Genomic DNA, 734975 nt, shown 5'->3' with positions numbered 1-734975 from the left:
CCATGTTGGCGTTGAGACCGTTATCCAGCGAGATCCGGGAAACGGAGGCACCGGGTTCCAGGCATTGGGCAACAATCTGGGCTTTGAATTCGCGGGAAAACCGGCGACGGCGTTGGTAGGGCTTGGTTACGCTTACGTTGTTCATGTTAAGTGTCCACTAGAAAATAAGTGGACACTATCCTGACGGCGGCAGCGCCTGGCTCAAGATGGGATCACCGGACGCTTACCAAACAAAGTCAGAAAACTCTGAATTTCGCCAATACTTGTCCGACCAAAGATCTCCGTTACGTTAGACAGGGAGGCAATATCTTTGTGAGCCATGACCTTATTTCGTATGGGCCGATAGATCTCTTCATAGCGCTTTTGGTGTTTGGCGACTTCTCCCCTCAAACGTTGAAAATCTTCTACCTTTGCTTCATAGACTCTGTCCATGTAGCCCTCCAACCAATCAGGCTCTACACCATTTTGGTCGGCTAGCTTACGGTCACGTATATGCCGAGAGTCAAACTGGTCAACGTTTTCAATACAAAACCTGAGAAATGCGTGGACAGAGAAGGCATCGCCATCAATATCGAAAATCCGACCAGTCGTAATAAAAAAGGTTGTCTGCAGGGAGTGCGTGATGACATTCCAAGTTGCCGCGTTTCGGTTTAGACCCTCTCGGACGGCACGGTCGTTAGATCCAATGACGTTTACATGCTTCCATGCATAGAAAGTCCAAGCTGCAGTCGAAACTTCGTCTCGAAATAGCTTGAGCGCTTCCTCTACTTTCTCCACGAATCCCCCCTCAAACGCCTAACGCCTTGAATAAGCCGCCAATTTGGAGCGGCAGCGGAAAATTGGTCGGCTTAATTCACTGGTTATATTCAGTCTTCTAGAACCACCTCAACATGTTGCTCATTGTCACAGTCTTGGCAAATGATTTTTGCATAGGAATCATTATTCTGTAGCTCAATAACGTAGTTCATGCTGGCGCATTCAGAACACTTTAGATCAGTATCAAGCTCTAGATATTTCAGATATAGGTTTTCAAAAATAGAAACAACTGAACATGAAAACAAAAGACAAATTTTTGCCTCAGGAACACTCCGATTCGGGGAATGCACCACCTCAGATGCATACTCCCAGGCCATCTCAGCCATTTCCTTGCAGCGCTTTCTTAATCTCTGGTGGCTTTTCCCTGGCGCATAGATTTTAACAGCAGCTTCCGTTATGCCTTTGAAGTTGCCAGCTTGAAGGTCGTTATTTTCAAGCAGACCTGACTTTTCCTCAGCAATAGACTTACCAAGGTCTATCAAGCATTCACGGCAAACAAGCCCTATCTTCTGAATATCTTCAGGAGCTTGAATGTGGTTTAGATCTACTGATGCTCTATTCAGTCGACGACTAATGGACCTTATTCGATCGATATCGAGCGGCAATTCGTTGACTACATGTTTGAACTCCAAATTTTCTTTTTTATGGAGCCTCTGTGTAATCCCAAGATGGAACGAGTACGCCTCATCGGCAGAAAAATAATACTCATCCTGAGTGTACAAATTCATAGGGGATGCCCCCCCTTCAACGACCCACCATCGACTATCCTCGGCTCTCACATTCCACACATGGATTTCGCCGCCAGTATCATCGAAGGTTTTCTCAACCTGCATATTTTTTATGGGACCGACACCATTGCGGCCAAGATAATCCTCAATTCTCTGCTCTGCGTCTATTCGATACTCTGGTGTCATTAGAAACTCTTAGATCAAAATTTGGTGGAATATAACGCTTTTGTTTAGCGGCGGCCCGACAGGGGCGTCCGGTGGAGGCCGCAGGCCGGAACGAACTACAACTGCTGGTTATGACTAGAACCGGTTACGCTCAAGCCAAGTGACAAAATCCGGAGCATCCTCGGTGAGCCGCTTTGTTTCATGGTCCCACAAAAAGATTGCAGGCGAATCTCCGACTGACCAGCAGAAAAGATCGCCGCACCCATTGCTAGCAAACGCAACATAGGCCCGGCTATCAATGTACCTTTGGTTCTCTACCAGCTCCTGGGGCGAGAGGATTTCAGCACTAAACCTCAGGTCGTTTAAACCGCCCAATCTGACAAAATCACGGTACCAACCTTTAAACTCGGTTTTCAGACCGAGCTCTGCTTGGTTGATCTGACTCTCGGTAGGTACCGAATCATCGAGCCGATATTTTTCGTTTTGGCTCAGGATGCTCTCAATCTGATGCATAGCTTTAGTCATAACGCTGATGGTAACCGGCGCCGGAGCGCAGCGGAGGGAACCAAAAGCGGTACGCTTTTGGCGTCCGGTTGACCGCTTGGTTAGCACTTGTCACTGTGCACACCTTTCAATTTCCAGCGCCAGATCTCGCAGTTTAGTAAACACCTCAATCAACTCACTCAAAGAGTGCGCCTCAGGTCGAGGATACGGAGGTGCTGGCCTTTCTTTGCCAGCAGCCTCTCTAGCGGCTAAACACAGGGTGGCGAAACTGGACACGTGCTCCAATTTCAGACCCCGGACTTCCAAGTGCGTCTCTACCCGTGTCCGGCTTTGTACGATGAACCTCAAAAGAACAGAATCAGGTACATCTTGAACCTCGTAGCAAGTTCCAGCGCCCTTTAACTTTTGAATACCTACTCTTCCATCTGCGGCCTTTAATACTTCCCGCGAGGGCATCTTTTCAACGGGACTACCGACTCTCAATGGGTATTCGCTGCAAAGATCGTAGTATTTGTCGGTGAGCCCGAGTGAATCGATTTTCTGAAGCTGCTCCATGAAGCTCCTTAAGTGCTAACGCTTGCATAAGCGGCGCCCGACTAGGGCGTCCGGTGGAGGCCCGTCGGGCCGGAACAGACTTAATGCACTTGTTACAAGCTCACTCAAAAACTGGCCTCATAAAGCTGCGCTCACAGCTTAGTACACAACGAGTTTCTTCGGCGTATTTGAAGGCGGCTTGGCAATCCGAGTCTTTGAACGAGGCCTCACGGTACTTTTCATAGGCTGCCAGAGACTCGAACGTGAATAGCGCGATGGCGATATTGTTGGCACCCTCGGAAGGCAAGAAATACCCATGGTGCTGACCGCCGAACCTCCGGACCAGAGGTATCCACATCTTGGAATAGCACTCGAACTCGGCGGCTTTGTAGGGATCTATAACGTACTTTAGGTAGCAGGTAACCACTTGAACTCCCTTTCAGTTGGCCTTGTAACGCCGGCCATAAGCGGCGCCCTGTCAAGGGCGTCCGGTGGAGGGCCATCGGCCCGGAACAGACTTAATGGCTTTGTTAAATGCCAATACCCCGTGAATGATTTTGGCACCCAAAACTGAATGCACACTGCCGATACTTTGCACCAGCCTGACCCATGGCGCCAGGAACCAGGCCACCGAATAAGCGGGACTTTTGAAAATCTTGCACCGGATTGCCCCGTGACCTGAACACCAAATTACCGGCCAAAACCGTTGCCAAACTGAGGGCTGTTTTCTGCCTGCCGGCAGCCTGCCAAGCCGCAGCCAAACACTAAACCAAGGAGCCCCGGAGTAAGGCATTTAACGCTTTTGTTCAGCGGCGACCTTTTTGCAGCGAAGCGGAGAAAAGGGCGTCCGGTGGAGGGCCTTCCGGCCCGGAACGAACTGCAACTACTGGTTATGAGTTTTGGTGACTTCACCGACCTTTCTGAGAGCTTCCTGGTACTCAGGACTCTGATCGAGGCCAGAAATGCAGTTGGTGAATTTTACGAACGCTTTCTGTACCTGATTGCATCCACCAAGCTCCGTTTCTGAGAACCAGTATCGCCATGCTCCATGCGTGTTAACTTCTATCGGACTACTAATTTTCTCGGCCTTCGCAAGCTCTTTCTCTTCTCTCAAATAGTCTTTGAATTTAACGGCACCACTGATTCCATCTTCGATTGCCAGATCTATTTCATAGTCCAGAGCTACAGCACACTCTTTCAGAGCCTTTTTGTCCATCTCGATACTCATAACGCTTGCAGCACGCGCGCCCTTGAAATGGAGCCGAAGGCGCAATGAAAAGGGCGTCGCCGTGCCTGCACTGGTTAGAGAATTCTGGCTGACAATAGCCTATCTGCGAAGCCCTAAACTTTGTTTGTTTACCCACCCACCGGTTGTGGAATAGATACTTGGTTCAGGAATGGATACTTTTCGGAGGATACAGGGAAGCTCTTCTGGATTCGATCTTCCACAACATCTGATTCATCAGCTCCGCCCATACGAGCAAAGAATCGTCCCGACTCTTTTTTCTGAACGCTAAAATAGATGTCGCCGATGTAGTTAAAGCTGCCGGGTACAACTCGGACTTCCGTACCTTTCAGATCCAGTGAATAGCCGTACCCCATGTAGTCCACGTCTTCCCACGTATAGGTTCCTGAGCGAACTCGCATCACAACCAGAGGATCATGGTTGGGGAACATTCTAATTTCAGTTGCAGCGCCCAAGCCGCTATGTTCCTCATGTCTCATATGCAGAAAAACTGAACCAGGCACTTCATTCGCGTCCTCTATGGCAATACGAGCAACGAGATAACCGCTATCTTCACCAATTGGATACATATCAATCATCTGCTCATTGCTGATGAAGAAGTCGGTATTCATCGTACTTTGACAGCCAACCGTTAGAGCACACAAAGCCAAGATCATAGACTTTTTAAACATTTCTTTTCCTTTTTAGGACTGTGGACACATGCAAACGCTGTTCAGCGAAGCATACATAGCACCTGTGTGGTGCGAATCTCCAAAAGCAGTTCACGGTCAGGTAGAACACCAGTGCCTCTAAATTTCTTACTACTGGAACCCGGCGGCAGTGAAGCTCTAACGCCGATGATAAGCGGCGCCCGACTAGGGCGTCCGGTGTAGGCCGCAGGCCGGAACGAACTTAATTGACTGGTTAAATGCCGTATTCACGTTCGACCTTCGCCACCCGCACCCGAAAACTGGAGTACCATTCCTTATGACCGAGCAGTTGGGCTTCTCGATGCTCCGCGTTCTTTTTCCAATTGGTGATGGATTCCAGGCTTTCCCAGTACGATACCGTGATACCCAAATCTTCTCTGACAGATTCCATACCCAGAAAACCGGGCTGAGCCGCTGCTAACTCCACCATTCGATCAGCCATTTCCGCGTACCCATTGTCTCCCTCTGTGCGGTGGCTACTGAAAATGACCGCGTAGTATGGTGGCTCAGGGGTTTTGGCTATTTCTGACATAGATTCCTCTAGGCATTTAACGCTCGCCATCACCGGTGGCAAAGCCGCAGCGAAGCGGAGGTTTTGGCATCCGGTGCATGGCCTGGTTATGTGTGTTTAGTCGACGACGAATAGCTTGGCGCCTCGCTCGGTTGATGAGCGGTGACGCTCCGCATTATCTGCGACCTGATAGCTCGAACCGGGACTGAGCACGAACCGCCGGCCGTCTTCCAGTTCAGTATGAAGCTCGCCTTCTAGACAGAGAAGTATGTGCCCCTTGGCACACCAATGATCGGCGACATAGCCTGGGCTGTACTCAACCATCCGCACTCGGATATCGCCGAAGTTCCGAGTTTTCCAGTAAGCCACACCCTCTTCCCCGAAGTGCTCGGTCTTCTCAACCTCCGACCAATCAGTAACCCCAAAAGGCAAATCCGTGATGTTCAAAATTGCTCCTCCTTAAGCACATAACGCTGAACGAAGCGGCGCGTCTCGCGCGTCCGTCTTCCGTGACTTGTTAAATTCATTAGAAAAACCGCCTCTTGTCCCTTCGATAGCACTTGTAAGCGGTTACTAGAAATAGACCAAACACCATAAAAGCCGCTTTATCATATTTTTTGGCGAATTTATGGGCGATAACTTCTTGCAACCCTTTGGCTTGGCTTTGAAGCTCGAAATTAGAAACCATGTGTTCACCAAGCAAATTGATACCAATTAAGAAGCCGAAACCCAGAATGATTGCCCATTGAGTTTTGCGGGAAACAGCTAAGACACTCAAAAATTCTATAAGCCAATTCGGCATGTGCCTTCCTTAGCGATCAAAATTTAACAGCAATTGGACAGAGCACTTCATGATTGCAGAAATTTGACCGCTTCGTTATTACGGCTTCTGAATCACTTGGCGCATCGTCCATAAATTTATAAAACAACAGGTTAGCTCACTACACACAGCCTTTCCATGTAATCATTTGACATCTGTGATCCACGCCACCAATAATACTGTACAAATAAACAGTATTTGCAGGGAGCCAGGACTGATGCAGGGAAAGCAGCCTCGCCTACGGGATCAGGTTTGCGCAGTTATTCGTGTGAATCACTACAGCATCCGTACCGAAAAGACCTACTGGTATTGGATCCGTTACTTCATTCGTTTTCAGCAAATGAAACACCCTCGCGATATGGGACCTCGGGAGGTCAATGAGTTTCTGACCTGGCTTGCGGTACACCGGAACGTCGCCGCGGCTACTCAGGCCCAGGCTTTGAATGCTCTGGTGTTTCTCTATGACAAAGTGCTGGACAAGCCGCTCGGGGAGATCGGCGAAGTCATTCGCTCAAAGAAACCCCGGAAATTACCGGTGGTTCTGACTCATGAAGAAGCCATGCAGATTATCAACCGGCTCGGCAAAACCGACAGGCTGATTGCTTCCCTGCTCTACGGTTCCGGATTACGGGTTACCGAGGCCTGTCGCTTGCGGATCAAGGATCTGGATTTTCAGCAGCAGGTGATTACTGTGCGGGATGGTAAAGGCGCCAAGGACCGCACAACCCTACTGCCAGCAACGCTCCTTGGTCCGCTACAGGATCATGTCGACACCATTCGCAAGGCTTGGAAACAGCGCGATGAGGAATTCCTTCATCCGGGAAGCCGGCATTGGTAAGCGCGCCGGCTGTCACACCTTTCGGCATACCTTTGCCACCGAACTCCTGAAACGGGGAACCGATATCCGCACCGTGCAGGATCTGCTCGGCCACTCGGACCTGCGCACCACCCAGATCTACACCCATGTCCTCGGCCAGGGCTTTGCCGGGGTGCGCAGTCCGCTGGGCTAGGGTCAGTGAGTCCTCACCACTCCAGCTGAGCCCCGGTCTGGTACTCGATCACCCGCGTCTCAAAGAAGTTCTTTTCCTTCCTCAGAGTGGCCTGCTCGTCCAGCCAGGGTGAGACGTTCCTTGCACCTGGGAATGGCTCTTCCAGGCCCACGGTCCGGGCCCGGCGGTTGGCCACGAAGCGGAACTGTTCGCTGTGGTATTCGGCGGAGTAGCCCAGGATCGGGTCGCGCAGGATGTAGTTGGCGTAGTCGGTTTCGGCGGCTTCGGATTCGTCCCACATCTCGCGCACGGCTTTCGGGTCGAAGCGGATGTTTTCCTCCTCCACGATCTGGTTCACCACCTTCAGGCCGAAGGAGAAGTGCATGGCTTCGTCCCGCAGGATGTACTGCAGCTGTTCGCCGGTGCCGCGCATGAGTCCGCGGCGCTGCAGGGCGAAGATAGGGCTGAAGCCGTTGTAGAACCAGGTGCCTTCGAACACTGCGGCAAAGAACAGGTAGGACATGATGAATTCCTGCAGGTCGTCCTTGTTGCGCAGGTTCATATCCGGGCGCATGGCCGCATTCAGCCGGCGGTTGGCGATCTGGATCTTGCCGTTGATGGCGGGCACCACCCGGTAGCGGTTGTAGATCTCGCTCTGGTCCAGGTTCAGGGTTTCGATGCAGTGCTGGTAGGCCCAGGTGTGCATGGCCTCTTCATACACCTGCCGGGCCTGGTAGATCTGCAGTTCCGGCGCGCTCATCTTCTCCATCACCGCCAGGCCGATGTTCCGCATGGCCAGGATGTCGGAGGTGGTGAGGTAGGCCAGCACATTCTCGTACACGTGCTTTTCCGGCGCAGTCAGCCGGTGGTGGTAGTCGTGAACGTCCTGGGCCATGTTCACGTCCAGCGGGGTCCAGTGGTTCTTGTTAGCGTTCATGAAGTATTCCCAGGCCCAGGGGTACTTGAACGGGGCGAGCTGGTTGATGTCGGTCTCGCCGTTGACCACCCGCTTGTCGTCCGCGTTCACGGGGGCCGGGCCGCTGCTTGCGGCCGGTTTGCTTGCAGTTTTCGGTTCGTCGTCCCAATCCAGCATGGTTATGACTCCTGAAGGTATAGTAAGTGGTTACTGACAGGCTTCGCAGTCCGGCTCATCAATACTGCAAACCTGTGGCTGCGGTGCAGAAACCGGCGCGGTTTTCTCGGCCCCGGTGGCACCCAGCGAGCGCAGGTAGTAGGTGGTTTTCAAACCCCGTTCCCAGGCCAGCTGGTACAGAGCATCCAGCTTCTTGCCACTGGGTTCGGCCATGTACAGATTCAGGCTCTGGGCCTGGTCCAGCCATTTCTGTCGGCGGGCGGCGGCTTCCACCAGCCAGCGGGCGTCGATCTCGAAGGCGGTAGCGTAGCGGGCTTTCAGCTCATTCGGAATGCGGTCGATCTGCTGCACAGAACCGTCGAAGTACTTCAGGTCGTTCACCATTACGTTGTCCCACAGGCCTTCGGCCTTGAGATCCCGAACCAGTGAGGGGTTCACCACGGTGAACTCGCCGGAGAGGTTCGATTTCACGAACAGGTTCTGGTACGTCGGCTCGATGGACTGGGACACCCCCACGATGTTGGAGATGGTGGCGGTGGGGGCGATGGCCATCACGTTGCTGTTGCGCATGCCGTGTTGGGCCACCAGCTCGCGCACCGGGGTCCAGTCCAGGCGGGCGCTGGTGTTGATGGAGAGGTCGCCTTCCCTACGTGCCTTTTTGAGCAGGCTGATGGAATCGATGGGCAGGATGCCGTGCTGCCACAGCGAACCTTCGTAGCTCTCATAAGCGCCCCGCTCGCCCGCCAGGGTGGCGGAGGCACGGATGGCGAAATAGCTGAGCTGTTCCATGGCCACGTCGGCGAATTCCACCGCTTCCGGGCTGGTGTACGGCAGGCCCAGCTGGTAGAGCGCGTCCTGGAAACCCATCAGGCCCAGGCCCACCGGGCGATGCTTGAGGTTGGAGTTCTTCGCCTGGGGCACCGCGTAGTAATTGATGTCGATGACGTTATCGAGCATGCGCACGGCGGTGGTCACGGTGCGCTCCAGCCGCTGAACATCCAGTTCGCCATTGGCGATATGGGCGGCCAGGTTCACCGAACCCAGGTTGCACACGGCGATCTCGTCCGCGCTGGTGTTCAGGGTGATTTCAGTACACAGGTTCGAGCTGTGCACTACGCCCTTATGCTGCTGGGGCGAGCGCAGGTTGCAGGGGTCCTTGAAGGTAATCCAGGGGTGGCCGGTTTCGAACAGCACGGTCAGCATCTTGCGCCAGAGCTGTTTGGCGGGGAGTTTCTTGAACAACTTGATCTTGCCCTGCTCCGCCAGCGCCTCGTAGTGCTCAAAACGCGCGCGGAATTCGTTGCCGTAGAGGTCGTGCAGGTCCGGCACGTCGCTGGGGGAAAACAGGGTCCAGTCCCGGTCTTCGCGCATGCGTTCGATCAGCAGGTCCGGGACCCAGTTGGCGGTGTTCATGTCGTGGGTGCGGCGGCGCTCGTCACCGGTGTTCTTGCGCAACTCCAGGAATTCCTCGATGTCCAGGTGCCAGCTTTCCAGATAGGCGCACACCGCGCCCTTGCGCTTGCCGCCCTGGTTCACCGCCACGGCGGTGTCGTTGACCACTTTCAGGAACGGCACCACGCCCTGGCTCTGGCCGTTGGTGCCCTTGATGTGGGCGCCAAGGGAGCGCACCGGGGTCCAGTCGTTGCCCAGGCCACCGGCCCATTTCGAGAGCATGGCGTTGTCGCGAATAGCCCCGTAGATAGCTTCCAGATCATCCCCCACGGTGGTCAGGTAACAGGACGACAGCTGGGAATGCCGGGAACCGCTGTTGAACAGCGTGGGCGTGCTGGCCATGTAATCGAACGAGGACAAAAGATTGTAGAACTCGATGGCACGGGCATTCGGGTCGTCCTCCCGCAGCGCCAGGCCCATGGCCACGCGCATGAAGAACACCTGGGGCAATTCCAGGCGGGCGCCGTTCCAGTGGATGAAATAACGGTCGTACAGGGTCTGCAGGCCGAGGAAGCCAAACTGCCGGTCCCGCTCCGGTTTCAGGGCGTCGCCCAGGCGCTCGAGATCAAAGGCCGCGAGCGCTTCGTCCAGCAGCTCGTACCGGATGCCGGCGGCGATAAAGGCACTCAGGGCCTGTGGATAGATGTCCGCCAGCGACTGCTCTGTGGATAAGTTCAGGGCCGAGGCGTTCTCCAGTCGAAGCTGTTCCAGCAACAGCCGGGCGGTGACGGCGCTGTAGTCCGGCTCCTGTTCGATGCGCCCGCGGGCGGTCATCACCAGCGCCGACAGCACGTCTTCCTCGGCAATGCCGTCGTACAGGTTGGTCAGGGCATCTTCCACCAGGGAGTCGCCGTCGATGCCATCCAGGCCGGTGGCGGCCTGCTCCACCTGCTGTTTCATCCGGCCCAGGTCCAGCGGTGCGATCTCGCCACCGATTTTTTTCACGGTCAGGTGCGGGTGGGCTTCCACCGGATGGTCGTGGGCACGCTGCCGGGCGTGGTCTTCCCGGTAGAGCACATAGGCCCGGGCCACTTTCTGTTCCTCCGCGCGCATCAGCGCCAGTTCCACCTGGTCCTGAATGTCTTCGATGTGCACCTTGCCGCCGGCTTTCAGGCGCCGGCTGATGGCCTGGATAACCTGGTCGGTGACCCGGTGCACGGCGTCGTTGATGCGGGCCGAGCCGGCGGCCTTGTCGCCTTCCACGGCCAGAAACGCCTTGGTCACGGCAACGCTGATCTTGGACGGATTGAAGCCAACGAGGGTGCCGTTGCGTTTGATGACTTGCAGGGATTCGGTGTCGGCGGAGGCTGACGGCTGGGGTTCAGCCAGGGCAGAGGTGGACATGCTGTGTTCTCCTGAATACGCGTTGGGTTCTTTTCACCTTCGCGTACGCAGGGGCGCACCTTGCCCGGGAGACGGGCAGGCACTACCGATCTGCTCACCTTAAGACGCGAAGGTGCAGTTGTATCCCTGGCAGGTCTTCGGACTCAGGAGCATGAATCGTTCGATTCGGCCTTGCGTGGCGACTTCCCGGCTTTCACCAGTGTCTTTATGCCACGCTCGTTCTCCAATACCGCTGCGCGTCAGTTCCGGATTCTCACCGGATTCCCGTTACCGAGATGCTCAAAAAATCAACATCTGGTATGTGACCAAGGATGGAAACACTATATACACGATATTCGGGAGGAACAAGGCGGGGCAACAAAAAAGGCCCCCGAAGGGGCCAAACACGTGACAGACTCGGTATCGGTTGATCAGTGGCTGATCATCCAGGGCCGCATGGAAGGGAACATTTTCTTCCCGTCGGCGGTGTAGAACAGCATCGACTTGCCGGGCTTGGGGGAACCACAACCGCAACTGCGGCTGTGCTCCTGGTCGTTCGCCCGGCGGTCGGCGGTGGAAAACACTGGTTCATGCCGCGATTTCTCGTTCCGGTCCAGAGCCTCTCGCTTTGCCGGGTCCATGGCCGCGATGTGCGGTGGCAACACAATCACCCTGGGCGACAGCACCTTGCAGGTGGGGCATTCCGCCGGCTTGGCAGCGTCGTCCATGGTTGCCAGTGTGTTGAACAGACCGTGCTCGCGGCACTTGTAGTCATACACAGGCATGGCGATTACTCCTTATCTTTCGACAGCGGTACGTCCATACCCCCGCTGACCATCTTCTTCGGCCCGTCGGCAGAAGGATTGATGTCGAAGTCGAAGATGCCGGTTGGCAGCCAGAGTGTGGCGCAGGCGTTCGGGATGTCGACCACACCGCTGATGTGGCCTTCCACCGGCGCACAGCCCAGAATCGCGTAGGCCTGGGCCTTGGTGTAACCGAACTTGGTCATGTATTCGATGGCGTTCAGACAGGCCTGGCGATAGGCCACGTGCACGTCCAGGTAGTGCTGGCCGCCGTCTTCGTCCACGGAAATGCCTTCGAAGATCACGTAATCGTCGTAACGGGGCTTGATCGGGCTGGGCTTGAACACCGGGTTCTTGATGCCGTACTTCTTCACGCCGTCTTTGATCAGGTTCACCCGCAGGTGAATCCAGCCGGCCATTTCGATGGCGCCGCAAAACGTGATTTCTCCGTCGCCCTGGCTGAAGTGCAGGTCGCCAACAGAGAGGCCGGCACCGTCCACGTACACCGGGAAGTACACCTTGGAGCCACGGGAAAGGTCTTTGATGTCACAGTTACCGCCGTGCTCACGGGGCGGCACGGTACGGGCCGCTTGGGCGCCCGCTGCCTTGGCGGCGTCACCGGTCATCTTACCCATATGGGCAGTCGAACCATCCGGCAGGGTGGCCAATTCCGGTACCCGCTCCGGATCCGTCGCGACCAGTCCGGCCTCACGCTTGTTCCAGGTGTCCAGCAGCTCTTTGGACGGCAAACACCCGATCAGGCCCGGGTGAATCAGGCCGGCAAATTCCACGTTGGGGATGTGGCGGGACTTGGTAAACATGCCGTTGAAGTCCCAGATACTTTTCTGGGCTTCCGGGAAGTGTTCGGTCAGGAAGCCACCGCCGTTCTGCTTTGAGAAGAAGCCGTTAAAGCCCCACTGGCTCTCTTCGAAGGTGCCGATATCGAGGATGTCCACTTCCAGCAGGTCGCCGGGCTCCGCGCCTTCCACGCCAATCGGGCCAGACAGGAAGTGCACCTGGCTGAGATCCACGTCGCGCACGTCGTCGGCGTTGTCATCGTTCTTGATCTGTCCGCCCGTCCAGTCGTAGCACTCCACGATGAAATCATCGCCCGGCTTGACGGTCGCCACCAGAGGGATGTCCGGGTGCCAGCGGTTGTGAATTTTGTCGTTCTCGTAGGCCGACTTGTTCAGATCGATCTTGATAATGGTTTCAGCCATAGCGGAGGCTCCTTGGAATTATTGGCTTGCACGTTTAGGTAACAGCTTCACTATCCGAAATCCGGCGCCGGGGAGGTATTCGCGAAATGCCCCCGGTGCCTACGTCATTCGACGTATTGGTGCACGGTCACTTCTCTGTTTTCCAAGCTGGCTTCAAACCGCTGGCAGTCCGGATGCGCCAGCAACGCCCTGGCAACGGCCGGTTCCAGTCGCTGCCGGAACGCCCGCAGCATTTCCCGGGCGCCATAGCGGGCGTCGTAGCCTCGGCACAGTTCTTCTCGCAGCTCCGGCGACAACGACAGCTCCGCGTGCTTTTTGGCCAGCCGGCGGTTAAGGCCCGCCAGCTCGATGTCCAGCAGGGCCTCCAGCCAATTGTCGGTGAGGCGGTTGAAGGTGAGGATCTGGTCAATACGGTTGAGGAATTCCGGATCGAAATGCCGGCGCAGGGCGGTATCCCTTATGGCTTCGGCCTTTCCGGGGGAGAACCCGAGCCAGCGTCGCCAGCCGCTTTGATAAGTCTGTTCGTGCGCCTCGGCATCCAGCGCCCCGGCGTTGCTGGTCATAAAGATCAGGGCGTTGCGAAAGTCGATCTCCCGATTGCCGGAGGGGAACACCAGCCGGCCGGTATCCAGCACATTCAGCAGGGTGCGGACCACTTCCTTGCTGGCTTTCTCAATCTCGTCGAACAGCACAATGCCGGGCTTGCTGAACGAGCCCTGCACCTTGTCCAGATCGAACAGGCTGTGGCCTTCCTTGCTGCCGACATAGCCCGGCGGTGCGCCGGTGAGTGCTGCGGCGTAATGCTCCTGGGCCAGGGTGTTCATGTCGATGCGGCACAGGCCATCGCGGTTGCCGTGGATCGCTTCGGCGATCAGGCGCACGGTTTCAGTTTTACCCACCCCGGTGGGGCCAAGGAACAGGTGCACCGCCAGCGGCCGGTTTTCTTCGCCGATGTCGGCTTTCACCCGCACCAGCATGGATTCCATGGTCGCGAGGGCCTCATTCTGGCCAACGATCTTGTCCCGCAGGCGGGCCATCACGGCCTCGGGCTCGAAGCGGAACCGGGAAGCACGAACCGGGCCTGACGCGGCCCGGTCCTTCTCAATGGATTCCCGGTTGGCTTCCAGCCGTTCGTTGATAAACGGCATGAACGCCTCCCGGGCTTAAGCCCCTGCGGATTTTTCCTTGCCCTCAACGGGCAGGTCGCCCACCGGGCATTCGGCGGTACCCACGGTGGTGCGGGTCATGGCCTCCACATTCTCCTGCGCCCTCTGGGCGTCCATCACCCAGGTGCGGTAGAACTCGAACGGACAGTCAGCCACACCCTTGTCGCCATCACCGGAGGCATGAACACCGGTGTAGCCACGGTGCAACAACTTGAACAAGTGGTTCTGCGACTGATCGTTCTTGCGGGCGTCGCGGATCTGGCTCACCGACAGTTGGGCGTACTGAATGCCCATGTCTTCCTCGCCACATTCGCCGAGGGTACGGCCATCAAAACCGATGATCGCGGAGTGGCCGAAGTAGGAATACACGCCGTCAAAGCCGGAGGCGTTGGCCACTGCCACATAGCAGTTGTTGGCCCAGGCCATGCTTTTGGACATCATCACCTGCTGCTCTTTAGCCGGGTACATATAACCTTGGCAGCGCACGATCAGCTCGGCGCCCTTCATGGCGCAGTCCCGCCAGATTTCCGGGTAGTTGCCGTCGTCGCAGATGATCAGGCTGATCTTCATGCCCTTGGGGCCTTCGGTCACGTAGGTGGTATCACCGGGATACCAGCCTTCAATCGGGCACCAGGGCACACACTTGCGGTACTTTTGAACGATTTCACCCTCGTTGTTGATAAGAATCAGGGTGTTGTACGGCGCCTTGTTGGGATGATCCTCGTGGCGTTCGCCGGTCAGCGAGAAGATGCCCCAGGTTTTGGCCTCGCGGCAGGCGGCGGAGAAGATAGCGGTTTCATCGCCGGGAACCGTGGCGGCGGTTTCCATCATCTCGTCGTTGTCGTACATGATGCCCATGGTGCTGTATTCCGGGAACACCACCAGGTCCATGCCCGGTAAACCCACCTTCATACCCTTGATCATGTCCGCGATATTGCGGGCGTTGTCCAGTACCTCGGCCTTGGTGTGCAGCCTGGGCATCTTGTAATTCACCACCGCCACGCCGACGGTATCGTTACTGCTGGAAATATCACCGTGTCTCATACTGTCTGCTCCTGAGCAGTTATCACAAAGTTTTGGGGAGAGGCGGCGGGCGGGTTCTTTCGGGACCGTATGCGCCAGGGATGGCGCATCCGAGCCTACAGGGACGTATTCACGGCGTGTCCCGAAAGAACCTGCCCGCCGAACCGACCTCCACCGAAGCTAAACGGCCAGATAGCTGGCAATCTTGTCCTGGTCCGCGTCGGCCCGGTTCTCTTCATGCACGATGGCGCCCTTCTCGATCACCAGAATCCGGTCCGCCGCATCCATCACAAAGCTCAGCACCTGCTCCGACACCACAATCGACAGCCCGCGCTCATCGCGAATCTTCCGCAACGTCTTGGCGATCTCCTTGATGATGTTGGGCTGGATGCCTTCGGTGGGTTCGTCCAGCAGCAGCACCTTGGGCCGGGTGGCCAGGGCCCGGGCGATGGCCAGCTGTTGCTGCTGGCCCCCGGACAGGTTGCCGCCGCGCCGGCTCTGCATTTCCTTGAGCACCGGGAACAGCTCGTACAGATCCTCGGGCACCTTCTTCTCGCCCACCGCCGCCAGGGCCGTCTCGATGTTTTCTCGCACCGTCAGGGTGGGAAAAATCATCCGCCCCTGGGGCACAAAACCGATCCCGGCACGCACCCGCTGGAAGCTCTTCAGGTTGGAGATGCTGGTGCCGTCGAGGCTGACTTCTCCGCCCCTGGTCGGCGTCATCCCCACCAGGGACTTCATCAGCGTGGTCTTGCCCATGCCGTTACGGCCCACCACGGCGACAATCTCGTTTTTCTCCACATCGAGGTTCAGGTCCTCGATGATGGTGCTCTGGCCATAGGCCACCGAATGATGTTTGACGCTCAGCATGATCAGTGCCCCAGGTAGACTTCGATGACTTTCGGGTCCGACTTCACATGCTCGATGGACCCTTCCGATAGAACCTTGCCCTGATGCATGACGGTGACCCGGTCGGCGATGTCGCCGACGAACTGCATGTCATGCTCGATCACCAGTACCGTATGGTCCTTGGTGATCACCTTGAGCAGCTCGGCGGTTTTCTTCCGCTCAGTGACCGACATACCGGCCACCGGCTCATCCAGCATCAGCAAATCCGGCTTCTGGATCAGCAGCATGCCGATCTCCAGCCACTGCTTCTGGCCGTGGCTGAGCGAGGCCGCCGGCTCGTTCAGGGCGTCGGTGAGGAAGATGGTTTCCGCCACCTCTTCCACGGCTTCAATGACCACCTTGTCGCGCTTGAAGGCCAGTGCCCCCATCACGCTGTGAGCCTTTGGGTAAGACACTTCGAGGTTTTCGAACACCGTCAGGTCCTCAAACACCGACGGGGTCTGGAATTTACGGCCCACGCCCGAATGAACGATCTGGTGTTCCTTGAGTCTGGTCAGCTCCTTGCCGGCAAACTTGATGGACCCGGCGGTGGCTTTGGTCTTGCCACAGATCAGGTCCAGCACCGTGGTTTTACCGGCGCCGTTGGGGCCAATGATGACCCGGATCTCCTTGGGATCGAGGTAGAAGGACAGGTCATCCACGGCCTTGAAGCCATCGAAGGATACGGTCAGGCCCTCGACCGCCAGCAGGAAATCACCGCTCTTGCTCTTGGCTGCACTCATCACGATTTCTCCGGGCTGTAGGAATCGATCATCGGATCGTAATCATCGGTCTTCTTCGCGACCGGCTTGGTGGCTTCAGGTTCAGCGGCGGCTACGGCTTCAACCTTCTTGCGCTTGAAGATCTTGTCTTCCAGGGGCATCACATAGGTCTGGTAAAGCCCGGCCATGCCATTCGGGAAGGCCAGTACCACGCCGATGAACAGGGCGCCCATGGCGAAGGGCCAGAGTTCCGGGAAGGATTCCGAAAACCCGCTCTTGGCCGCATTGACCAGCAGCGCGCCGTAGACGGCACCGAGGATGGACAACCGGCCGCCCAGGGCACAGAAAATGACCATTTCGATGGAGCCGACGATGCCGATGAACGACGGCGACATGAAGCCAACAATCAGGGTGAACATGGCGCCACCGACACCGGCAAACGCGGCGGCCAGACAGAACACGAAGATCTTGAACGCGGCCACGTCGTAACCGGAGAAACGTACCCGGGTTTCCTGGGCGTTCATGGCCACCAGGATGCGGCCCAGTTTGCTGTTCTGGACAAAGCGCGCCACAAACAGGACCAGGAACAGCATGCCGACGCAGACGAAGTACAGGATGTTCCGGGCTTCGTCGGTTCGAATGTCCCAGCCTTTCAGGGTCTGCAGGTCAGTAATGCCGTTGACGCCACCGGTGAAGCCCTGCTGCCCGATGATCAGGATGGTCAGGACGGCGGCGATGGCCTGGGTGATGATGGCGAAATACACGCCACCGACCCGCCGGGTGAACATGGCGAGTCCGATGACGAAGGCCAGCAACACCGGCACACCGATCACCGCCAATAGGGTGAACGAGAAGCTGTGGAACGGTTCCCAGAACCAGGGCAGCTCGGTGAGCTGGTTCCAGTCCATGAAGTCCGGAATACCGGGGGTGGACTGGATGGCGGTGGCCTCCGGTGTGGAAGCCTCCAGTTTCAGGAACATGGCCATGCAATAGCCACCGAGGCCAAAGAACACACCCTGGCCAAGACTGAGGATGCCGGCCTTACCCCAGCACATCACCAGCCCAATCGCGACGAAGGCGTAGGTCAGGTACTTGCCCACCATGTTCAGGCGGAACGGATCCAGAATCAGCGGCAGTACGATGACCAGCAGCGCCGCCAGTGCCAGGTAATACAGTCCCTCGCGGGAGACAAACCATTTCATTGGGGATGAAGTTTTCATCACAATCTCCTAACGACGGACCTTGAGGGCCATGAGTCCTTCCGGACGCAGCATCAGAATGCCGATGACGACCAGCAGGGTGAGTACCTTGGCCATGGAACCACTGAGGAAGAACTCCATGGTGGACTGGGCCTGGGAGATGCCGAAGGCAGACACGATGGTGCCAATCAGGCTTTGCGCGCCGCCAAACACCACCACCAGGAAGGTATCGACGATGTAGGCCTGGCCGGAGGACGGACCCGTTGACCCGATCATGGTGAACGCAGCGCCCGCGACACCGGCGATGCCACACCCGAGGGCAAAGGTGGCGCGGTCGATACCGGCACTGTTGATACCCACCGCTTCGGCCATGGGCCGGTTCTGCACCACGGCGCGCACGTTTTTGCCGTAGCCCGAGCGGTACATGAGGAGGTAAAGCCCAACGGCAATAGAGAGTGCAATGATCATGACGAACAGGCCGTTAATCGGCAGTTCCACCAGGTCCGTCACCTGGATGGCGCCCAGCATCCACTCCGGCAGTTCGACGCCCACTTCCCGGGCACCGAAGATAGAACGGTAGGCCTGCTGCATGATCAGGCTCAGGCCCCAGGTCGCCAGCAGGGTATCGAGCGGTCGGTGATAGAGGTGTCGTATCATGAGCCACTCAACGAGCGCCCCTAAGGCGGCACAGACCAGAAAGGCCAGGATCATGGCGACAAAGAAGTAGCCGCCAAAAAGCCCCGGCAAATAAGACTGGAAAAAACCCGAAGTCAGGTAGGTTGTGTAGGCGCCGAGGATCATGAACTCCCCGTGAGCCATATTGATCACGCCCATCTGACCAAAAATGATTGTCAGGCCCAGGGCCATCAGTACGAACACTGAAAACAGGGAGAGCCCGGCAAACCCCTGCATGGCAAATATCGACATCAATTCACTGCTGGTGTAGCCATCAAACATGACCCTATCTCCCGTTCAAGCCAACGTACTTCGCGTTGTAACGACAATGGAGGCCGGCGCCCGGAAGCGCCGGCTATCCGGACTTACTGGTAGCCTTCCGGGAAAGGATCAGGCTCCATCAGCTCTTCGGTCTCGAAGACAACCTTGTACTGGCCGTCAGTCTGGGCCTGGCCGATACGGGTCTTGGACCACAGGTGATGGTTCTCGTGGATGCGCACGTAACCTTCGGGTGCTTTCTTGAACTCGATGCCGGCGAACTCTTCGCGGATCTTGTCGATATCGAAGGAGCCGGCCTTTTCAACCGCGGCTTTCCACAACCATGGGCCGAGGTAAGCCGCCTGGGTCACGTCGCCGATGACCATGTCATCGCCGTAGGCTTCTTTAAAGGCCGCAACAAACTCTTGGTTGTTGGCATTTTCGAGGCTCTGGAAGTACTTCATGGACGCGTAGATGCCGTCTACGTTCTCACCACCGATACCGCGGATTTCGTCCTCGGTCACCGAGATGGTCAGCAGCAATGGCTTTTCGTCGGTGAAGTCGATACCGGCCGCTTTCATCTGCTTGTAGAAGGCCACATTGGAGCCGCCGACTACGGAGGCAAAGATCACGTCCGGCTTCTTCAGCTTGATCTTGTTGATCACCGAGTTGAACTGGGTGTGGCCCAGCGGGTAGTACTCCTCACCGGAAACCTTCAGGCCCAGCTTGTCTTCGATGTGCTTGCGGGCAATCTTGTTGGAAGTACGGGGCCAGATGTAGTCCGAACCGAGCAGGTAAAAGCTTTTCGCGCCCTTGGTTTCTGCAGCCCAGTTAAGGCTGGCAAGGATCTGCTGAGTTGCTTCCTGGCCGGTGTAAACCACGTTCGGAGACTGCTCAAGGCCCTCATAGAAGGTCGGGTAGTAGAGCATACCGTTGTACTGCTCCATGACCGGCAGTACCGCTTTACGGGACGCTGAAGTCCAGGCACCGAAAATGGCGGCGACGTTGTCCTGGCGCAGCAGCTTGCGGGATTTTTCCGCAAACGTTGGCCAGTCACTGGCGCCGTCCTCCTGGACAAAATCAATCTGGCGGCCGAGCACGCCACCGGAAGCGTTGATCTGATCAATGGCGAGTTTTTCCGCCTGCACCGAGCCGATCTCACTGATCGCCATGGTGCCGGTGATGGAGTGCAGGATGCCAACTGTGACGGTGTCATCAGTGACTGCCAGCCCTGTGGTGTTGACCTCAGCCGTGCTCGGCGCCGCCGCTTGCGCGGACGTGGCCAGCATGACGGACGCCGCCAGTGTCATCAGGCTCTTTCGAAACCCTAATCCCTTGCTGAACGACCGCCCGCTGGCGGCTATATCTGTCGTATCCATGGTGAATCCTCGCAGTGTTTGAAAGCCGGTACCGCGCTTCCTTCCGAAAGCACAGCGCCCACATCAAACATTCTGCTCGGACCCCTCATGGGTGCCCATTCGGCATTCACCCCAGCGCACTACGTCATTTGACGCATTCCGGTCCCCGGCCACACAGGCTAAAACGCAGGTACACGAAATAAATGTGACCGCATTCCCCGGCGCACCAGGCTATGGCACGGAACTTGATAAGGCTTTCATTTCCGGTGCGCCAAACCATAGAACCGCACCAAAACCGGGCGACGCCCCAGGTGATACAGGCAAGGCAACGATGGCCGCACGACAGAACATTTTCCGGGTTCGGCGCAGTTACAACCAATGGGTCGCCAACCAGACGCTGGAAGACTACGCTCTGCGCTTTACCGCCAAGAGCGCGCGGCGCTGGTCTGCCGCCCGGGTCAGTAACACCGCTCTGGGCGCCATCTCGTTTCTCGCCATGGAGGCCATTGGCGGGTCCATTACCCTGCACTACGGCTTTGATAATGCGGTCGCCGCTATCCTGGCAGTCAGCCTGGTTATCTTTCTGACTGCCATCCCGATCAGCTACTACGCCGCCCGTTATGGTGTCGATATTGATCTACTGACCCGGGGCGCCGGTTTCGGCTACATCGGCTCCACCATCACCTCGCTGATCTATGCCTCGTTTACCTTCATTTTCTTCGCCATTGAGGCGGCGATCATGGCGATGGCCCTGGAGATGCTGTTCGACATACCCCTGGTGCTCGGCTATCTGATCTGCGCGGTGGTGATCATTCCCCTGGTCACCCACGGCATTACCACCATCAGCCGGTTCCAGGTCTGGACCCAGCCGGTGTGGATTCTGCTGCAGCTGGCGCCCTTTGTGTTCATCATCTACGCCGATGCCTCCTCCATCAGTGACTGGACTCAGTTTGACGGTCTGGGTGTGAACGCCGGCCAGGGCCTGAATGTGGTGATGTTTGGTGCCGCCGCCGCGGTGGTGTTCTCGCTGATTGCCCAAATTGGCGAGCAGGTCGATTTTCTGCGTTTTATTCCGGAACCCCAGAACCGGGCGGAAAAGCGCCGGTGGTGGCTGGCCGTCATGTCCGGCGGGCCCGGCTGGATCGTGATTGGCATGCTGAAGATTCTGGCCGGCTCCTTTTTGGCCGTGCTGGCCCTGAATCAGGGCATCTCGGCCGCAGAGGCGGCGGATCCGACCCAGATGTATCTGGTGGCGTTCAGCTACATCACCCACTCCCCGGAAATATCCCTGGCGATGGCCGGCATTTTTGTCATCCTGTGCCAGCTCAAGATCAACGTCACCAACGCCTACGCCGGCTCTATCGCCTGGTCCAACTTCTTCTCGCGTCTGACCCACAGCCACCCCGGGCGCGTGGTCTGGCTGTTCTTCAACGTCGCAATTGCCCTGCTGGTGATGGAACTGGGGGTTTACCGGGCGTTGGAGGAAACCCTTGGTTTTTACGGCATTATTGCCATCGCCTGGGTCGGCGCCCTGGTGGCCGACCTGGTCATCAACAAGCCGCTCGGGCTCAGCCCCAGGCACATCGAGTTCAAACGGGCTCATCTTTACGACATCAACCCGGTAGGCGTTGGTGCCATGCTCGCCGCGTCGGTGGCGGGTATCGTGTGCCACACCGGCGTGCTCGGCGACGTTGCCCAGGCTCTGTCCCACTTTATTGCCCTGGGGGTTGCACTGGTAACGGCGCCGCTGGTTGCCTGGAAGACCGGCGGCAGGTTTTATACCGCCCGGCCCTTCGTTCCCCTGGCGACAGACCATCAACTGGTGCAATGCACGATTTGCGAACACAAATTCGAGCCGGAAGACGTGACCACCTGCCCGGCTTACGACGGCACCATCTGTTCCCTGTGCTGTTCCCTGGATGCCCGGTGCGGCGACGTCTGTAAGCCTGGTGCCGGTTATCAGGAACAGCTGCAGCAGTTTCTGGGCAAGCTGATGCCCCAGTCGGTGCTCAACCGCCTGCACTCCCGCCTTGGCCACTTCCTGACGCTCCTGTTTCTGATCAACGGCTTGTCAGGCCTCCTGCTGTGGCTGATCCACTCCAAGACGCCAGTGGCTTCGGCGCCCGAGGCTCTGCTGCTGTCGGTTACTCTCTGGAAAGTCTTTTTTATCCTTTTGATTATCACCGGGGTGGTCTGCTGGCTGTTTGTGCTGGCTCATGAAAGCCGGGTGGTGGCCGAGGAAGAATCCGGACGACAAACCCGGTTGTTGATGGAAGAGATAGTCGCGCATGAGCGCACTGACCAGGCGCTGCAACAGGCGAAGGAACAGGCGGAAGCGGCCAACGGCGCGAAAAGCCGTTACCTGACCGGAATCAGCCATGAGCTCCGGTCGCCGCTGAACGCCATCCTGGGCTACGCCCAGCTTATGGAAAATGATGAGACGGTGCCCCCCCACCGCAAGGAAGCCCTGGGTGTGATCCGTCGCAGTGGCGAATACCTGGCCGATCTGATCGAGGGGCTGCTGGATATTTCCAAGATCGAAGCCGGCCGGCTGGATCTGCACCGGGACCAGGTGCGTATCGGGTTGCTGATGGAGCAGCTGGTGACCATGTTCCGGTTGCAGGCCGAAGAGAAGGGCCTGGCCTTTGATTACCATTGCCCGAACCCGCTGCCGGAAATGGTGACCACCGACGAGAAGCGCCTGCGCCAGATCCTGATCAATCTGCTCTCCAACGCCATCAAGTACACCGACCGGGGCAGCGTTTCCCTGACTCTGCGTTACCGAAGCCAAGTGGCGGAATTTACCGTGCAGGATTCGGGCGAGGGTATCGCCGAAGAAAATATCGAGCGCATTTTTCGCCCGTTCGAGCGTATCCGTCTGCCGGGCCAGAGCCGTGTCGGCACCGGCCTCGGTCTGACCATCACCCGCCTGCTGACAGAGATCATGGGCGGCGACATCAGCGTAGAAAGCGAGCCTGGCCAGGGCAGTACCTTCAAGGTCAGCCTGATGCTTTCAAGCCTGCACAGTGCCAATCCCCGTTCGATCTCGGCGCCTGCCCGCCGGATCTATGGTTACCAGGGCACCCGGCGAAAAGTCCTGCTGGTGGACGATGACATCTCCCACCGTCAGGTCATCCGCGCCATGCTATCCCCGCTTGGTTTTGAGATTTTCGACATTGGCAATGCCCTCAAGGTACGGGAAACCGTCGAAGCCGAACTCCCGGACCTGGTGCTGCTGGACGTCTCCATGCCCGGATACACCGGCTGGGAAGTTTTGCAGCAGTTACGGGGAGACAAGCATACGATGCCAGTGGTGATGGTGTCCGCCGATGCCAATGAAGGCCACCACTCGGTGGACTCGCCCCGACTGCACGATGGCTATATCATCAAGCCGGTGCGGCTCAACCTGCTGCTGGACACCATTGCCCGGGTGCTTGGGCTGGAGTGGCGATTCGAGAAAAGTGCCGAGCCACTGGCGGCCATTCCGGTATCGGATACCGGCGACCTGCCTCTTCCGACCATGGCGCATCGTCAGGCGCTGGCGGCTCTCGCCCGAATCGGTCACCGCAAGGGATTGCTGGAAGCCCTGCACGACATGAAACACCAGGGCGAGGCGGTTGAGCGTTTTACCGACCAGATGACCCAGCTCACCAATGACTTCCAGTTTGAAAAAATTCTTGAATTACTCGAGGTAGCCGAACATGAAGCTTCATGATGACCAGAAAACCGTTGTGATGGTCGTGGATGACGCAGTCGACTCCATTCGAATGATCAACGACGCCCTGGAAGAGGCTGGCATGACGGTATTGGTAGCGCTTGAAGGCAACCAGGCACTGACCATCAGCCGTAACATTACCCCGGACGTGGTGTTGATGGATGCCCTCATGCCACACATGGACGGCTTCGAAACCTGCCGCCGACTGAAGGAAAACCCGGCCTTTGCCGACATTCCCATCATCTTCATGACCGGTCTGAGCGACACCGAACATGTGGTCATGGGGTTGAGCGCGGGTGGTGTGGATTATGTGAACAAGCCCATCAACACCACGGAGCTGCTCGCACGCATGGACGTGCACCTGACCAATGCCCGGATGACCAAGAGTGCTCGCTGCGCCCTGGATACCGCAGGTCAGAACCTGTTTGCGGTGGACCGGGAAGGCAACCTGCTCTGGGGCACCCCCCAGGTATGCCGGTGCCTGCCAGACACCGGACACCCCGAGTTCTCCGATGTCCGCGCCCGACTGGGAGAATGGCTGGGACACAACCCTGATCCGGGGCACAGTATGCCTGTGGACATCATGGGCACCGCACGATCTGTCGAATTCCTGGCGCTGGTGGATAACCGCGAATACCTTCTTCGGCTGAAAACGCCCCAAAATCAGAACAGTGCAACGGCCGCCCTGCGGCAACGGTTCGAACTGACTCTGAGAGAATCCGACGTGTTATTGTGGATCGCCAATGGCAAAACCAACCGGGAAATCGGCCAGATTCTGGACATGAGCCCGCGGACGGTCAACAAACATCTCGAGCAGGTATTTCGAAAGCTGGGTGTGGAGAATCGCACCGCTGCCGCAGCGAGTGCGATTCGACTGCTGGCCATACAGTAATGGTGTGGGGCACTTTTGAGTCGCACGCCTGTCCATCGGGATAGCCTTTCCCCGGAACAGAGAAACACGATGCGGATGACTGCAAGATTTCTGGTACTGCTGGCACTTTTCAGCCTCTCGGGATCCGTGTTATCTGAACAGGGACCGGCACTCACGCCGTTTTCCGAAATGCAGTCATTGGGCGATGGCTGGGAGCCGCTGAAGTTTCCAAAAATCGACCAGCTCACCCGCTATGAGTTGGTCACGGAGGATGGCCTCCAGGTGGTGAAGGCCACCACAGGGGGCGGCGCTTCAGGTCTGATTGCACGGGTGAATTTGACGCCATCGGACTCGCTGCTTCTGCAATGGCGCTGGAAAGTCTCAAACGTTTTTGAAAAGGGTGATGCCCGGAAAAAGTCCGGGGATGACTACCCCGCCAGAATCTATGTCGCCTTTGAATTTCAGCCTGAGAAGGCGGGCTTTTTCGAACGTATTAAACGCAAAACGGTTGAGGTACTTTTCGGGGAAACCCTACCGGGTAATGCCCTGAACTACATCTGGGCCAACACCTTGCCGGAGGGTGAGTTCCTGCCCAACCCCTACACTGAGAAGACGGTGATGGTCGCCGTCAATTCCGGCTCAAAACAGGTCGGTGAGTGGGTCACGATTGAACGGGATATCATGGCGGATTACCGAAAGGCCTTTGGCGAGGCCCCGCCACCGGTGGTGGGGATTGCTATTATGTCGGACTCGGACAACACCGGCGAAACCGCAACGGCCTGGTACGGTGATATCGTACTGAACCCCTGATCGGGCCGGAGCAAGCCCGTCTAGCGCAGCGCCTCCGGAAACCCCGGAACCACATACCCTCCGGTAATCTCGCGCACCGGCGGCACCTCGCCCTTCTCCACCAGCCGCAGATAGGCATCATCAAATTCCTCCCGCAGCAAGGCGGCACGGGGATTTGCAAGCGAGAAAATCCACGCGGCATTGCGACTGCGCACTTCTGATTCCCGGATGACACTGTCGGAGGGTTCGGTCAGGATTTCCTTGACCGGTTGACGGTAATCCAGAAGATAGTCGCCCCGCTTGCGCTTCAGCATATCAACGGCGGAGCGGTGGTTGGGCGCCTCGGTTACCCGTATGCCCGCTTGCTGCTCCAGCCAGGGCAAAAGACCGCCGTAGGTATAACCTCCAATCACAATCACCTGCTTGCCCTGGAGTTGATCGAAATGGTCAAGGGCCGGGGAGTCTTCACGGTACCAGGCACTGAGCTGCGCAGAAAACGGGCTGACCCAGCTCTCCAGGACTTCGTGCTCCAGGTTTGGAACCTCGGTCACACCGGGCCATACGTCGATCCCGCCATTGCTCAGGTAAAGGTAGGTTCGACTCAGCGGCAAGTAGACAAATTCCGGCTCGTAGCCCGCCTCATTAGCCACCTTGCGGGTGAGTTCGATGAAGCTGCCCGCCGGGGTGCCATCGGCTTTTTGATAGGTAATCGGCGGAAACTCGATGTAGGCCACGCGAAGGGTTTTTGCGGCCGCTTCGGGCTCGGCGGTGGCGTGTTGTGTCGATAACAGAGAGGCTATCAACAGGAGAAGTACCCGGGCGATGGATACGAGCCCGGGTTCACGGTGAGAACACAAGTCGATGGGATGACTGCAGCGCATGGTTTCCAAAAATGTTGGCTCTGTTCAAGCAAAGATTAACAGACCCGGCCAAATCTGCACTGACACTGCCCGCAAAAAATCGGACAGATTGTCAAATATAGTTAATTACCATGTACAGACCGACCCCACCCATAACCAGCGTGTAGGGAAACGCCATGATGACCATCTTGCCATAGGATAAACGCACCAGCGGAGCGATGGCGGATGTCAGCAGGAACAGGAACGCAGCCTGACCATTCGGTGTCGCCACGCTGGGCAGGTTGGTGCCGGTGTTGATGGCTACCGCCAGATCCTGGAAGTGCTCATAACTGATGCTGCCGGCGTCCAGCGCCTGCTTGACCTCGCTGATGTATACCGTGGCGACAAACACGTTGTCACTGATCATCGAGAGAATGCCATTGGCGAGGAAGAACATGCCTGGCTGCTGGCTGACCGGCAACGAGAGCACGTAATCAATAATCGGCTTGAACAGGTGTTGTTCATGAATCACCGCCACGACCGCAAAGAACACCACCAGCAGAGAGGTGAAAGGCAGGGATTCCTGGAACGCCTTACCGATCTGGTGCTCGTCGGTAATGCCGGTGAACGAGGTGATCAGGATGATCACCAACAAGCCGATCAAGCCCACTTCGGCCAGATGAAACGCCAGCCCCACCACCAGGATCAGTGCGGCCAGGGCCTGAACCCACAAGGCCGCCTGGTCGGCCTTGGTGCGTTTGGTGCGCTCATTATCGGCGAACTCCTCCAGTACCCGGCGAACGGGCTTTGGCAGTCGACCGCCGTAACCAAACCAGCGCAGCTTCTCCAGGGCCCAGCAGGTGAACAGGCCCGCCGCCAGAACGGGCAAACTGACCGGCGCCATGTGCATGAAGAAGCTCGCAAAGTCCCAGCCCACCACTTTCGCAATCAGCAGGTTCTGGGGCTCGCCCACCATGGTCGCCACGCCACCCAACGCGGTACCGATGGCACCATGCATCAGCAGGCTGCGCAGGAAAGCCCGGAAGTTTTCCAGGTCTTCCCGGTGCAGTTCAATAACCTCATCATCACTTCCGGCGTTGTGATCAGGGTGTTGATAACCCTTGCCGGAAGCTACCTTGTGATAAACAGCATAGAAACCCACGGCCACTGAGATAATCACGGCGGTTACTGTCAGGGCATCCAGAAACGCCGACAACAACGCGGCCGCACTGCAAAACAGCAGCGACAGCGCCGACTTGGACCGGACCCCGACCAGGATCTGGGTAAAAGTGACCAGCAACAGCTCTTTCATGAAATAGATCCCCGCCACCATGAACATCAGCAACAGGATCACCGGAAAGTTGATCAGCACTTCCTGATACACCGCGTCCGCGGAGGTCAGGCCGATCAGCAGAGCCTCCACCGCCAGCAGGCCGCCGGGCAACAGCGGATAGCACTTCAGGGCCATGGCCAGGGTAAAAATGAACTCGGCAATCAGAAGCCAGCCAGCCACTCCGGGGCCAAGCACATACATCACGATCGGGTTGGCAATCAGAAACAGCAGGATCACCTGCTTGTACCAGACGGGCGCCTTGCCAAGGAAATTGTGGGTAAAGCCGGAGATAACAGTCGTGGGCATTGCGAAAATCTTCTGAGAGAACGGGTTGTTGGTATTGTGTGGCAGAGCGCCGACATCTTCCTTGATATTTATGTACCGGGGTATGGTCCGAAGGTGCATGAATCGACCGCATTTTACCCGATTCCCGGCGCGATGCGGTCGCTCTGCAAAAAAAATAACAAAAGAGCCTCAGAAGAACGCCTGAATCCCGGTCTGGGCCCGGCCCAGAATCAGGGCATGGACATCGTGGGTGCCCTCATAGGTGTTCACCACCTCCAGATTCACCAGATGACGTGCCACACCGTATTCATCACTGATACCGTTGCCACCGAGCATGTCCCGAGCCAGGCGGGCAACATCCAGAGCCTTGCCACAGGAGTTGCGCTTCATGATCGAGGTGATCTCCACGGCGGCGGTGCCTTCATCCTTCATCCGGCCCAGGCGCAGACAACCCTGCAGGGCCAGGGTGATGTCGGTCTGCATATCCGCCAGCTTCTTCTGGATCAGCTGGTTGGCGGCCAGAGGCCGACCGAACTGCTTGCGGTCCAGCACATATTGGCGAGCGGTGTGCCAGCAATCCTCGGCGGCGCCCAGGGCTCCCCAGGAAATACCATAGCGGGCGGAGTTCAGGCAGGTGAATGGCCCCTTCAGGCCTCGCACGTCCGGGAAGGCGTTTTCTTCCGGCACGAACACGCCGTCCATCACGATTTCGCCGGTGATCGAGGCGCGCAGGCCGACCTTGCCGTGAATCGCCGGGGCACTCAAACCTTCCCAGCCCTGCTCCAGCACAAAGCCTCGGATCTGGCCGTCATCGTCCTTGGCCCAGACCACGAATACATCGGCGATCGGGCTGTTGGTGATCCACATCTTGTTGCCGGTGAGACGGTAACCGCCGTCTACCTTGCGGGCCCGGGTAACCATATTGCCCGGGTCAGAGCCGTGGTCCGGTTCGGTCAGACCAAAGCAGCCGATCCACTCGCCCGAAGCCAGTTTCGGCAGGTACTTCTGGCGGGTTTCCTCGTTGCCGAACTCATAGATCGGAACCATCACCAGGGAGGACTGCACACTCATCATGGAACGATAGCCGGAATCCACCCGTTCCACTTCCCGCGCGATCAGGCCGTAGCACACGTAACTCAGGCCGCTGCCGCCATACTGCTCGGGAATGGTAGCGCCCAGCAGGCCCGTTTCCCCCATTTCCCGGAAGATCTCCGGATCCGTCTGTTCATTTCGGAAAGCTTCCAGTACCCGGGGCCGGAGCTTGCTCTCGGCAAACTGGCGGGCACTATCGCGCACCATGCGCTCCTCTTCAGTCAGCTGCTGGTCCAGCAAGAGCGGGTCTTCCCAGTTGAAACTTGCTTGGTTGGCCATGTCGATTGTCTCCGTTCGTTGATCTTGTCTTGATAGTGGACTGTCAGGCCACCTGCTGTGAAGTCTGCCGGGGAGAGCCTCCAGCAGGGCCGGATGAGGGTCACGCCCTACTGCTTTTCAAGCAACATGTTGCTGTACCTCATAACTATCGCCACTAATAGGCGATTTCTTATTCCTACTCTAATAAAGCCACGAGAATTTACCTGTGGTGGTTCTTGCGATTCAAAAATCCTACACCCGAATATTTTTTTAGGCAACATGTTGACATATTATTTTAAGAAGACGTATTTTGAAGATAACAAGGTAACGACCTGCACCCGCAGTCAGGCCGCCAACAACAACAAACCGGACCCAACAGGTGAAATCAGATGGATACAGGCATCACTCTCAATCCGGAACGCCGTGCCGCCATGATCGAAAGCGGCGCCTGGAACGACCAGCTCATTACCAACTACCTCGATCAGGCGGTGGCCAGCACCCCGGACCGGGACGCCATTGTTGGCTACCGGGTCACTGACAATACCCGAACTGCACTGACGTACCGTGAGCTCGACGCCAAGGTCACCCGCATGGCCGCGGGCCTGGCGGCCATGGGCATTGAGAAAGACGACGTAGTGGCCTGCCAGCTGCCGAACTGGTGGCAAACCACCGCCCTGCACTTGGCTTGCATGCGCATCGGCGCGATTCTCAACCCGCTGATGCCGATCTTCCGGGAGCGGGAACTGCGCTTCATGCTTGGCCACGGCGAAGCCAAACTGCTGGTGATTCCCAAGGTGTTCCGCAACTTCGATTACGAAGCCATGGTCGACGGCATTCGCTCCGACCTGCCGAAACTGGAGACCCTGCTGGTGATTGGTGGTGAGGGCGAACGCAGTTTCGAACAGCGCCTCCTGGACACACCCTGGGAGGCGAAGACCGACACCGCATCCCTGTTTGCCGAGCGCCGGCCCGGCCCCGATGAGGTGATCCAGATTCTCTATACCTCCGGCACCACCGGCGAACCCAAAGGGGTTCTGCACTCCTCCAATACCCTGTTCTCCAACGTGCGGCCCTATGCCGACCGGCTGCACCTGACCTCGGAGGACACCATCCTGATGGCCTCCCCCGTGGCTCACCAGACCGGCTTCCTCTACGGCATCATGATGCCGGTTTATCTGGGCAGCACTGCCGTGCTCCAGGACGTCTGGGACGCAGACTTTGTCTGCAAGGTGATTGCCGCCGAGAAGCCGGCCTTCACCATGGCCTCCACACCGTTCCTGGCAGACCTGGTGAAAACCGCCCCCAGGCATGAGGGCGAGCTGGACTCCCTGCGCATTTTTGTTTCCGCCGGCGCGCCGATTCCCAGTGCGGTGGTTGAACAGGCCAGCCAGACCCTGAAAGCCAAAATCGTCTCAGCCTGGGGCATGACCGAGAACGGCGCCGTCACCATGACCTGCCCGGAAGACCCGGCTGAGCGCGCCAGCCAGTCTGATGGCAAGGCGCTGCCTTACATGGACGTCAGGATCGCCGACTTCAAAGGCAACGAACTGCCCGCCGGCGAAGAGGGCAACCTGCTGGTGCGTGGCGCCAGCCTGTTTCTCGGTTACCTCAAGCGCCCGGAGCTCTATGGCGTGGATGACGAAGGCTGGTTCGCCACCGGCGACCTCGCCCGTATGGATGGGGACGGCTACATCCGCATCACTGGCCGTACCAAGGACGTGGTAATCCGCGGTGGTGAAAACATCCCCGTGGTTGAGGTGGAAAACCTGCTCTATAAGTTCCCCGGCATTGCCGATGTGGCTCTGGTGGGCTGCCCCGACGAGCGTCTGGGTGAGCGGCTGTGTGCCTATGTCACCCTCGACGAGAATGCCACCGACCTGACCCTGGACGACCTCAAGGCGTACCTGACCAAACAACAGCTTTCCAAGAGCTACCTGCCGGAATACCTGGAAGTGATCGAGGCCATGCCCCGTACTGCCTCCGGCAAGATCCAGAAGTTCAAACTGCGGGAGCAGGCGAAAGAAGTTCGCCTGGCACCGGCCAACCGCGCCTGACCCGGCCCATTACTCTGAGCAACAGGAGAACAACCAATGAAAGGCCTTAACGGAAAAACAGTCATCGTCACCGGTGGTGGTGGTGGCATCGGCCGCGCGGTATGCCTGCGCTTTGCGGATGAAGGCAGTCTGGTTGCGGTCCTGGATCGTGACGAGACCGCAGCCCGGGCCACCGTGGACCTGATCACCGAAGCCGGTGGCACGGCCAAAGCCTACGCCGCTGACATCACCGATTACGCGGCCATCTCCGAAACGGTAGCGGCCATCGAAAACGATCTGGGCACCCCGACGGTGCTGGTGAACAACGCCGGCTTCGACCGCTTCATGCCGTTCCTGAAGACCGAGCCCAGACTCTGGGACCAGCTGATTGCGGTGAACCTCACCGGTGCCCTGAACATGCACCACGTGGTGCTGCCGAAAATGGTCGCCGCCGGTGGCGGCAAAGTCATTAACGTGGCCTCCGACGCCGCCCGCGTCGGCTCGTCCGGCGAGTCCGTCTACGCTGCCTGCAAGGCCGGCCTGGTGGGCTTCAGCAAGACAGTTGCCCGGGAATTGGCCACCAAGAACATCTGCCTGAATGTGGTCTGCCCCGGACCCACGGACACCGCCCTGCTCAAGGGTGTGGCCGAATCCGCACCCAACCCGGAGAAGCTGCTGGAAGCCTTCCGTAATGCCGTGCCAATGAAGCGCCTGGCCAAGCCGGAAGACTACCCCGGCATCATCGCCCTGCTTGCCAGTGACGACGCCAACTTCATCACCGGCCAGGTGATCAGTGTGTCCGGCGGCCTGACCATGGCCGGCTAAACGCCCCGGTCCAAACATCAAGAGAGCGAACACGGAGAACAGACCATGAATTACGAAGACATCCTGTACGACGAAACCGACGGCGTCGCCACTATCACCATCAACCGTCCCGACCGCTATAACGCCTTCCGGGGCCAGACCTGCATGGAGCTGCTGGACGCCTTCAACCGGGCCGGCTGGAACAAGGACATCGGCGTCATCGTCTTCACCGGCGCCGGCGACAAGGCCTTCTGCACCGGCGGCGACCAAAGCGCCCACGAGGGCCAGTACGACGGCCGCGGCCTGATCGGCCTACCCGTGGAAGAGCTGCAGCGCACGATCCGGGAAGTGCCCAAACCGGTGATCGCCCGGGTGAACGGTTTCGCCATCGGCGGCGGCCATGTGCTGCACGTGATCTGTGACCTGAGCATTGCCTCGGAAACCGCCATCTTCGGTCAGGTCGGGCCCAAGGTCGGCTCCGTCGATCCCGGCTTCGGCACCGCCTACCTGGCGCGGGTTGTGGGTGAAAAGCGCGCGCGGGAGATCTGGTACCTGTGCCGTAAATACTCTGCCAGGCAGGCACTGGACTGGGGCCTGGTCAACGCGGTGGTCCCACCGGAGCAGTTGGACGCGGAAGTTCAGAAGTGGTGCGACGAGATCCTTGAGAAGAGCCCCACCGCACTGACCATCGCCAAGCGGTCGTTCAACGCCGACAGCGACAACATCGGCGGCATCGGCGCCCTCGGCATGCAGGCCCTGAGCCTTTACTACGACACCGAGGAATCCAAAGAGGGCGTGAATGCCTTCAAGGAAAAGCGCAAGCCGGACTTCCGGAAGTTCTACAAATAAGCCGAGAGATCCGGTGGCATCGGCCATCGGGTTACAGACAACGCCCGGAGAACACCATGAATTTCGCATTCAGTGAAGAACAAAACGCGATCCGCGAGGTAGTGGCCCGCTTCAGCGCCGAGGTGCTGGCTCCGGGCTATCGCAAGCGGGATCAGGAAGGGGTTATCGAAAAGGATGTCATCCGCCAGCTGGGCGAGATGGGCCTGCTCGGCGGCGAACTGCCGGAGGAATTCGGCGGCAGTGGCATGGACTGCATCACCAGCGGCCTGATCATCGAGGAAATATCCAAAGGGGATTTCAACGTCGGCTACATTCCGCTACTAACCTCCCTCAACGGCCAGATCATCGCCAGCCACGCCGCGCCCGACCTGGCCAAGGACTGGCTGCACGGCATGACCACCGGCCAGAAGGTGGCCTGCATCGCCCTGACCGAGCCCCACGGCGGTTCCGACGCCGCCAACCTGCGCCTGAAGGCGGAGAGGAAGGGCGACGTTTACGTACTCAACGGTGAGAAGACCTCCATCTCCATGGCCGACCAGGCCGATGTGGCGGTGGTGTTCGCCCGCACCGGCACCGTGGAGCAGCGGGCCTCGGGCATCAGCGCTTTCCTGGTCCCGATGGACAGCCCGGGCATCACCACGACCCGCTTTGAGGACAACGGCCAGCGCGCCATCGGCCGTGGCTCCATCTTCTTCGACAACGTGGAAGTGCCCGCCAGAAACATGATGGGTGACGAGGGAAAAGGCTTCAAACAGGTGATGCAGGGCTTTGACTACAGCCGCGCGCTGATCGGCTTGCAGTGCCTGGCGGTGGCCCAGCAATCCCTGGATGAAACCTGGCAGTGGCTGACCGAGCGCACCGCGTTTGGCCAACACCTGTCGGCTTTCCAGGGCCTGACCCACCCGCTGGCCGAATACCAGACCTACGTTCATGCCGCGCGTATGCAGTGTTACCATGCGCTCTGGCTCAAGGACAACAACCTGCCCCACAATGCCGAAGCCGCCATGAACAAATGGTGGGGGCCCAAGCTGGCTTTCGACGTGGTGAAACAGTGCTTGCTGGCGCACGGCCACACCGGCTGGGGCGAGGACCTGCCCTTTGCCCAGCGGTTGCGGGATGTCCTTGGCCTGCAGATTGGCGACGGTACCGCGCAGATCATGAAAAACATCATCGCACGCGAGTACCTGCCCGGGTGAGGCAGCGTGAAACAGGAGAACAAATGATCGTCAACGAATCCGGAGGCATACCCAACCGCCTGTTTTTCCGTCTGTTCCAGACCGGAAACATCCTGCAGCGCCAGGTTCAGAACGAAATGGGCATCAGCGCCGTGCAATGGGCGGTACTGGGCGCGCTGTCTCGGGAAGGGTTTGAGGAAGGCACCTCGTTCAACCAGCTTAAGGAATACCTGTACGTCAGCCGGCAAAACCTCGACGGCGTGCTCAAGCGCATGGAACGGGATGGCCACGTGATCCGGATTCCCGACCCGCAGGATCGCCGCGCCAGACTGGTGGTTTTGACCGATTCCGGCCGGGAGTTCTGGGGCCGGATGCAAGACACCATTACCGAGTTCTATCGCCAGGCGTTACTGGGCATGAGCTTTGATGATGGCGTCAGCCTGCTGCATCTGCTGAAAAAACTTCAGCATGATATGACGGCGGTTTCTTTGGGTTCCGCGGAGCCCAAAGAAACCGCCTAAAGCGCTCCGAGTGCTATTCCACCGTCACACTTTTTGCCAGATTTCGAGGCTGGTCCACATCGGTGCCCTTGAGCACCGCCACGTGATAGGCCAGCAACTGCAGGGGAACCGTATAAACGATCGGGGCAGTGATCGGATGTACTGAAGGAAGCTGCATCACATGGATGCTCTCTTCCGGCTTCACATCTGCCATTTTATCGGCGAACACAAACAACTCACCGCCCCGGGCGCGGACTTCTTCCAGGTTGGATTTAAGCTTCTCGACCAGGTCGTTGTTCGGCGCTACCGTGACGACTGGCATTTCGCTGTCTACCAGGGCCAGCGGGCCATGCTTGAGCTCACCGGCCGGGTAAGCCTCGGCGTGGATGTAGGAAATTTCCTTCAGTTTCAGCGCACCTTCGAGGGCAACCGGGAACTGGGAACCACGACCCAGGAACAGGCTGTGGTGCTTGTCCATAAACGCCTTGGACATCTCCGCAATCTCGCCATCCAGGGCCAGCACATCACTCACCTGGCCAGGCAGCAAGTGGATTGCCTCCACGATCTCTCTCTCCTGGTCTTCGGGCAGGCCGTTGTGGCGGGCCAGTGCCAGGGTAAAGATCAGCAGGGCAGTCAGCTGGGTGGTGAAGGCCTTGGTCGAGGCCACGCCGATTTCCGGGCCGGCCTGGGTCATGATCACGAGATCCGATTCCCGCACCAGGGAACTGCCGGGGACGTTGCAGATGGCCATGGCAGCGCGGAAACCGGCTTTCTTGGCCTGGCGCAGGGCGGCCAGGGTGTCGGCGGTTTCGCCGGACTGGGAGATACACAGGAACAGGGTGTCCTGCTGGATCACATGCTTGCGGTAGCGGAACTCGGAAGCCACCTCCACCGAGCAGGGCACCCCGGCCAACTCCTCAATCCAGTAGCGGGCCACCATTCCGGCATGGTAGCTGGTGCCACAGGCGATGATCTGAACGTGACGCACGTTTTCCAGCAGGTTGGCCGCATCGGTTCCCAGGGCCTGCTCCAGTACCCGGGTGCTGGTTACCCGGCCTTCCATGGTGGCTTTGATGACTCTGGGCTGCTCGTAGATTTCCTTGAGCATGAAGTGGCGGTATTCACCCTTGTCGGCAGAATCGGTGGCGTGCTCGAACCGGGTAATCTCCCGCTCGACGCTCTTCCCGTCTCGATTGAGGATGGCAATAGCGTCCTTGCGAATATCCGCAACGTCGCCCTCTTCGAGGAACATGAACCGGTCGGTTACTGGCAGGAGGGCCAACTGGTCGGAAGCAATGAAATTCTCGCCGATGCCGACACCAATCACCAGGGGGCTGCCTTCCCGACAGACCACGAGATGATCGGGTTCATCCGCGTGTACCACCGCCAGAGCGTAGGCGCCGCGAAGTCGGGCAATGGCCGCCCGTACCGAGTCATGGAGGTTGCCCAGGGACCGGTAGTTCTTTTCAATCAAGTGCGCGACCACTTCGGTATCTGTTTGCGAGGTGAACTCAAAACCCTCAGCACGTAATTCCTCACGAAGCTCCTGATAGTTCTCGATAATGCCGTTATGAACAATGGCCAGGTGGTCGCCAGACATGTGCGGATGGGCGTTGAGCTGTGACGGCTCGCCATGGGTCGCCCATCGGGTGTGCGCAATGCCGAGGTATCCGGCCTGGGGGTTGGCCTTCATAGCCGCTGCCAGGGAGGCTACCTTGCCCACCTCCCGTGCACGCTGGACGCTATGGTCAGCACCAATAACCGCCATACCAGCAGAGTCGTACCCCCGGTATTCCAGACGGCGCAGGCCCTCAAGAAGGATGCCCTGGACGTCCCTTTCCGAAACCGCGCCTACAATTCCACACATGTCGCTCTACCTGTCAGTTAATCGTTTGAATCAGTTTTTCCTGGGCTTTTCCCAGCCCGAAATATTGCGCTGCCGGCCACGGGCCACAGCCAGTTCGCTGTCGGCGACATCCCGGGTGATGGTCGAACCGGCGCCGATGGTGGCGCCTGCCGCCACAGTTACCGGAGCCACCAGGGAGGTATTGGAGCCCACAAAAACGCCGTCGCCGATCACCGTGCGATACTTGTTCACCCCATCATAATTACAGGTGATGGTTCCTGCACCCACATTCACATTACGGCCCAGAGAGGCATCACCCACGTAGCTGAGGTGGTTGATTTTGCTGCCCTCGCCGACCACGGCCTTTTTGGTTTCAACAAAATTGCCAACCTTGGTATTGGCCGCCAGCTCAGTGCCTGGGCGGATACGCGCAAACGGTCCAATCTGGGCGTTGGCACCGATCGTGGCTCCTTCAATCACGCTGTTCGCCTTGATTTCAGCGCCCTCGGCAATGGTCGCATCCTTGATAACGCAACCGGGCCCAATCGACACATTGCTGCCCAGTGTGACTTTGCCTTCGAACACCACGTTCACGTCAATCCACAGATCGTTGCCGATGGTCAGCTCGCCGCGTACATCAACCCGCGCCGGGTCAGCCAGGGTTGCGCCTTCGGTCATCAACCGCTCCGCCTCCCGACGCTGGAACCAGCGCTCGAGTTCCGCCAACTGCAGGCGGTTGTTCACACCCTGAACCTCGTACGGGTCGTCGGGCTGGGACACCGAAACCCGCATGCCCTGCTCCACCGCCATGGCGATAATGTCGGTCAGGTAGTACTCACCCTGGGCGTTGCCGTTGGACAACGCCGGCAGCCAGGCTTTCAGGTGCTTGGCCGAAACCGCAAGAATACCGGTGTTGACCTCACGGATAGCCAACTGCTCGGGGGTCGCGTCCTTTTGCTCGACGATGGCGACGACATTGCCGTCCGGGTTGCGAACAATACGGCCATACCCGTGTGGGTTGTCCATGGTCACTGTCAGGAGCCCAAGAGTGTTGTCATCCAGGGTACCAACCAGCGCGTTCAGGGTATCGTGACGGGTGAGCGGGACATCGCCATAGAGCACCAGAACTCTGGCCTCATCGGGAAGATCGGGCAACGCCTGGGCAACGGCATGGCCAGTACCGAGCTGTTCATTCTGGGTTACCCAGTTCACCGTGGCCTCGGTGGTGGTTTCGCGAACCTTCTCCGCACCATGCCCGATAACGGCGTGGATCTTCTCGGCGCCCAGCTGTTTGGCCGTGGCAATCACATGGTGAAGCATCGGGCGACCGGCCACCGGGTGGAGAACCTTGGGCAGGGCGGATTTCATTCTGGAACCCTGGCCAGCGGCCAGAATGACAACGTGTAACGGGCTCATGGAATGGTCAGGCTCCCGGTGATTTGAATATCTGAAATCGGAAAATAAAAAAACCGCACTCCTCAGGGCCGGAGGTCCAACGCCGGGCGTTGGTCTTCCAGCCGCTCAGGATGCGGCTTCGGTGTTCGGCAAACCCGAAACGGAAATGCTTAGCGCATTTTGTTACGCAGCTGCCGGATGGTACGAAGCTGGGCAACAGCTTCCGCCAACTCTGCAGCGGCACGGGAGTACTCGAATTCACCGGTCTTGTTGGCAAGTGCTTTCTCGGCCTCTTTCTGTGCCTCGAGTGCGGCTGCTTCGTCCACATCCTTTGCACGAACAGCGGTATCCGCCAATAAAGTCACCAGATTGGGCTGGACCTCCAGATATCCGCCGGACACGTAAAGAATCTCTTCTTCACCGCCCTGCTTGATGATCCGAATAGGACCCGGCTTCAGCTGAGTCAGCAGCGGGGCGTGGCCCGGGGCAATACCCAGGTCACCTTCAGAGCCCGCCGCGATCAGCATTTCTACCAATCCGGAATAGATCTTAGTTTCGGCACTTACCACATCACAATGCACGGTCATACCCATGTCAGTCGCCTTTTTGATCGATCCGGAAACAAACGCAAGGGCTCAGAATCACTTCTTCGCCTTGCTCTTCATTTCCTTCGCTTTCTCGACCGCTTCCTCGATGCCACCGACCATGTAGAACGCCTGCTCAGGCATATCGTCATAGTCGCCGTTGAGGATGCCCTTGAAGCTGCTGATGGTTTCCTTCAGGGAAACGTATTTACCGGGTGAGCCGGTGAATACTTCAGCAACGTGGAACGGCTGGGACAGAAAACGCTCAATCTTACGGGCACGAGCTACCGTCAGTTTATCTTCTTCTGACAGTTCGTCCATACCCAGAATGGCGATGATGTCTTTCAGTTCCTTGTAACGCTGCAGGTTGGTCTGCACGCCACGGGCTATTTCGTAGTGCTCATCACCGATGACCAGTGGATCCAGCTGACGCGAGGTAGAGTCCAGCGGATCGATCGCCGGATAGATACCCTTGGAAGCGATATCACGGCTCAGTACCACGGTCGCATCAAGGTGCGAGAAGGTGGTGGCTGGTGACGGGTCAGTCAAGTCATCCGCCGGTACGTAGACCGCCTGGATCGACGTAATAGAGCCGTCCTTAGTGGAGGTGATACGCTCCTGAAGCTCACCCATTTCCTGGGCCAGCGTCGGCTGATAACCTACCGCAGAAGGCATACGACCCAGCAGTGCAGATACCTCAGTACCGGCCAGGGTGTAACGGTAAATGTTGTCAACGAACAACAGTACGTCACGGCCTTCGTCACGGAACTTCTCAGCCATGGTGAGGCCGGTCAGGGCGACACGCAGACGGTTTCCAGGGGGCTCGTTCATCTGGCCGTAAACCATGGCCACTTTGTCGAGTACGTTGGAATCCTTCATTTCGTAGTAGAAGTCGTTACCTTCACGGGTCCGCTCACCAACACCTGCGAATACGGAGAGACCGGAGTGCTCTTTCGCAATGTTGTTGATCAGCTCCATCATGTTAACGGTCTTGCCTACACCGGCACCACCGAACAGGCCAACCTTACCGCCTTTGGCAAACGGGCAGATCAGGTCGATAACCTTGATGCCGGTTTCCAGCAAGTCGGCAGACGCTGCCTGGTCGGCGTAGCTCGGAGCTTTGCGGTGGATACCCCAACGCTCTTCTTCACCAATCGGTCCCTGTTCGTCGATGGGACGACCCAGAACGTCCATGATACGGCCCAGGGTCTGGGTACCAACCGGTACCGAGATTGCCTTACCGGTGTTTTCCGCTTTCAGGCCTCGCTTAAGGCCGTCAGTGCTGCCCATGGCGATGGTACGAACGATTCCGTCACCCAGCTGCTGCTGGACTTCCAGAGTTGTTTCGCCACCTTCAAGCAGCAGTGCGTCATATATCTTGGGTACGGAGTCACGTGGAAATTCCACGTCGATAACCGCGCCAATGATCTGAACGATTTGTCCGCTACTCATGCTCGGTTCCTCGTTATCTTAAGTAGTCAATAAAACCAGTTGGATTGTGGGCCGGATCAGACTGAAGCCGCGCCGCTCACAATCTCCGAAATCTCTTGGGTGATGGCTGCCTGACGCGCCTTGTTATAAGCCAACTGAAGCTCACCGATAATGTCACCGGCGTTGTCAGTTGCGCTCTTCATGGCGATCATCCGGGCTGCCTGTTCACATGCCAGATTCTCTACCACACCCTGGTATACCTGGGACTCAATAAAACGTGGCAGAAGGCCATCGAGGATCTGCCTGGCATCGGGCTCGTAGAGATATTCCCACTGGTTCTTGATCTCTTCTTCGTCCTCGCTCTCAGGCAGAGGCAAGAGCTGCTCTACCGTCGGGCGCTGGGTCATGGTGTTCACGAACTCGTTGCTGACCAGATAAAGACGGTCAATCTTGCCTTCCGAGAACGCATCCAGCATCACCTTGACGTTGCCGATGAGTTTTTCAGAGCTCGGGTTATCACCCAGATGGGTCAGTGCCGCAACGACGTTCCCGCCGTAGCTCCGGAAAAAGGACGCCCCTTTCTGTCCGATGGCGCACAGATCGATCTCCGCTCCGCTGTCGTTCCACGCTTTCATTTCACGGATAAGCGTTTTGAACAGGTTGCCATTCAGACCACCGCAAAGACCACGATCAGTTGACACCACAATATAGCCCACGCGCTTAACCTCGCGCTCGACCATGAACGGATGTTTGTACTGAGCATTCGCCTTGGCAATGTGCCCGATCACCTGTCGCATCTTTTCGGCATACGGGCGGGTAGCCTGCATGCGTTCCTGAGCTTTACGCATCTTGCTTGCAGCAACCATTTCCATGGCACTGGTTATTTTCTGCGTGCTCTTGATGCTTGTAATCTGATTACGTATTTCTTTGCCGATGGCCATAACTCACTGCCTTCTCAAGTTAGACACTCGTTGCTTCGAAAGCGGCCCGCGACTATCGCCGCGGGCCTGTTTCTTACCAGCTTTGAGTGGTCTTGAATTTCTCAAGTGCAGCTTTAAGGCCGGCAGCGATTTCGTCGTTGTAATCGCCCTTTTCGTCGATCTTGGCGAGCAGGTCTTTCTGTTCGGAGCGCATCCAGTCGAGCATCTGCGCTTCAAACTTCACTACCTTGTCGACATCAACATCGTCCAGGAAGCCTTCGTTGGCTGCGAACAGAACCGTACCCATTTCAGCCACAGACATCGGGCTGTACTGGTTCTGCTTCATGAGTTCTGTAACACGCTGACCGTGCTCAAGCTGCTTACGAGTTGCTTCGTCAAGATCCGAAGCGAACTGGGCGAAAGCGGCAAGTTCGCGATACTGGGCCAGTGCCAGACGGATGTTACCGCCAAGCTTTTTCATGATCTTGGTCTGGGCAGAGCCACCAACCCGGGATACGGATACACCGGCGTTCATTGCCGGACGGATGCCGGAGTTGAACAGGTTGGTTTCCAGGAAGATCTGGCCGTCGGTGATCGAGATTACGTTGGTCGGTACGAATGCGGAAACGTCGCCGGCCTGGGTCTCGATGATTGGCAAAGCGGTCAGAGAACCGGTTTTGCCTTTCACTTCACCGTTGGTGAACTTCTCAACGTAGTCGGCGTTAACGCGGGAAGAGCGCTCCAGCAGACGTGAGTGCAGATAGAAAACGTCACCAGGGTAAGCTTCACGGCCCGGCGGACGACGCAACAGCAGGGAGATCTGGCGATACGCCACAGCCTGCTTGGACAGATCATCATAGATGATCAGGGCGTCTTCACCACGGTCACGGAAATATTCACCCATGGAGGTACCGGAGTACGGAGCCAGGAACTGCATCGCTGCAGGATCGGCGGCGCCGGCGGCAACCACGATGGTGTGATCCATCGCACCGTGCTCTTCCAGCTTGCGCACAACAGCGGCAATGGAAGACTGCTTCTGACCAATGGCCACGTAGATACACTTGATGCCGGTATCTTTCTGGTTGATGATCGCGTCGATAGCGACGGCGGTCTTACCAATCTGACGGTCACCGATGATCAGCTCACGCTGGCCACGGCCGATAGGTACCATGGTATCGATTGCTTTCAGACCGGTCTGTACCGGCTGATCGACGGACTGACGCTCGATAACGCCCGGTGCAACCTTCTCAACCGGAGCGGTGAGATCAGTGCCCAGATCGCCTTTACCATCGATCGGATTACCCAGACCGTCAACCACGCGACCCATAAGTTCAGGGCCGACCGGAACTTCCAGAATACGACCGGTACAACGAACTTTCTGGCCTTCTGCCAGTTCTTCGTAGTCGCCCAGCACAACCGCACCTACGGAATCACGCTCCAGGTTCAGAGCCATGCCGAAAACGCCGTTGGCAAATTCAATCATCTCACCAGACATAACGTCGGCAAGACCGTGGATCAGTACGATACCGTCAGAAACAGACAGGATTGTACCTTCGTTCTTTGCTTCAGAAGAGATATCGAGTTTCTCGATTCTCTTCTTGATGATGTCACTGATCTCGGATGGATTCAGTTGCTGCATGCCAATATCCTCAAACCTTGTGCTGAAATCAGGAGCCCAGAGCGTCGGCCAGCTTGGTCAGCTTTCCGCGTACAGATGCGTCAATCACCATATCGCCAGTGCGGATAATCACACCGCCAATCAGTGATTTGTCCAATGACGCTGCGAGTGACACTTGCCGCTCGAGTTTCTTCGAGAGTGCCTGGGCGAGCTTCTGTTGCTGTTCGTCCGTCAGCTCGAAAGCTGCGGTAATCTCGATATCAACAGTGCGCTCCAGATCAGCCCGGTACGTGTTGAAGAGCGCTGCAATCTCAGGAAGAAGAGTCAGCCGGCGTTTTTCCGCCAGTACAGCGAAAAAGTTCCGGATCTGTTCGGTGACGCCCTCTTCGACGACCTCCAGAATCAGATCAGCCTTCTTCTGCTCTTCGAGACCCGGATTCGCGAGAAGCTGTCGAATGTCTTTGTTCGCGGTGACCTGCCCGGCAACCGTCAGCACCTGTGACCACTCAGCCAGCTGCTTATGCTCCTGAGCGGCACCAAATGCTGCCTTTGCGTAGGGACGGGCCAGCGTTCTCAGTTCTGCCATGATGAACCTCGTCGTTTAAAGTTCTGCCGCCAATTTGTCCAACATCTCGTTGTGCTTGGAGGCATCGACAGAGGTTTCCAGGATCTTCTCAGCACCGGCGACAGCGATGGCGGCAACTTCTGCACGCAGCGCTTCACGAGCCTGATTCCGCTCCTGTTCAATTTCGGCCTTGGCCTGCTCAATCAGCTTCTGGCCTTCCTTGCGGGCGTCATCCTTGGATGCTTCCACAATCTGGGCCGCACGCTTGTTAGCCTGCTCAATCAGGCCGGCAGCTTGCTGCTTGGCTTCACGCAGTTCCTGTGCTGACTTTTCCTGAGCCAGTTCCAGATCGCGCGAAGCGCGGTCTGAGGCAGCCAGTCCGTCAGCGATCTTCTTTTGACGCTCCTGCAGTGCGGCCATAATAGGCGGCCACACGTACTTCATGCAGAAGACGACAAAGATAAAGAACGCGATGGCTTGACCAATCATCGTCAAATTAATGTTCACGTCTTCACCTCTCGCCTGTTTTGTTAAGAATCATCTGACCGGGGTAAAGCCCCCGGCTCTGGCGACTCGATTAACCGGCGATCTGGCCGACAAACGGGTTGGCGAAAGTGAAGAACAGGGCGATACCAACACCGATCATGGTTACGGCGTCCAACAGACCTGCGACGATGAACATTTTAACCTGCAACATCGGGGTCATTTCCGGCTGACGCGCAGCGCCTTCCAGGAACTTGCCACCGAGGATACCAAAGCCAATCGCAGTACCCAGGGCACCCAGACCAATCAGCAGTGCAACGGCAATCGCGGTCATTCCAACTACAGTTTCCATGATAACTCCCAGTTTTCAGTTTAGGTTTTCAGTTTAAGGGTTACGGTTTTAAAACTACGGCTTAATGGTGTCCGATCAGTGACTGTCTTCGTGAGCCATGCTCAGGTACACGATCGTCAACATCATAAAGATGAATGCCTGCAGGGTGATAACCAGAATGTGGAAGATCGCCCAGGGTACAGACAGCGTCCACTGCGCCCAGAACGGCAGCAGTGCGATAAGAATAAAGATCAGCTCACCCGCATAAAGGTTACCGAACAGACGCAAGGCCAGCGAAATCGGCTTCGCGATCAGGCTGACGCCTTCCAGCAGGAAGTTCACCGGTACCAACAGGATTTTCAGAAACAGGTTATCGGATGAGAACGGATGCAGGGTCAACTCGCCCATGAAACCACCGATGCCTTTGACCTTGATGCTGTAAAAGATAATCAGGAAAAATACCGACAGGGACATGCCCAACGTTATGTTGACGTCCGTGGTTGGAACCACCTTCATGTATTCCAGGCCCATCAGGTGGAATACCTGGGGCAGAAAGTCCACCGGCACCAGATCCATCAGGTTCATCAGGAATACCCAGCAGAAGATGGTCAGTGCCAGCGGCGCGATGACCTTGTTCCTGCCGTGGAAGGTTTCCTTAACGCTGTTATCAACAAACTCGATCATGACTTCAACGAAGTTCTGCAGTCCACCGGGCTGACCGGATGTTACGCGCTTGGCCGCCAGGCGGAAAATGAACAGAAAAATCACGCCCAGGGCGACAGACCAGCCAAGGGAATCGACGTGCAGCGCCATGAACCCCATGTCGGAGGCTTCAGCCGCATTGTGGGCCATAGTCCACTGCGCTTCCTGCAGTACCGTGCCATCGGCACGTTCGTAACCCGCGGGCAACTTGCCATACGTCAGGTTCTGGAGGTGATGCTGGATATATTCGGATGCACTTCCTGCCATAACGGTTTCCCAGGTCCAGTTAGCTTCGCTGCGTAGTGCTGCCCGCCAGAAGCGGCGTCAACCAGTTGGTGACCAGCATAATCGCAAATGTTAAAAAAAGTGCCGCTTCATCAAGCGGCTGAATCCATTTAAAGGCCATCGTGAAGAAGATGGCACACAAGATGAGCTTGCCGGCCTCACCCTGGTAAAAAGAACTTATGATCTTCCTGGCAGACCGCGCGCCGGAGTAGCGGAATGCCTTGAGCGCAAAAAAACCGTGGGGCACTAAAAAAATGAGGCCACCAATCAGCGCTGAATACCCGGAAACCTGACCGCGTAGCAGAAAAAACGCCACGCAAACGAAGACCAGTATCACACTTTCTATTACAAACCATCGTGCGATGGGGGGGCGGCCTATGCCGCTCCGAGTTGCCTTCGTCATTATTGTCCCGGAGGTACGGTGCCTTTACCGATTCAGTTTAAAAAATATACAAATACACCGACACGAGCGCCGCAGATTATATGTGTTCAATCTGCACGAATCAACAAAACCCGGCACCACAGAATCCGGTCCAGCCTGCATGCCAAGGGGCATTTGAAAGAATTCGACACAAATAGACAGACATCTATATTAACAACACTACATGTTGTGTGAATGTGAGGATACAAACTTTCGTAGGGGAGACCAAGGAAGTATAAAACCGGGCCAATTTACTTGATATGGCCCAGAATTCCGTCCAGCTCGTCGAGGGAACTGTACTCAATAACCAGTTTACCTTTGCCACGCTGGCCGTGGTCTATGGACACCCTGGCGCCCAGCCTTTCGGCCAGATCGTCCTGCAGGGACCTTATATTTGGATCAAGCGCGCCCTTTTTCCCGGATTTACTGTCTGGCGTTTCCTGCTGGACCCGGCGTACCAGGGCTTCGGTTTGGCGAACAGACAGGGATTTCGCCACCACCTGTTTCGCCACCTGCATCTGCAATTCCGGCGCCAGGGTCAACATGGCACGGCCGTGGCCCATCTCCAGATCGCCATGCTCCAGCATGATACGGACATCTTCCGAAAGGCCGATCAACCGCAGCAAGTTGGTGATGGTGGTTCGGGATTTACCAACCGCTTCCGCAACCTGAGCTTGGGTCAGGCCGAATTCGTCCTGCAGTCGCTGCAGGGCAAAGGCTTCTTCAATGGGATTGAGGTTTTCGCGCTGGATGTTCTCGATCAGCGCCATGGCGATGGCGGCTTCGTCCGGAACATCCCGGATGATGGCGGGGATGTTGTCCAGACCGGCCATCTGGGTGGCACGCCAGCGGCGCTCACCGGCGATCAGTTCATAGCGGCCTTCGGCGATGGGGCGAACCACCACCGGCTGCATCACCCCTTGCTGGCGAATGGAATCAGCCAGTTCCTGCAGGGCAGCCGGATCCATATCCCGCCGGGGCTGGAAACGGCCACGCTGGATCAGGTCGATAGGGACTTGGCGGAGTTCACCGTCGTGGTCTTTCAGCTCCTGGTCGAGATTGACCTTGGAGCCCGCCAGCAGGGCGCCCAGTCCACGTTCACCCAATCCTCGTTTCTTAGCCGCCATGGTGTCAGTCATTCTTCCCGTTGAATATCGTTGTGCTTCAGTGAGTGACAGGGCGGTATGTTACACCGCAACCGGTGCGGATGTCTTTTTTGAACCATGCCGACGAACCATCTCGCCAGCCAGGGCCAGATACGCGATAGCGCCCTTGGAAGCGCGGTCGTACTTCAGGGCCGGCATGCCATAACTTGGCGCTTCGGCCAGACGGACATTACGGGGAATCACCGCACGGTAGACCTTGTCGCCGAAATATTCCGTCAGCTGACCGGACACGTCCAGGGTCAAGCTGTTTCGGGGGTCGTACATGGTCCGCAAAATCCCTTCCATCTCGAGATTCGGGTTCACGGTCTCCTGGATCTGCTCAACCGTGTTCATCAGCGCGGCCAGGCCTTCCAGCGCATAGTACTCACACTGCATGGGGATCAGGACCGCATCCGCAGCGGACAGGGCGTTCACCGTCAACAGACTGAGCGAGGGCGGGCAATCGATCAGGATGTAATCGTAGTTGTCGCGAACGGTATTGAGGGCAAGACGCAGACGGTGCTCGCGGCCGATTTCATTCATCAGTGCCACTTCCGCGGCGGTGAGATCACCATTGGCCGGCAGAATATCGAAGCCGGATGCTTCTGCCGGAATGATGACCTCGGCGGCGCTGGCCCGCTTGGTCAGCATGTCATAACCGGACAGTTCCAGGGCGTTCTTATCCACACCGCTGCCCATGGTGGCATTGCCCTGGGGGTCCATATCCACCAACAGCACCCGTCGTTTGGTCGCAGCCAGGGAGGCGGCAAGGTTGACGCAGGTGGTGGTTTTGCCCACACCGCCTTTCTGATTGGTCACTGCAATCACGCGCGCCATGTCTTGCCTCCTTGTTCGGGGTTACCGGTTCAGAATTTCGAGTGCAGAGCTACCGGGATTGCGCTGCCCGGGCGATCACCAGTAAATGGCGCTCGCCATCCGCGCCGGGGACGTCCAGGGAGTGCCTGGATTTTACCCGCCAGCCAGTTGGAAGAGCAGCCACTTCATCATCCGGAAACTGGCCTTTCATGGCAAGGAACTCGCCCTCATTTGCCAGCAAATCCCCACACCAGCTCACCAGATTCTCCAGAGCGGTGAAAGCCCGGCTGCTGATCTGGGTAAAAGGCTCAGCGGGAGTGCAGGCTTCCGCCCGGCCGTGGATTACCTCAACGTTAGCGAGGCCCAGCTCCAGAACACATTGGTTCAGGAACCGGGTTTTTTTGCCGTTGCTGTCCAGCAGGGTAAACCGCTTTCCGGGCAGGGCAATGGCCAGGGGTATTCCAGGCAGGCCGCCTCCGGCTCCGACATCCAGAAGATGGTCTGTGGTTACCCAGGGCAGGATACTGAGGCTGTCCAGCAGCTGCCGGGACACCATTTCACGCTCATTACGCACCGCTGTGAGATTGTAGGCCCGATTCCATTTGTTGAGCAGGCCAAGAAAAGCCAGCAACCGTTGCTGCTGGCCGTCGTTCAGAGTGAGACCCATTGCCGCCAGTCCGTCCCGGAGCTGACCCTGCCAGAGCGCGTTGGTCATGGGCGCGGATCAGGCTGTCTGTTTGCGCAGCAGGTCGCGCTTTTTCAGGTGCACCAGGATCTGGCTCACCGCCGCCGGGGTCACGCCCTGGATGCGCGACGCCTGGGCCACCGTCTCCGGACGAACGGCCTGGAGTTTCTGCCTGATCTCGTTGGACAAGCCGCCAATCACATCGTAATCCAGATCCACCGGCAAGGCGGTGTTTTCGTTCCGGCGCAACCGTGCGATCTCGTCGGTCTGGCGGGAAATATAGCCCTCATACTTGATCTCGATTTCCACCTGATCCGCCACCACCGGGTCCTCTGTCTGCTCAGCGCCAATCGCAGCGATGTGACTGTAGACGATCTCGGGGCGACGCAGCAGTTCCGCCAGGGACTGGTCCCGGGTCATCGGCTGCTTGAGGAAACCTTTCGCGCGCTCTCCTGCCTCGGTATTCGGATGAATCCGGGTGGACTCCAGACGACTGCGCTCGGTGGCGATGGCCTCGCGCTTGTCGTTAAATTTCTGCCAGCGCTGATCGTTCACCAGGCCCAGCTTGCGACCGGTTTCGGTCAGGCGCAGATCGGCGTTGTCTTCCCGCAGGATCAGCCGGTATTCAGCGCGACTGGTGAACATGCGATAAGGCTCGGAGGTGCCCATGGTGATCAGGTCATCCACCAGTACACCCAGGTAGGCCTCATCACGGCGCGGGTACCACTCGTCCTTATCCTGGGCTTTCAGAGCGGCGTTGATACCGGCCAGCAGGCCCTGGGCGCCGGCTTCTTCGTAACCAGTGGTACCGTTGATCTGGCCGGCAAAGTACAGGCCCTGGATGAACTTGGTTTCCAGGGTATGGCGCAGGTCCTGGGGGTTCAGGTAATCGTATTCGATGGCATAGCCCGGCCGGGTGATGTGGGCATTCTCAAATCCCGGGATGGAGCGCACCGCCGCCAGCTGGATATCGAAAGGCAGGCTGGTGGAGATACCGTTCGGGTACAGCTCGTTGGTGGTCAGGCCTTCCGGCTCCACAAAAATCTGGTGCGAATCCTTGTCGGCAAAACGGTTGACCTTGTCCTCGATGGACGGGCAGTAACGCGGGCCAACGCCTTCGATGCTGCCGGCAAACATGGGCGAACGATCAAATCCGCTGCGAATGATGTCGTGGGTTTCTTCAGTCGTGCGGGTAACGTAACAGCAGACCTGCTCAGGGTGCTGACTACGGCTGCCGATGAAGGACATCACCGGAATGGGGTCATCACCCCACTGTTCCTGCATCACCGAGAAATCCACAGACCGGGAGTCGATGCGCGGCGGCGTACCGGTTTTCAGGCGACCAACATTGAACGGCAGTTCCCGCAGGCGTTGGGCCAGTGCGTTGGCCGGGGCGTCGCCGGCGCGGCCGCCGGCATGGTGTTGCATGCCGATGTGGATAACGCCGCCGAGGAAGGTACCGGTAGTGAGCACAACCGTCTTCGCGTTGAAGCGGATTCCGGTCTGGGTGACGACACCGGTCACCTGGTCGTTTTCCACAATCAGGTCGTCCGCCGCCTGCTGGAACAGAGTCAGATTAGGCTGGCTCTCCAGGGTATGGCGGATGGCCGCCTTGTAAAGGACCCGGTCGGCCTGGGCACGGGTGGCACGGACTGCCGGGCCCTTGCGGCTGTTCAATACCCGGAACTGGATACCGGCCTTGTCGGTCGCCTCGGCCATGGCGCCACCCAGGGCATCGATTTCCTTGACCAGATGGCTCTTGCCAATACCACCGATAGCCGGGTTGCAGGACATCTGGCCCAGGGTTTCAATGTTGTGGGTCAGCAGCAGGGTTTGCGAACCCATGCGCGCAGCCGCCAGCGCGGCCTCGGTACCGGCATGGCCACCACCAATGACAATGACATCGAAACGGGTCGGAAAATCCACAGTTCACCTCGGAAATCGGGCTGAAAAAAAGGTATAGAAACAGGGCGCGGAGTATAACGCCTCACCCAGGAAATTGCAGTCGGAATGTGCAAATTTTAACCAGATCAAAACGCCGTTGAAAGCCGGAAGGGGGTCACAAAAGGTCGGCAGCTGCTTTTTTAACAATTCCAAGGATAGTGGAAAACCGAAATTTTTAGGTTTTCATAGGCTTGGATCGCTCTTCTCAGAAAAGTTTTCAAGAAAGTTATCCACATGAAAGCCTACTTGTTAAACACCTCAAATAACACCTTAACCATTTGTTTTATATGATTTAACTATAAGTAATCCAGAGTCTGTCCTTAGGTTGTCCAACTAATTATCCACAGAATAAGCCGCAGTTTTGCGTCGCAACCGCCAGACCACCACCAGAACCACCCCGTTCAACAATGACAACAGCAGGAAAAAGCCAGGAATGCTCACTTCAAGCAGGCCAAGGACAACCATGCCGCAAAGGGAACTCACCACCATGAACAGGGCATTGATCACATTTAGCGCGGCAATGATCCGAGCACGTTTGGTTCGTGGGGTTTCGTGCTGGATGAAGGCATACAGCGGCACGATGAACAGACCGCCGCATACCCCGATGCCAACCAGGTCCAGCAGAACTCTCAGGTATACCGGGTCAGTCAGCAGGGTCCACCAGGTAGAGGCAATCGGGTCGTCCGGTACCGCGAAGTACAGGTCAATCCCCAACAGACTCAAGCCGAGGGCACCCCAGGGCACAGGCATCAGGGTAATCCGGTGTTTGGTAAGTCGCTCGCACATCATTGAGCCAATCGAAATCCCGATGGTGAACATGGCCAGCAACAGGGTAACAACGGTCTCATCGCCAAGCAGACTGACGCGGGCAAAGTTGGGAAACTGGGTCAGGTAGGCGGCGCCGAGAAACCAGAACCAGGAAATCGCCAGAACCGCCAGCAGCACCGGACGCCGCTCCGCCGCCAGGGCCATCAGATTCCAGGTTTCCAGCACCGGCCGAAAGCGAACCGTGATGCCGGAACCGTCGGGCTCGGTTGCCGGAACCTGACGCGCCGCCAGATACCCGAGCACCGCCATTACCACCACGGCAATCGCCGTCAGCCGGGCGGCCGTCTCAAACCCCATCAGCAGACCCGCAGCGATTGTGCCCAGAAGGATCGCCACAAACGTGCCCATGCCCACCAGGCCATTGCCACCCACCAGCTCATCGTCCGCCAGTACCTGGGGCAGAATGGCGTACTTCACCGGGCCGAAAAACGTGGACTGAGTACCCATCAGGAACAGCAGCACCAGCAAAAGCTCGTACCAGCCAAGCCAGAGTCCCAGGGCCGCAACCGACATGATGACGATTTCCGCCAGTTTCACATTCCGGATGATCCGCGCCTTTTCGTAGCGGTCCGCCATCTGGCCGGCGATGCCCGAGAACAGGAAGAATGGCAGAATGAACAGGAAGGCTGCCATATTGACCACAACATCCACCGACAACCCCATTAGACCGCCAGCGCTGTACGTAATCAGCAGCAACAGGGCATTCTTGAACAGATTGTCGTTGAAGGCGCCGGAGAACTGGGTCAGGTAGAACGGCAGAAACCGGCGCTGACCGAGCAAACGGAACTGACTGTGTGTACCCATGGAGCTCCCCTTTGGTGCATTCGGCCCCGGCCGGTCTCTGACTGACCAGGGCCTTCGCAGTATAAAGGGTTTTTCCGGACTGTCAGCGCCTCAGAACTCGTCAGCACGCTTCTGGGGCGCAGCCGCCAGTCCCGGACCACCGGCCTGGCCTGTCGCCTGGCGTTCCAACTCCTTTTCCACAGCATTGGAGGACTTGGCAAATCGTGCCAGCAGATTATACAGCACCGGGATGATAAACAGCGTCAGGGTGGTCGCAAAGATCAACCCGCCCAGAATCACCATGCCGATGGCCGCCCGGCTTTCGGCCCCGGCACCGGTGGCTATGACCAGAGGAACCGCCCCGAACACCGTGGAAATCGTGGTCATCAGTACCGGCCGGAAACGCAGGCAGGCGCCCTCCAGAATGGCCTCCTTTACCTCATAGCCCTTGTCCCGGAGCTGGTTGGCGAACTCCACGATCAATATGCCGTTCTTGGCCATCAACCCGAGCAACATAATGATCCCTATCTGGCTGTAGATGTTCAGGCTGATGCCGGACCACCAGAGCGCCAGCAGGGCACCAGTGACTGCCAGCGGCACCGACAGCATGATGATCAACGGATGAATCCAGCTCTCGAACTGGGCCGCCAGCACCAGGAAGACAATCACGAACGCCAGGCCAAAGGTGACGTAGATCGCGGCCGAGGACTCCTGGAATTCCCGGGACAGCCCCTTGTAACTCACTCGTGCCTCCGGCGGCAGGTTGTCCACCGCCAGGTTGTTCAGGTAGGTCAGGGCCGAGCCCAGATCGTAACCCTCGGTCAGGGAGGCACTGATCACGACTGCCGGCAGGCGGTCGATGCGGCGAAGGTCCGGGTTGGCGCCGATTTCCTCCACCGATACCAGTGACTGCAGGGGTATGAGAGTACCGCCCTCCCGGGGGCGCAGGAAGATCTGGCCCAGGTCCGACGGCGTTGCCCGGTCTGCGTCCGCAGCCTGGACAATGACATCGTATTCCCGGCCCCGGTCCAGATAGGTGGTCACCTGGCGGGACGCCAGCATGGTCTGCAGCGTGAGCCCGACATCTTCAATGGTGATATCGAGGTCTGCCGCCCGCTCCCGGTCAATGGACACCCGCAATTCCGGCCGGGTCAGTTCAAAATCCGTCTCCAGGTTAAGCAGGTTAGGATTCTGCTTGGCCCGCTCCACGATTTCCTGGCTCCAGGCCTGCACCGATTCATAGTCGGGGCCTGCCACCACAAACTCCACCGGCTGGCTGAAGCCGCGCTGGCCCAGGCCGGGCGGGTTGATGGCCACGGTGCGGATACCGGAAATCTGGCTCAGTTTGCCCCGCAGCTCGGTGGTGATCGCCTGCTGCTTCACCGACCGCTCTTCCCAGGGCACCAGCCCCATGATCATGAACGCGTTGTCCTCCTCCTCCCGGAACCCGACGATGGATAGCAAACGGTTCGCTGAGCCGTCCTCCAGGTAAGGCAACAGAGCCTGCTCGGCCTTGCGCACGTAATGGTCGGTGAACTCAACGGTCGATCCCCGGGGCGCACTGGTGGGCATGATGATCACCCCCCGGTCCTCAGTGGGGGCCAGCTCCTGTGGCAGGCGCGGAAAAATCACTACGGCGACAATCAGGCCCACGATGCCCAAGCCCAGCAGCAGCCCCGGCTGATTGAGGGAAAAACGCAGCATGCGCTCATAGCCGTTGGTCAGGCCATTGAGGACTTTCTCACTGGCGGCCCAAAGGCGATGGCCCTCGGCGGATTCCGGGCTATGCCTCAGCCACTTGGAACACAGCATCGGCGCCAGGGTCAGGGCCACCAGGCTGGAAACCACTACGGCCGCCGCCAGGGTAAAGCCGAACTCGGCAAACAGCCGGCCGACATTGCCGCCCATGAACGAGATTGGCACGAACACCGCCACCAGGGTGAGGGTAGTGGCAATGACCGCGAACGCCACCTGCTTCGCACCCCGGTAGGAGGCCAGCAGCGGCGGCTCGCCCTCATCGATACGGCGCTGGATGTTCTCCAGCATGACGATCGCATCGTCCACTACAAGGCCGATGGCCAGAATCACCGCCAGCAGGGTAAGCACGTTGATGGAAAAGCCCAGGAATCCCAGACCGATAAACGCCCCGATGACCGCCACCGGAATGGTCACCGCCGGTATCAGGGTGGCCCGCCAGGAACGCAGGAAGAGGAAAATCACCAGAATGACCAGGGATACCGCAATCGCAAGGGTGGTGACGACCTCCTTGATGGAGGCGCGGATGAAGATGGATTCGTCGTAGCTTTCGGCGATGGCAACTTCCGGGGGCAGAGTTTCCCGGATCTTTACCAGCTCCGCCCGAACCGCGTCGGACACCGCCACGGTGTTGGCCTTGGACTGTCGGATCACGCCCATGCCGATGGCGGTCTGGCCGTTCGCCCGCAACCGGCTGACGTCAGACTCCACGCCCATTTGCACGTTGGCCACTTCGCCCAGGCGCAGCAGATCGTTGCCATCACGGCGTATCACCAGATCCCGGAACTGTTCGACGTCGGTCAGCCGACCCTCGGCACGGACGGTGAAATTGCGGGTGGAGGAATCCACCGAGCCGGCCGGCAGCTCTACGTTGTTGGCCCGCAGCGCCCGCTCGACTTCAGCAACGGTAATATCCCGGGCGGCCAGACGCTCTCGATCGAGCCAGACCCGAATGGCGTAGCGACGTTCCCCACCAATACGGACATCCGCCACGCCGTCGAGCACCGACAGCCGGTCCGCCAGTACCCGTTCGGCAAAGTCGCTGAGTTCGGCACTGTCCCAGACATCGCTGCGCAGGGTGACCCACATCATCGGTCGGGCGTCGGAATCGGCCTTGCTCACCACCGGCGGATCAGCTTCATCGGGCAACTCGTTGGCAACCCGGGAAACGGCGTCGCGAACGTCGTTGGCGGCAATATCCACATCCCGGGAGGTTGAAAACTCGATACTGGTACGGGACTCGCCCTGCTCGGTTGAGGATTCGATGGAGCGGATACCCTCGATGCCGCTGATAGCGCCTTCAATCACCTGGGTAATCTGGGTATCCACGACTTCCGCGGCCGCGCCGGTGTAATCGGTGGAAATAGACACCACGGGCGGGTCGATATCCGGGTATTCCCGCACTGGCAGGCCCAGCAGGGCCGCGAGGCCAAATACCACAATCAGCAGGCTGAGAACGGTGGCAAAGACCGGGCGCTTGATGGAGATATCGGACAGAATCACCGATCAGGACTCCATGGACTTGGCGAAGCGGTTATCAGGAATGACATTTTCCCCTTTCTTCACGTCAATCCGGTCACCACTGCTGAGCCGGTCCTGGCCGGTAACAATGATCTGATCATCCATGGTCAGACCTTCAACCACCTCGACCCGGCCCGGCATCCGGGAGCCCAAAGTGACGGACATCCGACGGGCAATACCGTCCTCCGCCACAAACACATACTTTTCATCGCCACGGATCATCACCGCCTGCTCGGGAATCACCAGTGCATCGCGCTCCCGCAGGGTCAGGGTGGCGGACATGAACTGGCCTGGTCGCAGCCGGCCCTCCGGGTTGTCAATCAGTGCCCGCACCGGCAGAGTGCGGCTCAGTTCGTTGATTCGGGTACCCAATTCCGCCAGTTTGCCGCTGAACGTCTGATCCGGAAAGGCAGGGGACTGGCCACTAACCGGCTGTTTCAACGCCACCTGGCCCAGAAAGCGCTCGGGAATGGCAAAATTCAGTTCCATTTTATCGGTGCTGTCGAGAGTGGTGACACTGGTGCCTGAGGTCAGAAAGGCACCAATACTGATGTCGCTGAGCCCCACCACGCCGGTAAATGGTGCTTCGATGCGGTGGTTTTCCAGCCGCACCCGTGCTGACTGCCGTTGCGCCTCAGCCACATCCACGACGGTGCGCAGTTCTTCCACCTGGGATTGCGAAATGCTGTTGTTCGAGCGCAGTTGCCGGGCGCGCTCATACTGCCGGCGGGCATCCGCCAACTGTGCTTCGATGACTTCCAGGTCGGCCCGGGCCTGACGATCGTCCAGGCGCAGCAACAGCTGGCCCTTATCAACGCGCCGGCCGGTTTCCAGATTCAGCTCGATGACCCGGCCGCTCACCTCGGTGGTCAGCTCCACGGCATTGAGCGCCTTGAGGCTGCCCACCGCCTTCACCACATCGCGAACGGTGTCACGTTCAGGAACAACCGTGTTGACCACACTGGCCGGGCGCTCCCTGCCATCCTGGGCCGCTGTTTCGCTATCCAGATTCTGAAACACAACGGCGCCACCAACGGCCACGGCCACCAGCACCAGCGCAATCAACCACTGTTTCAACATACTATTTCCAAGCTCTTGTCTGTCTCGGTTTATCGGTTATTCAGGCTATTTTTTCTGGATCACCAGTACCACCTCACCCACATCGATTCCCCATTTGCTCATGGTGGTCTCGTTGATCAGGGTGTCTGGGGTAATCAGGTACATCCAGTCATCCATCCGTACATCCAGAGTATCGTCACCGTAGGGCACACGGAGCACATAATTCATGTGAATAGCGTTACCGCTCCAGCGCATTGTGCCCGGCTCCACCACATCGCCGGCTTTGGCACGATACCCTAGATCCGAAGGCGTCAGAGTCCAGACACGGGTCTGAACCTCACCGTCATTAAAACGGAACGTTTCATCCAGAGTCCCGACGCCTTTGTCATCCCAGGAAGCGCTGATGTCGGCGTCGAAGGTGCGGATGACCTCTCCCGAGAAATTCTTGACCACGCCACGGGCGGAAAGTTCGCCGCTAAAGAACTGCTTCGGGACCAGTTTCGGGGTCCTGTCGGCGTAATCCTCCAGCGATGGACTGGCACAACCACTCAACAACAGTGCAGAGAACACCATCCAGAGTATAGGAGCCGGTAAGCGTTTCGATATCCCGGTTAACAGGCTTTGCATGACTTTTACACTCTTACTGTGGGTTTTTAACAAGGCATTGGCGATGAAGAATACGCCAGCCCGGCCTATAGCGATCATTCGACAACACTGTTGGGGCTGGCTTCGTCATTTCGGCCAATTGTCCGTTCTGACAGTGCCATCAGCGCTTTTCGTCAATGGCAGTGCTTCGGGAATGGCGTAAAACAGCAGGCAAGAGGGCAGTGTTCGCCCCAAGCGATTCCGCGACAGACTCAGAGGAAACCGTTATGCCAGTTTACAAGGCGCCCCTGCGCGACATGAAGTTTCTGCTAAATGAGGTGTTCGACTACCCGGGACATTACGCCACCCTGGCCAGTGGCGAAAACGCCACGCCGGATATCGTGGAGGCGATACTCACGGAGTGTGGGAAATTCTGCGAGGAGGTGCTGGGCCCGCTTTACCTGTCTGGGGATGAGGAAGGCTGCAAGCTTGAGAATGGCGAGGTAACCACACCTGCAGGCTATCGGGAGGCCTACCAGCAATACGTCTCAGGCGGCTGGCAGGGGCTTTCGGCCCCCGAGGAGTTTGGAGGGCAGGGCCTGCCCGCCTCCATGGGTCTGCTGAAACAGGAAATGATGGGTACTGCCAACTGGCCATTTTCCATGTATCCCGGTCTGTCCCTGGGCGCCATGAACACCATTTTCCTGCATGGCTCCGACTACCAGCAGCAAACCTACCTGCCACCACTGACCGAGGGGCGCTGGGGCGGCACCATGTGCCTGACCGAGCCCCAGTGCGGTACCGATCTGGGGCAGGTGAAAACCCGGGCTGAACCCCAGGCCGACGGCAGTTACTGGCTCACCGGGACCAAGATCTTTATCTCGTCCGGCGATCATGATCTGACTGAGAACATCGTGCACATCGTATTGGCCCGCCTGCCGGACGCACCGAAAGGCACCCGCGGAATCAGCCTGTTCATCGTTCCCAAGTTCCTGCCCGACAGCCAGGGCGGCGTGGGTGAACGCAACGCTGTGGTCTGTGGCAGCCTGGAGAAGAAAATGGGCATCAAGGCGTCGGCGACCTGTGCACTGAACTTCGACGGCGCGACCGGCTTTCTGATCGGGCCGGAGAACGAAGGCCTGAACTGCATGTTCACCTTCATGAACACCGCCCGCATTGGCACCGCCATTCAGGGCGTTGGACCCGCAGAACTGTCCTATCAGTGGGCCCTGGCCTACGCCAGGGAGCGCCGTTCCATGCGCGCACTCTCGGGCAAGAAGGAACCGGACCAGGTGGCCGACAGCCTGATCCACCATGCCGATGTTCGCCGGATGCTGCTGACCCAGAAGGCGATCGCCGAGGGCGGCCGGGCCATGCTCTACTACGCCGCCCGCCTGGCGGATCACATGGTAGAAGGCTTTACCGAAGGGGATGACAAAAAGACGGAGAAGTACGACGACAAACTCGGTTTCCTGACCCCAATTCTCAAGGGCTTTCTAACCGAACTCGGTTACGAAGCGGCCAACCTGGGAGTGCAGGTGTTCGGCGGCCACGGCTATATCCGTGAACATGGCATGGAGCAGATTGTCCGGGATACCCGAATTGCCACCCTGTACGAAGGCACTACCGGCATCCAGGCACTGGACCTGCTTGGCCGCAAAGTCTTGCTCATGACCCGGGGCGGCGCCGTGCGGGATTTCACCTTTAAAATTGCCAACTTTGCCCGCAAGCACCTGACCGACAAACGACTTCGGCCCTATGCTCTGGAAATTCTTAAACTGACCGGCCAGTGGAACCTGCTGACCATGCGCATCATGCTGGCGGCCCGCAAAGACCGGGATACAGTGGGCTCAGCGGCCTACGATTTCCTGATGTACAGTGGTTACGTCACCATGGCCTATATCTGGGTGCGCCAGGCTGCCGTGGCTGTGGATAAACTCGATAATGGCGGGGAGGAATCGACTGCCTTCTATCAGGCCAAGCTGGCCACCACCGAGTTCTATTTCAAGCGGTTGTTGCCCCGTGCCCAGAGTCACGCTGCCATTATGCTGAGCCCCAGCAAAAACCTGATGCAACTGGATGCAGAGAATCTGGCCTTTACCGGATAACTTCTCCAGAATCCTTGTTTCCCGGGCTTGGCCCGGGATTTTTTTGCCCCTGAAAAGGCCGGCCGGGCCCCGAAGATTCTTGCCATGGTACGCCAGTTGCTGTTTGGCCAAACAGCAGTTTTTTTCCTTCATCAGTGACCGCCGGGCGATCAGACCAAGGTGCGCCTTTTTCATAGGCAGCAATCACCGCCGGACGTTTTTGCATCGTGCGGAACCAACGCTCAAGGTAGGGAAAGTCGGACAGCGTTTGCTGTTGCCGCTCATGAGCCACGATCCAGGGATAGATGGCAATATCTGCAATGGAGTAATCTCCGGCAACCCAATCCCTACCTCTCAGACGGGTGTCGACTACACCATACAGACGGTTGGTTTCATTGACGTAACGATTGATCGCGTAGGGAATCTGTTCAGGTGCGTACTGCACGAAGTGATGGTTCTGCCCCGCCATCGGCCCCAGCCCCCCCATCTGCCACATCAGCCATTCCACTACCGTTTTTCTTCCGCGCAAATCCACAGGGAGGAGTCGACCGATTTTTTCCGCCAGGTAGAGGAGGATAGCGCCAGACTCGAACACTGTTATCGGTCCATCACCATCGCCTGGATTATGGTCGATGATCGCCGGCATGCGATTGTTGGGTGAGAAGGCAAGAAACTCCGGCTTGAACTGGTCTCCTGCGCTTATATCCACTGGATAGATCCTGTAATCCAGGCCGGTCTCCTCGAGAAAAATGGTGATCTTGTGGCCATTGGGCGTCGGCCAGTAATAGAGATCGATCATCATTCAGCTCCGGTCGTTGATTCCAGAGTCTCAGCCAACAACTCAACCCGGTCCTGACCCCAGAACTGCTCGCCATTCAAGACATAGGCAGGAACACCAAGAACCCCCTGACGGACAGCATCCTCGCTGTTACGGTCGTATTGGTCCGTAATATTCGTTGACCGGGCTGCCTGGATCAACCCGTCGGCGTCCAGCTCAAGAGCGTTCAGGATGTCACGAATCACCGCTTCATCCGCAATGTCCATCTCCTCGGCCCAACAGGCTGCCAGCACCCGCTGCACAAACTCGCGAGGATTGTGGCCGGCCTGCTGCAGTGCAATGACACAACGATCTGCCAAGCCGGGGTCTGTCGGAAAATGCGCAGGTTTGAGGTTGACGGCCAAACCGCGTTTCTTTGCCCATCGTTTGATCTCGAGCAGGCGGTACTCCTGCCGGCATGCCGGGCGTTCAGGTAAGGGTTTCGCGCCGGAGTTGGCAAACACCTTTGCCAGTTTTACTGGCTTGAAGTTGACGTCAGCCTCCGCCTGCCTGGCTGTTTCAAGGAATGCCTGATGCCCAAGGTAGGTGAAAGGTGAAATGCTGGTGAAGTAATAATCAATTCTGGGACTCATCGCTTTCAGCTCCTGGACAATTGCGTTTGGTTTTTACCTGTCCAGTACTCTAGCGGTTATTGAATGATCGCTCAATAAAAAGTTCAGCACGAGTTTTCGGTAACCAGCATCGGATGCGACGTTGTGGTTACTTTCCGATACAGAAACTGCTGAAAATCTTGCCCAACAATTCATCGGGTGTCAGATGCCCGGTAATCTCGCCCAGGGCATCTTGGGCAGCGCGTAAGTCTTCGGCCAGCAATTCACCGGCCCCGAAGCCCTCGAGCTGGCCCTGACCCTGCACCAGCGAGGCCAGGGCCCGTTCCAGGGCGTCCAGGTGCCGTCGGCGGGCCAGGAAACCGCCTTCGGTGGTGCTGGCAAAGCCCATGCACTGCTTCAGATGGTCCCGTAGAACCTCCAGCCCTTCGGCGGATTTTGCTGCCAAACGGATCACCGGTGCGTTCTGATGCGGTTCCGCGCTGATACCAATCGCTTCACCGGAAAGATCCACCTTGTTCCGGATAACCGTTACCGGTGCATTGGCAGGCAATTGGTCAATGAAATCCGGCCAGATCTCATGGGGCTCGGTTTTATCAGTTGTCGTGGCATCGACCATCAGCAGAATTCGGTCCGCCTGGCGGATCTCGTCCCAGGCCCGGGCGATACCGATCTGTTCAACCTCGTCGCCACTTTCCCTCAGGCCCGCGGTGTCTATGATGTGTAGCGGCATGCCATCAATTTGGATATGTTCCCGAAGAACATCCCGGGTGGTGCCTTCAATGGCAGTCACAATCGCCGCCTCTCGGCCGGCCAGGGCATTGAGCAGACTGGACTTGCCCGCGTTTGGCCGCCCGGCAATGACCACTTTCATGCCGTCCCGCAAAATCGTCCCCTGCTGGGCGTCGGCAAGAATTCGCTCGAGTCGCTCAAGCAAAGCCGTCAGGTCCCCGGCCACCTTGCCATCGGCCAGGAAATCGATTTCTTCTTCCGGAAAATCAATGGCTGCCTCTACATAGATTCGCAGATGGGTCACCGCGTCCACCAGATCATCAACCTGTCGGGAAAACACCCCCTGCATGGACCGCACGGCACAGCGGGCTGCCTGTTCCGAACTGCTTTCGATCAGATCGGCAATCGCTTCGGCCTGGGCCAGATCCAGCTTATCGTTGAGGAACGCCCGTTCAGAAAATTCACCCGGGCGCGCCAGTCTCGCGCCGCGGTGGCAAACCTCACGGAGCAGAAGATCCAGGATCACCGTGCCGCCGTGACCCTGTAGCTCGAACACGTCCTCGCCGGTAAAGGACTTCGGATTGGGGAAAAACAGTCCTATGCCTTCATCAATCAGGTCACCTTTGCTGTCCAGGAAGGGACCGTAGTGGGCAAAGCGGGGTCTCGGGCGGAAACCCAACATTTGTCCGGCAATCTCAGAAGCTTTGGGGCCGGATACCCGGACAATGCCAACACCGGCCTGGCCGGGTGCCGTGGCAATGGCGGCAATGGTGTCAGAACTGTAGCTCATGTTAGTTGTTCCTCGGGCCGAAACAACAGAGGCTCCGTGAAGGAGCCTCTGTTTGGGTCTGATCAATTACACAGGTCAGTGCTTCTTGGCTGCCGTTTCTGCTTCAATCTTGCGAGTAATGTACCACTGCTGACTGATGGACAGGATGTTGTTTGTCAGCCAGTACAGTACCAGACCTGCCGGGAACCACAGGAAGAACACGGTAAACACCAGCGGCATCATCTTCATGATCTTGGCCTGCATCGGATCCGGCGGTGTCGGGTTCAGGTGCATCTGCAGGAACATACTTGCACCCATCAGGATCGGCAGGATGAAATATGGATCCATTTGGGACAAGTCATTGATCCAAAGCATGAATGGGGCATGACGCAACTGCACACTTTCGAACAGAACCCAATACAGGGAGATAAACACCGGCATCTGAACCAGGATGGGCAAGCAGCCACCCAGCGGGTTGATCTTTTCCCGCTTGTACAACGCCATCATTTCCTGGGACATGCGCTGGCGGTCATCGCCATAGAGCTCTTTTAGGCGGGTCAGCTGTGGCGCTGCAGCACGCATTTTGGCCATGGATTTGTAGCTGGTCGCGGACAGGTGAAAGAACACTGCTTTCACCAGAACGGTCAGCAGGATAATGGAAACGCCCCAGTTTCCAACCATGCTGTGGAACCAGTCCAGAATGATGAACAGTGGCAGGGAAATAAAGAACAGCCAGCCGAAATCAACGGTGCGATCCAGATTGGGCGCCATATTTTCCAGACGATCAATTACTTTAGGCCCAACGTAGGCGCGGGCACCGATTTCCGTGGTCTGTCCAGGCTCCACAGTAGTCGCAGGGTAGACAAAGCCCATTACATAATTGGGCCCGCGACGGGTTGTCTGGAACTGGGCGGCTTGATCACGTTCGGGAACCCACGCAGAAATGAAGTAGTGCTGCAGGAAAGCCAGCCAGCCGTTGGTGACGGACCGGTTCACTTGGTTTTCCTGAAGATCGTCAAATTGGAATTTCTGGTAGGGGTCGTCCGGCGAACTGATAACCAGGCCCAGGAAGGCCTTGATGCCCATGCTGGCTGAGGAGGTCGGGTCCGGAGACTGGTCACGAACTATTTTTCCGGTGAAGTTAGCCTGCCAGGCTTCATTCGACTGGTTTTCAATCAGGTATTTCACACCGATTTCGTAACTGTTCCGTTCAAACTGATAGCGCTTGATGATCCGGACGCCCTTGTCGGTTGTGAAGCTCAGGTCAACGGTAAGCTGATTATCACCTTCGGCAAGTTCATAGCTTGATGCATCAGTTTGGTAAACCGGGGCGGTCCCGTTTTTACGGCTATCCGGGCCGTCACGGCCAATCAACCCGCTCTCAAGAACATAGAGCCGGTTTTGTGTGTTATTGAGCAGTGTCAGAGGTTCTTTGCTGTTCAGTGACTTATCGAAATCCAGAAGCTGTGTGCGAACAAGATTGCCGCTGACACGATCGATGGTCAGTTCGTAAACATCCGTCCGAACGGTAACGAACTGATTGGTAAGGGTGGTACCAGAGTCGGCCTGGCTGACAACGGCTTCTCCGGTTTCCGGTGTGGCGAACTCTTCAGTGCCCTGCTTGGGTACGGATAAGCCAGTACTGTCTTCCGGCAGCACCATATTTTCTGAATTGCCTGAGCTGGCGTTGGTCTGTGACGGAGCCGATTGAGCAACCTGGGCGGTCTCCGGTTGCTGGTGATAATCCTCATTCCAGGCAAGCACCATCAGATAACTGACAATAGCCAGGCCGGCAAATAATACGATGCGTTGAATATCCATAGAGTTACTGTCTGGTCTGGGTTGTTGTATGGGAATGATCAGCGTGTATGCAGGATGTTCCGGATTCCAGGCCCACGGATTGTTCTGTGCCCGGCACCGGATCATACCCGCCTTGCGCCCAGGGATGACACCTTAACAGACGCCGGATCGCGAGAAATAACCCTTTCAGGGCGCCATGATGAGTAATGGCTTCAACGGCGTATTGGGAGCAGGTGGGGTGGTGACGGCAGTGGCTGGCCATCATGGGACTGATGGCATACTGGTAGAAGCGGATGGGCAGGAGCAAAAGTTTGCGCATTAACCCGTTCCTCGACCGGCAGTCTCCGATGGTGCTGCCTGGAATGGCTGGGATTGTGTGTACTTTTTTCTGAGTCGTCGCCAGAGGTCGTCCATGGATGCGCGAACGGTCGGGTTATCCAGGGAAACGAGGCCCTGTCTGCCCAGTACCACAACGTCAAGCCCGGGGAGGTCCGTCTGATGTCGGAAACTTTCCCTGACCTGGCGCTTGATCCGGTTTCTCTGCACCGAGAGCTTCAGATTTTTTTTAGAGAAAATCAAACCGATCCTGGCGTGACCGAGATTATTCGGTGTTGCCAGGATCAGAAAATTCCTGTGCGGAACCTTCAGCTGCACGTCATCGAAGACTTTACCGTAATCAGCTGGTCGCAGGAGGCGATTTGATTTCGGGAAACCCAAAGCCTTCATTCGGCGAAACAGAGCTTACGCGGACAGACGTGCGCGGCCTTTGGCACGACGACGGGAAATAACCTTGCGGCCGTTGGCAGTTGCCATACGGGCACGGAAACCGTGTACGCGCTTACGCTTCAGGACGCTTGGTTGAAACGTTCTTTTCATGGTGATGATCTCACAATTCGTAAGTTGGAAATTCAGTAACTGGCTGGAAATTGTACAGCCGAAACAGGAGCGGCATTCTATGCAAATAGACGTGGGAATTCAATGTTTATTCCCAGGGTGTTGTGAGGAGTTTTACGCAGAGGGTTATGCCGATGTCCGAAAACCGGAAAAGTCCGTCAGGTAATAAATTCAGTAAGTCTTTTTAGAATTTCTTTAAGGATTAATTATTACTGTTATTAGGGACGCTGTTTTCTGTGGATAAGCATAAATAGGTTCTAAAAAACAATATCCTGTCCGGTTGACAAGGGTATTGACAAAGCGCCCTGAGGCCTGTGGACGACGAAGGGGCGAAATGTGGGTAACACGGTATGGCCCCATCGGATCGAGTTATCCCCTGTTGTGTCCTCTACTTCCTAACAGGGTTCAACCACGGTTGTACACACAGGGCTGTGCATAAATTTTTAAGCGGAATTTTCTGTACACAAGGTTGTAGGTAAGTTTGTAGTGTTTTGAAATATATAGAATTAAATTTCCACAGGCTGTTCATGAAGTGGGTTTAGCACTTTCACTGGGAGGCTCGGCGGGTTAGAATCCGGGGTCATCTCTCTGGACAGGATGACTCTTATCCGTTCGGCGACATTTCAGGGTTATCGGGAGCAGGCGGTCGTGCCAAACAGTATGTGGCATCAATGTCTTGAAGTACTCCGGGACGAGTTCCCCGCACAACAGTTCAATACTTGGCTCAGGCCCCTGCAATCCGATCACCGGGACGGGCAGCTGATGTTGTTTGCGCCCAACCGTTTCGTTATGGATTGGGTCAACGAAAAATATCTTCGACGGATTGAAGAAGTTTTGAAGGATCTGAACGGTGGCCAGGCGCCACGGGTCAACATGAAGGTGGGATCGGCACCCCGGGAAAGTGATCCGGTCAAGCGCTCGGATATGCCTGCCCGGGTGAATGGCGAGGTGCTGGAGGAAACAGGGAGTCGGATCACGGAGGAGGAAAGAGGCGTTGCCGCGATGGTGCCTGGGTCAACGTCTGCCGGAAGGTCTGTGCGACCCAAAAGTCATAATGAGCGTCGGCCGGTTCAGATTGAAGGCGACATCAAGCACCAGAGTTTTCTCAATGAAGGCTTCACGTTTGAAACCTTTGTGGAGGGTAAGTCCAACCAGTTGGCGCGGGCTGCGTCCATGCAGGTGGCCGAAAATCCGGGTGGCGCCTACAATCCGCTTTTTCTTTACGGTGGGGTAGGTTTGGGTAAAACCCACCTCATGCATGCCATCGGGAACGACATTGTCCGGCGCAATCCCAAGGCCAAAGTTGCATACCTGCGATCCGAGCGCTTTGTGGCCGACATGGTCAAGGCGTTACAGCTCAATGCCATTAATGAATTTAAGCGCTATTATCGGTCGGTGGATGCGCTGCTCATTGACGACATACAATTTTTTGCCCGCAAGGAGCGCTCCCAGGAAGAATTTTTCCATACCTTCAATGCGTTGCTGGAGGGCGGCCAGCAGGTCATTGTGACCTGTGATCGTTTCCCGAAGGAAATTGTCGACATGGAAGAACGCCTCAAGTCCCGGTTTGGTTGGGGATTGACGGTCATGGTCGAGCCCCCGGAGCTTGAAACCCGGGTCGCCATATTGATGAAGAAGGCGGAGCAGGCGAACGTCAAGCTAAGCAGCGAAGCGGCGTTTTTTATTGCCCAGAAAATCCGCTCGAATGTTCGAGAGTTAGAAGGAGCGCTTCGCCTGGTGATAGCGAATGCTCACTTCACGGGCTCAGAAATCACGCCCCCATTTATCCGTGAAAGTCTGAAAGACCTGCTGGCACTTCATGAGAAACAGGTGAGTATCGACAATATTCAGCGCACCGTAGCGGAATATTACAAGATCAAGGTGGCGGATCTGCTGTCGAAACGGCGGACTCGTGTGGTGACCCGGCCCAGGCAGGTTGCCATGTCGCTGTCCAAGGAGCTGACCAATCACAGCCTCCCGGAAATTGGTGATGCCTTTGGCGGACGCGATCACACCACTGTGTTGCATGCATGCAAGAAAATCGTGGAGTTGCAGGAGACTGATCCGGGCATCCGCGAGGATTATCAGAATTTTATGAGACTGCTGACAACCTGATGCCGGGCGTTGGCGAACCACATTCACCCTTCCAACATAAAGAAAGCTGAGTGCCATGAAACTGACGATCAGCCGTGAATCCCTGCTCATCCCGCTGCAAAGCATTGCGGGCGTAGTGGAAAAGAAACAGACCATGCCCGTGCTGTCCAATGTACTGCTGGTGGCGGAGGACAATACCCTGACCCTGACCGGGACCAACATGGAGGTGGAGCTGGTTGCCCGGGTAACGCCGGTGCATGTGGATCAGCCTGGCCGTATTACCGTTCCGGCCCGCAAGTTGTCCGACATTTGCCGGGCCTTGGGCGATGAGGCACCGATGGAGCTGTCACTGGAAGGTGACCGATTGCATCTTCGGTGTGGGGCAAGCCATTTCACTCTCTCGACGTTACCGGCCGAGCACTTTCCCAATGTCGAAGACGAGGCGGAGAGTTTCCGGCTGGAACTGCCGCAAAAAGAGTTGGGTAGGATGCTGGATGCTACAGCCTTTGCCATGGCTCAGCAGGACGTTCGTTACTATCTGAACGGGTTGTTACTGGAAGTGGACAAGGATCATGTGCGGACGGTGGCCACCGACGGTCACCGGTTGGCTATGGCTCACCTGGAATTGCCGACCAATTGCCCGGAACTTCGCCAGGTGATTGTGCCCCGAAAGGGCGTGCTGGAGCTGGCCCGGTTGCTTGAAGATGTAGAAACGCCGGTCACCCTGGTGATTGGCGATAATCACCTGCGTGCGACCGTTGGCACCTATACCTTTACCTCAAAGCTGATTGAGGGCAAATTCCCGGACTATAACCGGGTAATCCCTCGCGGCGGTGACAAAGTGGTACTGGCAGATCGCGCAACGCTCAAGAACACACTTCAACGGGCGGGGATTCTGTCTCACGAGAATATTAGGGGTGTGCGGCTGAATCTGGCTCCGAACGAACTCCAGGTATTCGCCAACAATCCGGATCAGGAGCAGGCCGAGGACGCGCTGCCTGTGGAATATCAGGGCGAATCCCTGCAGATCGGTTTTAACGTAGGCTATCTGGTGGATGTGATGAACGCTCTGGATGAGGACCAGGTGAAGATGACCCTGTCCAATCCTAACAGCAGTGCGTTGATCGAAGCGCAGAACGATAGCCGTTGCCTTTACGTGGTTATGCCCATGAGGCTTTAGGAGAATGAGATTGATGAGTGCCGTAACGAATGGAATCAAAGGAGCTTTCCGGATTGGGCAAACTGTGTCGGTACTCGGGCGCACAGGGATCAATTGGGTCCGGGGAGATCGGCCTCCGACACCCAGGCTGCTGAGGCAGACATTTGAATCGCTGGGTGCGACCTATATAAAACTCGGGCAGTTTATCGCCAGTTCGCCAACGTTCTTCCCCAAAGAGTATGTGGAGGAATTCCAGAACTGCCTGGATAAGACCCCTAATCTGCCCTTTGGTGTGATCAGGAAGATCATTGCGGACGAACTCGGGCGTCCTCTGGAGGAAGTCTATGCGGACATTGATCCTGTCGCCCTGGCGTCCGCCTCCATTGCGCAGGTACATGCCGCCAGACTGGTGACTGGCGAAGACGTGGTCATCAAGGTGCAGAAGCCAGGTGTTGAGAACATTCTGCTGACGGATCTGAATTTTCTGTATTTATCTGCTCGGATTCTTGAAACGCTGGCGCCGAAACTGTCCTGGACGTCCATGTCTGGCATTGTCGAAGAAATTCAACGCACCATGATGGAGGAGTGTGACTTCATCAAGGAAGCCAATAACCTGAAGGTGTTCCGGGAATTCCTTCACGACACCCATAACGAAGATGCGGCAGTCCCCCGGGTGTTTGAAAATTGCAGTACCCGTCGAATTCTGACCATGGAGCGTTTTCATGGGGTGCCATTGACGGATCTTGAAAGTATCCGGGGCTATGCCCGGGATCCGGAGCGGACACTGATCACTGCAATGAATACCTGGTTTGCGAGCCTGACTCAGTGTGAGTTTTTCCACGCCGACGTGCATGCCGGAAACCTGATGGTGCTGAAAGACGGGCGAGTCGGGTTTATCGATTTCGGAATCGTTGGCAGGATAAAACCGGATACCTGGCAGGCGGTCAGTGATTTTATTTCTGCGGTGATGGTGGGAAATTTCGAGGGCATGGCGGATGCCATGATCCGCATTGGAATCACCCGTCAGGCTGTCCAGTCGGACGATCTCGCGGCCGATCTTCGAAGGCTCTATCAACAGATGGACAAGATGGTACCGGATGAGGTTCCGTACGAGGCCGATAAGGCCGAAGACGATGTGAATCATATCCTGATGGATATGGTGAAGATCGGGGAAAGTCACGGACTTCACTTCCCCCGGGAATTTGCCTTGTTACTGAAGCAGTTTCTGTATTTTGATCGCTATGTTCACATCCTGGCGCCGGAAATGGATGTTTTCATGGATGAGCGACTGAACATGCTTCATTGACGCGGTCGCCTTCAGGCACCGGCTTTTGTACACTAAGGCAGCGTTACTGGATCCGGTAACGCTGCCTTTTTCGTTGTGCGGATGAATTTTCGGCTCCTTCCTTTCCGCTTTGAGTTCTCTTGTCTATGGCGCTAGTTAAATTCCAGACTGAAAACTTCCGAAATCTGTCCCCGGCGCCTGTGAGCTTTTCCCCTTCCTTTAATCTCCTGTACGGAGAGAACGGCAGTGGCAAAACCAGTGTTCTGGAGGCCATTGGCTATCTGGGTCTGGGGCGGTCGTTTCGGGTAAACCGGCACCAGGCGGTTGTGCGCCACGGTGAACAGCGATTGACAGTGTTTGGCGGCCTCGATCACGGGCTGACGGACGATGTGTCACAAGGTGGTAGCGGCCTGGTGCACCGGTTGGGGATCTCCCGGGATGTGGTTCAGAAAGAAACGGCTTTGCGGGTGGATGGTGAAGGTGTCCGGAGTCTTTCCTCGCTGGCCATGCACTTACCGGTCTCAGTGATCGACCCGGGGGTTTTCGATGTTATTGCCGGTGGCCCGGGAAAACGACGGCAGTTCCTCGATTGGGCAGTGTTCCACGTGGAACCTTCCTTTGCGTCGGTGTGGCAGCAATGCCAGAGAGTGACATCACAGCGGAATCAAACGCTCAGAAATGGTAGACTAGACGAATCCTTATTGCGGGTCTGGGACCGCCAGTACGCTGCCTTGAGTGACCGGGTCAATGAAGCCCGGGTAAATACGTTTGTCCGCTTCAAGGCGGCATTCGAGGCGCTGGTCAGTGAAGTTGAAGTGCAGTGGACCGAAGGACTAAAGCTCGAGTTCTACGCCGGGTGGGATACCACTCAAGCCTTGGTGGATGTGTTGATAAGCCATCGGGAGCAGGAGCGTAAAATGGGGCACACCCTTTATGGGCCCAACCGCGCAGATATCCGGCTGAAGTTTCAGGGGCGACCCGTCTCAGAAACCTTTAGCCGGGGTCAGCAGAAAACCCTGGTGATTTTAATGAAGATTGCCCAAGGCATGGTGTTGAGCGCCATGGGCAAACAGGTGACCTTTTTGCTTGATGACATTAATGCCGAGCTGGATGAAGGGCACAGGGCCATGTTGGCCAGCAGGTTACAGGCACTACGTTGTCAGGTGTTTATTACGTCGATCGAGCGGCCTGTGGTTGGGCAGCTTTGGCCAGACGGGAAGGCACCAGAATACAGAATGTTCCACGTGGAACATGGCACATTGACGGAAGAATAAGACCGGTGCGGAACGCTACGATGCCCCGGCCTATCACGCTTCAGGAGTTACCGAATGAGCGAATCGAACTACAATTCCTCCAGTATCAAAGTCTTGAAGGGACTCGATGCGGTGCGAAAACGGCCCGGCATGTACATCGGTGATACCGATGATGGTACCGGCCTTCACCACATGGTTTTTGAATTGGTGGATAACTCCATCGATGAAGCGCTTGCGGGCCACTGCTCCGAGATCGGCGTGATCATTCATCCCGACGAATCGGTGACAGTAAAGGATAACGGTCGTGGTATCCCGGTGGACCTGCACGAAGGAGAAGGCGTCTCCGCCGCCGAAGTTATCATGACGGTTCTGCACGCCGGTGGTAAATTCGATGATAATTCCTACAAGGTCTCCGGTGGTCTGCACGGGGTCGGGGTATCGGTTGTGAATGCCCTCTCCTCTTCCCTGACACTGACAATCCGGCGTGATGGCAAGGTCTACGAGCAAACCTATACTCACGGTGTCCCCGACGCGCCGCTCGGCCCTGTTGGTGAAACCGAAGCATCCGGTACCAAGGTTCACTTCATTCCGTCACCGGAAACCTTTACCCACATCGAATTCCACTACGATATTCTGGCCAAGCGCCTGCGGGAACTTGCGTTCCTGAACAGTGGCGTGCGCATTCGTCTCACGGACGAGCGCAGCGGCAGAGAAGAGGTGTTTGAGTACGAAGGGGGTCTGCGAGCCTTTGTGGAGCATCTGAACACCAATAAAACCCCGATTAACCGGGTGTTCCATTTTAATCGTGAGCGTGAAGACGGAATTTCCGTGGAAGTGGCGATGCAGTGGAACGATGCGTTTCAGGAAAACCTCTACTGTTTTACCAACAACATCCCCCAGCGGGATGGTGGTACTCATCTGGCCGGTTTCCGTGCCGCCCTGACCCGCTCTCTTAACAATTATATCGAGCACGAAGGCCTGGGTAAGAAAGCCAAGGTCGCTACGTCTGGTGATGATGCCCGGGAAGGCCTGACCGCGATTGTCAGCGTCAAGGTGCCAGATCCGAAGTTTTCTTCCCAGACCAAAGACAAGTTGGTGTCGTCAGAAGTGAAAACGGCGGTGGAGCAGGAGCTGTATCAGAGCTTCGCGGCCTACCTTCAGGAACAGCCGAACGAGGCCCGACTAATCGTCAACAAGATGATTGAAGCGGCCAGGGCCCGTGAGGCGGCGCGCAAGGCGCGGGATATGACCCGTCGCAAGGGCGCCCTGGACATTGCTGGCCTGCCTGGAAAACTGGCGGATTGTCAGGAGAAAGATCCGGCGCTTTCAGAACTGTACATTGTGGAGGGTGACTCGGCCGGCGGCAGCGCCAAACAGGGCCGGGACCGCAAAACCCAGGCGATCCTGCCACTGAAGGGCAAGATTCTGAACGTAGAGAAAGCCCGTTTCGACAAGATGCTGTCTTCTGCGGAAGTGGGTACGCTGATTACTGCCCTGGGCTGCGGAATCGGTCGGGAAGAGTTCAATCCCGATAAGCTCCGTTATCACTCCATCATCATCATGACCGATGCGGATGTCGACGGCTCTCACATCCGTACCTTGCTGCTGACTTTCCTGTTCCGCCAGATGCGCGAAATCATCGAACGTGGCCATGTCTTTATTGCCATGCCGCCCCTGTACAAGGTAAAGCGCGGCAAGCAGGAACAGTACCTGAAGGATGAGAAAGCGAAAGAGGCCTACCTCACCCAGACGGCTCTGGAAGGCGCGCAGCTGTACGTAAACCCTGAAGCGCCGGCGATCAAGGAGTCCGCGCTGGAAACCATGGTGAAGGATTACCAGGCCGTGATGGCCATGATCAATCGACTTCGCCGGGCGTATCCCGCCAAGGTGCTGGAACAGATGCTTCAGAACATCACGCTCAAGGCAGAGCATCTGAAGGATGAGGAAACGGTGGCCCGCTGGGTCGCACGCCTGGGCGACGGCCTGGATCTCGATACCCGTACCGGTACCAAATACACCTTCTCGGTCACCAAAGATGCCGAGCGGGATCTGTACCTGCCCAAGGTCACCATTCACGTTCACGGGATTCCCCATGAGCACGTCTTCAGCCATGAGTTTTTTGAGTCGTCGTCCTACGGCGCTATTGCCCGCATGGGCGAAACCCTGGATGGCCTGATTGAAGAAGGCGCCTATATCCAGCGTGGTGAGCGCAAGCAGCCGGTACTTTCCTTCGAAGGCGCTCTGGACTGGTTGATGAAGGAAGCCCAGCGTGGCCTGAGCCTTCAGCGCTACAAGGGCCTCGGCGAAATGAACCCGGACCAGCTGTGGGAAACCACCATGGATCCGGAAACCCGTCGCATGATGAAAGTGACCATAGAAGATGCCTTTGCGGCCGACCAGATCTTTACCACCCTGATGGGTGATGATGTGGAACCGCGGCGCAACTTTATCCAGACCAACGCGCTGGAAGTAACCAACCTGGACATCTGATTCGTCAGGGTTCTGAAGGCTACAAAAAACGGCGAAGGTGATCAGACCTTCGCCGTTTTTTTTCGTCCCGAGCTTCCCGGTTATCCGCGTTTTCTACTTCCCTGACGTCGAGTCGGCGGACTTTTCCTTTTCTTTTTCAGCAAGATGCGGAGCCATCACCTCTTCCAGGGTAAACCCGGTCAGTCGACGGATGGTGCGCCACAGATAGTAAAAAATGAGCATCATCATCACCATGGAGGGAATGGCAATCATGGGATAGCTGACCAGGGTCATTTGTCCAAGTTCTTCGTTGAACGCCTGGGTGCCCGAAGGGCTGACTACGATCCACTTGGCGAGCACATAATTCATGATCGACGAAAACAGAAAGGTGCCGGCGAAAAAGTAGCTGGCTTTCAGTAACCGTTCCTCAAACTCGGCAACACAATTGTGCTCTTCCAGGGAGCGCTGAATCTTGCCAACATCCAGCACGTTCGGGTTATACAGCAGGGTCCGCACCAGCGGGTACTTCGTTCGTGTCGACACCAGCACGGCCAGCCCGATGATGGCAGGAATCGCTGCTTCCTTGATCGCCAGCCAGCCGGCATCCAGCTCCAGTAGTCCGATGCCTCCGGTAAGGCCGACACTGATCAGACCCAGTACCGCAATAAAGTTCTTCTTGTGGTACCTAACCAGCTCGAACAGCCCCCAGCCCAGGGGAAAGGCGAGTCCGATCAGCAAGGCATTGACGCTGCCCAGGTGCTCATCGCCACTGAATTTCATCAGGATTACCGAAGGAATGATGATACTGACCAGCAGATCGACCCAGGGCCTTGGCTTGTGGTCCGGAACGTTGGAGGAATTCGCAGAGGTCATGGTTTAGCCTGGTTGGTGAAACAGCGGCAGACCGAACGGCACTGCCGGAGAACTCACCGCAGTATACGACGAATCCGAAGGCTTGCGTAGGCGCACAAAAAAGCCGGGCCCTTGAGCCCGGCTTGGATCTTCACAGAAAGTTTGAAGGGTTTTACGCCCCAACTTCCTTCAGGCTCTCTTCCACAATCGCGAGCCCTTCTTCCAGCACATCGTCTTCGATGGTCACCGGCATCAGGAACCGCAAGGTGTTGCCGTACATACCGCAGCTCAGCAGAATCAGGCCCTTTTCTTTTGCCTTCTTGGTAACGGCTGCGGCCAGTTCCGGCTTGGGCGTGTGGCTGGATTTGCTTTCTACCAGCTCAAACGCCGCCATGGGGCCGAGGTTGCGGACGTTATCCACATGCTCAAACTTCTCCTGCCACTGGCTGAAGCGTTTGTTCAGCTTCTCGCCGAGCGCCTGGGCCTTGCCAAGGATATCCTCCTCCTTGAACACATCGAAAACCGCCAGAGCCGCCGCGCAGGCGGTCGGGCTGCCGGTGTAGGTGCCGCCCAGAGAGTTCGGGCCAGAGGCATCCATGTGCTTGTCGGTGCCCACGATCGCGGAAATGGGCATGCCATCGGCCATACTCTTGGCCATGGTTATCAGGTCCGGCTCAATACCACTGTGCTCAATGGCAAACATCTTGCCGGTCCGGCCAAAGCCGCTCTGAACTTCGTCGACAATCATCAGGATGTTGTTTTCATCGCAGATCTTGCGAATTTCCTTCAGGAAACTGGCTGGAGCTGCGTAAAAACCGCCCTCACCCAGGACCGGCTCGATCACGATGGCCGCGGTAATGTTGGCCGGCGAGTCCGCTTTCATGGTCATCTTAAGACCACGAAGTGCTTCGTCTTCGCTGACGCCGTGATACGGCACGGGGTATGGCGCGCGGAAAACCGTACCTGGCATTGGACCGAAATCCGTCTGGTAGGGCGCCGCCTTGCCGTTCATGGCCATGGTGTAAAAAGTCCGGCCGTGATAACCGCCATCAAAGCAGATCACGTTGGTTTTGCCAGTCGCGGCCCGCGCGATCTTCATTGCGTTCTCCAGGGCTTCCGCACCGGAGTTGGCCAGCATGACCTTGGCGTGGCCCTTGACCGGTGCCACTTCGCTGAGCTTCTGTGCCAGTTTTACATAGCCCTCATAGGGCATGACCGTCTGGCAGGTGTGCATCAGCTTGTCCAGCTGCGCCTTGACCGCTTCAACCACTTTCGGGTGGCGATGGCCGATGTTGAGTACACCGATGCCGCCGGCAAAATCGATCATGCGTTTGCCGTCTGCATCCCACAGCTCCGCATTGGTTGCGTGGTCGGCAAACTGTTCATTGGGACTTGCCGCGCCCGCTGCAACGTAGCGTTCTTTGAGTGCCTGCAATTCTTTATTGCTCACTTTGCCATTCTCCCTGGGTTCAGGTTAAAAAGTTTCACCTACCAGTGTAAGTAGTACCGTGGCAGGAAACAAACCGACTATTGTCGCTCTCAGGCGGCGTTCTCCCGGAACTGCAGTTTTGCCAGCCGCTGATAGAGACTATTATGGCTCATTAATTCGTCATGGGTACCCACGGCCAGCAGGCGGCCCTGATCGAGAACGGCGATACGATCAGCGTCTCTGACCGTGGCCAGTCGATGGGCAATCACCAGCGTGGTGCGCCCGGTTGTGAGTGCCGGCATGGCCTGTTGAATGAGATTTTCGCTTTCTGCATCCAGCGCGCTGGTGGCTTCGTCCAGCAGCAGAATCGGGGCGTCTGCCAGCAAGGCCCGGGCGATGGCAAGCCGCTGCTTCTGCCCGCCTGATAACCCGAGGCCGGCATCCCCCAGAGCGGTCTCGTACCCTTTCGGCAGGCTCTGGATAAAGTCATGGGCGTGGGCAATCCGCGCGGCCTGTTCAACATCGGCCTGGCTCGCATCCGGACGGGCATAGCGGATGTTGTCCGCCACCGTGCCATGAAACAGTGCCGGGTTCTGGGGCACCAGGGCAAAACACCGGCGCAAGGAGTCCAGAGACAGCTCACCGGTATCCATCCCGTCAATCAGGATCCGGCCCTGGTCGGGCTGGTAAAAATGCAGCAACAGATCGAACAGGGTGGATTTGCCCGCGCCAGACGGGCCCACCAGTGCCAGGGTTTCCCCGGCTGTCACCGCCAGCGAAAAGTCAGTGAGCGCAGGCTGCTCCGAACGCCCCGGGTAGCTGAAGCCCAGATGCTCAATGCGGATCTCCCCTCTGATGGGCTCCGGAAGGGATTGGCCCGGACTCTCCCGAACAAATTCCGGCTCGGTTTGCAGCAACTCGAACAGCCGCGCCGCCGAGCCCGCGGCTCTCTGAAGCTCACCAATCACCTCACTGATGGCGCCCGCGGCGACCCCCACCAGCAAACTGTAGAACACAAAGGCCGCCAGTTCACCCGGACTGATTCGACCGTGTATAACATCCAGCCCGCCAATCCAGATCACAATGCCGACGGCCCCCATCACCAGCGAAATGGCCAGCGTGGTCAGCCAGGCTCGTTGCCGGATCCGGGCCCGGGCTATGTCGAAGGCCTTCTCTGACACCTCGGCGAAAAACCGGCGGTCATGGGGCTGGTGATTGAACGCCTGGACGGTCTTAATCTGGGTCAGATTTTCACCCACGTAACTGCCGACATCGGCCACTCGGTCCTGGCTCAGCCGAGACAGTTGTCGTACCCGCCGGCCGAAAAACAGGATCGGCGCGATCACCAGGGGAAAACCCAGCAGGATAATGCTGGCCAGCTTGGCGTTGGTGATAAACAACAGCAGTAAGCCCCCTATCAGCATCAGCGCGTTTCGCAGGGCAATGGACACGGTGGAGCCAATCACCGACTGAAGCACCGTGGTATCGGCGGTAAACCGGGACTGGATCTCCAGCGCCCGGTTCTGTTCAAAGAAGCCGGGATGCAGGTCAATCAGGTGGTTGAAGACCTTTTTGCGGATATCCGCCACCACCCGCTCCCCGATCCAGGACACCAGGTAGAACCGGGCGAACGACCCGAACGCCAGCCCAAGTACCAACACAAAAAACAGGCCAATGGCCTTCGCCAGATTCTCGGGAGATTCCGTGGCTAATCCCTGATCCACCAGAATCCGTAATCCCTGGCCAAGACCCAGAGTAATGCCGGCCGTGAAAATCAGCGCCACCAGAGCACCGGCGACGGCGCGGCGGTAGGGGCTGATGAATCCAACAACCAGTTTCAGGGCTTTGCGGTGACGGATGTTAATGGTATGCCTCCTGGATACGCGGTGCTGTAGACTCTGGCATCAATACAGTTTGTACTTGTAACAAGACCTATCATACATCCGGGTAGAGCGCGCGTGGGTGGTTGGGTCTTCCGGGACACGCTGTAAATACGTCCCTGTACGCTCGTCAAAAGCCATCCATGGCTTTTGACGGTCCCGGAAGACCCAACCACCCACGCGCGCTCCCCAACCTTGGAGTTATTCTCAACAGTGAGAGCCTACGCCGATAACGACTATCCCGCTGACCACAAACCAGACTGGAAGCTGATCGCTGGCCTTTGGCCCTATCTCGCCGAATTCAGGGGGCGTGTGCTGCTGGCTTTAGGCTTTCTGATTCTGGCCAAGCTGGCAACAGTCGCCACACCCCTAGCCCTCAAGTACATCGTGGACTATCTGGACCAGACCCGTGCCGAGGACATGCTGTTATGGATTCCGGTAGTGCTAGTGGTGGCCTATGGTTCCCTGCGCTTCGGGGCAACCCTGTTTAACGAGCTGAGGGATGCAGTGTTTGCCCGGGTGGCGGAGCGGGCCATGCGGCGGGTGTCGTTGCGGATTTTTGAGCATCTGCACCAGCGGGAGCTGGGTTTTCACCTGGACCGGAAAACCGGCGGTCTGGCCCGGGATATCGAGCGGGGCACTAACGGCATCAGCTTTTTGCTGCGGTTTACCCTGTTCAATATCGTTCCTACCCTTCTGGAAATCCTGATGGTCGCCGGCATCCTGTTTGTCGCCTTCAACGTGGGGTATGTGGTGGCCATACTGGTGGCTGTGGTGGTTTATGTGGTCTTTTCCATCAAGATCACCGAGTGGCGTACCAAATTCGTGCGGGAAGCCAATGCCCGGGATAACCAGTCCAACTCGCGGGCGATAGACAGTCTGCTTAATTATGAAACCGTAAAATACTTCAACAATGAACGCTATGAAGCGCAGTTATACGACGTCGATCTGGAGGACTGGGAACAGGCCCGCCTGAAAAACCGGTTGTCCCTGGCGGCCCTGAACTCGGGCCAGGCGCTGATAATCGGCCTGGCCATGATCGTGATTATGGCCATGGCGGTCCGGGAAGTGGCCAGTGGTGAAATCACCCTGGGTGACTTCACCATGATCAACGCCTACCTGCTGCAATTGTTCATTCCCCTGAACGCCCTGGGGTTTGTCTACCGGGAAATCCGCCAGGCGCTGGTGAATGTCGAGCGCCTGTTCAAGCTGCTCGGGGACGAGCCGGCCATCCAGGATGCACCAGACGCCAAGGCACTGGCTGTGGATAACGCTGAGGTTCGCTTTGAACACATCCACTTTGCCTATCGCCCGGACCGCCCGATTATTCAGGATGTGAACTTTACCATTCCGGCCGGCCATACGGTGGCGGTGGTGGGCGCCAGTGGTGCCGGCAAATCCACTCTCGCCCGCCTGCTCTTCCGTTTCTACGATGTGGACAGCGGTACGATCTGCATTGATGGTCAGGATATCCGGCAGGTCACCCAGGACAGTCTGCGATCGGCCATTGGCGTGGTGCCCCAGGATACGGTTCTGTTCAATGACACCCTTTACCGAAACCTGGCCTACGGCAAGCCCCAGGCCTCAGAGGAAGAGGTATACCGGGCAGCCCGTCTGGCCCATCTGGAAGATTTCATCCAAAGCCTGCCGGACGGCTATGAAACCAGAGTGGGCGAGCGTGGTTTGAAATTGTCGGGTGGCGAGAAACAACGGGTGGCCATTGCCCGGGTGATTCTCAAGAACCCGCCGTTGCTGATTCTGGATGAGGCCACTTCCTCTCTGGATTCGCTGTCGGAACAGGCGATTCTGGGTGCCCTGAAGGAAGTCAGCCAGCAACGCACGACCCTGGTGATTGCCCACCGCCTGTCCACCGTCCGTGACGCCAACACCATTCTGGTGATGGATGGCGGCCGGATTGTGGAAAGCGGCAGCCATGACCAGTTGCTGGCTGCCGGTGGCCACTACGCCCATCTTTGGGAGCAGCAGCACCGGAGTGGCGAACAGTAAGGGGAGGGCCCCTTCCAAAACACGCTCCTTCGGCACATCCATGTGACGCTCGGGCTCCGCCATCCCTGGCTCCGCACGGTTTTGGAAGGGGCCCTCCCCTTACTGTCGCATCAAGCCTGGGTATTAACGTTCTCCAAGCCGAAGTGCCAGCCCGGAGGCACGCACCACCTGCTGCCCCACGCTGTCTTTCAGCACCTGGGCATCGCCGGTGATCAGGCTGAACCAGTTTTTCGCCCGGGTGATGCCGGTATAGATCAGCTCTTTGGTGAGCACCGGGCTGAGCCGGTCCGGCAGCACCAGGCAAGTGTGGTTGAATTCGGAACCCTGGGATTTGTGCACGGTCATGGCGTACACGGTTTCCAATTGCTGCAGCCGGCTGGGCGAAATCCAGCGGATGCCACCGGTGCTGTCGCCGCTGGGGAAGGCGACTCGAAGAGTTTCCCCGGCCTTACCGGAGTCGGTCCGGTCCCAGGGTACGTTGAAGGTGATGCCGATATCCCCATTCATCAGGCCCAGGTTGTAGTCGTTGCCGGTGACCAGAACCGGCCGGCCGGCGTACCAGCCGTCCGCTCTCGGGATCATCTTTTCCGCCAGCAGCTGCCGGGCTACCCGGTCGTTCAGGCCTTCCACTCCCCAGGGGCCTTTGCGCAGGGCACAGAGAATCTGGAAGTCGTTGAAGGCCTCAAGCACCCGAACCGCCAGGGCATCCCAGTCGTCCCGGGGGCTGGTGTCGGTCAGGTCATGATTCTGCATCTGTTCCAGATAATGGCGATAACCGACTGGCGGTGGCAGTTCCTTGCCATTCACTACCCGCCCCTGCCCGGCGTTACGAAACGCCTGGGGTGAGCCGGTGATGGCGTGGTGGCAGATCTGGGCCAGGGTTGCTTCCGGATCGGGTTTTGGGGTGTGGCCATTGAGCCAGATCACATCCTGGAACTCCGCCTTCTGGATCTGGCGCAACACCGCGCTGTCCAGGGCGCTTGTGTTGACCGCTTCCGACAGCTTGCGAATGCCACTGTCGTCCTGGAACCGATAGCTCTTGCGCAGCATGGCCACCGCCTGGTCCATGGGTTGGCCATTCGGGTCGATGAGGGTGTCCGGAACGGTATCGCCGGTGACGGCCGCCAGCCACCGGGCGGTCTCCGGGGCATAATGCGCCTTCAGAGCGCGCTGGCACAGTTCACCCAGTACCGCACCGGCATCCACGGAGGCCAGCTGGTCCTTGTCACCCAGCAGAATCAGTTGGGCCTTGGCGGGCAGGGCGTTGAACACCGAGGCCATCAGGTCGACATCCACCATCGAGGCTTCATCGATCACCAGAATATCCACCAACAGCGGGTTATCCCGATGGTGGCGGAACCTGCGGGTATCCGGCCGACTGCCGAGCAGGCGGTGCAGGGTAGTGACCCGGGTGGGAATGTCCTCCAGCTGTACCTTGCCCGGCAGTTTATCCAGTGGCAGACGATTGACAGCACTGCCAATGGATTCGTTCAGGCGGGCGGCGGCCTTACCAGTGGGTGCGGCCAGACGAATGCGGTATTTGCGGCCGGCGCGTTCAGGCGATTGCCCCGCAACCGCCTGCAGCGCTGCCAAAAGGTTCACAACCGTGGTGGTCTTGCCAGTGCCGGGGCCGCCGGTGATCACGGCGAAGCGGTTACGGGCAGCGAGGGCGCAGGCCAGTTTCTGGTAATCCACCGGTTCCGGTGACTGGAACAGTTGGCCAAGCGCCTCCGACAGGGTTTGGGCCGCGGCGGACGCCGGGTCCGCCAGGGGTGTTGGCAGGGCCAGGCGTTGCAGGATACCGTCGGCAATGCGCTGTTCATAACGCCAGAAACGGCGCAGGTAGAGCCGGGTCTCCTGCAACACCAGCGGAGTCGTTAGTGAGCCATCACTTACCGCCAAAGATTCGATCAGGGCGCTTTGGCAGTCCGCCAAGGTTACCCGCGCAAGCAAATCACCGGGTTTCAGCTGGCTCAGCTCAGCGGCTTCGGACTCGGTGAGGGTACCGCGAACCGGCTCCTCCGGCGGCAGCGACAGGGTGTCGCCGGCATCGGCCAGCAGGTTGGCCAGATCAATACAGACATGGCCCCGGCCCACCTGATGAGAGGTCAATGCTGCCAGCAGCAGAACCAATGGGCTCGGAGCTTCGCCCTGCTCTTCCGACAGCTGACAAATCAGCCGGGCAAAACCCACATCCAGGGGTCGAATCCATTCCGCCTGTTGCCATTGCTGCAGCAAGGTATCGGTCTGGTCGAGGCTGGCCAGCAAGCCGGATTTATCCACAGCTGCGTATTCGGCTATTGGCGCCGGAGCGGCCGCCGCGTTGTCATCCCCCAAATCCAGCGTGATCTGGTTTTCGGAATTGTGGGTGCGAGTGCGAGTGCGGCTCATGCGATCACCTCCCCTGACACGGTCTCACCATCAAACAGGGCATTGAGTTGTTCCATCAGGGCCTTCGGTGGCTTGTCAGTGAAGGCGCCTCCGCTGGCCGAATTCACCCCGCGCAGGAACAGGTATACCGCGCCGCCGATGTGCTGGTCATAGTCGTAACCGGGCAGCCGGGCTTTGAGCAAGCGATGCAGGGCCAACAGGTAGAGCACATATTGCAGGTCGTAGCGTTTACTCAAAATGGCATCACCCATGGCCTGATCGGTGTAGGCGTTGTCGTTCTCCCCCAGGGTGTTGGACTTGTAGTCGAGCACGTAATACTGCCCGTTGTATTCAAACACCAGATCGATAAAGCCCTTTAACATGCCGTTGAAGCTGTTCTCTTCCACCCCGGGCCGGTCGGCGCCATTCAGCGTGTAGCCGGTCACCAGCTGGTCGAGCTTGCGGGTGCTGACGTTTCGGCTTTCGAACCAGAACTCCAGTTCCGGGCGCAGGGTGGTCAGGTCTGCGAGGCTCACGCTTTCGTTGCCAGAGCGTCTCAGCTGCTGTGGCCGGGTGATCAATGCCAGTAACCACCGTTCCAGCGGTTTCACCCAGTCGCCCCAGCCGCGGGTGCCGCACCGGCGGGTGAGCTGTTCCCGGAGCAGGGCGGGGTTATCCACAACCCGCTGGAAGCCATGCTGGCTGCACCATTCCAGCAGTTCGTGCAGGAAGGTGCCGGGGCCGGCGCCTTTGGGAAAGTTGTGGTGGTTGCGATGGTCCGGAACCGACGGGGGTTCGTCGCCTTCGTCCTGGGCGCTTTCTTCCAGCAAGTTCTGGAGTTGGGCATCCTCGACTTCACCAGTGAAGGCGATGCCGGTGCCTGCCATACCGGTGTACTCGATGGACGAGTAACTGGCAATCCACCAGTCCTCTTTCGCCTCACGGCTGGATTCCAGTGCGGGGCCCAGGGCTTCCGGCGCAGGTTCGTTGTATTGTGTCGTTTCGGCTTCCGGCAACGGGGCTACGATAATTTCCGGTCGGCCTTCGGCCAGGCGGGCCAGGCAGTCGGTGATCCGGCTCTGGGCTGCACCGGCGATCAGATAGCCCAGGCCACTCTGTTGCCAGTTGTCGAGGGCCCCAGCGCCGACCCAGGTGGCAAACCGGGCCCGGGTCAGGGCCACGTAGAGCTTACGAATATCCTCGCCCAGGCGCTCCTGGTCCGCTTTGGCGACGTCTTCAGGGGTTGGATCGAACACGGTGATCAGTTGGCCCTGGTTATCGTGGTAGCGCACAAACGCCTGCTTTTCACTCTGGGCCCGATACGCGGTACCGAAAGGCAGGAACACCAGTGGGTATTCCAGGCCCTTGGATTTGTGCACGGTAATCACTTTCACCAGCCCGGCGTCGCTTTCCAGGCGCAGGGTGCGATGTTCGTCTTCCTCGTCGGCGGCCCGCAGAATCTGGGTGAAGTGGTGCACCAGGGCATGTTCCCCATCCAGTTGCAGGCTGTCCTGCTGAAGCAGTTCGGCAATGTGGAGGACGTCGGTCAGCCGCCGTTCGCCATCAGCCCGTTGCAGTAACCGGCCGGGTACCCCGAAATCCATCAGGAAGCTGCGCAGCATTGGCAGCACACCCTGTTTCTGCCATTGCTGCTGGTACCCCATAAACCGTTCGATTTCCCGCTCCAGGGCGAGCTCGTCGGTGAGCAACTGATCCAGGCCCTGCCAGGACTGGCCCAGCGTGGGCGTGGCCAGAGCCGCGCGAATGTAGGCCAGCTGCCGCGGTTCGGCGAAGGCGCGCAGCCAGCACAGCATTTCCCTGGCTTCCTGTGACATCAGCACCGAATCCCGGTCTGAAAGGTACACACTCTTGATCCGCCGGCGGCCCAGGGCATCCCGCACCGCACCGGCTTCGGTGCGGTTATTGACCAGAATGGCGATGTCTTTGGGGGCGACCGGCTCCAGATCATCCGGCTTGTTCGGCGCGGCGAAGCCGGCCTGTCCCGCCTGTCCCAGGGTCAGCAGCCGGGCAATTTCGCTGGCGCAGGTTTCCGCCACCTCGGCGGTGACGGTGCCTTTGGCCAGGCCTTTCGGGTTGCCATCTTTGCCCTCTTCTCCGGATTCGTGGGTCCAGAACGTCAGGCTCGGCTGCAGTTCCCCGTTCACCGACCAATGGCGTTTGGTACCGTTGGCCGCCACGCCCTGGAAGGGCAGCGGCGAGGTATCGCCTTTGCCGAACAGGAAGGCACCGTCGCGGCTGTGCTGGTCGCTGTGTTCGAACACCCGGTTAACGGCCGCCACCATGGGTTTGGCGGAACGGAAATTCCTGCCCAGGGTCCAGGTGCGTTCTTTCACGCCCTGGCGGGCCTGCAGGTAGGTATGGATGTCCGCACCGCGGAAGCCGTAGATGGCCTGTTTGGGATCGCCGATCATCAGCAGGCAGGTACTCGGGTCGGCATTCGCCACGTTATAGATCCGGTCGAAAATGCGGTACTGCACCGGGTCGGTATCCTGGAATTCGTCGATCAGTGCCACCGGGAACTGGCGGCGGATGGTAGCGGCCAGTTGGTCGCCCCGGGGCCCGTGCAGGGCATCGTCCAGACGGGAGAGCAAGTCGTCAAAGCCCATTTCCGAGCGTTTCTGCTTTTCCGATTCCAGTCGTTTGGCGATCCAGTGGCTGGCGTGGCGCAGGATGTCGGACTTGGCACTGGGCTGACTCTGACCGAAGGCCATGAGTTCTTCGACGGCGTCGAAGGCCGGGTGAAGGGGCGCGGGGTCCTCCCCTTTCAGGATGTTGTCCAGGCCTTCGGGAGTCTGGTTTTTGAAACCGGCGGCACTGTCGAGCTTGTCCGGCAACAGCTCGTCGGATTCGGTCCACGCGATCAGAGCGTCCCAGACCTTGAGCATGGCGTTCTTGCTGCCACCGTGGAGCCGCTTGCCCCTGTTCAGGTCGTTGAGCAGGTCAGACACCTCGCCCTGCCACTGCGCCCAGGGGTGCGCTTTCAGCTCCTGAGCGCGTGTCTGTCGCTGGCTGACCACCCGGTTGATGGCCTGGTGAACACTGTCCGGCGGAGTGCCCAGGCTGTCCGGGTCATCGATCAGGTTGCGCACGGCCTTGCGCAGGGCAGCGGGGGTTTTCCAGTGACTCAGGGCTTCGTCCATCAGTGCCGGGGGCAGCGGGTAAACAAAGGTCCGCCAGTAATCCCGGGCGACGTCGTCCAGCAGTTCCCCCTGGTCGGTTTCCAGGGTGAGCTTGAACAGGCTGCCACTGTCGAAGGCGTGTTCGCTGAGCATGCGGTTGCAGAAACTGTGGATGGTGGACACCGCTGCCTCGTCCATCCATTCGGCGGCCAGCAGCAGCTTCTTGCGGCAGTCTGGCCAGGTGGCCGGGTCCGGGTAGCCGTCATTGCGCAATTGGTAGATGAGCGCGGTTTCCGCCGGTGGCTCGGGCTCGTCAGGGGCATCGGAGAACACCTCGGCGGCCTGGGTCAGCCGGGTGCGGATACGATCCCGAAGTTCCTTGGTGGCGGCCTCGGTAAAGGTCACCACCAACAGGTTGGGTGGCAGCAGGTTCTGCAGCGGACTGTCTTCAGTCTGGCCATGAGCCAGCACCAGGCGCACATACAGGATGGCGATGGTGAAGGTTTTGCCGGTGCCGGCACTGGCCTCGATCAGGGCACTGCCGTTCAGGGGCAGCGCCAACGGGTCCAGGTTGGGGTTAAAATTGGTCATTCCACACTCCCGATCTGCTCTGCCGCAGACTTGCCCTGCTCCGCTTCCCACAGGGGTACATAGAGCTCATGCAACAGAGCTTCGAATTCGCCGCTGGCCATCAGCAGCTCGGCGTTTTCAAAGGCCCCTCGCAGGTATCCGGTATCCCGTTCCAGAGCGGTGCTGTAGGCCTGTTCCGCATCGCTGATGGCCCGCTCGTGGTCGCCCAGGAATTTCTTGCTTTGATAGAAGCTGTAAATCCAGGCAAATCCGGCATCGCAGTGAATAGGCAGTGCCCGGGTGGTGGCGTCCATCCAGCGGTTGAGAATTGCGTCGAGATACTCCCTCGCCGATTCCGGTGCGATCGGCGCAAAGCGGAACTTGCGGCCTTCTTCCTTGCCCAGAATCAGGGTTTCAAACGGCTGGGCGCTGAGCTGCCCGGCCAGGTGAATCACCCAGTCCCGCATCAGGTTGGCATAACGTACTTTCTTGCTGTAACCGGAGCCGGTCAGCAGGCCGGAACTGGCCACCACCAAGCGGCACAGCTGGCCGCCGGGATTGCAGCGCAAGCCGTCGATCAGATCTACCACGTCCACGGCTCCGCTCGCGTTTTCAAGCCGGTAGTCGAAGGGCAAGGGCTCGGCCACGGCTTCCGGCCATTGGGTTAACGCGCTCTGGTAACGCTCAAACAGATCCGGCAAACGTCCCGACAGCTCCGTGCGCAGGCGGTGCTCGGTCACTCCCATGCCCAGGTCGCCCCGGCGGGCCATGCGGTCCAGAGTGGTCTCCAGGCGTTCGTGCAGCTCTTCTTCGGAGCGGGCCTTCAGCAGGCCTTCGTGAATCAATTCGTTATCCAGGCGCCAGCGATCCAGGCCGTTCAGGTCGAAGTTTTCGTTGTCGGTGTCGTCGTCTTCCACATCGTCAAAGCGCACCTGCAGGCGTCGCTGATAAAAGGTGTCGATGGGCTTTTTCAGGAAGCCGGCCAGATCGTTCAGGCTGATGGGCTCCTCCGGCGCCTGGTACGGCAGTGCGTCCTGCACCTGTTCCGCGGTTTCAACGCCATGGGCGCTGCGCCATTCCCGCTCGTAGGTGAACAGGTTGCGGGCCTGCAGCACCTGGGCCAGTGGTCTGGGTGCACTGAGTTCACCATCACCCCCGCCTTCGCCCATGCCATTGGCTCTCGGGAAGTAGTCCCGGCTGAAGGGTTGCAGCGGGTGTTGGGTGGTCAGGGCTTTGGTGACCTTGGCATCCGGTTGGCCGGCCACGGACCACAGACTGTCCAGATGGTCCTGCAGCTGGCTCACCAGCACCGACGGTGGCCGCTCGGAATCGTCCTTGATGCTGCGCCCTACCCAACTGATGTACAACTGTTCCCGGGCCGACAGCAGCGCTTCCAGGAACAGGTAGCGGTCGTCTTCGCGGCGGGAGCGGTCCCCTGGCCGATAATCCTGCGCCATCAGGTCGAAATCCACCGGCGGCCGGGAGCGCGGGTAATCACCATCGTTCATGCCCAACAAACAGACCTTACGGAAAGGAATGGCCCGCATCGGCATCAGGGTGGCGAAGTTCACCTTGCCGGCCAGGAAGCGCTGATTCAGGCCGCCTTCGTCCAGGCCTTCAAGCAGCACATCCTTGACGATGTTCAGGGGCAGGCGTTGAGTGTCCAGACCGGCGGCCATGGCGTCCTCCAGCCACTGCTCCAACTGGCGGCGGAACCGGTTGAGCAGCAACAGATCCCTGCCCTCGACTTTGTGGAAGAACTGCCCGAGCATGTCCGAGAACAGGATGTCCCAGTCGCCAGGGCTTCGGGTGCTTTGCAGTGCCTGCCAGAGGGTTTCCAGCTGGTGTACAAACTCACTCAGGCGCCCGGCCAGACTGGCCTGCAGCCCACCGATTTCGCCATAGGGCTCCACGCCGGCCCAGGGTTCGTCGTCGCCCATGCCGTAACCCAGCAGCATGGCCCGCAGGCCGGACTGCCAGGTATTTCGCTCCAGGTCGGCCGGCAAATCCAGGCTTTCCCGGTGTTGGCCGTGCAGCCCCCAGCGGATGTTGGCGCCCTCCACCCAGCGCCGGGCCAGGGGAATCTCGTCTTCGCGGATGCCAAAGCGGTCCCGGATGCCGGGCACTTCCAGCAGGCTGATGATTTCACTGACGCCGAACCGGCTGCGAGGCAGCGACATCAGGGTTTCCAGGGCAATCAGCACCGGTTCGTGGTGGCGCTGGCCCTGGTCGGAAATGGTAAAGGGAATGTGGCGCTTGCGGCCGGGCTGGTAGCGGCCAAATACCGCCTGAATGTGGGGCGCGTAGACGTTGATGTCCGGCACCATCACGATCACATCCCGGGGCCGAAGATCGGGATCAGAATTGAAAGCGGCCAATAGTTGGTCATGCAGAATTTCCACTTCCCGCTGGGGGCCATGGGCATTGTGGAACACCAGGGAATGGTCGTGGCTCAGATCCAGCTGGCGCTCCTGCTCGCGGACTTCCTGCAACGGCGTCAGGTTGTGGATGTCGTTTTGCAGCTGGTGCAGCAGGCAGGGTTTCTCGCCGGCACCGTGTTCCGAGAAGATGTCGATTTTCTGGTCCGGCGTCCGGAAGCTGTCCCGATACTCTTCGGGGTTGTCGAATTCGTCCAGCAGCCGGATATAGTCGCGGCCCTGCTTGCCCCAGGCCGCCAATAGCGGGTTGGCGTGCTGGTGCAGCTGGTCCGGATCATCAATCTGTGAGAGTACCGGGTGGGCCGCGCCCCGCTTACGCTCGGCCTTCAGCAGTTCCCGGTCGCTGATGATATCGGCCCAGTAGAACTGGCTGGGGTTGTGAACACAGAGCACCACCTGGCTGAACCGGCTCAGAACGTACAAGGCTTCCAGCGCCTGCCGGGGCAGTGATGACACGCCAAACACCACAATGCGTTTGGGCAGCCGGGCCGGATTGGCCGGAGCGCTGATGCGCTGGCCCTGCTCCATGAAACGGGTGTGGATTTGTGAGCGGCTGGTGTCGGCGGCGTCGCCAACGTCGTCCACCAGCTTACGCCAGAGTAACGGTTGCCAGCGGGTTTCCGGGTCCAGGGCCTTTTCTTCGCCCCGGGCGGTGATGATCACATCCTTGCCCTGCTCCCAGGCCGCCAGCCAGTCGGCCCGGAACACCTGGTATTGATCGAACAGATCCGCCACTTTCTCCGCCAGCTGGAAATTACGCAGATCCGGGTCGGAGCCCTCCAGAAACCGCGCCAAGGGAGTGAAGGCGTCGTCCTGCCCCACCAGCTCCGGCAGCAAGCGGTAAAGCCGCCACACCAGCCGGCGCTTATCGAAGGGCGACTGCTCGGGCACTTCCCCGTCCGGCAGCACGGCCCGGTAGGCCTGCCAGATAAATCGGGCCGGGAACAGAAAATCCATGCCGGCGGCAATGCCCAGCCCGCCTTCCATGCCATCCTCCGTGCGCTTCTCCGCCAGTGCCAGTTTCAGCCACTGGGCAATGCCGTTGCTCTGCACCAGAAAGGTCTCGCTCTGCAGCGGTGGCATCGGATTCTGCCGACAGATGTACACGACCGCCCGGCGCAGGTCTTCCAGGTGGTTGGCGTGGATGGCGTGAAAGCCGGGTTCGATGGCGGCGGGCTTATCGATGGACGGAGCGGCCATGGGTTTCCTTGTCTGGTGTGCAGTTCAATCCTGATGCCACAGGTTACCGTATGTGACCATAGATGCGGACAGTCTGAAATGGCTGATTGCAGTAAAGCTCAGCTACAGATTAACGGGTCGTGGCGATTAGCTGAAGCCAATGAAACGAGCGCCTGGAAAATTGCCGGCGTTCGCCTGCTCCCGGCCTGATTCGGTATCTGAGTTGCTCACACCAAGTGGCGGCCGCCATCCAGGGCGATAGTCCGTCCGGTCATGTACGGGTCGGACTCATCGCTTTCGGCCAGCCAGTCCGAGGCGTTGTGGATAATGGCCCTCAGGCGGTCGGTTTTGGTCTTGAGGGTGTCAACAAACGCATCAATCCCGTCATTCGTGGCAAAATTCGCGTGGATGCAATCGGCACCGGCCTTTTGCAGGGCATCGACCGCTGGCTGGTAGCTGCGATAGGTAACGATAACGGGCTGGCCCTGTTCAAGGCAGGCTCTGGCAAAGGCCAGGCCAATGCGCTGGCCTGCGCCGGTGATTAGAATGGGTGCGGTCATGGGGTTCTCCTGTAATCGAACCTGTCGATACGTTTACGCCACCCACCCGGGTCATTGCGGCTGCTTAAATCCCGGGGTTACTTGCGAGAGAACTGAACCAGGCTATGGCATTTCAGAGTCCGATGGACATCAGACCGGGTACGGCAGATCTCGAGAATCCGCTGTATTACCTCGAAAACATGGAGACCGTGGTCGGCTGGGTGTTGAGTCACCACGCCGATTTGCTGACCACGGAAGAGCAGGACCGGCTGAGAGCATTTCAGGCGCTTTCATTGCCGGCACGGGCGCTGCTGACCCGGATGGTGATGCGTACGGGTGAACTGTTTCGTGCCGATAAACTGCGCTACCCGGAACTCGGCGTGCCGGAAAGCGAAGCGCTGGAAGAACTGGTGGCGGGCTGCTGGCTGGATGCGGAACCTTTGCTCACCCTCGACCAGTTGTTTCGTCTGTATACCCTGGGGGAATTGCGCCCGGTGTTCGCAGCGGCGCTGCAGGAAGCGGGATGGCCGAAAACCCTGCCGAAAGGGCAAATGCTGGAGGTATTGCAGCAATCTTTTCCCGACGCGCTGCCGCTGGCGGACTGGCTTGGGATGGACATGCCACCGGTTGTTTGCATCAACCACATGGCGCTGTTTGACCGGGTCCGGCTCATGTTCTTCGGCAACCTGCGCCAGAGCTGGTCCGACTTCGTGCTGGTGGAACTGGGCCATCAGCGTTACGAACCGGTGACCTTCACCCCGGATTCCCGGGCGTTCCAGCATCGGTGGGAGGTGGATCTGTACCTGACGATGCACCAGTGCCGGGCATGGCTGGATGAGGGTGTGCCCGCCCGTGAGGTCTGGCCGGAGGTGCCGGCGCCTTCGGACAACGCCTGGTTGACCGGCCGCCGCGACCGGCTGTTATTGGAGTTGGGCCGGCAGGCGGAACGTCAGGGCGAACGGGAGCTGGCCCTGCAGGCACTGGGCACCAGCGGCCACCGGGAAGCGCGGCTAAAGCAGCTTCGGTTGCTGGAGCGGATGAAACGTCACGGGGAAGCCTGGGCCCTCGCCTCACAGTGGCAAACCCAGCAGCTGAGTGACGCCGAAGCCCAGGGACTGGCCCGCATTCTGAAACGCCTTGCCGCCAAGCTGGGTGAACCCTCTCCGCCCTCTCTCACGCCGCCCTCCATCCGGGAATTCATCCTGACCCTGCCAAAACCGGCGCTGGGCTCGGTGGAATTCGCCGTGCAACACCATCTGTGGCGGGACGAATCGCCGGTGTTCTATGTGGAGAACACCCTGATTAACGGCCTGTTCGGGCTGTTGTGCTGGCCGACCGTCTTTGCGCCCGTGCCGGGTGCCTTTTTCCATCCGTTTCACGTGGCGCCGGCGGACCTGACCCGGGAAGATTTCGTGGCCCGTCGCCAGGCGTCTTTCGATCGGTGTTTCGCCTCGCTGCATGATGGCAGCTACCGAGAGCGGATTCTCGAGACCTATGAGGCCAAACAGGGCATTGCCAACCCCTTCGTAATCTGGCCCGTAGTGACCGAAGAGGTGCTGAATCTGGCGCTGGATTGCATCGCCCCTGCGGACCTCGAGCACATGTTCCGGCGCCTGTTGCTGAACATCCGGGAACACCGCAGCGGTTTTCCGGATTTGATCCGGTTTCACCCTGGCAACACAGGACCTGATCGCCAATACGAAATGATCGAAGTGAAAGGCCCGGGTGACCGGCTGCAGGACCACCAGATCCGCTGGCTTGAGTTTTTCGCCGCTGAGGGCATTCCCGCGAGCGTGTGCTACGTGCGCTGGCAGGAAAATGAGGTGGCGGGATGACGGCCAAGGTTGCCATCCGCACGCTCTGTGAGTTCGCCGCCCGCCAGGGTGATCTGGATTTTCGCTACACGCCGGCACCCAGTGCCCAAGAGGGCATTGCCGGCCACCAGGCCATCCAGTCCCGGCGGGGTTACGGTTATAAAAGCGAGTATTTACTGACTGGTGAATGCTTGGGAATAGAGCTTTCCGGGCGTGCGGATGTCTATAACCCGCACCGTGGACGACTGGAAGAGATCAAGACCCACCGGGGCGACCTGTCCCGTATCCGTGAGCACCAACGGGCGCTCCATCGGGCCCAGTTGCGGGCCTATGGCGCCCTGCTGTGCCGGCAGGAAAACCGGAAAACGCTGGAACTGGTGCTGATCTACTACGATACCGGTAAGGACAAGGAAACACCGGTGGTGGAAAGCGCCGGCGCCGACGAACTCTGGCAGGAGCTGGAAGCTCTGTGTGGCCTTTACAAGGCCTGGGCGGAACAGGAAAACCATCACCGGGAGCAGCGGGATGCCCTGCTTTCCCGTCTGGTGTTTCCTTTTCCGGCATTCCGCCCCAGGCAGCGCCAGTTGGCGGCGACCGTCTACAAGAACTCGCTGAAATCCGACACCTTGTTGCTTGAGGCCCCGACCGGCCTGGGCAAGACGCTCGGCACCCTGTTCCCGGCGTTGATGGCCATGCCGGCGGCACAGCAGGATCGGTTGTTCTACCTGACCTGCCGCAACACCGCCCGCCAGCTTGCCATGGATGCGGTGGCGCGCCTGCGCGCGGCCCAGGCCGCCCCTGCCTGGCCCCTGAGAACCCTGGAGCTGGTATCGAAAGACGACGCCTGTGAACACCCGGACAAAGCTTGCCACGGCGATTCCTGCCCGCTGGCGAAAGGTTTTTTTGACCGGCTGCCCGATGCCCGGGCCGAGGCTGCCCAGACCGAAGGGACACTTGATCAGGTGACTTTGGCGACGATCGCTGCAGGACACGATATCTGCCCCTATTTTCTGGCCCAGGAAATGGCCCGCTGGAGTGATGTGGTGATCGGCGATGTGAATCGGCTGTTCGACCAGTCCGCCCTGCTCCACGGCCTGGTTCGCCAGAATAACTGGAAGGCCAGCGTACTGGTGGATGAAGCCCACAACCTGGTGGACCGGGGCCGGGGCATGTATTCGGTGCGACTGGACCAGCAACGATTGCTGAAGCTGAAAAGGACTGTGCCCAAGCCATTGAAAGCGGCGATTGACCGCACGGCCCGGGCCTGGCAAAGCCTGGTCCGGGATCATCAGAGGGAGGATGACACGCCGGTCTTTCTGGCGTCCCTGCCGGCCCAGTTGCTCGGCGCCCTGCAAGCCATGGTTTCCACTCTTTCCGACTACCTCGCCGACAATCCGCCAGACCTCGCGCTGCAGGAACTGCTGTTTGAAAGCGTGGCCTTCATGAAACTGGCGGACACCTTCGGCGATCACTCCCTGTGTGAGTTCCAGCGCGCCGGCCGGGGCCGGGCCAGTCTGACCCTCCAGAATCTGATACCGGCGGACTTTTTGCGGGAACGGTTTGAGGCGGCGGACTCGGTGCTGCTGTTCTCGGCTACCCTGAGCCCCGGTGTGTACTACCGGGATCTGCTCGGCCTTCCCGAGGATTCGCGTTTCACCTCGCTGCCCAGTCCGTTCAGCGCGGATCAACTGCAGGTGCATTTCACGCCGGGCATCAGTACCCGCCAGAGTCACCGGGAAGCGTCATTCAAGCCGATTGCCGATTTGATCGCTCGCCAGTTCCGGGAACGGCCCGGGCACTACCTGGCGTTCTTCAGCAGCTTCAAGTACGCCAGGCGGGTGAGTGAAACCCTGGCCGATCAGGCCCCCGATGTGCCCCAACGGGCCCAGCAACCGGGGATGTCGCCCCAACAGAGGGCGGCGTTTCTCGCGGGTTTCCGGGAGCCAGGGGGCAGTGTCGCCTTTGCAGTACTCGGTGGCGTGTTCAGCGAAGGCATCGACCTGCCTGGGGATCAGCTCATTGGTGCCTTCGTGGCGACCCTGGGCCTGCCGCCCTTCGATGCCTGGCACGAAATTCTGAAAGCCCGCCTGGAGCAGCGTTTCGGCGCCGGCTATGACTACACCTATCGGATTCCGGGCCTGCAGAAAGTGGCCCAGGCCGCCGGGCGTGTCATTCGCACGCCGGAGGACGAGGGCGTGATCTGGCTGATCGATGATCGGTTTCTGCAGCCGGCGATCCATCGGCTTTTGCCTCGTTGGTGGTTCCCGAAAAGCCAAGCTGGTCCATAACGTGTGTTAGCCATCGAACAGACGCCAAGCGCAGGTAACGCTAACATTAAAAAAGTGCCCGGCCAGTCAACTGCCGAGGCATGGCCCCGCCGGGGTTTAAGGGAGTCGGTGTTGGCAAAATAGGAGAGCAAACTATGGAACGTATAATTCGACTGGTCCCGATGCTGGCAGTGGCGATGCTTGTGGCAATGTTTGTCGGATGTGCCTCGACCGAAACCAGTTCAGGCACTGGTGAGTACATCGACGATACGGTGATCACCGCCAAGGTAAAAGCGGCGATTTTCAATGAACCGACGCTGAAAAGCGCGGAAATCAACGTTGAGACTTACAAAGGTGTGGTCCAGCTGTCTGGCTTCGTAAGCTCGCAGGCTGCCATCGATACCGCCGTTCGGGTGGCCCGTGGTGTGAAAGGCGTGAAATCCGTTGCCAACGAAATGGAACTCAAATAGCAGCTGACGGGAAATTCAGAGGCACTGGGCAGACCTCCGGCCAGGCGCAGCGGCCGGCCCATAGACCTCAGCAACACATGATCCGCCGCTCCCGGTTCGGCGGGATCATGTAGATTGTATTCATACGAACGGGCATGTTCTGCTCCGCTTTATGCACGGGCATTTCGGTATACCGTTGCAGGAGTTCCGGCAGCAGTGTCTTCTGGGTCGGGTCCAGATGCTGCACCACCAGAAATGCCATGCTGGCAACAGAAGGCGTATTGCGGAAAGAGTCTTCCAACGATGCCAGGCTTCCGGCGACGGCGCCAATACCAGCAACACGCATCAGGGCTGCGCGGTGTGAATCGTGGCTTCCTCAGTATCGCCAAAACGCTGTCACCGGAAGCCGCAGCCCTGGTGCGGGTCGCGGGCACTGGACCGCAATCGGTCATAGCTGCCGGCATTCGGGTATTCGTCCGTGTCCTTCATATTTCCCCCAACATATTCCTCCCGAAACTGGCGTCTGGGTTACGTGAATAGAGTCCACTTCATCTTGGGGCACCGGAATTGCTAGTGCTGGGGTTTTTGAAAAAGAGACTTCCGCTGTGTGGGTTAGCGAACAGAAGATGTGCAGGGCAAGGGCTAATGTGTTTGTAACGGAATGTTGCTGAGCGTCGAGGTCAGCGCAATGCCGAGGCATAAGGAGCCTATTATGAATATCGATACCATCCGGTGTGCGTTCAGGCGTATCGGTCTTTCTACTTCTTTGATGTTCGCCACACTGACCCTGGTTGCCTGCGCGTCTGCGCCGCTGCCGCCAACGGAGTCCCTGAATGCTGCCAGAGATGCCATTGCCAGTGCCGAGCAGGCCGAAGCCCGGCAATATGCCGGGGCCGAGCTGGAAGAGGCGAACCGGCACATGGCCGCAGCGATCAAGGCCGCTGAAGCTGAACGCATGGCCGAAGCCGAACGCCTAGCCAAACAGGCGCGAGTTGCCGCCGAGCTGGCGATTGCGAGAACGGAAGCGGCCAAGGCCGCAGCCATCAATCGTGAAATGGGGCGTGGTGCCGAAGCTCTGGATGAAGAAATGCAGCGTCAGGGAGATCAGCAATGAAGATTCCATCGTTTTTGAAACCGGTTCCGGGCGTGAAAACCGGGGCCGTGGTTTTGCTTTCCTCGCTGCTGCTGAGTGCATGCGCCATGTCGCCGACGAGCCCGGAAGGCTCGGAAGATGTGCGCGCCAAGCTGACGCAGCTGCAACAGAATCCGGACATGATGACCCATGCCCGGGTGGAACTGCGCGACGCGGAAGCGGCGGTTGAACTGGCCGAACAGCCGGTGGATGACGACGCGGTGGCCGCTCACCGGATTTACATGGCAGACCGGATGGTCGAAATTGCCCGTGCCAAAGGCAAAGCCGGATCACTGGAAGCTGAGCGGGAGCTGTTGGGCGAACAACGGGATGAGGCCCGACTGGCGGCCCGAACCAGGGAAGCAGACCGGGCCCGCGCCGAGGCCGAGAGTGCTCGTAGCTCGCAAGCACAGGCGGCCGCTATGTCTGCCCGTGAGGCCGAGGAACTGCAGCGTCAGATCGACACCCTTGAGGCCGAGGCGACCGAGCGGGGGCTGGTCCTGACCCTGGGTGATGTGCTGTTTGCCACGGGCAGTGCGGAGATTCAGGGCGGCACAAACCAGAACCTGGAGAAACTGGTGAACTTTCTCAAACAGTACCCCGATCGCCAGGTGTTGATTGAAGGCCATACCGACAACGTCGGCAGTGCCACCTTCAACCAGACCCTGTCCCGCCAACGGGCCGAATCGGTCCGGCGGTTTCTGGTAAACCGTGGCATCGAGAGTAGCAGACTGTCGGTGTCTGGCTATGGCTTCGAACGACCTGTGGCCAGTAACGATACGGCCATGGGGCGCCAGCAGAACCGTCGTGTTGAGGTTGTCATTGAGAACAGGGAATAACGGCATGCAGCGATATAGAGACTTTTTCCCGCTGGCGGCCGCTACGACCGTCAGTGGCGATCTGGGCAAGGGTAATCCGCTGAGTGATGCCCTGCCATTTGCCATCCTGGTGACAGACCAGGATGGCAAATGCCTCTACAGCAATGCCGCTTATCAGAAGCTTTGTGGCTGGTCTGGCGACGAGCTGATTGGATCGCACTGGAGTGCGGTCATTCACCCTTACGATCATGAAAGGGTTGTCCGGGACTGGGATTCGGTGGTGCTGGGGCACAAGTCCTTCGTGGGGGAAGCACGGTTAAAGTCATCAAGTGGCAAGATTGTCTGGACCCGTTGGAACGCGGCGTTGATGACTGACGACATGCCCGGCCACTGCTGCGTACACACTATTGAAGATATCAGCACCTACAAAGCCCATGAGAAGGCACGGAGAAAGGCCGAGAAGCAGCTGTTCGAGGAAAAGGAACGGGTGCGGGTTACCCTGGACTCCATCGGCGATGCGGTGTTGTGCACCGATATCGAGGGCCGGGTCTCCTATATGAACAGAGTGGCAGAAACACTCACCGGTTACAGCCACCAGGAAGCCATCGGCCGGCCCTTGCGGGATGTGTTCCATGTGGTGGATGCGACCACCCGTGAGCCGATGACAGACCCTGCCCGGCGAGCTATTCAGACCGACAGCGTTGTGGCCCTGGAGGCAAACGCACTGCTGGTGGCCAGAGACGGCGTGGAACTTGCCATCGAAGACTCGGCGGCACTGATCCACAACCGATTCGGCGTGGTGACCGGTGCGGTCATCGTATTTCACGATGCCCGCTTTTCCCGGGCAACCACCGACCGTATGGCGCACCTCGCGCAACATGATGAGCTGACCGGACTGCATAATCGCACCGCGTTTTACGAGCGATTTGACCAGTCGCTGGCACTGGCACGGCGCCATGGCAAACAGATGGCCCTACTGTTTATTGATCTCGATAATTTCAAGAATATCAATGACGTTCTTGGCCACGACAATGGCGATGCCATCCTTTCGGCACTGGCTGGCAGACTGAAGAGCTGTGTGCGGGCGGCGGACACTGTTTGTCGCTATGGTGGCGATGAGTTTGTGGTGCTGTTGGGGGAAATTGCCCAGCCGGATCACGGCTACGCCGTTGCCGATAAGATTCGGGAAGCTGCGGCGGTACCTATGGTTATCGGTGGCCACGAGGTGGCGCTTCAGCTCAGTGTCGGGGTGAGCGTGTATCCCGACAATGGCGACACCGCCGACGAGCTTTTAAAAAATGCCGACAAGGCTATGTACCGGGTCAAACTATTGAACCGGCGACCTGTTGCCGACAGTCTGGTATCAACTCCTGAGAGCCCTAGGGGCCAAAACTAAAGCCTGACGTTGCTTGAGGTTAGGCGGTCTGTCTCCCGTCTGACCACGGCGTAACATTCGCAGCAAAGCGCTTCGAGTCTGGGCCGATCCTTCACCGTGATGTGGCCGCGATGGTATTCAATCACCCCGAGCTTCTGCAGTTTGCCAGCGGCATCGGTAACACCCTCGCGTCGGACGCCCAGCATGTTGGCGATCAGTTCCTGGGTCATCGTCAGGTGATTGTCCGGGAGGCGATCCAGAGAGAGCAGCAGCCAGCGACACAGTTGCTGGTCAATCGAGTGGTGGCGGTTACACGCGGCAGTCTGAGACATCTGGGTGATCAGCGCCTGGGTGTAGCGTAGTAACAGGAACCGCGTGTCGGGGTCTTCGTTGAACTCAGCTCGGAGTTCCGGGGAAAGCATCCGGTAAGCCAAACCTTTGCTTTGCACGATCGTCCGGGTGGGGGTACTTTCTCCACCCATGAATACGGCAATGCCGGCCATGCCTTCGTTGCCGACCACGGAAATTTCGGCAGAAGAGCCGTCTAGCATCACGTAAAGCAGCGAAATGATGCAGTTGGTCGGAAAATAAACGAATTCAATGGGTTGCCCGGATTCGTAAATGACGTCACCGAGATTCAGTTCTACCAGTTTGAGCTTTGGAAAAATCCGTTTTTTGGCCCGGTCCGGCAGAGCAGCCAACAAATAATTCTGCTCGGGAGCGGTTGGGGCATCAAGCATAGTCACCTCCCTGATGAAGCTATGTAACTCTGTTGGTTTCGGGTCCTTATGCAGGTTATGGGTGTGAGGCGAAAACACGCCTGCCAAACACTACAAAACGCTAACACAGAATGATCATTCTGACCGCATCATTATTTTTTATTGATTGCCGGAGTTGCGAAGAGCTGCGGGCCTCGCTTTCAGCGTTCGGTTGATGACGACAGTTTTTATCCCCCCCTGCTGGGCAATGGCGGCCCATGCCTGCTCCAGCGTGGCCCTGGCTATGGCTTCATGATTCTGGGGCAGGGAGTTCACCGCAAGCGGTAGAAAGTCCAGCAGGCGATCATCCCCGAACGTCGCCAGGCGAAGGTTGTCCGGCAGTCCGCCCGGTTGTTCCAGCAACACATCCAGAACCCCCTGAAGCAGAGTGTAGGAGGCCGTTACCACGGCGTCCGGCAGGCCATGCTCCCGGAGCATCCGGTTCATCATCGCCGCACCGGAGGCGCGATCGTAGTGGGGACCGCTCATGATGAGAGGGGTGACCCCGGCCTGGCCGGCGGCGGCCAGAAAGCCCTCTCGTCGTTCGCGGGTCATGGCAATCCCGGGCACGGCATCCAGCCAGGCGATCGTGGAGGCATCGCTCTCCAGCACAGACCGGGTCAGGGCCTCGGCGGCGGCCCGGTTGTTGCTGACCACGCAGCGGATCACCTCCGGTGACTGGGCGCGGTCCACGGCAACCACGGGCAGGCCATCCTGCTGGAGGTCCCGGTAAAACGGGTCGTCCCGGGCCAGAGCGCTGGCCACGATCAGGGCATCGCAGCGTCTTGCTCTCAAGGACCGAGCCAGGGATTTCTCGGTCTCCGGGTCGTCGTCAGAGCCGGCGATCAGCAGCTGGTACCCCCGAGCACGGGCGCCTTGCTCAAGCAGCTTGGCCAGCCGGGCGTAGCTGGTGTTCTCCAGATCCGGCAGGATAAACCCCAGGGTCCGGCTGGCTCCGCCCCGCAGCGCCGCCGCCTGGGTGTCCACCTGGAAATTATGATCGCGAGCGACCGCAAGTACCTTCTCGATGGTGTCCGGCTTGATGCGCCGGGCAACCCCCTGGCCATTGATGACATAACTGGCGGTGGTTCTTGAAACGCCGGCAAGCCGGGCAAGTTCCGCAAGGGTCATGGGCGACAGCTCCGATTAAAAGATTGCTTGATTTCTGATCATATCTGTTTCATGATCGATTTTAAGCATGCTGACACGATTCAGCAATGAAAAAAGAGACGTTCTATCAAAACAACAAAGCGAGGCAACGCTCATGCTGACGCTGACCGCCAACGACGTTCGACTGGGTGCCATTGCCACTGACTGGCAAGACGCACTGCAACAGGCGGCCCTGGACCTTGAAACTGCAGGCCGCATCTCCCCCGAGTACCTGGCTGGAATGATGGCCCGTGAACAGCAGTCATCCACGGTGCTGGGTAACGGCATTGCCATTCCCCACGGTACGCCCCAAAGCCGGCAGGCTGTTCTGGAGACGGGTATCCGCATCCTCCAGTTCCCGGAAGGGATCACCTGGCACGATGGTGCCCGGGTTCATCTGCTGGTGGCCATTGCGGCCCAGTCTGATGAGCATCTGGATATTCTCCGCCATCTTACCCGTGTTCTGGACAAGTCCGGATTGGCGGAGCGGCTTGGCCGGGCTACTGACGCCGCCGAACTGGTCGCCTTGCTTTCCAAAGCCCCGCGGGTTGCCAAATGTGACAGCGACACCCTGTGCCTTGGTATCGACGCCTCGACGCCGAATGAGCTGGCTCTGATTGCCGCCGCCCGCCTCCAAAGCTTGCGCTGTGTGGGTACCGATTTTCTGGCGGAAATTATCGGGCAGCCGCCGGTGGCCCTCGGGCAGGGATTCTGGCTGATCCATCATACCGTTGGTGCGAAGCGCCCGACCCTGTCACTGGCAACACCAAAGCGGCCAACGCCGGAACTTCGGGGTGTGTTCTGTCTGGCCGGGCCCGGAGACGAATGTCACGACCTGTTGGACCGTATTGATAATTTCCTGGCGCGCAATGAACCGATTGACGGCCTGAGTGCGGACGCCCTTCTGGCCAGGCTGTCCGGTGAGGCTGCCAATGCCATCACTGCAAGAGTGACCCTGCTCAATACCCACGGACTCCATGCCCGGCCGGCCAAGCATCTGGTCCAGGAGGCACGGCGCCATAATGCCAGCATCCGGATACGCCTGCTGGAAAGTGATGGCAGCGCGGTGTCCGCCACCAGTCTGACGCGCGTCATTGGTTTGGGCGCTCGCCGGGGGCAGATGTTGCTGCTGTCGGCGACCGGAGACGAGGCCGATCAGGCCATCGTGTCGCTGACCAGCGCCATTGAAGACGGTCTGGGCGAGAAGGTCGATCCGCTGCGCTCTGCCGAACAGAAAACCACGGCGCAGGAGGCTCAGCCTGCTGAACCCCTGGCTGACGACCAGCCAATCAAAGCCGTGGCCGCCTCCCCGGGGCTGGCGATGGCGCCGGCGTTCGTGATGCGCCAGCCGGTTCTGGAGTACCCGGAGTCCGCTGCCGACAGTGAACAGCAGATTCAGCGCCTGAACCGGGCCATTGATGAAGCGGGTGGTCAGCTCCGGACCCTGATCCGTCATGCGGAGGGCGGTGAAGCCGCGCCGATTCTCTCGGTGCATGTGGAAATGCTTCAGGATGAGGACCTGTATCAGGCCACGCTGGAAGCGATCAATGACGGTGCCTCCGCCGAAGCGGGTTGGTGGAAAGCCATCGACACCGCAGCCCGGGGCCAGGAAGCGCTGGCTGATCGGCTGCTGGCGGAACGCGCCGCGGATTTGCGGGATGTCGGCCGCCGGGTGCTGGCCAATCTCTGCGGCGCGGCCATGCCGACGCCACCGGACACCCCCTACATTCTGGTGGCCGACGATCTCGGGCCGTCGGATGTCGCCCGACTGGATACCACGCGGGTACGTGGCCTGATCACCGCCCGGGGTGGGGCAACCTCTCACAGCGCCATCCTTGCCCGTGCTCTGGGTCTGCCAGCGGTGGTGGGTGCCGGTGAGCGAATACTTACTATCACCAATGGCTCTGATCTGGTAGTGGATGGCGAACGGGGCTGCCTGGTGCCGAATCCGGGGGCTGAGCGATGCGAGAAAATCCGCCGTCGCCTGGAACAACTGGAAGCGCTGCAGGCGCAGGCCCATGAAAACCGTAATCAGCCGGCCACCACATCGGATGGACACACCATCGAAGTTTGCGCCAACCTGGGCAACACGGCTCACACGCCGGATGCGGTTGATCGGGGCGCCGACGGTGTCGGCCTGCTTCGCACCGAGTTCATTTTCATGGCCCATCCCGAAGCCCCGGACCTCGACACCCAGGTGCGTGAATACCAACATGCGTTCGATGCCCTGAACGGCTTGCCCCTGGTGGCCCGTACCCTGGATGTCGGGGGTGACAAGCCCCTGGATTACTGGCCCTTGCCCCAGGAAGACAACCCGTTTCTGGGCATGCGCGGCATCCGGCTGTCCCTGACCCGACCGGATATTCTCGAAACCCAGGTGCGCGCCCTGCTGACTGCGGCGGGCGACCGGCCCCTGCGCATCATGTTCCCCATGGTCAAGGATCTGGAAGAATTCCGGGCTGCCCGGGCGATCGTGTCCAAAGTGCAGGCCGAAGTACCAGCCGGTGATGTTCAGGTGGGGGTAATGATCGAAGTGCCCTCCTGTGCCCTGCTGGCGTCGACCCTGGCGCCGGAGGTGGATTTCTTCTCCGTCGGCACCAATGACCTGACCCAGTACACCCTGGCCATCGACCGTGGCCACGGCCAGCTGTCGGCCGAGTCGGACGGCCTGCACCCGGCGGTGTTGCGACTGATCCGGATGACGGTAGACGCGGCCCATGCGCACGACCGCTGGGTCGGGGTTTGCGGAGAACTGGCCTCCGACCCCCAGGCCATTCCGGTCTTGTTGGGCCTGGACGTGGACGAGCTCTCGGTTACCAGCCGTCGGGTGCCCCTGGTGAAGGCCTGCATTCGTGGCCTGAGCCTCGAAAACGCCCGCCAGCAGGCCGAAAAGGCCCTGTCCATGGCAACCGCTGCTGAGGTGCGTGATGCCCTGGAGGCCTGGTGATGGCCAACATTCTCACCGTTACCCTGAATCCGGCACTGGATCTGAGTGTCGAAATCGCCGATCTAACCCTTGGCGAAGTCAATCGCACCGGCAACACCCGGCTGGAACCCGCTGGCAAGGGCATCAACGTGGCCCGTGTGCTGGCGCGGCTGGGCCATTCGGTCACCGTGACCGGCTTGCTGGGCGAAGCCAATGTCACCGCTTTTGAGCGGCTGTTCGCGGCTGAAGGGTTGCAGGACAGTTTTGTGCGCGTGCCAGGCCAGAACCGGATCAACGTCAAGGTCGCCGAGCCCGGTGGCCGGGTGACCGACCTGAACGGACCGGGGTTCCGGATGCCGGCAGACGCTCTTCAGCGCCTGGAATTTCGCCTGGCGTCGCTGCTGCCGGACTGCGACGCAGTCGTTATCGGCGGCAGTCTGCCCGAAGGGTTTCCGCCTTCCGGGCTGGCTGAGCTGGTGCAACAGGCTAACCGCGCTGGCAAACCGGTCTGGCTGGATGCCAGTGGTGAGGGTCTTAAAGCCGGGGTGGAGGCAGGGCCTTTTGCGGTCAAGCCCAACACGGATGAGTTGTCTGGCTGGGCGGGTGTGCCCTTGAAGGACATGGCCGCAGTGGAAACCGCAATCGCCCGAATCCGTGCCCGCGGCGTACCTCATGTGGTGGTGTCCATGGGTGCGGGCGGCGTGTTGTGGTCGTCACCGACCGACACGTTGAGATCCTGGGTACCTCCGGTCTCGGTAGTCAGCACCGTGTGCGCCGGCGATACCTTACTGGCGGGCATGCTCCACGGTGTGCTTGCTTGCCAGCCTGATGATGCAGTACTGACGTTCGCCACGGCGTTGTCTGCCGAATGTGTGCAACACATCGGTGTCGGAAATCCCCAGGCACCGGACTTTTCTTCCCTTCTCCAACAAACCCGGGTGCAGCCATGGCCCGGGGAAAACAACACCGGAGAGATGCCGTTATGAAACTGATTATTGTGACTGCCTGCCCCCAGGGCGTGGCAACCCGCTTTCTTGCGGCCCGGGCACTGGAGCGGGCAGCGAACCGTCGCGGCTGGTCGGTAACCACCGACAGCCGGGGACCGGATGGCAAAGCGGAAAGCCAGCCCGATGCTGAAACCATCGAGCAGGCGGACCTGGTTATTGCCGCCGTCGGCGTCGCGGTGGACCTTGAGGCCTACGCCGGCAAACGCCTCTTGGAGATCCCGGTCACTGCCGCGTTGCCTGATCCGGATGCAATTCTGGATAGGGCTCAGGCAGAGGCAGTGCCCTGGGATCCGGCCAGAGCCAGCCAGGCAGCGACAGCCTCTGCCGGGAAGGTATCTGCTGGTAAACGGATTGTTGCCGTAACCGCCTGCCCCACGGGCGTTGCCCATACTTTTATGGCGGCAGAGGCCTTGACTGCTGCGGCAGAATCGGCCGGCCATCAGATCCGGGTGGAAACCCAGGGCTCGGTGGGCGCCCAGAACCCCCTGACTGACGAGGAAATCGCTGCCGCGGATGTGGTTATCCTGGCCTGCGACATCGAAGTGGACCCAAGCCGTTTTGCCGGCAAGCGGGTGTGGCGGACCTCCACCGGCGCCGCCCTGAAAAAACCCACCGATGCCATTCGTGATGCCCTGGCCGAGGCGGTGGTTCTTGATGCCGGACCGCAGAAAGCCGCCAGCAGTGCCGGTAGCGGCGAAAGCCGGGGGCCCTATAAGCACCTGCTCACCGGCGTTTCCTTCATGCTACCGATGGTGGTGGCGGGCGGTTTGCTGATCGCCCTGTCCTTCGTGTTCGGGATTGAGGCATTTCAGCAAGAAGGCACCCTGGCCGCGGCCCTGATGCAGATCGGTGGCGGCACCGCGTTCAAACTGATGATTCCGTTGCTGGCCGGGTACATTGCCTGGTCCATTGCCGACCGGCCCGGCCTGGCGCCCGGCATGATTGGCGGCTATTTGGCCGGTGAACTGGGCGCCGGTTTCCTCGGGGGCATTATCGCCGGCTTCCTGGCCGGCTACGTGGCGCGCTTTATCAGCCAGAAGCTGCCGATGCCGGAAAGCATCGAATCCCTGAAGCCGATCCTGATCATCCCGCTGTTGGCCAGCCTGGTCACGGGTCTGGGGATGATCTACGTGATTGGCGAGCCGATGGCGGCGATTATGGACGGTCTGACCGGTTTCCTGGAGAGCATGGGCACCACCAATGCGATTCTGCTGGGCGGTATCCTTGGCGCCATGATGTGCTTTGATCTGGGCGGCCCGGTCAACAAGGCGGCCTATACCTTCGGGGTGGGCCTGCTCTCTGAGGGCAGCGGGGGTTCCGCGCCCATGGCGGCCATTATGGCGGCGGGTATGGTGCCGGCCATTGGCATGGGCGTGGCCTCGTTTGTGGCCCGCCGCAAGTTTGCCGAGGCGGAGCGCCAGGCGGGCCGGGCCTCGTTTGTGCTGGGTCTGTGCTTTATCTCCGAGGGGGCGATTCCGTTTATGGCCAAGGACCCGCTGCGGGTGATTCCGGTGTGCATGGTTGGTGGGGCGATCACCGGAGCCCTGACGATGCTGTTCACGGTGAAGCTGATGGCGCCCCATGGTGGGCTGTTTGTCTTGGCCATTCCGAATGCGGTCAGTTCGGTGTTGCCTTACCTGATTGCCATTGCGGTGGGGTCACTGGTTATTGGCTTCGGCTATGCCCTGCTGAAAACGGGGAAGGCGGAGGTGGTGGCGACGACCTCCTGATTGCCGATCGCAGATGAAGGAAAATGGCCCTGCAATGAGGGCCATTGCTGTTAACCGAAGTGGAAAAACGCCAGCTTGTTGCCGTCCGGGTCTTTCACGTAAGCCCCGTAGAACTGGTTGGGAATGCGCTGCCCGGGTTCGCCGTCGCAGGTGGCGCCCAGGTCGATGGCCTTGTGGTAATGGGCATCCACCGCCTCTTTTGAACCCGGCTGCAGGGCCACCATGTTGCCGTTGCCCGGATGGTTCGGCTCACCGTTGAATGGCTTGCACACCGCCAGCATGGGTGAGCCCATGTTCTTGCCAATAAAGGCAATGCGGTCCAGGTCCAGAAGCACTTTTGCGTCCAGGTCCCCCAGCAGGTCTGTGTAGAATTTCTTCGCTTTCTCCATATCACTGACGCCAAGGGTGACGTATCCGATCATGGTCGTTCTCCGTTAATGATGGTTTTGGGCCTGGTTATTACGTTGCGCGTGCCGGCAGGATCACTTTCCCGCCCGATTGACGACGATCCGGTTTCTGCCGGCCCGTTTTGCCGCATACAGCGACTGGTCGCAGGCTGAGAGCAGATCCCGGACCGAGGTGGCATTGGCGCCGGCGCCGGACCAGTTAACAACGCCCGCGCTGAAAGTCACGTTAAAGGTTTCGCCGTCGTCGCTGACGAATTCTTCCGCCTCCAGGGCAACCCGCAGGGACTCGGCCACCTGCTCCGCTTCGGCCAGGCCGGTGCTGGGCATGAAGATGATAAATTCTTCACCCCCGGTCCGGGCCACAACATCGGATTTTCGTATTCGCGTTTCAATGATTGTTGCGAACCGCTGCAATACGGCATCACCGGTGGGGTGCCCGTAGGAATCGTTAATGTTCTTGAAGAAATCGACATCCAATGAAACGAGGGAGAAATCATCACCATAGCGTTCACTTTCCGCTACCGATTCTTCCAGTTTCCGGAGCATGTAGCGGCGGTTATTCAAGCCGGTCAGTTCATCGGTAATGGACAGTTGTTCCAGTTCCAGTTCCAGACTTTTCTGCCTGTCGATGTTAGTGACCATGCCGTGCCAGGTAATCGTGCCATTAGGATCCCTTTCAGGTCGAGACACACCTCTTAGCCAAGAGATCTTGCCCCCGATTCTCACTCGGTATTCACAAACCCACTCTTCCATGGTTCGCGCAGAAATGGCGATACTCTCTTGCACGGCGGAGAGATCATCGGGATGAATGCTGTTGAAGATTTCCTCCGGGTCCCGGCGACATTCATCAGGAGACGCCCCATAGAATTCCCAGGTTTTCTCACTCAGGTATGAAAAGTAATAGCGCCCATCCGGTTCGAGAACAAAGGTATAAATAATACCCGGTAACGATTTGGAGAGCTGCTCCATCTGATGCTGGCTCACCATCTCCCGGGTAACATCAAGGTGGGTCCCCATCAGCCAGCGAGTGTCGCGGCCCTGATCGTCCGTCAGCAGCGTTCCGCGGGTGTGGATATACCGCCAGTCTCCGTCTTTGTGAAGCATGCGGACTACACATTCAAACTTTTGGCTTGCTCCGTCGAGATAGCGGGCGAGTGCCTCTCTCGCCTTTACCAGATCGTTGGGATGGCAAAGGCTTTCCCAGGTCTGGAAGGTGACTGGCTCAAGCTCTTCCAGGCTGTAGCCGAGAAGCTGTGCCCAGCGATCATTATAGATAACCTCCTGGGTATCGAGGTTCCACTCCCAGGTGCCAGCGCCCGTGCCTTCAAGAATTGCTTTCAGTCGGGTTTCCGTTGTCAGTTCCATGTGTTCCGTCACTTTTCAGCCTGGAGTCAGGCTCCAGTACGCGCCCTGTTTTCCCAGTTGAAGGTCTGTGCCCAGTCCAGTGCCTGACTCAGGGGCAGCGGTTTGCTATAGAAAAAGCCTTGACCGAGATCGCATCCCAGTTCTATCAGTTTGGCTTCAACGGCGAAACTTTCAATGCCTTCGGCGACCAGGCGCCGTTTGAAGCTCTTCGAGAGGCTGACGATAGCGCTTACGATCATGTCGCTGTCGTTATTGTCGAGCATGTCCATTACGAAGGAACGGTCAATTTTGATTTCCTTGGCAGGCAGACGCCGGAAAAGGTCCAGTGAAGAGTAGCCGGTACCGAAATCATCAAGAGAAATATCAACCCCAAGTTCCCGGCAGGCCCGAAGGTTTTCAAGAACCCTGTCTGTGTCATCCAGTGCTGTTGTTTCAAGAATTTCGAGAATCAGGCGAGAGCGGATCTCCGGGGGACAATCATTTAATGCCAGGGCGAGGTCCTCCCGAAATCCCGGGCCCAGGAAATGGGAAGGACTCAGGTTCACACTGAGGCTGTAGGGCAGTTGCTTCTGGCTGAAGTTCTGCAACTGAGTGACTGCTTCCCGGAGGACAAAATTACCAACGTTACGGGCGTACTCCGTGTACTCAATATGGTCCAGAAAATGGCCGGGTCCCAGCAGTCCTTTTCGTGGATGATTCCATCGGATAAGTGCCTCAAATCCTTCGACGCAGTGCCTGCCAAAGCTGATTTTGGGCTGGTAATAGAGTTCAAGTTCACCCAGTTTGATGGCGTCGTCGATCTGTTCGATCACCCGCACCCTCTCTTTGCGGGAAAAGTGGGAATCCAGATCGAACAAGGTGTAATTATTCTTGCCTGCTTCCTTAGCCCCATACATGGCCTGGTCGGCATGGCGTAACAGCATGTCGGCATCCGAATTGTCATCAGGAAAGACTGTTACACCCATGCTGCCGGACAATTGCAGGACATGATGTTTGTAGCTGATGGGCTGGCGGATGGATTCCAGAAGCCGTGCGTACACTCGCTCGTCGTCTACATCCCGGAGAATCGCTACGAACTCGTCACCTCCAAGCCGGGCTACGACATCGTGAGCCCGCACGCTGGACATCAATCTCTCGGCAACCGATTTCAGCACGGCATCACCGACTGCATGGCCGTGTTCGTCATTGATGTCCTTGAAACCATCCAGATCGATAAAGCAGACCGAAACGACCCCATTCCGCTGGGTTGCTTCAAAGAGTTCCTGCTCAAACAGCTCAGTCAGTCGGCGGCGGTTCGGCAGGCCCGTAAGCGCATCATAGTTGGCAGCCTGCTCCAGGCTTTTCTGATGCTCCCGCTTTTCCTGGTAGAGCCGTTTGCGTTCGATCAGGTTGCCTATTGTTTGCATCAAAGGCTCCAGCTCTTCGGCCATCTTTGCCTTGTAGCCTCCCATTCGGTTCGCAAGGCCGATCAGGCCGATTTCCCGGTCGCCGGAAAACACCGGAATGCCGATGTAGGCACTGATTGGCGGGTGGCCGGCAGGTAGCCCTCCTCGGCGGTGATCTGAAGCCAGGTCGCTGGAGACAATCACTTCGCCGGTTACCATGGGCTGGCCCAGAATGTTGTCCAGACGGTCGAAAACCAGGCCCCGTCGCTCCACTTCCTGATAGAGGGCCTGGGTTTCCGGGCTCCAGGCTATATTGGTAATCGCGCCGATTTTAAGGTATGGAGTCTGGTCCTGCTGCTGAAGTACTTCGCCTATGAAACCGAACTGGCTACCAGTCAGCGACAGCAAATCACTGAGCATCAGCTCGAAGGCCGCCCGCTCATTGTCACTGGTCAGGAAAACGTTCTGGGCCCGGTGAATCGAGCGGCTCAGGTGGGAAACGGGGACATATTCATTGTCGTCAGAGGCAAGGTAAGAGCGTTCCAGCTCATCTTCAACAATACTGGCCAGGCTGCGCAGAACATCCAGGTCAATTTCGCTGAATTGCCTGGGTTTGTCGTCAATAATGCAGAGCGTGCCTATCTTGAAACCGCTGGGTTCACGTACGGGCATGCCAGCATAAAAACGTATGTGGGGTTTGCCGGTAACCAAGGGGTTCTTCTGAAAGCGTGGATCTCTGGTTGCATCTTCCACCAGAAGAATCTTGTCCTGCTGGATGGCGTAGTCACAAAATGCCACGGATCTTGGTGTTTGAGAGGTATCCAGGCCCTGGCGGGACTTGAACCACTGACGCTCCTCATCAAGCACCGAGAAGAGTGCAGTTTTTACGCCGTAATACTGCCGTGCGATTCTTGTCAGTCGTTCAAAGCGTTCTTCTGGTGGGGTATCCAGAATGCCCAAACGATCGAGCGCAGCCAGTCTGCGTTTTTCGATGCTCGGGTTTTCCATGGGCCAGTCTCCGCATGAGGTTCAGCGTCTGTTTGAACCTTATAACCAATTCATGGAGATCGATCGGGATTCACTCCATCTGCCTGACACTATGGGTGGATTTCTCCCCTTTGGCCAGCCACTCGTGTTGTTTCAACATGTTGTGTCAGTGAAGAGTGGGCAAGCTGTTACGCCGACAATGGCCTGGATGAGACTCTGGCAGCATTGGATCACCATGCATATCGAGGTTCGGTTGTTCAATCCGTTCGTGATCCGGATGAACTGGTGCTGAACGATCAGCAGGAGATAAAAAAAGATAAGGAGGCGGGAAAGTGGTCGGCGTGGCAGGATTCGAACCTGCGACCCCTTCGTCCCGAACGAAGTGCGCTACCAAGCTGCGCCACACGCCGATCAACGGCCGGTATTATACGGATTCGCCTTGGTTTTACCAGCCCTCGGCGGATAAAAGGGCATCGGTGAATTTGCTGAGATTGTCGTAGATACTGACATCGGCGCCGGGTATGGGCCTGGCGTCCAGGTGGCGTTCGGTGTCCTGACCGTTGCCGGTTCTCACCAACACCGTCTGGCATCCTGCAGCGTGGCCAGCTTCCAGGTCTTTTCGGCTGTCGCCCACCATGATCGCGCCTTCGAGGGTGTCCAGGTGGAAATGCCGACGAATCTGTTCCAGCAGTCCCGTCAGCGGTTTGCGGCAGTGGCAATGGTCGTTGGGGTGATGGGGGCAGTAAGCAATAAAGTCGATGCAGCCGCCCTCGGCTTCCACCAGGCGCTCCAGCTTTTCATGCATGGCATCCAGTTCGTCGATGCCAAAGTAGCCGCGGGAGATGCCGGACTGGTTGGTGGCAATGGCGATGCGGTGGCCGGCGTTACAGAGCCGGGCCACCGCTTCAACGCTGCCGGGAATGGGGAGCCATTCATCCGCCGAGCAGATGTAATTGCCATCGTACTGGTTGATGACCCCGTCCCGGTCGAGGATGATCAGCATCGTTAGCCGGTGGTGGGCAACAGCGAGATATCCGCTACGCGCAGGAACAGGTTGCGCAGCCTGTTCAGCAGCGCCAGGCGGTTGTTCCGGATGGCCTCGTCGTCGGCCATCACCATCACTTCATCGAAGAAGTTGTCCACCGATTGCCGCAGGCTGGCCAGGGAGCTCAGAGCGCTGGCATAGTCACCTTGCTCGAACAGTGGCAGCACCTTATCCGCCTGCCGGTTGACCTGTTCCGCCAGGTCTTTTTCGGCACTGTCCTGGAGCAGGCTGGCGTCTACGGTTTCACCAATGCTGTCGCCCCCCTGTTTGGTCAGGATGTTGGACACGCGCTTGTTGGCACCGGCCAGGGCTTGCGCTTCCGGTAGCTGACGGAAGGCTTCCACGGCTTTTACCCGGCGGTCGAAGTCCAGCGGCCGGGTTGGCCGGCGGGCATGGACAGCGAGGTAAACCTCGGCACCGATACCCTGCTCGTCGTAGTGGGCCCGGAAACGCTCCAGCATGTAATCCACCACTGTGGTGGCGGTGTTCTTCTCGGTCAGCACCGTGAAGTTCGCTTCCGCCCACTCGCAGCAGGTTTGCAGGTCCAGCGGTAGCTGCCGTTCGATAATGATGCGCAGCACCCCGAGGGAGGCCCGGCGCAGGGCGAACGGGTCACGGGTACCGGAGGGTGGCTGGTTGATGCCGAACAGGCCAACCAGGGAGTCCAGGCGGTCGGCGATGGCAATGGCGCAGCCGGTCAGGGTGGTGGGCAGGTCGTCCCCGGCGAAGCGGGGCATGTATTGCTCGTTCAGCGCTTTGGCCACGTCTTCCGGCTCGCCGTCGTTGGCGGCGTAGTACTGGCCCATGATGCCCTGGAGATCGGTGAACTCCAGCACCATTTCGGTCACCAGGTCGGTCTTCGCCAGCATGGCCGCCCGCTCGGCCAGGGCCGGGTCACTGCCGATGGCGTCGGCAATTTTCCGGGCCAGGGCAGCGACGCGTACGGATTTGTCGTAGATACTGCCGAGCTTTTCCTGGAATACGATGGGCTTGAGGGCGTCAACACGGTCCTCAAGCTTTGTCTTCCGGTCCGTTTCGTAGAAGAAGGCGGCGTCGGACAGGCGGGGACGGATCACCTTCTCGTTACCCGAAATCACCTGCGTCGGGTCCTTGCTCTGGATGTTGGCAACGGTGATGAACAGGGGCAGCATTTCGCCGTCGGCGGCCACCACGTGGAAGTATTTCTGGTGTTCTTTCATGGAGGAAATCAGGGCTTCCGCGGGCACGTCCAGGAAGCGCTCCTCGAATCGGCCCATCAGGGGCACCGGCCATTCGTTCAGGGCTGTCACTTCGTCCAGCAGATCTTCATCGATCACCGCCTTGCCGCCGGCTTCCTTCTCGGCCAGTTCGGTTACGCCAGCGCGGATCTGTTCCCGGCGCTCGGCGAAATCGGCGATCACATAGCCTTCCTGTTTGAGCACCACCTCGTAATCGCCCGGTGTCGGTATGATCAGGGATTTCGGGCAATGGAAACGATGGCCCCGGGTCTTGTTGCCCGGGGTCAGGCCCATGATCGGGGCATCAATCACCTTGTTGCCGAACAGCAGCAGGACCCAATGCACCGGGCGTACAAATTCGGTGCGGTGGGCGCCCCAGCGCATGCGCTTGGGAATGGGCAGGCCGGCCAGAGATTGCTCGACCAGGTCCGGCATCAGCTCCACGGTGGGCTTGCCCTGTTCCACAGTACGGTAAACCACCCAGGCTCCCTTGTCGGTCTCCAAAGTGTCGAGCTGGTCTGGAGTCACACCGAGGGACGTGGCAAAGCCGGTGAGCGCCCGGGTCGGGTTGCCGGCGTCGTCGAAGGCGGCCTTGACTGCGGGGCCGCGTTTTTCAACGGATTTATCCGGCTGGGCATCGGACAGGTTCCGGATGCGGACCGCCAAGCGGCGCGGTGCGGCGAAGGACTCGACCTTGCCGAATTCGATACCGGCCTCTTCCAGACCCCGGGCAATGCCCTGGGTGAAGGCGTCAGACAGTGTCTTTAGGGCCTTGGGGGGCAGCTCTTCGGTGCCCAGTTCGACCAGAAAATCCTGTGTTGCCATGATTATGCGTTCCCCTGTTCCTGCGGTGCCTTCTTCGCTTTCTTGTCGTTCTTGCTCCTGGCCTTGTCATCGGCGGCCTCAGCGGCTGCCAAAACTTCCTTACGCAACGCCTCGGGCGCCAGCGGGAAGCTCAGTGCCCGGCGACTGTCGAAGTAAGCCTGGGCAACCGCCCGGGCCAGGGTTCGAACCCGCAGAATAAAGCGCTGGCGCTCAGTCACGGAAATCGCGTGGCGGGCGTCCAGCAGGTTGAAGGTGTGGGAGGCTTTCAAAACCTGTTCATAGGCTGGCAGCGCCAGGCCGGCTTCGATCAGGCGGGCACTTTCCCGCTCATGGACATCAAAGCTGTGGAACAGGAACTCGGTATCAGCGTGTTCAAAGTTGTAGGTGGACATCTCCACTTCCTGTTGGTGGAACACGTCACCGTAGGTGACCACACCATCAGGGCCTTCAGTCCAGACCAGATCGTAAACGCTGTCGACGCCCTGCAGGTACATGGCGATCCGCTCAAGCCCGTAGGTGAGCTCGCCGGTGACCGGGAAACATTCCAGGCCACCCACCTGCTGGAAATAGGTAAACTGGGTGACTTCCATGCCGTTCAGCCAGATTTCCCAACCCAGGCCCCAGGCACCGAGTGTCGGTGATTCCCAGTTGTCTTCCACAAACCGGATGTCGTGCACCAGCGGGTCCAGGCCCAGGGCTTTAAGGGAATCCAGGTACAATTCCTGAATGTTGTCCGGGGACGGCTTGAGGACCACCTGGAACTGGTAGTAATGCTGCAGACGGTTGGGGTTCTCGCCGTAGCGGCCGTCAGTGGGCCGGCGGCTGGGCTGAACGTAGGCGGCATTCCAGGTTTCCGGTCCGATGGCCCGCAGGAAGGTAGCCGGGTGGAAGGTGCCAGCGCCCACTTCCATATCCAGTGGCTGGAGGATCACGCAGCCATGCTGCGCCCAGAAATTCTGCAGAGCCAGGATCAGGCCCTGGAAGGTCCCGATGTCCGGAGTTGTCTGTGCTGTTACCTTGTCTGTCACGACGGTTGCCTGCTGATCAGTCTGTGTGTGGCGCCCCGGTTGTCCTTCGGGGCACTCCGAAAAAAGGCGCATTATACGCGTGCTGGATGTGTATTTCTAAATCAGAAGAAGGTGAGTCCCACCTGGAACAGTTTTTCCACTTCCCGTATCCGGGTTTTGTCCACCAGGAACAGGATTACGTGGTCATCCGGCTGGATCCGGAGGTGGTCGTGGGCAATCAAAACTTCGCTCCGTCGCACGATGGCACCGATGGTAGTGCCTTCCGGCAGCGCGATCTCGTCCAGCCGCCGGCCGACGACTTTCGACGATCTGTGATCACCATGGGCGATGGCCTCAATGGCCTCGGCAGCACCCCTGCGAAGTGAGTGAACATTCACCACATCGCCTCTGCGAACGTGGGTCAGAAGGCTGCCGATGGTGGTTTGCTGGGGAGAGATGGCGACATCAATGTCGCCGCCCTGAATCAGGTCCACATAATCCGGGTTGTTAATCAGGGTGAGGACCTTTCGGGCGCCCAGGCGCTTGGCCAGCAGTGAGGCCATGATATTCGCCTCATCGTCGTTGGTCACCGCGCAGAACACATCGGTATTCTCGATGTTCTCTTCGAGCAGAATGTCCTTGTTGGCTGCGTTGCCTTCCAGTACCACGGTTTTGCGAAGGTTTTCCGACAGCATCACACAGCGGTCGTGGTTCCGTTCCAGAAGTTTCACCTGGAAACGGTTTTCCAGCGTGTGGGCCAGCCGCTGACCGATGTTGCCGCCACCGCAGATAAAGATGCGTTTGTAGGGTTTTACCAGTGGCTGCAGTTCACTCATAACCGACTTTATATGATCGCCGGCTGCAATAAAGAAGACCTCGTCGCCATCTTCGATGACGGTGTTGCCCTCGGGCATGATGGCCCGGTCTTTCCGGAAAATGGCCGCCACCCGGGTGTCGATCTTGGGCATGTGCGTGCGCAGGTAAGAGAGCTCATGGCCGACTAAAGGGCCACCCCTGGCAGCGCGAATGGCCACCAGTCGGGTCAGGCCTTTGGAGAACTCCAGTACCTGCAGGGCACCGGGATTTTCGATCAGCCGGGTAATGTGCTTGGTCACCAGATGTTCCGGGCTGATCAGAACGTCGATGGGAAAGCCCCGCAGACTGTCGAGATCCTTGGTCTGGTCGCGCTGATAGAAAAGCTCGGATTTTGCCAGGTAGGCACTGGCCCGGACGCGGCAGATGGTGGTGGGGGTCTTGTACAGCAGTTTGGCCACCTGGCAGGCCACCATGTTGGTTTCATCGCTGTTGGTAACGGCGATGAGCATGTCGGCATCTTCGGCTCCCGCCTGTCGCAACGCTGTCGGATAAGACGCCTCGCCCTGGACCGTTCGGATGTCGAGCCGGTCTTGCAGCTCGCGCAACCGGGCACCATCGCTGTCGATAATGGTGATGTCGTTGGCTTCGTTGGCGAGGTTTTCCGCGAGTGTGCCGCCCACCTGGCCTGCACCGAGAATCAGGATTTTCATGGTTCGGGTTTCTCCAGCACGGCATAGAAGAAGCCGTCATGGCTGAACGGATCCGGGAGCAATTGCCGCCCGGCACCCATATCACGCCCCCATTGAGCGTCGGGCTCAATAAGGATGGCATCGGTCTGCTGTTTGCAGAACCGCTGAATTATACGGTGGTTTTCCTGGGGGAACACCGAGCAGGTGGCATACACCAGCCGGCCACCGGGTTTCAGGATAGCCCACATGGCGTCCAGTAGCCCAAGCTGGATAGCAGCCAATGGGACAATATCGGATTCCCGGCGCAGTAACTTGATGTCCGGGTGGCGGCGGATTACGCCGCTGGCACTGCAGGGCACGTCCAGAAGAATCCGATCGAAAGCCCTGCCATCCCACCATTGATCGGTAGCCGCGGCATCGGCCTGGATCAGGGTTGCGTGCAGGTCCAGGCGATCAAGGTTTTCCTGCACCCGGGGCAGGCGGTCGGTGGACTCATCAATGGCGACAACTTCTGAGAGCTCCGAACAACTTTCCAGGATGGCGCAGGTTTTGCCACCGGGAGCGGCACAGGCATCCAGTACCCGCTGGCCTGGAGCCAGATCGAGCAAGGTGGTGCAAAGCTGAGCCGCCTCGTCCTGGACACTGACAGCACCATCGGCGAACCAGGGCAGGCGCTCCACGGGAACGGCGCTGGCCAGCTGAATGCCATGAGGCGCGAAACGGGTCGGGCCGGCCTCAATGCCGGCTTCTTGAAGCAGTGCCAGATACTGGTCCCGGTTAAAGCGCAGGGCGTTTACCCGCAGCGTCATGGGCGCTTGGGCGTTATTGGCCTCCAGAATCTTCTGCCAGTCTTCCGGCCAGTTGTGGCGTAGCTTTTCCACCATCCACACCGGGTGGCTGAAACGGGCCGAATCATTGGCGGGTTCCGGCGCGCCGTCCCGCTCGGCAGCTCGCAGTACACCATTCACCAGGCCGGTCAGGTGGGGTTTGTCGAGGGCGCGGCAGGCTTCCACGGTTTCATTCAGCACGGCGTAGGTGGCCTGCTGGCTGAACCGCAGCTGAAAGAGTGCGACCAGCATCAGGTGATGGATAACGCGGTCCGGTTTGCGAAGTGGCTTTTTCAGCCGGCCATTGAGCTCGCCGTCAAGCCGGTGGAACCAGCGGCACGTGCCGTAACACAGGGCCTGGAGTTCCGGGCGTTCGTTCGGTGGCAGGCGGTTCAGGGCTGGCGGCAGACACTGGGACAGCGACTGGCCGCTCTCCACCGCCAGCATAACGCCGGCGGCAATCGCGCGCATGGGTTGAGGTTGGTCGCCCATGTCAGCGTAACTCCTGTCCGGGCATGAGTAATTCCTTGCCGCCGTTAATCAGGTCGTTAGCGCTCTGGGCCCGGGAGCCTGGCAGCTGCAGCCGGATGATGCGCAGGGTTCCGGTTCCGCAGGCAATGTCGATACCGCCCCGCTCGCGCCGAAGTACCGTACCCACCGGCTTGTTGGCGGTGTCATTCAGGGCTTTGGCTGCGTGAATCCGGATGCGCTGATCGCCCAGATCGGTGTAGGTTCCGGGCCAGGGGTTGAAGGCACGAATCAGTCGTTCAATGTCGATGGCGGCTGCGGACCAGTCGATGTGGCCCTCGTCCTTGCTCAACTTGCGGGCATAGCAGGCGAGGTCGTCGTTCTGGGCTTCGCCACTGAGCTCGCCTTTTTCCAGCAATTCGAGGGCCTTGACGATGGCCTTGCCACCCATCTCCGCCAGCCGGTCATGGAGGCTGCCGCCTGTATCCTGTTCTTCAATGGCGGTCAGGGATTTCAGGAGCATGTTGCCGGTGTCCAGACCCTCGTCCATCTGCATGATGGTGATGCCGGTTTCTTCGTCGCCGGCAGCAATGGCCCGCTGGATAGGCGCGGCACCGCGCCAGCGGGGCAGCAGGGAGGCATGGATGTTCAGGCAACCGTGAGTTGGAATTTCCAGCACGGCTTTCGGCAGGATCAGCCCATAGGCGGCGACGACCATGACGTCTGGCTGCAGGTCCGCCAGCTGTTGCCTGGCTTCCGGGGTTTTGAGGCTCTCGGGTTGGAACACCGGAACGCTGTTTTCCATGGCGACCTGCTTGACCGGGCTTGGTTGCAGCTTCCGGCCACGGCCGGCGGGCCGATCCGGCTGGGAGTAGACGCCCACAATGTTGTGGTGGCTGGCCATCAAGGCCTCAAGAGCGGTAGCAGCGAAATCCGGGGTGCCGGCAAAAACAAGTCGCACGGTGTTTTGATCTCTGTTTCGTTGAATACGAAAAGACCGGGTCGTGACCCGGTCCGGAATAGCCTCTGATTTTGGTGCCCGCCCGAAGGCAGATCAGGCGCTCTTCTTGTGGAGTTTCTCCAGCTTCTTGCGAATGCGGGTGCGCTTCAGGGAGCTGAGGTAATCCACGAACAGCTTGCCGTTCAGGTGATCCATCTCGTGCTGGATGCACACCGCCAGCAGGCCTCTGGCTTCGATCTCGAAGGGTTTGCCATCACGACCCAGCGCCCGGATCTTGCAGTGTTCGATCCGCTCAACGTCTTCATAGAAGCCGGGTACCGACAAGCAGCCTTCCTGCATGGCTTCTCTTTCACCATCGAGTACTTCCACCTGCGGGTTGATAAACACCCGGGGCTCGCTCTTATCGTCCGACAGATCCATAACAATGATCTGCTTGTGAACGTTGACCTGGGTAGCCGCAAGGCCAATGCCGGGCGCATCGTACATGGTCTCGAACATATCGTCGATCAGCTTGCGGTCTGCGTCTGTCACCTCTTCAACCGGCTTGGCGATGGTGCGTAGACGGGGATCCGGGTATTCGAGAATCTCTAGAATCATATGCTCGTACTTTTGGCCTGTATGTCGGGACGCCAGACTGTCTGCCGGCGTCTCTGTTAACTTTTGTAACCTTTGCGCTCTTTGTAACAGTGTGAAACCGATCTCCAAAATGCGACAGCGTACTGCGCAAATTTCCCCCCTGACTTTACTATTATCGGGGCGGGGCCGCAGCTTTCAACGGCTGACGGAATCTCCAAGGTTTGATATCCCATTATCTAACAATTCGGCGATTGAGTACAAACTGATCAGTTAATAGTTAAAATCTTTCACCGGCGGGATAGAATTTACTGGAAGAACAAAAGATAACATCACAATTTGCGAGACTTCTTCTATAGTAACTGGAATAACAACGTAATAAGCTGCATCTAACTGACTGCATCCCAACAGAATGCAAAGAATCAAGGCACGCGATCAAGGACTTACACAATGAGGAAACTGCTGTACGCTCTGGCAGCAACTACGCTGCTGTTAACCTCCTGGGCCCATGCGGCACCGGAGTTGCGGTCCGACCACCCTGAGCGTTACACCGTTGTGAAAGGTGACACCCTCTGGGACATTTCGGCCCGTTTTCTGAATAACCCGTGGTACTGGCCGGAAATCTGGCACGTGAACCCGCAGGTAGCCAACCCTCATCTGATCTACCCCGGCGATCGCCTTGCCCTGGTTTACATTGATGGCAAGCCCCGTATTACCAAGGTATCAACCAGTGATGTAGTCAAGCTGTCGCCGCAGATTCGCTCGGAGCCGATCGATACGCCGATCCCTGCGATTCCCCTGGATGCCATCGGCAGCTTCCTGACTGACACCCGCATCGTAAGCCCGGAAGAGCTCAATGGTGCCCCTTACGTGCTGGAAGGCGAAGACGGCCGGATCATCACCGGCGCTGGCGACCGCATTTATGCCCGGGGTGAAAAGCCGGCAGACAAGGTTGGTATCTTCCGTCGCAGCAAGGAATTCAGGGACCCGGACACCGGCGAATTTCTGGGCCTTGAGGCCCGCAGCATCGCCCGCGGTGACGTGGCCAGAGAAAACGGTGATGTACTGACTGTGAACCTGTCCAGCTCTAGTGAAGAGGTACGGATCGGAGATCGTCTGCTGGTGAGTGAGGATCGTCGACTCACGACCAGCTTTGTGCCCAGTTCGCCGAGTGAGTCCATTGAAGGCCAGATGATCTCTGTAGACGGCGGTGTCAGCCAGATTGGCCAGTACGATGTGGTTGCCATCAACCGCGGTACCCGAGAAGGCCTTGAAGCGGGCAATGTGATGGCGGTGCTGCAGAGCGGTAATCTGGTTCGCGATCCCGTGACCGGCGAGACCATTGAGCTGCCCTCCGAGCGTGCCGGGCTGTTGATGGTTTTCCAGACCTACGAAAAAATGAGCTACGGTCTGGTGCTTCAGGCCACCCGTGCCCTGGCAGTTGGTGACAAGGTCACCAACCCCTGATCGACTGATATCGAATGGCCGGACCAGGAAGGTCCGGCCAATGTTTTCTCAAGGATGATTCTGTGCTTTCCTCCCCTTCAGCCCAGTGGCTGCTTCTTACCTGTTTACCAAAATTCGGCCATGCCCGGCGCCGGGACTTGTTGGCGGAAATCCCTGAACTGACCGATCTGCTCACCATGAACCCGGCGACCCTGCGGGCACTTGGTCTGGCGGCAGAAAGCCTTGCAGCGATCCGGGCGTGGCAGCGGCAGGATGAATCCCATCCGTTGGTGCATGAGGTCCGGACCATTCTGGAAAACTGCCGGCGCCATGGCATTGGCATTCTCACCTGCCAGGATGTCGACTACCCGGAGCAGCTGAAACACATTCACGACGTCCCACTGGTGCTTTATACCCTTGGCGACACAGCGCTTCTGGGTCGGGAGCAGATCGGCATTATCGGCAGCCGCAAGGCCACCCGGGCCGGCCTGGACCATGCCCGTCGGTTTGCGGCCGAGCTCAGCGCCCGAGAGTTGCTGGTCACCAGTGGCCTGGCGCTGGGTGTCGACGGCGCCGCTCACGCCGGCGCCCTCGATGCGGGCTTTCCGACCACGGCTGTGATCGGATGTGGCCTGGACCGTATCTATCCAAACCAGCATCGCCGGCTTGGTGAGCGGGTGATTGCCGACGGGCTGATGATTTCTGAATACCCGCCCGGTACCCCGGCCAAGGCCGCCCACTTTCCCCAGCGTAACCGGATTATCAGTGGCCTGAGCCGCGGCGTTCTGGTGGTGGAAGCCGGTCTGCGCAGTGGTTCTCTGATCACCGCGAGGATGGCCCTGGAACAGGGGCGCGAGGTGTTCGCGATCCCGGGGTCGGTCCACAGCCCGGTCGCCCGGGGATGCCATTATCTGATCAAGCAGGGAGCGCGCCTCGTAGAGACCGTGGACGACATTATCGAGGAGCTGGGGAGCTGGTGGTCCGCGCCATTGCTGGATGAGGCAGACACCATGGCGGAGCCTAAGGGGCAGAACCCGTCCAGCCAGTCTCTGGCTGGTCTGGACAGCCGGGAAATCGCGGTATTTGAGGCTTTAGGGTATGATCCCCAATCAACCGATGCACTGAGTTCAGCCACTGGTCTCCCTGCCGACCAGCTCATGCAATCCCTGTTGCTTCTGGAGTTGCAGGGATTGGTGAGTTCCGCACCGGGAGGGTTCCAGAAAATCGTCTGAGCTCCGTGCGAACATCCACTCTGATTGATTCTGACAAGAGCAGCATGGCCGTCTCCCAACCCCTTTCTGAATGGCAATTGCATTGTGTTCGTCGCACCGTGTTGCATGGCGGAGTGATCGCTTATCCGACCGAAGCGGTCTGGGGCCTGGGCTGTGATCCCTGGGACCGACACGCCGTGGAACGCATACTGGAACTGAAGCACCGACCAATGGGAAAAGGGGTGATTCTGGTGGCCTCTTCGGTGGACCAGATCCGCTTCCTGCTGGACCCCCTGCCCCGGTCGCTTCAGGCCGAGGCCGAACGCCACTGGCCCGGGCCGGTGACCTGTCTGTTGCCGGATGTGGCACAGCAGGTGCCGGAATGGGTACGCGGACAGCATCGATCCATTGCGGTCCGGGTCAGCGAGCACCCGGTGGTGCGGGCCCTGTGTGACACCGCGAGAATGCCGTTGGTGTCCACTTCCTGCAATCCGGCGGGCCGCCAGCCGGCCCGGAATATCTGGCAGGTTCGGCGGTATTTCGGAAACGAGCTTGACTGGATTGTCCCCGGTGCGCTTGGAGGCAATCGCCAACCCAGCCGAATTATTGATATTGTCAGTGGTAAGCAGCTTCGTTAGGAGAGTTCATGTCACAGCAACCCGATAGCCACGCGGTTAAAAAGTACCTGCTGGGGCTGCAGGAAACCATTTGCAGCCGTCTGGAGGCGGTCGACGGCGGCACAGCCTTTGTCCGGGATGCCTGGGATCGTCCGGAAGGTGGTGGCGGAGTAAGCCGGGTGATCACCGCAGGCCGGGTGTTCGAGAAAGGCGGGGTCAACTTCTCCCATGTGATGGGCGATACCATGCCGGCTTCAGCCACGGCCCACCGGCCCCATCTGGCCGGGGCACCCTGGGAAGCCATGGGGGTTTCCCTGGTGATTCATCCGAACAATCCCTATGTGCCCACCTCCCACGCCAACGTCCGCTTTTTCATCGCCAGGCCAGAGAACAGCGACCCGGTTTACTGGTTTGGCGGTGGTTACGACCTCACCCCCTATTACGGTTTCGAGGAAGACTGCGTGCACTGGCACAGGACCGCACGAGCCGCCTGCGAGCCCTTTGGTGAGGGAACCTACCATCGTTTCAAGCACTGGTGCGACGACTATTTCTATCTCAAGCACCGGGATGAACCCCGGGGGGTGGGCGGCCTGTTCTTTGATGACCACAACACCGGAGATTTTGACCAGGATTTCGGCCTGATGAAAGCCGTTGGTGATAGCTATATTGAAGCCTATGAACCCATTGTCAGGCGCCGGATGGACCATCCTTACGGTGACCGTGAACGGGATTTCCAGCTCTATCGGCGCGGGCGTTATGTGGAGTTCAACCTGGTGTATGACCGCGGCACCCTGTTTGGCCTGCAATCCGGCGGCCGGACCGAGTCCATCCTGATGTCCCTGCCACCACTAGTACGCTGGGATTACAACCGAACCGCGGAACCAGGGTCTGACGAGGCCCGGCTCACGGAGTTTTTCCTCACCGGCCGGAACTGGCTGGAGACAAACCATGAATAACGATCTGTACGCCGTTGTTGGCAACCCGATCAGCCACAGCAAGTCGCCGCGCATTCATAGCCTGTTTGCCAGCCAGACAGGCGAAGCCCTGGAATACACCGCCATCCAGGCACCCCTGGAGGATTTTCCAGGCACCGTGAAACAGTTTTTCGAGCGCGGTGGCAAGGGCCTGAATGTCACCGTGCCGTTTAAGGAACAAGCCTGGAAGCTGGCGGACCGCCGGACCGAGCGGGCCGAAAAAGCCGGCGCAGCCAATACCCTTTACCTGGATGCCGCCGGCGTGCTCACGGCCGACAACACCGATGGCTGTGGCATTGTCCGGGATCTTGTCCGCAATCACGGCGTGCGTCTTGAGGGTGCCCGCATTCTGGTGCTGGGTGCCGGAGGGGCGGTTCGTGGTGTCCTGGGCCCGATACTGGCGGAGCGGCCTGCGGCCCTGACGCTCGCCAACCGCACAGTGGCCCGTGCCGAGGCGCTGGTTGAGCTGTTTGCGCCGGTGGCCGGGACCGCCCGGTTATCAGCTTGCGGTTTCGAGCAGCCCACGGAGCCCTATGATCTGATCATCAACGGCACCAGCGCCAGCCTGCAGGGGGATCTGCCGCCGCTGTCACCCCGGGTCATCGGTGCTAAAACGGTGGTCTACGACATGATGTATTCGTTACAGACCACGACCTTCAACCAGTGGGCACTCGAGCAGGGTGCGCAAACCGTTTACGACGGTCTTGGCATGCTGGTGGAACAGGCGGCGGAATCATTCCGGGTCTGGCGCGGTGTCAGCCCGGAAACCGCCCCGGTGATTGAAGAATTGCGCAACGACTGAGCCGCTGGCCCCCGATTGGGCTATGCTCAGGGTCAACATTCCGTAGGGATTTTTGATGGATATTCTTACCCTTGTGGGTCTTGTGGCCGGTGTCCTGATTGTCATTCTGGCAATGTTGGCCAATGCTTCCTTCCTGACATTCCTGAACCTCCCGGGACTCGCCATCGTCCTCGGTGGAACTTTCGCGGTTACCCTGATCAAGTTCCGAATGGCGTCGGTGATGAGTGCCTTCCGCCTGGCCATGTCGGCAGCGTTCACTGACCGGATGGCCCGGCCGGCGGAACTGATCCGGGAAGTGGGTGCTCTGGCCATAGTGGTTCGCAAAGAGGGCATCCTGGGGCTGGAAAATCACCAGACCGACAGCGAATTCCTGCAGAAGGCCATCAACCTCTGTGTCGACGGCCATCCGCCGGAACTGGTGGAAGAGGCGCTGGCCCAGGAAGCCCAGCAGACCGCGGAGCGTTACGAAGTGGCCGAGCGGGTATTCCGGGGCATCGGCGAATCGGCGCCAGCCATTGGCATGCTTGGCACCCTGGTGGGCCTGGTGCAGATGCTCAACACCCTGGACGACCCGTCATCCATTGGTCCGGCCATGGCCATCGCCTTATTGACGACGCTTTACGGTGCCTTTATTGCCCAGCTGATTGCCCTGCCTCTCGCGGATAAACTCCAGCTTAAAGCAGAAGACGAGGCGCGCAATCACATGCTGATTATCACCTCGATCAAGAACATCATGCGCGGTGAGAACCCGAGGGTTATGACCGAGTTGCTGTCCTCGTTCGTCACTCCCGAACACCGGACCGGCCTGGCGCCAGAGCGGGAGGCCTGAGGGTTTGGAACTGGTCCGGAAGAAAAACAGGAAGCGCCTGCAGAATCAGACTCCGGCGTGGATTGTTACCTTTGCCGACCTGGCGACCCTGCTGCTGACCTTTTTCATTCTGCTGCTGTCCTTTGCCGAAATGGATGTTGAGAAATACCGGGCCATGGCCAACTCCATGGCGGTGGCTTTCGGCTCCGACAATGTGCTGGCAGAGAGTGTCGGCGGGTCACCGCTGACTCTGATCGAATCCGAGTCGGTGTCACTGCCGGCGCCGCCCGAGTCCCAGGACCGCGTGCCGGAGTTTATCGACGAGCGAACGGACGGTACCGCACCCACGAGGATACCCGGCGGCGTGATTGATCTGGCCAGCCGGATGGTCCGGGAACTTGAATCGGAAGTGGCCTCCGAGGCTCTGAGCGTCAATTACGACGAAAACAAAGTGGTCATCCGGTTCTCCGAACAGGCCACCTTTCGTTCCGGAGAGGCGGCCATCAAACCGAAGATGATTCCTATCATTGAGCGGGTGGTGAATGTGTTATCTGACTGTTCCGGTGATGTTCTGGTGTCCGGTCACACCGATGACCGCCCCATTTCCAGTGACCGCTATCGCTCCAACTGGGATCTTTCGGCGGCCCGGGCCGTTTCGGTGGTTCACGAGCTGGTGATGACCCGCCAGGTTCCCGCTGAGCGAGTGGTCGCTGCCGGTCGGGCCGAGACCAACCCGCTAGCGCCCAACGACTCCCCTGAAAACCGGGCCCTGAACCGACGGGTTGAGATGGCCATTCGCAACCCCGAGTGCAATGGAGAAGCGACCACTGGTGATCTTCCGGTCGAAATCCTGCGCTGAGCCTTATATCTGGTGCGCAGCTGCTCATGCGTATTCCATATAACTGACGTGCTTTCAGGGCTTTATACTGTGCGCCCTTAGATTTCACTGGCACTGCGGAAAGAGAGAACAGCTATGAGTGGACCGGACAAGCCCAAAGTCATTGGCGAAGAGTGGAGCGATGAGCGGGTCAGGAGTTTTCTGGATCTCCAACCCTGGGACGCTGCCGAAAATGCTGATTTCCATGCCTTGCTGAAAGCCTACCAGGCCATGAGGGCCGAAGATTTTGAGCGTTTTATCGGCTTCTTCGTGGCCGAGGGGCGGGATCTGAATGCCCTCAATGGTGATGGCGAAACCATCCTTGATCTGGTTTCCCGGCATCGTCGGAGCGTGGATTATGCTCGGGCACTGGAGACGGCGGGTGCTAAAAAATCAGCCGCAGCCGAGAGCTGATCTCGGCCACGGCCATTCCGGGCAGTTTGAAGGCGGCGGATTTTACTGCACGTCGACTTCAATCGCCTTGGGTTCTTTCGGCTCGGCCTTCTGGAGACTCAGGGTCAGCACGCCGTCCTTGAAACTGGCTTTTACGCTGTTTTCATCGACATTGTCCGGAAGGGTGAAGCGGCGGAGGAAGCTGCCATAGAAGCGTTCAATCCGGTGATGCTTCTTGTCCTTTGTTTCCTCCTCGCTCTTGCGCTCGCCCTGAATGCTCAGAACGCCCTCTTGCACGGTGACTTTCACGTCTTCTTTGGACATGCCGGGCAATTCGGCTTCAATGGTGAAGGCTTCCGGGGTCTCTTTGATATCGACAGCCGGTGCCCAGTCGCTGCGGCTGAACAAGTCCTTGCCCTCACGCTCCTCACCGGGGCGGGTCAGACCAAACATGCGGTTGTATCGGCTCATCAAGTCTTCAAACTCATTGACCGGATTCCATCGGGTAAGATTGCTCATAAGGATCTCCTTTTTCCTTTTGGGAACGAATCTGAACGAATAGACATCAGCTTCGATCGCGGAACAGCACCACACCGGTAATCCTGACCGGGTTATCCGTGAACCTTTGCCTCTTTCAAATATAGGTGTTTAAGATCGGTTTTCAAGGGCTGGCCTGGCTGAAAATTGACCAGCATCAATCGCGCTCAGAACTCCCCGAAGTGGCGGTGCAGAAAGGGGCGAAACTGGCGCATAGAAGCGCCGGGCGTTTCCGGGTCGGGCCGGGCACCCTGCCGGAAACCGGGCAATTCGCCGGACAGGAACGGCTCGACCAATGCCGCATCGCCGCTGATCACGTGGATCACGACATCGCGGCTTGCGCCTGCCCCCGTGATTAGCGGTGCTGCCTGGTGGTCCCCGAGAATGATCATCAGGGTATTTTCGCCGACATGGCGGGCGGCGAATTCGCCAGCAACCTTCACCGCATAGGCGATGGCCTGTCCATAATGGTCCCGTACACGGTCGGGGTCACGCCAGAGCGAAACTGGCGCTTCTCCGGCGTCCGCCCAGCGCTGAAATACACGACCGTCGCCGATGGCGCTCCAGTTGTCGAGCACGGGGAGTATGGGGACCCAGGGCGCATGGCTGCTGATCAGTGCAAGCTCGGCAAAGAGCGGCCCCTGGTATTGTTCCCGAATAGCCTGAAACCGGTGCCAGGTATACTGATCCGGCATGGTAACCCAGTTGAACGGCGGTCCCTGGTAGCCAAGTTTGTCGTGGTCGTAGATTTGGTCATACCGGAACAATCGGCCTTCGGGCCATGCCTGGGTGATCGCGGGCATGACTGCCACAGCCCGGTGGCCGGTGCTGCGAAAGTCATCGATCAGGGTGGAGTAGCCGCTGCTGAGGAAGGTCTCGTAAGCGAGTTGGTTATGAATCCACTGGCCGCTGAGCACCGAGAGATGGCCAAGCCAGGACTGTCCGCCCTGGATCGGTGATTGCAATCGACCGGTAACCAGGGTCAGCCCGGCAGTCTCCAGCTCCCGGGCCATGGCATCCAGGCTTGGGTCGACGACCTTCCGGTAACGTTCATCGGTGACCGCCGACAGACCATAGGACTCGATAAAACCGAGGATCACATCCTTTTCGGCAAGTTGGGGTAACAGTGTGGGTTGGACGCTGCTTTGAGACTGGGTGCTCAGTTGCGCCGCAAAGGCTTGAGTGGTTTGGTGGGTATGGGCGATCAGGGAGGCCTGATTGGCGACAAAGGCCAGCGCTGGGCTGCCGATCCAGGGAGTTACCGCGCCGGCCGCCGCCAATCCGGCAACCAGCCAGAGCGGCTTGGCCAGGTGTTTCGGTGAATGCTGGGCCAGTCGTTCCAGGCCGTGTCGAACCAGCCAGGTGAAGCCGGCCAGCACACCCACCAGAAGGGCCAGCGCCAGAGCCGCGAGCAGGGCGCCGAGATTGGTGTTCATCAGGTTCCAGGCGGCGTCCAGCAGCCGCACTTCCAGATACAGGTTCAGCCCGCGCCCAAGGCTTGCCCGTACCAGGGTGTCCGCCAGAACCAGGAGCGCCAGCAGTCCACAGAGAATCGCCAGGCCCAGGGTGACGCGGTACCGCCGGTCTGATTCAGGAAGTGCGCACAAGGTCGCCCACACCAACAGAGCTTCGAGCGAGAACCACGGCGTAGCCCCCGGCAGAGCCAGCGACGGCACCAGAAACAGACCATTGAGAAGCAGTAACCAGAGAATCATCGTCAAAGTACGAGCTTCGGCAGCCTTTCAGACCACAGGCTTACCGTTCGTTTAAGTACCCATCCTTGAGCCGGACATAGTTGGCGGCGGTATATTTGAAGAACCCCCGCTCCTGATCGGTCAGCGCGCGGGCCTTTTTACATGGCGAGCCAACGTACAGGTGACCCGATTCCAGGGTTTTGCCCGGCGGCACCAGGCACCCGGCAGCGACAATCACCTCGTCTTCCACCACAGCCCCATCCATGATGATGCAGCCCATGCCCACCAGCACCCGGCTACCAATGGTGCAACCGTGCAGCAAGGCCTTGTGGCCAACGGTCACATCGTCTCCCAGCGTTAAAGGGTAACCCCCTGGGTTATAATCACTGGCGTGGGTGATGTGCAGCACCGAACCGTCCTGAATGCTGCAGCGATCGCCAATGCGGATCTGGTGCATATCGCCACGCACCACGGTCATCGGCCAGATCGAGACATCATCACCGGTCTGGACATCACCGATCACTACGGCACTCGGATCAATCCAGGTGCGTTCCCCAAATTGTGGCGTGATACTCTTGTATGAACGTACATTCGTCATTACATATACCCATATAGCGTTTACCAGAAAATTCGGGGTACCTGTGGGAGAGGCCGTCCCAAAACTGTGCGGAGCCAGGGATGGCGGAGCCCAAGCGTCACAGGGATGTGCCGCAAGGAGCGTGTTTTGGGACGGCCTCTCCCACAGGTGCCTTTCCCGAGGTCTGATTAAACGAAACTACCTGAGATTCTAATTCCTGAGAAGGGGACCTATGAATAACCCGTTACTGACCGACGACCTGTTGCCGAAGTTTGACCATGTCCGCACTGAGCACATGGAAACGGCCATTGACCAGATTCTCAGTGAAAACCGCGTGAAGATTGGGAGCCTTGCCCAGAATGAAGACCCCACCTGGGACACCCTGGCGCAGCCCATGCAGGCGATGGAAGACAAACTGAGCAATGCCTGGTCGGTGATATCGCACCTGAACGGGGTGATGAACAGCGACGACCTGCGCAAGGTCTACAAGAACTGCCTGGAGAAGTTGACCGAGTACAGCACCGAAGTCAGCCAGAACGAGGCATTGTGCAACGCCTACAAGAAAGTGGCGGCGCGAGAGGATTTCAAGGATCTGAGCGAAGCCCAGCGCAAGTCGGTCGAAAACACGCTGCGGGATTTCCATTTGGGCGGTGTCGATCTGCCCGAGGACAAGAAAAAGCAGTATGCTGATTTGTCCCGGGAGCTGGCAGAGCTGTCCAACCGTTTCAGTGACAACGTCCTGGATGCGACCCAGCACTGGTTCAAACACATCACCAAGGCGGATGAGTTGAGCGGTATCCCGGAAACCGCCATTGAAGGCGCCAAGCAGGCCGCCCGGCAAAAGGAGCTGGACGGCTATGTGATTACCCTGGATTTCCCCAGCTTTTTCCCGGTTCTGACTTATTGCGACAACCGCGACCTACGGCGGGAAGTCTATGAAGCCTTTGGCACGCGGGCGTCGGATCAGGGTCCCGATGCCGGTCAGTGGGACAACACGCCGGTCATGGCGGAAATTCTGAAGCGTCGTCACGCTCTCGCCCAGCTGCTTAGTTTTGACAATTATGCCGAGCGCTCGCTGGCCACCAAAATGGCCCGTAACAGCGATGAAGTACTGGAGTTCCTGAACCAGCTGGCGGCCAAGGCTAAGCCCCAGGCGGAGAAGGAATTTGCCGAGCTGAAGGCGTTTGCGCGAGACGAGTTTGGCGTTGATGACCTGCAGGCCTGGGACATTGGCTATTACAGCGAAAAGCTGCGCCAGAAACGTTATGACATTTCCCCGGAAACCCTGCGGCCCTGGTTTCCGGTGAACAATGTGGTACCCGGCCTGTTCAGGGTGGCGGAGAAGTTGTTTGACGTGCAGATTGAAGCCAGACCTGAGGTGGAAACCTGGCACGAAGACGCCACCGCCTACTGCATCAGCCGTGACGGCGAACCCCTGGCCTGGTTCTACCTCGACCTGTTTGCCCGCCAGGGCAAACGTGGCGGCGCCTGGATGGCCGACTGCCGGGTTCGGTGGCGTAACCAGCGTGGTCATCTGCAACTGCCGGTGGCCTTCCTGACCTGTAACTTCACGCCACCGGTGAATGGCAAACCGTCGCTGCTGACCCACGACGAAGTCACTACCCTGTTCCACGAATTCGGCCACGGCCTCCACCACATGCTGACTCAGGTCGACGTGCTGGACGTATCCGGCATCAACGGCGTGGCCTGGGATGCTGTGGAGTTGCCCAGCCAGTTCCTGGAAAACTGGTGCTGGAACCCTGAATCCCTGGGATTGATCGCCACGCACCACGAAACCGGTGAACCACTCCCGGAAGACCTGTTGCAGAAGTTGCTGGCGGCGAAGAACTTCCAGTCCGGCATGGCCATGGTGCGCCAGCTGGAATTCTCCCTGTTCGACTTCCGCCTGCATGCGGAATTCACCAGCGAGGCGCCCACCAACCCGCTGGATATGCATCGCAAGATCCGCAGCGAGATCGCGGTGGTGCAAGCCCCGGAATTCAACCGCTTCCCCAACTCCTTCTCGCACATCTTTGCCGGTGGCTACGCGGCTGGATACTACAGCTACAAGTGGGCGGAAGTGCTGGCGGCCGATGCCTTTTCCCTGTTTGAGGAAAATGGCATCTTCGACCCGGAGACCGGCAAGGCCTTCCTCCATAACATTCTGGAAAAGGGCGGCTCCCAGGAGCCCATGGAACTGTTCAAGGCTTTCCGGGGCCGGGAACCGAAAGTGGATGCCCTGTTGAGACAAACCGGCATCACGGACGAGATTGCCTGACGATAAAGTGTGTCGGATTACGCTTCGCTAATCCGACAGCCAATGCCCACATTTACGGGAGTATTCTCAATGGCGAGTCCAAAACGTTTTATCGCCGGCGCTGTCTGTCCTCGCTGCGCAGAGATGGACAAGATCATGATGTTCACTACCGACGACGATGACCAGGTCCGCGAATGCGTGGCCTGCGGCTTCACCGATGCGGTGTCTGACGTCAAGCAGCCGGCCAATCCGGAGCTGGAAACCCGGGTGAACAAGCGTAAGAACGACGACGATCACACCGTCAAACAGGTGGTGTTCTTCAAGGCCGGGGCTGACGACTGACGTTTCGCCGGCCCCTTTCCTGACTGCAAAACCGGAGGCTTGAAAAGAGACGGCGAAGGCCAGGATCAGAGCACCATGGCCGCCAGCCACCCAAAGCCGAGCAACGGCAGATTGTAGTGCAAAAACGTAGGCACCACGGTATCCCAGATGTGGTTGTGCTGGCCGTCGGCGTTCAGGCCAGCGGTGGGGCCCAGGGTGGAATCTGAGGCCGGGGAGCCGGCGTCACCCAAAGCGCCGGCGGTGCCGACCAGAGCCACGATGGCCAGGGGGCTGAAGCCCATTTCCAGGGCCAGAGGCACGTACAACGCCGCGATGATGGGGATGGTGGAGAACGACGACCCGATGCCCATGGTGATCAGCAGGCCCACCACCAGCATCAGCAGTGCCGCCATGGCCTTGTTATCGCCGATGGTCGCCACGGAGCTCGCGACCAGCGTGGCGATTTCGCCGGTTTCCCGCATCACTTCGGCAAAGCCTGAGGCTGCGATCATGATGAAGCCGATCATCGCCAGCATTTTCATGCCCTCGGTGAACAGGTCGTCTGCTTCTTTCCATTTCACCACCCCCGAGATATTGAACAGCACGAAGCCCGCCAAAGCCCCGAGGATCATGGAGCCCAGCCAGAGCTGCACTACAAAAGCGGTGACGATGGCGACCAGCGCCATGATCAGGGTGCGGGGGCTGTAGCTCACGTCGACCCGTTCAGCGCGGGCGATGGCATTCATGTTGTAGCGGCGCTCGCCGCGATAACTGAAGAACACTGCGATGATAAGGCCGCAGAGCATGCCCAGTGCCGGCAGGGCCATGGCGGACATGACGTTAAGGTCGGAGGCATCAACGCCGCTCGCGTTCACATTTGCCAACAGGATTTCGTTCAGGTAGATGCCACCAAAGCCGACCGGCAAAAACATGTAGGGGGTTATCAGGCCAAAGGTCAGTACGCAGGCGACCAAACGGCGGTCCATGTTCAGTTTCGCCATCACGTACAACAGTGGCGGTACGACCAAGGGGATGAAGGCGATGTGGATCGGCAGGATATTCTGGGACGAAATGGCAATGGCCAGCAACAGGCCGATGATCAGGAAGCGGATGCCGTTGACGGCCTTGCCTTCGTCCTGACGGCCAACCAGGGCCAGGGCTTTGTCTGCCAGGGCGTGGGCCAGGCCGGACTTGCCGATGGCAACGGCAAAAGCCCCCAAGGTAGCGTAGGACAGTGCAACAGTGGCACCACCGCCCAGGCCATTGTTGAAGGCCTCGATGGTGGCGTCCAGGGACAGGCCCGCGATCAGGCCGCCGGAGACGGCCCCGATGATCAGGGCAACAACAACGTGGATGCGGCACAAACTCAGGACGAGCATGATGGCAACCGCAGCAACAACGGCATTCATGGCAAAACTCCGGGTAGGAATTAATGGTTTCCGGCCCCTTGTGGGGGCTGGCATCATGAAAAGCGCGGTAATGTGCAGGAAATGAGCGCGGTAGTCAAAGCGGTTGTGTAACGGTCAGGCCTCGTCCAGCCGGGCGAAGCGGGGCACTTGCTCACCGGCCACTTCCACGGTTTCCCGGAACATGGCCAGGGGGCGTACCCAGAGGCTGTAATCGCCATACAGGCAGCGGTAAACCACCATCTGCTCTTCGGTTTCACTATGCCGGGCGATGCCAAGCACCTCGTAATCGTTGCCCTTGTAGTGGCGGTAGCGGCCGGGGCGTATCTCATTTTTGCGCTCAGTCATTATTGGCCTCATCAAACCAGATTAACCTGGCTTTGCAGGAATGGCGGACGCGGTATGCGTAACCGTTTAAACTGTGGACAACTGTATGGATGCAAAAAGACTCGGTCAGGGACTGAAAGTGTAGAACAACCGGCCAGGCCCGGAAACCGGAAACAGCTATGAAGCGGCACGTCCTCCGCATCCTTTTGATTCTATTATGGCTGGCAGCTCTGGCCGGCGCTACGGCTCGGGCCGCGCCGGTGGCTTTCGAGTGGCTGGAGGCGCCAGCGGATGAGCTGTCGCTGTCGGAAGTCCGTACCTTGCCGCCAGACGCCTGGCAGGCTTTCGGTACCGGTGATGTTTTCAGTCGTGGTTTCAGCGACGGCAGTTTTTGGTTGAAAATCGAGGTACCGCCGGAGCCGGTTAACCGTGTCCTTGAGATCGGCTACCCCCTGCTTGATGAAGTGTCGGTGCACTGGGTTCTCAACGGAGAGTTGATCCAGACTCATCATACCGGCGATACCCTGCCCTTCAGTAGCCGCCCGATCTATCACCGCGATTTCGTTTTTCTGGTGCCTTCAAATACCGAACCGGTGACGGCCTTCGTACGGGTGAAAACCCTGGGGTCGGTGCAAATTCCCGTGGCGGTCACGCCCTCGGCTGATTTTCTGGCCAATGAACAGTTGTCCTATGGGTGGCAAACGGTATTTCTGGGCATCATCATCGCGATGGCGCTGTATAACCTGTTCCTGTTTGTGATTGTCCGGCACTCCACCTACCTCTGGTACGTGCTGACCGTTGTTGCCACTGGACTGGTCCAATTGAACTTCCATGGCCTGCTGTTTCAATGGTTGTGGCCGGGTTTACCCGGTATCAACCGGTACTTCACGGTACCGGCGGTCAGCCTTGCCCTGTTTTTCGCCGTCACATTTACCCTCAGGTTTCTGAATGTCCGCCTTTACAGTCTGGCCAGTTACCGGTTCCTGCAGCTCATCCGCGCGGGCACTGTCTTTTCGTTGCTGTTCGGCCTGTATGGCTCATACCAGGCCGGTATTATGCTGGTGAGCGTCCTGGCTGCGCTGGCAACGCCCGCGGCTTGGCTGGTTGGCATGCTGGTCTGGCGCAAAGGGCAGATCCTGGGTGGTTTCTATGTGCTGGCCTGGACGCCGTTGCTGATTGGCCACCTGATTCTGGCGTTGAGCAAGTTGGGTGTTATGCCCCGCAGTTTCCTGACGGAATTCGTGCCCCAGTTCGGTGTGGCCCTGGAAGTGATCCTGCTTTCCTTTGCCATGGCCTACCGGATCAATCTTGAGCGCCGAAGACGGCAGGAAGCCCAGGAGCAGGCGCTTGTAATTCAGCAACGGGCGAACCAGACCCTGGAAATACGGGTACAGGAGCGCACTGAGGAGCTGGAGCGAGCGAACGAGCAACTCAAGGCGATCAGCCTGACCGATGGTCTGACGCATGTCGCCAACCGACGGCAGTTTGATGAAAAGCTGGAAAACGAGTGGAAGCGAGCCCTTCGCCACGGCCATCCGTTAAGCTTGCTGATGCTGGATATCGATCACTTCAAGCGGGTAAACGATGAACTGGGGCACCTGGTGGGCGATGACTGCCTGACGGAAGTGGCTGCCCTGTGCGCCGCTGAAGTCCAGAGAACGGGGGATCTGCTCGCCCGTTATGGCGGCGAGGAATTCAGTATTCTGTTACCGGCCACGTGCGAAGAAGGCGCAGTTCAGGTTGCCGAGCGGGTTCGCCAGGCCATTGCCCGCTCCCCGGTGCATTCCGGAGAGGGTGTGGCGCCGGTCAGCCTGACCGTCAGTGTGGGTGTCGCCACCGTCGTACCCACTCAGAGCATGCTACCCCACGAGTTGATCCGACAGGCCGATGAGGCGTTGTATGCCGCCAAGGAATCGGGTCGCAACCGGGTAGTGGTTGCCCATGGAATCCGGGAGGTGTCGGTCCCCGGCGCCTGACCAGAGCCGTCAGTTCTTCAGTTTGTAACGCCCCGGCCCTAGAAATATTACGGCCACCGCTGTGAACAGGAAGAACCCCTGGAGTTCCAGCGCCCAGCCTCCATTGCCGCTCAGGGTCAGTAATTGATTGGTATGCACAAGCGCAATCGCGACCAGCATATTGAACACGATCAGCAGGGCGCCGATGCGGGTCTGGTAGCCGAGGATCACCATCAGCGGAGCCAACAGTTCGCCGATGAAAACCCCGTAAGCGAGGACGGTGGGGAGGCCGTGGCTGGCCAGTTCACCCTCAATGAAACCGACACCGCTGAACAGCTTGGCAATGCCGTGGAACAGTATGAGGCCACCCAGGGTCAGGCGGATAATCAGTTTTCCCAGATCTGCATTTTCTAGCAAGGTGCCGGTCTCCATGGTTTGGCTGTTTGGCAGCGGTCCGATCAGTCGCACAGCTTACCCGTTTCCACCTTCCTCTCAAAGGTTCTCTCAAAGGTTGCGAATGTCCGGGTACAGTGGGAGTAGCCGTTTGATCAGCCGGTTCTGGGCACCGGTGGGGGCATCATTTTCCTCCATAGCGAGGATCAGGTTTTCCACCAAGGCGTTGAATTGGGTGTTGGTGATGGCCATATCGGCATGCAGCTCCCGCATTTCCCGGCCGGTATAGGTACAGGGCCCGCCACTCAGTTCGCACAGCTGATCGGTCAGATTGCGGTGGAACTGAGCCACGTCCATGCCCTTGAATTGGTGGTTGATGCGCTCATCCTCCACAATCAGATACAGCAGATCCTCAACGATATTGGCAATGCCCTCACGTTCACCGAGCTGCTGGTACAGACTGGTGTCGGGTTCCGGATTCAGGGCCTGGCAGCCCGCAAGGAAAAGGACTGCCATCATCAAGAGGCATGCGGCTTTAGTTTTGCATTCGAAAGGATTCCTCATCAGAAACTCCCCTGAAGAGACAGGTACAGGCCCTGCTGGTTTTCCAGCGTGGCCACATCACCGAGGTTGACCATGGCGGCTGTAACGGCTAGCCGGCGATCCGGAACCCAGGCCACGAACAAATCGTACCAGTCGTCTTCGGCGGCAAAATCCAGGTTGTCCGGCTTTTGCCGGTATTCGGCACCCACTAGCCACTGCCGGTTAATGAACAGTCCGATGCTGCCCTCGAGCATCCATTCGTAACTGTTATTGTGGTCGCCGCCGAAGCCCAGCAGGCCGCCCTGATTGGCACGGGTGCCTCGGGCTGTCAGGTTGATGAGCAGGTTTCGCTCCATCAGGGTCGCGAAAAACAGCTTGCTGCCACTGAAGTACACGTCGGTGCCGCTGTCATCCCTTGCTCCGACTGCCCCGGGTACTGTGAAATCCTGCAGGCGCTTGTGCTGTATACCGGCGGACCACTGGCCCCACCGGCTGTACAGCACGTCGCCGGCGAGCCGGACCTTGACCCCGAAGATATTCTGGCGCAGCTCGTCCTGCTCAAGCCCGAAGTCGTCCTTGAGGGTGAACACCAGGCTATCCAGATCCAGGGTCTGTTGCGCCACGGTGAGTTCAAGCCGGTTGTTCCAGTTCAGCCCCGCACCGGTCACCGACAGGCTGTAGTCATCGACTTCGGCACGGCTGATGGCCAGGGTGCCGCCCCATTCTTGGTCACTGGCGTAGCTGCCCAGCAGGCCCCAGGGCACCAGGCCGCCGCCGGCACTGCCTTCGATGGTGGTGACGCCACCGGTCGCCCAGATTCGGCTGCCAATATCAGCGACCGCCGCAGGTGCGATCAGGAGAGCCGCCACCAGCGAAGCCACAGGCCATGTTTTCATTCTGAATACTCCGGGTTTGGTTCGGTCAGTTCCTGTTCGCGGGCCGCCAGGGATTGAGCAGTCTCCACCAGGTCATCGGCAGAAACCGGGCGGCTCAGGTAGAAACCCTGGCCCAGGTTGCAGCCCCAGCCTTGCAGCAGCTGCCAGGCCTTCAGGTTTTCGATGCCCTCGGCCACCACTTTCAGTCCGAGGCCATGGGCCATATCAATGGTAGACCGGACAATCAGCTGATCCTGAGGCTCGGAATCCAGCTTCAGGACAAACGACTTGTCGATCTTCAGCTCCTGCACCGGCAACTTACGCAGCTGTGACAACGAGGAGTAGCCGGTGCCGAAATCATCAACTGACAGGGTCACGCCCAGCTCCCGGAGTCTCTCCAGGGTGGCCATGGCTTCCTCGGGGTCCTCCATCAGCGCGCCTTCGGTCACTTCCAGGGTGATGCGCTCCATGCTGTGGTGCCAGTTCCTGAACGTGTCGGCAATATGCCGGGTCAGCGCCGGCCAGGTCAGGTCCATGGCGGACAGGTTAATGGCCACCCCGGCGTCCACACCCTGCTCATGCCACTGGCGGGCATCCCTGGCTACGCGCTGAAGGATGTGGGCGGTCAAGTCATGGATCTGCCCGGACTGTTCGGCGAGAAAAATGAATTCTTCGGGTGAGATAAAGCCTAGCTCCGGATGAATCCAGCGCACCAGGGCTTCGACCTGAACCAGTTCGCCGGTGCGACTGTCCAGTTTGGGCTGGTAGTTCATGTGCAGCCCGTTGTTGAGGATGGCAGTGTGCAGGTCGGTGATCAGTTTCAGTTCTCTGAGGTGGCTCTCGTCCTGCCCCGGCTGGTAGCGGGTAAAGGACTCTGCGCGGGTTTCGGCCTGCTCGAAGGTGAGGTTGAGGCGGCGGCGCAGTTGGTTGGAATTGGCGGCATCCTCCGGTAACTCCAGGCTAACCATGGTAATGCGCAGGGAAAAGGGTGTCTGGTCGATCTGTAGCGGAGATTCGATCAGGTCGTGCAGCTGCTCTGCCCTGCGATCAAGTTCCGCGGGCGTCAAAGCGGGTATCAGGGCGAGAAACTCAGCGCCCCCGGTGCGGGCGATGATCCGGGCGTCTGGCAGTTCCTGCTGCAGACGCCGTGAGGTTCCGCCAAGCACCTTATCCCCGAATTCCAGCCCCAGGGTATCGTTGATGTTAGAGAGATCGTTCAGCCGAATGCCGATCAGCGTGCCTTGACCGTTTTCTTTGAACAGCTCGCTGGCGGCATGCATCAGGGCGTTCCGGTTGCCGAGCCCGGTGACATCGTCGTGGGTTGCGGCATAGCGGATCTCGGCTTCCCGGTCCCGCAACCTCTGCAGCATGTCGCGCAGGGCATCCCGAAGTTGGGTCAGTTCGCCGCCGGCCCGGATAGCCGGGGCGGTGGGGGTGCCGCCCTCACCTATGGCCCTGGCGTAGTTTGCCAGTTGCAGCACCGGGCGCCCCAGATTGCGGGCAATTACCAACGCCAGCAGGATGGCGAAAATTAGAATGGCGGTCACCAGTAAGCCAATTTCCACCGCTCGCTTGTAGTAATTCTGCAGGCTGGCGTCGCGGCTGATCAGCAGAACCGCCTGAAGGGACGCGGGAGCCGACTGGCCAAGATTGATGATTCGGGTGAAATATCCGGCACTTTCTATAAAGTTCTGGTTACCGGGTGCCCGGGTGAGCTCCTGCTGCAGGTTGTCATCAATGCCGGTGGTGGCAGCGAAATTGCTGAATTCGCCGGTATCTTCGGAACGGGTGCGGAAGATGACAGAGGTCCCGCTGAGCCGCGCAATAACCTCAGCCAGGGTTTGGTCCATGGCAAAGCCGGTCACCAGCCAGGCGCGCAGTCCGGGCGCTTCAACCGGAATAACGAGAACCTCGTAGCCCCGGCCGTCAATGGCCAGCAGCGATCTGGCGAAACCGTTACGCCGGGCGCTGGCCAGCTGTTCTGAGGATATGTCCGGGAGTCGGCGCTTTAGAGTCGAGGCCAGGATTTCGCCGTTGCCATTCAGCAGCAGGGCAAAACTGGCACCGACCCGGCCGCTGTGGTTCTCCAGTGTGCTGTCGATGGTTGCCGCATCACCACTGGCCACGGCAGAACGGAAGCCAAAATCCTGAACCAGAACGCTGAGGCGGGAGAGCTCAAGATCGGTGCGCCGCTCAATGACTTCTTTGGTCAGCCGCTCACCGATGGTGAGTTGTTCCAGTGCCCGGTTCTTTTCGTCCTCGAACAGATACACCATCAGCAGGGCAACAATCACCAGGCTGACCAGTGCCACCAGGGAGATCATTGCGGTAATGAGCCGGCCACGGAATCCGAGGCGAGAGGCAACTGCCATTAAAGCTCCCGGAAACGTTGCTGCAGGCGATCCAGCGAACCTTCGGTTGCAGGCTCGGGCTCCAGACTCAGAGTGACGTTCACCGGTTGGCCGGTGCCAACTTCACGGATCACCGGCCGGGTATTGTCCGGTAGTCGAGGATGCCAGACCTGCAATTCCACCTTGCCCTGGCCGCCCTCGGCGTATTTCGGGGCCAGGGCAAGGGTGACCTGGCCCGAGGCATTGGTCTGGCCAACGGCCGCGGTTCCGGTAACGATAATAAACGCCTGCATGTGGTCGTGTATGTTGCAGCCCAGCTCAACGATTCCCGGTTTATCAAAAAGAACAGGAGCCTCCGGCCGGCCGGCATAAAGCTCAATGTTGAAAACCTTGGCAGGCGAGAAGGAATAAACATGGTGCTGGGTGTTGTCGCGGTTGGGAAAATCTACGCTGGAACCGGCGGGGATTACGAGTATGTAGGGGTGGAAAGCGCGGTCCTTCTGGTAGATTTCGGCGGAAACCGGCACCACTTCCCGAGTGGTGGCGACAGAAACCACTGCACCTGCCACGGGCTCGGCACTGCCATTCACGGTTACGGTCACAGACAGCTCGGATGAAGTCGCTGCCAGGGGCACGGCAGCCATGTTCAGTGCCGCCGTCAGTGCAATCGCTGATGGTCTCATCAATCCTCAAAACCTGTCAGGACAGGCCGGAACCGAGGGAGAATCGAATGTGGTTCCTTACCAGCAGATTTTCCCAGTAATGCCGCATCCAGTCCCATGCGACGTTGTTAACCTGTTCGACGAAGGGGTCGAGGTTGAGCTCGTAATAGTCCGGTGTGCCTGCTATCTGCAACAAGGTCACGGTTATTGAATCATCCAGCTCATTGGCAAAAGGTTCGCCAATCAGCTGGTGAGCGAGCAGGTTAGCACGAGTTGCTTCGATATCCACCAGCTCGCTGGCCCGGGTGCACCGGTTGTTCTCATACATTTCTTCCATCAGCCGGTGGCACAGATAGGCACGGATCAGTAGGCCATCGAGACCGTCATAACGAACCAGGAGTGCTGAGGGCTGGGTGAAATATCGGGTGGCGGCACTGACGAACGGTTCGAACAGATCGGCTTTGCCAGCCTCCCGGGCGCAGGCTTCCACGCATTCGATCAGCCTCGGCGCCATTTCAATGTATTCAACTACAAACTGAAACAGGCAGGTGGCTGGCTGGTAGCCCTCGATCGTGACGGCAGAGGGCAACGCGGCAACCTTCTCATGCAACTGCCGGAGAAAGGTGCCGGAACGGGCTTCCTTGCGCCGTGCCTGATCAATGATTTCGAGGACTACCTGTGGTGTCATTTCAGGAGATGCCAATGTTTGAACGAATTGAGGTCGCAAGGCGCCTCCGTTGTTAGCAGCTGTTAGCAACGAATTCCCGGGCAGGAGAGTCGGGCTGGCTACCCCATCGTGCCTGCCTTTTCTGACAAGTGTAGCCGAGATTTGGCCAGCTGCTTTTCCGGCATTGTGAAAATACACAGTCGTAATGTTATAAATTGAGTCGCCGTCACTGGCTCTCGAACCATCGTCCGTTCCGGGTATGAGACCAGCACAGCCACCCCATGCTGAGGGCACGTGCGAGCATCAGGGAAATCAACGAGAACCAGAGCCCGTGATTGCCCCAGCCGGTGGTCAGCCACCAGGCCGGAGCAAACACCCCCAGCACAGAGAACAGCATGGTGTTCTGCATGTCACGGGTCCGAGTCGCGCCGATAAACACGCCGTCAAGAAGAAAGCCCCACACCGCGGCAAACGGCAACAGCCAGAGCCAGGGCAGATATTGCCACGCGGTGGTCCTCACCTCCTCAATGCCTGTGAGCAGCGCGATCAGTAGGTGTCCGCCGGCAACAAACAGGATGGTGAGTAACAGGGCCCCCCAAAGCGACCACCTCAGGGCACTCCGGAAAACCACCCGGAATCGCCCCCGGCTGCCTTTGCCGATAGCTTCACCAATCAGGGCTTCAGCCGCGTTGGCAAAACCGTCCAGGGCATTGGAGATCAGCAGCAGGAAGGTGATCAGCACTGCATTGGCCGCCAGGATGGTGTCGCCCTGGCGTGCACCCTGGGCGGTGAAGAATGCCAGTACCAGCAACAGGGCGATGGTGCGCACCATGATGTAACGGTTCACCCGGAGAATTCTCAGGTAATCCCCGAGCGTACCGAACAGCGCTCGGGTGAGGGTCTGGCCCTCCGGCATCCGGCTCAGTACGATCATAAAGCCAATGGCGGCGGCTCCGTATTCGGCAATGACGGTTGCAATCGCCACGCCCCGGCTGTTCCAGCCAAAAACGGTGACAAACAGAATATCCAGGGCAATGTTGAGGCCGTTGGCGGCAATCAGCATCAGCATCGGGCCCCTGGGAAACTGGGTGCCGATCAGCCAGCCAACGAGGGTGTACTGACACAGCACCGCCGGCGCACTCCAGATACGGATAGCGGCGTACTCGGCCGCCAGTTCCATAACGCCGTCGCTGGGATTCATCAGGGTTAATCCAACCCGGATCAGGGGCTGGTGGAATAAAATCAGCAGCAAACCGATGCCGGTCGCCAGCAGCACTGACCGCAGCAACAAGGCGACCTGGCTGAAGCTGTCCCGTTTGCCCCAGGCCTGGGCTGCAAGCCCGGTGGTGCCCATTCGCATGAAGCCGAAGGTCCAGTAGAGAATGCTGAAGAGGTTGGCACCAACGGCGACCGCGCCCAGGTACTCGGGGCTTTCGAGGTGGCCGAGCACCGCGGTATCTACCAGCCCCAGCAGGGGGACAGTGAGATTGGTGAGCATCAATGGCCAGGCCAGGGCCCAGAGGCGCCGGTCGGTTGCAGGCAGGTTAAATCCCATATTCTTTTTGATTCTTAAAAATAGTTGGTTAGCTCTTTTGGGTTTAGCCGATTTTTTAGTCTTTTCTTGATCTGTGTCTATACTCGGAACTGATGTATCCGTAAGTAGGCTTCCTCTTTGGTTTTTCCGGTGTATGCGAGCGCCAGTCAGGCCAGAGGGATAACGCAAAATCCGACAAGAATAACACCCTGTGGAGACACAGTATGCGCGTGCACGCTCAGCGGGCAGGTGCCCTTTTAGGCGGTCTGATGTTCCCCGCCTGGTCCATGGCGGACTGGACACTGAACATGACCCCGGGGGTGACCGGCACCAGTAACGAGATTTTTGACCTTCACATGACCATACTCTGGATCTGCGTCGTCATTGGCGTCGTGGTATTCGGAGTCATGTTCTGGTCCATCTTCGCCCATCGAAAATCCCAGGGCGCCAAACCTGCCAATTTCCACGAAAACACCGTGGTAGAGATTCTCTGGACCATCATACCCTTTGTCATCTTGGTGGTTATGGCGATTCCTGCCACTGCCACGCTGGTGGACATGTACGACTCCACGGAATCTGAGGTGGATATCAAGGTCACCGGATACCAGTGGAAGTGGCAGTACGAGTATATCAACGAGGACTTTGGGTACTTCTCGAACCTGTCCACCCCTGGAGACCAGATAGCAAACCGTCAGACCAAGGGCGAAAACTATCTTCTGGAAGTCGACAACCCGCTGGTGATTCCGGTGGGCAAGAAGGTTCGCTTCCTGGTGACAGCCAACGATGTAATCCACTCCTGGTGGGTGCCGGACTTTGGTGTGAAGAAAGACGCCATCCCCGGCTTCATCAACGAGACCTGGACCCGAGTGGATGAGCCCGGTACTTACCGTGGCCAGTGCACCGAACTCTGTGGAAAGAACCACGGTTTCATGCCCGTGGTGGTCAAGGCCGTGCCTCAGGAAGAATACGCTGCCTTTGTGGCCGAGCAGAAGGCGGCAGCCGAGAAAGAGCGTGAATTGACCCAGAAAGACTGGACCATGGCCGAGCTGATGGAGCGAGGCGAAAAGGCCTATCAGACTGCTTGCGCCGCTTGTCACCAGGCTGATGGCAGTGGTGCGCCTCCTGCATTTCCGGCGCTTAAAGGCAGCCAGATCGCTACCGGAGATATGGCGGCGCACATTGACATCGTTGTGAATGGTAAATCTGGAACCGCGATGCAGGCCTTTGGCAGTCAATTGAGCGAGGTGGACCTGGCCGCAATCATTACCTATGAGCGGAACGCCTGGGGCAACAGCACCGGCGAGATGGTCACACCAAAACAGATCTTTGATTACAAGAACCAGCAGTAATCAACGCCAGATAACAGATATCACCAGCCACAATAAATGGCGGTAACGGGGGTTTTCATGAGTGCGGTTGCAGATACCCACGCCCAGGATCATCATCACGGCCCGGCAAAAGGCTTCAGCCGATGGCTGTTGACTACAAACCACAAGGATATCGGGACAATGTACCTGATATTCAGTTTCACCATGTTCCTGCTGGGTGGAACCATGGCCATGGTTATCCGGGCGGAACTGTTCCAGCCCGGGCTGCAGATAGTGCAGCCGGAATTCTTCAACCAGATGACCACCATGCACGGACTGATCATGGTGTTTGGCGCGGTCATGCCGGCCTTTGTCGGCCTGGCCAACTGGATGATTCCGCTAATGATCGGCGCACCCGATATGGCCTTGCCACGGATGAATAACTGGAGTTTCTGGCTGCTGCCCTGTGCCTTCCTGATTCTGGTTTCCACCCTGTTCATGCAGGGCGGTGCACCCAACTTTGGATGGACCTTCTACGCACCATTATCAACGACCTACGGGCCGCCCAGCACCACCTTCTTCATCTTTGCCGTCCATATCATGGGGATTTCCTCGATCATGGGCGCCATCAACGTCATTGCCACCATTCTGAATTTGCGGGCACCGGGCATGACCCTGATGAAAATGCCCCTATTCGTATGGACCTGGCTGATCACTGCCTTCCTGTTGATTGCGGTCATGCCGGTACTGGCCGGCGTGGTGACCATGATGTTGATGGATATAAACTTTGGCACCAGCTTCTTTGATGCCTCCGGTGGTGGTGACCCGGTGCTGTTCCAGCATGTGTTCTGGTTCTTCGGCCACCCTGAGGTGTACATCATGATACTGCCAGCGTTCGGGGCGGTGTCCCACATCATTCCGGCGTTTTCCCGTAAACCGCTGTTTGGTTACGCTTCCATGGTGTATGCCGTTGGTGCCATTGCCCTCCTTTCGTTCGTGGTCTGGGCGCACCACATGTTTACCGTAGGCATCCCCATTACCGGTCAACTGTTTTTCATGTACGCCACCATGCTGATCGCCGTCCCCACTGGGGTAAAGGTGTTCAACTGGGTCGCCACCATGTTCCGGGGTTCGCTCAGTTTTGAGGCGCCGATGCTGTTTGCGGTGGCCTTCGTGATCCTGTTCACCATCGGCGGTTTCTCGGGTCTGATGCTCGCCATCGCGCCGGCCGATTTCCAGTACCATGACACCTACTTCGTGGTTGCTCATTTCCACTACGTCCTGGTGCCGGGTGCCATCTTCGGGATCTTTGCCTCTGCCTATTTCTGGCTGCCGAAGTGGACTGGCCACATGTACGATGAAACTCTGGCCAAGACTCATTTCTGGCTCTCCTTCATCGGCATGAACCTGGCGTTTTTCCCCATGCACTTCCTGGGACTGGCAGGCATGCCCAGGCGGATTCCCGATTACGCGCTGCAGTTTGCGGATTTCAACATGGTCTCCAGCATTGGCGCGTTCATGTTCGGCGCCACTCAACTGCTGTTCCTGTTTATCGTGGTCAAGTGCATCAGGGGAGGCGAAAAAGCGTCTGCCAAGCCCTGGGATGGAGCCGAGGGTCTTGAGTGGACCGTGCCGTCACCGGCGCCTTACCACACCTTCGCAACACCGCCGGAAGTGAGGTGAAGCCGTAAGTTTGTATTTGCTACACGACAACAACAATTAATAACGAACAAGCCATCGGAGATTGTCATGGCGGAGAACCAGAGCTATTACGTTCCGGAACAGAGCAAGTGGCCGATCATTGCGACGGTAGGACTTGGAGTGACCCTGTATGGCGCCGCGTCCATCATGGTCAACGCACAACAGGGTGAAAGCACTACCGGTGCCTGGATCATGTTCCTGGTTGGCGCACTGATCATGGCCTATATGCTGTTCGGCTGGTTTGGCAATGTTATCCGGGAAAGCCGGGCGGGGCTTTACAGCCCGCAGATGGATCGGTCATTCCGTTGGGGGATGAGCTGGTTTATTTTTTCCGAAGTCATGTTCTTTGCGGCCTTTTTTGGCGCTCTGTTCTATGTTCGGGTGTTCGCTGTGCCGTGGCTGGGCGGTGAGGGAGACCGGGGCAGCTCAAATATGCTCTGGGAGGGGTTCCAGGCGACCTGGCCGCTGATTCAGACGCCGGATCCCCAAGCCTATCCGCCTCCAGAGGCCATCATCGGACCCTGGGGCCTGCCGCTGATAAACACTATTTTGCTGGTAACCTCTTCGTTCACCATTACCGTTGCCCATCATGCGCTGAAAGCAGGCAACCGTGCCAAGGTCAAGATCTGGATGAGTGCCACGATTCTGCTGGCCATCGGCTTCCTGGTGCTGCAGGCCGAGGAGTACATGCACGCCTATCAGGATCTGAATCTGACCCTGGAGTCAGGCATCTACGGCAGCACCTTCTTTATGTTGACCGGCTTTCACGGTGCCCATGTGACGCTGGGAACGCTGATGCTGTTCATTATGCTGATGCGCGTCAACAAGGGCCATTTCACCGCCGACAGTCATTTCGGTTTCGAGGCTGCGGCGTGGTACTGGCATTTCGTGGATGTGGTGTGGCTGGGCTTGTTCGTATTTGTCTACATCATCTGACATACAGGGTCAGGGAGTCGGATTCAATGTCAGGCTCCCTTGCCAGAGCGCAATAAGAATCACCGCCAGGAGAAGTATGCTCAGCGTGACCCTTACCGCGAGGGAGTTCACCACCCGATTGGTTTTACCCCCGTCCTTGATCAGAAAGAACAGGCCACTGAACAGGCTGACTACCACGGCAAGCATCAATACAACGATAACGGCCTTGAGCATGGGGCTTCCTGTTTTATGGGTCATGTGAATGTACGGTCCGGAATGTTTTCCGGACTCGATGAGGTCACTATAGCAGAGCATGTCTGATTCGCTGCGCCAACGCCGTCACTGGCAATTCGACTGGCGGTTGCTGGTATTCAGTGGGGTCTTCCTGCCGGTGCTGATCAGCCTGGGTATCTGGCAGCTGAACCGGGCAGCGGAGAAACAGCTGCTGCTGGATCAGTGGCAACAGGAGGCTGAAGACCTGGATTGGCCCGACATGGTGGCGCGGGATCTGAGCAATGGCCGGCCCGTGACTCTGACCGGCCTTTACGGAAGCCGGAGCTGGCTTCTGGATAACCGGACCCGGGACGGTGTGCCCGGGTATGAAGCTCTTACCGTGTTTCACCCTCTTGCAGGTCCGCCGGTCGTGGTTAATCGTGGATGGGTGCAAGCGCCCCGGACCCGGGACCAGCTTCCGGAAGTTGACCCACCGGAAGGTGTTTTCACGTTGCAGGGGCGGATCAGCGATTACCCGGTACCGCCGGTACTGGTGGACCAGCCAGCGGCAGATGGTCCCTGGCCCCGGCGGGTGCAAAGTCTTTCCGAAGGGGCGGCCCGGGCCGAAATTCCGGAACTTCCCGGCAGGATTGTCCGACTCTCTGGCGGCCAACAGCCCGGAGCCTACCGGGCCGACTGGGAGCCGGATCTGATGGGACCACAAACCCATTATGGATATGCAACACAATGGTTTGCGCTGGCCGTGGCGCTGACTATATTGACTATAGTGGCGAGTTACCGAAAGACAGGAGCCAATAATGACAATGACAATGGCTAACCGGATATCCGACCAGGAAAAGCACGAAGGACCCACTCCGGAACAGGCCCGTCGCGGCCGCCGGACCGCCTTCCTGCTGTTCGCTCTGGGCTTTGGCCCGATGATTATCGCAACCATCATGTTTTATACCGGCTGGCTGAATCCTGCCGGCCACACCAACAACGGTGTCCTGATCAAGCCGGTGGCGCCGGTGGCGGCCCTGAACCTGGAAGCATCAACCGGAGCCCCTCTGGCGGATCGTTTTGGACCGGCGGTGGCCGACCCGAACTGGATGGTGATGGTCGTTGCCGGTGAGTGCGGCAGGCAGTGTGAGGAGTTGCTCTATCTTGCCCGCCAGGTGAATATTGCCCTGGGCAAAAACGCCCACCGGGTTTCACGGGCGGCGGTACTGGGCAGCGTGCCAGCCGATCTTCAGGCCCGCTGGGCAACGGAATACAGCTCAATGGAGAGGCTTGTTCCCGCTGCCGGCACCCAGCCCGCCTGGCCGTCGGGCGTCGAGCCGGCAAAGGAGCCACGTATTCTGTTGGTGGACCCCTTTGGCAACATGATGATGCATTACGGTTCCGAGCATTCAGGCAAAGACATGCTTGAGGACCTGAAGCAACTGCTCAAACTGTCGCAGATCGGTTAATGCCCGGAACCGGAGGGTCAGCCTTGAATCAGTCACTCCTTTCACCGTCGCCTGCGGCCCGGGTTATGGCCAAATGGGCAACGTTTGCGGTTCTGTTGGCCGTTGTGGTGATCATGCTCGGTGCATGGACCCGACTGGTGCATGCAGGGCTTGGTTGTCCCGACTGGCCGGGGTGTTATGGATTTCTGAGCGTTCCCCAGAGCGAATCCAGTATTGCCATTGCCAACGCGCGTTTCCCGGAAACACCGGTGGATGTTGAAAAAGGCTGGCCGGAAATGATTCACCGTTATGCCGCCGGAACGCTTGGGCTTCTGGTGTTCGGTCTGGCGGCTTATGCGATTCGTCACCGGCGAAGTGGTGTGCCGGTGAAGCTGCCCTTGTTCATTGCCGGTTTCATCATTCTGCAGGGCGCCTTCGGCATGTGGACGGTCACCCTGAAGCTTTGGCCGCAGGTGGTGGCTTTGCACCTGCTGGGTGGCTTTACCACCCTCAGCCTGCTGACCCTGCTCACCCTCCGGCTGAGAAGGCGGGCAAAGCCCGAGCCGACTCGAGAACGACCTCTCGCCGGCGCGTTAGCGGGCTTCCGGCCCTGGCTCTATGGCGGACTTCTGCTGGTCGTCATGCAGATCGCCCTCGGTGCCTGGACAGCTGCCAATTATGCCGCCGTGGCCTGTACGGATCTGCCTACCTGCCAAGGCCAGTGGTGGCCCGAGGGAATGGATTTTCGCCATGGCTTTGATATTACCCAGCATGTCGGTCCGAACTATCTCGGCGGCCAGCTGACGGCCGACGGACGGGTGGCTATTCACGTGACCCACCGGGTAGGCGCGATGGTCGTGCTGGTCTACTTTGCCGGTTTGCTGGGCCTGATGTGGCGCAGGCGGAGGGACACCGGACTGGGTAATGCCATCCGGCTGGTGGCGGCAGTGCTGAGCGCTCAGATCCTGCTTGGGCTGGCCAATGTCCTGTTCCATATTCCCCTGCCTGTTGCCGTCGCCCATAACGCCATGGGTGCCGGACTGCTCCTGTCAGTCATCCATTTAATATGGCAGCATCAGCTGTTACCAAAAACGTGCACGGCAACAGCATCAAACACAACAACAATGAACCAGGAGGTTACGGCATGAGCGAGCAAGTCGAAGCACTGCCGGCCCAGGCAATTGCGAGCGAATCCAGAACAACCATTTCCTGGCGTGACTACCTGGAGCTGACCAAGCCCCGGGTCGTTGCGCTGATGATCCTGACGTCGGTAATCGGCATGTTGCTGGCCGCGCCGGGTGTGCCCGGCTGGGGCGTGCTGCTCTGGGGCAATCTGGGTATTGCACTGCTGGCCGGTGCCGCAGCGGTGGTCAACCATGTGGTGGACCAGAAAATCGATACCGTGATGGCCCGCACCCGCAAACGACCGGTGGCCACGGGCAAGATTTCCCCTCTCGACGCCATTCTGTTTGCAACCGTTCTCGCCTGTGTCGGCATGGCGGTTCTGATGTGGCAGGTAAACCATCTGACCGCCTGGCTGACCCTGGCGTCGTTGGTTGGCTATGCCGGTATCTATACCTTGTTCCTGAAACGGGCAACGCCCCAGAACATCACCATTGGCGGACTGGCGGGCGCCATGCCACCGCTGCTTGGCTGGACGGCGGTCACTGGTCAGGTGGAAGGCCACGCCCTGCTCCTGGTGCTGATCATCTTTGCCTGGACCCCGCCGCATTTCTGGGCCCTGGCGATTCACCGCAAGGAGGAATACGCCAAAGCCGGCATTCCCATGCTGCCGGTTACCCACGGCAACAAGTTCACCGAGCTCCACATCCTGCTTTACACCCTGATGCTGCTGGCTGTCAGCCTGCTACCATTTGTCACAGGCATGTCCGGCTGGATCTACCTGGCTGGCGCCCTGGTCCTTGGGCTGCGCTTCCTGCAGTACGCTGTCCGGCTTTTGAAAGGCGATGATCGACGGGTCGCTTTGAATACCTTCAAGTATTCCATCACTTACCTGATGGCGCTGTTTGTGGTATTGCTTGTGGACCATTTTGTGTTTTTCTGAATTCACGACTCTGCCAGAGCGGGTGGGGACGGCTTTCCGAAACCGTGCGGAGCCATGGATGGCGGAGCCGAGCGTACATGGATGTATTTACAGCGTGTTTCGGAAAGCCGTTCCCACCCGCTACTCCGTAGTTGAACTGGACGTCCCATGAACAGCTCTATTCGCCTTACCCTCTTCAGTCTCCTGTTGGTTGTGCTTCTGATCTTTGGCCTTGTTGTTGGTCGCCAGGTGCTTCTGATTGGTAGCCAGGAACCGGTGCCTGCACCGGAGCTGACAGAGTTGAATACCTATGTGTATGACCAGCCCCGGCAACTGGCCGAGTTCACATTGACGAATGAGAATGGCGAGACGGTGACCCGGGAAAGCCTGAAGGGGCGCTGGACCTTTGCCTTTGTGGGCTACACCAACTGTCCGGACATCTGCCCGGCGGCCATGGCGAACCTGCGCCATACGGAACAGCTGTTGTCAGACGAGCTGCCGCAACCTGAATACCTGCTGGTAAGTGCTGATCCCGAGCATGACACCCCTGCAAAGCTCAGGGAGTACACCGATTTCTTTGGCGAGCATTTTCATGGACTGACCGGGGATCTGGAAACGCTGCGTGCCCTGGCCAAAAGCCTGAGTGCGGTATTCGTGCACCGGGAGGTGGATGGCGAGTTGCTGGTGGACCACAGTGGCCATTTCGCGCTGCTGAATCCGGATGGCGAACTTGCCGCCGTGATGCAGCCACCGCATAATCCCGAACACCTGGCCGAGGCCTTCGAGCGGATCTACCAGTGGGCGAAGACCAATCGCGATCGGGTGAGCTCCTGACGTTGTTGAAGACGTCATCGCCGTTGTAAAACCGAAGCCCGGAACCCCATGCTCCCCATAGATGCCATTCTTCCAGAGCTGAAAAATGCCCTGGAACACACCACTGCTGCTTTGTTGCAGGCACCACCGGGTGCCGGCAAGACCACCCGTGTTCCCCTGGCCCTTCTGGACGCGCCCTGGCGACAGGATGGCAAAATTCTGATGCTGGAGCCCAGGCGCCTGGCCGCACGATCGGCCGCCCGATTTATGGCGGGACAGCTCGGTGAAAAGCCGGGTCAGACCGTCGGTTACCGGACCCGGCTGGATAGCCGCGTCTCCAGTGCAACCCGGATTGAGGTGGTCACCGAGGGCATCCTGACCCGCCTGATCCAGATCGATCCGATGCTGGAAGATTACGCGGTAGTGATTTTTGACGAGTTTCACGAGCGTTCCCTGCAGGCGGATCTTGGTTTGGCCCTGGTGCGGGAATCCCAGCAGGCGCTGCGCGAAGACTTGCGGCTGCTGGTGATGTCGGCAACTCTGGATACCGCCCCGATTGCCAGGGTGCTCGGGGATGTGCCGGTTATCACCAGCGAAGGCCGGGCCTTTCCGGTGGAGGTCGTTTACCGACCGCTGGCCCGCAATGCGCGGGTGGTGGATCAGGTGGTGGCGGTCATTCAGGAGGCACTGGTGGATCAGACCGGGTCTGTGCTGGTGTTTCTGCCGGGCGCCGGGGAGATTCGGCGTGTGGCGCAACAGCTTCGGGGGCAACTGGCGAACAATGTGCTTATCGCACCCCTCTATGGCAACCTGAAATCGGAGCAACAGGACCAGGCTATCTGCCCGGCGCCTGAAGGTCAGCGCAAGGTCGTGCTGGCCACGGCCATCGCAGAAACCAGCCTGACCATCGAAGGTATCAGAGTGGTGATCGACAGCGGCCAGCAGCGCCGTGCGGTGTTTGATCCCAACAGTGGCATGACCCGTCTGGTGACCGGCCGGGTTCCACGGGCCTCTGCGGAACAGCGAAAAGGCCGGGCGGGACGGGTCGAGTCCGGAGTCTGCTACCGGTTATGGAGCGAATCCGAACAGTTTGGCCTGGCGGAGTACACGCCGCCAGAGATTCTAGCGGCAGACCTCGCGTCCCTGGTCCTGGAACTCGCCCAGTGGGGTGCCCGTGAGGCTGCTGGCGTGGCATGGATCGATGAGCCACCAATCGCCCACTGGCAGCAGGCAGTGGCATTGTTACAGTGGTTGGATATGCTGGATGCTGACGGGGCCATTACCGATCATGGCAAGGCCGCTCGGGAACTGGGTATCCACCCTCGCCTTGCCCATATGGTGTTACGCGGAAGAGCGCTTGGTCTGGAGGTGCCTGCTGCGGAACTGGCCGCTTTGCTGGGGGAACGTGATCTGCTTGGCCCCGGCGCCGGGGCGGATATGCACGAGCGTATTCGGGTGCTCCATGGCGAGCGTCGCGATCGCTCGTTGGACCCTGCCCGCCTGCAGGCCGTGCGCCAGGCCGCTAAGCGGCTCTGTGGTACCGCTAACCCCGGTGATCGGCCGATGCCGACGGAGACCGACATCGGCCGTTTGCTGGCCCAGGCCTATCCGGATCGTGTTGCACGCCGGCGACCGGGCACGGCTCCAAGGTATCAGCTCAGCAACGGCAAAGGGGCGGTCCTGAGGGAGGACGATCCTCTCGCCAGGCACGAATGGCTGGTGGCCGCCGAGCTGGATGGCAAGGCCCGGGAAGCGACCATTTATCTGGCTGCGCCGGTGGATTTACCGGATCTGGAGCAGGATCTGGCCAGCCACGTCCGCGATACCGAGGAGGCAATGTGGGATGACGGCCGGGGCACGGTGGTGGCTCGGCGTTTCCGGAAGCTGGGTGAACTGGTGCTGGAGGAAAAACCGTTGGCGCAGGTGGACCCGATTCTGATCCAGCAGGGTCTGCTTAATGCCATCCGGAAGAAGGGTCTGGAAGGCCTGCCCTGGACCCACGACAGCCGCCAGTGGTGCGCCCGTGTCCGGTTGCTGGCCCAGACGTTCCCCGATGACGGTTGGCCGGATACCCGTGATGGGGCCTTGCTGGCAAGTCTGGAGCAGTGGCTGGGGCCGTTTATGGTCGGCATGAGCCGCTGGTCGGATTTGAGCCGGATAGATCTGCTGACAGCCCTTAACAGTGTCCTGGATTACCCGAAACAACAACGGCTCCAGGCGCTTGCTCCGATGGCCTTGACCATCCCCACGGGGCAGCGGGTCAGGCTCGATTATGTGCCGGAGAACGGACCGGTGCTGGCAGCCAAGCTTCAAGCCCTGTTCGGTTGGACTGAAACCCCGAGGGTCGCTGATGGTCGGGTCCCGGTGGTTATTCATTTGCTGTCACCGGCTCAGCGCCCGCTGGCGGTGACCGCCGATCTTGCCAGCTTCTGGAAGAACGTTTACCCCGAGGTACGCAAGGACTCACGGGGCCGTTATCCCAAACACCCCTGGCCGGAAGACCCGTTTACCGCCGAGGCCCAGCAGGGAACGAAAAAACGCCCCGCTCGCTGATTCGCAAGCTGACCAATTGTTGCGGAACCGTTTCAAAATATACGTTGCGCGGGGTTATCCAGTGCCCCTCCGGGGCCTTGAGCTCGCTGGCGGGCATTTCCTCGAGAGTGACCGAATCGTGGCTGGCGTCGCTGTTTCGAAAGCTGTCCGCCAGCACCCAGAATGGTTTGCCGGCAGCCTGTGCCGCCAGTGCAAGGGGCCCTGTGCCGGCTTTGTTCACGAAATAGCCGTCTGTCAGCCAGGTATCACACCCGGTGATGACCACATCCGCGCTGGTGACAAACACGCCCATCTGGGCATCGGTTATCAGGGTGACCGGCACCGCCAGATCATTCAGGGCACGAGCCAGGATATGGCCCTCAAACCCGGGACTGCTCTGGGTACAGATGACAGAGAAGCGTTGGCCGGCGTCAGTCAGCTCCCGAAGCAGCGCGAGCACAACCGAGCTGGCGCTGTGGGTCATTATCACGGGATTGTCAGGTAACTGGCTTCGCGCGTGGCGGGCGATCGCCATGCTGGCGTTTTCGAGTTGTCGAAGGGTGTCGAGTATTGCCTGCCGGGGACGGTCCGGGGCTTCTGCCCAGCGCTCCCGGACCATTCCAAGGGCATTGCCAATCACGATCATGCTCGGACGGGCGGCCCGAAGTTCCGATATCAGGCGAGTCAGGGTTTCGGCGCTGGGTTTGACGTCATCCAGGTAAGAAAGCAGCTGATTGAGCGTGCGACTGGCCAGCCGAGTGGCGCCAGACTGGTAATCCTCCCGCACGCCGGCAAGTAGAGCCTTCGCTTTTGTATCGAGCGCCTGCATTGGGTCTGTCCCGAGCATCATTCAGCCCAAGGGTAGCAGCGGTCAACGCATTTGTCTGATGGTCTACGGATAAAAATACCGCTTGCCAGAACTCGATCGGTGTATAAAATGCGCGCAATCCTTCCCCGAGTGTCGCTGTAACATGCACCTTGTCTCCTTCGATATTTTCCGAACCCTGGGCTTCCCCAACACCACCGTTCTCAAACCGGACCAGTTCCTGCGCCACAAGGAGCTACTGCGGGAGGCGGACTGGGTGCTGTTTCCTGAATACTGGCAACTGAATGCCCTGGTTCATGGCCTGAAATGTCGCGTTTTTCCGAGCATTGCCAGCTATCGCATCGGCCACGACAAAATTGAAATGACCCGTGCTTTTCAGGCTGTGGCGCCCGAGCACACTCCCTGGACCGTAATTGAAGCCAATGGTCCGGTGGAGCGGGAGATGATCTGGGACACCATGGCCCATCCGTTCGTTGCCAAGCTGCCAAAGGCCAGCATGGGTGAAGGCGTGTGGCTGATTGAAACCCGGGCGGACTGGCGCCGGTACTGTGAATGCACCGACGTGCTCTATGCCCAGGAATATCTGCCGCTGGACCGGGATGCCCGGGTTGTGGTGGTTGGAGGCAAAGTACTGACGGCCTACTGGCGCACCCAGGCAGATCAGGGTTTCTACAATAACGTGGCCCGGGGTGGCCGCATTGACCCCAGCCCGGTACCGAAAGTAATGACGGAGCTGGCCCTTCGACTGGCCCGGGAGCTGGAAGTGGATCACGCCGGCTTTGACATCGCTCTGGTGGCGGGCTACCCCTACGTGCTGGAATTCAACCGGCTGTTTGGCAATCAGGGGCTGGATCAGGGAACGAATATGCAGGACGCCATACTCGGCTATCTGCGCCGCCAGACGGAGCCCAGGGATCCCGATGGAACGGTGGACCCGACGCCCTTGTGGCCAGTGGCTGTCTGAGACTTCCCCGGCCAGGTTTCATGCCATAAGTGACTGGTTTATCGTAGATTACTTATGGGTAGATATGCTCATATCCGGGCCGTTAAAAAAGCCCGATGATCGCCAAATCTTACGGGTGCCGCAGCGTTGCTGTGGCACCTTTTTTTATGCCTGTTTGCCCTGTGGAGCGACACACCACCCATGACCGAAGCTGCCAACGCCAATATCGCCGACTACTACGACGCCGAGACTTTCAAACGCATCAAGGACTTTGCCGATGGCAAAGAAACCCCGTTCGTGGTGATTGATACCGCGACGGTTGATCGCCAGTACGAAGAGCTGGTCGAGGGTTTTCCTTACGCCAAGGTTTATTATGCGGTAAAGGCCAATCCGGCCCCGCAGATTCTGACCATGCTGCGTGACAAGGGCGCCTGTTTCGACATTGCGTCGGTGTATGAGCTGGACAAGGTGATGGGCCTGGGTGTGACTGGTGAGCGCATCAGCTACGGCAATACCATCAAGAAGGCGAAGGACATCCGCACCTTCTATGAGAAGGGGGTACGCATGTTTGCGACTGACTCCGAGGCGGACCTTCGCAACATTGCCAAGGCGGCCCCGGGCTCCCGGGTGTATGTGCGTATCCTCACCGAGGGCACGTTGACGGCAGACTGGCCGTTGTCGCGCAAGTTCGGCTGCCAGACCGATATGGCCATGGACCTGTTAATCCTGGCCCGTGACCTGGGCCTGGTGCCCTACGGTGTGTCTTTCCATGTCGGTTCCCAGCAGCGGGAAATTGGCGCCTGGGACGCAGCCCTGAACAAGGTGAAGGTGATATTCGAGCGTCTGAAGGAAGAAGATGGCATCGAGCTGAAGATGATCAACATGGGCGGTGGTTTTCCGGCTAACTACATCACCCGTACCAATGAGCTTAAGGTATACGCGGAGGAGATTGCCCGTTTCCTGCACGAGGATTTCGGTGCCGAGCTGCCGGAGATCATCATTGAGCCGGGTCGTTCACTGATCTCGAACGCGGGTGTGCTGGTGAGTGAGGTGGTGCTGATTTCCCGGAAATCCCGAACGGCGTTGCACCGCTGGGTGTTTACCGACGTGGGCAAGTTCGGGGGCCTGATTGAGACGCTGGACGAAGCGATCAAGTTTCCGATCTGGACGGAGAAGGTAGGTGAAGGCGAAGATTGCGTGATTGCCGGGCCAACCTGTGACAGTGCCGATATCATGTACGAGCACCACAAGTATCCGCTGCCGCTGAACCTGGCCATCGGGGACCGGATGTACTGGCTTTCTACCGGGGCTTATACGACGACTTACAGTGCCATTGAATTTAACGGGTTTCCTCCGTTGAAGGACTATTACATCTGATTGGGAGTCTGGCCTGACTTGGAGTCTGGCCCCACCCCGCGGCCGTTCCGGCCATTGGTGTGGCAGTCGCTTTTTTTAAGGATCAGTCTTCGGGCTGGTCCTTTTTCGTCTCAGGTCCAGGGTAAACGCCAGGGGGAGAACCAGCAGGCTATAGGCGATGATGGTGAGGATGGCGTGTCTGGCGTCGCCGGTCCAGTCGGCCAGGAAGCCGCCAAGCATCGGGACGGAGAAGGCCAGGGTGTAGCCGACCAGGAAGGTGCCGGCGGAGAGGCGGCCGGTTTCTTCGGAGGAGGTGACCAGAGGAGGTACAGCGACCAGCAGGATCAGCAGGATGCCGGCGCTGAGGCTCATGACAGTGGCGCTGGCGATGGACCACCATCCGGTCAGGGAGATGGCGCCAAGGGTGCCAGCGATGCTCAGAGAGGCGGTGATGATGATGGCGGAGCGGCGGCCGACCCAGACTCTGGCCATTTTCAGCATGGTCAGGGAGGCGAAGACCTGGGCGATATTGAACCAGAACAGGGCGTCGGCGAGTTTGTCGAACTGGCCTTGCTGTTCCAGCAGGTTGCCCATGTAGGCGTTGAGGCCAAAGAACATGGAGCCGGAAAGACCCAGAAGCAGACCGATTTTCAGAGTGAGCGGGTTGCTCCAGTCTGGCAGCCAGGCCACTTTGCGAAGTGGGCGGGCCCGGTCACGTTTTGGCAGAAACAGGGCAGCGGCAACCAGTAGTGCCGGCAGTGACCAGACCAGTAGGGTGGCGCGCCAGCTGTTGTCGAGTAGAGGCATGAGCACTGGAAGGGTTATGCCCGCGCCGATGAATTCGCCCATCAGCATGCCGTTCATGTAGATGGCGGAGCCCAGGGCCAGGTGGTGGGGTTCCAGCCATCTCGGCAGCAATGCGGGCAGTGCTGGTTGCATCATGGCAATGCCAAATCCCATGACGGCGCTGGTCAGCATCAGTGTGAGGGTATCGGGAGCCAGGCCTCGGCCTGCGGAACCAATCACCATGATCACCATGGCCAGAGCCAGGGTGTTCCGGGGGCCAAGTCGGGCGATAGCCAGTGAGCCGGGCATGGAGCCGACTGCCAGCATCAGAATGGGCAAGGTGGTCAGGGCGCCGGTAAGGGCCTGGGTCAGCGCCAGCTCATTGCTGATGAACGGTGCCAGAGGGGGGGCAACCAGTACCGGTATGCGCAGATAGGTGCCAGCCAGCCAAAGCAACACCGCCACCGGCAGCAGCCTGGCTGGCGGTGGCGGTGTGTTTGCGGCCTGGTGTTCAGCCACGGATCAGCGAATCAGTCGTCGCTGGTATCCGGTAGGTAGGCGCCGTCTTCGTCGTGTACTTCACTTCCGGTGACCGGCGGGTTGAAGGCACAGATCAGACGCATGTCTTCGGTGCCACCGCGGAGGGTGTGCTGATCATGCTTGTCGAGTGCGTACAGTGTGCCGTCGGAGATCTGGTGGGTCTCGCCGGTGGCCTTGTCGGTAATGGTGCCGTTGCCGGCAACGCAGTAAACCGCTTCCAGATGGTGCTTGTACCAGAGGTTGAGTTCAGCGCCTGCCGGAATAATGGTTTCGTGGAAGGAGAAACCCATGCCGTCTTTCTTCAGCAGCATCCGGCGGCTGGTCCAGCCCGGGCCGTGTACTTCACGCTCGGTACCAATGATGTCTTGCACTCGTACGATTTTCATTCGCATTCCTCATTTTTGATGGAATTGCTTTCAAGTATAAACATTCCTTTCAGGTCCGGTTCAACCTCCAATCGTCGTAGACCTTCATGGATTGCTCAACGGCCTCAGTGAATCTTTCTCGCTGGCGCTGGTCCAGGGGGCGCTGTTTACGGCATTTGTCAAAGGCCCGCTGGATGCACTGGCGGCTGCTTTTATCCAGGCTTTCGAGCCAGTGATGATCCGCAGGTTCCAGATCGAGCAGATCCCGGCCGGCGTGGTTCCGATGACTGATGTGCCACCAGTGATCAATGGCACGCCCTAATACAACATAGCCGAACTGGCTGTCCTGTACAGGTCCGAAGGTGGCTGTTTTCCACCCGTCCCGGAGCACTCCGATGTTCAGAGCCGGCAGGGCGAGCCGGTCGCCGTAAAAATAACTGCCGGCTGCGCCGATCAGGCCGCCGACCAGCGCTCCGGTTCCCAGGGAGGAGCCGAGGGTCAGGGCATCAATGCCTGCTCCACTCACCGCGCCTGCGCCAAAGCCGGCGGTGGCCAGGTAACGCTTGCTGACTGACCAGGCCTTGCGGCTGTCTTCTGAAAACAGATCGTGCTCGCTGTGCCACTCCAGTTCCGCTTCCTGACGGCGGATGTGCTGGTGCTGGTATAGGTGCTCAATTTCCACGCGCAGAGTCTGTTCCCGCTGGCGCTGATGGCGGTACCAGCGCTGGCGCAGCTGGTCGGCCAATGAGCCGTCACTGGTTTCCGCGGCCTGGCTGGCGGTCAGGGTGCGTTTCTCCCGAAACGACATCATGTCCTCGAGCGCCTTGGCTACCAGTGTGGCGGCCTGCCGACGGCGTTGCTGCCGCTGCCCGGACAGGTAGTTGGTGGCCTGTTCAAGAGGCTCTTCCCAGTCGGGCTCCAACTGGCCAAATGCTCGCAAAAGGCTCAAATGTTGGTCAAACGGGGCTCGAACTGCATCGAACCTGCGGACTACCTGAAAGAACTGGCCCAGCGCAGCCTGCCAGGTGCCACTGTAATCGTCAGGGCCTATACTGTTGATCAGAGCGAGGCTCGGGCGGCCGGTCCAGCGCAGGATGGTCATTTCCGCCTCGTGCTCGGCACTGTAGGGCACTGAGCCATCCACCACATAGATAATGCCGGCGCCCTCCAGCAATGGTGTCAGCAGCTCGCATTCATCAACGAACCGACCGTCGCCCTGATGCTGGGTCACGAAAGCTTCCACAGTGCCGGCATGGTCTGAGGCTGACACGCTATGGGCCTCGAGCCATTCCAGTACCCGCCTGGGGCGCTGGAATCCGGGTGTGTCCACCAGCGTGTAAAGGGTTTGTCCGTCCACCTTCAATGGGTAGGCCTGGCGCTTTCTGGTGGTGCCGGGCTCCAGGGCGATGGCGATGGCGTCGTTCTGGGAAAGGGTGGCCACCACGCTGGATTTTCCCTTGTTCGGGTGCCCGACCACGGCGAAGGTGGGTGCCTGCGTCATGATGGTTCCCCGCTGGCGGTGTGAAGGGCCGGCGATGGAAGTGGGGGCAGTGACACCCGCACGAATTCGTTGCCGACACGCTCAGCGAACCGAAGCCAGGGCTGGATCTGATGAGTATCCGGCTCGCGATTGATGTCAGCGGCCAGGGGCAGGAGTGCTACCCGGGTGCCTCTGGGCCAGAGACCACGAGCCGATTCGAGGAAGTCCTGAAGCTCGCCGGTTGGTGGTTCCCAGCAGCGGGTCAGCAGAATCACGTTGTTACCCCCGGTTTTCAGGTGATCAGCTATCTGGTTCAGAGCCTGCTCATCTTCTGTGAGACTGGCTCGGCCACCGGCTGGCACTATCAGCTGCTTGCCGCAGCGCAGGGTCTCGGGCAGTTCCGGTTCTCCGGCGCCAGCCCAGCACAGCAGGGTATCGCTGTCTGGCAGCGGCAGCAGGTTGTCGCGAATCCTGGTATCCGGCAGGTCGTCGGCATCGTTGTGCTCATTGCCGGTGTCCAGGGCCGGTGTTTCCATGCGATACAATAGCGCATGCATTGCCGGATGGCTGGACGTTAGCCGGCGTGCCCGGTTCCGTATCAGCACCGATGTCAGAAGCCACAGAAGAAGCCTCGGCAGCAGCACCCAGGTCGCCCACAGCATGGTGAAAAATGGCCACCATTGGCCCCAGAGGGCAGGATCCAGGCTGGCATTTTCGGCATCGGCCCGGAAAAAACGGGTGGCTTCGATCAGGGCCAGATCCGGCGCTGCCGACGGCCATAGCCAGGCCCAGGGGGCGGCTATGAGCTGTACCAGCTGGTGGTAGTTTGCGGCAGGTGTCTCCAGTGTGGTGCTCCAGCCGAAGGCCAGATCCTGAACCACCACCATGACCAGCAGCGTGACCAGGCCTGAGACCGCAAAGCAAAGGCCGCCGAGATGGGCTGCCCTGGCCATCAGCAAAGGATGCAGCCGGTTGATCGTTCCTTTCCTTGCCTCGCCGGCCTGGAAACGCCGTATAAGCCAGCGCCAGGGTTGCCAGCCGACTATTGACTGCACGCTGGTGAACAGGGCCAGCAGCAACTGGAGCAACACGAAGGCCAGCAAGACGGTGATATTGATACGCTGGCCACCGTCGTAAAACAGCAGCCCGGCCATGGTTAGCACACCGACGACAAGGCCGGCCGCTGCGAAGCCGGTGTTGACCCGGCGCCAGAAAGCCAGCGTCTGGTCTGCTGCCGACGGGGTTGTGCCGGGGCCACTCAGGCGGTCCAGGTGAGCCAGCCAGCGCGCCGCATCCGGGGCAACGCCCTGCTCTTGGCAGACCAGCGCAAACTTGCGGTCACGGCGGTGGAGGAAGGCCGGCGGCTGTGATTTGTCCCGTTGCGCCTGGGCATCAAAACCCAGAAGCAGTCGGAGGGGGCGATCGGTCATTCAGTGTCCCGGGTGATGAATTCGGTCAATCCTGCTTTGATGCTAGGATATAGGGATTCCTGCACCCGATGCCAGACAACGAGCCGCCATGCCCCACCATCTGATGAACCTGCGCCACGTGCCCGATGATGAAGCCGATGAAATCCGGGATCTGTTCGAAACCCATAACGTGGCTTTCTACGAAACACCGCCAAGCCGTTGGGGCATCAGCATGGGTGGGTTCTGGGTGCATGATGACGAGGAGGCAGAACGGGCCCGGGCGTTGCTTGAGGCCTATCACCGGGAGCGGCAGCAAACCCAACGGCGCACCTACGAGGACACTCTGGCGCGGGGCGAGTCCGGCGGTGTCTGGTTTATGCTGCGGCGTCATCCGGTGCGGACCCTGGCCGCCTGTCTGGCCATACTGGTCATTGCTGGCGTGAGTCTGCTGCCATTCATTCGGATCGGATAGCGCAGGCGGGTCAGTCCTTGTTTTGTCGGGCAAGGAAGCCGATGGCGTTGTCGACAGCATCTCCAGCGGTCAGGAAACTGGTGACATGGCCCCTTAAGTGCATTTCATAGAGTTCTGAATGGACCTGGTGTGCTTGGAGTGCGTCCCGGAAGCGTTGTGCCTGGCTGAATGGCACCAGGCTATCCATGCCGCCGTGGAACAGGAAGAACGGTGGCGAGCTGGCGGTAACGTGGGTGATCGGGGAGGCCTTGCGATAAACCGCAGGTATGTCGTTCTGTTCACCACCAAGGAACTGGCGGATCAACCTGCCCGATCCAAAGGCCATCAGGTCTGATGGAAGGCCGCCCGCGACCACGGCACTTAGGGCGGTTTCAGGTCCGCCATAGGGCTGGTTCAGCTCGTTGTCCGAACTTGCCACCAGGGCCAGCAGCGCAATCAGGTGGGCGCCGGAGGAAAAGCCGAATCCGCTCACTGCCGAGGCGTCCAGCCTGTAATGGGTGGCATTTCGGTTCAGCCACTGGCGGGCAATCTGAAGGTCGTGGAGCTGGGCCGGAAAGGTGTACTGAGGTGCAAACCGGTAGTCGATATTCATAACCGCATAGCCGTGGCTGGCCAGTTCCTCCGCGATCCAGGTCATGTCCTCCCGGGATCGGCGTTGCCAGCCGCCCCCATGGACCATCAGGACCACCGGCCGATTCGTTGCGGAAGCTTGCTGCTCCGGTAAGTACAGATCGGCGAAAAGTGCCTCAGGCCAGTCTTCCGGTGAAAACCGCAGGTCCCTTTCGACGCGGAACGGTGACTCTTTCGGGGTGACGGTGGCCGTCGGTGCGTTATGGTGTGTCGCGCAGCCGGCCAGTACCAGCAGGCTGCCCAAAAGCGTGTACAAAACACCCCGTTTTACCCCTGTTCGGTGACCGGACATTTGCCTCCCCCATTCGCTGCAGTCGTAACTCCCTGGATGGTTTTACGACCGCAGCGGGTGGCTGGATGCGATTCACTCAGGACCGGTTCTGGCGGGCTCCTGGTCTGCCCACGAGCAAGCGCAGCCAAGGAATAAATGCTGGCACCTGTCGGCGGTAGTCTTGATAGGCTGGCCCGATAGCTTGGCCCAGGTCCCTCTCCTCGACGGGCGTTATCGCCAGAATGTAGGTCGTTGCCAATGCGGCTATCAGGGCATGGCCAAGCGTCACGTCTGGCGTTGTCCAGAATACGACCAACCAGCCGAGACTGATGGGATGTCGAACCACCCCATAGAGGTATCGGGTTGAAAACGGAGCGTCCCTGGCCGGCCGGTCCCGAATCCGTCGCCAGACCGGACCGAGGCCAAAAAAGTCAAAGTGACTGATATGGAACGTGGCCAGCACCATGATTACCCAGCCTGCGCCGTGCAGCCCGTAGATCAGTCCCCTCAGCCACTCCGGTCCGGCCTGCCACAGCGGCCAGGGCAATGGCTGCCAGAGCGTGATCACCACTGCCAGCGTCAGCCCGGAAATAAGTACGTAGGTGCTTCGCTCCAGTACGGGTGGTATCAAACGCGTCCATCGGGCCTTGAAGGCCGGGCGTGCCATGACCGAATGCAGAGCGAAATACACAGTCAGAAGCAAAGTGTCTGCAAGTATCGCAATCAGTTCGTCGGCAACCGCGCCCCGGTCGATGCCCCAGGGCGCCAGATTGAGCAGGAAGGCCATCAATGCCAGCAATGACGCAAACCCGATGCAGTAGGCCGTGAGCGCATAGAGCCCTAAAAGGTATTTGGTCATGAGCTGCGCCCCTCACCGTTGCGGGCAATGAAGTAAACGTTGAACGGGTCGTGCTCCAGACGCTGGGACGTAATCTGGCGGAAGCCTGCCTGGCGGAGCATCTGTTCGGCCTTTTCTTCACCCCAGAGCGTGCCAAGGCCAGGTCCGCCCTGAGCGAGGGAAACCGGTGTGCAGTGGGCACAGGATATGGTGTAAAGCAACGGCCCGAGGGGATGCTCAAGGTTGTTTTCCAGGAAGCTTGAGCCGGCAATATCCTGCATCAGGTAAATCCCGCCAGGGCGTAGGGCTCCGCAAATGCCTTTCAGCAAGGCGGCCGGATCCGCCTGGTCATGAACCGCATCAAAGGTGGTGATCAGGTCATAGCCCGCCCGCTCCCGGAAATCCCGGAGGTCCCTGGGTTCGAACGTCAGGTTGGACAGCCCGAGTGACTGGGCTCTTTCCCGGGTAGGCGCAAAGGCTTCCTCGCACAGATCAAGACCGGTGAACCGGCTTTTCGGGAAAGCCTGGGCCAGGGCGAGCAGGGCCAGGCCACGTCCGCAACCGGCGTCCAGTACTGAAATGCCCTGGTCGAGGCGCTCACGCAACTCCGGAACCAGCGGCAGGATATGGTCGAAAAGAGCGCTGACCACGGTCTGATGGCTGTCTTCCGCCATCACTTCGTGAAAACAGGGGTAGGCATTGTAGGGTAAGCCCTCACCGGTCCGGAAGCACGCCAGCAGATCCGACTCCATGCTGCTGATCAGCGGAATAAAGCGGGCGGTTACCGCCAGGTTGTTCGGGCTCGCACTGCGTGTCAGGCAGGCGGCGTGGGCCGGATCCAGTGAAAAGGTCTTGTCGGCCGGGTGATAATCGACAATGCCGCCGGTCACCATCACCGACAGCCATTCCCGGACGTACCGCTCGTTCAGGCCGCCAGCTCCGGCAATCTGCTCGCTGGTCGCCGGCGGCAGGCTGGCCAGCGTGTCAAACAGGCCGAGCCGATGACCCAGTGACGCCATGGCCACGATGGCGGCGTGATTCACCATGCTGGCGAATTGCTCTCCGAACAGTTCGGGTGTCCGAGGGGTTGCGGATGCAGAAAGTGGTGCGTTCATGAGTTGTTCTCCCTGTTTCGGTTTGTGGTTGGTGCAGGTCCATGCTGCACCCGCGGCCGTTGGTGCCCTTCAGCGAAATCCGTCAATTACTGGTCGAATCCGCCAGGTGGCCAGGGCGAATTGGAGGTCCTATGATCAGGTTTGAAAGGGAGGGCACCGTGGTGGCAGAGAACAGCGAGGAGATGCTTCGCAGGCCGATTGAGGTGGGCATTCTCGCCGTACCCCAGGCAACAGCGTCGCCAATCTATGGTATGCAGGAGGTTCTTGCCTCAGCCGGGCGTGACTGGGACTTTCTGATGCAGGGCACTCCGGGCGAGGGACTGATCAATGCATCCATCGTGTCAATCGACGGCGAGCCTATGGAGCTGTCGAACGGCGGCTGGGTCAAGCCGGCGAAAACCCTGGACGACCGGTATTGCCCGGATGCGCTCTGCATTCTCGAAGTGGTGTTCGACCCTGTCTCCGGCCCCGGTGATCTGTTTGCACGGGAAACCCGATGGCTGAAAGACTACTGGCGCAAGGGCGGTCTGATCGCCACCGCCTGTACCGGCGCAGTCCTGCTCGGAGAGGCCGGTTTGCTGGCCGGTGAGGATGCCACTACCCACTGGGGGTTCTGTGATTTCATGGCCAGACGTTATCCCGGCGTCCGGATGCATCCGGAGCGGGCCCTGGTGGCTTCCGGTACCGGCCAGCGCCTGATCATGTCGGGCGGGGGTACCTCCTGGATGGATCTTGGCCTGTATCTGATTGCCCGTTTTTGCAGCCAGGCTGAAGCGGTCCGGGTTGCCAAGGTCCATCTGATTGAATGGCACGAGACCGGACAGCAACCGTTTGCTTCGGTCAGCCATCAGCGCCAGTCTGATGACGCAGTCATTGGCCGTTGTCAGCAATGGGTCGCCCATCACTACGACCAGCCCTCTCCGGTGGCCGGTATGATATCGCTCAGCGGTTTGAGCGAACGTTCGTTCCACCGCCGGTTCCGGCAGGCAACCGGTATGACGCCCATTGACTATGTATTGACCCTGAGGCTGGAAGAGGCCAAGCAGATCCTGGAGACCAGCAAGGTCTCTGTCGAGGCGGTGGCGGAAATGGTGGGCTACCAGGACGCCGCCTTTTTCAGTCGCAAGTTCCTGCAACGGGTTGGCCTGACTCCAGCGCATTACCGTCGGAAATTCGGAGGTGTGGGTCGGTTACCCGCGAATGAATAGATCGCTCGCTTACCGGATTGTCCGATTATCCATACGGTGTCCGGGTTTTCGGACAGTGCCGTTAAACGCCCGTTCCAGGCCATCTCTTGGTTAATTCATCCACCGGACTGTCCGGATTCCCGGATTTCTTCCTTCCAGTTTTCTCAAAAATTTAATGTATCCATTTTAAATCAATGAATTGGGTGATTGGCACAGGATCCGCATGGCGTTCTATGGGCCCGGCTTGAGGCCTGGTCTATTCGTTTACAACAACAAACAAGGAACGATCATGAAACGAATAATGCTCTGCGCCCTGATCGGCGCCACGGGGTTTACCCTGACTGCCTGCAAGGAACCCTTTAATGACATCCCTGACTTTGTAAAGGGCGATATTCAACAAACCAGTTACGACGGCATTACCAATGACCTGCTGACCGCGGGCCTGGGCGCCACCGGTCTGGCAAGTACTCCCGCGCCTGCTTTCACAGACGCTCTCAATCCGACGCCCGCCGAGCTCCGGCGCCTCGCCATTTACAACAACTACCGCGCTCTGGTCGATACCGCACCGGGCGGCGGCTATGGCACCTTCTTTGGTCCTCAGGTGGGCAACGGTGGCGAAGGTCGGATTCCCGGTGACGAGTACATCGCCTATATGGCGGTACCGGGAACCGACGTGCCGGTAACGGTCATGGCCCAGGTGCCCGAGAGCTTTGATCCCGAGCAACCCTGCATGGTTACGGCGCCATCCTCCGGCTCCCGTGGCATCTACGGCGCTATCGGTACCGCCGGTGAATGGGGCCTCAAGAAAGGATGTGCCGTGGTGTACACGGACAAGGGCACCGGCACCGGTTCACACAACCTGGCCACCAATACCGCCCAGCGCATTGATGGCACGCTTACTTCACTCGAGGAGCCAGTGCAGTTCCGGGCCGACCTGAGCGATGAGCAGCGCGCAACCTTCGACAGCGCCTGGCCGGATCGGTTTGCCTGGAAGCACGCACACTCCAAAGCCAATCCGGAAGCAGAGTGGGGGCTGCATGTGTTGCAGTCCATTGAGTTCGGCTTTTACGTGCTGAACGAAAAATTTGGCCGGGAGCTGGGCAACGGCGAGGTCCTGAGGACGATTAATCCCAAGAATACGGTGGTGATTGCCTCCAGCGTGTCCAACGGTGGAGGCTCGTCTGTGCGGGCGGCCGAACTGGATACCGAGGGGTTGATTGACGGTGTTGCGGTATCGGAGCCGAACGTGAATCCGGAAGTGGACCGCAGCTTCACCATCCGCCAGGGTGACGGCCCGGTCATTACCGAGCACAGCCGCAGTCTGCTGGATTACACCACCGCCCTGGCGGTTTATCAGGGCTGCGCCAATCAGGCACCGGCAATCCGTGGCACTGCGCCACTCAATGCGGCCTTCAATCCTCCGGCAATCGGCGAAAATATCTGCAACTCCCTCGCCAACAAGGGGCTGGTGAGTGGCGCCACGCTGGATGACCGGGCAACTGACGCACTGCGCATACTGAACGAGGAGTTTGGCATTCAACCGGAGCAGAACTTGCTGGCGCCGGTACACTTTGGGCTGTCCGTGGCCCAGAGTATCTCCATGACCTACGCCAACGCCTATGGCCGGGCCGGTGTTGAGGACCGGGTCTGTGATCTCAGCCTGGCGGCGGTGGATTCCGCCGGAGCAGTGACCCCACTGGCACCCGCTGTTGAGGCCGCCCTGTTCTCCGTCAGCAATGGCATCCCACCATCAGCCGGTGTGGCTATTGTCTATGACGGTGCCGACGGCCAGCCCACCAGCTTGCCCATAAGCGCCTCACCGAGCTCCAACCAGATGGATTACGGCCTGGATGCCCTGCTGTGCCTGCGCAGCCTCGCTCAGGGCCGTGATGTGGTCACCGGTGCAGCCCTTGAAGGTTCCGACGCCGAGCTGGCAGACGCCATAGCCGAAGGAATAGCCGAGGTCCGTGCCTCGGGGAATCTGCAGGGCAGGCCGACGGTCTTTGTCACCGGTCGTGCTGACGCGATTCTGCCCATCAACCATACCTCCCGACCCTATTTTGGCCTCAACCATCGTGTCGAAGGCAAAAAAAGCAATCTGAGGTACTACGAAATCCTGAACGCCCATCACCTGGATGTTCTTAATGGCTTCCCCGGTATCGCGGACCGTTATGTTCCCCTGCACCACTACTATTTCCAGGCGCTGGATCTGGTCTGGGCGCATCTGACGCAGAAGCAGCCCTTGCCACCCAGCCAGGTAGTCCGGACCGTGCCCCGGGGCACTATCACCACAGCACTGACTGAAGCCAATCTGCCGGCAATCACGCTTTCTCCAGAAGATGGGGACCGGATTTTGTTTGTCGATAACCAGCTCCGGATCCCGGAATAACTGGGCCATCTGCCGGCCCGGGCTAATGTCGGGCCGGCTTTGTTTGCCCCCGCTTCGGGGGCCCCATATACTTCGTTGACTGCCTTCGGCCAGATCGGAAGCAGGGGTTTTAACCATGAAAGACATCCAACCCGTTGGTGCACGGTACATGACAGAGTTGTTTACCGATGAAAATAAGAGTGGCCTGACCCGGGACCTGATTGAAGCCCTGTTCCCGATGTTTGAGGAGGCCAGCGCCGGCGCCATCGCCGTGGACCGGGATGCCCGGATTACCTGGATCAACAGCAGTTATTCCCACCTGCTGGGCCTGGGCGATCCGTCGCGGGTGATCGGCAAGCCGGTACGGCAGGTTATTCCCCAGACCCGGATGCCGGAGGTGGTTGAAACCGGCAAGCCGCTGCTGCTCGATATCATGGAGCACAACCAGCAACAGCTGGTGGTTACACGATTGCCTTACTACGACGACGATGGAGCGATCGTAGGCGCGGTTGCCTTTGTCCTGTATGACGATCTGCAACCGCTGACGCCACTGGTTTCAAAGTACCGACGCCTTCATCAGGATCTGGCCGCAGCTCGCAAGGCGCTGGCAAAGAAAGCCCGGGGAACCCGTTACAGCCTGGGCGATTTTGTCGGTGCCAGCCCGGCAGCGCTTGAGGTCAAACGCCGGGCCCGGTTGGCTGCCGGGCGGGAAATGCCGGTGCTGCTGCTCGGCGAAACCGGCACTGGCAAGGAGGTACTGGCCCAGGCCATCCATACTGTGTCTGCCCGGGCAGACAAGCCTTTCGTGGGCGTTAATGTGGCAGCCATTCCGGACAACCTGCTGGAAGCTGAGTTCTTTGGGGTGGCTCCGGGTGCTTACACAGGCGCGGAGCGCCGTACCCGAGAAGGGAAGTTCCAGCTTGCCAATGGCGGCACTCTTTTCCTTGATGAAGTAGGCGATATGCCCCTGCCATTGCAGGCCAAACTGCTTCGGGCGTTGCAGGAAGGGGAGATTGAGCCCCTGGGCTCCAACAAGGTGGTGCCGGTGGATGTGCGGGTGATCGCGGCTACGAGCCGAAACCTGGAAGTGATGATTGCCGAAGGCGACTTCCGCTCCGATCTGTATTATCGCCTGAACGTTCTGGAGATTCCGATCCCGCCGCTGAGGGACCGGCTGGTGGATCTCGGTGTGCTTTGCGAGGCTTTACTGGAAGACATTTGTGAAGGCTTGGAGTTGCGCGGGGAGATTACCGATGCGGGTGTATTAGCCCTCGGCAGTTACGACTGGCCTGGTAATATCCGGGAATTGAGGAACGTTCTGGAGCGCGCCCTGACCATGGGCGAGGATGGTGGCCTGCTGGATGCGGATGCCATTTTCAAGGTATTGCCCCGTAATGGCAGTCGCCCAGTTTCTTCAATGACGGCACAACCGGTCCGGCCTTTATCCCAGGCCCTTGCCGAGGCTGAGGCCCAGGCCATTGAAGAGGCCCTGGTAGCGAGTCGTGGTAATCGCACCCGGGCAGCAAAGTTGCTGGGGATCTCACGGTCGGTGCTTTATGAGAAACTTGCCAGAATGTCCTGAAATCCGGACATGTGTCCTGCGGTCCGTACAATTACCTACGACTGTTGTCTAACTATGTCCGGAATGCCGGACACATCACCCCGCTTCCCGACGAGCTTAAAGCTTCAACTTAATGAAATATATATAAAAAATAATTTTGGCATACTGTCTGCAGGTGACAGGTTGCAGGACGTCAGAACAATGCAGACAACAAGACTGACGCCAAACCGTTGGACCCCCGATTTTTTTCTGTCCGTCTGTCCCTGCATCTTCTGACTATACTCAGACCAGGCCTTTCAGGTTGTAAGCCGCCAGGCCAGATACAATAACAATGCTAGGAGACTTTCCAATGAAACTTCTCAAGGTTCTCACCGGTGTCGCCGGTGCGATTGCCCTTACTACGGGCTCCGCTTTTGCAGACGACCTGCGCTGGAAGATGCCAGTTGCGTTCGCCACTAATCTGCCCGGCCTGGGTTCACCTGCCGCCTGGGTTGCCGATAACCTCACCACTGCCTCCGATGGCAGCATTCAGGTTCGCGTGTACGAGCCGGGTAAGCTGGTGCCGCCGTTCGATATCTTGCAGTCCGTTTCCGATGGCAAGGTTGAAGCCGGTTACACCTGGATCGGTTACGACCAGGGCAAGGTGCCTGCAATTCCCCTGTTCGCAGCCGTACCCTTTGGCATGAAGCCCTGGGCCTACACCGCCTGGTATTACTACGGTGGCGGCCATGAAATGCTGCAGGAAGTCTATGCCAACAAGGGCTTCGACGTGCACGCCCAGCTGTGCGGTATTATCGGGCCTGAGACTGCGGGCTGGTATTCAAAGCCAATCAAAACACTGGAAGACTATGAAGGCCTGAAGATTCGCTTCGCGGGTCTGGGTGGCAAGGTTCTGGAAAAACTGGGCGCCTCCGTCACCATGATGCCCGGTGGTGAGCTATACCAGGCACTGGAAAAAGGCACCATCGATGCCACCGAATTCTCCATGCCTGCCATCGACCAGATCCTGGGCTTCAACCAGGTGGTCAAGTACAACCTGTTCCCGGGCTGGCACCAGCAGTTCACCGCCCAGTACATGCTGATCAACAGGGATCAGTGGAACAAAACCACTGACGCACAGAAAGCGCTGGTCGAGGCCTCCTGTACTGCGGCAACAACTCTTGGCCTGGCCGAGGGCGAATACAAGAATGGTAAGGTGTTGGCCGAGTTCCAGGAAAAAGGTGTTCAGGCTGATCAGATCCCCCGTGACGTTCTGAAACAGTTGCAAGCGGTCACCGAGGAAGTGCTGAAAGAAGAAGCCTCCAAGGATGCCGACTTCAAGCGCGTTTATGAAAGCCAGAACGAGTTCCTGAAAACCTACAAGGTGTGGGATACCCGGGCCTACGTTCCGACGGACCTGTAAGGTCGGGGGCCGATCCCGAGCACCGGGGCAGGTTCCGGTGTTCTCTGACCAATTCTGGATGGCCCTTCGGGGCCATCCTTGTTTCACAGTCGGCTTTTTGAGCGAGGAACTGTTATATGACGGTGCTTGGTAAAGACTCACCGCATAACAAGCAAACGTCGGTGTCTGACGCCGATAAATTTATACATAAACACACGGAGCTGCCAACCACCCGCATCAGTCAGTGGATAGACGGTGGGGTTTCCTTGATTGGCAAAGGCGCCTCCTGGCTTTGGATCGTGGTCACGGGCGTCATTATCTGGGCAGTGGTTGGCCGTTATGCTTTTGGCGAGGGTTCCGTGACGCTGGAAGAGGTGCAGTGGCATCTGGCCGGCATCGGCTGGTTGTTGGGGCTGTCCTATACCCTTGTGGTGGATGATCATGTGAGAGTGGATGTGCTCCATGAGCGCCTGTCCCTGAGAGGCCAGGCCTGGATTGAACTGTTTGGCCTGCTTTTGCTGTTGTTGCCGTTCCTCGGGCTGGCGGTCTATGAGATGTTCCCCTATGCCTATCACTCCTGGCAGCAGGGCGAAACCAGTCAGGCGCCCGCAGGGCTTCCCTATCGCTGGGTGCTCAAGGGCATTCTGGCATTGTCCTTTTCCCTGCTGATTGTGGCGGCGCTGTCCCGCCTGCTGAAAGTAACGGCACTGCTATTCGGCTTTCCGAAGCCAATCCGGGTCGAGTCCGGCAATAACAAGAAAGAGGATGCGTCCTGATGGAGCTTGAAACCCTGTTTGTAATCGGAATGTTCCTGACCTTCGGGGCGTTGTTGATGACCGGTTATCCGGTTGCCTGGGTGCTGGGAGGCACCGCCGTTGTCTGGACCGTGATCGGTGTGGTGGCGGTCGAAGATTTTGGTGCAAACCTCTGGTTTGATTACCCATCTTCCATGGGGCTCGTGCCCGAGCGAATCTGGAGCATTGTCAACAGCGAGACCCTCGTCGCCCTGCCCATGTTCATATTCATGGGCATCATGCTCGATCAGTCAGGCGTCGCTGAAAAACTGATGAACAGTATGGTAAAACTCTTCGGTGCCGTTCGCGGAGGGTATGCTGTCACGGTGGTTGTCATTGGCGTTTTGCTGGCGGCCACCACGGGTATCATCGGTGCGTCCGTGGTGCTTCTGGGCATGCTCTCCTTGCCAGTCATGATGGAAAACAAGTACGACAAGGGCTTTGCCGTGGGTACTGCCTGCGCCACAGGTACCCTCGGGATCCTGATCCCTCCGTCTATCATGCTGGTGCTGATGGCTGACCGGCTGGCGGTTCCGGAGGCGTCCGTGGGCGACCTGTTCATGGGTGCGTTCCTGCCTGGTCTGCTTCTCGGCGCGATGTACGTTGCCTACGTGATGATCCGCCCCTTGTTTCAGCCACACATTGCGCCAGTGCCTGAGGGTACCCAGAAAGTGTCCTGGAGTATTGTCTGGGAAGTGGCCAAGGCCGTGGTGCCCACGGCTGCGCTGATTCTGGGCGTGCTGGGCTCGATCTTTGCCGGCATAGCAACGCCTACCGAAGCGTCCGGTGTCGGTGCCCTTGGCGCCCTGTTGCTGGCCCTGATGGCGGGGCGTCTGAACCTGAAAGTTCTTAACTCCTCGATGCAGCAAACGACACGCACCGCGGCGTTCATTTTTGCCATTTTCCTGGGTGCAACGGCGTTCTCCGTGGTACTGCGGGGTCTGGGCGGCGATCAGGTGATCGAAGATGCGTTGCTGGGGCTGCCCTTCGGGCCCTATGGCGTGATACTGACCATTCTGTTCGCGGTATTCCTGCTCGGCTTCTTCCTGGACTGGGTCGAGATCACCCTGATCATCCTGCCGTTGGTCGCGCCGGTAGTTCAGCATCTCGGCTTCGACCTGGTGTGGTTCACCATCCTGTTTGCCATGTGTCTGCAGACATCGTTCCTGACGCCGCCGGTGGGCTTTGCCCTGTTCTACATCAAGGGCGTGGCGCCGCCGGAAATCAAGGTGACGGATATCTACAAGGGCGTCATACCCTTCATCATTATTCAGCTTGTCGCTCTGGCTATCGTGTTCCTGGTACCGGAAATCGCGACCTGGCTGCCGAGCGTGGCTTACGACTAAGGAGATAGACAATGCGTCTGGAAAACCGGATTGCCCTGATAACCGGCGCTGGCCGCGGCATTGGTCGGGCCATTGCCGAACATTATGGCCGCGAGGGTGCCAGGGTTGCCGTCGCGGACCTGACCCTGGAAAGCGCCCAGGATACCGTGCAAGCCATTGAAGCCGCTGGCGGCACCGCCATGGCCCTGGCTATGGACGTCACCAACGAGAAGGCAGTGGACGATGGCGTTGCCTCCATCGTGAAAAACTGGGGCGGGCTGGACATTGCTGTCGCTAACGCGGGCATCCAGCATATCGACCCTGTACACAAACTGGCGTTTTCAGACTGGCGTAAGGTCATCAGTGTTCATCTGGACGGGGCCTTCCTGGTTACCCGGGCGGCGCTCCGGCAGATGTACGCCAACGGCGGCGGCATCATGCTGTATATGGGCTCAGTGCATTCCCTGGAAGCGTCGCCCCTGAAGTCACCCTATGTTGCCGCAAAACACGGCATGCTCGGCCTTTGCCGTGCCGTGGCCAAAGAGGGCGCGGAGCACGGGGTACGCAGCAACATCATTTGTCCGGGCTTTGTCCGCACGCCGCTGGTGGACAAACAGATTCCCGAACAGGCCAAGGAGCTGGGCATTTCCGAGGAAGAAGTCATCAGCAAAGTGATGCTGAAAAATACGGTGGACGGAGAATTCACAACGCCGGAAGACGTGTCCGAGTTGGCCGTGCATCTGGCGGCTTTCCCTTCCGCAGCGCTCACGGGCCAATCCATTGTGGTCAGCCATGGCTGGCATATGCAGTAACTGACAGGAGAGACGGATGAGTCACACAGAACAATCACCGGTAGTCTGGTCTCCCTCGGAAGACACCCTGAAAAACTCCCGTATGGGCCAGTTCAAGGCCTCGCTGGAACAGCAGGGCTTCGGCCCCTTTGCCGATTATCACGCCCTGCACCAATGGTCTATTGAAGAGCTGGAGACCTTTTGGCAGAAGGTGTGGGATTACTGCGGCCTGGTGTGCGATACCCCGGCCGACCAGGTCCTGGGCAAGCGCGATATGCCCGGTGCCGAATGGTTCCCGGGTATGAAACTGAACTTCGCCGCCAACCTGCTTCGTCTGGCGGAGGGTGAGCACGCCGACCGCGAGGCCGTGGTGGCCTATTGTGAAACCCGGCCAGTGCTGCGTCGCAGCTATGCCCAACTCAAGGCAGACGCCGGCGCCCTGGAGGCTTTCCTGCGCAGCAAGGGAATCCGCCAGGGAGATCGCGTCGCAGGTGTCGTGACCAACGGCTATGAAGCGCTGGTGGGTATGCTGGCCGCCACCAGTCTGGGTGCGGTATGGAGTTCCGCTTCCCCGGATTTCGGCGTCGGTGCCATTCTCGACCGGTTTGGTCAGATTGAACCCGCCGCACTGATCGCGGTGAACGGCTACGGCTATGGTGGCAAGGTCTTTGCCCGCCAGCACGACTTCGCGGAACTGATCGCCGGCCTGCCAACCCTTAAAACGGTGGTCAGTGTCCAGCAGCTGCCGAACGAAGCGCCGATTGCCGGTGACCGGGTTACCACCTGGGACGACGCATTGGCCTTCGGTGCTGGCAACGCGCCCTCGTTTACGCCGCTGCCGCCGGATCATCCCGTTTATATCCTGTATTCCTCCGGTACCACCGGCAAGCCCAAGTGCATCGTCCACGGCAACGCCGGCCTGCTGGTTAACCATGCCAAGGAACTGATGCTGCACGGTGATGTGGGCCCGGACGACCGGTTCCTCTACTTCACCACCTGCGGTTGGATGATGTGGAACTGGCAGGCTTCCGCCCTGCTGACCGGTGCCGCGGTTATCACCGTTGATGGCTCCCCCGGTTATCCGAGCCTCAGTTTCCTGTGGGACACCGTAGCGAAAGAGGAGGTGACTCATTTCGGCACCAGCGCGCGGTTTATCGCCGGCTGCCGCAAGGGCGAATTACAGCCCGCGAAAACCCTGGACCAGAGCAAGCTGCGGGTGGTGTTCTCCACCGGTTCTCCGCTGTTGCCGGAAGATTACGACTGGATGTACACCGATGGCGCCCCGAATGCCCTGCTTGGCTCCATCGCCGGTGGCACCGACATCTGCGGCTGCTTTGTTGGCTCCACGCCGCTGCTGCCGGTGCGCCGCGGTGAAATCCAGTGCCGCTTCCTCGGTGTCGACGCGGTCGCCTATGGCGATGACGGCCAGCCGGTCAGCCAGGGCCGGGGCGAGCTCGTCTGTCGACAGCCCCTGCCGTCCATGCCCGTCTGCTTCTGGGAAGACCCGAACGGCGAACGCTACCGGGACGCCTACTTCAATACCTTCCCCGGGGTCTGGGCCCACGGCGACTTCATCGAATTCACCGAGCACGGCGGCGCCATCATCTATGGCCGCTCCGACGCGACCCTGAACCCCGGCGGCGTCCGCATCGGCACCGCGGAAATCTACCGCCAGGTAGAAACCGTGGCCGAAGTCAAAGACAGTCTCGTGGTTGGCCGCCAGATTGAAGGCGACGTCGAAGTAGTCCTGCTGGTGGTGCCCGCCGACGGCCAGGAAGTCACCGACGAGTTGCGGAAGCAGCTCAGGTCCCGCATCCGCGAGGGCGCCAGCCCCAGGCATGTGCCGAAACACATCGTGCAGGTGAACGACATCCCGTACACCCGCAGTGGCAAGAAAGTGGAGCTGGCCGTGGCCCGCCTGATCAATGGTTCGAAGAAAGCCGACAACCGGGATGCGCTTGGCAACCCGGAGGCGTTGGATCATATCCGGGAGCGGTTTGCTGAGGTTGGGTTGCTGTCCGACTAAGATGTGGAAAGTGGACGGGTTTGTCGGATTACGCCTTCGGCTGATCCGACAAACCCGTCCCGCGTCCCCACCGAAGTAATGTTAGCCGATGTTAGAAAGTTTCGTAAATTCCCGCCATTTCATCGTGTTGTAACGGAAGATCAGGCATTTTTAGACCGTTCTTATACTAAGATCGTAACCAAAAATTACGGAAAAATGGTATCTTAGTAGGTCTATCAAAAGTTCCCAATCAGTCATCGCTCAGGTCGGACGTTCAAAAGACGCCTGACCCCGCCATGACCGTCCTGAACCCACCCATTAGCCTGAGGACGAAAATGACATCATCCAAAGCCAAGATTGTCTACACCCTGACCGACGAGGCACCAGCCCTCGCGACGCGGTCACTTCTTCCTATCCTGGAAACTTTCGCCAAGCCCGCTGGTATTCAATTTGAAACCAGTGATATCTCCCTGGCGGCACGTATTCTGGCGAATTTTCCGGACTACCTCGAAGAAGATCAGCGGGTTCCGGATGCCTTGGCAGAGCTCGGTGATTACACCAAGGATCCCGATGCCAACATCATCAAACTGCCCAACATCTCAGCCTCAATTCCGCAATTGCGGGCGGCTATCAAGGAGCTGAATGACCAGGGTTACAAGTTGCCGGAGTACAAGGAAAACCCGGAGACAGATCAGGAGAAGGAAATCCAGTCCCGTTACAACAAGGTTCTGGGCAGTGCCGTGAACCCGGTCCTGCGTGAAGGTAACTCAGACCGTCGTGCCCCGGCTGCGGTCAAGGCCTTTGCCCGCAAGCATCCGCACACTATGGGTGAGTGGAGCCCGGCATCCCGCACCCACGTGGCGCACATGCGGGGTGGAGACTTCTACTCCAGCGAACAGTCTGTCACTTTGGACAAGGCCACGATCGCCCGCATCGTGTTCGAGAACAAGCAAGGCAAACAGACCGTTCTGAAATCCGAGTTGCCGCTGCAGGAAGGCGAAGTGCTGGACGGCATGTTCATGAGCAAGAAAGCGCTGGTGAAGTTCTTCGAAGACGCCATCGAAGACTGTGAAAAGACCGGTGTCATGTTCTCGCTGCACGTAAAAGCCACGATGATGAAAATCTCCCATCCGATCGTGTTTGGTCACGCGGTGAAGGTTTTCTACAAGGACCTGTTCGACAAGTACGGAGAGCTGTTTGACGAGATCGGTGTCAATCCGAACAACGGGCTCTCCAGCGTAGTGGAGAAAATCAAGCAACTGCCGGAGTCCAAGCAGGAGGAAATCCAGGAAGATCTTCACGCCTGTTACGAGCACCGTCCGGAAATTGCCATGGTGGATTCGGTAAAGGGCATCACCAACCTGCACGTACCGAGCGACGTCATTGTTGATGCCTCCATGCCCGCCATGATCCGCAACTCCGGCAAGATGTGGGCCCGGGACAACAAACTCAAGGACACCAAGGCTGTCATGCCGGAGTCCACCTACGCCACCATCTACCAGGAAGTGATCAACTTCTGCAAAACCCACGGCGCTTTCGATCCGACCACCATGGGTACCGTGCCAAACGTGGGGCTGATGGCGCAGAAGGCCGAGGAATATGGCTCCCATGACAAGACCTACGAAATCAAGGAAGACGGAGTTGTTCGCGTCGTTGCCGATGACGGTACCGTGCTGACCGAGCACAACGTCGAGAAGGGCGACATCTGGCGCGCGTGCCAGACCAAGGACCTGCCGATCCGCGACTGGGTCAAACTGGCGGTCAGCCGCGCTCGTGCCACCGGCATGCCGGCGGTGTTCTGGCTGGATGATGAGCGTGCCCATGATGCTCAGTTGATCAAGAAAGTTGAGACTTACCTCAAGGATCATGACACCGAGGGTCTGGACATTCGCATTATGTCTCCGGTTCGGGCTATTCGCTGGACCATGGAGCGTCTGATTCGCGGTCTGGACACCATCTCTGTAACCGGTAACGTGCTGCGTGACTACCTCACCGACCTGTTCCCGATCCTGGAGCTGGGCACCAGCGCCAAGATGCTGTCCATTGTTCCACTGCTCAATGGCGGTGGCCTGTATGAGACCGGCGCTGGCGGTTCGGCACCGAAGCACGTGCAACAGCTGATCCAGGAGAACCATCTGCGTTGGGATTCGCTTGGCGAGTTTCTGGCGACGGCGGTATCCCTCGATGAACTGGGCGAGAAGCATGGCAACGAACGTGCCCGTCTGCTGGGGCAGACCCTCGACAAAGCCACGGAGCGCCTGCTGGAAAATAACCAGTCTCCCTCCCGTGTTACCGGCGAACTGGACAACCGCGGTTCCCACTTCCACCTCGCCCGGTACTGGGCCGAAGAACTGTCCAAGCAGGATTCCGACAAGGAATTGAAGGAGTTCTTCACCAAGCTGTCGAAACAGCTTGAGGAGAACAAGGACAAGATTCTTGAGGAAATGACGGTTGTTCAGGGCCACCCGGCCGATATCGGTGGGTATTACCATCCGCCGGCAGAAAAAGTCTGCGAGGTAATGCAGCCTAGCGCGACGCTGAACAAGATCCTTGCCGATGCGCGAGCGTCTGTAAAGTAACTAGCCTGATAGATAGCCGGAGCGCCCGGCTATTGGTCCAAAGCCCGTATGACCGTCATGGCCATATGGGCTTTTTTTATTCTGGTCGTCAGTCGTCGTCAGTTTGCTCGTCGTAACCACGGCCGGTTTCTCCCGCTCTATGCAGGTTATACATGGTGGTGGGCGGGCCAATCAGTTCAAAAAAAACCGTGGAACCGATGATCAGCGGAAGAATAAACGAAACTTCCGGAAGCCGGTCGGTTGCCACCAGGGCTAGCCCCATGGCTACACCTGCCTGCGGAAGAAGGCAGGCCCCGTTGCGAAGCCGCACCATCCGCGCCGAGTTTGCGAGCATGCCTCCAATTGCTCCCCCGAGTATGCGACCGGTTATCCGAGCCAGGATATAGGCTATGCCGAGCAAGCCGATCGTGGGCAGTAAGTCCCAATCGAGGCTGAACCCCGCGAGAAAAAAGAACGTTGCCAGGAAAGGTTCGATGATGCCCTCGATCGAACGAAACGGGCGCACATGATGGTGAGCCCGGTTCGCAACAACAATTCCGAGAGTCATACAGGTCAGCAGGTAGGAAAGTTCCAGAGCGCCTGCTATGCCGGCCGCGACGAATACGAAACCGGCCGACTCCAGAAGCATCGGCTCCCCTGGCTTCAGGCGTCCGGTCATCCAGGCCATGGGCAAGCCCAGCACGACGCCGAGAATCATCGCACCGAGAACCTCATAGAAGCCGTATCCGATGGCTTCAAAAACGGCTGTACCATTGCCCGAGAAGAGCTCGGCGAATACCAGCAGTATGCTGAAAAGAATGGCCCCCCAGGCATCGTCAATGGCCACCACCTGAGCCACCACGCGGGTAAGAGGTCCCCGCGATCCTGCTTCTCTCATAACATCCAGGGTGGCTGCGGGGTCGGTCGCAGTTGCGATGGCGGCCAGCAGAAGAGACGCTGGCAGATTTCCCGTCACTGTCCAGGTTGTGAAAAATATAACCAGTGCGGTGACCAGGGTCACGGCAAGGCTCACGATAATCGCCTCGCGTCCGTCTTTCAGGTCGCGTAACGACATGCGCTCGCCAAGAAGAAATCCCACCATTGCCAGCGTCAGTTCGGTTACCAATGGGAAATTGTCACTGACTCTTACCGGGATCAGGTCCAGAACCGACGGGCCTGCAAGAGCTCCCACCAGCAGGAGAAGCGTTACCCGGGGTACGCGCATCCGCTGACCCAGAGTGTGAGCTCCCAGGGCCAATAACATGATGCCTCCGATAAGCAGAAGGTCTATGGCGTGATTCAAAGATTACTCCTGATGGAGGGAGACAAAAACACCGTCAACCAGACGTGCCAGATCCTGGGGTGCCAGCTCGATTTCAAGCCCGCGGCGGCCTGCGCTGACGAAAATGGTCTCGAAGCTCTGGCCGGATTCATCAATGAAGGTTCTGAGTTTTCGTTTCTGGCCCAGGGGACTGACGCCGCCCAGGACGTAACCGGTGCTGCGTTGAACGGCCTGTTTGTCTGCCATGGCGGCTTTTTTGCCGCCGGCTGCCCGGGCGATAAGTTTCATATTCAGCATGGTGGTCACCGGAACGATACCGACGGCGAGCTCCTTTTCATCAATGGCGACAACCAGCGTCTTGAAAATGCGGGCGGGATCAACACCCGTCTTCTCGGCCGCTTCGGTGCCATAGCTTTCACTCGCCGGATCATGGTTATACTCGTGAATGGTATGGGCGACCCTGGCCTTTCGTGCAGCGTTGATGCCCGGCGTCATGTTCAGCTCCTTCAAAGTGATAGCATGGGGGATTAAACCAGTTAAACCACAGAGCAACAACTGCCTGCAGAGTAGCGGGCCGGTGCGGAGTTTGTTGATTTTACGGCTAATAAAATTTGACGCTCGACTTGAGGTCCCGTTATGACTATTTTTCGTACATCATGAACAATCAAGACAAATGGCTGTGTATCCATGGAGCCTTCACCGGCAAAAGATCAGGGAATGAATAATTTGAATGACCATCAGACGCCCCTGCGGCGGGCGGGCTGGGCAACTCTCATCTACCTGATCGCCGGTGTCACCTGGATTGGGTTTTCGGATTCCATTGCCGAGGCCTGGTTTCCGGACCCGAAAACCCTGTCGGTTGTCCAGACCTGGAAGGGCTTCTTGTTTGTCCTCACCACCGGGCTGGTTCTGTTTGTCGGGCTTTTTCGCCAACTCGCCAAGGATCGGGTCCTGCTGACATTGCAGTACAGCCAGCGCCAGGCTTTGCGCGATCGGGAGCGCCAGCTTCAGGTGTTGATGGACAATCTCCCTGGCATGGCTTACCGGTGCCGTTATGACCCCCAATGGACCATGCTGTTTGTCTCCCAGGGTTGTGCCCGCCTGACGGGTTATGAGCCGGAGGAGCTGATTGAAAACCGGGTGACCAGTTATGCCAGCCTGATTGATGATGAGGACGGCGAACGCATCTTCTGCGAAGTGAAGGCGGCACTGGAGAACGACGAATCCTTCTCCTTGGAATACGGCCTGACCTGCAAGGACGGCAGCCGGATCTGGGTCTGGGAACGTGGGCGGGGTGTTGAGGAAGGTGATGGCACAGTGGTCCTTGAGGGGATTGTCCTGGACATATCGGACCGCAAGGAGCTGGAAATCGAGCTCGAAGAGCTGGCGACCCGTGATCCACTGACCGGCCTCTTCAACCGGCGGGAAATGTCGAGGATTCTGGAGGAAGAGCTGGAGCGGGCCAGGCGTTATCAACGCCCGATGGCTTTGCTCTGGATCGATTTTGACCATTTCAAGGACGTTAACGATACCTACGGCCATGCCGCGGGGGATTCGGTGCTCCGCTCCATCAGTCGTCTGCTGCTGGGCAGTGTTCGCAGTGTCGACTCGATTGGTCGGTTCGGGGGCGAAGAATTTGTGATTGTCTTGCCCGAAATGGATCTGGACGAAGCCCGTGATACAGCCGAGCGTTTGCGCCGCAAGGTGGTTGAGGCACCGCAGCCGCTGGGCGATGGAAGTGCCGTGCCATTAACCATTAGTGTGGGCGTCGCGGTATACCCCGAACACGCGCAAAATGCGGCGGCACTGTGTGCGGCCGCCGACAAGGCCATGTATCTGGCGAAGGACCGGGGCCGAAACTGTGTGGCCATGGCGCACCTTCACGACCAGGTCCATAATGAATCGTAAGCTCGTTGCCGGGTGGAAGCGTTGACGCTGGCCCGGTCACCGTCCGGCCAATGCGATTTGCGCCGGCGAAACTGAAGATAGAATAAAAACAATCGTCCTGATAAAGGTTTGACCCGATGAATCGACTTGCCCGCCGCGCGCTTCACATCTGCCAGATTCCCGGGGATCTCGACACCGTGACCTTCCGCGACGCTGCCAGTGAGAATCCGGCAGCCGCCGGTGTCAGTGAAGAGACCGTCGAGGCCATCTGGCGCAGTGTCCAGGGGCTTTACCGAACAGGCGTGCACCCCGGAATCCAGATTTCTGTTCGCCACCGGGGCGAGCAGGTTCTGCACCGCGCCATTGGCCACGCCACCGGCAACGGGCCGCACGATCCTCCGAATGCGGCCCGGGTTCCGATGACCACCGATACACCGATCTGCTATTTTTCGGCCTCCAAGGCAGTAACTGCCCTGCTGATCCATATGCTGGCGGAACAGGGGCTGGTTAACCTGATGGATCCGGTGTCCTACTATTGCCCGGAGTTCGCCAGTGGAGGAAAACGTACCATCACGGTTCATCAGATCCTCTCCCACCGGGGGGGTATTCCGGCGATTCCGAGGGAAACGCCTATTGATGTGCTGTGGGATCGCGATGAGATCTGGCGCCTGCTATGTGCGGCCAAGCCTGTGGAAGTGGACGGTGCCAAGGTGGCCTACCATGCCATTACCGGTGGCTTTGTGTTGCAGAGGGTGTTGGAAAGTGTCACAGGGGACACCATCGAAAACTATCTTGATCGGCATCTGCGCCAGCCAATGGGTATGAAATGGTTTACCTATGGCATTGCACCGGAACACCTGAATGAGCTCGCCAGCAACTACGCAACCGGACCAACGCCGCGCTTTCCCGTTTCCTGGGTGGTAAATCGGGCTTTGGGTGGTGACATCCGGACGGTCGAGCGGGTCACAAACGACCCTCGCTTTCAGGAAGCGGTGATTCCCGCCGGGAACCTGTGCGGAACCGCGGAGGAAATGAGCCGGTTTTTCCAGATGATGCTGAACGGGGGGCTCTGGAATGGTCGACGGATCTGCAGTGAACTCACCATTCGCCGTGCCATTCAGCAGTTTGGCTCGCTCCAGATCGACCGGACCATGATGGTCCCCATGAGGTTCAGCGCCGGCATGATGCTGGGCGGGAATCCAGTGGGTCTGTGGGGCCAGCACAGCCGCTATGCCTTTGGCCATATCGGACTGATCAACAAGCTGTGCTGGGCGGATGCAGCCCGGGATATCTCGGTCAGTCTACTCAATACCGGATTTCCGATTATTGGTCATCACCTGCCGGCACTGGGGAAGTTTGTCTACACCGTCTGCAATCGGTTCCCGCTGATACCAGAGCACAGGCGACCACTGCTTGCCGCCTGAACCGAAGGCTTCACATGGTGCGCAGCTGTGCTTCCAGAATGCCCAGTACGGACGACAGTATGTCGCGGAAATCGGTCAGGGTCTGGGTGCGCTGGATGACGTCTTCACGGTTTTCATCCAGCCGTTCCAGTTTTGGCACAACCCGCCGAATACCTTCCGTGATCACTTCGTAGGGATAGTGGTGATCCTGGATGCTGAGCTTGTTGATCTCAGCCACTTCCTGGCTGAAGATACTAATAATGTCATACAGCATGTCCTTGTGATGAATGCTACTGGCTTCCCAGTAGGCATCATCAAGCAGTTCGAGCAGTGACAGATATTCACGCAGGGTATCCGCCACGGATGTCTGGGTCATGGGAGCTCCTGTCAGGGTGGGAAATGTCGTGTCTACAGGGAACTATAGCAGGGGTTCTGTCGCCTGAATTGAAAGTGGGTCTGCCAGCGCATAATTAAAAATGAAACTCTATTCATTTTTATTGCGCTTGGTTTGACTGTTGTGCAGACTTGCAAAATGGGAAAAGGATCTTTCACGACTCAATGGACGAGAAGCCGAATGGATAAGCCCGCTCTGCCCAGTCACCGGCCAGCCTCCCGCGAGGTTATGCTGGACCATCATGACAGCGTTCGCAATCATGTGCATCAGCAGGTGCGTTCAGAAGTCGATCGGCTTGAACGCCGGATTGAAACGCTTCGTTTGGTTAAAGCCCCCCACGCGGCAATCATGATTTCCACCTATGAGCGGATGATCGACCGAAAAAAGGGCTTCCTGCAAAACTGGGATCTCAAGGATGGCGGCTTCAATTAGCGATCGGTAGTCGCGACCGTTGCCCAGTTGGTGATCGCCTCGGACTCCTCCTGATTGGTGCAGTTGTCCGGATTGGCAATGGTATCCTGTGCATCTGCGGAATCCGGGTCATCAATGCGTGCCGGTTCGCCGTCTGAGGCAAAGATCCTTACCACACTCATATCGTAATCCAACTCCACCCTCAGACAATCCGGGCTATTATCGTCCAGGGAATAACCTGGGTAACGATCCAGTCCCAGCACCTCGACGTCGGCGCTCTTGATGAACAGGGTATCGATGTTGTCCTTGATAAAATCCTGCCGCAACTCAATGCTTCCATAATTGCGGCTCAGGTAGTCCGCGGTTGCAAACTCGGTGGGGCTGTAACCCAGCTCCATGAAGCTGTTGGCATCAAAGCGGCTGCCTGCCAGAACGCTGACCAGCTCCGGCTGCTCCTCTTCGTCAACACTCCGGCTGACATACTGAATTGTGCGGTACACCTTTTCTGTCAGGTTTGAGCCTTCAGGGCCGTCGGGCAGATAGCGCCAGTCCAGTGTTGGGTAGATCCAGATCTGGTCATTCAGTGACAAGTCTGCGAGCACGGCAGACTGGTCCGTAAACCGTATTTGCGCCCCATTTCCCCGCGTGTTGTAGGTGCCCGCCACGCCCTCAGCAATGCGCTGGCCAATGTACCGCTTGCCTTCCTGGAAATTGGTGACTTCTCCGGACGCCAGCACCTGATTCATCAGGTCCAGGGGATTGCGCACACTGTCGTACCCGGTGCCTGTTTCTGCCGGAGTGGTGCGGATAAAGATGTCGATGTGGCTACGGATCTCGCCGACGGTTGCCAGGTCATCGGCGTTGTCCCCGGAGGGCTGGATGCCCCGGTAAAAAGTCCAGAACCGGGTATGCTCAAGGTTATCCGGGGCGGTTTGGGTGTTCTCAAGATCAAAGCTGGAAAACCTCAGGTCGACGTTGGTGGCCGGATTGAAGGCCGAAGGGCCGGTGTCCTCAAGCCCGCAGCCACCCAGGGCCAGAGTGGTGACGGAAACAGCAGCGAACACGCAGGAATGTCTCATTTTAATAGGCCCCGGGATGCGAAAAACGACGTAAACGGCTAAAGTGAATAACCTCGGAGCGATTGCCCCGGTTAGGCTACTGACAATAAAACATAACACCGGAACCTACCCTCGCGGAGATCACATTTTGCGGCAACGGCAAGAATGGGCGCCCCATGCGGCGACAGGTTCGTTGATGGCACTGCTGTTACTGGTCACGGCCATGATGCCGGTGGTAGCCAGTGCGGCGGGGCCCTGCCGTGATGGCGAGATTGTGTTGGGCAGCGGTATCGACAGTATTCGCGATCTTGGCGGTTGCATCTGGTACCTGGAGGATCCGGACCAGACCCTCACACTGGAGCAAGTCCGGAACCGGGAGCCGGGCGCGTTCACCCGTGACGAAGGCGGCGTACTGAACTTCGGCTACACCGAATCCGCCTACTGGGTTCGCCTTGATCTGCGAACAGCCGGTGACCCGGGCCAGACTGACTGGATTCTGGAGCTGGCCCTGCCCCTGGTGGATGAGGTTACCCTGTTCATGGTCCGCGACGGCACGCTGATAGAGCATCGGCGGGCCGGCTATGAGGACAACTGGGCCGAACGGGATCTGGCGGTACCCAATCCCACGTTCCGTCTGTCCCTGGCGCCGGATAACCTGAACCGGGTCTACCTGCGGGTTACCAATACCAATACCTTCCGGTTGCCCATCAGCCTCTGGCACCCGGACAGCTACATTGAAAAAGTATCGGTGGACGAAGCTGTCCGGGGGATCCTGCTGGGAGCCATCCTGGCGATCCTGGCCTACAACCTATTTGTCGCTGTTTCGGTTCGCGAACGCAGCAATATCTATTACGTGCTCTACCTGGTGTCGGCGACCATATTTATTGTCACCGAACAGGTCCATGGCGTCCAGGTTCTGGACAGTCGGCCCGCTCTGTTCGACAAGCAATTGCTGCATTTTCAGATTATTCTGACCTGGTTCTGGGGCCTGCTCATGGCCCGGTCACTGCTGGAAACCCGTGAGCGGTCGGCGGACCTTGATCAGGTTATCCGGCTTTGCCTCTACTCTGTGGTTGCCACCTTTGTGCTCTCCCTGTTCTTGCCGTATCACGTGGCCATGGAATGGATCGTTGTAGGATCGATCCTTTTGAGCCTGATCATGATTGTTGTCAGTTATCTGTCCTGGCGCTACTACAATCCGGCGGCGCGCTCTTACTTCTTCGCCTGGACTCTGGCGCTGGTCGGTTTCGGGGTCTACGCCATGACGGTCATGGGCATACTGCCGCTGAACACTTTCACCACCTACTCGCCGCAGTTCGGTTTAACGGCCCAGATCATACTCTTCTCGTTTGCCCTGGCGGACCGGATCAAGCAGGTTCAGGGCGAGGCCCTTGGCTGGAGTCAGCGGGCCCTCTCGAACCTGCAGCGTTACCAGTCGCTGTTTGATAATGCCATTGAGGGGGTGTTCCAGATGTCCCCGGGCCGTCGTTTTGTTACTGCCAACCCGGCGATGGCCCGATTACTGGGCTACAACAGCAGCCGGGAACTGCTCAGACAAAATCCGGATGTACTGGAAACCTGTATTGCCGATGATCGCCTACGCCGTTTGGTGGTAGAGCAGCTGGAAGCAAGGGGCACAGTGAAAGGTATCGAGGCCAGGTACCTGACCCGGGATGGCGATGAGCGCTGGGCCACCATCTCACTGCATACGGTGTACGACGACGAGGGCGAGCCGACGCATCTGGAGGGAACCTGCATCGATGCCACGGAGAGCCACAACCGGCAGCGTATTGAGCGGGAGCGGGAGCAGGAGCGGCTGGAGAAGGAGTTGGCCCGCAACTCAGCAGAGGCAAAAAGCCAGTTTCTGGCCAACATGAGCCATGAAATCCGAACGCCGCTGGCAGCGATCATCGGCTATGGCGAAACCCTGCTTGATCCGGACCTGAGCGAGCCTGAGAAACGAAGCAGTGCCGAGACAGTGGTGCGCAGCGGGCGGCATCTGCTGGAACTGGTCAACGATATTCTTGATCACTCGAAAATCGACGCCAACAAACTGGACGTGGATATTGTCTCGGTTAACCTGCCGGAACTGCTGGATGAAATCCGGGCCTTTTTTGCGCCCCGGGCCCGGGAGAAGGGGCTCGAATTCAGCATTATCTGTGAATACCCGTTACCCGAGCAGATCCTCACAGACCCAACCCGGTTACGGCAGATCATCATAAATCTGTGTGGAAATGCTCTGAAATTCACCGAAAAAGGCTCGATTTCCCTGGTGATTCGATGTGAACGCGACGAGGAACTACTGGTGGCCCGGGTCGTAGATACCGGTATTGGCATGAAGTCGGAGCAGTTGGGCCGGCTGTTTGATCCTTTTGCCCAGGGCAGCGCCGCGATCTCCAGACAATATGGCGGTACCGGGTTGGGGCTCAGCATCTCCAGGCGCCTGGCGGAAATGCTAGGGGGCAACATCCGGGTTAACAGTACCTATGGCGAGGGCAGTGAGTTCGAGCTTTCGATCCGAACCGGTTCACTGGAGCAGGTGCATTTCCTGCGGGATGCCTCGGAGCTGAGTCAGCGTCGCAGAGCCATACCCATGGTTGTGGCACCGAGACTCTCTGGCCGAATTCTGTGTGCCGAAGACAACGACGTTAACCGGCGCCTGGTGTCCCTGCTGGTGTCCCGCACCGGGGCCGAGCTGGTGCATGTGGGTAATGGCGCCGAAGCGCTGGAGCTGGCCATACGTGAGCCTTTTGACCTGATTCTGATGGATATCCAGATGCCGGTGATGAATGGACGTGATGCGACGGCGGCGCTGCGCGAAGCAGGAGTGAATACGCCGGTCATTGCCCTGACGGCCAATGTGATGTCTGAGGATATTGCCGATTATCGGCTGGCGGGCTGTAATGAGCATCTGGCCAAGCCTATTGATAAACAACGGTTTTTCGAAACCCTGGCCCGGTACCTGGTGGTGAGCCCGGACCACGTCCTGGAGTCCGAGCGGCGTTACCGAGGCAAGGTGCTGGTGGCCGAGGACAACGAGGAAAACCGCCAGCTGGTGGAACGTATGCTGCGCCGTGAGGGGTTGACGGTGGTGGCCGTTACCACCGGAGATGAAGCGGTCAGAACGGCGCTTTCAGATACCATTCACCTGGTCCTGATGGATCGTCATATGCCGGGCATGGATGGCGTTGCCGCGACCACGCTGCTCCGCCAGGCCGGGTTCCGCCGGCCAGTGATTGCCTTTACTGCAGGCGACCAGCAGGAAACGGATGCTTTGCTTGAGGCCGGCTGTGATGGAGTTTTGAGCAAACCCATTGACCAGTCACATCTCCGGTCCTTGCTGGCACGAATGCTGGGTGGCAGCCTGGCCTCCGCCGCCCCGGCCGATGAGGAGGCGGAGATTGCCCATCTGGTCGCCCAGTTTCTTGACGGTTTGGCGAACCGCAGGAAGAGGATTGCGGAGGCGTTGGTCCATGGCGATCGAGAACTCATAAAAACAGAGGCTCATCAGATCAAGGGGACAGCGGGGGCCATGGGCTATCCGCTGATGACCCGCCAGGCGGGCAAACTTGAAGATCTTTTGAAAGCCACTGACCCGGACTGGGATCGGGTTCGCAGCGAGCTGCAGGGACTCGGTGAAATGATAGACCGCGCCCTGAGTGCATCAGAGACCCCGGGCTGATTTGATCTGTGAATAACCAACAGGAACAACGCAATGAGTGAACTGCCGGAACGCCGAGAGCACCATTCCCTCAGTATGATGTACGGGACCTACGCGGACATCCTGTTCGTCCTGTTTCCCTTTCTGATTATTGGTATGCAACGGCTGTGGGAAGGCCGGCTCTATGAAACGTTGCTGCGACCGGATCTGAGTATTGCGGCTACCATTCTGGCGGGCCTTGCCATTGGCAAGTTTGTGCTCGGGCTGGTGACCAACCGGGATCTGGGGCGCTACAAGGAACGCATCGTTTTCTTTATCGCGCTGACCCTGTTTGTGGTGCTTGGCCCGGCAATCATTCTGATATTGAGTATACTGGCAAGTTCCGATGTGCCCGGCTTTGTTACCTTTGTTCAGCCGATTCTGCTGATCATCGCCATCTCCCTGTACACAACGGCGGTGAGCATAAGCAATATCCTGACCCGATTTGGCATGGAGGCGTCATTGACCGGGCTTCAGGATGCATCGGACCGTTCCGATCTCAGGGAGCCCGACCAGCCACGCCCTGCGCCACTGGATCTGCCCCGGCGCACAGGCAATGACCCATCAGCGTGAGAGGAGCAAGTCATGACGGATTTGAGAGTTTTGGTAGTAGAAGACGAGCCTGTGATGAGGGAGCGGCTGGTGGAGATGCTCTACAAGGCCGGGGCAACGCAGGTGGCCGAATGCGTGGATGCGGGCTCAGCCAGGGCGGCTTTTGAAGCCCAGGAATTTCAGATCATTTTACTGGATCTGGGTCTGCCTGATGGTGATGGCCACGAGCTGATGCTGGAGTTCAAGCGCAGCCGGGAGGAGCAGCATATTGTGCTGGTGACGGCGGATGATTCCATTGAAAGTATTCAGCGGGCCATCAGTGCCGGGGCTAACGGTTACGTGGTGAAGCCCTACTCTCAGGAAAAGATTCATGACGTGGTGAACAACTACGCCATGGTCCACGGGGGAGACAGGGCCATGATGCAGGGTCTGAACCGGCGCCACTGACCGATTCAGGGCCTGCATCATGGCGCTTACGCGACCTGCCGTGCAATCCAGGAGTTATAGCGGGTGGCCAGTGCCCTGACATACCGCGCCTCAGCGTCGTTCAGGTTGCCCAGAACCCCCTTGAAGATCCAGCCCCGCTCGTACACACCTAGCACCCGCTGCTCGTCATCCAGGTTAACGCGCTGATTCAGTTTTTTGCAGATAGCATCCAGAAGAGGCAGCTTCTCAGGAGGCTTGATCGGCCCCTGGCGGTTGTTCATGGGCTGGTTCGCTGCTCGTCTTGTCGGATGTTTTTTCATGATGTTCTCCTTGTCGCTTTGCGGCTGCAAAAACAAAACCCCGGTGCTGTGGGCAACCGGGGTTTCGAGGAGAAGCTGACCCGGTCGCTACAAAGGCTCCCGGGACTGACCGAAAGCCGTTAGATGTCTTTCACCATCGCGCGAACAGACTGCCCTGCGTGGCAACCTTCGGCTGTGGAAGCGATGTACTGTGGAATCATTTTGCTCATATCGGCTCTTGTGTTTCGGTTCAGCTACCAGTGTATAGGCTAACCGGCCGTTTGCAATAGCCCGCCATCTTCGGCAAACCCCTACAGACGGCTTTGTAGCTCGTTGGCATAATTTTAATTGTCACGTGTTTTACGTTGTGCAATCCCAATTGCCTGCCGCGCCAGGCAATTGATGGATCTCTCCTTTATACGCAGCCTTTATGGCTGCGTTTTTTTTGCGTAGTGGAAAGCTCGTAGCCACTAATTCGTACAGATTTCCCACCCTGTTCCGGCGATAATTTGCACACTAATATTTCATTTTTTTCGACAGATAGAGGTTGAAACCCAGTAAAATGCCCGAACAAGCCGGATCTGCAAGCAAAAAGTTCCGTTCCCACGTATTTATCGAACTCGCCCTGATCGGTGCACTGGGCCTTTACCTGCTGGCAGCACAGCGCCAGGTGGTGGGCGACGATCTTGTCTTCACGGTGGCCGGTGCCGGTTTGATGGCGTTGGTGACATACTGGACACTCAACACTATGCGTGACGGCCTGGAAGTCATCGCACTGCGAGTCCGTCGCATCAGACACTGAATCCAGTGCAGGCGATCAGGCCTGGCGGCTGTGATCAGCCAGTGGCAGTGTGGAATCTTCTTCCAGGTCGATCCGTTCCCAGGTTTTATGAAGGATCAGGGCGTCATTGGCCGCCCGGTGCACTGGCAAACCGAGTTCGGAGATCACCTCCTGGCGCATGGCGGACCAGCGGCGTAGCTGCCGCGAGTTTAGCAGCGCCGAGACAGATTCGAGCTGAAAAGTGGGTCTGATGCGGGCTGCCCTGAACAATCGGTGCAGCCAGAAACTGTCAAAGGTCCAGGCATCGCAAAACACCTGTTCCGGTAGCAGCTCATTCAGGGCCTGGGCCACCTCACTGGCGGTAACGCCCTCTGCCTCAAGTGTCTGGCGGGAAATACCGTGTATCTGTTCAGCGCTCTCCGACCAGTCGTGCCACAGCACGTGCGGACAGATCAGCCAGCTGTGGAGGATGCCGTCCGGCATACAGATGCCTACCTCAATCGGGTAGCTTGCGATCAGATCAAGACTGGATGCCTCGAAGTCGATAAATGCCGGGCGGATAGTGGTCATGGGATCAGTGTAGATGATGAATTGTTTTTCGATGAGTTTACCCGCCCCGAACCCGGGACGCGAACCCAACCTGTGCCTGCACTGTTACAATATGTCCACTCATTGTAAAAGCCCGATGACAGCAACAGGTAACGGGCCCGACAGTAAACCAGCCGAAGTCGAATCGCACCATAAGGGGAGCCCGAATGACTGACACCGTGGTTGTAATCTATTCCGGAGGCATGGACTCCTTCACGCTGCTGAACCTGGCCAGAAATCGTGGTTACCGGGTCCATGCCTTGTCCTTCAATTACGGGCAGCGGCACGTCCGGGAACTTGAGTACGCCCGTTCAGTGTGTGAAATCCAAGGTATTCCCCACAAGGTGATTGATATCCGTGCCATGAGCGAGGTGATGTCCGGATCGGCGCTGACCTCCGACCTGGATGTGCCCGAAGGGCACTATGAAGAGGATAGTATGAAGGCCACCGTGGTGCCCAACCGCAACATGATCCTGTTGTCGTTGGCGACCGGGTATGCGGTGACAGTGGGCGGCGCCACCGTGTGGTACGGCGCCCACGGTGGCGACCATGCCATCTACCCGGATTGCCGCCCGGAATTCGTGGCAAAGATGGATGCGGTGTGCCGGGTGGCCAACTACGAACCGGTGGGCATTGAAGCGCCCTTCATGACCATGGATAAGAGCCAGATCCTGGCCGAAGGTCTCCGTCTCGGGCTGGACTATTCACAGACCTGGACCTGCTATAACGGTCGCGAGCGCGCCTGTGGCCGCTGTGGCTCCTGTGTGGAGCGGCTTGAGGCGTTTGCCGCCAACGGGGTTACAGATCCTCTCGAGTACGAGGGCAGTCGCTGATGTACCGGGTCAAAGAAGCCTTTTATACCCTGCAGGGCGAAGGGGCCCAGGCCGGTCGTGCCGCCGTCTTCTGCCGATTCAGCAAGTGCAACCTGTGGACCGGTCGGGAGAAAGACCGTGCCAGCGCGGTCTGTAATTTCTGTGACACGGATTTCGTGGGCACTGATGGCCAGAACGGTGGCCGGTTTGAGTCTCCGGAAGCCCTGGCCGGGCATATTCGCAGCCTATGGCCGGATGCGCCCGGCAAGCCCTATGTCGTCTGCACCGGCGGCGAACCCCTGTTGCAGCTCGACACTGCCATGGTAGAGGCGTTCCACCGGGAGGGGTTTGAAGTAGGCGTAGAAACCAACGGCACCCTGCCAGCCCCCGCTGGCATTGACTGGCTGTGCGTCAGCCCAAAGGCCGATGCGCCGGTGGTTATCCAGGCTTGTGATGAAATGAAACTGGTCTACCCGCAGCCCATGGCAATGCCGGAGCGGTTCCTGCACATCCGGGCCAGTTACTATTTTCTTTCCCCGATGGCATCGCCCTCGGCGCCGGAAGGCGGTGTTGATGGCATCAAGCAAAGCAATACCCGCCTTGCGACGGATTACTGTCTGGCCCACCCGCAGTGGCGTCTGACCCTGCAAATGCACAAGATTGTCGGTATCGACTGATTACCCGGCTGCCACTACCTTGCCCGTTGACGCGGCCCCGGGGCCAAATTCCGTCGAAGCGTTTCGGAATTGGCTTGGGCTGGTGTCGGTCCAGCGCTTGAAGGCCCGGGTAAAATTAGCGGCATCGGCGTAACCCAGGGCATCGGCAATCCGGCTCAGATTCATAGTGGTGTTCCGTAGCAGGTCGCCAGCTCGCTCCAGGCGGACCTGATCCACCAGCTGCTGGAAGCTGGCCTCTTCTTCCTGGAGCCGGCGCTTCAGTGTCCGTTCGGAGACAAACAGGGTGCCGGCAACCCGGGCGAGTTTTGGTGGAAAGGGGTGGCTGGTTTCAATAACCCGTCGTACCCGACAGGCGAATCCGGCGTCCCCGGTCAGCCGTCGTAACGCCTCTTCACATTGAGCCCGGGAGGAAGCGGCCAGCTGGTCGTCGGTGAACCGCACCGGCAGGTCCAGCCGGGAGGTGGGGATCACCAGGGCATTTTCGGTGGCATCAAACTCCACCGGCACCGGTATTTGTGAGCGGAACCGCTGAAAATAAGCAGGTTCCGGGCGCAGCCGGAGGATCCGCAAGCCGTCAATGACCGATCCGGTCAGTTGCGCTCCCATGGACACGCAACCGAACAGCATGGCATCCATAATGAAGCCGTTCAGCGGACCAAAATCGATATCACAGGTCACGATGTACCAGGCGAGGTTGGCGTCTTCGCGTTTGCTGATCTGCAGGTGAGGTACCCGCAGGGTGAGGTATCGGGTCATCAGCTCCATGGCGTCGCCCAGAGTGCGACTGCTCATGACTGCGGTTCCCAGAGCTCCATGGAGCGGAAGCTTCAATTCTCGGGCGAGCATGATGCCGAGTCCCGGCTCTCCGCTCTCGATGATGGCCCGGGTGACAAACTCGCTGGCCTGGGTCTGGCTAACCCGGAGTTCGGTGGATCTCAGTCTGGCGGGGTCCAGCCCGACCCGAAACAGAAGGTTCTGCTCATCGACACCAATGGAGTTCAGCAGTTCGGCCAGAAGGTGCAGGTAAATGGCCGGCATACCCAGATCCTGTGCCGTTGATAGTGAGGCGCGCATGGGATTTCCTCGTCTGATTCTGTTCTTGTTATTTCGTGGATCGCGTAGCGTCACCGATTATGGCGATTCCTGATGGTTTCCCCCATGACTTCGCTGACGGATTAAAATGGCCCGAAAGGCCAATTGCCGGCTCCCCCTCAGAGCCTGAGGTCGACAATCACCGGATTGTGGTCGGACGATCGCCAGGGCCCGTGCTGATCGGATTGGGAAATTCCTCGATAGCTGAGCGCTCGGGTCTCGTCGGCATTGATCAGCCAGGTCTGGGCCTGGAGCACCAGTGGTCGGAGGCTTGTGGAGGCCAGGGCATAATCCAGAGCGCCTTTCTCGCCCTTGTAGCGATAGGTGTAGTGGGGGCAGTTCGCACGAGTGCAGGGGTGGAACTGGTGCACCATGCTGGTAAAGCCGGCCCCGGCCAGAACGGAAAGAGGCTGCTCACGAGCATAACTGTTGAGGTCGCCGACAATCAGGGTTCCGGCAGATCGGGTTTCCCGGGAAAAGGCACCGGGCCAGTTGGCCAGAGTTCTGGCTTCGGCAACCCGCCGGCGGGTATAGCAACCCTGCCCGTCGGATTGATCCTGATCGTCGCCCACGGCGCCCCGGCAGGATTTCGATTTCAGATGGGGGACAATAATCCTGACCGTCTGCTCACCAGCGGTGCGCCGGAAATCCTGTGCCAGAGGGGGTCGGCCTCGGGATCGAAAGACACCGTCGGTCAGGCGGACGGGCGAACCGACTGGAGTGATCCGGTCGCGGCGGTATAGCAAGGCGGTACGGATTTCGCCGTCACCGTCGCTACCCGGGGTGCTGACAAACTCCCAGTGATTCCCCAGAAAACGGGCCAGTCCGGCGACTGAACTGGCGGAGCCGTAGCCGTCATTTTCCAGTTCGGCAAGCGCCAGGATGTCCGGATCTGGGGCCTGGAGAGCCTGAATCAGACGCTGTAGCTGCTCACGAAACTCAGCGCTGCTTTCCGCGCCGCGCGGGGTGGGAAAGCCTGCGCCCTGGCCATTTCCGTTGAAGAAGTTTCCAAGATTCAGGGCCATCACCCGCACAGAATCGACCGGCTGACGTGGCGGTGCCTTTTTGCGAGGGTTGCTGGCAAGGAACCGGGGGGCATTCGCCGGCTGGATTCGCCAGGCATCGAAACGGAAATCGAGAATGCCAGCGAGTCGGTCGATCTGGTCACCGGCCCGGACGGTAGTTGATGGTGACAGCCCACTGGGTGGCCAGGGTACTGGCCTGGGACCCCGGACGGACTGGTTGTCGTCGAGCAACAGACGGTTCTGGCGATGGCCGGCAGACAGTCGGTGTGCCTGCTGCCCGGGCGCCAGGTATTCGGTGGGCTGGACCTGATCCGATGCCGCCAATGCCAGTTCGCCGTATTCCGCCAGATTGTAGTTATCCACTACTGTCAGGGGGTAGCGGAAGATCACCCTCATGTTCTCCAGGCTCTCGGGATTCATGGACCAGGGCAGCTCGATGGTGACAGGCTCAGGCTGCGGTTCCAGGCCGCACATTCGGATGCTCCGCACCGCCACCAATTCGGTCAGGCCGTGGTATTCCCTGACCTTGCCGGTTATTCGCAGGCGCATGCCGGGGTGTCCGGTATTCCGACTGGTATAGACGAAAACCGCTTCCGATGTGGCCGGGTCGTTGTCGGTCTGATGATCTGCCTGCTGCAGATAGAAGCCGCCAAACCCGCCTTGTGAACGGGAATCCAGGGTAAGGATGCCCTCCACCGTTACTGTCTGGCCGGTGAGCGGAGAGTCGGGGCCGTTACCCTGGACAGCTGAAATAGCTGTGGCTGGCCCACCACAGGCTGAGGCTGCCGTTGCTGCAACTGGCAGAAACGGCAGAACAAGAAAACTGAGGAAGGATAGAAACCGGCATTTGACGCTCACGCCGGCAGTTTAGCAGAGGCCGGCAACGGCTTTGAGTGCCTGTTCACGTTTGCTGCCGAAACCTAGCTGATCCGGATTGGCCAGCTCAAGTTGCTGTACAAGAGGATCCGGGTGCTGGTTGTCGAAGGTAATCCCCAGGCGCGAAAGTACGTAGGGTGCCAGTGCTGCCCGGGCATCAATCTCCAGCCGGCCGCGTTCCATGCCATAGTCCGCGGCAATAATCTGTTGCTGAGCCTGGGTCAGGCGCTGGTCCGGTGTGATCACCAGAGTAACCTCGCGGTTCCAGTCTTTGTCTTGCTCACGGGTGCGTTTCGCACGTTGCCTAAGGGCATCCGGGGAGGTGCGGAAACGGCTCAGGGCGAAGTCGCGGAACTCCCGGTTTGAATCGCACCAAGCCCTAAGGTGCCAGCTATTGCCGACACAAACCAGGGCGTGGGGTTCAAGGATGCTTTCCACGGCTTCAGGCCGGCTCAGGGATGCATAGCTGGCCCGTAACTGTCGGCCCTGCCGCGTGGCGGCAACCACCGCGCGCATGGTTTCCGGTGCAATCACCCGGTTGGGGCCCTGAACAACGACACTGTCGGGCAGGTCGATGTTCAGCGACTCGAAGGTGTTGCTCAGGTTTTGCTGGCGGTCAAGCAGGTCGAGGTACTCATTCACCAGGCCCCGGGTAACCACCGGGCGAAATTTCGCGGCGGGTACATAGCCTTTCAGGTGACGATCGTACACCAGATTGCCCGGCGCCAGCTCACGCAGGTAAGTATTGATGTCCTTGGATGCTTGCTGACGACCAATGCCAAAGCTGTGACAGATGTGATTGGTCGTCAGGCGACCTTCCCACAGGGCAATGGTTTCAATCAGTCGGTAGCGAAGCAGCAGATCCCAGCGGATGGGCCAGTCCGTTTTTTTCATAACCAGGCGCTCATGATCTTATGAATAGCTTGGTTTCATGTTACCCGCTCCGGTACGCAGGGTCTGTTACGGCACATTAATGTAAAACTCTGTTAAACAGCATTATAGCGGCCTTTACCGGTTTTGTGACGCAGTTAACGGGTTGCGGCAAGTGCTTAGTGGTTTCACCTCAAGCTCCTGATCTAATACGCAGCCGGCAAAGTCCGGTGGTTGCTGCTACTTTCAGTTTCATCATTCCGATAAATACCCCGGAGTTGTTGTAATGACCCGAATGGTCACCTCCCTGTCTGCCCTGATGCTGAGCATCATTCTGCTGGTCAGTGGTAATGCATTCCTGATGACTCTGTTGGGCATCCGTCTCAGCATTGAGGCCATATCGCCGGATATTATCGGCTGGATTCTGGTGTGTTATTCCGTAGGCTTTGTTCTGGGTACGCTCTACGTTCACCGGATTATTGGCCGGGTCGGTCACATCCGTGCCTTTGCGGTGTTTGCCGCTATCGCGGCTGTAACCTCTCTGCTCTATCCGATGGCCATCTCCGAGATTTTCTGGGCCGCACTGCGAGTGCTTTCCGGTTTCAGCATTGCCGGGGTTCTGGTGGTTATCGAGAGCTGGTTTTCGAGCCGGGCAACCAACGCCAACCGGGGCGCCCTGTTTGCCGTTTACCAGATTGTATTTTACCTCTCGGCCGCCGGTGGCCAGCTGATCGTCAATATTGGCGACCCGGCCAACTTCATGCCGTTCTCGATTGCTGCAATTCTGTTGGTTCTGGCCCTGGTGCCGCTGTCGTTGACCAGAATGGAAGCACCGGTGATTGAACAGGTTCAGCGCATTTCCATCTTTACCCTGGCTCGTGAGTCTTTCACTGGCGTCGCCGGTGCTTTGGTCTGTGGCATCATGATTGGCGGCTTTTACGCGCTCGGGCCGGTTTACGCCACGCTGGTGGGGCTGGACGTTGCCAGGACATCCACCTTCATGGCCAGTGCTATCGTGGCCGCAATGATTCTGGCCTGGCCCCTGGGCCGGCTTTGTGATCGGTTTGACCGTCGTCGGGTGATGTTCTGGGTGGCGTTGTCTGCCGCTGTGGCGGCTGGCAGTGTCGGGGTTCTGGGGGCGTCCAACCTCTGGTTACTGACCCTGCTGGTGGGCTTGTTTACGGGCCTGTCTGCCAATCTGTATCCGATTGCAGTCGCCATCACCAATGACCGCATGGAGAGTGCCCGGATTGTTGCGGCCAGCGCCACGCTGCTGCTCAGTTACGGTGTTGGCAGTGTGATCGGACCCGTTGCGATGGCCGAACTGATTAATCTAGTGGGGCCAAAAGGGCTGTTTCTGGGCAATGCCGGCTTCCTGCTGATGCTGGCCGTTATCACCAGCTATCGGATCAGTCATACCGAGGATGTTGCGGTGAAAGATCAGGAACACTTTGTGCCCGCCATGCCGGATACGTCGCCAGTACTTGCCGAGCTTGATCCGCGGAATATCGAGTTCCACCAGTCTCCTGAAGTCGATGAGATGCAGGAGGAGCTGCGTCAGGCCAGCTGACGCAGCTCTCGGTTTTCCCCGATTTTGTTTTTACTTTCATATCTGTTTTTATGTCAATGGTTAGCATACTATTGGTAACTTTCCGATAATGTAATTTACTGGCGGCTTGCCGGTCTTTCCGACGGCTTGATCTTGGTCCTTTTTGAACGGAGTGACGACAGATGAGAGAGCAGTTTCCTTTCGCGGTAGCCCGGGTGACCCGCCGCTGGAGAAAAATGCTGGATGAGCGCCTAAAGGATCTTGGCGTGACCCAGGCCCGGTGGAGCACCATGGTGTATCTGGAAAAGGGCGGCGAAGGCCTGACCCAGCGTGAACTGGCCAGCCTCATGGCGATCGAAAATCCGACCTTGGTTCGGCTGTTGGACAGCCTGGAACAGCAGGGGCTGATTGAACGGCGGCCTTGCCCGAATGATCGCCGGGCTCGCCGCCTGCACCTGACGGACGCAGGCCGCGCCTTTATGGATGATCTTTCGGGACGCGCCGAGGTACTTCGGGAGGAAATGCTCAAGGGCATCAGCGACGAAGAGATCGAGTGTACCGTCAAGGTGTTCCACAAAATTCTGGAAAACGCTGAAAAGCAGAAGTAATCCTTGGCTGATAACTCGGTTGAGGGCCTGAAGGCCCGCTACGGAGATCGCTGGCGCTGGCTGGCACTGGTTACGGTGGTTACAGGTACCATGGCCACTGTTCTCAGCGCCACTGTGGTCAACGTAGCGCTGCACGACATCATGGTGGAGTTCGGTATCCGTCAGGGCCAGGTGCACTGGCTGGCAACCGGGTTCATCGCCGCCATGACCACCACCATGCTCGCCTCTTCCTGGTTGCTGGATCATTTCGGGGTTCGCAAAACCCTGGCCACGGCCATGTCCCTGTTCACGCTGATTTCCCTTGCCGGTGGGTTCGCCAGCTCGCCGGAACAGCTGATTGCTGCCCGGATTGGTCAGGGCGCCATGGCCGGCCTCATGCAGCCCATGGGGATGTACCTGGTGTTCCGCATTTTCCCCCGCAACCGCCGCGGCCAGGCCATGGGCATCTACGGTATGGGCGTGATCCTGGCGCCGGCTCTGGGCCCGGTACTGGGCGGCTTTCTGGTTGATCAGCTGAGCTGGCGATATGTGATGTTTGCCCCGGCTCCGGTCACCCTTGCTGGTGTCCTGATGGCCTGGCGTTTCCTGCCTCTGCCCGTGTCCCGGCCGGCTCCCTACCGTTTTGACCTTCCCGGCCTGGTGTTGCTCGGGGCTACCATTGCCCTGTCACTGGATACACTGAACCGGTTGCAGAAAACGGACGGACAGCAGGCATGGATTGCGGCCGAGGCACTGTTGGCGATGGCAACCCTGGTGCTCTTTATCTTCCGGGAGCGGCGCACCCGGCACCCGTTAGTGAATATCAGCCTGTTGCGCAAGCCAACCTTTCTCTATGCTTGCCTGGGTGCCATGGCACTTGGTTTTGCCCTGTTCGGATCCACCTACCTGATTCCACTGTTTGTTCAGACCGCGCTGGAATTCACGGCGACAGAAGCCGGGTTGTTGATGTTGCCGGCCGGGATTGTCCTGGGCATGATTTTCCCGTTGGCCGGCCGCCTGGCGGACAAGCAGAGCGCCCGCAAGCTGGTGGTCTTTGGCATTGCGATATTTGCCCTTTCGGCCGTGTTGTTTGCCCTTTCGGACCTGGATCTGGCCTTTGGCTGGCTGGTTCTATGGGCAGTGCTGGGCCGGATCGGTATCGGTTTTATGCTTCCGGCACTGTCAACGGGTGCTCTCAATCCGCTCGAACCTCAGGAACTGGGTGCCGGTTCCAGTACCCTGAACTTCATGCGACAGCTTGGCGGTGCTTTCGGTGTCAACCTGGTGGCACTGGTCATTGAGTTCGGTGAGCACAGTGCGGGAATGCCGACGATCAACGCCTTCCATTCGGCCTGGTGGATGGTGGCGGTGTTTGTGGCCGTCGCAGCGGTACCCGTTTGGCGGATGCGGGTCTAGTGTTCCGGCCAGGTTACCCCGGAAACCACGGTGGGGATGCTGCCTGGCAATATACCCGTTATTATGGCGGGGCACTGGTTGAGGGCGCGGTTGTCCCTTGCCACAGCGCGAATTGGTGCAAGTGTTCTGTTTGTTGCGCTTGCTGTTGTCACGGTATGGGCAACCTACGTGAACTCCTGAGGGTACCTGCTGTCAACACGAGGGTGCTCTGATGCTTTCGGAACTTTGTCTATGTGGTTGAGATGGTTGGCGGTATTTTCCCTGGCGCAGTCCCTGATGCTCCCGGTGCTTCAGGCTGCGGAGTCGTTAGAGGGTGTGGCTGCAAAGGGTGGAGATAATGCAGGCGAGACGGAAAGCCCGAAAGCCCCGGACCGAAGCCCCCGCGTTCCCACTTTCCCGGTCCAGGGCGATCTGGCGGGACAGCTGGCCGTTTATGAGAGCAGTTACGAGGACACCTTCGCAGCCATTGGTAATCGTCTGGCCCTGGGTTATCTGGAGCTGGTGAAGGCCAACCCCGGCGTCGACCCTTGGCTGCCCGGGGAAGGCACAACGATCACCCTGCCGAGGCAATACGTACTTCCGGATGCCAGGCGGGAGGGTATTGTCATCAATTTGGCGGAATACCGGCTGTACTACTTCACTGGTGCAGGCGTACAGGTTTATCCAGTCGGGGTGGGCACCTCGGAGAATCCGTCACCGCTGACCGATGCGAAGGTGACCATGCCTCTGGAATCCCCTGCCTGGTACCCGCCGGCGAGCATTCGGGCTGAGTATGAAGCGTCGGGTGATTACCTGCCCCGAATGATTCCCGCCGGTCCGGGGAACCCACTGGGTAGTCATGCCCTGATGCTGAGCAAAGAGGGTTACCTGATCCATGGCACCAACAAACAGTTTGGTGTGGGTATGCCGGTCAGCCATGGCTGTTTTCGAATGTATAACGAAGATATTTCAAGGTTCGTGTACCAGGTCGAGAAGGGCACACCCGTCCAGATAGTGCATGATGCCGTTAAGATTGGTCTGTCTGAGGGTGAGGTCTGGCTGGAAGTGCATCGTCCTCATGAAGAATACCCCCGTGAGGATCGGGATCGTTTGTGGCAGCAGGTTTTCTCGGAGGTTGAGGCCTTCCGCGCCAGCAATCCGGGTGTCGAGGTCAAGCGGGCCACTATTGAGCTTGCGGTGGATCAGGCTGACGGTATTCCCACCATGATCGGCGAACGGGTCACCCAGATGGCTGCGGACGAGACCGTTGACGAAAAGGCGTCCGAGCCGGAGAGCAGGCCAGAGCAGCAGCTTTATTTCTGATACGGTAGCGCCCGGATCTTCTAAACTGATAAGTAGTCAGGGAGGTCTTATGCAGGTACACCGTTTCAAGCAATCACCGGGCACCCTTCGCCTGAAGCTTTGGGCGCTGGCTTTATTGACCGGCACGATGCTTGCGTTGAGTTCTCTGGCGCACCAGGTCTTTGCCCAGCAGACGTCGTCTGGCACCGCCCTGGTGCTTACTGTTGAGGGCGCCATCGGTCCCGCCACCATGGATTATGTCACCCGCGGTATTCGCCAGGCTGAATCTGAAGGTGCGGGAATTGTCATTATTGAAATGGACACACCTGGCGGGCTGATGGACTCCATGCGGGGCATCATCAAAGCCATCCTTGCCTCCGAAGTTCCCGTTGCCACCTATGTTTCTCCCCAGGGCGCCCGTGCAGCCAGTGCCGGAACCTATATTCTGTATGGCAGTCACATCGCCGCCATGGCACCGGCAACCAACCTGGGCTCGGCCACTCCGGTCCAGATGGGGGGGCTGCCTGGCACTCCGGAGCCGTCGAGTGAGCCTGCCTCCAAAGACGCTGATGCCAAGCAGGGCGATGAGTCCGGGGCTGAATCTCTTGCTGCCGAAGAGGGCACCGGGGAAGAGGACAGCAAACGTCGCGGCAGCACTGCCATGGAGCGTAAGGTACTGGAAGATGCCGTCAGTTACATTCGCGGGCTCGCTGAGCGCCATGGCCGGAATGCTGACTGGGCAGAAGAGGCGGTGCGGGAGGCGGTGAATCTTGGTGCTGCTGAAGCGCTTGAGAAGAACGTTATAGACGTGGTTGCTCCGAATGTCCGGGATCTGCTTCAGCAAGTCGACGGCCGCCAGGTTCGCATGGCCTCAGGAGAGATGACGCTGGCAACCACAAATCTTGAAGTTGTCCGCTCCCAACCGGACTGGCGAACCCGTCTGCTGTCCGTGATTACCGATCCGAACGTTGCCTACTTCCTGATGATTATCGGGTTTTACGGCATTATTTTCGAGCTGGCAAACCCTGGCGCGGTGGTGCCCGGCGTGGTTGGTGCCATCTGCCTGATTCTGGCCCTGTTTGCTTTCCAGGTTCTCTCTGTGAACTATGCTGGGTTGGCGCTGATTATGCTCGGTCTTGCCTTTATCGTCGGCGAAGCCTTTGTGCCAAGTTTCGGGATATTGGGTGTTGGGGGAATCGTGGCCTTCGTAACGGGTTCGGTCATCCTGATGGATGGCAGTCACCGGGATATTTCGCTGCCGACGATTGGCGGCACGGCTGCAGTCGCAGCCGGATTTATCCTCTGGACGGTCACAAGGTTCATTGGTCTGCGCCGCAGGCATCCAGTCAGTGGCACGGAACAGTTAACCCATGAGGAGGGGGTGTCGCTGGACGATTTTTCCGCAGAGCACGGCCACTACAGGGGGCATGTCAGGATCAGCGGTGAACGATGGAATGCCATCAGTGATGAGCCGGTCAGCGAGGGTGACCGGGTCAGTATTGCGGCAGTCGAGGGATTAACGGTAAGCGTCAGGGTTATCCCGGAAAACGGCTGACCCCGGCAAGCAGAGACTAACAGCAAAGCAAGGAGGCGGTATGATTGGCGAATTGGTTCCCTATCTTGCACCCATCGTGGTGTTGTTGCTGATTCTTGGTTCGGCCATCAAGATTCTGCCGGAGTATGAACGTGGCGTTGTCTTCTTCCTCGGACGATTCCAGGGGGTGAAAGGTCCAGGCCTGATGATCATAATCCCGGGTATTCAACAGATGGTCCGGGTTGACCTGCGGGTCATTGTACTCGATGTGCCCAGTCAGGACGTGATTTCCAAGGATAACGTCACGGTTCGGGTAAATGCCGTGCTCTATTATCGGGTAGTGGATCCGGAGCGAGCGATCATCCGGGTCGAGGATTTCAACTCGGCCACCAGCCAACTGGCACAAACGACACTGCGTTCGGTGCTGGGCAAGCATGATCTGGATGAAATGCTCTCGGAGCGGGACAAGCTCAATGCCGATATTCAGGAGATTATCGATGCCCAGACGGAGGAGTGGGGCATCAAGGTGGCCAATGTGGAAATCAAGCACGTGGACCTGAACGAATCCATGATCCGGGCCATTGCCCGTCAGGCGGAGGCAGAGCGCGAACGTCGCGCCAAGGTGATACACGCCGAAGGCGAATTGCAGGCGTCAAAGAAGCTGGTGGAAGCGGCAGATGTTATGTCCAGAAACTCGGGATCAATGCAGTTGCGGTACCTTCAGACCCTGGCGGATATGAGTAACACCAATTCCGCCACCATCGTGTTCCCGTTGCCGATGGAACTGATGACGACGTTCCTGAAGGAGAACAAACCGGTGTCTCCGGAAAAACCGGAACCCGAGGCATAAAAAAGGCCGGCAATGCCGGCCTCTCTCACTACGCTTCAGCCTTACTTCTGGCTGGAACGCTCAAGCATGCGCTTGGCACGCTCGTTTGCTTCATCAGCAGCTTTCTGAGCTGCCTTGGCAGCGGCCAGTGCTTCTTCCGCGGTCCGCTGGGCGGTACGGGCAGTGCTGGCAGCGCTGTTAGCGGTGTTCATTGCATTTTCAGCAGTGCTCTCAGCAGAGCTTGCTGTTGCATTTGCTTCGTCGAGGGCACCCTGATCCGTTGTGGCACAACCTGCAGTCAGAGCAGTGGCCAGTGCAAAACCGGCGATCGTCAGTTTACGCATTATAAATCCCCTTATTGGTCGAGTTATTTCCTGTGATCCGGAAGTCAGTATAGACGACTTCCTGTCAACCTGCCTGATAGGTGCAATAGGCGATGACTACCGGAGTCGTTAAACAGTGTAAAACACTGTGAGGCAAAATGTTAACTCAGGATAGGTAAATATTCTTAGGGTATGACAACAACTTAATGCTGTGGTCAGTTTTTTTCAGAGGTGCTTCAGGGATGAATGCTGATCGGAGTGCCGTCGGACACGAGTTGCCAGATTTCGTCGATCTCCTCGTTGGTAACCGCGATGCAGCCGTCGGTCCAGTCGAGACCGCGATAGGCAAACGCCATATCTTCCTCGCCATTTGGCAAGCCGTGAATCATGATGCTGCCACCGGGATCCAGGCCCCAGGCAGACGCCAGCTCCCGATCCCGCTCGCTGGGGTATGAAATGTGGATGGACCTGTAGAAATCGCTTTCAGAGTTGCGCCAGTCCAGTGTGTAGGTGCCTTCAGGGGTGCGTTCGTCACCCTGATACAACTTGTGGCCTTCCGGATTGTCCCCCAGGGAAACGCGATAACTGCGGACCACCCTCTCGTCATTCATAAGGTACAGTCGCCGCTCACTTTTTCGAACCACCACCTTGCTGACATCCTCGATATCTGCGGGGATGTATGTGGTTTCTGTAGGCATCCGGGTGTCGGCTTTGGCCAGCAACTCCGTGGCCATGGCCTGAGGAGTCGTTGCCAGCCAGAACAGGACGAGGGCGGAGAAAGCAGCGCGAGTAATCAGCATATCGTTAACTTACCAATGATTAATCTTTGTACAGACGGTTTATACCATAGCCCGCCTGCGATTTGTTAAGGGGTTTTGTTAACTTTTTTGGCTATCCCGTTTGCTGATCAGCTGTTTTGTGAACTGTCCATCTTGAGTCCGACCTTGGTCACCTGGTCAGCATTGGTGGCCCTGGCGACCAGTGTGACCGGCCCAAGGGTTACGATATCACCAACAACCGGGTGCCCCTTGGTACGCCTGGCAAAGCATTCGGCCAGGGACAGTTCCGGGGGCAGTTCATCGAATTCAATGCCGTAGACCTGTTCCACATCCCCCAGAAGCGCATCGCCATTGAGAACGAAATCACCAAAGAATGCCCGCTCGGCAAGGTATTTGGGTGCGTGGCGGCCACTCAGAGCCTTGCCCAGCTCCGGCAACACGCCGGGCGTGGCGAACATCGCAACCATATCGCCGCTGGCCACTTCCAGATCACCCTTGGGTTGCAGGCAGACCCGGTTTCGGAACACACCAGCCACAGCTGTGTTCTCCGGAAATCGCAGCTGGCTCAGGCGGCGCGGAGTCTCCCAGCTCTCGCCGCGCAAAGGGAAGAGCATCAATTCGTGATCACCCGCCGCAGGGGCATCCAGGGGCAGCCGGCGGTAAGGATCCTCCCCGGCAGGAACCTCCAGCCGCAGTTTGCGGGCCAGGGGCGCCATGGTGGTGCCCTGAACCAGCAGGGAAACAAGGACTATGAAGAAGGCCGCGTGGAACACCAGCTGCGCCTCCGGCAGGTTCGCAATGATCGGGAACAGCGCCAGAACGATCGGAACCGCTCCACGCAGTCCGACCCAGCTGATAAAGCCCAGCTCTCGCCTGTTAAAGGCGAACGGCCAGAGGGTGAGCATAACGGTAAGCGGGCGAATCACGAAAATGAGTGCCAGCGCCAGTATCAGGCCACCACCGGCCAGCGGAACCAGATCGGATGGATTGACCAGCAAACCAAGCATCAGGAACAGGCATAGCTGTGCCAGCCAGGCCAGGCCATCGTGGACCTGAAGGATCATCGGCATCATCCGTACATGGCGGTTGCCGATCACCACACCGGTCAGGTAAATCGCCAGGAAGCCGCTCCCCCCCAGGGCGTTGGTGGCGGAAAATACAGAAATGCCGGCGGCTGCCACCAGCAGCGGATAGAGCGAGGGCGTCAGCCGAATGCGGTTGGCCAGCTCCACGACTGCAAAGCCGCCAAGAATACCTGCGATACCGCCAATTCCGAACTGTTTAACCAGCATCGTCAGCGCTGCCCAGCCGGCCTGATCGCCGGTGTTGCCAATCAGGGTAACCAGCATCAGGGTCAGGAAAATGGCCATCGGATCGTTGCTGCCGGATTCAATTTCCAGAGTGGCACTGACCCGCTCGTTCAGGTGCAGACCCCGGCCCTGAAGCAGTGAGAACACGGCAGCGGCATCGGTGGAGGAAATGATGGCGCCAATCAGCAGCGCTGTCAGCCAGTGCAAATCGAACACCCACCAGGCTACAACTGCCGCACCGCCGGCTGTCATAGCCACACCGAGCGTAGCCAGAACGAGGGCGGGTTTCAGGCCGACACGGAAGGTCTCGGCGCGAGTGCGCATGCCACCATCCAGCAGGATGACCCCCAGCGCCAGATTGGCGATCACGAAGGCCAGTTCAAAATCATCGAATTCGATTCCGCCCGGGCCGTCCTCGCCCATCATCATGCCCACAACCAGAAAGATCAGCAGCACAGGCATGCCCACCCGACTGGAAAGCGGGCTGAGCACTATGCTGATAACCAGCATCAGGGCGCCAATCAGGGTCAGGGTGGGGTCCATTTATGCTCCAGACAGAATGCTTGCCCCGGGGCGGGCAGAGCGCTTATATTGCTCTCGCAGTGATCGTGCCTGCGGGTGTAGTTCAATGGCAGAACGGCAGCTTCCCAAGCTGCATACGAGGGTTCGATTCCCTTCACCCGCTCCATTTCCATCTTCTCATACTCCCCTGCTCCATCCGTAAAATCTTTTGCATCATATGGTTGCACGTTTGCGAGTCCTTTGACTGCTGCGGTTTGCGCAAACCGGGGGCCGTTGCTAGCTTTTAAGACAGATGTTCAACACCACAGCCGTTGGGTTGTCGAGGGGAAAGCATGGCCGAATACTGGGCGACCGGCTTTTTTATTTTTGCCGTACTCGGCCTGTGTGCCTTCATGGTGGGCGCCTCGAGCCTGCTTGGAGGGCGCAGCCACGGGATCAGCAAGTCCCTTCCGTTTGAGTCCGGCATCGTCGGTGCCGGCAGCGCACGCCAGCGTTTTTCGGTGAAGTTCTATCTGGTGGCCATGCTGTTCGTCATCTTTGATATCGAGGCGGTATTTCTGTTTGCCTGGGCCATTGTGATCCGAGATGTTGGCTGGACCGGGTTCTGGGGCGCCGCTGTGTTCATCTTTATCCTGCTGGCAGGTCTTATTTACGACAGCCGCTCCGGTGCTCTTGATTGGGCTCCGGAAACCAGGCCCGCCGGCAAACGCGGTGCATAGCAACGCCTCTCCCGAGTGCCCCGGCCGGATGGTGCGGGGTGTGAGGGGCCTGCGCATCAATGGAGGAATGTCATGGCCTATACCCTGACCCGTGCCGAGGGTCCGACGGGAGACGATGCCCGTTATCCGGTGGACCGCCGGGAAAAAACCGAGGATCCGGTGAAGCAGCAGCTCGAGCGCAATGTCTTCACCGGCAAGTTGAGTGAGGTACTCAACTCGGCAGTGAACTGGGGTCGGAAAAACTCCCTGTGGCCGTATAACTTCGGGCTGTCCTGTTGCTATGTGGAAATGACCACCGCCTTCACCTCGCCCCATGACATCGCCCGTTTTGGTTCGGAAGTGATTCGGGCGTCCCCCAGACAGGCGGATTTCATGGTGATTGCCGGCACCTGTTTCATCAAGATGGCGCCGGTGATCCAGCAGCTGTACGACCAGATGCTGGAGCCCAAATGGGTAATTTCCATGGGTTCCTGCGCCAATTCCGGAGGCATGTACGACATCTATTCCGTGGTTCAGGGCGTGGATAAGTTTCTGCCCGTCGACGTTTACGTGCCAGGGTGCCCGCCCCGTCCCGAGGCCTTCCTGCAAGGCCTGCAACTGTTGCAGGACTCCATCCAGGAAGAACGCCGGCCGTTGTCCTGGGTGGTGGGGGACCAGGGGGTCTACCGGGCCGAGATGCCATCACAGAGAGAAAAATGGCGTGATCAGCGCATTCAGGCCACTGAACTGAGGACGCCTGACAAGCTGTAGAGCCAGGGATTGTCATTCCACAACCGGGTATCAGGAGTCAGACCACGAGCATGGCTATGGAAACCGCCGGTGACGAATTGGTTGAAGCCCTTCAGCGGGACTTCGGCGCCAGTGTGCAGTATTGCCAGCACACGCGTACCGGTATGCCGGTGCTCTGGGTAACGCGGGATTCACTGACCGATATGCTGGGGTACCTCAAGAACCTGAATGCTCCCTTTGATCTGCTCTATGATCTGTCGGCCATCGACGAGCGCTTGCGTGGCCACCGTCACGGCCTGCCGGATTCGGATTTCACGGTGTTCTACCAGCTGATGTCGATTGCCCGGAACAGCGACATCATGCTCAAGGTGGCCCTGAACGAGGAGGATCTGAGCCTGCCCACCGCCACCGGTGTGTTCCCGGCGGCCAACTGGTACGAGCGCGAGGTGTGGGACATGTTCGGGATCGGCTTTTCCGACCATCCCCATCTGCAGCGGCTGCTGATGCCTCCGACCTGGACCGGCCATCCCCTGCGCAAGGACTACCCGGCCCGGGCCACGGAATTTGACCCCTATACTCTGACAGTGGAAGGGCAGGAAAAAGAACAGGAAGCGCTGCAGTTCGTGCCCGAGGCCTGGGGCATGGCCCGGGAAAGGGACGGCGCCGAGTTTATGTTCCTGAATCTGGGGCCCAATCATCCGTCTGCCCACGGTGCCTTTCGCATTGTCCTGCAGCTGGATGGCGAGGAAGTTGTCGACTGCGTGCCGGATATCGGCTACCACCACCGGGGCGCGGAGAAGATGGCGGAGCGCCAGTCCTGGCACAGCTTTATTCCCTACACCGACCGCATTGATTACACCGGCGGGGTGATGAACAACCTGCCTTACGTGCTGGCGGTTGAAAAACTGGCGGGGATTGAGGTGCCGGACCGGGTCAAAACGATCCGAGTGATGATGGCCGAGATGTTCCGGATCACCAGCCATCTGCTGTTCCTGGGCACCTACCTGCAAGATCTGGGCGCAATGACGCCGGTTTTTTTCACTTTCAGCGACCGGCAACGGGGCTACAAGGTGATTGAGGGGATCACCGGCTTCCGCATGCACCCGGCCTGGTATCGCATTGGCGGCGTGATGCAGGATTTACCCCAGGGCTGGGAAAAGCTGGTGCAGGAATTCCTGGACTGGATGCCCCCACGGCTTCGGGAATACGAGCGGGCGATGATGGAGAATGCCCTGGTGCGGGAGCGGACCCGCGGCGTGGCGGCCTTCAACACCGCCGAAGCCTTGGCCTGGGGGGTTACCGGGCCGAATCTGCGGGCCACGGGGTGCAATTTTGATCTGCGCAAGCAGCGGCCCTACTCCGGCTATGACAACTTCGAATTCGAGGTGCCCCTGGGAGAACGTGGCGATGTGTTCGACCGGGGTCAGCTCCGTATCGAGGAAATGCGCCAGAGCCTGCGAATTATCCAGCAGTGCGTGAATCACATGCCATCCGGCGACTTCAAGGCAGATCACCCGCTCACCACCCCGCCGCCCCGGGAGCGGATGCTGGAACACATTGAAACCCTGATTACCCACTTTCTGCAGGTGTCCTGGGGGCCGGTACTCAAGCCCCAGGAATCGATGCAGATGGTGGAGGCCACCAAGGGCATCAACAGTTATTACCTGACCAGTGATGGCAGCACCATGAGTTACCGAACCCGGATACGGACACCGAGTTTCCCGCATCTGCAGCAGATTCCGAGTGTGATGCGGGGAGGCTTCGTGCCGGACCTGATCGCCCATCTGGGCAGCATTGATTTTGTTATGGCTGACGTGGACCGCTGATGATGGAACAGACACCGGCATCAAACCCTCAGGCATCTGGTCATCAAACCCTGGCCACCGACGGCTTCCAGCTGCACCCGGAGGACGAAGCCGCCATGCGCGAAGAGGCGGGTCATTACGAGCAGCCTCAGGCGGCCTGCATCGAGGCGCTGAAGATTGTCCAGCGTCGTCATGGCTGGGTGCCTGACGGGGCCATTGCCGCCATTGCCCGGGTGCTGGGGGTGGGCCCGGCCAGTGTAGAGGGAGTAGCCACCTTCTACAGCCTGATCTTCCGGCAGCCGGTGGGGCGCCATGTGATTCTGGTGTGCGACTCCAGCTCCTGTTTTCTGACCGGTTTTGACCAGCTACGGGATGCCTTGATCGAGCGGTTGGGCATCGGCCTGGGTGAAACTTCCGCCGATGGTCGCTTCACCCTCTTGCCCGTGTGTTGCCTGGGGGCCTGCGATGGCGGCCCGGCGATGATGATCGATGACGACGTCTACGGTCCGGTGGGCGCCGACGATCTTGCCGATGTGTTGGAGGGTTATTCGTGAATACCCAGCGTCAGTCTCCCACCTATCGCAGCCGACTGCTCCAGCCCGCTTCCGAGCGGAAGCCGGAGACCCATCCCCTGACCTGGCGGCTCCGGGATGATGGCCAAGTGGTCGACCTGAAGGACTACGAATCAAAAGACGGCTACCGCTCGGTCCGGCAGGTCCTGAACGAACATGATCCCCAGGCCGTTATCGCCGCCATGAAGGAGGCCAATGTCCGTGGCCGCGGTGGCGCCGGTTTTTCCGCCGGCTTGAAATGGAGCCTCACCATGCAGGGCGGCGACATGCCCCGGGGGTATATCGTCTGCAATGCCGATGAGATGGAACCGGGCACCTTCAAGGACCGCCTGCTTATGGAGCAGCAGCCGCATCTGCTTATTGAAGGCATGATCCTGGCGGCTTTTGCCAATAACGCCCGCTATGGCTACATCTTTCTTCGCGGGGAGTATGTGGAATCCGCCAGGGTTTTGGCCGGTGCACTGGCCGAAGCCCGTGAGGCGGGCTGGCTCGGGCCAGACATTGCCGGCAGCGGCTTCGATTTCGATATTGCAGTGCATACCGGCGCCGGGCGCTATATCTGCGGGGAGGAAACCGCCCTGCTCAACTCCCTGGAGGGAAAGCGGGCGAACCCGCGGGCCAAACCCCCGTTTCCCGGCCAGTCGGGTGCCTGGGGCAAGCCCACGGTGGTGAACAATGTTGAGACCCTGTGCAATGTGCCGGCCGTGATGCTGCGTGGTGCCGACTGGTACCAGGGGCTGTCCGGGGATCGCACCGATGACGGTGGCACCAAGCTTTATGGCGCCTCGGGGCTGGTCAGCCGTCCCGGGCTCTGGGAGTTACCCATCGGAGTCACCGGCCGGGAAATCCTGGACCGTGCCGGTGGCCTGCGCGGCGGCCGGACACTCAAGGCCTGGCTGCCCGGCGGTGCCAGCACCGGCTTTCTGCTGCCGGAGCACCTGGATCTGCCCCTGGATTTCGATACCGTGGGCAAGGAAGGCAGTCGCCTGGGCACGGGGCTGATTACCGTGGTCACAGAAGACCAGAGCATGGTCTCGCTGATGCGCAATCTGGAGGAGTTTTTCGCCCGGGAGTCCTGTGGCTGGTGCACCCCCTGCCGGGACGGCCTGCCCTGGACCGTGAAGTTGCTACTGGCCCTGGAACGGGGCGAGGGCGAGGCAGGCGATGTCGAACTGTTGGATAAGCTGGCCGCCGACTGTGGCCCGGGGCTGACCTTTTGTGCCCACGCCCCGGGGGCGGCGATGCCATTGCAGACTGCCCTCCGGCACTTCCGGCACGAATTCCAGCAGGGCGTCCATTACCCGAGGGGCAAGGCCCATTCGGATCCGATTCCGGTGGGGGAAGTATGAATCAGTCACTGACCGTGAACAGGGAGTAAACCGGCACCATGGCAACCATTCATGTGGACGGCCAGAGCTACGAGGTCAACGGTGCAGACAACCTGCTCCAGGCCTGCCTGTCCCTGGGCCTGGACATTCCCTACTTCTGCTGGCACCCCGCCATGGGCAGTGTCGGTGCCTGCCGCCAGTGTGCCGTGCGCCAGTACAAGGACGAGGACGACGATAAGGGCATGCTGGTGATGTCCTGCATGACGCCGGCTGCGGATCAGACCCGGATTGATATCGAGGACGAGGAGGCCCGGGCCTTCCGTGCCAGTGTGGTGGAGTGGCTGATGATCAACCATCCCCACGACTGCCCGGTGTGCGAGGAAGGCGGCCATTGCCACCTGCAGGACATGACCGTGATGACCGGCCACGACCGGCGCCGCTACCGGTTCCGCAAGCGCACCCGCCGGAACCAGTACCTGGGTCCGTTCATCGCCCATGAGATGAACCGGTGTATTACCTGCTACCGCTGCGTGCGCTTTTACAACGATTACGCCGGAGGCACTGACCTGGGCGCGTTCGGGGCCAAGGACAACATCTACTTCGGGCGCCACGAGGAGGGCACGCTGGAAAGCCGGTTTGCCGGTAATCTGACCGAAGTATGCCCGACTGGCGTGTTTACGGACCAGAGCCATTCCGACCATTACACCCGCAAGTGGGACCTGCAGTTTGCGCCGGGTATCTGCCACCAGTGTGCCATGGGCTGCAACATCAGCCCGGGTGAGCGTTATGGCGATATTCGCCGGATTGAAAACCGCTTTAACGGTGACGTTAACGGCTATTTTCTCTGCGATCTGGGACGGTTTGGCTACGGCTATGTGAACCGCGCCGACCGGCCACGGGTTCCGGAGTGGCATTCCTCCGAAACCGGGCAACCAGAAGAACTCTCGGTGGACGCTGCCCTGGCCCGCATTGGCGATGCCCTGAAGCATGCCCGCCGGGTGATCGGCATTGGTTCCCCGCGGGCCAGCCTGGAGAGTAATTTCCAGCTCCGGGAACTGGTGGGGGCGGCGAACTTTGCCACCGGGATTGAGGCCCGGGAGCAGGCCTGCCTTGATCGAATGAACGAGCTCACCCGAAGCTGCGGATTGAAGGTGCCGACGCTTCGGGAAGTGGAAGAGCATGATGCGGTGCTGGTGCTCGGCGAGGATCCCATGGAAAGCGCCGCTCGTCTGGGGCTGTCGATCCGCCAGGCGGTGATTGCGCCACCGGCGGATCGGGCCGCGAAGCTGGGGATTCCCGACTGGAATGCCGAGGCTATGAAAACCCTGGCCCAGGATCACCGCCAGCCGCTGTTCATTGCCTACCCTGCTGCTACCGAACTCGATGGCATTGCCCGGCCAAGGCTGTCCCTGGCGCCTGACGACATCGCCCGGCTGGGATTTGCGATCGCCCACGCCGTTGATCCCCTGGCACCGGCGGTTCCGGATCTGGACGAGGATCTAAAGCAGCGGGCCGAGTCGATTGCCCGGGCACTGATGGAGGCAGAGCGTCCGCTGGTTGTCAGCGGCGGCTCACTGGCCTGCCCCGCTGTACTGGACGCCGCCGGGAACATTGCCCGGGCACTGGCCCGGCGGGCGTCCAGGGCTGGTCTGATACTGGTACGCCGGGAAGTGAACAGCACGGGGCTGTCCCTGATGGGAGGGCAGACTCTGGACTGGGCGCTGGACCAGCTGTCTGGCGGCGAAGCCGATGCGGTGGTGATTCTGGAAAACGACCTGTACCAGCGCCTGCCGGATAGCCGGGTCAATGCGGCTCTTGAGCGCGCCGAGGTGCGGGTTGTGGTGGATCACCAGCGCACCCGCACCCTGGAACAAGCCACCTTCGTATTGCCGGCCGCCACCTTTGCCGAAGCGGATGGCACACTGGTCAGCCTGGAAGGGCGTGCCCAGCGCTTTTTCCAGGTATTCGAGCCGGCCTACATGCGGCCCGAGGCCCGAATTCACGAGAGCTGGCGCTGGCTGCACGCGCTGTCGGCCGGGCAGCACCAGGCGGATGCCGGGGTTATTACCCTGGATCAGGTCACGGAGGCTTGTGCAAAGGCCTGTCCGGCACTGGCCCCGATTGAAGGCGCCGCACCAGGCGCGAGTTACCGGATTGAAGGGCTGCGGCTGGCCCGGGAGCCGCACCGGTACAGTGGCCGGACCTCCATGCGTGCCGATCAGAATGTCAGTGAACCCCGGACGCCCCAGGATCCGGACACCGCGTTCGCGTTTTCCATGGAGGGTTACAGCGGCTACCAGGAGCCGCGACAGCAGGTGCCTTTTGCCTGGGCGCCGGGCTGGAATTCGCCCCAGGCCTGGAACAAGTTCACCGATGAGGTGGGGGGCCATCTGCGCGGTGGGGATCCCGGGGTCCGGTTGCTGAACCCGCAGCCGGGACAGTATCACTACGCCTCGGCCATTCCCCTGGCGTTCCGGCGGGCCAGCGAGGGCTTTCACGCCATCGTATTGCCCCGACTGTTTGGTGGTGATGAAACCTCGGCGCTGGCGGAACCGATTCGCCAGCGCATGGAACGCCCTGCGTTACTGCTCTCGGAGGCCGATGCCATCAGACTTGGCGCGGAGCTGGGTGGCTTGATTACCGTAGCCGGCGAACAGGCCTGTGTCACACTTCCGGCCTGCGTGCAAACCGACTGGCCCTCTGGCCTGGTGGGCCTGCCGGCGGGCTGTGTTCCTGCGGGGATTGCCAGTGGCCGGGTAACGCTGACTGCCGGGCCAGGGTCGACCCCCGAGGCTGGAGAGGAGGTGCAGCCGTGAGTTGGCTGAGTCCGGAGCTGCAGGCGATTCTTTGGGGCATGTTCCAGGCCCTGGTGATTCTGCTGGGTGCTGTCCTGCTTGGCGCCGCCCTGACCATCGTGGAACGACGTCTGCTCGGGCTATGGCAGGATCGCTACGGCCCAAACCGGGTGGGGCCATTCGGTACCCTGCAGCTGGTCGCCGACATGATCAAGATTTTCTTCAAGGAGGACTGGATCCCGCCGTTCGCCGACAGGCCGTTGTTTGTCCTGGCGCCGGTCATTGCCTTCGCCTCCCTGCTGCTGTCGTTCATCATCATCCCCATCACCCCGGGTTGGGGCATTGCGGATCTGCACATCGGGCTGCTGTTTTTCCTGGCGATGGCCGGGATCAACGTCTACGCGGTGTTACTCGGGGGCTGGGCCAGTGGCAACAAATATGCCCTGCTCGGCGCCATCCGGTCTTCAGCCCAGACCGTCTCCTATGAGGTGTTCATGGGCCTGTCGCTGATGGGAGTGGTGGCCCTGGCCGGCTCGTTCAACATGCGTGAGATTGTCGCGGCTCAGGAAGGGCTTTGGTTTGTCGTGCCCCAGTTCTTTGGCTTCTGTACCTTTCTGATCGCCGGCATTGCCGTGACCCACCGGCATCCGTTTGACCAGCCGGAGGCAGAACAGGAGCTGGCGGACGGCTATCACATTGAATATTCCGGCATGAAGTTCGGACTGTTCTTTATCGGCGAGTACGTGGGCATGGTGCTGGTGTCCGCCCTCATCGTGACCCTGTTCTTCGGCGGCTGGCACGGCCCCTGGTTGCCGCCCATTCTCTGGTTTGCGATCAAGACCGGATTCTTTCTGATGCTGTTCATCCTGCTGCGGGCCTCGTTGCCGCGGCCCCGATATGACCGGGTGATGAGCTTTGGCTGGAAGGTCTGTCTGCCGCTGACCCTGATCAACCTGCTGGCAACCGGCGCCGTCATGCTGCTGGTTGGCCCCTAAGCCTGAGGAGGACCCTGGTATGGAGAAGGAAAAGGTCCCGTTCATCAAATCCGTACTCTGGCTGGTGCCGGCGACCTGGACCCAGCTGCGCACCCTGGGCATGGTGTTCATGCACAGTTTCCGCAAGCGCGAGACGGTGAACTACCCGGAAGAGGCGGTCTACCTGCCGCCTCGTTATCGGGGCCGGATCGTGCTGACCCGGGACCCGGACGGCGAGGAGCGCTGTGTCGCCTGCAACCTTTGCGCGGTGGCCTGCCCGGTGGACTGCATTTCCCTGCAGAAAGGGGAACAGGAGGATGGTCGCTGGTATCCCGAGTTCTTCCGGATCAATTTCTCCCGCTGCATTTTCTGCGGCATGTGCGAGGAAGCCTGTCCCACCTCGGCAATTCAGCTGACACCGGATTTCGAGATGGCCGAATACGACCGGCAGCAACTGGTATATGAGAAGGAAGACCTGCTGATCAATGGTCCGGGCAAGGATCATGATTACCACTTCTACAAGGTGGCGGGCATGGCCATCGGTGGGAAGGATAAGGGCCAGGCACTGAATGAAGAGGAACCGGTGGACGTACGTTCACTGTTGCCATAGATCAGGAGGAGAAGACCCATGGAGCTGGCATTTTATCTGAGTGGTCTGGTGGCAATACTGGCTACGGTGGGTGTGATTACCGGTAGAAACCCGGTCCATGCCGTGGTCTATCTCATCGTGTCGCTCATTGCGGTGGCCCTGGTGTTCTTCGCCCTGGGTGCACCCTTCGCCGGAGCCCTGGAAATCATCGTTTATGCCGGCGCCATCATGGTCCTGTTCGTGTTTGTGGTGATGATTCTCAATCTGGGTGAGGGTGCCGATACCTCTGCAGAGGACTGGCGCCATCCCCGGCACTGGATCGGTCCCGCGCTGCTGGCCCTGGTCTTGCTCGCAGTGCTTGTATACCTGTTAAATAGCGGCGACATGGCGCGGGCCATTAATGGGGAGCTGGTGACCGCACGGGCGGTGGGGCTGATTCTGTTCGGACCCTGGCTCATGGTTGTCGAGTTGGCGGGCCTGCTGTTGCTGGGGGCACTGGTGACGGCGTCCCATGTGGGGCGCCGATCGAACCCATTGCGGCAAAGGAGTGGTTCCTGATGGCGGGTATTCCCATGGAACACGGCCTGATTCTGGCCGCCATTCTGTTTGTGTTGGGTCTGGCGGGCCTGATGGTGCGGCGTAACATGCTGTTCGTGCTGATGAGCCTTGAGGTGATGCTGAACGCGGCGGCGCTGGCCTTTGTGGTCGGCGCCACGGCCTGGAACCAGCCGGATGGCCAGGCGATGTTCCTGCTGGTGATCACCCTGGCTGCTGCCGAAGCGGCGGTGGGACTGGCGCTGATGATCCAGCTTTACCAACGGGTACGGTCCCTGAATCTGGATCTGGTCAGCAGGATGCGCGGATGATGGAGCTTCTGGTTACCTTGTCATTTGCTTTTCCCCTGCTCGGGACCCTGGTGCTGGCGCTCTCCGGCGGTCGTCTGGGACCCCGGGTGGGCACCGCGCTGGGGGTGGCCAGTGTTGGCCTGGCGGCCCTGGCGACGGCCGGGGCGATTGGTCTTAATACGCCCCAAGACGGAACCCTGCGCTTTACCCTCTGGACCTGGATTGACGCCGGGACGTTCAGGCCAACCATTGGCCTGGCTGTCGATGGCCTGGCCCTGGTGATGATGGCGGTCATTACCGGCGTGGGTTTTTTCATTCATCTGTTCGCGGCCTGGTATATGGCGGGAGAGGCGGGAATCACCCGGTTCTACGCCTGGATGAATCTGTTCGTCTTCAGCATGCTGCTGCTGGTGCTCGGGGACAATCTCCTGCTGCTGTTCCTGGGCTGGGAAGGTGTCGGGCTGTGCAGTTACCTGCTGATTGGCTACTACTACCAGAGCAGCGCCAATGGCCGGGCCGCATTCAAGGCCTTTGTGGTGACCCGGATTGGCGATGTGTTTCTGGCGCTGGGTCTGTTCCTGATCTTCCGGGAGCTGGGGACCCTGGATATCCAGCAGGTGATGGCGCGGGCATCCGAACTCTGGTCGCCAGGTGACCCGACTGCCACTCTGGTGGCCTTGCTGGTACTGGGCGGTGCGTTGGGCAAGTCGGCTCAGGTGCCGCTCCATACCTGGTTACCCGACGCGATGGCCGGTCCGACTCCGGTATCGGCCCTGATTCATGCGGCTACCATGGTGACCGCCGGGGTTTACCTGATAGCGCGACTGCACGGGATTTTTCTTCTGGCCCCGGACGTCCTGTGGCTGGTGGGCGTGATTGGTGCGGTCTCGTTGTTGCTCGCAGCGTTTGCCGCTCTGGCCCAGACCGACATCAAGCGGATACTGGCCTATTCCACCATGAGTCAGATCGGGTACATGTTTCTGGCCCTGGGCGTCGGGGCCTTTGATGCCGCCATCTTCCATCTGGTTACCCACGCGTTTTTCAAGGCGCTGCTGTTCCTGTCTGCGGGTGCCGTGATCACCAGTTGCCATCATGAACAGGAGATGGCCAATCTGGGAGGGCTGAGAAAGCGGCTGCCGGTGGCTTACGCCGGCTTCCTGGTGGGCGGTGCCGCTCTGGTGGCTCTGCCGCTGGTAACGGCCGGCTTCTACAGCAAGGATGAGATCCTGTGGCAGGCCATGGCTGCCGGCCAGCCCGGGCTTCTGGTTGCCGGTTTGCTGGGTGCGTTCCTGACCTGCCTGTACACAGTACGGCTGATTCTCGGCACCTTTCACGGCCAATATGGCAGCGACAAGGCTAGGAACGCCGAGCCGGGCACTCACCTGCTGACGCATCACCTGCCCCTGGGAGTGCTGGCGGTATTGTCCACCTTCCTGGGCGCCTGGCTGTACCCGCACCTGGGGAGTCTCTTCCCATCACCGCCCGGGGCCAGTGCGGAGACTGGCCATACCCTGATTCAGGTACTTGCCATCGGTACGGTAATTGCCGGCCTGGCAGTGGCAGGCTGGCTGTTCCTGGCGCGGGCCCAGTGGCTGCGCCGGCAGGCCCGGCAGGGAATCGGCGCCCGGTTGTGGTCGCTATGGCACCGCGGCTGGGATTTTGATGCCCTGTATGACCGGCTTTTGGTCAGGCCCTGGCAATTCCTGGTACGCATGCTGAGGCACGATCTCGTTAATATGACCCTCAACCTGCTGGCCCTGCTGGCAAAAGCCCTCAATGGTGGACTGGCGCGGGCCCAGAATGGCCGAGTTAGCAGTTACGCCACCGGGATGATTCTGGGGGCCACCGTCATCCTGCTGGCGTTGATCCTGTTGCCGGGCGGTGTCTCATGATCCTGGTCTGGCTGATTCTGATTCCGTTCCTGGGTGGCCTGCTGTGCTGGCAGGCCGACCGCTGGGGCGAACAGGCACCGCGCTGGATTGCCCTGGCGACCATGCTGTTTGTGCTGGTGATCAGCCTGTGGCTCTGGCTCACCGGTGACTTTGTCCTGCCCCAGGGGGGGCAGTATCAGTGGCTGCTGGAGTGGCGTGCGCCCTGGATTCCCCGGTTTGGCATCGAGATCCATCTCGCCATGGATGGCCTGTCGCTGATCCTGGTGGCCCTCACGGGTTTTCTCGGCGCCCTCGCGGTCCTGTGTTCCTGGCACGAGATTGGCCATCGCATCGGGTTTTTTCACCTCAACCTGTTGTGGATTCTTGGTGGGGTGGTCGGTGTGTTCCTGGCGCTGGATCTGTTCCTGTTCTTCCTGTTCTGGGAAATGATGCTGGTACCCATGTATTTCCTGATCGCTCTCTGGGGCCACAGCGGTTCCGCCGGCCAGACCCGGATTCGCGCCGCCACCCGCTTCTTCATTTACACTCAGGCCAGTGGCCTGCTGATGCTGGTGGCGATCCTGGCCCTGGTGTTTATCCACTTCGGCAATACGGGCCAACTGTCGTTCAGCTACGACGTGTTGCGCCAGACAGAGGTGCCGGAGGCCATCGCTCCCTGGCTGATGCTCGGGTTCTTTGTAGCGTTTGCGGTCAAACTGCCGGTGGTGCCCCTGCACGGCTGGTTGCCCGATGCTCACGCCCAGGCACCTACCGCCGGCAGTGTAGATCTGGCGGGCATACTCCTGAAAACCGCCGCATACGGCATGCTGCGTTTCGGCCTGCCGCTGTTCCCGGAGGAATCCGTCGCCTTCGCCCCGATTGCCATGACCCTCGGCCTGGTCAGCATCATTTATGGCGCCGTGCTGGCCTGCGGACAGCAGGACATCAAGCGGTTGATCGCCTACACCAGCATTTCCCACATGGGCTTCGTGCTGATTGCCATCTACTCCGGCTCGGAATTGGCGATACAGGGTGCTGTGGTGTTGATGGTGGCCCACGCCTTCTCCTCGGCCGGGCTGTTCATCCTGAGCGGGCAGCTTTACGAACGCATCCATACCCGGGACATGCGGACTATGGGTGGGCTCTGGGGCCGGATACCGGCCCTGCCAGGTTTTACGCTGTTTTTTGTCGCCGCCTCCCTGGGCATGCCGGCCACCGCGAACTTTGTGGGGGAGTTCATGATCCTGTTTGGCACCTTTCCGACCGCCCCGGTGGTGGCTGTGATTGCCAGTGCCGGGCTGGTGCTGGCCGCCATTTATTCCCTGACCCTGATGCAGCGGGTGCACTTCGGGCCAGCGTACCGGGAGGGTGCGCTGCCGGGCCCAGACTGGCGAGAGTATGTCATGATGTTGACCCTGCTGGCCCTGGTGCTTCTGGTCGGACTTTACCCCCAGCCCCTGCTGGACACCACCGCCGGCCTCGCAGCGTCCATTGCTGAGCTATTTGTGGGTAGTGCCGGTGACGGGCTGGTTGAGTTGTCCGGGGAGGTGCGCTGATGCTGACGGCGGCCCACCTTCTCACGTTATTGCCCCTGATCATTGTCGGTTCAACCGCCGTGGTGGCCATGCTCGGGATTGCCTGGCAGCGACATCACGCGGCCACGGCCCTGGTGTCGGCGGCGGGGCTGGTTTTCGCCCTGCTAGTCTTGCCCCTGACTTATCCGGCGGCAAGCTCCCCGCCGCTGATGCAGATGGACGGGCTGGCGATCATGGCCGGCGCGCTGATCCTGTTATCGGCTCTGGTGACGGTCATCCTGAGCCATCACTACCTGACCGGTTATATTGGCCCCCGGGAAGAGTTCTATCTGCTGTTATTGTGCGCCACGGCGGGCGCCCTCGCTCTGGTGGCCAGCAATCATCTGGCAATGCTGTTTATCAGCCTTGAACTGCTGTCCATGCCCCTCTACGGCATGCTGGCCTACAGCTTTCGCGCCGAGCGGTCACTGGAGGCGGGTATTAAATACCTGCTGCTGTCAGCCGCGGCTACCGCCTTCCTGCTGTTTGGTATGGCGCTGATCTACGCCCGCACGGGCAACCTGAATCTGGCCGGCCTGGCCGGCGCACTGATCGGCGCGCCGGATGCCTGGATGCTTGCCGGCGCCGCGCTGATAGTGGTCGGGCTGGGCTTCAAACTCTCGGTGGTGCCCTTTCACCTGTGGACGCCGGACGTCTACCAGGGTGGCCCGGCACCGGCGACCATCTTTCTTGCCACGGTAAGCAAGCTGGCGGTGTTTGTGGTGCTGCTGCGTTTGGTGCATGCGGCGCCTGTATTCAGCAGTGAATGGCTGCAGACACTGGTTACGGTGCTGGCGCTTCTGACCATGCTGGGCGGTAATCTTCTGGCCCTGTTCCAGGCCAATCTCAAGCGTCTGCTGGGTTATTCGTCCATCGCCCATTTCGGGTATCTGCTGGTGGCCATCGTGGCGGGCAACGCTCTGGCGATGGAAACCACCGGGGTCTATCTCATCACCTATCTGGTGACGACCCTGGCGGCTTTCGGCGTGGTTACCCTGGTATCCAGTCCCTTTGGCGGTGAGGATGCGGATGGGCTGCCGCTCTATCGCGGCCTGTTCTGGCGCCGGCCCTACCTGGCGGCCGTGATGACCGTCAGTTTCCTGTCACTTGCGGGCATCCCGCTGACCGCCGGGTTTATCGGCAAGTTCTATGTGATAGCGCTGGGTGTGGCTGACAGTCGGTGGTGGCTGGTGGGTGGCATCGTCACAGGCAGTGCCATCGGCCTTTACTACTACCTCCGGGTGATGGTGACGCTGTACCTGCCGGAGCCTGGCATGCGCCGGCGGGATGTGACCAATGACTGGGGCAGCCGCATTGGCGGGGTGACCCTGATGGCACTGGCTGTGGCGATACTCGTGCTGGGTATTTACCCGGCGCCCATGATCGACTGGGTCCGACAGCTCAGCATCGGTTAGTGCAGCTTGAGTCTGGGGTGCATGGCCCGACTGATCCGGTCCATCAGCCAGATGATGCCGGTCCGCAGCACGCCGTGCAGCGCGACCTGATGCATCCGGTAGAGTGACAGATAGAACAGGCGCGCAACCTTGCCTTCGATATACATGCTGCGGCCGGACAGGTTGCCCATGAGGTTGCCAACGGTGGTGTAGCGGCTGAAGTTGATCAGCGAGCCGTGGTCGTTGTAGACGAACGGTACTGCCTTGCCGCCATCAAGCCGGTTGCAGAGCGTCTTGAATAAGGTGTCGGCTTGCTGGTGCGCCGCCTGGGCTCTGGGCGGTACCGGCCGGTCGGAATCAGGCTGCGGGCAGGCAGCGCAGTCGCCAAGGGCAAAGATATCGGCATCCTGAGTGGTTTGCAGGGTCTGCTCCACGACCAGTTGGTTGCTCCGGTTCACTTCCAGTCCTTCCAGGTCTGCCAGGAAAGCCGGTGCCTTGATGCCTGCGGCCCAGATGGTCATCTCCGAGGGCAGCTCGGTACCATCTTTCATGATGATGCTGGTTTCCCGGACTTCGCTGACCGGTTGGCCGGCAAGTACCCGTACCTTCTGATGCTCGAGCTCTCGGGTGGCCGCCGCCGAGAGCCGTGCGGGCAATGCTGGCAGAATCCGGTCAGCGGCTTCTATCACACTGATCGAGACGTCTGATGCCTGTAGGTGATTCATGCCGTATACGGGCAGTTCCCGGGACGCCAGGCGCAGCTCTGCAGCCAGTTCCACTCCGGTCGCGCCGGCGCCAATAATAGTGATGTTCAGTGTGTGCTCCGTGCCCTGCAAGGCCTCGTGATTCTTGCGCAGAAAGGCGTTGAGCATGAGCTTGTGGAACCGGCGGGCCTGTTTCAGACTGTCCAGGAACAGGCAATTGTCCTGGGCGCCGGGGGTGCCGAAATCGTTGGCGGTGCTGCCCACGGCAATCACAAGAGTGTCGTAGCTGATGTGCCGTTCGGGTACCACCTCTGCGCCGTCCTCGTCGCGAAACGGGGCAATGGTCAGTTTTTTGGCGGCACGATCCAGCCCGCTCATCCGGCCCAGCTGGAATTCGTAATGGTGCTTCCGGGCGTGGGCCCGATAGTTGATCTCGTTGGCATTGGCGTCCAGGGAGCCGGAGGCCACTTCGTGCAGCAGGGGTTTCCAGACATGAGTCAGACCGGAATCCACAAGGGTAATGCGGGCCTTGCGCTTTTTACCCAGCTTGTTGCCCAGGCTGGTGACCAGTTCAAGACCGCCAGCGCCGCCGCCGACGACCACAATATGATGAAGGTTATCCATGACAATCAGACCTGTAAGTGAAGAGAGCCAAGCGCTCTTCCAGGAAAACGTTTGGCTGTCCTCACTGGGAACTGTCAGGAACCACTAAAAAGGTAGGGTGCTAATATTGCCACGCTAGCGGCATAAATAGTAACGCGGGGATGGCGGCCGGCACAATTCTACCTAAGTGCCGCTACCTTCAGCCCCGGCACTCGGGCACCGGGGCGCGGGCGGTTCAGTGGTGGGTGCGAAAGCCGTCCAGAATGGCCGCCATATCGTCACCAAGATCCCGCATGGCTTGCGGATCCAGATTCCGTTCTCCCATGGATCTCAGACCCATGATCTGGGCCTGAAGCAGCCGGGCAAGGCGACTGCAATCCACTGATTGAACCAGCTCGCCCCTGGCTCTGGCCTGTTCCAGCAGATCCGCGATGGACTGCTCAATGGCGGCAAGGATGCTGTTGGCCTGGGCGGCCAGGGCCGGGTGTGTGTTGCTGGATTCCAGCAGCGTTTTCACGATCATACAGGCCCGTGAGGGGGCAACGTTTTCGTCGCCGCAACGGCAGGCGATGCCGCGCAGATAGTCCTGCAATCCGTCAACGACAGAATCGTAGCCTTCCAGGTGTGCGGAGAGTTCACGACCACCTTCTTCTGCGTAAGCGGCAAGGGCTTCCGAAAACAGGCCATCCTTACTGCTGAAGGTGGCGTAGATGCTGCCCGGACGCATGTCGAGGGCCTGCTCAATCTGCTTCATGGAGCTGCCGTGGTAGCCCTTTTCCCAGAATAGCCCCACCGCTTTTTCCAGAGCGGTTTTTCTGTCGTAACGTGCATGTCTGGCCATAACAACGAATCACCAATACCGTGTTTTGAATGACTGCTCAATTATAGCTTGAATAATCGATCAATAACAGTCAGCTGGCGTCGGTTGCCAGAATGTCTTGCTGCCTCACCCGTTTCTTGTTTTCGAGCCGTTTGTCGACGCACTGTTCTTCGTCCTTGAGGATAACGACACACTCGAGGCATTGAATGCACTCGTCATAGTCTATCCGGCCGTCCTTGCGAATGGCGTTGATACCGCACTCATTCTTGCAATGCTGACAGGGATTGCCACACAGCTCGACCCGGTCCAGCCAGCTGAACAGCCGAAACCGGCCAAGCACCGCAAGGCCGGCGCCCAGCGGGCACAGGTAACGGCAATAGAACTTGTGAATGAACATGCCGATGACCAACAGAGCTGCGGCATAGAGCACGAACGGCCAGGAGCGAACGAAGAACAGGGTGATACTGGTTTTGAAAGGCTCCACTTCCGCCAGTTTTTCGGCGATGGTCAGGGAGTAGAAAGCGGTGCCTACCAGACCGACCAGTATGGGGTATTTGAGCAGGATCAGGCGCCGGTGCCATTGCTCGGGCACCCTGATCTGGCGGAATTTCAGTTTTTCACCCAGCCAGGCGGCCATTTCCTGGAGGGCGCCGAACGGGCAGAGCCAGCCGCAGAACAGGCCGCGGCCCCAGATAAACAGCGTAATGAACGTGTAGATCCAGAGAATGAAGAGAACCGGGTCGAGCAGGAAAACATCCAGCGAAAAACCGTCCCAGATCGCCAGGAACAGGGTATAGATGTTGACCACGGAGAGCTGGCCCTGGGCGTAGAAGCCGATAAACAACAGGGTGAAACACAGGAACCCCCATCGGAACCGGTGCACCAGCTTCGGGTTTCGGCTCAGGGTTTTCTGTCTGGCAAAGAAGATCGTCAGCACGGCCAGGCCCAGAACCAGCAGTGAGATCTGCCACCAGCGTTCTTTCCAGAGTCCGATCCAGACCGGCTGCCGGGTGTCCTCCGGTCTGGGGGCAACCTCCACGGTTTCAAACAGCTCTTCATTGAATTGAACCGGGATATCCAGGGATCTCCGGTCTACCACCAAGTGATTGCGGGCCAGCTCGACATTGAGCTTCAGCTTGGCCTCGGCGCCGGGATTGAAGCCGGCATTGCCTCCGATCCGGAACAGATGGCGGGCATCAAACGAGGGCATGCCGGCGGCGCGGAAATCCAGATTCTGATCCAGCAGGTTAAGATCGCGCATTTCCACCGCCAGGTTGTTCTGGGTAAGACCGACACGGTCGGGAGAACTGCCGGGAACAAACTCGCCGGAAACATGGGGAAAGGCGCCGCGGGACATCACAGCCAACACCTGCGCGCCGTCATCGAGGCGTTGCATCAGGTGCTGGTAGCCGTCGTCTCCCAGCAGGTTGCGCCCCACCATGGGCGAATTGATATAGCCGAAGAACAGTTCGGTAAAGGGGGCGCCTTCCGGCGGCTCGATGTCCATGGGGTAGTCGGATAACGGTCGACCCAGTTCGGCCTCCATGGACTCGCTGGCCATCTGCCAGTGTCCGATGTAACCGCGATCGACCATCTGCTGCCAGGACATCGGCTGGTAGAAATCCGGTTTCGCCCTTGTGGGCGCACTCTGGGCAAAGCCCACGAGTTTCTTGCGCGCCACTTTGAGGGCTGAAGACAGTACGGTGTCGTTGATGATCAGGACTGAGACCGTGGCCTTGCTGACACCGTCAAAATGGACCACGTTGCCGTCACTGGTTCGCCCGGAACGGCTGGAATTGGAGGTGCTGACAATAATCTGCTCTCGAAGCGAGTGCCCTTGGTATTGATCTACGAATTCGAACAGGGGCTCTTCGCCGAGGCCATGCAGAAAGACCGGCTCATGATGATTCAGCACCTTCACTCCGGTGAAGCGGCCTTTGGTATCCAGGCCGATAAGCATGCTGATGGGCTTGCCGGCGAAACCCTGGAGACGGCTGTGGTCAACGGTCTCGTAGGCGTAGCCAAGCAGCTCCTGGAGTTGATACACCGGATACACGGGAAAATCGGGCAACTTGTCTTCAATGACCGTTGCCGAGGGGAACAGCTCCTGGATCAGCGCCCGTTTGCTGTTTGACAGCTCGGCCTGAACCTGGGGCAACACGAACAGACAGGCAAGAAGGAGCACAATGCGCCCTGCCATGGGGTACTCCTGTGGTTCTTTTTGTTTGATCTTCCATGCTAGAGTTTTCGGCTTCGGGCTCAATGCGACCTCGGAGCCACCTGACTGCTACTTTGTGAGGAGAAATGCCATGACCGACGCTACCTACACGCCACCGAAAGTCTGGAAATGGGACTCCGAGAGCGGAGGTCGGTTTGCCAGTATTAACCGCCCCATCGCGGGTCCGACCCATGACAAGAAACTGCCGGTTGGCAAGCACCCCCTGCAGCTTTACTCGCTGGCGACGCCCAACGGCGTAAAGGTGACGGTGATGCTCGAGGAGCTGCTGGAGCTGGGGATTAAAGAAGCCGAGTACGATGCCTGGCTTGTCAAGATTACCGACGGCGACCAGTTTGGCAGCGGCTTCGTGGAGGTGAATCCCAACTCCAAGATTCCGGCGATGATGGACCACAGCGTGAATCCATCCATCCGGCTGTTCGAGTCCGGTTCCATCCTGCTCTATCTGGCGGAAAAATTCGGGGCTTTCCTGCCCAAAGACATCGCAGGTCGCACCGAAACCCTGAACTGGCTGTTCTGGCAGATGGGCAGCGCCCCCATGCTCGGTGGCGGCTTCGGTCATTTCTATGCCTACGCGCCGGAGTATTACGAGTACCCGATCAACCGCTACACCATGGAAGTGAAGCGTCAGCTGGATGTGCTCGACCGCCAGCTGGCAAACAACCGCTACATCGCCGGCGATGAGTACACCATTGCCGATATGGCTATCTGGCCCTGGTACGGCGCCCTGGTGAAAAACAAGGTGTACGACGCGGCCGAGTTCCTGGAAGCCCACACCTACACCAACGTCATTCGCTGGGCCGATGAGATTGCCCAGCGCCCGGCGGTCAAACGCGGGCGCATGGTGAACCGTACCTGGGGTGAGCCGGAAAACCAGCTCCACGAGCGCCATGATGCCCGCGATTTTCAGACTCGGACTCAGGACAAGATCGGGGATGGCGAATGAGGATTGCGGTCTATTGCGGCTCCCGGTCGGGCAACGATCCGCTCTACGCGGACAAGGCCCGGGAGCTGGGTGACTATTTCGGTCGCACTGGCATTGAGCTGGTGTTTGGCGGTGGCCATGTCGGACTGATGGGCGTGGTGGCCGATGCAGTACTGGCCGCTGGCGGCCGGGTTCATGGGGTTATCCCCGAGCATCTTCGGGACCGTGAGCTGGCCCACTCCGGCCTGACCGAGCTGCATGTGGTTAAGAACATGCACGAGCGCAAGGCCCTGATGGCTGATCTGGCGGACGGGTTTGTTGCGCTGCCGGGTGGCATCGGCACACTCGAAGAGCTTTTTGAAGCCTGGACCTGGGGGCAACTGGGGCTGCATCGGAAGCCCTGTGCGATCTACAACGTCAACGGGTTTTTCGACCCTCTTCTGGCCATGGCTGAAACCATGGAGCAGGCGGGCTTTCTCAAGCAGAAATACATCGACATGCTAATCCGTGCGGAGCAGCCCGATGAGCTGCTCCGGGCATTTCAGAACTACCAGGCTCCCGGGGAGAAGTGGTTGTGAGCAATGGCAACCCGGTGTATCCGGGTTGCTACTCCTTACTTTCCTTGGCCTTCTGAATGGCTTCCAGTTTTTCGTGCAACAAGGCCTCCAACTTGATCAGTTTCTCCCGGTTCTTCTCATTTGGCCGATTGGTGTACAGATCAACGTAGGTTCTGGTGATCTCGCTCAGCATCGGGTGGAGCTTCTTGTAGTCTTCCTCGCTCATGATATGCCCTCCTTTGGGACTTCCGTGACTTCTCTCCTTCACTATGGTGCATCCCTGACAATGATCAAGGGTCAGGTTAGTTTTGCGGCAACCATCAGGAAAAGCGGCTTACCGGTGCGGCAAAAAAATCACCGAATTTCAGTTCGACAGATCTCGCTTTGACTCAGATTGCATGCAATCTATAAGAATCAGTAGATTTTTCGTGCGAAAAATATGGCAGTAATGAAAAATTGTATGCTATGTTCAGAAATATGCAGACTACAACAAACACCAAATGCACAGAAAGTGCCTCACCTCGAACAGCCGCCTCAGTGGTCGCTGACGGTATCAGACAGAGAGTCCTGAACGGCACTTACAGCCCGCATGAGTATGTGCGAGAGGCAAGTGTTGCTAAAGAGCTGCAGGTAAGCCGGACTCCAGTTCGCGAAGCACTCAGAGAACTTGTCAGTGAAGGTTGGCTGGAAGCGATACCGCATCATGGCTGTCGGGTTGTGTCCTGGACGGAAACTGATGCACGTGAAGTCTTCGATATCCGCCTTGTACTGGAGCCTTTGGCAGTGGGGGCCGCTTGCCGACAGGTTTCTCCGGAACTTCTGAGTCACTTGCGAAGGCTTTGCCGTGAGATGGAGCTGGTGAGCGAGCGGGTTCCGACAGAGCCGGAAGCCCGGAATCGATTGGCAGAACTGAACCATGAGTTCCATCAACAGCTTACCGAGGCCAGCGGAAACCGCCGCCTGGTCGGTCTGCTCGAGAGCCTCGTCCGCAGCTCTGTCATCCGGCGAAATTTTGCCAACTATGAGATGGCACATTTGCGACGCAGTATGGCCCATCACGACGAAATTCTTCAGGCCATCGAGGCTCGCAATGCGCAGTGGGCCGAAAGTGTGATGCGGACGCATCTGCTGGCAGCAAGAAGTCTGCACGTCGGGAGCAGTTCATGACCGGGGATGGTCCGAAATAACGAGTTACACACTTAGACAACCATGGGACCTACAAAAACAATGCCCAGTTCAAATACAACCATGCCATTGCAGGATATTCGTGTACTGGAACTCGGCCAGCTGATTGCCGGGCCATACTGTGGCCAGGTCCTAGCGGACTTTGGCGCCGAAGTCATCAAGATAGAGCCCCCGGGAAAGGGCGATGCCATGCGCCAATGGGGTCAGACCGACGCCAACGGCGACCCGTTGTGGTGGAACGTGATTGGCCGCAATAAAAAGAGCATGACCCTTGATCTTCGGCAACCCGAGGGTCAGGACGTTCTGAGAAAACTGGTCGGCAAGGCGGATATTCTGGTCGAGAATTTCCGGCCCGGCACCATGGAAAAGTGGGGCCTTGGATACGACGTTCTGGCCGCGATCAACCCCGGTCTGATCATGGTTCGGGTAACAGGTTTCGGGCAGGACGGGCCCTATTCCAGCCGGGCCGGGTTCGCCTCCGTTTGCGAAGCGATGGGCGGATTACGGTACCTCAGTGGTTATCCGGACCGTCCTCCGGTGCGGGTCGGCATTTCCCTGGGAGACACGCTGGCCGGACTTCATGGAGCCCTTGGCGCTCTTGTGGCCCTCCAGCACCGGGAGCGGACCGGCAAAGGTCAGATTGTCGACAGTGCGATCTACGAATCAGTGCTCGGCATGATGGAGAGCCTGATCCCGGACTACGCGAGGGCCGGCAAGGTCCGAGAGCGCAGTGGCAGTTTCCTCCCAGGTATTGCACCCTCGAATGCCTACCCTGCCAGAGACGGCCGTGATGTGATTATCGGTGCCAATCAGGACACCGTTTTTGCGAGGTTATGTAAAGTGATGGGGCAGCCCGGCCTTGCTGAGCATCCGGATTACGCGACACACCGTGCACGGGGCGAGCATCAGCAGGCGATAGATGATCTTGTCTCTGCCTGGACCCGGCAGCACGACTCCCAGCACATTGTTGACATGATGGCGAAGGCGGGAGTGCCCGCGGGGCTGGTCTTTGCCGCGCCGGAAATGCTGGATGACCCCCACTTCATTGCCAGAGAGGCCATTGTTGAAGTGCCGGACCGCCATGGCAAGCCACTGCCCATGCAGAACGTGTTTCCAAAACTCTCTTGCACACCTGGCCAGGTTCGGCATGTGGGTGTGTCGTTGGGGGCGCACACCGAGGAAGTGCTGAAAGAGCTTTTGCAGATGGAAGATGCTGCTTTGGCTCCGCTTCGCAAACAGCACATCATCTGAGGGCCGTGCCATGGAATCCATTCTTGTTGTTCTGATCCTGCTTGCCTGCATCGGCCTGGGGCTTCCTATTTTCCTGGCGCTGGGGCTCTCAGGCCTCGCGGGTCTGTATATGGCCAAGGGCTCACTGGCATTTTTCTTCGCGCCAACCTCCCTGTTTGGCCAGCTCAATGCGTTTGAACTGATAGCCCTGCCGTTGTTCATTCTCATGGGTAGCCTCCTGGGGGCCACGCCGGTCGGCGCCAGTCTGTTTCACGCGGCGGTGAGATGGCTCAACTGGTTGCGGGGAAGTCTGGCGATATCCTCTGTGGGTGCCTCCGCCATGTTCGGTGCGGTGTCCGGTGTCAGTCTGGCCGGTGTTGCGGCGGTCGGCTCGATCGCCGTTCCGCAGATGCTGGACAGAGGCTACAGTCGATCGCTGGCCGCCGGCAGTGTGGTCAGTGCCGGCGCCCTGGCCATGCTGATTCCGCCTAGTGTGCCGTTCATCATTTACGGGGCTGTCTCCGGCGTATCAGTGGCAGATCTGTTCATCGGTGGCATAGTACCCGGGATCGTACTGGCCCTGGCGCTGTGCGTTTACATCTATATCCGGGTTCGCCTGAAGCCGGAGGAAGCTCCGGTTGCCACCGAGCGTTTCAGCTGGGGTGAGCGTTTCCGGAGCCTGGGTAACATCTGGCACTCGGCCCTTCTGGTGGTTGCCGTACTGGGCTCCATCTATACCGGCTTTGCAACACCCAGCGAAGCCGCCGGTGTGGGTGCCCTGGGCGCGCTGTCCATTGCTACCCTGATTTTCCGGAGCCTCTCCTGGAAGCACTTCCTCCAGATCATGGCCTCCACGGCCCGGATTAGCGGCGCCATTCTGCTGATCATTGGATGCGCCAAAATCTTTGGTGATTACCTGAATCTGGTCCAAGTGCCACAAATCCTTTCGGAAGCTCTTACGACCTCCGGGTTGCCCGCCTGGGCCATCCTTGTTGTGCTGATGCTAATGTTGGTTGGCCTGGGAATGATCGTGGATGCCGTGTCGCTGATCGTGGTTACCACGCCGGTCCTGCTGCCAGTAATTACCGCACTGGGTTACGACCCTCTCTGGTTCGGGATCATTCTGGTGCTAAACCTTGAAATAGCGGTAGTAACGCCACCGGTGGGCCTCAACCTCTATGCCCTCCGTGGCGTGTGCCCTGAGCTCTCGGTTGAGGAAATTATTCGGGCTGCGCTTCCTTTCGTAGCGGTTCAGTTCCTGGTGCTGATTTTCTTCGTGCTGTTCCCGGAAGTCAGCCTCTGGTTGCCAAATCTCATGAGATTTGGTGGTTGAAGAAACGAGTGACGCAACAAAAACAATTAGGAGACATACCATGTCCGTAACACGTCGAAATCTTTTGAAGTACAGCCTTGGTGCAACGGCTGGCGCAGCCGTTCTCGGAACCGGGTCACTGCTGTCCCCTTCAGCCCGCGCGGCAACTACCCTGACCGGGGTGTATTACATTCCACCCTCCTACAAGGCGATCAGCTACGCGCCAGATGGCTTTGTCCAGCGGCTGCGTGACTATAAGGGCGCCGATATCAAGGTTGATTATTACCCTTCCGGTCAGCTCCTCAAGGCCGATGAACAGCTGCCCGGGCTGCGTTCGCGCAGTGTCGACTTCATGTTCCATACTACTTCGTATATTACCCGTTCAGTCCCGATTCTCGGGATCACAACCCTGCCGGGGATTGTCGGCGTTCTTTATGAACACCCGGAGCGCCTAGCCAAAGGCAGCCCGCTGTTTAATCTGATCAACGAGCAGTTGGCGAAGGACAACCTATACATGCTCAACGCCGGCGGTGGGGTGCTGCAGCCGGAATATATCTGGAGTACCAAGGCCAGTCCCGTGCGTCAACTGGAAGATCTGCGTGGCAAGAAGATCCGGGTGGTCGGTTTTGAGGCCACGATGGCGCTGGAAGAATACGGCGTGGCGGCGGTACGGATTCCGTCCTCCGAGACCTATCTGGCGTTGCAGCGCGGAACCGTGGATGCCGGTGTTTTCAATATCTCAACGGTGGTTGGGCGAAGCCTTCAGGAGCAGTTGGCCTATTGTTACCAGCTGCCCACGACCGGTTATACCGTGGCGCCGTTCATGCTGAGAGATCGCTGGGATTCCTTGGAGCCAGAGTTGAAAACGGCGTTTGAGCAAGCGTCCGAATGGTATGCCGACAACTTTGCACCCTACGCCAACAATGAGGTGTATCCGAATGAGTACTGGCCAAAGGTGAAAGCCGCCGGTGTTGAGATCATTGCGCCCTCCGCCGAGGACATTGCTTCGTTCAATAAGGCCATCCAGCCAGTCTGGGAGCACTGGGTCGAAGAAGTGGGTCAGGAGGTTGGACACAGGGCCATCAAACTCGCTCTCGGCGAGGAGTGAAGGTGAGCTCGGTGTCGATTGTCAAAAACAGCTGGGGTGGCCTTCTGGCCATCCTGCGCTGGACCTCAGTTGCGGTTCTGTTCTTTATGATGGTCTCCGTCTGCTATGACGCGACGATGCGTTATCTGTTCTCGGCGCCCACCAGTTGGAGTCTGGAGATCAATTCATTCCTGTTGGTCTATATAGCGGTGGTTGGTGCTGCCGAAGCCCAGTATCACGACGCTCACATCCGGATTACCTACTTCGTGGACAAGATGCCCGAAACCGCCAGAGCCTGGATTGCCGTCTTTGGGGGACTGGTCGGAGCAGGCTTCTGCGCCATTATGGTGTGGCGGGGCGGGGAGATGGCTTTTGACGCCTTCAAATATGAGGAACGGGTATCCAGTGCCTTTGGCACACCGATGGTGATTGCCTACGGCATGCTTCCGGTTGGCTTTGGTGCACTTGCCCTGCAGTTTCTTATGGATGCGCTCAAGGCCGCACGGCCGGCCCTCGGGCGCGGTAACCATTCGGAGGCACGGGATGCCTGATTCACTGAGTCACAAACTGATTCGCGCCCATCTGGTTTCGGGTTCTCTGAAGCCGGGCACGGAAATCGCGCTGAAAATGGATCAGGCGTTGTTGCAGGATGTCCTTGGAACGCTGGTGATGCTCGAGCTGGAAGCCATGGGCATCGACCGGGTGAAAACCTCACCCAGCGTGCAGTACATTGATCACAGCCTGATCCAGCAGGACAACATCAATGCCGATTCCCATCTGTTCCTGAAAAGCGCCTGTGAGCGGCTGGGGATCTGGTACAGTGGCCCCGGTAACGGCATCAGCCATCCGGTTCATATGGAGCGGTTCGGAGTGCCGGGCGAGAGCCTGATCGGCTGTGACAGCCATACCACGGCCGCCGGCGCCCTGGGCATGCTGGCGATCGGAGCCGGTGGTATTGAAGTGGCCATGGCCATGGCGGGCGAGCCGCTCTATCTGCCGATGCCCCGGGTTATCGGCGTGGAACTGTCTGGTCACCTGCCTGACTGGGTCAGCTCCAAGGACATCATTCTTGAGCTGCTCCGGCGCCATGGGGTTTCCGGCTTCAAGAACTGCATGCTGGAATATTCTGGTGTTGGCCTGGACGGGCTGGATGCCATGGACCGCCACGTACTCGCCAACATGGGTACGGAGATGGGCGCCACCGCCAGCGTTTTCCCGAGTGATGAGGTGACCCGGGCGTTTATGGTCAGCCGCGGTCGCGGGGATCAGTGGCGTGCTCTAAGTGCAGATCCCGGCTGCGGCTATGACGACAGCGTTCAGATCGATCTGTCGGCTCTTGTCCCGTTGATTGCGCTGCCTTCGAGCCCGGATAAGGTGTTGCCGGTGGAGGAGGTCGCAGGACAGCCGATTTACCAGGCATATATCGGCTCATCCGGCAATCCGGGCTACCGGGATTTCTCCGTGGTTGCGGACATCGTCCGGGGCCAGCGAGTTGCCGATGGGGTGTCGCTGGACATCAACCCCTCCACCCGCCAGATCCTGTCTGCGCTGATTGACGAAGGCCACCTGGGCGCCTTGGTGGCGGCCGGCGGCCGTATTCACCAGCCCGGTTGCAATGGCTGCATCGGAATGGGCCAGGCGCCGGCGGCCGGCAGAAACAGTTTACGTACGGTGCCGAGGAATTTTCCGGGCCGGTCCGGTACCCGGGAGGACAGTGTGTTCCTGTGTAGCCCGGAGACCGCGGCGGCATCGGCCCTGGCGGGGGTGATTACCGACCCACGAACCCTGAACCAGCCATACCGGCGGCCAGCCGAGCCTGCCGAGATGGTTCCCGACGACGCCATGTTTGTGCCGCCCTTACCGATTGAGCGTGCCCGGCAGGTGAAGATTCTCGCAACGGATAACACACCGCCGATCACAACACTCGCCCCGCTGCCGGCCACCGTGGATGCGCCCGTGGGGCTGAAGGTTGGCGATAACATTTCCACCGACGACATCATCGCCGCGGGTGCCCGGGTCCTGCCGATCTGGAGCAATATTGCCGCCTCTGCCGACTTCGCTTTCGAATCGGTGGACCCGGCCTATGCCGAACGGGTCAGGACTCTGCCGGGCCATATTATTGTGGCGGGCAACAACTATGGCCAGGGGTCGAGCCGTGAGAATGCGGCGTTGGTGCCGAGATTCCTGGGGCTGCAGGTTGTCATTGCCGGCAGTTTTGCCCGGATCCACTGGCAGAACCTGCCCTGCTTCGGTGTCCTGCCCCTGACATTTGAAAACCCGGGTGATCTTGATGGTCTTCGCGAAACCGACCGGATTGTCATCGACCAGGTGTTCGAGCAGCTCGCCGCCGGAGCGTCGATCAGGGCAACGGTTAATGGCGGTGGCGAGCTGACCCTGCGACACGATCTCAGTGAGCGCCAACAGCAAATCCTCCGTTACGGAGGTGTGATTAACTGGCTGAAGCATAGGGAGGACCTCTCATGACAACTCATCAACCGCGCACCATCGAGCTGGTGGAGGTGGCTCCCCGGGATGGCTTCCAGTCGATCTCCAGCCCGCTGCCCACGGCCGACAAAATCCGGGTCATTCAGGCATTGGTTGACGCCGGATTGCACCGCATCGAGATCGGTTCGTTTGTCAGTCCGAAGGCGGTTCCCCAGATGGCGGATATCGGGGATATTGTCGCCGAGTTTATTGGCCGTGAAGGACTCCGGCTATCGGCACTGGTGCCCAATCTCAGGGGCGCCGAGCTGGCTCTTGCGAAAGGCGTGAGGGAACTGGTCTATGTGGTATCGGTGTCGGAGACTCATAACAGCAAAAATGTCCGGCAATCCGTCAGCCAGTCATTGGACGGGCTGAAGGCAATCGCCGACAAAGTGCGCGAGAGCGACTCCAATGGCTTCCTCCGCCTCGATCTGGGCACCAGCTTTGACTGCCCGTATGAAGGGCGCATTGGTTGGGAACAGGTCTCCCGTGTGCTAGAGCAGGCGATAGAAGTAACCGACGGCCTGCGCCTGGAAGTGGCCTTCTGCGATACCACCGGAAGAGCCAATCCTTATCAGGTACAACAGACCTTCCGGCAAATCCGGCAGCGTATCGGGGGCGATGCCATCACCTGGGCGTTCCATGGCCACAATACCTTTGGCATGGGCGTGGCCAATGCGCTCTTTGCGATCCAGGAAGGCGTGACTGTGCTGGATGCGTCAAGTGCGGGGCTGGGAGGGTGCCCCTTTGCGCCGGGAGCGACCGGTAACACGGCAACGGAAGACCTGCTGTTTGCCCTCAATGAGGGCGGCGTAGAGACCGGCGTGGATATGGCCCGCTTGCTGGAAGCCGCTGATCTGATTGCGGGCCTGCCAGGGGGGCATACAGCCAGTAGTCTTCGGCAGGTGCCCCGGGCCAGAGCTGTGGCCTGATCTCGGCAATGTCACTCCAGGCGGGTGACTTTTGTCATTAACCGCCGCCAGTCAATTGGCAGCTGGGTTTCCAGCTCCGCCAGAATCGGGTCCTTCGGGTGCACCGACTGGAAGTGCTGTTTACTGGCGTAAATAACCGTGTTGTTGCTCTTGCTTTTGAACATCAGAAGCACGACAAAATGTTTCTTAAGTTGCCTGAAATACGGCCCTTCCACATCCGGTGCCCGGTGGTAATTCAGCACCAGCCAGCCATCGCTGCCAAGCACTCGGGCGCATTCATCCACAAAGTGCCGCTGGGCCTGGGCAGGGCTCATGCGGTCGGCGTTGTAGAGATCGGCCAGAATCATGTCGGTGCTGGTATCCGGGAGCTTTTCCAGGGCATCCCGGGCATCGGCAACGGTGACCTCCAGGCGGTCACTGTCTGGCAGATCGAAAAATTCCCTTGCTGTGTCCAATACCGCCTGGCGAAGTTCGACCGCGTGTATCCGGCAATCGGGATACAGATGGTGAAATGCGCCGGCCATGACACCGCCGCCCAGGCCCAGAATCGTCACGTGGCGTGGGTTGGCAAACACCGCCGGCAGCATCATGGCCCGGTTGTACTCGTGCACCGGCAGATAGGGGTAGCGACGGTCGATCTTGCTCTGTTCGAACACCGAATTAAAGGTGAGCACGCGGTGCTTGCGGTAATCGACCACCAGGATGCTGCCCAGGGCATCCCGGGTGTGATGAATAATCTCGCCCTTGTTCAACATGCCGGCTTACCGGCTGTGTTCTTCGAACAGGCGCCGCACGCTGTCGGCTTTTGCCAGCGACAATGCGGTGTTGCCGTTGCTGTCCTTTGCATCACGATCAGCGCCTTTTTCCAGCAGCAGGCGCACCGTTTCCGGATGGCCGTGTTTGCTGGCCAGGATCAGCAGGGTCTCGCCCTCGCTGGTGCGCATGTTCACCGGTACGCCGGCATCAAGCATCACGCTGAGGGGCCCGGCCCCGCCGTTGCGGGCAAGTTCGAAAATACCCTGCGCGAAGGCAACCGCATCCTCGTCTTTCCGGTTTGCGGGCTGTTGCGGCTTGCCGGGCTTCTGTTGGCTCATCGGGGCTCCGTGGTCAGTTCAATCGGTTTTGTGTTAAAAACGTATTATCACAGAATGAGACTGTCCCAGACACAGTCAATGAGCCAAAGGCCAAAACGACAGGAGGCAACGCCGTGAAACTACAGGTTCAAGGCATAGACGAAGGCCAGCCGATTCCCGAGAAATTCGCATTCGGGGTTTACAGCGAAGAGGACCACATGAGCTTCGGTCCCAACCGGAACCCCGAAATTGTCTGGGACGATGCGCCCGAGGGCACCAAGAGCTTCGTGGTGATGATGTTCGATCCGGACGTCCCCAGCGTCGCAGACGACGTGAACCAGGAAGGCAAGACCGTTTCAAAGGACATTCCGCGGGTCGATTTCTTCCACTGGCTGCTGGTGGATGTACCAGCCGGGACCAGCCGGATCCCGGAAGGCGAGGACAGCGATGGCGTGATTCCCAAGGGCAAGGAGCCGGGCCCGGGCCCCATCGGTATCCGGGGCGTGAACAACTACACCCAGTTCCTCGCGGGCAATCCCGACATGAACGGCACCTACGCGGGATACGATGGCCCCTGTCCGCCCTGGAACGATGAAATCATCCATCACTATCACTTCGAGGTGCACGCACTGGATGTGGATACCCTTGCCCTCGAAGGCGAGTTCGATGGCAACGACGTGCGCGAGGCCATGGCCGGGCATGTGTTGGCCAGTGCTCGTGTAACCGGTACCTATACCCTGAATCCGGACCTGCGCTAACGGACGCTAAACAGCGGCCATCGGTGTTCCGGTAACCCGGCGGGTTACCGGATCTTCCCGGCTTCAGCTTCCGAGGTTCCTTCCGGAGCGTCACAGAACTGTCTTCTCGTTGTCACTTCCCCGTCACCGGATCTTGCCAAGGTGTCAGCATCCGGACTGGTTGAAAGACGGGAGACGACATGCGGAGCTATCGGAGTGTTTTCATTTCCGACGTGCACCTGGGCACGGCCGATTGCCAGGCGGAGTACCTGCTGGACTTCCTGAGTCAGGTCCACTGCGAAACCCTCTACCTGGTGGGTGACATCATCGATCTGATCGCGATGCAGCGACGCGTGCACTTCCCGGATTCCCATCAGGCCGTCATTCACAAACTTATTGAGCTGGCGGCCAGCGGAACCCGCGTGGTCTACGTGCCCGGTAATCACGACGATTTCCTGCGCCGGTTCTGCGGGCAGACCATTGCTGGAATTGAGCTTCGATACAAGGCCGTGCATACCACGGCTGACGGCCGTCGGTTCATGGTGTGCCATGGCGACCAGTTTGATCAGGTGGTGCGCTGCAGCCCGCTGATGCTTTTGGTCGGCGACCGTGCCCACGGTATCCTGCTGCGCCTGAACCGCTGGTTCAACGCCTGGCGCCGACTAAAGGGCAAGCCTTACTGGTCGCTGGCAGCCTGGGTAAAGAGTCGCATTGGCAAGGCCCGCACCTTCATCCGCCGCTTCGAGCTGGCAGCCCTGACCGTTGCGGAAAAGGGCAACTACGATGGCTTTATCTGCGGCCACATACACTCCGCCGGCTTCCTGCGCAGCGAAGAAGGACTTTACTGCAACGACGGTGATTGGGTGGAGCACTGCACGGCTCTGGTGGAGCAGGAGAACGGAAAACTGGAACTGCTGCACTGGTCGGAGTCTCCGACAGTGGTGGCGACAGAGCCGGATGCTCCGGATCCGGACGTTTGCGGCGATGCCAGGCCGGGGATCGACAGCTTACCGACCGGGTTTGTGGAGCAGGTTAATCGCCTGGCCAGCTGAGCGTTCGATGCTGGTTGCACGGTTGGGCTTATCGCGCCGCTTCCGGTTTCCGGTATTGTGGGTAGAATAGCGGGATGACCCGTTCGCAGTTGGTTTTCCGCCTTTCCTTTCTCGCCATTGTAGCGCTGCTGATGGCAGTCATCTGGCTGTTGCTGCGGCAATTGGGCATGCCTGCCAGCTTTGCCCCGTCGGTGTTGTCCAACTGGCTGGCCAACCAGGGTGCGCTGGGGCCGGTATTACTGATGCTCCTGATGATCCTGGCCGTGGTGGTCGGGCCGATACCGACGCTGCCGATCAGTGCGGCATCCGGCCTGGTGTATGGCATGGTCAGTGGCACTGCGATTGCGGTGGCTGGCGCCCTGGCCGGTTCGCTCATTGCCTTTTACCTGGCGCGGGTGCTCGGGCGTGATGCCGTCCAGCAGAAGCTGGATACCAATCCGGTATTCTCGGCGCGCGGGTCACAACGCTTCCTGTTTATTGCGGTATTCCTGACCCGGCTTATTCCCCTCTTTTCCTTTGCGTTGATCAGCTATGCAGCCGGTGTGACTGCCATCCGTGTCTGGCACTACACGGTTGCAACCGCGCTGGGAATGCTTCCGATGACCTTCGTGTTTGCCGGCCTGGGTCACACCTTTGAACTCAATCCCGTCCTGACCGTTACGGCGGCCGTCACCGTGTTGTTGGTGATGAGCACATTACCTCTCTACCTCCGGCGACGCCCGCATTCCCGGCTTTCCCAATGGCTGCATCTGGATGGCAGGGTGTGAGTCTGCCCTTTTGGCTATCAACGCCTGGCAATGGTGAGGGCTGCCCGCCGGGGCCGAAGAAGATTCACATGGCCATTATCAGAGTCTTCATAACGCTTCCTGGTCAGCGTCAATCGTACGTATAGCATTGACTCCGGCTTAAAATTGGGCAATCACCCTTTTTGCCGACCTTTTACGAGAATCTCGATATCTGAGAGGATCGCGGCGGCATTGGTTACCCGCGCCAGCCAGCTCAGGGGCACCCCGCGTTCGCCACCGATGCCATGGATCGCTGCCATCGCGGGCCCGATAATCCAGGCTCGTCCGCAGGAATCGCCCCCGCACTGAATATTGGCGCGAACCGCCTCCGTGTAACTCCGGGCATGGCTCAGAATATGAAAGATCACGGGCATGGCTTCGTGCAGGTAGCAGGTGCGACCAAACGTGTCGCCGGCGCCAGGGCCGTCCATCCGGCTGCCCATCCGTGCCTTCTCAAGATTGTCCGGGGCCGGTGCCTCCGGAGTGGCGGTGTCCAGGGCCGATGACAGTGTCTCACCACTGAAAAGCTGATCCAGCAGCCGGGTGGCGCATCTTGCCCAGGCCACAGCGTCGTCGTTGTGGTTGGTCGCCCGCACAGCGGTTTCCATTGCCTCCATCAATGCGTCGCTGCCGTGATAACAGGCTACAAGAGGCGGTAACTTGGAGATCGCAGGTAGCTGCATGTCGTCGGCGCCGCTGGCGGGCAGCAGGTTGCGGTCAATGGTCTGCGCGAGGTGAACGCCGGCTTCCTGAATGTCGGCTTCCTGATAGGTAAGCCCGATGGCCTTGCGAACCGGGTCCGCCAGTTGCTGGCCACTCAGGTGCCGGGTGTAGGGCAGGACTTTCTGCACCAGCAACCGTTTCTGTTTATCGGTCAGTGGCACCTTGGTGGCTGACTGCGCCTGCTCGATGGCGCTCCTTTCGATTGCGTCCAGGTTGTTCAGGGTGATCCTGGTCGGATTGTCGATGTAGCCCTGCCATTGCCCGCCGGGGCCAAAAAAGCCCCGGAATCGGCGCTGATAATCCCGGATGTCCAGCCTGCCTCCGTTGGCCAAAAGGCTTTGGGTCAGCACACCGGTGGCTGCACCATAGTGGCTAATGTCACCTGATCGTTTGCCTTCGTGGGCAAAGTAACCGAAGCCTCCAACAAAGTACTCGGCTTTCGGGGCAAGAAATTCCGGTGACTGGCCACCCACCTCAAGGATGCGCTTGCTGTCGTAGAGCCAGTGCAGACCCAGGCTCGCTGCGTCCGCGACCCAACCACCGGCAAGGGCAGCGATCATTGCGGGATCTCGGTGGTCGGATAGGTTGTCAGTCATTCGAGGTTCCTTCAGTTTTACGTCCAGCCGGATCAATTCGCCCTTTTCATTCCATCGTAGGGCTTTTCCGGAACCGTCACCACCGTCCGTTCACCTTGCGCAATGGAGAGCAGGGATGACAGTACGTTGACGGCCCGGCGGGCGAGTTCTACCTTTAAAGAGCGAGGTTCCGTAGTAATCGTTGTTACCCGCGAATATCACGGACAAAGAGGAGGCATCCCATGAACATGCCAATGAACGCACTGCTCTTCGTGATGGCTCTGGTAACCGGACTTCCCGCAGCCATTGCGGCAGACCCAGCCACGGTTACCCTCGCCGAACAATCCCCCTTCGGCGCCTACCTGGCCGACAGTCAAGGTCGAAGCCTGTACCTGTTTGAAGCGGACGAAGCCGGCAAAAGCACCTGTCATGATGCCTGCGCGAACGCATGGCCGCCGTTCACCACGAACGGGAAACCCCAGGCCGGCGAGGGCATAGATGGCGACGCCCTCGGCACCCTTGAGCGCGTGGATGGCACGAAGCAGGTGACCTATCACGGGTGGCCGCTTTACTACTTCATCAAGGACCAGGCGCCGGGCGATACCAAGGGTCAAGATATCAAAGGCTTCGGGGCGGAATGGTATCTGGTCACGCCGGACGGCGAAAAAGTGCACGCCGAGTGACGGCTCAAGCCGGTCCAAGAAGCAAGCGGAAGGGAAGCCATGAGTCACACACTGGAAATTCAGGATATTAGAGCGGTTACCCACGATGTCAGGCAGATCCGGCTTGAAAAGCCGGAGGGATACACGTTTACGCCGGGACAGGCCACCGAGGTGGCCGTCGATCGCGAGGGCTGGACGGACGAAAAACGGCCATTTACCTTTACCTCGCTCGACACGGATCCTTGGCTGGAGTTTGTCATCAAGATATACCCGGAGCACCGTGGAGTGACCGAGCAAGTCGGACAGCTGAGCACGGGTGATAGCCTGATTATCGGCGACCCGTGGGGCACCATCCAATATAGGGGCGAGGGCGTCTTTCTGGCTGGTGGTGCGGGTGTGACGCCATTTATCGCTATCCTTCGCGATCTGCATCGCAAAGGCGAGATCGGGAATAACCAGTTGCTCTTTTCCAACAAGACCGAGCGGGACATCATCCTGAAGGAGGAGTTCGAAAAAATTCTGGGTGACCAGTTCATTAACGTCATCACCCAGGAGAAACCAACGGGTGATCACATTTTTCTGGATGGCGTTATCGACAAGGCTTTTTTAAAAGCACACATCAAGGATTTCGGTCAGGCCTTCTACGTGTGCGGCCCCGATCCCTTCAACAAGTCCATCATGGCCGCGCTTGAGGAATTGGGAGCCAGCCCGGACGCGCTGATCTTTGAGAAGTAGGTCCCCTCGCAAAATGGCCGTTTCGATCCTGGTCTGTACCGGAAACATCAGGTTGACCAGGGTCTCCGTAATCATCTCACCAGGCTCTCGCTGCGAACTAAATTGCGTGTCTTGAGAGCCTCTGTCACCCGCTGGTCAATCCGATGCGGCCGGGTTTTCAGGCCAGCCCGACTTTCACGCTTGTGAGTGGCATCTATCATCGCCACGCTGCCATCCCGAACGACTTCCTGCGCGCTGTGTATGGACCAGATAGAATTGGCCAGAAGGTATTCTCGCCAATCCCATTAAAGAGAGCCGTGACCAATTTGTTAGATATTCATGAGCAATCGTTGACACAATACCGGTCTGAATGACGTACAACCACTCTATGGATGGAAAACCAGCAAAACCGAAAGGGCGGATGTAAGACTTCCGCGATTGCCGTGTCTTCGCAGTATCACAATCACGGGTAACAAGGGTTCTCACATGACATCGAAAAAATGGATTCTGTTGGCATTGATCGCGGCGGTGGTCATCGGCTTCATCGTCACTGGTGGCAATGACTTGCTGACGCTGCAGAACCTGAAGGATAACCAGCAGCTGCTGGAGAGCTGGATTGGCCAGCACCTGGTAATCGCGGTGCTCGGCTTTGTGTCCGTTTATGTGGTGGTCACAGCGCTGTCACTGCCCGGGGCCACAATCATGACCCTCGCGGGCGGCGCTTTTTTTGGCAATCTGTATGGACTGGCTGCGGTCTCGGTTGCCTCCACGATTGGGGCCTGCCTGGCCTTCCTCGTAGCCCGGTTCCTGATGCGGGATACGCTGCGCAAGCGATACGGGGAGACGGTGGCCAAGATGGACCGGGGTATTGAAAAAGACGGTGCTTTCTACCTGGCAACCCTGCGCCTGGTGCCGGTGTTCCCCTTCTTCCTGATCAACCTGGCCATGGGACTCACGGCCATGAAGTTGCGCACCTATGCTCTGGTGAGCTGGATTGCCATGCTGCCCGGCACATTCGTTTACGTGAACGCTGGTACTCAGTTGGGCCAAATCCAGTCCACCGGCGACATTGTCTCGGCTGATCTCCTGCTGTCCTTTGCCCTGCTGGGTCTGTTCCCGCTTATCGCCAAGTTTGTGGTGGGCTTTATTCGCCGCCGCAAAGTGTATGCCGGATGGCAGAAGCCGGAACATTTCGATTACAACCTGCTGGTCATCGGTGGCGGCTCTGCCGGACTGGTCTCTGCCTATATTGCCGCAGCAGTGAAAGCCAAGGTGGCGCTGATTGAAAAGCACAAGATGGGTGGCGATTGCCTGAATACCGGCTGTGTGCCCTCCAAGGCCCTGATCCGCAGTGCCAAGGCGGCGGATACCCTCCGCCATGCCAACCGTTACGGGCTGGAATCGGTGCCCGTTAAAGGCTCGTTCAAGAACATCATGAACCGGGTCAAAGATGTCATCGCGAAAGTGGAGCCCCACGATTCCCCAGAGCGTTACCGAAAGCTGGGTGTGGACTGTATTGCGGGCGAAGCCAGCTTCGTTTCGCCCTGGGAACTTGAGGTCAGACACAATGATGGCCGCACCGAACGCCTCACCGCCCGGAGTATCGTTGTTGCCACCGGTGGCAAGCCGGCGGTACCCCCGATTCCCGGCTTGAAAGACATGGAGCCGCTGACTTCTGACAACCTGTGGGAATTGCAGGAGCAGCCGAAACGTCTGCTGGTTCTGGGTGGTGGCCCGATTGGCTCCGAACTGGCCCATGCTTTTGCCAGGCTGGGCAGCAAGGTGACCCAGGTGGAAATGGGCGAGCGCCTGCTGGCCAAAGAGGATGTGGATGTCTCCGAACTGGTCCTGAAGCAGTTCCAGGCAGACGGCGTGGATGTCCGGTTGAAACATTCCGCGGTGGAGTTCCGTATAGAAGAGGGAGAGAAGGTTGCCTACTGCGAGCACGAGGGTGAGCGGGTACGCATTCCTTTCGACGAGGTACTCGTGGCGGTTGGCCGTGCGGCCAATACCGCCGGCCTGAACCTGGACCGGATTGGCGTGGACACCCTGCCGAATGGAACCGTACCAGTAGAAGAAGACATGAGCCTGCGTTATCCGAACGTATTTGCCTGCGGCGATGTGGCTGGCCCCTACCAGTTCACCCACGCAGCGGCGCATCAAGCCTGGTACGCAGCGGTAAACGGCCTGTTCGGCCAGTTCAAGCGATTCAAGGTGGACTACCGGGTGATGCCCTGGGTTACCTTTACTTCGCCGGAAGTGGCGCGGGTGGGGCTCAGTGAAGCCGAAGCCAAGGCGCAGGGCGTGGATTATGAGGTCACCCGCTACGGCCTGGACGATCTGGACCGGGCCATTGCCGAGAGTGAGGATCATGGCTTTATCAAGGTGCTGACTCCGCCGGGCAAGGATAAGATTCTGGGCGCCGTTGTGGTTGGCACTCACGCCGGGGAAATCCTGGCCGAGTTCACTCTGGCAATGAAGCATGGCCTGGGCCTGAACAAGATCCTGGGCACCATTCACCCGTACCCGACCTGGAACGAGTCCGCCAAATTCGCCGCCGGCGAATGGAAGCGTGCCCATGCCCCTGAGGGCATTCTGAGGTTGCTGGAAAAGCTGCATGGCTGGCGCCGCGGCAAAGACACCAAAACACCGAGGAGCCTCTATGTCCCTGACTGAAACCCCGACCGCCCGCAGAAAGCGCATCCCGGCCGTGGAAGTCCTGGAACCCCGGGCATTCGACAGCTGGACCCACACCCGCAACGGTGACCCCCGGGGTTATATTGATGCGGACAAGCTAAAAGAGCTGTGGATCCACACCGGCACCGCCTGCAACCTGGCCTGCCCCTTCTGCCTCGAGGGTTCCCATCCCGGCGATGGCCGAATTCCGGGCATGAAACTCAGTGACGTAAAACCGTTTATCCACGAAGCCATCGGCATGGGCGTGGAGCAGTTTTCCTTCACTGGCGGCGAGCCCTTCGTGATCCGGGATTTCGTCAACATCCTGGACTATGCCAGCCAGCACCGGCCCTGTTTCGTTCTCACCAACGCCACCGAGCCGCTGCTGAAGCGTCGGCACCAGGTGCTGCCATTACTGGAGAACCCCTACCCGATCCACTTCCGGGTCAGCCTGGATTTCCCCGGCCGCGCCCGGCACGACAAGGATCGCGGTGACGGCAGCTTCGATGAGGCATTGCAGGGCATCCGCTGGCTGATCGAACAGGGTTTCAAGGTCTCCATTGCGCGCCAGACTGATCCCGAGGAAATCCCTGCGGATGTCGAGGCGGCTTTCCGTGAAATCTTCCGGGAATGGAACATTCCGGAGAACCTGGCGTTTACTGCGTTTCCAGATTTGGGTACACCCGGGTCGGAAGACGGCAGCCCGGAGATCACCGAAACCTGCATGGAGAAGTACCCGACGAAAGAGGCGCGGTCTCACTTTATGTGCACCTACACGCGGATGCTGGTGAAAAAGGGCGAACAGGTTCGGGTGTATGCCTGCACGCTGGTGGACGACGATCCGCAGTATGACCTTGGGGGGTCGTTGGCCGAGAGTATGGATGAGCGGATTATGTTGCGGCATCACCGGTGTTTTTCCTGTTACCGGTTTGGGGCTAGTTGTTCGGCGCCTGCCTGAGCTTCGGTTTGGGGCCTTTCAGGACTGATGGCTGGTGATTGGCGGCCTGGGAGGTAGCGAGAAATTCCCCTTGGAAAAACAACTCGCTTCGCTCAGACATTTTTTCCGGCGGGGAATTTCTCCCCACCACCCAGACCGCGGAAGGCGTTTTGCTATTCGCGGAGAATAAAACAGGAACAAGACAATGAATTTTACAGAAGCCTCCCTATTCTGGGGATTTCTGCTGGTCTACGGCGTTGTGATGTACGTGCTGTCGCCAAAGAGCAAGAACGCCAATTCGTTTTATAAGGGCGCGGATGACCAGGGTAATCCAGTGGGGCAGTGGTCGCTGACGGCGAGTATTTTTATCAGCTGGATCTTTGCCAAGTCGGTCACCAATGCGGCGAATCTTGGCGCCGCCTATGGCGTGACCGGCGGGCTGGCTTATGCCAGTTATTGGTTATCGATTCCCGTGGCCGGTTACATCATCTACCTGATCCGGACCCAGACTGGCGCCCGCAGCCTCCAGGATTTTCTGATCTCCCGGTTCGGGCGGTTTGCGGCGCTGGCGTTTGCGGCGGCGATTCTGATCCGGTTATACAATGAGGTCTGGAGCAACACCGCGGTGGTTGGTGGCTACTTCGGGTTGCCGGGCGAGTGGCAGTATTACACCGCGGCGATGCTGTTCACCGTGTTTACCCTGGCCTACAGCCTGAAGGGTGGTCTGCGGTCGTCGATCTTTACCGATGTGATCCAGGCATTCGTGTTTGTGTTTTTTGTCGGGGCTGTGCTGTTCCTGATCATTCCCGCCAACGACACCAGCGCCCTGCTAAGCAACGGCGAGTTCAGGCTAGATGCCGGCTTTGATCTGCTGCTGGTTGCCTTGCTGCAGATGTTCAGCTATCCCTTCCACGATCCGGTGCTGACCGACCGGGGCTTTGTGAACAAGGAAAAGACCATGCTCAAGAGCTTTGTGGTAGCCGGGCTGCTGGGCTTTGTGGCGGTGTTTATCTTCAGTCTGGTGGGTGTCCATGCTCGCATGAATGGCATTGAGGCCATGGGCAACGCGCCGGCGGCGGTGGGGCAGTCGCTGGGGCTGGCGGCGTTGTTCTTTATGAGTGTGGTGATGATGACGTCGGCAGGCTCGACACTGGATTCCACCTTCACCTCGTTGGCGAAATCCCTGGCGGTTGATCTGCCACGGCTTGCCCGGCGGGCTCAGAATCGCCTTCCCAGCATTCGTGTGGGGGCGGTGGTGATGATTATTTTTGCCTTCGCCGGCAACCTGCCGATGTTTGCCGGCACCGATATCCTCAAGGCCACAACCATCTCGGGCACCATGGTTATGGGCCTGGCGCCGGTGTTCCTGTTCTATGGCTTTACCCGTTGGTCGCCCTGGAGTTTTCATCTGAGTTTCTGGGCGGGCCTGAGTCTGGGTGTGCTGTTGGCCGTGGGCCTGGTACCGGAAAGCTGGGCCATTGGGGAGGGAAAATACGCCATGCTGCTGGGGGTGAATGCCTATGGGTTCCTGATCTGTACCGGAGGCTTCTTCGTGCCCTTGCTGCTCCGTCGACTGGCGGGGCGTTCATTGGCAGCTGGAGAGGCCTGAGGTGTAGCATGACAGAAGGTCGTAGTTGTCCGCTGGCGTATCGATACTCTCCCGCGTCGCTGTGTGAGGAGCCTCGGCAGATCTCCGAGGATGTGCTCTATATCATTGGCGGGCTTTACGGAAACCCCTGGGCGCTCGATGAAATCGAGCAGATGGCGATGGCAGAAGAGCGCCGGGGGCACCGGGTAAAGCTGGTATTCAACGGCGATTTCAACTGGTTTAACGCCAGCGACAGTCTGTTCCGGAGCATCAACAATCGGGTCCTCGACCATACTGTCAGTCTCGGCAATGTGGATTTTGAGTTGGCTAATCCGAGTCCAGGTGCCGGCTGTGGCTGCGCCTATCCGGACTTCGTGGATCAGGGCGTCGTGGAACGGTCCAACCTGATCATGGAACGGTTGCAGGGCCTTGCCGAAGAGCATCCGGATATACAGAAGCGATTGTCCCTGTTACCAAAGCATCGATGCTTGATGTTTGGAGGCCTAAAGATTTTGGTGGTGCACGGGGATCTGGAGTCCCTGGCGGGCTGGGGGCTGTCCTACGAATCGTTCAGGGCCGGTAATGATCATAAGCTGTCGGAATGGTTTCTGGCGTCCGGAGCCGATGTGATTGCTTCAACACACACCTGCCTGCCGGTGCTGTGGTCCGGTTTGGTGGATGGCCACAGCCGTGTCGTCGTTAACAATGGATCTGCAGGCATGGGAAATCTGAACTCGGATCCCCGCGGCCTCATTGCCCGGATCGGTCTTTCCAGTCCCGTCGCTGAGCCCGCAGCAGGTATCGAGCGCCATGGCCTGCATGTTTCCCTGTTGCCGGTAACCTACTCTCTGGCAGCGTGGTTGCCGGAATTTGACCGGCTCTGGCCGGCCGGATCGGCCGCGTCGCTGTCCTATCGCAACCGGATTCTCCGGGGCACATCCCTGAACCCCGAGGATGTCGTTTTCCCTTCCGTTGTTTAACCAATTTGTCACTGGCGAATGGTTCAATTCCGTCTATTCTAAAAAAGTGAGCTGGGGCTCCGTAGGGGCTGGGATTGCGGCCTGACTTGAAATATATTTTGTGGTCTATATAATTCAACACTAACTTTTTGCCACGAACTGATCACGTTATGACATCAGAAGGATCGAATACCCCCGCCATCACGCTTCGCACTCCCGTGAAGGATGATGGCTTCAGGCTCCACCAGCTGGTAGCCGAGTGCCCGCCGCTGGACCCCAACTCGATTTACTGCAACCTATTGCAGTGCAGCCACTTTGCCGAAACCGGCGTGGCGGCGGAGAAGGAAGGCGATCTGGTCGGCTTTATCTCTGGATACATCCCTCCCCAACAGCCCGAGACCGTGTTTGTCTGGCAGGTGGCGGTTCACGAGAAAGGTCGTGGACAGGGCCTCGCCAAGCGGATGCTGAAGGAAATCGTCGGCCGTGATGCGTGTAAAAACGTCACCCACATGGAGACGACCATCACCGAAGACAACGAGGCCTCATGGGCGCTGTTCCGCTCATTCGCCCGTGACATGGGAGCCGAGCTCACCTACCACGAGCACTTCGAGAAAGAGACCCATTTTGGCGGGCAGCATGATTCCGAGTTTCTGCTGCGCATCGGGCCCTTTACGAAGCCAGTCTGAGAGCCCCGGTCCATGATCGGCTCCAAAGTCTTTGGCCTCTAGGCAGTAGTGATCCTGTCGAGAGCCATGGGCTTAACGAAAAGAGCCGTGAACGACTGAATAGCTGTGATTTGGACTAGCCGGCAGACCACTGAGGTAGCTCTGCCACCAGGCTTTAACCAATGCACGGTGGGCCTATTGTGACTGAATCCGCATTATTCTGATAAGCCACCGAGCACCTACCTCGAACCTGACATGCTAAGAGGCAAGACAATGGAAATTTTCAAGTCGACTGAATCCGAAGTACGTGTATATAGCCGTGCGTTTCCGGTCATCTTCAATCGCGCCAAGAATGCGCATCTTTACACCGAAGATGGCAAGGAGTACCTGGACTTTCTGGCCGGTGCCGGCTCTCTGAACTACGGCCACAACAACGACATCCTGAAGAAAGCGCTGCTTGAGTACATTGATGCGGACGGCGTCAGCCAGGGCCTGGACATGTTTACCACGGCCAAGCACGATTTCATCGAATCCTACAAGAAGCACATTCTTGATCCCCGTGGCCTGGATTATAAAATTCAGTTTACCGGCCCCACCGGCACCAACTGTGTGGAAGCGGCGCTGAAACTGGCCCGCAAGGTCAAAGGCCGCAGTGGTATCATTTCTTTCACCAATGGTTTCCACGGTGTCACCATGGGAGCTGTTGCCACCACGGGTAACAAGCATCACCGGGGCGGTGTTGGTACGCCCTTGGGTAACGTAGACTTTATGTTCTATGACGGCTACCTGGGCGATGATGTCGACACCTTGGCGATCATGGACAAGCTGCTCAGCGACGGGTCTTCCGGCTTTGAGCTGCCGGCCGCCGTGATCGTGGAAGCGGTACAGGGTGAAGGTGGTCTGAACGCTTGCCGCGCAGAGTGGCTCAAGGGCTTGTCTGAGCTTTGCAAGAAGCATGACATCCTGCTGATCCTGGACGATATCCAGGCCGGCAATGGCCGCACCGGCGAATTTTTCAGCTTTGAGTTTGCCGGCATCAAACCGGATATTGTCACCGTTTCCAAGTCCCTTAGTGGTTACGGTCTGCCGATGGCGCTGGTGTTGTTCAAACCGGAACTGGACGTCTGGGATCCGGGCGAGCACAACGGCACTTTCCGTGGTAATAACATGGCCTTTATTACGGCCCGCACCGCAGTGGATACTTACTGGAAAGACGATGCTTTCGCCAACGAGGTGAAGGCCAAGACCAAGGTGCTGGGCGACGCCCTGCAGGCGATTTGCGACAAGTACCCCGGTCAGTTCAAAATGAAGGGGCGCGGTTTGATGCGTGGTATTGAAGCAGCCCACGCAGATGTCACAGGCCCGATTACCAAGCGTGCCTTTGAGCACGGCCTGATCATCGAGACCAGCGGTCCGAATGATGAAGTCATCAAGTGCCTGATGCCGCTGACGACCAGTGAGGAAGACCTGAAGAAAGGGGCTGCTTTGCTTGCGAAAAGTGTGGACGAAATCATGCAGGAAGGGCTCAGTGAGGCGTCGTAAGACGTCCCCCACCTCCGGACATTTATGCTGCAGGATAGCGAAGGCAAAACTATGACTAGCCAACTACATACCGTTGAAAAAATTGGCGGTACGTCGATGAGTAACTACGAGGTCGTACGCGATAACATCATTATTGGTAATCGCAGTAAGGACGACCTGTACCAGCGCATTTATGTGGTGTCCGCCTATGGCGGGGTGACCAATGAGCTGCTGGAACACAAGAAAACCGGCGAGCCTGGCGTGTATGCCTTGTTTGCGGATGCCGAGTCGGACTGGGCCTGGGGTGACGATCTCACCAAACTGGTGAAGTTTCTCACCGACATCAACGGCGAGCTGTTCGAAGATCAGATGCTCAAACAACAGGCGGACCAGTTCATCACCGATCGTGTTGAAGGTGTGCGGGGTTGCCTGATCGATCTGCAGCGACTGTGCTCCTATGGCCAGTTCCAACTGGAGGAGCACCTGCTGACGGTGCGTGAGATGCTGGCTGGCATCGGAGAGGCGCACAGTGCCTTCAACACCGCTTTGAAGCTGCAGCAGGAGGGCATTAATGCCCGCTTCGTGGATCTGACCGGGTGGCGCGACAGCGAACTGCTGCCACTGGACGAAAAGCTGAAACAGGCCTTCGACGCCGTGGACCTGACTCGTGAGCTGCCGATTGTGACCGGGTACGCCCAGTGTAAGGAAGGCCTGATGCGTACCTTCGACCGGGGCTATAGCGAGATGACGTTCAGCCGGGTAGCTGTGATCACCGAGGCCCGGGAAGCGATTATCCATAAGGAATACCACCTGAGTTCCGCCGATCCCAACATCGTTGGCGCGGACAAGGTGGTGCCCCTGGGTCGCACCAACTACGACGTGGCCGACCAGCTTGCCAACCTGGGCATGGAGGCTATCCACCCCCGTGCGGCAAAGGGCTTGCGCCAGAACGAGATCCCGCTGCGGGTGATGAACACCTTCGAGCCGGAACACACCGGCACCCTGATCACGGGCGACTACATCAGTGAGAAACCGCAGGTAGAGATCATCGCCGGCGCCAAGGGCGTATTTGCCGTGCAAGTGTTTGATCAGGATATGCAGGGTGAGCCAGGTTCGGATCGACGTATTCTGGACATACTGGGTCGCTTCAAGGTGCGTTTCCTGGCCAAGGACACCAATGCCAATACCATTACCCACTATGTTGGCAGTACGCTGAAGCACGTCAAGCGGGTGGTCAAGGTTCTTAAGGAAGAGTTCCCCAATGCGGAAATCAGCACCCGCAAGGTGGCGGTGGTGTCTGCTATCGGCAGCGATATGAAGGTGCCGGGTATTCTTGCCCGTTCTGTCAAGGCGTTGGCAGACGAAGAGATCAGTGTCCTGGCATTGCATCAGTGTATGCGCCAGGTGGATATCCAGTTTGTGGTGGATGAGGACGATTACAAGAAGACGATCGTGGCCCTGCACGGCGTTCTAATCGAGCCCTACAACCACGAGTACGCCATTGTTGCAGCCTGAGCTGCATTAGCCTCAGTAGCATTACCCACAGGTGAGCCAGTCGGTTCGCCCGTGGGTTTTTACCTCCCCCCTTCAGTAAATCCATCAGTTGTCTGACGTCGTATTCTCTATAAATTCCGACAGGTACCTTGGCCATGCGTAACACCGACAGGCTGGGACCGTCTCCGACAACGCCCAACGATGGTGAAAGGAATTCCCTGGTGGGGCTGTACTTCAGGGATGCGTCCCGGTATGAACTGCTGACTGACGGGGCGGAACGTCGTCTGTCCCGAAAACTGACGCTGTGCTACCGAATCATCAGTACCGAATTGGCTTTGCCGGAGGAAACACCGCAAACCTTTCGGGAAACGATCGGCAGCTTGGGGGACGCCTGTGGCTTTTCGCCTCGATGTCGCCGGGCCTTCCACCTGGCAACGGCATGTCGTCGCAAGCTGATCCAGAGTAATCTCCGCCTGGCGGTTCACATTGCCCGCCGATACGGTCATTACGGCATCCCCATGTCGGACCTGATCCAAGATGCCAACGTGGGCCTGATCAAGGCAGCGGAGCGATTTGACCCAACCAAAGGGTTCAGGTTCTCCACCTACGCCTACTGGTGGATCAGCGAGGAAGTGAAGCGCTGTCTGCAACGCGGCACTCGCCTGGTGCACACGCCTGAAAACGTCGTGGATGAGATACGTCTGCTGCAAAAAGTGTCGCTGCGGATGCATCAGAGTCTTGGTCGCACACCGTCCCAGTCCGAGCTGGCCCGTGAGATGGAAGCCAGTCCGTCACGGATTGGTGAGTTGCGAGCACTGGCTGCGCGCGAGTTGTCGACTGACATGCCCCTGGTGCCAGACGGCTCTGTGACGCTGGGCGACAGCCTGGGTGCGGGTGGCCAGATGGAACCGGATCAGCCGATGTCGGATCGGGACCGCCGCCGGACCCTCGCATCAATGCTTGGTGCGCTAACTGGCCGTGAAAAGGACATCTTATCCCGCCGCTATGGCCTCGGGCTGCCGGAACCAGAGACTCTGCAGGCTATTTCCGATGACCTCGGCATCAGCCGGGAGCGAGTCCGGCAGATAGAGAAGGCGGCGTTGCGGAAGTTGCAGAGCCGGTTCGAGACTCCGGAGGATGCCTTTGGGGCCTGATCAGCGATCAGACCCCGCTAATCGGGCAGAAAACTCAGAAGGTCATTGGGCGGGAAGGAACAAAAACCAGGCCGCTGCCGATAGCTGACACATCACCACCACAGATGTCAGCACCACCCGAAGCCGCAGATACCATGTCGGCCAGTACACCCGCATCCATCGCGCATCCACCAGGTACAGTCCCAGGTAAGCAATAGTATAGAGGAGAATCTGCCCGGAGGTGGGCAATAGCAGTCCAATACCAGCGGCCACAAAGAACACCTGGCTCAGCAGCATGGTCACCAGTGGCGACACCGGGTAGCAGCAATTATCGAGTTGCATGGCGATGGGCCAGTACACGCCTGCCATGAAGGCCAGGATGCCGGCGCTGTAAAGGTAGAAATAACCGATCAGCGCGACACTGTGATGGGGCATGAAAAACAGCCCGGCGACCATCGCAATAAAAGGGATCAGCCCGGCAATGCCAACGAGAATGGCAAGTCTTGCGACAGCAATCATGTTTTCTGCCTCTGTACCCTGATCCGCAAGGGCTCTATTGCCGCAGGCGCCATACCGACCATTTCGTGGTAGGCGGAGGAATGCACGACCTGGGTTTCCCGGACATCGAAAGAGGCGAGGGTATCCTGAATCTGCCAGGCACTTCGGAACAGGCTGGTGGTTCTGTGTTTGTCGGATAACAGAAACAGCTGACCATCCATGCTCAGGCGAGCCATATAGTGCTGGCCTTCGAGCGACAGGATTTCAAGCAGATCGATGACGGCACTCTGCTTGCGTCTGAGTTCGTCGAGAGTGATTCTCAAGGTGAAGCTCCGGGGTTCAAAACACTCCAGAACTTACGACTCCTCAGGTTATTAAGATCATTGACTCAGTAAATAGCATGCCTGATGTTGCGGGCACTGCACCAGGTGGTCATTGATCATGCCGGTAGCCTGCATAAAGGCATAGACAATGGTGGGGCCGACAAAGGTGAAACCGCTCTGCTTCAGGGCTCTGGACATGGCTTTGGATTCCGGGGTTGCGGTGGGCACCTCGGACAGTGAGCGCCAGCGGTTCTGAACCGGCTGGTTTTCGACAAATGACCACAGAAATTCGCTGAAGCCAATCCCTTGTTCCTGCAGATCCAGATAACCCCGGGCGTTCTTGATGATCGACTGAACCTTCAGGCGGTTGCGGATAATGCCCGGATCGGCCAGCAGTTTTGCTATCCGGGCCTCATCGTAGTGCACGATCTTCTCAGGGTCGAAGTCATCGTAAGCGGCCCGGTAACTCTCCTGTTTTCTCAGGATGGTGATCCAGCTCAACCCGGCCTGCTGGCCATCGAGGCAGAGCTTTTCGAACAGTGCGAGGTCGTCGTATTCAGGGCGCCCCCAGACGGTGTCGTGATAGTGCACGTAAAGCGGATCATCGCCGCACCAGGGGCAGCGTTCGGGGTTCTCCATAATAGTGGCCTCGTAAACTCCTGTATTTCTCGGAACACTAACTTTTTGGGCGGATGGTGCGCTGGAACAGCGGTTCCCAGGAAGCCTCAATCGACAGGGCATCCACTAGCGTGAAATCCCCCGGTGGTGGTTCCAGCAGGGTGATATCAGGCCATTGTGGCCGGCTTCCACGGAATACCAGAGTCATCAGGTAGCCTTCAATGTAGCAGCAGGAAGCCTGCCAGTCCTCGTCGGGCTGATCTCCGTAAATTTCGAAATTCTTGCGCACTTCCAAAGACTGCAGGTTGCCGGCAATACCCCGCCCGGTGGCCTTCAGCCAGGCTTCTTTCAGGGTCCAGACTTTGAGGAAGGTGTTGGCATCGTCTTCCCGGAACAGCCATTCCTGTTCAACCGGGGAGAACCAACGCCTGGCCACTTTCTGCCACTGCGGGTGGCGCTGGCAGGGCTCAAGATCCAGGCCAACGGATGAGCCGGCATGGGTTGCGCAGGCAGACAGGCCGTGGCTGTGGCTCAGTGACAACCGCCAGCCTTCGGGGTTCCGGGATGCATTCGGACGCCCATCCACCGGGCGGCATGATTCCGGGGAGCACCGGGCAGACTTGCCAATGGCCTGACGAATCAGCCAGCGGCTGGTCAGATATTCCCGTTCACGAGGACCGCTGAATTTCCCGACCGTCTCCTGTTCGTACTCGGTCAGCCATACCGGAGGGGGCGTCTCGATACCATCCGTTTGATGGCACAACCAGATCGCTGGCCGGGTATCAGGGCTGCAGTCGTTGGATGAACCAGCCATCGCTTTCCCTCACGTATTCAAACCGGTCGTGAAGCCGGCTGGGCCGGCCCTGCCAGAACTCAATGCGCTCGGGAACCACCCGGTAGCCGCCCCAGAAACTGGGCAGGGGCACTTCACCGTCGATGAACTTGCGTTTTATCTCAGCCACTTTCTGTTCAAGCAGACCCCGGGAGGTGATGGCCTTGCTCTGTGCGGAGACCCAGGCGCCAATCTGGCTGCCTCTCGGCCGGGAAGCAAAGTAGCGGAGTGATTCTGATTTGCTGACTTTTTCCACCTGGCCCTGAATCCTGACCTGTCGGTTCAGGCCTAGCCAGGGAAACAGAAGAGCGGCCTGCGGATTTTCATCCATCTCCCTGGCCTTGCGGCTGCCGTAATTGGTGTAGAAAACAAACCCGTGCGCATCAAAGTACTTCAGCAACACAGTGCGGAGGTCTGGCATACCATCCCGTCCCGCTGTTGCCAGTGACATGGCGTTGGGCTCCAGAATACCGGCTTCCCGGGCATCCTCGAACCAGATCTGGAACTGCCTGACCGGATTGTCATCCAGTGCCTCGCGATCAAGACCTTCACTCTCGAAATCACGACGCATATCGCCGATGTCCATAAACCGTCCTCTTGCTCGCCTATTAATGGCACGGGATACATTCGACTGCTGAGCATACTGGGTTCAGGCCCGCCTGTCAGCGCTCCTTGTGTCGTACCCGTTTACATAAATCCAACAATAAAGTGAGACCTCGTTCACATTCGATTCGTATCAATTCGGGCGATACCACAGGCCAGTCGCTCAGAGGTTGCAGAACTGGCCATTTCACACTCATGAAATTAAGAGTTGAGTAAGATGATGACCGAATATGATCTGCCCCTCGTGATTGCATCGTTTTTCGTTGCTGTGCTGGCGGCCTACGCGGCGCTTTACTTCGGCGCCCGGCTGGTCGGTGCCGCTGGCGGCGAGCGTCGTCTCTGGCTGGGTTCCGGTGCGTTGTTGATGGGAACTGGCGTCTGGACCATGCATTTCGTAGGCATGCGGGCAATGCCCATGGACGTGCCCATGTCTTTTGACACCCTGATGACGGTTGTTTCCTGGTTTGCAGCGGTTCTTGCCTCGGGCGTCGCCCTGCATATCATCGGCCGGGAACGGCTGGGCGCGGCCCTGCTCACCGGAGCGACGCTCGCGATGGCCAGTGGTATCGTGGTTATGCATTACCTGGGCATGTACGCCATGCGCATGTCGGCGCCACCGGCGTTCAACACCGGGCTTTTGCTGCTTTCTATTGCGATTGCCGTTATCGCTTCCGGTTCTGCTCTGGCCCTGTGCCGGAAATTGCAGGGCATTGAAGGTTCCAGTGCTGTGGCGGTTCAGCTTGTAGCAGCGCTGGTGATGGCCGCGGCAATCTGTGGCATGCACTACACCGGAATGATGGCGATGACCTTCCCTCAAGGTGCCGTGCCAGCGTCGGATAACGGCTTGCGTGGGGACTGGATGGGGGTTCCGCTGGCTGTCTTCTGCATCGGACTGCTCGCGGTTGCCCTGGTGGTGACCATGCGCGATGTGAGGCATCGCCGTGAGCTGGCCGAACACAAAGTAAAAGAAAATATGCGCGTCGCAGAACTGGCCTTTGTCGATCCGGTTACGGGCTTTCCAAACCGGTCTGCCCTTGAACAACGGTTGCTGGATATCCTGGCTCGCACTGATGCCCGGGAGCATCCCTTTGCGCTGATTTATCTTGATATTGCGAACTACCGGGAGCTCTCAGCGAGCATGGGCGACGAGTCACTGAATTCGGTGGTGACTGAGATCAGCCAGTCGCTCCGCGACCAGTTATCGGAGGACGTATTTCTGGCCAGGTATTCAGGAAGCTCTTTCTTCGCCTTGGTACCGGAGCATGAAGGTGCCCACCATGCTTTTATGTACAAACGGCTCCGACAGATCGATGAACGCATCGGCACCACTGCCATGCCCGTCAGCTGGCGTGTCGGACAGTCCGCGTACCCGGTAACCGGCAATTCGACCCGCAAGCTCATACGGGCCGCCATGGTGTCGAGGGACCTTCAAGAGATTGGCCGTTTTGCAGACATGACGCCTGATCCAGAGCTGATATTGCCTGGCCAGAACCTGGGCAGCTGACAAACAGGCCCCGGGCCGACTATCCTTGTGGACAGGAAGGTGGGCAAGATTGCCCCAGGATTCCGCCGCTTATAAGGAGAGGTCCGTGGCCCAGAGCCGTCAACGCAGTCGTGTTCCCAGGAATTTGTTAATCGGATTCCTGGCCCTTCTGATTCTGTACACCCTCGCAGGGTTCCTGCTCCTACCCTGGTGGCTGGAGCGTTCGATACCCGCACAGCTGGAACAGCGTATGGGGTGGCAGGCGGAAGTAACCGGCATTAGCGCCAATCCCTATACGCTGAGTGTTGAAACGCTCGGGCTTTCGGCCACCGACAGTGACGGCGAGCCGGTGGCTGGTTTCGACCGGCTGCTGGTCGATCTGAATTTCTTTCAGCTGATCCGTGGTATCGCGGGCTTTGAGTCGATTGAGCTGGATGATCCCTTTATCCGGGTTGACCTGCTGAAGGATTACCGCGTCAATTTTGCCCGGGACTGGCAGAATGCCAATCCGGCACCTGCCGGGGCAGGGCAACCGTCTGACGCCGAAGATAGCACTGAGCCACCCCGCATCTATTTCCGGGAGATCGTTGTCAATGGCGGCGAATTGCTCTTCCGGGATTTCAGCAAGCAGCAAATGGCGGAATTCCGAGTAACACCACTGGACCTGTCGCTGACTGACCTGGCCACCTGGCGTCGTGCGGGTGAGGACAGCGACTACTCACTGAGCGCCGCAGTGGGAAGCCAGACGATCGAGTGGGAGGGGGATCTCAGTATCGCGCCTCTGTACTCCAACGGTTCTCTGACGATCTCTTCGGTGGGCTTTGAAACCGTCGCTCACTTTCTTGGCCCCTACTTTCCCTATGACCTGCGTGGCGGGAGCGTCAGCCTCAGTTCGGACTATGAACTGCAGGCCGGTGAGGGCTTCTACCTGGAAACCAGTAACGGCCAGTTGGCCCTCGAGGATCTTGCCATTGCCCTGAGTGCGGATAGTGAGCAGGCCCGGCTGAGTACCGGAACGCTGTCTGTTGATGCTGTCGGGTTTGATCTGAACAGGCGGGAAATCAACGTCGGCCAGGTCTCTTTGGAAAACCTGGATTTGGCGTTGGCCCGGAGTGAGACCGGCGGGATTGACTGGCTGGCACCAATGGCCTCAGATTCACAAACCGGCGAGACGCAGAATAATGGGGGAGGCGCCGAGCAGCCATTCCGGTGGACCGTGGCGGGCGTGACCCTGTCTGAAGGCAGGGTTCTCTGGCAGGACAACCAGCCGGAGAGCTCCGTTGAAATTGTACTGGAGCAGTTATCGGTGTCCACCGGGGCAATCAGTAGTGAGTTGGAAGAGCCGGTGACGTATAAGGTGCAGGGTACTCTGGCCAGCGGCGGGGAGTTGTCACTGACCGGCCAGGTGACCCCCTCGCCATTCACCCTGGAAGCCGCCATTTCAGGGGCCGGGGTAGAGCTGGCTGTCTTTGAACCTTATGTCCAGGAGGGCGCCAATCTCGCCATAGCCAGTGGAAGCCTTGGAGTCGATGGCAACCTGGACCTCGACGGTCAGCAGGATCCACTCACCGGCACCTTCAGCGGTACGGCCGAAGTGGCCGGCTTGAGTGTACGGTTGCCCGACAGTTCCGATCAGCTGGCGTCCTGGCAAACCCTGCGGCTGGCGCCCATTGAATACAATGTTTATCCCGCCCGCCTGGAAATCGGCACAGTCACCCTGGCACAGCCGGTGGTCAATGTGGTGCGTAATGCTGACAGCGTCCATAACGTTGAGCGGATCGTCAGAAGCTCCGCCACTGGCGAGCAGGGGAAGCCGGCTTCCGGCCAGCAGCAAGCGGGCGATTCAGCGCCTGGATTTATCTTCAGGATCGGACAGCTGATGCTTGAGGATGGCGCCCTGGCCTATACGGATCGCACGCTGGAGCCGGCCTTCACGACCTCGTTCGATGAACTGAACGGCAGCGTCACCGGGCTCAGTAATATCTCCCCGCAGGAGGGCAAGGTGTCGATAAGCGGTCGCGTCGGCGGTGGAGCGGATCTGGATTTTGAGGGCACCATCGGCACCCTTGGTACGGAGGATGTCAGCGACCTCAAGCTGATCATGCAGAATCTTTCCCTGCCCACTCTGTCTCCCTATTTCGGTCGTTACCTCGGGTACGGAATAGACAGCGGCAAGCTTGATCTCAACCTCGATTATCAAATATCCGGTACACGGATCGATGCCTCCAATCTGGTGATTATGGACCGGCTTGAACTGGGCTCGTCGGTGCCGAGCGACCAGGCCGTCAATGCGCCGGTCAAGCTTGGCCTGGCCCTGCTGCGGGACCGGAAAGGCATTATTGAAGTGAATCTGCCGATCAGTGGCGACCTCTCCAATCCGGACTTCAGTGTTGGTCAGGTTGTTATGCGGGCATTCGTGAACCTGTTGGCGAAAGCCGCGACCTCTCCCTTCAGCATGTTGGGATCCATTGCCGATCTGGCGGGGTTCAGTGGCGAAGAGCTCGGCAAGGTGGGCTTTGTTCCCGGCAGTATTGAGCTGGCAGAGGGTGAAGCGGACAAATTGTCGGCGCTTGCGGACGCACTGCTGGAACGGCCGAATCTGCTTCTGAACATCCGTGGCAGTGTCGAGCCTCAAGTCGATGGCCTGGCGTTACTGCGTGAAGAGCTGACCGCAGGCGGCCAGAGGGAATTGTCCGAGGCCGCCTGGCAGGCGGCCCGGGAAGCTTACATTGCGGGCGAGCGGACATTGGCGCAGGAGGCCCTGGGTAACCTCGCCTCGGCTCGAGGTGTTGCGCTCCGGAACCTGTTGCAGAATACTCTTGAGGTTCCGGGGGACCAGTTGTTCCTGCTTGATCCCGCCCGTAACGCGCAGGTGGGAGGGGACGGCAACGTGGTCGTCGCGTTTACCCTGGATGTCCGTTAAGTACTCTTTTTTAAGTACTCATGATACCCGTTGAGCACTAAGGCGTTTGGAAACCGGTCAGGAACCCCGCTGGCAACCGCAGCCCCCATTTTTCGACAAGATGTCGGTATTGACCGTTTTCCACCAGTGGTGCCAGCAGCTGCATCATTTTTTCGGCGCTCGCCACACCATTCTGGCGTGCAAGGATGCTGAGCTGGTAGCGCTGGTCCGGTTGGTCCGAAATCAGTAGCTTGTCCCAGTCTTCCGGGTGCTTGGCAAGGTGCATTTGCAGATAGGAATAACTTACGATGGCCACTTCGGCAACCGAGGGCCGGTCGGCCTTGATCAGCTTGAGATTGCGGCTGTGGCTGTCGGAGAATTCGATGTTGAACCGTTGCTGCAAAACGGAATTGTCGGTTTCGAAATTGGCAAAGCCATAGTGATAGCCCGAGATGGCCACGAGGGAGCGTTTGCCAATATCGTCGAAAAATGAAAGGTCCCGCCCGGGTTTCCTGAGGGCTACGTACAGCTCTTCGTCCTCCAGAATAGGACGGCTGATGTCCACTTCTTTATCCGCCCAGCCCCAGTTCGGGCTTTCAAAGAAAATGACATCGTACAGCCCGGCCTCGAAATCCAGGAACCGGCGCTTCGGTGAGGTGTGGACAACCCTGAAAGAGATATCCTCGTGAGTCTGATCAAGTTCGTCCAGCAGATCGCCGAGGAGACCGGTTGGCCGGCCGTCAGGGCCGACGCCGGCGACCGGTGGGAAGTGATATACGCCGATGGTGATCTCGGTTTCGGCTACCGACATCGGGGCCCACGCCAGCATGATGACGGCAGAAAGCATGGCCAGGATATTTTGAATGTACCTGTGAACGGGCACGGTGCTCCCCGGTTGTGTAACAATTGAATGCACATTCAGAATAGCACGGGGATTTTATGCACCTGAAGCAAAAAATAATGAACTTATGCAAAATGGGACTATGACCGATGGGCGATGTTGTCAGCCATTTCTTTGCCTATGTCTCCCGCCTGCGCTGGATCAAGCGCTGGGGGTTGATGCGCAATGCCATTGAAGAAAACGTCGCGACCCATTCCTGGGAAGTAGCCACACTGGCCCATGCCCTGGCCATCATCCGCAACCGGCATTTTGGGGGGAAGGTTAACGCCGACAGAATTGCGGCAGCGGCGCTCTATCATGATGCGACGGAAGTGATTACCGGGGATATGCCGACACCGGTTAAATACCACTCCCGGGTCATGCGGGAAGCGTTCGGGGATATTGAGCATAAAGCGGAAGCGGAATTGCTGGCGTTGCTGCCGGAAGACTTGAGGGAGGAATTCTCGCCCTACGTTCGCGAGTCCCAATTGCCGGCGGAGGACAAGGAGCTGATCAAGGCGGCCGACCGGCTGTCGGCGTGGCTCAAATGCCAGGCTGAAATCCGGGCCGGCAACAAGGAGTTTGAGCCAGCCGCCCGCCAGATTCGCAAGCGGCTGGATGAGGACGGGCTGCCAGAGGTTGTTTACTTTCTTAAGGTGTTTGCCCCCAGCTACGAGCAACCTCTGGACAACCTGCTGGGTTGATGCCTCAGGCGCAGGGTCGCTCAGCTGTTACCGGCAGAGCCGACCAGCCCACCGCGCAGGCCGTCGCGCTGGAGATGCTGGCGAACGGTATCTTCCGGACTGCCCGCCAGCTCACGGAACATGCCCATGGAGCCCAGCAGCGCTGACGATTCATAGGGCACAAACACCCGTTCCCCGTCCTTCGCCATGTTGGGCAGAACCTTGATATAGCTCTGGCCCAACAGGTATCCGATAACGGTCTGTTTGTTGTCTTCGGAATCCCCGATGGCGTTGAGCACCAGCTTGATAGACTCCTGCTCGCCCTGGGCCCGGAGAATGGCGGATTCTTTGTCACCTTGGGCATTGAGGATCGAAGATTCGCGCTGGCCCTGGGCTTTGGCAATGGCCGCTGACTTTTCACCTTCAGCTTCGGTGACCGTGGCCCGGCGCTTGCGCTCCGCGGCCATCTGCAAGCGCATGGCCTCTTCCACTTCTTCCGGCATGCTGATGTCCTGAACTTCCACCCGGGTGAGCTTCACACCCCACTTGGAGGCGGCTTCTTCCATTTCAGCCTGGATGGCATTGTTCACCTCACTACGGGATTCAAACAGCTTGTCCAGCTCCATCTTGCCCACCACCGACCGTAGGGTGGTCTTGGCGAGGACCTCCACCGCCTGGCTCATGTTGGCGACTTCGTATACGGCCCGGCGGGGGTCGATGATCTGATAATACAGGGCACCGTTGATCTTTACGGTTACGTTGTCGGTGGTGACGACCGGCTGGCCCGGAAAGTCCATGACGGTTTCCCGCCGGTCGATCCGGATTTCATCGCTCATAACCGGATGATAGTCCTCGCCCATGCGCACATAGCGGAGCATGCTGATGGCGCGCGGCCGCTCAATGAAGGGAATAATGATATTCACGCCGCTTTCGAGGATCCGGTTGAACGAGCCCAGGCGTTCAATAACCATCACTTCGGACTGGCGTACGATTACCAGGCCTTTGGCGATGATGAAAATACCGATAATGACAACAATCAGGCTGATGATCAGCCCGGGTGAAAGATAAGGTTCCATGCTTACTGCTCCTTCGGCGTGATCGTTTGAACTACGGCAGTGGTGCCGTCGAAATGTCTGAAAATAACCTCGGTTCCCTCCGGGAGGTCGATGGCTCCCGTGTCGCTGACACGCAAGCGGTAAAAATCACCATTTACCTTGATACCGGAGGCCCCGTCGAAATCCCGCTTCAGTGTCTGGTAGCACTGGCCCTGCTCCACCCCGGTGCCCGTGGTGCCGTAAGCGACACCACGGGGGGAGAAACGTGGGCGGATCCAGCGAATGGCAATCGGAACCAGAATGCCAGAGAAAATGCCCATGCCGGCTAGCTGCCACTCGAACGGCACGCCCAGGAATGCCAGTAGCCCGGTCAGTGCTGCTGCGATGCCCAGGGCCAGAAGCAGCAGAACGCCGGACGTTAATTCGGCGAGGCACAGCACCAGCGCGAGAATCAGCCAGAAATGCGTAAGACTCCACTCCATACAGAAAATCCAAAGGGTCGGGGACAGGTGGGCGGGGACTGTGAGCCGCCCGGCTGTGATGGATTGTACCCAAAACCGGGAGCCGCGTCAGAGGGTGGCCGTAATGCCTTGAGGCACAGTTCACTAAAGCCAACTCTCGCCATCAGGCAACTGCTAGAGTATCTGCTTTAATTGCCAGAGCACACAACAAGAGGTCTGTGACCATGAAAAATCTGAATAAAAAAGTGGCTGTCGTGACCGGAGCCGGCTCGGGTATCGGGCGGGCACTGGCCAAATCCCTGGCCGACCGCGGTTGCCGGCTGGCGATTTCGGATGTCAATGCAGCAGGCCTGGCGGAAACCGCGAAAGCACTCGGGAGCGCCGACGTGAAGACCTATCGCCTGGATGTGTCGGATCGGGATGCCATCTATGCCCACGCAGAGGAGGTGGTGAAAGACTTCGGACAGGTCAATCTGGTGATCAATAACGCCGGCGTTGCGCTCTCTGCCTCGGTGCGAGAGATGAGTGACGAAGACTTCAAATGGATCATGGACATTGATTTCTGGGGAGTTGCGCATGGAACCCGGTCGTTTCTTCCCCACCTCATTGCCTCCGGTGATGGCCATGTGGTGAACATCTCAAGCGTGTTTGGCCTGATTGCCGTGCCCAAGCAAAGTGCCTACAACGCTGCCAAATTCGCCGTGCGCGGTTTCACCGAAGCCCTGCGCCAGGAAATGAAACTGGAAAATCAGCCAGTGGCGGTCAGTTGTGTACATCCGGGCGGTATCCGGACCAACATCGCCAATGCTGCCCGCATGGGTAAATCGGAAAATGCTGACGCTCAGCGCAAAGGGTTCGACAAGTTGGCCATGACCACGCCGGAAAAAGCAGCCGAAATTATTATAAAAGGCATTCTAAAGAATGAATCCCGCATTCTGGTGGGCCCCGATGCCTGGGGTATTGATGCCATCAATCGCCTGCTCGGTTCTGCCTATCAGCCCCTGGTGGAACGTTTCTCACGAAAGAATCTGTATCTCTGATGAAAAAGTGAGGCAATTGTGGGCCAGTGAATTTCGCGCCCACTGTATATTTTACAAACAGTTTTTCAGGGCTATACTCGTAGGCTGATCCAAGGAAGAGTCAGCATGAATACGCCTCACCACCCTGACCTGGGGGCCACTCTGGAAGAGAGTCGCTCGGGTTTGCGCGACAATCATCGCCGCTCACTGATGCGGCTCCTGTTTTTTGTTACCGGCTCTGCGCTGGTGGTTTTTGCCTGCCTGCAGGTTCTGAATGGTTACCCATGGGTTGGCGCCGGTGAGCTAATCGCCAGCGCGGTATTGTATTTCGGCGTTTGGCGACTGAAAAACACGCATCTTCTGCAGCAGTGGATTTACGCCTACCTGGTCACTCTGTTCGCGTTCTTTCTGGTAATCATGCTGTTGCCGGAAGCGTCTGTTGCGGCGTTTGTCTGGGTCCTGATGATGCCCGTCCTCGCCTACCTGTTGCTGGGTAAGCGCGAGGGCATAATTCTCAGTGTGCCGTTCATGCTGGCGGGTGGGGTGATCTACTACGTCCATCTGGGCCAGGTGGGCAACCCGGGTGCGTTGATCGACTTGCTCAACATGGTGCTGTGCGGCGCGCTGATGCTGACGTTTATCCACTTGTACGAGGTCCGCCGTGAAGAAGCCGAGCAGCGTCTGGTAGGGATGGCCCAGACTGATGCACTGACCGGCCTGGCCAATCGCAGTAACTTCCACGGTAACCTGAACCGCACCATTGCCGAATGTGAGCGCAGTGGCGCGGGCTTTACGCTGGTGGTGATGGATATTGATCACTTCAAGGTGGTGAATGACACCCTCGGCCATGACGCCGGCGATCATGTGCTGAGAAACATCGGCCGCTGCCTGACCGCGCGTCTTCGTGGCACCGATTTCGTCGGGAGGCTTGGTGGTGAGGAGTTTGGCCTGATCCTCCGGGACGTTAAGTCGGCAGATGCCTTTGAACTGATGGATGAACTGCGCCAGCGCATTGCCGAGCAGGAACTGGCCTATGGTGAGGCCCGCATCCGCGTAACTGCATCTTTCGGCATAGCCCAGTGGCCCGAACATGGCCAACAGGCCGAAACCCTGTTTCGGGTCGCCGACCGCTGCCTATACAGCGGCAAGCGAGCCGGCCGCAACCGAGTTGCCCGGGCCGGGGCTAATCAAAACCCTCGCCAACTGGAGATTCTCGCTGGCGAGGCCGGTTAATTCCGGTATTCTTGGGTGAAACTCATCCCCCATACGGAATGAAACAGCCCCATGTGTGAACTGCTGGCCATGAGCGCCAATACGCCCACAGACCTGTGCTTCAGTTTTACCGGCCTGACCCGTCGAGGCGGTGCAACCGGGCCCCACAAGGACGGTTGGGGCGTGGCCTTCTACGAAGGCAAAGGCGTCCGAGCCTTCCATGATGCCGATGCCAGCGCCAATTCCCGCCTCGCGGAAGTGGTCCAGACCCACCCGATCAAGAGCGAAGTGGCCATCTGCCATATTCGTCAGGCCAACGTCGGCGCAATCTGCCTGGCCAACACCCACCCGTTCATGCGCGAACTCTGGGGCCGTTACTGGGTCTTTGCCCACAACGGCCAGCTTTCCGGGTTCCGGACGGCGCCCGGCTTCTATGAACCGGTGGGCACCACCGACAGCGAAACCCTGTTTTGCGACATCCTCAACCACCTGCGCAGCCACTGCGACCGGAGCACCGAAACCGATGAGATTGTCGATCGCCTGGTCCGCTTATCCTTAGCCTACGCCAGCCAGGGCGTGTTCAACCTCCTGCTGAGCAACGGCGACTGGCTGTTCACCTACTGCACCACCAAAATGGCCAGCATCACCCGCCGGGCCCCGTTTGGTCCGGCCCGTCTTAAAGACGCGGATGTCACGGTGGACTTTGAATCGGAAACCACGCCCAACGACATTGTCAGCGTGATCGTCACAGAACCTCTGACGAGTGATGAGCTGTGGGATGTTTATCAGCCAGGTGAATGGCGGTTATGGCGGAAGGGCGAGGTTATCCGCTCGGGCCGAGCAGATGCCGAAAGTCGAACACTGAGCGAGTAAGCGGGAAGGTCTTGCCAAAATCGTGCGGAGCCATGGATGGCGAAGCCGAGCATACAGGGATGTATTTACAGCGTATTTTGGCAAGACCTTCCCGCTTACTCGCGGAGTTTACCCATTACTGTAGCGTCCGGTGATTTCCCTTCTGATACTGCGGCGCAATATGCGCCTGGATTTCCTCTTTGAAACGGGCAATCAACTCACTGTTGTCATGACCCCAGGGGTGAAAGCCGGGCTTGAAGTATTCCAGCCAGTTCGGAATCAGGTTTGAGAAGGTGCCGTTTTTGCCCCACAGGCGCCAGAGACCTGTGGCGGCTTCTTTCAAAGAGAAGTTCCTACGGTCATTGAGCATCATCCGGCTGGTGAAATAGCTGCTCATCACACCCAGGGCGGCGGTGCTGAACGCGAGATAAAAGGCCCTTTCGGTGTAGGTGCCGCCCGCCGCCTGGAAAACGTCATAGGCAACCGCCTTGTGCTCGGTTTCTTCAATCGCGTGCCAGACCCACAGGGGACGCATGGATTCATGCATGTCCTCGCGCACATCATCGCGCGCCAGCAACAGGTCGGCCATCATGGCGGTCAGGTGTTCCAGGGCGCAGGTGATGGCCAGCTGGTGGCGTTTGGGCAGCTTCTTGGCAATGCCGAGGACCACCTCCAGGTGTTTCTCCAGTTCCTCCACCGGCATGCCCTGGTCACGAACGTGCTGGTTCATGGCGATGTGCTCCAGGGAATGCATGGCCTCCTGGCCAATGAACCCGCGTATCTCCTCTTTCAGTTTGGGATCCGAGATCTGGTCCCGGAACGCTCTTACCGAATCTACGAAGAACTGCTCGCCCTGCGGAAACAGCACCGAGAGCGCATTCATGATGTGGCTTATGGTGTAGCTGTTATCGACCCAGTAACGGGGTACGTCCTCACCGAACTCAAAACCCATGCGCTGGGCTGTGATGGTGACGTTGTCTGGCGTGTTGGAGGCTCTGGTAACCGGAGCCGTCTTCTTTTCTGCGGTTTTGCTGCTCAGCATCTGTGTACTCCTCACACTGACTGTTGTCATGGATCCAGTGTGCGGCAGTCAACGTCGGGCAGGAATGCGCAAAGGGGACGGCCGTCGATCAGGATGGGACACAGGCCGGAAATTGATTGGCCATGCTGACGGCGACCGGGGTGTGCCGGGCCCCACTGTAGCGGCGGGAGGCATCTGATAGAGTCAGTTGAAGTGCTTCAGCCAACTCAATAATAGGGAATGCCAATGAGCGCAACCGGTCCGGGCAAAGAACGGCAGATGCCGGGATTGTTCCTGGTGCCGGGCGCCTACCTGCGGGTTCTGGCCGAGACGGTCCGACAGCTGGGATACAACGACCGGTTACTCTATGAAGGCCTGGGTGTCACCCCGGACGATCTCAAGTCCAATGACAGCCGGGTGTTTGTCACCGATGCCATCATCATGGCCAAGCGGGCCATGAACCTGGCCGGTAAGGACGGTCTCAGCTTTATGCTGGCCCGTGAGTTGCGGTTGACGATTCACGGTACCCTGGGCTTCGCGGCTCTTACCAGCCCCACCTTCGCCGATGCCCTGGATTCTGTGCGCCGTTACTTGCATCTGCGGGTGCCGTTTCTCGGTATGAGCCAGTCCGAAGCGGGCGATAGGGTGCTGGTAAAGCTCTGCACCGAATTCGAAGTGCCCGGCCTCTATCCGTTTCTGGCAGAGACCGTCAGCGCCACGCTGATCCTGCTGACCGAACAGCTATTGGATCGCGAAGATGCCGTCAAACGCGGCTTCGCCCTGGAAGACGGCAAATTGACGGGTGTCACGGTTCGCCTGAGCGCGCCGGAGCCGCCCTGGTACCAGCATTATGCGGACCAACTGCCGGTCCGATTCGAATACGGCCAGCCAGACGAGATGATGGTGTTTCCCCGGGAACTCCTGGAGGTGCGCATGCGCCTGGCCGATGCGGAAGCCTCCCGAATGGCCCGTGACCAGTGCGAGTTCGAGCTGCAGAAGGCTCTGAAGGAGCAGGGTGACATTGTCCTGGCCATCCGCAACATGCTCCGGATGATGCCGGGGCCGCTGCCGTCACTGGAAGCCATGGCCGAGCGTTTCTGCGTCTCGTCCAGAACCCTTAAACGCCGGCTGGCGGTCCGGGACACCAACTACCGTGAAATCGTCGAATCGGTTCTCAAGGATCGGGCGATCCAGCTCCTTCGCTACACCAACCAGTCGGTCAGCGAAATAGCCTGCGAACTCGGCTATGCTGATCTTTCAAACTTCAGCCGGGCGTTCCGGAAGTGGACCGGGAAGTCGGCCAGTGAATTCCGTGAGTATGGTCCGGATCCCGCTCCGGAAGTCGGGCCTTGAATTTTCTGCGAATCCACCACCAAGGTTTAAAGGATTGAAGCGACTATGACCCAAAGACCAAACACCCACAGCAAACTGATCGGCTACCTGCTCTGGATCTTCGGATTCCTGGGCTCGCACCGCTTCTACTACGGCAAACCCATTACCGGAACCATCTGGTTCTTCACCCTGGGGCTGCTGTTTGTCGGCTGGATCATCGATCTGTTCCTGATTCCCGCCATGGACCGGGAGGCGGACCTGCGATTCCGGGAGGGTGAGATCAATTACAGCATCGGCTGGCTGCTGCTGACTTTCCTCGGAGTGTTCGGGCTTCACCGGATGTACATGGGCAAGTGGATTACCGGTATCATTTATCTGCTCACAGGCGGGCTGTTCCTGATCGGTGTGCTCTATGACTTCTGGACTCTGAATGACCAGATCTCGGAGCGGAATCGGGAGCAGCGCTTCGGCTGATCCCCCTTCTGTTTAGAGACCGGCCTGTTCAAAGGCCGGCGGCGGTCTCCAGTTCAACCAGGGCCTCTTCCAGGTGGTCGAGCATTCGCTGCAGGCTCGGCAGGGTGCGGCGGCAGCCGATCAGGCCGAACTCCACCTGATCATTGTAGCTGGTCAGGGTCATGTTCAGGGCCAGGCGGTCCATGGCGATGGAGACCGGGTACATGCCGTCGAGCTTTGCACCGTTCCAGTAACAGGTTTCTCGAGGTCCGGGGATGTTGGAGATCACCACGTTGAAGGTTTGCCACTTGGGGGCCATGCCGGTGAGCAGATGAAACGCCGCCGGTGCCAGGGTCAGGGCTGTGTAGTTAATAATTTCTTCCGCCGACATGTGGGCGTAGCGGTCCTTGGCGGCTTTCACGTCCTGATGGATCTGCATCAGCCGTGTGACCGGGTCGTTCACATCGGTGTGCAGGGAGGCCAGGATGACGCCCACCTGGTTGCCGCCTGAACTCTCATCCTTGCGCAGGGATACCGGCACCATGGCAATCAGGGGTTTCTCCGGCAGGGCGTCCTGGTTCATCAGGTAGGTGCGCAGGGCGCCGGCGCACATGGTCATAACCACATCATTGATAGTGGTTCCGTAGGCTGTGCACACGCCCTTGATACGGTCCAGACCATAAGACTCTGCAGCAAAACGTCGGGAGCCGGTGATCTTCTGGTTCAGGATGCTGCGGGGCGCATGGAAGATGGAGGAATAGGCAGGATCCTTCCGGGCGTCGTTGATTGTTTTAAGCAGTTCCCGGGCAACCGTCGGCACCGTGCCCAACTGTTTTCCGGATTCCCCTAGCAGATGGCCGACGCTCCGCCACAGGGATGGCTGACGGCTATCCGTCTCCCGGGCCGGACGGGGCGGCATGGCCCAGATCGGTGGCATGTCCCGCTCGCCGGTATCCTGGCACAGCATCTTTGTGACCATTCGCATGGCCGATACACCGTCCACCAGGGCATGGTGCACCTTGATGTAAACTGCGAACTGCCGTTCGCCCAAGCCTTCAATCAGATGAAACTCCCACAGCGGCCGCTCCCGGTCCATCAGGTGTGAATGCTCCGCCGATACAAACGACAACAGCTCCCGGACCCGCCCCGGAGTCGGCAGAGCCTCAAAGCGGAAATGATGCTCCAGATCCAGGTGCTCATCCTCCACCCAGACCGGCTGGCCGAAACGGTAATCCAGACGTTGGTTGAATGGAGGAGTAACCCGGGTGTATTGCCGCAGGCGATCAGCCAGCTGCGCCACGTAGTCGTCCGGCGCGCCCTCGGGAAAGGAAAACAGCTGCAGACCACCCACATGCATCGGCTGCTGCCGCTTTTCCAGCCAGAGGAACAGTTGGTCAGTTGGGCTGAGGGGTTTCACAGAAGCATCCTTGTTATTGGCGTTTCCGTTGATCTTACCTCAGCTTTGCCGGCATGTTCAGTTTATGCCGCTATGGATTCCTGTTGTGTGACCGGGACCTCCAGACGGATCCTGTCGCCGTCCAGCAGAACCGGATAGGTTTTGACCCGCACGGAGTCATCCTCGAGGCAAGTGCCGGTGCGCAGACTGAAATGCTGCTTGTACAAGGGCGACGCCACCACCGGCTCACCCTTTAAATCCCCGGTAATCCCCCGGGCCAGCACATTGGCGCCGCTGAACGGGTCACTGTGGCTGATGGCAAACAACGCCGGCAGCCGGTGCGGCAAATAAAACACCGCCACCGGCCCGTCCTCGGTCCAGACGGCTATGCCGGATTCCGGTACTAAATCCTCGACGGTGCAGACGGCATCCCAACGTGTACGTGGTTTCATGGTATTTCTCCTAATCGTTCCGCGTTCATTTCAACTGTTTGTTGCCTGCTCTAACTCCAAACTCGCACGCTACGCCGATTCCAAAGCCGGCCGGCGCTGTCCCCGCTCAACGGTCCACTCCTGAACCGGATCGGTCTGCGACGGCGCATTCACAAACTCCCGGAAGCGCTTCCGCTTCTCTGGATCCTTCACCGCCGTCTTCCATTCGCACTGGTAAGTACCCACCAGACCCTCCATGTGTTGCTCCAGCTCCTCGCCAATCCCAAGTCTGTCCTCCAGCACCACTTGCTTCAGATACTCCAGGCCACCCTCGAGGTTTTCCATCCAGACACTGGTACGCTGCAGCCGGTCGGCGGTGCGCACATAGAACATCACCACTCGGTCAATGGTGCGGATCAGTTCTTCGTCAGACAGGTCAGTGGCAAACAAATCGGCGTGGCGGGGCCGCATCCCGCCGTTGCCGCAGACATACAGGTTCCAGCCGTTTTCCGTGGCAATCACACCAAAGTCCTTGCTCTGGGCCTCGGCGCATTCCCGGGTGCAGCCAGAGACCGCCATCTTCACCTTGTGTGGCGCCCGCAGGCCCTTGTAACGGTCCTCCAGGCGAATTGCCATGCCCACACTGTCCTGAACGCCGTAGCGGCACCAGGTGTTGCCGACGCAGGATTTCACGGTACGCAGGGATTTGCCGTAGGCGTGGCCGGTCTCGAACCCGGCGGTGATCAGTTTTTCCCAGATCTCCGGCAACTGGCTCAGGGTGGCGCCGAACAGGTCCACCCGCTGGCCGCCGGTGATCTTGGTGTACAGATCGTATTCCTTGGCTACCTCACCCAGCACAATCAGCTTGTCCGGGGTGATCTCGCCACCGGGGATACGCGGCACGATGGAATAAGTGCCGTTCTTCTGCATGTTGGCCATGAATGTGTCGTTGGTATCCTGCAGGGGCACGTGGTCGGTGGCCAGAATGTGTTCGTTCCAGCAGGTGGCCAGAATGGAGCCGACCGCCGGTTTGCAGATATCGCAGCCGTGGCCTTTGCCGTGCTGGCTGATCAGGGTGCGGAAGGTGCGAATGCCATTCACCTTCACCAGGTGGAAAAGCTCCTGGCGGCTGTACGGGAAGTGCTCGCAGAGGTCCTTGCTCACTTCCACGCCGCGTTTCTCAAGCTCGTTGTCGACCACGTTCTTCAACAGAGCGGTGCAGCCTCCGCAACCGGTGCTGGCTTTGGTTTCGGCCTTGACGCTGCCCAGGTCCGAGCAGCCGGCGTCGATGGCGCCACAGATATCGCCCTTGGTAACGTTGTGGCAGGAGCATATAGACGCGGTTTCCGGCAGGGCGTCCGGGCCCAGTGCCGGCGCGCCACCCTGGCTTTCCGGCAGAATCAGCGTTTCCGGGTTCTCGGGCAGGGTGATGCCGTTGAGGGCGTATTGCAGCAGGGTATCGTAGTGGCTGTTGTCACCCACCAGGATGGCGCCGAGCAGGGTCTTGCCGTCTTCACTGATCACCATGCGGCGGTAGTGGCCGGCCTGTTCGTCGTTAAAGCGGATGTTGCGAGCGCCGGGTGTCTGGGCATGGGCGTCGCCAATGGAGCCTACGTCGACGCCCAGCAGTTTCAGCTTGGTACTCATGTCAGCCCCGATGAACGCCGCTTCCTGGTCGCTGTTCAGCGATGCAGACAGAGTTCGTGCCATGGTATAGCCAGGGGCCACCAGGCCGAAAATCTTCTGCTCCCAGAGCGCACATTCGCCGATGGCATGGACATGCGGGTCCGAGGTAGTGCAGCGGTTATCGATGACAATGCCGCCACGTTCGCCAATTTCCAGGCCGCTGGCCCGGGCCAGGGCATCCTGGGGACGGATACCGGCGGAGAACACGATCAGGTCCGTCTCCAGGAACGACTCATCATTGAAGTTCATGCGCAGGCGAGCACCCTCACCTTCAACGATGGCCGTGGTCGCCTTTTCGGTATGCACCTGAACCCCGAGCTCTTCAATCTTGCTCCGCAACAGGGCGCCGCCGTCAGCGTCGAGCTGAACTGGCATCAGCCGGGGCGCAAATTCCACCACGTGGGCCGCCAGCCCCAGGCTCTTGAGGGCATTGGCCGCCTCCAGGCCCAGCAGGCCGCCACCAACAACCACACCGGTCCGGGCGCCTTTGGAACTGGCGCGAATGGCGTCCAGGTCGTCCAGGGTACGGTAGACCAGGCAGTGGGGACGGTCATTGCCGGTAATGGGCGGCACGAACGGATACGAGCCGGTGGCCAGAACCAGTTCATCATACTGGTAACTGCCTCTGGGCGTCGCCACAGTGCGGGCCTCGCGATCGATGCCGGTTACTTGCTCGTTCAGGTGCAACTGAATGCCCTGCCCGGTGTACCACTCCAGTGTTCCCATGGCCAGATCCGCATGGCTGGAACCGCCGAAATACTCCGACAGGTGAACCCGGTCGTAGGCCAGCTGTTTTTCCTCGCCGAAGACGATGACGTCATAATCAGCGGCCGCTGGGCTGACCGTGAATTGCTCGAGGAAATGGTGGCCAACCATTCCGTTGCCGATGACGATCAGGGTTTTCTTGCTCATGGGTCTGTCCTCTTTCCTGGCTGATGGCTCTCTGCGGGCTGAGGGCTCATGCCGCCGCCTCGCAGTAGTGCTTGCCGAAGGCAATGTGGTCCCGGTAACGGGAAATGTCGTCCTGCTGCTGGATGCGCTGGCTGTACCAGGGGCCGTCGCGGGTGTCGCCCAGCAGCACGGCACCGGTCAGCCGCTGGTTCTTGATCAGCAGCCGGCAATAGTGATGGTGTTCGTGGTCCTGCCAGATCACCGAGTCGGTGTCCGGGTCCGGGCTGACCTGCCCACAGGAAAAAATCGGGACACCGCTGATTTTCAGCCGTGTTGGTGTGTGCAGGGGCTGGAAGACCGCGTCGGAATCGCTGCCACTGAGCACCCGGGCCAGAACATCCGCCTGCTGGTAGCCCGGCTCAACCAGTCCGAAGGTGGCATCGCCAAGCTGGCAGCATTCCCCCAGGGCGGAAATCGCCGGGTCGCTGGTCCGCATCCGGCTATCCACCCGGATGCCCCGGTCGCAATCCAGACCCGCTTCCCGGGCAAGGCCGGTCGCCGGGGCGATTCCGGCAGCAATGACTACGAGATCGGTGCTGATCAGGGTTTCGTCATCCAGCTGTACCGCCCGAACCTGGTTACGGCCGAGCAGTGCCCGGGGCGAGGTGTCGGTACGGATGGTGAGGCCGCGGTCTTCCATATGCTGTTGCAGCAGTTGACCGCCGAGAGAATCCAGTTGCCGGTTCAGAAGATGGTGGCTGCGGTGCACCAGGGTGACCGCCATACCACGTTGGCGCAGGCCTTCGGCCGCTTCGAGGCCCAGAAATCCACCGCCGATAACCACTGCCCGTCGGTGGCGTCGGGCGATATCAATCATCGTTCGGGTGTCGTTCAGATCGCGGAAGGTCATCACCCCGTTCAGTTGCTCACCGGGCAGACCGGTGCTGGCGGGGCGGGAGCCGGTGGCCAGCACCAGGTGGGTGTAGGACTGAATCCGGCCGGTCACGGTGGTGACCGTGTGGTCCTCTCGGTTGATCGCCACCACGGGCTCGCCGTCACAGACTTCGATTCCGCAGCTCCGGAACCAATCACCGGGTTGTAGCGCCAGCGAGGCTTCATCGGTCTCACCGGCCAGCAAGGCGGACAGCTGAATCCGGTTGTAGGCAGGCGTGGTTTCGCCATTGAACACCACAATGCGGGTAAACGGGCGGGCCGCCTGGCGGCACAGGCTTTCCAGCAGGCGCTGGGAAACCATCCCGTGGCCGCAGATTACCAGTATCGATTCGGTCTGTGTCGTCATGACTTTCATGCCCTTCCGCTTCAGGTTTTGGCAAACAAAAAAAGCCGGAGCATCTATTCCCGAGGGAAGTCGATGGTCCGGCGCCAATGCCAACAACAATGATCTGATGGTCCGGCCAGATCCTTGGCCGGGACGTTCGTCCTTGCAAAGAGTAAAGCGATCTTCGTGCCAGTTTTTTAAGTTCTTTTAATTCAATTGGTTGAGGTTTTCAGGCTTGTCTTTGGCAGGGTTCTGGTCAGAAATCCTGCCCTGTGGCGGGGCGGTTTGCACGGGTTTGGGGCCCGCATGATGGCGCGGTAATTGCTCCGGCCTGTTCAGAGGCGATCTCCTGAGGAGGTCGGACCCGATGTTGATTGTTGCTATTGAGGCTGTTGCCTCCGGAGTTCCCCATGAACACAAAACGCGCCCCTACCCCCAAATCTCCCACTGCCGGGGACTACCTGATTGCCTCCAAGAGCTGCGAGCTGATGAACCTTCAGTATTTCCTGCAGATGGGCAAACTGGTCCAGTGTCTCAGTAACCTGGTGCATGCGCTCCAGTGCGAACGTGGTGCGTCCAACGTGTTTCTGGGTTCATCCGGCGACAAATTTGCCCGGGAGAGACAGGCACTGGTAACGGAGTCCGACCGCCTGCGGGGCGAATTCGAGCAGTCCCTCGCGGAGATCCATCAGGAACTGACCGCCCACCCCGTAAGCAGCCGGCTTCTGAATCAGCTGGCGAGCGCGCTTCATGGCCTGGAGGGATTGCCGGAGCTACGCCGCTGTGTCTCCGGGCAGAAAGTAACCGCTGCCTCAGCCACCGAGGACTACAGCGGCCTGATACATAACCTGATTGCCGTGGTCTTCGAGGCCGCCGATACCGCGGTTGATCCGACAATCGCCGGGCTCCTGGTGGCCATGGTGCACCTGATGAATGGCAAGGAATTCTGCGGCCAGGAACGAGCGGTGGGGTCCGCCGGTTTTTCCAGTGGTCAGTTCGATCGCGCACTGTCACAGCGCATGATGCACCTGATTGAGGCGCAGGAACGCTGTTTTGAGGTATTCACCAGCTTTGCGGACAGAGACTCACTGAAGCTATGGCAGACACTTCGGGGCCACGCCCGGGAAGCCGGCATCGAAAAGCTGCGGCAGCTTGGTACGTCGTCCGTCGGCCGATACAAATCCCTGGACCCATCGCTGGCGGACCGGTGGTTCACCGTGATGTCCGAGCGCATGGACGAACTGAAGCAAGTGGAGGATTCCGTGGAAGGCTGCTTCCATGCCCGCTGCATTGAACGTTTCGCCGACGCCCGCAATTCCCTGGCCCACCAGGAGACCCTGATCGCCTCGCTGGATGCTCCGGAGCCGTCATCCCATCCCATGCTGGTGCTCTGTGACTCCGGCAACGAAAGGAAGGCGGGCGAAACCTGGGCCAGCGACGGTGTAGGCCAGCAGTTTGGCCGCTCCATATTCGACCTGGTTCAGGAGCAGACCTGTCGACTGCAACAGATGACCGATGAACTGCGCAGTGCCCGGGACGCTCTGGAAGACCGTAAAACCCAGGAAAAGGCGGTTCTGCTGTTGATGGATCACCGCAAGATCAGCAATGACGAAGCCCACCGGGTGTTGCGCAAACTGGCGATGGACCAGGGCAAAAAACTTCCCGAGGTGGCCCGGGCCCTGGTCTCGATGGCAGATCTTCTGAAATGACCCTGCTGGTTCAGGCTCTGACGGCCCGGGCGGTGGTTGTCTTCTTTTCAGACGCATCGGGCTCGCCCGCGCGACGGGGCGCGATATGTTCCAGCTTGCGCTGTTTCTCATACAGGAAGCGCAACACCTCCTGCCGGTAATGCACATAATCCGGGTTATCCGCCAGAGTGACCCGGTTCCGTGGGCGGGGCAGGTCGATGTGCAGGTCCTCCCCAACGGTGGCCTCCGGCCCGTTGGTCATCATGATGATCCGGTCAGACAGCAGCACCGCTTCGTCCACATCGTGGGTGATCATGATCACTGTGTTGCTTAGTTCCTGCTGGATCTCCATCAATGAATCCTGCAGATGGGCCCGCGTTAGCGCATCCAGGGCGCCGAACGGCTCGTCCATCAGAAGCACACTGGGCTTCATGGCCAGGGCCCGGGCAATCCCCACCCGCTGCGCCATGCCGCCGGATACCTCGCCCGGTCGCTTGTCGGCGGCGTGGGCCATATTCACCAGCTCGAGATTGTGGTGAATCCAGTCACGGCGTTCCTGCCGGCTCATGGATTTGCGAAACACCTGTTGCACCGCCAGTTCCACATTCTCGTACACCGTCAGCCAGGGCATCAGGGCATGGTTCTGAAACACCACCGCCCGCTCCGGCCCCGGCGAATTCACCTCGTGACCATCCAACACACAGCCGCCCTTGGTGGCCTGAAGCAACCCCGCCACAATGTTCAGAACCGTGGATTTGCCACAACCGGAATGGCCAATAAGCGAAACAAACTCGCCCTTCCGGATTTTCAGGTTAATGTTGTCCAGGGCCACGAACGGCCCCTTGGCGGTATCAAACGCCATCTCGACGCCCGTCAGTTCCAAATGTGTTTTACTCATGGCAATCTCCCATCCAGACAATTATTCGTTCCAGGCAACCTTGCGTTGAATCACAAGCATTACCCGGTCCAGCACAAACCCGATAAAACCGATGGCCAGCACCGCCACCATGATCCGGCTCAGGGACTCACTGCTGCCATTCTGGAATTCATCCCACACGAATTTGCCCAGCCCGGGGCTTTGGGCCAGCATTTCGGCGGCGATCAGCACCATCCAGGCGATCCCCAGTGACACCCGCAACCCGGTGAAAATCATCGGCACCGACGAAGGCAGCACCACCTTGCGGACGTGGGTCCAGAACGACAGCCGCAACACCCGGGACACATTCAGCAGATCGGGATTGACCGCCGCTACACCAACACTGGTATTGATCAACGTGGGCCACAGGCTGCACAAGGTGACCGTGATCATGGAGGTCAGGAACGACTTCTCGAACATCGGGTCGTCGCTTACGTAGGTGGCGGACACCACCATAGTGACCAGCGGCAGCCAGGCCAGTGGCGACACCGGCTTGAAGATCTGGATCAACGGGTTGATCGCGGCCTGGAAGTGCCGGTTCAGGCCCACCAGAATGCCCAGCGGAACCGCGATCAACGTTGCCAGCACAAAGCCGGCAAGAACCGTGAACAGACTGGTCACGACCTGGTCAGGGAAGGTGGGCGCGCCGGGGTAGTCCCGAATCTTCACCTCTGCATCCGGGGTTTCCGCCAGAATTCGGGCATTGCGCTCCTCCTGCATGGTGACGAACTGGTCCGCCCGCTCTCGCTGATTGACGTGCTCCTGCCAGAGCTGGCCGGATTGCTCCCAGACCTGGGCCGGGCCGGGAAAGCTGCCCAGGGACGTATCAACCTGGGGCGCCGCGAGGTGCCAGAAGCCAATAAATACCAGGATGCCCAGCAGTGGCAATAGCAGCTGCCGACCAGAGGTCGCCAGCTGGTCTGGCGCCAGCGCATCCCCCAGGGCCCGCAGTTGCCGGGCCAACCAGCGCGTTGGCTGGCCGTTTGGGTTGGCCGAAGTGATCGTTGTCATGAAAAAACCTCCTTGCAGATCCGGTTACGGGGTCTGCGTGCCTTTCAGACCGATGTCGAAACTGTCGATATAGGCATTGGGTGTTCGGGGAGTGAAGGCCACACCGTCAATCAGCTCGCCCTGATGCGGACGCTGGAAATTCTCGGCGCCGAAATCCGGAAAATCCGAAGCCTTCAAGGTGCCGTCCGCGATCAGTGACTGCGCTGCCTGCTCAAAGATGTCGGCGCGGTAGACCCGGGCGGCGGTTTCCATGTACCAATCGTCTGGTTTGGCCTCGGGAATCTGGCCCCACCGACGCATCTGGCTGAGGTACCAGATGGCATCAGACGGGTACGGGTAGGTGGCGTGGTAACGGAAGAAGACGTTGAAATCCGGTACCTCACGGACATCGCCTTTCTCGTACTCGAAAGTGCCGGTCATGGAGTTGGCGATAACTGCGTCGTCGGCGCCGACGTAGGTGGAGCGAGCCAGGATCTCGACCGCTTCCGCGCGGTTGGCGTTGTCGTTCTCGTCCAGCCAGTGGGCGGCGCGGATCAGGGCCCGCAGCAGGCGCAGGTGGGTATTGGGGTAGTCTTCAGCCCACTGCCGCGTTACGCCGAACACCTTCTCCGGGTTGTTGGGCCAGATCTCATGGTCGGTGATCACCGGCACGCCGATCTCCATGAATACGGCCTGCTGGTTCCAGGGCTCACCCACGCAATAGCCCTGTATGGTGCCGGCTTCCATGGTGGCGGGCATCTGTGGCGGCGGTGTGACCGACAGATGCACGTCAGCGTCCAGGGTGCCGCTGGTGTCGCCGCGTTGCGGGGCATAATATCCGGGGTTCAGACCACCGGCTGCAAGCCAGTACCGAAGCTCATAGTTGTGAGTAGAGACAGGGAATACCATGCCCATGCGGAACCGTTCACCCCGGGCCCGGGACGCCTCCACCACCGGTTTCAGGGCGCTGGCGCTGATCGGGTGGAGCGGATTTCCGTCGGCGTTTTCCGGAATGTGCTGGCTCATGATCTCCCAGACATCGTTGGAGACGGTAATGCCGTTGCCGTTCAGGTCCATGCTGAAGGCGGTAATAATGTCGGCCCGGGTGCCGTAGCCAATGGAGGCGCCGAGGGGTTGGCCGGCCAGCATGTGGGCACCGTCCAGTTCGCCAGTGATCACCCGGTCCAGCAGCACTTTCCAGTTCGCCTGTGCCTCCAATTCCACAAACAGGCCTTCGTCCATAAAGAAGCCCTGCTCCCAGGCAATGGCCAGGGGTGCCATGTCCGTCAGTTTGATAAAGCCGAGCTTGAGGTCCGGTTTTTCGGCCGGCCCGATCCCGGCCTGGGCGAGCATACTGCCCGCCCAGAAGGTGGACAGTACCACCAGTCGGGTGAGCCATTGGGCAGTTCGTTTGCTGAGCGTTTGCATCGGTGTACCTCATTCTGTTTGGCCCAGACAAAAAAAACGCCTGATTCCCGTTGCCGGGAAGCAGGCGCCTGTGCCTGGGGATCGATTTTCTACGGAGTCGTAAACGCGCGTTTCTCTGCTTACTGATCCTGCACACCCTATGCCACTTATAAAAAATACGATAAAACAATTAGATAGCCTTTATCATTGAAGATTTCCGGGATAAGGGAGGGGCATTGAGTCAGGTTTTAGTGCGCAATGATGCGGTTTTGCACCAAATTGATACCACGACCGACGGCCGGGATGGTAATGGACAGCATGTGGTGTGCCTCAGGTCAGTCCAGGGCCTCTGTTCCGGCGCAGTTCCGGCAATACCGGGCTAACGGCAGTTGGGCTGGCCCTGTTATTGCAGTAGTTTGTGAAACGTTTAACGACAACCACATTCCATAGGCAATGAAGCCCGCCCCTGATCGCCCCCGAGGCCATCCGGATGGCGGGCTTTTTTTGTTTCTGACCCGAGAGGATTCGCTGTGATCGCTACTGACAACACACAGGCGACAGTTCGAACGACCTGCCCCTACTGTGGCGTGGGTTGTGGTGTGAAAGCCACGGCATCCGCCACCCGGGGCGATGAGGCTCATCCCGCGAACCTGGGGCGCCTGTGCGTCAAGGGCTCTGCTCTGCATGAGACCCTGGTGGATGGTGGGCGGCTTCTGAAACCGATCGTCAACGGTCAGGAACGCAACTGGCGGCAGGCGATTGGAGCGGTTGCCGGAGCCATCCAGGAATCGGTAGATCGCCATGGGTCCGGTTCGGTGGCGTTCTACCTTTCCGGGCAGTTGCTGACCGAGGATTACTATGTTGCCAACAAACTCGCCAAGGGCTTCATTCGGACGCCTCACGTCGACACCAATTCCCGGCTGTGTATGTCCTCGGCTGTCGCTGCTCATAAAAGGGCGTTCGGTGCCGATCTGGTCCCCGGTTGCTATGAGGATCTGGAGCTGGCGAATCTATTGGTTCTGGCCGGCAGCAATGCGGCCTGGGCCCATCCGGTGCTGTACCAGAGAATGCAGGCCTCGGCCCGGCCCGGTCGGCGGGTAGTGGTGATTGACCCCAGGAAAACCGCCACCAGCGACCTGGCCGATCTGCATCTGGCGTTACGGCCAGGCAGCGACACCCTGCTGTTTAATGGTTTGCTGCGCTGGCTGGCGGACAACGACGGTATTGACCAGAACTATGTGGCCGAGCACTGCAGTGGTTTGGGCCGGGCGCTGGCTGCGGCACAGGTCGAGGCGCCGGATCTTGAGGCGGTGGCCCGGGGCTGTGACCTGCCGATCGGCGATGTGGCTACCTTCTACCAATGGTTCGCCCAGGAGCAGCGGACAGTGACGGCGTTCTCCCAGGGCATTAATCAGTCTTCCGCCGGCACCGACAAGGGCAACGCGATCATCAACTGCCACCTGGCTACCGGGCGGATAGGGAAGCCCGGCGCCGGCCCGTTTTCCCTGACTGGCCAGCCCAATGCCATGGGTGGTCGGGAAGTGGGTGGTCTCGCCAACACTCTGGCCGCGCACATGGATTATGACACCCCGGGCGCCCGGGACCGGGTGGCACGTTTCTGGGATTCGGGGGGGGTGGCAGACGGGCCGGGCATGAAAGCGGTAGACCTGTTTGATGCCGTCGAACGGGGTGAAATCAAGGTGCTTTGGATCATGGCGACCAATCCGGCAGTGAGCCTGCCGGAAACCGGTCGGATCCGTGAGGCCCTGGCCCGATGCCCGATTGTGATCGTCTCCGACTGCGCCCGCACTACGGATACCGCTCGCTACGCCGATATCCTGCTGCCGGCGGCAGGTTGGGGCGAGAAGGATGGCACCGTCACCAACTCCGAGCGTTGCATTTCCCGCCAGCGGCGGTTTCTGCCCCTCGCAGGCGAAGCCCGGCCGGATTGGTGGATCATCAGCGAAGTGGCCAGGGCCCTTGGGCACGGCGCGGGGTTCGGTTATGACGGCCCGGCGGACATCTTTCGGGAGCATGCCCGGCTGTCGGGCTTCGAAAACAACGGTCAACGCGTCTTCAACATTTCCGGGCTGGCCAGCCTCAGCGACGATCAGTACGACGCCCTTGAGCCCCAACAGTGGCCAGTGACAGAGCTGGCGGCTCGCGATTCCCGGCGACTGTTCACCGATGGCCATTTCGCCACCGACGACGGTCGGGCCCAGTTGATTCCGATTGCTTCCCGATCGCCGGCACGGCCGCCGACCGGTGATTTCCCGATGATAGTGAACACCGGGCGAATTCGCGATCAGTGGCACACCATGACCCGTACCGGTTGCTCTGCCCGCTTGCTTGCTCACCGTTCGGAGCCGTTCATCGATGTTCACCCTGAGGATATCCGGTCCCTGGCCCTGAAGTCCGGCGCCCTGGCCATGCTGAAAAGCGCCCACGGGCGATTCGTCGGTCGGGTCCGGCCGGCACAGGAACAGCGCCGGGGTGAGGTGTTCGTGCCCATACACTGGAATGACCAGTTTACCGGACAGGGCCTGGCTACGTCTTTGATCGGCAGCGTGGTAGACCCGGTCTCTGGCCAGCCCGAGGCCAAACTCGGACGCGCCGCCCTGGCCCACTGGCCGGCTCGTTGGTACGCCCGTTTGCTGGTTCGCCGGGACCGGCCGAAACGCTGGCAGGCAGACTACTGGGCGCGCCAGCTATTGCCGGATTGCGAAAGCTGGACCCTGGCGGGACGCTCGTTTGTGGATTGGCCTGCGTCGATCCAGGACTGGCTCGGTGGTCAGCCACAACTGGTGATGGAAGACGCCCGGGAAGGCCGGTTCCGGGCGGCCCGGTTGCGCAATGGTCAACTGGAAGCGGTGTTGATGGTGGATCGGAATCCGGGGTCTCTGCCCGCCACCGACTGGCTGGCAAGTTGTTTCCGCCAGCCGGAGCTCGATGAGTCGACCCGGCGCGGCCTGCTGGCGGCAAAGGCAGTGGATGGGGATGACGCCGGCAACCTGGTTTGCAGTTGTTTTCAGGTTGGTGACCGGCAAATACAGCGGGCGATTGAGCGCGGCGCAGGGAGTGTGGCGGCCCTGGGCGAGGAGTTGCAGTGCGGCACCAACTGCGGTTCCTGTCTGCCAGAGATCCGGGGCCTGCTGGTGTCTGCTACCGAGACGGTGTAAGGCGGTTCAGCATCTGCACCGGCACGCGGTAGCGCACACCTCTTGAGTGGCCGATGCCATCCACAGTACAGGTCTTGCGGTTGACCCGGATGATCTGGCCCTCGAGTTCCCGCTGGCCGGCACCGAAACGTACAGTATCCCCTACCTGCCACCGGGCCAGCTGTTGCCGGGTATCGACCGGCTCAAAACACGCGTCCGGCAACGCCAGCCCCTTTTGCCGTGCCTGGTCTGCAAGTGCGTCACGGGTGGCGTCTGCCGCGCCGCTCTGGTGTAACTCGTCCAGAATTTTGTAGAAGTGCCGGTTGTGCACGGACCCCCGGAACCGCTGCCCGGCACTGTGCTGGAGCAGGTGGGCGAACTCGTGGCAGCAGGTGTGAGCCAGCAGGTTCAGGGTGCTAAGCTCTCCACCAAAGTAACCACGCCGCTGAATTTCCCGCCCCGACAGCCAGCCACTGGCGGATTCCCGCTGGTGCTTGGCAGCAATCATGCGGACGCCGTAGGTGATCTGGTGCTGCTTGTCGCGGGGATCGAAGCGATGATAGGTGGCCTGACCCGAACCCACGCGGCAATGCAGGGAACTGCCAGGGCTTCGCGCCCGGACCCACTGCTCGGCGGGCTGCCAGAGAGAGTCCCGGGTCACGAAACACATCAGTTCGCCAAGTTGAAAGATTTCGTTGTCATCCATTGATCGCACAGTGAAAGGCAAGCCTGATGAGATGATACCCGTTGCCAGGGCTGGGGTAAAAACCAAAAACGGCCGGCGCCAGTTCTAATCGAAGGCAATCACGACCAGCAGCGTCAGTAACATCAAACCGGAAACACCCTGCCAGAAGGCGACTGGGTGTCGCTCAATCAACGGGGGGCGTTGACGGTTGTGCCAGTCCTTGCCTGGGTGGCGGAGGTCATACAGATACTCCGAGAACGCCGGATAGCGTCTGTGGGCCTGGGGATGAACCGATTTTTCGATGGCGTAATCAACCCAGCCGGGCACATCCTCACGGAACAGCCTGGCAGGTCGATAAGTGAGTCGGCGCAGGTGGCTCCGGTTATACAACTTCGGAACCTCAGCGCCGTAGGGTAGTCGGCCCGTGAGCAGCTGGTAGGTGATCACTCCGAGCGAGAACTGGTCGGATGCCGGGCTGCCGGGTTCGCCGAGAAAGCTCTCCGGAGCACTGTACAGGGCGGCGCCCCGAGGGCCGGGCGGCTCATCTTCGGTTTCGGACTCCTGCAGGCCAGCGACTCGGGTGGCGCCGAAATCGATCAGGGTCACGGTGCCGTTGGTATCCACCAGCACATTCTCCGGTTTCAAATCCTGGTGCACCATTTCCAGCCGGTGGAAGGCCCGAAGGCCTCTGGCAATTTGCTCAACCAGCTTGCGAACGGTCTCCAGGTCCGGTGCCGGATTGTCCAGCATCCATTGCCTGAGTGTGCAGCCTTCTCTGAATTCCGTGGCGAGATAGAGACAGCTGGGTTGCCGGTCCGGCGCAAACGGACGCACAACATGAGGGTTGTTGAGCCGCCGGGCAATCCACTGCTCGGTGAAAAACTGCTCAAGGTATACGGGGTCGTGTCGCTGCTCCATGGATGGAAATTTCAGCACGACATTGGCCTGGGTGGATTTGTCCACGGCAAGGTAAACGTGGCTGCGACTGCTGGCATGAATCTGTCGCTGAACGCAGTAGCCATCCAGGGTTTGCCCGGGGTTAAGCTCGGGCGCGAAAGGCAGTCCGGAGAGCTGTTTGAACAGCTCGCTGTTTTCACGCTCCGAGGGTACTGAGTCGACCCGGATGATCTGCGCAGTCAGGTTGTCATCGCTTCCGCGCTCAAGCGCCGTGGCTGACAAAAGCCGGGCCGCGCCATCGAGGTCGCTTCCGGACTCCCGGATGATGGCAGCCATCGTGCGCTCATCGATGTGCTCATAGATGCCGTCCGTCGCCAGCAGGAAGGTGTCGCCCGGCTGAATCGGCAGGCTCTGGTAATCAATGTCCAGCTGATCCCCGATGCCCATGGCACGGGTCAGACAGCTGTTTTCCTGTGCTAGCCAGAGCCGGTGGTCGTTGGTGAGTCGCTCCAGCTGTCCGGGATAAACCCGGTAGATGCGGGCATCACCGACATGAAAGATGTGGGCAGTGGCGGATTTGAGCACCATCACACTCAGGGTGCAGACATAGCCCCGGTCCCGGTCATAGCGGTACTGGCTTTGCCTGGTCTGGGCGTAGAGCCAGGCGTTCGTCGCCCTCAATACCCGTTGGGCAGACTGTTTGACGGACCAGCTGTCCGGCGTTGAAAAATAATCACTGAGAAAGCCGGCGACCGCCGATTCACTGGCGATCTGGCTGACGTTGCTGGAGCTGACACCATCGGCGATGGCCACTGCAATGCCTTTGGTCAACAACTGATGGTTGTCCGGTACCAGCAAGCCGTGGAAATCCTGGTTCACCGGCTTTGGGCCGGCGTCCGAGTGCTGGCCGGCCGAGATGGAAAGAGAGTTTGCCATCGTTACACAGGACTTCCGTCTGAAGGGACGGGCACCTCCCGCTGCTGCCGGAGGTGCCCGAATGCCTGGCTCAGTTGGAGCGGGCCAGAGCTGTGTCGTTGTAAGCGCCCGGAGCATTGCGCTTCGGCGCTGTACGCACGTGGGTGGTGTAAAGGGTCAGGCCAGTGAAGGCAAGACCGCCGACCAGGTTGCCCAGAACCGTCGGAATTTCGTTCCACCAGAGGTAGTCCATGACAGAGAACTCGCCACCCATGATGAGAGCAGACGGGAACAGGAACATGTTGACGATAGAGTGCTCAAAGCCCATGAAGAAGAACAGCATGATTGGCATCCACATGGCCAGAATCTTGCCGCTGACGTTGGTCGAGATCATGGCGCCCACCACACCCATGGAAACCATCCAGTTGCATAGCATGCCGCGAATAAAGATGGTGGCCCAACCGGCAGCGCCGTACTCGGCATAACCCAGGGTGCGGGCCTCACCGACGCTGGCGATTTTGGCGCCAACCGCGCCGGGATCCGTGCTGAAACCGTAGGTGAATATGAACGCCATCATGAAGGCGACGGTCAGCGCACCACCCAGGTTGCCGAGAAACACCCAGCCCCAGTTACGCAGGATACCCTGCACAGTTACCCCGGGTCGTTTGTCGATCAGTGCCAGCGGCGTCAGCATGAATACGCCCGTCAGCAGATCAAATCCCATCAGGTACAGCATGCAGAAGCCAATCGGGAACAGGATGGCACCGATCAGAAATACACCGGTCTGGACCGCGACGGTGATGGCAAAAGCTGCCGCCAGTGCCAGGATAGCGCCGGCCATGAAAGCCCGGATGAGCGTGTCCCGGGTGGACATGTATATTTTTGATTCGCCCGCGTCGACCATTTTGGTGACAAATTCCGAAGGCACAATGTAAGACATAGTGTGTTCCTCTGACCTTGACCTGATAACCAATCCCGTGGACTGGCCACAAAAAAACGGCGCTGCTCGCTGCCTGCAGTCCGCAGGTGCAAGTAGACGCCGTCGTCTGAATGAATCTGTTGCTGTGAACAGAACCGACGTTGGTTCCGTTAAACTGTCTATTGCAGAGACCGTGCCAGAGTACTTTTGGTTCAAGAAATCAGCTTGGATTCAATCACGTAGATATCGTCACTGGGGCTGGGACCGCCCTAACGGTAAGATCGGTTCCGCGATCTGGCGCACCTGATCAGTGCGTGGTCAGCCAGTCATGCTGCAACCTGGCGCAGTGTGCCGGGGTAATGTCAGCGCAGGCGAAAACGAACGGGAAGGACATAGCGAAAACGCTGTCCGGCCATCTCACCGGGAACGTCGGGAAGCGGTGCAGCCTGGACCAGCATGGCAAGTGCGGCCTGATCCAGCAGTTCATGGCCGGAGCCGGTTTTCAGGCTCTGGGCCACCAGTGTTCCGTCCCGCCGAAACTCAAAGACGATCACCGGTGTGCCTTCCTGTCCGAGTCGTCTGGCCCGGTGGGGGTACTCGTAAAATCGGGCAAGGTGGCGGCTGAGCCTGCTCACGTAGCTATCGACCTCAGAGCGCTCGCCCGCGTTTTGCAGCGGAACAGTGACCTGGGCCGCGGTTTTGGTAGTCATGGATTTCGCCGGTTGGGAGGTGGCCATTTCGGCCTGTGTTTCAGGCTGGCTGGGCTCGGTTTGCGAGGGTGTTGGCTCCGGCATTGGTGTCTTCGCCACAGTATATGGCTCTGGCTCTGGCTCTGGCTCTGGCTCTGGCTCTGGCTCTGGCTCTGGCTCTGGCTCTGGCTCTGGCTTCGCGTTGGCTGCCGGCGCAGGTTCAGGGACAGCTTCCGGTTCAGGAAGCCGTTCGCTGGCAAGGTTGATGCGAATGGCCGGTGCAGTGTTGATGGCTGATTCGCCAAGGGTATTGAACTCCACGATTTTTCTCGGCGCGGCCACCATCAGGGCCGCGGTCGTGATTGCACCAGCCAGGATCAGCAGAACAAGCCGTGGAAGGCGGCTCATCCGCCCGGCTCCGTCAGTAGCAGAATATCCGTGTATCCGCCTTGCTCCAGTACCCCGAACAGGGCCTCCAGGTCCGCCATGGCGATATTTTCTGCCGCGGCTATTCTCAGCGGGTGCTCCTGACCGGGCGCCGGCAGACTCGCCATAAGAGATCCTTTGTTGAGAGTCTCTCCGCCGATTAGCCAGTTGCCTTCTGCATCGACCATCAGGTCGGCCTGGGGGGGATGTTTCTCCCGTGCCTGCGAGGTTGCAGGGAGTTTGGGCAACGGCTCGTCCGAAATCTGGCCGGCAACAATGAAAAACATCAGCAGCAGGAACACCAGATTGATCAGCGGCAGAAGCGCGTCTTCCACGCGCTCCATCAGTGACTTGCCGGAAGCAAATGGGGGTGGAACCAGATTGGTCATGGTGTCTTGGCGCTATTTCGCTTCCAGTTAGCATCGATGTCGCTGCCGGCAAGTTCGCTGAGTGTCCGCGTAAATGCCCCGAGGCTGGTATCTGCCCTGGTGCCCAGGTTGACTTCAGTTATGCCGGCAGCGATCAGCTCGGGAAGAAGTTCCCCGAGCGGCAGAGTGAGATCCTGCCACTGTATCTGGCCGTTCGCCGTCACGGTCAGTTTCGGAAGCGGTTCACTGGTGGCCTGGCTTCGGCCGGAAGTGTTGTTGGCCAGCTCCAGGTGGTCCACCGGCAGCAGCCGGCTGGTGAGCATAAAGAACACCAGCAGAATGAACACCACGTCGATCAGGGGCGTGATGCGGATTGGAATCGGGCGACTGGGCCTGGGTTCAACCAGCGACATTAAGGATCGACACCAGTGTGCTGTTGATGATTGTGTGAATCCGGCGTAACCGGAACTCAACCCAGGCTGCCAGCGCGGCAAAGGGAATGGCAACCACCAAGCCGGCCGCGGTGGTTGTCAGAGCTTCAAAAATACCACCACTCAACTGAGTGGCGCTGGCGCGTCCGTCGGTGGCGGCCATGGCGCTGAATGCCTCCATCATCCCCAGCACGGTGCCAAGCAAGCCCAGTAACGGTGCCAGAGCGGCAATCACTTCGATAATTTTCAGGGGTGCTTCAAACGGTTCCAGTGCCTCCTGCGCATCGCGGGTCGCAGTTTCACGAATCTGCCGGTCGTCCTGCCGGTTTTTCAACGCGTCCATGGTATCGGTAACCAGATGCAGCAGCGGGTTTAGCCTGCCCCAACGACCGGCCTCTTTGCGAATGGTCTCCGGCGATACGGCGTCGGAATTCTGTTGCCAGCTGATTACAGTTTTTTTAAGTTTTTCCGGTAATCGGGGCGCGTAGAGTGCTCCCAGGAGCATCAGGTAAACAAAAGCAACGATCCCGAGCAGGGCAATGACCAGCAGCATCACCATCACAGGCCCGCCAATCTCGGTCAGTTGGGCCAGCAGGCCGTTGCCAGAAGGTAAGCTGATGTTGGTCATGATAGGGCACTCGATCCTGTTATCGCTGGATCTAAATCATAATGATTATTATTAGATTTGCAATAGCGTAACCTGACATTGAACTCGCCTCTGGTAGACTTCAGCCAGCAATAAGAACCAAACGCACACCATCAGCATGGAGGTAGAGGTCATTATCGGTCAGTGGGCCCAGACGGGAGTGTGGTTGTTGTGCTGATCAAGCGTTGGTTTGGCAGTCTGGTTAACCGGGCAGTGGCCCTGGTGGTCGGTGGCATCATCCTTTCGGCCTTGCTGGTTACCATTGCCGGTTTCCTGCTCAGCCGGTCCGAGCTTGAGCAACAGGCTCGCAGTCAGGTGGAGACCATTGCTGCATTGGTGGCGGCGGAACTCGATGAAAAGCTGTCGCTACGGCTGAACGCCCTGAATCATGTGGCCCAGAGCCTGACCATGTCTGTCCAGGCGCTGGCTTACCGGGCTCCCATACTGATCCGGCGGCAAACCGCGCTGCAGCACATGTTCGATGCGATCTACCTGATTGACGCCAACGGCGAGGTTCTGGCGGAGAGCCCGGAATCCTTCCAGCAGACCGGGCTGAATGTCAGCGGTCGGGAATACTTCCGGCGAGTTTCCTCCACGCTGACACCGGTGATCAGCGAACCCTACATCTCCAATTATCAGGACAAACCGGCTGTGATGGTGGCCGCACCGGTCTTTGACCACCGCCAGCGTTTTATCGGGGTGATTGGCGGGGCCATCCAGCTGGACGGCGATAATTTTATGGAGAAGTTTATTAACCTGCAGATCGGCAGAACCGGCTACCTCGGTGTCGCTACCCGCAGCGGGGTGACGGTGGCTCATGGCAATGGTGTCGTTGCGATGGCGCCGGTTCGGGTTGCTAACCCGGTACTGCAGGATGCGATGGAAGGTTTTGAGGGCACGCTGCAAACCCGAAATGGCGAGGGTGAGGCTACAATCATGTCGGTGCAGCAAATGACCCAAGTACCCTGGTTCGTGGCGGCGGTCTGGCCGGCCCGGGAGGCTTACGCCCCGATAACCCGCACTGTTGATACCTTCATCTGGATCCTGCTGGCGGTGATCCTGTTGATTGCGCCCCTCGCCCTATGGCGTTTCCGGCGGCTGATGGCGCCATTGAAAGCGCTGGGCGATCAGATTCGTGAACGTCATCTCGGGATGAGGTCGGATCCGGTCGATGTGTCTGGGGGTAACGAGATCCGTCAGGTCGCGGAGATCTTCAATACCGTCATGGATGAACGGGAGGAAGTGCTGATGTCGTTAGCGGAGCGAGAAGCGTTCTTCCGCTCACTCACCCAGAGTGCGCCCATCGGTATTGTGCAGGCCGACGTTCTGGGCCGTATCGAGTTCACCAACCCGGCCTTTGAGACCATTATCGGCCGGCCCTCCGAGGAACTTACTCAAACCTACCTCTCGGCAAGAGTCCACGAGGCAGACCGTGATGTCGTTATTGCCGGCTGGAAGCAAGCGGTCAGTAACCAGAAAGTGTTCCGAAGCCGGGTCCGGTTTGAGACCCGTGTCCCTGGCCGTGTGATCTGGGGTGATGTCATGACCGCAGCCATTCAAACACGGGATAAAGCGTTGGGCACCATTACCGTCGTCAGGGACATTTCCCATGAGCTGGAGGTGGAAGAGGCATTGCGCGATGAACAGCAACGGGCTGAGACCATCCTCGGAGTGCTTCAGGAAGGGGTCCTGATGGCCGACACCGAAGGCGTCATTCGTTACGCCAACGACGCCGCCTTCAGCTTTGTGGGGGCTGAAAGCGAATGCCTGCTTCGAAATTTTTTCCAGTTGGTAACAATCAAGGATGGCGACCGTGAATTGACGCGTCAGGAATTTCTCGCCGGCCAGGACCTGGACAGTCTGTATGTAACGCTGTTGAATCCGGCGGGTGAAACCTTCGATATCGACCTGACCATGCTCCACATCCGCAGGGGCCACGAGGATGAGCGTCTGGTCTTTGTGTTGCGTGACGACCGTGATCGCCGCCGGGAAGAGGAGCGGCTTTCCTGGGAAGCGACCCACGACAGTCTCACCCAGTTGCTTAACCGCCGGGCATTCAATGCCGCGCTGGTTAAATGCCTGGGCGAGGCCGGTCGCCAGGAGGCGCGCTCGGTGCTGATGCTGATAGACCTGGACCACTTCAAACCGGTAAACGATGAGGGTGGGCACCTGCTGGGGGATGACCTGTTGCGCCGGCTCGCGGACCTGTTCAAGGAATCCGTTCGCCAGTCCGATACCGTGGCCCGACTCGGTGGCGATGAATTTGGCATTATTCTGCCAGCCTGTGGATTGCCCAGAGCCAAGGCGCTCGCAGAGAAGATCCGGTCGAATGTTGAAGCACTGCGGATAGAGCATGACGGTCGATTGTTTGGCGTTACCACCTGCATTGGAGTGACCGAACTGACGCCGGATGACAGTGGTCCCAGGGAAGCCATGGCCCGGGCAGACGAGGGCTGCTACATCGCCAAGTCCCGCGGCCGCAATGCGGTTGTGGTGGTGCCGTCACCACCAGCCGGCTGAGACGCTTGCCTGCCACAGCAGGCGAATGGCCAGGGCGGTCAGCACCAGGTTGAAGATCAGGCTGAACCAGCGGTTGCTCAGGGATTTCAGCACATGCAAACCGAGCCAGGTGCCGGCAAACCCGCAGGCAATCATGGTGAGTATGAACGGCAGCCACTCAAGGAACACAAATCCCGCAACGCCGAACACCAGCGCCTTCGGAGCATGCTGTAACGTCATGGCGGTGGCAAAGGTGGCAACCGTTTTAAACCGGTCGGCATGAATCTGCTTGATGAAGGCGGCGACCAGAGGCCCGGTGGCGCCCACGAACAAACTCACGAAGCTGGTCAGTGCCGAGGCCAGAAAAACCCCGGGTGCTCCGAAAGCGCCCTTGGGCAGAGCCGGGCCCCAACAAAGGAAAAGAACGAACAGGGCGATGGTCAGCTGCCAGATATGGGCCGGGAGATTCACCAGCAACCAGGCGCCCAGCGCAGCGCCAACGAGAACGCCTGGTGCGAAGGCTGCAATGATTCGCCAGTCTGTATGGCGCCAGGTCAGTGCGGCCCGACCAAAATTGGAACCCAGCTGAATCATGCCGTGAACGGGAATAATCGCCGCCGGCGGCATCCAGGTGGCCATCAGAACCAATAGCAGCACGCCGCCACCGGCGCCCAGGCTTGCAGTAATCATGGAGGTGATTGTGGAGCTGGCAAGCAGGAAAACCGCGACGGGCAGGTTGAGGCTTTCGGGGATCAGGTAGTCGGGAATAAAAGCTACTTCCATTCACAGAATTCCGTTGGTTTCAGACGCGGCGTGCGGCACAGTGCTTCGGTGGCCAGCTGCACATCGGCGACATAGTAAAGCGAGGCCAGCCCCAGTCTGTCGCGGCCCAGATTGTGGAAGATCAAACCGAATGCAATGTCACCGGCGGTAAAGCGTTCGTGGTTGGCGGCAAAGTACGCTGCAGGCTTAGACAGAACAGGGTCTTCGAGCAAAGCCTGAACCCGCCCGACGCCGCCATGATAAGCCTGTATCAGCAAGAGGCTGAACAGCCGGTTCCGTTTGCTGTCAGGCAGATGGCCGAAACGTTGCTGAAATACCGGTTCAAGATTGCGGGCGTTCTGGTTCATCAGGCGCAGAGCACAGTCAATCTGGGCCAGTCGGTGCCAGGTGTTTTCCGACGCGATCTCGCAGTCACCGAGGGCTGCGGGAGACAATTGCAATATGCCCCGGGCGTCAGCCCGTGAATGGGCCCGGGCCTGCGCGCCGCTCTCGATCAGAATCTGGCCGGCGAGATAGCGGGGCAGGGCTTGTGGCAGAGAGAGGCGGTTCTGGCTGTTCCGGTACTCGGAAACGTAAAGCAGAGCATCGTGAAGCGCGCCTGGCTGGCCACTGGTGGCGAAGGAAAGGTCATCCCAGGCGCCCCAGATCCGGTCGCCGGGAATTGTCCCGAGGTAGCGGGCAACGGCCTCATCGATATTCACGTGTGGCTGGTCACAGGACAAGGCAAATGGATAGCCGGTTTGACCGGCATCGCCCGGCACCCAGGTTTCCACGTGGCCTTTGTCGTGCAGGGACTTACGGGTTTCGTTGAGACGGCGCTGGGTGGCTTCGCGGTCATCTCCGTCACTGATCCAGGCCAGAAACTGGCCACGCATGTCGAAAATGATGTGGCGGTCGGCGCTTGAACAATAGCCGGATTCCTTAAGCACCCAGCGCCGGATGGTCAGAATGTTTTCGAACACTCCCTGACTGACCCAATAGGGCGAGGTCCGCACAATATGGGTCCAGTCATTGTCGTCGGGCAAGGCTTCTTCACCTTCCTGAGCCATGGTTGCTGTTGTTGCAGTCAGGATGAAAATCCAGACCAGCTGGCGTAAGCTCTTGAGAAATCTGATCATAAGCGTTATGTCCGTGACTTTCCTCAGAACACAATAACAAATGGAACCTGCCATGAAGCAATCCGAATACCTTCGTTACGACGCAACGGCTCTGGCTGATCTGATCCGCAGGGGCGAGGTAAGCTTCAGGGAAGTATGCGAGGCGGCCGTGGAACGGGCAACCCGCGTGAACGGAAAGCTCAATGCCATCTGTTATCCCCAGTTTTCCGAGGCACTTGGCCAGAGCATTCCCGAGCAGTCGGTCTTCGCCGGTGTACCCCTGCTGCTCAAGGATCTGGCCCAGGAGCAGTCCGGGCATCCCTGTACTTATGGTAGCCGGGGGCTGAAAAAGAACGTCGCATCCCAGGACTCGGAATTTGTCCGCAGGGCCCGTGATAGTGGATTGGTGTTTCTCGGGCGAACCGCAACCCCCGAGTTCGGTTTAAAAGCGGTGACAGAGTCCGAGCTGTGGGGCCCGACCTGTAATCCCTGGAACACCGAACTGACCCCCGGTGGCTCCAGTGGCGGCTCAGGCGCCGCTGTCGCGGCCGGTATTGTGCCTATGGCCGGTGCCAACGATGGCGGCGGCTCCATCCGGATTCCGGCTGCCTACAACGGCCTGTTCGGCCTGAAACCGTCCCGTGGTCGTATTTCCGCCGGGCCCTTAATGGGGGAAGCCTGGACCGGTGCGTCAATCGATCATGTGGTCACCCGGACGGTGAGAGACAGCGCAGCCATGCTGGACGTGCTCAGTGGACCTGCCCCGGGGGATCCTTTTGAGATCCCTGCGCCGGTCTCAGCCTATGCCGATCTGATGCAGAAGTCACCGGGCAGTCTGAGAATCGGCGTTTTCACGTCCTCCCCCTATAACACCGAGGTGGCGCCCGAGTGTGTCGCGGCGGTGGAGGAAACAGCGCGGATCCTGGAAAACCTTGGCCACAAGGTCGAGTATGCGGCACCGGAATTCGATGGCATGGCCCTGGCGCGCTGTTACCTGGGGCTTTACTTCGGGGAAGTGTCCGCCTTGATGGCCAAAGCCAAAGAGCAGTTCGGCGCCAGTGACAGTGATTTCGAGCTGGATACCCGTCTGATCGGTATGTTGGGTGAAGCCATGCCGCTGTCGGATTACGTCCGTCGTCGCCAGCAGTGGAACGAGTTCGCCCGTGCCCTGGGGGCCTTTTTCGGCAACTATGACCTTTACCTGAGCCCTACCACCGGGCAGCTGCCCGCCGCCATCGGGGAACTGGACACACCGCCGCATCTGAAACTGGCGGCCAGGCTGATGTTGAAACTGCACGCCGGTAAGCTGGTGCATCGCACCGGTCAGGTAGACCAGATGGCCCTGGAAAGTCTGGCTCGCACGCCCTTCACCCAGCTGGCGAACCTCACCGGAACGCCGGCCATGTCAGTTCCCATGCACTGGACCTCCGGAGGTTTGCCGGTTGGTGTCCAGTTCGGTGCGTGTCACGGAGCCGAAGCGGTTTTGCTTCAGCTGGCGGCTCAGCTGGAGGAGGCCAATCCCTGGTTCAGCAACTATGAAAGGCTTGAGGACGCGTTCTGAGTGGTCAGGGGTTGTGATCTGCCTGGTGAAACTCCACGTTTATCTTTGTAGGCGGAACAGGCTATGCTGTTAGTCAGGAAGACCCTTTCTTCCTGTTAGACCCTGATGGCATCGAGGAGGCGAGCGTATTATGAACCAACCGATGGCAATCGACGAACTGGTATCAGTAGCACAGGCCGAGGCCATGGGGGAGCTTGACGCCCCGATGATGGCCATCGTTCTGTCCAGCGAACAAAGCTATGACTTGCCCATCAATTCCCTTGAAACCGATGCCGACAAGGCCCGCTGGGGTTTGATCCTCCGCGCCGCCCGCGAGCATGTTGAAGCGGATGCCGTGGCCGTGCTCTACCCGGCCTGGACTACCATTCGCCATAAGAAACCTGAAGTGGAAGCCGAAGCCGCCTCCGAGGATATCCCGGAAGCGCCTGCTGGCTCAGACGACGCTGACGACTCAGACGGACCCATCGATACCCTGTTCGTGCAGCTGCACACCCGGGATCACGTCTACTGGCGGGGTTTTGAACAGATTCGGGATCCCAAGCACCAGCGCATTATCGGCTTTCGCCGGATCAAGGCGCTGTCCACCGACTACACGCGAGACGAGGCGCCATCGGTCACGTCCTGGCTGAGCACGCTGTTTGAGCCGCTGCCGGAAGAGGGCGAGGAAACCAACGTGGACCGCGAACTGGCGGATCTGCTGGAGGAGCCAGAAGTCAGCGCGGCGCTCTATCCACGACAAATGCGGGCCCTGCACTGAACCGAATCAGTGGGCGCTCAGAGCACGGGCGCCCGTTGAACCACCCAGTACAGGCTGATGGCGCTCACACCCAGCAGGGCTAGCGGAACGAGGCCCCGCTGGTAGACCCGGTTCTGTCCCAGCAGGTACAGAACCGGGAACCCGAGTGCCAGCAATCCCAACTGACCCAGCTCGACGCCAATATTGAAGCCGGCCAGAGCCATGACCAGACCGGAGACGCCGCTGGTCAGATCGCCCAGTACACTGGCGAACCCGAACCCGTGCACCAGCCCGAAACCGAACGCCAGCTTCCAGGTTTTCCGGCCAAGCACCGGCCACGCCACATTCAGGGCAGCTACCGCGATGGACAGCGCAATCACGGTTTCCACCCAGGCAATCGGCAGGGTCACGATGTCCAGCGCGGCCAGGGCCAGCGTTGCGGAATGGGCCACAGTAAAGGCGGTGACAATACCTGTCAGCTCCATCAGCCGGGCGCTGAAATCCGTCGCCGTGCCATGACTGGCCCGGCCTTCGCGAGTTCCAAGGCTCGCCGGTATCACCAGAACCAGCAGAAACAGGATGTGATCCAGCCCCATCAGTAAGTGCACAATACCTTCGTAGATGAAGGTGGTGAACACGCTGAATCGGCTGCCGGCACCGTCGGGTGACAGGTCCAGTACTCGTGCGTCCGGGCTCAGGACGGCCAGCCGTGGCTCATCGTCGGTGCCGATGCTAACCAGCCCTCGGTGCAGGGCGTCACGGTCGAACAGCAGGTTGTATTCCAGCGCCGTCGGCGGTTCGCCATCGGGACAGTGAATGCGGTACCGGGCTGCGGCGTACTTGCCATCGCTATGGCTGCTGATGCCCCACTTCTGACCCTCCAGTGAGCAGTCCCCACTGTTGTTGGACAGGATCAGTGAGGCTTCGACAGCCCGGGTGATATCCGATCGGGCCTGACGTAGCTCCTGCCCGGACACCTGGCGATCGCCGTTGTGATCCAGCGAGACCAGCAGTGCCAGATCGCGCAGTGCCACATCCAGGCGCAGTTCCGTGGGCCCGGTGTTCAGATACAGAAAACTGTCACTGGCCTTGTGTGCCATGGCGGCGCTGGCCGTCAGCGCCAGTGTAACCGCCACAAGCACGAGGCCGATAGGTTTCAGGCCTGCCATTACCTGACCTCCGGGTAGCGGGCATCCCGCTGCCCATTAAGGGTTAACCAGTCCACAACCTTTTGCAGCTGATCGCTGTTGTTGGCCGCCAGGGCGGCCCTGAGTGCCAGCCGGGTATCCAGTGGTTCCCGCTGGCTTTGCCAGTTCTCCATGGCAAACTCGAGGGCGACCCCGGTTCGCTGTTCGACGTCCAGCTGGAACCGGGCAAAATCCCGTTTGTGCAGCATCGTCCCACGCCACCGGGCTTCGGCGAATCGTTGTCGTAATTGCTGGTTCAGTGCGTCGGCGTCCGGGTGTGCCATGCGGTTCATGGCGATGGCCCGGATCACCGCCAGGGTGTCGACGGCGTCGTAGCCCCGGGTGAGTGCCAGAACGGTCTCAAGTTCGCCTTGCTCCAGGTGCCAGTCCACTAACTGGGCGCGGATATAGAGGTCGTCCGGGTTTTCCGCCAGCACGTTACGCCAGTGCAGTGGTGCGCTAGCCAGGCCTGTCTGGGCAGCGATATTGCCCAGGGTGCCCTCGGCCCAGAACCGGCCGGTCGGGTTGGTGGGGCCGGCGGTGGTGGTTTTGTTCACCAGACGCTTCAGAGCCAGGTAGGCCTGCTCCGCGTTCCCGGTTCTGGCGGATACCAGCGCCTGGCAGCTTTCGGCGATCAACCCCGGATACACAGATCGCAACGTCTGGCAGTGTTGCCGGGCCTTTGCATATCGGCCCTGAACCAGCTCCAGATTAGCCAGGGTTAGTCTGGCCTGGGTCTGCTGGCGACGGTCGGCGGCACCGGACAGGACCCGACCCAGGTCCGCGCGGGCGGCGTCGAACTGATGCAAGCTTTGCCGAAGGGTGGCTCGCAAAACCAGGAGCCGCTCGGTCAGCTCATTATCTGGCCATTGCCCGATCAGTGACTGGGCGTAGCCAAGATATCGGGGGTCACCGCTGGTCCTGGCCTGGGTAATCAGGGTCTGCAGCGTGTCAGCAGTGCGCTCCGGGCTGCTCCTTTCCGGCAGCGGCTCTGGTGCGGGCGCCGGCAATTCAGCAAGAATCCGGTCATCCTGAAATTCGGTGTTGATCGGCTCTGGGGCGGCCTGCAACTGCCAGGGCAGCATGAATACCAGTGCGACCGGGCGCCAAAAAGCCCTGCCCCGGAGGGCAGGGACAGAAGACGCCGGCCCCGGACAACGGCGGGACCGGCTCTTGCTCCTCTTACTGAAGCAGGTCATCGAAGGCCTGCGGGTTGTTCTGGTCATTGAAGCTCAGGTCCACATTATTGACGCTTGCCGGAGCAGTGGTGTCGCCGGTGCGATCGAACTGGGCCTTCACGAAAGCGGTGAAGTCCACTGAGGGCTCGGGCTGACTGCCATTGTTGCTGGAGCCGTTGAAACAGCCGCTGAGCAGCAATGTCGCGGCACTGAGTGCTGTGATTTTTGCGATAGCAGACATGGCTGGTTGCTCCTAGTCGTTGGGTGAACCGGCGATGGGTGTGGCCAGGTACGGGAAGGTCTCATAGTCCGCCGGCAAGGTGGTCGGATCGGCCGCCAGCTGGACGCCATCGGTGTATTCCAGATTGCCGTCCGGTGCATCCGCCGGGTCGGCGAGCACGCCCATGGCGACCCGAAGGGCAATATCGACGGTGTCGTCATAGGGCCGGCGGCCATTGGGGAAGCCCGCGTTATCGCCGCCCAGTACACCCAGATCCGCCTGGCTGTCCAGCGGGGTCGGCGCCACTGCCGGGGTCAGGCGCAACATTTCCGATGCCATCACACCTTCGGGCATGTTGACGCCCGGAATGCCAGTCAGGAATGCGGTGACCAGGTCGTTGCGCGGGAAATTATTGGGAGCGGTAACCGGGAACAGGATTTCCAGCAACTCCGGCAGCGTCGGGTGGGTGACGTAGGTGGCGAACTGGCCGTCGTCCCTGGGCTCGCTGGCGTTAAACCGGTCCTTGTCTTTCAGGCCGATCACGACTTCGTTTACCAGCGGCATCCCCAGCCGGGACACCTGGGTGTAGGCACCGCCTTCCACGGTGGCACCCTTGCCGGTAACGGTTGGCGCCGGGTTGATGATGCGGGCCTGGCGGACACTGGCGGTGGTCCAGGCGCCGATCACCGGCTGGCCATTGGAATTCATGGCGGTGCCGGTCAGGCACTCGGTGGGCACTTCCAGGGTGAAGGAGGTCACGTTCTTGTCAGTCAGATCACCGGGGCCTTCGGCGTTCCGGGCCCCGAGCGGGTTGGTGTTCACCAGGTCAAAGATCTCACCCAGGTTCACCGCGAAGGCTTCCTTGCGCTGGCCGACAAACACCCGGCCATTGGTGCCGCAGTTCGGCAGGGCGATCTCGAAAACATGCTGGCTGGCGTAGCTGGCATAGTCGCCGAACGACTTGTTGCCAATATTGTCCAGCGGCTTTTCAAAGGTTTCCGTGCCGGTGGTGGCATTCGTCGCGGTCTGGGCCGTACCGGTGCGACGATCACCCTCAACCACGGTAACGGTGTAGTCCTGTTGCAACTGGATATTGCCATCCACGGTGGCATCGCCGATGTTCTTGAGCGGCACCGACACCATCTGCTGGTTGCCCTCCGGGCCGACTGCCAGCTGGATGTCATTCAGCGTGTCCTCAAACCGGAACTGGAAGGTCAGATCCTCGACCGCATCGCCATCGTTGTCCACGTGGATTTCGTAGAGAGCGTCGTCGTCCAGATCAAAATAGTTCGGCCCGCCGTAGGCGTCCTGCAGTGGCAGGTAGTTGGCAATCAGGGTCACGAAACCGTCACGACCGGCTTCATAACTGCGAAACATGTAGAAGTCAGTGCCGTCGACTTTTGGCACTTCGGTGATAAAGGGGGCTTCCCGGTGGCTGGAGGCGTGGCCCAGGCCGGCGGAGAGGCAGAAGCCGGCGACCGCAATTGCGAGGCCGGAGCGTTTCTGGATGGTATTCATTCCGTTTTCCTCTTCTTGTGTGGGTGTTGCAGAGGAGGTAACGGGTGTCCGGACGCGATAGATGCACTCGAAAACAAAAAAACATACTTTGGCTATGAGTGCATCCCCGGGCGCTGATGCTTCGTAGAGTCTGTTATGGGCATAAAACAGAACAACAGGAGAAGTTATGGTGTCCCGCGATGAGAGTCAGGATGATTTGATGCGTCTGTTATTGTCGGTTGCCCGGAAGGATCGGCAAGCGTTCCAGTTGCTCTATGGGCAGATTGCTGCGCGCATGTTTGGTCTGTGTCTGAAACTTGCGGGCCAGCGTGAGCTGGCAGAGGAAGCGCTGCAGGAAACCTTCATCCAGATCTGGCACCACGCCAGCGAATACCATAGCGACCGGGGCACACCCCTGGGCTGGATGATGACCATTGCCCGCTATCGCACCCTGGATCTGATGCGCTCGAGAAAGGTCCGGCAAGCCGCTGGCGATGAGCAACTGGAGCAATTGGAAGATCACCGTGCTGGCCCCCTTGATCATTCCTTGCGCAATGCCGGCTCGGCACAGTTGACGGGGTGCCTGGAAGAGTTGAGTGAGGTGCAGCGGGACAGCATTCTGCTCTCCTATTACCGGGGATTTACCCACGACGAACTGGCCGAAACCCTGAGCTCTCCGATCGGAACCGTGAAGAGCTGGATCCGTCGGGGTCTGATGGCGTTGAAGAGGTGCCTTGAACGATGAAAAAGACACCGGAACGAATCGAAGCACTGGCCGCCGAATACGTGCTGGGCTCCCTGAAAGGGCCGGCGCGGCGCCGGTTTGAGCGATGGATGATGGAGTCTGGCCGGGTCCGGCAGGAAGTCTGGTTCTGGGAGGAGAAGCTGGGGCAGCTATCCACTGAGGTGCCGCCGGAAACACCGCCACCCGATGTCTGGGCCGCCATCGAGCACAGGCTTTGGCCAGCGACGCAGTCTTCAGATACCCGGCAAAAGCGGGGTTTGCGCTGGTTGTGGCCGGGCTGGAGTCTGACGGCAACGGCCGCCGCCGTGCTGTTTGCGGTTCTGCTGGTGCAGCAGCCGGCCTCTGGTCCCGGCGGCGCTCAGCTCTCCGGGGCCATTGTGCAGGCCAATGTCAGTGACCCGCTCTGGCTGGTCAGCGAGTCGGGCACCGATAGCCTGTTGAAACTGCGGACCGTGGCCGCGAATGCTGCGGGCGCGGGCAAGGACTATGAACTGTGGATTGTGCCGGAGAACGGGCAACCCCTGTCACTTGGCGTGATCCCGGCCGGCAGCGTGCACCAGGTGACGCTGACCGAGAAGGCCCGCCAGGCACTGGCAAGCAGCCGGACCCTGGCGATCAGCCTGGAGCCCCGGGGCGGCTCGCCCACCGGGGCGCCGACCGGCCCGATCCTGCACGTTACCAAGCTCTATGAGCTGTAAGCTCAACGCTGGGGGCTGGCGATCAGGGTGAGGCACAACTGGGCATTCTGGATAAAATGTCCGAAGGCGGTCAGCTGTTCCTTTGACGGCACGTAGGCACCCGCAGCATTATCCGCATAGAACAGTCCCACCAGCCGGCCATTGGCTTTGATCGGGCCGATCAGGGCCGGCACCTTACCGAGCCAACGGTCGTAAGGCACACCCTCTACGGCCAGCTTCGGTTCATAAATGCTGCAGTGGGCGTGGGGCAAGAGCGAGCCCAGTGGCCCGGTTCCATCTTTCTGGACCACCAGATGCTCGCGCCAGGATTCAGTTCCGCGGCCGCCCAGTTTCCGTGGTATCAGCTCATTGCCGGTCCGGTCACTCATCAACAGGGCCACGCGCTGCATCCCGATGGCTCTGTGAATACCCTCGATGACCAGTTGACAGACTTCGTTGATGTCCGGCTTTTCCGCCAGGCACTGGCTCAGTTCCCGCAGGATTTCCAGTTGCAGCTCCGGGTCCATGTCTGGAGCCCTGGCGGCAGTATCGCCGGGCCCCCTGTCGGCGCCCGGCATCATGGCGGTAACCTGCGGAATGCCGAGAGAGACCGCCACCCGGGTGGCCTCGGAGGCGTTCACCTTCAGCTGGTCGCGCACCACAGCGGGACTTTCGCCGATGTCCTTGCCCAGCTTTTCCAGAACCTTGTCCATCTCCGGCCCGCTCCAGCCCTGCTCCGACAGCTTGGCCATGTCCACGGAATTGCGCACCAGGCTGGAGGCCATGGAGTTGGCCTGCCCGGGGGAGACAACATCCCGGATGAACGGCCCCAGAGACCAGGCCTCCACCAGGCCACGGGTAATCTCGGTAAAGGTGGAATGAAGTACCGCTTTCTGGGCCTCCACCGGAGGCTCCTCCAGCCTGAGGCGCTGTTCCAGTTCCGTAGCCTGTTCTGTTTCGCAGGACCAGAATGCCAGCTCGCCGATGTTCATTAGCAGCGCCCCGATGAAGACCTCTTCCAGCGCGGTTTCGTTCCGTTTGGGCATCAGGCACCGGGCCTGGACCGCCGCATGAATCGCGCGCGCCAGACAACGCAGCAGATGGGGGCGGTCATTGCGTTGCAGGAGCGTGTCTACGATCAGTGAGGAAATCGCCATGGATTTCACCGCGTCGAAACCGATCAGGGTAATGGCCCGGCTGACAGTGCTCACCTGGGTTCGGGTCTGGTTGTAAAACACGGTATTGGACAGTCGCAGAACCTGGGACGTGAGCTGGGCATCGTTGAGAATCACGTTGGCCAGTTCGTTGACGGTGCTGTTCCGGCTGTCCGTCAACTCGTCGATGCGCCGCAGGGTATTTGCCAGAACCGGCAGCTCGACTTTGCTGAGATAGGTTACCCATGCCTGGGTGGAATTCATCCGTGAGGGCGTTGATTGTTTTTCGTCGGTCACGTTAGTGAGTCTCTGGGCGGCGCGCCACTGGGAAATGTAAGGTTCTTTTGCGATCCAAGTTTAGTTCAGGCGGGTGTCTCATGTCAGGTAACCGTTTGTGTAGGGACATCTACCCACCCGGCGAATCCGCCCGGAATTCGGGTTTGCCCGCCGTATCGGCTATAATCGCCCGTTTTAACGCTGCACCCACAAGGCGCTGACCGTGATTGTATTTGACCAGGTACAGAAGTCGTATCAGGTAGGCGGCCGGGCGATCCCCGCGCTACACCCCACCGATATGACCGTTGAAACCGGCGAAGTGTTCGGTATCGTTGGCCACTCCGGCGCCGGCAAATCGACGCTGGTGCGACTGATCAACCTGCTGGAACCACCCACCGGTGGCCGCATTCTGATCGACGACGAGAATATCACCGATTATGACGCCGCCGAGTTGCGGGCTTTTCGCCGCAAGGTCGGCATGATTTTCCAGCATTTCAACCTGTTGTCCTCGAAAACCGTGGCGGACAACATTGCCTTTCCCATGAAGCTGGCCGGTATCTACTCAAAATCCGAGATCCGGGATCGAGTCCAGGAGTTGCTGGCGCGGGTGAGCCTGGTCGACCAGGCGAACAAATACCCTTCGCAGCTGTCCGGCGGCCAGAAGCAGCGAGTGGGCATCGCCCGGGCCCTGGCCTGCCGCCCCACTATCCTGCTGTGCGACGAAGCCACCAGCGCCCTGGACCCCCAAACTACCCAGTCGGTGCTGAAACTGCTGGCGGACATCAACCGGGAACTGGGCCTGACCATTGTGCTGATTACCCATGAAATGGACGTGGTGCGCCGGGTCTGCGACCGGGTGGCTGTGATGGACGCCGGCCGGGTAGTGGAAATGGGCCGGGTCAGTGACGTGTTCCTGCACCCGAAGCATCCGACCACCCGGGACTTTGTGTTCGAGAGCGAAAGCATCGACAGCCAGGAATTACAGGAAGACCTGCAGAAGGCAAATGGCCGGATTTTGCGCCTCACCTTCAAGGGGGATTCAACTTACAAACCACTGTTGGGCAGTGTTGCGAGGCAATCCGGCGTCGACTTCAGCATCCTCTCCGGCCGTATTGACCACATCAAGGACACGCCTTACGGCCAGCTGACACTGTCCCTGGTGGGCGGCGACCTGGACATTGCCATGGGAGCGTTTGAGGCGGCCGACGTTCATGTGGAGGTGCTTCGCTGATGGAAGCCCTGTTGAGCAATGTAGACTGGACTGAGATCGGCTGGGCAAGCTGGGACACCCTGGTAATGGTGGGCCTGTCCCTCTTGTTCAGCGTGTTGATAGGCCTGCCGGTTGGCGTGCTGCTGTTCCTTTTTGGCAAACGCCAGCTACTCGAGCAGCCGGTGGCCTACGCGGTGCTGTCGTTCGTGGTAAACGTGCTGCGCTCCGTGCCCTTCATCATCCTGCTGATTGTAATGATTCCGTTCACCGTCATGTTGATCGGGACGTCCCTCGGTGTTGCCGGTGCTATCCCTCCACTGGTAGCCGGTGGTGCTCCATTCTTCGCCCGTTTAGTGGAAACCTCCCTGCGTGAAGTCGATCGGGGCATCATCGAAGCCACCCAGGCCATGGGTGCCAATGTGAGGCAGATCATTCTGGGTGCCTTGTTACCCGAGGCACTTCCCGGCATCATCGCGGGCATCACGGTAACCGCCATTACGCTGGTGTCCTACGCGGCCATGTCTGGCGTTATCGGTGGCGGGGGTCTCGGTGACCTGGCAATCCGCTTCGGTTATCAACGATTCCAGACCGATGTAATGGTCATTACAGTCGCGTTACTGGTCATTTTCGTACAGGTTTTGCAGATGGTCGGCGACCGTCTCGTTCTGTATTTCAGCCGCAAATAAACACAGCCAGATATAGGCACGCGGTCGGAAACCCCTTCCGAAAACGTGGAGCGCCAGGGATGGCGCGACCGAGCCCTACAGGGACGTATTTACGGGCGTTTTTCGGAAGGGGTTTCCGACTGTGGGCCGTACTCCATAGCTGAACTTAAGTCGTTTAAAATGCTTAACAGGAGAATCGATTTATGAATCTGAAGAAAACATTCGTGGCACTTGCCGCCGCAGCCACCTTCTCGGGCGCCGTTGCGGCCGAAGAGCTGTCTGTTGCCGCTACTCCCGTGCCTCATGCAGAGATCCTGGAATTCGTGAAGCCCAAGCTGGCTGAACAGGGCGTTGAGCTGGACGTTAAGGTATTCACCGATTACATCCAGCCGAACATTCAGGTGGACCAGAAGCGGATGGATGCGAACTTCTTCCAGCACAAGCCGTATCTGGACTCGTTCAACGAGGGTCGTGGTACCAATCTGGTCACCGTGACCGGTGTTCATGTTGAGCCGTTTGGTGCTTACTCCAGTAAGATTGACTCCCTGGACGAGCTGGAAGACGGCGCGGTTGTTGCCATTCCGAACGATCCGACCAACGGTGGCCGTGCGCTGCTGCTTCTGCAAAAGGCCGGTCTGATTACCCTGAAGGATGACAGCAAGATTACTGCGACTCCTCGTGACATTGCAGCCAATCCGAAAAACCTGGATTTCAAGGAACTGGAAGCAGCAACGCTGCCGCGGATTCTCAATCAGGTGGATCTGGCGCTGATCAACACCAACTACGCGCTGGAGGCGGGCCTGAACCCGACCAAGGATGCGCTGGTGATTGAAGGTTCCGATTCCCCATACGTGAATATCCTGGTCGCACGCCCGGACAACAAGGACAGCGCCGCCATGAAAAAACTGGCCGACGCGCTGACCTCCGAGGAGGTGAGGGATTTCATCATGAAAAAGTATGAAGGTGCGGTGGTTCCGGCATTCTGATGGCAGGAACTTCCGGGATCAGATGAACGCATTCATCTGATCCCATCTTCACAAAAAAGGCCGGGCAGCGAGAGCTGCCCTCCCTTTTTGCTATTGACCTGAATCTCGGTCGTTGGATCAATCACCGCTCCAATTGGCTTTCGGATCCGGTGTCATCCGCAGGTAAGACTTCACCGCCTTGTAACCCTGCGGGAAGCGTTGCTTGATCTCGTCTTCATCCTGCAGGGACGGAACGATGACCACGTCGCCGCCACGCTCCCAGTTACCCGGGGTCGCGACCTTGTGTTCATCGGTCAGCTGCAGCGAATCGATCACCCGCAGAACTTCATTGAAGTTACGACCGGTGCTGGCCGGGTAGGTAATCATCAGCCGTACTTTCTTGTTCGGATCGATCACGAACAGAGAGCGAACAGTCAGGCTGCTGTCGGCATTGGGGTGAATCATGTCGTACAGCTCGGACACCTTGCGATCCTGGTCCGCAATGATCGGGAAGTTTACTGCGCAGCCCTGGGTTTCGTTGATGTCCTTGATCCACTCCTGATGGGAGTCCACCGGGTCCACACTCAGGGCGATGGCCTTGACGTTGCGCTTGGCAAACTCTTCTTTGAGTTTGGCGGTCAAGCCCAGTTCGGTGGTGCAGACCGGGGTAAAGTCAGCCGGGTGCGAGAACAGGACACCCCAGCTGTCGCCCAGCCAGTCATGAAACGAAATTTTCCCTTCACTGGAATCCTGCTCGAAATCCGGTGCGGTATCTCCGAGACGTAAACTCATCTGTACTCTCCTTTAATGATGGTAGTGACAATTTCGTCTGTTATTCCGGCCCCAAAATCGCCGGATCATTTTTTAAGTGTATACGACAAACTGTGGTGCTGGATGGTGCAATTGCAAGGGGACTCAGCCCCCCAAGGCCTTCTCTTTCTCAAAGTGCTCCCGGGTCAACTTGAACACCACGGGGCTAAGCAACAACAGCGCGATCAGGTTAGGTAGCGCCATCATGGCATTCAGCGTGTCGGCTACCAGCCACACAAAGCCCAGGTTCAGGGTAGCGCCCACCGGGATGGCGAGAATCCAGGCGATCCGGTACGGCACAATAGCCTTTACGCCAAACAGAAACTCAATGCAGCGTTCACCATAGAATGACCAGCCAAGGATGGTGGTGAAGGCGAAGACCGCAAGCGCAATGGCCACAAGGTAGTTGCCAACGCCTGGCAGCGCGTCCTCGAAAGCCATGGAGGTGAGGGCTGCGCCCGATTCCCCGGAAGTCCAGGTGCCTGATGTGATGATGACCAGCCCGGTGATGGTGCAAATGATGATGGTATCGATGAAGGTGCCAAGCATGGCCACCATTCCCTGGTTGATGGGGTTCCGGGTTTGGGCGGCAGCGTGGGCGATGGGCGCGGAGCCCAGACCAGCTTCATTTGAGAAAATTCCACGAGCGACACCGAAGCGGATTGCTGCCCAGACTGCAGCACCAGCAAAACCGCCTTCTGCGGCAATGGGACTGAAGGCATGCTCGAATACCAGGGCAAGCGCTGCGGGAATATCCGCTGCGTTGATGGCTAGCACCACGAGCCCCGCCACCAGGTAGGAAACCGCCATCAGCGGCACCAGGGCACTGGCGACATGGCCAATCCGGCGAATGCCGCCGATAAGCACCATGCCCACCAGAACCATCAGGGTGAGTCCGGTGACCCAGTGTGGCAGGCCGAAGCTGGTTTGCATGACATCGGCCACCGAGTTGGCCTGCACGGTATTGCCGATACCGAATCCGGCAATCGCCGCAAAAATGGCAAACAGCACACCGAGCCAGGCCCATTTGTTGCCCAGCCCATTGCGGATGTAATACATGGGGCCGCCGACATGGTCGCCGCGCTCGTCCACTTCCCGGTAACGGACCGCAAGGACCGCCTCGGAGTATTTCGTGGCCATGCCCACCAGGGCCGTGAGCCACATCCAGAGCAGGGCGCCCGGACCGCCCAGGAATACGGCGGTGGCAACTCCGGCAATGTTGCCGGTGCCAACGGTGGCCGACAGCGCGGTCATCAGGGCCTGGAACGGGGGAATTTCACCCTCCGATTCAGCACCTGTGGCGGTGCGACCTTTCCACATCAGCTTGAAGCCGGCACCGAGTTTCAGTACCGGCATCATCTTTAGACCGAGGCTGAGGAACAGCCCGACACCCAGAATCATGACTAGCATGGGTGCACCCCAGACCAGTCCGTTTATTTCTCCAATAACGTGTTCAATCGCTTCCATGGGGGCTCCCTGTTCGTGCCATGGATTGGTTTCAATATTTGACCCTTAGAGGGTATAACTAATTGAGTTTAGTCAGATATTTCCCTCTGTAAACTGGTAGGGTGGTAAAAGTGGTGGATTCGAGTGTGATTGCCTATGCTCTTAGTGAAGGCGTCCACCCACAAACGAGGGGAATTGTGTCCATGCGTTCGCTAAAAGTTTCAGATGTCATGTGGAATCACATCGAGCCCATCCGGTGTGGTACGCCGCTCACCAAGGTAGTGAAAACCCTGCTGCACAACCACGTGACCGGACTTCCCGTGGTTGATGAGAACCGTAAGGTGCTCGGATTTGTGTCCGAACAGGACTGTATTCATTCTCTGCTGGTGAGCAGTTATCACCATGAGGGCGACCCGATCGTGGACGATGTCATGTTCCGGAAGCCCCTGACGATTTCTCCCGAGATGTCGGTGGTTGATCTGGCCCAGAACCTCGGCGCGGGCAAGCCCAAGGTGTATCCTGTCGTGGATCACGGCAAACTGGTGGGCATCGTCACCCGTACCGCTATTCTCGCAGAGCTGTCCCGGGTAGGCAGTGGGGTTGAGTTGCCCAAGTACGCCAGCGCCGAAGACTGATACACACTCCTTATTAGGAATCGAGGCCACTATGGAACTCTTATCCACGAACGTCAGTTTCGACGGAGAGCATCGCCGCTACCGGCATACCTCGGCCACCCTCGAGTGCGACATGGAGTTCGCGGTTTATCTTCCGCCGGCGGCGGTGGGCTCCCACCCGAAAAAAGTGCCAACGCTATATTGGCTCTCCGGGCTGACCTGTACCGACCAGAACTTCATGCAGAAAGCCGGCGCCCAGAAGCGGGCCGCGAAACTGGGCATGGCGATTGTGTGCCCCGATACCAGCCCGCGCGGGCTGAACCTGCCCGGGGAAGACGACAGCTACGACTTTGGTTCCGGGGCCGGCTTTTACATCAACGCAACCCAGCAGCCCTGGGCGCCCCATTACCGCATGTACGATTACGTGTTGAAGGAATTGCCGCAACTGGTGGAGAGTGAGTTGCCGGTAACGGACATACGGTCCATCAGCGGCCATTCCATGGGCGGCCATGGCGCCCTGATTTGCGCCCTGAAAAACCCCGGCCGCTATGCCTCGGTGTCGGCCTTCGCGCCCATTGCCAACCCCACCGAATGTCCGTGGGGCCAGAAGGCCTTCAAAGGGTATCTTGGTGACGATACCCGCCGCTGGGAGGAATGGGATGCGACCCTGCTGATCCCCACGGCCCGGGAACGCCTTCCGTTATTGGTGGATCAGGGGACGTCCGATGAGTTTCTTGATAGTCAGTTGAACCCTGATGCGCTTGTCGATGCCTGTGAGACGTTCCATCACCACATCAACCTGCGCATGCACCGCGGATACGACCACAGCTACTTCTTTATTGCCTCGTTCATTGATGACCACCTGGATCACCACGCCGAAGCATTGGGGTTATAAAGAGGTTGTGAGAGGGTTATGAGCGGAATCCCCACATTAGACTGAAGTCCATGGACGGCATGACTTCGGGCTCTTCAAGGGCCCGGATGTTGAACTCGAGAATACTGGTGTCCCGCTCAAAGGTGCCGGTGTAACGATTACCCCGGGGTCCGAATATGGCCTTTACGAAGGGTCCTCGGGCCCTTACCGGGCGGCCGGAGACTACCCCAACCTCGTTGTTGTCCAGGCGCACAAGAATACCCGGCGGAAACTCTCCCAGAACCTGCAGCAGGGCTTTCGGTATCGCCGGCCGGAACTTGCCATCGGCCAGATTGGCAATCAGTTTGCGGGCGTCGGCAATGTTCATGCGCTGGCGATAGGCACGTTTGGTGATCATGGCCACATATCGTTCTGCCAGGGCAAGAATCTCCGCCTCCGGGCGTATTTCCGTGCCACTCAGGCCTTTCGGATAGCCGCTACCATCGGCTTGTTCATGATGCTGGGCAATAGTGGTCAGTAGCAGCTTGTTGGTAATACCTGCGGCCTGGAGTGCGTTTATACTGCGCTCTGGATGCTGACGAATCACCCCCCGTTGTTCATTGCTCAGGATCTTGCTTGAAGCGTTCAGCTTGTCTGCAATAGGCACCAGCGCCAGATTGGCGGTGAGCGCGGCGGCCGTCAGCACACCGATTCTTTTTTCTTCCAGACCGAACTGCCGGGCAACGAACTGACACAGGATGGCGTAAAAAAGAATCTGTTCGTGAATGGTCGGACCGATCGAATACAGGTGTACCAGCGCCAGGCTGGCATCGGGCGACTCCGTGCAGGTGCGCTCAATCATCCGCGCGAGGCCGAGTAGACGTTTGGGTGCCGACGGGTCGGAGTCCGTGATGGCCTTCAGTGTTACTTCGAGAGTGTGAAGCAGGTCCGGGTAGTCAGCAAAGGGATTGCGTTCCCGGTTATCCTCGAAGATTTCTTCCTGGGGCCGCTCAATCTTACGGGGCTTGAACCGGCCCCGCTCGAACAGCTGTTCCAGCTGGGAGTTGGTCTGAATCACATAACCCTGACGCAGAAGTACATTGCCATCGGAATCATAGACGTTCCAGGGCAGGGGCCGGCCAATGGTCAATGCGCCGGGGGCGATTCGGACAAGTTCGGTCAAATCAGGTGTCTCGGGTACAGGTTAGCCATGTCGCAAGTGTAACTCCGAACGCCTTGCGTCTCTACTCAGGCGATGGGGCTCGTGGTAGTTGGTTGGCACGGTTTTACCTGATTTAACCAAAGCAGCTCTAAAAACTGAGCATACGTTCATACTTTGTCTATTTTAAAGGACAATATGTAAAGAATCGTTGTCGTGAAACGATCATTCAAGTTGCTTGCGCTATTCTGGAATTTTAAATAATACTTTTTCGGACGATCACTCTCCATGCTCCATCGCCTCAAGACTGATTTTAGATTGTCGATTATTACCTTGCTAGGTGTCAGTGCGATCCTGGGCATTACTCCCTTCGCGGTGATGCGGTATTTTCAGGGGAACCTGCTGGCAGGGCTGGTCGACACGACAATTCTTTTGAGTATCACTGCAGTGCTGGTTTACGCTTGGGTAACCGGAGATACCCGCCGGAGCGGTCTGGTGCTTGCGTTCATTGCCTGCACCGGCGCGGTGGTGGTTGGTGCGGTGGTAGGCGAGCCCGGGCTTTTCTGGCTATATCCGTGCCTTGTGACAACATTCTTCCTGGCCAATCCCCGCATAGCGGTGTTCCTGAACGTCGCTTCGGTCATTGCTCTAATGGTGCATGGCGGTGCCTTCCGGTCTGACATCCAGATGTGGTCTTTTGCCTCAACAGCGTTCGTGGTCAGCGCCTGTGCATACGTGTTTGCCCACCGGAATCGTGACCAGCGGGAACGCCTGGAACATCTGGCAACCATTGATCCGCTGACCGGGATCAAGAACCGGCGCTCAATGGATCAGGAGTTGGACTTGGCGGCGGCAAATGCAGAACGCACCGGGCTGCCTTACGCGCTGGTGCTGCTGGACATCGATTACTTCAAGCGAATCAATGACGAACATGGCCATGGTGTCGGCGATGACGTGCTGATTGAGATGGTTGAGTTGCTGCTGAAAAATACCCGTAAGTCAGACCAGCTATTCCGCTTCGGCGGTGAGGAATTCGTGCTGCTCTTGCCGGGGGTTGATGGCATTGGCCTGAAGGCGGTAATGAACAATCTTCAGCAGGTGCTGCGAAAGTATATGAAGCATCCCGGTGGTTCGGTGACTGCCTCATTTGGCGTGGCGCTGCTCAAGCATGGTGAGAGTGTCGATAGCTGGCTGGCCCGGGCGGATGCCGCGCTCTACGAGGCCAAGGAAACCGGCCGTGACAGGATCGTGTTTGCGGACCCTCAACGGGCGCCGGAACTGGCCGAAGCCACTGCCGGGTCATCGACCGGCGCATAAAGAAAGAGCCGCCAGCCGAGCAGGATACTGGCAGAAATCAGCCCGCCAGTCAGTCCCACCCAGAAACCGGCGGCTCCCATAGCGGGCACCAGCCAGTCTGTGAAGGTGAGCAGATAGCCCAGGGGCAGGCCCACACCCCAGAATGAAAACAGCATGATGAACATCGGGATGCGGGTATCCTTGTAGCCCCGCAAAGCGCTGATGCAGGTGACCTGGATGACATCGGCGATCTGGAAGAGTGCGGCGAACACCAGCAACCTTACGGTAACCGCTTGCACCTCGGTGTCACTGGTATAGAGCGCCGAGATCTCCCGGGAAAATGCAAACAGCAGCACGGCGAACACCAGCGCCGTTGCGGCCGCCAGAATCAGGGAGCTGCGGGCGATCAGGCGGGCGGTATCCGGAGCCCGGGCGCCCATCAGAAAACTGACCCGCAGCGTCAGGGCCATGCCGATACTCAAAGGCAGCATGAACAGCAGCGACACCACGTTCAGGGCAATCTGATGGCCCGCCACCACCACCGGGCCCAGTGGGACCAGAAACAGGGCAATCACCGAAAACATGCTGACCTCGACAAAAATGGTAAAGCCGATTGGCACGCCGATGCCCAGAATGTAACGAATGCCCGCCAGATCCGGTTTCACCCAGTCGGAAATCAGATGGAAATGCCGGTACACACGGCTGCGGTTCAGATAAACCAGCAGCGCAATAGCCGCGACGCCGTTGGAAATCGAGGTGGCCCAGCCACAGCCGATACCACCCATGGCCGGCAGCCCGAGCTTGCCGTAAATGAAGATGTAGTTCATGGGCAGGTTGATCAGCGTACTTAGAACAGAAAACGCCATGATCACCCGGGTATGGCCAAGACCATCCGTGAGCCCGCGAAGTGCCGTGATTAAAAGTAACGCCGGTATGCCCCAGGCAAAGGCGTCCAGATAGCCCTGGGTGATGCGTGCTGTGTTGGCTTCCAGGTTGAGCATTGCCAGCACCGGGTGCACCTGGGTGAGCAGCAGGATCATGATGACGGCCCCCACCGCCGCCAGGTAGAGACCCTGCCAGGTGGCGGGCATGATTTTCTCGACCGCCCGGGCACCGTTGTAGCCGGAAATAATGGGTTGGAGCGCGCCGAGCAGGCCCATGAAAAACAGGAACAGGGGCATCCACAGGCTGCTGCCAATACCCACGGCGGCCAGATCTTCGGCACTGGCGTGGCCGGCCATAACAGTATCAATAACGCCGTTGGCCATCTGGGCCACCTGGGCGATCAGGATGGGCCCGCCCAGAATTGCCAGGGTTCGCCACTCCGTCAGTGTTCGGGCGACCAGTGGCTTACGGGCTTCCGGTAAGGGTTGGTGGATCTCATCCATTGGGCAGTTCGTCCGGTCATTCCTGGTTCGGGATTGCAAATCTGTAGCTCAGCGCCGACTGCGCATGGTACCCGATTGGCCTGTGTTGGGGCATCGGGGTTTGTCCTGTGTTCCGGCGCTGCAAGTTTTTTCCAAAACCGTTAAAGTACGCGCTTTCTTCACAACGGATGGCTGTGGCGATGGGACTTCTGGTTTTTGTTACGGTTCTGTGGGCGTTTTCCTTCAGCCTGATCGGAGAGTTTCTGGCCGGGCAGGTAGACAGCGACTTTGCGGTACTCAGCCGTGTGCTGCTGGGTGCCCTGGTATTTTTGCCGTTTGCCCGCTGGCGGGGTGTGCCCTCCGGTCTGAAACTGGGCATTCTCGTTACCGGGATGTTGCAGTTCGGTATTACCTATCTCTGCCTGTACCGCTCCTTCAGTTACCTGACCGTGCCGGAAGTGTTGCTGTTCACCATTTTCACACCGTTGTACGTGACCCTGCTTGACGACGCCCTGTTCCGCCGCTTTTCACCGGTGGCACTGCTGGCGGCTGCCATTGCCACGTTGGGCGCCGGCATCATTCGCTATGACGGATTGAGTGAAGACTTCATCACCGGTTTTCTGCTGCTCCAGGTGGCAAACTTTACCTTCGCCGCCGGCCAGGTTGGCTATAAGCACGTGATGCAGCATTACCCGACCGGGATTCCTGCTTACCGGACCTTCGGCTATTTCTTCGTTGGTGCGCTGATCATTGCCTTGCCGTCCTTCCTGATTTTCGGCAATGCCGACCGGTTGCCGACCACCTCCGTACAGTGGGGCATTCTGGCCTGGCTGGGGCTCGCGGCTTCCGGTATGGGCCTGTTCCTGTGGAACCGTGGCGCCTGTGTTGTCGATGCCGGCACATTGGCCATTATGAACAATGCCCTGGTGCCTGCGGGGTTGATCGTGAATTTGCTGATCTGGAACCGTGATGCCGATCTGCTGCGCCTTGCACTGGGCGGCGGTGTTATCGCTTTCTCCCTCTGGGTCAATGCCCGGTTCCACGCGCGAGCGCGGCTGGCCGCTGTGGCTTAAGTGCCTGCACGGATTAATGTTCTGCAAACCTCTGCCGTTACATTCCCATACGCAGGGTAGCCATTGACGAATATCAATAATATTCATCAATGGCTACCCTTGTGCGCCTGTTTCTATCCCCCATGGTCAATCCTCAGTCAGAAGGTCCCTTTGTATGCGTAAGAATCTCCCGGTAACCCAGCGTGAAGTCAAAATGCGTAAAGGCGGGCGGTTGATAAGTACCACGGATCTCAAAGGGGTGATTACCTACTGCAATAACGAATTTGAGGAAATCAGCGGTTTTTCCCGGGATGAATTGGTAGGCCAGGCCCATAATATTATCCGCCATCCGGACATGCCCCCGACAGTATTCAAGGATATGTGGGAATATCTGAAGGCCGGTAAGGCCTGGATGGGGGTGGTCAAGAATCGGGCGAAAAACGGTGACCATTACTGGGTCAGTGCCTATGCGACTCCTATTCGTGAAAATGGCCAGATGGTCGGCTATGAATCGGTTCGGGTTGAGCCAACGCGGGAGCAGATTGACCGTGCGGAGAGGCTGTATGGGAAAATCTCCGCTGGCAAGCTGTCTTCCTCCTTCAAAAACCGCGGCCTGTCGATGCTTCGCTCCGGCTGGCCATTCCTCTTGTCGCTGGTGCTCAGTCTTGTGGCGCTGAAAGTTGATCATCCGTGGCTTGCGGTAGGCCTCATTGTTGCTGGTCATGCCCTGGGCTTTGGTCTGGTTTTCAGCTCCCTCTCCGCCCGCCTGCGAAAGTTGCTCGATCTCCGGCCGGATGCCTTCAGTGACCCGATCGTCGCCCGCACCTATAGCGACGAGCGCGGACTGTTCTCTCAGCTCTCCCTGCAGCTGGTCAGTGAGGAGGCCCGGGTTCGTACCGCTCTGGCGCGCATTGATGATCAGGCAGAGCTGCTCTATGAACAGGCGCGGGCGTCTCACGGGTATATCAGCGAAGGGGCGTCTGCCATTGCCCGGCAGCGGGCGGAAACCGACCAGACTGCCTCGGCCATCAATGAGATGACGGCGTCCATCCAGGAGGTTGCCGAATCGGTTACCAGCAATGCTCGGGAGGCCGAGGAGGCCAATCGGCTGGCTGGTGTTGGCAGTGACCGCAGTGCCGAGGCGCTGGTGGCCATTGAAGAGCTGGTTTCCCGTGTCAACGGAATCGGTACAACCATCGGCAAGCTGGGTGAGTCCACCAAGAGTATTGGTGAAGCGGCCAACCTGATTTCCGACATTGCCGATCAGACCAACCTGTTGGCATTGAATGCGGCGATTGAAGCCGCCCGTGCGGGTGAGCAGGGTCGTGGCTTTGCCGTGGTAGCGGATGAGGTGCGCTCTCTGGCCCGTCGCACGAGGGACTCTACGGTCCATATCCAGGATGTAATCGACGACTTCAGGCAACAGGTGGACTCTGCGGTTCAAGCAACCCGCGACGGTGAGGCTGTGGCCGGTCGTGGCCTGGAAAAGGTCAGTGAAGCTGAGATATCCCTGCGGGATATTGTTACTTCCATACAGACCATTTCAGACAGCTTTATCAACATGTCCGCTGCCTTCGAGGAGCAAAGTCAGGTGTCTGATGAAATTAACCGCCAGATTACCAATATTGCCGAACTGGCCGATCACAGTGATGCCCAGGCCATCGCCGCGAAGCAGAGCAGTGACCGGCTCAGCGTGATGTCCCGTGGCCTGAAGGACCTGATTGGCCGGTTTATCAGTAAAAACGGCTAGTTAACTTTCACTTTCCCGCCAGCGGACCGGATTGTTCCGGTCACGCCGGTTGCCAGCACTGGCATCGAAAAGCCAGTGCTGGCAGAATCCCGCCCCAATTGCCCCGGCAGCGCCGTGGCTCTCGCTTTTCAAAGACATTCCTCAGCCAAAAGCACAGGAACACAACATGACTCAGTCCAACTCGGTTACGGGTAACGGTGCAGGGACCGCTCGTGGTCTCTGGTCCTCCCGGTTGGCGTTTATTCTGGCGGCAACCGGTTCTGCCGTTGGTCTCGGTAATATCTGGAAATTCCCCTACGTTACCGGTGAGAACGGTGGCGGTGCTTTCGTACTGGTATATCTGCTGTGTATCGCCGTGATCGGTATCCCCATCATGATGGCGGAGGTATTCATTGGCCGAAACGGCCGGCACAACCCCATCACCAGCATGCGCCTGGTGGCCGAGCGCAATCTCAGCTCCCCGGGCTGGCGAATATCGGCAATTATCGGGATGATCGCCGCGTTCGTTATTCTGTCCTTCTATTCCGTCATTGGCGGTTGGGCAGCGTCCTACGTGGGCCACGCCGCCATGGGGGATTTTACCGGTGGGACTGCTGAGTCCATCGGTGATCTGTTCGGTAATCTGCTGGCCAGCCCGGCCCAGTTGCTGCTGTGGCACACTGTCTTCATGGCGCTCGTGATTCTGGTGGTTTCACGGGGCCTCAAGGGTGGCCTGGAGCGGGCCGTAACCATCCTGATGCCGGCCCTGTTTGTTCTGCTGCTGGTGGCCGTTGGTTATGCCACCACGACTGGCCACTTCGGTGAGGCCGTGAGCTTCCTGTTTACACCAAATTTCGGAGCGCTCTCGATCAATGGGGTTCTGATTGCGCTGGGCCACGCCTTCTTCACCCTCAGTCTGGGTATGGCGATCATGATGGCCTATGGCTCCTACCTCGGTCGGGACATCTCCATTGGCCGCACAGCCGTCAGTGTGGCGCTCATGGATACCGTGGTAGCGCTGCTGGCCGGCCTGGCCATTTTTCCGGTGGTGTTCGCCAATGGTCTGGAAGCCAGCGCCGGCCCCGGCCTGATCTTCCAGACCCTGCCGCTGGCCTTTGGCAACATGCCCATGGGCAGCCTGTTTGGTACGCTGTTTTTCATTCTGCTGCTGTTTGCCGCCTGGACCTCTGGCATCTCCCTGCTGGAGCCGGTGGTTGAGTGGGTGGAAGAGAAGACCAGCCTGGCCCGCTCCGGCAGTGCCATCCTGGTGGGGGTGCTGTGCTGGGCCCTTGGTATTGCCTCGATCCTGTCCCTGAACGTCTGGGCGGATATTGCTCCGCTGGCGATGTTCGAGCGCTTTGAAGGCAAGACCATTTTTGATCTGCTGGACTTCTTCACCGCCAACGTATTACTGCCGCTTTCCGGCCTGCTCACTGCGGTGTTCGTCGGCTGGTTCGTTGCCAGGGAATCGCTGAAAAAGGATCTGGCCCTGAAAGGCGGTGCTTTCAGCCTGTGGTACAACCTGATCCGGTTTGCCACGCCCATCGCGGTTGCGGTTGTGTTTATCTACAACCTGACGGCTTGAAGACCGCCTGAGCCGGTTCGCTGGGCGGCGGTGCAGAGAAAAAAGCCCGGCGCGTTTTGCGGCCGGGCTTTTTCTCTGCGTCAGACTTTGAAGCGGGCTATCTGAGTGCTCAGGCCTTCTGCCAGCCTCGCAAGTTCTTCACTTGCTGCCGAAACCTGCTCTGTGGAAGAAGCGGACTGATCGCCGACATCCCGGATCTGGGTTACGTTCTGGTTGATGTCCTCTGCCACCGAGCTTTGTTCTTCGGCAGCGGTGGCAATCTGGCTGTTGTACTGGCGGATTTCCTCCACTGCAGCCGCCATCTCCTGGATGGTGGTACCCGCCAGCTCTGCCCGTTCCAGGGTCTGCTCTGCAAGCTTGCTGCCTTTCTCCATGCTGGAAACCGATGTTGCCGCACTGGTGACAAGGTTGCTGATCAGGGTTTCAATCTCGGTTGCGGAACTTTGCGTTCGTTGCGCCAGTGACCGGACTTCATCCGCCACTACTGCAAATCCCCGGCCCTGTTCTCCGGCGCGGGCAGCTTCAATGGCCGCATTCAATGCCAGCAGGTTGGTCTGTTCGGCAACCGATTTGATCACGTCCAGCACGGTACCGATGTTGTTGGTTTCCGCCTGCAGGCTGTTGAGTTGCTTTGTCACCTCCGCACTTTGTTTGTTCAGATCAGCAACAAACTCGAGGGTTTCCCTGACAGCCTTTTCGCCATTGCCGGATTTTTCGCTGGCATGGTTGGCGGCCTGGAAAGCAGCTTCAGCGCTCCTGGCCACTTCGTTGACGGTAGCCACCATTTCGTTCATGGCGGTGGCGACCTGATCGGTCTGGCTTTGTTGTTCTGCCACTCCCCTGCTGGTCTGGTTGGTAACCGTGGACAGCTCCTCTGAGGATGAGGCAATGCTGGATGCGCCGGTATCGATCTCGCGCACGAGTTCCCTGAGATTGGTCACCATGGTTCCGAATGCAGCGAGCAGTTGGCCGAATTCATCACCCCGCTGGCTGCGAACGTCGACGGTAAGGTCGCCAGAGGCAACCTTGTTGGCGATCTCCACGGATTCTTTGATCGGGACGGTGATTGCCCGGGTCAGCAGCCAGGCCACGGTGATGGCGATGAGGATGGCAACGACGGTTACGATGATGATTTCAGTGACTGTCGTGTCGTATCGCTGAGCCATCAGAGCCGCTTCCCGCTTTTTCAGTTGCTCGGTCTGGTCAATCGCATTGCGTGCTGTGGTGAGCAATTGCTCTTCGATGGATGAGACGGTTTCAGGCTGTGCCGAAATATTGGCTTCGTATCTTTGCAGAAGCTCCTTGTAGGATCCTATGTCTGTCAAAATTCGTTCTACCAATTTCCGATCTTCAGCTTCTTCAATCATTGCGATAATCGGTTCCAGAGCCCTGGCAGCATCATCGGCAAGCTTAACTGCCTGGTTGATATATTGTGAGTCCTTGCGAATCTGGAAGTTCTTTTCATTTGTTCTGGCGTCGAGGAGCGCAATTTCGGCAGCATTGGCCTGTTCCACGATCAATGCCCGGTGATTGTATTCGTCGAGTGAAAAGATACTGACGGTGGAGATGATCAGTAGAAGCACGAGAAGGATGGTGAAACTTGCTGCGAGTTTTTTGCCCACGGCAAGGTTCCCCAAAAATTTGCGTAAAAGCATTTGACGATTCCTCGGATTTGTAATTCGAAATAAATGTCTTTATTCCTATACATATCTTACGGCACTACACATTTAAACTTAAGCTGACAAGTTGATTTATAAGACCGGCCCGGTGACTTTCCGGCCAGAATGTTTAATCAATGGGGGACAATTGATTCAGCGTGCGGAAGTAATTGGGAAGCCTGTCAAATAACACTTCCGAGTTTAGGTATATATTAAATATCAGTATTTATTATCGGGTATTCATACCAAAGCGCATTATTACTAAAGAACAGGTTGCTCAATAAGCCGGGAAAGGTGTGCGAGAAATGCTCCAATGTAACGTCATTTTCGGTTTTTATTTGTTCAGTTAGGTCGTCAAATTCGGGTTTGATTTGTCCCATGGATTCTAGGTTTCAAAGTGTCTGGAAATTTTTGATCGGAATGGGGGTTGTCTCGGAAGTTTGTGCTGGAGGGGAGGTCTTTTGTTAATCATAAAGGTGCTTCCTGGTCGATGTCATTCTCTGCTTTCTCACTGTTTGCGGGCAGAGCTTGAGTGCCAACGTCGACTGAGTCAGGGGGCCGGGATGCACGTTTTCTAAGCAATTCAGCAAACTCCAGTAGCAGTTTTTGGTCTTCCTCAAGCAGGGAAATGAACACTGCATTGAGGGCCACTTGCCTGGGGTTTAGCTGCTGATTTTCAGCAACGGAAAAAATGTCCGTGATTGAGAACCCCAGTGCTTCCGAGAGGCGATAAAGCAGATCAAGGCTCGGTCTTGCCACACTTCTCTCGATGCGGGAAAGGTTGCCAACATGAGAGTCCGTTTGTTCTGCCAGTTCGGCGAGAGTAAGACCCTGCTTTTTTCGTAACTGTTTTAATGCCTGACCTAAACTCATAACATATCTCTTCGTTCAAGACGATGATATTACAGGCAAAATGTCAGATACACAAAGTTGCAAATATTACATAATAAAACATCTATTAAGCTTTAATGGCACAATATTTCGTCAACTCCTGACGTAAGGTATAGTTGTATGACAGTCTCGTACAAGCTCCATGGAGAGGATTCAACTTGTGAACGAAGCAGCCTACGAATACACAAAGGGAGAGTCTGATATAGCGCTTCGGCCTGTTGTTTCTTCCAGAGAAATTGCCACCCCCCGCTTTGAAGTATTGACCTTTTCTGCCCGGCCTTTGGTCGACAATATCGCCGGCATACTGAATTTCCTTGATGACAGTCTCCCCACGATCTATCGGGGTAAAACCTGTGTTTCTGTCAGTCTCGACGACGGAGAGGTATTCGACAAGTCATTCCCTGAGTATTTTCTGGGAAAAATGCGGTTGCAGAATATCGAACCACCCAGAATAGAGCTGGAAATTTGTGAAAGCGCTGTGCTGAGTGAAACGGCCTGGCAACGGGTCATTCCGGACTTGGCTGGTTGTGGTTTCGGAGTGGTGGTAAAGCGCTATATTGCAGATAATTTGGATTTCGATGTACTCGCCAGCCCTCACATTGCAGCAATCAAGGTTGCCCCGCAGGTGGTTGCTGAAATACCAGGCTCCATGCTGGCTCGTCGGTTTCTGAGAGGTTTGCAGGCGTTAGCCAATGCCATCAACAAACAGCTGATTGTTGATGGCGTGGAAGCTCTTGGTCAGGCGCTTTGGCTGGAGGCGATGGGTTGCGAAATGTTTCAGGGGACCTTTTACGGTCCTGCTATGGACGCCCGGAATGCTCGGCATTTTGTGCATGAAGGACGACAGCTCGTCTCCCCGATCGTTTTCGAACCCGTCACTAATTAATTCTCCGCTCTGAGCTTTTCCAGAAGAGCTGTTTCCGCCATCGGTTTGGCGAAATAGTAGCCCTGTCCCAGCGGGCACCCCAGGGCTTGAAGCATTCGCCATTGATCTTCTGTTTCAATGCCTTCGGCGAGCGCCTGAATGCCCAGGCTTTCGGCCATCTGCCGTATGCTGTTGACCATTTTGACAGCGCTCTGATCATTGGGAGCTCCAAAAAGAAAACTTCGGTCGATTTTCAGGGTGGTTATCGGCAGCGACCGGAGTCGCGCCAGGGACGAGTACCCCGTACCAAAGTCATCAATGGCGACTTCGATATCCGCCCGACGGAACTCCTGAACGATCCCCTCCATGCGCTGCATGTCGCTCATCAGGGAGCCTTCGGTCAGCTCGACCGTGAGCGCCGATGGCGGTATGTCGAGTTGCTTCAGCAAATTGACGATACCTTGAACCAACCCTGGCTGCCACAACTGGCCAATGGCTAAATTAACCGCCATATGCAGATGAGTGAATCCTTGTAAACGCAATCGCTGAAGCGCATTCAAGGCTTCTTTCATTACCCAGGTACCAATGCGAATAATGAGGCTCGTTTCCTCCGCAATAGGTATGAATTCGCCCGGGGAGATGTAGCTTCCGTCTGCCTGCGGCCAGCGTATCAAGGCTTCGACCCCGACTGTCCGGGTTGTGGTCAGGTCAATCAGCGGCTGGAATGCAAGCTGGAATTCACCCGTATCCACGGCGGTGCGGAGTCGGTTTTCGATATCAAGCCGGTGCTGCTGTTTTTTGGACAGTTCACAGGAGAAAAATTGAAAGCTGTTACCACCGAGGTTTTTTGACTGATACATAGCGCTGTCTGCTCTGGTCAGAAGCGTCGAGGCATCGCAGGAGTGGACTGGGCAAAGACTGATACCGATGCTGGCGCCGAGATAGTACTCTCGCCCCTTGACCACAAAGGGCTGCTCAATGGTTTCCAGTACGCGTTGGGCGACGGCTGACATCACACTCATCAGTTCGGGTAAATCGACGGTCGACAAGCAGTCCTGGGCCTCATAGGGTGCGAGAATGATGAATTCGTCACCACCCTGCCGGGCAACCAGATCGGACTCACGAACGGCATGTGTCAGGCGCTGTGCAACCTGTATCAAAACCTCGTCACCGGCATCATGGCCCAGCGCGTCATTGATCAGTTTGAAACCATCGAGATCCAGATACAGCAGTCCGGCAGCCGGTGGAAAAGGGCCGGCCAGCCTGAGATGACGGTCGAGTGCCTCCAGCGCCGCGGTTCGGTTGGCCAGGCCGGTAAGGGCATCCCGATAGGCCATATCGTGGGCTTTTTTTTCGCTTCTCCGCCGTCGGGATTGCTCACGCAAAGCGCGTATGCCGTGAACGATGTTGTCGACCATCCGCTGCAGCAACCTGACTTCCGCTCCGTCGAAGCGATCAGGTTCCACGGAGTAAATGGCGAGGCAGGCTTCTGGCTCCTTGCCGCGGATGGTGAACGGGAAAGCGATAACAGACTGTAAGCGGTGTGATTTTTCCAGATATTCCGGGAGAGCGGGATCCCCGGGATATGTCGAAACAATGGATTGGTGCCGTATACCGGTATGCAGTGCCAAGGCGATGGGGTCCTGGCCCGCAGCGCTTGTCCAGGGGCTGTTTTCAATCTTATCAATATAGCCACTGGCCCCGCCGGCTATCGCCAGAGGCTTTATTCGCCCGCCTCGGTAGGCTTTCGCCTGGCCAACCCAGGCGAGGGCATAGCCACCGTCTTTCACAAGGCTGTCACAGATGCCGGACAGCATTTCTTTTTCGCTGCGGGCATGAATGACGCGCTCATTGCAGGCACTGAATGCCCGAAGGGCCCGGGTTGCGCCCCTTAATGCCGATTGTGTGTTTTCAGTTTCCAGCTTCTGGAACTCCGAGATCCTCCCTAATCGCAAGAGGTTGTGGATTCTCGCCGTCAGCTCAACGCGACGAATCGGCGTACGGATAATATCTTCCGCAAGGTCTCCTAGATAACCGTTGGCTTTTTTCAGTTCGGATTCCGAAGCAGCCAGTAAAACGGGTTTCAGAGCGGGGGCAGCCCGGGATCGGAGCTTGCGTATGTCAGCTTCACATTGCAGGAGTGTGTTCAAGTCAATGATGCACAGGTCAAAGCCGGTCTGGTCAATGGTGCCGGGATGAGGCGCAATACACGGATGTCCAATAGAACGGGTGAGCACCCGGTAATCGGCAGCCTTGCTTAACATAACCGCAACAACTGGTTGCTCTGTCTGCAACTCAGGTGCTGGTATCAGGAGGGGGGGGTTATTCACGGGCATCCCCAATCGTAGTATCAGATTCGGGTTCGGGTTCGGGTTCGCCACGAAGAATACCCCTGAGTCCCTTTAACTCACCACCAACCTTGATGCCACCCGGAGTAATATCAAACTCGCGCAGACTTTTTTCAAAGTCACCGGTGCGCTTTTTCAGTACACCGATGGTTTTACGAATTTCGCCGGCCCTTTCCATGTACCGAAGCAGGATTATGGTGTCCGCAAGATAGCTGACGCCCATTTCGGTCGTTTTCACGTCTCCACCGGTGATAGTCTCAACCTCGTTCAGCAGAATTACCGTCACGCCCATATTGACGAGATAGCGGCACAAAGCGTGGAGCCTTCGGGTAACGCTATCGCCGCCGATGGAGAGTTTATAACCAGCCAGGCTGTCGATCATGATGAGACGGGTGCCGCGTTCCTCGACTTCTTCACAGACCCTGGCTGCGAATTCGTCGGCGGAATAGTGCAAAGGTTCAATGGCCTCAATAGCAAAGGCCCCTGACTCCATGAGTTTCGACAGCGGCATATTGATACCTTCAACTCGGGAAATCAGGGTACTGGTCAATTCCTCGAAGGTATAAACCACCGTTCGTTTACCCTCTTCACAGGCAGTTTTCATAAACTGGATGCCAAGGGACGTTTTACCCACCCCTGTAGGGCCCGAAAGAATGGTGACGGTGCCGCGACTAAGCCCCCCCTTGAGTTGTCGGTCCAGCTCAGGAATGCCTGACGGCATGTCCAGCTGGTCAAACCGGATGCCATGATCACCAGGCTCCAGGCGTGGAAAACAGTACATGCCGCCAGGCCCAAGGCGGATGCTGTGCTGTCCAGAAGCGAAGCCGGAACCCCGGAACTTTGTGATTTCGAGTGAGCGCTTGCTGTCTTTATGTTCCAGCTCGATAACACCATCCGCGAGAAAGCCCAGTTCTTCGCTGTCTTTGCCTGAATTGGCATCTTCTGCGGCGCAAATTACCGTTGCGCCCTGGCCAGTCAGATAGCGCAACAGTGTGATCACCTGTTTTCGGTACTGAAAAGCGTCCGGTGAAAAATAATGCAGGTATGTGAGCGAATCGATAAAGATCCGCTGCGGGCGGATGGCCTCAAAGGCTTTGCGAATTCTTTTCGGTAGCCCGGGGTCCTCAACGTCCTCTGGCGACATGATGCTGTAGGGCTCTGCATCATCAATGCTCACGTCCGAGGGAGAAAAATCAACGATGCTGACTGTGTCGAGCTTGAAGCCCTGTCGGCTGGCATCAACTCGCAACTGTTGCTCATCTTCACCCATGCTGACAAACAGGCTTCGGGTGTCGGAATCCGCGGTCAGAAAGTGAAGCCCAAGGGTGGTTTTCCCGGACCCGGGACCCCCGCGCACGATATAACTGCGTTGTTGCAGAAGGCCGCCATTCAGGACCCGGTCGAGGCCAGCAATCCCACTGGTGAGCCTGTCGTTCTTTGGGTTATTCATGTGCCTGACCCTCGTTAGCTGTGCCTGAACTTTTCGACAGTGCGTTGAAGATCACCACCGAGGCGAGCAAGGTCATTGGATGACATGGCGATCTGGTTGTTGGCCGTTGCAGACTGGTCGGTGACTTCGCGGATATTCACCACGCTCTCGCTGATGTCCTCTGCGACGGAGGTCTGTTCTTCAACGGCAGTTGCGATCTGAAGGTTCATGGCCTGAATAGAGGAAACCGATTCGGCAATACTGGCGAGCGACTCTCCGGCCTTGCGTGTCACTTCCACGGCGGATTCAGCGCTGTCACTGTTATTTCGCATACTTTCTGCGGCCTCATTGGCACCTTGCTGCAGGGTGTTGACCAGGGTTTCGATTTCACCGGTCGAGTCGTGGGTACGTTTTGCAAGTGCCCGAACCTCATCGGCCACCACCGCAAAGCCGCGGCCCTGGTCGCCGGCCCGGGCAGCCTCGATGGCAGCATTCAGGGCAAGCAGATTGGTTTGCTCCGCGATGCTGCGGATAACATCCAGAATGCTGCCAATATTGGTGCTGTCCTCCCGCAATCTGGTGATCAGGTCGGCGCTGCTATCAACGTCTGCGGATAGTGCTTCAATCTGTGTCATGGCCGACGTTACAATTTGATGGCCTTCTTTGGCCTGTTCGTCCGACTCCGAGGCAGAAGTGGCGGCAGATTCCGCATTCCGTGCCACTTCCTGAACGGTAGCGGTCATTTCGTTCATTGCGGTAGCAACCTGGTCCGTTTCGTCACGCTGCTGGATTGCGCCAGTGCTGGTCTGTTCGGTAACGGCAGACAGCTCTTCTGCAGAGCTCGCAATCAGTGAAATACCCTCTGCAACTTCCTTGATGGTATGGCGCAGGTTTTCTGTCATTACCTGCATGGCCATCATCAACCGGCCAAGTTCGTCCGTGCGGTCGGCGCTGATGTTATGGCGGAGATCACCGTCGGCTACCTTGCCGGCATGATCCACCAGTTGGTTCAGTGGCGTTACGATCACGCGGGTAATGACAAGAGCGGCTCCGATCCCGATCACTAATGCCACAACGGTAACGATCAGTAGCACCTGGAACGTTTTGTCCCTTGCCTGAAGCATCAGGGAGTGCTCGCCTTGATAGGCTTCTTCGGCCTGATCCATGACGCTGCGGGCTGTCGCTGTCAAGTTGGACTCAAGGTCGGTCAGGCGCCCGATATTCAAAACCAGGCTATCGAACTGGCTGGCATAGTCGCCGACGGCCTTTTCAATCCCGGTGATATATTCTCGCCCTGCATTTGTTTTAAGTGATGATTTGAGCTCCGAGATACCCTCGTCCAATGCGCGAAGGCGCTCGTTCAGTCTGTCCGTATCCTCCTTGCTTTCTGATATCAGGAAGTTTTTCTCCATGCGTCGGGCATCAAGGATATCCCGGGCCAACTCTCCAGCACGCCGGGCCAGGATAAAGGTTTGTTGTGCGTTGGCTTCTTCACCATTTTCCAATTGTTCCAGCGCCCGGCGTTGCTGGAACTGCTCAAACTCTACAAATAGTATGACCGCTTCCCGGGCTGAGACTTCCATTGATTCCACCGCTTGCCTGGTGGTGGCGCGCTCTTCAATAGTTCTCTGAAATGCCGACTGGTACTTGTCGAGATCTTCCTGGATTAAGCTCATGGCTCTTTGTTGTTCAGGATTCTCCAGAACTTTTTCAGTATCTACAGCCGTCTCTCGGGCTGACGCTATGGCATTCTGTGCGGCCTCTGCATAATCCTGGCGACCTCTCAGGAAATAATTCTTTTCATTAAATCGTGCCTCTTGGACGAGATTGTTTATAGCGGACGATTTCCTGATGTTGGCGTTGCTTTCCATCAAGTTAGCAAACCCGAAGTAGGCTGTAGAAGCCATGAAAACAATAAGTATCAGGACAAGGCCAAAGGCCGAAAATAGCTTTTTCCTGACGGGCATATTAAGCAATGATTTTCTCAATATAAGCACACTTATTTCCTTTGCTTATTCATTCGTTCAAGAGAGCGGCGTTTTGTCTGGATGTCAGCTTTATCGAAGAGGTGATGTTGAAAACAACCAAGGTCGTAAATGTATAAATAGAAGATTAAGGTTATAGATACGGGAAATTTATGTCCAATTTTCAGACAGATTTGGTATTAAATATGCGATGAAAGAAAAATAAATATCAATATATGTTCTGATGGCTTTTTATATTTAAATCTTCAGACAGACTCCGGGGCACTTCTTGTTCAGAGTTTGCAGGGGGATTCAAACTGAAAAGTCAGCCAAATGAGAAATTGTACGTATCAAATATAAAGCGATAAGTATCGGCTAATCTGACAACTTACAACTCATCGACTTGACGATAGGAATGCCGGAATATGTCATCGAAAAGCGAAGAACTCCAAAATCGTAAAGGCCAGAAGCCTGCTTCTATCGGACAAGTTATCCTTTCCGCGGCGAATATTAATTCGGGTACGACCAGACTGTTTCTGCCACGTCTACTTGAAGCTGTTCGCATCCATCTGGGAATGGAGATTGGTTTCATTTCCAGGTTTTCAGGTGGCCGCCGAGAGTTTCTGTATGTAAGCAGTGATGGACGGCAAGAGGCACCAGCCCCGGGCGCCAGCGCTCCCCTTGAAGAGTCGGCCTGTATCCGGGTGGTGAAAAACCAGGCACCTAATCTTGTTCGAGATGCCCAAATGCATCCCTCTTTAAGGGATCTGCCAGCTATCGAAGCCCTGGGGATCAGATCTCATGCGAGCGTTCCTATCCCTTCCGGAAACGATGATACTTTCGGGACCCTGTGCTGCTATTCCTGTGATTACAAAGAGCAGCTGGATGAACGCGATATCGGCTTTATGTCCGCTATGGCCGACTTGATAGGTAACGCATTACAAGAAGAGCAACGAGCTCTTGATGATATCTCTTCCCGCTGTAAACACATCCGTGACGTTCTCACGTCCGGCGGGCTTCAGATGGCTTGGCAGCCCATCGTGGATTCGACCACAGGCGGCCTCGTCGGAGTCGAGTCTCTCGCCCGATTTCAGACCGATCCCTATCGACCGCCCAACGAGTGGTTCGATGAGGCGGCTGAGCTTGGAATCGGAACTGAGTTGGAAAAAAGCGCCTTTGCCAAGGGCATAGCTGTTAAGGAGCATCTGCCCGAGAACCTCTATGTAGGCTGCAACCTTTCAGGTACCACTTTTCTTGAACCGGAATTTCAGGATTTCCTCAGACAGCAGGAACTGAAACAAATCGTGCTGGAGATCACGGAGCACGATGCCATCGCGGATTACGGAGAATTGGCCTCCGCTCTGTCAGAGTTTCGTCATCGAGGTTTGCAGTTGGCGATCGACGATTTTGGTGCGGGCTATGCCAGCTTTCGGCATATTGTGGAGCTGAATCCCGACATTATTAAGCTGGACATATCGCTAGTGCGTAACATCGACCGAAGCCCTACTATTCAATCAGTAGTCAGGGCATTGGTCGGGTTTGCCAACGAGGGGGGCACCAAACTCCTGGCCGAGGGCGTCGAAACCCAGGCCGAGCTCGATATGCTCAGAGCACTCGGCATCAGGCGGGTACAGGGCTATCTTTTTTACAAACCAATGCCCCACACCCAGCTTTTAAATCTTTTCCGTTCCAATTGAGCGCGCTATCAGCGGCCTTTTATGGTGGCATCTGATAGGGTCGAACTCAATGTCTGCAACCGGACCTGGCAACCCGATCAGAAGAACTGATCCGGCAGCCAGGTGGCGATTTCCGGGAAGATCATGATGATGGCAATGGCCAGAATCTCGATCAGGACAAAGGGAATCACCGAGGTGTAAATGTCCTTCATGGTAATGCCGGGTGGCACCACACCCTTGAGGTAGAACAGGTTAAAGCCGAAGGGTGGGGTCTTGTAGCCGATCTCCATGTTGATCACGAACAGGATGCCGAACCAGATGGGGTCGAACCCCAGCGATTCCACGATCGGCATGAACACGGGCAGGGTGATCAGCATGATGCCCACCGGGTCCAGAACCATTGCAAGGAAGAAGATGATGACCATCATGGCAATGATAATGCCCCAGGGTCCCCCGGGGATGTACTGGATCAGGCCCTCGATCAGCGCCTGGGCGCCCATGCTCTGGTAGGCCGCACTGAACGCGTGGGCGGCAAACAGGATCCACATGATCATGCCGGTGAGCTTGAAGGTGCGGATGGCCGCGTCCTGCATGACCGACCACTTCAATTCACCATAGACTGCCGCCGAAATCAGTGCACCGAGTACCCCCATGGCGGCGGCCTCCGTGGGCGTGGTAATACCGCCGATGATGGAGCCCAACACCATCACCACCACCCCGATTGGCAGCAATACGGCCCGCAGGGCGCGCAGCTTTTCCGGCCAGGTGCCCCGGTCTTCTTTCGGCAGCGCCGGAGCCAGGTGCGGCTGGAGATTGGCCCGCACAATAATGTAGATGGATGTCAGCACCATCAACAAGACGCCGGGCATGATGCCGGCAGCGAACATCTGGCCCACGGAGACCCCGGTGATCAGGGCGTACAGGATCATCAGGATGCTGGGCGGAATCAGGATGCCCCAGCCGCCACCGGTGTTGATCACACCAAGAGCCATCTTGCGATCGTAGCCCCGCTCCAGCATGGACGGCAGGGCAATGGTGCCCATGGCCACCACCGCCGCACCGCTGATGCCCACCATGGCGGCAAATACAGCACAGATGGCCAGGGTGCCCAGGGCCAGGCCACCCCGAAGGCCACCAAACCACAGATGCATCATTCGGTAGAGGTCCTTGGCGACACCGGTGCGCTCCAGCACCATGGCCATGAAGACGAAGAGGGGAATGGCCACCAGGGTAAAGCTGGCCATGGTGCCCGAGATCTGCGAGACCACCATGTAGAAGGAATCGAAGCCCCAGGTGAAATACAGGAACACCACCGACACGCCGCCGAGCACAAAGGCCAGGGGCAGTCCCAGCAGCAGGAAGAACAGCAGTGAGCCGAAGAACAGCAGGGTCAGTATTTCAATGCTCACAGGTACTCTCCTTCGGAGTCTTCAGGCTCTTCCCGGGCCGGTTGGTAATAATCCAGGTTGAAGGCGATGGCGATGTCTTCCAGCAGTTTCACCAGACCCTGCAGCACCAGCAGGCCGGTGCCGATCGGGATCGCCAGTTTGACCGGCCAGACTGGTGGGTTCCAGGCGGAATAGGAGGTTTCCCAGCTGGCAATGGATTCGCTGGCGACATCTATGCCGAACCAGAGCAGCGCCAGGGTAAAGATGAAAAAAACCACCGACGTGACGATGTCCATGACGGCGCGTTTTCTGGGTGTGAGATGAGAGTGGAGCAGGTCTACGTTCACGTGGCCCCGATGGGCCATGATGTAGCCGCCAGACATGATGGCATAGACCCCGAACAACATCTGCGAGAGTTCGTTAGTCCAGACCGTGGGCGCGTTGAGCAGGTAGCGGAAACCGACTTCCAGCAGCAGGAAGCCGAACATGGCAAACACCAGCAGCGCAATCCCGCGCCCGATAAAATCATTGAGACGGGTGACCCCTCTCATGAATGTTGTCAGCACACTCATGACACGCTCCGGCAAATCGTTGGTTTTCAGGGGGAAAGAAAGCCGGGGCACGCCCCGGCTTGGTTTTAGCAGCTGACGGCTCTTACAGGTAACCGAGATCAGTCAGGAAGCCTTTCAGCATTTCCAGTGCCTTCTCGGCTTTCTCGCTGCGCTTGCCTTCTTCATCCCACAGTTTCTGGGCGGTCTGGGCCAGCTTTTGCTGAACGTCCTGGGGCAGGGTATTCACCTCAACACCGAATTCCGCCTGGGCTTTCGCCAGTGCCAGCTGTTCCTTGTACTGGTATTCGTTGGTGCGCACCCAGAACTGCTCGGCAAGGGCATCCTTGACGATCTTCTGCATGTCTTCCGGCAGCTTGTCCAGGGCTTTCTGGCTGACAATGATCACGTCGGTACCGGCGATGTTGAGCGCGGGCTGAACATGATACTTGGCCACCTCATAGAGGCCCATGCTGAGCGCGCCCTGTGCAGCGCCCCAGTGGGCACCATCGACAATACCAGAATCCAGCGCGGAATAGAGCTCACTGCCCGGGATGTAGGAGGCGGCGGCACCAGCTTCGGTCAGAAAGGTTTGCAGGGCCCCGGATGAGCGAATTTTCAGGCTGGTGAAGTCTTCCCAGCTTTTGATCGGCTTCTTGACCACCATTTCGGTGGGATAGACCTTGTCGGTTGCCCAGTAGACGCCGTATTGCGCCGCTTCTTCGCGCAGCATGGCTTCAAAGCCCATGTTCTGGTGGAAGTAGGCTGCTTCCCAAACGTTGCGGAAGGCAAACGGCAGGCCCGAGGCAATGCCGGCCAGGGAGACCTTGTCCTGGGCATAGGACGGTGAAATCGTGCCCATTTCCAGAATGCCGCGGCTGACGGCGTTAAATGTGTCTGTTGCCTTGAACAGGGCGCCGGCCTCGAACAGTTGGAGCTTCAGGCGGCCATCGGTGCGCTCTTCCAGTACCCGCTTGAGTCTGCCCAGGCTGTCAGTATAAGAGCTGCTGGAACCGGGCCAGTGCGACTGGACCTTCCAGGTAACGGCATCCTGGGCGGCAGCGGGCGTGGCGACGAGGGCTGCCGACAGGCCAAGGGTCATTGCCGAGGCAAAGACGGTCAGTTTTCTTCGGGCGTTGGTAAACAGAGTCATGGTTGGCCTCATTCGTTGTTGTACTTGTGCATTAATGGCTTTTTGTTTATGACCAATGGGTCTTTCTTTGTTTCACTGTGCAGAACTAATGACTGCATGGTGAATTGGAGTTCTCTGAATCTAACACATGTCTTGTTTTTTGCAATAGCAGGTTGACCGGTCCCTCATTACGGAGTGTTAGTGAAGGATAGCCCAATGGCTGGTACTGGGTAGAATCACGGAGCGACCTGCTCTCCGTAGACTCAGGTTTCGATCCAGTAGGGCGCCCGCAGTTCGCGTTTCAGCACCTTGCCGATGGCGGAACGGGGCAGGGTGGTACGGAATTCGATGGCCGCCAGGCGCTGGGATTTGCCCAGTTGTCCGTTGGCCCACTCCAGTATCCCGGTTTCGGTTTCATCACGACCTGGCTGGAGAACCACCAGACCAAGTGGCGTTTCCCCCCAGTGTTCGCTGGGAATGCCAATGACCGTGGCGTCGGCCACCGCCGGGTGCGTCAGCAGTACTTTTTCCAGATCCACCGGGTAGATGTTAAAACCGCCGGAGATGATCATGTCCTTCCGGCGATCAAGGATGTAGATAAAGCCGTCCTCGTCGATTCGCCCCATGTCACCGCTGCGGTAAAACACCTCGCCTTCCGGGCTCGTCCAGAGCATCTCCCGGGTCTGCTCCGGGCGGTTCACGTAGCCGCGCATCATCGAAATGGCACGGCCCACGATCTCGCCGGTGGCGCCTCTGGGCAGCTCACGGTCATCCTCGCCAATCACCCGCACCTCGGCGCCTTGGGTGGGCACGCCAACCGAGTCCCACTTGTCCGGGTGGGCCGCGCAGTCAAGGCTTGTGGATATGCCACCTTCAGTGAGGCCGTAAACTTCCCGAAGGTTGCCTGGCCAGCGGGCCATGGCATCGGCAATCACTGACGACCGCAGCGGGGCACTGGTACAGAGCTTGAGCTGGAAGCTGGAGAGGTCAAACTGGTCAAAATCCGGCTGCGCCAGAATCCGCTGGTACTGTACCGGTACCAGCATGGCGTGGGTGACCCGGTAGGTTTCGGCCAGCTCCAGGAACCTGCGGGCATCGAATTTCGCCATTAGCACCAGGGTGCCGCCGTGGTAGAGCGTGGGCAGCACCGAAACCAGGGTGGTGTTGGAGTAGAGTGGCGTGGACACAAGGTTGATGGCATCGCCGTCCAGCCCGTACCGGCTCATTCTTACCATCTGCCGTTGGCGGAAACGGTAATCGTGCAGGATGCCTTTGGGCGTGCCCGTGGTGCCGGAGCTATAAATGATATTGAACGGATCGTCCAGGGTGACCGGCTCGGGCCGGGCGGTGATGGCTGATTGCGCAAGCCAGTCCGAAAGACGGTAAGCGGCTCCATCCAGCGGGCCATCAAGGCTGATGGTGTGCTCCTCCGGTACGTTGGTCAGTTGGCCTTGCAAGGCAGAAAGCAGCCCCTGTTGTGTCCCGGACACGAACAGAAAGCGCGCCTGGCAGTCAGCCACCATCATCGCCAGTGCTTCGGTACTGGCCATACCGGAGAGTGGCACCATGCAGCCTCCGGCCACCAGGGTGCCCAGGTACAAGGCGACATCGTCGCGGCTGTTGCCGGACAACGCAGCCACTGACTCTCCCGGCTGCAGCCCCGCCTCACGCAACCGGTTGGCAACGCGGTTAACCTGATCGACAAGGCTTCGCCAGTCCAGGGTGCCCTGATCATCGATCAGTGCCGGGTGGCTGCCACGGGTTTGGGCGTATTGCTGGATGCGATGCCCGATCGCGTCCATGGATTCATTGGGATCGATTGGCGCATAGACCGGCATATCTGGCTTCCCGCTTTCCATTTTTTGCCTCTCAGGTGTTATTGTGTTTTATCTAGTGAAATTAACTTCCGAATATATTGACTCAAAACCGGCAGGCGTGACAAATTAACCAAATAGAAAAACCCCAACACCACCAACAACAATGAGACAGTCCGGGGAGCACGGGTATATGGGACGGTTTGATCAACGGGTAGCCATTGTCACCGGCGCCGCCAGCGGTATTGGCCGGGCGACGGCCCTGCGGCTGGCCCGGGAGGGTGCCTCGGTGATCCTGGCGGATACCTCGGACGCCGGCCTGGTGGAAACCGAAAACCAGCTGCCCGAGGGGGCCGATCGCCTGAGGCGGCGAGTGGACGTGGCCAACGAAGCCCAGGTAAAGGCTTTGGTGAGTGAGACTATGGCCACCTTCGGGCAGATCGACGTGCTGTGCAATATCGCCGGCATTGCCAGTACCGGCCAGGGTCACCCACCGGTGACCGCGAACGACCGCGCCGAGTGGGACCAGGTATTATCGGTGAATCTGATAGGCACCATGTTGCTGATCAAACACGTGGCGCCGCACATGCAGGCCCGCAAGCTCGGCGCCATCGTCAACACTGCATCGGTGGCGGGCATCCGGTCGGGCGCAGGCGGCAATGCCTACAGTGCCTCCAAAGCCGGAGTAATCAACCTGACCATGACCGCGGCCTGTGACCTGGGCAGCGACAACGTGCGGGTGAATGCTGTGTGCCCCGGTCTGGTGGAGACCGGCATGACCCGGGCGGTGTTTGATTACGCCCGGGCCAATGAAAAAGCCCACAAGCTCGGGGCCCGCTGTGAGCTGCGCCGGTATGGCAACCCCGAAGAAATCGCCGCGGCCATCCTGTTTCTTGCCAGCGACGATGCCAGCTACATCACCGGCCAGTCCCTGGCCGTGGATGGTGGTAATACCGCGTCCCTTAACCTGCCAGGAATGAAAGTGTAATGAGTGAACAAGAGCCCCTCTTTACCGATGGCAAAGACCTGCCCGGCTTTCACAGCCTGCTGGGTTACCGCCAGGTGTCCTGGGAGGAGAACGAAGCCGTGCTAGAGCTGGAGCTGCAGCCCCGGCACCTGAACCTGGGCGGAGTGATCCATGGGGGTGTGCTCACCTCGCTGCTGGACATTGTGTTGGCCCAGGCGGGCACCCACTGCCCCTACCCAGGGCGGATGCGCAAGGCCATCACCCTGTCCCTGACCACCACCTTCACCGGGCAGTGTTCCGGCGGAACTATCAAGGTCACTGGCCGAAAGCGCGCCGGAGGCACCCGCATTTTCAACAGCACCGGTGAGGTTCATGACGACAGGGGCAACCTGCTGGCCATCGCCGAGGGTACGTTCCGGATTCGGTCCGGCAGCGACAAACCAGAGGGCGTTCCGATCTGACGGAGCGGTTACCGACTTAATGCCAACAACACCAAGAGGAAGCGGACATGTTTGAACTGTCTGACAAAGCGAAAAAGCTGCAGGCGCAGCTGAACGAGTTCATGGACGCTCACATCTACCCGAATGAGCACAAGCACCATGAGCAGATTGAGCAGGCAGAGAACCGCTGGGCGCCGGTTCCGATTATTGAGGAACTGAAAAAGAAGGCGAAAGCCGCCGGGCTGTGGAATCTGTTCCTGCCGGAAAGCGAATTCGGCGCCGGGCTGACCAACTACGAATACGCCCACCTGTGCGAAGTCATGGGCCGCTCCGCCATGGCACCGGAGGTGTTCAACTGCTCCGCGCCGGATACCGGCAACATGGAAACCATCGCCCGCTATGGCAATAAAGAACAGCAGGATACGTGGCTGAAACCGCTTCTGGCTGGCGAGATCCGTTCGTGTTTCTCGATGACCGAGCCGGACGTGGCGTCGTCGGATGCCACCAACATTGCCTGTGAAATCCGCCGCGACGGCGACCAGTATGTGATCAACGGCAAAAAGTGGTGGTCTTCCGGCGCCATGACCACCACCTCGAAAATCGCCATCGTGATGGGCAAGACCGACCCGGAGGCTGAGAAGCACAAGCAGCAGTCGATGATTCTGGTGCCTCTGGATGCCCCGGGGGTGAAGATGATCCGCTCGCTTACGGTGTTTGGTTACGACCATGCACCCCATGGCCACGCGGAGATTCACTACGAGAACGTGCGGGTGCCGGTGGGCAACATTCTGCTGGGCGAGGGCCGCGGTTTTGAGATTGCCCAGGGTCGCCTGGGACCGGGCCGTATTCACCACTGCATGCGCACCATCGGTGTGGCCGAGCGGGCACTGGAGCTGATGTGCAAGCGTGCCAATGCGCGCGAGGCCTTTGGCAAGCCGCTGTCCAGTTTCGATTCCATCCGCAAGGACATCGCCCGCAGCCGCATCGAGATTGAGCAGGCGCGGTTGCTGACGTTGAAAGCGGCGCACATGATGGACACCGTCGGGAACAAGGTGGCCCGTCAGGAGATCGCGATGATCAAGGTGATTGCGCCGAGTATGGCGCTGAAGGTGCTGGACCGGGCGATTCAGATTCATGGCGGTGCCGGTGTATCCCAGGACACCTTCCTGGCGGAGGCCTGGGCCAAGGTGCGGACACTGCGGCTGGCGGACGGGCCGGATGAGGTGCATCTGGATTCTGTGGCCAAGATTGAGCTTCGCCAGTACCGCTAAACCCATAACCTCTGAATAAGGGGAGAGCGGCCGGGGTGATGTCCTTCCGGGACACGCCGTGAATACGTCCTTGTAGGCTTGGGCAAAACATCCCTGTTTTGCACAGTCCCGGAAGGACATCACCCCGGCCACTTCCATGCTTCAGTGTCTGAGGATCGAATAATGACTAACCCGCTTTTTGATATGACTGGAAAAGTCGCCGTGATAACAGGCTCCACCAAAGGCATCGGCCGCGCCATCGCCGAAGAAATGGCCCGCCTGGGTGCCAAAGTCGTGATCTCCAGCCGCAAGGCCGAGGCCTGTGAGCAGGTGGCCAATGAGCTGAAAGCCCAGGGCTATGAGGCTATCGCCATTCCCTGCCATGTCGGCAGGAAAGAAGACCTGCAGAACCTGGTGGACAAGACCAACGAAGCCTGGGGCGCCATTGATGTGCTGGTGTGCAACGCTGCCACCAACCCGGTGTACGGCACCACCGCAGAGATGACCGACGACGCCTGGGACAAGATCATGGACACCAACGTCAAAGGTACTTTCTGGCTCACCAACATGGTGCTGCCGCAGATGGCGGAAAAGGGTGAAGGCGCGGTTGTGCTGCTGTCCAGCATTGCCAGTCTCCGTGGCAATACCACCATCGGCACTTATGGCGTGTCCAAAGCTGCGGAAGCGGCTCTTGCCCGCAACCTGGCCGTGGAGTGGGGGCCGAAGGGCATCCGCGTTAACAGCATCGCCCCCGGCCTGATCAAGACCGACTTCGCCAAAGCCCTGTGGGAAGACCCCGTGCGCGTGAAACGTGCCGAAGATAGAACGCCGCTGCGCAGAATTGGCGAGCCGGTCGACATCGCCGGCCTGGCGGTGTTTCTGTCCACCAGGGCCAGCGCCTACATCACCGGCCAGGTCATCGTAGCCGATGGCGGCGAAACGATTTGTTAGCAAACCATTTGTTTGGGGTAGCCAAACAAAAGTATGCCGAGGCCGGTGGGTAGGGGTGGTCTTTCTGCAGGAAAAAAGATGTCTGAGCGCAGCGAGTTGCTTTTTTCCGGAAGAAAGACCACCCCTGCCTGCCGGCCGCTGCCCCCCAAAGTGAAGGCAAAACAAAACATGAGCATCACCCCAGAGCTGGTAGAAGTCCTCCCGGCCCACAAATTTGACGAAGCCAGCCTCCTGAGCTGGCTGCAGGAAGCCATACCCGGTTTCGGTACAAGGCTCGATGTCCGGCAGTTCCAGGGTGGCCAGTCCAACCCTACGTTCCTGCTGGACACCGACAGCGGCCGATACGTGCTGCGCAAAAAGCCGCCCGGCAAAACCCTGCCCTCCGCCCACATGGTCGAGCGGGAATACAAGGTCATGCGTGCCCTGTCCGAACACACCAGCGTCCCGGTGCCGAACACCCGGGCCCTGTGTGAAGACAGCAATGTCATCGGTACGCCGTTCTATGTCATGGACTACCTTGAGGGTCGTATCGTCAGCCACTCGGCGCTGCGGGCGCTGGATCGTCACGAACGGTTACCGGCCCATCACTCTGCCATCGATACTCTGGCGCAACTGCACTCGGTGGATGTGAATGCTGTTGGCCTCGGCGATTTTGGCCGCCCGGAAGGCTACGTGGCCCGGCAGGTTTCCCGGTGGAGTAAACAGTACCTGGCGTCAAAAACCGACGAGCTGCCGGCCATGGACAAACTCATGACCTGGCTGCCGGAGAATCTGCCCTCCACGGATGAATGCGCCATCGCCCATGGCGATTACCGGTTTGGCAATCTGATGCTGGCACCGGACAGTCCGGAAGTGATTGCCATTCTGGACTGGGAGCTTTCGACACTGGGCCATCCATTGGCGGATCTGGCCTATTACTGTCTGCCTTATTACCTGCCATCGGATCTGGAAGGTATGCGAGGGCTGTTGGGCGAGGATCTGGAGGCACTGGGTATTCCGGACGAGCAGGAAACCATTGATCGCTATTGCCGACAGACAGGCCGGGATGGCATTGCCGACTGGCACGTGTTCCTGGCGTTTTCGCTGTTTCGACTGGCGTCCATTCTTCAGGGAGTCTATAAGCGGGCGCTGGATGGCAATGCCGCCAATGCCAACGCCCTGGACGTGGGCAGGCGTGCGAGCCTGCTGGCAGATGTGGGCTGGAGAATTGCCAGTGAAGGAGACCGGTCATGACAAGTTCTAGCGCCATGGGCGACGCTATCGTCCGTCGCATCCTGATCACCAACGACGACGGCATCAACGCGCCGGGCCTGAAAGTGCTCGAGCAGATCGCCCGTAATCTGGCAGAGGAAGTCTGGGTCGTGGCGCCGGAGCATGACCGCAGCGGTGCCGGCCAGAGTATCTCCATTCATGACCCGTTACGGGTGTATGAACAGGGTGACAAGCGTTATGCGGTCTCCGGCACACCGGCGGACTGTGTACTGTATTCGCTGGCCCAGTGGTTCGGCGAAACGCCGCCGGATCTGGTGCTGTCCGGGGTGAACTGCGGCGCCAACATCAGCGATTCCGTGCAGTATTCCGGCACCGTTGGGGCGGTGCTCAGTGCCGAGCACATGGGCATACCTGCCATTGCACTGAGCCAGGCTTTCCTGAGTCGCGAAGGTGTGGATTGGTCACCGGTCGCCATCTTTGGGGAAACGGTGGTACGCCAGTTGTGGCAGCCGGGGCAGAGCCGGGCCTGGAACGTGAACTTCCCCGCCTGCGAGGCGGTGGCTATCAGCCAGGCACGGTGGTGCAAGCAGTCCAACGGCTCGATCCAGCGGGCGCGCCTGCTGGCAGGACAGGATGCCCGGAGCCTGCCGTACTGGTGGCTGGGTTTTGATCGCAGCTCCCGCCACATCGTGGCGCCCGATGAGGACGTCAGCGTGTTGCGGGACAACGCCATCGCCATCACACCATTGCGTCACCGGGAAGCTCTGCCCGGCGGCACCGACGTTTTTGATCTGGCCGCGACAGCGGCTCACAGAACCGATTAAGGGGATCACAACAATGACCTTTACCCGCCATTACGCCGTCTGGCCGAGAGAGCTGCCCAAGAGTCTGGCGCTGCCGCGGACCAGCGTGTTTACCAACCTGGAAATTTCCGCGCGGCGTTATCCCGACCGTAACGCCATCATCTTTTACGATGCGCCGATGACCTACAGCCGGCTGTTCCGGGAAGTGGAAGCGATGGCCGGCTACCTGCAGGCACAGGGCGTAGCCAAAGGCGACCGGGTGTTGCTGTACATGCAGAACTCACCTCAGTACGTGATTGCCTATTACGCCATTCTGCGTGCGGATGCGGTGGTGATTCCCATCAACCCGATGAACCGGGCGGCGGAACTGGAGCACTTTGTTGCCGATACCGGTGCCGATGTCTGCCTCGCGGGTCAGGAGCTGGCCGGCTTTATCGCTCCGTTACTGGAAACGACCGATCTCAGCCAGATAGTGGTGGCTTCCTACAGCACGTATATCGCTCCGGACACCGATCTGGCTCTGCCTAAAGAAGTCGCCGCCCCGGCCTGGTCAAAAGAGATGGCCGGTGTGGTTAGCTGGGAGCAGGCGCTGGCGGAGGGTCATACTCCATCTGCCCATACCGCCGGCCCGGAAGATCTCGCCGTGATTCCTTACAGCTCCGGCACCACCGGCGCACCTAAGGGCTGCATGCACACCCACCGCAGCGTGATGGCCACCGCCGTGCACCGGGCATTCTGGAACCTGAGCACCGCCAATACGGTGCAACTGGCGACCCTGCCGTTCTTCCACGTCACCGGCATGACCGGCTCCATGAACAGCCCGATCTACAGCGGTTCCACCACGGTCATCATGACCCGCTGGGACCGCACCACCGCGGCACGGCTGATCGAGAGGTATAAAGTCACCGGCTGGACCAACATTGTCACCATGGCGGTGGATTTTCTCTCCAACCCGGACATCGGCCAGTACGACCTGACCAGTCTCACCACCATCGGCGGTGGCGGGGCGGCCATGCCCGAGGCCGTGGCGGCCAAACTCAAGACCATGACCGGTCTGGACTACATTGAGGGTTATGGCCTGTCGGAAACCATGGCAGCCACCCACATCAACCCCTCGAATCGTCCCAAACCCCAGTGCCTGGGTATCCCGGTGTTTGATGTGGACAGCCGGATCATTGATGTGGACACCCTGCAGGAAAAAGGCCCCGGCGAGACCGGTGAAATCGTTTCTAACGGGCCACAGGTCACCATTGGTTACTGGAACCGTCCTGCCGAAACCGAAGCCGCGTTCGTGGAGATCGATGGCAAGCGGTTTTTCCGCACTGGCGATCTGGGCTACTACGATGAGGAGGGTTATTTCTTCATGGTGGATCGGGTCAAACGGATGATTAACGCATCCGGTTACAAGGTCTGGCCATCAGAAGTCGAGGGCCTGATGTATCGCCATCCCGGGATTCACGAAGTCTGCATTATTTCCTCGCCTGATCCCAAGCGCGGTGAGACCGTCAAGGCCTGTATCGTGCTGACCCCGGAGGCGGAGGGCAAGACCAAGGCTGAGGACATCACCGCCTGGTGCAAGGAACAGATGGCGGCCTACAAGATTCCCACCCTGATCGAGTTTGTCGACCAGTTGCCGAAGTCGCCCACCGGAAAGCTGATGTGGCGAGCGTTGCAGGAAGAGGAGTGGGAGGCCAAGTCCTGAGCGGCTCAGCCCCGCACGTACATGGCGAGATGCTCGGCCACGCAGGCGGGCTTGTCCCCGCCGCGGATTTCCACTGTGGTGCGATAGGTGGCCAGCGTGCGCTGGTCATCTACCCTGGACACATCCAGCAGTTCCATTTTGCTCCGGATCTGCGCCCCGGACTTCACGGCGGCGGGGAAGCGTAGCTTGTTCAGGCCGTAATTGATGCTGGCGCTTTTGCCCTGCACGTTAATGACCTGCTGATTCAGCAATGGAATCAGGGATGCGGTCAGATAACCGTGGGCCACCGTGCTCTTCCAGGGTGACTCACGCCTTGCCCGCTCCACATCCAGATGGATCCATTGATGATCCCCGGTGGCATCGGCGAAGGCCTGGATCATCTCCTGGCTAATGGTTTTCCAGGGGCTGTAGCCAATCACCGAGTTCTTGTAGCGGCCGAGGTCGTCCAGTTCCACTGTCAGCATGTCTGTGCTCCTGGCCGGTCAGTCAGACCGCGTAGCCTGGGTTTTTACTGTCCAGAAGCCGAACCAGGGCCGGCCAGGTCAGGGCGGAGGCACTGCCGAGCGCCTGTGACTGGTCTGCCGTGGTCCGGATGGCGTGTTCCGATGGCATCCAGGTGGGGCCACAACTTTGCGCCTTCACCTGGATCTCACAGGCTTTCATCAGGAAATACAGGTAGGTGAAAGTCTCCGGTACATGCTTGCCGGCGGTCAATACGCCGTGATTGCGCAGCAGCATCATGGACTTGTCGCCCAGGTCCCGGATCAGCCGTTCCCGTTCGTCCAGGTCCAGGGCCACGCCCTCGTAATCGTGGTAGCTCAGGTGATTGAGGCACAGCATGGCGGTCTGGCTCAGGGGCAGCAGACCGTCCCGGTGGGCGGAGACCGCCACACCATCGGGCGCGTGCAGATGCATCACCGCGCCGGCGTCTTCCCGGCCCATGTGCACCGCGCTGTGGATGGTAAAGCCAGCCGGATTGACGCGCCGAAGGCCGCCGGCCTCCACCACCTCGCCGTCCCGGTCCACCTTAACCAGCGACGAGGCGGTAATTTCGTGGAACAGTAGCCCATAGGGATTGATCAGGAAGTGATGATCCGGCCCTGGCACCCGGGCGGACAAGTGGGTGAAGACCAGATCATCCCAGCCAAACAGGGCCACCAGCCGGTAGGCGGCAGCCAGTTCGGTACGAACCTTCCATTCGGCTTTACTCAGATCCTGTTCAGTCGACTGTTCGTTTGTTGTCATTGTGATACCCCCAATCTCCTGAATAATGATCGTTTACCGGTTACTGTAGCAGGGCAGCGTAACGCTCCAGGTGGAAGTCGTCGTCCCCCAGCTGATGGTTGATCGCGATCAGGCGCTTGGCGTAATGGGCGAAGTTGTACTCCCAGGTCATGCCAATGCCGCCATGGGACTGGATGCCCTGCTCGGAAATGAACTGGCCACTGCGGCCGATGACATTCTTGGCGGCGGCCAGGACCCGGCGCCTCTCGTCACTCTGGGGCTCGTCGGCGACACTGGCCGCCAGGATCGCCATGGAGCGGGCTTGCTCCAGCTCTGACATCATGTCCACCATCCGATGCTGAAGCACCTGGAACTTGCCGATGGGTACGCCAAACTGCTTGCGTTGTTTCAGGTAGTCCAGAGTCAGGTCGCAGGCCACTTCCATTGCGCCCACGGCCTCGCCGCATAGAGCGGCGATGGCACGTCCGGTCTGATACTCAATCACCTCGCCTGCCTTGCCTTCTTCGCCCAGAAGGGCCTCGGCGCCCAGTTTGACGTTGTTCAGGAACAGGTCGCAGCCCTTGGTGCCGTCAATGGTCGGATAGGTGCGACGCTCCAGCCCTTCGGCATCGGCGCTGATCAGGAACAGACTGATGCCATCGGTATCCCGGCTGTCGCCGGAAGTGCGGGCAGAAACCACCAGCACATCGGCACAGTGACCGCTGATGACCACAGCCTTGCGACCATTAAGCAGATAGCCGTCACCGGATTTTTCCGCCCGGGTTTCCACATCGTTCAGGTCATAAAAGCTCTGGGGCTCCTGCAGGCCCACGGCCGCGCGCATCTCGCCACTGGCGATGCCACCAAGCCACTGTTCGTGCTGCTGGTCGTTGCCGGCCTGGCTGATCAGCCCGCCGCCAAGGACAATAGATTGCAGGTAGGGTTCGATGCACAGGCCGCGACCCAGCTCGGTCATCACGCTCTGCACTTCAACGCCGGTGCCGCCAAAACCTCCCAGCTCTTCCGGAAAGGGCACGGCCGTTAGGCCCAGCTCGCCCAGCTGTTTCCAGAAATCGGCGCTGAACCCCAGCTCCGATTCGCTGTATTCGAGGCGCTTTTCAAAACTGTATTCACCGCGCACCAGGCGGGCCACGGTGTCCTGCAGCATCTGCTGCTCTTCGTTGAGTCGGAAATCCATGGTCGCCTCCTTAAAGCCCGAGAATCATTTTCGACACGATGTTTTTCTGGATCTCATTGGATCCGCCGAAAATAGACAGCTTGCGATTGTTGAAGTACTGGGCCGCCAGCGGCGCGGCATTCTCGTCAGAGAGGAATTCGCCGTCGTAATCCTGACTCAGCTCTTCTTCTACGAACGGGATGGCGTAGGGGCCAATGGCCCGGCGCGCCAGATCATTGATGGTCTGACGGATTTCGGTGCCGCGGACCTTCAGCATCGAGCTTTCCGCACCCGGCATGCCGCCGCCTTCAACTGAAGCAATGATGCGAAGGTTGCTGATGCCGGCGGCCATCAGGTCTATTTCCACCTGGGCAATGCGTTGGCTGAAGGTGGCATCCTCGATCAGCGGCTTGCCGTTCTTGAGACGACGGGAGGCCAGCTGCTTGAGGTGTGACAGAGCTGCCTTGGACAGGCCAATACCGGCGAGACCGGTGCGCTCATAGGTCAGCAGGTACTTGGCGTAAGTCCAGCCTTTGTCTTCCTCGCCCACCAGGTTTTCGACGGGGACTTTGACGTCCTCGAAGAACACTTCGTTCACCTCGTGCTCGCCATCGAGGGTTATGATCGGCCGCACCGTGATGCCCGGGTCGTTCATGTCCATCAGCAGGAAGGAAATGCCCTCCTGGGCTTTCACCTCGGTATTGGTGCGCACCAGACAGAAAATCATGTTCGCGTGCTGGCCCAGGGTGGTCCAGGTTTTCTGACCATTAACGATGTAATGGTCACCTTCGCGCACAGCCCGGGTTTTCAGAGAGGCGAGGTCGGAACCGGCGCCCGGTTCGGAGTAGCCCTGGCACCACCAGTCTTCCCCGCTCAGGATCCGGGGCAGGTATTTTTGCTTCTGCTCCTCGTTACCGAACTTGATGATCACGGGCGCCACCATGTTCACCCCGAAAGGAACGGACCGCGGTACCCCATACCGGCAGGACTCTTCATCCCAGATGTGCTTCTGGACCGGTGTCCACTTCACGCCGCCATATTCTTCCGGCCAGTGGGTTGCGTACCAGCCCTGTGCGCTCAGGATTTTCTGCCAGCGCTGATGGTCCTCTTTGGACAGGCGGCGGAACCCCTTTACCTTGGCGGCAATATCCGCTGGCAGCTTATTGTCCAGGAAATCGCGGACTTCATCACGGAAGGCGAGTTCCTCGGCGGTGTAGTTCAGGTTCATAAGTGACCTCTTGTTCATTGCAACGAAAAACGGTACCGCATAGCAGAATAATGGAATGGTCTAACAGTTTAGATGTTTTTGTCAATATAAATGCAAAAGATGGTACCGCTCTGCGAAATAAAAAGATTTTGAGCCCAATGTCCAGAGGCTTCGTCAGGCTCTACGCGGCGGGCTGGTTGCAAATCTTTAACCCAGGTGAAGTCTTGCATTGGCCGGAAAAGACTATATGTTTGAAACAGACCGTTCGTTTCATAACGATAGTAGACCTTCCGATGCCGAGTTGCGCCATCAACAGAAGCACTCTTAAGATCAGCCTCCTCGCGTTGCTGATCACCGGCCTGTTGGTATTGTTTGTCAACGGATCTTCCCACCCGGCACTCGATCCCCAGCTTGATGACCACTCTACCCCGACACTGATTTCGGTGGATGGGTCGGGAGATTCCTCGTCGCCGGATGTTTCCGTAGCCATCACGTCGCCCCGTCTGTTCCCGGAAGGCGATTTGCGGGCCGTCTTCTCCACCAGCCTTGATTTCATTCAGCCGCCTTCAAGGTTGCTGAGCTACCCGGTACTTCCCCAAGGGCCTCCTCGCCTCGCCTGACTCTGACAACAATCTCACAAAACGGGATTGCGCCTGCCTGCGCAGGGCGTTCCAACCTGAATTCAGATTCACGAGGTTTATCATGAACAGTGCATTCAATGCATTGCCAGTGCGCGATCTGGCGCGCACCGGTGCGTTACCAACTGCCAAGCCGCTGTCGCACATTGGCAGCGAAGATTCGGCCGTCCACCTGCTCACCGATTTTTCCGAGCACAAGCTTTCGGTGCTCAATTCCGACATGTCCGTATCTGAGGCCAGACTCTGGATGAAGCTCGCCGACACCTCCTTCAAGGTCGTGGAAAACCAGGCGGGTGATTGCCTGGGGATTCTGGCCATTGAGGATGTGAACGGCGAGAAGCCGATGAGTGTGGCCCATCGGCAGGGTGGGACTCTGAAGGACTTGCGGGTGCGAGACATCATGCGCCCCGTCAGCGATTTGCCGGCGATTCACTACCGTGACCTGCGAGCAGCAACGGTCGGGGATCTGGTCAGCACGTTCCGTGAGGTCCATGAGGAGTTTCTGTTGGTGCTGGACGATGACCGGCACCAACCATCCCGTTCCTATCTCAGAGGCCTGATATGTGCCCGCGAGTTGTTGCAGCGGCTTGACCTGGCCATTGATCTGGACCACCGGGCAACCAAGTTCTATGAAATAGTCCACGTGGTAAATGGAGGCTTCTAAATCGGGCAGTGGCTTCGGTGCCCGAGCGGTACCGAAGTCACCTTTCATCGAAAAAAACGATGTTTCTCTCCCAAAAAAGCGTATTGAACCGATGCGGCAATCACGTGACACTCTCTACGACTTTAGTCACCTCTAAGGACGCCCATGCAGGACGCCCATCACAGTTGTCGGATTCAGGTGCGACGCCTCGTTATCATCCTGACATTGGCCCTGGTTTCACTGCCTACCTACTCTGCTGAAAATGCGCCGGCCCCCCTGGCCGGTGAGGCTGCCTCCGGCCTGTTGTTGCCGGACGTAATGGGTGATGGTCCTCAGGAGGGAGAAGTGCCCGGCAGCGATCATCTCCGGGATTCCACTGCGTCGCCCGACTGTGCCCCTTCTGAAATCCGGGGCTTTTCCGGACCGGTGCCCTGCGCCAGTTTTCCGGTGCTGCCACAGGCCCCGCCCCTGGCCTGACGTCCGTCTGCGTTGGCGGCGCTGGTGCCGCTCAAACCGACCTTTCAATTCAAACGACTTCCATCACCTGGAGGATTTTCCATGGCTATTCGGAAGCTGCTGATCGCCAATCGCGGAGAGATTGCGGTCAGGATTGCCCGGGCCTGTAGCGAGCTGGGCATCCGCTCAGTCGCCATTCACTCGGAGGCTGACGAGTATTCCCTGCACGTCAAGAAAGCCGATGAAGCCTATCAGATCAGCAAGGATCCCCTGTCGGGATACCTGAACCCGCACCACATCGTGAACATGGCCGTGGAAACCGGCTGCGATGCCTTGCACCCCGGCTACGGGTTCCTGTCGGAAAATGCCGAGCTTGCCGCCATTTGTGAGCGGCGCGGTATCACTTTCGTGGGGCCCACGGCCGACGCCATTGCCTCGATGGGCGATAAAACCCAGGCACGGCAAACAGCGCTGGCCGCTGGCGTCCCGGTCACACCCGGCTCGGAGGGCAACCTTGAGGGTGTCGAGGATGCCGTTATCCAGGCGGCGGACATTGGCTACCCGGTGATGCTGAAGGCCACCTCCGGTGGCGGTGGGCGCGGCATTCGACGGTGCGATAACGAGAAAGAGCTGCGCCAGAACTACGAGCGGGTGATTTCCGAGGCCACCAAGGCCTTTGGCAGCGCCGAGGTGTTCCTGGAGAAGTGCATTATTGAGCCCCGTCACATTGAGGTTCAAATTCTTGCGGACACGCATGGCAATGTCGTTCATCTCTACGAACGGGACTGCTCGATCCAGCGCCGCAACCAGAAGCTGATCGAGCTGGCACCCTCACCCCAGCTGGAGGAGAGCCAGCGGGAGTATATCGGTGATCTTGCCAAGCGGGTCGCAAAACAGTGTGGCTATATCAATGCCGGCACCGTGGAATTCCTGCTGGATCATGATGGCAGCTTCTACTTCATGGAAATGAACACCCGGGTACAGGTGGAGCATACGATCACCGAGGAAATTACCGGTGTCGATATCATCAAGGCCCAGATCCGTATCGCTGCCGGAGAGCCCCTGGGGCTGAAGCAGGAGGACATCTCCTATCGGGGGTTTGCCGCCCAGTTCCGGATCAACGCCGAGGACCCGAAGAACGGCTTCCTGCCCAGCTTTGGCCGAATCAGTCGTTACTATTCTGCTGGCGGCCCTGGGGTCCGCACCGATGCCAACATGTACACCGGCTACGAGATTCCACCCTACTACGATTCGATGTGCGCCAAGCTGATTGTCTGGGCCATGGACTGGCCGGAGCTGATTGCCCGCTCCCGTCGGGCCTTGGGCGATATGGGTATCTATGGCGTCCAGACCACCATTCCCTATTACAAGCAGATTCTGGAACACCCGGACTTCCAGGCCGCTGAATTCAATACTGGCTTCGTAGAGCGCAATCCCCAGCTGCTTGAGTACAGCACCAAGACCCGCCCAGAATCCATCGCCACAGCCATTGCCGCCGCCATCGCGGCGCAGGCGGGCCTGTAAAAGAACATCGGAGAGATCCCAATGACCAAGCGCAAGATTCATATTACCGACGTTATCCTCAGGGACGCCCACCAGTCTCTGATCGCCACCCGGATGCGCACGGAAGACATGCTTCCGGCCTGTGAGTGGCTGGACCGGGCCGGTTACTGGTCCCTGGAGTGCTGGGGTGGTGCCACGTTCGACGCCTGTGTGCGTTTCCTGAAGGAAGATCCGTGGGAACGCTTGCGCACCCTGCGCCAGGCATTGCCCAATACCCGTCTACAGATGTTGTTGCGGGGCCAGAATCTGCTGGGTTACCGGCATTACGGTGATGACGTGGTGGAGGCCTTTGTTGCCAAGGCCGCCGAAAACGGCATGGACGTGTTCCGCATTTTTGATGCCCTGAACGATGTCCGTAACCTGGAAACCAGCATCAAGGCCGTAAAGAAGGCCGGCAAGCATGCCCAGGGCACCATCTGCTACACCGTGAGCCCGGTGCACAACACCGACACCTATCTCGAGCAGGCCAGGGCCATGGCGGAGATGGGCGCGGACAGCGTTGCCATCAAGGACATGGCCGGTCTGCTAACGCCGGCGGTGACGGCAGACCTGGTGGGTAAACTGAAGAAGAACTTCAACCTGCCGGTGTTCCTGCACTCCCACGCCACCTCCGGTATGGCGCCCATGTGCCAGTGGGCGGCCATGGAAGCCGGTGTCGACCACATTGATACCGCACTGTCCGCCTTTGCCGGCGGTACCAGCCATCCGCCCACAGAATCCCTGGTGGCGGCGCTGCACGATGCCGGGTACGACACCGGTCTGAATCTTGAGCTGCTGGATCAGGCTACCGAGTATTTCCGTGAAGTGCGCAAAAAGTATCATCAGTTCGAGAGTGCCTATAGCGGCGTTGATACCTCGGTACTGTTGTCACAGGTGCCCGGTGGCATGATGTCCAACCTGGCCAACCAGTTGAAGGAGCAGGGCGCCCTGGATCGCATTCAGGACGTGTTCGAGGAGATTCCGAAGGTTCGCAAGGATCTGGGCTATCCGCCGCTGGTAACCCCGACCTCTCAGATCGTGGGTACACAGGCGGTGATCAACGTGCTGTCGGGCAAGCGTTACGAGTCCATCACCAACGAGGTGAAGAAGTACCTGCAGGGCTGGTATGGCAAGGCGCCCGCCGAGGTCGATAAGGAACTCCAGCGCCGGGCCGTGGGTAAGGAAGAGCTGGTGGATGAGCGCCCGGCCAACTTGATTCCCCGCGAACTCGACGAATTGCGGAAACAGGTCGGAGGGCTGGCGACCAGTGAAGAAGATGTGCTCACCTACGCCATGTTCCCGGACCAGGCTAAAGCGTATCTTGAGCAACGCCGGGACGGCATGCTGCAGCCGGAGCCTCTGGAGCCCATCCCCACCGGCCAGTCCGGCGGCGGAGTCTCCACCAAGTTCAAGATCACCGTTCATGGTGAGAGCTATGATATCCACGTTACCGGTGCCAACCCCTCGGGTGAGAACGAACGTCGTTTCTATATGACAGTCGACGGAGTGCCTGAGGAAATCCACCTGGCTTCGCTGGGAGAGGACGGCGAGGGTGCCCGTTCCAGCGGTGGCCGAGCAACCGCCACCAAGGAAGGTCACGTGACCACCAGCATGCCCGGGAATATCGTGGATGTGCTGGTGAAGGAAGGCGACGAGGTTCAGGCCGGCGATCCGGTGCTGATCATCGAAGCAATGAAGATGGAGACCGAAGTAAAGGCGACCACTGCCGGAAAGGTTACGGGCGTCTTCATCACCAAGGGTGACCGGGTGGTCCCGGGCGAAGTATTGATGGAAATTGAATAAGAGCGCGATCGCGTAATGCGAAACAGCCCCTCACAATGAGGGGCTGTTTCGTCTGGGGGCAACGACTCCCTGAGGTATCAGCTGAATGCGGCGATGCCGGTCTGACCACGGCCAAGAATCAGGGCATGGACGTCGTGGGTGCCTTCATAGGTGTTTACCGCCTCCAGATTCATGACGTGACGGATGACATGGTACTCATCGGCAATGCCGTTGCCGCCGTGCATGTCGCGGGCCACCCGGGCGATGTCCAGGGCCTTGCCGCAGTTGTTACGCTTGAGCAGCGAAATGGCATCCGGTGTCACGGTGCCGTCGTCCATCATGCGGCCCAATTGCAGAGCTGCCTGCAGGCCGATGGTGATCTCGGTCTGCATATCCACCAATTTCTTCTGGATCAACTGGTTGGCGGCCAGTGGCTTGCCGAACTGCTTGCGCTCCAGGGTATAGTTGCGGGCCGCGTGCCAGCAGAACTCGGCAGCACCCAGAGAGCCCCAGCTGATGCCAAAGCGGGCCTTGTTCAGGCAACTGAACGGACCTTTCAGGCCTTCGACGTCCAGCTTGTTTTCTTCCGGCACGAACACCTCATCCATAAAGATGGAGCCGGTTTCGGAGGCGCGCAGGGAGAATTTGCCTGGAATCTTGGGAGTGTCGAGGCCTTTGGCGCCGTCACGCTCGATCACGAAGCCGGTGACCGTGCCGTCAAGCTTGCCCCAGACTACGCAGATGTCCGCGATCGGGGAGTTGGTGATCCAGGTTTTCGAGCCGCTCAGCAGGTAGCCGCCGTCGACCTTTTTGGCGCGGGTCTCCATGCCGCCGGGGTCGGAGCCGTGGTTGGGCTCAGTCAGGCCGAAACAGCCCACGTATTCACCGGACGCCAGTTTTGGCAGGATGCGCTTTTTCAGGGCTTCCTTGGCGTAGGAAAATATCGGGTACATGACCAGTGAAGACTGTACGCTCAGTGCTGAACGATACGCCGAGTCCACCCGCTCCACTTCCCGGGCAATCAGACCGTAGCAGACGTGGTTCAGGCCCGGTCCGCCATACTCTTCCGGCAGCGTGGCGCCAAGCATGCCCAGCTCGCCCATCTCGTTGAAAATGTTGCGGTCGAACTTCTCGTGCCGGTTGGCCTCGACGATGCCGGGCATCAGTCGCTGGTCGCAGAAGCTGCGGATGCTGTCGCGGACCTGACGCTCGGTCTCGTCCAGTTGCGTGTCAAAACCCAGCAGGTCATTCCAGGGTGCGGAAGCCATTTGTATTCTCCTGAAAGCGTTTATCGGGAAGCTCGATCATGGGGATTCCCGAGCAACGTGTACTAATTTTGTGTTAACATAGTTTCATCAAGCGAAACGCAGTTTTGTAATTTCGTTCTGAAAGACTAATCCGGGTATTATCGAAATGCAAGCAGTGTTCAAACCTGATCGGTCGGGCCTGTCATGAGCAGCATTCTGCAATGGCTTGTGTCCCTGGCCGTGGTGACAGAGCTGGTGGCCATCTGCCTCGGGCAGCGGGAGCTGAGTGCGCTCGCGGGGACCATGTTTGTCGTCGCTTTCCTGGCGGGTGCCGGGCGCTTGCAGGCTTATGCCCGGATGCTTCTGGTGATTGCTCTGGTGGTGTTGGGCGCCCTTGCCGTGCGGGGAAACCTGGATTCAGCGCTGTTGATGAAGGCGGCGTCCGATGCGGCATTCTATTCCGCCTTCCTGGGTAGCCTGGGGATGATGCAGTGCCTGGTGCGCCGGTTCGAGGTATTGCGCCGGATCCACGATGTGCTGCTGGGCGGAAAACCGTTCCTGCTGTACCCCAAGTACGCGGTGGTCAGTTGTGGCATCGCGACGGTCCTGAGTTTCGGCATGATGAATCTGCTGTGCGGCACGCTCTCGGAGACTCTTCGCGAGCGGGGCATTACCGGTGACTCCCGTTTGCAGTGGCTGCGTAGCGTTCTGATCAGTGCCCTGAGAGGCTTTGCCCTGGTGCCGCTGGTGGCGCCCACCAGCGTTGCCGTGGCTATTCTCACCCGGGAGTTACCGCAGCTGAGCTGGTCCCAGTTGCTGCCGTTCGGATTGATCGCGGCGTTGTTAATGGTGTTGGTTGGCTGGGTGCTGGAGCAGCGCAGATTTCGCAAGGTCAGCAGTGAGCGCGTCGCTGTTGAGGGCTGGTTGCCAGGCACTGGGCGCCTGTTGGGCCTGATTCTTGCCGTGTTCGCGGTGATGGCGGGTCTGGTGGCGACGACCGGATTCAAGGTGTCGGTGGCGGCCATGCTGGCAGTGCCAACCGTGACCCTGCTTTACATGTTCTGGCAGGAACGCGGCTTGATGCCGGTTTTGCAGGAAGGCGCGGGCCAGGTGTGGACCATGCACAATGAAATGGCCATTTTTGCCGCCTCCGCGATTCTCGGGGTGGCCTTGTCCGCCGTGATCCCTGCCGATGCTTTGGCCGGCCTGGTAGCGACTGGTGGGGGCGTTTTCCTGGTGGCAATGCTGGGCATGCTGATGATGCCGATGTTCTCCATGATCGGGGTCATTCCTATCACGGTTCTGAGTGTTCAAGCCGGGTTGCTGCCGCAGCTGGTGGCGGAGGGCATGGACCTGTTGCCGGTCGCCGTGGCCCTGGTGATCGGTTTTTCCCTGGCCATGATGCTCTCGCCTTTCGGTCCCTCGGTGATGCTGCTCTCGCGGTTCGGTCAGATTTCCCGGTGGGTTGTGGCGTTTCGCTGGAACGGCCTGTTCGTTCTGATTGCCCTGCCTCTGCTGATGGTGCTGACAGCGCTGGTGGCATGGCTGGCACCGACCCTGGCCTGATCGGTGCCGCTCTCGACCTTCTTTTTGAGATCAGTAACCCCGATCGGTATCCACGATCCCGCTAATGGGGCGGCCCTGGGCATGATCCCGGATCTTGCCGGTGATCTGTTCCAGGGTGGCATCCCGTAGGGTTCGGGCGGAGATGTGCGGGGTAATAGTGATTTCCTTGCGTTGCCAGAAGGGGTGTCCCTCGGGCAAAGGCTCCTTTCGAAACACGTCGAGGGACGCCCGTAGCAGCTTGCCGTCGTCCAGGGCCCGCAGCAGGTCGTCTTCCACCAGGTGCTCGCCCCGGCCAACGTTGATCAGTACGGCGCCAGGCTGCAACTGGCTCAACAGCTCGTAGTCGATAAGGTTCCGGGTTTCCTCGGTCAGGGGCAGGGTATTGACCAGAACCCGGGTGGCTGTCAGAAACTCGCCGAGTTGGTCTGGACCGGCATAGGCAGTCACACCCTCCAGACTGTGTTGTCCTCTTGCCCAGCCACTCACCCGGTAATCCAGATCGGCCAGGGTCCGGGCCACGCGCTTGCCGATATGTCCGAGCCCCATAACGCCCACCGGCCATTCGCTGCGCTTCATGGGCCGATGGATTTTCCAGACCCCCTGGCGTTGCTGCTCCCGGTAGGTTTCCATCTCACGATTAGCTTCGAGAAGCTGGTGCAACACGTACTCGGCCATCTGAGCCGACATGCCAGCATCTTCCAGCCTTACCACGGTCAGGTCTTTCGGCAGATTGGGGACCTTCAGTAGTCCGTCTATGCCGGCTCCGAGGTTGAACACCGCCTTGAGGTTCTTCTCCCGTTCAAACAGGGCCGCCGGCGGTTGCCAGACGATGGCATAGTCCGCGTTAACGGCAGGGCCGTCGGGATCCCAGACGTAAACCTCCGCCTCCGGAACCATCGCCCTGATGGGGACGGTCCAGCGTTCGGGTTTCGGGTCGCCTGCCACAAAGAGAATCTTCATTTCACCTCCGGGGTCGCCACGGGATTCGTTGGCTGTTAATTTGTTTTGCAATGCAGAATAAAATGTCGAATAAATAAGATAAAGACGGTATCAGGTACCGCTCTGCGAGTCTTGATTTGAAACATAACTAATTAGTGTTTCATATTTGGTATGAATTTTGAAAAGACTTTCTGGTACTTGATTTCTGCAGCGATTAAAATAGCGCATCTTTGGTTATTCATCAGATTAATACCCCGGCACCGGAACAGGCGACGCGGTTGGAGGACGTCCCAATATGGCAAGAACAAAGCAGAGTTCACCGGAACTGAAAGTGGCATCCAGTGACGGTGAGCCCGTGAAGCCTGAAAAGGACCGCAAGTTCGTCGAGGCCCTGTCCCGTGGCCTGGATGTGCTCCGCGCGTTCAGCCAGGGCTCGGTCATCCTGGGCAACCAGGACATTGCCCGCATCACGGGATTGCCCAAGCCGACCGTATCCCGGATGACCTACACCCTCACCAAACTCGGTTACCTGAGCTACAACACCCAGTTGGAAAAATACCAGCTGAGTTCCGGGGTGCTGGCTCTCGGTTATGCCTATGTCTCCAACCTCAAGGTGCGCCAGCTGGCCAAGCCCTACATGGACGAGTTCGCCCGGCAGACCAATATGTCGGTAGGCCTGACCTGCCGGGACCGGTTGCACATGATCTACGTGGAAAACCGGTTGCCGCCAGAAGCCTCCCTGTTGCGCATGGACATCGGCCTCAAACTGCCCATGGCAACCACATCCGCCGGCCGGGCCTACTACTGCGCCATCAGCGACAAGGCGCGCCTGGTGATTGATGATGCGATGGAGGCCAAATACGGCAATGCCTGGCCCGAAAAGAAAGAAGGCCTCGAGCAGGCCATGAAGGACTACAAGGAGCACGGGTTCTGCCTGTCCATCGGCGAGTGGGACCGGAACATCAACTCCGCCGGTGTTCCCATCCACTTGCAGGACGGCACCATCATGGCCCTGACCTGCGCCGCACCGTCCTACCTGGTGCCCGCGGAAAAGCTCCGGGGTTCCATTGCCCACCAGCTGGCGATGCTGGCGGGTGATATCGAATCATTGGGAGTCTGATTTTCGCAACCTTGGGGGAAGAGCTGTCGGGCAGGACATTCCGAAACACGCTGTGAATACGTCCCTGTACGCTCTGCTCCGCCATCCCTGGCTCCGCAAGGTTTCGGAATGCCCTGCCCGACAGCTCCCATAAGTTAGGGGAGCCCCTTACAGACGAGCCCTGAATTAGAAAAACCGCAGAAGAAACCTCTGCGGTTTTTTTATACCTGTAGTTTAATGGGTGGTTGAAACCGTCACCGAACTTGTATTAAATCGTTCGCATGTTTCGCTAGTTAAAACCATATTCCAGAAAGAATGCGAGGAGAACTTATGTCTGAGGTCGTTAGCTATAACCGGGAAGGCACCATTGGCGTGATTACCGTGAACTACCCGCCGGTGAACGCCCTCGGCCAGGCTGTCCGCTCTGGCCTGCTCGCAGCCTTGGAACAGGGTCAGAAAGATGCGGATGCCACAGTGCTGCTGCTGGTCTGTGAAGGGCGCACATTTATTGCCGGCGCCGATATCCGGGAGTTCGGCAAGCCGATGCAGGAGCCGACCCTGCCGACATTGGTGAATACCTTTGAAAACAGCGACAAGCCGCTGGTCGCCGCAATCCACGGCACCGCCCTGGGTGGCGGTCTGGAAACCGCGTTGAGCTGCCATTACCGGGTTGCCGTCAGCAGTGCCAAGGTGGGGTTGCCTGAAGTGAAGCTGGGGCTGCTGCCCGGCGCAGGCGGCACCCAACGGCTGCCCCGCCTGACGGGCGCTCAAAAGGCACTGGAAATGATTACCACCGGTGAATTCGTCGGTGCCAGGGATGCCCTGGCGCTGGGTATTCTGGATGCGGTGGAAGAGGGCAACGATATCCGCGCGGTGGGCCTGGCTTATGCTCAGAAGGTGGCCGATGAGGGTAAGCCGGTGCGCCGGGTTCGGGATCTTACCGACAAGATCGAAGCGGAGAAGGGCAGCAATGTCTTCGACCAGTTCCGCGATGAGCTCAAGAAACGGGCCCGGGGCCTGTTCTCCCCGTTCAAGTGTGTCGATGCCGTGGAAGCGGCATTCAACCTGCCGTTTGACGAGGGCATGAAGCGAGAGCGGGAACTGTTTATGGAGTGCATGGACTCGCCCCAGCGTGCCGGTCTGATTCACTCGTTTTTCGGTGAGCGCGAGGTCTCCAAGGTTAAAGGTCTGCCCAAGGACACCCCGGTCCGTGATGTGAAGAGCGTCGGCATCATCGGTGCCGGCACCATGGGTGGCGGTATTGCCATGAACTTCGTGAACGTTGGCATTCCCGCCACCATCGTGGAAGTAAAGCAGGAGGCGCTGGACAAGGGTCTGGCCATTATCCGCCGCAACTACGAGAACTCCGCGAAGAAGGGCAAGCTGACTCAGGAGCAGGTGGAAGAGCGCATGGCGCTGATAACGCCGAGCCTGAGCTACGATGACTTCCGCGATGTTGATCTGGTCATTGAAGCGGTGTTCGAGAACATGGCCGTCAAGAAAGAGATCTTTGCCAAGCTGGATGATGTCTGCAAGCCCGGCGCGATCCTGGCGTCCAATACCTCCACCCTGGATATCGATGAAATTGCCTCCGCCACCAAGCGTCCGGAAGACGTGGTGGGCATGCACTTCTTCAGCCCTGCCAACGTCATGAAGCTGCTGGAAAATGTGCGTGGCAGCAAGACCTCTGACGAGGTGAAAGCCACCGTGATGGCGGTCGCCAAAAAGATCAAGAAAGTCGGCGTCATGGTGGGTAACTGCTATGGCTTCGTCGGTAACCGGATGCTGCACAAGCGTGGCACCGAGGCCATGGCCCTGGTCGACGAGGGCGCGACCCCGCAGCAGGTGGACAAGGTGCTGACCGATCTCGGTTTCCCCATGGGGCAGTTCGCGATGTCCGATCTGGCCGGTATCGATGTGGGTTACCGGATCCGCGAAGAGCGCCGCAATGCCGGTCAGGATGTGCCTGCCAGCTGGATGGACAAGCTCGCCGAACTGGGCCGGCTTGGCCAGAAGACCCAGGCGGGTGTATACAAGTATGAAGAAGGCAGCCGCAAGCCGGTTCCCGACCCGGAAGTGGAACAGCTGATCGCAGCGTTCCGCAAGGAGCGGGGGATTACGCCACGGGAGATTACCGACCAGGAAATCCTCGAGCGCTGCATGTACGTGATGATCAACGAAGGCGCCAAGATCCTGGAAGAGGGTATTGCCGACCGTCCGTTGGATATCGACATTGTGTGGATCTATGGCTATGGCTTCCCGGCCTACCGCGGTGGCCCCATGTTCTGGGCCGACCAGGAAGGTCTCGATACCATTCTTTCAGCTGTGAAGAAATATCAGAGCGCCGTTGGTGGTGAGCAGTGGGAGCCGGCGGCTTTGCTTGAGAGGCTGGTCAGCGAAGGCAAGAAATTCGGCGACCTTTAAGTCGGCGCTTAGGACCGGTAGGCCGGATTGGGCGAAGTCGTAATCCGACAGTATCGGCAGGGGAATCAATTCGGTGTCGGGTTAGGGCGTTGCCTAACCCGATTTACATCTTTTCAAAATTGAGGACATTGTTATGTCTGATGCAGTCATCGTTTCCACCGCTCGCACCGGTCTGGCGAAATCCTATCGGGGCGCTTTGAACAACACCCACAGCGTCGATATGGCCGGGCACGTAATCAAGCACGCAGTCGATCGTGCCGGGATTGATCCGTCTATTGTTGAAGATGTGATCATGGGTGCTGCATACCAGGAAGGTGCCCAGGGTCGGAATATCGCCCGTCTGTCGGCCATACGCGCGGGTCTTCCGGTAACCACCGCCGGGTTTTCCATTAATCGGTTCTGCAGTTCTGGACTCCAGTCCATCGCCCTTGCCGCCCAGCGGGTTGTATCCGAGAAGGTGCCGGCCATGGTGGCGGGAGGCGTTGAGTCCATCTCCCTGGTGCAGAATGAGAAGATCAACAGCTTTCATGCCACCAACGAGTGGTTGATGAAGAACAAGCCCGAATTGTACCTTTCGATGATCGAGACGGCGGATATCGTGGCCAAGCGGTACAACGTCAGTCGTGAGGCCCAGGATGAATACTCCCTGATTTCCCAGCAACGCACGGCGGCGGCCCAGCAGGCGGGCAAGTTTGACGATGAGATTGTGCCTTTCGACGCCACCATGCTGGTGAAGGACAAGGAAACCGGTGAGGTCAGTGAAAAGCAGGTGACCCTGACCGGCGACGAATGCAACCGCCCGAACACCACTCTCGAGGGACTGGCTGGTCTGGAACCGGTGCGTGGACCGAACCAGTTCATTACCGCAGGCAACGCCAGCCAGCTGTCAGACGGTGCATCTGTGTGCACGGTGATGAACAGCACCTACGCCGAGAAGCACAACATCGAACCGATGGGGATTTTCCGGGGCTTCGCCGTAGCCGGTTGTGAGCCGGATGAGATGGGCATCGGCCCGGTCTTCGCAGTCCCTCGGCTGCTGGAGCGAGCAGGCCTGACCATGGACGACATTGATCTGTGGGAGCTCAACGAGGCCTTTGCGTCCCAGGTGGTTTACTGTCGTGACCGGCTCGGTATTCCGATGGACAAGCTGAACGTAAACGGTGGCTCCATTTCCATCGGACATCCCTTCGGTGTTACCGGCTCCCGCCAGACGGGCCATGCCCTGATCGAAGGCAAGCGCCGCGGTGCCAAATACGTGGTCGTCACCATGTGCATCGGCGGAGGCCAGGGCGCGGCCGGGCTGTTTGAGGTAGTGTGACGTCTGGGTCAGATGAAAGCGTTCGTCTGACCCCATTGAAGAGGCCTCCCAGGCTTTCGAGGGTATGGTGGCAGGGAAGAATGCTCGAGGCGTAACCGTATTTGAGTAAGGTGAAAAGTATGAAAGAACTGAGCAAGAACTATATCAACGGCGAATGGGTCAACTGGAACGGCGAGATGATCGACGTTCATGAAGCTGGTACCGGTGAGATCATTGCCAGGGTGCCCGCCTCTGGCCGGGATGAAATGGAGCAGGCTATTGCCGCGGCCGATGCCGCCTTTGAAAGTTGGTCCGAGAGCACACTGGAACAGCGTATTGAGGTGCTGGAGCAGCTGCAGGCGGGACTGAAAGAGCGGGCACCGGAAATAGCGGAAACCGTTACCCGGGAAGTGGGTATGCCCATCAAGCTGGCCACCCCCATCCAGGCCGGCATGCCTGCCGCCGTGACCAAGACCTACCTGAAGATGCTGCCCGACTTCCCGTTTACCGAACAGTCCGGCAACTCCGAAGTGCAGTACGCGCCTGTGGGTGTGGTTGGCTGCATTACTCCCTGGAACTACCCGTTGCACCAGGTGATTCTGAAGATAGTCCCGGCTATCGCGGCCGGATGCACGGTGGTGCTGAAACCGTCGGAAATCGCTCCGCAAACCGCTTATATCCTTGCTGAGATCCTGGACGGGACCGACTTGCCCAAGGGTGTCTTCAATATGGTGTGTGGCCTCGGCCAGACCGTCGGCGATACCCTGATCAAGCACCCGGATGTCCGCATGGTGTCCTTCACCGGCTCCACTCGCACCGGTCACCTGATTGCCCACGCCGCCGCCGATGATTTCAAGCGTTATGCTCTTGAGATGGGCGGCAAATCTGCGTCGGTGATCCTTCCGGATGCGGACTTGGCCGGCGCCGTCAAAGGCACGATCAACAACTGCCTGCTCAATTCCGGCCAGACCTGCACCGCACTCACCCGTATGCTCGTGCCGGAAGACAGGCACGATGAAGCCTGCGAACTCGCGGCTGCAGCCGTGGCGAAAATGACTCCCGGCAATCCGTTGGAAGAAACCACCCGCCTCGGCCCGCTGGCTTCCGCGCAGCAGCGTGACAAGGTCATCGATTACATCAAACTGGGCATCGAAGAAGGCGCCACGCTGATTGCCGGCGGTCCGGAAGCTCCGGAAGGCTGCGATAAAGGATATTTCGTGAAGGCCACGGTATTCGGTAACGTGAAACCCGATAGCCGCATCGCCCAGGAAGAAATCTTCGGCCCAGTACTGTGCGTGATTCCATACAAGGACGAAGCGGACGCCATCAGAATCGCCAATGGCACCCAATACGGCCTTTCCGGAGCCGTATGGTCCGCAGATGACGCAAAGGCCAAGAAAGTCGCGGGCAAACTGCGCACCGGTCAGGTGTTCGTGAACGGTGGCGCGTTTAACCCCATGGCCCCGTTTGGTGGCTTTGGCCACTCCGGCATTGGTCGCGAGTTCGGCAAGTGGGGACTGGAAGAGTTCCTGGAGGTTCGGTCTCTACAGCTGTAAACGTTGGTCGACTAGCCTGCTGATCGGCGGGCTAGGCTCGCCCTCCTAGTAATATCCGAACCGCCGTACAGGCATCCTCCAGTTCGGCCTCCCGAGGTTCCCGCCCGCCGATAATGTCGCTGTACAGGCAGGATTCCGCCAACCGCACCATGAAGTACGACAGGCTGAAAATGTTCATCGGTGGTTTAATGTGGCCAGCTGCCACCTGATCCTTGAGCATCCGGGTATTGGTTTCGACCGTTCGGGTGTGCAGGACAGACTGGGACGAGGTGAGAATCTTCAGGGCGTATTCCGGGTCCTGATTGATGAACCGCCGGAGCGGCTCGAAGTGCAGAATTGTGGAGTTGGTACGCCGGTAAACGCCAACGATATAGTCCACGCCTGTACCTGGCGTTTCGGCCATCGCCTGCAGTCTAAGGGGGTCGTAGAGAGACCAGAGAATCTCACCGATCAGCAGATCTTTATTGCCGACCCAGCGAAACAGGGTCGCCCTGCCTATTCCGAGGTCGTCAGACAGAGACGCCAGGTGGATGCGCTCACCCTTGAGCCACATGCGCCTTGCCCGCTTGAAAGCGTCGGCGGGTGTCGCCTTTGTTATTGCCTTATCTGTCACTGAAACCTCGCGCCGGAGTTTGAATGCATTCTAACGGCTAATCCCCGCAGCCGCTATGAGGGTCCGGACCAGCCTGCGGTCCGGCAAAGCGGGTGAAGGAAAGGGCCCGTGATGGTTTTGTGAACTTTACGGAATACATTCTTTAACTCTTCGTGATTGTGGCGTAAAGGCCGGGAGCCAAGCTGTTGGTGTGGCCAGCGCTGTTGCTGGCACCCAAAAGACAGCACGGAGAGATGATTATGAAACACTTGAGCCGAATGTTTGCGATTACCACGCTGGGCCTGCTGGCGACCTTCGCCATCGCCGACGATATGAAGCCATCAGACAATATGATGAACGATGACGTGATGGACAAGGGTATGTCTGACCATGGCATGGAAAAAGATGACATGTCCGGAGACATGGGGCAGGGTATCAAGGGTGACGGCACGAAGAATGATGCCATGGAAGCGAGCGGCATGGACGACATGAAGAAAGATGGCATGTCGATGCAGGATAACAGCATGGACGACAAGGACAACATGAAGTAGAGGTGTGGCGGCGCACCTTTCCGGAGCGTGGAACCCATGACCAGAACGGTACTGATTATCGAGGACAACCCCGGCATCGGAGAGCTGGTCCGCATGCAGGTATCGGATCTGGGTATGAAGGCGGTGCTGATGGACCGGGGTGACACCGGTCTGGAACGTTTCCGTGAGGGCGGCATCGATCTGGTGATCCTGGATCTGATGCTGCCCGGACTGGATGGTCTGGCGGTCTGCCGGGAGATCCGGGCTGGGGGTGGCTACGTGCCAGTGCTGATGCTGACCGCCAAAAGCACGGAACTGGATCGTGTTCTGGGGCTTGAAATGGGGGCGGATGACTACCTCACCAAGCCCTTTAGCGTGGCCGAGCTGTCGGCCCGGATCAAGGCGCTCTTTCGGCGCGTGGATGCCCTTTCTTCCCAAACGTCTTCCGACGATGAGGCCAGGGAGATCGAAGTCGAGGGGTTGCGTATCGACCCTGTCCGGAGACGGGTTTTTCTGCAGGCGGCGGAAGTGGAACTCACCGCCCGGGAGTTCGACCTGCTCTGGCACTTTGCCAGCCATCGGGGCCGGGTGTTCAGCCGGGCACAATTGCTGGATGCGGTCTGGGGCTACAACCACGAGGGCTACGAGCATACCGTGAATACCCACATCAACCGTTTGCGCAACAAGATTGAAACCGACCCCGCCGCCCCCCGGTACGTGCAGACCGTCTGGGGCGTTGGTTACCGGTTTATGGATTAGTCATGGCTCTGTCGGTGTTCCGAACGCTCTATGCCCGGCTGGCCATTGGCCTTTTCCTTTTGCTATTGGTGGTAGGGGGGCTATTTACTTTTTTGAGCCTGGCCTCGGTCCGGGAGTATTCAGCGGCGGTGAACCAGCAGCTCAATCGGGATCTGGCACGTAGCCTGGTGTCAGACCGTAACCTGGTTACCGACGGCAAGCTCAACCGGGATGCCCTCAAGCAGTTGTTCGAACTGTACATGACCATCAACCCAAGTATTGAGATTTACCTGTTGGATCGGGAGGGGCGAATCCTTTCCTATTCCGCCGACCCGGACAAGATCAAGCGTAATCGGGTTTCCCTCGGGCCGATCAATACCCTTCTGGAAAATCCTGAGGCCTACCCCTTGCCGGGTGACGATCCCCGCAGCCATGACCAGCGCAAGGTCTTTTCCGTGACGCCTGTGCCGTCCGTCGAGAACCCCACCGGCTACCTGTATGTGGTGCTTCGGGGAGAGGAATACGATCTGGCCGAAAGCATGGTGCACAGCGATCGGTTAATGCAGTTGGGGGCCGGGGCTCTGGCGGTGAGCCTGTTTGTTGGACTGTTGGCGGGCCTGGTGTTTTTCCGCCTGCTGACCCGCCGTCTGTCCCGACTAACTGAGCGGGTGGAGGCCTTTGAGAGCGGTATGCCTCCTGATCGCCTGCCCGCGCCCGACGGTAAAGGCGACGATATTGATTACCTGACCGCCCGATTTAACCAGATGGCGGGGCGCATTGCCGCGCAACTGGACCAGTTGAAAGACAAGGACGCCCAGCGCCGCCAACTGGTGGCCCAGGTGTCTCACGACCTGCGCACTCCTCTGGCGTCGATTCAGGGCTACCTTGAAGCCCTGCGTCTGAAGCAGGACACCCTGAGTGGCGAGGAGCGTGCCCGGTTTCTCGATGTGGCACTGGCGGAGACGCACCGGCTCGGGCGCCTGGTGGAAGAATTGTTTGAGCTGGCGGCTCTGGACGCCCGGGAAAAACAGCCCACGCCCGAGCCGTTCGTGGTTGCCGAACTGCTGCACGATGTGGTGCAGAAACACCGGCCCGAAGCCGAACGCGCTGGCGTGTCCCTGTCCATTGTCGAGGTTGCTCCCGTGCGGGTGCTGGCCGACATCGCCATGACTGAACGGGTTCTTGATAACCTTATCGGAAATGCCGTCAACCATTCGCCCAGGGCCAGCGAGATAACCCTGGGCGTCACCGCCCGGGAGCGCGGCGCCGAGATTACCGTGGCTGATGCCGGCCCCGGCATTGATGCGGCCGATATGGATCACCTGTTTGAACCCTTCTATCAGGCCCCGGGCTCCTCGCGCGTCGGCCACGCCGGGCTCGGCCTGGCCATTGCCCAGCGGATGGTCTCTCTGCAGAAGGGCCGACTCTCGGTCCGCAGTGACACTGGCGCCGTTTTCTCTGTTTGGCTTCCGCTGGCGGATGAGCCAGAAGGTGCCACCGGTCAATAATCCACGATGTTATAGATTCGTAATAACTACCATACGTTTTCGTGAATCCGGGACAGTACGCTGTCAGCATGGAATCACGTAGAGGAGAGTTATCATGAAACGCACGATTACGGGTATGTTGGCCGCTCTGGCGCTGGTTTTCGCTGGTGGGCTCTATACAGCTTACGCGACCGCTGACAAGCACGATCGAAAAGACACAGAGTTCGCACCGGATGATCCCGGGCTGGCGGTGGCAACCTTTGCCGGTGGTTGCTTCTGGTGTGTCGAGGCCGGTTTTGAAAAGATCCCCGGCGTGGTGGAGGCGGTCTCGGGTTACGCCGGCGGCGATGAACAGAATCCGACCTATCAGCAGGTGTCGTCTGGCCGCACTGGCCACACCGAAGCTGTGCAGGTGTATTACGATCCGGAGAAAATGACCTACGAAGGCTTGCTGGCCGGCCTGTGGCGGATGATGAATCCGACCGACATCAAGGGTCAGTTCGTGGACCGCGGCCAGCAGTATCGCCCGGCAATCTTCTACCACAACGACGAGCAGAAACGTCTGGCGGAGGCGGCCAAGCAAGAGCTTGAGGCGTCAGGTATCTACGACAACCCGGTGCTGATCGAAATTGTGCCGCTGAAAAGCTTCTATCCGGCGGAGAAGTACCACCAGGACTATTACAAGAAAAATCCGGTTCGCTATAACTTCTACACTTTCAATTCAGGCCGTTATCAGTTTATCAAGAAGGTGTATGGCGAGGACTACGAACTGGACTTTTCCCGGTTCAAGCCGGCCGCCATGGAAACCGGAGAGGCGAACCCGGGCTTTGATCCCCAGAGCTTTGTGAAGCCCGACCAGAAAACCCTGAAACAGCGGCTGACCGATTTGCAGTATGAGGTGACCCAGGAAGACGGCACAGAACCGGCCTTTAAAAATCAATATTGGGACAACAAGCGGCCGGGTCTGTATGTGGACATTGTCTCAGGTGAACCTCTGTTCTCCTCCCGGGACAAATACAAATCCGGCACCGGCTGGCCCAGCTTTACCCGTCCGATTACTCCCGATGCGGTGGTTGAGCGGGATGACAGTTCATTCTTCATAAGCCGGACGGAAATTCGCAGCCGCTATGCGGACTCGCACCTGGGGCATGTGTTCAACGATGGCCCGGCGCCCACGGGGCTTCGCTATTGCATGAATTCCGCTGCCATGAAGTTTATCTCTCTGGAGGAAATGGAAGCAGCCGGTTACGGTGAGTGGATCGACAAGGTTCGGGAACCGGAGTAGGTCGGATTAGCAAAGCCTAACCCGACAACCGGACTACAGCCAGAGATCCCCAATCGCAGTTTGCGGACTGAAGTGGTGCAAAACCTGGGCCTGCAGCAACTCCGCCGTGGCAATGGCATCAATCAGCGCGTTATGGGCTGCGTAATGGGGCAGGCCATAACGCAGCCGGCTGTCCGCCAACCTGATCGATACCGGACTTTTCCCCATGAATCGCTGCCAGAGGGTAGGTTGGCGGTCCGGGTGTAGGTGGGTCTCAATGGCCATGGTATCGAGAACCGGAAAGCGGATGCCCTCTCCAAGGCGCCATTTCAACGCCACATCCAGGAACGGGCGTTCAATATTCCGGTAATGAACCACAGGAATTCGGCCACTCAGACAGGCAAACAGATCCTCAAGAATCTCTTCCAGATCCGGCGCCTTATCGATGTCGCTGTGGGTGATGCCATGGATCGTGATGGAGGTCTGATGCAGGGGGAGTTTCGGACGGACGATCCAGTGCCTGGCCCCGGCCAGCTGGATGCCATCGAGGGTGAAGGGCACCAGCCCGATACTGACAATCGAGTTCTGGTTTGCATCGAGGCCCGTGGTCTCAAAGTCCATAGCCACCATCGGAACCTCTGACAGCGGCGTCTCGGGTGCTACGCATCCGCTCTCGTAAAAGGCTTTCAGAAGCGGTGACTTGCTCTGGTTGGCCATGGCCTGATATTGCTCCGGCCATGGCAGGCTAGTGACGGAATCTTCAGCCGGCAGGTTATCAGACATTACGGGTCGCCTGGGCGTTATACCGGAACCTCAGAAATTTCTGGGCATTGCTGACTACCTGGAAGGCATCCTTCAGGTGGCTGCGCTCAAAGGGCGATAAGTCCTCCGGCCGGACATTGTTGTCCGGCTCTCGTTCCGCCTCGATGGCCAGGGCCTGGTGTCGTATCCGGACAATCGAGATGAATTCCAGGGCGTCCCGAAGATTGCCGAGATCGTCGTCCAGCAGAAGCTTGGTATTGCCGATTGCTTTCAGGCGCTCGAAGGAATTTTGGGCCCGCGAGCCACACGCCAGTGCATGAACCCGGATCAGATCCGACAGTGGAGCGGTGCCCCGGCGTTTGAGGTTGAAGGTTTTTTGTTGTTTGCCGTCCTCTTCCAGCACAAAGGTGCGGAAAAAGCCGATAGGCGGTGTCCGGTTCAGAGCGTTGCGGGCCAGGAGCGACAGGAACCGCTGGCTGTTGCTGGCCTTGTCGGCCACCAGGGTTTTCAGCTGCTCGGCAAAATCCGTCTGGCCATAGATTCCGTCCAGATCGAAGAAAATGTTGCTGTTGAGCAGGGCCTGGGCCCTCGGGTTGTCAATCCAGTCGGCAAAGTAATCCTTCCACACCCGCAGCGGCTGCCGCCACTTCTGGTTGGTGGCCATAATATCGCCGGTGCAGTAAGTGTAGCCGCATTGGGCCAGACCATCGCTGACAAATTTCGCCAGTGCCAGGAAATACTCATCGTGCTGCTCGGGAACAAAACTGTCATCGAGGATCATGGCGTTGTCCTGGTCCGTCACCACCAGCTGCTCATCACGGGCCATGGATCCCAGGGCCATGAAGCAGTAGGGAACCGGCGGCGGCCCGAGTTGTTCCTCGCCCAGCTCAAGAAGCCTCTGGGTAAAGCTGCGCCCGATGCCCGCCATGGCGCTGCCGATCATGTGGGAGTTGGCGTCCTCGTTCACCATCCGGACGAAACTGTCACGCACATCCCGGCTGATCTTTTTCAGACCTTTGACGTTCTGCTGGTGATAGATATTGCTGACCAGGTAAAGGCTGCTCTGGCTTTCGTACTTGACGATGTCGGATAACGCAACCACACCCCGCACCTCGTCCCGGTCCATCACCGGAAGGTGGTGTACGTTGTTGTGAAGCATGGTGAGCATGGCTTCGAAAATGAACATGCTGGAAGGAATCGTAATCAGCCCTTCCGACATAATGTCGCTGATCGGGGTTTCCGAGGGCAGGGCTTCGCTGAGCGCGCGGGTACGCAGATCGCGGTCGGTGATGATGCCCCTGAGTACCGGTTTTTCCCCTTCCTCCTCCATCAACAGCAGAGCGGAAACGCCGTTATCCGTCATGATCCGGGCGGCTTCCTGAAGTCGGACCGTGCAGGGTGCCGAGATCGGCGCCCGGGATACCAGCCGGATCACCTTGGAGGTCATCAGTTCGTTGGACTTTTCCCGCCGGGAGAGGGCGGAACGCAGGCGGCTTCGATCTTCAATCTCGACAAAATCGGCGAACTCTTCGTCGTTTTCCCACAGATACTGGAAGGTCTCGTCCGGTATTTTGTAGATCAGTGTGTCTTCCAGGGCCTTGGCCGGGAACCGCACCTTCTTGTGCGTCAGCAAGCCGAACTGGCCGAATATCCCCCCCTCGCTGATCCGGTTGTACAGCTCGCCGGAGCGGCGATAGATCTCCACCGCTCCGCTCCGAACATAATAGAGCCAGATGTTTGGGTCGCCAAACTCCAGGATCTGGGTGCCGGCCTTGAAATAGACCACCTCGATGCCGCCCACTACCCTGTCGAGCAACTCCTCGGTCATCTCGTCAAACGGCGGATGCTGCGCCATGTGATTGCGGATGTCGATGAGCTCGGCCTGCATAAAACTCCCTGTTTTCGCGGGGAAAATTGGTTTTCAGATAGTGAATATAGCAGCGTGAAGGGCCTGCGGCCATGTAGACATTTGATAGATCTCATTGACCACTTTGGCCGGTGTTGCTAGCCTTGCCATTCTTTTTTTCAGGTGTCCGTCGCATAGCGCGACGGGTGAAACGGGAAATCGGTAGCCTGGCAACGCCAGGGCCAGTCCGATGCTGCCCCCGCAACGGTAAGCAGGATAACGGCAATCTGAAGCGCCACTGTGTCGTCATGGCATGGGAAGGTGATTGCCCGGGAACTCCGGTTCCGCCTGTCAGCCCGGAGACCGGCCTGGAAAAACACCCGATGTTGCGGTGGGCGACCTGGGTGGGTGATAGTCCGGTTCTGCTTTCCTGCCACCCGATGACCGCCTGCCCCTTCCTGTCCGTTCCGCAGCATAAAAACCTGATTTCCGTGCGGGCGAGCGCGGATTACGGAGCGAAAAAAATGTCTTTGAGACCGTCCTTACCTGTCCTGGTGACCGCTACGTCACTGTTAACCCTGCCTGGCCTGGCACTGAGTCAGAGTGACGATGCCGGTGCGCTGGATCCGATTGTTGTTACCGCCACCCTTGGACCTGAGACCATTGGCGAAGGCCTGTCTTCCGTCGCTGAAATCAGTGAGGAGGAGATTGAGAAGTGGCAACCCCTCGAGTTCCAGGATCTCCTGGCCTCGCAGCCGGGCATTGCCATATCCGGCAACGGCGCTCTGGGCAAGCAGACCACCGTTTTTATTCGGGGCCATGAATCCGATGCTACGGTGCTCCTCGTCAATGGCATTCGGATTCGATCGGCGACAACCGGTTCTCCTGCCTGGCAGTTTTTGCCTCCCCAACTCATCAGTCGGGTGGAGATTGTCCGGGGGAGCAGCAGTAGCCTTTACGGCTCGGATGCCATGGGCGGTGTGGTTCAGGCTTTTACAATTCCAGAAGGTGAAGGCACCCGGGAGTGGGTGGAAGCGAGCGCCGGCAATCTGGATACGCAGAACTACTCGGCGGGTTTCTCTAGCATTGATGAAAACGGTGCCGTGAATGTTGCTGTTAACCGTTTTCGCACCGATGGCACTCCGGTTATCGAAGGTGGCGAGGACAAGGCCTACGACAACAACTCAGGTACATTCAGTGCCAGTCATGAATTCGATAATGGTGTCCGCACCAATGTCACCTATCTCGGTGCGGAGGGGACCGCAGAGTATGAAGGCGGTTATAACGATTTTGTGTTTCAGGTTGCCGGCGTTGGGGTTGACCTTCCGGTAACCGAGAACTGGCGGACGTCACTACAGTTTTCGGACGCCCGCGATGTTCTTGAAGATTACGGTTCTTTCCCTTTCGAGGTGACAACGAAAACGCGCACATCTCGCATCGAAAACTGGCTTACCGCAGGAGTGCATGAGTTTGTCGTGGGTGCCGAAACAATGACTGACCAGGTTAAGGCATCAACCAATTACGTTGAAAACAGCCGTGACAATGATGCTTTTTTTGGCCAGGCCCTACTGAACTTCGGGCCGTCTGACCTCCATTTCAGCGCGCGAAGCGATGACAATGAGGCTTATGGAGCCCATGAAACATGGGGGGCAGCCTATGGCTATCAATTTGATCCCCATCACCGCGTGAGGCTCAGCTCCGGAACAGCTTTCAAGGCGCCGACCTTCAACGACCTCTATTATCCCTTCGGCTTCGGTAACCCAGATCTCGAGCCCGAGGAATCGATTAGCTATGAAGCTGGCATGGAAGGTAATTACCAGAACTGGTTCTGGGATGCAGCCATTTATCAAAGCGAGGTCGACAAACTGATTGTTTATGACAGTCAAGCCGGGAAGCCGCTCAACGTAGAGAAGGCCAGGCTCAGGGGCATGGAGTTTGTTGTGGGATGGCAACGCAACGGCTGGAGCACTAAAGCAGTAGCCAGCCTGGGCGACTTCGAAAACCAGGAGGATGGCTCTCAACTGATTCGTCGTCCCGAGCAGAGCATTCGCGTTGATCTCGACAAGGACTTTGGTCGCTGGTATGCGGGAACAAGTGTCCGCGCTGAGAGCCACCGGTTTGATGAAGTGGTCAGTCGTATCCGGATCCCTGGCTATGCTGTCTGGAACCTGCGGGCAGGTATGAGCTTTGCTGAAGGTTGGCAGGTCTCGGCCTCTATCGATAATGTGCTGGATAATGAGTATGCGCTGGCTCAGTACGACAGCAACCGGAATTACATCAGTGCAGGACGAACGGCATTGCTGTCAGTTCGCTACAATTTTGTTCGCTAGTTGCGTTCCTGAAATCGAGGACACGACCGATAGATGACCATTCGAAACGCTGGAATCGGTCTTATTGCGTTGCTCTTGATGCTATCCGGGGGGGCGTCGGCGGCGCAGGTGTGCGCCCAAGATGCTCTTCAGCACAGTGTTTGTTTGCCGAGCCCTGCCGGCCGGATCGTCTCCCTCTCCCCCGGTGCCACCGAGCTGCTATTCTCTGCCGGCGCCGGCGACAGCGTGGTGGCCGTCAGTGCCTGGAGTGATTTCCCGGCCGAGGCTGCGGCGTTGCCTCAGGTGGGCGACAGCAACCGGCTGGATCTGGAGGCGATCGTCTCGCTGGCACCGGATCTGGTGGTGGCCTGGAGTGATGGCAACTCCCGCAGCCAGTTGGAACGGATCGCGGAGCTTGGTATCCCGGTGTTCTGGCTGGCCCCGCGCACGTTCGAGGATATTGCCCGGGCGGTTGAGGAGCTTGCTCTTTTGACGGGGCAGCCTACTGTGGGGCAAACACGAGCGGAATCTTTCCGCCAGGAAATCTCCAGCCTGGAGTCCGAGTATGCCCGCGCGCAGCCGGTCCGGGTGTTCTATCAGATCTGGGACCAACCACTGATGACCGTGAACCGGGAGGAGCTGATCAGCAAGGCCATCGAACTGTGTGGCGGCGTCAACGTATTCGGCCAGTTGCCGAGGCTGGTGCCCCGGATCAGCCGGGAAGCGGTGCTGGCCGTCAATCCGGAGGTGATTGTTACCGCCGGAGAAGCGGGCAATAGCCAATGGTTGGAGTACTGGAAGCAGTTCCCCAGCCTCACAGCCGTGTCGGCCGGTAACCTGTTCCTGGAACCACCGGATCTGCTGGCCCGGCCCACGCTTCGTATCGTGAAAGGCGCCAGACATCTGTGCCAGACCCTGGAGCAGGCCCGTGCCAATCTCTGACCCCGCTGCAGTCTCCAGCCCATTGAAGCCCCTGCTGATCCTGGTGTTGGCGAGCCTGGCGGCGGGCTTGTTGTCGGTCAGTATTGGCAGCAGCGGCACCGGTATTGACGACACCCTGAGGGTGCTGGCCGGTAGTGGCACTGACCTTCAGCAAATCGTGATCCTCGAGTTGAGGTTGCCACGCACCCTGAGCGCGTTCGCCACCGGCGGCTTGCTCGCGGTAGCTGGTGCACTCATGCAGGTGCTGCTGCGCAACCCGCTGGCGGATCCCTATGTGCTTGGCTTATCCGGCGGCGCGGCGGTTGGCGCCTTGCTGGCCATGCTGGCCGGCGTTGCGGGCTTTCTGGTATCCGGTTCCGCCTTCGCCGGCGCCATGCTGGCGACTCTGCTGGTGTTTGGCCTTGCCCATGGCAGCGGAAGCTGGACCCCCTCTCGCCTGCTGCTGACCGGTGTGGTGGTGGCCGCCGGCTGGGGCGCGGTGATCACACTTATTCTTTCCATGACACCCGCGGCCCGGCTTCCGGGCATGTTGTACTGGTTGATGGGGGATCTCTCCCACGCCGTCACCCCCTGGCCAGGGCTGGTGATTCTGGCTCTGGTCTGTCTGTTGGTGTTTCCGCTGGGGCGAACGCTGAATGTGCTGGCCCGGGGTTCCTTGCAGGCGGCTGCCCTGGGTGTGTCGGTCCGGCCTCTGGAGTGGTTTATCTATCTGATGGCCAGCCTGCTCACGGCGACCGCCGTTACCATGGCCGGAGCGGTCGGCTTTGTCGGCCTGGTGGTGCCGCACATGTTGCGGCTGGTGTTGGGCAATGATCAGCGGTTGATTCTGCCCGCCTGCGCCCTGGCAGGCGGTACCCTGCTGGTGCTGGCCGACACGCTGGCCCGGGTGGCGATCGCGCCGGAACAGCTGCCGGTGGGTGTGATCACCGCACTGATTGGAGTTCCGACTTTCCTGTATCTGCTCTACCGGAGTCGCTGATGACAACCCTGGCCACCGACGAGCTGATTATCGACATTCCCGGACGCACCCCGGGTGTGCCCCTGAACCTGTCCCTGCAGCCGGGCCAGGTCTGGGGCGTTCTGGGCCCGAATGGCGTAGGCAAAACCACGCTGTTGCACACTCTGGCCGGTCTTCGGGAGCCCCGCGGCGGCCGGCTTATATTGGACGGCCTGCCGCTGGCAGATATCCGCCGCAAACGGGTGTCGCAGCAGATGGGCCTGGTGTTCCAGGACCGGCAGGACGGGTTTCCTGCCACGGCATTGGAAACGGCCCTGATTGGCCGCCATCCCTGGTTGTCACCCTGGCAGATGGAAAGTGGTGAGGATCTGGCCATTGCCGAGCACGCCCTGGATGCGTTGGGCGTCATCCATCTGAAGGACCGGTTGGTAAACACACTCTCCGGCGGTGAACGGCAGCGGGTCGCCATCGCCACGCTGATGACCCAGGCGCCGGCAATCTGGCTGCTGGACGAGCCCACCAACCATCTGGATCTTCAACATCAAACCTCGGTGATGAAGCTGTTGCGCAGCCAGGCCACATCCCGGCGGGCAGTCTTCATGTGCCTGCACGACCTGAATCTGGCCGCCCGCTGGTGTGATCAGATCCTGCTGATGTTTCCAGATGGTCAGGCCTGCTGGGGCCCGGCCCGGGATATGCTGGTTGTCTCGGCGCTCGAGAAACTGTTTGGCCAGCGCCTGCTGTCTACTGAGCTGGACGGGTTTCCCGTTTTTGTGCCCGGCTAGCCGGGTGCTATCGCGATGGTCTACTGCTCACCTTTTATTTGGAGCTCTGTATGAGGCATGCTGAAAGACACAGGACAGATCGGATCGGCTGGCTACGGGCGGCGGTTCTTGGTGCAAACGACGGCATTGTATCTACCGCCAGCCTGGTGCTTGGTGTGGCCGCCGCCGGAACGGAAACCAAGGCTGTGTTGGTCGCAGGTGTTGCCGGTCTCGTTGCAGGCGCTATGTCGATGGCAGCGGGTGAGTACGTCTCAGTCAGCTCACAATCTGATACGGAGCAGGCCGATCTTGTCAGAGAGCGCAGAGAACTGGCTGACGCACCTGAACAAGAGCAAGCGGAGCTGGCTGAGATTTACGTCAGGCGCGGGTTGGATCCGGCACTCGCAGCCACGGTAGCAAGCCAACTGATGAAGCACGATGCTCTTGGAGCCCATGCGCGCGATGAACTTGGCATTTCGAAAATCTTAACGGCTCGTCCCATTCAGGCTGCGCTTGCGTCGGCAGGAACATTCTCGGTGGGTGCGGCTCTTCCTCTGCTTGTCGTCCTGTTGTTACCAGCTTCCATGCTTATGTGGGCTGTTCCGGGCAGCGCACTTGTGTTCCTTGCATTACTGGGCTCATTAGCAGCGAAAACAGGCGGCGCTCCAGTTCTTATAGCGGCCTTTCGGGTCACTTTTTGGGGCGCCCTGGCAATGGCTTTGACTGCTGGGGTCGGTGCGTTATTCGGAGTAGCGACTTAATCTTGCACCGCTTTGGAAACCGGGTTATTTGCACGAATTATCGCCGTAATGGCGATAGTGAAAATCTAATTTAATTATAAAATGCAACAATTTTTTCCTATTTCAGGCATAATGGTCTTCAGAAGTTGGCGAATGAGCCAGCGTTCAACCGGGAGAACACCATGAGCAAGAAACTCATAAAAGATACAGTGACTACCGCCACAATTGAGGAGCAAACCGCTGCTTTCTTAAAGTCCGGCGGGGCCATTGAGTATGTAAGCAAGGGTAAAAGCGGGCAAATTCCCTCTGCAGGATCGAAACAGATAAACCTGAAAGCTCGCTGATATGTTCGGCGCCAGGCGCCGAACCCCCAGCATTCACGCCATACGCTTCATGATCCGGTCATCGAGCAGGTACTGATGTGCCAGCGCTGCAGCCACATGCACGCCGATCATCAGCCAGAGCACGTTTGCCAGAACCTCATGGACGTCTTCGCCACTGCTTTCCAGCCATTCCACTTCCGGCCCGTGAGCAAAAACCGTCCATCCGAAGAAAGTGACTGTGTCTCCTTCCCCAAGGGCCGCAGCTAGTCCTGATAGTGGCATCAGAATCATCAGCGCGTACAAGGCGATATGTCCCCACTTTGCCACGCTGGCCCAGCGCACAGGCGGTGCAAGGCGCGACCGGTTCAGCCATCGCCAAAAGCCACGAAACACCACCAGTCCGAGCAGTGTCAGCCCGATACTCTGGTGCCAGGCCATCAACGAGGCCTCCGAGAGGGTATCTTCCAGAGCCTCGAACCACACCTCGCTGCCGAGCATGGCCAGCAGCAGGATTGCCATAATCCAGTGCACACCCCGGGAAACAGCCCCGTAGCGGCTTTCAGCGTCCATCAATGTCATCGTCAATCTCCTTGAGGATGTTGGCGAGCGCCCCTACAGGGCACTCGGCGTTGATTAGGGGATATCAGTTCTGGTGAGAGCCTCGAACCGGTGCGGCGTATTTGTTGAACTCCTGCTCCCGGATCAGGTTCTGTTCAGCGTCCCGTAGTTGCACCAGATAGGTACCGTCCTTTGTTTCATTCACAGTAACTTCCACCCCCGGACCGAATCGGCGTAGCGCCTGGCCATAAGCCATGATGCGCATTTCGTCAGTGCTGTATTGTTTGAGGTTGGCGTTCATGAGCTTGCTGTCAGTGCGGTGCTCATAACGGCTTTTTCCCCGGTCATCGTCGTCCGCGGACACCAAAAGCGGCGCTGCGCCTAGCAAAGCGGCGGCCGACAAAGCTGCAATCGTGGTGGTTTTTTTCATGACAGGACTCCTTGTTGAATAAAACCCATGACGAAATGTCATTGCTGGTTGCGAGCTATTGCACCAGGAAAACGTCGCAGAATTGTCTCGGCTGGTGGTCGAATTTGTCGCAAATTGTCTCAACAGCCTGAATTGGGATGATTTTTGACAACCTCATGCCCATCTGCCGCGATGACTCCCCTATACTCGGGGCAATGAGCATCCAGACGGAGTAACAAGTGAGCACCTCTCCCACGATTCTGGTGGTCGACGACCACCGAGACATTCGCGACCTGGTCGGTCGTTATCTGCAGGAACACGGGTTGCGTGTGTACCTGGCCGATGGTGGGGATGCCATGAAACGCCAGCTGAGAGACCACTCTGTCGACCTGGTTGTGCTGGACATCATGATGCCGGGAGACGATGGCCTGACTCTCTGCCGTTACCTGCGTGAACACACCGAGTTGCCGGTTATTCTGCTGACCGCCATGAGCGAGGAAACGGATCGCATCGTTGGCCTGGAAATGGGCGCCGACGACTACCTGACCAAACCCTTTAACCCGCGGGAGCTTCTGGCCCGCATCAAGGCGGTTCTGCGCCGCACAATCGCGCTACCGCCCCAACGCAGCCCGATGGCCGGGCAATGCCTGTCATTCGAGGGCTGGACCCTGGACGTCGACCGCCATCAACTGATCGATCCTGAAGGCGTCGAAGTGTCCCTCAGCACCGCCGAGTACAAGTTGCTGCTGGCGTTTCTGGAGCACGCCGGTCGGGTGCTGTCCCGGGATCAGCTCATGGATCTGACCCTGGGCCGGGAAGCGGACGCGTTCGATCGCAGTATCGACAACCATGTCAGCCGGCTACGACGGAAAATCGATCCGGACCCCCGCAATCCCAGGCTGATCAAGACCATCTGGGGAGGCGGCTACCAATGGATTGCCAGCGTGGCAGGGGCAGGGCAATGAGGTTGTGGCCCCGGCGTTCCGGAGGACAGCTGGCACTGTTGCTGGTCCTTGTGCTGCTGGTGGCACAGATCATCACCATCGCGATTCTGGCCGGTGAGCGCCAGGGCGCCTTGCGCAGCGCAAGCGTCGAACATGTGCTGCAACGGGTTACCGATGCCTACACCCTGCTCGACACCACAGACCCGGAGCGGCAGGAACGCATATTACGGGCACTTTCGAGCCCCTCCCTGCAGCTTTCCATCGATCCGACTGCTCATCTCACCGACGACAGGACCCCCGCGATGACGGAGCAACTGGCGACGGAGTTGGGTCTGACCCGGGAGCAGGTGCGAACCGCAATGAAAGCCGATGAGCAGGAATGTTTGCCGGGGCACGAATCGGATCAGGATGGGCATGACGAACGCGAAAAACACGACGACCATGACGAAGATGATCGAGACGAGGAACGACATGAGTGCCCGCCCACCCTGAGCGTATCCCTGGCATTGCCCTCGGGGCAGTGGGTCAACGCTCGGGCTCAGCAACCGGCGCCCTCCTGGCTCTGGCTCAAGGCAACTCTTACCAGCGTTGGCATTACTGCCATACTGCTGATTTTCACGCTGCTGCTGGCTATCCGCCACATACTGCGGCCCGTGAACGAACTGAGTAATGCCGCCCATGCCTTCGGGCGTGGAGAAAAGGTCGAGATTCCGGAGCGAGGCCCTGAAGATATCCGCGAAGTAACGCGCGCCTTCAACCAGATGCAGTATCAGGTCAGCCGCGCGCAGGAAGATAGAGGGCGGCTGCTGGCGGCCCTTGCACACGATCTTCGCACCCCCATTACTTCAATGCGGCTGCGGGTGGAAATGCTGCCTGAAGGCGAGGACAGGGATCGCCTGCTCGAGTCCCTGCAGGAGATGCAGCACCTGGCCGAAGCCACCCTTGACTTCATCCGAGGCAGCACCACCGAACAGCACCGCCGTTATGATTTGGCCACCCTGCTGGACAGCCTTTGTGGTGATCTGCAGGACATGGGGCTGGCCGTAGACTACGAGGACAGCCCACGATGCGTCCTTCAAGGACAGCCGGAAGCCGTCAAACGCGCCCTGCGCAACCTGATCGAAAATGCGGTGCACTACGGGCAGCGCGCAGAGGTGAAACTGGGCACTACCGAGAACGAGGCTGTCATTACCGTCACCGATCAGGGCCCGGGTATCCCGGAAGCGGAACGCGAACGGGTATTCGAGCCCTTCTACCGCCTGGAGCAGTCCCGCAGTCGTGAGACTGGTGGTGCTGGCCTGGGGCTGGCCATCGCACGCACCCTGATTCGTGGCATGGGCGGAGATATTCGGCTCGAGTCCGGCCCGGAAGGCCAGGGCTTGCAGGTTTCGGTCACGTTGCCCCATACCGGGCAGGCTTGATCAGAACAGAACTTCCGCACGCGCAAATCCCAGCGCATCCAGCGCCTCAACGGCAGCATCCAGAGTCGCGTAGCTACACACCTGATCATCGTCAGAGATCAGGAAAAAGCTCTTTCCTTCAATCTCCTTAAAGAGCACGACCCATTCGTGTGCATCTGAGGGGGATCGCACGATTTTCACTGAATCAACGCGGCTCTCTTCCCGAAGTGCTTTAATATCTTGTTTTTTCATCGTTTATTTTCTTTTGACGCCATCGGTCGGTCTTTATGCACTGCCAGCTCAGTCTTGCCAACTGCCAGGAGCCGGCGTGGTAAACCGTTTGATCCTGGCGGGCGGTGCGCAACTGGGCTTCATCTGCTCATCACCGAGTAAAAGATAGTTGTCCCGGTGAGCAGTTCCCAAAGGTATAGCGCCCTCTTTTGTAAAGCATTGCAACTCAATTTGATCGGCGACGATGAGGTAGCTGTCTGCGGTTTCCTTCATCCACAGCCAGGCGTTGCGGTTTTCCTGTTCAAGGCCCGTAAAAAAGCTGAAGTGCGTGAAATCGAGCCTGGAGAACAGGATGAACTGTTCCCGGAAATCAATCATGCCGAGTTGCGCATCGGCGGGAACGCTCTGCTCCGCAGCCGCGAGAATGTTGCGAGGCGTTCGCAATGGTTCCAGAACCCGGTAACCCCAGGTTGTGAAAAGCAGCCAGCTGATCATCATGGCCACGAACAGGCGCCCCAGCGCGTTTGAGCGCCAGAACACGGCAAGGCTGATCAGCCATACCAGACCCACGCTGAACACCAGCGTCCCGGCCTCATGCAGCCGTGCCGGGTCCCGACTGTAGTCCGCCACTTTTTCGACCAACCTGGGATGGTCGTTCCAGGCCATAAGGCCAACAACGATCAGAGCGGTGGCCAGCAGCAAATGCAGTGCCGTCAGAACCGCTGGAAACCAGCGGGCTGGTTGCTGAGTGCTCAGTAGCGGCGCAAGACATAGGACGAACATGGGCAATGCCGGCAAAAGATACACCCCACGCTTGCCAGGGCTGATGCTGAAAAACACCACAACCAGGGCTATCCAGATCAGCAGAACGGGAATGACCGGGTTTCGCCGGATGGCGCCCACGAGGGGACTTATCAATGCAAGTAACAGTAGTGGCAGCGGAAACCAGAGGGAGGGAATAGCATCGGTCAGGTAGTAATGCCAGGGCTGGAAATGGCCCCAGGAGTCGGCGTACCGTTCGCCGGTCTGTCTGAACAGAATGTTATTTTGGTAGGCAAGAGCCTCCTCTGTGCCCACACTGTTCACGTAGAGCACCATGGGAATCAGCCAGGCCGCAACGACGGCGATCATGACCAGCGGACCAAGCGCACAGCGCCAGGTAAGTGTGCCGGAAAAAAGCTGACGGTTCCGGAGGCTGAGTACCAGGATCGGGATAAACATGAATGCGGGCAGGAACCCGACACCCTTGGTGATTATGCCAAGGCCCATAAAAGCCCAGGCCACAAAGTACCAGCCCCAGGCCGGCCCGGTGAAAAAATGCCGGATCAGACCGTAACAGGCGACGGTAATCCAGGCTGCGACCATGGCATCAATCTGGGCCTTCTGTGCCTGAATCAGGAACTGCGGCGCCAGTAGTAACAGCAATACGGCGATGGTGCCGGTGCGCTGGTTCCACAGCCGTGTGCCAAGATCGAATACCAGACCCAGGGTTAGCAGGCTGCACAGCGCATTTGGCAACAGGAAGGCGACTTTCAGGTTGCCTGTTAACCAATAGAACAGGGCGATGCTCCACATGAAGACCGGAGGCTTGTCCGGATAGAACTCGCCCCCTCTCATGGGAATCAGCCATTGACCGGAAGCCACCATTTCCCGGGCAACCTCGGCAAAGCGAGGTTCATCGGCGGGCCACGGGGATCGCAGGCCGATACCGGTGAAAATCATCACTGCGGCAAATGCCAGCAGCACGAGCAGTAGCCGGTTCCGCGAAAGGTTGAAAAGGTAATCGGGGAGATGGCGAACGAAAGGTGATGCGGGCATGAATCGGTCTCAGGGATGATCGGAAACGGAATTGGCCAGGTTTCTTGCTCTTTGATTGTGGTAAAGCAACGCGCCAATCATGGAGGCCAGAATGAACAGCGCAACGCTCAGGATCAGCTGGTATTCGTCAGCAGCGCCAATGCCGGCGCCTGCCAGAGCGAATACCAGCATTTGCGGAAGGTATCCGAGCGTGCTGCCGGCCAGGAAGGGCAGGAAACGGATACCGGAGCAGCCGGCAACGAGATTGGTCGCCAGGTTGCTGCCCACGGGCAACAAACGGACCATAAGCACCTTCAGTAGGGTCTGCTCCTGAAACAGATCGTCAAACTGGCGCATGCGCCGGCCGAACCGGCGGGTCAGGGGTACTCGCAACAGCCATCGGGCGGTGAAGAAGCACCCAGTGGCGCCAATAGCCGCTGCCAGCGTTGATACCAGGGTACCGTTGATACCTCCGAGGGCAAAGCCGAGCACAAAGGCCAGCAGCTGTCGGGGCGCACCGATACCGGTGAAGATCGCGCCGGCCAGGGTGATAGCCAGCAGGCCCTCAATTCCATGGCTGTGCAGGTAACTGGCTACCTGGGCCCTGTCCGCAATAAAGTCGAACCAGCCATTCTGGATTGCCAGATAGCCAACCAGCGCCAGCGCGGCAAACGCCACCCAGCGGGACCAGTTGAACATATCAGAACTGCTCCGTTACCGATGCCGGGGTATCGGAATCAACGGGGTTGGCCGTAACAGGGTTGGCAATGACGGGAATACGGGTCCGGTGGAGCAGCCATAGAACGCCGAACAGATCGAGTATGCCGGCCCAGGCCCGGTTCCACGCGTTGTATTTGGAGGTGCCGGCTGTACGGGGGCGGTGGTTGACTTCCACGATCGCAATCTCTCCGCCAATACCTCGCACCAGCGCCGGGATAAACCGGTGTCCATGGTCAAACCAGGGCAGCTTGAGGAATGTGGACCGGGGGAACAACTTGAGGCCACACCCGGTGTCTGGCACGCCGTCGTGCAGCAGGGCGTCGCGCACGCGATTGGCCAGCCGTGACTGGAACCGTTTCCAGGCAGTGTCCTTGCGGTTCTTCCGATAGCCCGCAATACAGAAATCCGATGCCTGGATCGTGTTTGCCTTCTGCAGCAGTGCCGGAATGTCAGCGGGATCATTCTGGCCGTCACCATCCATTGTCACAATAAGACGGCTTCGGGCGTGCCTGATGCCCGTGGCCAGCGCGCCGCTCTGGCCAATGCTCTGTTCATGACGAACCGTGACGAGGCGACCACCAAGGGATCGAGCCGCCCGGATAGCGGTATCCAGGGTCTGGTCCCGGCTGCCATCATCCACCAGAACAACCTCGAAGCCGGGATAATCCCGCATGACACCGAAGGCTTCTGTCAGCAGGTTGGCAATGTTGTCCTGCTCATCCTTGGCCGGAATAACCAGCGACAGGGTTCTTTCCTTGCCCATCTCAAGACGTCCTCGAAAGCTGAACTTTAACGGGGCGGTTCAACATTCCCCGTCAATACGAGTAAATATGGTACGCCTTTAACCTTAATTCAATCTTAAGAGTGGCTGTTTCGAGAGGAAGAACGTGCAGGCAGCCAGATGCTGACGCATAGTCCGGGCTGACCGTCCTCCCTTGCGGCGAGGGTGAGCTGGCCTCGGTGGAGTTCTGCAATGCGGCGGGCGATGGCAAGCCCGAGCCCGGCTCCGCCACCAAGTCGCTGATCAAGCCTGACGAAACGGCTCAGAGCCCGTTCCCGCTCTTCCGTTGGAATGCCAGGGCCCTGATCACAGACGGTTATCTGGTAACCGTCGCCGGAAGGCGCGAGGTGTGTGGTAATAACGGTATGTTCGGGGCTGTACTGAATGGCATTGGCCAGCAGGGAGCGCATCAGGGTATTGATCAGGGCGCTGTGGCAGCACACCAGGGCCTGGCCTGCATCGTCTTCCAGTACCGGCTCAATATTCTTCTTCAGGGCCAGCGGTGCCACATCGGCAATGCTTTGTTCAATAATTGCCGACAGGTTGTGGTGCGCCGGGGCAAAATCGGTCCCTGCATCGATCCGGCTCAGTAACAACATTTGCTCAACCAGGTGCACCATGCGGTCCACCGACTGGATCAGGTCCTGGAACTGCTCCGGTTTGTCTGCACAGGCTTTCTCAAGATTCAGTCGCAACACCGCCAACGGTGTCCGTAGCTCATGTGCGGCATCGGCCGAAAATCGTCGCTCCCGTTCCAGCGCCTGGTTCAGCCTCCGCAGCAGGCCATTCACCGCATGTACCAGCCCTGCGACCTCCCGAGGCGCCTGGCGATCATCCAGGGGGTGGATGTTTTCCGGCGCCATATTGCGAACCGGTCTTTCCAGCTTGCGTAACGGCTGAAAGCCCAGCTGGATGGAGCCCACGACCGCAAGCGCCAGCAGGGGCAGCGCGATAAGGAAGGGCAGCACATTGCCGAGTGCAATTTCCTGACTGAGTTCGTTGCGGACATCCTCCCGCTGGGCGGTCCTTATCCAGTAACCCGTCGCCGGATCTTCCAGGGTGAAAGTACGCCACTGATAGCCGCTGACTTCCTGCCAGCTGAAACCCGGCTCCAGCCCTTGCGCGTCGTCGGCGCGCAGGGTGTCCAGAATGGGATGCTCGTCCGGGGACCACACCTCGAAGGCCAGCTTGCGTTCGTACTTGTGGCCGGCGCCATCCGGGAGAATCTCGTCGTCCTCTTCGTCACCCTGGTAAGCGCTTTCCGGTAGCTGCAGCGTTCTGGAGAGCGTTTGTGAGAGCTGCTCGACCGATTGGGTTCCGGACAGATGCTCTATCAGTCCCTGAACAATCCGTGTGCTCTGGGCGAGTTCGGCATCGAACAGTTCTTCCAGCTGGTGGTCGCTGACATAGTAACCCCAGCCGGCCGCGATCAATGTGATGATAAAAACGGTACTCGTTACCAGCAGGGTGAGCTTGCGCGTCAGGCTCATTCCGATGGCTCCCGGCTGGCTGCCTCACTGTCCAGAAGATAGCCCACGCCCCTGAGCGTGCGGATGGTGGTTTTGCCAATCCTTCGGCGCAGGTGGTGTACATGTACCTCCAGGGCATTGCTTTCGGCACCTGGCTCCCAGCCATACAACTGTTCTTCCAGCCGGCGGCGGGTGGCGACCTGGTCCGGGTGGCGCATCAGGTAATGCAGAATCTGGAATTCGCTGCGGGGCAGTGCCACCTTGTCGCCATTGATCGACAGATTCCCGGTATCCGGATGCAAGGTGAGGCGGCCAACACTTAACCCGGTGGCCGGGCTGTCTGCCCGTCCGCGCCGGGTTACGGCTCTGATCCGGGCCTTGAGTTCGGCCATGGCAAATGGTTTGGTGAGGTAATCGTCGGCACCGGCATCCAGACCCCGCAGTTTCTCGTCCAGGTCCGCCCTGGCGGTCAGGATGATAATCGGCGTCTGGTTGCCCTCTTGTCGGCAGCGCCGGACGATTTCGAGCCCGTCCACCCGGGGCAGGGTCAGATCCAGGATAGCGAGGTCAAAGTGCTCCTCTCCCAGGGCGCTTAGCGCCTGCTGGCCGTCATCCAGCCAGTCCACGGTGTTCTGGTCTTCCCGCAGCATGTCCAGCATGGTTCGGGCAAGCAGGTGGTCGTCTTCTACCAGGAGTATGCGCATCGAACGGAATCCGTTTCGGGAAAAGTGTTTAGGGTGAAAGTGTAAAGGATCTCAGCCGCTTTGCCGCTCTTTCTTCACGGGATCGGATTCGGCGGTGCGGGAGGCGTTCCGAATCAGTCGGAACACAGTGTAGCGCCGGCTGCCATCAATCGCTTCGGCCTGGGCCTGCAAGGTCTGGATCATGGACGTGTTGCGGTTATCGACCGCTAGCAGTAACGGTTTGTCGACTGTGTTCTGGGTGAGACGGAGTGCCAGAGCCTCCTGCGATAGTGAGCGGACATCCCCGTGACTGTAAAAGCGTGCCGAGAAGGGTGCGCTATTCAGGTAAAACAAGTCATCGGGAGCAACGCCGGGCAGCGCATCCACCCGTGCCACCAGTTCCCGCTCGGTTTTCAATTTGCCGGGATTCAGGGCGTACCAGGTGCCGGCTGCTGTCCCGACCACCGGAATGAACAGGGCCATTGTGAGAGCGTATTTGGGCAGGAATCGCACGTCTGTACCGGAAAGCAGGCCGGCTGTCAGTACTGCCAGGAAGGGTAGACCGGGCAGGACATAGGTCCACAGAATGTTACCGGAAAAGGTGAAAAACACCGCCGGAGTCAGGGCCGCGGCCAGGATCAGGCCGGTCAGCCCAGGCTTTTTTGGCTGCCATTGCTGGTAGTCGGTACGGCCTCCCCGCCAGCGAGTCAGCCCCCAGCCAACAAGTGCAATCAGACCCCAGGGGAAGCTGGCCAGCAACAGGTAAAGCCAGATGGTGCCCCGGGTGAAGTCGTGGGCGTCTCCGTAAAGGTCGCCCGGCCAGTCGCTGACAATGAAGCGCTTGATGTGCTCGCCCACGATGAAATAGTCAAGAAATCCGGGTGTCTTCAGTTCTGCCAGGATGTACCAGGGCAATACCAGAGTCAGCATGAGTGCTGTGCCGCGCAGCCACGGCAGGCGTTGCCAGAGTGTTTGCCACTGTCGAGTCAGGGCAGCCCAGACAAAGACTGGCAGGCCGGTCAGGACCAGTGTCAGCGGGCCTTTGGCGAGCAACCCGATGGCAAGGCCGACGAAGAACGCCCAGCCCCAAAGTGTCGAACCTTCCTGCAACCGGATGATCAGGCTGGCGATCACGAGCGTCGTCGCCAGTACCAGAAAGGAATCCGTCATTACGGTCCCCGCGCTGATGAAGCCCAGTGCTGTGGTGCTGTAAATGACTGCAGCCCAGAGCCCGCTTGCCCGGGCCGCATCGGTATCGGCTCTGGTGTGCAGAGCTCTGGTCGTGGCGTACACCAGGTAAACGATGCCCGCATTGGCGAGCCAGGAGGGCAGCCGGCCCGCGAATTCGTTAATGCCGAATAGCTTGAAGGACAATGCCTGGGCCCAGAATGATAGTGGCGGTTTGCCCCAGAATGGCACGCCGTTATCAAACCAGGGCGTGATCCAGTCACCGGTCTCGGCCATGATTCGGGCGATTTCCGCGTACCGCGGTTCGGTGGTGTCGGCAAATGGCAGGATCGCGCCTAGCCCCAGCCTTATCGCCAGAACGGAGCACAACAGCCATAGCAGGGTGTTAATTGTTCTGGTCATTGCCGGCTACCCGCAGGGTCGGTTGATAATCCTGGAGTTGGTTGTCGCTATCCTCGGCGAGGATGAAGACCGGTCGTTGTTTGGTTTCCATATAGATTCGGCCGACGTATTCACCTAGCAGGCCGACGCACAGCAGTTGGATCCCCGAGAGGAAGGTGATCATGGCGATCATGGAGGCGTAGCCAGGGGTGGAAACGCCAAGCACCAATGCCTTCAGCACTTCCCAGGTGCCGAACAGCCCGCCCGCCCCCGCGGCCAGCAGGCCCAGGATCAGGGCAATGCGAAGCGGACGGGTGGAAAACGAGGTGATGCCTTCCATGGCCAGGTGAACCAGCTTCAGGTAGTTCCACTTGGTTTTACCGGCTGCCCGGGGGTCGCGGTCAAATTCCAGGGTTACGGTGGGCATGCCAACCCAGGCAAACATGCCCTTGAGGTAGCGGTTGCGTTCCGGAAGGCGGTTGAGGGCGTCCACGGTGCGCCGGCTCATCAGCCGGAAATCACCGGTGTCCACCGGAATGGGGGCGTCACTGATGCGATTGATCAGCCGGTAGAACACGGAGGCGGTTACCTGCTTGACCCAGCTCTCACCGGTGCGGCAGCGTCGTTTCATAAGCACCACATCGGCCCCTTTGCGCCACTCGTTCACCATGTCGGGAATCAGCTCCGGCGGATCCTGGAGGTCGGCGTCTATCAGGACCACCCCGTCGCCACGGGCGTGATTCAGGCCCGCGGTCACGGCGGCCTCCTTGCCAAAATTTCGCGACAGTTGCAGTACCCGGATATCCGGGTACCGGCGTCGTGCCTGTAACAGCAGTGCGACAGAGTTGTCGCTACTGCCGTCGTCCACGAACAGCAGCTCAGTGGTAATCCCCATCTGGCGGCATACCAAAGTCAGGCGATTCAACAGGGCCGGAATAACGTCGGCCTCATTGTGAACCGGTATGACGATGCTGAGCTTGGCGTCAGGGCGTGTCATTGGTTTGTTCCTCTTGGAATACAAACTTCTCGGCAAGGAAATAGTTGGCCAGAGTCGCGACAGCTGTTGCGGCAATCTGCGAAACCATGGGCAGGCCAGTGCCGGCGTACATGGCGGTAAAGCTTGCCAGGTTCAGGCCCCATCCCAGGCCGGCGCCGGCCAGATAGCGGGAAAATGCCACCCGGTGCGGGAGGCCGGAGCGAAAGGTATAGCGGTACTGAGCAAGGTAATTGATGGCGAGCCCTACTGTGGCGCCGGTCGCTGTGGCCAGAACGGCGTCGGAGCCGGTCCAGATCAGCGCAAACATGACCGACCAGTGCATGAGTGTTGCGAAGCCGCCTCCAGTGAGGAACCGGAGCAGTCTTTTCCATCGGGCTGGCTGGATTACGGCTGATCTCATACAACGCTACTTCCTGATATCCGGAGTCCGGCAACTGCCACGGCACTTTACGCGGGCTTTCTTAAGCGAGCCTTAACCGGGAGGCCGGTAAAACCTTAAGGCCGGCTTAAGAAAACTATGGCTCGGACTTAAGGCTCGATTAAGCCTCGCTCTCTATTCTGGCAGTCATCACCAAAGGGCATCGCGCCCAAATGCTGTTGGCCCCGATGCTGTTGGAGAGAAAGCCCATGACTGACCCGCTAACGATGTCCACCTGTTGCCTACCGGATGGCCGGGATGTGGTTCCGGTCATCCGGTGTGCCGGTCGATGGTTCAGCCTGATTGCTCCGGAGACTGCCGTGGCCGATACCGTTGCCGGCTTTATCCGCCGGCGCTTTTTGCAGGCTTATGGTGCCGATCCTGCCTTGCGGATTCCGAAGCTGCTGGCCTTGACCACTGCGCAGGGCACACTGCTGGCAGCGGTCGGCGTCAGGAATGCCAGCCAGGAGAGACTGTTTCTGGAGGATTACCTGGCTGTTCCGGTGGAAACCGTGATGCCGGTTCCGGGCGTTGAGCGCCAAAAGGTCGCGGAGATTGCCCACCTGGCCGGCGTTGAAGCCGGTGTCAGCCGTTATCTGTTTGCCTCCCTGTCGGTCTGGCTGGACGGTGCCGGTTACGACTGGGTGGTGTGCACCGGCACTGATCAACTGCGCAACAGCTTCCATCGCCTGGGGATTGCCACCCAGGTTCTGGGCGATGCCGACCCTGCCCGGCTTCCGGACGGCGGTGCCGGATGGGGCCGGTATTATGATCACCACCCGGTAGTGATGGCGGTCAAGGTGTCGGATGGGCTTGCCGCTCTTCGCCAGGCGGGCCTTTTACGGTTTGTTCAGCCGGTTGTTGAGGGCACAGATCAGGCTCAGGAGGGCGCTTATGGTCGCCTTGCCTGAACTGCTCCAGCGTCAGGCGCTGGCTCACCCTTCCCGCACGGCCCTGCAGGGGCCGGATTCGGCAGTCAGTTATAGCCAGATGATGCAGGCGGCCGAAGCGCTGGCCGATCAGTTACGTCGCCTGGGAGTCCAACGTGTTGGCCTGTGCGGGGACAATTCCCTGGCCTGGATTCTGGCCGATCTCGCCTGCCTGCTGGCAGAGGTCGTGTGTGTCCCGGTGCCGGTTTTTTTCTCGAAAGCCCAGACGTCGCACTTGACCGAACGGGCCAGCCTGGATTGCCTGCTGTCCGGTGAGCAGGGTTTCGGCAGTGAGCATCTGGGTCATGGTGTCTGGCTTCGGCACCTGCCGGTAACCGGAGCCGGGGCCTGGATGCCGGAAACCACCGCCAAGATCACATTCACCTCCGGCAGTACCGGCACGCCCAAAGGGGTGTGTCTGTCCTCAGCGCAGATGACGTCGACCACACTGGCTCTGAAAGAACGGCTGGAGGGCGTGCCGCTGCAACAGCACCTGTGCATCCTGCCGCTGGCCACGCTGCTGGAGAATATTGCGGGGGTTTACCTGCCTCTGCTGATGGGCGCCACTGTCACCCTGGCTCCGCTCCAAAGCCTGGGGGTGACCGGAAGCAGCGGTTTAAATCTTGGACGCCTGGTGGCGGGCATTAACCAGAGCCAGCCGCAGTCACTGATTCTGGTGCCGGAGCTGGCCATGGCGCTTGTGGCGGCAGCCGAACAGGGACAGCTGGACCATCAGTCGTTCCGGTTCCTTGCCGTTGGCGGTGGCAGGGTGTCTCCGGACCTGCTGGCCCGTGGCCGTGCTGTCGGACTGCCGCTCTACGAGGGCTACGGCTTGTCGGAATGCAGTTCGGTGGTTGCCCTCAACGTACCTGGTGATGAACGCGAAGGCGCCGTTGGCAAGCCGCTCTCCCACGTTGATGTGATGGTGGATTCAGACCACCACATTCTGATCCGTGGCAATACCCATCTGGGCTATCTGGGCGATGAACCCGAAGGGGAGGAGTGGCTGGATACCGGGGATCTGGGGCGTCTCAGTCCAGAAGGATTTCTGACCGTGAATGGTCGTGCCAAGAATCTTCTGATTACCAGTTTTGGCCGCAACTTAAGCCCGGAATGGCTGGAGAGTGAACTGATCCAGGGCCTGGGCGCCCAGCAGGCGGTGGTATTTGGAGACGGCGATCCGAACCCCAGCGCGCTGGTGGTGATCCGGGATGGCCGCTCGCCGGACCAGTTACGATCTGCGCTGACCGCGCTCAATGCCGGGCTGCCCGACTATGCACGGCTGGAGGCACTCTACATTCGCCGGCAGCTCCTGACCCAGGCCGCCGGTCACCTCACCACAAACGGCCGGCCGGTACGCCACAAAATTCAGGCCGACCTGCCGACACTGATTGCAGACAGTTTTCAGATTTTCACGAACTTATCGATTGATTGTTCAGCTTCATCCAACACGCCAGGAGAATCTCACATGGCTTTTTTTGACAGATTGCAGCAGGAAACAGCAGAAGCTCGGGCACACGTCACCGGCGCGCCGGTGGTCAGGGCGATTGCCGAGGGGCGTTTCAGTCTTGAGGCTTACACCTGGTTTCTGACCCAGGCCTTCCACCACGTCAAGCACACGGTTCCCCTGATGATGGCCTGCGGCGCCCGATTGCCGGAGCGGATGGAATTCGTCCGTAAGGCACTGGTTGAGTACATCGACGAGGAATATGGCCACCACGAGTGGATCCTGAATGACCTGGAAGCTTGCGGTGCGGACAAGAAAGCAATTCGCAACGGTAAGCCGGACCTGTCCATCGAGCTCATGGTCTCGTACCTGTACGACCAGATTAACCGGGGCAATCCTGCCACGTTCTTCGGGATGGTTCAGGTGCTTGAAGGCACTTCCATTGAACTGGCGACACCGCTGGGTGAGCAGATTCAGAAGCTGTTGGGTCTTCCCGATGAGGCATTCAGCTATCTGTATTCCCATGGTGCCCTGGACCAGGAACATTTCGAGTTTTTCCGCAACCTGATGAACGACATCACAGACCCGGACGACCAGCAAGCCATTATTGATGCTGCCCGCGTGGTGTACCGGCTCTATGGCGACATGCTGCACAACATACCGCTGCCGGCGAGCCGCAAGGAGCAAAATCATGAGGCTGCATGACCGGGTGTTCCTCCTGCTGGGTGGCACCGGGGGGATTGGCAAGGCCCTGGTGGATCCGCTGGTGCGCGCGGGATCGAGGGTGATTGTGGCTTCCCGGCACCCGGAAAGGCTCGAACACCGCGAAGGTGTGTCGGTGGTACACCTGGATCTGGCGGCCGCCGATCTCGACAAGCAGTTGTTGCGTTTGAGTGAAGCCTACCCGGATATCGACGGGGTGATCCACTGTGCCGGCCAGAATCGCTTTGCCGGGCTCGCCGCCATGGATGTCAGTGAACTGGACGCCCAGCTAACGGTGAACCTTCGCTCTGCCATTCTGGTGGCCAGGCATTTTGCTCCCAGATTCGAGAAGGCCGGGAGTGGTGCTCTGGTGTTTGTCGGGTCCACCTTTGGCAGCATCGGTTTCCCCGGCTATACCGCCTACTGCGCCACAAAGTTCGGTCTGCGCGGTTTCACCGAGGCACTGCGCCGGGAACTGGCGGATACCGCCGTTCAGGTGATTTACGTGGCGCCCCGGGCCACCGCGACAGAAATGAATCCGGAAGAAGTGAACGAGCTTAACCGGGCCCTTGGCAACAGCGTCGACACACCGGCATCGGTGGCATCGGAGATTCTGGAAGCCATGGAGAACGATGACCGCCGCCGGTTCCTTGGCTGGCCGGAGAAGCTGTTCATAGTCATCAACGGCGTACTCCCGCGCATCGTCGATAAAGCCATGCTCAAGCAACTGCCGATCATACGACGGTTTCTCAATTCAGGAGTATTGTCATGAAGTGGATGGTTCTGATGATGGCCTGGGTGGCCGCCATGCCCCTCTGGGCCGCCGATCTTGAAACCGAACTGGCGGACATTCAGCAACGCTGGGCGGAAATTCAATACCAGTTGCCGGAAAACCAGCAGGAGAAGGCCTTCGAGGGCCTTGCGACCGAGGCTGAAGCGTTTGTTGCCCGGTACCCCGATCGTGCCGAGCCCCTGATCTGGCAGGGTATTGTCCTGAGCACCTATGCCGGCGCCAAGGGTGGACTCGGGGCTCTCGGGCTGGTCAAGGATGCCCGCAAGTCACTGGAAGCCGCGTTGGCCATAGATGATGGCTCTCTCGACGGCTCTGCCTATACCTCCCTCGGCAGTCTCTACTATCAGGTGCCCGGCTGGCCTCTGGGCTTCGGCGATGATGACAAAGCCCGGAGTTACCTTCGAAAGGCGCTGGCCATCAACCCCGATGGCATAGATGCCAATTATTTCTTCGGTGATTTTCTGCTGGAGCAGGGAGAGACTGAGCGTGCTAAAACGTACCTCCGAAAAGTCCTGCAAGCGCCTGGCAGACCCGGTCGGGATCTTGCGGATGCCGGTCGCCGTAAAGAAGCCAAAGAGCGTCTGGACGCCCTCTGATCAGGTGGTACCGCCGGGGTAGCTGCTGCTGTCATGCTGGACTACACTTCTCTGACAGGATGAGGTGAATCCTTTATCAGGGAGACATGCAGCCCATGGCGAAAAGGTCCAATAACGGACAGAAGTCCGCCATGTCTGTCGGGTTTTTCCAGAAGTTGGCCTCGGGCACTCCTGGTGTCCTGTTTACCTACTGGCTAAGTGCTGACGGCCAGTCCCACCGCTACCCCTTCGTCAGCAATCAGGTGAAGGTGCTATTTGGTATCGATCCCTCGGTGCTGAATGAAAACGCCGATGAGGTGTTTTCGTTAATCCATCCTGACGATGCCGATGCCATCCTTGAAAGCATTCAGGAATCGGCGCTTACTCTCAACCCCTGGCGTTATCGGGCCCGCCTCAAATTGAAAACAGGCAATTATGAGTGGTTCGAGGCCCATTCAGAACCGGAGCGCCAGCCGGATGGCAGCACCATCTGGTATGGTCAGTTTCACAATATCCAGCATTACAAGGAACTGGAGCAGAGCCTGCGCGAAAGTGAAGCTGAGTTTTCGTTTCAGGCAGGTTTCCAGAAACTCATCGCCCGTCTCTCCACAGAGTTCATCAACCTCGGTTTCGGCACCATCGATCAGTGCATTGATGAACTCCTGACATCCATCGGTGAGTTCTTCGAGGTGGACCGCGCCTACCTGTACAGATTCTCCGAAGATTACGCACGCATGACCAATACCCATGAATGGTGCCGGGAAGGCGTGCCGTCCCTGATCGACACCCAGCAAGAGGTGTCGATCGAGGGTTTTCACTGGTGGCATGAACAGATCGACGGCATGGTGGCCGGGAACCGGGTGGTGTTCATTGAAGATGTCGACCGCCTTCCCCATGAGGCGGCCCCGGAGCGGGCTCTGTTGCAGGAGCAGGGTGTGTCGTCAATGTTTTGTGTACCCATCCGGGTACGGGGCAAGGTAACCGGTTTTTTTGGTGTGGATTCCATGCGTCGCCGAACCTGGCGTGAGGATCAGGCGGATTTGCTGATTATTGTTTCGGGCTTGCTGTCCGGGGCTCTTGAGCGTCACCGGCTGGAGGAGGAGCTGCTCAACCAGTCGATCCGGGACCCGCTGACCGGGTTACATAACCGCCGGTACCTGATGCCAAGGCTGGACGAGATGTTGGGCCGGAGTAATAGGCGCGGTGAAAAATTTGCTCTGGTGATGTTCGATATTGACCACTTCAAGCGGATCAATGATTCCATAGGACACCTCGGAGGCGACTATATCCTCCAGCGGTTTGCCGAGATTCTGATTCGCCAGACCCGATCCATGGATGTTGTATCGCGCTTTGGCGGAGAGGAGTTCATCGTTGTGTTCAGCGCCGTGGAACATGGCGATGTGCCTCAGCTGGTGCTCAGGATCCTCGAAGCTGTGCATGATGAAAGGTTCGTGTTTGATGGTCAGGCCATTGCGGTGACCGTCAGCGCTGGCGTGGCCGGCATCGATGAATTGACGGACAGCCCGGCAAGCCCGGATGCCCTGATTTCACTGGCAGACCACCGGCTGTACCTGGCCAAGCAAGCGGGCAGGGGCTGCCTTGTCGATGCATCAGGGACATTGCGCATATAAGAAAAGATCATTTCACCTCATATTACCAAACAGTATATCCTTAGAATCAAATGTAGATATATCAGGTCCGATAGAGGTGATAGTCATGAGCAACCCGATCGTTCAGCATTTCTTTGATGAACCTACCAACACCTTCAGTTACGTGGTGCGGGATCCGGAAGGCCAGGCCTGCGCGATCCTCGATTCGGTGCTGGACTTTGATTATGCCGCCGGTCGCACCGATGTTCGGTCGGCCGATGAGATTATTGACTTCATCCGCAGCAACAATCTGCAGGTTGAGTGGATCCTGGAAACCCACGTCCATGCCGATCACCTGTCTGCGGCGCCCTACCTGCACGAGAAGCTCGGTGGCAAAACCGGTATTGGCGCGCATATTCGAGACGTTCAGGAGATCTTTGGCAAGGCGTTTAATGCCGGTACCAAATTCCGGCGCGACGGCAGCCAGTTTGACCAGTTGTTCCAGGAGGGGGATACCTTCTTGATCGGTGGCCTTGAAGGGCATGTTTTGCACACGCCGGGCCACACCCCCGCCTGCCTGACTTACGTCATTGGTGATGCTGCCTTTGTCGGAGACACCCTGTTTATGCCGGACTATGGTACGGCACGGTGTGATTTCCCAGGTGGCGATGCCCGTATGCTCTACCATTCGATCCAGAAGGTGCTGTCGTTGCCGCCGGAAACCCGTATTTTTCTCTGCCACGACTACAAGGCTCCCGGCCGGGATGAATATCAGTACATGACCACGGTGGCGGAGCAGCGCAAGGCCAACATTCACGTTCACGAAGGCGTGTCCGAGGAAGAATTTGTGAAAATGCGCACCGAGCGGGACGCGACCCTGGACATGCCCCGGCTGATCGTGCCGTCAGTGCAGGTCAATATGCGTGCCGGACACATGCCGCCCGCCGAGGATAACGGTCAGGTGTACCTGAAAGTTCCGGTTAACCTGTTCTGAGGTTCCCGATGAACTTCAAACGCTATCTGCCTATCCTTGAGTGGGCGCCTCAGTATGGTCGTGGCCAGGCCACCAGTGACCTGGTGGCCGCGGTCATCGTGACTGTGATGCTGATCCCCCAGTCCCTGGCTTACGCGCTGCTGGCGGGTCTGCCTGCCCAGGTTGGCCTGTACGCCAGCATCCTGCCTCTGGTGATCTATGCTGTGTTCGGCACCAGCCGAACGCTGTCTGTCGGTCCGGTGGCGGTGGCTTCCCTGATGACAGCGGCAGCGCTCGCACCGCTTGCCGAAGCAGGTACCCCGGAATACGTTGCTGGTGCGGTTCTACTGGCGGTTATGTCGGGCCTGATGCTGACACTGATGGGCGTTTTCAGGCTCGGCTTCCTGGCCAATTTTCTGAGCCATCCGGTGATTTCCGGGTTTATTACCGCCTCCGGCATTGTGATCGCTGCCAGTCAGATCAAGCATATTTTCGGAATTCAGGCCTCCGGGCATAACCTGCTGGAAATTGGCCAGTCGCTTTTGCGTTCGATTGGCGACACCAATCTGGCCACCCTGGCCGTAGGCGCCGGGGCGCTGTTGTTCCTGGTACTGGCGCGTAAGCGCCTGAAGCCCCTTCTCATAGCGATGGGGCTGGCCCCGAGAGTGGCGGACATCCTGACCAAAACAGCGCCCATCCTGGCGGTTCTGGTGACAACCCTGGTGGCCTGGCAACTTCAGTTGGACAGCCAGGGCGTTCGTTTGGTTGGGGACGTACCCCGAGGATTGCCGGAGCTGGCCCTGCCCACTCTGGACATGGGGCTGTGGCAGCAGCTGGCGGTCAGTGCCCTGCTGATCAGCGTGGTGGGCTTTGTGGAATCGGTGTCTGTGGGCCAGACACTGGCCGCCAAACGCCGCCAGAGGATCGATCCGGATCAGGAGCTGATTGGTCTGGGCACCGCCAACCTTGGTGCCGGTCTGTCCGGTGGCATGCCGGTAACCGGGGGCTTCTCGCGCTCGGTGGTCAATTTTGATGCCGGTGCTGAAACCCCGGCCGCCGGGGCCTATGCGGCAGTGGGTATTGCCCTGGCAACGCTGTTCCTCACCCCGGCCATTGCCTGGCTGCCCCAGGCGACCCTGGCGGCCACCATTATCGTGGCCGTTGCCACCCTGATCGATCTGCCAGCACTGGGCCGAACCTGGCGCTATTCCCGCACCGATTTCGGTGCCATGCTTGCCACCATCGTGCTGACGCTGGTGCACAGTGTCGAGGCGGGCATTATCGCCGGGGTGGCGCTGTCTGTCGGACTGTTCCTGTATCGCACCAGCCGTCCCCACTGCGCGGTGGTTGGCCGGGTACCCGGCACGGAGCATTTTCGCAATGTGCTTCGTCACGAGGTGGAGTTGTGCCCGAAGGTCACCTTCCTTCGAGTGGATGAAAGCCTGTATTTCGCCAATGCCCGCTTCCTGGAGGAAACGGTGATGGATCTGGTGACACGGGAGCCGGAGTTAAAAGATCTGGTATTGGTCTGCCCGGCCGTGAACCTTGTGGATGCCTCCGCACTGGAGAGCCTGGAAGCGATCAATGAACGCCTGCGGGACGCCGGCGTCAGGTTGCATCTTTCCGAGGTGAAAGGCCCTGTGATGGATCGCCTAAAAAGCACGGAGCTGCTGGCCAATCTGGGGGGTGAGGTATTTCTCAGTACCTACGGGGCCTGGCAGAGCCTGACCGATAGGGGGCGGTTCAGACAACAAGTGGCCTGACGTCACAAGGTCCGCTTGCGCCGGGGGTGGGGCGGGCCGTTATCATGGTAGCTCCTCTCCGGTTTCAGCGGGACTGTACCATGGGAATGACCGAAAACCTGCTATCGACCGGCCAGTGGCTCGTTACTCTGCTACTGTTCCTGGTAATTCTGGCCCGGGCACTGCGTTCCATCGACTGGCAGGCGCTTCGTAAAGACAACGCCCTTCAGCACTCGTTTTTCGGCGCAGCAGTGGTGCTTGGTTTTGTCTGGCAATTGCGCGCCGGGATCTCGCCGGGTCTGGCGATTCATGTGTTCGGAATCACCGTGATTACCCTGATGCTGGGCTGGGCTCTGGCAGTCATGGCCGGCCTGCTGGCCCTGGTGATCACGGTTATTACAGGCCGTGAGCCGTTAGTGATGTTTGCCGCCAATGGCCTGGTGACGGTGATGGTGCCGGCTTTGGTCAGCCACTGGATCATGCTGTGGGAACGCCGGAAGAACTTCCGGAACTTCTTCGCCTACATCTTTTTCTGTGGCTTCTTCGGCGCGGGCATTTCGGTGGCGGCCGCCGGCGTCGTCATGTGCCTGATGCTCTGGAGTAGTGGTGTTTACACCTTCGACGAACTGGTGCACGAGTACCTGCGCTACCTGCCCCTGTTCATGATTCCGGAGGGCTTTGTGAACGGCACCTTCGTGACCGGTTTGATGGTGTTTCACCCGGACCGGCTGACAACCCTTGATCAGCGACGTTACCGATAACGCCGTACCCGGTCAGATGCCCTCGCCAGAGGCCAGAACCGGGTTGAGCGCATCGCCACTTTTACCGGTTTCTACCCGTTCCTGCCACTGGCGTGCCCAGCCCAGAACCTCGCTGGCGGGCATCGGACGGGCGATGCCATAGCCTTGCACAAAGTTGCAGCCCATGTGCCTGAGCGCCCGGGCGTGTTCCATGGTTTCAACACCTTCTGCCAATACCGGATGGGCGAACCGCTGGGCCAGGAAGATCACACTTTCCACAATGGCGTGGTCGCTGGCATCCTCAAGCATGTTGCGCACGAAACTCTGGTCGATCTTGATAATGTTCACCGGCAGCGTGCGCAGGTAGGTAAGCGACGAGAAACCGGTGCCGAAGTCATCCAGGGCCACCTGCAGTCCCAGGGTCTGGCACCGGGCCAGGACATTGCTGGCCCGCTTGGTGTCTTCAAGGGCCGTTGACTCCAGCACTTCCAGGGTAATCTGCCCCGGGTTCACCTCCGGATGGCTGTGCAGATAGCTTTCCAGGTAGTCGGCAAAGCTGCGGTCCATCAGATGCGGCGCGCTGATATTGATGCTGACGGCCAGATCCTCGCCCGCTTCCTTCCAGGCGTTCATCTGATAAATGGCCTCTTTCAGCACCCACTGGCCTAGTGGAACTTCCAGATGACTGTTCTCGACGATGGGAAGGAATTCGCCAGGCGAGACAAGGCCCTTTTCAGGATGATTCCAACGGATCAGCGCCTCAAAACCAAACAATTGGCTATCGGTGATCCGGACCTGGGGCTGGAAATATAGCTCGAATTCATCGTTTTCCAGAGCCCGGGTGATATCCACCAGCTGATTCCGGCGATTCCGGCGATGCTCATCAAGGCCTGGGTCGAAGAAGTGATACTGATTACGGCCCTTTTCTTTGGCTGAGTACATGGCCTGGTCAGCATGGCGGATCAGACCTTCGGCGTCTGCCCCGTCTTCCGGATAGCGCGTGATGCCGAGGCTCGCCGTCAGGGTGACGCTCTGGTCTCCTACAGCAACAGGCTTGCCAACGGTGGCAAGAATGCGCTGATAGACTGCGTCGTGGTTGTCGTCGCCCTGGAGCAGCAGAACAAATTCGTCACCGCCAATCCGGGCCACGCTGTCGCCACTGCGCAATGCCCGGGTCAGCCGTTCAGACAGGGTTCGCAGAGTCTGGTCGCCGGCTGCATGGCCCAGCCGGTCATTGATGGCCTTGAAGCCGTCCAGGTCGAGGTAGCAGACCGACAGGCTGCGACGCTGCCGGTCCGCATGATTGCGGGCGGTGCGCAGCCGCTCTTCCAGGAGTTGTCGGTTCGGCAGCCCGGTCAGGTCATCGTAGTTGGCCGCCCGGTCCAGTTCCCTGGCGTGGTTCTTGAGGGCGGTAATATCGGAAAACGCCGCCACGTGGTAGTACTGCCCGGGCTCCTCCAGGTGAACACGGCTGATGGAGAGCAGTTCAATGTATTCCTCGCCGTTCTTCCGGCGGTTCCAGATTTCACCGCGCCAGTGGTCGGTTTTTTCAATCGACTGCCACATGGACCGGTAGTATTCCCTGGAATGCCGACCGGAACTGAGAATGGCCGGGTTGAGTCCCAGCACTTCATCCCGGCTGTAACCGGTAATCCGTGAGAACGCCGGATTTACATCCAGCATCCGGTTTGACTGATCGGAGATCATGATGGCTTCATGGCTGCGGTCAAATACGCTGGCAGCGATGCGCAGGCCGCGTTCACTGTTCTTCCGGTCTGAAATATTGTTCTGGATGGCAATGAAGCCCGGTGCAATCCCCTGCTCACCGCCAATCGGCACACAATAGGTATGTACCCAGTAAGGTGTGCCGCTCTTGGTGTAGTGAAGAATATCCTCTTCGATCACTTCGCCACAGTGCAGCTTCTGGTTAATGCGTTTTACGGTATTGGCGTCTGTGTTTGGTCCATAAAGGACCTCCCTCGGGAAGCGCCCCCGGATTTCAGCCAGCGAATAACCGGTGTGTTGCTCAAAGCTGGGATTGACCCACTCGATACGTCCCGCTTCATTCAGCATGATCAGCAGGTTCGGTGTTGCTGATGCAACCAGGGCAAGGCGATTTGGGTCTATGTCTGAAGGGGGGGATATCTTGGTCGGGGGTTTGGGCATGTGAGTCGTAATCTGTCTTTTCCGGCGGATATATGTGTGAACTCTCCTCCCTGTGAGATCTGTGCCGATGGTACCAGTTGAGCAGAAATTCATTGCTAAATGGTTGAACGGAATTGATGGATGTCAGTTTTTTGCCATATTGTTTTTATGTTTACTGGCGCCAGCGGGAATGCTTCTGCAATTTTCGCTGCAACGTCCGGCGGTGCATGTTCAGGGCCCGGGCGGTCGCTGATACGTTGCCGTCGTTATCACTGAGTATCCGCTGAATGTGTTCCCACTCCATCTCTTCTACCGAGGGGGGCGCCTTCCGGAGGTCTGGCAGACCATCGAGCGGCTCAAACCCCGCAAGCAGCTGATTGACCGTCACCGGCTTGCACAGGTAGTTCACGGCACCCCGGCGCATGGCCTCGACAGCGGTAGCGATGCTGCCGTAACCGGTCAATACGAGGACCTCCAGATCCGGACTCATGTCCAGCAGTTCGGGCAACAGTTGCAGGCCGCTTTCACCCGCGAGGTTCAGATCCAGAACGCACCGGTGAACGTTGCTGGCCACCAGTGCCTCTCTGGCCTCCTGGTGGCTCCGGGCCAGTCGGGATTCAATGCCCTGCCGACTCAGGGAGCGCTGAAGGACCTGCAGGAAGGCGTCGTCGTCATCAATAAGCAGCCAGGCCCGTTGTTCGCTCACGTAATTCCCCCTCGGTGCCTGTTGTTATCCGTTGCGATCGGCAGATCAATAATCATGGTGGTGCCGTCGTTCGTAACCCGGGCTTTCAGCGTGCCCCCGAGTCGCTGAATGGTCGCGTTAGACAGGAACAGACCAACCCCGAGGCCATTTTCTGAACTCACAACCTGTTCGCCAAGAGCCCCCTCAAGGGTAGACTCCAGGCCATCTCCATGGTCCTCAACAATCATTTCCAACCGCCCTCCGGCCCCCTCTCGGGCACTGATGGCAACCCAGGATGGGCTGGCGGTTACCGCGTTGGCCAACAGGTTCAGGACGGCCTGGTCAAGCGTGGCATCCACCGCCACAGGGCAGGCGGGAAACGGTTGTTGCCATTCCATAGCCGCCCCGGGCCACAGCAGAGTGGCGGATTCGCGCAACCGCAGGATCCAGTCCCGGGCTGCCAGGGTTTCCAGTTGTGAGGTCTTGGCCTGCATGGCTGCGGTGGACAGTTGCTGCAGATGCCCGCTGCAGAGCCCCAACTGCTTCTCCATCAGTGCAAGATCGTCTGCAAGAGGGTCTTTTCCTGCCACTTCGGATTTCATCTCTCCCACCAGCAGGGTCATGGTATTCAAAGGTGTACCCAGCCGATGGGCTATGGCGGCAGCAGAAAGCCCCAGGGCGATGATCTGCTCATCCCGCAGCCGTGTTTCCCTAATTTGTGCCAGCTGTGACTGCTGCTGACGGAGGCGGCGGGCCAGCGCCCCAACAACGAGAAGCAGAATGGCTGCGGTAATGGCAAAGGTCACCCACATGCCCACCAGATGCAACTGCGCCAGATTGGCATTGTGGTTCTCGTGGGTAAGCGGCGTGTGCCATAGCACCAGAGAGGTGTAAACCGTGACCCCGACAACGGTTACCGCGATGCTCTGGCTCAGTGGTACCAGGATGATAGCCACGGCAATGGGCAGTAATAGTAAGGAGACCAGAGGGTTGGTGTAACCACCGGTGAGGTACAGCCAGGCGCCGATCAACAGCAAATCGGCAATCAAGACCAGACTGACCGCCCTGGCGGAGTGGGGTGGGCGCCGGGTAAACCAGAGCCAACCGAGTGTCGCCACCACAGCATACGCCAGGCTCAGGATCAGGGCTTCGGCTCGGTGCGCCAGGGTTATCATGGCTTCGGCAACGGCAATCGCGATCAGCTGAAGAGCGACAATAGTCAGCCGCATACCCAGCAGGTAGCGGGCAGCCTGTTGAAAACCAGTCTGTGAGTGGGTCAGCCATTCCATGGGCTGGATTCTATCTCCGCGCCATCGCAAGGGATACCCCCTTGGGGGTGCGGCATTGTGTCTCAAGCCGGCGACCTGGTTTGTCCTTATCATCAACGGCAGTTAATCCGACTTTTCTCGCTCCCGTGATGATTAAGGAAACCTCAGGCATGACCGTAAAGCCCTTGACACGACTTATCGGCCTGATAATGGCCGGGTGTGTCGCTGCACCTGCTTTTTCCCAGGCTCAGGATGACGACCAGTTATTGATTCGTATCACCGAAGGCCAGTCCGTCGAGGCGGCCCGGTTGTCTGAAGCGGCACTGGCATCTGAGCCCGTCACCAGGCTGGACTCGAATCCGGCTGTATCGTTCTCCCGTCTCGGGGGGGGTGGTCTGGACCCGGTGATTCGCGGACAGGGTCAGGAGCGGGTGGATGTCCTGCTCGATGGCATGCGGGTGGAAGGTGCCTGTCCAAACCGGATGGACCCGCCCACCAGTCGGCTGAGTTCCGCACTGCCTCAGGTGCTGGAGGTTCGCACCAGCAACCGCACCCTGCGATGGGGGCCCATTGCCGGCGGTCAGGTGGTGGCCACCACGGCGGCGCCGGAATTTGCTGACGGTAACCGGACGACCGGTCATCTCACCGCTGGCGGCTCCGATAATGGCGACGGCAGGCTGATCAATGGCAGTGCTGCGCTGGGTAACCGCGACAATTATCTGCGCCTTTCCGCAGGTTATGAGGAGGCAGATGATTACGAGGATGGCGATGGCAACGAGGTCCGGAGCGCCTTCGAGAACACCGAGGGGCGCCTGGACAGTGCCTGGACAGCGAGCAATGGTTTCTATGTCAAAGGTTTGGTCAGTCGTCAGCAAGAGCGGGACGTAAAGTATGCGTCGGGGATGGATGCACCGAAGACCGACACCGACATGGTTCGGCTGGAAGTGGGCGCGCCGGTGGCTAACGGCGGCTGGAACCTGATGGCCTGGCAGGCGGATGTGGATCATGTCATGGACAACTTCAGCCTGCGTGAGCCCCCGGTGATGATGGGGGTGCCCATGAAAATGCAGACCCTTTCGGAAACCCGGACCCTGGGCGCCCGCCTGACGCTGGACCAGACCATCAACTACACCAAGGACATTGCAGTGGGTGTGGATGTAGAGAGCAACACCTGGGATGCCACCATGTACAACGGCATGGATCTGACCAATGTCGGCTCATTCCTGTGGCCAGATGTTGAGCGTGACCGTATTGGGTTGTTCTTTGAGGCGTTTCACCGGATCCGCAGCGACATGCGCCTGGGTGCGGGCATTCGTTACGATCGGCTAGAGATGGACGCCAATCGGGCCGATGAGACGTTCATCATGAAGCCCGGCGCGATGCCCATGTCGCCGGCATCGATCTACCAGAATGTCTACGACGTTAACGATACCAACGTGACCGACGACAACGTCAGTGGCTTTATGACCGGCGAGTGGCGTGTCTCCCCAATCAACACGCTGGAGCTGACCGCCTCTCACAGCGTGCGCTCACCGGGTGTTAATGAACGTTATGTGGCCAAGGGGGCCAGCTGGGTCGGTAATCCCGGCCTCGAGACCGAAAAGCATCAGAAGCTGGAGCTCAGCCTTGCAGGGCAGAGTGACGGCTGGCAATGGCGACCCGCCATCTGGGTCGATGAAGTGGATGATTTCGTGTTGCGCTACGAGCCGGCACCGGATGTCATCCGTTACAAAAATGTCGATGCCCGCCTGCTGGGAGTGGAGGGCGAGCTGGGCTGGAGCAATGGCGCCTGGAGTGCCACCGGCAGGCTGGCGAGTGTCCGGGGAACCAACAACGACACGGACCAACCGTTGCCACGGATTCCGCCAGTACAGTACATCCAGACTTTGGGCTGGCACCATATGGGCCACAGCATCGAGGCGCAATGGCTGCTGGCGCGACGGCAGGACCAGATTGATGAAGCATCCGGACTCGATCCGAGTACTTCCCCCGGTTACGGCGTGTTCAGTCTTAATGGCAGTCACCCCCTGATAGACCACCTGACCCTGAGTTGGGCGGTGGACAATGTGTTCGACAAGACCTGGGCACCACACGTCAGCCGGGAAGACTTGTTCACCGGTGAAGCCTATAGGGTCAACGAACCGGGCCGGACTTTCCGGGCGGTACTCACTGCTCGCTGGTAAGTAACAGAATGGCGGTTACCCGCTTCTCATAGCCGGCGGGTGACTTTCTTGCCCCGGGTGGAACCAACTCCTCCACCAGGGGCTTTTTTCTGCCTGCTTGAAATTTGTTCCACCTCAATTCCAGATCTGGCTTCATGAACTATGCTGTTGTCATGCAGACCTGGACTAGCGCGCGCGGCGCCTAAGGACCTGTTCAGCCTCTTGAGGTGCCCGGAGGGGACCTGTCTGCACCATGCGATTAAGGAAGGAGACGCATCGTGACTGAAGACAAAAAGCCGGAAGCAAGTCCCGAAAACCCCGAAAACGATCTTGCCTCGCGGTTCCCTACCGCCTACACCATTCTGTTCTGCCTGATTGTTCTGGTCGCTGCTCTGACCTGGATCATTCCAGCCGGGCAGTATGAGCGGGCCATGAATGAAGAGGTCGGGCGAGAGGTCGCTGTTCCGGGCACCTACGAGACCGTAGACCCCAATCCTCAGGGCTTTATTGACGTGATGCTGGCGCCGACGGCGGGATTCTATGATCCGGACAGTTACGTGGCGAATGCCATCGATGTTGCACTATTTGTGCTGTTTCTTGGCGGCTTTCTGGGCGTGATGAACGCAACAGGTGCCATTGATACCGGCATACGCAGCGCCATGCGCCATCTCGAAGGCCGTGAAATCTGGATGATTCCTATCCTGATGACGCTGTTTGCCCTGGGTGGAACAACCTATGGCATGGCGGAGGAGACCCTGGCCTTTTACGCCATTCTGATCCCCGTGATACTCGCCGCCGGGTACGATGCGGTCACCGGTGTTGCCATCATCCTGATTGGTGCCGGGATTGGCGTTCTGGGTTCCACTATCAACCCGTTTGCTACTGTTATTGCGGCAAATGCCGCCGGTATTCCGTTTACCGACGGTATCGTGCTGCGCTTCATTCTGCTGATCGGCGGCCTGCTGATCTGTATCGGGTATGTCATGCATTACGCCCATCGTGTGAAGGCAGACCCGTCACGGTCTGTGGTGGCAAAACAATGGCCGGCCCACAAGAAATTGTTCCTGAAGGACGGCGGCGAAGAAATCCACAGCGCCAACCTGACGACCACCCAGATTATTGCTCTGATCATCTTCGCGTTGACCTTTGCAGTGATGATCTGGGGTGTCTCTTCCCAAGGCTGGTGGATGGCCCGTATGGGAGCCCTGTTTTTTGGTGCGGCTATCGTGATTGGCATCGTTGCGCGATTGGGTGAGAAGAAACTGACCGGCAGCTTTGTCGATGGCGCCCGGGATCTTCTTGGGGTTGCCCTGGTGGTTGGTCTTGCCCGGGGCATCGTGGTGATCATGGAACAGGGCATGATTGCCGACACCATTCTACACAGCGCGGAAACCTCACTGGGCGGGCTGCCGGAGCTGGCGTTCATCAACCTGATGTTCTGGATTGAGGTGGGCATGAGTTTCTTTGTGCCCTCTTCCTCCGGGCTGGCGGTTCTGTCCATGCCGATTCTGGCGCCGCTGGCGGACTTCGCGAACGTGGGGCGTGACTTGGTGGTGACCGCCTACCAGTCTGCCAACGGTCTGGTAAACCTGATCAATCCCACCTTTGCGGTTGTGGTTGGTGGGCTGGCCATCGGGCGGGTGTCCTACGATCGCTGGCTGGCGTTTATCTGGCCGTTGCTGCTGATTCTGACGGTGTTTATTAGCGTGATCATCAGCGTCGGCACACTGTTGTGAAGCCTGTTGTGAACCCGCTGTGAACACGCGACAAAAGGAGTTTTGTCATGCCAGAACAAACACTTGGAGTGCATTCTGAAACCGGAACCCTGCGCCAGGTCATTGTCTGCCGGCCTGGTCTGGCCCACCGGCGGCTGACACCGTCCAACTGCGATGCCCTGCTGTTTGACGATGTGTTCTGGGTCAAGCAGGCCCAGAAGGATCACGACGTGTTTGCCGCGGTCATGCGGGGCCGCGGTGTCGAGGTTCTCGATGTCAACGAGCTGCTGGCGGAAACGCTGGCGATTCCGGAAGGCCGGGCCTGGATTCTGGACCACCGGATCAACTGGAACCACATTGGCGTCGGCATGGTGTCGGATCTGCGGGCCTGGATGGACGAACTGCCCGAAACAGCGCTGGCGGAGTTCCTGATTGGTGGCCTGGAGGTGGCGGATCTGCCCTTTGATCCGGTGGGTCTGTTTGGCAACCACCTCGGTCACTTCGGATTCGTGCTGCCTCCGTTGCCCAACTTCCTGTTCACCCGGGATAACAGCGCCTGGGTTTATGGCGGGGTTACCCTGAACCCGATGTACTGGGCGGCCCGAAAGCCGGAAACCCTTCTGATGACCGCTATCTACAAGTTCCACCCGGCATTTGCCGGCAAGGTCACGGTGCACTGGGGCGATCCACTGGTCGATCATGGCCTGGCCACCCTGGAGGGCGGCGACATCATGCCCCTGGGTAATCGCACGGTGCTGGTGGGCATGGGCGAACGGTCCTCGCCCCAGGCCATTGGCCAGCTTTCAAAAGCCCTGTTCGATGGCGGTATGGTGGATCGGGTGATTGCCTGCCAGTTGCCCAAATCCCGCTCGGCCATGCACCTGGATACGGTGTTTACCTTCTGCGGGGGCAACGTAGTGACGGCGTTCAAGGAGGTGGCGGATGCCGTAATCTGCTACGACCTGAGGCCCGGCGAAGGCGCCAAAACTCTGGCCTTTAATCAGGACACCCGGCATCTGTTTGAGGTGGTCGCGGAGATTCTCGGCTATCCGGCCCTGGAGGTTGTGCCAACGGGTGGTGACACTCCGGAAGAGCGTGAGCGGGAACAGTGGAACGACGGCAATAATGTGCTGGCGCTGAGTCCCGGCGTGGTTGTCGGTTACGACCGTAACGACGATACCAATGCGGCCTTGGCGGCGGCGGGTATCGAGGTTCTTACAATACCGGGTGCCGAGCTGGGGCGGGGCCGGGGCGGCGGTCGCTGTATGAGCTGCCCAACTATTAGGGATGCTGTCTGACAGCGAAGGAGACGTTCCATGGCTTTTAATCTCAAGAACCGACATTTTTTGACGCTGAGAGACTTTACACAACGGGAAATCAGTTTCCTGCTGAAGCTGTCGGCGGACCTCAAAACGGCCAAGTACGCAGGCACTGAGGTGCCGAAACTCGAGGGCAAGGACATTGCGCTGATCTTCGAGAAAAACTCCACCCGAACCCGGGTCGGGTTCGAAGTCGCCGCCTTCGATCAGGGCGCCCGGGTGACTTATCTGGGGCCGACCGGTACTCACATAGGCCACAAGGAATCGGTGAAGGACACCGCGCGGGTGCTTGGCCGGGTCTACGATGCCATCGAGTATCGGGGGTTCGGGCAGACCGTTGTCGAAGAACTGGCCCAGTACGCGGGCGTGCCGGTCTATAACGGTCTGACCAATGAGTTCCATCCGACCCAGATCCTGGCGGACTTCCTGACCATGCAGGAGCACGTGGAAAAGCCGCTGAGGGAGGTGGCCTATGTGTTTATCGGCGATGCCGCCAACAACATGGGCGACAGCCTGCTGATCGGCGGTGCCAAGATGGGTATGGATGTACGTTTGTGTGCGCCACAGGCCTGCTGGCCGAATCAGGCCGTGCAGGATGAGGCCGCCGCCCTGGCGGCAGAAACCGGTGCCCGGATCACCATCACCGAGGATGTTGATGCCGCGGTGGCCGGTGTCGATTTTGTCTATACCGATGTCTGGGTCTCCATGGGCGAGCCGAAAGAAAAATGGGCCGAACGCATCAAGCTGCTAATGCCGTATCAGGTCAATGCGGCCCTGATGGCGAAAACCGGCAATCCCCGGGTGAGATTCATGCACTGCCTGCCAGCCTTTCACAACACCGAGACGGTGGTCGGGAAGGAGATTCAGGAGACCTATGGCCTTGATGCCATGGAGGTGACTGACGACGTGTTCGAAAGCCCCGCCTCCATTGTTTTCGATCAGGCCGAGAACCGGATGCATACCATCAAGGCCGTCCTCGTGGCGACCCTGGGAGGCTGACATGCTGGTGGTGGCAGCCTTGGGTGGTAACGCCCTTCTGAAACGCGGGGAGCCGCTGACCGCGGAGGTTCAACGCAGCAACGTAAAAACGGCTGCGCTTTCGCTGGCAGGTATTGTCCGTGCCGGCCACGACCTGGTTGTCACTCACGGCAACGGTCCGCAGGTAGGTTTGCTGGCCTTGCAGGGCGCGTCCTACAAGCCGGATGAGGCCTACCCGCTGGATGTCCTGGGTGCGGAAACCGAGGGCATGATCGGCTATATGATCGAGCAGGAACTGGAAAATGCTCTCGGCCATGACCGGCCGGTCGCGACGTTGCTGACACAAGTGGTGGTGGACCCCAAGGACCCTGCGTTCGAAAAACCGACCAAGTTTGTCGGGCCCGTTTATGACCGCGAGGAGGCTGAGCGCCGGGCCGCCGGTGCGAACTGGAGTATTGCGCCGGATGGTGACAAATGGCGCCGGGTGGTGCCTTCTCCGAAACCGCTGGAAATACCGGACATGCGCGTACTGAAGTTACTGCTCGACCAGGGCGTGGTCGTGGTGTGTGCCGGCGGTGGTGGGATCCCGGTGCTGAGACGGGAAGACGGCAGCATGGTCGGCATTGAAGCGGTCATCGACAAGGATGCCGCCAGTGCCTTGCTGGCCCGGCAACTGGGGGCGGACGCATTGCTCCTGTTGACCGATGTCGATGCCGTCTACCGGGATTATGGCACCGATCAGGCGGCACCGGTTTCCGAACTGACGGTGACCAAGGCTCAGGCCCTGGATATGCCCGCCGGCTCCATGGGCCCCAAGCTCCAGGCCGCCTGCGATTTTGCCCAGTCCGGCGGGATCAGCGGCATCGGCCGGCTGCAAGATGCCGTGGCCATTCTTGAAGGATCGGCGGGCACTCGCGTGTCCGCCGGGTAACGGGCCCCTGTTATGAGCCAGAACGAGTCTCTGGACGTTTCTATGGATCCTTCTGCGGATGCCGGCACGGGTACAGTGATTGCCATTCGTGGCGGGGTGGTGAGTGCCCGGTTCCCGGAGCCGGTACCGCGAATCCGCGAGCTGTGTTACGCCGGCAAGATTGCCCTTGAGGTGGCCGCCCTGGAGGACAATGGCGTGGTCCGTTGCATGACATTGGCTCCGGTGAAGGGGCTGGGTCTGGGAATGCCGGTTCGGGCGACCGGTTCGTCGATCACCGTGCCGGTGGGTGATGCCATACTGGGCCGCATGCTGAATGTGTTTGGCGCGCCGGTGGATAACAAGCCGGTACCGGCCACCAGTGAACGTCGTGCTATTCATCAGCTCCCGCCCTTGCTGGAAGACCGTGTGGTCCAAAGCCAGATACTGGAAACCGGTATCAAGGCCATTGATCTGCTGTCGCCCATAGAGCGGGGCGGAAAGACCGGACTGTTCGGCGGGGCCGGTGTCGGAAAAACGGTTCTGATTACCGAGCTGATCAATAACACGGTGCAGCATCACAAGGGGGTCAGCCTGTTTTGCGGCATTGGCGAACGGTCTCGGGAGGCGGAAGAGCTCTACCGGGAAATGGGCGAGGCCGGCGTGCTTGATAAAACGGTCATGTTGTTTGGACAGATGAACGAGGTTCCGGGTGTCCGGTTCCTGATCGGCAAGACCGCGCTGACCATGGCGGAATATTTCCGCGATGAACAGCACCGCGATGTGCTGTTGCTGATCGACAACATTTTCCGCTTTGTCCAGGCGGGCTCCGAAGTATCCGGGCTGCTCGGGCGGATGCCTTCGCGGGTTGGCTATCAGCCGACACTGGCCACGGAGCTGGCGGAACTGGAGGAGCGAATCACCTCCACCCGCAGCGCCGCGATCACGTCGGTTCAGGCCGTTTACGTGCCTGCAGACGATTTCACCGACCCGGCTGCCGCCCATATTTTCTCCCATTTGTCCGGTTCCGTGGTGCTGTCACGGAAGCGCGCCAGCGAAGGTTTGTACCCGGCAATAGATCCGTTGGCATCCTCGTCGGTCATGCTCACGCCGTCGGTTGTTGGACAGCGACATTACGACATCGCCCGGGCGGTGCGCCGCACCCTCGCCGAATACGAAGAGCTGAGGGACATCATCGCCATGCTGGGCATTGAGGAGTTGTCGGCGGCGGATCGGTCCACCGTTGCCCGTGCCCGCCGACTGGAACGATTTCTGACCCAGCCGTTTTTCACCACCGCGGCCTTTACCGGCACCGAAGGCAAGCGCGTGACCATTGCAGAGACCCTCAGTGGCTGTGAAACCATCCTGGAGCAGACTGAATTCGAGCAGAATGAAAGTGAGTACTACATGATTGGCGCACTGCCTGAGGTGGTGACATGACCATGGCTGCGGAGATGGAAGTCTGCCTCCGGCTGCCGACCCGGGTGCTGTATCAGGGCAAGGCCCGCAAGCTGTTCGCCGTCGCGGAAAACGGAGCGTTCGGGATGCTGCCCAATCACATTGATTTTGTTACCTCGCTGGTTCCGTCGGTGCTGATTCTGACCCTGGAACATGGCAGTGAGCAGATCTTCGGCATCGACGAGGGCATTCTGGTGAAAAAAGGCCACCAGGTCGATATCGCGATCCGGCGTGGTGTCCTGGGGGAGGATCTTGACTCGTTGCAGGACTGCGTCCGGAGGAACTTTATCGAGGTGGATGAAGATGAACGCGTTGCCCGATCCGCGCTGTCCAGGCTGGAGGCCGGCATGGTTCGCCGGTTTGCCGACCTGCAACGGCCCAAGCCATGAGCCAGCAGCGTCGATCACCGGAGGACGATATCGGTCGTCGGGCGCAGCGTCTGAAGAAGGCCCGGGAAAATGCTGGTATGAGTCCACTGCGTGGACTGGGCGCCTTCGGCATGATCGGTTGGTCCATTGCGGTTCCGACCGTCGGTGGTGCTTTTCTTGGATTATGGCTGGACCGCACCATGCCCCAGGATTTTCCCTGGGTCATTGCCCTGATTCTGGGTGGTGTGACCCTGGGAGGTTTCATTGCCTGGGCCTGGATCGGCAGGGAAAGCAGGGAAGAGGAGGATCATGATGATCGTTGACTGGCCGGACGCGCTGATGGGCTTTGGTGTCGGTGTGACCGTGAGTATTCTGTATTTTGCAGGTCTGGCAGTGACTGTGCGTTTCGCGCTGGGCTCTTCCCGGCCAACAGCGGTCCTTCTGCCCAGTGCCGTGGTGCGCATCGTATTGCTTCTGGCGGCGGGGTGGCTGGTGACTGACGGGGCCACTCTGGCCTGGGCCTTTGCAGGCTACGGGGTGGCGTTTTTTCTGGTGCGCTCCCTGGCGACTGTACTTGCCCGCATTCCTCGGCCTCGCCCGGAGGATGTCTGATGGAATTGACCCCTGATGAAACAACGCTGTTCGCGGTCTGGGGCGTTAGCATCAATGAGACTGTCGGCTATACCTGGGTTGTCATGATTTTACTGACGGTCGCTTCCATGGTGATTACCCACAACCTGCGGCCGGATGTGCCGCCGAATCGCTGGCGTACGACGCTCGAAGTTATTGTGACGGCCATCCAGAGCCAGATCGAGGAAATCTCACCCCGTGCCTCGCGCCATGTGCTGTATTTTTCCGGAACACTGTTCCTGTTTATTGCATTTTCAAACCTGCTGCTGGTTGTACCGGGCTTTACGCCTCCCACGGCCTCGCTCTCCACGACCGCGGCCCTGGCACTGTCGGTACTGATTGCAGTGCCACTGTTCGGGATTACCCGGCAGGGCATCGGCGGTTATCTGAAAACCTACGTTCAGCCCTCTGTCGTTATGTTGCCGTTCAATATCATCAGCGAATTCTCGCGCGGTATATCCCTGGCCATACGTCTGTATGGCAACGTCATGAGCGGTGCGGTTATCGCCGGTATCCTGCTGAGTGTTGCGCCGTTCTTTTTCCCCGTGGTGATGGACGTACTCGGCTTGCTGACAGGTCTGATCCAGGCCTACATATTCGCCATCCTGGCGACGGTTTATATCTCATCGGCGACAGCCACCGCTGGCAAGCCCTTGAGCAAGGAGAAAGACAAATGACTGACTTTGCGATTATTGCTGCGGTCTCCATTCTGACCGCTGGCCTGTCTGTGGCCTTTGGTGCAATCGGCCCGGCGCTCGGGGAGGGCCGGGCCGCGGCGGCCGCCCTTGCCGCCATTGCCCAGCAGCCGGATTCGGCATCGACACTGTCACGGACCCTGTTTGTCAGCCTGGCGATGATCGAGTCCACTGCAATCTACTGTTTTGTTGTATCGATGATCGTCCTGTTTGCCAATCCATTCTGGGATCAGGCTCTGCAGGCCGCCCAGTCTGCGGCAGGTTAAACCATGTCTATTGACTGGGTCACGGTCGTTGCCCAGATCGGCAATTTTCTGGTGCTGGTCTGGCTGCTCAAACGATTTTTGTACAAGCCCATCCTGAACGGAATTGATGCCCGTGAGGCTGAAATCGCAACACGGATGGGTGAGGCGGAGATTGCCCGGAAAAAGGCTGCCGCCGCCGAAGTGGAGTTTCTGGAACAGAAGCAGCGATTACTGGCTGATAATTCCGCCCATGCGGAGCGGATTCGCGAGCAGGCGGAGGAAGAGAAGGATGCCCTGCTGGCCGCCACCCGCGAGAAGCTGGAGCGTGAAAAACAGGACTGGCAGGCGCATCTTGAGGCCGAACGGAAAGCGTTCATCAGACAATTGCATCTGGCCAGCGCCGACACCCTCTATCAGCTGGTTCGCCGGGCGCTTCGTGATCTGGCGGATGAGGATCTGGAGGAGCACATTGCCCTGAATGTGATCAGCAAGCTGAAACCTTTGGCGGAGGAACTTACCTCTGCGGCTGGCCGTGCGGAACAGGCCATTGCTACGACCCATTCGCCCCTGCCCGAGAACACCCAGGAAAAGATGAGAGCGGCGCTGGAACGTCTGGCCCCCGGACTTTCCTTGAGCTTTAGCACGGATGCTCGTCAGGCTCCGGGCCTGATTCTTCGTATTGGCAGTGTCCAGGTGGCCTGGACAATTGATAGTTACACCGATGAGTTGGTCGGTTTGTTGACAGAACGGCTGGCCGCCGGTGGATCCGGCAGGGTAAACAATCATGGCTGAAGAACCCGGGCTGACTCCGGCGAAGACGTTTATTGGTGCCCTTCTGGACAGCCCGACCCCTTCACTGGCACTGACCGAAGTGGGCACGGTGACGGAGGTGGGTGATGGTATTGCCGTGGTGTCTGGCCTGGCCCGGGCTCTGGCGGACGAGTTGCTGGTTTTTGCCTCGGGGGTCCGGGGTGTGGTGCTTGATCTGGAGCCAGACCGGCTCGGCGTTATCCTGCTTGGGCCCTCGCAGTCGGTCAGTTTTGGCGAGGATGTCTGGCGGACTCACAAGGTGTTCAGCGTGCCGGTCGGGCCAGGCCTGATTGGTCGGGTGGTCGATGCCACCGGAGAGCCCCGGGACGGAAAAGGCGGGGTGGCGGTCACCGCGGAAAGGCCGGTGGAGGCCAGTGCGCCGGGTATACTGAGCCGTGCCCCGGTCACCCGCCCCCTGTCCACGGGTATCAAGGCCATTGATGGCGCGGTACCGGTCGGGCTGGGCCAGCGGGAACTGATTATCGGTGACCGGCAAACCGGCAAAACGTCCATTGCGGTCGATACCATTCTCAACCAGGTCCGCTCGGATGTCCTGAGTATCTATTGCGCCATCGGCCAGCGCGGAGACGCGGTGGCCCGGGTCATTGAAACCCTGCGGCAAAGCGGCCAGATAGAGAACACCATTGTGGTTGCGGCCGGCGATGAGGACACTCCTGGTCTGGCCTACATCGCACCCTATGCGGCGATGACGATGGCTGAATACTTTTCAGACCAGGGCCGGGATGTACTGGTGGTTCTCGACGACCTCACGCACCATGCCCGCTCCTATCGCGAGCTGTCCCTGCTGTTGCGTCGTCCACCAGGGCGGGAAGCCTTCCCGGGGGACATCTTCTATGTACACGCCAGACTGCTCGAACGGGCCGGCCAGTTCACGCCGGAAGCCGGGGGTGGATCCATCACCGCGTTACCCGTGGTAGAGACCCAGGCAGAAAACCTGTCCGCCTACATTCCGACCAATCTCATTTCGATTACCGACGGCCAGATCTACCTGTCGCCGCGGCTGGTGCGTAAAAACCAGTTTCCGGCGGTGGATATCGGGTTATCGGTATCGCGGGTCGGGGGCAAGGCCCAGCATCGGGCATTCCGGGATGTGGCGGGCAATCTGCGCGTCACACTGTCCCAGTTTGAGGAACTGGAGGATTTTGCCCGTTTTGGCACCCGCCTGGATGAAAACACCCGGGCCCGCCTGAGCCGCGGGGTTGCCGTGCGTGCCGCGTTGCGCCAGCCCGAGCGCGACCCGGTTCCGGCCGCCGAGCAGCTTCTGGTACTGATGGCCGCGATGGAGGGGCTGCTCGACGGACTGTCCGAAACCGAGGTGGTCGAGGCCATGGCCAGGATGCGCAAAGGCGTTGGTGATTCGCTTGATGACATTGCCGAGAGCATCGGGCAAAACCGTCCTCTGGACGACGATGAAAAGGCAACGCTCCTGCGGGTGGCTCGAACGGTTCTGAAATTGCCCGAAGGCGATGGCCATGACCCAGACACTTGAAACCCTGTCCCGCCGCACGGCGACGCTGACCAGTATTCGCGGAATTGTTCACACCATGAAAACCATGTCCGCGATCAACGCGGTGCCTTACGAACATGCTGCGGGATCGGTCGAGTCCTATCACCAGACCGTGCTGAGTGGTCTCCGGGCATTTGTAGCCAAAACCGGCCCTATTGCGATGCCCGTCGCCGCAAGCGCTGAGCGGATTCTGGTGGTGTTTGGCTCTGATCACGGCCTGTGTGGCAATTACAACGAAGTGCTTGCCGTGACGGCACGGACCGAGGCGTTCAGGGTGGACGGCGGTACCCGGGTGTTGTGCGTCGGCGCCCGCATGAATGACGCCCTCAGTGATCAGGGGCTCAGCCCGGAAGTCACCCTCCTGCCTCCGGCGTCGGCCGATGGCATCGGACGTCTGGCGAGTGACCTTGTGACCCGGCTGGACGAGATCGGGGGCGGCGATGTGCATAACCGGATTGCCGTGACCCTGGTGTTCACCCGGCGGGCAGGGAAGGGGCAGCGGGAACCGGTAGTAAGCCCGTTGTTGCCATTGGCACCCTCGCTGCTTTCGGATCCCGGCAGGGTTGGCTGGCAGTCCCGATCCCTCCCCGACTATACGATGCGGGCAATGCCGCTGCTTGCGGCCTTGCTGCGTAATCATATCTTTGCCAGCGTTTTCCAGGCATCAGCGGAAGCGATGGTCACCGAAAACGCGGCCAGGCTTGCCTTGATGCAGCAGGCGGAACAGGCGGTCGATGATCGGCTTGAGGAGGTTGGAGGGCAGTTCAGGCTGGTACGACAGGATGAGATTACCAGCGAGCTTATGGACATCATTATCGGGTTTGAGGCATTGAAAAAGAAATCATCGGTGTCGTGAACCACGCCCGCATGTTTTCAGGAGAGGATTGCTGATAATCTTAGCTTATTACCTAATAACCAACGCGTTATCCCGGAGGTGCATAATGGGGCGGATTGCTGCTGCAGGTTTTACTATTGCTCTGGGGCTCTTGGCTTCGGTGGCGCAGGGACAGAGCAATGCCGACGCCGGAGCAGTGACGACGGCGGTCGCAGTGCGCAGCAGCCTTCAGGAAACTGTCCATCTCGATGGTGTTATCGAAGCTGTTCAGAAGAGCACTGTCTCGGCCCAGACCAGTGGTACAGTTCAGAATCTGCCTTTCGATGTTGACGATTCGGTTGCCGCCGGTGACCTGATTGTCCAGCTGGAGGACAGTGAGCAGCGCTCCCGGTTGCGCCAGGCCCAGGCCGGGCTGGAAGAGGCTGAAGCGGCGCTTTCGGATGCGAGGCAACGCTTTGAACGAATCGAGGCGGTTCATGAGCGGGGGTTGGTATCGCGCCAGGAGTTTGATCAGGCCCGCAACAATCTTGCCGCCGCCAGAGCCAGGGTGGAGCGTGCCAGTGCGACGGTTTCCGAGGCACAGGAACAGCTGTCCTATACCCGGGTAGTGGCGCCCTATGGCGGCATCCTCACTGAGCGTCATGTGGCGGTGGGGGAGTCGGTAAATCCCGGCCAGCCCCTGCTCAGCGGACTCTCCCTGGAGCAGCTTCGGGTCGTGGTGGACCTGCCACAGAAATACGCCGAACTGGCGCGCAACGAGCGCCAGGCGCGGGTCACTCTGGCAGATGGGCGGGTGCTGGAAACCGGCGAGATGACGTTCTACCCCTACGCCGACCCCGCCACTCACACTTTCCGGTTGCGGATGCGGCTCAACGAGCCCAACGGCTCCCTGTTTCCCGGCATGCTGGTGAAAGTCGGCGTACCGGTTGCCAGCCGCGAGGCCCTCTGGGTGCCGGCCAGCAGTCTGATCCACCGCAGCGAACTGAGGGCTGTGTTTGTGCTTGATGATCAGGATCGGCCGCGGCTGCGCCAGGTACGCACCGGGGTCAGGGACAACGGCCGGCTTGAGATCCTCGCGGGCCTGAGCGAGGGCGAACGGGTGGTTACCAACCCTTCGGAGTTGGTTGGCAGTGATCGACTGAACCTGGATAGCGAGTTGGGCTCGGAGGCGAAACCGTGAGCCGGGAACTGCCGCCTGTGGGTCCATCCGGCGCCATTGCCCGGGTTTTCCAGAACAATCATCTCACGCCATTGCTGGCCGTTCTGGCTATTATCCTTGGTGTTCTGGCTGTGGTGGTCACCCCGAAAGAGGAAGAGCCCCAGATTGACGTCACTATGGCGGATATCATGGTGGCGTTTCCCGGAGCCAGCACCCGCGAGGTGGAAAGCGCGATCGCTACACCTGCCGAGCAGGTGATGAGCGAGATTCAGGGTGTGAAGCATGTTTACTCGGTGTCGCGGCAGGGCCAGGCGGTAATCACCGTCCAGTTTGAAGTGGGTGTGCCCCGCCAGGAAGCGCTGGTGCGGTTGTACAACCAGGTTTATTCAAACCAGGACTGGTTGCCAACAAACCTGGGCGCGACTCAGCCGGTGATCAAACCAAAGGGCATTGACGATGTTCCGGTAATGACCCTGACCCTCTACGACCCAGTCAATGGACACACGGGCGAGGAACTAACCCGCCTGGCTCATATGCTGGAAGTCGCCCTCAAGCGGGTTCCGGGTACCCGGGATGTCTATACCATCGGTGGTATTCCTGACCGGGTCGATATCCGTTTTGATCCGGCGTTGCTGGCCGGCTTCAATCTGACTATCGACGATTTGCGTAACGCGCTGGCCGCTGCCAACACCAGCAGTCAGGAGGCCAGGGTTACGCGGGATAACCTGTCCATTCCGGTCCAGGCCGGAACTCTGCTGAAATCGGTAGAGGACGTTCGCCGTCTGGTAGTGGGCATGCAAGCTGGCTCAGCGGTTTACCTTGAGGATGTGGCCGACATCAGCCGGGGCGGCACAGTGGCTGACCAGAGCGTGATGACCGGTTTCGGGCCGGCCCATGAGGCCGGGAAAGCGGGGCAGCCTGGCGAAGTATACCCCGCGGTCACCCTTGCTATTGCCAAAAAACCCGGTGAAAACGCTGTCAATATCACCACGGCCATTGAAGATCGACTCGAGCGATTGCGTAATCGCGCATTACCTGAGGGTGTGACAGTACTGGTCACCCGGGACTACGGTGCTACAGCCTCCCAGAAAGCCCGCAAGCTGATCACCGATCTGATCTCCGCCACCCTGTGCGTGGTGCTGCTGGTACTGGCAGCCATGGGCTGGCGCCAGGCCCTGATTGTCGGTCTTGCCGTTCTGATCACCCTGTTGCTGACCCTGGTGTTTTCCTGGGCTTGGGGTTTTACCCTCAACCGGGTATCCCTGTTCGCGTTGATCTTCTCCATCGGCATATTGGTGGATGACGGCATCGTGATCACCGAGAACATCAACCGCCGGATCCAGAACTCCCGGTGGCCGGTGAAGGACATCATTCCGGTGGCGGTAGACGAGGTCGGAACGCCCACCATTATGGCGAGCCTGACCATCATGGCGGCGCTGATTCCGATGGCGTTCGTCAGCGGTCTGATGGGGCCCTACATGAGCCCGATTCCGATCAATGCCTCGGCGGGAATGGTGCTGTCCCAGATCGTGGCCTTTGTAGTCGCGCCCTGGCTGGCCTTCCGGTTACTGAAACACAAGAAGGGTGAATTGGCCGCTGAAGCCGATGAGGCTTCCAGTTCTGCTGACGGCGTCAGCCCGCTGTCCTTGCGCATTTTCCGCACAGTGCTGGGGCCGTTCCTCGGTGATCATCCCTGGCGCCGTCGTTTGCTTGGGCTTGGGGTGGTTTGTCTGACCATTGCAGCCACATCGCTGCCAGTGTTTCAGGCCGTGATTCTGAAAATGCTGCCATTCGACAACAAATCCGAGCTGCAGGTGGTCGTGGACATGCCGGAGCGCACGCCAATGGAGCAGACCCAGCGGGTACTGATGGAAATGGGCAGCTACCTGGAAACCGTCGACGAAGTGGCCAACTGGCAGAGCTATGCCGGCACGGCATCCCCCATCAACTTTAACGGCCTGGTGCGCCAGTACTACCTGCGCAGCGACCCTTACCAGGGCGATATCCAGGTCAACCTCAGTCATGAGGAAAACCGGGATCGCCAGTCCCACAACATCGCCCAGTCCTTGAGAGGACCTCTGACCGAGATCGGTGACAGGTACGATGCCAGCGTGAAAATCGTAGAGGTACCACCGGGTCCGCCGGTGCTGTCCCCGGTGGTGGCCGAAATCTACGCCGTAAATGAATCCCGCCGGGCAGAGCTGGCCCGTAAGGTGGCGGAAGGCATGACGCAGGTGGGCGGCCTGGTGGATATTGATACCACCCTCGAAGCGCCCACCAGGCAGTGGGAAGTCGTGGTGGACCGGGACCGTGCAGCACGGCTGGGAGTCTCCCAGGCCCAGGTAGTTGGTGCCTTGCAGACGGCCCTTGGCGGAACCAGCGTCAGCTTCCTGCATGATGATCATGCCAAGTATCCGGTGCCGATCCGGGTGATTCTGGGCGAAGGGGACAAGGCTCAGCCATCGGTGCTGCTGTCCCTTAATGTTCGAAGCCGCACCGGTAACCTGGTCCCGCTGGCAAGCATTGCCGAGGTTCGGGAAGCGGACTGGATGGGCGCGATCTACCACAAAGATCTGCTGCCGGTGACCTACGTAACAGCGGACATGGCCGGTGAGACCGATTCACCGTTGTACGGTATGTTTGCCATGGTGGACCTTCTGAACCAGCAGGAGGGTGCACCGGAGCAATACTTTATCGGTCAGCCACCGTTGCCGGAGAAAGGCACCCTGAAATGGGATGGCGAGTGGCAGATTACCTATGAAACTTTCCGGGACATGGGCGCCGCCTATAGTGTGGGCATCTTCATGATTTTCGTACTGCTGGTGGCACAGTTCCGGTCCTATATCCTGCCGCTGGTCATCATGGCGCCCATCCCACTGACGCTGATCGGAATCATGCCCGGTCATGCCTTGTTGGGGCGCGAATTCACCGCAACCAGCATGATCGGCATGATCGCGCTGGCCGGGATCATCGTTCGTAATTCCATCCTGCTGGTGGTGTTTATTCAGCAATTGATAGAAGAAGGTGTGGAACTGGATCAGGCCGTGGTCCTGGCCGGGGCGGTGCGCATCAAACCCATTGCCCTGACGGCGATTTCGGCCATGGTTGGCGCTTACTTTATTCTGAACGATCCGATATTCAATGGCCTGGCGATATCGTTGGTTTTCGGCCTGGCCATGTCTACCTTGCTGACCGTTCTGGTGGTGCCCCTGCTTTACTACACGCTGGCCCGCTGCAAATGGGTTTAACGGGTAGGCCAGTAGCGCTGCATTTCGACGAACAGGAAGGATGCGCTCCAGGTGATCAGCACCAGACCGGTCAGGCCCTCGATACCGGTCAGGAATCGGAGTACCCCGAGGGCTTCTATGTCGCCGTAGCCAAGAGTCGTGAAGGTTGTGAAGGAAAAGTAGACACAATCCAGGAAGCTGCCACTGAAATTGCCGGTCAGTTCACCCCAGGCCTCGGCATGGTGCATCAGGTAGTAGGCGCCAGCAAAAATCCAGACTTGCAGGGTGTGGGCGGCAAGGATGCCGAAAACGGCGGCAATCAGACGGAAATGATGGCTCTGGCGCATCTTTGCCAGCAGGCCGCTCAGGCGAATAAGCACCTCATGGTGTATCAGCACAACCACCGCAACAATGAGTGCATTAATGAGAGTCGCATTCAAGAGGCCGACATGCTCTTCTACCGTCAAGTTCGCCTTTCTCCGCTGGTACCGTGGGGCAGATTCCTGCGTAAAAATGACGCACAGGGAAGAAATGCCCGATCCGAAAATGAACCGTGATTGTATAGTAGTCTGAACCTAACAGCCCTACGGGCCTTATTTACCATAGCTGGCCAGCAAGTAATGTCCAAACGACTCCTCCCCGTATTGATTATTGCCGTCGGTATCGCCGGCTTCCTGTTACTCAAGATGACCCGTCCGGAGCCTGCGGAAGTGAGCGCTACTGAACGAAGCTGGCGGGTTCAGGTTCAGGTGGTTGAGCCCGGTTTTCACACCCCTGTTTTACCTTTGTATGGCGAGGTTCTGGCTCCGGAGCAGCTGACTGTTACAGCCACGCTGGCTGGGCGGATTGCTGAGCGACCGGTCACCGAAGGGCAAAGGGTGAACGAGGGTGACCTGCTGGTGGCCCTGGATGATGCCGATATCCGGCCGGAGCTTGCCCAGGCCGAAGCGCAGGTGGCGGATTTGCAGGCCCAGCTCCGCTCGGAACAGGTGCGCTATCGGAATGATCAGTTGGCGTTGACCAGTGAACAGGCGATTCTCGATAATGCCCGCCGACAGCTTGAGCGCACACGGTCGCTGTTAAGCCGTAACCTGGCTTCCCGTGAGGCACTGGAAGCGGCTACTGATGCCTCTGCCCGTGCGGACCTGACCGTGAACACCCGGCAGCGGGCCATTGAAGAGCATCCGGCCCGTCTGCAGAGCCTGGAGGCAAAGCTGGCCCAGGCTGAAGCCAACCTCGACAGCACCCGGCGGGATGCCGCCAGGGCCCGAATGACTGCCCCCTTTGACGGCATTGTGACCAGCATTCAGGTGGCCCGGGGAGACCAGGTCAGCCGGAACGAGCCTCTGCTCTCGCTGTATCCTGTCGAGGGCCTCGAGCTCAGGGCGCGGGTGCCGGAGATGTTTCGTGCCGAATTGCTGGATGCCCTGGAGCGGGGAGAACCCCTGATGGCCTCCAGCGTGAGTGACAAACACTGGTTCCGGCTGGCCCGCTTCGCCGGCACCAGTGACCCATCTGGTACTGAGGCTATTCTGGAACTTGAGGGCGAACCGAAAGGTCTCCGCCCCGGGGCCCTGATGCCGGTGACCCTGGAACGGGCTGCGAGAGCCAACAGCGTCGCGATCCCTTTCAGTGCACTCTACGGTGCCGACAGTATTTATCTGCTGTCATCTGACGGCCGAATGGAAAGAGCGAAGATAGAGCGTATTGGCGAAGCCCGAGGCAATAATGACGAGCGCTGGCTGCTGGTGTCCGGCGAGGCGCTTGTTTCCGGTGCCCGCCTGATTACCACTCATCTGCCAAACGCAGTCACCGGTCTGAAAGTTGATGCCGTTGGCTCCGGAGCATCGGAGCAATGAGACGCAGAAAGGGCGTTATCGGGTTTTTCGTTCACCACCGGGTTGCCGCCAACCTGGTGATGCTGGTGATGCTGCTCGGCGGTGTACTGGCCCTGACCCGGATGAATATCCAGTTTTTCCCCACGTTCGCCCTGGATATAGTCAGCGTTCGTGTGGTCTGGAGTGGTGCTTCTGCCGAGGATGTTGAACAGGGCATTACCAACCCCCTGGAGCAGCGCCTGCGCAGTGTGGATGGTCTGAAAAAGATGACCTCCACGTCGGCCCAGAGTGTTTCCTCTATCACCTTGGAGTTCGAGGAGGGCACCGATCCGATTCTGGCCCTGGATGATGTTCGCCAACAGGTCGACGAATTCACCAACCTCCCCGCCGATGCGGAAGAGCCCCAGGTGACCCGGATAGAACGGTACGAGCCCGTAGCCCGGTTGCTGGTTGTCGGTGACGTGGACCGGAGCGAATTACGGCAGTTGGCTTATCGCTTTGAGGACGAGTTGCTGCAGCGAGGCATTGACCGGGTGTCTATCCGCGGGCTGCCGGAGCAGCAGATCAGTATTGATGTGCCGGTTGAACGGCTTGAGACCCTGGGGCTGTCACTGGACCAGGTTGCCGAGCGGGTTGCCGCCATTTCACGGGATCTGCCAGCCGGTATGATGGCTCAGCAGGATGCGACCCGGGAACTGCGTGCGGTGGAACAGCGCCGGAGCCCCCAGGAGTTCGAGAACATACCGGTACTCAGCGGCGAGCGTATTCAGCTGAACCTCGGCGATATCGCCATAATCCGCCAGGAGGCCCGGGAGAGCCAGGTCACCCTGGAGAAAGACGGCAAGCCGGCGGTTGAGCTTCAGCTGCAGCGATCGGAAAACGGTAACTCACTGGCGGCGGCGAAGGTTCTGGAAACCTGGCTGGCGGACACCCGGCCGGTGCTGCCGCCAACGATCGACCTGGAAGTTTACGACGAAACCTGGCAGTTGCTGGATGATCGTATCTCCCTGCTGGTGAATAACGGCCTGGGCGGTCTGGTACTGGTGGTTTGTCTGCTCTACCTGTTCCTACCGGGCCGCGTTGCCATGTGGGTGGCCATTGGCATCCCGACGGCGTTCCTCGCCGCCATGGCAGTGCTCTGGCTAATCGGTGGCTCCATCAACATGATTTCCCTGTTTGCCCTGATCATGGCGCTGGGGGTGATCGTTGACGATGCCATTGTGGTCGGCGAGGACGCCGACGCCCACGCCCGTATGGGGGAAGAATCGATTTATGCCTCCGAGGGAGCCGCCAAACGGATGGTCTGGCCGGTGCTGGCATCTTCCCTGACTACGGTCGCGGCTTTCATGCCGCTGTTGGTGGTTGGCGGAGTGATCGGCAATATTCTCGGCGATATTCCACTGGTCATGATCTGTGTGCTGGTGGCCTCCTTGCTGGAATGTTTCATCGTTCTGCCGGCACACCTGCGGCACGCCTTTATTCCCCGCCGCAAGAAAAAAGCGGGGGAGGCAGTTTCCGAGCCGAAAAAGCCGGGCCCGGTGGAGCGGTTCCGGCGTGGCTTCGAGCAGCGTTTCGACCGGTTCCGGGAAGGCCGGTTTCGCCGGTTTTCCCGCTATAGCCTGGAGCATCGGGGTGCCACGGTTGCCGGCGCTATTGCTCTGGCCCTTGTGACCGTCGGACTGCTTGCCGGTGGCCGGCTCGGGTTCAACTTCTTTCCGACCCCGGAGCCCTCGGTATTTTACGCCAATGCCAGTTTTGTCGCTGGAACCAATCAGGAAACGGTGGACGACTTCCTCGGCCAGATGCAGCGAACACTCAATGAGACCGAAGACGCCTTGGGTGGGAATTTCATTCTCCACGCGGTCACCACTCAGGGGGCAACCCTGGGTGCTGAAGGCAGTTCCCGCAGCGGTGACGAACTCGGTTCGATGATGATTGAGCTGGAGCCCTCGGACCGGCGCTCGGTACGCAATCCTGAATTCATCAACGAGTGGCGCCGCCGGCTGGAGACACCGGCCGGGCTGGATAACCTGACCATTTCCGAACGCCAGGCTGGGCCGCCAGGCCGGGATGTTAACGTACGCCTGACCGGCGAAAACGCGGAGAACCTGAAACGGGCGGCGGATGAGCTTGGTCAGGCGCTCGCCACCCTGCCCGGGGTGCTGGATGTTGAGGACGACATGCCCTGGGGGCGTGAACAGCTGATCTATCAGGTCAGTCCTTATGGGGAGGCCCTGGGGCTGACCACTGCGGATCTTGGCCGGCAGCTCAGGGCTGCGTTCGATGGCCGGGTTGCCCAGATTTACCAGGATGGCCGGGACGAGGTGGAGGTACGCGTCCAGTTGCCCCGGGGTCAGCGGGAACGTCTGTCGACCCTGTCCCGGATGACGGTGCGGGTTCCGGATGGGCGCTTCGTCCCGCTCAGTCAGATGATGAATCTGGACCACCGCCAGGGATTCCAGGCGTTGCGGCACGCCGATGGCAAGCTGGCGGTTGAAGTGACCTCCGGCCTGAATACCCGGGTCAGCACCACGGATCAGATCCTGACGAGTCTGCAGGCCGAGGCACTACCGGACATCGCCAGCCGCTACAACGTGCGTTACAGCTTTGAGGGCCGGGCCGCGGACCAGCGAGAAACAATGTCTGATATGAAGACGGGGTTGGTGATCGGACTGGCACTGATGTACGTGGTGCTGGCGTGGGTGTTTGCTTCCTGGAGTCTGCCCTTGATCGTCATGGCCATTATCCCGTTTGCCCTGGTGGGTGCGCTGCTGGGGCACTGGCTGATGGGGTTGCAGCTGACCATACTTTCCCTGTTTGGCCTGTTCGGTCTGTCTGGCATTGTGGTGAACAACGCCATTATTCTCGTAGCTTTCTATAACCAGCAGCGGCAGAAGGGGCTGGGGATTACCGATGCACTCAACGAGGCCGCCGTGCAACGGGTAAGAGCGGTGCTGCTTACATCGCTGACAACCATTGGCGGCCTGCTGCCATTGCTGTTTGAAACGTCCCTTCAGGCGCAGTTCCTGATTCCCATGGCCACCTCCATTGCGTTCGGGCTGGGGCTGTCGACGCTGCTGGTACTGGTGGTTGTTCCTGCACTGCTGTCCTGGCTGGAACAGTTCCGTGAGTGGCGGGCCCGCCGGCAGGGTACTGTTGCCGAGCCCCTGGGGGCTTCCGAATAACCCGAGTGGAAAATCATGGTGGAACCTTTGCTCGTGGCCCGAGGCCTGAACAAACAGTTTCGCAGCGGCACACAGTCGGTGTCGGTGCTGAGCGATCTCTCCCTGCAACTGGGGAGGGGCGAGTCACTAGCGCTGACTGGCCGCTCGGGTTCGGGCAAAAGTACCTTGCTCAATATCCTGTGTGGCTTGGAGCAGCCCGACGCAGGCAGGATTCAGGTGCTGGATGAGGCTTTCGACAGCCGAAAACCTGAAGGGAGCAGCCAGCTGGAGGCCCGGTGGGCAAAGCTCCGACGGCAACAGATTGGCGTGGTATTCCAGGAAGCGAACCTGATGCCGGCCCTGTCGCTGCTGGACAATGTCCGTTTGCGGGCCCGGCTCGCGGGGCAAAGTGACGACGACTGCCAGCACTGGCTCGAACGCCTGGGTATCGGCGAACTTGTCGACCGCTACCCGGATCAGGTGTCCGGCGGCCAGCGTCAGAGAGCCGCCCTGGCCATGGTGTTTGCCATGAAACCGGCCTTGATTCTGGCCGACGAACCGACCGGCAGCCTGGATCGCCACACTGCCGAGGCCGTTACCGGACAACTCTTTGACCTTCAGACCCGCCATGGCTGTGGCCTGATTCTCGCCACCCACGACCCCGAACTGGCCACCCGGTGCAGTCACCACCTGGATCTCGGGCACCAGCCCGAAACCTGAGACTCCCATGACCCTGTTGGCCGCCCTGTTCAGCCATTACCGCCGTCACCCGCTGCAGCTGCTGGCACTGGCCTCCATGATTGTGCTGGCCACCATGCTCTGGAGCGGGGTCCATCACCTCACCAGCCAGGCCCGGGCCAGTCTCGCTCAGAGTGAGTCAGCGGTGGCCGAACGCCAACAGGTGACGCGGACCGATGGTGAGCCGGTTTCGGTGCAGGATTTCGTGGCACTCAGGCGGGCCGGTCTGTGCGTGATGCCGTGGCTGGAAGTGGCATCGCCAGGAGCCGGACGTATTGTCGGTGTCGATCCGCTGGCGGCCGCGTGCTTTGACGGTTACGCCCGGGATAACGAACCCTGGCGCGGGGAACTGAACGGTGCCCCCTTTGTGGACATCAGTGAGGCCGCAAAGCTGGCGGGAGAACATAAAGATCAGAAAGAGCTGCAGAGTGAGCTGTCCTTGCTGGTGTCCGGTGCAGACAGCGGTGCAGCCCTGCCCGCGGGTTACCGGCTTGAGTCGTTCACCGTAGGGCCCGACACCGGAGAGCTGGGCAAAAGCTTCCTGCTGAATCTGGACGCGTTGGGCGTGCTGGTCCTGCTGATAGCGGCCTTGCTATTGCGCAGTGTCTACCTGCTGGGGCTGGCCCAGCGTCGTGACGGTTTTGCGCTGCTGCACCGTTTCGGTGTTCCGGAAGGCCGAATCCACCGACTTCTGATCCTTGAGATCATGATGTTGGCGCTGGTGTGCATTGTCCCTGGTCTCTGGCTTGGTCGCTGGCTGGCCACGGGCCTCGGCAGCGGGTTCGGACGGGCCCTGGAGGGACTTTTCGATACGCCCTTGTACGCCGGGCAGGGCGGTGGCTGGCTGGTGCCGGTGGCCACCATGCTGACGGTTGTTCTGGTGGCCTGTCTCGCGGATCTTCTCCGACCTTGGGCTCGCCGGTTGTCCGTGGCCGATCGCGGGCAGGGCGTGCCGCTGGTTCTGTTGTTGCTCGCGGGCGTCGCCCTATCGGTCTGGGCATCCACTCTGGTCTGGCTTTTTGTCGCCGTAGCCATGGTCTTTGTGGCGTCCGGCATTCTGGCCCCGATTTTGATAGCCAGGTTGGCGGACTGGCGGGCCGGGCGCGAGGCAGACCCGCTTTCGCGCTGGCGCCACCGGGAGTTATCCGTGCTGGCCCGTCGTCTGGCTTTGCCTCTGGTGGCCCTGCAGTTTGCCCTGGCCATGGTGCTGGCAGTTCAGGCCCTGGTCACGACCTTCGAAAGTACCTTTGACCGGTGGCTGGCCCAGCGGCTGGAGGCGGACTATTACATTGAAGTTCCTGAAGGGGCAGATGCGAGCCTGGCTGTGGACTGGCTTTCGGAGCAACCGGGACTCGCGTCGTCCGGGCTTTGGCATCAGGTGATTCGGGGCCAGGCCACGATAATGAATGCTGCCGGAGAATCGGGCCCAGTGGTGGATGTGTTGGCCCTGGAGCCCATTGGTCCGCTGGTCACCGGGTGGCAACTGTTTGAATCAAGAACTGCGCCGTGGCAGAAACTGGCGAAGGGGCAGGGCCTGATGGTGAACGAGCAGCTGGCCCGCCGGCAGGGTGTGACGGTTGGCGATGACCTGTCTGTAGAGTTCGGGCCTCGGGTTGTCGAATTTCCGGTTTTGGCAGTTTACCCGGACTATGGTCGGCCCGCCGGAGAGATCCTGGTCAATGCCTCCACGCTTCCGCCCGGGTTTGATACCCGCTTCGAGAGTCTTTCGGTATCACCGGGAACGCTGTCAATCGAGGCGGTTTCTGATCAGCTGAAACAGATCTGGGGTGTGGATCAACTGACGGTTCGGGACAATCGGGCAATCGAAGCCCTGGCGTCTGCGATTTTTGATCAGACCTTCCTGCTCACCCGGGCTATGACGCTTCTGACCCTGATACTGGCTGCCGTTGCCCTGTTGATGATGGGCTGGGTGTTCTTCTCCACCCGGGCCTGGTATTTTCGGCTGCTGGTGGTCTGGGGTCTGCCGCGTCGCCAGGCAGCGGCTCAGCTGACCCGGCTGTCGCTGTCCCTGACCAGCACCATTGCCCTGCTGGCCCTGCCGCTGGGTGTCTGGCTGACCTGGGTGCTGGTGCATCGCATCAACCCGCTGGCCTTCGGCTGGTCCTTGCCCATGGCCGTTTATCCCCGGTTCTGGCTGGAGCTTGCGGGGCTGAGCCTGCTGGTGGGGCTCAGCATAGCTCTGCTGATGCGTATGCAGCTGAACCAACCTGCTTCGGCACCGGAGAGTGCCAGTGCCCTGTCGGGAGGTGAGCGATGAAGCGGAATCTGTGGCTCATTTTGCTGCTTGCGCTGACCGCCTGCACTGAATCCCGTGAGGAGACCGGCTTTGCAGGCCTGGCCGGCGTTGCGGGTTCGGAAGGTAAGGTGCCATTTTTGCAGCCTGGCCCGGGCGACCGGTTGAGCTTCCCGGCGGATTTCGGTCCTCACCCCCAGCACCGCATCGAGTGGTGGTACCTGACCGCCAACCTGGAAACCGCCGAAGGCCATTCTCTAGGCCTGCAGTGGACCCAGTTTCGTCAGGCCATCAAACCAAGACCGGCCGACGCGACACCGCCCGATCCTGGCGACTGGCCTCTGGAAGTGGCCTGGATGGCCCATGCCGCAGTGAGCATTGACGGCCAGCACTATTTTGCCGAAAAGCTGGCCCGGGGTGATGTCGGCCATGCCGGTGCCAACGCCGAACCCCTGACCGTCTGGCTGGACGACTGGCAACTCAGTGCCCCGTCAGGAAACGGGCCATGGCGTTTGCAGGTGTCGGCGGATGACTGGTCCTACGATCTTTCCCTGAGCGTCAACGGTGAACCGGTCGCCCACGGGGATCACGGTTTCAGCGCCAAATCCGCCAGTGGCGAGGGCTCTATGTACTTCAGTCTGGTGGATCTGCAGATTGGCGGCACGGTTACCCTCGATGGCAGGACTCTGACGGTCTCTGGTCAGGGCTGGTTTGACCGGGAGTGGAGTAGCCAGTTTCTCAAGACGGGTCAGCAAGGTTGGGACTGGTTTGCCCTGCACCTGGATTCGGGCGACAAGCTGATGGCGTTCCAATTGAGGGAAGATGGGGGCGCCTTCCGTTCCGGTACCTGGATTCCGGCGCAGGGAGCACCGGTGGCGCTCACCCCCGATCAGCTCCGGATGACGCCCCTTGCCGGGCAGGACGACTACCCGCGCCAGTGGCGATTAGAGGTGCCCGATTACGGCGTTAGCCTGGAGGTGTCTGCACCGGTAGGGGACTATCGCAATACCGGGCTCTACCCATACTGGGAGAGCCCGGTTACGGTGTCCGGGAGTCATTCCGGTGTGGGTTATATGGAGTTGACCGGCTATTGAGAATGAGGGCCACAGCCTTCAGCCGGTGGCAAGCACTGGCGGTTCAAGCTGATTGAACAGCACCTGGATGCCTTCGTGCCATTGCTGCCGGAGTTCATGGAAGTAGTCGCTGTTCTCCTCAACCCGCTCGGTAAAACAAGGCTTGAGGGCATCCCGCTGATAGATGGCGACATCGACGGGCATGCCGACCGAGAGGTTGCTTTTCATTGTGGAATCGAACGAGATCAACGCACATTGATAGGCTCGGTTCAGCGGGGTCTTGTAGCTGATGACCCGGTCCAGAATCGGCTTGCCGTATTTCGATTCCCCGATCTGGAAGAAAGGGGTTTCTTCGGTGGCCTCAATGAAGTTGCCTTCCGGGTAAATATTGAACAGCCGCGGGTCCTCACCGCGAATCTGTCCTCCGAGAATCAGCGAACAGCTGAAATCCACGTGGCCGAGCTTGCCGTCCGGATTGTCCCGGCGGATGACTTCCCGCATGGTCTGGCCAACGATTTCCGCCGTCTCGAACATGGAGCCGGTGCTCAGGACATTGTGCACATCGGTTCCGGCCCGGCGCTCCAGGAGGCTGATCACACTCTGGCTGGTGGCCAGATTGCCGGCGGACAGCAGGACCAGTTCGCGCTCGCCCGGCTTCTCGAACACGTGCATCTTGCGAAAGGTGGAGATCTGGTCAAAGCCGGCGTTGGTTCGGGAGTCCGATGCGAACACCAGGCCGTCGGCCAGCCGCATCGCTACGCAATAGGTCATGAAGCCCTCCTGCAAGGCTTGCTCTGTTGCGCGTAGTCTAATCACATCTCCCGATTAAGTGTGAGTGCTTTATTGTGGCGATTGCGGGCTTTTTGTTACTGACCGCCTGTCGGGTTGGTCACCCAGGCCCGGGTTTCCATATGCTCCATTCCCCCGCCCGCCCGAACGCCACGCACCGGTGCCGCATCCCGGTAGTCCAGTCCCACCGCCAGTTTGATGTGGCTCTCGGCCACGTTCAGGGTGTTCACCACATCGAAGGTTTGCCAGTTCCGGCCAATCCAGGCTTCGGCCCAGGCGTGGGTGGCCACGTGGGCGTCGTTCGAGGAGTGTATGTAACCACTCACGTACCGGGCCGGCACGCCGATGTGCCGGCAACACGCCAGGAACATGTGGGTGTGGTCCTGGCACACTCCCGCCTTCAGTTTGAATGCTTCGCTGGCGGTATGGGTCACGGTGGTGGCGCCGGGCATAAAGGCCACATGCTCCCTCAGGTGCTTCATAAGCCGGATCAGGCCCCGTTTATTGGCAGGGTATTGCGCGGCAAGGGCCTTCAGGGCGTCGTCCGCTTCGGTGAGTGGGGTCTGGCGCAGGAAAACCTCTGGCGGGAACGGGGAGTCGTCCCGGGTCAGTGGTTTTCCGGTCAGGTCGACAGTGCCCTCGGCGGTCAGAACAATCTCGTTGACCGCTTTGTCGAGGGTCATTACCGTCACCAGGTTGCCGAAGCCATCCACCATCTGGCTGGCTTCGCCCGGCGCCTCCAGGTGCCAGTGGTGAATGCGTTGCTGAGGCGTATTGCGGGGTGTCAGCCGGATATACTGGATGCTGTCACTCACCGGTGCTTCGTAGGTGTATCGTGTTTCATGCCGGATATGAAGTCTCATCCCTGCCACCCCATGTAGTCTTTCTGGATCTGGCTGGCAATAAGCTGGATACGGTCCAGAAAGTCCACCAGATAATCGTGAAGGCCGCGTTCGGCAATGTAGTCGCGGTCGCCATGCCGGATATTGGCATAAAGACTGGAGGCCAGGCGCCGCGAACCCCGGGCATCGCCACTCTCCACTTGCTCAAGCAGGCTGGCAATTTCCCGGAGGCAACCGTGCAGGGAGCGGGGTACGTCTGGCTCCAGGATCAGCAGTTCGGCAACGCTCATGGCATCAAGATTATGCCCGTAGGTGTTTTGGTAGGCCTCGAAGGCGGCCAGGGAATGCAGCACGGCTGTCCACTCGAAAAAGGCCTGGGTGGTGTGATATTCCATCGCGTTCACGGCCATGACATGCCGGATATCGAGGACGCGGGCGGTGGTTTCGGCCCGTTCAATAAAGGTGCCCAGCCGCAGGAAGTGAAAGGCATCATCTCTAAGCAGAGTGCCATAGGCTGCGCCCCGGAACATGTGGGACCGCTCCCGAACCCAGTCAAACACCGAACTGGCATTGGATACGGTCACGCCCTTGCGTTGCAGTTCCTGCATCTCCAGCCAGGCCTGGTTAATGCTTTCCCAGACATCCGATGACAGATTGCCGCGAACGTGCAGGGCGTTGTCGCGGGCATTGCGGATGATGTTGAACACGCTGGCGGGGTGCCGGTCGTCCAGCAGCAGGAAGTCGATCAGGTTCTGGGGTGTGATGCTGTTGTAGGAATCGAGGAAAACCTCGCGGGTTCCAGACACCAGCAAAGGCACGGATAACTGCTCGGTGCGGTCTTCCGGCACATCAATCAGGGCCATGGTCAGGCTGACGTCGAGAAGTCTGGCCTGGCTTTCCGCCCGCTCCAGGTAACGGGCCATCCAGAACAGGCTTGAGGCGGCGCGGCTCAGCATGGGTCGTCCTCCAGTACCCAGGTGTCTTTGGTGCCACCACCCTGGGATGAGTTTACCACCAGTGACCCTTCCTTCAGTGCCACCCGGGTGAGACCGCCCGGCACCATCTGGATTTTCTTGCCGGACAACACGAAGGGGCGCAGATCGAGGTGCCTTGGTGCAACCCCCTCATCGACAAAGGTCGGGCAGGTCGAGAGGCTCAGTGTCGGTTGGGCGATGTAGTCCTGAGGCCGTGCCTTGAGCAGGCTGCGGAAGGTCGCCAGTTCTTCCTTGCTGGCCTTCGGGCCGATCAGCATGCCGTAACCCCCGGCGCCCTGGGCTTCCTTCACCACCAGTTCCGGCAGGTGATCCAGTACATACTGAAGGTCTGTGGGCTTGCGACACTGCCAGGTCGGCACGTTTTTCAGGATCGGTTCTTCGTCCAGGTAGAACCGGATCATGTCCGGTACGTAAGGGTAGATGGATTTGTCATCGGCAACCCCGGTGCCCATGGCGTTGGTCAGCACCACGTTGCCGGAGCGATAGGCGGCGTAGAGGCCAGCCACGCCCAGCATGGAATCCGGGTTGCCGGCCAGCGGATCGAGGAAGTCGTCGTCCAGCCGCCGGTAGATCACGTCCACTTGTTGCGGACCTACGGTGGTTTTCATGTACACCTTGTTGTGGGCGACAAACAGATCGGCGCCTTCCACCAGCTCTACACCCATTTGCCGAGCCAGGAACGCGTGCTCGAAGTACGCGCTGTTGAACCGGCCCGGGGTAAGCACCACCACTGTCGGGTCGGGCTTGAGTGACGCCGCTCGCAGGGTTTCCCCCAGCAGGTTGGGGTAGTGTTCCACCGGTGCCACCGCCGAATGAGTGAACAGTTCCGGGAACAGTCGCATCATCATGCGTCGGTTTTCCAGCATGTAGGACACACCGCTGGGGCAGCGGAGGTTGTCTTCCAGCACGTAGAAGTCACCATCGTTGTGGCGGATCAGGTCGATGCCGGCAATATGGCAATACAGGTTGCGGGGCAGCTTCAGGTTCTGCATGCCCGGCTGGTACTGGGGGTTGGCGAAGACCTGCTCGGCGCTGATCACGCCGGCCTTGATGATGTCGTAGTCGTGGTAGATGTCGTGGAGAAAGCGGTTCAGCGCCTGGACCCGCTGGCGCAGACCAGTCTGCAGTGTATGCCAGTCGCTGGCGGAGATGACTCGTGGGATGAGGTCGAAGGGGATCAGGCGATCCGCCCCCTGATCCTCCCCATACACATTGAAGGTGATCCCGAGCCGCTGAAACAGCACATCGGCTTCACGACGTTTCTCAGCAATCAGCTCCTCATTGGAGTCGAGGAGCCAGTTTTCGAGCATCCGGCACTGGGGACGTACCCGGTTGTCTTCATCGAACAGTTCATCGTACAGGCCTTCGCCCGGCGTCTGGATCAGCATGATTCGGTCCATCTCCCTGAATCGCGCCGTTGTGAGCGGCGCATAGTGCCGAAATCACTAGCAAGAGACGGGCCACCGCTTTTATTTGACCGGTTTATTCGTCCGCCGTTGCACCGATTCGGTGAATACTCAGATCCGCGCCATTGAACTCTTCTTCTTCGGTCAGTCGCAGGCCTGAGATCGCATTAATAACACTATAGACGATCAAACCGCCGACAAAGGCGACAATTACGCCGGCCACGGAGCCGATGACCTGGGACATCAGGCTGACGCCACCGAGTCCGCCCAGGGCCTGTTGGCCAAAGATGCCGCAGGCAATGGCGCCCCAGACACCGCAGACGCCGTGCAGGGGCCAGACACCCAGAACATCGTCGAGCCGTTCTATCTTTGCCTGGGCCCACTCAAACAGGTACACGAAGATCGCGCCGGCCACGGCTCCGGTAATCAGTGCACCGACCGGGTGCATCAGATCTGAACCGGCACACACAGCCACCAGGCCGGCCAGAGGACCGTTGTGAATGAAGCCCGGGTCTTTTCGGCCCAGCAGCATCGACACCAGAATGCCGCCCACCATGGCCATCAGGCTGTTCACGGCCACCAGGCCGCTGATGCCATCCAGGGTCTGGGCAGACATCACGTTAAAGCCGAACCAGCCAACGGTGAGAATCCAGGCGCCGAGCGCGAGAAACGGGATGTTGGACGGGGCGAACGCCACTACTTTTCCGTTACGGTACCGGCCTTTGCGAGCGCCGAGTACCAGAACGGCCGCCAACGCGATCCAGCCACCGACGGCATGCACCACAACTGAGCCGGCGAAATCGTGGAACGATGCACCAAACTGGCTCTCAAGCCAGCTCTGAAAACCGTAATTGCCATTCCAGATCAGACCTTCGAAGAAGGGGTACACGAAGGCTACGATCAGGCCAGAGGCAATCAGTAAGGGGTAGAACTTTGCCCGCTCGGCGATGCCGCCGGAAACGATGGCGGGAATCGCCGCAGCAAAGGTCATCAGGAAGAAAAACTTCACCAGGTCATAGCCATTGGCGGCGGTGAGGTCGGCGGCGCTTGTCATAAAATGACTGCCGTAGGCGATGTAATAGCCGATGAAGAAGTACGCCACGGCCGAGACACCGAAGTCAGTCATGATCTTGACCAGTGCATTCACCTGGTTCTTATGGCGAACCGTGCCCACTTCCAGGAAGGCAAAGCCGGCGTGCATGGCCAGCACCATAATGGCACCGATCAGGATGAACAGGGTGTTGGCGCTTTCGGTCAGGGTGTTTACTGCACTCGTGATGTCCACGGGTTTTCGCTCCTGATGTTGTGTGTCCGGCCTCTGTCGAGCCGTTGTACGTGTAAAGGGTCGTTGAGTTATGCCTTGATGAGGTGCAGCTTTAGCAAGAGCTGTTCCAAAATAATGCATTTCAAGAGTGGTGAGGGGGTTGCAGCTATATCGAAAGCGACTGGCGGGGTGTAGCTGGTACTTTTCGCACTATGGTTGTGCGTTTTCAGGGGGTATGCACCAATCTGGCCTGTTTTTTTTACCAGCTGATCTCACCGGAGGAGGGGATGGCAGACTCGATACCGATGATCGCTTCCTGATCCACTGACTCGGACTCAATCAGCTCTCGCAGACGAATTTCCTGTTCCTGCATGGGCTCGGAAAGATCAATGATGATCTCCACCCGGCGGTTTTTTGCGCGGTTCTCGGGGGAGATATTCGATACTCTCGGCTCGGTATCTGCGAGCCCGGTTACGGCGAGTCTGGTGGGCTGCACATAATCCCGGGCCAGCAACACATTGGCCACAGCCGCCGCCCGGGCTGCGGACAGATCCCAGTTGCTGTAGAAGCGTTCTGTGCGGATAGGCACATTATCGGTATGGCCTTTAATGGTCAGGTTACCGGGGATCATGGCCAGAACCTTCGCCATCTCCAGCAGCAGGCCCTCGAACTCGTAGGTCAGCTGAGCGGAACCTGACGGAAACGACCCTTTCTCCTCCACGCGGATCACAATGCTCCGCTGGTTCTGACTGACATTGATGCGTTCGTCGGCAATGGCGGGCTCAAGAACCTGGAGCATCTGATCCATGGTTTCCTGAATCTGGTCGTTAATCGCCGCTTCAACGGCCACGTCGGTGGGACTTTTCGGGGTCTGGAGTTCGGGCTGCTCATCGGTGGTGGTCTGCTTGACCTGATCGATCACCGTGGGCTCCGGTGGGGCAGGTGAGAATTTGTCAAAAATGGGGCTGGTGCCCTGCGGTATTTCCAGGGCGGGGACTTCCCGCTGAACACCGAACGCCTTGGAGAGTTCACCGGCAAGCTGCTTGAACTTCTGGGCGTCAATCTCCGAGAACGAGAGCAGCAATACGAAGAAGCACATTAACAGGGACATGAGGTCCGCAAAGGTAACCACCCAGGCGGGAATTCCCGGCTTTTCTTCCTCCGGTAATTCGTCCATGCCTAAGTTGCCTCGGCTTCAGCGAGCTTTTCCCGCTCCTTGGGCGGAAGGTAGCTGGAGAGCATCTGTTCAATAATCCGGGGATTGGTGCCTTCCTGGATTGCGACGAGCGCGTCTATGTACAGAGACTGCATCCGGGCCTCTTCGGTCATCCGCAGTGACAGCTTGTCGGCAATGGGGGTGGCAATCATGGTGGCAATCATGGCGCCATACAGTGTGGTCAGGAGCGCAACAGCCATGGCCGGGCCGATGGATTTCGGGTCTTCCATATTCGAGAGCATCTGCACCAGACCAATGAGGGTGCCGATCATGCCCATGGCCGGTGCGACATCAGCCATGGCGGTAAAAACCTTGGCACCGGAGCGGTTGTGATCCAGCGTCATTAGCCGCTCCTTGTTAAGCAACTGTTTTATTGTGTTGCCATCCTGACCATCAACCAGCATCTGGATGCCCTGACTCAGGAACGGACTGCTTACCTCGCGCCCTTCAAGACCCAGAACCCCTTCTTTGCGGGCCACGTTGGCGACTTCCACCAACTCGTCGATGCTGGCCTGGGTTTCCGGAAGCTTGAACTTGAACGCTCGCAGGGCGGATTTGAAGGCCCAGAAGAACTGGGCAAAGCTGAACTTCGCCAGCACAACCAGCAGGGTACCACCGACCACGATCAACAAAGATGGGGGGTTGATGAATACGTCTGGAGAGACGCCGAGAATAACGGCAGACGCGATAAGCATGATGGCGCCAACAAGACCAATAAGGGTGGCGAAATCCACAGTTACTCCAGAATAAGGTTGTGTGTCTTGAAAGGGTGGATGAGATTACCTTCAGTTCACAATTTAATCAATTCGTCTCAGGTGCACTTTCCAGCTCTTCCTGGTGCTCTTTCCAGGCGGCGTAACGATGCAGGTCCGATTCCACCAGTTTGAGGCACAGGGCCACCACACCGGCATCATCAAGGAAGCCGATGCCTAGGATCAGGTCTGGAATGACATCTAACGGGTTCATCACATACAGCAATGCACCGGCTATTGCCGCGATGCTTTTCCAGGGTACGTTGCGGTAATTGCCATGCCAGTAATCCCGGATCATCGAGAACATCAGCCGGATGTCGGCACCGAAACGTTTAAGCTTGCCGCTGCCTTTCACTTTTTCTTCGATAGCGCGCTGCCGGTCCAGCAGCTGTTCGAGGTCTGCTTTATGGACCTTGTTGGCTTCAGCACTTAACTGTTTTTCGGTATTTTTTTCGCTAAACAGGGCCATGAACAAGTTTTCCTGCTTGCTTGTGGTGTTGGGCAACCATAATCGCGCAACCCAGAGGGTATTGCCAATGATATGGCGTTACCGTGGTTTGTATTGAGTCGGACAATAGCCCCGGCTGACGCCCTCTGGCGTCAATGGCTTCAAAGGGGGTGTGGTCTTCCCTGGCCATCTCAATAACTCTGGAAACGTCCGATTCTATAAGCTCAGGGCTGCTGATTCACCAGGCTGTGTACAAAAGTTGGCGGGCAGAGAGTCAATACGAGCAAACGGATGAGCGGATCGTTTGAGCAAAAAAAGGGCGCCCAAAGGCGCCCCGGTGAAAGACTGTAGACTCTCGAATATCAGCCCTGTTTACGACGACGCGCAATTAGCAGCCCGGTGATGCCAAGCGCCAGCAAGGCCAGGGTGCCCGGTTCAGGCACGGTCGCGAACGCGTGGTTATCGGTTTCGAAGGCGTACCCGTTGCTGGTCAGCTTTACCTGGTCGAACAACTGGTTACCAAAGAAGAAGTTGAAGTAGCGGTTGCTGGAGTAAGAAACCTGGTCCCCATTCGCGGCACCGGGGATGTAGCTGGCGATTTGAGTGCCGTTGAAGCTGGCGACTTCGTTGCCTTCAAACAGGAACGACAAGGTGTTGTAATTGTCGATGGAGCCCCAGTAGAGGCCAAAATAGTTAGCATTGGTGCCAAGTGTCAGAGAGGCTGAACCGGACTGGTACGGGTTAGGTACTGACAGGTAGGCGCTGTCGATGTTCGCCGGCTGAGCGCTTTGGCCGTTGGAACTGTTGAAGATGGTGAAGTCACCCGTGCAGCTCGCATAGGTGCCGCAGGCGCCGCTGTTAAAGGTTTCGATGGTGGCCCCGGAGAGACTTGTGGTAGTGACACCGCCAGCTTCGGCAGTGATCAGAAGCGCGTGAGCGCTGCCAGTGAATAAAAAAGCCAGGGCGGTAGCGATGAGCTTTGGTGCAAATTTAAACTTCATGGTTGTTACCTCAGTGTTACTGCTTTTCAGTGTCTGAGGTCCCTAAGCAGATGCAGTGCCAGCCTTTAAATAGAACGTTTACTTTCAATGAGGTGCAAGCCTGATTGTCAATCGCCAAATGAGTTAACTGTAAATATAATCGACATATGGTCCCGCCGGCACCCCGCAACCGTAAACAAAGCTGACACTCATTTTTTGTCAGCATTTTTTAGCCGATGAAGATTCGCTTAGCCAGCCCGGCGCCGCGCCAGCCCTGAATCGCCAGGGTGGTGACCAGGCCGCCGATCATGGCACCCACCACACCGCAAGTGAGAATGTCCTGGCCGGTGAGGTATAGCCCGGGAATACCGGTTTTGGGCTTCAGCCAGTCCTGTTCAAACCTTTCCGGATTGTGATCCAGGCCATACAGTTCGCCCCGGCCATAACGGCAGAACCAGGCTGTGGAGAGTGGCGTGGAAGTTTCCACGTAATCCACCTTGCCCCGGAGCTGCGGCAGCTTTTCGTACATCACCTCCAGCAACTGGTCGGTAATCTTCAGCTTCAGGGCTTCATAGTCTTCGCCGCGCTTGCCCCAGATGGTGTCCTTCCAGGGCTCGAACATCTCCCAGGTGGTGGGCGCGACGATCTCGATGGTGGAGGTGCCCGGCCAACGATTCTGGTAATCCGGATCCTTGGCCGCCGGGAAAGAGATGTACACGACCGGGAACTTCGTGTGTTCCGGATCGTTCAGGAACTGTTGAACGTTGCCGTCGTGATCGGCGCCGGGGTAAATCCAGAAATTGGTGCGGGGCAGCCCGAGCTGATCTGGCGTACCCTTTAGTCCAATGTAGAGGCCAATGTGAGGCATGGACGGAGTGATGTGCTGGCGCTTTGCCTGATAGCCGGTTTTTTCAGCGAGCTCGGGTGGCAACAACTTCTCGAAGGTATTGATGACGCCAGCATTGCTGATCACCATCGGCGCCCGGATTTCTTCACCATCGGCCATGCGAACCCCCACGGCCCTGCCTTTTTCGATCAGGATGTCAGTGACATCGGCATAGGTGAACACCTCGCCGCCGGGCTTCTGAATCACCGGAATAATCGTTTTGGCGATTTCCGAGGCACCGCCGACGGGATAAAACCCGCCATACAGGTAATGTTTGGCGATCAGCGCATGGACCATGAAACTCGACTGCTTCGGTGTCACCCCGCAATCGCCCCACTGGCCGGTGATGGCGCCGATCAACTCCTGGTTGTCGGTCAGCTCGCTCAGCACGTCCCAGGTGGTCTTGTTGAAACACTCCGGCAGTGCCAGATCTAGCCCCTTGTGAATCACTGGGCCGAGAATACCTGGGGTCAGTTTGGAAAGGGTGTACCACTGCATGCCGTCGGCTACCTTGCTCAGCAGCTTCAGGTACTGGTCGATGGCGTCCTGTTCCTCGGGGAAAGCGCTGATCAGTGAGTGTCGCAAGCCCTCCTTGCCGGCGCGGAGATTAATCACCTTATCACCCAGGAAGAACCGGTCGTAATTTTCGTCCATGGGTGCCCATGCAAGCTTACCGTCGGTAATGTAATCGAACAGCCTGCGGCCGAGGGTATGGGGTGAGCCCATGTCGCCGATGTAGTGCACACCCACATCCCACTCGTAACCGTTACGGGCATAGCTGTGGGTATAGCCGCCGGCGGTGTAATGCTGTTCCAGCACCAGAACTTTTCTGCCGGCCTTCGCCAGGCAGGCTGCCGTTGTCAAGCCGCCAATGCCGGAGCCGATAACGATGGCATCGTAGGGGCCTTTCAAGCGGGCGGCTCGGTACCGTGTGCCGATACGGATGGTGCTCGGTTTGAGTTTTTCGGAAGACGGACTGTTCACCACCATGCTTTTCCCCACATTTCCGGATTGGCCCAGTTCTCTGGATTGTTCCAGGCCCGTTTGTGGTTGTAAGTATCCAGGTTGTAGGTGTAGAGCGTGAGTGCGCCGTTATCACTTTCCAGCTCGGCATGGCGCCGGAAGCCCAGGCCAATGAAATCAGTAAAGGCCCAGTCTGGCGTTTCACCCACCAGCACGGCGATCTGGTGGGTGCCGTAGTTCCTGAGCTGGCCCAGCAGCAGTGCGCCTTCGCCGTGAGGCAGGTGTTCCAGCGTGTCGCTGATCAGCGCGAGATCCACAACGCGGTCCATTACCAGGCTGGCGTTGGGGTCGCTGGTGTCCAGGGTGTGCAGGTGGGTGCCTTCCCGGTGCTGTTGCCAGAACCTGGAAACCTCGGTGGCCAGAGCCCCGCAGCTTAGCAGTGTGCCCGGCGCCGTGGTGTCGATGATGCGGGCCAGGGTGTCCCGCGCTGTGCTGGTGTTTCCGGAATCCGTCATATCTGTCACGCCTGCCAGGCCTCTGTTACAGCAGAGGCCAGTCTGCTGCATCCACTGTGTGTAATCCCACGGGCTGTTCCGCATCGCCGCCCCAGCGATCCACGAAGGTACCCGTGGGATCGTACTGTTGCGCCTGCTTCTCAAGGTTGAATTGCCTCAGGCCTCGGGGGTCGGCTCCTACGCCAGCGAGATATTGCCAGTTGCCGTAGTTGCTTCCCACATCATAGTCGATTAGCTGCTCCTCAAACCATGCTGCGCCGTAACGCCAGTCCAGGCCCAGTTCGTTGATAAAGCAGCTGGCCACCAGTTGTCGGGCACGGTTGCTCAGGTAGCCGGTTTCCCGCAATTGATTCATGGCAGCGTTCACAATCGGGTACTCGGTGTTGCCCTGGCGCCAGGCCTCGAACCGATGGCCATAGAAGGTGGCGTGGCGGTGCTTGCGCTGCGTGCCATCCCGGCGGAACAGGCTGGTACCTTGCTTGAGGGCGTACCAGTAGAAGTATTCCCGCCAAAGCAACTCGAACCAGAGCCAATAAGTGGACTGGCTCTTGGTTTCACTGACTTCGTATTCGCTGATGGTTTCGGCCGCTTCTCGCACCGACAGGCAGCCATTGGCGAGCCAGGGTGAGAACTTGGAGGAGGCGTCCCAGCCCTCAAGGGCATTGCGGGTTTCCTTGTAGCGGTCAATGCTGTGATTGCCGAACAGAAACTCTCGCAGTCGCGTCAGTCCGGCCGCTTCGCCACCCATAAACTGCAAAGGGTGTATTGGCTCGCGGATGGGCGGGCAGTCGCCCCGGTTATCTTCCGGGAAGCCCGGCGCCGGAGGCAGGGCTGTGAGGGTGCGGATTCTCAGCCGCCCGCAACAGCGCTCACCGGTCTTCTCCACCTGTTTGCGGAATTGTGAAAAGGTATCCGGCAGGTCCTGCAGGGCCATGGGCAGGGAGCCTTCGGTAAAGAGGCTCAGGGTTTCGAATTGCTGGAACAGGATGCCCGGTAATTTGTCCTTGATCGCCCGCCACTGGCTGGCTTCCTGGGTGCCAGGAAGACGGGAACGAACAACCCGGGCAATGTGGTGCGCATGCACCAGTTCGGGAATTACCGTTTCCGGCTCGCCAAAGGCAATGTGCAGTCGCTGCCCCAGGGGGCGCAGGCTTCGTTCCAGCGCCATAAGGCTCTGCCAGAGAAAACGCCAGCGATGATCCCCCATGGCCTTGCTCTGCAGCATTCCCGGGGCAAACCAGCGCGGATCCACCACATACAAGCACAATAAATTGTCGGATTTTGACGCGGCCAGCAGGGCTGCGTTGTCATGCAGGCGAAGATCCCGGGTAAACCAGTAAAGCGTATGCAATATGAAAGCTCCTCAACCTTTTGGTTCTGACTTTAGGATACGTATCAGGCTCAGGAAAGTTTTTTAGGACGTGCCGACGAACAGTGGTCTGCACCGGAACTACGTAGGGCTTTCGTGGTGTGCTGCGGGCGAAGAGTGCTTCACTGGCCGCCCATATAAATCGACATCAAGTGATCGTCATCCCGGATGTCGCTCTGAGTACCCGCAAATTTGCGCTTCCCACCAGCAAAGATATAGACACTGTCGGCGACCGGTAAGGCTTCACGAATATTCTGCTCCACCATGATGATGCCGACCCCTCGCTCCTTCAAGCCGACGACTCGCTCCATGGTTTCATGGACCAGTGCAGGGGAGAGTCCGGCCGACGGCTCGTCCAGCATCACAAACTCAGGGTCTGTTACCAGGGCTCGGGCGATGGCCACCATCATCTGTTCTCCCCCCGACAGTGAGCCGGCCGGGGTGCTCCTGCGGCGCTGAAGGTTGGGATAATCCGCGATCAAAGCTTCAATGCGGTCTTCAACGACCTGCTTATTGTTTAGCGAATAGCCGCCCATCCTGAGGTTTTCCATGACGGTGAAGCGCGGAAAAACGCCCCCGCCCTGTGGCATCATTACGATGCCTTTGCGCACCATGGCGTGTACCGGTAATCCGGTGAGCTCGGTGTTGCCGAGTGAGATCCGTCCGGACCATGCCGGCAAGAGACCGGCTATCGCCTTTATAACCGTGGACTTGCCGCTGCCATTGGGTCCGAAAATGCAGGTTATCTGCCCCGGATGGGCGGAGACGGTAATGTCATGCACTATCTCCTGTTTGCCGTAACCGGTAACCAGATTGTCGACTCTCAGCTCGTTACTCATGTGCGCCCCAGGTAGGCTTGTTGGACATTACTGTCGCTGGCGATGGTTTCGAAGTCGCCTTCCGCAACGACTTTCCCCTGATCCATCACCACCAGCCGGTCGCAGATTTCTTTTACCATTTCCATGTCATGTTCGATGACCAGAAACGTGATGCCGGTTTTCCGTAATCGCTTTATGGCACCCAGAATTATCTGGCGGATGTTCGGATGCACGCCGGCCGTAACTTCATCCAGCAGAATCACTTTCGGATCGCGCATGCAGACCCGTCCGAATTCGACCAGTTTCTGCTGACCGCCTGAAAGCTCGGAGGCCAGGTTATCAACCACGTGGCTGATCTCCAGCATTTCCAGAGTATTTTCCATCCTGTCGCGGGCACGATGCCAATCGCCTTCGACCGCAGCTGCCAACAAGTTATCCCTGACCGTCATGTTGGTGAACAGGGAAGGAATCTGAAAGGTTCTGCTGATTCCGGCGCGGGCGATTTTCCAGGTGGGCCAGCCAGTAACGTCGATTCCCTGCAAGCGTATCTTCCCTGCATCTGGCTTCTGTCCGCCCGCCGCAAGGCTGAACAGCGTCGACTTACCGCTGCCGTTGGGGCCAATGACTCCGACCACTTCACCAGCGTGGGCGGACAGTGAGACGCCATCGACTGCGGTAATCCCACCAAAGTGCTTGGCAACCGACTCTATGGCCAGCGGCGGATACTCTGGCGGCTCGGCGCTGCGGGATGCAGGTGACATCAGAGGCCTTCCTCTAGAATTTTCTGAGAATGTTGGAAATAAGTTCCTTACCTCGTTGGCGCCCCAGGATAAGGCTAATCAACCCGTTGGGCAGGAACAGAACCACTAACGCGATGATAACGCCGAGTATGGGGAGATATATGACGGTGTCCCCGAACGTCGACCAGATATAACGATTGGTGATCCACAGCAATACTGCGCCCAGGGCAGGGCCCCAGACGGTTCCAAGCCCGCCGAGAAGTACCATGACAACCATCTGGTCGGTAATGTCCGGACCCATGACGGAATGTGGGTCGATATAGGTGGTCCAGTAGGCGTAGATGCTTCCGAAAAGCGCGGTGATGGCTGCCGAGAGTGCAAATGACTGGACTTTTACCAGGTTTGTTCGGATGCCCAGCGACTCCGCTGCCGGTTCATCATCCCGCAATGCCTTGATTCTGAATCCGAAGCGTGAGCGTTCGATTAACAGCCAGACTCCGATAAAGCTGGCTGCTGCGGCGATCAACATCGTGTAGTAGAAGAAAAACTCATTGAGGTAGGCGGGCAGCGATAGCCCGGCCGTGCCACCGGTAACGTCCAGCACCGTGGCCAGTTGTAGCAGCATTTCCGCGAATGCCCAGGTGGCAATGGCAAAATAGGCGCCCCGGAGCCGCATGGTTGGCCCGCCAATGGCCACCGCGACGGCCATTGACAGAATGATCGCCGGTAGCAGGGTGACAAAGAACGAGGCGCCAATATCGGACTGCATCAGGATAGCTGTGGTGTAGGCGCCGATGCCGAAGAAGGCCGAGTGCCCGAAGCTGATATACCCGGCGTAACCGCCCACAATGTTCCAGGCACAGGCAAGGCCTGCCCACATAAGTGCACCGGTGGCAACTCTCAGGGTGTAAGGGTCAATAAACGCCGGTAATACCGCAAGGGCGACAGCAACTGCGGAAATCATGAGCGCCCGGACAATGAAAGTTGTGCTTTGAACAGGGTTAGATGCCACGTCCCAGAACTCCTTTGGGTGCAACCAGAAGGGCGAGGTACAGGGTTCCGAAAACAATCAGTAAGGAGTATCGGGCACCAATATAGGTGGCGACATAGGCTTCGAGCAGCCCAAGAGCGAGGCCGGCGACCAGAACACCGCCAACTGATCCTAGGCCGGCGAGCACCGCGACAAAAAATGCAAAGAGCGTATAGCGAATGCCTACAGTCGGGTTGACGGAATAGATGGTCGCGATCAGTACACCGGCGGAGGCGGTTAAACCGGTATATATCCCGTAAACCCAGGCAGAAACCCGCTTCACGTCCACACCCATTAATCCGGCATGGTCACGGTTTTGCGCCAGTGCTCTGACCGCCATGCCAAAACGGCTTCGGTAGAGCAGAATAAACAGCCCAAGGCTGAACAGCATTGCCATGAGAAAGGCTGACAATCGCATCAAGGGAATGGTGATCGGCCCCAGGCTCAGGAACTGGCCTGATAATACCGATTCAACGCTGCGGCTGTTATAGGACCAGAGCCAAAGCGCGCCCCCACGCATGAACAGGAACAGGCCGAAAGTAAAGGCCAATGCCATCAGGTCCGGGCGGGCATAACGGCTGGTTCTGACCCGGTATATCAGAGGGCCGATCCCCCGCCCGATCAGCAGGAAAAGCGCAAACACCAGGAAAATGCTGACAAAGGGGTCAATGCCTGCAAGGGTTACCAGCCAGTAGGCGGTGTAACCCCCAAGCATCGCCCAGCCCCCGACAGCAAAATCGATCACATGGAGCACGCCGAAGGTCAGCTGGAATCCGATCGTGAGGCAAATCAGGATGCCACCGATCAGGATTCCGTTTACAAGTGTCTGCAGGAAAAGGTCCAACTCGGTACTCCTCATCCACCCGTTGTTACCGTCGCCGACAGCCTTCCCGTCAAGCTGGCTGTCGGCGACTGTATATCCGACTTGATATCAGGAGGTGCCGGTGATTGGGTAAACAAGCTCCCCCTTGGCCGCGTTCTCCGGAGCCACTGGCACGACATCGCCGTCCTTGAGCTGGATGACAACCGGTACGGGTTTGATATTGTTGTGGAAATGACTTCCTTCTTTGGCAAATCCCACGGGGCCATAGAAGGTTTCAATGTCGGTGTCTTCAATGGCCTTGGCGAGTTGCACACGGGTTTCCTGATCCCAGGGCGGCGCTTTACCGAGCCGGCGTGCAGCGTCTTGCAGTACAAGGCCACTGGCCGAACAGGCCGCTTCGGTGTAATCCGGCCGTGTCCCCCACCTGGAAAAGGACAGGTCGGAGTAGTCGCTTGCGGTTCCGAACAGATCGTCCTTGTAGGGTAACCCTGCTGTCCACACGGAAACGCCGAGAACGCCTTCTGACTCGCTTCCGGTTTCCTTGATGAAGGCTGCCGATGTGACGCCGTAGTGCATGATGAGGGCCTTGGGCTTGTAGTTCAGCGCCTTCGCCGTGTTCACGAAATTGATAAAGACACTTTCATGCCCTCCGACAGCTACAATATCCGGATCGTCCGCTTTGAGCTTGGAAATGATGGCCGAGAGGTCTGATTCGGCTGGAAACAGCTCGTAACTCAAGAGCTCCAGGCCCGACTCTTCGACACCTTTGCGGAAGCCTTCCGCCGTTTCCTTGGAAAATGGTTCATCCACCCCGATCACAGACGCGGTTTTTGCCCGGTCGCCGAGTGTATCCGCCAAAACCACCATGGATTTATCGGTAGTGAGATCCACCGCAGGAATCATCCCGAAATTGAAGGCCGGCTTTGCCAGCCAAACGTTTGGAGATTCGGCAGATCCAGAAATCATCGGCACCCTGTATTTTTGACTGATGGGTTGCACTGCGAGGGTGACACCAGAAGTATAGGGACCAAACAGGACATCGACCTTGTCCTGGATGATCAGCCGTTCAGCAGCGTCCGCACCTGAAGCAGGTCGTGACTGGGCGTCACCATAAAACATTTCCACGGGGTAACGGTTTCCCGCGATTTCGATGCCTCCACGTTTGTTAATCTCTTCTGCCCATAGATCGTAACCCCTGCGGGTCAGGTTACCACCGAATCGATTTGCGCCTGATAATGAGGTGACGACACCACAACGAATCTTTTGCTCTTGCGCGTTAGCGTTAAGCGCTGGAAAACCAAGGGTCATTGCGCCAGTGCCGAGTATCGAATTCCTTAGAAACTTCCTGCGGGAAAATTTATGACTCATAAGCCTGCTCTCCCCCGATGGGTGCATTCAGGTCCTTGTCGTAAATCTGAAAACTTCCTGCCGAAGCCTGAAAACCAGCCGAAGCAGTTATTCCAGACACATGTTTATGTGTTAGTCCAGATTTCCGAAGTTTTCAAACTGGACTGTGAAATTCGATCAGTTGGTATTGCGCTTTTGGGGCGAAATGGCAGGGGGTGATAGAAAGGAAAAGTCCTGCGGCAGGGAACAACAACGCCGCCCCGAAGGGCGGCGTTGTGACAGGCTCGAAGAACCGCGCAGGTTTTTACAATTCCTGGGCAGTGGGCCGCAGGATAATTTCGTTGATATCGACGTCTGCAGGCTGCTCGATGGCATAGACAATGGCCCGGGCCACGGCGTCGGAATCAATGGCCACCTTGTAAAGTTCGTCCGCCGCCTGCTTGGCGTCCGGATCGGTGATGGTGCTGGTGAGCTCGGTCGCGACGGCACCCGGCGAGATGTTGGTGCTGCGGATCTCGTCACCGGCTTCCATACGCAGCCCTTCAGACAGGGCCCGGACTGCGTATTTGGTGGCGCAGTAGACAGCGGCGCCCGGAAACACCTTGTGGCCGGCAACCGACGACAGGTTGATGACGTGTCCGCTGTGTTGTTCGCGCATCGTGGGCAGTACTGCTGCGATGCCATACATCACGCCTTTGATGTTGACGTCCACCATCTGTTCCCACTCATCAACCTTCAGGGCATCCAGCGGCGCCAGAGGCATCAGGCCGGCGTTGTTGATCAGTACATCGATCCTGCCGAAGGCTTCTTTTGCTGCGGCAGCCAGGGATTCGACCTGGGTACGGTCGGTCACGTCGGTGACCTGCCAGATGGCCTCGGCGCCCCGGGAGTTCAGGTCCTCGGCCAGGGCTTTCAGGCGGTCTTCCCGACGGGCGGCGAGCACCAGCTTGGCGCCCCGGTCGGCCAGGCGGCGGGCAGTGGCTTCACCGAGACCACTGCTGGCGCCGGTAATAATCACGACTTTGCTGTTAATCGGGTCGTTGGTGTTGCTCATGGTTTGTCTCCTTTGGGAATGAAAGCGCTGTTCAGGCGCTTTTTTCGAGTTCTATCAGGGTCGGGTAGTCGGTGTATCCGTGTTCATCACCGCCATAGAAGGTGCTGTCGTCCCAGTCGTTCAGGGGCGCGCCCTGGCGGAATCGCTCCGGCAGATCCGGATTGGCGATAAACGGGCGACCGAAGGTGACCAGATCGCACCGTCCTTCCTTGATACGCGTTCGGGCCTCGTCAGCGGTGTAGGCGCCATTGGCAATGTAGGTGCTCTTGAAGCCGGCGCGGATAGCGTCGATGACTGCCTCCGGACGGCCGTTTGCGTGATTGCCCTGGAAGGAATCTTCCACCACTTCGATGTAGGCAATGCCCAGATCGTTCAGGTGCCGGGCAAAGGTACCGAAGGTTTCGATCGGGTTGTCGTCGTCCATGGCATTGAAACTACCGGTGGGGCTGACGCGGACGCCGACTTTGTCTTTGCCCCAGACGTCGATAACCGCTTTGATGACCATCAACGGCAGGCGCAGACGGTTTTCCACCGAGCCACCGTATTCGTCGGTACGATGGTTACTACCGCTCTTGATGAACTGGTCCAGCAGATAGCCGTTGGCCGCATGGACTTCAACGCCGTCAAAGCCGGCTTCTCTTGCGTTCAGCGCACCCTGACGGTACTGCTCGACGATGTCGGTCATTTCCGCGGTTTCCAGGGCCCGGGGCTCCGGAATATCCACCATGCCGGAGTCGGCACTGATGAAGGTCTTGGCACCTTCGGGTTTGATGGCGGAAGGTGCAACGGGCCTTTCCCCATTCGGCTGCAGGTCCGGATGGGAAATCCGACCCACATGCCAAAGCTGCATGTGGATTCGGCCGCCGGCCATGTGCACCGCCCCGGTTACCTTCTTCCAGCCCTCAATCTGTTCCGCCGAATGAATGCCGGGAGTAAAGGCATAACCCTTGCCCTGTGGCGACACCTGTGTGGCTTCACTGAGAATCAGGCCAGCGCTGGCCCGCTGCTGATAATAGCGGGCGTTCATGTCGTTGGGGATATCCCCGGGCTGGCCAGAGCGGGAACGTGTCAGTGGCGACATCAGAACCCGGTTGGGCAGGGCCAGTTCGCCCAGGTGGTGCGGTTGGAAAAGTGGATCGTTCTGGTTGCTCATGGAGCATCCTCCGTTAGGTTAAATGATTGTAATTAGACCAGTCTACTAGTCGGTAACCGAAAAAAATTTCAGCCGATGTTCAGACACTGTTTGAAGAAAACCCGCACGAACCGCTCCATGGGCTCTGTGGACTTGAGGACCTTCGAGCGAAGGATGGCGCCTTCCCAGCCGGACAGCAAAAAGCTGGCGGCGTCTGCCGGATCGATATCGGCACTGATATCCCCGGCCTGCTGGGCGTCACGAAGGCACTGCTCGAAGCGTTTTTCCCAACTGGCAAACACCGTGTCCAGCCGTTGCCGGAACGCTTCATTCTGCCCCGCCAGCTCCTGGCCCAGGTTGCCGATCAGGCAGCCCCGGGTGTACTCGCAGCTGGTCATGGTTTCAAAGCCGGTGTCGAAGTACGCTCGCAGGCGGTCCACGCAAGGGCGGCTGGTGTCATTGAGAATCCGATCCAGTTTGGCGTCGTATTCCTCCGCAAAGGTATCAATGACCGCCAGGCCGAAATCGTTCTTGCTGCTAAAGTAATGGTAGAACGACCCCTTGGGTACGCCGGCAGCTGTGAGCACCGCATTAATGCCCGTCGCGCCAAAGCCTTTATGGCCGATCAGGTCTGCGCCGGTGTGAATAATATGATTGCGGGTGTCGTTTGATGTCATGTTTGCTATATTAGACCGGTCGTCTAGAGCGCGTCAAACAACCGGGGTCCGCAATAGCCGAGACTCCCAACCGATCCAGAGGAGCCTGCCAGTGATTAAATCCCGTGCCGCGGTGGCGTTTGAAGCCAACAAGCCGCTGGAAATCGTCGAAATTGATGTTGCCCCGCCGCAGGAAGGTGAGGTTCTGGTGCGCATCGTCGCCACCGGTGTATGCCATACCGACGCTTACACGCTGTCTGGCGCTGATCCCGAAGGCCTGTTTCCCACCGTCCTCGGCCACGAAGGTGGTGGTATTGTCGAAGCGGTTGGCCCCGGCGTAACCGGCCTGGAAGTCGGGGACCACGTCATTCCGCTGTATACCGCCGAATGTGGCAAGTGCAAGTTCTGCACGTCGGGCAAGACCAATCTGTGTGGCGCCGTGCGCGAAACCCAGGGCAAGGGCGTGATGCCGGACGGCACCTCCCGTTTCTCTTACAAGGGCGAGCCGCTGTATCACTACATGGGCTGCTCCACCTTCTCTGAGTACACCGTGCTGCCGGAAATCTCGCTGGCCAAGATCCCCAAGGAAGCCCCGCTGGACAAGGTCTGCCTGCTGGGCTGTGGTGTGACCACCGGTATTGGCGCGGTGCTGAACACCGCCAAGGTTGAGGAAGGCGCGACTGTCGCCATCTTCGGCCTGGGTGGCATTGGCCTCGCAGCCATCATCGGCGCCAAGATGGCCAAGGCCGGCCGGATCATTGGCGTCGACATCAACCCGGGCAAGTTCGATATCGCCAAACAGCTGGGTGCCACCGATGTGGTCAATCCCAACGATTACGACAAGCCAATTCAGGAAGTGATCGTCGAGATGACCGACGGCGGTGCCGACTACACCTTCGAATGCGTGGGCAACGTGAAGCTGATGCGTGCCGCACTCGAGGCCTGTCACAAGGGCTGGGGTGAATCCACCATCATCGGGGTCGCCGGCGCCGGAGAGGAAATCAGCACCCGCCCGTTCCAGCTGGTGACCGGCCGGGTCTGGCGTGGTTCAGCCTTCGGTGGCGTAAAGGGCCGTACCGAACTGCCGGGCTATGTGGCGAAAGCCGAGAAGGGTGAGATTCCGCTGGATATGTTCATTACCCACGAAATGCCCCTTGAAGATATCAACAAGGCGTTTGACCTGATGCACGAGGGTAAGAGTATTCGGACGGTTATTCATTTCTGATTGTTCAGGGAGCAGGCCGGCAGACACCGGCTTGGTCCTCCTCCCTCCCTCAGCGTCAGCACACAGCTCGTCCTTGGTCCAAAAAAAGGGGCCCGCAAACGCGGGCCCAATGGAGAAACAACGATAATCGGGTGATCAGCTTCCGGTTGCGCGGAGGTGCTGAACGTTGAACATCTGGGGTGGAGACATCTCAGGATCAACCTGTCCCTTGAACTGGCCGGTGGTGCAGTGGCTGGCCTGAACATCGATCATGCTGAAGCTGTCATCGATGGAGACACCGCTGCCCTTGTTCTTCGGCAGGTGATGATCAGGATGGGCCTGGCCAATGGTAAAGGTCTTCCACAGGCTGCCCTTGCGGTCATAGGACACGGTACGGGGAATGGTGAAGGTCTGGGCATCGATGTAGTGAACCCGCTTGGACAGGGGGTGGCTCTCATCCACCGGCGCCGCTTCAACCTCGTACACCTTGCGTAACTGCCAGGTGATGTCCGGGAAGCAGCCACCCTGGCCACTGAACGCTACAACCTGATAGCCGTCGCTGTCGCTGTGGGTCTCAGCGTCCAGCGTCAGGTCGTTGTGGTTGTAGAAGGGCATCAGCATGTATCGGGTGCCTTTGTAGGCCCAGTTCATGTCCGAGATACGACCGTTGTAGCCCTCGAAATCCTCGATCATCAGGTCAGACCCGAGGAACGCGTCGGTGACCTGGCCGGTGGCAAGGCGGCGGACCCGACGCTGGAAGCCCAGGTAGAGCCAGGAGTTGTCCCGCTTGAGGTCATCTGCTGCACGGTGAATCAGCAGCTGGGTATTGCGCACGTCGGCGGGGTCCAGAACCTGAACATAGATGGCCCGGAACAGATCGGACGGGTTCGGAGTGATTTCCGGTGTCGGGTCCTGGATCACACGGCCCTTGTAGTTCAGGAAGTGGAAGTTGAACTTGATGGTCCGCTCCACTTTGCCGGAATCCATATCCCGGTACTTCCAGTAGAACGGGTAGATGGCGGCACTGTCGCCCCAGTTGTAGCCGTACTTGTAGTTCCATGCGAGTTTTTCGCCAGCCCTCGGGTCGTTGGCATCCGGCTCCTGCGGGAACGGACGGCCTGCCTGCCAGCCACTGATCTCACCGACCTGATCGCCCAAGGAAACGTTACCGAGTCCCTCCCGGGTTGCTTCAACGTAATTTTCGTTCAGATCAAATGACGTCGTTGCGCCAACCTCAATGGATGTCCAGCCATTTTCAATGAAGGTGTAGAACGCCGGGTCGATAACATCCTTGAATTCGGCCACGTTGGACTGGTCAATGGTCATGCCGGCGTTCAGTCCCTCTTCGGTTGGAAGGCTGTTCGCATACGGGTAGAACGAGTCGTTTACGATTTCCTCGCTCGCCTGCACCTGAGCCGTGAGCATGCCAGTGGCAAGGCCGGCAGTCAGGCACCGGGCAAGGAGTGATTGTCTTGTTTTCATCATTATCGTCCTCTCGGATTAGAAGCTGTAACGTGCAGTCAGCTGGATTTCGTCTTCTTTCTGGGCCATGCCGATGGGACCGGACTGGAAGCGTCCGAGCGGCTCATAGCCAGACAGGCCGGCGGACTCACCCGCAGGCTGGCCGGGGTAAACTGCGGTGAACGGATCCCATGGGTTACAGGAGCGGCAGTCATCAAACTTGCGGGCACCATCACCAACTTTGACGTTGGCGCCGGCGGTGAGCTTGAAGTTGTCGTTGACCAGCCATTCGATGCTGGGTGCGATGGCCGTGGCCTGGGCGCGGATATCATGGGCAGCAATGATCTGTGGGCTGAGCCGGCCGTTCATGTAGAAGCCTTTGATCAGCAGAGTCGCGATCCAGTTCTGCTCCCAGTCCGGGATACCGGCTTCGCCCAGCAGGCGTTGTTCACGTTCATGATCGAGAATGTGCTGCCCGAAGATCTGACCGGAGAATAGGAACGCCTGAGATTCGTTCAGCATTGGAATGAAGATGTTTTTGTCAGCACCCACCACATAGCGAACCACATCGGACTCGGAGTAAAGCTTCTCACGGAGGGTATTGGCGAACTCTTCACCGGAGGTATATGCGGTTTCAACCCGGAATACGGTGTCGATACCCTGGGAGTAGTAGTCCAGTGAGCCACCTACCAGGTTGATCCTTGGGAAGTGGATATCGAACGCGATCAGGCTTGGCCAGACGTCGGTTTCGCCGGTGAAGGCATTTTGTGCCGGAATGCCACCATGTAATGAGGGCAGCTGTGACCGATAGGTGAGGGCGTTCAGAGAGAAACCGAGGTCGCCATATACGCCTTCAAGCTTGAGGCCCAGCTGGGTGTTGGACAGGCTCCAGCTTGGCATGTGGGCTTTGCGGATACCGATCTGGCCGGGGCCGAAGTCGGTCGCAATGCTGCCATTGGCGAAGTTGGCAACGGTGCCGCCGTTCTCCCAGAGGTTGTTCATGCCGCGGAAGAAACACCCTGCATCCAGAATCACGTTTGGCTGGCCACACTGGCCAATATCATGGGGGCGGAATTGGTCAAAGTTCCAGACCACCTGGAAGTTCAGGTCGTCAAACGCAAGACCATCGAACACCTCGGTGGGTCCCATGCGATAATCTGATTTCAGGATCCACATGGGAATCCGGATGTCTTCCAGTTCGTCGTAGATATTGTTGCGGGAGAAATCCACCGGGTTGATAACATCCAGCACCCGGAACAGGTCGGTCCGTCCCCAGATTACCTGCTGCTTGCCCAGGCGGGTGCTCAGTACGTTGCCGCTGTCAAAGTTCAGATCGAAATCGACATAGAGCTCGCGGATGAAGTCCGCCCGGTCATTGAACTCCTGGAAACGAAGTTCGTTCAGGTCTTTATCCAGGTAATCGTCAATACAGCCTCGGCTGTCGACATCACAGGGCCGCACCGGTACGCCGAAACCGACGCCGCCATCCTGCGGGTGCAGGTTCTCACCCAGTACGATCATGCTGTCGTTGGGGTTCTGGTTGATATCAAAGCCGAAGTAAGGCGTGGGCGCAATACCGCCGCCGTGAGGAACAAAGGGATCAGGGTTGGGCGCCGGAGCTGTGTCTTCGAGCAGAATGGCACCGCCGGCTGTTCGGCCATATTCATCCTTGTTCAGGTCGTAGACGCCGTCATACGTGCCGCGCAGGGTGCCATTGACAGACACGTTGCTGAAAATGCCAACGTCCCCGAGTTTTTTCTCGCCTTCCAGTTGCAGTGTGTTGCGAAACTTCGACAGACCAACGCTATCGCGTCCGTACGTCGCATTTTCGACGAAGCCGTTGACGCGGGTGTCTTCCGCAGCCACCGTCGTGGTTATTGGAAACAGCGCCAGGCTGGCACTACCCGCAAGGGTGCAGCACCAGAACCTCAGGCCTTTTATTGTTGTTTGCATGGCATGTCCTCGTTACAGGTTTTAGTGGGGCGCGGTACCAGGCTCAGGCCCGGTGCGGCGCTCCCGTCACAAACCCATCGTCCTGTTTTGAGGTCAAAACAGGGGATGGAGCTGATGTGGTTTCCTCGTGATCGGAGTGCAGGATTCCGTCCTCATCGGCGTACACGTCGGTGATGAACCGGGGTCTGAAGGCAAGCACCCAGGAGGGCACGAGCAACATGGCCGCCAGGCCGTTGATGACGATCATCACGCATAGCAGCAGGGCTGCATCGGACTGGAAGCGGAGGTTGGAGAAGATGACCCACATGATGATGCCGGCCATCAGGGTCAGAGCGGTAAAGCTGATGGCCATACCGGTGGTGGAAATAGCCCTCCGGACGGATTCCCGAAGGTCGCCGCACTTGGCCATCTCTTCCCGGATCCGGTCCATCATGTAGATGGAGTAATCGATGCCAACACCAATGCCGACGGCAATAACGGGCACCGTGTTGATGTCAATGCTCAGACCGTTCAGGCCCATATAGGCATAGGTCAGCGTGGTTGCAAACAGCATGGCCATGAGCATCATCAGCCCGGCATTCCAGGAGGTGTAGAACAGCATGACGAAGGCGAAGATAAACAGGAATACGAGGGGCAGAACGATCACGTTGGTCTCAAAGGCCGATTCGTTCATGGCTGCGGCCACGCCCAGCGTGCCTCCGGCCAGCCGAATGGTCAGGCCCTCGATGCTGTCGCCATTCTCGGCAATCCATTCTTTTGCCATGTGGATAGCACGCCGGATGGTTTCTCCCTGACGGTCCTTGTAATAGAACACCAGGTTGGCGATGCGGTCGTCGGTGTCATTGAATTCATCAAGAGCTCCGGGAACCGGGCTGGACGCCATGTAGGTAAACATCAGGCCACCGACATACCCGGCATCGTGGGGAATCTGATACCAGCGTGGGTCGTCGTTATGCATCAGACGATTAACCTGTTTGACCAAATCCGGCAGGCCTTTGCTGCCGCCAACTTCCGGGTCCAGCAACATGTGAGCCTGTAAGTCAGAGAGGGCTTCGAGTACCTCGGGGCGCTTCAGCCCGCCTTTTTCACTGGTCTCAGCAACAATGTAGAGCTCCTCTGACCCCGGGAAACGATCGTTCACAACTCTCGAGGAGATGTTGTAGTCATGATCCGGGTACAGGATTGGAGAGCCGGGCTCTGAATCGCCAATCTCGACATTGGAGGCCGCTAGCAGACCGCCGAGCATGGATACGGCGGCGACCACCAGAATGATGCGGGCGGCACCAGGCCTTGTGACGGTTCGCGAGCAGCTGGCACCGATATGACGCAAGGCGGTTTCCCGGATCTCCGGATTCCTGGGTGTGGGCAGAATGGAAAGCAGGAGCGGCACACCAATGAGCACGGTAAACACTACCGTGATTGCCCACAGGGACGCGTAGATGCCCAGGTGGGTATTCAGGGGAATGGAGCCGATGGCGATCAGAGACAGGCCGATGGCATCGGAAACAACGCCCAGTGACCCGGGCCTGAACAGGCTGTCAAAGGTCGCTTTCGCGGCTTTCGGGCCATTCCCCAGAACCTGGGTTTCGGCATAATAGCGCTCGACCAGCTGGACGCCATGGCTCATGGCCCGCGCTGCAATCAAAAAGGGGATTACCAGACCCAAAGGATCCAGGTTGTAGCCAAGTACACTGATAATCCCAAGCCCCCACACGGTGGAGATGAGAACGCCTCCAAGGGGGATAAGCACACCGTACGCTTTTCGGAAGTGAAAAATGAGCAGGGCCAGCATGGTCAGCACAGTGAAGGTGAAGATCTGGAGAATCTGGTCCATGTAGGTATAGGCCCAGCCCACCAGGACCGGTTGCCCGGTGGCGTAAATCGTCACACCTTCACCGCCTTCTTTGGCGCGTAGTTCCTGAAGCTGGGCAAAGGTTTCCTCGTAATCCAGCTTGCCTTCGATCAGCTGCGCCTTGACCAACGCCATTTTCAGGTCGGGGGAAACCAGGGGGCCGTAAACCCGGGGGTTGGCACCAACATCGGCCCGCATGGCGTTCAGGGCTTGCTGCGAGTAGTCGCCACTGGTGGAGTCGTAATACGGCTCGGAGTTGATGCTGCCGACTTCGGTTAACCAGATTTTCCGGGAGTTCCTGTGGGTTACGCTGGAAACGAGGTTGTGGTTGACGCCGGGCAGGCTGTCGACCGCCTGAGTGATGCGATCAATCCGGGCGAGGTTTTCATTGGTGAAGATATCACCCTCTTCAAACTCAATTCCCACGACGAGAACGTTAGCGCCCCCGAAACTGTCCTTGATGCTGTTGTGCAGCTCAATGTAGGGATGCTGCTGGGGCAGCAGGTCTGCGAAATCGGTGTAGATCTTCAAGCCGGGTATACGCAGGGCAAACAGCAGGGTCAGTATCGCGATGACCGAAAGTACCTTGCGGGGGTTGCTGAATATCCACATTTCCAGCAGATGCAGCAGATGTGTGAAGCGATGCAGTCCGGGCATGATTGATATCCTCAGTCTTTGCTGGCCGCAAGGGCCACGGGGAGTTCAAGATCGAAAAGCAGGCCACGGCCGCCGGCTACCAATAGTTTCCGTTCAGGCAGCAGCAGGCCGGTCCGCAGATAGAGAGGCTGACCGGATTCGGAAATCTTCTTCCAGGCGTTGTCCTGCAACTGAAGCACCGTGGCATTGTCGGCAACCGCATAGAGCGCGGAATCTCCGGGAATGAAACCGAACACAGGTGCATTGGTGTCGGCAGGCATCTGTTCCCAGCTCTGGCCGCCATCGGTGGTGTGGTAAATGAAGCCATTCAGACCGCCGACCCAGCCTTCGTCCATTGAGCGGAAGTAGCTGGTGTGGGCATAGAACTCGTCCGGAAGGTAGCCGGCGTAGTCCCAGTTCTGGCCGCCATCATCACTGCGCAGAACCATGCCGTATTCGCCCGTTGCGATGGCCTGCTCCAGATTGATGAACTGAAGGTTATTGATGATGGCATCTTCGTAGAGGGAGGTTTCGTCCCAGGTCCGACCCTGATCGGAGCTGTACTGGACTGTGGTAAAGCTGCCCGCGGTCCACCAGCTGCCATCAGGCGCACAGGCCGCGGTCATCATTTGCTCCTGGCTGGGAAGGGCGTGTGGTGTCCAGTGATTTGCCTGAGCGTTGCCGTGCCAGATCTGGTTGTTGAAGGTCAGTGCTATGAAGGTGTTATCGGGGCAGACATCCAGGGCCAGAAAGCTTGCGTTTGATTTCAGTGCCTGGCGTTTCCAGGTGATGCCGTTGTCCGAACTGGTCAGCAGCACGCCATCATTGCCGGAAACAACAATGGCATCCTGGTTTTGGGCCATGGCCTGGTAGAAGTCTGTTCGTTTGGACGATTGCTCGGATCCCTGGCGCACGGCCTCAAGGTTAAGAGGCGCCTCGCAACCGGTAAGCAATAGCGATGAGGTGCTGGCTATGGCGATGGCCGAACCGACAGTGCGCCAAGTGCGCAGGGGGGTATTTTGCATTTTCTGTCACCGTCTTTGTTTTTGTGAAAAAGCGACTGACAGGGAGTGAGCAACCGGTATGCCATCTCATGATTAATGATTTCAAATTATTGAAAAATATATCAATAAAAGGTTTTTTGGCGGTCAGGGTCTGGCGGTGTCACGCCGATAGGAAGGCTTGATTTTAATCAAATGATGAAATGTGAAATCTGGTTGCTTATTTCATAAGGCGGGAGGGGAAGCGCGCAACATCCCTGTTGCTGTGATGCCATTTTGCTTATCAGGTTTCAGAAAAAATGCCCGTTTTTTTCAGTCTGTAGGCGAGGGCCGGGCGTGTAAGCCCAAGAATACGGGCTGCTCTGGATACGTTCTGGTCAGCCTGCTCCATGGCTCTGCGCATGAGTGTTTCTTCCACTTCATCAAGACTGATCGCATTTCCAAGAATTTGCTCCGCCCAGCCGCCGGTGCCGGAGGAAGGACGCTCCTGCACCAGATGTCCCTCAACATCCACGAACTCATGGGACTTTTCAGAGCAATTGGCTGGAAAGACCGCAAATAGGGAGTCCTGGCTGATGGATTCGTTGTTGTCTGTAAGGATCACGCCCCGCTCAATCACGTTTTCAAGCTCGCGGATGTTACCCGGCCACTGGTAATTCATGCACAGAGCGAGCGCCTTGTCTGAAAGGCCGAGAGTCCGCTTGTTGTATTCCGCGTGGAACTTCTTGAGGAAGTGTTCCGCCAATAATGGCAGATCTTCCAGGCGCTCCCGCAGGGCTGGAATCTTTACCGGGAAAACGTTCAGACGGTAGTAGAGATCCGCCCGGAACTTGCCGCTTTCAACCGCCTCGGCAAGGCTCTCATTGGTCGCAGCGATCACCCGTACGTTGACTGAGCGCGTGCGATTGTCACCCACCCGTTCCAGTTCGCCTTCCTGCAGGACCCTGAGCAAGGTAGCCTGGGCTCGAGGCGTAAGCTCTACTACCTCGTCCAGGAATATGGTGCCGCCATGGGCGCGTTCAAACCGCCCCGGCCGAGACTGGTTTGCGCCGGTGTAGGCGCCCTTCTCGACGCCAAACAATTCCGCTTCAATGAGATCGGGCGGTATGGCCGCACAATTCACGGCAATAAAAGGTTGTTCCGCCCGATCACTGCGTAAATGAACGCTTCTGGCAATAACCTCTTTGCCCACCCCGGTCTCACCCAGAAGAAGCACCGATACCTTGCCCAGGGCGGCCTTGTCGATCATTTTGCAAACCTTGTTATACGACGCCGACTGGCCAATCCCATAGTACTGCCCCTGCTGCTTCTCAAGACTGCTGCGCAGCGAGCTCACCTGCGACTGCAGATCGTAGAGCTCTTCGATCATCGGGTCTGCTTTGAAGTACTGGGTGAATTCTTCGGCGTCGTCCCACTCTTCCGCTGGCTTGCCGACGATATGGCACTTTTCATCGCCGCAGCCGCGACAGGTAACTTCTCTAAAGATGATCTGACGACCCATGAATGAAGAGGTATAGGCGCAGGCATACCCCAGCAGGGACCAGCAGGCGGGTTCGTCCATCTGGCCAAGCTCGGTTTGGCAGATCTCCACCTCGAACGAATCAATCCAGTCCAGCTCACCGTAAAAGCCCCCCGTTTCCTGATCGATATCGATCTCGATAGGGATCACTTTCACCATACCCTTCAGGGAGTGAAGCTGGGGTCCGGCCAGGAATATATCGAGTTCACTGCAGTGCGGGCGCAGCTTGCGGGCGAGTTCAGCGTCCCGAAGGCCCGACTGATAGCCGAGGCGAAGAAAGAAACCTTTTGCCCGCTCGATACCGATGGTGTTGACCATTTCCCGGCGAAATGCCGCCAGGGCAGAGAGCTGCATCAATAGCATGCGTTGCTCGCCGAACCAGATTTTGCCTTCCGTGCTTTGGAACTGGATCTGCTCCGTAAGATCCTGAAAATCCACATATTGCAGCTGTGGCTTATAGCTGGTTGCCATGTCAGGAGCCCCGGTTTTTGTTGTGTAGGGTAGGGTGCGCCCGGAATGAAATCTCAGGGTGCCGGCAACAAATGTTGCCGCTCTATATAACACCTGATGGAAGTCAAAAATCAATCAAATGGTAAAAAATCGATCCATGGTCTGATGGTCCGGGGACACCTGAGCATTTGCTGAGATGCCCTTCTGAATTTGATCAAATAGTAAAAAATGCTCTGCTCTGGGTGAACTTTTTCTTTCGGATTTCTCCATTTCAGGTTCATGGAAAATAAAATAAAAACTAACAATAACAGATATGTAAAGTTTTCTGTGAGACCTGACTTCCAGTTTGGCACACCCGTTGCTCCTCCCCTCTCAGCCAACAATAAACACAATGGGGCACACCATGACGACCCAGACCGACACCAAGACCTTCGATGAGCTGACCCGATACATCCGGGTGCGTAGTGAGCCAAGTGACAAGTTCGTGGAATTTGACTTTGCTATTGGCTACCCGGAGCTGTTCGTCGAGCTCGTTCTGCCACGAGAAGCTTTCGAAATCTTCTGCAAGCACAACAAGGTTGTCCACATGGACTCCGACATGATCCGTCAGATCGACGAAGACATGGTCAAGTGGCGGTTCGGTGAGCGCGGAGAGCGTTACTAGGCCACACCCATCATCACTCTGATCCACAAAAACAAAACGGAAAGGTTGATATGAGCATTGAAATCAAAACCACTTCGGTGGAGCCCATTCGTCACACCTACAGCCACATTGCTCGCCGTTTCGGTGATAAGCCGGCGACTCGCTATCAGGAAGCAAGCTATGACCTGGAGGCGAAAACCAACTTCCATTATCGCCCCCAGTGGGACTCAAGATACGAACTCAATGATGATCGCCGTACCGCCATCCGCATGGAGGACTGGTACGCGGTGTCTGATCCCCGCCAGTTCTACTACGGCGCCTACGTCGGCAACCGGGCCAAAATGCAGGAGTCAGCCGAGACCAGCTTCGGTTTTTGCGACAAGCGCAACCTGCTGACGCGCCTGCCGGAAGAAACCCAGAAGCAACTGCTGCGCCTGCTGGTGCCACTGCGCCATGTTGAACTGGGCGCCAACATGAACAACAGCAAGATTGCTGGTGAGGCTGTGGCCACCACCGTTTCACAGATGCACATCTACACCGCCATGGATCGCCTGGGCATTGGCCAGTATTTGTCTCGCATTGCTTTGATGATCGACGGCAGTACCGGTAAGGCATTGGACGAGTCCAAAGGCTACTGGATGGATGACGAGTTGTGGCAGCCCATGCGCAAACTGGTTGAGGACACCCTGGTCGTTGATGACTGGTTCGAACTGACCCTGGTTCAGAACATTCTGATCGACGGACTGATGTACACCCTGGTGTACGACAAGATGGATTCCTGGCTTGCGACCCAGGGCGCTGAAGACGTGTCCATGCTCACCGAGTTCATGCGTGACTGGTACAAAGAATCCCTTCGCTGGACCAACGCCATGATCAAAGCGGTCGCAGGTGAGAGCGAAGCCAATTGCGAGCTGCTCCAGACGTGGATCGATCAGTGGGAGCCGCAGGTCTATAGCGCCCTCAAGCCACTGGCGGAAGTCTCTGTTGGTGTTGACGCCCTCGATGAAGCCCGGGCGGAGCTTTCTACCCGCCTGAAGAAATTCGGACTGCAGAGCCAGGGAGTCTCAGCATGAGCCAGCTTGTATTTATTGTGTTTCAGGACAACGACAACGCCCGTTATCTGGCAGAAGCCATCATGGAAGACAACCCGGAGGCCGAGCTGCAGCACCAGCCGGCGATGATCCGGATCCAGGCCGAGAAGCGCCTGGTGATGAATCGGGAAACCATGGAAGAAAAGCTGGGGCGTGACTGGGACGTTCAGGAAATGTTGATCGACGTCATCAGTATTGGCGGAAATGTCGATGAAGACGATGACCACTTCATCCTTGAGTGGAAATAATCGGGAGAACCATCATGGCTGTTCAAAACAAGAAATTGAATCTCAAAGACAAATACCAGTATCTGACCCGCGACATGGGTTGGGAGCCAACCTACCAGGAAAAGAAAGACATTTTTCCGGACGAGGACTTTGAAGGTATCAAGATTGCCGACTGGTCGCAGTGGGAAGATCCGTTCCGTCTGACCATGGATTCTTACTGGAAGTACCAGGCGGAAAAAGAGAAAAAGCTGTACGCCATTTTTGACGCGTTTGCCCAGAATAATGGCCACCAGAACATTTCAGACGCCCGTTATGTCAACGCTCTGAAACTGTTCCTCAGTGGTGTGTCTCCGCTGGAGCACGCGGCCTTCCAGGGTTATGCCAAAGTGGGTCGTCAGTTCAGTGGTGCCGGTGCGCGGGTTGCCTGCCAGATGCAGGCGATTGACGAGCTGCGTCATTCACAGACTCAACAGCACGCCATGAGCCATTACAACAAGCACTTTAATGGCCTGCACGACGCTCCGTATATGCACGATCGGGTGTGGTTCCTGTCCGTGCCGAAATCGTTCTTTGACGACGCCCGTACCGCTGGGCCATTCGAGTTCCTGACCGCGATCTCGTTCTCGTTCGAGTACGTGCTCACCAATCTCTTGTTCGTACCGTTCATGTCTGGCGCAGCCTACAACGGAGATATGGCCACTGTGACCTTCGGGTTCTCTGCCCAGTCAGACGAAGCACGTCATATGACCCTGGGCCTTGAGGTAATCAAGTTCATCCTGGAGCAGCACGAAGACAACGTGCCCATCGTTCAGCGCTGGATCGACAAGTGGTTCTGGCGTGGTTTCCGGCTGCTGAGCCTGGTGAGCATGATGATGGACTATATGCTGCCAAACAAGGTGATGAGCTGGTCCGAAGCCTGGGAGGTTTACTACGAGCAGAACGGTGGCGCCTTGTTCAAGGATCTGGAGCGTTATGGTATTCGCCCGCCCAAGTACCAGGACGTAGCTAACGATGCCAAGCACCACCTGAGCCACCAGCTTTGGACCACCTTTTACCAGTACAGCCAGGCCACCAACTTCCATACCTGGATTCCAGAGAAGGAAGAGATGGACTGGATGTCGGAGAAGTACCCGGACACTTTCGACAAATACTACCGTCCACGTTACGAGCACCTGGCGAAGGAAGCTGCCGCGGGTCGTCGGTTCTATAACAACACCCTGCCGCAACTGTGCCAGGTGTGTCAGGTGCCCACGCTGTTCACCGAAATGGGTGCGCCCACCAAGCTCAGCCATCGTCAGCTGGTGCATGAAGGCGAGCGTTACCATTTCTGTTCCGAAGCCTGCTGCGAAATCTTCGAGCATGAGCCAGAGAAGTATGTGCAGGCTTGGCTGCCGGTACACCAGATCTATCAGGGTAACTGCGGCGGCGCGGATCTCGAGACCGTGGTCCAGAAGTACTACCACATCAATATCGGCGAGGATAATTTCGAGTATCACGGGTCTGCAGATCACAAGCGCTGGCTGGACATCAAAGGTCTGAAGCCGCTTGAGGAAAAAAAGGACGCAGCCTGATCGAAACACGGCAGTCGCCCGGCTGCCATCGGCGCCGGGCGAGTCATCAGAAAAATAACAAGGTGATTACTATGAGTGTTAATGCGTTATACGACTACAAGTTTGAACCGAAAGACAAGGTCGAAAACTTTAATGGTATGCAGTTGCTGTATGTCTACTGGCCTGATCATCTGCTTTTCTGTTCGCCTTTTGCGTTGCTGGTGCAGCCGGACATGACCTTCCGTGCCCTGGTGGACGAAATCCTGAAGCCGGCCACCGCCGCTCACCCGGATTCCGCCAAAGCGGACTTCCTGAAGGGTGAATGGCTGCTGAACGACCAGCCCTTCAGGCCCAAGGCCGATACCAGCCTAAAAGAGCAGGGCATTGACCACAAGAGCATGCTGACGGTTACCACGCCGGGCCTGAATGGCATGGCAAACGCCGGATACTGAGGGCAGCGCTATGAGCCACACCGTTACTATCGAACCAATTGGCGAGCAGATCGAAGTGGAAGATGGCCAGACCATCCTCGCCGCGGCGCTTCGTCAGGGCGTCTGGTTGCCATTTGCCTGCGGCCACGGCACCTGCGCTACCTGCAAGGTGCAGGTGCTTGAGGGCGACGTTGAGATCGGCGACGCCTCACCTTTTGCCCTGATGGACGTGGAGCGGGATGAAGGCAAGGTGCTGGCCTGCTGCGCAACCGTCGAGAGCGATGTCACCATCGAAGCCGACATTGATGTTGATCCGGACTTTGAAGGCTATCCCGTTGAGGATTACGCCGCAACTGTCACCGACATCGTGGACTTGTCGCCGACCATCAAGGGTCTGCACCTGAAGCTGGATCGGCCCATGACCTTCCAGGCTGGCCAGTACATCAACATTGAGCTGCCGGGCGTTGATGGCGCCCGGGCCTTCTCCCTGGCCAACCAGCCCAGCAAGGCTGATGAAGTGGAGCTGCACGTTCGCCTGGTCGAGGGCGGTGCTGCCACCACGTATATCCACGAGCAGCTGAAAGCCGGCGATGAACTGAAGTTGTCCGGCCCCTACGGCCAGTTTTTTGTGCGCAGTTCTCAGCCCGGCGACTTGATTTTCATCGCCGGTGGCTCCGGCCTGTCGAGCCCGCAATCGATGATTCTGGACCTGCTGGAGCAGAACGATGAACGCAAAATCGTGTTGTTCCAGGGTGCCCGCAACCAGGCCGAGCTTTATAACCGCGAGTTGTTCGAAGCCCTCGATCGTGATCACGACAACTTTACCTACGTGCCTGCGCTGAGCCAGTCCGAAGAGGATGCCGGATGGGCTGGTTACCAGGGCTATGTGCACGAAGCCGCCAAGGCATACTTTGACGGGCGATTTGCGGGCAACAAAGCCTACCTGTGTGGACCGCCACCGATGATTGATGCGGCGATCACCGCCTTGATGCAGGGCCGGTTGTTCGAGCGGGACATTTTCATGGAGAAATTTCTGACAGCGGCCGACGGTGCGGAAGAGACCCAGCGTTCGGCCCTGTTCAAGAAGATCTGACCGGGAGGTGGGCCATGGCCGGATTCCAGGTAAGAAACCGGACAACCGGCGATCACTTCCTCTGCCTGGAGGGCCAGAGCGTCCTCAAGGCGATGGAGCAGGCAGGCAAGAAGTGTGTACCGGTCGGGTGCCGCGGCGGTGGCTGCGGTTTCTGCAAGATTCGGATTGTAGAGGGTGATTTCGAGTGCGGAAAGATGAGCAAAGCCCATGTGCCGCCCGAGGCTATCGATAAGGGTGAGGTGCTGGCTTGCAGAATCTACCCGTTGACGGATTTGACCATAGAGTGCGTGCCTCTGCCGGAGGCGGCACTTGAAAAGCAGACAACAACAAAAGCATAGAGGTAATTGTCATGAAAAAAGGTGTGATGCGTCCCGGCCATGTTCAGATTCGAGTTCTTGATCTGGAAGAAGCCGTCAAACACTACACAGACCTGATGGGTCTGATCGAAACCGACCGCGACGACCAGGGCCGTGTCTATCTGAAAGCCTGGACCGAAGTGGACAAATTTTCTGTGGTTCTGGTGGAAGCCGACGAGCCGGGCTGCGACTTCATGGGTTTCAAGGTGGTGGACGAAGCCGCCCTGAAACAGTTGGAAAAAGACCTTGTGGATTACGGTGTTGGGGTTGAGCGGATACCGGCGGAAGAGCTGAAAGACTGCGGTCGCCGCGTTCGATTTACCGTGCCCTCCGGGCATGCCTTTGAGCTTTATGCTGACAAAAAGTACACCGGTAAGTGGGGCGTATCGAGCGTCAACCCGGAAGCCTGGCCCCGTGGCCTGCAGGGCATGAAGGCCGTGCGTTTTGACCACGCCTTGTTCTACGGCCCGGAATTGGCCGCCGTGTACGACATCTTCGTGAACGTGCTGGGCTTCCATCTTGCAGAACAGGTGCTGGACCCAGAAGGCACCCGCGTAGCGCAGTTCCTGACCGTCTCCATGAAGGAGCACGACGTGGCCTTCATCCACCACGAAGAGAAAGGCAAGTTCCATCACGCCTCCTTCTTCCTGGATACCTGGGAAGCCGTGCTGCGGGCGGCAGATCTGATCTCCATGACGGATACCTCTATCGATATCGGCCCGACCCGCCACGGTCTGACCCACGGCCAGACCATCTACTTTTTCGACCCATCCGGCAACCGCAACGAAGTGTTCTGCGGCGGCGACTATCACTACCCGGACCACAAACCCATTACCTGGAAGGCAGAAGACCTCGGTAAGGCGATTTTCTACCACGATCGCGTACTGAACGAACGCTTCCTGACCGTTTTGACCTGATCAGGATCAGGCAGAACAGGATTCTATTTAACAGGACTAGGCAGCCATGAAAGAGATCAAGCACTACATCAATGGCCATTACGTTGGCTCTGCTGACGGAAAGTTGTTCGATAACGTTAACCCGACCACCGGCAAGGTAATTGCCAAAGTACACGAAGGTGGCCGGGATGAAGTAGACGCGGCGGTGAAAGCTGCCCGCGCCGCTTTAAGTGGCCCCTGGGGCAAGATGACACTGGATGAGCGTACACGGATTCTGCGCAAAGTGGCCGATGGCATCAACGCCCGCTTTGATGAGTTTCTGGAAGCGGAATGCCTCGATACCGGCAAGCCAAAATCCATGGCCAGCCACATCGACATTCCCCGGGGCGCGGCCAATTTCAAGGTTTTCGCAGACATGGTGAAAAACGTGCCGGCGGAATCTTTTGAAATGCCCACTCCGGATGGGACCGGTGCACTGAATTACGCCGTGCGTCGTCCCAAAGGTGTGATCGGTGTGATCAGCCCGTGGAACCTGCCATTGCTGCTGATGACCTGGAAAGTTGGTCCTGCCCTGGCCTGTGGTAACACCGTGGTGGTCAAACCTTCCGAAGAAACTCCGACAACCACCGCACTGCTTGGCGAAGTGATGAAAGAAGCCGGCGTGCCGGACGGCGTTTACAACGTGGTGCACGGCTTTGGTGGCGATTCCGCCGGCGCCTTCCTGACCGCGCACCCGGACGTGGATGGCTTCACTTTTACCGGTGAAACCGGCACTGGTGAAGTGATTATGAAAGCGGCCGCCAAAGGCATCCGCGATATCTCCCTGGAACTGGGCGGCAAGAATGCCGGCCTGGTGTTCGCCGACTGCGACATGGACAAGGCCATCGAGGGCACCATGCGTTCCGCCTTCGCCAACTGTGGCCAGGTCTGCCTGGGTACTGAGCGGGTTTACGTTGAGCGTTCCATCTTTGATGAGTTCGTCTCTCGCCTGAAAACCGAAGCGGAAAAGCTGCGCATTGGCCCGCCCGATGACGAGAACGCCAATTTCGGTCCACTGGTCAGCCTGAAGCACCGTGAGAAAGTTCTTTCCTACTATCAGAAAGCCGTTGATGACGGCGCCACGGTCGTGACCGGTGGCGGCGTGCCTGAGATGCCGGAAGAATACGCTGGCGGCGCCTGGGTTCAGCCCACCATCTGGACGGGGTTAGCGGACGACTCTGCCGTGGTCACCGACGAGATCTTCGGCCCCTGCTGCCACATTCGCCCCTTCGATACCGAAGAAGAAGCCGTTGAGCTCGCCAACAGCCTGCCTTACGGCCTGGCGTCCGCCATCTGGACCGAGAACGTCAGCCGCGCACACCGGGTGGCGGGCCAGATCGAAGCCGGCATCATCTGGGTGAACAGCTGGTTCCTGCGGGATCTGCGCACGTCATTTGGTGGCAGCAAGCAGTCCGGCATCGGCCGCGAAGGCGGTGTGCACTCGCTTGAGTTCTACACCGAAATGAAGAACATCTGCATCAAATTGTGAGACAGCCATGAATGCACCTGTAGACAGCCCGGAAATAGGGCGAGAGATCACGGCCGCCGGATACCGAACCAACCTGCATGATCTGGGCGAGGGCTTCCCGGTAATGATGATTCACGGCTCAGGCCCCGGCGTTACTGCCTGGGCAAACTGGCGGCTGGTGATCCCTGAGCTGGCGAAAAAGCGGCGTGTGATCGCCCCGGACATGTTGGGCTTCGGGTACAGCGAACGTCCGCAAGATCAGATCTATAACCGCCAGCGCTGGGTAAAGCATGCCATCGGTGTTCTGGATGAGTTGGGTCTTGATCAGGTGGATCTGGTTGGGAACTCCTTCGGGGGTGGTTTGGCCTTGGCTCTGGCCATCGAACATCCGCAACGGATCCGTCGGCTGGTGCTGATGGGGTCGGTCGGCGTGAGCTTCCCGATCACCAAAGGCCTGGACGAGGTCTGGGGTTACCAAGCGTCACTGGAAAACATGCGGCGGTTGATGGGTGTGTTCGCCTACGACAAGAGCCTGCTCACCGACGAGCTGGCGGAGATGCGCTACCAGGCCAGCGTCCGCCCGGGCTTCCAGGAGTCCTTCTCGTCCATGTTCCCGGCCCCGAGACAGCGTTGGGTCGACAACCTGGCCAGCAGGGAAGAGGACATCCGGGCATTGTCCCATGAAACATTAATTCTGCATGGTCGCGAAGACGAAGTTATTCCGCTGGAAGCCTCGCTGAAACTGGCGGAATTGGTCGACCGTGCCCAGCTTCACGTGTTTGGCCGTTGCGGCCACTGGACCCAGATTGAACATGCCAGCCGGTTTGCACGGTTGGTGAACGATTTCCTCGAAGAGGCCGATCAAGCGGCCGCAGGAGACTCCTGATGGAACAAACAAGAATTCAGGCATTCGGCGATGAACTATACCAGGCCATGCTCACGCGGGAGGCTGTAGAACCACTCACCAGCCGGGGCGAGGACATCAGCATCGACGATGCCTACCACATTTCCCTGCGCATGCTTGAACGCCGGCTGGCCGATGGCGCCGCCGTCATCGGCAAAAAGATCGGTGTCACCAGTAAGGCAGTGCAGAACATGCTGAACGTACACCAGCCGGATTTTGGTTACCTGACCGATGACATGGTGTTCAACAGTGGTGAAGTCATGCCCATCAGCGACCGGCTGATTGCACCTCGGGCGGAGGGCGAAATCGCCTTCATCCTGAAGAAGGATCTGACCGGCCCGGGCATTACCAATGCCGATGTGCTGGCGGCTACCGAGTGCGTGATGCCCTGTTTCGAGATTGTCGATTCCCGCATTCGCGACTGGAAAATCGCCATTCAGGACACGGTGGCCGACAACGCCTCCTGTGGTCTGTTTGTCTTGGGTGATCAGGCGGTCTCGCCTCGCAAGGTAGACCTGGTGACCTGCGGCATGGTGGTGGAGAAAAACGGCAGTGTGCTCAGCGCCGGTGCCGGTGCTGCAGCCTTGGGTTCCCCGGTGAATTGTGTGACCTGGCTGGCCAACACTCTGGGCGAGTTTGGTATTTCGCTGAAAGCGGGTGAGGTGATTCTGTCGGGCTCACTGGTGCCGCTGGAACCGGTCAAGGCCGGGGATTACATGCGGGTTGATATCGGTGGCATCGGCAGCGCCTCAGTGCGCTTTGCCTGACCGGCCTATAAAGAGGAAAGAATGATGAGCAAAAAACTGAAAGCAGCCATCATCGGCTCGGGCAACATCGGCACCGACCTGATGATCAAGATCCTGCGCAACGGCAAGTACATTGAAATGGGTGTGATGGTCGGGATTGATCCCGAGTCCGATGGGTTGGCTCGCGCCAGCCGCATGGGCGTGGCCACCACCCACGAAGGGGTAGATGGCCTGGTGAAGATGCCGGAATTTGCCGACATCGGCATCGTGTTCGATGCCACCTCCGCCAAGGCCCACATGCACAACGAGGTGTTCCTGCGGGGCCACAAGGAAAACATCAAGATCGTCGACCTGACGCCCGCTGCGATAGGCCCCTATTGCGTGCCGGTCGTGAACCTCGAGCAGAATCTGGCGGAAGGCAACGTCAACATGGTCACCTGTGGTGGTCAGGCGACGATTCCCATGGTCGCCGCCGTATCGCGCGTCGCCAAGGTGCACTACGCGGAGATTGTGGCGTCTATTTCCAGTAAGTCCGCGGGCCCCGGCACCCGCGCGAACATCGATGAGTTCACCGAAACCACCTCCAAGGCCATTGAAGTGGTGGGCGGTGCCCAGAAGGGCAAGGCCATCATCATCCTCAACCCGGCCGAGCCGCCCCTGCTGATGCGCGACACTGTCTACGTGCTCTCCGAGGCCGCCGACCAGGCAAAAGTGGAAGCCTCCGTGGAAGAGATGGTCCAGGCGGTCAACAGCTATGTCCCGGGCTACCGCCTCAAGCAGAAAGTGCAGTTTGACGTGATCCCGGAAGACCAGCCCATGAACGTCCCGGGCCTGGGCCGTTTCAGCGGTCTGAAGACCTCCGTGTTCCTGGAAGTGGAAGGTGCTGCCCATTACCTGCCGGCCTACGCCGGCAACCTGGACATCATGACGTCCGCGGCACTCGGCACCGCCGAGCGCATCGCCGAATCGCTGGTCAAGTGAGGAGACTGAATCATGACTTATAACCCCGGCAAGAAACTCTACATCTCCGACGTGACCCTGCGGGACGGCAGTCACGCCGTCCGGCACCAGTATTCCATCAAGAACGTGCAGGACATCGCCCGGGCCCTGGACAAGGCCAAAGTCGACAGCATCGAAGTCGCCCACGGCGACGGCCTGCAGGGCTCCAGTTTCAACTACGGCTTCGGTGCCCACACCGACCTGGAGTGGATCGAAGCGGTGGCCGAAGTCATCGAACACGCCAAGATCGCCACCCTGTTGCTGCCCGGCATCGGCACCGTCCACGACCTGGACAACGCCTACAACGCCGGCGCCCGCATTGTGCGGGTGGCGACCCACTGCACCGAGGCGGATGTCTCCCGGCAGCATATTGAACACGCCCGCAAGTTGGGCATGGACACCGTCGGCTTCCTGATGATGAGCCACATGCAGACCCCTCAAGGCCTCGCTGAGCAGGCCAAGCTGATGGAAGACTACGGCGCCACCTGCCTGTATGTGGTGGATTCCGGCGGTGCCATGAACATGAACGATATCCGTGACCGCTTCCGGGCCCTCAAGGATGTGCTCAAGCCGGACACCGAAACCGGTATGCACGCCCATCACAACCTGAGCCTGGGTGTGGCCAATTCCATCGTGGCGGTGGAAGAAGGTTGTGACCGCATCGACGCCAGCCTGGCCGGCATGGGTGCCGGCGCGGGTAACGCGCCACTGGAAGTGTTTATCGCCGCTGCGGACAAGATGGGCTGGGAACACGGCACCGATGTGTACGCCCTGATGGATGCCGCCGACGACATCGTACGCCCGCTGCAGGACCGCCCGGTGCGGGTGGACCGCGAAACCCTGGCGCTGGGGTATGCCGGTGTTTACTCCAGCTTCCTGCGCCACTCCGAAGTGGCGGCGCAGAAGTATGGGCTGAAGGCCGTGGATATTCTGGTGGAGCTGGGCAAACGCCGCATGGTGGGTGGCCAGGAAGACATGATTGTGGACGTGGCGCTGGATCTGCTGGCGGCGCAAAAGGAGCAAAACGTATGAGCAAGACACTGAGCCGCGAGCAGATGCTGGCCCTGGCCGAGCATGTGGAAAACGCCGAGCTGAAGGCCCATGACATCACCAAGGTCACCAACGATTACCCGGACATGACTTTCGAGGATGCCTACGACGTACAGTGGGAAATTCGACGTCGCAAGGAGGAGCGGGGCAACAAGATTGTTGGCATGAAAATGGGCCTGACCTCCTGGGCCAAGATGGCTCAGATGGGCGTTGAGACGCCCATCTATGGTTTTCTCGCCGACTATTTCAGCGTGCCGGATGGTGGCGTGGTCAACACCAAAGAACTGATCCACCCAAAGATCGAGGCCGAGATAGCCTTCGTTACCAAAGCCCCTCTGAAAGGTCCGGGCTGTCATATTGGCCAGGTGCTGGCGGCGACCGACTTCGTGATTCCAGCCGTGGAAGTCATCGACTCGCGCTATGAGAATTTCAAGTTCGACCTGGTGAGCGTGGTGGCGGATAACGCCTCTTCCACCCGTTTCATTACGGGTGGCCAAATGGCCGACATTGCCGATGTTGACCTGAAAACCCTTGGGGTTGTGGTCGAGAAAAATGGCGAGGTTGTTGATGTGGGGGCTGGTGCGGCCGTGCTTGGCCATCCGGCTTCCAGTGTCGCCATGCTGGCGAACCTGTTGGCCGAGCGTGGTGAGCACATTCCGGCTGGAACGTTCATCATGACCGGTGGTATTACCGCGGCAATAACGGTTGAGCCGGGCGATAACATCACGGTTCGTTACCAGGGCCTGGGAACTGTGTCTGCACGGTTCGAGTAAGGAGGTCTTATGCCTATTGCCCAGTTATATATTATTGAAGGCCGCACGGATGAGCAGAAGGAAACACTGATCCGGGAAGTTACGGAGGCCATGTCCCGATCCCTGGATTCGCCCATGGAGCGTATTCGAGTGATGATCACCGAAATGCCCACGCAGCATTTTGGCATTGCGGGGCAGTCGGCGAAAAAGCTGGGGCGTTAGCGCTTCGACGGTCTCATACAGTATGAACCTCTGCAAGGGAGGCGACGTGACAAAATTGCCAGTGTTGTACATATCGTGCGATACGCAAGCGCTCAAGGCTCCCAGAGGGCAGGCCAGTCTCAGGCGACTGATCCGGGGCAGGGAAGTCTGCAGTGTGGTTTTTATCAGGTTGAGTGCAGGCCTGGATGCCCCGGAAATTCATTGTCCGGCAGGGACGAGCCAAGTTGCGGGCGAACTCCGGTCATTGCTGTCGGCCGGGGATTTCAGTCCGGTGGCAAGCGCCAGCGGGACCGGAGACCTGGAAACGCTTGCCACGACACTGGTTTCACCGGCCTCTGTCGAGGTCGCAGAGCTACGATTGGACGTCGGAATGCCGGGCGATTATTACCGGAGTATCGGCCAGCGCCTGGAAGGGTTCAGGGACCACGGTGTTCTGATCATCTGTTTTGATGAACTCACCGCCACAGAGGTTAATGGCGCCGTGCCTCCGCCGCACGACGCCTATATTCGCAATCTGATCAATCAATGGGAGGATGAGATGCGCTGGGCACGGGCCTTTTCGAAATCAGGGATGGGCAAGGAAGCGGGCGTGGGTCCTGGAGAGCCTTTGAGAAACCCGACCCTGTGCATGCTGAATATTGCCTTCAGTCTTGGGGGGCTCAAGGCACCCCAGCGGGTTTTCAGTAGCGCTCTGAACGAGGGCCGGCAGTCGCTCGCGGGCTACGGCTGGATGCAATAAACTGCGGAAAACCAAAAAGGATTCCGTAAATGCTCAGAATACTGATAGTCGGTGCCGGCGGCATAGGAGGTTACTATGCCGCCCGACTGCTGCACGCCGGACATGAGGTGGTACTCACCGCCCGGGGCGCGCACCTCGCTGCCCTGCAGGAGCAGGGGCTGACCGTTCAGTACGGCGATGAACTGTGGTCCTTCCCGGTGCAGGCCATGGATCATCCGGGCGTGGTTGCCCGGTACCGACCGGATGATTTTGATGTGGTGGTGGTTACCCTCAAATCTACCGCCACCGAAGCGATGCTGAAGGAGCTGGGCCCCTGGCTTCTTCCCGGCAAGGTACCGGTGTTGTCGCTTCAGAACGGTGTGGACAACGAACCGGAGCTGGCGTCAGCGCTCGGAGAGCACCGGGTGCTGGGGGGCCTGGCCGTGCGGATCGGTGGTCACATCGTGCAGCCGGGGGTGGTTGAAGCCGAGGGCCCGGCGCAGATTGTCATGGGTGAGTGGCCTGTCGCGGCGGAACCCGATTCCCGTCACCCCTTGCTGGAGCAGCTACGAGACGATTTCGAGGCGGCCGGTATTCCGACAACCGTTTCCGACAACATCCGCTACGAACTCTGGCGCAAACTGGTGATCAACAACGGGGTAAACCCGCTCTCGGCGCTGACCGGTCTGGATACCAAGACCCTGACGCATCACCCGGAATTCCGGAAAATCGTTCACGGGATGATGGCAGAAACGGTGGCAGCCTCGAAAGCCGATGGCGTGAATCTCGGGCCCGGGGATCTGGCGGAGATGTTCGAACTCATCAGTAACTTCAACGCCATCAAGACGTCGATGCTGGTGGATAAGGAAAAGGGCCGGCCCCTGGAGCTGGATAGTATTGCCGGCGCTGTACTGCGCCGGTGCTCCCAATTGAGCATCGACGCGCCATACACAACAACGGTTAACGCCCTGTTAATCCACTCGCAAACGCCTACCGGTCCGTCAGCTTGAGCTCAATTCGCCGGTTCTTCTGCAGGGCTTCCGGCGAGGTGCCTTCCGCCACCGGGAAGAACTCACCAAAGCCGGCAGCCACCATGCGCCGCTCGGGAACGCCCTGTGCTGCGAGGTAGCGCACCACAGCCACCGCACGGGCAGTGGAAAGCTCCCAGTTGGAAGGGAATTTGGGTGTGTTGATGGGCACAAGGTCGGTATGGCCGTCGATTCGCAGAATCCAGTCCACGTCATCCGGAATCTTTTCGGCGACATCCAGCAACAGCTTTGCCAGCTTGTCCAGTTCTCGCTTTCCCTCCTCACCCAGTTCTGCCGAACCCGAGGCAAACAACAATTCCGAGGGCAGCAGGAAGCGGTCGCCTACCACCCGGATGTTCTCATTGCTGGCCAGGATATTCCGCAGCCGGGCAAAGAATTCGGACTGGTACTGCTCCAGCTGGTTCACGCGCTCAGCCAGTAATGTGTTGAGGCGGCGGCTGACATCGGCCAGTTCACTTTCTTTTTCTGCCGTCATCTCCCTCTGCAGCCGCAGGGCTGCGGTAATCTGACCCAGTTGTGCACGGAGTGATGCGATCTGGTTGGAGAGCCGGAGAATCATGTTTTGCTGGCTGTCGGACAGTTCCTCTTTTTCACCCAGCGCCTGATCCATGCTTTGCAGTCGTTCCGCCTGCGCCTCGGCGTTGGCGGTTTGTTGCATCAACCGCTCGCGGGTATTCTCAAGTCGCGCCAGGCTGGCGCTGTAGGCATCCTGAACGGAGGCCATTTCCTGTTCCAGGGCCCGGGTTTTACTCTGTTCAAGGCCGAGCAATTCGGAAATTTCAGACAGCCGCTGGTTCAGTCGGGCCAGTTCCGAGTTGCGGTCAGATAGGGTCTGGGACAGGTAGAGCTGGCTCACCACATACACCAGCAGCATGAAGATGATCAGCATCAGCAGGGCTGACAGGGCATCCACATAGCCTGGCCAGACGTTGACGGTGCTGCGGGTTCGACGCCGGGAACCGATCATATCAGCTCTTTCTCGGCATCAACCCGGTCGACCAGATTGGTCACGCTGGTCAGCCATTCCTCGAGACCGTCGTAAAAGCGGTTCTGGGCGTGGCCCGCCTGAATGTCCAGAAACCCGAGAATCAGTGAACCGCCCAGCCCCAGCAGGGAGGAGCTGAAGGCGGTGCCCATGCCCTGAAGCGGCGTCAGCAGGCCGGCCTGTAGATCCGCAAACACTTTGCCGAAATCGCTCTGGCTCATGTCCAGGTTGGTGATGACCTCACCAACGGCATTGATGGTACCGAGCAGGCCCCAGAAGGTGCCCAGCAACCCGAGGAAAATCAGCAGACTGATGAAGTAGCGGGTGATTTCCCGCTGCTCGTCCATACGTGAGTGAATGCCATCAAGCACGGTGCGCAATGACAGGGTCGACAGGGTAAATCGGTCTCGCTTGGCGTCTTCACCCAGCTGCCGTGCCAGGGGTTTCAGCAGACGTGGTTCCTGTAGCACCGACAGGCCCGCGTTGCCGGTTCGGAACTGCGAGATCCAGCGCATTTCGGGGAACAACACGAAAACCTGCCGGTAGGTGAGCCCGATGCCGATCAGCAAAACAAAGACAATCAACAGGTTGAATACCCAGTTCGCCATAAAGGCTTCAATCAGCGGCGCGTGAATCAGCACGCCGACAACGACGACCACGCCGAGAAAAAGCGTCATCCAGAAAAGAGTGTGTTTGGGATTGCTCATAGAGATGGCCAGCCTTTTGAGATATTCCTCAAAACGTTAGCACAGATATGAGTTGAAGTTGGGGTCAGATGAAATTTTCATCTGACCCCAACTTCAAACGATCAGCCTTCCTGCAAGGCCTGCAGGACAGCTTTTGCGGCCCCTTCAGAAGAGGCCGGATTCTGGCCGGTGATCAGCTTACCATCCACCACGATGTGCGGGGCCCAATCGTTACCCCGGGTATAGGTGGCGGTGTTTTCCTTTAGCATATCCTCCAGCAGGAAGGGCACAACGCCGCTCAGGCCCACGGCCTCTTCTTCGCTGTTGCTGAAGCCGGTCACGTCGCGGCCACCAACAATGTTCTGGCCGGGCTTCACTTCCACGTTCTTGAACACGGCCGGTGCGTGGCAGACCGCACCAATCACCTTGCCCTGTTCGTAGGCGGTCTTGATCAGGGCGATGGATTTTTCGTCGTTGACCAGATCCCACATGGGTCCATGGCCGCCCGGGTAGAAGATGGCGTCGTACTCGTTCATGTCCACGTCGCTCAGCTTCTTGGTGCTGGCCAGCGCCTCCTTGGCGTGGGCGTCTTCCTGGAAGCGGCGGGTGGTCTCGGTCAACGCTTCTTCCGCCTCGCTGTTGGGATCTACCGGCGGCTGGCCACCTTTTGGTGAGGCAATGGTGATATCCGCGCCGGCATCCCGGAATACATAATAAGGTGCGGTGAACTCTTCGAGCCAGAAGCCGGTCTTATGGCCGGTGTCGCCCATCTGGTCATGGGAGGTGAGAACCATCAGAATCTTCATAGTGTCCGTCCTTTTCGTTGACGAATGAATGGCACTTCTTCACTGGTCTGTGAAAGAACCTTGTGCCGTCGGTATTCAAATTCAACCATCGTTACGTAAAACCGGCCCCAGCAGATCTTGAAACGTCTATACTTCAGACAAATCACCAGACCTGAAAAATGCGAAAAGTACCCAGGCAAGGATTACAGGAATGCGAGTATTCATAGCCGCCCTCTTGATGGCTCTGGCACTTTCCGCTGCGGCCCAACAGGGCACGGAAACGGTAGCAGCCCTGACAGTGACCGTGGGTGCCAATCACGCTCCGCCATACCGGATTATCGAAAATGACGAGAGAACCGGTCTATATGTGGAAATATTCGAAGAAATCGCCGATCGTCTGGGCTGGAAAGTGCGTTATCGGGAGGCGCCTTTTCGCCGTGTGCTGAGGATGGTTCAGGATGGCCAGGTTGATGTCATGCTTGGCCCTGTCGAGACTGACGAGCGTGCCGAGTTGATGGAATTTGTAGCCCCAGCCTTCCCACCGGAACGACGGCTGTTTTTCTACCTGCACAATGAACACCAGGTCGAACGTTATTCGGACCTCTACGGCAGGGCCATTGGTGTTTTGGACGGCGCTTCCTACTTCCATCGGTTCGACAACGATAAAAAACTGCTCAAGGAGCCCGCACCGCGCTATGAAAACCTGATGCTGATGATGCAGAAGGGGCGGGTGGATGTGGTCATCGCGCCAGAGTTGGTTGGGCTCTATGTCATCGATAAGCTGGGAATTGATGCAAAAGTTTCCCCATTTTTCGTGCCGGGTGAGCGCTCCTATATCGCGGTGGCGAAAAACTCACCTGTGCACCAATATGCGGACGATATCCGGGCAGCGCTGAGACTGATTGAAATGGAAGGCATACACGAGGATCTGGTGCTGAAATACCTGGGCAGAGCCACCGAATGATTCCCGGACCCTCCGACCTCTGGTTTGTGCCTTTGGGCGGTACCGGCGAAATAGGCATGAACCTCAACCTCTATGGTCACGATGGCGCCTGGTTGATGGTGGATTGTGGCGTTACCTTTCCCAGGCCGGGCCGCATTGCCGCCGATGGCACTGTGCATCATCGGGGCGAGCCGCCGGTGCAAATGGCGGATCCGGCGTTTATTGCCGATCGCCGTGACCACCTGGCGGGGCTTATCATCACCCACGCCCATGAAGACCACGTCGGGGCTGTGCCCTATCTCTGGCCGCTGCTCCAGTGCCCGATCTACACCAGCCGGTTCACTGCTGAAATTCTGCGTCGCAAGCTGGCGGAGTTTGATTTACTGCACCGGGTGCCGATCATTGTCGTGGAAACGGGCCAGAGCAAGCAGATTGGCCCGTTCAGTGTGCAGTGGCTGGCACTGACTCACTCTATTCCGGATCCGAACGCCCTGATGATTCGCACTGGTGTCGGCAACATCTTCCACAGCGGCGATTGGAAACTGGACGAGCAGCCGCTGGTGGGACATGGCTATTCCCGGAAAACCTTCACCGACCTGGCTGATGAGGGCGTGGATGCCATGGTGTGCGATTCCACCAACGCCACCGTGCCGGGCCATTCTGTCTCCGAAGCCACGTTACATGCCGGACTATTGAAAGCCATCCGCTCGGCCGAGGGGCGTGTGGTCGTTACCTGTTTTGGCAGCAACATTGCGCGTTTGCACACCCTGGCCTCGATTGCCCGTGAGAGCGGGCGCTACATTGGGCTATTGGGCCGTTCACTGATCAATATGAGTGGTGCGGCGAAAGCGGCAGGGCTATGGGATACGGCAGATCAGTTGATTACCCCTTCCCACCTCGGGTATCTGCCCCGGAGTGAGGTACTTGCCGTGGCAACCGGCAGCCAGGGCGAACCGCGAACGGCGTTGCGGCGGCTGGCCGCCGGCAATCACCCGGATGTCGAGCTGGAGTCGGGCGACTCGGTAATCTTCAGTGCCCGGGCCATTCCGGGAAACGAAGAGTCCATAGACGCACTGATCAGCCAGCTCAAGGATATGGGCGTCAGGGTTATCACTGCCGAGAATGCAGATTTACCAATTCATGCATCAGGTCATCCCGCCCAGGAGGAGCTGGAGTTAATGTACCAGTGGGTGAGACCCGCAATTGCCATTCCTGTCCACGGCGAGGCCGAGCACATGGAAACCCATGCGGACATTGCCAAGGCACAGGGAGTCCCCCGGACCATGGTTGGCCGGAATGGCGATCTGTTCATGATCCGGCCGGTGCCGGGAATCCGGCGTCAGATTGCAGAAACCGGCCGCCTGGGCTGGGAAAAAGAGGGACTTGTAAGAGTTGAGTAAAAACCGGAAGGCCTTTCCTCCGATTTGGTAGTTCGCATCCTATCTGTATAAACTGAGCGCTCTGTGTTTCCCTGTTCCAAACAAACAAGAGAGCGGTACCTGTATGGCAATCTGGACCCAAACCCCTAACCTCGAACACCTCGCCAAAGCCGGTGAAAATACGGCGGTCAGTTACATGGGCATCGAATACCTGGAAATCGGCGATGACTATGTGAAAGGCCGCATGCCCGTTGATGAACGTACGGTTCAGCCTTTTGGCATTCTCCACGGCGGCGCTTCGGTATTGCTGGCAGAAACCCTCGGCAGTATGGCTGCCAACTGCTGCCTGAAAGATCCGGCAACTGTCGCTGTGGGGCTGGATATCAACGCTAACCATATTCGCCCGGTTACCAAGGGCTGGGTGTATGGTACGGCGAAGGCCATTCATATCGGCACTGCGACCCAGGTGTGGGAAATTCGGCTGGAAAACGAAGAAGGGAAGACCACCTGCATTTCCCGGCTGACCATGGCGGTGACCAAGCGCCCATAGCCGGACGCAGGCGCTCAGATCAAGCCTGGTCCGAGGTCTCGTGTGGTTTGGTTACGATCAGGCCTTCGTCCACGAAATCCTGCAGGACGATATCATAGGTGCCATCGGGGACTTCGCGGGCAATGCGATTAGCCTCGCCGACGGCATCTGCCGGCGAGGCTTTCAAATCAAGAGTGCGGAAGGGCACAAGCGGGCTCTTGTCGATGTCTCTCACCAGCAGCACCCTGGGTTTAAGTTTGTGGCTCGGGTAGCTCTCGACAACGATACCGACCTCCCCATTCACCATTTCAACAATCGAGCCCGGCGGATACACTCCGATCATCTGGATAAAGGCAGCGGTCAGTTCTTCATCAAACTGGGTGCCACGGTGCCTGTGGATGATTTCCAGTGCCTGCATGGAGGCCCGGCTCTTGTCGTACACCCGGTTACTGGTAATGGCATCGTAGGTGTCTACTAACCCGATAATCTTGGCAAAGTACGGAATCTGTTGTGCCTGAAGGCCCCGGGGATAGCCTGAACCATCCATCCTCTCATGGTGGCTGAACGCCACATCCACTGCGGTGTTCAGGGAGCTGTTGGTACCCATCAGAATGGTGCGCCCGTGAGTCGTGTGCAGGCGCATCACGTCAAACTCCTGGGGTGTGAGAGCCCCCGGCTTGTTGAGGATTTCATCGGGAATCCGGGTTTTGCCCACATCGTGCAGTAAGCCACACAAGGCCAGATTGCGGATTTCCCCTTCGAGCAGACCCAGGTGCTTGCCAAACGCCGCTGCAAGAATGGCGACGTTAATGCAGTGCTCGGCGGTGTATTCGTCCTGGTGCTTGATCTTGGTGAGCATCAAGAGCGCGTTTTCATTGCGAAGCACGCTTTCAACACAGCTGTTGACCACCGTGCGGGCATTGTTCAGGTCCAGCGTGCGGCCCAGCCTGAGGCCGGACATGATCGACTTTGCGGTCTGCTGGGCCTCCTCGAAGCGGATAACCGCCGTTTCCATCTCCTTTCCTGAGTCGACCTTGTTGATGTACGTGACACGCTTTCGCGGTGGCGCGACTCTGGCCTGGGTGCTGGAGGGCTCCGGAACGGTCTTTCGTTTGAACAGGCGCATCAGGCCCGACGGCTTCAGGCGGCTTTTCTCAGGCTTTGGTCGGGGCGCTCCGTCGACCCGTCCTTCAATGACGACAAAATCGCACTGGGCACGCAGGGCATCAATCTCGGACTGATCACGAATCACAAACCCCTGAAGCAGGAAGCTCGTGTCTTCCCAGGGGCGGTCCAGCCGGATGACGTGCATACCGATGGCGAGTTCCGACACATCGATCTGGCTTTCAACAATTTCCTGATGCGGTGCACTCATAAACCAGCCCTGGCTCCCTGAGAATTCATTTTGGTGCAAAATTGCCATTACAGGATGGACCCGATTGCAAAATCTGGTCAAATAATGTTCATTCAGTATGTTAGCGACCGATTTTGTCGGGTTGATCTCCGTTTGGCGGAGATGCTCTGAGGACCTTCTGCCATGGCAGACCATCGTTCATTCCATCTCTGGTGGCTGGCACTTGCCGCCGGGCTCATACCGTTGTTGACCATCCATATCACTTTTGTGGTTTCGGTACTGGAGGGGCATGTGGAACTGTGCATGCCCTACTGGGACAGCTGCGCCAGTATCAGCCGAACAGGCCGTTACGGCACCTCCTATTTCATCTTCAAGGGCACCATGCTACCTGCCGCTTTGCTGGGCGTCCTGTTCTGGTGGCTGAACGGCCGTTGGCTGCGCCAGCTGGGCATTCATACGCCAGGCATAGCCTGGATTTTCTGGTTGGGGCTGGTGGCCAGCATTTCCCTGGGTGCCTATACCCTGGCGCTGGGGCACGCTGGAGAGGGATTCAACCTGATTCGCCGAATCGGCGTGGTTCTGTATTTCTCGCTCACGTTTATCTGTGAGCTACTGGTCAGTGGGGGATTACGCAGTCACCCGCATTGGAAGCATACGGGCTCAAGGCTGATGAATCTCTGCCAGCTGACCCTGGGTATCGGCATCCTCTCGGTGATCCTCAATGGCGTAGCACCGGAGTTATACAGCCGTAAGGACGATGCCTTCGAATGGGTTCTGGCGCTCCTGATCAACGCTCAGGCCCTCTGGCTGGCGTTCCTGTGGCGCAAGAGCCGATTCCGGGTACGCCTGTGGGCGGGTTAACTCTTCAAAGCGAGAGCAGGCCCCGAATCAGGGCTGCAGTCCCGGCGATTGCCGCAATGGCCAGAATCACCGGGCGAAGCCCCTCAAAGGGCATGTGGTTGACCAGTTTTCCGGATAGCCAGAAGCCCAGAAACACCCCCGGGAAAGTGACTGCGAATAGCAAAAGTTCGCGGGTGCCCAAATAGCCTGAGGCAAACAATCCCAGGAGGCTCAGGACACTGGCCGCCAGGAAAAAGGCGGACATATTGGCCCTGACCAGCGGCCCCTTTTCATTCTGGTAGATCAATGCGATCGGCGGCCCACCCACAGCGGTAATCGTGCCCATATAGGTTGAAGCCGCTCCGGCCATCATGCTGTTTCTGGCATTCAGTGCGGGCTTGAGCCCACCGATACTGAGCGCCACCCCTGCGAGAATCAGAACGCCAAAAGTCAGTTCGAAACCCTTGGTAGAGATTACCAGCAACGTAAGCGCCGCCAGGGTTGCGCCCACAGCCCCGCCACCGATGGCGAAGCGCACTTCCCTGACCTGCAACGCGCCACGATTGCGGATCAGCATAAACATCGTAAGCAAGGAGGCGTTCAGGATCAGCGGCCCGGGCACGAACAGCGGGCTGATCAGAAACAGCAGGGGCGCCGCCAGGGTGCCAATGCCATAGCCCGCCACGCCCTGCAGGCAGGCGCCGGCGAGAACCGCCAGGTTGGCCAGAAGAATCTGTAACAGCGAGACATCCGTCAAAACAAACCACCAGAGAGTTGAAGGTGAGCACCGAGCACCGGAGCAGTGCCGGTTTGATACTGATACACTGCCGGTACCCCAGCATAGCCGAAAATTCTGACGCCCAATGACACAACAGCCTGAAAACACCATCTGCCCCTGCGAGCGCGGAAAACCCTACAGCACATGTTGCCAGCCCCTTCATCAGGGTGATGCAGCGACTTCTCCGGAAGCCCTGATGCGCTCCCGGTATGCCGCCTTCGCGCTGAATCTGCCCGATTATCTCCGGGCGACCTGGCACCAAAGCACCCGGCCAGAGACGCTGACACTCGAAGATTCGCCGGACTGGGCCTCACTGCAGATCCTGAACAGCGACCAATCCGGCAACAAGGGAACTGTCCACTTCAGGGCGATTTACCGCCTCGGTAGCGGCTGGGGGTTTCTCGAAGAAAACTCCGAGTTTGCTCAGGAAGACGGTCGCTGGTATTACCTGCGTGGCGACACCATCGAGGGCCAGCTGAAGCCCGGCCGCAACGAACCTTGCCCCTGCGGTAGCGGGAAAAAATACAAGGCCTGTTGCCTTTAATTGACTGTCATTCGAAGGATGGAAATTCCGGCTTGGCCACCGGTTTTCCCGCTTCCTGCCAGGCATCAAAACCACCGGCAATGGACTGCACGTGCATATAGCCCATTTCCTTCAGGGCTTTCGCGCTGAGAGCCGCCCGGCCGGATGTCTTGCAATAACACACGATATTGAGATCCCGGCTTTCAAATGCAGGATCATTGGTGAATTTGAACTCCAGCAGCCCCCGGGAAATGTTCACTGCCCCGGGAATATGCCCGGCCCGGTACTCATCGGCATCGCGCACATCCAGCAGCAGATCCGCCTTTTTGATGGCATCGTCTGCCTGCTCAAGCGGAACTTCCTGAATTTCTTGCTTTGCAGCTTCTACGAGGTCGTGGGCTGTTTTCATGGCAGTGCTCCTGGTGTGTCGGTGGTAATTTACCGAGGTTAAGATATTTCGTGCTTTTCCGCATCTGAGCTGACACCACAATCGATATTACTGACACTTTCGGCAGGGCCGGAATTCCGGTTCTAAACTGGGATCTATGAGACAACCGATCACTGGCTACCACAAAGACGAAGAAAACCACTGGGTCGCCCAGCTGGCGTGCGGCCACAATCAGCATGTGCGCCATACGCCGCCCTGGGTGAACCGCCCTTGGGTGACAACGGCAGAAGGCCGGGCGTCGATGCTCGGTTTTGAGCTCAATTGCCGGAAATGTGAGGAGGGCGCGCCGCCGGATGATCGGCCCTGAGCTATAATGTGTTCAAATACTGATCGCGTTACTGGCAAAGGAGTCTGCCATGGTGAAGCGCCTCGTTATCTGTGCCGATGGCACATGGAACCGCCCCGAAGAAGATCTTCAGAAAGATGTACCCACCAATGTCCTGAGAATGGCCAGGGCGATTCGCCCGCTGGCGGCCGATGGCCAGCCCCAGCATGTCTTCTATGACTGGGGCATTGGGTCCTATTACAACGCCGTGATTGGCGGGGTTACCGGGCAGGGGATTCACAAGAACATCATGGATGCCTACCGTTATATTGTTCAGAACTTCACTCCCGGCACAGACATCTACCTGTTCGGCTTCAGTCGCGGTGCTTATACGGTTCGCTCCCTGTGCGGGCTGATTAACAACTGCGGTATTCTCAAACGGCCCGATGCGCGGCTCATCCATCAGGCGTTTGATCATTACAAGAAAGCTGGCGATGCCTGGAAACCGTCCGGTGCCAAATCCGTGGAATTCCGCAATGCACACAGCCATGAGTCCCAGGAGATCCGGTTCGTGGGTGCCTGGGATACCGTGGGCGCCCTTGGCGTGCCGTTTTCGCTGATGGGCCTGTTTGATCGCAAGGATGAGTTCTACGACACCAAACTGGGAAGCAACGTGCGGATTGCCCGCCATGCCCTGGCCATTGATGAGCGCCGGGAGGATTTTGAGCCAACCCTCTGGGAGCCCCGGGACGGGCTGGACCTGGAACAGCTGTGGTTTTCCGGTTCCCACAGTGACATCGGTGGCGGTTACCCGGCGGATGACCAGGGGCTACTCGCGTCAGACAGCGCCCTGGAATGGATGGTACAGCAGGCCAGGAATGCGGGACTGGATATTGAGGAACACCTGCCCGCTGGTATCAATCCCAGTGCCAGGGCCAGTTTGCACAATTCACGCCGCCATATTTTCCGGTTTTCGACGCCCCTGGTACGCAACCTGAAACCGGACAACGTCCCGACTGAGATTCATCCGTCGGTTGCCGAGCGCTGGCGGTTGGACCCGGATTATCGGCCGCCGAATCTTAAGCAAATTGGGTTTGCCGGCTAGGCGGCCTTGTTATTACCTGTGGCGCACGCGTATTTGTGTTCATAGCGCTTGTCTGCCCAGGATCCATAAATTCGTGAGGCAATCCGGTAGATGCCTGGCCAAAGCAGGGGCTTGAACAGAAAGCCGAAGGGCGTGTGTGACCAGGCGCGAGCGTTGGCTGGCAGGCCGATCACCCATTCTCCGGACCAGGTCATCATGTGCAGCCGCCTGAGCAGGGCTTCGTGGCTGGGGAGGCTGGTGCTGCCATCACGTTGTTCGTGGATATCAGCGAAAATCAGGTTGCCGCGCTGGAGTTTGCGCAGGGTGCGGATCTCCCTGGCACAGAGTGGGCATTGTCCGTCGTAAAAAAGGGTGTCATACCGGGGCTCCATCAAGTCCTCCAAGGGCCAGAATCTGCTTTCGGGCATCCGCTTTGCGATCTTCCAGGGTTTGCATGATGCCGGCGATCGCCGCCGGAACAACCTCCGGTGCCGCTCGCTGAAAATGCCGCAGCAGCTCAATTTGCACATGAACGTCCTGAAAACGGCCATAGAGCAGCTGCCGCGCCTTCAGGGTTTTCAGGTCGTTTTTCCAGGTCTTCGCATCCAGTTCCATTAGGTACCGAATGCGTTTGAGCAGCTTGCGCAAACGGTGGATGTCTTCATCCGGCGAGGTGTGCATCAGCTCCGCGGTGCGCCTGTTGAACTCTTCGATACGACGCTTCACGGACTTTTGGATGTCTTTGGGGCTGAGCAGTCCGGCCAGTTTGTGGAACTTCCGGGAGTCAATCAGGTTTCGCCAGTGGTCCATGCTGTCGTGGTAGCGCTTGCTGCCCAGGCGCTTGACCAGTTTGTTGTGTTTGCTGGCGGCTTCCCGCTCGAACCAGACCTGCAGGGCCACCTGAATGTCACGGTTGTCGCCGCACAGTCCCGGCAGGTCCTGCAGGAAAACATGCAGGTCTCTTAACGGCCCGGTGGCGTTGGCGTGGCGTTTCAGGATTTTGACGGTTTTCGCCAGGGCCTTGTCGCCGGTCACTTCCTGAACCGATTCGGCGACGGCCCTGCTGCGGCGAATGGCAATGCGGTATTGGTGCAGGAATTCGTCATCCAGGCCCAGAATGACCCCCTGTTCCAGCTGCCTAAGGCGTTTCAACTGGTGATGCAGTGCGGTGGGTATGTCTTTTCCGGGATCGTCACCAGAGGTGTTGGCTTTCTTTTTCAGCTTCCGTGAGAAATGGGCGTAGCTGAAGTCCTGCGGGGTCAGCAAGGCCACGAGCTTGCCTTTGCCGCGGTCAAGTTGGTGCCAGTGTTTGATCGGTAGCCGGATGTGGATAAAGCTCGCAGTGGGTAACTGCTCGGGCGGATGTTCCAGCAGCCACTGGGCCAGTTCCAGTAGGGCTGGGTTATGCCCTACGAGCATAATTTTCGATTCATTATCCTGTTGTTGCAACCAGCAGAGCAAGCGCCGGTAGTCGAAGGTGTAGAGGTCGCTGAGGGTGTGGCAGCGTTCTGGTGGGACATAGTTGGGTAACACGCCGTCCAGTGTGGCCAGGGCCCGCGCGGCGCTGCTACTGGCTATCTTGCCGTCGAAGGCGCCGGCAAATCGCAGCGCTTTAGCCAGCGGTGCAAGCTGGCTTTCACCCCGGGCATTCAGCGGGCGATCCCGGTCACGGAGTCCCTCGTCGGCCCAGCTGGACTTGGCATGGCGTACAAGGAACAGGTGCTTCATTGGCCTACCTTCGTAGCGGTTCTTTAGTCTTAGAGTTCCTCAAGACATCCAGGTTACTGCCGATACCTTACGCACCTGAAAATACTATTGCGAATAGCAGTTTAGTCATGGAAACGGGAGCTGTGCCAGGAGCCCCTGACACCTGTCTTAACAAACTGGAACAGATCTGGCTGTAAGGTCTGTGGATAATTCGCCACAAGAACAACCCCCGGGAGTGGGCAACATGAAATTTTTGAGTCAGTTAACAATACGAACGCGCTTACTGGTTGCCGTACTCGTGCCAGTACTGATTACGGCGGCCACCCTGGCGTGGATCACCGCAAAACAGATTCAGGAAAACGGCGAAGAGGAGCTCAAGCGTCTCGAGAGCAGCCTTCTGGAGGCCCGGAAGGCCGGGCTTCAGAACATGATTGATGCCGCCAAAGCGGTGGTCCTGGAAGCCAAGAACGACCCTTCGCTGAGCGAAGAGGAAGCGAAAGAGGCGGCTGCGGCTCGCCTACGTTCAATCCGCTTCGATAAAACCAATTATGTGTTTGCCTACACCCGTGATGTGTACAACCTGGCCTATGCTCCGGACCCGTCCAAGGAGGGGCCGACCAGTAACCCAACGCTGAAGCGACTGGTGGGTTCTCTGTTTGACGCCGCAGAGGATGACGGTTTTTACGGTTATGAGTGGATGAACCCAGCCTCCGGCAACGAAGAGCCGAAGATGTCCTACTCCACCATTATTCCGGATTGGGACTGGATGATCGGTGCCGGCGTTTACATCACGGATATCGAGCGGGAAGTGGCGGCTGCCCGGCAGGAAATTGAGGCGGGTATGTCGGCGACCCTGGGTTTCATTCTGCTGGTCACGGCGGTGGTTGTGGTGATCTCGTTGATCATCGGTGTCTTCGTTGGCCGTACGGTTACCTTGCCGCTGAAGACTGTCAGCAACATGATGCAGGAAATTGCCGATGGCGAGGGTGATCTGCGCCAGCGGCTGCCGGATGAGGGCAAGGATGAGCTGGCTGAGCTGGGCCGACGGTTCAATGCCTTTGTGATCAAGATCCAGAACACCATGCGGGAAGTGGGCGCCACTACCGATCAGGTGGCCTCGGCGGCGGAAGAGCTGAGCCGGGTGGCGAATGAAACCCGGGCATCGGTGCAGGAGCAGGGCTCGGAGACGGATCAGATTGCTTCGGCCATCAATGAAATGGCCGCCACCATTCAACAGATCTCCGGCAATGCCAACGAGGTTGAGAGTGCAGCGTCAGACGCGGACCGTATGGCCCGGGAAGGCGGTGAGACCATCAGCAGCGCCCAGGGTGCGGTCAATCAATTGTCGGAAGAAATTCAGGACACGGCGAAGAGCATTGATGCACTTGCCGAAAAATCTGACGATATCCAGCAGGTGTTGGATGTGATTCACGCTGTGACCGAGCAGACCAACCTGCTGGCTCTGAACGCAGCGATCGAGGCCGCCCGGGCGGGTGAGCATGGTCGTGGCTTCTCGGTGGTGGCTGATGAAGTACGTCAGCTGGCCAAGCGCAGTGCCGAATCTGCCGACCAGATACGCGGGATGATTGACGGTTTTGTAACGGAGTCCAAGGCAGCGGTTGAGCGCATGAACAAATCACGAAGGCGCTCGAGCGAGACAGTGGAGCGGATCAACCACGCAACCGACGCCCTGAAAACGATCGAGGCCTCTGTTGGGCAGATCCACGACCAGGTTACCCAGATTGCGACCGCGTCTGAGCAGCAGAGCCAGGTCGCCGAAGAGATCAACCAGAATGTGGTCCGGATTGTGGATGCGGCACAGCGCAGCGATACCGGCGTGACCCAGACCAACGAGGCCAGCCACGAACTGGCGCGCCTGGGCGAGAGCCTTCGGGAGCTGGTCGGGCAGTTCAAGGTCTGATATCGGCTCACGGTCTTCCGCTGACGGGCGACTGCGCTGATTGGCGGAACACTGTGAGCAGGCTATGATGGACGAGTAGCAGAAATACCTGTTTTCATACCAACAATAACGGAAGCCAATACAATGACAATCCGGAAAACACTGCTTGCGGCCGTCGCTGCCGCAGCGACTGTATTCAGCGTATCCTCGGTTGCCGAGGAAAACTTCACTTTGCGCCTTGCGCAAACCTGGGGGCCAAACTCGCCGATTCTGGGGGAGACTGTTCAGCACATGGCAGACATGGCGGAAACCATGTCGGATGGCCGACTGCAAATCCGCATCGATCCCTCCAACAAGCACAAGGCACCTTTCGGAATTTTCGACCTGGTGCGCAATGGCCAATATGACATGGGCCACACGGCGTCCTATTACTACAAGGGCACCATTCCCAACGCCATGTATTTCACCACGGTACCCTTCGGCATGATTGCTCCGGAACAGTATGCCTGGTTCTACCACGGTGGCGGCATGGAGCTCATGCAGAAAGTCTATGAGCCCTATGGCCTGATGTCGTTTCCGGGCGGAAACACCGGTAACCAGATGGGTGGCTGGTTCCGTGATGAAATCAAATCGCTGGAAGATCTGAAAGGCCTGAAGATGCGCACGCCGGGGTTCGCTGGCGAGGTGATGGCCGAGCTGGGTGTGGCGGTAACCAACATTCCGCCGGGAGAACTTTACAGTTCGCTGGAGCGTGGCACCATCGATGCAGTGGAGTGGGTCGGTCCGGCCCTGGATTTCCAGATGGGGTTCCACCAGATCGCCAAGTACTACTACTCGGGCTGGCAAGAGCCGGGCGCGGAAGTGCAGTTCCTGATCAATCAGGCGTCCTGGGACAAGCTGCCGAAAGATTTGCAGGAGATCCTGCGCATTGCGATGCGCACCGCTGCCTATGACATGTACATCCAGAGCACCCACGAAAGTGGCATCGCCTGGGATCGCATGAAGGAAGATTACCCGGACGTTACCCACAAGACCTTCCCGCCGGAGGTCATTGATGCCCTGCGCACGGCCACCAACAAGCTGTTGGCCGAAGCGGCAGAGAAAGATCCGCTGGCCAAGGAAATCATCAGTTCCCAGCGCGATTACCTCCAGCAGGTTCGCCAGTGGACCAACATCTCTGATAAAGCCTACCTCAACACCGTTGCTGAGTAGAGCCTGAACACAGTGGTGGCCAGCTGAAAGGCCGCTCAACTGAAAAAAGGGGCGCCGGGGTCGGATTACCCCGGCGCCCCTTTTTGTTTGTGTCGCTTTCTGGAAAAATAGGCCGCTCATTCCTTGGGCAGCGCCGATGAAACAGACACTGCTATCCCTGAGCAATCTCTCCAAGCAATTTAGTGGCAAAACCGTTCTGGACGGGCTGGATCTGGAGATCTTCGACGGCGAGTTCATTACTCTTCTGGGGCCGTCCGGCTGTGGCAAAACCACTCTGCTGCGCCTGGTGGCGGGCTTTGAGCATCCGGATCAGGGGACTATTACCTTGACGGGTCAGGACCTTACCCACACAGCGCCGGAGAATCGCCCACTCAATACCGTATTCCAGCACTACGCCCTGTTCCCCCATATGTCGGTGTTCGACAACGTGGCCTATGGCCTGAAAATGGAAAAGCGCCCGAAAGACGAGATTCGTCAGCGGGTTAAGGACGTCCTCGCCATGGTTCAGCTACAGGACTTTGCCCGGCGCAAGCCGCATCAGCTTTCCGGTGGCCAGCAACAGCGGGTTGCCATTGCCCGGGCCGTCGTGAAACGGCCGCGGCTGCTGTTGCTGGATGAGCCGCTCTCGGCCCTGGATTACAAGCTGCGCCGTACCATGCAGGTAGAACTTAAGCGTTTGCAACGGGAACTGGGTATCACCTTCGTGTTCGTCACCCATGACCAGGAAGAAGCGCTGTCCATGTCTGATCGGGTAGTCGTGCTCAAGGATGGACGGGTGCAGCAGCTTGGTACTCCCCGGGAAGTGTACGAGCGACCGGCGAACCTGTTCACCGCCCGTTTCGTGGGTGAAACCAATTTTTTCCCGGGCACGGTGGATGCGGTCCACGATGGCTCCATCACCGTGGACGTATTTGGCCTGAAACGGACTCTGCGCCGCCCGGATTTCCCGGTCAGTGAGGGTCAGACATTGCAGGTGCTGCTGCGCCCGGAAGATATCCGCGTGCTGGATCCGGCGGATGAACATGGGGTTGCCGGAAAGATCGTTGAACGTAATTACAAGGGCAGCACCCTGGATTCCGTGATTCACCTGAGCGACGGCACCGAGGTTCTCGCCAGTGAGTTCTTCGATGAAGACGATCCTGCCTTCGATTATCGGTTGGGCGAACCGGTGAAAGTGAGCTGGGTCGATGGTTGGGAATGGCTGCTTCCGGAGGAAGCGGCTCCGGCAGCGTCGCAAGAGGAATTCCCGGCCGATGCATAGCGTTATGCAGCAGCCGTTCAAAACCGCGGTTCTCATACTGGTCTGGGGCTGGCTTCTTTTCTTGGTGTTTGTGCCCAACCTCCTGGTGGTTGGCGCCAGCGTGATGACCCGGGATCCGGCCACGTTCCTGTCTCTGCCGCTGAATCTGGATGCCTACCGTCAGCTGTTCGACCCGCTGTACCTTGAGGTATTCCTGCATTCGCTCTACATGGCCGCAATGACCACGCTGGTGTGCCTGCTGATCGGGTATCCGTTTGCGTGGGCGTTATCAAAGGTCGGAAAGCCGCGGCAACTGGTGCTGATCTTCCTGCTGATTGTGCCGTTCTGGACCAATTCCCTGGTGCGGACGTATGCGCTCAAGCTGATTCTGGCCACCAACGGCTTGCTCAACAGCGGGCTGATGTCGATCGGTCTTATTGATGAGCCGCTTCAGTTGCTCTACACCGAAGGCGCTGTGATCATCGGGCTTGTGTACCTGTTGCTGCCGTTCATGATCCTGCCGCTGTATTCGGTGTTCGAGGATCTCCGGCAGGAGTTGCTGCTGGCATCCCACGATCTGGGCGCGGGCCGACTGTCCACCTTCATCCACGTGATTGTGCCGCTTACCTTGCCCGGCATTCTGGCCGGCGTCATGCTGGTGTTACTGCCGGCCATGGGGCTGTTCTTCGTGCCGGACATTCTCGGTGGCTCCCGAAACCTGCTGGTGGGCAATGTCATCAAGAACCAGTTTCTTGATGCCCGTAACTGGCCCTTCGGCGCCGCCGCCAGCATTGTTCTGACCCTGACCATGGCCTTTCTCATGTTCGCTCACCGCCTCAGCAAACGGCGCCTGGGTGAGGAGGGCGGCTCATGACCCGCTGGCTACCCCGTGTCTACCTGATGCTGGTTTACCTTCTGCTCTACGTGCCCATCGTGGTGCTGGTGGTGTTTTCGTTTAACGAATCCCGCACCGGGTATTCCTGGGGAGGGCTGGGCCTGCGCTGGTATGAGTCACTATTCAACAACCGGGCGATGGTTGGCGCCATGTGGAATTCCCTCTGGCTGGCGCTTTCGGCGGCAACCGTCTCTACGGTGATTGGCGCGCTCACGGCCCTGGCCCTGCACCGTTACCGGTTTCGGGGTAAAAAACTGCTGAACGGCATGCTTTTTGTAGTGATGATGTCGCCGGAGATCGTACTGGCGATTTCCCTGCTGGCGCTGTTTTTGCTGGTGGGGTTGCAGCTGGGCTACGTATCCCTGTTACTGGCCCACGTTACCTTTTGCCTGCCCTTTGTGGTGATTACCGTGATGGCCCGGCTGAGTGGTTTCGATGAAAGCCTGCCGGAGGCAGCCCGGGATCTCGGTGCCTCCGATTTCACCATGACCCGCACCGTGCTGATTCCCGTAATCATGCCGGCGTTACTGGCAGGCTGGCTGCTGGGGTTTACACTGTCCCTCGATGATGTCGTGGTCAGTACCTTTGTGAGCGGCCCCGGTTATGAAATTCTGCCCCTGCGCATTTACTCCATGGTGCGTGTGGGCTTGAAACCCGAGGTAAATGCCCTGGGCACACTGTTGCTGGTGTTTTCACTGGTTATGCTGATGTTGTCTCAATGGATTCTGATAAGGAGCAAACGATGAAGAAACTGGCACTGGCCGGCTTGCTGGCACTGGGATTGGCGGGTTGCAGTTCCGAGGAACCGCAGGTCCTCAACCTCTATAATTGGTCTGAATACATGCCCCAGGAAGTCCTTGACCGATTCACCGAGGAAACCGGAATACCGGTGGTTTACACCACCTACGACAGCAACGAAGCTATGTATGCCAAGCTGAAATTGCTGGACGACAGTGCTGCCTATGATCTGGCGGTACCCTCGACGTATTACGTCAGCAAGATGCGTCAGGAAGATCTGCTGATGCCCATCGACCGCAGCAAGATCGAGGGCTTCGATAACCTGGATCCGGAACTCACCAACCTGGATATCGACCCGGACAACCAGTACAGCGTTCCCTATCTCTGGGGCACCACGGGTCTGGCAGTTGATACTGCGGATATTGCTGGTGAGCCTGTGATGGCCTGGGAAGACCTCTGGGACGAGCGCTTCGAGGGCCGGGTGATGCTCACCAACGACATGCGCGAAGTGTTCCACGTGGGCCTGCGGGTTCTGGGTTATTCCGGCAACAGCACCGATCCGGAAGAAATCGAGGCCGCCTACGAAAAGCTGTCTGAACTGATGCCGTCGGTTCGTACCTTCAACTCGGATGCGCCCCGCATGCCGTATCTGGAAGGAGAAACCGACGTGGGCATGATCTGGAACGGCGAAGCGGTGATGGGCAAGGACGTTATGCCCAGCCTGGAATACGTCTATCCGAAGGAAGGCATCATCGCCTGGCTGGACAGCTTCGTGATTCCGAAGAACGCGAAGAACCCGGAGGCGGCACACAAGTTCATCAGCTTTGTTTTGCAGCCGGAAATTTCCGCGCTGATCAGCGAGGAAATTGGTTATGCGACGCCGAACCTGGCAGCGCGCGATCTGTTGCCGGACGACGTGGCGAACAACCGGGCCAGCTACCCGACAGCCACGGACATGATCAATGCCGAGTTCCAGACCGACATTGGCGATGAAGCCTTGCAGGTGTACGCCAAATACTGGGAAATGCTGAAATCGGGTCAGTGAGCGGCACTGAGCCGCATTGATTGCAGTGAAACGGAGGCCAAGGCCTCCGTTTTTTTGTTCCGGGTTTCACAAAACTGCAATACATGGTCTATAACTTCCTGATAACAAATGGTTAGCAAACTTTTGAACTTACCATGAGATAAGGAAACGTTATGGCCAGGTCCTCTCGTTCGACACGGAAGCACGCGGTGCTGTTGTCTGCCACTCTCGCCACAGGCGGTTTTGCCAACGCCACCGCGGCGGAAGAATTACGGCTGATCACCTGGGGTGGCTATGCCCCGGATGATGTGGTTGCCCAGTTTGAGGAAGAAACCGGGATTGATGTCCAGGTGACGCTTTCCAACAACGAAGACATGATTTCCAAGCTGCGTGCCACCGGCGGTGCCGGTTTTGATCTGGCGCAGCCAAGCCAGGACCGCATTGTCGGCGTGCAGCGCCAGTTCAATATCTACAAGCCCATCGATTTCAGCCGGATTGATACCGACCAGTTGCAGCCGGCCATGGTCAAAGCCACCCAGGATTCCACCGAGCTGGATGGCAAGTATTACGGCGTGCCGTCAGTCTGGGGCACCAGCGGCCTGATCGTGCATAACTCGGTGGCCGATGTGGTGACCGATTACACCGACCTGTGCGACCCGGCCGTGGCGGGGGAAGTCAGTTACCGGCTCAAGCGACCGACCCTGATCGGTTTCGCCTTTGCCATGGGCATGGATCCGTTTGCGGCTTACGACAATCGGGAAGAATACGAGTCAATCATGGCGAAAGTGCAAGACAAGCTGATCGACTGCAAGAGCAATGTGAAGACCTACTGGACCGGCGGTGATCAGTTGCTGGCGCTGCTGCGCACCGGTGAAGTGACCGCGGCCATGGCCTGGGATGCCGGCGGCTGGAAGCTCAATGCCGAGAACCCCGAGATCCGCTTCGTTGCTCCGGAATCTGGCGCCTTGGGCTGGATTGATACCTTCGCCATTCCCCGCCGCAGCGAGAACGAAGAGGCCGCCTACAAGTGGATCAACTTCGTGATGCAGCCGGAAATTGCCGCCCGGATTACCAACGCCTCCGGCAATTTCACCGCTTCCAAAGGCGCCGATGAATTTGTCAAGGCGGACCTGCGCGATGCCTACCGCGCCAGCTTTGATGAGGCTGCCATCAACAATATCAAATGGTATCCGCCGGTTCCGCCGGGGCTGGAAACCATGGAAGGTCAGGTGCTGGATCGCGTTCAGGCTGCGAACTGATCCCTATGGGAATGGATTCCGACCTGTTCTGCGAGGGATTGGTCCGCCGGTTCGGCAGTAATGCCGCGGTGGACCATATCTCCCTGGACGTGCCTGCGGGCACGTTTTTCTCGATTCTGGGTCCTTCTGGCTGTGGCAAAACCACCTTGTTGCGTTTGTTGGCCGGTTTCGACAAACCCGATGAAGGTGACATCCACATCCGTGGCCAGCGGATGAACGATGTTCCGCCCAACCGCCGGCCGGTGAACATGGTGTTCCAGCATCTGGCCCTGTTCCCGACCATGTCGGTAGGCGACAACATCGGTTATGGCCTGAAACGCCGGAAAGTACCCGTGGCGGAAAGACGCAGGCGCATTGCCCGGGTGCTGGACCAGGTGGGTTTGCCGGGGCTTGAATACCGTGATCCCCAAGAGCTCTCGGGCGGCCAGCGCCAGCGTGTGGCCCTGGCTCGTTGCCTGGTGCTGGAGCCGACGCTCCTGCTGCTGGACGAACCCCTCGGTGCCCTGGACCTGAAACTTCGCGAACAGATGAAGGTGGAGCTCAAACACCTTCAGAAACAGTTCGGCACTACCTTCGTGTACATCACCCACGATCAGTCCGAAGCCATGGTGATGTCTGATCAGGTAGCGGTGATGCGGGATGGTCGATTCGACCAGGTGGCGCCACCGGAAGAGCTTTACCGGGAGCCGGCGACGCCGTTTGTCGCGGGGTTTGTCGGCGACAACAATCGCCTGGCCGGTGAACTGGTGGCCATCCGGGACAATCTGGCCGAGATGCGCCTCGACGATGGCTGTCTGGTGCAGGGCAGGGTCGCATCCGGTGATCTGGAAGCCGGTCAACGGGCGGAATTGTATATTCGGCCTGAATCGCTTGTGCTCTCTGATGACGCTTTGAACGCCGGCTTTTCCGCTGTGCAGGCGCGGGTACGCACCACCCTCTTTGATGGTGCTAACAGCCGGGTAGAAGCGGAGAATGGCGGTCAACCGATCTATGCCCGGTTACCCCAGGACGGCTCGGCACCAAGATTGTCCGCCGATTCGACAATTCGGTTGGCCTGGGATCCGACCCTGGCCAGGGTGTTTGGAGCAGGTAGACCGTGAACTCCTCTGTCAGCCGTTTGTCACTGTGGTTATTGCTGACGCCGTTTTTGCTCTGGATCGTATTGCTCGTACTGTTACCCCACCTGCAGATGCTGCGGGTGTCGTTTCAGGTTCGTGAAAGCTGGGATACCCTCGCCTGGGGGCTACAGCAATATCAGAATTTCTTCACCGAATCCTATTACTGGCGGACCTTTGTGCGTACCGGGGTCATGTCTCTGTTTACCACCTTTCTGACCCTGATTATTGCCTTCCCCATTGCCTGGTACATCGCCCGGCTTGCCCGGGGCCGCGCCAAGGGCATCCTGTTCATGGCGTGCCTGATTCCCTTCTGGGCGAGTGAGTTGGTGCGTACCTACGGCTGGATGATTCTGCTGCGCGAAAGCGGGCTGTTCAGTTCGTGGCTTCAGGGGTTGGGTTGGGTGGATGGGCCGGTGGAAATGCTCTACAACGATGTTGCGGTCATCATTGGCCTGGTCTACAACGGCTTGCTGTTCATGGTAGTACCGCTGGTGACGACACTGGATGGCATGGACGAAAACCTGGTGGAAGCGGGGTACGATCTGGGCGGTGGCCACGGCACAGTGTTGCGAGAAATCGTGGTGCCTTGGGCCATGCCCGGCATTGTTTCTGGCTGCATTGTGGTGTTTATGCTCACCCTCGGAAGCTATTTGACACCGGTGCTGATGGGCGGCAAGGACAGTGCCTGGTTCACGGAGCAGATATTCACCCAGTTCATCACCCGGTTTAACTGGGAGCAGGGAGCGGCGTTGGGGGTCCTGCTGCTGGTGCTGTCGTCGGTCATCGTCTGGCTGGGCCTGAAAATCACCGGCCAGTCGTTACGCAAGGTGATGGGGTGAGGCAATGATTCGTTCCGTCCCCCGGTCCCGGCTGTTTGATGGTTGCTACCTGGCCTATCTCGTCGCGTTTTTTGTTTACCTGGCGCTGCCCCTGCTGGTCACGGCTGTTTTCGCCTTCAACGACGCCCCTTTCCCATCGCTGCCCTGGAAAGGCTTCACTTTGGACTGGTATTTCGCAGATGGCACCTATTCCGCTGATGGCTCTGGCGGTCGCACTGGGCTGTTCCACGATGACGGTCTGCTCAGGGCACTCTGGGTCAGCGCCAAAATTGCCTTCTGGGTTACCCTGGTGAGTGTGGCTCTCGGTTGTGTCAATGCGGTGTTGTTCGAGCGACTGAATTTCCGGGGCAAGGAATTCCTGTATCTGCTCATGTTGCTGCCACTGGTGATTCCCGGCGTGATTCTCGGGGTTTCCATTCTGGTGTTCTACAGCGGAATGGCTAACGACATTTCGGCGGCCTGGGGCATCGAGCTGGATGTATTCCGGCCCGGTATGACTCTGGTAGTGATGGGCCAAGTAACCTTTATTGCGACGTTGAGTACCCTGGTGATTGCCGCCCGTTTGCGCAAGTTTGATCCCCAGCTCGAAGAGGCTGCATTGAATCTGGGAGCTACACCGCTGGTGGCCTGGTTTACCGTCACCCTGCCCTGGTTGCTGCCGTCCATTTTCGGCGCCGCTGCCATGGCCTTTCTGATGTCCTTTGAAAACTTCAACACCACCGTTATGCTGACCGGAAGCGATACACCACTGACGGTGGCACTGTTCAACCGTTTGCGTGAGGGCTCGACACCGGTGCTGAATGCCGTGGCGCTGTTATTGATGGTGGGCTCGGCATTGCTGGCGCTGCTGGTGATGGGCCGTTCCGCACGTTGAGGGGGCCGCAACTCCTGCGGGGATAGGGCGATCGGGGCGGGCAGACAGCAACCGGGAGGTGCCATGAAATTCATGTTTGAGGTGCACGTTCAGGAGGGCCATACCGCCGAGGAATACGCGGACGCCTGGGTTCGGGCCAGTAAAATCATTCAGCAGGCACCGGGTGCCCGGGGCACTGAGTTGCATCGCAAGATTGGCAGCCCCAACACCCTGATCGCAATTGCGTCATGGGAGAGCAAGGAACGGCGGGACGCCATGGAGAGCCAGCATAATCCAGAGGTGGCAGCCATTATTCGCAGCGCTGCGCCCTTTGTGGAGATCAGGCTCCTAGGTGAGTTCGAGGACCCGGAATGGGTCGTGATGCCCCCCGCGGCGGACTCAGGCGAAACCATCCGGGTTTTCTATGATGGCGCCTGCCCCAGCTGTCGGCGAGACCGGCGGCAATACGAGCGCCTGGCCGGCCGTGCCGCGGATCAGGTGGAATGGGTCGACATTACCGGGCGGGATGAGGAATTGAGGGCCAAAGGGATCGACCCGAAAACGGCGCTCAAGGAGCTGCATGTTGAGGACCAGTATGGGGTTATCCACAGTGAGCTGGACGCCTATATCCTCTTAATGTCCCGAGCGCCATTACTCAAACCCCTGGCCTGGCTGGTCAGGCGGCCGCTGATTCGACCGCTGCTGAGCCGGCTTTATCACCGCATGGTGACAAGGCGCCTCGAGCGAACCGGTCGGATGCCCTGACAGGGGCCTCCAGATTGTTCGTGGAGTGGTTTATAATGAGAGTTGACCGCTCAATTACGCAGGTTTGCCTTCCTGATGCCTCTGTTTCGCCTGGCACGCCAAATCATCGTTCTGCTACTGGCCTTCATATTGCCCTCGCTGGCTGTTGCTGCCTCACAGGCCGTGACCGAAGGCTGGGAATACCGCTGGGGCGACTCCCCGTTTACTCCAGAGGGAGTGCCCGAATGGATTCTGAATAATGAACCGGGCCAGTGGCACAGTATCGGCTTTCCTTCCAATCCCCCCGGCCGGCAAGGGGCTGAAAATGTCTGGTTTCGAGTCACTTTGCCTGAGGGGGAGTGGCAGGAGCCGGTGCTCTATATCTTCAGTGTCGATCTGATCGTCCAGGTCTGGGTCGACGGTGAGAAAATCTACCAGTACGGCAACTTTGATGCTCACGGGCGGGGCCGGTTTGAGGGCTGGCCCTGGCACGAGATCGTGCTCCCTGAGGGCTACGAAGGCAAGCCGGTGTATTTTCGGATCTTCTCCAACTACACGGATATTGGTCTTTGGGGTGAAGTCGCCATCATGGACCATCCGGATCTGGTGCTGTATATCCTGAAAAATTCGCTGGAAGCCCTGGTCATTGCGGGCTTTGCGATGCTCATCGCCCTTCTCGCAATGATCTTCTCGTTTTTGCAAACGGAAAAGAAAACCTTTGCGAGCATTTCGCTGTTTACACTGTCTTCCGCTTTGATGCTGGTCTCCGAGAGTCAGGCCAGCCTGTTGATCGCCTACCAGCCATTGATGTGGGACTACCTGGCTGCGGGTTCCTATTACATGTTGCCGGTGGCGATGGCTCTGCTGCTGGAGCAGTGGCTGACTAACCATCGACCCTGGGTGATCAACGTGATCTGGAAGGTGCATCTTGTCTATCTGGTTGGCGCGCTGCTTGGCGCTCTGGCGGGCGTGTTTGACCTTTCCTCCACCTTCCCGCCATTTGATGCGCTGTTTCTGGTGTCCCTGGTGGTCATCTTTGCGGTGGTTGTTCGCCGCATCCGCGGGATGCTCAGAGAGCAGCAGGTTTTGCTGCTGGCGTTCGGTATCTTCTGCGCCCTGCTTATTGTCGATATGGCGGTAGCCCACGGAGTCCTGCCCTGGACCAGAGTGCCTGTGAGCTGGGGCATGCTGGTGTTCTCGTTGGCGGTGGTGCTGATATCCCTCTGGCATTATGCGGGCACCCAGGACGCCCTGACGCGGTTGAACGCCTCCCTTGAGGAAAAGGTGGCCGAGCGTACCGCCAAGGCAGAAGCACTGGCCCGCAGGGAGCAAGCCAGAGTACGAATGCTGACCTTTGAGAATGAGAAGAACCGGATTCTCGGGGACGTGATTGCGCAGCTGCAGGATTGTCTTGGCCTCAAGCAGGCCTTCGCCGTTCTGGCCCGTAGTCTTCCCGATCTCTGCAGCCCCCTTCAGGGGGCTTTTTATCAACGGGGTTCCGGCGAGCGCTTCGACCGGGTTGCCGTCTGGGGCTATGGTCGGCCGGCCCCGTTGCCGGTCGTGCTGGATGCCCGTAAGGGCCTGCCCGTGCCCTCGACATTGGCGGAGCTGAAACAATTGCAGGATTCCGAAGTGGCGAGTGGGGATGCTGGCTATCCGCCCCTTTGTTTCTGGATCAACGTAGAGTCTGCCAGTGCCGGTATTGTGACCGAAGGCATCCTGCTTCTTGACGGAGAGGGTGTTTTCGCAAAAGCGGAGAGTGAATATGGCTCAGCGCGGCTATTTTCAGCTCTTGACCAGTCGATACAGAGAATTGGCATAACCCTTTCGAGCATTGCCCTGCGGGAAGAGCTTCAGAAATTCTCTTACGAGGATGCGCTGACCGGGCTCAAGAATCGCCGTTATTTTGATCAGCTGTTCGAGCATGAGAGCGTTGTGGCCCAGCGCAACGATCTACCTCTTTCTCTTCTAGTCATCGATATCGATCATTTCAAGCACTTCAATGATACCCATGGTCATGAGGCCGGCGACTGCGCTCTGCAGACGGTGGCGAGCATCCTGCAGAGGCAGTTCAGGGAAAGTGACATCGTCTGCCGTTATGGCGGAGAGGAGTTTGTGGTCATCATGCCTGGTGCGACTTCGGAGGCGGCCCATGACAAGGCCAGCCAGCTTTGTCAGGCGGTGAGGGATGTGCCTATCACCTACCACGGCCGGGATCTCGGCGTACTGACGGTCTCTGTGGGTGTTGCTAACTGGCCGGCCGGCAGTGACAAACCTGAACAGATTCTGGGTCGGGCCGACCAGGCGCTTTACCGCGCCAAGGAAGCCGGCCGTAATCGTGTCGTGGTTTTCGGGTGAACTGTTAAACCACCAACACCGGGCACTCGGCGTGAGACGCCACCCGGTGAGACACGCTGCCCAGGAACATACCGTCCTTGTCACTGTTGGTGCCCTTGGAGCCGACTACAATCAGGTCAGCCTCCTTGTCCTTGGCAAACTGGACGATCACTCTGGATGGCTTGCCGGCTTTGACGAAGCCCCTCACATGGGTAGCTCCGCGTTCCTTTGCCAGTTCCTTGGCATGGTTGACCACCCCTTTGGCGTAATCCGATAACACCTTGTCCGGAATATCCATACCTTCCGGCCGCCCGATCGACAGCGATGCCTCAAACAGACTGTGATGTTTGTAGACGCAGAGTAGGAAAATCTCCGCGTCGGTCAGCTTCTGCAGCTCGATGGCCTTGTTCATAGCGTCGAACGACGTCATTGAACCATCGACTGCTACCAGAATCCGTTTGAACATGTGGCTCTCCTATGTATTCACTCTTCAGGGTGGTCAAATCACCTGAAGGCCAGGTCGCGCAGGAACAGGGCAATCTGCGGGAAGGCGATGAGCAACCCCGCGGCGGCCACCAGCATTAAGATAAACGGCGGAGTGCCCCGGATAACGTCAAGGTAGGGCCGCTTGAAGATGGCAATCGCCGTAAAGATGTCACAACCAAAGGGTGGTGTGGCCGACCCTATGGCCACCTGCAATGTAATAAGCACGCCCACCAACACCGGATCCAGCCCCGTCGCTTGAATGGCCGGCGCGAAGATAGGCGTCAACACCAGAATCACGACGATCGGGTCAACGAACATGCAGGCAACGAAGAAGGCAATACAGATGGTGATCATCACACCAACCGGGCCCATGTCGCTGACCCCCACCGAATCAAGAATGGCCTGGGGAATCTGTGCAAAGGAAATAATCCAGGAGAAGCCGGTGCCCACAGCCACCAGGATGAAAACCACAGCAGTAATCAGGCCGGTCGACTTGGCAATGCGGTAGATGTCCGGCAGCTTGAGCGATCGGAATACCGCGAATTCCAGCACGAACGCATAAAGTACGCAGACAGCGGCGGCTTCGGTAGGGCTGAAAATGCCGCCATAGATGCCGCCGACAATAATAACCGGGAAAAACAGCGGCCATAGGGCCTCTCGCATGGCTACGCCTCGTTGACGCCATGTGGATTTTTCCTCGGTTGGCAGGTGGTTGACGTGGGCGTAGATCAGGCAATAGATCGAAAACATGACCAGAATCATCAGCCCCGGGCCGATGCCGGCAATGAAGAGTTCGGCAATAGAGGTCTCGGAGATAACCCCGTAAATAATGAAACCAATACTGGGGGGGATCAGGAAGGCGATGTCACTGGAGTTAATGATCAACGCGAGCGAAAACGAGTCGGAATAACCTGCTTTAAGCAGTTTGGGTCGCAGGGGCGAGCCAACAGCTACAACTGTCGCCTGGGTTGACCCAGACACGGCACCGAACAGGGTGCAGGAGGTGGCTGTACTGATAGCCAGGCCGCCTTTTACGTGGCCGATAAACGCCATCACCATGTTGATCAGCCGGTCTGCGGACTGGCCGCGGGTCATGATGTCTGCTGCCAGGATAAACATCGGAACTGCAATCAGCGATGCCGGGCGAATACCCGCCATCATCTGCTGGATGAAGGTTCCCATCTGTCCGAAACCATCGAACATCATTACAAAGCCAACAAGGGCACCGGCGATCAAAGGCACCATCATCGGGAAACCCAGCAGAAGCAGCCCGATCATGATCACCATCATTATCGTTGCCATGATTTTCTTCCTTTGTTAATGCAGCTTCGGAGGGTCAGACCTCGGACTCGGTATCTGCGTAACCATCCACCACACCGGTGGACAGATAAACATCCTCGCTGGTTAAATTCTTGATAGCAGTCAGGAAATACTGAATGCCGGTAATGGCAAAGCCGACTGGTGCCCAGACGTATATCCACCAGATTTCGAAACCGAGCGCCGGGAGAATTCTGCCTCGGCTGTAGAGGGTTTCGATGTAGCCGTAGGAGTGATAGCACAGGAAAAACATTATCACCGATGTGACCAGGGCAATGAAGATCATGAGTGCTTTTCTGGCCTTGGGGGGAAAAGCATCGTAGATCGCAGACATTCGGATATGCCGGCCGTGGCGGGCTGCATAGCCTATACCTGCGAACGTAATCAGAATGATCAGTATTCGGTTGATCTCACCGGAGAAGAAAAACCCTTCACCAAATACGAAGCGGGCAATGACATTAGAACAGGTGTTAACGGCCATCAGGATCACGCCCATGGCGAGCATGACCGCTTCCAGTTTACTGATGAAGACATCAATGGTTCCCAGAAATCCGGGCAAGCCAGACTCAAAGGAACCTGTGTCGTCTTCAAGATCCGGGGAATTCTCGGACATGGGGTTTGCTCCAGAGCATGTCGCTCCCGGCCGGCAGGAATCCCCGGCGGGGCGGGGTTAGCAAAGCTTCCCGCCGGCATCCGCCGGCGGGAATGGTTCCTACAGGTTCAGTCCTACTGAACTTCTTTCAGATCTTCTTTGAACTGGTTCAGAAGTTCTTTACCGCTCTCACCGGTCATTTCGATAAATTTCTTTTCCACCTGGGGCGCACGGGCCTTGAAGGCTTCAATCTGTTCACCGGTCAAACGGGTAACGGTAACTTCGTCACTGGCTTTCTGGATCTTGGCCAGGGCTTCGTCGGCGAGACCGTCGATGTGCACAATGATTTTCTCAAAGGCGTAATCTGCCGCGTCCTGAACCAGCTTCTTGTCTTCGTCGGAAAGGCCGTCATAGAAGTTCTTGTTGGCCATCATGGCGGTGGTGAACCAGCCGTGGCTCGTGAAGACCAGGTTCGGAGACACTTCATACAGGCCGCCGGACTCGATCCAGAAGATCGGGTTTTCCTGCCCCTGAATCATGTTGGTCTGCAGGGCGCCGTAAACCTCACCCCAGGGGAGCGGGGTCGGGGTTGCACCGAAGGCGGAATAGGTTTCAGAAAGAAGCGGGTTGGTCATGACCCGGATCTTCTTGTTGTTGAAATCCTCAGGCTTGGTGACCGGCTCATCGACAGTCACAACCATTTCACCTTCCGGGTACATCTTCAGTAGCTCCAGACCATTCTGGGCATACAGCTTCGGAAACGCTTCGTTGATCGCCTCACTTTCCCGGAAGAATTTGATGACCGTATCCATGTCGGTGGGCATCAGGTAGGGGATAAAGAAAATCTGGGCTTCGGGGATCAGTGCGCCGGTGAAGCCGGGGGACTGGTTCACGAATTGTAGGATGCCAGCCTGAGTCTGCTCCATGATGTCGTCAGACTCACCCAGCTCGCCAAACCGGTAAACCTGCACAGAGTGGTCAGAATTGTCTTCGACGTATTCCTTGAAATCGTATGCGAATACATCCTGCACGTCGCCTTCATACTCTTCATGTGCATAGCGCCAATTAGCGGCGTTCACAGAGTTTGCTGCGGTCATAGCCGCGAACGCGACTGCTGAAATTCCAGCCAGTTTCTTGAACTTACTCATGCTGCTCATCGTGCTTTCTCCGTTCGTTTTTTTGCTGAAATTTATTGTTACATTATTAAAGACTGGCAAAACAAAGCCGTTTTCGCAAGAAAATGGCCAAAACAATCATTTCAGCAGTGGAGATTTTGCCGGTTTCGCAAGTTCATGAAATCACGGTCGATTCATATCTGAAAGACAGCTTTGAAGGAATTGATGGAACTCACTGACCACCCGATCAACACTATTTTCCAGTCGGTGACCATCGGACAGAACCAGTATGGATAGTCTCTGTTTCCGGGCCAGATCGAGCACGGGCGTAACCGGAACCACGTCGTCATCCCAGCCATGAATGATCTGGCTGTAGCGGGCCCGGATTACCGGGCTGGACTGGGGATATTTGGCCATGGCCAGTGCCGGCGCCAGGAGAAAGCAGCCAAGCACCGGTGTTTCCGAGCTGGTCTGGGCACACACCCAGCCGCCCATACTGGAGCCCGCCAGAATGGTGGTCGCCTGAGTTGCGCCGCTACGGTTCATGGCTTCACGCAGCTGCGCCAGCCGGGTTGCCGGGTCTTTCGTGCTTCGGTGATCGATGGCGTGGGCCTGAACGTTGGGGAAGGTCTCGGCCTCGGCTTTCATGGCCTGAATCTTGGTGCTGCCCGGTCCACTTTCCAGGCCATGGGAGAGGAATACGTGGGTTGTGGCGTTTGTCATTGGGTTGGTGCTCCGGCAGCTATTTTAGCGATTGCCTGGTATCTGCGAGGATATCCAGTGCATGACGGCGCTTTGCAGGGTCGTAAATGTCCACGGTGAACATTAATTCGTCGAATTCAACGGTCGCCAGAATCTTATTCAGTTGTTGCCCGATGGCTTGTGCATCGCCTTGCAGTTGTAACGCAAGGAAATCCTTGACGCTTGCCTTCTCACCCGCATTCCACAGACCATCCATGGAGTCCACTGGTGGCTTCATCCACAGCGGTTGCCCCCTGAACAGCGCAAGAATGCGTTGGTAACTGGTGGTCGCCAAATGTTGCGCCTCTTCCATCGAGTCAGCGGGAACTGCCGGAAGCGCCAGGATGGCGTAAGGCTTGTCGAGCTGTGCGGACGGCTGAAAGTTATCGCGATAGACCTTCAGGGCCTCCCGGTAGAGTCGGGGGGCAAAGTGCCCCGCAAAGGCGTAAGGCAGGCCGCGCATCGCCGCCAGCTGGGCACTGTAAAGGCTTGAGCCCAGTAGCCAGATGGGCACGTTGGTACCAGCGCCGGGTATGGCCTTCACCGGTTGGCCGGGGCGCAGGGGGCCCAGCAGTGACTGCAAGCGGGCCACATCTTCCGGGAACTGCTCTGCGCCCAGTCCATCGCGCCTCAGCGCTCGGGCAGTGACCGGATCGGTGCCAGGCGCACGACCTAATCCAAGATCAATCCGCCCCGGGTAGATGCTTTCCAAAGTGCCAAACTGTTCTGCAATCACCAGCGGTGGGTGGTTTGGCAACATAACACCGCCAGAGCCAACCCGGATACTGTCTGTTTTCCCCGCGATGTGCCCAATCAGAACCGAGGTGGCAGAGCTGCTGATACCTTCCATGTTGTGGTGCTCGGCCAGCCAGAATCGTTTGAATCCAAGCTTCTCCGCCCTTTGGGCGTAGGCAACGCTGTTAGCCAGCGTGATGCCCACCGAGTCGCCTTCACGTACGGAGGCAAGTTCAAGCAGCGAGTATTCAGGACGGTCAGGCATGGAACTCCCGGGATGAAAATGTAATTCGCAGGACTGAAACATGGCGCCAAGAAGCGCCTGTTTCAAGGTTAACCGAGCGTTGATTCATAGATCGACAATTATCGGAGGGTTAGTCGGCCTGAAGCTGCCAGTACAGGTGCTGGCGTTAACGTACAGGCAGTCGCCGATCTGTTGCTGGCCATGGTCCTCGTGAATGTGTCCGAACACATGAAGTTTCGGTGACAGCCTGGCCACCCGTTCTGCCAGATCATCGCAGCCAGGACGAATGGTGCCCGTCGGTGAAACAATCCTGTCCAGAATGCCGGCCGGGGGCCCATGGGTGATCAGCACGTCGGTGTTGTCTGGAATCTGAGCCCAGCGTTCGGCCAGGGCCTCACCACGGCTCAGGTTGAAAGCCCAGTTGAAGAAGACTGGCGTCCAGGGGCTGCCCCAGAACTTGAGCCCTCCAAGCTCCAGCGGGCTGTCCTGCAGGTAATGTGCGTGGCGCACCAGCTCCCGGGCATCGGCCGGTTCGTCCTGAAAACACCAGTCGTGATTGCCGGCAATCAGGATCTTGTTCGGGTGTGGTAGTTCCGAGAACCACTGGTCCAGATCCTCAAGCTCCTCCAGGGTGCCTACGCCCAGGCAATCACCGGCGTGGATTAACAGGTCCCCGTCGGGCACCTCAATCTGGCGGTGCATGCTGTGGGTGTCGGAAATGCAGACAATTCTCATGGTTTGCTGACCGTCGTTGAGTTTCTTTCGGGCATTCATTCCGGTTCCACGATAGCATTTGCAGCCGGTTATAGGTTCACGCTTTTTCAGTGCGACTCCATGCGATCAATTCCCTGGCCGGATGAGCGTCTATTGAACCGCCTGCGCAATATTCACCTAAGATAACAGTAGAGTGTTTCGCAGGGAGAGGATGATGTATCGGTACAGTCTGGGCGTCCAGCAGTGGCAGTTCCGCTCGCTGGCAGAGCTGATGGCAAAGGCGACACCGGCGCGATCGGGAGACCGGCTGGCGGGCATCATGGCGCATACCGCGGAGGAACGGGTGGTTGCGCAGATGGCCCTGGCCGAATTGCCCCTGAAAACCTTCCTGAATGATGCCCTTATTCCCTATGAACAGGATGAGGTTACCCGGCTGATTCTGGACGATCACGATGCGGCAGCGTTTGCGCACGTTTCTCATCTGACTGTCGGGGACTTCCGGAATTGGCTGCTTGGCGACCTGGCCACTCCAGAGATGCTGGCGCGGATCCGGGCCGGGATTACCCCGGAAATGGCAGCCGCTGTCTGCAAGATCATGCGCAACCAGGACCTCATCATGGTGGCCGCCAAGTGCCGGGTGAGAACCGCCTTTCGCAGTACCATCGGCTTGCCGGGGCGCATGTCGACCCGGCTGCAGCCGAACCATCCCACCGACGACATTACAGGTATCGCCGCCAGCATTCTTGACGGCTTGCTCTACGGCAGTGGCGATGCTGTCATTGGCATTAACCCGGCCACGGACAACGTTGCCCAGAGTGTCCGGTTGCTGCACCTGATGGACGAGGTGATCTGCAAGTACGAGATTCCGACCCAGTCCTGTGTGCTGACCCATGTGACCAACACCCTCGAGGCTATTGAACAGAGGGCGCCGGTGGATCTGGTATTCCAGTCCATTGGTGGTACCGAGGCCACCAACGAATGCTTTGGCTTCAATCTGGCAACGCTGGCGGAAGCCCGTGACGCAGCGCTGTCCCTCAAACGGGGTACCGTCGGCAATAACGTGATGTACTTCGAGACGGGACAGGGCAGTTCGCTGTCTGCCGATGCCCATCACGGAGTTGACCAGCAGACCTGCGAAGCCCGGGCCTATGCCGTGGCCCGCAAGTTTGAGCCATTGCTGGTGAACACCGTAGTGGGCTTTATCGGCCCGGAATACCTGTTTGACGGCCGGGAAATCACCCGAGCCGGGCTGGAGGATCATTTCTGCGGCAAGTTATTGGGCGTGCCCATGGGCTGTGATATCTGCTACACCAATCACGCCGAGGCCGACCAGAACGATATGGACAACCTGCTGACCCTGCTGGGCGTGGCCGGTTGCAACTTCATCATGGGCATTCCCGGCTCCGACGACATCATGCTGAATTACCAGACCACCTCGTTTCACGATGCGCTTTATCTGCGCCGGGTTCTGGACAAGCGCCCGGCACCGGAATTCGAGCAGTGGCTGACAAAGATGCGGATTTTCCAGGATGCCGAAGGCAAGGTGCCGGCGGATGACTTACCGGAAGCCTTCCGGGACAGCCTTGCCCGGTTGCCGGAAGGCCACAGCCATGAATGATCGCAAACCCGTTGTTACCGACAACCCCTGGCGCCAACTGTCCGCCTACACCGATGCCCGGATTGGGCTGGGCCGGGCGGGCATCAGTCTGCCGACTCGGGAAATGCTGGCGTTCCAGCTGGCCCATGCCCGGGCCCGGGATGCAGTGCATCAGCCACTGGATACCGAGCGACTCATGGCTGAGTTGGCGGCGCTGGAAAGTCCTGTTCTGAAACATGGTCCGGTTTATCTTGAGAGCCAGGCCGAAGACCGGATGACCTATCTTCAGCGCCCGGATCTGGGGCGCAGGCTCAGTCACCAGTCCGGTGACCGTCTCGACGAGCTAGGGCACTCGGGGGACGCTCCGGTGGATCTGGCACTGGTGGTGGCGGATGGCTTGTCGTCCTCTGGTGTGCAAAAGAACGCCGTACCGCTGCTGAGCGCCCTTCTGAATGAGCTGGAAGCCGACGCTGATCACTGGGAACTGGCGCCAGTTGTGGTTGTCTCTCAGGGCAGGGTGGCGATTGGTGATGACATAGGCCACCGGCTCAACGCCCGGTGCGTAGTGGTGCTGATCGGCGAGCGCCCGGGTCTGAGCTCGCCCGACAGCCTGGGACTCTACCTGACCTGGGGGCCAAGACCCGGACTGACTGATGCCGGCCGTAACTGTATCTCCAACATCCGTCCGGCGGGCCTGACGGCCTCGGCCGCCAGCCAGCGGCTGATGTATCTGCTCAGGGAGTCGCGCCGCCAGCAGATCTCTGGTGTGCCGCTGAAGGATCGATCGGAAGATTCGGTCATTGAGCAGGGAATAGAGAACTTTCTGTTACGCTAGAGCGTAATGAGCGGATAACTATCCGAAGGAGAGCTCCCCGTGCAGCAAAGCGCGTTCTATGAAAACGATACCACTCTTGCCCAGTATCTGGAGTTTCATTTCGGCGAACGGTGGCACGGCGAGGCCAATTTCCCCAAGGCTCTGGCCGATGCGGCCATGGACGCGATGGATGGCCGGCCGCTGAAACGTGCACTGGATATCGGCTGCGCCTGTGGCAGAACGAGCTTTGAATTGGCCCGCTATTTTCAGCACGTGGACGGTATTGATTTCTCCAATGCCTTCGTGGACAAGTGCCAGGAGGTGGCCCGGGAAAAACGGGTGCGCTATGCCCGCCCCGAAGAGGGTGAGCTGGTGACCTACCAGGAGCGGACGCTGGCTTCCCTGGGGCTGGACGAGGCCGCCAGTCGGGTGGCCTTCCATCAGGGTGATGCCTGTGATCTGAAGCCTGAGTTCATCGGTTACGATCTGGTGCTGGCGGGCAACCTGATTGACCGCCTGTATCAGCCTTCACTGTTTTTGACCACCATCCATGAGCGGATTAACGAACTCGGTTTGCTGGTCATTGCCTCGCCCTACACCTGGCTGGAGGCACACACCCCGAAAGAATATTGGGTCGGCGGATTCCAAAAGAACGGTGAGGATTTCTCAACGTTCGATGGCCTGGCCGAGATGCTGGCGCCCCATTTCCGCCTGCTGTATGAGCCCTGGAGCCTGCCGTTCGTTATCCGGGAAACCCGGAACAAGTTCCAGCACAGCTTTTCCGAGCTGACAGTCTGGGAAAAAGTGAGCCAGTGAAAGGGGCAAGCAAAGGAATAAGGAAAGCAGCAAGGTTTTTCTGGCGGCCGCCGAGGCTGTCATCAAACTGTCACCCGGCAAGCGTAGTCTGAGAACTCATCAGGACGACATGCATTATGTTGTGCATCGTGTGAATGCTTTGACCGGGGACTTCCCCGGTTTTTTTATGCCTGAAAAAAGGACTTGGCAAGATGAGGACCATTGCGTTTTACAGTCTCAAGGGCGGCGTGGGAAAAACCGCGGCCGCAGTGAACATCGCCTATCTGGCCAGCCAGGCCGGCTACTCCACCCTGCTTTGGGATCTCGATCCGCAGGGGGCGTCCAGCTGGTACCTGGCGGGTGCCGACGAGGTGAAGGGGCACAAGCTTTCTCATCTGCTCAAGGGCAAAACTCCTATTGCCGAGTTTATCCACGAAAGCGAATACGCGAATCTGGACTTCATTCCATCCCACACCAGCTTCCGTAATCTCGATGTAAAGCTGGATCAGGAGGACGACGGCAATCTGATCAGCCAGTGGCTGGCGCCTCTCTCGGAAGAGACCAGTCTGGTGATTCTCGACTGCCCGCCTTCCCTGTCCAGGCTTTCCGAGCAGGTGCTCAAGGCCGCGGACGAGGTGTTTGTGCCGGTGATTCCCACCTGGCTTTCCCTCAACAGCTGGAAGCAGTTGCAGGAGTTCTCGAAGGCCAAAAAGCTGAAGCCTTCCAAGCTGCACCCGTTCTATTCCATGGCAGATCGACGCAAGGGGCTGCACCGGGAGCTGATCGACGCCCAGGACGAGATTCTGCCCAAGGGCCTGAAAACCATCATCCCGAACGCCAGTGTGGTGGAGAAAATGGGCGAGGAGGGCACGCCGGTGGAGTTGCTGGCGCCCGGGTCGGTGGCGGCAGACGCCTATCGCAGGCTGTGGAAAGAGATCCGCCGCTTGCTCTGAATTCAGGTGCGGGAGAGCTTGTCCCGGCGCAGCGACCGCTCAAGGCGTCGGTGGTTCTCGGTTCTCTCCGAGAGAACTTTCTGCACATATTGAATGTGGGTGCCAGCCAGTTCCCGGGCATCCTCGGCCCGGTTCTCCATGATCGCCTCAAACAGCAGTCGGTGCTGTTCCGCCAGGCCTTGCCGGGTTTCGGCCTCTCTCTGATACATGCCGCCGATGTTGGTCATCACGTTGCTCTTGAGCATGCTGAACAGATTGCGGATGGTGTGCAGGAGAATCACGTTGTGGCTGGCTTCGGCAATGGCCAGATGGAAACGGGCGTCCGCCGCCCCTTCTTCCTTCAGATTCCGGTCCGAGTCTTTTGCGTAGCAGGCCTGCAGAGTATCGTAGGCGGTCCTCAGGTGGGCCTTGTCCACCTCGGTGGCTCGCAGTGCGGCATAGTAGGCGCAGTCCGCTTCCAGCGTTCGCCGGAACTCCAGCAGGTCCCGTTGGGCCTCGGGCCGGTTTTCCAGCAAGGGAATCAATGGGTCGCTGAAGCTGCCGCCCAGGGATTCGGTCACGAAATTGCCGCCACCCTGACGGCTTATGAGAAGCCCCTTTGCTGAGAGTCTCTGAACCGCCTCGCGCAGGGAGGGGCGAGAGACACCGAATTGCTCCGCCAGAACCCGTTCCGGAGGCAGCCGTTCCCCGGGCTGAAGGGTGCCTTCCAGAATCATAGTTTCCAGTTGTTCCACGATGGTATCTGCTAGTCGGCGTGGTGCGATGTGTCCGATGTCCATGGGTAGTTGCCTCATCTTACGGCTTTCATGATTGGTCATACCAATATCACAAACTCGGTCCTGCCACCAAAGAATGACCTGCAAATCCCTCTACTACGACTGATGTCGCAGAACAAATCTTTGACAGCAATGGGGACTCTCAAATACGTTATAAAGGAAGCGTTGTCAATTGGTCTTACCAATTATGGTAGGCCTCAGTCTGGAGTTCTGTAGAGGCGTTTGTTGATGAGTGCACTGTTTTACGATGCGGCGCCGAACGCGACCCGCGTTGCGCCGGAGCGAGAGGCCGATCGGCACTACCCGGAAAAACCGGAGGCGGTCACCCTGTTTGGCACTTGCGTGGTGGACCTGTTCTTCCCGGAGGCAGGCCTGGACGCCATTCGTCTGCTGGAGAGAGAGGGGGTCCGTGTCCGTTTCCCGAAGGAACAGAGCTGTTGCGGCCAACCCGCCTGGACCTCGGGCTACCGGGACGAAGCCCGGTCAGTGGCCCGTGCCCAGCTGAATATTCTGGACCGGTCAGGGCTTCCGGTGGTGGTGGCCTCCGGCTCCTGCGCCGGCATGTTCCGGCATCATTACCGGGCGCTCTTCGTCGATGAGCCAGATACCCTGAAGCGGGTTGAAGCGCTGGCGGAGCGCACCTTCGAGTTGACCGAATTTCTGCTCAAGGTCTGCCGCGTTCAGCTGTCCGATCAGGGCGAGCCGAGTCAAATTGCCCTTCACACCTCCTGCTCCGCGCGTCGGGAGATGAACACGCACCTCCATGCCCGGGAGCTCCTGGGGCAGTTGGGTAAGGTGGAGCGGGTGGACCATGACCATGAGAGCGAATGCTGTGGTTTCGGTGGTACCTTCTCGGTGCGGATGCCGGAAGTCTCTGGTGCCATGGTGAGAGATAAAACCCGGTCGCTGATCGATTCCGGGGCGGTGGAAATGGTCACCGCCGATGGTGGCTGCCTGATGAACATTAACGGCTCCCTGCAGAAACAGCGGGAGGCCTTTCGGGGCCGGCACCTGGCCAGTTTTCTCTGGGAACGGATCAATGGCACCGGCGAAGGGGAGGTCCCATGAGCCAGCGTATTCCGGTCACCGAACTGGCGCCGGATTTCCGGGGCCGTGCCGAAGAGGCGCTTGCGGACGGACAGCTGCGCAACAATTTCCGCGTGGCAATGGACTCGCTGATGCAGAAGCGGGCCAACGCTTTCCCGGACGCTGACGAACGGGAAGGTTTGCGGGAACTGGGTAACCGGATTAAGGCCGGCGCGCTTTCCCGTCTGCCGGATCTGCTGGAGCAGCTGGAACAGAAGCTCACCGAAAACGGCGTGAAAGTTCACTGGGCAGAGACGCTGGAGGAAGCCAACACCCTGGTTCACGGCATCATCGAAGCCCGCAGCGGCCGCCAGGTGGTGAAAGGCAAATCCATGGTCAGTGAAGAAATGGAGATGAACGACTTCCTGGCGGAGCGGGGCATTGAATGCCTGGAATCGGACATGGGGGAATACATCGTTCAGCTCGACGGTGAGAAACCGTCCCACATCATTATGCCCGCCATCCACAAGAACGCCCGCCAGGTATCAAAGCTGTTCCATGACAAGCTCGGCGAGCCGGAAACCGAAGACGTCAATCAGCTGATCCAGGTCGGCCGTCGGACACTGCGGCAGAAATTCCTGGAAGCGGACGTGGGTGTTTCCGGGGTGAACTTTGCCATCGCCGAAACTGGCACTCTGCTATTGGTGGAGAACGAGGGAAACGGACGGATGAGCACCACGGTGCCGCCGGTTCACATTGCAGTGACCGGTATTGAAAAGGTGGTGGCCAACCTCCGGGATGTGGTGCCCCTGGTGTCGCTGCTTACCCGCTCGGCCCTCGGCCAGCCGATCACGACCTATGTGAACCTGATTTCGGGCCCCCGCAAGCCGAACGAACTGGACGGGCCCAAAGAGGTGCATCTGGTGTTGCTGGATAACGGTCGCAGCGGTGCCTTTGCCGATGCCCAGATGCGCCAGACCCTCAACTGTATCCGCTGTGGCGCCTGTATGAACCATTGTCCGGTGTATACCCGGGTGGGCGGGCATACTTATGGAGAGGTCTATCCCGGTCCCATCGGCAAGATCATCACACCGCACATGGCGGGGCTGCATAAAGTGCCGGATCATCCGAGCGCCTCGTCACTGTGCGGTGCTTGCGGCGACGTGTGTCCGGTGAAAATACCGATCCCCGAGTTGCTGCAGCGCCTGCGTCAGGAAAATGTGAAGAACCCCGGAGAGCCGAAGCTGGTGCGGGGGGGCGGCGCCAAGTTTTCCCGAAAGGAACGGTGGATCTGGCGGGGCTGGCAGATGCTCAACACCCGTCCGTGGGCTTACCGGTTATTCCTCTGGGCGGCGACCCGATTACGTTCCCTGGCACCAAAAAATCTTGGCCCCTGGACCGAGAACCACAGTGCCCCGGTTCCGGCCCGCCGCTCCCTGCACGATCTGGCTGCGGCCCATCTCGGCTCAACGGAAGGAGAGTCACCATGAGCGCCCGTGCAAACATTCTTGGCAAATTGCGAAACAGCCTCGAAGGCACCACACCCCGGCCCGACGAATTTGACGAGCATCTGGTGACCGAGCCCTGGCGGTATGCGCCCGAAGACAGGGTTGCGCGCTTGCGCAGCCTCATGGAAGCGGTCCATACCGAAGTGCACCCGTGCAGTTCGGGCAGCTGGCCAGCTCTCGTGGCAGACCTGCTGGCCCGGCGGAATCTCACCAACCTGCTCTGCGCCCCGGGAACAGGCCACGGTCGGGAGCTGCGCCAGCATTTTTTGGCCACCGGGCAGCCGGTCACTCTGCTGGCCTATGATCAGCCGGTGGAGGCCTGGAAGGAGGATTTGTTCTGGAACGTGGGTGCCAGCTTGACCGGCACCCTTGGCGCCATTGCGGCCACCGGTTCCCTGGTGCTGTGGCCCGACCGGCACGAACCGCGGCTGATGAGTCTGGTTCCGCCGGTCCACATCGCCCTGCTCAAGGCCAGTGAGATCCATGACAATTTGTATGACATGATGGTGTCCCAGGACTGGGCGGCGGGCCTACCCACCAACTTATTGTTGGTATCCGGCCCGTCCAAGACCGCGGACATCGAACAAGTGCTGGCTTATGGCGCCCACGGTCCCCGTGAACTCATCGTGCTGGTTCTCGAGGATGAATGAGTTTTTTCGGCGGCCCGGGTTGCCGGACCGCGGGCTGCATCCTGGCGGTTACTTCATCTCGAAGCCGCATTTGCGCAGGAACTCGCGCATGTGCGGCCGCAGTTTGGTGGTGAATAACGGCGCCAGTTCCTTTGACCAGTTGGATTCCTTGTTGCCACCTGTGCGATCCAGGTAGTACCGGTGCATGGCGTCATCAAAGGCGGCGACCTGGGTTTCGTCCTGGCGGTCGTCGTAGAAGTCTTCCTTGAGGATGCTGGCCAGCGGCAGGCGGGGCTTCACCTCCGGATCCTGGTCGGGATACCCCAGACTCATGCCAAACGCCGGGTAGACGTGCGCCGGCAGCTTCAGAATCTCCGCCACTTCGGCCGGGTTGTTCCGGATACCACCTACGTAGCACAGGCCCAGTCCTTCTGACTCCGCAGCAATGGCCACGTTCTGGGCCATCAGAGCCGCATCCACACTGGCCACCACAAGTTGCTCGGTCATGCCGCGGACTACCTCCGCTCCGGCACGCTCTGCCGCCTCGGTGGATCGTTTCATGTCGGCGCAGAACACCAGAAAATCAGAAGCTTCGGCGACATGACCCTGGCCACCGGCCAATTCAGCAATTTTTCGGCGGTTCTCCGGGTTGACCACGTGAATCACCGAGTAGGCCTGCACATGGTTTGATGTGGCGGCGCACTGGCCGGCACTGATCAATTCCTCCAGCAGCTCCCGGGGGATTTTCCGGTCGGTGAACTTGCGGATGGAACGGTGGGATTTCAGAAGTTTGATCGTCGGATTCATGGGGGCTCTCTTCAGTTACTTTCAGTAAGCATGCGGTAAGTGGCCAGTAATGCCAAATACCGGTGGCTTCGCTCAATGACTTTCCTTAGCAAAGATTACATTCCGGGCTTGAATAATTCGAGCGCTCGTTCTATTTTTAGATTCCGGAGGTTGAGATATGAACAATTCCAACAACACGAACCTTGGCAACACAAACTGGTCTCTGCGCGTTGATGGCAAGATTGCACTGGTTACCGGTGCCGCTGGGGGGCTAGGACACAGCTTTACCCGATGCCTGCTTGAGGCCGGTGCAACGGTCATTGTTAGTGGCCGCCGACGCGAGCCACTGGAATCCCTCAAGGGAGAATTTTCCGAGTACGCCGATCGAATCCATGTTGTTACCATGGATGTCACCGACGAGGCCAGCGTTACTGAAGCGTTTGACACCATGGCTGATGGTATCGCCATCCCGGATGTCGTGGTTTCCAATGCCGGCGTGGCAACCAGCAAGAAGGCGCTGGACCTGACCGGTTCGGACTGGGACCGTGTGATTGATACCAATCTCAAGGGCTGTTGGCTGGTCGGCAATGAAGCGGCACGTCGCCTTTCCGCCATGAATCGGGGCGGCAGTATCATCATGATTTCTTCCATTCTTGGCCATCGCGTCGCCGGCAATGTGGCTCCCTATGCCGCTGCCAAGGCCGGCGTTGAGCAGCTGACCCGTGCCCTTGCGTTGGAATGGGCCCGTTACGGCATTCGCGTCAATGCGCTGGCACCGGGTTACATCGAAACTGACCTGAACCGTGATTTCTTCGCCAGTGAGCCCGGCCAGAAAATGATCCGCCGCATTCCCCAGCGTCGTCTGGGGCAAGCTGATGATCTGGGTGGTCCGCTGCTGCTTCTGGCCTCAGGGCTTTCCGACTATATGACCGGCAGCACCCTCGTGGTGGATGGCGGCCATCTTCAATCCTCGCTGTAAGGAGTGGGCTGTGGACTTCAATCTGAACCCCAAGAACGAGTCTTACCGGAAACGCATCCGGGACTTTGTGGAACAGGAGTTGTTGCCGCTGGAGCAGAATCCGGAGGCTTACGACGAGCATGAGAACATTGCGCTCGACCATCTTGAGCGGATGCGTGCCAAGGCCAGGCAGCAGGGTCTGTGGTGTCTGCAGATTCCTGAGTCTCTGGGTGGCCAGGGGCTCGATATCTCCGGTATGGCGGCCTGTTACGAGGAAATGAACCGCTCCATATTCGGACCGGTGGTGTTCAACTCCGCGGCGCCGGACGACGGTAACATGATGGTTCTGGCGAAGGTGGCGACCAAGGCTCAGCAGGAGCGCTGGCTCAGGCCCATCGTTGAGGGCAAAGTCAGTTCATCGTTTGTCATGACGGAACCACCCCCCGGCTGCGGCTCGGACCCCGGCATGATGCAGACCACGGCTACCCGCAAGGGCGACCAGTGGGTCATTCACGGTGACAAGCACTACATTACCGGCGCTGCCGACGCTTCCCACTTCATCCTGATTGCCCGGACGTCTGACGATGTCCGCAAGGGCCTGAGCGCTTTCCTGTTCCACAAGGATGACCCAGGCTGGGAAATTCTCCGGCGGATTCCGATCATGGGACCTGAAGAGCATGGCGGTCATTGTGAGCTCCGGTTCGATGGCCTGGAAATCCCGGACGAGAACCGGCTTATGGAGGTCGGTGACGGCCTCAAGGTCACCCAGATCCGTCTGGGTACGGCCCGTCTTACCCACTGCATGCGCTGGCTGGGCCTGGCCCGCCGCTCCCTGGAGATTGCCACCGAGTATGTCGACACTCGGGAATCATTCGGTCAGACGCTGTCCCAGCGCGAAGGCGTGCAATGGCTGCTGGGCGAGGCCGCGATGGAGATCCAGATTGGTCGGTTACTGACCATGCACGCCGCCTGGAAGCTGGACCAGGGTGATTTCGCCCGGAAGGAAGTTTCCATGGCCAAGGTCGCGGTGGCCGACACTCTGCACAAGGCGGTGGATACGGCCATCCAACTGTGCGGTGCCCGGGGATATTCCAAGGATACTCCGCTGGAGTGGATTTACCGTTACGCCCGCCAGGCGAGACTGGTGGACGGTGCCTCGGAAATACACAAGATGGTGTTCTCGAAAACGCTGCTGGCGGAGCGTGCAGACTTCTGGCATTGGGGAGTGAAGGCCTGATGTCTGCGCTTGCCGACATCTTCAGCACCTTCATTGTCCGGCAATCCGGTGCCCGGAGTGCCCGGGTTATTGATTTCGACAAGCTCTCCGGGGGCGCCATTCAGGACAACTTCGGGCTAAATCTGGAGCTGGAAGGCGGTAGCCGGCCCGGTCGACAGGCATTTGTGGTCCGCCAGGACGCTCCCTCGGGAGTGGCGGAGAGCCTGTCCAGGCCGGAGGAATTCCGGGTTCTCCAGGCGGCATTCAGGGCCGGGGTTACGGCCCCGGAACCGCTCTGGCTGTGCGAGGACCCTGAGGTCAGCGGGCGGGTGTTCTACGTCATGACCCGGGCGGCGGGGAGCGCGTCTCCTCGTAAACTGGTCAAGGCCGACTTCTCGCAGCAGCAGCGTCGGAGCATCGTACGCCGGCTGGGTGCCGAGCTCGCAAGGTTGCACGCAGTCCGGCCACCGCAGGCGTCGCTGGCGTTTCTGGCGCTGCCCGATCCGGACAATCCGGCCCTGAGTCGGATAGCGCTGTATCGCCGCTACCTGAAGGAAATCGGTGAACCCCATCCTCTGCTGGAGTGGGCGCTGAACTGGTTGGAAGACCATGCGCCGGAGCCGGGCCCAACGGTGCTTTGCCACTGTGACTTCCGGACCGGTAATTACATGATGGACGGTGATGAGCTGACCGCCGTCCTGGACTGGGAATTCGCTGCCTGGAGCGACCCCGGTGAGGATCTGGGCTGGCTCTGCTGTCGCAGTTGGCGGTTCGGGAGTGATGACCGGGAAGTGGGTGGCATCGGAGACAAACAGGACCTTCTGGACGGTTACCGTGAAGCGGGCGGCATCAACCTTGACCCGGCGGCGGTGAGTTACTGGGAGGTCATGGCTCTGGTGCGCTGGGCGATGATCGCATTGCAGCAGGCGCGGCGGCACATGTCTGGAGAACAGCGTTCGCTGGAACTGGCGCTGACCGGTCGCATGGTGGCCCAGATGGAACTCGACCTGTTGAACCAGATTCAGGAACTGGAGGATGGGCAATGATTAATCAACCGGAAACCGCTGACCTGCTCACCGAGGCCCGCCGGGTTTTGCTGGATTCGGTGACCCCGGAGCTTTCGGGCGAGCGCAAGTACCAGACACTGATGGTTGCCAATGCCATGGGTATGGCAATCCGGGAGTTTGAACAGAGAGAGCAGGGCGAGCCGGAGCAAACCGACCGGACCGTGAGGGCATTCCTGGCGGAGCGGTCCCTGGGTGACACTGTCGGTGAACCTGAGGCGGAACTTGCCCTGGCAATTCGGGAGCGTCGTCTGGATGGAGCCGATCCGGCCCTGCGAGCGGTGCTCCGGACCCTCACCGAGGCCCGTTTGCGGATTAATAACCCCGGCTTTCTGAAGCGGTGAATCATGGATAAGTACAATAACCTCGACAAGACCGCGGCCAACCATTCTGCGCTGACACCGCTGAACCTGCTTCAGCGCTCGGCGCAGGTCTACCCGGAAAAGCGGGCAGTCATCGACGATGACCGGTCACTGTCCTACCGTGAACTCTACCAGCGCTGTCGCCAGGTCGGCGATGCGCTTCGTCGCCGGGGTATCAACCCCGGCGACACGGTGGCCATTCTGTGCCCGAACAGCCATGAAATGCTGGAGTCCCATTATTCCGTGCCCATGGCCGGGGCCGTACTCAACTCGATCAATATCCGCCTGGATGCCGCAACGCTTTCCTTCATTCTGGCCCATGGTGAAGCCCGAGTGTTGCTTTACGATACCCAGTGGGAAAACGAGGTTCGGGCCGCCATCGCCGAGCTGGAGGTGCCGCCATTGCTGGTCGCCATCGAGCGCAAGGCGGGGGCGAGTGAGGGTCTGTCGGACCTGGATTACGAGAGTCTCCTGAACGAAGGCGATCCGGAGGCCTCCTGGCAACGTCCCTCCGACGAATGGGACGCCATCACCCTGAATTACACTTCTGGCACTACCGGCAATCCCAAAGGCGTGGTCTATCACCACCGCGGCGCCTACCTGGCGGCCATGACCAACGCCATGGTGTTCAATATGACCGCCGAGACCGTCTACCTGTGGACCCTGCCGATGTTCCATTGCAATGGCTGGGCCTATACCTGGGCTATCACCGCCGTGGGTGGCACCCACGTATGCCTGCGGGAGGTGGACGCCATGGCAATCTACCGCCGGATCGAGGATTACGGTGTCACCCACATGTGCGGTGCGCCAATCGTGATGAACATGCTGCTGCAGGACCTGGGTCGCCAGGGCCTGACACTCTCCCGGCCCGCGCAATTCGCCCTGGGTGGCGCAGCGCCCCCCAGCAGTGTAATCCGCAAGGCAGAGGAGATCGGCTTCCAGATTACTCACCTGTATGGCCTGACCGAGACATTCGGGCCTTCGACACTGTGTGTGCCTCAGCCGGAATGGCAACAATTGCCGCTGGAGGAGCGGTCGGTGAAGATGTCCCGTCAGGGCGTTCCCACCCATGGCCTGGACGAGGTCGCGGTGCTGGATATGGTCAGCGGGGAGCCGGTACCTGCTGACGGCAACGCCATGGGTGAGATCTGTATCCGCGGCAATACCGTGATGAAGGGTTACCTGAAGAATGCGGAAGCCACGGAGAAGGCGTTCAGCGACGGCTGGTTCCACACCGGGGACCTGGCCGTTATGCATCCGGATCACTATGTTGAAATCCGGGACCGGGCCAAGGACGTGATCATCTCGGGCGGCGAAAACATTTCCAGCCTGGAAGTGGAAGAGGTCCTTTACCGGCATCCGAAAGTCTCCGAGGCGGCGGTGGTGGCCATGGCTGACGAGAAATGGGGCGAGGTGCCCTGTGCCTTTGTCAATCCGGTCGATGACGGCGAGGAACCCACCCCCGAGGAGATTATTGCTTTTTGTCGGGAGCACATGGCGCACTTCAAGGCGCCACGAAAGGTGGTGCTTGGTGAACTGCCCAAGACCGCCACCGGCAAGATCCGTAAAAACATTCTCCGGGACTCTCTGTCACGATGACTGGGCTGACCATGGTCAGCAGGAGGTTGCGATAACGCGAACAACGGATTTACAACAACGAAAGCCGGCCCTGATGCAAGGGGCCTGAAAGTTCCAGTGACAACAAAGACAAGAACACAGGAGCATTACCATGAAAATAACAAGCATCAAGAAACTGCTGGTTGCGATGACCGCAGCCGCTACGCTGGGTACCGCTGGTACCAGCTATGCTGAGGATCCGATCCGGATCGGGGGTCTCTACATTCTCTCTGGCAGTGCTGCCACCTACGGCGAGTTTGCCCAGAAGGGCATCAACCTGGCGGTGGATGAAATCAATGGCTCCGGGGGCATTCTGGGTCGCCAGGTCGAGATGGTCTATGAGGACAGCCAGGGCAAGGCCTCGGTGGCCATTCAGGCAGCCCGGAAACTGGTTTATTCCGAGGGCGTCGACGCCCTGGTGGGTCTGGACAGCTCGGGTGTTGCCCAGGGTATGGTTCCGACCATGCCAGAGCTGCAGAAGCCACTGATCATCACCCACGCCGCCACGCCGGACGTCACCGGCAATCTGTGTAACGCATTTACCTACCGCATCAGCGTGAACGTGGCCCAGAACATGAAGGCTGCGGCCCTGGTGGCTGCTGAAACCGATGCCACCAACTGGACCACCATCGGCCCGGACTACGCCTTCGGCCACCAGTCCTGGGAGTTCTTCGGCAATTACCTCAAAGAGATCAAGCCGGATGTGAACCTGATGTCGGAGACCAACTTCCCGCGCTTTGGTGCCGAGGATTTCACCCCGTTCATTGACCGGGTTATGGATTCTGATGCCGAGGGTGTGCTGATTTCGGTCTGGGGTGGTGACCTGGTCAACTTTATCCGCCAGGCCAATACCCGTGGGTTCTTCGAAAAGGACATGGAGGTGATGTTTACCGTTGGTGCCGCGACCGAGGTGCTCTCTGCTCTGGGCGAGGAAATGCCAGAGGGTGTGCATCTGTCGACGCGCTATTGGTATGAAGCCTATGACAACCCCGTGAATGATCGCTTCGTAAAAGCGTACATTGACGCCTACGGCACGCCCCCGAGCTACAACGCCGAGGGCGCCTACGCAGCGATCTATGCCTATAAAAAGGCCATGGAAACAGCCGGCACCACCGAAGGTCCTGCCGTCGCCAAGGCGCTTAGCGGTATGAGCCTGGAGGCACCGAACGGTACGGTGACGTTCCGTGAGGGTGATCACCAGGCGATGGTCAGCCCGAACTGGGGTGTTTCCGGCCCAATGCATCCTGAGCACGGCATTCGCACGCTGACGAACCTGCGGATCTTTGACGGTGAAAAAGTAGCCCGCACCATTGAAGAGACCGGTTGCAAGCTTTGATCTGATTGTTGTTTTTACGCTTGCCGTGGCGCCCTCCCGGGCGCCACGAAACCGGCTCCAATCTAATGAGGTAATCCATGTCTGGCATCGGAGCGGCGTTGCTGAATAGTCTCGATATCGGCCTGCTGCTGTTCATTATCGCAGTGGGCCTGAACATCGTGTTCGGTGTGCTGAACATCATCAATTTTGCCCACGGGGCACTTTACATGCTGGGGGCCTACCTGGCCTTCACCCTGATTAACATAGCGGGAATGCCCTTCTGGGCGGCCCTGCTCCTGGCTCCGGTTGGCGTTGCCATTCTGGCGGTAGTCATCGACCGGGTCCTGCTGCGCTTCATCTATTCCCGGGACGTGGCAGACAGCCTGCTACTGACCTTCGCCATTCTGCTGATCATCAACGAGAGTGTGCGAATGATCTGGGGTAGCGGCATCCATGTGGTCCAGCCGCCGCAGCTGCTTTCCGGTTCAGTCGAGCTGCTGGGCAGTTCCGTGGCCACCTACAGCCTGTTCGTGATTGTCATTGGTCTGTTATTGCTGGCCGGGCTCTGGTACCTGTTCAACCGCACCCGCGTCGGCCGCATCATGCGAGCAGCGGCGCTGGACCGGGACATGGCCGAGGCCCTGTGCATCAATACCCGGCTGGTGGTGACCGGCGTGTTTGCCTTTGGTGCCTGGCTGGCCGCCGTCGGTGGTGTGATGGCAGCGCCCATGCGTGCGCTGGACCCGGGAATGGGGGACAAGATCATTATCGAGTCGTTCATTGTGGTGGTGATCGGCGGCCTGGGCAGTTTCCCGGGTGCCTTGCTCGGCGCCATCATTCTGGGCCTGATTCACGGCTTCGGTGGCCGCTACCTGCCGGAAGTGAACCTGCTGTTGCCGTTCGTGGGCATGGCGCTGGTTCTGTTGTTCAAACCAAACGGCATTATGGGCAAGGGGGCGAGCGCATGAAGACCAAGGTTCTGATGGCCATACTGGCCGTGGTGATTGCCGGGCTGATTGCGGTGCCCTGGATTGCTTCTTATTTCTATGTGTTTATCTTTACCGAGATCCTGATCCTGGGCCTGTTCGCCGCCAGCTTCAACCTCATCTTCGGTTATACCGGCATGCTGAGCTTCGGGCATGCGGCCTTCTTCGGTATCGGCTCTTACGCCATGGCCCTGGTGCTGATTCATCTGCAATGGCCCTTCCTGGCCTGCCTGCTGGTTTCCATGGCGGCATCGGCAGCGCTGGCGTTGGTCATTGGCTTCCTGAGCGTTCGGCTCAATGAGGTGTATTTTGCCATGCTCACCCTGGCCTTTGGCATGATGGTCTTTGCGATCGCCTACCAGTGGCGTTCGGTGACCAACGGCAGTGATGGTCTTGCCGGGTTTACCCTCGGCTCATTCGGGCTCGGCCTTGATCTGACGCTGGCTAATCCGTCGGTCTATTACCACGTAGTGCTGGCTATCGTGGCCATTGCCTCGATAGTGCTTTACCTGATCTGCCGCAGCTCTTTCGGCATGATTCTCAGGGCCATCCGCCAGAATCCCGAGCGGGTATCCTTCGCCGGGCTGAACGTGCGGACGTACCGCTTGGTGGCGTTCGTCATTGCCGGCACTTTCGCGGGCCTGGCCGGTGGTCTGATCGCCCCGTTCCTGCGGGTGGCCAGCCCGGAGCTGCTGCACTGGTCCATGTCCGCCGAACCCATACTGATGGCCATCCTCGGTGGTACCGGGTATTTCCTGGGCCCGTTCATCGGTTCTGCGGCGTTTGTATTGCTGGAAACCTGGATCACCACTTACACAGAATCCTGGATGCTGGTTCTGGGCATCATCCTGGCTATGATGGTGATCTTCTTCCGCAAGGGTCTGCTCGGTACCGCCATTGACTGGTGGATGGAGGTGAAGAAATGAGCAACCCGGTTCTTACCATTGCCAACCTGACCAAACGCTTTGGCGGCGTTACGGCGGTTTCCGGGATCAACCTGGAGGTCATGCCCAAGGAAACCATCGCTATTATCGGCCCCAATGGTGCCGGTAAGACCACCTTCTACAACATGGTCTCCGGCCGGATGCAGCCGACTGAAGGCAAGATTATGCTGGCCGGCAAGGACATCACCGGGATGCCGCCCCACAAGATCAGCCGGCTGGGAGTCTCCCGATCCTTCCAGATCAACAACATCTTCCCCGAGATGACAGTGCAGGAGAACGTGGAAGTGGTGCTGTCGGCCTATCACGGCCACAGCCGCAGGCTGTTCAACATCGCGTCTCGCAATACCGCCATCCAGCAGGAGGCGGTTGAGTTTCTGAAGCGTCTGGGCATCGACAGCCTGAGGGCGCAGCGTGCCGAAGTTATCAGCTACGGCGACAAGCGATTGCTGGAGATCGCCATGGTGCTGGCTACTCAGCCCAAACTGGTATTGCTGGACGAACCCACCGCCGGGATGACCCCGGACGAAACCCGGCGCACCACCCGGCTGATCAAGAAGCTTGCGGACAGCGGTGACTACACGTTCATGATCACCGAGCACGATATGGACGTGGTTTTCAACCTGGCGGACCGGATTCTGGTTATGCACCGGGGCGAGAAGCTCTTTGCCGGTACACCGGAGGAAGTGAAGAGCCATCCGGAGGTTCGTGTTGCGTACCTGGGCGAGGAAGACGACGAGGCGGTCGAGGAGGCCAACCCATGATTCTTGATGTTCGCAATATCCAGACGTTCTATGGTGAGAGTCAGGCGCTCCAGGGTGTTACCCTTCAACTCGACGCCGGTGAGACAGTATGCATCCTCGGCCGGAACGGCGCGGGAAAGAGCACCACCCTGAAAAGCATTATGGGGCTGACACCTCCGAGGTCCGGAGAGGTGATCTACGAAGGCAAGCCGGTCCAGGGCTGGCCGGCGCACCGGATTGCCCGCGCAGGCATCGGGTATGTGCCGGAAGATCGCCGGATCTTTCCCGGGTTGACGGTGCGGGACAACCTGGATGTGGCCGCTTATCAACGTAAGGGCAGTGCCGCGCGCTGGACAGTGGATGGTATCCTCAAGAAATACGAGATGCTGGGCGAGCGGGCGGACCAGGACGGCGCCACCCTGTCCGGTGGCCAGCAACAGATGCTGGCGGTGGCGCGGTCCCTGATGATCCAGCCACGACTGTTGTTGCTGGATGAGCCCAATGAAGGCCTGGCCCCGGTCATCGTGCAGCAGATTGGTGAGCTGATCGACGACCTGAGCCAGACCACAACGATCCTGTTCACCGACCAGAGCGTGCGTTTTGCTCTCAAGCATGCTCAGAGGGCCTATATCCTTGAAAAGGGTCAGGTCGTGCATGAGGCAACCAGTAATGAATTGAGGGCTGATCAGGCCACCCAGGACCGGTTCCTGTCAGTAGCCTGATTAGGCTCATAACCCGCCGCAGGAGCAGGTAGTCGTGGCAGATATGATCGAAAATTACGAAACATTCCTTGGTGACCTCAGCATGTCCAAAGAGGATGTGATTCGTGATGTATACCGCCAGAACAAGGAACGAATCAGCATTAAGAAGGAGGCGACGGCGGTCAAAAATCTGACCCGGATCATCGAGTCGACCCTGCGGCTGGCAAACTCCAAGGGCTTTCATGCCATGACGCTGAGGGACCTGTGCGCGGATTCCGGGTTAAGCATGGGCGGGCTCTATGCTTACATTCGCAACAAGGACGACCTGATCCACCTGATTCAGAGCCACGGGTTCATAATCACCCGCCGGACCTTGCTTCATTACACTGGAGGAGTTCGTGATGTGCGTGACCGTTTGTTTGCCGCGATCAAAGCGCACTTATACCTGAGTGAGTTGATGCGGGCGTGGTTCTACTTTTCCTACATGGAAGCCAAGAGCCTGCCGGCTGCGGAAAAGCGGGATGCGGTTGCCATCGAGCTTGAGATTGAGGATATTTTCCTCAGGGTCATTGAAGACGGTATCGAGGCAGAAGTATACCAGCCCAGGAACGCCCGCCTCGTGGCCTCGATGATCAAGGCTCTGTTGCAGGACTGGTACCTGAAACGTAGAAAATACCGGGATCAGAATGTTGCCGTTGACGACTATGCTGCGTTTGTCCGGGATGTGATTGAAAGCTATCTGCTCTGAGGCCATTGACTCCCTCTTCTGAGGGCCGCGAGGACTGTGATGACGATCCGATTGACGAACTCCGAACTTTTGCGCGAAAGCGCCTATATCAACGGGGAATGGGTCCAGGCCCGTTCAGGCAACCGATTCCCGGTGACCAACCCGGCCAATGGCGAGCATCTGGCAGAGGTGCCGGATATGGACGCAGAAGACACCCGGCAGGCCATCCGGGCGGCCGAGGCCGCATGGCCGGAGTGGCGTGCCCGCCCGGCCAAAGAGCGAGCGGGTATCCTGCGCCGGTGGTTCGATCTGGTGATGCAACATCAGGAAGACCTGGCCCGGCTGATGACAGCGGAACAGGGCAAGCCGCTGGCGGAAGCCCGGGGTGAGGTGGGGTACGGCGCCAGCTTTATTGAGTGGTTTGCCGAGGAAGCCAAACGAGCCTATGGCGACGTGATCCCGGGCCATGGCCGGGACAAGCGGATCGTGGTGATCAAACAGCCTATCGGGGTGGTGGCGGCAATCACGCCCTGGAACTTTCCGGTGGCCATGATCACCCGCAAGGTGGCACCGGCCCTGGCGGCCGGGTGTCCGGTGGTGGTTAAGCCGGCAGAGGATACCCCGCTGTGCGCCCTTGCCCTGGCGGTGTTGGCGGAGGAGGCCGGTGTTCCCGCGGGCATCCTCAACATTATCACCTGTGCAAAGGCCCGGGCGCCGGAGGTGGGTGAGGAACTGAGCACCAACCCGGTGGTTCGCAAAGTGTCATTCACCGGTTCTACCCCAGTGGGCAAACTGCTCATGCGCCAGGCCAGCGGCACGGTCAAGAAAGTGAGTCTGGAGCTGGGTGGCAATGCCCCGTTCATCGTGTTTGACGACGCCGATCTTGATGCTGCTGTGACGGGGCTGATGGCCTCCAAGTACCGTAACACCGGTCAGACCTGTGTGTGCGCCAACCGCATCTATGTGCAGTCCGCTGTGTATGACGCATTTGTCGAAAAGCTGAAAGCGGCCGTCGGCAAGATGGTCGTGGGCCCCGGTCTCGACGGCGAGACTCATCAGGGCCCGTTGATTAACCGGGCGGCACTGGATAAGGTCAAACGGCACATCGCCGATGCCACCGGCAAGGGCGCGAAAGTGGTCCTCGGCGGCCAGGTACACGCACTGGGCGGCACCTTCTTCGAGCCGACCATTCTCACCGATGTCACCCAGGACATGCTGGTGGCCAGCGAAGAGACTTTTGGTCCGGTGGCGCCGCTGTTCCGGTTTGATACCGAGGAGCAGGCAATCGCCATGGCCAATGACTCGGAATTCGGTCTGGCCGCCTACTTCTACAGCAATGACATCCGGCGTATCTGGCATGTGGCTGAGGCTCTTGAAACCGGCATGATCGGTATCAACGATGGGATCATTTCCACCGAGACAGCACCCTTTGGTGGCGTCAAGGAAAGCGGCCTTGGCCGGGAAGGCTCCCGGTATGGAATGGACGAGTTCATGGAACTCAAATATCTCTGCCTCGGTGGCATGCGCTAAACGCCCACCTCTAAGGAGAATCGGATGTCAGGCTCTCTGTCTCACCTGCGTGTCCTGGATCTTTCACGGGTCCTGGCGGGTCCTTGGGCGAGTCAGATCCTGGGGGATCTGGGCGCGGAGGTCATCAAGATCGAGCGCCCGGGAACCGGTGACGACACCCGCTCCTGGGGACCGCCCTATCTTAAGGGCGCTGATGGCAGCGCGGAACTCTCCGCCTACTTCCTGAGCGCCAACCGGAACAAGCAGTCCCTGGCGGTTGATATCGCCCATCCGGAGGGGCAGGAGCTGGTCCGCAAGCTGGTGGCGGAATCGGATGTGGTACTGGAAAATTTCAAGGTGGGCGGTCTCAAGCGCTATGGCCTGGATTACGACAGTCTGAAGCGCATCAACCCCAAACTCATTTACTGTTCGATCACCGGGTTTGGCCAGGACGGCCCCTATGCGGACCGCCCCGGCTATGATTTCCTGATCCAGGCCATGGGCGGGTTGATGAGCATCACCGGGCAGCCGGACAGCGAGCCTGGCGCGGGCCCGATGAAGGTGGGTGTGGCCCTGACGGACATCATGACCGGTCTCTACGCCACCATCGGCGTACTCGCCGCTCTCAGCCATCGGGACCGAACCGGGGAAGGCCAGTATGTGGAGGCCGCGCTGCTGGATGTGCAGGTGGCCTGCCTGGCCAACCAGGCCATGAATTACCTGACCACGGGCACGGCACCAGTCAGGATGGGGAATGCCCACCCCAACATCGTTCCTTACCAGGATTTCCCTACGGCCGACGGCAATATGGTGCTGACGATCGGCAACGATCAGCAGTTTGCCCGGCTGTGTGATGTGCTGGAGCATGGGGAGTGGGCGAGCGACGAGCGCTTTGCGACAAACCGCGCCCGGGTGGCCAATCGCAGGGAGCTGATCCCGAAGCTGAGGCAGGCCACCGTAATGCGGTCCACCAGGGAGTGGGTTGAAATTCTGGAGCGGGCCGGGGTGCCCTGCGGGCCAGTGAATACCCTTGATCAGGTATTTGACGATCCCCAGGTTCTGGCCCGGGGGATGAGGCAGACTGTCACCCATCCTGCCCTGGGTGACGTGCCAACGGTTGGCAATCCGATCAAGCTGAAACTGACACCGGTAACCTACCGCACGGCACCGCCTCTATTGGGGGAGCAGTCGGAGCGGGTCCTGCAGCACGTTGCCGGTCTTTCTTCCGGTGAGGTTCAGGCGCTCAGGGAACGGGGTATCATCTCCTGAGTCTCAGTTGTGAGGGGTTACCACGGACGGGCGTCCCCGCTTGTTTACCGGCCCTGGAATTGCGCAGCCCGCTTGGCGAGAAACGCCGACACACCCCGGGCAAAATCCGCAGTCTGCGTCATTTCAAGGAAGGCTGCCCGTTCCGCTTCCAGGTGGGCGGCCAACTGATTGCCATTGGCCCGGTCGGTAAGCTGGCGAAAAGCACCAAACGCACGGGTGGGCCCGTTGGCGACTTTATTGATGATCATGTTCAGCAGACTTTCATACTCGTTGTCCGCGGCAAACTCGGTGATCATGCCCCAGTCTTTCGCTTCCGACGCGGTCAGAGTCCGGCCCAGCAGCATCAGTTCCGCCGCCCGGCCAGCGCCGATCTTGTGCGCCAGAAACCAGCTGCCGCCACAGTCAGGGACGGCGCCGATGCCGTTATAAGCCACCAGAAACCTGGTGTCTTCATGGGCCACAACCAGATCCGCCATGAGTGCCAGGCTGAGCCCAGCGCCGGCGGCGACACCCTTTACCGCTGCGATTACCGGGGCATCCATGCTGCGCAACAGCAGAATGGCGGGATTGACGGCATCCAAAATGGCGCTTATCGCATTGCCGGCCTGTTCCGATGTGCCGGACATGCTGGCGACGTCACCACCTGCCATAAAGGCACGTCCTGCGCCGGTGAGGACTATGCAGCGCACTCCCGAACGATCTTTCAGCTCCCGGACAGCGGAAAGAAAGGCTTCCGCCAGGGGCACATTGATCGCGTTCAGGGCTTCTGGCCGGTTAAAGGTCAGCGTTGCCACACCGGTCTTGGCGTCAAATCCGGTGATTACCAGGCTGTCTGTCATGGTTGCGTGCTCTCCCGTTGCGGCAGGTCTGAATGCGGGTTGCCTGCGTAACTAATTTTGTTATCTGGCAGGCAACAGGATAGAGGGGATTGCCTAAAGTTGCCTGAATGGACTACTTTAAACCGTGATCGGGGCTAACCCCGATGGCCAGGAAAAATAAAAATTACAATCATCTTTAGGCGTGAGTTTGGTATGAGTGAGGCGTGTTCGCGTGCCTGTTCATCCGGCGCCAAGGGTGCCGGGAGGTAAAGTGAGCATCCTCGAGATCAGCAATCTGTCTCTTTCTTTTGGTGGTGTGAAGGCCCTGCAGGATGTGAGTTTCCGGGTGCCCGAGAACACCGTTACCACCATCATTGGCCCAAACGGTGCCGGCAAGACCTCCCTGTTCAACTGCATTTCCGGTTTTTACAGGCCCCAGCAGGGCTCGATCAGTTACGAGGGCCAGCTGCTATCAAGTGGCATCAAGCCGCCGCGCCGGGCCGCGTTGGGTCTGGCCCGAACCTTCCAGAACATCGCCCTGTTCCGGGGTATGACCGTCCTCGACAACATCAAGCTTGGTGCTCACGTGCACATGAAGAGTGGCCTGCTAAGTGCTCTGGCCTATTTCGGCCCTGCCCGCCGGGAGGAGATGGCAGTCCGCAGGGATATTGAAGAACGGATCATTGATTTTCTCGAAATTGACCATATCCGTCGCCAGCCGGTGGCAAGCCTTTCCTACGGGCTGCAGAAGCGGGTGGAGCTGGCCCGGGCACTGGCCATGCAGCCGAAAGTGCTGATGCTGGATGAGCCGGTGGCCGGCATGAACCGGGAAGAAAAAGAGGACATGGCCCGCTTTATCCTGGATATCCGGGAAGAGTGGGGCATCACCGTGCTGATGGTGGAACACGACATGGCTATGGTCATGGATATTTCTGACCACATTGCGGTGCTCAATTTTGGCCAGGTCATTACCGAGGGACTGCCGGCTGATGTACAGAAAAACCCCGAGGTAATCAGGGCCTATCTGGGCAACAGTGACATCGACAGCCTGCGTGTGAAGCTCAACCCGGAAGGGGAGGCTGCCTGATGGATTGGTTGTTCTTCGGCGAAATCAGCCTGGCAGGCCTGGCCATGGGCGGGCTTTACGCCCTGATTGCCCTGGGCTTTGTGATCATCTACAAGGCTACCCGGGTGATCAATTTTGCGATCGGCGAAATCATGATGTTTGCGGCCTATCTGTTCCTGGCCTTTGCTGGTGGCATGGAGCTCTCTGCGTGGATTGCCCTGCCAATGGCGGTAATCGGCGGCAGCATCCTGGGCGGTGTCATTGAAAAGACCATGATCCGGCCAATGCTGGGTGAATCCCCAATCTCGGTGGTGATGGTCACGATCGGTATCGCCAGTATCCTGGTGGGGCTGGTGGAGTTCATCTGGACCGCCAACCCGCAACTGCTTCCCAGCTTCCTGCCCCGGGAACCGGTGTTTATTGGGCCGCTCTATCTTGCCCCCAAAATTGCTTACGGTTTCCTGATTGGTTCCGCCCTGCTGATTATTTACCTGCTCTATTTCCGATTCTCCCGGGGCGGTGTGGCGTTGCGGGCGACCGCCTCGGATCAGGCCGCCGCCTATTCCATGGGCATCAACGTGCGCAGGGTGTTCAACATGGCCTGGGTGTTCGGTTCTCTGGCGGCGTCACTGGCCGGAGTATTGGTGGCAGCGACCGGCGGCCTCAGCCCCCAGTTCGGGATCATCGGGCTGAGCGTGCTGGTGGTGGTTATCGTTGGCGGCCTGGACAGCATTCTCGGTGCCCTGATCGCCGGGGTGTTTATCGGCTGGCTGGAAACCGTGGCCGGCGCCTACCTGGGTGGTGAGTACCGGATGCCGGCGACCTTTCTGGTGCTGGCGGTGATTCTGGTGATACGCCCCTATGGCCTTTTTGGCACCCACGAAATAGAGCGAGTGTAAGATGCGCATCGGTGACGCAAAACAGAGCTACGAGGCCGATGAGGCGATCTGGACCAGCCAGACCCAGAAGCTGTGGCTCGGGCTGCTTCTGGTGGTTCTGCTGCTGTTCCCTTTTATGGCCGATTCGTATCTGCTCTACCTCGGCTGCCTCGTCGGCATTGCCGTAATCAGCACGACCGGCCTGAATATCCTGACTGGCTTTACCGGCCTGATTTCGCTGGGGCAGGCCGGTTTTATGGGCGTGGGCGCCTACACCGTAGCCTGGCTCTCCCTCAATACCGGCCTTCCGTTCCCGGTAACCCTGGTGCTGGCGGGGCTTATGGCCGCCGCAGTAGGGATTTTGGTGGGCCTGCCCTCGCTGCGGGTCAAGGGGCTTTACCTGGCGATCGCCACCCTGGCGGCCAGTGTGTTCCTGCATTTCATCTTCGCCGAGTGGGAATCGGTCACCGGTGGCATGGGCGGCCTGAGCCTGGAGCCGGCGCATCTGTTCGGGGTGACCTTCCAGAGTGATTTCATGATGTATTTCATCATCGTGCCGCTGGCGGTGCTGATGATGTTTGCCGCCCGGAATGTGTTCCGGACCCGCATTGGCCGGGCGTTTATCGCCATCCGGGACCGGGATATTTCCGCTGAGATTCTGGGTATTAACCTGTTGCGCTACAAGCTGATGTCATTTGCGCTCAGCTCCTTCTACGCCGGCGTAGCCGGTGGCCTGTTTGCCTACTTCTTCCGGGTCGTGACGCCGGAGAGCTTCCCTCTGTCGATGTCCATTTTCTATCTGGCGGCGGTGATTGTGGGCGGCATGGGTAATCTCCTGGGGGGCATACTCGGTGCTGCCTTCATGACCCTGGTGCCGGAAGCCCTGAAGTTGCTCACTGCCGCCCTGACTCCGTTCTACCCGGACGCCCCTGTGTTTATGTCGCCGATGCTGGAGATTATCTTCGGCGCCCTGATTGTGGGCTTCCTGATCTTCGAACCCCATGGCCTCGCGGAAATATGGCATCGCATTCGCCGTTTTTTCAGCCTGTGGCCGTTCCGGAATTAACGGTTATCCAACGAGTGTTTCAAATAGAACCCGAGCAACACCAACAACAAGAAGCAGCAAGGAGAAGAAACATGTTCAGAAACATCCTCAAAAAAGGGCGCCGGCTCGCCGGGCTGGGCAGTCTGGTCGCTGCATTATCGGTAGCCGCCCCTGCCGTGGCCCAGGACAAGGAACCCATCGTGTTCGGTGGCTCCATTCCCCTCTCAGGGGTGTTTGCCTTTGCCGGCATTCATATTCATGCCGGTTTAACCGACTACACGGCCTGGATCAACAGCCAGGGCGGCATCAATGGTCACCCGGTCAAGTATGTGATGGAGGACACCGCCTACGAGGTGGACCGTTCAGTGGCGGCCTTCAAGAAGATCTCCGGCAGCAGCTCGCCTGCCACCTATTACGGTGACAGCACTGGTTTCATGAAAACCATCGCCTCGGAGCTGAACAGCCAGGGCACCACGCTGATGAGTGGTGCTTCCTTTGCCACGGCGCTGACCGATAACGAGCAATACCCTTATCAGTTCATCCCCGGCCCCAATTACAGCCAGATGTTCGGCATTATTCTGGAGTACATCGCTGACCAGGGTCAGGGCGGCGACATGCCGACGGTTGCCTTCGTGTACAGCGATACCGAGTTTGGCAAGGACCCGATCGAAAACGGCAAGGCCCGAGCCGCCGAGCTGGGTATTGAAGTGGTCGAGGACATTGTCACCAAGCCCGGCAGTGTGGATGTATCGGCAGAAGTTCTGAAGCTCCGTCGCGTTCGCCCGGACTTCGTGGTGTTCCATGGCTACGTGCTGTCGCCGATCAACGAGTTCATGGTGCAGATGCGCCAAATGGGCCTGGATACCCAGTTCATGGGCACCTTCTGGTCCTCGGACAAGCTGATCATCGACAAAATGGGTGCTGATGCCGATGGCTACATGGGCGTGATGCCCTACAACTATTACGACAGTGAGGAAAGCGGTCCCATGCTGGATGCCCTTCGTGCCCAGGCAGAGAAGAGTGATCCGGAGGCCGGCTACCGACCGACCGGCTACATGCAGGGCTGGTTCAATGCCATGGTGTGGACCGAAGTGGTCAAGCGCACCCTGGATGCTGGCAAGGAACTGACGGCTGACAATATGGCCGCCTCACTGGCTTCCATCGAGGATTGGGACACCGGCGGCATCATCGGTATTCCGGTCACTGTGAAGGATATGTCGTTCCCGGTTGGTCGTATCTGGCGGGTGAATGCCGAGAAAGGCCGTTATGAGCCGGTATCGGACTGGATTCACCTCGACTGAGGGGCTGTATGGAAGCCTTACTGGAAATCGATAACATCGAGGTGGTTTACAACAAGTCGGTGCAGGTCCTGCGGGGCCTGTCACTGCGGGTACCGGAGGGCGCCATTGTGGCGCTCCTCGGTTCCAACGGCGCCGGCAAATCCACCACATTGAAAAGCGTTTCCGGCCTGCTGACCCTGGAAGACGGCGAAGTGACCGCCGGAGAAGTCCGTTTCCAGGGCAAGGATGTAAAGGGAACACCGCCCGAAAAACTGGTGCGTAGCGGGCTGTTCCATGTGATGGAAGGCCGCCGTGTGTTTGAGGACCTGACGGTGGAAGAGAACCTGGTTGCCGCCACCTATGCACTCACCGGCGCCAAGCCATCCCTGAGCGACAGTTATGAGATGGTTTACAACTACTTTCCAGCCCTCAAGGAACGCCGCAAACAGCTGGCGGGGTATCTGTCTGGCGGTGAACAGCAGATGCTGGCTCTGGGCCGGGCACTGATTGCCCAGCCGAGGCTGATCATGCTGGATGAGCCGTCACTGGGTCTGGCGCCGTTACTGGTGGAAGAAATCTTCACTATAGTGGCTCGGATCAATCGGGAGCAGGGTACCGCTATTCTGCTGGTTGAGCAGAATGCTGCGGTTTCTCTGGCGATCGCCTCTTACGGTTACATAATGGAGAACGGCAAGATTGTGATCGATGGCCCGGCGGATAAACTCACCGCCAACGAGGATGTCCGGGAGTTTTACCTGGGGGTGGGCGGCAAGGAAGGCGAAGCCCGCAGTTACCGTGACATCAAGCATTACAAACGCCGTAAACGGTGGCTTTCATGACAACACCTTCCATACCCGATCTTACCCTGACGCAAATGTTGCGGGCCCACGCCAACGATCGGCCTGAATCTCTGGCCCTGCGCCAGAAAGACTTCGGCATCTGGCAGGCCTATTCCTGGCAGGATTACTACGAGCGTGCCCGGCATTTCGGGCTGGGGCTCCGTGCCCTCGGCCTTGAGCAGGGTGGCCATGTGGCCATTATTTCGGAAAACCGGGTCGAGTGGGTGATTGCCCAGATGGGCATTGGTATGGTGCGGGGCATCTGCGTTGGCGTGTATCCAACCAGCCCGTGGAACGAGGTAGCCTACGTCCTCGAGCACAGCGATGCGGAAATTGTGGTGTGCGAGGATCAGGAACAGACTGACAAGGTGCTGGAAGCCTGGCCGGACCTGCCCAAACTCAAACACTGCATCGCCATCGATATGAAGGGCCTGCGGTATTACCCGGAGCCGCCTGCCGCATTCGATGACATCGAAGCCCGCGGACGGGAATTTGAGAAGGAACACCCTGGGCTGGTGGACGAGTTACTCGACGGCCAGCAGATGGACGACACCGCCCTGATGATCTACACCTCCGGCTCCACCGGCCGGCCCAAGGGAGCGATGATTACCTGGGGCAACCTCCATGCTGCAGCACCCGGACTCCTTGAACTACTGAAGGCCGATGAGCATGGCTCCAGCTTGTCTTATCTGCCGCTGTGCCATGTCGCAGAGCAGGCATTTACCAACATTGCGCCGGTCTACGTGGGCAGTGCGGTCAGCTTCGGCGAAAGTCTGCGGACCATTCAGGAAGATTTACGGGAAATTGCGCCAACCTTCTTCCTGGGTGTGCCCAGGATCTGGGAGAAACTGCATTCCTCCATCTACATCAAAATCCAGGAAACCGGCCGGCTCCGGAGAGGGCTGTTCAACTGGGCCATCCGGGTCTGTTCGCCCATGGCCACCAAGACCCGTGCGCAGTGGAGCCTGAAAGAAAAGTGCCTGTACGGCCTCAGTTATGTTCTGGTGCTCCGGGCTTTACAGAATTTTATCGGCCTGCGCCGATGCACCATCGCGCTCACCGGAGCGGCGCCCATTTCCACGGGGATCCTGGAGTTTTTCCGGACTATCGGCATTCCTCTGGTGGAAGTCTATGGCCAGACGGAAAGCACAGGCGTTGCTACCGCCCAGCCGGTGGATGATGTGCATCTGGGGACCGTAGGTGTGGCCCTTTCCGGCGTCGAAGTGAAGCTTGGTGAGCACAACGAAATCATCATGCGCGGCGGCAGCATGTTCAAGGGCTATTACAAGAACGACGAGGCAACCGCCTCTACCCTGATGGACGGCTGGCTGCATACCGGTGATGTCGGCGAATGGCGGGATGGCCAGCTCAAAATTGTCGATCGTCTGAAGGACATCATGATTACGGCCGGCGGCAAGAACCTCTCGCCCACTGAGATCGAGAACACCATCAAGACCAGCCCTTATATCAAGGAATGCATCGTGATTGGTGAGGCCCGCAAGTATGTTTCCGCGCTGATCCAGGTCGATTTCGAAACGGTGGCCAAGTGGGCCGAGCAGGAACGGATTGCCTACACCACCTTCCGAAGCCTGACCGAGCAAGAACCGGTGACCGAGCTGATTCAGGCCCAGGTGAACAAGGGCAATGAACGGCTGCCCCAAGTGGCACAGATTAAACGCTTCCATCTGCTCATCAAGGAACTGGACCACGACGATGACGAAGTGACTGCCACCATGAAAGTGCGCCGGAGCAATATTTACGAGAAGTACACCGACGTCATTGAGTCGCTTTACGCTTGAGGCGGAGACTCAGAAACGGGCGCCTTCTTCCACCCGGGAACGGTCCAGATACTGGGTCAGCGCGGCGTTAAGCGCCGCCAATACCAGGAATAGCAGGATGCCCTTTGGCACCAGGGCATGAATTTCCGGATTGGGGGCGGTACTGGCGGTCACCAGGATCAGCCCCAGGATGTTGCGGGCCAGGCGTACGGTCAGCATGGCGCAGAGGTAGCCGGACTGGAACGCCGATTCGGCAGCCCGCAGGCAACGGCCAAACGCCGGCATCAGGTGCACAGTGTTGAGTAACAGCACGGAAAAAATAACTAATTGAATAATGCTGTAGATGGTCATGGCCAGAGACTACCGAACGACCCTGCTGGTAAAAAAACAGGGCAAAATTATCCCTGATTGAACCGGTTTAATCCAGTTCAAGCCAGCATTTGTTAATAACTGCCGTTCAGGAGATCGTGATAGTCGGCCCGGAACCGCTGGAAACTCAGGTGGTTATTCCTATGGTCCACCAGACCGGCCGAATTGAATGCCTCCACAAAGGCCCGGGACTCTCCGGTGCTGATCTCACCATAGAAACCACCATCCCAGTCCAGCAGCTGCACCATTTCCAGCAGGACCGTCATCGCCAGGGCGCCATTGGCGCGTTCCAGGTATCGGTAGGCCAGGCCGTAATGTTCGAAGCGATACGGAGCGCTTCCTGCGTCCAGTGGCGTTACGTCCCACAGGGGCTCGTAATCATAGTGCTGGTAGGCCGGGGCTACCGGCTCACCGGCAACGACGGTTGCCTGGCCCTCGGCAAACCAGAGGGGCAGAAGACTGTCACTGGCATCGTAACGGCTCAGGTTTTCCTGAACGAAATGGGTCAGCTCGTGACTGACAATCTGGCCAGTCTCGAAAGGCCACTGGCCGTAATAGGGATTAAACGCGACTGCTGCCAGTGAGGCTGAAACAAACTCACCCTGCGGCACGTTTGGGCTCAGGCAGCCAATCACCTGCCGGGGATAGGACACGGCAGCAGTGCGGTCTTCGACAAAATCGGCCCAGCGCAACTGGAACCGGCTCAACACCCCGTCGATTCGGCGTTCAAGCTCAGAGGCTGCGGCCCGAAAACTGGTTTCACTGTAGGCGGGGGAACCATAAACACGCACTCGCCCGCTGCTGGTCTCGAAATACAGGGGGTCGTCCTGGCAGGCCTGGGTGTTGGTGGTCTGCGCCCAGGAGTCGGTGGGGTAGTGCCGCCCGGTATCTCTGGCATCATAGAACAGGCCCGAGATAAAGGGATCTCCGCCGGAATCAAAGTGACCGCCTGTTGTAGTGACCTTGCAGCCGGCTAGCGTCACTGCAAGCAGACCGGTAATCAGTACGCCTTTCCACGTTGCCATAGCGAATTCTCCGATGCGCTCTTGTTATCGGAAATGATCGCAGAGTTGCCGGGACGGCAGTGTCAAGGGGGTGTAAAAATCGGGTAAAGCACAAGGCCGGTCGTCTTGCAGATCCGCGCAGATCAATAAGCGAATGATTGTGGTCATGAAATAGCCATTCCCGCCAACCGGTCCAGGATCATCTTTTCCAGCGCCTGGGCGGAGGGAGAAAGAGAGCGATGGGCCTGTTTGATGATGCCAATCTGGCGCACCAGTTTCGGTTCGCTCAGGGGAATAAAGCAGAGCTTGTCGTTACCCACCGGAAATGCGAGGCGAGGAAGTGTGGTAATGCCACTGCCGGCTTCCAGCATGGCGAGCAGGGAGATCATGTTTGAAATGAAGAAGTCGTTGTTGTCGACCAGGCTGGCGGCGGGGGTGTGTTCTAAAAGCCGGGAGGTGCCGTTGGCAATAAAGCGCTCCTCCGACAGTTCCTGCCATTTCAGACTGTTGCGATTTGCCAGGGGATGATCCCGGCGCATTACCACGCCCACGTTGTCTTCAAAGAGGAGGTGGAAGGCCAGGCTTTCGTCTTGAACCCACATGCTGCTGATTCCCAGATCCACCTCACCACTGGCCACCAGCCGGCAGACAAACTCCGCGTTTTCGTCATGGAGGTTGATGTTGATGTCCGGGTGCTCGGCGACAAAGGCTGCAAGAAACTCAGGCATCAGCCGGCCGGCGACCGAGGGTACCGTAGCGAGAGTTACCCGCCCCTGGTGCCCTTCGGCCATGTGCTGCAATTCATTAGCCAGCCGGTCGTGCTGTTTGATCAGCTCCTGGAACCTGGGCAGGCAATATTCGCCAAAGGGTGTCAGTTGTCCCTTGTGAGCCTTTTCGAACAGCGGTTGCCCGAGCCGCTCCTCCAAATCACGAATCGCCATGGACAGCGCAGGCTGGCTGCGATGAAGCTTCAGGGCAGCGCCGTGAAAGCTGCCCTCTTCCCGCACGGCCAACACATAACGAAGCGGTTGAATCTTCAGTTCGATCGTCATTCAGAAACCCCTGCGAGTGGCTGCCCCTTTCCCTAAAAGTATAAGTAAATCTTATTAAAAATGCGATATTTTTGATTATCCTTATTGCGTCAGGGGGGCTAGGCTTGGGTAATTACTTAAGGAGGACCCCATGCCAAAATCATACGCGCTTTACATCGGTGGAGAATGGGTCGAGGGCGCCCAGCCCGCCCTGCCCAATCACAACCCTTCAGACCTCAGCGAGATTATTGGCCACTATGATCAGGCCAGCCCCGAGCAGGTAAAGCAGGCTATTCAGGCCGCCGGAGCCGGTCAGAAGGTATGGGCCGAGTTGGGGTTGGAGGCGCGTTACAGCGTGTTGATGGCCATTGGCGATGAGCTGATTGCCCGTAAGGATGAACTGGGTGAGCTGTTGTCGAGGGAGGAAGGCAAGCCCCTGGCAGAGGGAAAGGGTGAGGTCTACCGCTCGGGTCAGTTCTTCCATTACTACGCGGCGGAAGTGTTGCGGCAGATTGACGACCGTGTCGCTTCCGTACGCCCGGGCGTTGAAATTGAAACCCGCCGTGACCCCCTTGGGGTTGTCGGTGTGATCAGCCCCTGGAACTTTCCGATGGCCACAGCGGTGTGGAAGATTGCACCGGCGCTGGCCTTTGGCAACGCTGTGATCTTCAAACCTGCGAATCTGGTGCCGGCCAGCGCCTGGGCGCTGACAGAAATTATCAGTCGCCAGAACCTGCCCGCCGGCACCTTCAATCTGGTGACTGGCAGCGGCCGTGAGGCAGGCGAAGCCCTGATAACCAGCCCCGAGGTGCAGGCCATTACCTTTACCGGCTCCCTTGAGGTCGGCCGCCGCGTGGCATCGGCCACGGCCGCCAATCTGGTCAAATGTCAGTTGGAGATGGGGTCGAAGAATGCCCTGATTGTGCTTGATGATGCGGATATTGATCTGGCGGTAGAGGCTGCCTTTGCAGGTGCCTACTCCGGATCCGGCCAGAAATGTACGGCGTCTTCCCGGCTGATTGTGATGGACGCTGTGCACGACGAGTTCGTCGAGAAGCTGACGGCAAAGCTGGCCACCGCAACGGTTGGCCCGGCCCTGTCCGAAAACACGGTGATCGGTCCGATTGCCAGTAAATCTCAGCTTGAGGCCAATCAGCGCTGGGTTGGCGTGGCCCTCGAGGAGGGCGCCACAATGGCGTTTGGCGGGGACCGGATCAACGCCGGAACCGATGGTTACTACATGCAGCCGGTGCTGTTTACGGACACCCGCAATGACATGGCCATTAACCGTGACGAAGTGTTCGGACCCGTGGCCTGTGTGATCCGGGTTCCGGACTACGAAACCGCTCTGGCTACCCTGAACGATACCAATTACGGGCTCACTGCTGGCCTGATTACCCGTTCCCTGCAACGCGCCTCCCACTTCAAGGCCCGGGCCGAGACCGGTTGCGTGATGGTGAATCTGGCCACTGCCGGTACCGATTACCACGTACCGTTCGGCGGACGTAAGGACTCCAGTTTCGGGCCTCGGGAGCAGGGTCAGTATGCCCGGGAGTTCTACACGGTGATCAAAACCTGTTACACCAAGGCCTGAGGTCTGCTGCCATGTCAAAGTCTGTGTTAACTATTGATGGCCTGCAGTATTCCAACTGGTCGCGAGCCATTTTTGAGCAGATGCGCGAGGGGGGGGTTGATGCGGTGCATGCCACGCTCGTGTACCACGAAAATTGTCGTGAAACTCTGTTGCGTTTCGGTGAGTGGCAGCGTCGTTTCGAGGAACATTCTGATCTGATCATGCCGGTGTTTGAAGCCAGCGATATCGAACTGGCCCGGGAGACCAACCGGGTCGGCATTTTCTTCGGCGCCCAGAATTGTTCGCCCATTGAGGACGATATCGACCTGGTGGCCATCATGCGTCGGTTGGGGTTGCTGATCATGCAGCTGACCTACAATAACCAGAGTCTGCTGGCCTGTGGCTGCTACGAAGCTGAAGACAGCGGTATTACCCGGTTCGGCCGGGAGGCGATCCGGGAGATGAACCGGGTCGGGATGCTGATCGATATGTCCCACAGCGCGGAGCGTTCGACGCTGGAGGCAATTGAGCTGTCAGAGCGGCCGGTCATCATCTCCCATGCAAATCCTGCCAGCTTTCATCCTGCAAAGCGCAACAAATCCGATACGGTGTTGCGTGCGATTGCCGAAAGCGGTGGCATTCTCGGCTTTTCAGTATATCCGTTTCACCTGAAGAACGGGCCTGACTGCACGCTGGATGAATTCTGCGGCATGGTGGCCGATACCGCCGAGCTGATGGGGATTGACCACATCGGAATGGGCACGGATCTGTGCCAGGGCCAGCCCGAATCCGTGCTCACCTGGATGCGAAATGGCCGGTGGAGCAAGGCCATGGATTATGGCGAAGGCAGTGCCGTAAATGCCGGATGGCCTGCTCCGCTAGCCTGGTTCAGCGATAACCGGCACTTCCCGAATATCGCCGACGGGCTCCGGCAGAAAGGATTTAATCAGGAAGAAGTAGAGAAGATCATGGGCCGAAACTGGCTCAGGCAATTGACCGAGGGCACGCGGCCGGTTTCTGACACCGCGTTCTGAGTAAACACTGTTCCAAAAACAACAACAGGTAAGCGTCATGACCAACTCAGCCAGCTCCATAGCTATCCCGGCAACGGGTGTAAAACGCTTCGGCGACCCGATTGTCCTGGTTCTGAGCGTAGGTTTTATCCTGCTCTTTCTTGGCCTGTCACTCTACGACATTGAGTGGACGGCCGGGCTGATCAGCAACGGCTTTGCATGGACCGCCAAGTACCTTGGCTCGTATTTCCAGCTTCTGCTGCTGCTCACGTTTCTGATCGGTATGGGCGTGGCCATCTCGCCGGCGGGATCCGCCAAGGTGGGTAACATGGACACGCCGGAGCTGAGCACATTCAAGTGGCTGTCCATCATCATGTGCACGCTCCTGGCGGGCGGCGGCGTCTTCTTTGCGGCCGGTGAGCCCGTCTATCATTTCGTCGTCACGCCGCCGGTCTTTGACACCGAGGCGGGCACGGCCGAGGCGGTTGCTCCTGCCCTGGCCCAATCCTTCATGCACTGGGGCTTTCTGGCCTGGGCAATCCTTGGAACCCTGTCTGCCATTGTGCTGGCCCACGCCCATTATGTGAAAGGGCAGCCCTTGCAGCCGCGGACCCTGCTTTACCCGGTCTTTGGTGACCGTGTGATGAAGGGCGGGTTTGGAGCCTGTGTCGATGCCGCCTGCGTTATCGCCGTTGTGGCGGGAACGGTCGGGCCCATTGGGTTTCTCGCCACCCAGGTCAGTTTTGGCCTGCATGACCTGTTCGGGGTAGCCGAAGGTTATGGCACCCAGTTGATTATCCTGGCGGTGCTCGCCGGAGTTTATGTGACCTCTGCCATGACCGGCATTCACCGGGGTATCCAGCTGTTAAGTCGCTTCAATGTGTTTCTCGCCCTAGCGATCGCGGCTGTCATCTTCGTGTTCGGCCCGACACTGTTCCTGACCAATGCCTACACCCAGGGATTCGGTGAATACATCAGTTCGTTCTTCGCCATGGCCACGGTGACGTCCGGCACTGCCGAAGGCTGGTGGATGCAATGGTGGACCGTGTTCTTCTTTGCCTGGTTCCTCGGCTATGGTCCCCTGATGGCCATCTTTGTTGCCCGGATTTCCCGCGGGCGCACCATTCGCCAGATGATCCTGGCGGTTGGTGTGATGGCGCCGATTGCGACAACCATCTGGTTCACGCTCCTCGGCGGCTCCGGCATTTTCTATCAGCTCACCGGGGTGATCGACCTCGCTGAGGCACTCAACAACTTCCAGTTCGACGTGGCCACGCTCACAATCGCCAAAGCGCTACCGGGCGGCGCCATGATGGCGTTGGCGATCCTGGTACTGACCACTATTTTTGTGGCGACCACCGGCGATTCGATGAGTTACGCCATCGCTGTGGTCAGCGTGGGCCATGACGAACCAGAGCCGATTGTGCGGGCCTTCTGGGGTGTGGCTATGGCGCTGATGGCGGCTGTACTGCTATACATGGGCGCAGGCCAGATCAGTGCGCTGCAGCAGTTTATTGTGATCACCGCGATACCAGTTTCGCTGATTCTTTTGCCATCGCTGTACATTGGCCCCAAATCGGCCTACGCCATGGCCCGGGAGCAGGGCATCGTGCCGCCGATTGGAGAAGTCGCACTGGTTGGTGAAACGACCGGTTCTGCCGATAGGGCAGGAGGCTGAAGCATGGTATCCCAGTTGGACGTCAAGCCTGAGTTGCAACTCCGTCCGGCAGACCGGGTGATGAACCTGGTCCGGCTCGGGAGCCTTCACGCCAGTCGCCTGAGCTTTTCCCGCAGCCTGGTTCGCCAGATGGCCCGTGAGGACTGGACCGTCACCTGGGTACGTTTCGATCTTGATGATCAGGGCCACGGGGTTGCTATCTACCGCTTGAGTACACCGAACCACACCTATCACGGCGTGGTGTTCTCGCAGCATCTGGCCCCGGAGCGCCGATCTGACCGGGTGATCGCCGAAGCCTGGGATGTCACCTTCGCGCTGGTGGAAGGGGAAGTGGAAGACAGCCTGTTGGAACAGATGGCGGCCAACGTGCCCTTGCAGGAGGCTGGCCGCCAGCATCCAAGGCTGCTGGTGCTCTCGCGGGCCAACAAAAGCCTCAGAAACTTCAGCCACTTTGTCGAGGCACTGGCGTCCGGGCGCCAGCCGGACCCCGCCTGGCTGACCCGGGTGGGGTATCTTTACCGGACCACGGCGGTCTATGGAAATGGCAAGTTTGGCATTGCTGATTACGCCCGCCTGCAAAACAACCCGGATTTCAATCGCCCCTTCTCGGCACAGATGTTTGCGGTTTACCTGTTGCGCCACTTTTCGGTTCAACAGGTGGAGCATCTCGCCCAGCGCCGCTCGCCGGACCGGGCAGTGGGCCTGCATCCGTCGCTGCAGCGTTATCTGGGGATCGGGAATTCCACGGGCCTTGGCATGGCCCCCTTTCTGATCAATCATCCGCAACTGATCCAGCAATGGGTGTATTGCCGGGAACGAGCCCTGGCGTATGCCCGTGAACAGTTGCCCGGTGAAGTCAGCCGACAGGAACTTCTGACCCTGCTCAGGCGGGCTCACCGGCACTTTTCGGAAACGGTCACGGAGGATGCCGAGCAGACCCGGCGCAACGAGGCCACGGTGGCGTCCATTGAAGCGGTTGTTGAATGGCTGGAAAGGACCCCGGCCTCACCCGGCCTCTGGAACGATCTACTGGCGTGGGCCGACGAGCAATGTTCGCTGGAGGCACAGGAGCTGATCAATACTCTGCTGATCGAGCTGTATCCGGATCTGATTGATGCGGTGGAAGATGAGCTTGGCTGCGAGGAAATACTGGAGCTGCAGCCGGAAATGCGGGCCGCCACCCTGAAGCAGGAAATAGAAACCCGATTTGCCTGGGCTCTGGACTACGACCCAAAAAATCCGGAGCACCAGTACTGGTTCTGGTACCGGTCCGTGGAAAAGGAAGAACCGAGGCTGGGCATTCGCTCCGCAGAACCCGGGGCTGAGAAAGAGATGCCCCTGGCAATCGGCCCCCGGATTTATCGAACGCACCAGTTGCTGGACGCGTTTCTCGATCGCGCGCCCCGCGGCTCGGTGGTGGAGTTCCTGATGGCCCATCCCCGCCAGAAGGAATGTGTCCGGCGAATCCAGACCATGGCTGAAACCCCTTACGGTGAAATTCAGGCCAATCTCTGGCACCAGGACATGAAACCCATGCACCTGCTGCGCACCAAGCTGTCGTTTTTCGGTGCCAGCCGGTTTGATCCCAAATCGGACCGCTGGGTCCGCGTGACCCTGTTTCAGGGGGCACCTCTGTTTTGCGAACTCTTCAGTGACCACGGCGCCGACAAGTCGCGTCTGGCAGAGCTGGACGACTGGAGTTTTCCCGTGGAACCAGATCTGGAAGCGATATGAAAGTCTCCTTCAATGAACTCCAGGGCATTGGCCGCAAAGCCTTTATCGGGATCGGGTTTGCCGAGGGTGATGCGATCGATGCTGCCGAAATGGTGGCCTGGATGGAAGCCCATGGTCTCGGAGGCGTGGAAGCGCTGAAAAAAGGTCTGCGTTTTCTGCTGGCCGAGGATCAAAACGAGTCGCCGACCCTGATCTATCAGGATGCTGACTTCAGTGTGCTGGATGCCCACAATCACAGCATTCTCGGCAACGCCAGCCTCGCTGTTGAACTGGGCTACGCGCGAGCCCGGGCAAGGGGACTGTCAGTCACCAAAATCCGCCACTGCCACAACCGAATCCTGATCATTGGTTATCTGTCCCGGCTGGCCCGCCGGGGGATGAACGTTACCGCTTTCTGGCGCAATGCCCATGACCCCCTCACCGAACTGGTGGTCGGGTTCAAGGCCGGCCACCCGGTACCCGAGATCTGCTTATACAGCCTGGACAATACACCGGATGATACCGAGAAGAACGACGGCATTACCTTGATCATGGCCAATCATGTTGACCTGCTGCCAAGCCTGCGCTCCGAGTATGCACTGACCAACCTGATGCGTCAGACCGAAGAGGATCTCGAAAGACAGAGAGACCGGGCGCTGGTCGAGGGTATGGATGTAGACGACGAGCTCTGGCACAACCTCAAATCCCTGGCTGATAGGCTGCTTGTGGAAGCAACGGATGCTTCCCGCAGCGGTGCTGGAGCTGCCACCCGAGATAACGACTGAACAGAGAATCAATAATGACCGGACAAACCATGATCACCCCGATAGCAACCGAACTGCCCCGCTCGAAAGCCCCATTGGAATGGGCGGTGAGTGCTAACGGCATCCTCTTCACCGCCCAGATTCCGATTGACGCCAGTGGCCAGGTCGTTACCGGCGGTATCGAAGCCCAGGCCCGGCAGACCATGGAGAACCTGAAACATACCCTCGAGTGCGCCGGAGGCGGGATGTCCAGCCTGGCCCAGGCGCTGATCTATGTGACCGACCGGGACCATCTCGGTGTGGTGAACCACGTCTACGCGGAGTATGTCAAAGCGCCTTATCCCAATCGGGCGGCGATTATTGTCTCGGGCTTTGCGCGGGAAGAAATGCTGGTGGAGATTGTGGCTTATGCTGCTGCCTAACGTTTTCGTAAGCAACCTTCCTTGATGTCGGCCACAGGTTTGTGGAGGATGAGGTCTTAAATTCAATGGATTTGAAAGCGAGGTCGATCATGTCCCTGAAAGACGAACTGATCCGGAAAGCCGAAGCCCAGCTGGAAGCCTGGGAAAAAGAAGCGGATGCTCTGGAGGCTGAAGCAGAAGCCAAGGAGTCTGAAGCGCAGAACCAGAAAGCCAGTGCCGACATTCAGCAGAGTGCCTCTGACACCCTGCGTTCGGTGCAGGACAAAATCTCGGACGGCCGTAAAAAACTCGATGAGATCAAGCAGAGCAGCGAGGACAACGTAGAGTCTGTCCGCTCAAAGCTGGCGGATCTGGTTGGGCCCTCCGATAAGCGTTAGCGCCTGACTATCCATGTACCGGGTTGGTTGTCCCTAAGCCAGACAGATCCGGTAACGGATAACACCCGCATCCTCTTCCCGGATCCACTCAATCCGATGACCGGTAATCTCGCAAAGTGCCTGAAGGTCCCGGCGGCCGCTGGGGTCATCGGCCAGAAAGTCCACCCGGGTGCCGCTTGGCAGCCCATGAGTCCGTTTTTTAAAGCGCAATATGGGAAGAGGGCACACCAGACCGACGGCGTCGATCTGGTGTACCTCCTGGAACGCCTCTGACTGATCAGTCAAGGCGCACACTCTCAGTGCTGGTCTGCTCGGCTGCGGACCAGCCGAACTGGTTCAATGCGACCGGGGCGAGAGCGGCAATCACCAGGGCGGCAACGAATGCGGCAATCATGACCTTCACGATGACTCTCCTTTGCCTTGTTTGGCTTGAACCTCATCCACCCAGAGATCGTGGTGTTGGCGGGCCCATTCCAGATCAACTTGTCCGTTACCCATGGCATCGAACGCGCCTTCCATGCCGACTGTGCCGATGTAGATATGGGCGATGATGGCTACCATCATTACGAACGCCACAATCGAGTGCCAGATGTTGGCGTATTGCATCTCTTCATGGGGAGCAAGTTCCGTCGGGAAACTGGTGCCCAGGACGCTGTTGATCACACCAAAGGTGTCCGCAAACATCGGCATCTGGAACGGGAACAACAGCGACAGGCCTGACAGGGAAACAGAGACGCCCAGGATCATCACCGTCCAGAAAATGATCTTCTGGCCGGCGTTGAATTTTTTGGCCGAAGGGTGACCCTTGGTAAAGATGCCGCCGCCCGCCTTGAGCCACTGCCAGTCCAGCTTGTTGGGGATGTTGTGGGCCACCCACATGACAAACGTCATCACCAGACCCAACATGAAGGCCCAGGCCACATTGTTGTGCAGCCATTTTGAGCCAGCCGCCAGTGTTGCGAACGCTTCGGGACCCATTACGGGGATCAGGAAGCTGCGCCCCATCAGAGTGATCAGTCCGGTCAGTGCCAGGGCGATAAACGACCCGGCCAACAGCCAGTGGCCAAAGCGTTCGATGGCTTTGAAGCGTTCAATTGTGGTGCCCGCTGGACCGCCCTCAATCCTGATTCTGCCACGAATGAAGTAGAACACTGCCAACAGTGCGATGAAGCCGAGAAGCGCAAGGCCGCCGTAGGTGATTACCGGCCCCTCGCGCAGCTTGTACCAGGGCACGCCTCCGTCCTGAATCAGAACTTCCGCGGCAGGCCCCCTGACTTGAGTGGTGGGATCTATCTCGTTGTAGCGAATGGCGCGCCAGGCCTCGGAGTCGGAAACCCCGCCCAGGGTGCCCAGGGGAGCCGAAATCGGCGGGGCATCTTCCGGGTTACCGATATTTTCCGAGCGGAAGCTGTCGTTCACTTCCAGCTGCTGCTGGCGGCGCAGAATATCTTCGAGGGTCTGGGCACCCCCTGTCGACGTTCGATCAACCGTCGGCGTCTCTTGTGCCCAGACAGGGGTAACCAGCAGGGTCGCCAGTGCAAGGACGGCGGCACCCAATATTTTATAATTCATCAGAGCACTCCAGCGGAATGAACAAAAAGAATACGTTGCCTCAATCAATTCCGGGGCCCGAGGGCCCCGGAACAGTTGGCTGGGCTTAAGCGCCCTTCTTCTCGTAAGCTGTGCCCCATCCCCAGGCGCCGGAACCGAAACCACGGTTCACCACGCGCTGGCGATAGATGTCCGCCACCTCGTTGCCGTCACCGGCCAACAGGGCTTTGGTTGAGCACATTTCCGCGCAGATCGGCAGTTTGCCCTCGGCAATACGGTTGCGACCGTACTTCGAAAACTCAGCTGTCGAGTTGTCTTCCTCAGGACCGCCTGCACAGAATGTGCATTTGTCCATCTTGCCCCGGCTGCCGAAGTTGCCCGCTTGCGGGAACTGGGGCGCGCCGAAGGGGCAAGCATAGAAGCAGTACCCACAACCGATGCACAGATCCTTGGAATGCAACACGATGCCGTCTTCGGTCTGGTAGAAGCAGTCCACCGGACAGACGGCCATACAGGGCGCGTCTGAACAGTGCATGCAGGCTACCGAGATCGAACGTTCGCCAGGTTTACCATCTTCGATGGTGACCACGCGCCGACGGTTTATGCCCCAGGGGACCTCGTGTTCGTTCTTACAGGCCGTTACGCAAGCATTACATTCGATGCAGCGTTCGGCGTCGCAAAGGAATTTTGCTCGTGCTTGTCCTTCAAGTGCCATGGTCTACACCTCTTGTTATGCTGGCATAATCGAACACAGGGTGGCTTTGGTCTCTTGCATCTGCGTGACCGAGTCATACCCGTATGTTTGAACAACGTTTGTGGATTCACCCAGGACATAAGGGTCGGAGCCTTTGGGATACTTGTCCCTCAGAGACTTACCCTCCAGGTGCCCGCCGAAGTGGAATGGCATGAAGGCTACGCCTTCTCCGACACGCTCCGTCACCATGGCCTTGACTTTGATGCGCCCGCCTTCCGGGCCGGCAACCCAAACGTCGTTGCCGTCACGGATGTTCAGGTTGTTCGCGTCGCGCGGGTTCACCTCGATGAACATGTCTTGCTGCAGTTCCGCCAGCCAGGGGTTCGAACGGGTCTCGTCACCACCACCTTCGTACTCGACCAGACGGCCTGAGGTCAGAATGATGGGGAAGTCCTTACTGAAGTCCTTCTTCTGAATGGACTCGTACAGGGTCGGGACACGCCAGAAGGTCTTGTCCTCATAGGTCGGATAATCTTTGACCAGGTCGCGACGATTGGTGTAAAGCGGCTCACGATGCAGCGGCACCGGATCCGGGAAGTTCCAGACCACAGTCCGCGCCTTGGCGTTGCCGAAGGGTGCACATTCGTGCTTGATGGCAACACGCTGGATGCCACCGGACAGGTCGGTCTTCCAGTTGGTCTCGGGACCGGCCACCGCGTCAATGCTGGCACGTTCTTCGGCCGTCAGGTCACCATCCCAGCCCAGATCCATCAGCATCTGCATGGTGAACTCGGGGTAGCCGTCCTTGATCTCCGAGTTTTTCGAGTAAACGCCTTCCGCCAACAGGTTTTCACCATTGCGTTCGACACCAAAGCGGGCACGGAAGGTGAGGCCACCTTCGGACACGGGCAACGACATATCATACAGGTTGGGGGTTCCCGGGTGATTCATCTCCGGAGTACCCCAGGATGGCCAGGGGAGGCCATAGATATCGCCGTCGCAGGGGCCACCCACGGCTCGCAGCGTGGTCTTGTCGAAGTGATGCTGGTACTGCATGTGTTTCTTGAGGCGCTCAGGGGACTGACCGGTATAGCCGATGGTCCACATGCCGCGGTTGAATTCGCGGGTAATGTCCTCAATCGATGGCTCATCGCCTTCAATGGCGATGTTGCGGAACATGCGATCGGTGAAGCCGAACTTGTCCGCAAACAGCTTCATGATCTCGTGGTCGACTTTGGAATCGAACAGCGGCTCAACCACCTTTTCACGCCACTGGAGCGACCGGTTCGACGCGGTTACTGAACCATAAGTCTCGAACTGGGTGGTTGTTGGCAGTAGGTAGGCGCCTTCTTTGCGATCGTGCAGCACAGCTGAAACGGTCGGGAAAGGGTCAACTACCACCAGCAGGTCCAGTTTCTCCATGGCCTCTTTCATTTCGAGCATACGGGTCTGGGAGTTGGGCGCGTGGCCCCACAGCACCATGGCCCGTGTGTTGTCCGGCTGCTCGAGGTTTTCCTTGGCTTCCAGCACACCGTCAATCCAGCGGGATACGGGAATGCCCTTCTCGTTCATCATGGCTTTGGACTTGCCATTCTTGTCCCATACGGCAAAGCGGCCCTTGAGCCAATCCAGATCCTCTTCCCAGACGCGTGCCCAGTGGGCCCAGGAGCCAGCCGCCAGACCGTAGTAGCCAGGCAGGGTGTCTGCGAGGACCCCGAGGTCGGTGGCGCCCTGTACGTTATCGTGGCCACGGAAGATGTTGGTGCCGCCGCCGGCAACACCCATGTTGCCCAGCGCGAGCTGCAGGATGCAGTAAGCCCGGGTGTTGTTGTTGCCATTGGTGTGCTGGGTACCACCCATGCACCAGATCACCGTACCCGGACGGTTATTGGCCAGGGTGCGGGCAACGCGCTCAAGCTGGGCGCCCGGTGCACCAGTGACCCGCTCAACCTCTTCCGGATTCCAGCGCTTCACCTCATTACGGATCTCGTCCATTCCCCACACCCGGGTGCGGATAAACTCCTTGTCTTCCCAGCTGTTTTCAAAGATGTGCCAGAGAATGCCCCAGACCAAGGCCACGTCTGAACCCGGCCGGAAGCGTACAAACTCATCGGCATGGGCGGCGGTGCGCGTGAAACGCGGATCGCAAACAATGAGCGGCGCGTTGTTTTCTTCCTTGGCTTTCAGAATGTGTAGCAGCGACACCGGGTGCGCTTCGGCGGGGTTGCCCCCGATCAGGAAGATCGCCTTGGAGTTGTGGATGTCGTTGTACGAGTTGGTCATCGCACCGTAGCCCCAGGTGTTGGCTACGCCGGCGACGGTTGTCGAGTGACAGATCCGGGCCTGATGATCGACGTTGTTGGTACCCCAGTAGGCCGCAAACTTGCGGAACAGGTAGGATTGCTCGTTGTTGAACTTGGCGCTGCCCAGCCAGTACACCGAATCGGGGCCGCTCTCCTCGCGGATCTGCAGCATCTTGTCGCCGATCTCGTTGATCGCCTGATCCCAGGGAATCTTCTGCCACTGACCGTTGACCATTTTCATGGGGGACTTCAGACGACGCTCGCCGTGGGCATGCTCGCGTACGGAGGCGCCTTTGGCGCAGTGTGCACCCATATTGAAGGGGCTGTCCCAGCCGGGCTCCTGGCCGGTCCATACGCCATTCTGGACTTCGGCTTCGACAGTGCAGCCGACCGAGCAGTGTGTGCAGACCGATTTTTTCACCACGACTTCGCCACCACCGGTGGATGGAGTCGCAGCTTCAACCCTGCCTGACGTCAGTGACAACGCCGCCAAACCACCCACTGCGACACCGGAGGTTGTCAGGAACTGACGACGGTCCAGAGTCTTGGCAGCGAGAGATGAAAGCAAAGAACCTGCACGGGGGCCTTTCGCAACCCCGTTGGTTTTCTTCCTTAACATGTCTCATACCTCTCTCATTTTTATTCTCGTTCTACCTGGAGGTGTGGTCATCCAAGAGCGTCACGCAACCTTGAATGATTCACGCTTCCTCAAAAGCGAGCTGATTCGAAATACTTACGTGTATGTTCAGTGTCACGCAGTCCGCGGCTTTTTGGCGCGTCTGGTTTGACGACCTCGGCTGCGGCGTTCGGAGCAACCGCCATTGCAACGGCAGCCGGAGCTGCGGCTGCGGCCATTTGCAAGAAACGGCGGCGGCTGTTATCACGCTTCGGGTTGTCCATAGGACACCTCTTCCTGGGTTAAGGGATCATTCTGATCCCGGTTACTGAATTGCAAAGGCATCAGCCTCTATGGTCATGAAAGCCCGCCCCAGCGAGCCCACAGGTGCATAGAAAATGGCGCTTTGCGCTTCTTCCAAATCGGTAAAAAACAGAGCCGCCCACTTTGCCAAGTGTGCGTCAAAAAAGGCTTTTTGCGAGGGTAGGCCACTGTCACAGGGAAATTCGCCGGTAATGATGCCGGCCATGATTTCACACAGCGTACCGATGTGATCTTCGGGTTCCTTGACGTCGCTACGGGCTTTGATGCCCCGGGTCATCAAATCGGTGCGCAATTCTGCAAGGGGCTTCTCGTTCAGAAAACCGGTGAGGTAATAACTGGCGTAGGGCAGTAGTTCGCCACGGCCGAGACCTACAAACAGGTTGTTGTATTCCCGCTCGGCATCATGGGAGTTGGTGCGTTCGGCAAGGGTTGCCAGATTCTTCGAGGCTGCACCCAGAGGGGTCTCATCACCCTGCAGGGACGCCAGACCTTTCAGTAGCTCAATGGAAGGTGGTCCAGCGAGCAATACCCCTAGCAATTGGTAGATCTGAGCCCGGGCACGATCTTCCTCAGTGATCGAACGCGGGCATTCGATTTCCGCAGTGTTAGCCACTTCGTGTTCCTTTTAATTATTATTTGCGGTCTGTCACATTATTCTAGTACACAAATCAGAATAGTGGCGCAACCGGGCGTGCATTCGCTAATAGCTGAATTGAATTCAGTTAATAGTCAAAACGCATTCTGGGACGGAACCGGGGTGTGTGGTCCTCATTCGATTGTTCTGGTTCGTGTTCAAAACGGCGGGCTACAACGGGGTCTGCTGGATCAGAAGCCGCGTCGGTTTCAGGTAGCTCAACCATTTGTGGGGGGGGTGTCACCTCCGGGGGTCTGACCGTATCCGGAATGCCGGCGCGCTCTGCAGCCTGGCCCTCAATCTGCCCCTGGTCCTTTCTGGTTTTATCAATCAGACCCTGGCCCACCTTGTAGAGGGTCTTTGCCCCTTTTACCGTGGCACCTGCGTCCGTGAAATCTTCGTCGTAGTCATTCAGGCCATCCAGAACCGCCAGAACCGGGTTGGATTTCCAAAGCCCCCGCAGAGCCTTGCGACGCAGGAACTCGGGAATCTCTTTGCGCATGAATCCGGTAATGTCAGTACCCAACTCGATGTTTTCCGGGTCAGGCAAACCGTATTTCGCAAGCAACTCCTGTTCAGGCAATGCCTCATTGATGGCAAGCTCCTGCTCTTCCGATGTCGGTTCCGGGTCAACAATCGGCGGTGGGGACTGCTCTGTTTGTTTGCCGGCTTCGGCTTTTTTGCGCGCCCAGCGCTGCAGACGTGATTCGGCCATCACTGGATTCTCGGCTTTTTGATGTTCGCGGGAGCGCGGAAAACGTCGCTTTGCTGACGTATGCGGGGATCGCCTTTGGCGTCCTCGATACCGTCGACACGGATCTCGTCACGACGGCGTTTCTTGAAAGGCTCTTCGATGTAGTGCTTGTCGATGAACTCTTTGATCCAGGCGGCGAGGGACTCGGGAATGGGAACCGCTTCGACAATGCTCTCGCCACTGTCCAGAGCATCCAGCGCCTCGTGGGCACTGGCGGTAATGGTGCTGACAACCCACCCGGATGGCGACTGGCGGGTTATATCTCTGTCCATGATGATCCAGATGGAGGGAACGGCCATATTCAGAGATACCAGGTAACCTTCAACATCGGCGCGGAACAGCTCCATCGTGACGGTCCCCGCGTGATAGTCGACCACCTCGCCCTCGCGAACCATCTCTCGCCAGAAGGCTTCGGGTGCTCCCGGGATCACGGCAACGGGCTTCCAGATATTCGTCTCCCAGCGAGTTACCCCCGGTGACCGGCGAACGACAGCGCCAACCTTTAACTCCCGTCTCCAATCTTCTGTCCGACTACTCATGGTCACTCTCTTTGTTGTTATAGCTTAAAACTAGCACCGCTCAAACGATTATCCAATTGTCCAAAAGTAAATGGCTGTGGCATGCTCGAAAAGCGATTCAGATTCGTATACGTATAAAAACAACGAAAGAGTCAAACTCCTGATGACGGCATACAAGACCCTACTGTTATGTACCTGTGACAAATCACAGTCTTTCAATCCCGAGGCGCTGAAAAAGGCCGCGGCGGCAGAGCAGGTGATCGCGGTCGATCAGCTGTGCGGCAAGGAAATGAGCATTGCTGCCGAGCATCTGGGCGGCAGTAACGATGTGCTCATTGCCTGCGGTCAGCAATCCGCCCTGTTCGATCGCCTCGCCGAGGACGTATACGCTGAGATTCAGCACTCCGCGCCACTTCAGACCATTGATATCCGGGATCGCGCGGGCTGGAGTGCCCCGAACGCGAAGCCGGAGCGGCTGCACGCCAAACAGGCAGCCCTGATTGCCGCAGCTCAGCTACCGGCGCCAATCGCTCCGGCAAAAACCATCCAGTCCAACGGCGTTTGCTGCATTGTCGGTCCCACCGAGAAGGCGATAGGGATGGCGGAGCTGGTGCAGGACGAGCTGGGCGTCACCTGCATTGTTAATGATGCCGGCCCCATCCAGCTGCCCTCCGCTGCTTACGACGTGGCCAAAGGCCAGCTAACGGGCGCCTACGGCGCGCTTGGCAATTTCAAGCTGGAATTTGCCCACTTGCAACCCCTGCATCCGGCCGGTCGCGGTGAGCTGGGTTATGAGGCAGCAAAGCCCACCGCCCGCAGTGAGTGCGATGTGTTTATCGACCTCCGCGGCGGCGCCCCGGCATTTCCGAGCCATGAGAAGCGCAACGGTTACTTCTGGGCCGACCCGAAGAAGACCGGTGAGCTGGAGCGTATTGCCCTAACCGCCCGGGAGCTGGTTGGTGAGTTCGAGAAAACCGTGTATTTCAGGTTGGAAGAATCCTTGTGTGCCCATTCCCGGGCCAGCCAGACCGGCTGTACCCGGTGTCTCGATGTCTGCCCCACGGAGGCCATTTTTTCCTTCGGGGATCACGTACAGATTGATTCGGATATTTGCGCCGGGTGCGGATCCTGTGCGGCGGTTTGCCCGACGTCAGCCGTGACCATGAACGAAACCCCGTTCGAGGCGCTGACCAAGGCCGTGGAGGTAATGGCCAGAGTCTATCGGGAGCATACGAACGAGTCCCCGCGTCTGGTTTTTCATACATTGAAAGAGGGTGGTGAAGCCATTGCCAACCTGGCCCGCTACGATAATGGTCTCGCGGATGATCTGATTCCGATGGGTCTGGAGCATGTGGACCGGGTCGGACATGCGGAGATCATGGCAGCCTTTGGAGCGGGCTATGCCGAAGTTCTGATTCTGGCAGACAATGAGATCGACCGCCGGGCGGTGACTGCTGAAGTTGAGCTGGCCCAGGCCATGCTCAAAGGCACCCATAACTCGCCGAGCCGGGTTCGGGTTATTTCCGCCATCGAACTGTGCAGTGCTGGTGACAATGCCGGGCGGGTGAGTGAACCGGTGTTGCTGGTCGGCGGGCGCCGGGATATCACACGGGTGACCGTTGCCGCCATGTCAGACAAGATTGAAGCACCCATTCCTCTGCCCGCGGGTGCGCCTTATGGTGCGATAGAAATCGATTCCGATAAATGCACTCTCTGTCTGGCCTGCGTGTCGCTTTGCCCGACCGGCGCGCTCGGTGATCATCCGGATCGACCAGAAGTCCAGTTCACTGAAAACGCCTGCGTCCAGTGCGGGGTCTGCGACAGCACCTGTCCGGAGACCGCCATCACGCTGAAGCCCCAGTTGGATGTGTCCAAGGCCGCACTGAGCGCCCGGGCATTACACGGTGAAGAGCCTTTCGAGTGCGTCAAATGCGGCACTCCGTTTGGCGTTGCGAGCACCATTAACCGAATTGTTGAAAAACTGGAAAACCAGCACTGGATGTACAAGAACTCCGATAACGTTCAGCTCATCAAGATGTGTGACGATTGTCGGGTCAAGGCCCAGTTCCATGGCAGCACGGCGCCCATGGCTGGTGGAGATCGACCCCGGGTCCGCACCAGTGACGACTATCTGGACAGCTAAAACAACAGGACACACCATGGTTGAGTACACCGAAGTAGGAACAAAGCCGAACCTGATCGGCACCGATGCCCCTCGTCCTCAGGACAAGAACCCCAGAGGCGTTGATCGCATCATCGCCATCGCCTCGGGCAAGGGCGGCGTGGGCAAGTCCACTGTGTCGTCCAATCTGGCCGTTGCGATGGCCTCGAAAGGGCTAAAGGTCGGCCTGCTGGACGCCGACGTCTATGGCCCGAGCCAGCCCCGCATGCTGGGTGTTTCTGGTCGTCCGTCCAGTCCGGACGGAAATACCATCCTGCCTCTGAGGAATCACGGCGTAACGCTGATGTCCCTGGGTCTGATGGCGCCCGAGGATGAGGCCATCGTGTGGCGCGGACCTATGCTGATGGGCGCCCTGCAACAGATGATGAATCAGGTCGAGTGGGGCAGGCTGGATGTGTTATTGGTGGATCTGCCACCTGGCACCGGCGACGTACAGATGACCCTGAGCCAGAAATTCTTCGTAGCCGGCGCGGTGGTGGTTTCCACGCCCCAGGACATTGCCCTGATGGACGCGCGCAAAGGCATCGACATGTTCAAGCGGATGGACGTGCCATTGTTCGGCCTGATTGAAAACATGGCGTCGTTTGTCTGCGACGGTTGCGGCAAGGAACATCATCCGTTCGGACACGGCGGCGCCCGGGCCGAGGCCGAAAAGCTGGGCGCGCCCTTCCTGGGTGAGATACCGCTGGACCTGGATATCCGGATCGGTTCCGACGGGGGCGTCCCGATTGTGGTGTCAAAGCCGGATAGCCCGCAGTCACAGGCGTTCCAGCGCATTGCGGATGAAATTATTGCCTCTGACATATACACCCGGGCCGTCCAATGATCGAGTCACCCCAGTTCCCGCCCCTGCTCACGGGCGAAGTGGTGCCGAGGCACACGGATCCGTTCGATAAAGCGGTCAGCCGGGCCATCGCGGGTGTCGATTCGGGCACCGTGTTCTACTCCGAGTCGGGCGACACCTTGCGTGCGGCCCTGGTGCTGGCGCCGGAAACACCCCTGGAAGAAGCCATTCAGGCGGTCTATGTCGTGCAGATAGGCCTGGCCGAGAGTCTGGGTGCATTGGCCCCGCCGGAAGTGCCGGTACAATTTGAATGGCCTGATCGCATCAAGGTCAACGGGGCGCTCTGTGGCGCGGTTCGCTTTGCCGCGGATGTGTCAGACCCCAAGGCGCATCCCAACTGGCTGGTCATTGGCATTGAGGTGCCTTTCATCCCGATAACTGACCAGCCGGGAGAAAATCCGGACGAGACCTGTCTGTACGAGGAAGGCTGCGTTGAGATCTCGCCCATGGCTTTGCTGGAAAGCTGGTCCAAGCACACGCTGTTGTGGCTGACCTACTTTTTGGACAGTGGCTTTGAACGGGTACACAACGAATGGCGACCCCGCTGTGACACTCTGGGCAAGATGATCGAACGGCCCAGGCCGGGCATCTTTGTCGGGCTGGATGAAAAGGGCCGGATGCTGTTGCGTCAGGATGTTATGACCGAGACGGTGAGTTTAATCGAATTTGCGGAGCATGTATGAAGCTGGCCCGAACCCTGCAACTGGACATATCCGACGAAAACGTTTTTGAAAAACCCGCGCCCAGCGGCGAGTGGGCGATATCCGGTGGCTTCGAGTTTTCCAACTGGACCGAAGGCGACCTGAAGGGAAAAGCCCGCCAGGCGTTCAGTAACGGCTGGTACAGTATTGAATCTGGCGGGCGTGCCAGTTTCGTGGGTGTGTGTGATATCACGGAGCCTGAACTGGAGCAGGTGCGCAGGACTCTCGCACAGACGTTTGTTGACCATTACGGCGCGCCGGATATCGATGCGGCCTACCCGGTTGCCTGTGAAGAAATCGACCAGATGCGCGGTATGTGCGAGGACTTTGAGGACAACACGCTGTTGATGGTCAGCCGCACGATGACAGAGTTAGGTGTTGAGGAAACCTACCGCTCCCGGGCCCCGCAAGATGCCTCGCTGGAGGCCTTTGCCGTCCACGGCAGCGTCGAGTGATTACAGCCCGAAGCTGCCGTAGGGAATAAACCGAACGGGGCTTCCCGGCTCGATCTTCTGCTCGCTCTCATCGAGCTCCACCAATCCCTCAGACCAGGCCAGACCGGTGACCCGCCCCGAGCCTTCGGAGCCGAAGACCTCGACCTTTCCATCCCGGACCCGGGCGCGCAACATCTCGCTGCGCCCCGGCTTCTTGTTTTTCGAGAAATTAGCGGGCATGACATAACCCTGAGGTTCGAACCACTCCGCCCCTGCCAACAGCGCCATCGCCGGGGCGGCAAACCGCAGCGTACAGACCCAGGCTGCCACCGGATTGCCTGGCAAACCCACCACCGGCGTCCCCTGGAACATGGCCAGGGCCAGAGGCCGCCCCGGTTTGATCGCAATGCGCCAATTGCTGATCTCACCATGGGCTTTCAGGGTTTTCGAAACATGATCCTCGTCTCCCGCTGAAATACCACCGCTGGTCAGGATCAAGTCGCACTGCTCAGCGCCGCGCTCCAAAACCGCTTTGACGTCGTCGGCCCGGTCAAGCACATGGCCTAGATCCACCAGTTTGTAGCCGAGTTGCGCCACCAGAGCGCTCAGCATCGGGCGGTTGGCGTCATAGATCTGCCAGTCGGTGACCTTCGAACCAACAGGCTTCACCTCATCACCGGTCGACAGAACCCCAACCCGTAGCCGCTGAAAGATGTCCACCGATTCGACACCCACGCTGGCAAGCACTGAAATCTGGGTAGGGGTCAGGCGGGTACCCGCAGTGAGGATCCTGTCCTGTGCTTTGATGTCCTCACCGGCCTTGCGCAAGTTGGCCCCTGCTTTTAACGTGCCGTGCAAATGCAGTTGACCATCCCGGACTTCGCAGTCCTCTTCGAGGACCACCGTATCCGTGCCAGCTGGAATTACCGCGCCGGTCAGAATCCGGATCGCATGGCCTTCGGGCACACGCCCCAGGTACGGCTCCCCCGCGGCGCTTCGGCCATCAATCAGAGGCAGGGCACAGGGCACGTCCGTTAGCGGTCCGGCAAAGGCATAGCCATCGACCGCGGAGTTGTTACTTGGGGGATGAGCGCGCGGTGCATAAACGTCGCTTGCCAGGATCCGGCCATTTACCTTTGCCAGCGGAACGGCACGTTCCACACCCACCACGGGGTGCAAGCGTGAGCGTAAGCGCTCCAGTGCCTCCTCCACCGGCGTCCAGTTCACTCCCGGGGGCAGCGCAAAACAGTCGTTTTGAAGCGGATTCATGGCCCTTCCGTTCCTGGGTGTTCGAGGTTAAGAATAAAGTCGGCGATTCCGGGTACATCGTTCACATCGAAAACGGGGCCCGAGAACTCCGCTGCGTAATCCGCCGCCACAGCAATGATGCTGGGGTCTTCCGAATAGAGCGGTGTTCGCGAGCTCGCCTGCCTGTGTACTTCGATCTTGGCATGCGAATGGGTCTTGAACCCCTCCACCACGACCCAGTCGCAGGGGCCCAATCGGGCCAGCAATTCATCCAGCGTCGGCTCGCTGGCGCCCCGGAGCTCGTGCATGATGGCGAAACGCTGACCGCCTGCGAGGATGACCTCACGGGCACCGGCATCACGGTGTTTGTAGCTGTCGGTCCCAGGCTGATCCACATCCACCATGTGGTGGGCATGTTTGATCGAGTTGACGGTTAACCCCCGGCTCGATAACTCTCGAATCAATGCGCTGGCCAGAGTCGTTTTTCCCGAATTTTTCCAGCCCACGATACCTATAACGTTCACTTAAGATGCTGCTCCGCCCAGGCCAGGTCTTCCGGCGTATTAATGTTGAAAAAATCGTCCTCACCGAAAATCACCAGTGTTTCCCCCTGGGCTTGCGTCCACTGGCGTATCTTGCGCACGCCATCGTTCAGGGCGGCGCGCAGTTCGTGCCGCAACCCGACCTTCCAACGGCCAAAGGTGGGTTGGGGCACCCGGCCGCGTTCGGGGTCAGGGGTCGCCGCCAGCACCACGGGAGTATCGTATTCCGACAATCGTTCGACCAGATCCAGAGGGAACGACGGGGTATCGGCAGCGACGCTGATCAGCCATTCGTGGCCCTGCTCCGCGGCCCAATCCATTCCGGCGAGTACACCCGCCAGCGGGCCTGGAAAATCACCGATAGAATCGGCCACCACGGGCAAACCCAAATCATCAAACCGGCTCAAATCTCCATTGGCATTCAACACCACGGCGTCCACCTGCGGCGTGATCCGATCGATGACACGTTGGATCAAGGACTGGTCGCCCAGCATCAGTCGCCCTTTGTCACCACCGCCCATCCGGTTTGCCTGGCCGCCCGCCAGAATGACTGCACATTCAGTCATGCCGTGCCTCCATCAATCATGCTGAGCGCCTTTGCGACGCTGCTTTTTGTCTTCATCCGGTACCTGTGACAGGTCCTGATCAAACACCAGGCGGTGCTGGCCACTGAGACAGGTAAATTTTTTGCCTCGCATCCGTCCGATCAGGGTCAACCCCACCTGCCGGGCAATGTCGACGCCCCAGGCGGTGAAGCCGGACCGACTGATCAGGGTTGGAATGCCCATCAGGGACGTCTTGATCACCATTTCGGAGGTCAGGCGCCCGGTGGTGTAGAGGACTTTGTCGGCCGCCGGGATGTTGTTCTGGTGCATCCAGCCGGCGATCTTGTCGACCGCATTGTGGCGCCCGACATCTTCCATGTAGGCCAGGATTTTCCGGCCCTGGCACAGGGCAGTTCCGTGAATGGCGCCGGTTTCCATGTACAGGCTGGGGGTGTGGTTGATCTGGTAGGAGAGATCGTAGAAGGTGCTGGTATGTACCGGCGTATCCGGCAGCGACAGGCCTTCCAGTCCCGCCATCATGTCGCCGAAAACCGTGCCTACGGCGCAGCCGGACGTTCGGGTTTTCTTTTCCAGCTTGTGCTCGACATCGGTAACGCCCACTGTGCGCACCACCGCCACTTCCAGTTCTTCGTCGTAGTCAATGCCGGTGATCTGATCGGTGTCTTTGAGCATGCCCTGGTTCAGCAGGAAGCCGAGGGCCAGGTACTCAGGGTGATCGCCAATGGTCATGGCGGTGACGATCTCCTGGCTGTTCAGGTAGATGGTCAGGGGGCGTTCCTCGATCACACTGATCGATTTTCCCTGTCCGGTTTCATCGACGCCTTCTACTGCTCGGGACAGTCGAGGATCGTCTGGATCGGGAAGAATGGGGTCAATCGTCATGTTGTTACAGCCGTTTCAGGGACACCGCAGAGTGGTTTATTTACGGAGACTGCCAGAGATTAGCCTATTTGGCACCCGGGAAAAACAGCTGCTTTGCACCAATAAAAAACCCCTGCTTTGCTGGGGTTTTTTATTGGCCGGGGAAAAGGCCTATGCAAGTGGCCCTTTATCCATAATAGCTACTTCGCGTTGGGGAAAAACAATTGTTGTCCGTCCACCTTGAAGTCGGCAATCGCCTGTTGACCCTCCTTGGAAAGCAGCCAATTGTGCCACTGCTCGGCCATATCGTGCTTGAGGTGCGGATGCTTCTCTTTGGAGAGAAGCAGGCTACCGTACTGGTTGAACAGCACGTTGTCGCCTTCGAAGAGCAGCTTCAGGTTCTGACGGTTTCCAAAGGCCACCCAGGTGGCGCGATCCGACATCACGTACGCATCCATGGCGGCAGCGGTATTGAGCGTTGGTCCCATGCCGCTGCCAAGTTCGCGGTACCAGTCGCCGTCGGGTTCGACGCCAGCGTTTTGCCAGAGGCGCAACTCGGCGCGATTGGTGCCACTGTCGTCGCCACGTGATGCGAAGGGCGCTTCGGCATGGGCGATAGCCGCGAATGCTTCGGCGGCACTTTGCGCTTCACTGATATTGGCAGGATCCTCTGCAGGGCCAATCAACACGAAGTCGTTGTACATGACATCGGCTCGCTCGCTGGCGAAGCCGTTTTCGACGAAGTGCTGCTCACCGGCGGTATCATGCACCAGAAGGCTGTCGGCGTCGCCGCGGCGGGCGATTTCAAACGCCTGCCCGGTGCCCACGGCCACTACCCGAACCTCAATACCGGTGGCACCTTCAAACTTCGGTAAAATAAAGTCGAACAACCCCGAGTTCTCGGTGGAGGTGGTCGAGGCCAGGGTGATGTGGTTATCGGCGGAAGCTTTGAGTGCCAGGCCCAGACTGGTTACACCTGCGAGTACGAGGGTTAACGCTTTTTTCATCGTGTTTTCTCCTGTCGTGGATTAAAACCGAGCTACTCGACCAGTTCTCCGGCAATAAACGCCTGCGCCTCTCGCGAGACGGGCATATCAAAGAAGGCTTCAGCAGTGGTGTGTTCTCGTACTTTTCCGCCGGAGAGAAACAGGACATCCCCGGCGAGCCGCCTGGCCTGATGCAGATCATGAGTGGTCATTACGATGCGAGTTCCCCGCTGATGAAACTCGCGTACCGCGGCCTCTACGGCTTTAATCGCCGCTGGGTCTAGCGCGGAGGTCGGTTCATCCAGAAACAGTACCTGAGGAGAAAGTACCCAGGCGCGTGCCAGGGCCAGGCGCTGCTGTTCGCCGCCAGAGAGCACGCGCGCGGGCGTGTGGGCGCAGGCGGAGAGACCAAAACGTTCAAGCGCATCAAACGCGAGCTTCGCACGAGTCTTTCGCGGCACGTTATTCACCGCCAGAGCGTGAATGAGGTTGGCCGCGGCTGAGCGTCGCAAAAGCACCGGTTGCTGGAACACCATCGCCTGGCGGGGCGGAACCTCACTCGACCAGGACACCCGCCCCTGAGTGGGCGAAAGCAAACCGTGAGCCAGTCGCAGCAGCAGACTTTTACCTGCCCCGTTAGGTCCCATGACCAGGGTAGGGCCGGTGCCCTCCAGGGCGAATGAGCACGGTCCCAGCAGTACCTTTCCCTGGTGGCAGAAGGCGACGTCATCAAAGCACAGCGCCGGTGGTGGACAAAGCGCGGACGAGGCGAGCAGTGGCGCGTTAAATGAGGTCATCCTACCCGCCTTCTGGTCAGCTCACCCATCAAATAGACGCCCGCATTAATCAGCATGACCAGTGTCAGCAGCACAATGCCCAGCCCCAGGGCCAGGGGCAGGTTGCCTTTACCGGTTTCGAGCACAATGGCAGTCGTCATTACCCGTGTGACCCCGTCAATGTTGCCGCCCACCATCATTACCGCGCCCACCTCGGCGCTGGCGCGGCCAAATCCGGCGAGCAGAATGGTCACTAGCGCAAAGCGGGCATCCCACAGCAAGGTGGGCATCATGCGTGAACGTGACATGCCCAATGAAACAAACTGCTCGCGGTACTCACCCAGAAGCTCTTCCACTTTTTGGCGCGAAAGCGCGGCCAGAATCGGCAACACCAGTACCACCTGCGCAATCACCATGGCACCTGGTGTAAACAGAAACCCCCACTCACCCAGCGGCCCGGAGCGCGAGAGCAGCAAATATACGATGAGCCCGGCTACCACCGGTGGCAGTCCCATCAGGGCATTGAGCACGACAATCATCCCGCCGCGCCCGGGGAAGCGCCACAGCGCAACCGCCGCTCCGAGGGGAAACCCCAGCACAGCCGCGATCAGCACTGCGAGGAGCGAAACCTGTAGCGAAAGCGCCACTATCTGAACTAGCGAAGCGTCCAGGTTTAACAGTAGCGAGAGCGCCACATAAAACGCATTATTTTCCACAGCTGCGTCTCCTTGATATTGAGCATCGTGGCGTTTTTGACTACGCTTTGCACAGCCTGCTGAAAAATATGCAGCCATAAACAGTCTTGTGCTTTTCAGGACAGCAGGAGAGACCGATGCCCCTTCCCGCTTATCTAACCACCGCAGAAGCTGCCGAGTATCTGCGCCTGAAAGAGCGCAAAGTCTACGATCTGGTCAGCCAGGGCGTTATTCCCTGTGTGCGGGTGACAGGAAAGCTATTGTTTCCGCGTCAGCGTATAGATCTGTGGCTGATGAACCACCTGGAGGGAGACGACGCCGTCAGCTCGCCGATTCCACCGGTCCTGGCGGGCAGCCAGGACCCGCTATTGGAGTGGGCCTTGAAGGAGAGCAGCGCGGAGTTGGCTTCGCTGTGTCAGGGCAGTGGCGATGGCGTACAAAGATTGGTCGACGGGCGGGCAATGCTCGCCGGGATGCATATCTGGCATGCTGAGACCCAGCGATACAATGACCCTGCCACGTTGGGCTTGAGCGGGATGCGCGATCTGGTCCTGATTCGATGGGCAAAGCGCCAGCAGGGGCTCCTTTTAGCCTCCGATAACCCTCATCGCCTGGCGCGACTTGAGGATATCGCCCGCCCCGGCATACGTATCGCCCATCGCCAGCCCGATGCCGGCGTCAGTCATTTGCTGCAGAGCTTGCTGGCTCGCCACCGTATCGATGCCGGGCAGCTTACTTGGGCCGCTCACCCGTCACTCAGCGAGGACGATCTGGCTTTGGCCATTTGCCAGGGCGAAGCGGACATCGGCGTCGGAATTGAAGCCGCAGCGCGGCGCCAGGGGCTGGCGTTTATTCCTCTGCAGCAGGAGCACTTTGACCTGGCCATGCGTCGGCGACATTATTTTGAGCCGGCCCTGCAGCGCCTGTTGGCGTTCGCTAGAAGCGAGCGCTTCGTTCAGCGCGCCGAAGTGCTTGGTGGTTACGACATCAGTGAACTGGGGAAAGTCGTTTATAACGCTTGAACCGAGCCAATAACAATAAACAGGCAAATCAATCAGGAACCTGCATGCCTTCAGTACAAAAAAATCTCGTGAAGGATGCCAGCGGGGCGTTGGGTGACATTGGCACTCTGATCCCGCTGGGTCTGGGGGCAATCGGATTGGCCGGGTTGGCCCCGATGCCGGTGCTGCTGGGGTTCGCCGTGTTCTATATTGCGACCGGACTGTATTATCGGCTGCCGATTCCGGTGCAGCCCATGAAAGCGGTGGCTGCGCTGTTGCTGACCTCCCAGGTGAGTTCCCAGAGCCTGGTCGCCAGTGGCGTACTGATCGGGGCAATATTGTTGTTCCTGGGTTCAACCGGTTGGATTAACCGGACGGCCAGTCTTATACCAAGATCGGTGCTGAGCGGCCTCCAGTTGGGGCTGGGGTTGATGCTGGCCAACATGAGTCTCGGGCTGATGGCCACCTCCGTGCCCTTGGGAGTGGTCACCTTGGCGATACTGGGCATTACCCTCAAGCTGTTGCCGAACTGGCCAGCGGCGCTGATCGGCCTTGTTGGCTCAGTCGCAATCGGCACTGCGCTGGGGGCGCCGGGGCTCACGCTGCCGGCGGTGGGCTCAGTCTCACTTTCGTGGCCTGAGTTACCGGGCATCGGCGATTGGCAGCAAGCCATTTCCATGTTGGTGTTGCCCCAGTTGGCCCTCACATTAACCAACGCCATCGTCCTGACTTCACTGGTGGTTGACGATTACTTTGGCGAGCAATCGCATCGCGTTTCGCCAGCCAGGTTGTCGGTGTCCACCGGCCTGGCCAATCTCGTTATGGTACCCCTCGGCGCCTTGCCCATGTGTCACGGAGCGGGTGGCGTGGCGGCGCACTATCGTTTTGGCGCCCGGACCGGTATGGCTCCCGTTTTGCTGGGAACGGGCTTGCTCTTGGTCGCTTTCGTACCGGGCGGCCTTTCCGCCATTGCGGCAATTCCGATGGCCGGTCTCGGGGCCTTGTTGTTCGTGGCTGCGGTCGAGCTCGCCTTGTCCAGGCGTTTATGGACAGCCAGGCCGTCTTGCTGGCCTGTCATTGCGATAACAGCACTGGTTACTGTCTGGGTCGACCCGTTTTTCGGGCTTCTGGCGGGGGTGGCTTCGGAGACTGTTCGGGCGGCCTGGGTGCGTGGACAAGAGATTGCCTAGAGCGGCCAAGATCCCTCTTGGCCTGGCAATCGAAAATCAGGCGAGATTTTTCTTGAGTAGCTCACTCAACAGAGACGGGCATTCAACCGACGGAACGTGACCGATATCCTCGAGAATAACCGGCTCCGCTGAGCCACTGAATTGCGCCAGGGCTTTGAGCAACGCCGGCGGTGTTGCCAAATCCTCTGAGCCACCAATCAGGAGAAGCGGTACATTCCTGCCTTGCAGTTTCCCCCGGAAATCCGCACGCCCCAGCATTTCACACAACAACGCGTAGCTGTTGTCGTCCCCGCGTCCCATGATGATCTCCCAGCCGTCCTGCAGGGCCGGTTGATCCTTGCATGCGATCGGGCCAAACCAGCGGGGGACGATCTCCCCTGCCATGGCCGCCAGGCCCTTGCGGCGTACATTGGTAGCCCGCAGGTTCCAGGCTTCAGGGGTACCGATAATGGCGCCAGTGTTGGTTAGAGTGGCGGAAATCAGCATGTCGCTGTACTCCGCCACCAGATGCTGGCCAATAACGCCACCGATCGAGGTGCCCGCAAAGTGAAATCCGGTGGCGCCGGCTGTCTGTGCCAGTGCCAGCGCCTCGTTGGCCAAGTCATCGGGGGTGATTTCGCCGGCATCTTCCGGCCAGGCGGCGCTGGCGCCGTGCCCGGGCAGATCCCAGGTCAGTACCCGGAACCGGTTCAGCAGAGACGGCAACATGTCGTCCCAGACCCCTTGAGTCATGCCAAGAGGGTGCGCGAGTATCATAAGCGGTTTATTGCTGTCGCCGAGCAAGCGATAGCAAATGGTACGGCCGTTGTGATTCAAAAATGCCATGAGTTCTCCTCGGATCAGGTCGCTCAGACCCGCTCAATGAGTGTAGCAATACCCTGACCAACCCCGACACACATAGTGCACAGGGCGTAACGGCCACCGGTGCGCTGCAGCTGGTGCGCAGCGGTCTGCAACAAGCGCGCGCCGGACATGCCCAGCGGGTGGCCGAGGGCGATGGCGCCACCGTTCGGGTTGACCCGGGGATCGTCGTCGGCGATGCCGAGCTCGCGCAGAACCGCCAGGCCCTGGGCGGCGAAGGCTTCGTTCAGTTCGATCACGTCGATGTCAGCGATGCCGATGCCCTGCTTCTCCAGCAGCTTCTGCACCGCCGGTACCGGGCCAATGCCCATGATGCGAGGCTCCACGCCGGCGGTCGCCATGCCCAGAATTTTCGCCATGGGCTTGAGGTGGTGTTTTTTCACGGCTTCTTCGCTGGCAACCAACATCGCGGCTGCCCCATCGTTGACGCCGGAGGCATTGCCGGCGGTCACGCTGCCATTGTCGCGGAACGGCGTCGGTAGAGCGGCGAGTTTTTCCAGGGTGCTTTCGCGCGGATGTTCATCGGTGTCGAAGATCAGCGGGTCTTGCTTCCGGCGTGGAATCGAGACAGGCACGATTTCCTCAGCGAACACACCTGTTTGCTGCGCCCGGGCCGATTTCTGCTGGGACCGAAACGCAAACAGATCCTGATCTTTCCGTGAAATTCCGAACTGTTCGGCGACGTTTTCGGCAGTTTCGGGCATGGAATCCACGCCGTACTGCTTCTTCATCAGCGGATTCACGAAGCGCCAGCCGATGGTGGTGTCCTCGATCTTCTGGCCTCGGGAGAAGGCGCTGTCAGCCTTGCCCATCACATAGGGGGCGCGGGACATGGATTCCACACCTCCGGCCAGGACCAGGTCCATTTCACCGGCGCGGATGGCGCGGAACGCCGTGCCCACCGCATCCATGCCGGAACCGCACAGGCGGTTGAGGGTGGTGCCAGGTACCGACGTGGGCAATCCGGCCAGCAACGCCGACATACGGGCCACGTTGCGGTTGTCTTCGCCGGCCTGGTTGGCGTTGCCCATGATCACTTCGTCGATGGCCGCCGGATCGAGTTCCGGGGCCTGTTCCAGCACGGCCTTGAAAATATGGGCGGCCAGGTCATCCGGGCGAACGCTGGCCAGGGTGCCGCCGAAGCGGCCGATGGCCGAGCGGCGGGGGTGGCAGAGATAAACGTTAGTCATGATAGTCCTCACTATTGGCCGGCATGGTGGGCATTTGTGCGTGCTTTCAGGTCACGCAGGATTTCCAGCTCGTGACCGGTTGGCTCTGGCGTGGTTTGCAGCTGCTCGGCAAAACGGATATCCCAGCCGGTCGCTTCGACGACGTCCTCGCGGGTCACGTTCGGGTGGAGGGACGTGACGACCAGCTCTTTGCTGTCCGGGTCGGGCTTGAGAATGCACAGGTCGGTGATGACGACCGTGGGACCGTTACCGATATTGGGTACATTGTCCCGGGCCTTGCCATCACGGCCGAAGCCGACGGTGGTCACGAAGTCCACATCCTTCACGAAGGTGCGCTTGGAGTGCTTCACGGTAATGAACACTTCTTTTGCGTTGGTTGCAATCTCGGGCGCTCCGCCACCGCCGGGCAGGCGGACCTTGGGTGCGCGGTAGTCACCGATCAGGGTGGTGTTCAGGTTGGCGAAGCGGTCGATCTGGGCGGTACCCAGGAAGCCGACGCTGATATGGCCGCCCTGCAGCCAGTACCGGAACATCTCCGGTACCGACACGGTGGTCAGCGCAGATTCACACAGCTCGCCATCACCGATGGAAAGCGGGAGTACATCCGGTTTGGTCTGCAGGGTGCCGGATTCATAGATCAGCGTTACATCGGGCGCATGGGTCAGGCGCGCCAGGTTGGCCGCCTCGCTGGGCAGGCCAATGCCCACGAAGCAGGTCATGTCGCTGGTCAGTGCCCGGGCGGCAGTGACGCTCATCATTTCCGAAGAGGTAAATTCAAGGCTCATCACGCAGCTCCTTTCTCAAATACGTTGTCTTTCAGCCAGGCCTGGAAGGTGTCGCGGTCACGGGCAATGCCATCCCAGTCCTTGTAGAAGGCGTTGTCCCGGTCGTAGTAGCCCAGGGCATAGGAAGGCCTGGCCCCTTTCGGAGCTTCGGCAATGGCGGTTATCGCCCAGGATGGCAGTACGCAGGCGTTTACAGAGGCGCCGAGGTCGTCGACAACCTCTTCCACGGTGACGATGCTGCGCTTGGCGGCCAGCACCACTTCCTTCTGGATGCCGACAATGCCTTCAATCAGCACGTTACCGTTCCGGTCGGCACGCTGGGCGTGTATGACCGCGACATCCGGACGAATCGACGGTACAGCGGCCAGGCGCTCGCCGGTGAACGGGCAGTCAATGAATTTGATCTGGTCATTCACCTTTGGCAGGTCGCTGCCTATATAGCCACGCAGCACCGCAAACGGCAGGCCGGCCGCGCCGGCTTCATAGGCGTTGGCCATGGCAGCATGACTGTGCTCCAGGATTTCCAGGGTGTTCGGCCAGCCTTTTTCAACGGCGTCCCGCAGGCGATGCAGGGAGCCCACGCCCGGGTTGCCGCCCCAGGAGAAAATCAGCTTCTTCGCACAGCCGGCGCCAATCATCTGGTCATACACCAGGTCCGGGGTCATCCGGATGAGCGTCAGGTCACGCTTGCACTGGCGGATGATTTCATGGCCCGCAGCGAACGGAATCAGGTGGGTAAAGCCTTCCATCGCAACGGTGTCACCGTTGTTGATGTGTTTGCTCACCGCTTCCTGAAGGGAGAGGAATTCAGCCATCGCAGTGTCTCCATTAGTGTTTCGGTTGATGAATTCGTTATGCGAACATAAGTTTAATATGCGAACATAATGGCGCGATTGGTTTTCAGTCGTCAAGTACAAATTTTCACCAGTTGGCAAAAATGCACGGATGTTCGGAGAGCGAACCAGCTGGTACCATGCACTGACACCGACTTCCGAAGGTCCTGAAGGAGCCTGAATGGACGAACAGATTCTCAAGCCCGGAGACCGGGATTACGTGGGCGCGCTGGCCTCGGGGCTGGATGTGCTCCAGGCCTTTGATGCGGAGCATCCCCGCATGACCCTCAGCGAAGTCGCCGTGCGAACGGATATGGATCGGGCCAAGGCTCGGCGTTTTCTGCTGACCCTGCACGCGCTTGGGTTCGTAAGGCGTACCGGTCGTCAATTCGAACTGACCCCCCGGGTGTTGCAGCTGGGCTACGCCTACCAGGCGTCAAACCAGTATCGGGCGGTAATTCAGCAGTATCTGGAAGACATCACGGCCGAGTTGGGGGAATCCTCGTCACTGGCGGTGCTGGACGGAGACGATGTGGTTTACGTGGTGCGTTCGGCCGCGCGCCACCGGCTGATGGCAATCACGCTTTCCGTGGGGACCCGCTTGCCGGCCGCCTACACTTCCATGGGCCGGGTGTTGCTCGGGCAGTTACCTGAGCCCGAACTGGAAGCTTTCCTGGAGCGAGTCGAACTGGAGGCCTTCACGCCCTTGTCGGTGACCAGCAAAGAGGTCTTGCGAGACGAGATCCACAAAGTCAGACAGCAGGGCTACTCCATCCTGGACCAAGAGCTGGACCAGGGGCTGCGCTCGGTGGCCGTTCCGGTATTCGCGGGGAGCGGTGAGTTGCTGGGGGCCATCAATATCAGTACCAATGCCGCCCGGGTAACTCTGGAAACCCTCAAAAGCCTGTACCTTCCACGGCTTCAGGACGTTGCCGAGAAAGTGCGGCAGACCACCCGCTGATTACGGGTAACGCCCGGTCAGCCGGTTTTCCACCAGCTCGGCGAGGATGGTGTTGGCCAGACGCATAACGGCATTGGGGTTCTCACCGCGTCGCCGTGAGGCAATGACCGGTGTGGTGATGTTGTTGTCCTCCAGCGGCATAAATTCCACGCCCTCGCGGTTAAGCTTTCGGACCTGCTCGGGCACCAGGGTGAAGCCCATGTCCGACGCCACGAGGGACAGCGCGGTCTGAAGGTCGTTCACTTGTTGGCTGACATGGACTTTCAGGCCGCGACGGTGAAACAGCCCCTGGGTGATATCGGCAAAGTTGGGTCCCGGCCCCGAGGGAAAGGTGACCATCGGCCACTCTGCCAGCTCCTTCATCGAAGGCGGGTGACGGGTAAGCTGGTGGCCCGCCGGAATGGCCGCGATAATCGGCTCGTCAAACAGGTTTTCCTGTTCCACATCCGGGTCGTCGATTCTCAGTCGGCCAAAGCCAATGTCGATCTTGCCTGCCTTCAGAGCCTCAACCTGCTCCCGGGTTTTCAGTTCGTGAAGCACAATTTCCAGGTTCTTGTTCTGACGCAGGCGGCGCACCATCAATGGCAGTTGCCCATAAAAGACCGACGGCACAAAGCCGATCGAGAAAATGGTCTTCCGATGCTGCGCAATGCGCCGCGTGTCCTCAACGACGGCCGACACCTTGTCCAGAACCTGTCGGGCCTGCCCAAGGAAATACTCTCCGCCGTTGGTCAGCTCAAGCCCCCTGGGTTTGCGGATAAACAGCTCTACCCCGATTTCTTCCTCAAGCTGCTGCATTGCCCGGGTCAACGGCGGTTGTGCAATAAATAACCTTTCGGCGGCCCGGGTGAGATTGCCTTCCTCTCCGACCGCGACGAAGTACCGCAAGTGTCTGAGCTCCATCCATACCTCCAGGGTATCGGTTATTACTTAATCAATATTGGTTCACATTCGTGAAACTTCGTACTGTTCGAATCACAGACATTTTAACTTGCGATTCGGAGACCCCATGTCCGCCACCATTCAATCCATTGAAGCGATCCTGGTCGATATCCCGACCATCCGCCCTCATAAGCTATCCATGACAACCATGGGGGTTCAGAGCATGGTGATCGTGCGGATGAAGGACTCTGACGGACTCGAGGGTCTGGGCGAAGCCACCACCATCGGTGGTCTGGCCTATGGCCCGGAAAGCCCCGAAAGCGTGAAACTTACCATAGACACCTATTTCAAGCCGCAACTGATTGGTCAGCCCGCAGGCAACATCAATACCCTGAGGGTAATGTTAGACCGTTCAACCCGGGGCAACAACCTGGCCAAGTCCGCGATTGAAACCGCGCTGCTGGACCTGCAGGGCAAGCGCCTTGGCCGCCCGGTGTCCGATTTGCTGGGAGGGGCGATTCATAACCACCTTCCGGTGCTCTGGACGCTGGCCAGTGGCGACACTGCAAAAGATATCGAGGAAGCCCTCGGCCTGATCGAAACCCGTCGTCACTGCGACTTCAAACTCAAGATCGGTTCCCGCGCCTTGATGGACGACGTCCGCCATGTGGCTGCGATCAAGGAGGCCGTGGGTGAAAACGCCAGTGTCCGCGTCGACGTCAACCAGGCCTGGGACGAAGCCACCGCGGCCAAAGGTATGGCCGAGTTGCAGGCCGCCGGTATCGATCTGGTGGAGCAGCCGACGCCCATGAAAGATTACGCGGCGCTGGTACGACTGTCCGAGAAATTCCATCTGCCCATTCTGGCCGACGAGGCGGTGGCGGACGCCAAGGATATGTACAACCTGGCCGCCGCCGGCTTTGCCGGTGCGGTTGCCATGAAGATTGCCAAAGCGGGTGGCCCCGCCCGAGCCCTGGAGCAGGCCGTCGTGGCCCAGGCTGCGGGTGTCGGCCTGTACGGCGGCACCCTGCTCGAAGGCACCATCGGCACAGCCGCAGCCCTGCATGCCTGGTCAACCCTGGAGAACCTGCACTGGGGCACAGAAATGTTCGGCCCGCTGTTGATGAAGGACGACATCGTGGTCAAGCCGCTGAATTTCCACAACAACGGCGTGGATCTGCCACAGGGCCCGGGCCTGGGTGTCGAAATTGATGAAGACAAACTCACCCACTATCGCCGGAAAGCCTGAGGCCCCGGAACATACCGATAACGGAGGAAAGCACATGCTGTTCAAAGTCGAGATGAAGGTGAACATCCCCCACGACATGCCCGCCGAAGTGGCAGCGGACATCAAGACCCGGGAGAAAGCCTATGCCCAGGATCTGCAGACGCAGGGCAAGTGGCGTCACCTCTGGCGGGTGGCGGGCAGCTACGCCAACGTCAGCATTTTTGATGTGGAAGACAACGCCGAATTGCAGGAGCTGATCAGCAACCTGCCGTTGTTCCCCTTCATGGATATCACTGTCGCGCCACTGTGCCGGCATCCGTCCTCCATCCACGAGGATGACCGTTAAGACCCAACGCACCGTTGCCAACTTATGAACTGATTTGAGCAACAACAACAAGAGCACGAGGAGACCAACAATGACCGTTAAAACCATGCAAACCGCGGAAGTGAAGGACCTGCTGGAGAAAGTTGCCGGCTTCAACCAGGACGCTGGAAACGAGCGGGTGAAGAAGATTGTTCACCGCTTCATGCACGACGTTTTCCAGATCGTTGAAGACTTCGACATCACCCCGGAAGAGTTCTGGCAGGCCGTCTACTACGTGGGTGACCTGGGCCAGAATGGCGAAGCCGCGCTGCTGGCGCCGGGCCTGGGTATGGACAAGTACCTGGACATCCGTATGGATGCCGAAGACGAGCAGGCCGGCCTGGACGGCGGCACGCCCCGTACCATCGAAGGCCCGCTTTACGTCGCCGGTGCGCCGTTGAGCGAGGGCTTTGCCCGCATGGACGATGGCTCCGATGAGAGTGCCGAGACCATGATCCTGACCGGTCAGGTTACCGATGAGAATGGCCAGCCAGTCGCGAACGCCGTGGTAGACATCTGGCACGCGGACACCAAGGGTGCCTATTCCTACTTCGACCAGTCCCAGAGCGAGTACAACCTGCGTCGCCGCATCACCACCGATGAAAACGGCCGCTATACCGCCCAATCGATCATTCCGTCTGGTTACGGTTGCCCGCCCGAAGGTTCAACCCAGGCGTTGCTGAATCTGCTGGGCCGCCACGGAAACCGTCCGGCGCATATCCACTTCTTTATTGCCAAGCCGGGCTACAAGCACCTGACCACCCAGATCAACCTGGCAGGCGATGAGTACACCTACGACGACTTTGCGTTTGCAACCCGTGAAGAGCTGGTGGTGGAGGCCAATCGCATCGAGGACCCCGCCAAGGCTGAAGCATTCGGTCTGAACAAGCCGTTCACCGAAGTGGAATTCAATATCCAGCTGGTGTCCACCGACAAATCCGAGCTGCAAACCCGCCATGAGCGCAAGCGTGCTCTTGAAGGCGAAGCCGCGTAAGGAGGATTCATCATGACTCGCCAACTCGACAGACTCGAAAAGCAGATCCGCGGGGCGGTAGAAGCCGACCCGACCACTGGCCATTACCGCTGTGACCGAAGCATCTTCACCGACCAGGAATTGTTTGACCTGGAGATGAAGCACATTTTTGAAGGCAACTGGATCTACCTGGCCCACGAAAGCCAGGTAGAGAATCCCGGCGATTACTTCACCACGACGGTGGGTCGCCAACCGGTGGTTATCACCCGGACCAAGGATGGCGAGCTCAAGGCGATGCTCAATACCTGTTCCCACCGTGGCGCTACCTTGTGCCGCAAGAAGCGTGGCAACAAGTCCTCATTCACCTGTCCGTTCCACGGCTGGACCTTCAAGAACGATGGCAAGCTGCTGAAAGCCCGCGACCAGAAGAAGGGCGGCTACCCGGACAGCTTCAACACCGACGGCTCCCATGACCTCAGGCTGCTGCCCAGGTTTGAGTCCTATCGCGGTTTTCTGTTCGGTAGCCTGAGCTCTGATGTGCTGCCGCTGGAAGAGTGCCTGGGTGAAACCACCAAGATCATCGACAACATCGTTGATCAGGCGGAAGACGGCCTGGAAGTGCTGCGTGGTGCCTCCACCTACACCTACGAAGGCAACTGGAAGCTGACCGCCGAGAATGGCGCTGATGGCTATCACGTCGGCACCGTGCACTGGAATTACCTGTCCACCATGGGCCAGCGCAACTACGACAAAGGCGGCACCGAGGCGGTTGACGCCAAGAGCTGGTCCAACGAGGGCGGTTTCTACTCGTTCAAGAACGGCCACATGATGCTGTGGACCCGCCTGATGAACCCGGAAGTACGCCCGGTATTTGGTCAGCTCAAGCGTTTGGAGGAGCAGTACGGTGAAGCCCGCGCCGATTCCATCGTGCGCACCACCAAAAACCTGTGCCTGTATCCGAATGTCTATCTGATGGACCAGTTCTCCACCCAGATTCGCGTGCTGCGTCCGATTTCCGTCAACAAGACTGAAATCACCATCTACTGCTGGGCGCCGAAAAACGAGCCGGCAACCGATCGCGCCAAGCGTATCCGCCAGTATGAAGACTTCTTCAACGTCAGTGGCATGGGTACTCCGGACGATCTGGAAGAATTCCGGGGCTGCCAGGAAGGCTACGAAGCCAGTGGCCTGAAATGGAACGACATGAGCCGCGGCGCCAAGCACTGGATTGAAGGTCCGGACGAAGGTGCCAATGCCATTGGCCTCAAGCCGATCCTGAGTGGTGCCAAGCCGGAAGATGAAGGTCTTTATGTGACCCACCACCAGCATTGGGTGGAAGAGATGACCAAGGCCGTTAAAACGGAGCGAGCCCGCTTTATTTCTCTTGCTACCGCGTCGTCAGAGGAGGCTTCCGCATGAGCATGACCTTCGAACAGATTCAGGCGTTTGTTTACCGCGAAGCCCGCCTGCTGGATGACCGCGAGTGGGATCAGTGGCTGCAGTGCTACCACGAAGATGTCACCTACTGGATGCCGTCCTGGGACGATGAAGACCAGCTGACCGAAGATCCGCAAACCGAGATCTCGCTGATCTATTACCCGAACCGACAGGGTCTGGAAGATCGGGTGTACCGGATCAAGACCGAGCGTTCGGGTGCCAGCTCCCTGCCGGAGCCTCGGACCACCCATCTGACCACCAACCTGGAAGTCCTGGAGCGGAACGGTGACACGGTAAAACTGCGGTTCAACTGGCAGACCAACAGTCACCGTTATCACAAGACCCAGACGTTCTTTGGTACGTCCTTCTACACCCTTGATGTCAGCGGTGAGCAGCCCCTGATTACCGAGAAGAAGGTGATCCTGAACAACGATTACATCAATCAGGTAATTGATATCTATCACCTGTAATGGGTGGGGAGAGCATCATCATGAGCTACAACATTGCACTCAACTTTGAAGACGGCGTTACCCGTTTTGTGTCCTGTAATGAAGGCGAAACGGTCCTCGACGCTGCCTACCGCGCACAGATCAACTTGCCGATGGACTGCTCCGATGGCGTCTGCGGTACCTGCAAGGGTGCTTGCCATCAGGGCGATTTCGACATGGGTGATGAGTACATCGACGAGGCGTTGTCCGATGAGGAAGCCGAGCAGGGTAAGGTTCTGACCTGCCAGATGGTGCCCTCCAGCGATTGCGTGGTGGAAGTGCCCGTCGCTTCTACCATGTGCAAGACCGGTAATGCCGAAGTCACTGGCATTGTGGCCGAGGTGAACCTGATTTCGCCCACCTCCATCGAACTGAAAATCACCGCGGACGATGACATTGCGTTTCTGCCCGGGCAGTACGTGAACATTCAGGTGCCGGGGACTGACCAGACCCGTGCCTATTCGTTCAGCTCAAAACCCGGCAGCCGGGATCTGAGTTTCCTGATCCGCAATGTGCCGGGCGGGCTGATGAGCTCCTGGCTGGTGGGCAAGGCCCGTACCGGTGACAAGGTCACCCTGACCGGCCCCATGGGCAGCTTCTATTTGCGACCCATCGAGCGTCCGGTACTGATGCTGGCGGGTGGTACCGGCCTGGCGCCGTTCCTGGCCAAGCTGGAGCACATGAAGGCCAACGGCTGCGACCTGCCGACGCATCTCATCTACGGCGTCACCAATGATGAGGATCTGGTGTGCCTGGACATTCTGGATCGCTTTGCCGGGGAGCTGGAGAACTTCAGCTACATCACCGTGGTATCCGGCGCCGACAGCAACCATCCGCGCAAGGGGTATGTCACCCAGCACATGGACAAGGCACCGCTCAATGACGGCGATGTGGATGTCTACCTGTGTGGTCCACCGCCCATGGTAGACGCCGTGCTGGGCTACTTCCGTGAGCAAGGCATCGAGCCGAACTCGTTCCACTATGAAAAGTTCACCCCGAGTGTCCCGGTCAACGAGGAGAAAGTCGCATGAACCCGCGCTTCACCAACAAGGTGATGGTGATCACCGGTGCGGCCCAGGGCATTGGCCGACGGGTTGCGGAACTGGCTGGAGCCGAAGGCGCCCGGCTGGTTCTGGTGGATATCGCGGACTATGTCCAGGGTGTTGTCGCCGAGCTGCGTGACCAGGGCGTTGAAGCCCTGGCCGTTCAGGCCAACCTGGAAACCTGGGAAGGCGCGGAAATGGTGATGGCCAAAGCCCACGAGCAGTATGGCCGTATCGACATCCTGATCAACAACGTCGGCGGCACCATCTGGGCCCAGCCCTTCGAGCACTACCAGCCGGAACAGATCCAGAAGGAAATTCAGCGCTCGCTCTTCCCCACGCTTTGGTGCTGCCGGGCGGTTCTGCCCTACATGGTGGGCCAGAGGGGCGGCGTTATCGTGAACGTGTCATCGGTAGCGACCCGCGGCCTGATGCGCGTGCCCTATGGCGCCGCCAAAGGTGGCGTAAACGCCATGACCGTCAATCTTGCTTTCGAATACGCCGAACACGGTATTCGGGTGAATGCGACGGCCCCCGGCGGAACCGAAGCACCGCCCCGGCTGACCCCGCGCAACACCGACGCACAAGGCGAACAGGAAAGGGCCTGGTATCAGACCCTGGTAGACCAGACCAACGCCTCCAGCTTCATGCACCGCTACGGCACCCTGGATGAGCAGGCGGAACCCATTCTGTTTCTGGCCTCGGATGCGGCCAGTTACATGACCGGCACCATTCTTCCCGTGGCCGGCGGGGATTGCGGTTAACGCAAAAAAAGATTCATCGGAACTCCCGACAAAAACAACAGTACTCGGAGAAACAGACCTATGAGAAACATCGACGTCAACGACGTTATCGATAACGCGACATTCAATAAATTTCACTGGAAGGTGCTCTTCTGGTGCACCCTGATCATTATTTTTGACGGCTACGATCTGGTTATTTATGGCGTGGTTCTGCCGCTGTTGATGGATCAGTGGGGCCTGAATCCCTACGTGGCCGGTTTGCTTGGCAGCAGTGCGCTGTTCGGCATGATGTTCGGTGCCATGGGTTTTGGCATGCTCTCGGACAAATGGGGCCGGAAGAAGGTCATCCTGCTGTGTGTGGTGCTGTTCAGTGTGACAACGGTAGTCAACGGATTTGCCACCAACGCCTGGCAGTTCGGGATCCTCCGGTTTATTGCCGGACTTGGTATTGGTGGTGTGATGCCCAATGTGGTGTCACTGATGAGTGAATACTCACCGGCGCGTAAGCGCAGTACCCTTGTTGCCCTGATGTTCAGCGGCTATGCGGTCGGTGGCATGATGTCGGCAGGCCTCGGTATCTGGATCGTGCCCAACTACGGCTGGGAGATCATGTTCTATCTGGCTATCGTGCCGTTGCTCATGTTGCCTCTGATGCTGAAATTCCTGCCCGAATCCGTGGCCTTCCTGATGGCGCAGAAGCGGTCAGACGAGGCCCGGGCTATCCTTTGCAAGGTGGCGCCGTTCAAGAACATCAACGAACAGGACATTCTGGTTGTGCCACCCACCACCGATAGCAAAGCGCCCGTGCTGGAGCTCTTTCGTGGTGGCCGCGCCATGAGCACGCTGATGTTCTGGGTGGCGTTCTTTAACTGCCTGCTGATGGTGTATGCGCTTGGGTCCTGGTTGCCGAAACTGATGTCGGCAGCGGGTTACCCGCTTGATTCCAGCCTGATGTTCCTGATGGTGCTGAACATCGGAGCCATCGTCGGCGCCGTGGGCGGTGGCTGGCTGGCCGACCGGTTCTCACTGCGCTCGGTTCTGGTGGGTTTTTTTATCCTGGGATCATGCTCGCTGATTACGCTCGGCTATGAAAATCCGATGTGGGTTCTCTATACCCTGATGGGAATTGCCGGCGCCACAACTATCGGCTCCCAGATTTTGTTGTACGCCTACGTAGCCCAGTATTACCCAACCAGTATCCGGTCTACCGGCCTGGGCTGGGCTTCCGGGATCGGCCGCAATGGCGCCATTGTCGGCCCCATGCTCGGTGGCACCCTGTTGGCCCTGGCACTGCCGCACCATGTGAACTTCCTGGCCCTGGCCATACCCGGTGCCATTGCCACGGTGGCTATTGCGCTGGTGGGCCGGCGGTTTGGTGAACAGCCTGTTCAGCCGGTGGCCGAAGCGGTACTGGCCCCGACCAATTGATTGTGGAGCGTTGATGCACCCCTGAGGGAGACTGTCAGTCGGACCCCTCGTTTGCCCCGGCGCGTGAGTGTCCGGGGCCTTTTTTTGGCCACGCGCTGCGTTATTCAAACCTGTCCCAATAGGGAGGATCACCAAAATAGCCGTCGATAAAGTCGATAAAGCTGCGCACCTTGCTTGCCAATAACTGTCGGTGGGCGTACACCGCATAGAGCCCCATCGGCTCCGGTTCGTGTTCAGGCAGGACGACTTTCAGCTTGCCTTCCCTGATCGCAGCCCCGGCGATAAAGGTGGGCTGCAGGGCAATCCCGATGCCGGCAACGGCTGCCTCGACCAGCACGTCTCCGTTGTTGCTGATCATCCCCCGGGTACTTTCGCGGCTGTTGACCTGGAGCCATTTCTGCAGGGAATGGCCGGGGTCCATGTTCATGTAACTGTAGCGCAGGTACCGGTGGTCACTGAGGTCTTCCAGTTTGCTGGGGGTACCGTATTGCTCAAGATAGGCCGGTGATGCACACAGAACCAGTCGTACCGGTGCCAGCCGTTTGGCGATCAGTGAGGAGCTTTTCAGGCGGCCGATGCGCAGCGCAATATCGAAGCCTTCTTCCACGATATCGACTTTTCGGTCATTCAGTTGCAGGTCGATGCCCACGGCGGGGTGCGCTCTCTGGAATTCGCTCAGCAGGGGCGCCATGTGGCGAATGGCAAACGAAACCGGGGCGCTTATTCGTAACAGGCCCTGGGCCTCGGTCTGCAAGTCGCCGAGCTGATTTTCCATTTCATCAATGTCGCTGAGTACCTGCTGGGCACGCTGGAAATACTGGCTGCCTGCTTCGGTGAGGTGGATCCGGCGAGTGGTTCGGTTCAGCAACCGCACGCCCAGGTGGGTCTCCAGTTGGGATACGTATTTGCTGACCAGCTGAGGCGACGTGTCCAGCCGGTCCGCGGCGCGGGTAAAGGTGCCTTCATTGACCACCGTCACGAAGGCGCGCATGGCCTCGATGCGATCCATGGGTATGTCCTTTGATGTGTGCTCTGATTATCAATGAATCGATGATAATAAAGCAATGCTGGCCATCTTAGTCTTTCCATTTGGTGATAGTACAGTGAGTCCATCTTCTGAAGCAGGGGCTTCGGGATAAACCAACCAGAGAAAGATGAAAGGTGACGATTATGAACACTCAATTCGCAAAGGCATTGTTCCACTCTAACGCCGGCTTTGCCGCACTGGTGCTGAGGGTACCGGTGGGACTGATTCTGGCTGCCCATGGCGCACAGAAGCTGTTTGGCTGGTTCGGCGGCTACGGGCTGGAAGGCACCGGACAGTGGCTGGCCAGCATTGGCCTTGAGCCGGGTTACCTGATGGCACTGCTGGCAGGGGGTGCCGAGTTCTTTGGCGGCCTGGCACTGGTACTTGGGCTGCTGACACGGCCCGCGGCGGTGGTTGCAGCTTTCACCATGCTGGTAGCCATCTTCTCGGTGCACATCGGCAACGGGCTGTTCATGTCCAATAATGGCTACGAGTATGCCCTCACGCTGTTTGTGGTCACCGTCGGTTTGGCGATTCAGGGCGCAGGCCGGTTTGCCGTGGATAACCTGTTTCATAAAGAGGGCTGAGGCATGCTGGTACATGGGATCTGGAACGAAAACTGGCAACCGGTGCAGGCGAAAGACGAGGAAGGACGGTTTATTCGCCAGACCTCGCCTTTTCGCAACTGGATCACGCCGGATGGAGAACCGGGCCCCACCGGGGAGGGAGGTTTCAAGGCCGAACAGGGACGTTATCACCTGTATGTCGCCTACATCTGCCCCTGGGCATCCCGAGCCTTGATGGCTCGCGAGCTTAAAGGGCTCAAGGACGTGATCGGGGTGACCGTCGTCAACCCCCGGCTAACCGATCAGGGCTGGCAGTTCGGTGGCTACCCCGGCGCGCAGGAGGATACCCTCAACGGTGCGCGCTACATGCATGAGCTGTACACCCGGGCAGATCCGGATATTTCGGGCCGCGCCACGGTGCCGGTACTCTGGGACAAACACACCGGCACCATCGTCAATAACGAGTCCGCCGATATTCTGCGCATGCTGAATACGGCCTTCGCAGAGATGGTGGATCAGGGGCCGGACCTTTACCCGGTGGCGTTGGCCGGCGAAATCGACAGACTTAACGGCTATCTTTATACCGATCTGAACAACGGCGTGTACCAGGCCGGGTTTGCCTCGAGCCAGGCCGCCTACGATGAGGCCTACACCAAGGTGTTTGCTGCCCTGGACGAAATGGAGTCACGGCTGGCGGATGGACGTCGCTACCTGTTTGGTGATCAGCTGACCGAAACCGATGTCCGTCTGTTTGTGACGCTGGTGCGCTTTGACGCCGCCTACCACGGCCTGTTCAAGTGCAACCGCAATACCCTGAGCGCCATGCCGCGCCTGCACGATTACATGCAGCGGATACTGGCGCTTGAGGGCATTGCCAATACCGTCAACCTTGATCACATCAAGGCCGGGTATTACTCGATCAAGGCGCTGAACCCGAGTGGCATTGTCCCGGCGGGGCCGGGTGAACTCTGAGCAGAGGAACAAACGCCATGAACACAAATACCAATGTGCTGTTTATTTCCCATGGCGGCGGGCCAATGCCGCTGCTGGGAGATCCGGGCCACCGGGAGATGGTGGACCGGCTAACGGAGCTTGCCGCTACCCTGCGCAAACCCTCAGCGATACTGCTGATCAGCGCTCACTGGGAGGAGGCGGTGCCGACAATCACCTCCGGCGCCAACCCTCCGCTTATCTACGATTACTATGGATTTCCAGCTGAGGCCTACAAGATCGAATATCCCTGCCCGGGGGAGCCGGCGTTAGCGCAGCAGGTCTATCACGCGCTGGGTCAGGCCGGCATCCCGGCGCGCCTTGACGACCAGAGGGGCTTTGATCATGGCTTGTTTGTGCCGCTCAAACTGATGTATCCGGCGGCCGATATTCCATGCATTCAGCTCTCGCTGGTCAACAGCCTGGATGCCAGCGCTCACCTGGCTGTTGGCAAGGCACTGCAGGCACTGAACTACGACAACCTGCTGGTGATTGGCTCCGGCTTCTCGTTCCATAACATGCGGGCCTTCTTTTCGGAGCAGACACCGGACATACAGGCCCGCAATCAGGCTTTCGAGGACTGGCTGGAACAGACCTGTGGCGATACCGCCCTGCAGGAGCCGGAGCGGGCGGAGCGACTGGCTCACTGGGAGCGAGCGCCCCACGCCCGGTTCTGTCACCCGAGGGAAGAGCACCTTTTGCCATTACACGTATGCTATGGGTTGGCCAACAAGCCCAGTGATGCGCATATTGCAGCAAGGATCCTTGGCAAACAGTCGGGGATGTTTTATTGGCGGTGTTAACCGGCACCGTTAAGGATCAGAGCCAGTTTAGAACCCTAAGGAGAGGTTATGAGTGAATGTCTTAATGCCATTATCAACGCCCGATTGCAGGGCCGCGAGGGTTTGTACCGGCTGGCTATCGCCGACGGCCGGTTCAGCGCGATTACGGCCCAGCATGCACAGGAAGAAGCCTCAGAAAATCAGCTGGACGCCGGCGGAAATCTGGTTGCTCCTCCTTTCGTGGAGCCGCACATTCACCTGGATGCGGCCATGACCGCCGGCGAGCCTCGCTGGAACCAGAGCGGTACTTTGTTTGAAGGGATTGAGTGCTGGTCTGAACGCAAAGCCAGCCTGACGCGCGACGACGTGGTCGGCCGGGCCGAGCAGACGTTGAAGCTGTTTGCCGAAAACGGCATTCAGCATGTCCGCACCCACGTTGATGTGACAGACCCCAAGCTGACAGGGCTGAAGGCCATGCTGGAAGTGCGTGAGCGCATAGCTGAAACAGTTGATCTCCAGATTGTGGCATTTCCTCAGGAGGGCCTCTGGTCATTTCCGCAGGGCAAGGAGCTTATGGAGGAAGCAGTTCGTCTGGGGGCTGATGTCGTCGGTGGCATTCCCCATTTCGAATTCACCCGGGATTACGGTGTTGAGTCTGTCCAGTGGCTGGTGGCGCTGGCCCACAAGCACGACCTTCTGGTAGACGTGCATTGCGACGAGATTGATGATCCTGAGTCCCGTTTCCTGGAGGTGCTCGCTGCCGAAGCGCTCAAGCTGGATTATGGCTCCCGGGTTACCGCCAGTCATACCTGTGCCATGGGCTCGTACAACGACCATTACTGCAGCCGGCTGTTCCGGTTGTTGAAGCAATCCGGTGTGCACTTTCTGTCGATGCCCACCGAAAGCCTGCACTTGCAGGGCCGATTCGACGGTTATCCGAAGCGTCGTGGCCTGACCCGGGTTCCGGAACTGCTGGATGCGGGGCTGAAGGTAGCCTTCGGCCAGGATTCCATCCGCGATCCCTGGTACCCGCTGGGGAACGGCAACATGCTCCGAACGCTGGACGTCGGTCTGCACGCCTGCCACATGCTGGGTATGGGCTGGATTGACCGGTCACTGGAGCTGATTACCGACAATGGTGCTGCGGCATTGGATCTGGAAGAGTACGGTATTGAAGAAGGCCGGCCCGCGCGCTGTGTGGTACTGCAGGGACGGTCCCCGTACGAGGTGCTGCTGGGGCAGTTGCCGGTTGCCGCGTCCATCCGTGATGGTCGGATTCTGGTGAATCGGCAGGGGTGATGCCCGTCGCAACGGAATCTGTTCTAGTACTCTGGTGTTCAGCGAAGCGACTTCAGGGCCGTTGCCCATTTCGCCATTTCGTCAAGCATCGCGTTGGCCGAGCCGGTGTGATGCTCGGCCGGGAGGAAACGGCGCTGATCATCCAGTTTTTCCCAGGGCATCTGCACCATCACTCCTTCCACCATCGGCATCATTTTCAGCGTGGTGACCAGCTGCTTGGCGACCTGGGCGGAACGCAGGCCACCGGAAACGCCGCCATAGCTGACAAATCCGCAAGGTTTGTAATTCCACTCGTTGTAGACGTAGTTCAACGCGTTCGTGAACGATGGCGGCGGGCAGAAATTGTACTCGGGGATGACGAATACGTAGGCATCCGCCTTACTTACGCTTGCTGACCAGGCTTTGGTGTGGTCGTGCTCATACTTCTGCAGGCGAGGATGGTTGGCCTCGTCGTATACCGGAAGATTGAACTGGGCCAGGTCCACCAGCTCACTGGAAAATGTTCCCTGTTCATTGGCCAATGTATTGAACCACTTGGCAATGGAAGGGCCGATCCGGCCGGGGCGAGTGCTGCAGATGATGGTCTGTAGTTTCATGGAGTGTCCTCGGGTAGCTGTCGCGAGTCGTTCAAGGCTAGTTCGTGAATCCGTGTAAGAATTCTTGATGAGAAAAGCAGGATAAAGGGCGCATCTTCAAAAAGATAACGGAGTATCCAGTAGGATTTGGTCAAAAATTCTGAGTCTCACGGTGCTCTTGAGAATTATCCTGAGGTGTTATCCAGCAGGCATTTTAATGCGACCTGAGACGAGTCCTCCCGCTCGACGTTAGCTTCCTATCGCTTTATAATGCCCGATCTCGCAGGAGAGAGGGCCATTGGCCCCGCCGAAGGCGCAAACTCCCATAAACGCTCAGGCACAGGTACTGCGAGGCACCGTTCAAAGCCTTCTGGAGAGTGACTGCCAACGCAGTCCACCGAAGGGGCAAGCAGATCCGGAAGCGTCTGGACCGGCGCGGATATCAGACGTTTTGATGGTTTTTTTCTTCGTCAACTGAGCTAGCTTAGCTTACTAAGATTTATCTTTTTATAAAGCCGCTGAGTTTCAAAATGAAAACCGGTTTTTACTTCATCCATTCCGTTTCATCCGTGGCGCCAGTTCTGGCTGCCGGGCTGCGCCGTATTCGCCATTCCTTTCGCTGAATTCGTCGAAAAATCGTCGAATTCGGCGAGACCCTCTGAACACATCCTCTAACTGAACCTTGGCTTACGAGCCTTGAGGAGTCGTTATGTCTGAACGTCCAGCTATTTATGTCTTAGAACAGGATTTTGATCGTTTGTCCGCCATGTTGGAGAAGCAGCCACATGGCAATGAAGCAGCCCAGGCGCTTGCTCGCGAGCTTGATAGAGCAACTCTGGTTGATGCCGGGAATCTGCCTTCCGGCACCGTGACCATGAATTCCCTGGTCCATTTTAAAAATGAAAGTAACGACGCGGAGTACACGATGAGGCTCGTTTACCCGAGTCAGCGAGAGGCAGGCGAGGAGTGTGTGTCCGTTCTGGCTCCAGCGGGTGCCGCCCTCCTGGGTCTTCGGGTAGGCGACCGTATTGATTGGTCATTGGTCGGCAAGAACCCGCTACGTCTGAAAATCATCGAAGTAACTCACGCAAACTGAATAAGGAATACGCATGCACCAGAAAGACACCCTTGGCGAGCTTTACGAGCAAGTCGTCCTGAGAAATCCTGCGGAGCCTGAGTTTCACCAAGCGGTGTTGGAGGTCCTGGAATCTCTGTCGCCGGTGATTGCCAAACATCCCGAGTACAAGGAAGCAAAGCTACTCGAGCGCATTTGTGAACCCGAGCGGCAAATCATTTTCCGGGTCCCCTGGGAGGATGATTCTGGCACGGTGCAGATCAATCGGGGGTTCCGGGTTGAATTCAACTCGGCCCTTGGTCCCTACAAGGGGGGCTTGCGGTTTCATCCTTCCGTCAACCTGGGCGTGGTGAAATTTCTGGGTTTCGAGCAGATCTTCAAGAACTCCCTGAGCGGCATGCCGATCGGCGGAGGGAAGGGCGGTTCGGATTTTGACCCCAAAGGGCGATCTGACAACGAGATCATGCGGTTTTGCCAATCCTTCATGACCGAACTCTATCGGCACATTGGTGAGTACACCGATGTACCTGCGGGCGATATCGGCGTCGGTGCCAGGGAGATTGGTTTTCTGTTCGGGCAGTACAAGCGCCTGACCAACCGCTACGAGTCTGGCGTACTGACCGGCAAGGGCCTTGGATGGGGTGGCGCCCGGGTGCGCAAGGAAGCGACCGGGTACGGAACGGTTTACTTTGTCCGGGAGATGCTGGCCGCTCAGGGCGAGGATCTGGAGGGCAAAGAAGTGGTGGTCTCCGGCTCCGGAAATGTTGCGATTTACGCCATGGAAAAGGTCCAGCAGCTCGGAGGCAAGGTGGTTGCCTGTTCCGACTCGGGTGGCTACGTCTATGACCCGGCGGGAATCGATGTGGCGCTTGTTCGCCAGATCAAGGAGATTGAGCGTGGCCGAATCTGTGACTATGCGGCACGTCGCCAGAACGGCAGTGATTTTGTCGCCAACGGATCCATCTGGTTGCTGCCCTGCCACGTTGCTCTGCCGTGCGCCACCCAGAACGAACTGACGGACGTCGACGCGAAGGCGTTAATTGGCAATGGCATCCTGGCGGTTGCAGAAGGTGCCAATATGCCGTGCACGCCGGAAGCCGTGAAGTTATTTCGTGAAGCGGGCACTTTGTTTGGTCCGGCAAAAGCGGCCAATGCCGGTGGCGTGGCTACCAGCGCGCTGGAAATGCAGCAGAACGCCTCCCGGGATTCCTGGAGCTTTGATTACAGCGAGCAGCGCCTGGAAGACATTATGATTGAAATCCACCGCTCCTGTTTCGAAACCGCCGAAGACTATGGGCGGCCCGGGGACTACGTGTTTGGTGCCAATACCACAGGGTTCTGCCGGGTTGCTGATGCGATGTTGGCGTTTGGGGTTATCTGAAGAGTTTGTCGCCACTCATCAAGACTAAGGAGCAAACAATATTCGACAAAAAAGCCCGCATAGTGGCGGGCTCTTTTGTCGAATATCGCCCGCCCGGGTTCTACCCGGTTACTGCGGACATTCCTAAAAATAGGAACAGGCGGGCGTGAAGTTCGCTAAGACAACCTACCACATCAATGGTGAAAGGAGCCGCTTCCTTGCGGCAGGTCTTTCGTTAGTCTGGACACATTACTCTATTGGCTCGTAGGACAACCCAACGTAATTTCCCGCAATAGTCGTGCGGCCAGCACCAGAGCCGACAAAATAGTCCAGCTCGGCGTCCTGGATACGTTGGCTAAATCCGTCGTTTTCCGGAAATTTGTACAGGATTGAGGTCCTCCACAAGCGGCGCGATACTCTTTTTTATGGAGGGGCCAGTCACAAGCTTCGCGGCCGTGTCCGCAGGCAGGCGGCAAAGGGCGAAGCCGCGTTCATGTTTGGTGGAGATCAGTTCCTCGCTAACAGTTGGTGTATCTGCGAGCACGCCCAATCATCCGAACGGATAGACTTGCTCCAAAGGCTCGATGGCGTCTGCATGGAGCGGGATTTCTGGAATGTTTTGTGCCCAACTTTGGGGCTTGCAGCTTCAGTGAAATGGTCAAAATCTTCGAGTCGGTAAGAACAGCCTCAAAACCGCGGACACACCATGGACACACCCAAACAAAAAGGCCCGCGTCTTCACGCAAGCCTTTTACAATAATGGCGCGCCCGAGAGGATTCGAACTCTCCGGACCCAATACGGGGTTAGGGGCACAGGCCTGATCTGTTCCACGAGGTTTTAGTGCGTTGTCAGACCGGGGTGGGCTTTAACAGTGAACCGGTCTGGATAAAGGAGCACCTCGATGCGACGATTCATGCGCCGGCTGGCTGCATCAGTTTCCTTCACCAGTGGGCGGGTATCGGCGTAGCCGACCGCTTGCATGCGCTCAGGGGCTATGCCGTTGTCCCTCAGCACCCGCACCGCCGAGGCGGCGCGGGCGGCAGATAACTCCCAGTTGGTGAGGTACCGGTCCTGCAGTCTGGGGGATATGGGACGGCTATCACTGTGGCCCTGAACGCTGATCAGGTGGCCGGGAAAGCTTTCCAGGGCAGTAGTAAGTAGTTGCAGGGTCTCACGACCGGACTTTCCTATGCGGGCGGAGCCGGAATTAAACACGATATTTTCCGGCAGCTTGATGACCGTGGTTCCGTCTTCAAGACGTGATACCAATGTCTGTTTCTCGTCGCTCAGGGCCTGCAGATGAGTCTGCAGGTTGTTCATGGCAGAGCGCTCACGTTGCAGCCGGGCCTCCAGTTCCTTGACAGTCTCGCTAGCACTGCGACTCCGCGCCTGCTGCAGGGCCAACTGCTCCCGCGCTTCGCGATATTGTTCGGCGACCGACTTCCGTTCCTCCGCCACTTCCTCCAGGGTGCTTTCTTTCTGTGCCAGTTGATCTCGGGCCTGAGCAAGAGTGGCCCGGGTGGCTTTTAGCTCTTCTGAGAGTTTATCAATCTGGACTTCGTTCTGGGCCTGCTGCTCTCTGGCTGCGGACAGGGAGCTTTCCAGTTCCTGGCGACTGCTATCCAGCGAGGCAATCCGGATTTCCAGCTCCGCGACCCGGGCCTGGCTCTGAGCCAGCTGGTCGCCGCGGGCACTGGCCAGGGTCTGGCTGGCTGACAAGCTTGCATCCAGGTCATCAATATGACTTTCCAGGTTTTCAATCTGACCTTGCGATGCTTCTAGCTCTTTGGCGGCATTGATCAGGGATTGTTGCGCCTCATTGAGCCGGGCCTCCAGCCGGTCCGCACTGGTGCTGCGCTGGGTCAGGCGTTGGCGGGCCCGGGAAAGCTCTTGTTGCAGGCGTTCGGCCTCGGAGAGGGCTTCCTCGTGGGCGCTTTCAAGTTGTGTCAGGTCTGAGGACAGGGATTGATAGAAATAGATACCAGCCCCGGCGGTTATTACCAGCAGAAAGATCAATGTCGTGGAAACCCAAGCTCGTTGCGCCATTGTGATGCCCATCTGTTCTTATTAACTACATATTTTATTACGGTAGCCTAGCAGTTTTTTTGACCAATGAGTCGGCCATGCGGATTGCCGGGTTCTACCCCGTTACTGCGGACATTTCTAAAAAGAGGCTGAATTTCTCCAAGGAAAAGTGTTGGTCTATCCGCCTGAATGTCCGCTTTGCGACCTTTGGACTCTTGTCCCCGTAGCCAGGCAGGGACGCTTCTGTTTCTTTCTAAAGTTGCTAATTTGAAATCCGCGCCATACTTGTCAAAAGGCTAACTACGGGCTTTCGCCCATTGTTGATACTCGGTCAGGGGAAGAGGCCGGGAGTAGTGAAACCCCTGAACCAGATCCGCCCCTAGGTCAGTGACAATCTTCCTTTGTTCTTCTGTCTCAATACCCTCAACGGTAACTTCGAGTTTTAGTGCCTTGGCCATAGAGATCATGGATTCCATGATAGTGCGGGCATCAGCGCTGGTTTCCAGGTTTTCGACAAACGCTCGGTCGATCTTCAACCCCGACAGCGGCAAGTGAGTCAGGTACTGAAAGGATGAATACCCTGTTCCGAAGTCATCGAGGCTGACTTTGAAACCCTGGTCGCGCAAGCTCCTCACGGCTGTTTTTGCTTGTTCAGGGTCCCGGATCAGTGCGCCTTCCGTAATTTCGATTTCCAGAGATTCAGGACTGACACCATAGGAAGCTACGATCCGTCCAAGATCCTCGATTAAAGCCGAGTTCATCAAGTTGTCGATCGCGAAATTTATGCTCACCGACATGAGATTGTGTGATTTGATGTTTTCACAGGCCTTGGCGATCACGAATCGCGTTACAGGGTCTATCAACGAAGTACTTTCAACCTTGGGCATGAACAGCCCGGGCATGACCATCCTATTATCCTGGTCAAACCAACGCAGCAAGGCTTCAGATCCAACGTGGCGGCCCGTTCGCATACAGATTTTGGGCTGGTAAAACAGCTGGAATTGTTGTTTGACAAGTCCATCACGGACTCGCGCTATCAGTTGAACGCGCTCCGCGGTTTTCTGGTCGAACATGGGATCGTAACGCCTGTAGGGAACGTTATTCTCGATTGCCACGGACAGGCCGGTTCTCGCGCGGTTTATGACGATTTCCGGATTCTGATCGTTATCTCTGATGAGGTAGCTTCCGGCAACTATCTGAACGCGAAATGGGATGCCCTTCACAACGGTTTCTTCTTCGCCCACTCGCTTGGCAATGTCAAAAACGGCGCCCACTTTTTCCTGGCGATCAACCTCCTCTTGAGACTCAACGGAGAACAGAATTGCCAGCTCCGATTTGCTGAACCGGTAGACTTGATGAGGTATCTCGATGTTCTGAGTGATTTGCTTGGCCAGGTCTTTGACCACCTGTTCCGCTGTATCAGCACCCATTGACTGCAAGATTTCCCACAGGTCCTGCATCCGGACCAGTAATATCGCGGATGAGGGGGGATTATCCTGGCTCGTCCTTCGCAGTAACCTTTTGAGGTCCCGGTTAAGGGCTGCTTGTGTACCTAGGCCGGTTTTATGATCGATTTCGAGTGCATGGAGATGCCGCTGATTGGCCAGCCGGAGGCTCTGGAAAATCCCTGCTGAAAAAACACCGATGAGCAGGAAGAAAGCGATTCGCGCCAGCCAATTGTCCGTCGATTGGTAGGTATCGGTTGATACGTTCAGCGGCATTAACGGGCCGATGAGAAGTCCACCCGCCACCGCACCGAGGATTGCCCCGGGGAGTCCAAACCAAACTGTGGATAACAGAATTGGCAGCAGGATTACATAGGGGTAGGCATATCCTGTACCACCAGTGAAGTAAACCACCCATGTGCCAGCTGCAAAAAAAATGACAATAAACAGGAGCCTGGAAATAGACCTCGCAAACTCCGACATTTGTGGCCATTTCTGCGAGTGCCAAATACTGTTGAAGGTAGGAAGGTAGCTACTACTCTCTCTATTCATCTGACTGCCTTTTATGGTCGGGTCTTCGAGGGATAGTCAATTCATTGTTGATGGTTTACCTGAGAGACCGACAATTGCAGACTGCCTTATTATTGCTATTTAAGGCGGCCATCGTGAGCGTAGTTCAAAAAATAACGGTTATCCTGTAATGATTTGTTACGTCAATAATCACCAGTAGGATTTGTGCCAAATTGAAAAACGAAGGAGTCACATCTCGTGTCTGCAGACGCTCTCAGCAAATTTGAGTTCCTAAACCGCTGCAACTAAGCTCAAGTCGCACGTTGTATTCAGAAAAGGGTCGCACCGAAAAACCGCTATGTGCATCTGGTCTGGTACGTGACCCTCACCGAACCACTGAGAGGCCGGCATGATTTTTCCTCCCCAGTCTATGTCCATATTGGTTGTCGAGGACATTGCGGCAATGCGAAAAATGATAAAAGACAGCCTGCGATTGATGGGGTTAAACAATGTCTCACTGGCTGAAAATGGCGAACAGGCACTAACCCTGTTGGGGACCACTCGAGTCGACCTAATTATTTCGGACAGCAACATGCCAAAAATGAACGGCATGGAATTGCTGAGAGTGATCCGCAAAACTCCAGCCTGGCGCAGCATTCCTTTTATGATGGTGACTGCGGAAAGCGACAGGACGTTGGTCAGTGAGGCCATTCAGGAGGGCGTCACCCAGTTCCTGATTAAGCCTTTTACCTACGCGGATCTCCAGTATCGGGTCAACAAGATTACCAATCAGGTGAAACACGCTGGCCCCGCAGAGATTGTCCCAACTGCGGAAGTAGCTCATGAAACACCAAACGAGGCGTTTGGCCACGATTTTGGGAGCGCCACTATTCTGCTGGTCGGCGATCTTTCGTCGGACAGGGCGGTGGCCACTACCATAGGCCGTCTTCACAATGTTCAGTCAGCTGCCAATGGCGAGCAGGCCTTGGAGATGATTCATATTCAGGCGACACCCGACCTCGTCCTGATGGAGGTGGCGCTGCCTGATACATCTGGATATGAGGTCTGTCGCCAGCTAAAAAGTGATCCCTCTACTGCTGCCATACCGGTTATATTTCTTACTGCACATGCAACGTCCAAGGAGATCACCCGGGGATTCAAGGCCGGTTGCGTGGATTACATCACCAAACCGGCTGATCCGACGGTGCTGCAGGCTCGCATTGCGACACATATTGAAATCCGCCATGCAAAAGAGGACCTGCGAAACCACATTGATGCTTTATTGGAGAATGCTCGCCTGCGCGAAGATGTGGAACGCATGACGCGCCACGATATTAAAAGTCCGCTATCTGCCATTATTTCTACCGCTGACGCGCTGTTACAAAACGGGCCTTGGACCAAGCATGTCGCAGGTGCATTGGAAACGATGCGAGACGCGGGTTTTGATGCCCTTAATATGGTGAACCGAACCCTGGATCTCTACAAAATGGAGACGGGTGCATACCACTTCGAGCCAGCATCCGTGAACCTGATCAAATTGGCAAAGCGGGTTGTCCGTGAGCTGCAGAGTGAGGCAGACCAGAAACAGGTCCGCTTGTCACTGCGGCCGGCCTCGAGTTGCGTTTGTCTCGGGGAGGAAAGTCTGTGTCTTTCCTTGTTGCGCAATTTACTCAAGAATGCCGTTGAAGCTTCTCCACCTGGCGATACGGTGCATATTATGGTGAACAGAAAAGCCAAGATTAATCTCCTGATCCACAATAAAGGAACAATCCCCGAGAATCTGCGAGACACTTTCTTCGACAAGTATACGACTGCCAATAAAGCACAGGGGACGGGCTTGGGTACCTATTCTGCAAAGCTGATGACGGAAGTGCAGGGCGGTAAAATACGCTTCATGTCCAATCACAAGCAGGGCACTGTGCTGCACGTGGCGTTGGAGCCTGCCTTCACTGACGGGGATCAGCAACAAATGGCTTCGTAAGAACTGTTCATGCCACTTTCTTTGCCGGAACCTGTGGACAAAATCTCATGAACTGGACTACCCCGAAAGGCATGACACCCCTCAGGCTCATCAGAGGCCAGTTGCGTGAGTCTTGAACCCTATAATCAAGGCCATTAGATCTTTTAAGGGCTGGTGGCACTCTCACGGACGATCCTGGTGTAGGCACCGCCAATGGCTGGCGTTACAAGGCTAATCTGAATGTCCGCTTTGCGACTAGGCCGAGCGCACCAATCTTAAACAAAAGCGAACATTCGTATCTTTCAGTTTTGCGCTATTTATTCGGTCTCGTCACTCGCGGTCAAATCCTCTTCAGGATGGCCTTCGGTGTTTAACTGATATCTAGCCCGGGTACCGCCTTCAGGGGGATTTTGCGGCGGCAACAGTCGCGCCGGGGAGCCATAGGCTCATGAGTGCGGACAGCACAATGGCAACGGTAAATAGCCGGATCATGACGTCGTGGCGCGCCACGCTGACGATTTGATCGTCTCCCAGGACCGCGTCGAGAACCAGAATACTCAGAATGCCGCCTAGGTAACGCATCGTGGAACTGACGCCAGCTGCCATTCCAACCTGTCTGGGCTCCACGGCGCTCATCGAGGCGGACTGAGCAGGCGCGTTGCACAAGCCAAGGCCCAATCCTGACATCAGCAGGGCTGGCATTGCGCCCTGCGGGGACTCAAATGAATCGATGCCCCATAGCAGACCAACGCCTGTCAGCAGCAACACACTTCCCAGAAGCGCCGCGCTCCGTGCGCCGATCCGGTCGGTCAGTTGTCCGCCCAATGGCGCGGCAACGACCATGCCGATCATCATGACGAAGAGCATGTAGCCAATGTCGCGCGGCTCCGTCACGCGGAATACGGAAAAAAATTGCGGTAACTGAAACAGCAATCCATACATCGCAAAGTTCTGCAGAGCGATTATCAGTGTTCCCGCGGCAAAGGGGGGCAGGGAAAACAGGTGCGGATCAAAGACCGGTGTCGGGGTTTTCGCCTCCCATTTGACGAAGGCGACTCCGGCGATGGCCGCCGCCAGAACCACGGCCATGAACACAGTGCCTTCAAGTTTGCTGGCCAGGATCAGCAACGCCAGTGACAGCGCCAGCAGACCGATACCCATAAAATCCAGCGATCTTGTCAGCTTTCTCAGCGGGCGCTGTGCCGAGGTGTTTTCGGCAGGCAGGGGATACCGATGCAGCAGAAGCGCAGAGGCGGCAAGAAAGGGCACATTGGCAACAAAAACAGCACGCCAGCCAAAAAGGCTCACAATCTCACCGCCCAGCACAGGCCCACAGGCTGCGGCGATTGCCATCGTAGCGCCAAACAGGCCAAAGATACGGCCACGTCTCTCTGGAGGCACATGCAGACGCAACAGGGCGAGGGTGGCCGGAACCACCAAGGCACCGGCTACGGCCATCAGGCAGCGCGACAGAAACAGGAAGCTGACACCCTGCGCCAGAACCCCGAAAGCCGCGCCGATTAAATAAAGGCCAATACCGGTCCATAGGATGCGCGAATGTCCGATGACATCGCTGATCTTTCCCGCTGGCCCCAGGCAAATCACGTTGACAACCAGATAACCGGTGACCAGCAAGCCCGTGATCAAAACGAGATCCGCACTGATTCCGAGGCCGATGGACGGCAGCGCCACGGCGATTAGTGTCGAACCCAGCGGCGCCTGGGCTGACGCCATCAGAAGGCCTGCCGTGCTCGCGGTATTCATTCGGATGGCAGCGTTGTTGGCGCTCAAAGTTTTGTCCCGATGTTATCGTCAGGCCACAGCCGATTTCGTCACTGGGCGTAATTGCAGCAGGTAGAGTGTCTCGCCTTCGAATGCCCATTCGATGTCATGGGGTCCGGTACCGAAAACACCCTCGCACTGCGTCACAAGCCCTTGTAGCGCAGCCAGTTTTTTCGCATCAAGGCAGAGTTGCTCGACAAGATGCGCGGCGACCGCTTCCGTGCGGGTCAGGCCCCCGGGCACACGCTGCACGCTTATGTCTTTGAAACCCGCGCGGCTTTCAAGCAGACGCCCCGAGCGATCCATGCGATAGCTGTCGGGGATGACCAGACCCTGCACAACGGCTTCACCTAGGCCCCACGAAGCCTCGACGACAAGTTCGTCCAGGCCGGTCACGGGGTTGCAGGTGAATAGCACGCCGGCCACATCAGCGGCGACAAGACTCTGGATGACTACACCCATGCGTATGGCCGCGTCCGCCCCGACCCGGTCTCGATACGCCCGGGCAGACTCCGTCCGCGCGGATTCCCAGACGACCAGAATTGCGTCCAAAACCGCCTCGAAACCCATGAGGTTGAGAACCGTCGCATGTTGTCCGGCGAAGCTCGCACACACCGAGTCTTCGCCGATGGCCGAGGATCTGACAGCGACCGGTCCGGGCATCTGCGCACACAGTCTGGCGAGTTCGGTCCGAGCACTGGCGTCGCCTGCCGCAATGGCATCGACAAACGCGGTATCGAGCGCGAAACCTTCGGGCACAGGCAACCCGGCGCGGAGCGCTGCTCCGAGTTGCGTGGCTTTTCCGCCGTACACAGACTCATCGCAGGCCGAGGCCAACGGACCCGGTTTCACGGGGAATCGATCCGGACTTCGCCTTTCGTTCCGTCCACGGTCACGCGGGTTCCGTCTGTGATCTGCGCCGTGGCGTTACGAGTCCCGACGACGGAGGGAATGCCATATTCGCGTCCCACGATGGCGGCGTGTGACAGCAAGCCGCCCGCATTCGTGACGATGGCCCCCAGCAGAGGAAGCACGATGTTGAAGGAATCTGTGGTCGCCGCCGTGACCAGCACGTCACCACGTTCCAGACGGCCCAGGTCATCCGGCCCGTCGATGACCCGCGCGATGCCGCTGTAGGTTCCGGGGCTTGCGCCGATTCCCCTGATGACGGCGTTGTCGCGATGACTTTGAACGTCGGCCCCAAGGGATTGAATGGCCGTCACCAGGGCGGTCATCACCCGTCTCACGTGGGGTGGCAAACCGTCCATCGGAGGGGGCGGCGAAGCGGGATCGCCAAGTTCCGCAGGCGCAGTGTCGACGCGATGCCCTTTGCGATAGGAGGCGCGCGCCGCAAGCTCGGCCCCGCTCGGGCCACCCTGTCGGCCAAGAAGGACCTGGATCTCGTCGTAACTTGCCTCGATAAGATGCGCTGCCTCTTCGATCAGGCCATCTGCGGCAAGCCTCGCACCGGCGGAAAGCAGCGCACGGCGCATGACACCGCCCGCCCAGACGTCGCTGTAAAATCCGCGTTCGTCACGCAGTCGCGACACCAGACGCACCTCGTCAAGAAGCTCATCGAAATCGGCACGGTGTTCTGCTGGAATCTTTTCCCGCAGTCTGGCCACGTCTGCTTCGGTAACAGCCCCAGCCTGAGCCGCGCTCTGTTCGACAGCCATCCTGATCCGGGCGAGGAGCGCGTCGGGCACTTCGATAGCCGAGGGCTCGCCGGTATCAAGACTGTTAAGCAGTCGGTCACCGACCACGCCGAGATAATCTCTGGCTGCTTCACCCAGGGGACCTGGGGCATCGCGAAGCTGTGCAAGGATATCCGCACTCGACTTTTTGGATGCCAGGATTTGAAGGGCATCCAGGCTGTTGCGAATCTCCTCGGCCAGTCGATCCATTTCTGGAAAGGTCCCGGCGGATTCCGGTGCCGATCCACGCGTCAGGGCCAGAAACTCGCCGATGGGAGCGTCCGTCCATGTGCCGACATGGGCCATAAAATCACCGACTGGAAGAATCGCGGCCAAATTGAAACTGTGATGTTGATGAATCATCCGTTCCAGGTTGTCCCGGCATTGTTCGATATACGCAATCAACTCGTCGTCGGACAACGCCTGCGGGTCCACGGCAAGTAGCTCTTTATGCGTTCTGATCGAGGCGGGTTTCACATCGCGGTCCCAGCGCTCCAGATCCTCTCTCCAGATTTTTTTGCGGAACACATCTTCGGCGGCTTTGAAGCGCGCCGGAATTTCCGCCTCGGGCGCCTGTACGACGGTCGAGTAGGCAAAACCGTTTACAAACCGATAGTCGAGAGTATCGATCAGCAACCCGTAGCGGCGCGCGCATTCCAGAAAACCCTTGGTGATGCCTTGCGGGTGGATCTCGGCTTGAAAACGAGAGACAGGTCGCGGGAAATGGGCCGCGTCAACGGACCATGATCCTGGGCCAGGTGCTTCAAATACGGATGCGGTGGATGACGAAGGTGTGTTCATGGGATGGTGTCCTGGCATGAATTTACGATTGTTACGTATCCCTGTTAATCAACAGGACCGGCCGCCCGGTACAGCTCCACCCGAGGGATGTCGATTGATCGCCATTAATTCAACAGTAGACCCAGCCCAGGTTTCGAACAAGATAATGATTGCTTGAAAGGCGGACTTGCTCCGGCCCACCAGACACTCCCCGTTATTACCCTATGTTTGTTCATGGGCTTAACCTTTTTGGGCATGGCTGGCGCAGAGTAGTCGCTGTTGGTTTTCGGCGCTCAGCTCATGTCCAGCCCGGACACAGCCCCGGTTGTTATTGATCTCTACGTTCTCGCTGCTTTGGCCTGAATCTGCAGCTCCGCTGCAAGCGATGATCTATAAATGCGAATGTTCGCTTTGCGACCAGGGCATCCTCTGAACTGAGCTAAACAAAAGAGAACATTGGCAAGCCATCTGTAAAGGTCCGCGTTCATTGGAAAGCAGCCCTTTTCGCCGCTCCTAAACGGGCTATTTAGGGTGGTCTGGATAGGTGCTGCAAGCCTGCACAAGCTGGGTCCGAGGCCCGGGCCTCCTTTTAGAAGTGTCAGCAGTAACGGGGTAGAGCCCTATCGATAACTTTCGAAGAAAACCTCATCGTCAAAGGCAAAACATGCTTGGTAAAGTTCATCGTCTAGGTCTGCCAAGTCAAACATGGCGGCATCCTCAATATCGCCCCATGAACCTGCGTGGCTAAGAATCTCAGCAGCAATCTCTACCTCAGATCTGGGCCAGCCGTTGAAAGGCCCCTTCCATTCCAAATTCATTCCTCGCTTGAAGGCCATCCCTCTCGCAAGGCTTAGTAGGTGCATGTTGAGATGCCGTTGTGCGCCTTCCGTGATATCAAACCAACGCTTCATTCGGCTTCCATCAAGTCTGATCTTGGTATCGTTCCCGTATCTGAATATTGCCGTAAAATTATTAGTTTCGAAATCCTTCCCAGGTAAAATGGAGCGCCCTAGGTTGTCACTTTTTAGTGCCTCCACTAGCTTGGTTGGTAGCTTTTGCTCTATATTTTCATTTCGCAAATATTCGTGGAAATTATCTTCGGTTTTGGTGAGCCTTCTCCCTTGAAAGTACAGGTAGGTCGCAAAGCCACGTGCGCTAAACTTCCCCCCGCTAAACTTTCGATAAAGTTCAGAATCGTGGGTGTCGAGAGTTCGTTTAACACCGTCGATTTCCTCTACCCCATCTCTCACGAAAACTCTGTGGAGTTTGGATTTGTCCACTCCAAAAGCGAATTCCTTCTCAAGTTCACGACGTTTGCGACGTTCTAGGTATTTGGAAAACATAACCTTGATGACCCCCTCAGAAATAAAATGAACTAAGAGATGGTTACAGTTGATCGCTTGGGTTGTGGCGATAAGAATGCGACTGACCTGCCCCCCTTGCTTGAGGTGCTTTAATTCGAAGCACGCTATTCAAACCGCTGTTCTTCACGACTGGCAAGCTCCGCTTCAATCCGACTGTTTTTCGCGATTGATTGCTCAAAGGCAGGGATCAGAGATTTGACGCGCTCTCGAACTTCAGCTGATGGGTGCTCCAGAAGCCCAGTGAACGCTCGTAGTCTGCCTTCAAGAATCTGTGCTAAAGATCCAGAGTAGGAGGTGGGTCGGGACCGACTGTAGAGTGCGTCCACCACTTTTCCCTTATCGTTTGCTGCGTCTAGAAGTGCTAATGCATTGGGGTGTATGACCACAGACGACTGGCCTTCCTTTGGCTTACTTTTGGTTTTGTGGGGAACATATATGGTTAGCGCGCCAAGAACTTCTAAAATCCGATTGTCATCGCCTCCGCACCAAGATTCCAGCCTCTTGCAAGGCACAGAGTTCAATGCAGACTCATGACGTCCCAGTCTGTCTCTGAACAAATCATAACGCAAAGAGAGATCTTCTTGGTTCTCGTGGAATATTCGATTTAAAACCAATTCTGGATACGCCAGGATAAAGGCGTCGATGACTTCCTCGAAATGAAAAGTGTAAAGTCGTCTTTCCGAGAAAGCCTGGATAAAGAGATCAATCGTCTTTTCGACTTCCGTAGTTTTTGTTTCAGGAGAGAAGCAAAATCCTATGATTTTATCGAGAGAGTGCATGGACTGAACGTTTATCTCTTTCTCACTGGACTTGGCCAACTCGTTAAGAGCGGACCTTCCGAAGGCGCGTATTTCGGGGCTTGGAGCATACTTTCTTTTTTCTATGGCGAAAAAGCGCATGCCTAATAATTGGATAGTGGCCTCGATACCCCCCCTCTTTTTAATGATCGGGTCAACAATCTTTATCAGATCGAGATCTGTGAGCGTTTCATGAACCCCGCCCGCTGAAATCGGGTAGAGCGACCCAGCGGGTGTTTCCGGATCTTTTGAGTGCTTTATAAGTAGCTGGGTTCCCCAAGGTTCGATTGGCGTTGACGTGAGGAGATATACGAAGTGCGGTTTTAATTCGGGGATATCTAGGACAGCTTCCTGCAATTTACGACACAAGCCAGGGTGCTGTTCGTGAACGCCTTTAAGAAAGCCGTAGAATAGAATTGGCTCAGGGTGGTTTAACCTCTGTTCCTGCATTAACCGGACGAGGTGATGGAACAATACCTCTGGATCATGAGCCCCCTTTGCCAAGCCAGCCCCGAAGGACTGTAGTGCGTCTATTTGTTCTTTCCACAACTTAGGGCCCAACTCACTGAGCAAGTCATAATCTATTGCAGCTGACTCGCCGAGGGTCTCGATCTTTTCGTGAATTTTTTTGGTTTGTTCACTTAGATTTCCCTCTGCGATCAGAGCCTGCTCCCAAGTGTAAGCGAGTGCATATGCCTCTATCTCTGATCTAAGTGAATTGGGAGCGGTTAGTTTTTCCAGTTCCTCCAGCCGCCTCAGCGTTTCGGGACAATGAGGTTCGCTATATGAAGCAATAGTTTTCTTAATGGCCCTCCAAAGTGGCGGGTTTCCATTTTCTCCAGTTGAGTCTTTGATTACTTGCTCAAGTACATCGAAACAACCGGCGCGAGACCACAAGCTCCCGAAGTTATTGGCCAAAAGCTCAGCAGCATCCGTCCTTCTCCCTTCCTCGCTGGAGAGCAAACTCGGTTTCAAGAGATTAATAAAACCGTTGTACCAGAGATCTATGTCCTGCCTGCTCTTGGGAGCCCAGCCAAAACTTCTCTTCCGTGCTCCAAAGTCAAATGAGTACGAACTTGACCAATGAGACGTTTCAAAAGCTGCTGAGAGCAGTTTCTTTGAGATGCTCCAATCTATTTGTTCGTTGGAGGCCAATAGGCGGCCAAGAAACGCTTGTCGGCGCTCTGGTAGTGCTAATGTGCCGGATAGGTAAAGCGAGAATAAGCTCTCCAGCTGTCGAGTGATGCTGTCATAATTCTCATCCGGCCTCTCGGTCCGAGCAAACGCCAAAATGACTTCAGTTGCCCTATCAAAATCTTCATCTTCATATGCCAATTTTCTCAAGAGGCTAACGAGTGTAGAAAAATCCCTGTTTTGCCTCGAAGTGAACTCTGAATTTTGCGATTGTTTTTCAATTGCTAACAGAACGCGCTCTGGATAGATTGGAGCGATAAATTCGAGTATTGCTAGACTATCCGCATCCAAAGATGAGAAATCATACAGAGGACCACCTGCCTCAAACCAGCTGCTGGCTAACACTTCCGCAGGTTCGAAATCATGAAGATAGCCAAGCCTGTGAGCACAAGATTTGAGTAGTCGACAGTTTTCTGATTGGAGTAACACCGTGTTGATTTCATCCGGTGGGATTCTTTCCAGCGCCCTTTTTGCCAACCGATTGGCGAAGGCATGAGGTAAAACGGCTCGCCATCCACCGCGTTTTTGGCAAAGCCCGCGTGCGAGCAGATCCCCTTGACTACGATACAAGGTGCGTCGCGTTGTTTCTGCGATCTCTGCCAGTACTGTTAGTTCATTACCAGGTTTGCTGTCGGCGACATCGAAGGAATAAACAAGGGACAAAATCTCGGCGTTAGCAAGTAAGCTCTCGGAGGGTACTTTCCTTTGACTGAATAGCCTATTAAAAAGGTCCTCATCTTTAAAATTGGAAAGTGTTTCATCCGCATCTACTTGAGCTGCCAATGCTATGGCGAGCCTGGCATTTCCACCGGAAAACTCGGCTATTCTATCTGCGTTGACTTTTCCAAGTTCTGGCTGCCGTTTTTGGAGAAGTTTCGAAACAATTGCTTCGCTAGATGGCTCTAAGTGAACGACGTCTGTCTCTTCGGGCCGATCGTCAGCAATATCATACTCAATGGTTATTAGTTTGAGTTTATGGCTTTTCTCAGACAACAGTTTTAGAAGTTGACGGTGTACTTCAGGTGGACAGTTATCTAACACCAAATAGGCAGAGTAATTGTTAGCTATCAGATAAGAGATCAGTTCAGACTCTGAAGGGTTTAGTGTTTCCCCTCGATCGGCGTAAATGACTTCGGATTCGGGGAGGCTGTTGCTTCCAACGTCTGGCTCAAAGAGAGCCTGAACAAATCTAGTCTTGCCGACGCCAGAAAGGCCTGTGATTCTGACAGCATTAGAGGAATGTCTGAGTTTGGCGCGAATTAGCTCGATGCCCTGAAGAGCGGTCAATGCATCATCGGATCCCGAGCTAAAGTTGAATACGCAGGGATGGTCGTCTAATAAGAATTGGTCTTCGACGCCTAGGGGAGTTGAAGACCAGCGCCCAAAAGGTTTCCAGCCAGAGAGCGGCTTTCCCAATACTGAGCGAGTCCAGAGTGACACTCCAGGATGCTGTCTTAGCCAGGTTGCGAGACGATCGCGACCATAAAAATCAACTGCAATGTCGTTCTTATTTGAGAGTCCGTCAAGGGCGGATCGCATGCTCTTGACTCTGCTTTCAAGCATTTCAGCGCTACAGTCATCCGCGCCGCTAACAATTATGTATGCGCCGTTTTTTTTGGCTAGTTCGGCGATCACAGGCTTGGGTGCTCCGCTAGTGGTCATCTCTTTAGCGCAAGCCGCGGGTCCCATTCTATTCTTTTTGACTTGGAAGCCGGTCTCTGCCCGTGGAATGAAATTGGGTTGTTCAACGCGGTCTGCATTTTTGACCTGAACATCTAACCCGCCGTCAGGTGCTTCTTGCGCACCTCCCCACAGAACAGAGCTTGGCTGAAGGCCGCATCTTCTAATCTCGGCTTCTGACAATCTACCCACCAAATCTCTAAGATCGCCATCGCCTAGGTCAGATATGTCTTTTGGCTCTAATTCAAATAATTTCATTTAGCGATCCAATGCCAATTTAATTTTTGGAACCGAATGATTTTGCAGGCTTAGCTTCAGTGCTTTCAAGCATTGTAAGCCTCTTTGTTTTAGTCGCATCGCTGATTAGAGTTTTCCAACCACTGGTGTTTCGCAATATTCCCATGGCGTCAGGTCTTCCAGTAAATCGGAGGGGAGGTAACGGGGTTACGCGGCCTAGAAAAAGGGCCGCTTTGTGGTCGATCTGAATATTCGCTTTGCGACCAAAGCGCAGTCTGGCAGCTAGACTCCAATTCCCCGCCATTGCTACTTCCGCCTGCTGAGCATCCTGCGGAGTGGTGAGGGTGTGAACCTGACCCCGTATTAGGTCCACCCGGAGTTGGAAAAGTCCGGCTTGCTAACCACTCGACATAGGGTTGCATTACGTTAGTTGGTGGGGTTAGGCGAGGCTAGGGAAACAGTGCCCAAATCGCGCAAACGGCAAAGGAGGGCAAAGGTCGATAAAAAAATTGGAAGTTAATCTCTGAAAAATGATAGGCACCATTTGGGCACAGGCCAAAAAAAGGACCTGCGTTCCGATTTGGCCTGGTTCAAGGGGCTGATAAAAGAGGATGGACTCAGATCGCCTTATGGCGATCTTCGGGGCTTTGCCCCGCCTTCGCTGTGCTGCGGCGCCCAAATCGCGTTCGCGATTTGTCGAACGGAGGTTCTGCATCTGCCCTCAGGCAAACCAGAGTTCCACAAAAAAGCCCACTTGAACGTGGGCTTTTTTGTGGAATATGGCGCGCCCGAGAGGATTCGAACCTCTGACCTCTGCCTCCGGAGGGCAGCGCTCTATCCAGCTGAGCTACGGGCGCTTGAAATCGTTGCTGTTGCATCAATTTCGAGTGCGCAATCTTACGTGTGATGGCCTGTCCTGTCCAGTCCTGTTGGCGTTGGTTTAGCTCGTAATAACGATCAGGCGGAATCGGTCTCCACTCTGGGATTTCGTGGATAGTAGCGCTCGGGCAGGCGTTCGATGTGGGGGAAGAAGCGGGTGTCCTTGTAGGGCATTTTCATGAAGCCGGAGACGCCCAGTCCGGTGATCTGGTCCACGGCCGAGAGAATTTCGTCGAGCAGCCGGGAAAATTCGCTTTCGCGGTCCGGGGCCAGCAAGCGGTAGTGGCTGTGGATCTTGAGGTGGCGGGGCAGGGCTTCGAAGATGATCATGCCTGTGTGGTGGATATCATTCAGGGCCTCCAGGGCGTTAATGATAGTTTGGGGCAGCACCAGGAATTCCTCCGGGTCCGGGCCGTCCTCGAAGTAGGAATGCACCCGGGATTCGTCCTCCACTTCCGGCGCCGCACTGACCTCATATCGCAGTTCCATACCGGGTTCGATCAGGAATGGAAGGTCCGGTCCGGCGCGGTCGATGTGCAGGGTGTTGCGGGCGTTGAACAGGCAGCTCTTGAAGATGCCCTGCCGGTAGATGGCCTGGGCAAGGCAAACCATGTTGTTGACGGCCTGGATGAAGGCGGTTTTCAGGTTCGGGTCGTGCAGATTCAGGGACGTATCGATATAAACGCCGTCGCTCTCCCAGCGCACGGCCAGCCCCCCTTCGACGGGATACCGCCCCAACCGGCTGACGGCGGCCAGGAAGGCTTTTTCTGTTTCACCCATCCCTTGCATGAAATTCTTGTAGTAGCGGTCCAGTTGTACATCATTCACATCGTTGAGGGTTTCGGGCGCGCCTTCCTGCCGCAGGAAGGATTTGCGGGAACTGTATACCACGGTGTCGATGTCGTGGTCTGACGGGCGCGTCCAGACTGGCACCATGGGCACTGGCGGAGGCTCCGGAAGATCGATCATCACTGTGCGCGCCATCCTCGGCATTTCTCTGAGGTAGTAGTCGCCGGCCTGCCGGCGGGTTTCCGGGTCCGGGGCCAGCATGCCGTCGAGCATGCGGGCGAACTCCATGGGGAGCCCCAGTGAGGTGGCGGGCATCGCCTGGTGCCCAAACCGGCATGACTGGGCGGAAGCCAGCGCATAGAGAGTTCCGGCCGCGCCCTGTTCATCAAAACGGGGAGACGACAGGCCGCCGTTGAGTTGCTCCTCGCCAATGAAGTAGACATCCCCCAGCCGGGCATTGGTCTGTTGCAGGTTATCGGACATCAATTCCATGACATTGGTGGTCAGGAACTGCTGGTTGGCATCGAGCTGTGCGAACACCGAGGAGCCCCAGTCGATCAGGGCGATATCCTCGGTGCTGGCGTCAAACACCAGGTTGGATGGCTTGATGTCACCATGGACGATGGGTCGTCCGGCGGGGCCGTTCTCGCGGCGCAGGTTGCGCAGGATGTCCGCAAGCTGGTCGGCAATTCGGATGACCACCCGTGGCTTGAGGCGGCCCTCACGCAAAGAGACTTCTTCCAGGTTAAGACCGGCCGCCCGTTCCATTACCAGGATGGGCTGGTTGTGTGCCCGCTGGTAGGCGATCAGCCGGGGCACCCTGGGGTGGCGGACCTGCTCGAGGATGTAGGCTTCGTCCTCCAGGCGGTCCTGCAGGTGTTGGGGCAAGTTGATGCGGGTAAATTTGAAGACGTGTTCGGGGCCGGTGTTGTCCGGGCTCGGCAGACGGCCTGCGAACACGAAGCCGTAGGCGCCCTTGCCGATCAGTTCTATATCCAGGTAACCCAGTTGGCGGAGCTGGGCGGCGCAAAGCGCCACCCAGTCCTTGAGCTTCTTGGCATCATCATGGCTGAGCAGGTAGATCGATTGCTCTTCAGGAATGTAGAACTGCTGAAGCTGTGTCTTCTCCGCCATGATGCCCCGTCAGCCCAGATGCAGCAGCATCGATTGTGGCGATTCCAGATAGCCTTTCCAGCGATTGCAGAAGCGCGCAATGGTGCCGCCATCAATGATGCGATGGTCCCCCGCCCAGCTCACGGTCATGATGGCCCGTTCCACCACCTGGCCGTTGGCGTCGAAGCGAGGCAGCTTCTGGGTCCGACCCAGGGCCACAATCGCCACTTCAGGCGCGTTGATGATGGGGGAGGCGTAGGTGCCGCCGAGTGCGCCGATGTTGGAGATGGTGATGGTGCCGCCCTTAAGGTCTTGCTGCCTGACACGTCCGGAGCGCGCCGCCTCGGTCAGGCGAGCCACTTCATCAGCAATGCCCAGCAGGGTCAGGCTCTCAACGCTCTTGACGTTGGGAACCATCAGCCCTGCCTTGCCGTCCACCGCCATCCCGATGTTGCAGTTGGGCAGGTAGTGAATCTCCGTGACGTCCTCGTTGACACGGCTGTTGAGTACCGGGAACTCCTGAACCGCCAGGGCAATGGCCTTCATGATGAAGGGCATCAGTGTCAGCCGCGAGCCCCGGGCTTCGGCTTCCGGCTTGAGCTGCTCCCGCAGTTTCAGCAGGTCGGTAACGTCGATGTCTTCGCTGTAGATGAAGTGTGGGATGGTGGTTGCCGATGCCACCATGCTGCGGGCCATCGCCGCTTTCATACCCTTGATCGGTTCTATCCGGATTTCCTGCTCCCGTTCCGGCATGCCGCGCGCTCGGCCTGAACGTGCAGGCTGCGAGTCGCTGGTGCGCTGCTGATCTTGTGCAGGTGCAGAAGGCTTGTCGAGGTGGGCCAGTACATCGGCCTTTAGCACCCGGCCATCCTTGCCGGAACCGTCGATGTCCGGCAGGTTCAAATCATGCTCCCTTACCAGACGGCGCACAGCGGGACTTGCGGGAATCCGCTGCCGATTTCCTGTTGAGACCGGTTTTGCCGTTGTCGGCGTCGGTTCCGGTGCTGGCTTTGATCCGGCTTCTGCGGGCTCTTCACGGTCCCGGGGAATAAACGCGAACAGCGGGGAGTGCACCCGGGCCATTGCCTGCTGATCATGGTAAAGCTTGGTGATTCGGCCAGCCTTGGGCGCGGTAATCTCGACCATGGCCTTGTCGGTCATGACATCGACTACCGGCTGATCTTCCTCGATCTCATCACCCTCGGCCACGCGCCATTCCACCACTTCACATTCAACGATGCCTTCGCCGATATCCGGCAGGATAAAGTCTTCAGTGACGTCGTCGGCTGTGTTGTTGGTGCCGGACGCGTGCTGGGCGGCTGGGATGTTGCTGGCAGCGGTGTCCGCATCGGCGGGCTTTGGCTGAGGCTCCGCAGTTTGTTCATCATTGTCACTTTCCTCCACCAGCTCGAACAGCGGGGCGTGCACCTTTGCGATGTCGCCTTCCTCATAGTAGAGGCGGGCCACCCGGCCCTTATAGGGCGCCGGAATTTCCACCAGGGCCTTGTCGGTCATCACCTCGGCAACTGGCTGGTCTTCTTCGATAATGTCCCCTTCGCTGACCAGCCATTTGACCAGTTCGCACTCCACGATACCTTCGCCGATATCGGGCAGTATAAAATCACTCATGATTGCTCTCCTGTCCTGATATCAACCTAGAATTCCACGCTCGACCTGATGGCTTCATAGACCTTCAGGTAATTGGGCAGGTGCTCTTTTTCCAGCACCAGCGGGAAGGGGGTATCCATCCCGGTCACCCGAGCGATTGGGGACTCCAGGTACAGGAAGCAACGCTCCTGTATCGTCGCCGCGATTTCTCCGGCGAAGCCACCGGTCAGTGGGGCTTCATGGGTAACCACCAGCCGCCCGGTCTTGAACACCGAGTTGGCCACGGTTTCCACATCCCACGGGAGGATGGTTCTCAGGTCGATGACTTCACAGGAAATGCCTTCGTTTTCCGCCTTCTTAACGGCGTGTTCAATGACTTCCATCTGCGCGCCCCAGCCCAGTAAGGTGACATCTGTCCCCTCCTTAAGCACTTCGGCCTCGCCCAGTGGCAGCCGGTAGTCTTCTTCCGGTACATCTCCCACGGAGGCGCGGTAGAGTCGTTTGGGCTCGAAGAACAGGGTGGGGTTTTGATCGTGGATGGCGGCCAGCAGCAGGCCCTTGGCCTGGTGAGGGTTGCGCGGGACCACGATCTTGAGGCCCGGCGTATGGGCAAAGTAGGCTTCCGGTGATTGCGAGTGATAGAGACCGCCGGCAATGCCGCCGCCATAGGGTGCCCGAATGGTCAGCCCGCCCACGTTGAACAGGTTGCCGGAGCGATACCGGAACTTTGCCGACTCGTTCACGATCTGATCGAACGCGGGGAAGATGTAGTCGGCAAACTGTATCTCGGCCACCGGCACGGAACCTTGCGCCGCCAGGCCGTTGGCGAAGCCGATGATGCCTTGCTCTACCAGTGGCGTGTTAAAACAGCGCGATTTGCCGTACTTATGTTGCAGATTGCTGGTGGCGCGGAAAACCCCGCCGAAGACGCCCACATCCTCACCGAAACACAGTACCCGCTCGTCGGCGGCCATGGCGGTGTCGAGGGCATGGTTGATGGCCTGGAGCATATTCATCTTGGTCATCTCAGGCCTCCCTCTTTGCGTGTTCGGCACTCTTCGGATACTCGTCCGGATGGCGGCGGATGTGTGCCTTGAGCTTTTCGAACTGTTCAGCCAGGGCCGGCGGAACCTCGTCGTAGACATCGCTTACCAGGGTATCAAGCGCCGGCGGTGGCCGTTTCTGCGCACGCTTCATGGTCTCGAGCACCTCGCGGCGCATGTTTTCCTGCAGCTGCTTCTCGTCATCCTCGCTCCACCACTTCTTGCTTTCGAGCCAGAGGCGCATTCTCAGGATCGGGTCTTTCTCGCGCCAGACGGCTTCCTCGTCCTTGCTGCGGTAGCCAGACGGGTCATCGGACGAGGAATGGGCGGCCAGGCGATAGGTCATGGCTTCGATCAACACCGGGCGATTATGCTCCACCGCCAGGCGGCGTGCCGCTTTAGTGGCCTCGTGGACGGCCAGGATGTCGTTGCCGTCGACACGGATCACATCCATTTTGTAGCCATAGGCCCGGGGTGCCACACCGTCGGCGGCAAACTGTTCGGTGGCTGGGGTGGAAATGGCATAGCCGTTGTTGCGGCACAGGAAAATCACCGGCACGCGATGCACGGTGGCCATGTTCAGGGCGGCGTGGAAGTCCCCTTCCGAGGCGGCGCCCTCGCCGAAATAGGTAATGGTGCAGTGGCCGTCGCCCGCCAGTTTCTGGCCGTAGGCATAACCGGTGGCTTGGGGGATCTGGGTGGCCAGGGGCGATGAGATGGTCATGTAGTTCAGCTTTTTGGAACCGTAGTGCACCGGCATCTGGCGGCCCTTGCCATAGTCCAGTTCATTGCCGAACAGCTGGTTCATGAATTCATCGATGGAGAAGCCCCGATACGCCAGGGCGCCTTGTTCCCGGTACTGCGCCATGATCATGTCGGCGTCGTCCAGTGCTGCGGCGCTGCCGATGACGGCTGCTTCTTCACCGGTGCATTGCATGTAGAAGCTGAGACGCCCCTGTCGCTGGGCGGCGAGCATGCGTTCGTCAAGAATCCGGGTGGTGACCATTGCACGGTAAATGCGCAGGGCCTTTTCTTTATCCAGATCCGGTGTTTTGGCGCCCTTATAAAGGGAGCCATCCTGCTTCAATAACTTGAAGGTGGGAATACGGAACTCCGCACCGTCGGTAAAGACCGGGGAGTAAGCAACTTTGGCTCTTGTTGTTGTCATAATCCTCTTCCTGGGGTGGTGGTCTGAGGAACAAAACACCCCTTGTGAGGGTGTCGTTGGTTTTAGTATAGCCAAGCTGACGGGGCCTGGTGTGGCCCTCGTTAATATCGGCTAAAGTTTACCTTAACGTAAACTGCGATAATCTGGTAGGTCTGAAGGGCAGATTTTTTAGTCCGGATAGAGTGGTTCCGGTGTCAGGCTGACAAGGGTGTTCTCGTTGCCGATATTCACGGTTCCGTCCTGGATGGTGCACTGCAGATTCATGCCGCGTTCCGCCAGACCGGCAAGTGGCTCGGTGGCTTCCGGAGGAAGGTTGATGATGGTGAGGTTGTGGAAGCGGGTCAGTTTGCCCTGGTGCTTTTCCCACCACAGGGGCACGGCACGGCCACCATAGGTGTACAGGATGACCCGGTCCGCCCGGTTGCAGGCTTTGCGCAGGCGGCTTTCGTCTGGCAGACCCAGCTCTATCCACAGCTCGATCTCATCGCTCAGGCTTTTTTGCCAGAGCTCCGGCTCGTCGTCGGTGCTGAGGCCACGGGTGAATTCGAGATGTTCACTGGCATTCAGGATAAACGCGAGCAGCCGGACCATCATTCGCTCATCGTTTTCTGAAGGGTGGCGGGCGATGGTCAGGTGATGGTCCGCGTAATAGTGCCGGTCCATATCGGCGATGTTGAGAGTCGCCTTGAAGATGGTTGCTTTGAGCGCCATGAGCTTCCTGCATTGGTATCGGGGTGTCAGTTTGGGCTAGTGTAATGCAATTCTTCCGTGGCTGAGTGTGAACGCATGTCGATGTTGCGCGGTTTTCTGGTCCTGGTGCTGTTTTTTATCCTTGGTGAGTCCATTCGGGTGCTCTTCTCATTGCCGATCAGTGGCGGTGTTCTGGGCATGGTCGTCATCACCTTAACCCTAATGGTGACAGGCAGCGTGAGCGATGATCTGGCCTTGGCCAGTCGCGGGCTGATCTCGGTACTGGTGTTGCTGATCATGCCGGGTGTCGTGGGGGTGTTTTTCACAGCGGATCAGTTCTCCGGGCAATGGCTGGCGGTTGCGACGGCTTTGCTCGTTGGCACCTTTCTGAGTGTTCTCACCACGTTATTGTTGATGCAACTGGTGACGACCAGAGGGAGTGGCGATCGTGACTGAGATCTTTGGTCAACTCCAGATGCTGCCGGGTACTCTCGCAGCCACGCCGATTCTTGCCATTGGTTTAACCCTGAGTGCATTCTTCGCTGGCAACTGGTTGTTCTCCCGCGTGGGGCGGCCTTTATGGCTGCCACCCGTGGTGCTGTCGGCACTACTTCTGGCCGGGGTGATCGCTGTCCTGGCGGTGGATTACCAGAGCTACCGGCAGGGCGCCCACTGGCTCACCGTGCTGCTCGGCCCTGCCACCGTGGCTCTGGGCATTCCCCTTTATCAGCAGATGCACCATATCCGTGCCATGTGGCGCCCCATCCTGGTGACCCTTCCAATCGCCGCTACCATGGCGGCGGTGTATGCCGTCGTGATTGGCTGGGCTCTGGGCGCCACTCCGGAGGTGCTCGCATCGCTGGCGCCCAAGTCGGTGACTGCGCCGATTGCCATCGGGATCACCGAACAGCTGGGTGGTTCCGTTCCCCTGATGATGGGTGGACTGCTGATTACCGGCGTGGTCGCAACCCTTTTTGTTGACCTGCTCGCCCGTTTGTTGCCGGTAACGGATGAACGAATCCTGGGCTTTGCCCTGGGTCTGAACGGCCATGCCATTGGCACGGCGCGGGCGTTTGAGATCAGCCATACTGCCGGTGCATTTGCCTCGCTAGGAATGGGCCTCACGGGCGTGTTCACCGCGCTGATTCTGCCACTGGTTTTCCGTACTTAGGGCTGCGCCAAATCAGGTCATTCACCTGGCGAATAACGTCATGTCGCAATTTCGATTGCCGTAAGGGTTTTCCGAGACTAGCTTGTTGTTCAGGCATCCGGTGCCCTTCTGCGCCGATGTTCCGTGAAAATTCCTAAAACAGCGACGGAAAACGCGATGAAAAAACTGATTGCAGCATTTGTCGGTTCCATGGCCCTGGCGGCAGCTCCAGCGGCCCTGTCCGCCGAGGCAACCAAGGAACTGAAGATGGCGTACGACGCCGACCCCGTGACCCTCGACATCCATGAGCAGCTGTCTGGCGGTATCCTGCAGCTGTCCCATATGACCTTTGATCCGCTGATCCGCTGGACCAAGGACCTGGGCTTCGAGCCGCGGCTGGCCGAGAGCTGGGAGCGAATCGATGAAAAAACCATGCGCTTCAAGCTGCGCGAGGGGGTGAAGTTTCACTCTGGCAACGACCTGACGGCCAAGGACGTCAAGTTCACCTTCGAACGATTGAAGCAAAGTCAGGACTTCAAGGCCATCTTCCAACCCTTCAGCGAGCTGAAGATTGTTGACGATTATACCTTCGATCTGGTGACCAAAGAGCCCTATCCTCTGCTGCTCAATACCGCCACTTACATCTTCCCGCTGGACAGCGAGTTCTACACCGGCAAAACCGAAGATGGCAAGGACAAGAGCGCCATCGTCAAACATGGCAATTCCTATGCCTCCGAGCACCTGTCCGGAACCGGTCCTTACGTGGTAACCGGGCGCCAGCAGGGCGTCCGCGTCGACTTCGAGCGATTCGATGACTACTGGGATACCAACTCCCCCGGCAACGTCGGCAAGATCGTTCTGACGCCGATCAAGGAAAACAACACCCGGGTTTCCGCCCTGCTTTCAGGGGGTGTGGATTTCATTGCACCGGTACCGCCAACGGATCTCGAGCGGATCAAGCGGGATGAAGACTCCAGCCTGGTCACCATGAGCGGCACTCGAATCATCCTGTTCCATATGAATCAGGAACGGGTTGAGGCATTCAAGAACCCGAAAGTTCGCCAAGCCATTGCCTACGCCATCAATCAGGAAGGCATTGCCGCCAAAATCATGAAGGGCTTTGCCACTCCGGCCTCTCAGATGTCACCGCGGGGTTACCAGGGATATAACGACTCCCTCAAACCGCGTTTTGATGTGGCCAAAGCCCAGGCACTGATGAAGGAAGCGGGCTACGAGGACGGTTTCACCATCACCATGATGGCGCCCAACAACCGTTACGTGAACGATGACAAGATCGCACAGGCGGTAGCCGCCATGCTGGCCCGAATCAACATCAAGGTGGATCTGAAGACTCTGCCAAAGGCACAGTACTGGCCGGAGTATGACAACCGCTCGGGCGACATGATGATGATTGGTTGGCACGCGGATACCGAGGACTCCGCCAACTTCTACGAGTTCCTGACCTTCTGCCCGGATGCTGACAGCGGCTCTGGCCAGTACAACGCCGGTAATTACTGCAATCCGGAAATCGACGCCCTGGTGAAAAAGGCCAATGTGGAGACAGATCTGGACAAGCGGGCAGCCATGCTGCAGGAAGTGGAGCAGCGTCTGTACGACGATGCCGCCTTCGTACCGCTGCACTGGCAGGACCTGGCCTGGGCCTCGAAGGAGAACGTGAAGATTGAGCCGGTGCTCAATGTCATGAACTTCCCGTACCTGGGTGACCTGGTTGTCGAATAAACGGGACTGGTGGCTCTTTGTCGCCCCCCTATCCAAACCTCTCTCCCGCAACGGGAGAGAGGCTTTAAACATTCACTGCCGGTAAAATCTTCATGTTAGCGTTTTTGGTTCAGCGGATTTCCCAGGCGTTTCTGGTGATGTTTGTGATCAGTGTGATCGCCTTTGCCATTCAGGACGGCCTTGGTGATCCGCTTCAGCAGATGGTGGGCATGTCCGTCTCCCAGGAGGAGCGAGACTCCCTTCGAGACGAGCTCGGGCTCAATGATCCGGTTGTGGTGCAGTACCTGCGGTTTGCCGGTAACGCGCTGCAGGGTGATCTGGGCAACTCCTATTTCTATAGCAAGCCGACCCTGGCAGTGATCGCGGAGCATCTGCCGGCGACTCTTGAGCTCGTGATCGGTGCCAGCCTGATCATAGTGGTGTTTTCGGTTCCTATCGGTGTTTATGCAGCAATCCGGCCCCAGGCCTGGCTGTCAAAATTTTTCATGGGTGTCAGCACGGTAGGGATTTCCATTCCGGTGTTCCTGACAGCCATCATGCTGATTCAGCTCTTTTCCATCGGTGTCACGGTGAATGCGTTCCCGGAGGACACCGGATGGGGGCAGTGGCTGAACGGCTTTTTCTCCACCGAGGGCGGATTGCCTTCCTACGGTCGTGGCGACGAACTGACCCATCTGTTCGGTACCTGGCATTCCGGCTTCTTCAGTGAAGGCGGACTGATGCACCTGATCCTGCCGTCGGTGTCGCTGGCGTCGATCATGCTGCCGCTGTTTATCCGGCTGATCCGGGCTGAGATGATGGAGGTGCTGCAAAGCGACTACATCCGCTATGCCCGGGCCAAGGGTCTGAGCGCGGGCCGCATCAACTTTCTGCACGCCCTCAAGAACACCATGTTGCCGGTGATCACCGTGGGTGGGGTGCAGATCGGCATCATGGTGGCTTACACCATTCTCACCGAGACCGTGTTCCAGTGGCCGGGTGTAGGCCTGATGTTCCTCGAGGCGATCACCCGCAGTGACATCCCGCTGATCGTGGCCTACCTGATGGTGGTGGGCCTGATTTTCGTGATTACCAACACGCTGGTAGACCTGATTTACGGTCTTGTTAACCCCACCGTCAAACTGACAGGTAAGAAAGCATGACAACGGCAACGGCTTCCTCCTGGGACCGCTTCCGCGAGTCCTTTGTCTGGTACAGCTTCAAGCGCGACAAAGTGGCCATTGCCAGCTTTGTGGTGTTGATGCTGATGGTGCTGGCGGCGGTGTTTGCCCCCCTGCTGGCGCCTGCCAACCCCTATGATCTGGCCCAGATCAATATCATGAATTCCGAGTTGCCGCCGGCCGGGCTGGCGGGGTCCGATCCGGCGTTCCCGTTGGGCACCGACGCCCAGGGCCGGGACCTGCTCTCAACGATTCTCTACGGCACCCGGGTATCGCTGATGATTGGCTTTGGTGCCGTGGTGTTGCAGGCGGCGCTTGGTATCCTGTTTGGCCTGCTCGCGGGTTACCTGGGTGGTCGGGTGGACGCCATTCTGATGCGCATTGCCGATGTGCAGTTGTCCTTTTCCACACTGATGGTGGCGATCATTGTCGGTGCCGTGTTCAAGGCCAGTTTCGGCAACCTGATGTTTGGTGAAATCGCCATCTACATGCTGATTTTTATCATTGGTGTGTCGGAGTGGCCACAGATTGCCCGCACCGTGCGCGCCTCGGTGCTGGCGGAGAAGAAAAAAGAGTACGTGGACGCCGCCAAGGTGATGGGCTTCGGAACACCCCGGATCATGTTCCGGCACATCCTCCCCAATACCCTGTCGCCAATCTTCGTGATCGCCACGGTCCAGATCGCCAACGCCATCATCTCCGAGGCGGCGTTGTCGTTCCTGGGTCTGGGCATGCCGGAAACCCAGCCGTCGTTGGGCTCTCTGATCAAGTCCGGCTTTGATTACATTCAGAGCGGTTCCTGGTGGATCACACTGCTCCCGGGCCTGGTGCTGGTGGTGCTGGTGCTGGTCATCAATCTGTTGGGTGACTGGTTGCGCGATGTAATGAACCCACGGCTGTACAAGGGGTAACACCATGGCACTGTTGGAAGTAAAAGACCTTGATGTCCGCTTCGCGGTGCGTGGCGGCGACCTGACGGCGCTTCGGGGCATCAGCTTCAGTCTCGACAAGGGCGAGCGGCTGGGCCTGGTGGGGGAGTCCGGCGCCGGTAAGTCCGTGGCGGCCTTCTCCATCCTTAACCTGATCGCCAGGCCCGGCTACATCGCCGGCGGCCAGATCCTGTTTGAAGGCCGGGACCTGGCAGCCATGAGTGAACGGGAGTTGCGCAAGATCCGTGGCAACCGCATCGCCATGATTTTCCAGGACCCGATGATGACCCTGAACCCGGTGTTGACCATCGGTACCCAGATGGTTGAGGCCATCCTGGCGCATCGGAAAATCAGCAAGAAGGAGGCCCGGGCGATTGCCCTCGATCGGCTGCAGAAAGTGCAGATTCCGTCCCCGGAAAAACGCCTTGATCAGTATCCCCACGAACTCTCCGGTGGTATGCGCCAGCGGGTAATTATTGCCATCGCGCTCCTGCTGGACCCGGAAATCATTGTTGCCGACGAACCCACCACCGCCCTGGACGTGACCATTCAGGCGGAAATCATGGATCTGCTGCTGGACCTGTGTGAGCAGGAGAACGTGGCGTTGATGCTGATCACCCACGATCTCGGGGTGGTTTCCCAGGTCACCCAGCGCATGCTGGTGATGTATTCCGGTCGAATCATTGAGCAGGGCCCGACCCGGGAAATCATCAATGATGCCCAGCATCCCTACACCCAGGGCCTGATCAATGCGCTGCCGCAGCTGGGCGAGCCGGGCGCGCGCCTGTTCCAGATTCCCGGTTCCATGCCGTCCCTGAAGAATGTGCCCACGGGCTGCCCATTCCATCCCCGCTGCAACTTCGCCACCGAGCAGTGCCGACACTCGATGCCGGACTATGTCCGCTCGGGCAATGTCGATGTGGCCTGTTACGAAGTCGCCGACCTGATTGAACAGGAGAAACGCATGCAGGAGGCCGAATCATGACCTCCCCGTTGGTAAGTATTCGCGGGCTGGAGAAGCGCTTTGACCTCTCCGGCAGCCTGCTGGAACAGATAACCTTCGAGGGTGGCCGCTTCCGCCGAAAAAAGGAAGCGGTGCACGCCATCAACGGCGTCGACCTGGAGGTGCAGCGGGGCGAAGCCCTCTGCGTGGTGGGCGAGTCCGGCTGCGGCAAGTCCACCGTGGCCCGTACCGTGATGGGGCTGCTTTCCCCCAGCGCTGGTGAGATCCATTATGATGGCCAGCGCATCGACAACCTGGAGCGCAAGGCATCGCTGCCGTACCGGCGCAAGATGCAGATGATTTTCCAGAATCCCTATGCGTCCCTGAATCCGCGCATGACCATCCAGCAGACGCTGGAAGAGCCGATCCGTTTCCACCATCCGGACTGGTCGACGACCCAGGTGCGAGACAAGATTCACGAAGTGATGCATTCGGTGGGTATCGATCCGGACTGGGGCAGCCGCTTCGGCCATGAGTTTTCCGGCGGCCAGCGCCAGCGAATAGCCATTGCCCGGGCACTGGCGGTGGATCCGGAGTTCATCGTCGCGGACGAGCCGATTTCCGCCCTGGACGTGTCTATCCAGGCCCAGGTGCTGAATCTGTTGATGGACGCCCAGGAGAGTCGGGGGCTGACGTACCTGTTCATCACCCACGACCTGGCGGTGGTGGAGCATTTCGGCACCCGGGTGGCGGTAATGTATCTGGGCCGGGTGTGTGAGCTGGCGGACACCAAGACTTTGTTTGCGACGCCCCGGCATCCCTACACCCAGGCCCTGCTGTCGGCGATTCCGAAACTTGAGGATGACCGGCCCAACCACATTCGCCTGAAGGGCGAGGTGCCCACGCCGGTAAACCTGCCTTCCGGTTGTGTGTTTCATGGCCGCTGCCCCTACGCCAACGAGCGTTGCCGGCAGGAAGTGCCCGGGCTGATCACCACCGATGGTAGCAATCAGGTGGCCTGCCACGCCGTGGAAGAGGGGCGGTTGTAACGGGTGTGCTGCCATGGGCTATGATGCCAGCAGTCAAACCCGAATCGATAACAACCTTAGCTAACCCACCCGACCCCAGGGGATTCTATGGAAGTACGCTGGCTGGACGATTTCCTGGCGCTTGCCCGTACGCGCCATTTCTCACGTGCAGCTGAAATGCAGCACGTGAGCCAGCCTACGTTCAGCCGCCGGATCAGGCTGCTGGAGGAGTCCATGGGCAGCATACTGGTGAACCGCCAGACCCTGCCGTTGTCGCTGACCCCTGCTGGTGAACTGTTTCTCGAATTTTGTGAACGAATTACCCGGGATGTACGGGACACGAAGGACCGAATCGCTGCCCTTGAGGCCGAGGCGTCGGCACGTATCAGTGTCGGCTCTACCCAGGGGCTGTTCTCCCATTTTTACCAGGGCTGGGCCAGGGATGCCGGGATAGCAGAGCGCCTCCAGCTCAACCTTAAGGCCACCAGCTGGGTCGGCGAGCAGTTTCTGGACGCTCTGGAAAATGGGGAATGCGATCTGGTGCTGTGTTACTGGCATCCGGACCTGCCCTGGGGGAGCCGGCTGACCGGGGACAGGTTCGAGTGGCTGGTGCTGGCCCGGGAGTCCCTGGTGCCAGTAAGTGTGGTGGACGAAGAGGGTCATCCCCGTTTCGCTCTGCCGGGCAGCCAGGCGCAGCCGGCACCATTGATTGCCTATCACAATCGCGGGTTTCTCCAGTCCGCCATTGAGGGGTACCTGGCGCGGCAAAATCTGACGGCCCACCTGCTGCCCCTGAACGAGAATACCCAGTCGGCCAGTATCAAAGCCCTGGTCAAACAAGGCTTTGGCATGGGCTGGCTGCCAAAACGCATGACGGAAAAAAGCGAGCAATTTGGCAGCCTGGTGCGCGCCGGCGATGAACACTGGGATGTGCCCCTGGAAATTCGCCTGATCCGCCTGCGGGATGCCCGCTCGGACGACCTGATAACCCTCTGGCAACAATTGGAAATCTGATATGCCTGATGATGCCCTGCTGTCGCTACAGCTGGATCACGTGAAAGAACTTCAGACCCGGTATGAATCGGCCCTGGCAGACCATGGCTTCGATAGCCTGCTGATCGCCTCTGGCGCCGCACCATACCGCTATGGTGACGATCAGGCCTGGCATTTTCAGGGCTATGGCCCGTTCCTGCACTGGACCGGGCTGACCGGTCGAGAGCACTGCTGGCTGTGGATACGGGCCGGCCAAAAGCCGGTCTTGTGGTTGTACCAGCCGGTGGATTTCTGGCACGCCAATCGTCCGTTGCCGGAAGAGCCCTGGCAGACCTTTATCGAGGTTCGCCGCAGCCAGTCGCCTGAAGCGCCATTGCTGAATGATCCGGCTCGCCTGGCGGTAATTGGTGATCCGGCCCTGCTTGGTGCAGCGGTGGGCGAACGCAATCCGGACGGCCTGCTCCGGACTCTGGACGAAACCCGGGTGCGCAAGACCGCTTACGAGATCGACTGCCTGGCCCATGCCAATACCCTGGCGCTCGCAGGCCATGGTGCGGCCCGGGATGCTTTTGTCGCTGGTGAGAGCGAATTTGGCATCAGCCTCGCCTACCAGCGGGCCACCGGGCAACGGGAAGCCGATGCGCCGTATCACAGCATCATCGGGCTGAATGATCACGCCGGAACGCTGCACTATCAGTACTACGACACCCAGCCCCCGGGCCATTCCCGCAGCTTGCTGATCGACGCCGGTGTCCGGTTCCGGGGTTATTGCTCCGACGTCACCCGCACCACGGCCGGGCCGGGCGAATCGCACTTCGCCGCCGTGATTCACGGGCTTGAGCGGCTCCAGCTTCGGCTGTGCGACATGGTGGCGCCCGGAGTGGACTACATTGATATCCACCGTAAGGCCCACCAGGGCATTGCCGCTTTACTGTCAGCCACCGGTCTGGTGACGGGGCTGGAAGATCAGGACATCGTGGAGCGGGGCATTACCCGGGCTTTCTTTCCCCACGGTATTGGCCACTTTCTGGGCGTCCAGGTTCATGACGTTGCCGGCAAACCGACTCCTGCGCCGGAGGATGCGCCGTTCCTTCGCCTGACACGCACTCTGGAGCCCGGAATGGTAGTGACCATCGAACCCGGCCTCTATTTCATTCCGTCATTACTGGAGCCCGTGCTGGCGGGGGAGTCAGAGCGGTATCTGAACCGGGAGCTGCTGAACCTGTTGCGAGGCTGTGGCGGCATCCGCATTGAGGACAATGTGGTGGTCACCGAGACTGGAGGCCGGAATCTGACCCGGACGCCTTAAGCCTGTAACGCTCCAGCGCGCAGAATCCTCCATTGCACAAAATTAAGCCAATGGGGTTGCATTATGGGATGCTAATGACAATAATTATCACTAACCTTTAACGTCATTGGTGAGTCACGATTATGTACGTTTGCCTGTGCCACGGAGTCACTGACCGGGAAATTCGCGAAGCCGCCGATAACGGTGTCTCTTCCATGCGCCAGCTGGGAAAAGAACTGGGCGTTGGTACCCAGTGCGGCCGCTGCGCCTGCACTGCCCGGGAAATCCTGCGAGAGAGCCGTTCACCGGATTATCTGGCCTTGGCCAATATGCTGGCCCAGCCGGCCTGACCACTCCCATTGCCTGACTGTATTTTTCTCTCGTCCGATAAGGGGCTATCCTAAAAGGCTGATAAACCCGGCCACCAGGGAGCCACCGTATGAAAGGCGACAAGAAAGTCATTCAGTATCTTAACAAGGTCCTCGCCAACGAGCTGACCGCCATCAATCAGTATTTTCTCCATTCCCGGATGTATAAGGACTGGGGTATCACCAAGCTGGCCGCCAAGGAATACGAAGAATCCATCGATGAAATGAAGCATGCCGACCAGCTTATCGAGCGGGTCCTGTTTCTCGAAGGATTGCCCAACCTCCAGGACCTCAACAAACTGCTAATCGGCGAAAACGTCGAGGAAATGATCTCTTGCGACCTCAAACTGGAGCAGATCGCCCACACTGACCTGAAGGAAGCCATTCTCTATTGCGAGCAGGTTCAGGACTTCACCAGCCGTGAGCTGTTCCGCACTATCCTTGACAGTGAAGAAGAGCACATCGACTGGCTGGAAACCCAGCTGGAAATGATCACTCAGATGGGTATTCAGAACTACATCCAGCTTCAATCATCCGCTTCGGAGTAAAGCAGACAATGGACCTGTCCTGTTTCAAAGCTTACGACCTGCGTGGCCGTGTGCCGGATCAACTGAATCCGGCGCTGGCCGAAAAAATCGGACGCGCCTACGTGGAAATCACCGGCGCAAAAAAAGTAATCGTCGGCTACGACATCCGTCTGTCCAGCCCGGACATCGCCGAAGCCCTGAGCTCCGGCCTGATGGCGGCCGGTGCGGATGTGTTCGATATCGGCCTGTGTGGCACCGAGCAAGTGTACTTTGCCACCAGCCACTACAAGATGGACGGCGGCATAATGGTCACCGCCAGCCACAACCCCAAAAACCACAACGGCATGAAAATGGTCGGCCCGGATTCACGGCCGATCAGCTCCGACAACGGTCTAAACGACATCCGGGACCGCGTACTGGAACCCTTTGCCGATGCGCCGCAGCAGGGCCGCTACGAACCGCTGGAAGTAATGAGTGCCTACATCGATCACCTGCTGGGTTACGTCGATGCCGGTTCACTAGGCCCCATGACCATCGTCGTTAACGCCGGCAACGGCGGGGCCGGCCTGGTCATCGACGAACTCGAGCAGCACCTGCCCTTCGAATTCGTGAAAGTGCACCACCAGCCCGATGGCCACTTCCCGAACGGCGTGCCCAACCCCATCCTTCCGGAAAATCGCGCGGCCACCGCCGATGCCGTTATCGAACAGGGCGCCGCCATGGGCATCGCCTGGGATGGCGACTATGACCGCTGCTTCTTCTTCGACGAAAACGGCCGCTTCATTGAGGGTTATTATATCGTCGGCTTGCTGGCCGACCAGTTCCTGCGCAAGACCGGCGGAGGCAAGGTTATCCACGACCCGCGCCTCACCTGGAACACTCTCGACCTGGTCAAAGCCGCTGGCGGCGAAGCCATCGAAAGCAAAACCGGCCACGCCTTCATCAAGCAGAGAATGCGCGACGAAGACGCGGTCTACGGCGGCGAAATGAGCGCCCACCACTACTTCCGAGACTTCGCCTACTGCGACAGCGGCATGATCCCCTGGCTGCTGATTGCCGAACGCCTCTGCCAGTCCGGCGAGCCATTCTCATCCCTCATCGACGCCCGAATCGAAGCCTACCCGGCCAGCGGCGAAATCAACCGCACCATCGATGATCCCCCCAAGGTCATCGCGGCAATCGAGGCCAAATACAGCGTCGGCGCGAAAAAGGTTAGCCATGTGGACGGCGTCAGCATCGAGTTCGACAACTGGCGCTTCAACCTCCGGATGTCCAACACTGAGCCAGTTGTGCGTCTGAACGTGGAATCGAGGGCGGATATTCCGTTGATGGAAGCAAAGACGGAAGAGCTTTTGGCGGAAATGGATAGATTGAATAACGAAGGTTGATTAAACGGTTAACGCCTGAAGTCTGGGGCGAGCAGGCCGGAAGGAGGTTCAGAAACTGTGCGGAGCCATGGATGGCGGAGCCCAAGCGCCCCAGGGATGGGCCGAAGGAGCATGTTTCTGAATTTCCTTCCGGCCTGCTCAACCTTCACCAAACTAAAGTGGTCAGAACCAGTCGTTCAGCATAACCCCAATACCAAACCGCTGAGTTCGGTGGTTGTAGTCAATCAGGCTCTCCCCATACCCGTTGTAGTACTGGAAGAACCCCTTAACCGTATCTCCCATCGGAAAGCTGTACCCGAACTCCACCGACGTCTTGTTATCCGACCTCAGGTTGTTCATCAGCCGAAGCGACAACGTACGGTCCTCAGTCAGCTTGTAAACCGCCTGATAATTGGCATGACCCAAATACCGCTCGATGTCCTCATTATCATCGTTGCTGCCATCGGGAATCCGGTACCAGGGCTGCACCATGAAAAGCCAGCGGTCATAGCTGTAGGCTGCGGTGGCAATGATTCGGTTCCAGCTCCGTGACCGTGGCTCAGCCTGTCCGTTGGACTGGTGGTTGACGCCGAGTGTTACCGTGTTCAAACGACCGGGGCCGATGTCCCAGTCGCTCTGATAACGCATGAAGAGCTCCGGCTCGTAGTTGGTTTCCCGGAAAGGCGCAGAATCGTCCTGATTATAGACCTGCCAGAACGACTGCTGGGTGTAGCCGAACCACATGGTGGTGCGATCGTCCAGAAACCCGGTCAGCAAAGGAACCTTGAAACTGATCTGATACTTTGCTTCTTCCCGCTCCAGCTTGTAATCGTAGCCGATGGAGCCCAGCCTGGGGCTAGACGGAGTCGAATTCGGATTCTTCACCCAGGTTACCGGCAGGATGTAGATGGGGCGGTGCCCGACAAAACTGCCGGAAAATGAAAATACCGCTTTCTCGGCAGCAACGTAACGGTCCACGAGGGCGGACATGACGCCAGTGTCCGAATCTTCGTCCAGGCCATGGTCGCCGGCTTGCTTCCGTGCCTCTGCATCCGGTGCAAGACTATCAACGCTGCTGCGGGCCTCCTCTTTCTCTGCCTCGGTCGCCTGCGCCTGGCGCTTCTGCGGGTTAAAAATGCTGTCGAAGCACGCGAGCCTCTGGATACCGTCTTCGACCAACGCGCATTGCTCGGGAGAGCCGACCGGAATTTCCGGGGTGGATTCTGCCTGGACGCCGGCAGGTAACACACAAGCCAGAATGAATGGGGGCAATGCAAATAGGGCGCGCGAGCACGTCATGGGCAGCAATTCTCCTAACTGGCGTTCAGGCTGAGCCAGGTATTGGCCATGCCGTAGATCCAGACGCCGATCAGGGTAACCGCCAGAAGCGAGAAAATGACCTTGTGGCGAAACCGATTGGCGCTGTCGGCGGATGCCACCCAGCGCAGGTACATCAGCCCGATGAAACTCAGGAAAACGCCCAGGCTTGCCAGAGCGGGGATCAGAAGCCAGGCAGCACTGATGGTCTGGCCATCGCCGGTCTGGCTCGAGAACCAGCCCATGGAAGCCAGCAAAACCGCCAGCGCTGCAAATTCGGTAATTAGAAGTGGTTTGCGCAGTGGGTGGGGCAAAGTTGGTTCCGTGTTGGTCATGGAAACTGGTCCTGAATGGTTAAACATCGGCGAACACCATGGTAACCGGATTGTCCGCGAAACACTCTCTGACTTACGAAATCGCAATTAAAATGGGTGAAATCAATTTATGATTTTGCTGTTTGGTTTTTTTGCCAGGTTTCAGTCGCTATAATGCGGCCACCGAAGATCATAACGCTCAAATGCGAGGTGCATTGTGAAGATGAAGAGAGTCCTGGTTGCTGTACTGGTCGTTCTTGGCCTTACAGCCGGCGCTGTAATGGCGAGTGTTGAAGACGAAATTCGCGCGCGGATCAAGCCGGTTGGCGAGGTATGTCTTGAAGGAGACCAGTGCGGTGCCTCAGCCGCTCCAACCCAGGCTGCCAGCTCCGGCCCCCGCTCAGGCAGCGAAGTATACGACGCCGTGTGTATGGCCTGTCACTCCACCGGTGCGGCCGGCGCGCCCAAAATCGGTGACACCGCCGCCTGGGCTCCTCGCATCGACAAGGGTCTGGAAACCCTGGTCAGCCACGCGCTCAACGGCTTCAATGCCATGCCGGCCAAAGGTGGTTGTGCGAACTGCCCTGATGAAGAAATTCAGGCCGCCGTAGAACATATTGTTGGGCAAAGCCAGTAACTGAAAAGTTTCGCTGGTTACGTCTAAAGCCCCCTTAGTGGGGCTTTTTGCATTCCGGGACAGGCTAAAGGCCAAGGTCTCCCAGTAAGGCACTCAGCGTGGCCTTGCCTTTTTTCTGATTGGCCTCCACGTCAAGATCGCCCAGGCCTTCCCACTTCAGATCTTCCTCGGGCAGTTCGTCCAGAAACCGGCTGGGGATGGTTTCCAGCTTTTCGCCATACTGTTTCCGGGCTGCCGCGTAGGTCAGGGTCAGGGTTTCCCGGGCCCGGGTAATGCCCACGTACATCAGCCGACGTTCTTCCTCAATGTTGCCTTCCTCGATGCTGCTCCGGTGGGGCAGGATCTCCTCTTCCAGGCCCATAATGAACACATGAGGAAACTCAAGGCCCTTGGAGGCGTGAAGAGTCAGCAGCTGAACCTTGTCGCTGTCGTCCTCTTCTTCCCGTTGCTCCATCATGTCCCGGAGGATCAGCTTCGTGATGGCGTCCTCGATACCCAGTTCGTCGGCAGTGCCCTTGCCGTCATCCAGCATGCGCTGGATGGACTCCACCAAGTACCAGATATTCTCCATCCGACGTTCGGCCTGCTTGGGGGTGCCAGAGTGCTGGTGTAGCCATTCCTCGTACTCGATGTCGGTAAACAGTTGCTTGATCACGGGCACCGGGTTTTCGCTGTGTAACCGCTCGCAGGTGGCATCTACCCAGTGCGCAAACCGTCGCAGGCGGTCCAGACCCTTCTCGGTAACGTGGGTTTCCGCACCCATGTCGCCCAACGCCTTGAACAGGCTGACATTCCTGGAACGAGCGTAGTGGCTCAGCTGCTCGAGAGTGCGCGGGCCGATTTCCCGGCGGGGTACGTTAACCACCCGCAGGAACGCGGCGTTGTCGTCGGGGTTGATCATCAGGCGCAGATACGACATGGCATCCTTGATCTCGTTCTTGGAAAAGAACGACTGGCCGCCGGAGATGCGATAGGGAATCTGGTAGCCCTGGAGCTTGATCTCCAGCAGGCGGGCCTGGTGGTTGCCTCGGTAAAGCACGGCAAAATCCCGGAAATCGAGACCTTTTTTCAGCTTCTGATCGAGAATCTCAGTAGCAACCCGCTCGGTTTCCGCGTCTTCGTTTCGGCATCGGACAATCCGGATCTCTTCGCCGATGGTGTGGTCACTCCAAAGCGCCTTTTCAAAGACGTGGGGGTTGTTGGCGATCACCATGTTGGCGCTGCGCAGAATTCGGGCCGTGGAGCGGTAGTTCTGCTCCAGTTTGACGATCTTCAGGCTGGGAAAGTCCTCCTTGAGCTGCTCGAGGTTTTCCGGACGGGCACCGCGCCAGGCGTAGATTGACTGGTCATCATCCCCGACCACCGTGAAGGCCGCCCTGTCGGCCACCAGCAGTTTGACCAGTTCGTACTGGCACACGTTGGTGTCCTGGTATTCGTCTACCAGCATGTAGCGAATCTTCCGGCGCCATTTTGCGAGCACATCCGGGTGCGATCGGAACAGCTGCACGGGGAGCAGGATCAGATCATCAAAATCGACGGCGTTGTAGGCCTTGAGGTATTCGTTGTACTGCTTGTAGATGATCGCGATCCGCTGCTCCCGTTCGTCCGCCGCCTTGCTCAGGGCCTCGGCCGGCCCGCGCATGGCGTTTTTCCAGGACGAGATGGTCATCTGGACATCACTGAGTTCGTCGCCGGCCTCGGCACTGGCTTCCCGGAGCATGAGGTCCTGTAACAAAGCCTTGGCATCCTCGGCATCAAATATGGAAAAACCGGGGTGGTAGCCGAGATGGGTGTGTTCTTCCCGGATCATGTTGAGGCCAAGGTTATGAAAAGTGGATACAATCAGGCCCCGGGTCAGCTTCCGGTCGACAATCCGGCCCACACGTTCCTTCATTTCCCGGGCGGCCTTGTTGGTAAAGGTCACGGCGGCAATATGACGACCAGGAATGCCCAGCTGCTCAATCAGGTAGGCGATCTTGCGGGTAATCACGCTGGTTTTGCCGCTGCCGGCACCAGCAAGTACCAGCAGGGGGCCCTCTGAATAGCGGACGGCTTCGCTTTGTCTCGGGTTGAGCTTGTTCACAAATTGGTTGCCAGAATGGAACGAAATGGGGAAAACGGGCGTGGAGTTATTCTACACCAGCGAGCGTTCCTGTACCTTGACGATCTATCGACTATGATTGGTAGAACGGACTGGGTTGTTCACGCATAAATGGATTCTGCTAGATGACACTGCCACTGGAAACCATGAGGCCCGAACAGTTACGCCTCCTGGTTCTGACACCAGATTATGCTGATTTTCTCTGGCTCAATGATCTTCTGGCGGGTGACGTCGAAATCAGTGCGGATGCTACCTGGTGCCCGGATCTGGTGGATTGTGACGACTTGATCCGTAATGCCAGTTTCGATGTCATTGTCTGGGACTGTATCTTCCATGGCGGTTCCGAAGCCTCTTTTCTTCAATACCTGGCGGTTGGCAGCAATGATAAGCCTGTCCTTGCCCTCAGTGCCGAGTTTCCAGGCCGGCGGGCCCCCGAACTGCTCGCCGCCGGCGCCGCCGATTATCTCTGCCGTCAGAATCTGGACCACTGGAATTTTCGCCGAGCTGTGAAGTATCTCTGGTATCGGGAGCAGTTATCCGAGTCGGCCCACGGACAGCTGGGGCGGGAGGTCGCCACCGGTTTTATCAACCGGGATCTGTTCTTTGATCGTCTCCAGCAGGCGCTGCTGCGGGCCGAGCGGGCCAGCCACCGGCTGGCACTTCTGCACCTCAATATCGACGATTTCCGCAGTATCAATGAATCTTTCGGTTACCAGAAAAGCGACCAGTTGATGATGAAGCTGGCGGAACGTCTCCGGCATTCCCTGAGGCGGGTGGATTCTCTGATGCGCATCGGCGGAGACGAGTTGGCCATTATCATTGAGAAGGTCGAAGACTCCCTCGACATAACCCAGATTATCCGCAAGGTAGTCAGCGCCCTGGATGAGCCGGTCACGATCGACGGTCAAAGTGTGGTGGTCAGCGCCAGCCTCGGTGTTGCTACCTACCCTGAAGCCGGTGACAGCGCCGAAAATCTGTTGCGCCGGGCCAACCGGGCCATGTTCGAGGCCAAGCGGGACCCCGGTACCAGTTATCGCTTCTATGACCGGCAGCTACATATCTCTGCCGGCTATCAGCTTCGGCTCGAGGCCGACCTGCGCAATGCCCTGAGGGGCAAGGAGCTGGAGCTCTACTACCAGCCCCGGATTGATCTTGCCACTGAAGAGGTTCGTGGGGTTGAGTGCCTGTTGCGCTGGAACCACCCAGAGCGTGGGTTGGTGGGGCCGGATGAGTTCATTCCGGTGGCGGAGCGCAGTGGCCTGATCGTGCCCATCGGGTACTGGGTCATTGAGCAGGCATGTAAACGCCTGCAGGAGTCTGCCCAGCTTGGATTCCCGGGGCTGGTGTTTGCCGTAAATCTTTCGTTCAGGCAGTTCCATGATCGGAAGATGACCGAGACCATCTTCCGGATTATTTTCAACGCCAATGTGGATACCAGCCTGTTGGAGCTGGAACTCACGGAAAGCGCCATGATGCACGACCCGGAGTACGCCCAGCGTTGCCTGCGGGAGCTGAACCAGCTGGGTATCAGCTTTGCCCTTGATGACTTCGGGACCGGTTTCTCCTCCCTGAGTAATCTCCAGCATCTGCCCATATCCCTGGTCAAAATCGACAAGTCCTTCGTGCAAGAGCTCGGTCACTCGGCCGACGCGGAGCACATCATTCGGGCCATTATCAGTCTGGCTCACAGTCTGCAGATCAGCGTGGTCGCTGAGGGGGTGGAAACCGAAGGGCAACTGGAGTTCCTGCGCCAGCACCATTGCGATGAAATCCAAGGCTATTATTACGCCCGCCCCATGCCCTGGGCCGATCTTGTGCAATTCCTGAACAAGCGTGGCCAGTCCGCTTGCCTGCAACAGTAAGCCGCTGTACCTTTGCTGCTTTATTGGCAAAGCATCAAACAGAGGTTGCATGAACAGTATCTCCAGGCGCATCGCCGACGAGCTCGGTGTACGCGAGCAACAGGTTAATGCCACCGTCGCCTTGCTCGACGAGGGCTCCACCGTTCCTTTTATTGCACGATACCGCAAAGAGGTGACCGGTTCGCTGGACGACAGCCAGTTGAGGAGCCTGGAGGAGCGCTTGCGCTATCTGCGGGAACTGGAAGACCGTCGTGCCACCATCCTCAAGAGTATTGAGGAGCAGGGCAAGCTGACCGATGAGCTCAAGGCCAGTATTAACGAGGCGGATGCCAAGAACCGCCTGGAAGATCTCTATCTGCCCTATAAGCCCAAGCGCCGGACCAAGGCTCAAATTGCCCGGGAAGCCGGCCTGGAGCCCCTGGCGGATGCCTTGTACGACGACCCAGCTCTGGATCCGGAAACCGCCGCCCAGGGCTATCTCAACAAGGAAGCCGGGGTTGAAGACACCAAGGCCGCGCTGGATGGCGCGCGCTACGTCCTGATGGAGCGCTTTGCCGAGGACGCCGAGTTGCTGGGCACCCTGCGGGACTTCATCTGGCAGGAAGGCCAGCTGAAAGTGACTGTGGTGGAAGGGAAGGAAAATGAAGGCGCCAAGTTCCGGGACTATTTTGACCATGTCGAGCCGCTGAAAAAGGTGCCGTCCCACCGTGCGCTGGCTGTTCTGCGTGGCCGTAATGAAGGTATTCTGACCTACAGTATCGTGGTCGGCGATGCCGATGATGACCGCCGTGCGCCCCATCCGGCGGAGCAAAGAATTGCAGCCCGCTGGAACATCCGGGATAACGGCCGTGCCGCTGATAAGTGGCTCTCGGAAGTGGTTCGCTGGACTTGGCGGGTCAAGCTCTCCACTCAGATCGAAACCGATCTCATGGCCCAGGTCCGCGAAGCTGCCGAGACCGAAGCCATTAACGTTTTCGCCGCCAACCTCAAGGATCTTCTGCTGCTGGCGCCGGCCGGCCCGCGCCCGACACTGGGGCTGGACCCCGGGCTTCGTACCGGGGTGAAGGTGGCCGTTATCGACGGTACCGGGCAGGTGGTAGGCCATGGTGCCATATACCCCCATGCGCCCAAGAACCAGTGGGACCGCTCCATCGAGCAGCTTGCGGCCTGGTGCCGGGAGTATAAAATTGAATTGGTGGCTATTGGCAACGGCACTGCGTCCCGGGAAACCGAGAAGCTGGTGGGCGACCTGAGCAAGCGTTACCCGGAACTCAAACTGGCCCGGATCGTAGTCAGTGAATCCGGTGCGTCCATATACTCGGCATCCGAATTTGCCTCCAAAGAGCTGCCGGATCTGGATGTCACCATTCGTGGTGCCGTGTCCATTGCCCGTCGCCTGCAGGACCCTCTGGCGGAACTGGTGAAAATCGAGCCGAAATCCATTGGGGTCGGGCAGTACCAACACGATGTATCCCAGGTCCAGTTGTCTCGTAGCCTCGATGCCGTCGTGGAAGACTGTGTAAACGGCGTCGGCGTGGACCTGAATACCGCCTCGGCACCGCTGCTTTCGCGGGTATCCGGTCTGAACCAGACCATCGCCCAGAATATCGTTGAATTCCGTAACCAGAACGGAATGTTCCGCAACCGCAAGCAACTGTTGAAGGTCACCCGGCTTGGGGGGCGGACCTTTGAACAGGCGGCGGGCTTCCTGCGGATCGCTGGCGGAGAGAACCCGCTGGACCGATCTTCTGTGCACCCGGAAGCTTACGGCGTGGTGGAAGCCATTGCCAAGAGAAACAACCGAAAGGTTGAGGATATTGTTGGGGATTCTGACTTTTTACGTGGTCTGAATCCCCAGGATTACGTAACTGAACAGTTCGGGTTGCCCACCATCAAGGACATCATCTCCGAGCTGGAGAAGCCGGGGCGGGATCCGCGCCCGGAATTCCGTTTTGCCAGCTTTGAGGAGGGGGTGGAAACCCTCAATGATCTGAAGCCGGGCATGGTGTTGGAAGGGTCAGTAACCAACGTGACCAACTTCGGCGCGTTTGTGGACATCGGCGTCCATCAGGACGGGCTGGTGCATATTTCGGCACTGTCCCACACCTTTATCAAGGATCCAAGGGAAGTAGTGAAAGCCGGGGATATCGTCAAGGTGAAGGTTCTGGATGTGGACATTCCGCGCAAGCGAATCGCCCTGACCATGCGCATGGACGATCAGCCCGGCGAAAAGAACGATGGCAAGCCGATGGCCGGGAACCGCGCCGGCGCCAGCCAAAAAGCCGGTAGCCGGAACAATCGTAACTCCGGCTCCAGCGAGAAGTCCAAGCAGGGCGCTATGGCCGGTGCACTGGCCCAGGCAATGGCTTCGGCCCGCAAGGACAGCCGTTAACAGGTTTTCAATCTTTTCACCGGCTGGTCCCGCTCACGAGGAGGGACTGGCCGCAGCAGGAGTCAACCATGGCTGAATCCCGCCATTCCGTATTTCGTCAGTTCGCAGCCAGCGACTGGGATGGTTTTCTCAAAGGTGTGGAAAAAGAGGGCCTGCGGGTGGACTGCAACGGGTTCATTGCCCAGACTCCGCATCCGGAAGCCCTGGGTTCGGCGCTGACCCATCCGCGAATTACCACCGATTATTCCGAAGCCCTGTTGGAACTGATCACACCCGTGTTTGACAGCACCGGGGGGATGCTCAAATCCCTGAGAGACATTCACACGTTTGTTCAGGAGAACCTTGGTGACGAGGTGTTTTGGGCGGCGAGCATGCCCTGTGAGCTGGATGGTGATCCGAGCATTCCCATTGCCGAATATGGCAGCTCCAACATTGGCCGCCTCAAGCACGTATACCGCCAGGGCCTGGCTGTCCGCTATGGCCGGATGATGCAGAGCATCGCGGGCGCCCACTACAACCTGTCACTGCCGGACAGTTTCTGGAGGAAATGGCAGGAGTCTCTGGGCAATCAGCAAAGCCTTAAGGACTTCAAATCGGACCAGTATTTCTGGCTGATCCGGAATTTCCGGCGCCGGAGCTGGCTACTGATGCTTCTGTTTGGTGCTTCTCCGGCACTGGATGCGAGCTTTGTTGCCAATGTCCGCCACGATCTGAGCCGTTTTGATGAGCACACCTGGTACGGTGAATACGCCACCTCACTGCGCATGGGTGACTTGGGCTACCACAACAACGCCCAGGCTTCCCTGAACATCTGTTTCAACGAGCTCAGCACCTACACCCGAACTCTGGACCGCGCCATTCACACCAAGTGGCCGGCTTACGAGGCGATCGGTACCCGTCAGGGCGACCAATTCATTCAGATCAACACCAGTGTCCTGCAGATCGAGAACGAGTATTACAGTGCGGTGCGGCCCAAACGTACGACCGAGCGGGAAGAAAAGCCCATTCAGGCCCTTGAAGCCCGGGGTGTGGAATACATCGAGGTTCGATGCCTGGATCTGGATCCGTTCTCTCCGATTGGCGTGAACGAAGCCCAGATCGATTTCCTGGATCTGTTCCTGCTGGATTGCCTGTTGTCAGACTCCCCTCGTATTGGCGATGCTGAGTGTGAGCGTCTGGACGACAACTACAAGGATGTGGTGGCTCGGGGACGCTATCGCGAACTGACCCTTTGCCGAGGCGGACAACGCACGCCGGTGCCCGAGGCCGCCACCGAGTTACTTGAGCAACTGGAACCCCTGGCGGAGCTGCTGGATGGCTGGCAGGGGGGAGACACGTACCGCAAGGCCCTGGCAACCCAGCGTGAGGTGTTGTCTGGCGAGAGGGCGGTGCCCTCGGCCAGGGTGCTCGACGCCATGCGTTCGTCCGGGCTGGGGCACCGGGAGTGGGGTATGGAAATGGCCCGCCAGCATCAGCAAACCCTGAGGCTGGCGGGCCTGGATGCCGACGTTCGCAAAGCCTTTGAAGCGATGACCGCCGATTCCCTGGCGGATCAGCAGCAAATGGAGCGAGCCGACACCCTCCCATTTGACGAATTTCTGGAGCACTACCTGCGCTCCTGAACGGCCGCCGGGTCCGCTATCTCATGTGTCTGCGGACCTGACGCACAGAACCTGAACAAAGATTTGTCAGCCTCCGGCCTGGCTGTTAATTTCTGTAACATCAGGATCGGAGGGGTCGGCATGGCAAGGGATATCAAACTTGGCTGGGATGTGGACGCACTGAACAAGGCTTACCGTCAGGGTTACATGGCAGCCACCATGAATATGGACAAGTCACGCTGCCCCTACCGGGGAGAGGTCGTCATCGCGGCCTGGGAGGCCGGATGGGATGATGCCGATCAGGTCGCCTGTGAAAACCGGGGCAAGGGAGCGGATCTGTTTTCACAGATCGCCTGAGTCCCGTGGTTCCGTTTCGCCCTATCTCTGCACGACGAATTCGGTAAATAGTACGCCGGCAATGCTTTCGCCTGTCTGCTGTTCTTCCAGTACCGCGTTGATCCTTTGTTTTGCTTCCTCGCGAAGCGACTGCTGGCCGTCTATGGAAGTCAGCCGTTCGATATCCGTTTGCTCCCCAAAAAGCATCACCAGCTCATGACGCAATCGCGGCATGTGAGCCTCCACTGCCGGCCGGGTGCTCGCACTCCGAGACCGGAGACTGACCGCTGCCTTCAGATAGGCTGGCTTGTTGTCCGCAGAGCCCACATGGGTAACAAAGGCCGGATCCATGCTGATGTAGTCGGTGAAGCCACTGTCTTCCTGCACCACCTCTTCTTCTGTGGTTTCCTCATCTTGGGAAACGGCCGGCCAGGAGAGCAGTGAAAGCAGCAGGAATATCATCATGAGAATAGGTTTTGGCTGGCGTGTCATAGGCTTGAAGTTGATCGTGGTTTAGGGTTTAGTGACGATTCGGGAGCAATAGCGCCGGTAGCACCGAGAATAACAGGCCCGGTGCGAGGTTGCAGTTTCAATTCACAATTTGAGGTGTTCTTTTGACCAGCAGATGGCTTTTCGGGCTTATTTTCCTTGTGTGTGCCGCCCTTCTGGGTGTCGCGTTTTATATGGAACATGTGATGGGCCTCGAGCCCTGCCCGCTATGCTGGTTGCAGCGTTTCGGGTTCATGGGGGCCGGGCTGGTCAGCTTTCTGGCCCTGTTGCAGGGGCCTGCCGGGTTTGGGGTTCGTATATATGGTTTCCTGCTGGTGCTGACCGCTGGTGCCGGGCTAGGTGTGGCCGGCCGGCAGTTATGGCTGCAGAGCCTGCCGGCGGATCAGGTGCCCGCCTGTGGCCCTTCTGTCGACTACATGCTGGAGGTGTTGCCCTGGCTTGAAGTGCTGTCCACCGCCCTGAGGGGCACCGGGGACTGCGCCGAGGTGGTGTGGCGGTTTCTCGGCCTGAGCATTCCCGGCTGGACAGCGGTGTTCTTTTCCCTGTTGGTGATTACCGGGCTGGGTCTGGTGTTTCGCCGGCAAAATTCCCAGGAGTGGATTCGCAGCTGAAACGGTTGCGGGGGACTGCAGGCATGGGGTAACTTGACCCAAACCTGAGAAAAATCAGAACCGAAAAAGAAGTGCCGGATTACCAAGCGGAGAACAGGCGTCATGTTGGAAAATTGCCGAAATGCCAGGGAGCGTTGGGGTGGCGTCAGCGAGCTGATTGATCGCTGGCTCAAGGAACGTCAGGAGCTGTTGGTTCATTACTGCGATCTGTCCGGAGAGAATGACTTTTCACAGACAGAAGCGCTGAGAGAGAAATTCGTGCGCCTGTGTGAAGTGCTTGTGGATTATGTCTCAACTGGCCATTTCGAGATCTATGAGCAGCTGGTCAGCGAGGCCCGTGAATTTAACGATGGCGGCCTCGAGCTGGCGGCGAAGGTTTATCCCCGGATTGAACAGACCACAGAGGTCGCCCTCAACTTCAATGACCGCCTGGATGGCAGGGATTTGTCGGAGGAGGACGTGAAAGAGCTGTTTGGCGAACTGTCGAAGCTCGGTGAAACCCTCGAGACCCGGTTCGAGATGGAAGATTTCCTGATTGAGCACCTTCACAATGCTCATGCAGGTAAAGTGGCGCCTGCCTGACAACTGCCTGAAAGAAAAAGCCCCAGTTCGGTATTACCGACCTGGGGCTTTTTTGTGGCCGCAAGTTCAGGCACTGCGGCCGGATCGGGCTCTTACTCTCCGGCTTCCGGATTGATGTCCAGAAGCTCGACGTCGAATACCAGGGTCTCGTTGGGACCGATGGCACGGTTGCCGCCGGGTCCGTAGGCCAGGTCAGACGGGATGTAGAGCTTGTAGCGGGCGCCTTCGCTCATCAGTTGCAGGCCCTCTGTCCAGCCTGGAATGACCTGGTTCAGGGCAAAGGTTACCGGTTCGCCGCGCTCGCGGGAGCTGTCAAAGACTTCGCCGGAAAGGAGTTCGCCGGTATAGTGCACCTTGACGGTATCGGTAGCGGCAGGCTTTTCGCCTTCGCCCTTCTCCAGCACTTCGTATTGCAGGCCGGACTCAGTGGTCTCTACACCGTCCCGTGTGGCATTCTCCGCCAGGAACGTTTTGCCAGCCTCAAGGTTCTTGTTGGCCAGCTCTTCCGTCTGCTTCGTCTGCTCTTCCTGAAGCTGCTGCTGATAGGCCATCAGTGCTTTCTGGATTTCCTCGCGGCTCATGCGCTTGGCTTCTTCATCGCCTGCGTGGCCATGTTGAATGCCTTCGAGGAACTGGTCCATCTGCAGATTCGGCAGATCGTTGCCCATGCGCTCACCCAGAACCAGGCCCATGCCATAGCTGACTTTCTGATCGGTTGATTCCAGTTTGGACTGTTCCGGAGCCTCGGGCGGAGTTGAACAGCCGGCAACAAGGCCGGTCACTGCCAGTGCAAGGAGCGTTTTTTTCATTGCTTCATCCTTTAACGTCTGTGCATGGGGCAGCGCCCCGCGTTGTGTTTATCAGAACGGAGAAGGTAACGGGTTCGGGCGTCAGATGCCACTGAACATGTGTTAAGAATCCGGACGTGTCAGATCAGCTGCCGCTGTTGCCGGCAGCTGAGGACCCCAGAGAAAATGGTGCGGTGTAGGGGGACTGCCAGTCGGTCTCCGATTCCGGGATCCGGTTGAGTGGCGAAGCCTTGTCCTGCCGCTCAATGGCCAGCGTGTACCAGGGGCCCTGCTTCGGAGGCTGGTCGGCATAATGCCAGTTGCCGTCTGTGTCTTGCCATTTGAACACGATTTCCGGGCCATCGGTTGGAATGGGGGACGGTACCAGACCTTCAAAGGCGGGGATTTCCGGCTGTTCCTCGTCTGCAACCGGTTCGGATGCCTGCTCCGGATCATTGAGTCCGAAGAAAATCAGCAATAACAGTAACCCGAGTGCGGGAAACGAGAGCCTGATAAGCCATTTCATCATCATGGCCGGTGGTCTTCCTTTGGGGAATTGGCCAGGGCTGTGGCCAGTGCATTCAGCGGCGGGCCGGCACGGTCATCGATTTGCGATGTCGGTGCGGCCGCGGCAAGATTGGTAATGATCAGTGTCTCGCGTCCTTGCATGTCGGATTGTTCCGGGTTGTTGGTCATTAACGTCCGCCAGGCCAGAGCCAGCTCTATTTGTTCTGCTTCGAGCTCCAAGCCGGCGATGCCAGCGCGAAGCTGATGATACTTTTCGGCTGCGCTTGGTAGTGATTTTCGCGCAGCGCGCAGCGCACCGGTTACACGGTCGCGCCACTCTGTTACCGTAGCGTCCTCGGCCCCGGTAAAGGCCCTGTCGGACAGTGCGAGCCAGCCTGCGCAGAGAATCCGCGTCACGCTCCAGCCCTGTTTCTGGAGTGCCAGGCAACTGTCCTGAACACCGGGCTGTTTCCAGAACGCCAGAGCAAAACGCCAGAGCGGGCTTTCCGGTTCCAGATCTGCCGGTAATTCCAGCGGCGGTGTCGATAAATCCGGGATAGTAACCGAGCTGACCGGCATATGCGCTGAGCCTTCCCTGAACACTTTACGTTGATAAAATGAAAGCATGTTAACGATCACTGATCTCAGTTTACAACGGGGCGGCGTCTGGTTGCTAGAATCGGTCAGCCTCACGGTCCAACCCGGCCAGAGAGTGGCCATTGTCGGCGCCAATGGTGCCGGAAAATCCAGCCTTTTCCAGCTGTTGCTGGGCCAGTTGGCTCCGGAGCAAGGTGCCGCTTCACTGCCCGGGGGCTGCCGCATCGCCCACATGGCCCAGGAAGTCGAAGCCTCAGGCCGCAGTGCGCGGGATTTCGTTCTTGATGGCGATCTCGATCTACGCCGCCTGGAGCGGGAGCTGGCGACGGCGGAAGCCGCCCGTGATGATCATGCTATTGCCCGCATACACGGGGAGCTGGACGTGCATGAGGCTTGGTCCGCGGCCCGTCGCGCCGAGGCGCTGATCAGGGGCTTAGGATTCTCTGACGAGGACGCAGACCGGCCGGTATCGGCATTTTCCGGTGGCTGGCGTATCCGCCTGAATCTGGCGCAGGCCCTGATGCGACCGTCAGACCTGCTGCTGCTGGATGAGCCAACCAACCACCTGGATCTGGATGCCTGTTTATGGCTGGAAAACTGGCTGCGCAGGTACCAGGGCACCTTGCTGTTCATTTCCCATGACCGTGATTTCATGGACCGGGTCGCCACCCATGTGGTGCATTTCGATCGCCGGAAGCTGGAGCTTTATACGGGTAATTACTCAGCCTTTGAAGGCCAGCGCAGCGAACGCCTCGCCCAGCAGCAGGCTGGTTTCGAACGCCAGCAGGCCAGGATTGCAGAGATTCAGCGTTTTATCGACCGTTTCAAGGCGCAGGCAACCAAGGCCCGTCAGGCCCAGAGCCGGGTGAAGGCCCTCGAGCGTATGGAGCGAATTGCACCCGCCCATATTGATTCGCCCTTCAGCTTTGAGTTTCCGGTCGCGGAGAAAGTGTCCAACCCCCTGCTAGGGATACGAAATGGCCAGGCCGGACATGGCAACACCACGATCCTCGACGGTATCAATCTGACCCTGCTGCCCGGAAGCCGAATTGGCCTTCTGGGCCCCAACGGCGCCGGTAAGTCCACTTTGATGGATGCGCTGAGAGGGGAGGGCACTCTGTTGTCCGGAGAACGTACCTGTGGCGAGCATCTGGCCATTGGCTACTTTGCCCAGCATCAGCTGGAATCCCTGGATCTGGATGCCAGCCCGTTCCTGCATTTACAGCGCCTGGCCCCAAAAGCCTCGGAACAGAGCATCCGGAACTTTCTCGGCGGCTTTGATTTTCATGGCGACGAAGCTCTGAGCCCCATCCGTTCGTTCTCCGGTGGTGAAAAGGCCAGAGTTGCACTGGCGGTTATCGCCTGGCAGAAGCCGAATCTGCTCCTGCTGGACGAGCCGACCAACCATCTGGATCTGGAGATGCGCCAGGCCCTGACCATGGCCCTACAGAATTTTGAGGGTGCCATTGTGGTGGTTTCCCACGACCGACACCTGCTTAGAAATACGGTGGACGAATTCTGGCTGGTGAACGATGGTCGGGTTGTTGAGTATCAGGGTGATCTTGAAGACTATGAACGCTGGCTTGCAGACCGTCGCAAGGACGAAGCTGAAGCACCGAAGCGTTCGCAGTCTGGTCAGCAAGACCCTGTGGAACCGATGGTTGGAGCTGGCGAAACAGCCGACGACCGAAAGGCCCGCAAGCGCGCTGAGGCAGCTCTCCGGCAGAAGCTCAGCCCCTATCGTAAGCAGCAGGTGTCCCTGGAAAAGGAAATGGATCGGCTGACCCAGCGACTGTTGGCGCTTGAGGAAGAGATGGCGGACCCGGGGCTGTATGAAGAGAGCGGTAAGGTCCGCATGAAAGCATTGCTCGGCGAGCAGGCCGCCGCCAAAGCCCGCCTCGAAGAGGTCGAGGCGCAATGGCTCGAGATCAGTGAAGCTGTGGAATCGCTGGAGGCGGAGTTGGCGGACTGACCGTCCTCAGGCTCCGTTGATCTCCAGAGTGACATCCTGCTTGGCGAGGTAATCACGTTCGTTTTCAAGATCGGCCAGAGTCAGCGGCCGGTCGTCCAGCCAGCCGGGTGGAAACCCCAGGGCCAGCTTGTCCTTTTGGGCGTTCAGGGTGAACTCCGGCGGCGGTTCCATGTTGCGGGGGTGCTGAAGCAGAACGGCCAGACGCACCAGGACGCAGAGATAGCGCAGCCGAAGGGTGTCTTCTGGGTCCAGCCCCTCGAAGATGGCTGAGGAGAACTTGCGCCGGTGGCCCCGTACCAGCGTGGCGAGGTCCCGCTGGAATTGCTGGCTAAAGCCAGGCAGATCCGAATAGCGCAGCAGGTAGGCTCCGTGTTTATGATACTGACTGTGGGAAATGGTCAGGCCGATTTCATGCAGACGGCAAGCCCAGCGCAGAACCTCTTCATCGGCCGCCGTGTGCAGCCCCCAGTCATCCGCCACCTGCTCCCAGGCGGCAACGGCGGTGGCTTCGACTGCCGCACCGTGCTCCTGATCAACGTGATAACGCTCCTGCAGAGCAGAAATAGTCCGCTCCCGCACATCCTCGTGCTGGATCCGGCCGACGATGTCGTAGAGCAGGCCCTCCCGAAGGGCGCCGTCGGCAAACGACATTTCAGTAATACCAAGGGACTGGAACGCTCCCATCAGAATGGCAAAGCCGGCAGGGAAAATACTCTGACGGTCCGAGCGCACACCCAGATCAGCCAGTTTTTCCGTTTTACCCATATCCACAAGGCGCTTGCGCAGTTCCTGCATGGCGGGGAGGGTGATGGTGCCGTCGGTAATTTTCAGGGATGACAGGACACTGGCAATCGCCTTGATCGAGCCGGAGGAACCGACCGCACTCTGCCAGCCCACGGAGCGGAAATGCTGGCGGATGTTCAGCAATTCCTGTTCGGCGTGGGTCACCGCCTTGTCCATTTGCCGCCGGGTAATCTTCCCGTCCGGGAAGTACCGGTTCCGGAAGGAAACGCAGCCCATGTGCAGGCTTTCCAGTTCCTGGGGCTCGAAACGCTGGCCGATGATGAACTCGGTACTGCCGCCACCGATATCGATCACCAGCCTGCGACCGATATCGTCAGACAGGGTGTGGGATACGCCCAGGTAAATCAGGCGCGCCTCCTCGCGCCCGGCAATGATCTCCACCGGGTAGCCAAGAACCTCCTCTGCGCGAACCATGAACTGATGGGCGTTGCGAGCCACCCTGAGGGCGTTGGTGCCGACAATCTGCACAGCCGCCGGAGGCATGCCCTGGAGACGCTGAGCAAACCGGCCCAGGCAGGTCAGGGCACGTTCCTGAGCCTCCTCGGTCAGCCGGTTGTACTGGTCCAGACCCGCGCCGAGCTGGACTTTTTCCCCCATCTTCTCGAGGGTTCGGATTTCCCCATGCACTAGTCTGGCAACCACCATGTGGAAGCTGTTCGAGCCCATGTCGATGGCTGCAAGCACCTCTGGCGAGGACGCAGCGTTTTCGGCGGTGGAGGCGGCCGTCACGTGGTCGAAATCCTTTTGGTATGAACTTGCGAGGTACTATAAGCGAAATCCCTCAGGCCTGTCAGTAACCGGCAGACGCGGTATTTGACCGGGGTCAGGCGCGGATCGGTTCATAGAGGTGGATCTACTGCTTCACATCCGGCTGATCAATCGCGTAAAGTATTGCCTATCGTGATGGGTGAACGGTTGCCATGGAAACCATGGCAGCCTTCAGCGACAGTCAATAGCACCTGTGCACGGTACCGTAGCCCTATGTGGGGCAGGTACCGACATTTAGCAGTAGTGCATGAATCAGGAAAAGGTAATGAGCGGAAATATCGTAAATGTAACCGATGCTTCTTTTGAGCAGGATGTACTGCAGTCCGACGTCCCCGTGCTGGTGGACTACTGGGCAGAATGGTGCGGTCCCTGCAAAATGATCGCGCCGGTGCTTGAAGAGATTGCCGATGAATACGACGGCAAACTGAAAGTCTGCAAGCTCAACATTGACGAAAACGAGCAGACCCCGCCGAAGTTCAACATCCGTGGTATCCCGACCCTGATGCTGTTCAAGAACGGCAACGTGGACGCCACCAAAGTCGGCGCACTCTCCAAATCCCAACTGGCGGCCTTCCTGGACAGCAATCTCTGATTGCAGTTGAGCCGCTAAAAACCGCCCCTGAGCAAAGGTTCACGGGCGGTTTTTTATTGCCCATCAGTCCCAGCCCTGAGACCGTTCCAGATCCGATTCCTTCTGCTCGACCCAGTGCTCGCTGTCGCCGGTAATTTCCTTCTTCCAGAACGGCGCCGACGTTTTTAAAGCATCCATAATAAACTCGCAGGCCGCAAACGCATCCCCACGATGGGCGCTGCAAACCCCTACGAACACAATCTGGTCGCAAAGCGCCAATCTCCCAACCCGGTGAATCACCCGGGCCTTACGCACATCCCAGCGTTTCGAAGCTTCATCAATCAGCCTCTGAATCACCTGCTCCGTCATCCCCGGATAGTGCTCCAGGTAAAGCCCTGTCACACCCTGTAAATCGCCGCTGTCCCGCACCAGCCCGGTAAAGGTCGCAATGGCGCCGGTCCCGGCACCGCTGTCCCGGAGCGCGGCATACTCGGCGGCAGGATCAAAATCTCCGGACTGTACCGAAATCATCTCAACCTCCGGTCACCGGCGGAAAGAATGCCAGCTCATCGCCGGCCTGCACTGCAGAGCCCGGTTTGGCCATGGCCTGATTGATCGCAATCATCACCGGCTGGTCGCCTTGCAGTTGGGCCCACCGGTCGCCGCGACTGGCAAGCTCGGACAGCACGTCACCGGCAGTCAGCCCCGGCCTGGACTCAATCGTCATTTCTTCCGTCTCCAGCTCTTCCCGCAGGCGGGCAAAGAAACGAACCGTAATTGCATCGTTAGTCATGGTCAGCTCAACAATTCCGCAAACGAATAATAGATTACCAGGTCTCCGGGACTCACCGTGGTGTTTTCCGGCACCACTGCCAGGCCATGGGCCCAGCAGGCAGAGCTCAGGATGCCGGAGCTCTGGTTGGGAAAGGCGGCGACCACTGGATCCGATCCGCGGGTTTCCTTCCTTGCCCGTAGAAACTCCCTGCGCGCCGAAGTCGACGATATGGAAAAGTCTGCCGGAATCCGCTCTCCGGCGGGGTTTTGATGGCTCCGCCCCTGGCGTTTTCGTATGTAGGGCATGCCGACCACAAAAAAAGTGACCAGCACAGACGCGGGATTGCCCGGCAACCCCAGCACTGGCGTACCGCCGATGGCGCCAAAGGCCAGGGGTTTGCCAGGTTTGATAGCCATGCGCCAGAGCGACAGATTGCCGGATTCTTCCAGCACCGCGCGTACGTGGTCCTCTTCACCAACGGAAACACCGCCGCTGGTAATGATCAGATCCGACGACTCTGCCGCGCGAAGCAGCGTTTCCAGGGTTGCTTCACGTTGGTCCCGCAGCGTCTCGCACAGCACCACCTCACAGCCGGCCTGGGCGAGCAGGCCGAGCAGGGTGTAGCGATTGCTGTTGTAGATCTGCCCCGGTGCCAGGGGCGTTCCGGGGTCTACCAGCTCGTCGCCGGTGGAAAGAATGGCGACCTTCAGCCGTGCCAGAACGGCGACGCGGGCAACACCCATGGACGCCAGCAGGCCCATTTCGTTCGGGCGCACCTGCGTGCCTTTTGCCAGAGCGAGGTCGCCCCTGGCGAGATCCTGACCCTGGCGACGAATGTTCTGCCCCTCAGTCACCTCTGCGTTCACAACAATGCCGGTGTCGGTTACCTCCACGCGCTCCTGCATCACCACCGAGTCCGCGCCCTCGGGAATCTCCGAGCCGGTGAAAATGCGGGCGGCGGTACCCGGTGCCAGAGCCTTCGGCGCTTCACCGGCAGGAATCCGGGCCGAAACCGGTATTGCCTGATTCTCGGCAAGATCCTGTTTGCGCAGTGCGTAACCGTCTACCGCACTGTTGTCCGCCGGCGGCACGTCGGCCGGGACGTAATGGTTCTCGGCCAGCACCCGGCCCAGCGAGTCGGCGAGATCCACCGTTTCTACCCTGGTGACCACGCGCGCTTCTGATAACAGGTGAGCCAGGGCGTCTTCCAGCGGCGTCAGGTTTGGGTTACCCATCAATTCTGAACTCCGATCCAGGTTACTGTCTGCCTCAGCGCGTGGCGCGCTGGCCAATGACTTCATTGATCCGCTGCATCGGCTTATCGGGCTTGCGTAAGACCAGGGCCGAGAAGTTGCACGGGCCGTGCCGGCTGTCCAGCTGGCTGCTGAGAATGCCGTTCCATCCGGTGCGGCAGGCGCCGGTGGAGCCGGGCAGGCAGAATATCACCGTATTGTTTGCCATTCCTCCGAGCGCTCGCGACTGGACAGTGGAAGAGCCAATCTCAGAGGCAGACAGGCGCCGGAACTCCTCACCAAAACCATCTATGGTTTTATCAAACAGCGGCCTGACCGCCTCCGGGGTGCTGTCCCGTTCAAGGAGACCCGTGCCGCCGGTTATAATCACCACGTGCACCTCCGGGTCGGCAATCCAGCCAGACATCAGCGCCCGCACCAGGTAGACATCATCGGGCAGAATACGACGGGCGACCAGACGGTGCCCGGCCTCGATAACGCTGTCCTCAAGAAACTGTCCGGACGTATCCTGCTCCAGGCCCCGTGTGTCGGACACGGTCAGCAGGGCAATGTTCAGGGGTTTCAGGTTGCTGCTTGGTTCACTGCTCATGGATGGCACTCCGGAATCGTTGAAAAGGTCTTATACGCCAGTATCGCCATGACGGGCTTCCAATGGAAGGGAGTAACCCATCAGGGGGAGGCGCTGAAAGCAGGGCGCCCGGGTTGCAGGATAATTGGCGTTAATTTGTGCAGTGCACTTGACATTCGCCAGTCAGGTGGCCGATGATCCTCCATGCCCGGCGAACGGTTGTTCCCACTCTCTGGCTTCAGTGCTTTAACCCCGGACTCCATCTACACCGGTTGCTCCATCTGGCCAGCATCAGTTTCAGCGTTCATTCGATCAATACGTTCTGTGGCACCCCTGTCATTCCAATATTCGTTTACTTCCATTCCTGAAAATCCAATAAACTATGAATCTTACTGAACTCAAGCAGAATTCCATGCCCGAATTGCTCGAAATTGCGCAAGAGATGGGCCTCGACAACCTGGCTCGTTCCCGCAAGCAGGATGTGATCTTCACCATCCTGAAGAAGCATGCCAAGAGCGGTGAAGACATCTACGGTGATGGCGTACTGGAAATTCTGCAGGACGGTTTCGGTTTCCTCCGTTCTGCTGATGCCTCCTATCTGGCAGGACCTGACGACATCTACGTCTCCCCCAGCCAGATTCGCCGTTTTAACCTGCGGACTGGCGACACGGTTGCCGGCAAGATCCGCCCGCCAAAAGACGGTGAGCGCTATTTTGCCCTGTTGAAAGTCAGCGAGATCAACTTCGACAAGCCGGATAATGCCCGTAACAAGATCCTGTTCGAGAACCTGACGCCGCTGTTTCCTGACGAGCGCCTCATGCTCGAAGCAGGCAATGGCAGCACCGAAGATCTCTCGTCCCGCGTGCTGGATCTGGTGGCGCCCATCGGCAAGGGTCAGCGCGGCCTGATCGTTTCACCGCCCAAGGCCGGTAAAACGCTGCTGATGCAGAGCATTGCCCAGTCCATCACCCGCAACAATCCTGAGTGCCATGTGATGGTGCTGTTGATTGATGAGCGGCCGGAGGAAGTGACCGAGATGCAGCGCACCGTGCGTGGCGAAGTCATTGCCTCTACCTTCGATGAACCTCCGGCCCGTCACGTTCAGGTGGCCGAGATGGTGATCGAAAAGGCTAAGCGACTGGTCGAGCACAAGAAAGATGTGGTTATCCTGCTGGACTCCATCACCCGTCTGGCTCGCGCCTATAACACGGTGATTCCGTCCTCTGGTAAGGTGCTGACCGGTGGTGTCGACGCCCACGCCCTGGAAAAACCGAAGCGTTTCTTCGGCGCCGCCCGTAACGTGGAGGAGGGCGGAAGCCTGACCATCCTGGCGACGGCACTGGTGGATACCGGCTCCAAGATGGATGAAGTGATCTACGAGGAGTTCAAGGGCACCGGTAACATGGAAATTCACCTGGACCGTAAGATTGCCGAGAAGCGCGTCTACCCGGCCATCAATATCCGCCGGTCCGGTACCCGCCGTGAAGACCTGCTGATGAGTGAAGCCGATATCCAGCGCGTGTGGATCCTGCGCAAGCTGCTGCACTCCATGGACGACGACACCGCGTCGCTTGAATTTCTGCTGGACAAGCTGCGGGACACCAAGACCAACGACGAATTCTTCCAGTCTATGAAGCGTCGGTGATTTCTGGCCTGACGCGTGTTTAAGACGAGCGCCTGAGGTTTTTGGGGGCGGGCAGAGCCGGGGCAAGCCTCCCCGGACACGCCGTGAACCCATCCCTGGGGGCTCGGCATTGCCATCCCTGGCAATGCACGGTCCGGGGAGGCTTGCCCCGGTTCCGCCGTTCAAGCCATGTGCGCGCATCTGATTGTTTAGGAATGGGTGTTTCAGAAAACCAAAGCGACGATCATTGAGTTGCGAACAACTGGTGATCTGAAGAACGAGGTGGGGACCTGTTTTCCCAGACTGTGTCTTGCCATGGATGGCAAGACCAAGCCCCCAGGGATGGGTTTACGGCGTGTCTGGGAAAGCAGGTCCCCACCTTGTTCAGACTCCCAACAAGCAGTCCAGAGACCACCATACTCCGTAGTACTGGCAGATAATGAACGGAGCAACCGATGAAATACAACGACCTGCGAGACTTCATTGGCCAGCTGGAGAAGCTGGGCGAGCTGAAACGGATCAGCGTTGAAGTCGATCCTCACCTGGAAATGACCGAAATCTGCGACCGCACCCTGCGGGCAGGCGGTCCTGCGTTGTTGTTTGAAAATCCCAAAGGTTACGACATGCCGGTACTGGCCAACCTGTTCGGGACACCCAAGCGGGTCGCGCTGGGCATGGGGCAGGACAGCGTGACCGCGCTTCGTGATATCGGCAAGCTGCTGGCCTTTCTGAAGGAACCGGATCCCCCCAAAGGTTTCCGGGATGCCATCGAGAAGCTGCCACTGTTCCGGCAGGTGATGCGTATGAGCCCCAAAGTGCTTCGCTCTGCGCCCTGCCAGGACGTGGTGATCGAAAAAGACCAGGTGGATCTGTACCAGATTCCAGTGCAGCATTGCTGGCCCGGGGATGCCGGGCCGCTGGTTACCTGGCCGCTGGTGATTACCCGTGGGCCCCACAAGGAACGTCAGAATCTGGGTATTTACCGGCAGCAGGTGATTGGCCGTAATCGGCTGATCATGCGGTGGCTCAGCCATCGTGGTGGCGCGCTGGATTTCCAGGAGTTTCAGAAGGCCAACCCGGGTAAGCCCTATCCGGTGGCAGTGGCTTTGGGTGCGGACCCGGCGACCATTCTGGGGGCGGTGACGCCGGTGCCGGATACCTTGTCGGAATATGCCTTTGCCGGCCTGTTGCGGGGTGGCCGTACCGAACTGGTACAGTGCGGCCTCAGCGACCTACAGGTTCCGGCCAGCGCCGAGATTGTGCTCGAAGGGTTCATCTATCCGGACGATATGGCTCCTGAAGGGCCGTTCGGTGATCACACCGGCTACTACAATGAAGTGGATGACTTTCCGGTGTTTACCGTAGAACGGATGACCCATCGCAAAGACCCGATCTATCACAGTACCTACACCGGCCGTCCACCCGATGAACCGGCGATCCTCGGGGTGGCGCTGAATGAGGTGTTCATTCCGATTCTGCAGAAGCAGTTTCCGGAGATTGTTGATTTCTACCTGCCTCCGGAAGGCTGTTCCTATCGGCTTGCTATCGTGACCATGAAGAAACAGTACCCCGGCCATGCCAAACGAGTGATGATGGGGGTATGGTCTTTCCTGCGGCAGTTCATGTACACCAAGTTCGTGATTGTTACCGACGACGATGTGAACGCCCGCAACTGGGAAGACGTGATCTGGGCAATTACCACCCGGATGGATCCGGTTCGCGACACCACCCTGGTGGAGAACACGCCCATCGATTATCTGGACTTTGCCTCGCCGGTGTCGGGGCTCGGTTCCAAGATGGGGATGGATGCCACTAATAAATGGCCGGGTGAAACCACCCGCGAATGGGGCGAGCCCATCGCCATGACCGACGAGGTCAAACAGCGGGTGAATGAGCTCTGGGACAGCCTGGGCATTGAAAGTTCGGCGTCCCGCCCCGACTGATATGGGCAGAGAACATCGGCACGTGGTGCTTTCGCCCTCTGGTATTGCGTTTAACGCTGCCGGTGAGAGTGATTTGCTCAGTGCTGCCGCCAGCGCAGGCATTGGCGTGCCTGCGGCCTGTCGAAACGGGGTGTGTGAAATCTGTGAGGCGTGGCTGATCGCTGGCCTCGCGCTTAACACCCGAAACCAAAAGACTATTGAGGTCGGCGAGCGGCTGATGATGTGCAGAACCGCAGCGCTCACGGACCTGGACTTGGAGATATCCGCCGTTATGGCAGCCGGAAACAATCAGCCTGGCAAGTACCAGGCGAAAGTCGTGGACGTTCGTTCCATCAGTCACGATGTCTACCGCGTTGAGCTGCAGCTTCCGCGGCGCCGGGAACTTTCGTTTCACGCAGGGCAGTATCTCTCGGTCAATCTGCCGGACGCAGAGCCCTGTTACTTTTCTATTGCCAGCAGCCCTTCGGCCCAGACCATCGAGCTTCACATCCAGGCGACGCCGGAATGGGTGTCGGCACAGAAAGTCATTGATGCCCTGACTTCCGGCGGTGAAGTGACCGTGGAATTGCCCCATGGCAAGGCCTGCCTGGCGTCGGCACCGGCGAAGCCGCTGCTGCTGGTGGCAGCCGGCACGGGGTTTGCCCAGATGAAAAGCCTGGTGGATTATCTCCGGGAAACGTCTTACAACCAGCCAGTCAAACTCTACTGGGGGGTTCGTCGTCATGACGACATGTACCTCCGGTCCCTGGCCCAGCAATGGCAGGAGGAATGGCCACCATTCACTTTCCTGCCGGTGGTGGGCGATGATGAGGACAATGATTGGAGCGGCCACCATGATCAGCTGGTGCGGGCAGTTCTGGCCTCAGGGATGGAGTGGGACAAGGTGGAAGTGCACGCCAGTGGTTCACCCACCATGGTCTATACACTGATGGATGCGCTTGTCGAGGCAGGCCTGCCTGAAGGCGCCTTCTTCTCGGATGTGCTTGAGTACGCGCCCAGAACGTGAAAAAGGGGCCAGATGAAATTTCCATCTGGCCCTTTTTTCATTTGACCCCGATTTCAGCCCATGCTCAGGCTCTGGGCATAGGCAAATCCGGTAGTCCGTTGTCTTTCTCCAGTCCCTGCATCAGCAGTTTGATGCTGGCCTCTCCCTCGCCCATGTGGGCGTTGAGCCTGCTCAGCTCTGCCAGGGCTTCCCGGTTGCGTTTCAGTCGCAGGCTGGTTTCGAAGTATTCCCGGGCCTTGCCCCAGAGTTCATTGCGCAGGCTAAGCCGGCCCAGGGCCAGTAGAAGCTCGGCGTTGTTGGGCCGGTCTTTAAGCCACTGCTCTGCCAACAACAGCTGCTCGTCAGGCTTCTGGCCTTTCACCCGGCCGTAGAGATTGATCAGCTCGTCACTCCAGTGATTGCGCAGCACCTTGCGTAGCAGGGTTTCTGTCTGTACCTCGTCGCCAAGGCCTGCCAGCAGGCGGGCGTAATCCCGGATGGTGTATTCGTCGCGACGGAGGAAGCCGGGCAGCTCATCCCAAAGCCGGGTTAGCGGCTCCAGAGAAGCCTCCGGGTCCTGTTTCTGCTGGCGCCGGCAGTCTTCCGCTGCTCGCTCAAGGAGGTTGTGCCAGACCTGGCGTTCCAGGTCATTCAGTTCTGCCTCGGGCAACACGCTGCGCTTGCGCAGCTCTGGTATCAGCTTCGACAGCTCCCGCCAGTCTTCCAGACGCAGGTAGGTGGTTTTCAGCAGTTTCAGCACGAAGGGGTGGTGGGGCGACTGCTTGCGCAGGCGAACCAGGGTGGCCAGGGCCTGTTCAAGCCGGTTGCCGGCCAGTTGCAGCTGAGCCTGGGTAATGCCGACGGCCATATCCGACCCCGGGGTGCTGTCGAACGCCTTGCGCAGCAGGTCATCCACTGCCTCATGATCACCGGATTCGAAAGCCGCCTGGGCGGCTGCAAGATAGTTAATCAGCGGGGTGTCCGCATGGCCGGCCGAGGCGGTTAACAGTTTGCGGGCTCGCGGCCAGTTGCCCTCGGCCAGGGCGAGCAGGCCCTGGGTAGTCCGGCGGCGCGCCCTGCGTTCATTACTCCGGGCAAGCCAGCCGGCGACAAGCCCGGTACTCTTACCAAGCCGGCGGGTCAAGTTGATGAACAGTACAGTCAGGACAACAACGGCCACCAGAAGGCCCAGCCCCACCCAGAAGTTCGTTTCGATCAGGTAGTGACCAAGGCTGATCCGGATGTAGCCCAGGTCATACTGCAGCCCCAGCGAGAGCCCGGTGCCGATTATCAGCGCCAGCAGGATGATGAGTAACAGGCGAATCATGAATCACTGCCTCCATCAGCCTGGCTGGCGGTATCCTCGCCATCGCCGTTATTGGCATTAAGGCGGCCGGCCAGTCGCGCCTTGAGCAGATCCAGGGACTGGCTGATATCGGGCAGTTTGGGGTCTACATTTCTCTGAGCCAGTTCGGCAAATGTCGCGGTGAGTGCTTTGACCCGTGGGTTACTAGCGTCGTACCAGGCATCGACGGTTGAGCGGGCCTTGGTCAATGCCCGCTCATACAGCGCCTGGTTACCTCGCAGAACCGCCATTTCCGCTTCTTCCAGCATCAGCTGAAGATTGAGGCGGGCGTAGGCGCTCTGGTCCGGTGACAGCATCGGTTTGACCGGTTCGTCAAGCCGGCGAACCACGACCACCTGCATAAGGGTCGATTTCACCTTGTTCCAGGCTCGCAGCACGGGGCCGGGTTCACCAGCGGTTTCAGTCTCATCCGCCGAGCCGGAGCCGGCCAGGAAACCGGGGGCATTTTCATGGATCAGAGCCTGGTCGGTCAGCTGGTTAATGCTGTCGATGGCGGCTTCGAGTTTCAGGTAAAGGCCGGTTCGGTCGACACCGGTAAGGCCCTTTAGCGCCAGGATTTCGCGGGCGAGCTGCTGGCGAACGGGATAGACGCCGATGTCATCAGATTCGTTCAGCACTTCGTCGGCTGCTTCCAGTGCCGACAGGGCGCCGCGGATGTCCTTTTCAATCATCAGCCGCTGGTTGGCGATTCTCAGTAGATACTCCGCCTCGGCCAGGAGCCAGTCGGTACGCGTCCGGTTACCGGCCTCCAGAAGTTCCCTGGCGTTGTGATCAATCTGGCGCTGCTGGGTGGCAATCAGCTCGCGCTGGCTAGCCAGTTTTTCTTCCAGGGATTGCAGGCGCTGATTTTGCTGACTGCCCCGGTCGCCATAGAGGTCTTCAAGTTGGGCGGTGTCCTGCTGCAAGGCCTGGAGTGACTGCATGACGGCCTGGTGGTTGTTCCACTGCTGCCAGCTCCAGAGTGCCAGGGCAACAGCAAGAATCAGGGCAATGAGGGCCACCAGCCAGACCGGCCAAAGTTTCTGACGGGCAGGTGGTTCCTTGGCGATGGGTGCGGGCAGTTGATTCGTTGTCTCTGTCACGGGCGTCCTTACTTGGCTTTTCCGGAGCCACCGTCCCGGCCGTCGAGTTGCATTGCAACCGTGGCCACGATGTCGTTATCGGCAAGGCTTCCTGGTATGCACGGATTTCTGAACCCCGCCTTACGGGCCTGTTCGGCAACCCGATCTGCGGGAACAATCAATAACCTATCGTATAGATTATGGCTGCTATTCGCACTGAGTGCGATGAGATTGTTCAAGGTTTCTCCAGAGAGCGTGACAATGGCCTCCGGAGCAAAGGTCTCCAGCGTTTCCTGAATTTGTTCCGGCGAATATTCCGGACAGAAACGCCGATACAGGGGCAAGAGGGTAACTCTGGCGCCTCGGGCCTCCAGGGTTTCCCGGATCAGCTCGCGGCCGTTTTCTCCGCTGGCCAGCAGTACCCGTTCGCCCTGAAAGTCGTTCAGTGAGGGGAGGGCCAGAAGTGCTTCGCTGGTCCAGCCTTCCGGCGGCTTTTGGGGGCTAAGCCCATGTTCTGCGAACACCGCTGCTGTGCCAGCCCCGACACCATACCAGCGGATGCCCATGGGAATCTGGGGCCACCAGCTGTCTACCTCATCCAACAGGAGTCGGGCAGCGAAAGGGCTCACGGCAATGACGTGGGCGTACTCATCCAGACAGAGAATGAGAGTGCGCCGTTCCGGGGTCTCTGGCAGCGGTTCCCGGTCAATAAGTGGAAGGATTCGAACATCGGCACCCGCCGCCCGAAACCGGCTGGCCAGCCGGGACGCTTCCGGTTCGGGCCGGCAGATCAGGATCCTCCGGCCGCTCAGTTCTGGCTCAGCGTGGGGTGTGGCCATAGATTTCAGCCAGCACTTTGTCGGCACCCAGAGCCAGCAGATCCTCGGCCAGTTCCCTGCCAAGGCGTTCCCCCTCGGCCCGGGGAGCCCGGCCTTCAACGCGGAAGATCTGGGTGCCGTCAACGGCCCCCACCAAACCGCGCAGCCAGAGGGTGTCTTCGTCCTCAAGCAGGGCGTAGGCGGCAATGGGCACCTGACAGCCACCTTCGAGGCGACGGTTCAGGGCTCGCTCGGCCCTGACGCGATCGGACGTGTCTTTGTGATTCAGTGGCTCAAGCATGGCCAGCAGCTCGCTATCATCAACCCGGCATTCGATGCCGAGGGCACCCTGGCCGACTGCAGGCAGGGAGAGGGTGTCCGGCAGGCTGTAGCGGATGCGTTCATGGAAGCCCAGGCGTTTCAGGCCGGAGCTGGCCAGTACGATGGCGTGGTAGTCTCCGGCATCGAGTTTGGCCAGCCGGGTATTGACGTTGCCGCGCAGAACACGGATCTGCAGGTCCGGGCGGTAGGCCCGAAGCTGGGACTCCCGGCGCAGGCTGGCGGTGCCCACCACAGCGCCGTCGGGCAGGGCGTCAACATTGTCAAACTGGTTGCTGACGAAGGCGTCGGTGGGGTCTTCCCGTTCACAGATGGCCACCAGCCCCAGTCCCTCCGGGAATTCCATGGGCACGTCTTTCATGGAGTGCACAGCCAGATCCGCCCGACCGTCCAGCATGGCTTCTTCAAGCTCTTTAACGAACAGGCCCTTACCTCCGATCTTGGCCAGCGGCACGTCCAGAATCTTGTCGCCCTGTGTCTTGATCTTGACCAGCTCCACGGCGATGTTGTCGTGCAGCCTTTCCAGTTCGGCCTTGATGAATTCCGCTTGCCACAGCGCCAGTGCGCTGCTGCGGGTTGCAATGCGAAGGGTACGTTTGGACATGACACTCACTGTCGGTTCGGAAAATGTCCGCCAAGGTTACCTTGTGACGGCAGAAAAGTCCCGTAGCTACCACCTTTGAACCAGGCGCGGCCTCAGCCCGGCTGGTGCTCCTGGAGCCAGTGGCGAACGTTGCTGGCATGCCTGCGGCTGACCGGGAGTTCGCCCTGGCCTTCCCTGAGTACAACCAGGTTCTGACCGTCGGCCGTCCGCTTCAGCCGCTGGATGAAGCGCACGCCCACAAGTGTGTTCCGGTGGGTTCTGAGCAGGACGCGGGGGTAACTGTTTTCCAGCTCCTTGAGGGTATAGTCGCAGACGGTTTCGCCCCGGCTATGGTGAATGGTGACGTATTTCTGGTCCGCCTCGCAGTAGAGGATTTCGGACAGGTCAATCAGCTCGGTACCACGATGGGTGCGTACCGCCAGCTGTTCAGGGCTCTGGCTGGCCTGGCCGTTCAAGGTTTGCAGTTGCACCCGGTTGACCCTGCCGGCTCTCGCGAGTGCCTCGGCGAGTGCCTCCTTGCGCACGGGTTTGAGCAGATAGGCAATGGCCTGCACGTCGAACGCCTGTATGGCGTAATGATCATAGGCGGTGCAGAAGATCAGGGCCGGCGGGTTGGACAGCTGGCTAAGGCGGTTGGCCGCTTCCATACCATCCATGCCGGGCATGCGGATATCCAGAAGCAGAATGTCCGGCTCAAGCTCCGCCACCTGTCTCAGGGTGCTGTCGCCGTCCACCGATTCACCGCACACCCGATACCCCGGGAGGGCCTCTACTAGGCGACGGATGCGTTGCCGGGCCAGGGGTTCGTCATCTGTGATCAGGACACTGCGGGAATCATTCATGGCCGATCTCGGTTTTCTTGGTTTGTAGTTCGCTGATGATGGGCTTTCTGTTCGCTGGCTTTCTGGCGAGGCAGCCGCAGGGTCACGGTATAGACATTGTTCTGGTGGCTGTGCTTGAGCACGGCTGGTTCCCCGAACAGGGCCTGGAGCCGGGACTTGATGTTAGCCAGGGCCATACGGTTGCCGTCATGCTGGTGGGAGTTCTGGTCCGGTTTCGGGTTCTGCACCAGCAAGTACACGAAGTTGCCTTTGGCCTCGGCCTCGATTCGCACGGTGCCACCCTCGGGCCTGGGCTGGATGCCGTGGTAGATGGCGTTTTCGACCAGCGGTTGCACGGTGAGAGGTGGAATCGCCTGGTGCTCGAGGCCGGTTTCAATATGCCATTCAAGCTTCAGCCGGTCACCCAGCCGGAGTGCCTCGATGGCCAGGTAGCGCTGGCACAGCTCCAGCTCTCTGGCCAGCGGGATCAGCTGATCGCCGGTGCGCAGGCTGGCGCGAAACAGTTCCGACAGGTCCAACACTGCCTCTTCGGCTTTGTCCGGGTTGATCGCAATCAGGCTTGCGATGGTGTTCATGCTGTTAAACAGAAAGTGGGGCTGGATGCGGGCCTGAAGGGACGCCAGATGAGCCTGCATTTCCGCCTCCCGCTGCTGCTGCCACTGGTGTTGCAGATAAAAGTAGCGCAGCACCATCAGCACTATCAGCAGAGCCAGCAACATCTTCTTGGCCACGCCCTGCCAGGCCGCAACTCCGGCCTGGGGGTGCAGCACGCTGTCAGCAAACAGGCTGAAGGCCAGCACATCCAGCAGCACAATGGCGACGATGATGGCTGTGGCACCCGAAACGGACATCCGGGCCAGCCTGGCCCGCAAGAGGCAGATCAGTGCGACGCTGGTGAGGGTGGTCCACTGCACAAACAGGGACAGCAGCCCGAAGTAGTTCCAGTCAATCCAGCCCTGTGTGGCCTGCACGATGGCCAGCACCAGCACCGCCAGTTCGCTGGTTACCAGCAACAGGAACACGGCCCTCACCCGGCACAGGTCCGGTACGTAGAACTCTGTCGTTGTCACAGCTTTTTCCCCATTACGGGGTGGCTCCTTTACCCGGGTCAGAATGGTATACTCCCGCCACGTTCAATGTACCCAGTTCCCGCCAGATGATGCCGGGCTGTCAGCAGGAAAGATAGACCATGACGGATCAGAAAAAGTCTGACCAGACCACAAGCTCTGAAAAACCATGGGGCGGTCGCTTCAGTGAGCCCACCGATGCTTTTGTCGAGAAATTTACCGCATCCGTGGGTTTTGATCAGCGCCTGTACCACCACGACATTACCGGTTCCATCGCCCATGCCACCATGCTGGCGGAAGTTGGCGTGCTCACCAACGACGAGCGAGACCAGATCGTTGACGGCCTGAACGGCGTCAAGGCGGACATCGAGTCCGGCAAATTTCAGTGGTCGGTCAGCCTGGAAGATGTGCACATGAATATCGAGGCACGTCTTACCGACCGCATTGGCATCACCGGCAAGAAACTTCATACCGGGCGCAGCCGCAACGATCAGGTGGCCACCGATATCCGTCTGTACCTGCGGGATGAAATCGATGTGATTGCCGAGGAACTCCGGCGCCTGCAGTCCGGCTTGCTGGATCTGGCTGAGCGCGAGGCGGATACCATCATGCCCGGCTTTACCCACCTGCAGACCGCCCAGCCGGTGACCTTCGGGCACCATCTGCTGGCCTGGTACGAAATGCTGGTGCGGGATGCCGAGCGCCTGCAGGATTGTCGTAAGCGGGTTAACGTGATGCCCCTGGGGGCCGCCGCCCTGGCTGGTACCACCTATCCCATCGACCGGGCGCTGACGGCAAAGCTGCTGGGCTTCGACCGGCCGACGGAAAACTCCCTGGACTCGGTCAGCGACCGTGACTTCGCCATTGAGTTCTGCAGTTTTGCCGCGCTGCTGATGACCCATCTGTCGCGGTTCAGCGAGGAGTTGGTGCTCTGGACTTCTGCCCAGTTTGATTTTATTGATCTGCCAGACCGGTTCTGCACCGGCTCCTCCATCATGCCTCAGAAAAAGAACCCGGATGTTCCGGAACTGGTCCGGGGCAAGACCGGGCGGGTTAATGGGCACCTGGTCAGCCTGCTGACCCTGATGAAGAGCCAGCCGTTGGCCTACAACAAGGACAACCAGGAAGACAAGGAACCGCTGTTCGACACCGTGGATACCATAAAGGGCTGCCTGAAAGCTTATGCCGACATGATTCCAGCCATCCGTTCCAAGGTCGATAACATGCGCGTGGCGGCCAAGAGGGGCTTCTCCACGGCTACCGATCTGGCGGATTACCTGGTGAAAAAAGGCGTGCCCTTTCGGGATGCTCACGAAATCGTGGGTAAGTCGGTCGCTTTTGGTGTGGCCGAAGGTCGTGATCTTTCGGATATGACCCTGGAAGAGCTAAAGCAGTTCTCCGACCACATTGGCGAGGATGTGTTTGACGTGTTGACCCTGGAAGGGTCGGTTCAGGCTCGCAATCACCTGGGCGGCACAGCACCGGAGCAGGTGCGTGCGGCTGTTGGCCGGGCGCGCAGTCAGCTGGGCTAAATGGCGTCCCGATTCGGGACGGATGGCTAGCCGCCGATCCGTCCCGTGGTCAGATCAACCGCTGCGGGTGTTAACTGTTCCAGGGGTTGTGGTCGGAACAACCGGTAGCCCTGCCCGTAATGAATGCCCAGGGTTCTGACTCTCCTGAGGGCATCATCGCTCTCGATAAACGTGGCCACGGTGACCTTGCCGGCGGCTTCTGCGATCCTGTGCAGGGCCTCGAGCATTACCTGCTGCACCGGATCTTCTTCCAGTTGCTGCACCATCCGCCGATCCAGCTTGATAATGTCCACCGGCAATTTTGCCGCCAGGCTGTAACTTTCCACCGACGCCCCGGCGCCGTCGAGGGCCACACGGCAGCCTGCCCGATGCAATGCATCGCACATGACAGCGACATCGTCCGGATACTGGGTCGCATGGGCTTCACGAATCTCCAGGCAAAAGCAGCCTGGGTCAAACGGCGATTCACTCAGGGCCCGGGCCATAAAGTCCGGGAAGGTGTCATCCAGCACGCTGGCCAGTGACAGGTTAAAACCGCAGTACTTTAATCGGGGTTCCAGCAAAGGCTGGTTGCTGAGCCAGGCCAGTGTTTGTTGGATCACCTGGCGGTCCAGGCGTTTGGCCAGATCAAAACGTTCGGCGATAGGCAGGAAGTCGTCAGGCTTGAGCACAGCTTCGCCATCCGGCGTTGTCGGGATCCGGCACAGGATCTCAATGTGATCGCCCCAGGTAGGGCTGGCAACCGGTTTCATGGCTTGATATTCGAGAATCAGGCGGTGGCCGTCCAGTGCCTCGCGGATCTGCTCAACCCGCTTGCTGGCGGTGGAGTCGTCGGCCTGATGGGCGATAGCTTTGGCCGTGTGGATGCGGTTGCGGCCAGACGTTTTCGCAGCGTGGCACAGATCCGCCGCCTGGCTGAGTAGCTGTTCCGGGTCACGGGGAATGTCACTGTCCATGATCAACAGACCGCCGGAGGCTGTGGTCTGCAGCTTTTGGCCCTGCCACTGGAAGACAAATTCACCGATCAGCTCGAGGGCTTGCTGGGCAATCTTCCGGGCCCGGGCCTCCGGGCAGTTCTCGATCAGCAGGGCGAAGGTGTCGCCAGCCAGGCGCGCCAGGGCATCGCGCTGGCGCACCCGTACACCGAGATTGCCGGCCAGCTCCCGCAGGTAGCGGTCACAGGTGCCGCTGCCGGCCAAATCATTGAAGCGCTCAAAGTCATCAAGGTCCAGATAAAGCAGGCTGTCAGAGGAGTTCCGGTGGGTTTTCTGTTCCAGAGTCCGGAGCACCCGGGCGATGAATTCCCTGCGGTTCATCAGGCCGGTGACCGGATCGTGCCGGATCCGATACTCGCCACTTGAGGCGTGGCTGATCCGGTTCCCAATGCGTCTTGCGACATGGACAGCACCGGTCACTTCACCCAGTTCGTTGGTCAGGCGCTGGTAGTGGAATTCATGCACCGGCAGCTCCCGGGACTGCTGGGCCATGGCCATCTCAACAACGAAGCTGTCCCGCTCAAAGGCCCGGTGCCATAGGCGTTCCATCAGCATACGTTCATTCGGAAATGCCTGCAGCAGTTCGCTCAGGTTGTCACCACGCGCGGGGTTCACGCCAAACGTTTCCGAAAACTGGCTGGCCCAGGCGTCATTGAAATGTTGCAGGTTGAACGACGCGTCCACCGCCACCACAAGATCAAGCGTGGCCCGGGTCATTGCTGCGAGCATCTGGTCCGCATGCTGACGGGCCCTGACGAGCGCCATTTCAGCGGTTCGGTCCACCATCGTGCCCCCGAGTCGCTGGATTCTTCCGCCCTGTTTCAGGGCACGACCGTTGAGGGTGATCCGGCGCTGACCCTGCCTGGAGGTAAGAATGTCTAGGTCGAGGGAAAAACCTTGCCCGGTCCGCATACAACGCCGGAACATGGCCCGGACCTTTGCCTGCCCGGTCTGGCAGTAGAACAGTGCCTGTTCAGGGGAGATCTCACTGCCGGGCCTCAGCTCAAGAAGCTGGAACATGCCCTCTGTCCAGGCCATTTCGTTGGTGCTGGTGTCGAGTTCCCAGATCCCGAAATGGGCGCTACCCTCCGCCGAACGCAGCAACCGCGAGTCCCTGGTGGAGCTGTCGCACAGTGTGATGGTGGCGCTGGCGGCCTTGTCGGAATCGCGCATATCGAGGCGCAGGCTCAGGCAGGCGGTGTAGAAGAAGCCTTCCTTATGCCGGAAGGTCACCAGAACGTTCTGGCCCCGTTCAATCCGGTGGCGGTTCGCAGGGGCAAAAGGGTCGTCCTCGCGCGATGCCAGAACCCGGTGTACCGGTTGGCCTTCCAGTTCACCGCTGTCGTAACCAAGGATTGATTCAGCTTGATGATCGGCAAACAGCACTGTGCCTTCATCGTCGATACGCACAACAGTATGCCGCTCCGGTGTCGGTGACTGCTCCGAGCGGTAGCGGCGAATGGTAAATTCTTTCACGACGGGTGAGCCTCGGATTTTCTATAACTTTTATTTTTTTGTCGGTTTTGCCACGATGCGTCCATCATACTCATACTGACCCTGAAAAGAACCTTTCCCCCCGGAGCCGCCTTGAGCACCCACGTTGCCCCGATTGCCCTTGATTTTCAGGAGGGTATAGACCGCAAGACTCTCCGTCGTCTGAGGGATCGGTTTCTTGTGGTCAACCAGCAGCGCTGGGACCGTGCCCACTCGGCACTGTCCTACCGCCAGCAAATGGTGCTGGAGGTTTTGCCGTTGGCGTTTCACCTCAATCATCCCGCCTTGCCGGGGTATCTGGATAGTGATTGCCCTTACGGTCTGAGTCACTACCAACCGTCGGACTCTACGATCAATGCGGCGAGGCGCTTGGCCCGCACCTTTTCGTTGAAGGATGAAGGCAAGCGCAAGCCGGATCTGGACGCCATGTTTCTGATGGGAAGTCCGGGCACTCTTGGGCATTCCGTGGCCAGTGATCTTGACGTCTGGCTCTGCCATCGCAATGATTTGCCGGACCGGGGCATTCACTGTCTTGAGCGCAAGGCGGAGAGGCTGGCCCGGTGGGCCGAATCCTTCGGCGTGGAGCTCCATGTGTTCGTGTTCTGTGCAGCGGACTGGCGGGCCGGGCGCCAGCGGGCAGAGGTGACGGGGGAAAATTGTGGCAGTGCCCAGCACTTCCTGTTGCTGGATGAGTTCTACCGGACCAGCATCCATCTGGGTGGTGCCTGGCCGATGTGGTGGTTGATACCAGCCGAGCAGGAAGCCCGCTATGACCAGTGCATGCGAAAGCTGGTGGATTGCCGGTTTATACGGGCCGATGAGTACATCGATTTCGGCCCGGTCCCTTCGATACCGGAAGCAGAATTTCTGGGCGCTGGGGTCTGGCAGCTGTACAAGGGCATCGATGCCCCCTGGAAATCCATTCTTAAGCTGCTGCTGATTGAATGTTATGCCCGGACGGCCGAGCAGGCATTGCTGTCCAGCGAGTTCAAGCAGGCGGTTTTCCAGGGTGAAACCGACGCCGACACTCTGGATCCTTATGTCATGCTTTACGACCGACTGGAGAGCTGGCTCTCCGGGCCGGAGGTGGCGTCGCGGCTTGACCTGGTTCGCCGCAGCCTGTACCTGAAAGCCGGCCTGCCACTGACCCGTTCTGAGGTATCCTCGGAGCAGTGGCGGGCCCGTCTTCTCAGGAAGCTGGTGGAATGCTGGGGCTGGCCAGAGAGCACGCTGGCAGAGCTGGATGCCCGCCAGCGCTGGCGGGCTGAGGATGTCGCCACCCTGCGTCGGACGATCGTGAATGAGCTTACCCACAGCTATCGCCTGCTTTCGAAAATGGCCAGAGAGCACGGGCAGCGGGCCGCCATCAGTGATAGTGATATCAACCTTTTGGGTCGCAAGCTGTACGCAGCGTTTCAGCGTAAAGCCGGCAAGATCGAACAAATCAATCCGGGCCTGGCCCCGTCGCTGGTGGAGGAGAATCTCGCCTTTCACCACCAGTCGGAGCAGGGTGGCGATGGGGAAGGCTGGTTGCTTTACCGGGACCTGGAAGACCCGGCTGATGCTTTCTGGCAGCCGGTTATCCGCCGCTCTGGCAATCTGGCCGAGCTGATGGTCTGGTGCTACTGCAACGGTCTACTGGCCCGTTCGACCCGGCTGAATGTCCGCTCGGGAACGAGCATTGCTTCGGTGAGCGAATTGCGGGAAATGCTGGATGCCCTGTCTGGGTTCCTGCCATTCCCGATTGCGCCTGCGCCACGGGAGAGCCTGTCACGGGGTGTCCGGTCCCTGAGAAATCTGTTGCTGGTCAATGTTGGCGTGGACCCTCAGGCTCATCTCACGGATAAGGGGCTTCACAAGCTCAGTGCCCGGCACGACTCCCTCGGCTTCAGTGGCGGGCGGGAAAACCTGGTAATCAGCATCGATCAAATCACCTTCAACAGCTGGCACGAAGTCAGCCTTCAGCACTACGCTGCGGGCGACACGCTCATCCAGTGCCTGAAAAACGTTCTGGCATCGGTGGCGGCCAGTCCATTTGAACTGCCCGGCATCCAGGTGCACTGCCATAACCGAGGGCACGGCTCTGCTATTGCCCGCCGGGTTCAGGAGTTGTTTACCGATGTTCTCAGGCCCTTTTTCGCCGGCGGTGCAGGGCCTCACCCTTTGCGCTACGTCATCGAAATGGATCGCCGTTATTTTCTGCTGCAGTTCAATGGCCTGGAGCCGGGTTTCGTCGCGCTGGAGAGCTTGGATGCCCTGATGGAGCACCTGGCGCTGCCCCAGGAGCGCTATCTGCCGGTGGTATTCGATCGGTATGCGCTGCAGGATGAGCCGGCCCTGCGGGCCGTTTGTCAGGCCAGTGAGCCGGATAATATCCAGGTTTTTTTCCGGGTTCTCGGAGATCGGGCACGGCTGTGGGTTGTTGATGAGCTAGGCTCGGTGTTCGGCTGGGAGCAGGCTGTAAACAGCCGTCGGCATCTGCTGGTGCCGGTGCTGCGGTTTCTGGATAACCTGGTCGAGCGGCGGCTGCTTCGCCATACAGATTCACCCGGCGTTGTTGCCGCAGTGCAGTGTTACGAGATTGTCCGGCGGGACGGTTCCTGGCGCGCCGAATACCGGCCGGAATCGGATTCGGGTGCCCCGTTGCCTGGGCTTGAGGTGCAGGCCGTCGGAATTCACGAAGGGGGCAGCCGGCTGCGTTTTGACATTTTCTGTGGTGAGCAGGAATTTACCGTGCAGGAATACGGCGACCAGCTGATTCCGGCCGTGGCCCACTACATCCGTTCTCTGCGTTTGAGCGGCGAGGTTTACCCTGTGTACCTGACCGATGTTCATCTGCCCCATGACATTGACCCCAGGGTCTATCAGCAGCATATCCAGACCAGCCAGTACCTGTATTACCGATCTGTGCTCGAGGATTCCTTGAACCGGCAGCTTGCCAGAGGGCGCTGACCTCGCCGCGCGGTGCGGGTCTCAGGTATACTTCGGCCATAGTGAACTCAGGGGTAGCAGGTATGCGTGCGTGGACTCTGCCGATCGTGGTGCTGATGCTGGCGATCGTAATGAGCGGATGCGGTCAAAAGGGGCCGTTGTACCGGGACAGCCAGGATATTTCGGCGCGGGCTGCGGCCGAGGTATCTGACGAAGATAAGCGTGACTAGCGCTCCGGCCTTTACGCCCCGCTAAACGAATCAGGAAACTCATGGATCATTTCAATTATCGCAACGGCGAACTTTACGCCGAAGATGTGCCTGTCTCTGCCATTGCCGAGCGCTTCGGCACACCTGCGTATGTTTATTCCCGGGCGACTCTCGAGCGCCACTATCGCGCCTACGACGAGGCCCTCAAAGGCCGTCCCCATCTGGTGTGCTATGCGGTCAAAGCCAACAGCAACCTGGCCGTGCTGAACGTTCTGGCCCGGCTGGGTGCCGGTTTTGATATTGTTTCGGCGGGCGAGCTGGAGCGGGTGCTCCGGGCAGGCGGCGACCCGGCGAGGGTGGTGTTTTCCGGCGTTGGCAAGCAGGAATGGGAAATGAAACGGGCACTTGAGGTGGGCGTGCGCTGTTTCAATGTTGAGTCCGATACCGAGCTGGACCGGCTGAATGCCGTGGCCGGCGAGCTTGGCGTCAAGGCGCCAGTCTCCCTGCGGGTGAACCCTGATGTTGACGCCGGCACCCATCCGTACATTTCCACGGGTCTGAAAGAGAACAAGTTCGGGATCGATATTGCTGAAGCGCCGGAGGTTTACAGCCGCGCTTCGGGTCTGCCGAACCTGGAGATCAGGGGTGTGGATTGCCACATTGGCTCCCAGCTCACCACCGTGTCTCCATTCCTGGATGCCCTGGACAGGGTGCTGGCACTGATCGACACCCTGGCCGCTCAGGGTATCCACATCCATCACCTGGATATGGGCGGCGGTCTTGGCGTCACCTACAATCAGGAGCAGCCGCCGCAGCCCTCGGATTATGTCCGGGCGCTGGCCGAGCGCCTAGGTGACCGGAAACTGGAGCTGATCCTCGAACCCGGCCGTTCGATTGCTGCCAATGCCGGCATTCTGGTTACCCGGGTCGAGTTCCTGAAATGCACGGAGCATCGGAACTTCGCCATCATCGATGCTGCCATGAATGATCTGATTCGCCCGGCTCTGTACAGTGCCTGGCAGGCAATTATCCCGGTCGCGCCGCATCAGGACGGTGAGGAAAAAGTCTGGGATCTGGTTGGGCCAGTCTGTGAAACCGGGGACTTCCTGGGTAAAGACCGTCGCCTTCGTCTTCAGGCTGGGGATCTGCTGGCGGTTCGTTCTGCAGGCGCCTATGGCTTTGTTATGAGCTCCAACTACAACACCCGCAATCGCCCCCCGGAATTGATGGTCGATGGCGAGCAGGTGCATGTGGTCCGTCGCCGCGAAACCCTTCAAGACCAGCTCGCGCCCGAGAGCTGCCTTCCGGAATGAGTGGGGGCGAGGAGATGAATCAGCAGCGCCGTAGCCAGGGCCCCTTACTCCGATTCACCAAGATGCACGGGCTCGGTAACGATTTCATGGTGGTGGACGCTATCAGCCAGCCGTTCCGCCTGCGCCCGGACATGATCCGGGAGCTGGCCAATCGCAACTTTGGGATCGGCTTTGACCAGTTGCTGGTGGTCGAGCCTCCGGGTTTGCCCGACGTCGACTTCCGCTACCGCATTTTTAATGCAGACGGTACCGAGGTGGAACAGTGTGGCAATGGTGCCCGCTGTTTCGCCCGGTTTGTCCGGGACCAGCGCCTGACCAACAAAAAGGTGATAAGGGTCCAAACCGCCAAAGGTGTGATTGAACTGCGCGTTGGCCGGGATGGCATGGTCATGGTCAATATGGGCGTGCCCGAGCTGAATCCGCCGGCCATTCCATTTGCCGCGGATCGCCGCAAGGACCTCTATACAGTGGATGTGGACGGCCAGACCGTGGAGCTCACCGCGGTTTCCATGGGCAATCCCCACGGCGTTCTGGTTGTCGATGATGTCGACACAGCACCGGTGGAAACCCTGGGGCCAAAGCTGGAGCGGCACCCCCGCTTCCCGGCCCGGGCCAACATCGGCTTTTTGCAGGTGCTGGATCGCAGCCACGCTCGCCTACGGGTGTTCGAGCGAGGCGCTGGCGAAACCCTGGCCTGCGGTAGCGGCGCCTGTGCCGCTGTTGTTGCTGGTTGTTTGCGTGGCCTGCTGGATCATCGGGTTGAAGTGGAGTTGCGCGGTGGCAAGCTAGTCATTGAATGGCAGGGTGAAGGGACCCCTGTTATGATGGAAGGGCCTGCAACCAGCGTTTTTGAAGGGCAGTTAAGGCTGCCGGGTGATTCTGGCAGTCGCCGCCGAAAGGGTAGTGGCCGCCCCCACAAACAACGATCCTGACAGCCAGGAGTACACCATGACAGAACAAACGGCCCGCCAGAAGGCCGGTGACCTCAGCCGGGAAGAGGTGGCGGAGTACTTGCGAGCCAACCCCGATTTTTTTGTCGACCAGGACGAACTGCTGCGCAGTCTGACCCTGCCTCACGACAGCGGTCGTGCCATTTCTCTGGTCGAACGTCAGGTGCACCTGTTCCGTGAACAGCGGGACACGCTGCGCAGGGAGCTGGTGGAGCTGGTGTCCATTGCCCGCCACAACGATCGCCTGTTTGAAAAGACCAAGCGGCTGTTGATGCAGGTGATTGAAGCCCGGACCCTCAACGATATGGCCTCGGCTATTGATGACAGCATCCGTGGCGATTTCGGACTCGACGCTGCCTCGGTGCTCCTGTTCACCGACTCCGAGTTACCGGAGGCCTCCCAGGGTGCCCTCCATGTGGTGAGTATGTCCGTGGCTCGTGAGCGACTGGGCAGCCTGCTTGAAGGCGATCGGGCGGTGTGTGGCCAGTTCCGCGAGAGCGAAAGGGAATTCCTGTTCCCGGATCGGGAAGAGGCGATTGCTTCTGTCGCCCTGATGCCTTTGCGTCATGATGAACTGGTGGGCGTATTTGCCGTTGGCAGTTGCCAGCCGGGTTATTTTGATCAGAGCATGGGCTCACTGTTTCTCAGCTACATTAGCGACACCCTGAGCCGGCTGCTGCCGCCCATGATTCAGCGCCATACAGCGACCGCCCCAGTTACCGAGATAGCCACGGAGTCCCGCTGAAGTGCCAGAAATTCCGGCGCCGTCGGAACTGCCCGATGATCTGTGCGGGCCACTAACCGATTTTATCCGGCACCTGGCGTCCGAGAAGCGTCATTCGCCCAGAACCTGCGACAGCTACCAGCGGGACCTCTTGCGTCTTGCCCGATGGCTGGCCGTTAGTGAGTTACTCTCCTGGCAACATGTTACCAACCATGATCTTCGCCGATATGTGGCCACCCTAAGCCGGGAGGGTCTCTCCGGTCGCAGTATTGCGCGACACCTTTCGGCAACCCGCCGCTTTTATCAGTTTCTGCTCAGGGAAAAGCTAGCGTCCGATAACCCGGCTCTGGACATCCGCGCGCCGAAGACTGGCCGGCGCCTGCCTCGGGTGGCTGACGTCGACCAGCTGAGTCATCTGCTGGACAGTCAGCCGGACGACCCCCTCGAAGTTCGTGACCTGTGCATGTTTGAGCTGATGTATTCTTCCGGGCTTCGGCTGGCGGAACTGGCGAGCCTGAACCTGGATACCGTTGACCTGCGAAGTGGCGAGGTCAGGGTAATGGGCAAAGGTGGTAAAGAGCGACTGTTGCCTGTCGGAAAAAAAGCGGTGGAAGCGATCGGGTCCTGGCTGCTTCAGAGGGTGGGGCTGGCCAATGAGAATGAAGCGGCCCTATTTGTCAGCCAACGCGGTGAGCGGCTCAGCCACCGGAGCATTCAGGCCCGGCTGAGTCGCTGGGGCATCACCAGGGGCGCTGACCAGAAGCTGCATCCCCACCTTTTGCGACACTCCTTTGCCAGTCACATGCTCGAATCCAGCGGCGACCTTCGGGCCGTACAGGAGCTGTTGGGTCACGCCGACATTGCCACGACTCAAGTCTATACTCACCTTGATTTTCAACATTTGGCCCGGGTTTATGACCAGAGTCATCCAAGGGCACGTCGGAATAAGTATCATGGCAGGAGCAAAGACGAAAATGCCTCAGGCCAGTAACCAGCAAGCGGGTCTTTTCCATTCAAAAGCCGGACAACAAGGGTAAACGGGAGCGATCAATGGCATCGGATCAGTCCTGGAAGGAGAAATACCTTCAGGAACTCGAATCTGCAGATAACCGGGAGAAACAGTGGAAGGCGGAGCGCAATACCCTTGAGCGTATGCTGGTGCGCACCAGCCTCGCATCCGAGGGTCAGGCTCCGGAGCTCGACCGGTTGCTGGTCCGTATCCGCAAGGACCTCCGGAAAAGCCGCGTGGATGTGGATGTCTGGAAGGAACTGCAGGACCAGGTTGACCGTCAGGTAGCGCTGCTGGATGAGCACCAGCTCTCCAGTGAAAAGAAGCGGTCATTTTTTTCACGCAAAGAGCGGGAGCCAGAGCCAAAAAACGGGTCGGAGCCGCAAACAGATCGCGAAATTGCCTCAGCACCAGCCAATACGCCGGGCAATGACCAAGATATTGAAGACAATGCCCAGCGGCTGCGTATTGCCCGCCGGGTTGGCCAACTGCTGGGCCAGATGCTCTCTCAGGTGTCCCTGGAACCGGCCGCCGAGGCACGGGCCAGGGGCCTTCAGCAATCCCTGTTGGCAAGTAACGATTGGGACGAGTTGCGGGAGGGTCTGAACCATGTCGCGGAACTGGTCATTGCCGCGGTTACCCGGAGCAAACGTGAGTTCGAGGCCTTTCTAAAGCGTCTGGATGAGCGACTCGAGCTCCTGCGGGAACATTTCTCGGCCCAGTCCTCGGCCCAGTCCGGTCGCCTGGACGCGTCAGAAAATCTCGACCGGGAGATCCGCGAGGAAATCGAGCGGGTCGGGCTGCATTTGGAGGCCAGTGACAACCTCGAGGACCTGAAGAACTCTGTCAGCCGGCATCTGGCATCCATAGGTCAGGCGGTTGGCCGGTTCCGTACCCAGGAGTCAGAGCGTGAACGGGTGCTGTCCGAGCAGCTTGAAGCGATGCAGGAGAAAGTGGCTGCCATGGAGGTCCATTCCGAGCAGATGCAGGAGCGGGTCCGCAAGGAGCGCCTGCGGGCCATGACCGATCTGCTCACGGAGCTGCCCAACCGGGAGGCCTGGCAAGAGCGGCTGGCATTCGAATACAACCGCTGGCAGCGCTACAATCACCCGCTGACCGTCGGCGTTCTCGATATTGACCTGTTCAAGCGGGTCAACGATTCGTACGGCCATAAGGCCGGGGATAGAGTGTTGCAGTTGGTCGCGAGGGAGTTCAGAGAGCGGTTGCGCACCACCGACTTTGTGGCCCGCTTCGGAGGCGAGGAGTTCGTGGTGTTGTTTCCGGAAACCGAGCCGACCGATGCCCGAACGGTTCTCGACAAACTTCGGGAGCATGTTGGCAAGTTGCCGTTTCATTTTCGGGGCGATCCGGTAACAGTTACTTTCTCGGCGGGGGTGGCAGGTTTTGTTCCGGGCGATACCGAAGAATCGGTATTTGACCGGGCAGACCGCGCCCTTTATCAGGCCAAGGGCGCAGGCCGGGATAGGGTCATCATCAGTGAGGAAAAGGTACCTTAGTGACGCATTTGCGCGTCCAGCTCATCAATGACCTCGGCCCAGTCACTGTCTTCTTCCAGTCCTTCTTCCAGGAAATGGGACTGGCTCTCCGACCAGAAGGGTGCGTCCTGGATCGCAACCTCGCTTGGAAGGGGGGAGTGCCTGGCCACAAACTCCTCGATGTCTTTGGCACCCGAAGGCAGGCCAAGTTGCTCGAACAGAGTGCTGAGGTTGTGTTTGCTGGTGTCCATGTACGGTCATCTCCTGTTGGCGGTTCGCCTGAATGAAATCGCGGGCGATTGCAGGTATTGTTCCCTGAAATGTAGCGGAACCCTTGAGGATATCCAGTGAAGGTTACCCTTCCCCTTCTATGCTGCCTGTTGGCATTGTTTCAATCCCCGGCTTGGGCAGACCCGCCTCAAACGTCGCCCGCGCCGGTGCTTGGCAAGCAGGAGCTGAACTGGCTGGCCGGACAAGAGCGCTTCCGTATAGGTCTTCGCAGTGATCAGGTTCCGCTGGTTTTTGATACCGGCGAAGGTGCCTTGGTGGGAATCTATGTCGACTATCTGGCCAGGTTATCGGAAAAGCTGGATGTAGCCATCGAACCCGTGATCCTTCCGTCGGAGAAGGACCGAGGCCCGGTTCAGCGCGAATCTGAGACCGATGCCATTCTTACCACACGGATGCCGGGCATGCCGGTGGTGCCGGGTAAACGGTTCACTGATCCGCTGATGTCCCTGACCTATGGCCTGTTTGTCAGTGCTGGTGATGCCGCCATTCGAACTCTGGCAGATCTGGAAGGTAGCCGGATTGCTGTTATCGACGGGGACCCGAACCAATACCCCATACTTGACCCGGTGGAGGTGTTCACACCGGTTCCGGTGGCTAGTGTCAGCGAGGCCGTGGCGCAGGTTCTTTCCGGTAAGGCCGATGCATTTCTGGCCCCGGTGCCGGTGGTCTCGGATTACCTGCAGTCGGCGATGGTGAATGGCATTGGTCTATCGGATTTGATTGATGACAAACCGGCGGATGTGGTGCTGCAGGTGGATGCCGGCAACGATCGCCTTTTTCAGGTTCTGAACAAGGCCATTGCAGCCATCAGCCACAATGAACACCGGGCGATTCGCCAGTCCTGGCTGCAGTCGGGGCAGTCTGCACTTCAGCAAACCGGCATTGAGCTATCCTTTTCCGATCTTGACTGGCTGAAGCGGCATCCCGATCTCAAGGTGGCCTTCCGTTCGGACTGGCCGCCGTTTGAGTTTGCTCAGGATGGCCGGCCGACCGGCCTGGTCCCGGATCTGCTGACCCGCATCGAGGAGCAGTTGAATGTCCGGTTCACCCGCACGGTGGCCGGGAGCCGGATGGCCGCCGAAGACCAGCTCCGATCCGGCGAGGTCGACATACTTCCAGGGTTGTCGCGGACACCGCGCACCGAAGGCGATTTCCTGTTTACCCGGGCCTACCTGACCGTGCCCATAGCCCTCGCCATCCGGGATGACGGGCGCTTTATCGGCGATCTCCGGGAGCTTCGCAGTGAACGGGTGGGAGTGGTGAACCGGCACGCGGCCCACGATTACCTGTTGATCAATCATCCGAACCTGAATCTTTACCCCGTGGCCAGTGTTGAGGAGGGGCTGCTGGCGCTCTCAAATGGGGATTTGGACGTGATGGTGACCCACATTCCGGCCGTCAGCTACACCGTTGCCCGGCTGGGGTTGTCCAACCTCAGAATCACCAGTATCACCCCGTACCAGTACGATCTCCGGCTGGCGGTGCGGAAAGACAATCCGGAGCTGCAACGGGTGCTCAACAAGGCCCTGGGCAGCCTTGAAGCAAGTGAGACCGAGTCCATCTATAACCGCTGGATTCACCTCGATATTGAACAGGCAGCCGACTACACCGTGGTGCGCCGGGTGGTGCTCATTGCCATCGTCGTCGTTCTGATTTTTTTGTACTGGAACCGGAAACTGTCCCGGGAAGTGGATGAACGGATCCGTTCCGAAAATGCCCTTCGCCGCAGTGAGGACGAGCTGCGGGCGGCCAAGCTTGAGGCTGAACGCCTCGCCCGGGAAGCGGAGGCCGCCAGCCTCGCCAAAAGTGAGTTCCTGGCAAATATGTCGCATGAGATACGGACACCGATGAACGCCGTGATCGGCTACAGCGATCTGCTCAGCAACAGCGTGACGGATCCTCAGCAGCGAAATTACCTGGATGCCATCCGGGCTGGTAGCCGCAGCCTGCTGATGCTGATTAATGACATCCTGGATCTGTCCCGCATTGAGGCGGGGAAAATGCGGCTGGACTATTCTGCCGTGTCGGTGCGGCGATTGCTCGACGATGTCCGCCATATTTTCGATCTCCGGGCCCGGGAACAGGGTATTACCCTGGAGGTAAGTGTTGATTCCAAGATGCCGGCGGCCATGATGCTGGATGAAACTCGCCTAAGGCAGGTTCTGTTCAATCTGGTGGGCAATGCCATCAAATTCACCCATGACGGGGGCGTGACTGTCCGCGCTACAGCGAAGCCCCTGAAGGCCCGGTCCAAGAGTGACAACCCGGGCACCGAGGCGCCGGAACGGCAGTTTTACAAGCTGGTGGTGACTGTTAAAGACACCGGCATCGGTATCGCGCAGGATCAGCTCGACCGGATTTTTGATGCCTTTGAGCAGCAGGAGGGGCAGAACACACGGCGCTATGGTGGTACCGGCCTCGGTCTGGCGATCAGCCGAAAGCTGGCCCGGATGATGGGCGGAGAACTGGAGGTTGAGAGTGAGTCAGGAGTCGGCTCCGTGTTCACCGTGACCTTGCCGCGGGTTGAGGCGACCGTGGAGCGGGCGGAGGATGAGGGCGCCCCGAAAGAATCGGATAGGCTCCTGGCCCAGACCTTGAGTATGCAGGAACGGGGTTGGCTGAGAGAGCAGTTGGCGGCGGATTTTGGTGACGAGTGGGAAACCGTCAGGGAAAGCGGCGACCCTGAACAGATGAAAGATTTTGCCCGGCGGGTGCTGGCTTGGGGCCAGCGATTCAGGTCCCGTTCGGTGACCGGTTATGGGGAAAAACTGCTGGCCGATGTGGAAGCGTTTAATCTCGACGCTGTCAACGGTGCACTTGAGGCGTTTCCAAAACTGCTGGGCCGCGACGATTGATCGACCCGGCGGGTTTGCTACAGACAGTCAAACTGCGAGCGGCGATCGAAGGCGACTGATACCATGTCGTAACCGGAATCCGACAGGTGCCGGATCAGCTCGCGGTCTTTCAGCAGAGTCATGCAGACTTTGTGGACACTGGCCTGGAGCTGTTCTGAGGCCTGCTGGCTGGAGGCCAGGCGAAAATCCACAATCAGGTATTTGCGCTCGATTGAGGCGCTGGCCGGGATGTCCTTCCGCTCGATGCTTTCGTAACCGATGTAGGTTGCCTGGGCTTGAGGGAAAACCTGGCTCATCAGTATGTCCAGGTTTTCTCCATGGGCAAGCGGTGCCGAGAACAGAAGTGTTGCGGCGGCCATGCGAAGTGAGTGTGTGATCGTCATTGGAGACCACTCCCTGGTGCTGTTCCGGTTAATGTGTAACCAAGTGTAACAATTGGTTACGGTGGATTATTGCAGAGTCTGTCGCAATTTGCGTGATATGTGACATTGATTTTTCAATTGTTTGCAGTCTGGACACACTGGCAGCCTGGTTCTCCGATTCTCGCTCCCGGAGCGCCGCGTGATCAACTATGATGTGAGAAAGACGGACGTTAAAGAGGAAGACGCATGTATCAGCTTGTCTTTAAAGGGGAATGCGTTCCCGGAACCGATCTGGAAGCTGCGCGTAGCAATGCCCGGACCCTGTTCAAGGCTTCGCTCGAACAGGTTGATCGTATGTTCAGCGGCCAGCCGGTGGTTATTCGCAACAAGTTGGAAGAGCTGCAGGCAGAAAAATACCGTGCTGTGCTGAAAAAACACGGCATGGTGGCTTACGTGCAGCCCATGGCCGATACCCGGCCCGCCGTGAGTCCACAGCCGAAGCCGGAGTCGCCGGCAGGGCGGGCGAGTCAGCAACCGGCTGCGCCGGCAACTCCTACTCCTGCCCCAGAACAGAAGGGTTCGGTTCTGAAAACGGAGCCTGGCGACCGTCTGCCGGTGGCGGGTGAAAAGGTAGATGACATTCTCTCTGGCTCTGGCCTGAGCCTGGACCCGGTTGGAGTCACCCTGGCAGAGCAATCGGAGGTAGAGCCACCGATGTTCCAGCATCTGGACGAATGGAGCCTGGCACCGGCCGGCAGCGATCTTGGCGTTCAGCGAGACCTGCCTCCGCCCGTGGTGCCGGATGTGTCTCATCTGTCGCTGGCAGACGACGATTCCTCTGACAGAAAATGATGCAGCTGTGAGTTTGCAGAACCTCGGGGCGCAGCTAATGACATGGCTGCTGACTGCCATCCTGGTGTTTCTGGCACCCGTGGCTCTGGCTGAAGAGCGGCCCCGCGTAGGTCTGGTTCTCAGTGGTGGAGGCGCCAAGGGCATGGCCCATGTTGGCGTTCTTCGGGTTCTGGAAGAAATGCGGATTCCCGTGGATCTGGTGGTTGGCACCAGTGCAGGTTCGGCTGTTGGCGCCCTCTACGCCAGCGGTATGCCGGTCGCCGAGATTGAACGTCGTTTTCTCCGGATGGACTGGCTCGCAAGCTTTCGGGACGACCCTGGCCGGTCCTACAAGCCGGTGCGCCGCAAACGCGATGATTGGCGGTTTCCGGTGGTTCCGGGTATCGGGGTCGGCTCTGATGGGCTGCAGGTCGGTGGCGGGCTTGTTGCAGGCCAGAATCTGGGCTTCATTCTCAACGAGCTGACCCGCAATGCGGCTCTGGTTGAAGACTTCGACCGTCTTCCGATTCCCTTTAGGGCCGTTGCCACGGATCTTGAGAGCGGTGAGCCGGTGATCATCGACAGCGGCAACCTGGCGGAAGCTATTCGTGCCAGCATGAGTATTCCGGGAGTTTACGCGCCCGTTGAATGGCAGGGCCGACTGTTGGTGGATGGTGGCGTCGCCAACAACCTGCCGGTCAGTGTCGCCCGGGATCTGGGCGCCGACATCGTTATTGCGGTTGATATTACCGACAGCCTCATGGAAACGGATGAGCTGCTGAATGCCTTCTCCGTTGTTGGCCAGCTCACCACCATCATGACCCGACGAAATACCGATCAGCAGCTGGAGTTGATAAAGGATCGCGATGTTTTGATACGCCCCGATCTGGAGGGTTATACGTCCGCGGATTTCTACGATGCACCAATCCTGTTTGAGCTCGGAGCCAGCACCGCCCGGGAGCACGCTGTGGAGCTTCGTCCGCTCTCGGTGTCCCAGGCAGACTGGACCATCTGGCGAGCACAAGTTGGCGCTCCTGCATCGGAGTCTGAGCCCATTGCCCGGATCGAGATCAAGAACAGTCAACGACTGGCCAGCGACTTTCTGAAAGAGCGAATCCGGCAGAAGCCCGGGGAGCCACTGGATACCGAGAAGCTTGAGGTGGATCTCAAGCGCATCTACGGTCTGGGCTACTACGAGATTGTCTCCTATTCCACGTCTCGGACCCAGGAGGGTACGATCCTGACCATACGGGTTCGGGAAAAGAGTTGGGGGCCGAATTACCTGTCGTTCGGTCTCAACTACGAAGACAATTTTGACGGCGACACACGCTTCAATATTGCGTCCTCGCTTCGCATGACCGAGCTTAACGCGCTGGGTGGTGAGTGGCAGACCGGCGTCCAGCTCGGTACCGAGCCGTGGGTCCGAAGCCAGTGGTATCAACCGCTGGATTACGGCTATGAGCGATTCCTGGTCCTGGGCGGCGAGTATTCCCGGGACACCATCAGCCTGTTTGATAACACGGGCACGCGCATTGCCGAGGTGGATGTGACCTTTCGCAAGGCGGACCTTGCCCTTGGTATGGAGATCGGAGGCAATGCGGAGGTCCGTCTGACTTATTCGCGGGGTTATGCGACGGTCGATGAACAGATCGGCCAGCCGGTGGCGCCGGAGGACTCCATACATCAGGGTGGCCTTGCCCTGCAGCTGGTTCATGACTCGCTGGATGACACGTTTTTCCCAAGCACCGGTGGTTTTGTCGGGCTTAGGGGTCGCTTCGAGCGGGATGGGCTGGGCTCCGACCGCCAGTTTGATTCGGTGACCGGTATGGCGCTGGGGACGGAGAGCTGGAGGGGGCTGACCCTGACCGGGTTGCTTTATGCCCACGCGGTCACCCGGGGCGCGCCGGGAATCGAAAATGCCGTCCGTCTGGGCGGCTTTCGGCGGTTGTCGGCCTTCGCGCCAGGTGAAATTACCGGCGACAACGCCTTGATGTCCGCCGTCTATGCCAGCCAGACCTTCGGTGGACCCCTAATGCCGTGGTTTGTTGGTATGGGGTTTGAGGCTGGGAATGCCTGGCCGTCGCTGGATTCGGCGAGCTGGGCCAGCTCGGTGAAATCCTCAAGCGTATTTGCCGGAGTGGATACCTTTCTGGGCCCAGTGCAAATCGCGGCGGCTTACAACAACAAGGATAACTGGACTGCCTATCTGAATATCGGCTTCTCGTTCACCCAGCTGTTCTACTGAAAACCCGTTATCCAGCCTTGCCGGCGGTATAGGCAATCGCGTCCAGAACCTGATGGCATTGCTGTAAGGCATAGCGATGCAGGATGTCCGCCAGGCGCTCCTCATCCCGGTCCTTGATAGCACTGATGGATTCCTGCATGTGGGCCAGGTTGTCTTCCAGAACCTGGTTGCCACCCTGCTGGAAGGCGACAAAAGCGCAGCGCTTCGCCGACGGCCAAAGGTCGTCAATGGCGGAGACTATAAAATAGTTGTCGGCATATGCGAGCGATGCCTTGGTGTACTCGATGCCCAGTTCCAGAAAGGCCATCAGATCATTCTTTTCAAAGCAGGCCTTCATCTGTTCGTACAGCGATTCGAGCCGGGCCATGTCATCCGGTTGCCAGTTGCGGACCAGCTTTCGACCGGTGTGGGTGAGGTAAAGCTCCAGAGTTTCATACAGGCTCCGAACGAAGTAGTCATCCAGTGGCGTGACAAAAGCGCCCTTGCGGGGAACATTGCGGACCAGGTGGCGCTTTTCCAGCAACAAAAGCCCCTCTCGAATCGAGCCATGGCTGACGTCCATCTCTTTGGCCATGGAGCCCTCGTAGATCCGCTCTCCGGATCGGAGTTGGCCGAAGGCAATGAGGTTTTCTATGTGGCGGGCGACCTGCTCGGTCAATGTTTCTCTGGGTTTGAACACGTTCATGATGATCTGTCGCTAATGCCTACTGGCTGATTCGTGCAGGCATGTTCGCACATTCCGGCATGATGGAGCCAGTAGGCACCACAGCTCAGAGCAGGGGCGCCAGCAGCCTGACCGCCCGGCAGCCCAGGCGGAACAGAATGGAGCGATCCTGGTAATCGCTCTCGGTCATCAGGCGTGAGCTGTCCAGGTCCTGCTCCAGCATGGATTCGACACTGCGGATAAAATGGTCTGCCGTGGTGATGGCGGTAATTTCGAAATTGAGCCGCATGGACCGGTTGTCCATATTGGCCGTTCCTACGGCCGCATACCGGTCATCGACCAGAATCACTTTCTGGTGCATGAATCCCGGCTGGTAGCGATAGATATCGATACCGGTCTTGCAGGCCTGAACCAGGTAGGAATAGGCCGCTATCCCGATCAGACGGCTGTCTGACTTTTCCGGGATCAGGATCCGGACATCCACGCCCCTCAGGGCTGCCAACTGCAGGGCATTCATGATCTGGAAATCGGGCACAAAATAGGGTGAGGCAATCCATAGCCGGGTGCGGGCATTGTTGATGCAGTTCAGAAAAAACAGGGTACAGGTTTCCCAGGTGTCCGCCGGCCCCGTCGGTAGCATCAGCACCTCATCGTTCCCGGGTCGGTTCTCCACCGGGGCCCAGTCCAGGTTCGGGAAATCGTTGCTGGCCCAGTTCCAGTCTTCCAGCCAGGCCAGCTGCAAGCCAGTGACCGCCGGGCCTTCAATGCGGCAGTGGGTGTCTCGCCAGGGCTCCTGGTCCATGGCAGTGCCAAGGTATTCATCCCCCAGATTTATGCCGCCGACAAACCCGATGCTGCCGTCGCAGACCAGTAACTTCCGGTGATTGCGAAAATTGATCTGGAATCGTCGCCTGCGAATATTGCCGTCGCCGAATGAGGCCACCCGGGCGCCGGCCGCTGCGAGTTGGTTGAGGTAGGTGCGTGGCAGCCAGACGCTGCCAATATCGTCGTACAGAAACCAGACCTCGACGCCTTGGGCCAGCTTGCGTTCCAGAATGGACTTGATCCGGCGGCCGACCCGGTCTGAGCGGATGATGTAAAATTCCAGGAGGATGTAGCGCGTGGCGTCCTCCATGGCTTCGAACAGAGCGTCGAAGGTGGCCTCTCCGTCCCGCAGCAGGGTACACCGGTTGCCATCGGTAAATGGCTGTCGGCCCAACCGGCACAGAACCTGAAGCTCGTCACCGAACCGGCCAGGGGCTGGCGACGGAATTGACGTTGTCTGTTGCTCAAACCGGTTCAGCAGGTTGGTCAGGGATTCATCGCCGAGCCGCCGTGCCTTGACGTAACCACCGAACCGGTATCGTCCGAAAAGCACAAACATGGGTACGGCAAGGTAGGGTAGGCCGAGTAGGCCAATGATCCAGGCGATAGCACCCTGGGTTGTGCGGTAGGTCAGCAGAATGCGGTAGATGCAGGCCAGTGCGCCCAGATAGATAAGGCCTACCGCAATGGCAACCAGTGACAGCTCGTCCATTATTGCTTCCTGTTGCCGGCAGCCGGCGGTTTTTCGTCTGTTTCAGGTGGGGCAAGATGCGTTGCCCGGTATTCAGCGGGGGATGTGCCTGTCCAGCGCTTGAACGCGCGGCTGAAAGCGCTGAGTTCGGAAAACCCCAGTAAAAAGGCAATTTCGCCAAGAGCGTAGTAGTTGGTGGAAACATAGCGCAGGGCCTTGTCCTGGCGAACCTGCTCCACCAGGCCATGGAAACTGAGGCCCTCCTTTTTCAGTTTCCGGTAAAGAGTCTGGCGGCTCATGTGGCACTGCCGGGCCAGAGTGTCGGCGTCGATTTTTTCGGTTGCCATCTGCTTTGAAATCAGACGTCGAATCTTGCGGCCGAAAGAGCGGCGGGTCTGAAGTCTGGCCAGCAGTGAGTTGACCTGTTTGAGCATGGCCGAATAGATATAGGGGTTTCGGCGCGGAATCGGATGCCCCAGATGTCTGCTGTTGAAAGCCAGGCGGGTTATGCCGCAGTCAAACCGGACAGGGCCTCCGAGAAGCTTCTCGTATTCGTCGGCGTAAGCAGGCGCCGGGTGGCCGATGTCCGCCCATTCGGCACGGATATCCGGATGGATGAAATGGCGGGTCCGTGTGATGGCGGCGGCGAGGGTTCGATCCATATCCTGCCGGCAATAGTGCTCGGCCAAGTCGGGTTGCCAGCACAGGATGGCCTGGTCTCCGGTCTGTTCAAAGCTCAGGAATACCGATTCATTGATCAGCCGGTGCAGGCGCACGTATTGAGTAACAGCTTCTCCCAGGGTGTCGCAATTGAAAAACACATGCCCCACCAACCCCATCCGCTCCGGATCCACCACCTGGCCGGCATGAAGTCCGACGCCGGGGTCGCCGGTTACATGTTCAGCATGCTCCCACAGGCGGTAATGAGCATCGGCCGGCACCCGCCGGTCCGGATCCGTGAGTTCCGTCATGGCCAGACCCGTGAGCTGTTCGACACGGGACAGGTTTAGCACGCCCTGGCGCTCAAGATAGTGAACCAGCGCGAGGGTGCTGGACGCAGCGACCAGTGGTTCGCTGGCGGTGTCTGGCTGAGCTGAAATCACGTTGTCCGGCCCGATAGTTAACAACCCGTCATGATTGCTGGTACAAAATGTCAAGTGTATGCAACCGCCTGTCAACGGTTACGCCTGTTCCTAACGATAGCATCAACGTATCAGGTTGAAGCAATGGAAAGGCAATCAGGAGGTTTTTTATGGAACAGCAGATCTTCGTACCCCATACCGAGGTTGAGCGCAAAAACGTGGTTGAGCTCGCCGAGTACCTGAACAGCATCTTTTACTGCTGATCGTTCAGGCGAAACGTCTATGACCTTGACGCCGGGCTTTGCCCGGCTTTTTTTCGTGTTCAGAAAATGGCCGCCAACACCGGCACTTGCTCGCGAGACTGTCAGTGGTAATGTATCCGCATTCATACCGTAGACCAATCCGGAGACTGATTGCCCATGAGTGTTGCGCTGAATCACCGCATTACCGGCGAAGGCTCGCCCCTGATCCTGTTGCACGGCTTGTTTGGATCCCTGGAAAACCTAGGTGGTATCGCCCGGCGCCTTGAGGACCAGTGGCAGATCCATGCGCTGGATGAGCGCAATCACGGCAGCTCTCCCCACACCGAAGCCATGGATTATCCGGCTATGGCTGCGGACGTGATTGCCTACATGGACGCCCAGGGGATAGAAAAGGCCAGCCTTCTGGGCCACTCAATGGGCGGTAAGGTCGCGATGCAGGTTGCCCTTCAGGCACCGGAACGGGTGGATAAACTGATCGTGGCCGATATCGCTCCGGTCAGTTACAAGCCCCACCATGATGCCATTCTGGAGGGGCTCACTGGCATTCACCTGACCGGTGTTCGCTCCCGCCAGGACGCCGACAAGTTAATGGCCGACTTTGTTGATACCCCCGGGGTGCGGCAATTCCTTTTGAAAAACCTGGAGCGTATCCCCCGGGAACAGCAGAAAGAGGGTGGGCCGATGTTTCGCTGGCGCCTGAACCTGCCGGTGATTGATGCCTGCTACGAGAATCTCGCCAAGGCCCCCGAGGGTAACGGGCCGTTCACCGGCCCGGTACTGTTTCTCAAGGGGGCAGATTCCGCCTACATCCAGGAAAAGCACCGGGACGACATTCAACGTCTGTTTCCCCAGGCGCAGCTGCGGGTTATCCAGGACACCGGCCACTGGCTGCATGCCGAAAAAGCAGACACCTTTGCCGCGTTGTGCCGTCGTTTCCTCAGCGCTGAAGACTGACTGGCACCGAAGCCCGGTATTTTCATGCCCAAGGGCCTGTCTGCTAAGGTTAGGCTATCGCTGATATACGGAATGTACATAACAACAGGCGGGCAGAGTGTATGAAATGGCTGATGGTGGGGTTGCTGGTTGTATTCCTGCTGCTTGGCAGTTTCCTGCTGACTCCCTCGCCCGTCGACAGCAAGGCCTGGAACCCCCCCGCTCCGCCGCCCCTGACCGGGCTTCTGGCGCCGAACGAGCGTTTACGGCTGGCGGATCTGTTGGCCCGGGGCCAGGTGTATGGCCCCGAAGACACCACGATGGGCCCTGATGGTGTGTTGTACACCGGTACCCAGGACGGTTTTATTGTTCGGGTGTTCCCGGATGGCCGGGTGGGAAACTGGCTGTCGACCGGTGGCCGGCCACTGGGCATGGTGTTTGATCGCCAGGGCAACCTGATCGTGGCGGATGCCTGGAAAGGGCTACTATCCATCAGTCCCGAGGGTGAGATTACAGTACTGGCCCGGGAAGCCGAGGGTACCCCGTTCCGGTTCACGGATGATGTCGATATTGCCGATGACGGCCGTATCTACTTCACCGATGCCAGTTCCCGCTTCGAGCAGCCGGACTATCGGCTGGATCTGCTTGAAATGCGGCCCCACGGTCGTCTGCTTCGTTATTCCCGGAAAACAGGCAAGGCCGAGGCTCTGCTCGGTAACCTGCACTTTGCCAATGGTGTTGCCGTATCTCCGGATGGCGATTCCGTGCTGGTTAATGAAACCTGGAAATACCGGATTCTGCGCTACTGGATCCGCGGCCCCAGGGCCGGGCAGGCGGAAGTGTTTGCCGACAACCTGCCGGGCTTCCCGGACAACCTGGCAGTGGATGACGAGGGCCGCTATTGGGTTGCGTTTCCGACCCTGCGCAATCCCCAGGTGGACGCCATGCACCGGCACCCGTGGCTCAAGGATCTGGTGGCCAAGCTGCCAGATAGCCTGAAGCCCGCACCCCAGGAGTATGGCCTGGTTATCGCCTTTGACCGAAACGGGGAGGTCGTCACCAGCCTCCACGACACCCAGGGCACACATCTGCAGGAGATCACCTCGGTGAATCCCCACGGCGATTACCTATACTTTGGTTCACTTCACAATGACCGTATTGGCCGGTTACCGTTTGAGGCCATTCCGGGTCTCGGAGGCAACCAGTAATGCCCCACTCTGACATCGTCTGGGATCTGCCGGATCCCTTCATCCTGGATATTTCTGTCCGCGAGGAGGATACCGACCGCCTCGGACACGCCAACAATGTGGTGTATGTGCGCTGGCTGGAAGATGTCAGCTGGGCGCATATTGAGAGTCTGGGAATGACCTGGGAGCTGCATGAGAAGACCGGCAAAGCCATGGCCATTACCCGTACGGAAATCGATTACCTTGGCTCGGCCAATGCTGGCGATCAGCTGTTGCTGGGTACCTGGCTGACGGGGTACGACGGCCGGTTCCGGTCGTCCCGGCAGTTTCAGCTGGTAAGGCCGTCTGATGGCAAAACCCTGGTGCGAGCTGTCTCCACCCACGCCTGTGTTGATATGAAAACCCAGCGGCCGTCCCGGGCACCAAACGAGTTTGCTGAGATTCTCGGAGCGGCTGTTGTTGCAGGCGGAAGGGGGCTGTAGGTTTCCTGGGCCCTTTTGTGCTTAACTTCTGCTAGTGTTTACCAATGTCAATCCCGTTTAATCTGTTGTCCGGAGATCCTCATGGAAACAACTGCTGATCAGAATGCTGAATCCAAGATGCGCCATGTGGTCTATGATCGCTTTGGTGAACGCGATGTGCTGCAGGTGATTCAATCTGACGTGCCGGTGCCTGCGGCGGGGCAGGTGCTGGTCAGGGTACATGGTGCGGGGCTTAACCCCATCGACTGGAAAACACGTAAGGGTCTGGGCTTCGCGGCCCGGCAGATCGAAAACTCCTTACCCTGGACACCGGGATACGATGTCGCTGGCGAGGTCGAGGCTATTGGCGATGATGTCACCACGCTGGCTCCCGGTGATCGTGTGATGGGTATGGTTGGCTTTCCCGCAGTCGGCGGAGGCTACTCGGAATACGCGCTGGCGGCGGCAGATGAATTGGCTATCGTGCCCGAGGAACTGGATCTGGTGTCTGCCGGTGCTCTGCCGCTGGCGGCGCTGACTGCCTGGCAAGCTCTGTTTGAAGTCGCCAAGCTGGAGTCTGGTCAGAAAATTCTGATCCACGCGGGTGCCGGGGGCGTGGGGCATTTTGCGGTGCAGTTTGCACTTGAACGTGGTGCTCACGTGATTGCCACGGCCTCTGCCGGAAACCGGGACTTTCTGGCAGAGCTTGGGGTCCATGAAGTGATTGATTACCACACCACGGATATTGGTGAGGAATGCTATGGCCTGGATGTGGTGCTGGACCTGGTTGGTGGCGACACCGGCAAGCGTTCACTGCATACTCTGGGGGAGCATGGCGTTTTGGTGACGATTCCGACTGTTACCGCCGACGAGATCATCAGCGCTGCTGAAGGGCTGGGCCTGCGAGCCCATGGTATGACCGTTCGCCCGGATGTTTTTCACCTGGATGAAATCGCCGAGCTGATCGAAGACGGCGATGTTAAGGTCCATATTGAAAAGGCCTTCCCACTGGAAGACGTCGCACAGGCCCATGAGCTTCTTGAGGGTGGGCACGTGCGCGGCAAGTTGGTGTTAGATTGTCGGTGAGGGCTTCCCGGCTGCTGAAGGTTCCTTACCGGCTTCTGCCCCGCCCTCTTTCTCTTTGCGCTCCTTTCGGGCCTGGGGTGGTACCAGGCTGATCAGCGTCCAGTCGTCTTCCGGTTTCAGGTCTTCCATACTGCAAACCGGGGCGACATGTTCCTTGCTGTCGAAGGTGAACAGCACCAAAGCCTGATTCTGGTATTTTTTAAGGAAGTCCTCGTAACTGAATTCCTCGCTAAGTTGGGTTGTTTTGATGGTGTAACCCTGGCTCACCAGGCTGGCCAGTTTCGCATAGCTGACGCCGTCAAAAAGTCCACGTGTCATCTGAATTTTTTCGGCGGTCTGATGTCTCGCTTTCTGATCCTGGTCGCCCTCGGCCAGGCTGTATACACACTTATCCCCGAACCAGTCCAGGAAGTGGTAGGTGGCCAGGGAATTCATGTGCTTATAGGGTGAAATTACCAGCAACTTGCCGATGCCCGTCAGGTCCAGGTGGGTAGAGGCGTGCTCTGATACCGGATTGCCGAAGTAAACCTGCAGGTTGTCCATGCGGGCCTGGCGTACGTTTTCCCAGTTGGTGTCGGCGAGAGTTACCGGTACCTCGTATTTCTTCAGCGCGCTACCGATCATCCGGGCCACCGGATTGGCACCGAGAATCAGAAAGCCGTATTCCGCCGGCTCAGCGACCTTCAGCAGTCGAGCCACCGGCCTTGCCGTAATGCTTTGCAGGGTGACAGTGGCAATAATCAACATGAATATCAGCGGCACCAAAGCGCCGGCGCTCTCATAGCCGAGTTTCTGAAGCTGGAAGGCGAACAGCGCCGAAACCGCTGCGGCAACAATGCCTCGGGGGGCGATCCAGCTGAGAAAAAGCTTCTCTCGCCAATTCAGGTTGGTGCCGATGGCGGAAAGAAAGATGCTCAGGGGGCGGGCGACGAGCATCAGGAGCGCCAGCACCACCACCAGGCCCCAGCCGAGCTCAGCGATGGCGGAAAACTCCACCCGGGCCGCCAAAATGATGAACAACGCCGAAATCAGCAGAACACTGAGGGATTCCTTGAATTCGAGGATGCTGTCAATCGGCACCTGTTTCATGTTGGCCATCCAGATGCCCATTACGGTTACGGTCAGTAGGCCGGACTCGTGGGCCAGTTCGTTGGAAATGGCGTACACGCCGAGCATGAAGGTCAGGGTGCCGGCATTGTGGAGATATTGGGGGATCCAGTGCTTGCGTAACACAATGCCATTCAGATAACCGGCAACGGCACCAATCAGGAAGCCTACCGCCAGGGTCTTGCCGAAAATGTACATCGAGTGCCCGAACACATTGCCCTGGCCCCAGGACACGATACCCTCGAACACCAGAACCGCGAGCAGGGCACCCAGGGGATCAATGATGATGCCTTCCCAGCGCAGGATGTTGGCCAGTTTTGAGTCCGGTCGCACGGAACGGAGCAAGGGTGCAATCACGGTAGGGCCGGTGACAATTGAAATGGCGCCAAAAAGCAGGGCAACGGCCCAGGAAACCTCCAGGACCCAACGTGCCGCCAGAGTACCGATAATGCAGGTAACAATGGAGCCCACGGGAATCAGGTTGCGGACCATCTTGCCGTGGCCGCGTATTTCCGCAAAGCGCAGGGTCAGGCTGCCTTCAAACAGAATAATGGCAACGGCCAGTGAAATAACCGGAAACAGCAGGTCGCCGAAAACAGCCTCGGGTGTCAGGAACCCCAGTACCGGCCCCGCAGCGATGCCACCCGCCAGAAGAAAAAGGATTGCCGGCATGCGGACCCGCCAGGCGAGCCACTGGCAGAACAGTGAGATAACGCCAATGCTGGCAAGGAGCAGGACAGTGCTGACAGGCATAGTGGTTTCAGGTCCTTTGAGTTATTGGTTGGCGCGCCGTGCAATGCGGTTCAGCAGCCGGGACGCCGCAAAGAACCCGAAGCTGGCGGTCACCGGGCTGGCGGCACCAAATCCCGAGGCGCAGTCGAGCCGCACCGGGCCATCAGTGGCCGGTTTCTGCAGGCAGACTTCTCCGTCTCCGGCAGGATACGTCAGCTGTTCAAGGGAGTATACGGCTTCAATACCAAAGCGACGCTTCGGGTTTCGGGAAAAACCGTATTCACGTCGCAGCAGATTACGCACCTTCGCCAGCAGCGGATCCTGGGTGGTTTTGCTGAGGTCAGCCACCTGAATCTGGGTCGGATCGATCTGCCCGCCGGCACCGCCGGCACAGACGAGTGGGATTTTCCGGCGCTGGCAGCGGGCAATCAGCGCCGCCTTGGGCTTGACGCTGTCGATGGCGTCGACCACGCCGGTCATGTCAGCCGTGATCAGTTCATCGATGTTTTTGGTGGTCAGGAACCCAAAGTGCACGCGGATGTCCGCCGCCGGATTGATGGCTCTGAGGCGATCGGCCATGGCATCCGTTTTGGTCCGCCCGAACTGGCCTTCGAGAGCGTGGAGCTGGCGGTTGGTGTTGGAGATACAGACATCGTCCATGTCGATCAGGGTGACGGTGCCAATGCCACTTCGGGCCAGAGCCTCTGCCGCCCAAGAGCCGACACCACCCAGTCCTATCACTGCAATATGGGCGTGGCGAAAGGCCTCCAGGCCCCGGCGCCCGTATAGTCGTTCAATGCCGCCAAAGCGGAAAGCGTAATCGTCGGCGTTCATGGTGTCCCCGCGTGGTCCGGTCAGAAGCCGGACGGAATCAAAGAGCGCAATTGTAACCCAGTGACCGCACAGACAAAAAAAGGGGTCATTAAAAAGCCGCGCAGGACGCGGCTCTCAAAATTTACCCGGCCCGACGGTTCATGCCACCCAATGGTCATCTGTGAACGCCATGAGGCTGTCCTTGCCACTCTGGACGTCGCTGAGCAACCAGTGCACCTCCGGCAGCAGTTTCTCGAAGTAGAAACGGGCGCAGACCACTTTGCTCTCCAGTAGCGGCTTGTTGCCTTCGCCGGACAGAAGCTGCTGGTTGGCCACGTTGGCCATCCGGGACCAGAGGTAGCCAATAACGGTAAGGGCCATCAGGCGCAGGTAGGGTGTTGCCGCCGCGCCGGCCTGCTCCGGGTCTTTCGGCGCATTGGTGGCCAGCCATAGGGTGGCGGTTTCCAGAGCTTTTATGGCGCCTTTCAGTTCTTCCCGGTGCGGGGCCTCGGGATTGTCCTTCAGGTATACGCTCAGGGTACCGAACAGGGTGCGCACCAGCTGACCACCTTTCAGGCTCAGTTTGCGACCCACCAGGTCCATGGCCTGAATGCCGTTGGTGCCCTCGTAGATCCGGGCAATCCGGCCGTCCCTTACCAGCTGTTCCAGCGGCCAGTCGGTGGTGAAGCCGGAGCCACCCAGAACCTGCAGGCCGGTGTTGGCGTTGTTGAAGCCTTCGTCCGTCAGGAAAGACTTCACCACCGGCGTCAGCAGCTGAACCAGGTCATCCGCGGATTCCCGTACCGCCGCATCCGGGTGGGCGACGGACAGATCCAGCTGGTGACCGGCAAACAGGGCCATGGCCCGCATGCCTTCATTCAGGACCTTCTGGCGCATCAGCATGCGCCGCACATCCGGATGCACGATGATCGGGTCAGCGGGGCCATCCGGGTTCTTCGGGCCGCTCAATGAACGGCTTTGCAGGCGCTCCCGGGCGAAGCCGAGGCTCTCCTGGTAGGCCATTTCGGCCAGCCCCAGGCCTTGCATGCCCACCATCAGGCGGGCTTCGTTCATCATGGTGAACATGGCGCGCATGCCATCGTTGGGTTCACCCACGAGCCAGCCTTTGGCGCCTTCGAAGTTCATCACGCAGGTGGCAGATCCCTTGATGCCCATCTTATGTTCGAGCCCGCCGCAGAAGGCCCGGTTGCGCGCGCCGGAATCCGGCAGGAACTTGGGAACCGCAAACAGGGAAATGCCCTTGGTGGTATCCGGTGCACCGGGCAGTTTGGCCAGTACCAGGTGGACGATGTTGTCTACCAGATCATGCTCGCCGCCAGTGATCCAGATTTTGGTCCCTTCAATGGCGTAACTGCCGTCGTCGTTCGGGTTGGCGCGGGTTCGGATCAGACCCAGGTCGGTGCCGCACTGGGGTTCGGTCAGGCACATGGTGCCGGTCCATTCGCCGGAGATCAGTTTCTCCAGGTAGGTCTTTTTCAGTTCGTCAGAGCCATGGATATGCAGGGCACTGATAGCTCCGTGAGTCAGACCCGGGTACATGCCCAGGGACAGGTTGGTGGAGCAGACCATCTCGTCGACCACGAATTTCAGGGTATGGGGCAGGCCCTGGCCGCCAAATTCCAATGGCGCATCCAGTGCGGTCCAGCCCCCCTCGACAAACTTCCTGTAGGCATCCTTGAAGCAGTCCGGCGTTTTCACGGCTCGGGTCTCAGGGTCATAAGTGCAGCCTTCCCGGTCGCCCGCCTGGTTGGTGGGCTGAATGACTTCGGCAGCCAGTTTGCCGGCTTCGTCGATAACCGCGGAAATCAGGTCGGGCGTTGCGTCGGCGTACTTTTCCAGCTCGTGGAGCCGGTCCACGCCCAATACATCAAACAACAAAAAGCGAAGGTCATTCGCCGGAGCCTGGTATTGCATGGATACTCTCCTCGATGGGCTTTTGTGTGGGTTGCCGGCTCTGAACGCGGCACTCCCGAGGTTTTGATTACCAGATTCATACGCCCGTTTGAATGTGGTGGTTCACCGCTGGATGCAGTCTGGACGATAGAATTTTCGTATCTCTTCCGTAATCAGGGAGGCAAGTGATGAAACGAATAGTGATAGCCGGTGTATCCGGAGCAATCGGCGGGGCTCTCGCCACCTCATTTATCGAGAGGGACCCGGACGCAACGGTGGTCGGGCTGTGCCGTAATCCGGAGCAGGCGCCGAAGGCCCTGCTTTTCCATACGAAGGGCGGGGTGCTGGCCTGGGATGCGGGGGACAGTGCATCGCCGGCCACTGTGGCAGAAGCGCTGGAACCGATAATGGCAAAAGGCGAGGGCATCGACACGTTCATTTATGCCGCCGGATTGCTTCACGGCTCCGGGATGTTTCCCGAAAAGCGTCTTGAGGACCTGAACTCTGACAGCATGGCGCGGGCTTTTGCGGTTAACTCAACCGGCTTCGGATTGCTGGTTCAGGCTCTGTTGCCCTGGTTACGTCACCGCGAGTTCAAGCGTATCGTTGCCATTTCCGCCAAGGTGGGTTCCATTGGCGACAACCGGTTTGGTGGCTGGTATGCCTACCGTAGCTCCAAGGCGGCTCTGAACATGCTGGTGCGCAATCTGTCGGTTGAGCTGCCCCGCCGCTGTAGACCGGTTGCCTGCCTGTCGCTGCATCCCGGCACAACCGAGTCGGCCCTGAGCGAACCCTTCAGTCAGTCACTGGCGAAATTGACGGTGCGCACACCGGCAGAGACCGCTGCCAATCTGATCACTGTCCTTGAGGGTGTGGACGAAGAGGACAATGGCCGCTTCCTGAACTGGGATGGCTCAGAGCTGCCCTGGTAGGAAGGGCTTTGGATCAGAGGCCGCCATGGTTGTAGTCCACAAAAAAGGGGCAATCGATGACCGCCCCTTTTTACTCTCCCGGATTCGCGGATCCCCGAATTGCTCCAGCCGATGCCTCAGCGGATAAACGGGTTGAGCATTCGGGTAAACGTGCCGGTCAGTTTAACCGGCGCACTCAGCACCGACAAAGTAATGCAGTCTTCACAGCCAACTGCTACCGGCTTGTGCTCATCTTGATCCGTCAGTACGACAAAGTCCCACTGATTGAAAACGCCTTTCTGATCCGCAAAGGCACCCTGCAGAACGATGGTGGTTTCCTCGCCGAGGTGGGTGTGGGCCGGTGCCTTGCCGCCAGCGGCCAGCTTTTGCAGGACAACCTGCTCGTTCTGCCCGGGGAACCGATCGGTAATATCCAGCACGCTGACATCGCCGAGTTGTCGCTTCCAGGGCAGGCTGTTGAGATCTTCGCCAAACAATTTCTGAAGGGCGCCGATCCTGGGGCCCGGTGGCATTGCCGGCTGGTCAGCGGGGGCGCTGTCTATCTTGGCGAGTATGCTGTCGAACATACTGTCCGAGACGCTTACCTTCGGCTGCTGCTCCATCATCACGGCGCCAAGACTGTCCAGGGTGTCGACACGGCTGCGGCAATGCGAGCATTTGTCCAGGTGGAGTCGGATGCAAAGGGCATGGGGCTCGCTCAGGTTACCTGCGCTGTACTCCATCAGGCTCAGGCTGTCGGGATGATGCCGTGTCATACGTTCTGGTCCTGCAAAATCACTTTGAGTTTGTTCAGTGCCAGGCGCACCCGGCTCTTTACGGTGCCCAGGGGAATGTTCAACTCATCGGCCACCATCTGGTGAGACTTGTTTTCCATATAGACCTTGGCAATCACCGTGGTCTGTTCTTCCGGCAGATGACTCAGCGATTCACGAATACGCCGCTCCGACATCAGGCGGTGCAGCGAGGTGACCGGCTCATTATCGTTTTCGCCCGGAATCTGCCAGAGGTCCTCGGTTTCAACCTGCATTTCAGCACTGGTACGTTGCATCTTCCGGAGCATATCAATGCGCTGATTCCGGGCAATGGTGAAAATCCAAGTGGACGCAGCCGCTTTGCGCCAGTCATAAAGGCAGGAACGCCTCCAGATGGACACAAATACTTCCTGGACCAGCTCTTCGGCGTGACTCGCCAGGCCGTTAGCCATGGCGTAGTACTTGATCTGCGGGCCAAAATGCTCGAACAACGCGTGGTATGCCTCGCGATCCTGGTTTTTGCCCACTTTCTGCAGCATCTGGCTCCAGGGATCTTTGCGCCCCTCGGAACTGGCTGGTTTCTGATCCAGTGTGGTCACCGGACGCTCCTTGACAGTCGCATGATTTGAGCTGGTTATCGTCATCATTCTATGCACTCGCCCCGGGTTTGTCAGTTGCTGTATTTACGGATCGGTTTGAGTGCTGGATCTTCAGATCCGGAAATAATCCCAAAGGCTTGCAGCAGCGCCGGTTCCGGGGCAGCGCGTAGGTGAACGCCGGACCTTTCCCACAACGAGGCGGGCCTGTACCGGTTTAACGTCGATGTGGTGGTGGCCTCGCTGATGGATGTGAATCTTCTGCTTTTCGGGAGCCGGCTTCTGGATGGCGGTCAATTACTCTTCCAGATAGGTATAGCCTTCCAGGCCGGCGGAGAGCTCCGCCATTAGTGCTGCCTGGGTTTCCGTTGTCAGCCTGGACGCTGTGAACTTTTGCCGGTACGCGTCCAGCAGGGCGTCCGGTTCAAAGTTCACGTAACGAAGGACCTTCGCGACGGTATCTCCGGTGATCGGCTCGCCGATATCATATCCGCCGTCGGTCGTCAGGCGGACATCCACGGAATGGGTGTCGCCGAACAGGTTGTGCATGTCGCCCAGGATTTCCTGGTAGGCGCCGGTCATGAAAAAGCCCATCAGCAGGGGGTCCCCAGGCTTGTCTTCCGGCAAGGGCAGGGTGGTCTCGGTGCCCTGGCCATCGACATAGCGGTCGATCCGGCCATCGGAATCACAGGTGATGTCCTGGATGACAGCGCGCCGGTTCAGGGGACGGTTCAGGCCATTAACCGGCATGACCGGGAAAATCTGGTCGATACCCCAGACATCGGGCAGTGACTGGAACAGGGAAAAGTTCACAAACAGCTTTTCCGCCAGCTTTTCGTTGAGCTCATCGATGATTTCCCGGTGGGCGCGGTTACTGCTGTCCAGCTGGTTTCGCAGCAGACGGCAGCAGCGGGTATAAAGTGTTTCCGCCTCGGCTCGCTCCTTCAGTGAAAGCAGGCCGTGGGCAAACTGGGCATGCACATCGGCCATGGCGTGCAGTACGTCGTGGTAGATCTCGGCCAATGAGCGTGGTGTGCCGGTATCCTGAAGACTGTCCAGATCCCGCCAGAGATCGTGCAGGGGAGCGGAAGCCTCGTTATCGGGCTGCCTGGGGTCGCGGTTTTCGGGCGCCTCGCGATCGATCACGTTGGTCACCAGCACGGAATGGTGGGCCGTGAGGGCCCGCCCGGATTCGCTGATCAGATCCGGGTGGGGAATGCCCCGGCGATCACACTCAGCCTGCAGGATATGCACCACGTTGTAAGCGTATTCGTAAACGCTGTAGTTCATGGAACAGCTGCTGCGGGAGCGGGTGCCCTCATAATCGACCCCCAGACCGCCGCCGATATCGACGGTGCCGATCGGGGCGCCCATCTGGCGCAGTTCGCTGTAAAACCGGGCACATTCCCTCAGGCCAGTCTGGATGTCCCGGATATTGGCAATTTGGGAGCCAAGATGGAAGTGCAGCAGTTGCAGGGTATCCAGCGCATCGGCCTCGTGCAGGGTGTGTACCACATCGAGCACCTGGCTGGCGGACAGCCCGAACTTGGATTTCTCACCGCCGGTATTCTGCCAGTTGCCCTTGCCAATGGTCGCCAACCGCGCCCGGACACCTATCAGCGGCGAAACACCCAGGCTTTTTGCCTCCTCCAGAATGAGTGGCAGCTCTGACTTTTTCTCCACCACAATGAATACCCGGTGGCCCAGGGTCTGGCCAATCAGGGCGAGGCGAATGTATTCCCGGTCCTTGTAGCCGTTGCAGACAATCACCGAGCCCGGTTGCCGGGACAGCGCAAGTACCGCCATCAGCTCGGGCTTGCTGCCCGCCTCAAGGCCGATCTGCCCCTTCGAGGCGGCGGGCTCCGCAGCCAGTAGTTCCTCAACCACCCGGCGCTGCTGGTTCACCTTGATCGGGTAGACCGCTGTGTAATGGCCGCGATACGCCTGCTCATCCGCGACCTTGTTAAAGGCATTGCACAGTTTGTTGACCCGGTCATGCAGGATATCGACAAAGCGGATCAGAACCGGAAGCTGGAGCCCGGACTCGGTCAGTGTTCGGGTCAGATCTGGCAGATTGATCTGAGCCGCGGTGTGGCCTCGGTCTGGTCGGATCATCACCTGGCCCTCGGCGTTAACGCCTATGTAGCCATCACTCCAGTGGGCAATGTTGTAAACCTTGTGGGCCGGGGTGGCGCTGGCTTCGCTCATGCTTGCTATCCTGTCAGGAAACCGGAGCCGGCGGTCGTTCGGTCAGGGGCCGGCCTATGGCCGCCATTGTATGGATTCCCATCCCCGGCTAAAAGAACCGGGTGTGGAAAATATGTGGCAGGTAACCACGATTATCGCTTTAGCTCACGGTGGGGCACCCCTACAATACGCCCTTTTAACACAGCCCATGGCCCACAGCGGGAGGCAAAACATGACAGCATTGAATGACGGTTGGTTTACCGAGGTATTCCAGGATCAGGGAACGGCATTCTCCCTGCAGGTGAAAAAGAAACTCCATGAAGAGCAGACACCGTTCCAGAAGCTGGAAATTTACGAGACCGAAACCTTCGGCAACCTTATGGTGCTGGATGGCTGCGTGATGCTGACCACCCGAGATAACTTCCTGTACCACGAGATGATGACCCACCCGGCCCTGTTTACCCATCGTGACCCCAAGAAAGTGGTGATTGTGGGTGGTGGCGATTGCGGCACACTTAAAGAAGTGCTCAAGCACCCGGGTGTGCAGGAAGCCTGGCAGGTGGAAATTGATGAGCGGGTCACCCGCATGTCAGAGAAATATTTCCCGGAGCTGTGCGAGGCCAATAGCGACCCTCGCGCCAATTTCTTCTTCGGTGACGGCATCCAGTGGATGCGTGACATAGAGCCGGCCAGTGTAGATCTCATCATTATCGACAGCACGGACCCGGTCGGCCCGGCAGAGGGCCTGTTTGCCCTGGATTTCTACCGCGACGCACTGCTGGCGCTGCGCGAGGGAGGAATCATTGTACAGCAGAGCGAGTCCCCTCTGCTGCACACCAATACCATCATCAAGAACATTCATGGTGACATGCGCAAGGCGGGCTTTGAACATGTCCAGACTCTGTCATTCCCGCAACCGGTGTACCCGACCGGTTGGTGGAGTTGCACCATGGCCAGCAAGGGGAATCCGGTAAAATATTTTCGAGAGGACGATGCTAATAATCGGCCGTTCGTGACCCGGTATTACAATGCTGGAGTACATCGTGGGGCGCTGGCGATGCCGCAGTTTATGGTTGACGCGCTGGAGGACGAAGTCCAGCCGGGAGAAGGTTGAGCCGATAGAAGAGAGGGGCGCCATCTGGCGCCCCTCTCTGGTGTTGCACTGGCTTTTCGTTATCAGCGTTTACTGCTTGCCGCTGACAAACTCCGGGTAGGCTTCCATGCCACACTCGGACAGATCCACACCCTCGTACTCGTCCTCTTCGCTCACCCGCAGGCCCATAACAGCCTTCAGGATGCCCCAGACAATCAGGCTGGCAACAAATACCCAGACGAAGATAGTGATCGCGCCGATGATCTGGCCGCTGAAGCTGACACCACTGTTGGTGATCGGTACCAGCAGCAGGCCCAGCAGGCCACAGACGCCGTGGACCGAGATGGCACCGACCGGATCGTCGATACGCAGTTTGTCCATGGTCACGATGCTCAGAACCACAAGGATGCCGCCGAACGCACCAAACAGAGTTGCAGTCAGGGCGCTCGGAGTGGACGGCTCAGCCGTAATCACTACCAGGCCTGCCAGCGCGCCGTTCAGCAACATGGTCAGGTCCGCCTTGCCGAACATCAGACGGGCGGTGATCAGCGCGGCAATTGCACCACCGGCTGCGGCGGTGTTGGTGTTCAGGAAGACCATGGCCACTGAGTTGGCGCTGGCAATATCACCGAGCTTCAGAACCGAGCCACCGTTGAAGCCGAACCATCCCATCCACAGGATGAAGGTACCGAGCGTGGCCAGCGGAAGGTTGGCGCCCGGGAAAGCGCGGATCTCGCCGTTCGGCCCGTACTTGCCCTTACGAGCGCCGAGCAGGATGACACCGGCCAATGCGGCTGCTGCACCCGCCATGTGAACAATACCGGAGCCGGCGAAGTCACTGAATCCCAGGTCGCCCAGAGTGTACAGGCCGAACACGGAAGCACCGCCCCAGGTCCAGGCACCTTCCATGGGATAGATGAAACCGGTCATGAAGACTGCAAAGACCAGGAAGGCCCAGAGTTTCATGCGCTCCGCCACCGCACCGGAGACGATGGACATGGCGGTTGCGACAAACACAACCTGAAAGAAGAAGTCGGAAGCGCCGGAGTAGATGGAACCACCCTCGAAGCCGCCTTCACGGCCGGCGAAGTCGCCCAGAACAGCGGCAGGATCGACGTCAGCGATGCCGGACAGGAAGATGTTGCCGCCGTACATGATGGCGTAGCCGCACACCAGGTACATGATGCAGGAGATGGCATACAGTGCCACGTTCTTGGTCAGTATTTCCGTGGTGTTCTTGGCGCGTACCAGACCGGATTCCAGCATGGCGAAGCCAGCTGCCATCCACATGACTAATGCACCACACACCAGAAAATAAAAGGTGTCTATAGCGTACTGCAGGTGAAAAATGTTGCTTTCCATATGAAGCCCTCCGCACGAGGCTTTTCAGGTTATAGATTTTTTTGCGTTGGCTGATCGAAAAATCAGAGCTGGGTCAGACCGCTTCTTCGCCGGTTTCGCCTGTCCGGATCCGGATGGCCTGTTCCAGTTCAGTCACGAAAATCTTGCCGTCACCGATCTTTCCGGTGTTGGCTGCCTTGGTAATGGATTCGATGACCTGGTCCAGCAGATTGTCGCCAATGGCAACTTCTACTTTGACCTTGGGCAGGAAATCCACTACGTATTCCGCGCCACGATACAGTTCTGTGTGGCCCTTTTGCCGCCCGAAGCCTTTGACTTCAGTGACGGTTACGCCTTGTACGCCAATTTCGGATAGTGCCTCACGGACATCATCCAATTTGAAAGGCTTGATGATCGCTGTCACAAGTTTCATTGCTTTCTCCTTGGTAAAGCCGTCCCAACAGTCAGAGCCCGTCGGCCAATTGTTGAGTTCGGGATGCTGCCACCTCGCACACCAATTGTGCGGATTGCGTACGAGGGCTTTAGCATCGGGTGTGCCAACGCAAAAAAATACTTTTAAAACAGTAATTTGCAATATCCGCGTACCAGAATGGCGCAAAGATGTGCACCAAAATAGAGCGGGTAGTCGGCCGGTGAGCCAAATTGGAGCGAACTCACTGGCCGTTCGCCCATTATTATAAGGCCGACCGGGCACAGTATGGCAGGGGCTGCGGTGTGATACACTCCCGCAAACCGGTGAGAGCCTCTCTCTTTTAGTCGGAACCGTACATTTCTGGAATCAGTGAGGTGATGTGTGAAAGGTCCCCAGGATATTTTTGCCCAGTTACAGGGCCAGTTTGGCCAGTTCGTTCCCGATATGGCCCGCGCCGCCCGAGAGGATTTCGAAACCCAGGCCCGGGCAACGGTGATGTCGGTTCTTTCCCGTCTGGAGCTGGTTACCCGTGAAGAATTCGACGCCCAACAGGCGGTGTTGCTAAAGACTCGAGAAAAGGTGGATGCGCTTGAAAAGCGGGTCGCCGAGCTGGAAAAATCCCTGCAGGAAAAATAAACTCCGAGTCAGCCCGGCAGGATGCCGGGCACGGTTTTCCGGTCACCATGGAAGGTTGTCATGCTTGCTATTGTTCATTCCCGCGCCATCGTTGGCGTGTCTGCACCCCCCGTCACCGTTGAAGTCCACCTCTCCGGAGGCTTGCCCGCACTCTCGATTGTCGGTCTCCCTGAAACCGGCGTCCGCGAGAGCAGGGAGCGGGTTAGAAGTGCTCTCCTTAATGCCGGGTTCGACTTCCCCGCCCGCCGTATTACCATCAACCTCGCGCCCGCTGACCTGCCCAAAGAGGGGGGGCGATTTGATCTGCCCATTGCCTTGGGAATTCTGGCAGCCTCGGGCCAGATTCCAGCGGAGAGCCTTACCGATTGCGAGTTTCTTGGTGAATTGTCCCTTGATGGTGCACTGAGACCTCTGAAGGGCGTTCTTCCGGCGGTGCTTGCCGCCCGGAAGCATCAGAGGGCCTTGCTGGTTCCCAATGGCAATGCCGGTGAGGCGGCGCTGGCTAGTCAGGGTGACGTGCTGGCTGCGGGCCACCTGTTGACCGTGTGTGAGCATCTCAGCGGCCGGGCCAGGCTGGTTCCCGTGCCGAAATCGCCATTGGAACGGCCGCGAGGCAACCACGATGAAAGTCCGGATCTGTCTGATGTCCGGGGCCAGCAGGTCCCCCGCCGGGCGCTGGAGGTCGCCGCTGCCGGTGGTCACAACTTGCTGTTCTTCGGCCCCCCCGGCACCGGCAAAAGTATGCTGGCCAGCCGCCTGCCCGGAATTCTTCCCGCGCTGACAGACGATGCGGCCATGGAAGTTGCCAGCGTTCACTCGGTTGCCGGACTTGCCATGAGAGAAGGCGGGTGGCAACAACCGCCGTTCCGGGCGCCCCATCACACGGCATCCGCAGTGGCTCTGGTCGGTGGCGGAAGCAGCCCACGGCCGGGAGAAATCTCCCTCGCCCATCGCGGCGTACTGTTTCTCGATGAATTGCCGGAATTTGAACGTCGGGTTTTGGAAGTGCTCCGGGAACCCATGGAAACCGGCCAAATTTCGATCAGTCGTGCCGCACGTCAGGTGAATTTTCCGGCTCGATTTCAGGTCGTCGGCGCAATGAACCCGTGCCCCTGCGGTTACAGTGGTCACCCTACCATTGAGTGTCAGTGCACACCGCAGCAAGTGATGCGTTATCGGTCGAAGATTTCCGGGCCTTTGCTGGACCGGTTTGATCTGCATGTGGAAGTTCCGGTGCAAGGCGGCGATGTACTGATGCAGCAGGGTGGGGATGGCGAAACCAGTGCCCGTGTCCGGGAGCGGGTTATTGCGGCCCGAGAGAAACAGTCTGAGCGGGGGCATGTGAATGCGGCCCTGGCAGGGCGTGAATTGCATGCTGCTTGCCGCCTGGACCGTCAGAGTGAGCAGTTACTCTCCGGCGCCATGGAGAAGCTGGGGCTATCGGCCCGGGCACTTCACCGGATATTGCGGGTGGCCCGCACTCTGGCGGACCTGGAGGGCTGCGATGGGCTTCGCCAGAGCCACCTGGTTGAAGCGCTCGGCTACCGACAACTGGACCGTCAACGGGGGCGCAACTCGGTGGTATCCGCCTGAACCTCGTCACTCTGGTAAACTGTACTCAAAGTCCGTTAAACAAGACCCGCTACCTGCGGTTAAGGATTGCAGATGACTGACCAGAAAAAGCCGCAAGATCCGAAAGACATGACCACGGAATCACCGGTAACGACCCGCCGTGGCGTGCGCAGCTTTGTTCTGCGCCAGGGCCGCATGACTGAAGGCCAGAAAAAGGCGTTTGAGCGTAGCTGGCCGAAATATGGCCTCACCCGGGAAGACGGAATGATTGATCCGCGCCAGGTGTTTGGCCGGGACGCCATGCTGAACCTGGAAATTGGTTTTGGCATGGGCAAGTCCCTGGCTGAGATGGCGGAAGCAGCCCCGGAGCAGGACTTTATCGGTGTCGAGGTTCACCAACCAGGTGTGGGTGCTCTGCTCAAGGAGATTGAGGATCGTGGCCTGGAAAATGTCCGGATCTACAGTATCGACGCCAATGACGTGATTGATCTGTGTCTGCCGGATGCCTGTCTGGATCGGGCGATGGTGTTCTTTCCGGATCCCTGGCACAAGAAAAGGCATCACAAGCGCCGGCTGATCCAGCACGAGTTCGTCCAGAGGGTTCGCCACAAACTCCGGGTGGGCGGTATTCTTCATCTGGCTACAGACTGGGAGAACTACGCTGAACACATGATGGAAGTGATGAACGAGTCGGAAGGGTTTGCTAACACCCAGGAATCCGGAGGGTATTCGCAACGACCGGAAGATCGTCCGATTACCAAGTTTGAAAAACGGGGCGAAAACCTCGGTCACGGCGTCTGGGATCTGTTGTTTTATCGAACCAACTAGTCCGTGAGACTGGGCGCGGATGTTCGGGGAGTGAACTTCAATGGTGTGCCAACGGATGGCGCCGAGAGGCCCGGAGAATGACCAGCCCCGCAATGCCTAGAGTCAGCGCGGTAAATTTGACCAAGGCGCAGAGGGTTGCTGACAGGCTCAGCGCATCGGTGGGCGGATTGAAATTGTTCAGCAGCAGGATATTCTCGGCGACATCACTAAGTCCGGCCGCCACGAATAGTGTCCGGACCCACCTGGCCACCATGCGCTCACGGACTCCGGGGCGATCCCGGGTGAAGTGATGGGTCAGTAGAATCAAGGTGATTATGTAGGCGGGAATAAACAGAAAGTCCACCCACAAGGAAACCTTGGCCCAGAGAACGCCTTCACTGCGCCAGCTACGAAAGATGGCGTGGGCCTGGTCTGCTGTGCCGGCCAGCTGGTAACTTACGATGCCCTGGGGCGCTGACGCAGACTGCAATGGCTGATTGATCAGCAACAGGGCAAACAGCAATACCGCCGCCAAGACCAGACTTATCTTAAGGCTTTTCGGATAGGCTGCCAATCCGTGTGCAGGGTCCATTACAGAAAACGCTCCAACAGGCTGTTCAGGTATCGCTGGCCAAGTGCTGTGGCCTGCAGCCGGCCTTCAACCAGCAGCTTTTCATCGCGTGCTGTTTTAAGTTTTACCCCAACTGACGACAGGGGTAAACCTGTTCGTTCGCAAAAAAGGTGTTCGTTTACCCCTTCTGAAAGCCGTAGGGCGTTCATCAGGAATTCCAGGGGCAGGTCTTCGGGGGCAATAATGTCAGTGCCTGCCGTCCGGCTGCCAATCCGATTCAGGTAGGCCTCGGGCTGGCGGGTTTTCCAGTATCGCCGAATGCTGCCATCGGCCAGGCTGATCTTGCCGTGGGCTCCGGCACCCAACGCCAGGTAATCGCCAAAGGTCCAGTAGTTCAGGTTATGGCGTGACTCCCTGCCGTCGCGACTCCAGGCCGAAACCTCGTAATCACTGAATCCCTGTTGATGCAGAAACTCGGAGCCCTGACGATAGATTTCCCAAAGGTGATCATCGTCCGGCAAATTCGGTGGCCGGCTGTAAAACTCGGTGTTTGGCTCCAGTGTTAGCTGGTACCAGGAAAGATGCGGAGGCTGGTAATCGAGAGCGGTTCTGAGATCTTCCAGCGCTTGTTCCGGTGTCTGGCCTGGTAACCCATGCATCAGGTCTATGTTGAAGTTTTCGAACCCCGCCTGACGGGCGGCACGGATGGCGCGGTGGGCGGCCTCGCTGTCGTGGATGCGCCCCAGCGCTTTCAGGTGGTCTGAGTTGAAACTCTGAACCCCGATGGACAGCCGGTTGATGCCGGCTTTCCGAAAGGCCTCGAAGCGGCCGGTTTCCAGTGTGCCCGGATTGGCTTCCAGAGTGATTTCGGCATCAGCTGCGATGTTGAGTTTTGCGTGCAAGTGGTCGAACAGACGGTTATAGAAATCACCACTCATCAGCGACGGTGTGCCGCCTCCGATAAAGATCGTTTCTATGGCGCGCCCGGCGCCGAAAACCAGGTCCTGATTGAGGTCTTCAACGAGGGCATCAAGGTAGGCGGATTCGGGAATTGCGTCTGTGGTGGCGTGTGAATTGAAATCGCAGTATGGGCATTTGCGCACACACCAGGGCACATGGATATAGAGGCTCAGGGGCGGGCGAACCGCTACTGGTTCGCCACTGTCGACCGGCTCACGGCTGTCCACCGGCTCAGGACTCCGCCCTGAGTTGTTCTGCCAGCAGTCTCAGGGCCCGGCCCCGATGGCTGATGCGACTTTTCTCGTCTCGGGACAGCTCTGCCGCGCTGCAACCCTGTTCCGGGGCCAGGAACACCGGATCATACCCAAAACCGCCGTCGCCTCTGGGTGCCCGTAGTATCGACCCGGGCCAGAGGCCATGGCAGATTACCGGGGTAGGGTCATCGGCGTGGCGAAGGTATACCAGCACACAGTGGAACTGGGCCCCTCGCTGCTCATCCGGAATGTCGGTCATGGCTTCGAGCAGCGCGTTCACGTTGTCCTGATCAGTGGCATTTTCGCCGGCAAATCGGGCAGAGCGAACGCCAGGCTGGCCTCCGAGGGCGTCAACGGCCAGCCCGCTGTCGTCGGCCAGGGCAGGTAGCCCGGTTTCCCTTGCCGCATGTCGGGCTTTGAGAATCGCGTTTTCAACAAAAGTAATGGCGGGTTCCTCGGCCTCAGCCACGCCAAGCTCTCCCTGAGCTATCGGCGCCATGCCGAGGGGTGCCAGCAACTCAGCCAGCTCGGCAATTTTGCCTTTGTTGTTACTGGCGATCACGAGTTTTTCGGTCATAACGGGCTCAGTCGCTGAACAGTGTGTGGGCAAATCGTAGCGCCAAGTCCTGCTGATGGCCGGTGGGGCGCGCGGTGATGTTGAAGGTCATCAGCTGACCGGATGAGTACTGATACTCGGCGATGAAATAAACAGCGTCCCCCTCCTGAATCCGGCGGAACGCCAGGAATCGCACCTGCTGGATATCGTTGGACACCTTGCCTTCCACCTGGCCGCTTACCGGAGACAGGGAGCCGTTCTCGTTTTCTTTCATGATGGCAATGTTGACGATGCCAATGCCCTTGCTGCGCTGCAGGTTGTTGGCTTCGGCAACCTCCGGGGCCAGGAAAGTGCTGGGCAAAACACTCCAGAGTACGGTGTAGTTACCGAAATCCTCAGAACCGGCGTGGGCCTGGAGGCTAAACAGGCCTGTGACCATGACAATCAGCAGGCTTCGGAATGTGGAAATGGCTTGTGTGATCATTGCTCTGTCTCCCGTGTAATTCGGTAAATGGCAATCTCGCCCAACAGATTAGGCCACAGGCGAGCCAGCCAGCTGTTCTGGTGCTGGCCGTCCACCACCCGCCGGCTTTTGATTCTGATGCCTTTCTGTCGGCACAGAGCTTCAAAATCCTTGAAGGTGCACAGCCGTATGTTGGGGGTGTTATACCATTTATACGGCAGCGCCTCGGATTCGGGCATACGTCCGCTGAGAGTCAGCCCCCAGCGCAGGCGCCAGTGGGCAAAGTTCGGGAAAGTAACGATGCCTTCATTGCCGACCCGCAGCATTTCATCCAGAACCTTGTCTGGCCGCCTTACTGCCTGCAGTGCCTGGGTCATCAAAACAACATCGAAACTTCCGTCATCAAAGTTTCCCAGCCCCTGTGTGTCCAGATTCTGTTCGATCACCGCCACGCCCCTGCCCATGCAGGTTGTGATGTGGTCCGGGTTGATCTCCAGGCCGAAGCCGCTGGCGCCACGTTCCCGGTGAAGGAAGTCGAGCAGGGTGCCATCACCACAGCCCAGATCAAGCACATGGTGTCCTGGCTGGACCCATTGCTGAATGATTTCGAGATCCGGTCTCATGCGCCGACCTCCCTTGCCACGCGGTCCATGTAGGCGTTGAAAATATCAGTATACCGTGGCGTGGGAATCAAAAAGGCGTCGTGCCCCCAGGGTGCATCCACTTCGGCGTAGCTGACTTTCCGCCGGGCCGCGATCATGGCGTTGACCATTTCTTCCGAGCGGGCCGGAGTGAAACGCCAGTCGGTACTGAAGGAAAGTACCAGGTATTCGCAGGTGGCAGCGGCGAGAGCCTTTGACAGATCGCCACCGAATTCATAGGCGGGATCAAAGTAATCCAGGGCGCGGGTCATCAACAGGTAGGTATTGGCGTCGAAGGTTTCGGAGAAGCGCTCGCCCTGGTAACGGAGATAGCTTTCTACCTGGAATTCGGCGTCGTAGCCGAACTTGTAAGCCTGGTCTCTAAGCTCCCGGCCAAACTTCTCGCCCATGGAGGCGTCGGAAAGGTAGGTGATGTGCCCGACCATGCGCGCCAGCATGAGGCCTCTACGGGGCAGGGTGTCAAAATCGTAATAACGGCCGTCGTGGAACTCCCGGTCCGAGGTGATGGCCTGGCGCGCCACCTCATTAAAGGCGATGTTCTGGGCCGTCAGCCGGGGTGTGGAGGCAATAGTCACTGCATGCCTCAGGCGGTCCGGATAATCCAGGCTCCATTGCAGTGCCTGCATTCCCCCCAGGGAACCGCCGACAACCGCGGCCCAGCAATCAATGCCGAGCCGGTCCGCCAGCAAAGCCTGGCTTTTTACCCAGTCGCCGACGGTAATGACCGGGAACTCGGGCCCGTACGGCTTGCCGGTCGAGGGGTTGTTGCTGCTTGGGCCGGTGCTGCCGTGGCACCCGCCGAGGTTGTTCAGGCTGACGACAAAAAAACGGTCGGTATCGATGGGCTTTCCCGGCCCGATGCAGCTATCCCACCAGCCCGGCTTGCGGTCTTCGGCGGAATGGTAGCCGGCGGCGTGGTGATGCCCGCTCAATGCGTGGCAGATCAGCACGGCGTTGCTCGCATCCGCGTTCAGTTTGCCGTAGGTCTCAACCACAAGGTCATAGTTTTCCAGGGCCTGGCCACAGGCCAGATCGATGGGAGCGTCGAAATGATAGGTCTGTGGGGTGACTAACCCAACAGAATCCGCGGGCAGGGAATCGGGCATCGGCGCGACAGGTTCCTGGTTCGATCCGTAAGTGGCTGAAACAGCAACGGCGGAGCCGTCGCCAGCCCAGCAGTTTAAAGCCGGGGCGTGATGGCTGCAACCGCCTGCATGGTCGCTTTAATGGGGCTTACACAGCCCCGGAGATGTTCACCACTTTCTGCTGGATCAGGGTAGGGGCCGGTTTGCGTATCTGGCGCTGCATGGCATCGGCCAGTTCCAGCTGCCGACGGAGATCTGAGAGGGTGTGATTCAGGCGCTGGCGCTGGGCCCGACTGTCCCGGTCATTTCGCACCATGTCGCGAAGGCGCCGGATCTGGTGCTCCAGTAACTGCTTCTGCTCCATTGAGAATTGCATGATGGGCAGCAGTGCTTCTGACGGCCAGCGCTCGACGTCGTGACGCACCCGGGCATGCAGGGTACGCGCTTCACCAACCATGACATTGAAGAAGCGACGAACCAGAACGGATTGCTCCGTAAGCAGGTTCTTCGGACTGATACGAAAACGGCGGGCCTTTTTTCGCAGTTCACGGATAGCGATTACGTGGCGGCCGGCCCGAAGAGGAATGGGCTCCAGGTGACGTGCACGGTTGTCTTCGTTGTACCGGCGGTAGATGGCGCCCACCATTTTCTCAGCCAGATGGCCCTCGCTCAGCAGGTTGGTCAGGTCGCCCTCAATCAGTTCAAAGAACTGATCCATGGCGCGGTTCATGCCGGCCGTGGTCCAGCTTTTCGACATGTTGTTGCGGACGCGCTCTGCGTGGCCTTCAAATCGCTCTTCACTAACCAGTTTCCTCAGCAGCTCGCCCTGGGAGTCCATCAGGCGCCTGCTGGAGCGCAGGGTGATCAGCTTCTTGTAATAGTAGTCGTAGTCTTTCTGGGCTCGCTCGGCCAGCCGGCCCAATGCCGCCTTGTCCATGGTTACGCCGGCACAGGCCTGGAGTTCCTCGTCCAGGGATTCCAGGCGATATTGCATGGCTGCCTGACTGTTCTGCAGCATGCCAAGAAGATCGTTGATCAGGCTCTGGGTGATCAGCTGCTCTTTGTGCATCAGGATCCGCTGTATGATCAGCTGTTCAAGCTGACCAATATTGGAGCGGTCGAACAATTCACTGTTCTTTCTGACTCTTGCCACCAGGCCCTGTTTGGCCGAAACAGGGATGACGTCGTGCTGGCGCATGCCGAGATGGTCTGCGGTGTAGCTGCGCACCCGATCAATGGCTTCCTGGGTGTGGCGTTCGCCCTGAAGGTCGTCCCAGAGCACATCGATTTTGTTCAGAACCGCAAAGCGTCCGGCGCGATGGTCGGCATGTTGGGTATCGATATGCTCTTTCCAGATGGTCATGTCACTGGCAGTGACACCGGTGTCGGCGCTGAGCACGAAGATAATGGCATGTGCCCGCGGCAGCATGCTGATGGTCAGTTCCGGCTCGGAGCCCAGGGCATTCAGCCCAGGCGTATCGAGAATGCGCAGGCCACGCTCAAACAGCGGGTGACGAATACTGATCTGGGCATTGCGCCATGCCGGCACCAGAACATTGCCCGGGTTGTTGCGGTCCTGCTCCAGCATGTCTTCGTCAAAGCCCAGGCCCCGCGCCTCTTCCGGCGGCACGCTCTTGACCCTGGCCACCTCGGCCAGGACTTCGCGCATGATTTCGGGGTCGCGCTCGTCCAACTCATGCTTGACCCAACGCTCTGGCTGCTTGCGCAACTGCTGAAGCGACAAGTCCCCATTGCGGGTCTCTATCGGCAGCAGGAGCAGGTAATTTTCGTTGGCGCTGCGATCGAAAAACAGCTCGGTGGGACACATGGTGGTGCGCCCGGCCTGGGACGGCAGCATGCGCTGACCGTATTCCGAGAAGAATAGAGCGTTAATGAGCTCGGTCTTGCCGCGGGAGTACTCTCCGACAAAGGCAATGGTCAGCTCGTCCTCTATAAGCAATTCGAGCCCGTGGCGAATACGGGTGCTGATATCGTCGGAAAACAGATTGTTGTCCTGTAGCCATAACCGGTATCGACCGATCTGGCGGATCAGCTCTTTTTTCCAGTTGTGGTAAGCCTCTACCTGCTGCGACAGAGTTCCCTGAGGGGTCATCGGATTTTCCTTCTGCGCGACTTCCGGGTATCCCGGGCAAAACGGGTGCTCACGGGTGACGGATTAATTGCCGGTAATACTAGCCTGTTCTGGTAATGTTTGCGGCTGGGCCGGGAAATCAATGCCGGGTAAGCTGGGGAGGGGTGTCAAAAAAAAGGCTGCAAAATCAGTATCCTGAAGCTGCAGCCTTGTAGGTATGGTTTTCGTGGTTAAGTGTTACAAAGTGTATATTTGAGACGAGGTTTACATACCGAGCCCGATGGCTCCCAGTCCTGCAGCCACTTTCATATGTTCAATGACCACCGAAATGACATTCAGAATCAGGAAGACAATGATCGGTGACAGATCCAGGCCGCCCATGGACGGCATGATGTTGCGTACCGGACGCATCACCGGCTCGGTGATCTGGGCCACCAGCTGAATTGCCGGATGGCCGCTGCCGGGCGCTATCCAACTGACAACCACCACCGCAATAACCGACCAGAAGTAGATCTTCACGATCAGGTCCAGCACGTTCAGTACCGCCCAGACCAACAGCGTGAGCGGGTTCATGGCGGGAATGCCGCCACTCAGGGCGATAAGTATCAGGAAGAAGGTGATGGCCTGAATGATGACCGCCAGAACCAGCGCGGCACCGTCAATCCCGCCCCACCCGGGAATAAAGCGCCGGAGTGGCCGTAGCAGGGGGTTGGTGGCCTTGACCACAAACTGGGTGATCGGGTTGTAGAAATCCGCCCTGGCCAGTTGAAGCAGGAACCGCAACAGGACAATGGTCAGATAAAACGTGGATGCGATCAGCAGGATGGTAATCAGAATGTCTGCCAGCATGAAGCCGTGTCTCCGTTATCGGTTACTGTTTGCCAGCCAGTTCTTTGGCCATGTCTTCGGAGCGCTTGAGCGCCGCGTTGTAGGCCTTGCGGACCAAATCCCGCATGCCACCCTCTTCAAACGTATTGATGGCTTGCTCCGTAGTGCCCCCGGGAGACATCACATTGCGCTTGAGCTGGCCGGGGTCCTGCTCACTTTGGGCGGCCATCTCGGCCGCACCTGCCATGGTCTGGATGGCGAGTTTCCGGGCGGTCCCAGCGGCGATGCCGGCTTCCGTAGCCACCTCCTCAAGTGCTTCGAGCATCAGGAAGAAATAGGCCGGACCGCTGCCCGAAAGGGCGGTAACGCCATGCAGAAGATTTTCATCCTCGACCCAGAGCGCAGAGCCGATGCTCTCGAATACCGATTCCACCATCTTCTTCTGATTGTCTTTCACTTCTTTGTTGGCAAACAGGCCCGCGGCCCCTTTTCCAACCAGAGACGGCGTGTTGGGCATGACTCTGACCAGGGGTAGTCCGCCACCAAGCCAGCCGTCCAGCGTATCGACAGTCAGGCCGGCGGCAATGGAGACCATTAACGGCCGGGTGTTCTGCACCACGGGAGCAATATCGCGACAGACATCGGCCATCACCTGGGGCTTGACCGCGAGGACCACCAGGTCAGCCTGTTGGGCGCAGTAGCGGTTGTCGGTGGTGACACTTACGCCGAAACGCTTGCGGATGGACTGCAGGTGCGCGTCATCCGGTGCGCTGACCCAGATGTCGCCGGCCTTATAGCCGTTGTCCAGCATACCGCCAATGATGGCGCTGGCCATGTTGCCAGCGCCAATAAAAGAAATGGTTGGTGATGTGCTCAAGGTTCACTCCCCGGTTGATCGGTTAAATGTTTGGTCCTGATGATAGCAGGAACCGGCCGATTCAGCTCTTCGCTGGCCGCTTGCCAAACACTGCAGTGCCCACCCTCACCCATGTGGCACCTTCAGCAATGGCCATTTCCAGATCGCCGGACATGCCCATGGACAGCGTGTCCAGAGGGCCGGCATCCGGGTAATCTGTCTTCAGTTGCTTCAGGGTGTTGGCGAGTTTCCGGAAGCTTGCCCTCAGGTCTGCCTCGGGTTGATCCGGATCCGGAATGGCCATCAGGCCTCTCAACTTCAGGTTCGGCAGCTCGCCAATGGCAGCCGTCAGCTCCGGAAGTTCGGTGATTCTGCGACCTGATTTGCTGTCTTCCTCATTAATATTGACCTGAAGGCAGATGTTCAATGGCGGCAGGCTTTGGTCCCGTTGCTCACTGAGCCGGCGGGCAATCTTGAGGCGATCGACACTGTGGACCCAGGAAAAGGCACAGGCAATTTGCCGGGTCTTGTTGGATTGTATAGGCCCGATGAAGTGCCACTCGATGCCATCGAGATCCCTCAGTGCTTCGATCTTCTCCAGCGCTTCCTGAAGGTAGTTTTCACCAAACGCCCGTTGCCCTGAGGCGAAGGCCTCTCGCAGATCCTCAGGGGGCCGCGTCTTGCTGACGGCAAGCAGATGAACAGCTCCTGGTTGGCGGCCGGCCAGCAATGTTGCTTTTTGTATGCGTCGGGTTACGCTCCCGATGTTGTCTGCTATGCTGCTCATAGTGTGAAATCGCCACGCTCGGTCCGTCACTGGTACGGTGACACGTTACCCGCAGGTCACTGAAATGCCAAGTGAACCTCGCCGGGCCCCCGCCGGGCGGAAGTAACCGGGATAAAAGAAAAAGCCTTCCGAGGATTCCTATGGATATTACTGAACTGCTTGCCTTTTCGGCCAAACAGGGTGCGTCTGACTTGCACCTGTCTGCGGGCCTGCCACCGATGATTCGTGTTGATGGAGACGTTCGCCGCATCAACCTGCCGCCCATGGAGCATAAAGAAGTTCACGGGCTGATCTACGACATCATGAACGACAAGCAGCGCAAGGACTACGAAGAATTCCTGGAAACCGACTTTTCCTTTGAAGTGCCGGGCGTCGCCCGTTTCCGCGTTAACGCTTTCAACCAGAACCGCGGTGCCGGTGCGGTGTTCCGGACTATTCCCTCCAAGGTTCTGACCATGGAAGATCTGGGTATGGGCCAGGTCTTCAAGGACGTGTCCTCGGTTCCCCGCGGGCTTGTGCTGGTGACCGGCCCGACCGGTTCCGGCAAATCGACCACGCTGGCGGCGATGATCGACTACATTAACGACACCCGTTACGAGCATGTCCTCACCATCGAGGATCCCATCGAATTCGTGCATGACTCCAAGAAGTGTCTGGTGAACCAGCGGGAAGTGCACAAGGACACTCTGGGCTTTAACGAAGCGTTGCGCTCGGCACTCCGGGAAGATCCAGACATTATCCTGGTGGGTGAGCTCCGGGACCTGGAAACCATTCGCCTGGCCCTCACCGCCGCTGAAACTGGTCACCTGGTGTTCGGCACCCTGCACACTACCTCAGCCGCCAAGACTATTGACCGAGTGGTCGATGTATTCCCGGCCGAGGAAAAGTCCATGGTGCGTTCGATGTTGTCCGAATCCCTGCAGGCGGTTGTTTCCCAGACCCTGATGAAAAAGATGGGGGGCGGCCGGATTGCGGCCCACGAAATCATGATCGGTACCTCGGCGATCCGGAACCTGATCCGTGAGGACAAAATCGCCCAGATGTATTCGTCAATCCAGACCGGTGGTTCCCTCGGTATGCAGACTCTCGATCAGTGTCTGGAGAAGTTGTTGCAGAAAGGGTTGATATCGCGCGAAGCAGCGCGGGCCAAGGCGAAAATGCCGGATAACTTCTAACTCTCTTGCTCTCTGGCCTCATTTTGGGTGCAGGGAGCAGGGCGGCTTGCCTTCCCGGGACACGCTGTGAATGCGTCCCTGTACGCTTGACTGCAGCATCCATGCTGCAGGCAGTCCCGGGAAGGCCACCCGCCCCGCTCCTCGGACCATGTTCGGGGAGTCTACGAAGCGTCGACAAAAGAGCATAGGTAGCAAAATGGAATTCGAAAAGCTGTTGCGGCTGATGGTTGAAAAGGGCGGTTCCGACCTGTTTATAACGGCAGGTGTGCCACCGAGCATGAAGGTGAACGGAAAAGTGTTACCGGTCACCAAGAACGCGCTGACACCGGAGCAGACCAGGGAATTTGTCTATGGCTCCATGAACGAAAAACAGAGCGCCGAGTTTGAAGAAACCCATGAGTGTAACTTTGCGATCAGTGCCCGGGGCATTGGCCGCTTCCGTGTCAGTGCTTTCTTCCAGCGTAACCTGTGCGGCATGGTGCTGCGCCGCATCGAGGTGAAGATTCCACAGATTGACGATCTCGCCCTGCCGGGGGTGATCAAGGATCTGGCCATGACCAAGCGGGGTCTGATCATGTTTGTGGGTGCTACCGGTACAGGTAAGTCTACCTCGCTGGCGGCCATGCTGGGGCACCGTAACCGCAATAGCCGTGGGCATATTATCTCGATCGAGGATCCGATCGAATTCGTACACCAACACCAGGGCTGTATCGTGACCCAGCGGGAAGTGGGTATCGATACCGTGAGCTTTGAAGTGGCCCTGAAAAACACCTTGCGTCAGGCACCGGATGTCATTCTGATCGGTGAGGTGCGTACCCGCCAGACCATGGAGTACTCGGTACAGTTCGCCGAAACCGGCCACCTGTGCCTGGCAACATTGCACGCGAACAACGCCAACCAGGCGCTGGACAGGATCATTCAGTTTTTCCCGCCGGAGCAGCATAACCAGATCTGGATGGATTTGTCCCTGAACCTCAGGGCCATTGTGGCCCAACAGCTCATTCCCACCCCCGATGGTAAAGGGCGTAAGGCGGTTATTGAGGTTTTGATCAATACTCCGCTGGTGGCCGACCTGATCCGTAAGGGTGAGGTGCATCGCCTGAAGGAGCTGATGGCCAAGTCCAACGAATCCGGCATGCAAACCTTCGATCAGGCGCTTTACCAGTTGTACTCCGAAGGCTCGATCACCTACGAAGACGCTTTGGCGCATGCAGATTCTGCCAACGATCTGCGCCTGATGATCAAGCTGGGTACCGATGCCCAAGGGGCGGACAAGTTGTCGTCTTCGGTGGACAAGCTCACGATCCAGGGCGATTAGAATTTGTTGGTTTGTTAGGCTTTCGTCGAAGATGGTTAGAGTCGAAAACCATTAGTAATGGCATTTGAGGCCAGAGATCGGTGCTGCGTATACTCCGCGCAAAATCAATAAGGAGATACCATGCACAAAAAATTCTCAAGGCCTGCACGAGCGGTTTACCTGATCACCCTTGTGGCCGTTGCCTTGCCAGCCAGTACCCTCGCAGGCGGTTTTTCCCTCAATGAGCAGAGCGCCAGCGCCATGGGGACCGCAAATGCTGGCGCTGCCGCTAACCCCGAGAATGCGACGACGGTTCTGTTTAATCCTGCCGGCATGAGCCAGTTATCTGGCACCAACATTTCATTTGGTGCGGCAGTTCTGGATATTGATGCAGAGGCCAAGCCCCGCACCATTCAAGCCAGTAACCAACTGGGCATGCCCGTCTCCGGCTCTGCGGGGGGCGATATCGCTGACCCGGCGGTGCTCCCCAACTTCTACCTGACGCACGAAGTCAGCGATACCATCGACGTCGGCTTCGGCATTCATGCGCCGTATGGTCTGGCTTCCGACTATAAAGACAACTTCAAAGGGCGCTACTTCGCAGATGAAACCGAACTGACAGCCATTTCATTCTCGCCCTCTATTGCCGTAAGTAATGGCAGCGGTCTAAGCATGGGCGCCGGGATCAACCTGATTTACGCCGAGGGTAAGCTGACCAAGTTTCAGGATAATTCAGGAACGAAAGCTTCCGCGACGGGGCCGGACCTTGCCCCTGAGCAGGGATACGCCAACATTGAAGGCGATGATGTCGGTGTGACCTTTCGGGTCGGTTTCCTGTATGAGTTTAATGGTAGTACCCAGGTAGGGCTTACCGCACAAACTGGCACCACGCTGGAGCTGGAAGGTGATGCCGCGTTCACTGGTTTGGCCGTCCTGACTCCCCCCGGGTCGCCGGTGGTTGGTGGTGGAGCTGCGGTAGGTATTGACTCCACTGAGCCTGCACGGGTACCACTGGCCATTCCGGAAAGCGCCACTCTTGGAATCAGACACGAAATAACAGATTCCGTTACGCTTCTGGTCGGGGCGACCTATGCCAAGTGGAGCCGATTTGAAGCGCTCAATGTGTACGGTACTGACTCAACGAAGCCGGTCACCGGCCGCACTTCTGGTTTGATTACCCACATCCCCGAGAAGTGGGACAACACCTGGCAATTCAATCTCGGTGGCGTCTGGCAGGCGACGCCAAAATGGGCATTTAAGGCGGGTTACGCTTGGGACGAATCGCCTGTGGATAAGTATGTTACGGCCCGGATCCCTTCCAGTGACCGCCATTGGTTGTCGCTGGGCACTCAGTGGTCAGATGCGTCGTCCGGCTGGACGGTCGATGCGGCTGTGGGCACCCTGCTGTTCACAGACGATGCCAAGGTGTCGGATCAACCTTATATCCTCACTGCGTCTGGCACACAGCCCAATCCGGCGGATCCAAACTCGGGTTACGAAGCGGAGTATGATTTGAGTGCCTGGAGTGCCGGCATCCAGGTTAGCAAGGCGTTTTAGGGCTTCTATGGAGTCCAGGTTGATCGGTTCCCCCGCCGATCAACCAACCACCTGGCCGCGGTAGATTACCTTTTTCTTCCGTGGCGGGAGGCTTTCTCCTTCGTTTTGATCATTGGCGGAGGCAGGTGGCGCGTCCGCGATCACCTGTCCCCGGTAGTTGCGCCTTGAGCCATCAACCTCCTCAGGTTCAATGTTCAGTTGCGGAACCTGTTCCTTCAGCGTTTCCCAGGTCCGGATTAGATGACTCGAGCGGGTCTTTCGGGCGTAATCCGCCAATTGCTGATCCAGATGCTCCTCTGTGAGATGCAGTTTAACGCCGAATTCCGAATGAATCAGGCGGCGGCACTGGTGAACCAGTTTCAGCACACTGGGGTCCAGCAGCCAGCTACGTTCAGATGCCAGAGAAGTCATGGTTTGAGCCTCGGAAAAGTGTGTCACAACATGGCGCTACCCCGGAGTTTCTGGTGCAGGCAAGGCGCCGACTTCAAGGCTCAAGCGAATTTCATGCCGTATCCGGGTGGGATCGGTGTCGGGAGGTGCCTGTCGCGCCTTGCCGGGAAACCATGACAGGAATAGGCGGCTTCTTATTCCGAATTTCTGGTGCATTTCAGGGCACGGGGGGTATCCGTGCCCTGTTTTGGGGTGGGTCAGTGGGCTTCGTCCCAGTTGTCGCCAGCTCCGGCTTCCACAAGCAGCGGCACATCCAGCTCTGCGGCTGCCGACATGCGTTTCACCAGTCCTTTCCGGATTTTCTCCAGGGCCGATTCCTTCACTTCCAGAATCAGTTCATCGTGAACCTGCATGGTCATCCGTGCTTCGTCGGCGTGCTCGGTAAGTAGCCAGTTCTCCACGTCTACCATGGCCCGCTTGATAATGTCCGCTGCGGTGCCCTGCATGGGCGCGTTGATGGCAGTACGTTCGGCAGCCTGTTGCAGTTGTTTGTTTCGGGCATTGATTTCAGGCAAATACAGGCGGCGTCCAAACAAGGTTTCCACAAAACCATCGTCGTGGGCCTGTTTACGGATGTTGTCCATGTATTTCAGTACCCCCGGGTACCGCTCGAAATAGCGGTCAATGTATTGCTGGGCCAGCTTGCGCTCAACATTCAGTTGCCGGGAGAGACCGAAGGCGGACATACCGTAGATCAAGCCAAAGTTGATAGCCTTTGCGCTTCGGCGCTGGTCCGACGATACCCCGTCCAGGCTTGTGCCGAATACCTCGGCGGCGGTTGCCTTGTGAATGTCCTCTCCGTGTTCAAAGGCATTGAGCAGCCCCTTATCGCCAGACAAATGCGCCATGATCCGCAGCTCGATCTGGGAGTAATCCGCTGCTACCAGTTTGTATCCCTCCTGAGCAATAAACGCCTGACGTATCCGTCGCCCCTGCTCGCTGCGGATAGGGATATTCTGCAGGTTGGGCTCGGAGGAGGATAGTCGGCCCGTTGCTGTGACGGCCTGATGGTAAGAGGTATGCACACGGCCCGTCCGGTGGTGAATAAGCTTCGGCAGCGTATCGGTGTAGGTCGATTTGAGCTTGCTCAGGCTCCGGTGTTCGAGGATCAGTCGTGGGAGTTCGTAATCATGCGCGAGTTCCTGCAACACCGGCTCAGCGGTTGACGGTGCGCCCTTGGGGGTCTTTTTGACGACTGGCAGGCCCATTTTCTCATAGAAAATCGCCTGGAGTTGCTGGGGGGAGCCCAGATTAAAGGTCTCGCCCGCGACGTCGTGGGCCTGTTTTTCCAGTTCGGCCAGACGTTCGGCCAGTTCCTGGCTGTGCTGGCGCAGTGTACTTGCGCTGATCAGGGTTCCGCGTTGTTCCATGCGGGAGAGCACCGGTACCAGGGGCAGGTCGATTTCCTCATAAACAGTCGCCAGCCGCCCGGTTTCCTTCAGCTTTGGCCAGAGCACGTTGTGCAGGCGCAGGGTAATATCCGCATCCTCGGCGGCATAGGGTGCGGCTTTTTCCAGCTCGATCTGGTTGAAAGTAAGCTGCTTGGCACCTTTGCCGGCGATCGACTCGAAGCTGATGGTCTTTTCGCCCAGGTAGTGCATGGCGAGGCTGTCCATGTCATGGCGGGTGCCCACGGAATTGAGCACGTAGGATTCCAGCATGGTGTCTTCTGCAATCCCCTCGAGGCTAATGCCGTGATTGGCGAGTACATTTTTGTCGTACTTGAGGTTCTGTCCGACCTTGGCCAGGCCCGGGTCTTCCAGTAGAGGTTTGAGCTGTTCGAGTACCGCTTCGCGGTCCAGTTGGTCCGGAGCGCCCATGTAGTCGTGCCCCAGGGGAACGTAAGCCGCTTCACCCGGTTTGATTGCGAAGGAGACGCCTACGATCTCGGCGTCCATGTAGCGAAGGCTCGTGGTTTCGGTGTCAAAGGCGAACAGGTCGGCGGCTCTCAGGCGCTGGAGCCATTGCTCCAGCTCGTTCTGATCGGTAATGACGCTGTAGTTTCTGCCGACCTCTGGTGCTGTGTTTTCGTCGGCAGGCGCTGTTGGCGAGCTTCCGTTATCTTCCAGTTCTGCTATCCAGCTGCGAAGCTCGTATTCGCGGAACAGTTCGAGCAGCTGCTTGTCATCCTGCTCGCGCAGCGTCAGGTCTTCCAGGCCAAAGTCCAGCTCCACATCGGTGCGGATGGTAGCCAGTTCACGGCTCAAGGGCAGGGTCTCGGTGGCCTCCCTGAGATACTCTCCGATCTTGCCCTTGATCTCGTCGGCGTGCTCAATCAGGTTATCCAGGTTTTTGTAGGTCTGCAGCCACTTCACAGCGGTTTTCGGTCCGCATTTGTTAACCCCGGGAATGTTATCCACCTTGTCGCCCACCAGGGCGAGGTAGTCAACGATCTGCTCGGGTGTGACGCCGAATTTTTCCACCACGCCGTCCCGGTCCATCCGGGTTTCGGTCATGGTGTTGATCAGCGTGACATGGTCGCTGACCAGCTGTGCCATGTCCTTGTCCCCGGTGGAGACCACTACATCAATGCCCTTACTGGTGGCCTCATCGGCCAGGGTGCCGATGACGTCGTCGGCTTCCACGCCGGTTACGATCAGAAGCGGCAGGCCCATGGCCTTCACCATTTCATGGATAGGCTCGATCTGGCAGGCCAGGTCCTCTGGCATCGGCGGGCGGTTGGCCTTGTACTCTTCATAAAGGTCATGCCGGAAGGTTTTACCCTTGGCATCGAAAACCACCACCATCTTTGATCCGGGGAAATCCTGTTCAAGGCGCCGGATCATGCTGATCACGCCCTTGATTGCCCCAGTGGGATGGTTCTTGCTGGTGGTCAGCGGTGGAAGTGCATGATAAGCACGGAAAAGATAGGACGATCCGTCCACTAGAACCACTGGTGGTGTGTTTTTGCTGGTCATGTCAAAACAGGTCCGGATTCTGATTGAAGCGTGGGTTGGCTTGTGCAACTCTGTACTGAAATCGATGGACGAAAGGGTATCACGAAAATGAAACGAATCGCCTTCCCGGCGTTGCTGCTCGCCTGTTTGCCACTGGCTGCTTTGGCTCAGGAAGAGGGTGCGCTGGACGAGATGCCGGTGGAGACACCAAAGGAGCCTGTCGTGGTCTCCGATTACCAGCCGGCAAGCGACGGCCCGCAAATTGTGATCCGACCGGGGGAGAAGGAAGTGTTCTACGAATACCGGGTCAATGGTCAACTTTTGGAAATCAAGGTGGTGCCTGACGTCGGGCCGGAATATTACCTGGTACCTGCCGATGGCGGGGGCTGGATCCGGGAAACCGAATCCGAGATGCTGGTGCCCAGCTGGGTGATTTTTCGTTGGTAATGGGCAAGGTCAGATCGAATCCGATATTTCCCGCTTTTAGTATGAACATTCTAATTTTTGGGCGTAGTTTGGATCCTGAGATTTAAGAAAGGCTTCTGCCACAGCAGTTTCGGCGGGGGCCTAGTAACTATCAGGAATCAAGGAGATTCGACATGGGTAAACTCAAGTCATACCAGCAACAGCTTCAGAGTATTGTGGATAAAGGCATCAATGCGGCGGAAGAGCAGCAGAAGAAGCTGAGTGCCAAGCCATTCAATTACGCCGAAAAGCTTGAGAGTGAGTTGCGCGAATATAGCGTGAAGACTCTTCGCCAGCGTTACTATGGCTACAGTGATGAGGTCTTTGACCAGCTGCGCAGCCTGAACAGCCGCTTCAGCAACTTCGCCGGTGACCTGGTCGCCAAGCTCGAAAGAGAAGCTGCGGAAGGCGCGGCTGTGGTATCCGACGCTGCCGAGGATGTTTCAGAGGTCGCTCAGGACGCCAAGAAGTCCGTTGAGCCCAAGAAGCCGGCTGCTCGCAAAACCGCTGCGAACAAAGCCAGCTCTGCTGCCAAGAACAGCACTGCTTCTGCCTGAAAACGGTGAAGCATCTCGCTTGATCAGTAAGTGAAATGAAAGAAGGGCCCTCGATCAACCGAGGGCCCTTCTTGTTTATGGCTGGTTTTACGGCCGCCCACGATGTTCAGTCTGTTTCTTTGGTGGTTTCGAGTGGCAGTGTCCGGGCGTCGCCGGTGACTTCTTCGAGGCGTTCTATATCGGCTTCGAAGGCCCTCTGCAGTGCCTCAATTTCCAGGGTTTGCGAGGCAATCTCCCGTTCAATATCCCGAACCTGTGACTCCAGTCGCCGGATTTTCTCAAGAGTGGCTTCGGGAATGTCGCGTCCGGCCCGTTCCATATCCGCCGCGCGGCTCTGTTCACTGTCCAACTGACTGGATATTACCGAGATGTTGCCTCGCTTGAGCTGGATCAGGCCTTTGAGTTCCCGGATTTTTCGATGCATTGCTTTGACTGCCTGATCCGGGTGACTGAAGCGTTTCAGCAATTGCCTGTCTTGCTCACGTTGTTCGGCGAGCTCTTTCTGGCGTTGCTTTTCGGCTTCCCGGGCCGCAATTTCCTCTTCCGTGGGGGCGGGGGGGATGGTTTCGATCACGCGGCCATTGTTGCCCAGAATATCGTAGCCTCGTTTGGTGGCTTCCTGGGGAATGGTGCCGCTGATCACAACCTGACCGTTCTCATCCGTGTAACGGTACATGTTGGCTGCCGCGTGGGTGGCTATACCCAGCATGAGCGCACACGCAAAAGCTCTGGCTGAAAATGCGGTCAGACGGTTGGCCATTAGTCAGACTCCGTAACGATCCCGATAGCTGGCGACCTTCTCGGCGTGCCCGGCGAAGTCCGGGTTGGCCTTCAGATAGTCCAGAACCTGTTCAAGGCGAATGATGCTCACCACCGGGATGCCGAATTCCTTTTCCACTTCCTGAATGGCCGACAGTTCGCCATTGCCTTTTTCCTGGCGGTCCAGCGCTATAAGCACACCGGCCGGTTCGGCACCGGCTGCCCGGATAATGTCGATGGACTCACGGATCGCAGTGCCTGCAGTAATTACATCATCGACGATCAGCACTTTGCCCTGCAACGGTGCGCCTACGATATTGCCGCCCTCACCATGATCTTTCTTTTCCTTGCGGTTAAACGCAAAAGGTTTGCTGTTACCGTCTGTAGCCAGGGCCATTGCAGTTACGGTGGCCAACGGAATGCCCTTATAGGCAGGGCCGAAAATAATGTCATAATCCAGCCCGCTGCGTGCTATCGCGGCGGCATAGGCCTTGCTTAATTGAAGCAGGTCGTCCCCGGTATTGAACAAACCTGCGTTGAAGAAGTAGGGGCTGGTTCGACCCGACTTGAGCGTGAACTCACCAAAGCGCAGTACGTTCCGGCGGATGGCAAAATCAATAAATTTTTTCTGATAGTCGTGCATGACAAGGCTTCTGGCGGGTGTTGATCTTTAATTAACGCGTAAAAACGGTATCATACACACAAACCGAATCAGGGAACACGTATGCGGGTAGTATCAATCAGCGTCAATGGCCTCGCCCAGGCTGTTGAGAAGGGCTTTTTCGACTGGCTGGCGCAGCAGGATGCCGACGTCGTCTGTGTCCAGGACCATCGCATGCGGGCCTACGAGATTGAGGACTACAACCTGATTCCGGAAGGTTACGAGGCCTATTTCATTGATGGCGAGAATAATGAGGATGGGGGCGTGGGCATCTACACCCGCCATTTTCCAAAGGCCATCATGTACGGTTTCGCGAACGAGCAGGCGGATCGTGAGGGCCGGTTTATTCAGGCCGATTTTGACAAGGTTTCCGTGGCCTGTGTACTCGCTCCCTGTGCCCTTGGCCGGGAAGAAGAGCTGATCGGTGAAGATGACCTGACCGTGCTGGATCACAAGGACGAGTTCATGGAGTCCTTCGGTCTGCACATGCAGAAGACACTTCGCAAGCGCCGGCAATTTATTTTCTGCGCCAATCTCCAGACCGCCCACCACGTAACCGACGCCAGCCCGCTCTACCACAAGTTGGATTTTTCCGGCTTCCTGCCCCACGAGCGCGCCTGGCTTGATCGCTTGTTTGATGAAATGGGTTGTGTTGACGGGTTCCGTGAGGTGAACAAGCAGAGTAATCAGTTTACCTGGTGGCCGGAGCAGGCGGAGGGGTCCCGCAAGAATGCCGGTATCCGGGTTGATTATCAGTTGCTGACGCCGGGAATTCGCAAAACCATCGAGGATGGCTGGATTGATAGCTCAACCCGGTTCTCGGACCATGCGCCGGTGATTATGGATTACGATATAGAGATTGGGTTCTGAGCCTGCCGGTTGACTGACTTGTAGCGTGTCCCGGAAAGGTCTCCCCCTCCGGACACGTAGGCGACTGACTTACTTGGCCAGCGCCGCCTTCTGAATCTCAAACAACTGCTCAATACCCTGCTTCGCCAGTACCAGCATGCCGTCCAGTTCTTCCTGAACAAACGGCGCTCCCTCTGCTGTGCCCTGAATTTCGATAAAGCCACCCTGGTCAGTCATGATGACGTTCATGTCGGTTTCCGCGTCGGAGTCTTCCGGATAGTCCAGATCCACCACCGGCGTTCCTTTATAAACGCCAACGGAAAATGCAGCGATCATTTGTTTGAGTGGTGATTTTTTCAGGCGTTTTTCGGCGACGAGGTGGTTCAGGGCGTCGACCAGTGCCACGCAACCGCCGGTGATGGCCGCAGTACGGGTGCCCCCGTCGGCCTGGATGACGTCGCAGTCTACGGTGATGGTGTGCTCGCCGAGGGCGGAAAGATCGACGGCGGCACGCAGGGAGCGGCCGATCAGGCGCTGGATTTCGACGGTGCGTCCGCCCTGCTTGCCGCGGGCGGCTTCCCGGCCCATACGGCTGCCGGTGGAGCGGGGAAGCATGCCGTATTCGGCAGTAATCCAGCCTTTACCTTCGCCCCTCATAAACGGGGGAACCTTGTTTTCGACGGAGGCGGTGCAGATAACTTTGGTGTCCCCGAATTCCACCAGCACGGAGCCTTCGGCGTGGCGGGTATAGTTGCGGGTAATTCGAACATCTCTCGGTTGCTCGGGCGTTCTGCCGCTTGGACGCATAGTGTTTCCTGAAGTCAGTAATGAATGTCCGGGCGGATGGCCCGGTCGATCGGTTGTCGAAAAGGCAGAAGAGTATAACACGTTGGCCCGGGCCTTTTGTTCGGTTCGCCGTGGGTGTTAATAGCCTGTTAAACTCAACTTGTTTCTACCAACCACAAGCGGAGCCGACATGATCCGAAGTATGACCGCATTTGCCCGGAAGGATATCCAGGGAGACTGGGGTACGCTGACCTGCGAGATCCGGACGGTGAACCACCGATATCTGGAGCCTTCGTTCCGTCTGCCAGAAGCCTTCCGGGAGCTTGAGAGCCGGTTTCGCGAGGAGCTTCGGAAGCAGCTGAAGCGTGGCAAGGTGGATGTGTCCATGCGGCTTCAGTCAGCCGACAATGTAACCCAGAGCTTTGAGATCAGCGAAGAGATGGCTCAGGCGGTCAATGAGGCGGCGAATCACGTCAACCGGATGCTGGACAACCCCGCCCATATCAACGCCCTGGATATTCTTCGCTGGCCGGGCGTTCTCTCGGTGCCGGAGCAGGACTATGGTCCGGCGAAAGAGGCAGCGGCCCGCCTGTTTGAGCAGACCGTCGCAGAGCTGGCGTCAGTGCGGGAGCGTGAGGGAGAGAGGTTGCGTCCCTTGTTCGAGGACCGTCTGAAAACCATGGCTGAACTGGTCTCGGAAGTGCGCACCCGCATGCCGGCGTTGCTTGATGCTCAGGAGAAGACGCTTCGGGAACGGTTCGAGAAAGCGAAGGTGGAGCTGGATCCTGATCGGGTTGCCCAGGAAATGGTGATGCTGGCCCAGAAAAGCGACGTGGCTGAGGAGCTGGACCGGCTGGACGCCCATGTGGGAGAGGTGGCGGATACCCTCAAGATCGAGGACGCCATCGGTCGCCGGCTGGATTTCCTGATGCAGGAACTCAACCGCGAGGCCAATACGCTGAGCAGCAAAAGTATCGACGCCGGGGTAACCCGCATAGCCGTGGATCTGAAGGTGCTGATCGAGCAGATGCGGGAGCAGGTGCAGAATTTGGAGTAAGCTCGGCTCAAGGCTGTTTCAGGCTGTCCAGTTGGTCAGGCAGCCTGAAAGTGACCCGATGCTTGCTCAGCGGGCAGTCGAATTCCAGGTAGAATGCCAGTAGCTGCAAAGGAATCGGGGCGGGTCGTCCATAGAGGCGGTCGCCGACGATCGGGTGCCCCAGGCCGGCCAGGTGGCGGCGAATCTGGTGTTTTCGTCCGGTTTCAATGCTGACTTGTACCAGGGAGGTCTGGTCGGTCGCGCTGGTACTCAGTGTTGTCACCCGGCTGGTTGCCAGTTTGCCGTCCACCGGCGCGTCCACGAGTTGATTCTGGATGTTGGTCACTCCGGTCACTCTGGCTCGGTAATGTTTGGTCATGGTTCGGGCTGAAAAGCACTGGGAGAGGGCGCCCGCGGCTTTCGGGTCGTGGGCGATCAGCATCAGCCCGGCGGCGTCGGCGTCGAGGCGGTGGATAAGATGACATGGCCGGTCGAGGCGAATTTCTGCTAGCCTCAACAGGCTGCAGTGGTCACCCCACTGTGAGCCCTGGGCGAGCATGCCGTGGGGTTTGAACCAAACGGTGTAGCGTCCTTTGTCCTCCAGCAGAACCGGGTCGTCGGGCTTTCTCGCCAGTATCTTCTCATCATAGTGCAGCTGCAGGCGCACGCCGGCTCTGAGCTCTTTCGTCGCCCTTCGCAACCTCAACTGTTTGCCCTTGTGCGTCCACCAGCAGGCGCCCTTCGTCATCGCGTCCTTGATCTTTTGGCGAGAGAGCTCCGATGCCTCACTCAGTGCGTCAGCGGCTTTCCGGGGTTCCTGAAGAGTGATGTCTATGGTGGTTCGCATAGGATGTGTCAGTTGTTAAAAATAGAATGTGGCAGTTGATAAAAAGGGAAATCAGGCAAATGGTATCAGGCGGCGCGCTGTCGGGGTGCGGTGTTTTGCCAAAGTCCGTATAATTCCCGGTTTTATCGGCCGGAATATGCGGCCGCCGCGTCCAGATCTGGAGTTCTCGGGTTATGAGTCAGGCAGTCGAACAGGGTACTCTGTACGTAATTTCTGCGCCATCCGGTGCCGGCAAGACAAGCCTTGTGGCGGGCATGCTCCGCAATGACCACAAGCTTGGCGTCTCAGTGTCCCATACCACCCGTGCCATGCGCGACGGGGAGCGGAACGGCGTGAACTACCACTTTGTCAGCCGCGATGAGTTCGAGGCCATGATTGGGCGTGGTGATTTTCTGGAGCACGCGGATGTCTTTGGTAACTACTATGGCACCTCCCAGGTCTGGGTGCGAGAGATGCTGGCGAGGGGGCAGGATGTCATTTTGGAGATTGATTGGCAGGGTGCCAGTCAGGTGCGACGGCTGATTCCTGAGTGCGTCAGCATTTTCATTGTACCGCCGTCGCCGGAAGTGCTGCGCGAGCGACTGGTCGGCCGTGGTACCGATGCGCCCGAGGTCGTGGAGCGCCGGTTGGCAGAGGCCAAAGAAGAGTGCCGCCACGCGGTCGAGTTCGATTTTCTGGTGGTCAATGACGACTTTGATACCGCCCTGGCGGATCTGCTGGCCATTGTCCGGGCCCAGCGCCTGCGCATGGCAGTGCAGCAATCACGGCACCAGAAGCTTTTGTCGGGGTTGTCTGGCCTGGCCTGATGCGGGGTTTTCCTGTATACAAATTGAGCCGGGCACAGTAAACTACGCGGTCTGCTGAATCAGTCATTTTACTTGTCGGGGAATTTATGGCACGAGTTACCGTTGAAGATTGTCTGGACCACGTTGATAACCGCTTCCAGCTGGTCATGCTGGCCACCAAGCGTGCCCGCCAGCTCGCGACCAAAGGTGCGGAGCCGATGGTGCCGGAAGAAAATGATAAGCCGACGGTCATTGCTCTGCGTGAAATTGCCGAAGGTCTGATTTCTCGTGATCTGCTCAAGGAAGAAGACGACGAGTAAGTTAGTTGCGGAGATCGGGTGATAAGTACCTATCTGCAGGTGAGAAGCATTGAAATCTGTCCCCACGGATTTATAGTGTGGTGATAGAACGTTGCTGGAAGGACTAAGGAAGGACCCGAATGCGTGCATTCGGGTTTTTTTGTCCCTGAATTTCATGAAGTTGTGGAGGCGCGGTGTCTGCAGAGGCTACGGTTGAAGGGCTGACGAGAGAGCTCAGCTCCTATCTGGATACCAATCGCATCAACCAGGTGCGACGGGCCTACTATTATGCCGAGCAGGCCCATGAGGGCCAGATGCGCAAAAGCGGCGACCGGTATATCACCCATCCCCTTGCCGTTGCCCACATCCTCGCCGATCTCAGACTGGACCATCAGAGTCTGATGGCCGCGATGCTTCATGATGTTATTGAAGACACTGGTATCCCGAAGGATGCCCTGTCGGAGCAGTTCGGTGAGGATGTTGCCGAACTGGTGGACGGCGTCAGCAAGCTGACCCAGATTGAATTCCGTTCCCGGGCCGAGGCCCAGGCCGAGAATTTTCAGAAGATGACTCTGGCAATGGCCCGGGATATACGGGTCATCCTGGTCAAGCTGGCGGACCGACTGCACAACATGCGCACCCTTGGCCCCATGCCCTATGAGAAACGCCAGCGCATTGCTACAGAAACCCTCGATATCTATGCCCCGATCGCCAACCGGCTTGGCATGCACGCCATCTGCACCGAGCTTGAGGATCTGGGTTTCTCCTCCCTGTATCCAATGCGATCGAAGTACATCTCCAAAGCGGTGGATAAGCTTCGGGGCAGTCACCGGGAAATCATCGAGGACATCCGTGGCAAGTTGCAGGAAAAGCTGGAAGAGCGTGGCCTGCCCGGGCGGATTCTTGGCCGGGAAAAACACCTGAACAGCATCTACAACAAGATGAAGTTCAAACAGAAATCCTTCCATGAAATCATGGACGTGTACGCCTTCCGGATTATCACCGATACCGAGGATGACTGTTACCGCATCCTCGGTGCCGTGCATAGCCTGTACAAGCCCCTGCCGGGCCGGTTCAAGGACTACATCGCCATGCCCAAGGCCAATGGCTACCAGTCCATCCACACGACCCTGTTCGGCATGCACGTGAACATTGAAATCCAGATCCGCACCGAGGAAATGGAACACATCGCCAATAACGGTATTGCGGCCCACTGGATGTACAAAAGCGAGCCCACCAGCGTTAACAGCGCGAACCAGGCAAGGGTCGATCGCTGGGTGAAGGGTCTGATGGAAATGCGGGAGCGGGCAGATGATTCCATGGAATTCATTGAGCATGTGAAAGTCGACCTGTTCCCGGACGAGATTTACGTGTTCACGCCCAAGGGCCGCATCATGGAGCTGCCCAGCGGGGCGACACCGGTGGATTTTGCCTACGCGATCCACACCGATATCGGTAATGCCACCGTGGCCTGCCGGATCAACCGTAATCTTGGCTCCCTGAGCCAACCCCTGCAAAGCGGCCAGACCGTCGAAGTCATTACTGCACCCGGTGCCCGGCCCAACCCGGCCTGGCTCAGTTTCGTGGTTACCGGCAAGGCAAGAAGCAGCATCCGGCATGTTCTGAAGAGCCAGAAGCGGGCGGAATCACTGGATCTGGGGCGGGCCCTGTTGAAGAAGTCGCTGAAGGGCTTTGGTGCCAAGCTGGCGGAGATCAGCGATGCCCAGAAGCAGGCGGTGGTGAATCACAATCAGGTGAACAGTTTTGAAGACCTGATCAGTGACATCGGCCTTGGCAATCGGATGGCCTATCTGGTTGCCCGCCAGCTTGTAATTGGTGCCGAAGGGCCTGACACCGGTGAGGGGCCTCGGGATATCGAGGGTGGCAATCACAGCCCGGTGACCATTCGGGGTACCGAGGGGCTGCTGGTCCGGTTTGCCAGCTGTTGCAAGCCGATTCCCGGTGATCCGGTGGTGGGTGTTATGGATTCCGGCAAAGGTATGGTGATTCATTCCGATACCTGCTCTCGCTTGCCCGAAGACGACGAAGGCAGGGCCCGCCTGACCCATCTCAAGTGGGCCAAGGACATTACCGACGAATTTTCTGTGGAGCTGCGGGTAGAGCTTGAGCGTCAGCGCGGTGTGATTGCCGAGATGGCAAATGCCGTGGCCATGACTGATGGTAATATCGAGCGCATCAATGTGGAGGAGCAGAATGCCCGCTTTGGTGTCGTCAGCCTGGTGGTGCATGTCCACGGGCGCCGGCATCTGGCCCGGGTCATGCGGCGCATCCGCAACATTCGGGCAATTACCCACATTAGCCGAGTGCGGCACTGAGCCAGACCAAAGCCCGGTTGACAGTCGCGCCGCAGAGGGGCGACGATTAGCGTTTTGGAAGAGAGGAAACTAAGGGTCATGACCAACAAATCCGTAATTCAGACCGAGAAGGCCCCCCAGGCTATTGGTACCTACTCCCAGGCGGTGAAAGCCGGAGACACGGTATACCTGTCTGGCCAGATTCCACTGGTGCCGGAGACCATGGAAGTGGTCGCCGGGGATTTTGCCGCCAAGACCCGGCAGGTGTTTGATAACCTCAAGGCCGTCTGTGAAGCGGGTGGCGGTGAGCTCAAGGATATTGTGAAGCTCAATATCTATATGACCGACCTGGCAAACTTTGCCACGGTAAACGAGATCATGGCTACCTATTTCCAGGAGCCGTACCCCGCCCGGGCAGCCGTGGGCGTGGCCGCCCTGCCAAAGGGTGTGCCCATCGAAATGGAAGCGGTGATGGTGCTGAGCTGAAGTTCAGCGCAAACCGGACTTCTTCAGAAAGGGCGGCCTCGGCCGCCTTTTCCGGTTTTTAAAGAGTCAACTTTTGTTGATCATGGCCCGGTAGCCGGCACGGAAATCCGGGTACCGGAATCGGAATCCGGTGGCTAGCAGTCTTTCATTATTGCAGCGTTTACTGCCGGCCCGGCCGCCTTTGCGGGCATCCGGCACGGGATCGGCGCAGGGCGTCTGGCGTCGCACCCAGTCCACCACCTCATCAAGCTGGACCGGCTCGCAATCGCTGGCAATGTAGCAGCGCTCCAGGGGCGTTCCGGAAAGCGCAAGCTGAGCCAGATGAGCGGCAACTTCCACAGCATCTTCTTCATGGATCCGGTTGCTGAACGGTGCTGGTGCTTGCGGGTTCATACGGCCTTCCTGAACTTCCTCAAGAAAACGTCGCCTGGAAGGGCCATAAATACCACTGAACCGAATGATCGTAGCCGGATGACCACTGTCCAGCGCTGTTTGCTCACCCGCCAGAATCTGCTCGCCGCTGAATCGGGCCGGGTTCGCGGGGCTGGATTCGTCGACCCAGCCGTCGTCGTCCTGAGAATAAACGCTGGTGCTGCTGACAAAGAACAGGTGTTTCAGGGGGTGGTCGCCTAGCTCTCGGAGCAGGTTTTCGAGGCCGGTAACGTAAGCATCCCGGTAACCTTGCTGGTCGTAGCTTGAAGGAGTCAGGCAGTAGATGATGATGTCCAGGTTGTCCGGTAGCTTGCCCTTGAGGGTTTCTGGCCGGGTCAAGTCCGCTCCGATGCCGCGCACGCCTTCAGGTACCTGATCCGGGTTCCGGCGAAGCCCGAACAGGGTTGCCGAGTGTTTCAGTCGGTTGGCGATGGCGCCACCGAGTTTGCCACAGCCGGCAACCAGAATTACAGGCGGGGTAATGCTTTCAGTGATTGCCATAGACAATTTCAATCCTTATGCTTTACGTCATAAATAAGTGGAACATCGACCCGCAAAGATCTTACCGGAGCTCAACATGACTCTCACCGAGTTACGATACGTCGTTACGCTGGCCCGCGAAAGGCATTTTGGCCGGGCTGCGGAGCGTTGCCATGTAAGCCAGCCGACACTTAGTGTTGCTGTGAAAAAACTGGAAGATGAGCTCGGCATCCCGTTGTTCGAACGCAGCAAAAGCAGCATTCGTGTTACCGAAACCGGCCAGCGCATTATCGAGCAGGCCCAGCGTGTGCTGGACCAGGTAGGCGTGATCAAGGACATGGCTCAGGACGGCAAGAACCAGCTCAACTCGCCTCTGAAGGTTGGCGCCATCTACACCATCGGCCCCTACCTGTTCCCTCATTTTCTGCCGGAACTGCGCCGCGCAGCGCCAGACATGCCGCTGTATATCGAGGAGAATTACACCGCTAATTTGCGTCAGAAACTGCGACACTCTGAACTGGATGCCATCATCATCGCCTTGCCGTTTGAGGAGCCGGAAGTTGTGACGCTGCCGCTTTACGATGAGCCCTTTGTGGTGCTGCTGCCCGCCGGACATCCACTGGCTGAGAAGGAGCAGCTGACCGCTGATGAACTCGCCCAGGAACAGCTGTTGCTTCTGGGTCCCGGTCACTGTTTCCGGGATCAGGTGCTGGAATCCTGTCCGCCGCTGGTTGATGCGGTGACCCGGCGTGCAGACGCCGCTTCCCCCTCGCTGGTTACCGAGGGCAGTTCTCTGGAAACGATTCGCCACATGGTCGCATCCGGGCTGGGTATTACCGTGCTGCCACTCTCTGCGGCAACCGCAATGCAGTACCGTGAAGACATTCTTGCGGTGCGCCCATTCGCGCCGCCGGTGCCGTTCCGGACCGTTGCCCTGGCATGGCGGGTCACTTTTCCACGGCCCAAGGCCATTGATGTACTGTCGCTGGCGGCAAGCCAGTGCCGGGTTATCGAGAAGGCGAAAACTGACACCCCCGTCGTTGCCGAAAGCGCCTGAGACCTGCTATGACGTCACTGGATGACATTCCGGTCACCCAGCTCAAGGGCGTAGGGAGTGCCCTGGCAGAGAAGCTTGCCAAGCTGGGGATCGCCACCCTGCAAGACCTGTTGTTCCACCTCCCGCACCGCTACGAGGACCGGACCCGTATTGTGCCGATGGGTAACCTGAGAATCGGCGATGTGGCGGTGGTCGAAGGGCAGGTGATGAAAGCCGACCTGATTATGGGGCGCAGGCGAAGCCTGCAGGTAACCCTCCGGGACAGCAGCGGCTTTCTGGTCATGCGCTTCTTTCATTTCAATGCTGCCCAGAAAAACCAACTGAACGAAGGCGCGCGGGTTCGATGCTTTGGGGAGGTCCGGCCAGGACGGGCAGGCTATGAGTTTTATCACCCGGAGTACCAGGTCAATCCGGCCCCCATGCCGGCGGGAGGCGAGGCAACGCTGACTCCGGTTTATCCTCTGACTGAGGGGATTCAGCAGCCCCGGGTACGTTCCCTCTGCCAGCAGGCTCTAGGCTATCTGCAGCGGTTCCCGATTCGGGACTGGCTGCCGCACGGGCTCTTGACGGAATATCAGCTACCGAGTATTACCGAGGCCGTCCAACTAGTGCACTCTCCCCCTGCCAACGCGCCGGTGCACCTGTTGTTGGAAGGTCGCCATCCGGCGCAGCAGAGACTGGTGATGGAGGAATTGCTGGCACATCAGTTGAGTCTGCTTCAGGTGCGGGAGCAGATCCAGGCCCGGGAGGCATTGCCGCTTCTGCCAACGGGAGATCTTCCGGAACGTTTCACCGAATCCCTGCCGTTTTCACTCACTGACGCCCAGCGCCATGTGCTTGCCGATATCCGGCAGGATCTCAGTCAGCCCTTGCCGATGCTCAGGCTCGTCCAGGGTGACGTGGGATCCGGGAAAACCGTCGTGGCAGCGCTGGCGGCCCTGCAGGCCATTGGCGCTGGCACCCAGGTTGCCCTTATGGCCCCCACTGAAATCCTGGCGGAACAGCATTTCCAGAATTTCCGGGCATGGCTGGAGCCATTGGGCATCCGGCTTGCCTGGCTGTCCGGCAAAGTTAAAGGCAAGGCGCGACAGGAGGTGTTGGAAGCTGTCCGGTCTGGTCAGGCCGGGGTGGTGATCGGAACCCATGCCCTGTTCCAGAATGAGGTTGAGTTTCACCGGCTCGCCCTGGTGATCGTGGATGAGCAACACCGGTTTGGCGTTCACCAGCGGCTGGCGCTGCGCGAGAAAGGCGTGGGCGGGGCGTTGGCACCCCATCAGTTGATCATGACGGCAACCCCCATTCCCCGGACCCTGGCCATGAGCGCTTATGCGGATCTGGATACGTCGGTTATAGATGAGCTGCCGCCGGGGCGAAAACCGATTGAAACCATTGTGATTCCTGACAGTCGGCGCGAAGACGTAATTGAGCGAGTACAGGGTGCCTGCCGTGAAGGTCGCCAGGCGTACTGGGTGTGTACTCTGATCGAGGAGTCGGAGGCGTTGCAGTGCCAGGCTGCAGAAGTAACTGCACAGGAATTGGCCGAGCGACTCCCGGATCTCCGGGTGGGCCTGGTCCATGGCCGGCTCAAGGCCCAGGATAAGGCTTCGGTTATGGAGCAGTTCAAGGTCGATGAACTTGATTTGCTGGTGGCCACTACGGTGATTGAAGTTGGTGTCGACGTTCCCAATGCTTCTTTGATTATCATTGAAAACCCTGAGCGCCTGGGCCTGGCCCAGCTGCATCAGCTCCGCGGCCGCGTTGGTCGGGGCGAACAAGCCAGTTTTTGTGTGCTGATGTATCATCCGCCGCTGTCCGCTAATGGTAAGGCCAGGCTGCAGGCACTGCGGGACAGTCAGGATGGCTTTTTTATTGCTGAGAAAGATCTGGAGATTCGCGGCCCGGGCGAGGTGTTGGGTACGCGCCAGACCGGTATGATGCAGTTTCGCCTTGCGGATTTTGAGCGCGACAAAGGCTGGATCGAGCCGGTGCGGGAAATAGCGCCGGGCCTCATGGCCCATCCAGACATTGTTCAGGCGCTGGTTCGCCGGTGGCTTGGCGAGAAAATCCGCTTTGGCGACGTTTAGAGGCGTCCATTCCGTAGTCCAGGGCGTATGGAAGCATTCGGAAAATGGAGTTTAATCAACATCAGGGCAATCTCCTTGCCCTATACTAATTTAAAGGTCATTTTCGAACTCGGATTATCAGACGAAAGACAGCAACATTCGGGAGAACTTTATGGAATTACCTGTCGCGGTTCAGCAGGCCCTGGGCGATTCCGCTGCGGGGGTGTCCCTCAGGGACGTGGGCCAGGCCAGTCAGAAGGAACTGCTGCGTATGGTACTTCTCAGTGACGGCCAGGGAAACCTCCAGGTAATTTGCCGCAGGGACGATCTGATTGATCTGGAGCAGCTGAACAAGCAGCTTGGCCGTGATCTCCGATTGATGAAACGCCGGGAGCAGGTGCAGGTTCGGAAGCGGGCCGGGCTCAAGGCGCTGCCGGCACTGCCATCGCTAACCGGCTGGCCGACCATTGTCGACCCGCGCGTGGATGAGCTGTCGGCCGTGGCGCTGGAATTGGGCGAGCAGAGCCTGGCAATGGTGATGCCTGCGGAGGATTTCCGGGTGCTGACAGCCAAGGCGGAGCGTTGCTTTTTTGCGGTGGACCCGGAGTCCATATCCGTGAATCTTGATGACCATGGCAGGGACCGGGATCAGCTGCATTCCGCCATCAAGAAGTTTACCGGCCAGAGAATTCAGCAGCGCCTGGAAGATACTCTGGAACTGCCGCCGTTGCCGGAAACTGCCCAGCGGATTATCCATCTGAGGGTCAATCCCAATGCTGTGATGGGCGATCTGGTAGACATCGTTGAAAGTGATCCCAGTCTTGCCGCCCAGGTTGTCAGTTGGGCTTCCTCCTCATTCTATGCCGCTGCAGGGCAAGTGAAATCCGTTCACGATGCGGTTTCCCGGGTTCTCGGGTTTGATCTGGTGATGAACCTGGCCATGGGGCTTTCGCTCGGCCGGGCATTGAGGCAGCCTCAGGATCATCCGGACGGCTATGTGGATTACTGGCAGCAGGCGATCTGGCAGGCACAATCTGCGGGCATTCTGGCAAGTATGATGCCCCGGGGGGAGCGGCCGGTATTCGGGCTCGCCTATCTGGCGGGCTTGCTGCACAACTTCGGCCATCTGGTTCTGGCCCAGGTGTTTCCGCCACATTTCAAGCTAGTCTGTCGCTCCCTGGAAGTGAATCCGGATATTGATTCCTCGGTAACGGAGCATTACCTGCTGGGCATTACCCGGGAACAGATTGCGGCACAGCTTATGGAGAATTGGGGGATGCCGGACGAGGTCACCCTGGCAATCCGTTACCAGAAAAATCCGGCCTACGATGGCGCCCATAACATCTACGCCAGGTTGTTGTGGCTGGGGCGCCAGTTATTAACCGCCCGGGGCGTGGCACTGGGTGCCGGAGAGGCAATCAGTCAGTCGTTCTACGATGACCTGGGCCTTGACCGTGAACAGGTGGAGGGGCAGTTTGATGAGTTGGTCAACAGTAAAGACAGCGTAATGGCCATGGCTGGCATGATGAGCCAGTAACAGGTCGGCCTTCTCGGGAATTGCCCTCAAAAAAAGCCGGCCCTAAGGCCGGCAAGCTCACCTGCTTGTTGCAGTGTCGTCCAAACTTATCAGGAGTAAACAACGTGAGGCGGCTTCCTTCACAGATGTCCGCAAGATGATGGAGTCCGCCCTGCTTTCAATCTAGACCCTGTCGGAGAAAAGAAAAGTCAACGGTTTACGCTTTAAATCAATGGGCCCGCCGTCAGTTTTCGATGGTTTCATAAGAGATTGATTTAATGAGCTAAAATGTGGCGGCGTCCAGTGAGGCGTTTACAAAATGTAACAAAAATAAGGTCTGACCAGTTGTGGTCTTAAGAGTTTAAGGGGTGTCAGGCGAAAACCGATGATGTCTGAGAGCGGTTGCTGCCCGGCGTATTTCGTCGGCATGTTTTTGCTCGACTCCAAAGCGTTCCTTGTCCATCTTTGCGACAAACTTGGCCTCAGTGGCCTGCCGAGCTCGATGGGTGGGCATGTGCTGCAGCTGATCATGCACTTCCTGAAATACCCTGAACGGGGACCGCTCCAGCAGTTCTGGTGCAATATGGTCCAGTAGGCCCTTGAGCCGTAGGCAGGCCTCGGAATATTCGATCTGATCCTCTTCAACCGCCATCGCAATGACGTGAACACTGTGTATCATGTCTTTTCTGCGGTTTGCCTGAAACGCTTCGGTTTTGGCCCGTCGTTTGCGGTTTTCCGAAAGCAAGCCCACCTGCCTGCGGATGAACACCAGCATCAGAACGATAGCGATGCCGCCGGCGATGATCAGACTCCATTGCAGCCACTGGGGCATTATCAACTCCTTTTATGAATCAGGCCCGTTTTCTTTGTCGCTCGGGACGCCAGACTTTGACAGTAACGGACTGACCGTTCAATACGGATGTGCCAGAGAGTGGATCAATGTCACCGTCGCTGAGCACATCGTTAATACTCGCGCCGGCATGGGCTGTCGCCACTGACTGGCCGGTTCCTTCTCTGTCATGGCCCCAGCCGTGGGGGATTGAAACGACGCCGGGCATCACGTCTTCGGTGATTTCCACTGGCAACACAATCTGGCGGCCGTCGGCACTGATAGCGGCCGCGCCGGCGGCCTGCAGTCCCAAGCGGCTGGCATCCTTGGGATGAATCATCAGGGTGCAGCGGTCTTTACCTTTTACCAGCCGCCGGCTGTTGTGCATCCAGGAATTGTTGCTCCGGACATGACGCCTGCCAATCAGCTGCAGGTTACTGTCAGCGGGAGTTTTCAGAAGATCATGGAGTCGGCCCAGATCGTCCAGGTATCGCCTTGGCGCCAGATTGATCCGGCCATCAAGGGTAAAGAGTCGGTCTGGAAGCGAAGGCTGGAGCGGCCCGAGATCAACACCGTTGGGGGTTTCCTTCAGCGTATTCAGGGACAGGCCCTTGGGCAGCGCTTGCCAGAGGCGGTTCAGCGGACTGAGTTTTGCCAGCCCTCTGAGTGGATGGCGTTGCGGCAGGATATCCATGATCAGATCAACCGCGGGCTGCAGCAATCCGCGTGCTCTTCCCACGTCTGCGCCATAGGGCCCGGCACGGAGCAACAGATCCAGAATCGGATCCGGGCCGATCTGTTTGAGCGTGCGCCAGCCCAGTTCGGCACGCAAGGGAAGTCGTCCGCCTTTTTTTCGCTTTTCCAGGCGGTGAGCCAGTTCTAACATGATCTGCCAGTCATGGCGGGTATCGGGGCCAGCTTTAAACAATGGCTCGGAGTATTTGGCGACATTCCGCACGGCCAACATATTGAAAATCAGGTCGTAATGACTGCGCTCAAGGGCCGCAGTCGGGGGCAGAATGACGTCGGCGTGGCACGTGGTTTCGTTCAGGTAATAATCCACCGAGACCATGAAGTTCAGGCTGCCCAGAGCCTCGTCAAGGCGGCGCCCGTTCGGGCTCGAAAGCACCGGGTTGCCTGCGACAGTTACAAACGAGCGGATCTGCCCTTCACCCGGTGTGAGGATTTCTTCGGCCATGGTACTGGCGGGGTATTCTCCGGAAAATTCCGGTAATCCCTTCACGCGGCTGTGGCGTTTGCCAAAGTGGCCCTTCTGGCCGGCCAGGGCACCTAGCTCAACCAGATCGATGGCCGGATGGGTGAACAGAACACCCCCGGGCACATCCAGTTTGCCGGTAAGGATGTTGAGGCAATAGGCAAGCCAGGTGGCGACGCCGCCAAAGCGTTGCGTGCTGGTGCCCATGCGGGTGTACAGTGCAGCTTTCCGAGTCGTGGCCAGCTGTCGGGCGAGTGCCCGGGTATCCTCTGCGGCGATGCCGGTGTGGCTGCTCACCGCATCTGGTGTGAAGGCTAGGGAAGCCAATCGCAGCAGGTCAACATCCTTCACCAGTCGCTCGGCAGGTCCCGGGTCCACCAGGCGCTCTTCGAACAGTGTATGCACCATGGCCATCAGCAGCAGGGCATCGCTACCTGGCCGGATAAAATGAAATTCGTCCGCCAACTTCCCGGTTTCTGTTCGGCGGGGGTCCACCACAATCATTTTTCCACCCCGTTGTTTCAGGGCTTTGAGCCGGCCCCTGAAATCGGGCACGGTCATCAGGCTGCCGTTGGATGCCATCGGATTGGCGCCGATGCAGATAAACAGATCGGTGTGATCGATGTCCGGAATCGGAAACAAGACCTGGTGTCCGAACATCTCAAGGCTGGCCAGCATGTGGGGCAGCTGATCGTTGGACGTTGCCGAGAACCGGTTCTGGCTTCCGATCGCCCGTAAGAATGGCATGGTCGCCACGAGGGATCCGTGGTTGTGGACATTGGGGTTGCCAAGATATACGCCGATGCTGTTCCGGCCATGCTTCTGGCGGGTTTGATGCAGCTTGTCGGCCACCAGATCAAACGCCTCGTCCCAGTCCATCTCCTGCCAGCCAGTCGCAGTCTTTCGGATTGGCTTCCTCAGGCGGTCAGGGTCCTCGTGGAGATCTTTCAGTGCGATCGCCTTGGGGCAAATGTGCCCACGGCTGAGCGGGTCATCTTCATCACCCCTGATGGAGACAATACAACCGTCTTTCATTTCGATTGCGACACCGCACATGGCCTCGCATAAGTGGCAGGTGCGGTAGTGGGTGCCGTTTTCCATGAAAGCGCTCTCCTGGCAATTTGTTGTTGTGCTATTGAGGTTTCATTGTGCAACCAGATTAGCAGGAAATGATGGTCAGGGCGAAATAACGAACGGAGTCTGCAGGGAAAGAGGGCCAGCCTGCTGGCTGGCCCTTTGATTCGGCGACATCAGGTGATGTCTATTCCTCTGCAGGGATCTCCTTCACCGGGTTGGAAATGAAGTTGAGGTAGACCCCCTGTTCGGGGATTTGCAGGGGCAGATCCAACGTCATAATTTCACCACCGGGGACTCCCAGGGCCCGCGCTCGGACATTGATGTCGACCAGGTTCGAGTTGCGTTGCTCAATCTGCATCCGGCCGTCGTCGAAGAAGGTGATATTGCCCTCGAGTTCGAGCACGAATTCCCGTCCGTAGAGATCGTGGGAGCCGCCCAGCGGGATTTCCATATCGGGCGCATCGAGCATCAATTCGGCACGGGTCTTGAAAACGGGCTGTCCGTTGTCCCCCTTGGTAATAACACCGGGAATCAGGCCGGAACGGCTGCACGCCGGCCCCGAACAGGCCGGGTCATCTTTGGCGTAGCGCATACGAAGAATCTGGGTGTTGGTGATGGACTCCTCCTGCAGTGGGATGAAACCGAACACCCGAAGCTCTGTGAATACGCTTATCGATGTGGCTGCAAGTTGCGTTGGATACAGGTTCACCAGGATCCCTTCATCGCCCGTCGGCTTATAGATGCCGGGACCCAGCACCTCCGTATTAAGGGCATAGGTCTGATAGATGAATTTGTTTTTCGGGCACCGGTCGCTCGTCTCACAACCCACACGGGCATCAGCATTACTGGCCACGATGGCGGGCGGTGATGCAGACGCCAGGTTGTTTCGGACCCTCAGCTTGGTGGAGTTTGCCGAAGCCGCCCATCCATCATTATCACTACCCTCATGGGTGAAAGGCTCTAAACAGTCCGGGTTGGTGTTGGTGCTGCAGTCCACCAGGAAGTTGGCGTTGGTGTCGCGAACGGGCAGGTTCCGCAGAGGCGTGAAAACGCTCTCGAGTGGCACGGTTCCGGTGAAGTAAATCACCATATGGTCCGGCCCATTGTTGCTACCACCGTCATTCAATCCTTCAAGCAGGTCCGTTTTGAGGGCCAGGCCATCGGAATCGCAAATCGAGGTGTAGGCGCCGGTAGCGCAGGTACCGGCGTCTTCCGACGATTTCAGGGTGTAGCGATAGTGGGCGCCGGCCTCCCAGGGCTGATCCGGGAAGAAGCGGATCCGTTGGAGGCTTTTCTCAAGCCGACCGGGAACCTCGCTTTCCAGCACTGTGATGGAGCCGTTTGGGGCCTGGCTTACCTTTTCCACGGTGAAGGTGTCGCCGCTAATGATGGAATCCAGATCCATGGACTTTGAAAAGACCACAGTAATGGGCCGATCTGACGGCATCGTGCTGACCGGCAGTACATCACCGATACCCCCATCCGAATAGCACTGTCCCAGTATACCGGCAGAGAGGTCCAGAAGGCTGTGGTCTGTCTCACAGGGGAAGCCCGGGTAGGTTGTCAGCGCAAGGGCAGGGCGTCTGGTCACAGACGAGCCACCAATATCATCCAGAGAAAACTGGAGGGGAGCAGTGGCGGCGGGATTGCCGGCGAGGTCGGTCAGCCCGTCGATCACCACCTCGTATTCAACGCCATGGCGCAGGCCATCTTCCGGGTTCAGGATGACCGCCGTGCCGTCGAGTCGTGTTTCAAGGGCGTTCACAGAAACACCATCAGCGTACAGTGAAACGCCAGCTTTGACCGAATCGGAGGCCAGGGGCTCATCAAAGAACAGAATGACCGGGTCCCCGGGGCGCTGCATGGATTGGCGTGTGTTCGGCGTTGCGTTTTCGGGGCCTGGCATCCAGCTCACAAGGCTTGGCGCTTTACTGTCCAGCCGGCGAAGCATCTCAGCATCGAGTACTGAGTCGGCGTCGGTAGCCGCTTGAAGATGGAATGCGATGGTTGAGTCGGTGTACTCCTGCCCCAGAAGGTTCGGCTCCACCATGCCAATGGCATCAATGGTCAGAACCCCGTCCCGAACCAGGGCGATGCCTCGTAGTTCAACTCCCATCAGATCCTGTGACAGTGCCGCATTGGGCTGGGCATTTTCTGTGTTCATGGAAACATCCATAAACAGGGTGATGTGCCTGGGCGCGTTGAGGTTATCGGTATAGGGGTTCGGGCTCAGATAACCGGAGGCGTCTGACAGCATGGTGACCTTGATGTTGCCGGTAGTCTGGAGCTCGCCAGTGGCCGCATCCAGAACGGGAACCTTGCCGCCTACCAGAACCTCCAGGCTGGTGCTGTTCAGTACGCTGCCACGGGCTATGCGTAATGGCAGCGCTTCATCGGCTTTGAAAGCGGGAGCAAAAGCAAGCTCGGCAAACAGATCTCCGGTCTGTTGGGACGGCCCGGCCTCACCCTGAAGCACGGAATTGAGGGTGACCCCGTTGATGATCTGACCATTCAAAACTGATCGGGTTGCGTTTTCTTCCGTGGTTCCTGCGGTCAGGCCTGAATCAACGGCTGATTGCTGCAATACGACCGTGGGGCCCGTTTCGCGGGGAGAGAAGGTGATCTCTTCGCTGAATCGGCCGGCATCCATTTTCGTGAGGCTGGGCAGATTTTCAATCCGTAGGGTGTAGTTCTGGTTGGTGTCCAGAACGTCGTCCTTGCTGCCGCATTCCCGGGGCTCCTGGACCAGGCAGGGGTCTACTGTTATCCGGTTTCCTTTTACCAGGATAATCGCCGGGACCACCTCGTCGTTCCCATCCAGAAGTTGGATTGATCCACCGAGGGTTCTCCATTTCGGGTGGACGGGATTGGTCATGGCCAGGCGGAAGGTGGAAAAGTTCATGGTTTCGAACGGAGTGCCGTTTGCCGGAACCCGCCAGGCAATTCCAAAACTGTCAACAGAGTTGGCTGTGCCAGCCGCACCTGAGAAACTGCCTCGGGTTTCAAACTGGATTCCGGCATCGCCCACCGCATTGGGCGTGCCGATCTGCCGGCCGTCTTCGGCCGCCAACGGCTCGGTGAACGTGACGGTGTAGGTCCCGAGGTTCCCAAACTTCGAGGACGGAGACAGTTTCAGGCTTTTCCCGCCGTCAATCCGGGTGACCGAAAACGGCAGGGACTGGCCCTCCGATTCAAGCCGGATTTTGGTTTGAAGGTCTGCATCCTCGCCTGTCAGGGCATGGCTGAAACGCAGGACAATGTCAGCGTTGGGGCTGACGCCCATCTGCCCGTCTGCGGGGTAGGAATAGACCACCGCGCCAGGAGAGGCCTTTTCATTCATGGTCTGTTCGCTGCCACCACAGGCGGCCAGCAACAGGGCAGGAATTAATGCCAGTGTCTGGTTGTACTTCATGGCTGACCTCTCCTCAGAACTTCAGGGTTATGGAGCCGCTGATAACATGAACGTCGCCGTCGGCAGTTACGTCGGTTTCATTGCCGTCATGATCCACCAGCGTGAAATCCCGCTCCTGCAATTGCTGATATTGATAGCCAACATCCAGGCGTACCGGGTGAGCCAGAAGCCGAGTGCGGTTATAGGTGGCACTCAAGCCCAGGCCGACGACAATCTTGTCGGTGTCGAGGTAGTTGATCTCGGGGTTATGGGTGGATTTGAGTGGCGACTCTTCATAGGCAAGGCCGGCACGCAGGGAGAAGTTTTTGTTGAGCGCGTATTCGGCGCCGATCCGTGGAATCAGGATGTCGTCAAACTGGATTCGGCTGCCTGCCACCACGGAGCCCTGATTTTTAATGGTGTCGCCGGTGAACTCCTGTTCAAGTTCTGACCAGTTCTGCTGTTCGATACTACCGCCAGCGCGCCAGCGGTCGCCGCTATACTGGACGCCTAAGCCAAAGGTCTCCGGCTGGAAAGAGTCGATGGTGGAGACAGCAAGACTCAAGCCCGGGTCCGGGATGGTCTGAGTCACAATAATGTTTGAGTCCACGGTCGTTGAGGCGGAGGATTTGGTGCGGTACGTAACCGCTGTTTCCCAGTGCTGAAGGAAACAATCGCTCTCCGGACAGAAGGTGTTGCCCAAGTCAATGGTGGTTCCCAGGATGGTCTTCAGCGAAGGTTCAGCGCTGACGGAAAGTCGCTCGCGACTGGTTTCGCCGCCCAGAGTGGAGACAGCATCAAGATTCGCCGTGGCATCAAGTGTTACCCGGACCGATACGCCAGCTGAAATTCCCCTCCAGATCGGAGTTGCGCCACCGATGTTCAGGAACAACGGTTCCTTGCCATATTGAAGGAATTGGCCATTCTCAGTGGTCTGGGAATCGAACGCCAACATTTCCTTTCCGTATTTTTCGACACCGGCAATAAAACCGAGGTAAATCGGATGCTTGAACCGAGTGAGTGACCCCAGATTGGTCTTCATACCGATCAGCACATGCTGGCTTGGCGAGCTGGAGAGTACATCGCCATTGGCGTTGGGGTTGGCTGATCGCAGCTCCTGTTCGGCGTGCAGGATGCCGGCTGTCAGCTCGCCCCGCTCGTCTTTGGTGAGGTAGGCGGGGTTGTAGTAAGTTGCGGACACCTGATCGTTGAACATGGACAGTGACTGCGCCGTCGCTACGTCTACCGGCATGACGCCATAGGTGGTCCCGAGGTTGCCCATGCTGGCGTGGACTGAGAATGGGAGGCCCAAGGGGGCTGCTGCAATTGCGAGGGACACTGCCCTGGTGCGAAACCGGGAGGAAAAAGCCATTGATACGCTCCGTTACTTCGTTGTTTTTATACTCGTGCCGTGAGCTGGCATTTCTGACACGGCTGGTGTGTGGGTACGGGGCATAGTGTATGTGGCTTGTCTTTTCAGGACGTTGGCTTTTTTGACATCAAGCAACGTCTATAGAACCAGCATTGCAGGAGAGAAGGCGCAATCGCCTGTAATTGGGGGAAAGGTATTCAGCTTATATCGTGCTAAGTGGACCAGTCGCACCGGAGCTCAGACGAAGGGAGGGGACGGCTAAACGAACTATCAGGGAGCGTATTCAAAAGCAAAGGTCCCAATTGAGGGACCTTTGCTAAATGTAAGCCTTCAGGCGTCAATTAACTTGATATTGCGATATTTTTTGCCCGCCGCCTAAGCGCAACAAGCCCCATCAGACCAATGCCAAACAGCGCCAGAGTTGAAGGTTCAGATACATCCACTGGCTCACAATTCCGTTCGATGCAGTAAGCGGCATCGTGGGAAAAGGGAGCGAAGTCGGTGATCGCCGTCCTGTTGCCGTTAGTTTCGCCGTAAGTGTAGAGGTCAAAGTGAAGACCGTAACCCGCTGCCAGTGATGATGCGTCAATCTGAAATACCTGCTTGTACAACTCCTCTCCAGCAGGTCCAGCAGAGCCGTCCTGAGTATTGTATGAGGGAATTGTGGGCAAACCATTAAAACTGAAGGCCAGTTGATAATAGTAGGTATCGTAGATTCCGTGTGGACCAAGCTCTCCGCCATTAGAGACTGATTCGACGGGTGGGGTGCCATATTCGGAGTCGCCAAGCAGGGTGGAAAGCGCGATGCCATTTACGGTGACGTTGCCAAGGTTAGCCGGATCGCCGATATTTTGGGACTGGGGCAGAAGCGCGATCGAAAGGTAATAATCATTAGCAATATCTACTTCAGTTGTCTTACCCAAGGCCCATAGGTCAAATGATGAAGTCGTAGTCACAGTACTCTCTTCTGTGCCGCCGACATAGGTGCCGCCATCAATATCCAGTTGCAGTGTAGGTACGGCAAGCACAGAGCTCGCTCCTAACATCCCTGTAACCAAGGCCGCTAAAGTGTTCGTTTTCATAGCGACAATCCTCTCAAATTTTCACATGATGCATATGCCAACCAATTCATGGCAGGCGTTCAGTGAATAACATGCAAAAGCACGACCAGAAACCAGAAGTAAAGAAGTTTCAATGGGCTGGCCTTGGAGTGTGGTCTTTTGGTAGGCGCTGTGTGTAAAACTTTCCGACAGCAGTCATAGTTTTGATGACGAGTAACGATATTCGAAAATGGTGGGCCCAGCAGGACTCGAACCTGCGACCAAGGGATTATGAGAGCCTTGATGTAGAATATTCTACACCACAGAAAACCACAATAAACGGAAATTCAATAACCTACGAAAATCGAGGCCCACAGCAAGCCACACAAAGCCGCTCGCTAGTTGACACATCGTTGACACCGATTAGTCGTCTTCAGATCGTGACCAGTCACGCATGTTCTTGTACTTTTCGGCCATGCTCCCACCACGAAATGAGGGGCCGGAACTGGTAAATGGCTGACTACCTGGCTCTCCCGGCATCGGCCCTCTGTGGCGCTTTAACGCCTGGGTCCATCCTCTCTCAAACCAGTTATATTCTTTGGTGTTTGGTTCGAATGGATTGATGAGCTTTCCATCGTTTTCGTGGAACGACATCCTGCCTTGCTCAATAATCGTTCTTTCCTTGAAATCGTCCATCGACCTACTCCTTTGCTACCCCAGCTAAGCCTTGTATATCGTATCCCTGCGACCAACAGCAATGACCGTCACCACAACCACGCCATCATCGACATGGTAGACCAGTCGGTAACCAGCGGATCTAAGCTTGATCTTGTACAGGTCAGGATCACCGCGAAGGCTGTGCTTCGGGACTCTGGGGTTTTCCAGGCGTCGCTCCAGAACGTTAAGGAACTCCGCCTGGATAGAAGGGCTAAGTTTGTTCCACTCCTTGAGCGCTTTTTTCTTGAATTGCAGCTCGTAGCTCATTGATGCTCACCGGTATTGATTCGTCATCCATACGCTTGCGAGCCTCCTGCAGAAGCCGGTAATCCTCGAGCTGCTCTTGCATCTGTTCGAATGTCTCGACAGGCACCATATAGGCTCTGGGCTTGTTGTGACTCAGGATCACAATCGGTTCGCCATTAGCCTGGTTGAGCACCTCATTCGGATTAGCTTTCAGCTCCGAAATGGTGGCCGCAAGCCTCGCAAAAAGGCTTCTCATCGTTTCCTCTCCCCAGTCGTGCCGTTACTCATTCAGTCATAGCCCTCTCATCACCGGCCTTCACGCATATGGCCTCTCACCTAGGGCGTTTCTCATTCTTTAGGCACCTCTCGCAATTATAGTCCTCAATAAGGTCTAAAAAAAGATCTATTTTTAGACCTATGGAAAGAGGTTGGTTTTTGGTGTGCAGGGCAACGCTGTGAGTGATAAAAGCCGCTTGCTAAATACTGATTAATGGTCTTTGCTGGATGTGTACAAAAAATACGCAGGAGGCGTCTTATGGCAAATCGATACTATGTAAATAAAAACTCACAGGCGAATGGAGATCACGAGATTCACACTACTGGTTGTTCCTACATGCCTGCCGCTCATAACTGCCATTCTCTGGGCCTTTTCGACAACTGTCGCGGGGCCGTTCTGGAAGCAAAGAAGATCTATCCACGCTCTAACGGCTGTTACTACTGCTGTAAGGCTTGCCATACATCTTGATTAGGCACTGCCTTTTCTCGTATCCGTCGAGATTAGGCGATCTCGTACACGTTGTTGGGATTTCTGCTCTATACCCACTTACAGGGGCTGCCACAATAGAGCCTGAGTCAATCGGTTAGGACGACCAGGGCTCACCGCCGGCAAGGATGCCTCGCAAGCGCGACACCTGCATAGTGGTGTGACTGGTCAGGGAGAGGTCTGGCGCCAATTTCCGGAAATAAATCTGTCCCGGTTTCGGTTTCCGTGTGCTTCTATCTTGCTATTTTTTCAATTATATAGTTAGCGAATGCTGAGCATGTGATAAGCATAAACTTTGCATCTGACTCTGAGACTCTAGGCTCTTCTAAAATTGCATGTCTAATACCATTCTCATCACTCGTATATCCATAAAGTGACGATAGGCTACTTTTAAGTGCTTTATGTATAACCCCTTTTTTTTCAAGCTCTGTTAAAGCGTTGTTTATTCCTCCCTTTCTGTCTAAGGTTATTTCTCTGGTTATGCTTTCGATGGCGGATATTGACTCTTTTATAGAGTTTCTATAGTCGGGGCTTTTTCTGTCTGCATAGAGTTCCATTGCTCTTTTTATATGGGCAGAACAGCCAGAATATTTGTCTTGAGAGACCACTTTTTCAATTGACCCTATCTCTATTTCGTTGGTTATGGGAACTATTTTTTCATCTACTAACCTGTACCCAGATTTTTCTGATTTAAGAACACTATTAATCTGCTCAGAAAAAACGTCACTATGGTGGTGTGCGGCTATGAATTCTACTAGGTCGTATATTTCGTACCATGATAATTTATAGAACCGATCCTTCATGTCTAGGAATTCTATATCAAGTACTCCACTCATGTTGTCGATTGGTTCTTTGAAAAAATCTTTCCACAGAAAAACGTAAAACGATTTGACCAGATATTTTTCAGTTTGAGTTCTGTTTTTAAATTGATTCGGTCCAAGTACGTGAAGGTTTAAAATGTTCCATATGGAATTTTTTAACGCTCGGTCTATATTTTTTAATTGGAAGGTTTCCCTTGGCGTTGAAAAACCTTGGCGTTCGCTAAATTTCATACTATAAATCCTCTTCGACTCGTACGGCTTTCCCTATCACCTTGAGGCTTCAAGGGCTTCACTAGGAATCTCATGAAGAGGATACCCTTTCTTATCGCTGAAAAGCTGGCCCTATCATTCCAAATCTTCTGGATTCGCTTAACTATTAAGTGGTCTCCATTTCGAATGACACAAATGTTCCCTTTCCTCAACGTCTGATGACTCGTATCTACTATTACGGTCCCGTTGTCAGCGATCATTGGCTCCACACAATTCTCTCCCCCTTCCAACCCACCTTTTAATAGACAGTTTTAATCTTCGGCAGTCTTTAATGGTTTGAATTCGGAATCCATTTTCATTCTTTTCAGTATTTCAGTCTTGATTTCTCTGCATTTGGAGGTGTTCTTGAATAAACTACCTAAATAGGAGCTCGGGTGCAGGTCTTCTATGACTTCACCAAGTTCTACGAAAAATAATTCACATGCTTCGTTTATAACTTCTTTGTTTGGTACTTCTTTTTTTATTTCTTCATGAAGGTATTGCATTACGCAGTGAAGTAAAAATCTGTTTCCATGGGTGATCAGGAGTTCATCTCGAGCGCTTAACTCCGATCTATATTGTGAAATGAAGGTGTCTACTGACTTCAAAACTTCAACTTCTTTAAGGATGTCCATGGACTTTACTCCCCCATTAAATAATAGCTTATAAGGGGGTTTCTGGATGTCGTCCCATAGCTTACTTATTTCACGTTTTGCTTGAACGGCGTAATATATGTCGTTTTGAGAGCACGCCCTTGCGATTGTGGCTTGTGGTAAGTCAAAGCTGCTGGTGTTATCGCCGGAGGTTTCTCCCGCTTTGTAAACATAATTTATTTTGTTCAATGCAAGCTCATCGTGAATCCTTTTCTGCTCAGGATCCAACGATACGAAATCTCGCTTTTCGATTTTGTTCTGAGTGTTTGTACTCTGAGTTATCTTCTTAGAAACGCTGTCTTCTTCATTCTCATTGAAGGATTCAGGATCAATTTCTATTATTCTAATCCATACTCGGGTCTTTTCTAAATTTTCGTTTTTTCTGCTCTTAAGTGAGTAAAGCGTTCCTACCGTTTGTGCGCCGTTGACAATTCTTATATTGTCGCAGTTAAAATAGCCAACTTCTCTTGAATCGCCGCCAAGAGGTTTCTTTGTCACTTTCGAACATAGAGCTGTTATTCCGTTGTTGTAATACCAGAACATATCTGGAGATTCATTTACGGTTTCAGTTATGCCTTCGTTTACTTCTGTATTTCCTAGGTAGACGCGAATGTTAGGAGCAAAAAGGTGTGGGCCCGAACTATCGTACCAGCTTGCCAGATCGCTCCCTGCAATTTGTCCGTAGACAGAGCGAAGTGGTCCTTTGATGAAGGACCAGTTGTGAATTGCAGCCTCATGATCAATTGGTTTTGCTAACGCACCACTACTTACATATTTGTGGATATCTTTGAGATTTATTTCTGTGAAGTGGAACTGGTCAGCAATCTCATTGTTGCTGTCCAAGAATTCATTCACTATTTCTTCGCAATCCTTTGAAATTTTATCCTTTCCAGAGTGAACTATGATCAAGTGAAAACGATTCTGTGGATCCAGCAAGTTTTGAGTGATCTCTTCTTTTCTTTTCTGTATTTTTTCGTTGAAAGAAGAGAAATCTGGTTTTATAAGTTTTTTTACGCCTCCAATGAACTTTCTTGTATCGCCGGTGTCAATGCTGCCGTTGCCGTCAGTATTATATTTAGACTGTATTACGTATAGGCACTTTTCTTGCTCAGCATAATAAATTGCATCGAGTCCGTTATCTTTGAATCCATCGGTTACCGATACGCATGCATCTTTTATGGTGCTTTCGGACATCATGTTTACTGAGATAGCAGCTAATGATCGAGTTGTTTTCTTGTTTTTTAAATCTGGTTCGCTTTCCTTTTTTAAGTCGAGGTCACTGATGTCTATATTTGGAAAAAAATTTTCTTCCAAATAGTTCTCGATTTGTCTTAGCTGTAAGCTCATTGCTACCTCTTTTTTATTTAAAGAAAGGCTGGCTTTGATTTGCCAACTGTTCGGAAAGCTTTAATTCTTCGCCTGAAGCCCCCACCACATATTACGAGGGCTATCCCTGTTGTTTTTTTGATTCCCCTTGTCGGTCTCCATACCAGGAACTGGCGATTCTTGCCGCCAGGCTGAAACCTATCCTGTTTTCAGGCTGTTCTCTTTCCGTGCCTTTTCCATCTCTGGGCTGATCTGCCCAGCCTCCGGAATGGTTCTGCCGCTAACGATCCAGAGCGCGAATTGTGGGTAAACTTCACACACAGCCTCTATGTGTTCCTCGTTCGCTCTTTGTTTCCCACCTCTGATGTTCGACCACTTGTTTCGATCAATGCCAGTGGCCTTCTCCATGTCGCGTGAGGAGACCTCCAAAACATTAAAAAGCTCTATAAGCCTATCTCTGATCATAGGTAAAATATACTGGTAAATAGTACGACGTCTATTATGATGGTAAATAATACGACGGTATAAATACGTCGTACCCGTGTAAAACAGTGTAGCAGAGTGCAAAACAGTGGACGAGCAAAAGCAAATCATTCTGATCGCAACCCCTGTCATGACCCAGGACCGCTACGCCCAGCTCACGGGCTTAACAGAAGGGCAGGTAAGGGGCCAGATCGAAAAAGGACATCTGCCTTCACTCAAGATCGGCCGGGTGCGCATGGTCAACATCGCCGCCCTGTCTCAGCAGGCCTTGGACCAGGAGGACTGGCAATGACTTGGGATATTCACAACCATTTTCCCTGCCTGATCGCCCCGGACCTTCTCGAGCAGAAGTTCCAGGAAATCCGTGTGGTCGTGACAGGCGCTCTCGACTTCTACAAGAGCGGCCAATGGGAACTGTACTGCGATAGCGTCACCAAGCTCTTGGGCATGGCTGCCGCCTTCAGCGGCCTGGACGACGATCTTTATAACTACACCATGGACTGCGTCAACGCCCTGTCCCGCTTCACGCTGCAGCACACCGTGGTGGATTTCGAAGCCTGGGCAATAGGGCAGGCCTGCACCGCACTGAGGGCCGCCGCATGAGACACCACCGGCACGAGGCCAGCAAAGCCATCAACGCGGCCAGTTTCGCCTTCCAGGGCCCTCGTCCGTCCTCTGCGCTCACTGTCCAGGCTCTGGAAGGCCTTTTTGACAATCTCCTGCACCAGTTAAGCCACCTGCAGGACGTGCGGACCGACTACCCGTGCGACTACATGGCCCGCTGCAAAGCCGGCTTCACCGACGCCCTGATCCACGAACTGGAAGCCAGCGGCCATCACAGCCCGGCGTTCGATCGCCTTATCCGGCTGCGGGACGCCTGGGACTGTGGCCACCTGGATCTTCCCAACGTCACGGAGACCCAACCATGAGCACCATCCCCCCAAGGCAGGACCAGGTGGAAGACAAAGAACGCCGTTTCTACGTCTGCACTCCATCCTCCATCTACCTGCAACTCCAACAGGAAGCCATCCAACGCGGCACCGACCTGTGGACCCTCGGCGGTTCCGTCCTGCGCGCCTGGGTCGAGGCTGGCTGCCCGACCTTTGGCACTCAGGACCAACACCCTGAAAAGCCTTCGAGTCCGCCCCCGTCATCGTCACCACTCGCGCACGAAAAGGGGGCCGGGCAGTGATCGCTGCAAGGCTGGCGCGCAGCGCCAGGGCCGCAGGCCCCCTGGCCTTGTGGCGGGCTCTGGCTGGTCCACAGTGCGCACGAAGAGTGGTGAGGATGTCGGGGGAGGACGGCCGCCCCTTGATTCCGAACCATGAGCACAGGAGGCAAGCGGAGCGCGGCAGGCGACAGGGATCGTTACCCGTAAGGGTGGCCACCTTAGTGGCCAGGAGCGCAGCGAGTAGAGCCCGCCCCGAAGGGGTCGCAACACCCAATTCAAACCCTTTCCACCATCAATACCAGGAAAAGCAGTAACCGAAATCAGATTCGAAATTTAAACCCCGGCCCAGCCGGACAACCAGCAACAGTAACACCCGAAACCAAAACCAGAGGACACACGCAATGGAAAACTACCTGAACCTCATGATCATCGGCGCCACCCGCTACGACATCGACGGCAACCGGGGCGGTTCCCTGTGGGCCTACTCACCAGCAGAGGCTGATGACGACAACCGCGTCGGCAACGAAGTCATGAAAATCGCCTGCGACTGGAAGCACATCGACCAACTGCGCAACCACGCCGGCAATCTCCCGGCCATGTTCACCGTCAAGGCCCAGATGAAAGCCGGGCAGGGCGGCAAGATCACCTTCAAGGCCCTGGAGTTCAAACCCCAGGAACCCTTGAAG

665 protein-coding genes, 3 tRNA genes, 4 pseudogenes and 3 riboswitches are annotated in these 734975 nt (G+C 58.4%); of the genes and pseudogenes, 348 read left to right on the top strand and 324 right to left on the bottom strand.

Annotated features, from left to right (window positions below; translation table 11 throughout):
• The 11 genes from ACN0XM_RS03360 to ACN0XM_RS03310 form a co-directional block, all read right to left on the bottom strand.
• Window positions 1-145: transposase (locus tag ACN0XM_RS03360; protein ID WP_417565514.1), on the bottom strand; the 145-nt coding region annotated here is incomplete at its 3' end.
• Window positions 146-201: 56 nt separating this feature from the next.
• Window positions 202-777 (bottom strand): hypothetical protein, encoded by a 576-nt coding sequence (locus ACN0XM_RS03355; protein ID WP_417565495.1) that lies wholly within the window; start codon window positions 775-777, stop codon window positions 202-204.
• Window positions 778-866: 89 nt separating this feature from the next.
• Window positions 867-1730, bottom strand: coding sequence for a hypothetical protein (locus ACN0XM_RS03350; protein WP_417565494.1), 864 nt, complete (start codon window positions 1728-1730; stop codon window positions 867-869).
• Window positions 1731-1844: 114 nt separating this feature from the next.
• Window positions 1845-2234 (bottom strand): SMI1/KNR4 family protein, encoded by a 390-nt coding sequence (locus ACN0XM_RS03345; RefSeq protein ID WP_417565493.1) that lies wholly within the window; start codon window positions 2232-2234, stop codon window positions 1845-1847.
• A 90-nt stretch (window positions 2235-2324) separates the two neighbouring features.
• Window positions 2325-2768, bottom strand: a complete 444-nt coding sequence (locus ACN0XM_RS03340) for a hypothetical protein (protein WP_417565492.1) — start codon at window positions 2766-2768, stop codon at window positions 2325-2327.
• A 100-nt stretch (window positions 2769-2868) separates the two neighbouring features.
• Window positions 2869-3174 (bottom strand): NIPSNAP family protein, encoded by a 306-nt coding sequence (locus tag ACN0XM_RS03335; RefSeq protein WP_417565491.1) that lies wholly within the window; start codon window positions 3172-3174, stop codon window positions 2869-2871.
• 456 nt (window positions 3175-3630) lie between these two features.
• On the bottom strand, window positions 3631-3975 hold the full coding sequence (locus ACN0XM_RS03330; RefSeq protein WP_417565490.1) for a hypothetical protein: 345 nt from the start codon (window positions 3973-3975) through the stop codon (window positions 3631-3633).
• 128 nt (window positions 3976-4103) lie between these two features.
• Window positions 4104-4664, bottom strand: coding sequence for a hypothetical protein (locus tag ACN0XM_RS03325; RefSeq protein WP_417565489.1), 561 nt, complete (start codon window positions 4662-4664; stop codon window positions 4104-4106).
• Between the two features lie 232 nt (window positions 4665-4896).
• Entirely contained in the window at window positions 4897-5214 is a 318-nt protein-coding gene (locus tag ACN0XM_RS03320) for an antibiotic biosynthesis monooxygenase family protein (RefSeq protein WP_417565488.1), read from the bottom strand.
• Window positions 5215-5310: 96 nt separating this feature from the next.
• A complete protein-coding gene (locus tag ACN0XM_RS03315) occupies window positions 5311-5640 on the bottom strand; it encodes a DHCW motif cupin fold protein (RefSeq protein WP_417565487.1) in 330 nt (109 codons plus the stop codon).
• Between the two features lie 79 nt (window positions 5641-5719).
• The gene (locus ACN0XM_RS03310; RefSeq protein WP_417565486.1) at window positions 5720-5995 is read right to left on the bottom strand and encodes a hypothetical protein; all 276 of its coding nucleotides are present in this window, start codon (window positions 5993-5995) and stop codon (window positions 5720-5722) included.
• A 235-nt stretch (window positions 5996-6230) separates the two neighbouring features.
• On the opposite strand from ACN0XM_RS03310, the pseudogene ACN0XM_RS03305 reads away from it, so the two are divergent.
• A pseudogene (locus ACN0XM_RS03305) lies at window positions 6231-7023 on the top strand (tyrosine-type recombinase/integrase).
• Window positions 7024-7036: 13 nt separating this feature from the next.
• Here the strand turns inward: ACN0XM_RS03305 and ACN0XM_RS03300 are convergent.
• From ACN0XM_RS03300 to urtA, 11 genes are all read right to left on the bottom strand, one after another.
• Window positions 7037-8095 carry a ribonucleotide-diphosphate reductase subunit beta gene (locus ACN0XM_RS03300; protein ID WP_417565485.1) on the bottom strand — a complete coding sequence of 353 codons (1059 nt, stop codon included), beginning with the start codon at window positions 8093-8095 and terminating at the stop codon, window positions 7037-7039.
• 30 nt (window positions 8096-8125) lie between these two features.
• On the bottom strand, window positions 8126-10891 hold the full coding sequence (locus ACN0XM_RS03295; protein WP_417565484.1) for a ribonucleoside-diphosphate reductase subunit alpha: 2766 nt from the start codon (window positions 10889-10891) through the stop codon (window positions 8126-8128).
• A 110-nt stretch (window positions 10892-11001) separates the two neighbouring features.
• Window positions 11002-11216: riboswitch (cobalamin riboswitch) on the bottom strand.
• Between the two features lie 85 nt (window positions 11217-11301).
• Window positions 11302-11655, bottom strand: coding sequence for a zinc ribbon domain-containing protein (locus tag ACN0XM_RS03290; RefSeq protein ID WP_417565483.1), 354 nt, complete (start codon window positions 11653-11655; stop codon window positions 11302-11304).
• Between the two features lie 5 nt (window positions 11656-11660).
• Window positions 11661-12893 carry a formamidase gene (fmdA, locus tag ACN0XM_RS03285; RefSeq protein ID WP_417565482.1) on the bottom strand — a complete coding sequence of 411 codons (1233 nt, stop codon included), beginning with the start codon at window positions 12891-12893 and terminating at the stop codon, window positions 11661-11663.
• A 104-nt stretch (window positions 12894-12997) separates the two neighbouring features.
• Window positions 12998-14041 (bottom strand): AAA family ATPase, encoded by a 1044-nt coding sequence (locus tag ACN0XM_RS03280; protein ID WP_417565481.1) that lies wholly within the window; start codon window positions 14039-14041, stop codon window positions 12998-13000.
• 15 nt (window positions 14042-14056) lie between these two features.
• Window positions 14057-15103, bottom strand: a complete 1047-nt coding sequence (locus tag ACN0XM_RS03275) for an aliphatic amidase (RefSeq protein ID WP_417565480.1) — start codon at window positions 15101-15103, stop codon at window positions 14057-14059.
• Window positions 15104-15262: 159 nt separating this feature from the next.
• Complete coding sequence (urtE, locus tag ACN0XM_RS03270) at window positions 15263-15952, bottom strand: urea ABC transporter ATP-binding subunit UrtE (protein WP_417565479.1); 690 nt, start codon at window positions 15950-15952, stop codon at window positions 15263-15265.
• Window positions 15953-15954: 2 nt separating this feature from the next.
• Window positions 15955-16713: an urea ABC transporter ATP-binding protein UrtD gene (gene urtD, locus ACN0XM_RS03265; RefSeq protein ID WP_417565478.1), complete on the bottom strand. Its 759-nt coding sequence runs from the start codon at window positions 16711-16713 to the stop codon at window positions 15955-15957.
• Window positions 16713-17912, bottom strand: a complete 1200-nt coding sequence (gene urtC, locus ACN0XM_RS03260) for an urea ABC transporter permease subunit UrtC (RefSeq protein ID WP_417565477.1) — start codon at window positions 17910-17912, stop codon at window positions 16713-16715. Before urtC ends, urtD begins: the two co-directional genes overlap by 1 nt.
• A 9-nt stretch (window positions 17913-17921) precedes the next feature.
• Window positions 17922-18848 (bottom strand): urea ABC transporter permease subunit UrtB, encoded by a 927-nt coding sequence (urtB, locus tag ACN0XM_RS03255; RefSeq protein ID WP_417565476.1) that lies wholly within the window; start codon window positions 18846-18848, stop codon window positions 17922-17924.
• Window positions 18849-18931: 83 nt separating this feature from the next.
• A complete protein-coding gene (gene urtA, locus ACN0XM_RS03250; protein WP_417565475.1) occupies window positions 18932-20203 on the bottom strand; it encodes an urea ABC transporter substrate-binding protein in 1272 nt (423 codons plus the stop codon).
• Between the two features lie 310 nt (window positions 20204-20513).
• Here urtA and ACN0XM_RS03245 point away from each other — a divergent pair, with 310 nt between their 5' ends.
• From ACN0XM_RS03245 to ACN0XM_RS03235, 3 genes are all read left to right on the top strand, one after another.
• Complete coding sequence (locus ACN0XM_RS03245; RefSeq protein WP_417565474.1) at window positions 20514-23897, top strand: ATP-binding protein; 3384 nt, start codon at window positions 20514-20516, stop codon at window positions 23895-23897.
• Window positions 23884-24789, top strand: coding sequence for a response regulator (locus ACN0XM_RS03240; protein ID WP_417565473.1), 906 nt, complete (start codon window positions 23884-23886; stop codon window positions 24787-24789). The genes ACN0XM_RS03245 and ACN0XM_RS03240 overlap by 14 nt, the downstream gene beginning before the upstream one ends.
• 75 nt (window positions 24790-24864) lie before the next feature.
• Window positions 24865-25578 carry a DUF3047 domain-containing protein gene (locus ACN0XM_RS03235; protein WP_417565472.1) on the top strand — a complete coding sequence of 238 codons (714 nt, stop codon included), beginning with the start codon at window positions 24865-24867 and terminating at the stop codon, window positions 25576-25578.
• Between the two features lie 20 nt (window positions 25579-25598).
• Here the strand turns inward: ACN0XM_RS03235 and ACN0XM_RS03230 are convergent, their stop codons facing one another.
• From ACN0XM_RS03230 to ACN0XM_RS03220, 3 genes are all read right to left on the bottom strand, one after another.
• Window positions 25599-26438 (bottom strand): substrate-binding periplasmic protein, encoded by an 840-nt coding sequence (locus tag ACN0XM_RS03230; protein WP_417565513.1) that lies wholly within the window; start codon window positions 26436-26438, stop codon window positions 25599-25601.
• A gap of 91 nt (window positions 26439-26529) precedes the next feature.
• Entirely contained in the window at window positions 26530-28035 is a 1506-nt protein-coding gene (gene nhaB, locus ACN0XM_RS03225; protein ID WP_417565471.1) for a sodium/proton antiporter NhaB, read from the bottom strand.
• A 168-nt stretch (window positions 28036-28203) separates the two neighbouring features.
• Entirely contained in the window at window positions 28204-29385 is a 1182-nt protein-coding gene (locus tag ACN0XM_RS03220) for an acyl-CoA dehydrogenase (RefSeq protein WP_417565470.1), read from the bottom strand.
• 368 nt (window positions 29386-29753) lie between these two features.
• On the opposite strand from ACN0XM_RS03220, the gene ACN0XM_RS03215 reads away from it, so the two are divergent.
• From ACN0XM_RS03215 to ACN0XM_RS03195, 5 genes are read left to right on the top strand one after another with little or no spacing between them, the layout of a single operon-like run.
• Window positions 29754-31418, top strand: coding sequence for an AMP-binding protein (locus tag ACN0XM_RS03215; RefSeq protein ID WP_417565469.1), 1665 nt, complete (start codon window positions 29754-29756; stop codon window positions 31416-31418).
• A 36-nt stretch (window positions 31419-31454) separates the two neighbouring features.
• The gene (locus tag ACN0XM_RS03210; protein WP_417565468.1) at window positions 31455-32222 is read left to right on the top strand and encodes an SDR family NAD(P)-dependent oxidoreductase; all 768 of its coding nucleotides are present in this window, start codon (window positions 31455-31457) and stop codon (window positions 32220-32222) included.
• Window positions 32223-32267: 45 nt separating this feature from the next.
• Window positions 32268-33050, top strand: a complete 783-nt coding sequence (locus tag ACN0XM_RS03205) for an enoyl-CoA hydratase-related protein (RefSeq protein WP_417565467.1) — start codon at window positions 32268-32270, stop codon at window positions 33048-33050.
• Window positions 33051-33106: 56 nt separating this feature from the next.
• Window positions 33107-34246, top strand: coding sequence for a cyclohexanecarboxyl-CoA dehydrogenase (aliB, locus tag ACN0XM_RS03200; protein ID WP_417565466.1), 1140 nt, complete (start codon window positions 33107-33109; stop codon window positions 34244-34246).
• Between the two features lie 23 nt (window positions 34247-34269).
• A complete protein-coding gene (locus ACN0XM_RS03195; RefSeq protein ID WP_417565465.1) occupies window positions 34270-34746 on the top strand; it encodes a MarR family winged helix-turn-helix transcriptional regulator in 477 nt (158 codons plus the stop codon).
• Window positions 34747-34759: 13 nt separating this feature from the next.
• Here the strand turns inward: ACN0XM_RS03195 and glmS are convergent, their stop codons facing one another.
• The 19 genes from glmS to ACN0XM_RS03100 form a co-directional block, all read right to left on the bottom strand.
• Window positions 34760-36592, bottom strand: coding sequence for a glutamine--fructose-6-phosphate transaminase (isomerizing) (gene glmS / locus ACN0XM_RS03190; protein WP_417565464.1), 1833 nt, complete (start codon window positions 36590-36592; stop codon window positions 34760-34762).
• Window positions 36593-36622: 30 nt separating this feature from the next.
• Entirely contained in the window at window positions 36623-37987 is a 1365-nt protein-coding gene (gene glmU / locus ACN0XM_RS03185) for a bifunctional UDP-N-acetylglucosamine diphosphorylase/glucosamine-1-phosphate N-acetyltransferase GlmU (protein WP_417565463.1), read from the bottom strand.
• Between the two features lie 149 nt (window positions 37988-38136).
• Entirely contained in the window at window positions 38137-38559 is a 423-nt protein-coding gene (locus tag ACN0XM_RS03180) for a F0F1 ATP synthase subunit epsilon (protein WP_417565462.1), read from the bottom strand.
• 48 nt (window positions 38560-38607) lie between these two features.
• Window positions 38608-40002 carry a F0F1 ATP synthase subunit beta gene (atpD, locus tag ACN0XM_RS03175; RefSeq protein ID WP_417565461.1) on the bottom strand — a complete coding sequence of 465 codons (1395 nt, stop codon included), beginning with the start codon at window positions 40000-40002 and terminating at the stop codon, window positions 38608-38610.
• 56 nt (window positions 40003-40058) lie between these two features.
• Window positions 40059-40922, bottom strand: a complete 864-nt coding sequence (gene atpG, locus ACN0XM_RS03170) for a F0F1 ATP synthase subunit gamma (protein WP_417565460.1) — start codon at window positions 40920-40922, stop codon at window positions 40059-40061.
• 73 nt (window positions 40923-40995) lie between these two features.
• A complete protein-coding gene (atpA, locus tag ACN0XM_RS03165; protein WP_417565459.1) occupies window positions 40996-42540 on the bottom strand; it encodes a F0F1 ATP synthase subunit alpha in 1545 nt (514 codons plus the stop codon).
• 28 nt (window positions 42541-42568) lie between these two features.
• The gene (locus tag ACN0XM_RS03160) at window positions 42569-43105 is read right to left on the bottom strand and encodes a F0F1 ATP synthase subunit delta (protein ID WP_417565458.1); all 537 of its coding nucleotides are present in this window, start codon (window positions 43103-43105) and stop codon (window positions 42569-42571) included.
• A gap of 15 nt (window positions 43106-43120) precedes the next feature.
• Complete coding sequence (locus ACN0XM_RS03155) at window positions 43121-43591, bottom strand: F0F1 ATP synthase subunit B (protein WP_417565457.1); 471 nt, start codon at window positions 43589-43591, stop codon at window positions 43121-43123.
• Window positions 43592-43661: 70 nt separating this feature from the next.
• On the bottom strand, window positions 43662-43919 hold the full coding sequence (gene atpE / locus ACN0XM_RS03150) for a F0F1 ATP synthase subunit C (protein WP_012138088.1): 258 nt from the start codon (window positions 43917-43919) through the stop codon (window positions 43662-43664).
• Window positions 43920-43994: 75 nt separating this feature from the next.
• On the bottom strand, window positions 43995-44867 hold the full coding sequence (gene atpB / locus ACN0XM_RS03145; RefSeq protein ID WP_417565456.1) for a F0F1 ATP synthase subunit A: 873 nt from the start codon (window positions 44865-44867) through the stop codon (window positions 43995-43997).
• A 19-nt stretch (window positions 44868-44886) separates the two neighbouring features.
• A complete protein-coding gene (locus tag ACN0XM_RS03140; RefSeq protein WP_417565455.1) occupies window positions 44887-45288 on the bottom strand; it encodes a F0F1 ATP synthase subunit I in 402 nt (133 codons plus the stop codon).
• Between the two features lie 269 nt (window positions 45289-45557).
• The gene (locus ACN0XM_RS03135; protein ID WP_417565454.1) at window positions 45558-46433 is read right to left on the bottom strand and encodes a ParB/RepB/Spo0J family partition protein; all 876 of its coding nucleotides are present in this window, start codon (window positions 46431-46433) and stop codon (window positions 45558-45560) included.
• Window positions 46434-46493: 60 nt separating this feature from the next.
• Entirely contained in the window at window positions 46494-47288 is a 795-nt protein-coding gene (locus ACN0XM_RS03130; RefSeq protein ID WP_417565453.1) for a ParA family protein, read from the bottom strand.
• Between the two features lie 49 nt (window positions 47289-47337).
• Window positions 47338-47982 carry a 16S rRNA (guanine(527)-N(7))-methyltransferase RsmG gene (gene rsmG, locus ACN0XM_RS03125; protein WP_417565452.1) on the bottom strand — a complete coding sequence of 215 codons (645 nt, stop codon included), beginning with the start codon at window positions 47980-47982 and terminating at the stop codon, window positions 47338-47340.
• A 9-nt stretch (window positions 47983-47991) separates the two neighbouring features.
• Entirely contained in the window at window positions 47992-49878 is a 1887-nt protein-coding gene (mnmG, locus tag ACN0XM_RS03120) for a tRNA uridine-5-carboxymethylaminomethyl(34) synthesis enzyme MnmG (protein WP_417565451.1), read from the bottom strand.
• 351 nt (window positions 49879-50229) lie between these two features.
• Window positions 50230-51528 (bottom strand): MFS transporter, encoded by a 1299-nt coding sequence (locus tag ACN0XM_RS03115; RefSeq protein ID WP_417565450.1) that lies wholly within the window; start codon window positions 51526-51528, stop codon window positions 50230-50232.
• A gap of 90 nt (window positions 51529-51618) precedes the next feature.
• Window positions 51619-54765 (bottom strand): efflux RND transporter permease subunit, encoded by a 3147-nt coding sequence (locus ACN0XM_RS03110; protein ID WP_417565449.1) that lies wholly within the window; start codon window positions 54763-54765, stop codon window positions 51619-51621.
• 3 nt (window positions 54766-54768) lie between these two features.
• Window positions 54769-55863 carry an efflux RND transporter periplasmic adaptor subunit gene (locus ACN0XM_RS03105; protein ID WP_417565448.1) on the bottom strand — a complete coding sequence of 365 codons (1095 nt, stop codon included), beginning with the start codon at window positions 55861-55863 and terminating at the stop codon, window positions 54769-54771.
• 45 nt (window positions 55864-55908) lie between these two features.
• On the bottom strand, window positions 55909-56415 hold the full coding sequence (locus ACN0XM_RS03100) for a DUF3833 domain-containing protein (protein ID WP_417565512.1): 507 nt from the start codon (window positions 56413-56415) through the stop codon (window positions 55909-55911).
• A 299-nt stretch (window positions 56416-56714) separates the two neighbouring features.
• On the opposite strand from ACN0XM_RS03100, the gene ACN0XM_RS03095 reads away from it, so the two are divergent.
• Complete coding sequence (locus ACN0XM_RS03095) at window positions 56715-58535, top strand: acyl-CoA dehydrogenase C-terminal domain-containing protein (RefSeq protein WP_417565447.1); 1821 nt, start codon at window positions 56715-56717, stop codon at window positions 58533-58535.
• 172 nt (window positions 58536-58707) lie between these two features.
• Here ACN0XM_RS03095 and ACN0XM_RS03090 read toward each other — a convergent pair.
• From ACN0XM_RS03090 to rpmH, 7 genes and pseudogenes are all read right to left on the bottom strand, one after another.
• Window positions 58708-59313 (bottom strand): annotated as a pseudogene (locus ACN0XM_RS03090) (glutathione S-transferase N-terminal domain-containing protein); the annotation flags it as partial.
• Window positions 59313-59924, bottom strand: a complete 612-nt coding sequence (locus ACN0XM_RS03085; RefSeq protein WP_417565446.1) for a 2-hydroxychromene-2-carboxylate isomerase — start codon at window positions 59922-59924, stop codon at window positions 59313-59315. The gene ACN0XM_RS03085 and the pseudogene ACN0XM_RS03090, both read right to left, overlap by 1 nt.
• Before the next feature lie 127 nt (window positions 59925-60051).
• A complete protein-coding gene (mnmE, locus tag ACN0XM_RS03080) occupies window positions 60052-61422 on the bottom strand; it encodes a tRNA uridine-5-carboxymethylaminomethyl(34) synthesis GTPase MnmE (RefSeq protein ID WP_417565445.1) in 1371 nt (456 codons plus the stop codon).
• Window positions 61423-61497: 75 nt separating this feature from the next.
• Window positions 61498-63222: a membrane protein insertase YidC gene (yidC, locus tag ACN0XM_RS03075; protein WP_417565444.1), complete on the bottom strand. Its 1725-nt coding sequence runs from the start codon at window positions 63220-63222 to the stop codon at window positions 61498-61500.
• A 4-nt stretch (window positions 63223-63226) separates the two neighbouring features.
• On the bottom strand, window positions 63227-63520 hold the full coding sequence (gene yidD, locus ACN0XM_RS03070) for a membrane protein insertion efficiency factor YidD (protein WP_417565443.1): 294 nt from the start codon (window positions 63518-63520) through the stop codon (window positions 63227-63229).
• Window positions 63520-63927 (bottom strand): ribonuclease P protein component, encoded by a 408-nt coding sequence (gene rnpA / locus ACN0XM_RS03065; protein ID WP_417565442.1) that lies wholly within the window; start codon window positions 63925-63927, stop codon window positions 63520-63522. Before rnpA ends, yidD begins: the two co-directional genes overlap by 1 nt.
• A gap of 15 nt (window positions 63928-63942) precedes the next feature.
• The gene (gene rpmH, locus ACN0XM_RS03060) at window positions 63943-64077 is read right to left on the bottom strand and encodes a 50S ribosomal protein L34 (RefSeq protein WP_008172542.1); all 135 of its coding nucleotides are present in this window, start codon (window positions 64075-64077) and stop codon (window positions 63943-63945) included.
• 678 nt (window positions 64078-64755) lie between these two features.
• Here rpmH and dnaA point away from each other — a divergent pair.
• The 5 genes from dnaA (at window position 64756) to gyrB (ending at window position 72376) form a co-directional block, all read left to right on the top strand.
• Entirely contained in the window at window positions 64756-66210 is a 1455-nt protein-coding gene (gene dnaA, locus ACN0XM_RS03055; protein ID WP_417565511.1) for a chromosomal replication initiator protein DnaA, read from the top strand.
• Between the two features lie 55 nt (window positions 66211-66265).
• Complete coding sequence (gene dnaN / locus ACN0XM_RS03050; protein WP_417565441.1) at window positions 66266-67369, top strand: DNA polymerase III subunit beta; 1104 nt, start codon at window positions 66266-66268, stop codon at window positions 67367-67369.
• A gap of 13 nt (window positions 67370-67382) precedes the next feature.
• A complete protein-coding gene (locus ACN0XM_RS03045) occupies window positions 67383-68654 on the top strand; it encodes an ABC1 kinase family protein (RefSeq protein WP_417565440.1) in 1272 nt (423 codons plus the stop codon).
• A gap of 125 nt (window positions 68655-68779) precedes the next feature.
• A complete protein-coding gene (gene recF, locus ACN0XM_RS03040; RefSeq protein WP_417565439.1) occupies window positions 68780-69907 on the top strand; it encodes a DNA replication/repair protein RecF in 1128 nt (375 codons plus the stop codon).
• Window positions 69908-69961: 54 nt separating this feature from the next.
• Window positions 69962-72376, top strand: coding sequence for a DNA topoisomerase (ATP-hydrolyzing) subunit B (gene gyrB, locus ACN0XM_RS03035; protein ID WP_417565438.1), 2415 nt, complete (start codon window positions 69962-69964; stop codon window positions 72374-72376).
• A 93-nt stretch (window positions 72377-72469) separates the two neighbouring features.
• On the opposite strand, the gene ACN0XM_RS03030 is transcribed toward gyrB, so the two are convergent.
• The 3 genes from ACN0XM_RS03030 to ACN0XM_RS03020 form a co-directional block, all read right to left on the bottom strand.
• Window positions 72470-73228, bottom strand: coding sequence for a VC0807 family protein (locus ACN0XM_RS03030; protein WP_417565437.1), 759 nt, complete (start codon window positions 73226-73228; stop codon window positions 72470-72472).
• Between the two features lie 151 nt (window positions 73229-73379).
• Entirely contained in the window at window positions 73380-74657 is a 1278-nt protein-coding gene (gene gabT, locus ACN0XM_RS03025; protein ID WP_417565436.1) for a 4-aminobutyrate--2-oxoglutarate transaminase, read from the bottom strand.
• 89 nt (window positions 74658-74746) lie between these two features.
• Window positions 74747-76477, bottom strand: coding sequence for an ABC transporter transmembrane domain-containing protein (locus ACN0XM_RS03020; RefSeq protein ID WP_417565510.1), 1731 nt, complete (start codon window positions 76475-76477; stop codon window positions 74747-74749).
• A 252-nt stretch (window positions 76478-76729) separates the two neighbouring features.
• Here ACN0XM_RS03020 and ACN0XM_RS03015 point away from each other — a divergent pair, with 252 nt between their 5' ends.
• Entirely contained in the window at window positions 76730-78523 is a 1794-nt protein-coding gene (locus tag ACN0XM_RS03015) for an ABCB family ABC transporter ATP-binding protein/permease (protein ID WP_417565435.1), read from the top strand.
• Window positions 78524-78646: 123 nt separating this feature from the next.
• Here the strand turns inward: ACN0XM_RS03015 and recD are convergent, their stop codons facing one another.
• From recD to ACN0XM_RS02995, 4 genes are all read right to left on the bottom strand, one after another.
• The gene (gene recD, locus ACN0XM_RS03010; RefSeq protein WP_417565434.1) at window positions 78647-80914 is read right to left on the bottom strand and encodes an exodeoxyribonuclease V subunit alpha; all 2268 of its coding nucleotides are present in this window, start codon (window positions 80912-80914) and stop codon (window positions 78647-78649) included.
• A complete protein-coding gene (recB, locus tag ACN0XM_RS03005; RefSeq protein ID WP_417565433.1) occupies window positions 80911-84624 on the bottom strand; it encodes an exodeoxyribonuclease V subunit beta in 3714 nt (1237 codons plus the stop codon). The genes recD and recB overlap by 4 nt, the downstream gene beginning before the upstream one ends.
• Entirely contained in the window at window positions 84621-88241 is a 3621-nt protein-coding gene (gene recC, locus ACN0XM_RS03000; protein ID WP_417565432.1) for an exodeoxyribonuclease V subunit gamma, read from the bottom strand. Before recC ends, recB begins: the two co-directional genes overlap by 4 nt.
• A gap of 206 nt (window positions 88242-88447) precedes the next feature.
• Complete coding sequence (locus ACN0XM_RS02995) at window positions 88448-88780, bottom strand: SDR family NAD(P)-dependent oxidoreductase (RefSeq protein ID WP_417565431.1); 333 nt, start codon at window positions 88778-88780, stop codon at window positions 88448-88450.
• Window positions 88781-88884: 104 nt separating this feature from the next.
• Here ACN0XM_RS02995 and ACN0XM_RS02990 point away from each other — a divergent pair, with 104 nt between their 5' ends.
• From ACN0XM_RS02990 to ACN0XM_RS02980, 3 genes are all read left to right on the top strand, one after another.
• Window positions 88885-90594, top strand: coding sequence for a VRR-NUC domain-containing protein (locus ACN0XM_RS02990; RefSeq protein ID WP_417565430.1), 1710 nt, complete (start codon window positions 88885-88887; stop codon window positions 90592-90594).
• Entirely contained in the window at window positions 90591-92861 is a 2271-nt protein-coding gene (locus ACN0XM_RS02985; RefSeq protein WP_417565429.1) for a helicase C-terminal domain-containing protein, read from the top strand. Before ACN0XM_RS02990 ends, ACN0XM_RS02985 begins: the two co-directional genes overlap by 4 nt.
• 134 nt (window positions 92862-92995) lie before the next feature.
• Complete coding sequence (locus ACN0XM_RS02980; RefSeq protein ID WP_417565428.1) at window positions 92996-93310, top strand: BON domain-containing protein; 315 nt, start codon at window positions 92996-92998, stop codon at window positions 93308-93310.
• A gap of 67 nt (window positions 93311-93377) precedes the next feature.
• Here ACN0XM_RS02980 and ACN0XM_RS02975 read toward each other — a convergent pair whose 3' ends face one another.
• Window positions 93378-93635 carry a chemotaxis protein CheB gene (locus ACN0XM_RS02975; protein ID WP_417565427.1) on the bottom strand — a complete coding sequence of 86 codons (258 nt, stop codon included), beginning with the start codon at window positions 93633-93635 and terminating at the stop codon, window positions 93378-93380.
• Window positions 93636-94001: 366 nt separating this feature from the next.
• On the opposite strand from ACN0XM_RS02975, the gene ACN0XM_RS02970 reads away from it, so the two are divergent.
• Genes ACN0XM_RS02970 through ACN0XM_RS02960 form a run of 3 tightly spaced genes read left to right on the top strand, consistent with a single transcriptional unit; the run spans window position 94002 to window position 96635 of the window.
• Window positions 94002-94403: a DUF4398 domain-containing protein gene (locus ACN0XM_RS02970; protein WP_417565426.1), complete on the top strand. Its 402-nt coding sequence runs from the start codon at window positions 94002-94004 to the stop codon at window positions 94401-94403.
• Window positions 94400-95260 (top strand): OmpA family protein, encoded by an 861-nt coding sequence (locus ACN0XM_RS02965; RefSeq protein WP_417565425.1) that lies wholly within the window; start codon window positions 94400-94402, stop codon window positions 95258-95260. Before ACN0XM_RS02970 ends, ACN0XM_RS02965 begins: the two co-directional genes overlap by 4 nt.
• Before the next feature lie 4 nt (window positions 95261-95264).
• Window positions 95265-96635, top strand: a complete 1371-nt coding sequence (locus tag ACN0XM_RS02960; protein WP_417565424.1) for a diguanylate cyclase domain-containing protein — start codon at window positions 95265-95267, stop codon at window positions 96633-96635.
• Here ACN0XM_RS02960 and ACN0XM_RS02955 read toward each other — a convergent pair.
• Entirely contained in the window at window positions 96632-97354 is a 723-nt protein-coding gene (locus ACN0XM_RS02955) for a Crp/Fnr family transcriptional regulator (RefSeq protein ID WP_417565423.1), read from the bottom strand. The two genes, ACN0XM_RS02960 and ACN0XM_RS02955, sit on opposite strands and share 4 nt — an antisense overlap.
• A 138-nt stretch (window positions 97355-97492) precedes the next feature.
• Entirely contained in the window at window positions 97493-98503 is a 1011-nt protein-coding gene (cra, locus tag ACN0XM_RS02950) for a catabolite repressor/activator (protein ID WP_417565422.1), read from the bottom strand.
• Window positions 98504-98636: 133 nt separating this feature from the next.
• Here cra and ptsP point away from each other — a divergent pair, with 133 nt between their 5' ends.
• Genes ptsP through ACN0XM_RS02935 form a run of 3 tightly spaced genes read left to right on the top strand, consistent with a single transcriptional unit; the run spans window position 98637 to window position 104184 of the window.
• Window positions 98637-101468: a phosphoenolpyruvate--protein phosphotransferase gene (ptsP, locus tag ACN0XM_RS02945; RefSeq protein ID WP_417565421.1), complete on the top strand. Its 2832-nt coding sequence runs from the start codon at window positions 98637-98639 to the stop codon at window positions 101466-101468.
• Window positions 101468-102433 carry a 1-phosphofructokinase gene (gene pfkB / locus ACN0XM_RS02940; RefSeq protein WP_417565420.1) on the top strand — a complete coding sequence of 322 codons (966 nt, stop codon included), beginning with the start codon at window positions 101468-101470 and terminating at the stop codon, window positions 102431-102433. Before ptsP ends, pfkB begins: the two co-directional genes overlap by 1 nt.
• Window positions 102430-104184, top strand: coding sequence for a PTS fructose-like transporter subunit IIB (locus ACN0XM_RS02935; protein WP_417565419.1), 1755 nt, complete (start codon window positions 102430-102432; stop codon window positions 104182-104184). The genes pfkB and ACN0XM_RS02935 overlap by 4 nt, the downstream gene beginning before the upstream one ends.
• Window positions 104185-104234: 50 nt before the next feature.
• Here ACN0XM_RS02935 and ACN0XM_RS02930 read toward each other — a convergent pair whose 3' ends face one another.
• From ACN0XM_RS02930 to def, 11 genes are all read right to left on the bottom strand, one after another.
• Window positions 104235-104606 (bottom strand): VOC family protein, encoded by a 372-nt coding sequence (locus tag ACN0XM_RS02930; protein ID WP_417565418.1) that lies wholly within the window; start codon window positions 104604-104606, stop codon window positions 104235-104237.
• A 60-nt stretch (window positions 104607-104666) separates the two neighbouring features.
• The gene (locus ACN0XM_RS02925; protein WP_417565417.1) at window positions 104667-105956 is read right to left on the bottom strand and encodes a diguanylate cyclase; all 1290 of its coding nucleotides are present in this window, start codon (window positions 105954-105956) and stop codon (window positions 104667-104669) included.
• A 26-nt stretch (window positions 105957-105982) separates the two neighbouring features.
• The gene (locus tag ACN0XM_RS02920; RefSeq protein ID WP_417565416.1) at window positions 105983-108349 is read right to left on the bottom strand and encodes an EAL domain-containing protein; all 2367 of its coding nucleotides are present in this window, start codon (window positions 108347-108349) and stop codon (window positions 105983-105985) included.
• 312 nt (window positions 108350-108661) lie between these two features.
• A tRNA-Pro gene (locus ACN0XM_RS02915) sits at window positions 108662-108738 on the bottom strand.
• A gap of 35 nt (window positions 108739-108773) precedes the next feature.
• Window positions 108774-109331, bottom strand: a complete 558-nt coding sequence (gmhB, locus tag ACN0XM_RS02910; RefSeq protein WP_417565415.1) for a D-glycero-beta-D-manno-heptose 1,7-bisphosphate 7-phosphatase — start codon at window positions 109329-109331, stop codon at window positions 108774-108776.
• A 2-nt stretch (window positions 109332-109333) separates the two neighbouring features.
• Window positions 109334-111415, bottom strand: coding sequence for a glycine--tRNA ligase subunit beta (glyS, locus tag ACN0XM_RS02905; RefSeq protein WP_417565414.1), 2082 nt, complete (start codon window positions 111413-111415; stop codon window positions 109334-109336).
• 2 nt (window positions 111416-111417) lie between these two features.
• Window positions 111418-112443: a glycine--tRNA ligase subunit alpha gene (gene glyQ, locus ACN0XM_RS02900; protein WP_417565413.1), complete on the bottom strand. Its 1026-nt coding sequence runs from the start codon at window positions 112441-112443 to the stop codon at window positions 111418-111420.
• A 101-nt stretch (window positions 112444-112544) separates the two neighbouring features.
• A complete protein-coding gene (gene trkA, locus ACN0XM_RS02895) occupies window positions 112545-113948 on the bottom strand; it encodes a Trk system potassium transporter TrkA (protein WP_417565412.1) in 1404 nt (467 codons plus the stop codon).
• Complete coding sequence (gene rsmB, locus ACN0XM_RS02890; RefSeq protein ID WP_417565411.1) at window positions 113945-115246, bottom strand: 16S rRNA (cytosine(967)-C(5))-methyltransferase RsmB; 1302 nt, start codon at window positions 115244-115246, stop codon at window positions 113945-113947. The genes trkA and rsmB overlap by 4 nt, the downstream gene beginning before the upstream one ends.
• Before the next feature lies 1 nt (window position 115247).
• A complete protein-coding gene (fmt, locus tag ACN0XM_RS02885) occupies window positions 115248-116183 on the bottom strand; it encodes a methionyl-tRNA formyltransferase (RefSeq protein ID WP_417565410.1) in 936 nt (311 codons plus the stop codon).
• A gap of 93 nt (window positions 116184-116276) precedes the next feature.
• Window positions 116277-116780 carry a peptide deformylase gene (gene def, locus ACN0XM_RS02880; RefSeq protein WP_417565409.1) on the bottom strand — a complete coding sequence of 168 codons (504 nt, stop codon included), beginning with the start codon at window positions 116778-116780 and terminating at the stop codon, window positions 116277-116279.
• 426 nt (window positions 116781-117206) lie between these two features.
• Between def and ACN0XM_RS02875 the strand changes: the two genes are divergently transcribed.
• The 8 genes from ACN0XM_RS02875 (at window position 117207) to ACN0XM_RS02840 (ending at window position 123905) form a co-directional block, all read left to right on the top strand.
• On the top strand, window positions 117207-118223 hold the full coding sequence (locus ACN0XM_RS02875; RefSeq protein WP_417565408.1) for a LysM peptidoglycan-binding domain-containing protein: 1017 nt from the start codon (window positions 117207-117209) through the stop codon (window positions 118221-118223).
• A 62-nt stretch (window positions 118224-118285) separates the two neighbouring features.
• On the top strand, window positions 118286-119434 hold the full coding sequence (gene dprA / locus ACN0XM_RS02870) for a DNA-processing protein DprA (protein ID WP_417565407.1): 1149 nt from the start codon (window positions 118286-118288) through the stop codon (window positions 119432-119434).
• A 44-nt stretch (window positions 119435-119478) separates the two neighbouring features.
• Window positions 119479-120051: an L-threonylcarbamoyladenylate synthase gene (locus ACN0XM_RS02865; protein WP_417565406.1), complete on the top strand. Its 573-nt coding sequence runs from the start codon at window positions 119479-119481 to the stop codon at window positions 120049-120051.
• Between the two features lie 8 nt (window positions 120052-120059).
• A complete protein-coding gene (hemF, locus tag ACN0XM_RS02860; RefSeq protein WP_417565405.1) occupies window positions 120060-120986 on the top strand; it encodes an oxygen-dependent coproporphyrinogen oxidase in 927 nt (308 codons plus the stop codon).
• Entirely contained in the window at window positions 120979-121806 is an 828-nt protein-coding gene (gene aroE, locus ACN0XM_RS02855; RefSeq protein WP_417565404.1) for a shikimate dehydrogenase, read from the top strand. The genes hemF and aroE overlap by 8 nt, the downstream gene beginning before the upstream one ends.
• A gap of 55 nt (window positions 121807-121861) precedes the next feature.
• Window positions 121862-122635, top strand: coding sequence for a motility protein A (locus ACN0XM_RS02850; RefSeq protein WP_417565403.1), 774 nt, complete (start codon window positions 121862-121864; stop codon window positions 122633-122635).
• Window positions 122636-122639: 4 nt separating this feature from the next.
• On the top strand, window positions 122640-123473 hold the full coding sequence (locus ACN0XM_RS02845; RefSeq protein ID WP_417565402.1) for a flagellar motor protein MotB: 834 nt from the start codon (window positions 122640-122642) through the stop codon (window positions 123471-123473).
• A 114-nt stretch (window positions 123474-123587) separates the two neighbouring features.
• Window positions 123588-123905 (top strand): PA4642 family protein, encoded by a 318-nt coding sequence (locus tag ACN0XM_RS02840; RefSeq protein ID WP_417565401.1) that lies wholly within the window; start codon window positions 123588-123590, stop codon window positions 123903-123905.
• Window positions 123906-123947: 42 nt separating this feature from the next.
• Here the strand turns inward: ACN0XM_RS02840 and ACN0XM_RS02835 are convergent, their stop codons facing one another.
• The 3 genes from ACN0XM_RS02835 to ACN0XM_RS02825 form a co-directional block, all read right to left on the bottom strand.
• Window positions 123948-124403 (bottom strand): Hsp20/alpha crystallin family protein, encoded by a 456-nt coding sequence (locus ACN0XM_RS02835; RefSeq protein ID WP_417565400.1) that lies wholly within the window; start codon window positions 124401-124403, stop codon window positions 123948-123950.
• Window positions 124404-124588: 185 nt separating this feature from the next.
• Window positions 124589-126136 carry a sulfatase gene (locus tag ACN0XM_RS02830; RefSeq protein WP_417565509.1) on the bottom strand — a complete coding sequence of 516 codons (1548 nt, stop codon included), beginning with the start codon at window positions 126134-126136 and terminating at the stop codon, window positions 124589-124591.
• A gap of 40 nt (window positions 126137-126176) precedes the next feature.
• Window positions 126177-126713: a gamma carbonic anhydrase family protein gene (locus ACN0XM_RS02825; protein ID WP_417565399.1), complete on the bottom strand. Its 537-nt coding sequence runs from the start codon at window positions 126711-126713 to the stop codon at window positions 126177-126179.
• 211 nt (window positions 126714-126924) lie between these two features.
• On the opposite strand from ACN0XM_RS02825, the gene prlC reads away from it, so the two are divergent.
• The gene (prlC, locus tag ACN0XM_RS02820; RefSeq protein WP_417565398.1) at window positions 126925-128970 is read left to right on the top strand and encodes an oligopeptidase A; all 2046 of its coding nucleotides are present in this window, start codon (window positions 126925-126927) and stop codon (window positions 128968-128970) included.
• A 69-nt stretch (window positions 128971-129039) separates the two neighbouring features.
• The gene (locus tag ACN0XM_RS02815; RefSeq protein ID WP_417565397.1) at window positions 129040-129291 is read left to right on the top strand and encodes a YheV family putative zinc ribbon protein; all 252 of its coding nucleotides are present in this window, start codon (window positions 129040-129042) and stop codon (window positions 129289-129291) included.
• Between the two features lie 65 nt (window positions 129292-129356).
• On the opposite strand, the gene ACN0XM_RS02810 is transcribed toward ACN0XM_RS02815, so the two are convergent.
• Window positions 129357-130679 carry a Na+/H+ antiporter family protein gene (locus ACN0XM_RS02810; protein ID WP_417565396.1) on the bottom strand — a complete coding sequence of 441 codons (1323 nt, stop codon included), beginning with the start codon at window positions 130677-130679 and terminating at the stop codon, window positions 129357-129359.
• Window positions 130680-130793: 114 nt separating this feature from the next.
• Window positions 130794-131024, bottom strand: coding sequence for a DUF1653 domain-containing protein (locus tag ACN0XM_RS02805; protein WP_417565395.1), 231 nt, complete (start codon window positions 131022-131024; stop codon window positions 130794-130796).
• 158 nt (window positions 131025-131182) lie between these two features.
• On the opposite strand from ACN0XM_RS02805, the gene ACN0XM_RS02800 reads away from it, so the two are divergent.
• Window positions 131183-132979 (top strand): diguanylate cyclase, encoded by a 1797-nt coding sequence (locus tag ACN0XM_RS02800; protein WP_417565394.1) that lies wholly within the window; start codon window positions 131183-131185, stop codon window positions 132977-132979.
• A 9-nt stretch (window positions 132980-132988) separates the two neighbouring features.
• On the opposite strand, the gene ACN0XM_RS02795 is transcribed toward ACN0XM_RS02800, so the two are convergent.
• The 7 genes from ACN0XM_RS02795 to ACN0XM_RS02765 all read right to left on the bottom strand — a co-directional run bounded on the left by ACN0XM_RS02795 (window position 132989) and on the right by ACN0XM_RS02765 (window position 140004).
• The gene (locus ACN0XM_RS02795; RefSeq protein WP_417565393.1) at window positions 132989-133375 is read right to left on the bottom strand and encodes a DoxX family protein; all 387 of its coding nucleotides are present in this window, start codon (window positions 133373-133375) and stop codon (window positions 132989-132991) included.
• An 87-nt stretch (window positions 133376-133462) separates the two neighbouring features.
• On the bottom strand, window positions 133463-133870 hold the full coding sequence (locus ACN0XM_RS02790; protein ID WP_417565392.1) for a group I truncated hemoglobin: 408 nt from the start codon (window positions 133868-133870) through the stop codon (window positions 133463-133465).
• Between the two features lie 44 nt (window positions 133871-133914).
• Window positions 133915-134790, bottom strand: coding sequence for a DUF3034 family protein (locus ACN0XM_RS02785; RefSeq protein ID WP_417565391.1), 876 nt, complete (start codon window positions 134788-134790; stop codon window positions 133915-133917).
• Entirely contained in the window at window positions 134787-137141 is a 2355-nt protein-coding gene (locus tag ACN0XM_RS02780) for a putative bifunctional diguanylate cyclase/phosphodiesterase (protein WP_417565390.1), read from the bottom strand. Before ACN0XM_RS02780 ends, ACN0XM_RS02785 begins: the two co-directional genes overlap by 4 nt.
• Window positions 137141-137803, bottom strand: coding sequence for a methylamine utilization protein (locus tag ACN0XM_RS02775; RefSeq protein ID WP_417565389.1), 663 nt, complete (start codon window positions 137801-137803; stop codon window positions 137141-137143). The genes ACN0XM_RS02780 and ACN0XM_RS02775 overlap by 1 nt, the downstream gene beginning before the upstream one ends.
• 16 nt (window positions 137804-137819) lie before the next feature.
• Window positions 137820-138470, bottom strand: coding sequence for a hypothetical protein (locus tag ACN0XM_RS02770; protein ID WP_417565388.1), 651 nt, complete (start codon window positions 138468-138470; stop codon window positions 137820-137822).
• 205 nt (window positions 138471-138675) lie between these two features.
• Window positions 138676-140004: an MATE family efflux transporter gene (locus ACN0XM_RS02765; RefSeq protein WP_417565387.1), complete on the bottom strand. Its 1329-nt coding sequence runs from the start codon at window positions 140002-140004 to the stop codon at window positions 138676-138678.
• 203 nt (window positions 140005-140207) lie between these two features.
• Here ACN0XM_RS02765 and coxB point away from each other — a divergent pair, with 203 nt between their 5' ends.
• The 3 genes from coxB (at window position 140208) to ACN0XM_RS02750 (ending at window position 143927) form a co-directional block, all read left to right on the top strand.
• Window positions 140208-141332, top strand: a complete 1125-nt coding sequence (gene coxB / locus ACN0XM_RS02760) for a cytochrome c oxidase subunit II (protein ID WP_417565386.1) — start codon at window positions 140208-140210, stop codon at window positions 141330-141332.
• A gap of 57 nt (window positions 141333-141389) precedes the next feature.
• Window positions 141390-142973 carry a cytochrome c oxidase subunit I gene (gene ctaD / locus ACN0XM_RS02755; protein ID WP_417565385.1) on the top strand — a complete coding sequence of 528 codons (1584 nt, stop codon included), beginning with the start codon at window positions 141390-141392 and terminating at the stop codon, window positions 142971-142973.
• Between the two features lie 66 nt (window positions 142974-143039).
• Window positions 143040-143927, top strand: coding sequence for a cytochrome c oxidase subunit 3 (locus ACN0XM_RS02750; protein ID WP_417565384.1), 888 nt, complete (start codon window positions 143040-143042; stop codon window positions 143925-143927).
• Between the two features lie 9 nt (window positions 143928-143936).
• On the opposite strand, the gene ACN0XM_RS02745 is transcribed toward ACN0XM_RS02750, so the two are convergent.
• On the bottom strand, window positions 143937-144140 hold the full coding sequence (locus tag ACN0XM_RS02745) for a twin transmembrane helix small protein (RefSeq protein ID WP_099618222.1): 204 nt from the start codon (window positions 144138-144140) through the stop codon (window positions 143937-143939).
• A gap of 79 nt (window positions 144141-144219) precedes the next feature.
• Here ACN0XM_RS02745 and ACN0XM_RS02740 point away from each other — a divergent pair, with 79 nt between their 5' ends.
• From ACN0XM_RS02740 to hrpB, 6 genes are all read left to right on the top strand, one after another.
• Window positions 144220-144957 (top strand): SURF1 family protein, encoded by a 738-nt coding sequence (locus tag ACN0XM_RS02740; protein WP_417565383.1) that lies wholly within the window; start codon window positions 144220-144222, stop codon window positions 144955-144957.
• Window positions 144938-145588, top strand: coding sequence for a hypothetical protein (locus ACN0XM_RS02735; RefSeq protein WP_417565382.1), 651 nt, complete (start codon window positions 144938-144940; stop codon window positions 145586-145588). Before ACN0XM_RS02740 ends, ACN0XM_RS02735 begins: the two co-directional genes overlap by 20 nt.
• The gene (locus ACN0XM_RS02730) at window positions 145588-146715 is read left to right on the top strand and encodes a COX15/CtaA family protein (protein WP_417565381.1); all 1128 of its coding nucleotides are present in this window, start codon (window positions 145588-145590) and stop codon (window positions 146713-146715) included. Before ACN0XM_RS02735 ends, ACN0XM_RS02730 begins: the two co-directional genes overlap by 1 nt.
• Entirely contained in the window at window positions 146712-147632 is a 921-nt protein-coding gene (gene cyoE / locus ACN0XM_RS02725) for a heme o synthase (protein ID WP_417565380.1), read from the top strand. Before ACN0XM_RS02730 ends, cyoE begins: the two co-directional genes overlap by 4 nt.
• A gap of 147 nt (window positions 147633-147779) precedes the next feature.
• The gene (locus ACN0XM_RS02720) at window positions 147780-148445 is read left to right on the top strand and encodes an SCO family protein (protein ID WP_417565379.1); all 666 of its coding nucleotides are present in this window, start codon (window positions 147780-147782) and stop codon (window positions 148443-148445) included.
• A 48-nt stretch (window positions 148446-148493) separates the two neighbouring features.
• Window positions 148494-150977 (top strand): ATP-dependent helicase HrpB, encoded by a 2484-nt coding sequence (hrpB, locus tag ACN0XM_RS02715; RefSeq protein ID WP_417565378.1) that lies wholly within the window; start codon window positions 148494-148496, stop codon window positions 150975-150977.
• Here the strand turns inward: hrpB and ACN0XM_RS02710 are convergent.
• Window positions 150931-151785, bottom strand: coding sequence for a translation initiation factor eIF-2B (locus tag ACN0XM_RS02710; protein ID WP_417565377.1), 855 nt, complete (start codon window positions 151783-151785; stop codon window positions 150931-150933). The two genes, hrpB and ACN0XM_RS02710, sit on opposite strands and share 47 nt — an antisense overlap.
• A 142-nt stretch (window positions 151786-151927) precedes the next feature.
• Here ACN0XM_RS02710 and ACN0XM_RS02705 point away from each other — a divergent pair, with 142 nt between their 5' ends.
• Both ACN0XM_RS02705 and ACN0XM_RS02700 read left to right on the top strand, forming a co-directional pair.
• Window positions 151928-152746 (top strand): ATP-grasp domain-containing protein, encoded by an 819-nt coding sequence (locus ACN0XM_RS02705; protein ID WP_417565376.1) that lies wholly within the window; start codon window positions 151928-151930, stop codon window positions 152744-152746.
• 180 nt (window positions 152747-152926) lie between these two features.
• A complete protein-coding gene (locus ACN0XM_RS02700) occupies window positions 152927-154102 on the top strand; it encodes a type III PLP-dependent enzyme (protein WP_417565375.1) in 1176 nt (391 codons plus the stop codon).
• 75 nt (window positions 154103-154177) lie between these two features.
• Here the strand turns inward: ACN0XM_RS02700 and ACN0XM_RS02695 are convergent, their stop codons facing one another.
• The 4 genes from ACN0XM_RS02695 to ACN0XM_RS02680 are packed head-to-tail and all read right to left on the bottom strand — an operon-like array spanning window position 154178 to window position 158682.
• Window positions 154178-155386 carry a CynX/NimT family MFS transporter gene (locus tag ACN0XM_RS02695; RefSeq protein WP_417565374.1) on the bottom strand — a complete coding sequence of 403 codons (1209 nt, stop codon included), beginning with the start codon at window positions 155384-155386 and terminating at the stop codon, window positions 154178-154180.
• 11 nt (window positions 155387-155397) lie between these two features.
• Window positions 155398-155793, bottom strand: coding sequence for an ectoine synthase (locus ACN0XM_RS02690; protein WP_417565373.1), 396 nt, complete (start codon window positions 155791-155793; stop codon window positions 155398-155400).
• A gap of 49 nt (window positions 155794-155842) precedes the next feature.
• Window positions 155843-157273, bottom strand: coding sequence for a GTPase/DUF3482 domain-containing protein (locus ACN0XM_RS02685; protein WP_417565372.1), 1431 nt, complete (start codon window positions 157271-157273; stop codon window positions 155843-155845).
• A complete protein-coding gene (locus ACN0XM_RS02680; protein WP_417565371.1) occupies window positions 157270-158682 on the bottom strand; it encodes a DUF2868 domain-containing protein in 1413 nt (470 codons plus the stop codon). The genes ACN0XM_RS02685 and ACN0XM_RS02680 overlap by 4 nt, the downstream gene beginning before the upstream one ends.
• An 88-nt stretch (window positions 158683-158770) precedes the next feature.
• On the opposite strand from ACN0XM_RS02680, the gene ACN0XM_RS02675 reads away from it, so the two are divergent.
• Complete coding sequence (locus ACN0XM_RS02675; RefSeq protein WP_417565370.1) at window positions 158771-159133, top strand: DUF6164 family protein; 363 nt, start codon at window positions 158771-158773, stop codon at window positions 159131-159133.
• Window positions 159134-159143: 10 nt separating this feature from the next.
• Here the strand turns inward: ACN0XM_RS02675 and ACN0XM_RS02670 are convergent, their stop codons facing one another.
• The 3 genes from ACN0XM_RS02670 to ACN0XM_RS02660 form a co-directional block, all read right to left on the bottom strand.
• Complete coding sequence (locus ACN0XM_RS02670; protein WP_417565369.1) at window positions 159144-160055, bottom strand: alpha/beta hydrolase fold domain-containing protein; 912 nt, start codon at window positions 160053-160055, stop codon at window positions 159144-159146.
• 76 nt (window positions 160056-160131) lie between these two features.
• Window positions 160132-160893, bottom strand: coding sequence for a methyltransferase family protein (locus ACN0XM_RS02665; RefSeq protein ID WP_417565368.1), 762 nt, complete (start codon window positions 160891-160893; stop codon window positions 160132-160134).
• On the bottom strand, window positions 160890-161987 hold the full coding sequence (locus tag ACN0XM_RS02660; RefSeq protein ID WP_417565367.1) for a class I SAM-dependent methyltransferase: 1098 nt from the start codon (window positions 161985-161987) through the stop codon (window positions 160890-160892). The genes ACN0XM_RS02665 and ACN0XM_RS02660 overlap by 4 nt, the downstream gene beginning before the upstream one ends.
• 131 nt (window positions 161988-162118) lie before the next feature.
• On the opposite strand from ACN0XM_RS02660, the gene ACN0XM_RS02655 reads away from it, so the two are divergent.
• The 9 genes from ACN0XM_RS02655 (at window position 162119) to ACN0XM_RS02615 (ending at window position 175978) form a co-directional block, all read left to right on the top strand.
• Entirely contained in the window at window positions 162119-163195 is a 1077-nt protein-coding gene (locus tag ACN0XM_RS02655; protein ID WP_417565366.1) for a GlxA family transcriptional regulator, read from the top strand.
• A 268-nt stretch (window positions 163196-163463) separates the two neighbouring features.
• Window positions 163464-165563 (top strand): 3-hydroxybutyrate oligomer hydrolase family protein, encoded by a 2100-nt coding sequence (locus ACN0XM_RS02650; RefSeq protein ID WP_417565365.1) that lies wholly within the window; start codon window positions 163464-163466, stop codon window positions 165561-165563.
• A gap of 148 nt (window positions 165564-165711) precedes the next feature.
• The gene (locus tag ACN0XM_RS02645) at window positions 165712-167124 is read left to right on the top strand and encodes a sigma-54 interaction domain-containing protein (protein ID WP_417565508.1); all 1413 of its coding nucleotides are present in this window, start codon (window positions 165712-165714) and stop codon (window positions 167122-167124) included.
• 328 nt (window positions 167125-167452) lie between these two features.
• On the top strand, window positions 167453-168505 hold the full coding sequence (locus tag ACN0XM_RS02640; protein WP_417565364.1) for a TRAP transporter substrate-binding protein: 1053 nt from the start codon (window positions 167453-167455) through the stop codon (window positions 168503-168505).
• Window positions 168506-168621: 116 nt separating this feature from the next.
• Window positions 168622-169260 (top strand): TRAP transporter small permease subunit, encoded by a 639-nt coding sequence (locus ACN0XM_RS02635; RefSeq protein WP_417565363.1) that lies wholly within the window; start codon window positions 168622-168624, stop codon window positions 169258-169260.
• Window positions 169260-170624 carry a TRAP transporter large permease gene (locus ACN0XM_RS02630; RefSeq protein WP_417565362.1) on the top strand — a complete coding sequence of 455 codons (1365 nt, stop codon included), beginning with the start codon at window positions 169260-169262 and terminating at the stop codon, window positions 170622-170624. The genes ACN0XM_RS02635 and ACN0XM_RS02630 overlap by 1 nt, the downstream gene beginning before the upstream one ends.
• Window positions 170625-170635: 11 nt before the next feature.
• A complete protein-coding gene (locus tag ACN0XM_RS02625) occupies window positions 170636-171415 on the top strand; it encodes a 3-hydroxybutyrate dehydrogenase (RefSeq protein ID WP_417565361.1) in 780 nt (259 codons plus the stop codon).
• A 16-nt stretch (window positions 171416-171431) separates the two neighbouring features.
• Window positions 171432-173420, top strand: coding sequence for an acetoacetate--CoA ligase (locus ACN0XM_RS02620; protein WP_417565360.1), 1989 nt, complete (start codon window positions 171432-171434; stop codon window positions 173418-173420).
• 314 nt (window positions 173421-173734) lie between these two features.
• Window positions 173735-175978 (top strand): NADP-dependent isocitrate dehydrogenase, encoded by a 2244-nt coding sequence (locus tag ACN0XM_RS02615; protein WP_417565359.1) that lies wholly within the window; start codon window positions 173735-173737, stop codon window positions 175976-175978.
• An 88-nt stretch (window positions 175979-176066) separates the two neighbouring features.
• Here ACN0XM_RS02615 and ACN0XM_RS02610 read toward each other — a convergent pair whose 3' ends face one another.
• Both ACN0XM_RS02610 and ybaK read right to left on the bottom strand, forming a co-directional pair.
• Entirely contained in the window at window positions 176067-177260 is a 1194-nt protein-coding gene (locus ACN0XM_RS02610; RefSeq protein ID WP_417565358.1) for a cation:proton antiporter, read from the bottom strand.
• A 3-nt stretch (window positions 177261-177263) separates the two neighbouring features.
• On the bottom strand, window positions 177264-177734 hold the full coding sequence (gene ybaK / locus ACN0XM_RS02605; protein ID WP_417565357.1) for a Cys-tRNA(Pro) deacylase: 471 nt from the start codon (window positions 177732-177734) through the stop codon (window positions 177264-177266).
• A gap of 222 nt (window positions 177735-177956) precedes the next feature.
• Between ybaK and ACN0XM_RS02600 the strand changes: the two genes are divergently transcribed.
• Together ACN0XM_RS02600 and ACN0XM_RS02595 are read left to right on the top strand one after the other, a co-directional pair.
• Window positions 177957-179147: a diguanylate cyclase gene (locus ACN0XM_RS02600; RefSeq protein ID WP_417565356.1), complete on the top strand. Its 1191-nt coding sequence runs from the start codon at window positions 177957-177959 to the stop codon at window positions 179145-179147.
• A 116-nt stretch (window positions 179148-179263) separates the two neighbouring features.
• The gene (locus ACN0XM_RS02595; protein WP_417565355.1) at window positions 179264-180550 is read left to right on the top strand and encodes a serine hydrolase domain-containing protein; all 1287 of its coding nucleotides are present in this window, start codon (window positions 179264-179266) and stop codon (window positions 180548-180550) included.
• A gap of 10 nt (window positions 180551-180560) precedes the next feature.
• Here ACN0XM_RS02595 and ACN0XM_RS02590 read toward each other — a convergent pair whose 3' ends face one another.
• Window positions 180561-180905, bottom strand: coding sequence for a hypothetical protein (locus ACN0XM_RS02590; protein ID WP_099618196.1), 345 nt, complete (start codon window positions 180903-180905; stop codon window positions 180561-180563).
• Window positions 180906-181103: 198 nt separating this feature from the next.
• Here ACN0XM_RS02590 and ACN0XM_RS02585 point away from each other — a divergent pair, with 198 nt between their 5' ends.
• On the top strand, window positions 181104-181355 hold the full coding sequence (locus tag ACN0XM_RS02585; protein WP_417565354.1) for a hypothetical protein: 252 nt from the start codon (window positions 181104-181106) through the stop codon (window positions 181353-181355).
• Here ACN0XM_RS02585 and ACN0XM_RS02580 read toward each other — a convergent pair.
• Window positions 181352-182413 (bottom strand): hypothetical protein, encoded by a 1062-nt coding sequence (locus ACN0XM_RS02580; RefSeq protein ID WP_417565353.1) that lies wholly within the window; start codon window positions 182411-182413, stop codon window positions 181352-181354. The genes ACN0XM_RS02585 and ACN0XM_RS02580 overlap by 4 nt on opposite strands.
• Before the next feature lie 175 nt (window positions 182414-182588).
• Between ACN0XM_RS02580 and ACN0XM_RS02575 the strand changes: the two genes are divergently transcribed.
• The 3 genes from ACN0XM_RS02575 to ACN0XM_RS02565 are packed head-to-tail and all read left to right on the top strand — an operon-like array spanning window position 182589 to window position 187091.
• Window positions 182589-186074 carry a response regulator gene (locus ACN0XM_RS02575; RefSeq protein WP_417565352.1) on the top strand — a complete coding sequence of 1162 codons (3486 nt, stop codon included), beginning with the start codon at window positions 182589-182591 and terminating at the stop codon, window positions 186072-186074.
• Window positions 186075-186107: 33 nt separating this feature from the next.
• Window positions 186108-186665, top strand: a complete 558-nt coding sequence (locus ACN0XM_RS02570) for a hypothetical protein (RefSeq protein ID WP_417565351.1) — start codon at window positions 186108-186110, stop codon at window positions 186663-186665.
• Between the two features lie 12 nt (window positions 186666-186677).
• A complete protein-coding gene (locus ACN0XM_RS02565) occupies window positions 186678-187091 on the top strand; it encodes a response regulator (RefSeq protein ID WP_417565350.1) in 414 nt (137 codons plus the stop codon).
• 26 nt (window positions 187092-187117) lie between these two features.
• Here the strand turns inward: ACN0XM_RS02565 and ACN0XM_RS02560 are convergent, their stop codons facing one another.
• A complete protein-coding gene (locus ACN0XM_RS02560) occupies window positions 187118-187390 on the bottom strand; it encodes a hypothetical protein (protein ID WP_417565349.1) in 273 nt (90 codons plus the stop codon).
• Between the two features lie 541 nt (window positions 187391-187931).
• Between ACN0XM_RS02560 and ACN0XM_RS02555 the strand changes: the two genes are divergently transcribed.
• A complete protein-coding gene (locus tag ACN0XM_RS02555) occupies window positions 187932-188171 on the top strand; it encodes a hypothetical protein (protein ID WP_417565348.1) in 240 nt (79 codons plus the stop codon).
• A gap of 15 nt (window positions 188172-188186) precedes the next feature.
• On the opposite strand, the gene ACN0XM_RS02550 is transcribed toward ACN0XM_RS02555, so the two are convergent.
• Window positions 188187-188720 (bottom strand): hypothetical protein, encoded by a 534-nt coding sequence (locus ACN0XM_RS02550; RefSeq protein ID WP_417565347.1) that lies wholly within the window; start codon window positions 188718-188720, stop codon window positions 188187-188189.
• 185 nt (window positions 188721-188905) lie between these two features.
• Here ACN0XM_RS02550 and queC point away from each other — a divergent pair, with 185 nt between their 5' ends.
• Window positions 188906-189571, top strand: coding sequence for a 7-cyano-7-deazaguanine synthase QueC (gene queC, locus ACN0XM_RS02545; protein WP_417565346.1), 666 nt, complete (start codon window positions 188906-188908; stop codon window positions 189569-189571).
• Window positions 189571-190227 carry a 7-carboxy-7-deazaguanine synthase gene (queE, locus tag ACN0XM_RS02540; protein WP_417565345.1) on the top strand — a complete coding sequence of 219 codons (657 nt, stop codon included), beginning with the start codon at window positions 189571-189573 and terminating at the stop codon, window positions 190225-190227. The genes queC and queE overlap by 1 nt, the downstream gene beginning before the upstream one ends.
• Here the strand turns inward: queE and ACN0XM_RS02535 are convergent, their stop codons facing one another.
• The 3 genes from ACN0XM_RS02535 to ACN0XM_RS02525 all read right to left on the bottom strand — a co-directional run bounded on the left by ACN0XM_RS02535 (window position 190228) and on the right by ACN0XM_RS02525 (window position 194114).
• Window positions 190228-191301 carry an AraC family transcriptional regulator gene (locus tag ACN0XM_RS02535; RefSeq protein ID WP_417565344.1) on the bottom strand — a complete coding sequence of 358 codons (1074 nt, stop codon included), beginning with the start codon at window positions 191299-191301 and terminating at the stop codon, window positions 190228-190230.
• Window positions 191302-191438: 137 nt separating this feature from the next.
• The gene (locus tag ACN0XM_RS02530) at window positions 191439-193040 is read right to left on the bottom strand and encodes an ExeM/NucH family extracellular endonuclease (RefSeq protein WP_417565343.1); all 1602 of its coding nucleotides are present in this window, start codon (window positions 193038-193040) and stop codon (window positions 191439-191441) included.
• A gap of 171 nt (window positions 193041-193211) precedes the next feature.
• Window positions 193212-194114 (bottom strand): helix-turn-helix transcriptional regulator, encoded by a 903-nt coding sequence (locus tag ACN0XM_RS02525; RefSeq protein ID WP_417565342.1) that lies wholly within the window; start codon window positions 194112-194114, stop codon window positions 193212-193214.
• Window positions 194115-194376: 262 nt separating this feature from the next.
• Between ACN0XM_RS02525 and ACN0XM_RS02520 the strand changes: the two genes are divergently transcribed.
• From ACN0XM_RS02520 to ACN0XM_RS02495, 6 genes are all read left to right on the top strand, one after another.
• Complete coding sequence (locus ACN0XM_RS02520; RefSeq protein ID WP_417565341.1) at window positions 194377-195660, top strand: MFS transporter; 1284 nt, start codon at window positions 194377-194379, stop codon at window positions 195658-195660.
• Window positions 195661-195821: 161 nt separating this feature from the next.
• Window positions 195822-196247, top strand: a complete 426-nt coding sequence (locus ACN0XM_RS02515; protein WP_417565340.1) for a MarR family transcriptional regulator — start codon at window positions 195822-195824, stop codon at window positions 196245-196247.
• Window positions 196248-196250: 3 nt separating this feature from the next.
• Window positions 196251-197642: an MDR family MFS transporter gene (locus ACN0XM_RS02510; protein ID WP_417565339.1), complete on the top strand. Its 1392-nt coding sequence runs from the start codon at window positions 196251-196253 to the stop codon at window positions 197640-197642.
• Window positions 197643-197873: 231 nt separating this feature from the next.
• A complete protein-coding gene (locus ACN0XM_RS02505) occupies window positions 197874-198944 on the top strand; it encodes a L,D-transpeptidase family protein (RefSeq protein ID WP_417565338.1) in 1071 nt (356 codons plus the stop codon).
• A 49-nt stretch (window positions 198945-198993) separates the two neighbouring features.
• The gene (locus tag ACN0XM_RS02500) at window positions 198994-200478 is read left to right on the top strand and encodes an NfeD family protein (RefSeq protein WP_417565337.1); all 1485 of its coding nucleotides are present in this window, start codon (window positions 198994-198996) and stop codon (window positions 200476-200478) included.
• Window positions 200479-200518: 40 nt separating this feature from the next.
• Window positions 200519-201307, top strand: a complete 789-nt coding sequence (locus ACN0XM_RS02495; RefSeq protein ID WP_417565336.1) for a slipin family protein — start codon at window positions 200519-200521, stop codon at window positions 201305-201307.
• Between the two features lie 41 nt (window positions 201308-201348).
• Here the strand turns inward: ACN0XM_RS02495 and ACN0XM_RS02490 are convergent, their stop codons facing one another.
• From ACN0XM_RS02490 to ACN0XM_RS02480, 3 genes are all read right to left on the bottom strand, one after another.
• Window positions 201349-201630: an Lpp/OprI family alanine-zipper lipoprotein gene (locus tag ACN0XM_RS02490; RefSeq protein ID WP_417565335.1), complete on the bottom strand. Its 282-nt coding sequence runs from the start codon at window positions 201628-201630 to the stop codon at window positions 201349-201351.
• A gap of 215 nt (window positions 201631-201845) precedes the next feature.
• On the bottom strand, window positions 201846-202409 hold the full coding sequence (locus ACN0XM_RS02485; protein ID WP_417565334.1) for a L,D-transpeptidase family protein: 564 nt from the start codon (window positions 202407-202409) through the stop codon (window positions 201846-201848).
• A 107-nt stretch (window positions 202410-202516) separates the two neighbouring features.
• Window positions 202517-204241 carry a potassium/proton antiporter gene (locus ACN0XM_RS02480; RefSeq protein ID WP_417565333.1) on the bottom strand — a complete coding sequence of 575 codons (1725 nt, stop codon included), beginning with the start codon at window positions 204239-204241 and terminating at the stop codon, window positions 202517-202519.
• A gap of 71 nt (window positions 204242-204312) precedes the next feature.
• Here ACN0XM_RS02480 and ACN0XM_RS02475 point away from each other — a divergent pair.
• The 14 genes from ACN0XM_RS02475 to nuoN all read left to right on the top strand — a co-directional run bounded on the left by ACN0XM_RS02475 (window position 204313) and on the right by nuoN (window position 219436).
• Window positions 204313-204386, top strand: a tRNA-Gly gene (locus ACN0XM_RS02475).
• 166 nt (window positions 204387-204552) lie between these two features.
• Window positions 204553-204939, top strand: a complete 387-nt coding sequence (gene ndhC, locus ACN0XM_RS02470; protein ID WP_417565332.1) for an NADH-quinone oxidoreductase subunit A — start codon at window positions 204553-204555, stop codon at window positions 204937-204939.
• A 72-nt stretch (window positions 204940-205011) separates the two neighbouring features.
• Window positions 205012-205689 carry a NuoB/complex I 20 kDa subunit family protein gene (locus ACN0XM_RS02465; RefSeq protein ID WP_417565331.1) on the top strand — a complete coding sequence of 226 codons (678 nt, stop codon included), beginning with the start codon at window positions 205012-205014 and terminating at the stop codon, window positions 205687-205689.
• Window positions 205690-205739: 50 nt separating this feature from the next.
• Window positions 205740-207494, top strand: a complete 1755-nt coding sequence (gene nuoC, locus ACN0XM_RS02460) for an NADH-quinone oxidoreductase subunit C/D (protein WP_417565330.1) — start codon at window positions 205740-205742, stop codon at window positions 207492-207494.
• A complete protein-coding gene (nuoE, locus tag ACN0XM_RS02455; protein WP_417565329.1) occupies window positions 207494-208027 on the top strand; it encodes an NADH-quinone oxidoreductase subunit NuoE in 534 nt (177 codons plus the stop codon). The genes nuoC and nuoE overlap by 1 nt, the downstream gene beginning before the upstream one ends.
• The gene (nuoF, locus tag ACN0XM_RS02450; RefSeq protein ID WP_417565328.1) at window positions 208024-209394 is read left to right on the top strand and encodes an NADH-quinone oxidoreductase subunit NuoF; all 1371 of its coding nucleotides are present in this window, start codon (window positions 208024-208026) and stop codon (window positions 209392-209394) included. Before nuoE ends, nuoF begins: the two co-directional genes overlap by 4 nt.
• Window positions 209395-209432: 38 nt before the next feature.
• Window positions 209433-212189 (top strand): NADH-quinone oxidoreductase subunit NuoG, encoded by a 2757-nt coding sequence (gene nuoG, locus ACN0XM_RS02445; RefSeq protein ID WP_417565327.1) that lies wholly within the window; start codon window positions 209433-209435, stop codon window positions 212187-212189.
• Window positions 212186-213163, top strand: a complete 978-nt coding sequence (gene nuoH / locus ACN0XM_RS02440; protein ID WP_417565326.1) for an NADH-quinone oxidoreductase subunit NuoH — start codon at window positions 212186-212188, stop codon at window positions 213161-213163. Before nuoG ends, nuoH begins: the two co-directional genes overlap by 4 nt.
• A gap of 19 nt (window positions 213164-213182) precedes the next feature.
• Window positions 213183-213752 carry an NADH-quinone oxidoreductase subunit NuoI gene (gene nuoI / locus ACN0XM_RS02435; protein WP_417565325.1) on the top strand — a complete coding sequence of 190 codons (570 nt, stop codon included), beginning with the start codon at window positions 213183-213185 and terminating at the stop codon, window positions 213750-213752.
• An 18-nt stretch (window positions 213753-213770) separates the two neighbouring features.
• Window positions 213771-214289, top strand: a complete 519-nt coding sequence (gene nuoJ / locus ACN0XM_RS02430; protein ID WP_417565324.1) for an NADH-quinone oxidoreductase subunit J — start codon at window positions 213771-213773, stop codon at window positions 214287-214289.
• On the top strand, window positions 214289-214597 hold the full coding sequence (nuoK, locus tag ACN0XM_RS02425) for an NADH-quinone oxidoreductase subunit NuoK (RefSeq protein ID WP_417565323.1): 309 nt from the start codon (window positions 214289-214291) through the stop codon (window positions 214595-214597). Before nuoJ ends, nuoK begins: the two co-directional genes overlap by 1 nt.
• On the top strand, window positions 214594-216468 hold the full coding sequence (gene nuoL / locus ACN0XM_RS02420) for an NADH-quinone oxidoreductase subunit L (RefSeq protein ID WP_417565322.1): 1875 nt from the start codon (window positions 214594-214596) through the stop codon (window positions 216466-216468). The genes nuoK and nuoL overlap by 4 nt, the downstream gene beginning before the upstream one ends.
• The gene (gene nuoM, locus ACN0XM_RS02415; RefSeq protein WP_417565321.1) at window positions 216465-218003 is read left to right on the top strand and encodes an NADH-quinone oxidoreductase subunit M; all 1539 of its coding nucleotides are present in this window, start codon (window positions 216465-216467) and stop codon (window positions 218001-218003) included. Before nuoL ends, nuoM begins: the two co-directional genes overlap by 4 nt.
• Entirely contained in the window at window positions 218000-219436 is a 1437-nt protein-coding gene (nuoN, locus tag ACN0XM_RS02410) for an NADH-quinone oxidoreductase subunit NuoN (RefSeq protein ID WP_417565507.1), read from the top strand. Before nuoM ends, nuoN begins: the two co-directional genes overlap by 4 nt.
• On the opposite strand, the gene ACN0XM_RS02405 is transcribed toward nuoN, so the two are convergent.
• The 3 genes from ACN0XM_RS02405 to ACN0XM_RS02395 all read right to left on the bottom strand — a co-directional run bounded on the left by ACN0XM_RS02405 (window position 219433) and on the right by ACN0XM_RS02395 (window position 223742).
• Window positions 219433-220743, bottom strand: coding sequence for an NAD(P)/FAD-dependent oxidoreductase (locus tag ACN0XM_RS02405; protein WP_417565320.1), 1311 nt, complete (start codon window positions 220741-220743; stop codon window positions 219433-219435). The two genes, nuoN and ACN0XM_RS02405, sit on opposite strands and share 4 nt — an antisense overlap.
• Before the next feature lie 214 nt (window positions 220744-220957).
• Window positions 220958-221563, bottom strand: coding sequence for a TetR/AcrR family transcriptional regulator (locus ACN0XM_RS02400; RefSeq protein ID WP_417565319.1), 606 nt, complete (start codon window positions 221561-221563; stop codon window positions 220958-220960).
• Window positions 221564-221633: 70 nt separating this feature from the next.
• Window positions 221634-223742, bottom strand: a complete 2109-nt coding sequence (locus ACN0XM_RS02395; protein WP_417565318.1) for a 4Fe-4S binding protein — start codon at window positions 223740-223742, stop codon at window positions 221634-221636.
• Window positions 223743-223851: 109 nt separating this feature from the next.
• Between ACN0XM_RS02395 and yghU the strand changes: the two genes are divergently transcribed.
• Together yghU and ACN0XM_RS02385 are read left to right on the top strand one after the other, a co-directional pair.
• Entirely contained in the window at window positions 223852-224724 is an 873-nt protein-coding gene (yghU, locus tag ACN0XM_RS02390; RefSeq protein ID WP_417565317.1) for a glutathione-dependent disulfide-bond oxidoreductase, read from the top strand.
• Window positions 224721-225281 carry a TIGR00730 family Rossman fold protein gene (locus tag ACN0XM_RS02385; RefSeq protein WP_417565316.1) on the top strand — a complete coding sequence of 187 codons (561 nt, stop codon included), beginning with the start codon at window positions 224721-224723 and terminating at the stop codon, window positions 225279-225281. The genes yghU and ACN0XM_RS02385 overlap by 4 nt, the downstream gene beginning before the upstream one ends.
• A 28-nt stretch (window positions 225282-225309) precedes the next feature.
• On the opposite strand, the gene ACN0XM_RS02380 is transcribed toward ACN0XM_RS02385, so the two are convergent.
• Window positions 225310-225486 carry a hypothetical protein gene (locus ACN0XM_RS02380; RefSeq protein WP_417565315.1) on the bottom strand — a complete coding sequence of 59 codons (177 nt, stop codon included), beginning with the start codon at window positions 225484-225486 and terminating at the stop codon, window positions 225310-225312.
• A gap of 239 nt (window positions 225487-225725) precedes the next feature.
• Between ACN0XM_RS02380 and ACN0XM_RS02375 the strand changes: the two genes are divergently transcribed.
• From ACN0XM_RS02375 to ACN0XM_RS02345, 7 genes are read left to right on the top strand one after another with little or no spacing between them, the layout of a single operon-like run.
• Window positions 225726-226427 carry a GntR family transcriptional regulator gene (locus ACN0XM_RS02375; protein ID WP_417565314.1) on the top strand — a complete coding sequence of 234 codons (702 nt, stop codon included), beginning with the start codon at window positions 225726-225728 and terminating at the stop codon, window positions 226425-226427.
• A gap of 60 nt (window positions 226428-226487) precedes the next feature.
• Window positions 226488-227696, top strand: a complete 1209-nt coding sequence (locus ACN0XM_RS02370; protein WP_417565313.1) for a CaiB/BaiF CoA transferase family protein — start codon at window positions 226488-226490, stop codon at window positions 227694-227696.
• Between the two features lie 10 nt (window positions 227697-227706).
• On the top strand, window positions 227707-229008 hold the full coding sequence (locus tag ACN0XM_RS02365; protein WP_417565312.1) for a TRAP transporter large permease: 1302 nt from the start codon (window positions 227707-227709) through the stop codon (window positions 229006-229008).
• A gap of 40 nt (window positions 229009-229048) precedes the next feature.
• Complete coding sequence (locus ACN0XM_RS02360; RefSeq protein WP_417565311.1) at window positions 229049-230095, top strand: TRAP transporter substrate-binding protein; 1047 nt, start codon at window positions 229049-229051, stop codon at window positions 230093-230095.
• 11 nt (window positions 230096-230106) lie between these two features.
• Window positions 230107-230625: a TRAP transporter small permease gene (locus ACN0XM_RS02355; protein WP_417565310.1), complete on the top strand. Its 519-nt coding sequence runs from the start codon at window positions 230107-230109 to the stop codon at window positions 230623-230625.
• The gene (locus ACN0XM_RS02350) at window positions 230618-232558 is read left to right on the top strand and encodes an aconitate hydratase (RefSeq protein ID WP_417565309.1); all 1941 of its coding nucleotides are present in this window, start codon (window positions 230618-230620) and stop codon (window positions 232556-232558) included. Before ACN0XM_RS02355 ends, ACN0XM_RS02350 begins: the two co-directional genes overlap by 8 nt.
• Complete coding sequence (locus ACN0XM_RS02345; RefSeq protein ID WP_417565308.1) at window positions 232555-233490, top strand: hydroxymethylglutaryl-CoA lyase; 936 nt, start codon at window positions 232555-232557, stop codon at window positions 233488-233490. The genes ACN0XM_RS02350 and ACN0XM_RS02345 overlap by 4 nt, the downstream gene beginning before the upstream one ends.
• Before the next feature lie 11 nt (window positions 233491-233501).
• On the opposite strand, the gene ACN0XM_RS02340 is transcribed toward ACN0XM_RS02345, so the two are convergent.
• Together ACN0XM_RS02340 and ACN0XM_RS02335 are read right to left on the bottom strand one after the other, a co-directional pair.
• Window positions 233502-234245, bottom strand: coding sequence for a spermidine synthase (locus ACN0XM_RS02340; protein ID WP_417565307.1), 744 nt, complete (start codon window positions 234243-234245; stop codon window positions 233502-233504).
• A 6-nt stretch (window positions 234246-234251) separates the two neighbouring features.
• Window positions 234252-234584, bottom strand: a complete 333-nt coding sequence (locus ACN0XM_RS02335; protein WP_417565306.1) for an ankyrin repeat domain-containing protein — start codon at window positions 234582-234584, stop codon at window positions 234252-234254.
• Between the two features lie 113 nt (window positions 234585-234697).
• Between ACN0XM_RS02335 and ACN0XM_RS02330 the strand changes: the two genes are divergently transcribed.
• The 3 genes from ACN0XM_RS02330 (at window position 234698) to ACN0XM_RS02320 (ending at window position 237119) form a co-directional block, all read left to right on the top strand.
• Window positions 234698-235321 (top strand): YbhB/YbcL family Raf kinase inhibitor-like protein, encoded by a 624-nt coding sequence (locus ACN0XM_RS02330; RefSeq protein ID WP_417565305.1) that lies wholly within the window; start codon window positions 234698-234700, stop codon window positions 235319-235321.
• A 179-nt stretch (window positions 235322-235500) separates the two neighbouring features.
• Complete coding sequence (locus ACN0XM_RS02325) at window positions 235501-236352, top strand: UDP-2,3-diacylglucosamine diphosphatase (RefSeq protein WP_417565304.1); 852 nt, start codon at window positions 235501-235503, stop codon at window positions 236350-236352.
• A gap of 74 nt (window positions 236353-236426) precedes the next feature.
• The gene (locus ACN0XM_RS02320) at window positions 236427-237119 is read left to right on the top strand and encodes a TVP38/TMEM64 family protein (protein ID WP_417565303.1); all 693 of its coding nucleotides are present in this window, start codon (window positions 236427-236429) and stop codon (window positions 237117-237119) included.
• A gap of 152 nt (window positions 237120-237271) precedes the next feature.
• On the opposite strand, the gene ACN0XM_RS02315 is transcribed toward ACN0XM_RS02320, so the two are convergent.
• Window positions 237272-238456, bottom strand: coding sequence for an ADP-ribosylglycohydrolase family protein (locus tag ACN0XM_RS02315; protein WP_417565302.1), 1185 nt, complete (start codon window positions 238454-238456; stop codon window positions 237272-237274).
• 221 nt (window positions 238457-238677) lie between these two features.
• Between ACN0XM_RS02315 and ACN0XM_RS02310 the strand changes: the two genes are divergently transcribed.
• The 10 genes from ACN0XM_RS02310 (at window position 238678) to ACN0XM_RS02265 (ending at window position 250805) form a co-directional block, all read left to right on the top strand.
• Window positions 238678-239118: a hypothetical protein gene (locus ACN0XM_RS02310; RefSeq protein WP_417565301.1), complete on the top strand. Its 441-nt coding sequence runs from the start codon at window positions 238678-238680 to the stop codon at window positions 239116-239118.
• Window positions 239119-239157: 39 nt separating this feature from the next.
• Window positions 239158-239832, top strand: coding sequence for an FAD-binding oxidoreductase (locus ACN0XM_RS02305; protein ID WP_417565300.1), 675 nt, complete (start codon window positions 239158-239160; stop codon window positions 239830-239832).
• Between the two features lie 465 nt (window positions 239833-240297).
• Window positions 240298-242487, top strand: a complete 2190-nt coding sequence (locus ACN0XM_RS02300) for an FAD-dependent oxidoreductase (RefSeq protein WP_417565299.1) — start codon at window positions 240298-240300, stop codon at window positions 242485-242487.
• Window positions 242474-243445, top strand: a complete 972-nt coding sequence (locus ACN0XM_RS02295) for a radical SAM protein (protein WP_417565298.1) — start codon at window positions 242474-242476, stop codon at window positions 243443-243445. Before ACN0XM_RS02300 ends, ACN0XM_RS02295 begins: the two co-directional genes overlap by 14 nt.
• Window positions 243446-243629: 184 nt before the next feature.
• Window positions 243630-245033 (top strand): sodium:solute symporter family transporter, encoded by a 1404-nt coding sequence (locus ACN0XM_RS02290; RefSeq protein WP_417565297.1) that lies wholly within the window; start codon window positions 243630-243632, stop codon window positions 245031-245033.
• Between the two features lie 8 nt (window positions 245034-245041).
• Complete coding sequence (locus tag ACN0XM_RS02285; protein ID WP_417565296.1) at window positions 245042-245992, top strand: hypothetical protein; 951 nt, start codon at window positions 245042-245044, stop codon at window positions 245990-245992.
• Window positions 245993-246141: 149 nt separating this feature from the next.
• Complete coding sequence (ectA, locus tag ACN0XM_RS02280) at window positions 246142-246657, top strand: diaminobutyrate acetyltransferase (RefSeq protein WP_417565295.1); 516 nt, start codon at window positions 246142-246144, stop codon at window positions 246655-246657.
• Window positions 246658-246909: 252 nt separating this feature from the next.
• On the top strand, window positions 246910-248178 hold the full coding sequence (ectB, locus tag ACN0XM_RS02275; protein WP_417565294.1) for a diaminobutyrate--2-oxoglutarate transaminase: 1269 nt from the start codon (window positions 246910-246912) through the stop codon (window positions 248176-248178).
• Between the two features lie 51 nt (window positions 248179-248229).
• On the top strand, window positions 248230-249672 hold the full coding sequence (locus ACN0XM_RS02270) for an aspartate kinase (protein ID WP_417565293.1): 1443 nt from the start codon (window positions 248230-248232) through the stop codon (window positions 249670-249672).
• Between the two features lie 134 nt (window positions 249673-249806).
• On the top strand, window positions 249807-250805 hold the full coding sequence (locus ACN0XM_RS02265) for a sigma-70 family RNA polymerase sigma factor (RefSeq protein ID WP_417565292.1): 999 nt from the start codon (window positions 249807-249809) through the stop codon (window positions 250803-250805).
• A 42-nt stretch (window positions 250806-250847) separates the two neighbouring features.
• Here ACN0XM_RS02265 and ACN0XM_RS02260 read toward each other — a convergent pair whose 3' ends face one another.
• From ACN0XM_RS02260 to pdxH, 5 genes are read right to left on the bottom strand one after another with little or no spacing between them, the layout of a single operon-like run.
• Window positions 250848-251303 carry a DUF3429 domain-containing protein gene (locus tag ACN0XM_RS02260; protein WP_417565291.1) on the bottom strand — a complete coding sequence of 152 codons (456 nt, stop codon included), beginning with the start codon at window positions 251301-251303 and terminating at the stop codon, window positions 250848-250850.
• On the bottom strand, window positions 251300-251605 hold the full coding sequence (locus ACN0XM_RS02255) for a DUF6482 family protein (RefSeq protein ID WP_417565290.1): 306 nt from the start codon (window positions 251603-251605) through the stop codon (window positions 251300-251302). Before ACN0XM_RS02255 ends, ACN0XM_RS02260 begins: the two co-directional genes overlap by 4 nt.
• Before the next feature lie 57 nt (window positions 251606-251662).
• Window positions 251663-252244 carry a DNA-3-methyladenine glycosylase I gene (locus ACN0XM_RS02250; RefSeq protein WP_417565289.1) on the bottom strand — a complete coding sequence of 194 codons (582 nt, stop codon included), beginning with the start codon at window positions 252242-252244 and terminating at the stop codon, window positions 251663-251665.
• 37 nt (window positions 252245-252281) lie between these two features.
• Window positions 252282-253037 carry a 4'-phosphopantetheinyl transferase family protein gene (locus tag ACN0XM_RS02245; protein WP_417565288.1) on the bottom strand — a complete coding sequence of 252 codons (756 nt, stop codon included), beginning with the start codon at window positions 253035-253037 and terminating at the stop codon, window positions 252282-252284.
• Window positions 253006-253641, bottom strand: a complete 636-nt coding sequence (pdxH, locus tag ACN0XM_RS02240) for a pyridoxamine 5'-phosphate oxidase (protein ID WP_417565287.1) — start codon at window positions 253639-253641, stop codon at window positions 253006-253008. Before pdxH ends, ACN0XM_RS02245 begins: the two co-directional genes overlap by 32 nt.
• Window positions 253642-253875: 234 nt before the next feature.
• On the opposite strand from pdxH, the gene ACN0XM_RS02235 reads away from it, so the two are divergent.
• Together ACN0XM_RS02235 and ACN0XM_RS02230 are read left to right on the top strand one after the other, a co-directional pair.
• Window positions 253876-255162 carry an MHYT domain-containing protein gene (locus tag ACN0XM_RS02235; RefSeq protein WP_417565286.1) on the top strand — a complete coding sequence of 429 codons (1287 nt, stop codon included), beginning with the start codon at window positions 253876-253878 and terminating at the stop codon, window positions 255160-255162.
• 85 nt (window positions 255163-255247) lie between these two features.
• Window positions 255248-258064: a DUF748 domain-containing protein gene (locus ACN0XM_RS02230; protein WP_417565285.1), complete on the top strand. Its 2817-nt coding sequence runs from the start codon at window positions 255248-255250 to the stop codon at window positions 258062-258064.
• Window positions 258065-258101: 37 nt separating this feature from the next.
• Here the strand turns inward: ACN0XM_RS02230 and ACN0XM_RS02225 are convergent, their stop codons facing one another.
• On the bottom strand, window positions 258102-258926 hold the full coding sequence (locus ACN0XM_RS02225; RefSeq protein ID WP_417565284.1) for a transporter substrate-binding domain-containing protein: 825 nt from the start codon (window positions 258924-258926) through the stop codon (window positions 258102-258104).
• 107 nt (window positions 258927-259033) lie between these two features.
• Between ACN0XM_RS02225 and yfbR the strand changes: the two genes are divergently transcribed.
• The gene (gene yfbR, locus ACN0XM_RS02220) at window positions 259034-259627 is read left to right on the top strand and encodes a 5'-deoxynucleotidase (protein WP_417565283.1); all 594 of its coding nucleotides are present in this window, start codon (window positions 259034-259036) and stop codon (window positions 259625-259627) included.
• A 20-nt stretch (window positions 259628-259647) separates the two neighbouring features.
• Here the strand turns inward: yfbR and ACN0XM_RS02215 are convergent, their stop codons facing one another.
• On the bottom strand, window positions 259648-260682 hold the full coding sequence (locus ACN0XM_RS02215; protein WP_417565282.1) for an SPFH domain-containing protein: 1035 nt from the start codon (window positions 260680-260682) through the stop codon (window positions 259648-259650).
• A gap of 2 nt (window positions 260683-260684) precedes the next feature.
• Window positions 260685-261143 carry an NfeD family protein gene (locus ACN0XM_RS02210; protein WP_417565281.1) on the bottom strand — a complete coding sequence of 153 codons (459 nt, stop codon included), beginning with the start codon at window positions 261141-261143 and terminating at the stop codon, window positions 260685-260687.
• Window positions 261144-261346: 203 nt separating this feature from the next.
• Here ACN0XM_RS02210 and ACN0XM_RS02205 point away from each other — a divergent pair, with 203 nt between their 5' ends.
• The 3 genes from ACN0XM_RS02205 to ACN0XM_RS02195 all read left to right on the top strand — a co-directional run bounded on the left by ACN0XM_RS02205 (window position 261347) and on the right by ACN0XM_RS02195 (window position 264226).
• The gene (locus ACN0XM_RS02205; RefSeq protein ID WP_417565280.1) at window positions 261347-262162 is read left to right on the top strand and encodes an SDR family NAD(P)-dependent oxidoreductase; all 816 of its coding nucleotides are present in this window, start codon (window positions 261347-261349) and stop codon (window positions 262160-262162) included.
• A gap of 105 nt (window positions 262163-262267) precedes the next feature.
• Window positions 262268-263374 carry a GGDEF domain-containing protein gene (locus ACN0XM_RS02200; RefSeq protein WP_417565279.1) on the top strand — a complete coding sequence of 369 codons (1107 nt, stop codon included), beginning with the start codon at window positions 262268-262270 and terminating at the stop codon, window positions 263372-263374.
• 51 nt (window positions 263375-263425) lie between these two features.
• Window positions 263426-264226, top strand: a complete 801-nt coding sequence (locus ACN0XM_RS02195) for a class II glutamine amidotransferase (protein WP_417565278.1) — start codon at window positions 263426-263428, stop codon at window positions 264224-264226.
• A gap of 115 nt (window positions 264227-264341) precedes the next feature.
• On the opposite strand, the gene ACN0XM_RS02190 is transcribed toward ACN0XM_RS02195, so the two are convergent.
• Window positions 264342-265247, bottom strand: coding sequence for a metal-dependent hydrolase (locus ACN0XM_RS02190; protein ID WP_417565277.1), 906 nt, complete (start codon window positions 265245-265247; stop codon window positions 264342-264344).
• Window positions 265248-265472: 225 nt separating this feature from the next.
• Between ACN0XM_RS02190 and ACN0XM_RS02185 the strand changes: the two genes are divergently transcribed.
• Both ACN0XM_RS02185 and ACN0XM_RS02180 read left to right on the top strand, forming a co-directional pair.
• A complete protein-coding gene (locus tag ACN0XM_RS02185) occupies window positions 265473-266579 on the top strand; it encodes a helix-turn-helix domain-containing protein (RefSeq protein ID WP_417565276.1) in 1107 nt (368 codons plus the stop codon).
• 45 nt (window positions 266580-266624) lie between these two features.
• Complete coding sequence (locus ACN0XM_RS02180) at window positions 266625-267032, top strand: NINE protein (RefSeq protein ID WP_417565275.1); 408 nt, start codon at window positions 266625-266627, stop codon at window positions 267030-267032.
• Between the two features lie 28 nt (window positions 267033-267060).
• Here the strand turns inward: ACN0XM_RS02180 and ACN0XM_RS02175 are convergent, their stop codons facing one another.
• The 4 genes from ACN0XM_RS02175 to ACN0XM_RS02160 form a co-directional block, all read right to left on the bottom strand.
• Entirely contained in the window at window positions 267061-268428 is a 1368-nt protein-coding gene (locus ACN0XM_RS02175) for a WS/DGAT/MGAT family O-acyltransferase (RefSeq protein WP_417565274.1), read from the bottom strand.
• A 62-nt stretch (window positions 268429-268490) separates the two neighbouring features.
• On the bottom strand, window positions 268491-268859 hold the full coding sequence (gene nirD, locus ACN0XM_RS02170; protein WP_417565273.1) for a nitrite reductase small subunit NirD: 369 nt from the start codon (window positions 268857-268859) through the stop codon (window positions 268491-268493).
• Window positions 268860-268928: 69 nt separating this feature from the next.
• Complete coding sequence (gene nirB, locus ACN0XM_RS02165; RefSeq protein WP_417565272.1) at window positions 268929-271436, bottom strand: nitrite reductase large subunit NirB; 2508 nt, start codon at window positions 271434-271436, stop codon at window positions 268929-268931.
• A gap of 46 nt (window positions 271437-271482) precedes the next feature.
• Window positions 271483-272715: an NAD(P)/FAD-dependent oxidoreductase gene (locus ACN0XM_RS02160; protein WP_417565271.1), complete on the bottom strand. Its 1233-nt coding sequence runs from the start codon at window positions 272713-272715 to the stop codon at window positions 271483-271485.
• Window positions 272716-273104: 389 nt separating this feature from the next.
• Between ACN0XM_RS02160 and ACN0XM_RS02155 the strand changes: the two genes are divergently transcribed.
• Window positions 273105-274403: a nitrate- and nitrite sensing domain-containing protein gene (locus tag ACN0XM_RS02155; RefSeq protein ID WP_417565270.1), complete on the top strand. Its 1299-nt coding sequence runs from the start codon at window positions 273105-273107 to the stop codon at window positions 274401-274403.
• Window positions 274404-274413: 10 nt separating this feature from the next.
• Here the strand turns inward: ACN0XM_RS02155 and ACN0XM_RS02150 are convergent, their stop codons facing one another.
• Genes ACN0XM_RS02150 through ACN0XM_RS02140 form a run of 3 tightly spaced genes read right to left on the bottom strand, consistent with a single transcriptional unit; the run spans window position 274414 to window position 277716 of the window.
• Window positions 274414-275280 carry an ABC transporter ATP-binding protein gene (locus tag ACN0XM_RS02150; protein ID WP_417565269.1) on the bottom strand — a complete coding sequence of 289 codons (867 nt, stop codon included), beginning with the start codon at window positions 275278-275280 and terminating at the stop codon, window positions 274414-274416.
• Window positions 275281-275301: 21 nt separating this feature from the next.
• Window positions 275302-276309: an ABC transporter permease gene (locus tag ACN0XM_RS02145; RefSeq protein WP_417565268.1), complete on the bottom strand. Its 1008-nt coding sequence runs from the start codon at window positions 276307-276309 to the stop codon at window positions 275302-275304.
• A 24-nt stretch (window positions 276310-276333) separates the two neighbouring features.
• Window positions 276334-277716: a CmpA/NrtA family ABC transporter substrate-binding protein gene (locus ACN0XM_RS02140; RefSeq protein ID WP_417565267.1), complete on the bottom strand. Its 1383-nt coding sequence runs from the start codon at window positions 277714-277716 to the stop codon at window positions 276334-276336.
• A 509-nt stretch (window positions 277717-278225) separates the two neighbouring features.
• Here ACN0XM_RS02140 and ACN0XM_RS02135 point away from each other — a divergent pair.
• Window positions 278226-280874 (top strand): molybdopterin-dependent oxidoreductase, encoded by a 2649-nt coding sequence (locus tag ACN0XM_RS02135; protein ID WP_417565266.1) that lies wholly within the window; start codon window positions 278226-278228, stop codon window positions 280872-280874.
• Here the strand turns inward: ACN0XM_RS02135 and ACN0XM_RS02130 are convergent.
• The 7 genes from ACN0XM_RS02130 to ACN0XM_RS02100 form a co-directional block, all read right to left on the bottom strand.
• A complete protein-coding gene (locus ACN0XM_RS02130) occupies window positions 280858-281559 on the bottom strand; it encodes a hypothetical protein (protein WP_417565265.1) in 702 nt (233 codons plus the stop codon). The two genes, ACN0XM_RS02135 and ACN0XM_RS02130, sit on opposite strands and share 17 nt — an antisense overlap.
• Before the next feature lie 84 nt (window positions 281560-281643).
• Window positions 281644-283371, bottom strand: coding sequence for a protein kinase domain-containing protein (locus ACN0XM_RS02125; RefSeq protein ID WP_417565264.1), 1728 nt, complete (start codon window positions 283369-283371; stop codon window positions 281644-281646).
• Between the two features lie 70 nt (window positions 283372-283441).
• Window positions 283442-284290 carry a formate/nitrite transporter family protein gene (locus tag ACN0XM_RS02120; RefSeq protein WP_417565263.1) on the bottom strand — a complete coding sequence of 283 codons (849 nt, stop codon included), beginning with the start codon at window positions 284288-284290 and terminating at the stop codon, window positions 283442-283444.
• A 341-nt stretch (window positions 284291-284631) separates the two neighbouring features.
• The gene (locus ACN0XM_RS02115) at window positions 284632-285366 is read right to left on the bottom strand and encodes a TonB family protein (protein ID WP_417565262.1); all 735 of its coding nucleotides are present in this window, start codon (window positions 285364-285366) and stop codon (window positions 284632-284634) included.
• Window positions 285363-285773, bottom strand: coding sequence for an ExbD/TolR family protein (locus ACN0XM_RS02110; RefSeq protein WP_417565261.1), 411 nt, complete (start codon window positions 285771-285773; stop codon window positions 285363-285365). The genes ACN0XM_RS02115 and ACN0XM_RS02110 overlap by 4 nt, the downstream gene beginning before the upstream one ends.
• A complete protein-coding gene (locus ACN0XM_RS02105) occupies window positions 285770-286165 on the bottom strand; it encodes an ExbD/TolR family protein (RefSeq protein ID WP_417565260.1) in 396 nt (131 codons plus the stop codon). The genes ACN0XM_RS02110 and ACN0XM_RS02105 overlap by 4 nt, the downstream gene beginning before the upstream one ends.
• Complete coding sequence (locus tag ACN0XM_RS02100) at window positions 286152-286811, bottom strand: MotA/TolQ/ExbB proton channel family protein (RefSeq protein WP_417565259.1); 660 nt, start codon at window positions 286809-286811, stop codon at window positions 286152-286154. The genes ACN0XM_RS02105 and ACN0XM_RS02100 overlap by 14 nt, the downstream gene beginning before the upstream one ends.
• A 189-nt stretch (window positions 286812-287000) precedes the next feature.
• On the opposite strand from ACN0XM_RS02100, the gene ACN0XM_RS02095 reads away from it, so the two are divergent.
• Window positions 287001-289349: a diguanylate cyclase domain-containing protein gene (locus ACN0XM_RS02095; protein WP_417565258.1), complete on the top strand. Its 2349-nt coding sequence runs from the start codon at window positions 287001-287003 to the stop codon at window positions 289347-289349.
• Here ACN0XM_RS02095 and ACN0XM_RS02090 read toward each other — a convergent pair.
• Complete coding sequence (locus tag ACN0XM_RS02090) at window positions 289332-290111, bottom strand: sulfite exporter TauE/SafE family protein (RefSeq protein WP_417565257.1); 780 nt, start codon at window positions 290109-290111, stop codon at window positions 289332-289334. The two genes, ACN0XM_RS02095 and ACN0XM_RS02090, sit on opposite strands and share 18 nt — an antisense overlap.
• Window positions 290102-291229, bottom strand: a complete 1128-nt coding sequence (locus tag ACN0XM_RS02085; protein WP_417565256.1) for a hypothetical protein — start codon at window positions 291227-291229, stop codon at window positions 290102-290104. Before ACN0XM_RS02085 ends, ACN0XM_RS02090 begins: the two co-directional genes overlap by 10 nt.
• A 52-nt stretch (window positions 291230-291281) precedes the next feature.
• On the opposite strand from ACN0XM_RS02085, the gene ACN0XM_RS02080 reads away from it, so the two are divergent.
• Complete coding sequence (locus ACN0XM_RS02080; protein ID WP_417565255.1) at window positions 291282-292769, top strand: amidase; 1488 nt, start codon at window positions 291282-291284, stop codon at window positions 292767-292769.
• Window positions 292770-292899: 130 nt separating this feature from the next.
• On the top strand, window positions 292900-293526 hold the full coding sequence (locus ACN0XM_RS02075; protein WP_417565254.1) for a hypothetical protein: 627 nt from the start codon (window positions 292900-292902) through the stop codon (window positions 293524-293526).
• Between the two features lie 17 nt (window positions 293527-293543).
• On the opposite strand, the gene ACN0XM_RS02070 is transcribed toward ACN0XM_RS02075, so the two are convergent.
• The 4 genes from ACN0XM_RS02070 to ACN0XM_RS02055 all read right to left on the bottom strand — a co-directional run bounded on the left by ACN0XM_RS02070 (window position 293544) and on the right by ACN0XM_RS02055 (window position 297608).
• The gene (locus tag ACN0XM_RS02070) at window positions 293544-294674 is read right to left on the bottom strand and encodes a HupE/UreJ family protein (protein WP_417565253.1); all 1131 of its coding nucleotides are present in this window, start codon (window positions 294672-294674) and stop codon (window positions 293544-293546) included.
• Window positions 294674-295777 carry a hypothetical protein gene (locus ACN0XM_RS02065; RefSeq protein ID WP_417565252.1) on the bottom strand — a complete coding sequence of 368 codons (1104 nt, stop codon included), beginning with the start codon at window positions 295775-295777 and terminating at the stop codon, window positions 294674-294676. Before ACN0XM_RS02065 ends, ACN0XM_RS02070 begins: the two co-directional genes overlap by 1 nt.
• Before the next feature lie 97 nt (window positions 295778-295874).
• On the bottom strand, window positions 295875-296111 hold the full coding sequence (locus ACN0XM_RS02060) for a hypothetical protein (RefSeq protein WP_417565251.1): 237 nt from the start codon (window positions 296109-296111) through the stop codon (window positions 295875-295877).
• Between the two features lie 12 nt (window positions 296112-296123).
• Window positions 296124-297608, bottom strand: a complete 1485-nt coding sequence (locus ACN0XM_RS02055; protein ID WP_417565250.1) for a DUF4331 domain-containing protein — start codon at window positions 297606-297608, stop codon at window positions 296124-296126.
• A 166-nt stretch (window positions 297609-297774) separates the two neighbouring features.
• Here ACN0XM_RS02055 and ACN0XM_RS02050 point away from each other — a divergent pair, with 166 nt between their 5' ends.
• Together ACN0XM_RS02050 and ACN0XM_RS02045 are read left to right on the top strand one after the other, a co-directional pair.
• Window positions 297775-298332, top strand: a complete 558-nt coding sequence (locus ACN0XM_RS02050) for a sigma-70 family RNA polymerase sigma factor (RefSeq protein WP_417565249.1) — start codon at window positions 297775-297777, stop codon at window positions 298330-298332.
• Window positions 298329-299030, top strand: coding sequence for an anti-sigma factor domain-containing protein (locus tag ACN0XM_RS02045; RefSeq protein WP_417565248.1), 702 nt, complete (start codon window positions 298329-298331; stop codon window positions 299028-299030). The genes ACN0XM_RS02050 and ACN0XM_RS02045 overlap by 4 nt, the downstream gene beginning before the upstream one ends.
• 2 nt (window positions 299031-299032) lie before the next feature.
• Here ACN0XM_RS02045 and ACN0XM_RS02040 read toward each other — a convergent pair whose 3' ends face one another.
• Window positions 299033-300460 (bottom strand): HDOD domain-containing protein, encoded by a 1428-nt coding sequence (locus ACN0XM_RS02040; RefSeq protein WP_417565247.1) that lies wholly within the window; start codon window positions 300458-300460, stop codon window positions 299033-299035.
• A 202-nt stretch (window positions 300461-300662) separates the two neighbouring features.
• Here ACN0XM_RS02040 and ACN0XM_RS02035 point away from each other — a divergent pair, with 202 nt between their 5' ends.
• From ACN0XM_RS02035 to ACN0XM_RS02025, 3 genes are all read left to right on the top strand, one after another.
• On the top strand, window positions 300663-301670 hold the full coding sequence (locus ACN0XM_RS02035; RefSeq protein ID WP_417565246.1) for a methionine ABC transporter ATP-binding protein: 1008 nt from the start codon (window positions 300663-300665) through the stop codon (window positions 301668-301670).
• Window positions 301670-302335, top strand: coding sequence for a methionine ABC transporter permease (locus ACN0XM_RS02030; protein ID WP_417565245.1), 666 nt, complete (start codon window positions 301670-301672; stop codon window positions 302333-302335). The genes ACN0XM_RS02035 and ACN0XM_RS02030 overlap by 1 nt, the downstream gene beginning before the upstream one ends.
• A gap of 182 nt (window positions 302336-302517) precedes the next feature.
• Window positions 302518-303300 (top strand): MetQ/NlpA family ABC transporter substrate-binding protein, encoded by a 783-nt coding sequence (locus ACN0XM_RS02025; protein WP_417565244.1) that lies wholly within the window; start codon window positions 302518-302520, stop codon window positions 303298-303300.
• Window positions 303301-303417: 117 nt separating this feature from the next.
• Here the strand turns inward: ACN0XM_RS02025 and ACN0XM_RS02020 are convergent, their stop codons facing one another.
• Both ACN0XM_RS02020 and ACN0XM_RS02015 read right to left on the bottom strand, forming a co-directional pair.
• Window positions 303418-304071, bottom strand: coding sequence for a peroxiredoxin (locus ACN0XM_RS02020; protein WP_417565243.1), 654 nt, complete (start codon window positions 304069-304071; stop codon window positions 303418-303420).
• A 123-nt stretch (window positions 304072-304194) separates the two neighbouring features.
• Window positions 304195-305556 carry an alanine/glycine:cation symporter family protein gene (locus ACN0XM_RS02015; protein WP_417565242.1) on the bottom strand — a complete coding sequence of 454 codons (1362 nt, stop codon included), beginning with the start codon at window positions 305554-305556 and terminating at the stop codon, window positions 304195-304197.
• 182 nt (window positions 305557-305738) lie between these two features.
• Here ACN0XM_RS02015 and ACN0XM_RS02010 point away from each other — a divergent pair, with 182 nt between their 5' ends.
• The gene (locus ACN0XM_RS02010; RefSeq protein ID WP_417565241.1) at window positions 305739-306170 is read left to right on the top strand and encodes a CBS domain-containing protein; all 432 of its coding nucleotides are present in this window, start codon (window positions 305739-305741) and stop codon (window positions 306168-306170) included.
• Between the two features lie 31 nt (window positions 306171-306201).
• Window positions 306202-307044, top strand: a complete 843-nt coding sequence (fghA, locus tag ACN0XM_RS02005) for an S-formylglutathione hydrolase (RefSeq protein ID WP_417565240.1) — start codon at window positions 306202-306204, stop codon at window positions 307042-307044.
• Between the two features lie 16 nt (window positions 307045-307060).
• On the opposite strand, the gene ACN0XM_RS02000 is transcribed toward fghA, so the two are convergent.
• Window positions 307061-308185: an HD-GYP domain-containing protein gene (locus tag ACN0XM_RS02000; protein WP_417565239.1), complete on the bottom strand. Its 1125-nt coding sequence runs from the start codon at window positions 308183-308185 to the stop codon at window positions 307061-307063.
• A gap of 294 nt (window positions 308186-308479) precedes the next feature.
• Here ACN0XM_RS02000 and ACN0XM_RS01995 point away from each other — a divergent pair, with 294 nt between their 5' ends.
• Window positions 308480-309478, top strand: coding sequence for a GGDEF domain-containing protein (locus ACN0XM_RS01995; RefSeq protein WP_417565238.1), 999 nt, complete (start codon window positions 308480-308482; stop codon window positions 309476-309478).
• On the opposite strand, the gene ACN0XM_RS01990 is transcribed toward ACN0XM_RS01995, so the two are convergent.
• A complete protein-coding gene (locus ACN0XM_RS01990) occupies window positions 309424-310845 on the bottom strand; it encodes an MATE family efflux transporter (protein ID WP_417565237.1) in 1422 nt (473 codons plus the stop codon). The two genes, ACN0XM_RS01995 and ACN0XM_RS01990, sit on opposite strands and share 55 nt — an antisense overlap.
• A 179-nt stretch (window positions 310846-311024) precedes the next feature.
• Between ACN0XM_RS01990 and ACN0XM_RS01985 the strand changes: the two genes are divergently transcribed.
• The 3 genes from ACN0XM_RS01985 to ACN0XM_RS01975 all read left to right on the top strand — a co-directional run bounded on the left by ACN0XM_RS01985 (window position 311025) and on the right by ACN0XM_RS01975 (window position 315190).
• Complete coding sequence (locus ACN0XM_RS01985; RefSeq protein WP_417565236.1) at window positions 311025-311897, top strand: carboxylate/amino acid/amine transporter; 873 nt, start codon at window positions 311025-311027, stop codon at window positions 311895-311897.
• Between the two features lie 154 nt (window positions 311898-312051).
• Window positions 312052-313626 (top strand): PAS domain-containing methyl-accepting chemotaxis protein, encoded by a 1575-nt coding sequence (locus ACN0XM_RS01980; RefSeq protein WP_417565235.1) that lies wholly within the window; start codon window positions 312052-312054, stop codon window positions 313624-313626.
• Window positions 313627-313792: 166 nt separating this feature from the next.
• Window positions 313793-315190, top strand: coding sequence for a sodium-dependent transporter (locus tag ACN0XM_RS01975; RefSeq protein ID WP_417565234.1), 1398 nt, complete (start codon window positions 313793-313795; stop codon window positions 315188-315190).
• 80 nt (window positions 315191-315270) lie between these two features.
• On the opposite strand, the gene ACN0XM_RS01970 is transcribed toward ACN0XM_RS01975, so the two are convergent.
• On the bottom strand, window positions 315271-316845 hold the full coding sequence (locus ACN0XM_RS01970) for a methyl-accepting chemotaxis protein (protein ID WP_417565233.1): 1575 nt from the start codon (window positions 316843-316845) through the stop codon (window positions 315271-315273).
• A gap of 471 nt (window positions 316846-317316) precedes the next feature.
• Window positions 317317-317721, bottom strand: coding sequence for a helix-turn-helix domain-containing protein (locus tag ACN0XM_RS01965; protein WP_417565232.1), 405 nt, complete (start codon window positions 317719-317721; stop codon window positions 317317-317319).
• Between the two features lie 178 nt (window positions 317722-317899).
• On the opposite strand from ACN0XM_RS01965, the gene ACN0XM_RS01960 reads away from it, so the two are divergent.
• Window positions 317900-318625, top strand: a complete 726-nt coding sequence (locus tag ACN0XM_RS01960; RefSeq protein ID WP_417565231.1) for an EAL domain-containing protein — start codon at window positions 317900-317902, stop codon at window positions 318623-318625.
• Here ACN0XM_RS01960 and ACN0XM_RS01955 read toward each other — a convergent pair.
• Genes ACN0XM_RS01955 through ACN0XM_RS01945 form a run of 3 tightly spaced genes read right to left on the bottom strand, consistent with a single transcriptional unit; the run spans window position 318622 to window position 324057 of the window.
• Window positions 318622-320868: an EAL domain-containing protein gene (locus ACN0XM_RS01955; protein ID WP_417565230.1), complete on the bottom strand. Its 2247-nt coding sequence runs from the start codon at window positions 320866-320868 to the stop codon at window positions 318622-318624. The two genes, ACN0XM_RS01960 and ACN0XM_RS01955, sit on opposite strands and share 4 nt — an antisense overlap.
• Window positions 320869-320926: 58 nt before the next feature.
• Entirely contained in the window at window positions 320927-322402 is a 1476-nt protein-coding gene (locus ACN0XM_RS01950; RefSeq protein ID WP_417565229.1) for an ATPase domain-containing protein, read from the bottom strand.
• A gap of 14 nt (window positions 322403-322416) precedes the next feature.
• Window positions 322417-324057 carry a methyl-accepting chemotaxis protein gene (locus ACN0XM_RS01945; protein ID WP_417565228.1) on the bottom strand — a complete coding sequence of 547 codons (1641 nt, stop codon included), beginning with the start codon at window positions 324055-324057 and terminating at the stop codon, window positions 322417-322419.
• Between the two features lie 713 nt (window positions 324058-324770).
• Here ACN0XM_RS01945 and ACN0XM_RS01940 point away from each other — a divergent pair.
• Window positions 324771-326042, top strand: coding sequence for an EAL domain-containing protein (locus ACN0XM_RS01940; protein WP_417565227.1), 1272 nt, complete (start codon window positions 324771-324773; stop codon window positions 326040-326042).
• Between the two features lie 77 nt (window positions 326043-326119).
• On the opposite strand, the gene ACN0XM_RS01935 is transcribed toward ACN0XM_RS01940, so the two are convergent.
• The 4 genes from ACN0XM_RS01935 to ACN0XM_RS01920 form a co-directional block, all read right to left on the bottom strand.
• The gene (locus tag ACN0XM_RS01935) at window positions 326120-327430 is read right to left on the bottom strand and encodes a TRAP transporter large permease (protein WP_417565226.1); all 1311 of its coding nucleotides are present in this window, start codon (window positions 327428-327430) and stop codon (window positions 326120-326122) included.
• Window positions 327427-327981, bottom strand: coding sequence for a TRAP transporter small permease subunit (locus tag ACN0XM_RS01930; protein WP_417565225.1), 555 nt, complete (start codon window positions 327979-327981; stop codon window positions 327427-327429). Before ACN0XM_RS01930 ends, ACN0XM_RS01935 begins: the two co-directional genes overlap by 4 nt.
• A gap of 82 nt (window positions 327982-328063) precedes the next feature.
• Window positions 328064-329110, bottom strand: coding sequence for a TRAP transporter substrate-binding protein DctP (gene dctP, locus ACN0XM_RS01925; protein WP_417565224.1), 1047 nt, complete (start codon window positions 329108-329110; stop codon window positions 328064-328066).
• 242 nt (window positions 329111-329352) lie between these two features.
• Window positions 329353-330927, bottom strand: coding sequence for a class I adenylate-forming enzyme family protein (locus ACN0XM_RS01920; protein ID WP_417565223.1), 1575 nt, complete (start codon window positions 330925-330927; stop codon window positions 329353-329355).
• Window positions 330928-331096: 169 nt separating this feature from the next.
• Between ACN0XM_RS01920 and ACN0XM_RS01915 the strand changes: the two genes are divergently transcribed.
• The 7 genes from ACN0XM_RS01915 to ACN0XM_RS01885 all read left to right on the top strand — a co-directional run bounded on the left by ACN0XM_RS01915 (window position 331097) and on the right by ACN0XM_RS01885 (window position 338228).
• Window positions 331097-331891: an SDR family NAD(P)-dependent oxidoreductase gene (locus tag ACN0XM_RS01915; protein ID WP_417565222.1), complete on the top strand. Its 795-nt coding sequence runs from the start codon at window positions 331097-331099 to the stop codon at window positions 331889-331891.
• Window positions 331891-332331, top strand: coding sequence for a PaaI family thioesterase (locus tag ACN0XM_RS01910; protein ID WP_417565221.1), 441 nt, complete (start codon window positions 331891-331893; stop codon window positions 332329-332331). The genes ACN0XM_RS01915 and ACN0XM_RS01910 overlap by 1 nt, the downstream gene beginning before the upstream one ends.
• 47 nt (window positions 332332-332378) lie before the next feature.
• On the top strand, window positions 332379-333581 hold the full coding sequence (locus ACN0XM_RS01905) for an acyl-CoA dehydrogenase family protein (protein WP_417565220.1): 1203 nt from the start codon (window positions 332379-332381) through the stop codon (window positions 333579-333581).
• 162 nt (window positions 333582-333743) lie between these two features.
• A complete protein-coding gene (locus ACN0XM_RS01900) occupies window positions 333744-334511 on the top strand; it encodes an SDR family NAD(P)-dependent oxidoreductase (protein WP_417565219.1) in 768 nt (255 codons plus the stop codon).
• Window positions 334512-334679: 168 nt separating this feature from the next.
• Entirely contained in the window at window positions 334680-335744 is a 1065-nt protein-coding gene (locus ACN0XM_RS01895; protein WP_417565218.1) for a phosphotransferase, read from the top strand.
• A 14-nt stretch (window positions 335745-335758) separates the two neighbouring features.
• On the top strand, window positions 335759-336547 hold the full coding sequence (gene surE / locus ACN0XM_RS01890; protein WP_417565506.1) for a 5'/3'-nucleotidase SurE: 789 nt from the start codon (window positions 335759-335761) through the stop codon (window positions 336545-336547).
• A 13-nt stretch (window positions 336548-336560) separates the two neighbouring features.
• Window positions 336561-338228, top strand: coding sequence for a long-chain fatty acid--CoA ligase (locus ACN0XM_RS01885; RefSeq protein ID WP_417565217.1), 1668 nt, complete (start codon window positions 336561-336563; stop codon window positions 338226-338228).
• 5 nt (window positions 338229-338233) lie between these two features.
• Here ACN0XM_RS01885 and ACN0XM_RS01880 read toward each other — a convergent pair whose 3' ends face one another.
• The 4 genes from ACN0XM_RS01880 to ACN0XM_RS01865 are packed head-to-tail and all read right to left on the bottom strand — an operon-like array spanning window position 338234 to window position 341857.
• Window positions 338234-338692, bottom strand: coding sequence for a MaoC family dehydratase (locus tag ACN0XM_RS01880; protein WP_417565216.1), 459 nt, complete (start codon window positions 338690-338692; stop codon window positions 338234-338236).
• A gap of 22 nt (window positions 338693-338714) precedes the next feature.
• On the bottom strand, window positions 338715-339473 hold the full coding sequence (locus ACN0XM_RS01875) for a class II aldolase/adducin family protein (protein ID WP_417565215.1): 759 nt from the start codon (window positions 339471-339473) through the stop codon (window positions 338715-338717).
• Between the two features lie 40 nt (window positions 339474-339513).
• Window positions 339514-340650, bottom strand: coding sequence for an acyl-CoA dehydrogenase family protein (locus ACN0XM_RS01870; protein ID WP_417565214.1), 1137 nt, complete (start codon window positions 340648-340650; stop codon window positions 339514-339516).
• A 10-nt stretch (window positions 340651-340660) separates the two neighbouring features.
• On the bottom strand, window positions 340661-341857 hold the full coding sequence (locus tag ACN0XM_RS01865) for an acyl-CoA dehydrogenase family protein (RefSeq protein ID WP_417565213.1): 1197 nt from the start codon (window positions 341855-341857) through the stop codon (window positions 340661-340663).
• Between the two features lie 50 nt (window positions 341858-341907).
• Here ACN0XM_RS01865 and ACN0XM_RS01860 point away from each other — a divergent pair, with 50 nt between their 5' ends.
• From ACN0XM_RS01860 to oadA, 5 genes are all read left to right on the top strand, one after another.
• The gene (locus tag ACN0XM_RS01860) at window positions 341908-342456 is read left to right on the top strand and encodes a hypothetical protein (RefSeq protein ID WP_417565212.1); all 549 of its coding nucleotides are present in this window, start codon (window positions 341908-341910) and stop codon (window positions 342454-342456) included.
• Between the two features lie 82 nt (window positions 342457-342538).
• Entirely contained in the window at window positions 342539-343138 is a 600-nt protein-coding gene (locus tag ACN0XM_RS01855; protein ID WP_417565211.1) for a hypothetical protein, read from the top strand.
• 144 nt (window positions 343139-343282) lie between these two features.
• On the top strand, window positions 343283-343594 hold the full coding sequence (locus tag ACN0XM_RS01850) for a hypothetical protein (RefSeq protein ID WP_417565210.1): 312 nt from the start codon (window positions 343283-343285) through the stop codon (window positions 343592-343594).
• 81 nt (window positions 343595-343675) lie between these two features.
• Entirely contained in the window at window positions 343676-345097 is a 1422-nt protein-coding gene (locus ACN0XM_RS01845; RefSeq protein ID WP_417565209.1) for an acetyl-CoA carboxylase biotin carboxylase subunit, read from the top strand.
• Between the two features lie 21 nt (window positions 345098-345118).
• Entirely contained in the window at window positions 345119-346918 is a 1800-nt protein-coding gene (gene oadA, locus ACN0XM_RS01840) for a sodium-extruding oxaloacetate decarboxylase subunit alpha (protein ID WP_417565208.1), read from the top strand.
• 77 nt (window positions 346919-346995) lie between these two features.
• Here the strand turns inward: oadA and ACN0XM_RS01835 are convergent, their stop codons facing one another.
• Entirely contained in the window at window positions 346996-348165 is a 1170-nt protein-coding gene (locus tag ACN0XM_RS01835; RefSeq protein ID WP_417565207.1) for an acyl-CoA dehydrogenase, read from the bottom strand.
• Between the two features lie 183 nt (window positions 348166-348348).
• Between ACN0XM_RS01835 and ACN0XM_RS01830 the strand changes: the two genes are divergently transcribed.
• Window positions 348349-349710, top strand: a complete 1362-nt coding sequence (locus ACN0XM_RS01830; RefSeq protein ID WP_417565206.1) for a hypothetical protein — start codon at window positions 348349-348351, stop codon at window positions 349708-349710.
• A 30-nt stretch (window positions 349711-349740) separates the two neighbouring features.
• Here ACN0XM_RS01830 and ACN0XM_RS01825 read toward each other — a convergent pair whose 3' ends face one another.
• Entirely contained in the window at window positions 349741-350670 is a 930-nt protein-coding gene (locus ACN0XM_RS01825; RefSeq protein ID WP_417565205.1) for a 2-hydroxyacid dehydrogenase, read from the bottom strand.
• Between the two features lie 274 nt (window positions 350671-350944).
• On the opposite strand from ACN0XM_RS01825, the gene ACN0XM_RS01820 reads away from it, so the two are divergent.
• The 4 genes from ACN0XM_RS01820 (at window position 350945) to ACN0XM_RS01805 (ending at window position 357025) form a co-directional block, all read left to right on the top strand.
• A complete protein-coding gene (locus ACN0XM_RS01820; protein WP_417565204.1) occupies window positions 350945-351769 on the top strand; it encodes an IclR family transcriptional regulator in 825 nt (274 codons plus the stop codon).
• 309 nt (window positions 351770-352078) lie between these two features.
• Window positions 352079-354172, top strand: coding sequence for a 3-hydroxyacyl-CoA dehydrogenase NAD-binding domain-containing protein (locus ACN0XM_RS01815; protein ID WP_417565203.1), 2094 nt, complete (start codon window positions 352079-352081; stop codon window positions 354170-354172).
• Between the two features lie 133 nt (window positions 354173-354305).
• Window positions 354306-355490: an acetyl-CoA C-acyltransferase gene (locus ACN0XM_RS01810; protein ID WP_417565202.1), complete on the top strand. Its 1185-nt coding sequence runs from the start codon at window positions 354306-354308 to the stop codon at window positions 355488-355490.
• A 119-nt stretch (window positions 355491-355609) separates the two neighbouring features.
• A complete protein-coding gene (locus tag ACN0XM_RS01805; RefSeq protein WP_417565201.1) occupies window positions 355610-357025 on the top strand; it encodes an aldehyde dehydrogenase family protein in 1416 nt (471 codons plus the stop codon).
• A gap of 31 nt (window positions 357026-357056) precedes the next feature.
• Here ACN0XM_RS01805 and ACN0XM_RS01800 read toward each other — a convergent pair whose 3' ends face one another.
• The gene (locus ACN0XM_RS01800; RefSeq protein WP_417565200.1) at window positions 357057-357638 is read right to left on the bottom strand and encodes a QsdR family transcriptional regulator; all 582 of its coding nucleotides are present in this window, start codon (window positions 357636-357638) and stop codon (window positions 357057-357059) included.
• A gap of 239 nt (window positions 357639-357877) precedes the next feature.
• Between ACN0XM_RS01800 and ACN0XM_RS01795 the strand changes: the two genes are divergently transcribed.
• The 4 genes from ACN0XM_RS01795 (at window position 357878) to msrB (ending at window position 361657) form a co-directional block, all read left to right on the top strand.
• A complete protein-coding gene (locus tag ACN0XM_RS01795; protein WP_417565199.1) occupies window positions 357878-358168 on the top strand; it encodes a hypothetical protein in 291 nt (96 codons plus the stop codon).
• Between the two features lie 36 nt (window positions 358169-358204).
• Window positions 358205-358906 (top strand): response regulator transcription factor, encoded by a 702-nt coding sequence (locus ACN0XM_RS01790; RefSeq protein ID WP_417565198.1) that lies wholly within the window; start codon window positions 358205-358207, stop codon window positions 358904-358906.
• A 2-nt stretch (window positions 358907-358908) separates the two neighbouring features.
• The gene (locus tag ACN0XM_RS01785) at window positions 358909-360393 is read left to right on the top strand and encodes an ATP-binding protein (protein WP_417565197.1); all 1485 of its coding nucleotides are present in this window, start codon (window positions 358909-358911) and stop codon (window positions 360391-360393) included.
• A gap of 94 nt (window positions 360394-360487) precedes the next feature.
• A complete protein-coding gene (msrB, locus tag ACN0XM_RS01780; protein WP_417565196.1) occupies window positions 360488-361657 on the top strand; it encodes a peptide-methionine (R)-S-oxide reductase MsrB in 1170 nt (389 codons plus the stop codon).
• 33 nt (window positions 361658-361690) lie between these two features.
• On the opposite strand, the gene ACN0XM_RS01775 is transcribed toward msrB, so the two are convergent.
• Both ACN0XM_RS01775 and ACN0XM_RS01770 read right to left on the bottom strand, forming a co-directional pair.
• A complete protein-coding gene (locus tag ACN0XM_RS01775; RefSeq protein ID WP_417565195.1) occupies window positions 361691-362419 on the bottom strand; it encodes a 3'-5' exonuclease in 729 nt (242 codons plus the stop codon).
• On the bottom strand, window positions 362412-364286 hold the full coding sequence (locus ACN0XM_RS01770) for a DUF294 nucleotidyltransferase-like domain-containing protein (protein WP_417565194.1): 1875 nt from the start codon (window positions 364284-364286) through the stop codon (window positions 362412-362414). The genes ACN0XM_RS01775 and ACN0XM_RS01770 overlap by 8 nt, the downstream gene beginning before the upstream one ends.
• A gap of 122 nt (window positions 364287-364408) precedes the next feature.
• Window positions 364409-364631, top strand: a riboswitch (cobalamin riboswitch).
• A gap of 137 nt (window positions 364632-364768) precedes the next feature.
• Here ACN0XM_RS01770 and ACN0XM_RS01765 point away from each other — a divergent pair.
• The 6 genes from ACN0XM_RS01765 to ACN0XM_RS01740 all read left to right on the top strand — a co-directional run bounded on the left by ACN0XM_RS01765 (window position 364769) and on the right by ACN0XM_RS01740 (window position 370301).
• Window positions 364769-366574 (top strand): TonB-dependent receptor domain-containing protein, encoded by a 1806-nt coding sequence (locus tag ACN0XM_RS01765; protein WP_417565193.1) that lies wholly within the window; start codon window positions 364769-364771, stop codon window positions 366572-366574.
• Between the two features lie 33 nt (window positions 366575-366607).
• Complete coding sequence (locus tag ACN0XM_RS01760; RefSeq protein WP_417565192.1) at window positions 366608-367495, top strand: cobalamin-binding protein; 888 nt, start codon at window positions 366608-366610, stop codon at window positions 367493-367495.
• Window positions 367482-368474, top strand: a complete 993-nt coding sequence (locus ACN0XM_RS01755) for a FecCD family ABC transporter permease (protein WP_417565191.1) — start codon at window positions 367482-367484, stop codon at window positions 368472-368474. The genes ACN0XM_RS01760 and ACN0XM_RS01755 overlap by 14 nt, the downstream gene beginning before the upstream one ends.
• A complete protein-coding gene (locus ACN0XM_RS01750) occupies window positions 368474-369238 on the top strand; it encodes an ABC transporter ATP-binding protein (RefSeq protein ID WP_417565190.1) in 765 nt (254 codons plus the stop codon). The genes ACN0XM_RS01755 and ACN0XM_RS01750 overlap by 1 nt, the downstream gene beginning before the upstream one ends.
• 50 nt (window positions 369239-369288) lie before the next feature.
• Window positions 369289-369978, top strand: coding sequence for a VIT1/CCC1 transporter family protein (locus ACN0XM_RS01745; RefSeq protein WP_417565189.1), 690 nt, complete (start codon window positions 369289-369291; stop codon window positions 369976-369978).
• A gap of 161 nt (window positions 369979-370139) precedes the next feature.
• Entirely contained in the window at window positions 370140-370301 is a 162-nt protein-coding gene (locus tag ACN0XM_RS01740) for a hypothetical protein (protein WP_417565188.1), read from the top strand.
• A gap of 33 nt (window positions 370302-370334) precedes the next feature.
• Here ACN0XM_RS01740 and ACN0XM_RS01735 read toward each other — a convergent pair whose 3' ends face one another.
• Both ACN0XM_RS01735 and ACN0XM_RS01730 read right to left on the bottom strand, forming a co-directional pair.
• Window positions 370335-370859: a cytochrome b gene (locus ACN0XM_RS01735; protein ID WP_417565187.1), complete on the bottom strand. Its 525-nt coding sequence runs from the start codon at window positions 370857-370859 to the stop codon at window positions 370335-370337.
• Between the two features lie 64 nt (window positions 370860-370923).
• Entirely contained in the window at window positions 370924-371268 is a 345-nt protein-coding gene (locus ACN0XM_RS01730; protein ID WP_417565186.1) for a hypothetical protein, read from the bottom strand.
• A gap of 218 nt (window positions 371269-371486) precedes the next feature.
• On the opposite strand from ACN0XM_RS01730, the gene ACN0XM_RS01725 reads away from it, so the two are divergent.
• The gene (locus ACN0XM_RS01725; protein WP_099618037.1) at window positions 371487-372212 is read left to right on the top strand and encodes a response regulator; all 726 of its coding nucleotides are present in this window, start codon (window positions 371487-371489) and stop codon (window positions 372210-372212) included.
• A complete protein-coding gene (locus ACN0XM_RS01720; protein ID WP_417565185.1) occupies window positions 372209-373612 on the top strand; it encodes a sensor histidine kinase in 1404 nt (467 codons plus the stop codon). Before ACN0XM_RS01725 ends, ACN0XM_RS01720 begins: the two co-directional genes overlap by 4 nt.
• Here ACN0XM_RS01720 and ACN0XM_RS01715 read toward each other — a convergent pair whose 3' ends face one another.
• From ACN0XM_RS01715 to ACN0XM_RS01675, 9 genes are all read right to left on the bottom strand, one after another.
• The gene (locus tag ACN0XM_RS01715; protein WP_417565184.1) at window positions 373613-373843 is read right to left on the bottom strand and encodes a hypothetical protein; all 231 of its coding nucleotides are present in this window, start codon (window positions 373841-373843) and stop codon (window positions 373613-373615) included. It lies immediately after the preceding gene.
• 48 nt (window positions 373844-373891) lie between these two features.
• Entirely contained in the window at window positions 373892-375640 is a 1749-nt protein-coding gene (locus ACN0XM_RS01710; protein ID WP_417565183.1) for an ArnT family glycosyltransferase, read from the bottom strand.
• Window positions 375641-375649: 9 nt separating this feature from the next.
• Window positions 375650-376318: a TVP38/TMEM64 family protein gene (locus ACN0XM_RS01705; protein ID WP_417565182.1), complete on the bottom strand. Its 669-nt coding sequence runs from the start codon at window positions 376316-376318 to the stop codon at window positions 375650-375652.
• A gap of 1 nt (window position 376319) precedes the next feature.
• Window positions 376320-377102, bottom strand: a complete 783-nt coding sequence (locus ACN0XM_RS01700; RefSeq protein WP_417565181.1) for a glycosyltransferase family 2 protein — start codon at window positions 377100-377102, stop codon at window positions 376320-376322.
• A gap of 95 nt (window positions 377103-377197) precedes the next feature.
• Window positions 377198-378610 (bottom strand): ATP-binding protein, encoded by a 1413-nt coding sequence (locus ACN0XM_RS01695; protein WP_417565180.1) that lies wholly within the window; start codon window positions 378608-378610, stop codon window positions 377198-377200.
• A complete protein-coding gene (locus ACN0XM_RS01690; protein WP_417565179.1) occupies window positions 378607-379293 on the bottom strand; it encodes a response regulator transcription factor in 687 nt (228 codons plus the stop codon). The genes ACN0XM_RS01695 and ACN0XM_RS01690 overlap by 4 nt, the downstream gene beginning before the upstream one ends.
• 51 nt (window positions 379294-379344) lie before the next feature.
• Window positions 379345-380862, bottom strand: coding sequence for an ArnT family glycosyltransferase (locus ACN0XM_RS01685; RefSeq protein WP_417565178.1), 1518 nt, complete (start codon window positions 380860-380862; stop codon window positions 379345-379347).
• Entirely contained in the window at window positions 380846-381838 is a 993-nt protein-coding gene (locus tag ACN0XM_RS01680) for a glycosyltransferase family 2 protein (RefSeq protein ID WP_417565177.1), read from the bottom strand. Before ACN0XM_RS01680 ends, ACN0XM_RS01685 begins: the two co-directional genes overlap by 17 nt.
• Window positions 381825-382238, bottom strand: a complete 414-nt coding sequence (locus ACN0XM_RS01675) for a GtrA family protein (protein WP_417565176.1) — start codon at window positions 382236-382238, stop codon at window positions 381825-381827. Before ACN0XM_RS01675 ends, ACN0XM_RS01680 begins: the two co-directional genes overlap by 14 nt.
• Before the next feature lie 227 nt (window positions 382239-382465).
• Here ACN0XM_RS01675 and ACN0XM_RS01670 point away from each other — a divergent pair, with 227 nt between their 5' ends.
• The 8 genes from ACN0XM_RS01670 to ACN0XM_RS01635 all read left to right on the top strand — a co-directional run bounded on the left by ACN0XM_RS01670 (window position 382466) and on the right by ACN0XM_RS01635 (window position 391767).
• Window positions 382466-383167, top strand: coding sequence for a thermostable hemolysin (locus ACN0XM_RS01670; protein ID WP_417565175.1), 702 nt, complete (start codon window positions 382466-382468; stop codon window positions 383165-383167).
• Window positions 383151-385337 carry an AMP-binding protein gene (locus tag ACN0XM_RS01665; RefSeq protein WP_417565174.1) on the top strand — a complete coding sequence of 729 codons (2187 nt, stop codon included), beginning with the start codon at window positions 383151-383153 and terminating at the stop codon, window positions 385335-385337. Before ACN0XM_RS01670 ends, ACN0XM_RS01665 begins: the two co-directional genes overlap by 17 nt.
• Window positions 385324-386106 carry an SDR family oxidoreductase gene (locus ACN0XM_RS01660; protein ID WP_417565173.1) on the top strand — a complete coding sequence of 261 codons (783 nt, stop codon included), beginning with the start codon at window positions 385324-385326 and terminating at the stop codon, window positions 386104-386106. The genes ACN0XM_RS01665 and ACN0XM_RS01660 overlap by 14 nt, the downstream gene beginning before the upstream one ends.
• Window positions 386103-386723 carry a tetratricopeptide repeat protein gene (locus ACN0XM_RS01655; protein ID WP_417565172.1) on the top strand — a complete coding sequence of 207 codons (621 nt, stop codon included), beginning with the start codon at window positions 386103-386105 and terminating at the stop codon, window positions 386721-386723. The genes ACN0XM_RS01660 and ACN0XM_RS01655 overlap by 4 nt, the downstream gene beginning before the upstream one ends.
• 95 nt (window positions 386724-386818) lie before the next feature.
• Window positions 386819-388333, top strand: a complete 1515-nt coding sequence (locus ACN0XM_RS01650) for a diguanylate cyclase (RefSeq protein ID WP_417565171.1) — start codon at window positions 386819-386821, stop codon at window positions 388331-388333.
• A gap of 85 nt (window positions 388334-388418) precedes the next feature.
• Window positions 388419-389285 (top strand): MBL fold metallo-hydrolase, encoded by an 867-nt coding sequence (locus ACN0XM_RS01645; RefSeq protein WP_417565170.1) that lies wholly within the window; start codon window positions 388419-388421, stop codon window positions 389283-389285.
• Between the two features lie 8 nt (window positions 389286-389293).
• Window positions 389294-391027 carry a SulP family inorganic anion transporter gene (locus tag ACN0XM_RS01640; protein WP_417565169.1) on the top strand — a complete coding sequence of 578 codons (1734 nt, stop codon included), beginning with the start codon at window positions 389294-389296 and terminating at the stop codon, window positions 391025-391027.
• Between the two features lie 80 nt (window positions 391028-391107).
• Entirely contained in the window at window positions 391108-391767 is a 660-nt protein-coding gene (locus tag ACN0XM_RS01635; protein ID WP_417565168.1) for an energy-coupling factor ABC transporter permease, read from the top strand.
• 12 nt (window positions 391768-391779) lie between these two features.
• Here the strand turns inward: ACN0XM_RS01635 and ACN0XM_RS01630 are convergent, their stop codons facing one another.
• The 3 genes from ACN0XM_RS01630 to ACN0XM_RS01620 all read right to left on the bottom strand — a co-directional run bounded on the left by ACN0XM_RS01630 (window position 391780) and on the right by ACN0XM_RS01620 (window position 395865).
• A complete protein-coding gene (locus tag ACN0XM_RS01630; protein ID WP_417565167.1) occupies window positions 391780-393912 on the bottom strand; it encodes an EAL domain-containing protein in 2133 nt (710 codons plus the stop codon).
• Between the two features lie 151 nt (window positions 393913-394063).
• Window positions 394064-394597 carry a response regulator transcription factor gene (locus ACN0XM_RS01625; protein ID WP_417565166.1) on the bottom strand — a complete coding sequence of 178 codons (534 nt, stop codon included), beginning with the start codon at window positions 394595-394597 and terminating at the stop codon, window positions 394064-394066.
• Window positions 394594-395865 carry a sensor histidine kinase gene (locus tag ACN0XM_RS01620; RefSeq protein WP_417565165.1) on the bottom strand — a complete coding sequence of 424 codons (1272 nt, stop codon included), beginning with the start codon at window positions 395863-395865 and terminating at the stop codon, window positions 394594-394596. The genes ACN0XM_RS01625 and ACN0XM_RS01620 overlap by 4 nt, the downstream gene beginning before the upstream one ends.
• Before the next feature lie 149 nt (window positions 395866-396014).
• Between ACN0XM_RS01620 and ACN0XM_RS01615 the strand changes: the two genes are divergently transcribed.
• The 16 genes from ACN0XM_RS01615 (at window position 396015) to ACN0XM_RS01540 (ending at window position 413901) form a co-directional block, all read left to right on the top strand.
• On the top strand, window positions 396015-398027 hold the full coding sequence (locus tag ACN0XM_RS01615) for a TonB-dependent receptor domain-containing protein (protein WP_417565164.1): 2013 nt from the start codon (window positions 396015-396017) through the stop codon (window positions 398025-398027).
• Between the two features lie 257 nt (window positions 398028-398284).
• Window positions 398285-399742 (top strand): YfcC family protein, encoded by a 1458-nt coding sequence (locus tag ACN0XM_RS01610; protein WP_417565163.1) that lies wholly within the window; start codon window positions 398285-398287, stop codon window positions 399740-399742.
• A gap of 47 nt (window positions 399743-399789) precedes the next feature.
• Window positions 399790-401019, top strand: a complete 1230-nt coding sequence (locus tag ACN0XM_RS01605; protein ID WP_417565162.1) for an arginine deiminase — start codon at window positions 399790-399792, stop codon at window positions 401017-401019.
• 18 nt (window positions 401020-401037) lie between these two features.
• The gene (locus ACN0XM_RS01600; RefSeq protein ID WP_417565161.1) at window positions 401038-402039 is read left to right on the top strand and encodes an ornithine carbamoyltransferase; all 1002 of its coding nucleotides are present in this window, start codon (window positions 401038-401040) and stop codon (window positions 402037-402039) included.
• A 1-nt stretch (window position 402040) separates the two neighbouring features.
• Window positions 402041-402949 carry a carbamate kinase gene (arcC, locus tag ACN0XM_RS01595; protein WP_417565160.1) on the top strand — a complete coding sequence of 303 codons (909 nt, stop codon included), beginning with the start codon at window positions 402041-402043 and terminating at the stop codon, window positions 402947-402949.
• Window positions 402950-402961: 12 nt separating this feature from the next.
• A complete protein-coding gene (atpD, locus tag ACN0XM_RS01590; RefSeq protein ID WP_417565159.1) occupies window positions 402962-404365 on the top strand; it encodes a F0F1 ATP synthase subunit beta in 1404 nt (467 codons plus the stop codon).
• On the top strand, window positions 404362-404772 hold the full coding sequence (locus tag ACN0XM_RS01585) for an ATPase (RefSeq protein ID WP_417565158.1): 411 nt from the start codon (window positions 404362-404364) through the stop codon (window positions 404770-404772). Before atpD (ACN0XM_RS01590) ends, ACN0XM_RS01585 begins: the two co-directional genes overlap by 4 nt.
• Window positions 404769-405074: an AtpZ/AtpI family protein gene (locus ACN0XM_RS01580; protein WP_099618006.1), complete on the top strand. Its 306-nt coding sequence runs from the start codon at window positions 404769-404771 to the stop codon at window positions 405072-405074. The genes ACN0XM_RS01585 and ACN0XM_RS01580 overlap by 4 nt, the downstream gene beginning before the upstream one ends.
• On the top strand, window positions 405061-405363 hold the full coding sequence (locus ACN0XM_RS01575; protein WP_417565157.1) for an ATP synthase subunit I: 303 nt from the start codon (window positions 405061-405063) through the stop codon (window positions 405361-405363). The genes ACN0XM_RS01580 and ACN0XM_RS01575 overlap by 14 nt, the downstream gene beginning before the upstream one ends.
• Entirely contained in the window at window positions 405363-406058 is a 696-nt protein-coding gene (locus tag ACN0XM_RS01570; RefSeq protein WP_417565156.1) for a F0F1 ATP synthase subunit A, read from the top strand. Before ACN0XM_RS01575 ends, ACN0XM_RS01570 begins: the two co-directional genes overlap by 1 nt.
• Window positions 406055-406342: a F0F1 ATP synthase subunit C gene (locus ACN0XM_RS01565; protein WP_417565155.1), complete on the top strand. Its 288-nt coding sequence runs from the start codon at window positions 406055-406057 to the stop codon at window positions 406340-406342. The genes ACN0XM_RS01570 and ACN0XM_RS01565 overlap by 4 nt, the downstream gene beginning before the upstream one ends.
• A gap of 3 nt (window positions 406343-406345) precedes the next feature.
• A complete protein-coding gene (locus ACN0XM_RS01560) occupies window positions 406346-407113 on the top strand; it encodes a F0F1 ATP synthase subunit B (protein ID WP_417565154.1) in 768 nt (255 codons plus the stop codon).
• The gene (locus ACN0XM_RS01555; protein WP_417565153.1) at window positions 407106-408641 is read left to right on the top strand and encodes a F0F1 ATP synthase subunit alpha; all 1536 of its coding nucleotides are present in this window, start codon (window positions 407106-407108) and stop codon (window positions 408639-408641) included. The genes ACN0XM_RS01560 and ACN0XM_RS01555 overlap by 8 nt, the downstream gene beginning before the upstream one ends.
• Window positions 408625-409515, top strand: a complete 891-nt coding sequence (locus tag ACN0XM_RS01550) for a F0F1 ATP synthase subunit gamma (protein WP_417565152.1) — start codon at window positions 408625-408627, stop codon at window positions 409513-409515. Before ACN0XM_RS01555 ends, ACN0XM_RS01550 begins: the two co-directional genes overlap by 17 nt.
• Before the next feature lie 85 nt (window positions 409516-409600).
• Window positions 409601-410674, top strand: a complete 1074-nt coding sequence (locus ACN0XM_RS01545; protein ID WP_417565151.1) for an efflux RND transporter periplasmic adaptor subunit — start codon at window positions 409601-409603, stop codon at window positions 410672-410674.
• Complete coding sequence (locus tag ACN0XM_RS01540; protein WP_417565150.1) at window positions 410671-413901, top strand: efflux RND transporter permease subunit; 3231 nt, start codon at window positions 410671-410673, stop codon at window positions 413899-413901. The genes ACN0XM_RS01545 and ACN0XM_RS01540 overlap by 4 nt, the downstream gene beginning before the upstream one ends.
• On the opposite strand, the gene ACN0XM_RS01535 is transcribed toward ACN0XM_RS01540, so the two are convergent.
• The gene (locus tag ACN0XM_RS01535; RefSeq protein ID WP_417565149.1) at window positions 413898-414347 is read right to left on the bottom strand and encodes a potassium channel family protein; all 450 of its coding nucleotides are present in this window, start codon (window positions 414345-414347) and stop codon (window positions 413898-413900) included. The two genes, ACN0XM_RS01540 and ACN0XM_RS01535, sit on opposite strands and share 4 nt — an antisense overlap.
• Before the next feature lie 153 nt (window positions 414348-414500).
• Between ACN0XM_RS01535 and ACN0XM_RS01530 the strand changes: the two genes are divergently transcribed.
• From ACN0XM_RS01530 to ACN0XM_RS01510, 5 genes are read left to right on the top strand one after another with little or no spacing between them, the layout of a single operon-like run.
• Window positions 414501-415739, top strand: coding sequence for an efflux RND transporter periplasmic adaptor subunit (locus ACN0XM_RS01530; protein WP_417565148.1), 1239 nt, complete (start codon window positions 414501-414503; stop codon window positions 415737-415739).
• Window positions 415736-418903: an efflux RND transporter permease subunit gene (locus ACN0XM_RS01525; protein ID WP_417565147.1), complete on the top strand. Its 3168-nt coding sequence runs from the start codon at window positions 415736-415738 to the stop codon at window positions 418901-418903. The genes ACN0XM_RS01530 and ACN0XM_RS01525 overlap by 4 nt, the downstream gene beginning before the upstream one ends.
• 15 nt (window positions 418904-418918) lie before the next feature.
• Window positions 418919-419602, top strand: coding sequence for an ABC transporter ATP-binding protein (locus ACN0XM_RS01520; protein WP_417565146.1), 684 nt, complete (start codon window positions 418919-418921; stop codon window positions 419600-419602).
• 7 nt (window positions 419603-419609) lie between these two features.
• Complete coding sequence (locus ACN0XM_RS01515) at window positions 419610-421898, top strand: FtsX-like permease family protein (RefSeq protein WP_417565145.1); 2289 nt, start codon at window positions 419610-419612, stop codon at window positions 421896-421898.
• Window positions 421895-422968, top strand: coding sequence for a lipocalin-like domain-containing protein (locus tag ACN0XM_RS01510; RefSeq protein WP_417565144.1), 1074 nt, complete (start codon window positions 421895-421897; stop codon window positions 422966-422968). Before ACN0XM_RS01515 ends, ACN0XM_RS01510 begins: the two co-directional genes overlap by 4 nt.
• An 18-nt stretch (window positions 422969-422986) precedes the next feature.
• On the opposite strand, the gene ACN0XM_RS01505 is transcribed toward ACN0XM_RS01510, so the two are convergent.
• From ACN0XM_RS01505 to ACN0XM_RS01405, 21 genes are all read right to left on the bottom strand, one after another.
• Entirely contained in the window at window positions 422987-423718 is a 732-nt protein-coding gene (locus tag ACN0XM_RS01505) for a peptidase (protein ID WP_417565143.1), read from the bottom strand.
• Between the two features lie 95 nt (window positions 423719-423813).
• Window positions 423814-424599 (bottom strand): transglutaminase family protein, encoded by a 786-nt coding sequence (locus tag ACN0XM_RS01500; protein ID WP_417565142.1) that lies wholly within the window; start codon window positions 424597-424599, stop codon window positions 423814-423816.
• Window positions 424596-425534, bottom strand: a complete 939-nt coding sequence (locus ACN0XM_RS01495) for an alpha-E domain-containing protein (RefSeq protein WP_417565141.1) — start codon at window positions 425532-425534, stop codon at window positions 424596-424598. Before ACN0XM_RS01495 ends, ACN0XM_RS01500 begins: the two co-directional genes overlap by 4 nt.
• Entirely contained in the window at window positions 425528-426961 is a 1434-nt protein-coding gene (locus ACN0XM_RS01490; protein ID WP_417565140.1) for a circularly permuted type 2 ATP-grasp protein, read from the bottom strand. The genes ACN0XM_RS01495 and ACN0XM_RS01490 overlap by 7 nt, the downstream gene beginning before the upstream one ends.
• 94 nt (window positions 426962-427055) lie before the next feature.
• A complete protein-coding gene (locus tag ACN0XM_RS01485; RefSeq protein ID WP_417565139.1) occupies window positions 427056-428264 on the bottom strand; it encodes an ammonium transporter in 1209 nt (402 codons plus the stop codon).
• A 238-nt stretch (window positions 428265-428502) separates the two neighbouring features.
• Window positions 428503-429420 carry a MotB family protein gene (locus ACN0XM_RS01480; RefSeq protein ID WP_417565138.1) on the bottom strand — a complete coding sequence of 306 codons (918 nt, stop codon included), beginning with the start codon at window positions 429418-429420 and terminating at the stop codon, window positions 428503-428505.
• A 2-nt stretch (window positions 429421-429422) separates the two neighbouring features.
• Window positions 429423-430193 carry a flagellar motor protein PomA gene (gene pomA / locus ACN0XM_RS01475; protein ID WP_417565137.1) on the bottom strand — a complete coding sequence of 257 codons (771 nt, stop codon included), beginning with the start codon at window positions 430191-430193 and terminating at the stop codon, window positions 429423-429425.
• 67 nt (window positions 430194-430260) lie between these two features.
• On the bottom strand, window positions 430261-430680 hold the full coding sequence (locus ACN0XM_RS01470; protein ID WP_417565136.1) for a YkvA family protein: 420 nt from the start codon (window positions 430678-430680) through the stop codon (window positions 430261-430263).
• The gene (locus ACN0XM_RS01465; RefSeq protein WP_417565505.1) at window positions 430667-430879 is read right to left on the bottom strand and encodes a DUF2805 domain-containing protein; all 213 of its coding nucleotides are present in this window, start codon (window positions 430877-430879) and stop codon (window positions 430667-430669) included. Before ACN0XM_RS01465 ends, ACN0XM_RS01470 begins: the two co-directional genes overlap by 14 nt.
• Before the next feature lie 142 nt (window positions 430880-431021).
• A complete protein-coding gene (locus ACN0XM_RS01460) occupies window positions 431022-431660 on the bottom strand; it encodes a PEP-CTERM sorting domain-containing protein (RefSeq protein WP_417565135.1) in 639 nt (212 codons plus the stop codon).
• Between the two features lie 208 nt (window positions 431661-431868).
• Window positions 431869-433515: a phytoene desaturase family protein gene (locus ACN0XM_RS01455; protein ID WP_417565134.1), complete on the bottom strand. Its 1647-nt coding sequence runs from the start codon at window positions 433513-433515 to the stop codon at window positions 431869-431871.
• Complete coding sequence (locus ACN0XM_RS01450) at window positions 433506-434003, bottom strand: DUF6231 family protein (protein ID WP_417565133.1); 498 nt, start codon at window positions 434001-434003, stop codon at window positions 433506-433508. The genes ACN0XM_RS01455 and ACN0XM_RS01450 overlap by 10 nt, the downstream gene beginning before the upstream one ends.
• 25 nt (window positions 434004-434028) lie before the next feature.
• Entirely contained in the window at window positions 434029-435354 is a 1326-nt protein-coding gene (locus tag ACN0XM_RS01445) for a DASH family cryptochrome (RefSeq protein ID WP_417565132.1), read from the bottom strand.
• Window positions 435355-435494: 140 nt separating this feature from the next.
• On the bottom strand, window positions 435495-436211 hold the full coding sequence (locus ACN0XM_RS01440; protein ID WP_417565131.1) for an ABC transporter ATP-binding protein: 717 nt from the start codon (window positions 436209-436211) through the stop codon (window positions 435495-435497).
• Window positions 436208-436951 carry an ABC transporter ATP-binding protein gene (locus tag ACN0XM_RS01435; protein ID WP_417565130.1) on the bottom strand — a complete coding sequence of 248 codons (744 nt, stop codon included), beginning with the start codon at window positions 436949-436951 and terminating at the stop codon, window positions 436208-436210. The genes ACN0XM_RS01440 and ACN0XM_RS01435 overlap by 4 nt, the downstream gene beginning before the upstream one ends.
• A gap of 13 nt (window positions 436952-436964) precedes the next feature.
• Window positions 436965-437942 (bottom strand): branched-chain amino acid ABC transporter permease, encoded by a 978-nt coding sequence (locus tag ACN0XM_RS01430; RefSeq protein ID WP_417565129.1) that lies wholly within the window; start codon window positions 437940-437942, stop codon window positions 436965-436967.
• Complete coding sequence (locus ACN0XM_RS01425; RefSeq protein ID WP_417565128.1) at window positions 437932-438804, bottom strand: branched-chain amino acid ABC transporter permease; 873 nt, start codon at window positions 438802-438804, stop codon at window positions 437932-437934. The genes ACN0XM_RS01430 and ACN0XM_RS01425 overlap by 11 nt, the downstream gene beginning before the upstream one ends.
• An 87-nt stretch (window positions 438805-438891) precedes the next feature.
• Complete coding sequence (locus ACN0XM_RS01420; RefSeq protein ID WP_417565127.1) at window positions 438892-440151, bottom strand: amino acid ABC transporter substrate-binding protein; 1260 nt, start codon at window positions 440149-440151, stop codon at window positions 438892-438894.
• A gap of 283 nt (window positions 440152-440434) precedes the next feature.
• A complete protein-coding gene (locus ACN0XM_RS01415) occupies window positions 440435-441184 on the bottom strand; it encodes an SDR family oxidoreductase (RefSeq protein ID WP_417565126.1) in 750 nt (249 codons plus the stop codon).
• 31 nt (window positions 441185-441215) lie between these two features.
• The gene (locus ACN0XM_RS01410; RefSeq protein WP_417565125.1) at window positions 441216-442337 is read right to left on the bottom strand and encodes an alkene reductase; all 1122 of its coding nucleotides are present in this window, start codon (window positions 442335-442337) and stop codon (window positions 441216-441218) included.
• 68 nt (window positions 442338-442405) lie between these two features.
• Window positions 442406-442993: a TetR family transcriptional regulator C-terminal domain-containing protein gene (locus ACN0XM_RS01405; RefSeq protein ID WP_417565124.1), complete on the bottom strand. Its 588-nt coding sequence runs from the start codon at window positions 442991-442993 to the stop codon at window positions 442406-442408.
• A gap of 91 nt (window positions 442994-443084) precedes the next feature.
• Between ACN0XM_RS01405 and ACN0XM_RS01400 the strand changes: the two genes are divergently transcribed.
• Window positions 443085-444197, top strand: coding sequence for an S-(hydroxymethyl)glutathione dehydrogenase/class III alcohol dehydrogenase (locus tag ACN0XM_RS01400; protein WP_417565123.1), 1113 nt, complete (start codon window positions 443085-443087; stop codon window positions 444195-444197).
• Between the two features lie 135 nt (window positions 444198-444332).
• Here the strand turns inward: ACN0XM_RS01400 and ACN0XM_RS01395 are convergent, their stop codons facing one another.
• The 5 genes from ACN0XM_RS01395 to ACN0XM_RS01375 form a co-directional block, all read right to left on the bottom strand.
• Window positions 444333-445661 carry a DUF1329 domain-containing protein gene (locus ACN0XM_RS01395; RefSeq protein ID WP_417565122.1) on the bottom strand — a complete coding sequence of 443 codons (1329 nt, stop codon included), beginning with the start codon at window positions 445659-445661 and terminating at the stop codon, window positions 444333-444335.
• Window positions 445662-445676: 15 nt separating this feature from the next.
• Complete coding sequence (locus tag ACN0XM_RS01390) at window positions 445677-447590, bottom strand: DUF1302 family protein (protein WP_417565121.1); 1914 nt, start codon at window positions 447588-447590, stop codon at window positions 445677-445679.
• 43 nt (window positions 447591-447633) lie between these two features.
• On the bottom strand, window positions 447634-450099 hold the full coding sequence (locus ACN0XM_RS01385) for an efflux RND transporter permease subunit (RefSeq protein ID WP_417565120.1): 2466 nt from the start codon (window positions 450097-450099) through the stop codon (window positions 447634-447636).
• A gap of 11 nt (window positions 450100-450110) precedes the next feature.
• Entirely contained in the window at window positions 450111-451103 is a 993-nt protein-coding gene (locus tag ACN0XM_RS01380; protein ID WP_417565119.1) for a WD40/YVTN/BNR-like repeat-containing protein, read from the bottom strand.
• 259 nt (window positions 451104-451362) lie between these two features.
• On the bottom strand, window positions 451363-453069 hold the full coding sequence (locus ACN0XM_RS01375) for a sigma 54-interacting transcriptional regulator (protein WP_417565118.1): 1707 nt from the start codon (window positions 453067-453069) through the stop codon (window positions 451363-451365).
• A 382-nt stretch (window positions 453070-453451) separates the two neighbouring features.
• Between ACN0XM_RS01375 and ACN0XM_RS01370 the strand changes: the two genes are divergently transcribed.
• The 17 genes from ACN0XM_RS01370 (at window position 453452) to ACN0XM_RS01290 (ending at window position 467243) form a co-directional block, all read left to right on the top strand.
• Window positions 453452-453712, top strand: coding sequence for a phenol hydroxylase subunit (locus ACN0XM_RS01370; RefSeq protein ID WP_417565117.1), 261 nt, complete (start codon window positions 453452-453454; stop codon window positions 453710-453712).
• Window positions 453713-453762: 50 nt separating this feature from the next.
• The gene (locus tag ACN0XM_RS01365) at window positions 453763-454764 is read left to right on the top strand and encodes an aromatic/alkene monooxygenase hydroxylase subunit beta (RefSeq protein WP_417565116.1); all 1002 of its coding nucleotides are present in this window, start codon (window positions 453763-453765) and stop codon (window positions 454762-454764) included.
• Entirely contained in the window at window positions 454761-455030 is a 270-nt protein-coding gene (locus tag ACN0XM_RS01360) for an MmoB/DmpM family protein (RefSeq protein WP_417565115.1), read from the top strand. The genes ACN0XM_RS01365 and ACN0XM_RS01360 overlap by 4 nt, the downstream gene beginning before the upstream one ends.
• Before the next feature lie 14 nt (window positions 455031-455044).
• Window positions 455045-456580, top strand: a complete 1536-nt coding sequence (locus tag ACN0XM_RS01355) for an aromatic/alkene/methane monooxygenase hydroxylase/oxygenase subunit alpha (RefSeq protein WP_417565114.1) — start codon at window positions 455045-455047, stop codon at window positions 456578-456580.
• A 71-nt stretch (window positions 456581-456651) separates the two neighbouring features.
• Window positions 456652-457011 (top strand): phenol hydroxylase subunit P4, encoded by a 360-nt coding sequence (locus tag ACN0XM_RS01350; protein WP_417565113.1) that lies wholly within the window; start codon window positions 456652-456654, stop codon window positions 457009-457011.
• 10 nt (window positions 457012-457021) lie between these two features.
• On the top strand, window positions 457022-458083 hold the full coding sequence (locus tag ACN0XM_RS01345; protein WP_417565112.1) for an NADH:ubiquinone reductase (Na(+)-transporting) subunit F: 1062 nt from the start codon (window positions 457022-457024) through the stop codon (window positions 458081-458083).
• Between the two features lie 14 nt (window positions 458084-458097).
• Entirely contained in the window at window positions 458098-458421 is a 324-nt protein-coding gene (locus ACN0XM_RS01340; RefSeq protein WP_417565111.1) for a 2Fe-2S iron-sulfur cluster-binding protein, read from the top strand.
• Window positions 458422-458432: 11 nt separating this feature from the next.
• Window positions 458433-459356 (top strand): catechol 2,3-dioxygenase, encoded by a 924-nt coding sequence (locus ACN0XM_RS01335; RefSeq protein ID WP_417565110.1) that lies wholly within the window; start codon window positions 458433-458435, stop codon window positions 459354-459356.
• 46 nt (window positions 459357-459402) lie between these two features.
• Window positions 459403-460863 carry a 2-hydroxymuconic semialdehyde dehydrogenase gene (locus ACN0XM_RS01330; protein ID WP_417565109.1) on the top strand — a complete coding sequence of 487 codons (1461 nt, stop codon included), beginning with the start codon at window positions 459403-459405 and terminating at the stop codon, window positions 460861-460863.
• A 7-nt stretch (window positions 460864-460870) separates the two neighbouring features.
• Window positions 460871-461728 (top strand): alpha/beta fold hydrolase, encoded by an 858-nt coding sequence (locus ACN0XM_RS01325; RefSeq protein ID WP_417565108.1) that lies wholly within the window; start codon window positions 460871-460873, stop codon window positions 461726-461728.
• Entirely contained in the window at window positions 461728-462513 is a 786-nt protein-coding gene (gene dmpE, locus ACN0XM_RS01320) for a 2-oxopent-4-enoate hydratase (protein ID WP_417565107.1), read from the top strand. The genes ACN0XM_RS01325 and dmpE overlap by 1 nt, the downstream gene beginning before the upstream one ends.
• Before the next feature lie 24 nt (window positions 462514-462537).
• A complete protein-coding gene (locus ACN0XM_RS01315) occupies window positions 462538-463473 on the top strand; it encodes an acetaldehyde dehydrogenase (acetylating) (protein WP_417565504.1) in 936 nt (311 codons plus the stop codon).
• Window positions 463474-463485: 12 nt separating this feature from the next.
• Window positions 463486-464523, top strand: a complete 1038-nt coding sequence (gene dmpG, locus ACN0XM_RS01310) for a 4-hydroxy-2-oxovalerate aldolase (protein WP_417565106.1) — start codon at window positions 463486-463488, stop codon at window positions 464521-464523.
• Window positions 464520-465314: a 2-oxo-3-hexenedioate decarboxylase gene (gene dmpH / locus ACN0XM_RS01305; protein ID WP_417565105.1), complete on the top strand. Its 795-nt coding sequence runs from the start codon at window positions 464520-464522 to the stop codon at window positions 465312-465314. The genes dmpG and dmpH overlap by 4 nt, the downstream gene beginning before the upstream one ends.
• 9 nt (window positions 465315-465323) lie before the next feature.
• Window positions 465324-465515 carry a 2-hydroxymuconate tautomerase gene (locus ACN0XM_RS01300; RefSeq protein WP_417565104.1) on the top strand — a complete coding sequence of 64 codons (192 nt, stop codon included), beginning with the start codon at window positions 465324-465326 and terminating at the stop codon, window positions 465513-465515.
• A gap of 46 nt (window positions 465516-465561) precedes the next feature.
• Window positions 465562-466254 (top strand): hypothetical protein, encoded by a 693-nt coding sequence (locus ACN0XM_RS01295; protein ID WP_417565103.1) that lies wholly within the window; start codon window positions 465562-465564, stop codon window positions 466252-466254.
• 29 nt (window positions 466255-466283) lie between these two features.
• The gene (locus tag ACN0XM_RS01290) at window positions 466284-467243 is read left to right on the top strand and encodes a ketopantoate reductase family protein (RefSeq protein ID WP_417565102.1); all 960 of its coding nucleotides are present in this window, start codon (window positions 466284-466286) and stop codon (window positions 467241-467243) included.
• On the opposite strand, the gene ACN0XM_RS01285 is transcribed toward ACN0XM_RS01290, so the two are convergent.
• The 3 genes from ACN0XM_RS01285 to ACN0XM_RS01275 form a co-directional block, all read right to left on the bottom strand.
• Complete coding sequence (locus tag ACN0XM_RS01285) at window positions 467224-468249, bottom strand: peptidoglycan -binding protein (protein ID WP_417565101.1); 1026 nt, start codon at window positions 468247-468249, stop codon at window positions 467224-467226. The genes ACN0XM_RS01290 and ACN0XM_RS01285 overlap by 20 nt on opposite strands.
• Window positions 468246-468974 carry a MotA/TolQ/ExbB proton channel family protein gene (locus tag ACN0XM_RS01280; RefSeq protein WP_417565100.1) on the bottom strand — a complete coding sequence of 243 codons (729 nt, stop codon included), beginning with the start codon at window positions 468972-468974 and terminating at the stop codon, window positions 468246-468248. Before ACN0XM_RS01280 ends, ACN0XM_RS01285 begins: the two co-directional genes overlap by 4 nt.
• 101 nt (window positions 468975-469075) lie before the next feature.
• On the bottom strand, window positions 469076-469759 hold the full coding sequence (locus ACN0XM_RS01275) for a type 1 glutamine amidotransferase domain-containing protein (protein ID WP_417565099.1): 684 nt from the start codon (window positions 469757-469759) through the stop codon (window positions 469076-469078).
• 190 nt (window positions 469760-469949) lie between these two features.
• On the opposite strand from ACN0XM_RS01275, the gene ACN0XM_RS01270 reads away from it, so the two are divergent.
• From ACN0XM_RS01270 to ACN0XM_RS01260, 3 genes are all read left to right on the top strand, one after another.
• A complete protein-coding gene (locus tag ACN0XM_RS01270) occupies window positions 469950-470702 on the top strand; it encodes a substrate-binding periplasmic protein (RefSeq protein WP_417565098.1) in 753 nt (250 codons plus the stop codon).
• Window positions 470699-472081 carry a ribonuclease J gene (locus ACN0XM_RS01265; RefSeq protein WP_417565097.1) on the top strand — a complete coding sequence of 461 codons (1383 nt, stop codon included), beginning with the start codon at window positions 470699-470701 and terminating at the stop codon, window positions 472079-472081. Before ACN0XM_RS01270 ends, ACN0XM_RS01265 begins: the two co-directional genes overlap by 4 nt.
• A gap of 103 nt (window positions 472082-472184) precedes the next feature.
• Complete coding sequence (locus tag ACN0XM_RS01260) at window positions 472185-472610, top strand: hotdog fold thioesterase (RefSeq protein WP_417565096.1); 426 nt, start codon at window positions 472185-472187, stop codon at window positions 472608-472610.
• 19 nt (window positions 472611-472629) lie between these two features.
• Here the strand turns inward: ACN0XM_RS01260 and ACN0XM_RS01255 are convergent, their stop codons facing one another.
• Window positions 472630-473964 carry an HD-GYP domain-containing protein gene (locus ACN0XM_RS01255; RefSeq protein WP_417565095.1) on the bottom strand — a complete coding sequence of 445 codons (1335 nt, stop codon included), beginning with the start codon at window positions 473962-473964 and terminating at the stop codon, window positions 472630-472632.
• Window positions 473965-474126: 162 nt separating this feature from the next.
• Here ACN0XM_RS01255 and ACN0XM_RS01250 point away from each other — a divergent pair, with 162 nt between their 5' ends.
• On the top strand, window positions 474127-474804 hold the full coding sequence (locus ACN0XM_RS01250) for a hypothetical protein (RefSeq protein ID WP_417565094.1): 678 nt from the start codon (window positions 474127-474129) through the stop codon (window positions 474802-474804).
• Window positions 474805-474808: 4 nt separating this feature from the next.
• Here the strand turns inward: ACN0XM_RS01250 and ACN0XM_RS01245 are convergent, their stop codons facing one another.
• Complete coding sequence (locus tag ACN0XM_RS01245) at window positions 474809-475540, bottom strand: sulfite exporter TauE/SafE family protein (RefSeq protein WP_417565093.1); 732 nt, start codon at window positions 475538-475540, stop codon at window positions 474809-474811.
• A 106-nt stretch (window positions 475541-475646) separates the two neighbouring features.
• On the opposite strand from ACN0XM_RS01245, the gene ACN0XM_RS01240 reads away from it, so the two are divergent.
• A complete protein-coding gene (locus tag ACN0XM_RS01240) occupies window positions 475647-476105 on the top strand; it encodes a YchJ family protein (RefSeq protein WP_417565092.1) in 459 nt (152 codons plus the stop codon).
• A 7-nt stretch (window positions 476106-476112) separates the two neighbouring features.
• On the opposite strand, the gene ACN0XM_RS01235 is transcribed toward ACN0XM_RS01240, so the two are convergent.
• Window positions 476113-476493 carry a rhodanese-like domain-containing protein gene (locus ACN0XM_RS01235; RefSeq protein ID WP_417565091.1) on the bottom strand — a complete coding sequence of 127 codons (381 nt, stop codon included), beginning with the start codon at window positions 476491-476493 and terminating at the stop codon, window positions 476113-476115.
• Between the two features lie 136 nt (window positions 476494-476629).
• Between ACN0XM_RS01235 and ACN0XM_RS01230 the strand changes: the two genes are divergently transcribed.
• Together ACN0XM_RS01230 and ACN0XM_RS01225 are read left to right on the top strand one after the other, a co-directional pair.
• Window positions 476630-476839 (top strand): DUF3565 domain-containing protein, encoded by a 210-nt coding sequence (locus ACN0XM_RS01230; protein WP_417565090.1) that lies wholly within the window; start codon window positions 476630-476632, stop codon window positions 476837-476839.
• 49 nt (window positions 476840-476888) lie between these two features.
• A complete protein-coding gene (locus ACN0XM_RS01225; protein WP_417565089.1) occupies window positions 476889-477902 on the top strand; it encodes a DUF2235 domain-containing protein in 1014 nt (337 codons plus the stop codon).
• Here ACN0XM_RS01225 and ACN0XM_RS01220 read toward each other — a convergent pair.
• A complete protein-coding gene (locus tag ACN0XM_RS01220; protein WP_417565088.1) occupies window positions 477899-478273 on the bottom strand; it encodes a thiol-disulfide oxidoreductase DCC family protein in 375 nt (124 codons plus the stop codon). The genes ACN0XM_RS01225 and ACN0XM_RS01220 overlap by 4 nt on opposite strands.
• Window positions 478257-479609, bottom strand: a complete 1353-nt coding sequence (locus ACN0XM_RS01215) for a CHAD domain-containing protein (protein ID WP_417565087.1) — start codon at window positions 479607-479609, stop codon at window positions 478257-478259. The genes ACN0XM_RS01220 and ACN0XM_RS01215 overlap by 17 nt, the downstream gene beginning before the upstream one ends.
• Before the next feature lie 223 nt (window positions 479610-479832).
• Between ACN0XM_RS01215 and ACN0XM_RS01210 the strand changes: the two genes are divergently transcribed.
• The 13 genes and pseudogenes from ACN0XM_RS01210 (at window position 479833) to ACN0XM_RS01150 (ending at window position 493768) form a co-directional block, all read left to right on the top strand.
• Window positions 479833-481509: a methyl-accepting chemotaxis protein gene (locus ACN0XM_RS01210; protein ID WP_417565086.1), complete on the top strand. Its 1677-nt coding sequence runs from the start codon at window positions 479833-479835 to the stop codon at window positions 481507-481509.
• Window positions 481510-481632: 123 nt separating this feature from the next.
• Window positions 481633-482700, top strand: coding sequence for a TRAP transporter substrate-binding protein (locus ACN0XM_RS01205; protein WP_417565085.1), 1068 nt, complete (start codon window positions 481633-481635; stop codon window positions 482698-482700).
• Between the two features lie 136 nt (window positions 482701-482836).
• Window positions 482837-483961: a spermidine/putrescine ABC transporter ATP-binding protein PotA gene (potA, locus tag ACN0XM_RS01200; RefSeq protein WP_417565084.1), complete on the top strand. Its 1125-nt coding sequence runs from the start codon at window positions 482837-482839 to the stop codon at window positions 483959-483961.
• Window positions 483954-484814, top strand: a complete 861-nt coding sequence (gene potB / locus ACN0XM_RS01195; RefSeq protein ID WP_417565083.1) for a spermidine/putrescine ABC transporter permease PotB — start codon at window positions 483954-483956, stop codon at window positions 484812-484814. The genes potA and potB overlap by 8 nt, the downstream gene beginning before the upstream one ends.
• Window positions 484811-485581 carry a spermidine/putrescine ABC transporter permease PotC gene (potC, locus tag ACN0XM_RS01190; protein WP_417565082.1) on the top strand — a complete coding sequence of 257 codons (771 nt, stop codon included), beginning with the start codon at window positions 484811-484813 and terminating at the stop codon, window positions 485579-485581. Before potB ends, potC begins: the two co-directional genes overlap by 4 nt.
• A complete protein-coding gene (locus ACN0XM_RS01185; RefSeq protein WP_417565081.1) occupies window positions 485578-486618 on the top strand; it encodes an extracellular solute-binding protein in 1041 nt (346 codons plus the stop codon). Before potC ends, ACN0XM_RS01185 begins: the two co-directional genes overlap by 4 nt.
• Window positions 486619-486770: 152 nt before the next feature.
• On the top strand, window positions 486771-487856 hold the full coding sequence (locus ACN0XM_RS01180; protein WP_417565080.1) for an extracellular solute-binding protein: 1086 nt from the start codon (window positions 486771-486773) through the stop codon (window positions 487854-487856).
• A gap of 5 nt (window positions 487857-487861) precedes the next feature.
• The gene (locus tag ACN0XM_RS01175; RefSeq protein ID WP_417565079.1) at window positions 487862-488956 is read left to right on the top strand and encodes an ABC transporter ATP-binding protein; all 1095 of its coding nucleotides are present in this window, start codon (window positions 487862-487864) and stop codon (window positions 488954-488956) included.
• Window positions 488953-489813 (top strand): ABC transporter permease, encoded by an 861-nt coding sequence (locus ACN0XM_RS01170; RefSeq protein WP_417565078.1) that lies wholly within the window; start codon window positions 488953-488955, stop codon window positions 489811-489813. Before ACN0XM_RS01175 ends, ACN0XM_RS01170 begins: the two co-directional genes overlap by 4 nt.
• 4 nt (window positions 489814-489817) lie before the next feature.
• Window positions 489818-490687: an ABC transporter permease gene (locus ACN0XM_RS01165; protein WP_417565077.1), complete on the top strand. Its 870-nt coding sequence runs from the start codon at window positions 489818-489820 to the stop codon at window positions 490685-490687.
• Window positions 490688-490750: 63 nt separating this feature from the next.
• Window positions 490751-491056: pseudogene (locus tag ACN0XM_RS01160) on the top strand (antibiotic biosynthesis monooxygenase family protein); the annotation flags it as partial.
• Window positions 491048-491431 (top strand): thiol-disulfide oxidoreductase DCC family protein, encoded by a 384-nt coding sequence (locus ACN0XM_RS01155; protein ID WP_417565503.1) that lies wholly within the window; start codon window positions 491048-491050, stop codon window positions 491429-491431. The pseudogene ACN0XM_RS01160 and the gene ACN0XM_RS01155, both read left to right, overlap by 9 nt.
• A gap of 75 nt (window positions 491432-491506) precedes the next feature.
• Window positions 491507-493768, top strand: a complete 2262-nt coding sequence (locus tag ACN0XM_RS01150; protein ID WP_417565076.1) for a diguanylate cyclase — start codon at window positions 491507-491509, stop codon at window positions 493766-493768.
• A 4-nt stretch (window positions 493769-493772) separates the two neighbouring features.
• On the opposite strand, the gene ACN0XM_RS01145 is transcribed toward ACN0XM_RS01150, so the two are convergent.
• From ACN0XM_RS01145 to ACN0XM_RS01115, 7 genes are all read right to left on the bottom strand, one after another.
• Window positions 493773-494213 carry a universal stress protein gene (locus ACN0XM_RS01145; RefSeq protein WP_417565075.1) on the bottom strand — a complete coding sequence of 147 codons (441 nt, stop codon included), beginning with the start codon at window positions 494211-494213 and terminating at the stop codon, window positions 493773-493775.
• A 38-nt stretch (window positions 494214-494251) separates the two neighbouring features.
• Window positions 494252-495535, bottom strand: a complete 1284-nt coding sequence (locus ACN0XM_RS01140) for a TRAP transporter large permease (RefSeq protein WP_417565074.1) — start codon at window positions 495533-495535, stop codon at window positions 494252-494254.
• Window positions 495536-495569: 34 nt separating this feature from the next.
• Window positions 495570-496163: a TRAP transporter small permease gene (locus ACN0XM_RS01135; protein ID WP_417565073.1), complete on the bottom strand. Its 594-nt coding sequence runs from the start codon at window positions 496161-496163 to the stop codon at window positions 495570-495572.
• Window positions 496164-496276: 113 nt separating this feature from the next.
• Window positions 496277-497299 (bottom strand): TRAP transporter substrate-binding protein DctP, encoded by a 1023-nt coding sequence (dctP, locus tag ACN0XM_RS01130; protein WP_417565072.1) that lies wholly within the window; start codon window positions 497297-497299, stop codon window positions 496277-496279.
• Between the two features lie 141 nt (window positions 497300-497440).
• On the bottom strand, window positions 497441-497980 hold the full coding sequence (locus tag ACN0XM_RS01125) for a YqiA/YcfP family alpha/beta fold hydrolase (RefSeq protein WP_417565071.1): 540 nt from the start codon (window positions 497978-497980) through the stop codon (window positions 497441-497443).
• A 19-nt stretch (window positions 497981-497999) separates the two neighbouring features.
• On the bottom strand, window positions 498000-498998 hold the full coding sequence (locus tag ACN0XM_RS01120; RefSeq protein WP_417565070.1) for an LLM class flavin-dependent oxidoreductase: 999 nt from the start codon (window positions 498996-498998) through the stop codon (window positions 498000-498002).
• A gap of 84 nt (window positions 498999-499082) precedes the next feature.
• Window positions 499083-499712, bottom strand: a complete 630-nt coding sequence (locus tag ACN0XM_RS01115; RefSeq protein ID WP_417565502.1) for a metallophosphatase domain-containing protein — start codon at window positions 499710-499712, stop codon at window positions 499083-499085.
• Window positions 499713-499902: 190 nt separating this feature from the next.
• Here ACN0XM_RS01115 and ACN0XM_RS01110 point away from each other — a divergent pair, with 190 nt between their 5' ends.
• From ACN0XM_RS01110 to ACN0XM_RS01095, 4 genes are all read left to right on the top strand, one after another.
• Complete coding sequence (locus ACN0XM_RS01110) at window positions 499903-501309, top strand: ethanolamine ammonia-lyase subunit EutB (protein WP_417565069.1); 1407 nt, start codon at window positions 499903-499905, stop codon at window positions 501307-501309.
• Window positions 501302-502123, top strand: a complete 822-nt coding sequence (gene eutC, locus ACN0XM_RS01105) for an ethanolamine ammonia-lyase subunit EutC (RefSeq protein ID WP_417565068.1) — start codon at window positions 501302-501304, stop codon at window positions 502121-502123. Before ACN0XM_RS01110 ends, eutC begins: the two co-directional genes overlap by 8 nt.
• A gap of 39 nt (window positions 502124-502162) precedes the next feature.
• Window positions 502163-502918, top strand: coding sequence for a putative 4-mercaptohistidine N1-methyltransferase (locus ACN0XM_RS01100; protein WP_417565067.1), 756 nt, complete (start codon window positions 502163-502165; stop codon window positions 502916-502918).
• Window positions 502919-503109: 191 nt separating this feature from the next.
• On the top strand, window positions 503110-503850 hold the full coding sequence (locus ACN0XM_RS01095; RefSeq protein ID WP_417565066.1) for a ParA family protein: 741 nt from the start codon (window positions 503110-503112) through the stop codon (window positions 503848-503850).
• Between the two features lie 2 nt (window positions 503851-503852).
• Here ACN0XM_RS01095 and ACN0XM_RS01090 read toward each other — a convergent pair whose 3' ends face one another.
• Complete coding sequence (locus ACN0XM_RS01090; RefSeq protein WP_417565065.1) at window positions 503853-504629, bottom strand: GntR family transcriptional regulator; 777 nt, start codon at window positions 504627-504629, stop codon at window positions 503853-503855.
• 225 nt (window positions 504630-504854) lie between these two features.
• Between ACN0XM_RS01090 and ACN0XM_RS01085 the strand changes: the two genes are divergently transcribed.
• Genes ACN0XM_RS01085 through ACN0XM_RS01075 form a run of 3 tightly spaced genes read left to right on the top strand, consistent with a single transcriptional unit; the run spans window position 504855 to window position 507810 of the window.
• A complete protein-coding gene (locus ACN0XM_RS01085; protein ID WP_417565064.1) occupies window positions 504855-505694 on the top strand; it encodes a (Fe-S)-binding protein in 840 nt (279 codons plus the stop codon).
• Entirely contained in the window at window positions 505691-507142 is a 1452-nt protein-coding gene (locus ACN0XM_RS01080) for a LutB/LldF family L-lactate oxidation iron-sulfur protein (RefSeq protein WP_417565063.1), read from the top strand. The genes ACN0XM_RS01085 and ACN0XM_RS01080 overlap by 4 nt, the downstream gene beginning before the upstream one ends.
• Window positions 507139-507810, top strand: coding sequence for a LutC/YkgG family protein (locus ACN0XM_RS01075; RefSeq protein WP_417565062.1), 672 nt, complete (start codon window positions 507139-507141; stop codon window positions 507808-507810). The genes ACN0XM_RS01080 and ACN0XM_RS01075 overlap by 4 nt, the downstream gene beginning before the upstream one ends.
• Before the next feature lie 48 nt (window positions 507811-507858).
• On the opposite strand, the gene nfsA is transcribed toward ACN0XM_RS01075, so the two are convergent.
• Window positions 507859-508596 carry an oxygen-insensitive NADPH nitroreductase gene (gene nfsA, locus ACN0XM_RS01070; protein ID WP_417565061.1) on the bottom strand — a complete coding sequence of 246 codons (738 nt, stop codon included), beginning with the start codon at window positions 508594-508596 and terminating at the stop codon, window positions 507859-507861.
• Window positions 508597-508753: 157 nt separating this feature from the next.
• Between nfsA and ACN0XM_RS01065 the strand changes: the two genes are divergently transcribed.
• The 13 genes from ACN0XM_RS01065 to ACN0XM_RS01005 all read left to right on the top strand — a co-directional run bounded on the left by ACN0XM_RS01065 (window position 508754) and on the right by ACN0XM_RS01005 (window position 521983).
• Window positions 508754-509554: an SDR family NAD(P)-dependent oxidoreductase gene (locus ACN0XM_RS01065; protein ID WP_417565060.1), complete on the top strand. Its 801-nt coding sequence runs from the start codon at window positions 508754-508756 to the stop codon at window positions 509552-509554.
• A gap of 10 nt (window positions 509555-509564) precedes the next feature.
• Window positions 509565-510770, top strand: coding sequence for an acyl-CoA dehydrogenase family protein (locus tag ACN0XM_RS01060; RefSeq protein ID WP_417565059.1), 1206 nt, complete (start codon window positions 509565-509567; stop codon window positions 510768-510770).
• Window positions 510770-511795, top strand: a complete 1026-nt coding sequence (locus ACN0XM_RS01055) for a phosphotransferase family protein (protein ID WP_417565058.1) — start codon at window positions 510770-510772, stop codon at window positions 511793-511795. The genes ACN0XM_RS01060 and ACN0XM_RS01055 overlap by 1 nt, the downstream gene beginning before the upstream one ends.
• Complete coding sequence (locus ACN0XM_RS01050) at window positions 511792-512157, top strand: DUF6285 domain-containing protein (RefSeq protein WP_417565057.1); 366 nt, start codon at window positions 511792-511794, stop codon at window positions 512155-512157. The genes ACN0XM_RS01055 and ACN0XM_RS01050 overlap by 4 nt, the downstream gene beginning before the upstream one ends.
• Before the next feature lie 3 nt (window positions 512158-512160).
• On the top strand, window positions 512161-513774 hold the full coding sequence (locus tag ACN0XM_RS01045) for a long-chain-fatty-acid--CoA ligase (RefSeq protein ID WP_417565056.1): 1614 nt from the start codon (window positions 512161-512163) through the stop codon (window positions 513772-513774).
• Between the two features lie 130 nt (window positions 513775-513904).
• Window positions 513905-515128 (top strand): ABC transporter substrate-binding protein, encoded by a 1224-nt coding sequence (locus ACN0XM_RS01040; protein WP_417565055.1) that lies wholly within the window; start codon window positions 513905-513907, stop codon window positions 515126-515128.
• A 77-nt stretch (window positions 515129-515205) separates the two neighbouring features.
• Window positions 515206-516075 (top strand): branched-chain amino acid ABC transporter permease, encoded by an 870-nt coding sequence (locus tag ACN0XM_RS01035; RefSeq protein WP_417565054.1) that lies wholly within the window; start codon window positions 515206-515208, stop codon window positions 516073-516075.
• Entirely contained in the window at window positions 516072-517019 is a 948-nt protein-coding gene (locus tag ACN0XM_RS01030) for a branched-chain amino acid ABC transporter permease (RefSeq protein WP_417565053.1), read from the top strand. The genes ACN0XM_RS01035 and ACN0XM_RS01030 overlap by 4 nt, the downstream gene beginning before the upstream one ends.
• Window positions 517016-517798, top strand: a complete 783-nt coding sequence (locus tag ACN0XM_RS01025; protein ID WP_417565052.1) for an ABC transporter ATP-binding protein — start codon at window positions 517016-517018, stop codon at window positions 517796-517798. The genes ACN0XM_RS01030 and ACN0XM_RS01025 overlap by 4 nt, the downstream gene beginning before the upstream one ends.
• On the top strand, window positions 517795-518499 hold the full coding sequence (locus ACN0XM_RS01020; protein WP_417565051.1) for an ABC transporter ATP-binding protein: 705 nt from the start codon (window positions 517795-517797) through the stop codon (window positions 518497-518499). The genes ACN0XM_RS01025 and ACN0XM_RS01020 overlap by 4 nt, the downstream gene beginning before the upstream one ends.
• A gap of 43 nt (window positions 518500-518542) precedes the next feature.
• Window positions 518543-519226, top strand: a complete 684-nt coding sequence (locus ACN0XM_RS01015; protein WP_417565501.1) for a TetR/AcrR family transcriptional regulator — start codon at window positions 518543-518545, stop codon at window positions 519224-519226.
• A 45-nt stretch (window positions 519227-519271) separates the two neighbouring features.
• Complete coding sequence (locus ACN0XM_RS01010) at window positions 519272-520735, top strand: NAD-dependent succinate-semialdehyde dehydrogenase (RefSeq protein WP_417565500.1); 1464 nt, start codon at window positions 519272-519274, stop codon at window positions 520733-520735.
• 24 nt (window positions 520736-520759) lie between these two features.
• Entirely contained in the window at window positions 520760-521983 is a 1224-nt protein-coding gene (locus tag ACN0XM_RS01005) for a CaiB/BaiF CoA transferase family protein (protein WP_417565050.1), read from the top strand.
• A 44-nt stretch (window positions 521984-522027) separates the two neighbouring features.
• Here ACN0XM_RS01005 and ACN0XM_RS01000 read toward each other — a convergent pair whose 3' ends face one another.
• Window positions 522028-522822: an enoyl-CoA hydratase/isomerase family protein gene (locus ACN0XM_RS01000; RefSeq protein ID WP_417565049.1), complete on the bottom strand. Its 795-nt coding sequence runs from the start codon at window positions 522820-522822 to the stop codon at window positions 522028-522030.
• A 250-nt stretch (window positions 522823-523072) separates the two neighbouring features.
• Between ACN0XM_RS01000 and ACN0XM_RS00995 the strand changes: the two genes are divergently transcribed.
• The 6 genes from ACN0XM_RS00995 to ACN0XM_RS00970 all read left to right on the top strand — a co-directional run bounded on the left by ACN0XM_RS00995 (window position 523073) and on the right by ACN0XM_RS00970 (window position 529708).
• Entirely contained in the window at window positions 523073-523888 is an 816-nt protein-coding gene (locus tag ACN0XM_RS00995; RefSeq protein WP_417565048.1) for an ABC transporter ATP-binding protein, read from the top strand.
• Entirely contained in the window at window positions 523888-524766 is an 879-nt protein-coding gene (locus ACN0XM_RS00990) for a branched-chain amino acid ABC transporter permease (RefSeq protein WP_417565047.1), read from the top strand. Before ACN0XM_RS00995 ends, ACN0XM_RS00990 begins: the two co-directional genes overlap by 1 nt.
• A 1-nt stretch (window position 524767) precedes the next feature.
• Complete coding sequence (locus ACN0XM_RS00985) at window positions 524768-525811, top strand: branched-chain amino acid ABC transporter permease (protein ID WP_417565046.1); 1044 nt, start codon at window positions 524768-524770, stop codon at window positions 525809-525811.
• 71 nt (window positions 525812-525882) lie between these two features.
• On the top strand, window positions 525883-527091 hold the full coding sequence (locus ACN0XM_RS00980; RefSeq protein ID WP_417565045.1) for an ABC transporter substrate-binding protein: 1209 nt from the start codon (window positions 525883-525885) through the stop codon (window positions 527089-527091).
• A gap of 8 nt (window positions 527092-527099) precedes the next feature.
• Window positions 527100-527909, top strand: coding sequence for an ABC transporter ATP-binding protein (locus ACN0XM_RS00975; protein ID WP_417565044.1), 810 nt, complete (start codon window positions 527100-527102; stop codon window positions 527907-527909).
• On the top strand, window positions 527906-529708 hold the full coding sequence (locus ACN0XM_RS00970) for an AMP-dependent synthetase/ligase (RefSeq protein ID WP_417565043.1): 1803 nt from the start codon (window positions 527906-527908) through the stop codon (window positions 529706-529708). The genes ACN0XM_RS00975 and ACN0XM_RS00970 overlap by 4 nt, the downstream gene beginning before the upstream one ends.
• Before the next feature lie 9 nt (window positions 529709-529717).
• Here ACN0XM_RS00970 and ACN0XM_RS00965 read toward each other — a convergent pair whose 3' ends face one another.
• The 3 genes from ACN0XM_RS00965 to ACN0XM_RS00955 form a co-directional block, all read right to left on the bottom strand.
• The gene (locus ACN0XM_RS00965) at window positions 529718-530038 is read right to left on the bottom strand and encodes a hypothetical protein (RefSeq protein ID WP_417565042.1); all 321 of its coding nucleotides are present in this window, start codon (window positions 530036-530038) and stop codon (window positions 529718-529720) included.
• 92 nt (window positions 530039-530130) lie between these two features.
• Entirely contained in the window at window positions 530131-531081 is a 951-nt protein-coding gene (locus ACN0XM_RS00960) for a hypothetical protein (RefSeq protein WP_417565041.1), read from the bottom strand.
• A 143-nt stretch (window positions 531082-531224) separates the two neighbouring features.
• A complete protein-coding gene (locus tag ACN0XM_RS00955; RefSeq protein WP_417565040.1) occupies window positions 531225-532112 on the bottom strand; it encodes a LysR substrate-binding domain-containing protein in 888 nt (295 codons plus the stop codon).
• 130 nt (window positions 532113-532242) lie between these two features.
• Here ACN0XM_RS00955 and ACN0XM_RS00950 point away from each other — a divergent pair, with 130 nt between their 5' ends.
• From ACN0XM_RS00950 to ACN0XM_RS00920, 7 genes are all read left to right on the top strand, one after another.
• Complete coding sequence (locus ACN0XM_RS00950) at window positions 532243-533685, top strand: aldehyde dehydrogenase family protein (RefSeq protein ID WP_417565039.1); 1443 nt, start codon at window positions 532243-532245, stop codon at window positions 533683-533685.
• A gap of 11 nt (window positions 533686-533696) precedes the next feature.
• On the top strand, window positions 533697-534698 hold the full coding sequence (locus ACN0XM_RS00945; protein WP_417565038.1) for a membrane dipeptidase: 1002 nt from the start codon (window positions 533697-533699) through the stop codon (window positions 534696-534698).
• A gap of 37 nt (window positions 534699-534735) precedes the next feature.
• Window positions 534736-536355, top strand: coding sequence for a BCCT family transporter (locus tag ACN0XM_RS00940; protein WP_417565037.1), 1620 nt, complete (start codon window positions 534736-534738; stop codon window positions 536353-536355).
• Window positions 536356-536358: 3 nt separating this feature from the next.
• Entirely contained in the window at window positions 536359-538089 is a 1731-nt protein-coding gene (locus ACN0XM_RS00935) for a hypothetical protein (RefSeq protein ID WP_417565036.1), read from the top strand.
• Window positions 538086-538853, top strand: a complete 768-nt coding sequence (locus tag ACN0XM_RS00930; RefSeq protein ID WP_417565035.1) for a DUF3726 domain-containing protein — start codon at window positions 538086-538088, stop codon at window positions 538851-538853. Before ACN0XM_RS00935 ends, ACN0XM_RS00930 begins: the two co-directional genes overlap by 4 nt.
• Before the next feature lie 14 nt (window positions 538854-538867).
• Window positions 538868-539254, top strand: a complete 387-nt coding sequence (locus ACN0XM_RS00925) for a RidA family protein (RefSeq protein ID WP_417565034.1) — start codon at window positions 538868-538870, stop codon at window positions 539252-539254.
• 89 nt (window positions 539255-539343) lie between these two features.
• Window positions 539344-539631, top strand: a complete 288-nt coding sequence (locus tag ACN0XM_RS00920) for a hypothetical protein (RefSeq protein ID WP_417565033.1) — start codon at window positions 539344-539346, stop codon at window positions 539629-539631.
• Between the two features lie 33 nt (window positions 539632-539664).
• Here the strand turns inward: ACN0XM_RS00920 and ACN0XM_RS00915 are convergent, their stop codons facing one another.
• The 9 genes from ACN0XM_RS00915 to ACN0XM_RS00875 form a co-directional block, all read right to left on the bottom strand.
• Window positions 539665-539925, bottom strand: a complete 261-nt coding sequence (locus ACN0XM_RS00915; RefSeq protein ID WP_417565032.1) for a sulfurtransferase TusA family protein — start codon at window positions 539923-539925, stop codon at window positions 539665-539667.
• Window positions 539909-540034 carry a hypothetical protein gene (locus ACN0XM_RS00910; RefSeq protein ID WP_417565515.1) on the bottom strand — a complete coding sequence of 42 codons (126 nt, stop codon included), beginning with the start codon at window positions 540032-540034 and terminating at the stop codon, window positions 539909-539911. The genes ACN0XM_RS00915 and ACN0XM_RS00910 overlap by 17 nt, the downstream gene beginning before the upstream one ends.
• On the bottom strand, window positions 540031-541203 hold the full coding sequence (locus ACN0XM_RS00905) for a formate dehydrogenase subunit gamma (protein WP_417565031.1): 1173 nt from the start codon (window positions 541201-541203) through the stop codon (window positions 540031-540033). The genes ACN0XM_RS00910 and ACN0XM_RS00905 overlap by 4 nt, the downstream gene beginning before the upstream one ends.
• Window positions 541204-541288: 85 nt before the next feature.
• Window positions 541289-541897 (bottom strand): formate dehydrogenase FDH3 subunit beta, encoded by a 609-nt coding sequence (gene fdh3B / locus ACN0XM_RS00900; RefSeq protein WP_099617849.1) that lies wholly within the window; start codon window positions 541895-541897, stop codon window positions 541289-541291.
• Window positions 541898-541912: 15 nt separating this feature from the next.
• On the bottom strand, window positions 541913-544798 hold the full coding sequence (locus ACN0XM_RS00895) for a formate dehydrogenase subunit alpha (RefSeq protein WP_417565030.1): 2886 nt from the start codon (window positions 544796-544798) through the stop codon (window positions 541913-541915).
• A gap of 89 nt (window positions 544799-544887) precedes the next feature.
• Window positions 544888-545079 carry a twin-arginine translocation signal domain-containing protein gene (locus ACN0XM_RS00890; RefSeq protein WP_417565029.1) on the bottom strand — a complete coding sequence of 64 codons (192 nt, stop codon included), beginning with the start codon at window positions 545077-545079 and terminating at the stop codon, window positions 544888-544890.
• Window positions 545080-545120: 41 nt separating this feature from the next.
• Window positions 545121-545732 (bottom strand): TorD/DmsD family molecular chaperone, encoded by a 612-nt coding sequence (locus ACN0XM_RS00885; RefSeq protein WP_417565028.1) that lies wholly within the window; start codon window positions 545730-545732, stop codon window positions 545121-545123.
• A gap of 109 nt (window positions 545733-545841) precedes the next feature.
• Window positions 545842-546468 carry a DUF3306 domain-containing protein gene (locus ACN0XM_RS00880; protein ID WP_417565027.1) on the bottom strand — a complete coding sequence of 209 codons (627 nt, stop codon included), beginning with the start codon at window positions 546466-546468 and terminating at the stop codon, window positions 545842-545844.
• Window positions 546468-547046, bottom strand: a complete 579-nt coding sequence (locus ACN0XM_RS00875) for a DUF3305 domain-containing protein (protein ID WP_417565026.1) — start codon at window positions 547044-547046, stop codon at window positions 546468-546470. Before ACN0XM_RS00875 ends, ACN0XM_RS00880 begins: the two co-directional genes overlap by 1 nt.
• A gap of 142 nt (window positions 547047-547188) precedes the next feature.
• Here ACN0XM_RS00875 and ACN0XM_RS00870 point away from each other — a divergent pair, with 142 nt between their 5' ends.
• Genes ACN0XM_RS00870 through ACN0XM_RS00855 form a run of 4 tightly spaced genes read left to right on the top strand, consistent with a single transcriptional unit; the run spans window position 547189 to window position 551207 of the window.
• Window positions 547189-549168, top strand: a complete 1980-nt coding sequence (locus tag ACN0XM_RS00870) for a 4Fe-4S binding protein (RefSeq protein WP_417565025.1) — start codon at window positions 547189-547191, stop codon at window positions 549166-549168.
• A 16-nt stretch (window positions 549169-549184) separates the two neighbouring features.
• Complete coding sequence (locus ACN0XM_RS00865) at window positions 549185-550033, top strand: Mrp/NBP35 family ATP-binding protein (RefSeq protein WP_417565024.1); 849 nt, start codon at window positions 549185-549187, stop codon at window positions 550031-550033.
• A complete protein-coding gene (locus ACN0XM_RS00860) occupies window positions 550030-550734 on the top strand; it encodes a biotin/lipoate--protein ligase family protein (RefSeq protein ID WP_417565023.1) in 705 nt (234 codons plus the stop codon). Before ACN0XM_RS00865 ends, ACN0XM_RS00860 begins: the two co-directional genes overlap by 4 nt.
• Window positions 550731-551207, top strand: a complete 477-nt coding sequence (locus ACN0XM_RS00855; protein WP_417565022.1) for a DUF6505 family protein — start codon at window positions 550731-550733, stop codon at window positions 551205-551207. Before ACN0XM_RS00860 ends, ACN0XM_RS00855 begins: the two co-directional genes overlap by 4 nt.
• Here the strand turns inward: ACN0XM_RS00855 and ACN0XM_RS00850 are convergent, their stop codons facing one another.
• The 7 genes from ACN0XM_RS00850 to ACN0XM_RS00820 all read right to left on the bottom strand — a co-directional run bounded on the left by ACN0XM_RS00850 (window position 551208) and on the right by ACN0XM_RS00820 (window position 556881).
• Window positions 551208-552455, bottom strand: a complete 1248-nt coding sequence (locus tag ACN0XM_RS00850; RefSeq protein WP_417565021.1) for a molybdopterin-binding protein — start codon at window positions 552453-552455, stop codon at window positions 551208-551210. It lies immediately after the preceding gene.
• On the bottom strand, window positions 552452-552958 hold the full coding sequence (gene mobB, locus ACN0XM_RS00845; RefSeq protein ID WP_417565020.1) for a molybdopterin-guanine dinucleotide biosynthesis protein B: 507 nt from the start codon (window positions 552956-552958) through the stop codon (window positions 552452-552454). The genes ACN0XM_RS00850 and mobB overlap by 4 nt, the downstream gene beginning before the upstream one ends.
• Complete coding sequence (gene mobA, locus ACN0XM_RS00840; RefSeq protein WP_417565019.1) at window positions 552955-553542, bottom strand: molybdenum cofactor guanylyltransferase MobA; 588 nt, start codon at window positions 553540-553542, stop codon at window positions 552955-552957. The genes mobB and mobA overlap by 4 nt, the downstream gene beginning before the upstream one ends.
• A 12-nt stretch (window positions 553543-553554) precedes the next feature.
• Window positions 553555-554424: a formate dehydrogenase accessory sulfurtransferase FdhD gene (locus ACN0XM_RS00835; RefSeq protein WP_417565018.1), complete on the bottom strand. Its 870-nt coding sequence runs from the start codon at window positions 554422-554424 to the stop codon at window positions 553555-553557.
• A gap of 179 nt (window positions 554425-554603) precedes the next feature.
• A complete protein-coding gene (locus ACN0XM_RS00830) occupies window positions 554604-555410 on the bottom strand; it encodes a substrate-binding domain-containing protein (protein WP_417565017.1) in 807 nt (268 codons plus the stop codon).
• Between the two features lie 32 nt (window positions 555411-555442).
• A complete protein-coding gene (locus ACN0XM_RS00825) occupies window positions 555443-556186 on the bottom strand; it encodes an ATP-binding cassette domain-containing protein (RefSeq protein ID WP_417565016.1) in 744 nt (247 codons plus the stop codon).
• Window positions 556183-556881 (bottom strand): ABC transporter permease, encoded by a 699-nt coding sequence (locus tag ACN0XM_RS00820; protein ID WP_417565015.1) that lies wholly within the window; start codon window positions 556879-556881, stop codon window positions 556183-556185. Before ACN0XM_RS00820 ends, ACN0XM_RS00825 begins: the two co-directional genes overlap by 4 nt.
• Window positions 556882-556997: 116 nt before the next feature.
• Between ACN0XM_RS00820 and ACN0XM_RS00815 the strand changes: the two genes are divergently transcribed.
• Both ACN0XM_RS00815 and ACN0XM_RS00810 read left to right on the top strand, forming a co-directional pair.
• Window positions 556998-557882 (top strand): substrate-binding domain-containing protein, encoded by an 885-nt coding sequence (locus tag ACN0XM_RS00815; RefSeq protein WP_417565014.1) that lies wholly within the window; start codon window positions 556998-557000, stop codon window positions 557880-557882.
• 44 nt (window positions 557883-557926) lie between these two features.
• A complete protein-coding gene (locus tag ACN0XM_RS00810) occupies window positions 557927-559051 on the top strand; it encodes a molybdate transporter family protein (protein ID WP_417565013.1) in 1125 nt (374 codons plus the stop codon).
• Window positions 559052-559087: 36 nt separating this feature from the next.
• Here ACN0XM_RS00810 and ACN0XM_RS00805 read toward each other — a convergent pair whose 3' ends face one another.
• From ACN0XM_RS00805 to ACN0XM_RS00790, 4 genes are read right to left on the bottom strand one after another with little or no spacing between them, the layout of a single operon-like run.
• Window positions 559088-559876, bottom strand: a complete 789-nt coding sequence (locus ACN0XM_RS00805) for an alpha/beta fold hydrolase (RefSeq protein ID WP_417565012.1) — start codon at window positions 559874-559876, stop codon at window positions 559088-559090.
• A gap of 23 nt (window positions 559877-559899) precedes the next feature.
• The gene (pcaF, locus tag ACN0XM_RS00800; protein WP_417565011.1) at window positions 559900-561102 is read right to left on the bottom strand and encodes a 3-oxoadipyl-CoA thiolase; all 1203 of its coding nucleotides are present in this window, start codon (window positions 561100-561102) and stop codon (window positions 559900-559902) included.
• 11 nt (window positions 561103-561113) lie between these two features.
• Window positions 561114-561887 carry a CoA-transferase subunit beta gene (locus tag ACN0XM_RS00795; RefSeq protein WP_417565010.1) on the bottom strand — a complete coding sequence of 258 codons (774 nt, stop codon included), beginning with the start codon at window positions 561885-561887 and terminating at the stop codon, window positions 561114-561116.
• A complete protein-coding gene (locus ACN0XM_RS00790; protein ID WP_417565009.1) occupies window positions 561887-562702 on the bottom strand; it encodes a CoA transferase subunit A in 816 nt (271 codons plus the stop codon). Before ACN0XM_RS00790 ends, ACN0XM_RS00795 begins: the two co-directional genes overlap by 1 nt.
• 199 nt (window positions 562703-562901) lie before the next feature.
• On the opposite strand from ACN0XM_RS00790, the gene ACN0XM_RS00785 reads away from it, so the two are divergent.
• Window positions 562902-563681 (top strand): IclR family transcriptional regulator domain-containing protein, encoded by a 780-nt coding sequence (locus ACN0XM_RS00785; RefSeq protein ID WP_417565008.1) that lies wholly within the window; start codon window positions 562902-562904, stop codon window positions 563679-563681.
• Here ACN0XM_RS00785 and ACN0XM_RS00780 read toward each other — a convergent pair whose 3' ends face one another.
• Window positions 563682-564584 (bottom strand): LysR family transcriptional regulator, encoded by a 903-nt coding sequence (locus ACN0XM_RS00780; RefSeq protein ID WP_417565007.1) that lies wholly within the window; start codon window positions 564582-564584, stop codon window positions 563682-563684.
• Between the two features lie 106 nt (window positions 564585-564690).
• Between ACN0XM_RS00780 and ACN0XM_RS00775 the strand changes: the two genes are divergently transcribed.
• The 8 genes from ACN0XM_RS00775 to ACN0XM_RS00740 all read left to right on the top strand — a co-directional run bounded on the left by ACN0XM_RS00775 (window position 564691) and on the right by ACN0XM_RS00740 (window position 572267).
• Window positions 564691-565812, top strand: coding sequence for a muconate/chloromuconate family cycloisomerase (locus ACN0XM_RS00775; protein WP_417565006.1), 1122 nt, complete (start codon window positions 564691-564693; stop codon window positions 565810-565812).
• Window positions 565813-565846: 34 nt separating this feature from the next.
• Complete coding sequence (gene catC / locus ACN0XM_RS00770) at window positions 565847-566137, top strand: muconolactone Delta-isomerase (RefSeq protein ID WP_417565005.1); 291 nt, start codon at window positions 565847-565849, stop codon at window positions 566135-566137.
• A 70-nt stretch (window positions 566138-566207) separates the two neighbouring features.
• A complete protein-coding gene (gene catA, locus ACN0XM_RS00765) occupies window positions 566208-567149 on the top strand; it encodes a catechol 1,2-dioxygenase (RefSeq protein ID WP_417565004.1) in 942 nt (313 codons plus the stop codon).
• A 12-nt stretch (window positions 567150-567161) separates the two neighbouring features.
• Complete coding sequence (locus tag ACN0XM_RS00760) at window positions 567162-568547, top strand: Rieske 2Fe-2S domain-containing protein (protein WP_417565003.1); 1386 nt, start codon at window positions 567162-567164, stop codon at window positions 568545-568547.
• The gene (gene benB / locus ACN0XM_RS00755) at window positions 568544-569035 is read left to right on the top strand and encodes a benzoate 1,2-dioxygenase small subunit (protein WP_417565002.1); all 492 of its coding nucleotides are present in this window, start codon (window positions 568544-568546) and stop codon (window positions 569033-569035) included. The genes ACN0XM_RS00760 and benB overlap by 4 nt, the downstream gene beginning before the upstream one ends.
• Before the next feature lie 20 nt (window positions 569036-569055).
• Window positions 569056-570084: a benzoate 1,2-dioxygenase electron transfer component BenC gene (gene benC / locus ACN0XM_RS00750; RefSeq protein WP_417565000.1), complete on the top strand. Its 1029-nt coding sequence runs from the start codon at window positions 569056-569058 to the stop codon at window positions 570082-570084.
• A complete protein-coding gene (benD, locus tag ACN0XM_RS00745; RefSeq protein WP_417564999.1) occupies window positions 570081-570860 on the top strand; it encodes a benzoate diol dehydrogenase BenD in 780 nt (259 codons plus the stop codon). Before benC ends, benD begins: the two co-directional genes overlap by 4 nt.
• Before the next feature lie 60 nt (window positions 570861-570920).
• Window positions 570921-572267: an MFS transporter gene (locus ACN0XM_RS00740; RefSeq protein WP_417564998.1), complete on the top strand. Its 1347-nt coding sequence runs from the start codon at window positions 570921-570923 to the stop codon at window positions 572265-572267.
• Between the two features lie 100 nt (window positions 572268-572367).
• On the opposite strand, the gene ACN0XM_RS00735 is transcribed toward ACN0XM_RS00740, so the two are convergent.
• Window positions 572368-573276: a LysR family transcriptional regulator gene (locus ACN0XM_RS00735; RefSeq protein ID WP_417564997.1), complete on the bottom strand. Its 909-nt coding sequence runs from the start codon at window positions 573274-573276 to the stop codon at window positions 572368-572370.
• A 161-nt stretch (window positions 573277-573437) separates the two neighbouring features.
• Between ACN0XM_RS00735 and ACN0XM_RS00730 the strand changes: the two genes are divergently transcribed.
• From ACN0XM_RS00730 to codA, 4 genes are read left to right on the top strand one after another with little or no spacing between them, the layout of a single operon-like run.
• On the top strand, window positions 573438-573881 hold the full coding sequence (locus tag ACN0XM_RS00730; protein WP_417564996.1) for a DoxX family protein: 444 nt from the start codon (window positions 573438-573440) through the stop codon (window positions 573879-573881).
• 3 nt (window positions 573882-573884) lie between these two features.
• On the top strand, window positions 573885-574832 hold the full coding sequence (locus tag ACN0XM_RS00725) for a glutathione S-transferase family protein (protein WP_417564995.1): 948 nt from the start codon (window positions 573885-573887) through the stop codon (window positions 574830-574832).
• A gap of 17 nt (window positions 574833-574849) precedes the next feature.
• Window positions 574850-575653, top strand: a complete 804-nt coding sequence (locus ACN0XM_RS00720; RefSeq protein WP_417564994.1) for a DODA-type extradiol aromatic ring-opening family dioxygenase — start codon at window positions 574850-574852, stop codon at window positions 575651-575653.
• Between the two features lie 48 nt (window positions 575654-575701).
• Window positions 575702-576931, top strand: coding sequence for a cytosine deaminase (gene codA, locus ACN0XM_RS00715; RefSeq protein ID WP_417564993.1), 1230 nt, complete (start codon window positions 575702-575704; stop codon window positions 576929-576931).
• Window positions 576932-576969: 38 nt separating this feature from the next.
• Here the strand turns inward: codA and ACN0XM_RS00710 are convergent, their stop codons facing one another.
• The gene (locus ACN0XM_RS00710; RefSeq protein ID WP_417564992.1) at window positions 576970-577527 is read right to left on the bottom strand and encodes an NADPH-dependent FMN reductase; all 558 of its coding nucleotides are present in this window, start codon (window positions 577525-577527) and stop codon (window positions 576970-576972) included.
• Between the two features lie 252 nt (window positions 577528-577779).
• Window positions 577780-577865, top strand: a riboswitch (glycine riboswitch).
• 350 nt (window positions 577866-578215) lie between these two features.
• Here ACN0XM_RS00710 and rnk point away from each other — a divergent pair.
• Both rnk and gdhA read left to right on the top strand, forming a co-directional pair.
• Window positions 578216-578602 carry a nucleoside diphosphate kinase regulator gene (rnk, locus tag ACN0XM_RS00705; RefSeq protein ID WP_417564991.1) on the top strand — a complete coding sequence of 129 codons (387 nt, stop codon included), beginning with the start codon at window positions 578216-578218 and terminating at the stop codon, window positions 578600-578602.
• Window positions 578603-578615: 13 nt separating this feature from the next.
• Window positions 578616-579962, top strand: a complete 1347-nt coding sequence (gene gdhA, locus ACN0XM_RS00700; RefSeq protein WP_417564990.1) for an NADP-specific glutamate dehydrogenase — start codon at window positions 578616-578618, stop codon at window positions 579960-579962.
• A 228-nt stretch (window positions 579963-580190) separates the two neighbouring features.
• On the opposite strand, the pseudogene ACN0XM_RS00695 reads toward gdhA, so the two are convergent.
• The 3 genes and pseudogenes from ACN0XM_RS00695 to ACN0XM_RS00685 form a co-directional block, all read right to left on the bottom strand.
• A pseudogene (locus ACN0XM_RS00695) lies at window positions 580191-580563 on the bottom strand (hypothetical protein); the annotation flags it as partial.
• A 216-nt stretch (window positions 580564-580779) separates the two neighbouring features.
• On the bottom strand, window positions 580780-581988 hold the full coding sequence (locus ACN0XM_RS00690; protein WP_417564989.1) for an OmpA family protein: 1209 nt from the start codon (window positions 581986-581988) through the stop codon (window positions 580780-580782).
• Window positions 581989-582263: 275 nt separating this feature from the next.
• Window positions 582264-583964 (bottom strand): putative bifunctional diguanylate cyclase/phosphodiesterase, encoded by a 1701-nt coding sequence (locus tag ACN0XM_RS00685; protein ID WP_417564988.1) that lies wholly within the window; start codon window positions 583962-583964, stop codon window positions 582264-582266.
• Between the two features lie 367 nt (window positions 583965-584331).
• Between ACN0XM_RS00685 and ACN0XM_RS00680 the strand changes: the two genes are divergently transcribed.
• On the top strand, window positions 584332-585903 hold the full coding sequence (locus ACN0XM_RS00680; protein ID WP_417564987.1) for a response regulator: 1572 nt from the start codon (window positions 584332-584334) through the stop codon (window positions 585901-585903).
• Window positions 585904-586281: 378 nt separating this feature from the next.
• Here ACN0XM_RS00680 and ACN0XM_RS00675 read toward each other — a convergent pair whose 3' ends face one another.
• The 11 genes from ACN0XM_RS00675 to ACN0XM_RS00625 form a co-directional block, all read right to left on the bottom strand.
• A complete protein-coding gene (locus ACN0XM_RS00675) occupies window positions 586282-587673 on the bottom strand; it encodes an MFS transporter (protein WP_417564986.1) in 1392 nt (463 codons plus the stop codon).
• 21 nt (window positions 587674-587694) lie between these two features.
• Window positions 587695-588516 (bottom strand): PEP/pyruvate-binding domain-containing protein, encoded by an 822-nt coding sequence (locus tag ACN0XM_RS00670; protein ID WP_417564985.1) that lies wholly within the window; start codon window positions 588514-588516, stop codon window positions 587695-587697.
• The gene (locus tag ACN0XM_RS00665; RefSeq protein WP_417564984.1) at window positions 588513-590159 is read right to left on the bottom strand and encodes a PEP-utilizing enzyme; all 1647 of its coding nucleotides are present in this window, start codon (window positions 590157-590159) and stop codon (window positions 588513-588515) included. The genes ACN0XM_RS00670 and ACN0XM_RS00665 overlap by 4 nt, the downstream gene beginning before the upstream one ends.
• Before the next feature lie 599 nt (window positions 590160-590758).
• Complete coding sequence (locus ACN0XM_RS00660; RefSeq protein ID WP_417564983.1) at window positions 590759-591481, bottom strand: hypothetical protein; 723 nt, start codon at window positions 591479-591481, stop codon at window positions 590759-590761.
• Window positions 591482-591606: 125 nt separating this feature from the next.
• Complete coding sequence (locus ACN0XM_RS00655; RefSeq protein ID WP_417564982.1) at window positions 591607-595431, bottom strand: hypothetical protein; 3825 nt, start codon at window positions 595429-595431, stop codon at window positions 591607-591609.
• 759 nt (window positions 595432-596190) lie between these two features.
• A tRNA-Arg gene (locus ACN0XM_RS00650) sits at window positions 596191-596267 on the bottom strand.
• Between the two features lie 100 nt (window positions 596268-596367).
• A complete protein-coding gene (locus ACN0XM_RS00645) occupies window positions 596368-598212 on the bottom strand; it encodes a protein kinase domain-containing protein (RefSeq protein ID WP_417564981.1) in 1845 nt (614 codons plus the stop codon).
• Between the two features lie 9 nt (window positions 598213-598221).
• Window positions 598222-599820, bottom strand: a complete 1599-nt coding sequence (locus tag ACN0XM_RS00640) for a dihydrolipoyllysine-residue acetyltransferase (protein ID WP_417564980.1) — start codon at window positions 599818-599820, stop codon at window positions 598222-598224.
• Window positions 599821-599846: 26 nt separating this feature from the next.
• A complete protein-coding gene (locus ACN0XM_RS00635) occupies window positions 599847-600824 on the bottom strand; it encodes an alpha-ketoacid dehydrogenase subunit beta (protein WP_417564979.1) in 978 nt (325 codons plus the stop codon).
• A 1-nt stretch (window position 600825) separates the two neighbouring features.
• Complete coding sequence (locus tag ACN0XM_RS00630; protein WP_417564978.1) at window positions 600826-602010, bottom strand: thiamine pyrophosphate-dependent dehydrogenase E1 component subunit alpha; 1185 nt, start codon at window positions 602008-602010, stop codon at window positions 600826-600828.
• Window positions 602011-602178: 168 nt separating this feature from the next.
• Window positions 602179-602721 (bottom strand): YaeQ family protein, encoded by a 543-nt coding sequence (locus ACN0XM_RS00625; protein WP_417564977.1) that lies wholly within the window; start codon window positions 602719-602721, stop codon window positions 602179-602181.
• A gap of 75 nt (window positions 602722-602796) precedes the next feature.
• Here ACN0XM_RS00625 and ACN0XM_RS00620 point away from each other — a divergent pair, with 75 nt between their 5' ends.
• The 12 genes from ACN0XM_RS00620 (at window position 602797) to ACN0XM_RS00565 (ending at window position 614214) form a co-directional block, all read left to right on the top strand.
• Window positions 602797-603156, top strand: coding sequence for a CidA/LrgA family protein (locus ACN0XM_RS00620; RefSeq protein WP_417564976.1), 360 nt, complete (start codon window positions 602797-602799; stop codon window positions 603154-603156).
• 19 nt (window positions 603157-603175) lie between these two features.
• Complete coding sequence (locus tag ACN0XM_RS00615) at window positions 603176-603871, top strand: LrgB family protein (RefSeq protein ID WP_417565499.1); 696 nt, start codon at window positions 603176-603178, stop codon at window positions 603869-603871.
• A 156-nt stretch (window positions 603872-604027) separates the two neighbouring features.
• Window positions 604028-605590 (top strand): ABC transporter substrate-binding protein, encoded by a 1563-nt coding sequence (locus ACN0XM_RS00610; RefSeq protein ID WP_417564975.1) that lies wholly within the window; start codon window positions 604028-604030, stop codon window positions 605588-605590.
• Between the two features lie 92 nt (window positions 605591-605682).
• Complete coding sequence (locus ACN0XM_RS00605) at window positions 605683-606732, top strand: ABC transporter permease (RefSeq protein ID WP_417564974.1); 1050 nt, start codon at window positions 605683-605685, stop codon at window positions 606730-606732.
• Window positions 606729-607661, top strand: a complete 933-nt coding sequence (locus tag ACN0XM_RS00600) for an ABC transporter permease (protein ID WP_417564973.1) — start codon at window positions 606729-606731, stop codon at window positions 607659-607661. Before ACN0XM_RS00605 ends, ACN0XM_RS00600 begins: the two co-directional genes overlap by 4 nt.
• A 4-nt stretch (window positions 607662-607665) precedes the next feature.
• Entirely contained in the window at window positions 607666-608664 is a 999-nt protein-coding gene (locus tag ACN0XM_RS00595; RefSeq protein WP_417564972.1) for an ABC transporter ATP-binding protein, read from the top strand.
• Window positions 608661-609671, top strand: a complete 1011-nt coding sequence (locus tag ACN0XM_RS00590) for an ABC transporter ATP-binding protein (RefSeq protein ID WP_417564971.1) — start codon at window positions 608661-608663, stop codon at window positions 609669-609671. The genes ACN0XM_RS00595 and ACN0XM_RS00590 overlap by 4 nt, the downstream gene beginning before the upstream one ends.
• Window positions 609672-609758: 87 nt before the next feature.
• Window positions 609759-610664 (top strand): LysR family transcriptional regulator, encoded by a 906-nt coding sequence (locus ACN0XM_RS00585; RefSeq protein ID WP_417564970.1) that lies wholly within the window; start codon window positions 609759-609761, stop codon window positions 610662-610664.
• Window position 610665: 1 nt separating this feature from the next.
• Window positions 610666-611952, top strand: coding sequence for a Xaa-Pro dipeptidase (gene pepQ, locus ACN0XM_RS00580; RefSeq protein ID WP_417564969.1), 1287 nt, complete (start codon window positions 610666-610668; stop codon window positions 611950-611952).
• A gap of 122 nt (window positions 611953-612074) precedes the next feature.
• Window positions 612075-612281: a bacterioferritin-associated ferredoxin gene (locus tag ACN0XM_RS00575; RefSeq protein ID WP_417564968.1), complete on the top strand. Its 207-nt coding sequence runs from the start codon at window positions 612075-612077 to the stop codon at window positions 612279-612281.
• An 89-nt stretch (window positions 612282-612370) separates the two neighbouring features.
• Window positions 612371-612847, top strand: a complete 477-nt coding sequence (gene bfr, locus ACN0XM_RS00570) for a bacterioferritin (protein WP_417564967.1) — start codon at window positions 612371-612373, stop codon at window positions 612845-612847.
• A gap of 8 nt (window positions 612848-612855) precedes the next feature.
• The gene (locus tag ACN0XM_RS00565; protein WP_417564966.1) at window positions 612856-614214 is read left to right on the top strand and encodes a phosphomannomutase; all 1359 of its coding nucleotides are present in this window, start codon (window positions 612856-612858) and stop codon (window positions 614212-614214) included.
• A 162-nt stretch (window positions 614215-614376) separates the two neighbouring features.
• Here the strand turns inward: ACN0XM_RS00565 and ACN0XM_RS00560 are convergent, their stop codons facing one another.
• Both ACN0XM_RS00560 and ACN0XM_RS00555 read right to left on the bottom strand, forming a co-directional pair.
• Window positions 614377-615492: a phospholipase A gene (locus ACN0XM_RS00560; RefSeq protein WP_417564965.1), complete on the bottom strand. Its 1116-nt coding sequence runs from the start codon at window positions 615490-615492 to the stop codon at window positions 614377-614379.
• 14 nt (window positions 615493-615506) lie between these two features.
• On the bottom strand, window positions 615507-615845 hold the full coding sequence (locus ACN0XM_RS00555) for a hypothetical protein (protein WP_417564964.1): 339 nt from the start codon (window positions 615843-615845) through the stop codon (window positions 615507-615509).
• Window positions 615846-616047: 202 nt separating this feature from the next.
• Here ACN0XM_RS00555 and ACN0XM_RS00550 point away from each other — a divergent pair, with 202 nt between their 5' ends.
• Window positions 616048-616461 (top strand): c-type cytochrome, encoded by a 414-nt coding sequence (locus tag ACN0XM_RS00550; protein ID WP_417564963.1) that lies wholly within the window; start codon window positions 616048-616050, stop codon window positions 616459-616461.
• A 64-nt stretch (window positions 616462-616525) separates the two neighbouring features.
• Here ACN0XM_RS00550 and rep read toward each other — a convergent pair whose 3' ends face one another.
• The gene (rep, locus tag ACN0XM_RS00545) at window positions 616526-618544 is read right to left on the bottom strand and encodes a DNA helicase Rep (protein WP_417564962.1); all 2019 of its coding nucleotides are present in this window, start codon (window positions 618542-618544) and stop codon (window positions 616526-616528) included.
• Window positions 618545-618687: 143 nt separating this feature from the next.
• Between rep and ACN0XM_RS00540 the strand changes: the two genes are divergently transcribed.
• The 4 genes from ACN0XM_RS00540 (at window position 618688) to rmf (ending at window position 624774) form a co-directional block, all read left to right on the top strand.
• Complete coding sequence (locus ACN0XM_RS00540) at window positions 618688-620424, top strand: EAL domain-containing protein (protein ID WP_417564961.1); 1737 nt, start codon at window positions 618688-618690, stop codon at window positions 620422-620424.
• 49 nt (window positions 620425-620473) lie between these two features.
• Window positions 620474-622816 carry a Tex family protein gene (locus ACN0XM_RS00535; protein WP_417564960.1) on the top strand — a complete coding sequence of 781 codons (2343 nt, stop codon included), beginning with the start codon at window positions 620474-620476 and terminating at the stop codon, window positions 622814-622816.
• 68 nt (window positions 622817-622884) lie between these two features.
• The gene (gene gshA, locus ACN0XM_RS00530; RefSeq protein ID WP_417564959.1) at window positions 622885-624438 is read left to right on the top strand and encodes a glutamate--cysteine ligase; all 1554 of its coding nucleotides are present in this window, start codon (window positions 622885-622887) and stop codon (window positions 624436-624438) included.
• Window positions 624439-624558: 120 nt separating this feature from the next.
• Window positions 624559-624774, top strand: coding sequence for a ribosome modulation factor (rmf, locus tag ACN0XM_RS00525; protein WP_417564958.1), 216 nt, complete (start codon window positions 624559-624561; stop codon window positions 624772-624774).
• Window positions 624775-624795: 21 nt separating this feature from the next.
• Here the strand turns inward: rmf and ACN0XM_RS00520 are convergent, their stop codons facing one another.
• The gene (locus tag ACN0XM_RS00520; protein WP_417564957.1) at window positions 624796-625218 is read right to left on the bottom strand and encodes a flagellar basal body-associated FliL family protein; all 423 of its coding nucleotides are present in this window, start codon (window positions 625216-625218) and stop codon (window positions 624796-624798) included.
• A gap of 149 nt (window positions 625219-625367) precedes the next feature.
• Here ACN0XM_RS00520 and ACN0XM_RS00515 point away from each other — a divergent pair, with 149 nt between their 5' ends.
• Both ACN0XM_RS00515 and rsd read left to right on the top strand, forming a co-directional pair.
• Window positions 625368-625874 (top strand): disulfide bond formation protein B, encoded by a 507-nt coding sequence (locus ACN0XM_RS00515; RefSeq protein WP_417564956.1) that lies wholly within the window; start codon window positions 625368-625370, stop codon window positions 625872-625874.
• Between the two features lie 102 nt (window positions 625875-625976).
• Entirely contained in the window at window positions 625977-626456 is a 480-nt protein-coding gene (gene rsd, locus ACN0XM_RS00510; RefSeq protein ID WP_417564955.1) for a sigma D regulator, read from the top strand.
• Between the two features lie 92 nt (window positions 626457-626548).
• Here rsd and ACN0XM_RS00505 read toward each other — a convergent pair whose 3' ends face one another.
• The 3 genes from ACN0XM_RS00505 to ACN0XM_RS00495 all read right to left on the bottom strand — a co-directional run bounded on the left by ACN0XM_RS00505 (window position 626549) and on the right by ACN0XM_RS00495 (window position 628330).
• Window positions 626549-627265 carry an FKBP-type peptidyl-prolyl cis-trans isomerase gene (locus ACN0XM_RS00505; protein ID WP_417564954.1) on the bottom strand — a complete coding sequence of 239 codons (717 nt, stop codon included), beginning with the start codon at window positions 627263-627265 and terminating at the stop codon, window positions 626549-626551.
• Between the two features lie 124 nt (window positions 627266-627389).
• A complete protein-coding gene (locus ACN0XM_RS00500; RefSeq protein ID WP_417564953.1) occupies window positions 627390-627776 on the bottom strand; it encodes a DUF4124 domain-containing protein in 387 nt (128 codons plus the stop codon).
• Window positions 627773-628330 carry a TIGR02444 family protein gene (locus tag ACN0XM_RS00495; protein WP_417564952.1) on the bottom strand — a complete coding sequence of 186 codons (558 nt, stop codon included), beginning with the start codon at window positions 628328-628330 and terminating at the stop codon, window positions 627773-627775. Before ACN0XM_RS00495 ends, ACN0XM_RS00500 begins: the two co-directional genes overlap by 4 nt.
• Window positions 628331-628376: 46 nt before the next feature.
• Between ACN0XM_RS00495 and ACN0XM_RS00490 the strand changes: the two genes are divergently transcribed.
• Window positions 628377-630320, top strand: a complete 1944-nt coding sequence (locus ACN0XM_RS00490) for an ATP-binding cassette domain-containing protein (RefSeq protein ID WP_417564951.1) — start codon at window positions 628377-628379, stop codon at window positions 630318-630320.
• Window positions 630321-630326: 6 nt separating this feature from the next.
• Here the strand turns inward: ACN0XM_RS00490 and ppx are convergent, their stop codons facing one another.
• A complete protein-coding gene (gene ppx / locus ACN0XM_RS00485; protein ID WP_417564950.1) occupies window positions 630327-631853 on the bottom strand; it encodes an exopolyphosphatase in 1527 nt (508 codons plus the stop codon).
• A 304-nt stretch (window positions 631854-632157) separates the two neighbouring features.
• On the opposite strand from ppx, the gene trxA reads away from it, so the two are divergent.
• Window positions 632158-632484, top strand: coding sequence for a thioredoxin TrxA (gene trxA / locus ACN0XM_RS00480; protein ID WP_008169901.1), 327 nt, complete (start codon window positions 632158-632160; stop codon window positions 632482-632484).
• A gap of 63 nt (window positions 632485-632547) precedes the next feature.
• Here trxA and ACN0XM_RS00475 read toward each other — a convergent pair whose 3' ends face one another.
• From ACN0XM_RS00475 to moaB, 4 genes are read right to left on the bottom strand one after another with little or no spacing between them, the layout of a single operon-like run.
• The gene (locus ACN0XM_RS00475; RefSeq protein ID WP_417564949.1) at window positions 632548-632994 is read right to left on the bottom strand and encodes a molybdenum cofactor biosynthesis protein MoaE; all 447 of its coding nucleotides are present in this window, start codon (window positions 632992-632994) and stop codon (window positions 632548-632550) included.
• 1 nt (window position 632995) lies between these two features.
• Window positions 632996-633256: a MoaD/ThiS family protein gene (locus ACN0XM_RS00470; protein ID WP_417564948.1), complete on the bottom strand. Its 261-nt coding sequence runs from the start codon at window positions 633254-633256 to the stop codon at window positions 632996-632998.
• Window positions 633257-633258: 2 nt separating this feature from the next.
• Window positions 633259-634473: a gephyrin-like molybdotransferase Glp gene (gene glp, locus ACN0XM_RS00465; RefSeq protein WP_417564947.1), complete on the bottom strand. Its 1215-nt coding sequence runs from the start codon at window positions 634471-634473 to the stop codon at window positions 633259-633261.
• A gap of 34 nt (window positions 634474-634507) precedes the next feature.
• A complete protein-coding gene (gene moaB / locus ACN0XM_RS00460; RefSeq protein WP_417564946.1) occupies window positions 634508-635080 on the bottom strand; it encodes a molybdenum cofactor biosynthesis protein B in 573 nt (190 codons plus the stop codon).
• Window positions 635081-635441: 361 nt separating this feature from the next.
• Between moaB and rho the strand changes: the two genes are divergently transcribed.
• The 3 genes from rho (at window position 635442) to ACN0XM_RS00445 (ending at window position 639632) form a co-directional block, all read left to right on the top strand.
• Window positions 635442-636704 (top strand): transcription termination factor Rho, encoded by a 1263-nt coding sequence (gene rho, locus ACN0XM_RS00455; RefSeq protein ID WP_417564945.1) that lies wholly within the window; start codon window positions 635442-635444, stop codon window positions 636702-636704.
• A 434-nt stretch (window positions 636705-637138) separates the two neighbouring features.
• Window positions 637139-638626, top strand: a complete 1488-nt coding sequence (ubiD, locus tag ACN0XM_RS00450) for a 4-hydroxy-3-polyprenylbenzoate decarboxylase (RefSeq protein WP_417564944.1) — start codon at window positions 637139-637141, stop codon at window positions 638624-638626.
• A 1-nt stretch (window position 638627) separates the two neighbouring features.
• Entirely contained in the window at window positions 638628-639632 is a 1005-nt protein-coding gene (locus ACN0XM_RS00445) for a 2Fe-2S iron-sulfur cluster-binding protein (protein ID WP_417564943.1), read from the top strand.
• A gap of 64 nt (window positions 639633-639696) precedes the next feature.
• On the opposite strand, the gene ACN0XM_RS00440 is transcribed toward ACN0XM_RS00445, so the two are convergent.
• From ACN0XM_RS00440 to ACN0XM_RS00415, 6 genes are all read right to left on the bottom strand, one after another.
• Complete coding sequence (locus ACN0XM_RS00440) at window positions 639697-640938, bottom strand: heme biosynthesis HemY N-terminal domain-containing protein (RefSeq protein ID WP_417564942.1); 1242 nt, start codon at window positions 640936-640938, stop codon at window positions 639697-639699.
• On the bottom strand, window positions 640935-642059 hold the full coding sequence (locus ACN0XM_RS00435; RefSeq protein WP_417564941.1) for a uroporphyrinogen-III C-methyltransferase: 1125 nt from the start codon (window positions 642057-642059) through the stop codon (window positions 640935-640937). Before ACN0XM_RS00435 ends, ACN0XM_RS00440 begins: the two co-directional genes overlap by 4 nt.
• A gap of 8 nt (window positions 642060-642067) precedes the next feature.
• On the bottom strand, window positions 642068-642877 hold the full coding sequence (locus ACN0XM_RS00430; RefSeq protein WP_417564940.1) for a uroporphyrinogen-III synthase: 810 nt from the start codon (window positions 642875-642877) through the stop codon (window positions 642068-642070).
• Entirely contained in the window at window positions 642858-643799 is a 942-nt protein-coding gene (gene hemC / locus ACN0XM_RS00425; protein ID WP_417564939.1) for a hydroxymethylbilane synthase, read from the bottom strand. The genes ACN0XM_RS00430 and hemC overlap by 20 nt, the downstream gene beginning before the upstream one ends.
• Before the next feature lie 92 nt (window positions 643800-643891).
• Window positions 643892-644641, bottom strand: a complete 750-nt coding sequence (locus tag ACN0XM_RS00420) for a LytR/AlgR family response regulator transcription factor (RefSeq protein WP_417564938.1) — start codon at window positions 644639-644641, stop codon at window positions 643892-643894.
• Window positions 644638-645711, bottom strand: coding sequence for a sensor histidine kinase (locus ACN0XM_RS00415; RefSeq protein ID WP_417564937.1), 1074 nt, complete (start codon window positions 645709-645711; stop codon window positions 644638-644640). The genes ACN0XM_RS00420 and ACN0XM_RS00415 overlap by 4 nt, the downstream gene beginning before the upstream one ends.
• A 119-nt stretch (window positions 645712-645830) precedes the next feature.
• Here ACN0XM_RS00415 and argH point away from each other — a divergent pair, with 119 nt between their 5' ends.
• A complete protein-coding gene (gene argH, locus ACN0XM_RS00410) occupies window positions 645831-647240 on the top strand; it encodes an argininosuccinate lyase (RefSeq protein ID WP_417564936.1) in 1410 nt (469 codons plus the stop codon).
• A gap of 26 nt (window positions 647241-647266) precedes the next feature.
• On the opposite strand, the gene ACN0XM_RS00405 is transcribed toward argH, so the two are convergent.
• Window positions 647267-649711 carry an EAL domain-containing protein gene (locus tag ACN0XM_RS00405; protein ID WP_417564935.1) on the bottom strand — a complete coding sequence of 815 codons (2445 nt, stop codon included), beginning with the start codon at window positions 649709-649711 and terminating at the stop codon, window positions 647267-647269.
• Window positions 649712-649822: 111 nt separating this feature from the next.
• Here ACN0XM_RS00405 and ACN0XM_RS00400 point away from each other — a divergent pair, with 111 nt between their 5' ends.
• The 7 genes from ACN0XM_RS00400 (at window position 649823) to ACN0XM_RS00370 (ending at window position 658382) form a co-directional block, all read left to right on the top strand.
• Window positions 649823-652681, top strand: a complete 2859-nt coding sequence (locus tag ACN0XM_RS00400) for a class I adenylate cyclase (protein WP_417564934.1) — start codon at window positions 649823-649825, stop codon at window positions 652679-652681.
• Between the two features lie 62 nt (window positions 652682-652743).
• The gene (gene lptM / locus ACN0XM_RS00395) at window positions 652744-652890 is read left to right on the top strand and encodes an LPS translocon maturation chaperone LptM (RefSeq protein ID WP_417564933.1); all 147 of its coding nucleotides are present in this window, start codon (window positions 652744-652746) and stop codon (window positions 652888-652890) included.
• Between the two features lie 41 nt (window positions 652891-652931).
• Window positions 652932-654182, top strand: a complete 1251-nt coding sequence (gene lysA, locus ACN0XM_RS00390; protein ID WP_417564932.1) for a diaminopimelate decarboxylase — start codon at window positions 652932-652934, stop codon at window positions 654180-654182.
• A 14-nt stretch (window positions 654183-654196) separates the two neighbouring features.
• Entirely contained in the window at window positions 654197-655114 is a 918-nt protein-coding gene (dapF, locus tag ACN0XM_RS00385) for a diaminopimelate epimerase (RefSeq protein WP_417564931.1), read from the top strand.
• A gap of 16 nt (window positions 655115-655130) precedes the next feature.
• Entirely contained in the window at window positions 655131-655877 is a 747-nt protein-coding gene (locus ACN0XM_RS00380; protein ID WP_417564930.1) for a DUF484 family protein, read from the top strand.
• Window positions 655878-655905: 28 nt separating this feature from the next.
• Window positions 655906-656847 carry a tyrosine recombinase XerC gene (gene xerC, locus ACN0XM_RS00375; protein WP_417565498.1) on the top strand — a complete coding sequence of 314 codons (942 nt, stop codon included), beginning with the start codon at window positions 655906-655908 and terminating at the stop codon, window positions 656845-656847.
• Window positions 656848-656906: 59 nt separating this feature from the next.
• Window positions 656907-658382, top strand: a complete 1476-nt coding sequence (locus tag ACN0XM_RS00370) for a diguanylate cyclase (protein WP_417564929.1) — start codon at window positions 656907-656909, stop codon at window positions 658380-658382.
• Here the strand turns inward: ACN0XM_RS00370 and ACN0XM_RS00365 are convergent.
• Complete coding sequence (locus ACN0XM_RS00365) at window positions 658379-658612, bottom strand: DUF2789 domain-containing protein (protein ID WP_417564928.1); 234 nt, start codon at window positions 658610-658612, stop codon at window positions 658379-658381. The two genes, ACN0XM_RS00370 and ACN0XM_RS00365, sit on opposite strands and share 4 nt — an antisense overlap.
• A 96-nt stretch (window positions 658613-658708) precedes the next feature.
• Here ACN0XM_RS00365 and ACN0XM_RS00360 point away from each other — a divergent pair, with 96 nt between their 5' ends.
• Window positions 658709-661507 carry a transporter substrate-binding domain-containing protein gene (locus ACN0XM_RS00360; protein ID WP_417564927.1) on the top strand — a complete coding sequence of 933 codons (2799 nt, stop codon included), beginning with the start codon at window positions 658709-658711 and terminating at the stop codon, window positions 661505-661507.
• A gap of 17 nt (window positions 661508-661524) precedes the next feature.
• Here ACN0XM_RS00360 and ACN0XM_RS00355 read toward each other — a convergent pair whose 3' ends face one another.
• Entirely contained in the window at window positions 661525-661890 is a 366-nt protein-coding gene (locus ACN0XM_RS00355) for a hypothetical protein (RefSeq protein WP_417564926.1), read from the bottom strand.
• A 225-nt stretch (window positions 661891-662115) separates the two neighbouring features.
• Here ACN0XM_RS00355 and ACN0XM_RS00350 point away from each other — a divergent pair, with 225 nt between their 5' ends.
• Complete coding sequence (locus ACN0XM_RS00350) at window positions 662116-662721, top strand: hypothetical protein (protein ID WP_417564925.1); 606 nt, start codon at window positions 662116-662118, stop codon at window positions 662719-662721.
• Window positions 662722-662758: 37 nt separating this feature from the next.
• Complete coding sequence (locus ACN0XM_RS00345; protein ID WP_417564924.1) at window positions 662759-664945, top strand: patatin-like phospholipase family protein; 2187 nt, start codon at window positions 662759-662761, stop codon at window positions 664943-664945.
• Between the two features lie 7 nt (window positions 664946-664952).
• Here the strand turns inward: ACN0XM_RS00345 and ACN0XM_RS00340 are convergent, their stop codons facing one another.
• From ACN0XM_RS00340 to ACN0XM_RS00330, 3 genes are all read right to left on the bottom strand, one after another.
• Window positions 664953-665630 (bottom strand): GntR family transcriptional regulator, encoded by a 678-nt coding sequence (locus ACN0XM_RS00340; protein WP_417564923.1) that lies wholly within the window; start codon window positions 665628-665630, stop codon window positions 664953-664955.
• An 85-nt stretch (window positions 665631-665715) separates the two neighbouring features.
• Entirely contained in the window at window positions 665716-667146 is a 1431-nt protein-coding gene (gene cls / locus ACN0XM_RS00335) for a cardiolipin synthase (protein WP_417564922.1), read from the bottom strand.
• Window positions 667146-668228 carry an AraC family transcriptional regulator gene (locus tag ACN0XM_RS00330; RefSeq protein ID WP_417564921.1) on the bottom strand — a complete coding sequence of 361 codons (1083 nt, stop codon included), beginning with the start codon at window positions 668226-668228 and terminating at the stop codon, window positions 667146-667148. The genes cls and ACN0XM_RS00330 overlap by 1 nt, the downstream gene beginning before the upstream one ends.
• A gap of 398 nt (window positions 668229-668626) precedes the next feature.
• Between ACN0XM_RS00330 and ACN0XM_RS00325 the strand changes: the two genes are divergently transcribed.
• The 4 genes from ACN0XM_RS00325 to ACN0XM_RS00310 all read left to right on the top strand — a co-directional run bounded on the left by ACN0XM_RS00325 (window position 668627) and on the right by ACN0XM_RS00310 (window position 672137).
• Window positions 668627-669424: an alpha/beta fold hydrolase gene (locus ACN0XM_RS00325; protein ID WP_417564920.1), complete on the top strand. Its 798-nt coding sequence runs from the start codon at window positions 668627-668629 to the stop codon at window positions 669422-669424.
• 101 nt (window positions 669425-669525) lie between these two features.
• A complete protein-coding gene (locus ACN0XM_RS00320) occupies window positions 669526-670611 on the top strand; it encodes an SMP-30/gluconolactonase/LRE family protein (protein WP_417564919.1) in 1086 nt (361 codons plus the stop codon).
• On the top strand, window positions 670611-671072 hold the full coding sequence (locus ACN0XM_RS00315) for an acyl-CoA thioesterase (RefSeq protein ID WP_417564918.1): 462 nt from the start codon (window positions 670611-670613) through the stop codon (window positions 671070-671072). The genes ACN0XM_RS00320 and ACN0XM_RS00315 overlap by 1 nt, the downstream gene beginning before the upstream one ends.
• 81 nt (window positions 671073-671153) lie before the next feature.
• Window positions 671154-672137, top strand: coding sequence for an NADP-dependent oxidoreductase (locus ACN0XM_RS00310; protein WP_417564917.1), 984 nt, complete (start codon window positions 671154-671156; stop codon window positions 672135-672137).
• Here the strand turns inward: ACN0XM_RS00310 and ACN0XM_RS00305 are convergent.
• The 3 genes from ACN0XM_RS00305 to ACN0XM_RS00295 form a co-directional block, all read right to left on the bottom strand.
• Window positions 672123-673997: a cation:proton antiporter gene (locus tag ACN0XM_RS00305; RefSeq protein WP_417564916.1), complete on the bottom strand. Its 1875-nt coding sequence runs from the start codon at window positions 673995-673997 to the stop codon at window positions 672123-672125. The genes ACN0XM_RS00310 and ACN0XM_RS00305 overlap by 15 nt on opposite strands.
• A 21-nt stretch (window positions 673998-674018) precedes the next feature.
• Window positions 674019-674810, bottom strand: a complete 792-nt coding sequence (gene tcdA, locus ACN0XM_RS00300) for a tRNA cyclic N6-threonylcarbamoyladenosine(37) synthase TcdA (RefSeq protein WP_417564915.1) — start codon at window positions 674808-674810, stop codon at window positions 674019-674021.
• A 138-nt stretch (window positions 674811-674948) separates the two neighbouring features.
• Window positions 674949-676724: an acyl-CoA dehydrogenase C-terminal domain-containing protein gene (locus tag ACN0XM_RS00295; protein ID WP_417564914.1), complete on the bottom strand. Its 1776-nt coding sequence runs from the start codon at window positions 676722-676724 to the stop codon at window positions 674949-674951.
• A 167-nt stretch (window positions 676725-676891) separates the two neighbouring features.
• Between ACN0XM_RS00295 and ACN0XM_RS00290 the strand changes: the two genes are divergently transcribed.
• The gene (locus ACN0XM_RS00290) at window positions 676892-677635 is read left to right on the top strand and encodes an SDR family oxidoreductase (RefSeq protein ID WP_417564913.1); all 744 of its coding nucleotides are present in this window, start codon (window positions 676892-676894) and stop codon (window positions 677633-677635) included.
• A 116-nt stretch (window positions 677636-677751) separates the two neighbouring features.
• Here the strand turns inward: ACN0XM_RS00290 and ACN0XM_RS00285 are convergent, their stop codons facing one another.
• The 4 genes from ACN0XM_RS00285 to speA form a co-directional block, all read right to left on the bottom strand.
• Complete coding sequence (locus ACN0XM_RS00285; protein ID WP_417564912.1) at window positions 677752-678390, bottom strand: ChrR family anti-sigma-E factor; 639 nt, start codon at window positions 678388-678390, stop codon at window positions 677752-677754.
• Window positions 678387-678986: a sigma-70 family RNA polymerase sigma factor gene (locus ACN0XM_RS00280; RefSeq protein WP_417564911.1), complete on the bottom strand. Its 600-nt coding sequence runs from the start codon at window positions 678984-678986 to the stop codon at window positions 678387-678389. The genes ACN0XM_RS00285 and ACN0XM_RS00280 overlap by 4 nt, the downstream gene beginning before the upstream one ends.
• 111 nt (window positions 678987-679097) lie before the next feature.
• Window positions 679098-679280: a hypothetical protein gene (locus tag ACN0XM_RS00275; RefSeq protein WP_417564910.1), complete on the bottom strand. Its 183-nt coding sequence runs from the start codon at window positions 679278-679280 to the stop codon at window positions 679098-679100.
• A complete protein-coding gene (speA, locus tag ACN0XM_RS00270) occupies window positions 679281-681191 on the bottom strand; it encodes a biosynthetic arginine decarboxylase (RefSeq protein WP_417564909.1) in 1911 nt (636 codons plus the stop codon). It lies immediately after the preceding gene.
• A 211-nt stretch (window positions 681192-681402) separates the two neighbouring features.
• On the opposite strand from speA, the gene speE reads away from it, so the two are divergent.
• A complete protein-coding gene (gene speE / locus ACN0XM_RS00265) occupies window positions 681403-682284 on the top strand; it encodes a polyamine aminopropyltransferase (RefSeq protein ID WP_417564908.1) in 882 nt (293 codons plus the stop codon).
• A 69-nt stretch (window positions 682285-682353) separates the two neighbouring features.
• On the opposite strand, the gene ACN0XM_RS00260 is transcribed toward speE, so the two are convergent.
• Both ACN0XM_RS00260 and glnK read right to left on the bottom strand, forming a co-directional pair.
• Window positions 682354-683625, bottom strand: a complete 1272-nt coding sequence (locus tag ACN0XM_RS00260) for an ammonium transporter (protein WP_417564907.1) — start codon at window positions 683623-683625, stop codon at window positions 682354-682356.
• A 73-nt stretch (window positions 683626-683698) separates the two neighbouring features.
• Window positions 683699-684037, bottom strand: coding sequence for a P-II family nitrogen regulator (gene glnK / locus ACN0XM_RS00255; protein ID WP_004578958.1), 339 nt, complete (start codon window positions 684035-684037; stop codon window positions 683699-683701).
• Window positions 684038-684418: 381 nt separating this feature from the next.
• On the opposite strand from glnK, the gene ACN0XM_RS00250 reads away from it, so the two are divergent.
• The 3 genes from ACN0XM_RS00250 to trmB all read left to right on the top strand — a co-directional run bounded on the left by ACN0XM_RS00250 (window position 684419) and on the right by trmB (window position 687073).
• On the top strand, window positions 684419-684673 hold the full coding sequence (locus tag ACN0XM_RS00250) for an accessory factor UbiK family protein (protein WP_417564906.1): 255 nt from the start codon (window positions 684419-684421) through the stop codon (window positions 684671-684673).
• A gap of 60 nt (window positions 684674-684733) precedes the next feature.
• A complete protein-coding gene (locus ACN0XM_RS00245) occupies window positions 684734-686266 on the top strand; it encodes a YifB family Mg chelatase-like AAA ATPase (protein WP_417564905.1) in 1533 nt (510 codons plus the stop codon).
• Window positions 686267-686338: 72 nt separating this feature from the next.
• Window positions 686339-687073: a tRNA (guanosine(46)-N7)-methyltransferase TrmB gene (gene trmB / locus ACN0XM_RS00240; protein WP_417564904.1), complete on the top strand. Its 735-nt coding sequence runs from the start codon at window positions 686339-686341 to the stop codon at window positions 687071-687073.
• Between the two features lie 37 nt (window positions 687074-687110).
• On the opposite strand, the gene ACN0XM_RS00235 is transcribed toward trmB, so the two are convergent.
• The 10 genes from ACN0XM_RS00235 to ACN0XM_RS00190 form a co-directional block, all read right to left on the bottom strand.
• Window positions 687111-687644 carry a hypothetical protein gene (locus ACN0XM_RS00235; protein ID WP_417564903.1) on the bottom strand — a complete coding sequence of 178 codons (534 nt, stop codon included), beginning with the start codon at window positions 687642-687644 and terminating at the stop codon, window positions 687111-687113.
• Window positions 687644-688810 carry a radical SAM family heme chaperone HemW gene (hemW, locus tag ACN0XM_RS00230; protein ID WP_417564902.1) on the bottom strand — a complete coding sequence of 389 codons (1167 nt, stop codon included), beginning with the start codon at window positions 688808-688810 and terminating at the stop codon, window positions 687644-687646. Before hemW ends, ACN0XM_RS00235 begins: the two co-directional genes overlap by 1 nt.
• A gap of 4 nt (window positions 688811-688814) precedes the next feature.
• The gene (gene rdgB, locus ACN0XM_RS00225) at window positions 688815-689414 is read right to left on the bottom strand and encodes an RdgB/HAM1 family non-canonical purine NTP pyrophosphatase (RefSeq protein ID WP_417564901.1); all 600 of its coding nucleotides are present in this window, start codon (window positions 689412-689414) and stop codon (window positions 688815-688817) included.
• A gap of 7 nt (window positions 689415-689421) precedes the next feature.
• Window positions 689422-689832, bottom strand: a complete 411-nt coding sequence (locus tag ACN0XM_RS00220) for a DUF4426 domain-containing protein (protein WP_417565497.1) — start codon at window positions 689830-689832, stop codon at window positions 689422-689424.
• 41 nt (window positions 689833-689873) lie between these two features.
• Window positions 689874-690479: a methionine biosynthesis protein MetW gene (metW, locus tag ACN0XM_RS00215; protein WP_417564900.1), complete on the bottom strand. Its 606-nt coding sequence runs from the start codon at window positions 690477-690479 to the stop codon at window positions 689874-689876.
• A complete protein-coding gene (gene metX, locus ACN0XM_RS00210) occupies window positions 690476-691624 on the bottom strand; it encodes a homoserine O-succinyltransferase MetX (protein WP_417564899.1) in 1149 nt (382 codons plus the stop codon). The genes metW and metX overlap by 4 nt, the downstream gene beginning before the upstream one ends.
• Window positions 691625-691751: 127 nt before the next feature.
• Window positions 691752-693716 (bottom strand): dynamin family protein, encoded by a 1965-nt coding sequence (locus tag ACN0XM_RS00205; RefSeq protein ID WP_417564898.1) that lies wholly within the window; start codon window positions 693714-693716, stop codon window positions 691752-691754.
• 243 nt (window positions 693717-693959) lie between these two features.
• Window positions 693960-694544: a YggT family protein gene (locus ACN0XM_RS00200; RefSeq protein WP_417564897.1), complete on the bottom strand. Its 585-nt coding sequence runs from the start codon at window positions 694542-694544 to the stop codon at window positions 693960-693962.
• Window positions 694545-694566: 22 nt separating this feature from the next.
• Window positions 694567-695400, bottom strand: coding sequence for a pyrroline-5-carboxylate reductase (proC, locus tag ACN0XM_RS00195; protein ID WP_417564896.1), 834 nt, complete (start codon window positions 695398-695400; stop codon window positions 694567-694569).
• A 61-nt stretch (window positions 695401-695461) separates the two neighbouring features.
• On the bottom strand, window positions 695462-696166 hold the full coding sequence (locus ACN0XM_RS00190; protein WP_417564895.1) for a YggS family pyridoxal phosphate-dependent enzyme: 705 nt from the start codon (window positions 696164-696166) through the stop codon (window positions 695462-695464).
• 140 nt (window positions 696167-696306) lie between these two features.
• On the opposite strand from ACN0XM_RS00190, the gene ACN0XM_RS00185 reads away from it, so the two are divergent.
• From ACN0XM_RS00185 to ACN0XM_RS00175, 3 genes are all read left to right on the top strand, one after another.
• Window positions 696307-697341 (top strand): type IV pilus twitching motility protein PilT, encoded by a 1035-nt coding sequence (locus ACN0XM_RS00185; RefSeq protein ID WP_417564894.1) that lies wholly within the window; start codon window positions 696307-696309, stop codon window positions 697339-697341.
• A 196-nt stretch (window positions 697342-697537) separates the two neighbouring features.
• Window positions 697538-698659 (top strand): PilT/PilU family type 4a pilus ATPase, encoded by a 1122-nt coding sequence (locus ACN0XM_RS00180; RefSeq protein WP_417564893.1) that lies wholly within the window; start codon window positions 697538-697540, stop codon window positions 698657-698659.
• 120 nt (window positions 698660-698779) lie between these two features.
• Window positions 698780-700195, top strand: a complete 1416-nt coding sequence (locus tag ACN0XM_RS00175) for an OmpP1/FadL family transporter (protein ID WP_417564892.1) — start codon at window positions 698780-698782, stop codon at window positions 700193-700195.
• Window positions 700196-700234: 39 nt separating this feature from the next.
• Here ACN0XM_RS00175 and ACN0XM_RS00170 read toward each other — a convergent pair whose 3' ends face one another.
• Window positions 700235-700606, bottom strand: a complete 372-nt coding sequence (locus ACN0XM_RS00170; protein WP_417564891.1) for a hypothetical protein — start codon at window positions 700604-700606, stop codon at window positions 700235-700237.
• 236 nt (window positions 700607-700842) lie between these two features.
• Window positions 700843-703563 carry a DNA polymerase I gene (polA, locus tag ACN0XM_RS00165; RefSeq protein WP_417564890.1) on the bottom strand — a complete coding sequence of 907 codons (2721 nt, stop codon included), beginning with the start codon at window positions 703561-703563 and terminating at the stop codon, window positions 700843-700845.
• 87 nt (window positions 703564-703650) lie between these two features.
• Here polA and ACN0XM_RS00160 point away from each other — a divergent pair, with 87 nt between their 5' ends.
• On the top strand, window positions 703651-703989 hold the full coding sequence (locus ACN0XM_RS00160) for a DUF2782 domain-containing protein (protein WP_417564889.1): 339 nt from the start codon (window positions 703651-703653) through the stop codon (window positions 703987-703989).
• A 152-nt stretch (window positions 703990-704141) separates the two neighbouring features.
• Window positions 704142-704564 (top strand): hypothetical protein, encoded by a 423-nt coding sequence (locus ACN0XM_RS00155; protein ID WP_417564888.1) that lies wholly within the window; start codon window positions 704142-704144, stop codon window positions 704562-704564.
• A 106-nt stretch (window positions 704565-704670) separates the two neighbouring features.
• Here ACN0XM_RS00155 and ACN0XM_RS00150 read toward each other — a convergent pair whose 3' ends face one another.
• Window positions 704671-705324 carry a DUF4124 domain-containing protein gene (locus ACN0XM_RS00150; RefSeq protein ID WP_417564887.1) on the bottom strand — a complete coding sequence of 218 codons (654 nt, stop codon included), beginning with the start codon at window positions 705322-705324 and terminating at the stop codon, window positions 704671-704673.
• Window positions 705325-705327: 3 nt separating this feature from the next.
• On the bottom strand, window positions 705328-705966 hold the full coding sequence (pyrE, locus tag ACN0XM_RS00145; RefSeq protein ID WP_417564886.1) for an orotate phosphoribosyltransferase: 639 nt from the start codon (window positions 705964-705966) through the stop codon (window positions 705328-705330).
• Window positions 705967-706047: 81 nt separating this feature from the next.
• Between pyrE and ACN0XM_RS00140 the strand changes: the two genes are divergently transcribed.
• A complete protein-coding gene (locus ACN0XM_RS00140; protein WP_417564885.1) occupies window positions 706048-706854 on the top strand; it encodes an exodeoxyribonuclease III in 807 nt (268 codons plus the stop codon).
• 69 nt (window positions 706855-706923) lie between these two features.
• Here the strand turns inward: ACN0XM_RS00140 and rph are convergent, their stop codons facing one another.
• Window positions 706924-707640: a ribonuclease PH gene (gene rph, locus ACN0XM_RS00135; protein ID WP_417564884.1), complete on the bottom strand. Its 717-nt coding sequence runs from the start codon at window positions 707638-707640 to the stop codon at window positions 706924-706926.
• Between the two features lie 169 nt (window positions 707641-707809).
• Here rph and ACN0XM_RS00130 point away from each other — a divergent pair, with 169 nt between their 5' ends.
• Window positions 707810-708676 carry a YicC/YloC family endoribonuclease gene (locus ACN0XM_RS00130; RefSeq protein WP_417564883.1) on the top strand — a complete coding sequence of 289 codons (867 nt, stop codon included), beginning with the start codon at window positions 707810-707812 and terminating at the stop codon, window positions 708674-708676.
• 7 nt (window positions 708677-708683) lie between these two features.
• Here ACN0XM_RS00130 and ACN0XM_RS00125 read toward each other — a convergent pair whose 3' ends face one another.
• Window positions 708684-709502: an RluA family pseudouridine synthase gene (locus ACN0XM_RS00125; RefSeq protein ID WP_417564882.1), complete on the bottom strand. Its 819-nt coding sequence runs from the start codon at window positions 709500-709502 to the stop codon at window positions 708684-708686.
• A gap of 173 nt (window positions 709503-709675) precedes the next feature.
• Here ACN0XM_RS00125 and gmk point away from each other — a divergent pair, with 173 nt between their 5' ends.
• The 4 genes from gmk to ACN0XM_RS00105 all read left to right on the top strand — a co-directional run bounded on the left by gmk (window position 709676) and on the right by ACN0XM_RS00105 (window position 713387).
• A complete protein-coding gene (gene gmk, locus ACN0XM_RS00120) occupies window positions 709676-710308 on the top strand; it encodes a guanylate kinase (protein ID WP_417564881.1) in 633 nt (210 codons plus the stop codon).
• 86 nt (window positions 710309-710394) lie between these two features.
• Window positions 710395-710607, top strand: coding sequence for a DNA-directed RNA polymerase subunit omega (gene rpoZ / locus ACN0XM_RS00115; protein ID WP_417564880.1), 213 nt, complete (start codon window positions 710395-710397; stop codon window positions 710605-710607).
• Between the two features lie 173 nt (window positions 710608-710780).
• Window positions 710781-712922, top strand: coding sequence for a RelA/SpoT family protein (locus tag ACN0XM_RS00110; protein ID WP_417564879.1), 2142 nt, complete (start codon window positions 710781-710783; stop codon window positions 712920-712922).
• Between the two features lie 78 nt (window positions 712923-713000).
• Window positions 713001-713387, top strand: coding sequence for a RidA family protein (locus tag ACN0XM_RS00105; RefSeq protein ID WP_099617706.1), 387 nt, complete (start codon window positions 713001-713003; stop codon window positions 713385-713387).
• A gap of 66 nt (window positions 713388-713453) precedes the next feature.
• On the opposite strand, the gene ACN0XM_RS00100 is transcribed toward ACN0XM_RS00105, so the two are convergent.
• Entirely contained in the window at window positions 713454-714320 is an 867-nt protein-coding gene (locus tag ACN0XM_RS00100) for an NAD-dependent epimerase/dehydratase family protein (RefSeq protein WP_417564878.1), read from the bottom strand.
• 76 nt (window positions 714321-714396) lie between these two features.
• Between ACN0XM_RS00100 and ACN0XM_RS00095 the strand changes: the two genes are divergently transcribed.
• The 3 genes from ACN0XM_RS00095 to ACN0XM_RS00085 all read left to right on the top strand — a co-directional run bounded on the left by ACN0XM_RS00095 (window position 714397) and on the right by ACN0XM_RS00085 (window position 718956).
• A complete protein-coding gene (locus ACN0XM_RS00095) occupies window positions 714397-715356 on the top strand; it encodes a hydrogen peroxide-inducible genes activator (RefSeq protein WP_417564877.1) in 960 nt (319 codons plus the stop codon).
• Window positions 715357-715364: 8 nt separating this feature from the next.
• Entirely contained in the window at window positions 715365-717440 is a 2076-nt protein-coding gene (gene recG / locus ACN0XM_RS00090) for an ATP-dependent DNA helicase RecG (protein ID WP_417564876.1), read from the top strand.
• A gap of 151 nt (window positions 717441-717591) precedes the next feature.
• Window positions 717592-718956, top strand: coding sequence for an HDOD domain-containing protein (locus ACN0XM_RS00085; protein WP_417564875.1), 1365 nt, complete (start codon window positions 717592-717594; stop codon window positions 718954-718956).
• Window positions 718957-719296: 340 nt separating this feature from the next.
• Here ACN0XM_RS00085 and ACN0XM_RS00080 read toward each other — a convergent pair whose 3' ends face one another.
• The 11 genes from ACN0XM_RS00080 to ACN0XM_RS00030 form a co-directional block, all read right to left on the bottom strand.
• Window positions 719297-719767 carry a DUF2489 domain-containing protein gene (locus tag ACN0XM_RS00080; protein ID WP_417564874.1) on the bottom strand — a complete coding sequence of 157 codons (471 nt, stop codon included), beginning with the start codon at window positions 719765-719767 and terminating at the stop codon, window positions 719297-719299.
• Between the two features lie 19 nt (window positions 719768-719786).
• On the bottom strand, window positions 719787-722081 hold the full coding sequence (locus ACN0XM_RS00075; protein ID WP_417564873.1) for a molybdopterin-dependent oxidoreductase: 2295 nt from the start codon (window positions 722079-722081) through the stop codon (window positions 719787-719789).
• Window positions 722082-722241: 160 nt separating this feature from the next.
• The gene (locus ACN0XM_RS00070; RefSeq protein ID WP_417564872.1) at window positions 722242-725469 is read right to left on the bottom strand and encodes an Ig-like domain-containing protein; all 3228 of its coding nucleotides are present in this window, start codon (window positions 725467-725469) and stop codon (window positions 722242-722244) included.
• A gap of 13 nt (window positions 725470-725482) precedes the next feature.
• Entirely contained in the window at window positions 725483-726820 is a 1338-nt protein-coding gene (aupA, locus tag ACN0XM_RS00065) for an alkane uptake protein AupA (RefSeq protein WP_417564871.1), read from the bottom strand.
• A gap of 341 nt (window positions 726821-727161) precedes the next feature.
• Window positions 727162-727902, bottom strand: coding sequence for a choice-of-anchor N protein (locus ACN0XM_RS00060; RefSeq protein ID WP_417564870.1), 741 nt, complete (start codon window positions 727900-727902; stop codon window positions 727162-727164).
• Between the two features lie 381 nt (window positions 727903-728283).
• Complete coding sequence (locus ACN0XM_RS00055) at window positions 728284-728556, bottom strand: hypothetical protein (RefSeq protein WP_417564869.1); 273 nt, start codon at window positions 728554-728556, stop codon at window positions 728284-728286.
• 24 nt (window positions 728557-728580) lie between these two features.
• A complete protein-coding gene (locus tag ACN0XM_RS00050; RefSeq protein WP_417564868.1) occupies window positions 728581-728844 on the bottom strand; it encodes a type II toxin-antitoxin system RelE family toxin in 264 nt (87 codons plus the stop codon).
• The gene (locus tag ACN0XM_RS00045; RefSeq protein WP_417564867.1) at window positions 728789-729079 is read right to left on the bottom strand and encodes a type II toxin-antitoxin system Phd/YefM family antitoxin; all 291 of its coding nucleotides are present in this window, start codon (window positions 729077-729079) and stop codon (window positions 728789-728791) included. Before ACN0XM_RS00045 ends, ACN0XM_RS00050 begins: the two co-directional genes overlap by 56 nt.
• Window positions 729080-729819: 740 nt before the next feature.
• On the bottom strand, window positions 729820-730638 hold the full coding sequence (locus ACN0XM_RS00040) for an AbiJ-NTD4 domain-containing protein (RefSeq protein ID WP_417564866.1): 819 nt from the start codon (window positions 730636-730638) through the stop codon (window positions 729820-729822).
• Window positions 730635-730877, bottom strand: a complete 243-nt coding sequence (locus ACN0XM_RS00035; protein WP_417565496.1) for a S24 family peptidase — start codon at window positions 730875-730877, stop codon at window positions 730635-730637. Before ACN0XM_RS00035 ends, ACN0XM_RS00040 begins: the two co-directional genes overlap by 4 nt.
• A 51-nt stretch (window positions 730878-730928) precedes the next feature.
• Complete coding sequence (locus tag ACN0XM_RS00030) at window positions 730929-732656, bottom strand: AIPR family protein (RefSeq protein WP_417564865.1); 1728 nt, start codon at window positions 732654-732656, stop codon at window positions 730929-730931.
• Window positions 732657-733206: 550 nt separating this feature from the next.
• Between ACN0XM_RS00030 and ACN0XM_RS00025 the strand changes: the two genes are divergently transcribed.
• The 5 genes from ACN0XM_RS00025 to ACN0XM_RS00005 form a co-directional block, all read left to right on the top strand.
• Window positions 733207-733410 carry a hypothetical protein gene (locus ACN0XM_RS00025; protein ID WP_041646358.1) on the top strand — a complete coding sequence of 68 codons (204 nt, stop codon included), beginning with the start codon at window positions 733207-733209 and terminating at the stop codon, window positions 733408-733410.
• Window positions 733407-733721, top strand: coding sequence for a hypothetical protein (locus ACN0XM_RS00020; protein ID WP_417564864.1), 315 nt, complete (start codon window positions 733407-733409; stop codon window positions 733719-733721). The genes ACN0XM_RS00025 and ACN0XM_RS00020 overlap by 4 nt, the downstream gene beginning before the upstream one ends.
• Window positions 733718-734047, top strand: a complete 330-nt coding sequence (locus tag ACN0XM_RS00015) for a hypothetical protein (protein ID WP_417564863.1) — start codon at window positions 733718-733720, stop codon at window positions 734045-734047. The genes ACN0XM_RS00020 and ACN0XM_RS00015 overlap by 4 nt, the downstream gene beginning before the upstream one ends.
• Window positions 734044-734310, top strand: a complete 267-nt coding sequence (locus ACN0XM_RS00010; protein WP_417564862.1) for a hypothetical protein — start codon at window positions 734044-734046, stop codon at window positions 734308-734310. Before ACN0XM_RS00015 ends, ACN0XM_RS00010 begins: the two co-directional genes overlap by 4 nt.
• 380 nt (window positions 734311-734690) lie before the next feature.
• Window positions 734691-734975, top strand: a 285-nt coding sequence (locus tag ACN0XM_RS00005; RefSeq protein ID WP_417564861.1) for a hypothetical protein, incomplete at its 3' end; no start/stop codon positions are given.

Origin of the sequence: Marinobacter sp., from assembly GCF_048269445.1 — a bacterium.
Lineage (GTDB): Bacteria > Pseudomonadota > Gammaproteobacteria > Pseudomonadales > Oleiphilaceae > Marinobacter.
Note: the sequence above shows the minus strand (reverse complement) of the source record. Positions and strands in the feature narration are given on the sequence as shown.

What these genes read in the sequence shown, in the direction of transcription:
- ACN0XM_RS03350 (WP_417565494.1), bottom strand. Translation starts at nt 1,730, where the DNA reads ATGACACCAGAGTATCGAATAGACGCAGAGCAGAGAATTGAGGATTAT.
- ACN0XM_RS03345 (WP_417565493.1), bottom strand. Translation starts at nt 2,234, where the DNA reads ATGACTAAAGCTATGCATCAGATTGAGAGCATCCTGAGCCAAAACGAA.
- ACN0XM_RS03340 (WP_417565492.1), bottom strand. Translation starts at nt 2,768, where the DNA reads ATGGAGCAGCTTCAGAAAATCGATTCACTCGGGCTCACCGACAAATAC.
- ACN0XM_RS03330 (WP_417565490.1), bottom strand. Translation starts at nt 3,975, where the DNA reads ATGAGTATCGAGATGGACAAAAAGGCTCTGAAAGAGTGTGCTGTAGCT.
- ACN0XM_RS03325 (WP_417565489.1), bottom strand. Translation starts at nt 4,664, where the DNA reads ATGTTTAAAAAGTCTATGATCTTGGCTTTGTGTGCTCTAACGGTTGGC.
- ACN0XM_RS03320 (WP_417565488.1), bottom strand. Translation starts at nt 5,214, where the DNA reads ATGTCAGAAATAGCCAAAACCCCTGAGCCACCATACTACGCGGTCATT.
- ACN0XM_RS03310 (WP_417565486.1), bottom strand. Translation starts at nt 5,995, where the DNA reads ATGCCGAATTGGCTTATAGAATTTTTGAGTGTCTTAGCTGTTTCCCGC.
- ACN0XM_RS03300 (WP_417565485.1), bottom strand. Translation starts at nt 8,095, where the DNA reads ATGCTGGATTGGGACGACGAACCGAAAACTGCAAGCAAACCGGCCGCA.
- ACN0XM_RS03295 (WP_417565484.1), bottom strand. Translation starts at nt 10,891, where the DNA reads ATGTCCACCTCTGCCCTGGCTGAACCCCAGCCGTCAGCCTCCGCCGAC.
- ACN0XM_RS03290 (WP_417565483.1), bottom strand. Translation starts at nt 11,655, where the DNA reads ATGCCTGTGTATGACTACAAGTGCCGCGAGCACGGTCTGTTCAACACA.
- fmdA (WP_417565482.1), bottom strand. Translation starts at nt 12,893, where the DNA reads ATGGCTGAAACCATTATCAAGATCGATCTGAACAAGTCGGCCTACGAG.
- ACN0XM_RS03280 (WP_417565481.1), bottom strand. Translation starts at nt 14,041, where the DNA reads ATGCCGTTTATCAACGAACGGCTGGAAGCCAACCGGGAATCCATTGAG.
- ACN0XM_RS03275 (WP_417565480.1), bottom strand. Translation starts at nt 15,103, where the DNA reads ATGAGACACGGTGATATTTCCAGCAGTAACGATACCGTCGGCGTGGCG.
- urtE (WP_417565479.1), bottom strand. Translation starts at nt 15,952, where the DNA reads ATGCTGAGCGTCAAACATCATTCGGTGGCCTATGGCCAGAGCACCATC.
- urtD (WP_417565478.1), bottom strand. Translation starts at nt 16,713, where the DNA reads ATGAGTGCAGCCAAGAGCAAGAGCGGTGATTTCCTGCTGGCGGTCGAG.
- urtC (WP_417565477.1), bottom strand. Translation starts at nt 17,912, where the DNA reads ATGAAAACTTCATCCCCAATGAAATGGTTTGTCTCCCGCGAGGGACTG.
- urtB (WP_417565476.1), bottom strand. Translation starts at nt 18,848, where the DNA reads ATGTTTGATGGCTACACCAGCAGTGAATTGATGTCGATATTTGCCATG.
- urtA (WP_417565475.1), bottom strand. Translation starts at nt 20,203, where the DNA reads ATGGATACGACAGATATAGCCGCCAGCGGGCGGTCGTTCAGCAAGGGA.
- ACN0XM_RS03245 (WP_417565474.1), top strand. Translation starts at nt 20,514, where the DNA reads ATGGCCGCACGACAGAACATTTTCCGGGTTCGGCGCAGTTACAACCAA.
- ACN0XM_RS03240 (WP_417565473.1), top strand. Translation starts at nt 23,884, where the DNA reads ATGAAGCTTCATGATGACCAGAAAACCGTTGTGATGGTCGTGGATGAC.
- ACN0XM_RS03235 (WP_417565472.1), top strand. Translation starts at nt 24,865, where the DNA reads ATGACTGCAAGATTTCTGGTACTGCTGGCACTTTTCAGCCTCTCGGGA.
- ACN0XM_RS03230 (WP_417565513.1), bottom strand. Translation starts at nt 26,438, where the DNA reads ATGCGCTGCAGTCATCCCATCGACTTGTGTTCTCACCGTGAACCCGGG.
- nhaB (WP_417565471.1), bottom strand. Translation starts at nt 28,035, where the DNA reads ATGCCCACGACTGTTATCTCCGGCTTTACCCACAATTTCCTTGGCAAG.
- ACN0XM_RS03220 (WP_417565470.1), bottom strand. Translation starts at nt 29,385, where the DNA reads ATGGCCAACCAAGCAAGTTTCAACTGGGAAGACCCGCTCTTGCTGGAC.
- ACN0XM_RS03215 (WP_417565469.1), top strand. Translation starts at nt 29,754, where the DNA reads ATGGATACAGGCATCACTCTCAATCCGGAACGCCGTGCCGCCATGATC.
- ACN0XM_RS03210 (WP_417565468.1), top strand. Translation starts at nt 31,455, where the DNA reads ATGAAAGGCCTTAACGGAAAAACAGTCATCGTCACCGGTGGTGGTGGT.
- ACN0XM_RS03205 (WP_417565467.1), top strand. Translation starts at nt 32,268, where the DNA reads ATGAATTACGAAGACATCCTGTACGACGAAACCGACGGCGTCGCCACT.
- aliB (WP_417565466.1), top strand. Translation starts at nt 33,107, where the DNA reads ATGAATTTCGCATTCAGTGAAGAACAAAACGCGATCCGCGAGGTAGTG.
- ACN0XM_RS03195 (WP_417565465.1), top strand. Translation starts at nt 34,270, where the DNA reads ATGATCGTCAACGAATCCGGAGGCATACCCAACCGCCTGTTTTTCCGT.
- glmS (WP_417565464.1), bottom strand. Translation starts at nt 36,592, where the DNA reads ATGTGTGGAATTGTAGGCGCGGTTTCGGAAAGGGACGTCCAGGGCATC.
- glmU (WP_417565463.1), bottom strand. Translation starts at nt 37,987, where the DNA reads ATGAGCCCGTTACACGTTGTCATTCTGGCCGCTGGCCAGGGTTCCAGA.
- ACN0XM_RS03180 (WP_417565462.1), bottom strand. Translation starts at nt 38,559, where the DNA reads ATGGGTATGACCGTGCATTGTGATGTGGTAAGTGCCGAAACTAAGATC.
- atpD (WP_417565461.1), bottom strand. Translation starts at nt 40,002, where the DNA reads ATGAGTAGCGGACAAATCGTTCAGATCATTGGCGCGGTTATCGACGTG.
- atpG (WP_417565460.1), bottom strand. Translation starts at nt 40,922, where the DNA reads ATGGCCATCGGCAAAGAAATACGTAATCAGATTACAAGCATCAAGAGC.
- atpA (WP_417565459.1), bottom strand. Translation starts at nt 42,540, where the DNA reads ATGCAGCAACTGAATCCATCCGAGATCAGTGACATCATCAAGAAGAGA.
- ACN0XM_RS03160 (WP_417565458.1), bottom strand. Translation starts at nt 43,105, where the DNA reads ATGGCAGAACTGAGAACGCTGGCCCGTCCCTACGCAAAGGCAGCATTT.
- atpE (WP_012138088.1), bottom strand. Translation starts at nt 43,919, where the DNA reads ATGGAAACTGTAGTTGGAATGACCGCGATTGCCGTTGCACTGCTGATT.
- atpB (WP_417565456.1), bottom strand. Translation starts at nt 44,867, where the DNA reads ATGGCAGGAAGTGCATCCGAATATATCCAGCATCACCTCCAGAACCTG.
- ACN0XM_RS03140 (WP_417565455.1), bottom strand. Translation starts at nt 45,288, where the DNA reads ATGACGAAGGCAACTCGGAGCGGCATAGGCCGCCCCCCCATCGCACGA.
- ACN0XM_RS03135 (WP_417565454.1), bottom strand. Translation starts at nt 46,433, where the DNA reads ATGGCGGCTAAGAAACGAGGATTGGGTGAACGTGGACTGGGCGCCCTG.
- ACN0XM_RS03130 (WP_417565453.1), bottom strand. Translation starts at nt 47,288, where the DNA reads ATGGCGCGCGTGATTGCAGTGACCAATCAGAAAGGCGGTGTGGGCAAA.
- rsmG (WP_417565452.1), bottom strand. Translation starts at nt 47,982, where the DNA reads ATGACCAACGCGCTCTGGCAGGGTCAGCTCCGGGACGGACTGGCGGCA.
- ACN0XM_RS03115 (WP_417565450.1), bottom strand. Translation starts at nt 51,528, where the DNA reads ATGGGTACACACAGTCAGTTCCGTTTGCTCGGTCAGCGCCGGTTTCTG.
- ACN0XM_RS03105 (WP_417565448.1), bottom strand. Translation starts at nt 55,863, where the DNA reads ATGTTGAAACAGTGGTTGATTGCGCTGGTGCTGGTGGCCGTGGCCGTT.
- ACN0XM_RS03100 (WP_417565512.1), bottom strand. Translation starts at nt 56,415, where the DNA reads ATGGTGTTCTCTGCACTGTTGTTGAGTGGTTGTGCCAGTCCATCGCTG.
- ACN0XM_RS03095 (WP_417565447.1), top strand. Translation starts at nt 56,715, where the DNA reads ATGCCAGTTTACAAGGCGCCCCTGCGCGACATGAAGTTTCTGCTAAAT.
- ACN0XM_RS03085 (WP_417565446.1), bottom strand. Translation starts at nt 59,924, where the DNA reads ATGAGTCCCAGAATTGATTATTACTTCACCAGCATTTCACCTTTCACC.
- mnmE (WP_417565445.1), bottom strand. Translation starts at nt 61,422, where the DNA reads ATGAGCTACAGTTCTGACACCATTGCCGCCATTGCCACGGCACCCGGC.
- yidC (WP_417565444.1), bottom strand. Translation starts at nt 63,222, where the DNA reads ATGGATATTCAACGCATCGTATTATTTGCCGGCCTGGCTATTGTCAGT.
- yidD (WP_417565443.1), bottom strand. Translation starts at nt 63,520, where the DNA reads ATGCGCAAACTTTTGCTCCTGCCCATCCGCTTCTACCAGTATGCCATC.
- rnpA (WP_417565442.1), bottom strand. Translation starts at nt 63,927, where the DNA reads ATGAAGGCTTTGGGTTTCCCGAAATCAAATCGCCTCCTGCGACCAGCT.
- rpmH (WP_008172542.1), bottom strand. Translation starts at nt 64,077, where the DNA reads ATGAAAAGAACGTTTCAACCAAGCGTCCTGAAGCGTAAGCGCGTACAC.
- dnaA (WP_417565511.1), top strand. Translation starts at nt 64,756, where the DNA reads ATGTGGCATCAATGTCTTGAAGTACTCCGGGACGAGTTCCCCGCACAA.
- dnaN (WP_417565441.1), top strand. Translation starts at nt 66,266, where the DNA reads ATGAAACTGACGATCAGCCGTGAATCCCTGCTCATCCCGCTGCAAAGC.
- ACN0XM_RS03045 (WP_417565440.1), top strand. Translation starts at nt 67,383, where the DNA reads ATGAGTGCCGTAACGAATGGAATCAAAGGAGCTTTCCGGATTGGGCAA.
- recF (WP_417565439.1), top strand. Translation starts at nt 68,780, where the DNA reads ATGGCGCTAGTTAAATTCCAGACTGAAAACTTCCGAAATCTGTCCCCG.
- gyrB (WP_417565438.1), top strand. Translation starts at nt 69,962, where the DNA reads ATGAGCGAATCGAACTACAATTCCTCCAGTATCAAAGTCTTGAAGGGA.
- ACN0XM_RS03030 (WP_417565437.1), bottom strand. Translation starts at nt 73,228, where the DNA reads ATGACCTCTGCGAATTCCTCCAACGTTCCGGACCACAAGCCAAGGCCC.
- recD (WP_417565434.1), bottom strand. Translation starts at nt 80,914, where the DNA reads ATGAGCCGCACTCGCACTCGCACCCACAATTCCGAAAACCAGATCACG.
- recB (WP_417565433.1), bottom strand. Translation starts at nt 84,624, where the DNA reads ATGACCAATTTTAACCCCAACCTGGACCCGTTGGCGCTGCCCCTGAAC.
- recC (WP_417565432.1), bottom strand. Translation starts at nt 88,241, where the DNA reads ATGGCCGCTCCGTCCATCGATAAGCCCGCCGCCATCGAACCCGGCTTT.
- ACN0XM_RS02995 (WP_417565431.1), bottom strand. Translation starts at nt 88,780, where the DNA reads ATGACCGCACCCATTCTAATCACCGGCGCAGGCCAGCGCATTGGCCTG.
- ACN0XM_RS02990 (WP_417565430.1), top strand. Translation starts at nt 88,885, where the DNA reads ATGGCATTTCAGAGTCCGATGGACATCAGACCGGGTACGGCAGATCTC.
- ACN0XM_RS02985 (WP_417565429.1), top strand. Translation starts at nt 90,591, where the DNA reads ATGACGGCCAAGGTTGCCATCCGCACGCTCTGTGAGTTCGCCGCCCGC.
- ACN0XM_RS02980 (WP_417565428.1), top strand. Translation starts at nt 92,996, where the DNA reads ATGGAACGTATAATTCGACTGGTCCCGATGCTGGCAGTGGCGATGCTT.
- ACN0XM_RS02975 (WP_417565427.1), bottom strand. Translation starts at nt 93,635, where the DNA reads ATGCGTGTTGCTGGTATTGGCGCCGTCGCCGGAAGCCTGGCATCGTTG.
- ACN0XM_RS02970 (WP_417565426.1), top strand. Translation starts at nt 94,002, where the DNA reads ATGAATATCGATACCATCCGGTGTGCGTTCAGGCGTATCGGTCTTTCT.
- ACN0XM_RS02965 (WP_417565425.1), top strand. Translation starts at nt 94,400, where the DNA reads ATGAAGATTCCATCGTTTTTGAAACCGGTTCCGGGCGTGAAAACCGGG.
- ACN0XM_RS02960 (WP_417565424.1), top strand. Translation starts at nt 95,265, where the DNA reads ATGCAGCGATATAGAGACTTTTTCCCGCTGGCGGCCGCTACGACCGTC.
- ACN0XM_RS02955 (WP_417565423.1), bottom strand. Translation starts at nt 97,354, where the DNA reads ATGCTTGATGCCCCAACCGCTCCCGAGCAGAATTATTTGTTGGCTGCT.
- cra (WP_417565422.1), bottom strand. Translation starts at nt 98,503, where the DNA reads ATGACCCTTGCGGAACTTGCCCGGCTTGCCGGCGTTTCAAGAACCACC.
- ptsP (WP_417565421.1), top strand. Translation starts at nt 98,637, where the DNA reads ATGCTGACGCTGACCGCCAACGACGTTCGACTGGGTGCCATTGCCACT.
- pfkB (WP_417565420.1), top strand. Translation starts at nt 101,468, where the DNA reads ATGGCCAACATTCTCACCGTTACCCTGAATCCGGCACTGGATCTGAGT.
- ACN0XM_RS02935 (WP_417565419.1), top strand. Translation starts at nt 102,430, where the DNA reads ATGAAACTGATTATTGTGACTGCCTGCCCCCAGGGCGTGGCAACCCGC.
- ACN0XM_RS02930 (WP_417565418.1), bottom strand. Translation starts at nt 104,606, where the DNA reads ATGATCGGATACGTCACCCTTGGCGTCAGTGATATGGAGAAAGCGAAG.
- ACN0XM_RS02925 (WP_417565417.1), bottom strand. Translation starts at nt 105,956, where the DNA reads ATGGAACTGACAACGGAAACCCGACTGAAAGCAATTCTTGAAGGCACG.
- ACN0XM_RS02920 (WP_417565416.1), bottom strand. Translation starts at nt 108,349, where the DNA reads ATGGAAAACCCGAGCATCGAAAAACGCAGACTGGCTGCGCTCGATCGT.
- gmhB (WP_417565415.1), bottom strand. Translation starts at nt 109,331, where the DNA reads ATGCTGATCATCCTCGACCGGGACGGGGTCATCAACCAGTACGATGGC.
- glyS (WP_417565414.1), bottom strand. Translation starts at nt 111,415, where the DNA reads ATGGCAACACAGGATTTTCTGGTCGAACTGGGCACCGAAGAGCTGCCC.
- trkA (WP_417565412.1), bottom strand. Translation starts at nt 113,948, where the DNA reads ATGAAAATCCTGATTCTCGGTGCAGGCCAGGTGGGCGGCACACTCGCG.
- rsmB (WP_417565411.1), bottom strand. Translation starts at nt 115,246, where the DNA reads ATGGGCGACCAACCTCAACCCATGCGCGCGATTGCCGCCGGCGTTATG.
- def (WP_417565409.1), bottom strand. Translation starts at nt 116,780, where the DNA reads ATGATTCTAGAGATTCTCGAATACCCGGATCCCCGTCTACGCACCATC.
- ACN0XM_RS02875 (WP_417565408.1), top strand. Translation starts at nt 117,207, where the DNA reads ATGAGGAAACTGCTGTACGCTCTGGCAGCAACTACGCTGCTGTTAACC.
- ACN0XM_RS02865 (WP_417565406.1), top strand. Translation starts at nt 119,479, where the DNA reads ATGGCCGTCTCCCAACCCCTTTCTGAATGGCAATTGCATTGTGTTCGT.
- hemF (WP_417565405.1), top strand. Translation starts at nt 120,060, where the DNA reads ATGTCACAGCAACCCGATAGCCACGCGGTTAAAAAGTACCTGCTGGGG.
- aroE (WP_417565404.1), top strand. Translation starts at nt 120,979, where the DNA reads ATGAATAACGATCTGTACGCCGTTGTTGGCAACCCGATCAGCCACAGC.
- ACN0XM_RS02850 (WP_417565403.1), top strand. Translation starts at nt 121,862, where the DNA reads ATGGATATTCTTACCCTTGTGGGTCTTGTGGCCGGTGTCCTGATTGTC.
- ACN0XM_RS02840 (WP_417565401.1), top strand. Translation starts at nt 123,588, where the DNA reads ATGAGTGGACCGGACAAGCCCAAAGTCATTGGCGAAGAGTGGAGCGAT.
- ACN0XM_RS02835 (WP_417565400.1), bottom strand. Translation starts at nt 124,403, where the DNA reads ATGAGCAATCTTACCCGATGGAATCCGGTCAATGAGTTTGAAGACTTG.
- ACN0XM_RS02830 (WP_417565509.1), bottom strand. Translation starts at nt 126,136, where the DNA reads ATGATTCTCTGGTTACTGCTTCTCAATGGTCTGTTTCTGGTGCCGTCG.
- ACN0XM_RS02825 (WP_417565399.1), bottom strand. Translation starts at nt 126,713, where the DNA reads ATGACGAATGTACGTTCATACAAGAGTATCACGCCACAATTTGGGGAA.
- prlC (WP_417565398.1), top strand. Translation starts at nt 126,925, where the DNA reads ATGAATAACCCGTTACTGACCGACGACCTGTTGCCGAAGTTTGACCAT.
- ACN0XM_RS02815 (WP_417565397.1), top strand. Translation starts at nt 129,040, where the DNA reads ATGGCGAGTCCAAAACGTTTTATCGCCGGCGCTGTCTGTCCTCGCTGC.
- ACN0XM_RS02810 (WP_417565396.1), bottom strand. Translation starts at nt 130,679, where the DNA reads ATGAATGCCGTTGTTGCTGCGGTTGCCATCATGCTCGTCCTGAGTTTG.
- ACN0XM_RS02805 (WP_417565395.1), bottom strand. Translation starts at nt 131,024, where the DNA reads ATGACTGAGCGCAAAAATGAGATACGCCCCGGCCGCTACCGCCACTAC.
- ACN0XM_RS02800 (WP_417565394.1), top strand. Translation starts at nt 131,183, where the DNA reads ATGAAGCGGCACGTCCTCCGCATCCTTTTGATTCTATTATGGCTGGCA.
- ACN0XM_RS02790 (WP_417565392.1), bottom strand. Translation starts at nt 133,870, where the DNA reads ATGATGGCAGTCCTTTTCCTTGCGGGCTGCCAGGCCCTGAATCCGGAA.
- ACN0XM_RS02785 (WP_417565391.1), bottom strand. Translation starts at nt 134,790, where the DNA reads ATGAAAACATGGCCTGTGGCTTCGCTGGTGGCGGCTCTCCTGATCGCA.
- ACN0XM_RS02780 (WP_417565390.1), bottom strand. Translation starts at nt 137,141, where the DNA reads ATGGCAGTTGCCTCTCGCCTCGGATTCCGTGGCCGGCTCATTACCGCA.
- ACN0XM_RS02775 (WP_417565389.1), bottom strand. Translation starts at nt 137,803, where the DNA reads ATGAGACCATCAGCGATTGCACTGACGGCGGCACTGAACATGGCTGCC.
- ACN0XM_RS02770 (WP_417565388.1), bottom strand. Translation starts at nt 138,470, where the DNA reads ATGACACCACAGGTAGTCCTCGAAATCATTGATCAGGCACGGCGCAAG.
- ACN0XM_RS02765 (WP_417565387.1), bottom strand. Translation starts at nt 140,004, where the DNA reads ATGGGATTTAACCTGCCTGCAACCGACCGGCGCCTCTGGGCCCTGGCC.
- coxB (WP_417565386.1), top strand. Translation starts at nt 140,208, where the DNA reads ATGCGCGTGCACGCTCAGCGGGCAGGTGCCCTTTTAGGCGGTCTGATG.
- ctaD (WP_417565385.1), top strand. Translation starts at nt 141,390, where the DNA reads ATGAGTGCGGTTGCAGATACCCACGCCCAGGATCATCATCACGGCCCG.
- ACN0XM_RS02750 (WP_417565384.1), top strand. Translation starts at nt 143,040, where the DNA reads ATGGCGGAGAACCAGAGCTATTACGTTCCGGAACAGAGCAAGTGGCCG.
- ACN0XM_RS02745 (WP_099618222.1), bottom strand. Translation starts at nt 144,140, where the DNA reads ATGCTCAAGGCCGTTATCGTTGTATTGATGCTTGCCGTGGTAGTCAGC.
- ACN0XM_RS02740 (WP_417565383.1), top strand. Translation starts at nt 144,220, where the DNA reads ATGTCTGATTCGCTGCGCCAACGCCGTCACTGGCAATTCGACTGGCGG.
- ACN0XM_RS02735 (WP_417565382.1), top strand. Translation starts at nt 144,938, where the DNA reads ATGACAATGACAATGGCTAACCGGATATCCGACCAGGAAAAGCACGAA.
- ACN0XM_RS02730 (WP_417565381.1), top strand. Translation starts at nt 145,588, where the DNA reads ATGCCCGGAACCGGAGGGTCAGCCTTGAATCAGTCACTCCTTTCACCG.
- cyoE (WP_417565380.1), top strand. Translation starts at nt 146,712, where the DNA reads ATGAGCGAGCAAGTCGAAGCACTGCCGGCCCAGGCAATTGCGAGCGAA.
- ACN0XM_RS02720 (WP_417565379.1), top strand. Translation starts at nt 147,780, where the DNA reads ATGAACAGCTCTATTCGCCTTACCCTCTTCAGTCTCCTGTTGGTTGTG.
- hrpB (WP_417565378.1), top strand. Translation starts at nt 148,494, where the DNA reads ATGCTCCCCATAGATGCCATTCTTCCAGAGCTGAAAAATGCCCTGGAA.
- ACN0XM_RS02710 (WP_417565377.1), bottom strand. Translation starts at nt 151,785, where the DNA reads ATGCAGGCGCTCGATACAAAAGCGAAGGCTCTACTTGCCGGCGTGCGG.
- ACN0XM_RS02705 (WP_417565376.1), top strand. Translation starts at nt 151,928, where the DNA reads ATGCACCTTGTCTCCTTCGATATTTTCCGAACCCTGGGCTTCCCCAAC.
- ACN0XM_RS02700 (WP_417565375.1), top strand. Translation starts at nt 152,927, where the DNA reads ATGACCGAAGCTGCCAACGCCAATATCGCCGACTACTACGACGCCGAG.
- ACN0XM_RS02690 (WP_417565373.1), bottom strand. Translation starts at nt 155,793, where the DNA reads ATGAAAATCGTACGAGTGCAAGACATCATTGGTACCGAGCGTGAAGTA.
- ACN0XM_RS02685 (WP_417565372.1), bottom strand. Translation starts at nt 157,273, where the DNA reads ATGACGCAGGCACCCACCTTCGCCGTGGTCGGGCACCCGAACAAGGGA.
- ACN0XM_RS02680 (WP_417565371.1), bottom strand. Translation starts at nt 158,682, where the DNA reads ATGACCGATCGCCCCCTCCGACTGCTTCTGGGTTTTGATGCCCAGGCG.
- ACN0XM_RS02675 (WP_417565370.1), top strand. Translation starts at nt 158,771, where the DNA reads ATGCCCCACCATCTGATGAACCTGCGCCACGTGCCCGATGATGAAGCC.
- ACN0XM_RS02670 (WP_417565369.1), bottom strand. Translation starts at nt 160,055, where the DNA reads ATGTCCGGTCACCGAACAGGGGTAAAACGGGGTGTTTTGTACACGCTT.
- ACN0XM_RS02665 (WP_417565368.1), bottom strand. Translation starts at nt 160,893, where the DNA reads ATGACCAAATACCTTTTAGGGCTCTATGCGCTCACGGCCTACTGCATC.
- ACN0XM_RS02660 (WP_417565367.1), bottom strand. Translation starts at nt 161,987, where the DNA reads ATGAACGCACCACTTTCTGCATCCGCAACCCCTCGGACACCCGAACTG.
- ACN0XM_RS02655 (WP_417565366.1), top strand. Translation starts at nt 162,119, where the DNA reads ATGATCAGGTTTGAAAGGGAGGGCACCGTGGTGGCAGAGAACAGCGAG.
- ACN0XM_RS02650 (WP_417565365.1), top strand. Translation starts at nt 163,464, where the DNA reads ATGAAACGAATAATGCTCTGCGCCCTGATCGGCGCCACGGGGTTTACC.
- ACN0XM_RS02645 (WP_417565508.1), top strand. Translation starts at nt 165,712, where the DNA reads ATGACAGAGTTGTTTACCGATGAAAATAAGAGTGGCCTGACCCGGGAC.
- ACN0XM_RS02640 (WP_417565364.1), top strand. Translation starts at nt 167,453, where the DNA reads ATGAAACTTCTCAAGGTTCTCACCGGTGTCGCCGGTGCGATTGCCCTT.
- ACN0XM_RS02635 (WP_417565363.1), top strand. Translation starts at nt 168,622, where the DNA reads ATGACGGTGCTTGGTAAAGACTCACCGCATAACAAGCAAACGTCGGTG.
- ACN0XM_RS02630 (WP_417565362.1), top strand. Translation starts at nt 169,260, where the DNA reads ATGGAGCTTGAAACCCTGTTTGTAATCGGAATGTTCCTGACCTTCGGG.
- ACN0XM_RS02625 (WP_417565361.1), top strand. Translation starts at nt 170,636, where the DNA reads ATGCGTCTGGAAAACCGGATTGCCCTGATAACCGGCGCTGGCCGCGGC.
- ACN0XM_RS02620 (WP_417565360.1), top strand. Translation starts at nt 171,432, where the DNA reads ATGAGTCACACAGAACAATCACCGGTAGTCTGGTCTCCCTCGGAAGAC.
- ACN0XM_RS02615 (WP_417565359.1), top strand. Translation starts at nt 173,735, where the DNA reads ATGACATCATCCAAAGCCAAGATTGTCTACACCCTGACCGACGAGGCA.
- ybaK (WP_417565357.1), bottom strand. Translation starts at nt 177,734, where the DNA reads ATGACGCCGGGCATCAACGCTGCACGAAAGGCCAGGGTCGCCCATACC.
- ACN0XM_RS02600 (WP_417565356.1), top strand. Translation starts at nt 177,957, where the DNA reads ATGAATAATTTGAATGACCATCAGACGCCCCTGCGGCGGGCGGGCTGG.
- ACN0XM_RS02595 (WP_417565355.1), top strand. Translation starts at nt 179,264, where the DNA reads ATGAATCGACTTGCCCGCCGCGCGCTTCACATCTGCCAGATTCCCGGG.
- ACN0XM_RS02590 (WP_099618196.1), bottom strand. Translation starts at nt 180,905, where the DNA reads ATGACCCAGACATCCGTGGCGGATACCCTGCGTGAATATCTGTCACTG.
- ACN0XM_RS02585 (WP_417565354.1), top strand. Translation starts at nt 181,104, where the DNA reads ATGGATAAGCCCGCTCTGCCCAGTCACCGGCCAGCCTCCCGCGAGGTT.
- ACN0XM_RS02580 (WP_417565353.1), bottom strand. Translation starts at nt 182,413, where the DNA reads ATGAGACATTCCTGCGTGTTCGCTGCTGTTTCCGTCACCACTCTGGCC.
- ACN0XM_RS02575 (WP_417565352.1), top strand. Translation starts at nt 182,589, where the DNA reads ATGGCACTGCTGTTACTGGTCACGGCCATGATGCCGGTGGTAGCCAGT.
- ACN0XM_RS02570 (WP_417565351.1), top strand. Translation starts at nt 186,108, where the DNA reads ATGAGTGAACTGCCGGAACGCCGAGAGCACCATTCCCTCAGTATGATG.
- ACN0XM_RS02565 (WP_417565350.1), top strand. Translation starts at nt 186,678, where the DNA reads ATGACGGATTTGAGAGTTTTGGTAGTAGAAGACGAGCCTGTGATGAGG.
- ACN0XM_RS02560 (WP_417565349.1), bottom strand. Translation starts at nt 187,390, where the DNA reads ATGAAAAAACATCCGACAAGACGAGCAGCGAACCAGCCCATGAACAAC.
- ACN0XM_RS02555 (WP_417565348.1), top strand. Translation starts at nt 187,932, where the DNA reads ATGCCCGAACAAGCCGGATCTGCAAGCAAAAAGTTCCGTTCCCACGTA.
- ACN0XM_RS02550 (WP_417565347.1), bottom strand. Translation starts at nt 188,720, where the DNA reads ATGACCACTATCCGCCCGGCATTTATCGACTTCGAGGCATCCAGTCTT.
- queC (WP_417565346.1), top strand. Translation starts at nt 188,906, where the DNA reads ATGACTGACACCGTGGTTGTAATCTATTCCGGAGGCATGGACTCCTTC.
- queE (WP_417565345.1), top strand. Translation starts at nt 189,571, where the DNA reads ATGTACCGGGTCAAAGAAGCCTTTTATACCCTGCAGGGCGAAGGGGCC.
- ACN0XM_RS02535 (WP_417565344.1), bottom strand. Translation starts at nt 191,301, where the DNA reads ATGCGCGCCTCACTATCAACGGCACAGGATCTGGGTATGCCGGCCATT.
- ACN0XM_RS02525 (WP_417565342.1), bottom strand. Translation starts at nt 194,114, where the DNA reads ATGAAAAAAACGGACTGGCCCATCCGCTGGGATCTGCTGCTTCGCTAC.
- ACN0XM_RS02520 (WP_417565341.1), top strand. Translation starts at nt 194,377, where the DNA reads ATGACCCGAATGGTCACCTCCCTGTCTGCCCTGATGCTGAGCATCATT.
- ACN0XM_RS02515 (WP_417565340.1), top strand. Translation starts at nt 195,822, where the DNA reads ATGAGAGAGCAGTTTCCTTTCGCGGTAGCCCGGGTGACCCGCCGCTGG.
- ACN0XM_RS02505 (WP_417565338.1), top strand. Translation starts at nt 197,874, where the DNA reads ATGTGGTTGAGATGGTTGGCGGTATTTTCCCTGGCGCAGTCCCTGATG.
- ACN0XM_RS02500 (WP_417565337.1), top strand. Translation starts at nt 198,994, where the DNA reads ATGCAGGTACACCGTTTCAAGCAATCACCGGGCACCCTTCGCCTGAAG.
- ACN0XM_RS02495 (WP_417565336.1), top strand. Translation starts at nt 200,519, where the DNA reads ATGATTGGCGAATTGGTTCCCTATCTTGCACCCATCGTGGTGTTGTTG.
- ACN0XM_RS02490 (WP_417565335.1), bottom strand. Translation starts at nt 201,630, where the DNA reads ATGCGTAAACTGACGATCGCCGGTTTTGCACTGGCCACTGCTCTGACT.
- ACN0XM_RS02485 (WP_417565334.1), bottom strand. Translation starts at nt 202,409, where the DNA reads ATGCTGATTACTCGCGCTGCTTTCTCCGCCCTCGTCCTGTTCTGGCTG.
- ACN0XM_RS02480 (WP_417565333.1), bottom strand. Translation starts at nt 204,241, where the DNA reads ATGGACCCCACCCTGACCCTGATTGGCGCCCTGATGCTGGTTATCAGC.
- ndhC (WP_417565332.1), top strand. Translation starts at nt 204,553, where the DNA reads ATGGCCGAATACTGGGCGACCGGCTTTTTTATTTTTGCCGTACTCGGC.
- ACN0XM_RS02465 (WP_417565331.1), top strand. Translation starts at nt 205,012, where the DNA reads ATGGCCTATACCCTGACCCGTGCCGAGGGTCCGACGGGAGACGATGCC.
- nuoC (WP_417565330.1), top strand. Translation starts at nt 205,740, where the DNA reads ATGGCTATGGAAACCGCCGGTGACGAATTGGTTGAAGCCCTTCAGCGG.
- nuoE (WP_417565329.1), top strand. Translation starts at nt 207,494, where the DNA reads ATGATGGAACAGACACCGGCATCAAACCCTCAGGCATCTGGTCATCAA.
- nuoG (WP_417565327.1), top strand. Translation starts at nt 209,433, where the DNA reads ATGGCAACCATTCATGTGGACGGCCAGAGCTACGAGGTCAACGGTGCA.
- nuoI (WP_417565325.1), top strand. Translation starts at nt 213,183, where the DNA reads ATGGAGAAGGAAAAGGTCCCGTTCATCAAATCCGTACTCTGGCTGGTG.
- nuoJ (WP_417565324.1), top strand. Translation starts at nt 213,771, where the DNA reads ATGGAGCTGGCATTTTATCTGAGTGGTCTGGTGGCAATACTGGCTACG.
- nuoK (WP_417565323.1), top strand. Translation starts at nt 214,289, where the DNA reads ATGGCGGGTATTCCCATGGAACACGGCCTGATTCTGGCCGCCATTCTG.
- nuoL (WP_417565322.1), top strand. Translation starts at nt 214,594, where the DNA reads ATGATGGAGCTTCTGGTTACCTTGTCATTTGCTTTTCCCCTGCTCGGG.
- nuoM (WP_417565321.1), top strand. Translation starts at nt 216,465, where the DNA reads ATGATCCTGGTCTGGCTGATTCTGATTCCGTTCCTGGGTGGCCTGCTG.
- ACN0XM_RS02405 (WP_417565320.1), bottom strand. Translation starts at nt 220,743, where the DNA reads ATGGATAACCTTCATCATATTGTGGTCGTCGGCGGCGGCGCTGGCGGT.
- ACN0XM_RS02400 (WP_417565319.1), bottom strand. Translation starts at nt 221,563, where the DNA reads ATGGCCAGACATGCACGTTACGACAGAAAAACCGCTCTGGAAAAAGCG.
- ACN0XM_RS02395 (WP_417565318.1), bottom strand. Translation starts at nt 223,742, where the DNA reads ATGGCAGGGCGCATTGTGCTCCTTCTTGCCTGTCTGTTCGTGTTGCCC.
- yghU (WP_417565317.1), top strand. Translation starts at nt 223,852, where the DNA reads ATGACCGACGCTACCTACACGCCACCGAAAGTCTGGAAATGGGACTCC.
- ACN0XM_RS02385 (WP_417565316.1), top strand. Translation starts at nt 224,721, where the DNA reads ATGAGGATTGCGGTCTATTGCGGCTCCCGGTCGGGCAACGATCCGCTC.
- ACN0XM_RS02380 (WP_417565315.1), bottom strand. Translation starts at nt 225,486, where the DNA reads ATGAGCGAGGAAGACTACAAGAAGCTCCACCCGATGCTGAGCGAGATC.
- ACN0XM_RS02375 (WP_417565314.1), top strand. Translation starts at nt 225,726, where the DNA reads ATGTTCAGAAATATGCAGACTACAACAAACACCAAATGCACAGAAAGT.
- ACN0XM_RS02370 (WP_417565313.1), top strand. Translation starts at nt 226,488, where the DNA reads ATGCCCAGTTCAAATACAACCATGCCATTGCAGGATATTCGTGTACTG.
- ACN0XM_RS02365 (WP_417565312.1), top strand. Translation starts at nt 227,707, where the DNA reads ATGGAATCCATTCTTGTTGTTCTGATCCTGCTTGCCTGCATCGGCCTG.
- ACN0XM_RS02360 (WP_417565311.1), top strand. Translation starts at nt 229,049, where the DNA reads ATGTCCGTAACACGTCGAAATCTTTTGAAGTACAGCCTTGGTGCAACG.
- ACN0XM_RS02350 (WP_417565309.1), top strand. Translation starts at nt 230,618, where the DNA reads ATGCCTGATTCACTGAGTCACAAACTGATTCGCGCCCATCTGGTTTCG.
- ACN0XM_RS02345 (WP_417565308.1), top strand. Translation starts at nt 232,555, where the DNA reads ATGACAACTCATCAACCGCGCACCATCGAGCTGGTGGAGGTGGCTCCC.
- ACN0XM_RS02340 (WP_417565307.1), bottom strand. Translation starts at nt 234,245, where the DNA reads ATGTTGAACAAGGGCGAGATTATTCATCACACCCGGGATGCCCTGGGC.
- ACN0XM_RS02335 (WP_417565306.1), bottom strand. Translation starts at nt 234,584, where the DNA reads ATGAGCCAACAGAAGCCCGGCAAGCCGCAACAGCCCGCAAACCGGAAA.
- ACN0XM_RS02325 (WP_417565304.1), top strand. Translation starts at nt 235,501, where the DNA reads ATGCGGAGCTATCGGAGTGTTTTCATTTCCGACGTGCACCTGGGCACG.
- ACN0XM_RS02320 (WP_417565303.1), top strand. Translation starts at nt 236,427, where the DNA reads ATGACCCGTTCGCAGTTGGTTTTCCGCCTTTCCTTTCTCGCCATTGTA.
- ACN0XM_RS02315 (WP_417565302.1), bottom strand. Translation starts at nt 238,456, where the DNA reads ATGACTGACAACCTATCCGACCACCGAGATCCCGCAATGATCGCTGCC.
- ACN0XM_RS02310 (WP_417565301.1), top strand. Translation starts at nt 238,678, where the DNA reads ATGAACATGCCAATGAACGCACTGCTCTTCGTGATGGCTCTGGTAACC.
- ACN0XM_RS02305 (WP_417565300.1), top strand. Translation starts at nt 239,158, where the DNA reads ATGAGTCACACACTGGAAATTCAGGATATTAGAGCGGTTACCCACGAT.
- ACN0XM_RS02300 (WP_417565299.1), top strand. Translation starts at nt 240,298, where the DNA reads ATGACATCGAAAAAATGGATTCTGTTGGCATTGATCGCGGCGGTGGTC.
- ACN0XM_RS02295 (WP_417565298.1), top strand. Translation starts at nt 242,474, where the DNA reads ATGTCCCTGACTGAAACCCCGACCGCCCGCAGAAAGCGCATCCCGGCC.
- ACN0XM_RS02290 (WP_417565297.1), top strand. Translation starts at nt 243,630, where the DNA reads ATGAATTTTACAGAAGCCTCCCTATTCTGGGGATTTCTGCTGGTCTAC.
- ACN0XM_RS02285 (WP_417565296.1), top strand. Translation starts at nt 245,042, where the DNA reads ATGACAGAAGGTCGTAGTTGTCCGCTGGCGTATCGATACTCTCCCGCG.
- ectA (WP_417565295.1), top strand. Translation starts at nt 246,142, where the DNA reads ATGACATCAGAAGGATCGAATACCCCCGCCATCACGCTTCGCACTCCC.
- ectB (WP_417565294.1), top strand. Translation starts at nt 246,910, where the DNA reads ATGGAAATTTTCAAGTCGACTGAATCCGAAGTACGTGTATATAGCCGT.
- ACN0XM_RS02270 (WP_417565293.1), top strand. Translation starts at nt 248,230, where the DNA reads ATGACTAGCCAACTACATACCGTTGAAAAAATTGGCGGTACGTCGATG.
- ACN0XM_RS02265 (WP_417565292.1), top strand. Translation starts at nt 249,807, where the DNA reads ATGCGTAACACCGACAGGCTGGGACCGTCTCCGACAACGCCCAACGAT.
- ACN0XM_RS02260 (WP_417565291.1), bottom strand. Translation starts at nt 251,303, where the DNA reads ATGATTGCTGTCGCAAGACTTGCCATTCTCGTTGGCATTGCCGGGCTG.
- ACN0XM_RS02250 (WP_417565289.1), bottom strand. Translation starts at nt 252,244, where the DNA reads ATGGAGAACCCCGAACGCTGCCCCTGGTGCGGCGATGATCCGCTTTAC.
- ACN0XM_RS02245 (WP_417565288.1), bottom strand. Translation starts at nt 253,037, where the DNA reads ATGGCTGGTTCATCCAACGACTGCAGCCCTGATACCCGGCCAGCGATC.
- pdxH (WP_417565287.1), bottom strand. Translation starts at nt 253,641, where the DNA reads ATGGACATCGGCGATATGCGTCGTGATTTCGAGAGTGAAGGTCTTGAT.
- ACN0XM_RS02235 (WP_417565286.1), top strand. Translation starts at nt 253,876, where the DNA reads ATGATGACCGAATATGATCTGCCCCTCGTGATTGCATCGTTTTTCGTT.
- yfbR (WP_417565283.1), top strand. Translation starts at nt 259,034, where the DNA reads ATGGGCGATGTTGTCAGCCATTTCTTTGCCTATGTCTCCCGCCTGCGC.
- ACN0XM_RS02215 (WP_417565282.1), bottom strand. Translation starts at nt 260,682, where the DNA reads ATGGAACCTTATCTTTCACCCGGGCTGATCATCAGCCTGATTGTTGTC.
- ACN0XM_RS02210 (WP_417565281.1), bottom strand. Translation starts at nt 261,143, where the DNA reads ATGGAGTGGAGTCTTACGCATTTCTGGCTGATTCTCGCGCTGGTGCTG.
- ACN0XM_RS02205 (WP_417565280.1), top strand. Translation starts at nt 261,347, where the DNA reads ATGAAAAATCTGAATAAAAAAGTGGCTGTCGTGACCGGAGCCGGCTCG.
- ACN0XM_RS02200 (WP_417565279.1), top strand. Translation starts at nt 262,268, where the DNA reads ATGAATACGCCTCACCACCCTGACCTGGGGGCCACTCTGGAAGAGAGT.
- ACN0XM_RS02195 (WP_417565278.1), top strand. Translation starts at nt 263,426, where the DNA reads ATGTGTGAACTGCTGGCCATGAGCGCCAATACGCCCACAGACCTGTGC.
- ACN0XM_RS02190 (WP_417565277.1), bottom strand. Translation starts at nt 265,247, where the DNA reads ATGCTGAGCAGCAAAACCGCAGAAAAGAAGACGGCTCCGGTTACCAGA.
- ACN0XM_RS02185 (WP_417565276.1), top strand. Translation starts at nt 265,473, where the DNA reads ATGAGCGCAACCGGTCCGGGCAAAGAACGGCAGATGCCGGGATTGTTC.
- ACN0XM_RS02180 (WP_417565275.1), top strand. Translation starts at nt 266,625, where the DNA reads ATGACCCAAAGACCAAACACCCACAGCAAACTGATCGGCTACCTGCTC.
- nirD (WP_417565273.1), bottom strand. Translation starts at nt 268,859, where the DNA reads ATGAAACCACGTACACGTTGGGATGCCGTCTGCACCGTCGAGGATTTA.
- nirB (WP_417565272.1), bottom strand. Translation starts at nt 271,436, where the DNA reads ATGAGCAAGAAAACCCTGATCGTCATCGGCAACGGAATGGTTGGCCAC.
- ACN0XM_RS02160 (WP_417565271.1), bottom strand. Translation starts at nt 272,715, where the DNA reads ATGACGACACAGACCGAATCGATACTGGTAATCTGCGGCCACGGGATG.
- ACN0XM_RS02155 (WP_417565270.1), top strand. Translation starts at nt 273,105, where the DNA reads ATGAACACAAAACGCGCCCCTACCCCCAAATCTCCCACTGCCGGGGAC.
- ACN0XM_RS02150 (WP_417565269.1), bottom strand. Translation starts at nt 275,280, where the DNA reads ATGAGTAAAACACATTTGGAACTGACGGGCGTCGAGATGGCGTTTGAT.
- ACN0XM_RS02145 (WP_417565268.1), bottom strand. Translation starts at nt 276,309, where the DNA reads ATGACAACGATCACTTCGGCCAACCCAAACGGCCAGCCAACGCGCTGG.
- ACN0XM_RS02140 (WP_417565267.1), bottom strand. Translation starts at nt 277,716, where the DNA reads ATGCAAACGCTCAGCAAACGAACTGCCCAATGGCTCACCCGACTGGTG.
- ACN0XM_RS02130 (WP_417565265.1), bottom strand. Translation starts at nt 281,559, where the DNA reads ATGGATGACAACGAAATCTTTCAACTTGGCGAACTGATGTGTTTCGTG.
- ACN0XM_RS02125 (WP_417565264.1), bottom strand. Translation starts at nt 283,371, where the DNA reads ATGGCAAACTCTCTTTCCATCTCGGCCGGCCAGCACTCGGACGCCGGC.
- ACN0XM_RS02120 (WP_417565263.1), bottom strand. Translation starts at nt 284,290, where the DNA reads ATGTCTTACATTGTGCCTTCGGAATTTGTCACCAAAATGGTCGACGCG.
- ACN0XM_RS02115 (WP_417565262.1), bottom strand. Translation starts at nt 285,366, where the DNA reads ATGAGCCGCCTTCCACGGCTTGTTCTGCTGATCCTGGCTGGTGCAATC.
- ACN0XM_RS02110 (WP_417565261.1), bottom strand. Translation starts at nt 285,773, where the DNA reads ATGACCAATCTGGTTCCACCCCCATTTGCTTCCGGCAAGTCACTGATG.
- ACN0XM_RS02105 (WP_417565260.1), bottom strand. Translation starts at nt 286,165, where the DNA reads ATGTCGCTGGTTGAACCCAGGCCCAGTCGCCCGATTCCAATCCGCATC.
- ACN0XM_RS02100 (WP_417565259.1), bottom strand. Translation starts at nt 286,811, where the DNA reads ATGACCAACATCAGCTTACCTTCTGGCAACGGCCTGCTGGCCCAACTG.
- ACN0XM_RS02090 (WP_417565257.1), bottom strand. Translation starts at nt 290,111, where the DNA reads ATGGAAGTAGCTTTTATTCCCGACTACCTGATCCCCGAAAGCCTCAAC.
- ACN0XM_RS02085 (WP_417565256.1), bottom strand. Translation starts at nt 291,229, where the DNA reads ATGATCAGATTTCTCAAGAGCTTACGCCAGCTGGTCTGGATTTTCATC.
- ACN0XM_RS02080 (WP_417565255.1), top strand. Translation starts at nt 291,282, where the DNA reads ATGAAGCAATCCGAATACCTTCGTTACGACGCAACGGCTCTGGCTGAT.
- ACN0XM_RS02075 (WP_417565254.1), top strand. Translation starts at nt 292,900, where the DNA reads ATGAACCAACCGATGGCAATCGACGAACTGGTATCAGTAGCACAGGCC.
- ACN0XM_RS02070 (WP_417565253.1), bottom strand. Translation starts at nt 294,674, where the DNA reads ATGGCAGGCCTGAAACCTATCGGCCTCGTGCTTGTGGCGGTTACACTG.
- ACN0XM_RS02065 (WP_417565252.1), bottom strand. Translation starts at nt 295,777, where the DNA reads ATGCTGCCCTGGCAGTTGCAGGCCGCCCCAGAGCCGATCAACACCGAA.
- ACN0XM_RS02060 (WP_417565251.1), bottom strand. Translation starts at nt 296,111, where the DNA reads ATGTCTGCTATCGCAAAAATCACAGCACTCAGTGCCGCGACATTGCTG.
- ACN0XM_RS02055 (WP_417565250.1), bottom strand. Translation starts at nt 297,608, where the DNA reads ATGAATACCATCCAGAAACGCTCCGGCCTCGCAATTGCGGTCGCCGGC.
- ACN0XM_RS02050 (WP_417565249.1), top strand. Translation starts at nt 297,775, where the DNA reads ATGGTGTCCCGCGATGAGAGTCAGGATGATTTGATGCGTCTGTTATTG.
- ACN0XM_RS02045 (WP_417565248.1), top strand. Translation starts at nt 298,329, where the DNA reads ATGAAAAAGACACCGGAACGAATCGAAGCACTGGCCGCCGAATACGTG.
- ACN0XM_RS02030 (WP_417565245.1), top strand. Translation starts at nt 301,670, where the DNA reads ATGGAAGCCCTGTTGAGCAATGTAGACTGGACTGAGATCGGCTGGGCA.
- ACN0XM_RS02025 (WP_417565244.1), top strand. Translation starts at nt 302,518, where the DNA reads ATGAATCTGAAGAAAACATTCGTGGCACTTGCCGCCGCAGCCACCTTC.
- ACN0XM_RS02020 (WP_417565243.1), bottom strand. Translation starts at nt 304,071, where the DNA reads ATGAGTTTACGTCTCGGAGATACCGCACCGGATTTCGAGCAGGATTCC.
- ACN0XM_RS02015 (WP_417565242.1), bottom strand. Translation starts at nt 305,556, where the DNA reads ATGGAAGCGATTGAACACGTTATTGGAGAAATAAACGGACTGGTCTGG.
- ACN0XM_RS02010 (WP_417565241.1), top strand. Translation starts at nt 305,739, where the DNA reads ATGCGTTCGCTAAAAGTTTCAGATGTCATGTGGAATCACATCGAGCCC.
- fghA (WP_417565240.1), top strand. Translation starts at nt 306,202, where the DNA reads ATGGAACTCTTATCCACGAACGTCAGTTTCGACGGAGAGCATCGCCGC.
- ACN0XM_RS01990 (WP_417565237.1), bottom strand. Translation starts at nt 310,845, where the DNA reads ATGGATGAGATCCACCAACCCTTACCGGAAGCCCGTAAGCCACTGGTC.
- ACN0XM_RS01985 (WP_417565236.1), top strand. Translation starts at nt 311,025, where the DNA reads ATGGGACTTCTGGTTTTTGTTACGGTTCTGTGGGCGTTTTCCTTCAGC.
- ACN0XM_RS01980 (WP_417565235.1), top strand. Translation starts at nt 312,052, where the DNA reads ATGCGTAAGAATCTCCCGGTAACCCAGCGTGAAGTCAAAATGCGTAAA.
- ACN0XM_RS01975 (WP_417565234.1), top strand. Translation starts at nt 313,793, where the DNA reads ATGACTCAGTCCAACTCGGTTACGGGTAACGGTGCAGGGACCGCTCGT.
- ACN0XM_RS01970 (WP_417565233.1), bottom strand. Translation starts at nt 316,845, where the DNA reads ATGCTTTTACGCAAATTTTTGGGGAACCTTGCCGTGGGCAAAAAACTC.
- ACN0XM_RS01965 (WP_417565232.1), bottom strand. Translation starts at nt 317,721, where the DNA reads ATGAGTTTAGGTCAGGCATTAAAACAGTTACGAAAAAAGCAGGGTCTT.
- ACN0XM_RS01955 (WP_417565230.1), bottom strand. Translation starts at nt 320,868, where the DNA reads ATGTTAAGCAAGGCTGCCGATTACCGGGTGCTCACCCGTTCTATTGGA.
- ACN0XM_RS01950 (WP_417565229.1), bottom strand. Translation starts at nt 322,402, where the DNA reads ATGAATAACCCAAAGAACGACAGGCTCACCAGTGGGATTGCTGGCCTC.
- ACN0XM_RS01945 (WP_417565228.1), bottom strand. Translation starts at nt 324,057, where the DNA reads ATGAGCTTAATCCAGGAAGATCTCGACAAGTACCAGTCGGCATTTCAG.
- ACN0XM_RS01940 (WP_417565227.1), top strand. Translation starts at nt 324,771, where the DNA reads ATGTCATCGAAAAGCGAAGAACTCCAAAATCGTAAAGGCCAGAAGCCT.
- ACN0XM_RS01930 (WP_417565225.1), bottom strand. Translation starts at nt 327,981, where the DNA reads ATGAGTGTGCTGACAACATTCATGAGAGGGGTCACCCGTCTCAATGAT.
- dctP (WP_417565224.1), bottom strand. Translation starts at nt 329,110, where the DNA reads ATGACTCTGTTTACCAACGCCCGAAGAAAACTGACCGTCTTTGCCTCG.
- ACN0XM_RS01920 (WP_417565223.1), bottom strand. Translation starts at nt 330,927, where the DNA reads ATGCCGGTCTATGCGCCAATCGATCCCAATGAATCCATGGACGCGATC.
- ACN0XM_RS01915 (WP_417565222.1), top strand. Translation starts at nt 331,097, where the DNA reads ATGGGACGGTTTGATCAACGGGTAGCCATTGTCACCGGCGCCGCCAGC.
- ACN0XM_RS01910 (WP_417565221.1), top strand. Translation starts at nt 331,891, where the DNA reads ATGAGTGAACAAGAGCCCCTCTTTACCGATGGCAAAGACCTGCCCGGC.
- ACN0XM_RS01905 (WP_417565220.1), top strand. Translation starts at nt 332,379, where the DNA reads ATGTTTGAACTGTCTGACAAAGCGAAAAAGCTGCAGGCGCAGCTGAAC.
- ACN0XM_RS01900 (WP_417565219.1), top strand. Translation starts at nt 333,744, where the DNA reads ATGACTAACCCGCTTTTTGATATGACTGGAAAAGTCGCCGTGATAACA.
- ACN0XM_RS01895 (WP_417565218.1), top strand. Translation starts at nt 334,680, where the DNA reads ATGAGCATCACCCCAGAGCTGGTAGAAGTCCTCCCGGCCCACAAATTT.
- surE (WP_417565506.1), top strand. Translation starts at nt 335,759, where the DNA reads ATGGGCGACGCTATCGTCCGTCGCATCCTGATCACCAACGACGACGGC.
- ACN0XM_RS01885 (WP_417565217.1), top strand. Translation starts at nt 336,561, where the DNA reads ATGACCTTTACCCGCCATTACGCCGTCTGGCCGAGAGAGCTGCCCAAG.
- ACN0XM_RS01880 (WP_417565216.1), bottom strand. Translation starts at nt 338,692, where the DNA reads ATGCTGACAGTGGAACTGGACGACCTCGGCCGCTACAAGAACTCGGTG.
- ACN0XM_RS01875 (WP_417565215.1), bottom strand. Translation starts at nt 339,473, where the DNA reads ATGACAACAAACGAACAGTCGACTGAACAGGATCTGAGTAAAGCCGAA.
- ACN0XM_RS01870 (WP_417565214.1), bottom strand. Translation starts at nt 340,650, where the DNA reads ATGGATTTCCGACTCAACGAAGAGCAGCAGATGCTGCAGGACACCGTG.
- ACN0XM_RS01865 (WP_417565213.1), bottom strand. Translation starts at nt 341,857, where the DNA reads ATGAACCTGAACTACACCGCCGAGGAACTCGCCTTCCGTGATGAAGTC.
- ACN0XM_RS01860 (WP_417565212.1), top strand. Translation starts at nt 341,908, where the DNA reads ATGGAATGGTCTAACAGTTTAGATGTTTTTGTCAATATAAATGCAAAA.
- ACN0XM_RS01855 (WP_417565211.1), top strand. Translation starts at nt 342,539, where the DNA reads ATGAACAGTGCATTCAATGCATTGCCAGTGCGCGATCTGGCGCGCACC.
- ACN0XM_RS01850 (WP_417565210.1), top strand. Translation starts at nt 343,283, where the DNA reads ATGCAGGACGCCCATCACAGTTGTCGGATTCAGGTGCGACGCCTCGTT.
- ACN0XM_RS01845 (WP_417565209.1), top strand. Translation starts at nt 343,676, where the DNA reads ATGGCTATTCGGAAGCTGCTGATCGCCAATCGCGGAGAGATTGCGGTC.
- oadA (WP_417565208.1), top strand. Translation starts at nt 345,119, where the DNA reads ATGACCAAGCGCAAGATTCATATTACCGACGTTATCCTCAGGGACGCC.
- ACN0XM_RS01835 (WP_417565207.1), bottom strand. Translation starts at nt 348,165, where the DNA reads ATGGCTTCCGCACCCTGGAATGACCTGCTGGGTTTTGACACGCAACTG.
- ACN0XM_RS01830 (WP_417565206.1), top strand. Translation starts at nt 348,349, where the DNA reads ATGAGCAGCATTCTGCAATGGCTTGTGTCCCTGGCCGTGGTGACAGAG.
- ACN0XM_RS01825 (WP_417565205.1), bottom strand. Translation starts at nt 350,670, where the DNA reads ATGAAGATTCTCTTTGTGGCAGGCGACCCGAAACCCGAACGCTGGACC.
- ACN0XM_RS01820 (WP_417565204.1), top strand. Translation starts at nt 350,945, where the DNA reads ATGGCAAGAACAAAGCAGAGTTCACCGGAACTGAAAGTGGCATCCAGT.
- ACN0XM_RS01815 (WP_417565203.1), top strand. Translation starts at nt 352,079, where the DNA reads ATGTCTGAGGTCGTTAGCTATAACCGGGAAGGCACCATTGGCGTGATT.
- ACN0XM_RS01810 (WP_417565202.1), top strand. Translation starts at nt 354,306, where the DNA reads ATGTCTGATGCAGTCATCGTTTCCACCGCTCGCACCGGTCTGGCGAAA.
- ACN0XM_RS01805 (WP_417565201.1), top strand. Translation starts at nt 355,610, where the DNA reads ATGAAAGAACTGAGCAAGAACTATATCAACGGCGAATGGGTCAACTGG.
- ACN0XM_RS01795 (WP_417565199.1), top strand. Translation starts at nt 357,878, where the DNA reads ATGAAACACTTGAGCCGAATGTTTGCGATTACCACGCTGGGCCTGCTG.
- ACN0XM_RS01790 (WP_417565198.1), top strand. Translation starts at nt 358,205, where the DNA reads ATGACCAGAACGGTACTGATTATCGAGGACAACCCCGGCATCGGAGAG.
- ACN0XM_RS01785 (WP_417565197.1), top strand. Translation starts at nt 358,909, where the DNA reads ATGGCTCTGTCGGTGTTCCGAACGCTCTATGCCCGGCTGGCCATTGGC.
- msrB (WP_417565196.1), top strand. Translation starts at nt 360,488, where the DNA reads ATGAAACGCACGATTACGGGTATGTTGGCCGCTCTGGCGCTGGTTTTC.
- ACN0XM_RS01775 (WP_417565195.1), bottom strand. Translation starts at nt 362,419, where the DNA reads ATGTCTGATAACCTGCCGGCTGAAGATTCCGTCACTAGCCTGCCATGG.
- ACN0XM_RS01770 (WP_417565194.1), bottom strand. Translation starts at nt 364,286, where the DNA reads ATGCAGGCCGAGCTCATCGACATCCGCAATCACATGGCGCAGCATCCG.
- ACN0XM_RS01765 (WP_417565193.1), top strand. Translation starts at nt 364,769, where the DNA reads ATGTCTTTGAGACCGTCCTTACCTGTCCTGGTGACCGCTACGTCACTG.
- ACN0XM_RS01760 (WP_417565192.1), top strand. Translation starts at nt 366,608, where the DNA reads ATGACCATTCGAAACGCTGGAATCGGTCTTATTGCGTTGCTCTTGATG.
- ACN0XM_RS01750 (WP_417565190.1), top strand. Translation starts at nt 368,474, where the DNA reads ATGACAACCCTGGCCACCGACGAGCTGATTATCGACATTCCCGGACGC.
- ACN0XM_RS01745 (WP_417565189.1), top strand. Translation starts at nt 369,289, where the DNA reads ATGAGGCATGCTGAAAGACACAGGACAGATCGGATCGGCTGGCTACGG.
- ACN0XM_RS01740 (WP_417565188.1), top strand. Translation starts at nt 370,140, where the DNA reads ATGAGCAAGAAACTCATAAAAGATACAGTGACTACCGCCACAATTGAG.
- ACN0XM_RS01735 (WP_417565187.1), bottom strand. Translation starts at nt 370,859, where the DNA reads ATGACATTGATGGACGCTGAAAGCCGCTACGGGGCTGTTTCCCGGGGT.
- ACN0XM_RS01730 (WP_417565186.1), bottom strand. Translation starts at nt 371,268, where the DNA reads ATGAAAAAAACCACCACGATTGCAGCTTTGTCGGCCGCCGCTTTGCTA.
- ACN0XM_RS01720 (WP_417565185.1), top strand. Translation starts at nt 372,209, where the DNA reads ATGAGGTTGTGGCCCCGGCGTTCCGGAGGACAGCTGGCACTGTTGCTG.
- ACN0XM_RS01715 (WP_417565184.1), bottom strand. Translation starts at nt 373,843, where the DNA reads ATGAAAAAACAAGATATTAAAGCACTTCGGGAAGAGAGCCGCGTTGAT.
- ACN0XM_RS01710 (WP_417565183.1), bottom strand. Translation starts at nt 375,640, where the DNA reads ATGCCCGCATCACCTTTCGTTCGCCATCTCCCCGATTACCTTTTCAAC.
- ACN0XM_RS01705 (WP_417565182.1), bottom strand. Translation starts at nt 376,318, where the DNA reads ATGTTCAACTGGTCCCGCTGGGTGGCGTTTGCCGCGCTGGCGCTGGTT.
- ACN0XM_RS01700 (WP_417565181.1), bottom strand. Translation starts at nt 377,102, where the DNA reads ATGGGCAAGGAAAGAACCCTGTCGCTGGTTATTCCGGCCAAGGATGAG.
- ACN0XM_RS01695 (WP_417565180.1), bottom strand. Translation starts at nt 378,610, where the DNA reads ATGAGCCTGACGCGCAAGCTCACCCTGCTGGTAACGAGTACCGTTTTT.
- ACN0XM_RS01690 (WP_417565179.1), bottom strand. Translation starts at nt 379,293, where the DNA reads ATGCGCATACTCCTGGTAGAAGACGACCACCTGCTTGCCCGAACCATG.
- ACN0XM_RS01685 (WP_417565178.1), bottom strand. Translation starts at nt 380,862, where the DNA reads ATGACCAGAACAATTAACACCCTGCTATGGCTGTTGTGCTCCGTTCTG.
- ACN0XM_RS01680 (WP_417565177.1), bottom strand. Translation starts at nt 381,838, where the DNA reads ATGACACGCCCTGACGCCAAGCTCAGCATCGTCATACCGGTTCACAAT.
- ACN0XM_RS01675 (WP_417565176.1), bottom strand. Translation starts at nt 382,238, where the DNA reads ATGAGATCAGCCGTAATCCAGCCAGCCCGATGGAAAAGACTGCTCCGG.
- ACN0XM_RS01670 (WP_417565175.1), top strand. Translation starts at nt 382,466, where the DNA reads ATGACTGACCCGCTAACGATGTCCACCTGTTGCCTACCGGATGGCCGG.
- ACN0XM_RS01665 (WP_417565174.1), top strand. Translation starts at nt 383,151, where the DNA reads ATGGTCGCCTTGCCTGAACTGCTCCAGCGTCAGGCGCTGGCTCACCCT.
- ACN0XM_RS01660 (WP_417565173.1), top strand. Translation starts at nt 385,324, where the DNA reads ATGAGGCTGCATGACCGGGTGTTCCTCCTGCTGGGTGGCACCGGGGGG.
- ACN0XM_RS01655 (WP_417565172.1), top strand. Translation starts at nt 386,103, where the DNA reads ATGAAGTGGATGGTTCTGATGATGGCCTGGGTGGCCGCCATGCCCCTC.
- ACN0XM_RS01650 (WP_417565171.1), top strand. Translation starts at nt 386,819, where the DNA reads ATGGCGAAAAGGTCCAATAACGGACAGAAGTCCGCCATGTCTGTCGGG.
- ACN0XM_RS01645 (WP_417565170.1), top strand. Translation starts at nt 388,419, where the DNA reads ATGAGCAACCCGATCGTTCAGCATTTCTTTGATGAACCTACCAACACC.
- ACN0XM_RS01640 (WP_417565169.1), top strand. Translation starts at nt 389,294, where the DNA reads ATGAACTTCAAACGCTATCTGCCTATCCTTGAGTGGGCGCCTCAGTAT.
- ACN0XM_RS01635 (WP_417565168.1), top strand. Translation starts at nt 391,108, where the DNA reads ATGGGAATGACCGAAAACCTGCTATCGACCGGCCAGTGGCTCGTTACT.
- ACN0XM_RS01630 (WP_417565167.1), bottom strand. Translation starts at nt 393,912, where the DNA reads ATGCCCAAACCCCCGACCAAGATATCCCCCCCTTCAGACATAGACCCA.
- ACN0XM_RS01620 (WP_417565165.1), bottom strand. Translation starts at nt 395,865, where the DNA reads ATGGAATGGCTGACCCACTCACAGACTGGTTTTCAACAGGCTGCCCGC.
- ACN0XM_RS01615 (WP_417565164.1), top strand. Translation starts at nt 396,015, where the DNA reads ATGACCGTAAAGCCCTTGACACGACTTATCGGCCTGATAATGGCCGGG.
- ACN0XM_RS01605 (WP_417565162.1), top strand. Translation starts at nt 399,790, where the DNA reads ATGCCAGAACAAACACTTGGAGTGCATTCTGAAACCGGAACCCTGCGC.
- ACN0XM_RS01600 (WP_417565161.1), top strand. Translation starts at nt 401,038, where the DNA reads ATGGCTTTTAATCTCAAGAACCGACATTTTTTGACGCTGAGAGACTTT.
- arcC (WP_417565160.1), top strand. Translation starts at nt 402,041, where the DNA reads ATGCTGGTGGTGGCAGCCTTGGGTGGTAACGCCCTTCTGAAACGCGGG.
- atpD (WP_417565159.1), top strand. Translation starts at nt 402,962, where the DNA reads ATGAGCCAGAACGAGTCTCTGGACGTTTCTATGGATCCTTCTGCGGAT.
- ACN0XM_RS01585 (WP_417565158.1), top strand. Translation starts at nt 404,362, where the DNA reads ATGACCATGGCTGCGGAGATGGAAGTCTGCCTCCGGCTGCCGACCCGG.
- ACN0XM_RS01580 (WP_099618006.1), top strand. Translation starts at nt 404,769, where the DNA reads ATGAGCCAGCAGCGTCGATCACCGGAGGACGATATCGGTCGTCGGGCG.
- ACN0XM_RS01575 (WP_417565157.1), top strand. Translation starts at nt 405,061, where the DNA reads ATGATGATCGTTGACTGGCCGGACGCGCTGATGGGCTTTGGTGTCGGT.
- ACN0XM_RS01570 (WP_417565156.1), top strand. Translation starts at nt 405,363, where the DNA reads ATGGAATTGACCCCTGATGAAACAACGCTGTTCGCGGTCTGGGGCGTT.
- ACN0XM_RS01565 (WP_417565155.1), top strand. Translation starts at nt 406,055, where the DNA reads ATGACTGACTTTGCGATTATTGCTGCGGTCTCCATTCTGACCGCTGGC.
- ACN0XM_RS01560 (WP_417565154.1), top strand. Translation starts at nt 406,346, where the DNA reads ATGTCTATTGACTGGGTCACGGTCGTTGCCCAGATCGGCAATTTTCTG.
- ACN0XM_RS01555 (WP_417565153.1), top strand. Translation starts at nt 407,106, where the DNA reads ATGGCTGAAGAACCCGGGCTGACTCCGGCGAAGACGTTTATTGGTGCC.
- ACN0XM_RS01550 (WP_417565152.1), top strand. Translation starts at nt 408,625, where the DNA reads ATGACCCAGACACTTGAAACCCTGTCCCGCCGCACGGCGACGCTGACC.
- ACN0XM_RS01545 (WP_417565151.1), top strand. Translation starts at nt 409,601, where the DNA reads ATGGGGCGGATTGCTGCTGCAGGTTTTACTATTGCTCTGGGGCTCTTG.
- ACN0XM_RS01530 (WP_417565148.1), top strand. Translation starts at nt 414,501, where the DNA reads ATGTCCAAACGACTCCTCCCCGTATTGATTATTGCCGTCGGTATCGCC.
- ACN0XM_RS01525 (WP_417565147.1), top strand. Translation starts at nt 415,736, where the DNA reads ATGAGACGCAGAAAGGGCGTTATCGGGTTTTTCGTTCACCACCGGGTT.
- ACN0XM_RS01520 (WP_417565146.1), top strand. Translation starts at nt 418,919, where the DNA reads ATGGTGGAACCTTTGCTCGTGGCCCGAGGCCTGAACAAACAGTTTCGC.
- ACN0XM_RS01515 (WP_417565145.1), top strand. Translation starts at nt 419,610, where the DNA reads ATGACCCTGTTGGCCGCCCTGTTCAGCCATTACCGCCGTCACCCGCTG.
- ACN0XM_RS01510 (WP_417565144.1), top strand. Translation starts at nt 421,895, where the DNA reads ATGAAGCGGAATCTGTGGCTCATTTTGCTGCTTGCGCTGACCGCCTGC.
- ACN0XM_RS01505 (WP_417565143.1), bottom strand. Translation starts at nt 423,718, where the DNA reads ATGACCTATTGCGTAGCGATGCGGCTGGCCGACGGCCTGGTGTTCGCA.
- ACN0XM_RS01500 (WP_417565142.1), bottom strand. Translation starts at nt 424,599, where the DNA reads ATGAGACTTCATATCCGGCATGAAACACGATACACCTACGAAGCACCG.
- ACN0XM_RS01495 (WP_417565141.1), bottom strand. Translation starts at nt 425,534, where the DNA reads ATGCTGAGCCGCGCCGCCTCAAGCCTGTTCTGGATGGCCCGTTACCTG.
- ACN0XM_RS01490 (WP_417565140.1), bottom strand. Translation starts at nt 426,961, where the DNA reads ATGCTGATCCAGACGCCGGGCGAAGGCCTGTACGATGAACTGTTCGAT.
- ACN0XM_RS01480 (WP_417565138.1), bottom strand. Translation starts at nt 429,420, where the DNA reads ATGGACGAATTACCGGAGGAAGAAAAGCCGGGAATTCCCGCCTGGGTG.
- ACN0XM_RS01470 (WP_417565136.1), bottom strand. Translation starts at nt 430,680, where the DNA reads ATGGCCCTGTTTAGCGAAAAAAATACCGAAAAACAGTTAAGTGCTGAA.
- ACN0XM_RS01460 (WP_417565135.1), bottom strand. Translation starts at nt 431,660, where the DNA reads ATGAAGTTTAAATTTGCACCAAAGCTCATCGCTACCGCCCTGGCTTTT.
- ACN0XM_RS01455 (WP_417565134.1), bottom strand. Translation starts at nt 433,515, where the DNA reads ATGGTGGTGAACAGTCCGTCTTCCGAAAAACTCAAACCGAGCACCATC.
- ACN0XM_RS01450 (WP_417565133.1), bottom strand. Translation starts at nt 434,003, where the DNA reads ATGACGGATTCCGGAAACACCAGCACAGCGCGGGACACCCTGGCCCGC.
- ACN0XM_RS01440 (WP_417565131.1), bottom strand. Translation starts at nt 436,211, where the DNA reads ATGAGTAACGAGCTGAGAGTCGACAATCTGGTTACCGGTTACGGCAAA.
- ACN0XM_RS01435 (WP_417565130.1), bottom strand. Translation starts at nt 436,951, where the DNA reads ATGTCACCTGCATCCCGCAGCGCCGAGCCGCCAGAGTATCCGCCGCTG.
- ACN0XM_RS01420 (WP_417565127.1), bottom strand. Translation starts at nt 440,151, where the DNA reads ATGAGTCATAAATTTTCCCGCAGGAAGTTTCTAAGGAATTCGATACTC.
- ACN0XM_RS01415 (WP_417565126.1), bottom strand. Translation starts at nt 441,184, where the DNA reads ATGAGCAACACCAACGACCCGATTAACAGCAAAGTCGTGATTATTACC.
- ACN0XM_RS01410 (WP_417565125.1), bottom strand. Translation starts at nt 442,337, where the DNA reads ATGAGCAACCAGAACGATCCACTTTTCCAACCGCACCACCTGGGCGAA.
- ACN0XM_RS01405 (WP_417565124.1), bottom strand. Translation starts at nt 442,993, where the DNA reads ATGACATCAAACGACACCCGCAATCATATTATTCACACCGGCGCAGAC.
- ACN0XM_RS01395 (WP_417565122.1), bottom strand. Translation starts at nt 445,661, where the DNA reads ATGATGAAAACAAGACAATCACTCCTTGCCCGGTGCCTGACTGCCGGC.
- ACN0XM_RS01390 (WP_417565121.1), bottom strand. Translation starts at nt 447,590, where the DNA reads ATGCAAACAACAATAAAAGGCCTGAGGTTCTGGTGCTGCACCCTTGCG.
- ACN0XM_RS01385 (WP_417565120.1), bottom strand. Translation starts at nt 450,099, where the DNA reads ATGCCCGGACTGCATCGCTTCACACATCTGCTGCATCTGCTGGAAATG.
- ACN0XM_RS01380 (WP_417565119.1), bottom strand. Translation starts at nt 451,103, where the DNA reads ATGCAAAATACCCCCCTGCGCACTTGGCGCACTGTCGGTTCGGCCATC.
- ACN0XM_RS01375 (WP_417565118.1), bottom strand. Translation starts at nt 453,069, where the DNA reads ATGGCAACCAGCTATAAGCCACAGCTGCAATATGTGGATTTTCAGGAT.
- ACN0XM_RS01370 (WP_417565117.1), top strand. Translation starts at nt 453,452, where the DNA reads ATGACGACCCAGACCGACACCAAGACCTTCGATGAGCTGACCCGATAC.
- ACN0XM_RS01365 (WP_417565116.1), top strand. Translation starts at nt 453,763, where the DNA reads ATGAGCATTGAAATCAAAACCACTTCGGTGGAGCCCATTCGTCACACC.
- ACN0XM_RS01360 (WP_417565115.1), top strand. Translation starts at nt 454,761, where the DNA reads ATGAGCCAGCTTGTATTTATTGTGTTTCAGGACAACGACAACGCCCGT.
- ACN0XM_RS01355 (WP_417565114.1), top strand. Translation starts at nt 455,045, where the DNA reads ATGGCTGTTCAAAACAAGAAATTGAATCTCAAAGACAAATACCAGTAT.
- ACN0XM_RS01350 (WP_417565113.1), top strand. Translation starts at nt 456,652, where the DNA reads ATGAGTGTTAATGCGTTATACGACTACAAGTTTGAACCGAAAGACAAG.
- ACN0XM_RS01345 (WP_417565112.1), top strand. Translation starts at nt 457,022, where the DNA reads ATGAGCCACACCGTTACTATCGAACCAATTGGCGAGCAGATCGAAGTG.
- ACN0XM_RS01340 (WP_417565111.1), top strand. Translation starts at nt 458,098, where the DNA reads ATGGCCGGATTCCAGGTAAGAAACCGGACAACCGGCGATCACTTCCTC.
- ACN0XM_RS01335 (WP_417565110.1), top strand. Translation starts at nt 458,433, where the DNA reads ATGAAAAAAGGTGTGATGCGTCCCGGCCATGTTCAGATTCGAGTTCTT.
- ACN0XM_RS01330 (WP_417565109.1), top strand. Translation starts at nt 459,403, where the DNA reads ATGAAAGAGATCAAGCACTACATCAATGGCCATTACGTTGGCTCTGCT.
- ACN0XM_RS01325 (WP_417565108.1), top strand. Translation starts at nt 460,871, where the DNA reads ATGAATGCACCTGTAGACAGCCCGGAAATAGGGCGAGAGATCACGGCC.
- dmpE (WP_417565107.1), top strand. Translation starts at nt 461,728, where the DNA reads ATGGAACAAACAAGAATTCAGGCATTCGGCGATGAACTATACCAGGCC.
- ACN0XM_RS01315 (WP_417565504.1), top strand. Translation starts at nt 462,538, where the DNA reads ATGAGCAAAAAACTGAAAGCAGCCATCATCGGCTCGGGCAACATCGGC.
- dmpG (WP_417565106.1), top strand. Translation starts at nt 463,486, where the DNA reads ATGACTTATAACCCCGGCAAGAAACTCTACATCTCCGACGTGACCCTG.
- dmpH (WP_417565105.1), top strand. Translation starts at nt 464,520, where the DNA reads ATGAGCAAGACACTGAGCCGCGAGCAGATGCTGGCCCTGGCCGAGCAT.
- ACN0XM_RS01300 (WP_417565104.1), top strand. Translation starts at nt 465,324, where the DNA reads ATGCCTATTGCCCAGTTATATATTATTGAAGGCCGCACGGATGAGCAG.
- ACN0XM_RS01290 (WP_417565102.1), top strand. Translation starts at nt 466,284, where the DNA reads ATGCTCAGAATACTGATAGTCGGTGCCGGCGGCATAGGAGGTTACTAT.
- ACN0XM_RS01285 (WP_417565101.1), bottom strand. Translation starts at nt 468,249, where the DNA reads ATGATCGGTTCCCGGCGTCGAACCCGCAGCACCGTCAACGTCTGGCCA.
- ACN0XM_RS01280 (WP_417565100.1), bottom strand. Translation starts at nt 468,974, where the DNA reads ATGAGCAATCCCAAACACACTCTTTTCTGGATGACGCTTTTTCTCGGC.
- ACN0XM_RS01275 (WP_417565099.1), bottom strand. Translation starts at nt 469,759, where the DNA reads ATGAAGATTCTGATGGTTCTCACCTCCCATGACCAGATGGGCGACACC.
- ACN0XM_RS01270 (WP_417565098.1), top strand. Translation starts at nt 469,950, where the DNA reads ATGCGAGTATTCATAGCCGCCCTCTTGATGGCTCTGGCACTTTCCGCT.
- ACN0XM_RS01265 (WP_417565097.1), top strand. Translation starts at nt 470,699, where the DNA reads ATGATTCCCGGACCCTCCGACCTCTGGTTTGTGCCTTTGGGCGGTACC.
- ACN0XM_RS01260 (WP_417565096.1), top strand. Translation starts at nt 472,185, where the DNA reads ATGGCAATCTGGACCCAAACCCCTAACCTCGAACACCTCGCCAAAGCC.
- ACN0XM_RS01255 (WP_417565095.1), bottom strand. Translation starts at nt 473,964, where the DNA reads ATGAGTGCACCGCATCAGGAAATTGTTGAAAGCCAGATCGATGTGTCG.
- ACN0XM_RS01250 (WP_417565094.1), top strand. Translation starts at nt 474,127, where the DNA reads ATGGCAGACCATCGTTCATTCCATCTCTGGTGGCTGGCACTTGCCGCC.
- ACN0XM_RS01240 (WP_417565092.1), top strand. Translation starts at nt 475,647, where the DNA reads ATGACACAACAGCCTGAAAACACCATCTGCCCCTGCGAGCGCGGAAAA.
- ACN0XM_RS01235 (WP_417565091.1), bottom strand. Translation starts at nt 476,493, where the DNA reads ATGAAAACAGCCCACGACCTCGTAGAAGCTGCAAAGCAAGAAATTCAG.
- ACN0XM_RS01230 (WP_417565090.1), top strand. Translation starts at nt 476,630, where the DNA reads ATGAGACAACCGATCACTGGCTACCACAAAGACGAAGAAAACCACTGG.
- ACN0XM_RS01225 (WP_417565089.1), top strand. Translation starts at nt 476,889, where the DNA reads ATGGTGAAGCGCCTCGTTATCTGTGCCGATGGCACATGGAACCGCCCC.
- ACN0XM_RS01220 (WP_417565088.1), bottom strand. Translation starts at nt 478,273, where the DNA reads ATGGAGCCCCGGTATGACACCCTTTTTTACGACGGACAATGCCCACTC.
- ACN0XM_RS01215 (WP_417565087.1), bottom strand. Translation starts at nt 479,609, where the DNA reads ATGAAGCACCTGTTCCTTGTACGCCATGCCAAGTCCAGCTGGGCCGAC.
- ACN0XM_RS01210 (WP_417565086.1), top strand. Translation starts at nt 479,833, where the DNA reads ATGAAATTTTTGAGTCAGTTAACAATACGAACGCGCTTACTGGTTGCC.
- ACN0XM_RS01205 (WP_417565085.1), top strand. Translation starts at nt 481,633, where the DNA reads ATGACAATCCGGAAAACACTGCTTGCGGCCGTCGCTGCCGCAGCGACT.
- potA (WP_417565084.1), top strand. Translation starts at nt 482,837, where the DNA reads ATGAAACAGACACTGCTATCCCTGAGCAATCTCTCCAAGCAATTTAGT.
- potB (WP_417565083.1), top strand. Translation starts at nt 483,954, where the DNA reads ATGCATAGCGTTATGCAGCAGCCGTTCAAAACCGCGGTTCTCATACTG.
- potC (WP_417565082.1), top strand. Translation starts at nt 484,811, where the DNA reads ATGACCCGCTGGCTACCCCGTGTCTACCTGATGCTGGTTTACCTTCTG.
- ACN0XM_RS01185 (WP_417565081.1), top strand. Translation starts at nt 485,578, where the DNA reads ATGAAGAAACTGGCACTGGCCGGCTTGCTGGCACTGGGATTGGCGGGT.
- ACN0XM_RS01180 (WP_417565080.1), top strand. Translation starts at nt 486,771, where the DNA reads ATGGCCAGGTCCTCTCGTTCGACACGGAAGCACGCGGTGCTGTTGTCT.
- ACN0XM_RS01175 (WP_417565079.1), top strand. Translation starts at nt 487,862, where the DNA reads ATGGGAATGGATTCCGACCTGTTCTGCGAGGGATTGGTCCGCCGGTTC.
- ACN0XM_RS01165 (WP_417565077.1), top strand. Translation starts at nt 489,818, where the DNA reads ATGATTCGTTCCGTCCCCCGGTCCCGGCTGTTTGATGGTTGCTACCTG.
- ACN0XM_RS01155 (WP_417565503.1), top strand. Translation starts at nt 491,048, where the DNA reads ATGCCCCCCGCGGCGGACTCAGGCGAAACCATCCGGGTTTTCTATGAT.
- ACN0XM_RS01150 (WP_417565076.1), top strand. Translation starts at nt 491,507, where the DNA reads ATGCCTCTGTTTCGCCTGGCACGCCAAATCATCGTTCTGCTACTGGCC.
- ACN0XM_RS01145 (WP_417565075.1), bottom strand. Translation starts at nt 494,213, where the DNA reads ATGTTCAAACGGATTCTGGTAGCAGTCGATGGTTCAATGACGTCGTTC.
- ACN0XM_RS01140 (WP_417565074.1), bottom strand. Translation starts at nt 495,535, where the DNA reads ATGGCAACGATAATGATGGTGATCATGATCGGGCTGCTTCTGCTGGGT.
- ACN0XM_RS01135 (WP_417565073.1), bottom strand. Translation starts at nt 496,163, where the DNA reads ATGTCCGAGAATTCCCCGGATCTTGAAGACGACACAGGTTCCTTTGAG.
- dctP (WP_417565072.1), bottom strand. Translation starts at nt 497,299, where the DNA reads ATGAGCAGCATGAGTAAGTTCAAGAAACTGGCTGGAATTTCAGCAGTC.
- ACN0XM_RS01125 (WP_417565071.1), bottom strand. Translation starts at nt 497,980, where the DNA reads ATGACAAACGCCACAACCCACGTATTCCTCTCCCATGGCCTGGAAAGT.
- ACN0XM_RS01120 (WP_417565070.1), bottom strand. Translation starts at nt 498,998, where the DNA reads ATGCCTGACCGTCCTGAATACTCGCTGCTTGAACTTGCCTCCGTACGT.
- ACN0XM_RS01115 (WP_417565502.1), bottom strand. Translation starts at nt 499,712, where the DNA reads ATGAGAATTGTCTGCATTTCCGACACCCACAGCATGCACCGCCAGATT.
- ACN0XM_RS01110 (WP_417565069.1), top strand. Translation starts at nt 499,903, where the DNA reads ATGATGTATCGGTACAGTCTGGGCGTCCAGCAGTGGCAGTTCCGCTCG.
- eutC (WP_417565068.1), top strand. Translation starts at nt 501,302, where the DNA reads ATGAATGATCGCAAACCCGTTGTTACCGACAACCCCTGGCGCCAACTG.
- ACN0XM_RS01095 (WP_417565066.1), top strand. Translation starts at nt 503,110, where the DNA reads ATGAGGACCATTGCGTTTTACAGTCTCAAGGGCGGCGTGGGAAAAACC.
- ACN0XM_RS01090 (WP_417565065.1), bottom strand. Translation starts at nt 504,629, where the DNA reads ATGGACATCGGACACATCGCACCACGCCGACTAGCAGATACCATCGTG.
- ACN0XM_RS01085 (WP_417565064.1), top strand. Translation starts at nt 504,855, where the DNA reads ATGAGTGCACTGTTTTACGATGCGGCGCCGAACGCGACCCGCGTTGCG.
- ACN0XM_RS01080 (WP_417565063.1), top strand. Translation starts at nt 505,691, where the DNA reads ATGAGCCAGCGTATTCCGGTCACCGAACTGGCGCCGGATTTCCGGGGC.
- ACN0XM_RS01075 (WP_417565062.1), top strand. Translation starts at nt 507,139, where the DNA reads ATGAGCGCCCGTGCAAACATTCTTGGCAAATTGCGAAACAGCCTCGAA.
- nfsA (WP_417565061.1), bottom strand. Translation starts at nt 508,596, where the DNA reads ATGAATCCGACGATCAAACTTCTGAAATCCCACCGTTCCATCCGCAAG.
- ACN0XM_RS01065 (WP_417565060.1), top strand. Translation starts at nt 508,754, where the DNA reads ATGAACAATTCCAACAACACGAACCTTGGCAACACAAACTGGTCTCTG.
- ACN0XM_RS01055 (WP_417565058.1), top strand. Translation starts at nt 510,770, where the DNA reads ATGTCTGCGCTTGCCGACATCTTCAGCACCTTCATTGTCCGGCAATCC.
- ACN0XM_RS01050 (WP_417565057.1), top strand. Translation starts at nt 511,792, where the DNA reads ATGATTAATCAACCGGAAACCGCTGACCTGCTCACCGAGGCCCGCCGG.
- ACN0XM_RS01045 (WP_417565056.1), top strand. Translation starts at nt 512,161, where the DNA reads ATGGATAAGTACAATAACCTCGACAAGACCGCGGCCAACCATTCTGCG.
- ACN0XM_RS01040 (WP_417565055.1), top strand. Translation starts at nt 513,905, where the DNA reads ATGAAAATAACAAGCATCAAGAAACTGCTGGTTGCGATGACCGCAGCC.
- ACN0XM_RS01035 (WP_417565054.1), top strand. Translation starts at nt 515,206, where the DNA reads ATGTCTGGCATCGGAGCGGCGTTGCTGAATAGTCTCGATATCGGCCTG.
- ACN0XM_RS01030 (WP_417565053.1), top strand. Translation starts at nt 516,072, where the DNA reads ATGAAGACCAAGGTTCTGATGGCCATACTGGCCGTGGTGATTGCCGGG.
- ACN0XM_RS01025 (WP_417565052.1), top strand. Translation starts at nt 517,016, where the DNA reads ATGAGCAACCCGGTTCTTACCATTGCCAACCTGACCAAACGCTTTGGC.
- ACN0XM_RS01020 (WP_417565051.1), top strand. Translation starts at nt 517,795, where the DNA reads ATGATTCTTGATGTTCGCAATATCCAGACGTTCTATGGTGAGAGTCAG.
- ACN0XM_RS01015 (WP_417565501.1), top strand. Translation starts at nt 518,543, where the DNA reads ATGATCGAAAATTACGAAACATTCCTTGGTGACCTCAGCATGTCCAAA.
- ACN0XM_RS01005 (WP_417565050.1), top strand. Translation starts at nt 520,760, where the DNA reads ATGTCAGGCTCTCTGTCTCACCTGCGTGTCCTGGATCTTTCACGGGTC.
- ACN0XM_RS01000 (WP_417565049.1), bottom strand. Translation starts at nt 522,822, where the DNA reads ATGACAGACAGCCTGGTAATCACCGGATTTGACGCCAAGACCGGTGTG.
- ACN0XM_RS00990 (WP_417565047.1), top strand. Translation starts at nt 523,888, where the DNA reads ATGGATTGGTTGTTCTTCGGCGAAATCAGCCTGGCAGGCCTGGCCATG.
- ACN0XM_RS00985 (WP_417565046.1), top strand. Translation starts at nt 524,768, where the DNA reads ATGCGCATCGGTGACGCAAAACAGAGCTACGAGGCCGATGAGGCGATC.
- ACN0XM_RS00980 (WP_417565045.1), top strand. Translation starts at nt 525,883, where the DNA reads ATGTTCAGAAACATCCTCAAAAAAGGGCGCCGGCTCGCCGGGCTGGGC.
- ACN0XM_RS00975 (WP_417565044.1), top strand. Translation starts at nt 527,100, where the DNA reads ATGGAAGCCTTACTGGAAATCGATAACATCGAGGTGGTTTACAACAAG.
- ACN0XM_RS00970 (WP_417565043.1), top strand. Translation starts at nt 527,906, where the DNA reads ATGACAACACCTTCCATACCCGATCTTACCCTGACGCAAATGTTGCGG.
- ACN0XM_RS00965 (WP_417565042.1), bottom strand. Translation starts at nt 530,038, where the DNA reads ATGACCATCTACAGCATTATTCAATTAGTTATTTTTTCCGTGCTGTTA.
- ACN0XM_RS00960 (WP_417565041.1), bottom strand. Translation starts at nt 531,081, where the DNA reads ATGGCAACGTGGAAAGGCGTACTGATTACCGGTCTGCTTGCAGTGACG.
- ACN0XM_RS00955 (WP_417565040.1), bottom strand. Translation starts at nt 532,112, where the DNA reads ATGACGATCGAACTGAAGATTCAACCGCTTCGTTATGTGTTGGCCGTG.
- ACN0XM_RS00950 (WP_417565039.1), top strand. Translation starts at nt 532,243, where the DNA reads ATGCCAAAATCATACGCGCTTTACATCGGTGGAGAATGGGTCGAGGGC.
- ACN0XM_RS00945 (WP_417565038.1), top strand. Translation starts at nt 533,697, where the DNA reads ATGTCAAAGTCTGTGTTAACTATTGATGGCCTGCAGTATTCCAACTGG.
- ACN0XM_RS00940 (WP_417565037.1), top strand. Translation starts at nt 534,736, where the DNA reads ATGACCAACTCAGCCAGCTCCATAGCTATCCCGGCAACGGGTGTAAAA.
- ACN0XM_RS00935 (WP_417565036.1), top strand. Translation starts at nt 536,359, where the DNA reads ATGGTATCCCAGTTGGACGTCAAGCCTGAGTTGCAACTCCGTCCGGCA.
- ACN0XM_RS00930 (WP_417565035.1), top strand. Translation starts at nt 538,086, where the DNA reads ATGAAAGTCTCCTTCAATGAACTCCAGGGCATTGGCCGCAAAGCCTTT.
- ACN0XM_RS00925 (WP_417565034.1), top strand. Translation starts at nt 538,868, where the DNA reads ATGACCGGACAAACCATGATCACCCCGATAGCAACCGAACTGCCCCGC.
- ACN0XM_RS00920 (WP_417565033.1), top strand. Translation starts at nt 539,344, where the DNA reads ATGTCCCTGAAAGACGAACTGATCCGGAAAGCCGAAGCCCAGCTGGAA.
- ACN0XM_RS00905 (WP_417565031.1), bottom strand. Translation starts at nt 541,203, where the DNA reads ATGAATTATAAAATATTGGGTGCCGCCGTCCTTGCACTGGCGACCCTG.
- fdh3B (WP_099617849.1), bottom strand. Translation starts at nt 541,897, where the DNA reads ATGGCACTTGAAGGACAAGCACGAGCAAAATTCCTTTGCGACGCCGAA.
- ACN0XM_RS00895 (WP_417565030.1), bottom strand. Translation starts at nt 544,798, where the DNA reads ATGTTAAGGAAGAAAACCAACGGGGTTGCGAAAGGCCCCCGTGCAGGT.
- ACN0XM_RS00890 (WP_417565029.1), bottom strand. Translation starts at nt 545,079, where the DNA reads ATGGACAACCCGAAGCGTGATAACAGCCGCCGCCGTTTCTTGCAAATG.
- ACN0XM_RS00880 (WP_417565027.1), bottom strand. Translation starts at nt 546,468, where the DNA reads ATGGCCGAATCACGTCTGCAGCGCTGGGCGCGCAAAAAAGCCGAAGCC.
- ACN0XM_RS00875 (WP_417565026.1), bottom strand. Translation starts at nt 547,046, where the DNA reads ATGAGTAGTCGGACAGAAGATTGGAGACGGGAGTTAAAGGTTGGCGCT.
- ACN0XM_RS00870 (WP_417565025.1), top strand. Translation starts at nt 547,189, where the DNA reads ATGACGGCATACAAGACCCTACTGTTATGTACCTGTGACAAATCACAG.
- ACN0XM_RS00865 (WP_417565024.1), top strand. Translation starts at nt 549,185, where the DNA reads ATGGTTGAGTACACCGAAGTAGGAACAAAGCCGAACCTGATCGGCACC.
- ACN0XM_RS00860 (WP_417565023.1), top strand. Translation starts at nt 550,030, where the DNA reads ATGATCGAGTCACCCCAGTTCCCGCCCCTGCTCACGGGCGAAGTGGTG.
- ACN0XM_RS00855 (WP_417565022.1), top strand. Translation starts at nt 550,731, where the DNA reads ATGAAGCTGGCCCGAACCCTGCAACTGGACATATCCGACGAAAACGTT.
- ACN0XM_RS00850 (WP_417565021.1), bottom strand. Translation starts at nt 552,455, where the DNA reads ATGAATCCGCTTCAAAACGACTGTTTTGCGCTGCCCCCGGGAGTGAAC.
- mobA (WP_417565019.1), bottom strand. Translation starts at nt 553,542, where the DNA reads ATGACTGAATGTGCAGTCATTCTGGCGGGCGGCCAGGCAAACCGGATG.
- ACN0XM_RS00835 (WP_417565018.1), bottom strand. Translation starts at nt 554,424, where the DNA reads ATGACGATTGACCCCATTCTTCCCGATCCAGACGATCCTCGACTGTCC.
- ACN0XM_RS00830 (WP_417565017.1), bottom strand. Translation starts at nt 555,410, where the DNA reads ATGAAAAAAGCGTTAACCCTCGTACTCGCAGGTGTAACCAGTCTGGGC.
- ACN0XM_RS00825 (WP_417565016.1), bottom strand. Translation starts at nt 556,186, where the DNA reads ATGACCTCATTTAACGCGCCACTGCTCGCCTCGTCCGCGCTTTGTCCA.
- ACN0XM_RS00815 (WP_417565014.1), top strand. Translation starts at nt 556,998, where the DNA reads ATGCCCCTTCCCGCTTATCTAACCACCGCAGAAGCTGCCGAGTATCTG.
- ACN0XM_RS00810 (WP_417565013.1), top strand. Translation starts at nt 557,927, where the DNA reads ATGCCTTCAGTACAAAAAAATCTCGTGAAGGATGCCAGCGGGGCGTTG.
- ACN0XM_RS00805 (WP_417565012.1), bottom strand. Translation starts at nt 559,876, where the DNA reads ATGGCATTTTTGAATCACAACGGCCGTACCATTTGCTATCGCTTGCTC.
- pcaF (WP_417565011.1), bottom strand. Translation starts at nt 561,102, where the DNA reads ATGACTAACGTTTATCTCTGCCACCCCCGCCGCTCGGCCATCGGCCGC.
- ACN0XM_RS00795 (WP_417565010.1), bottom strand. Translation starts at nt 561,887, where the DNA reads ATGAGCCTTGAATTTACCTCTTCGGAAATGATGAGCGTCACTGCCGCC.
- ACN0XM_RS00790 (WP_417565009.1), bottom strand. Translation starts at nt 562,702, where the DNA reads ATGGCTGAATTCCTCTCCCTTCAGGAAGCGGTGAGCAAACACATCAAC.
- ACN0XM_RS00785 (WP_417565008.1), top strand. Translation starts at nt 562,902, where the DNA reads ATGGACGAACAGATTCTCAAGCCCGGAGACCGGGATTACGTGGGCGCG.
- ACN0XM_RS00780 (WP_417565007.1), bottom strand. Translation starts at nt 564,584, where the DNA reads ATGGAGCTCAGACACTTGCGGTACTTCGTCGCGGTCGGAGAGGAAGGC.
- ACN0XM_RS00775 (WP_417565006.1), top strand. Translation starts at nt 564,691, where the DNA reads ATGTCCGCCACCATTCAATCCATTGAAGCGATCCTGGTCGATATCCCG.
- catC (WP_417565005.1), top strand. Translation starts at nt 565,847, where the DNA reads ATGCTGTTCAAAGTCGAGATGAAGGTGAACATCCCCCACGACATGCCC.
- catA (WP_417565004.1), top strand. Translation starts at nt 566,208, where the DNA reads ATGACCGTTAAAACCATGCAAACCGCGGAAGTGAAGGACCTGCTGGAG.
- ACN0XM_RS00760 (WP_417565003.1), top strand. Translation starts at nt 567,162, where the DNA reads ATGACTCGCCAACTCGACAGACTCGAAAAGCAGATCCGCGGGGCGGTA.
- benB (WP_417565002.1), top strand. Translation starts at nt 568,544, where the DNA reads ATGAGCATGACCTTCGAACAGATTCAGGCGTTTGTTTACCGCGAAGCC.
- benC (WP_417565000.1), top strand. Translation starts at nt 569,056, where the DNA reads ATGAGCTACAACATTGCACTCAACTTTGAAGACGGCGTTACCCGTTTT.
- benD (WP_417564999.1), top strand. Translation starts at nt 570,081, where the DNA reads ATGAACCCGCGCTTCACCAACAAGGTGATGGTGATCACCGGTGCGGCC.
- ACN0XM_RS00740 (WP_417564998.1), top strand. Translation starts at nt 570,921, where the DNA reads ATGAGAAACATCGACGTCAACGACGTTATCGATAACGCGACATTCAAT.
- ACN0XM_RS00735 (WP_417564997.1), bottom strand. Translation starts at nt 573,276, where the DNA reads ATGGATCGCATCGAGGCCATGCGCGCCTTCGTGACGGTGGTCAATGAA.
- ACN0XM_RS00730 (WP_417564996.1), top strand. Translation starts at nt 573,438, where the DNA reads ATGAACACTCAATTCGCAAAGGCATTGTTCCACTCTAACGCCGGCTTT.
- ACN0XM_RS00725 (WP_417564995.1), top strand. Translation starts at nt 573,885, where the DNA reads ATGCTGGTACATGGGATCTGGAACGAAAACTGGCAACCGGTGCAGGCG.
- ACN0XM_RS00720 (WP_417564994.1), top strand. Translation starts at nt 574,850, where the DNA reads ATGAACACAAATACCAATGTGCTGTTTATTTCCCATGGCGGCGGGCCA.
- codA (WP_417564993.1), top strand. Translation starts at nt 575,702, where the DNA reads ATGAGTGAATGTCTTAATGCCATTATCAACGCCCGATTGCAGGGCCGC.
- ACN0XM_RS00710 (WP_417564992.1), bottom strand. Translation starts at nt 577,527, where the DNA reads ATGAAACTACAGACCATCATCTGCAGCACTCGCCCCGGCCGGATCGGC.
- rnk (WP_417564991.1), top strand. Translation starts at nt 578,216, where the DNA reads ATGTCTGAACGTCCAGCTATTTATGTCTTAGAACAGGATTTTGATCGT.
- gdhA (WP_417564990.1), top strand. Translation starts at nt 578,616, where the DNA reads ATGCACCAGAAAGACACCCTTGGCGAGCTTTACGAGCAAGTCGTCCTG.
- ACN0XM_RS00690 (WP_417564989.1), bottom strand. Translation starts at nt 581,988, where the DNA reads ATGGCGCAACGAGCTTGGGTTTCCACGACATTGATCTTTCTGCTGGTA.
- ACN0XM_RS00685 (WP_417564988.1), bottom strand. Translation starts at nt 583,964, where the DNA reads ATGAATAGAGAGAGTAGTAGCTACCTTCCTACCTTCAACAGTATTTGG.
- ACN0XM_RS00680 (WP_417564987.1), top strand. Translation starts at nt 584,332, where the DNA reads ATGATTTTTCCTCCCCAGTCTATGTCCATATTGGTTGTCGAGGACATT.
- ACN0XM_RS00665 (WP_417564984.1), bottom strand. Translation starts at nt 590,159, where the DNA reads ATGAACACACCTTCGTCATCCACCGCATCCGTATTTGAAGCACCTGGC.
- ACN0XM_RS00660 (WP_417564983.1), bottom strand. Translation starts at nt 591,481, where the DNA reads ATGTTTTCCAAATACCTAGAACGTCGCAAACGTCGTGAACTTGAGAAG.
- ACN0XM_RS00655 (WP_417564982.1), bottom strand. Translation starts at nt 595,431, where the DNA reads ATGAAATTATTTGAATTAGAGCCAAAAGACATATCTGACCTAGGCGAT.
- ACN0XM_RS00645 (WP_417564981.1), bottom strand. Translation starts at nt 598,212, where the DNA reads ATGGCGGAGAAGACACAGCTTCAGCAGTTCTACATTCCTGAAGAGCAA.
- ACN0XM_RS00640 (WP_417564980.1), bottom strand. Translation starts at nt 599,820, where the DNA reads ATGAGTGATTTTATACTGCCCGATATCGGCGAAGGTATCGTGGAGTGC.
- ACN0XM_RS00635 (WP_417564979.1), bottom strand. Translation starts at nt 600,824, where the DNA reads ATGACCAAGATGAATATGCTCCAGGCCATCAACCATGCCCTCGACACC.
- ACN0XM_RS00630 (WP_417564978.1), bottom strand. Translation starts at nt 602,010, where the DNA reads ATGACAACAACAAGAGCCAAAGTTGCTTACTCCCCGGTCTTTACCGAC.
- ACN0XM_RS00625 (WP_417564977.1), bottom strand. Translation starts at nt 602,721, where the DNA reads ATGGCGCTCAAAGCAACCATCTTCAAGGCGACTCTCAACATCGCCGAT.
- ACN0XM_RS00620 (WP_417564976.1), top strand. Translation starts at nt 602,797, where the DNA reads ATGTCGATGTTGCGCGGTTTTCTGGTCCTGGTGCTGTTTTTTATCCTT.
- ACN0XM_RS00615 (WP_417565499.1), top strand. Translation starts at nt 603,176, where the DNA reads ATGCTGCCGGGTACTCTCGCAGCCACGCCGATTCTTGCCATTGGTTTA.
- ACN0XM_RS00610 (WP_417564975.1), top strand. Translation starts at nt 604,028, where the DNA reads ATGAAAAAACTGATTGCAGCATTTGTCGGTTCCATGGCCCTGGCGGCA.
- ACN0XM_RS00605 (WP_417564974.1), top strand. Translation starts at nt 605,683, where the DNA reads ATGTTAGCGTTTTTGGTTCAGCGGATTTCCCAGGCGTTTCTGGTGATG.
- ACN0XM_RS00600 (WP_417564973.1), top strand. Translation starts at nt 606,729, where the DNA reads ATGACAACGGCAACGGCTTCCTCCTGGGACCGCTTCCGCGAGTCCTTT.
- ACN0XM_RS00595 (WP_417564972.1), top strand. Translation starts at nt 607,666, where the DNA reads ATGGCACTGTTGGAAGTAAAAGACCTTGATGTCCGCTTCGCGGTGCGT.
- ACN0XM_RS00590 (WP_417564971.1), top strand. Translation starts at nt 608,661, where the DNA reads ATGACCTCCCCGTTGGTAAGTATTCGCGGGCTGGAGAAGCGCTTTGAC.
- ACN0XM_RS00585 (WP_417564970.1), top strand. Translation starts at nt 609,759, where the DNA reads ATGGAAGTACGCTGGCTGGACGATTTCCTGGCGCTTGCCCGTACGCGC.
- pepQ (WP_417564969.1), top strand. Translation starts at nt 610,666, where the DNA reads ATGCCTGATGATGCCCTGCTGTCGCTACAGCTGGATCACGTGAAAGAA.
- ACN0XM_RS00575 (WP_417564968.1), top strand. Translation starts at nt 612,075, where the DNA reads ATGTACGTTTGCCTGTGCCACGGAGTCACTGACCGGGAAATTCGCGAA.
- bfr (WP_417564967.1), top strand. Translation starts at nt 612,371, where the DNA reads ATGAAAGGCGACAAGAAAGTCATTCAGTATCTTAACAAGGTCCTCGCC.
- ACN0XM_RS00565 (WP_417564966.1), top strand. Translation starts at nt 612,856, where the DNA reads ATGGACCTGTCCTGTTTCAAAGCTTACGACCTGCGTGGCCGTGTGCCG.
- ACN0XM_RS00560 (WP_417564965.1), bottom strand. Translation starts at nt 615,492, where the DNA reads ATGACGTGCTCGCGCGCCCTATTTGCATTGCCCCCATTCATTCTGGCT.
- ACN0XM_RS00555 (WP_417564964.1), bottom strand. Translation starts at nt 615,845, where the DNA reads ATGACCAACACGGAACCAACTTTGCCCCACCCACTGCGCAAACCACTT.
- ACN0XM_RS00550 (WP_417564963.1), top strand. Translation starts at nt 616,048, where the DNA reads ATGAAGAGAGTCCTGGTTGCTGTACTGGTCGTTCTTGGCCTTACAGCC.
- ACN0XM_RS00540 (WP_417564961.1), top strand. Translation starts at nt 618,688, where the DNA reads ATGACACTGCCACTGGAAACCATGAGGCCCGAACAGTTACGCCTCCTG.
- ACN0XM_RS00535 (WP_417564960.1), top strand. Translation starts at nt 620,474, where the DNA reads ATGAACAGTATCTCCAGGCGCATCGCCGACGAGCTCGGTGTACGCGAG.
- gshA (WP_417564959.1), top strand. Translation starts at nt 622,885, where the DNA reads ATGGCTGAATCCCGCCATTCCGTATTTCGTCAGTTCGCAGCCAGCGAC.
- rmf (WP_417564958.1), top strand. Translation starts at nt 624,559, where the DNA reads ATGGCAAGGGATATCAAACTTGGCTGGGATGTGGACGCACTGAACAAG.
- ACN0XM_RS00520 (WP_417564957.1), bottom strand. Translation starts at nt 625,218, where the DNA reads ATGATGATATTCCTGCTGCTTTCACTGCTCTCCTGGCCGGCCGTTTCC.
- rsd (WP_417564955.1), top strand. Translation starts at nt 625,977, where the DNA reads ATGTTGGAAAATTGCCGAAATGCCAGGGAGCGTTGGGGTGGCGTCAGC.
- ACN0XM_RS00505 (WP_417564954.1), bottom strand. Translation starts at nt 627,265, where the DNA reads ATGAAAAAAACGCTCCTTGCACTGGCAGTGACCGGCCTTGTTGCCGGC.
- ACN0XM_RS00500 (WP_417564953.1), bottom strand. Translation starts at nt 627,776, where the DNA reads ATGATGATGAAATGGCTTATCAGGCTCTCGTTTCCCGCACTCGGGTTA.
- ACN0XM_RS00495 (WP_417564952.1), bottom strand. Translation starts at nt 628,330, where the DNA reads ATGCCGGTCAGCTCGGTTACTATCCCGGATTTATCGACACCGCCGCTG.
- ACN0XM_RS00490 (WP_417564951.1), top strand. Translation starts at nt 628,377, where the DNA reads ATGTTAACGATCACTGATCTCAGTTTACAACGGGGCGGCGTCTGGTTG.
- trxA (WP_008169901.1), top strand. Translation starts at nt 632,158, where the DNA reads ATGAGCGGAAATATCGTAAATGTAACCGATGCTTCTTTTGAGCAGGAT.
- ACN0XM_RS00475 (WP_417564949.1), bottom strand. Translation starts at nt 632,994, where the DNA reads ATGATTTCGGTACAGTCCGGAGATTTTGATCCTGCCGCCGAGTATGCC.
- ACN0XM_RS00470 (WP_417564948.1), bottom strand. Translation starts at nt 633,256, where the DNA reads ATGACTAACGATGCAATTACGGTTCGTTTCTTTGCCCGCCTGCGGGAA.
- glp (WP_417564947.1), bottom strand. Translation starts at nt 634,473, where the DNA reads ATGGGTAACCCAAACCTGACGCCGCTGGAAGACGCCCTGGCTCACCTG.
- moaB (WP_417564946.1), bottom strand. Translation starts at nt 635,080, where the DNA reads ATGAGCAGTGAACCAAGCAGCAACCTGAAACCCCTGAACATTGCCCTG.
- rho (WP_417564945.1), top strand. Translation starts at nt 635,442, where the DNA reads ATGAATCTTACTGAACTCAAGCAGAATTCCATGCCCGAATTGCTCGAA.
- ubiD (WP_417564944.1), top strand. Translation starts at nt 637,139, where the DNA reads ATGAAATACAACGACCTGCGAGACTTCATTGGCCAGCTGGAGAAGCTG.
- ACN0XM_RS00445 (WP_417564943.1), top strand. Translation starts at nt 638,628, where the DNA reads ATGGGCAGAGAACATCGGCACGTGGTGCTTTCGCCCTCTGGTATTGCG.
- ACN0XM_RS00440 (WP_417564942.1), bottom strand. Translation starts at nt 640,938, where the DNA reads ATGATTCGCCTGTTACTCATCATCCTGCTGGCGCTGATAATCGGCACC.
- ACN0XM_RS00430 (WP_417564940.1), bottom strand. Translation starts at nt 642,877, where the DNA reads ATGGCCACACCCCACGCTGAGCCAGAACTGAGCGGCCGGAGGATCCTG.
- hemC (WP_417564939.1), bottom strand. Translation starts at nt 643,799, where the DNA reads ATGTCCAAACGTACCCTTCGCATTGCAACCCGCAGCAGCGCACTGGCG.
- ACN0XM_RS00420 (WP_417564938.1), bottom strand. Translation starts at nt 644,641, where the DNA reads ATGAATGATTCCCGCAGTGTCCTGATCACAGATGACGAACCCCTGGCC.
- argH (WP_417564936.1), top strand. Translation starts at nt 645,831, where the DNA reads ATGACGGATCAGAAAAAGTCTGACCAGACCACAAGCTCTGAAAAACCA.
- lptM (WP_417564933.1), top strand. Translation starts at nt 652,744, where the DNA reads ATGCGTGCGTGGACTCTGCCGATCGTGGTGCTGATGCTGGCGATCGTA.
- lysA (WP_417564932.1), top strand. Translation starts at nt 652,932, where the DNA reads ATGGATCATTTCAATTATCGCAACGGCGAACTTTACGCCGAAGATGTG.
- dapF (WP_417564931.1), top strand. Translation starts at nt 654,197, where the DNA reads ATGAATCAGCAGCGCCGTAGCCAGGGCCCCTTACTCCGATTCACCAAG.
- ACN0XM_RS00380 (WP_417564930.1), top strand. Translation starts at nt 655,131, where the DNA reads ATGACAGAACAAACGGCCCGCCAGAAGGCCGGTGACCTCAGCCGGGAA.
- ACN0XM_RS00370 (WP_417564929.1), top strand. Translation starts at nt 656,907, where the DNA reads ATGGCATCGGATCAGTCCTGGAAGGAGAAATACCTTCAGGAACTCGAA.
- ACN0XM_RS00365 (WP_417564928.1), bottom strand. Translation starts at nt 658,612, where the DNA reads ATGGACACCAGCAAACACAACCTCAGCACTCTGTTCGAGCAACTTGGC.
- ACN0XM_RS00355 (WP_417564926.1), bottom strand. Translation starts at nt 661,890, where the DNA reads ATGACGATCACACACTCACTTCGCATGGCCGCCGCAACACTTCTGTTC.
- ACN0XM_RS00350 (WP_417564925.1), top strand. Translation starts at nt 662,116, where the DNA reads ATGTATCAGCTTGTCTTTAAAGGGGAATGCGTTCCCGGAACCGATCTG.
- ACN0XM_RS00345 (WP_417564924.1), top strand. Translation starts at nt 662,759, where the DNA reads ATGACATGGCTGCTGACTGCCATCCTGGTGTTTCTGGCACCCGTGGCT.
- ACN0XM_RS00340 (WP_417564923.1), bottom strand. Translation starts at nt 665,630, where the DNA reads ATGAACGTGTTCAAACCCAGAGAAACATTGACCGAGCAGGTCGCCCGC.
- cls (WP_417564922.1), bottom strand. Translation starts at nt 667,146, where the DNA reads ATGGACGAGCTGTCACTGGTTGCCATTGCGGTAGGCCTTATCTATCTG.
- ACN0XM_RS00325 (WP_417564920.1), top strand. Translation starts at nt 668,627, where the DNA reads ATGAGTGTTGCGCTGAATCACCGCATTACCGGCGAAGGCTCGCCCCTG.
- ACN0XM_RS00320 (WP_417564919.1), top strand. Translation starts at nt 669,526, where the DNA reads ATGAAATGGCTGATGGTGGGGTTGCTGGTTGTATTCCTGCTGCTTGGC.
- ACN0XM_RS00315 (WP_417564918.1), top strand. Translation starts at nt 670,611, where the DNA reads ATGCCCCACTCTGACATCGTCTGGGATCTGCCGGATCCCTTCATCCTG.
- ACN0XM_RS00310 (WP_417564917.1), top strand. Translation starts at nt 671,154, where the DNA reads ATGGAAACAACTGCTGATCAGAATGCTGAATCCAAGATGCGCCATGTG.
- ACN0XM_RS00305 (WP_417564916.1), bottom strand. Translation starts at nt 673,997, where the DNA reads ATGCCTGTCAGCACTGTCCTGCTCCTTGCCAGCATTGGCGTTATCTCA.
- tcdA (WP_417564915.1), bottom strand. Translation starts at nt 674,810, where the DNA reads ATGAACGCCGACGATTACGCTTTCCGCTTTGGCGGCATTGAACGACTA.
- ACN0XM_RS00295 (WP_417564914.1), bottom strand. Translation starts at nt 676,724, where the DNA reads ATGCAATACCAGGCTCCGGCGAATGACCTTCGCTTTTTGTTGTTTGAT.
- ACN0XM_RS00290 (WP_417564913.1), top strand. Translation starts at nt 676,892, where the DNA reads ATGAAACGAATAGTGATAGCCGGTGTATCCGGAGCAATCGGCGGGGCT.
- ACN0XM_RS00285 (WP_417564912.1), bottom strand. Translation starts at nt 678,390, where the DNA reads ATGACACGGCATCATCCCGACAGCCTGAGCCTGATGGAGTACAGCGCA.
- speA (WP_417564909.1), bottom strand. Translation starts at nt 681,191, where the DNA reads ATGAGCGAAGCCAGCGCCACCCCGGCCCACAAGGTTTACAACATTGCC.
- speE (WP_417564908.1), top strand. Translation starts at nt 681,403, where the DNA reads ATGACAGCATTGAATGACGGTTGGTTTACCGAGGTATTCCAGGATCAG.
- ACN0XM_RS00260 (WP_417564907.1), bottom strand. Translation starts at nt 683,625, where the DNA reads ATGGAAAGCAACATTTTTCACCTGCAGTACGCTATAGACACCTTTTAT.
- glnK (WP_004578958.1), bottom strand. Translation starts at nt 684,037, where the DNA reads ATGAAACTTGTGACAGCGATCATCAAGCCTTTCAAATTGGATGATGTC.
- ACN0XM_RS00245 (WP_417564905.1), top strand. Translation starts at nt 684,734, where the DNA reads ATGCTTGCTATTGTTCATTCCCGCGCCATCGTTGGCGTGTCTGCACCC.
- trmB (WP_417564904.1), top strand. Translation starts at nt 686,339, where the DNA reads ATGACTGACCAGAAAAAGCCGCAAGATCCGAAAGACATGACCACGGAA.
- ACN0XM_RS00235 (WP_417564903.1), bottom strand. Translation starts at nt 687,644, where the DNA reads ATGGACCCTGCACACGGATTGGCAGCCTATCCGAAAAGCCTTAAGATA.
- rdgB (WP_417564901.1), bottom strand. Translation starts at nt 689,414, where the DNA reads ATGACCGAAAAACTCGTGATCGCCAGTAACAACAAAGGCAAAATTGCC.
- ACN0XM_RS00220 (WP_417565497.1), bottom strand. Translation starts at nt 689,832, where the DNA reads ATGGTCACAGGCCTGTTTAGCCTCCAGGCCCACGCCGGTTCTGAGGAT.
- metW (WP_417564900.1), bottom strand. Translation starts at nt 690,479, where the DNA reads ATGAGACCGGATCTCGAAATCATTCAGCAATGGGTCCAGCCAGGACAC.
- metX (WP_417564899.1), bottom strand. Translation starts at nt 691,624, where the DNA reads ATGCCCGATTCCCTGCCCGCGGATTCTGTTGGGTTAGTCACCCCACAG.
- ACN0XM_RS00205 (WP_417564898.1), bottom strand. Translation starts at nt 693,716, where the DNA reads ATGACCCCTCAGGGAACTCTGTCGCAGCAGGTAGAGGCTTACCACAAC.
- ACN0XM_RS00200 (WP_417564897.1), bottom strand. Translation starts at nt 694,544, where the DNA reads ATGCTGGCAGACATTCTGATTACCATCCTGCTGATCGCATCCACGTTT.
- ACN0XM_RS00190 (WP_417564895.1), bottom strand. Translation starts at nt 696,166, where the DNA reads ATGAGCAGCATAGCAGACAACATCGGGAGCGTAACCCGACGCATACAA.
- ACN0XM_RS00185 (WP_417564894.1), top strand. Translation starts at nt 696,307, where the DNA reads ATGGATATTACTGAACTGCTTGCCTTTTCGGCCAAACAGGGTGCGTCT.
- ACN0XM_RS00180 (WP_417564893.1), top strand. Translation starts at nt 697,538, where the DNA reads ATGGAATTCGAAAAGCTGTTGCGGCTGATGGTTGAAAAGGGCGGTTCC.
- ACN0XM_RS00175 (WP_417564892.1), top strand. Translation starts at nt 698,780, where the DNA reads ATGCACAAAAAATTCTCAAGGCCTGCACGAGCGGTTTACCTGATCACC.
- ACN0XM_RS00170 (WP_417564891.1), bottom strand. Translation starts at nt 700,606, where the DNA reads ATGACTTCTCTGGCATCTGAACGTAGCTGGCTGCTGGACCCCAGTGTG.
- polA (WP_417564890.1), bottom strand. Translation starts at nt 703,563, where the DNA reads ATGACCAGCAAAAACACACCACCAGTGGTTCTAGTGGACGGATCGTCC.
- ACN0XM_RS00160 (WP_417564889.1), top strand. Translation starts at nt 703,651, where the DNA reads ATGAAACGAATCGCCTTCCCGGCGTTGCTGCTCGCCTGTTTGCCACTG.
- ACN0XM_RS00155 (WP_417564888.1), top strand. Translation starts at nt 704,142, where the DNA reads ATGGGTAAACTCAAGTCATACCAGCAACAGCTTCAGAGTATTGTGGAT.
- ACN0XM_RS00150 (WP_417564887.1), bottom strand. Translation starts at nt 705,324, where the DNA reads ATGGCCAACCGTCTGACCGCATTTTCAGCCAGAGCTTTTGCGTGTGCG.
- pyrE (WP_417564886.1), bottom strand. Translation starts at nt 705,966, where the DNA reads ATGCACGACTATCAGAAAAAATTTATTGATTTTGCCATCCGCCGGAAC.
- ACN0XM_RS00140 (WP_417564885.1), top strand. Translation starts at nt 706,048, where the DNA reads ATGCGGGTAGTATCAATCAGCGTCAATGGCCTCGCCCAGGCTGTTGAG.
- rph (WP_417564884.1), bottom strand. Translation starts at nt 707,640, where the DNA reads ATGCGTCCAAGCGGCAGAACGCCCGAGCAACCGAGAGATGTTCGAATT.
- ACN0XM_RS00130 (WP_417564883.1), top strand. Translation starts at nt 707,810, where the DNA reads ATGATCCGAAGTATGACCGCATTTGCCCGGAAGGATATCCAGGGAGAC.
- ACN0XM_RS00125 (WP_417564882.1), bottom strand. Translation starts at nt 709,502, where the DNA reads ATGCGAACCACCATAGACATCACTCTTCAGGAACCCCGGAAAGCCGCT.
- gmk (WP_417564881.1), top strand. Translation starts at nt 709,676, where the DNA reads ATGAGTCAGGCAGTCGAACAGGGTACTCTGTACGTAATTTCTGCGCCA.
- rpoZ (WP_417564880.1), top strand. Translation starts at nt 710,395, where the DNA reads ATGGCACGAGTTACCGTTGAAGATTGTCTGGACCACGTTGATAACCGC.
- ACN0XM_RS00105 (WP_099617706.1), top strand. Translation starts at nt 713,001, where the DNA reads ATGACCAACAAATCCGTAATTCAGACCGAGAAGGCCCCCCAGGCTATT.
- ACN0XM_RS00100 (WP_417564878.1), bottom strand. Translation starts at nt 714,320, where the DNA reads ATGGCAATCACTGAAAGCATTACCCCGCCTGTAATTCTGGTTGCCGGC.
- ACN0XM_RS00095 (WP_417564877.1), top strand. Translation starts at nt 714,397, where the DNA reads ATGACTCTCACCGAGTTACGATACGTCGTTACGCTGGCCCGCGAAAGG.
- recG (WP_417564876.1), top strand. Translation starts at nt 715,365, where the DNA reads ATGACGTCACTGGATGACATTCCGGTCACCCAGCTCAAGGGCGTAGGG.
- ACN0XM_RS00085 (WP_417564875.1), top strand. Translation starts at nt 717,592, where the DNA reads ATGGAATTACCTGTCGCGGTTCAGCAGGCCCTGGGCGATTCCGCTGCG.
- ACN0XM_RS00080 (WP_417564874.1), bottom strand. Translation starts at nt 719,767, where the DNA reads ATGCCCCAGTGGCTGCAATGGAGTCTGATCATCGCCGGCGGCATCGCT.
- ACN0XM_RS00075 (WP_417564873.1), bottom strand. Translation starts at nt 722,081, where the DNA reads ATGGAAAACGGCACCCACTACCGCACCTGCCACTTATGCGAGGCCATG.
- ACN0XM_RS00070 (WP_417564872.1), bottom strand. Translation starts at nt 725,469, where the DNA reads ATGAAGTACAACCAGACACTGGCATTAATTCCTGCCCTGTTGCTGGCC.
- aupA (WP_417564871.1), bottom strand. Translation starts at nt 726,820, where the DNA reads ATGGCTTTTTCCTCCCGGTTTCGCACCAGGGCAGTGTCCCTCGCAATT.
- ACN0XM_RS00060 (WP_417564870.1), bottom strand. Translation starts at nt 727,902, where the DNA reads ATGAAAACGAACACTTTAGCGGCCTTGGTTACAGGGATGTTAGGAGCG.
- ACN0XM_RS00055 (WP_417564869.1), bottom strand. Translation starts at nt 728,556, where the DNA reads ATGGACGATTTCAAGGAAAGAACGATTATTGAGCAAGGCAGGATGTCG.
- ACN0XM_RS00050 (WP_417564868.1), bottom strand. Translation starts at nt 728,844, where the DNA reads ATGAGCTACGAGCTGCAATTCAAGAAAAAAGCGCTCAAGGAGTGGAAC.
- ACN0XM_RS00045 (WP_417564867.1), bottom strand. Translation starts at nt 729,079, where the DNA reads ATGAGAAGCCTTTTTGCGAGGCTTGCGGCCACCATTTCGGAGCTGAAA.
- ACN0XM_RS00040 (WP_417564866.1), bottom strand. Translation starts at nt 730,638, where the DNA reads ATGAAATTTAGCGAACGCCAAGGTTTTTCAACGCCAAGGGAAACCTTC.
- ACN0XM_RS00035 (WP_417565496.1), bottom strand. Translation starts at nt 730,877, where the DNA reads ATGATCGCTGACAACGGGACCGTAATAGTAGATACGAGTCATCAGACG.
- ACN0XM_RS00030 (WP_417564865.1), bottom strand. Translation starts at nt 732,656, where the DNA reads ATGAGCTTACAGCTAAGACAAATCGAGAACTATTTGGAAGAAAATTTT.
- ACN0XM_RS00020 (WP_417564864.1), top strand. Translation starts at nt 733,407, where the DNA reads ATGACTTGGGATATTCACAACCATTTTCCCTGCCTGATCGCCCCGGAC.
- ACN0XM_RS00015 (WP_417564863.1), top strand. Translation starts at nt 733,718, where the DNA reads ATGAGACACCACCGGCACGAGGCCAGCAAAGCCATCAACGCGGCCAGT.
- ACN0XM_RS00010 (WP_417564862.1), top strand. Translation starts at nt 734,044, where the DNA reads ATGAGCACCATCCCCCCAAGGCAGGACCAGGTGGAAGACAAAGAACGC.